Origin of the sequence: Aeromonas sp. 19NY04SH05-1, from assembly GCF_040581895.1 — a bacterium.
Taxonomy (GTDB): Bacteria; Pseudomonadota; Gammaproteobacteria; order Enterobacterales; family Aeromonadaceae; genus Aeromonas; species Aeromonas enteropelogenes.
In genome coordinates, this window is sequence record NZ_CP095328.1 from 2,985,887 (window position 1) to 3,762,500 (window position 776,614).

At 59.1% G+C, this 776,614-nt stretch carries 692 protein-coding genes, 8 tRNA genes, 2 rRNA genes, 1 other RNA gene, 13 pseudogenes, 3 riboswitches and 2 other annotated features (2 of these 721 cut by a window edge); of the genes and pseudogenes, 353 read left to right on the forward strand and 363 right to left on the reverse strand.

Translation table 11 applies throughout. The features are described from left to right. From MRK42_RS13625 to MRK42_RS13640, 4 genes are all read right to left on the reverse strand, one after another. A protein-coding gene (locus MRK42_RS13625; RefSeq protein WP_342016818.1) for an iron ABC transporter permease crosses the window boundary here: on the reverse strand, positions 1–591 show its 5' portion. It extends 447 nt beyond the left edge of the window; the window shows 591 of its 1,038 coding nt (coding positions 1–591); the start codon lies at positions 589–591; its stop codon lies beyond the left edge, outside the window. A gap of 7 nt (positions 592–598) precedes the next feature. Beyond that, positions 599–1,615, reverse strand: coding sequence for an iron ABC transporter permease (locus MRK42_RS13630; protein WP_354688315.1), 1,017 nt, complete (start codon positions 1,613–1,615; stop codon positions 599–601). A gap of 71 nt (positions 1,616–1,686) precedes the next feature. Then, a complete protein-coding gene (locus MRK42_RS13635) occupies positions 1,687–3,660 on the reverse strand; it encodes a TonB-dependent receptor (protein WP_354689054.1) in 1,974 nt (657 codons plus the stop codon). Positions 3,661–3,941: 281 nt separating this feature from the next. After that, positions 3,942–4,745, reverse strand: coding sequence for a siderophore-interacting protein (locus MRK42_RS13640; protein WP_354688316.1), 804 nt, complete (start codon positions 4,743–4,745; stop codon positions 3,942–3,944). Positions 4,746–5,074: 329 nt separating this feature from the next. On the opposite strand from MRK42_RS13640, the gene MRK42_RS13645 reads away from it, so the two are divergent. After that, a complete protein-coding gene (locus MRK42_RS13645; protein ID WP_042028494.1) occupies positions 5,075–6,592 on the forward strand; it encodes an HD domain-containing phosphohydrolase in 1,518 nt (505 codons plus the stop codon). 96 nt (positions 6,593–6,688) lie between these two features. On the opposite strand, the gene MRK42_RS13650 is transcribed toward MRK42_RS13645, so the two are convergent. After that, positions 6,689–7,939: a TIGR03503 family protein gene (locus MRK42_RS13650; RefSeq protein ID WP_342010763.1), complete on the reverse strand. Its 1,251-nt coding sequence runs from the start codon at positions 7,937–7,939 to the stop codon at positions 6,689–6,691. Continuing rightward, complete coding sequence (gene dnaQ, locus MRK42_RS13655) at positions 7,936–8,670, reverse strand: DNA polymerase III subunit epsilon (RefSeq protein WP_026457476.1); 735 nt, start codon at positions 8,668–8,670, stop codon at positions 7,936–7,938. Before dnaQ ends, MRK42_RS13650 begins: the two co-directional genes overlap by 4 nt. A 75-nt stretch (positions 8,671–8,745) precedes the next feature. Here dnaQ and rnhA point away from each other — a divergent pair, with 75 nt between their 5' ends. Beyond that, a complete protein-coding gene (gene rnhA, locus MRK42_RS13660; protein ID WP_042069971.1) occupies positions 8,746–9,210 on the forward strand; it encodes a ribonuclease HI in 465 nt (154 codons plus the stop codon). Here rnhA and MRK42_RS13665 read toward each other — a convergent pair. Then, positions 9,198–9,920: a methyltransferase domain-containing protein gene (locus MRK42_RS13665; RefSeq protein ID WP_042028490.1), complete on the reverse strand. Its 723-nt coding sequence runs from the start codon at positions 9,918–9,920 to the stop codon at positions 9,198–9,200. The genes rnhA and MRK42_RS13665 overlap by 13 nt on opposite strands. Before the next feature lie 72 nt (positions 9,921–9,992). Between MRK42_RS13665 and gloB the strand changes: the two genes are divergently transcribed. Then, positions 9,993–10,757 (forward strand): hydroxyacylglutathione hydrolase, encoded by a 765-nt coding sequence (gloB, locus tag MRK42_RS13670; protein WP_026457479.1) that lies wholly within the window; start codon positions 9,993–9,995, stop codon positions 10,755–10,757. A gap of 70 nt (positions 10,758–10,827) precedes the next feature. Beyond that, a pseudogene (locus tag MRK42_RS13675) lies at positions 10,828–12,384 on the forward strand (LysM peptidoglycan-binding domain-containing protein). Between the two features lie 79 nt (positions 12,385–12,463). Here the strand turns inward: MRK42_RS13675 and astE are convergent. Next, a complete protein-coding gene (gene astE / locus MRK42_RS13680; RefSeq protein ID WP_342010761.1) occupies positions 12,464–13,489 on the reverse strand; it encodes a succinylglutamate desuccinylase in 1,026 nt (341 codons plus the stop codon). 254 nt (positions 13,490–13,743) lie between these two features. Then, the gene (locus tag MRK42_RS13685; RefSeq protein WP_026458132.1) at positions 13,744–13,953 is read right to left on the reverse strand and encodes a DUF1127 domain-containing protein; all 210 of its coding nucleotides are present in this window, start codon (positions 13,951–13,953) and stop codon (positions 13,744–13,746) included. A 513-nt stretch (positions 13,954–14,466) separates the two neighbouring features. Between MRK42_RS13685 and MRK42_RS13690 the strand changes: the two genes are divergently transcribed. Next, positions 14,467–15,360, forward strand: coding sequence for a DNA replication terminus site-binding protein (locus MRK42_RS13690; protein ID WP_342010760.1), 894 nt, complete (start codon positions 14,467–14,469; stop codon positions 15,358–15,360). An 88-nt stretch (positions 15,361–15,448) separates the two neighbouring features. On the opposite strand, the gene MRK42_RS13695 is transcribed toward MRK42_RS13690, so the two are convergent. The 10 genes and pseudogenes from MRK42_RS13695 to MRK42_RS13740 form a co-directional block, all read right to left on the reverse strand. Next, on the reverse strand, positions 15,449–19,264 hold the full coding sequence (locus tag MRK42_RS13695; protein WP_354688317.1) for a DEAD/DEAH box helicase: 3,816 nt from the start codon (positions 19,262–19,264) through the stop codon (positions 15,449–15,451). Between the two features lie 434 nt (positions 19,265–19,698). Further along, a complete protein-coding gene (locus MRK42_RS13700) occupies positions 19,699–21,066 on the reverse strand; it encodes a hypothetical protein (RefSeq protein ID WP_342010758.1) in 1,368 nt (455 codons plus the stop codon). A 165-nt stretch (positions 21,067–21,231) separates the two neighbouring features. Further along, positions 21,232–22,254, reverse strand: a complete 1,023-nt coding sequence (locus MRK42_RS13705) for a hypothetical protein (RefSeq protein ID WP_354688318.1) — start codon at positions 22,252–22,254, stop codon at positions 21,232–21,234. Next, a complete protein-coding gene (locus tag MRK42_RS13710; RefSeq protein ID WP_342010756.1) occupies positions 22,241–25,318 on the reverse strand; it encodes a hypothetical protein in 3,078 nt (1,025 codons plus the stop codon). Before MRK42_RS13710 ends, MRK42_RS13705 begins: the two co-directional genes overlap by 14 nt. Beyond that, a complete protein-coding gene (locus MRK42_RS13715) occupies positions 25,319–26,149 on the reverse strand; it encodes a DUF4123 domain-containing protein (protein ID WP_354688319.1) in 831 nt (276 codons plus the stop codon). It lies immediately after the preceding gene. Beyond that, positions 26,125–26,904: pseudogene (locus MRK42_RS13720) on the reverse strand (type VI secretion system tip protein VgrG); the annotation flags it as partial. The gene MRK42_RS13715 and the pseudogene MRK42_RS13720, both read right to left, overlap by 25 nt. A 31-nt stretch (positions 26,905–26,935) precedes the next feature. Continuing rightward, complete coding sequence (locus tag MRK42_RS13725; RefSeq protein ID WP_019706001.1) at positions 26,936–27,883, reverse strand: IS30-like element ISAs2 family transposase; 948 nt, start codon at positions 27,881–27,883, stop codon at positions 26,936–26,938. A gap of 105 nt (positions 27,884–27,988) precedes the next feature. Next, a pseudogene (gene tssI, locus MRK42_RS13730) lies at positions 27,989–29,299 on the reverse strand (type VI secretion system tip protein TssI/VgrG); the annotation flags it as partial. A 301-nt stretch (positions 29,300–29,600) separates the two neighbouring features. After that, positions 29,601–30,119 (reverse strand): type VI secretion system effector Hcp1, encoded by a 519-nt coding sequence (hcp1, locus tag MRK42_RS13735; protein WP_010634242.1) that lies wholly within the window; start codon positions 30,117–30,119, stop codon positions 29,601–29,603. 766 nt (positions 30,120–30,885) lie between these two features. Further along, a complete protein-coding gene (locus MRK42_RS13740; protein WP_354688320.1) occupies positions 30,886–31,809 on the reverse strand; it encodes a LysR family transcriptional regulator in 924 nt (307 codons plus the stop codon). Between the two features lie 123 nt (positions 31,810–31,932). Between MRK42_RS13740 and MRK42_RS13745 the strand changes: the two genes are divergently transcribed. The 4 genes from MRK42_RS13745 to MRK42_RS13760 are packed head-to-tail and all read left to right on the forward strand — an operon-like array spanning position 31,933 to position 35,169. Beyond that, entirely contained in the window at positions 31,933–32,850 is a 918-nt protein-coding gene (locus MRK42_RS13745; RefSeq protein ID WP_354688321.1) for an alpha/beta hydrolase, read from the forward strand. Between the two features lie 49 nt (positions 32,851–32,899). Then, positions 32,900–33,829, forward strand: a complete 930-nt coding sequence (locus MRK42_RS13750) for an alpha/beta hydrolase (protein ID WP_342010014.1) — start codon at positions 32,900–32,902, stop codon at positions 33,827–33,829. A gap of 49 nt (positions 33,830–33,878) precedes the next feature. Further along, the gene (locus MRK42_RS13755; protein WP_342010015.1) at positions 33,879–34,517 is read left to right on the forward strand and encodes an SDR family oxidoreductase; all 639 of its coding nucleotides are present in this window, start codon (positions 33,879–33,881) and stop codon (positions 34,515–34,517) included. Between the two features lie 13 nt (positions 34,518–34,530). Next, positions 34,531–35,169, forward strand: a complete 639-nt coding sequence (locus MRK42_RS13760) for a hypothetical protein (protein WP_342010016.1) — start codon at positions 34,531–34,533, stop codon at positions 35,167–35,169. 99 nt (positions 35,170–35,268) lie between these two features. Here the strand turns inward: MRK42_RS13760 and MRK42_RS13765 are convergent. Then, positions 35,269–35,358, reverse strand: a tRNA-Ser gene (locus MRK42_RS13765). Between the two features lie 344 nt (positions 35,359–35,702). Between MRK42_RS13765 and MRK42_RS13770 the strand changes: the two genes are divergently transcribed. Continuing rightward, positions 35,703–36,584: a L,D-transpeptidase family protein gene (locus MRK42_RS13770; protein WP_224212280.1), complete on the forward strand. Its 882-nt coding sequence runs from the start codon at positions 35,703–35,705 to the stop codon at positions 36,582–36,584. Positions 36,585–36,605: 21 nt separating this feature from the next. Beyond that, on the forward strand, positions 36,606–37,592 hold the full coding sequence (locus tag MRK42_RS13775; protein WP_026457253.1) for a DUF481 domain-containing protein: 987 nt from the start codon (positions 36,606–36,608) through the stop codon (positions 37,590–37,592). Between the two features lie 76 nt (positions 37,593–37,668). Here MRK42_RS13775 and MRK42_RS13780 read toward each other — a convergent pair whose 3' ends face one another. The 4 genes from MRK42_RS13780 to MRK42_RS13795 form a co-directional block, all read right to left on the reverse strand. Next, positions 37,669–39,084 (reverse strand): DASS family sodium-coupled anion symporter, encoded by a 1,416-nt coding sequence (locus MRK42_RS13780; protein WP_042027393.1) that lies wholly within the window; start codon positions 39,082–39,084, stop codon positions 37,669–37,671. Positions 39,085–39,314: 230 nt separating this feature from the next. Then, on the reverse strand, positions 39,315–40,040 hold the full coding sequence (locus MRK42_RS13785) for a MaoC family dehydratase (RefSeq protein WP_042027394.1): 726 nt from the start codon (positions 40,038–40,040) through the stop codon (positions 39,315–39,317). Positions 40,041–40,284: 244 nt separating this feature from the next. After that, on the reverse strand, positions 40,285–41,229 hold the full coding sequence (rlmF, locus tag MRK42_RS13790) for a 23S rRNA (adenine(1618)-N(6))-methyltransferase RlmF (protein WP_338610573.1): 945 nt from the start codon (positions 41,227–41,229) through the stop codon (positions 40,285–40,287). 151 nt (positions 41,230–41,380) lie between these two features. Beyond that, positions 41,381–41,869, reverse strand: a complete 489-nt coding sequence (locus MRK42_RS13795; RefSeq protein WP_042027399.1) for an NlpC/P60 family protein — start codon at positions 41,867–41,869, stop codon at positions 41,381–41,383. Between the two features lie 275 nt (positions 41,870–42,144). On the opposite strand from MRK42_RS13795, the gene MRK42_RS13800 reads away from it, so the two are divergent. Both MRK42_RS13800 and MRK42_RS13805 read left to right on the forward strand, forming a co-directional pair. Further along, positions 42,145–42,867, forward strand: coding sequence for a 4'-phosphopantetheinyl transferase superfamily protein (locus MRK42_RS13800; protein ID WP_268855897.1), 723 nt, complete (start codon positions 42,145–42,147; stop codon positions 42,865–42,867). Then, positions 42,864–43,712 carry a tetratricopeptide repeat protein gene (locus MRK42_RS13805; RefSeq protein ID WP_338610576.1) on the forward strand — a complete coding sequence of 283 codons (849 nt, stop codon included), beginning with the start codon at positions 42,864–42,866 and terminating at the stop codon, positions 43,710–43,712. Before MRK42_RS13800 ends, MRK42_RS13805 begins: the two co-directional genes overlap by 4 nt. 147 nt (positions 43,713–43,859) lie before the next feature. Here the strand turns inward: MRK42_RS13805 and MRK42_RS13810 are convergent, their stop codons facing one another. Then, positions 43,860–44,102, reverse strand: a complete 243-nt coding sequence (locus tag MRK42_RS13810) for an Lpp/OprI family alanine-zipper lipoprotein (RefSeq protein WP_005334342.1) — start codon at positions 44,100–44,102, stop codon at positions 43,860–43,862. A 224-nt stretch (positions 44,103–44,326) separates the two neighbouring features. Further along, complete coding sequence (ribB, locus tag MRK42_RS13815) at positions 44,327–44,980, reverse strand: 3,4-dihydroxy-2-butanone-4-phosphate synthase (protein WP_042027402.1); 654 nt, start codon at positions 44,978–44,980, stop codon at positions 44,327–44,329. Between the two features lie 105 nt (positions 44,981–45,085). Further along, positions 45,086–45,243, reverse strand: a riboswitch (FMN riboswitch). A 232-nt stretch (positions 45,244–45,475) separates the two neighbouring features. On the opposite strand from ribB, the gene purU reads away from it, so the two are divergent. Next, entirely contained in the window at positions 45,476–46,312 is an 837-nt protein-coding gene (gene purU / locus MRK42_RS13820; RefSeq protein WP_338610580.1) for a formyltetrahydrofolate deformylase, read from the forward strand. Positions 46,313–46,367: 55 nt separating this feature from the next. Here purU and MRK42_RS13825 read toward each other — a convergent pair whose 3' ends face one another. Next, positions 46,368–47,630 (reverse strand): DUF945 family protein, encoded by a 1,263-nt coding sequence (locus tag MRK42_RS13825; protein WP_338610582.1) that lies wholly within the window; start codon positions 47,628–47,630, stop codon positions 46,368–46,370. A 103-nt stretch (positions 47,631–47,733) separates the two neighbouring features. Beyond that, positions 47,734–49,215 (reverse strand): cardiolipin synthase, encoded by a 1,482-nt coding sequence (gene cls, locus MRK42_RS13830; protein ID WP_042072789.1) that lies wholly within the window; start codon positions 49,213–49,215, stop codon positions 47,734–47,736. Positions 49,216–49,314: 99 nt separating this feature from the next. Here cls and MRK42_RS13835 point away from each other — a divergent pair, with 99 nt between their 5' ends. Then, positions 49,315–49,857 carry a DUF1439 domain-containing protein gene (locus MRK42_RS13835; RefSeq protein WP_042027410.1) on the forward strand — a complete coding sequence of 181 codons (543 nt, stop codon included), beginning with the start codon at positions 49,315–49,317 and terminating at the stop codon, positions 49,855–49,857. Here the strand turns inward: MRK42_RS13835 and MRK42_RS13840 are convergent. After that, on the reverse strand, positions 49,819–50,298 hold the full coding sequence (locus MRK42_RS13840) for a GNAT family N-acetyltransferase (RefSeq protein ID WP_042027413.1): 480 nt from the start codon (positions 50,296–50,298) through the stop codon (positions 49,819–49,821). The genes MRK42_RS13835 and MRK42_RS13840 overlap by 39 nt on opposite strands. Before the next feature lie 281 nt (positions 50,299–50,579). Between MRK42_RS13840 and MRK42_RS13845 the strand changes: the two genes are divergently transcribed. Then, complete coding sequence (locus MRK42_RS13845; RefSeq protein ID WP_042072792.1) at positions 50,580–51,287, forward strand: lytic transglycosylase domain-containing protein; 708 nt, start codon at positions 50,580–50,582, stop codon at positions 51,285–51,287. Between the two features lie 88 nt (positions 51,288–51,375). Here the strand turns inward: MRK42_RS13845 and aqpZ are convergent, their stop codons facing one another. Together aqpZ and MRK42_RS13855 are read right to left on the reverse strand one after the other, a co-directional pair. Then, entirely contained in the window at positions 51,376–52,065 is a 690-nt protein-coding gene (gene aqpZ, locus MRK42_RS13850) for an aquaporin Z (RefSeq protein WP_338610586.1), read from the reverse strand. Positions 52,066–52,334: 269 nt separating this feature from the next. After that, entirely contained in the window at positions 52,335–52,547 is a 213-nt protein-coding gene (locus MRK42_RS13855; RefSeq protein WP_042072798.1) for a DUF1653 domain-containing protein, read from the reverse strand. Between the two features lie 393 nt (positions 52,548–52,940). Here MRK42_RS13855 and MRK42_RS13860 point away from each other — a divergent pair, with 393 nt between their 5' ends. After that, positions 52,941–54,155: a pyridoxal phosphate-dependent aminotransferase gene (locus tag MRK42_RS13860; protein ID WP_042072799.1), complete on the forward strand. Its 1,215-nt coding sequence runs from the start codon at positions 52,941–52,943 to the stop codon at positions 54,153–54,155. Positions 54,156–54,288: 133 nt separating this feature from the next. On the opposite strand, the gene MRK42_RS13865 is transcribed toward MRK42_RS13860, so the two are convergent. The 8 genes from MRK42_RS13865 to MRK42_RS13900 all read right to left on the reverse strand — a co-directional run bounded on the left by MRK42_RS13865 (position 54,289) and on the right by MRK42_RS13900 (position 62,504). Then, positions 54,289–55,929: a mechanosensitive ion channel domain-containing protein gene (locus MRK42_RS13865; RefSeq protein WP_338610589.1), complete on the reverse strand. Its 1,641-nt coding sequence runs from the start codon at positions 55,927–55,929 to the stop codon at positions 54,289–54,291. A gap of 327 nt (positions 55,930–56,256) precedes the next feature. Beyond that, on the reverse strand, positions 56,257–57,450 hold the full coding sequence (fabV, locus tag MRK42_RS13870; protein ID WP_338610591.1) for an enoyl-ACP reductase FabV: 1,194 nt from the start codon (positions 57,448–57,450) through the stop codon (positions 56,257–56,259). Between the two features lie 268 nt (positions 57,451–57,718). Further along, positions 57,719–57,901, reverse strand: a complete 183-nt coding sequence (locus MRK42_RS13875) for a hypothetical protein (protein WP_026456445.1) — start codon at positions 57,899–57,901, stop codon at positions 57,719–57,721. Positions 57,902–57,954: 53 nt separating this feature from the next. Beyond that, entirely contained in the window at positions 57,955–59,280 is a 1,326-nt protein-coding gene (gene rstB / locus MRK42_RS13880) for a two-component system sensor histidine kinase RstB (RefSeq protein WP_338610594.1), read from the reverse strand. A 21-nt stretch (positions 59,281–59,301) separates the two neighbouring features. Beyond that, the gene (gene rstA, locus MRK42_RS13885) at positions 59,302–60,009 is read right to left on the reverse strand and encodes a two-component system response regulator RstA (protein WP_338610596.1); all 708 of its coding nucleotides are present in this window, start codon (positions 60,007–60,009) and stop codon (positions 59,302–59,304) included. 75 nt (positions 60,010–60,084) lie between these two features. After that, positions 60,085–60,738 carry a PAS domain-containing protein gene (locus tag MRK42_RS13890; protein WP_042027428.1) on the reverse strand — a complete coding sequence of 218 codons (654 nt, stop codon included), beginning with the start codon at positions 60,736–60,738 and terminating at the stop codon, positions 60,085–60,087. Between the two features lie 67 nt (positions 60,739–60,805). Then, the gene (locus tag MRK42_RS13895; RefSeq protein ID WP_338610599.1) at positions 60,806–62,095 is read right to left on the reverse strand and encodes an L-serine ammonia-lyase, iron-sulfur-dependent, subunit alpha; all 1,290 of its coding nucleotides are present in this window, start codon (positions 62,093–62,095) and stop codon (positions 60,806–60,808) included. A 22-nt stretch (positions 62,096–62,117) separates the two neighbouring features. Beyond that, a complete protein-coding gene (locus MRK42_RS13900; protein WP_042027430.1) occupies positions 62,118–62,504 on the reverse strand; it encodes a Rid family detoxifying hydrolase in 387 nt (128 codons plus the stop codon). Between the two features lie 308 nt (positions 62,505–62,812). Between MRK42_RS13900 and MRK42_RS13905 the strand changes: the two genes are divergently transcribed. Both MRK42_RS13905 and MRK42_RS13910 read left to right on the forward strand, forming a co-directional pair. Then, positions 62,813–64,072, forward strand: a complete 1,260-nt coding sequence (locus MRK42_RS13905; protein ID WP_201978494.1) for an amino acid permease — start codon at positions 62,813–62,815, stop codon at positions 64,070–64,072. Positions 64,073–64,358: 286 nt separating this feature from the next. Further along, positions 64,359–64,649 (forward strand): hypothetical protein, encoded by a 291-nt coding sequence (locus MRK42_RS13910; protein ID WP_201977996.1) that lies wholly within the window; start codon positions 64,359–64,361, stop codon positions 64,647–64,649. A 52-nt stretch (positions 64,650–64,701) separates the two neighbouring features. Here MRK42_RS13910 and MRK42_RS13915 read toward each other — a convergent pair whose 3' ends face one another. Next, positions 64,702–64,890 carry a hypothetical protein gene (locus MRK42_RS13915; RefSeq protein ID WP_026456536.1) on the reverse strand — a complete coding sequence of 63 codons (189 nt, stop codon included), beginning with the start codon at positions 64,888–64,890 and terminating at the stop codon, positions 64,702–64,704. Positions 64,891–65,202: 312 nt separating this feature from the next. Between MRK42_RS13915 and MRK42_RS13920 the strand changes: the two genes are divergently transcribed. The 3 genes from MRK42_RS13920 to MRK42_RS13930 all read left to right on the forward strand — a co-directional run bounded on the left by MRK42_RS13920 (position 65,203) and on the right by MRK42_RS13930 (position 68,931). Beyond that, positions 65,203–66,111, forward strand: coding sequence for a LysR substrate-binding domain-containing protein (locus MRK42_RS13920; protein ID WP_338610606.1), 909 nt, complete (start codon positions 65,203–65,205; stop codon positions 66,109–66,111). A 322-nt stretch (positions 66,112–66,433) separates the two neighbouring features. After that, complete coding sequence (locus tag MRK42_RS13925; protein WP_338610608.1) at positions 66,434–68,416, forward strand: alkyl sulfatase dimerization domain-containing protein; 1,983 nt, start codon at positions 66,434–66,436, stop codon at positions 68,414–68,416. After that, positions 68,413–68,931, forward strand: coding sequence for a hypothetical protein (locus tag MRK42_RS13930; RefSeq protein ID WP_338610610.1), 519 nt, complete (start codon positions 68,413–68,415; stop codon positions 68,929–68,931). The genes MRK42_RS13925 and MRK42_RS13930 overlap by 4 nt, the downstream gene beginning before the upstream one ends. 78 nt (positions 68,932–69,009) lie before the next feature. Here MRK42_RS13930 and speA read toward each other — a convergent pair whose 3' ends face one another. Continuing rightward, on the reverse strand, positions 69,010–70,911 hold the full coding sequence (gene speA / locus MRK42_RS13935) for a biosynthetic arginine decarboxylase (RefSeq protein ID WP_338610612.1): 1,902 nt from the start codon (positions 70,909–70,911) through the stop codon (positions 69,010–69,012). Positions 70,912–71,834: 923 nt separating this feature from the next. On the opposite strand from speA, the gene pepT reads away from it, so the two are divergent. Further along, the gene (gene pepT / locus MRK42_RS13940; protein ID WP_338610614.1) at positions 71,835–73,058 is read left to right on the forward strand and encodes a peptidase T; all 1,224 of its coding nucleotides are present in this window, start codon (positions 71,835–71,837) and stop codon (positions 73,056–73,058) included. Positions 73,059–73,178: 120 nt separating this feature from the next. Then, positions 73,179–74,912: a lysophospholipid acyltransferase family protein gene (locus MRK42_RS13945; protein ID WP_338612491.1), complete on the forward strand. Its 1,734-nt coding sequence runs from the start codon at positions 73,179–73,181 to the stop codon at positions 74,910–74,912. A gap of 94 nt (positions 74,913–75,006) precedes the next feature. On the opposite strand, the gene MRK42_RS13950 is transcribed toward MRK42_RS13945, so the two are convergent. From MRK42_RS13950 to MRK42_RS13965, 4 genes are all read right to left on the reverse strand, one after another. Continuing rightward, on the reverse strand, positions 75,007–75,318 hold the full coding sequence (locus MRK42_RS13950; RefSeq protein WP_061475777.1) for a SelT/SelW/SelH family protein: 312 nt from the start codon (positions 75,316–75,318) through the stop codon (positions 75,007–75,009). Further along, entirely contained in the window at positions 75,315–76,436 is a 1,122-nt protein-coding gene (locus MRK42_RS13955; protein ID WP_042027443.1) for an adenosylhomocysteinase, read from the reverse strand. The genes MRK42_RS13950 and MRK42_RS13955 overlap by 4 nt, the downstream gene beginning before the upstream one ends. 183 nt (positions 76,437–76,619) lie before the next feature. After that, positions 76,620–77,357, reverse strand: coding sequence for a hypothetical protein (locus MRK42_RS13960; RefSeq protein ID WP_225631697.1), 738 nt, complete (start codon positions 77,355–77,357; stop codon positions 76,620–76,622). After that, positions 77,357–77,917 carry a YceI family protein gene (locus MRK42_RS13965; protein WP_042027448.1) on the reverse strand — a complete coding sequence of 187 codons (561 nt, stop codon included), beginning with the start codon at positions 77,915–77,917 and terminating at the stop codon, positions 77,357–77,359. The genes MRK42_RS13960 and MRK42_RS13965 overlap by 1 nt, the downstream gene beginning before the upstream one ends. A 106-nt stretch (positions 77,918–78,023) precedes the next feature. On the opposite strand from MRK42_RS13965, the gene MRK42_RS13970 reads away from it, so the two are divergent. Continuing rightward, positions 78,024–78,926, forward strand: a complete 903-nt coding sequence (locus MRK42_RS13970; protein WP_201941006.1) for a LysR family transcriptional regulator — start codon at positions 78,024–78,026, stop codon at positions 78,924–78,926. A gap of 2 nt (positions 78,927–78,928) precedes the next feature. On the opposite strand, the gene MRK42_RS13975 is transcribed toward MRK42_RS13970, so the two are convergent. Then, entirely contained in the window at positions 78,929–79,348 is a 420-nt protein-coding gene (locus MRK42_RS13975) for a hypothetical protein (RefSeq protein ID WP_338610622.1), read from the reverse strand. Between the two features lie 67 nt (positions 79,349–79,415). On the opposite strand from MRK42_RS13975, the gene MRK42_RS13980 reads away from it, so the two are divergent. After that, positions 79,416–81,146, forward strand: a complete 1,731-nt coding sequence (locus tag MRK42_RS13980) for a formate--tetrahydrofolate ligase (RefSeq protein WP_338610624.1) — start codon at positions 79,416–79,418, stop codon at positions 81,144–81,146. A 128-nt stretch (positions 81,147–81,274) separates the two neighbouring features. Here MRK42_RS13980 and MRK42_RS13985 read toward each other — a convergent pair whose 3' ends face one another. Next, entirely contained in the window at positions 81,275–82,930 is a 1,656-nt protein-coding gene (locus tag MRK42_RS13985; protein WP_042072822.1) for a methyl-accepting chemotaxis protein, read from the reverse strand. A gap of 312 nt (positions 82,931–83,242) precedes the next feature. After that, a complete protein-coding gene (folE, locus tag MRK42_RS13990; protein ID WP_338610626.1) occupies positions 83,243–83,899 on the reverse strand; it encodes a GTP cyclohydrolase I FolE in 657 nt (218 codons plus the stop codon). Between the two features lie 217 nt (positions 83,900–84,116). Here folE and moeA point away from each other — a divergent pair, with 217 nt between their 5' ends. Together moeA and moeB are read left to right on the forward strand one after the other, a co-directional pair. Further along, positions 84,117–85,343, forward strand: a complete 1,227-nt coding sequence (gene moeA / locus MRK42_RS13995) for a molybdopterin molybdotransferase MoeA (RefSeq protein WP_338610628.1) — start codon at positions 84,117–84,119, stop codon at positions 85,341–85,343. Next, positions 85,340–86,095 (forward strand): molybdopterin-synthase adenylyltransferase MoeB, encoded by a 756-nt coding sequence (gene moeB / locus MRK42_RS14000; protein ID WP_338610630.1) that lies wholly within the window; start codon positions 85,340–85,342, stop codon positions 86,093–86,095. The genes moeA and moeB overlap by 4 nt, the downstream gene beginning before the upstream one ends. 82 nt (positions 86,096–86,177) lie before the next feature. Here the strand turns inward: moeB and MRK42_RS14005 are convergent, their stop codons facing one another. From MRK42_RS14005 to moaA, 18 genes are all read right to left on the reverse strand, one after another. Further along, positions 86,178–86,987, reverse strand: coding sequence for a hypothetical protein (locus MRK42_RS14005; protein WP_223378401.1), 810 nt, complete (start codon positions 86,985–86,987; stop codon positions 86,178–86,180). After that, complete coding sequence (parM, locus tag MRK42_RS14010) at positions 86,980–88,023, reverse strand: plasmid segregation protein ParM domain-containing protein (protein WP_223378403.1); 1,044 nt, start codon at positions 88,021–88,023, stop codon at positions 86,980–86,982. Before parM ends, MRK42_RS14005 begins: the two co-directional genes overlap by 8 nt. A gap of 104 nt (positions 88,024–88,127) precedes the next feature. Further along, a complete protein-coding gene (locus tag MRK42_RS14015) occupies positions 88,128–88,904 on the reverse strand; it encodes an alpha/beta hydrolase (protein WP_338610635.1) in 777 nt (258 codons plus the stop codon). 85 nt (positions 88,905–88,989) lie between these two features. After that, complete coding sequence (gene modC / locus MRK42_RS14020; protein ID WP_338610637.1) at positions 88,990–90,045, reverse strand: molybdenum ABC transporter ATP-binding protein; 1,056 nt, start codon at positions 90,043–90,045, stop codon at positions 88,990–88,992. Continuing rightward, positions 90,042–90,722, reverse strand: a complete 681-nt coding sequence (gene modB / locus MRK42_RS14025; protein ID WP_042028172.1) for a molybdate ABC transporter permease subunit — start codon at positions 90,720–90,722, stop codon at positions 90,042–90,044. Before modB ends, modC begins: the two co-directional genes overlap by 4 nt. A gap of 21 nt (positions 90,723–90,743) precedes the next feature. Further along, entirely contained in the window at positions 90,744–91,469 is a 726-nt protein-coding gene (modA, locus tag MRK42_RS14030; protein ID WP_225631681.1) for a molybdate ABC transporter substrate-binding protein, read from the reverse strand. A 67-nt stretch (positions 91,470–91,536) separates the two neighbouring features. Further along, positions 91,537–92,031, reverse strand: a complete 495-nt coding sequence (gene moaE, locus MRK42_RS14035) for a molybdopterin synthase catalytic subunit MoaE (protein WP_026458667.1) — start codon at positions 92,029–92,031, stop codon at positions 91,537–91,539. A 99-nt stretch (positions 92,032–92,130) separates the two neighbouring features. After that, on the reverse strand, positions 92,131–92,376 hold the full coding sequence (moaD, locus tag MRK42_RS14040) for a molybdopterin synthase sulfur carrier subunit (RefSeq protein ID WP_061475784.1): 246 nt from the start codon (positions 92,374–92,376) through the stop codon (positions 92,131–92,133). Next, positions 92,373–92,867: a cyclic pyranopterin monophosphate synthase MoaC gene (gene moaC, locus MRK42_RS14045; RefSeq protein WP_338610644.1), complete on the reverse strand. Its 495-nt coding sequence runs from the start codon at positions 92,865–92,867 to the stop codon at positions 92,373–92,375. Before moaC ends, moaD begins: the two co-directional genes overlap by 4 nt. A gap of 23 nt (positions 92,868–92,890) precedes the next feature. After that, on the reverse strand, positions 92,891–93,397 hold the full coding sequence (moaB, locus tag MRK42_RS14050) for a molybdenum cofactor biosynthesis protein B (RefSeq protein WP_026458449.1): 507 nt from the start codon (positions 93,395–93,397) through the stop codon (positions 92,891–92,893). A gap of 258 nt (positions 93,398–93,655) precedes the next feature. Continuing rightward, positions 93,656–94,246: a cytochrome c3 family protein gene (locus MRK42_RS14055; RefSeq protein WP_042027471.1), complete on the reverse strand. Its 591-nt coding sequence runs from the start codon at positions 94,244–94,246 to the stop codon at positions 93,656–93,658. 11 nt (positions 94,247–94,257) lie between these two features. After that, a complete protein-coding gene (locus MRK42_RS14060; protein WP_042027472.1) occupies positions 94,258–94,713 on the reverse strand; it encodes a nitrate reductase cytochrome c-type subunit in 456 nt (151 codons plus the stop codon). After that, positions 94,713–95,588 (reverse strand): quinol dehydrogenase ferredoxin subunit NapH, encoded by an 876-nt coding sequence (napH, locus tag MRK42_RS14065; protein ID WP_338610648.1) that lies wholly within the window; start codon positions 95,586–95,588, stop codon positions 94,713–94,715. Before napH ends, MRK42_RS14060 begins: the two co-directional genes overlap by 1 nt. Further along, positions 95,585–96,319 (reverse strand): ferredoxin-type protein NapG, encoded by a 735-nt coding sequence (napG, locus tag MRK42_RS14070; protein WP_026455826.1) that lies wholly within the window; start codon positions 96,317–96,319, stop codon positions 95,585–95,587. Before napG ends, napH begins: the two co-directional genes overlap by 4 nt. Before the next feature lie 16 nt (positions 96,320–96,335). Further along, entirely contained in the window at positions 96,336–98,825 is a 2,490-nt protein-coding gene (gene napA / locus MRK42_RS14075) for a nitrate reductase catalytic subunit NapA (RefSeq protein WP_042027475.1), read from the reverse strand. Further along, positions 98,822–99,091 carry a chaperone NapD gene (locus tag MRK42_RS14080; RefSeq protein ID WP_026455825.1) on the reverse strand — a complete coding sequence of 90 codons (270 nt, stop codon included), beginning with the start codon at positions 99,089–99,091 and terminating at the stop codon, positions 98,822–98,824. The genes napA and MRK42_RS14080 overlap by 4 nt, the downstream gene beginning before the upstream one ends. Positions 99,092–99,120: 29 nt before the next feature. Continuing rightward, entirely contained in the window at positions 99,121–99,630 is a 510-nt protein-coding gene (napF, locus tag MRK42_RS14085) for a ferredoxin-type protein NapF (protein WP_268855875.1), read from the reverse strand. A gap of 265 nt (positions 99,631–99,895) precedes the next feature. Next, positions 99,896–100,876 (reverse strand): GTP 3',8-cyclase MoaA, encoded by a 981-nt coding sequence (gene moaA / locus MRK42_RS14090; RefSeq protein WP_042073358.1) that lies wholly within the window; start codon positions 100,874–100,876, stop codon positions 99,896–99,898. Next, positions 100,864–101,004: riboswitch (molybdenum cofactor riboswitch) on the reverse strand. Its footprint overlaps the gene before it by 13 nt. Before the next feature lie 78 nt (positions 101,005–101,082). Between moaA and narQ the strand changes: the two genes are divergently transcribed. From narQ to MRK42_RS14105, 3 genes are all read left to right on the forward strand, one after another. Further along, on the forward strand, positions 101,083–102,795 hold the full coding sequence (gene narQ / locus MRK42_RS14095) for a nitrate/nitrite two-component system sensor histidine kinase NarQ (protein ID WP_042072842.1): 1,713 nt from the start codon (positions 101,083–101,085) through the stop codon (positions 102,793–102,795). Next, positions 102,795–103,433, forward strand: coding sequence for a two-component system response regulator NarL (narL, locus tag MRK42_RS14100; protein ID WP_026455821.1), 639 nt, complete (start codon positions 102,795–102,797; stop codon positions 103,431–103,433). Before narQ ends, narL begins: the two co-directional genes overlap by 1 nt. Before the next feature lie 104 nt (positions 103,434–103,537). After that, entirely contained in the window at positions 103,538–104,113 is a 576-nt protein-coding gene (locus MRK42_RS14105) for an LON peptidase substrate-binding domain-containing protein (protein ID WP_026455820.1), read from the forward strand. Between the two features lie 236 nt (positions 104,114–104,349). Here MRK42_RS14105 and MRK42_RS14110 read toward each other — a convergent pair whose 3' ends face one another. Both MRK42_RS14110 and MRK42_RS14115 read right to left on the reverse strand, forming a co-directional pair. Then, positions 104,350–106,446 carry an ATP-binding protein gene (locus tag MRK42_RS14110; RefSeq protein WP_338610655.1) on the reverse strand — a complete coding sequence of 699 codons (2,097 nt, stop codon included), beginning with the start codon at positions 106,444–106,446 and terminating at the stop codon, positions 104,350–104,352. Beyond that, positions 106,443–107,648 carry an FIST N-terminal domain-containing protein gene (locus tag MRK42_RS14115; RefSeq protein ID WP_338610657.1) on the reverse strand — a complete coding sequence of 402 codons (1,206 nt, stop codon included), beginning with the start codon at positions 107,646–107,648 and terminating at the stop codon, positions 106,443–106,445. The genes MRK42_RS14110 and MRK42_RS14115 overlap by 4 nt, the downstream gene beginning before the upstream one ends. A gap of 113 nt (positions 107,649–107,761) precedes the next feature. On the opposite strand from MRK42_RS14115, the gene yvcK reads away from it, so the two are divergent. Further along, complete coding sequence (gene yvcK / locus MRK42_RS14120) at positions 107,762–108,676, forward strand: uridine diphosphate-N-acetylglucosamine-binding protein YvcK (RefSeq protein WP_061475788.1); 915 nt, start codon at positions 107,762–107,764, stop codon at positions 108,674–108,676. A 34-nt stretch (positions 108,677–108,710) separates the two neighbouring features. Here the strand turns inward: yvcK and MRK42_RS14125 are convergent, their stop codons facing one another. The 3 genes from MRK42_RS14125 to lpcA all read right to left on the reverse strand — a co-directional run bounded on the left by MRK42_RS14125 (position 108,711) and on the right by lpcA (position 110,854). Beyond that, positions 108,711–109,046: an Hpt domain-containing protein gene (locus MRK42_RS14125; RefSeq protein WP_026455815.1), complete on the reverse strand. Its 336-nt coding sequence runs from the start codon at positions 109,044–109,046 to the stop codon at positions 108,711–108,713. Positions 109,047–109,352: 306 nt separating this feature from the next. After that, positions 109,353–110,144: a class II glutamine amidotransferase gene (locus tag MRK42_RS14130; protein WP_338610660.1), complete on the reverse strand. Its 792-nt coding sequence runs from the start codon at positions 110,142–110,144 to the stop codon at positions 109,353–109,355. A 131-nt stretch (positions 110,145–110,275) separates the two neighbouring features. Then, on the reverse strand, positions 110,276–110,854 hold the full coding sequence (gene lpcA, locus MRK42_RS14135; protein WP_026455813.1) for a D-sedoheptulose 7-phosphate isomerase: 579 nt from the start codon (positions 110,852–110,854) through the stop codon (positions 110,276–110,278). 258 nt (positions 110,855–111,112) lie between these two features. Between lpcA and fadE the strand changes: the two genes are divergently transcribed. Together fadE and MRK42_RS14145 are read left to right on the forward strand one after the other, a co-directional pair. Next, positions 111,113–113,569 carry an acyl-CoA dehydrogenase FadE gene (fadE, locus tag MRK42_RS14140; protein WP_338610663.1) on the forward strand — a complete coding sequence of 819 codons (2,457 nt, stop codon included), beginning with the start codon at positions 111,113–111,115 and terminating at the stop codon, positions 113,567–113,569. A gap of 144 nt (positions 113,570–113,713) precedes the next feature. Continuing rightward, positions 113,714–114,988, forward strand: coding sequence for an amidohydrolase (locus tag MRK42_RS14145; RefSeq protein ID WP_338610665.1), 1,275 nt, complete (start codon positions 113,714–113,716; stop codon positions 114,986–114,988). Positions 114,989–115,081: 93 nt separating this feature from the next. Here the strand turns inward: MRK42_RS14145 and MRK42_RS14150 are convergent, their stop codons facing one another. Further along, positions 115,082–115,441, reverse strand: a complete 360-nt coding sequence (locus tag MRK42_RS14150; RefSeq protein WP_124240417.1) for an RnfH family protein — start codon at positions 115,439–115,441, stop codon at positions 115,082–115,084. Then, positions 115,434–115,868, reverse strand: a complete 435-nt coding sequence (locus MRK42_RS14155; RefSeq protein WP_026455810.1) for an SRPBCC family protein — start codon at positions 115,866–115,868, stop codon at positions 115,434–115,436. Before MRK42_RS14155 ends, MRK42_RS14150 begins: the two co-directional genes overlap by 8 nt. Positions 115,869–116,037: 169 nt before the next feature. Between MRK42_RS14155 and smpB the strand changes: the two genes are divergently transcribed. The 3 genes from smpB to MRK42_RS14170 all read left to right on the forward strand — a co-directional run bounded on the left by smpB (position 116,038) and on the right by MRK42_RS14170 (position 118,462). Further along, positions 116,038–116,526: an SsrA-binding protein SmpB gene (gene smpB, locus MRK42_RS14160; protein ID WP_026455809.1), complete on the forward strand. Its 489-nt coding sequence runs from the start codon at positions 116,038–116,040 to the stop codon at positions 116,524–116,526. A 173-nt stretch (positions 116,527–116,699) separates the two neighbouring features. After that, positions 116,700–117,059, forward strand: a transfer-messenger RNA (tmRNA) gene (gene ssrA, locus MRK42_RS14165). Between the two features lie 164 nt (positions 117,060–117,223). Further along, entirely contained in the window at positions 117,224–118,462 is a 1,239-nt protein-coding gene (locus tag MRK42_RS14170) for an integrase domain-containing protein (protein WP_111901416.1), read from the forward strand. A gap of 149 nt (positions 118,463–118,611) precedes the next feature. Here the strand turns inward: MRK42_RS14170 and MRK42_RS14175 are convergent, their stop codons facing one another. The 3 genes from MRK42_RS14175 to MRK42_RS14185 form a co-directional block, all read right to left on the reverse strand. After that, complete coding sequence (locus tag MRK42_RS14175; protein ID WP_111901415.1) at positions 118,612–120,375, reverse strand: hypothetical protein; 1,764 nt, start codon at positions 120,373–120,375, stop codon at positions 118,612–118,614. A gap of 84 nt (positions 120,376–120,459) precedes the next feature. Continuing rightward, a complete protein-coding gene (locus tag MRK42_RS14180) occupies positions 120,460–121,569 on the reverse strand; it encodes an inovirus-type Gp2 protein (protein ID WP_111901414.1) in 1,110 nt (369 codons plus the stop codon). Between the two features lie 423 nt (positions 121,570–121,992). Continuing rightward, positions 121,993–122,190 (reverse strand): AlpA family phage regulatory protein, encoded by a 198-nt coding sequence (locus tag MRK42_RS14185; protein WP_111901413.1) that lies wholly within the window; start codon positions 122,188–122,190, stop codon positions 121,993–121,995. Positions 122,191–122,744: 554 nt separating this feature from the next. On the opposite strand from MRK42_RS14185, the gene MRK42_RS14190 reads away from it, so the two are divergent. The 3 genes from MRK42_RS14190 (at position 122,745) to MRK42_RS14200 (ending at position 125,759) form a co-directional block, all read left to right on the forward strand. Beyond that, entirely contained in the window at positions 122,745–123,698 is a 954-nt protein-coding gene (locus MRK42_RS14190; protein WP_111901412.1) for a DUF932 domain-containing protein, read from the forward strand. Positions 123,699–123,792: 94 nt separating this feature from the next. Further along, positions 123,793–124,782 (forward strand): lambda-exonuclease family protein, encoded by a 990-nt coding sequence (locus tag MRK42_RS14195; RefSeq protein WP_111901411.1) that lies wholly within the window; start codon positions 123,793–123,795, stop codon positions 124,780–124,782. After that, positions 124,779–125,759 (forward strand): hypothetical protein, encoded by a 981-nt coding sequence (locus tag MRK42_RS14200; RefSeq protein WP_111901410.1) that lies wholly within the window; start codon positions 124,779–124,781, stop codon positions 125,757–125,759. Before MRK42_RS14195 ends, MRK42_RS14200 begins: the two co-directional genes overlap by 4 nt. 407 nt (positions 125,760–126,166) lie before the next feature. Here the strand turns inward: MRK42_RS14200 and MRK42_RS14205 are convergent, their stop codons facing one another. The 6 genes from MRK42_RS14205 to dfrA15 form a co-directional block, all read right to left on the reverse strand. Then, positions 126,167–126,931: an IS6-like element IS6100 family transposase gene (locus tag MRK42_RS14205; RefSeq protein ID WP_001389365.1), complete on the reverse strand. Its 765-nt coding sequence runs from the start codon at positions 126,929–126,931 to the stop codon at positions 126,167–126,169. A gap of 354 nt (positions 126,932–127,285) precedes the next feature. Continuing rightward, positions 127,286–127,786, reverse strand: a complete 501-nt coding sequence (locus MRK42_RS14210) for a GNAT family N-acetyltransferase (protein ID WP_000376623.1) — start codon at positions 127,784–127,786, stop codon at positions 127,286–127,288. Between the two features lie 127 nt (positions 127,787–127,913). Next, a complete protein-coding gene (sul1, locus tag MRK42_RS14215; protein WP_000259031.1) occupies positions 127,914–128,753 on the reverse strand; it encodes a sulfonamide-resistant dihydropteroate synthase Sul1 in 840 nt (279 codons plus the stop codon). Further along, positions 128,747–129,094: a quaternary ammonium compound efflux SMR transporter QacE gene (qacE, locus tag MRK42_RS14220; RefSeq protein ID WP_113739122.1), complete on the reverse strand. Its 348-nt coding sequence runs from the start codon at positions 129,092–129,094 to the stop codon at positions 128,747–128,749. The genes sul1 and qacE overlap by 7 nt, the downstream gene beginning before the upstream one ends. Positions 129,095–129,280: 186 nt before the next feature. Next, positions 129,281–129,832: a DUF6714 family protein gene (locus MRK42_RS14225; protein WP_147746136.1), complete on the reverse strand. Its 552-nt coding sequence runs from the start codon at positions 129,830–129,832 to the stop codon at positions 129,281–129,283. 111 nt (positions 129,833–129,943) lie between these two features. Then, a complete protein-coding gene (gene dfrA15, locus MRK42_RS14230) occupies positions 129,944–130,417 on the reverse strand; it encodes a trimethoprim-resistant dihydrofolate reductase DfrA15 (protein ID WP_001355915.1) in 474 nt (157 codons plus the stop codon). 156 nt (positions 130,418–130,573) lie between these two features. On the opposite strand from dfrA15, the pseudogene intI1 reads away from it, so the two are divergent. Further along, positions 130,574–131,371, forward strand: a pseudogene (gene intI1, locus MRK42_RS14235) (class 1 integron integrase IntI1); the annotation flags it as partial. 52 nt (positions 131,372–131,423) lie between these two features. Here intI1 and MRK42_RS14240 read toward each other — a convergent pair. From MRK42_RS14240 to MRK42_RS14270, 7 genes and pseudogenes are all read right to left on the reverse strand, one after another. Continuing rightward, on the reverse strand, positions 131,424–132,128 hold the full coding sequence (locus tag MRK42_RS14240; RefSeq protein ID WP_001067855.1) for an IS6-like element IS26 family transposase: 705 nt from the start codon (positions 132,126–132,128) through the stop codon (positions 131,424–131,426). A gap of 66 nt (positions 132,129–132,194) precedes the next feature. Continuing rightward, a pseudogene (locus MRK42_RS14245) lies at positions 132,195–132,455 on the reverse strand (IS6 family transposase); the annotation flags it as partial. 39 nt (positions 132,456–132,494) lie between these two features. Then, positions 132,495–134,444 carry a conjugal transfer protein TraG gene (locus tag MRK42_RS14250; RefSeq protein WP_106761483.1) on the reverse strand — a complete coding sequence of 650 codons (1,950 nt, stop codon included), beginning with the start codon at positions 134,442–134,444 and terminating at the stop codon, positions 132,495–132,497. A gap of 149 nt (positions 134,445–134,593) precedes the next feature. Next, a complete protein-coding gene (locus tag MRK42_RS14255; RefSeq protein WP_258236883.1) occupies positions 134,594–135,232 on the reverse strand; it encodes a LysR family substrate-binding domain-containing protein in 639 nt (212 codons plus the stop codon). A gap of 3 nt (positions 135,233–135,235) precedes the next feature. After that, a pseudogene (locus tag MRK42_RS14260) lies at positions 135,236–135,535 on the reverse strand (LysR family transcriptional regulator); the annotation flags it as partial. A 28-nt stretch (positions 135,536–135,563) separates the two neighbouring features. Next, positions 135,564–136,778, reverse strand: a complete 1,215-nt coding sequence (gene floR, locus MRK42_RS14265) for a chloramphenicol/florfenicol efflux MFS transporter FloR (protein WP_111901752.1) — start codon at positions 136,776–136,778, stop codon at positions 135,564–135,566. A 230-nt stretch (positions 136,779–137,008) separates the two neighbouring features. Then, positions 137,009–137,398: pseudogene (locus MRK42_RS14270) on the reverse strand (DUF3363 domain-containing protein); the annotation flags it as partial. On the opposite strand from MRK42_RS14270, the pseudogene MRK42_RS14275 reads away from it, so the two are divergent. From MRK42_RS14275 to MRK42_RS14340, 14 genes and pseudogenes are all read left to right on the forward strand, one after another. Next, a pseudogene (locus MRK42_RS14275) lies at positions 137,375–137,554 on the forward strand (tyrosine-type recombinase/integrase); the annotation flags it as partial. The pseudogenes MRK42_RS14270 and MRK42_RS14275 overlap by 24 nt on opposite strands. A gap of 303 nt (positions 137,555–137,857) precedes the next feature. Next, the gene (locus MRK42_RS14280) at positions 137,858–138,409 is read left to right on the forward strand and encodes a recombinase family protein (protein ID WP_111900784.1); all 552 of its coding nucleotides are present in this window, start codon (positions 137,858–137,860) and stop codon (positions 138,407–138,409) included. 67 nt (positions 138,410–138,476) lie between these two features. Further along, positions 138,477–138,812, forward strand: coding sequence for a hypothetical protein (locus MRK42_RS14285; RefSeq protein WP_111900785.1), 336 nt, complete (start codon positions 138,477–138,479; stop codon positions 138,810–138,812). Positions 138,813–138,864: 52 nt separating this feature from the next. Further along, a complete protein-coding gene (locus MRK42_RS14290) occupies positions 138,865–140,028 on the forward strand; it encodes a hypothetical protein (protein ID WP_111900786.1) in 1,164 nt (387 codons plus the stop codon). 41 nt (positions 140,029–140,069) lie between these two features. Beyond that, the gene (locus tag MRK42_RS14295) at positions 140,070–140,519 is read left to right on the forward strand and encodes a hypothetical protein (protein ID WP_236758017.1); all 450 of its coding nucleotides are present in this window, start codon (positions 140,070–140,072) and stop codon (positions 140,517–140,519) included. Between the two features lie 81 nt (positions 140,520–140,600). Further along, positions 140,601–140,948 carry a DUF1232 domain-containing protein gene (locus MRK42_RS14300; protein WP_094696757.1) on the forward strand — a complete coding sequence of 116 codons (348 nt, stop codon included), beginning with the start codon at positions 140,601–140,603 and terminating at the stop codon, positions 140,946–140,948. Positions 140,949–140,967: 19 nt separating this feature from the next. Then, a complete protein-coding gene (locus MRK42_RS14305) occupies positions 140,968–141,393 on the forward strand; it encodes a DUF2787 domain-containing protein (RefSeq protein ID WP_111900788.1) in 426 nt (141 codons plus the stop codon). A gap of 9 nt (positions 141,394–141,402) precedes the next feature. Next, a complete protein-coding gene (locus MRK42_RS14310; protein ID WP_111900789.1) occupies positions 141,403–141,813 on the forward strand; it encodes a hypothetical protein in 411 nt (136 codons plus the stop codon). Then, complete coding sequence (locus MRK42_RS14315; protein ID WP_111900790.1) at positions 141,806–142,063, forward strand: hypothetical protein; 258 nt, start codon at positions 141,806–141,808, stop codon at positions 142,061–142,063. Before MRK42_RS14310 ends, MRK42_RS14315 begins: the two co-directional genes overlap by 8 nt. A 109-nt stretch (positions 142,064–142,172) precedes the next feature. Continuing rightward, a complete protein-coding gene (gene radC, locus MRK42_RS14320) occupies positions 142,173–142,670 on the forward strand; it encodes a DNA repair protein RadC (RefSeq protein ID WP_111900791.1) in 498 nt (165 codons plus the stop codon). 225 nt (positions 142,671–142,895) lie between these two features. Further along, complete coding sequence (locus tag MRK42_RS14325) at positions 142,896–145,583, forward strand: DNA methyltransferase (protein WP_111900792.1); 2,688 nt, start codon at positions 142,896–142,898, stop codon at positions 145,581–145,583. Positions 145,584–145,606: 23 nt separating this feature from the next. Then, on the forward strand, positions 145,607–147,640 hold the full coding sequence (locus tag MRK42_RS14330; protein ID WP_111900793.1) for a helicase-related protein: 2,034 nt from the start codon (positions 145,607–145,609) through the stop codon (positions 147,638–147,640). 3 nt (positions 147,641–147,643) lie between these two features. Beyond that, positions 147,644–148,936 carry a GIY-YIG nuclease family protein gene (locus MRK42_RS14335; protein WP_111900794.1) on the forward strand — a complete coding sequence of 431 codons (1,293 nt, stop codon included), beginning with the start codon at positions 147,644–147,646 and terminating at the stop codon, positions 148,934–148,936. Between the two features lie 337 nt (positions 148,937–149,273). Continuing rightward, the gene (locus tag MRK42_RS14340) at positions 149,274–149,795 is read left to right on the forward strand and encodes a hypothetical protein (protein WP_111900795.1); all 522 of its coding nucleotides are present in this window, start codon (positions 149,274–149,276) and stop codon (positions 149,793–149,795) included. A 48-nt stretch (positions 149,796–149,843) separates the two neighbouring features. Here the strand turns inward: MRK42_RS14340 and MRK42_RS14345 are convergent, their stop codons facing one another. Both MRK42_RS14345 and MRK42_RS14350 read right to left on the reverse strand, forming a co-directional pair. After that, entirely contained in the window at positions 149,844–151,142 is a 1,299-nt protein-coding gene (locus MRK42_RS14345; protein WP_111900796.1) for a DUF6575 domain-containing protein, read from the reverse strand. Next, entirely contained in the window at positions 151,143–151,559 is a 417-nt protein-coding gene (locus MRK42_RS14350) for a hypothetical protein (RefSeq protein ID WP_111900797.1), read from the reverse strand. A gap of 184 nt (positions 151,560–151,743) precedes the next feature. Here MRK42_RS14350 and MRK42_RS14355 point away from each other — a divergent pair, with 184 nt between their 5' ends. The 9 genes from MRK42_RS14355 (at position 151,744) to fdhF (ending at position 165,492) form a co-directional block, all read left to right on the forward strand. Then, positions 151,744–151,953, forward strand: a complete 210-nt coding sequence (locus tag MRK42_RS14355) for a DUF4113 domain-containing protein (RefSeq protein ID WP_236758018.1) — start codon at positions 151,744–151,746, stop codon at positions 151,951–151,953. A 1,009-nt stretch (positions 151,954–152,962) separates the two neighbouring features. Beyond that, positions 152,963–153,697: a DeoR/GlpR family DNA-binding transcription regulator gene (locus MRK42_RS14360; RefSeq protein WP_042027570.1), complete on the forward strand. Its 735-nt coding sequence runs from the start codon at positions 152,963–152,965 to the stop codon at positions 153,695–153,697. 199 nt (positions 153,698–153,896) lie between these two features. Then, the gene (gene fucP, locus MRK42_RS14365; protein WP_231555612.1) at positions 153,897–155,060 is read left to right on the forward strand and encodes an L-fucose:H+ symporter permease; all 1,164 of its coding nucleotides are present in this window, start codon (positions 153,897–153,899) and stop codon (positions 155,058–155,060) included. 10 nt (positions 155,061–155,070) lie between these two features. Next, positions 155,071–156,849 (forward strand): L-fucose isomerase, encoded by a 1,779-nt coding sequence (locus tag MRK42_RS14370; protein WP_042027572.1) that lies wholly within the window; start codon positions 155,071–155,073, stop codon positions 156,847–156,849. Between the two features lie 53 nt (positions 156,850–156,902). Beyond that, positions 156,903–158,351: an L-fuculokinase gene (gene fucK, locus MRK42_RS14375; protein ID WP_338610671.1), complete on the forward strand. Its 1,449-nt coding sequence runs from the start codon at positions 156,903–156,905 to the stop codon at positions 158,349–158,351. Then, positions 158,348–159,190: a class II aldolase/adducin family protein gene (locus MRK42_RS14380; RefSeq protein WP_052445754.1), complete on the forward strand. Its 843-nt coding sequence runs from the start codon at positions 158,348–158,350 to the stop codon at positions 159,188–159,190. Before fucK ends, MRK42_RS14380 begins: the two co-directional genes overlap by 4 nt. Before the next feature lie 10 nt (positions 159,191–159,200). Continuing rightward, positions 159,201–159,626 carry an L-fucose mutarotase gene (gene fucU / locus MRK42_RS14385; protein WP_338610674.1) on the forward strand — a complete coding sequence of 142 codons (426 nt, stop codon included), beginning with the start codon at positions 159,201–159,203 and terminating at the stop codon, positions 159,624–159,626. A gap of 92 nt (positions 159,627–159,718) precedes the next feature. Beyond that, positions 159,719–160,867 carry an iron-containing alcohol dehydrogenase gene (locus MRK42_RS14390; RefSeq protein WP_338610676.1) on the forward strand — a complete coding sequence of 383 codons (1,149 nt, stop codon included), beginning with the start codon at positions 159,719–159,721 and terminating at the stop codon, positions 160,865–160,867. A 467-nt stretch (positions 160,868–161,334) separates the two neighbouring features. Then, positions 161,335–165,492, forward strand: coding sequence for a formate dehydrogenase subunit alpha (gene fdhF / locus MRK42_RS14395; protein ID WP_338610678.1), 4,158 nt, complete (start codon positions 161,335–161,337; stop codon positions 165,490–165,492). A gap of 212 nt (positions 165,493–165,704) precedes the next feature. On the opposite strand, the gene MRK42_RS14400 is transcribed toward fdhF, so the two are convergent. The 13 genes from MRK42_RS14400 to kbaZ all read right to left on the reverse strand — a co-directional run bounded on the left by MRK42_RS14400 (position 165,705) and on the right by kbaZ (position 177,522). Then, positions 165,705–167,534: a hypothetical protein gene (locus MRK42_RS14400; protein ID WP_338610680.1), complete on the reverse strand. Its 1,830-nt coding sequence runs from the start codon at positions 167,532–167,534 to the stop codon at positions 165,705–165,707. Between the two features lie 65 nt (positions 167,535–167,599). After that, positions 167,600–168,331, reverse strand: coding sequence for an SIS domain-containing protein (locus MRK42_RS14405; protein WP_061475794.1), 732 nt, complete (start codon positions 168,329–168,331; stop codon positions 167,600–167,602). Between the two features lie 13 nt (positions 168,332–168,344). Continuing rightward, positions 168,345–168,686: a hypothetical protein gene (locus tag MRK42_RS14410; protein WP_354688322.1), complete on the reverse strand. Its 342-nt coding sequence runs from the start codon at positions 168,684–168,686 to the stop codon at positions 168,345–168,347. A gap of 112 nt (positions 168,687–168,798) precedes the next feature. Beyond that, positions 168,799–169,779: an IS5-like element IS5 family transposase gene (locus tag MRK42_RS14415; protein ID WP_279458731.1), complete on the reverse strand. Its 981-nt coding sequence runs from the start codon at positions 169,777–169,779 to the stop codon at positions 168,799–168,801. Positions 169,780–169,820: 41 nt separating this feature from the next. Further along, the gene (locus MRK42_RS14420; RefSeq protein ID WP_354688323.1) at positions 169,821–170,273 is read right to left on the reverse strand and encodes an SIS domain-containing protein; all 453 of its coding nucleotides are present in this window, start codon (positions 170,271–170,273) and stop codon (positions 169,821–169,823) included. A gap of 21 nt (positions 170,274–170,294) precedes the next feature. Beyond that, positions 170,295–171,134, reverse strand: a complete 840-nt coding sequence (locus tag MRK42_RS14425) for a PTS system mannose/fructose/sorbose family transporter subunit IID (RefSeq protein ID WP_052445756.1) — start codon at positions 171,132–171,134, stop codon at positions 170,295–170,297. A 1-nt stretch (position 171,135) separates the two neighbouring features. Continuing rightward, positions 171,136–171,915 carry a PTS N-acetylgalactosamine transporter subunit IIC gene (agaW, locus tag MRK42_RS14430; RefSeq protein WP_216991870.1) on the reverse strand — a complete coding sequence of 260 codons (780 nt, stop codon included), beginning with the start codon at positions 171,913–171,915 and terminating at the stop codon, positions 171,136–171,138. Between the two features lie 2 nt (positions 171,916–171,917). After that, the gene (gene agaV / locus MRK42_RS14435; protein ID WP_026456121.1) at positions 171,918–172,394 is read right to left on the reverse strand and encodes a PTS N-acetylgalactosamine transporter subunit IIB; all 477 of its coding nucleotides are present in this window, start codon (positions 172,392–172,394) and stop codon (positions 171,918–171,920) included. A 40-nt stretch (positions 172,395–172,434) separates the two neighbouring features. Beyond that, on the reverse strand, positions 172,435–173,289 hold the full coding sequence (locus MRK42_RS14440; protein ID WP_201940957.1) for a tagatose bisphosphate family class II aldolase: 855 nt from the start codon (positions 173,287–173,289) through the stop codon (positions 172,435–172,437). Continuing rightward, positions 173,280–174,479: an N-acetylglucosamine-6-phosphate deacetylase gene (gene nagA, locus MRK42_RS14445; RefSeq protein WP_338610688.1), complete on the reverse strand. Its 1,200-nt coding sequence runs from the start codon at positions 174,477–174,479 to the stop codon at positions 173,280–173,282. The genes MRK42_RS14440 and nagA overlap by 10 nt, the downstream gene beginning before the upstream one ends. Further along, positions 174,480–174,920 (reverse strand): PTS galactosamine/N-acetylgalactosamine transporter subunit IIA, encoded by a 441-nt coding sequence (gene agaF, locus MRK42_RS14450; protein WP_042027591.1) that lies wholly within the window; start codon positions 174,918–174,920, stop codon positions 174,480–174,482. Positions 174,921–175,002: 82 nt separating this feature from the next. Then, positions 175,003–176,214, reverse strand: a complete 1,212-nt coding sequence (locus MRK42_RS14455) for an SIS domain-containing protein (RefSeq protein WP_338610690.1) — start codon at positions 176,212–176,214, stop codon at positions 175,003–175,005. 12 nt (positions 176,215–176,226) lie between these two features. Continuing rightward, positions 176,227–177,522: a tagatose-bisphosphate aldolase subunit KbaZ gene (gene kbaZ, locus MRK42_RS14460; protein ID WP_338610692.1), complete on the reverse strand. Its 1,296-nt coding sequence runs from the start codon at positions 177,520–177,522 to the stop codon at positions 176,227–176,229. Between the two features lie 273 nt (positions 177,523–177,795). On the opposite strand from kbaZ, the gene MRK42_RS14465 reads away from it, so the two are divergent. Next, positions 177,796–178,608 carry a DeoR family transcriptional regulator gene (locus MRK42_RS14465; RefSeq protein ID WP_042027597.1) on the forward strand — a complete coding sequence of 271 codons (813 nt, stop codon included), beginning with the start codon at positions 177,796–177,798 and terminating at the stop codon, positions 178,606–178,608. Between the two features lie 14 nt (positions 178,609–178,622). Here the strand turns inward: MRK42_RS14465 and MRK42_RS14470 are convergent, their stop codons facing one another. The 3 genes from MRK42_RS14470 to MRK42_RS14480 all read right to left on the reverse strand — a co-directional run bounded on the left by MRK42_RS14470 (position 178,623) and on the right by MRK42_RS14480 (position 184,283). Continuing rightward, positions 178,623–179,417: an aldose 1-epimerase gene (locus tag MRK42_RS14470; protein ID WP_354688324.1), complete on the reverse strand. Its 795-nt coding sequence runs from the start codon at positions 179,415–179,417 to the stop codon at positions 178,623–178,625. Positions 179,418–179,476: 59 nt separating this feature from the next. Further along, entirely contained in the window at positions 179,477–180,931 is a 1,455-nt protein-coding gene (locus MRK42_RS14475) for a sugar porter family MFS transporter (protein WP_338610697.1), read from the reverse strand. A gap of 73 nt (positions 180,932–181,004) precedes the next feature. Beyond that, the gene (locus MRK42_RS14480; protein WP_338610699.1) at positions 181,005–184,283 is read right to left on the reverse strand and encodes a DUF5107 domain-containing protein; all 3,279 of its coding nucleotides are present in this window, start codon (positions 184,281–184,283) and stop codon (positions 181,005–181,007) included. Positions 184,284–184,399: 116 nt separating this feature from the next. On the opposite strand from MRK42_RS14480, the gene MRK42_RS14485 reads away from it, so the two are divergent. Together MRK42_RS14485 and MRK42_RS14490 are read left to right on the forward strand one after the other, a co-directional pair. Continuing rightward, positions 184,400–185,599: an ROK family transcriptional regulator gene (locus MRK42_RS14485; RefSeq protein WP_338610701.1), complete on the forward strand. Its 1,200-nt coding sequence runs from the start codon at positions 184,400–184,402 to the stop codon at positions 185,597–185,599. A 253-nt stretch (positions 185,600–185,852) separates the two neighbouring features. After that, complete coding sequence (locus MRK42_RS14490; RefSeq protein ID WP_335857324.1) at positions 185,853–187,205, forward strand: integrase arm-type DNA-binding domain-containing protein; 1,353 nt, start codon at positions 185,853–185,855, stop codon at positions 187,203–187,205. 358 nt (positions 187,206–187,563) lie between these two features. Here MRK42_RS14490 and MRK42_RS14495 read toward each other — a convergent pair whose 3' ends face one another. Next, entirely contained in the window at positions 187,564–189,171 is a 1,608-nt protein-coding gene (locus tag MRK42_RS14495; RefSeq protein WP_335857325.1) for a hypothetical protein, read from the reverse strand. 87 nt (positions 189,172–189,258) lie between these two features. Between MRK42_RS14495 and MRK42_RS14500 the strand changes: the two genes are divergently transcribed. Then, a complete protein-coding gene (locus tag MRK42_RS14500; RefSeq protein WP_335857326.1) occupies positions 189,259–189,726 on the forward strand; it encodes an AlpA family transcriptional regulator in 468 nt (155 codons plus the stop codon). Between the two features lie 380 nt (positions 189,727–190,106). Beyond that, a complete protein-coding gene (locus tag MRK42_RS14505) occupies positions 190,107–190,970 on the forward strand; it encodes an inovirus-type Gp2 protein (RefSeq protein WP_335857327.1) in 864 nt (287 codons plus the stop codon). A 133-nt stretch (positions 190,971–191,103) separates the two neighbouring features. Here MRK42_RS14505 and MRK42_RS14510 read toward each other — a convergent pair whose 3' ends face one another. Both MRK42_RS14510 and MRK42_RS14515 read right to left on the reverse strand, forming a co-directional pair. Continuing rightward, positions 191,104–191,700: a hypothetical protein gene (locus tag MRK42_RS14510; protein WP_338610705.1), complete on the reverse strand. Its 597-nt coding sequence runs from the start codon at positions 191,698–191,700 to the stop codon at positions 191,104–191,106. Between the two features lie 14 nt (positions 191,701–191,714). Next, on the reverse strand, positions 191,715–192,398 hold the full coding sequence (locus tag MRK42_RS14515; RefSeq protein WP_338610707.1) for a hypothetical protein: 684 nt from the start codon (positions 192,396–192,398) through the stop codon (positions 191,715–191,717). Between the two features lie 176 nt (positions 192,399–192,574). Here MRK42_RS14515 and MRK42_RS14520 point away from each other — a divergent pair, with 176 nt between their 5' ends. Both MRK42_RS14520 and MRK42_RS14525 read left to right on the forward strand, forming a co-directional pair. Then, positions 192,575–193,525 (forward strand): DUF932 domain-containing protein, encoded by a 951-nt coding sequence (locus tag MRK42_RS14520; RefSeq protein ID WP_171276702.1) that lies wholly within the window; start codon positions 192,575–192,577, stop codon positions 193,523–193,525. A gap of 11 nt (positions 193,526–193,536) precedes the next feature. Further along, a complete protein-coding gene (locus MRK42_RS14525; RefSeq protein ID WP_111875156.1) occupies positions 193,537–194,106 on the forward strand; it encodes a lecithin retinol acyltransferase family protein in 570 nt (189 codons plus the stop codon). On the opposite strand, the gene MRK42_RS14530 is transcribed toward MRK42_RS14525, so the two are convergent. Beyond that, the gene (locus MRK42_RS14530) at positions 194,095–194,439 is read right to left on the reverse strand and encodes a helix-turn-helix transcriptional regulator (RefSeq protein ID WP_043118721.1); all 345 of its coding nucleotides are present in this window, start codon (positions 194,437–194,439) and stop codon (positions 194,095–194,097) included. The two genes, MRK42_RS14525 and MRK42_RS14530, sit on opposite strands and share 12 nt — an antisense overlap. A 147-nt stretch (positions 194,440–194,586) precedes the next feature. On the opposite strand from MRK42_RS14530, the gene MRK42_RS14535 reads away from it, so the two are divergent. The 18 genes and pseudogenes from MRK42_RS14535 to radC (MRK42_RS14620) all read left to right on the forward strand — a co-directional run bounded on the left by MRK42_RS14535 (position 194,587) and on the right by radC (MRK42_RS14620) (position 204,175). After that, positions 194,587–195,378, forward strand: coding sequence for a hypothetical protein (locus MRK42_RS14535; RefSeq protein ID WP_106552069.1), 792 nt, complete (start codon positions 194,587–194,589; stop codon positions 195,376–195,378). A gap of 51 nt (positions 195,379–195,429) precedes the next feature. Next, complete coding sequence (locus MRK42_RS14540; protein WP_330543579.1) at positions 195,430–195,876, forward strand: hypothetical protein; 447 nt, start codon at positions 195,430–195,432, stop codon at positions 195,874–195,876. Positions 195,877–195,962: 86 nt separating this feature from the next. Beyond that, positions 195,963–196,193: pseudogene (locus tag MRK42_RS14545) on the forward strand (DUF2787 family protein); the annotation flags it as partial. A gap of 221 nt (positions 196,194–196,414) precedes the next feature. After that, positions 196,415–197,956 carry an IS21-like element ISAs29 family transposase gene (gene istA, locus MRK42_RS14550; RefSeq protein WP_111809685.1) on the forward strand — a complete coding sequence of 514 codons (1,542 nt, stop codon included), beginning with the start codon at positions 196,415–196,417 and terminating at the stop codon, positions 197,954–197,956. Between the two features lie 14 nt (positions 197,957–197,970). Beyond that, the gene (gene istB / locus MRK42_RS14555; protein ID WP_000194037.1) at positions 197,971–198,726 is read left to right on the forward strand and encodes an IS21-like element ISAs29 family helper ATPase IstB; all 756 of its coding nucleotides are present in this window, start codon (positions 197,971–197,973) and stop codon (positions 198,724–198,726) included. Positions 198,727–198,778: 52 nt separating this feature from the next. Further along, positions 198,779–199,006: pseudogene (locus MRK42_RS14560) on the forward strand (DUF2787 family protein); the annotation flags it as partial. Between the two features lie 10 nt (positions 199,007–199,016). After that, positions 199,017–199,445: a hypothetical protein gene (locus MRK42_RS14565; RefSeq protein ID WP_080644398.1), complete on the forward strand. Its 429-nt coding sequence runs from the start codon at positions 199,017–199,019 to the stop codon at positions 199,443–199,445. Next, complete coding sequence (locus MRK42_RS14570; RefSeq protein WP_016349981.1) at positions 199,420–199,701, forward strand: hypothetical protein; 282 nt, start codon at positions 199,420–199,422, stop codon at positions 199,699–199,701. The genes MRK42_RS14565 and MRK42_RS14570 overlap by 26 nt, the downstream gene beginning before the upstream one ends. Positions 199,702–199,823: 122 nt before the next feature. Beyond that, a complete protein-coding gene (gene radC, locus MRK42_RS14575) occupies positions 199,824–200,321 on the forward strand; it encodes a DNA repair protein RadC (protein WP_016349980.1) in 498 nt (165 codons plus the stop codon). Further along, complete coding sequence (locus MRK42_RS14580) at positions 200,318–200,509, forward strand: hypothetical protein (RefSeq protein ID WP_016349979.1); 192 nt, start codon at positions 200,318–200,320, stop codon at positions 200,507–200,509. Before radC (MRK42_RS14575) ends, MRK42_RS14580 begins: the two co-directional genes overlap by 4 nt. A gap of 84 nt (positions 200,510–200,593) precedes the next feature. Then, positions 200,594–201,088: a hypothetical protein gene (locus MRK42_RS14585; RefSeq protein WP_016349978.1), complete on the forward strand. Its 495-nt coding sequence runs from the start codon at positions 200,594–200,596 to the stop codon at positions 201,086–201,088. After that, on the forward strand, positions 201,088–201,303 hold the full coding sequence (locus tag MRK42_RS14590) for a hypothetical protein (RefSeq protein WP_016349977.1): 216 nt from the start codon (positions 201,088–201,090) through the stop codon (positions 201,301–201,303). Before MRK42_RS14585 ends, MRK42_RS14590 begins: the two co-directional genes overlap by 1 nt. Continuing rightward, complete coding sequence (locus MRK42_RS14595; RefSeq protein WP_016349976.1) at positions 201,300–201,662, forward strand: hypothetical protein; 363 nt, start codon at positions 201,300–201,302, stop codon at positions 201,660–201,662. The genes MRK42_RS14590 and MRK42_RS14595 overlap by 4 nt, the downstream gene beginning before the upstream one ends. A gap of 78 nt (positions 201,663–201,740) precedes the next feature. Beyond that, positions 201,741–202,283, forward strand: a complete 543-nt coding sequence (locus MRK42_RS14600) for a hypothetical protein (RefSeq protein WP_016349975.1) — start codon at positions 201,741–201,743, stop codon at positions 202,281–202,283. Position 202,284: 1 nt separating this feature from the next. Further along, positions 202,285–202,641 carry a hypothetical protein gene (locus MRK42_RS14605; protein ID WP_016349974.1) on the forward strand — a complete coding sequence of 119 codons (357 nt, stop codon included), beginning with the start codon at positions 202,285–202,287 and terminating at the stop codon, positions 202,639–202,641. Between the two features lie 83 nt (positions 202,642–202,724). Continuing rightward, positions 202,725–203,039, forward strand: a complete 315-nt coding sequence (locus tag MRK42_RS14610) for a hypothetical protein (protein WP_335856089.1) — start codon at positions 202,725–202,727, stop codon at positions 203,037–203,039. Between the two features lie 2 nt (positions 203,040–203,041). Next, complete coding sequence (locus MRK42_RS14615; RefSeq protein WP_335856088.1) at positions 203,042–203,449, forward strand: type IV toxin-antitoxin system YeeU family antitoxin; 408 nt, start codon at positions 203,042–203,044, stop codon at positions 203,447–203,449. Between the two features lie 228 nt (positions 203,450–203,677). Then, the gene (gene radC / locus MRK42_RS14620; protein WP_335856087.1) at positions 203,678–204,175 is read left to right on the forward strand and encodes a DNA repair protein RadC; all 498 of its coding nucleotides are present in this window, start codon (positions 203,678–203,680) and stop codon (positions 204,173–204,175) included. A 123-nt stretch (positions 204,176–204,298) separates the two neighbouring features. Here the strand turns inward: radC (MRK42_RS14620) and MRK42_RS14625 are convergent, their stop codons facing one another. The 8 genes from MRK42_RS14625 to MRK42_RS14660 all read right to left on the reverse strand — a co-directional run bounded on the left by MRK42_RS14625 (position 204,299) and on the right by MRK42_RS14660 (position 218,861). Further along, positions 204,299–207,400: a DEAD/DEAH box helicase family protein gene (locus tag MRK42_RS14625; RefSeq protein ID WP_335856086.1), complete on the reverse strand. Its 3,102-nt coding sequence runs from the start codon at positions 207,398–207,400 to the stop codon at positions 204,299–204,301. Continuing rightward, positions 207,397–208,080, reverse strand: coding sequence for a DUF4276 family protein (locus MRK42_RS14630; protein ID WP_335856085.1), 684 nt, complete (start codon positions 208,078–208,080; stop codon positions 207,397–207,399). The genes MRK42_RS14625 and MRK42_RS14630 overlap by 4 nt, the downstream gene beginning before the upstream one ends. Beyond that, positions 208,073–209,179, reverse strand: coding sequence for an AAA family ATPase (locus tag MRK42_RS14635; RefSeq protein WP_335856084.1), 1,107 nt, complete (start codon positions 209,177–209,179; stop codon positions 208,073–208,075). The genes MRK42_RS14630 and MRK42_RS14635 overlap by 8 nt, the downstream gene beginning before the upstream one ends. A 9-nt stretch (positions 209,180–209,188) precedes the next feature. Beyond that, positions 209,189–211,123 carry a site-specific DNA-methyltransferase gene (locus MRK42_RS14640; RefSeq protein WP_335856083.1) on the reverse strand — a complete coding sequence of 645 codons (1,935 nt, stop codon included), beginning with the start codon at positions 211,121–211,123 and terminating at the stop codon, positions 209,189–209,191. 75 nt (positions 211,124–211,198) lie between these two features. After that, positions 211,199–213,925 (reverse strand): ATP-binding domain-containing protein, encoded by a 2,727-nt coding sequence (locus MRK42_RS14645; RefSeq protein ID WP_335856082.1) that lies wholly within the window; start codon positions 213,923–213,925, stop codon positions 211,199–211,201. Further along, complete coding sequence (locus MRK42_RS14650; protein WP_335856081.1) at positions 213,922–214,620, reverse strand: DUF4391 domain-containing protein; 699 nt, start codon at positions 214,618–214,620, stop codon at positions 213,922–213,924. The genes MRK42_RS14645 and MRK42_RS14650 overlap by 4 nt, the downstream gene beginning before the upstream one ends. A gap of 11 nt (positions 214,621–214,631) precedes the next feature. Continuing rightward, on the reverse strand, positions 214,632–217,907 hold the full coding sequence (locus MRK42_RS14655) for an SNF2-related protein (protein ID WP_335856080.1): 3,276 nt from the start codon (positions 217,905–217,907) through the stop codon (positions 214,632–214,634). Between the two features lie 51 nt (positions 217,908–217,958). Beyond that, positions 217,959–218,861 carry a WYL domain-containing protein gene (locus MRK42_RS14660; protein ID WP_354688325.1) on the reverse strand — a complete coding sequence of 301 codons (903 nt, stop codon included), beginning with the start codon at positions 218,859–218,861 and terminating at the stop codon, positions 217,959–217,961. Between the two features lie 135 nt (positions 218,862–218,996). On the opposite strand from MRK42_RS14660, the gene MRK42_RS14665 reads away from it, so the two are divergent. From MRK42_RS14665 to MRK42_RS14705, 9 genes are all read left to right on the forward strand, one after another. After that, complete coding sequence (locus MRK42_RS14665) at positions 218,997–219,185, forward strand: hypothetical protein (protein WP_232092742.1); 189 nt, start codon at positions 218,997–218,999, stop codon at positions 219,183–219,185. Next, positions 219,166–220,425 (forward strand): translesion error-prone DNA polymerase V subunit UmuC, encoded by a 1,260-nt coding sequence (gene umuC, locus MRK42_RS14670; RefSeq protein ID WP_338610720.1) that lies wholly within the window; start codon positions 219,166–219,168, stop codon positions 220,423–220,425. Before MRK42_RS14665 ends, umuC begins: the two co-directional genes overlap by 20 nt. 313 nt (positions 220,426–220,738) lie before the next feature. Further along, the gene (locus tag MRK42_RS14675) at positions 220,739–222,043 is read left to right on the forward strand and encodes a site-specific integrase (RefSeq protein ID WP_041993770.1); all 1,305 of its coding nucleotides are present in this window, start codon (positions 220,739–220,741) and stop codon (positions 222,041–222,043) included. Next, the gene (locus tag MRK42_RS14680; protein ID WP_224160660.1) at positions 222,040–222,732 is read left to right on the forward strand and encodes a hypothetical protein; all 693 of its coding nucleotides are present in this window, start codon (positions 222,040–222,042) and stop codon (positions 222,730–222,732) included. Before MRK42_RS14675 ends, MRK42_RS14680 begins: the two co-directional genes overlap by 4 nt. 98 nt (positions 222,733–222,830) lie before the next feature. Beyond that, positions 222,831–223,019 (forward strand): AlpA family phage regulatory protein, encoded by a 189-nt coding sequence (locus tag MRK42_RS14685; protein ID WP_224160659.1) that lies wholly within the window; start codon positions 222,831–222,833, stop codon positions 223,017–223,019. Then, positions 223,016–223,249, forward strand: coding sequence for a hypothetical protein (locus tag MRK42_RS14690; RefSeq protein WP_224160658.1), 234 nt, complete (start codon positions 223,016–223,018; stop codon positions 223,247–223,249). The genes MRK42_RS14685 and MRK42_RS14690 overlap by 4 nt, the downstream gene beginning before the upstream one ends. 66 nt (positions 223,250–223,315) lie before the next feature. Continuing rightward, positions 223,316–224,464, forward strand: a complete 1,149-nt coding sequence (locus tag MRK42_RS14695; RefSeq protein WP_224160657.1) for a hypothetical protein — start codon at positions 223,316–223,318, stop codon at positions 224,462–224,464. After that, on the forward strand, positions 224,461–225,759 hold the full coding sequence (locus tag MRK42_RS14700) for a virulence-associated E family protein (protein ID WP_224160656.1): 1,299 nt from the start codon (positions 224,461–224,463) through the stop codon (positions 225,757–225,759). Before MRK42_RS14695 ends, MRK42_RS14700 begins: the two co-directional genes overlap by 4 nt. 658 nt (positions 225,760–226,417) lie before the next feature. Continuing rightward, on the forward strand, positions 226,418–226,807 hold the full coding sequence (locus MRK42_RS14705; RefSeq protein ID WP_103261404.1) for a hypothetical protein: 390 nt from the start codon (positions 226,418–226,420) through the stop codon (positions 226,805–226,807). 171 nt (positions 226,808–226,978) lie between these two features. Here the strand turns inward: MRK42_RS14705 and MRK42_RS14710 are convergent. After that, a tRNA-Thr gene (locus tag MRK42_RS14710) sits at positions 226,979–227,054 on the reverse strand. Positions 227,055–227,141: 87 nt separating this feature from the next. After that, positions 227,142–227,882 carry a phosphatase gene (locus tag MRK42_RS14715; protein WP_201940938.1) on the reverse strand — a complete coding sequence of 247 codons (741 nt, stop codon included), beginning with the start codon at positions 227,880–227,882 and terminating at the stop codon, positions 227,142–227,144. A gap of 467 nt (positions 227,883–228,349) precedes the next feature. Between MRK42_RS14715 and MRK42_RS14720 the strand changes: the two genes are divergently transcribed. The 5 genes from MRK42_RS14720 to ruvC all read left to right on the forward strand — a co-directional run bounded on the left by MRK42_RS14720 (position 228,350) and on the right by ruvC (position 236,330). Continuing rightward, positions 228,350–229,003: a TetR/AcrR family transcriptional regulator gene (locus MRK42_RS14720; protein ID WP_026456593.1), complete on the forward strand. Its 654-nt coding sequence runs from the start codon at positions 228,350–228,352 to the stop codon at positions 229,001–229,003. A 48-nt stretch (positions 229,004–229,051) separates the two neighbouring features. Further along, a complete protein-coding gene (locus MRK42_RS14725) occupies positions 229,052–231,376 on the forward strand; it encodes an acyl-CoA dehydrogenase (RefSeq protein WP_338610725.1) in 2,325 nt (774 codons plus the stop codon). A gap of 164 nt (positions 231,377–231,540) precedes the next feature. Continuing rightward, positions 231,541–234,603: an efflux RND transporter permease subunit gene (locus tag MRK42_RS14730; protein WP_338610727.1), complete on the forward strand. Its 3,063-nt coding sequence runs from the start codon at positions 231,541–231,543 to the stop codon at positions 234,601–234,603. Between the two features lie 54 nt (positions 234,604–234,657). Further along, the gene (locus tag MRK42_RS14735; protein ID WP_338610729.1) at positions 234,658–235,677 is read left to right on the forward strand and encodes an efflux RND transporter periplasmic adaptor subunit; all 1,020 of its coding nucleotides are present in this window, start codon (positions 234,658–234,660) and stop codon (positions 235,675–235,677) included. A gap of 131 nt (positions 235,678–235,808) precedes the next feature. Then, complete coding sequence (gene ruvC, locus MRK42_RS14740; RefSeq protein ID WP_042027609.1) at positions 235,809–236,330, forward strand: crossover junction endodeoxyribonuclease RuvC; 522 nt, start codon at positions 235,809–235,811, stop codon at positions 236,328–236,330. A gap of 29 nt (positions 236,331–236,359) precedes the next feature. Here the strand turns inward: ruvC and MRK42_RS14745 are convergent, their stop codons facing one another. Together MRK42_RS14745 and malX are read right to left on the reverse strand one after the other, a co-directional pair. Continuing rightward, entirely contained in the window at positions 236,360–237,562 is a 1,203-nt protein-coding gene (locus tag MRK42_RS14745; protein ID WP_338610732.1) for a MalY/PatB family protein, read from the reverse strand. Between the two features lie 81 nt (positions 237,563–237,643). After that, the gene (gene malX / locus MRK42_RS14750) at positions 237,644–239,215 is read right to left on the reverse strand and encodes a maltose/glucose-specific PTS transporter subunit IIBC (RefSeq protein WP_216994082.1); all 1,572 of its coding nucleotides are present in this window, start codon (positions 239,213–239,215) and stop codon (positions 237,644–237,646) included. Positions 239,216–239,502: 287 nt separating this feature from the next. Here malX and MRK42_RS14755 point away from each other — a divergent pair, with 287 nt between their 5' ends. The 5 genes from MRK42_RS14755 (at position 239,503) to MRK42_RS14775 (ending at position 245,835) form a co-directional block, all read left to right on the forward strand. Beyond that, a complete protein-coding gene (locus tag MRK42_RS14755; protein ID WP_042072889.1) occupies positions 239,503–240,540 on the forward strand; it encodes a Mal regulon transcriptional regulator MalI in 1,038 nt (345 codons plus the stop codon). A 184-nt stretch (positions 240,541–240,724) separates the two neighbouring features. After that, positions 240,725–241,291, forward strand: a complete 567-nt coding sequence (locus MRK42_RS14760) for a TetR/AcrR family transcriptional regulator (protein ID WP_338610735.1) — start codon at positions 240,725–240,727, stop codon at positions 241,289–241,291. 175 nt (positions 241,292–241,466) lie between these two features. Continuing rightward, positions 241,467–242,513, forward strand: coding sequence for an NADP-dependent oxidoreductase (locus MRK42_RS14765; RefSeq protein ID WP_338610736.1), 1,047 nt, complete (start codon positions 241,467–241,469; stop codon positions 242,511–242,513). Positions 242,514–242,841: 328 nt separating this feature from the next. Then, the gene (locus MRK42_RS14770; RefSeq protein ID WP_231867092.1) at positions 242,842–244,806 is read left to right on the forward strand and encodes a BCCT family transporter; all 1,965 of its coding nucleotides are present in this window, start codon (positions 242,842–242,844) and stop codon (positions 244,804–244,806) included. A gap of 75 nt (positions 244,807–244,881) precedes the next feature. Beyond that, the gene (locus tag MRK42_RS14775) at positions 244,882–245,835 is read left to right on the forward strand and encodes a DUF1848 domain-containing protein (RefSeq protein ID WP_338610739.1); all 954 of its coding nucleotides are present in this window, start codon (positions 244,882–244,884) and stop codon (positions 245,833–245,835) included. 545 nt (positions 245,836–246,380) lie between these two features. Here MRK42_RS14775 and MRK42_RS14780 read toward each other — a convergent pair. After that, complete coding sequence (locus MRK42_RS14780; RefSeq protein ID WP_354688326.1) at positions 246,381–247,298, reverse strand: IS5 family transposase; 918 nt, start codon at positions 247,296–247,298, stop codon at positions 246,381–246,383. A gap of 156 nt (positions 247,299–247,454) precedes the next feature. Here MRK42_RS14780 and MRK42_RS14785 point away from each other — a divergent pair, with 156 nt between their 5' ends. The 5 genes from MRK42_RS14785 to MRK42_RS14805 all read left to right on the forward strand — a co-directional run bounded on the left by MRK42_RS14785 (position 247,455) and on the right by MRK42_RS14805 (position 251,709). After that, complete coding sequence (locus MRK42_RS14785) at positions 247,455–247,970, forward strand: transposase (RefSeq protein WP_338610740.1); 516 nt, start codon at positions 247,455–247,457, stop codon at positions 247,968–247,970. Positions 247,971–248,414: 444 nt separating this feature from the next. Continuing rightward, on the forward strand, positions 248,415–249,140 hold the full coding sequence (locus MRK42_RS14790; protein ID WP_354688327.1) for an AAA family ATPase: 726 nt from the start codon (positions 248,415–248,417) through the stop codon (positions 249,138–249,140). A gap of 46 nt (positions 249,141–249,186) precedes the next feature. Beyond that, the gene (locus tag MRK42_RS14795; protein ID WP_279458731.1) at positions 249,187–250,167 is read left to right on the forward strand and encodes an IS5-like element IS5 family transposase; all 981 of its coding nucleotides are present in this window, start codon (positions 249,187–249,189) and stop codon (positions 250,165–250,167) included. A gap of 56 nt (positions 250,168–250,223) precedes the next feature. Beyond that, positions 250,224–250,862, forward strand: coding sequence for an AAA family ATPase (locus MRK42_RS14800; RefSeq protein WP_354688328.1), 639 nt, complete (start codon positions 250,224–250,226; stop codon positions 250,860–250,862). Next, complete coding sequence (locus MRK42_RS14805) at positions 250,855–251,709, forward strand: DUF4435 domain-containing protein (RefSeq protein ID WP_354688329.1); 855 nt, start codon at positions 250,855–250,857, stop codon at positions 251,707–251,709. The genes MRK42_RS14800 and MRK42_RS14805 overlap by 8 nt, the downstream gene beginning before the upstream one ends. Positions 251,710–252,081: 372 nt before the next feature. Here MRK42_RS14805 and thrC read toward each other — a convergent pair whose 3' ends face one another. The 4 genes from thrC to MRK42_RS14825 all read right to left on the reverse strand — a co-directional run bounded on the left by thrC (position 252,082) and on the right by MRK42_RS14825 (position 257,738). After that, complete coding sequence (gene thrC / locus MRK42_RS14810) at positions 252,082–253,356, reverse strand: threonine synthase (RefSeq protein ID WP_338610744.1); 1,275 nt, start codon at positions 253,354–253,356, stop codon at positions 252,082–252,084. After that, complete coding sequence (gene thrB, locus MRK42_RS14815) at positions 253,353–254,333, reverse strand: homoserine kinase (protein WP_338610746.1); 981 nt, start codon at positions 254,331–254,333, stop codon at positions 253,353–253,355. Before thrB ends, thrC begins: the two co-directional genes overlap by 4 nt. A 2-nt stretch (positions 254,334–254,335) precedes the next feature. Next, complete coding sequence (gene thrA / locus MRK42_RS14820) at positions 254,336–256,795, reverse strand: bifunctional aspartate kinase/homoserine dehydrogenase I (RefSeq protein ID WP_201978170.1); 2,460 nt, start codon at positions 256,793–256,795, stop codon at positions 254,336–254,338. Positions 256,796–256,843: 48 nt separating this feature from the next. Continuing rightward, positions 256,844–256,976, reverse strand: a sequence feature (Thr leader region). A 69-nt stretch (positions 256,977–257,045) separates the two neighbouring features. Further along, positions 257,046–257,738 (reverse strand): tRNA/rRNA methyltransferase, encoded by a 693-nt coding sequence (locus MRK42_RS14825; RefSeq protein ID WP_026457392.1) that lies wholly within the window; start codon positions 257,736–257,738, stop codon positions 257,046–257,048. Positions 257,739–257,935: 197 nt separating this feature from the next. Between MRK42_RS14825 and aceK the strand changes: the two genes are divergently transcribed. Continuing rightward, positions 257,936–259,663 (forward strand): bifunctional isocitrate dehydrogenase kinase/phosphatase, encoded by a 1,728-nt coding sequence (gene aceK, locus MRK42_RS14830; protein ID WP_338610750.1) that lies wholly within the window; start codon positions 257,936–257,938, stop codon positions 259,661–259,663. An 86-nt stretch (positions 259,664–259,749) separates the two neighbouring features. On the opposite strand, the gene tesB is transcribed toward aceK, so the two are convergent. The 5 genes from tesB to MRK42_RS14855 form a co-directional block, all read right to left on the reverse strand. After that, the gene (gene tesB / locus MRK42_RS14835; RefSeq protein ID WP_338610752.1) at positions 259,750–260,616 is read right to left on the reverse strand and encodes an acyl-CoA thioesterase II; all 867 of its coding nucleotides are present in this window, start codon (positions 260,614–260,616) and stop codon (positions 259,750–259,752) included. 434 nt (positions 260,617–261,050) lie between these two features. Then, positions 261,051–262,001: a transposase gene (locus MRK42_RS14840; RefSeq protein ID WP_338610754.1), complete on the reverse strand. Its 951-nt coding sequence runs from the start codon at positions 261,999–262,001 to the stop codon at positions 261,051–261,053. Between the two features lie 343 nt (positions 262,002–262,344). Then, entirely contained in the window at positions 262,345–263,325 is a 981-nt protein-coding gene (locus tag MRK42_RS14845; RefSeq protein WP_279458731.1) for an IS5-like element IS5 family transposase, read from the reverse strand. A 123-nt stretch (positions 263,326–263,448) separates the two neighbouring features. Then, positions 263,449–263,739 carry a hypothetical protein gene (locus MRK42_RS14850; RefSeq protein ID WP_042027633.1) on the reverse strand — a complete coding sequence of 97 codons (291 nt, stop codon included), beginning with the start codon at positions 263,737–263,739 and terminating at the stop codon, positions 263,449–263,451. After that, positions 263,739–264,023, reverse strand: coding sequence for a hypothetical protein (locus MRK42_RS14855; RefSeq protein WP_338610756.1), 285 nt, complete (start codon positions 264,021–264,023; stop codon positions 263,739–263,741). Before MRK42_RS14855 ends, MRK42_RS14850 begins: the two co-directional genes overlap by 1 nt. Positions 264,024–264,133: 110 nt before the next feature. Here MRK42_RS14855 and MRK42_RS14860 point away from each other — a divergent pair, with 110 nt between their 5' ends. Beyond that, the gene (locus MRK42_RS14860) at positions 264,134–265,051 is read left to right on the forward strand and encodes an IS5 family transposase (RefSeq protein WP_338610758.1); all 918 of its coding nucleotides are present in this window, start codon (positions 264,134–264,136) and stop codon (positions 265,049–265,051) included. A gap of 240 nt (positions 265,052–265,291) precedes the next feature. Here the strand turns inward: MRK42_RS14860 and rluB are convergent, their stop codons facing one another. The 5 genes from rluB to MRK42_RS14885 form a co-directional block, all read right to left on the reverse strand. After that, positions 265,292–266,215, reverse strand: coding sequence for a 23S rRNA pseudouridine(2605) synthase RluB (gene rluB / locus MRK42_RS14865; protein ID WP_026458107.1), 924 nt, complete (start codon positions 266,213–266,215; stop codon positions 265,292–265,294). A 96-nt stretch (positions 266,216–266,311) separates the two neighbouring features. After that, positions 266,312–266,914, reverse strand: coding sequence for an SMC-Scp complex subunit ScpB (scpB, locus tag MRK42_RS14870; RefSeq protein ID WP_216994067.1), 603 nt, complete (start codon positions 266,912–266,914; stop codon positions 266,312–266,314). Positions 266,915–267,000: 86 nt separating this feature from the next. After that, positions 267,001–267,885 carry a ScpA family protein gene (locus tag MRK42_RS14875; RefSeq protein ID WP_338610761.1) on the reverse strand — a complete coding sequence of 295 codons (885 nt, stop codon included), beginning with the start codon at positions 267,883–267,885 and terminating at the stop codon, positions 267,001–267,003. Beyond that, complete coding sequence (locus tag MRK42_RS14880; protein WP_026457056.1) at positions 267,878–268,498, reverse strand: L-threonylcarbamoyladenylate synthase; 621 nt, start codon at positions 268,496–268,498, stop codon at positions 267,878–267,880. The genes MRK42_RS14875 and MRK42_RS14880 overlap by 8 nt, the downstream gene beginning before the upstream one ends. Before the next feature lie 104 nt (positions 268,499–268,602). Next, positions 268,603–269,484, reverse strand: coding sequence for a PHP domain-containing protein (locus tag MRK42_RS14885; RefSeq protein ID WP_338610764.1), 882 nt, complete (start codon positions 269,482–269,484; stop codon positions 268,603–268,605). Positions 269,485–269,931: 447 nt separating this feature from the next. On the opposite strand from MRK42_RS14885, the gene MRK42_RS14890 reads away from it, so the two are divergent. From MRK42_RS14890 to MRK42_RS14925, 8 genes are all read left to right on the forward strand, one after another. Next, positions 269,932–271,575, forward strand: a complete 1,644-nt coding sequence (locus MRK42_RS14890; protein WP_338610766.1) for an anthranilate synthase component 1 — start codon at positions 269,932–269,934, stop codon at positions 271,573–271,575. Continuing rightward, the gene (locus MRK42_RS14895) at positions 271,572–272,189 is read left to right on the forward strand and encodes an aminodeoxychorismate/anthranilate synthase component II (RefSeq protein ID WP_013723977.1); all 618 of its coding nucleotides are present in this window, start codon (positions 271,572–271,574) and stop codon (positions 272,187–272,189) included. The genes MRK42_RS14890 and MRK42_RS14895 overlap by 4 nt, the downstream gene beginning before the upstream one ends. 10 nt (positions 272,190–272,199) lie before the next feature. Then, positions 272,200–273,228, forward strand: coding sequence for an anthranilate phosphoribosyltransferase (gene trpD / locus MRK42_RS14900; RefSeq protein ID WP_338610769.1), 1,029 nt, complete (start codon positions 272,200–272,202; stop codon positions 273,226–273,228). Continuing rightward, positions 273,228–274,724 (forward strand): bifunctional indole-3-glycerol-phosphate synthase TrpC/phosphoribosylanthranilate isomerase TrpF, encoded by a 1,497-nt coding sequence (gene trpCF / locus MRK42_RS14905; RefSeq protein ID WP_338612493.1) that lies wholly within the window; start codon positions 273,228–273,230, stop codon positions 274,722–274,724. The genes trpD and trpCF overlap by 1 nt, the downstream gene beginning before the upstream one ends. Positions 274,725–274,804: 80 nt before the next feature. Beyond that, positions 274,805–275,998 carry a tryptophan synthase subunit beta gene (trpB, locus tag MRK42_RS14910; RefSeq protein WP_005302900.1) on the forward strand — a complete coding sequence of 398 codons (1,194 nt, stop codon included), beginning with the start codon at positions 274,805–274,807 and terminating at the stop codon, positions 275,996–275,998. Further along, on the forward strand, positions 275,995–276,801 hold the full coding sequence (gene trpA / locus MRK42_RS14915) for a tryptophan synthase subunit alpha (protein WP_279461853.1): 807 nt from the start codon (positions 275,995–275,997) through the stop codon (positions 276,799–276,801). The genes trpB and trpA overlap by 4 nt, the downstream gene beginning before the upstream one ends. A gap of 1,061 nt (positions 276,802–277,862) precedes the next feature. Next, positions 277,863–278,726, forward strand: coding sequence for a pentapeptide repeat-containing protein (locus tag MRK42_RS14920; RefSeq protein WP_338610775.1), 864 nt, complete (start codon positions 277,863–277,865; stop codon positions 278,724–278,726). Between the two features lie 803 nt (positions 278,727–279,529). Next, positions 279,530–280,330, forward strand: coding sequence for a hypothetical protein (locus tag MRK42_RS14925; RefSeq protein WP_338610777.1), 801 nt, complete (start codon positions 279,530–279,532; stop codon positions 280,328–280,330). Between the two features lie 55 nt (positions 280,331–280,385). On the opposite strand, the gene MRK42_RS14930 is transcribed toward MRK42_RS14925, so the two are convergent. After that, positions 280,386–280,952, reverse strand: coding sequence for a metal-dependent hydrolase (locus MRK42_RS14930; protein WP_338610779.1), 567 nt, complete (start codon positions 280,950–280,952; stop codon positions 280,386–280,388). Between the two features lie 370 nt (positions 280,953–281,322). Here MRK42_RS14930 and MRK42_RS14935 point away from each other — a divergent pair, with 370 nt between their 5' ends. The 4 genes from MRK42_RS14935 to MRK42_RS14950 all read left to right on the forward strand — a co-directional run bounded on the left by MRK42_RS14935 (position 281,323) and on the right by MRK42_RS14950 (position 283,920). Continuing rightward, positions 281,323–281,526, forward strand: a complete 204-nt coding sequence (locus MRK42_RS14935) for a helix-turn-helix domain-containing protein (RefSeq protein WP_230599148.1) — start codon at positions 281,323–281,325, stop codon at positions 281,524–281,526. Further along, positions 281,510–282,826 (forward strand): HipA domain-containing protein, encoded by a 1,317-nt coding sequence (locus tag MRK42_RS14940; RefSeq protein WP_338610781.1) that lies wholly within the window; start codon positions 281,510–281,512, stop codon positions 282,824–282,826. The genes MRK42_RS14935 and MRK42_RS14940 overlap by 17 nt, the downstream gene beginning before the upstream one ends. A gap of 97 nt (positions 282,827–282,923) precedes the next feature. Next, entirely contained in the window at positions 282,924–283,166 is a 243-nt protein-coding gene (locus MRK42_RS14945; protein WP_005302916.1) for a DUF3297 family protein, read from the forward strand. Between the two features lie 193 nt (positions 283,167–283,359). After that, positions 283,360–283,920, forward strand: a complete 561-nt coding sequence (locus MRK42_RS14950) for a beta/gamma crystallin-related protein (protein WP_338610783.1) — start codon at positions 283,360–283,362, stop codon at positions 283,918–283,920. A gap of 69 nt (positions 283,921–283,989) precedes the next feature. Here the strand turns inward: MRK42_RS14950 and MRK42_RS14955 are convergent, their stop codons facing one another. The 8 genes from MRK42_RS14955 to MRK42_RS14990 all read right to left on the reverse strand — a co-directional run bounded on the left by MRK42_RS14955 (position 283,990) and on the right by MRK42_RS14990 (position 290,924). Further along, positions 283,990–284,433: an inhibitor of vertebrate lysozyme family protein gene (locus MRK42_RS14955; RefSeq protein WP_338610785.1), complete on the reverse strand. Its 444-nt coding sequence runs from the start codon at positions 284,431–284,433 to the stop codon at positions 283,990–283,992. A gap of 148 nt (positions 284,434–284,581) precedes the next feature. After that, entirely contained in the window at positions 284,582–285,793 is a 1,212-nt protein-coding gene (locus MRK42_RS14960; protein ID WP_042072942.1) for a NupC/NupG family nucleoside CNT transporter, read from the reverse strand. A gap of 347 nt (positions 285,794–286,140) precedes the next feature. Further along, entirely contained in the window at positions 286,141–286,566 is a 426-nt protein-coding gene (gene arsC / locus MRK42_RS14965) for a glutaredoxin-dependent arsenate reductase (RefSeq protein WP_338612494.1), read from the reverse strand. Between the two features lie 61 nt (positions 286,567–286,627). Beyond that, the gene (arsB, locus tag MRK42_RS14970) at positions 286,628–287,692 is read right to left on the reverse strand and encodes an ACR3 family arsenite efflux transporter (RefSeq protein WP_338610788.1); all 1,065 of its coding nucleotides are present in this window, start codon (positions 287,690–287,692) and stop codon (positions 286,628–286,630) included. Positions 287,693–287,793: 101 nt separating this feature from the next. Continuing rightward, entirely contained in the window at positions 287,794–289,557 is a 1,764-nt protein-coding gene (gene arsA, locus MRK42_RS14975) for an arsenical pump-driving ATPase (protein WP_338610790.1), read from the reverse strand. A gap of 46 nt (positions 289,558–289,603) precedes the next feature. Further along, a complete protein-coding gene (gene arsD / locus MRK42_RS14980; RefSeq protein ID WP_338610792.1) occupies positions 289,604–289,972 on the reverse strand; it encodes an arsenite efflux transporter metallochaperone ArsD in 369 nt (122 codons plus the stop codon). Positions 289,973–289,976: 4 nt separating this feature from the next. After that, positions 289,977–290,345 carry a helix-turn-helix domain-containing protein gene (locus MRK42_RS14985; protein WP_042027661.1) on the reverse strand — a complete coding sequence of 123 codons (369 nt, stop codon included), beginning with the start codon at positions 290,343–290,345 and terminating at the stop codon, positions 289,977–289,979. Positions 290,346–290,528: 183 nt separating this feature from the next. After that, the gene (locus MRK42_RS14990) at positions 290,529–290,924 is read right to left on the reverse strand and encodes an META domain-containing protein (protein WP_042027662.1); all 396 of its coding nucleotides are present in this window, start codon (positions 290,922–290,924) and stop codon (positions 290,529–290,531) included. Between the two features lie 158 nt (positions 290,925–291,082). Here MRK42_RS14990 and MRK42_RS14995 point away from each other — a divergent pair, with 158 nt between their 5' ends. Next, on the forward strand, positions 291,083–291,562 hold the full coding sequence (locus MRK42_RS14995) for a hypothetical protein (RefSeq protein ID WP_268856355.1): 480 nt from the start codon (positions 291,083–291,085) through the stop codon (positions 291,560–291,562). Positions 291,563–291,565: 3 nt separating this feature from the next. Here the strand turns inward: MRK42_RS14995 and MRK42_RS15000 are convergent, their stop codons facing one another. Both MRK42_RS15000 and MRK42_RS15005 read right to left on the reverse strand, forming a co-directional pair. After that, entirely contained in the window at positions 291,566–292,045 is a 480-nt protein-coding gene (locus MRK42_RS15000; protein ID WP_216994047.1) for a putative 4-hydroxy-4-methyl-2-oxoglutarate aldolase, read from the reverse strand. A 39-nt stretch (positions 292,046–292,084) separates the two neighbouring features. After that, positions 292,085–292,486 carry a DUF3293 domain-containing protein gene (locus tag MRK42_RS15005; protein ID WP_338612495.1) on the reverse strand — a complete coding sequence of 134 codons (402 nt, stop codon included), beginning with the start codon at positions 292,484–292,486 and terminating at the stop codon, positions 292,085–292,087. 397 nt (positions 292,487–292,883) lie between these two features. On the opposite strand from MRK42_RS15005, the gene arcA reads away from it, so the two are divergent. Then, complete coding sequence (gene arcA, locus MRK42_RS15010) at positions 292,884–293,603, forward strand: two-component system response regulator ArcA (protein WP_026456262.1); 720 nt, start codon at positions 292,884–292,886, stop codon at positions 293,601–293,603. Between the two features lie 195 nt (positions 293,604–293,798). Here arcA and MRK42_RS15015 read toward each other — a convergent pair. Together MRK42_RS15015 and MRK42_RS15020 are read right to left on the reverse strand one after the other, a co-directional pair. Beyond that, positions 293,799–293,873, reverse strand: a tRNA-Gly gene (locus MRK42_RS15015). A 92-nt stretch (positions 293,874–293,965) separates the two neighbouring features. Further along, positions 293,966–294,039 (reverse strand) — tRNA-Gly (locus tag MRK42_RS15020). 201 nt (positions 294,040–294,240) lie between these two features. Here MRK42_RS15020 and cydD point away from each other — a divergent pair. The 4 genes from cydD (at position 294,241) to MRK42_RS15040 (ending at position 298,607) form a co-directional block, all read left to right on the forward strand. Next, positions 294,241–296,010: a cysteine/glutathione ABC transporter permease/ATP-binding protein CydD gene (cydD, locus tag MRK42_RS15025; protein ID WP_225634416.1), complete on the forward strand. Its 1,770-nt coding sequence runs from the start codon at positions 294,241–294,243 to the stop codon at positions 296,008–296,010. After that, complete coding sequence (cydC, locus tag MRK42_RS15030) at positions 296,003–297,748, forward strand: cysteine/glutathione ABC transporter ATP-binding protein/permease CydC (RefSeq protein WP_338610800.1); 1,746 nt, start codon at positions 296,003–296,005, stop codon at positions 297,746–297,748. The genes cydD and cydC overlap by 8 nt, the downstream gene beginning before the upstream one ends. Positions 297,749–297,845: 97 nt before the next feature. Then, positions 297,846–298,214, forward strand: coding sequence for an Rcs stress response system protein RcsF (rcsF, locus tag MRK42_RS15035; RefSeq protein WP_026456265.1), 369 nt, complete (start codon positions 297,846–297,848; stop codon positions 298,212–298,214). Between the two features lie 3 nt (positions 298,215–298,217). Further along, a complete protein-coding gene (locus tag MRK42_RS15040) occupies positions 298,218–298,607 on the forward strand; it encodes a DUF488 family protein (protein ID WP_338610803.1) in 390 nt (129 codons plus the stop codon). Positions 298,608–298,700: 93 nt separating this feature from the next. Here the strand turns inward: MRK42_RS15040 and MRK42_RS15045 are convergent, their stop codons facing one another. After that, positions 298,701–299,690 (reverse strand): NAD-dependent epimerase/dehydratase family protein, encoded by a 990-nt coding sequence (locus MRK42_RS15045; RefSeq protein ID WP_338610805.1) that lies wholly within the window; start codon positions 299,688–299,690, stop codon positions 298,701–298,703. 269 nt (positions 299,691–299,959) lie between these two features. Here MRK42_RS15045 and tsaA point away from each other — a divergent pair, with 269 nt between their 5' ends. Both tsaA and MRK42_RS15055 read left to right on the forward strand, forming a co-directional pair. Continuing rightward, entirely contained in the window at positions 299,960–300,664 is a 705-nt protein-coding gene (gene tsaA, locus MRK42_RS15050) for a tRNA (N6-threonylcarbamoyladenosine(37)-N6)-methyltransferase TrmO (RefSeq protein WP_042072960.1), read from the forward strand. A 211-nt stretch (positions 300,665–300,875) separates the two neighbouring features. After that, positions 300,876–301,424, forward strand: coding sequence for a cytochrome b (locus tag MRK42_RS15055; protein WP_042027676.1), 549 nt, complete (start codon positions 300,876–300,878; stop codon positions 301,422–301,424). 63 nt (positions 301,425–301,487) lie between these two features. Here the strand turns inward: MRK42_RS15055 and MRK42_RS15060 are convergent, their stop codons facing one another. Further along, a complete protein-coding gene (locus tag MRK42_RS15060) occupies positions 301,488–302,153 on the reverse strand; it encodes a polymer-forming cytoskeletal protein (RefSeq protein ID WP_354688330.1) in 666 nt (221 codons plus the stop codon). Positions 302,154–302,366: 213 nt separating this feature from the next. On the opposite strand from MRK42_RS15060, the gene MRK42_RS15065 reads away from it, so the two are divergent. The 7 genes from MRK42_RS15065 to MRK42_RS15095 all read left to right on the forward strand — a co-directional run bounded on the left by MRK42_RS15065 (position 302,367) and on the right by MRK42_RS15095 (position 307,830). Continuing rightward, positions 302,367–303,041 (forward strand): response regulator, encoded by a 675-nt coding sequence (locus MRK42_RS15065; RefSeq protein WP_042028195.1) that lies wholly within the window; start codon positions 302,367–302,369, stop codon positions 303,039–303,041. Next, positions 303,041–304,426, forward strand: a complete 1,386-nt coding sequence (locus MRK42_RS15070; RefSeq protein ID WP_338610811.1) for an ATP-binding protein — start codon at positions 303,041–303,043, stop codon at positions 304,424–304,426. Before MRK42_RS15065 ends, MRK42_RS15070 begins: the two co-directional genes overlap by 1 nt. Positions 304,427–304,607: 181 nt before the next feature. After that, positions 304,608–305,096 carry a TIGR00645 family protein gene (locus MRK42_RS15075; protein WP_042027681.1) on the forward strand — a complete coding sequence of 163 codons (489 nt, stop codon included), beginning with the start codon at positions 304,608–304,610 and terminating at the stop codon, positions 305,094–305,096. Between the two features lie 487 nt (positions 305,097–305,583). Beyond that, positions 305,584–306,564, forward strand: a complete 981-nt coding sequence (locus MRK42_RS15080; RefSeq protein WP_279458731.1) for an IS5-like element IS5 family transposase — start codon at positions 305,584–305,586, stop codon at positions 306,562–306,564. Between the two features lie 57 nt (positions 306,565–306,621). Next, positions 306,622–306,897 carry a hypothetical protein gene (locus MRK42_RS15085; RefSeq protein ID WP_354688331.1) on the forward strand — a complete coding sequence of 92 codons (276 nt, stop codon included), beginning with the start codon at positions 306,622–306,624 and terminating at the stop codon, positions 306,895–306,897. 124 nt (positions 306,898–307,021) lie between these two features. Then, positions 307,022–307,303 (forward strand): putative quinol monooxygenase, encoded by a 282-nt coding sequence (locus tag MRK42_RS15090; RefSeq protein ID WP_338610813.1) that lies wholly within the window; start codon positions 307,022–307,024, stop codon positions 307,301–307,303. Positions 307,304–307,401: 98 nt separating this feature from the next. Further along, positions 307,402–307,830, forward strand: a complete 429-nt coding sequence (locus MRK42_RS15095) for an N-acetyltransferase (RefSeq protein ID WP_338610814.1) — start codon at positions 307,402–307,404, stop codon at positions 307,828–307,830. A 286-nt stretch (positions 307,831–308,116) separates the two neighbouring features. Here MRK42_RS15095 and MRK42_RS15100 read toward each other — a convergent pair whose 3' ends face one another. Continuing rightward, positions 308,117–309,424, reverse strand: coding sequence for a sigma-54 dependent transcriptional regulator (locus MRK42_RS15100; protein ID WP_026456248.1), 1,308 nt, complete (start codon positions 309,422–309,424; stop codon positions 308,117–308,119). 366 nt (positions 309,425–309,790) lie between these two features. Here MRK42_RS15100 and MRK42_RS15105 point away from each other — a divergent pair, with 366 nt between their 5' ends. From MRK42_RS15105 to MRK42_RS15130, 6 genes are all read left to right on the forward strand, one after another. Beyond that, positions 309,791–310,369, forward strand: a complete 579-nt coding sequence (locus MRK42_RS15105) for a hypothetical protein (protein WP_224210082.1) — start codon at positions 309,791–309,793, stop codon at positions 310,367–310,369. A gap of 87 nt (positions 310,370–310,456) precedes the next feature. Further along, positions 310,457–311,554, forward strand: a complete 1,098-nt coding sequence (locus MRK42_RS15110) for a hypothetical protein (protein WP_026456250.1) — start codon at positions 310,457–310,459, stop codon at positions 311,552–311,554. A gap of 54 nt (positions 311,555–311,608) precedes the next feature. Beyond that, on the forward strand, positions 311,609–312,286 hold the full coding sequence (locus tag MRK42_RS15115; protein ID WP_223378556.1) for a C39 family peptidase: 678 nt from the start codon (positions 311,609–311,611) through the stop codon (positions 312,284–312,286). A gap of 7 nt (positions 312,287–312,293) precedes the next feature. Beyond that, positions 312,294–312,953 (forward strand): hypothetical protein, encoded by a 660-nt coding sequence (locus tag MRK42_RS15120; RefSeq protein ID WP_338610815.1) that lies wholly within the window; start codon positions 312,294–312,296, stop codon positions 312,951–312,953. A 59-nt stretch (positions 312,954–313,012) separates the two neighbouring features. Beyond that, positions 313,013–313,495, forward strand: a complete 483-nt coding sequence (locus tag MRK42_RS15125) for a hypothetical protein (RefSeq protein ID WP_338610816.1) — start codon at positions 313,013–313,015, stop codon at positions 313,493–313,495. A 90-nt stretch (positions 313,496–313,585) separates the two neighbouring features. After that, positions 313,586–314,209 carry a transporter gene (locus MRK42_RS15130; RefSeq protein WP_354689055.1) on the forward strand — a complete coding sequence of 208 codons (624 nt, stop codon included), beginning with the start codon at positions 313,586–313,588 and terminating at the stop codon, positions 314,207–314,209. A gap of 123 nt (positions 314,210–314,332) precedes the next feature. On the opposite strand, the gene MRK42_RS15135 is transcribed toward MRK42_RS15130, so the two are convergent. Together MRK42_RS15135 and puuR are read right to left on the reverse strand one after the other, a co-directional pair. After that, a complete protein-coding gene (locus tag MRK42_RS15135; protein ID WP_042027692.1) occupies positions 314,333–315,610 on the reverse strand; it encodes an FAD-binding oxidoreductase in 1,278 nt (425 codons plus the stop codon). A gap of 50 nt (positions 315,611–315,660) precedes the next feature. Beyond that, entirely contained in the window at positions 315,661–316,218 is a 558-nt protein-coding gene (puuR, locus tag MRK42_RS15140) for an HTH-type transcriptional regulator PuuR (protein ID WP_042027694.1), read from the reverse strand. A 353-nt stretch (positions 316,219–316,571) separates the two neighbouring features. Here puuR and MRK42_RS15145 point away from each other — a divergent pair, with 353 nt between their 5' ends. From MRK42_RS15145 to MRK42_RS15165, 5 genes are all read left to right on the forward strand, one after another. Further along, positions 316,572–318,035: an NAD-dependent succinate-semialdehyde dehydrogenase gene (locus tag MRK42_RS15145; protein WP_338610817.1), complete on the forward strand. Its 1,464-nt coding sequence runs from the start codon at positions 316,572–316,574 to the stop codon at positions 318,033–318,035. A gap of 204 nt (positions 318,036–318,239) precedes the next feature. After that, entirely contained in the window at positions 318,240–319,535 is a 1,296-nt protein-coding gene (gabT, locus tag MRK42_RS15150) for a 4-aminobutyrate--2-oxoglutarate transaminase (RefSeq protein ID WP_338610818.1), read from the forward strand. 366 nt (positions 319,536–319,901) lie between these two features. After that, positions 319,902–321,251 carry an APC family permease gene (locus MRK42_RS15155; protein ID WP_026457272.1) on the forward strand — a complete coding sequence of 450 codons (1,350 nt, stop codon included), beginning with the start codon at positions 319,902–319,904 and terminating at the stop codon, positions 321,249–321,251. Positions 321,252–321,883: 632 nt separating this feature from the next. Next, positions 321,884–322,024 carry a hypothetical protein gene (locus MRK42_RS15160; protein WP_197064518.1) on the forward strand — a complete coding sequence of 47 codons (141 nt, stop codon included), beginning with the start codon at positions 321,884–321,886 and terminating at the stop codon, positions 322,022–322,024. After that, the gene (locus MRK42_RS15165) at positions 322,024–323,373 is read left to right on the forward strand and encodes an APC family permease (protein ID WP_042027699.1); all 1,350 of its coding nucleotides are present in this window, start codon (positions 322,024–322,026) and stop codon (positions 323,371–323,373) included. Before MRK42_RS15160 ends, MRK42_RS15165 begins: the two co-directional genes overlap by 1 nt. A gap of 91 nt (positions 323,374–323,464) precedes the next feature. Here MRK42_RS15165 and MRK42_RS15170 read toward each other — a convergent pair whose 3' ends face one another. Together MRK42_RS15170 and MRK42_RS15175 are read right to left on the reverse strand one after the other, a co-directional pair. Then, positions 323,465–324,019, reverse strand: coding sequence for a hypothetical protein (locus tag MRK42_RS15170; protein WP_338610819.1), 555 nt, complete (start codon positions 324,017–324,019; stop codon positions 323,465–323,467). 207 nt (positions 324,020–324,226) lie between these two features. Then, a complete protein-coding gene (locus MRK42_RS15175) occupies positions 324,227–324,559 on the reverse strand; it encodes a hypothetical protein (RefSeq protein WP_124239869.1) in 333 nt (110 codons plus the stop codon). A gap of 290 nt (positions 324,560–324,849) precedes the next feature. Between MRK42_RS15175 and MRK42_RS15180 the strand changes: the two genes are divergently transcribed. Together MRK42_RS15180 and MRK42_RS15185 are read left to right on the forward strand one after the other, a co-directional pair. Beyond that, positions 324,850–325,998 (forward strand): Na/Pi cotransporter family protein, encoded by a 1,149-nt coding sequence (locus tag MRK42_RS15180; RefSeq protein ID WP_201978250.1) that lies wholly within the window; start codon positions 324,850–324,852, stop codon positions 325,996–325,998. 142 nt (positions 325,999–326,140) lie between these two features. Beyond that, entirely contained in the window at positions 326,141–326,611 is a 471-nt protein-coding gene (locus MRK42_RS15185) for an FKBP-type peptidyl-prolyl cis-trans isomerase (RefSeq protein WP_338610820.1), read from the forward strand. Between the two features lie 199 nt (positions 326,612–326,810). Here the strand turns inward: MRK42_RS15185 and MRK42_RS15190 are convergent, their stop codons facing one another. Both MRK42_RS15190 and rdgC read right to left on the reverse strand, forming a co-directional pair. Beyond that, positions 326,811–328,592 (reverse strand): gamma-glutamyltransferase family protein, encoded by a 1,782-nt coding sequence (locus MRK42_RS15190; RefSeq protein ID WP_338610821.1) that lies wholly within the window; start codon positions 328,590–328,592, stop codon positions 326,811–326,813. A gap of 172 nt (positions 328,593–328,764) precedes the next feature. Continuing rightward, complete coding sequence (gene rdgC, locus MRK42_RS15195) at positions 328,765–329,676, reverse strand: recombination-associated protein RdgC (RefSeq protein WP_338610822.1); 912 nt, start codon at positions 329,674–329,676, stop codon at positions 328,765–328,767. 179 nt (positions 329,677–329,855) lie between these two features. Here rdgC and MRK42_RS15200 point away from each other — a divergent pair, with 179 nt between their 5' ends. The 3 genes from MRK42_RS15200 (at position 329,856) to MRK42_RS15210 (ending at position 335,363) form a co-directional block, all read left to right on the forward strand. Beyond that, entirely contained in the window at positions 329,856–330,284 is a 429-nt protein-coding gene (locus MRK42_RS15200) for a GNAT family N-acetyltransferase (RefSeq protein ID WP_026456882.1), read from the forward strand. A 103-nt stretch (positions 330,285–330,387) separates the two neighbouring features. Beyond that, positions 330,388–331,614: an exonuclease SbcCD subunit D C-terminal domain-containing protein gene (locus MRK42_RS15205; protein WP_338610823.1), complete on the forward strand. Its 1,227-nt coding sequence runs from the start codon at positions 330,388–330,390 to the stop codon at positions 331,612–331,614. Further along, entirely contained in the window at positions 331,611–335,363 is a 3,753-nt protein-coding gene (locus tag MRK42_RS15210) for an AAA family ATPase (RefSeq protein ID WP_338610824.1), read from the forward strand. The genes MRK42_RS15205 and MRK42_RS15210 overlap by 4 nt, the downstream gene beginning before the upstream one ends. Positions 335,364–335,446: 83 nt before the next feature. Here MRK42_RS15210 and MRK42_RS15215 read toward each other — a convergent pair whose 3' ends face one another. Both MRK42_RS15215 and MRK42_RS15220 read right to left on the reverse strand, forming a co-directional pair. Continuing rightward, complete coding sequence (locus MRK42_RS15215) at positions 335,447–336,211, reverse strand: class III extradiol ring-cleavage dioxygenase (protein ID WP_338610825.1); 765 nt, start codon at positions 336,209–336,211, stop codon at positions 335,447–335,449. Between the two features lie 155 nt (positions 336,212–336,366). Beyond that, entirely contained in the window at positions 336,367–336,630 is a 264-nt protein-coding gene (locus tag MRK42_RS15220; RefSeq protein ID WP_338610826.1) for a hypothetical protein, read from the reverse strand. Between the two features lie 307 nt (positions 336,631–336,937). On the opposite strand from MRK42_RS15220, the gene pykF (MRK42_RS15225) reads away from it, so the two are divergent. Together pykF (MRK42_RS15225) and mscK are read left to right on the forward strand one after the other, a co-directional pair. Then, on the forward strand, positions 336,938–338,350 hold the full coding sequence (pykF, locus tag MRK42_RS15225; protein WP_224210098.1) for a pyruvate kinase PykF: 1,413 nt from the start codon (positions 336,938–336,940) through the stop codon (positions 338,348–338,350). Between the two features lie 148 nt (positions 338,351–338,498). Further along, complete coding sequence (gene mscK / locus MRK42_RS15230; protein WP_338610827.1) at positions 338,499–341,822, forward strand: mechanosensitive channel MscK; 3,324 nt, start codon at positions 338,499–338,501, stop codon at positions 341,820–341,822. Between the two features lie 430 nt (positions 341,823–342,252). Here the strand turns inward: mscK and crr are convergent, their stop codons facing one another. The 4 genes from crr to cysK all read right to left on the reverse strand — a co-directional run bounded on the left by crr (position 342,253) and on the right by cysK (position 346,257). Continuing rightward, on the reverse strand, positions 342,253–342,762 hold the full coding sequence (gene crr / locus MRK42_RS15235) for a PTS glucose transporter subunit IIA (RefSeq protein ID WP_026456550.1): 510 nt from the start codon (positions 342,760–342,762) through the stop codon (positions 342,253–342,255). 43 nt (positions 342,763–342,805) lie between these two features. Next, complete coding sequence (gene ptsI / locus MRK42_RS15240) at positions 342,806–344,533, reverse strand: phosphoenolpyruvate-protein phosphotransferase PtsI (protein WP_042027718.1); 1,728 nt, start codon at positions 344,531–344,533, stop codon at positions 342,806–342,808. A gap of 44 nt (positions 344,534–344,577) precedes the next feature. Continuing rightward, on the reverse strand, positions 344,578–344,835 hold the full coding sequence (locus MRK42_RS15245) for an HPr family phosphocarrier protein (RefSeq protein WP_026457936.1): 258 nt from the start codon (positions 344,833–344,835) through the stop codon (positions 344,578–344,580). Positions 344,836–345,288: 453 nt separating this feature from the next. Further along, entirely contained in the window at positions 345,289–346,257 is a 969-nt protein-coding gene (gene cysK, locus MRK42_RS15250) for a cysteine synthase A (RefSeq protein WP_042027719.1), read from the reverse strand. A gap of 167 nt (positions 346,258–346,424) precedes the next feature. Between cysK and MRK42_RS15255 the strand changes: the two genes are divergently transcribed. From MRK42_RS15255 to MRK42_RS15380, 26 genes are all read left to right on the forward strand, one after another. Next, positions 346,425–347,267 carry a MoxR family ATPase gene (locus MRK42_RS15255; protein WP_338610828.1) on the forward strand — a complete coding sequence of 281 codons (843 nt, stop codon included), beginning with the start codon at positions 346,425–346,427 and terminating at the stop codon, positions 347,265–347,267. After that, positions 347,268–348,431: a VWA domain-containing protein gene (locus MRK42_RS15260; protein ID WP_338610829.1), complete on the forward strand. Its 1,164-nt coding sequence runs from the start codon at positions 347,268–347,270 to the stop codon at positions 348,429–348,431. Between the two features lie 57 nt (positions 348,432–348,488). Next, positions 348,489–349,610, forward strand: a complete 1,122-nt coding sequence (locus MRK42_RS15265) for a beta-ketoacyl-ACP synthase III (protein WP_338610830.1) — start codon at positions 348,489–348,491, stop codon at positions 349,608–349,610. A gap of 48 nt (positions 349,611–349,658) precedes the next feature. Next, the gene (locus tag MRK42_RS15270; protein WP_223378593.1) at positions 349,659–351,104 is read left to right on the forward strand and encodes an HD domain-containing phosphohydrolase; all 1,446 of its coding nucleotides are present in this window, start codon (positions 349,659–349,661) and stop codon (positions 351,102–351,104) included. Positions 351,105–351,433: 329 nt separating this feature from the next. After that, the gene (locus MRK42_RS15275; RefSeq protein ID WP_338610831.1) at positions 351,434–353,002 is read left to right on the forward strand and encodes an AAA family ATPase; all 1,569 of its coding nucleotides are present in this window, start codon (positions 351,434–351,436) and stop codon (positions 353,000–353,002) included. Beyond that, positions 353,002–353,676, forward strand: coding sequence for a GspB family T2SS assembly factor variant ExeB (exeB, locus tag MRK42_RS15280; protein WP_338610832.1), 675 nt, complete (start codon positions 353,002–353,004; stop codon positions 353,674–353,676). The genes MRK42_RS15275 and exeB overlap by 1 nt, the downstream gene beginning before the upstream one ends. Before the next feature lie 226 nt (positions 353,677–353,902). Then, positions 353,903–354,775, forward strand: a complete 873-nt coding sequence (gene exeC, locus MRK42_RS15285) for a GspC family type II secretion system variant ExeC (RefSeq protein WP_338610833.1) — start codon at positions 353,903–353,905, stop codon at positions 354,773–354,775. A 22-nt stretch (positions 354,776–354,797) separates the two neighbouring features. Further along, the gene (gene exeD / locus MRK42_RS15290; protein WP_224210108.1) at positions 354,798–356,831 is read left to right on the forward strand and encodes a GspD family T2SS secretin variant ExeD; all 2,034 of its coding nucleotides are present in this window, start codon (positions 354,798–354,800) and stop codon (positions 356,829–356,831) included. Next, entirely contained in the window at positions 356,831–358,336 is a 1,506-nt protein-coding gene (gspE, locus tag MRK42_RS15295; protein ID WP_338610834.1) for a type II secretion system ATPase GspE, read from the forward strand. The genes exeD and gspE overlap by 1 nt, the downstream gene beginning before the upstream one ends. 1 nt (position 358,337) lies before the next feature. Continuing rightward, positions 358,338–359,558 (forward strand): GspF family T2SS innner membrane protein variant ExeF, encoded by a 1,221-nt coding sequence (gene exeF / locus MRK42_RS15300; RefSeq protein ID WP_338610835.1) that lies wholly within the window; start codon positions 358,338–358,340, stop codon positions 359,556–359,558. Positions 359,559–359,708: 150 nt separating this feature from the next. Next, complete coding sequence (gene exeG / locus MRK42_RS15305; protein WP_026457825.1) at positions 359,709–360,140, forward strand: GspG family T2SS major pseudopilin variant ExeG; 432 nt, start codon at positions 359,709–359,711, stop codon at positions 360,138–360,140. 49 nt (positions 360,141–360,189) lie between these two features. Then, positions 360,190–360,756 carry a GspH family T2SS minor pseudopilin variant ExeH gene (gene exeH / locus MRK42_RS15310; RefSeq protein ID WP_042073370.1) on the forward strand — a complete coding sequence of 189 codons (567 nt, stop codon included), beginning with the start codon at positions 360,190–360,192 and terminating at the stop codon, positions 360,754–360,756. After that, complete coding sequence (gene exeI, locus MRK42_RS15315; protein WP_026457827.1) at positions 360,753–361,112, forward strand: GspI family T2SS minor pseudopilin variant ExeI; 360 nt, start codon at positions 360,753–360,755, stop codon at positions 361,110–361,112. Before exeH ends, exeI begins: the two co-directional genes overlap by 4 nt. Then, positions 361,112–361,873, forward strand: coding sequence for a type II secretion system minor pseudopilin GspJ (gspJ, locus tag MRK42_RS15320; RefSeq protein ID WP_338612497.1), 762 nt, complete (start codon positions 361,112–361,114; stop codon positions 361,871–361,873). Before exeI ends, gspJ begins: the two co-directional genes overlap by 1 nt. Beyond that, positions 361,863–362,864 (forward strand): GspK family T2SS minor pseudopilin variant ExeK, encoded by a 1,002-nt coding sequence (exeK, locus tag MRK42_RS15325; protein ID WP_224210112.1) that lies wholly within the window; start codon positions 361,863–361,865, stop codon positions 362,862–362,864. The genes gspJ and exeK overlap by 11 nt, the downstream gene beginning before the upstream one ends. A gap of 106 nt (positions 362,865–362,970) precedes the next feature. Continuing rightward, the gene (exeL, locus tag MRK42_RS15330) at positions 362,971–364,155 is read left to right on the forward strand and encodes a GspL family type II secretion system protein ExeL (RefSeq protein WP_338610836.1); all 1,185 of its coding nucleotides are present in this window, start codon (positions 362,971–362,973) and stop codon (positions 364,153–364,155) included. Beyond that, on the forward strand, positions 364,152–364,643 hold the full coding sequence (exeM, locus tag MRK42_RS15335) for a GspM family type II secretion system protein ExeM (RefSeq protein WP_338610837.1): 492 nt from the start codon (positions 364,152–364,154) through the stop codon (positions 364,641–364,643). Before exeL ends, exeM begins: the two co-directional genes overlap by 4 nt. After that, the gene (gene exeN, locus MRK42_RS15340; protein WP_338610838.1) at positions 364,640–365,407 is read left to right on the forward strand and encodes a GspN family type II secretion system protein ExeN; all 768 of its coding nucleotides are present in this window, start codon (positions 364,640–364,642) and stop codon (positions 365,405–365,407) included. The genes exeM and exeN overlap by 4 nt, the downstream gene beginning before the upstream one ends. A 731-nt stretch (positions 365,408–366,138) precedes the next feature. After that, the gene (locus tag MRK42_RS15345; RefSeq protein WP_026457940.1) at positions 366,139–366,459 is read left to right on the forward strand and encodes a PTS sugar transporter subunit IIB; all 321 of its coding nucleotides are present in this window, start codon (positions 366,139–366,141) and stop codon (positions 366,457–366,459) included. Between the two features lie 10 nt (positions 366,460–366,469). After that, the gene (gene chbC / locus MRK42_RS15350) at positions 366,470–367,831 is read left to right on the forward strand and encodes a PTS N,N'-diacetylchitobiose transporter subunit IIC (RefSeq protein WP_338610841.1); all 1,362 of its coding nucleotides are present in this window, start codon (positions 366,470–366,472) and stop codon (positions 367,829–367,831) included. Between the two features lie 52 nt (positions 367,832–367,883). After that, the gene (locus MRK42_RS15355) at positions 367,884–369,266 is read left to right on the forward strand and encodes a glycoside hydrolase family 1 protein (protein ID WP_338610843.1); all 1,383 of its coding nucleotides are present in this window, start codon (positions 367,884–367,886) and stop codon (positions 369,264–369,266) included. Between the two features lie 27 nt (positions 369,267–369,293). Next, a complete protein-coding gene (gene chbA, locus MRK42_RS15360; protein ID WP_338610845.1) occupies positions 369,294–369,647 on the forward strand; it encodes a PTS N,N'-diacetylchitobiose transporter subunit IIA in 354 nt (117 codons plus the stop codon). A 54-nt stretch (positions 369,648–369,701) separates the two neighbouring features. Then, the gene (gene chbR, locus MRK42_RS15365) at positions 369,702–370,529 is read left to right on the forward strand and encodes a transcriptional regulator ChbR (protein WP_026457346.1); all 828 of its coding nucleotides are present in this window, start codon (positions 369,702–369,704) and stop codon (positions 370,527–370,529) included. A 161-nt stretch (positions 370,530–370,690) separates the two neighbouring features. Then, on the forward strand, positions 370,691–372,037 hold the full coding sequence (locus tag MRK42_RS15370; RefSeq protein ID WP_338610848.1) for a 6-phospho-beta-glucosidase: 1,347 nt from the start codon (positions 370,691–370,693) through the stop codon (positions 372,035–372,037). A gap of 55 nt (positions 372,038–372,092) precedes the next feature. Beyond that, on the forward strand, positions 372,093–372,866 hold the full coding sequence (gene chbG / locus MRK42_RS15375) for a chitin disaccharide deacetylase (protein WP_338610850.1): 774 nt from the start codon (positions 372,093–372,095) through the stop codon (positions 372,864–372,866). Between the two features lie 280 nt (positions 372,867–373,146). Continuing rightward, complete coding sequence (locus tag MRK42_RS15380) at positions 373,147–374,952, forward strand: amidohydrolase (protein WP_338610852.1); 1,806 nt, start codon at positions 373,147–373,149, stop codon at positions 374,950–374,952. A gap of 99 nt (positions 374,953–375,051) precedes the next feature. Here the strand turns inward: MRK42_RS15380 and MRK42_RS15385 are convergent. Further along, positions 375,052–375,139: transfer RNA gene (locus MRK42_RS15385), tRNA-Ser, on the reverse strand. Positions 375,140–375,323: 184 nt separating this feature from the next. Here MRK42_RS15385 and MRK42_RS15390 point away from each other — a divergent pair. The 3 genes from MRK42_RS15390 (at position 375,324) to MRK42_RS15400 (ending at position 378,698) form a co-directional block, all read left to right on the forward strand. Then, positions 375,324–375,980: a Bax inhibitor-1/YccA family protein gene (locus MRK42_RS15390; protein ID WP_026457102.1), complete on the forward strand. Its 657-nt coding sequence runs from the start codon at positions 375,324–375,326 to the stop codon at positions 375,978–375,980. Between the two features lie 180 nt (positions 375,981–376,160). Beyond that, positions 376,161–378,329 carry a YccS family putative transporter gene (yccS, locus tag MRK42_RS15395; protein WP_216993994.1) on the forward strand — a complete coding sequence of 723 codons (2,169 nt, stop codon included), beginning with the start codon at positions 376,161–376,163 and terminating at the stop codon, positions 378,327–378,329. A gap of 21 nt (positions 378,330–378,350) precedes the next feature. Beyond that, entirely contained in the window at positions 378,351–378,698 is a 348-nt protein-coding gene (locus tag MRK42_RS15400) for a TusE/DsrC/DsvC family sulfur relay protein (protein WP_042027767.1), read from the forward strand. Positions 378,699–378,780: 82 nt separating this feature from the next. Here the strand turns inward: MRK42_RS15400 and MRK42_RS15405 are convergent, their stop codons facing one another. The 3 genes from MRK42_RS15405 to MRK42_RS15415 form a co-directional block, all read right to left on the reverse strand. After that, entirely contained in the window at positions 378,781–379,515 is a 735-nt protein-coding gene (locus MRK42_RS15405; RefSeq protein WP_338610857.1) for an alpha/beta fold hydrolase, read from the reverse strand. 114 nt (positions 379,516–379,629) lie between these two features. Continuing rightward, on the reverse strand, positions 379,630–380,538 hold the full coding sequence (locus MRK42_RS15410; protein ID WP_338610859.1) for a Gfo/Idh/MocA family oxidoreductase: 909 nt from the start codon (positions 380,536–380,538) through the stop codon (positions 379,630–379,632). 157 nt (positions 380,539–380,695) lie between these two features. Then, positions 380,696–380,917 (reverse strand): hypothetical protein, encoded by a 222-nt coding sequence (locus tag MRK42_RS15415; protein ID WP_338610861.1) that lies wholly within the window; start codon positions 380,915–380,917, stop codon positions 380,696–380,698. 295 nt (positions 380,918–381,212) lie between these two features. Between MRK42_RS15415 and MRK42_RS15420 the strand changes: the two genes are divergently transcribed. Next, positions 381,213–383,336 carry a P-loop NTPase fold protein gene (locus MRK42_RS15420; protein ID WP_338610863.1) on the forward strand — a complete coding sequence of 708 codons (2,124 nt, stop codon included), beginning with the start codon at positions 381,213–381,215 and terminating at the stop codon, positions 383,334–383,336. A gap of 109 nt (positions 383,337–383,445) precedes the next feature. On the opposite strand, the gene MRK42_RS15425 is transcribed toward MRK42_RS15420, so the two are convergent. The 3 genes from MRK42_RS15425 to MRK42_RS15435 all read right to left on the reverse strand — a co-directional run bounded on the left by MRK42_RS15425 (position 383,446) and on the right by MRK42_RS15435 (position 390,166). Next, positions 383,446–385,848: a YgiQ family radical SAM protein gene (locus MRK42_RS15425; protein ID WP_338610865.1), complete on the reverse strand. Its 2,403-nt coding sequence runs from the start codon at positions 385,846–385,848 to the stop codon at positions 383,446–383,448. Positions 385,849–386,000: 152 nt separating this feature from the next. After that, the gene (locus MRK42_RS15430; RefSeq protein ID WP_338610867.1) at positions 386,001–389,117 is read right to left on the reverse strand and encodes an efflux RND transporter permease subunit; all 3,117 of its coding nucleotides are present in this window, start codon (positions 389,115–389,117) and stop codon (positions 386,001–386,003) included. Beyond that, positions 389,117–390,166: an efflux RND transporter periplasmic adaptor subunit gene (locus tag MRK42_RS15435; protein WP_338610869.1), complete on the reverse strand. Its 1,050-nt coding sequence runs from the start codon at positions 390,164–390,166 to the stop codon at positions 389,117–389,119. Before MRK42_RS15435 ends, MRK42_RS15430 begins: the two co-directional genes overlap by 1 nt. A 198-nt stretch (positions 390,167–390,364) precedes the next feature. On the opposite strand from MRK42_RS15435, the gene MRK42_RS15440 reads away from it, so the two are divergent. Together MRK42_RS15440 and rssA are read left to right on the forward strand one after the other, a co-directional pair. Then, positions 390,365–391,927, forward strand: coding sequence for a diguanylate cyclase (locus MRK42_RS15440; RefSeq protein WP_338610871.1), 1,563 nt, complete (start codon positions 390,365–390,367; stop codon positions 391,925–391,927). Positions 391,928–391,960: 33 nt separating this feature from the next. Next, entirely contained in the window at positions 391,961–392,830 is an 870-nt protein-coding gene (gene rssA / locus MRK42_RS15445) for a patatin-like phospholipase RssA (RefSeq protein WP_225634354.1), read from the forward strand. Positions 392,831–392,902: 72 nt separating this feature from the next. On the opposite strand, the gene MRK42_RS15450 is transcribed toward rssA, so the two are convergent. Further along, a complete protein-coding gene (locus tag MRK42_RS15450) occupies positions 392,903–394,264 on the reverse strand; it encodes a sodium-dependent transporter (protein ID WP_338610874.1) in 1,362 nt (453 codons plus the stop codon). A gap of 197 nt (positions 394,265–394,461) precedes the next feature. Then, positions 394,462–394,728: a helix-turn-helix transcriptional regulator gene (locus MRK42_RS15455; protein WP_026456659.1), complete on the reverse strand. Its 267-nt coding sequence runs from the start codon at positions 394,726–394,728 to the stop codon at positions 394,462–394,464. Positions 394,729–394,986: 258 nt separating this feature from the next. On the opposite strand from MRK42_RS15455, the gene MRK42_RS15460 reads away from it, so the two are divergent. The 4 genes from MRK42_RS15460 to MRK42_RS15475 all read left to right on the forward strand — a co-directional run bounded on the left by MRK42_RS15460 (position 394,987) and on the right by MRK42_RS15475 (position 399,465). Next, complete coding sequence (locus tag MRK42_RS15460) at positions 394,987–395,583, forward strand: hypothetical protein (protein WP_338610877.1); 597 nt, start codon at positions 394,987–394,989, stop codon at positions 395,581–395,583. A gap of 307 nt (positions 395,584–395,890) precedes the next feature. Then, the gene (ompA, locus tag MRK42_RS15465; RefSeq protein WP_042027784.1) at positions 395,891–396,904 is read left to right on the forward strand and encodes a porin OmpA; all 1,014 of its coding nucleotides are present in this window, start codon (positions 395,891–395,893) and stop codon (positions 396,902–396,904) included. A 318-nt stretch (positions 396,905–397,222) separates the two neighbouring features. Next, positions 397,223–398,221: a porin OmpA gene (locus tag MRK42_RS15470; RefSeq protein ID WP_026456662.1), complete on the forward strand. Its 999-nt coding sequence runs from the start codon at positions 397,223–397,225 to the stop codon at positions 398,219–398,221. 212 nt (positions 398,222–398,433) lie between these two features. Next, positions 398,434–399,465, forward strand: coding sequence for an OmpA family protein (locus MRK42_RS15475; RefSeq protein WP_338610880.1), 1,032 nt, complete (start codon positions 398,434–398,436; stop codon positions 399,463–399,465). An 86-nt stretch (positions 399,466–399,551) separates the two neighbouring features. Here MRK42_RS15475 and MRK42_RS15480 read toward each other — a convergent pair whose 3' ends face one another. Together MRK42_RS15480 and MRK42_RS15485 are read right to left on the reverse strand one after the other, a co-directional pair. Further along, positions 399,552–401,246 (reverse strand): NAD-dependent malic enzyme, encoded by a 1,695-nt coding sequence (locus MRK42_RS15480; protein ID WP_042027788.1) that lies wholly within the window; start codon positions 401,244–401,246, stop codon positions 399,552–399,554. A gap of 56 nt (positions 401,247–401,302) precedes the next feature. Further along, positions 401,303–402,160: an AraC family transcriptional regulator gene (locus MRK42_RS15485; RefSeq protein ID WP_338610883.1), complete on the reverse strand. Its 858-nt coding sequence runs from the start codon at positions 402,158–402,160 to the stop codon at positions 401,303–401,305. A gap of 120 nt (positions 402,161–402,280) precedes the next feature. Between MRK42_RS15485 and MRK42_RS15490 the strand changes: the two genes are divergently transcribed. Both MRK42_RS15490 and MRK42_RS15495 read left to right on the forward strand, forming a co-directional pair. Beyond that, positions 402,281–403,660 carry an MATE family efflux transporter gene (locus tag MRK42_RS15490; RefSeq protein WP_338610885.1) on the forward strand — a complete coding sequence of 460 codons (1,380 nt, stop codon included), beginning with the start codon at positions 402,281–402,283 and terminating at the stop codon, positions 403,658–403,660. Between the two features lie 123 nt (positions 403,661–403,783). After that, complete coding sequence (locus MRK42_RS15495) at positions 403,784–404,032, forward strand: YciN family protein (protein WP_026458620.1); 249 nt, start codon at positions 403,784–403,786, stop codon at positions 404,030–404,032. Between the two features lie 34 nt (positions 404,033–404,066). Here MRK42_RS15495 and MRK42_RS15500 read toward each other — a convergent pair whose 3' ends face one another. Next, positions 404,067–405,188, reverse strand: coding sequence for a GGDEF domain-containing protein (locus MRK42_RS15500; protein ID WP_338610888.1), 1,122 nt, complete (start codon positions 405,186–405,188; stop codon positions 404,067–404,069). 246 nt (positions 405,189–405,434) lie between these two features. Here MRK42_RS15500 and MRK42_RS15505 point away from each other — a divergent pair, with 246 nt between their 5' ends. Both MRK42_RS15505 and MRK42_RS15510 read left to right on the forward strand, forming a co-directional pair. Then, positions 405,435–406,844 carry a nucleobase:cation symporter-2 family protein gene (locus MRK42_RS15505; protein ID WP_042027797.1) on the forward strand — a complete coding sequence of 470 codons (1,410 nt, stop codon included), beginning with the start codon at positions 405,435–405,437 and terminating at the stop codon, positions 406,842–406,844. 86 nt (positions 406,845–406,930) lie between these two features. Beyond that, the gene (locus tag MRK42_RS15510; RefSeq protein ID WP_338610890.1) at positions 406,931–407,632 is read left to right on the forward strand and encodes a protein ligase; all 702 of its coding nucleotides are present in this window, start codon (positions 406,931–406,933) and stop codon (positions 407,630–407,632) included. A gap of 115 nt (positions 407,633–407,747) precedes the next feature. Here the strand turns inward: MRK42_RS15510 and MRK42_RS15515 are convergent, their stop codons facing one another. Next, positions 407,748–409,124, reverse strand: coding sequence for a sodium:alanine symporter family protein (locus MRK42_RS15515; RefSeq protein WP_338610892.1), 1,377 nt, complete (start codon positions 409,122–409,124; stop codon positions 407,748–407,750). 249 nt (positions 409,125–409,373) lie between these two features. Beyond that, a riboswitch (glycine riboswitch) is annotated at positions 409,374–409,484 on the reverse strand. Between the two features lie 507 nt (positions 409,485–409,991). On the opposite strand from MRK42_RS15515, the gene MRK42_RS15520 reads away from it, so the two are divergent. Next, positions 409,992–411,143, forward strand: a complete 1,152-nt coding sequence (locus tag MRK42_RS15520; protein ID WP_223378638.1) for a type III PLP-dependent enzyme — start codon at positions 409,992–409,994, stop codon at positions 411,141–411,143. A gap of 68 nt (positions 411,144–411,211) precedes the next feature. Here MRK42_RS15520 and MRK42_RS15525 read toward each other — a convergent pair whose 3' ends face one another. After that, the gene (locus tag MRK42_RS15525) at positions 411,212–412,180 is read right to left on the reverse strand and encodes a calcium/sodium antiporter (RefSeq protein ID WP_042027804.1); all 969 of its coding nucleotides are present in this window, start codon (positions 412,178–412,180) and stop codon (positions 411,212–411,214) included. Between the two features lie 125 nt (positions 412,181–412,305). After that, a complete protein-coding gene (locus MRK42_RS15530; protein WP_338610896.1) occupies positions 412,306–412,779 on the reverse strand; it encodes a peroxiredoxin in 474 nt (157 codons plus the stop codon). Between the two features lie 143 nt (positions 412,780–412,922). Here MRK42_RS15530 and MRK42_RS15535 point away from each other — a divergent pair, with 143 nt between their 5' ends. Next, complete coding sequence (locus MRK42_RS15535; RefSeq protein WP_225634340.1) at positions 412,923–413,849, forward strand: phenylacetate--CoA ligase; 927 nt, start codon at positions 412,923–412,925, stop codon at positions 413,847–413,849. 53 nt (positions 413,850–413,902) lie between these two features. Here MRK42_RS15535 and yfcD read toward each other — a convergent pair whose 3' ends face one another. Next, a complete protein-coding gene (yfcD, locus tag MRK42_RS15540; protein WP_260391520.1) occupies positions 413,903–414,385 on the reverse strand; it encodes an NUDIX hydrolase YfcD in 483 nt (160 codons plus the stop codon). Between the two features lie 206 nt (positions 414,386–414,591). Here yfcD and MRK42_RS15545 point away from each other — a divergent pair, with 206 nt between their 5' ends. Then, a complete protein-coding gene (locus tag MRK42_RS15545; protein WP_042027810.1) occupies positions 414,592–414,810 on the forward strand; it encodes a DUF1107 family protein in 219 nt (72 codons plus the stop codon). A 54-nt stretch (positions 414,811–414,864) separates the two neighbouring features. On the opposite strand, the gene MRK42_RS15550 is transcribed toward MRK42_RS15545, so the two are convergent. From MRK42_RS15550 to MRK42_RS15605, 12 genes are all read right to left on the reverse strand, one after another. Beyond that, a complete protein-coding gene (locus tag MRK42_RS15550) occupies positions 414,865–415,179 on the reverse strand; it encodes a DUF2845 domain-containing protein (protein ID WP_042027811.1) in 315 nt (104 codons plus the stop codon). A gap of 157 nt (positions 415,180–415,336) precedes the next feature. Next, on the reverse strand, positions 415,337–415,948 hold the full coding sequence (locus tag MRK42_RS15555; protein WP_026458368.1) for an FKBP-type peptidyl-prolyl cis-trans isomerase: 612 nt from the start codon (positions 415,946–415,948) through the stop codon (positions 415,337–415,339). A 155-nt stretch (positions 415,949–416,103) separates the two neighbouring features. After that, the gene (locus MRK42_RS15560) at positions 416,104–416,829 is read right to left on the reverse strand and encodes a copper homeostasis protein CutC (protein WP_338610901.1); all 726 of its coding nucleotides are present in this window, start codon (positions 416,827–416,829) and stop codon (positions 416,104–416,106) included. A 41-nt stretch (positions 416,830–416,870) separates the two neighbouring features. Then, positions 416,871–417,773, reverse strand: a complete 903-nt coding sequence (locus MRK42_RS15565) for an ROK family protein (RefSeq protein ID WP_338610903.1) — start codon at positions 417,771–417,773, stop codon at positions 416,871–416,873. Positions 417,774–417,880: 107 nt separating this feature from the next. After that, a complete protein-coding gene (locus tag MRK42_RS15570; protein ID WP_338610905.1) occupies positions 417,881–418,387 on the reverse strand; it encodes a GNAT family N-acetyltransferase in 507 nt (168 codons plus the stop codon). Next, complete coding sequence (locus MRK42_RS15575; protein WP_042027817.1) at positions 418,375–419,181, reverse strand: M48 family metallopeptidase; 807 nt, start codon at positions 419,179–419,181, stop codon at positions 418,375–418,377. Before MRK42_RS15575 ends, MRK42_RS15570 begins: the two co-directional genes overlap by 13 nt. Before the next feature lie 183 nt (positions 419,182–419,364). Further along, on the reverse strand, positions 419,365–420,339 hold the full coding sequence (locus MRK42_RS15580) for a phosphate ABC transporter substrate-binding protein PstS family protein (RefSeq protein ID WP_225634336.1): 975 nt from the start codon (positions 420,337–420,339) through the stop codon (positions 419,365–419,367). A gap of 248 nt (positions 420,340–420,587) precedes the next feature. Then, a complete protein-coding gene (gene phoR, locus MRK42_RS15585) occupies positions 420,588–421,883 on the reverse strand; it encodes a phosphate regulon sensor histidine kinase PhoR (protein WP_338610908.1) in 1,296 nt (431 codons plus the stop codon). A 9-nt stretch (positions 421,884–421,892) separates the two neighbouring features. Next, positions 421,893–422,582, reverse strand: coding sequence for a phosphate regulon transcriptional regulator PhoB (gene phoB / locus MRK42_RS15590; RefSeq protein WP_026457670.1), 690 nt, complete (start codon positions 422,580–422,582; stop codon positions 421,893–421,895). A 101-nt stretch (positions 422,583–422,683) separates the two neighbouring features. Beyond that, positions 422,684–423,097, reverse strand: a complete 414-nt coding sequence (locus MRK42_RS15595; RefSeq protein WP_201940851.1) for a VOC family protein — start codon at positions 423,095–423,097, stop codon at positions 422,684–422,686. Continuing rightward, positions 423,094–424,416 (reverse strand): GGDEF domain-containing protein, encoded by a 1,323-nt coding sequence (locus MRK42_RS15600; protein ID WP_338610912.1) that lies wholly within the window; start codon positions 424,414–424,416, stop codon positions 423,094–423,096. Before MRK42_RS15600 ends, MRK42_RS15595 begins: the two co-directional genes overlap by 4 nt. Positions 424,417–424,563: 147 nt before the next feature. Continuing rightward, on the reverse strand, positions 424,564–426,261 hold the full coding sequence (locus tag MRK42_RS15605; protein ID WP_338610914.1) for a sigma-54-dependent Fis family transcriptional regulator: 1,698 nt from the start codon (positions 426,259–426,261) through the stop codon (positions 424,564–424,566). A gap of 234 nt (positions 426,262–426,495) precedes the next feature. Between MRK42_RS15605 and MRK42_RS15610 the strand changes: the two genes are divergently transcribed. Then, on the forward strand, positions 426,496–428,013 hold the full coding sequence (locus tag MRK42_RS15610) for an aldehyde dehydrogenase family protein (RefSeq protein ID WP_338610916.1): 1,518 nt from the start codon (positions 426,496–426,498) through the stop codon (positions 428,011–428,013). Positions 428,014–428,093: 80 nt separating this feature from the next. Here the strand turns inward: MRK42_RS15610 and MRK42_RS15615 are convergent, their stop codons facing one another. Next, positions 428,094–428,885 carry a helix-turn-helix transcriptional regulator gene (locus tag MRK42_RS15615; RefSeq protein WP_042027826.1) on the reverse strand — a complete coding sequence of 264 codons (792 nt, stop codon included), beginning with the start codon at positions 428,883–428,885 and terminating at the stop codon, positions 428,094–428,096. Positions 428,886–428,981: 96 nt separating this feature from the next. Here MRK42_RS15615 and MRK42_RS15620 point away from each other — a divergent pair, with 96 nt between their 5' ends. Next, on the forward strand, positions 428,982–429,869 hold the full coding sequence (locus tag MRK42_RS15620) for a DMT family transporter (protein ID WP_338610919.1): 888 nt from the start codon (positions 428,982–428,984) through the stop codon (positions 429,867–429,869). A gap of 106 nt (positions 429,870–429,975) precedes the next feature. Here the strand turns inward: MRK42_RS15620 and MRK42_RS15625 are convergent, their stop codons facing one another. The 3 genes from MRK42_RS15625 to MRK42_RS15635 form a co-directional block, all read right to left on the reverse strand. After that, the gene (locus MRK42_RS15625) at positions 429,976–430,668 is read right to left on the reverse strand and encodes a response regulator (protein WP_042073085.1); all 693 of its coding nucleotides are present in this window, start codon (positions 430,666–430,668) and stop codon (positions 429,976–429,978) included. Positions 430,669–430,671: 3 nt separating this feature from the next. Next, complete coding sequence (locus MRK42_RS15630; protein ID WP_201940845.1) at positions 430,672–432,240, reverse strand: sensor histidine kinase; 1,569 nt, start codon at positions 432,238–432,240, stop codon at positions 430,672–430,674. Between the two features lie 624 nt (positions 432,241–432,864). Continuing rightward, a complete protein-coding gene (locus MRK42_RS15635) occupies positions 432,865–433,023 on the reverse strand; it encodes a hypothetical protein (protein WP_338610923.1) in 159 nt (52 codons plus the stop codon). Positions 433,024–433,332: 309 nt separating this feature from the next. Between MRK42_RS15635 and MRK42_RS15640 the strand changes: the two genes are divergently transcribed. From MRK42_RS15640 to MRK42_RS15655, 4 genes are all read left to right on the forward strand, one after another. Next, a complete protein-coding gene (locus MRK42_RS15640; protein ID WP_354689056.1) occupies positions 433,333–433,779 on the forward strand; it encodes a MarR family transcriptional regulator in 447 nt (148 codons plus the stop codon). A 1-nt stretch (position 433,780) separates the two neighbouring features. Beyond that, positions 433,781–434,836: an HlyD family secretion protein gene (locus MRK42_RS15645; protein ID WP_042073087.1), complete on the forward strand. Its 1,056-nt coding sequence runs from the start codon at positions 433,781–433,783 to the stop codon at positions 434,834–434,836. 10 nt (positions 434,837–434,846) lie between these two features. Continuing rightward, complete coding sequence (locus MRK42_RS15650; protein ID WP_042073088.1) at positions 434,847–435,875, forward strand: DUF2955 domain-containing protein; 1,029 nt, start codon at positions 434,847–434,849, stop codon at positions 435,873–435,875. Between the two features lie 191 nt (positions 435,876–436,066). After that, entirely contained in the window at positions 436,067–436,423 is a 357-nt protein-coding gene (locus MRK42_RS15655) for an MliC family protein (RefSeq protein ID WP_338610930.1), read from the forward strand. 44 nt (positions 436,424–436,467) lie between these two features. Here MRK42_RS15655 and MRK42_RS15660 read toward each other — a convergent pair whose 3' ends face one another. The 4 genes from MRK42_RS15660 to nrdD form a co-directional block, all read right to left on the reverse strand. Further along, positions 436,468–436,860 carry an energy transducer TonB gene (locus MRK42_RS15660; RefSeq protein ID WP_042073092.1) on the reverse strand — a complete coding sequence of 131 codons (393 nt, stop codon included), beginning with the start codon at positions 436,858–436,860 and terminating at the stop codon, positions 436,468–436,470. A 167-nt stretch (positions 436,861–437,027) separates the two neighbouring features. Continuing rightward, entirely contained in the window at positions 437,028–437,198 is a 171-nt protein-coding gene (locus MRK42_RS15665; RefSeq protein ID WP_010673454.1) for a YqaE/Pmp3 family membrane protein, read from the reverse strand. A gap of 64 nt (positions 437,199–437,262) precedes the next feature. Next, positions 437,263–437,772, reverse strand: coding sequence for an anaerobic ribonucleoside-triphosphate reductase-activating protein (gene nrdG / locus MRK42_RS15670; RefSeq protein WP_042073093.1), 510 nt, complete (start codon positions 437,770–437,772; stop codon positions 437,263–437,265). Between the two features lie 99 nt (positions 437,773–437,871). Then, positions 437,872–439,989 carry an anaerobic ribonucleoside-triphosphate reductase gene (nrdD, locus tag MRK42_RS15675; protein WP_042073096.1) on the reverse strand — a complete coding sequence of 706 codons (2,118 nt, stop codon included), beginning with the start codon at positions 439,987–439,989 and terminating at the stop codon, positions 437,872–437,874. Between the two features lie 446 nt (positions 439,990–440,435). Between nrdD and MRK42_RS15680 the strand changes: the two genes are divergently transcribed. Then, complete coding sequence (locus tag MRK42_RS15680; RefSeq protein WP_338610935.1) at positions 440,436–441,410, forward strand: ABC transporter substrate binding protein; 975 nt, start codon at positions 440,436–440,438, stop codon at positions 441,408–441,410. A 63-nt stretch (positions 441,411–441,473) separates the two neighbouring features. Here the strand turns inward: MRK42_RS15680 and ligA are convergent, their stop codons facing one another. The 3 genes from ligA to MRK42_RS15695 all read right to left on the reverse strand — a co-directional run bounded on the left by ligA (position 441,474) and on the right by MRK42_RS15695 (position 448,085). Then, entirely contained in the window at positions 441,474–443,480 is a 2,007-nt protein-coding gene (gene ligA / locus MRK42_RS15685) for an NAD-dependent DNA ligase LigA (RefSeq protein ID WP_338610937.1), read from the reverse strand. 99 nt (positions 443,481–443,579) lie between these two features. Next, on the reverse strand, positions 443,580–444,695 hold the full coding sequence (gene zipA / locus MRK42_RS15690; protein ID WP_216993956.1) for a cell division protein ZipA: 1,116 nt from the start codon (positions 444,693–444,695) through the stop codon (positions 443,580–443,582). Between the two features lie 15 nt (positions 444,696–444,710). Beyond that, entirely contained in the window at positions 444,711–448,085 is a 3,375-nt protein-coding gene (locus MRK42_RS15695; RefSeq protein ID WP_338610939.1) for an AAA family ATPase, read from the reverse strand. Positions 448,086–448,300: 215 nt separating this feature from the next. Between MRK42_RS15695 and cysZ the strand changes: the two genes are divergently transcribed. Together cysZ and MRK42_RS15705 are read left to right on the forward strand one after the other, a co-directional pair. After that, on the forward strand, positions 448,301–449,065 hold the full coding sequence (gene cysZ, locus MRK42_RS15700) for a sulfate transporter CysZ (protein WP_026458070.1): 765 nt from the start codon (positions 448,301–448,303) through the stop codon (positions 449,063–449,065). A gap of 152 nt (positions 449,066–449,217) precedes the next feature. After that, complete coding sequence (locus tag MRK42_RS15705; protein ID WP_338610942.1) at positions 449,218–449,832, forward strand: trimeric intracellular cation channel family protein; 615 nt, start codon at positions 449,218–449,220, stop codon at positions 449,830–449,832. Positions 449,833–449,917: 85 nt separating this feature from the next. Here the strand turns inward: MRK42_RS15705 and MRK42_RS15710 are convergent, their stop codons facing one another. The 4 genes from MRK42_RS15710 to MRK42_RS15725 form a co-directional block, all read right to left on the reverse strand. Continuing rightward, positions 449,918–450,169, reverse strand: coding sequence for a lipoprotein (locus tag MRK42_RS15710; protein ID WP_026458071.1), 252 nt, complete (start codon positions 450,167–450,169; stop codon positions 449,918–449,920). A 47-nt stretch (positions 450,170–450,216) separates the two neighbouring features. Continuing rightward, the gene (locus MRK42_RS15715; protein WP_042027856.1) at positions 450,217–450,762 is read right to left on the reverse strand and encodes a DUF882 domain-containing protein; all 546 of its coding nucleotides are present in this window, start codon (positions 450,760–450,762) and stop codon (positions 450,217–450,219) included. A gap of 150 nt (positions 450,763–450,912) precedes the next feature. After that, on the reverse strand, positions 450,913–452,397 hold the full coding sequence (locus MRK42_RS15720) for a L,D-transpeptidase family protein (RefSeq protein ID WP_338610945.1): 1,485 nt from the start codon (positions 452,395–452,397) through the stop codon (positions 450,913–450,915). A gap of 72 nt (positions 452,398–452,469) precedes the next feature. Next, the gene (locus tag MRK42_RS15725) at positions 452,470–453,246 is read right to left on the reverse strand and encodes a transporter substrate-binding domain-containing protein (protein ID WP_216993953.1); all 777 of its coding nucleotides are present in this window, start codon (positions 453,244–453,246) and stop codon (positions 452,470–452,472) included. Positions 453,247–453,582: 336 nt separating this feature from the next. Here MRK42_RS15725 and MRK42_RS15730 point away from each other — a divergent pair, with 336 nt between their 5' ends. From MRK42_RS15730 to MRK42_RS15750, 5 genes are all read left to right on the forward strand, one after another. Further along, positions 453,583–454,128 carry a hypothetical protein gene (locus MRK42_RS15730; protein ID WP_026456915.1) on the forward strand — a complete coding sequence of 182 codons (546 nt, stop codon included), beginning with the start codon at positions 453,583–453,585 and terminating at the stop codon, positions 454,126–454,128. Positions 454,129–454,183: 55 nt separating this feature from the next. Next, positions 454,184–455,200: a glycosyltransferase family 2 protein gene (locus MRK42_RS15735; RefSeq protein ID WP_338610948.1), complete on the forward strand. Its 1,017-nt coding sequence runs from the start codon at positions 454,184–454,186 to the stop codon at positions 455,198–455,200. After that, a complete protein-coding gene (locus MRK42_RS15740) occupies positions 455,197–455,568 on the forward strand; it encodes a GtrA family protein (RefSeq protein ID WP_026456917.1) in 372 nt (123 codons plus the stop codon). Before MRK42_RS15735 ends, MRK42_RS15740 begins: the two co-directional genes overlap by 4 nt. Further along, the gene (locus tag MRK42_RS15745; RefSeq protein WP_042073111.1) at positions 455,568–456,728 is read left to right on the forward strand and encodes a membrane protein; all 1,161 of its coding nucleotides are present in this window, start codon (positions 455,568–455,570) and stop codon (positions 456,726–456,728) included. Before MRK42_RS15740 ends, MRK42_RS15745 begins: the two co-directional genes overlap by 1 nt. A 210-nt stretch (positions 456,729–456,938) precedes the next feature. Continuing rightward, positions 456,939–459,050, forward strand: coding sequence for an alpha-amylase (locus MRK42_RS15750; RefSeq protein WP_338610952.1), 2,112 nt, complete (start codon positions 456,939–456,941; stop codon positions 459,048–459,050). 70 nt (positions 459,051–459,120) lie between these two features. Here the strand turns inward: MRK42_RS15750 and MRK42_RS15755 are convergent, their stop codons facing one another. Next, positions 459,121–459,756, reverse strand: coding sequence for a glutathione S-transferase N-terminal domain-containing protein (locus tag MRK42_RS15755; protein WP_338610954.1), 636 nt, complete (start codon positions 459,754–459,756; stop codon positions 459,121–459,123). Positions 459,757–459,914: 158 nt separating this feature from the next. Here MRK42_RS15755 and MRK42_RS15760 point away from each other — a divergent pair, with 158 nt between their 5' ends. The 4 genes from MRK42_RS15760 to MRK42_RS15775 all read left to right on the forward strand — a co-directional run bounded on the left by MRK42_RS15760 (position 459,915) and on the right by MRK42_RS15775 (position 463,482). Then, on the forward strand, positions 459,915–460,559 hold the full coding sequence (locus MRK42_RS15760; RefSeq protein ID WP_338610956.1) for a response regulator transcription factor: 645 nt from the start codon (positions 459,915–459,917) through the stop codon (positions 460,557–460,559). A gap of 128 nt (positions 460,560–460,687) precedes the next feature. After that, a complete protein-coding gene (locus tag MRK42_RS15765) occupies positions 460,688–461,278 on the forward strand; it encodes a TetR family transcriptional regulator (protein WP_338610958.1) in 591 nt (196 codons plus the stop codon). Positions 461,279–461,328: 50 nt separating this feature from the next. Next, positions 461,329–462,207, forward strand: coding sequence for an alpha/beta fold hydrolase (locus MRK42_RS15770; protein WP_338610960.1), 879 nt, complete (start codon positions 461,329–461,331; stop codon positions 462,205–462,207). Positions 462,208–462,318: 111 nt separating this feature from the next. Beyond that, a complete protein-coding gene (locus MRK42_RS15775) occupies positions 462,319–463,482 on the forward strand; it encodes a patatin-like phospholipase family protein (RefSeq protein ID WP_338610962.1) in 1,164 nt (387 codons plus the stop codon). A 6-nt stretch (positions 463,483–463,488) separates the two neighbouring features. Here MRK42_RS15775 and MRK42_RS15780 read toward each other — a convergent pair whose 3' ends face one another. Next, positions 463,489–465,441 carry a cation:proton antiporter gene (locus MRK42_RS15780; protein WP_338610964.1) on the reverse strand — a complete coding sequence of 651 codons (1,953 nt, stop codon included), beginning with the start codon at positions 465,439–465,441 and terminating at the stop codon, positions 463,489–463,491. A 119-nt stretch (positions 465,442–465,560) separates the two neighbouring features. Between MRK42_RS15780 and MRK42_RS15785 the strand changes: the two genes are divergently transcribed. Further along, positions 465,561–466,463, forward strand: a complete 903-nt coding sequence (locus tag MRK42_RS15785; RefSeq protein WP_338610966.1) for a GGDEF domain-containing protein — start codon at positions 465,561–465,563, stop codon at positions 466,461–466,463. Positions 466,464–466,508: 45 nt separating this feature from the next. On the opposite strand, the gene tilS is transcribed toward MRK42_RS15785, so the two are convergent. Continuing rightward, positions 466,509–467,870, reverse strand: coding sequence for a tRNA lysidine(34) synthetase TilS (gene tilS, locus MRK42_RS15790; protein WP_338610968.1), 1,362 nt, complete (start codon positions 467,868–467,870; stop codon positions 466,509–466,511). A gap of 166 nt (positions 467,871–468,036) precedes the next feature. Here tilS and MRK42_RS15795 point away from each other — a divergent pair, with 166 nt between their 5' ends. Then, positions 468,037–470,070 (forward strand): M13-type metalloendopeptidase, encoded by a 2,034-nt coding sequence (locus MRK42_RS15795; protein WP_338610970.1) that lies wholly within the window; start codon positions 468,037–468,039, stop codon positions 470,068–470,070. A 45-nt stretch (positions 470,071–470,115) separates the two neighbouring features. Continuing rightward, positions 470,116–470,568 (forward strand): PliI family lysozyme inhibitor of I-type lysozyme, encoded by a 453-nt coding sequence (locus MRK42_RS15800; protein WP_338610972.1) that lies wholly within the window; start codon positions 470,116–470,118, stop codon positions 470,566–470,568. Between the two features lie 66 nt (positions 470,569–470,634). Here the strand turns inward: MRK42_RS15800 and pdxY are convergent, their stop codons facing one another. The 6 genes from pdxY to MRK42_RS15830 form a co-directional block, all read right to left on the reverse strand. After that, a complete protein-coding gene (pdxY, locus tag MRK42_RS15805; RefSeq protein WP_338610974.1) occupies positions 470,635–471,513 on the reverse strand; it encodes a pyridoxal kinase PdxY in 879 nt (292 codons plus the stop codon). 58 nt (positions 471,514–471,571) lie between these two features. Further along, positions 471,572–473,713 carry a lysine decarboxylase CadA gene (locus MRK42_RS15810; protein ID WP_338610976.1) on the reverse strand — a complete coding sequence of 714 codons (2,142 nt, stop codon included), beginning with the start codon at positions 473,711–473,713 and terminating at the stop codon, positions 471,572–471,574. A gap of 78 nt (positions 473,714–473,791) precedes the next feature. Continuing rightward, positions 473,792–475,126: a cadaverine/lysine antiporter gene (gene cadB, locus MRK42_RS15815; RefSeq protein ID WP_042073127.1), complete on the reverse strand. Its 1,335-nt coding sequence runs from the start codon at positions 475,124–475,126 to the stop codon at positions 473,792–473,794. A gap of 751 nt (positions 475,127–475,877) precedes the next feature. Beyond that, on the reverse strand, positions 475,878–477,407 hold the full coding sequence (cadC, locus tag MRK42_RS15820; protein ID WP_223378693.1) for a lysine decarboxylation/transport transcriptional activator CadC: 1,530 nt from the start codon (positions 477,405–477,407) through the stop codon (positions 475,878–475,880). Between the two features lie 380 nt (positions 477,408–477,787). Continuing rightward, positions 477,788–479,068 (reverse strand): L-methionine/branched-chain amino acid transporter, encoded by a 1,281-nt coding sequence (gene yjeH / locus MRK42_RS15825; protein WP_225634297.1) that lies wholly within the window; start codon positions 479,066–479,068, stop codon positions 477,788–477,790. A gap of 268 nt (positions 479,069–479,336) precedes the next feature. Next, positions 479,337–480,629, reverse strand: a complete 1,293-nt coding sequence (locus MRK42_RS15830; RefSeq protein WP_225634296.1) for an HAAAP family serine/threonine permease — start codon at positions 480,627–480,629, stop codon at positions 479,337–479,339. 498 nt (positions 480,630–481,127) lie between these two features. On the opposite strand from MRK42_RS15830, the gene MRK42_RS15835 reads away from it, so the two are divergent. Further along, positions 481,128–482,066 (forward strand): LysR family transcriptional regulator, encoded by a 939-nt coding sequence (locus MRK42_RS15835; RefSeq protein ID WP_225634295.1) that lies wholly within the window; start codon positions 481,128–481,130, stop codon positions 482,064–482,066. A gap of 73 nt (positions 482,067–482,139) precedes the next feature. After that, a complete protein-coding gene (locus MRK42_RS15840; protein ID WP_338610981.1) occupies positions 482,140–483,552 on the forward strand; it encodes an MATE family efflux transporter in 1,413 nt (470 codons plus the stop codon). A gap of 84 nt (positions 483,553–483,636) precedes the next feature. Here MRK42_RS15840 and tyrS read toward each other — a convergent pair whose 3' ends face one another. Next, a complete protein-coding gene (tyrS, locus tag MRK42_RS15845; RefSeq protein ID WP_338610982.1) occupies positions 483,637–484,836 on the reverse strand; it encodes a tyrosine--tRNA ligase in 1,200 nt (399 codons plus the stop codon). 109 nt (positions 484,837–484,945) lie between these two features. On the opposite strand from tyrS, the gene MRK42_RS15850 reads away from it, so the two are divergent. Beyond that, positions 484,946–486,271: a peptidoglycan DD-metalloendopeptidase family protein gene (locus MRK42_RS15850; protein WP_338610983.1), complete on the forward strand. Its 1,326-nt coding sequence runs from the start codon at positions 484,946–484,948 to the stop codon at positions 486,269–486,271. A gap of 232 nt (positions 486,272–486,503) precedes the next feature. Further along, on the forward strand, positions 486,504–487,613 hold the full coding sequence (locus MRK42_RS15855; protein WP_338610984.1) for an anhydro-N-acetylmuramic acid kinase: 1,110 nt from the start codon (positions 486,504–486,506) through the stop codon (positions 487,611–487,613). A 25-nt stretch (positions 487,614–487,638) separates the two neighbouring features. On the opposite strand, the gene MRK42_RS15860 is transcribed toward MRK42_RS15855, so the two are convergent. Next, positions 487,639–488,511 carry a hypothetical protein gene (locus MRK42_RS15860; RefSeq protein ID WP_338610985.1) on the reverse strand — a complete coding sequence of 291 codons (873 nt, stop codon included), beginning with the start codon at positions 488,509–488,511 and terminating at the stop codon, positions 487,639–487,641. A gap of 1,270 nt (positions 488,512–489,781) precedes the next feature. Between MRK42_RS15860 and MRK42_RS15865 the strand changes: the two genes are divergently transcribed. Both MRK42_RS15865 and MRK42_RS15870 read left to right on the forward strand, forming a co-directional pair. Next, positions 489,782–491,047: a RidA family protein gene (locus MRK42_RS15865; protein ID WP_338610986.1), complete on the forward strand. Its 1,266-nt coding sequence runs from the start codon at positions 489,782–489,784 to the stop codon at positions 491,045–491,047. A gap of 292 nt (positions 491,048–491,339) precedes the next feature. Further along, positions 491,340–491,813 carry a hypothetical protein gene (locus MRK42_RS15870; RefSeq protein ID WP_354688332.1) on the forward strand — a complete coding sequence of 158 codons (474 nt, stop codon included), beginning with the start codon at positions 491,340–491,342 and terminating at the stop codon, positions 491,811–491,813. On the opposite strand, the gene MRK42_RS15875 is transcribed toward MRK42_RS15870, so the two are convergent. From MRK42_RS15875 to tkt, 3 genes are all read right to left on the reverse strand, one after another. Next, positions 491,779–492,726: an IS30-like element ISAs2 family transposase gene (locus MRK42_RS15875; RefSeq protein ID WP_019706001.1), complete on the reverse strand. Its 948-nt coding sequence runs from the start codon at positions 492,724–492,726 to the stop codon at positions 491,779–491,781. The genes MRK42_RS15870 and MRK42_RS15875 overlap by 35 nt on opposite strands. 339 nt (positions 492,727–493,065) lie before the next feature. Next, positions 493,066–494,046 (reverse strand): IS5-like element IS5 family transposase, encoded by a 981-nt coding sequence (locus MRK42_RS15880; protein ID WP_279458731.1) that lies wholly within the window; start codon positions 494,044–494,046, stop codon positions 493,066–493,068. A gap of 210 nt (positions 494,047–494,256) precedes the next feature. Beyond that, positions 494,257–496,248, reverse strand: a complete 1,992-nt coding sequence (gene tkt, locus MRK42_RS15885; protein WP_338610989.1) for a transketolase — start codon at positions 496,246–496,248, stop codon at positions 494,257–494,259. A gap of 352 nt (positions 496,249–496,600) precedes the next feature. Between tkt and metK the strand changes: the two genes are divergently transcribed. From metK to gshB, 5 genes are all read left to right on the forward strand, one after another. After that, a complete protein-coding gene (gene metK / locus MRK42_RS15890) occupies positions 496,601–497,752 on the forward strand; it encodes a methionine adenosyltransferase (RefSeq protein WP_026457661.1) in 1,152 nt (383 codons plus the stop codon). 69 nt (positions 497,753–497,821) lie between these two features. Next, positions 497,822–498,331, forward strand: coding sequence for a SprT family zinc-dependent metalloprotease (locus MRK42_RS15895; RefSeq protein ID WP_338610990.1), 510 nt, complete (start codon positions 497,822–497,824; stop codon positions 498,329–498,331). Between the two features lie 74 nt (positions 498,332–498,405). Further along, positions 498,406–499,110 carry an endonuclease gene (locus MRK42_RS15900; protein ID WP_026458599.1) on the forward strand — a complete coding sequence of 235 codons (705 nt, stop codon included), beginning with the start codon at positions 498,406–498,408 and terminating at the stop codon, positions 499,108–499,110. A 65-nt stretch (positions 499,111–499,175) separates the two neighbouring features. Beyond that, a complete protein-coding gene (rsmE, locus tag MRK42_RS15905; protein ID WP_338610991.1) occupies positions 499,176–499,907 on the forward strand; it encodes a 16S rRNA (uracil(1498)-N(3))-methyltransferase in 732 nt (243 codons plus the stop codon). A 122-nt stretch (positions 499,908–500,029) separates the two neighbouring features. Beyond that, entirely contained in the window at positions 500,030–500,983 is a 954-nt protein-coding gene (gene gshB, locus MRK42_RS15910) for a glutathione synthase (RefSeq protein ID WP_338610992.1), read from the forward strand. 147 nt (positions 500,984–501,130) lie between these two features. On the opposite strand, the gene MRK42_RS15915 is transcribed toward gshB, so the two are convergent. Then, complete coding sequence (locus MRK42_RS15915; RefSeq protein ID WP_338610993.1) at positions 501,131–502,756, reverse strand: methyl-accepting chemotaxis protein; 1,626 nt, start codon at positions 502,754–502,756, stop codon at positions 501,131–501,133. 117 nt (positions 502,757–502,873) lie between these two features. Between MRK42_RS15915 and MRK42_RS15920 the strand changes: the two genes are divergently transcribed. Then, a complete protein-coding gene (locus MRK42_RS15920; RefSeq protein WP_216993924.1) occupies positions 502,874–503,428 on the forward strand; it encodes a YqgE/AlgH family protein in 555 nt (184 codons plus the stop codon). 46 nt (positions 503,429–503,474) lie between these two features. Beyond that, positions 503,475–503,897, forward strand: coding sequence for a Holliday junction resolvase RuvX (ruvX, locus tag MRK42_RS15925; RefSeq protein ID WP_026457452.1), 423 nt, complete (start codon positions 503,475–503,477; stop codon positions 503,895–503,897). A gap of 107 nt (positions 503,898–504,004) precedes the next feature. Here the strand turns inward: ruvX and ampC are convergent, their stop codons facing one another. Further along, a complete protein-coding gene (ampC, locus tag MRK42_RS15930) occupies positions 504,005–505,153 on the reverse strand; it encodes an FOX/MOX family class C beta-lactamase (RefSeq protein ID WP_338610994.1) in 1,149 nt (382 codons plus the stop codon). A 169-nt stretch (positions 505,154–505,322) separates the two neighbouring features. On the opposite strand from ampC, the gene MRK42_RS15935 reads away from it, so the two are divergent. The 3 genes from MRK42_RS15935 to MRK42_RS15945 are packed head-to-tail and all read left to right on the forward strand — an operon-like array spanning position 505,323 to position 509,195. Further along, positions 505,323–506,243 (forward strand): MoxR family ATPase, encoded by a 921-nt coding sequence (locus MRK42_RS15935; RefSeq protein ID WP_201940820.1) that lies wholly within the window; start codon positions 505,323–505,325, stop codon positions 506,241–506,243. After that, on the forward strand, positions 506,243–507,232 hold the full coding sequence (locus tag MRK42_RS15940; protein WP_124240452.1) for a DUF58 domain-containing protein: 990 nt from the start codon (positions 506,243–506,245) through the stop codon (positions 507,230–507,232). Before MRK42_RS15935 ends, MRK42_RS15940 begins: the two co-directional genes overlap by 1 nt. Then, positions 507,219–509,195, forward strand: coding sequence for a DUF3488 and transglutaminase-like domain-containing protein (locus tag MRK42_RS15945; protein WP_354688333.1), 1,977 nt, complete (start codon positions 507,219–507,221; stop codon positions 509,193–509,195). Before MRK42_RS15940 ends, MRK42_RS15945 begins: the two co-directional genes overlap by 14 nt. Positions 509,196–509,246: 51 nt before the next feature. Here the strand turns inward: MRK42_RS15945 and MRK42_RS15950 are convergent, their stop codons facing one another. Then, a complete protein-coding gene (locus tag MRK42_RS15950) occupies positions 509,247–510,677 on the reverse strand; it encodes a sodium:alanine symporter family protein (protein ID WP_042027935.1) in 1,431 nt (476 codons plus the stop codon). Positions 510,678–511,379: 702 nt separating this feature from the next. Between MRK42_RS15950 and tal the strand changes: the two genes are divergently transcribed. Together tal and MRK42_RS15960 are read left to right on the forward strand one after the other, a co-directional pair. Next, entirely contained in the window at positions 511,380–512,330 is a 951-nt protein-coding gene (tal, locus tag MRK42_RS15955) for a transaldolase (RefSeq protein ID WP_042073158.1), read from the forward strand. Positions 512,331–512,489: 159 nt separating this feature from the next. After that, the gene (locus tag MRK42_RS15960; protein ID WP_026456021.1) at positions 512,490–512,672 is read left to right on the forward strand and encodes a DUF3545 family protein; all 183 of its coding nucleotides are present in this window, start codon (positions 512,490–512,492) and stop codon (positions 512,670–512,672) included. A gap of 215 nt (positions 512,673–512,887) precedes the next feature. Here the strand turns inward: MRK42_RS15960 and accA are convergent, their stop codons facing one another. The 17 genes from accA to rpsB all read right to left on the reverse strand — a co-directional run bounded on the left by accA (position 512,888) and on the right by rpsB (position 532,109). Next, positions 512,888–513,838: an acetyl-CoA carboxylase carboxyl transferase subunit alpha gene (accA, locus tag MRK42_RS15965; RefSeq protein ID WP_005338549.1), complete on the reverse strand. Its 951-nt coding sequence runs from the start codon at positions 513,836–513,838 to the stop codon at positions 512,888–512,890. Positions 513,839–513,853: 15 nt separating this feature from the next. Then, positions 513,854–517,333, reverse strand: coding sequence for a DNA polymerase III subunit alpha (gene dnaE, locus MRK42_RS15970; protein ID WP_354688334.1), 3,480 nt, complete (start codon positions 517,331–517,333; stop codon positions 513,854–513,856). Positions 517,334–517,395: 62 nt separating this feature from the next. After that, positions 517,396–517,986 (reverse strand): ribonuclease HII, encoded by a 591-nt coding sequence (gene rnhB, locus MRK42_RS15975; protein WP_042027940.1) that lies wholly within the window; start codon positions 517,984–517,986, stop codon positions 517,396–517,398. A 67-nt stretch (positions 517,987–518,053) separates the two neighbouring features. Beyond that, complete coding sequence (gene lpxB / locus MRK42_RS15980) at positions 518,054–519,193, reverse strand: lipid-A-disaccharide synthase (RefSeq protein WP_338611003.1); 1,140 nt, start codon at positions 519,191–519,193, stop codon at positions 518,054–518,056. Further along, the gene (gene lpxA / locus MRK42_RS15985) at positions 519,186–519,977 is read right to left on the reverse strand and encodes an acyl-ACP--UDP-N-acetylglucosamine O-acyltransferase (protein ID WP_338611005.1); all 792 of its coding nucleotides are present in this window, start codon (positions 519,975–519,977) and stop codon (positions 519,186–519,188) included. Before lpxA ends, lpxB begins: the two co-directional genes overlap by 8 nt. 5 nt (positions 519,978–519,982) lie before the next feature. Next, entirely contained in the window at positions 519,983–520,405 is a 423-nt protein-coding gene (fabZ, locus tag MRK42_RS15990) for a 3-hydroxyacyl-ACP dehydratase FabZ (RefSeq protein ID WP_354689057.1), read from the reverse strand. Between the two features lie 63 nt (positions 520,406–520,468). Then, positions 520,469–521,488, reverse strand: a complete 1,020-nt coding sequence (lpxD, locus tag MRK42_RS15995; RefSeq protein ID WP_338611008.1) for a UDP-3-O-(3-hydroxymyristoyl)glucosamine N-acyltransferase — start codon at positions 521,486–521,488, stop codon at positions 520,469–520,471. 3 nt (positions 521,489–521,491) lie between these two features. Continuing rightward, positions 521,492–522,004, reverse strand: a complete 513-nt coding sequence (locus tag MRK42_RS16000) for an OmpH family outer membrane protein (protein ID WP_026456029.1) — start codon at positions 522,002–522,004, stop codon at positions 521,492–521,494. Positions 522,005–522,153: 149 nt separating this feature from the next. Continuing rightward, positions 522,154–524,670 (reverse strand): outer membrane protein assembly factor BamA, encoded by a 2,517-nt coding sequence (gene bamA / locus MRK42_RS16005; protein WP_338611011.1) that lies wholly within the window; start codon positions 524,668–524,670, stop codon positions 522,154–522,156. A gap of 34 nt (positions 524,671–524,704) precedes the next feature. After that, a complete protein-coding gene (gene rseP / locus MRK42_RS16010) occupies positions 524,705–526,057 on the reverse strand; it encodes a sigma E protease regulator RseP (protein ID WP_338611013.1) in 1,353 nt (450 codons plus the stop codon). Further along, positions 526,057–527,250, reverse strand: coding sequence for a 1-deoxy-D-xylulose-5-phosphate reductoisomerase (gene ispC, locus MRK42_RS16015; RefSeq protein WP_223378730.1), 1,194 nt, complete (start codon positions 527,248–527,250; stop codon positions 526,057–526,059). Before ispC ends, rseP begins: the two co-directional genes overlap by 1 nt. After that, positions 527,250–528,077 carry a phosphatidate cytidylyltransferase gene (locus MRK42_RS16020; RefSeq protein ID WP_231555614.1) on the reverse strand — a complete coding sequence of 276 codons (828 nt, stop codon included), beginning with the start codon at positions 528,075–528,077 and terminating at the stop codon, positions 527,250–527,252. Before MRK42_RS16020 ends, ispC begins: the two co-directional genes overlap by 1 nt. A 57-nt stretch (positions 528,078–528,134) precedes the next feature. Then, a complete protein-coding gene (gene uppS, locus MRK42_RS16025) occupies positions 528,135–528,911 on the reverse strand; it encodes a polyprenyl diphosphate synthase (protein WP_223378746.1) in 777 nt (258 codons plus the stop codon). A 72-nt stretch (positions 528,912–528,983) separates the two neighbouring features. Next, positions 528,984–529,541 carry a ribosome recycling factor gene (frr, locus tag MRK42_RS16030; RefSeq protein ID WP_042027958.1) on the reverse strand — a complete coding sequence of 186 codons (558 nt, stop codon included), beginning with the start codon at positions 529,539–529,541 and terminating at the stop codon, positions 528,984–528,986. A gap of 47 nt (positions 529,542–529,588) precedes the next feature. Beyond that, entirely contained in the window at positions 529,589–530,323 is a 735-nt protein-coding gene (gene pyrH, locus MRK42_RS16035; RefSeq protein ID WP_026457972.1) for a UMP kinase, read from the reverse strand. A 71-nt stretch (positions 530,324–530,394) separates the two neighbouring features. After that, on the reverse strand, positions 530,395–531,276 hold the full coding sequence (gene tsf, locus MRK42_RS16040; RefSeq protein WP_338611022.1) for a translation elongation factor Ts: 882 nt from the start codon (positions 531,274–531,276) through the stop codon (positions 530,395–530,397). Between the two features lie 104 nt (positions 531,277–531,380). Next, positions 531,381–532,109, reverse strand: a complete 729-nt coding sequence (gene rpsB, locus MRK42_RS16045; RefSeq protein WP_005303470.1) for a 30S ribosomal protein S2 — start codon at positions 532,107–532,109, stop codon at positions 531,381–531,383. Between the two features lie 373 nt (positions 532,110–532,482). On the opposite strand from rpsB, the gene map reads away from it, so the two are divergent. The 4 genes from map (at position 532,483) to MRK42_RS16065 (ending at position 537,584) form a co-directional block, all read left to right on the forward strand. Further along, complete coding sequence (map, locus tag MRK42_RS16050) at positions 532,483–533,271, forward strand: type I methionyl aminopeptidase (RefSeq protein WP_042027960.1); 789 nt, start codon at positions 532,483–532,485, stop codon at positions 533,269–533,271. An 84-nt stretch (positions 533,272–533,355) separates the two neighbouring features. Then, positions 533,356–535,983: a bifunctional uridylyltransferase/uridylyl-removing protein GlnD gene (glnD, locus tag MRK42_RS16055; protein ID WP_338611024.1), complete on the forward strand. Its 2,628-nt coding sequence runs from the start codon at positions 533,356–533,358 to the stop codon at positions 535,981–535,983. 184 nt (positions 535,984–536,167) lie between these two features. Next, on the forward strand, positions 536,168–536,995 hold the full coding sequence (dapD, locus tag MRK42_RS16060) for a 2,3,4,5-tetrahydropyridine-2,6-dicarboxylate N-succinyltransferase (protein ID WP_338611026.1): 828 nt from the start codon (positions 536,168–536,170) through the stop codon (positions 536,993–536,995). 205 nt (positions 536,996–537,200) lie between these two features. Beyond that, positions 537,201–537,584, forward strand: a complete 384-nt coding sequence (locus MRK42_RS16065) for a DUF3461 family protein (protein ID WP_005303475.1) — start codon at positions 537,201–537,203, stop codon at positions 537,582–537,584. A 232-nt stretch (positions 537,585–537,816) separates the two neighbouring features. Here the strand turns inward: MRK42_RS16065 and ptsG are convergent, their stop codons facing one another. The 6 genes from ptsG to MRK42_RS16095 form a co-directional block, all read right to left on the reverse strand. Next, positions 537,817–539,247, reverse strand: a complete 1,431-nt coding sequence (ptsG, locus tag MRK42_RS16070) for a PTS glucose transporter subunit IIBC (RefSeq protein WP_042027964.1) — start codon at positions 539,245–539,247, stop codon at positions 537,817–537,819. 422 nt (positions 539,248–539,669) lie between these two features. Further along, complete coding sequence (locus MRK42_RS16075) at positions 539,670–540,641, reverse strand: MalM family protein (protein WP_201940800.1); 972 nt, start codon at positions 540,639–540,641, stop codon at positions 539,670–539,672. 90 nt (positions 540,642–540,731) lie between these two features. Then, positions 540,732–542,030, reverse strand: a complete 1,299-nt coding sequence (locus tag MRK42_RS16080) for a maltoporin (protein WP_042027969.1) — start codon at positions 542,028–542,030, stop codon at positions 540,732–540,734. 528 nt (positions 542,031–542,558) lie between these two features. After that, positions 542,559–542,999 (reverse strand): flavodoxin, encoded by a 441-nt coding sequence (locus MRK42_RS16085; protein ID WP_338611031.1) that lies wholly within the window; start codon positions 542,997–542,999, stop codon positions 542,559–542,561. Positions 543,000–543,081: 82 nt separating this feature from the next. After that, positions 543,082–543,822, reverse strand: coding sequence for a tRNA pseudouridine(65) synthase TruC (gene truC, locus MRK42_RS16090; RefSeq protein ID WP_042027971.1), 741 nt, complete (start codon positions 543,820–543,822; stop codon positions 543,082–543,084). Further along, positions 543,819–544,154: a YqcC family protein gene (locus tag MRK42_RS16095; RefSeq protein WP_338612498.1), complete on the reverse strand. Its 336-nt coding sequence runs from the start codon at positions 544,152–544,154 to the stop codon at positions 543,819–543,821. Before MRK42_RS16095 ends, truC begins: the two co-directional genes overlap by 4 nt. A gap of 209 nt (positions 544,155–544,363) precedes the next feature. Here MRK42_RS16095 and MRK42_RS16100 point away from each other — a divergent pair, with 209 nt between their 5' ends. The 5 genes from MRK42_RS16100 to MRK42_RS16120 all read left to right on the forward strand — a co-directional run bounded on the left by MRK42_RS16100 (position 544,364) and on the right by MRK42_RS16120 (position 547,246). Continuing rightward, positions 544,364–545,404, forward strand: a complete 1,041-nt coding sequence (locus MRK42_RS16100; protein WP_042073174.1) for a DUF3549 family protein — start codon at positions 544,364–544,366, stop codon at positions 545,402–545,404. Positions 545,405–545,523: 119 nt separating this feature from the next. After that, a complete protein-coding gene (locus MRK42_RS16105) occupies positions 545,524–545,793 on the forward strand; it encodes a DUF3301 domain-containing protein (RefSeq protein ID WP_354688335.1) in 270 nt (89 codons plus the stop codon). A gap of 70 nt (positions 545,794–545,863) precedes the next feature. Continuing rightward, complete coding sequence (locus tag MRK42_RS16110) at positions 545,864–546,100, forward strand: DUF2789 domain-containing protein (protein WP_338611036.1); 237 nt, start codon at positions 545,864–545,866, stop codon at positions 546,098–546,100. A 72-nt stretch (positions 546,101–546,172) separates the two neighbouring features. Further along, complete coding sequence (locus tag MRK42_RS16115; RefSeq protein WP_338611038.1) at positions 546,173–546,469, forward strand: hypothetical protein; 297 nt, start codon at positions 546,173–546,175, stop codon at positions 546,467–546,469. A 3-nt stretch (positions 546,470–546,472) separates the two neighbouring features. Then, positions 546,473–547,246, forward strand: a complete 774-nt coding sequence (locus MRK42_RS16120) for a Zn-ribbon-containing protein (protein ID WP_338611040.1) — start codon at positions 546,473–546,475, stop codon at positions 547,244–547,246. A 96-nt stretch (positions 547,247–547,342) separates the two neighbouring features. Here the strand turns inward: MRK42_RS16120 and syd are convergent, their stop codons facing one another. Next, complete coding sequence (gene syd, locus MRK42_RS16125) at positions 547,343–547,891, reverse strand: SecY-interacting protein (protein WP_338611042.1); 549 nt, start codon at positions 547,889–547,891, stop codon at positions 547,343–547,345. Between the two features lie 125 nt (positions 547,892–548,016). On the opposite strand from syd, the gene queF reads away from it, so the two are divergent. The 7 genes from queF to MRK42_RS16160 all read left to right on the forward strand — a co-directional run bounded on the left by queF (position 548,017) and on the right by MRK42_RS16160 (position 557,231). After that, a complete protein-coding gene (gene queF / locus MRK42_RS16130; protein WP_338611043.1) occupies positions 548,017–548,877 on the forward strand; it encodes an NADPH-dependent 7-cyano-7-deazaguanine reductase QueF in 861 nt (286 codons plus the stop codon). Between the two features lie 182 nt (positions 548,878–549,059). Then, positions 549,060–551,330 carry a hypothetical protein gene (locus tag MRK42_RS16135; RefSeq protein ID WP_338611045.1) on the forward strand — a complete coding sequence of 757 codons (2,271 nt, stop codon included), beginning with the start codon at positions 549,060–549,062 and terminating at the stop codon, positions 551,328–551,330. Between the two features lie 91 nt (positions 551,331–551,421). Then, positions 551,422–553,029, forward strand: coding sequence for a GGDEF domain-containing protein (locus MRK42_RS16140; protein WP_338611047.1), 1,608 nt, complete (start codon positions 551,422–551,424; stop codon positions 553,027–553,029). 146 nt (positions 553,030–553,175) lie between these two features. Beyond that, entirely contained in the window at positions 553,176–554,531 is a 1,356-nt protein-coding gene (gene ppnN, locus MRK42_RS16145) for a nucleotide 5'-monophosphate nucleosidase PpnN (protein ID WP_042027984.1), read from the forward strand. A 155-nt stretch (positions 554,532–554,686) separates the two neighbouring features. After that, positions 554,687–555,487: a flap endonuclease Xni gene (xni, locus tag MRK42_RS16150; RefSeq protein ID WP_223378772.1), complete on the forward strand. Its 801-nt coding sequence runs from the start codon at positions 554,687–554,689 to the stop codon at positions 555,485–555,487. 160 nt (positions 555,488–555,647) lie between these two features. Next, positions 555,648–556,655: an isocitrate dehydrogenase gene (locus MRK42_RS16155; protein WP_042073186.1), complete on the forward strand. Its 1,008-nt coding sequence runs from the start codon at positions 555,648–555,650 to the stop codon at positions 556,653–556,655. Between the two features lie 117 nt (positions 556,656–556,772). Further along, entirely contained in the window at positions 556,773–557,231 is a 459-nt protein-coding gene (locus MRK42_RS16160) for a hypothetical protein (protein WP_338611051.1), read from the forward strand. 94 nt (positions 557,232–557,325) lie between these two features. Here MRK42_RS16160 and rlmM read toward each other — a convergent pair whose 3' ends face one another. From rlmM to dinB, 6 genes are all read right to left on the reverse strand, one after another. Next, positions 557,326–558,420, reverse strand: a complete 1,095-nt coding sequence (gene rlmM, locus MRK42_RS16165) for a 23S rRNA (cytidine(2498)-2'-O)-methyltransferase RlmM (protein WP_026457371.1) — start codon at positions 558,418–558,420, stop codon at positions 557,326–557,328. Then, positions 558,413–558,799: a DUF423 domain-containing protein gene (locus MRK42_RS16170; protein WP_225634249.1), complete on the reverse strand. Its 387-nt coding sequence runs from the start codon at positions 558,797–558,799 to the stop codon at positions 558,413–558,415. The genes rlmM and MRK42_RS16170 overlap by 8 nt, the downstream gene beginning before the upstream one ends. Before the next feature lie 32 nt (positions 558,800–558,831). Next, complete coding sequence (locus MRK42_RS16175; RefSeq protein ID WP_338611053.1) at positions 558,832–559,458, reverse strand: alpha/beta fold hydrolase; 627 nt, start codon at positions 559,456–559,458, stop codon at positions 558,832–558,834. Continuing rightward, positions 559,451–560,371, reverse strand: a complete 921-nt coding sequence (locus MRK42_RS16180) for a transcriptional regulator GcvA (protein ID WP_042027993.1) — start codon at positions 560,369–560,371, stop codon at positions 559,451–559,453. The genes MRK42_RS16175 and MRK42_RS16180 overlap by 8 nt, the downstream gene beginning before the upstream one ends. Before the next feature lie 274 nt (positions 560,372–560,645). Beyond that, positions 560,646–562,787 (reverse strand): methyl-accepting chemotaxis protein, encoded by a 2,142-nt coding sequence (locus tag MRK42_RS16185; protein WP_338611056.1) that lies wholly within the window; start codon positions 562,785–562,787, stop codon positions 560,646–560,648. 70 nt (positions 562,788–562,857) lie between these two features. Beyond that, positions 562,858–563,913, reverse strand: a complete 1,056-nt coding sequence (dinB, locus tag MRK42_RS16190) for a DNA polymerase IV (protein WP_338612499.1) — start codon at positions 563,911–563,913, stop codon at positions 562,858–562,860. A 126-nt stretch (positions 563,914–564,039) separates the two neighbouring features. Between dinB and MRK42_RS16195 the strand changes: the two genes are divergently transcribed. After that, a complete protein-coding gene (locus MRK42_RS16195; protein ID WP_338611058.1) occupies positions 564,040–564,246 on the forward strand; it encodes a hypothetical protein in 207 nt (68 codons plus the stop codon). 89 nt (positions 564,247–564,335) lie between these two features. On the opposite strand, the gene MRK42_RS16200 is transcribed toward MRK42_RS16195, so the two are convergent. Together MRK42_RS16200 and MRK42_RS16205 are read right to left on the reverse strand one after the other, a co-directional pair. Continuing rightward, positions 564,336–564,896 (reverse strand): DJ-1 family glyoxalase III, encoded by a 561-nt coding sequence (locus MRK42_RS16200; RefSeq protein WP_338611060.1) that lies wholly within the window; start codon positions 564,894–564,896, stop codon positions 564,336–564,338. A 22-nt stretch (positions 564,897–564,918) separates the two neighbouring features. After that, complete coding sequence (locus tag MRK42_RS16205) at positions 564,919–565,860, reverse strand: 2-dehydropantoate 2-reductase (protein WP_338611062.1); 942 nt, start codon at positions 565,858–565,860, stop codon at positions 564,919–564,921. A gap of 200 nt (positions 565,861–566,060) precedes the next feature. Here MRK42_RS16205 and MRK42_RS16210 point away from each other — a divergent pair, with 200 nt between their 5' ends. Beyond that, a complete protein-coding gene (locus MRK42_RS16210; RefSeq protein ID WP_338611064.1) occupies positions 566,061–566,543 on the forward strand; it encodes a YajQ family cyclic di-GMP-binding protein in 483 nt (160 codons plus the stop codon). A 94-nt stretch (positions 566,544–566,637) separates the two neighbouring features. On the opposite strand, the gene MRK42_RS16215 is transcribed toward MRK42_RS16210, so the two are convergent. From MRK42_RS16215 to MRK42_RS16235, 5 genes are all read right to left on the reverse strand, one after another. Continuing rightward, a complete protein-coding gene (locus MRK42_RS16215) occupies positions 566,638–567,480 on the reverse strand; it encodes an outer membrane protein OmpK (protein ID WP_042073198.1) in 843 nt (280 codons plus the stop codon). Between the two features lie 156 nt (positions 567,481–567,636). Further along, a complete protein-coding gene (locus tag MRK42_RS16220; RefSeq protein ID WP_338611065.1) occupies positions 567,637–569,016 on the reverse strand; it encodes an MFS transporter in 1,380 nt (459 codons plus the stop codon). 160 nt (positions 569,017–569,176) lie between these two features. Continuing rightward, positions 569,177–569,752: a peptidylprolyl isomerase gene (locus MRK42_RS16225; protein WP_338611066.1), complete on the reverse strand. Its 576-nt coding sequence runs from the start codon at positions 569,750–569,752 to the stop codon at positions 569,177–569,179. A 2-nt stretch (positions 569,753–569,754) separates the two neighbouring features. Continuing rightward, positions 569,755–570,339, reverse strand: a complete 585-nt coding sequence (locus MRK42_RS16230; protein WP_026456005.1) for a YajG family lipoprotein — start codon at positions 570,337–570,339, stop codon at positions 569,755–569,757. Between the two features lie 18 nt (positions 570,340–570,357). Continuing rightward, positions 570,358–571,491: a methyltransferase gene (locus tag MRK42_RS16235; RefSeq protein ID WP_338611067.1), complete on the reverse strand. Its 1,134-nt coding sequence runs from the start codon at positions 571,489–571,491 to the stop codon at positions 570,358–570,360. A 204-nt stretch (positions 571,492–571,695) separates the two neighbouring features. Here MRK42_RS16235 and MRK42_RS16240 point away from each other — a divergent pair, with 204 nt between their 5' ends. From MRK42_RS16240 to nqrM, 9 genes are all read left to right on the forward strand, one after another. Further along, complete coding sequence (locus MRK42_RS16240) at positions 571,696–572,001, forward strand: BolA/IbaG family iron-sulfur metabolism protein (RefSeq protein WP_042028010.1); 306 nt, start codon at positions 571,696–571,698, stop codon at positions 571,999–572,001. A gap of 441 nt (positions 572,002–572,442) precedes the next feature. Further along, on the forward strand, positions 572,443–573,786 hold the full coding sequence (locus MRK42_RS16245; protein ID WP_026456008.1) for a Na(+)-translocating NADH-quinone reductase subunit A: 1,344 nt from the start codon (positions 572,443–572,445) through the stop codon (positions 573,784–573,786). A gap of 3 nt (positions 573,787–573,789) precedes the next feature. Continuing rightward, positions 573,790–575,019 carry an NADH:ubiquinone reductase (Na(+)-transporting) subunit B gene (locus tag MRK42_RS16250; protein WP_026456009.1) on the forward strand — a complete coding sequence of 410 codons (1,230 nt, stop codon included), beginning with the start codon at positions 573,790–573,792 and terminating at the stop codon, positions 575,017–575,019. Next, positions 575,009–575,797: a Na(+)-translocating NADH-quinone reductase subunit C gene (locus MRK42_RS16255; protein WP_026456010.1), complete on the forward strand. Its 789-nt coding sequence runs from the start codon at positions 575,009–575,011 to the stop codon at positions 575,795–575,797. The genes MRK42_RS16250 and MRK42_RS16255 overlap by 11 nt, the downstream gene beginning before the upstream one ends. Then, complete coding sequence (locus MRK42_RS16260; RefSeq protein WP_042028012.1) at positions 575,790–576,422, forward strand: NADH:ubiquinone reductase (Na(+)-transporting) subunit D; 633 nt, start codon at positions 575,790–575,792, stop codon at positions 576,420–576,422. The genes MRK42_RS16255 and MRK42_RS16260 overlap by 8 nt, the downstream gene beginning before the upstream one ends. 3 nt (positions 576,423–576,425) lie before the next feature. Continuing rightward, on the forward strand, positions 576,426–577,022 hold the full coding sequence (nqrE, locus tag MRK42_RS16265; protein WP_026457917.1) for an NADH:ubiquinone reductase (Na(+)-transporting) subunit E: 597 nt from the start codon (positions 576,426–576,428) through the stop codon (positions 577,020–577,022). A gap of 17 nt (positions 577,023–577,039) precedes the next feature. Beyond that, on the forward strand, positions 577,040–578,263 hold the full coding sequence (nqrF, locus tag MRK42_RS16270) for an NADH:ubiquinone reductase (Na(+)-transporting) subunit F (RefSeq protein WP_042073202.1): 1,224 nt from the start codon (positions 577,040–577,042) through the stop codon (positions 578,261–578,263). 3 nt (positions 578,264–578,266) lie between these two features. Next, positions 578,267–579,304 carry an FAD:protein FMN transferase gene (locus tag MRK42_RS16275; protein WP_042028013.1) on the forward strand — a complete coding sequence of 346 codons (1,038 nt, stop codon included), beginning with the start codon at positions 578,267–578,269 and terminating at the stop codon, positions 579,302–579,304. A gap of 11 nt (positions 579,305–579,315) precedes the next feature. Beyond that, positions 579,316–579,540: a (Na+)-NQR maturation NqrM gene (gene nqrM, locus MRK42_RS16280; RefSeq protein ID WP_026458096.1), complete on the forward strand. Its 225-nt coding sequence runs from the start codon at positions 579,316–579,318 to the stop codon at positions 579,538–579,540. A 73-nt stretch (positions 579,541–579,613) separates the two neighbouring features. Here nqrM and MRK42_RS16285 read toward each other — a convergent pair whose 3' ends face one another. The 17 genes from MRK42_RS16285 to MRK42_RS16365 all read right to left on the reverse strand — a co-directional run bounded on the left by MRK42_RS16285 (position 579,614) and on the right by MRK42_RS16365 (position 592,635). Continuing rightward, positions 579,614–580,153: a DUF3833 domain-containing protein gene (locus tag MRK42_RS16285; protein ID WP_338611068.1), complete on the reverse strand. Its 540-nt coding sequence runs from the start codon at positions 580,151–580,153 to the stop codon at positions 579,614–579,616. A gap of 14 nt (positions 580,154–580,167) precedes the next feature. Continuing rightward, a complete protein-coding gene (locus MRK42_RS16290; RefSeq protein WP_225634234.1) occupies positions 580,168–580,710 on the reverse strand; it encodes a chalcone isomerase family protein in 543 nt (180 codons plus the stop codon). Further along, on the reverse strand, positions 580,667–580,885 hold the full coding sequence (locus tag MRK42_RS16295; protein ID WP_124239298.1) for a TIGR02450 family Trp-rich protein: 219 nt from the start codon (positions 580,883–580,885) through the stop codon (positions 580,667–580,669). Before MRK42_RS16295 ends, MRK42_RS16290 begins: the two co-directional genes overlap by 44 nt. Further along, complete coding sequence (locus MRK42_RS16300) at positions 580,882–581,361, reverse strand: DUF2878 domain-containing protein (RefSeq protein WP_338611069.1); 480 nt, start codon at positions 581,359–581,361, stop codon at positions 580,882–580,884. Before MRK42_RS16300 ends, MRK42_RS16295 begins: the two co-directional genes overlap by 4 nt. A 2-nt stretch (positions 581,362–581,363) precedes the next feature. Continuing rightward, entirely contained in the window at positions 581,364–582,620 is a 1,257-nt protein-coding gene (locus MRK42_RS16305) for a cyclopropane-fatty-acyl-phospholipid synthase family protein (RefSeq protein ID WP_042073211.1), read from the reverse strand. Next, positions 582,620–583,378, reverse strand: a complete 759-nt coding sequence (locus tag MRK42_RS16310; protein WP_338611070.1) for a DUF1365 domain-containing protein — start codon at positions 583,376–583,378, stop codon at positions 582,620–582,622. The genes MRK42_RS16305 and MRK42_RS16310 overlap by 1 nt, the downstream gene beginning before the upstream one ends. Next, positions 583,375–584,634 (reverse strand): FAD-dependent oxidoreductase, encoded by a 1,260-nt coding sequence (locus MRK42_RS16315; protein WP_338611071.1) that lies wholly within the window; start codon positions 584,632–584,634, stop codon positions 583,375–583,377. The genes MRK42_RS16310 and MRK42_RS16315 overlap by 4 nt, the downstream gene beginning before the upstream one ends. Continuing rightward, on the reverse strand, positions 584,631–585,365 hold the full coding sequence (locus MRK42_RS16320) for an SDR family NAD(P)-dependent oxidoreductase (RefSeq protein WP_338611072.1): 735 nt from the start codon (positions 585,363–585,365) through the stop codon (positions 584,631–584,633). The genes MRK42_RS16315 and MRK42_RS16320 overlap by 4 nt, the downstream gene beginning before the upstream one ends. Further along, positions 585,362–585,790: a nuclear transport factor 2 family protein gene (locus MRK42_RS16325; RefSeq protein WP_026458157.1), complete on the reverse strand. Its 429-nt coding sequence runs from the start codon at positions 585,788–585,790 to the stop codon at positions 585,362–585,364. The genes MRK42_RS16320 and MRK42_RS16325 overlap by 4 nt, the downstream gene beginning before the upstream one ends. 1 nt (position 585,791) lies before the next feature. Beyond that, positions 585,792–587,213 carry a deoxyribodipyrimidine photo-lyase gene (gene phrB / locus MRK42_RS16330; RefSeq protein ID WP_225634228.1) on the reverse strand — a complete coding sequence of 474 codons (1,422 nt, stop codon included), beginning with the start codon at positions 587,211–587,213 and terminating at the stop codon, positions 585,792–585,794. Next, complete coding sequence (locus tag MRK42_RS16335; RefSeq protein WP_225634227.1) at positions 587,210–588,097, reverse strand: MerR family transcriptional regulator; 888 nt, start codon at positions 588,095–588,097, stop codon at positions 587,210–587,212. Before MRK42_RS16335 ends, phrB begins: the two co-directional genes overlap by 4 nt. Positions 588,098–588,160: 63 nt before the next feature. After that, positions 588,161–589,105: a DUF523 and DUF1722 domain-containing protein gene (locus tag MRK42_RS16340; RefSeq protein ID WP_061475980.1), complete on the reverse strand. Its 945-nt coding sequence runs from the start codon at positions 589,103–589,105 to the stop codon at positions 588,161–588,163. A gap of 180 nt (positions 589,106–589,285) precedes the next feature. Beyond that, a complete protein-coding gene (locus tag MRK42_RS16345; protein WP_224210237.1) occupies positions 589,286–589,921 on the reverse strand; it encodes an outer membrane beta-barrel protein in 636 nt (211 codons plus the stop codon). A 184-nt stretch (positions 589,922–590,105) separates the two neighbouring features. Then, positions 590,106–590,678, reverse strand: a complete 573-nt coding sequence (locus MRK42_RS16350) for a DUF3157 family protein (protein ID WP_338611073.1) — start codon at positions 590,676–590,678, stop codon at positions 590,106–590,108. A 110-nt stretch (positions 590,679–590,788) separates the two neighbouring features. Beyond that, positions 590,789–591,646, reverse strand: a complete 858-nt coding sequence (locus tag MRK42_RS16355; RefSeq protein WP_338611074.1) for a hypothetical protein — start codon at positions 591,644–591,646, stop codon at positions 590,789–590,791. Between the two features lie 80 nt (positions 591,647–591,726). Then, positions 591,727–592,005 carry a DUF6482 family protein gene (locus MRK42_RS16360; protein ID WP_026457152.1) on the reverse strand — a complete coding sequence of 93 codons (279 nt, stop codon included), beginning with the start codon at positions 592,003–592,005 and terminating at the stop codon, positions 591,727–591,729. Positions 592,006–592,023: 18 nt separating this feature from the next. Continuing rightward, positions 592,024–592,635: an HAD family phosphatase gene (locus MRK42_RS16365; RefSeq protein ID WP_338611075.1), complete on the reverse strand. Its 612-nt coding sequence runs from the start codon at positions 592,633–592,635 to the stop codon at positions 592,024–592,026. A 169-nt stretch (positions 592,636–592,804) separates the two neighbouring features. Further along, positions 592,805–592,938: a sequence feature (Phe leader region), on the forward strand. Positions 592,939–592,976: 38 nt separating this feature from the next. Between MRK42_RS16365 and pheA the strand changes: the two genes are divergently transcribed. Continuing rightward, positions 592,977–594,149, forward strand: coding sequence for a prephenate dehydratase (gene pheA / locus MRK42_RS16370; RefSeq protein WP_223378815.1), 1,173 nt, complete (start codon positions 592,977–592,979; stop codon positions 594,147–594,149). A 90-nt stretch (positions 594,150–594,239) separates the two neighbouring features. On the opposite strand, the gene MRK42_RS16375 is transcribed toward pheA, so the two are convergent. Both MRK42_RS16375 and MRK42_RS16380 read right to left on the reverse strand, forming a co-directional pair. Continuing rightward, positions 594,240–594,665, reverse strand: coding sequence for an LPP20 family lipoprotein (locus tag MRK42_RS16375; protein ID WP_042028052.1), 426 nt, complete (start codon positions 594,663–594,665; stop codon positions 594,240–594,242). Between the two features lie 10 nt (positions 594,666–594,675). Then, positions 594,676–595,296 (reverse strand): FlgO family outer membrane protein, encoded by a 621-nt coding sequence (locus MRK42_RS16380; protein WP_042028055.1) that lies wholly within the window; start codon positions 595,294–595,296, stop codon positions 594,676–594,678. Between the two features lie 200 nt (positions 595,297–595,496). Here MRK42_RS16380 and MRK42_RS16385 point away from each other — a divergent pair, with 200 nt between their 5' ends. The 5 genes from MRK42_RS16385 (at position 595,497) to MRK42_RS16405 (ending at position 600,021) form a co-directional block, all read left to right on the forward strand. Beyond that, positions 595,497–596,648, forward strand: coding sequence for a flagellar assembly protein FlgT (locus MRK42_RS16385; RefSeq protein ID WP_026456676.1), 1,152 nt, complete (start codon positions 595,497–595,499; stop codon positions 596,646–596,648). Between the two features lie 50 nt (positions 596,649–596,698). After that, a tRNA-Arg gene (locus MRK42_RS16390) sits at positions 596,699–596,775 on the forward strand. A 234-nt stretch (positions 596,776–597,009) separates the two neighbouring features. Continuing rightward, positions 597,010–597,960 carry a DUF932 domain-containing protein gene (locus MRK42_RS16395; RefSeq protein ID WP_270659154.1) on the forward strand — a complete coding sequence of 317 codons (951 nt, stop codon included), beginning with the start codon at positions 597,010–597,012 and terminating at the stop codon, positions 597,958–597,960. A gap of 94 nt (positions 597,961–598,054) precedes the next feature. Further along, complete coding sequence (locus MRK42_RS16400; protein WP_100654375.1) at positions 598,055–599,044, forward strand: lambda-exonuclease family protein; 990 nt, start codon at positions 598,055–598,057, stop codon at positions 599,042–599,044. Further along, positions 599,041–600,021, forward strand: a complete 981-nt coding sequence (locus tag MRK42_RS16405; RefSeq protein ID WP_100654376.1) for a hypothetical protein — start codon at positions 599,041–599,043, stop codon at positions 600,019–600,021. Before MRK42_RS16400 ends, MRK42_RS16405 begins: the two co-directional genes overlap by 4 nt. Before the next feature lie 11 nt (positions 600,022–600,032). On the opposite strand, the gene MRK42_RS16410 is transcribed toward MRK42_RS16405, so the two are convergent. After that, positions 600,033–600,383, reverse strand: a complete 351-nt coding sequence (locus MRK42_RS16410) for a helix-turn-helix transcriptional regulator (RefSeq protein WP_101530889.1) — start codon at positions 600,381–600,383, stop codon at positions 600,033–600,035. Positions 600,384–600,590: 207 nt separating this feature from the next. Between MRK42_RS16410 and MRK42_RS16415 the strand changes: the two genes are divergently transcribed. From MRK42_RS16415 to MRK42_RS16450, 8 genes are all read left to right on the forward strand, one after another. Next, positions 600,591–600,926 carry a hypothetical protein gene (locus MRK42_RS16415; RefSeq protein WP_042658366.1) on the forward strand — a complete coding sequence of 112 codons (336 nt, stop codon included), beginning with the start codon at positions 600,591–600,593 and terminating at the stop codon, positions 600,924–600,926. Positions 600,927–600,974: 48 nt separating this feature from the next. Beyond that, a complete protein-coding gene (locus MRK42_RS16420; RefSeq protein ID WP_100654378.1) occupies positions 600,975–601,424 on the forward strand; it encodes a hypothetical protein in 450 nt (149 codons plus the stop codon). An 83-nt stretch (positions 601,425–601,507) separates the two neighbouring features. Then, the gene (locus MRK42_RS16425; RefSeq protein WP_100654379.1) at positions 601,508–601,855 is read left to right on the forward strand and encodes a DUF1232 domain-containing protein; all 348 of its coding nucleotides are present in this window, start codon (positions 601,508–601,510) and stop codon (positions 601,853–601,855) included. 19 nt (positions 601,856–601,874) lie between these two features. After that, positions 601,875–602,300 carry a DUF2787 domain-containing protein gene (locus tag MRK42_RS16430; protein ID WP_100654380.1) on the forward strand — a complete coding sequence of 142 codons (426 nt, stop codon included), beginning with the start codon at positions 601,875–601,877 and terminating at the stop codon, positions 602,298–602,300. Positions 602,301–602,309: 9 nt separating this feature from the next. Continuing rightward, positions 602,310–602,720, forward strand: coding sequence for a hypothetical protein (locus tag MRK42_RS16435; RefSeq protein WP_323906261.1), 411 nt, complete (start codon positions 602,310–602,312; stop codon positions 602,718–602,720). Further along, positions 602,713–602,970, forward strand: coding sequence for a hypothetical protein (locus MRK42_RS16440; protein WP_270659159.1), 258 nt, complete (start codon positions 602,713–602,715; stop codon positions 602,968–602,970). Before MRK42_RS16435 ends, MRK42_RS16440 begins: the two co-directional genes overlap by 8 nt. Positions 602,971–603,081: 111 nt before the next feature. Continuing rightward, the gene (gene radC, locus MRK42_RS16445; RefSeq protein WP_168176951.1) at positions 603,082–603,579 is read left to right on the forward strand and encodes a DNA repair protein RadC; all 498 of its coding nucleotides are present in this window, start codon (positions 603,082–603,084) and stop codon (positions 603,577–603,579) included. 91 nt (positions 603,580–603,670) lie between these two features. Continuing rightward, positions 603,671–604,015 carry a type IV toxin-antitoxin system YeeU family antitoxin gene (locus MRK42_RS16450; protein WP_082177875.1) on the forward strand — a complete coding sequence of 115 codons (345 nt, stop codon included), beginning with the start codon at positions 603,671–603,673 and terminating at the stop codon, positions 604,013–604,015. Between the two features lie 59 nt (positions 604,016–604,074). Here the strand turns inward: MRK42_RS16450 and MRK42_RS16455 are convergent, their stop codons facing one another. From MRK42_RS16455 to MRK42_RS16495, 9 genes are all read right to left on the reverse strand, one after another. Beyond that, positions 604,075–604,485: a S16 family serine protease gene (locus MRK42_RS16455; RefSeq protein ID WP_270659166.1), complete on the reverse strand. Its 411-nt coding sequence runs from the start codon at positions 604,483–604,485 to the stop codon at positions 604,075–604,077. A gap of 548 nt (positions 604,486–605,033) precedes the next feature. Further along, positions 605,034–606,446: a pyruvate kinase PykF gene (gene pykF, locus MRK42_RS16460; protein ID WP_100654852.1), complete on the reverse strand. Its 1,413-nt coding sequence runs from the start codon at positions 606,444–606,446 to the stop codon at positions 605,034–605,036. A 44-nt stretch (positions 606,447–606,490) separates the two neighbouring features. Beyond that, positions 606,491–607,669: a glycosyl hydrolase 53 family protein gene (locus MRK42_RS16465; protein ID WP_270659456.1), complete on the reverse strand. Its 1,179-nt coding sequence runs from the start codon at positions 607,667–607,669 to the stop codon at positions 606,491–606,493. Between the two features lies 1 nt (position 607,670). Further along, complete coding sequence (locus MRK42_RS16470) at positions 607,671–608,018, reverse strand: glucose PTS transporter subunit EIIB (RefSeq protein WP_100654385.1); 348 nt, start codon at positions 608,016–608,018, stop codon at positions 607,671–607,673. Positions 608,019–608,071: 53 nt separating this feature from the next. Next, positions 608,072–610,126 carry a beta-galactosidase gene (locus MRK42_RS16475; RefSeq protein WP_100654386.1) on the reverse strand — a complete coding sequence of 685 codons (2,055 nt, stop codon included), beginning with the start codon at positions 610,124–610,126 and terminating at the stop codon, positions 608,072–608,074. Between the two features lie 62 nt (positions 610,127–610,188). Next, entirely contained in the window at positions 610,189–611,388 is a 1,200-nt protein-coding gene (locus MRK42_RS16480) for an arabinogalactan endo-beta-1,4-galactanase (protein WP_100654387.1), read from the reverse strand. 22 nt (positions 611,389–611,410) lie between these two features. Next, entirely contained in the window at positions 611,411–612,262 is an 852-nt protein-coding gene (locus tag MRK42_RS16485) for a sugar ABC transporter permease (protein WP_041212959.1), read from the reverse strand. 12 nt (positions 612,263–612,274) lie between these two features. After that, positions 612,275–613,579 carry a sugar ABC transporter permease gene (locus MRK42_RS16490; RefSeq protein WP_041212958.1) on the reverse strand — a complete coding sequence of 435 codons (1,305 nt, stop codon included), beginning with the start codon at positions 613,577–613,579 and terminating at the stop codon, positions 612,275–612,277. Positions 613,580–613,657: 78 nt separating this feature from the next. Further along, positions 613,658–614,887 (reverse strand): extracellular solute-binding protein, encoded by a 1,230-nt coding sequence (locus MRK42_RS16495; protein ID WP_100654388.1) that lies wholly within the window; start codon positions 614,885–614,887, stop codon positions 613,658–613,660. Positions 614,888–615,447: 560 nt separating this feature from the next. Here MRK42_RS16495 and ugpC point away from each other — a divergent pair. The 4 genes from ugpC to MRK42_RS16515 all read left to right on the forward strand — a co-directional run bounded on the left by ugpC (position 615,448) and on the right by MRK42_RS16515 (position 620,443). After that, positions 615,448–616,530, forward strand: coding sequence for a sn-glycerol-3-phosphate ABC transporter ATP-binding protein UgpC (gene ugpC, locus MRK42_RS16500; protein WP_100654389.1), 1,083 nt, complete (start codon positions 615,448–615,450; stop codon positions 616,528–616,530). Positions 616,531–616,827: 297 nt separating this feature from the next. Beyond that, positions 616,828–618,870 (forward strand): methyl-accepting chemotaxis protein, encoded by a 2,043-nt coding sequence (locus tag MRK42_RS16505; RefSeq protein ID WP_354688336.1) that lies wholly within the window; start codon positions 616,828–616,830, stop codon positions 618,868–618,870. A gap of 25 nt (positions 618,871–618,895) precedes the next feature. Continuing rightward, positions 618,896–619,315 (forward strand): hypothetical protein, encoded by a 420-nt coding sequence (locus MRK42_RS16510; protein ID WP_041212954.1) that lies wholly within the window; start codon positions 618,896–618,898, stop codon positions 619,313–619,315. 123 nt (positions 619,316–619,438) lie between these two features. Then, positions 619,439–620,443, forward strand: coding sequence for a glycosyl hydrolase 53 family protein (locus MRK42_RS16515; protein ID WP_231720618.1), 1,005 nt, complete (start codon positions 619,439–619,441; stop codon positions 620,441–620,443). A gap of 310 nt (positions 620,444–620,753) precedes the next feature. Here MRK42_RS16515 and MRK42_RS16520 read toward each other — a convergent pair whose 3' ends face one another. Together MRK42_RS16520 and galR are read right to left on the reverse strand one after the other, a co-directional pair. Further along, a complete protein-coding gene (locus MRK42_RS16520) occupies positions 620,754–622,040 on the reverse strand; it encodes a maltoporin (protein WP_100654853.1) in 1,287 nt (428 codons plus the stop codon). Positions 622,041–622,504: 464 nt separating this feature from the next. Next, positions 622,505–623,506: an HTH-type transcriptional regulator GalR gene (gene galR, locus MRK42_RS16525; protein WP_323930534.1), complete on the reverse strand. Its 1,002-nt coding sequence runs from the start codon at positions 623,504–623,506 to the stop codon at positions 622,505–622,507. Between the two features lie 312 nt (positions 623,507–623,818). Here galR and galE point away from each other — a divergent pair, with 312 nt between their 5' ends. Genes galE through galK form a run of 3 tightly spaced genes read left to right on the forward strand, consistent with a single transcriptional unit; the run spans position 623,819 to position 627,072 of the window. Next, complete coding sequence (gene galE, locus MRK42_RS16530) at positions 623,819–624,838, forward strand: UDP-glucose 4-epimerase GalE (protein WP_041215920.1); 1,020 nt, start codon at positions 623,819–623,821, stop codon at positions 624,836–624,838. A 26-nt stretch (positions 624,839–624,864) separates the two neighbouring features. Next, on the forward strand, positions 624,865–625,905 hold the full coding sequence (gene galT, locus MRK42_RS16535; RefSeq protein WP_041213008.1) for a galactose-1-phosphate uridylyltransferase: 1,041 nt from the start codon (positions 624,865–624,867) through the stop codon (positions 625,903–625,905). Positions 625,906–625,914: 9 nt separating this feature from the next. Further along, on the forward strand, positions 625,915–627,072 hold the full coding sequence (galK, locus tag MRK42_RS16540) for a galactokinase (protein WP_100654394.1): 1,158 nt from the start codon (positions 625,915–625,917) through the stop codon (positions 627,070–627,072). 302 nt (positions 627,073–627,374) lie between these two features. Here the strand turns inward: galK and MRK42_RS16545 are convergent. From MRK42_RS16545 to MRK42_RS16555, 3 genes and pseudogenes are all read right to left on the reverse strand, one after another. Then, positions 627,375–627,625, reverse strand: a pseudogene (locus MRK42_RS16545) (transposase); the annotation flags it as partial. A gap of 693 nt (positions 627,626–628,318) precedes the next feature. Further along, the gene (locus tag MRK42_RS16550) at positions 628,319–629,002 is read right to left on the reverse strand and encodes an inovirus Gp2 family protein (protein WP_270659438.1); all 684 of its coding nucleotides are present in this window, start codon (positions 629,000–629,002) and stop codon (positions 628,319–628,321) included. 496 nt (positions 629,003–629,498) lie between these two features. Beyond that, entirely contained in the window at positions 629,499–629,675 is a 177-nt protein-coding gene (locus MRK42_RS16555; protein ID WP_076362302.1) for an AlpA family transcriptional regulator, read from the reverse strand. A 296-nt stretch (positions 629,676–629,971) separates the two neighbouring features. Here MRK42_RS16555 and MRK42_RS16560 point away from each other — a divergent pair, with 296 nt between their 5' ends. Further along, a complete protein-coding gene (locus MRK42_RS16560) occupies positions 629,972–630,940 on the forward strand; it encodes a hypothetical protein (RefSeq protein WP_144713878.1) in 969 nt (322 codons plus the stop codon). A 58-nt stretch (positions 630,941–630,998) separates the two neighbouring features. Here the strand turns inward: MRK42_RS16560 and MRK42_RS16565 are convergent, their stop codons facing one another. Together MRK42_RS16565 and MRK42_RS16570 are read right to left on the reverse strand one after the other, a co-directional pair. Next, positions 630,999–632,324 carry a site-specific integrase gene (locus MRK42_RS16565; RefSeq protein WP_081396153.1) on the reverse strand — a complete coding sequence of 442 codons (1,326 nt, stop codon included), beginning with the start codon at positions 632,322–632,324 and terminating at the stop codon, positions 630,999–631,001. 354 nt (positions 632,325–632,678) lie between these two features. Next, positions 632,679–633,503, reverse strand: coding sequence for a DUF2877 domain-containing protein (locus MRK42_RS16570; protein WP_082791879.1), 825 nt, complete (start codon positions 633,501–633,503; stop codon positions 632,679–632,681). Positions 633,504–633,757: 254 nt separating this feature from the next. On the opposite strand from MRK42_RS16570, the gene MRK42_RS16575 reads away from it, so the two are divergent. From MRK42_RS16575 to MRK42_RS16600, 6 genes are all read left to right on the forward strand, one after another. Next, positions 633,758–634,423, forward strand: a complete 666-nt coding sequence (locus MRK42_RS16575) for an isochorismatase family cysteine hydrolase (protein WP_338611098.1) — start codon at positions 633,758–633,760, stop codon at positions 634,421–634,423. Between the two features lie 94 nt (positions 634,424–634,517). Then, on the forward strand, positions 634,518–636,065 hold the full coding sequence (gene fdrA / locus MRK42_RS16580; protein ID WP_338611099.1) for an acyl-CoA synthetase FdrA: 1,548 nt from the start codon (positions 634,518–634,520) through the stop codon (positions 636,063–636,065). Between the two features lie 8 nt (positions 636,066–636,073). Next, entirely contained in the window at positions 636,074–637,486 is a 1,413-nt protein-coding gene (locus tag MRK42_RS16585; RefSeq protein WP_338611100.1) for a DUF1116 domain-containing protein, read from the forward strand. A 2-nt stretch (positions 637,487–637,488) separates the two neighbouring features. Beyond that, positions 637,489–638,445 carry a carbamate kinase gene (gene arcC, locus MRK42_RS16590; RefSeq protein ID WP_338611101.1) on the forward strand — a complete coding sequence of 319 codons (957 nt, stop codon included), beginning with the start codon at positions 637,489–637,491 and terminating at the stop codon, positions 638,443–638,445. A gap of 63 nt (positions 638,446–638,508) precedes the next feature. Next, positions 638,509–638,904 carry a gamma-glutamylcyclotransferase gene (locus MRK42_RS16595; RefSeq protein ID WP_042028063.1) on the forward strand — a complete coding sequence of 132 codons (396 nt, stop codon included), beginning with the start codon at positions 638,509–638,511 and terminating at the stop codon, positions 638,902–638,904. A gap of 15 nt (positions 638,905–638,919) precedes the next feature. Further along, a complete protein-coding gene (locus MRK42_RS16600) occupies positions 638,920–640,164 on the forward strand; it encodes a cytosine permease (protein ID WP_338611102.1) in 1,245 nt (414 codons plus the stop codon). A gap of 54 nt (positions 640,165–640,218) precedes the next feature. On the opposite strand, the gene MRK42_RS16605 is transcribed toward MRK42_RS16600, so the two are convergent. Continuing rightward, positions 640,219–641,130, reverse strand: coding sequence for a LysR substrate-binding domain-containing protein (locus tag MRK42_RS16605; protein WP_338611103.1), 912 nt, complete (start codon positions 641,128–641,130; stop codon positions 640,219–640,221). 288 nt (positions 641,131–641,418) lie between these two features. On the opposite strand from MRK42_RS16605, the gene MRK42_RS16610 reads away from it, so the two are divergent. From MRK42_RS16610 to MRK42_RS16625, 4 genes are all read left to right on the forward strand, one after another. Further along, the gene (locus MRK42_RS16610; protein WP_338611104.1) at positions 641,419–642,309 is read left to right on the forward strand and encodes a DMT family transporter; all 891 of its coding nucleotides are present in this window, start codon (positions 641,419–641,421) and stop codon (positions 642,307–642,309) included. A gap of 120 nt (positions 642,310–642,429) precedes the next feature. Then, complete coding sequence (locus tag MRK42_RS16615; protein ID WP_338611105.1) at positions 642,430–644,367, forward strand: methyl-accepting chemotaxis protein; 1,938 nt, start codon at positions 642,430–642,432, stop codon at positions 644,365–644,367. A gap of 490 nt (positions 644,368–644,857) precedes the next feature. Next, positions 644,858–646,300: an OprD family outer membrane porin gene (locus MRK42_RS16620; protein ID WP_338611106.1), complete on the forward strand. Its 1,443-nt coding sequence runs from the start codon at positions 644,858–644,860 to the stop codon at positions 646,298–646,300. A gap of 107 nt (positions 646,301–646,407) precedes the next feature. Then, a complete protein-coding gene (locus MRK42_RS16625; protein WP_338611107.1) occupies positions 646,408–647,235 on the forward strand; it encodes an SDR family oxidoreductase in 828 nt (275 codons plus the stop codon). An 83-nt stretch (positions 647,236–647,318) separates the two neighbouring features. On the opposite strand, the gene MRK42_RS16630 is transcribed toward MRK42_RS16625, so the two are convergent. Continuing rightward, complete coding sequence (locus MRK42_RS16630) at positions 647,319–647,651, reverse strand: DUF1904 family protein (RefSeq protein ID WP_338611108.1); 333 nt, start codon at positions 647,649–647,651, stop codon at positions 647,319–647,321. 87 nt (positions 647,652–647,738) lie between these two features. Here MRK42_RS16630 and MRK42_RS16635 point away from each other — a divergent pair, with 87 nt between their 5' ends. The 4 genes from MRK42_RS16635 to MRK42_RS16650 all read left to right on the forward strand — a co-directional run bounded on the left by MRK42_RS16635 (position 647,739) and on the right by MRK42_RS16650 (position 651,187). Continuing rightward, positions 647,739–648,629, forward strand: a complete 891-nt coding sequence (locus MRK42_RS16635) for a TraB/GumN family protein (protein ID WP_338611109.1) — start codon at positions 647,739–647,741, stop codon at positions 648,627–648,629. A 121-nt stretch (positions 648,630–648,750) separates the two neighbouring features. Further along, positions 648,751–648,921: a DUF3149 domain-containing protein gene (locus tag MRK42_RS16640; protein WP_082037553.1), complete on the forward strand. Its 171-nt coding sequence runs from the start codon at positions 648,751–648,753 to the stop codon at positions 648,919–648,921. Between the two features lie 99 nt (positions 648,922–649,020). After that, positions 649,021–649,602, forward strand: a complete 582-nt coding sequence (smrA, locus tag MRK42_RS16645; protein ID WP_338611110.1) for a DNA endonuclease SmrA — start codon at positions 649,021–649,023, stop codon at positions 649,600–649,602. A gap of 106 nt (positions 649,603–649,708) precedes the next feature. Next, on the forward strand, positions 649,709–651,187 hold the full coding sequence (locus tag MRK42_RS16650; RefSeq protein WP_338611111.1) for a carboxypeptidase M32: 1,479 nt from the start codon (positions 649,709–649,711) through the stop codon (positions 651,185–651,187). A 72-nt stretch (positions 651,188–651,259) separates the two neighbouring features. Here the strand turns inward: MRK42_RS16650 and MRK42_RS16655 are convergent. The 6 genes and pseudogenes from MRK42_RS16655 to MRK42_RS16680 all read right to left on the reverse strand — a co-directional run bounded on the left by MRK42_RS16655 (position 651,260) and on the right by MRK42_RS16680 (position 655,119). After that, positions 651,260–651,660 (reverse strand): annotated as a pseudogene (locus MRK42_RS16655) (glyoxalase/bleomycin resistance/dioxygenase family protein). A 92-nt stretch (positions 651,661–651,752) separates the two neighbouring features. Then, positions 651,753–653,372 (reverse strand): polymer-forming cytoskeletal protein, encoded by a 1,620-nt coding sequence (locus MRK42_RS16660; RefSeq protein WP_338611112.1) that lies wholly within the window; start codon positions 653,370–653,372, stop codon positions 651,753–651,755. Further along, positions 653,369–653,917 (reverse strand): prepilin-type N-terminal cleavage/methylation domain-containing protein, encoded by a 549-nt coding sequence (locus tag MRK42_RS16665; protein ID WP_338611113.1) that lies wholly within the window; start codon positions 653,915–653,917, stop codon positions 653,369–653,371. The genes MRK42_RS16660 and MRK42_RS16665 overlap by 4 nt, the downstream gene beginning before the upstream one ends. Further along, positions 653,911–654,309 carry a prepilin-type N-terminal cleavage/methylation domain-containing protein gene (locus MRK42_RS16670; RefSeq protein ID WP_338612501.1) on the reverse strand — a complete coding sequence of 133 codons (399 nt, stop codon included), beginning with the start codon at positions 654,307–654,309 and terminating at the stop codon, positions 653,911–653,913. Before MRK42_RS16670 ends, MRK42_RS16665 begins: the two co-directional genes overlap by 7 nt. Further along, positions 654,309–654,728 carry a GspH/FimT family pseudopilin gene (locus MRK42_RS16675; RefSeq protein WP_061476012.1) on the reverse strand — a complete coding sequence of 140 codons (420 nt, stop codon included), beginning with the start codon at positions 654,726–654,728 and terminating at the stop codon, positions 654,309–654,311. The genes MRK42_RS16670 and MRK42_RS16675 overlap by 1 nt, the downstream gene beginning before the upstream one ends. Position 654,729: 1 nt before the next feature. Then, positions 654,730–655,119 carry a type IV pilin protein gene (locus MRK42_RS16680; RefSeq protein ID WP_052445761.1) on the reverse strand — a complete coding sequence of 130 codons (390 nt, stop codon included), beginning with the start codon at positions 655,117–655,119 and terminating at the stop codon, positions 654,730–654,732. A 301-nt stretch (positions 655,120–655,420) separates the two neighbouring features. On the opposite strand from MRK42_RS16680, the gene MRK42_RS16685 reads away from it, so the two are divergent. From MRK42_RS16685 to MRK42_RS16695, 3 genes are all read left to right on the forward strand, one after another. Continuing rightward, positions 655,421–656,968 (forward strand): AlkA N-terminal domain-containing protein, encoded by a 1,548-nt coding sequence (locus tag MRK42_RS16685; RefSeq protein WP_338611114.1) that lies wholly within the window; start codon positions 655,421–655,423, stop codon positions 656,966–656,968. Continuing rightward, entirely contained in the window at positions 656,965–657,444 is a 480-nt protein-coding gene (locus MRK42_RS16690; protein WP_338611115.1) for a methylated-DNA--[protein]-cysteine S-methyltransferase, read from the forward strand. The genes MRK42_RS16685 and MRK42_RS16690 overlap by 4 nt, the downstream gene beginning before the upstream one ends. A gap of 126 nt (positions 657,445–657,570) precedes the next feature. Beyond that, complete coding sequence (locus MRK42_RS16695; RefSeq protein WP_338611116.1) at positions 657,571–658,359, forward strand: SIR2 family protein; 789 nt, start codon at positions 657,571–657,573, stop codon at positions 658,357–658,359. 178 nt (positions 658,360–658,537) lie between these two features. Here the strand turns inward: MRK42_RS16695 and MRK42_RS16700 are convergent, their stop codons facing one another. From MRK42_RS16700 to MRK42_RS16710, 3 genes are all read right to left on the reverse strand, one after another. Continuing rightward, positions 658,538–660,409 carry a U32 family peptidase gene (locus tag MRK42_RS16700; protein ID WP_338611117.1) on the reverse strand — a complete coding sequence of 624 codons (1,872 nt, stop codon included), beginning with the start codon at positions 660,407–660,409 and terminating at the stop codon, positions 658,538–658,540. A gap of 218 nt (positions 660,410–660,627) precedes the next feature. Continuing rightward, positions 660,628–661,239, reverse strand: coding sequence for a LysE family translocator (locus MRK42_RS16705; protein ID WP_338611118.1), 612 nt, complete (start codon positions 661,237–661,239; stop codon positions 660,628–660,630). A gap of 129 nt (positions 661,240–661,368) precedes the next feature. Next, positions 661,369–662,316: a LysR family transcriptional regulator gene (locus MRK42_RS16710; protein WP_338611119.1), complete on the reverse strand. Its 948-nt coding sequence runs from the start codon at positions 662,314–662,316 to the stop codon at positions 661,369–661,371. Between the two features lie 202 nt (positions 662,317–662,518). Here MRK42_RS16710 and MRK42_RS16715 point away from each other — a divergent pair, with 202 nt between their 5' ends. The 10 genes and pseudogenes from MRK42_RS16715 (at position 662,519) to MRK42_RS16760 (ending at position 673,463) form a co-directional block, all read left to right on the forward strand. Beyond that, a complete protein-coding gene (locus MRK42_RS16715; RefSeq protein WP_042028088.1) occupies positions 662,519–663,607 on the forward strand; it encodes a ketoacyl-ACP synthase III in 1,089 nt (362 codons plus the stop codon). A 284-nt stretch (positions 663,608–663,891) separates the two neighbouring features. After that, the gene (locus MRK42_RS16720; protein ID WP_338611120.1) at positions 663,892–665,094 is read left to right on the forward strand and encodes a methyl-accepting chemotaxis protein; all 1,203 of its coding nucleotides are present in this window, start codon (positions 663,892–663,894) and stop codon (positions 665,092–665,094) included. A gap of 9 nt (positions 665,095–665,103) precedes the next feature. Beyond that, positions 665,104–665,472: a response regulator gene (locus MRK42_RS16725; protein ID WP_026455745.1), complete on the forward strand. Its 369-nt coding sequence runs from the start codon at positions 665,104–665,106 to the stop codon at positions 665,470–665,472. Between the two features lie 13 nt (positions 665,473–665,485). After that, entirely contained in the window at positions 665,486–665,812 is a 327-nt protein-coding gene (locus MRK42_RS16730) for an STAS domain-containing protein (protein ID WP_201940694.1), read from the forward strand. 23 nt (positions 665,813–665,835) lie between these two features. Continuing rightward, a pseudogene (locus tag MRK42_RS16735) lies at positions 665,836–668,054 on the forward strand (chemotaxis protein CheA). 219 nt (positions 668,055–668,273) lie between these two features. Next, positions 668,274–668,837: a chemotaxis protein CheW gene (locus MRK42_RS16740; protein WP_338611121.1), complete on the forward strand. Its 564-nt coding sequence runs from the start codon at positions 668,274–668,276 to the stop codon at positions 668,835–668,837. Between the two features lie 47 nt (positions 668,838–668,884). Next, positions 668,885–671,056 (forward strand): methyl-accepting chemotaxis protein, encoded by a 2,172-nt coding sequence (locus MRK42_RS16745; protein WP_338611122.1) that lies wholly within the window; start codon positions 668,885–668,887, stop codon positions 671,054–671,056. A gap of 51 nt (positions 671,057–671,107) precedes the next feature. Next, entirely contained in the window at positions 671,108–671,911 is an 804-nt protein-coding gene (locus MRK42_RS16750) for a protein-glutamate O-methyltransferase CheR (RefSeq protein ID WP_223378866.1), read from the forward strand. A 5-nt stretch (positions 671,912–671,916) separates the two neighbouring features. Then, positions 671,917–672,408 carry a chemoreceptor glutamine deamidase CheD gene (gene cheD, locus MRK42_RS16755; protein WP_338612502.1) on the forward strand — a complete coding sequence of 164 codons (492 nt, stop codon included), beginning with the start codon at positions 671,917–671,919 and terminating at the stop codon, positions 672,406–672,408. Next, positions 672,405–673,463, forward strand: a complete 1,059-nt coding sequence (locus MRK42_RS16760) for a chemotaxis response regulator protein-glutamate methylesterase (RefSeq protein WP_223378870.1) — start codon at positions 672,405–672,407, stop codon at positions 673,461–673,463. Before cheD ends, MRK42_RS16760 begins: the two co-directional genes overlap by 4 nt. 91 nt (positions 673,464–673,554) lie before the next feature. Here the strand turns inward: MRK42_RS16760 and pnp are convergent, their stop codons facing one another. The 15 genes from pnp to rlmE form a co-directional block, all read right to left on the reverse strand. Then, entirely contained in the window at positions 673,555–675,702 is a 2,148-nt protein-coding gene (pnp, locus tag MRK42_RS16765; RefSeq protein ID WP_124239032.1) for a polyribonucleotide nucleotidyltransferase, read from the reverse strand. Between the two features lie 168 nt (positions 675,703–675,870). After that, positions 675,871–676,140 carry a 30S ribosomal protein S15 gene (rpsO, locus tag MRK42_RS16770; protein ID WP_026455738.1) on the reverse strand — a complete coding sequence of 90 codons (270 nt, stop codon included), beginning with the start codon at positions 676,138–676,140 and terminating at the stop codon, positions 675,871–675,873. Between the two features lie 143 nt (positions 676,141–676,283). Then, on the reverse strand, positions 676,284–677,234 hold the full coding sequence (truB, locus tag MRK42_RS16775; RefSeq protein ID WP_026455737.1) for a tRNA pseudouridine(55) synthase TruB: 951 nt from the start codon (positions 677,232–677,234) through the stop codon (positions 676,284–676,286). A 1-nt stretch (position 677,235) separates the two neighbouring features. Continuing rightward, a complete protein-coding gene (gene rbfA, locus MRK42_RS16780; RefSeq protein WP_026455736.1) occupies positions 677,236–677,670 on the reverse strand; it encodes a 30S ribosome-binding factor RbfA in 435 nt (144 codons plus the stop codon). A 55-nt stretch (positions 677,671–677,725) separates the two neighbouring features. Further along, entirely contained in the window at positions 677,726–680,428 is a 2,703-nt protein-coding gene (gene infB / locus MRK42_RS16785; RefSeq protein ID WP_042028101.1) for a translation initiation factor IF-2, read from the reverse strand. A gap of 20 nt (positions 680,429–680,448) precedes the next feature. Continuing rightward, positions 680,449–681,951: a transcription termination factor NusA gene (nusA, locus tag MRK42_RS16790; RefSeq protein ID WP_026455734.1), complete on the reverse strand. Its 1,503-nt coding sequence runs from the start codon at positions 681,949–681,951 to the stop codon at positions 680,449–680,451. Positions 681,952–681,965: 14 nt separating this feature from the next. Beyond that, positions 681,966–682,424 carry a ribosome maturation factor RimP gene (gene rimP, locus MRK42_RS16795; protein WP_026455733.1) on the reverse strand — a complete coding sequence of 153 codons (459 nt, stop codon included), beginning with the start codon at positions 682,422–682,424 and terminating at the stop codon, positions 681,966–681,968. A 166-nt stretch (positions 682,425–682,590) separates the two neighbouring features. Then, a tRNA-Met gene (locus MRK42_RS16800) sits at positions 682,591–682,667 on the reverse strand. Between the two features lie 92 nt (positions 682,668–682,759). After that, a tRNA-Leu gene (locus tag MRK42_RS16805) sits at positions 682,760–682,844 on the reverse strand. A gap of 7 nt (positions 682,845–682,851) precedes the next feature. Beyond that, a complete protein-coding gene (gene secG, locus MRK42_RS16810; protein ID WP_338611123.1) occupies positions 682,852–683,178 on the reverse strand; it encodes a preprotein translocase subunit SecG in 327 nt (108 codons plus the stop codon). Further along, positions 683,179–683,943: a triose-phosphate isomerase gene (tpiA, locus tag MRK42_RS16815; RefSeq protein WP_338611124.1), complete on the reverse strand. Its 765-nt coding sequence runs from the start codon at positions 683,941–683,943 to the stop codon at positions 683,179–683,181. A 131-nt stretch (positions 683,944–684,074) separates the two neighbouring features. Then, complete coding sequence (gene glmM / locus MRK42_RS16820) at positions 684,075–685,409, reverse strand: phosphoglucosamine mutase (RefSeq protein ID WP_026455730.1); 1,335 nt, start codon at positions 685,407–685,409, stop codon at positions 684,075–684,077. Between the two features lie 17 nt (positions 685,410–685,426). Beyond that, positions 685,427–686,272, reverse strand: a complete 846-nt coding sequence (folP, locus tag MRK42_RS16825) for a dihydropteroate synthase (RefSeq protein WP_042073282.1) — start codon at positions 686,270–686,272, stop codon at positions 685,427–685,429. 60 nt (positions 686,273–686,332) lie between these two features. Continuing rightward, entirely contained in the window at positions 686,333–688,282 is a 1,950-nt protein-coding gene (gene ftsH / locus MRK42_RS16830) for an ATP-dependent zinc metalloprotease FtsH (RefSeq protein WP_026455728.1), read from the reverse strand. A gap of 45 nt (positions 688,283–688,327) precedes the next feature. Continuing rightward, entirely contained in the window at positions 688,328–688,957 is a 630-nt protein-coding gene (gene rlmE / locus MRK42_RS16835; protein WP_026455727.1) for a 23S rRNA (uridine(2552)-2'-O)-methyltransferase RlmE, read from the reverse strand. Between the two features lie 97 nt (positions 688,958–689,054). Between rlmE and yhbY the strand changes: the two genes are divergently transcribed. Next, positions 689,055–689,351: a ribosome assembly RNA-binding protein YhbY gene (gene yhbY / locus MRK42_RS16840; RefSeq protein WP_026455726.1), complete on the forward strand. Its 297-nt coding sequence runs from the start codon at positions 689,055–689,057 to the stop codon at positions 689,349–689,351. A gap of 106 nt (positions 689,352–689,457) precedes the next feature. Further along, on the forward strand, positions 689,458–690,051 hold the full coding sequence (locus tag MRK42_RS16845; protein WP_338611125.1) for a PilZ domain-containing protein: 594 nt from the start codon (positions 689,458–689,460) through the stop codon (positions 690,049–690,051). Between the two features lie 50 nt (positions 690,052–690,101). On the opposite strand, the gene greA is transcribed toward MRK42_RS16845, so the two are convergent. From greA to pomA, 3 genes are all read right to left on the reverse strand, one after another. After that, complete coding sequence (greA, locus tag MRK42_RS16850; protein WP_042028108.1) at positions 690,102–690,578, reverse strand: transcription elongation factor GreA; 477 nt, start codon at positions 690,576–690,578, stop codon at positions 690,102–690,104. A 156-nt stretch (positions 690,579–690,734) separates the two neighbouring features. Then, on the reverse strand, positions 690,735–691,637 hold the full coding sequence (locus MRK42_RS16855; RefSeq protein ID WP_026455723.1) for a flagellar motor protein MotB: 903 nt from the start codon (positions 691,635–691,637) through the stop codon (positions 690,735–690,737). An 8-nt stretch (positions 691,638–691,645) separates the two neighbouring features. Continuing rightward, positions 691,646–692,404 (reverse strand): flagellar motor protein PomA, encoded by a 759-nt coding sequence (pomA, locus tag MRK42_RS16860; protein ID WP_225634177.1) that lies wholly within the window; start codon positions 692,402–692,404, stop codon positions 691,646–691,648. Between the two features lie 212 nt (positions 692,405–692,616). Between pomA and xseB the strand changes: the two genes are divergently transcribed. The 3 genes from xseB to dxs are packed head-to-tail and all read left to right on the forward strand — an operon-like array spanning position 692,617 to position 695,649. Next, the gene (xseB, locus tag MRK42_RS16865) at positions 692,617–692,868 is read left to right on the forward strand and encodes an exodeoxyribonuclease VII small subunit (RefSeq protein WP_338611126.1); all 252 of its coding nucleotides are present in this window, start codon (positions 692,617–692,619) and stop codon (positions 692,866–692,868) included. Further along, positions 692,869–693,759 carry a (2E,6E)-farnesyl diphosphate synthase gene (ispA, locus tag MRK42_RS16870; protein ID WP_042028112.1) on the forward strand — a complete coding sequence of 297 codons (891 nt, stop codon included), beginning with the start codon at positions 692,869–692,871 and terminating at the stop codon, positions 693,757–693,759. A gap of 21 nt (positions 693,760–693,780) precedes the next feature. Further along, positions 693,781–695,649 (forward strand): 1-deoxy-D-xylulose-5-phosphate synthase, encoded by a 1,869-nt coding sequence (gene dxs / locus MRK42_RS16875; protein ID WP_338611127.1) that lies wholly within the window; start codon positions 693,781–693,783, stop codon positions 695,647–695,649. Positions 695,650–695,760: 111 nt separating this feature from the next. On the opposite strand, the gene MRK42_RS16880 is transcribed toward dxs, so the two are convergent. The 14 genes from MRK42_RS16880 to torS all read right to left on the reverse strand — a co-directional run bounded on the left by MRK42_RS16880 (position 695,761) and on the right by torS (position 712,339). Continuing rightward, the gene (locus tag MRK42_RS16880) at positions 695,761–696,702 is read right to left on the reverse strand and encodes an ABC transporter permease (protein WP_042028115.1); all 942 of its coding nucleotides are present in this window, start codon (positions 696,700–696,702) and stop codon (positions 695,761–695,763) included. Positions 696,703–696,706: 4 nt separating this feature from the next. Beyond that, on the reverse strand, positions 696,707–697,681 hold the full coding sequence (locus MRK42_RS16885; RefSeq protein ID WP_026456637.1) for an ABC transporter permease: 975 nt from the start codon (positions 697,679–697,681) through the stop codon (positions 696,707–696,709). A gap of 97 nt (positions 697,682–697,778) precedes the next feature. Next, positions 697,779–699,335 (reverse strand): ABC transporter substrate-binding protein, encoded by a 1,557-nt coding sequence (locus tag MRK42_RS16890; protein ID WP_026456636.1) that lies wholly within the window; start codon positions 699,333–699,335, stop codon positions 697,779–697,781. A gap of 59 nt (positions 699,336–699,394) precedes the next feature. Next, the gene (locus MRK42_RS16895) at positions 699,395–701,119 is read right to left on the reverse strand and encodes an ABC transporter ATP-binding protein (protein ID WP_042073290.1); all 1,725 of its coding nucleotides are present in this window, start codon (positions 701,117–701,119) and stop codon (positions 699,395–699,397) included. A gap of 486 nt (positions 701,120–701,605) precedes the next feature. After that, positions 701,606–702,100, reverse strand: a complete 495-nt coding sequence (locus MRK42_RS16900) for a phosphatidylglycerophosphatase A (RefSeq protein ID WP_124239044.1) — start codon at positions 702,098–702,100, stop codon at positions 701,606–701,608. Then, positions 702,097–703,056: a thiamine-phosphate kinase gene (thiL, locus tag MRK42_RS16905; RefSeq protein WP_342013081.1), complete on the reverse strand. Its 960-nt coding sequence runs from the start codon at positions 703,054–703,056 to the stop codon at positions 702,097–702,099. The genes MRK42_RS16900 and thiL overlap by 4 nt, the downstream gene beginning before the upstream one ends. Before the next feature lie 202 nt (positions 703,057–703,258). Then, positions 703,259–703,672 carry a transcription antitermination factor NusB gene (gene nusB / locus MRK42_RS16910; RefSeq protein WP_026456816.1) on the reverse strand — a complete coding sequence of 138 codons (414 nt, stop codon included), beginning with the start codon at positions 703,670–703,672 and terminating at the stop codon, positions 703,259–703,261. A gap of 14 nt (positions 703,673–703,686) precedes the next feature. Next, positions 703,687–704,157, reverse strand: a complete 471-nt coding sequence (gene ribE / locus MRK42_RS16915) for a 6,7-dimethyl-8-ribityllumazine synthase (RefSeq protein ID WP_026456817.1) — start codon at positions 704,155–704,157, stop codon at positions 703,687–703,689. Positions 704,158–704,287: 130 nt separating this feature from the next. Next, positions 704,288–705,397, reverse strand: coding sequence for a bifunctional 3,4-dihydroxy-2-butanone-4-phosphate synthase/GTP cyclohydrolase II (ribBA, locus tag MRK42_RS16920; RefSeq protein WP_354688337.1), 1,110 nt, complete (start codon positions 705,395–705,397; stop codon positions 704,288–704,290). A 132-nt stretch (positions 705,398–705,529) separates the two neighbouring features. Then, on the reverse strand, positions 705,530–706,183 hold the full coding sequence (locus tag MRK42_RS16925; protein ID WP_354688338.1) for a riboflavin synthase: 654 nt from the start codon (positions 706,181–706,183) through the stop codon (positions 705,530–705,532). Between the two features lie 127 nt (positions 706,184–706,310). Then, a complete protein-coding gene (gene ribD / locus MRK42_RS16930) occupies positions 706,311–707,420 on the reverse strand; it encodes a bifunctional diaminohydroxyphosphoribosylaminopyrimidine deaminase/5-amino-6-(5-phosphoribosylamino)uracil reductase RibD (RefSeq protein ID WP_354688339.1) in 1,110 nt (369 codons plus the stop codon). A 57-nt stretch (positions 707,421–707,477) separates the two neighbouring features. Further along, complete coding sequence (nrdR, locus tag MRK42_RS16935; RefSeq protein WP_005298086.1) at positions 707,478–707,927, reverse strand: transcriptional regulator NrdR; 450 nt, start codon at positions 707,925–707,927, stop codon at positions 707,478–707,480. A gap of 153 nt (positions 707,928–708,080) precedes the next feature. Then, complete coding sequence (gene glyA, locus MRK42_RS16940; RefSeq protein ID WP_061476031.1) at positions 708,081–709,334, reverse strand: serine hydroxymethyltransferase; 1,254 nt, start codon at positions 709,332–709,334, stop codon at positions 708,081–708,083. Between the two features lie 164 nt (positions 709,335–709,498). Next, on the reverse strand, positions 709,499–712,339 hold the full coding sequence (gene torS, locus MRK42_RS16945; RefSeq protein ID WP_354688340.1) for a TMAO reductase system sensor histidine kinase/response regulator TorS: 2,841 nt from the start codon (positions 712,337–712,339) through the stop codon (positions 709,499–709,501). Between the two features lie 70 nt (positions 712,340–712,409). On the opposite strand from torS, the gene torT reads away from it, so the two are divergent. Then, entirely contained in the window at positions 712,410–713,462 is a 1,053-nt protein-coding gene (torT, locus tag MRK42_RS16950) for a TMAO reductase system periplasmic protein TorT (protein ID WP_354688341.1), read from the forward strand. Positions 713,463–713,487: 25 nt separating this feature from the next. Next, on the forward strand, positions 713,488–713,892 hold the full coding sequence (locus MRK42_RS16955) for a GFA family protein (protein ID WP_354688342.1): 405 nt from the start codon (positions 713,488–713,490) through the stop codon (positions 713,890–713,892). Positions 713,893–713,956: 64 nt separating this feature from the next. Here the strand turns inward: MRK42_RS16955 and torR are convergent, their stop codons facing one another. After that, a complete protein-coding gene (gene torR / locus MRK42_RS16960; protein WP_338611133.1) occupies positions 713,957–714,670 on the reverse strand; it encodes a two-component system response regulator TorR in 714 nt (237 codons plus the stop codon). Positions 714,671–714,818: 148 nt separating this feature from the next. On the opposite strand from torR, the gene torC reads away from it, so the two are divergent. The 4 genes from torC (at position 714,819) to MRK42_RS16980 (ending at position 719,642) form a co-directional block, all read left to right on the forward strand. Next, complete coding sequence (gene torC / locus MRK42_RS16965; protein WP_201940674.1) at positions 714,819–715,982, forward strand: pentaheme c-type cytochrome TorC; 1,164 nt, start codon at positions 714,819–714,821, stop codon at positions 715,980–715,982. 27 nt (positions 715,983–716,009) lie between these two features. Then, positions 716,010–718,502, forward strand: coding sequence for a trimethylamine-N-oxide reductase TorA (gene torA, locus MRK42_RS16970; protein WP_354688343.1), 2,493 nt, complete (start codon positions 716,010–716,012; stop codon positions 718,500–718,502). A gap of 98 nt (positions 718,503–718,600) precedes the next feature. Next, complete coding sequence (gene torD, locus MRK42_RS16975) at positions 718,601–719,269, forward strand: molecular chaperone TorD (RefSeq protein ID WP_201940670.1); 669 nt, start codon at positions 718,601–718,603, stop codon at positions 719,267–719,269. 4 nt (positions 719,270–719,273) lie between these two features. Continuing rightward, the gene (locus tag MRK42_RS16980) at positions 719,274–719,642 is read left to right on the forward strand and encodes a hypothetical protein (RefSeq protein ID WP_124239054.1); all 369 of its coding nucleotides are present in this window, start codon (positions 719,274–719,276) and stop codon (positions 719,640–719,642) included. Between the two features lie 4 nt (positions 719,643–719,646). Here MRK42_RS16980 and MRK42_RS16985 read toward each other — a convergent pair whose 3' ends face one another. Beyond that, on the reverse strand, positions 719,647–719,916 hold the full coding sequence (locus MRK42_RS16985) for a hypothetical protein (protein ID WP_042028137.1): 270 nt from the start codon (positions 719,914–719,916) through the stop codon (positions 719,647–719,649). A 262-nt stretch (positions 719,917–720,178) separates the two neighbouring features. On the opposite strand from MRK42_RS16985, the gene MRK42_RS16990 reads away from it, so the two are divergent. From MRK42_RS16990 to MRK42_RS17025, 8 genes are all read left to right on the forward strand, one after another. Continuing rightward, on the forward strand, positions 720,179–722,623 hold the full coding sequence (locus MRK42_RS16990) for an EAL domain-containing protein (protein WP_354688344.1): 2,445 nt from the start codon (positions 720,179–720,181) through the stop codon (positions 722,621–722,623). 242 nt (positions 722,624–722,865) lie between these two features. Beyond that, on the forward strand, positions 722,866–724,812 hold the full coding sequence (gene acs, locus MRK42_RS16995; protein ID WP_042028138.1) for an acetate--CoA ligase: 1,947 nt from the start codon (positions 722,866–722,868) through the stop codon (positions 724,810–724,812). A gap of 287 nt (positions 724,813–725,099) precedes the next feature. Further along, positions 725,100–725,549, forward strand: coding sequence for a type II 3-dehydroquinate dehydratase (aroQ, locus tag MRK42_RS17000; RefSeq protein ID WP_026457432.1), 450 nt, complete (start codon positions 725,100–725,102; stop codon positions 725,547–725,549). 36 nt (positions 725,550–725,585) lie between these two features. Next, complete coding sequence (accB, locus tag MRK42_RS17005; RefSeq protein WP_026457431.1) at positions 725,586–726,041, forward strand: acetyl-CoA carboxylase biotin carboxyl carrier protein; 456 nt, start codon at positions 725,586–725,588, stop codon at positions 726,039–726,041. A 15-nt stretch (positions 726,042–726,056) separates the two neighbouring features. Continuing rightward, entirely contained in the window at positions 726,057–727,397 is a 1,341-nt protein-coding gene (accC, locus tag MRK42_RS17010; protein WP_042073312.1) for an acetyl-CoA carboxylase biotin carboxylase subunit, read from the forward strand. A 94-nt stretch (positions 727,398–727,491) separates the two neighbouring features. Further along, entirely contained in the window at positions 727,492–727,755 is a 264-nt protein-coding gene (locus MRK42_RS17015) for a YhdT family protein (protein ID WP_354688345.1), read from the forward strand. Beyond that, entirely contained in the window at positions 727,745–729,196 is a 1,452-nt protein-coding gene (panF, locus tag MRK42_RS17020; RefSeq protein ID WP_354688346.1) for a sodium/pantothenate symporter, read from the forward strand. Before MRK42_RS17015 ends, panF begins: the two co-directional genes overlap by 11 nt. A gap of 96 nt (positions 729,197–729,292) precedes the next feature. Then, positions 729,293–730,723, forward strand: a complete 1,431-nt coding sequence (locus MRK42_RS17025; protein WP_042028143.1) for a PTS transporter subunit EIIC — start codon at positions 729,293–729,295, stop codon at positions 730,721–730,723. Position 730,724: 1 nt separating this feature from the next. Here the strand turns inward: MRK42_RS17025 and MRK42_RS17030 are convergent, their stop codons facing one another. Beyond that, positions 730,725–731,597: a LysR family transcriptional regulator gene (locus MRK42_RS17030; protein WP_042073315.1), complete on the reverse strand. Its 873-nt coding sequence runs from the start codon at positions 731,595–731,597 to the stop codon at positions 730,725–730,727. Between the two features lie 100 nt (positions 731,598–731,697). On the opposite strand from MRK42_RS17030, the gene MRK42_RS17035 reads away from it, so the two are divergent. Together MRK42_RS17035 and prmA are read left to right on the forward strand one after the other, a co-directional pair. Next, positions 731,698–732,708, forward strand: a complete 1,011-nt coding sequence (locus MRK42_RS17035; protein WP_354688347.1) for a zinc-binding alcohol dehydrogenase family protein — start codon at positions 731,698–731,700, stop codon at positions 732,706–732,708. Positions 732,709–733,232: 524 nt separating this feature from the next. Then, complete coding sequence (gene prmA / locus MRK42_RS17040) at positions 733,233–734,111, forward strand: 50S ribosomal protein L11 methyltransferase (protein ID WP_354688348.1); 879 nt, start codon at positions 733,233–733,235, stop codon at positions 734,109–734,111. A 513-nt stretch (positions 734,112–734,624) separates the two neighbouring features. Here the strand turns inward: prmA and MRK42_RS17045 are convergent. Next, positions 734,625–735,173, reverse strand: a complete 549-nt coding sequence (locus MRK42_RS17045) for an NAD(P)H nitroreductase (protein WP_354688349.1) — start codon at positions 735,171–735,173, stop codon at positions 734,625–734,627. A gap of 106 nt (positions 735,174–735,279) precedes the next feature. Then, positions 735,280–737,319 (reverse strand): NADPH-dependent 2,4-dienoyl-CoA reductase, encoded by a 2,040-nt coding sequence (locus tag MRK42_RS17050; protein ID WP_354688350.1) that lies wholly within the window; start codon positions 737,317–737,319, stop codon positions 735,280–735,282. Between the two features lie 207 nt (positions 737,320–737,526). On the opposite strand from MRK42_RS17050, the gene sppA reads away from it, so the two are divergent. Continuing rightward, entirely contained in the window at positions 737,527–739,371 is a 1,845-nt protein-coding gene (sppA, locus tag MRK42_RS17055; RefSeq protein WP_354688351.1) for a signal peptide peptidase SppA, read from the forward strand. Positions 739,372–739,472: 101 nt separating this feature from the next. Here sppA and MRK42_RS17060 read toward each other — a convergent pair whose 3' ends face one another. The 8 genes from MRK42_RS17060 to MRK42_RS17095 form a co-directional block, all read right to left on the reverse strand. Further along, complete coding sequence (locus tag MRK42_RS17060) at positions 739,473–740,393, reverse strand: L,D-transpeptidase family protein (protein WP_042028152.1); 921 nt, start codon at positions 740,391–740,393, stop codon at positions 739,473–739,475. Positions 740,394–740,840: 447 nt separating this feature from the next. Next, positions 740,841–742,082, reverse strand: a complete 1,242-nt coding sequence (locus tag MRK42_RS17065; protein ID WP_354688352.1) for a tetratricopeptide repeat protein — start codon at positions 742,080–742,082, stop codon at positions 740,841–740,843. Between the two features lie 11 nt (positions 742,083–742,093). Next, on the reverse strand, positions 742,094–742,729 hold the full coding sequence (locus tag MRK42_RS17070) for an energy transducer TonB (protein ID WP_268855191.1): 636 nt from the start codon (positions 742,727–742,729) through the stop codon (positions 742,094–742,096). Between the two features lie 16 nt (positions 742,730–742,745). Continuing rightward, positions 742,746–743,153, reverse strand: coding sequence for a biopolymer transporter ExbD (locus MRK42_RS17075; protein WP_026457093.1), 408 nt, complete (start codon positions 743,151–743,153; stop codon positions 742,746–742,748). Positions 743,154–743,220: 67 nt separating this feature from the next. Beyond that, the gene (locus tag MRK42_RS17080) at positions 743,221–743,748 is read right to left on the reverse strand and encodes a MotA/TolQ/ExbB proton channel family protein (RefSeq protein WP_201979949.1); all 528 of its coding nucleotides are present in this window, start codon (positions 743,746–743,748) and stop codon (positions 743,221–743,223) included. 10 nt (positions 743,749–743,758) lie between these two features. Further along, positions 743,759–745,132 carry a MotA/TolQ/ExbB proton channel family protein gene (locus MRK42_RS17085; RefSeq protein WP_223378929.1) on the reverse strand — a complete coding sequence of 458 codons (1,374 nt, stop codon included), beginning with the start codon at positions 745,130–745,132 and terminating at the stop codon, positions 743,759–743,761. Further along, a complete protein-coding gene (locus tag MRK42_RS17090; protein WP_042073330.1) occupies positions 745,129–745,893 on the reverse strand; it encodes a DUF3450 domain-containing protein in 765 nt (254 codons plus the stop codon). The genes MRK42_RS17085 and MRK42_RS17090 overlap by 4 nt, the downstream gene beginning before the upstream one ends. Before the next feature lie 108 nt (positions 745,894–746,001). Continuing rightward, positions 746,002–748,563: a TonB-dependent receptor gene (locus MRK42_RS17095; RefSeq protein WP_354688353.1), complete on the reverse strand. Its 2,562-nt coding sequence runs from the start codon at positions 748,561–748,563 to the stop codon at positions 746,002–746,004. Between the two features lie 739 nt (positions 748,564–749,302). Between MRK42_RS17095 and MRK42_RS17100 the strand changes: the two genes are divergently transcribed. From MRK42_RS17100 to MRK42_RS17120, 5 genes are all read left to right on the forward strand, one after another. Then, positions 749,303–750,328: an ABC transporter permease subunit gene (locus MRK42_RS17100; protein WP_047438175.1), complete on the forward strand. Its 1,026-nt coding sequence runs from the start codon at positions 749,303–749,305 to the stop codon at positions 750,326–750,328. Continuing rightward, the gene (locus MRK42_RS17105; protein ID WP_354688354.1) at positions 750,325–751,368 is read left to right on the forward strand and encodes an ABC transporter permease subunit; all 1,044 of its coding nucleotides are present in this window, start codon (positions 750,325–750,327) and stop codon (positions 751,366–751,368) included. Before MRK42_RS17100 ends, MRK42_RS17105 begins: the two co-directional genes overlap by 4 nt. Before the next feature lie 94 nt (positions 751,369–751,462). Continuing rightward, positions 751,463–753,280: an extracellular solute-binding protein gene (locus tag MRK42_RS17110; protein WP_354688355.1), complete on the forward strand. Its 1,818-nt coding sequence runs from the start codon at positions 751,463–751,465 to the stop codon at positions 753,278–753,280. Between the two features lie 25 nt (positions 753,281–753,305). Beyond that, complete coding sequence (locus tag MRK42_RS17115) at positions 753,306–754,364, forward strand: ABC transporter ATP-binding protein (protein ID WP_354688356.1); 1,059 nt, start codon at positions 753,306–753,308, stop codon at positions 754,362–754,364. Then, the gene (locus MRK42_RS17120) at positions 754,361–755,362 is read left to right on the forward strand and encodes a dipeptide ABC transporter ATP-binding protein (protein WP_354688357.1); all 1,002 of its coding nucleotides are present in this window, start codon (positions 754,361–754,363) and stop codon (positions 755,360–755,362) included. The genes MRK42_RS17115 and MRK42_RS17120 overlap by 4 nt, the downstream gene beginning before the upstream one ends. Before the next feature lie 69 nt (positions 755,363–755,431). On the opposite strand, the gene MRK42_RS17125 is transcribed toward MRK42_RS17120, so the two are convergent. Then, entirely contained in the window at positions 755,432–756,043 is a 612-nt protein-coding gene (locus tag MRK42_RS17125; RefSeq protein ID WP_026456648.1) for a YitT family protein, read from the reverse strand. 312 nt (positions 756,044–756,355) lie between these two features. Between MRK42_RS17125 and MRK42_RS17130 the strand changes: the two genes are divergently transcribed. Beyond that, positions 756,356–757,717, forward strand: a complete 1,362-nt coding sequence (locus MRK42_RS17130) for a UDP-glucose/GDP-mannose dehydrogenase family protein (protein WP_354688358.1) — start codon at positions 756,356–756,358, stop codon at positions 757,715–757,717. Beyond that, positions 757,714–758,712 (forward strand): NAD-dependent epimerase, encoded by a 999-nt coding sequence (locus MRK42_RS17135; protein ID WP_354688359.1) that lies wholly within the window; start codon positions 757,714–757,716, stop codon positions 758,710–758,712. The genes MRK42_RS17130 and MRK42_RS17135 overlap by 4 nt, the downstream gene beginning before the upstream one ends. A 58-nt stretch (positions 758,713–758,770) precedes the next feature. On the opposite strand, the gene MRK42_RS17140 is transcribed toward MRK42_RS17135, so the two are convergent. From MRK42_RS17140 to MRK42_RS17150, 3 genes are read right to left on the reverse strand one after another with little or no spacing between them, the layout of a single operon-like run. Next, on the reverse strand, positions 758,771–760,477 hold the full coding sequence (locus tag MRK42_RS17140) for a glycosyltransferase family 39 protein (RefSeq protein ID WP_354688360.1): 1,707 nt from the start codon (positions 760,475–760,477) through the stop codon (positions 758,771–758,773). Next, positions 760,467–760,829 (reverse strand): lipid-A-disaccharide synthase N-terminal domain-containing protein, encoded by a 363-nt coding sequence (locus MRK42_RS17145; RefSeq protein ID WP_042028163.1) that lies wholly within the window; start codon positions 760,827–760,829, stop codon positions 760,467–760,469. The genes MRK42_RS17140 and MRK42_RS17145 overlap by 11 nt, the downstream gene beginning before the upstream one ends. After that, positions 760,829–761,569, reverse strand: a complete 741-nt coding sequence (locus MRK42_RS17150; RefSeq protein WP_354688361.1) for a glycosyltransferase family 2 protein — start codon at positions 761,567–761,569, stop codon at positions 760,829–760,831. Before MRK42_RS17150 ends, MRK42_RS17145 begins: the two co-directional genes overlap by 1 nt. Positions 761,570–761,925: 356 nt before the next feature. On the opposite strand from MRK42_RS17150, the gene MRK42_RS17155 reads away from it, so the two are divergent. The 6 genes from MRK42_RS17155 (at position 761,926) to glnE (ending at position 770,430) form a co-directional block, all read left to right on the forward strand. Beyond that, the gene (locus MRK42_RS17155) at positions 761,926–762,774 is read left to right on the forward strand and encodes a lytic transglycosylase domain-containing protein (protein WP_042028164.1); all 849 of its coding nucleotides are present in this window, start codon (positions 761,926–761,928) and stop codon (positions 762,772–762,774) included. Positions 762,775–763,086: 312 nt separating this feature from the next. Next, positions 763,087–764,754 carry an energy-dependent translational throttle protein EttA gene (ettA, locus tag MRK42_RS17160; RefSeq protein WP_354688362.1) on the forward strand — a complete coding sequence of 556 codons (1,668 nt, stop codon included), beginning with the start codon at positions 763,087–763,089 and terminating at the stop codon, positions 764,752–764,754. 93 nt (positions 764,755–764,847) lie between these two features. Further along, positions 764,848–765,183: a hypothetical protein gene (locus MRK42_RS17165; protein WP_026456972.1), complete on the forward strand. Its 336-nt coding sequence runs from the start codon at positions 764,848–764,850 to the stop codon at positions 765,181–765,183. 265 nt (positions 765,184–765,448) lie between these two features. Continuing rightward, the gene (locus MRK42_RS17170) at positions 765,449–766,804 is read left to right on the forward strand and encodes an NCS2 family permease (protein WP_216993786.1); all 1,356 of its coding nucleotides are present in this window, start codon (positions 765,449–765,451) and stop codon (positions 766,802–766,804) included. Positions 766,805–766,959: 155 nt separating this feature from the next. After that, positions 766,960–767,406 carry a GNAT family N-acetyltransferase gene (locus MRK42_RS17175; protein ID WP_216993785.1) on the forward strand — a complete coding sequence of 149 codons (447 nt, stop codon included), beginning with the start codon at positions 766,960–766,962 and terminating at the stop codon, positions 767,404–767,406. A 144-nt stretch (positions 767,407–767,550) separates the two neighbouring features. Beyond that, on the forward strand, positions 767,551–770,430 hold the full coding sequence (gene glnE, locus MRK42_RS17180) for a bifunctional [glutamate--ammonia ligase]-adenylyl-L-tyrosine phosphorylase/[glutamate--ammonia-ligase] adenylyltransferase (RefSeq protein WP_354688363.1): 2,880 nt from the start codon (positions 767,551–767,553) through the stop codon (positions 770,428–770,430). Between the two features lie 109 nt (positions 770,431–770,539). On the opposite strand, the gene MRK42_RS17185 is transcribed toward glnE, so the two are convergent. The 4 genes from MRK42_RS17185 to MRK42_RS17200 form a co-directional block, all read right to left on the reverse strand. Further along, positions 770,540–772,699 carry an AsmA family protein gene (locus tag MRK42_RS17185; protein ID WP_354688364.1) on the reverse strand — a complete coding sequence of 720 codons (2,160 nt, stop codon included), beginning with the start codon at positions 772,697–772,699 and terminating at the stop codon, positions 770,540–770,542. A 125-nt stretch (positions 772,700–772,824) separates the two neighbouring features. Continuing rightward, positions 772,825–773,340 carry an NUDIX domain-containing protein gene (locus MRK42_RS17190; RefSeq protein ID WP_354688365.1) on the reverse strand — a complete coding sequence of 172 codons (516 nt, stop codon included), beginning with the start codon at positions 773,338–773,340 and terminating at the stop codon, positions 772,825–772,827. Positions 773,341–773,530: 190 nt separating this feature from the next. Continuing rightward, positions 773,531–773,645 (reverse strand): 5S ribosomal RNA (gene rrf / locus MRK42_RS17195). 196 nt (positions 773,646–773,841) lie between these two features. Beyond that, positions 773,842–776,614, reverse strand: a 23S ribosomal RNA gene (locus MRK42_RS17200) (it continues 116 nt past the right edge of the window).

The window sequence follows — 776,614 nt, forward strand, 5'->3', positions numbered from 1 at the left end:
GCCCATGTTCCACAGGTAGAGGGAGCTCAAGTGCAACAGCGCCTTGGTGGACATCACGAACTGGCCGAGGGCCTCGAGCATCTCGGACAGACCAATGCCGATCACCACGAACAGGTAACCCTGTTCACCGGGTTTGCGGCAGAGGGCATAGAGCACCAGCGCCGCGAAGATGGCGCCAAGCGGCGCAGCCCACCAGGGCCAGCTGCCCAGGGTCAGGTAGAGGGAGAAGATGATGATGCCAAGGGAGGCGCCATTATTGACCCCCACCATGTCGGGAGTTGCCAGCCGGTTGCGGATCAGGGTCTGTACCAGACAGCCCGAAAGCCCCATGGCCGCCCCCGCCACTATCACCCCCAGAATGCGGGGCAGCCGGATCTTGAACAGGGTGATCCCATCGAGGCGCGACCCTTCCCCCAGCAAGGTGTTGAGCACGCCGGCAAAACCCAGCTTGCCGCTGCCGACACTCAAGGCCAGCAGCATCAAGGCTGCCAGGGCCAGGGCCAGCAGCGTCAGCCAGCGCCAGCTCGGCAGATGCAGCAGGATGGAACGTTCGCTCGCCCGCAGGCAGAGCATATCGGTCGGTGTAAGCATCAGCGCCTCACTTGACGGTCAGCAGGGTACGAAAGCCCCCGCGACGCACGATGGCGATCAGCACGGGGGCGCCGATCAATGCCAGGATGACCCCGTTGGGCAGCTCGAACGGCTGGATCAACCAGCGCGCCAGAATGTCGGCCACCAGCAGGAACAACATGCCGAACAGGGCGGAGAAACAGACCTGCACCGACAGCTTCACCGGCTCCACCAGGCGACCACAGTAGGCCGCGAGGAAACCGACGAAACCGATGGGGCCGGCGATGGCGATGGCGCTGGCGGTCAGCAGGGTGGCGGCCAGCAGCACGCCGATCCGCACCCGGGTCGGCCGGATACCCAGCGCCTGGGCCTGACTGTCCCCCATCTGCATCAGGGTCAGCTGGCGGCAGAGCAGCAGGGTGAGGGCGAAAGCGAGCAGCACGAACGGCAGCACGGCGATGATGGCGTCCATATCGGCCCCCGCGAGGGAGCCCAGATTCCAGAAGCGGTACTGCTCCAGCACCATCTTGTTGGAGAGCAGCAAGAAGCTGGAAAGGCCGCCGAAGGTGGCAGACAGCGCCACCCCTACCAGGATGAGCTTGAGGGGATTGGAGCGGCCTATCATCATGCCGAGCCCCAGCACGATGAGGTTGCCAAGCAGGGCACCGAGCCCGGCCCAGAGCAGATAACCGTAGGCGGACTCGACCCCGAACCAGGTGAGCCCGATCACCAGGGCGAAGACGGCGCCGGCATTGACCCCGAGCAGACCGGGTTCGGCCAGCGGGTTGCGAGTGGCGCTTTGCAGCAAGGAGGCGGCAAGCGAGAGAGAAACGCCCACCACCATGGCACACAAGGTGCGGGGCAGGCGCAGGGTATCGAGCACCATGGCCAGCTTCTCGTCGCCGGCAAAGCGGGGATCCCCCGCCAGATAACCTATCACTTCACGGGCGCCATACACCCCGGCACCAGTGGCCAGGGAGAGGCAAAGCAGCATGAACAGGAGGAACAATCCCAGCCAGAGCAGATACGTCTGGTGTCTAAGCACCCTTGGCTCCTTTTGTTGATATGTATGGTTGAATCAGGGAACAAGGGGAGCCCGCGGGCTCCCCGAACGCATCACAGCTTGTAAGCCACGCCGGCGTAGACGGTGCGCCCCTCGAGGATCTGATCCGCCTCGGTCGCGACCCAGTCACGCTTGGTGTTGGTCAGGTTGTTGAGGCCGAACTTCACATCCAGCGCCCGGGTGGCACTCCACACGGCGCCGGCATCCAGGGTGTGGAAGCCCGCCGTGTTTTCATAGGTGGTGCCGCTCAGACGTGGCACGGGCAGGATCTGGCTGCCGGTGTAGTTCCAGCCAAGCCGGGTGCTCAGGGTGTCGATCACCTGCCACTCCAGAGTGGCGTTGGCGGTGTGCTCCGGCGTCTTGTAGAGATCCTTGCCGGTGGTCTTGTCTTCCCCGTCGATCAGGGTGAAGTTGCCGGAGAGGCTCAGCGTATCCGTGATATCGAACCAGCCGCTCAACTCCAGCCCCTTGATACGGGCCTTGCTGACGTTGCGATAAGTCATCACGGAGGGGCGCCAGGTGGAGGTCCACCCCTCGCTCTGGATCTTGTCCTTGATGTCGTTGTGGAAGGCGGTCACCCCGGCCCCCCACACGGTGGCGTCATAGGTGGTGCCCAGTTCATAGCTGACGGCGGTCTCGGGTTTCAGGTCCGGGTTGCCCACCACGGCGCAGCGACCGCGACAGGCAGCAATCCCGTAATCGGCGTTGGACTGGGCGATGGTCGGTGCCTTGAACGCCTTGCCGATCCCCCCCTTGACCACCCAGTTGTCGGTCAGGCTGTAGAGGGCATAACCGCGCGGGCTGAACTCGGTGCCGTAAGTCTCGTGGTGATCGACCCGGCCGCTGAGGGTCAGGGCCAGATCGCCGAAGCCAAACTCGTCCTGCAGATAGAGGGCGCTCTGATCGACGCTGACATCACTCCCCTTGAGGCTGACGTTGTGCTTGAGCTCGGTGATGCGGTATTCGGCGCCGCCGGTCAACAGGTGGCTGCCAAGGTTGCCGCTCAGCTGGCCGTCGAAGGTATGGTTGGTCTGGGTCACATCGCCGCTCTGTTTGGTCAGGACCCTCATCAGCTCGGAGTCATCGAACAGGTCGACCTGCTCGAAGGCGTAGCCAACCCGGCTGTCGAACAGATCCCAGCGCCCGACGTGGGTCGCATTGAGCCCCAGGCGTTCCATCTGCTGGATGTTGCGCGGCGTCTGGCCGTAGTTGTTCCAGTGCGCCTCCCGATCGTCCTTGGCGTAGTTCATGCCGACATCCAGATCCTGCTGCTCGTCGATGAGCCACTTGACGTTGGAGAGCATGCCGAGCTTCTCGCGCTGCTCGATGGCATCTGCCTTGGGGTTGATGCTCTGCTCGCTCTGCCAGGCATCCCTGTGGTTGCCTTCCACCACGAAGTTGGCCAGCAGCTTGTTGTCGATGAGCGCGCCGCCCACATAGGCGCTCGCCTTGTTGACGTCCCCGCCGTGACCATCGGTCGGATCGCTGAAGGTGTAAGTTGCAGCCGCCTCGGTCTGCTCCTTGGGCTGGCGCAGGATGACGTTGACCACGCCCCCCAGGGCATCGGCCCCGTAGAGGGAGGAGATGGGACCGCGGATCACCTCGATGCGCTCGATGGCGGCCATGGGAATGGCGGAGAGATCGAAGTCGTTGCCGTAACCGGAAGTCAGGGCATCGCGGGAGCTGATGCGCCGCCCATTGACCAGCAGCAGGGTGTAATCCCCCTCCAGCCCGCGCAGTTTGATCTCGCTGCGGCCATAGCTGGTGGCCGGATTGATGTTGACCCCGGGCAGCTGTTTCAGGGCCCCGGTCAGGTCATTGACGTTGAGCTTGTCGAGCTCGGCACGGGTCACGACCGAGACGCTGGCGGGTGCCGTCAGTTCACTGTGGCGAGTCTTGGTCGCGGTGACCACCAGGGTTTCATGGGCGGGATCGGCCGCGCCGGTTTGTGCTTGTGCCACGGCCGGCAAGGCAAAGAGGGACAACACCAGAGGATGAACTGCAAATAGTCGGGATGATGTACGCATCATCAACACTCCACATAGAACAGGAAAAGGCCAACACCACCGACATCCCTGTCTGACCTTGCCAGACCCGGCGCTGAGTGATTGGGCTGCTTATAGCACGAGCACAGGCCCATGCTTCTTCGCCCTGATATCAGTCGGCTCGGGCAGGAAACAGCCTGGCCATCCAGGGCGGTTCCTTCTCTATACGAAGGCGCCGTACCGACCGATTTCGGAACGGCGCAATACTAAATGCAAATCATTTTTATTTGCAAGAAATGAATCGGGTATTCTTTCGCGTCCGCTTAATTATCCATCACTTCGTGACGCGCCTGATGGTAAGCCTCCTCGCTCTTGCCTCTGCGCCAGTAAGGCACCGCATAAATGGCCTGGCGATCGACCCCCAGAGTTCCGCGTACATGGCGACGCAGCGGCAACACCAGCGCCTCTTCCCCTGCCAGCCAGAAGAAGCCTCCTTCCCGTTCAAGGGGCAAGCCCATGACATGCTCCAGCAGGCCGCTTGCTTCAGGCTCGCCGACAAACCAGTGGCAACGCACCCCGGTGGGCAAGGAAAGCGGCAGGGCGTCGGCCTGATCGGGTACCAGAATGGCGATCTCCCCTCTGGCATCGGCAGGCATCACTTCGCACATCGCCATGATGGCGGGCAAGGCGGTCAGATCCCCCACCAAACAGTAGTGATCTGCCGCTGGCAGCATGGGATTGGGGCCACCGGGCGCAGAGAGGATCGCCTTGTCCCCCGGTTTGGCCTGACCGGCAAAGGTGCTGGCAGGCCCGCCATCACCGTGCAGCACGAAGTCGATGTCGAGCTCCAGGGACTCGCGGCGAAAGGCTCGCAATGTGTAGGTGCGGATGATGGGCTTGTCTGTCGGCTGCTGCCAGCGCGGACCGTTTGGCGTCATGGTCGGCAGCACGGGCTCTGCCTGGTGGGATTGTGCCAGCATCACCTTGATGTGGGCACCGCCGCAGGTGTAGGGATAGTCGGCCAGTTCACTGCCGGTAAAACAGATCCGGCGCAGATTGGGGGTAATTTGGGTAACGGCTTTGACACTCAACAGACGGGGACGGTTGGGAGGCAGAGTTGGGGACACAGATGAATTCCTCTTGCAGTAGATTACCTATGCTACACGCAAACAAGAATCAGTATCAAATGAGATTTATTCCCGTTTCATCGGTTTGTATCAGGAGTGTGCCATCATAGTCACTGGAACCAGGCTCGCGGCGCCATGACGAAGGGGGATTTCCCCCTGCAAGCCAGCCCCTGTTCATGGCTGTACGGCGGTTTTGAGAGAGCCTGGGCAGGCCGCCATGCCACGGCGCCCGACCACAGTTTTTCGCGATCAAATTTTATTTCTCAATAAGTTTCCTATCCTTAGTGAAGCAGTTAATGTAAGCACAAGATGCCAAACAGGATTGTATGATGGATGACCAGATCCTGATTATTGATGATGACGATATCGTCCTTCCCGATAGCCAACAGGCTGGCTGGAAGGTGATGATCGTGGATGATGAGCCCGAAGTTCATCGCATCACCAAGATCACCCTGAACAAATTCGAGTTTGACAATCGTCCCATTGAGTTTCTGCATGCCTACTCCGCTGCCGAGGCCAAAGAGCTGCTCGCCACAACTCCTGATGTCGCCCTGCTGCTGCTGGATGTGGTGATGGAGTTCGATCATGCCGGCCTGGATGTGGTGAAGTTTGTTCGCGACGAGCTGCAAAACAAGATGGTGCGCATCGTGCTGCGTACCGGGCAACCTGGCCAGGCCCCGGAAGATGACGTGGTCACCAACTACGACATCAACGACTACAAGGACAAAACCGAGCTTACCTCCCAGAAGCTGCGTACCCTGCTGCGGGCCAGCCTGCGTTCCTATCGGGATATCCGCACTCTGGAGAGTAATCGCCAGGGGCTGGAAAAGGTCATTGAAGCCTCCAAGGGGATCTTTGAAAAGCGGGCCCTGCGCCAGTTTGTCGAAGGAGCACAGGCCCAGCTGACGGCCCTGCTTCATCTGGGAGAAACCCAGATCTATGATCTCAAGCAGTCGGCCTATGAAGTGCGGGATCAGATACTCGAACCCCTGCTGCCCGGCTTGCCTCCGCTGCGATTGAGCGACGCCCCCGAGATCCTGCGCCAGGCCATGGCCAGCAGAGCCAACGTCTACGCCCCGGAGCAGATGGTGCTTTACTGCCAGAATCCGCGCCACCATCTGCTGTTTCATATCGAGACCTTTCGCCAGCTCAGCCAGATGGACACGGGTCTGCTCACCCTGTTCACCGAAAACATCATAGTGGCGCTGGAGAATATCCGGCTCAACGAGGTGATCGCCGACAACCAGCGGGAGATCATCTATCGCATCGGTGAACTGGTCGAGACCCGCTCAAAGGAGTCGGGACTGCATGTCAAACGGGTCGCGCTCTATACCGAATTGTTCTGCCTGCTGCTTGGCATGAGCGAGGAGCAGAGCGAGCTTATCAAGCGCGCATCGCCCTTGCATGACATCGGCAAAGTGGGGATCCCGGACTCCATCCTGCACAAACCTGGCAAGTTAACCCCGGAAGAGTGGGAGATTATGAAAACCCACGCCCAGCTCGGTCAGGACATGCTCTCCGGCAGCGATCTGGCGCTGTTCCAGATTGGGGCCACCATCGCAGGCAACCACCATGAAAAGTGGAATGGCAGCGGCTACCCTCGCGGTCTGACAGGGGAGAATATTCCGCTGGAGGGGCGCATCGTGGCTCTCGCCGACGTGTTCGATGCTCTCGGCTCTGATCGCTGCTACAAGAAGGCGTGGCCACTGGACAAGGTGCTGGCCCTGATAGAAGAGGAGAAAGGGGAGCATTTCGATCCCAGCCTGGTCGAGCTGATGATGGCCAATCTGGACAAGTTCCTCGAGATCCGCGAACAGTACAAGGATGTTTATATCGGCGAGCACTAGCCGTCCCCTTCCCACATTGGCCTGCGACAGACACAGCAAGGCGCCAGATAAAAAAACCGCCCATGGAGGGCGGTTTTTTTATCCCGATGGCCTGTGTCACTGCTCCGGTAAGTTGAGATCCAGCTTGGTACTCGTGTCAGCGGACTCCGGGCTCTTAGCCTGTACTGCCGCCAGCGCCCGCTTCAGGGCCCGGCGTTTTTGCAACACCACAAACCCGACTCCACCGAGCACCAGCAGCAACACGCCTCCCCCGGCCAGCACCCAGACCAGCCAGCCCATCTCCTCTTCCTGCGGCGCTTCAACGGGCTGCGCGCTGGAGACGACAGGCGCCACCTCAACCGGCGGGGGCGGCGGGAATATGTTGAAACTCTTGCCGGGCAACAGGATCTTCACTTCGCGCCCCAGCAAGTTGGTGCCATAGAGCGTGGCTTGTACCTCGTACTGCCCTGGGTCCTTGATCATCGACAGGTCGATATTCAGCCTTGGGGCGGCCCCCGTCTGGCTAAAGGGATAACTTCCCCCCTCTTTGCTCGTCACTTTGCCCTGGATCACCACGGAGGCTGGATCCAGTTCATCCCGATCGATGAGGAATGCCATCTTGGCCCCTTGCACGTCAGAAGGCAGCTCCAGGTTATAACTGAACGGATAGGGGTAGAGCAGCACATCCTGATAACGGGCACGTTCAAACACCTGATTACCCGTGCTGAACATGGCGCGGTATTTGCCGGTCGGAATATCTTCCAAGACCGCCTCTGCGGTCATAACCCCATCCCCCGGCTCCTCGTCAAGCCCCTTGCCATCGTCATGATACTGGCCGAGCACCTTGTCCAGCACCACCTCCTGCTGTTTGTCATCGCTGTACGACTGCAACCTGACGGTCATCCCCAGCTCGGAGAGATAGTAGTTGTCTGCAGGCTGCTCCCCCGCTATCTGCAACCAGGATTTGAGCTTGATCACCTCTCCCTGATAGAGCTGCATCGGCAGCGCCTCAATATCCAGCTTGATATCGGAGAGGATGCGCACCCGGTTGTCCGGAACCACCTCCCCTATCGCCTGCCAGGGGCCCGGCATGGGATTGCGCAGGGTGATGAGATCATATTCTGGCAATGCCAGCCAACCCACATCGGCAGGCTTGACCCGGCCCACATAAAGCTTGCTGCCATCGGGTCGCACCAGGATCACCGACGGGGTGCCCGCCTTGCGCTTGATGATGAAGGTGATCTCCTTCACTCCGTAGTCGATGCGAAAGCGGTTATCCAGCAAGGGGATGTCGGAGGGCGCAAACACCTCGGTCGCCGCCGCCCCCAGCGAACAGAGCAACAGGAGAGAAGCCCACCACCTGCTCATTGCCGCCACAGACAGCTTCCCCCCTTCTTTTGCACCAGATCCAGCCTCGCCTCGTGCAGCGCCTGCACCTCGGCGCTGGCCCGCACCACTTTGAGAGGCGGACGATGGCTTTCTAGCCGTCGGATGCTGGTGTCCTGGCTGCTCTCGCTCTCATTGCTTTCGGTCGCCAGATTCAACTTGGTCTGGCCACCCGTCATCAACAGGTAGACGTCCGCCAGGATCTCCGCATCGAGCAAGGCCCCGTGCAAGGTCCGGTGGGAGTTGTCTATGCCGTAGCGATCACAGAGCACATCCAGGTTGTTGCGCTTGCCCGGGAAGAGGTCCCGCGCCATCGCCAGGGTATCCGTGATGCTGCAGATATCGGCGGTCTTGAAATCGAGTCCGAGCTTGCTGAACTCGTAGTCCATGAAGCTGACGTCAAACGGCGCGTTGTGGGCGATGAGCTCGGCACCGCGGATAAACTCGATGAACTCGTCGGCGATCTGGTTAAAGGAGGGTTTGTCGGCCAGGAAGGCGTCGGTAATGCCGTGCACCTGCACCGCTTCCGGGTCCACCAGCCGATCCGGCTTGATATAGACGTGGTAATGGTTGCCAGTCAGCTTGCGGTTGATCACCTCCACACAGCCGATTTCGATGATGCGGTGACCCAGATAGACGGGGCCGCCACCTGTGTTCATACCTGTGGTTTCAGTATCCAGAATGATCTGGCGATTCAGTTGGGGTGTGTTCATGATCCAATCTATGTCAAACTTCGGCTTTACCCGCTAGTTTACCCCAAGCCTTCAGCTAAAACAGATTGATTACTCATGTTAAAACAGATTGATTTATTCACGGATGGCTCCTGCCTCGGCAATCCGGGCCCGGGCGGTTACGGTGCCGTCATGGTTTATGGCAAGCATCGCAAAGAGATCAGCGCCGGTTTTCGGCTCACCACTAATAACCGGATGGAGCTGATGGCCGCCATCATGGGCCTGCGCACCCTGAACGAGCCCTGCCAGGTTCGCCTCACCACAGACAGCCAGTATGTGCGCCAGGGGATCACCCAGTGGATCATCGGCTGGAAGAAAAAAGGGTGGATGACAGCCAATCGCCAGCCGGTCAAGAATGTCGACCTGTGGCAGGCGCTGGATGCGGAAGTGAGCCGCCACCAGATCGAGTGGCTCTGGGTCAAAGGGCACTCCGGCCATCCGGAGAACGAACGCTGTGACGAGCTGGCCAGAGAAGCTGCCTGCGGCAAGCAGTTGGCCGAGGATACCGGCTACCAGCCCTGACGCGCCATTCCCGGTGTGGCCAGCGATTTTGGCAACTGCCAGCGGCGTCGCACCGGGATGAGTGGAAAGCGCCGCTTACGGGCGGCAATCACATAGACAGAGGCAAATCCCCGGCAATAATCCCGTCCCAGGCTCTCCCGCCACCAGCTATGCCAGCTTTGTCGCCCCATGAACGAGTAGCCAAAGCGTTCATCGAACATCACCTCGCATCCCAGCAACTGCAACCAGTCCGTGACCCGTCCCGGGGTAAACATCCGTGCCGACCAGGGCAACCTGCGCCGCAGCACCGGCATGTAGTGCCCGATCCCGACCAGACTCAGCGGGTTGTAGCCGCTGACGATCAGCCAGCCATCGTCGGTCAGCACCCGTTCGGCTTCGCGCAATACCTGATGGGGATCGGCAGAGAAATCGAGACAGTGGGCCAGCAGACAGGCATCGACGCTGCCGGTACGCACCGGCAAGTCCAGCGGATCGCCGTACATGTCGAGCAGCCGACCTTCGGGGGCGACACCGATCTGGTGGCGAATGGAGGAGCATTTGCAGGAAAGCTCGGCGCTCAGGGCACCAATTTTCAGCAGATGATAGCCAAACAGGTTCGGGCACCAGTTGTCGAGCCGCTCCTGAATTTCACCCGCCACCCAGTCCCCCATGGGCAATGCGGACCAGCTGGTCGGGATCTCGATTTGTTGTTCGGTACGTGCCACCTGCATAATAGGGCTCAACTCGGGGTTTCGAACGCCATCCTGTTATATAAGATACCCTCCCTAAAGAGAAGCAGACTCATGTATCCAGTGATCACAGTTCCAGCCTTTAACGACAACTACATCTGGTTGATCCGACACGAAAATCATTGCCTGGTCGTCGACCCGGGCGACGCGGCTCCGGTGCTGGAGCGGCTGGCCGCACTGGAGTTGCAACTCGATGCCATCCTGCTGACCCATCACCATCACGATCATGTCGGCGGTGTTGGCGAACTGCTCGGCCACTTCCCCCACGCCAAGCTGTATGGGCCCAAACTGGACCCCATGCCGGATCACCACGGCCAATGGCTGGAGGATGGCGATCAGATCAACTGGCATGGTCTCGCCCTTGAGGTGATCCATGTACCCGGCCATACCCGTGGCCACATCGCCTATTACAGCGAAGGCATGCTGTTTTGCGGTGACACCCTCTTCTCCGCTGGTTGCGGTCGCCTGTTCGAAGGGACGGCGGAGCAGATGTATCGTTCGCTAGAGCGGCTCGCCGCCCTGCCCGACGACACCCTCATCTATTGCGCCCATGAGTACACCCTGTCCAACCTGCGCTTTGCCTATGCAGTCGAGCCGGACAACCCGGCGATCCAGCGCCAGATCGGGCTGATCAGCAAACGGCGCCAACAGGGGCTGCCCAGCCTGCCCAGCCGGCTCGGAGACGAAAAGTCATTCAACGTTTTTCTGCGTTGCGAGGCGGACTCGGTAAGATTTTCTGCTGAAAAACACGCTCTAAAATGCGTGGAAAATCCGGTAGATACCTTCACCATCCTGCGCCAATGGAAGGACGTTTTTTGAGCAAACCTTGATCAGGGGGACGTTGCCCCTTATGATGCGGGCTGTTTTTGTTACAAATGACCGGAACGAGATGAAGGTACGAACGGCCTTATTGGCAGCGCTGTTGCTCAGCGGCTGCCAAAACCTGAGCCATCAGGGTGACCGGGCGCTAACGGCAATCGAGCCGATCAAGTCCCCCCAGGTCAATAAAAAAGCGAATAAAAAACATGCTTCACGTTTCGTTTTCGGCGATGAACAGCTGGACGAAATGGAAGATACGGACAATCTGTGGGTGCGTATCAGCGATGATATGCAACTGGATACCCCGGATAACCCCCGTATCAGGAAGCAACGCGAGTGGTTGCTGCGCAACGACAAGCATCTGGCGACCATTGCCAGCCGGGCTGAACCCTACCTATATCTGATGGTGGAGGAAATAGAACGGCGTGAGCTGCCAATGGAGCTTATTACTGTTCCGATGATCGAGAGCATGTTCAATCCTCGTGCTCGCTCCCGCAGCAATGCGGTCGGTCTGTGGCAGTTTGTGCCCGCCACCGGCCGAAACTTCGGCCTGCGTCACGACAACTGGTATGACGGTCGCCGGGATGTACTGGCGTCCACCAATGCGGCGCTCGACTATCTGGAATACCTGAACCGCTTCTTTGATGGCGACTGGCTGCAAACCCTGGCCGCCTACAATGCCGGTGAAGGGCGGGTTCGCAACGCCATCGTGCGCAACCAGCGTGCCGGTCGCCCGACTGACTACTGGTCCCTCGATCTGCCGCGGGAAACCCAGATGTACGTGCCCAAGATCCTGGCCATGGCAGACATGCTCAGTAATGCGGACAAGTACAACATCAAGTTGCCGGTGCTTGCCAACCAGCCCAAGTTGCGGGTGGTCGAGACGGGCAGCCAGATCGATCTGAACGTGGCTGCCCAGCTGGCAGGCCTGCGCGTCTCCCATCTCAAGGAGGTCAACCCGGCCCTGAGTCGTGGCGTGATGTCCCCCCGTGGCCCCTACCGGCTGCTGGTACCGGTCGAATACGCCGATACCCTCGAGCTGGCGCTGGCGGATCTGCCCAAGAGTGAGCGTATCCGTACCCGCTCCTATCAGGTGGTCAGTGGAGACACACTGTCGCGCATCGCTCAGAACCATGGTGTCAGCGTGAGCGAGCTGAAACTGGCCAACAACCTGCGCAGCAACAACCTGCGCCGTGGCCAGCAGCTGGTGATCCCCCTTGGCGGCAAGGCAGTGGTCAGCAGCCAGCCCACGGTTGCCAGCAAGCCGCAGCAGCTGGCGAGTCGTGCGAGCACGTCGAAGAACAAGGTGAGCTACAAGGTGCGCTCCGGCGATACCCTATGGAGCATCAGCAAGATCCACGGCGTCTCTCACAACGAGCTGGCCAAGTGGAACGGCCTGAATGCCAAGTCGGCCCTCAAGCCGGGCATGAATCTGGTGGTCTATCCCAAGCAGGGGAAGAGCAACAAGTCGGTGGTTTATCAGGTTCGCCGTGGCGACTCCCTCTCCTCCATCGCGGCACGCTTCTAGGTGGCCATCAACGATGTGATGCGCTGGAACCAGCTCGACAAGGGGGACTACCTCAAGCCGGGCCAGGAGCTGACCCTGTTTGTGAACAACAACAGCTAAGCGCGATCCACGCCTTGACCCGATACAAAAACGGGGCCAGTCAACTGACTGGCCCCGTTTCTTTTCAACGCGGTAGCGACTAGTCCCATAGCCGGGTCGGCACCACCAGCAGCACAGTGCGCTGCCCCACCTCCACGTTGGCATTGGGGAAGACGATGGCCTCGCGCGGCTTTTCAACCGTGTATCTCAGATCCCCATCCTCAGCCAGCACGAACCCCTGGGGGAATTCGGTGAAGTTGTCCACGTCGCTGGCGAACAGGAAGCGAAAATGTTCGGATCGCTTGTTGATCACCCGATCGATGGCAAACAGGGTGAAGTCCTCGGCGCGCCAGGGCTCCAGTGCCACCTCATCTTGGGTCACCAGCTCCTGCAATGCGACCTTGGTCTCGATGAAGCGAGTCATGTCGTTCTCGCCAAACGGGCGTACCTTGCCAAGCTCCACCGTGAAGGCGTGGGCTCCATGCTGGTGAGAGCTGTAATAGCTGAAGGTGGTGGTGGGGCCACCGGAGAGCAAGATGGTTCTCACTCCGCAGGCCCCGAGAAACTGAACCTGCTCCCGGCAGTGGGGGCGATCGTGAGGGAAGGGATAGACGGCAAACTTCTCGTGGCGCGAGCCACGAATGGCGGTGTGCAGATCGTAGTGATAGCGCGGGCGGTCCGGATCGGCGAAGAAGCGGCTCACATACTGCTCGAGGCGCATGGCGCGGATCCGCTCCCGGTTGCACAGCCCCTCCCCCTTGCTGTGGGCGCCAGAGAAGAGGCGGTTCATGTTCTCCTCCACCTCCCGCACCCCGAGGTTCATGGCGGCCGGATTGCCAAACAGGAACAGGATCCGGTGACGGGCCTGCAACTCCCCCTCGAGCAATCGGGTCAGCAGCTGGTTGCAGATCTCGATGGGGGCCGTCTCGTTGCCGTGAATGCCACAGGAGAGCACGATATCCTTGCGCCCGCCCGGTTGATCACCGGCCCCGGAGGCGGGCTCGAGGCAGAGCACGCCGGTATCCCAGACACTCACCCTGTCGCCATTGGCCAACGCATAGGAAAAGGGCTCGAGCTGCCACTCATGGCTGCGGGTCAAGGCCAAAAAATCATGCTGGGGAATCATCCATCTCACCCTCTTGCTCTGAAACACTAGGGTGGATTATACGCAAGGCGACGCGGCTTAAAATCCGTTTTTTAAACGGATTCAAACATTAATGATACAAGTTGGCGAACAGGCTGGCGCAGAAACCAATAGGGTCAAGGGCAACCGTTAAAGGGTTGCTGGCGGGGAAAAACAGCGTGGTGCAGCCGCTCGATCACTGGCTGGTAAGGGGGGATGGGGATCAGCAGAACAACGAGGCATCCATGCCCGGTCGATTAACCACGCCAGAACGGCTTGGTGGTTTCCTGATAGCGATCGGCTTCGCTCAGACCGATGTCCTTGAGCAGGTACTCGGGCAGCTCGGAGAGCTGGCGACGGCTGCGGCTGCGCTCCAGCCAGGTCAATACGGTCATCTTGGCACGAGCGATCAGGTTCAGCTCGCTGTCGTGGTGATAACCGGCTTGGGTATAGGTCATGTTGGCCATGGTATGGCTCCTCCGGGTTCTGATGTTTGCGCACTGGGCTTGAAGATGATGCGCAAAGCTTAGTCAGGGGCCGGATCCGTCTCAATTGACGAATTTTGATACATGACATTAGCAAAACTAATGGTTAAATGCGCAACGATGTAAATTTAACTCGTTGAATATAAAGGATTAATAAAACACGAACAGCAGCCGTATGCTGCCACAGCATATTGTGCTGGGCAGGAACCCTCTATCTATGCAATTCAGCACGCATCCTATGCATTCACAGCATGCCACCCCTGCGCCGATAACTTCGTCTTTACAGCGTTTTGTTAATTTATTGATCTTTCATTGATCGTTACTTAACCCAATGACACACAAAAGAAACCTGCCTGGCGCCGTCTCTTTCCCATGCATAAGGCCAGCAGCCATCCACGACTTGGCGCCTCGCCGCCATGCTGGTATGGTTATTTATACAGTAGTTTGCCTATCACCGAGCCCGCTCCAGGGCCGGATGCGACAACAGGATCATCGATGGACACCTTTACCCCTACCGCCGCCCTGCGCCAAAAAATGGAGGCGATTGAAGATTCACTGGCCCGGCTGGCCGCGCTGCTGCGCCAGCTCGAACTGAAAGAGGCCCATGTCTACCCCCTGCCCCCGGTCCCGCAGGGGGAAGAGCACGACCCCATCGAGCGAATCGAAGTGGGCTATCTATGTGGAGAGGAGGCGCTCGCCGCCACCCTGGCCGCCTATCAGGATCACAGCGCCCGCCCGGGTTGCTCCACCAAGGCGACTCATCGCCTGCCCGGCTGGCTGCGCTTCCCGGCCGCCACCGCCCCCCTGCTGGCCCCCCTGATTGAGGAGATCAACCGCCACAAGCTCGAGTTCAAGGGGCTGGTGCAGCAGGCCGGCGGGCGGGACGAGAAGTTCGAGCTGGTCCACACCGCCCTGCCCGGCGTCATCACCCTGCAGGTCTATCGCAAGCTGACCCTGCTGGAGGGAGAGCTGCAATCATTGGGATTTACTTGGGCCGACAAACAGACCATCAACCGCCTCAGCAGGGAGCAGGTGCTGGAGATGCTGGAGCGCAGCCGTCGTTACGTGCCGGCCCTCTCCAACAACGAGGAGTGGAGCAAGATGGTGGATCAGGAGGTGTACGACATCCGTCGCCTGCCCGCGGATGCCGAGCTGCGGATCCGCCGCCCGGTCAAGACTCACCCCATGATCAACCTGCTGTGGCAGGCGCGCACGCCCCGCAAGCAGCAGATCAAGGCGAGCCTGCCCCTGCTGCTCTGCGCGGACAGCTCCCCCGCCGTGACTCATCTTGGCCACTACCCGCCCAAGAGCCGGCAGGCGCGGCGGGATCGCAAGATTGGCGGTGAACCCATCATAGAGCGGCTCCACCTCTACCTCTATCAGGGGTAAGCGGCGCCCGCTCCTGTACAGATTGACCAAAGAAAAGAGGGGAGCATCCGCAGATGTTCCCCTCTCTTTTACCCTTGGCAGCGCGATCTTAGCTCATCAGCAGGGCCCGCAGGCTCTCCACATCGAGGCCACGCACCTCGGACTGGCCACTCAGCAGGCCATCGGCCAGAGCCCGTTTCTCGTCATGCAAGGCGACGATCTTCTCCTCCACCGTCTGCTCGCACACCAGGCGATAGACGGTGACCGGCTGGGTCTGCCCCATCCGGTGCGCCCGATCGCTCGCCTGATCCTCCACCGCCGGGTTCCACCAGGGGTCCAGGTGCAGCACGGTATCGGCCTGGGTCAGGTTGAGCCCTGTGCCCCCCGCCTTGAGACTGATGAGGAACAGCGGCACGGACTCGCTGCGAAAACGCAGGATGGAGTCCTGACGCGCCTTGGCCGAGCAGGCTCCATCCAGATAGCAGTAGTCCCACTCTCGCTGCTCGATCCGCGCGCGCAGCAGGCTCAGCAGATCGACAAACTGGCTGAACACCAGCACCCGGTGGCCGCCGTCGATGGCCTCCTCCAGCAACGCCATCGCCTCGTCCAGCTTGCTGCTGGTCTGGGACCACTCCGGCATCACCAGCTCGGGGGAGCAGCAGAGCCGGCGCAGCCGGGTCAAACCGCTCAACACGTGCATCAGGGCGCGGCCATCGGCACTTTGCACCTGCTGCACCACCTCGCGCCGGGTCGCTTCGTAGAGCTGGCGCTCCTCGGGGGAGAGGCTGATGTGATGGATGATTTCGGTCTTGTCCGGCAGTTCGGTCAGCACCTCCTGCTTGAGACGACGCAGGATGAAGGGGCTGATCACCGCCCGCAGCAGCGCCATGTGCTGGGGATCCTTCACCGCCTTGCCAAAGCGGCGCTTGAACTCGCCGAGGCTCCCGAGCAGGCCCGGGTTGATGAAGGTAAACAGGCTCCACAGCTCCCCCAGATGGTTCTCGATGGGGGTGCCGGAGAGGGCAAGACGAAAATCCCCCTCGAGCTGGAACAACAGCTTGGCCCGCTGGGTGCCGGCGTTTTTGATCTGCTGCGCCTCATCCAGCACGATGGAGGGCCAACTGCGTGACTTGAGCACCGCCGACAGGCCGCCGAGCATGCCGTAATTGAGCAGGATCACCTGACCTGCTTTGGCCTCGCGGATCACCCCTTCCCGCTCGGCAGGATTGTCGACGGTCACCACCTCCAGCTCGGGGGCGAAGCGGGCCACCTCCTCCTGCCAGTTGGTGACCACAGATTTTGGCACCACCACCAGCGCAGGGCCCAGATGCTGGCGCATGCGCAGCACGATGAGGGCCTGCAGCGTCTTGCCAAGGCCCATGTCGTCGGCGAGACAGGCGCCGAAGCCGTGATGGGCCAGGGTCGCAAGCCAGCGCACGCCATCCTTCTGGTAATCCCGCAGCGCCTCGAGCAGCTCGGCCGAGCACTCGACCTCCTGTTGCCACTCCTGCTGCAGGTTCTGCCAGGCTTCATCCCCTTCGGTGGTGATGACGGAGAGCAGCCGGGTCAGGGGATAGGCCAGCTTGTTGTTGATCCGCTGATCTTCGTCCAGCATGGCCCCCAGCATGGTGAGCCGCTCTACCAGCTTGTCGCTCAGCATCAGGCTGGTCTTCTCGTCGAGCTGAACGGTGCGCTGACCCGGGGTCATCTGGCGCAGGATGAGGCGCAGATCGAGGATCTGGTGCTCATCGAGGGACAAGGCCCCCTCCACCTGGAACCAGTCCTGGCGCCGCTCGATACGAAGACTCAGGGCCGCCTCGTCCAGGCTCTTGAGGCGGGCGCTGTCCTGATGCCAGTGGATGACCACGCCGTTATCCACCAGCTCGGGCAGGGCATTGACCAACGCCAGCGCCTGCTCCCCCTCGAGTCGCCACTCGGTGCCGGGCAGGCCGATGGGCAGGGCGGCGCGAAGCACTTGGGCCTGCTCCTTCTCGACCGCCAGATCCCGCTGCCAGTAGCAATACTCCTGGATCCCCTGGCGCACGATGGCCTCCCCCTTGCCAAGAGGCTGGGGGGGCACGTCATCGAAGCGGGTCACCAGCCTGACCGAGAGCTGGCCATCCTGCCAGTCCAGCTGAACCGACGGGATCCCTGGCCAGGGGGCCAGTTCGGCATTGCCTTGCAGTCCTGGCACCTGGCTGTGCCAGGGCAGATCCGGGATGGCATCCAGGGTCTGTTGCAGCTCTGCCAGCCCTTCGGCGGGCAGCAGGGGGATGGCTTCGAGAGCCGGCAGGCGATCGAGCAGAGGCTGGGGGGTGAGGATAAGCTGCCACAAGTCCTGCGCCAACGGCATGATATGGGCCCCGCGCGCGGCAGCGGCCGGAATGAGGCGGGCGCTCATCCCCTGCTCCACCGCCACTATCTGCAGCAGGGGCGCGGTCAGCGCCAGCTGCAGCTTCTGCCCTCTGGCATTGAACAGCCGCGGGTGATTGGCAAGGGGCGCCCACACATCCCGGGGCAAGCGGCTCATCACCCGGGGCAGGGTGCGCACCAGCGCCCAGTCGTGCTCATCGAGCAGGGCCGCATACTGGGTGGAAAGCAGGGTGGGATCGACTCGGCGACCGGCGGTCCACTCCCCCTTGGTGCTGAGCTTCTGGATCTTGCACTCGAGCTCGGGACCGTCGGCGTGGAGCAGCCACACCAGCCGCTCCTGGGGCTTGCGTACCCCGCTGGCACGCCCCAGCCCCTGCAACCAGTTGAGCCAGTTGGCGGACGCCGCCGTCTTATCCTCGTCGCTCTCGTCGTCATCCTTATCGCCCTCCTGCAGCTGGCACAAGGGCGCCCCCTTGACCGTCTCCTCCAGCAGCAGGCGCAGCAGATCCTGACAAAAACCCATCAGCCTGTGATGGGGCTCGGCATCCAGCAGGTGGGTGAGATCCCACTTGTGCAGCATGGCAACCTGGGGACTCTGGGTGCCGTGGCGAGCCAGGGCACAGAGATCGAGCCAGAGGTAGCCCCAGTGCAACTCCTCCACCGGCAGTTGCAGGGTATCGAACAGACCCACGGCCTGGCCGTGGCGCTCCCCCGCCCATTGGCTGAGCAGGTCACCCAGCAAGGGGAACTGGCCCGCCAGGCTGCGCTGCCACTTCTTGCGCTGCTCGCTCGCCACCACGGGATCGGCCTGCTGCAACCAGCCCAGCCAGAGCAGGGCGCTGAACGAACGGGGCCACTGCCCGGCCTCATGACTCCCCTGCCACTGGCCGAGGGCAGTCAGCAGGCGCTCGCCAAGCGGCCCCGGCGACTCTATGGCCAGCGCCTGCAAGGCGGGCCAGTCGGTGCTCACCCCGTCGTCGTCACCACAGAGCCAGCGCCACTCAGCCTCGAATGCCCGGGCGAGGGGTTGCACCTCGGGGGCGCAGCGATGCAGCTGGCCAGCCAGCGGCCACTGCGCTTCATAAGGAGCATCGAGCAGCAGTTGCAGGGAGAAGTGCTCCAGCAGCAACTGTTGCCAGGCGGGGCTGGAGCCTGCCAGCAGTTGGTAGGCATCCGGCGTGTCGAGCAGGGTCAGCAGTTCGCTGGCCGAGAAGTAGGCCGGAACCTCCCCCGCCTTGCCGCGACACAGCTCGCGCACCAGGGCGTGGGCGAGATCCTGACCGGTCAGGGAGGAGACCTTGTGCCAGTCCGGCGCGGGACAAAACCCGCCACGCACGCCCAGGATCAGCGCCAGCGTTCCCTCGGCCGTCAGGCTCCACTGCTGCTCCCCGCGCAGCCTCACCAGTCCGGTATCTTGCAGCCGGAGCAGGTCGCCAGGCAGGGAGTGACCCAGCCCCAGCTGCTCTTGCAGCAGGCGGGTACTGGCAATGCGCTGCAGTTGCAACGCGGTGAGCAGGGCATAGCTATCCGAAGAGAGAGTGGAAACAGACATCAAGACTCACGGGCAGGTGCAAAAGCGGAATTTTAACGGTAAAGCGCCAGCGGCTCGACCCTTGACAACGAAATAACGCAAAAAAAAAACGGCCATCCATTGATGACCGTCGAAAGTAACGAAGGAAATAGCTGGATTCACCAGTTACCTCCCACAGCGGGAAAATCGGGAGCGTTAGCCCCTAATTCGTGGTGCCAATGCTAGAGGTTGACGCACGAAAAAGCTTTGAAGCGGATCACAGTTGAAAAGGATTTCTGAAAACGCTTTCACTTTTGACCCGCAAAAATAGCTAAATGGAGCCAGATATATGGGCGTTCTGACACATCAAAAAGACGATGGGATAGCCCCTGCCGGGCCATCCCATCTCTGACGATTCAATCACCGTCCTTCGTGACACAGAATCAAAAACAGTCTGGTCAGGCGCGGCCTTTGGTCTAGCTACCTTGAGCCTCTGTCGTCATCTTCCCGAACCAGTGCTCCGACAATTTTTGAGCCTTTTTGACTTCCGGCTTGGTCATCGCCGCTTCCAGCTCATCCCGTGCCTGCGCCGCCTCGGGCATTCCTTCGGTCGCCGCCAGCGACAACCAGGCATAGGCATGGATCCGGTTGCGCGGCGCACCCAGCCCCTCTTCACGCAGGGCGCCCATGCGGTATTGCGCCATCCGATTGTTCTTCATCGCAGCCAGACGATACTGCTTGAGCGCCAGGGCATAATCTTCCTGGCCCCCCTGGCCCAGACGCAACATCTCCCCATAGGCGTATTGTGCTGCCGTATGACCTTGTTGGGCGGCCTTGCCATAGCTGGCCCTGGCTTGCTCCAGCTCCCCCTGTTCCTGTTGCAACTGAGCCAACTCGAACCAGGCCTTGGTCACGCCCCCTTGTGCCGCCTGAGTCAGCAGCTGGATGCGATCGCCCGGCGCAGTCTGTTGCAAGCTCAGCTGATATTGCGCCTCGTGATTGCCGTGGCCGGCAGCCAGCTCCAGCCAGTAGCGACCAAGGGCCGGATCCGCTTTGACTTGCTCACCCGCCAGATAGGCCATGCCCAGCCAAAGCTCGGCCTCGGCGGAACCGGCATTGGCGGCGCCTTGATAGGCCGCAAACGCGTTGGCAGGCGCAGCCTGCTTCGCCTGCCAAAGCAAGGCATCCGGCTGCTGCTGGGCCGCCGCCTTGTCATACCAGCGCTGTGCCAGATCCGGTCGCTTGGCTACCCCCTTGCCCTGCTCATAGCGCAAGCCAAGTTGATACTGGGCATCGCGGTTGCCAAGATCGGCTGCTTTTTCGAGCCACTTGATGGCATCTTCGTCGGCACCGCGCTGCGTGGCATACCACTGACCCAGGACCAACTGCGCCTCGGCATGCTCCCCCTTGGCAGCCTGCTCGAACCAGTCGAGACACTCGCTCACCAGCTTGCCCTGATGCTGTTCCCGACACGCCACCCCCAGCTGATAGCTGGCATTGGTATTGCCAAGGCGCGCCGAACGCTGCCACCACAGGGTCGCCTGCGCCGGATCCTTGGGCTCGCCCAATCCGGCCTGATACCACTCCCCTACTTGCCAGGCGGCGCTGGCACGGGTCTGCCGATCAGCAGCCAAAGTACCGCTCTCCCGGGCAACCTGCTGCATCCAGTGCATGGCATTGGGATAATCTGGTTTGGCGGCAAGCCGCTGGGCCAGCTCGTACTGGGCCTTGCCATCCCCTTGCCGTGCGGCTTGAGATAACTCGGCGTCAGTTCGTGGTGCCGTGGCAGAGCAGGCAGTTAACATGCTGGCGGTCAGCGCCAGCCATAAGGCTCGATGTGTCATGGGAAAATTCTTCGCAGAGTGAAAAAGTGACGGATGAGGTAGTGCTGTCTTGCTGGCGAATCCGCTATGCTACACAGCCACCTAATGGGCATAAAGCTGATGCGGCGCCTTCCCTGGCCATTAGCCTTGCCTGTCAGGTGGTTTTTGCAGTAACAACAAGATCTGTTACATTCCGAACTCTAAAAAGTAACTTCTAACTTGATGCGTTTTCATCCATTCGTTAGCCCAAGATTTAGCGTCTTCAATTTCATTCTCTGAGAGTTTTTTTTCAAGAATACTGAGTTCTTTAACAGAACGGGAATAGGCTGAATCCTCAGTTTCTGGTGGTAGTTGATGGATTAACACATATAACCAAGCGTAAGCTTTTTTATTGCTTTGCATATCAGCAGGAATTGGAATGGTAAACTCATCGCCTCCCATCAGATAAGTGCTATAGATCCTTATCGAGTTAATATTTCCTGTATTGGCTGCACGTTCGAGCCAAGCCAGCATTCCAACAATATCTTTGTCTTTCTCAGCATAGCTAGACATAACCTCCATAGCTCTTGGATTGCCATGATTGGCGGCTTGCTCTGTCCAGTAACGAACAGATTTTTCACGGGAGCCAGGAATGACGTACCATCCGCAGCCACTCTTTATTTTATTAGCAAGGCGAAATTGGGCGTCAGCATCATTAAACTTCGCAGCCTTTTCAAACCACTTGCATTCCTCATTTTTATTGTCACTAAGAAAACCTTTTAATTTCAGTGCTTCTATATTACTTTCAGAAATGCCTAATGATAAAGCAGCATCAAATCTTTCCTTATATGTATTGATACTTACTCCATCAACAAGAAATGCCTTGGGGCGCATAATAGCAATGCCACCTTCTTCATTGACTGATAAGGCCAACAAACCACAGAGTGCGTTTTGATCTGCCGCCATCTTAAAATACTTGTAAGACATGTCAGACCAAACCCAAACCGAGTCAACTGCACTTTTTGCAATCCAGCATTGCGCCTGCTCACTACCTAAGTCGGCCGCTTGGAGCATCAGGTCAACACCTTTCCTCCAACCCTGCTCATAAGGGATAACTGCTTGTTGATAAAGCTCATCTGCTGTTGCCAACTTATCTGATGCTGCATATGTAAATGAGGTTGCGAACAACAAGCTCAACACAAGTATTGAAAATTTTTTAATTCTTAACATTCCACCCATCCTGAATCTGAGCTCGACCATACATATTAGAAACCTTGTAGTTAGGCTGTGCTTTCTCCCAACGAATATTTGATAATGCATTGCGAGCTCGCCGATACTTTATTAAAGTTGACCTAAGGTCATCATTTCTACTGTCCGCAGGCAACTCCATATATTTATCTAGTGCACTAAGGTTACGCTTATAAGCACCAATCTGATCCTGCACATTGATTTCGTTCATACGACTGATCGCCTCTTGGAATTTATGGCGATTCTCAGCCGTAGTATGACCGCTATAGAGCCAATCAACCAAGCGAGCGATGGTCAATTGCTGTAACACATGAACTTGTGTATCGGGCAAATCGACATTTAACGACTTAACACGCAGGTCTTTAGCATTTGCTACCAAAGTCCCCAATAACGAGCCCAATGCCTCTGGCAGTAGACCATTGGCCCACTCTTTTAACTTGGCCTCTGTTGCTGCATTGGCCTTGGCATCGCCAGCCGTATCCGGGCGTAATGCCGGATTGGGATTACCCTGCTTCGGCAACAGGTGGTGAGACAGCGTCCACGCCACCAGACCCGCATTCTGGCTGCGATTAAGCTTGCCATAAAGCCTGTCGACAAAGTCCTTCTCGGCTGCCACTATCTGGCCAATATTGACCCCCAGCAGCAGTGCCAGCTGGCTGGCCCTAGAGAGCCGCTGATAGCTCTCCTCATCGGCGAAGACTTCGACCCGCTCGTAGTTGCAGCGGCGCAGCAGATCCTGAAACATGGCCACCACATAACCGGTAGATTGCCAATCCACTTCAAACTCGAAATAGCCCTTGGCCTTGGCGCTGCCTCCCAGCACCCCGGCCTTGACCCCCAACCGCATCCGGTTATTGCGCCAGCTCAGGATAAAGGGGAACTCGCTCAGCGTGTCCTTGATTTCAGCCTTAAGCCCGGTGGTGGCCTTGCACAGCTGAAGCGGCAGCTTGGCTGCTTGACCATCTATCCCCAGACGCTGGATCATGCTGCTATCCGGCGTCCAAAGCAGGCGTCCTGACAGACTGCAGCCCACCTCAGCCCCAACCTCGGCGGTAAATTCCCCCTTCTCTTCAGCCTTGACCGCCACATCGAGCCCACTGAGGCTAATTCCCCCGACGCTGGCATTGAGCGATGCCTCACGGCCCGCTTTGAGCATGGCGCCCGCTTTGCCCCACGCCTTGGCATGGACATCTACGGCCCAGGTGCCCAGATTGATCTGGTATTTGTTGCCACTCTTGGGGGCGATCAGGGTTGCTATCGTGGGTTTCGCACCTCGTGGCAAGGTGATCCTGAACAGATCGATCTCCCCGCGCAGAGGATAAAACTCTGCTGTAACCGACAAGCTGGCGCTCGGTCCAGGCATGGAGACGGTGCCGTCCTGATAGGTCAGAGTCATCGGCGGGGGGTCTATCTTGCCGGAACTGCTGAGTTTGCCCTTCCAGTCGCTGTAACTCATCATCCGCATCAGCTGCGCCTGGGGCGACTCATCAAAGGGACCAAACTCCACCTGCTTGTCAGAGCGATAGAGCAGTGTGCCAAGGTGTCCGGCAAAGCGGCTACGCCACGAGTCGAGAGCCCTCACCTTGATGTTCTTCTGCTCCAGGTAGTCGGCCACCTTGTCAAAATTGAGGGCGCCATTCTCTTTGTAAAACCAGCCCTTTTGCAGCGGGAGAGGGGTAATGCCATCTTGCGCCAGCAAAGCGAGCAGCACCGGATCCTGCTCCAGTTTGAGCAGATCACCTGCCCGCTCCCTAACCTTGTCTACCGGCAACTGCCAGAGGCTGAAGTAGCTGAGCGGCTCTACCGATAACGCCGCCGAGCAGATCTCGCGCAGCGGATAATCGCCCTTGGTCAATACGTCCATGGGTTGGCGCTGATATTCCCCCTCCCATGCCAATACCCGAGGAGGGACTTGGCGGGAGCAGGCCAACAGTGCCTTTTCGTACAGCTCGTTCGCTTGCTTGTGGGCAGCATTGATGGCATCGAGCTGACGCTGAAACATCTGCTGGGGGGGCAACAAGGGATTCTCTTTGTCGCTGCTGGCGGCATAACCACTATCGAGCGCGGTCAAGAAGGCCTTGGTGGTCTTCTCCAGCTCCTCCTCGGCCTGCTTTTTCTGGGCCAGATAGGCGTACCAACTGGCGTAGCACTTATCACCGGCCACACACCCCTCTATACCGCTCAGGGCAAACTCAGGCACGGCGACCCCGAGCGCGCCAAGCTCGGTGATGCAGCGATTGAGGGTCTGCTGCGCCGCAGTCATCTTGGCCAGGGTATCCTGACGATGGCTAAACCAATCATCACTCGGCCATATCAGACCGTTGCTGTGCTCCTGCATCAGAGTCTGGGTTTTCAGCACCGCCTGTCGGAGCGATTCAATCTGCTCTGCCGGAGGCTTTTCTGCCACAAACGTGGCACGGGCCTTGTTGTATTGCGCCAGCAATTTGCCGATTTTGACCTGACGCGGGTCATAGTAGTGGCCATTGTTATCGACTTCATACCCTTGCGCCTTGGCTTGCTCTATCCCCTGACGTTTGAGCTGCTCCAGCTGTGCGATGCATTTGGCATCCTCAGCAGCACGATTGATAAATTGCTTGTGTACTGTTGCCTGGCTGTTATCCCCATAGGGTGAAAAAGTCGGGCTGGTTGGCCTTCTTGCCTGAATGTTGCTCCATTCTTGCTGCTGGGCAGGGGTCAAGAAGCTGTATGCTGTCGGGCTAATCATCAGGCTATCGAGTTGAATACCCTGTGCAGCCAGCGCTTGCAGCTTGCTGGATGAGCCAAGCACCTTGGCTTCAAATTCACTGACCACCATTTTTATCTTCTTGAAGGCTTTTTTCTCGACCAGCCAGAAACAGTTGGAGCCGCTGACGTAGAAGATGTCTTCAAACTCTTTTGCCGAGCAGGGGGATTTGACCGCAGCAAACGACTCATTTGATGCAGCTGCAGGCAACGGAACAAAAGGCAACATGGTCGGCGACTGACAGAGCCCTTCATCAATGACATTGCTGACTACAGGTGACGTAGTCGTGGTTGGTGCGGACATCTATAACGCCTCCACTGGCTGATGGGTCTGATGTTGCCAAAAACGGTTTGCCACAGCCAGCGGCTCATGGCACTCAATATCGAAGGTGGCCAACCACTGTGCCATGCGGCCATCCAGCACGGGTGCGGGGTAATCATTAAGCAGGGTGAGCCAAGGCATGAGTTCCCACTGCTCGGTCAAACCTTTCTCAATCAGGCATGCAAGCGAAGAGGCAAGACCATAACACAGGGCAGGGTCAATCCGGGCTGCTTGCAAGCTATAAAGCAGACGGGTTTTCTGAGCCATCGCCAGCAATTCCGAACTCAAACACACCGGTTGCTCAAGGGCCGCTTCGTGCTCAGCACTGACAATTTCACACCACGCTGTGGAGCACCAGTCAGGCAAGTACACTGCCTCCAACGCCGAGCTCACCAAGAGAGCATCATACTGGCTGACATAGATAGCCAGCCAAATGGCCGGATCGTAAAAGCGCAGATAGCTTTGTCCCTGCCCATCTGGCACCGTAAGGAACTGTCTGAAATGGTTTGCTAGCTCTTCGCAAGAGAGCGATGCGCGAAGCGCAACACCAGCACGTCTGTCACGCACTTCCGTGAGCAACCTTTCCTTTATCGCACTATCTGAAGGGAACCTTAGCAAAAGGGGGCTCACCTCCAATAAGGCTTGATGGTGCGTACCAGCAAACAGCAGAGTTAATTCGGGCTGTTCAATGAACTGATGGATCACCTCTTGCGCCGCTTCCCAGCGCGCCATGTCAATCAACAGGTAGTTGATTGGCAAGCTATCGGGAGAAAAGCGATGCAGGGATGTTAACTGCTCCCATCGAGTTTGCATGTGCAGTCCCCCCGTTCACATGTGCCATTGGAGCGCTTGCCACACATGGGCATTGCGACCACACCGGCTTTTGCCGCGACCAACATGGCCGGGATCATCTCTGGTGTTGGCGGTACAACATAAGGAGCTAATGCAACCCCCATTGGCAGGCCGGGCGTCTTCCCCCCCCAACCGGAGCCGGAGCCGGGGCTGCCGCCCGAGTTCATCTTGATGGAGCCGCCAGAGAGAGTGACGCCGCTTGGGTCGATTTTGACAAAACTGCCCCCCACCTTGAGGGTCAGCTCGGCGCCAGCCTCCATCACTATCTTCATGCCCGCCTTGTGGTGTACTTCGCTGCCCGCCTCAACCAACAGGGATTGTCCCAGCTTCTGGTGCATGCTGGCATCCACCGTGAGCGAATGGTCACCCTTGATATGGTCCCGCTTCTCACCTTCCACCGTCAGGTGGTCATTGGCCTTGATACGGGTCACCCGCTCGTTGTCGATATCCCGATGCTCATCGTGCTTGATGTGCCAGGCCGCATCATTCTCAATCAGTACGTTCAGGTCTTTCTGACCGTGCAGGTAAATCTCTTCCTGCCCGGCCTGGTCTTCAAAACGCAGTTCGTTGAAACCCTCACCCTGATGGGTCTCGGTGCGCAGCACGGTGCGGGTCTTGTTGGCCGGCAGCTCATAGGGCGGCCGGTTGGTGGCGTGGTAGGTGCGCCCCGTCACAATAGGCTGGTCCGGGTCCCCTTCCAGAAATGAAACGATGACCGCGAATTCAACTTCGAAGTGCGACACTCGCCTATGCCGCCTGACGGTACTCTTCGAATACCTTGACAGGCTGCCTGAATCCGAGACATTTCCGAGGTCGTAGGTTGAGCCACTGCTCCGCTCTCCTGACATCCTCGTCCGTGACCTCTCTCAGGTCTGTTCCCTTTGGGATAAACTGCCTCAACAGCCCATTGCTGTTCTCGTTCAGACCGCGCTCCCACGAAGAGTAAGGGTGCGCAAAGTAAGTCTCGGCACCCAGCGCTTCCTCTATCGCCTTGTGTTCGGCAAACTCGCCGCCGTTGTCAAAGGTGATGGTATGCACCTGCTCGATGTAGGGCGTTAACATCTCGATTATCGCATCCCGCACCACCCCAGCCTGTTTGCTCGCGACCCGCTTGACCAGATAGAGCCGGCTCTTGCGCTCCACCAGGGTGACCAGTGCACCTGTGCCTTGCTTGCCCAGCACCGTGTCCGCCTCCCAATCACCGAGCCGCTCCCGGCTATCGACGATAGCCGGCCGTTCATCAATAGAGCGGGCTTCCTTGATGGGAGAACGCAGGCTGCTCGCCCCCTTGCGGTAGCGCTTGTGGCCCTGGCGCAGATGGCGGTACAACTGGCCACCCCGGGCTTTGTCGGCGGCCACATGGCGGTATATCCACTCGTGACTCACCATGAGGCCTATCTGCTTGCCCACCGCGCTTATCTGCTCCGGGCTCCACCACCAGGCGAGTGTCAGCTCGACAAACTGGATGACATCGGCAGATAGCCGAGATTTGGCCGCACTGGCCCGTCGGTGGGTGGCGTGCTGATGCGCATTGTCTGGCTGGTAGCCCTGCGGCCCGGCGTTACGACGCAGCTCCCGGTAGAGGGTGGAGCGATGAACGCCAATGGCGCGTGCGGTGGCAAGGATGGACATCCCCTGTGCGCGAAGCACCGATAACTGGTATCGTTGCCCCTCGGTCAACTGCTGATAGCTCATGGTGATACTGCTTTTACTTTGGCGAGCAGAAGGGTACCACCAATCAGCAGTTGGCCACCTCTCGCCATTCATCCATGAGTGTCGCACTTATTATCTGAATTCCCGGACCTCATGACCGATGCGCGGAATCGCCATCATGCCGTATTGGCCACCCGCCCAGCCCTGGCTCACCCGCACCCAGCAGGAGCTCTGGTCATTGGAACTGCCATAGCGGTCCCACGGGAATTGCAGCTTGACCCGGCCGTGCTCGTCGCAATAAATCTCTTCGCCCTCGGGGCCCACCACCATGGCAATCTGCGGGCCATCCACCATGGGTTTGTGCGGTGCTTGCGGGCTGCCAATACGGGCCCGCCAGGTGGTGCTCGCCTTCACCACGCCAAATTCGTTGTGGTAGACGGTCGGGCCGCTGCCCCCCTCCTCTTCCAGCGCCTGCGGCTGTTGGCCGGTGTGACGGATATGCACGATTTGCCAATCGCTGTTGAGGTTGGCGTTCGGGTGCTCGGTCAGGGAGAAATACTGCCCCGGCAGCAGGGCCGCGCTGTTGGATTTGCCTTGGCCTGTCACCGCATCATTGCGCAGGGCATCCAGCCTATGCTGGGCAAACGCCTTGCCGCTCGGGTCCTGCTTGTAGCGGCCCGGGTAGTCGAAGTGCTGGTAGCTCTGACGCTGATGCTCAAGCTCGGCCCCCAGTTTCTTGTGGGAGAGCCCATAGGCCGGGGTCTTGAAGCTGTAGTCCTTGAGCTCCACATCCGAGGGGCGCACCGCCTCGCGATAGTGGAACTGGCGCACATAGGCGCCTTGCTCCAACGAGCGGTTGCCAAGGTTGAAGAACAGCTCGGGGCCGGCAGTTAATGCAGCCGCGTCGTCGGCAAACACGAGACGGTGTTTGCCTTGCTCAAACTCAAAGAAGTAGAACATCCCCTCTTCGGCGGCGAGGCGATTCAAGAAATCGAGGTCGGTCTCGCGATACTGGACACAATACTCGCGCTGGGCATGTTCATTTTTGAGGGCAAAGGCATAGTCGGTAATGCCGTGTTCCTGCAACAGGATGCTGAGGATTTCATCTGGCTTTTGCGCCTGGAAGATGCGCGAGTTGTGACGCAGCGACAGCCGCCACAGGGCCGGTTGCACCAGCAGCTGGTAGCGAGTGCGGCGAAAACCACTATCCCCCTGGGCAAAATCACTGACCACCCCGCATACCCGGCGCTGCAGCTCGCCGTTATACCACACCAGCAACTCGCACGGCTGGTCCAGCACGGCGGCAAAGTCGATGTCCGGCTGGGGACTCGCCAACTCAAGGCGCAGCTGGAACGGGTCGTTCAGCCCTTCTTCTAGGGCAAACTCGGCCACCACGAAGGTTCCCTCGGGCAGCGACCCCACCTTGACGGTAAATTGTAATCCTGTGCTGTCTGCCATCGGTGAGAGCCCTCAAGAAAGTGTGTTGCCCCGGATGACGGGGTCGTTGAAACCGTGCGAGAGAGTCGCAATCGTCCCGATGGCATTGACACCATGGCTACCGCACATCGTTGACGGCGAGCGGCAAGATGCGACCCCATTTTTCTTATGCCTGCACACGAAGCGCAGACAGGCATAAGAAAAATCGCGGGCGAGGGAAATCGGATGCAATGGAGGGTAATCGGCGAGGCAGCATTGCACCTCTGATTTCGGTGGTTCCAAGAGCAAAAGGGCACCGCAAGCAGTGCCCTTGAACATCAGCTTACGCCTCGATCGGAGCACGCCAGTCGTCAGCACCAGAAGTACCGGCAACGGTGTGTTCCCAGTCAATCTTGCGGTATGCCATGGAGACCTGGATCAGCTGGGTGAAGTCAGACTTCGCCGGATCCTGGCAGTGCGGCATCTGGCAGTCGATATCCACGATGGTGGCATCGGTCAGCACGGTAGAGAAGAAGTGCTCCTGCTTGCCCTCGACGGAGGTGCGATACCACTTCAGGGTCACTTTGGGCAGCATTTCACCGGAAGCCAGGGCATTGTACATGAGCGGAACCGCTTTGTTCAGGGCCACGGTGAACTTGAACGGCTTGTGGACACGCTGGCCAGCCGGCTGGCCGGATTGCGGGTCGGTCGGTACGGTCACGACGTGCTGGAACTCTTGTACCAGCATCTCGTCTTCGTGGCCTTGCACGAAGATGTTGCCGACGGAGTCAGAGGTGAAGGCACCCGCGGTGATGTTGCCCTGGGTTTTACCTTCGATGCTGATATAACATGGAGTTGGCATGGATATGCTCCTGATAGATTAGTGAAATGAGATAGCACTCGAGCGAATCTGTTAGCAGCGTCCATGCCACCTATAAAAATCATTAATTATCAATGATTTACAAATAATTCACGCTAATCACTATGCAACGACAAGCAATTTTTTGCTTTATCTCACTCAATACATCGTCAATCGTTGCCCATCCAGTTTTTAAATCTGGTAAATACGCAATACATTGCGCAGTTCAGAACGATTCACTGTAATGGCGATAATTTAGCCACTCGCAATATTGCACCGGCACAGGTGCACGCTTTCCGCGTTGATGCCAGCAGCCCAAATCACCATGATGCGAGTGTCCTCCTCACACCTCAGGACAATCGTGGTGCTGTCACCGTCATAGATACACAAGGGTCAATGAACTGCTTCCGTGACTTTTCCTGCGCCCCCGGAGACCCCCACTGATGAAAAAGAACCGTCACCGAGTGACGCCTGTTTTTCCATCCCAACTGTGAAGTGCATCCGATGAGTCATGGGAAATTGCGTCACACAAGGGATAGGTCGAGAGGATGCCTACAGCCAGTTACGGAAGCGGGCATGTAGACAACATGAACCAATCGCAGGAAGCGGGACTATGGGTAGCAAACGCTCACAAGCGCCCGGCGGGATTGGCATGCAACGACCGATACAGGAAGAAAGACCAAGACAATCAAATAAAAAAGCCCACTCCTTAAACAGATCGGGTTTGGAATGTGGCGGAGACATTTCACCAAGCAAGCTCTTGCGCACGCTACCTGGCAATCCCTTCCCGCTTCTCCACCAGAAAGTCCATCAGCGCCCGGATCTTGGCCGGCATCTGGGCCCGCGATGGCACATAGAGATAAAACCCCGGGAAGGGGGGGCACCAGGGGGCGAGCACCCGCACCAGTGAGCCATCACTCAGGTGCTGGCGCACCCGCAGATCCAGGTGTTTGACCAGCCCCACCCCCTGCAGGGCCGCCTGCAGCATGCTGTCGTCGTCGTTGAACACGGCGTTGCCCTTGGGATCGACGATCTGGGTGTGTTGCTCTTTATCGGGGGAGGTAAACGACCAGCGGTCTATGGTGTTGCTGGAGGTGAAGCGGTAGGCCAGGCAGTTGTGCCGGGTGAGGTCGCCCGGGGTCTGCGGCGTGCCATGCTGCCTGAAATAGTCGGGTGAGCCGACAATCGCCATGGTCAAAGGCGGGGTGATGGGCACCGCCACCACGTGTTCATCCAGGCTCTCTCCCAGGCGAATGCCGGCATCCGTCCCGTCGGCGATGATGTTGGAAAACCCGTCCGCCATCACCAGCTCCAGACGCAGCTTGGGATAGCGCGCCAGAAATTCTCCCATGTGGGGCTCGATCAGCAGCCTGGCGGCGATGCGCGAGCTGTTGATGCGAATAAGGCCCGAGGGCTCAAGATGAGAATCATTGAGCTCGCTCACCACCCGCTCGATGGCCGTGAGGGAGGGTTGCAGCACGTCCAGCAGGCGCCACCCCTCCTCGGTCAGCGACATGTCGCGGGTGGTGCGGTTGAGCAGCCGTACCTGCAGTTGCTGCTCCAGCCCCTTCAGGTGTTGGGAGAGGGCGGCGCGGGTCACCCCCATCTCGGTGGCGGCCTTGGTGAAGCTGCGGTGGCGGGCGATGTGGGCAAACCACGTCAGTGACGCGACGAGTGAAGGTTCTATGGGCATTTGTTTAGCCTGGCTAATCAGTCATGTCTTGATAGGTGCGTATATCTAGCTCAATAGACTTACTACTATTAGCTCGAACTCGCGTCAAGCATGACACCCCTGAACCTAACGGAGAGCCCGACCATGTCCCACGTCACCTTCCCCAATCGCAACGGCCAAGGCATCACTATGGCCGCCATCGTTCACTTCCCGCCGCATTTTGATGAGCGCAAGCAGTACCCGGCGGTCGTGGTTTCCCACCCCGGCGGCGGGGTGAAGGAGCAGACCGCGGGCCTGTACGCCAGCAAGCTGGCCGAGCAGGGCCTCATCGCCATCGCCTTTGACCGCTCCTATCAGGGCGAGAGCTCGGGAGAGCCGCGCCAGCTGGAGAATCCCCATGTCAGCAGCGAGGATGTCAGCGCCGTGGTGGACTACCTGACCACGCTGCCCTATGTCGATGAGAACAGGATCGGGGCCATGGGCATCTGCGCCGGTGCCGGCTACAGCGCCAATGCCGCCATCCAGGATCGCCGCATCAAGGCGCTCGGCATGGTCAGCGCGGTCAACATCGGCCAGATGTTCCGCAATGGCTGGGACAGCAGCGTCAAGGATGCCGATGCCATGGGCTATCTGGACTTCGGCTCCCAGGCGCGCACCGCAGATGCGACCGGCAGCGGCTACGCCACCATCCCCTTGGCGCCCCTGCGTGAAGAGGATGCTCCCAACGAGGAGCTGCGCGAAGCCTGGGAGTACTACCACACCCCGCGCTGCGAGCACCCCAATGCGCCGGGCTTTGCGCTGACCCGCAACCTGAACCAGATCATCACCTACGACGCCTATCACAAGGCCGAGGCCTTCCTGACCCAGCCGATCCTGGCGGTGGCTGGCAGTGTGGCCGGCAGCAAGTGGATGAGCGACGACCTGCTGGCGCGCGCCGCGAGCACTGACAAGACCCTGCATGTGGTGGAGGGGGCCAACCATATGTCCCTCTACGACGTGCCCCGCTATGTCGACGAGGCCGTCGCCAAGCTGGCCCCCTTCTTCCTGCGAACCCTGAACTAATCGGCCCGCGAGAGGGGGAGGCCCCTCTCGCTTATCGAGGAGCTTCATCATGAGCCATGTATTGAACCTGACCTATCAGAACCTGGGCTGGCAGACGGCGGCCGACCTCTACCTGCCGCCCGATTTCGACGAGCAAAAGCGCTACCCGGCCATCGTCAGCACCCACCCCATCGGCAGCTGCAAGGAGCAGACCGCCGGCAATGTCTACGCCAAGGGGTTGGCTGCGGCGGGGTTCGTGGTGCTGGTACCCGACGCCAGTTTCCAGGGTGCCAGCGGCGGTGAGCCGCGCTTTATCGAGGATCCGGCCATTCGGGTCTCCGACATCCGCTTCGCGGTGGACTACCTGCAATCCCTCTCTTATGTGGACAGCGATCGCATCGGCGCCATCGGCGTGTGCGGCGGCGGCGCCTACACCATCCATGCGGGCATCACGGATCACCGCCTCAAGGCGCTGGCCTCCATCACAGGGGTCAACTATGGCCGCCTGATCCGCGAAGGCTTCGCCCAGTTCAAGCCTCTTGAGCTGGCCCAGAGCATCGCCCGGATGCGCACGGCGCAGGCACAAGGGAGCGCTACGGAACCCGCCGATCTGCTGCCGGCGTCGGTGGCGGCGGCCACCGCGGCAGGCATCACCGACATCGACGTGCTGGAGGCCACCGAGTACTACAAGACGGCGCGCGGTCAGCAGCCCCATGGCGCAACTCGCCAGCTGATGTCCTTCACCGGCGCCGCCATGGGATGGGATGCCTTCCTCCATGTCGAGGTACTGCTGACCCAGCCGCTGATGGTGGTCATCGGCGACAAGGCGGGCGGCTTTGGCGCCTATCGGGATGGCTGGGAGATCTACGGCCGCGCCGCCTCCACCGACAAGCACATGGTCGTGGCCGAAGGCTGGTCCCATTACGACCTCTACGACAAAGCCGAGCCGGTGGCCATCGCCATGGCAAGCCTCGTGCCCTTCTTCCAGCGCACCCTGTGATCCCGCGGTGGGGGCATCCCCACCCATTCAAGCGACAAGGTAAACCGATATGCGAAACGTACTGATCCTCGGCGCCAGCGGCCAGATAGCCCGGTGGGTGGTCAAGGGGCTCGCCGGGCAGGGCGACATCCGCCAGACCCTGCTGCTGCGCGACCCAAAGAAGTTGAACGGCCGTGAGCCGGCCAACGCCAAAGTGGTGATCGGCAGCGTGCAGGACAAGCCGCTGCTCAAGGAGGCGATGGCAGGACAAGAGATCGTCTACGCCAACCTCAGTGGCGACAACCTGGACAAACAGGCCCAGGCGGTCATCACCGCCATGCAGGCCGCCGGAGTGAAGCGCCTGGTCTTCGTGCTGTCCCTCGGGATCTACGACGAAGTGCCCGGCAAGTTCGGCCAGTGGAATCGCGGGATCATCGGCGAGGAGCTTAAACCCTACCGACGCGCGGCAGACGCCATCGAGGCATCGGGGCTGGATTACACCATCTTGCGCCCGGCCTGGCTGACCGATGAGGATGAAGTGGATTACGAGCTGACCGCCAAGGGCCAGCCCTTCCAGGGCACAGTGGTGTCGCGCAGGAGCGTGGGGGATCTCATCACCCGGATCCTGGTCTCGCCCGAACTGCATCTGGGGGAGAACCTTGGCATCCACCAACCCGGCAGCGACGGCGACAAGCCGTATTTTATGTAACGTGAGGTCAAGGATGATGAGCTGGGTTTTTATCACCCTTGGTGCGCTGGCCGCCACCGTGGTGGTCGTGCTGCTGGCGGTCTCTTTTATCGAGCGTCGGCAGGCACATGAGCTTGCAGGGCTGGAGGCAGAGAGTCAGCAGGTGGCGAGCCCCCGCACGGCGGTGGTCTATTTCTCCCGCTCGGACAATACGGCGCTGGCCGCCCGCCACCTGGCAAATCGGCTCGGGGCCCGGCTCTTTGCGCTGGATGCCCCCGCCTATCGGCTCGGCCCCGGGGGATTGGTGCAGGCCCTCGGCGATGCGAACGCATTGAAGCATGCACCAGAGGCACTGCCCGATATCGTGCCGCGCACCCTCGATCTGACTCCGTTCGATACTGTGTGGCTCGGCTCCCCGGTCTGGCTCTACAGCCCGGCGCCGCCTATCTGGGCCTTCGTCGAGCACAACCGTTTCGATGGCAAGGATGTGGTGCTGTTCAACACCTACAACAGCCACCTCGGTGAAGAGCACATCGAGGCACTCAAGGCCAAGGTGATGGCCCGTGGCGCCAAATCCTTCGCCCATCGACATGTGCTGCGGGGGCGAATGACCCGCCAGCTGACACCCGATCAGATGGTGGCGGCAATCGACGACTGGCTGCCCAAACCTTAAGCGCTCGGGAATCCTCCCTTCTCAGGGAAAAAACGACCAGGAGCCGGGTGGGGCAAGCGCCCAATGAAAAAGCCCACGCATTGGCGTGGGCTTGAGATGTGGCGGAGAGACAGGGATTCGAACCCTGGGTGGTATTGCTACCACAATTGATTTCGAGTCAATCCCGTTCGGCCACTCCGGCATCTCTCCGTGAGGAGAGTTTTTACCCAAGGTGCCCGGAGAATGCAATAAAAATATCTTTAATATCAAACAACTGAACATAAAAGGAGCGCCTGGTTTCCTCTCGGAGTGTTCCGGACGAAAACCCATTTTGTCTTCATATTGCCGGCAACATGACAGAAATGACCGCGTTCAGGCCGGTTACGCACCCTCTGCAGCATGTAACCCGGTAGGCAGACTGGAAATCCTCGGCCGATTCAGGAACAATCGGCGTCCCTCCTTGGCGAAATGACGACATGTCCGCCCCGATATAAAGACGTGAATTGATGGAAAGCCTCATGCCGATAAAATCTGCTCTCTCCTTCCTGCTGACCATGACCATGCTCTGCACCACTCAGGTGTTAGCCCAGACCTACCCTCTCCCGCCCGCCAACAGCCGTCTCATCGGCGAGCTGGAAGACTACATAGTCCAACCCAACGATCATCTGGAACTGGTCGGGAAAAATACCCACACCGGTTTTTTGGCACTGCTTGAGGCCAACCCGGGTGTTGATCCCTATCTGCCCACCCCGGGCACCCGGCTGACCCTGCCCACCCAGATGCTGCTGCCCGATGTGCCCCGGGAGGGCATAGTCATCAACCTGCCCGAGCTGCGTCTCTACTACTTCCCCAAGGGGAAGGACGAGGTGATCGTGCTGCCCATCGGGATTGGCGATGTCGGCCGTGAAACCCCGGAGATGACGACCACCATCATAGAGAAAAAGCCGAACCCGACCTGGGTGCCCGGCCCCATGGTGCGCAAGTCCTGGCTGGAACAAAAAGGGATCTCCCTGCCGGCGGTCGTTCCCCCCGGCCCTGAAAACCCCCTTGGCAAATTCGCCATGCGGCTGGGCTATGGCAACCGGGATTATCTGATCCACGGCACTAACAAGGAGTTTGGCGTCGGTTTGCGGGTCAGCGCCGGCTGCATCCGTCTGCGTCCGGATGACATAGAGTCGCTGTTCAAGATAGTGCCTGTCGGCACACCGGTACGGGTCATCAACCAGCCGGTAAAGGTCGCCATCGAACCCGATGGCCGGCGCTGGCTGGAGGTGCACTCGCCCCTGTCCCGTACCGAGGAAGAACTCGAAAATGGCGCCCCTCTGGTTCTGTCACCAGCCATCGAGCAATTTATCAGCGCGCCCGAGGTCACTCAGGCCGATGTCACCGCCGCACTGGACAGCAAGAACGGGCTGCCCCGACCCATCAGCGGCTAAGTACCGGAGTCATCATCGCTCATGAGATACCTGCTCCTCCTGTTCATGCTGGCAAGCCCTCCCTCATGGGCCAAGGACATTCTCTGGATGCGCAACGGCGATCGCCTGACCGGAACCATAGAGGAGATCACCGATGAGTCGGTGCGCATCGCCCTGCCCTATAGCCAGGCCGTGACGATCAAACGGGAAGCAGTCAAACGCTGGCGGCTGGAGAAGCAGGACAAACCCAGGGCCACGGCCAAGGGGGGCATACCGCTATTTCAGGGGGATGAGGATGAGCGCAATGCCTGGCTCTGGACCGGTAATGGCGATCTCAATATCAAGCTCAAGGAGAACGAGACCCGCACCAACGACATCAACATCAAGGGCAAGACGGAGGTCGCCAACCTCGACTGGCGTTACAGCCTATCAGGGGAGTACAACTACGAAACCGCCAATGGCGAGACCAACAGTCACGACTATAAACTCAACCCGACCCTGGACTTTTTCTTCAACAATCACTGGTTTGTCCGCAACTCCCTCAATGCCGAGTACGACATGCTGGATGAGAACTACCTCCAATTGGACTTCAGCTCGGGCCCCGGTTACCGTTTCTGGAACGACAAGCGCAGGCGGCTCGAACTGATTGCCCAGGCGGGCATACAGCGCACCTATTTTCGCGACGGCAGCTGGACAGGCCTGCGCCTGTTTGATTCCCGCATCATCAGCTACCCCATCGGTAGCCTGGGCTGGGATTACCGTCAGCCATTCTCGCTCTGGCAACAGCAGTTAGAACTGTTCAGCAAGGGGACTTATTTGAAATATCTGTCACAGCCGTCCCCCTATGTCACCCTGGAGCAGGATATCAATGGCAGCATAGGATTACGTTACTACCTCAACGACAATATCCGCCTCTCCTGGTCAAGTGAGCTCGACTGGCAGGATGGGGAGATCCGGTATGAGGGGGTAGAGCAAAGCCTCAAGGAGAGCGAGATCCGCCACCTGATCAGCCTGGGTGCCAGTTTCTAGGCAAGCGACTGTCAAATACAGCCATATAAAGAAGGGGAGCCGTGATGGCTCCCCTTTACTATTGCATGACCCGGGTTCAAATCAGACCCCAGGCGGCAATCTGGTAGATCCACACCATGGCCAGAACAGTGCCAACCAACCCCATGATGACGCCGATCCGCACCATCTGGTGGCTCTCCACCAGACCGGTCGCGTGGGCCAGCGCATTGGGGGGCGTACTGATCGGCAAGGACATGCCAAGGGATACCGAAATGGTGACTGCCAGGATCAGGGTGTGGCTGCCCCCCCACTCGGCCAGTCCCGGCATGCTGACGGCCAGCGCCGCCACCAGTGGCAACAGCAGGTTGGCCGTCGCCGTATTGGACATGAAGTTGGCCATCACTACCGCCAGCAGACAGGCCCCTACCAGCACCACCAAAGTAGAGTATTCATGGAACGGGATATGGGTGATCAGCCGCTCCGCCAATCCGGAATCCTCCAGCGCCAGACCCAGCGCGATACCGCCCGATACCAGCCACAACACGTCCAGAGAGATCCTGTGCAAATCCTCCTTGGTGATGATGCCCGTGGTGAGGAATACCGCCACCGGGATCATGGCGACCACATAGGAGCTCATGCCGTGCAGGTCGCCCATCAGCCACAGCACTATGGTGAGGATAAAAGTGAGGTAAACCACCCAGGCCCGGGGCGTTTGCATGAAGCGCCCCTCAATCTTGAGATCCATCTGCTTGAGCTGGCTGGGATAGAAACGCCCAAGCAGGAACCAGCCCAGCAGCAATAACAACACCACGAAGGGCACCGCAAATCCCATCCACTGACCAAAGGAGATGGCATGCTCACCGGTCAGGTACTTGAGAGCTACGGCGTTGGGGGGCGTGCCAATTGGTGTGCCTATCCCCCCCAGGTTGGCCGCCAGGGGAATCGCCAGCACAAACCCGATCTTGGCGGGATCCTTGTCGGGAAACACCGCCAATACAGGCGCCAGGATCGCCAGCATCATGGCCGTGGTCGCGGTATTGCTCATGAACATGGAGAAGGTCGCGGTGATCAGCATGAGACCCAGCATGACGACACGCGGATTGCGCCCGAAGGGGCGCAGCAGCACCCGGGCCAGATTCACGTCCAGATGATATTTGGTCGCGGCGATGGCCAAAAAGAAGCCACCGAGAAACAGCATGATGACCGGGGAGGCAAAGGTAGCCATGATCTCGGTCGAGGTCAGCAAGGTGCCAAAGCCGGTCTCGCCCTTGTCGGCCGTCATGAACCAGAGCCCCTTGTCAGAGAGCAGCAGCAGCTCCAGCACTATGATCAGGACCGAGGTGGCGAAGATGGGGATAGGCTCGAGGATCCAGCACAGTGCGGCCAGCACGAAGATGGCGACAACCCGCTGCTCCACCACTGTGATCCCCTCCAACGGGATCCAATGGGTCGGGATCAGCAGGATAAACAGGCTGAGCAGCACAGGCAGAATAATCTTGTGATTAATTGGCACTATTTTCTCCAGGATAGGGAGCAAGGATTCAATAGTGGCATAAAATGCTATCTCATCAGTTCGCCGTCTTATCAAAATGAGAGCTGGCTAACTGCGACGACACCGGTTTTGTGAGTCATATCAAGCTGTTCATGACACTGGCTGTCATGGGCAGACCACCCTCTCTTCGCTGGATACAAAAACGGACCCGACAAAGCGGGCCCGTTCAACGATTCACTGCGAAGACGTGATTAAAAATAGATGCGGGTTACCGACTCGATGACGCAGCCGGGACGGCGGATCCCTTCGATCTCCACCTTGATCTCCTTGAGCAGCTCCAGCCCGCCCTTGATGGGGGTGACGCGGGCCAGTTTGGTGCGCGCACGAATATTGCTCTCCACCTTGATGGGATAGGGGAAACGCACCTGGTCGAGACCAAAGTTCACCACCATGCGAGCGGTGGGAAACTCGGGAGTGCTCTCGTCGACCGAACCGGTCAACTGCGGCAGCAAGGCCAAAGTCAGGAAGCCGTGGGCGATGGTGGTCTTGAAGGGCGACTCGGCGGCGGCACGCTCGGGATTGGTGTGGATCCACTGGTGATCCCCCGTCACCGCAGCAAACTGATCGATCATCTGCTGGCTGACATGGAGCCATTCACCGACGTGAGTCTCTTCACCGATACGGCCCTGCAACTCGGCATAGAGTGCGGCAGCGGCCTCGTCCAGCTCGATGGCCGGCTCCTGCACCATGGCAGGCTGGCCATTGGCAACCTGGGCGACGGCGACGGACTCTTGCTGCTGGCCGTGCTGGGTTTCACCGTGAGGGTCGAGCACGCGCCCCAGCAAAGGATGCAGGTGTGCCTTTTGCTGAAACTCACGCCAGTAGTCGCGGATCGCCGGAGAGAGCCAATCCTTGAGCTCAAAGGGGTGCTGCGCCAAAATTTCGCGCTTGTGCTTCAGAAAATCGACAACTTTCATCTACCGATCCCTATTCGATTCAATGCCTATAAGAGGTCTAACCAGTCCTATTTTATTAAAGTTACAGGTGAAAGTGCAAAAAAATCTCGGCGTACAACTGTACCAAGGCGAAAGTGACTACTTACAGACCCTAAATAAAGATAATCTGCCAAGCTGGGTTCGGATGGCAAAACGCCTTGATTTAGCTAAAAAACAACCAAAAAAGTCATCAAAAAAGGCCCTGCCGGGCCTTGTGAAAAACAACTCATCGGGTTCTGGACCACCAGGCTGTTCGAGCGGCCTTGTCGAGGAACGTCCAGGCCAATACCCGGCTGATCTTGTTCCCCTGTGCCATGTCGATGACCCGCACGTCGACGGCGCCGACCCGATCCAACGCTTTTTTCGCCGCAGGCAGGTTCTCTTTCTTCGAAACCAGGGAGCTGAACCAGAGGCACTGGCCGGCAAACTCCCTGCTTTGACCAATCATGTTGGCCAGAAAGGCCGCCTCGCCTCCCTCGCACCAGAGCTCGGCCTTCTGACCGCCGAAATTGAGCACCGGCTTGCCCGCCTCTCCTTTGCCCAGATTGCGCAGCTTGCGCTCGGTTCCCTTGCACGCCTCCTCCAGCGAGGCGTGAAACGGCGGGTTGCAAAGGGTCAGCGAAAACTGCTCCCTGGGCCCAATGATGCCGCGAAAAACCTGCCTGGCATTGGTCTGCAGGCGACATTCGATCTGTTTGCCGAGGCCATTGCTGGCGGCCAGCAGGGTCGCTGCCTTGACCGATACGGGATCGATATCCGCCCCCACGAAGCGCCAGCCATACTCTCGAGCCCCCAGCAGTGGATAAATGCAGTTCGCACCGACCCCGATATCCAGCACCCGTACCTGTTTGCCGGTGGGCACCTCCCCTGCACTCTCGGCCAGAAGATCCGCCACTCGATGCAGATAGTCGACGCGCCCCGGGATGGGCGGGCAAAGATAACCGGCGGGCAGATCCCAATGAGCAATGCCATAGTGACGTGCCAGCAGCGCCTTGTTCAGCGCCTTGACGGCCAACGGATCGGCAAAGTCGATGGTGCGTTTGCCATAGTCGTTGGTGAACACATGGGCTGCCAGCTCGGGAGTCACCAGACAGAGTGCCTCAAGGTCGTAACCCTCCTGATGACGGTTGCGGGGATGGAGTCCGGATTTGCGGTCACTGTGCGATGTCATATTGGGTCTGCCGAGGAAAAACGGGGGCCACACTATAGTGACTTGAGGCGGTAAAGTCTAAATGATGGCCATAAAAAACCGGGCTGCGAGAGCCCGGTTCAAGTGAGGTTGGAAAAACAGTCCGTACCGCGAGCCGTTTGTCCAGCCTGACTCAGATATCGATCCGGCGTGCTTGCCAGAACTTGCTGCGCCAGTAGGCACTGTCGAGCTTGGAGCGCGTTACCCCGGCTCGGGTGGAGGCGTGGATGAACTCGCCATTGCCTACATAGATGCCGACATGATTGAGTCGACGATTGATCTTGAAGAAGACCAAGTCCCCTTCGACCAGATCCTGCTTGGCGACGCGAGCGCCTTCATGAACCTGGGAGCGGGTATCCCGGGGCAATTCGATGCCGATGGCATTGCGGAATACTTCGCGGGTGAACGCCGAGCAATCGATACCACGTTCAGTGGTGCCACCATAACGGTAGGGCGTACCGCGCCACTCTTTGTACACGGTCAGAATTTCGTTCACATCCGGTGTTTGCGACGGTTCCGGTTCGACAACGGGTTCCATCATGGCAACTTCAATCTTGCTCGCGACCTCGGGCTGGGGTGCCGAAGCACAACCCACCATACCGAGCGCGACCAGCAGTAGCATCAGGTGGCGCAATCCTTTATCCCCGTAAAAGCGTAAATCTTGTTAAAATACGGCCCCAAAGGGCAATTCATAAGGCAACAGCACTCGACTATATCCAAGAATTCTATCGAGGCAAGTGAAAATCCCTATCGAGGTCACATTTTTGCAAGTAAATGCGTTGTTTTTCATAATTAATGTGATCATGAACAAACAATATACAATCCCCGAAATGGCCTCGGGCCTCATAGAAAACTGACTTTTATCCCTGTTTCAGCCCCTTTTTAAAGTGAAAAATTATGACCGCCACGGATCTTTTTTTGTTAAGACCGGCAGACATCCATGAAGCCCAGCTCACCCGGCTGACCACCCTGTTATCCGCAGAAGAGAGAGAGATCTGGCACTCGATAACGCTGCCGGCGCGGCGCCAGGAGTACCTGGTCAGCCGGGGCCTGTTGCGCCAGCTTCTGGCCGAACGGCTGCAGCAACCGGCCAGTGAATTGCACTTTGGCCAGGGGGAGCATGGCAAGCCACGGCTGCAGGATGATGCCTGGCATTTCAACCTCAGCCACAGCGGTCCCTGGCTGGTGCTGGCCCTGAGCGCGCAGGGGCCGCTCGGGGTCGATCTCGAGCTGGGCATGCGCCGCCGCAGTCCCCTGCCCCTTGCCCGGCGCTTCTATGCCAAGAGCGAATACAGCTGGCTCAGTCAGCTGCCAGACACTCAGCAGGAGAGTGCCTTTTATCGGCTCTGGTCACGCAAGGAAGCAGTGCTCAAAGCCCATGGTGGCGGCATCGCCGCCGGGCTTGAGAAGATCTGTTTCCTCCCGGAAGAGGGGTGGCGTCTCGACAACCGGCTGGATAACACGTGCTACCAGGTGCAGGACTGGCCATTTGCCAGCGGCTGGTTGAGCATTGCGGCCAGCCATTCCCTGGTTCACTGCTACCGGCTGGATGAACGCTTGAATTGCCATGCCATCAGCCCCATCTTGTTCAACACCCTCTCTGAAGAGTCCAACTCATGATCGTCGACATTACTCCCCAGAATTTTCACGCCGAACTGATCGATGCCTCCATGAAGAAGCCGGTCGTCATCTACTTCCATGCGCCGCAGATGCCGGAATGCCAGGGAATGACCCCGCTGGTCGAATCTCTGGTCGGCCCTGCCAACCCGCAGGTGACCCTAGCCAAAGTGGACATGAACGATCCCCAGCTGCAGCCGCTGGCCAGCCAGCTCGGGCTGCGCGCCCTGCCCGCCCTGGTGCTGTTCCATCAAGGCCGCCCCGACGAACAGGCGATCATCGAAGGCCCGCAGGATGAAGCTACCCTGCGCCAGTTCTTTGCCGCCTTCGCCCCCAAGGAGGAGGAAGAGCTGCTGGCCAAGGCCCAGCAGGCGCTGGCCGACGAGCAGCCCAGCATCGCCTATACCCATCTTGGCAAGGCCCACCAGCTGGCCCCTGAACGTCACGATATCAGCCTGTGGCTCATTCAGGCGGCGCTCGACCTCAATCTGCTGGATGAAGCGCAGGAACGCCTCGGTCAGATCCCCATGGTGGCGCAGGATGCTCACTACCATGCCCTGAGTTCACGGCTTGCCCTGGCACTGCAAGCTGCCGACAGCCCTGAGCTGCGGGCACTGGAGGCGCGCTACGCCGAACATCCGGATGATTTTGCCCTGGCTCAGGATCTGGCGGTGCAATACAACCAGGCGGGACGTCAGGAAGAGGCGCTGGGGCTGCTGTTGAGCATTCTCAAGCGGGATCTGGCGTTTGGCGATGCCAGAAAAACCTATCTCGATATTCTGGCGACCATGGGCAGTACGCCGGCGGCGCAAAACTATCGTCGCAAACTCTACAGCCTGCTCTATTGAGAGACGCGAAATAACGTGTGGAATTACGTGGGGGAGTGCCGGGAAACCGGCATGACCTCATGGGTCAGGAAGTGAACGTCAGGTAAAAAATTGGTGAATTTCAGACATAAAAAAATGGCGCATTGCTGCGCCATTTTTTTGCATGGATTACTTCTTGTAGGAAGTAGCCATGTTGTCGATGCGCTGGTTAGCACGCATAGCTTCTTGCTTGGCTTCAGCAACATCAGCAGCGATCTTGGACTGATCAGCACGAACTGCGCTAACATCTTGAGCCAGCTGGTCAACTTTGTTAGACAGATTCTGAACGGAGGTTTCCAGTTCGCTGGTGTTAGCGCAACCACCCAGCAGAGCGGACAGACCAACAACACCTACCAACAACAATTTTTTCATTTTTAAAGCTCCCTTGAACTCGCCAGACGTTTAGCAAGCGGCGTGATTATGGCACAAAAAAATCATACTTTGCATAGCCCCCGGCACAGATAAATGCATTAAAACCCTCATTTTTTTTCGACCGAGCATTTTTTACCCAGAATCGACCAAAAATGAGTGTCACGTAACCGGGGTACGCACAAAGACTAACCAAAAACTTCCCTTATTACAATTTCGTATGAGCCTCAGGCGGTTTGTTCTGACAACAATTGGCGATATTGCACCAAATCCTCGATGGTCAAGACCGGCATCTGATGCTTGCGACCAAAAGTGACCAGATCCGGCAGCCGCGCCATGGAGCCATCCTCCCGAGTCAACTCACACAATACGCCGAACGGTTTGAGCCCGGCGAGCTGCATCAGATCGACCGTCGCCTCGGTGTGACCACGACGGGTCAAGACCCCGCCGGTGCGGGCCCGCAGCGGGAAAACATGGCCCGGGCGATGCAGATCCCCCGGCTTGGCGCCATCGGCAATGGCGGCGCGGATGGTGGTGATGCGATCGGCGGCGGAAACCCCTGTGGTGACCCCTTGCGCCGCCTCGATGGTGACGGTGAATGCGGTCTGATAGTGGCTGGAGTTGGCCTCCACCATCATGGGCAATTCGAGCTGGCGCACCCGCTCATCGGTCAGGCAGAGGCAAACGATGCCGGAGCACTCGCGGATCATCAGCGCCATCTGTTCGTTGGTCATGGACTGCGCGGCGAAAATGAGGTCGCCCTCGTTCTCCCGATCTTCATCGTCGGCAACCAGAACGCCACGACCGGCACGCAAGGCCTCGAGCGCTGCTTCGACACGGGCAACGGGATCACCGAATTCACTGAGTAGAGACTGATTCATGGTAAAACTCCTAAACAAGACAAGGACCAGAATCAGGGCACGGAAAGGCAGACAGAGATAGGCATGCAGCGGCTGGCCCGCGGGGGACTTGCCTGCAATAGTCTGTCTTATCCTCTTTCATCCGGACTGTAACCGTCGGCTCCGGCATCTCACCGGATCTGCTGACCCCGACCCGGTGTCAAACCGGGATCGGGCGCTCGCGGGCTCCCCGAGTCAATCGGGATACCGCCGGTGGGGAATTTCACCCCGCCCTGAGAATAAGCCCGGACAGCCTAAAGAAAAACGGTTGCAGATACCAGCCCAAATCCCTGTCAACGCGAAAACCGACTATGGAAGGACTCGTCTGTTACAGACTCAGACCGCCCTGACCCAGAAGACCATGACGAGCCGCCGAATTTCTTTATAGCCTCAATTTGTTTGTGGCATAGTGCCTGAAAAAACGCGCCGCCTGCGCAGCCCGACAGGCGCCAACACCACAAACGGAAAATGACAGAGATGGAAAAGAAAATACTGTTGACGGACTGCCCGGACGCCAAGGGCCTCATCGCCAAGATCACCAACATCTGCTACAAGCATCAGCTCAATATCATCAAGAACGATGAGTTCGTTGACCACGAGAATGGCCGTTTCTTCATGCGCACCGAGCTGGAAGGGCGTTTCAATGACGAGACCCTGCTGGCCGACCTCGATGATGCCCTGCCGATTGGGGCCCTGCGCCGCCTGGTCAAGGCTGGCAAGAAACGCATCGTCATCCTGGTGACCAAGGAGGCTCACTGCCTCGGCGATATCCTGATGAAGAACTACGCCGGCGCGCTGGACATGGACATAGTTGCCGTCATCGGCAACTACGACACCCTGGCCGAGCTTACCGGCAAGTTCAATATCCCGTTTCATACCGTCAGCCACGACGAGCTGAGCCGCACCGAGCACGAGGAGCAGGTGCGCGCCATCATCGACAGCTATGATCCCGATTACGTGATCCTGGCCAAGTACATGCGAGTACTGACCCCAAGCTTCGTCGCCGCCTACCCGCGCAAACTCATCAACATCCACCACTCCTTCCTGCCCGCCTTCATTGGTGCCCGCCCCTATCGCCAGGCATTTGATCGCGGAGTCAAGCTGATCGGCGCCACCGCCCATTTCGTCACCGACGATCTGGATGAAGGCCCCATCGTCGAGCAGGACGTGATCCACGTGGATCACACCTTCACCGCCGATGACATGGCCAAGGCCGGACGGGATGTGGAAAAGTCGGTACTGAGCCGCGCCCTGGAGCTGGTCTTGCATGAGCGGGTGTTCGTCTACGGCAACAAGACAGTGGTGTTCAAGTAACCCCATCCAATACAACAAAGGCTCCCTTGGGAGCCTTTGTTGTATTACGGCGATGTCAGAGCGGCAGATCGTTGACCGTCACACCCTCTTTGGTGAGCTTGAGCTCGGCGTTGAGGTGAGGCGGCTGCGCCTTCAGATAACCCATCAGGGTCAGCTGATCAAGCATGGGTGCCAGCTGTGGTACCGCCTTGCCCAGCTTGTCGCCAAGGCTGGCGTGCAGCACCCCGGTCAGCGCCTGTATTCCTTGTTCGCTGTTGAACAGTTGCTCCAGCGAGGTCGGGGCCAGGGTTGCCTCCCCCTTCATGGTGACGGGCTCGCCATTGAGCTTGGCACTCAGATCCGTCAGCTCTAGGCTGGCACCACGTTTGAGCATCTTGTCCAGTGCCTGCTGGACCGCCACTTCGTCGATCCCCTGGCCACCGGCGGCCTGCAGCCCCTGGTAGCCCTCCAGATCCAGGCCATTGAGGCTGACTGCCAGCGAGGCGTCAGTCACCGCCAGGGCATCGGACTCGTTCTCCAGATTGAGCTTTGCAATTTTCATCTGATAGGTGTTGGAGAGGGTCTGGGCATCGTTGCCCTTGATCTGGGTCTGGGTGCTCATCCCCTGCAGGGCAATCCTGGCGCTATCGGGCAATTGCAGCGTCAGCGCCGCCAGGGTCATCTCGCTCTGGGGCGCCAGCAGGATGCCGCTGATCTCGGCCAGATCGGCACTCCCCTTCATGTCTGCCAACACCAGATCGAGCTTGTTCTGCTCTTCGTGCACCGTCATCCCCTGCCAGCTCATGGTGATATGGCCGTTGCCGTCCAGATCCCCGTGATACTCGCCATTGAGCGGCAGGAAACTGAATTCATCCAGCCCCTGTTTCACCTTGAACTCGTTGGCCCAGAAACGGCTGCTGTTGCTCATGGTCCAGAGGCTGCTCAACGACTCCATGCCGAACTGCCACTGCTCCATTTTGAGAGCGCTGAATACAGGGGCCAGCGACCCCTGCCGGGTATCGATCAAGGCATGGCTTTTGATATAGAGCGGCAGGATGCGGCTGTTGACCGTAAATTGCAGCTCCAGCGGCTGATCGCCCCCCATGCCACCGTCAAACGCCGCCATCTCCTGGGGCGAGATCACCAGCTTGAGCACGCCGTCCCGGGTGAACAGATTGCTGCTACCAGGCACCCAGGCCAGATCGAGGCCACTGTCATGCTTGACCTTGGCAATCTGCTCCGTCATGAGGCGATCGAAGCTGTTGCCGGTATACCAGCACGCCGCCAAACCACCACCTACCAGTGCCGCGCCGACGGCCAGGGCCACTATTTTTTTCATATGTTGATGAGTCTCCAGGGATTGTCACTGCACTCTACGGGGCCAGCTCCCGACCAGGCAAGCCCAATGAACGGAAATCCCGTGCCAGAGCTCGTCATGCAGGTCACAGCAGGGGACTGAAAAGATAGAAGATATTCTCCATCACCTTCTTGTACCAGGGGCGGGCACGCCACTGGGCCAGGGTCATAGGGGTGGCTTCCGCCATATATCCCTGCACCAGCTGGTTCATCTGGGCGACAAAGGCCGGATTGTCCACCAGCAGGGTCACTTCGAAGTTGAGCCAGAGGCTGCGGCGATCCAGGTTGACCGTGCCCACCAGCGCGAAATCGTCGTCCACCAGCACACTCTTGGTGTGGAGCAGGCCGGCGTCGTAGCGATAGATCTCCACCCCCGCCTCCAGCAGCTCTTCCATGAAGGCGTTGCAGGCGTAATTGGCCATGATGGAGTCGTTGCGCGCCGGCAGCACCAGTTGCACCTGCACGCCACGGGCTGCCGCCGAGCTGAGGGCCGCCGCCAGGGGATCGTCCGGTACGAAATAGGGGGTGGTGAGCACCAGGTGACTATGAGCTTGGTAGATGGCCAGTAGCAGGCTCTGCTGGATGCAGTCTCCCCCGACGAAGGGGCCGGAGGGGATCAGCTGGGCGCGATAATCAGTCTGGGGCCAGGCTTCGGGTTCGTGCTGCAGGCTGTCGAGCAGGCGTTCGCCGGTCTCCATCTCCCAGTCCCAGACGAAGATGGACCACATCAGGGGCACCATGGGGCCCTGCACCCGGATCATGATGTCGACCCACTGGCCGACCCCGGCATCCTGCTTGAAGAAACGGGGATCCACCATGTTCATGGAGCCGGTGTAGCCAACCCTGTCGTCGATCACCACCAGCTTGCGGTGCATCCGCAGATCCTGGCGCTGGAACGGAATGCGCCAGGCACCGACGGGCAACACCTCCACCAGCTTGACCCCCGCCTTGCGCAGCTTCTTGGGCCAGGGGGAGCGGAAAAACTGCGAGCTGCCCACCGAGTCGAGCAACAAACGACAATCCACGCCGCGCTGTGCCACTTCCATCAGGGCCTCGCACACCATGTCAGCATCGCCACCAGGGTGCCAGATATAGAACTCCAGATAGCAGGAAAGCGTAGAGCGGCGGATATCCTGGGCGATCTCCCGCAGGATCCAGTCCGGTTTGTTGAGCAGGGTCATGCGGTTGCCGGAGAGCATGGGCATGGCCAGGCGGCCCTGGATCAGATCATGAAGCGGCTGGGCCTTGGCCCCCACCTCGCAGCAGTGCTGGGGAAACAGGCGGGCCAACTGACGGATCCATATGGCATAAGGGCGGTACATGGCCTGGGCACGCTCGGCGCGGCGACGGCCGAGCCGGATCTCGCCAAACAGGACGTAGAACCCCACCCCGGCAAACGGGATGGCATAAATGAGAGCCAGCCAGGCCAGCGACACCCCGATGGGACGGCGCTTCATCACCACCCTAAGCGACACACCGGCCACGATGACGGTGTGAAATAACAGCAGCAGCCAACCCAGAAAACGGGAAAACAGCAGTTGGAGATCGTGTTCCAGACCGTTAAACAACGGGAACTCCTCTTCTAATCGACAAACAGAACGGTGGGCAGACCCCATCAGGCCAGAATGGTATGCTGTAGGGCACATCCATTCAATCAGGTCTCATCCATGATCCTGCAATCTATGCTGCTCAGCCTGGCCATGCTAGGTCAAGGCTCATATGACATCAATGAACAACAGATAAACCAGTACCTGCAATCCCAGGTCAAGGTCGACAAACAGCTGGAACTGCCCGGCATCATCAAGGCCCATGTACTGCTGGAGCAGAGCGACGTCCAGATCGGACGCCAGCAGCCCGATACCGCCCGGGTCTATGGCAAGGGGAAGCTGAAAATAGCGCTGCCGGACAACACCGAATATGACGCCAGCCTGCAGATGACCTACGAAGCGAGGCCCCGCTACGACAAGGGCCAGAGTGCCCTGTTTCTCGACAATATGAAGCTGGTGGAGTACAAGCTGGAGCCTGAAGCCGCCCAGCAAAAATTCGGACTCATGCTCGGCATGCTGCTGCAGAGCATGGAAAAACGCCTGGAGACCCAGCCCGTCTATCGGCTTGACGACAAGGATCCGCAGCAGGCCTGGCTCAAGGAGAACCTGCTGGGGGTGGAGCTGTCACCGGGCAAAATCCACCTGCTGACTAATCCCCGCTAACCAGCCCATCTCTGCTGGTGCGCTCTGTCGCACCAGCAACTCCACCTGATAACCCTGCTGCAACTGCCGCTCATAGAGGGAGTGAAGGGCACCTCTCAGACGATCGAGCCGCATATCGACAAAGCCGGCCTTGAGGTAAAAGGGTTTCTCGAAGGGCAGTGCCTGGCACACCACCGGCTTGTCAGCCAGGCCGTCGCAGGCATACTGCAGCAGCCGCGAACCCAGCCCCAGGGACTGGTAATGAGGCAGCAAGCGAAACCCGCACAGGTGATAGAACTCGTCTTCGTCCCGCAACCTGACCGCTCCCACCAGCCAGTGAGCATCACGCACGACAAAGATCCGCTCGGCCAGATCCGGCACATAGTGGGAAAAGGTCGTTTCGTAATAATCCCTGATAAGAGAGAGGTCGGCGTCGCAATACTCTTCGAAGGTAAGCTCCATTGCCGGCGTGCGAGTCACAAACAAATCCTTTGCTAATCAATTGGTAATGTCAGATATTGTGGACTAATCCGACCAGATTGACCCAGCAAGATAGCACGCCTGCCAGCGACAAAAAAGCACCGGTGCGGGCAAAGCCGCTCCTCTGCCCCATCCGGTGTCACAGGCTGTGACCCTCCTCACCCAATCGGCCCCGGCCTGCCGTTCAGCGCTTGTCCCGATCTGGCCATGATGCTTTACTCAAGCAGTTGTACACGACAAGGAGCACGCACTTGAAAGCATGGATGCTGGCGAGCCATCTACTGTTGATCCCCATCCCGGGCTGGAGCCAGACACCTCTCCCGGCAGAAGTGGTCTTTGTGACCTCCGAGCCACAGCCCGTCGCACAAGTGGAACCCGCCCCCCAACCGGCCCCTCCCGCCGGCAGCAAGCAGATCCATGTCTATAAATCGGTGCAGCAAAACGGGGTAACCCGCTACTCCGACATGATCCCGGAGCAGGGCCATTATGAGTTGCTGCTGTTCAATGACTGCTTCGCCTGCAATCCCGACTCTCGCGTCAACTGGCAGACCACGGGACTGTTTCTCTACGACTATGCCAGCACCATCAAGGCAGCCGCCAAGGCCTATCAGGTGGAGCCAGCCCTGATCCGTGCCCTGATCCATGCCGAATCCGCCTTCAACCCGCTGGCCATCTCCCGCAAGGGGGCCATGGGGCTGACCCAGCTGATGCCTGCCACCGCGCGGGAGCTCGGGGTTGGCAACGCCTTGCTGGCGGAGCAGAACATCTTTGGCGGGGTGAAATACCTGGCGGGGCTGCTCAAACTGTACGATGGCAACGTGGCACTCGCGACGGCCGCCTACAACGCTGGCGCGGGCGCCGTGCAAAAGCATGGCGGGATCCCCCCCTATGCCGAAACCCGGGCCTATGTAGAACGCGTCCAGCTGTTGCACCAGCGCTATAAAGAGATGCTGCAGGCCAAGGGGCTCTAGTCCTCGTCGTTTCTCGTTCTCACCAACCCTGCAAAAACAAAAAACACGCCCGCAGGCGTGTCGAGACCACACATGTTATGGCGAGCGCTTACTTCTGCTCGTCAGCCACCAGACGATAGGCCAGTGCCCCCAGAATGCCCCCGACAATCGGCGCAACCCAGAACAGCCACAGTTGGCTGGTCGCCCAGTCGCCGACAAACAGCGCCACACCGGTACTGCGGGCCGGGTTGACCGAGGTGTTGGTCACCGGAATGCTGATGAGGTGGATCAGGGTCAGGCACAGGCCGATGGCGATCGGTGCAAAACCGGCTGGCGCGCGGCTGTCGGTCGCCCCCATGATGACGAACAGGAAGACAGCCGTCATCACCACTTCGCACACCAGCGCTGCCGTCAGGGTGTAGCCACCCGGCGAGTGTTCGCCATACCCGTTGGAGGCAAACCCGGCGGAGAGATCAAATCCGGCCTGGCCGCTGGCAATCACATAGAGCACGCCGGCTGCAACAATGCCGCCCAGCACCTGGGCCACGATGTAAGGCAAGACCCCGGTCGCCGGGAAACGGCCACCCGCCCACAATCCCACGGTCACCGCCGGGTTGAGGTGGCAACCCGAGATATGGCCGATGGCAAAAGCCATGGTCAACACCGTCAGGCCGAAGGCCAGGGCGACCCCCAGCAGACCGATCCCGACATCCGGAAAGGCCGCCGCCAATACGGCGCTTCCACATCCCCCCAGCACCAGCCAGAAGGTTCCAATAAACTCGGCAGCAACAGGTCTCACGCGATTTCTCCCCATAAAGTGACACTAAAAAGCTCCGTACAGAGCCCACGATTTAACAGGTGCGACATTATGGGAGTGTGAATCCGGGATGCGAACCCTGCCCGGGATGTTCAAAATTTGTGACTCATATCACAAAGCATTGATTAGATAAGGCATTTATCAGTAGTGCCGCGAAGTGTCGGCCTCATGAGGATAAGTTTCATGCGACAACTTATGACCATTTTGACTCCATCAGACTGCTTGCCCACCTCCGGGGACGCGCTTCCCCCTCACTCCCCGACCGGTGTGAAGCGGCTCACCACCTCTCCCTGATGTTCAATCCACTCCATGAACATGGCCACGGGACGGGCATAGACCTCGCCATCCTGCTCGGAGCGATAGATCACCAGCTGCTCCCCGGTTTCAGTGTGCAATGCCAGGGTGAGGACCTGATAAAGCCCCCCCTTGAAGTGACGATAACGACCGGGTACGGGTGCATGCATGGAGATCCCTCCTGGGATTGAACGAAATAAAACGATGACACAGGCGTGCATGGGCTGGCTCACGCCATCCCGCCGGTTTGCTGTCAAAAACGGGGAGTGGAAGACGAATTTTTCCGCAAGCCAATCGTGCCAGAGAGCGTGATAATTTCAACACAGTCAGGTAGCTTTGTTAATCAACCCATCATCTTTCACTGGCGATCCCGATATCACACAAACGATCATGCTGAATTTAACTTTTTGATAACCCTGTTTTGGAGCTAAAAATCAGGGATTTCTACTAAAAAGAAGATTGTTCTAGCATTCAATTCTGTGAAGAATAGGGGAAGGGAAATTTGATACTAAAAACCGCCTTTTTCGCCAACGCGTCCCCACGGGGAAGGAATCACAGTCACCATGTTCACTATCGACAAGTCGCACAAGCTCGACGATGTCTGCTATGACATCCGCGGCCCGGTGCATAAAGAGGCTCGCCGTCTCGAAGACGAAGGACACCGCATCCTCAAGCTCAACATCGGCAACCCGGCGCCGTTTGGTTTTGATGCACCGGAAGAGATCATCAAGGATGTCATCCTCAACATGCCCCAGAGCCAGGGCTACTGCGATTCCAAGGGGCTCTTCTCGGCCCGCAAGGCGGTGATGCAGTACTACCAGCAAAAAGGGATGCGCAAGGTCGATATCGACGACATCTACATCGGCAACGGCGCGAGCGAATTGATCGTGATGGCGATGCAGGCGTTGCTCAACAACGGCGACGAGATGCTGGTGCCCTCCCCCGACTACCCGCTGTGGACTGCGGCCGTCACCCTCTCCGGTGGCCATGCGGTGCACTACCGCTGTGACGAAGGGGCCGACTGGTATCCGGATCTCGATGACATCCGTGCCCGCATCACTCCGCGCACCCGCGGCCTGGTGCTGATCAACCCCAACAACCCGACCGGCGCCGTCTACGGCAGCGAGTTTTTGCTGGAAGTGATCGAGATCGCCCGCCAGCACAATCTCATCATCTTCGCCGACGAGATCTACGACAAGATCCTCTACGACGACATCTCCCACACCAGCGTCTGCACCCTGTGTGATGACGTCATGGTGGTCACCTTCAATGGCCTCTCCAAGGCTTACCGAGCCTGCGGTTTCCGCCAGGGCTGGATGGTCATTACCGGGCCCAAGGGGCGCGCCCGCGGCTATATCGAGGGGCTGGAGATGCTGGCCTCCATGCGCCTGTGCGCCAACGTGCCGATGCAGCACGCCATTCAGACCGCTCTTGGCGGCTACCAGAGCATCAACGAGCTGATCCTGCCGGGCGGCCGCCTGCGCCGCCAGCGCGACAAGGCCTGGGAGCTCTTGAACGAGATCCCCGGGGTCTCCTGCGTCAAGCCCAAGGGGGCGCTCTACATGTTCCCGCGCCTGGACCCCAAGGTGTACGACATCCGCGACGACCAGAAGATGGTGTTCGACCTGTTGCAGCAGGAGAAGCTCTTGCTGGTGCAAGGCACCGGCTTCAACTGGCCGGCGCCGGATCACTTCCGCCTGGTGTTCCTGCCCCGGGAAGAGGAGCTGGAGGACGCCATCGGCCGCCTCGCCCGTTTCCTCAAGGACTACAAGCAGTAACGGCGACGCGACTTAGGCCTTGATCTGCCTCCTCTCCACGGTCGCAGAGCAAAGATAAAAAATCCGAAGCGGCCTGCACCGCTTCGGATTTTTTTATGGCGGGAGGCTCGCACTGCGAGGCCCGCTTTGTGAGTTATTTCTTCCCTTTTTCCCCGGTTGCCACCTCGGCGGGCGGCACTGCAGGGGCCTGATACCAATTCTCCTGGGGCACCAGCACCGCTTGTTCCGGCTGGGCGACGAAATTGGGGGACATGATCTGCACCCCGAACTCGTTGAACACATCCTGGATGTGGCCGTGCAACTCGGTTCTGACCGGGCCGGGCAACAGCCCCTCTTTCATCCGTACTTGCAGCTCGTACTCCACATACCAGTCCTGCAGATTGAGTTGACGCACCAGAGGCGCCTCTTCCTGGTTGATCAACTGGCAGCGCCTGGCCGCCAGCTCCAGCATGGCATGCACCTGGCGCCAGGGCGTGTCATAGCCGATGGTGACCTTGGTGAGCAGGGCGATACCCTTGTCGCTCGACAGCCGGCTCAGGTTGGTTACCTTGCCCCCTACCACCACGGCGTTGGGCAGAGTCACCTCGTGATCATGACGGGTCACCAGCTTGGTCGAGAGGGCGCTCAGCTCGGTGACGACCCCCTCCACCTCCCCTATCTGCACCAGATCCCCCGGCCGCAAGGCCCGCGAGTAGATCAGCACCAGGCCGCTCATGGCATGGTTCATGATCCCGGCCGAGCCCAGAGTCACCATCAGACCGAAGAAGACGCTCACCCCCTTGAAGGCGTCCGAATCCGCCCCCGGCAGATAGGGGTAAGCGACGGTCAGGGCAAACAGCCAGATCACCACGGAGAGCAGACGGCGGGTCGCCCCAATCGTCTCGGAGTGCAACCCCTGCACCCGGAACTGGCCGCGTTCGATGCGCTCGAAGATGACGGCCAGCATGCGGATAAAGAGCTTGGTCAGCACGAAGATGACTAGCACGGTCGCAAGCCCCGGCATGGCGGCGATGATCCCGCTCAGGATGTCGCTGCACAGCCCCAGCAGGGAGGAGCCCAACTGCTCGCTCCAAACCCGGGTATGCGGGAACAGTCCCAGCACATAGGTGAGCCAGCCATAGGTGAGCAGCAGGATCACCAGCAAGGTGAATACGCCGATGACGCGGATCTCCAGATTGCCGAGCACCTGACGCCATTGATGGGGGATCAGCCCCTTTTGCTGCAGCAGGTTGTTGGCAAACCAGCGGCGCGCCCGCAGGTGACCCCGCCGCAGCAGCTGGACCACCACCAGAAAAATCAGGGTCACCAGCACCGTCTTGCCCGCGGCCTTGATCAGATAGGCGTTGGAGTGCAGCTCCAGCACCTTGATCCGCACATTCTCCAGCCGCAACCGTACCCGCTCGGCGGCCTGATCCAGGGTCAGCTCATCGAGCCACTCCAGATCCTTTTCCAGCAGCACCAGCAGGTGCTTGTCATGGATCCTGAATTCCCTGGCCTCCTGACCGAGTCGGGTCGAGCTGACCACGGTCACTGGATGGGTCAAATCCTCGGGTTGCAGCTGTCTTACCCGCTCCTTGACGATCCGCACCCGGGCCGCCCCGTCCAGGCGGCCGAATTTCGCTTGCAGCATCACGATGGGCTCGTGAAACAGGGTCAGGGTCTGGGCCCGCTCCTGCTCGGTCGGCTCCAGCCTCGGCTCCGCCGCCCACCCGCTATTGACCATGAGCAGGGCCAGCAGCATCCCTGCCAGCCTGATGATCCCTCTATGCCCCATAACCTCTCCCTATTGACCGCCAGGTCCCATCATGATGGCCACGCCCTGTCACGGGATTGGGTCAACCGGCTCAATCCAAATCTTGCCGTCATCCGTGACACGCCGGAACACCGTCCGTTTTTTGCAAAAAACCGAGTTATAACAAAGATTACCAGCAGTAATAGCACCGCGGCGATGGCGGCGAAAGAGGCCGCCACACCATTTTGCAACCTAACTCACAGGCATCTGGGCACACCATCAAAAAGGACTCGTACTGATTCGATAAAATCGGTAGACGGCCATAAAAAAACAGGGCCCCGCAGGGCCCTGTTTTCACGAACAACCGGTTTACAGCTCGACCACGTCGAACTGCACGTCCGGGTTCACATCCGCATCGTAATCCACCTCGTCCAAGCCGAAACCGAACAGACGCAGGAACTCCTGCTTGTAGCCGGTGTAGTCGGTCAGATCGGAGAGGTTCTCGCTGGTGATGGACGGCCACAGATCGCGGCAGGTCTGCTGCACGTCTTCACGCAGTTCCCAGTCATCCATGCGGATGCGGGCCTGTTCGTCCAGCGCCAGATCGGCACCATACAGACGGGTGCGCATCATGCGATCCACCTGCTCCATGCAACCCTCGTGAATGCCCTTCTCCTTCATGATCTTGAACGCCATTGAGATATAGAGCGGCATCACCGGAATGGCGCTTGATGCCTGGGTCACCACGGATTTGAGCACGGCCACGTGGGCGGTGCCACCCTTGGCGGCCAGATCGCCACGGATGGCACTGGCGGCGCGGTCCAGATCTTCCTTGGCGCGGCCCAGGGTGCCATGCCAGTAGATGGGCCAGGTGAGATCGGTACCGATGTAGGAGTAGGCCACGGACTTGGCGCCATCGGCCAGCACGCCCGCATCGCGCAGGGCAGCCATCCACAGCTCCCAATCCTGACCGCCCATGACGGTGATGGTGTTCTGGATCTCTTCCTCGTTCGCCGGCTCGACGGTGGCGGTGATGATCTGATCCTTGTTGGTGTCGATGGCGGTGGTGGTGTAGACCTCGCCGATGGGTTTGAGGGCTGAGCGCACCACTTCACCGGTTTCCGGCATCTTGCGCACCGGAGAGGCCAGGGAGTAGACCACCAGGTCAACCTGACCCAGATCCTGCTTGATGAGTTCGATCACCTTGGCACGGCACTCGTTGGAGAAGGCATCGCCGTTGACGCTTTTCGCATACAGGCCCGCTTCCTTGGCGGCCTTGTCAAAGGCGGCGGAGTTGTACCAGCCGGCAGTACCGGTCTTGGTTTCGCTGCCCGCTTTTTCGAAGAAGACGCCGAGGGTGGCGGCGCCGGAGCCAAAGGCGGCGGCAATGCGGGACGCCAGGCCATAACCGGTGGAGGCGCCGATCACCAGCACCTTCTTGGGACCATTCTCGATGGTGCCCTTGGCCTGGGTATAGGCAATCTGACGACGAACATTGGCTTCGCACCCGACCGGGTGAGTGGTGGTGCAGATAAAGCCGCGAACCTTGGGTTTGATGATCATGTGTTGTCTCTTATCCGTTTGATGGATGAAATCGGGGCATAAGATACCTCATCTTGCCGGGATTAGGTGCTCTGATGTGTTGAACTGCGGCAAAAACGGGCATCTCGCAGGCTACCTGCTACCCAAAACAGAACCCTCGCGGATGAAATGAAGCGCAACTCGCAGACCCCTTGCTCACAACTCAATCGAACGGCAGTTATCGGGACTAACAACATCAAAGGGAGGCATCAGCCTCCCTTTTGTGTTTTATCGCGCCGGCAGGGGGCGATTATTTGGTGGTCGGGGCTACCTTGACGGCCGGCGCCTTGGCATGAGCTGCTTTATGGTGTTTTTTCACCACCTTGGTCTGGGTGGTTTGCGGCGCCGCAGACTTGGTCGGGGTGGCAGCCATGGTGAAACCGGAGGTGAGGGCGAAAACGGCGGCCAGGGTCAGGGGAATGATCTTTTTCATCTTCATTTTCCTTATTCAGGTGGGTGTCATGGAGCCTTCTCCATGACTTCATCCTAAAGGGAGGGCGGCCGCGCTTCCGTGAGTGGTTGGTGACGGTTTGTATCCAAATGTACAGGCAGGGTGAGGCAGAAACGGGCACCGCCGTCACCGGGCAGCAGGGCCACCTCTCCCCCGTGATGGCGGGCAATGCTGCGCACAATGGCCAGCCCGAGGCCGCTGCCACCGGTGCGGCGGTCACGACTCTTGTCCAACCTGACAAACGGCTCGAAGATTTGCGGGGCCAGTTGCGGATCGATACCGGGCCCGTCGTCACTCACCTCCAGCAGGTAACGATCCTGCAAGCGCGAGATGGTGAAGACGACCTTGTGCTCGGCATAGCGCAGGGCATTGCCGATGAGATTCTCCACGGCACGGGCCAGCAACCGTTGATCGCCGCACCAGGGCATGTCGATAGGCTGAAGCTCGAAAACCAGCTCTTTATCGGGCCGCAGCGCCTGCCAGTCGGCGCTGTGCTGCCGTGCCCACGCACCCAGCTCAATCTCGTCGCGCTGCAGCGGCATCTCGGGCCTGTCCAGTCTGGCGTAGGTGAGCATCTCCTCGATCAGGGCATCCAGCGCCCCCAGATCACGCTCCAGTGCCTGCTGATCCGGCGCGGCTGGCTGTGGCTCCAGCATCGCAAGGCGATAGCGCAACCTGACCAGCGGGGTACGCAACTCATGGGCGATGGCATCGGTCAGTTGCTTGCGACTGGCCAGCATGGCCTGCAGCTGGGCGGCCATCTCATCGAAGGTTCGCCCCACCCTTGCCAGGCTGCTCCCCGCCGGCAGGTTGGTGCGACGGGAGAGATCGCCGTCGCCAACCAGACGGGCCGTGCGTTCCAGCTGTTGCAAACCGCGCCAGTGGGGGCGCAACCAGAGCAGGATGGGCACCCCGAGGGAGAGCCCGATCAGCAGCAGCAACCCCACATCAACCCAGTGAAGTTCATGAAGATAAGAGAGATAGGGCACGGGGCCGACGATCAGCACCTGTTCGGTACCCGGGATGCGCTGCAAGAAGGTGTCATCTTCTTCGACGATCACGATATTGCCCGCGGCAAGAAAGGCCTGATCCTCCCGTGCCAGCGGTTGCTGTGCCAGCGCCCCGACCTTGAGCGGCAGGGTGAGCTGACGGCTCTGAACCCGCAGGCGCTCCGGCCAGAGTTCGGGAGAGAGCTTGGCCAGCTCCCCCGTCAACAGGCCCAGAGAGCCTTGCATCATCCGCTCCAGATAGCGATCCCCCGCCCGCTCGGCGGTCACCTGATAGACCATGCCCACCAGCAAGATCGCCAAGGTGAAGCAGCCCATCAGCAACAGATAAAACTGGATAAAGAGGCGGCGCATGATGCTCCTTGCTGCTCCCGGTTATTCCCAGGCGTGGGGCACGAACAGATAGCCTTTCTGGCGGACCGTCTTGATGCGCACCGGGTTATTGGTGTCATCGCCGAGCCGGCGCCGCAAGCGGGAGATGGCGACATCCATGCTGCGATCCAGCCCGTCATACTCCCGGCCTCGCAGGCTTTGGAACAGGGCTTCCCGCCCCAGGATCTGGCCGGCGTGACAGGCCAGCTCCCACAACAGATCGAAATCGGCGGTGGAGAGGGCAATGCTCTGACCGTCGAGCCGCACATCCCGCCCCGCCCCATCGACGCACAGACGGCCAAATTGCAGAGTCTGGGGCACCGAGGTCACCGCCACCGGCTGCGGCGCCTGCTGGTGCTGTCGAAACTGCACCCGCAACCTGGCCAGCAGCACGGACGGGGGCGTGGTCTTGAGGATATAGTCGTTCGCCCCCAGCTCCAGGCTCAGGATCTGGTTCATGTCGCTGTCGAGGGAGGTGAGCATGACGATAGGGCCGCCAAAGCGCGGTCGCAATGCCCTGCACAGGGACATGCCATCGAGCCCCGGCAACATGATATCGAGCAGTACCAGATCAGGCTGTTCGGCCTCGAATCTGGCCAGCGCCCTGTCTCCCCTGCTCTCCAGGATCACCTCCATCTCATGACGTCCGAGCCAGTTGCTGATCAGCTCGCCAATCTCGGGGTCATCCTCAACAAACAGAATACGTTGCATAAAAAGCGCTCGTTGGCAGCAAGGGAAAACCCATTCGGGATGTTACGCGGCCACTTTTGACGTTGTGGCCCCAGATTACCCCTTCTTGATCTCCCGCAGGTAGCGGTAGATGGAGTGCACCGAGATGCCGAGCTGGCGGGCGGCGATCTGGGCGCTGTCTTTGAGCTCGAAGATCCCCATGTCGTGCAGCTGGTTGACGATGACCCGGGTCTTCTGGGATGGCGGTACCGCCTCGTTGCCACGCACCTCGCTGCTGATGGTGTCGATGGTGCTGTTGAGGGCCTCGTCGATGTTGCGGGCGAACACCTCGGGGGTAGTGGAGTTCTCGTGGGTATGCATGCACTCGGGCATCATGGCCCGCAGTACGGATTGCAGCGGGGCATCCATGTCGGTGTTGATGCACAGCATGCCGATCGGCTGGTGCTCGCCATTGCGAATGATGGTGGTGAGGGAGCGCAGCGTCTTGCCGGTGGCGCACTTGGTCAGGTAGGGGCTGGAGATATCCTGCCCGCTCTTGAGCTTCATCAGCGCCAGGTTGGTGATGGGAGCACCGACGCTGCGGCCCGTGATATGGCCGTTGGCAATCTTTATGATCGAGGGGTTGCGCGCATCCAGACTGTGGAGCAATACCTCCGTATGCTGGCCATACATGGCGGCGATGCCATCCACTATGTTTTCCATCGCCTTGAGGATCTCGAAATCACTCGGACTCAACTCTTGCAGCTTCACATTGGGACCTTAATGCAGGGGCTGCTGCGCCGGACTCGGGGCGCCGGGCAGCAGCCGACAGGGACACTCAGGCAGACATGATATCAATAATGGTGCTGTCTGTGGCAGCCATGCCGTCCTTGACCATCTGACCGACGTTGCGGATGGTTTGTTCCACGTTGCCTGCGACGATCCCCTGCCCCGAAACCGAGTGGCTGTTGAGGGCCATCAGGAAGCCGCGCACCGCCGCACTGGAGGATGTACTCACCTTCATGGCGCAGGAGGCTTTCGCCCCGTCACACACCATGCCGGCACTGTCGCTCAGCACGTTCTGGATGGCATGACAGGATTGCTCGAAGCTCCCCCCCGCCAGATAGACCATGGCCATGGCAGCGGCGGCACTGGTGACGGTGTTGCCGCAAAATGCCGACAGCGGCGGATAGTGGGATTTGATATAGATGGCGCCCAGATGGCTCATGATGAGGGCGCGAGCCAGCTGCTCTTCGCTTGCGCCATAGCGCTCGGCAATCACCACCACGGGAATGGTGGCGGCAATACCCTGATTGCCGCTGCCGAAGTTGCTCATGGCGGGCAGACTGGCGCCCCCCATGCGGGCGTCGGAGGCGGCGGCGGTGCGCATCACAATGCGGTTCATCACATCCTCGCCGATGAGGCCGGCCTGGATGTTCTGCTGCATGGTGCGGCCGATCTCGAGGCCATAAGGGTTGTTCATCCCCTCGTCGGAGAGTTTGCCGTTGAGCTCGGAGGCCTGCAGGATAAAGCGGATCTGCTCAAACTCCACCTGGGTGGCGAACTCATGAATGGCGGCGATGCTGATGTCGACCCCGTCGCAAATGGCACCGGTGGCACCACTCTGGGCCAAGTCCGCCGCGAAGGTGACCTCGCCATCCAGACGCTGCTCGACGATACGGGTATGCCCCCCGCACAGGGTCACCTCGGCGTTGTGCTCCTCGCCCTGCTCATCATGACCGGACACTGTCACCCGGCAGTAGATGAACTCAGGGGCCTCGGTGCGACTGACCAGCACGGACCCTGCGTCGATCAGGGACTGGGCACGGGCCACCTGCTCCGGGGTGATGGCAGCCAGCACCTCGAGCCCGGCATCAGCCTTGCCGCCGATGGCGCCGGCTGCCGCGGCGATGGCCAGCCCTATCTTGCCGGTGCCGGGTACATAGACCCCCATGGAGTTCTTGTAGAGATTGTCCGAGACCACCACCGCCAGACGCTCGGGCTCACACCCCAGCGCCCGGGCGGCGACGGCCGCGGCATAAGCGGCGGCGATGGGCTCGGTACAGCCCAGCGCCGGTTTGACAACCTGTTGAATAATCTTCAGATACTGCTGCCATGCTTGTTTCATTGCGAGAACCTTTCTGTGTGCATTAACGGGCGATATGGGCGATGGCTTCGACTTCCACCCTGACCCCCATGGGTAGATCTTTCACCGCGAAACAGCTTCGCGCCGGACAATCCTGCTGGAAATAGCGTTTATAAACCGCATTGAATGCGGCAAAATCACTGATCTCCGCCAGGTAACAGGTGGTCTTGAGCACGGTATCGAGCGAGCCGCCACCCGCCTCCAGCACGGATTTCAGGTTTTCCAGCGCCTGCTGGCTCTGGGCCGTGATGCCCCCTTCCACCACGCCCCCTTGCTGTTTGCAGACCGGCAACTGACCGGAGGTAAAGATGAGATCGCCATAGGCAGTGCCATGGCTGTAGGGCCCGATGGCATCGGGTGCGGCATTCGCCACTATGACCTGTTTCTTCATATCGCCACTCCTTAATATGCAATTATTTTTGCAAACATTGTTTTGCTTTCACTCAACATTATTTGCTTATTAATTGAGTTATTCAACTAAAAACTAAAGATGTAGTCATAAATTCCGTTTTATTGTAAACAAAAAGCGTGATCGACCTCCTTCTTTGGATATAAGAGCATTGTCTGCCAACTTTTTATTCAACTATATTTGCACCAGATTCATTGCCATTACAAAAACAAGGGACTCTAGATATGTACACAACGGCAACCACCCAGCCCGCCACTGGCACGGGTAGCGCAATACACAAGGGCCCGCTGATGGGCACACTGGAATGGAAAGAGGCGGTTCGTTTTGACAGCACCGACTGGGGCTGGATCATCATGAGCATCGGCATGGCCATCGGGGCGGGGATCGTTTTCCTGCCGGTACAGGTGGGGCTGATGGGGTTGTGGGTCTTCCTGCTGTCGGCGGTGATCGGTTATCCGGCCATGTACATGTTCCAGCGCCTCTTCATCAATACCCTGGCCACCTCCCCCGAGTGCAAGGATTACCCCAGCGTCATCACGGGTTACCTGGGCAAAAACTGGGGCATGCTGCTCGGCGCCCTCTACTTCGTGATGCTGGTGATCTGGGTGTTTGTCTACTCCACCGCCATCACCAATGACAGCGCCTCCTTCCTCCATAGCTTCGGCATCACCGACACCCTGCTCTCGAAAAACCCGCTTTACGGTCTGGTACTGATCTGCGCCCTGGTGGCGCTGGCATCCCGTGGCGAGAACCTCTTGTTCAAGATCTCCAGCTTCATGGTACTGACCAAGATCAGCGTGGTAGCCCTGCTCGGTCTGATGATGGTGGACAAATGGGATACGGCCAATATCACCGCCATGCCCACCGTCGGTCACTGGATGAAGGATGCCGTCATCATGCTCCCCTTCACCCTGACCTCCATCCTCTTTATCCAAAGCCTGAGCCCCATGGTGATCTCCTACCGTTCGCGGGAAAAATCCCTGGAGGTGGCCCGCTTCAAGGCCATGCGTGCCATGAACATCGCCTTCGGCATCCTGTTCGTGGTGGTCTTCTTCTACGCCATCTCCTTTACCCTGGCCATGGGCCACGAGCAGGCGGTCAAAGCCTCCGAGGAGAACATCTCGGCGCTGGCCATGGTGGCACAGGGCGTGCCGGGCCAGACCCTCAAACTCTTGAGCCTGACCCTCAACATCTTCGCGGTAATGACCGCCTACTTCGGCGTCTATCTCGGTTTTCGGGAAGCCTGCCAGGGGCTGACCATGAACCTGCTGCGCCGCGTCATGCCCGATGAGCGCATCAACAGGGATCTGGTAGGCAAAGGGATCATGGTGTTTACCGTCATGCTCTCCTGGGGCGCCATCGTGCTCAACGCCCCCGTGCTGAGTTTTACCTCCATCTGCAGCCCCATCTTCGGCATGGTGGGCTGCCTCATCCCGGCTTATCTGGTCTATCAGGTGCCGGCGCTGCACAAGTACAAGGGCACTTCCCTCTACATCATCATCATCACCGGTCTGCTGCTCTGCGTATCGCCCTTCCTGGCGTTCAATTAAGTCGCGGTGACGACACAACAAAAGGGCCACCCCGGGTGGCCCTTTTTCTGGATAGCGACTTCGCCTGGCAACTCGCCGCTATCAAGGCCCGGATGAGAGCCAGCTCAACCTCCCTGCACAAAAACAACTATCTCGTCTTGCTTGGCTGGGGGACAAAGACGTAGTCTCGAACGAAAACAAAACATGGCCAACCCGCTCTCCCGAATCAGGGAGTTCGAGGCAAGGGCCAGATACGACAGATCGAAAGAGCCAACCTCTATCACCTCGTTCAGGCAAGGAATTTCAGATGGCGAGATACCAGTTTTTCACCATTCCGGCATCCAACCGGCAGCAATACACCTTTATCGACATGGCCTCCCCCACTTTTTTGATTGAGAAAGAGGCGTTATTGGCCCAGGGATTCGAGGTCCGGGAGGATTTTATCGATGCCCAAAGCCCGACAGAGGCGGTGGAGAAGTACCAGTCCGGCTTTCTCTATGTGGCTGACGAAATAGGCAAATCAGACGAAGCCTATGCCGCGGCGACGGCACTGCTGGAAGCTGGCAAGGGATTGTTCGATCGAAAAGCGGGCCATTGACGAGGAAAGAAGATGGCCATAGCGACAAGGCGTCCGATGGCCAACAGGATAGTCAGATGCGGGCAAGCTGGCGGAGCATCTCCACCAGCTCCTCTTCGCTGCTCGGTTCATAGGCCAATTGCAGGCTTGGGGCGGCGCCGCCCATCAGCATGTAGACGTTCGTGCTGCAGTGATCATAGTGATACCACTTACCGTCGATACAGACATCGGTATAGCATCTCGGGTCCCTTTTGAGTTCCATACAAGCTTCCTTTTGTGTCATACCACCAACATCATTTTCGACCGTAAAGTAACCAGAGCGTTACAAACTTGATACAGATCAAGTCCGGGTGGCGACACCGCGATTTGTCAGCAAAAAAGTTCCGATAGACGCTGCTTATCGCCCATTGACGGCCATCTGCTTCCTGTTAAGTTCTCAGTCAGCCATGTCCGCCACAATGACATCGGGCTGAATGGAAGATGAGCAATCTCCTGGGCACCCTTCACATCATGGGCAGCCTCACCGGCATGAGGCGCCTGCGCCATATCGACCAGGCAAGCAGAGGATGCATAAATGTCCTACCCGCACATAGATCTGAACCTGTTTCGCATCTTCGATCGCGTCATGACCGAGAAGGGGGTATCGGCCGCCGCCGCCAGCCTGGAGATGACCCCGGCCGCAATCAGTCAGGCCATTCGCAGGCTCAGCGACCTCATCGGCGAGCCCCTGTTTCGCCGCGAGGGACGCGGGATCATCCCCACCAGCCGCGCCCTCGGACTGCACAGAGAGATCCGCACCGCTCTGCACACCCTGGAGCGCTCCCTGCTGCTCAATCAGGCGTTCGATCCCCTCACCAGCCAGCGCATCTTTCGCATTGCCAGCCACCCGGACCTCGATCTCCTGCTGTTGCCGGCGCTGCTCGCCCATCTGGCCAGGGTGGCGCCCCATTGCCGGGTGGAGTCGGTGCCCGGCATGTTTGAAGAGCACCTGCGTCAGCAGGCGCTGCGCCTTCGCAACATCGATCTGGTACTGGCCAGCACGGCGCTGGAAGAGACCGGCTTTTGCAACGAGTCCCTGCTGACCCTGGAGCTCAGGGTGGCCTGTCGCGCCGATCATCCGCGCATCGGGGAGAGCCTCGACTTCGAAACCTTCTTTGCCGAAGAGCACGTGGTCTGGGATGTGCGCCGCAAGGATGACTGGGTCATCCGCAGCCTCAGCAGCCAGGCCCTGCCTCCCCGCAAGATTGCCTACGAGAGCAATGCCCTGCTCACCGCCCTCTCCCTGGTCAGCCAGACCGAGTGGCTCTGCGTGGTCAGCCAGTGGCATGTCGAACAGGTGCGCGACACCCTGCGGCTCAAGGATTTTCCGCTGCCCTGGGCCTCCAGCCACTGCCCCGTTTATCTCAGCTGGCACCAGGCGCAGGGCCGGGATCCCGCCCTCCAGTGGTTTATCCGCCAACTGCACCTGATTGCCGCAAGCTGACCCCCTCATTTAACGGCTGCTTAACTGTCGTTTATTGCCGGCTGCAATGATTGCTGCCGCCGGCCTCGCTACTCTGGTGCCTAACCCGTTGCCGTGCCCTCGGCGCAATGCCGCAACGCCCGACTAACAGAGCGATGCTGACCATGTTCATGGGACATGTCGTCAGGGGGCATCTCTCGCCCAACGTTTCACTCCGGGTCCGGATAGCGCCTGCCATGGCTGACGTCATCTCGGCTACCCGTCACTCACCCTGTTTACTGGGAGGCATCAGAGTCTGACTACACTTGGTCCTGCCTACCCACCACAATCTGGAGAAAGACAGATGAAGCTCAAGTTCTTGACGCATACCATTGTCACCCTATGCCTCTCCGGCTCCCTGCTGTTGCAGCCGGCCTGGGCCGTCATCAACCCCAAGCCGGCCAGCGAATTTACCATTCAGGCCAACCAGAATGTGCTGCACACCCTGCCATTCAACGACAAGCAGGATTTCGAGGACGCCCGGCGCGGCTTCATCGCCAAACCGGATACCCTCACCATCAAGGATGACAAGGGCAACGTGGTATGGGATCTGGAGCAATACAAGACCTATATCGGCCTGGACAAGACGGCGCCGGATACCGTCAACCCGAGCCTGTGGCGCAATGCCCAGCTGAACATGGAGTACGGCTTGTTCAAGGTGACCGACAAGATTTACCAGATCCGCGGCTTTGATCTCTCCAACATCACCTTCATCCAGGGTGACAAGGGGTGGATCGTCTTCGACCCGCTGATCTCGCCGCAGACCGCCAAGGCGGCCCTCGCCTTCATCAACAAGACCCTGGGCGAACGGCCGGTCAGCGCCGTGGTCTACAGCCACTCCCACGTGGATCACTACGGCGGGGCAGCCGGCCTCTTCAACTCGCCGGACGAGGTGAAAAAGAACGGGGTTCAGATCATCGCCCCCGAAGGGTTCACCGAGCATGCGGTCTCGGAAAACGTCATCGCCGGCAATGCCATGGCCCGCCGCGCCGTCTACATGTATGGCGCCCTGCTGCCGCGCAATGCCCAGGGAGGCGTGAACGGCGGCCTGGGGCAGACTACCTCCACCGGCGTGCCCTCCCTGCTGCTGCCGACCCGCTTCATCACCAAGACCGGGGAAGAGGTTACTCTGGATGGCGTACGGATGGTCTTCCAGATGACCCCGGGCACCGAAGCACCGGCCGAGATGAACACCTGGTTTCCGGACAGCAAGGCGCTCTGGATGGCCGAGAACACCACCAATACCATGCACAACATCCTCACCCTGCGCGGCGCCCAGGTGCGCGATGCCCTCAAGTGGTCCAGCTACCTCAACGAGACCATCGAAACCTGGGGCGACCAGGCCCAGGTCAAGTTCCAGAGCCACCACTGGCCGCGCTGGGGCAATGCCAGCATCGTCGACTACTTCAAGAAGCAGCGGGATCTCTACAAGTACATCCACGATCAGTCGGTGCGGCTGATGAACATGGGCTACACGGGTGAGGAGATCTCGGAGAAGATAGCTCTGCCCCCCGAGCTCAACGACTTCTGGCCGAACCGCGGTTACTACGGCACCCTGCGCCACAACAGCCGGGCCGTCTATCAGCGCTACATGGGCTGGTACTCCGGCAATCCCTCCGATCTGGACAACCTGCCACCCGAGATGGTCGGCCCCAAATACGTCGAGTTCATGGGCGGTGAGCAAGCGCTGCTGAAGAAAGCCAAGGCGTCGTTCGACAAGGGGGAATATCGCTGGGTCGCGGAAGTGCTCAAGCATCTGGTGTTCGCCAACCCCAACAACCAGGAGGGCAAGCTGCTGCTGGCCGATGCGCTCGAACAGTTGGGTTATCAGGCCGAGTCCGGCCCATGGCGCTCCGTCTATCTGCAGGGGGCCTATGAGCTGCGCAACGGCGTGCCCACTGCTGGCGGTACCGTTACCGCCTCGCCGGATACCATTCGCGCCATGAGTCCCAGCATGCTGTTCGACTATCTGGCGGTACGCATCAATCCGGAGAAAGCGGCCGGCAAGAAGATGGTCATCAACATGGACTTCACCGACATCGGGGAGAAACACACCCTGAGCCTGGAGAACGCCGTACTCAACCACACCACCCGCTATGCCGCCAAGCCGGATGTTACCCTCACCTTGAGCAAGCAGACCCTGGACGACATCCAGCTGGGCCAGGGCACGCTGGAGCAGAAGATCGCCAGCGGCGAGATCAAGATTCAGGGCGACCAGCAGACCTTCAGCGACTTCGTCGGCCTGCTCGACAAGTTCAACTTCTGGTTCAACATAGTGACCCCATGATGCGACGCACCTTGCGCGTGTGCATGACCCTGCTCTGCCTCATCCCCGGGATGGGGCAGACCTGCGGTTATGACGCACTCTACCCCAATCCGTTTGAACAGAGCTGGCCCGGTACGCTCGACGTTGCCATGGCGACCGCGGCGGCGGTCAATGATGACAGACTGGCCCGCCTGCCCCCCCTCACCGGCGAGGCGGGGTTTACCCGCAGCCAGGCCTGGCTGCAGGCCCTGAAGAGCCGCTTCCAGCAGGCCGGCGTCAGGGGCGGCGTCTCCATCCTGCTGGTCGACTCCGGACTCTGGTCGAGGCTGCGTGGCAAGGAGTCACTGCTGCTGCAGTTGCACACCCCCGGGCCACATGCAGATGACAGGGTGATGCTGTTGAGCGAAGCCGCCCTCGATGCCCTGCTGGCCGGCACCCTCACCATAGAGACTGCCGTCCAGCTTGGAGTGGTGACGCTGCAAGGAGAAGATGGCAAACAGTTGCAGCATGACTTGCACCAGGCTCTGGGCTCATGAGCGCTCAGATATGAAAAAAGGGAGGTATCTGCCTCCCTTTTCTTTAGTGCCATCGCGGCAACGGTCAAGCGCGGGCGCTTATTCGTCTTCCAGATAGGCGTAGCCTTGCAGACCCAGCTCCAACTCGTCGAGCAGGGCCTTGCGGGTCGCGTCGTCCAGCGCCGGGTGGGAGACGATCCGCTGGTAATTCTCGCGAATGACGGACGGGTCGATGTTGACGTAACGCAGCAGCTGGTCGACGGTGTCGCCGCGCACCACGTTGCGGATGTCCATCTTGCCTTCCTCGTCCAGCCACACTTCTGCGCAGTGGGTGTCACCGAACAGGTTGTGCAGATCGCCGAGGATCTCCTGATAGGCGCCCACCAGGAAAAAGCCGACGTGGCACTCTTCGTGCTCGCCATACACCGGCATCGGCAGGGTGCTTTCCACACCCAGACCATCGACGTAGTGCTCCACCTGACCGTCGGAGTCACAAGTGATGTCCATCAGGATGCCGCGGCGGGTGAGCGGACGCTCGAGGCCGGAGAGCGGCATCACCGGGAACACCTGACCGATACCCCAGGCATCCGGCAAGGACTGGAACAGGGAGAAGTTGGCAAAGCACTTGTCGGCCAGCTTCTCGGAGAGCTCGTCAGCCAGCGCACGGTGGTTGCGGTTGACCGGGTTGAGCAGCTCTTTGAGCGCCAGACAGGTGTTCTGGTGCAGCATCTCGGCCCAGGCGCGCTGCTCGAGGTTCAAGAGACCCATAGTGTACTGGGTGTTGACGTCTGCCAGATCCGCCACCGAATCGTGGAAAATCTCCAGCAGGGAGGGATCTTCCCCTCGCAGATCCAGCCAGCCCTTCCACATGTTCTGCAAAATGGTGGGCGCGTCTTCGTCCGGGGCGCTGATGTCGTTCACCTCCACCCCTTCGGCACCAATGATGTTGGTCACCAGCACGGCGTGGTGCGCAGTCAGGGCACGGCCGGACTCGCTGATGATGGTCGGGTGCGGCAGGTCGAACTCGCGGCACACGTCGCCAATGCCCCACACCACGTTGTTGGCGTACTCGGAGAGGCTGTAGTTGGCGGAGCAGTGGCTCTGGGAGCGGGTGCCCTCATAGTCCACACCCAGGCCACCGCCTACGTCAACGACTTCGATGTTGGCACCGAGGCGACGCAGTTCGGCGTAGAAACGGCCGCACTCGCGGATGCCACCCTGGATGTCGCGGATGTTGGCGATCTGGGAGCCCAGGTGGAAGTGCAGCAGTTGCAGGCAGTCCAGCTTGCCGACGCTGCGCAGACGCTCGATCAGCGCCAGGATCTGGGAGGCGGACAGGCCAAATTTGGACATGGAGCCGCCGCTCGATTCCCACATGCCGGAGCCGGTGGAAGCGAGCTTGGCGCGCACCCCGATGTTGGGCTTGATGTTGAGGCGAGCTGACTCGTCCAGCACCATTTCCAGCTCGGAGGGCTTCTCCACCACGATGTAGACCTTGTGGCCCATCAAGTTGCCCAGGAGGGCGTGGCGGACATATTCGCGATCTTTGTAGCCGTTGCAGACGATCACCGAGCCTTGCTCATGGTGATGGGACAGCACGGCAAGCAGTTCCGGTTTGGAACCAGCTTCCAGGCCAAGCCGGGGCTTGTCACTGTAGGACTGGCTGATGGTCTCGATGACGCGGCGCTGCTGGTTTACCTTGATCGGGTAAACGCACAGGTAGTCCCCTTCATAGCCTGACTTCTCGATGGCCTGACCGAAAGCGTTGAACAGCGCATCGACCCGGCTCTTGAGGATGTCGGGGAAGCGCAGCAGCACAGGGGTGGTCAGCCCGGATTGACGCAGTTGTTCGATGGCGTCGGAGAGCACGATCTGTGCATCAGGGCGTGATTTGTCGGGAGCAACGGTCACATGACCGGCGTCATTGATATTGAAAAAACCCGCACCCCAGTAGGGAACGTTGTAGACCTTCAAGGAGTCCTTGCTGGACCAGTTAGTCATGGGCTATGCCTCGCAAATGAGCGGCCAGTGGCCGCCTTCGTTACCCTCAATCACATCCAGACCATTTGCGGCAAGCCAAGGCTGCCTGGTGGATTTTGGGAAGTAACGAGTCTTGATGTGGGGCTGGTGGCTTTACATCAAGCTCAACGGTATGCGGTGCTACGATGCCGTAGTACCGCGGTACTTTGATGACAGACAGCATCAGCCACGCAGTCTGTTCATCATTCGGCAGCCATCACGACAGCAGGAGAGAGGTTCAAGGAAGAGATGCGAAGGCGCCAGCACGCATGCGTGTTGATAGACGACAACAACCACAGCCAACCCATTTCCAGTGACCGCCCATGACAAGGGAAGATGATGAGCCGTCGGCTCACTCGGTCAAATGCAAAATGAGAGTCTGTTGTTCTCCCTGATACCGGAGCCTAACCGGTATTAAAGAAACTATTCCCCAGCAGTGTCTGTCGTTTCTGCGTGCCTCGCCCTATAGGCGTGTGATCGTCCGGGTGTCTGGCGGCCTCTGCCTGCGTCAGGGTTACCCTTGGATCGGCGCGGAGTGTACACACTTAAGGCCGGCCGTGACAATAAAAAATCGCGTTGCAAATCCCCTTTTTTTCACCCGTGCGAATATCGCTGCCAGGCAGGCGCCATCAGGGATAGCGCCTCATTCGCTCCCCCTCCTTTACCCCTGAAAAGAGTCACGTTTTTCCGCCATGACGGGCAACCCTGACCAGGCGGGCCTCGCAGCCAAAAAGCGGGTCTTTGCCAGCGCCTAAAAATCCTGAAACCCCTTCGCTTTATGCAGCGCGGGCCCACCCGCGTCAGGGAGTGACGCCCCGACATAAAAAATGGAGAAAACCTGCGCTGACGCAATGAGCGAGAAAACGGGATTGGCCACAATGACCCTTCATTACCGGAGGCTAATAATGGATACCCTGCTTGAGCGTTTCTTGCGTTACGTGACTTTTCATACCCGCTCTGACGAGACCAATCCCGCCTGTCCCAGCAGTGAAGGCCAGCTGGTCTTTGCCCGAGTCCTCAAGGAAGAGATGGAAGCCCTGGGGCTGACCCGGGTCACTCTGGACGAACACGGCTACCTCACCGCCTGTCTGCCGGGCAACCAGCCAGAGGCTCCCGACATCGGTCTTATCGCCCACATGGATACCGCCGATTACGAGGCCGAGCACGTGGAGCCCCAGATCATCGAGAACTACCAGGGGGGGGATATCTGCCTTGGCAAGGGTGACGAGGTGCTGACCATCCGCGACTACCGTTTCCTGAAAAACTACCTGGGCCAGGATCTCATTACCACGGACGGCACTACCCTGCTCGGTGCCGACGACAAGGCGGGCATCGCCGAGATCCTTACCGCCATCGATCATCTGCAGGCTCACCCCGAGATCCCTCGCGGCGATATCTGGGTCGGCTTCACCCCGGACGAGGAGATAGGCCGCGGCGCCAACCTCTTCCCACTGGACAGATTTCCGGCCAAGTGGGCCTATACCGTCGATGGCGGCGAACTGGGGGAGCTTGAATACGAGAACTTCAACGCCGCCAGCGCCACCATCCGTTTTGTCGGCAACAACGTGCACCCGGGTACCGCCAAGGGCAGCATGATCAACAGCCAGACTCTGGCCGCCCGCTTCCACGCCGCCATGCCGGCCGGGCAGACGCCCGAGTGTACCGAGGGCTACGAAGGCTTCTTCCACCTGGCCCAGATGAACGGCACTGTGGAGGAGTGCACCCTGCACTACATCATCCGTGACTTCGACGACGAGGGGTTTGCCAGTCGCAAGGCCGAGATGGAGCGACGGGTCGCCGCCATGCAGGCCGAGTACCCCAAGGCCCGCATCGAGCTCACCCTGACCGACAGCTATCGCAACATGCGCAGCCAGATTGAGCCGCACATGCACATTGTGGAGCTGGCCAAGGCGGCGATGATCGCGGCCGACGTGAGCCCCAGGGTCAAGCCGATCCGCGGTGGCACCGACGGTGCCCGCCTCTCCTTTATGGGGCTGCCCTGCCCGAATATTTTCACCGGTGGCCACAACTTCCACGGCAAGCACGAGTTCATCCCGCTGCAATCCATGGAAAAAGCGGTCGCTACCCTGGTGGAACTGGTTCGCTTGACGGCAGCCTGGCGCGGCTGATCCTCGCCGATAACCCGCAGGGCGACTCCCTTCGCCCTGCCATCAAACTGTCATCCCGCTGCCATACGGCGGGAACAGATCACCCTCATGATGGGGCAAATCCTCGCCGGAGCGCCCCAGATGTTCAGTGTCGATACCCTGCTTGCCCAGCACTTTCCCCGCCTGCATGGCTCCCCCGCACTCGCCCCGCTCAGCAAGCGGGCCCTGGCCTGGCTCTTCAACGAACAGGCCTTCCAGCAGTTTGCCAGCCGCTACCCTCACCTGCGCGGACTCGATTTTGTCGAACAGGTGCTGGCCCAGCTCGACTTCGACTACCGGGTCAGCGAGGCGCAGCTGGAGCACATCCCCGCCAGTGGCCGGGTGATCATCGTCGCCAACCACCCCATAGGGTCTCTCGACGGGCTGGCGCTGCTGCGCCTGCTCGGCCGCATCCGCCCCGATGTGAAAATCGTGGCCAACCAGCTGCTGGCGCAGCTTGCGCCGCTGCGCTCCCTGTTGCTGCCGGTGGACAACCTGGGAGGCAAGACGGACAGGCGCGCCATTCTGGCGATGGGGGAACACCTGGCAGCGGAAGGGGCGCTGGTGATCTTCCCCGCCGGCGAGGTATCGCGCCTCGGGCCCAAGGGAGTGAAGGATGGCCCCTGGCAGGGAGGCTTCATCAAGCTGGCCCAGCGCACCCGTACCCCGCTGGTACCCGTCCATCTGGGGGGGCGCAACAGCCTCGGCTTTTACCTTCTCTCCTGGCTCAGCAAACCGGCCTCCGGCCTGCTGCTGGTTCGCCAGCTGTTCCGCCAGCAGGGGCAGACACTGCCGATGACCATCGGGGCCAGGATCCCCCCCTCCAGCCTTGGCGAGCTGCCCGCCAAAACGGCGGCGCGGCTGGTGCGAAGCCACCTCTATCGCATCGGCCGGGGACAGGCGGGCAAGCTTGCGACCGAGGCCCCCATCGCCCTGCCGGAGGATCGCCGCCTGCTCAAGCAGGCCATCGATCGCTGCGAGGTGCTCGGCCACACCCTGGATGGCCAATCCATCCTGCTCTATCGCCGCCATGAGACGGGTCATTCGGTGATCCTGCGCGAGCTGGGTCGATTGCGGGAGATCGCCTTTCGGGCGGTGGGGGAAGGCTCGGGCAAGCGGCGGGATCTCGACGGCTTTGACGATGACTATTACCACCTCATCCTCTGGGATCCGGCCAGGCTCGACATCATAGGCGCCTACCGTTTCGCCCCGGTGGCCGAGCTGCTGGCCAGCAAGGGGCTCGGCGGCCTCTACAGCCACACCCTGTTTGGCTTCGAGGAGAAGCTGCTGCCACGGCTGGAGCAGGCCATTGAACTGGGCCGCAGCTTTATCCAGCCCGCCTACTGGGGCAAGCGGGGTCTGGATTACCTCTGGTTTGGCATCGGCGCCTATCTGGCCCGCTATCCCGACTACCGCTATCTGTTTGGCCCGGTGTCGCTGTCCGGCAGCCTGCCGCCGGCAGCCAAGGATCTGCTGGTAAGCTTCTATCGCCAGCACTTTGCCCCCACGCTTGCGCTGGCTCCCTCGCGTCGCCCCTACCCCATGACGACACAGCTGTTCGCGGGCACGGATTACGGCGCCGATCTCAAGGAGCTCAAGGCCCGTCTCGACAATCTGGGCTGCGCCATTCCCACCCTCTACAAGCAGTATTCCGAGCTGTGCGAACCGGGAGGCGTGCAGTTCATGGACTTTGGCATCGACCCCGACTTCAATCACTGCATCGACGGCCTGGTGTGGGTGGATGTGAGCCGCATCAAGCCCCACAAGCGGGCCCGCTATATCGGCAACCCACAGGACGTGGAGCTGATCCCTGGCGACGGGCGAACGCCACAATAGAGGTGCGCCGCAATAACAGAGGGAGGCCGCGGCCTCCCTCTTTCGTATGCTTCTATTGCCTCTGGCACTTGCCCTTGTCAGGACCAGCGTCCCCTTACTCGGCAGCCGGCTTGCGATCGGCGTGGCCAAGGTCGCGATCGGGGGCGATGATGTCGCGCACCCGCTGCTTGATCTCCTTGGCCTCGGGGAAGCCCTCGTCAGCCACCCGATCCCACACCTGCACGCCATTCACCAGGATGCGAAATTCACCCTTGCTGGCCGGTACCAGGGCTACCTCACCTAGCTCGCTGTCGAAGGTGGAGAGCAGCTCCTGGGCCAGCCAGGCGGCGCGCAACATCCAGCGGCAGAGGGTGCAGTAGCGGATCTCGATGCGGGGTTTGCCGCCCGGGATGGACAAGTCGCTCATTCGGTCACTCCATGAAAATCGGTCAGCCAGTGGCGGGCGATGGCCCGCATGGTGGATTCCGGCAGCTCCAGCAGGCTGGGAGCCAGGGGGCCGGCGGCCAGCATCCTTATCCCCTCCATGATCTCCGCCAGCACCAGATAGACGTATTCACCGATGACGGCGCCATGGACGAAGTTGACCGCCTCGCCCCGGTTGAGCAGATAGATCTGGCTGCCATCGGGACGGTTGAGGGCCAGCACATGGGGACACACCTCCTCGCTCGGCCAGGGTAGCCGGGCCAGGCAGAAGGCGAACTCGTCGTCGGCGGAGGTGACCGAGGCCACCATGGTGCCCGGGCGCAGTGCCTGCAGATCCGCGAGATCGAGGGAGCCATTGCCGGTGGAGCAGATCACCAGCTCGGCGCGGCGCAGGGCCTCCTCCTTGGTGATCAGGCGAAAGCCGTGGGAGAGCGCCTCGACCTGGCGTAGCACGTCCGTCTCCACCAGCCCCAGATGGAGGTTGCGGCAGCGCAGATCGCGGGCGATGCTGCGCCCCACCTTGCCATAACCGAACAGCGCCGCCTCGCAGACATTGAAGGTTCGGTTGAGCGTGCGGGCCAGCGATTCGGCGGAGTAGACCACGCTCAGGCCAATCTGGATATCCTCGGCCTGCTTGAGGGGGCTGCGCGCCACCGACACGACCGGGGTCGCCAGCACCTCCTGCTCGTAGCGCTGATGGCCATTCTCGGTCATCTCCACCACGCCGAGAAAACGGGGGCCGAAATACTCGCTCAGGGTCGCCTGTGTCTTGGCAAAATAACCGCCGATATCGAGGATGATAAGTCGTTCGTGGGGGGCCACCAGCGGGGCTATCTGGGCGATGACACCATCGGGATCATTGGTCCACTGGCGGTTGAGGGTACAGACGGGATAGTGGCGGGAGACCCACTCCAGGGTAGGCGCATGCACCGATTTGGGCTTTGGCAGGATGGCCGCGATGCGCCCCATCTGGCCAAGGGCTTCGATAAAGCGGGGACGGTCGGGGAGCAGATGGGTGACCAGCAGGATGCAAAGACCATCGATACGTCCCTGATCGATAAAATGGCGAAAAAACAGATGCTCAGATCCTTGACTGCGCAACTGTGGCCTCCTTAATGTGCCGCAAAGCAGGCAAACAGAACCCAGCATGACCGGGTTCTGTGTGTATCCAGTGAAATGAAAATCCTTTTTATCTTAAACACATAGGCGGCTCAATCATTATCTGCCAAGAGTATGAGCAGGTATGCAAAAATGCTCATAATTGTCTGTTTTTTATGCAAAAACTCAGTAAAGAGAAGCCTCGGGCCAGACCCACCACAGGCTGATGCCAGTCCCCACCCCGGCCAGCAGGATCAGGATCCCCCAACGGGTCTGCCACCGGGTGTTGCGAAGCCCCCACTCCAGCAGCGGCAGCAGCCAGACCGGCAGCAAGACGCTCAAAGGCACCTCCACGTATTGCCAGGCGAGCATCTGGACGAAGGCCAGCGCCAACGCCAGGGCGGCAGGCGCCACTTTCGCCCCGGCAAAGGTGGCCAGTAGCGCCCGAAAACCGGTCAATGCCGCCAGGGCCCCCGCCAGCTGGGCGATCAGCAGACTGCCATCGATACCGATCACCAGCGCCAGCCAGACAAAGCCGAGGGCAAAACCCAGCCCCTCGCGACTATCCCCCTGCCAGGCGGCAACGCCGTACCAGGCGATGGCGGGCAGCAGCGCCAGCCAGATGCGCGGCTCGCCAGCCAGCACAGAGGCCAGCCCCTGCCACCACACCAGGGCACCCGCCACGGCAAACAGCAGCAAGGCTGCGCGCTTGTCCGCCAGCTGGGCCGCGATGGCGGGCACCAGCAGAGTCAGCGGCAGCCACTGCCACGCCTTGACCGGCACGCTATAGAAACCGCCCAGCAGAGAGCCCACCAGCCAGAGGGCCAGCGCCCCCCACAGATACGCCGCGCGCGGCCAGCGCCATGACAGCAAAGCGGCCCCCAAGGGGGCCGCCAGGGTTTGAAGCAGAAGTGCCGCGCCCATTACTTGCGCACGCCTTCGACAAACAGCTGGATAGCCATCTCGTCAGGGATGCCCGGCAGCATGTAGTTCACGCCGAAATCGCTGCGCTTGATGGTGGTGGAGGCGTTGAAGCCGCTGCGATAGCCGCCCCAGGGATCCTTGCCCTCGCCGATCTTGACCAGATCGAAAGCCACTTCCTTGCTGACGCCGTGCAGGGTCAGGGTACCCTTGAGCACGCCCTTATCCTTGCTGCCTTCATAGGCGGAGCTGACGAAGGTCATTTTGGGATACTGCTTCACGTCGAGAAAATCCGGGCTGCGCAGGTGCTTGTCCCGGGCCTCGTGGTTGGAGTCCACGCTGGCGGCATCCACCTCGAAGCTCGCCTTGGCGGCGGTCGGGTTGGCGTCATCCATGCTGAAGGTGCCGCTGAAGGTGTTGAAACGGCCCACCAGTTCGGAGAAGCCAAGGTGGCCCACCTTGAACTGCACCGTGGTGTGCGCCGCATCGACATCGTAATCGGCCGCCATCAGGGGGGTCGCCATAAACAGGCAGGAGGCCAGCAGGGCCTTGGTCATTTTCATCCGTTCGTTCCTTCATTGGGTTCACATCGGTAAACAAAATGCTAACCTCCTTGCCTGAATGAATAATCAGTGATTTATTAAATTAATTATTTACTGAGGATGGAAAATGGATCAGATCGCCGCCATGCGCACCTTCATCAAGGTGGTGGAGTGCCAGAGTTTTACCAAGGCGGCCCATCAGCTCGGCATCTCGGTGGCCATGGCCTCCAAGCTGATGCAGCAACTGGAGGAGTCTCTCGCCACCCGCCTGCTGTCGCGCACCACCCGCCAGGTCAATCCCACCGAGGCGGGCCAGTTCTACTATCAGCGCTCGCAGGCCTTGCTGGCGGAGCTCGAAGAGACCCACAGCCAGCTCACCCACCACAACCAGCAGCCCAACGGCACTCTCAAGCTGTCGGTGCCGATGGATTTTGGTTACCTGCACCTCTCCCCCGCCCTGCCGCTGTTTCGCGAGCGCTTCCCCGATCTCAAGCTGGATATCGAATACAGCGACAGGCGGGTGGCACTGGTGGAAGAGGGGTTCGATCTGGCGCTGCGGATCGGCCATCTGAGCGACTCCTCCCTGGTGGCGCGCCAGCTGGCGACGATCCGGCTGGAGCTGTGCGCCAGCCCGGCCTATCTGGCCCGCAAGGGCATGCCAAAGAGCCCTGACGATCTCAGGCAGCACGACTGCCTCGTCTACACCCTGACCCAGCCGGAGTGGCACTTCAAACGGGATGGAGAGTCACAAAGCGTGCGCCCCCAGGGGCCGCTTCGCGCCAACAACGGGGTGGCGCTGACCCGCGCCGCTTGTGATGATCAGGGCATCATATTGCAGCCCACCTTCATCGTGGGGGAGGCCCTGAACGATGGCAGGCTGGTGAGCTTGCTGCCCGAGTGGAACAAGGGCGAGGTGGGGCTCTATGCGGTCTATCCGCACCGGCGCTTCGTCTCGGCCAAGGTGCGCTGCTTTATCGAATTCGTGCAGGAGCGTTATCTCGCCCCGCAGAAGTGGGATCAGCCGGCCTGAAGCTAAGCCTGACGGGAGACAGAAGATGACGCAGGCAGGTGGGCCAGCAGGCGTGCCGGCTCCGGGGTCAGCAGCCAGAGTGGCAAACGGGTACGGATCGCCGTCAACTGCTGGTCGCTCAAGGCGTAGGGCAGTATCACCTCAAGCTCCCGGCAGTCAAACATGGCGGCCAGTTGCAGGATCAGGATGAGGTTTGCCTCGTCGCTGCGGCGCTTGTTGATGCGTTTTGCGATCTCGTGTTGCAGCTGGGTGCGCGAGTCCTGGGTCATCGCCTGCCAGCCAAACCCGAACAGGGGCACCAGGGCACTGACGATACCAAGCGCCGTTAGCGGCTGTTTGGGCGGGTGATAGAGCGCATTGAGATCCAGCAGAAGCGGATCCTGAGTACTCTCACTATCACCAAATAAAATCGTTTTCTTCATTGGATTACCCGTTATATTCCACTAGACTTCGCCGCATATTCTACCCCGACATGCCAACGAGGTGCTGATGCTAAGCGATATCGAGATCTCCCGCCAGTCCCCCCGCCTCCCCATCCACGAGCTGGCCCAGCGCCTCGCCATCCCGCCGCATCTGCTTTATCCCTACGGCCACTACAAGGGCAAACTGAGCCTGGATCTGCTCAAACAGGACAACCCCAAGGCCGGCAAGCTGGTGCTGGTTAGCGCCATCACCCCGACCCCGCTCGGCGAGGGCAAGACTGTCACCACCCTCGGACTCTCCATGGGGCTCAACCATATCGGCCACCCCAGCATCGCCACCATACGCCAGCCGAGCCTCGGGCCCGTATTCGGGGTCAAGGGGGGCGCCGCCGGGGGCGGTCATGCCCAGGTGGTGCCGATGGAGGAGATGAACCTGCACCTGACCGGTGATTTTCACGCCCTGAGTGCCGCCCACAACCTGGCCGCCGCAGCCCTCGATGCCCGCCTGTTTCACGAGCACAAACTCGGCGACCAGTTCAGTACCAAAACCGGCCTGAGCCGGCTCGACATCGATCCGGCTCAGGTTCTCTGGCCTCGCACCCTCGACATGAACGATCGCGCCCTGCGCCATCTCACCATAGGTCAGGGAGAGCCAGCCGATGGAGTGGAACGCAGCGATCGCTTCGTCATCACCGCCGCCTCCGAGCTGATGGCCATCCTGGCGCTGGCCAGCGATCTGAAAGACTTGCGCGCGCGCATCGGCCGTATCCAGCTGGCCCTCGATATCCACGGCAACCCCATCACCGCCGAGCAACTTGAAGTGGCCGGCGCCATGACGGTGCTGCTCAAAGATGCCCTGCAACCCACCCTGATGCAGACCACGGAGCAGACCCCTGTGCTGGTGCACGCGGGGCCGTTTGCCAACATCGCCCACGGCAACTCCTCGGTGATCGCCGATCGTATCGCCCTTGGCCTCACCGACTATGTGGTGACCGAGGCAGGCTTTGGCTCCGACATGGGGCTGGAGAAGTTTTTCAACATCAAGAGCCGCCAATCCGGCATCACCCCCTCCTGCGTGGTGCTGGTGGCCACAGTGCGTGGCCTCAAGGCCAACAGCGGCCTGCTCGATATCCGCCCCGGCCAGCCGTTGCCCGCCAGCCTGCAGGGGGAGGATCTGACCACCCTGCGCCAGGGCTGTGCCAACCTCGTCTGGCATATTCGCAATGCCCGCCGTTACGGGGTGCCCGTGGTGGTCGCCATCAACCGCTTCCCCACCGACAGCCAGGCTGAACTCGAGCTATTGATGAGTGAAGCGATGAACGCAGGAGCCTGTGGCAGCGCCATCTCCCATGCCTTCGTGCAGGGCGGCGAAGGGGCCGCCGAGCTGGCCCAAGCCGTGGTCGATGCCTGCGCGTTGCCGAGCCGGAGCTCCCTGCTCTATCCCGACGAGATGAGCCTGAGTGCCAAGCTCGCCACCCTGGTGGAGTGCGGCTACGGCGGCCGCGGCGTCATCCTCTCCGACAAGGCGCGCCAGCAGCTGGCACGACTCTCGGCCGAAGGTTGGGATCATCTGCCCATCTGCATGGCCAAGACCCCCCTCTCCATCAGCCATGATCCGGCGAAAAAGGGCGTGCCCCGGGATTTCGAGATCCCCGTCGACGAGGTGAAACTGTGCGCCGGCGCCGGTTTCGTCTATGCCCTGGCAGGCCCCATCATGACCATGCCGGGCCTGGGCAGCCTGCCAGCCTATCGTCATATCGATATCGATGATAACGGAGAGATCATTGGGCTGAGCTAAATGGTCGGGTAAGGGGTCTGGCGTCGGCCGATTACGCTTCGCTAATCGACCCTACGGTCAAAAAAACTGCCAGAAACGACAAGGCCCCGCCAATTGGCGGGGCCTTTCGTTATCACGCCAGCAAGGCTTTAGAGGGTAAAGCGCTGGGTCATATGGTGCAGGGTATTGGCCAGCTTGCTCAGTTCGCCACAGGCCTGGGCAATCTGGCTCGCGCCCTGGGCATTCTCGTCCGCCGCATTGTGAATGTTGACGATATTGCGGTTGAGCTCTTCGGTCACCGCGTTCTGCTCCTCGGTGGCGGTGGCGATCAGGGTGTTCATGTCGGTGATGCGCACCACGGCACTGTTGATGGTGTCGATGCTGGTCCCCGCATCCCGCGCCAGCCCCACGCTCTCCTGCATCTGGTGACGGCTCAGCTGCATGGCGTTGCCCGCCTCGGCGGCGCGGCTTTGCAGCAGCTCGATCATCTTGCTGATCTCGGCGGTGGAATCCTGGGTGCGCTGGGCCAGGGAGCGAACCTCATCCGCCACCACGGCAAAGCCACGACCCTGTTCCCCTGCCCGTGCGGCCTCAATGGCGGCATTGAGGGCCAGCAGGTTGGTCTGGCCGGCGATGTCGCGGATCACATCCAGCACCACTGTAATGTTGGCGCTGTCCGCCTCCAGCTGCTGAACCACGGCACCGGCTTGCTCAATCTTCTCGGAGACCTCTTCGATGCTGCTGATGGCACTGCGTACCACCTGGTTGCCATCGGCCGAGGTACGGGAAGCATCCTTGGCGGCACTCATGGCATCCGTGGTATTGCGGGCTACTTCGTTGACGGTGGACTGCATCTCGTTCATGGCGGTGGCAACCTGGGAGACTTCGCTCTGCTGGATGGCCATGCCGCTGGCAGATTGACTGGAGATGGCACTCACCTCTTCCACCGCGCTGCTGAGCTGGCTGACGGATCCGGCGATCTCGCTCACCAGCTCGGACAGGGAGGTCTGCATCCGGTTGATGGCGCTGCCCAGCTGGCCCAGCTCGTCACGGTTGAAGCGGTTCTCCTTGATCCACTGTTGCAGCTCGCCCTGCCCCAGCTCACCACCGGCGATACGTTGCGCCTGACGGGCCAGCATGATGAGGGGATCGCGGATCTGGCGGGTGAGCAGCATGGAGAGCATGACCACCAGAATGAGGGAGACCACCAGGGCGATGGAGACACTCCACTTGGCGCCATCGTAGGAGGCCACCACATCGGAGCGAGAGTCTGTGGCATAGCCGTGGTTGATACGGATCAGCTCGTCAACATAGTGATGCAGTGAGCCAAAGAGCGGCACCCCTTCTGCCAGGAAGATTTTCTGGGCTTCGGCCATCTGGCCGTTGTCCTGCAGCTGCTTGACCCGCTGGTGCAGGGCGACATAACGGGTCCATTCCGCCTTGACGCCGTCGAAGGCGCGACGCTCTTCCACATCTTCCGCCCAGATGGTACGGTCATGGCCGGCCAGTTGCTGATCCACCTTGCGGATCAGATCAGCGGCCACATCACGATATTCCGCGCGCAGTTTCGGATCCTCGGCCACCACGAAGTAGCCGAGTTCATAGCGACGCAACTCGCTGATGCGATCCCCAATCAGGGTGGTCCGGTTGACGGCCGGCAGTATGCTGTCGGTAAAGCGCAGCGCCGCTCCGTTCATGTTGCCAAACTGAACGATTGCAAAGCCGCCGATAAAGGCAACCATCAGGCCGAGCACGGCAAAACCGGCCGACAGTTTCTTGCCTATGGTCATGGAGCTGGTATTCATGGCATTTCCTGAAATTGAGTGAACAGGTTCCGCGGGCCTGTTGCGCGAGGCAAAGACCCGGATCCCGCGTTCCATCGCAGCTCATCGAGAAAATGAGTTTGGTCCTGAGGTAAAACAAGGGGCGTCAGGGGACAAACAGCCGTCTCCCGTGTCCCGAACAAGAAGGAATGGAGTCAAAAAAACCCATTGTAAAAGCCTTATCGACCGACCGGGCCTATTCCTTGAGGCTTTTATTGGTAAAAAATGCAGGCCGACTGTCAGCCTGCAGCAGAGAGGGAAAGTGCAGGGGTGGTTCTCACCGCCCTTAAGGTATCAGCTGCGCAAACCGCCCAAAAACTCGGCGCGGGTATCAGGCTGGGTCTTGAACACACCACCGAGGGAGGTGGTGGTGGTGTAGGAGGTGGAGTCCATTACCCCGCGTGCTTTCACGCAGAAATGGGTCGCCTTGATGCTGATGGCCACATCCTGGGTGCCCAGCAGGGTCTGCAGGGCCAGCAGGATCTGCTGGGTGAGCCGCTCCTGCACCTGGGGACGGCGGGCGAAGAACTGCACGATGCGGTTGATCTTCGAGAGCCCAATCACCTTGCCACGAGGGATATAGGCGACATGGGCCAGCCCGTCGATGGTCACGAAGTGGTGCTCGCAGGTGCTGGTGAGGCTGATGTCCCGCACCATGATCATCTCGTCCACCTGCATCTTGTTCTCGATCACCGTCACCTTGGGGAAGGTGGCGTAATCGAGGCCGGAGAAAATCTCGTTCACGTACATCTTGGCGATGCGATGCGGCGTCTCGGCCAGGCTATCATCGGCCAAGTCCAGCCCCAGCGTCTCCATGATGGCGCGCATGTGGCCTTCGATCTTTTCCCGCTTCTGCTGGCTATCCAGCTGGTTGGCAACCAGGGGGGTTTCCAGTCCCTGGGCCTCGAGGGCAGCCCTGACCAGCAAGGCTTCCTGACTTAAGGTTGTCATTGTCGTCTCTCCCACGCTCAGGGACGGTGAGGGCCAATCGGGCGGCCCTTTATGGTATGGCGGCATAGTAAACGGCCATTGCCGCCAATATTCAAGTCAACTTGCGTTCCTAATCATACTTTATGGTCTAACGGGCACTTTTACCCTGCAATGACCTGCCCATCAGCAGGGATTTTTGTGATAATCCCGCCCTCAACCATAGAAAGAGGTAATGACGATGGGATTTGATACCAGCGGACTACTCCCCTTGAGCGATGCCCTGCAAGGGATGCTGGAGCAACTTGCCTGCTGCTGCGACACCGAGCAGCTGCCGCTGCCAGAGGCCCTCGGCCGGATCCTCGCGGACGATATCGCCTCTCCCCTCTCAGTGCCTCCGTTCGACAACTCCGCCATGGATGGCTATGCCGTACGCCTGGTGGATCTCGCTGCGGGCACGCCGCTCATCATGGCGGGCAAGGCCTTCGCCGGCCAACCCTATCAGGGGGAGTGGCCCGCCGGCCACTGCGTGCGCATCATGACGGGGGCTCCCGTCCCCGCCGGTACTGATGCCGTAGTGATGCAGGAAGAGACCCGGGCCGATGGCGAACGGATCACCTTCCTCTGCCAGCCCGTGCCGGGCCAGAACATCCGCCGCGCCGGCAGTGACATGGCCAAGGGAGCCTGCGTGCTCGGCGCCGGTACCCGCCTCACCCCTCGGGAGATGCCACTGCTGGCCTCTCTTGGCATCGCCACCGTCAGCGTGCGCCGCCCGCTCAGGGTCGCCATCTTCAGCACAGGTGACGAACTCAAACCGGTCGGTACCCCGCTCGCCCACGGCGACATCTACGACTCCAACCGCTACGGCGTCAAGGCGATGCTGGCGCGTCTGGGGTGCGACTGCCTCGACCTTGGCATCCTGCCCGACAATCCTGACCTGCTGCGCGCCGCCTTCATCCGGGCCGATCAGGAGGCCGACGTGCTGATCACCACGGGTGGCGTCTCGGTGGGAGAAGCGGACTTTACCAAACAGCTGCTGGACGAGCTTGGCGAAATCGGCTTCTGGAAGCTCGCCATCAAGCCGGGCAAGCCGTTCGCCTTCGGCCGCCTGCCCCATGCCTGGTTCTTCGGCCTGCCGGGCAATCCGGTCTCCGCCATGGTCACCTTCGATCAGCTGGTACAGCCGGCGCTGGCCAAGCTGGCCGGCCAGTGTTTTGTGCGCCCACTCCAGCTCCAGGCCGTCGCCGCCGAACCGCTCAAGAAGAGCCCGGGGCGCCTGGATTTCCAGCGCGGTATCCTCTGCCAAGGTCCAAGCGGCCTCGAAGTGCGCAGCACTGGCTCCCAGGACTCCGCCGTGTTCAGCTCCCTGTCGCGGGCCAACTGCTACATCGTCCTTGAGCGCGAGCGCGGCCGGGTCGCGGCGGGTGAAACCGTCACCGTTGAGCCGTTCGGGGGATTGCTGTTGTGAGCGAGATCCTCTCTGACGCCGAGCTTATGCGCTACAACCGCCAGATCATCCTCAAATCCTTCGACTTCGAGGGGCAGGAGGCGCTCAAGCAGGCCCATGTGCTGGTGATTGGCGCCGGGGGTCTGGGCTGCGCCGCCAGCCAGTATCTGGCGGTGGCGGGGGTCGGCCAGCTCACCCTGGTGGATTTTGACAAGGTGGAGCTCTCCAACCTGCAGCGCCAGGTGCTGCACACAGATGCTCGCGTGGGCCAGTACAAGGTGGACTCCGCCGCCCAGGCGCTGCGCGCCCTCAACCCCTGGCTCAAGGTCGACACCCACGCCACCATCGCCGACGAGGTGCTGCTCGATACCCTATTGCCCCGGCACCAGCTGGTGCTCGACTGCACCGACAACCTGACCATTCGCAACCTGCTCAACCAAAAGGCCCGCCAGCATGGGGTACCCCTGGTCAGCGGCGCCGCCATCCGGATGGAGGGGCAGATCTGCAGCTTCACCTGGCAGGAGGGCGAGCCCTGCTATGCCTGCCTCAGTGCCCTGTTCGGCGAGCAGGCCCTCACTTGCGTCGAGGCCGGGGTGCTGGCGCCTGTGGTCGGTCTGGTGGGCAGCCTGCAGGCTCTCGAAGCCATCAAGCTGCTGGCCGGTATGGGCAAGAGCTACAGCGGCCGCCTGCTGATGATCGATGGCCTGGGCGGCAGCTTTCGCGAGATGAAGCTACCCAAACGGCCAGACTGTCCGGTTTGCTCGCACGAGTGAGTTGCTCAGCCACTCTTTGCACCAACAAAAAGCCGACCCATAGGGTCGGCTTTTTGTTGGCCTTCATCATGACGATGGGGGATCAGAAGATCCCCTTCGCCTTGACCTTCTTCATGCTGGCCACCTGGCTCGAGAGATCTTCCACCAGAGGCTCAGGGGCTTCGGTGGCAGTGCTCTGGCGAGCAGGCGCACTGGCCAGGCGCTGGATCAGCCGGTGTTGCTCGCGAATGAGCCTGGATTGCTCCTCAAGCTGGCGCGAGAGCAGCTGGATGCTGCTGGCGAGGGGAGCCAGATCCGGCTCAGTCCCCGCAGCCGGCAACTTGCCCGCGATGGCCTCGGCCAGCTGATCATGATCCAGAGGGGCCGGCAACCCCTGGCGCAACTCATCCCACAGTTCGGTGGGCTGCTGTTCACCCAACCGGCTCACTATCTCGTCCACCAGGTTGTCCGGTACCGGCACCGCAGCCTGCTGGCCCAGACGCTGGACTATCTCATCCGCCAGTGCTCGGTTGTCCCCCTGTTCCAGCCGGGGAGCCAATCTGGCCACTATCTCGTCGATCAGGGTATCGGAGGATGGCGTATCCTCCGCTCCCAGCGAGAAGCCACAGCTGGCGAAGGCGTGGCGCAAGGTGGTCATGCTCACCTGCTCCGGCCCCAGGGCATTGGCGATGGCCTTGCACAGATTGGGGGCCAGCACATACATGAACATGCCGGAGAGATAGATATCCTTGTGGAACCGACTCTTGGAGAAGTCGAACTCCTCGCTGCCATCCTGGATCTTGCGTGCCCGCTGATACCAGTTTTGCAGCACCCCGACCGCGTAGCGATCAGACTCCAGCGCACCCGGATCCATGTAGATGGAGAAGGTCATGCGCTTGAGTTGACTACTCATCGGCGACCTCGGCCATCACAGGCGCCTCGCGATAGACCTCGTCCTCTTCGGTGGTGTAGAGGCAGATCTCGCGGGCCAAGGCGGCCTGGGCATCATCCAGCAGTTCAACCCGCTCACCCAGGGTCGGATAAGCCGCCTTGATCGCATCATAGATAAGGGAAGCACCACCACCGACCAGATAGACACGGTTCGGGTTCTTGGCAAACTTCTTCGCCTCGTGGGCAACCTGGGAGCCCAGTTCGTCGATCTTGTTCTGCATCTTCTCGAGGATGCGCGGGATCTGGCTCTCGTCGTTCACCACGTCGCGCACAAAGCTCATGTCGTGGCGACGCTTGATGAACTCGTTGGCCACCAGATAGCTGGAGTCGCTGTCCGCCGCCGCCAGCGCCTTGCGGGTCGCGTCGGTCACCATGGAGACGCCGATCTCGTTGTTGCCGTAGACATCGGAGACGTCGTCGAACTCACCGACGATGATCCCCATATCCAGGGTGGTACCACCGCAGTCGATCACCAGGGTCTTGGTGAACTCGTTGCAACCCGAGCCAATCAGGCGGGACAGGGCGGCAGGCAGGCTCTCCGGCATCACCTCGACGCTGACGATGTTGAACAGCTCACCCTTGTTGAGGCTGATGTCACGCATCAGGTTGCGGCGCTTCTTCTCGATCTTCTCTTCATTGCGCTGGCAGTCATCCGGGTTGTAGAACTCGGTGATGGGCAGGGTTACCGTGATGGCCACGTCACAGGGGGTCACGCCGGTCTGCAGCAGGGCATGGTGCACGGAAAGCAGGTTCAGATCGTCGTACTGGTACTCCACGTGAGTCGTTGCCAGCGACTTGTCGGAGGTGGCGTCATAGGTGTACTTGGTGTTGCCTATTTCGTAGTTGTAGATCTTCTTGTCCTTGCGCAATGCGGCACTCTTCCAATCCTTGCGAAAAGAGTTGGGAGAGATGATGGTCTTGAGCACCTTGTTCTCAATCCAGCTCACCTTGACGTTGGTCGAACCATCATCGATGGCCATTTTCATTACTTCAGACATGAGGAAATACCTGTTTTAAAAGCAAATTGAGCCCGCTTCCGTTGCCTTTTGCCAGTGGCAAGGGAAGCGGGCCAAGACATACACGGCTAAAAAAAGCGACAAGTTTAATGAATTTCTAGAATCCGGTGAAGCAATTGATTGAACCCGGAAGGATCTTCCGCCGGCCAGGCATGATGACCATTGGGGGTGTGAATGGTGGCATTGGGCAGGGCAGCGAACTGCTCAACCCGTCTGGCCAGGGGCAGATAGTCGTGACTGGTGGAGATGATGGCCACCGGCTGCCAGATCTGGCCGAGGCGGGATCGCACCGACCAGCCGGGCAAGGCCTCCAACAGCGCCTTGTAAACCTTCTTGCGGTTGCGCACGAAACGCAGCCGGAAGGTGTAGCGCACCTGGGCCAGATCCGGGCCGGGAAAGAGCTCCCGCCCCAGCCACCAGGCGAGCGGCCGCATGCCGAACCAGCGCAACCACTTCAGACGCTGGGCGTAACGCTCCTGCTCTTTCGGCGTCTCCAGCAAAAACTCGCTAAAGCCGTTGACCAGTACCAGACCGCTCACCTTGTCGGGCCGTTGCAACGCCAGCTCCAGCGCCACCATGGCCCCCAGGGAGAGTCCCACCACCCAGGCAGGCCCAGGCTGTGCATCGAGCCATGCCAGCACGTCGGCCGCCAGGGTGGGCACGTCAAACGGCCCCTCCTGCATGCTCTGGCCGTGACCGCGCAGATCGATGGCCACGACCCGATAGCGTTCGGAAAAACGCTCCATCTGCGCCTGCCAGTCGAGGCTGGAGGAGCCCAGCCCATGCAGCAGCAGCAACAAGGGCCCCTCCCCCGCACTGCGCAGGGCCAGGCCGTTGAATTTGATTACCTGATTGCGACGCATCCGTCTGTTGCCTCTCGACTCATCCCCTGATGCCTGTCCGTTGTCATCACACCCTTGGCATCACACAGTGCAGAAAACCTGCCGGTCAGCCTTCACTGACCAGGCTGACCGCCTTGATATAAGCGTATATCCGCTGATCCAGTTCCAGCGCCAGCCGGTTTGCCGAGCGGCTGGTGATCCGGGCCAGCAGTATCTGCTCCCCCAGCGCCAACTGCAACAGGGTCTGGCCGGGGCGCACTTCGCGCAGCGCCAGCAGGCGGGTAACCAGACAGTTGGAGAGACTGGAGTACTCGATGGGGGCGGTGGCGATTACCACGTCCCGTCCCGCCACCTTGATCTGCAACGGGCCAACCTCGTCCGGCGCATGAGACATGGTGACCCTCAGGGTCTGCTCCCCCAGTTGCAGGGTTGCCATCTGCTCGTCGTCATCGTAGTGGGCCAGGGTGGCATCGAGCATGACGCCGGCATCGTCGCGACTGGCGAGCGACAAATCGGTGCGGGCGAAGATCTCGCTCGGCCGGCCCTGCGCCTCCACCCTGCCCCCCTCCAGCAACACCAGCTGATCACACAAGAGGCTCACCTCCTCCATGGCATGGCTGACGAAGATCATCGGGATGCCGCTCTCTCGCTGCAGCCCCTTGAGCACATGGGCCTGATGGATGCGGCTGCGCCGATCCAGCGCCGAGAAGGGCTCGTCGAGCAGCAGCAAATCGGGCTCGGCCAAGAGCGCCCGCCCGAGCGCCACCCGCTGGCGCTGGCCACCGGAGAGAGCATGAGCCGGCTGCTGGAGCAGCTCGGCAAACCCGAGCCGTTCGGCAAGCACCTGCGGCTGCCAGCGGCCGCGCCCCTTGCGCGCCGCCAGTTGCAAGTTGCCCAGCACTGTCATGTGGGGAAAGAGTCGCGAGTCCTGAAACACCAGGCCGATGCGACGCATCTCGGGCAGCAGGGGAGCCAGCTCGTGTCCTCGCCAGTGCAAGCGGTCGCACGGCTGGCGATCCAGCCCGGCGATGATCCGCAACAAGGTACTCTTGCCACAACCGGAGGGACCGAACAGACCGAGGATCCCCCCCAGTTCGAGGGCGAGTTCGCAATCGAGGGTAAAGGGGCCGAAGGCACGGCACGCCTTGAATTGCAGGCTCATCCAAACAGTCTCCGCTGACGGCGCTGCAGCACCCCGTACACCAATACCAGCATCACCAGGGAGAAACCCATCAGCCCGCCCGCCAGATAGTGGGCATTCTGGTAGTCCATCGCCTCCACATGGTCAAACAGGGCAATCGAAAGTACCTGGGTTTCGCCGGGGATGTTGCCGCCAATCATCAACACCACGCCGAACTCCCCCAGGGTGTGGGCAAAGCCGAGCGCCGCCGCCATCACGAAGCTGGGCAGCGTCATCGGCAAGATGATCTGGAAGAAGCGCTCCCAGGGTCCCAGCCCCAAGGTGGCAGCAGCCTCCAGCTCCTTGTTGCCCATGTTGACAAAGGCAGAGGTGAGCGGCTGCACCACGAAGGGGAGCGAGTAGAGGATCGACGCGAACAACAGGCCGGTAAAGCTGAAGGCAAGTGGTGCCCCGAAGGTGTGGCGCCACCAGGCCCCCAGCCCGTATTCGGGGGAGAAGGCGAGCAGCAGATAAAAACCGAGCACGGTCGGCGGCAGCACCAGCGGCAGGGCCACCAGCGCTTCCACCAGGGGGCGCAACCGGTTCTGGCTGCGCGACAGCCACCAGGCCAGCGGCGGCGACAGCAAGAGCAGGATGCCCGTGGTACTGGCCGCCAGTTTCAGGGTCAACCAGACCGCCTGCAGATCCCCTTCACTCATGAATGACACTCGTCATGAATATCAAGGCAGGGCATAACCCGCCTCCTTGATGGTGTTCTGACCCGGCCCTTTGAGCCAGGCGACCAGAGCATCCACGGCCTCACCTTTTTTGAGCACCAGCCCCTGCTGCTCGATGGCAGGATAGAGGTTCTGTGGCACAGCCCAGGCTTCACCGGTTTTACCCGCTTCAACCAGATTGGCCCAGGCCACGAAGCCCATTTCGGCATTACCTGTGTCGACAAACTGCCAGGTCTGGCTGATGTTGGCCCCGGTCAGCACACGGTACTGCTTGGGATCGATCTTGAGACTCTCGAGGGTCGCCATGGCGGCGGCGCCATAGGGAGCGGTACGCGGGTTGGCGATGGCCAGGTTGTCCTGCCAGGCGCGAAGCTGAGCCTCATCCGGTGCGGGGCCCCCTTTCTTCCACAGCCCCAGTTGGCCAATGGCATAGGTGAAGCGCTCGCTGCCCTTGCCCTCTTTCTCCAGCTTCTGCGGGGTGGCCACGTCGGCGGAGAGGAAGAGATCGAACGGTGCACCATGGCTTATCTGGGTGTAGAGCACGCCGGTTGCGGCCGAAGAGATGGTCACCTGGTGGCCGGTCTTGGCGGTGAACTCCTGGCCAATACGCTCCAGCGTGCCCTTGAAGTTGGCCGCCACGGCCACCTTCACTTCGTCGGCCTGCACCTCGGCACTGTGCAGCGCACCGGCACAGACTCCCAACACCAATACAGATAACAGCGGTTTCATTTCTTTCCTCCTGATGCGGGTCTGGCATGGCCCGGCCCGGAAATAGGAGCCATGGTTCTCGGCGAACCTACTCCTCTCGTTGCGACCCGGGCTGCTGCCAGCGGGCGGCGGCCGCATTGTCGCTCTCTTTTGCGTCAACCCAGCGCTTGACCCCGTCAGCGGTCAGCTCTTTTTTCCAGAAGGGCGCGCGCGTTTTCAGAAAATCCATGATGAAGTGACAGGCATCGAAGGCCGCCTCGCGATGGGCACTGCTCACCGCCACCAGCACGATTTGATCGCCCAGCATCAGCTCGCCGATGCGGTGGATGAGGGTGCACTCCTGCAAAGGCCAGCGGCGGCGCGCTTCGGCCACGATCTCGATCAGCGCCTTCTCGGTCATGCCGGGATAGTGCTCGAGGGCCAGCCCCTTGACCTCCTCCCCCTGATTGAAATCACGCACCTTGCCCACGAAGGTGACGATGGCGCCGGTATCGGCGCGAGTGGCGAGGCGGGCATACTCATCGGCCAGCGAAAAATCGGCCTGCTGGACCAGGATGCGATCCGTGGTGCTTGTCTGGCTCATGTCAGCCTCCGGTCGTTACGGGAAGGAGAGGGAAGAAGGCCACTTCGTCGCCACCGCACAGCCCAGTGATGCGATCCACTGTCATTATCTCGCGCATCCTTAACCTCCGGTCACGGGGGGGAAGAAGGCCACTTCATCACCATCGTGAAGTTCGGTGGCAAGGGGCACCAGAGTCTGGTTGACCGCCACCAGCAGCTTGCCCTCCTCCAGCGCCAGCGCCCACTTGTCACCGCGCTCGCACAGGGCGGCACGCAGCGCCTCGGCAGTGGCATAGTCGCAGGGCAGGGTCAGCTCGTCGCACGCCACCAGCTCCCTGACCTGGGCAAAAAACAGTACCTTGATCATGCCTGCTCTCCTCTGTTGTCACCGACCAGGAAGTGGCCGGATTTGCCCCCCCGTTTCTCAACCAGGCGAACCTGCTCGATCACCATGTCTTTTTGTACCGCCTTGCACATGTCGTAAATGGTGAGGGCCGCTACCGACGCTGCGGTAAGCGCTTCCATCTCTACCCCCGTCTTGCCGGCGAGTTTGCACAGGGTGCGGATATGCACCCGGTTCTGCTCGGGCAGCGGAGCAATCTCTACCTCCACCTTGGTGAGCGCCAGGGGGTGGCAAAGGGGGATCAGATCCGAGGTTTTCTTGGCCGCCATGATGCCGGCGATGCGGGCGGTGGCGAACACATCCCCTTTATGGTGCTGGCCGCTCAGGATCAGGGTCAGGGTCTCGGGGGCCATGGCAACAAACGCCTCGGCGCGCGCCTCACGCTCGGTGACCTGCTTGTCGGTCACGTCCACCATGTGGGCTTCGCCGCTTTGGTTGAGATGGGTCAGGTTCATCACTATCCCTTTCATGCAGGTGTTCAAAGATGGGAGACAAAATTGCACGGCTTGGTGCGGGCATCGAGCTGATCGCGGATAAGCTTCTCCCACCCCAGGCGGCAGGCACCGGTCGAACCGGGCAGGCAGCAGATCAGGGTGCGATTGGCCAACCCGGCGAGGGCGCGGCTCTGCATGGCAGAGCCCTTGATCTCGGCAAACGAGAGCTGGCGAAACAACTCGCCAAAACCTTTGACGGTGCGGTCGAACAGCACGCCGACCGCTTCAGGCACCCGGTTCTGATCGTTAAAACCGGTGCCGCCATTGACCAGTACCACCTGGATGCCCTCGTCGGCAATCCACTGGCTGACCCGGGAGCGGATCTGATAGAGATCGTCGGCGAGCAGCGCCCGATCGGCCAGCTGATGTCCCGCCTCGCTCAACGCCGACACCAGGTAGTCACCCGAGCTGTCTTCGGCGGCAGTGCGGCTGTTGGAGACCGTCAGTACGGCGATCTTGAGGGGAATAAATTCGTTATGTTTCTGTCCCATCGGGCAGCTCCTGTTAGCTATAAACCGTGAGAAATATGAGAAAAGGGCAAGGAGCCCAGGGCAGTCTCCCCTTGCATGTTGACGGGAACAACCAGGTTCAGTCACCAGCACTTGTTCACTCGGGATCCTGCACGGTGGGCTGATTCTATCAAAGGTTTCACTGGATATGGGTCTAAAGGGTTCACAAAACCATCCTTTACCCCACCGGTTGGCAAAAAAAAGACGCAGGCCGGATAAATCCGGCCTGCGTCTTTTGGGTTAGAACCCCTTCACCCCTGTCATGTCCGGGAGCTGGTGCGCTATCCCCTTGTGACAGTCGATACAGGTATTCTCGCCACTGGCCAGGTTGGTCGAGTGCATCTTGGCAGCGCGCTGCCCTTGCAGGGAGAAGTCCATGTATTCGAAGTTGTGACAGTTACGGCACTCTCTCGAATCCGTATCCTTCATCCGTTTCCACTCCCGCTCGGCCATCTCGCGTCTGTGACTTTCGAACTTCTCGCGGGTGTCCACCTTGCCGGTGAGCTTGCCCCACAGCTCCTTGGACGCCTGCACCTTGCGAATGATCTTGTAGGTCCACTCATGGGGCACGTGGCAATCCGGGCAGCTGGCGCGCACGCCGGAACGGTTGGCGTAGTGGATGGTATCACGGTACTCCACGTAGACGTTGTCGCGCATCTCGTGGCAACTGGTACAGAAGGCTTCGGTGTTGGAAGCTTCCATGGCGGTGTTGAAGCCACCCCAGAAGATGACCCCGCCAAAGAAACCCATCATCAGCAGCACCCAGAGGGCGGCCTTCGAGGGAGACTTGAAGGTGGTCCACAGTCGCTGCAAAAAACCGGGTAATTTCATCTATGGGCTCCTCAGTTCAGGGCTTCAACCGGCTTGAAGGTATTCTCCACCAGCGGCTTGGCATCGGCTTGCGGTACGTGGCACTGCAGGCAGAAGTAGCGACGCGGGGAGACTTCACCCAACGTGCTGCCATCACGGGTCTCGAAATGAGTCGGGCTAATCTTGGGCGCCTTCATCCTGGTGGCATTCTTGAAGCTGTGGCACGCCAGGCACTTGTTGACCTTGTTATCCACCTCGTAGTTGCGGATATCGTGGGGGATCAGCGGCGGCTGATGGATATATTGGCGATCATAGCTGTCGCCATCCTTGCGAAAGTTCTTCAAGGGGGCCGGCGCCGCCTCGGTCACCAGATCGGTAGACCCCCGCTCAGACTTGATCCCCCCGGTGCTGTTGGTGATCTCGGAGGTGGCAGCCATCAAGGAACCCGCCATCAGGCAGGCCAGCATTGCTCCAATCAGCTTTTTCATTAGTTATTCTCCAATGTTTTTTCTGCCTTGACGGCAAAACCTACTTTGATTTCAAAAACATGCTCCGCGCAGACATCGATGCAACGGCCGCAGTTGGTACATTCCTGAGCCACTATCAGGGGCCCGTGACCGCGCTTGGCGCCATGAACCGGCCCGCGCAGGATGGGGCGCTCGGGACAGACTGCATAACAATCCATGCAGTTGCTGCAACGCTCGCGCCCCGAGGCTGCAATCTTGATAAAACCGACACGGTTCACCAGGGCGTAGAAGGCCCCGACCGGGCAGAGGTGACCACACCAGCCGCGCTCCACCACGAACAGATCGAACAGAAACAGCACCGCCAGCAGCATCCACCCCGCCCCCATGCCAAACAGCAGGCCACGCAGGGCAAGCGATACCGGGTTGACCAGCTCCCACACCAGTACGCCGGCGATGGCTGGCGCCACCAGTACCATGGCCAGCAACCAGTAGCGGGTATTGCGGCTGAACTGGCCATTGCCCTTGAGACCGAGCCGGGCTCGCAGCCAGGCGGCGGCATCCGTGATGAGGTTGACCGGACAGACCCAGGAGCAGAACACCCGCCCCCCGACCAGCCAGTACCCCAGCAGCACGATGGCCGCTCCCAGCCACAGGGTGGTGATGGGCCAGTGGCCCGCCGCCACCGACTGCAGCAGGGTGAGGGGATCCGTGAAGGGAACCGTCTCCAGCAGCAATGAGCTGGAGAGGTTGCCCTTCAAGATCCACACGCCAGCCAGCGGCCCCAGCAGAAACAGCCCCAACACGCTGAGCTGAGTCAGACGGCGCAGCAGCAGGAAGCGGTGTGACCGCCACCAGCCGAGACGCGCCCGTGCCTCTTGTCCCGGATAACGGCTCATAGTCCCTCCGGTTTGCGAGTTGGCAGGGTCAGTCGCTCACCGATGAGCGACTTGCCCGCCTTCTGTTTCTCTTCCCAGCCGAGCCGGTAGTGATGGCCCAGCTCCCCCTTGGCAAGGGCACGGGGCACCACCTTGATGGCGGCCTCCTCCAGCACGCAGGCATGCTCGCACTTGCCACAGCCGGTGCAGACATCGCTGTGCACCGTGGGCAGGAACATGGCGTGCTTGCCGGTACGTTGGTTGTGTTGCAGATCCAAGGTGATCGCCTTGTCGATGAGCGGGCAGACCCGGTAACAGACATCGCAACGCAGGCCCAGATAGTTGAGGCAGGTCTCATGGTCGATAAGTACCGCCACCCCCATCCGCGCCTGATCGATGTCGGTCATGGCCTGATCCAGCGCCCCGGTCGGGCAAGCCACCACGCAGGGGATGTCGTCACACATCTCGCAGGGGACGCTGCGCGCCTTGAAATAGGGCGTTCCCGTGGTGACGGGCTCAAACAGCCGGGCAAGCTTGAGGGTATCGTAGGGGCAGGCCTCGACGCAGAGCCCACAGCGCACACAGGCACCGAGAAACTCAGCCTCGTCGAGGGCCGCTGGCGGGCGCAGTGCCTGGGCCGGCACCGCCTCCACCTGCTGGCGGGCCATGCCGCCCAGCCCCACACCAAGTAGGCCCATACCACAGGCCCCCTTGGCCATGTCGGCCAGAAACTGGCGACGACTACGACTCATCTCTCGCTCCCCCGCCTCAGGCCTTCATCACCTTGACGGCGCACTTCTTGTAATCCGTCTCTTTGGAGAGCGGATCGGTGGCGTCCAGGGTCAGCTTGTTGACCAGCTGGCTCGCATCGAAGAAGGGCATGAACACCAGGCCTTTGGGCGGACGGTTGCGACCACGGGTCTCGACACGAGTCTTCACCTCGCCACGGCGGGAGGTGACAATCACCTCTTCACCACGGCGCACGCCACGGGCTTTGGCATCTTCCGGGTGCATGAACAGCACCGCATCCGGGAAGGCGCGATAGAGCTCGGGGACACGGCGGGTCATGGTGCCGGTGTGCCAGTGTTCCAGCACGCGGCCGGTGGAGAGCCACAGATCGTACTCTTTATCCGGCGATTCGGCGGCAGGCTCGAACGGCAGCGCGAAAATCACAGCCTTGCCGTCAGGTTTGCCATAGAAACGCACTCCCTCCCCCGCTTTCACGTAAGGGTCAAACCCTTCGCGATAGCGCCACAGGGTCTCCTTGCCATCCACCACAGGCCAGCGCAGGCCGCGCGCTTCGTGATACTGCTCGAACGGTGCCAGATCGTGACCATGGCCACGACCGAAGATGGCGTACTCCTCGAACAAGCCCTTCTGCACATAGAAGCCAAAGTGTTCGGCCTCGTCGTTAAGATCCCCCTTGCTCTGCTCTTTCGGGAACTTGTTGACCTGACCGTTGGCATAAAGCACGTCGAACAGGGTTTTGCCCTTGAGTTCAGGCATCTTGGCAATAAGCTCGGCCGGCCACACCTCATCCACGGTGAAGCGCTTGGAGAATTCCATCAGCTGCCACAGATCGGATTTGGCCCCTTCCGGAGACTTGACCTGCTGGTGCCAGAACTGGGTACGACGTTCGGCGTTGCCATAGGCCCCCTCTTTCTCCACCCACATGGCAGTTGGCAGGATGAGGTCTGCCGCCTGGGCGGTCACGGTCGGATAGGGATCGGACACCACGATGAAGTTGCGCGGATCCCGGTAGCCGGGCAGGCGCTCCTGATTCATGTTGGGACCGGCCTGCATGTTGTTGTTGCACATCACCCAGTAGGCGTTGAGCTTGCCGTCTTTGAGCATGCGATCCTGCAGCACGGCGTGGTAGCCCACCTTGTCGGGAATAGTGCCTTCCGGCAGTTTCCAGACTTTTTCGGCGATAGCGCGGTGCTTGGGATCGGTCACCACCATGTCCGCCGGCAGACGGTGGGCGAAGGTACCCACTTCACGGGCAGTACCGCAGGCAGAGGGCTGACCGGTCAGGGAGAAGGGACCATTGCCCGGCTCGGAGATCTTGCCAGTGAGCAGGTGAATGTTGTAGCAGAGGTTGTTGGCCCAGACGCCACGAGTGTGCTGGTTAAAGCCCATGGTCCAGTAGGAGACCACTTTCTTGCTCGGGTCGGCATAGAGTTGAGCCAGTTTTTCCAGCTTGTCCTTGGAGACACCGGAGAGCTTGGAGACGGAGTCGACATCGTAATCGGCGACGAACTTGGCAAACTCCTCAAAGGTCATCGGGGTCGCGTCGCCGCTATCCGGGTTCTTGGCCTTCTGCTGCAGCGGATCGGTCGGGCGCAGACCGTAACCAATATCGGTCACCCCCTTCTTGAACACTGTGTGCTTGTTGACGAAGTCCCAGTTCACCTTGTCGTTCTGGATGATGTAGTTGGCGACATAGTTGAGGATCGCCAGATCGGTCTGGGGCGTGAACACCATGCCGTTGTCCGCCAGTTCGAAGCTGCGGTGCTCGAAGGTGGAGAGCACGTGCACCTGCACTTCCGGAGTGGAGAGACGGCGATCGGAGATACGGGACCAGAGGATGGGGTGCATCTCGGCCATGTTGGAACCCCACAGCACGAAGGCGTCGGCCTGCTCGATATCGTCGTAGCAGCCCATGGGCTCATCCATGCCGAAGGTACGCATGAAACCGACGACCGCGGATGCCATGCAGTGGCGGGCGTTGGGGTCAATGTTGTTGGAGCGGAAACCCGCCTTGAACAGCTTGGCAGCGGCATAGCCTTCCCACACGGTCCACTGGCCGGAACCGAACATACCGACCGCAGTCGGGCCCTTTTCTTTCAGGGTGGCCTTGAACTTCTCGGCCATGATGTCGAAGGCTTGATCCCAGCTGATGGGGGCGAAATCACCATCTTTGTCGAACTGGCCGTTCTTCATCCGCAGCAGGGGCTGGGTGAGGCGATCCTCGCCATACATGATCTTGGAGAGGAAGTAGCCCTTGATGCAGTTGAGGCCACGGTTGACGGGTGCATCGGGGTCACCCTGGGTCGCCACGACACGCCCATCCTGGGAACCCACCAACACGGAGCAGCCGGTACCGCAGAAGCGGCAGGGGGCCTTGTCCCATTTGATGGCGGTTTTATCGGTACTGGTGATCAGATTGGCCGCCATGGCGGGGGCACTGACACCAGCCACGGCAGCGGCAGCCGCCACCGCATTGGCCTTCATAAAGTCGCGTCGACTCAGCTTCATGACATATCCTCGCATTGCTTATCGAGTTCATCGAACTGGTGGTAAATCAGGGCGGCGGACAACACTCCCGGCATCGCCTGAATAGCATCAATAGCCGCCATGATGGGTTGCTGGCTCTCACCTTCCAGGGTGACGACCAGCTTGCCCTCTTCACTGACAGCGTGGACCTCGGCTCCTTCCAAAGCCGCGATCTGTTCAGCGAGCCGGTGACGCAACATGGGTTGGGTCAGCACCACCAGGCTCGATACGTGGAACTCTTGGGTCATTGTGGCTCCTGCTTCACAAACATCCTGATTCATATTGGGTTCTCCGACCCGGGAGCGCCAACCCGGATGCTGCCTACCGGGCAGTCCATCACACAGGCACCGCAACCGGTGCACGAGGCGGCATCAATACTGGGGGTTGGCACCCGACCCAGCATGGGAGAAAAGCGAATGGCGCGGGTTTCACAACTGTCCTGGCAGCGCTGGCAAAACACCTGGGTACTGGCCAGACAGTTGGCTTCAATATGGGCTATGTATTGCCAGGGCGCCTCAGTGGTCGGACGAAAAATAGGCGCCTTGCAGGCCGCGACACAATCACCACAGAAGGTACATTCACCGTGTCGGAACTCCACCATGGGAAAGCCGCCATCTCCCTTGACCAGGATCTGCTCTGGACAGGCCGTCAGGCAGTCGCCACAGCGAGTACAGTCGGCTACGAAGTCGGGCCAGGGGAGTGACCAGGGTAACTGGACGCCTGGCTCTTTCGACGTCAAACGACCGCGAAACAGACCCCGACGTGACAGGTTGACACCCTCTGGCATATCGACTCCTTCCTGGTGATAGATAGCGCACTGGTGATCAATAGCGCACGGGCGAGTCCGATGACGGACATCTGCAATACCAATTATAAGATTGGGCGTATATTGCGGCCCTGACAAGTTCAGGGATATACCACCAGGGAGATAAACAGGGGGGATTCTTGCGCTGGATCAAACCCTTGGCGCAATAATGTTCGATGGGCATACATTTTGTACCCCATTGGAAAAAGCCACTTGGTAGGTGGTGATGGTCAGGTGTGCGAGCGGTTTAGCCGCCTATCGATGCCAGATGAGGCGTCGCGCCGGCATTCCCTTCATGCAGCCGATGGGTGGCCGCCTTGCCACTGAGCGCCGAGCGAATGCGTTGTTGCAACGCCTCCTGCTGGCCGTCTGCACCAAGCAGATCCCGCAGCTCGACGCCATTGTCGCCAAACAGACAGAGGTGCAACTTGCCCACCGAGGAGACCCGCAGCCGGTTGCAACCAGCACAGAAATCCTTGCTGTAAGGCATGATGAGACCGACGCCCCCTTGTGACTCCGGGTGCATGAAGACCTGGGCCGGACCGTCGTCCTTGCCGCGCAGTTGCTGAACCCAGCCACTTTCCAGCAGGCGCTGTTTGATCTGCTCACCGCTGACATGATGGTTCTGAAACAGGGTATCCATCTCACCGGTCTGCATCAGCTCGATGAACCGCAACTCGATGGGCTTGTGCTTGATCCAGGCCAGAAAGGCCTCCAACTGGTAGTCGTTGAGCCCCTTGAGCAGCACCGCATTGATCTTGACCGATTTGAAACCGGCGGCCAGGGCGGCTTCGATCCCCTCCATGACTTCTGCCAGCTTGTTCTCGCCGGTGATCTGGTGAAACTGGCGGGGATCCAGGCTGTCGACACTGACATTGAGGGCGGAAAGCCCAGCATCAAACCACTCGCGGGCTCGCTCCTTGAGACGATAACCGTTGGTGGTCATGGCCACTTTCTCGATGCCCGGGGTGCTTGCCACGGCTTCAATGATCGAAGTGAAATCGCGACGCAGGGAGGGCTCCCCCCCGGTCAGGCGCACCTTGCGGGTACCCATGGCGGCAAAGCCGCTCACCACACGGCGGATCTCGTCTACCGAGAGAAAGGATTTGCGCCCTTCCGGACGATAGCCGTCCGGCAGGCAATAGGTGCAACGGAAATTGCACACGTCGGTGATCGACAGGCGCAAATAGTAAAAACGACGGGAAAAACCATCTTCAAGTGGCGACATAAACACCTTTCCAAATACGGGAGGCCAGGGCATTTCTTTCCTGACCCTTACAGCTCGAACATCGGCTGACGGCTGGTTTCCCCCTATCTCAAGGACTTAGGCAAAACCGCTCGGAGTTCATCTAGTTTTTCGATACTAACACAAGTTGGAGTACACTCCCACGCAACTAAAGAGGTAATCCACACATTCCGGAGACTTTTGGCATCATGCAAAAACGGTTCAGGGTCCGCTCGGTCAGCAGTGCCATCGGCCGATCCATGATTTTGATCCTCTTCATGGCCAGTCTGATCGCGCTGGTCGCCATGGTCACCCTGTTCTATTCGGTACCCGACGCCAAGGCGATCAACCTGTCCGGCTCCCTGCGGATGCAGGCCTACCGAATGGCCTACGAAATCGAGCAGGGTGAGAGCGTACTGGGACGCCTTAACCAGTTCGAAGAGACGCTCCATGCCAGGGAGTTGCAGGAGACCCAGCGCTGGATCACCCCGGCCTCCCTGCGCCGCACCTATGGTGAGGTGGTCAGCCAGTGGCAGGAGATGCGCCAACATATCGAAGATCGGACTCCCAGACGATATACCGACAACACCGAAAAATTTGTGGCCGCCATCGACAATTTCGTCAACCAGATGCAATACCACGTGGAGTTCAAGGTACGCATGCTGGCACTGGCCGAAGGGTTGGGATTGCTCTCCATCATCACTATTGCCTGGTTCACGGTGCGCTTTACCCGCCAACAGGTGGTGGCCCCCCTCAATCAGCTGGTCTATTGCGCTCGCCAGATCCAGCGCCAGGAGTTTGATCTGATCCTGCCGGCCCATCGCGACAACGAGCTGGGCGAGCTGTCACGGGCCTTTGGCACCATGGCGGACGAGCTTGGCAAGCTTTATCGGGAGCTGGAGAACAAGGTCGAGGAGAAAACGGCCAAGCTGCAGCAGGCCAACGACACCCTCTCGTTTCTCTACAGCACTGCCCAGAAGCTGCACACGGCCCCGCTCAGTACCCGCACGCTTATCAAGCTGCTGGATCGCGCCGCGGCCCACCAGCATATCGATTACATCCGGCTGACCCGTTTCGAGAACAACGTCATGCCGGTTTACCTTTCCGGTCGCACCGGCTGGCCCGGGGATCTCGACGCGGTAGCCAGCTTCTATCTGCAGATGGATGAGCAGGAGTTTGGCCGGCTCGACATCATCAGCCAGCATCCCATCGACGAGCGCCTCATCAAGAACTTCACCATGTTGCTGGCCCAGGTGCTGCACAAGGATCAGACCCTGCTGCAACAGCAAAGGTTGCTGTTGATGGAAGAGCGTGCCGTCATCGCCCGCGAACTGCACGACTCGCTGGCCCAGGCCCTCTCCTACCTCAAGATCCAGTCCACCCTGCTCAAGCGCTCCCATGCCAAGGGCCAGCAGGAGAAAGCGCTGGAGGCGATGCAGCAAATCGACGAAGGACTCAGCAACGCCTATACCCAACTGCGCGAGCTGCTCGGCACCTTCCGCCTGACCATAGGGGATGCCAATCTGGGTGAAGCCATCCGGGTCATGCTGGAACAACTGCAACCCCAGACCACGGCAGAGATAAGGCTTCATTACGGTCTGTCCGACACAGATCTGGAGGCTGGCCAGCATATTCATATCCTGCAGCTGATCCGTGAGGCAGTGCTCAATGCCATCAAACATGCCCATGCACAAGTGATTGATGTTAGCTGTCAGACCCTCGCAGATGGTAATATTGAGGTTCAAATTTCAGATGACGGTGTCGGGATTGGTCTCGCCAGCTCAGCGATCAACCACTACGGTTTGAGCATTATGAACGAGCGCGCCAGCAAGCTGCATGGCCTGCTGACCATCAGTGAACTGCAGCCACAAGGCACCCGGGTGCATCTGACTTTTCCCACCAGTCTAACGAGAGACGCTTGATGGACGTGATGAAATACAGTGTTCTGGTCGTAGATGACCATCCCCTCATGCGCAAAGGGATTGTGCAGTTGCTGGCTCTGGAAGAGAACATGGATGTCACCGGCGAAGCTTCCAATGGTACCGATGCCGTGGCCCTTGCCAAAGAATCCGAACCGGATTTGATCCTGCTGGACCTCAACATGAAAGGGCTATCCGGCCTCGACACCCTCAAGGCGTTGCGTGCCGAGGAGATCACCTCACGGGTCGTTATTCTGACCGTCTCCGATGCCCGCCAGGACGTGGTGGCCCTGCTCAAGGCCGGCGCCGATGGTTATCTGCTCAAGGATACCGAACCCGACCTGCTGCTGGCCCAGCTGGCCGATGTGATGACCGGCAAGCAGATCCTGAGCGAGCCGCTGCGTCCCTACCTCGAGAACATCTACGAGCTGGATCACCTGCAGCAGAAACTCGAAAGCCTCACGCGTCGCGAAATGCAAATCCTGCGCGAAATTGCAAAGGGACTCTCCAACAAACAGGTGGCTTCCGTCCTCCATATCTCTGAAGGCACGGTCAAGGTGCATGTGAAGAGCCTGCTGAAGAAACTCGAGGCGCAAAGCCGCGTGGAAGCGGCCGTCATGTATCTGGAGCAGCGCAACTAAGCGCCTTCCCTTCCCTCTAAAAGCCACCTTCAGGTGGCTTTTTTCATTCTCTGGCACAGTCGCTGCATTGTCTTATCCAGCAACTACTCAATGGAGGATGGAACATGAAAATTCAACCTTTGGCCCTGTTCCCCCTGCCTTCCCACATACTTCCGGGCGGCAAGCTGCCTCTGCGCCTGTTCGAGTCCCATCATCTGCAGATGCTCAAGGAATCGTTCATCAACGATCAGGGCTTCGGCATCGTGATGGAAGAGTCGACCACCTCGGGACAATCCGGCCGGATCCTGCCTGTCGGCACCCGGGTCAAGGTCACCGATTTCTACACCCTGAACGACGGATTGCTGGGCGTCACCGTACTCGGTCTGGAACGCTTCTGCATCCATGAGATGGAGACGGATCCGAGCGGTTTGCGACGGGCAAAAGTGGAAATGCTGCCCAACTGGCCCAGCATCCATTCGGACTTCAACGACAAGTTGTTGGTGAATCGCCTGCGGGAAGTCTTCGAGCAGTATCCGGAACTGGATGAACTCTATCCCGAGAAACGATTTGAAGATGCCTCCTGGCTTTGCCAGCGCTGGCTCGAGATCCTGCCGATGCCGATTTATGAAAAGCAGATGCTGATTGCCAAACAAAACAGCGAAGCGGCTCGTCAATTTCTGCATCGCCTGATTTCGCAGTGATAAAATGCCTTTGCAAAATGCAATTATTCCGACAATGAAAATTCATTATTCGCATTTTGCAAAAGGCAGGGAGATGAAAAAGAGAGAGCCGTTGCGCTAATCGGCCGAATTGAACACAAAAAGAGTCATTAAAAGTTGGCACAGATTTTTCATACAGTTTAATACAACCCGATTTATCCCGTGCTCTCTTCAGTATTTGCTGAAGAACTGGTCAACCTAACAAGTTGACCATTTTTTTATCCGCGCTCCGGCAATCGCAGACTGAAATGGCGCGCCAGGCACTCCCGCAGCCTCGCCAGGGTGATCGGCTTGGCCAGAAAATCATCCATCCCCTGCGCCAGGCAGCTCGCCTTGTCCTCCGCCATCGCATTGGCCGTCAGCGCAACTATGGGGATGGTCACCCCTTGCGCACGCAGTCGCCTGGTGGCTTCCAGCCCATCCATCTCGGGCATGCGCATATCCATCAAGATCAGATCCGGCAGCTGCTCTTCCACCAGTGTCAGAGCATCTAGGCCATTGGCGGCCAGGCGCACCTTGCTGACCAGTTTTTGCAACATCAGGGAGACCACCAGCTGGTTAACCGGGCTGTCTTCCACCACCAACACATCCAGTGGTAGCAAGGTCTGGGCACTCTCTTCCCGTACCGGTTGACAATGACAGGGCTGGGCCATGCCGGGGAGATCAAACCAGAAACAACTCCCCTTGCCAGGCTCGCTCTCCAGCCATATCTCCCCTCCCATCAATGCCACCAGGCGTTTACTGATGGCAAGCCCGAGCCCTGCGCCGGAGAAGCGGCGCGTCGCCGAGTTGTCGACCTGGGAGAAGGGTTTGAACAGCAGGGTCTGATCGGCCGCAGCAATACCAAGCCCGGTATCGGTCACGGACACCCTCAACATCTGGTCATGCCACTCCAGCCGCAAAACGATCCGGCCCTGCTCGGTAAACTTGAGGGCATTGTCCAGCAGGTTGCCGATCACTTGCGACAATCGCATCGGATCCCCCTGCAACGTCTGTGGCACCGCCTCGTCTACCTGGCACAACAGCTCGATGCCACTGGCCTTAGCCCGGGGCAGCAGGGGTTCGATGATCGATTGACACAACCCGACAGGTTGCAGACTTTCGCACTGCAGCAACAAGGTCTGGGACTCGATTTTCGAGAAATCTAGCACATCGTCGATGATGGTTTGCAGCAGACGGGCAGAATGGGTGGCATGGCGCAGCAGCGCCTGCTGATCGCTAGACAATTCGGCATGCAGCAACAGATCGAGCATGCCCAGCACCGCGTTCATGGGAGAGCGGATCTCGTGGGTCATCATGGCCAGGAACTGGGATTTGGCCCGGTTGGCAGCTTCCGCCTCATCACGAGCCCTGGCCAGCTCCTCTTCCCGCTTGATCTGGTTGCTGATATCCCGTGCCGTCCCGCGATAGCCGAGGAAGTGGCCGTTCTGATCCATGTAGGGTTCCGCGTTCACCTCCATCCAGCAGGCTCTGTCCTGCAAGGCCACCAGAACCCGCACCGCCCGTAGTGGCGCCCGCTGCTCAAGCAGCCGCAGGTAACCCTGGGATTCCGGACTCTGCTTGTTGTATAGATAGTCATGCAGGGTTGGCTGGGAGGAAGGGGTAATGAATTCCTCCATGTAACCCGGTTCGGAGGCAAAACTGAGGCGATGCTCGGCATCGGTTTCCCAGAACCAGTCGGAAGCCATGGCGGCAAAGCTGCGAAAACGACGCTCACTGGCCTGCAATGCCTCGGTTTTGGCGGCGACCTGCTCCTGCAAACGGGCACGGTAGGTGATATTGACCAGCGCCTGGGCGATGAGCGGACGACAGCGTTGCATCGCGGCCTTGCTGGTAAGATCGAAGGTGCCTGCCTGGGAATGGCGACAGATGAGGATGGCGGTAAAACCCGGGGCCTGCAATCCGGTCAAGAGCAGGCTGGCCCAGCCAGGTTCACAGGCCAGAGGCGCCAGCTCGGGCAGCAGGGAGGGATCGTAGATCACCAGGGTTTCGCCGGCGATGGCCCTGGCAAACGCCGGCGTCATTGACCAGAAGCGCCCCTGTTCTCCCGTCTCGCTGCTCAGGTGGGTAATGCCCTGTTCTCCCTCCCAGGCCACCACATCCGCGTGTTCAAAACCGATGAAGGGTCTCAGTACCTCGATCAGACTCTCCAGTACCCGTTCTAGGGTCTTGGCATCAGCCAGGGTCTCTACCCCTTTGAGCAGAGTTTGGGACTCGTCACGGTACCTGGCTTCACGTTCACGGCAACGGGTAAGATCGACCAGAGCGGTTTGCAACTTTTCGCCCAGCGCCTCCAGTTCACCGCTCTCCATCATCTTGTCGCCTGTCCTGTGTCATTGGTCAGAAAGATCACGCTCGACACCATCAGGTTGCCATGAGCCAGCTCGCCATGGGGCAGCCGCCCCTGCTCCCCGAAGGTAAAGGGGGTGATGAAGGGGATCTGGCCAAGCCGGGACTGGCTCTGCTCCACAAACTGATACAGCATATCACCCAGCGCCAGACGGCAACCAGCACAGAAGATGATCAGCGCCCCGACGGGTTGCAATCTGGCATCGACACCGTACTCGGGATCGATCCGGATGGCACTGAGGCTGCGCTGCAACAGCCCTTCCTGGCTGCTGTACATCAACCACAGGCGCTCGCCCACGGTCACGTCGGTGAAAAGACGTAGCCCACCTCGCTCCGTCACGGCTTCGGGATGGGAGAGCTTGTAGTAAGGGACGCCATCCAGGGTACCCACCTGACGGGCCAGAGGGGTCAGGGTGCTCTCGTGCAGGATGGGGCCCACTGGCCAGGATTGCTGCCGGCCACACCAGCGGGCATACACCTCTGCGGCAGGCTCATGCTCGATCGTCAACACCTCGCGCCCATCACAGGAGGTGATGGCGCCGTGGCTTTCGGCGGGTACATAACCGGAGTGAAACTGGAAGGCCAGCTGGCAGTCAGGATAAAGCACCGCCAGCGCCACCCCCTGCTTGCTCTGCCCTTCACTCCAGCAAAGTTGCCAGTCGCCACTCACCTTATTGTCCGCCGCCGAGCCACCGACCACGGGCACCGAGTGACCAAACTCAGCTTCGATAGAGGCAAGCACCTCCTCCTCCTGGCCCGGGCTGGAATGAACCAGAACAAGCTGGGGCAGTTCGCCCGGGCGACCACACTCGAGCATGGCCCGGCGCAGCAACAGACGCACATCCACTGGTTCCCCCTCGGCGCCGGCAACGCCGTAAGCCCCCTTCTCATCATAAAAAGCAGCCACTGCCACGCCATGTTCCTGCCTGACATGGTGTCCCATTTCGGTCATCACGCCACCGCAGGAGCTGCACCCCAGCAAGGGGGTCGTCGGAAATTGACGCCTAAGCTGCTCACGCAGTACCGCAGCATCATGGGCCTGGGTAAAATAGACCAGCAACAGGGAAGGCGCCTGCATGGCATGGTGATGAAGCCGCGCGCAGATATCTTGAGCCGCCAGCAGGGAATTTTCCTCAAGAGAGTGAACGGTCAGAAAGTTCAACACCATCTCCTTGCGTTATCGGATTCATGTCGCAAGCAAAAGTCATACCCTTATCAAGTAATTAGCTGATATTCCTTGCTAACATAACCTTCTATCAACCCCAGTGACAGGATGCCCTCATGTGGCAAAAAAACATCAATGACTTCGATCGGGTCGTTGCCATCGGTGGTGGCCACGGTATGGGCCGGGTGCTCTCCGCCCTCTCCTTCCTTGGTCAGCGGCTGACCGGTATCGTCACCACCACGGATGATGGCGGCTCAACCGGCCGTCTGCGCAAGAGCCAGGATTGCATCGCCTGGGGGGATCTGCGCAACTGCCTGAACCAGCTGGTCACCGACCCCAGTATCGGCAGCCTGCTGTTTGAGTACCGCTTCGCCGGCCGTGGCGAACTGGCAGGGCACAATCTTGGTAACCTGATGCTGCTGGCACTGGACAACCTTTGTGTCCGCCCTCTGGATGCTATCAAGCTCATCAGTGACATGCTCAAAATTGAATCACAATTGTTACCCATGTCCGAATTACCCACCGATCTCTGTGCCCATATGGAGTGCGGCAACCAGATCCTAGGAGAGGTCTCCATCGATCAGCTGGCCACTCCTCCCCTCTCCTTGAGCCTGATGCCGGAAGTGCAGGCCACCCGCGAAGCGGTACAGGCGCTGCAGCAGGCTGACATGATCATCCTGGGCCCAGGCAGTTTTCTCACCTCCATCATGCCGCCGCTGCTGTTGGCGGAGATCGCCCAGGCCATCAACGAAAGCAATGCCATGGTGGTGTTTATTTGCAACCTGGTCGCGGAAAAAGGGCCTGCCGGCCAGCTGGATCTGGCCAGCCAGTGCCGCTGGCTGGAATCCAGGATCGGACATGGCCGAATTGATGCTATTCTGGCGCCCTTTGGCGCAGGGGAAGGGGGAACATGGCAAGGTCGCCTGATCGAAGCCGATCTGGGCGAGACGGCATTGCCCCATCGCCATGACCGGCTGAAACTGAAGCTGGCGCTGGACAAGACCATAGGGCACCTGCTCAACCAGCGTTAAGACGCAGTCACTGCCGTATGGCAGTGGCTGGTTTTCAGTGGTAATCGGCCAGAAAGGCCAACACCTGTGGCAGAGAGTGTTCGAGCTGCTGCAGCTGACGCGCGGCCTCGTCACCATCGGCCTGCTTGCACGCCAGCTCCAGCGCCATCACCTGCTGATAGCTCGTCAGGGCACCATAGCTGCCGCAGGAGGATTTCATGCTGTGTGCCACCCTGGCCAGCGCCTCCCAATCCTGTTGTTCATAAAGTGGCCTGAGCTGGCTCAGCTGCTCCCCCACCTCTTCGATAAACACGGTTATCACGACCGGCAACATCTCCTGACCGATATCGTCAGCCAGCTGTTGCAACACCTTGCGATCCACCCACTCCATGCGAGGCCTCTCAAAATGGTATTCAAACAGACCATACTATAGATAGTTTTCGGGCCACGGACGCCCGGACAGCTCACCTGAGACCGGCAAACTGCTTCAACATCCAGCCCAAAAGACGAAAAACGTGATCAGGCTCAAAATATCAACGCGCTTTGACAGCAATGCAAAACAACATCATTGCAACAAATTAACATTCAAGTAACACTAAGCATCATCAGAGTGATGATGCTCAGCAACACCTCTCATCCCTTTTGCCCTTTATGGCTGCTGCGAAGAACCAGGGTAGGTATCTACCCTGGTATTTTTTTATTGGCCGATCTCGTCGTGATTGCTGGCGATACGCTCACCCAGCCGGAACAAGTTGAACTCACCAGGTTCCATCTTGACCCAGTACTCATTCCCAGTCAGCGGACGAGTCGTGATGATGGTCACCACGTCATTGGGGGTCGTCTCGCTATGAAAATCGATCACGACCTCTTCATCCAGCAGACTCGCTTCACCAAAGGGGGCACGCCGGGTCAACCAGTGCAGATTGTTGGAGCAAAAAGTCATCACATACTCCCCGTCCGAGAGCAGCATGTTGAACACCCCGAATGCCCGCAGCTCGTCACACAGGGTGGCGAGGTAGCGAAACATGGCGGGGAAGTTGGCTGGCCGCTTGGGATACTTCTGCTCCAGCCTGTCGAGCAGCCAGCAGAAAGCGTGTTCGCTGTCGGTATCCCCCACTGGCCTGTGCCGCCCGGTGGCCAGCCTCTTGTAGCCGGTCAGCTGACCGTTGTGGGCAAAGGTCCAGTACCGTCCCCACAGCTCGCGGGTAAACGGATGGGTATTTTCCAGCGACACGCAGCCCCGGTTGGCCTGGCGGATATGACTGACCACGGCGCAGCTCTTGATGGGCAGCGCCTGTACCAGCCTGGCGATGGGAGAGTGGGCACTGGGCTCGGGATCCTTGAAGGTACGAAACCCCTTCCCCTCATAGAAGGTGATCCCCCAGCCATCCTTGTGGGGACCCGTCTTGCCACCGCGCAGCATCAGGCCGGTAAAACTGAAGCAGATATCGGTCGGCACATTGGCGCTCATGCCGAGCAGTTCGCACATATCTGGACCACTCCTTCCTTGACTACTTGTTCATCTGGCTGGCTTGGCAGAAAAGCATAGCCTTTGCATCAAGCCGCTTGTCCAGATTGGCGATGCCGGACAGGCACACTCCTGCCCGGCGTCGATGCCACTTACTTGGCCATCTCTTTTTCGACCAGCTGGATCAGGATATGGATCACCTTGATGTGCACTTCCTGAATGCGGTCGGCATAACCGAAGTGCGGAACGCGGATCTCCACATCGGCCAGACCCGCCATCTTGCCACCATCCTTGCCGGTCAGGGCGATCACCTTCATGCCCTTGGCACGGGCCGCCTCGATGGCCTTGAGGATGTTGCCGGAGTTACCGCTGGTAGAGATGCCGAGCAGCACGTCACCACGGCGGCCGACAGCCTCGACGTAGCGGGAGAAGACGAAGTCATAGCCAAAGTCGTTGGAGACGCAGGAGAGGTGGCTCGGATCCGAGATGGCGATGCCGGCATAACCCGGACGGTTCTCGCGATAGCGGCCGGTCAGCTCCTCGGCAAAGTGCATGGCGTCGCAGTGGGAGCCACCGTTACCACAGGAGAGTACCTTGCCTTCCTCTTTGAAGGAGTCAGCCAGCAGCTTGGCGGCCGCCTCGATATTCTTCAGATTCTGCTCATCGGCCAGGAAGGCTTGCAGCACGCTGGCGGCTTCGGTCAGTTCATTGCGGATCAATTCTTGGTACATGATGTCTCTTCCACTTTTTTAGTGTGCGTGTAAGTCGCCGCTATTCTCGCACAAGGCAATCCCGTCGTCGCCCCCTCCCTAGGCAGGTCGCGCCACAGGCTGGCCTGCCACGTTACGGGGATCACAGTCGCAAGGTAATGAGCTTGTAAACAACTTGATAACTTTGTGCATATGAATTACAACAAGGGCCAGACCAAACAGGTCAGACCTCTGGATCAGTTACGCCACATTGGCAACCTATCACGCAAGGAGCAAGCAATGACGACGACCCTCACTCTGCTCGGGGTGATCCTGGTTATCGGAGCCCTGGCTTATCGCCGGGCATCCCTGTTCATCTCGACCCTGGTAACCTTCGCCGCCCTTATCATCGGGGCCCTCTACGGTCATGTGCCCTTGCTGGTATGGGCCCTGTTTGCCGTGGTTGCCATCCCCCTCAACCTGGTGGAATTTCGCCGCAACCAGCTGACCAAGCCGCTGTTCAAGCTCTACAAATCCATCATGCCAGAGATGTCCCGTACCGAAAAAGAAGCCATCGAAGCGGGCACTACCTGGTGGGAAGCCGACCTGTTTGCCGGCGATCCGGACTGGAAGAAGCTGCACGCCATCCCAGTCAGCACCCTGTCGGCAGAAGAGCAGGCTTTCCTGGACGGCCCGGTGGAAGAGGTGTGCCGCATGGTGAGCGACTGGGAGGTAACCCACGAGCGCGCCGATCTCTCTCCCGAGGTGTGGCAATACCTGAAGGACAACAAGTTCTTCGCCATGATCATCAAGAAAAAATATGGTGGTCTGGAGTTCTCCGCCTACGCCCAGTCTTGCGTGCTGCAAAAACTGTGCGGCGCCAGCGCCGTGCTCGCCTCCACCGTCGGCGTGCCCAATTCCCTCGGCCCGGGCGAGCTGCTGCAACACTATGGCACCGATGAGCAGAAGGATTACTACCTGCCGCGTCTCGCTGTCGGTAAAGAGATCCCCTGCTTCGCCCTGACCAGCCCGGAAGCGGGTTCGGATGCGGGCTCCATCCCTGACTTCGGCATCATCTGCAAGGGCGAGTGGGAAGGAAAAGAAGTTCTCGGCATGCGCCTGACCTGGAACAAGCGCTACATCACCCTGGCCCCCATCGCCACCGTGCTGGGGCTCGCCTTCAAACTGCGTGACCCGGAGCACCTGTTGGGTGACGAAGAGGAGCTCGGCATCACCTGCGCCCTGATCCCGACCCACATCAAGGGAGTCGGCATCGGCCGTCGCCACTTCCCGCTCAACGTGCCGTTCCAGAACGGCCCGACCCAGGGCAAGGACGTCTTCGTCCCCCTCGATTTCATCATCGGCGGCCCGGCCATGGCCGGACAGGGTTGGCGCATGCTGGTGGAGTGCCTCTCGGTCGGTCGCGGCATCACCCTGCCCTCCAACAGCACCGGTGGCGTCAAGATGCTGGCCCTGGCGAGCGGCGCCTACAGCCGCATCCGTCGCCAGTTCAAGCTGCCCATCGGCAAGATGGAAGGCATTGAAGAGCCGCTGGCCCGCATCGGTGGCAACGCCTACATCATGGGCGCCGCGGCCAACCTGACCGTGACTGGCATCGACCTTGGCGAGAAGCCCTCGGTCATCTCCGCCATCGTCAAGTACCACCTCACCGACCGTGCCCAGAAGTGCATCATCGATGCCATGGACATCCACGGCGGCAAAGCCATCTGCATGGGTCCCAACAACTATCTGGCCCGCGGCTATCAAGGTGCCCCCATCGCCGTCACGGTGGAAGGAGCCAATATCCTGACCCGCAGCATGATCATCTACGGCCAGGGCGCCATCCGTTGCCACCCGTACGTGTTGCCCGAGATGCTGGCGGCCAGCCATCCGGACAAGGAGCAGGCCCTCAAAGACTTCGACAAGGCGGTGTTCAGCCATGTCGGCTTTGCCATCAGCAACCTGGTGCGCAGCTTCTGGCTGGGTCTCACCGGTGCCCGCTTCGCCGCTGCCCCCTATGGGGATCAGACCAAGCGCTACTATCAGCAGCTCTCCCGCCTCTCCGCCAACCTGGCGCTCCTGTCGGACATGGCGATGGGCACCCTGGGGGGCGAGCTCAAGCGCAAGGAGCGGGTCTCCGCCCGTCTCGGCGACGTGCTGAGCCAGCTCTATCTGGCCTCCAGCGCTCTCAAGCGCTATCAGGACGAGGGTCGTCAGCAGGCCGACCTGCCGCTGCTGCACTGGGCGCTGCAAGATGCCCTGTTCAAGGCACAGGAGGCGATCGACGAGCTGCTGCGCAACTTCCCGAACAGTTGGATTGGGTTGGCTCTGCGCGTCATCGTGCTGCCGCTGGGCCGCGACATGAAGCGCCCGAGCGACAAGCTGGACAACCAGGTGGCCCGCCTGCTGCAAACTCCGAGCGAAACCCGCAGCCGCCTGGCCAAGGGGCAGTACCTCACCCGCGAGGAGGGCAACCCCTTCGGCCTGCTGGAGCAGGCACTCGATGACGTGCTGGCCGCCGAACCGCTGTTTGACAAGGTGTGCAAGGCCGATGGCATCAAGCGTCCCTTCCTGGCGCTGGACAAGGTAGCCGACATCGGACTGGCCGCCGGCGTGCTGAACCAGAGCGAGGCCGACCTGCTGCGCCGCGCCGAAGTGAGCCGCCTGCGCACCATCAACGTCGATGATTTCGACCCCATCGATCTGGTGGCCAACAAGCAGCTGTTTGAAGCTTCCGCTTACCATCACGCGGCCTGAGTCGCCGCTCTGCCAATGACGCCTCCCACCGGGAGGCGTTTTTTATTCTGTACGGTAGCGACAAAGCGCCAGCCGCCTCCCCTCTGTTCTTGATCACAAAAAAGGGCACAATAGCCGGCAGTTCAAACACACAAGGAAGCCGAGATGAGCCTTGAGCACCTGATCCAGTGGCGCCGCGATCTGCACCGCCTGCCGGAAGCCGCCTGGAAAGAGTTCCGCACCACCAGCCTGATCGCCCACCACCTGAGCGGACTCGGCTATCACATCGTGCTCGGTGACAAGCTGCTGGCCAGCAATCTGGTGATGGGGCGGGATCTGGACGTGGCAGCCGAGAAGGCCCGCGCCCGCCGCCAGGGGGCGCATCCCGACTGGCTGGATCGCATTGGTGACTTTACCGGTCTGATGGGGGAGCTGGACACCGGCCGCCCCGGCCCGACGCTCGCCTTTCGCTTCGACATCGATGCGGTGGAAGTGGAAGAGTCCGGCGACGAGCAGCACCAGCCGCAGCGGGAGGGGTTTGCCTCCCACAACAAGGGGTGGATGCACGCCTGCGCTCACGATGGCCACACCGCCATCGGCATGGGGCTGGCCAGCCGGCTGATGGCGATGAAAGAGCAGTTGGGGGGACGCATCAAGCTCTTCTTCCAGCCGGCCGAAGAGGGGTGTCGCGGCGGCAAGGCGCTGGCCGCCGGCGGGGCGCTCGATGACGTGGATGCCCTGCTCTCCCTGCATATCGGTATCCACGCGAGCAGCGGCGAACTGGTGATCAACCCCACCGAGTTTCTCTGCTCCACCAAGTTCGATGTGCACTTCATGGGTACGGCGGCCCACGCCGGTCTTGAGCCCAACGCCGGTTGCAACGCACTGGCCGCCGCCTGCATGGCCACTTCCGCCATGCTCGCCATTCCCCGCCACCGGGATGGCATGACCCGCATCAATATCGGCCAGCTCAACGGCGGCAGCGGCCGCAACGTGATCCCCGATCATGCCGAGCTGCGCGGCGAGACCCGCGGCGCCGACAGCTCGCTGAACGACTACATGTTCGGCCAGGTGCAACGCATCGTCGAAGGGGTTGCCATGGCCCACGGGGTCACCTACCAGATCATCAAACAGGGCGAGGCCATCGCGCTGGACAACAGCCCCACCCTGCAGGTCGAACTGACCGCCCTGGCCCGCCAGCTGGGGCTCGCCACCATCCAGACTCGCCGCTTCGGCGCCAGCGAGGATGCCGGTTTTCTGATGGAGCGGGTACAAAAGCAGGGAGGCGAAGCCGCCTACCTGGTGCTCGGCGCCGATCTCGCGGCGCCGCACCATCACAATGCCTTCGATTTCGATGAGCGGGTGATGCAAAGCGGGGTCGATCTGCTGACTTCCTGGGTGCTGGCCCGTCAGGGCACACAGCCAGCGGCGGCGCGCTGACCAGCACGGTAAAAGGCTATATCGCAGGATCAAAAAAGGCGCCCTGGGCGCCTTTTTTGACGAATGCATCGCAATGGATCCCGGAGCGACTCACTAGTGCGACTCGCCATCGCCCCGCTTGCGATTGGTGTTGGGGCGACCGCCGGTCACCGCATCGGCCCGACCTTCCTCTTTGGCCTTCTCGGCCCGTTTCTTGCGCATCTCGCGCGGATCGGCGATGAGCGGTCGATAGATCTCGATACGATCCCCGTCCTGCAAGTGATCACTCCCCTTGACCGGACGACTGTAGATACCGAACTTGTTGACTGCCAGATCGATCTCCGGGTGCTTTTGCACGATACCGGACTGCTCGATGGCGTCCAGCACGCAGGTCTCTGGCGCAACCCTCAACTCAATCACCGTCTGCTGCTGCGGCAAGGCGTAGACCACCTCTATGGTGAGCTGCTCAGACACCGTAAACCTCCTTCGCCCGGTTGGAGAAGGCGGCGACCATGGAACTCACCAGATCGCGGAACACCTGACCGAAGGCCACCTCGATCAGCTTGGAGGTAAATTCGAAATCGAGATCGAACTCCACCTTGCAGGCATCCACATCCAGCGGAGTGAAGGTCCACCAGCCCGCCAGCTTGCGAAACGGGCCATCCACCAGCTCCATCCTGATCTGGCGGTTCATGTCCAGCTGATTGCGGGTGGTAAAAGTCTTGGCAATGCCCGCCTTGGCCACATCCACCGAGGCCATCATGTAGTCATCGCCGGCCTCGTGCACGCGACTGCCGACGCAACCGGGCAAAAATTGCGGATAGGCATCCACATCGTTAACCAACTTGAACATCTGTTCTGCACTGAACATCACCAGGGCACTGCGAGTAATACGGGGCATGGCTTTTCCTCATCCAATCGCCGCGATTTTATCATCATGTTCCGGCTTGTGGAGGTAAAACCTCGGCCAAACTGCTCATTAAGCCGCCACTCGAGCCGCTGCGCGTTTTACAGCCGCCCTCGCCTACGTATAATACGAGCCTCCTAGTCATTGCCGGAAATCGCCCGTCATGAGCAAAAAAAACAGTAAAAACAAAGCCGGGTCCAGCACCATTGCACTTAACAGAACCGCGCGCCACGAATACTTCATTGAAGAGAAGATCGAAGCGGGTCTGTCCCTGCAAGGGTGGGAAGTCAAATCCCTGCGGGCGGGCAAGGCCAACATCAGCGAAGCCTATGTCATCTTCCGCGATGGCGAGGCCTACCTGTTCGGCTCCAGCTTCCTGCCGCTGCAGGCAGCCTCCAGCCACGTGGTGTGTGACCCGACCCGTACCCGCAAGCTGCTGCTGAGCCGCCGCGAACTCGACAAGCTCGAGAGCCTGATCGCCCGTCAGGGCTACACCATAGTGCCGCTCGCTCTCTACTGGAAACAGTGCTGGGTCAAGGTCGAGATCGGCCTGGTAAAAGGCAAGAAAGAGCACGACAAGCGCGAAGATACCAAGGCCCGCGAATGGGATCGGGAAAAAGCCCGCATCATGAAGAACAAAAACCGCGGCTAATCCGATTGATGCTGCAAGGTCCGGGCTCCAGGCCCGGACTTTTTCTTTTCTGGCCTACCCTCTCCCCCCCTGCTTGCGCACAATAAATCGGCAAACGGAGCGGCTCCCCGCGGGAATGGCCATCAACGCCTTGCCATGGCAGCATTTTTGCGTACAATCCCTCTTAACAACTTGGGGCTGATTCTGGATTCGACAAGATTCACGAAACCCAAGGTGCATGCCGAGGTGCGGTAGGCCTCGTTAATAAACCGCAAAAAAATAGTCGCAAACGACGAAAACTACGCACTGGCAGCTTAATAACCTGCGCAGAGCCCTTCTACCCTAGCTTGCCTGTGTCCTAGGGAATCGGAAGGTCATCCTTCACAGGATCGTGTGGAAGTCCTGCTCGGGGCGGAAGCATTAAAACCAATCGAGCTAGTTAATTCGTGGCGTGTCTCTCCGCAGCGGGTTGGCGAATGTAAAGAGTGACTAAGCATGTAGTGCCAAGGATGTAGTAATTTTGGACGGGGGTTCAAATCCCCCCAGCTCCACCAAATACCGGTCCAACAGTGACCAACGAAGTCCAAGAAACCCGCAGAGCGTAAGGCTTTGCGGGTTTTTTGTTGTCTTATGCTGTCCAATCGGATACGTTGCCATCCAGCCCTTTTAGGCATATCGTTAGGCATATCGTTTTGTATGCCTTCCGGAGCGTATGCCTATGCCTCGTATCACCCGCCCCTTGTCCCCAACCGAGATCAAAGCAGCCAAGCCCAAAGAGAAGGAATACACACTCTGCGACGGGGCTGGTCTAGAGCTCGTCATCAAACCCAATGGCTCAAAGTTGTGGCGCCTGCGTTACTACCGCCCCCTTACTAAACAGAGAAACATGATCAGCTTTGGCTCCTGGCCGGAGATGTCGTTGGCTGACGCGCGAGAGAAACGTTCAGAAGCCAAAACGTTGCTGCAACAAAACATCGATCCCCAACACCATCGAGATGAGCAGACATCCGCCGCGTTATCTCAGAGTGAGCACACATTTGAAGCCGTTGCCAAGCGCTGGTTTGATGTCAAGCGCCCCTCCGTCACCCCGGCCTATGCCGAAGATCTTTGGCGCTCGCTCGAAATGTATCTGTTCCCCGAGATTGGCACTGTGCCTGTTATGGAGATCAAGGCTCAGAGGGCCATCAAGATCATCGAGCCCATAGCAGCGGCAGGAAAACTCGAAACAGTGCGTCGTCTCACACAACGGGTGAACGAGATCATGACCTTTGCCGTCAACTCTGGTCTGATCGATGCCAACCCTTGCTCTGGGATCAGCAAGGTGTTTCAGCGTCCAGCCAAACAGCACATGCCCAGTATTAACCCCAACCAACTACCGGAACTGATGAACAGGCTATCGAAGGCCAGCATCAATTTGCAGACCCGCTGCCTTATCGAATGGAGCCTGCATACCTTAGCTCGCCCCAGCGAGGCTGCAGGAGCCCGGTGGGCAGAGATCGATATGGAAAAGAAACTCTGGCGGATCCCACCAGAGAGAATGAAGAAGCGCAGAGGTCATGACGTGCCCTTGACGCCACAGACACTTGCCTACCTGGACCTAATGCGACCGATCAGCGGCCATCGTGAATTTATCTTCCCTGGGATCCGAAATCCCAAGACACACACTAACGAACAAACCGCCAATGCAGCTTTGAAACGGATGGGGTATGAAGGGACCTTGGTTGCTCACGGCCTGCGAGCTTTGGGCAGCACGACCCTTAACGAGAGAGGATTTGATCGAGACGTTATCGAATCCGCCTTGGCGCACTCTGACAAAGACGAAGTGCGTAGCGCTTATAACCGCACGGATTATCTGGAACGTCGCCGAGAAATGATGGTCTGGTGGTCAGAACATATTGATACAGCATCCAAAATCGGCTCGGCGCTGACGTGGTTGCCATCCACAAAAGCAGGATAATTATTATCTATATAAGGCCTAGTTGTCCAAATCGCGACACTGCCTGCAACCTCGCAGATCCTGTAGAACCGTCTGAGAGCATCTGATGGACCCGCCAGTGAATTGAGCCGTGGGTAATGGATATCGAGCTTGGAATTAACTCCATCAGGTTAATTCCACATTGAGAATCGCATTATGATTTTTTTTAATTCTGTGCGAGATGATGAATGGCTCTTTCGCTTTGGCATTCGACTATTTTTATTTACAGAATGGCTTGACGTATCGCGAACCTCATTAATTTTGCAGTTCAACCCTTTCAAGGTTAGTTTCATAAAAAACATCTTCGCCATGCTGCTTTTGATAATATCAAGCAGCATATGACTATTACTAGGAATACCTACGGCCATTTCTTTTTGTAGGCCATCAGGCATCGTTTCTAATTTAGGTAAGGGCAACATCTGAAGAGTGTTTTTTATCATCATCAGATGTTTTTTGTCAGTATGCGCAATTGAATTCAATGAGCCGGATTGTTTAATTAGTATGTCCGGGGGCGCTATTAGAGGAATAATGGTTTTATTCTCGATAAGAAGAGCTGAAAAAAGTGTCATTGCATAGTCTCCCGACTGCGTCGCAGAAACGTCATCACTACAATATTTTTTTGCACACTTATGCCAACGGGCCTGCGCCTCGTTCAAAAAAATTAAGCTATCGAACATTGCCATTTTTTGATGTAAATAATCGACAATGCTTACAGTAGTCATGTGGCGTTTATCATCTTTCTTTTGAGATTTTAAAACTTTAATAAAATCGACCAAATTACTACCCTGTTGGGTGTCAATATTAAGTCTTTTAGCTAATTCCGAGTACTTTGTGCTACGTGGATTATTGGTAAATATACGAATGCTTTTTGATATTTTTTTATCATACTTACAAAGCAGGCTGAATGACTCCTTATGATAATCGAAGGGATACTCATTTTTAGGGAAACACAATGTGATAAACGTCTCTTGATACCATGGCATCGTCTCAGGTGCATGAATCGAGCTCACCATATTGACAAAGCCTTTTAATGCTGTCGTTTTTCTCAGGTCTGTATTAAAATCAGTTATCGCCCTACTGAAACGGTCTGCATATGCTCGAATACCATTGTGATTTTTTTTATTATCGCTGTAACGTTCAAACTCAAACCTAGCTTTAATCACTACTTTTAAATTTTTATCGTCACAAGTTACATCTTCTAAAAAGTCCCAAAGACCGGCAATATGTTTAGCTGCATTTTTTTCAAAATTACTGACCTTTACATTCAAGTCCTTTCTGAGTAGGTCTTTAAGCAAGACTCTGGCTCTTTCGTTGATTTTATTTGCCAAGCTTGTTGCTTGCTCAACCATGCCAATGAGCGGCTGCTCAGAAATCTCAAGCTCCATACGTATAGACGCTGTGATATCATCGTCAAAAACTAGGTGCTCATAATAACAGCTGATGATGTCGATACACTCTTGGGTTGAGAAGTAATTGGCATAGGGATGTAATGTGTAATGCCGAAAATGCCGATGTGCGACTCTGAGCAGAGACAAAATAGTTAAAAAATATGAACCTATCTTCGTCAGTGGAAACATACTAATTTGTTGAAATTCAGTTCGTGAGTGAAATCGCTCGATAGACTTATCAATACTCACCAGTTCAAATATCTGCCACTCATCCTCAGGAGTGCAGCCAAGCAGTTCCTTTAACTTCTCAATCAACGCTAAGGCATAGTACAAATTCCGGTGATGCTCGTCGCCATGACCATGTCGCAATCGCCACGGCTTTTTGCTCTTTTCACAAGCCATTCGAAGTGGACCAAGCTCATCAAACGATATTGCTATATCAAATGAAACTTGCCGTGCAAGCTCCAACAACTTCAGTCGCAACCAATCTCCCTTTGCTGTCGCCACCCCAACCTCCTATGCATTATCAATGCTCAATTGAATAGGGCCCGAAGGCCCCTCAAAAGAGTCTGACAAGATAGCCAGCCCGAGTCAAACACCGACCAAGCACTGCTGCCTGAATGGCTGCAGTGGTTGCCTGATGGTCTTGGTACGCGGCCTGCCTCTGGCCGTGACTTTCTTGGGTAACGTCCCTTTGAAGAAGGTACGACGTCCATCGAGCTTCAGCTTGGCTACACGGTCTGACTTGGTCAGATAGGCAAGCGCCTTGTGCAAATACTGCCGCTTCTCCTTGTCGTGATGATTGACGACGCCAATCCCACAAAATCGGTATTCGTTAGCCTTAGCCTTCATATTGCAGTTAAAGCCCCGGCCACGCCCGCCAGTAATATACTTCCACTCTTCGATTATGAACCCCGCATGACACACATCACTCCGGAAATTTGCGCCATTCAAAAAAACAACTAAATGGAAATGGTATCCGGTTTCCGGAGCAAACTCCAAGCGACAAGCATAGCCTACCCAGTTGGCAGCCAATGCCCCTTTGCGGCGATTTTTAAGCAATGCATCCTTGTGCTTGATTATTTCATCCAGTGAAAGTGAATCCCGGTGCTCACGCTTGTAGGACAAGTCTACACGCAATACCAACAACCGGGAGTAACGTTGAAATAAGCCGTTAACATAGCGCTGTAATGATACAGTGTTTTTGCGTGCACCTTTCATGAAGGTATATACTTGGCGCATCAGTTCGGATGATTTTAACTCATCCAGTAATACCTTGAGCGTTTCAGTAAGCATGGCTCTTACTTCGCAACTAATAAGACCAAGCTCAAGCATTTCGTGAAGCCCATGCTTCACGATAAAATTACACAAGCATGCTAGTTTAGGGTGCAGGCGATAATAATTCTGATGCTTAAAGACCAACGTAGCATTATTTACGATGGTCGTGAATTTTTTCCCCTCCTTGGTCAGAGTACAGGGGAAACCATTTTTTATGACCACATCAAAGATGATGGGCGGGTAGTTCATTTGCTCAAGTTTGGCAGTGTAACTCAACAATTCACGATAATAACCTACCTCGTTGTGTATCTGGAACAAGCCAACAGTGGGACTCCCGTCAGTGTCAGTGCCAACTTCAAGATTAGATTCTTGAAGTATTTTGATTGCATCAATGTCGATACAACCACGACCATACTTAGACATTCTTACTCCTTAATTTAATTCTTGGTATTAGTCGTGAGTAAGGACATGTGGTCATGTCCTATTCTTATCCCTGGTTACAGGCTTCATCTTGTTGATTACGCCTGTACTCTGTTTCATCATGAATGGGTTATAGTTTCCTTTCATTGTTAGTTGGAGGGTCTATGTATTAGTTATAGGGAATATTAATAACAATAAAAACCAATATTCACACCTCAGTTGTTTAAGGTGTTCTCAGGGGAAATAAATTCATCTCGCTCTTATTTCCCCGAGAATACCGACACCGTGAACGTGGCTGGTTTTTGTATAGTTAGTGTCTATTTTTCTCCTTCTTCTCTAACACGTAATCCACCTTGCTAAGACGTCGATCTCACGGCTCATGGAGCACTCTGTTGTGCCCCATGCTGCCTCAGCAAGAGGGTCTGATCACACCTCTTGGCGTGATTTCAGCCACTCCATAATCTCGTGTTCCAGGAACCCAACCGAGTTGGCCCCGATGCGGATCCGCTTAGGGAACGTCGCATCGAAACGCGGGGACCTCGGGCTCAACATGTCGAAAAATTTCGACTTGCTGATCCCTAGCGCCTGGATCACATCGTTGTTACGTAGTACCTTAATTGCCATCGGTTTACCTCCTTCAAAATGCTCTGTTCAACAACTGCATTTTCTCCAAAATATCTTCCTGAAACGACGCCATTTCCTGCCGTATTGGTTCTATTTATCCAGCCCCTGCTCCATCTCAACATCAGCCTTGGGTAGACTTCCGACAGCAGGAACTTCCTGCGAATGTTGTCCCGCTCCCCGTGCTGCCAAATGCAGCCTCCATGGCCATACCTAGCAAAAAGTTAGTTTCAGAATTTGGAAAGTTAGTTTAATTTCCATGCTAAACAGCAGGTTGCATCATCACCTGCACGGGGGGAGGAAGATCCAGTTCTCTCAACCCAAGGAGAGAAATGTGAGCCGAGCGGGGAGACGTCGATAAGAATTTAACTTGGTGATGCGGCTTAATGTGACCAAATCCAGGTCGTCTCACAGGTATGCCCCTCCTGTCCAAATTGACATATCGGTCATAGCAGCACTCGTCGGAGGATCAGTGCCATTTCCAGAAAATTTCAAACCTACATCACCCCCATGAGTTAGCAGGCAGATGTCTGCATTTCACAATTCCTGGAGGAGATATGGCTCACCTGATCGACACCATGGCCTACACTGGCCAAACCCCTTGGCATGGCCTCGGCAATGTCTTGCCACCGCAACAGTCCCTCGATATCTGGCTACAGGCAGCCGGGATGAATTGGACTATCGAGCAGAGTGACGTAATGTTTAACGTCGCCTCAGATGCACTCCATATTCGCCCTTATTCAGACAGCAAAGTTTTGTACCGCTCTGATAACCTGGAGCCTCTATCCGTCGTTTCTCGCCGATATAACGTGGTTCAGCCTCACGAGGTGCTGCATTTTTATCAAGATCTGGTAGAGGTGGGCGGCTTTGAGTTGGAAACAGCGGGCTCGCTCAAGGGCGGCCGCAAATTATGGGCGCTGGCTAAAACGGGTCAAGATATGAAACTGAAAGGTGGCGACAGGGTAAAATCATACCTGCTGCTTGCCACCAGTTGTGATGGTACGTTGTGTACCACAGCACAATTTACCTCGCTCCGAGTTGTCTGTAATAACACACTGCAAATAGCACTACGGGATAATAATGGGGCTATCAAAGTTCCCCACTCCACTCAATTTAATGCAGCTGCCGTCAAAGAGGCACTGGGCCTTGGTATGGCAAATTGGGATCGTTTCCAACAAGAGATGACATCGTTGAGTAATCGTCCGGTATCACCCGTGGAAGCCCTTAATTTCTTCGGTGAACTACTCAATGATCCGGCTGGCGATGATGAGAATATTATTCTCAGCCGTCCCGCCCAAAAACTGCACGAGCTGTATATGGGCGCAGGCATGGGCTCAGAGCTTGCCAGCTCCCGCAATACAGCCTGGGGGCTGGTCAATGCGGTGAGTGAGTACGTGGATCACCACCGTCGGGCACGCAGTCAGGATCATCGGCTCGATTCCGCTTGGTTTGGTCAGGGTGCCCAACTTAAATCCCAAGCCCTGGATCAGGCACTCACTCTGCTGCAGTAATTCCGCTTCCCCATTCAAACCGCATAACGACCTCACCCGGACTGGCACAAGCCAATCCGGGCGTAGGCGTTTATGCCGTCAACAAGGAGTCGTCATGAAATCAAAAGCCAAATACGGCCAAGCCCTGCGGCTGGCCTCCACTACCCAATTAACCCGCGAGCAGTGGCTCGCACTCCGCAAACTCGGCATTGGCTCCTCCGATGCCGCCGTGGCAGTGGGCCTCTCCCCTTACAAATGTCCGCTCAGCCTGTGGCTGGAGAAGACTGGCCGCAAGGAGCCGGAGGATATCTCCCATAAGGAAGCGGTGCTGTGGGGCATCGAACTGGAACCTGTGCTGGCACAGGTCTATGCCAAACGTACCGGCTACAAGGTGCGCCGGGTCAATGCGGTGCTGCAACACCCTGAGCATCCCTTCATGCTCGCCAACCTCGACCGGGAGGTGGTCGGCCATCCCGATGGGCCGGGCATTCTGGAGATCAAAACCGCCAGCTATCACAGCGCCCCCCAGTGGGAGGAAGGAGTGCCGGTGGCTTACCAGTGTCAGGTACTGCATCAACTGGCCGTCACTGGCCATGCCTGGGCCGAAGTGGCAGTGCTGATCGGCGGCCAGGATTTTCGGATTTACCGCATCGAGCGCGATGAGGAGAAGATCCAGGATCTCACCGAGCGGGAAGCGCAGTTCTGGCAGATGGTGCAACAAGATCAGCAACCTGAACCTGACGGCTCCAGTGATGCCGCCAATGCCCTTAGCTGGCTGTTTCCGCGTGACGATGGCCAGACGATGGATCTCTCCGATTCTCCCGAGTTCAACCAGCTGTTTGGCGAGCTACTGCGATTGCGTCAGCAAAAAGAAGCCGTCGAGCTGCAGGAGTCGCAGCTCAAACAGCGGCTGCAAGCCACTTTGGGTGAAGCGACAGCCGGGTTGTTTGCCGATGGCAAGATCACCTGGAAGCGCAGTAAAGACCGGCTGGCACCGGATCTGGATAAGCTTGGTCAGGATCATCCCGACCTGATCACCCGTTATGTCAAACCGGTACCCGGCGTGCGCCGTTTCACCATTCAACCCTTGAGACAAACACCATGATCAAAGGACTGGCGATCACCCCGCCCGTGATCGGGCGGATCTGCATCGGCAAGCTGGTGCAAAAACAGGATAAGTGGGTGCCGGAGAAAGACGACAGCTTCACCCTCACCACCCAGATACAGCAAAAGGGGGGATGGTTGCTCCACCCCCTGCATCAACACTACTCATCGCAAAAGAATAACCCAGGACAGGAGCAGACCAAGATCCGCGCTATTCCGGTGCGGGTGCTGTTCAACGACAGCGACTTGAATCTGCGGGCGGAATACAGCGCGTTTGACCGGCAAACCGGCAGGCCGCTGTGTGTCGGGAATGGGGAGGTGGCAAGACGCGTGGGGGCACAAGGCATGGAGGAAGTTAGCTGCCCGGGGCCAGAGCGCTGCGCCTTTGCCGGGCAACAGGGTTGCAAGCTGTACGGGCGACTGAACCTGTTTGTGGAGGGGCAAGGGGATGAGCTGGGCAGCTTTATCTTCCGAACCACCGGCTACAACTCGGTGCGCACTCTGTCGGCTCGACTGAAATACCTGGAGGCCGTGAGCGGTGGTCACACCCGTTATTTGCCGCTCACCCTGCGGTTGCGAGCCAAAAGCACCACCCAGTCCTACCGCACACCGGTCTACTACGTGGATTTGACCTTGCGGGAAGAGACCAACCTGACCGAGGCAATCAGACAGGCACACGAGGCCGCCCAGCGTGACCAAGAGGCGGGACTCGCCATCGACCAGATGGAGCAGGCCGCGCGCGAGTTGCTGCGTAACGGCCAGTTTGAAGACATCGATGAGGAGGTGCCGATGCTGCTGGAGGAGTTCTATCCCGAAACCAACACTGACGAGACAAATGGTAACACGAGTGCGGAGGCGACAACCTCGCATAGCGCACCACAAAGCCAAGCAACCAGAACGCCACAGAGACCGCAACCAAGAAGGAGTCCGCTCACCAACAAATTGGGGAAAGGGAGCCCAACTTCTTCCCCCGGTTAACCGCTGATGACCCTCGGGAACTGGGGGCGATTCACCCCCCACTGAACCGTGAAGCACTTTCTACAGGACCAAGTTTACTACTTCCAGCCCGATTGCATTCGCCAATCGATATCCACGGCAATCACAAAACGGCTCGTTATTGGATCCAAATGCTGGCTCTTGGTCAATAGCTCAGGCCCTAGTGACATGCACGAATACTGTCGTTTTCAGAAGGCGACTGCACCGGTTCATTGGGTTGGCCGTACCGAGTGCATAGGACTGCTGACACGACCTGTTCAGTAGTCGTATGCACGAGCCGCCGCGAGGGGATGGGATTGCTCAGGAGTCCTGTCATTTTCAGAAGACGACTGCACGGCTCTGTTGCAAAGATTGGCGGCAGTCAGAGGTAGGCTGTCGCTCTGCGCCGATCAGGCGGCTGCTGCGAAATGGTGGTTGAGCATGCCCATGGCCTCCGTCAGCGCCGAGGGCCCAATGCCAAAAGCTCTCTCCACAAGGCGCACCTCGCCCCTGATGCCGGGCTGCAGGCACCAGGGGCGAGCCTGTCCTTTGCGCAGGGCTCGCATGACTTCGAATCCCTTGATCGTGGCATAGGCCGTGGGGATCGATTTGAAACCGCGCACCGGCTTGATCAGTATCTTGAGCTTTCCGTGATCGGCCTCGATCACGTTATTGAGATACTTCACCTGCCGGTGGGCCGTCTCCCGGTCCAGCTTTCCTTCGCGCTTCAATTCGGTGATCGCTGCACCATAGCTCGGCGCTTTGTCGGTATTGAGCGTGGCAGGCTTTTCCCAGTGCTTCAGGCCTCGCAGGGCCTTGCCCAGGAACCGCTTCGCTGCCTTGGCGCTGCGGGTCGGCGACAGGTAGAAATCGATCGTGTCGCCCCGCTTGTCGACTGCCCGGTACAGGTAGGTCCACTTGCCCCGCACCTTGACGTAGGTTTCATCCAGGCGCCAGCTCGGATCAAAGCCACGCCGCCAGAACCAGCGCAGCCGCTTCTCCATCTCCGGGGCGTAGCACTGGACCCAGCGATAGATCGTCGTATGGTCGACCGAAATGCCGCGTTCCGCCAGCATTTCCTCAAGGTCGCGATAGCTGATCGGATAGCGACAATACCAGCGCACCGCCCACAGGATCACATCACCCTGGAAATGGCGCCACTTGAAATCCGTCATCGTTCCGTCCGTCCAATCTCCGCCAAGCATGCTCAAGCTTCACGATTTTTGCAACAGAGCCGAGAGAACTATCTTCGGCCTTCACACGCACGAAAGGCGGCGAAGCTCCGCCGTTAATCCGTCCGCCGGAGATCTCGCCCAGGCAGGCTGAAGGCCGAGCAAGCCTGACAGGCCCGAAAAGCCCGGCACGGGCGTCGGCGGCGATGACGGCGGCGGCATTATCCAGGGTTGATGATGGAAGTGGAGGATATCGACAACCTCTCGCGCAACCAAGACATCGCGGTCGGACTGCAAGTGATCTTGAAGCCACGGGCCCGTCCCACCCCGACATGGACCTCGATGCCCGAACGGACGTTAGATTTCGAGTTCTAGGCGTTCTGCGATGAAGGTTGGATCCCAGCCGGGATTGAAAGTGTCGACGTGGGTGAATCCGAGCCGCTCGTATAGGCCACGCAGGTTCGGGTGGCAGTCGAGCCGCAGCTTGGCGCACCCCTGCGTTCGCGCGGCATGGCGGCAAGCCTCGATCAGCGCGGAGCTGACACCCCGGCCCGCATGTGTCCGTCGCACCGCGAGCTTGTGCAGATATGCGGCCTCCCCCTTGAGGGCGTCGGGCCAGAACTCGGGATCCTCGGCCGACAAGGTGCAACAGCCGACGATGCCGTCGCTGCAACTCGCGACTAGGAGCTCGGATCTCAGGACGAAGGTCTCCGCGAATGTCCGGTCGATCCGCGCGACGTCCCAGGCGGGCGTTCCCTTGGCGGACATCCACGCCGCAGCGTCGTGCATCAGCCGCACAACCTCGTCGATATCACCCGAGCAGGCGACCCGAACGTTCGGAGGCTCCTCGCTGTCCATTCGCTCCCCTGGCGCGGTATGAACCGCCGCCTCATAGTGCAGTTTGATCCTGACGAGCCCAGCATGTCTGCGCCCACCTTCGCGGAACCTGACCAGGGTCCGCTAGCGGGCGGCCGGAAGGTGAATGCTAGGCATGATCTAACCCTCGGTCTCTGGCGTCGCGACTGCGAAATTTCGCGAGGGTTTCCGAGAAGGTGATTGCGCTTCGCAGATCTCCAGGCGCGTGGGTGCGGACGTAGTCAGCGCCATTGCCGATCGCGTGAAGTTCCGCCGCAAGGCTCGCTGGACCCAGATCCTTTACAGGAAGGCCAACGGTGGCGCCCAAGAAGGATTTCCGCGACACCGAGACCAATAGCGGAAGCCCCAACGCCGACTTCAGCTTTTGAAGGTTCGACAGCACGTGCAGCGATGTTTCCGGTGCGGGGCTCAAGAAAAATCCCATCCCCGGATCGAGGATGAGCCGGTCGGCAGCGACCCCGCTCCGTCGCAAGGCGGAAACCCGCGCCTCGAAGAACCGCACAATCTCGTCGAGCGCGTCTTCGGGTCGAAGGTGACCGGTGCGGGTGGCGATGCCATCCCGCTGCGCTGAGTGCATAACCACCAGCCTGCAGTCCGCCTCAGCAATATCGGGATAGAGCGCAGGGTCAGGAAATCCTTGGATATCGTTCAGGTAGCCCACGCCGCGCTTGAGCGCATAGCGCTGGGTTTCCGGTTGGAAGCTGTCGATTGAAACACGGTGCATCTGATCGGACAGGGCGTCTAAGAGCGGCGCAATACGTCTGATCTCATCGGCCGGCGATACAGGCCTCGCGTCCGGATGGCTGGCGGCCGGTCCGACATCCACGACGTCTGATCCGACTCGCAGCATTTCGATCGCCGCGGTGACAGCGCCGGCGGGGTCTAGCCGCCGGCTCTCATCGAAGAAGGAGTCCTCGGTGAGATTCAGAATGCCGAACACCGTCACCATGGCGTCGGCCTCCGCAGCGACTTCCACGATGGGGATCGGGCGAGCAAAAAGGCAGCAATTATGAGCCCCATACCTACAAAGCCCCACGCATCAAGCTTTTGCCCATGAAGCAACCAGGCAATGGCTGTAATTATGACGACGCCGAGTCCCGACCAGACTGCATAAGCAACACCGACAGGGATGGATTTCAGAACCAGAGAAAGAAAATAAAATGCGATGCCATAACCGATTATGACAACGGCGGAAGGGGCAAGCTTAGTAAAGCCCTCGCTAGATTTTAATGCGGATGTTGCGATTACTTCGCCATCTATTGCGATAACAAGAAAAAGCCAGCCTTTCATGATATATCTCCCAATTTGTGTAGGGCTTATTATGCACGCTTAAAAATAATAAAAGCAGACTTGACCTGATAGTTTGGCTGTGAGCAATTATGTGCTTAGTGCATCTAACGTTTGACATGAGCTGCGGCTTGCAGGCGGCGAAGCCGGCTGGAAGACGTCCGCTCGATGGAACGGTTAGGCTGAGAGCTACTTCGCCCAGTAGTTTTCCAGCGCTCTTCGTATGTGCTCATGGTCGTACTCGAACTCCTCTGCTTGCAGGGCGAACTCTAAGTATTTTCGAACTACCGCTCTCTGTTTCTCCGTGAGGAGAGTGCATTGAACTTCAATGAGTGTTGATTGAACTAGGTTATATATGAGGTCGAACTCGTAGAGCGCTTGCATATCAGCAACCAGGAATGCCGGAAGGTGAAATCGCATCCCTTCCGCATCGAAGAAGGACAGGCTGCTGCTGTATCTGTTCAGCTTTTCGATTGGAATTGACCTCCAATCCAACTTCTCGTCCTTCGCCCTGTACTCAGCTAGCTTCTGCTCGCTCGCATAGTCGTCTAGCCCGTTGGCCTCCAGAAGGCCAACGCCAGACCCAAGTTTTACTCCTGCAAAGGCTTCGTATGTTTCCGCCACGAGTGTCTCAAGAGCCTCCCCGCGCTTCGCGAGCTCCATTTGCTCAGCCAAGACAGAAGGATCAAAGCCGCGAGACCGCATTTCGTCGACATCTTTGAGGGTCGGATACTTTCTCACGCGTCTTCTCGCAGCCTAACGCCTGGCACAGCTGCCGACAAAATTGGCGCTTGTTTTGCCGGCTTTTTGGCAAAACAAGTGACACTTTTGGCGGTCAGTTGCTGCCACTTGTTAACCCTTTTGCCAGATTTGGTAACTATAATTTATGTTAGACACGAAGTCTTGGCTAAAAACTGGCCTAAAACTACTGGGGATTTCTGGAAAATAGACATCACCTTCTGGCTCAATGTCGATTGTTGAAATATGTAAAGTATCAACTTTATCGATCAGGCTTTTGTATATTTCACCACCACCAGACACAATCACATGATCCGTTATCGTCTTCAGATGATTTAGCGCTTCATCGATAGATGGAAATACCAATACATTCTCATCACTGGAAGTGAAGCTTGAACGAGTTACAACGGCATATTTTCGGTTGGGTAAAGCCCCCATTGACTCGAAAGTCTTTCGGCCTACCAAAAGCCACTGATTATAGGTAATCGCTTTGAAGAGTAATTGTTCCCCTTTGGCACTCCATGGAATATCTGGGCCATTTCCGATAACTCCATTCTTCGAAATTGCTGCCATTAGTGATAGTTTCACGATACTTCCTTAGGGGTTAACTTTGTTTTAGGGCGACTGCCCTGCTGCGTAACATCGTTGCTGCTCCATAACATCAAACATCGACCCACGGCGTAACGCGCTTGCTGCTTGGATGCCCGAGGCATAGACTGTACAAAAAAACAGTCATAACAAGCCATGAAAACCGCCACTGCGCCGTTACCACCGCTGCGTTCGGTCAAGGTTCTGGACCAGTTGCGTGAGCGCATACGCTACTTGCATTACAGCTTACGAACCGAACAGGCTTATGTCCACTGGGTTCGTGCCTTCATCCGTTTCCACGGTGTGCGTCACCCGGCAACCTTGGGCAGCAGCGAAGTCGAGGCATTTCTGTCCTGGCTGGCGAACGAGCGCAAGGTTTCGGTCTCCACGCATCGTCAGGCATTGGCGGCCTTGCTGTTCTTCTACGGCAAGGTGCTGTGCACGGATCTGCCCTGGCTTCAGGAGATCGGAAGACCTCGGCCGTCGCGGCGCTTGCCGGTGGTGCTGACCCCGGATGAAGTGGTTCGCATCCTCGGTTTTCTGGAAGGCGAGCATCGTTTGTTCGCCCAGCTTCTGTATGGAACGGGCATGCGGATCAGTGAGGGTTTGCAACTGCGGGTCAAGGATCTGGATTTCGATCACGGCACGATCATCGTGCGGGAGGGCAAGGGCTCCAAGGATCGGGCCTTGATGTTACCCGAGAGCTTGGCACCCAGCCTGCGCGAGCAGCTGTCGCGTGCACGGGCATGGTGGCTGAAGGACCAGGCCGAGGGCCGCAGCGGCGTTGCGCTTCCCGACGCCCTTGAGCGGAAGTATCCGCGCGCCGGGCATTCCTGGCCGTGGTTCTGGGTTTTTGCGCAGCACACGCATTCGACCGATCCACGGAGCGGTGTCGTGCGTCGCCATCACATGTATGACCAGACCTTTCAGCGCGCCTTCAAACGTGCCGTAGAAGGCACTGTTGCAAAGTTAGCGATGAGGCAGCCTTTTGTCTTATTCAAAGGCCTTACATTTCAAAAACTCTGCTTACCAGGCGCATTTCGCCCAGGGGATCACCATAATAAAATGCTGAGGCCTGGCCTTTGCGTAGTGCACGCATCACCTCAATACCTTTGATGGTGGCGTAAGCCGTCTTCATGGATTTAAATCCCAGCGTGGCGCCGATTATCCGTTTCAGTTTGCCATGATCGCATTCAATCACGTTGTTCCGGTACTTAATCTGTCGGTGTTCAACGTCAGACGGGCACCGGCCTTCGCGTTTGAGCAGAGCAAGCGCGCGACCATAGGCGGGCGCTTTATCCGTGTTGATGAATCGCGGGATCTGCCACTTCTTCACGTTGTTGAGGATTTTACCCAGAAACCGGTATGCAGCTTTGCTGTTACGACGGGAGGAGAGATAAAAATCGACAGTGCGGCCCCGGCTGTCGACGGCCCGGTACAGATACGCCCAGCGGCCATTGACCTTCACGTAGGTTTCATCCATGTGCCACGGGCAAAGATCGGAAGGGTTACGCCAGTACCAGCGCAGCCGTTTTTCCATTTCAGGCGCATAACGCTGAACCCAGCGGTAAATCGTGGAGTGATCGACATTCACTCCGCGTTCAGCCAGCATCTCCTGCAGCTCACGGTAACTGATGCCGTATTTGCAGTACCAGCGTACGGCCCACAGAATGATGTCACGCTGAAAATGCCGGCCTTTGAATGGGTTCATGTGCAGCTCCATCAGCAAAAGGGGATGATAAGTTTATCACCACCGACTATTTGCAACAGTGCCGGTCCACTTGCCCCGCACCTTGACGTAGGTTTCATCCAGGCGCCAGCTCGGATCAAAGCCACGCCGCCAGAACCAGCGCAGCCGCTTCTCCATCTCCGGGGCGTAGCACTGGACCCAGCGATAGATCGTCGTATGGTCGACCGAAATGCCGCGTTCCGCCAGCATTTCCTCAAGGTCGCGATAGCTGATCGGATAGCGACAATACCAGCGCACCGCCCACAGGATCACATCACCCTGGAAATGGCGCCACTTGAAATCCGTCATCGTTCCGTCCGTCCAATCTCCGCCAAGCATGCTCAAGCTTCACGATTTTTGCAACAGAGCCCGCTGGCGCATGGCGCGGGCCTTGGCGGCGTCAACGTCCGGCTCGTCGTCCAGAAACTCGAACTCCTGTTCGGGCGATGGCGTCGGCGTGACGATTTCCTCATGCTCGGGCAATTCCGGCTCGCGGCGGATGCCGGCATTGGCCGGGTCGCCCTCGGCCTCGTTTCCCCTCGTCGCGGAACGGCTTTCCGCCGCGACCACGCGGCCGGACCAATCATCGGCGGATGGGCTGGGCGCCAGCGGAGCGGCGACCAGATCGGGCGGGGTCAGGATGCGTTCCTGCAACCGCGCGTCCTCGAAATAGCGGGCCTTGGTCGCGCGGATCGGCGGCGTGCCCGCGACCATGACGATTTCATCGGTAGGCGGAAGCTGCATGATTTCGCCCGGCGTGAGCAGCGGCCGGGCTGTCTCCTGCCGTGAAACCATGAGATGCCCGAGCCACGGCGCGAGCCTGTGGCCGGCATAGTTGGTGGAATCGCGCATCTCGGTCGCGGTGCCGAGCGCGTCGCTCACCCTTTTGGCGGTCCTTTCGTCATTCGTGGCAAAGCTGACGCGCACATGGCAGTTGTCGAGGATCGCGTTGTTCGGCCCATAGGCCCGCTCGATCTGGTTGAGGCTCTGCGCGATCAGGAAGCCTTTGATTCCGTAGCCTGCCATGAAGGCCAAGGCGGACTCGAAAAAATCCAACCTGCCCAATGCCGGAAACTCGTCGAGCATCAACAGCAGGCGATGGCGCTTGCCGGAGGTGGTCAATTCCTCGGTCAACCGCCTCCCAATCTGGTTGAGGATCAGGCGGATTAGCGGCTTTGTGCGGTTAATGTCGGATGGCGGCACGACCAGATAGAGCGTGACGGGCTGGCGGCTGCCGACCAGATCGGCAATGCGCCAGTCGCAATGCGCCGTCACCCGCGCCACCACGGGATCGCGGTAGAGGCCGAGAAACGACATGGCGGTGGAGAGCACGCCCGACCGCTCGTTCTCGGATTTGTTCAACAGTTCGCGGGCGGACGACGCGATGACGGGATGAAGGCCCGCCTCGCCGAGATGCGGCGTGTCCATCATGGCGCGCAAGGTCGCCTCGACCGGGCGGCGGGGATCGGACAGGAAGTTGGCGACGCCCGCCAAGGTCTTATCCTTCTCCGCGTAGAGAACATGCAGGATCGCGCCGACCAGCAAGCTATGGCTGGTCTTTTCCCAATGATTGCGCTTGTCGAGACTGCCTTCGGGATCGACCAGAATATCCGCGATATTCTGCACGTCGCGGACTTCCCATTCGCCCTGCCGCACCTCCAGCAGCGGGTTGTAGGCCGACGATCTGGCGTTGGTCGGATCGAACAGCAGCACGCGGCCATGCTTCGCGCGGAAGCCCGCTGTCAGCGTCCAGTTCTCGCCTTTTATGTCGTGAACGATGGCGGATGCCGGCCATGTCAGCAGCGTCGGCACCACCAGCCCGACGCCTTTGCCGCTGCGCGTCGGGGCGAAGCATAGAACATGCTCGGGACCATCATGGCGCAGATAGTCCCGGTCGTATCGGCCGAGCAGGACGCCATCGGGGCCGAGCAATCCGGCCGCGCGGATTTCTCTGTCCTCGGCCCATCGCGCCGAACCGTAGGTGGCGACGTTCCGGGCTTCGCGCGCGCGGATGATCGACATGAAGATGGCGGCAGCGATGGCGAGGAAGCCGCCCGATACGGCGATGATGCCGCCCTCGACGAAGATCGCGGGCGCATAGGCGTCGAACGAAAACCACCACCAGAAGAAGGCCGGTGGATAATAGACCGGCAGGCCCACCAGCTCGAACCACGGATTGCCAAGCTGCGGCTGGAAGCCGAGGCGGAATGCTATCCATTGCGTCGCCGCCCACGTCATCACCAGAACGATGGTGAAAACGACAGCGATCTGACCCCAAAGGATTCGGCCTCCGCGCAATGCAGGCTCCAGTTGGCAAGAGAGATTGAGCCGATTAGAGAATAAGCGTTTGCGCGGGAGGCAATAGCAAAGATGATGCAGGAGGGCTGCCGGATACTATCGGCGGCAAATAGGATGGGTGCTCGCAATTTCGAGCACATCCAAATGAATCAATTAGATCGGCTCATCTTGTCGGCGAGTCCAAGCAAATTTCGGAGCGCAACACTGCGATTGTGAGGCGACCAGACCGCCGAGAAAGCGACCGGCTCGGGTTCGTCGGTGATCGGCAGGAAGACCACCCCGGATGTTGGCAAGAGGGACGAAGCCGCACCTATGACAGTGATACCGAAATCCTGTCCCACCATCGACAGCAAGGTGCCGCGCCCAACATCAAATCTAAGGATCGAAGGCGCGGGCCAGGTTCCGGCAAGGCGTAAAACGATATGGTCATGCACTTGTGGGCCGGTGCCACCATGTCTGACGATGAACGTGTCCGCTGCCAGATCAGCCCATGTGGCGGCCGAGCGTCCAACAAGAGCGTGCCGCGCCGACACAGCGGCTAAAAGGGGTTCGGTCCATATTCGCCGGGAATGACAGTCGGGCGGTTTGGACGTGCCGGCAACGAACGCAATATCCAGCCGGTCGGCTCGAAGCTGCGTGAGAGTATCGCGTGCTGTGCCCTCCGTGATTTCGATGTCGAGATTGGGATGGTCCTTTCGATACTGACCAATCAGCTCTGCAAGGAAGCTGCCCGGAATCAGGGCATAGACACCGATGCGTAGCCGGCCGCATTCGCCTTGCGCTGTCATGCCGGCGGTCTTGACGGCGTGATCGAGTTGATCGACGCCTGCCACGACCCGCTCCATGAAGTGTCTGCCTGCATCCGTCAGCCGGACGCCTCGCGCATGGCGCTCGAACAGCAGGACACCAAGATTTTCTTCCAGCGCCTTAACGCGCGCGCTGACGCTCGACTGACTGACGCCGAGCGCGTTGGCCGCGTGCCGAAAGTTCAGATGCTCAGCGACGGCAACGAACTGAACAAGGGAAATGAGCGGTATCCTGCCGGACAGGATACCGCCATTCACGAGGCTGCGATGGCGGGTGCGCCGCATGGGTGCCAGCCGTCCTACCAATCGCCGGTTAGACGACTGGCGACCTCTCGGAAGGAACGTCGCGGGATCGAAGTAGCGCCAGACCCACCGATACCAGCACCGCCATCGTCGTCGCGTAGACGATCACGGGCCATGCGGTGTCGCCATTTAACAGCGTCACCGCCAATGTCCCGACGATGCTGACGATCAGACTTTGAATGCAGAAGTAGAACGCGACTGCCGATCCTGCGATGTCATCGAACTGTGCAAGCGCGCCGTTGGCGGTAACAGACACCGTGACGACAATGCCGACCGCCATAACCCACATTGGTAGGACGAAGGTGAGGAATGACGGCGAGCCGTAAAGTTCGCCGATCCCCAACAGGACCGCTCCGCAAACAAGCAACGCCATCCCACGCGCCACGCATCCTGCGATGCCCCATCTGGCGACAAAGGACTTCGCGAAACGGGTTGTCACGATCATTACAAGCGCGACAGTGGCGAAGGCAAAGCTGAATCCGATCTCGGAATATTCCGCTTGGCCTATGAGCACACGGGGAGCCGTCGAGAAGAAGACGAAGTAGGTGCCCATACCGGCGCTAAAGCCGACAGTGTAAACCCAAAAAGCCGGACTCGCGAAGATCGGCAAGACAGATCGGCGCGTCTTGACTTGATCCAGAGGGCGGGTTTCGTGCCACCTGAAACCCGCATTTAGGAGTGCGAGCATCGCCAGTATAGCCAAAGTAATGAATATCGCCTGCCATCCCAAGAACTCGCCGATCAATGTTCCGGCGATAGGGCCGAGCGCAGGCACGAACGCCAGCATCGAACTGAAAAGGCCGTAGATGACGACACCCTCAGGACGGTTGGCATAAACGTCGCGAACCGTCGCGAACGTCGCCACCAGCATGGCCGACGCGCCCACTGCTTGAAGTAGACGGAAAGCGACAAAGGCCGGTGCAGTTGAAGACCAAGCTGCTCCCAGAGACGCAATGACGAAAGCCGTTGCGCCCGCAAGTAGAATTGGCCGTCGCCCGATTCTGTCTGAGAGCGGACCAAAAATCACCTGGCCCACGCCGAGCATCACCATATAGAGGCTCAACGTGAGTTGGATAGTAGATGGCGTCGTATTCAGGATGCCGGGCATCGCCGGAACGACGGGAAGGTAAATATCCATCGCCAGTGACGCGAGGATGTCGAAGGGAGCCATCAGCAGCAGAGCTGCCGGCAACGTATAAGCCCACGCGGGGCGTGTGGTGGTCATGACGAATCAACCTCTCGAATAAGGATTCCGGGCGGCGTCTGCTCGTCAGCAATCAAACAGGATTGGTCTTACAGAACGCCGCAACAACAATGCTTGTTGTTGCGGCTTACTTGTCTGCTGTAATACTGGCTCCCATGCCGTTGACCTCACATTGAAAAGATGGATGGCGATTCTATCCGATCATCCCTTCCATCGCAATGCGTCGAGCTGCCAATCCGGGGTTGGACCACCTAGAGTCCAATCCCTCTCTGCCGGCCCAACTGCCAAGACACCGATCCGCCCTGCACGACGCCCATGACCTCGCGGCCGAGCTGACGGTCGATGATCGGCCGCCATGGGACAAGGGTGAACTCATGGGATTTCTCGACCACGGCGAACTTGCCGCTCGATAGCTGCACGGTGCCGGTGAACTTGCCGCTGACGCTCTCGCCATCCGCTGCTGCGCGGAACGGCAGACCTTTGCTCTCGGCCATCTCGGCGCCGACGCGGGCAACCTCGCGTTCGCGCAACGTGGCGAGAAGACTACGCCGATAGAAGATGCGGCCGTCCCGCGCTCGGGCGGCGTCGCCCTGTTCGATATGATGCTCGCGGCGCTGGTCCGCCACTCGTTCGCGACGGCCTTGCTCCGCAGCGGTTACGACATTCGAACCGTGCAGGATCTGCTCGGCCATTCCGACGTCTCTACGACGATGATTTACACGCATGTGCTGAAAGTTGGCGGTGCCGGAGTGCGCTCACCGCTTGATGCGCTGCCGCCCCTCACTAGTGAGAGGTAGGGCAGCGCAAGTCAATCCTGGCGGATTCACTACCCCTGCGCGAAGGCCATCGGTGCCGCATCGAACGGCCGGTTGCGGAAAGTCCTCCCTGCGTCCGCTGATGGCCGGCAGCAGCCCGTCGTTGCCTGATGGATCCAACCCCTCCGCTGCTATAGTGCAGTCGGCTTCTGACGTTCAGTGCAGCCGTCTTCTGAAAACGACAAATACGCACTCAATAGGCACTGTTTTCAAGTCAATAGGGTTGGTTTCAGGCTTTTGACTAGTGCCGTCATTGTACCCTGCCCTATTGACCAGGAGGAGACCATGGCACTGGTGGGTTATGCCCGCGTAAGCACGGTAGGTCAAAGCCTGGATACCCAGCTTCAGGCGTTGGCTGAGTGCAGCACGATTTTTCAGGAGAAGGTCAGTGGGGCCAGGGACAACCGCCCCCAATTGGCCCTGTTACTGGACTCTGTGCGTAAGGGGGATGTGGTGTTAGTCACCAAGCTGGATCGCTTGGCTCGCAACACCCGTCACCTGTTGGAGATCTCGGAATATCTGCAAAGCAAGCAGGTAGCACTGAGGATTTTGAATCTGGGGATCAATACCTCGACCCCCACCGGCAAGCTGATGCTCACCATGATCGGTGCTATCGCCACCTTCGAGCGGGAGCTGATGTTGGAGCGGCAGGCGGAGGGCATTGAGTTGGCCAAACAACGTGGTGTGTACAAAGGCCGTAAACCTACGGCGATGGCAAGAGGAGAAGAAGTTCTGGCTCTTGCCGACAGGGGAGTTGCCAAAACGGAGATAGCAAGACAAACGGGGATCAGCCTCTCCAGTGTGCAACGCATTCTCAAAACCGCCGCGACGAGTTAAAGCACAAGCCCCCAGCAGAGCTGTTTGAGCAGGGGTTCTATCACTTACCAAGGAGCAATGACCTTCGATGGAAATACTGCAATATGATGATTTTCGTACCGAAAAAATAGCGGCCCTCATTAATACCCGAAGCACCTTTGAGATTGTGGGTGTCTCCGGAAACATGGGCAGTACCGTTCGAATTCTTGAGACAACGATAGAGTCAGCCGGATTGAAATGCAGGGTATACACCCAAGGGCGCATTGCCGCAGCAGGGGCAACATTTTTAGGTGGCGCTACCGGGGTTGCAGGCATGTTCGCAACCCTTGGTATCGCAGCGCACAACCTGGCTACGTATAACCCTGACTATGAAATAGTGAAACATGTCGTGGATGGCTCCATCAGCGTACGTTGCAAGAAATGACCATCACTTAGACCGCTCTTTTTAATATAAAGAACGTTGAGGAGTAACAAAGATGAATAAATTTTTAATTGCGTCAGTCACCGCATTGCTGTGTAGCAACGCATTGGCCTATGGTGAGGCAGGCCAATGGTCGAGTAGAAAAACACAGAATGGCATGGAGTATGCCGCTGTGATTGATGATCAGAATAAACTCATCATCTCTTGCGATAAAAACGGTAAAGATATCGCTATGTATGCCACGATTAAAGGTGTCCAAGTTGGTACTGATGTATACGATAAAACCTTTGATATACAGACAAGTAAATCGTATTACAGGACACCTTACGTGATAAACGGAGATCGCAGTATATTAAACTTCTTTTACTTATGGGATGAAATAAGGGCTGGGCATTCCATTATGTTGGACCAACGTGGACTAAAATTGCCAACAGCAAATGCCAGTCAGGTTTTGCCAGCACGTGACAGCAGTGAATTCATCTGCTTGACGAAAGGGATAAAAAAGAAAGACTATCAGGCACCTGCCCAAGTAACACATACCAAAGTGGGTAATGAACATCGCTACTCGATTGTCGCTGACGATAAGCATGCATTGTATTTCGCTTGTGACAACACCAACAAAATAACCATGCGAGCAATCCTGAATGGTGACCAGTATGACGTTGAAAAGGGTTCATTTTACGTCAGTGTCGGAGACAAGGCTGAACCTGCAAGCGTAATAACCAACAACAAGACGTACCTTGATAAATTTTGGGATGGCTTGCGTGAAAATAAACCCCTTTATCTCATCTCTCAACCAGACAATATTACCTACGTGCTGACCCCACAGGGGGGCTCCTCTGCACTACCTGACAGAACATCTTCAGATTTCACCTGCCTCACGGCTGATACCATCGCACATAAAAAGAATGATGCACTGTTAGCCCAGCAGGGGCCGACAACAGCCTCCACATTTTCGGTCAATGTGAGGCCAATTATCCCAAATAAGGGGTTGCCATCAAAAGTAATAACTATTGTTTCTCACAGCGACCGGGTGAAGATAACGAAAGCTGTCGTTAACAGAGGCCAGTGTCAAGTAAAGTCAATTTACCCATTACCTCTAACGTTAGCTTTTGGTAAGGAACTCATGCTTTACACGGGCTATGACTGCAACGTGTTAGAATTGAATTTATCAACTACCAATGGTGATGTGGAATACCAGTTCCAACCACAAAATTAATCTGTACGTTGTGTTTAACAAAAATGAGTGAGGCTTGGAATATGAAATGGTTAATTGTATTGCCTGGTTTGCTTATTTCATCCAGCGTAGCCTTTGCCTATGGCGAGGCCGGACGCTGGAGCAGTGGTTGGGGTCAGGGCACCAGCGAATACACGGCGGTGGTCAACGAACAGAACCATCTCTATATCGCCTGTAATGACATCCGCAAAGTCAGCATGACGGCCACGGTGCAGGGCAAGGAGTACGGCTCTTATGCTGGGCAGGCTTTCTCCATCATCGTCGATGGCAGCCAATACGATGCGCCCTATGAGACCGAATCCCGTGTCGGTGAGAACAACTTCTTCGACATGTGGGGCAAGCTGCGCAAAGCCAAGTCGATCCGCATTTTAACGGCTGACGGCCAGCAACTCGCACTGCCAACCAAAGAGGTCGCATCTGTGCTACCCGCCACTAATACCCCCGAGTTTGACTGCTTGATGTGGGACCAATAGCTCATACCCATTCCCATCCAAGAGGAGGCATTTGCCTCCTCTTTTTATTTCTGCAATTCCTCCCCGTGAAGGAGACACACTATGCCCCCCTGTATTCCCCCTGAATGCGAGCCGTTCGATCACACAGGCTTTTGGCACAAACTCTGGGCCTTTGCCAAACGTGCCGGTCGGCCCTTTATCGAGACCTGCTTGCTGCTCTACTACACCAGCCAGAAGGATGACTTACCGCTCTGGGCCAAACTGCTGATCTACAGTGCGCTGGCCTACTTTATCTCACCGATCGATGCGATCCCGGACGTGTTACCGATGGGGCTCACCGATGACATCGCGGTACTGAGTGCAGCACTCGCCAGCATTGCCGCCTTTATTGATGAACAGATCCGTGCCCGTACAGCCAGAAAAATGCGCGAGCTGTTCGGACAAGACTAAACCCCACAAGGAGTACATCATGACTATTCCCTTTTTCCGGGACGGCTTTGCCATGCCCGTTGCACAAGCATTGCTGGTTCTGCTCGACCAGGAAGTCGCTAAAAACGAGCTCAATATCGAGCGCTTAACCCAACTGACCTTCAACTTTCGCAATCCCGGCTACAGCGCCGAGCAAGGCGGCGTACACCCAGTCGAGATCCGCCTGATCCGTGGGCTCGATGGCTGGCTATTCGATTACGTCACCGACTTCAGCTACCAGGGGCAGGGCCATGATGCCGAGCTCTGCAAGGAGCTCGATTTTAACTTCCTCGATGGGGAACACACCATGTTGGGCTGGGGACCACTGCGACTGGCCGAAGCGCGGGAGCTGTTCGATGTCTGGCAGAGCAACTTCATTGCCTACTGCCGGTTGGAGTGTTTCAGCGTCACGGTCGCAGGAGATTAGGAGGACACGATGAGCCAAGAATTAGCGCTCTCCCACTACTCACGTCAGTGGTTGGGACAAGTTGCCGCCAACGCCAAGATAACCCCCACCCGCAGTAGTCAGCGATGGCTGCTGCACCTGACACCGGATAGTCCACACATCCGCACAGTCACCCTGCTGGTCCGTTGGTCTGGCATGCAGTGGCAACTGCTCACTATCAGCAATGCCGATGACGGGCGCACTATGAGCCAGCCGAGAGATGAGATCTGTATCGACCCTAAACACAGCTGTTTCTGGCGTTGTCAAGAAGGGCCAGTTCCCCTCACCGAGCAGCCTCGCGTACTTGCAAGCTTCCTGGCTGACCTGCAGCGCATCTGCATCCATCGCGGCTATGCCGTGGAGAGTGACCCCATCGCCGACAAGGAGAGCGAAGATGATTAACGCCGTGATCGCCATCGAGCTGGAGGCTTATCTTGAGCACGATGGTCAGATTGAAGCTGTGCATGACCGAGACCAGCCGGTGGACGGTTATGCCCTCTACCTGCGCTATGAAAACGAACAGGGCAATGCACTGGCTCAATGGTTGTGCGACCACCCGGATCACCGCTGGCTAACCCAGCTAGGCACCCTGCTTGCGACCAGTTACCACGTCCCGTTGCACGACTACACCACTCACACCCTTGCGGCCTGAACACCGCCAACCAATCCTGCAACCACCACATTTACCAACCCATTAACCAAACACCTCGCCTACCCTGCCGCGTCAAACACGGTGGGGCGATGGCGTATGGAGCACAATCATGTTGCATCACAAATTGATCGCTGGGGAGCAACCCGGTACCTACCGGGTGACTGATCTTGTCACCGACGACGACCTGCTCACCATAGCCCAAGCCGTTGCCCGCCTGAAACTCGCCAAGGGCATTGCCATCACCGATAAACACGTGGCCCATCAGTCCCTGCAAGGACTACTGCAAACACGGGATCGCGAAGTGTTTGCTGCACTGTTCCTCGATAACCAACACCGGATCTTGGCCTACGAGGAACTGTTCCTTGGCACCCTGTCCGCTGCGACCGTCTACCCCCGCGATGTCGTCAAGCGGGCACTGCACCACAATGCTGCCGCCCTCATGCTGGTGCATAACCACCCGTCGGGATACCCGGAACCCAGCCGGGCAGATATCGAGATCACCCAGCGGCTACAGGATGCCCTAGCACTGGTGGATATCCGGATTTTGGATCATCTGGTCGTCGGCACTGAGGGGGTGGTGTCGCTGGCAGAGCGGGGAGAGCTGTAATCAACCTCAAGCCATCCACACAGGGTGGCTTTATTTTTTTGAAATAAATCACAGTTTTTTGATTTTGTACTGCTTTGTGGCTTCGTCCTCTACACACCGTTCTGATTCTGAAACATTGGGTATCGTGTCTTGCTGCATCAATGGTTTACCATTATGCCCAATCGAATATGAACACTGCCCTCCCTACCGTGGGGGTGACATTGCAGTAGAGCACCAAGGATCATCATGGCCGTCAATCAGACCAAAATCTCCGATGACTTGAAAGCGCTGGTCAGCGCACCTGACCAATCCGAATTTATCTTTGGCTTTATGGCCGCCTATGGACTGCCCAAGGCCACGATCACGCATATCAGGCAAGGAGGGAGCCGCAACCTTGCCAAAGAAGCGGGCCACGTCGGCATCAATTCAAAGTTCTACTTTCAGCCGGTGGATGAAGGCGCCGATATCGAGCTCCTTTTTGAACAGCGGATTGCAGAGTGTGCCAGCACCAAGCACAAATACCGCTTCGTCATTCTCACCGATTTTGTTCGCTTCCTCGCGTGGGACGTGTTGACTGAGGAGCGACTCGACATCGAGCTTGGCGAGCTGTTCCGCGAATATGGTTTCTTCCTGCCCTTGGCGGGCCTTGAGAAGGCAATTCTGGGGGCCGAGAACCCTGCCGATGTGAAGGCTGCCGAGAAGATGGGCAAGCTCTTCGATCTCATCAAGAGCCTCAACGAGTTAAGTAAGCCAGAGGATGTTCACGCCCTCAACGTATTCCTGACCCGGCTGTTGTTCTGTCTGTTTGCCGAGGATACGGGGATCTTTAATCAGGGTCAGTTCACCTCTGCCATTAAAGGCTACACCGAGGAGGATGGCAGCGACCTCGATCAGTTCCTCAGTGACTTGTTCGCTGTCATGAACAGCGAACCCAATAGCGAATTGCGCAAAAACTTGCCGTCCCATCTGGCAGCCTTCCCCTATGTCAACGGCGGGCTGTTCGCGGTGGATGAACCCATCCCTGCGCTTGGCAAGCAGGGCCGCAAGATCCTGCTGGAGTGCTGCATGATGAACTGGGGGGATATCAACCCGGATATCTTCGGTTCAATGTTCCAGGCGGTGATTGATGTCGAGCAGCGCGGCAATCTGGGCCAGCACTACACCTCGTATAGCAACATCATGAAGGTGATCCAACCGCTATTTCTGGATTCATTGCGGGCCGAGTTAGAAAAGAATCGAAAGAGTGCCAATGGCCTTAAGAAACTGCTGGTGCGCCTCGGTAACATCAAAGTCTTCGATCCCGCCTGTGGCTCCGGCAACTTCCTGATCGTCGCCTACAAGGAGCTACACGCGCTGGAGCGGCTGGTCATTCAAGCCTTACAGCAGCTTGAACCGCAGCAGGGTTTCTCCATGAGCAGTCTGCACCTTGATCAGTTTTACGGTATCGAGATCGATGATTTTGCCTGTGAGATCGCCCGCCTTGCACTCTGGCTGGCCGAGCACCAGCTTAGCAAGCAGTGGGAGCAGACCTTTGGTTATGCCCGCCCTGCGTTACCGCTGAGATCGTCCGGCAATATCGTTAGTGGTAACAGCCTGTGCCTCGACTGGGCCGAGGTGTGCCCCAAAGACATAGAGGATGAAGTCTATGTGATCGGTAATCCGCCGTTTTTGGGTCATGCTGCGCGAAACGAAACGCAGCGTGAAGAAATGCAACAGCTCCTTTCAGGATTTGATTCATCAGGCAAGCTGGATTATGTCGCCTGCTGGTTTTGGAAAGGTGCGAATTATATTCGACATTCCAGTGCTCAATTAGCCTTGGTTGCAACCAATTCACTCTGTCAGGGAGAGCAGGTATCGGCCTTTTGGCCTTCTGTATTCGCTCTTGGGCTAAATATCCATATAGCCTATCCAACTTTTGTTTGGACCAATAATGCTCGTGACAAAGCTGCCGTGCATGTGATCATTGTGGGTCTTTCCGCACAGGCCAAGACTCGCAGACTGTTTCAGGAGGTAGATGGCGAATTGCACAGCCGTTTCGTTAGAAACATCAGTCCCTATCTGATCGAAGGGAGCAATGTTGCGGTAGGGGCGTCCAAAAAGCCCCTATCAGATGACATCAAACCACTGCTATTTGGCAGTATGCCAAATGATGGCGGCCATCTGTTTTTGACCAGGGAGGAACGGGATACACTGCTACATCAAGACCCGTCGTCTGCGCGTTGGATTAAAAAAGCATTAGGTGCCGATGAGTTTTTAAACAGCAAGGAGCGTTGGTGCCTATGGCTGGTAAATGCATCTAAAGAGAGCATTATTTCTGTTAGCGAGATAAATCGCAGGATATCGGAAGTACGAAAATTGCGCGAATCTAGTGCGCGAGCTGGGACTAGAGCAAAGGCCGCTACACCTCACTTATTTGCTGAAATCCGTCATCCTACGTTTGGAAATTATATACTTGTTCCAAAAGTGTCCTCTGAGCGCCGTACTTACGTGCCTATAGGATTCTTCGATAGTGATGTAATCTCGACAGATCTCAATTTTATCCTCCCCAACGGCACCTTCTACGAATTCGCTATTATCTCTTCCCTACTGCATAACGACTGGATGCGACTAGTTGCAGGAAGGTTGAAAAGCGACTATCGCTACTCTACCTCAGTGGTCTATAACCCATTCCCTTGGCCTACTGTCACGCTAGCACAGCGACAAGAAATGGAGCATTTGGCAGAAAATGTCCTGCTGACACGGGAAGATTACCCCGGCAAGACCTTGGCCGAACTCTATGATCCCGACAAAATGCCTAGTGGTCTGCTTGAAGCTCATCAGACACTGGATAGAGCTGTCGATAAACTCTATCGGGATCGCCCCTTTAAGGATTCAGCGGAGCGAGTAAGCCATCTGCTCGGACTCTATGAAAAGCTCATAGCTGCCACCCGCTAGCCATTTTTGACAAGGATTCAAGCATGGAAAACATCTTGCAAGTGACCTATGCCCAGAACGGGCATAGTGCGGCGCTCGACAACATGGGAATGCGGGAGATGCAGGCCCGCGCCTTCGCTCAGCGCAACAGCCCCTATCTGCTTATCAAGGCGCCGCCCGCCTGCGGCAAATCCCGTGCATTGATGTTCCTAGGGTTGGACAAGCTGCTCCATCAGGGCCTGCGCAAGGCTATTGTGGCGGTGCCCGAAATGTCTATCGGCGCATCGTTCAAAGACACTGCGCTGACGCAACACGGATTCTTTGCAGACTGGCAGGTTAAACCTGAGAACAATCTCTGCATTCATGGCGGTGAAAAGAGCAAGGTGGCCGCGTTTAAGCGCTTTATGGAGAGTGATGACCAGATCCTTGTCTGCACCCACGCCACCCTGCGCTTCGCTTTTGACGAAGTTGATATCGCCGCGTTTAACGATTGCCTGATTGCCATCGACGAGTTTCACCATGTTTCCGCCAGTGAAGATAGCCGCCTCGGAGCACTACTCGACGGTTTAATCCAGCAGTCCAATGCGCATATTGTGGCCATGACGGGGTCTTACTTCCGTGGCGATACCGTGCCCATCCTGACACCAGAGGATGAAGCCAAGTTTACCAAGGTCACCTACACCTATTACGAGCAACTCAATGGCTATCAGCACCTGAAATCTCTCGGGATTGGTTATCACTTCTACCAGGGTCAATATATCGGAGCGCTACCCTCGGTGTTGAACGCTTCCCTGAAAACCATTATCCACATCCCAAACGTGAACTCTGGCGAGTCCACCAAGGACAAGCACACCGAGGTCGATGCCATCTTGGATGTGCTGGGCGAAGTGCAGTCGAAAGATCCCGACACTGGCATCTACTTGGTGAAACGACATGAAGATGGCAAGCTGCTCAAGGTTGCCAATCTGGTGGATGACGATGCCAATGAGCGCCCCAAGGTGCAGGCTTATTTACGTACAATCCAATCAGCTGATGACATGGATATCATCATTGCCCTTGGCATGGCGAAAGAGGGCTTTGACTGGCCATATTGCGAGCATGTGCTGACCATTGGTTATCGCAGCTCGCTGACTGAAGTCGTGCAGATCATCGGTCGTGCGACTCGTGATTGCGCGGGTAAGACCCACGCCCAGTTCACAAACCTGATTGCCCAGCCCGATGCCCAGGATGACGATGTGAAGGTGTCGGTCAACAACATGCTCAAGGCCATCACCACTTCTCTGCTGATGGAGCAGATACTGGCTCCCAGTATTCAGTTCAAGCCTCGCTCGCAATGGACTGGGGAGGTGCTGCCACCCAATACCGTGCTCGTTGGTGATGAGACCGTGCCAGTGACGCAAAAGGTATTGGATATTCTCAATGGCGGCAAAGAGGAGATTCTGGCCGCACTGATGGCCAAGGATAAGGTCATCAAACAGGCGATTGCTGAAACAGCGCCGCCCGAGGTATTTACCCAGTTAGAGCTGCCCTCCGTCATTCAGGAGCTCTACCCCGATCTATTGCCACATGAGATAGAGCAGGTACGTTCAGGGCTGTTGCAAAGCATGTATATCAATCAACAGGGCGGCCTTATCAATGAGAAGGACCTGCCTGAGAATGCCGACATTGTAGGAGGCACGAGCACTACCTCCACAGGAGGCAGCGGACCCGATGCAACCAAGGATCAAGCAGCCGCTAGTAAGCAGTTCTTAAAAATCGGCGAAAAGTTTATCAACATCGACAACCTGAGCATCGACCTGATCGAATCGGTTAACCCGTTCCACGGCGCCTATGAAATCCTCTCCAAATCCGTGACTGCCACCATGCTCAAAACCATTCAGGAAGCGGTCAGCGCCAGCAAGTCACAACTCTCCGAGGAGGAGGCCGTCATGCTATGGCCAAGGATCAAGGCGTTTGCACAGCAGAATAAACGTGAGCCTTCGTTGCATGCGCCTGATCCCATCGAGGTACGACTGGCAGAAGCGCTGGCCTTTATCAAACAGAAGCGACAACAACACATGGCTAAACAGGAGGGCTAAGTCATGATCCTGTTGCGAGCGCATCAACTTAAACCCAAGCCATCCCTTGAAGACATCTTTGCCGAGGACGACGTGTTGGGCCTGCTCGATGTGGAGCCGCTAAAACCGAAAAGCGCCCCTGTTGACCTAGTGAGTAACCAGTTTAGGGACATCGTGGCGTTTTTTGAGCAGCACGAACGGGCGCCGCAAAACACGCCTAACGCCGATATGGCCGAGAAACGGCTTGCAAGACGCTTACAGGCAATACGGACAGATCCAGAGCAGTGCCGTGCCCTTTCAAGCCAGGATATCCACGGCCTGCTGGCAGGCATCGAGGTTGTAGGGGCGGTTGCAGAGGAGCATGAGCAGTATCATGCAAAGGATGTAGCTGCTGAGACGGTTAATACATCGACCGTTGACACGTCTGAGCTAGTGACCTCGCTTGACGACATTTTTGCCGATGATGATCTCGGGTTATTGGATTTTGATGCCCCCGATATATTCAGCATGCAGCATGTGCCTAGAGAGAAAAAGGCATTACCCGACGAGATAGCCCAGCGTCAGCCCTGTCCAGATTTCGCTCGTTTTTCGCCGCTGTTTGAGACCGTGAAAACAGGCCTTCAAGGTGGCGAGTTTTCGCTTGTGCGCTATCGCAACGAACATGGGTTTCAGGTCGGTGATTTCTTCATCCTGAATGGGGTGATGGGTTATGTGCATAGTACGGGGGAGCGACTGGAACAGTACGAGCGGTATAACGCACGACTTCACCTGGTTTTTGATAATGGCACTGAGCTGCACATGCTCTACCAGTCACTAACCCAGGGGCTTATTCGTGACAAGGAAGGCCGCAAGGTCATGCTAGGTGACAAACTCCTTTTGCCAAATGATGCACCTATTCCGAGCGGCTTTGTCTATGTGCTCGCGACAAAGAGCACTGACCCTGTATTGATGCCGTTCAAACAAAATCTCTACAAGATAGGTTTCACCGAGGGCACCGTTGAAGAGCGGATCAAGCACGCCGAGAAAGACAAGACGTTCCTGCAAGCCCCGGTCAGGATCATCACGACCTTCCAGTGTTTCAACATGAACACCCACAAGCTGGAAACCTTGGTACACGGTTTTCTCGCCAAGCAGCGCCTCGATATCACTTTGAAAGGGCTTGATGGCACCAGCTATGCCCCGAGAGAGTGGTTCCATACTCCATTGGCAACAGTCCTTGAAGTTATTCATCACATTTTGGATGGGACGATTTCACAGTATCGAATGGATAATACAACGGGGAAGATTGTAGCCAAAAAAATTAACATAGTTTCGTAAAAAACAATACCACCTTGCCCCATACCCAAGGGTTGGAGAAGTGCGTCTAAACCACTGACTTGGGACATAATTCCGTCATGGATACAACAGGATATTCTGGAAAAATATTGAATTTATGTAAATTATTAAGAATTCAATCTTGTGCAAACAAAATAGATGAATGGCTGAGGGAAGCAAGTTATCATGTCCGACTCGAACTTAAAAAAGACTCTGATAACATAAACTATTACCCTCGCAAAGACAGCGAATCAATTCGTCAGAACACAATGTTCATTTCGTATGAAATGGTATTTTACTGTCAATAAACGATCTCTGCACAAACTCAAAGGGACCAAATATGGACGAAAATCTGAATGAAAAAAATATGAACGGATGGAGATTTTTTCTCTCATTCCTTCTGTTTATCTGGATCATGGGCTGTACTTTAATCACCGTTAGATATCTTTTTATTGCTTGGTCGGGAGACTATAGTTTTTTGCGTCTCTTACTTCAGCCGACTGATGAATTTGTGGTCAGCGATGAAATAAGATTAGCTACCTTCACCGTTGCCGGGGCTTTGCTTGGAGGAGCAACGCTAAGCATAACCTCTCTACATAAATATTCAGCTGTAACTAAAACATTGGACGTAGACCATTTGTGGGGCTATCTCATGGCCCCAGTGCTCTCTATCGTCATAGGTCTACTTATTTTCTGCTTACTCTACAGCGGACTGATGGTCTTGAACGGTGGAATGAGTATTAATTCTGAATTGTCTAGTGTTAGGATTGGGTACCTTTCTCTGGGGGCCATTTGTTCTTATAACTGGGATGTATTCGTGCTAAAACTGCAAAAATTATCAAAGCATGTCGCTGACGAGTAAAGAGAACATAGCTCTCTTTACTCGGCGACACTGTTAATCTCAAGCTATTTACTGTATTCCTGAACCCACATTAATATAATGAGGTTTTAACTGTTTGCACCAAGATTGGAGGGTGTTGGCCCGCCGTGAAATCGTATCCCCAGACAGAGATGGACAGCATTGACTTAAAAAATCTGTCGCTGTATTGGCATCAATATCTGCAAGGCTTGTGATGTCACAATAATTCATCCATGCCCAAGCACACTCGCTAGCCTCAAAGGAATTTGCTGTAATTCGATATCGAGTGCTCTCATCAGAAAGCGCCAGTCGCTCACCTTGAGGGGTCAATTCGCCATTGTATTCCAAAAACCCCAGAATACGTGCAGCATGGCGATAGTAATCCACGAGTCGGGATTCTACTTTCAGATTATCCGCTGTAACCGGCTCATGTTTCCACTTCAGTTCAACATACTGAAATACTTTTTCAATATCATTCCCCTGTGGAACTCTTATGGAAGATATATATTTCAATGCGCGATTCTTAAGCTTTGATATATATAATTCAGCATCAGACTTGTAGAGCTTAATAATCTGCTCTGGTGACGCAGACGACCGCAACTCAAAGTCAATGCTTGATAATTCAATGGTTTTCAAGAAATTAAGGAAAACTTTGATATCAATGTCATTTTGCTCTAATAGGGGAAGGATGTCCTTTTTATGCACCATGAGTGATGATACCTGACCTAAAAACACTTCAAACTTTGAGAGTTCTTCAGCATGCAGTGAAATGGCGAAAGAGCCATAGCGCGCATTCAATGCTTGCATATTTCCTTTCACACCGATTGAGCGATTGAAGCCTGAAACCAACTCACTGAAGCGATCACACACTTGGCTCATGTGTTCCAGTGAAACATTTTTCTTCGCCCTTTTATGTGTTTTTGAAACAATAATTTCATGTGTAGGAACAAGATTGTTATTGAGTAGGCTAGGAGCATAGGCCACTACTCGTTTAACAAATATACCTGGGGCCGGCAGTGTAATTTCTGCGATTTTATTTTTATGCTTAAACTCAGCATTTAACGTATTTTCTGCAGAAAACGGAATAGCCAGAGCGCAAAAATGCTCTTGCTCCTGACATTCAAGCATATCACGCAAGCTGATTTTTGCTTTCTCATAAGCTATGAGTCTGGCTTTGGAACACGGTATTATATACCAATGTTCGTAATTCGCATCATCCCCTACCCAGTAAACGAAGAAGGTTGAACCACTTTCATTTTCGGCATAGAAAATTTTAGGCCCCTCAAACTCAAGATAGACATTGACTATTCTGAGTTGGCCTATAGGTGGGTAACTGGCAAATATATCCATTTATTTCACCTCGCTAAAATTCAGGTGAATGCGACTGTTCTTTTTGAGCCACAGCGTGAAATGTCCCGTATCTAACGTTTTGCGCATCTTCCCCATACCGACACTTATCGTACCGCACGCGAGCTTGCGCTGTTTCAACGCCTCAGGTAAAGAGGCCATAACCTCAATCAACAACTCTTTACTATCCCACACACTGGTACCGTAAACAGCCTGTTTTTGCTCCAACGTATAGCATTTTTTATGCCTATTGGGCTGCTCCTGATGCGTAGCTAGAAAGCACATCTCCGTAGGAGGAATCGCTTTGACTAGCCGATACACCATTTCCTCTGCATTTGCATCTGAAGCATCCTCGGGAGGGAGCACCAGATCGGAAGGGTAGAAATCCGGCCAACCATCCTTATCATCGTCTTTCTTCACTTGGTTTCTTTCTCTATTCAGTCTCAGGAATGTGCTTCTGCAACCCCAGTAACGCCTGAAAAACAGTATAAAATCAAATAGATGATTTATGGCGATACATTGGCTTAACGGTCTACCATTTTAGCCTGATTTGTAGATAACGAAAATTTTTTATTCGCACGTAATATAAGGAAGATGCGAACAAGTGACTTTTGGACGAGTCGGCTTTGCCAGCCAAGGCATCGGGTCACCCGAATGGATGATGCGTCAAGAGCACCTGAGCCCCGCTACACCACCAGATGGGAAAATCTGTCGATGGCGAAGTGCAGAGTGTGAATTGCGACCTGGAGTTGAGCAGCCGATTCAAGACTCTCTGGATAGACAAATTTTGGACGGGGAATTTTTTTCCAAATGAGGAACTGATACAACAAAAAAGATAATCTCTGACAAGGGTCGGTTACCTTCAGAAAAGCAGCAATTGAAAAATCCCTTCCACAACAACCTAGTTACTACAGGCCATTACAGCCCAGATAAGCACTTTTCTGCAGCCGTACTGATGTTAGGCATACGAATAGGCATATCTAAATTTTCTGAATTGGTGATTTCACTTTTAAATCAATAAAATAACCACTTAGTTCAACATCCCCCAGCCCACCAAACGTTTGGAAAGGGCCTCTTCTTCGGAAGAGGCCCTTTTTGTTGGTTATCGAGCAGTCTATTCAACCGTGCCGAGACTCCAAGCACAGCCCAGCCACAAAAATCTTCACCGACAGCGCAAGCCGCTCTGGATACTAACGTTTAGACGTGCAGTACCACTCATCACGCCATTTTTCATTTTCAGCGCATCGCCATCAGCCAGGCACGGCGCTTTGTCATATTTTGGTAAACAGCCCGGCTTTGTCATCTCGTGCCGCTAGCCTCACCACACCTGTGTTTGTCCTGCCATCTCCCCCGTTTTTTCACACGTTCCCGGTTTTTCATTTTTGATGGCGGGTTACACCAACACGTCAACACGTCAACACGTCAACACGTCAACACGTCAACACGCACGAATTTCAGACAATCTGACGAATGACAAAAAGGATTCCAATGATGCCAATACACGACATCCTTCAGGATCTCTATTTACTGCTTCATCTTGAATACATGCCCCCCATTTTTAAGGCTCTCTTTTCTCTGTGAGCCAATTCAATTTTTTGTATTTGAATACTGCCCGATTTCGGATAATCAATGCCGAAACGGGCAAGCCTTGTTTTCAACCAAATGCAACTACTTCAACTAGTTACATGCATCACTCATGTGGTGTTATGCCCGTTTTGATTGTTTTACATCCGTTTTTCACTCGGTAAATCCTGCGTCAGATCACACATATTACGAGTCACCTCCCCCTATAATCGGCTCATTCCAACAAAGCAGAGCCAATTATGTTGTCACCTCGTGTTATCGATATTGAAAAATATATTGTTCAAGCCGGTTCAGTCACCGTTAAGGAACTCTCAGAGCGTTTTTCAGTATCGCTGGAAACAATACGTCGTGATCTGCAGGAATTGGAATCCAATGGCTCTGTAAAAAGAGTGCATGGCGGTGCCATCTCTCTGGATAATGCCGATGCCGGGCTGGCATTCAATAAACGCAAGCACGAGAGTTCCATTGAAAAGAAGCTGATCGCCTATAAGGCGCTGGCCCTGATTAACCCCGGCGATATTATCATGCTCGATGCCAGTTCAACGTGTTGGTACCTGGCTGAAGCACTACCAGATATATCCATGACGGTAATCACCAACTCATTTCGAAATGTGCTGAGCCTGGCAGTCAAGAAGAACATCAAGACCATCGCCATCGGTGGTGAATACTCTGAGAAATATGCTGCCTTCGTTGGCACCATTGCCAGTGGCAACATCAGCCAGTACCGGGTGGATACTCTTTTCTTCTCCTGCGCTGCCTACAGCAAAGGCAATGGCGTCTGGGAAAACAATGAGATAAACGCATCGACCAAGAAGGTGATGCTGGCCTCAGCCAGGCAGAAGGTATTGCTGGCTGATACCCGGAAAGAGAACCGCTCCGGAATTGTCAGGATCTGTCAATTCAACGATGTTGATGTAATTCTGACAGAAAAAGATGAAAACAATATAAGGCAATTAAGCAGATACAAAAAATAACACACTGTACCCTACTCAATATAAAATAAATGGAGTTTACATTATGGCTAATACATCCAATGCCGCTGTTTGCGAAAACAGCCGCGATGATATTGTGCCCGAAAGCACGGGAATATCCAGTCAGGTAGTTCCCAGAAGTATATTGATCCCCTTTATTCTGCTGACCAGTTGCTTTGCCCTGTGGGGGCTTGCAAATAATATGACGGATGTCCTGATTGCTCAATTCAAAAAGGTATTCACCTTGACGGATATGCAATCGGGTCTGGTTCAGACCGCCTTTTATGGTGCCTATTTTTGTTTGGCCCTGCCCGCTGCTCTCTTTATCAAGCGGTTCAGCTACAAGGCGGGGGTATTGCTCGGGCTCGGGCTCTTTTGCACCGGTGCACTGATGTTTTATCCGGCCAGCCAGATCATGACCTATGGCCCCTTCCTCGCCTCTCTGTTCGTGCTGGCCGGTGGTCTCTCCATTCTGGAGACCAGCGCCAACCCCTACATCATTGCGATGGGCCCGCAGGAAACCGCCACCCGTCGTTTGAACCTCGCGCAATCGTTTAACCCCATCGGCTCCATCACCGGCGTGCTGATCGGCAAGTTCTACATTCTCTCGCAGCTTAATCCGGCCACCGATGCCGAACGGGCACTGATGTCCGCCGACGAACTCGGCCAGATCCAGGCTGGCGAGCTGGCCGCGGTCATGGGACCTTATCTGATGGTGGCCCTGGTCATCGTCGCGGTGTGGCTGGCCATCGCCTTTACCCGCATGCCGGTGGCGCACGATACCAACAGCACGGGGCTGGACCTCAAGGGCAGCTTCGCCCGCCTGCTGGCCAGGGGCTACTTTGTGCGCGGCGTGCTGGGCCAGTTCTTCTATGTCGGCGCCCAGATTGGCTGCTGGTCCTACACCATTCGCTACGTGATGACGGAAGTGGGCGGCAACGAGGCCGATGCCTCCACCTACCTGCTCGCCTCCATCGTGATCTTCTCGGCCTGCCGCTTTATCTGCACTGCCCTGATGACCTACATCTCCCCCGCCAAACTGCTCGGGTTACTGGCCATGGGAGCGTCGTTCTGCCTGCTGTGGGTGATGTTTGCCGGCGGCATGGCTGGCGTATACGCCCTGGTCGCCGTCTCCGCCTGTATGTCCCTGATGTTTCCGACCATCTTCGGCCTCTCGGTACACGGCCTTGGCAAGGACACCCAGTTCGGCGGCAGCTGTCTCATCATGGCCATCCTCGGCGGCGCCGTCCTGACTGCCCTGATGGGCCAGATCTCGGACATGGCCGGCATTCGCATGGCATTCATCATCCCGCTTATCGGATTTATCTACCTCATTCACTTCGGTTTCAAAGGCCACAAGGCATAAGGAGCAAGACATGAACAAGTTAATCGGCGCACTCCCCACCATCGGCATCCGTCCCACCATCGATGGTCGTCGCATGGGGGTCCGTGAATCCCTGGAAGAGCAGACCATGAAGATGGCGCAAGCGACCGCTGCGTTTCTCAGCCAACACCTGCGCCATCCGAGCGGCGAGCCGGTGGAATGCGTCATCGCCGACACCACCATCGGCGGCATGACCGAGTCCGCCGCCTGCGAGGAAAAATTCAAATCCTGCAACGTCGGTCTCTCCATCACGGTCACCCCCTGCTGGTGTTTTGGCAGCGAGACCATCGACATGGATCCGCTGCGTCCCAAAGCCATCTGGGGCTTCAACGGCACCGAGCGCCCGGGCGCCGTCTACCTGGCAGCGGCCCTGGCAGCCCATAACCAAAAAGGGCTGCCCGCCTTCTCCATCTACGGCAAGGATGTGCAGGATGCAGACAGCGATGGCATTCCGGCCGACGTGCAGGAGAAGCTGCTGAGTTTCGCCCGCGCCGGCCTGGTGGTCGCCACCCTGCGTGGCAAGAGTTACCTCTCCCTCGGCGGGGTTTCCATGGGGATCGCCGGTTCCATCGTCGATCACACCTTCTTCGAGGAGTTCTTCGGCATGCGGGTGCAGGCGGTGGACATGACAGAGCTGCGCCGTCGCATGGAAAAAGGCATCTATGATCCGGCCGAGCTGGATATTGCACTGGCCTGGGCCGACAAGTACTTCAATGAAGGCGTCGACAAAAACCCTCCCGAGCGTCGCCGCAACCCGGAGCAGAAGCATGCCATGCTGCGCGAGAGCCTGCTGATGACCATCTGCATGCGCGACATGATGCAGGGCAACCCGCGCCTGGCCGAACTCGGATTCGGTGCCGAGGCCCTGGGGTACAATGCCATCGTCGGCGGCTTCCAGGGGCAGTTGCACTGGACCAATCAATACCCCAACGGCGACACCGCCGAAACCCTGCTCAACAGCTCGTTCGACTGGAACGGCCCCCGCGCCCCCATCATCATGGGTACCGAGAATGACAGCCTCAATGCCATGAGCATGCTACTGGGTTACGGCCTGACCGGCACCGCCCAGATCTTCTGCGATGTGCGCACCTACTGGTCCCCCGATTCGGTCGAGCGGGTCACCGGCCACCGTCTGACCGGGCTCGCCGAGCACGGCATCATCCACATGATCAACTCGGGCTCCGCCGCCCTCGACGGCACCGGCCGCCAGCGCGACGCCGACGGCAAGCCGACCATCAAGCCCCACTGGGAAGTGACCGAAGAGGACATCAAAGCCTGTCTCGCCGCCACCGAATGGTGTCCGGCCATCGAGGAATACTTCCATGGCGGTGGCTTGTCCACCCACTACCTGACCGAAGGCGGCATCCCCTTCACCATGAGCCGCATCAACATCGTCAAGGGAATAGGCCCGGTCCTGCAGATCGCCGAGGGCCACAGCGTGGCACTGCCGCAACAGGTCCACGACGTGCTGGATCAGCGCACCGACGCCACCTGGCCGACCACCTGGTTTGCCCCTCGCCTCACCGGACAGGGAGCCTTCCGCGATGTCTACTCGGTCATGGCCAACTGGGGTGCCAACCACGGCGTGCTGACAGTCGGCCATGTGGGCAGCGAACTGCTCACCCTGGCCGCCATGCTGCGCATCCCGGTCTGCATGCACAACGTGCCGGAAGAGAAGGTGTTCCGTCCCTCTGCCTGGGGCGCCCACGGCATGGACAGCGAAGGACAGGACTATCGCGCCTGCGCCAACTACGGCCCGCTCTACCGCTAAGTACCGGCAGGGCCGCAAGGCCCTGCTCTCTTCCCTCGTTGTAAGGAGTTGTCATGAGGCAAGATGTTGTCATCGTGCTCGATTGTGGTGCCACCAATGTCCGGGCCATTGCCGTCAACACCGCAGGTGAAGTGGTGGCCAAGGCAGCCGTGGCCAATACAACCGAGCCTGCGCGGGAACATCCGGAGTGGCACCAGTGGTCACTGGAGGCGATCCTGGCACGCTTCACCCACTGCTGCCACGAGTTGCAACCGGCGCTGGCCGGGTGCGAGATCCGGGCCGTCACCGTCACCACCTTCGGCGTCGATGGTGCCCTGGTGGATGAACGGGGCGAGCTGCTCTACCCCATCATCAGCTGGAAGTGCCCGCGCACCGTGGCGGTGATGGAGCAGATCCGTCGTTATCTGGATCCCGAGCAGTTGCAGCGCCTCTCCGGGGTGGGCCAGTTTGGCTTCAATACCCTCTACAAGCTGATCTGGCTGCGCGAGCAGCACCCCGAGCTGGTCGAGCGCGCCCACGCCTGGCTCTTCATCTCGTCGCTCATCAATCACCGCCTGACCGGCAAGATGACGACCGACCGCACCATGGCCGGCACCAGCCAGCTGCTCAGTCTGCAGCAGGAGTGTTTCAGCCGCACCATCCTGGAAGCGGTCGACCTGCCCGAGCATCTCTTCCCGCCCATGGTGGCAGCGGGCGAAGTGATCGGTTCCTTGCTGCCCGACTTTGCCGAGCGGCTCGGCCTGCCTGCCGGCATCCCGGTGGTGAGCGCCGGCCATGACACCCAGTTCGCCCTGGCAGGCTCCGGTGCGGGCCCGGATCAACCGGTCCTTTCGTCTGGCACCTGGGAGATCCTGATGGTGCGCACCCCGCAGATAGACAGTGACGCCCTGGCCCGGGTGGCAGACTCGACCTGCGAGCTGGATGCCGACCGCGGCCAGTTCAATCCCGGCCTGCAGTGGCTCGCCTCCGGCGTGCTGGAGTGGGTGCGAACCCTCGGTTGGCCCGAGGGCGGTGATTACGAGGCGATGATCGATGAGGCGCGCGCCGTACCGGTCGGCTGTGACGGCGTGCGCATGGCACCCAATCTGCTGGCCAATGGCGTGGGGCATGGCCAGGGGGCCTTTACCGGCCTCTCCCTCTCGACCCGTCGCGGCCATCTCTATCGCGCCGCCCTGGAGGCGCTGGCCTTTCACCTCAAGGAGCAACTGACCCGGCTCGAGCAGATTGGCCACTTCCAGGCGCAGCAGTTGCTGGTGGTGGGCGGCGGCTCGCGCAATGCCCTGTGGAACCAGATCAAGGCCGATGTGCTGGGCTTGCCCGTGCTCGCCATCGACGAGGCGGAGACCACTGTGCTCGGCGCCGCCCTCTATGCCATGACAGGTGCCCGGCTGCACCCCACCCTGGCGGCTGCCCATGCCGCCCTCACCAGACGCTATACCCCTTTCCAGCCTTCGGCCGATGCCGGGGCTTACCAGACTCTCTACAAGGAATTGCACTCATGAACTGTGATATTCGTACTGCCGCAGACTGGACCATCAACCCGCCTCTCCCCGACTTCGTCTATCACTGGGAAGAGGGCAAGGACCCCGTCACCCCGGAGCAGGTACATGCCTTTTTCTACAGCGCCCCCATGGAGCAGCTCAAACAGCGCATCTGCGACATCGGGCGCCGCCTGTGGCAAAAAGAGTACGTGGATGGCAACGGCGGCAACATCTCGGTGCGCGTCGGTGACAACCTGGTGCTCTGCACCCCGACCCTCATCAGCAAAGGCTTCATGCGTCCCGAGGATCTCTGCCTGGTAGACATGGACGGGCGCCAGAAGGCCGGCATCCGCCCCTCCACCAGCGAGATCAAGACCCACCTCGCCATCATGCGGCGCAGCGGTGCCCGCTCCTGCGTGCACGCTCACCCGGCCCATGCCAACGCCTTCCTGATCACCGGCTCTGTGCCCCCCTCCGGCATCATGCCAGAGCCGGATATCTTCTTCGGCGAGGTAGGGCTGGCCGCCTATGCCACACCAGGGAGCCAGGAGAACGCCCACAACGTGGGAGAGGCCTCGGTCGATCACCAGTGCATCTTCATGGAGAACCACGGCGTCATCGTCTGGGGAGATCACGTGGAGGATGCCTACTGGAAGCTCGAGAACGTCGACGCCTACTGCCGCATCCTGCTGCTGGCCACCGAGCTGGAACGCCCCATCACCCGGGTCGATGCCGCCTCGATGCGCGACTTCATCCGCATTCGCCAGGCCCTCGGCATGCCCGATGCCCGCAGCGAACGCAGCGATGCCGAGCTCTTTAACGCGACCGAGTTTGCCGGCCGCCCGCTGCACACCCGCTAAGGAGAACCCCATGCTCAAGGGAATTTCACCCCTCATCAGCCCAGACCTGCTCAAGGTGATGGCCGAGATGGGCCACGGCGACGAGCTGATCCTTGCCGATGCCCACTTCCCGGCCCACCAGCTCGGCCAGCGGGTACTGAGGGCCGACGGCATCCCGGTCGATGCCCTGCTGGCTGCCATCAGCCCGCTGTTTGAACTCGACGCCTACGCCCCGCCCCTGGTGATGATGGCGGCGGTGGCGGGGGACGAGCTGGATCCGGCCGTGGAGCGGCGCTACCTGGCTGCCCTGGCCGGGCACAACCCGGGGGTCGACGTGACGCGCATCGATCGCTTCGCCTTCTATGAGCGGGCGAAGGAGGCCTACGCCATCCTGATCACCGGCGAGTGCGCCAAGTACGGCAACATCCTGCTTAAAAAAGGGGTCACCCCGAGTTGACCCTGATGCGGCGGGGCCTGGCCCCGCCCGAGTGTCCCGATGAACGGGCAGACCCGTTCATGGATACATTCGAAATGTTCAAGGAGACAATCATGAGCTTTATGCTGGCCATGCCCAGACTGAGTTTTCACGGCGCGGGCGCCATCGGTGACATGCTGGATCGGGTGGCGCAAGAGGGCTTCAAGCGGGCGCTGCTGGTGACCGATCGGGATCTGCTGCGCCTCGGGTTGCATCAACCTGTGGTGGAGGGGCTCACCGCCCGCGGGCTCGATCACTGCCTGTTTGGCGAGGTGATGCCCAACCCGACGGTGGCGATTGTCGAGGCAGGCCATCGCGCCTTCGTGCGCAGCGACAGTGACTGCATCATCGCCCTTGGCGGTGGCAGCGCCATCGACGCCGCCAAGGGGATCAGCATCCTCACCGCCAACCCGGGCCCCGTCACCGCCTACAGCGGGGTGGGCAAGGTGGCCAAACGCGGTGCCTTTCTCGCCGCCATCAACACCACCGCCGGCACTGCCGCCGAGGTGACCAGCAATGCGGTGATCACCGACACCGACCGCCAGGTGAAGGAGGTGATCATCGATCCCGCCATCCTGGTCGATATCGCGGTGGATGACCCGACCCTGATGCTCGGTATTCCACCGACAGTGACCGCTGCCACCGGCATGGATGCCCTGACCCACGCCATCGAAGCTTACGTGGCCAAAGGGGCCCATCCGCTTACCGATCACTCGGCGCTGGCGGCCATCGAGATCATCGGCCGCTGGCTGCCTCACGCGGTGGAACAGGGGCAGGATCTGCAGGGACGCGAGATGATGGCCTATGGCCAGTATCTCGCCGGCATGGCATTCAACAGTGCAGGGCTGGGTCTGGTACATGCGCTGGCGCACCAACCGGGGGCGACCCACGACCTGCCCCACGGGGTCTGCAACGCCATCCTGCTGCCCGTCATCTGCGACTACAACCGGCCGGTGTGCGTGAGCCGCTTTGCCGCCATCGCCCGCGCCCTCGGCGTGGACACCACCACCATGGACGAGGAACAGGCGAGCCAGGCCGCCATCGAGGCAATCCGTACCCTCTCGGCACGGGTGGGCATCCCCGCCGGTTTCTCGGCCCTTGGCATCACCGGCACCGACATCGACCGCTGGATTGACAAGGCGATGGCCGACCCCTGTGCCCCCGGCAATCCGCGCGCCGCAGATCCCGAACAGATCCGCGCACTCTATCTGGCGGCGCTCTAACCCTCTGTTGCAGACGGTCCCCCCCCCTGGCATCATGACGGCCGCGGTATCAGCCGCGGCCCTTTCATGTGGCAATATGGCACCATGGCAACCTTTTGTGCTGATGCCAGCCGCCCGGGCCATCCCTTCCTCATTGCAAAAACAGTTGTAGAAAAAGAGCCAGATGGCCCACACCCCATCTTTTCTGGCGTCATTCCTTGCTGGTAACCCTGTCGTTCACAAGCTGCAATGACTCACTAACATACTGCTATTAAAGGAATTATCTTTAACAGCTCGTCCGCTGACCCAGGCTCAGAGCCCGCTTTGAAAGCGTTTTCCCCTATGGCGCAATAACCTGTCCGAAATCAAATAAAGTTGTGGATGACCTTTGGTAATGTGGGGTTATATCCAGCGATTGTTCGATCGCTTCTCCTGCTGGCTCCGCCAGATGCAGCATTTTCTGCGCCTTGACCCGAGTTTATGACGCCATGCTCACTCTCACTCTCGATGGGGCTCAGCTGACGGTTGATCCGACCCTGACCCTGCTTCAGATAGCAAAACAGCACCATATCGACATCCCCTCCCTGTGCGGCGACAACGACCGTGCCCCCAAGACCCCGTGCGATCTCTGCGTGGTCGAGATCGCCGGTGTCGGCATCCGGCGCGCCTGCGAAATCCGCCCGAGCGAGGGGATGGTGGTCACCACCCAGTCGCAGGCCCTGAGGGATCACCGCCAGCAGGCGCTCGGCCACATCCTCTCGGATCACTACGCCGACTGCGAGGCCCCCTGCCAGCGAGCCTGCCCGGCCGGGGTGGATATCCAGTCCTATCTGCACCATATCGCCATGGGGGATCACGAGGCGGCCACCGCCGTCATCAAGCAGACACTGCCCATGCCGCTCTCCATCGGCCGGGTCTGTCCGGCCTTCTGCGAGGCCGAATGTCGCCGATCCCTGGTAGATGAGCCGCTGGCCATCCGTCAGCTCAAGCGCCATGCCGCCGATCTGGATCTCGCCGGGATGACCCCCTATCAGCCCCCGAAAAAGCCCGCCAAGGGCAAGCGGGTCGCCATCATCGGCAGCGGCCCGGGGGGGCTCACCTGCGGTTACTACCTGGGCTATGAGGGGTTCGCCGTGGATCTTTTCGAGGCGATGCCCGAGGCCGGTGGCTGGCTGCGTTACGGCATCCCCGAGTACCGGCTGCCCAAGGCGATCCTCGATCAGGAGATCGCATTGATGTGCGAGAGCGGCATGCGGATCCACACCAGTCAGCGCCTGGGGCAGGAGCTCAGCCTCTCGGCTCTGTGCCGTGACTACGACGCCGTCTGTCTGGCGGTCGGCGCTTCCCAGGCTGTGCCCATGGAGTACCCCGGCAGCACTCTCGAAGGCTGCTATCTCGGGGTCGATTACCTCAAGGATCGGATGCTGGAGCAGCGCCTCACCACCGGCAAACGGGTTGCGGTGATCGGTGGCGGCAATACCGCCATCGACTGCGCCCGTACCGCGGTGCGCCTCGGCGCCGAGACCACCCTCATCTATCGTCGCACCCGCGCCGAGATGCCCGCCGAGGCGTACGAGATTGACGAGGCAGAGCACGAAGGGGTGCGCTTCATGATGTTGACCAATCCGGTGGAGAACCTAGCCGATGAAGCGGGCCGCGTCTGTCAGGTGCGACTCGAGAAGATGGCCCTCGGCGAGCCGGATGCCTCCGGCCGCCGCCGCCCCGAGCCCACCGGCGAGTTCATCGTCGAGGAGTTTGATACCGTCATCGCCGCCGTCTCCCAGCGGCCGGATCTGAGCTTTATGGAAGGGGAGTCGCTGACCCTGCCCCTCACCCGCTGGAATACCCTGGACGCCCACCCCGAGACCATGCACAGCGGTCACGCCAATCTGTTTGCCATCGGCGATCTGCGCCGGGGGCCGGCGACCGCCATCGAGGCGGTCGCCGACGGGCGCAAGGCGGCGCTGGCCATCGACCACTTCCTGCACGGCACCATGGTTGATCCGGTACGCCCCTTCAACGCCAGCAAGGCCCCCTCCCTCAAGCAGGTGGACCCCGTCCAGTTCGCCCACTTGAAAAAGGTCGCCCGCGCCGTCATGCCCCATCTGGCCGAGCGCAGCGGCAGCTTTGCCGAGGTGGAGCAAGGCTTTAGCGATGCCGCGGCCCGGGCCGAGGCGGCCCGCTGCCTGGAGTGCGGCTGCCAGGCCAATACCGATTGCGCCCTGCGCGACTATGCCACCGAATACAAGGTCGACCAGAGCGCCCTCGATACCCATGACTGCCAGAAGTTTGCGGTGGACAGCAGCAGCGAATTCATCGTGTTCGATGCCAACCGCTGCATCGGCTGTGGCCAGTGCGTGCAGGCGTGCAACGAGCAGGCGGTACAAGGCATCCTGCAATTTGCCAGACAGGCCGATGGCACCCTCTCGACCCGGCCGCAGTTCGAGGCGGGACTGGCGATGGGGGACTCCCACTGCGTGCAGTGCGGCGCCTGTGTGCAGGTCTGCCCCACCGGCGCCATGGTGGATGCCCGCGACAAGTCCCAGGGGCGCACCGAGTTGCTCACCCCGGTCAACACCATCTGCACCTACTGCGGGGTTGGCTGCGGCGTCACCCTCTATGTGGATGAGGCGCGGCAGCGCATCCGCTATGTGGAGGGCAACCGCCACTCCCCGGTCAACCAGGGGCTGCTCTGCGTCAAGGGGCGCTTTGGCTTTGACTTCATCCAGAGCGAGGAGCGCCTCACCACGCCGCTCATCCGCAAGGATGGCCAGCTGGTGCCCGCCAACTGGCAGGAGGCGATCACCCTGGTGGCCGAGCGCTTTGGTGCCATCAAGGCAGAGCATGGCAGCGATGCGCTGGCGGGGTTCTCCTCGGCCAAGACCACCAACGAAGACAACTACCTGTTCCAGAAATTCATACGCCGGGAGCTTGCCACCAACAACGTGGATCACTGTGCCCGCCTGTGCCACGCCTCCACCGTCACCGGGCTGGAGGCCTCTCTCGGCAGCGGGGCCATGACCAACGACATCCCGAGCATCGATCACTCGGATCTCATCTTCATCATCGGCTCCGACACCTCGGCGGCCCACCCCATCATCGGCTCCCACATCAAGCGGGTGGTACGCGAGGGCAAGGCACGGCTGGTGGTCGCGGATCCCAAACGGATCGAGATGGCCGATCATGCCAGCCTCTACCTAGCCCACCGCCCCGGCACCGACGTGATGCTGCTCAACGGCATCATGCAGCAGATCATCCGGCACGACTGGCACGACAAGGGCTATATCGCCGAGCGGGTGGAAGGGTTTGAGGCGCTCAAGGCCGAGGTGCTCTCCCCTGCCTATGCCCCGGACAAGGTGGCCCTTATCACCGGCGTGCCCGCCGAGCAGGTGATTGAGCTCGCCCGCCTCATCGGCACCGCCGAGCGCACCGCCATCTACTACTCCATGGGGATCACCCAGCACACCACGGGCCACGACAACGTGCGGGCCATCGCCAACCTGCAGCTGCTGTGCGGCAACATCGGCATCGAGGGGGGCGGCATCAACCCGCTGCGGGGCCAGTCCAACGTGCAGGGAGCCTGCGACATGGGAGCCCTGCCCAATAACTTACCCGGCTATCAGAAGGTGGCTGACCCGGACGTGCACGCCCGCTTCGTGGCCGCCTGGCAAGCCCCCTGGCTGCCCGCCAAGCCCGGCCTCACCCTCACCGAGACCATAGATGCCGCCTGCGCCGGCACCATCAAGGGGCTCTATGTGATGGGGGAAAACCCGGTACTGAGCGATCCGGATCAGCATCACGTCATCGAGGGGCTCAAGCGCCTCGAATTCCTGGTGGTACAGGATATCTTCCTCTCGGAAACCGCCCAGCTCGCCGATGTGGTGCTCCCCTCCTGCTCCTTTGCCGAGAAGAGCGGCCACTTCACCAACACGGAGCGGCGGGTGCAGCGCCTCTCCCCCGCCATCAAGGCGCCGGGGCAGGCTCGGGAAGACTGGTGGATCATCCAGCAGCTCGCCAATGCCATGGGGGGCGACTGGCATTACCAGAATGTGGCCGAAATCACCGAGGAGATCTGCCGGGTGACGCCCCAGTACGCCGGCATCCACTGGGACAAGGTGGGTCAGACCGGGTTGCAGTGGCCCTGCCATGATCAGGCTCCCGAGGGGACTCGCCTGCTCCACGGCAAGCAGTTCACCCGGGGCAAGGGGGAGATGGTGGCCACGCCATTCCGCTATGCCGCCGAGCTGCCGGATGAAACCTATCCGATAGTGCTCACCACGGGACGCCTGCTGGAGCAGTTCCACACCGGCACCATGACCCGCAAGACCAGGGGGCTCGACAAGCTCGCCGGCCCCAGGGTGATGATGAGTGTGGCGGATGCCGAGCGCCTGGGCATTGGCAACAGCGAGCGGGTGAAGGTCACCAGCCGCCGCGGCCATATCGAGCTGCCTGCCTTCGTCACCAAGCGGATGCAGCCCGGAGTGGTATTCATCCCGTTCCACTTTGCCGAGGCGCCTGCCAACCGGCTCACCATCAATGCCACCGATCCCCACGCCAAGATCCCCGAGTTCAAGGTCGCGGCGGTGCGCATCGACAAGCTGGCCACCCCGGCCAACGCCCGGGAGGCTGAAGCCGAGATGGCCTGATGGCCTGCGGCAACCCCGGTTCGGCCCCCTATGTACGGCCCCATAGCAACAGAGCCACCCGACGGGTGGCTCTGTTCTTTTCAGCGCGGCTTATTTTTCTTATGTCTCTGCACCTTAAGTCCCTGTCCCTTCAGTCTCTCTTCCTCCAGCCTCTTCTCAAGGCGCTTTGACGAGGATCCGGGAGAACGTGCCAATGCCGCACGACCAAGGGATCATTGCAGTATCTGTGAGGAGGCCCTGTTTCTGTCCTTGCAAGTCGCCCCGGAACAATCCCAGGAACGGAAGGGCGACAATGTGGCCTGGCTATCCTGAGCCTGACTCGCATCGAGATTGAGCGTCAAGCCACTGAAGCGATTGACCAGGCGATAGCTGCCATCGCGGCGCTCACTGCCATCGTCACGGCTAATCACAGTCGGCACCTTGATCCACTGCGCGCTCAAGCACTCATCGGCGGTGGCATCCTGACAAGGATTATCAAGCAACCCGGCCTCGGCCCCCCACTTTCTCAAATCGTTGACCGCGCCGCTGCCGATCACCCCCAAATATCTTTTTTGCGCCGTATTCCCTGTTGGATAGGCCACCACATGATAATAACCATCCTGCCTATCCTGTAATCCCCAGGACATATCACCCTGGCCCGGTTCTTTTTCCACCGCCAGGTTGAACTTGTCATCTGCGGTCAATACCTCGCCGTCACGGTTTTTGAGCAGGGTATTTTCCAGTGTGGGCGCGCTCTCTTCCGGTGAACTCTGGAGGGTCACATCGATATATTCACCACCATATTTCTGGCACTCAACATAGCAATAGGTCCGGAAGGTTTTTCCCACGATGAAATTGGACCTTGTCTGAACCTGCGGATCCATCATGAAGCGATACCAGGAACGAGTGACATAGTTATCCAAAGTCAGCAACTTCTCCCACTTCTGGCTCGACAGGCTATCGGTCACGTAAAGCGCCAACGGCGCTTTGCCCTCATTTTTCGGCCCTGACGATGGCTCGGGGGTTGCCACATATTTTTTCAGATAACTATTCCACGCCACATTTATCACTCTTAATGGCGAATTGACCAGTTTGCCCTGCCCGGCCAGCTCGGATGCGGTGCCGCTCATGGTGGCAGGGTCATATTCGGGAGTGAAATACCCCTTGGGGGACAACTCCACTGACACTATATTGCTGGCGGCACCGGCATTACCAAGGGAATAGTCATTCGCAGAGAATGCTTCCCACTTTCCATCATGATATTTTCGCCACGTCTCTGGCGACATTTTCCCCGAGATCGGGGCCCTCATGACATGCTCCTGCATGAAGGAGCTGAACCCGGACCAGCCGGACAGATTCATGACCCGACTGGTATAGAAGAGATAAAAATAACCGGAGGCATAATCCACGAACAGACGAGGGTCGCCACCACCGTAATTGTAAGTTTGCCCCAGCGCTTCGTCTCGCGAATCCGCCATGCCATATTGGGAGGTCTGGATGACATCGGTGACGGCCCAATTCAATCCTTTATCCGTGGATTTGACCAACTCGATGGCATCATACCTGGGAGTCAGACCAAAAATTTCGTCATGCAGCAAGCCATACCAGTCCCCGCTATCCGGATCGACCCAGACATCCATCAAACCGCAGTAATTGATATAGTCATAGCCACTGCCACGAGGTTTTATACGCTTCATCAAGGGAGTATTGGTACATAACGGAACCGTGTTCTGTACCGTTGCCTGGTCGTAGATCTGTTTTATCTTTTCATAATCCCCCAGCTTGTCTTTTATATTGTCGCTTGCTCCCTGGTAGTTTTTTGCGCTGAAAAATCGCCAGGCATGATCGGCATTATTGGGATTGTATTTGTTATATTGCGAGAGGGTATCGTGATACAGGTATTTCCCGGCTTCATCAATAAATGAGAAACCCGGTGAATCATTGACCAGAAACACCTGCTCGGGAGACGTATGTTCAGCTGTCACCGCAGCCCAGACATATTGAAAGGAGAAACAACCGAGACCTATTATTCCACTTATCATAAATCGCGTGTGTTTTTTCATGGCAAACCTCATGTGACAATATAAATCGATGCTGCCGTAAAAATACCGGCAACATCGTCAATGATTTACATGCAGGTCACTCTGTTTTTATATTTATCCAGATTGACACGGTTCGTCTCGGCGGCCTCTGCGGCATTGACCGAGCGCCATAGCAGTGGTTTTTGATCCAGCCTGAGTATCTGTTTGACACATTCACAAACCAGGCTGTTCAGGATCGTAAAACCAATAATGGAAGAGATTGAACCGGTGGCAAAATCATGATGGGGAACGGGCACGATGGCATCTCCCGGCACACCGCCCATATCCAGCAGGTAATCGCACACGTCCGCCAGTTTTTTACCACTCTGATGCCGGGAGCTGACCGAACGGGTAAAGGCAAGAGACGTCAGCCCGATCACGGTCAAGCCTCGCTTCTTCCCTTCCATGGCAAACTCGACGGGCACAGGGTTACGGCCCGAAGTCGATACCACGATCAGAATGTCCCCCGCCCGCAACTCTTTTTCGGCATCCAGCACGACGGCGGCCAAGCCATGCTGCCGTTCGGCAAAGGTGCTCATGGGGGCATAAGGGGCTAATGCCAATACCGGTGGCAAAATCGCATTCACCTGCACGAGACCACCCGCACGGTAATACATCTCATGGGCAAACATCTGTGAATGGCCACAGCCGGTGACATGGATCATGCCATCCTGGATGATGGTCTGCGCCATCGCCTTGGCACACGCCTCTATTATTGCCTGCTGCTCCTTCACGACATCCATATGCTGCAGCAATCCGGCCACATATTTTTTGTACATAGTATTCCCTCCCTCACAGGCAGCTGACCCGTCCTTTCATGGACAAAATATGTTCTTTGTTTATCTCATCGCCCCTGTCGAGATTGGAACTCACCCACACGAGAGGGGTCAGGCCGGACTCGGCCAGATTGCATACTGTCTGCGTCACCAGCGCTTGGATGACGGTGAAACCGATCACGGACGAGACAGGGCAACATTTTTCAGACAAGCCCTCCAGCTCGATAACGGCATCTCCGTAAGGAATATGCAGATCGATCGTCACATCGGCGATATCGCTCAGGAAGAGACCGGAAGAGTGTTTCGGTGTTGTCTGCCTGCTAAGGAAAGTGCGAATAAGCAGGTCATTTCTTCCCAAGCTGGCTCGCTGATTAAAATTTCGCGGATCCGGGCCGATTGTTCTCCCGTAAACACCTCGAATTAGCCTATTTAGGCCGTTTTTTCGCCATTCCTGGCGTTATTTCCGGTTTTTAGTGAGATCTCTCCCACTGACGTATCATCTGGTCCACCCGAAACAGGTTGGCCAGGGTGAATAACATCGCCAGTTGGTTATCGTTTTTCTGTAGCCCCTTGTATCTGGCTTTCACGAAGCCGAACTGCCGCTTGATGATGCGAAACGGGTGCTCCACTTTGGCCCGGATGCGGGCTTTCATGTATTCGATGTTGATGGCCGTTTTGTTCTTGCGTGGATGCTGTTTCAAGGTTCTTACCTTGCCGGGGCGCTCGGCGATCAGCCAGTCCACATCCACCTCGGCCAGCTCCTCGCGCTGTGGCGCCCCTTGGTAGCCGGCATCGGCTGAGACAAATTGCTCCTCTCCATGCAGCAGATTACCCAGCTGATTGAGGTCATGCTCGTTGGCCGCGGTGGTGACTAGGCTGTGGGTCAGGCCACTCTTGGCATCGACACCAATGTGGGCCTTCATGCCAAAGTGCCACTGATTGCCTTTCTTGGTCTGATGCATCTCCGGATCGCGTTGCTGCTCTTTGTTCTTGGTCGAGCTGGGTGCCTCAATGATGGTGGCATCGACCAAGGTGCCTTGAGTCATCATGACGCCTGCTTCGGCCAGCCAGCGATTGATGGTCTTGAACAATTGGCGGGCCAGTTGATGCTGCTCCAGCAGGTGGCGGAAATTCATGATGGTGGTGCGGTCCGGCAAGGCGCTATCCAGGGATAACCGGGCAAACAGACGCATGGAGGCGATTTCGTACAGAGCATCTTCCATCGCGCCATCGCTCAGGTTGTACCAATGCTGCATGCAGTGAATGCGTAGCATGGTTTCCAGCGGATAAGGTCGCCGGCCATTACCAGCCTTGGGGTAAAACGGCTCGATGACTTCCACCATGTTTTGCCATGGCAGAATCTGCTCCATGCGGGACAAGAAAATCTCTTTTCTGGTCTGACGGCGCTTACTGCTGAATTCACTGTCGGCGAAGGTGAGTTGATGACTCATGATGGCCCTCGGAAATGCGGCTCCGGATGAACATTATGATCTCATATCACAGACTTGTTCGCACCTTCCCTAAATGCCAGTGACTGCAATGCAATCACTGGCAAGCCCCGTTTTTTGGCGGCCAATGCTATATCCACCACGGGGATGGTGCGGCCCGCTATCGACGCCAATATGATGCAGTCATTCGTCGAGACGCATTGATCCGCAAAAATAGTGGAACCGATCCCCTCCACCTCATATATGTGATCGGAATAAGCCTGGGTACGCGGCGCCGTCGCAAAAATATGGGGTAATAGCGGGTTGATGGGCACCAGACCGCCAGCCCGATAAAAAGTTTCCATGGCATAGATATGGCAATGACCGCCAGATACATGGATCACACCATCCTGTGCAACGGTGCGGGTCATCAGATTTGCTCCATGCAAAATATTATTTTCTTCACTATTCATCACCTGCTCGATGATGATTTTGCATTCCTCTAGATAGCTAATCATTATTCTCTTTCCCTCACTGGCTCAAAGTATTCCGGCGTAATGAAAAATGATCGAACCTGCGATCATGCCAAGCATGATTTTCACAGGCGACAAGCCACGCATAATCAACTGGTAACAGCAGGCGACGACAACGAGCGGCAATATATTGGGCATTATCTTGTCTAACAGTCCTTCCTGAAGACTCAACGCCGTCTCGCCCAGCGGGATCTTGACGTCCAGTTGAACCCGGACGAATGAGGCCGTCAGCGCCCCCACCACCATCAGGCCAAGAATGGTGGCACCGCGACTAAAGGCTTCACTCTGTTGTTTTAATGTGCTTAATGCATTGAGCCCCAATTTATAGCCATAATTGAAAAGAGGCACCCATATCGAGAATCTCACCATATTGAACAGCACCAGAAAAATAAGCGGTGCTATATAGACCTTATCCAGGGCCAATGATGCAGCGATGGAGGCCGTGATAGGCAGCATGGTCAACTGGCACATGGCATCACCAATACCGCCCAATGGCCCCATGGCGGCCACTTTGAAGGTTCGAATGGTTTCTATGGGTTGCTTGCCTTTTTCCATGGCCAAAATAACCCCTTGCATAAAACTAACCAGCCAGGGGGAAGTATTGAAAAATTCATTGTGCAACCGGAGTGACAATGAAAGATCATGTTTGTTTTTATGGATCCGCTGCAGTGCCGGCAACATGGCATAAAGAAATCCGGATGATTGCATGCGTTGATAATTGAATGAAGCCTGCACCCACAGCATCCGCAGCCAGGATTGCCGCATCAATTTTTTATCCAGCACGATTTCATTGCCCTGATCGAGATATTCATCATCGTTTTTTATTTCATTGGCTTGCTGTGACATGTCAAATTCCCTCATCCATCTGTTTATCCTCAACTCGGGTCATGCTTTGTTTGCGTTCGGCCTGGTTGAAATAATCGATAATAGCAACCGACAAACCGAGCAGCGCAATGGCAATCACCGGCAGTTCCAGGAAAGTGACGCAAATAAAACCGATGATGAAAAAAGGAATATATCTCTTTTCTTTCAACATCATTTTCAACAGCATGGCAAAACCGAGTGCAGGCATCATGGCACCGGCAATGCTTAATCCTTCGATAATACCCTTGGGAACCTGCTCGACGATCGTTTTGGCAACAACGTCCCCATAATAGGTTGGAATAAATGCGCAGATGAAGAAGGTAAAGAAATAGGCCGCCATTCCCAGATAATTTATTCGCTCGATCCCTTTTATATCGCACTCTGCGGCCATTTTATCGACCCTGGCCATCAAGGTCGCAAAGGTTGTGAATTGAATGACGGTCAACTGCTGCATCAAGATGGCAAAGGGTATAACCACCCCGACGACCGCACTGGAAGACAATCCTGACTGGATACCAAACACGACCCCGACCGCCGAGCCTATGGTGACATTGGGCGGCTGGGCACCGGCCAGCGGCACCAGCCCAAGCCAGGCCAATTCCAGCGTGGCGCCGATCTCGAGACCGGTTTTGAGATCGCCCATCAAGAGGCCGACCACGGACCCTGTAACAATGGGCCGCCCAATCATCAGTCCGGAACCATAGTAATCAAGGCCCGCCAAACCGCACCAGATGGCGATGGCCAATACAGTTATCATATCCATATCTACACCTTCACATATTGTCCAATATCGATTGGAGTGTCTGATGGATTACGCTGAATCGTGCAGGGGATCCCCAATTCAAGCAGCTCCCGAAATGCATGTTTGTCATCATCATCCAATGACACAGTGGCATGAACCTGCTCCTTTCCCTCCTTGTAGTGCATATTTCCTATATTGATTTTGGTAATGGGTACACCGCCTTTCACCAACGTCAATGCATCCTGAGGGGTACGCACCAGAATAAATATTTTCTGGTGACCGGCGGCCTTATGAATAACATCAATAGTTTTTTGCAAAGTAAAAAAACGGGTATCAAATTCACCTGCCGACATATTTGCCAGTGCTTGCTGTGCCGGATCATTGGCCACCGCATCATTGGCAAACAGAATTAAATTGCAGCCCGAGTGTGGCCCATGCCCCACGGTCACCTGGCCGTGCAATCCTCGTTCATCAATTCGGGTGTAGACAATATTTGGCATAGTGGCATTTCCTCCCTTATGTAATTGAGATGAGTTGTTTTTATAATTTGCCGTCGCTCATGCACATGCATATCTTCGCGGCGACGACCTCTTCCATGGCAGCCATCGCTGGCACCAGATACTGGCGTGGATCACTGGCATCGGGGTGACTGCCAAGAAAGGCCTTCATGGCATCGGCAAAGGCGATCTTGAGTTCGGTCGCGACATTGACCTTGCAGATCCCAAGTCCGATGCAGCGCCTCACATCGACCTCCGGCACACCGGAGGCGCCGTGCAGCACCAAAGGGATATCCACCTGCTGGCGAATGGCGGCGAGGCGGGCGAAATCAAGACGAGGCTCCTCCTTGTAGAGACCATGGGCAGTCCCGATGGCGACGGCCAGCGAGTCGATGCCGGTACGCAGGACAAATTCGGCCGCCTTCAGCGGATCGGTCAGGTGGGCGTGGCCGGCATCGACCACGAGGTCATCCTCCTGACCACCAAGCTGGCCCAGTTCGGCCTCGACACTGGCCCCCATCCGGTGACAGAAGGTCACCACACTGCGCACTTTGGCGATGTTCTCCTCGAACGGGCAGTGAGAGGCATCGATCATCGCCGAGTGAATGCCCGCCTCGACCTTGCGACGAATGTCCTGCTCGTCCTCATGGTGATCCAGGTGCAAGACCAGCGGGATGCGGTACTGCTGCGCCGCGGCCTGGCAGATGGAGACGAGGTACTCCACGCCGGCGTGACGACAGGTGCCCGGCGTACCCGCCAGGATGACGGGGGAGCCCATGCGCGCCGCCGTGCGGGCCACGACCTGTACGGTTTCCAGATTGTGGATATTGAAGGCGGGAACGGCATAACCCCGGCGCTGGGCATCCTTGAGCATTTCATGGGAAGAGATCAGATACATGGTGACTCCTGTGCGCCATGGCTGACGCGAGACTCAGAGAAGAGGGGGCTGAAACAGGCTGGATCTATCTCCCTGCCCGCCACCCAGATGTGTTGTTGAGCGAGCTCATTGCCAAGGGCGAGCAGGTTGGCCTGCTTGCCGACCGAGAGGGAACCGAGGCGATCCGCAATCCCCAGCATGCGGGCCGGCGCCAGCGAGGCCATGTGGATGGCATCGGCAAGCGGTACGTCCGCAAGCTGTACCATGTTGCGTACCGCGCCAAGCAGGGTCAGGGGGCTGCCGGCCAGGCCGCCGGCCTCAGTGCGTACCACTCCCCCTTTCATCTCCACCCTGTGGTTGCCCAGCAGGTAGTGACCGTCCGGCATGCCGGCGGCGCGCATGGCATCCGTGATGAGCAGCAGGCGCTCGTCGGCGCAGCAGTGGCAGAGCTTGAGCACGCCGGGATGCAGATGGTGGCCGTCGGCGATGAGTTCCAGCCAGGCATGGGGATGGATCAGGCCCGCGCCGACCATGCCGGGTTCCCTGTGGTGCAGGCCGCGCATGCCGTTGAAGCAGTGCACCAGCCCGGTGGCCCCGGCCGAGAGCGCCGCCATGGTGGTGTCATGGTCGGCGGCCGAGTGACCCAACATGACCCGCACATCGCTGGCAACAAGGTGACGGATGGCCTCCAGCGCCCGGGGTTTCTCCGGCGCCAGGGCGACCACCCGCAGGGTGCCGCGAGCAAGCTGTTGCAGCCTCTCCAGCTCCGGGATATCCAGCTCGCGGAACAGGGCCTGATCGTGGGCCCCCTTGTGCTCGGGGGTGAAGTAGGGCCCTTCCAGATAGCTGCCAAGCAGCTGTGCCCCCGGCATCCCGCTGGTCACGCCGTCGGCGATCCTGGTCAGGGCCTGCTCGATCTGCTGCAATGGCGCGGTCACCGTGGTGGCCAGAAAGGCGCCGACCCCTTCGGCCGCCTTGGCAAGGGAGAGATGGGCCAGGGCGCCGGCCTCCTCATCCATCACGTCCACCCCGGCGCCGCCGTGAACATGACCATCGATAAGGGCGGGCACCAACAGCTCGACATCCCATTCCGGCTCGCCTCCCATGAAGGGGTCGATGGCAATGATGCGCCCCGCCTCGAAGGTCAGTTGCTGATGTGCCAGCCACCCCTGCTCGCTCAGCAGGTAACGGGCACGGATCCGTGAAGCCATTTAAATCCCCCCCTCCACCAAACCAACCTGTGCTTGCTGCTCCTTGTTCATTTCGTCGGCCAGGGAGGTGAGTCCCCGATGACCGCAGGCAAGGGCCTCGATGCGAAACTCGCTGGCACTCAGGTCATCGCGCTCCAGCAGCATCTCCAGCAACAACTGCAGGTTGGTGCCGGTGATCACCTCTCGCCCGGGTACCCTCATGGCCAGCAAGGAGGCCACCCGAAAGGGGGTTCCCCCCAGCAAGTCGGTGAGAAACACGACCCCGTCCCCCTGATCCACCGTCGGGATGGCCTGGGCAAATTGCCGCTCCAGCCGGGCGGTGGTGGAGGATTCGGGAAAATCGATGGCCACCACGCAGGGTTGTTCCCCCAGGATCTGCTCCATCGCCTCTGCCAAACCGCTGGCGAACCCGCCGTGACCGCTGATGATGATGCCCAGCATGGGACTCACTCCTGTTCTGGTGATGACGGACACGGGGTCCGAACCGATTGCAAACGTTTGCAATTTCGAGTGCAAAACAGGCTCACAGGCATAACAGGCCCCCCTCCTCGCCTCTTGCGAACATCGCCCTCTCATCCAGGCGTTTGTACGGATAGATGTTGACCCCTTGTACTACCCGGTTGACCTGCCCCGTCGGGCAGGGATTGTCCGGGCTGATGCCCAGGCACAAGGCGGTATGAAAGGCATAGAACTGGGCATAGAGCAGGTAACAGAAGGCCAGCTGGGCATCGTCCTGCGCCAGGGTACGAGGCAGGTAGATGTGCTCCCCCTCCTCGATGCGGGAGTCGTGCCGATCGGCGATGGCAACGACCCGGGCCGCCTTGCCATCGGCACGCAACTCGCGCAGCAGATCGAGATCGTATTGACGGGTATAGGGGTCGTTGGAGACCAACAGCACGACCAGGGTCTGCTCGTTGACCACGGACTTGGGACCGTGACGAAATCCGGTGGGCGAGTCATGCATGCCGATCAAGAGGCCGCCGGTCAGCTCCAGCAACTTAAGGGCGGCCTCCTGGGCGACACCCTGCAGGCTGCCGCTGCCAAGATAGATGACTCGCTCGGCCATGGGGTCATTCCAATCGGGGAGGCGCTGTACCGCCTGGGCCAGAATAGCCTCGCTGGCGCACACCAGCTCGACACAGCCCCTTGGGTTGAATTGTGCCGGCAAGAAGACGGCCAGACAGCTCAGCATCATGCAGGTCAGGCTGCTGGTCATGGCAAAACTGCGGTCATGGGTCTGGGGCGGCATCAACAGTGCCAGGGAGTTGGCCTCCTGCTGGCAGCGTCGATAGAGCTCCCCCTCGCTATTGCAGGTGAGCACCAGGTGATGGCAGTCACTGAGCAACTGGCTGGCCAGCTCGACTGCGGCCACGCTCTCCGGACTGTTCCCTGAGCGGGCGAAGGAGATGAGCAGGGTCGGACAATCCTGCGCCAGATATTCAGCCGGATCGGTGACTATGTCGGTGGTTGCTATCGCCTCGACCCGCTTATTCAGGCGAGCCGCGAGATAAGGGGCCAGGGCGCGCCCGGCAAAGGCGGAGGTACCGGCACCGGTCAGGATCACCCTCAGATGGTCATGGCAGAGCAAGGGAGCGAGAAAAGGATCCAGCAGATGGCGACACGCCTCGACCATGGTGAGGGTCTCCCGCCAGGTGGCGGGCTGCTGGTGGATCTCGCTGGCGGTGGCCAGGCCATTGGCGAGACGCAATGTCTCAACTGAATAACCAAGGATCATCTCTGCAACTCCTTATACAACTGGGTCTAACCGGGGATGACAGGCGAACTCGTAGTGCCGCAACACCTCTTGCACCTGATCGAGAATGAGGTCGTGGGGAGTGGCCGACAGCGTGCCCTGGCGCACCTTGCGATACTGCAGGGGCATATGCTGGCTGAGCAGGGGCAAGGGGATGGGCTCGGCGGCCAGATTGGCGAGCAGTCTGGCGTAGCTGGCGTCGACCCGGCTGTCCGGCCAGTAGTAGCGAATGCGATCCGAATAGCTGTAACCACGAGCCAGACGGCACTCCCTGGCACTGCCATGGTAGTGATGGTGCCAGTAATCGGGGTGATCCAGCATCGCCTCTTCCATCACCTGACGCAGGCCCGAGCAGGCATAGGTGGGGACCAGCTCTTCTTCGATGGCAACAAGGGCAAACAGCGCCTCGCGCAGGGCAAAGGTCAGGGCCGGGCCGACCTTGAGAATGGCAAAGTGGTCGCGCACCAGCTGGCGACAAGCCGTCGGGGTCTGGTAATCGGTGGAGTGGGCCTCGAACACCATGTCGGGATAGGTTTCGATCATCCGGCTGAGGGGCGCCGCCTGTTCGGGCCGATAATCGATGACACGGGTGTGATCGAACTCGACACCGGGCTGCACCACCAGGCCAATGACCCGTGGCCAGACCGTATTCAGCCCTGCGCGGGCAAACGCCTGCCGGTGCGCCTCCAGGGTGTGAAGAGCCGCCTGTGGCGTGGTGACGGCCAGCTCAACCAGATCGTCATGGGCGCCCCCCGGCACCGGCACTTCGGTACCGATCACGTAGACCAGATCGCTGCGCCCGAACCGGGCCTGGCAGGTCTCTTCGGCCACCCGTGCCAGACGAGCTGCCCGCTCGGCGACCAACTCATCGCTCAGGGACACGGCGTCTCCCTGGCAGGGCATGCTGCAATCGAGATGGATTTTCTTGAAACCGGCGGCGACATAGCTGGCGATCAACTCATCGGCATGAGCCATGGCCTGGTCGGCCGGCTCCCCTTGCCAGCGATTGGGTCCCAGATGATCGCCCCCCAAAATGAGGCGGTGCACCGGGAAGTCGCACACCTTGGCCAGCCGATACAGATGATCACGAAAATCGGCAGGCGTCATGCCGGTGTAACCGCCGTATTGGTCGACCTGGTTGGAGGTCGCCTCTATCAGCAACAACTCATTCCCTGTGGCGGCCAGGCGCATGGCCGCCTCCAGCACCAGCGGGTGGGCGGAGCAGACAGCATAGATGCCGACCGGATCCCCCTGCTTATGTCTTTCGATCAACCCCTGCACCGATTTCATTGCACCACCATTGACTGTTTAATCATCAAGACAACTTTCGATTCCTTTCTAAACCATAGACTTCAGACGTATTTAACGAAATGAAAGCTTGTTCAAATCATGAACAGGATCACAAATGGAAAGGTATTGAAAGACTAAAAGAGGGGAAAGGAGCGCGACCAGGCTAGGTGCGATGAGTGAAAGCTTGCTTTGCAATGGCCGCTGGGCATTAATATGAAAAACGAAAAATAACGAAAGTGGTGGGCTCACCACGACACTCCGGCAGAAGAGCTTATGCAGACAACCGAAAAGAGCGTGCTCGGTACCAGCGAGCGGCGGGAAAAAATCATTCAGCAACTGCGCGCCAATGGCAGCGTACAGGTCAACGATCTGGCCAATCACTATCAGGTGTCTACCGTCACCATTCGCAACGATCTGGCCTTTCTGGAACGCCAGGGAGTGGCGGTGCGCGCCTATGGCGGCGCCCTGCTCTGCGAGCCCAATCAGGCGCAGGCGGTGCCCGAGCGCACCATCGCCGACAAGAGCGTACTCAACACACCGGTCAAGCAGCGCATTGGGGCGCTGGCCGCGACGCTCGTCCACCCCGGCTGTCGCCTCGTGCTCGATTCGGGTACCACTACCCTCGAGGTGGCACGCCATCTGCGCGCCCATCACGACATTCTGGTGATGACCAACGGCATGAACGTGGCCAATGCCCTGCTGGAGGCCGAAGGGGTCGAATTACTGATGACGGGGGGGCATCTGCGCCGCAAATCGCTCTCGTTTTATGGCGCCCAGGCCGAGCAGTCCCTGCAGAACTATCACTTCGACCTGCTGTTTCTCGGGGTGGATGGCATCGATCTGGAACGGGGCATCAGCACCCACCACGAGGATGAGGCCCGCCTCAACCGCTGCATGTGCCAGGTGGCCGAACGGATCATAGTGGTCACCGACTCCAGCAAGTTCCGGCGCCTGAGCCTGCACAGGATCATCGACACTCATCGCATCCACACCCTGATCACCGATGACGCCCTGCCCGCCGAACTGCTCAACGGCTTGCGCCATGCCGGGATCGACGTGCTGCTGGTACCGGCTGATGCCCCCTAGAGGCCACGGGGGCATCAAGCCCCCTCGGTCACCGTCAACGTCATGACGAGCGCCAGCCGATCACCTGGTGCCAGCAACCGCAAACCGGGATGGCCCGCCATGTGATGGGCGTTGGCGGCATGGCTCTGGGGTTCAAGACAGACGAATCCACTCGCCTCGTCGGGCTGATAGAGCATCAGGAAGGCACTGTCGCTGGTCAATGTCAGCCGCTGCCGGCGAGCGGGATGTGCCAGCTCGGCCCGGCCACACCAGCCGCCATAACAGTGGTTTAGCCACCCCTGCGGGCGTCGCCAACGGCGAAAATCGAGGTGGGGAGCCAGCATGCCGCTCCAGCTTGTCGGCAGATGATCCGCCCCCTCCTGCCAGACACCGCTCGCCAGAAAACGTACCTGGGTCAGGGCATCTCGCCAGAAGAAGGGGTGGAAACCGGCGCCATAGAGGCAGGGGCTCTCCCCCAGATGAGTCAACGTGATGCGCGCCACCAGGCTGGACCCTTCCAGCCGATAGTCAAGCTCTGCCTGGTAGTGAAAAGGGCCGTTGTCACTGATGAGCCGCAGCGTCACGGCGCTGCCACTCAATGCCACCGGTTGCCACTGTCGCAACCAGCCATCGCCGTGCAGAAAGAAGTCGGGATCGACGGGGCTTTCTGGCAAGCCATGCTCCTCCCCCCACAACTCGAAACGGTTGCCTGCCACCCGATTGGCCAGCGGCACCATGGGAAACAGGGCGCTTTGCCCGGGATCACAAGGAGCATCGGGGTCACTCTCGCGCAGCAGCGGGCGCCCTTGCTCATCCTCCAACCCCAGCAAACAGGCCCCTTGTGTTGAAACCCGCATCCGAAGGTGCGGGTTGCTCAATGTGTAAACCGTCATGCGGAGGCGCTCGCCCTGGTCGACGTCAGTTCAACCTTGCCCCGGGCCAGCTGGGCTTCCAGCGCCTCCAGGGTCACCCCCTTGGTCTCGGGCACCTTGCGGTAGATGAAGATGAGCCCGGCGAAACAGATGAGGCCATAGAGCAGGAAGCTGCCCGAGGCCCCCAGCCCGGCATTGAGCAGCGGGAAGGTGTAGGTCAGCACGAAGCAGGCAATCCAGAGCGCCAGGGTGCCGGCCGACATCGCCAGACCACGCACCCGGTTCGGGAAGATCTCCGAGAGCAGCACCCAGGTGACAGGCGCCAGGGTCAGGGCATAGATGGCGATGGCTGCCAGCACCAGCAGTAGCACCGGCAAGCCCAGCACGCCGCTGGCATAGGCCGCCGCCATCATGCCGTAGATAATGGTCAGCCCGGCCGAGCCAATCAGCATCAGCTTGCGGCGCCCAATCTTGTCCACCATGGGCAGCGCAATCAGGGTAAACAGCAGGTTGATAAGGCCGGTGGCGACGATGGATTTGAGGGTGCTGTTGATGTCAAACCCGGCGGAGGCGAAGATCTCCTGCGCGTAGTTGAAGATGACGTTGATGCCGCACCACTGCTGAAACACCGCCAGTACCATGCCGATGATAAGGATGGGGCGCACAGAGGGCTTGCCCAGCTCCGCCAGCGACACCCGGTGCGCCTCTTCCCCCACCAGGGTCTGACGGATCTCGGCCAGGGTCTGTTTGGCATAGGCATCGCCGCCAATCTTGACGAGCATACGGGACGCCTGCTCATACTGGCCATCTTTGGCCAACCAGCGGGGTGACTCGGGCACGAAGAACATCAGCACCAGAAAGGCCAGAGCCGGCACCAGTTCGGCACCAAACATCCAGCGCCAGCCGGACTGGCCATTCCAGGTAGCGAGGATATCGGCCTGGGTTGCGTTGCTCGCCACCGGATCGGCGATCATCAGATTGACCAGCTGGGCCGCCAGCACGCCGATGACGATGGTGAGCTGGTTGATGGCCACGAACTTGCCGCGCCTGTCGGCCGGGCTTATCTCGGCGATATACATGGGCGAGAGCGCCGAGGCCAAACCAATTCCAATACCGCCCACGATGCGATAGACCACGAACAGATCGAAGCTGCCGGCGGCGGCGGTGCCCCAGGCCGAGATGGTAAACAGGATGGCCGCCAGGATCAGCGGCTTCTTGCGACCGAAGCGATCGGCCGTCCAACCCGAGATGGCCGCTCCCAGCACGCAACCCACCAGGGCCGAACTCATGGCCCAGCCGGACTGGGCCGGATCCGTGATGGCAAAATAGGCTTCATAGAAGGGCTTGGCTCCGCCAATCACCACCCAGTCATAACCAAACAGCAGGCCACCACAGGCAGCCACCAGGCAGATCATCCAGACGTAGCTCATATTGAGCCCGTTCGTATCTGATTGATTTTTCGTGCGTTCCATGACTCATCCTTATCATCTTTGTCGATTGTAGGGTCCAGGGGCGCCCCTCACAGTGGCGGGGCGCCGGTTTTTGTTATGGGGTGAGCACAAGCTCACGGCAGATCAGGGTAAACAGATGCCCCTTGTCATGGGCCGGGTTGAGGGTAAGCAGCTCACCAAGCGTCTGCTCGCAGGCTTGCCGCTGTCCCAGGCCCAGCTGGCCGAGCGCCCGCACCAGCAGGCAGTGCTGGCGGTGTTGCTGCTGCGGATCGTCGTCAAGCACGATGAGGTCGGGTAACGACACGGCAAAGAAATCCGCCTCCACGGGGGCCTTCATGGCCTCTTCAGCCCAGGCCACCATGCCCTCAAACAGGCGCTCTGCCTCCTGCCCCCGGCCAAGCTGCGTCAGCGCCATCCCCCGATAGAAGAGGTAATCCACCGGCTGATCGTTGTAGTAACGGCTCGCACCCAGCCCGGCCTGACCGAGGCAGGCCTGCTGCAGGCATTGGCTTGCCAGGCTCTGGTCGTCACAGGCGAGGTGACAGAGCGCCAGCAGGTAGTGGATGTCGTTGTCGGTTTGCCCCACCAGACGCCCCTCCCCCAGGTTGAGGGGATAGTGCAGCGCCTGTTGCAGCAACGGAACAGCCTGCTCGTGACGTCCCTGAGTCATCAACGCTAGCGCCCGGTGTTGCTGGTTGATGAGGTACTGGCCGGTCACCTTGCCCTCGCCCCCCTCCCAGGGGTGGAACTCGCGCAGCCGCAATATCTCGGCCGCGGCCTCCAGCTGGCCGGTGATGTGATAGAGGCTGAGTAGCTCGGCGGTCAGATCGTCGCGCTTGAGGGCGACCTCGCGATGGGCCTCCAGCAGAGCTAGTCGCTCGGCGGGTGCCATGGCGCAGCGCTTGTGCAGCTGATCGAGCTCGAACAGCAGGCGGGCATCGTCCGGCTTGAGGGCAAAAGCGCGGCTCAGGCACTGTTCTGCAGCCGCCAGATCGCCGCCCTTGTTGAAGTGATGGATGCCAAGGTTGCGCCAGGCCGCGGCAAACTCGGGCGCCAGCTCGCACACCGATTGCCACAGGGCGACCGCCTGCTGGTAGTTGCGCTTGCTGTAGTGAAAGCAGCCCAGCAGATAGCGGGCAAACCAGCTGTGTGGCAACCGCTCAAGCATGGCCACCTCCCCCAGGGTGTTGGGAAAGCGCACCCGGCGACCCAGGGCCTGCTCGGCCCGCCGCAACAGCGCCTCCTGCTGCGCCCCTTGTGGTTGCAGGCTGGCCTGAAACAAGAGCGGCAGGTTCTCTTCCACCGGCAGGGCCTGCAGCAGTTGGCGGGCCAGTTCGGGGCGCTCCAGCTCAAGCAAGGCAGTGGCAAGGAAGCAGAGATTGACCCCGCGCCCGTTGCAAAGACGTGCCAGCGCCTCGAGATCCGCCGCCTGCTCGCTCCCCAGCCAGCGCAGCAAGGCCAACTGATAGTGAAGAGGGTGGCGCGCCTGCTGCTCGTCGAGATAGGCAAATGCCGCTTCCCGCTCGCCGCACTCCAGCAGCGCCAACCCCTTGAGGGCAATGGCGCCATAGTGGGTGCCGTTGACCGCGAGACTCCTCTCGACAAATTGCAGCGCCTGCGCGGGGTCACGGCGCACCATGGCGATGCGGGCCAACCCGAAGAAACCGCTGTCACGGCAGTTGCCGCTCCAGGTCGCCTTGTGGAAGTCATCGAAAGCGGCGTCGAGCCGACCGAGGCGCTCCTCGATATGGGCGCGCAGCAGGCTCCCTTTGCCGCACTGGGGGTTCTTGTTGAGGCGATGGGCCCGGGCCAGCGCCCGATTGGCATACTCCAGTGCCTGCTCATAGTTAGCGCGGTTGTATTCGAGGGTCGCCAGCGCCAGGTTGCAGCGATAGTCGCCGCTGTCGATCTCCAGCGCCCGCAGGTAGTAATCAAAGGGGGAGCGGCTGGCGTGCAGGTACTGCTCCAGATGCTGACCGATGAAATAGAGCTCGTCGACCGAGTCGAGATTGGCGGCAGGTGCAGGGGCCGTGGCCGGATCCGGCAGCGCCTCGCCTGCCGGCTGGTGTTCGAGGTAACTCAGGATCGTCTGATCGTGCTCATCAAGCAGGCTCACCCGCAGGCGCCCTTCACTGCTCGCAGTGCTCTCTTCCAGCCAGGCCTGGCCCGGCTGCAGTTCAAGGGCTTTCGTAAACAGTACGCCGTGCTCGTCGCTCACCTCGACACGGGCACCGGATAACGGTGCCACCGCATAGGCGCCGCACAAGAACCCGCCCTCGGTGCGCTCCAGCTTGAGGGCGGCGCGGGTGTTGGCGTTTTGCACAGTGCCCAGGGTGTTGTAGGGCAGGAAGTGCTGGACGAACACCTTCTCTTCGCCCGCATCCAGCCAGGTGAAGTCGGGCTGGTTGTCGGTATAGACCCCGGTCATCAGCTCGATATAGGGACCATTGTCATCGGTCAGGTTGCGATCCCAGGCAAGGCCGAAATCACAGTTGCCCCAGGTCCACTGCTTCTTGCCCGGGGAGACGTGATGATCCGCCACATGCAAAAGCCCGCCCTGTTCGTCATGGCTGTAGGCGCCGACGAAGTCATAGTCGGACTTGTCCGCCATGTAGGAGGTGGGCACCGGAATGTTGCGATAGCGGGAGATATCGACCCCGCTCGAGTAGTCCACCTTGTAGTAGGTGCCACGGGCGATGGGGAAGGCGCTGACATCGCGCTTGCCGTGGTCATAGACGGCGGTCACATCCGGCGGGAAGACACTCTGGTGATCATCCCCCCCTTTGACCGCCGGGTTGGACCACCAGAGGAAGTGGCGCGGCGTGTCATTGCCGTTGAACACCTTGCCGGTGATCTCGATAAGCGCCCTGTCCGGATAGAGGGTAAAACCGGCCATCACCTGCAAGCCACGCATCGCCTCCACCTCGCCGAGCCAGACGGTCCTGGCTCCGCCCTCGCGCTCCTGGATGGTGAAGTCCACCGGCATGAAGGTGGTGGGCCTGTGGTGCTGTGGCCAGTTGAACTCGATCCCGCCGGAGATCCAGGGACCCACCAGCCCCACCAGGGCGGGTTTGATCACCTCGTTGTAGTAGACAAAATCCCGCTGCATCACTTTGTCATAGGCGCGGTGAATGCGACCCCCCAGCTCGGGCAGCAGCATCACCTTGATGAAGTCGTTCTCCAGCCAGATCGCCTGATAGGGCTTCATCTGCTTCTGCCCGGTGAGGGTATCTATCACGCCATAGGGGTAGACGGCTCCCGAGGAGCCCTGATAGACCCGCTTCTCGAGGAACATGGGGTTGGGATCTTCGGGGCCAACCTCGTAGGTCGGCAGGGTGACGGTTTCTTCCCAGACTCGTACATCCGATCTCATCTATCTCGCCTCACTCAACATTAATTAGTAAACGTTTCGATGAGGCCAGTTTAGAATAGGGTTTTCAGTGATTTTCGCTCAAAGATCACGCAATACAGTAAGCAGGGTTTAGTGAAATGAGACACGCCGGCTTGAACAACCAGAAGGTCCGCCATCACAACAAACAGGTGCTGCTGGCTCTGCTCTACCAGCTCAAGGAGGCGAGCAAGTCCACCCTGGCCCGCCATTGCGAGCTCTCCATCCCGGCGGTCAGCAAGATCCTCGACGAACTGGTCGCCGACGGCGCCATAAGCCACAGCGAGCAGAATCTCTCCGCGCGCGGCATCTGTGGCGGCAGCTACCGCATCGCCAGCGGCCAGGGGGCGATCCTCTGCCTCAACATCAGTCCCACCAGCCTGGAGAGCATACTGGTGGACAATCTGATCACCCCGCTCGGCGAGTACTCTGGTCAGAAAATCTCGCCGCAAACACCGGAGGAGTTACTGAGCCTGATTGAAACCTGCTACTACCAGCACAAGCGCCGCCACAAGGGAGTGGCGATCCGCCTGGCGCTGGCGATACATGGCCAGGTCAACCCGGCCACCGGGGTCTCCCAGACCATGCCGCAGGCCCCCTGGCATGCACCAGTCGAACTCAAGTATCTGCTGGAAGATCGCCTCGGCTGCGAGGTGATGGTGGACAACGACTGCATCATGCTGGCCCTGGCGCAGAAGTGGCAGGGCCGGGAAGCAAACGGGGATTTTTGCGTCATCAACGTCGACTACGGCATAGGTTCGGCCTTTATCATCAACGGCCAGGTCTACCGGGGTGCCCTGTTTGGCAGCGGCCAGATAGGCCACACCATCATCAACCCGGATGGCAGCGCATGTGCCTGTGGCCGTTACGGCTGTCTGGAGACGGTCGCCTCCCTCTTTGCCATCAAGAAGCGGGCCCGGGTATTTCTCAAACAGCAGGCCAGTGCCGATAACCCGGCGCCGGAAGGTGGAGAGCTCGACACGGCCCGCTTGCTCGCCCTCTACCATCAGGGGGATGTCATGATCCGAACCCTGGTCGATGAAGGGGCCCGTGCCATCGGCCTGAGTCTCTACAACTTCCTCAATATCCTCAACATCAACCGCATCTGGCTCTATGGCCGCAGCTGCCAATTTGGCGAGCCATGGTTGCAGACCATCATCCACCAGACCGGCGCCAATCCGTTCGATTGCAGCGATGCGGTCAACGCCACCCACATCCGCTTCGGCGAACTCACCCGCTCCCAGCAGGTGATGGGGATTGGTTATCTCTATGTGGAGCAAGCCCTGGAAACCCACGCATAGAAAAGGGCCGGCTTCACGATGAAGCCAGCCCTTGTCATCTGGTGCCGGTAACAGGAGTCGAACCCGCGACCTTCGCATTACGAAGTCAATAAACTCACGTTTAATCCTGTCTTAATAAATCCAACAAATAAAATAAATCACCTTAAATTCAGTGACTTAAGCACGCGGCAAATTCACCCTTGTCCAACGACATACAACCCTATACGATGCCAAATGTGGTACCCCATGTGGTACCCCAAAACGAGGTTTTAGGATGATTTCTCAAGATCGACAAGTCGCGGCGGCAGAGCTTAAAGAAGGTGCGACCGCAACCCGATTTGCTATCAGCTCTAAACATGGTAACGGGTTATCACTCGAGGTTCGTGCTGGTAAGCAAAAGCGCTTCGTGTATCGATTTAGGCTACTTGGCAAGCAACAAACCATGGTCCTTGGACTATACCCTGCGATGGGACTTGCTCAAGCTCGTGAGCGACATTGTGTTGCGGTGGGGCAAGTCAAACAGGGCATCGATCCCCGTCAGCTTGTTGCAGAGGCTAAACAAAAGAACGAACAGATGCTCGTGCTTGATGAACTGTTTGAGCAATGGCTTAGCCACAAAGCCAGCGTAAAACGCCGTGATGGCGTTCGATCAGAGATTAGCCTTCGAACCGTCACTGATTATCGTCGAATCTACCAAGCACACTTGCAAAAGGTCCTTGGTAAATATCGAGTTTGCGATATCACCATGGCCGTCCTCCACCAACACTATCAGAAGCTACAGAAGGTCTCTCTGGAAGGGCTTCGCAAAGCAATGGGAATAATGAACCAGGTGATGGAGGAGGCTATGCGACGACAGCTTATCGAGATGAGCCCCACGTTGGCACTCAAACCCAAAGTTTACAATGCGACCCCCAATCCACCTCGAGAGCGTTGGCTACCAATCTCTGAATTACGAGCCTTGTGGCATGCATTAGAAGAGGGCGTTGAAGGTGGCGGAGCGTTAACAGCTGGTGGCCGTGGCATTGCTACGACTTCTGTTCTTTCTGGAAGTGTCGCCAATGCAATTAAAATCGTCATATTGAGCGCGGTTCGTCGAGGTGAAGTGATATCGATGCAGTGGGCACACTTGGATGGTGATCGCTGGACGATTCCGGAAACCAAAAATGGGCGCCCGCATGTGGTGACCTTGTCGCCTTTGGCTCAGGAAATCATTTCAGAGCAGCGAATGATAACCTCCTCTACCAGTCCATATGTGTTCGAATCGACGACGAAACTGGGTCATGCCATCACAGGTGACGCACTTATGCGCGCCCTTGACCGGCTACAGAAGCGTAAGCTGGCTGAACTTGAGCCATTTAGCGTACACGACCTGCGGCGCAGTGTTGCAAACTGCTGTGGTATTGAACTTGGTGCAGGACCTCTAGAGATAGAGCATATGCTGAACCACCAGATCAGTGACAAACTCCTGCGAACTTATCAGGCGGGCGCTTTACGTAACCCTGAAAAACTGAGGAGTTTATTTCTTCGGTGGGGGGATATTGTGAAACATCAAATAGCCCAACATGAAGTAGAAAAATCACCTGATGTTATAGGGAACGTAATCCAAGGGACATTCGGTAAACGCTGAGTTTTTAGCTCGATCAAACCCAAGAAGGAAGCGGCCATCGGCCGCTTCCTTCTATGAGCCTGTTTAGCCTGATATGCTACGCAGCCACCTGATGGGCACATAGCTGATGCGGCGCCCTCCCTGGCCATTAGCCTTGCCTGTCAGGTGGTCTGCTGTAGGTGATCCTGATAGACCCTCTGCCACTTGGTATGCTCGGCCTTATCGCCTCTGGCCTGCCAGAAAGCACAGATGCCCTCGGCCAATTCTGCGGCCATGGTACAGTTTACCGAGAGCGGGTTGACATGTGCTGCATACCACCGTACTGACCTATTCGATCAGCTGCCTTGATGGGCCGCTGACTTCTTGTTTTCCAAACGGCTCAGCCCAAGTTATCGCCTAATGCTTGCAATGCTTTGGAGCTGGAAATTGCTGCTTCATCTACCTCTTTATCCCCCACCACATCAGATGCTGGCAGTTCAGCAGAAGTAGGCGGTTGATGAGATTGAGACACCTCAGATGGGGCTGCGCTGGCTCCATTTTCACTCACGCTATCCAATAAAGTAGATGCATGTGGCGCATCTTGTATTTCATTATTCGAATGTCTGTTCTTATTTTTCCAAGGTGGCATTCTTAAACTAATATTTTGACGTGAATGTCTTTTATAATCAGCCTCATTCATATCAACTTGATCAGGTTTAATTCCTAGATCCTGACTTGGTGAACGTGATTTTCTTATACGCAATCTATACAGTAATTTGACAGCCTCTATGACTACCTCAAACTTGTTCTTACCTAGCTTTTTTTCTAACTCTTCTAGATTGTCCATGGTTGCAGAATCAACCTCTACATTTAGTTGAGTTCTTTTACCATTTACCTTTTCCCTCTCGTTTTTCTCTAATGCTTTTTTTGATAATAACATGATTTTTTTAACATCATGACGCTCTCGTGGCAAGAAGGACATCACTGTAGTTATAAATCCAAAATACTCCTTATCTTTCCCAGCTAAATGATATAGCTCATGATACCATTTTCTATTTGAGTACCTATTGAATCTATTTTTAGACATGTAATCAAAAAACGAATGACCATACTTTTCAACAAACTGTCTAACACTATTTTTTACACTTTCGACCTGAAGACAAATACACTCCCTTGGTACAGAGCGAATGATATCAAAGATATATTTCCTTCTGGCATCTTGTTGTTTTTTGTTGTAACAGATGCCGATAATGAACATATCTATAAAAGCCTGCAACCTATTTATTAATTCATCTGTTCGTCTGGAAAATATATCCTCCCTGATAATTTCAACATAAAACGAAAATAGATTACCATCTAAGAATCTCACACCAGATTCGCCAGTTGGCTTTGTCTTGCTAAATTCTGACATTAGCTTTACAGCTATTGCCGTAATTATATAATGAGAATACTCCATCACAGAGCGATCTCCGATCTTCAACTCATTGCAAAGAGAAATGCTTTTCTTGTTAAGTTCAACATCCATCAGGCTGACACAGCTTTTTAAAAAAACAGCTGCTCTTTCATTAGGATTATCTTCTGTACATGTTTCGAAATCATTCAGCAGAGTTGTTACCTCGCTTATGGTCTCATCATACTTCCCCAACTCGTTATAATACCCAAGGAAGACATTAAGCTGTTCAAAATCATACTGTATATTTTTTATTTTATGAGCACTCAATGTTTCCCTATTCATTGCAACATTACGTAGAAAACAATATTTTACCTGCCACCTTTTTGATTGGTCTTCATCTATTTTTGAGTTATTTGAATATCGATATATTAAGTCAGCTGACATTAATGCACGATACTCATCGCAATTGACACTAACTCCACGATGAATAGTAACCCCGTGTTCCTTTATAATGTTCATTAAAACTTCAGTCTTTGTATCGCCACTCCTCCTACGGCCAACATCATCACCAACAAACCCAAAGTATAAAAAATTAAAAATCCTATTTAAATTCATATTGACACCAATATCAATAAATGAAAAATACGCTCAGAAAAACACCAACAACCCACCTAGGTGGCACATGCACCTAGGTTCCGGATCGTGCCATCAGCAACCATTAAACATGGGCAGATTCATGCAGCCCACCACCCCATCTCAGCCATGCAACTCAAAATCAAGCTGGCACTCTTCCAGTTACGCTCAAACATCCTTTTCTACACCTCTTTTCATAGTGTCATCCTCATCCTCGCCATCTCCCACACTATACATCCCTGCTCAGGATGTCTAAAGCCAGTTTTTTTCAACCCCCAATCCCTTCTGGTGAACGAAACCCCCAACTACCAGGAGAACACCATGAACACTTCCCCCAAAGTCCTGCGCATCAAAGACGTTATCCAAAAGACCGGCCTTGCCCGTTCAACTATCTATGACCGCATCAGCGATAAATCCCCTCGCTATGACAAGAATTTTCCCAAGCCACTTAAGTTGGGCTTGTCAGCTGTCGGCTGGTTTGAACATGAAATTGATACTTGGTTAACTAAACAGGCATCAATGAGGGGGTTTTATTGAACAGCTAAATTCTCCACAGGGTAGCATGAATAGATGCCGCTAATATAACTACATCTTGCCAAATTCATTATGATGCAGAGCTCCTACTACCAGTAGGAAGTAAAGCGGACGTAGCAATAATTAGCCTAAACATCATATGGATTACGTTAATATACCAATGCTCATCATGAATAACATAGCTCCCTCTCACTATTTCACTAAGCATCTTGTACCTGTGACTCTGGCGATATGAATTCGTAGGAGGGGGGAGCTTTATGTTATTTGAATCCATTCATAATCTATTTGAATCCATTCATAATCTGTAGTGACTAGATACATTAACCATTTAACATCTAAGTTAGCTACCTATTCACTAAACACTCTTCAATGAGGGATTACTCATGTCTACAGATATCCTAGATTTCATTCATCAATTGGAAGTAAGATACCCATCATTCAGCATCCATGCTTTCCAAAAAGCAATGGATGCAGTTACCGAACATTACTATCACTACCGAGAAGCTAAATCAGCTCATCCTTCAGTTGAGCTGTTCCTGCAATCCTTCTATCGTTACCATGACCTTGATGTATACGATGAGTGTTTATCTACTGAAACACGTAATGAGCTTTTAGCTGAGCTAAATGACGTTCTAAGTGACTTTATGCTTCAGCTGAAGTCACCACGTCATCAGAAGCAGTTACACAATCTAAAACGTGCAGATAAGCGTAATAGCGATAGTATCCAGAAGTACATTAATGCTCTTTTTGATAAATATGCCAGATTACTGATAGTCAGAGTGGATGTTCACTTTAGAGATGACGTAACTCTAGAGGAGGCTCAAGAGGAACGAGAGTATTACTTGCGTACTATTAAACGCAAGTTTACTCGATTGGTAGGCTATATCTGGAAATTAGAGTATGGCGAAAGTAGGGGCTATCACTATCACATCGCGTTTATATTCAATGGTAAATACTTGCAAAATGATATCAAGATTGGCCGTTTGCTGGGAGAGCGTTGGCATGCAGGTAGCTATTACAACTGCAATGCTAAGCGATCTCAATATGAGGAATGGGGAACGGATGGTATCGGGATGATACATCGAAGTGATGACGAGAAGCGACAGAAGCTATTTCAGTATGCCATGAAATATCTAGTCAAAATGGACGAGGCCGTGTTGGCTCAAACATGTGGACGCTCAAATAGGATGGGTAAGATGGAGGTGCCTGGTAGGAGAATGAGGGTTCTCAGGGTCTCTCTGGAGTAGTATCTGACTATCGAGCAACTTGCCAGATCCACACGCAGCGTATTTGAGCTGCACTACGAGAGCCTAACTGGTCTGCCCTTCTTCACCTGTTTCCCCCTGAACTGCTGTCAGGGGGCTTCTGTGGTGTTTTAAGCTATATCTTACTGGGGAGATGGGCCAGCTGACTGGAGATCCAGTCGTGGATATCACCGGGGGTTGCAATGACAGTCTCCAGACTGAAGCGTTTCACACAACAGGCCACTTCGGGGTAATCCTGATCCTGAGTGGTCCAGACATCATGCTTAGCCCAAGGATACTCTTCAGCAATGTCGTCCCAACTGTACGCAGCATCTTTCGTGTAGCAGTACAGATGCAACTCCAGTGAAGAGGAGCCAGTATGCGGGTCGTAGTCCATTGCCTCCGGTACTGCATCGATGAACGCATCATCAGTGTTCAGGCGGAAGTAGAGCACGATGTCCCCTTGTTTCGCATGCTCCGACTGACCGCCTCGCTGGTAGCAGTAGAAGGACTGAAAAAGGGGTAAGAAGCTCCAAGCCGCTCGCGAAGACGGTTTAGAGGTGCTTTTTCCGATACCCTCGCCCTCCATGCTTCCCCAGAAACGAAAGTTAGCGTTGGCCGCTTCGCTCGCTAGTTTATCTAATTGCAGCAGGATCCGTTCATAAAAGCCCTCGAGCAAACGGTGAGCATGTCTGACCTGAGTGACCAGCGATCGTGCTTGGGATATTTCCATTTGTTATCTCCTTACTAACTCCAGTGTTGAAGTTGTTCGATACCAGTAGCCAAGGGCATGGCATCAGCCTTGTCCACCATCGGCAGCCAACTTGGGATAAGCGGAGCCATACCATAAAGTTCGAATGCGCTCTGCCAGTCACGCAGGATCGCTTTATCCTGACGAGTGCTAAAGAGCTCATTCTGTCGTAGCCAGCAGCGAAGCGGCTCCCATTCACAGGCAGACATGCTCTCAAAGCGCTCAGGTAATTCCGTCTGTTCCAGTGGTCTTGGTACTACGTTGCCCAAGGCGATGTAGTAGATCGTTTCATACTCGGCATAAGCCTCTTCAATCGTGATGGCGTCCATTTGGTTAAACCACTGCGCTTGATACTGCGCACCGCCGAATGGGGGTTTTACCTCAATGACGAATAACTCTCGAGCGAAGCGAAGAACTACGTCAGGTTCAACCTGCTCACCCAATGAATTCCTCAAACGCGGCCATAGCTCTAACTCCATGAAATCTGATAGGTCGAGTTGCTGACGTCCAAGCAGGAACGCCAATAGCGCCGATAATGCGCCATCTGAAAGATATGGGATTCGTCCAAAAAACGTCGCGGTGAGCAGGTCTTCACTGCGATGAAACACATCGCACCAACGTTGCGATTCATCCTCACGCCCAATCCGTCCAGCCTTACTACTCAAAATCGCTTGTAACATTTCCCCTCCAGCTTTTACTGCAGACCTAAGGCATGATCCTCTCACCTTTCGATGATGAATACTCTGTAATAGGACACAGACTGAGCCTCTGATGAACCAAATCTCAGACATATGTTATCTCCATGAACCTACCTCAGGGACTGCTTCGGCAGTCCCTTTTTTCATTGGAGATCTCTATGGCTCATTTGATTGATTCTATGGCCTACACCGGCCAAACCCCTTGGCATGGCCTCGGCAATGTCTTACCCCCACAGCAATCCCTCGATGTCTGGCTGCAAGCTGCCGGGATGGACTGGACCATCGAGCAAAGCGATGTGCTGTATCAGGGCTCGCCTGACAATCCGATCCTTCATACCTACCCAGACAGCAAAGTGCTCTACCGCTCCGATACCCTAGCACCGCTGTCGGTGGTATCGCAGCGCTACAACGTGGTACAGCCCCATGAGGTGCTGCACTTCTATCAAGATTTGGTAGAGGCCGGTGGTTTCGAGCTGGAGACAGCAGGCTCACTCAAAGGTGGTCGCAAACTCTGGGCCCTGGCCAAGACCGGTCAGGACCTGATGCTCACAGGCGGTGATCTGGTGAAGTCTTATCTGCTGCTGGCGACCAGTTGTGATGGCACGCTCTGCACCACGGCGCAATTCACCTCGGTGCGGGTAGTCTGCAACAACACCCTGCAGGTAGCAGTAGGTAACCAGTCCGCCGCCATCAAGGTGCCCCACTCAACCCAGTTCGACGCAAGTGCCGTGAAACAGGCGCTGGGACTGGGGATAAGCCAGTGGGACCATTTCGGTCAGCATGCTAAAGCACTCAGCCAACGCCCTGTGGCACCTCAAGAGGCACTGCGCTTTTTCAGTGATCTGCTGGCACAGCCTGTGGAGGAAGAGAGCATTGTGCTCACCCGGCCTATACAGCGTTTGCATGAGCTCTACCAAGGGGCAGGGATGGGGGCCGAGCTGGCCAGCTCGCACAACACCGCGTGGGGATTGGTCAATGCGGTAACCGAGTACGTCGATCACCATCGTCGTACCCGCAGCCAGGATCATCGGCTGGATTCAGCCTGGTTTGGCCAAGGGGCACAACTCAAATCCCGTGCCTTGGCGCAAGCCATCAGCCTGCTGCAATAGGAGAGAGCAACATGTCCTCATTGAACTATGGCGACCACCTTATCTCCCCACGCATCGGGTATGAGCACCACGGGATCTACGTCGGTGACGATTGGGTGATCCACTACCAGGGCCCGTTTTCTGGTCATGACGCGTGTCAGGTTGTCATGTCTACGTTAGGGGAGTTTTGCCAGGAGAAGGACTTTATTATCAGGACCCATCCTCAGCGACTGAGCCCGGATCACAGTGTCAATCGAGCGCACAGCCGTCTGGGCGAACGCAGTTATAACCTGCTGTTCAACAATTGTGAGCACTTCGTGATGTGGTGTATCAAAGACCAGCACCACTCAGCCCAGGTCACGGAGGCAGCAGCCACTTTGCTGGCGGCTCAAGTCGCGCGTTCTTCACTGGGACACCTGACCTCAGTGGCTACCGCAGGGGTAACAGGCGCCTCCCTGAGCTCATCCGTAGCAGGTGGTGCCACCACGGCGGCACTGACATCATTGGTTGGGGTTTCCACTGCGCCAGCATGGGCGCCGTTGGCCATCGGGGCGGCTGCAGCCTATGGTGCCCACAAGCTGTGGAACTGGTTAACGGATTAGGCGGCTCATCAGGGCCGTCATGGTATCAGTGACCCATTGACGATCATCGTCGGTGAGTTGCTCGAGTTGGTGAGCTAATCTGACGGCTTGCTCAAGGGGCCGCGAACTGGTTTCACGGAGCAAGTCCGTCAGCTCACATCCAAATATCTGTGCCAACTCAGCCAGTCGAACGATAGTGGGAACCACAATCCCCCGCTCCATGCGCGATACCGCTTCCATCCCAATCTGCAGTCGTTCCGCGACTTCCTCTTGGGTCATTCCCCGTTGTTGACGTTGATAAGCAATAGCTCTGCCCACTGCTTTGGCTAACGCGTCCTGATTGATATCCATCACACCTCCAGATTCAACTTTTAAAGTTGACACCCGGACTTGTTGACATGAAGGACTCAAAACGATGAGGATCGCCCTTAATGGTTGATTTTGGTTGAGGCTGGACCGAATGGGTCGAATTACATCAATACATTTTAGAAGGAAACAAACATGAAAAAATCCATGCTATTGCTAGTAATGCTGGCAGCCACTCAGCAAGCACATGCCCTCAGTGAGTCAGCCGCTGATGCCCCAGGCTGGAAGCAGTTTGGTAACGCAGCTGAGGGATTCAGCTACGGTGTCTATAACCGAGCGGATTCATTCACCATTCATTGTCACCCTAACAAACCCGCCACCATCAATGTGGATATCATGAGTGTCGGAAAATACGGCTCTCAGGACTATCAAAGTGATTTCGTTTTTGAAGTGGATGGCAAGATCTTCATTGGCCACCGGGTTCTTCAAGACCAGAAAAGTTTTGAGGAACTCTGGACCGCACTGAGAAATGCGAAAGAACTAGGCGTATATCAACGCGAAAAAGGCAGCCGCAAATTTTCGTTCCCAACAGCGAACATTGCAAACACGCTACCAGCGCTGGGCTCGCCAGGCTTTCCTTGCCAATCACAAGAGACCTATGACGCCGCCGTCCTCGACGAAGACCTAGCTAACATCGAACCGCTGAAGGAGGGCGATGTACAGTTGAGAAAACGCGGTAATCCCTATTACGGCAAAACGACCTGGAACAAGTACCTGCTCGACATCACCAGCCGCAGTAACCGGATGGTGATCACCGACCTCAAGATCAACCGGGGCAGTTGCAAGATCGATCCTAAAGCCAAGCTGCCATTTCGAATGGGCTTTGGCGGCAAAGTGACGCTCTCTCTGCTGCCGGAGGACTGTAACCCCCTTGAGGTCACTGTGACCACCCTGGGTGGCGAGCAGACGCTGTCGTTTGACCAATAACCCAACCCAGGGAGGCAACAGCCTCCCTGTTATTTTTAAAAGGTAATCACAATGAACCGACTTATCGCGCTGCTGGTGGCTCTTGCCACCAGTGGTGTCGGGGCAGAGGAAAATGGCTGGTCTCGCAGTTGGGGGCCGGGTACGCAGGCGAATTACAACGTCACCCTCGCAGGCTCCGCCCTGCTCACTATTATCTGCCGGGATGATGCGCCGCTCACCATGCTGGCGACGATGAACGGTCGTGATTATGGCAGCGACAGCAAACGTCAGTTTGCCTTACTGGTGGACGGACAACGCTATGACGCCCCTTACCGGCAAGGTGACTTCCCCACGCTCTGGGAAGCACTTCGCAACGCAACTTCGGTGGCGCTATTGCTGCCGTCAAATCCCCCCATCGATTTGCCCACCAGCCACCTTGCAGAGGTACTGCCAGCCATTGGCTCGCCAGATAACAACTGTATTGCGCCTGGGTCATCACCGGACTTTGGCACACCGTGACGATGGCTTACACCCACCATTTCAACCACACCCAGAGGGAGGCTAATGCCTCCCTCGTTTTATTGGATATATGACAAGGAACGCTTATGACTATTCCCTTTTTCCGGGATGGCTTTGCCCTGCCCGTTGCCCAAGCGCTGCTCACGTTACTCAATCAGGAGGTTGCCAATATCGGCCTCAACCTCGAGTGCCTGACCCAACTCACCTTCAACTTTCGCAGCCCCACCTACAGCCCCGATCAGGGAGGGGCTCACCCGGTCGAGATCCGCTTGATACGCGGCCTTGATGGCTGGCTGTTCGATTACGTCACCGACTTCTGCATATTCCGGCCGATCATGAACACCAATTCCGATTCAACGTGAACACCATTTCCGGACCAATGTGAACGCTCATTCCGGTTCAACCTGAACACTTCGCCCCTCCTTTCCGGAAACAGTGTTCAACATCCCGGAATCACTGTTCACATTCACCGGAATCATCCTTAACGCATTGATTTAAAAACCTTTGATACGCTCTCCCTTTTGCCAGGGAAGAGCCTATGTCTGCCAAGAGGATTGCAATGCGTAAAATTCGTGAAGTGCTGCGACTGCGGCTGGAAGCTGACCTCTCTGTTCGCCAAATCAGTATCTGTACCAAGGTCAGTGTCGGCTCCATCCAGAAACTCCTCAAAAGTGCCCAGGCGCTCGGCCTTACCTGGCCCTTACCTACCGAGCTTGATGATGGCCGACTGGCTGCCCTGTTCTATCCGCAGGCCGATACCACCATCTCGGCCCGCCATGTTGTGCCGGATTGGCCCTCTGTCCATCAGGAGCTCAAGCGCAAGGGGGTCTCCAAACAGCTGCTCTGGGAGGAGTACACCCAGCGCTATCCCAATAGCTGTTACAGCTACTCCCAGTTCTGTGACCGTTACAAGTCCTGGTGTCAGTTGCAAAAGCGCTCCATGCGCCAGATCCACAAGGCGGGGGAAAAGCTCTTTATCGACTACTGCGGGCCCACGGTGCCCATCGTGTCGCCGACTACGGGTGAGGTCCGTCAGGCACAAGTCTTTGTCGCCGTGCTCGGTGCGTCCAACTACACCTTTGCCGAGGCCACCTGGTCCCAGTCACTGCCGGACTGGCTGCAAAGCCATGTCCGTGCCTTTGAGTTTTTCGGCGGGACACCGGTACTGCTGATCCCCGACAACCTCAAGAGCGGTGTCAGCAAGGCTTGCCGATACGATCCCGAGCTCAACCCCAGCTACCAGCAGTTGGCCGAGCACTATCAGGTGGCGGTGATGCCAGCTCGCCCTTACAAGCCTAAGGACAAAGCCAAGGCCGAGGTGGGTGTGCAGATCGTCGAGCGCTGGATCCTGGCTCGTCTACGCCATCAGACCTTCTTCTCGCTTGCCGAGCTAAACCAGTGCATCCGGGCTTTGTTGAATGAGCTCAACGAGCGCCCGTTCAAGCAGCTGCCCGGTAACCGACGCGAGGCGTTTGAGCAGTTGGACCGCCCGGCACTGGGGTCACTACCGGTGCATCCCTATCGCTATGTCGCCATCAAAACGGTCAAGGTCAACATCGACTATCACGTCAGTTATGAGCAGCACCATTACTCGGTGCCGCACCAGTATGTGGGTCAGCAACTGGAGCTCCATGCGGGCGATACCCTGCTTCAGGTCTATCACCAGCAACAGCTGGTCGCGAGCCATCCGCGTAAAACCATCCCGGGGATGAGCACACTCCCTGAGCACATGCCGGAACGTCACAGCAAGCAGCAACGCTGGACGCCAGGGCGTCTTAAGCAGTGGGCTGCCGACATCGGACCGGGCACCTTGTGCTGGGTTAGCGAACGGCTGGCAGAGAAAGCCCATGCCGAGCAGGCATACCGACTCTGCCTGGGACTGCTGAGTCTTAGCCGGGAGTATCCGCCATCACGAGTCGAAGGCTGTTGCCAGCTGGCCAACCGGGAAGGACTGGTGCGGCTCAAGCAGCTCAAGTCGGTGCTGACCAGTGGCCGCGACCAACTGCCCGCAAGTCCGCTCAGTTATCCAGAACTGCCGCAAGAGCACGAGAACATCCGCGGCCCCCAGAGCTTCCACTAACGAGGAAAAAACCCATGACCCAACAAACGCTGACCCGCTTGAGACACCTGAAACTGACTGGCATGGCGGATGCCGTGCAACAACAACTGGAACAGGCAAGTACCTACGAAGGGCTGCCCTTCATCGAGCGGCTAAGCCTGCTGGTCGAACACGAACAACTGAGCCGGGAGCAGCGTAAACAAGCTCGGCTGGTCAAGCAGGCGAGGCTCAAACTCCAGGCCACGGTGCAAGAGGTGGACTACCAGTCTGCACGCAACCTGGAGCGGTCACAGGTGGCAAACCTGGCCCAAGGAGAGTGGCTGCGCCGGGGCCAGAACCTGCTCATTACCGGCCCCTGTGGCTGCGGAAAAACCTACCTAGCCTGTGCGCTGGGCTACCAAGCCTGTCAGCAGGGGCACAGCACTCGTTACTACCGGCTGCCGCGTCTGCTACTTGAGCTGAGCCAGGCCAAGGTAGATGGCAGTTACGCCAGACTGCTGGGTCAACTGGCAAGGATAGAGCTGCTGATCCTGGATGACTGGGGACTGGAAGCGGTGAATGCCGAGCAGCGCAACGCCCTGCTGGAGATCATGGATGATCGGTACGGGAAATACTCGACGGTCGTGGTCAGTCAGCTGCCAACGGAAGAGTGGTACGCGAGCTTGGGGGACAACACTCTGGCAGATGCGATCCTGGACCGGCTGATGCACAACGCTCACCGGCTGTCACTGAAGGGAGAATCGATGAGAAAGAGGAGAAGTGAGTTGACCCAATCTGAACACTCGAGTTAGAAACGGGGTGACGTGAGCGCGTTAAGGATCAGGGTGTTCACGTTGGCCGGAATGGCTGTTCAACTTCGCCGGAATACGCAACTTCAGCTATCAGGGACTGGGCCAGGATGCCGAGCTCTGCAAGGAGCTCGATTTCAACTTCCTGGATGACGAACACTATCTGCAAGGATGGGGGCCTATCCAGCGCTCAGAGGCCCATGAGTTATTCACTCTGTGGCAGACCAACTTTGTTGCCTACTGCCGGATGGCGTACTTCACCGTCACGGTCAGTGGGGAGTAGGAGGTGTGTGATGACTAACGAACTGCCGCTCTCCCATTACTCACGTCAGTGGCTGGGACTGGTCGCCGCCAAGGCCAAACTGCAGCCGACTCGCCAAGGCGAACGCTGGTTGCTGCACCTCACTCTTGGTGGTCAAAACGCCCGCACCGTCACGCTGTATCTGCGTTGGTCTGGGGTGCAGTGGCAACTGCTCTCCCTCACCAATGCCGAGGACTGGCGGAGCATGAGCCAACCGAGGGATGAGATCTGCGTGGACCCCACTCGTCGCTGTTTCTGGCGCTGCCAAGCAGGACCGGTTTCTCTCACCGAGCAGCCTCGTGTACTGGGCAGCTTTCTGGCCGACTTGCAGCGTACCTGCATTCATCTCGGCTATCGCGTGGAGAGTGATCCCTTACCCCCAGAGGAGACACACGATGCCCAAACAACCGATAGCCGTTGAGCTGGAGGCCATCAATCGGGAGGGGGAAACGCAGGTGGTGCGTGACAGCGGCCTGACCGTACAAGGTTACAGCGTCTACCTGCGGGCAGTGGAAGCCAGCGGACTGGCTCTGGCTACCTGGATAGCTGACTACGACACCATAGGACCTGCCTACCAGTTGGCAGAGCGGCTAAGTATTGCGCTGGCTATCCCACTTGCCGTGCAGGTCCCCGAACCGTTGATACCGGTGGCAAGTGAGCCCGCCACCACGGCATGAGCCACCAGCATCGTCAACTGCACAACTGACAGCCCCCCCCCCTACGTAAGCCAACATCATCTCTACCTATTTGACCTCGGCACGCCTCGCGCTGCTGGGGTTTTCTTTTTCAGGAGACCACCATGCGTTACCACAAACTGAAAGCCGGGGAATGCCCCGGCACCTATGTCGTCACCGAACCGGTGACCGAGCAAGACCTGCTGCGTATTGCCAATCAGATTGCCCGTAAACGCCTGGCCAAAGGCACTGCCATTACCAGTACCACTGAGGCCGCCGAGCGGCTGCAAACCCTGCTGCAGGACCGGGAGCATGAAGTGTTTGGGGCACTGTTCCTCGACTCCCAGCATCGCGTACTGGCTTTTGAGGAGCTGTTTCGTGGCACCTTGGACAGTGCCAGCATCTACCCACGGGAAGTGGTCAAGCGGGCCTTGCTGCTTAACAGCGGGGCCATTATCGCGGTGCACAATCACCCCAGTGGTGACCCGGAACCCAGCTACTCTGACCGGGTCTTTACCCAAGCCCTCAAAGAGGCCTTGGCGCTGGTGGATGTCCGGTTGCTTGACCATCTGGTGGTCGGTGCTGAGGGCGTGGTATCCCTGAAAGAGAGAGGTCAGCTATGAACTTGGTCCCAGGCACATCACACCTCACAGCCCTCGATATCCTCCTCGAATTGCGCTGTTGGCTGGCAGACAACGTCGAGATGCAGGCAGATCCCGCCATCGTGGCCCACCTGCCTAACGGCTACCAGCTCACCCAGGCTGACTGCATCGAGGTCATTGATGTGCTGCTACATCAGCTGCGCGATTAGCCAATCCGGATCATCAGGTCCAACACCATCACCCACAAGGCCACCTCACTGCAGGTGGCCTTTTGCATTTCAAGGAGCTAGCCCATGTCTGCCTTCATGATCGATCGCCAGGACTACCTGACCTTTGCCGTGCAGTTACACCGCTTTTGCAATGGCCCGTTGCCACCGCACTACACCCTGGAGCTACTGCGCACCCTCTGGTGGCTGCCGCCAGCAGACACGACCAGTACCTGGACGTGGCGGGTAGATCGGTTAGTGCGACTGATGATGCTCGCCAACCGGCGTGCAGTCTGGCATCGCTATCAGCTGGGGCGTCATCAACCACTTCAGCACCGCTCTACCAAGCTGAGTCCGCTTAAACCTGCCCACCGTTACCACCAGGCTCCACTCACCGATAGCGAGCTGGTGGCCCTCTACAAGTTCACCTGCTGCGCCCTGTACCAATCGAGCGAATGGACCGGGAGCCCTGAGCAGGCACCTCGGCTTGTGAAGGTACTACAGCAGTTGCAACAGGCTCTCGCACAAGACGTGCTGACCCGGCTGTCACTGTGGGAGCAAGCACCCTGGGGAGAGATGTGATGGATCTCTACATCACCCTGACAGTGGCAAGCTCGCCACCGAGTTCAATGGCCCACCTAGCCCAACGTGTCGCCGATGACATGGCACACCTGCATCACCGTCTAGGGGATGGGGTGAGCGATGAACTGGGCATCAGTATCAGCTATCTGGTCGAACAGTTTGCGCTGCTGGCAGCGGCTTACCGTTCACCGGAGGAAAAGGAGAAACATCAATGATTGAGTTCAATGACAGCTTTAGCCAGGCCGCCGTCGCGGAGGCCATGTGTGCTCACTCAGGGCTTGCCAAGCTCATCAGTCAGCAATTGATGCTGCCGGGCTTTGCCTATGCCCACGATGTAGAGGGGCGACGTATTGGTGGCCCGCTGGTGGCCCCCAACCCTGTGTTGCACAAGACCACGCTCTTTGTCAGTCCACGGGATATGCGTGAGCACCTGCCACGAGAGATTAACTTCGCCCGCTTTCGCTGCGCCTGTAATGCAGCGGGTCAGCCGGTCGGTGAGTGGCAACGGGTAATTGTCGGGGCCTACGTCAACCACGGCAGTAACGACACGCCGGATTGGAGTAGTCATACCTGAGTCACGGCCACCAGTACAAACAAGACCCCATACAGCCCCTCACTCCGAGGGGCTGTTTGCATTTTAAGGAACCCAACCATGCACGACCTGCGTGATTACAAGACCCTGACCGCTCGGCAGATCACCACTGCCATCGGTCAGCTCAACCACAGCACCGCGCCGAAGATAATGACCCACCTGGGATTGCGGGCCAGGCAGCCGCAACCACTCGGTAATGGCCGTAGTAGAGCCAAAGCCCTCAAGCTGCTGCGCAGAGTCAAGAAGGCTCACAAAGCAGGGCGTATCCAACTCGAGCTCACCGTGACAGGTTGCCGCATCGACCGGGGCAGCCATCAGGCTGACCGCTACTACTACGACCGCACTTTGTTGGCTCGGGGCTGGCAGCAATACAACACCGAAGAGGACGCATGGTATTTCGGCATCTGGATTAACACAGAGAAGATGGAGACCTTTACCTATGCCGAGGGGGATACCAACCATGTGATTGCACCGAACGTCGAGGCATTTCGCGCTGAATTGGCGCGGCTCTACCAGTGCCACCCGCAAGCACCGGCATTTATCAGCATCGACCCGGCGGCAGGCGTTGTGACCCGCCACTTTGAACGCAAGCCGGAGGTGTGAGATGGCTAAGAACATCACCATCAAGGTACCCGGCAAGCATCCGCAAACCGGTGAACTCACCACCTTCGAGCTCAAGGGGCAGCGCATGGATATCAACATCGGTGGGCAGGCCGTGCCTTTCCTCATTCACGGTAGGGGCATCGGCACCTCGCTTACCCACATTCCGAGTGGCTACCGCATTGCACTGCTCGGCGGCTGGCTCACTGCGCGTTACGCCATGCCTGAGAATAAGCCCAGCAGAACAGTCTGCGCCCAGATGGCCATAGACCGGCTGGTAGCCCAGTACGGCTCGCGGCACCTGCTGGACCGACTCGATTGCAAGCCGGTTATCAACGAGGCGGCTGACTGCGCCCGTTGAGGCCAACCGTCTCGCTCATCAACAAACAACATAAAGGGCCTGCCCTCACAGGCTGGCCCTTTGCATCATTGGAGTCACCGAACATGACCCGTCTTATCACCGGACTCGAGGTGCATCGCTATGCCCCCGAGCTCAACAAACTGCATCTGCGTAACCGGCAGACGTTACCCGCTCCCGGCATCACCACCATCAAAGAGGCCAAAGCCCGCCTGTTTGGCCGCTGGCAGCCAGGGCATCAGGTGACCATCACCGTGAGCCACCCCGACTACGTCAACCTCTCCCGGCTCTACCGGGGGCGACTGGCAAGCCTGACCGACCTCCCAGCGCATCTGACCAGATTGCGCCAGCGTCACAACGTGCCCGGCACCCGCATCGATATTCAACTGAGGTATCGCTAATCATGACCACACCCCATCCCACATACTCTGCCACGCACTATCCAGAGCTACAGACTCTCACACCGCTCCCCAGCATTTGCTGGGGTCTGCCGCGTGATATCTCTCCACGCTTTGGCGCTCGTCTGATACAGAGTCGCGACCGGCTCGATTTTCTATCCGATCGAGCCAGTCTGATAGGTGAATGGAGTGAGGCGCAGATAGCCAATCTCGACCAGGCTTTCCCGGAGATCATCAAGGCACTGGAAGCCAAGCTGCTGACCGGCGAACTGGATGCCCAGCGTCAGCACTGCATCACTATCCAGCACGAAGGGTTCACCTGCGAAGCCGATACCCTTGGCAGCCACGGCTATGTCTACGTGGCGATTTACCCCGCGATAAGCGCGGACATAACGCACTGCGCCAAGGCGTGACCGCATATCCACTGGTGGCCACACTAACACCGTGGTTATGATTCACTACTGACTCACCCAACTAAGAGAACTTCTGATCACCTATTAGCACATGCCTCTGACTAACTACGCCCAGAACACTCCAACAGCCTGAACACCACCAACTAACCCAGCGTTTTCCCCTTCACTAAATACCTCTCCAACCCTGCCGCGCCAACGCGGTGGGGCGATGGCGTATGGAGCACCATCATGTTGCATCACAAACTGATCGCCGGGGAGATCCCCGGCACCTATCTCGTCACTGAGCTGATTAACGAAGAGGACCTGTTGACTATCGCTAACCAGATTGCCCGTCAGAAACTGGCCAAGGGGGTCGCGATTACCGACCAACACTTGGCACAACAGGCACTGCAAACCCTATTGCAGAGTAGGGAGCACGAAGTATTTGCCATGCTGTTTTTGGATAACCAGCATCGAATCCTGGGATATGAAGAACTGTTTCGCGGCACGCTCAGCAGTGCCTCCGTCTACCCACGGGAAGTTGTTAAACGTGCGTTGGCGCTCAATGCTGCTGCTCTGATGCTGGTGCATAACCACCCATCGGGATACCCGGAACCCAGCCGGGCAGATATCGAGATCACCCTGCGCCTACAGGATGCCCTGGCACTGGTGGATATCCGGATTTTGGATCATCTGGTCGTCGGTACTGAGGGAGTGGTGTCGCTGGCAGAACGGGGACTGATATGAACCTTACACTTATCAGCCTAGATATACTCATCGAGCGACGCGGCTGGCTTGCAGATAACATCGAGATAGTTTGATACAAGTCACTGAATCAGAATTTTCTGATTCAGTGACTTTATTTAGCCATTACCTAACAATATTCATCAGGCTCTTGAAGCTGTCCACGACGCTGTAACTAACCTTTTTCGAGGAGATTTGTTCGCTTAATTTTTCGAAGAAGCGCTTGGCGCAATCGACCTTGGCCTGCTCCATAGCCTTCAGTTGCAGCGACTCCATCGAACCCTTGGTCTCTGCAACAAAATAGACATGCTTGACGGCTGCCTCTTCGAACGCAATCGCCCAGTCCGGGTTATAGTCGCCAACCGGCGTTGGTATGGAAAAGCCCCGAGGTAGCTTGGCATAGACCGTCACTTCCTTGGCTGATTCAAGTCCGCCAGGCTCATCGGATTTCGGATCACCAAAGACCAGTTTGCGCTCCACGTCCGAATCGGTGATCAGATAATCATAGATGTGCTTCTTCAACGGCTGGCCTGCATGGACGAAATCTTGCTTGGATTGCCCAGCAGTAAAGATGCTGCTATCAAACTTATCTTCAAGCAGGTCATACGTCAGATGCTCCACCACCATGGTGGCCTTTTGTGTATTAATCAGACGAGCTGTCTGGCTAATAAAATCCTCAGGGTTGTTGCGGAACTGGTCGAACACCACCTTCTGGATCTTCTGCAATATGGCAGCAACAGTACTGCGCTTGAGCTTGGTCAATTCACAGACCTTACCCAACAGGTCATATTTGACCGTCGAGTGCACCGAATGCTGGTACTCCTCCCGCTCCGTTTCCGATACGGTGAATCCTTGCCCTGTTTTCATCTGCTCATAGGTGGCTTTGTCAACTTGCTCACCCCGCACGATATTGAAATGGAGTTTCTCTACACGCAGATGCTGATCCAGCTCTTTAACCGCCTTAGTTATCAACTCTGCGGAATCAAAATCGACCTGATAGATAGCCTTGTGGTTAATTCGTTGCCACAACTCCTGGAACTCTTTCTTATCGAAATTGCTATTCAGCGGATTGATCTTGCCCTTGCGATCATCATCGATAGAGGGCAACTGTTTGTCCGTGTAGATGGTATCAATCACATCCAGTATCGGATCACTATAGGGCTGCAGATCACCCGGCATGGCCGCTAACGTACCCGCCTTGCGCGCACTGATGTAGGCATCGGTAATGCGGTCCTGCTCATCGGTATAATCATTTTTGACCAGATAGCGATAAATCTTTTTGGCCATATCCTCGGTGATTTTTAAATCGCCCTGTTCAGTTTTCAGCACTTTGCCGACGAAATAATTCTCGTCCGCCTTCTGCGGCCGGGTAGAGAGCGACTTACTGATATCACTCTGCAGTGCCGAGACAAAATCCTTGTAGCTCTCGCTGGCGACCACAGTCAGACGGTTGATATCATGTACCCGAATGGGATCATCCATCCGCTCACCAAACTGATTGACGGCCAGACGCAAGCCACGACCCACCTCCTGACGTCGAGTAGTGGTATTGTCGCTGTGTTTGAGGGTACAAATCACAAACACATTCGGGTTATCCCAACCTTCCCGCAGTGCCGAGTGTGAGAAGATAAAGCGGGTTGGCTCCTCAAAGCTCAATAACTTCTCTTTATCCTTTAGGATCAAATCATAGGCATCCACATCATCGGTTTCCGTGGCCTTCTTGCCCACATTCGGATCAACCATGCGCTTGGATTTTTTATCGATAGAGAAGTAACCATTGTGGGTCTTTTCGACCGGGATGCTGCGCAAATAGTGCAGATAAGGGGAATCAAACTGGCCAAGATGGGCATCCAATTCCAGTTGGTACTCTTCTTCAAAGATACGGGCATATTCGCCCTTTTCATCAGCCGCAGAATAATCACGGTACTTGGCCACTTCATCGATAAAAAACAGGCTCAGCACCTTGATCCCCTGATCAAATAGCTGGCGCTCCTTTTCAAAATGCGCCTTGACCGCCTCGCGGATCTGCATCCGGCGCAGCGCCGACTCACTGACATCGCCACAGGCATCACCGGCCACCAGCTCAACACCATTCGTGAAGCTAATGGTATCAGTATTGGCATTGATGTCTGAGACAACAAAACCTTGGTACTGAGCCAATTCTCCCGAATGTTCAAACAGGTTATAGCCCTTATTCACCTTGCGCACATCACGTTTGATGGCGCCACTGGCGGAACGGATCTCGAATTCAAGGCGCGCCACGGGTGGTTTGCTAGCCGACACTTCAATCCCTTCCAGATAGAGATAAGCATTGGTCCCTGCCAAACCCCGTGTCGTTATGCCTCGTACGGCGATTTTCTTCACCAGCTTCTGGTTGTAGGCATCCAGCGCATCGAGGCGATGCACCTTGTTGTGCAGCGAGTTGTGCGTTGCCGAGTAACGCAGAATAAACAGCGGATTAAATTCAGTCAGCGACTCCAGGGTTTTTGCCCCTTCGAGCTTTTGCGGCTCATCGAGGATCATGATGGGCTGGTTAGCCTTGATGACATCGATCGGGCGCCGGGTCTGGAAATCATCCAGCTCTTCATAGATCCGGCGAGCATCGGCACCACGGGCATTAAACGCCTGCACGTTGATAACCATGATGTTGATACCGCCATCGGAGGAGAAACTCTCCAACTGATGCAACTGCTTGGAGTTGTAGATAAAGAACCGGGCTTGTTTCTGGTAATCCTGCTGGAAGTGCTCTGCGGTTATTTGCAGCGACTTGTAGACACCTTCACGAATGGCGATGCTGGGCACCACAATAATGAACTTGCTCCAGCCATACTGGCGGTTCAGCTCAAAAATGGTCCGAATATAACAGTACGTCTTACCCGTACCGGTCTCCATCTCGATGTCCAGGTTGAGCTTGGCACCAGGATGGTACTTGGTTAATTTTTTGCCATCGCGATCGCGGTAATCATTGAGTGCGCTGGACTGGGGCAAATTCTGCCGGGTTTGGACTGCCTGGATATTGGCCAGCAGTTGTGCCTCAGACAGCTGGATCTCGGCGTTTTTAAACCCAGCCTCTTCATAGGTGGTGGAGCCGGAGTGACCTGTTGCCACCGCGCCCGGATCAATCTTGTAATGGCGGGCGGCATCATTGGGCAATTGGCCCTTGAAACAGTCTACGACCGCCTGCACTGCCTCGGCCTGGTAGGCCTGGTGTTTGAATTTCAGTTTCATACGCTCTCCTGCATCAGCGCCTCAAATCGCGCAATCCACGCATTAAAGAGCGGACATTGTGCTCTCATCTGTGCAATACCAATGCGCTCAGCAATGGCAATCCCTTTGCTTGTTTTGGCAAATTTGCCACCTGACCAACCATCCAGTCGTTTGGAAGGGGCCGTTTCCCAGCCATTATTGATAGATTCTGGTTCACCGCTCTCTTCAAGCACACGCGCAACCAGTGGTTCTGGTATGCCCAGCTCTGCGGCCAAAATGGCACTATCGCTAAACAGCCAGGCTTCAAATTCATGGACGGCAATAAAGGGGATAAAACGGCGCTCGGCTTGTTGTGCAGCACACTGTTCGACCACACTGGCTCTGGCTGCGCCGTTAAGGTGTGCAGCGATCCCGACCGGCTCAAGACCTGCAGGCAGAGTATCCAGACCGGGCCACTCCTTGACGCCATAGTAATCCACCAGCGTGGTGACATAGGTATCAGGCCGCTGTTTGAGATGGCGCTCAATATCACGACTGACGCGACTGAAACGGACATCGCCACCTTTTTGCCCGGGTTTACTCACCTGGGTCGCGCTCATAAAAATATTCTGCTGCGCTAGATAAGGCTGCAAGACCGACTCAACAAACACCTGCTCAGTCTTGCCTTCGACAATGGCAATCACTTCGATGTAATCACTCATAACGCGGGCCCCCGGCGATCACATTCTTGGTCCAGAGCTCACCGACCGAATACTCCTCCAGCCATTGCGCATAATCGTCCTCATTGAGCCGCTCGAAGGTCGAAGCGCCCCCCTTGCGGTTCACCACAACAATATCGTCAATGGCAAACTGGTCGATCAGGGCCGGAGATTGGGTGGCGACAATCACCTGGGTGCGCAGGGAAGCCTGCTGAATTAGCTCGGCCAAGATCGCGATGGCGGCTGGGTGTAATCCCAACTCTGGTTCATCGATGATGATGGTGGACGGCGGGTTGGGTTGTAGCAGTGCCGTCGCCAGGCAGATAAACCGGATCGAGCCATCAGAGAGGTGATAGGGCTGCAACGGGTAGTCGGAGCCTTTTTGTCGCCAGCTGATATTGATCTCTTCGCGTGCGCCGCTTTGACGCGGTTCCAGCATAAAGTCTTCAAAAAAAGGCGTGACCAACCGCACCGCATTGAGGATCGCCTTGTACTCGGCGGGATAAGTGTCGCGCAGCTTGAGTAAAAACGGCGCTATGTTGGCCGCGTCGGTACGCAGCTGCTTGTTATCCTGCACTATCTCGTAATTGCGCATCCCGGCGCTCGCGCTGGTGTCATGGAAATGGTAAATCTGCCATGAAGCGATGGCGTCATACACGGGGCGGGAATAGCGCGCATCCGGCTGGTTTTCCAACACCTCGGCCACCAGTCTGGACTTGCCATCGTTGCTGTCGCCCAGTATCCACCAACCACTACTACCTGCCGCGTAGTAGCGGGCTTCATCTTCCAGTGCCAACTCATCGGCCGGGGTGGGCACCAGGCTAAAGCGATAACCGCGCTGGCCAAAGTGGGTCTCGAAAAATAGCTGAGGCGTCACTTTTCGACCATTAAACAGCAGGGCCCCGGCCCCGCCGCTATCACGCACAAAGCGATTGAGATTGCCATCGATCAGTGCCCGCAGCATCTTGAAGAAGGCGATCAGGTTACTCTTGCCCGCGCCATTGGCGCCGACAATCACATTCAAGCTATTGAGCTTGAAGGCGTTCAGTTCTTGGATGGATTTGAACCCTTTTATCGTCAGGGTATCCAGTGATGTGCCCATACCGGCTCCTTAAATCGCCTTAACCTCGGTCAACGGACTGAGCTGCTTGAGCAGCTGTTCGGCGTTGATTTTGACCGCATCGGAGGCAAACCCGGCATCGCGGAACACCAGGCGCAACGGGCTAAAGGTCGCCAATTGGCGAATAAAGGCATCGTCAATACCGCCTGTCTTATCGAAGCAGGCCACCAGGGCACCATGCTGGTACTGGGCATCGGCATCGGCATCGACAAAGAAGACGGTCTTGCCATCAATGGTTTGCCGCAAGATCGGCGACATCAGATCCACGCCCCAGTCCAGCATCACTTGGAATAGCAAATCTTCTTCGGTGCGATCGGCCTTGATATTGTCGATCTGAGCGAAAAGATCGTCTTGAGCTACGGAGTCAGGGTTGTAATAGACGTCAGCCATGTTGGACGTATCGATCCTCAGCGCACGAAAGCCAACGTCCACTTCCTGACTAGCTTCACTTATTTTCTTCCCAGCGCGGCGAATGCGCTCCCTGCTCACCTCTGAGATGGTTTGGTAGCCCGCTTTGAATGCTTCGGAGTCTTCGTTACACGGTTCAGGCAGTTGTACCATTATGAAACGACGACATCCTTGGTCTTCAACGTTTAACCGCATAACCGCATCGGCTGTTGCCGATGAACCAGAGAAGAAATCCATAACGATCCCATTATCATCTCCATGCAAAGAAAGAAACCATTTGATAAGTTGAGTTGGTTTTGGCGTATCAAATACTTTAAAGTCGAATAGTTCTTTAAGTTCTCTTGTGCCATCCGCATTGGAACCAAATTTGTCTAGCCAGGTACTCCAGCCAACGGATTTTTTCACATCCCGGATTTTTTCATAGGGAACCCATCTCTCAGTCGCCCCATTAACAGATATCGCGTTGTCAAATGGTCGCTTTTCCCAATGAAAAAAATCGGGGTTTGACTGTGCATGCAAAATATCAGGATTGTCTTTTCCCCATCGCCAGTGCCCCTCTTTTCCGTCATTTCTGTATGGATAAACGTAGTCTCCTGTTGGGCACTGAAGCCCATAGAATTGATTTGGTCTATCGGAACGCAGCGATGTTCCACCCCATTTCATCAATTCTCGTCCCTTTCTGTATGGACCGTTGTTGTCACTCAGATTGAGGGCACCAGTAGATCTCTCGTCCTGAGAAACACTTTCAGACGTTGACTTGAAGTAGATGAGCAAGTATTCATGGCCTGTTCGCAATCCTGTCTTTTCTTTTCCACCACTGGCTTCAGAAAGCCATGGAGCACAAGCTAGTCTATTTGAGCAGCCAAATATTTCATCCAACAACTTGCCGAGTTGGAAAACCTCCTTGTCATTGATGGATACCGCAAGCAACCCGTCATCAGCAAGAAGATTTGCCATGACTCTCAATCGTGGATACATCATAGATAGCCAATCTGAATGATATCTCCCATTAGACTCCATATTCGCTAACAGTCGATTACCCTGTTCATCCTTTTGATTGGATCTTTTCAAGAACTCTTCTGCACTCTCAGCAAAATCATCTTCATAAATGAAATCTTTCCCCGTGTTATAAGGCGGATCGATGTAGATCATCTTGACCTTACCGAGGTACGTTTCCTGCAACAATTTCAACGCATCCAGATTATCGCCTTCGATAAAGAGATTCTGGGTGGTATCGAAATTAACGCTCTCTTCTCGGCAAGGCCGCAGCGTTTTGGCTATCGGCGCATTGGCAGTCAACAGTGCCTCGCGCTTGCCGGGCCAGTTCAGCTGGTAACGCTCTTGCGGCCCGTCGACGATATGGGTCGAGAGCTCTTGTTTGAGCAGATCAAAATCGATGACGCGTTTAAGCTCGCCATCCTTGCCTTGTGATTCGGTCACGCAGTTGGGAAACAGGGCCGCCAGCTGTTCGATGTTCTGTGCCACCAGATTGGGGCTATGCATTTTCAGTTTTTCCATTATGTTTTCCTCAAGACGCCGAGTGCTTGGAAGGCTCGCCCGGCGCGTCACTTGTTCACGTTGCTATCGGAATGCTCAATTGCCTTGCTGCCAGTCTTGGCAAAAGTGCGAGCGCAAACCTTCAATGGCTGGGGGCAAGCTACCTTGGCAAGTTACACCCAGATAGGTGGCAGCACGGGTAGTTCCCACATACAGGTATTTGTCAAACAAGGCTGGATGCAGGGATGCCAATTGGTCGACTCCAACAAAGAACACCGCCTCAAATTCCAGCCCCTTGATGTGCTGAATATCGAACACCCGCACACTACTCTCCTGACCTACGGCCTGCCCCTCACGACAAGCAACAACCTGGATGTTGTGCTCACCCAGCGCTTGATTCAGTGCCTCGGCAACGGATGAAACCTCGCTCTCGCTATTTACGAAAACCGCCGTGGAAGGCAATTGACCGACAAAACGCTCAATTTCACGAATACGATCGGCCAGCCAGGCCACAACTGCATCAGGTGCGCTGACATATTCCAGCAAAGCGGGGGCAACGCCAGAGCTGTCCATATGTTCCGGCAAATTGGCGTGTTGTTCGTTGCCACCCATTACCTGGATCATGGCATGAGCCAGATCGTTCAACTGCTTGCTTTGTCGATAGGTGACGGATATTGCCTTGATCTCAACGTCAGGAAAGACCCATTTTAATTCATCCTCGGAACGGGCACCCCAGGTGGTCAGACGCTGATTAAAGTCACCACAGGCAAAGAATGAACGCAGCCGTGGATGGGTAAGAGCCGCCATACTGGCCAGTTGAATAGGCGAGAAGTCCGTCGCTTCATCCACCAGGATTTGGTTGCGATAGTGCCCGTGGATGGTTTTGAGTGATGACCAGGCTGGCTCATCGATAGCACGCTGCACATTGGGACGACTCAGCAGCTCCCCCGTAGCACGCAGCATCGCGAGCAGAACAATATCTAGTTCCAGGGGATGGATATCGCGGGCTTCAAAACCACTCGGCAGATACCAGCTTTTGGCCTGCTGGCGTTCACGTCTAAAGGCTCGATAGTGTTTAGGGATATTGTCGAGATAACGCTTGACCGGATTGACGAAGCGGCGCGCATTGGCCTGAACCAGGAGGCTGGCACCGACTTCGACAAGATCCGTCTCTTTTAAACCCCGATCCCCCAGCCATTCGATGATCTTACCATTGCGAGATGTTTTGCTCATCGCACGTTTGGATGCAGCCGCTTTAGCTTGCGCCCGAACTGCTTTCATGTAGGCCGCGAGTGCAGCGGCTCGACCAGTACGCGGCCCCGATACATCTTCATCCTCATCGGCATCAGAATCATCCAAGTCGTCCGGCTCAGTTGCAGAACCTTGTTGCAGACTGTCTATCAAGGAAGCCAATTCATCCAGGAAGGCTCGATTACGATTAGCTTGCAGTCTAAGCGCGGATGTAATTATGGCGTCTGAACTCTCTTTGAGACTAGAGACAAGAACCTGTACGTTAGGCATCTCTACCGCCAGTTGACCAAACAAAGCAGCGATTGAGCTATCAGCATCCTTTGGCAATATGCCATGCAGGCGCACACCTAGTTTGTGAGCCTCGGAATGGTTGGCGTTTTTAAGCTGGTTTGCGGCATCGTGCAGCTCCTGCAAGAAGGCCTTACGCTGCCAGCCATCAAAGTCATCAAACCACTGAATGGGGTTATTCAGCGCCATCTCCTGCAGACAGTTCAACCCCTCTTTCAGGATAAAAATGCCGCTGCCAGAGGCTGTTTTGAGTACACCGAAGACGCTCCGGGCCAGCTCACGTTGATAATCGCGCCAAGTTTTGATGTTCTGATCTGGAGCGGGAACACCTTCTCGGGCAAATGCTTCCTTGAGGTACTGCTTGAGTAATTCCGTTGGTGTGAACATAAGCCAGCTATGAGCATGCATCGCACCTTGGCTTGAAGTAATGCTCTCAACCAAGCGCTGTTCAGCCTCATCAAGAAACCCTGCATCAAGCTTTTGGCCTAGACGACGGATCAGTGTCGTCGTCTTCCCCGTACCGGGCGGACCTAAGATCAGCAGTCGCTGATCGAGTGGAAGACGAAAAATCTCGTCCTGGTACTGATCGAGGATGGGCTGATCCCGCAAGCCCATCTTGGTAATAACACTACGGCGCAATCCTTGGATAATATTGGCAGCTGCATTTTCCTCAGCCAGCAATTGGCTCAAAAGGTCTTCTGCGGCCTCTTCACCAGCCACTTGAGTAAGCAACGCTCGCAGTGACTCTACCGTAACAGGGCCAAAATTCTCAGCCTCAACAACTGTGTTTCGAGAATCCCAGCCGTCAACAAGCATTTGGGGCCGTAGTGTAGCGCGTTCAATCACCTCGACAATCGAACCACCAGGAAGTGTGAACGTTGCGCCAATATCCAACGATGCCAACCGACCAAGAGGAGCTCGGTAGCTTGACAGAACAGGGGCGTTTGAGTTCGATAAGCTTTTGAATCCTGTTGGTGGAGCGGTCCGGCAAATATAATAAATGCGCTCATTGCCCTCAGCATCGACTACCACGACACGCGCAATGGCAGGTTCTTTCGCCAATATTTGGTAACTTTCCCGATTCGCTTGGCGACTATCTCCCAAGCTTTGGACAGCCTCAGTGCTCGTCAGAGTATTAACACTAGCGAAGGCGTCTGAGCTTGCTGTTTGTTCACCTTGTAGCTTGCTCTTTGCTTTGTCAGCGATACGTTCAAATTGATCTAACGCTTCGCCAGCGACTTGTTCGATGTGTTGCTGTGACTCGCCATTCTGGTTCAGCGTCATACATCCATCCCCTCAGTCAATTGTTGAAACTCATTTTTTAGCTGCCGCAACTGCGCGTTCATCTCTACCTTGCGGTTAAATTGCCTCTCTTTTTGCAGTTGAGATTGCAAACGACTAATGCGTTTATCCAACTTGGTCAGCTCATCAAGCCGTATGATCCAGTCGCGTAACGGCTCTTCCGATCTGGGCGGATGTGGTGTCAAACCTTGCAGCAAAATGCGATAGAGCTGGGTGACATCAAGCGCCACCGGCAACGCCACCAGCGACTCTGGCTCAGGCATGGGTAGCCACTCTGACGCAAAATAACCGGCAATTTTCACCTTATCCGAGCCAACCACGGCGGGCGCCTTATACGCCAACTGGTACTGGATCTGGTGCTGCTCACCTACTAGCCGATGGATACGAAAAAAAATGGGGTGGACTATCTGCCCATCAATGGCCCGCAAGAGCTCTTCATCTAATTCGCAAACAGCCGCTTTGAGATCAATATCAAACACCTGCAATTCTGGATAGTCGCCACCTGCGGTCATATTCAGGGTGTCGGATGATAGCTTGTGCGACCAGTTAATCTCTTGCACTTGGGTAACAAACAACTGCCGCAATGCAGCCGTAGGATTCAATCTTTGATACAGCGCCTCTTTGGGGAGGCGGCGGTTCAATTCAGTAGGGCGCGGAAAGCGATAATGGGATGTCATGCTATCTGCTCTTATCCCTGTACCACGATGAAGTTAATCAACTCGAACTGATCCAGCCCCGCAATCTCATTCTTGAGCGCCGTTGTCGGCCCCCCACTGAATAGGCTGTCGATATCACTTTGTTCTTTCACCGCTACCATGGCATGAATAGCCTGATCCAGCAGTGCCGAATAGTGGGCCATCTTGCGCCCATCCTGCGTTGCCTGATTGAACCGCTGGCAAACCACTTCGTCAGCACTTTCCTTGCCCTTACAGGCTGCGCGGATCCGATCCAGCAAAGGCTTGGCCTGCAGGTGGTTGATAGCCACGTCGCCATTATCCGCCATGTAGATCAGGTAGTAGGGATGCAATCTGTTTTGCTGATCAATATTCACACCTGCATGGCGATTACGCAGCGCAAAGATGACACCAGGGATCAAACCCCGTTCGGGGTCGGCAGCCACGACTGTATGTAACCCATTGGGCAGATGAGTAATATCAGGGTGGGTTTTCAGATAGTTCAGCAAATCCATTCTGAACTCATTCAAACCGAGATCGGTGATCGAGATGCCGGTTTTGACATCCTCCAGATCGATGACCTCCTCTTGTAAGCGCTTAAGCTGCTCCTTGCGATAGGCCACATCGTTGGCCTGAGCGGTCAGCACGTTATCATCCCCTGTTGAAGTCAGATCGGAGATCACCATGCGATTCTCAACCCGCTCTTTGAGGTTGATGTACTCATCAAGGCTGATATCTGGCCAATAGTTGACTAATTGAATGCACTCATTGAGTGAACCGATTCGATCGACGCGCCCGAAACGCTGGATGATACGTACCGGGTTCCAGTGAATGTCGTAATTCACCAGGTAATCGCAATCCTGCAGATTTTGACCTTCGGAAATGCAGTCTGTCCCAATCAAGAGATCCAGCTCGGCTGACTCATCAGGCAAGATATGCGCCTTCTCTTTCGAACGAGGAGAAAAGAGCGTCAGTAGGCTCTGAAAGTCATATCCCTTGCCAACCGTTGATTTGGCCGCGCTACTGCCAGTGACCTTGCCAAGGTGCAACCTATGTTGCTGACACAGAGGCGCTAACTGTTCGTAAAGGTAATCGGCCGTATCAGCAAACGCCGTGAAAAGCAGAACCTTGCGATTACCAGGGTTGATTGGGTTTTGCCATTTTTGTTGCAACAAGTTTTTAAGATGGGCGAGTTTGGCATCTTGCTGTGGTGTCACCTTGGCCATTTCGGTCAGCAAACCATCGATGATGTTCAGATCATCGCTCAGGTGCCGCTCCCAGCTGAGGATGTCCATGTCTGCCAAGTTGATTTTGATTTTGCCACCGGTAGAAAAGGCATCGGCCAGTTCTTCGAGTTCCCCCTCATCCTCCAGATCCCAATCCCGTTCTGCGACCAACAGACGTCCTTCGTCCAACCCCTTATCCAAACCATTGCGATTGAACGCGGCAATATTGTTTAGCGCCTCTTGCAACAGACGCCGCAAACCTTGAAGTGTTAAACGAAAGGCGTGTACCGAGCTTTCCAGACGTTTGAGCAGGTTGATCGTCATCAGGCGTTGCAAGGCCTTCTCACGGTCTGCCTGACGAAGTCGGCTCTTCCCCCCCTGCACATTGGTGTCGTACATGGCCTCGTACTTAGCCATTCTGCTCGGCAATATGTAACTCACCGGCGCATACACAGCCAGACGCAAACCAGAGAGCTGATCGAAAATCTCATTGAAGCCAATTACCCCGGCATGCTGCGTGAGCGGCGGCTGAAACGACAAGGGTTTATTGCGGGTAGGGAAACGACCGATATCCTTGGTATCGTAGAAGGTCTGAATATGTCGACGAGAGCGGGCAATGGTGACGCTATCCAGAAGTCGGAAGAAGTCGAAATCCAAGGCCGTTAACAGAGCAGTGGCGGTGCGCTGTTCCGGATCCAGTTCAGCCCAATTGTTAAACGCCTTCTGAGCTCGCTTGAATATCTCATCTATCCCCAGATGGGTATCAAGTTGCTTGTGCAGCGTGGCGGAATCCCCTTCATACGCCAGTGCCAGTTGATTCTTCAGATCGCTGAATTTGTTGTTTACCGGCGTTGCCGAGAGCATCAGAACCTTGGTTTTAACACCCGACCGTATCACCTTGTTCATCAACGTCTGATAGCGAGTTTCCTTTTCCTTGTAGGCCTGGTTGTTACGGAAGTTGTGAGATTCATCGATCACCACCAAATCATAATTGCCCCAGTTCACCCGGCTAAGCGACATGCCCAGGGACTCGCCTTTTGTGCGCTGCAGGTCGGTGTGACAAAGCACATCAAAGTTAAAGCGATCTTTAACAAATGGATTGGTAGTGAAGTTGCTGTTGTAGTTGGTCCAGTTCTCCGCCAGCTTTTTTGGACATAGCACCAGTACCGACTTGTTGCGCAGCTCGTAGTACTTCACGACAGCCAATGCAGTAAAGGTTTTCCCCAGACCAACACTATCTGCCAGTATGCAGCCGTTGTATGTCTCCAGTTTGTTGATGATACCGGTGGCCGCATCACGCTGGTAATTAAAGAGTTTTTGCCAAATCAGACTGTCACGATAGCCCGTTTTATCATTGGGCAAAACGTCTTCATTGATATCTTCTAGGAACTCATTGAACAGGTTGTAGAGCAACTGAAAATAGATCTGTTCTGGTGGGTTTTCCTGATAGACGGTGCTCATGTATTGCACCAAGCAATCCGTCACATCGGCCAGTTTTTCTTTGTCGTGCCAGACCTGATCAAATACCGAAAGAAAGGTCTGGGTTGAGCTGATTTCGTCCATCCCAGTGACGAGATTGGATAATGCATTGCCCTTCTGGTAACCCAAATCAACAGCAGTAAAGCCTTGTAAGGGGTAATAGACCATGTTCTGGGGGGCCGACTCGACAATAGCAAACTGTTGCATGGGAGCCGATGTCAGATTGGAGCGGAACTTTGCCTTGCGCCTGATCCAGTCAGCACACTCACGCGCAATCGCCTTCTGGGTCAGCTTGTTTTTTAGCTGGATCTCGAACTCGCTACCAAAGAAGGCTCGTTCCTTTCCTTCATCTGGAATATGAAACTCACGCTTTTCCTTCTTCAGCTTATCGACAGCTTCTTCTTCAACAAATGTGGGTGCCGTAAAGATGAACTCCAGTTCATCTACTTGTTCCAGTTGTTGCTTCAACGCCTCGTAGGCATAGATAGAAAAACAAGAGGCAGCAATCTTCAGCTTGGCTCCAGGCAACAAGCCGTTCTTGAGTTCATCACCCAATAGAGAATTAATGTTATCAATCAGCTTCATGCTTGAGACCTATATGACCGCGCTTCGAAAATGCTATCCAACAACTGTTCATTAATGACTCGCCCCATAGCCCGGAGCCAACACCAGATTCTCTACGCCATACAAGGCAGCCTGATTGTTCAAGGCCAGCGGATGGCGCTCGGCTGGCAAGCTGTGCTCAGGTGAACAGTCCACATTCCAGTAGTTGAGTAGATACCCCGCCAACGCAGCGCGGATCTGCACACAGCGCTGACCATCAACCATGCCGTAATCCATTGCTATGGCCTCGGGATAGGCAATCGCAGGATGCGGGATCAGCTCCAAATCGACAATTCGGTTCCACTGATGATCAAACTCGCGAGTTTCTTTTTCCGGCGGAACATCGTTTAACAGCGAGACAGTTTCAAAGCGCGAACAGGAGAAATCACGGAACGCCTGCCTGAGCCGATCAAAGGCTCGAACATGCCAGCGATGACCATCATTGGCCAAGCTGTGGGGCACCAGCTCACGTTGCGTCCACCCAGACGAGAGCGATACATAGCTGCAGCTGATGGCTTTTTGCAGGTGAATGGCCCGCATCAAAGCGGACAATATTTCGGTCTTGGGCTGGATCAGTTGCTGCGGAGCCAGGCAACGCGCATTCGGCAACTGTGGTTGAGTGATGCCATTGCCAAAGCCAAAAGCCAGACAAGAGAGCGCGGCGGTAGGCTCATGGTCAAACAACGGTTTGAATGCAGGCGTCCGCTCATAGACCTTGTTTTGAGGACGCAACACCAGGTTGCCCGCACAAAACTCCTTATAAGTCCCAAAGTCACGGGTCGCAGCCGCAGGGCCAATACCGAAGCGCTCTATCAGCGCAGCACGGGTGATAGAGCCAAAGTAGTTGAGGCAAAAATCGATATACGCCAAGCGCTCGCGCTGGGCATAGGGAAGCTCGTCTAAAACCTGCATGCGGTTACGGTCAGATATGTTCAATAGAGACTTAACCTATCATAACGAATAAGTCACGCAATCAAAATGATGACTTAATGTGAACTTGATGATAAAACTGCCTCATGCGGCTCTTATCGGCTGATCTATCCAGCGTATAAACAGCGTCAGGGTGATGTGGTGATTGCACTACTCGATGGCGGCTTCACGGTAAAGACCTTACAGCTCAAGCCTAGGTTGCGGCTGTTGCCAGCCAATCCGGCGTTCGCGCCTATCGACCCTTGTATGAGCCTCTCCCTGGAGTTGTTCGGAGTGGTCACCCATGTGATTGGCAATCTGAGGCAGCGTGATGGCTATAGCGCTCGTTGATGTAAACAACTTCTACGCCAGCTGTGAGCGGCTGTTTCGCCCTGAGCTGCATGGCCGCCCGATCGTGGTGCTCTCCAACAACGATGGATGCGTGGTGTCGCGCAGCCCCGAAGCCAAGGCGATGGGTATCAAGATGGCTGGGCCCTACTTCAAGATCCGCAAGCAGTTCGAGGCGCATGGCGGTGTGGCGTTCAGCTCCAACTACGCACTCTATGGAGATATGTCTGGCAGGGTGATGAGCACGTTGGAGACCATGGCCCCCGAGCTGGAGGTCTACTCCATCGATGAAGCATTCCTGTCACTGTCGGAGTCGTTTGCCGGGGACCTGACAGCCTATGGGCAACAGATCCGGCAGCGAGTGTGGCAGTGGACCGGCCTAACGGTAGGGGTTGGGATCGGCCCCACCAAGACCCTCGCCAAGCTGGCCAACTATGCCGCCAAGAAGTGGCCTGCCACGGGCGGCGTTGTGGACTTGCGTGACGAGCTGCGCCGTGCCCGGCTGATGGCTATCACCCCGGTGGATGAGGTGTGGGGCATAGGACGGCGCTTGGGAGCCAAGTTGGTGGCACAAGGCATCAACACCGTGGCTGACCTAGTGGCTAGCGATGCCAAAGGGTTACGCGCCCAATACGGCGTGGTGGTCGAGCGGATCGTACAGGAGCTGCGTGGCCTGCCTTGCGCAGAGCTGACCGTTGAACCGGCGGCAAAGCTGCAGATCCTCTCGAGCCGTTCCTTTGGTGAGCGCGTGACTGACCGTGGGGAAATGGCCCAAGCGTTGTCAGGCTTTATGGCTCGCGCAGCCGAGAAGCTGCGAGCCGAGGGGATGTGTTGCCAGCGGGTGTACCTGTTCGTGCGAACCAGCCCCTTTGACGAACGAGCGCCTTACTACAGTGAGCAGGCTGGCGTTCGGCTGGTCTGCCCAAGCGATGATACCCGGTTGCTGCTGCAGCAAGTGAACGTGCTGCTAGCGCAGATTTGGCGCGACGGTTACCGCTATCAGAAAGGCGGGGTCATGCTGAGTGAGTTCACCCCCAAGGGGCAGCAACAGGCCGATCTGTTTGCCCCGTCCTCCGCTCAATCAGATGCGCTGATGGCCGTGATGGACCAGATCAAAGCCAAGGGATTGGGGCGCGTAGGCTTTGCCAGCCCAGGCACGGGGTCACCCGAGTGGATGATGCGACAAGAACACTTGAGCCCCTGTTACACCACCCGCTGGGAGGACCTGCCGGTGGCGAGGTAAGTGGATACAGTAATGTGCCTACCGTTTGCTAAATGTGGTACCCCATGTGGTACCCCGAGCCAAAAAGCACAAATTGTTAGCTTATCATCGAAGCTAACCATTTGTTTTATATGGTGCCGACAAGGGGAATCGAACTCCTGACCTTCGCATTACGAATCCAGATTTTGCCAATTTCAGCCCGTGTCACCCCACTTCACAAAACAAAAATAAAACACATTAAATCAACCAGTTAAATACCATTCACTGTATCAGGTTGTGTCGTGAAATATCACCCTATACCATAGCAAAAGAGGGGTATGAGGAGGGGTACGGAATGGCGATTACAACCGATGCCGAGATTGCGGCAATCAAACCAGAATCCGGCGTTATTGTGCGCCGTATGGCTATCCAGTCAAAGCATGGTGGCGGGCTCAAGCTGGAAGTGCGCACCAGTGGAATCAAGCGCTTTGTCTATCGCTACAAGATAGCGGGCAAAGCTGGGGAAATGCTGCTTGGCGGCTATCCCGCCATGACCCTAGCAAAAGCCAGACAGGCCCACGGTAAAGCGGCTGAATTGGTAAAGCAGGGAATTGATCCGCTTACTGTCACCAAGCAAGCCAAGGCGAAAAACATCGAGATGCCAACCCTTGGCGAGATTTACCGCGATTGGCTGGTGATGCGAGCCAAATCGAAACCGATAGGCCCGCGCACCCTGCGCGATTATGAGGGGACGTTCACCCGCCACATTGAATCGGCCATTGGCAATACCCGAGTATGCGATCTCTCCCGTGCCGTACTGTATGAGCATTTCCGCCGAGTAGAGACAGCTGAGGGCGCACGAAAAGGGCTGATAGTCCTGAACCAGTGTCTTGATCATGCGGTATTACAAGGTCACATCGAGATCAACCCCGCCCGCTTGTTAAAGCCCGCCATGTTTGGCGCGTCTATGCCCCCACCCCGTGAACGCTGGTTGACCCGCGATGAATTGCGCCAGTTATGGGGAGCACTTGAACAAGCGACCGCTGGCGGCGGTTCTGTGGCGGCTGGTGGCCGTGGGATCGCGTCTAACGTAGTGCTATCGCTGGCGGTGGCAAACTGCTTGCGTTTAATAACCCTGACCGCTGTACGCCGTTCCGAGGCTGTAGGGATGCGCTGGGAGCAGATTAACGGCGACCGCTGGACAATCCCCGAAACCAAGAACGGACGCGCCCACGTTGTAACCCTGTGCCCGCTGGCGCTGGATATTATCGAGCAGCAAAAAGCGTTATCTAATGGCCCCTATGTATTCGAGTCCACCAGCAAGACCGGACACCCGATCACAGGGGATGCTGTCACCAAAGCGCTAGAGCGTGTTCGCATCAAGTACCTTGCCGAGCTTGCGCCATTCAGCCCGCACGACCTGCGCCGCAGTATGGCAACGGGGGCCGCTGAATATCTGGATGCCCCCGAGCGCCTGATCGAGCTGATGCTAAACCACGTCCCCAAAGACAGGCTGATCCGCACCTATCAAGTGGGCGGCATGGCAGAGAAGTTGCGAGCGCTGTTTCTGCGCTGGGGAGATTTCATGGCAACCATAACGCAACCGGAGCAGGCCAAGCCGGGCAACGTGGTGTCGGTCAACTTTGGGGGGCGTGGATGATGGAGGTCACACAAGAATGGCTGCTGGAGAACTGGAACCGCTTGCATTACGAGTGTGCTCGGCCGATATGGTCTGACGAGCAAAGAGATCAGATTATTGGGCGAATCCTCAATACATTCAGCAGCAACAAAATCACAATTAAGCGAATGCCAAACTGGCTCGGCAAAGGTAAGAGTGATGCCGAGCAGGATGAAATTATTTTGACGATGCTTGTTAGGCTGGGTTCACCAGGCTCGCCGAGTCTTTACGGTTATCCGGCCGAGGATGTACTTAAAGGGCATAGGAAAAAGTTCAAACCGTCAAATAGCGTCCCAGCAACCAAATTAAGCACGGCCATTGAAGCTACAAAAGAGCTTGAGGACTCTTTGGTTGGCTGGATTGAATCAGGCCGCAATTATCCGCTGTTTTCTGCTGGTGGCGTTGAGTTCACCGACCCGACCAGCCTGATCGAATCGGTAAGGGATGTACTGGCCGCGATGGAGTCTAACCAATGGCTGATCACCGAGCGCAGGCGGGTTTTGGGTTCGTGTATCAATGGCGCTAGACACGTATTCAGGGGGTACGGGATACCATGCTCTGACGGTACGAATAGTGACACGGCTTGGATGGAGATACTCGCCTGCCTATGGGGTTGCGAGGACGGCGCTATACGCCAGGCATGGCGCAAAATCACAAGGCAGCCCCAATAAAAAACACGCCGGATTTTATGGGGATTCAAATTAAATCCATCTCGTAATCTGCCCCCAGAAGCCACGGCACGCCCGCCGCTGGCAACGAGGTGAATCTCATGCTTATTCCAGTTACTCAACTATCAACCCGCCTTGGCGTTAGCCGCTCCACTGTCGAGCGGTTGCGCCGCAACCCCGAAGCCTGTTTCCCCAAACCCATCCGCATTGGGCCTAACTCGATCCGATACAACCTAGCCGAGGTCGAGCAATGGCTAGAGACTCGCCGCCAAGAGGGGAATCAAGCGTGAGCTACGGATTCATAAACGCCAGAATGGACTTGCGCGAAGTTGCGGCCTCCGCAAGTGCCAAATTCGAACGGATCACTGCTCGTAACAGTCGAGGCCACCCATATGAATCACGGGGCGAGCACAGAGAGATGATGATTCGAGAACGGGCAAATATCCTGCAAGAGGCATTCCCCGAAGAAGTGGCTTTACTGCTAAAAGAAAACGGCGCTGACCCGAAGGAAAGCGCCTAGTAATCCAGCTGGTGGCCCGTGCCTTTTCCGAGTCAGGGCCACCAGCCTTCTATAAGGTATTTGGATATGATCAATTTTACCACTATTCCCTATGTTTCAAATAACGAAACGTTCGGAGTTGTCACATGGCAAGATCTGCAACAAGCCGCCTGCATCCCTCACCGAAGCCGTGCCATCGCACCAGAGACGGCCAAGAAGTCTGCCCCACTGGTGGCCGCCCACAATGGCAAGACTCGTAATAAGGCAGAGGCAGAGGCTAACGGGCTGTTTGGAATGCTTCGCGCCGATTTGGACAACGCCAAGGGCCAGACGCCCGAGACCATAGCCGCCGCTTTGCGGGAGCAAGGGCTGTGCTCGTTTATCATCTATTCAACCCTGAGCCACCAGCCGGACGCGCCCCGTTATCGGGTATTTGTGGAGCTGGCCGAGCCTGTGCCATTCGCCATGTGGGCCGATCTGCAATTCGCGCTTGCCGAGTTGCTGGGATCTGATCCATGTGTTGGCCGCCCTGCTCAATTTATGATCCTGCCAACGGTCATCAAAAGCACAGCCGAGCATTATCAGCACATGATAGCCGAGGGAGCCGCGCTGAGCCCGTCCGCCCCGTTCTGGCTCAATGCTGCCGCGCTGGCAGAGCAGCACCAAGCCGCCGCAGCTAAAGTTAGCCAGCAGTTTAACCAGGCTGCCCCCAAGCCATTTAATGAAAAGCTGGTGGGTAGGCAGGTGTCGATCATCGAGCGCGTGAACGCCAGCTACGAATGGCCGGAGCTGCTCGCCCATTATGGCTATAAGCGAAAGGGGCGAAACGCATGGATGGCACCAGAGTCAACAAGTGGAACCGCTGGGGTTCATATTCTGACCAGTTCGACGGACGGCAAAGAGCGCATTTTTTCGCACCATATGAGCGATCCGGCAGGCAATCGGCTGTGTGACAAGTTCGACCTGATCACCATTCGCAACTTTAGCGGGGATAGCTTCAAAGCCGTTCAAGAGATTGCCAAAGAGCAGTTCCCCGATATTCACGCGCACAACCGCCGCGAGTGGGCAAGGGCACAGCGAGACGAGCAGCGGCAGCGATTCGAGGCGATGCGAGAGGACACCAAGCCGTTAGCCGCTGCTAAAGGACAAGCAAAGGCTATTAGCCAGCCCAAGGGGGTTATGTTTCCATTGCTGAGCGCCGATCAAATGGCCGAGATCATGGAGGCCGCCCAATGAAGCCGCTGCCACCACCAACAAACGTGATCCCGTTCGAGCCACCAGCCAGCCCCGAGCAGATCGAGACGCCATTGTTTCTGCCGGACACTGACGAGAATGGAAAGCCGAAAAAAACGTCCGCCAACCTGTGGGCTGTGTTGGAGCATAAGGGGTGGGTTTGCCGCTATAACACCATGACGGCAACCCCTGAGCTAACGACAGACGAGGGCCGCCGCCTTGGCAAAACTGACGAGGGGCAACGTTCGGCTTTGGTGGACGCCTGCCAACGTGCCGAGGTTCCCGATGCCGCCATAGACGAGCACTTGATCGCGCTGTGCCAGTTGAACAGTTATCACCCTGTCAGAGAGTGGCTAGAGGGCGGTGAGTGGGACGGAGCGCCGAGAGTGGCGAGCGTTATCAAGACGCTCAACGCGAACGATCCAGCCTATGCCGAAGCAATCATACGCCCTTGGCTGGTGGCCGCTGTGGCTGCCGCATGTTATGAGGGCTCGTTTATTAGCAAGCTGATCCCAGTCCTACAGGGCGATCAATCGTTTATGAAATCGGCGTGGGTTCAGCGACTGGCGGGCGTAGTGGAGGGGGCTACGAGTTCCGGCAGTCTCGACCCACAAGACAAGGACAGCGTGATCCGTGCCTGTTCCTGCTGGGTGTTCGAGCTGGCCGAATTGGAAAGCACCACCAAGGGCGAGGCAGGGCGCTTAAAGGACTTTATTACCCAAGCCGAGGACAGATACCGCGCCCCCTATGGGAGAACGACCACCAGCAAGAAGCGGCAAACGGTATTCTTTGCCACGGTTAACGGTACGGACTTTCTCAAAGACCAGACGGGGAACGCTCGTTTTGCTGTTATCGAGATGGCCGCCCCCGCTGATATGGACAAACTCAACGAGTTGTTGGGCTGGACGTGGAACGCCGGACGCCTTGAGCTAAACGACCCCGAGCGCCTGCGTCAGTTCTGGCTTGAAGTCAAAGCGGACTACGATGCTGGGGCGAGCTGGTATCTCGACGAGGCCACCAGCAAGGCACAAGCAGAGGCTAACGATGCTCACACCGACAAGGGGGCACATTACGCGATAATTGTTGACCGACACTTGGCCCGCCCGATGCAATCCGCCCGCTGGTTCACTGCTGCTGAGCTTTGTGGCTATCACGATGAAAAGCCCGCGATGGCGGGTAGATATGGGAGGGCGTTAACAATGCTGGAAAAGGAAGGGCACATAAAATCACGCTCACTGAGAGCGCGACGCAAGGAATACCGTTTGCCAGTGAACGATTCGCCGCAAACCCAAGAATAGCCGTTGCTGGTTCTGCCCCCTGAGCCCTGCCGATTTGGTGGGGCTTTTTTATGGTGAAGTGGTGGGGCTTTGGCGAAGTAGAAAGCGGACGGCCTCACCAGCCGCTAACCCGCGCCGTTGCTGGCTTTCAGTCATATTTGGTGAAGTGGTGAAGTAGATCTCTTTATAAAGTAATTACACATAGATAAGGGGATTAGATAGACGTATAGGGCGTTGTTCACGAACTAAAGCAACGGCTATCTCTAAAAGGGTTTATAGGAAACTTACATCATCTACCTCCCCACCAACAAAAATCCCCCCTGCAAGCCGCGCCAGCACTGGGTTTGAGCATGGTGAAGAGCCCGCAACTGCTACCCCCACCGCACCCTCACCACTACCCCACTGCCACCCCGCAGCATTCAACCAACGGTTACAAAACGGTGATAGCCCAACGGTAATAATCCGGTAATAGATCGGCCAGTAACGGGCTAGTAATTGGTTAGTATTTCGGGTGAGCGCCAACCAAAGTGGCCTGATCGTTAATATGCAGGAAATAGATTTACACGGCTCAAATTGACTCCTGTAGCTGGTATCATGACGGCTAGGTTACGGCTAGGTCACAGCTAAACGAACGACACAATGGCGACATGCTCGCCAGAGCAACGGGAGCTTGGGGAAGATGAAGGGATTGGTTTTAGGGGCTGTGTTGGCTGTGTGTACTGGTACGGCCTGGGGGCAGCAACTGAGCAACAAATACCCTAACGGTATTGATTACGTGGAGTCCTATGATGCCCGCTATTGCGCAATGGTGGCGCATCAAGCGAACGTCACGATGAAGCTACGTTTGTTCTATGGTGAGTCCCGAGCTAAAGCGCTTGAGGCTGCACGTAGAGAAATTGATTGGTCTGCCGAGTCAGGGGACAACCTCGCAGCCACAAATGGTTTAATCAGGGTCAGACTGATTCATGAGGCTTACCAAAAGCCCCTTCCAGGCAGTGATGAAGGCAAGTCACAACTGGTAAATGAATTTGAGTCCTCTGTGATGAAAAGGTGTTTGGGCCGCTCCTAGCCTAGCCTTGCCCCCCCCTGCGTCACCCCAAGAAGCCCACCCAAGCAGGATGGGCTTTTTTGTACTCAAGCGGGAGGGGTAGCAAATCGCAAAGGAGGGGTATGGAGAGGGGTATAGAGCAAAAAAGCACAAAGGGTTAGCCTCACCATGATGCTAACCCTTTGTTTTATCTGGTGCCGATAAGGGGAATCGAACTCCTGACCTTCGCATTACGAATGCGCTGCTCTACCAACTGAGCTATACCGGCCAATGCCTTCAGATTCAGAAAAAACGGCCTACAAGTCAATCGAGCCAAGACGATTTTATGAGTTGGCTCATGGTGTTACCTGCAAACTTACAAATCGGCGAACTCGGGAATATGGGCGCGGCCACGGCTCTCGAGAAAATCGAGCAAAGCCCGGGGTGAGCGCACCAGGATCCGCTCCTCGGGGAAGCCCGCCTCGGTCACCAGACGGTGACAATGGTCGAAATCCCCCAAGCTAAAGGCCACGTGGGAGTCAGAGCCAAAGGTGAGATAGGCGCCAAGGTCGCGCGCCGCCTCGACGATGGCGCGGCAATTGCTTTCACTACCCGCACGGGAGTGGCTGAACGAGGAGTTGTTGACCTCCAGCGCTACCCGGTATTCGGCGGCGGCCTTGACTACCGCCTGGATGTCGATGGGAAACGCCGGATTGCCGGGATGGCTAATCATGTCGACCCGACCACTCTTGATGGCGTTGATCATCGCCTGGGTGTGAGTGGCCTGATCGCAGGGGGGAAATACCGGCTCGTGAAAGCCCGCCATGATCATGTCGAGGCGCGACTCGTAGCGCTCGGGGAAGTCTATCTCGCCATCTATGTTCTTGATGTTGGCCTCGATGCCGCGCAGGATGCCGACCCCGTCCACTACCCGCGGCAGCACATGCAGATTGACGAAATGCCAGAAGTGGGGAGCATCGGCCATGTCCGGTCCATGATCCGTGGTGGCAAACAGCTTGATCCCCTTGGCCCTGGCGATGGGCAGATAGTCGTGGATGGTGCTGTAGGCGTGGGTACTGGCAACGGTATGAGTGTGGGTATCGACCGGGTACTTCATCTTCTCTCCCCTTCAGACTGGAGCCGTCAGCATAACAAAGGGCGGATGTCGGGGCCATGTCGCCCCTTGCCATACTTTGTCACAAAATGACGAGAACCTGACATAGTCTGGCTGGCGCGGGCTGGCATACTGGCACCATCGATGAATGCCTGAACTCGCATCGATAGTTTGCCTCAGGATGAGGAAAACTCACTTTCCCCACCGTCGCGCCCTGCGGCGGTTTTTTTTGCCTGCCGTCCGTTATCGGCAAGGATCGGGCAAAAAAATGCCCAACTAGCATAAAGCAGGTTGGGCGAGACTTAATGTTTAATTGCAGTGGCATAGATATAGAGTCCCGCCGTGCGACTTAAGTTCCCCTTCCGTTGTACTTTTCGCAAAAAAACATTTCGCTAACACTTGTTCACACTCTCTTGACACTTGACCTTATGAAACGTACTTTTTAAACATTCGTTTAAGTGAGGTGTACAGTGAGTAAAATCGATACCAAGAACCGTATTCTCGATGCCGCGGAAGTGCTGTTTGCCGAGCGGGGATTTGCTGATACCTCTTTGCGCCTGATCACCAGTGAGGCCGACGTCAACCTGGCGTCCGTCAATTATCACTTCGGCTCCAAGAAGGAGCTGATCCAGGCGGTGCTCGATCGCTACCTGAGCCTGTTCATGCCGGAACTGGATGCCCGTCTGCGTACCCTGATGGCGCAGGATCAGCTGAGCCTGCTGCAGGTGTTTGAAAGCTTTGTCGATCCCCTGATGAAACTGGTTGCCGTGCGGGCCAACGGCCCTGCCCTCTTCATGCAGCTGCTGGGACGCGGCTACATCGACAGCCAGGGCCACCTGCGCCGTTTCATCACCGCCCATTACGGCGCCGTGTTGCAGCGGATCACCCAGGCCATCTCCAAGGCCAATCCGGCCCTGTCGCCAGCAGATCTGTTCTGGCGCCTGCATTTCACCCTGGGCACTGTCGTGTTCACCATGGCCTCCGCCGATGCCCTGCGCGACATCGCCCAGGCCGACTTTGGCCAGCAGCTCGATGTGGAAGGGCTGGTGCGCAACGTTATTCCTTATCTGGCGTCCGGAGTCGGGGCGCCCGTGGAGTCGACCAGGCAGGCCCTGGCCGTGTAACAACCAACAATAAATCAACGGAAACAGTGAAATAGAAGGAACTTCGGTATGATCACATTGCTAATCCTGCTGGTGCTGGCGATAGCCGTCGTGCTCGGCGTACCCTCCATCCGTAAAAAGGTGGTAACCCGTCCGGTATTCGGCATCTTCAAGAAGATACTGCCGCCCTTGTCGGCCACCGAGCGGGAGGCCATGGAAGCCGGCTCCGTCTGGTGGGATGGCGAGTTGTTTCGCGGCAACCCCGACTGGAAAAAGCTGCACGGCTACGGCAAGGCCGAGCTGACCGCAGAGGAGCAGGCCTTCATCGACAACCAGGTCGAAACTCTGCTCGCCATGGTCGACGACTTCAAGATCGTCAACGAGACCAAGGACCTGCCCGAGCCGGTGTGGGATTATCTGAAGAAGGAAGGCTTCTTCTCCCTGATCATCCCGAAATCCTATGGCGGCCGCGAGTTCTCCGCGATTGCCAACTCCACCATCGTCACCCGCATCGCCACCAAGAGCCTGAGCGTGGCGGTCACCGTCATGGTGCCGAACTCCCTCGGCCCGGGCGAACTGCTGATGCACTACGGTACCCAGGCCCAGAAGGATTTTTGGCTGCCGGGGCTGGCCAACGGCAAGGAAGTGCCCTGCTTCGCCCTGACCGGTCCGGAAGCGGGCTCCGATGCGGGCGCCATCCCGGACAAGGGGATCGTCTGCAAGGGCATGCACAAGGGCGAGGAAGTGCTCGGCATTCGCCTGAACTGGAACAAGCGCTACATCACCCTGGCGCCGCGCGCCACCGTGCTGGGGCTGGCGTTCAAGCTCTATGACCCGGAAAAACTGCTGGGCGACAAAGAAGAGATCGGCATCACCTGTGCGCTGATCCCGACCGATCACCCGGGCGTGCGTGTCGGCGATCGTCATTACCCCATGGGGCTGGCGTTCCTCAACGGCCCGACCTTCGGCAAGGATGTGTTCATTCCGCTCGACTGGATCATCGGCGGCCCGGATTACGCCGGCCGTGGCTGGCGCATGCTGGTCGAATGCCTCTCCGCCGGTCGCGGCATCTCCCTGCCCGCCCTTGGCACCGCCTGTGGCCACATGGCGAGTCGCACCGTGGGTGCCTACTCCTACGTGCGCAAGCAGTTCGGCATGTCCATCGGCAAGTTTGAAGGGGTACAGGAAGCGCTGGCCCGCATCGGTGGCCTCACCTATCAGCTCGAAGGGGCCCGCCGCATGACCGCAGGCTCCCTGGACCTCGGTCAGGCACCGGCCATCGTCACCGCGATTTCCAAGTACCACATGACCGAAATGGCACGCCAGATCATGGATGACTCCATGGACATCCACGCCGGTCGCGCCATCCAGCTTGGGCCGAAAAACTACACCGGCTACGCCTACATGGGTATCCCGGTGGCCATCACGGTGGAAGGGGCCAACATCCTGACCCGCAACCTGATGATCTTCGGTCAGGGTGCCACCCGCTGCCACCCGTACGTGTTTGCCGAGCTGGAAGCGGCGGCCGACACCGACGTAGAGCGCGGCCTCGAGAAGTTTGACGCCCTGCTGATGAAGCACATCGCCTTCGGTACCGGCAACTTCTTCGGTGCCCTGTTCCAGGGGCTGACCCTGGGCCAGTTCAACAGCGCCCCGGTGGCCGGCGAAACCGCTCGCTACTACAAGCAGCTGTCACGCATGAGTAAAGGGCTGGCTCTGTGCGCCGACATCTCCATGCTGATGCTGGGTGGCGATCTCAAACGCAAGGAGATGATCTCCGCCCGTCTTGGCGACGTGCTGAGCCACCTCTATCTGGCCTCCGCCACCCTCAAGCACTACGAGGATCAGGGCCGCATGGTCTCCGATCTGCCGTTCGTGCAGTACGCGGTGGAGCGCAACCTCTACCTCATCGGCAAGGCGTTCGAGGGCTTCTTCCAGAACTTCCCGAACAAGGTGGTGGGTGCCGTGCTGGGGCGGATAGTGTTCCCGTTCGGCGTTGGTTACAAGATGCCGGCCGATGACCGCTGCCACGCCATCTGCCTGGCCATGATGAAGCCGGGTGAGTTTCGTGATCGTCTGACCGCGCTTTGCTACGTCGGCAAAGACGAAACAGATCCGGTCGGACTGATGGAGCGCGCCTTCCAGGCCATGGTCGCCGTTCAGCCCTACGAGAAGAAGCTGGTGCAGGCCCAGAAAGAGGGCAAACTGCCCCGCAAGATGGCCCTGCCGGAGCTGGTTGCCGCAGCCCTGTCCCACTCCATCCTGAGCAAGGATGAAGCGGACAAGCTGCTGGCCGCCGACGCCCTGCGCTATGAAGCCATCCAGGTGGACAACTTCGCCCCGGGCGAGCTGGAAGGCCTCTCCCAGCCCAACCGGGTCGACAACGCAGCCTGATCCCGTTGACTCCTGAAAACCGGCCCTGGTGGCCGGTTTTTTGTTTGTTAACCATGCGTTTACAAGCGGGGGGAATTCCAGTTAAATGCTTGAGTCTCTGTTTCAGGGACTTTGGAAGCAAGGCCAGCGGAATGGCCGATAACAACAAAACTCAGGAAGAGTGAATGAACCTCGCCAAAACGGCGATCGAACGCCCCATCTGGGTGGCGGTCTCGATCGTGCTGATTTTTCTGCTGGGCCTGCTCAGCATTCGGGGATTGCCAGTCCAGCTGTTTCCCGACATAGAGCGCCCGCACCTCAATATCTCGGTGGACTGGCGCTCGGCCTCGCCCCAAGAGATGGAGTCGGAGGTAACCGACCCCATCGAGCAGGAGATGCAGGGGGTACAGGGGCTCAAGCGTCTCATCAGCAACAGCTACCCCGGCTTCACCGAAATCGATCTGGAGTTCGCCCTCGGCACCGACATGCAGCGGGCCCAGCTCGACGTCATCTCGCGTCTGAACCGGGTCTCCGGCCTGCCGGACAACATCGGCGGCCCCTACGTCAACAACTACAGCAGCAACGACACCCTCACCTTCTTCTTCATCCAGCAACTGCCTGGCAGCAAAGGGAAAATTGATGACCACCAGGCACTGATAGAGGCTCGGGTCAAACCCGAGCTGGAGCGGATCCCCGGGGTATCGACCGTCGATATCCAGGGGATCAACGAGCGCCAGATCCAGATCCGCTTCGACCCCTACCGCGCCGCCGAGCTGGGGGTGGAGATCCCGGTATTGGCCAGCCGGACCAGCACCGGCTGGGACGTCTCCGCCGGCACCCTCGACATCGGCCGCTGGGAGTACAAGCTGCGCTTCGCCGGCCGTTACGACGTGGCGAGTCTGGGGGACAAGGTGGTGGACTGGCGCGACGGCCTGCCCATCTATCTGCGGGACGTCGCCGAGATCCGGCTGGCGCGGGAAGAGAACCCGGTACTGCGGATCCAGAACGGCAACACCGCCATCGCGGCGCAGATCTTCAAGGAGAGCGGGGCCAACGCCCTGGCGGCACTCGAAGGGATCAAGGCCAGGGTGGGCGAGCTCAACCGCGAGGTGCTGGAGCCGGTCGGCCTGCACATGGAGCAGTCGTTTGATGCCTCCCTCTACATCAACCGGGCGGTGAGCATGGTGACCGCCAACCTGGGGCTGGGGGTGCTGCTCTCCTGCGCCATCCTCTGGCTGTTCTTGCGCCGGCTCAAGGCAACATTGATGATTGCTCTCGCCATCCCCATCAGCATCATGCTCACCTTCTGCCTGCTCAAAATGATGGGCAGAACCCTCAACGTCATCTCGCTCGCGGGGATCGCCTTCGCGGTCGGCATGGTGCTGGATGCCGCCATCGTGGTGCTGGAGAGCATCTACCGGCGTCACGAGAAGGGGGATTTGAGCAAGCCGGCCGCGGCGCTGGAAGGCACCCGCCAGGTGTGGACCGCCCTGGTGGCCTCCACCCTGACGACGGTGGCCATCTTCCTGCCGGTGCTCTTGCTCAACGACGTGGAGGGGCAGCTGTTTGCAGACCTGGCGCTGACCATCGCCTGCGCCGTGACCGTCTCCATGCTGGTGGCGGTGATCGTGCTGCCCGCCGTGGCGGCGCGCTGGATGGGGGGAGAACGACTGATCGACCCTTATGACTCGCTGTGGCAACGCACCACCCGCCATGTGATCCGCTGGACCAGCACGCCCCGCCGGCGCTGGACCATCATCACTCTGATGATGAGCCTGCCTGCCTTGGCAACCTGGGCCCTGCTGCCCAGGATGAACTACCTGCCGGATGTGAAGCGCGATGCGGTAGACGTCTGGATGAGCTTCACTCCCGGGGTCAACCTCAAGGCCCAGCGCGAGGAGGTGATCGATACCCTGATCGCCCGCCTCGCCCCCTACATGAAGGGGGAGCAGGAGCCTGCCCTCAAGAACTACTACATATTGCGCTACCCGGGCGGTGCCCAGATTGGGGTCAGGCCCAGGGACGAGAACCGCATCAAGGAGCTGGAGCAACTGCTGATGAAGCAGCTGCTGGTGGACATTCCCGACACCCGGGCCTTTGGTGGCCAAGGCTCGCTGTTTGGCGGTTTTGACAGCGAGAACGGTATCTCCCTGCTGCTGCAGGGGGGAAATCTGCCGGCCCTCTACCAGGCCGCGCGCGCCGCCATGGCCATCGTCCAGCAGGACTTGCCGGGCGCCCAGGTGAGACCACAACCCGATCTCGATTTCACCGCCCCCGAGCTGCGCCTGGTGCCACAAGACAGGCGCCTCGCCGAGGTGGGCTGGGATCGTGCCCCCATGCCCGTCATCATCCAGACCTTCGGTGACGGCCTGCGGGTCGGCGAGTATTTCGACGGGGAGGAGCGGCTCGACATCCTGCTGATGGGACAAAGCTCCGCCAATCCCGACGAACTGCGGGCCGTGCCGCTGGCGACCCCGTCCGGGCGCATCGTCCCCCTTGGCGAACTGCTGCAGGTGGAGCACGACATGGGCCCGGCCAGCATCTTTCGCGCCGACGGCCGGCGCAGCATCAACCTGCAGATAGCCCCGCCGGAGGGGATGAGCATGGAGCAAGTGCTAGAAGTACTGCAGCACAAGAGCTTCGTCGCCATCCGGCCGCAGCTGCCCGCCGGTGGCGAGCTGCGCATCGACGGCAACGCCGACAGCCTGCAACAGGCGCTGGACAACCTGGGGGCTATCTTCCTGTTTGCCGTGATGATCCTGCTGCTCCTGCTGTGGGGGGTCTTCGCCTCCCTGAAAGACGCCATCCTGGTGCTGCTCGCCCTGCCACTCGCCACCGTCGGCGGCGTGCTGGCGCTCCACCTGAGTGGCCTGCTGGTGCCCCTGCCGATGGATCTGCTGACCATCATCGGCTTCGTCATTCTGCTGGGGCTGGTGGTCAACAACGCCATCCTGCTGGTGCACCAGACCCTCAGCGCCGAGCGGGAGGGGATGAGCCGCCCGCAGGCGGTGACCGACGCCCTGCAAAGCCGGATGCGCCCCATCGCCATGACCAGCCTCACCAGCATCTTCGGCATGCTGCCGCTGATGCTGAGCCCGAGCGAGGGCAGTGAAATCTACCGGGGGCTGGCCACCGTCATCGTCGGCGGCATGAGCTGCAGCACCCTGTTTACCCTGATCCTGTTGCCTGCTTTCCTGCGACTGGGAGAGCGGGCCGACACCCCACTTCCCCTGCGACAGCGGGCCTGAGCAAGGAGCTCATCGATGACACCCGTTTTTACAAGAATGGTTACAAGGATGCTGATGACAGCGGCCCTGCTGGCGGGGAGCCTGGGCACCGCCCGGGCCCAGGAGAAGGTGGTCACCCTGGCGGATGTGACCCAGGGAGAGACGGCGGCCAGCATCTGGGTCAGTGGCACGGTGGCGAGCCGCCAGCAGGCGGCACTGAGCGCCGAGGTGAGTGGCCGAGTGGAGTGGATCGCCGAATTTGGCAGCCGGGTCAAGGCGGGGGACGAACTGCTGCGCCTCGACAACGCGGCGCTGCAACTGTCGCTGGAGCAGGCCCGGGCCGAGCAGGCCAAGTGGGAGAGCAACGTGCGCTTCGCCCGGGCCGAGTTTGGCCGGCTGGCGACGCTGCACCGGCAGAAGAGCACCTCCCAGAGCCAGTATGACAAGGCCCGTTACGACGTGGAGCAAGCCGAGCTGGCCGAGCGGCTGGCCCGGGTGCAGGTACGCCAGATTGAAGAGCAGCTGCGCCGCAGCCACATCTTCGCCCCGTTTGACGGGGTGGTGAACAACCACTTCATCCAGCCGGGGGAGCATGTGGATGCTGGCGAGCGGGCACTGGAGCTGGTCAATCCGGACCTGCCGGATATCCGCCTGCAGGCCCCCATCGTCTGGGCCGGCCGGCTGGCGCCCCAGACCCGGTTGCGGGTGGAAGGGGAGCAGCTGAGCGGCCACGGCGTCTACTACCAGCGGGCGGCCAGCGCCGATCCCAGATCACGCCTCATCGAGCTGCGCCTCAAACCCGACGCGGGTCGTTTCATCATAGGTTCGCCGGTGCGAGTCGCCCTGCCCCTTGGAGAGCAGCAGAGCATGCAGCTACCACGAGATGCCCTGGTGCTCGGCACCGAGGGGAGCGTGGTCTACCGGGTCGAACAGGGAGCGAAAGGGCTCAAGGTCAACCGGGTACCAGTCACAGTGCTGTTTGGCGACAGCCAGCAGGTGGCGGTAAGCGGCGCCCTCAAGGCCGGTGACAGGGTGGTGGTACGCGGCGCCGGCAGCCTGCGCGATGGCGACACAGTCACCCTGTTTGAGGGCTGAGTGACGGCCGGGGGTACCTTCACATTCCGTGGCTGCGCAATGTTTGGCCGCTTGAGTGCAGACGTACAGCCAAGCGGGCCACAGTTTGCTATCTTGGCGGCCATCACTCGCGTTCAGAGCAATCACAACCCATGAGCATTATTTTGGGCATAGACCCGGGATCGCGGATCACCGGATACGGGGTTATCCGGGTAGTCGGCGGCAAGGCCGAATATCTGGGGTCGGGCTGTATTCGCACCGATTGCGGCGAGCTGCCGGAGCGCCTCAAGCAGGTCTACGACGGGGTGTGCGAGATCATCACCCAGTTCAAGCCCACCGAATTTGCCATCGAGCGGGTCTTCATGGCCCGCAACGCCGACTCGGCCCTGAAGCTGGGACAGGCCCGGGGCAGCGCCATCGTGGCCGCCGTCAACGCAGCCCTGCCGGTGAGCGAATACTCCCCCACCCAGATCAAGCAGGCGGTGGTCGGCACAGGCGGCGCCGCCAAGGAGCAGGTGCAGCATATGGTGACCCATCTGCTGAAACTCTCCGCCACTCCGCAAGCCGATGCAGCCGATGCCCTCGGGGTGGCGCTCTGCCACCTGCACACCCGCCAGAGCCTGATCAAGATGGCGGGTCGCACCAGCGGCTCGGTGCGCGGCCGCTACCGCTGACCCCCTCCCCCCGCCAATCGGCGGGGTCTCTATTTTGCTACCAGTTCTCCCAGCGCCCCGATCAGGGCAGCTAGCCCCTGTTCCACCTTGTGGCGGGAGCAACCGACGTTCAAGCGGATAAAACCCCTGCCCTCGGGGCCATAGGTGTCGCCACGCATGATGGCGACCCGGTACTTCTCCACCAGCAAGCGTTGCAGCGCATCCATCCGCTCGGCCGAGTCGATACCGAGCCCGTTCAAATCAATCCAGGCGAGGTAGGTCCCCTCGGGCACCCGATAGTCGATGGCGGGGAAGGCGGCGTTGAGCCGCGCCGCCACCAGCGCCAGATTGCCGTGCAGATAGGTATTCAGGGCATCGAGCCACGCTTCCCCCTCCCGATAGGCGCTGATATGGGCCAACACCCCGAGGATAGGGGGGGACGAGAGGCCGTGGGCAGCCTTGAGCTGCCGCAGATAATCCGCCCGCGCCCCCTCATTGGGGATAAAAGCGTAGGCACCACCCAGCGCCGGAATGTTGAAGGATTTCGACCCAGAACTGACTAGTGCCCAGCCATCATCCGGGGCTACCTCGCTCCAGGGCTGGTAGGGGGCAAAGCTCATGTCCATATGAATGTCGTCCGAGATCACCCTGACCCCGTAACGCTGGCAGATGTCGGCCATCCGGCCCAGCTCGTCGTGCGTCCAGACCCGCCCCGTGGGGTTGTGGGGGCTGCACAGCAGCAGGATGCGGCAATCGGGGCGGGCCGTCTGACGCTCGAAGCAGGCCCAGTCAATGTGATAGCTCCCCTCCCCCTTTATCAGCGGACAAGGGAGCAACACCCGATCGTTGGCGCTGAGCATATTGCCGAAGGCGTCGTAAGCCGGGGTGTGCACCAGCACCCCCTCCCCCGGTTTGGACCAGAGGCTCACCAACTGGGCGATGATGTAGATGACGGAAGGACCGTAGACCAGACTCTCGGGGTCGAGGCGAGCACCGTAGCGGCGGGCGAACCAGCCGGTGACCGCCCCCTTGAAGTCGTCGTGGTTCCAGCGGCTGTAGCCGAAGACCCCGTGTTCGAGACGCTTGGCCAGGGTCTGGCGAATGCAGGGAGCGGTCTCGATATCCATGTCGGAGATGGTGAAGGGGAGCAGGTCGGCGTGGCCAAAGCGGTCGGCCACATAGTCCCACTGGGTGCAGTAGGTGCCGTGGCGATCGACCGGGCGGTCAAAATCAAAGGGGTCTGTGTTGGGCATCTCTTTTTCTCTCGCCAGCAAAGATACGAATGAACAAGGGGGCGTGACGCCCCCGGGGATTAAGGTAAAAGGCTGGCCGGATCAGGCCCCCATCAGGCTCTGCAACTGGTTTTTCACCAGATGGACCTGGGGACCTATTACCACCTGCAGGTTGTGCTCGTCGAGCTTGATCACCCCGATGGCGCCGTTGGCTTTGAGCAGCTTGTCATCGACCCGGCTCATGTCCTGCACCGACATGCGCAGGCGGGTGATGCAGTTGTCCAGCGCCAGGATATTGTCGGCACCGCCCAGGGCATTGAGGATGATCTCGCCGTTGTAACCGCTGTTGCCTGCCTTCTTGCCAGCCGGCTGCGCGGCCTCACTGGTTTCGATTTCCCGGCCCGGGGTTTTGAGGTTAAAGCGCACGATGGCGAAGCGGAACACGCTGTAGTAGATGGCAAACCAGATCCCCGCTACCACGGGCACCAGATACCACTTGGTGGCGGTGCCCTGCAGCACGCCGAACACCAGAAAGTCGATGAGGTTGCCGTCGGTGTTGCCGATGGTGACGCCGAGTAACCCCATGGTCATAAAGCCCAGACCAGTCAGGATGGCGTGAACGAAATAGAGCACGGGTGCCACGAACAGGAACAGGAACTCCAGCGGCTCTGTGATCCCGCCGATGACGCAAGCCACCACACCGGAGACCAGCAGCGCCTTGATCTTGCCGCGATTTTCCGGACGGGCGCAGTGATACATGGCAAGCGCCGCCCCCGGCAAACCGCCGAGGAAGGCCGGCATCTTGCCCTGGGAGAGGAAGGAGGTGGCCGAGACCGAGAACTGGGTGGTATCGGCGCAGGAGAGCTCGGCATAGAAGATATTGAGGGCGCCACTCACCTCGTTGCCGCACACAAGCTGGGTGCCACCCGCTTCAGTGAAGCGAATGAGCGCTACCAGAATGTGGTGCAGGCCAAGCGGCAACAACAGACGCTCACCGGTACCGAACAGGAAGGGACCGAAGGGGCCGGCGTGGGAAATCAGCGCACCAATGCCGTTGATGCCGGCGGCGAACCAAGGCCAGACGAAGGGCACCACCAGACCGACCACCCCCAGTACCAGTGCGGTGATGATGGGCACGAAGCGGGCACCGCCGAAGAAGGCGAGCGCATCCGGCATCTTGTAGGTGTAAAAACGGGCGTGGAGCTTGGCGACGATCACCCCGACGATGATGGCTCCCAGAATACCGGTATCGATGGAGCTGATGCCGAGGATGGCTTTCACCCCGTAGGCCTTCTCCGCCGCGGCGTCACCGATGACGTTGGCGACCGTCAGATAGAAGTTGATGGAGAGGTTGAGGGCCGCGTAGCCGACGAAACCGGCAAAAGCCGCCACTCCTTTCTCCTCGCGCGCCAGCCCGAGGGGAATGGCGACGGCGAACATCACCGGCAAATAGATAAAGGCCACCAGCCCTACCTTGGTCATCCAGAGGAAGAGCAGTTGCAGCAGGGTGTTGTCGAGAAAGGGCATGCTCTGCTTGACCGCATCGCTGGTGAGCGAGCTGCCGACACCGAGCAGAATGCCCGAGAAGGCCAGCAGGGCGACCGGCAGCATAAAGGTCTTGCCGAGGCTTTGCAGGAACTCCCATATCGTGGATTTGGCGGGTGACTTGGCCATGTGTCTGATCCTTGTAAGGTTAAGGGCACGCCCGATGTCGGTCACTGTCGCCGTTGTCCACTCCCTTGCTGGCAAGCAAGGGCGACAGCCCCCCATCAGGTTTTGCTGGATGATAAAACGTTTTATCACTTCGCAATTGCCAAGATGATCACAGAATGACCGAGCTGGCAGGATAGGCGTTGCGAAACTGTGAGCCAGATCGGCTCGAAGGTGATGTAACGTTTCACTCAGGCAGACGAGGGGGTATGCTGTGGCCTCGGTATCCATCTGCTGTCGCCCGTTCGCCTATGTCCCTCAAACCGCTCTTGTCGAAAAACCCCAAGATCACCGACGTTGCCCAGCTGGCGGGAGTCTCGGTCACCACCGTCTCCATGGTGCTGCGGGGCAAGGGGCGCATCTCCCCCGCCACCACAGAGCGGGTGCAGCAGGCGATCAAGCAGCTCGACTATGTGCCCAACAGCGCCGCCGCCAACCTGCGCAGCCAGCAATCCAACCTGGTGGGACTGATCTTGCGGGACATCACGGATCCCTTCTATACCGAGGTCACTGCCGGGGTGAGCGAGGTGCTGGAGCAGCAGGGGTACCTGCTGTTTCTGACCCAGTGCGGCCACAGTCCGGAGCGGTTGCAGCAGAGCATCCAGTCCCTGTCGCGCCAAGGGGTGGCGGGCATCATCTTCAATCCGGTGCGCGGCGCGGCCGCCAAAACCATGGAGGCGCTGCTCGACTCCGAGCTGCCCGTGGTGTGCGCCGCCCGCTCCTATTATCGCGATGACGTGGACTTTATCGGCCCGGACAACACCCATGCCGCCCAGCAAGCCACCACCTACCTCATCGATCAGGGCCACCGCCATATCGCCTATGTGGGGGGGAGGGCCGACTCGCTGACCCGCGCCGAGCGGATCGGCGGCTACTGCGCCAGCCTGCTGCAGTACGGCCTGCCCTTCAAACCCGAGTGGGTGCTCGAATGCGATCGCACCCAGCGCAGCGCCGCCGACACCATAGCCCAACTGCTGCACCAGCATCCCAAGGTGACGGCCATTCTGTGCCACTACCCGGAGGTGGCCCTCGGCGGCATCTACGGTGTGGAGGCGAGCGGTCGCACCGTGGGCAAGGACAACTACATCGGCCAGCAGGTAGCCCTGCTCGGCTTTGACGACGTGGCGGAGGCCGAACTCACCGCCCCCGCTCTCACCTTCGTCAGCTCGCCGGCGCGGGAGATCGGCCGCCAGGCCGCCCTGCGCCTGCTGACCCGGATGCAGCAACCCGAGCTCGCCCCCAATCGCCATATCATCACCCCCAATCTGCAAAAACGAGAATCGGCGTAAATCGCCAGGCGCGGGCGAAACAAAGCCCCGCCCTCTCGTTTCGACCTGATACGCCGGTAATGCCATCCCGAACAAGGGGTTAGCCCTGCTTGTCCACATACAGAACACACACCCTGAACAAAAAAGAGGCATTATTGGCGATCTTTTTCTAGACGACCGGTCTAGTAACTACTACCATGCCGCCATGACCGACAGATACCAAGACACGCGCCAGCATCTGCTCGACACTGGCCGCACCATACTGACCACCCACGGCTTCAACGCCATGGGGTTGAGCTTTTTGCTGCAAGAGGCCGGGGTGCCCAAGGGCTCCTTCTACCACTACTTCAAGTCAAAAGAGCAGTTTGGCGAAGCCCTGCTGAGTCACTACATCGACAGCTATCTGGTGGAGATGGAAGCATTGCTCGGTGGCCAGGACAAACCGGGACGCGAACGCCTGCTACGCTACTTCGCCCACTGGAAAGGGAGCTGTTGCGACTGCCTGGTCGTCAAGCTGAGCGCCGAGGTGGCGGATCTCTCCGACACCATGCGCCTCATCCTGAAGACCGGTACAGACAGGGTCGTGCGGCGCCTCGCGCTGGCCATCGAAGAAGCCATCGCCGATGGCAGCCTGAGTCACAGAGCGACCCAGCCGCTGGCGAACAACCTCTACCAGCTCTGGCTGGGGGCGGCCCTGCTTGGCAAACTGGATCGGGAGGGGCAACAGCTGGAACACGCCTACACCATGACGCTCCAGCTGCTGGCCCCATGAATAAACAGGCCCGATAGATGTCGGGCTTTTTTGGCAATCGCCACTAGACGACCGGTCTAATTTTACAAAAAGAAGGCGCTCACCATGTCATAAGGATGACGCCTTCCCGACTCGCGCCGTTGCGGGCAAACCAACTACGCAATGGCACTGACACCCAGTAATGTGAGGAAATACCATGAACCAGAGCCGAACCGAAAACCGCCAGATGACCCTGGCCGCACGCCCAGTCGGCACCCCGGGTGCCGAACACTTCGCCCTCAAAACCACCCCAGTCCCGAGCATAGCGGAGGGGCAACTGCTGCTCAGAACCGTCTACCTGAGCCTCGACCCCTATATGCGTGGTCGCATGAGCGATGCCGACTCCTACGCCGACCCCGTGGCCATTGGTGGCGTCATGGTGGGCGGCACCATCAACCGGGTCGTCTCCTCCCGCCACCCCGACTACCAGGAAGGGGACTGGGTACTGAGCTACGGGGTGGGCTGGCAGGATTACGGCGTCTCCGACGGCAGCTTCCTGTTCAAGCTGGATCCGGCACAGGCCCCCGTCAGCCACGCCCTCGGCGTGCTCGGCATGCCGGGCTTCACCGCTTTTATGGGGCTGATGGATATCGGCCAGCCCAAGGCCGGTGAAACCCTGGTGGTCGCCGCCGCGACCGGCCCGGTCGGCGCCACCGTCGCCCAGATCGGAAAAATCATGGGCTGCCGGGTCGTTGCCATCGCCGGATCCGACGAGAAATGCCAGGTGGCCCGCGAGGAGCTGGGCGCCGATGTTGCCCTGAACCACAAGGCGAGCGACTTCGAGCAACAGCTGACCGCCGCCTGCCCGGATGGCATCGACATCTACTTCGAGAACGTCGGTGGCCGGGTGCTCAAGGCCGTGCTGCCCCTGCTCAATGCCAAGGCCCGCATCCCGCTGTGCGGCACCGTTTCCAACTACAACGCCAGCGCCCTGCCCCAGGGACCCGATCATCTGGACTGGGCCTGGTCCACCATCCTGACCAAGCGGGCCACCGTGAAAGGCTTCATCATTTTCGATGACTACGGCCATCGTTATGGCGAGTTCGCCGAGCAGATGGGCAAGTGGGTGAGTGAGGGCAAGATCCACTATCTGGAGCAGATAGTGGATGGTCTGGAAAACGCCCCCGAGGCGCTCAAGGGACTGCTGGAAGGCAAAAACTTCGGCAAGCTGGTCATTCGCGTCGGCCAGGACGAGCTGGCCTGAGTTGAGGTGCCAGCCATAACGGCATCTGACACGGGAATGCAAACGTCCTCCCGGGAATTCGCCGCCGATAGGCACAGTGCTCCTTAACATTAAAAATCCGAAACTGCTTCAAGCAGTTTCGGATTTTTTTATGCGGACCTGTGAGCCACCTCCACTCGCTGACCCACGATTAGCGTCAAGGTGTGACAGTGACCAAGGATTAATCAGGGTTTGTTTATTTGGCGTGTTGTGGCTTTATAGTATCTTGACAGAGCCCCTCCTTATCCAAAGGTGTCCCATGAACACACCGCGTTGCACATTGTCTTTACCGATATTTATCCCAAGCCTTTTGTTTATCATCACCCTGCTGGCGGTCTGCTCGCTGGCGCCAGAGGCGGCCGCCCGCTTCTTTGGCGACGGCCAGAGCTGGATTGCCCAGCACTTCAGCTGGTTCTACGTGCTGGTGGTCGGCATGTTCCTGATCCTGCTGCTGGTGCTCGCCTTCAGCCACTACGGCAACATCCGCCTCGGGCCGGACGATGCGCGCCCCGAGTTCAGCTTCACCTCCTGGCTCGCCATGCTGTTTGCCGCCGGCATGGGCATAGGGCTCATGTACTTCGGGGTGGGCGAGCCCATGACCCACTTCGTCTCACCGCCCCAGGCGGCGCCCCTCACCCCGGCCGCCGCCCGCGAGGCCATGGTCACCACCTTCTTTCACTGGGGCTTTCACGCCTGGGCCATCTACGCCATCGTCGGCCTGGTGCTGGCCTACTTCGGCTTTCGCTACAACCTGCCGCTGACCATCCGCTCCGGCCTCTACCCCATCTTCAAGGAGCGGATCCGCGGGCCGCTCGGCCACGCCGTGGATATCTTCGCCCTGGTGGGCACCATCTTCGGTATCGCCACCACCCTGGGCTACGGGGTGCTGCAGCTCTCGGCGGGGATCACCCGGCTCACCGGCATCGATACCTCGGGGGAGCTGTTTCGCTTCGGCCTCATCGGCGTCGTCATTGCCCTGGCCGCCCTGTCGGCGGTCACCGGCCTCGACAAGGGGGTCAAGCGCCTCTCCGAGCTGAACCTCTTCCTCGCCATCGTGCTCTTGCTGTTCGTGCTGCTGGCCGGCCCCACCCAGTATCTGCTGGGGGCCCTGTCCGAGAACATCGGCAACTATGTCTCGTCCCTGACCCAGCTCACCTTCCGCACCTTTACCTACAGCGAGACCAGCCAGGCGGGCTGGTTCGGCAACTGGACCCTGCTCTACTGGGCCTGGTGGATCTCCTGGTCCCCCTTCGTCGGCCTCTTTATCGCCCGCATCTCCCGCGGGCGCACCCTGCGTGAGTTCATCCTCGGCGTCCTGTTCGTGCCCACCGCCTTCAACCTGCTGTGGATGACGGTATTCGGCAACGCCGCCATCTGGGTCAGCCAGCGCGCCGGGGGGCAGACCCTGACCAGCTCGGTCGGCAACGTCGACACCCTCCTGTTCAACTTCTTTGACCTCTTGCCGGGATCCGACATCACCTCGGCGCTGGCGGTGATCCTCATCAGCGTCTTTTTCGTCACCTCCGCCGACTCGGGGGCCTTCGTCATCGACAACATCGCCACCCAGGGCAAGGAGCGCTCCCCGATCTGGCAGCGCCTGTTCTGGGCCGTGCTGCTCGGTATCACCGCCGGCACCTTGATGGCCACCGGCGGGCTGGCGGCGCTGCAGTCCATGACGCTGATCGCCGCCCTGCCGTTTGCCATCATCATGGTGCTGCTCTGCCTGGGCCTCTGGCGCGGGTTGGTCGCCGACCGGGAGCACTCGGCGCGCCGCCTCTCCCCCGCCACCGATTTCTGGAACGGCAAGCAGTGGCGCACCCGAATGGATCACCTGCTGCGTCCCTCCACCGAGGCCGATGCTCACACCTTCCTGCGTGATACCGCCCTGCCGGCCCTAACCGCCCTGTGTCGCGAGTTCGAGGCGCGCGGCCTCGCCAGCCGAGTCGTGCAAGAAGATGCGGATCAGTGCCACCTGCTGGTGCCCCAGGAAGGGCGGCGCGATTTTTGCTACGGGGTGCGCATCGAGGCCCGCCCCGCCCCCGCCTTCAACCCGTTGGAAGCGGCCCACAACCATGACCCGGATGCCCGCATCTTCGAGCCCATCACCTACTTTGCCGACGGCCGCGCCGGCTACGACATCCAGTACCTGACCCGCGACGAGCTGAGCGCCGATGTCTTGCGCCAGTACGAGCGCTACCTGGTGCTGAGTCAGGACGAGGGGCTGGATCTGTTAAGCGGCGCACCGGAGCACACGCCGCCTGAATCCGGGGCCTGATATTCATGCCCTGCGGGTTGGCGAGGAGCGGCCTATCCCCTCCTTGCCAATCCCCGGGGCGAGTGCCGCAATGCCATGATCATCAGCGCAAGCAGAAGAACCGATATCCCGGCCTTTTATACCCCCTGGTTGATGAACCGGATAAGGGCCGGTTTTTTACTCACCCGCAATCCGTTCAATGCCCACCAAATCACCCGGGTGTCACTGCACCCGGATAAGGTCGATGCCATCGTATTCTGGACCCGGCAGCCAGCCATGCTGATGCACCACCTGGATGAACTCGATGCCCTCGGCCATCGCTACTATTTTCAATACACCCTGACCGGCTACCCCAAAACCCTGGAGAGCCGGGTCCCCAGGCCCCATAACGCCATCAAGACCTTCTGTGAGTTATCAGACAGAATTGGCCCCCACAAGGTCATCTGGCGCTACGACCCCATACTGCTGTGCAACCTGGTCGATCTGGCCGAACACAAGCGGCTCTTTTACAAGATTGCGTCACTTCTGGCCGGCAAGACCCACAGGGTCGTCATCAGCTTTGCCGACCTTTACAAGAAGACAGAGAAGAACCTGCGTGCGGTCGAGAACCTTGTCTTTCACGACATGCTGGATAACAACCTGGACAACCATGATGCGCTGGATGAGCTGGCATCCTTTATGGCGCAGACTGCCGCCCGTTTCGGGATGACCATAGAAACCTGTGCCGAAACTATCGACCTCGCCCATCTCGGCATTGCCCATGGCAAATGCATCGATGATCAGTTGATCCACTATCTGTTCAACCGCCGGGTCGACGGCAAAAAAGATCTCGGCCAACGCGAGGCCTGTGGCTGCGTCAAGAGCATCGATATCGGCGCCTACAACACCTGCCTGCATGGTTGCACCTACTGTTACGCCACCTATAGCCAAGAATCGGTTATCAAGCACAAGCAACGCCACGATCCCCGAAGCCCCTTTCTGATTGGCGGGATAGAGGGGGTTAATGAGCGTTATCTGGTTGCCGAGCCGGTGCAGAAGACGCTTTTTTAATCCCATATATGGCCAAGCTGTGGTTGCTGGTCATATCGAGACATGTTTCCCATCACCAAGGCTTTTGCGTGGCAAGCATCAAGTCATCTGCGGGCCACTATCCAATGCCAATCTCCATACAGCCATAGAGCCTCCTATTTACAGCCCCGCCTCTTGGTCTCCTTTACCAGCCGCCACTCGCCCCTGACTATCGGCATCGAGTGGCAACCCAGGCCGCGCCTCACACCAAATGTTGAGCTGGCGCAAAAAATCAATCCATTACTGATAGTTACGTCATTTTTTGACTGGCTAAATCAGATTCGTTTGGCCTAACATGGCCATCCGGTACCTATTGAACAGTGATGGGTTACTGCCCTCGCTGGTTAATGGAGCATATTGGAAGCTGTAATCCACGGGCGGTAGCGTGGTTTTGGCAAGCGATAGACGCAATTTGTAGGTTGGTGCTGAGCGCAGCGAAGCCCAACAATCGCGCCCTCTGTCGATTGGTGCGGCGTTGTTTCCCAAATCAGCCAGAAAGTCATGACTTCGCCTGCCCTGGGTGACCGCTACACTCGGGGCTGTCTGACAGGTAGTTCCAGGGTATTCAGTTTGTTTATGGCGCTGACATACGCCATGACTTCTCCCACCTGACCATTGTAGTTACGCAGACTGATTTTCCCCGTCAGCAACTGCTTGAACCGATACATCGCCGTCTCTGCCAGTGAGCGACGGTGATACCCCGATATCTTCTTCCAGTGCGCCAGCCCTTCCTTGCGCATCACCAGCACAGCGTCATTTCTTGGGTGTCCCTTTTTCCATAACCCCGCGCTCTTGCGAGGCGGTATACAGGCTGTCGCCCCTTTGCGCGAGATAAGTTGATGGCTGGCTTTGCTGTCATAAGCTCCATCCGCATAAACATGTCCCAGCTTACGCCGCAGAGGGTTGAGCAAGGTGGGCAACACCTCGGCATCATGGACATTTTCCAGCGAGACTTCCGCCGCCACGATATCGTGGGTCACTGGGTCTACCGCCAGATGCAACTTGCGCCAGACTCGCCGTTTCTCGGCGCCGTGTTTTCTGACCTTCCACTCGCCTTCACCAAACACCTTCAGCCCGGTTGAGTCGATAACCAAGTCGGTAATGCGTCCCTTTGGGGGCTGTCGATAGGCCACTGTCACCGTACGTGCTCGCTTGCTGACACAGCTATAGTCTGGTGCGCACAACGGCACATTCATCAATTCGAACAGGGAGTCGAGTAGTCCCTGGGTTGCTCGCAAAGTGAGGTTGAAAATCCCCTTGAGCATCAGGAAGGTGGCGATGGTTTGGTCGGTGTAGAGCTGGCTACGGCCCCGCCGTCCATGATGGTCGTGGTGAAACCAGTTGCTCATGGCCTCGGCATCAACCCAGAAGGTGAGTGAACCACGATTAATCAAAGACTTGTTGTATTTAGGCCAGTTGGTGATGGGGTGAAGCGACGTGCCCATAATGCAGACTTGGAGAGGATGGTGGTGATCAGATCACCAAGTCCTCAGTTAGTTCCATTCAAGCTGTATCGATTTGGGCAACAACGCCGATTGGTGCCACACACTGCGAAACCGAACAAACTGGATGCATCACCCCGATATGGGATAAGGAGAGCCATGCGCTATCGCCGAGCCATTGCCAGCGGCGCATGCTGGTTCTTCACCGTCAATCTGGCCGACCGGAAGCAAGATCTGCTGATACGCCATATCGACCTGCTGCGCGAGGTGATCCGCCACGTCAAACAGCATCATCCCTTCGAGATCATTGCCATGGTGGTGATGCCGGATCACCTCCATGCCATTTGGCAACTACCACCGGATGACAGTGACTATCCCCTGCGCTGGTCTCTGATCAAGGCAGGATTTTCACGAAAGCTCGCCAAAACAGAGCGGATACGGGAGAGCAGACTCAGAAAACGGGAGCGCGGCATCTGGCAACGCCGCTATTGGGAACATTTGATCCGGGACGACAAGGATCTGCAAGCCCATGTCGAGTACATCCACTTCAATCCGGTCAAACATGGCTATTGTGCCAAACCGGTCGATTGGCCTTATTCCTCCATCCATCGCCATATTGCGGCAGGATGGATAGGGCCAAATTGGGCCATTGATAGTGACTCGGGTCGGGAATAATTGGTTTGGGATATTTTGTAGGTTGGTGCTGAGCGCAGCGAAGCCCAACAAATGGGAAAATGATTTCCAAAATACGATAGGAATCGTGGCAATAGATAATCAGCAACCGAATTTAGTGTTCTCGGTAAACGTTGTGCTTCAATTCGTGTAGGTTGGTGCTGAGCACAGCGAAGCCCAACAAATTGGAGAGATGATTCCCAATATACAATAGGAATTATGGCAATAGAAAATCAACAACCGAATTTAGCTTTCTCGGTAAACGTTGGGCTTCACTTCGTTCAGCGCCAACCTACATGTGTTAGCCCAACATACGAGATCCTCCATTCTTCGCCATATCACCGCAGGATGGATAGAGCCAAATTGGGTCATTGATAGTGACTCGGGCCGGGAATAATTGGTTTAGTTTTTGGTCGGTTTAGCCCAACATACGAGATGAGAACATCCATGTATAAAATACAAAGTGTTATTATAGAAAATTTCTGGGGTAAATTTAATGCACATTGTAATTTTGATGATAATGTCAACATTATAATAGGGCGAAATGGCACCGGTAAAACAACATTTATGAACATACTGCAATCAGTGTTGTCAGTTGATATTGATGGCATTATGAATACAAATTTCGATCGAATAGAAATAAAGTTGCGACATAATAGCAGTATAAAAACCATTAAAGCAAAAAAAATAGAAAATCCAAACTTCCCAATACAAGTCCTTGAATACCAGATATCCCAGAGCAAATTTCAAGTTCGGTTAATTCCTAGTGATGACAGAAGGATTTCTCCTGGCTTTAGACGAAGAGTTCAAGAGGAATGTGAACAAATTAAAACAAAGCTCACTGAACTCGTAACTCTCTCATCCCTATCTGTTTATCGGCTTAGAAATGGTCAAGACTATGAAGTTCGTGATAAGAATGGGACTAGAGTCATAGCTCCAGTTGACTATAAACTTGGTGAACTCTTACAGGATTTAACTCACTATCAATTAGATTTATCCCAAAAGGCTAGAGATGTAGCCACAAAATTACAAAAAGATGTTTTAGCTTCCATATTATATAGCAAAGAGGATTCAAGACATAAGGGATATATTCTTTCTTATGATAAAGAAAAAGAAAAGACAGATCTTATCGCGGCATATAAAAGATTAAGGAAGGTGCGAACAAGTCTGTGATATGAGATCATAATGTTCATCCGGAGCCGCATTTCCGAGGGCCATCATGAGTCATCAACTCACCTTCGCCGACAGTGAATTCAGCAGTAAGCGCCGTCAGACCAGAAAAGAGATTTTCTTGTCCCGCATGGAGCAGATTCTGCCATGGCAAAACATGGTGGAAGTCATCGAGCCGTTTTACCCCAAGGCTGGTAATGGCCGGCGACCTTATCCGCTGGAAACCATGCTACGCATTCACTGCATGCAGCATTGGTACAACCTGAGCGATGGCGCGATGGAAGATGCTCTGTACGAAATCGCCTCCATGCGTCTGTTTGCCCGGTTATCCCTGGATAGCGCCTTGCCGGACCGCACCACCATCATGAATTTCCGCCACCTGCTGGAGCAGCATCAACTGGCCCGCCAATTGTTCAAGACCATCAATCGCTGGCTGGCCGAAGCAGGCGTCATGATGACTCAAGGCACCTTGGTCGATGCCACCATCATTGAGGCACCCAGCTCGACCAAGAACAAAGAGCAGCAACGCGATCCGGAGATGCATCAGACCAAGAAAGGCAATCAGTGGCACTTTGGCATGAAGGCCCACATTGGTGTCGATGCCAAGAGTGGCCTGACCCACAGCCTAGTCACCACCGCGGCCAACGAGCATGACCTCAATCAGCTGGGTAATCTGCTGCATGGAGAGGAGCAATTTGTCTCAGCCGATGCCGGCTACCAAGGGGCGCCACAGCGCGAGGAGCTGGCCGAGGTGGATGTGGACTGGCTGATCGCCGAGCGCCCCGGCAAGGTAAGAACCTTGAAACAGCATCCACGCAAGAACAAAACGGCCATCAACATCGAATACATGAAAGCCCGCATCCGGGCCAAAGTGGAGCACCCGTTTCGCATCATCAAGCGGCAGTTCGGCTTCGTGAAAGCCAGATACAAGGGGCTACAGAAAAACGATAACCAACTGGCGATGTTATTCACCCTGGCCAACCTGTTTCGGGTGGACCAGATGATACGTCAGTGGGAGAGATCTCACTAAAAACCGGAAATAACGCCAGGAATGGCGAAAAAACGGCCTAAATAGGCTAATTCGAGGTGTTTACGGGAGAACAATCGGCCCGGATCCGCGAAATTTTAATCAGCGAGCCAGCTTGGGAAGAAATGACCTGCTTATTCGCACTTTCCTTAAATGCTATTGATGACGACGTTAAACAAAAGATAAACTTTCATGTTGGCGCCATTGACGAAACAATTAAAAAGATAAATAAAAAAAGTGGTGACATTAATTTTGCATCCTTAGAGGCACTCCGTAAAACGCAATCAATAATTAAAATGTCACTTAAAGCTGAAGAGGAGACGTCTCATATATTCTCACCGATTACTTTATTCCTAGAGACGTTAAGAACTTTTATACCAGATAAAACATTTCAATTTATCGGTGGGCTACTCAAAATTTCAAGTCTAGATGAGAATATTAATTGCAGTGAACTATCCTCAGGTGAAAAACAACTACTGATTTTATTTATAGAGACATTATTGCAAAGGCAAAAACCATTTGTCTTTTTGACTGATGAACCAGAGCTTTCTTTGCATATAGCTTGGCAAAGAAAAATAATTCCCGCAATAAGACATATAAATCCTAACGCACAAATAATTGCAGCAACACATTCACCTGAAATAGCCTCAAATTATAAAAACTTCATATATAATATGGAGAACCTCATCCGTGAATAGTCTTAGTTACTCAATGGAGGCTCAAAACATTTTAAATCTTTTTTATAATACTAATTATGTAGTTTATGTAGAGGGGAAAGATGACATCCCATTTTGGGAAAATTTATTTTGCAAATTTACAACACTAATGGTTGAAATACAAGATGTCGGTAGCTGTAATGAGTTAAACAAATATATAGATAGAATCATATCTGGTGAGCTGAGTTCGGTAATTGTTGCATGTGACTCAGACTTTACATTATTTGAACAATATAAGTCTCATCCTAAAATCATTAGAACTTTTGGTCACTCTATTGAAAACACATTGATTTCAGAACAAACAATAACCAAAGTAATACAATCACTTGGAAGAATACCAAATAAAAACGTACCAAAAGAAGATATTTTAAATTGGTTAAACCATATTGATTCATCTACATATAAATTAACAATGCTTGAAATATTCAACTACGTTAATAAATGTGGATTAAGTATACTAGGTGATAATTGTTCTAAACTTACAGTATCTAGGACATCTCCAACTTTATGCCCAGAGAAGATAGATGCATTGTTGGATTCTTTCAATATAAACATTGACAGTGATTTTCAAACAAAAACGAACCACATCCTACATTCAAAAAACATGAGATTATTTAATTACTTGAGGGGGCACTTTCTCTTTTCCGCCACTCTGAAATTCATAACTTCAGAAGTAAGAAAGTACGATGGAAAAATATCACTATCCAAGGATGCTCTATTTACAGCTTTACTCTTAGCTTTCGAAACCAGTTTAAATAGCTCTCATAATGAATTCCAATACTATCGTTCGTGCTTTGAACAAATTGAGCCTATAAATCAGTGTGCTTAGTTCATCGTAATTAATATTATCCATGTGGTAAAAATCTATGCCCACCATCTTTTTGAGCAAACCGTAACTTGGCTGGCTATCTACCGCCGTTGCAACGAGGGATGGATCAAAGATGCAAAGCCAGAAACTGCAAACTGGCTACTTTTATATGGCAAGCCTCTTGTTCAGGCACGGCAATGCGTGACATCGGATTGCAAACCAAGAGCGGGGAGCAAGAGGAGGGCTAACAGATCACATCAATGACGGAGTTGTGATAAGACCTTCGCCAAATAACTTACGCCCCTTATCTGGTTGGCCAAGAGCTGTACCCACATAAAAAATCCCCCGCTCTTTGCAAAAAGGCGGGGGATTTTTTATTTCCTGTTCAACCCATTAGCCCAGCAAAAAAGCTCGCAGGGGGGCGAACTCCGCTGGCAGGTTGTGGGAGAGCAGCGGCAGCGCGGCATGCTTGGCAAGGGGCCCGGGTAGCGGCACATCCAGCCCCAGGATTTCGTCCACCGACTCCTTGAACTTGGCCGGGTGGGCGGTGCAGAGGAACACCCCTACCTCATCCTCGGCGAGCTGCTCGTTCAGCAGATCCCAGGCAATGGCACCGTGGGGCTCGCACAGGTAATCCTGCTGGTGCAGGCGTTTAAGCGCATCCCGAGTCTGGGCGTCATCACGCATGCCGGAGCCCAAGGTTTCCAGCGCCCAACCCTTGCGACGGCACAACTCCTCTACCCGCGGCCAGTTGTTGGGGCGGCTCACGTCCATGGCATTCGACAAGGTAGCGACCGTCTGGTGCGGATCCCACTGGCCGGTCTTGAGGTAGCGCGGTACGGTATCGTTGGCGTTGGTGGCGGCGATAAAGCGCTTGACCGGCAGCCCCAGCGCCTTGGCGATCAGCCCCGCGGTGAGGTTGCCAAAGTTGCCGGACGGCACGCTGATGACCGCCTTGGCGCGTTGGTCCTTCGGCAGTTGGGCCACGGCTTCGAAGTAGTAGCAGACCTGGGCCAGCAAGCGGCTGATATTGATGGAGTTGGCGGAGTTCAGACCAATCGCCTTTTTCAGCTCCTCATCGTCGAAGGATTGCTTCACCAGCGCCTGGCAGGCATCGAAGTCGCCGTCGATGGCGATGGTGCGGATGTTGCCCCCTAAGGTGCAGAACAGCGCCTCCTGCAGCGGGCTTATCTTGCCCTTGGGATAGAGGATCACCACCTCGATCCCCTCCAGACCATAGAAGGCGTGGGCCACGGCAGCGCCGGTGTCGCCGGAGGTGGCGGTGAGGATAGTGATCTTGTCGTTGGTTCTAAAGGCCGCGAGGCACTGGGCCATAAAGCGGCCGCCGAAGTCCTTGAACGCCAGGGTCGGGCCGTGGAACAGCTCGAGTGCATAAGTGCCATCTTTCAATTTGACCAGCGGCGCCGGGAAGGTGAAGGCGGCACTGACCAGCTCGTGCACCTTGGGCGCGGGCACTTCGTCCCCCAGCAGGTGGCTGAGAATGCGCGCCGAGCGCTCCACCAGCGGCAGATCGAGCAAGGCATCGACGTCCGCCAGCGGCTCGAGGGTTTCTGGAAAGAAGAGCCCCTGTTCGCGGCCCAGACCCTGACACACCGCCTGGGCGAAGCTCACCTGTTCACTCTTGTCCTTGATATTGTAAAGATTCATAGCTCGCTTCCTGTTACCCGTGCCCCGGCCATATCGAGTTTGCAAACCCGGGCGAATCCATCTTCATTGCGCACGAAATGCGCTTCCATCCAATCCTTCATCCGCTCGGCCTGGGCCAGCTCCTTCATCACCACAAACACGGTGGGACCTGAGCCCGAGATGCCGGTGGCCAGGGCCCCGTTCTGGGCCGCCTGGGCCCGCACCTCGTTGAAGCCTTCGATCAGCGCCGCGCGGTAGGGCTCGGCAATCACGTCTTTCAAGACGCTCGCAGCCAGCGGCTCCTGACCGGTGTAGCTGGCATGGACGAACGCAGCCAGCCGGCGGCCATAGGTGAGGCAGTCCTGACGACGATACTGAGCCGGCAGGATGGCGCGGGCGGCGGCGGTCGAGACCACAGTGCCCGGGTAGCAGACCACCCAGTACCACTCGTCAAACACCGGAATGCCCTGGCTGATAACGCCGCCCTCCTCCACCACCAGCTGCATGCCACCGAGATAACAGGGGGCCACGTTGTCGTAGTGAACGGAGCCGGAGATCTTGCCCTCCATCTCCCCCATCAGCAACAGTAATTCGTGCTCGCTCAATGGGTTGCCGTGAAAGGCGTTGAGCCCCTCGAGCGCCGCCACCACGCTGCAGGCGCTGGAACCGAGGCCCGATCCCACCGGCAGACTCTTCTCCAGCACCATCTCCAGCGGCTTGAGGCCAAAGCCGCGTTTTTCCAGCGCCTCGCCATAGGCGAGCCAGCAGTCATAGAGGATGTTCTTTTTGGGGTCATCCGGCAGCTTGTGGGCATAGCGGCCCACCGCCGAGAGGGCAAACGGCACTTCTGCCGATTTGACCTGGACCCTGTCTCCCAAAAGGGAACCATCCACGGGGGCGAGCGCCGCCCCCAACACATCGAATCCTACGCTCAGGTTGGCGCTGGAGGCCGGCGCATAGGCCACCACGCTCTCGTTTCGCTTCATCTCTGCGCTCATGCTTACAGCTCCTGCTTCCAGTTCTGGGTGCGCAGCACGTCGGCGAAGACGCCGGCGGCAGTCACCTCGGTACCGGCGCCGTAGCCACGCAGCACCAGCGGGATCGGCTGGTAATAGGTAGAGAAGAAGGCGAGCGCGTTCTCCCCGTCTTTTACCTTGAACAGCGGCTCGTCGGCACCGACCGCCTTGATGGCGACCTTGCACTTGCCACCCTCGATGGAACCCACATAGCGCAGCACCTTGCCTTCACTCTGGGCCAAGGCGAACTGATCGCGGAACCAGCCGTCAGCCTCGGGCAAACGGGCCATAAAGGCTTCCACGTCGCCGCTGACATCAAAGCCCGGTGGCAGGGCCTGCTCCACTTCCACGTCGGAGAGCTCCAGCGCCATGCCGGCTTCGCGAGCCAGAATGAGCAGCTTGCGCGCCACGTCCATGCCGTTGAGATCGTCGCGGGGATCCGGCTCGGTAAAGCCGTTGCCACGAGCAATCTTGGTCGCCTCGGAGAAGCTCATCCCCTCGTCCAGCTTGCCGAAGATAAAGGAGAGCGATCCGGACAGGATGCCATCGAAGGCGCGCAGCTTGTCGCCAGCCTTGATCAGGTTCTGCAGGTTCTCGATGACCGGCAGGCCGGCCCCCACGTTGGTTTCGTAGAGGAACTTGCGGCGAGTCTGGCGAGCGGTGCGGCGCAGCGCCTTGTAGTAATCAAGCGACCCTGTGTTGGCTTTCTTGTTCGGAGTGACCACGTGGAAACCGGCGGCCAGGAAGTCGGCATATTGCACCGCGATGGCTTCACTTGAAGTGCAATCGACGATCACCGGGTTGATGAGGTGACTGTCTTCCACCAGCTTCTGCACCGCTTCCAGGCTGAAGCTGTCACGGGCTTCCACCAGCTGCTCGCGCCAGTTGGCAAGATTGAGCCCATCCTTGTTGACCGCCATCTGGCGGCTGTTGGCAATACCCACTACCCGCAGGCCAGTGCCCTGCTCGGCCAGTACCGGCTGCTGGCGGGCAATCTGATCCACCAGGGCGGCGCCGACACCGCCGACTCCGACCACGAACAGATCGATGAACTGTTGGCTGCCAAAGAAGTTCTGGTGACACGCCTTGATGGCCTCCGCCACCTTGCCGGCACGCACCACGGCAGAGATGGAGCGCTCGCTGGAACCCTGCGCAATGGCGACGATATTGATGGAGGCTTGCGCCAGCGAGGTGAAGAAGCGCGCCGCCATCCCCTTGCTGGTGCGCATGCCATCACCGATGAGGGAGATGATGGCCAGATCCTGCATGATCTCGAGGGGATCGAGCAGCTGGTTCTTGAATTCCAGCTCGAACTCGCGCTCCAGCACCTTGCGGGTCTTGTCCAGATCGTAACTGTGGATACAGAAGCTGACACTGTACTCGGAAGATGACTGGGTGATGAGAACGATGCTGACCCCGGCGCGGGAAACGGCGGAGAAGATGCGACCCGCCATGCCCACCATGCCCTTCATGCCGGGGCCGGAGACGTTGAACATACACATGCCGGAGAGATCCGAGATGGCCTTCACTTTCAGATCATCATCCCCCTGCTCAACCCCGATCAGGGTGCCCGGCCCCTGGGGATTGAAGCTGTTCTTGATAAGGCAGGGGATGTGGAACTGGGCCACAGGGGCGATGGTTTTCGGGTGCAGCACCTTGGCGCCGAAGTAGGAGAGCTCCATCGCCTCCTTGTAGGAGAGGGTTTTCAGCAGATAGGCATCTGGCACCAGGCGCGGGTCGCAGTTGTAGCAACCTTCCACATCGGTCCAGATCTCGCAGCACTCGGCATCGACGCAGGCGGCCAGCACGGCGGCGGAGTAGTCGGAGCCGTTGCGCCCCAGCAGCACGGTTTCGCCCTTGTCGCTGCCACCGGTAAAGCCCGGCATCAGGTAGAGACAATCACTACGCAGTCCCTTGGCGGCAAAGCGCAGGCGGGAGGCTTCGATATCGACGTGAGCTTCCAGGTAGCCGCCATCGGTCACCAGCAGCTGCTCCGGCACGATGAGATCCAGCTCGAGGCCGCGCACCCGCAACAGCTCGTGCATAAAGGCGATGGAGAGATTTTCGCCCCGGCTCAGGATGCGAGCCTGCACGTTGTCCGGACACAGCCCCAGCAGGCGGATCCCCTGCATCAGCCGCTCCACCTGATCCAGCTCACTGGTCAGCCGGGCCTGCAGCGCCTTGTCATCCAGCGCCGGGTAGGCGGCCTTCAATCCGGCCAGCAGGCGGGAGAAGATACCGTTGATTTCAAACAGGGTATTGGTGGCATCCATGCCGCGACTGGTCTGCTCCACCAGGGCCACTAGGTGGTTGGTCACCTTGGCCGGTGCTGACAGCACCAGGGCGACCTGAGACTGGCCATGGGTATTCACCGCGATATCGGCTACCCGTAAAAAACGCTCTGCGTCGGCCAGTGACGAACCGCCAAACTTCAACACTCTCATCGCACTCTCTCCCTGTAATCCCTTGAAAAACGGTATGAAAATAACCCAACAAAAAAGGCCCGTACTGGGTGGGTACGGGCCTTTTCAGATTTCTGTGCTTGTTCGTCAGCGCATCAACCGGCCCCAGTGCCACCTGTGGTGGTACCGGTAATAATGGTGGTGGTGGTGATGTGGCTGAAAAGGGGCATGACGAACTCTCTTGAACGAAGCTGGCTTTTAGCAATACCGCGCCGGGCGCCCGGCTGTCAACCTAAACCTCTTGGCCAAACTTGCGGATCAGGTCTTTGCAGAGCAAATGGAGCATATTCAGATCCCGCTGCGGCAGCATGGGTACCCGGTCCATCACCCATTGATGCAGCTTTTCATCCTGTGAAACTCCGAGTTCACCCAGAATTTCTGCTGTTTTTTGTTTCAGCACACGAACCTGCCCAACGGTATCCCCTTTTTCTGCTATGGCCTCTGGCCCATCCAGCAGCTGACTCAGCTCGTAGGCATACAGCATGATCGCCTGACCGAGGTTCAGCGACGGATACCCCACCTTGAGGGGCAGGTAGCTGATGAGATCGACCTGGGCGAGCTGCTCGTTGGAAAGCCCCGACTCCTCGCAGCCAAACACGATGGCGACCTTGCGAAGCGATGACTTGGCGCGGATCTGATCGCGAATTTCCGCCGGAGTGAGGTAGTGCTGGTAGCGACCGCGCTGACGGGCTGTGGTGGCGATCACCAGATCCATGTCGGCCAGGGCCTCGGGCAGGGTGTCGAAGGCCTCGGCGTTGGTCAGAATCTCCTGCGCACCGTGCGCGACCCAGCCCGCCTCTTCCTCTTCGTGCACCCGGCTCGCCACCAGTCGCATGGCGTCAAAACCCATGGTTTTCATGGCGCGCGCGGCAGCCCCCACGTTCGCGGCGCGAGCGGGTGCCACCAGGACAAAATAGAGTTTCATTGGGTTTCCTCTTGGGCCGGGCCGAGCTGCGAAAACAGACGGCAAACAGTCGGTAAAACAGGGGCGCAATCTACCGTTTATCCCCGAAAATTGCCACTTGAACAGACGTTTGAATGTTGCCATAGTGGCCAGACGTGCGCAGAAAACGCGCACCTTTGCCCGCGCTATCGGCCCGACACAGCACAAGGAAGAGAGAGATGCCGCAGCCATTGGAACAGGCCGTCGCCGAGACCATCTTGCAACGCTTCGAGTCGTTTTACAGCCGCTTTCTCGAGATCACCCGCGGCAGCAAGAGCCGCTTCGAGAACAGTGACTGGCTGGGGGTCCAGCTCGCAGGACGAGAGCGGATCCGCCTCTATGATCACCATGTGGGTGCCACCGCCAGCTCCATCCGCCAGATGATGGGGGAGCATCACGCCACCCAGGCGCTGCTCAAACGGGTGAAGGGGGCCTTCAGCGACCTGCTGCCCCACTGCGAGAACTTCGAGGTGGCCGAGTCCTTCTTCAACTCCGTCTATCGCCGGATCTTTCGCCACCGCAACATCCGTGACGAGAACCTCTATATCCACCCGTTTCTCAGCCGAGGGGAGCACCCGGATCTGGGCAGCCTGCTGCGGGTCTATCGCACCGATCTGGCCCACCTGCCGCAGACCCTGAGCCAGCTCTTGGGGGATTACAGCTTCACCCTGCCCTATGAGGATAAACAGCGCGATATTGTCGACATCCACCACCATCTTGCCGAGAACGGTCCGCAAATCCTCCATGAGGAGCCCTTCACCATAGAGCTGCTCAAGGAGGTGTTCTATCGCAACAAGGGGGCCTATCTGGTGGGGCTTATCCGGGTGAAGGGACAGGTGTTGCCCTTTATCCTGCCCCTGCTCAGCACGGGCCAGAGCATCTATGTGGACACCGTCATCTTCGAGCCGGCCATCGCCTCCATCGTGTTCGGTTTCGCCCGCGCCTACTTCATGGTCTATGCCCCCGTGCCGGCACTATTCGTGATCTTCCTGCGCCAGATCATGCCCCACAAGGCGGACTACGAGATCTACAACGCCATCGGCTGCCAGAAGCACGGCAAGACCGAGCTCTATCGCCACTACCAGCAACATCTGGCCCAGAGCCGGGAGCAGTTCGTCATCGCCCCCGGCATCAAGGGAATGGTGATGAGCGTGTTTACCCTCCCCTCCTACGACGTGGTATTCAAGGTGATCAAGGACGAGTTCACCCCCCCCAAGGAGGTGAGCCACGCCCAGGTCAAAGAGAAGTACCGGCTGGTGAAACAGCACGATAGGGTCGGCCGCATGGCCGATACCCAGGAATTCACCAACTTCGAGTTCCCGCTGGAGCGCATTTCGCCGGAGCTGCTGGCCGAACTCAAGGCGGTGGCCCCCTCGACGCTCACCCTCACCAGTGACAAGCTGGTGATCAAGCACCTCTACACAGAGCGCAAGATGATCCCCCTCAACCTCTATCTGGACAAGGCAGATGAACAGCAGACCCGGCTCGCACTGGAGGAGTACGGCAACGCCATCAAGCAGCTGGCCGCGGCCAACATCTTCCCGGGGGACATGCTGTTCAAGAACTTTGGCGTGACCCGTCACGGCCGGGTGGTGTTCTACGACTACGACGAGATCTGCTACATGACGGAGTGCAACTTTCGCCAGATCCCGCCGCCGCGCTACCCGGAGGACGAGTGGAGCGCCGAGCCCTGGTACTCGGTGGCCCCCAACGACATCTTCCCCGAGGAGTTCGCCACCTTCTTGCTGCAAAAGCCCCAGGTGCGGGAGATCATGATGCAGCTGCACAAGGAGCTGTTCGATGCCAGCTACTGGCAAAAACTGCAGGGCAATATCAAGGAGGGGCTGTTCGAGGATGTCTACCCCTACCGGCGCAAGAAACGTTTCAAATACCAGCGCGGGGGATGACGGGGAGAGGCCCGCTCACTGTTCACGGCGATAACAGCAAGGGGGTGGCCATGCCACCCTCTTCTCTTTCCGGCCATTGACGACGCCTAGCTGCCGCGCCGGCGGATCACCCCTTCCTGCATGGTGCTGGCCACCAGCACCCCATCGCGGGTGAAGAACTGGCCGCGCACCAGGCCGCGCCCGCCGCTGGCGCTCGGGCTGTCCACCACGTAGAGCAGCCAGTCATCCAGCCTGAAATCGCGGTGGAACCACATGGAGTGGTCGATGGTGGCCACCTGCATGTCCGGCTCCCAATAGGAGACGCCGTGGGGCTGCAGGGCGGTGAACAGGAAGTGGAAATCGGAGGCATAGGCCAGCAGGTATTTGTGTACCCGCAAATCGTCCGGCATCTGGCCATTGGCCCTGAACCAGACGTGGCGCAGCGGCTCGTGCACATCGGGGCGGATCGGGTCGACCAGGGTCACAGGGCGAATTTCGATGGGCTTCTCGCACATGATCTTGTCCCGCAACGCCGGCGGGATCTGCTGCTCGTAGGGGCGCACCAGCTCCAGCTCGCTCTTGAGCTGCTCGGGAGGAGTGATCCCCGCCGGCATCTGCGCCTGGTGCTCGAACCCCTCGGCCTCAATCTGGAACGAGGCGTTGAGATAGAAGATGGGCTTGCCGCCCTGAATGGCCTTGACCCGGCGGGTGGAGACGGTCTGGCCATCGCGGATATTCTCCACGTCGTAGACGATGGGACGGTTGGCATCGCCGGGGCGCAGGAAGTAGGAGTGGAAACTGTGCACCTGACGATCGGCGGCCACTGTCTGCTTGGCGGCTGACAAGGCCTGCCCCATCACCTGTCCGCCAAACACGGCCCGCAGGCCGAGATCCTGGCTCTGGCCCCGAAACAGGCCCTCCTCGATTTTCTCGAGCGCCAGCAACGCCAACAGCTCGTCCAGTACCTTGCTCATGGTTCACTCCTCAATCAATGCCGCCAAGGCTAACAAGCCCGGCCACGCCGGGCAACCACCCTGATGCGCCTCCCCGGCAGAATCCCGTTCCCGACCTCCCCTCGCGCAAGGTAGAGGCGTAGGCCGACGTCCTCGCCCACAGAGAGACTACTCTGGCCCCCTCCCCTGACAAGGGGAGGGCTGGGGTGGGGTCAGACGTGATCAAGCCATAACAATTAGCATAACAATTAGGACACCCACATTTTTGAGTAAGCCACTATCAGGCTGCTTGCAGACACCTTGCAGACACAATGAGGGTGAGTGAATTCGAACTGACACCTGCAAAGTCAGCTAGTGAGAGAGATTTTCAGGTTTAGAAAGCAACAGCCCCTACACAGTCATTCACTGAACTGTGTGCAATACCCAGAGCTATCGACAGGGTGAACGCCAAGTAATCAAAGGCGTGGTTGATGGCATCGCCGCTGGCCACAATGGCGAGCAAACTGCTGGCATTGCTCTCTGTCTCCCACCACTCTGATCCCTTGTCGCCTAAACAGCGTCACCTGCTTCAACCAGCAGATAGCTTCAAGGCCCAGTCGCTCCAGAATAGGTCCAAGGTGAGCCGGAATATGACCACGCTTGTCGGACCGAATTGCACGACCTGTCCAATCAACCAACATTAGGTAGTCCGTGAAGGCATAGGGCAATTTTTCAGGCTTCCCCTGGCTGGCAAACGGCAGCAAAAGGGGTGGCAAAACCTCAGTCGTAGCAGGCTCGTCAAGGCGCTGCTTGATACTGGTGTAGTCACTCAGCTCTAGCCGCTCGGTCAACGCGGCTCGTATCGGATTGAGGTCAACATACGCCATACAGGCCAGCAAGGCTGATTCGGTGAGCAAAGCCTGACTCTTGAAGCGGCCCTCCCAGAAATGGCCTTTGCAACCATCTTCCCGATTGGCCTGACGGGCCAGATTTTCATTGAGTAGCCGAATAAACCAACTGATGGAGTGAAGCCGCTCCCGCCATTGGGCCAGCAATTGCTGCACAACAGCCAGTTCAGGCTCGATCAACATCTCCCCTTGATACCAACGCCTAACCAACAGCGGCCACTGGAAAAGCGCAGCCCAGCGCTCAGCCACCTCCCGCTTACTCCAGTTGGCTGCGGTATCGGGCTCCACCTTGAGCACCAGATGATAGTGATTGCTCATCACCGCATAAGCACAAATGCCGATAGCAAACAACCGCGATAGTTGCCCCAACTTGTCGACCACCCACTGACGCCGATGCTCGTAACTCTGGCCTGAATGGGCATCGTCACCACACAGGAAGGCTCGCCGCACACAGCGGCTGACCACGTGGTAGTAAGGCGTATCCTGCAAGCTGATTTGACGTGAACGGGCAATGGTCATGGCGCATCCCTCAACGGTGACCTCTCAAGTCAAGAACAGCACTACGCCACTGTCAAAAAGGTGGGTGTCCCAGATTTCCCAGATTTCGGGGCCACTATCGAAACGCTCAAGGCGTATGTCGCCTCGCAGAACACACCAGATTAGCTCCCCTTATATCCCCGCCCGATTGGGCGAGGGTTTACGGGGCATCTGCTAAGGAAAGTGCGAATAAGCAGGTCATTTCTTCCCAAGCTGGCTCGCTGATTAAAATTTCGCGGATCCGGGCCGATTGTTCTCCCGTAAACACCTCGAATTAGCCTATTTAGGCCGTTTTTTTCGCCATTCCTGGCGTTATTTCCGGTTTTTAGTGAGATCTCTCCCACTGACGTATCATCTGGTCCACCCGAAACAGGTTGGCCAGGGTGAATAACATCGCCAGTTGGTTATCGTTTTTCTGTAGCCCCTTGTATCTGGCTTTCACGAAGCCGAACTGCCGCTTGATGATGCGAAACGGGTGCTCCACTTTGGCCCGGATGCGGGCTTTCATGTATTCGATGTTGATGGCCGTTTTGTTCTTGCGTGGATGCTGTTTCAAGGTTCTTACCTTGCCGGGGCGCTCGGCGATCAGCCAGTCCACATCCACCTCGGCCAGCTCCTCGCGCTGTGGCGCCCCTTGGTAGCCGGCATCGGCTGAGACAAATTGCTCCTCTCCATGCAGCAGATTACCCAGCTGATTGAGGTCATGCTCGTTGGCCGCGGTGGTGACTAGGCTGTGGGTCAGGCCACTCTTGGCATCGACACCAATGTGGGCCTTCATGCCAAAGTGCCACTGATTGCCTTTCTTGGTCTGATGCATCTCCGGATCGCGTTGCTGCTCTTTGTTCTTGGTCGAGCTGGGTGCCTCAATGATGGTGGCATCGACCAAGGTGCCTTGAGTCATCATGACGCCTGCTTCGGCCAGCCAGCGATTGATGGTCTTGAACAATTGGCGGGCCAGTTGATGCTGCTCCAGCAGGTGGCGGAAATTCATGATGGTGGTGCGGTCCGGCAAGGCGCTATCCAGGGATAACCGGGCAAACAGACGCATGGAGGCGATTTCGTACAGAGCATCTTCCATCGCGCCATCGCTCAGGTTGTACCAATGCTGCATGCAGTGAATGCGTAGCATGGTTTCCAGCGGATAAGGTCGCCGGCCATTACCAGCCTTGGGGTAAAACGGCTCGATGACTTCCACCATGTTTTGCCATGGCAGAATCTGCTCCATGCGGGACAAGAAAATCTCTTTTCTGGTCTGACGGCGCTTACTGCTGAATTCACTGTCGGCGAAGGTGAGTTGATGACTCATGATGGCCCTCGGAAATGCGGCTCCGGATGAACATTATGATCTCATATCACAGACTTGTTCGCACCTTCCCTAACTAAAAAAGTGGGTGTCCCAGAATTTCGATGGTATATTCTCGGCGCTCAATTAAATTTTGTAATCTACGGACCGAAGTATCTCAAGAAAGCGCTGGTAGGCGGTTGGGTCTGCCTCTACCAATCCATCAAGAATATCCTCTTCAATCAATGGTTTATAAAAAACACCATCATCCATATATATATAGTCATTTCCTAATTCTGGATCTAACACCTCAACTTCACTTGCATCGTATGCAAGCAAACCATCATATCCTTTTGAAAGGCCATAAAAATATGTTTTGCCATGGAGCCAATAAATAGCAAAAACGGCCACTTCTGTTTCTGATTTCTTTATTTTCATTAGTCACCTTTCATAATTGAATTGCCTGGCTGAAGATTATTTCGCTCTGGTGTTGTTATCTTCATATCGTAAGCCTTACCAGTATTAAAGTTATACTGGTAGTGAATTGTTATGTTGGTTCCATCAGGCAACTGGTGTGTAGCTTGCATTTTCTGAAAACCAGCATCAGCAGGGAAACGAAGATCTTTATTCATACCTTTTAGTGGCTGACCCAAGGACGGGGCATCAATAACTACATTCCAGAGTACTTGCTCATTCAGATTACGTGGAGCAGTAAATTGCACACCTGGCTTAGCTGTAGAGATAGGCGTTGTTGCCCAAATCGATACAGCTTGAATGGAACTAACTGAGGACTTGGTGATCTGATCACCACCATCCTTTTCAAGTCTGCATCATGGGCACGTCGCTTCACCCCATCACCAACTGGCCTAAATACAACAAGTCTTTGATTAATCGTGGTTCACTCACCTTCTGGGTTGATGCCGATGCCATGAGCAACTGGTTTCACCACGACCATCATGGGCGGCGGGGCCGCAGCCAGCTTTACACTGACCAGACCATCTGTACCTTCCTGATGCTCAAGGGGATTTTCAGCCTCACTCTGCGGGCCACCCAGGGACTACTCGACTCCCTGTTCGAGTTGATGAACGTACCGCTTTGTGCCCCCGATTACAGCTGTGTCTGCAAGCGGGCCCGCACGGTGACAGTGGCCTATCGGCAGCCCTCAAAGGGACGCATTACCGACTTGGTTATCGACTCAACCGGTCTGAAGGTGTTTGGTGAAGGCGAGTGGAAGGTCAGAAAACACGGCACCGAGAAACGGCGAGTCTGGCGCAAGTTGCATCTGGCGGTAGACCCAGTGACCCACGATATCGTGGCGGCGGAAGTCTCGCTGGAAAATGTCCATGATGCCGAGGTGTTGCCCACCTTGCTCAACCCTCTGCGGCGTAAGCTGGGACATGTTTATGCGGATGGAGCTTATGACAGCAAAGCCAACCATCAGCTTATCTCGCGCAAAGGGGCGACAGCCTGTATCCCGCCTCGCAAGAGCGCGGGGTTATGGAAAAAGGGACACCCAAGAAATGACGCTGTGCTGGTGATGCGCAAGGAAGGGCTGGCGCACTGGAAGAAGATATCGGGGTATCACCGTCGCTCGCTGGCAGAGACGGCGATGTATCGCTTCAAGCAGTTGCTGGCGGGGAAAATCAGTCTGCGTAACTACAATGGTCAGGTGGGAGAAGTCATGGCGTATGTAAGTGCCATAAACAAGTTGAATACCCTGGGCCTACCTGTCAGAAAGCCTCGAGTGTAGCGGTCACCCAGAGCTGGGGAAATCATGGCTTGCTGGCTGATTTGGGAAACAACGCCGTAGAGATAGCTTCTGCAACCAATTACTGGGACAGCCATCTTTCTGACAAAGGCATAACATCACCAGTATATCCGACAGGAGCCGCTGCCGGACACTGAAAAAAAGCCCGCACCATGGGGTGCGGGCTTTTATAACTGCTGGTGACACCGGTAGCTGACGGGCCACCTGCGCTATGACGGGTGCTTATTTGCTGCCGGTACCCGAGTTGCGGGTAGAGGAGGTCGGCTTGCGACGGGCGGTGGTGGCGCGGGCGCGCGGCTCCTTGCCCTGCATCTCCTTGTGGCGCTTGACGGCGCGGCGGATCTGGGCGGCCTGCTTGTGACGGCTGCTCTTGCCATCTTGCTGCAGATCGACCTTGGATTCGGTCTCCGGCGGCAGATTGACCAGGCCGCGCAGGTAGTTCACCTCGGGGAGTTTGAGCTCCTGCCAGCCACCGCGCGGGATGGCGCGATCCAGCTTCACATCGCCGTAGCGGATCCGCATCAGGCGGCTCACCTGCACTTCCTGGGATTCCCACAGGCGGCGCACTTCACGGTTGCGCCCCTCGGTCAGGGTGACGTTGAACCACTGGTTCAGCCCCTCGCCGCCAGCCGGCTTGATCTTGTTGAACTTGGCCATGCCGTCTTCCAGCTGCACGCCCTTGCGCAGGCGCTGCAGCATGGCTTCGGTGATCTCGCCAAAGACCCGCACCGCGTATTCCCGCTCCACTTCGTGGCTCGGGTGCATCAGCCGGTTGGCCAGTTCACCATCGGTGGTGAACAGCAAGAGGCCGGAGGTGTTGACGTCGAGGCGGCCGACTGCAATCCAGCGGGCCCCTTCCATCTTGGGCAGACGATCAAACACGGTGGGACGACCTTCCGGATCGTGACGGGTACACATCTCCCCTTCCGGCTTGTGGTAAGCCAGCACGCGGCAGATCACTTCCTCTGCGGCACGGGTCTTGACCTGGTGACCATCCACCCGGATCACGGCGTTCACTTCGACGCGATCCCCCAGTGTGGCGACCTTGCCATCCACACTGACCCGACCTGCGGTGATCAGGGCCTCCATCTCACGACGGGAGCCGTGACCCGCGCGGGCCAACACTTTTTGCAGTTTTTCACTCATCGGGGTTACCTGATTGTTGATCGCTGCCCACCGGCATGGGGGCAACGGTTGTCACTGTGGCGGGGCCCTTCGGGCAGTCCGCCACCGTTTGCATGATTAAGAGACCCGGTCAGCATTTTTGTCGCCGACATCAGGCTCGCTCCCCTCATCCACCATGGTGGCCAACGAGGGTTGCAGTTCGGGATCCAGCTCGGGGAGCTGCTCCAGACCCTGCAGGTTGAAATAGTCCAGAAATGCCCGGGTGGTGGCAAGCAGCTCGGGGCGCCCCACCACCTCCTTGTGGCCGATGCTGCGCACCCAGCCACGATCCTTGAGCGTGTTCACTATCTGGCTCGACACCGCTACCCCGCGGATCGCCTCGATCTCGGCCCGGGTGATGGGTTGACGATAGGCGATCAGCGTCAGCGTCTCCATCACGGCGCGCGAATAGCGCGGGGCCCGCTCGCTCCACAGGCGCGAAAGCTCCTCGGCGTAATCCTGGCGGGCCTGAAAGCGCCAGCCGGAGGCGACCTCCTTGAGCTCCACTCCACGCTCGCTGTAATCCTGCTTGAGCTCCGCCAGCAGCAGCTGCACGTAGCGGGTGGTGACAGGATAGTCGGCCAGCACGCTGTTTTTCAGCTCGCTGATATTGAGCGGGCGCCCCGCGACAAACAGGGCGGCCTCGATCAGCGTCTTGAGTCGTTCAGTGGGCAGCGCCACGGTTGCCCTCCTCGCTCTGCTCGGCCAACGCGAAATGGAGCTTGTCCCAGCGGCGCTGGCTACCACTGAGCAAACAGGGCACGAGCTCAATGGGTCTGTTCACTTGTCACGCTCTCTTCTGCCGCCAACGCGAAATGGATTGGACCCAGTGGTTCTGCCTGCAGGATCCAGATCAGTTGCTCCTTGCACAGCTCCAGCAGGGCCAGAAACGTCACCAGTACCCCCATGCGCCCCTCTTCGGCCCGCAGCACCTGTTCAAGGCGCAGGGTCTGGCCTAGGGAGAGCATGGCGAGGATCTCCGCCATCCGCACCCGGGTCGGGATCTGCTCACGGCGGATCTGGTGATGTTCAAAATGAGTCGCGCGTTTTACCACACTTTGCATGTAAAGGGCGAGCTCAACCAGCGAAACATCGGGAGTCAGCGGCTTGAGGGAGCCAAAATCCGGCGGCAGAGCGGTGGCGATAAAGATCTCCCGCTCCACCCTTGGCAGCGCGTCCACCCGCTCGGCGCCGACCTTGTAACGCTCATACTCCTGCAGGCGGCGGATCAGGGTGACGCGGGGATCTTCCCCCTCTTCCTCATCCTCCAGCTCGGGCGCCTTGGGCAGCAGCAGGCGGGATTTTATCTCCGCCAGCCAGGCTGCCATCAGCAGGTACTCGGCCGCCAGCTCCAGATTGAGCCCCTGCATCAGCTCCACGTACTCCATGTACTGGGCGGTGATCTGCAGGATCGGCAGGTTGAGGATATCGAGCTGCTGGCGCCGGATGAGGTAGAGCAAGAGATCGAGCGGCCCCTCGAAGGTATCGAGGAATACCTCCAGCGCATCGGGCGGAATGAACAGATCCTGGGGCAGCTCGTGATAGGGCTGCCCCAGGACTTTCGCGATGGGGGTGAGGAGTGCTGCCCCCTCCCCCGTCTCGCCGGGAATCGTCGTGGCCGTCACGGACACGGGTTCAGCGGTCTCACTCAAACGGAGTCGGATCCCCGGCACCGCGACGACGCAGCACAGGCTCGTCGTCGGAGAAGTCCACGACCGTGGTGGGCTGCTCGCCCAGATAACCGCCGTTGACCACCAGATCCACCTGCTTGCCCAGCTTGTCGAAGATCTCCTCGGGGTCGAACTCCGCCATCTCGGAATCGGGCAGGATCAGGGTGGTGGAGAGCAGCGGCTCACCGAGGGCTTCGAGCAGCGCCTGTGCGATCTTGTTGTCCGGTACCCGGATGCCGATGCTCTTCTTCTTCTCGTTCATCAGACGACGCGGCACCTCCTTGGTGGCCTTGAAGATGAAGGTATAGGCGCCCGGGGTGTTGTTCTTGATCAGGCGAAACGCGCTGTTGTCCACCTTGGCGTAGGTGGCGATCTCGGAGAGATCCCGGCACACCAGGGTGAAGTCGTGGTTGGGATCGATGCGACGGATGCGACAGATGCGCTCCAGCGCTCCCTTGTCACCCATCTGGCAGCCCAGGGCATAGCCGGAATCGGTGGGATAGACGATGACACCGCCGTTTTGCAGAATTTGCACCGCCTGGCTGACGAGACGCGCCTGGGGGTTTTCCGGATGTACGTAAAAGTGCTGACTCATAACATGTTCTCGCAATGGGGGCAGCAACATCTGCCCGCTTGATGGTCATGGACGCAACCCCATGACACTACCTTAATCTGTTTGGCGTTGCGGCGCCCGCTTCATTAACGGCTGGCCAACAGGCCGGCATGCTCCTCGGCGCTCAGGCCGAAGTGGCCGGGATAGGCCAGCCAGAGCGGCGTGCCCTCCTTGGGCAGCCAGAGGTGGCGGCCAAGCTCGGTCCAGTTGGAGGGGAAGTGAAAATCGGACCCCACCGAAATATAGAGATCCTGATCTTTCGCCCACTGTCCAAGATTGGCTCGCTCCTGGGGGCTCTGCTGGGGCAGCGAGACCTCCATGGCGTCACCACCTGCGGCCTTGAAGGCCACCAGCAACCGCTTGATCCACTTGGCGGTGAGATCGTAGCGGCTCGGGTGGGCCAGCACCGCCAGTCCGCCGGCATCGTGAATGACGGCGATGGCATCGCGCATCTCGGGCCACTCGGCCGGCACATAGCCCTTGTTGCCGCGGCTCAGGTACTTTTTGAATACCTTTTGCATGTTGTCGGCTACCCCGCGTGCCACCAGCACCCGGGCGAAATGGGCCCGGGTCACGGCGGCGTCGCCAGCCAGCTGCTTGGCCTCTTCATAGGTGCCGGGGATGAGGCACTTCTCCAGACGACGCCCTATCTCCTCGGCACGGGCCTCGCGGCGAGCCTGTTGCCCGCGCAAAAATTCCACCAGACGTGAATTTTTTTCATCCACGCCCAGGGCCACGATATGGATCTCGTGGTGCTCCCAACCGGTGGAGATCTCGACCCCGCTCACCAGCCGAAGCGGCAGTTGCTCGGCGGCGATGGTCTGGCGCACCTCATCAAGCCCGGCAAGGGTATCGTGGTCAGTAATTGCTAACACCTCCACCTGTTTTTCGGCGGCGCGGCGCACCAGTTCGGCCGGGCTCAGCACCCCGTCGGAGGCCGTGGTATGGCAGTGAAGATCGAATCTCATCAGATTATTCCGCTCTCGTGGTCAGGTCACTGTTTGTAGTAATTCGGTGAAAGAAGGCTAAAAAGCGACTTGACTTGGCCGCGGCTTTATCGTTTTCTGTAGGCACTTCATTGCAAACATCTTTTTACAGGAATTTATCATGCAAACGACTTCCATCCTGACCATTTGGTGGTGGCACACTCCCTGACATGCGGGCGTGTGGTCGTTGCTGTACCTGTAATCTGACAGCAAACAAAGAACCAAAGAAAAAGCCCGCTGACCCCAGCGGGCTTTTTTATTATCCGGCAAATGGACCTGTGATGAAACCGAGAATTCAGACAAGCATACCGACCTGGCGATGGCGCCCCTGACAAGCGCAACCAGACCCATTCAATTTCAAAGGCATTTTTCAAAGGTATTAGACGTCATGAACATCGGTAACACGCATCACACGCAAGGGAACGCACTATGACAGCCACGTATCGCCTGCCACTGGGTGAATTCGATACCCTCAAGTTAAACGCCCCCTATGTGGCCGACCCGCTGGCGCTCTACAGCCAGCTCTGTCAGGGCCGCCCCAACAACCTGCTGCTGGAATCGGTGGAGATCGACTCCAAGGCGGGCAAACAGAGTCTGCTGCTGGTGGATGCCTGCCTGCGCATCGAGTGTCGTGGCCGCACCGTGCGGGTACGCAGCCTCAATGACAACGGCGTCCAGCTGCAGCGCCTGCTGAGCGAGCTCCTCAGCACCGCCATCAAACAGAGCGAGGTGGCTGGCGAGCTGCAACTCGACTTCCCGGCATCGGATCGGGCGCTTGATGAAGACAGCCGCCTCAAGGGCACCAGCGTGCTGGACGTGCTGCGCACCCTGCAGCAAGAGCTTGGGTGCGAGCAGGGCAAAGAGGCGCTCTTTATGGCGGGCAGTTTTGCCTACGACCTCATCGCCTCTTTTGAGGATCTACCGGAGGTCCCCGAGGGGAGCAACGACTGCCCCGACTACTGCTTTTATGTGGCCGAGACACTCATCACCATCGACCATATCGATCGCACCACGGCGCTGCTCGCCTGCATCTTTGGCGGCAACAGCGACGAGCGCGAGCTGGATGAGCGCTACAACCGCCTGAGCGATCGCCTCGAGCAGTTCAAGCTGGCCTGCCAGCAGGCGGCCGAGCGGGCACTCGCTCCCCAGCCCCCGGTCGAGGGCATTCATGGCGGCATGCAGGTGGACAAGAGCGACAAGCAGTTTTGCGCCGAGGTGGAGAAGCTCAAGGGATTTATCCGCCGCGGCGACATCTTCCAGGTGGTGCCGTCACGCTGCTTCTCCCTGCCCTGCCCCAGCCCCATCGCCGCCTATCGCCGCCTCAAGCAGACCAACCCCAGCCCCTACATGTTCTACGTGCAGGATGAGGGCTTCACCCTGTTTGGCGCCTCCCCCGAGAGCGCGGTGAAGTTCTGCGCTACCAGCCGCGACGTGGAGATGTACCCCATTGCCGGCACCCGCCGCCGCGGCTTCAATCCGGATGGCAGCATCAACCGGGATCTCGATGGCCGCATCGAGCTGGAACTGCGTCAGGACGAGAAAGAGGTGGCCGAGCACCTGATGCTGGTGGATCTGGGCCGCAACGACATCGCCCGCATCTCGGAGCCCGGCACCCGCTACGTCAAAGAGCTGCTGAAAGTGGATCGCTACAGCCATGTGATGCACCTGGTCTCCAAGGTGGTCGGCACATTGCGCGCAGATCTGGACGCCCTGCACGCCTATCAGGCCTGCATGAACATGGGCACCCTCACCGGCGCCCCCAAGATCCGCGCCAGCGAGCTTATTCGCATGGTGGAAGGCAAGCGCCGCGGCAGCTACGGCGGCGCGGTCGGCTACATCAACGGCGCCGGCGAGATGGATACCTGCATCGTCATTCGCTCCGCCTTTGTCAAAGAGGGTGTGGCCCATGTGCAAGCCGGTGCCGGCGTGGTCTATGACTCCAAACCCCAGGCCGAAGCGGACGAGACCCGCGCCAAGGCGGCCGCCGTGCTGGCCGCCATCGCAGCCAGCCATGGCACCTCTCTGCAAGCCCTGAGCGCCCAGCAGGAGCAACATAAGGACGTGAGCCAATGAGTACCGGATCAACAGCCACTAATATCTTCCTGCTCGACAACTTCGACTCCTTTACCTACAACCTCGTCGACCAGTTCCGCTCCCTCGGCTATCCGGTGCGGATCTACCGCAACAGCCTGCCGGCTAGCCGCATCATGAGCGAGATTGCCGCCTGTGAAGGGGACGCCGTGCTGGTGCTCTCGCCGGGGCCGGGCGCCCCCCACGAGGCGGGCTGCCTGATTGATCTGATCAAGCTGGCCCGCGGTCAGGTGCCCATCCTCGGCATCTGCCTCGGCCATCAGGCCCTGTGCGAAGCGTACGGCGGCACCGTCGGCGCGGCAGGCGAAATTGTCCACGGCAAGCGTTCGCTGATTGAGCACAACGGCCACGGCGCCTTCGCCGGTCTGCCGAGCCCGCTGCCGGTGGCCCGCTATCACTCGCTGGTTGCCACCTATGTACCGGAAGAGCTGACGGTGATTGCCCACTATCAGGGCATGCCCATGGCCATCGAGCAGCAGGATGAGCGGGTGCTGGGCTTCCAGTTCCATCCCGAATCCATCATGACCTCGGAAGGGGCCCGTCTGCTGACCCAGGCGCTCGCCCATATCACCCGTCCAGAAAGCAGCGTGCGGTAAGGAGACCAACATGCATCATCATCTCAACACCCTCTATCAGGGACAGTCTCTTACCCGCGACGCCGCCCGTGACGCCTTTAGCCAGGTGGTGCGCGGCGAAGTGGACCCCATAGTACTGGCAAGCCTGCTGACGGCGCTGAAACTCAAGGGGGAGACCCCGGAGGAGATCGCCGGCGCCGCCGAGGCCCTCTTGGCAGAAGCGCGCGACTTCCCGCATCCGGATTACGCCTTCTGCGACATCGTCGGCACCGGGGGCGATGGCCTCAACACCATCAACGTCTCCACCACCTCGGCGCTGGTGGCCGCCGCCTGCGGCCTGAAAGTGGCCAAGCACGGCAACCGCTCGGTCTCGAGCAAGTCGGGTTCGAGCGATCTGCTCGACAAGATGGGCATCAAGCTCGACATGAGCCCGGCGCAGGCGCGCCGCTGCCTTGACGAGCTCGGCATCTGCTTTCTGTTCGCCCCCCAGTACCACGCCGGGGTCCGCCACGCCATGCCGGTGCGTCAGGCCCTCAAGACCCGCACCCTGTTCAATGTGCTGGGGCCGCTCATCAACCCCGCTCGCCCCACCTATCAGCTGATGGGGGTCTATGCCCCCGAGCTGGTGCGCCCCATCGCAGAAACCCTGCTGGCACTGGGGCTGAAAACCGGTATGGTGGTGCACGGCGCAGGCCTTGACGAGATTGCCATCCACGGCCCGACCCAGGTGGCCCAGATCCGTGACGGCGAGATCCGCGAATTTCTGCTCACCCCGGCTGACTTTGGCCTGGAGACCTACCCGGTCAGCGCCATTCAGGGCGGGGAGCCTGAAGAGAACCGCGCCATCACCGCCGCCATTCTGGAAGGGCGTGGCACCCCTGCCCACAACGCAGCCATCGCCGCCAACGTGGCACCGCTGCTGCTGATGGCAGGCAAGGCGAAGGATCTCAAGAGCGCGGCTGCCGAGGTGCTGGCGGTGCTGGCAAGCGGCAAGACGGCGGAGCTCGCCGCTCGCCTCGCCACTTTGAGCCATCAGGAAGCGGGCCATCAGGAGGCATGATGTCAGCCACCATGTCGCATAACAGTCATTCAGAACGCCCGCAGGGCAAGAGCCAGCTTCGCAAGGATAACGAGATGTCAGACCTTATTGCCCCCCATGCTTTTCTGAACATGGCCTCCATCAGCCAGACCATTCTCGGCAAAATCGTGGCGGCCAAGCAGGAGTGGGTCGCCGCCCGCAAGCTGGCCCAGCCGCTGGAGAGCTTCGAGAGCGCGCTGACCCCAAGCGATCGGGATTTCGTCGGGGCGCTCAAGGCGGGCTCCACCCGCTTTATTCTGGAGTGCAAGAAGGCCTCCCCCTCCAAGGGCTTGATCCGCGACGATTTCAGCCCGGAGGCCATCGCCGACATCTATGGCAAATACGCCACTGCCATCTCGGTGCTAACCGACGAGAAGTTCTTTCAGGGGGATTTTGCTTATCTAAGCCGGGTGCGCAGTCGCGTCAGCCAGCCGGTGCTCTGCAAGGATTTCATGATTGACCCCTATCAGGTCTATCTGGCCCGCCACTATCAGGCGGACGCCATCCTGCTGATGCTCTCTGTGCTCACCGACGAGGGCTATCGCGCCCTGTTCGCAGTGGCCAAGGAGCTGGGCCTTGGCGTGCTCACCGAGGTGAGCAACGAGGAGGAGCTGACCCGCGCCATCGCGCTGGGGGCGCCGGTGATTGGCATCAACAACCGGGACCTGCGGGATTTGAGCGTCGACCTCGCCCGCACCAAACAGCTGGCCAAAGACATTCCAAGCGATCGGGTAGTGATCAGCGAGTCCGGCATCAACCACCGCGCTCAGGTGGCGGATCTGCGCCACCATGCCAAGGGCTTCCTGGTGGGCTCTTCCCTGATGGCCGAGCCGGATCTGGAGGCGGCAGTGCGCAAGCTCACTCTGGGCCAGAACAAGGTGTGCGGCCTGACCCGCGCCGAGGACGCCGCCGCAGCCCATCAGGCAGGCGCGGTATTTGGCGGCTTGATCTTCGTAGCCAAAAGCCCGCGTTATGTGGACATTCCCGCCGCCCGCGCCGTGATGGCGGGCGCGCCGCTCTCTTACGTCGGGGTATTTCGCAACGCCCAGCCCGCCACCATCGTCAAGACGGTGGAGACTCTGAACTTGGCGGCAGTCCAGCTGCACGGGGATGAAGATGCCGCCTATATCGAGACGCTGCGCCCACTGCTACCGGCTGGCTGCCAGATCTGGAAGGCCGTCGGAGTCACAAGTGGTGAGCCGTTGCCCGCCCTCGACTATCCGGCCGATCGCCTGCTGCTGGATACCAAAGTAGGCAGCCAGAGCGGCGGTACCGGTCAGGCGTTCGACTGGGCCCTGCTGGCCCATCTCGATAAAGCCAAGCTGATGCTGGCGGGCGGCCTCAATCCCGACAACGCCCTGCAGGCGGCGCAAGTGGGCTGCCTCGGCCTTGATTTCAACTCCGGGCTAGAGAGTGCCCCGGGCCAGAAGGATGTACACAAGATTGCGGCCGCCTTTGCCGCCCTGCGCCAACTGTAAGCGCGCCCTGTGAGGCCACTACTGAATCACTGTTTCGTCATTGATGTTCCGTTTTCGACTCAAGGTATAAGGAAGAAGCCATGACCCTGCTCAACCCGTTTTTTGGTGAATTTGGCGGCATGTACGTGCCCCAGATCCTCATCCCGGCCCTGCTCCAGCTGGAGAAGGCCTTCGTCGATGCCAAGGATGATCCGGCCTTTATCGCCGAGTTTCAGACCCTGCTGACCGAGTATGCCGGCCGCCCGACCCCGCTCACCCTGACCCGCAATCTGACCAAGGGCACCAAGACCCGCCTCTATCTGAAGCGTGAAGATCTGCTGCACGGCGGCGCCCACAAGACCAACCAGGTGCTGGGTCAGGCGCTGCTGGCCAAGCGGATGGGCAAGAGCGAGATCATCGCCGAGACCGGTGCCGGCCAGCACGGCGTCGCCACTGCGCTGGCCTGCGCCCTGCTCGGCCTCAAGTGCCGGGTCTATATGGGCGCCAAGGATTGCGAACGCCAGAAGCCCAACGTCTTTCGCATGAAGCTGATGGGCGCCACCGTGATCCCGGTGCACTCCGGCTCGTCCACTCTGAAAGATGCCTGCAACGAGGCGCTGCGCGACTGGGCCGCCAACTACGAGTCAGCCCACTACCTGCTCGGTACCGCCGCCGGCCCGCACCCCTTCCCCACTATCGTGCGGGAGTTCCAGAAGATGATCGGTGAAGAGGCCAAGGCCCAGTGCTTCGAGAAGGAAGAACGGCTGCCCGATGCGGTGATCGCCTGCGTCGGCGGCGGTTCCAACGCCATCGGCATGTTTGCCGACTTTATCGATGAGCCGTCGGTGCGCCTCATCGGCGTCGAGCCGGGTGGTCACGGTATCGAGAGCGGCGAGCACGGTGCGCCGCTCGGTCACGGCAGCAAGGGGGTCTTCTTTGGCATGCACTCCTACCTGATGCAGGACAATCAGGGCCAGATCCAGGAGTCCTACTCCGTCTCGGCGGGGCTGGATTTCCCCTCCGTCGGCCCACAGCACGCCCACCTGGCCGCCATCGGCCGCGCCGAGTACCCCTCGGTGACCGACAAGGAGGCGCTGGACGCCTTCCAGGAGCTGGCCAAATCCGAAGGCATCATACCGGCGCTGGAGTCCTCCCACGCGCTGGCCCACGCCCTCAAGATGGCCCGCAGTGAACCGGAAAAAGAGCAGGTGCTCATCGTCAACCTCTCCGGCCGTGGCGACAAAGATATCTTCACCGTCGCTGACATCTTTGAAAAAGAAGGAACCTTGTCATGAACCGTTACGCACAACTCTTCTCCCGTCTGGACGCGGCCAATCAGGGCGCCTTTGTGCCGTTCGTGATGCTGGGTGACCCCACCCCCGAACTCTCCCTGGCCATCGTCGATGCGCTGGTCGCAGGGGGCGCCGATGCCCTTGAGCTCGGCATTCCCTTCTCGGATCCGGTGGCGGATGGCCCCACCATTCAGGGCGCCGCCCTGCGCGCCTTTGCCAGCCACACCACCCCGGACGACTGCTTCGAGCTACTTGGCCGCATCCGCGCCAAGTACCCGCAGCTGCCCATTGGCCTCCTGGTCTACGCCAACCTGGTCTATGTGCGCAAAATCGACGGCTTCTACGAGAAGTGCCAACAGGCAGGCGTGGATTCGGTGCTGGTGGCCGACGTGCCGGTGCAGATGTGCGCCCCCTACAAGGCGGCCGCCGACAAGTTTGGCATCGACAGCATCTTTATCGCCCCGCCCAATGGCGACGCTGAAACGCTCAAGGCGGTGGCGGAGCTCGGCAATGGTTACACCTATCTGGTAAGCCGCGCCGGTGTAACCGGTGCCGAGACCAAGGCCGGCATGCCGGTGGAGGGGCTGATCAATACCCTGCGCGAGTTCAAGGCGCCCCCTGCCCTGCTCGGCTTTGGCATCAGCGAGCCGGCTCAGGTACGTGAAGCCATCGCCGCTGGCGCCGCCGGTGCCATCTCCGGCTCCGCCGTGGTGAAGATCATCGAGACCCACCACCAGAACCCGGAGCATATGCTGACCCGTCTGAAAGAGTTTGTGGAAGGGATGAAGGCCGCGACCAATCGATAGGGGGCGGCATTGGTCAAATGCCATTGGCCATGTCTGCAAAAAGGGAGCCTGATAGGCTCCCTTTCTATTTCCTGCTTGTTGCCGCTCCCTGCGTCTTTGTCCCCTCTCCCCTTGGGAGAGGGGCAGGGTGAGGGAACCCATAATCACCCGGCGTTATCGAATCGTAGGTTCGAATAGCGCAGCGTATTCGGACGTTCGCGATCCGGGCGGAGTTAATCCGAACGCCCGAGCCGGCAGATATTCCTGATGGCATGACTTTGCCAGGGCTCCGCCCTCTACGGGGGTTCGCCCGCCCTTCGGGCCTGGGCGAGTGACTTTGGAAAGACCCACTATCTCTGGCAAATAACACCAAAGGTCTTCTCCCCCGCTTATTCGCCCGACTGACGTCGGGTACCTTCGGCTCACCCTCTTGTCCAACGGCACGCGCCGATGGGCCGTCCATGGCCCAGCGCCGCTCGCTCGGCGTCCTGCCTCGCGGCCTGGACAAGAGGACTCGCCTCAGCGAATAAGAGGGGGGATCAAAACCGTGCCCGCCTGAGGCTATCGTGCAACCATGAACAAGCCCCCTCTCCCCTTGGGAGAGGGCTGGGGTGAGGGAATGGTGCATTTCCAGCCAAACAAGATGCTCACTCAGCCCACGCCTTAATGACTAATTTGTTGATCCAGCACAGATTCCCACCAAAACACGCTTCTCAACGCACCACCCTCCCCCTTAAGATACCCGAATGACAATCAACCTCTCGGAAGAACGCCATGACAGCGATTGTTGCAATCTCGCAGGTTAACAGCAGCGAACTGGGGGCTGTCACTCAGGGGCGGTAGCGTTACCGACGCTTGCTATAGCCAACTTATCCTCTGTGTTTTTACACAGGGGAAATGCCAGAACAAAAGTAGAAGGTAAGTGAATAAGTTCAGGACACCATCGGTTCACCATTAAAATTATGATTTTATTTAAATTTCCTTAGACGGCGATATGGTTCGGACGGAGTTTTATAGAGGGCTCTGTTATCGGATTAGCACCATCTACCATCTACCATCTAATTACAGTTGGGTCATTGTTCATGTTTAAACGAGCATTTCACGAAGCTACTAAGACCGAGATCCGCATAGCAATCTCGGTCTTAATCATTGCAACATTTGTCATCATTTGCATTTCACATACACACTACTCTAAGCCCGATTTCCTAGAAGGTATTCTTGTCGAATCACATGGGATGCTTCTGGATATTCTTGTAATTGGCGTATTTATCCTTTGGCTAAACTCCCACCGATTAAAAACAGATCGTATTGAGCGATTTTTAGAGGAAATTGACGATTTTAGAGAATGGGAATCTCAGGAAGCTTCACAACGCATATCTGGAAATATAAAAAGGCTGAATTTATCTGGCGTAACAAAAATTACGTTAAGCCGCTGTTATCTGCGCGCAGCAGATCTCAGAAGTGTAAATTTAAGTCATTCTCCTATGCATCGCGTGGATTTAGGTAAATCGAGATTGAGACATGCTAGATTGGATTATGTCGATTTAGATACAGCATTTCTTGGAATGTGCGATTTGAGAGCTACTAGTTTTATTTCGGCAAACTTAGAGAGAGTGCGCTTCTTTTTTGCTCGAGCGAATGGTGCAATCTTTACGAAAGCAAACCTTCGGAAAGCCGATATGAAACATGGACAATTCAGAAATGCGGATTTCAAGGAGTGTAATTTTTCTGAAGCAAAACTGACAGGAGCTGACATGGCTGGCGCCGACTTTAGAGGTGCAACAAACCTAAGCATCGAAGAGCTTCTCAAAACAAAAAGCCTCGGCTATGCTCTCTTTGACGTATCAATTGAGAAAGAAATTTTAGAGAAGGCTCCTGATCTGTTGCGTCATTACAAGCCACCCGTAACAAGTTATGCCCAACAAGGCACTCCAGCTAACTCCTAGCTGCGGCGAGTCAACTTTTAACAACTACTATCCCACTTGACCCAGAAGCTCCCCCAACACTCTAGGTAATTGAGCTTGAAGTTAGGCGACATAGCATAGGAGAGTGCCATGAGTATCATTGATAAGTGCACGTACACAATTTCGTGTGAGGTATGTGGTTCATCTGAAGAAAAATCAATCTTGGATAAGGGTTCGGGCTGGAATGGCTCATCGTGGCAAAGCCCACCCACATTTACAAAATTTGTAGTTTCTTGGCAGGGAAATGGTGGCGATGAGGAGCCGAACCTAGCGAGTGCGGCATGCGCTCAGTGCGGAAAATCGGCACATGTAACCTCACGGTACTCACAATAGCAGTATTACCGCCCAATAATTCACTACACAGCCAATAGCTCAGACACGTCCCCCCGAGCTAAAATACTAGCGGTGAAAGGAAATTATCCAAAACCCTAGATATTCCTAGCATAAAGAAACATTGATAGCACTTGTGTTACGCATATTGCCATAGCAAACTTGGCAGCAAGCAGCCCAACAAATCTATCAGATACCATACCTATTGACACAAAACATATCATTACAGTACTTAACGGCTTTCAGGGTTTGCATCTTAAATAGAATACAATTAATAAAAATTACTACAGCCTGTAAATTAGGCATGATATATAATAACTAGAATATTCATGATGTCATTAAGAAGCAAAATCCGCCAATACATGAATTAATAAAACAAGAACAATCACATTTTCACCATTAATATGGAAAACTGTAATAAAATGACTTGCCCACATTTAAATGAAAATATAACCATGAAAAAAAATGTCATTACTGACAAGAACTTCTTATTTTCATTGAGCACTGATAAATCATTAATCCTCCAAAATGAATATAAATTCCTAATATGTGAGGACCTGTTGTATGAATCTGTGAAAGATGAATCAGAAAAACGCGCAAAAATATTTTCAAAATTAGGTAGACCATACATTGACTATGAGTTCATACCTATTATTCCAAAACTAATTAAATTTGAAATAACTTATAATAAACCCTGTGCAAAACCAAGTTCTCATATAGAAAAACGCGACTATTCAATCAATGATATTTTAGCTAACAAATCAATTAAAATAACATCAGAACAGCAACGGGTATTACGAGACTTGGAAGATGATTACTTAAGGCAACTAGAATTTATTATTAAAGGTTTTTGCGGTTATTTTAAACAAAATAGTCAGCGCGATGCCACATCTCATATGAAGTCGTTACTTGATGGTAAAATAAATGATGATGAGTATATAAATGGTATCATTAAAGAGCATGAGATATATGGTGCAAAACTACCAACCTTAAGTTTCTTCACCAAAGAATCTATCTGTTATAGATATTTCCAAGTTCATGAGCTTTGGAAAACTGATTTAAGAATGCGTTATCAGCAATTTGAAGACATATATGGCAATCCGAAAGTAATATTAAAAATAAAACATGATTATCATGATTTGAACTATTTAATACTTGCACTCCTTGAGCGTGGCTTCGCAACAAATGAAAAAAAGTTAATTGAATGGTTCAAATTACTAGGTGACAAAGAAAATTTAATAATAACCAACAGCTAACAAATGGAAAATCAGGCCCCCCATTTTTCTGAGTAATGTATAGCATAGCCAGCATTCAAAAAGATGGGAGTCTCATTGTTGTCCGTTTTGACTCGGTCCAACCAAGGTATTCTCGCGCCACCAACCCTATAATAACCAAAACTCCCGGCAGCCATACCCAGTAGAGCTCGGAGAGGATCACCGCTTCGCCTCGGGCGGTGAGATAATCCTCCAGCTTGAAGGGGGCAACCCGGATCACCTGCCAGGGGGCGAAGAAACGATCGTCACGCCACGGCCAGAGCCAGCCAATCCCCTTGCCGCCAGTGGTGAGGGAATCGAGCAGGCTGTGAGAGAGCAGAGAGACCAGCAGAAACGACCAGACGGTGGTGGCGCTGGCCCTTAACTGGCGGTGAAACAGCATAGCCAGCGTGGGCAGGGCAAAGGCGAACAGCAGGGAGTGGGTAAAGCCACGGTGGCCAAAGACATGGCCGTAAGCGACCCCCAACTTGAAAGCGAGCACATCGGCATCGGGCAGCATGGTGATGGCCACCCCCGCCAGCAGCAGGCGTGGCGGAATAATCCGGCTGCCAAGCCCGAGTCCAAGGCAGAGAGGTACGGCGGCGTGAGTGACTATGGTGGGCATAGAATAAAGCTCCAAGTGAAGATGTAAGCCTACCCTACCCCCGCTCGGTGAAGTGAAGGTGAAGTGCAATGCTGCTCTGCACACAACATCCTCCCGGCCCCTCTATCATCTCCCAGACCCTCCCTAACCACCTTTTCTGTTCTAAAAGGTGAACACCTCTACACTTTTTTATCGAAAACAACGCTGAGACTATAAAAAGTGCACCATCGTACACTTTTTGTTGCTGTTTGCTCTTACCATGAGCTAAGGTGTAACAACCTACACTTTTTCCGTGATCATGATGACAGATACACCGTTGCCAACCGGCACGAAAGAACTGGATCCCGCCTCGCTGGGACTGGCGATACGGGAGAGACGCAAAGCAGCCAAGATGACCCAAGAGGTGACGGCCTCACTGTGCGGCATCTCCAAGAAAACCCTGATCAAGATTGAAAAAGGGGGGGATGTCTACCTCTCGACCCTGCTGCAGGTGATGAAGGCGCTGGGACTGAGGTTGCAACTGGTGCAAGAAGCGGGATCACAGGTAATGAGCAGCTACAGCCAACCAGAGGTCGGTGATGATGAATGGTTCTGAGCACCATCGGCTGGAACTTAGGCTGGGTAATCAGCTGATCGGCCATCTCGAATATGACTCCAACCGGGATTCGTTTCAGCTCGGCTATCTGCCAGAGTGGCAAGCGCGCGGATTCCCACTCTCACCGCCACTGGCATTGGATGGCTCGGCCAGCAGCGCTCAGATCCGGGCGTATCTCGGCAACTTACTGCCAGAAAATCGCGGGCTGGATCATCTGATTGAGGTGCTCTCCGTTTCGCGCAGCAATCTCTTTGCCCTGATCCACGGTATCGGCCGCGATGTATCCGGGGCTGTCACCTTCACCCTACCCGCAGAGCCCGACATTCCCACCCGGTTTCGCCCCATCACACCAGAGGAGTTGATGCTGCGCCTCGATCAACCCGAGATCTGGCCGCTGGAAGTCTGGGATGGCCGCCCCCGACTCTCGGTTGCAGGTGTGCAGGCCAAACTCAACCTGCTGCGACTCGAGGGGAGGCTAGGATTTGGCGAAGGTGAACTCTGTTCAACCCACCTCCTCAAGTTCGAGCATCACCCTCATCTGGTGATCAATGAATTTGTAACCATGCAGCTGGCCGCACAGCTTAGCATGCCGGTGGCGCGGGTCGAACTGCATACTGTGGGTCAGGGTGAGAAGTCCCACAGAAGCTTGCTGGTGGAACGGTTCGACCGTCGTCTTGATGAGGATGGCATGAGGGTCCGCCGTCGCCACATGATCGATGCCTGTCAGGGGCTGGGATTCCCCCTCGCCCGAAAATATGAACGCAACTTCGGTGATGGTCGGGACGTGGCCCATATTCGGGAAGGGGTGAGCCTGCCACGGCTGTTCAGCCTTAGCGCTCTCTGCGTCAATCCGGCGCAGGCCAGACTGGACATGCTGCAATGGCTGCTCTTCAACCTCTGCGTCAACAATCACGATGCCCACGGCAAGAACTACAGCTTCTTCGTATCAAAAGCAGGGCTGACGCCCACCCCTTGGTACGATCTGGTCAATGTGGGGCTTTACCCCGAGTTCAACCAGCATCTGGCCATGGCCATAGGCGACGAATTTGCTCCCGAGGCGATCAACGCATGGCAGTTGCTGGAGATGGCCGAGGCATGTGACCTGCCCGAACGCCTGCTGCAACAGACCTTGCAGAAGATAGCCAGCGACATCCTCCACCATTTGGATGTCGCTATAGCCATGGTCGAGACAGACCATCCCGCCGAGCTGGATTATCTGGCACGCTATCAAGATGACGTTGAGCGCCGTTGCCACCATTTTCAGGAGCAGGCGGGGCTGTTGCCCGAACTGCAGCTATAGCCGGACCTAGTCCACCTCATGGGACGCAGCCCAGCCTTGAGCCCATGGCGGGCATTGCCTACAATGACCCACTTTTTATCAAACTCAGGTAAATAAAATGAGCGACAACAAACCGGCCCTGCCCGACCGCCTGGCGGCCAACCCGCGCAGCCCGCACCATGTGGCCGAGTGCTTCCAGCACGAGATCGGCATTCGCGTGAACGGCAAGGAGCGCACCAATGTCGAGGAGTACTGCATCAGCGAAGGTTGGGTGAAGATCCCCTCCCCCAAGGCCAAGGATCGCTACGGCAACCCCATGCTGATCACCGTCAAGGGCACCGTCGAGGCTTTCTACGCCTAAGCCCGCCATGGCTCCACCCCTGACAAGGGGCTGAGATCCCAAAACACCGGCCTTGCGCCGGTGTTTTGTTTCAGGGCCCCTGTGACACGCCAAGGGGCGGGCAAGAGTTGTCGCAACCCATCCAAGTCCCTCTTGCATCGCTCTGGCGCCTCGGCAATCCTTGCCGCCCTTCTGTCAGTTTCAAGACCTTTCCATGAACAAACTGTTTACCCTGTTTACGCTATTGACCCTGGCGGGGATGGCCCGCGCCGATATCCTGATCAACCCCAATATCGTGGTCGCCAATGGTGGCCAGGGTTACGGGGGCGGACGCATCCATGTCTGCACTTTGACCCCCTTCAATAGCGTCTATGCCGATGCGGGGCGCAGCGAATGGTTGGCGCGCCAGAAGGTGAGCCGCCGCTGCCAGCAGGGCCAAGGCAACAACAGCCTGTTTTGCGAACCGGCCAAGGCTAGCTGCATCACCACCACACTCGATGAGAGGCTGGACGAGAGCGACGATGCCAGCACCCTGTTGGTATTCGATGGCGCCCGCCAACGCGGCGAGTCCCTCAGCATCGACCGGGATATCCCGGATCTGGCCCGCTACGGCTTTGCCAACCGCATCTCCTCCTTCACCGTGCCGGCTGGCTGGGTGGTGCGCTTCTTCGAGGAGACCGATTTTCGCGGCGGCTACTACACCCGCAAGGGCGGCGAGCAGGAGGCGACCGACTTCAACAACCGCATCAAGTCGGTGCGGATCCTGAGCCGTTAGACCGGAGCCGCATCGCCCCGTGCGCCATAAAAAACCTCTGCCCGGGCAGAGGTTTTTTATTTTCGATGCTTACTGCCAGTTGGGGTCGGCCTCAACCTGCTTCATCAGGGCGGCCTGCATCCCCTTGTCCGGCTGGCCGAGCCAGGTGTAGCGGGCGAATTTGGTCGGGGTTTCGCGGGCGGCGTCGCTATCCGGCAGATCAATCAGCACGCCCCACACCCGCTTGGCCCTGGCATCCACCAGCAATTGCATGTAGTGGCTGGCGCAATCGTGGGGTTTGCAGACCGAACCACTCTGATAAGGGGTGCCGGCCACCACCTCAAGGGGCGTACTGGTGCCGCTGCCTGTACGCACCCACTTGGGCAGGTTCTTGATGCCGTCCGTCGCCTTGGCCCAGGGGGCCTTGAAGTCCGGCGAGAGCAGCAGATCCGAGGTATAGGTGGCGGCGGCAAACGCCGGCGCAACACCAGCCAGCAGCAGGGAGATCGCAAAAGCGCGAGAGAGACGGGTCATGGAAACTTCCTTCTTAGGTAATGCCTGAAGCACCGTCACGCAACTCTCTCCTCTCCCCGCTGACAATTGCCAAGTAATCCCTTCCCCCCTTAAAAACAACACCCCGCCGCGTCGGGTGGCGGGCGGGGTGTTGTAGCGCACAACTCTATCAGGCCAGGGAGACGAAGATCCCCGCCAGAGTGGCGCTCATCAGGTTAGCCAGGGTGGCGGCCAGTACGGCGCGCAGGCCCATGCTGGCCACATCGTGGCGGCGCTCAGGGGCCAGGGTACCGATGGAGCCAAGCTGCACCGCAATCGATCCCAGGTTGGCAAAGCCGCACAGGGCGAAGGTGATGATGATCTGGGAGTGGGCGCTCAACTGATCCTTGATGGTGGCGAAGTCCAGATAGGCGACGAACTCGTTCATGATCACCTTCTGACCGATAAGCGATCCTGCCGCCATCATCTCGTCAGCCGGCACACCAATCAGCCAGGCCACCGGGGCAAACAGGTAACCGAGCAGCTGCTGCAGGGTAAGTGCGCTCCAGCCGAACCACTCGCCGACCATGGTGAGGCCAGCATTGATCATGGTGATGACGCTGACGAAGGCCAGCAAGATGGTGCCGATGGCCACGGCGATCTTCATGCCGTTCATGGCACCGCCCGCCAGGGCATCGATGGCGTTGCTGTAGTCGCTCTTGTCGAGGGTGATCTCGTCCTGCTCGCGCACCCGCTCCTGCTCGGGCACCAGGAGCTTGGCCATCAAGAGGCCACCCGGCGCCGCCATAAAGGAGGCAGCGATAAGGTATTTAAGCTCCACGCCAAGACCGGCGTAGCCGCCCAGCACCGAGCCCGCCACCGAGGCCATGCCGCAGGTCATCACCGCAAAGAGCTCGGAGCGGGTCATGCCAGCCAGGAAGGGGCGGATCAGCAGCGGAGATTCCCCCTGGGAGAGGAAGATATTGCCGGTGGCCACCAGGGATTCGGCGCGGCTGGTGCCGAGCAGGCGGTGAATGCCGCCACCCAGCACCCGGATCACCCACTGCATGATGCCGAAGTGATAGAGCACGGCGATCAGCGCGCTGATGAAAATAACCAGCGGCAGCACCCGCACGGCGAAGATAAAGCCGTTGGTCGCCAGATCGCCGAACACGAAGCGGATGCCGCTGTCGGCAAAACCGAGCAGGGCGGAGACGCCGTTGCTCATGGCACCGAGCATGATTTGACCGGGGGGGAAATAAAGCACCAGAGCGGCAAAGCCGGTTTGCAGGGCAAGCGCCCCCAGCACGGTTCGCCAACGGATGGCACGGCGGTTTTCACTCGCCAGCCAGGCGATAAACATCAGGGCCAGCATACCGACCAGACTCAATAACAGTGTCATCTTGCACCTATGAAGAGAGGAGTTTCATACGGCAAGTCTGCAGACGGGTGTCGCGAGACGGTCAGGCGGGAGGCGGCCGACCCACGCGACACACAGACCACAAACCTACAGGTTAGTGGCGGGTCCCATCCTGGGGTCATTCACGTTCCGGGTGACAGCATGTATCGGGTGACGCCAGCGCCGTCGCGAGGAGAAATGCGGCCGGGTGGCAGGTCGGGCGGCGATGGTACAGTGATTGGCATCACAGAAAAAGCGGTAAAACGATTGGCTGGGGCAACTTTTTCAAAAAGGGCACGAGTCCCACCCGAAACAGGGTAAAACCCGGCCCGTCGAAGGGGTTTAAGGGGTTACTTGAGGCGCTTGCCCTGCTCGTCCACCACCTGTTCGCCATCTTCCTTTGCAAAGGCCCCTTTTTGTTGATCGGGCAATATATCGAGCACCACCTCGGATGGGCGGCACAGTCTGGTGCCGAGGGGAGTGACCACGATGGGGCGGTTGATCAGGATCGGGTGGGCCAGCATGGCGTCGATCAGCTCGTCATCGCTGAAGCGATCTTCCGCCAGCCCCAGCGCCTCGTAGGGGGGCACGTTCTTGCGCAGCAGCTCGCGAACCGGCATCCCCATGGCGGCGATCAGGCCCACCAGCTGATCGCGGGAGGGGGGCGTCTCCAGATAGTGGATGACGGTCGGCTCGACGCCGCTGTTGCGAATAAGCTCGAGGGTGTTGCGGGAGGTGCCACATTCCGGATTGTGATAGATGGTGATTGCACTCATTGGCATGTCTCTCATGACTCAAGTGGATAGAAAATGGATAGCATCAGTTAGCGGCCATCTGTTAACGGCTTAGCCCCGCTTCGTACCAGGGTTTGCTGGCGTTGACGATGCGTACCACCAATAGCATGACCGGCACCTCGATCAGCACCCCGACCACGGTGGCGAGCGCTGCGCCGGAGTGAAAGCCGAACAGGCTGATAGCAGCGGCCACCGCCAGCTCGAAGAAGTTGGAGGCGCCGATCAGAGCGGAGGGACAGGCCACCGAGTGCTTCTCCCCCACCTTGCGGTTAAGCCAGTAAGCCAATCCCGAATTGAACAGCACCTGGATCAGGATCGGCACCGCCAACAGGGCGATGACCAGCGGCTGCTCCATGATGGCGTTGCCCTGAAAGGCGAACAGCAGCACCAGGGTGAGCAGCAGGGCCGCCACCGACCAGGGCTGGATGCGGGTCATGACGTTGTCAAAATGGGCCTCTCCCTTTTTCAGCAAGGCCTTGCGCAGCAGCTGGGCGATGATCACCGGGATGACAATGTAGAGCACCACGGAGGTGAGCAGGGTATCCCAGGGCACCACTATGCTGGAGACCCCGAGCAGCAGGGCCACCAACGGGGCGAAGGCAAACACCATGATGAGATCGTTCACCGCCACCTGCGACAGGGTGAAGTAGGGATCGCCGTTGGTGAGGCGACTCCAGACAAACACCATAGCGGTGCAAGGGGCCGCCGCCAGCAGGATCAGCCCCGCCACATAGCTGTCGAGCTGATCCGCCGGCAGCCAGTCGGCAAACAGCACCCGGATGAAGAGCCAGCCGAGGAAGGCCATGGAGAAGGGCTTGACCAGCCAGTTGATGAAGAGAGTGACCCCAATCCCCTTGAGGTGCCCCTTCACCTGATGCAGGGCGCCAAAGTCGATCTTGAGCAGCATGGGGATGATCATCACCCAGATGAGCAGTCCCACCGGCAGGTTGACCTTGGCCACCTCCATGGCGCCGATGGCCTTGAAGAGCTCGGGCAGGCCCTGCCCGAGTCCAACCCCCACCAGAATGCAGAGGGCCACCCAAGCGGTGAGGTAACGTTCAAAAAAGCCAATCGCCGGTTGGCTCTTGACATCACAGGTTGTAGACATGAGGGCTCCCGATGCGGTCATCCCGCATCTCTTTCGTTAACGACAAATGTTCATCAGCCCAGGCCACGCGGCCGGGGCCCTTGTTCAGTGGTGCTGACTGTTCAGTGGTGCTGGCAGAGGCGGTGCAGGGCATCCGCCCCCACCGGCTCCTCGGCAAGCAGCGGCACCACGGCATAGCGGTTGGCATGCTGCCGCTCGACCGCCTCGACATGGGGCTGCTGGCGCTCGGCCCGCCGCAGCAACAGAGGGGAGCTCACCTCGCTCTGCTGCAAGCTGTGGTTGACCAGCCAGGCCCAGGGCTCGATGCCGGCGCGGCGCAGATCGGCCTGCAGATTGGCCGCCTCCTGCACCGGGGTGGGCTCGGGCAGGGTGACGATCAGCACCTTGGTCTTTTTGGGGTCCTGCAACTGCATCATGGGAGTAGTGAAGTGCAGCCCCTTGCCCCCCATCTGGCGGGCAATCTCCCTGTGGTAGGCGCCGGTGGCGTCGAGCAGCAGCAGGGTGTGGCCGGTGGGGGCGGTATCCATCACCACGAAGCGCCTGCCCGCCTCGCGGATAATGCGCGAGAAGGCCTGAAACACGGCGATCTCCTCGGTACAGGGGGAGCGCAAGTCCTCCTCCAGCAGCGCCCGCCCCAGCTCATCCAGCGCAGCCCCCTTGGTGGCCAGCACCTGGGCACGATAACGCTCGGTCTCGGCGCGGGGATCGATGCGGCTCACCTCGAGATGGGGAAGTGTGCCAGCCAGCGTCTCACTCAGGTGCGCGGCCGGATCCGAGGTGGTGAGGTGCACCGGCAGGCCGCGGCTTGCCAGCTCCACCGCCACGGCGGCCGCCAGGGTGGTTTTACCCACCCCACCCTTGCCCATCAGCATGATGAGGCCATGACTGTCGGCGGCCAGCTCATCCACCAGGGTGACCAGCTCGGGCTGGGTGCCCTGGAGAGGGGATGAAGCAGCAGGGGCCAACTCGCCAACCACCTGAGACTGCAGCAGCTGGCGCAGGCTCTCTAGCCCCACCAGATTGGTGGCCAGCAGCGGCACCTGATCCCGGGCCAGCTCCTTTATGTTCTGCGGCATGTCGGCGAGGGCCTGCTGCTCACGCCGCCAGAGGGCCTGTGCCAGCCCGTCACCCGCGATGGCCGCCTCGGGGAAGAGGCCGTTGATCACCAGCTGCTGATTCGCCAGGCCGATGGCAGCCAGCTCCTCATGGGTGCGGGATACTTCCCGTAAGGTCGAACCCTGGGCCCGCGCCACCAGTACCAGCCGGGTTTGCGTACTGTCACAGAGCGCGGCGACGGCCTCAGCATACTGGCTGCGCTGCTTCTCCAGTCCCGCCAACGGGCCCAGGCAGGAGGCATCCCCCTTGCCCTGCGCCAGAAATTCGCTCCAGGCCCCCGGCAGTTGCAACAGGCGGATGGTATGGCCGGTGGGGGCGGTGTCGAAGAGGATGTGGTCATACTCCGAGCGCAACGCCTGGTCGGTGAGCAGGGCAGTGAATTCGTCAAAGGCGGCGATCTCTGTGGTACAGGCGCCGGAGAGCTGCTCTTCTATGCTGCGCACCACGCTCTCTGGCAATTTGCCGCGCACCGGCCCGACGATCCGCTCCCGATAGGCTTTGGCCGCCGCTGGGGGATCTATCTCCAGCGCCGACAGGCCAGGTACCGCCGCGATGGCGGTAATGCGATTGCCGATCCCGGTGGCAAACACCTGCCCCACGTTGGAAGCGGGATCCGTGCTCACCAGCAGCACCCGCTTGCCGGCATCGCACAGGGCGACCGCACTGGCGCAGGCCAGCGAGGTCTTGCCCACCCCGCCCTTGCCGGTGAAAAAGAGAAACGGCGGCGGACTGCTTAGAAACTGGTACATAGACTCTCCTGTCGGCTCAAGGGCATAGCTCCGGAACTCTCTGTGTTTAGCAGCAACCGCTACCAGGACGGCAGCCACCTTTCACTATGCCCTTGATGGTGGCCTGCGGCGCGGGCAGCCCGGCATAGCGGGCCAGCTCGCTGCGGCTCGGATAACGGCCGGTCAGTACCACCTGACCATCCACCAGCACCAGCGGCAACCCTTCCTCACCGGCGTGGGTCAGAAAGGCGCTGACCGCCGCCGTCTCGGCAAACTGCAGCGGCTGCTGGGCCAGATTGAAACGCTCGATGGCAACGCCCTGCTCCCTGGCCCAGGCCAGATCCGCAGCGAAGGTGACCAAGGCCTGATCGACCTCGGTGCCGCAGACACCGCTGGCACAGCAGAGCGCAGGGTCAAAAATCTGGATGACTGACATGGCATTACTCCTTGTTGCAGCAAGGCTGCGCGGGCAAAACATGGGGGGAGCAAGTGGACTCGGCGCGCATCACGCCACACGCCTCCGGGTGGCCGGCGCAGCACTCCTCGGTGAGATAGCCGATAAGATCCAGCATCAGGGGAATATTGGCGCGGTAGCGCAGAAAACGTCCCTCCTGCTCCACCGACAAGAGGCCGGCATTGAGCATCGCTTTGAGATGAAACGACAAGGTGTTGGGGGCGATGTCGAGCTCGCTGGCCAGTTCTCCGGCCACCTTTCCCTCCAGCCCGGCCTTGACCAACAGGCGCCACACATCGAGCCGGATGCCGGATGCGAGCGATTCGAATACCTTGGTGGCCACTTCTCTATTCATCTTGATCCCTCGGCTGCAATCTTTATTTCAACTATACAAGAATTATTGAAATGATCAATTTACCGACACAACCAAACAAGACTCTCATCGCGGAAACAAAGCGGCCCAGTTACGACGAGATATGCCAGAAACAGCAACGCCCTCCAAAAGGAGGGCGTTGCCACGGCCGAAAAACCGGCGTCGTTACTTGGCCGGCACGGCGTTGAAGGTCAGCAGCTCCGCCTTGTTGGCATCGCTCAGGGTAAGCTGGTTGCCATTGATGGTGTAGCTGGCAACCTTCTCCAGAGTCTGCAGGTACTCCATCTCCTTGCCCATCTGATCCCCGATACACATCATGCGGGTAGCCCCCATGGGGCCCAGCGCCAAGACACCGTCACCCTGCTTGGTGATGGCGCCAAAAAAGCGGTTGCAGGCGCCCTTGCCCGCCACCTTGCCGTCTGCAACATGCAAAGTGAAGGTATCGCCGGTTGCACCTTGCAACTGCCAATCAGATGCCTGCAGTTGAGCCATGTTGGAACCCGTTGCCACGGCGCAGCCTCCCAGGGCCAGAGCGGCCAGTAATATCAGCTTCTTGCTCATGAATTCACCTCTTAATGATTAGAACTATCAATTCGACCGCCTGTTTACCACGGTATGGGACTCAGGCCAACGAAATTTATTGTGATCCGAGTCCCCTTTACTAACAGCTGGCATGTGCCATGCTTGGATCCAGTTCCGGACCCATGGAGGGGAAACGAATGGTCAGATCGCTCATCATCACGCTGCTTGCATCCTGCGCCAGCATGGCCGTTCAGGCCGCCGACTGGGATCTCTTCAAGCAGGAGTCGGACCCCGCGCTTTACATGAAGAGCTACTCCGGGGTGCTGCTCAATCAGCAAGCTCATCACAGCGACAGTTTTGATCTCTGGCTGGTCAACAGCGGCTATCAGTACCCGGTGATGGACGATATGACAGTTTTCATGGAGGCCGGCCCGGCGGTGGCGGATCAGAACCGCCAATCCGGCTTCAACATGAGCTCGGGGGTGCGCTACCAGATCTCCCCCTCCATCCATATTGGCAGCCAGATCACCCACTTGGCACTCGACCAAGAGAGCACCCTGCTGGAACTCAACTCCAGCCTGCTGCTGACCCCCAGACTCTCCCTCACCGCCAACTATGGCATTGGCGCCTTTACGGCCGAGCAGGCACTCACGTTAGGGGTCGGCTTTACCTTCTGATCGTCATAGCAGCGGTGTGGCACTCACTACCACGCCGTTACGATCCGCGTAGACATAATCCCCTTCGTGAATGGTCACTCCGGCAAAACTGACCACGGCGCCGAGTTCCCCCTGTCCCCGCTTCTCGGTCTTGACCGGACAGGCCGCCAGCGCCTTGACCCCGAGCGCCAGGGTCGCCAGAGTCCCCACATCCCGGGCGGCACCGTGGATCAAAATACCTTCCCACCCCTGCTCCACCGCCTTGATAGCCAGCTGATCCCCAAGCAGGGCGCGGCGCAAGGAGCCGCCACCGTCGATCACCATCACCTGCCCCTGGCCAGGGCGCGTCACCAGCTCCCGCACCAGGCTGTTGTCTTCGTAACAGGAGAGGGTAACGGCGCGGCCGTAGAAGATATCCTTGCCGCCAAAATCCTGAAACACGGGGTCGGCCACTTGCAGTACATCACCGTGCTGATCGCAGAGGTCGGGCAGTAGATCCAGCATGATTTGATTCCTTTCAGATGCATGAAGGTGTTCATTCTTTCATCGGATTAGCGTTCTGGCAATCCAGTAGGATTCAATATTGCCTAAACAAACTGCTGTGTTTTCAATCAATACCGGTACCAGCCAAAGCTGCCCTTCCTCTACCCAGTAGAGGGCATTCTGGCCGAAACGGACCGCCAGCTCGCAGGCCCGCGCCAGCGGCAACGCCACCGCCAGCGATGACTCGCGCCACTGCTCATCAGGGGAAGATCCCCACAAGGGGCCGGCTACGCTCTCCCCTTCCAGTTGCCGCCACAAGGCCCTTTCACGGCGCAGGTTGCGACGTTCACTCACCGACTGACTGGCAGGATTCCAGGCGGTGATAATGGCAAAAGCAGGCCAGGGAGGCGGCTCAAATGGCGCAATAAAGCGGATTTTCTTGTAGTTTTCCCACAAAATCATGTCAATCACATGTTACATTCCATTACATTTAATAGGGGTAAAAATCGTCATCAGGCCAAGTATCATGCTGTGAACTTGGGGTTTGACCTATATCAAAACAGAGTTAAAAAGTTGCTATCTGACAGCAAAGAGTGTTGTTATGCTCCTGTTAACTGATAAAATACCGCAACTTTCCGTCATGGATGACCTTTCCGGGCTTCTCTTTATCAGATTTGTTGGGAGCCAAAATGTGGCACAGGGATGTTTGCCAATGCTGATGCCAAATTCGCGATATTCCGACCTGACTCTCATACCCAGGATGACGTAATTAATTTTCAGGATCAGTCAGGAATTCGGCTTGATACGCCAAAGAGTGTTAAATTTAAGATAATTAACTGATAAGAATCTGGGAATTTTCATGCAAACACCACACATTCTGATCGTCGAAGACGAACTGGTCACCCGTAACACCCTGAAAAGCATCTTTGAGGCTGAAGGTTATGTCGTGCTCGAGGCCAACAATGGCGACGAGATGCACCAAGCCCTCACTTCCCACACCATCAATCTGGTGATCATGGACATCAACCTGCCGGGCAAGAATGGCCTGTTGCTGGCCCGTGAACTGCGTGAAAACGACAACATCGCCCTGATGTTCCTGACTGGCCGCGACAACGAAGTGGACAAGATCCTGGGTCTGGAGATCGGTGCTGACGACTATATCACCAAGCCGTTCAACCCGCGCGAGCTGACCATCCGTGCCCGCAACCTGCTGAGCCGCACCATGAATGTGGCCGCTGGCGGCGAAGAGAAGAAGCTGGTCGAGCGTTACCTGTTCAACGGCTGGGCACTGGACATCAACAGCCGTGCCCTGGTCAGCCCCACCGGCGATATGTTCAAGCTGCCGCGCTCCGAGTTCCGCGCCATGCTGCACTTCTGCGAAAACCCGGGCCAGATCCAGACTCGTGCCGAGCTGCTCAAGAAGATGACCGGCCGCGAGCTCAAACCCCACGACCGTACCGTGGACGTGACCATCCGCCGCATTCGCAAGCACTTCGAGAGCGTGGGCGACACCCCGGAGATCATCGCCACTATCCACGGCGAAGGCTACCGCTTCTGTGGCGAGCTGGAGCAGGAATAAGGCTCTTTGCAACGCATTAGGAAAAGGCGCCCTCGGCGCCTTTTTCATTTCTGCACTACGGATTTCATCCCTTCGCAACCAAGCAGGTAGGGGAAATAGCTCACCCTGGTCACATGGCCGGAAAGCGAAATATAGAAGCATGGACGAGAGAAAAGCAAAAAGCCCACTCGCAGGAGTGGGCTTTTGACTGGAAGCTGGAGCGGGCAGCGGGAATCGAACCCGCATCATCAGCTTGGAAGGCTGAGGTAATAGCCATTATACGATGCCCGCCTGGCATCAAAACTCGTTCTGGTGTGAGGAAAAACCCACGACAGACAGCCTGTTGGCTGGGGTGACAACAGCCTTGGCTGCCATCTGGAATTTGGAGCGGGTGATGGGAATCGAACCCACGTATGCAGCTTGGGAAGCTACCGTTCTACCATTGAACTACACCCGCGTCAGGGCTCCTACTATATGCATTTTGCCGCCGAGCGCAATGCTACCTCCGTCAATTTTTTCAATAAATCAATCTGTTCGGACAAGGATTGAACAGGCGGTTGCTTTTTCAGCCAAACATTTAGAACACAGATAATTTACAAGGTTGCCAAGGCCAAACGGCAAGGATAGTCTTGCGCCACTCGACGCGAGGATGGTGGTAATGGATAAAAAAACGCAAAAACGTCTCTATGGCTGGTTGCGCAAGCAATCGAGTCACGGTCGCCGCTGGATCGGCCTCTCCATCGCATTTGGCCTGGGCCAGGGCGTGCTGATGGTGGCGCAGGCCTGGCTGCTGGCGACCCTGTTACATGGCTTCATCATCGAAGGGTCGACTCCGGAGCAATCCATCCCGCTCTTTATTACCCTGCTGCTGGTGACCCTCGGCAAGGCAGTGCTGGCCTATGGCCGCGAAGTGGCCAGTTTTCAGGCGGGCAGCGCAGTGCGCCAGACCATCCGCGAGCTGGTGCTCACCCGCCTCGGCCGGCTCGGCCCTGCCTATATCCAGCGCCGCCCGGCCGGCAGCTGGGCCAGCTTGCTGCTGGAACAGATTGAAAACATGCAGGATTTCTTCTCCCGCTATCTGCCACAGATGGCCATCGCCGTCTTTATACCTTTAGTGATCCTGGTGGCCGTGTTCCCGGTCAACTGGGCCGCGGGCCTTATTCTGCTGGGTACGGCGCCGCTTATTCCGGTCTTCATGATCCTGGTGGGGGTCGGTGCCGCCGATGCCAACCGCCGCAACTTCCAGGCGCTGGCCCGTCTCTCCGGCCACTTCCTCGATCGCCTCAAGGGCCTGCGCACCCTGCAGCTCTTCATGCGCACCCAGGCGGAAGGGGAAGCCATTCGCGATGCCTCGGAAGATTTTCGCGAGCGCACCATGGAGGTGCTGCGCCTGGCGTTTCTCAGCACCGCCGTGCTGGAGTTCTTTGCCGCTCTCTCGGTGGCTCTGGTGGCCGTCTACTTTGGCTTCTCCTATATCGATCACCTCAATTTTGGCCACTATGGCAACAAGGTGACCCTCTTTACCGGCCTGTTCGTGCTGTTCCTCGCCCCCGAGTTCTACGCGCCCCTGCGCGAGCTCGGCGCCCACTATCACGCCAAGGCGCAGGCCATCGGCGCCGCCGAACAGCTGCTGGAATTTCTCGAGGCCGAGGTGAGTGAACCGGCCTCCGGTCACGCGCCCTTCCATGCTGACAACCCCATCCGGGTGGAGGCGCGCGCTCTCGAGGTGTTGAGCGCCGAGGGCAAGGTGCTGGTCGGTCCAATCGATTTCACCCTGGAAGCGGGTTCACGCACCGCCCTTATCGGTGTCAGCGGCGCGGGCAAGAGCTCGCTGGTCAACGCCCTGCTCGGCTTTGCCCCCTATCGTGGCGAGCTCAAGGTCAACGGCCAGGAGCTGGCTACCCTCGACATGAGCCAGTGGCGCCTGCAACTGGGTTGGCTCTCCCAGAACCCCCAGCTGTTCCACGCTTCCTTGCGGGATAACCTGTTGCTGGCCAAGCCATCGGCCAGCGACGCCGAGCTGGAAGATGCCCTGAAACGGGCCCAGGCGTGGGAATTTGCCATGGAAAAAGGGCTCGACTATCCGGTGGGGGATCAGGCCGGAGGCCTCTCCGTCGGTCAGGCCCAGCGCCTGGCGCTGGCCCGTACCCTGCTCAAATCCACCCAGCTAATGGTGCTGGATGAACCCACCGCCAGCCTGGATCGCCACTCCGAGCGCGCCATCATGACCACGCTGGAGCAGGCCATGGCCGATCAGACCCTGTTGATGATCACCCACCGCCTCGATCAGCTCACCAAGATGGACAAGATCCTGGTGCTGGAGCGCGGCAAGCTGGTGGAAGAAGGCAGCTTCCAGCAACTCAGTACCGCGCAGGGGCCCTTTGCCCGCCTGCTGTCCCAACGTAACGAGGGTTCTCTCGATGACTGATCTCTTGCCGTTTCTGCGCCTTTACCGCCAGCACTGGCTCAGCCTCTCCATCGGTCTGTTGCTGGCGCTGGTTACCCTGGCGGCCGGGATGGGGCTCTTGTCGCTCTCCGGCTGGTTCCTCTCCGCCGCCGCCGTGGCGGGGATGGCGGTCGCCACCCGCGATCACTTCAACTACATGACGCCGGCAGGCGGGGTGCGCTTCTTCTCCATCATCCGCACCGCCGGACGCTGGGGTGAGCGGGTAGTCAGCCACGATGCCACCTTCCGGGTACTGACCCGGTTGCGGGTCTGGTTCTGGCAAAAGCTCTCGCCCCTTGCCACCGGCGCCCTGGCCGGTTTTCGCCAGGCGGATCTGCTCAACCGCCTGGTGGCCGACATCGATGCGATGGACCACGTCTACCTGCGCCTGCTCACCCCCATAGGGGCGGCCCTGCTCAGCAGCGCCGGCCTGGTGCTCTTCCTCTCCTTCTTTGACAGCGAGCTGGCCCTCACCCTGGGCGCCATCCTGCTGTTTGGCATGATTGCCCTGCCGCTGGTGTTCTACTTCCTCGGCCGCAAGCCCGGGCAGGCGTTGATTGCCGAAAAATCGAGTCTGCGTACCCGCATGGTGGACTATCTGGACGGTCAGGCCGAGCTGCAGATGTTCGCCGCCGCTCCCAAGGCCCTTGGCGAGCTGCAACAGGCAGAACAGGCCCTGCTGCGCGCCCAGGCCCGCATGGCCAGGGTGAGCGGACTGGCCAATGCCTCGGTGCAACTGCTCAGTGGCTGGACCCTGACCCTGATGCTGTGGCTGGCTGGCCATGGCGTGGCGGGAGCGACGCCGGATCCCATCACAGCGCTGATGGTGTTTGCCACCCTGGCGAGCTTCGAGGCCCTGATGCCACTGGCCGGCGCCTTCCAGCACCTCTCCACCAGCCTCACCTCGGCCCGCCGCCTCAGCGAGATCCTGCAGGAGGCCAAGGCTCCCGAATGGGGGGATGAGGAGCGTCACGCTCCCCAGGGCGCCCTGCAGATCAACGACCTCTATTTCGGCTACCCCGGCAACCCCCATCCGGTGCTGCGCGGTTGCACCCTGCAACTGCACGCCGGCGAGAAGCTGGCGCTGCTGGGCCAGACCGGCTGCGGCAAGTCCACCCTGATGGGACTGCTGACCCGCGAATGGAGCCCGCAAGCGGGCAAGATCCTGCTCGATGGCAAGCCGCTGACCGCTTACAGCGAAGGGGCGCTGCGCGCCTCCATCTCGGTGGTGAGCCAGCGGGTGCACCTGTTTGCCGATACCCTGCGCGGCAACCTCAAGCTCGCCGCCCCCGACGCGAGCGACGAACAACTGGTCGAGGTACTGAACCGGGTCGGCCTTGGCAACCTGCTGGAGGATGATGAAGATCTGAGCGATACCGGCCTCAATGCCTGGCTCGGAGATGGCGGCCGACCGCTCTCCGGCGGTGAGCGGCGCCGCATCGGCATTGCCCGCGCCCTGCTGCACGACGCCCCGCTCTGGTTGCTGGACGAGCCGACCGAAGGGCTCGACAGCCAGACCGAGCGGGAGATCATGGCGCTGCTGTTCGAGCTGGGGGCGGATCGCACCCTGCTGCTCATCTCCCACCGCCTGCTGGGGCTGGAGCGGATGGACAGGATCGCTCTGATGGAAGAGGGCCAGATCCGCCTGTGTGCCCCCCACCAGGCCCTGCTGGCCGACGATTATTACCGCAGCCTGCACCAGCGGCTGGCGCCGGTCTGACCGGGGTCACACCCTGACGCCATGGCGCGAGAGGGGACTGGTCGCCACCGACGACTGGCCCCTATAATGTCCTCTCCTTATTCGACAAGATGCTGATATGAAACGCCTGATCCTGATGATGCCCCTGATTGCCTCCGGCTGTGCCAACTACGCCTTCAACAGCAATCTGGATAAAGAGAACTTCGACGACTATTTCAAGCCGGGCGGCGTTCGTATTTACGAACAAAACGAGCTGGCCGACCTCAACTATCTCTACCTCGGCACCGTCGAGGGGGAGTCCTGCCAGGCCGATACCAACCAGCCGCAGCCCAATGCTGGCGATGCCCGTACCCAGGCCCGCCGTCACGCCGCCGACATGGGTGGCAATGGCGTGACCATCGACAAGTGCGCCGAGTTCAGCGACACCCCGGGCTGCCTGAAGCAGGTGATCTGCTACGGCCAGGCACTGAAAGTCGCCGAGGAGTAAGCCATGGCGCTGGCTATCGTCCGCCTCGGCACGCCCCGCCTCCCTGATGAGGGGTTGCGGGTGGGTACCGTGCGCCGCCCGCCTCGCGGGGTGCCCAAAGACAAGTTTGCCAGCCAGAACTGGTATGACGTCTGGTTCCCCAACCTTGCCCCCAGCAGCGAGACCATGAAGCTGGGTCAGGGCGCCGAGACACAGGCCCAGTGGGCGGCGTTTTGCAAGCAGTACAAGGCCGAGATGGCAACGCCCGCGGCCAGACACGATCTGGCGCTCCTGGCCGCACTCTCCCACACCACCAACCTGTCGGTGGGCTGCTACTGCGAGCAGGAGTCCCGCTGCCATCGCACCATCTTGAAGGAGCTGCTGGTCGCCGCCGGCGCCAACCTGCGCCCGTAAGCAAGCTCCTGGGCACCATCATCAGCATCCCGAAATAAAGAGGGCATCCCGCAGGATGCCCTCTTTTGCATTGAGCAGGTTTCATGGCAAGCGCTATTGCGTCACGCAGATCCGCTGGCGCAGCGCCGCCTCCTCTGTAGTCGTCATCCCGGCGGCCAGAGCCCCCCCCTCGTTATCGGCGAGCCAATGGGCCAGATCGATAGCGGTCTCCTCCAGCGGACGGAAGTTGAGCCCCTGCACGATGGCCGCCTCGGCGCTGATGCGGCCATAGCCGGCATACTCAGCCAACCCGTTGGGCAAAAGCGTGGGATAGCTCTGCCAGGGCTCAACCCCGGCCGCCAGCATCTCTTGCCAGGGCATCCACTCGGGCTGTAGCTCCTTGGCCGGTACCAGCCTGGCAGCCAGCCGCTCCACCCAGTCCGCCAGCGTGATGCCGGGCTTGACCAGGTTGAAGACGCCCCCCAACTGGCGCTCGGCGGCCCGCAGGGCAAACTCGGCGCAGTCGCGCACGTCGAGATATTGCAGTCGATCCTGCCCATCCCCCGGCAGCAGCCAGGGCCCCCCCTGCTGCACCCGTTTTACCCACCAGGCCATGCGCCCGGTAGGGTCAAAGGGGCCGCACAGCACACCGGGACGCAGGATGCAGAGCCGCTTCCCCCAGCGGGCACGATATTCGGCCTCGCACAATACCTTGAGCGGACCATAGTCGGTGGGGAATTCATCCTTGCTGATCTGGTGCAGGGGCGCTGACTCATCCATCTCTGGTTGGGCAAAGTCGCGATAGACGCTGATAGTGGAGATAAAGATCAGCCGCTCGCAGTGCCCGAGCAGAGCCGCCGAGAGGCGCGCCGCCTGCTCCGGGTGGTAGCAGCAGGTGTCGATGACAAGATCCCAGTAGAGACCATCCCCTTGCAGCGCACTCAAATCCCGGTCCCGATCGCCGATGAGCTGAACCAGATCCCGCCAGTCCGGATGCTGGTAGTGGCCGCGATTGAACAGGGTCACCTCGTGCCCCCAGTCCAGTGCCAGCGCGGTGAGATGGCGGCCGAGAAATCCGGTGCCGCCGATGATCAGCAATTTCATCCATGTCCCTCCTGATCGGCACAGGCGCTCCTGTCTCCCCACCGATCTGTTCATCCTCTGCGGCTGATGTTGCGCAAACTGACCGCGCCGCCATCCTGCCGGCTCCTTGTTTGCCCCTACCCTACGCAACTTGACAGCCAGACACAGCCTGCGCAGCGCCGGGATGGGACGGGGATCACGGCAGCAGACGCGCAGGGATGCTATCGGGTCATGCCTGCGTTTTGGGGCCGGTTGTGCTAAATTGCCGGGGTTTTCAGTCAGGATCCGCCATGAAGTTCGAAATCGACACCCTGGGTATCATCCGCTCTCCCTACAAGGAGAAGTTCGCCATCCCGCGCCAGCCCGGTCTGGTCAAATCGGCCCGCGCCCGCCTCGAGCTGCAGCCCCCCTATGATCAGCCGGACGTGCTGCGCGGCATCGAGCAGTTCTCCCACCTGTGGCTCAGCTTCGTGTTTCACCAGACCATGGATCAGGGCTGGCACCCGACGGTGCGCCCACCACGCCTCGGCGGCAACGAGCGGGTCGGGGTGTTTGCCACCCGCTCCACCTTCCGCCCCAACCCCCTCGGCCTCTCCGTGGTCGAGTTGCACGGGGTTGGCCGCTCGCGCGGCAAGCTGTGGCTGGAGCTGGGGGCGGTGGACTTGCTCGATGGCACCCCCATCGTCGACATCAAGCCCTACATCCCCTATGCCGATAGCCTGCCGGATGCCCGTGGCGGTTTCGCCCCGGATGCCCCCACCCCGCCTCTTTGCGTGAGCTTCACGCCAGAGGCGGAGCAGCAGTTGCAACCCTGGCTCAAGGCCCATCCCGAGCTGCGCCAGCTGGTGAGCGAGGTACTGGCTCAGGATCCGCGCCCCGCCTACAAGCAGGGTAAGCCGGATGACAAGGTGTACGGGGTGCGGCTATTTGACTGCAACGTGCGCTTTAGCATCAGCGAACCCGTTTGTCAGGTGCTGGCCATCGAAGCCGCCTGAGGCTGACAGGGCCCCATCAGTGCTCGGTTTCACGAACATTTCACGCACCCGGGCGCCTAATGGCCCTGCAAACGGTGTGGTCAGGTGCTACCCTCTCCCCGGCCGCCCACGGCTGCAGTACCCACCCGCCGTTTGCCGCCCATGGAACCGGCCCGACCTCGCGCCCGGCTATGCCACACGGATGTGACGCTCTCACTGAAGGAAACCAATCATGCTGATGAATACCGAACAACGCTACGGCGCCCTCAATATCGGGCTGCACTGGCTGACCCTATTGCTGATGATCGCCGTCTACGCCCTGATCGAATTTCGTGACATCTTCCCCAAGGGAGATCCGGGACGGGACCTGATGAAACAGTGGCACTTCATGCTGGGGCTGCTCATCTTCGCCCTGGTGTGGGTCCGCCTCTTTCTGCGCGCCATCAGCCCGACGCCCCGCATCGTGCCCGAGTTGCCACCCATGCTGAGCCTGCTGGCCAAGCTGGCGCCCATCGCGCTCTACGGCTTTATCATCCTCACTCCGCTGTTTGGCTGGCTGCTACTGAGCGCCGGCGGCAAACCCGTCCCCTTCTTCGGCATGACGCTCCCGGCGCTGGTCGCACCGGATCCCGAACTCAAGAAGTGGTTCAAGGAGATACACGAGACCCTGGGCAATATCGGCTATGCCCTGATCGCCCTGCATGCGGCGGCGACCCTCTATCACCACCATGTGCGCAAGGACAACACCCTGACCATGATGCTGCCGCAGCAGCGCGACTGACATCATCAGCACAGACGAAAGAGGGGGCCAACAAGGCCCCCTCTCTCTTTCTGGCAAACCGGTTCAGGCCTGCGCGACAAGCGTCTCAGCCACTTTATCCCCGGCTCCCCGGGCCTGCTCTTTTGCCTTGGGCTTACCGCTTTTGCTATCGGGCAGCGGGTTATTTGGCGGCTCGATGGTCGCCCTCTCCGCCGGTTGGGAGTGGCCAATAAAATTGCCTCCCTTGCAGATGGAGAGGGTGCCTCCCTTGAATACGCCCTGCATCCTGCCATTTTCCAGGATTTCCACCTCTTGCGAGCTGCAGGTGCCGTCCAGCAGGCCATTGATGACGACCCTGGGTGCACTCACCTCCCCTTCGACAAAGCCACCCTGCATGATGCGAAGCACCCCCTTGCCCAGTTCGATGGTGCCGTTGACGTGCCCCTGCACCTCCAGGTCACCGTCAAGCAGCAGATCTCCCTTGAAGCGGGCTCCCGCCGCGATCACGGTAGTGCCCGCCGGCGCGCTGTCACCGGACTGACTCGCACGTTTTCGTCCAAACATCCTGACTCTCTCCATCAACCAAATGAGCAAAACCAGCGGCATGGGCGCCACCGGCCATAAGTAGTTATCCGACCCCAGCACATAGAGCAGCAGGGCCGTTCCCCAGCAGAACCAGACGATATAAAGAAGGTCGCTACGCTCCCTGCCTTGCAGGCAGGCGCGCCATCTTCGGGGCTGATCTTTCATCCATCACCCTCTCTTGCTGCATGAACCGCCGGCAAGATACCGGACTGGATGCCATCAATAGCATCATGTCCGGTTTAAACGACCAGTTGACAAAAAGTCTGAAGTCGGGCTGATTCAGTCCCGATACAGGCGGGGCGCATTAGGATACGGATTGACTCTGCATGACTAACCCTTTCTAATTGGCAGCCTGGACCTCCTATGACCGCCCATATCATGAAAATTTTGTTGGTCGAAGATGACAAGCTGCTCAATCACCACCTCTCCTCCCTGCTGACCGAGGCCGACAATCAGGTCTACAGCACGGATCAGGCTGGTATTGCGCTGCACTACGCCGCTGACTATCCCATTGATGTGGCCATCATCGATCTCGGCCTGCCGGACATGGACGGCCTGCAGCTGATCCGCCAGATGCGCGAACAACAGATCCCCTTCCCCATCCTGATCCTGACCGCTCGTGGCAACTGGCAGGACAAGGTCGAGGGGCTGGAAGCGGGCGCCGATGACTATTTGGTCAAGCCGTTCCAGAAAGACGAGCTGCTGGCTCGCCTCAACGCTTTGCTGCGCCGCAGCGCCGGGTTTATCTCCCCGCGGGTGAAGGCCGGTGATTACGAGCTGGATCTCTCCCGCAAGGAGCTGACCATCGCCGGCGAAGTGGCGGTGCTCACCAGCTTCGAGTACCTCATTCTGGAATACCTGATGCGCAATGCCCGTCAGGTGGTTTCCAAGCAGCAGCTGCTCGATCAGCTCTACGGCGACGGCGAAGGTGACCCCAATACCATAGAGGTGATGGTGAGCCGGCTGCGCAAGAAGCTGGATCCGGAAGGGACGATTCAACCTATCTCCACCATCCGTCGCCAGGGTTACATCTTCAACCTGTCGTGCAACTGATGCGGCTCTCTCTGTTGCTGCGCCCTGTGCAGCTGCTACGCCGCTCCCTGCACATCAAGCTGCTGCTCAGCTCGCTGCTGGTGATCGCCCTTATCATGAGCTTTGCGGTGTATGCTCTCTACCTTGCCCATGTCGAGGAGCTGAGCCAGAAGGCGAGCGCCCGGATGCAGGAGAACCTGGCCAAGCTCTTCTCCTCCACCGAGCCCTCCCAGAACAAATCCGCCGATCTTGGCCACCTCTCCCGCAATGCCGGGGATCGCAACCTCGACACCCTGATCTGCCGTGCCGACGGCGCCCTGGTGTGGTCCAGCCTGCATCTGCCCGAGGTGATCAAGACCAAGCAGACCATCTGCGGGGATCTGATGAAGTACCTGGGGGGGATGGATCTCGACTACTTCTTCAAGAAGCACACCATACAAAACGGCGAGAGCTACTTCGTCTACAGCCTGCGTTTTGTTCGCAACCCCGGCACCGGTACCACCGCCTACTACGTGGTGATGATAGATTCTGCCAAGCGCTACCACGCCCAGGCGCTCGCCTACCTCAGCCAGACCGCACGCCAGGCGCTGCTGGCCTATATGCTGCTCGCGGGCATGCTGGTGCTCACCACCTTCTGGAGCCTCAGCTCCCTGCGCGCCATCGCCCGCCAGCTCGACGAGATCCGGGCCGGCAAGCTCGACGCCCTCTCCAGCGATGTCGAGCGGGAACTGGCGCCCCTTACCGACTCCATCAACCAGTTGCTGGAGAACGAGCGGCAGCAAACCCAGCGCTACCAGCACGCCCTCAACGATCTCGCCCACAGCCTGAAAACCCGGCTGGCGCTGATCCAGATGACCACCCGGGAGAGCAAGCTCGGGCGCGACATCCACGACAACATCAACGAGCAGATCCTCACCATGGATCAGATGGTCCAGTACCAGCTCAGGCGCGCCGTCACCGGCCGCCAGCGCCTCGCCAGCAAAGGCACTGAGCCGGTGCCCCTTATCGAGAAACTGCTGGCCAGCCTGACCAAGGTCTATCGCCACAAGAAGCTGCAGACCCAGTTTCACTTCGATGACGACGCCCTGTTTCACGGTGAGCAGGGGGATCTGATGGAGCTGATGGGCAACCTGCTCGACAATGCCTGCAAGTTCGCCATCAGCGAGGTGCATGTGACGGTGCGCCGTCAGGCCGAGCAGCTGCGCATCGAAGTGGAAGATGACGGCCCCGGCATAGAGCCGGCCAAGTCGGAGCAGATCTTCCAGCGCGGCGTGCGGGCCGACAGCTCCCCGGGGCAAGGCATTGGCCTCGCGGTCGTGACCGAGATAGTCCACAGTTACGGCGGCCAGATCCGGGTGGACGAATCGCCCCTTGGCGGTGCCCGCTTTACCCTGATCCTGCCCTGACCCCCAGGGGCCCTGCCACAGGGCCCCTTGCTTTCCCCTCCTGCAATGCGGGTCGCGCCTGTCGTGTGCCCACCGCACAAATCCCCCACCGTTTTCATTCAGATACTTGTGATGCGCCCCATCTCGGTTAAGCTAGGGGCGTTTTTGTATGTTAACCCTTTGATGGACTTGCTATCACACCATGGAAAACATGTTTGAAAGATTGATGTACGCATCGCGCTGGATAATGGCCCCCATCTACCTGGGGCTCAGCCTTATCCTGCTGGCGCTGGGCCTGAAGTTCTTTCAGGAGATCATCCATATCCTGCCGAATATCTTCGCAATGAAAGAGGTGGATCTGGTGCTGGTCACCCTGTCACTGATCGATATCACCCTGGTGGGGGGGCTCATCGTGATGGTGATGTTTTCCGGCTATGAGAACTTCGTCTCGCGCCTCGACGTGGGGGATGAGAGCGACAAGCTGGTGTGGCTCGGTAAGCTCGACGCCGGTTCCCTGAAGAACAAGGTGGCCGCCTCCATCGTCGCCATCTCGTCCATTCACCTGCTCAAGGTGTTTATGAATGCCGAGAATATCCCCAACGACAAGATCAAATGGTACCTGCTGATCCATATCACCTTTGTCGTCTCCGCCTTTGCCATGGGCTATCTGGACAAACTGACCCGCAAATAAGGCGCGGCCTTCATACACTGCGGCCACCTTCGGGTGGCCGCAGTGTTTTTACTCTTCCCCCTTTCACCGTATCCAGACGCCCCACCGACCCATTCAGGCAGCAACCCAGCCCGTGTTTAATTTATTGATCAACGACTGATTATTGCCCATTGCCTCTTCCAGAAAAGGCTTCATTCGGTATCATGGTCGCTCGACAAAGCACCGCATCCAAAGGCTCGCCATGCGCCTTCTCAGCTATGCCGATTTAGTCCGAAGCATATTGGTTCATAACAGCAGTGTGGGAGCTGTAACTCAGGGGCGGTAGCATGACCGTAGTGAGTAATCCGTGATGACAAATGTTAAACCTTGAAAAATATGTATCCTTTATACCCATAAGAGCTCTTTATTATGAAGAAAACTCAAATAATAAATCAATTAGGGAAGGTGCGAACAAGTCTGTGATATGAGATCATAATGTTCATCCGGAGCCGCATTTCCGAGGGCCATCATGAGTCATCAACTCACCTTCGCCGACAGTGAATTCAGCAGTAAGCGCCGTCAGACCAGAAAAGAGATTTTCTTGTCCCGCATGGAGCAGATTCTGCCATGGCAAAACATGGTGGAAGTCATCGAGCCGTTTTACCCCAAGGCTGGTAATGGCCGGCGACCTTATCCGCTGGAAACCATGCTACGCATTCACTGCATGCAGCATTGGTACAACCTGAGCGATGGCGCGATGGAAGATGCTCTGTACGAAATCGCCTCCATGCGTCTGTTTGCCCGGTTATCCCTGGATAGCGCCTTGCCGGACCGCACCACCATCATGAATTTCCGCCACCTGCTGGAGCAGCATCAACTGGCCCGCCAATTGTTCAAGACCATCAATCGCTGGCTGGCCGAAGCAGGCGTCATGATGACTCAAGGCACCTTGGTCGATGCCACCATCATTGAGGCACCCAGCTCGACCAAGAACAAAGAGCAGCAACGCGATCCGGAGATGCATCAGACCAAGAAAGGCAATCAGTGGCACTTTGGCATGAAGGCCCACATTGGTGTCGATGCCAAGAGTGGCCTGACCCACAGCCTAGTCACCACCGCGGCCAACGAGCATGACCTCAATCAGCTGGGTAATCTGCTGCATGGAGAGGAGCAATTTGTCTCAGCCGATGCCGGCTACCAAGGGGCGCCACAGCGCGAGGAGCTGGCCGAGGTGGATGTGGACTGGCTGATCGCCGAGCGCCCCGGCAAGGTAAGAACCTTGAAACAGCATCCACGCAAGAACAAAACGGCCATCAACATCGAATACATGAAAGCCCGCATCCGGGCCAAAGTGGAGCACCCGTTTCGCATCATCAAGCGGCAGTTCGGCTTCGTGAAAGCCAGATACAAGGGGCTACAGAAAAACGATAACCAACTGGCGATGTTATTCACCCTGGCCAACCTGTTTCGGGTGGACCAGATGATACGTCAGTGGGAGAGATCTCACTAAAAACCGGAAATAACGCCAGGAATGGCGAAAAAAACGGCCTAAATAGGCTAATTCGAGGTGTTTACGGGAGAACAATCGGCCCGGATCCGCGAAATTTTAATCAGCGAGCCAGCTTGGGAAGAAATGACCTGCTTATTCGCACTTTCCTTAGTAGAGGCAGTAGATGTTCATACATTGGAGAGTTTTTCTGCTGATGATTATAGAAATTATTTAAAGAGTGAAGGGCTATTTATGGTTAATCATCACGACATTCTAGTATCATCATGTGCTGGATACCCAATTGCCTTATCAAAGAAACATTTAGACATATACATTGAAGAATTAAAAAATTAGACATCTACTGCCACAATAAAATAGTACATATTATATACTTGTTTTATTCTCGTTTTTATTTTTAAATGTCAGTTATTTACCCTGTTTATTATCAACATTAAAATATCTCTGTTTGAGGGAAGCCGTGAGCAAGGTGATACTAAAGGGATGTATTATTGTTCCTCCATCAGATTTAGCTCAGGTTAAAGATGAGCTTGCCAGACATATCCAACTGACTCGCACTGAGCCCGGTTGCCTTGTCTTTGAGGTAATTCAAGATAGCGCTAATCCATGTCGATTCGATGTCTATGAAGAGTTTGTCGACAATATAGCCTTTCAAGCACACCAAGCCAGAGTCAAATCCTCGTATTGGGGAGAGATTACGGCCAACGTAGAGCGCCATTATACGGTGACGATAGCTGAATGATTTTCAGCTACGAGAAAGTCATCATCTGTCCACGAACGCCCCATGACGCTTGACTCATCGAGTCGATCCCGTCTCCATTTTTAACTATTGAGGAAACCATGATCCGTCCATTATCTACTGCCGATTTGGATGCCGTGGTAGAGCTCTGGTATCAGGCATCCATACGGGCTCACCACTTTATCCCCGCCTCTTTCTGGCATGCACAGCGGGCGGCAATGCGGGATATCTATCTGCCCGCCAGCGAAAGCTGGGTCTATGAGGAAGGTGGCCAGCTCCTGGGGTTTGTCTCCTATCACCAAGGGGCACTCGCGGCCCTCTTTATCACCCCGGACAAGCAGTCACAGGGACTGGGTCGCCAACTGCTTGAGCACCTCAAAGGACAATATGAGCGCCTCGATTTGAAGGTATATGCAGAGAATGACGCTGCGCGGCGCTTCTATGTCCGCAACGGTTTTACTGAGAGTGAACATCAGGTGTGCGAGCATAGCGGCCACGCCGAAATCGTCATGCATTGGCAACGAGGTTAATCGCAGGTGGCCAACAGCAGTACCTAATCCGCCATGGCTGGCATGCAGCAGTGAGCTTAATCCGGCCGTATTGCCGGATAACCTCTTCTGTCCCCCCGTTGCCCACATCATGCGGCGACCAGCATCGAGTTTCCGAGCGCTATTCGCCAGAAACAACAAGGCCACCATTGGGTGGCCTTGTTGTTTCTGGCATCTTCCGGGTAAGCCACGGACGGGTTGCAACACTGCCGCCCATACTCACGCTGATATAGGCCACCTCTTCTCGCCACCCTGACGGGGTGCCAGCTTACAGCAAATCGTGCTTGTCCAGCAGGCGATAGAGGGTCGCACGGGAGATATCGAGCTGGCGCGCCACCTCTTCCAGCTGATCCGGGAAACGGGTCAAGGTTCGTTGCAGCGCCTGGCGTTCTGCTGCTTCACGCACGGCCTTGAGGGAGTTGTTCATGTTCAGCAGCTGGGAGTCCCTGTGGATCAGCTCCATATCCTGGGCATCGATAAAGGGGCCCGAACACATGACGGCGGCCCGCTGTACCCGGTTGCGCAGCTCCCTGACATTGCCTGGCCAGTCGTAAGACTGCATGGCCTGGCGCGCCTTGCGGGTGAAGCTTATCATGCGATTGCCCCGCGCCTCGGCCAGGACCTCGTCCGCCAGCAGCTGGATATCTTCGGCTCGCTCACGCAGCGCGGGTGTGCGCAGGCGCACCACATTGAGCCGATAGTAAAGGTCCATGCGAAACGAGCCGTTGGCCACTGCCTGCTCTACGTCTATGTTGGTTGCGGCAATGACCCTCACATCGACGCTGCGGGACACATGGCTGCCCACCGCCTCTATGCTCTCCTCCTGCAAGAAACGCAGCAGGGTCGCCTGATCTTCGAGCGGCAGCTCGCCTATCTCGTCGAGAAACAGGGTGCCGCCATCGGCCGCTTCTATCCTGCCTATCTTGCGACTCTGGGCCCCGGTGAAGGCCCCCTTGACGTGACCAAACAGCTCGGACTGGATCAGCTGGTGGGGCATGGCGCCACAGTTGACGGCCACGAAGGGGCTATCTTCCCCAAACGCGCTGTAGTGCAACTCCCTGGCGACCAGCTCCTTGCCGGTGCCGCTCGGCCCGGTCACCAGCACCGGCAGGCGACAGTGCTGCAAGCGCTGGATCTGTTCACGCAGATGACGAATGGGGACACTCTCCCCCTGAATGAAGCGCGGTTGTTCCGCTATTTTCGGACGATAGCGCCTGATCAGCCGGGCCATGCCGAGGGCATGGCCCAGGCTGTGGGAGAGCCGTATCCGCTCGAGGGGAAAGGTGTGAAAATCATGGAAGCAGGCGGCCAGCAAATTGCGCATCTCCTCACTGGCGAGGGCATCACGCTGGATCAGGCCAATCCACAGGCTGCTCGCGTGCTGCGTGATCAAGGCTGACAATGCCTCGTGCTGATCAGGCTCAATAGCCACCAGTACCAGGGGATAATCCTTCTCCTGCAACTTTCTCTCTGCCATCGCCAGTGAACTTGCCTGCTCCACCCGCCACTCGCTTTTGACCAGCAGACTCTCCAGTACGGCACATGAATTGATGAGCAATAATGCCGTTGCTGTCATATGGAAACCTCCTTGTTCGAGCTTCTTATAAGCGTGCCAATCCTGGCCCCGCAAGGTTCATGTTTTTATTTTGATAGAAATTCTCATTATCAAAGAGCTTAATTCGAGCACATCAGGTGACGATAACTATAAACCATCCCGCCTAATTGACTGATGCGCAGCAATATTGAGACAAGCCAGTCTTAGGCTGAGAAAAATAAATTCATTGATAAACAACACCTTGATGGATGACATAAAAATGCAGTCTCAAATTTGAGACAAAACAGTGCGATCTGAAAACACAAAATCGATTTAAATCAACAAGTTAAGTTTTGGCATCGCCATTGCTATATCTGTAAACCCCAGGTGACAAACAATAGAGATAGCATGATGAAATATATTGTCGTGGCGATCCTTTCACTCCTCCAATTGATGAACTCATCACAAGCGGAGAATCGTGTTGATTTGGGGTCGCAAGCGCTTGGCAATATTCGTGGCAACCTGGGCGTCAATATGGTTGCCGGCAATCACAACCAACAAGGCAACCTCGCATCTATTTCCCTCTCGGGTCCGGCCGTAATTCAGTTCAGCCAACAGAATCAATCCAGCGTCACCCCGGGCGGTCACCAGAGCGTCGCCATCCATGGCGCGGCACTTGGCCAGAACCAGGGGCTTTTGAGCATCAACCAGGCAGCGGGTGAAGCCAACCAGCAACTCAATGGCTTCGCATTGTCACTGGGCGACGCCGGGATAAGCGTCGTGACCGACGTGAATCTCGGCAACAGTATCGCCAGCCCCTCCCCGGGCCAGCTCTCCGCAAGCATGACAACCAGCATCTATCTGGATGACAACGCCCTGAGCGGCAGTAAAGGGGTCATTCAGGTGAACCAGGTCACGGGACAGGGCAACCAGGCCGTCAACATGGTTGCCCTGCCCCTGGCGGGCGCAGTAACGGCATCACCCTGATGCCGCAGGGACAGGAAGCGAAGTCCGGGGGCGCAGCACCTGCCAATGGGCGGATCTTCCCCAGAAAGTTCAATGGAGAGACTCAATATGCGTGGACTTATTTACAGCTCATTAGCCGCCGCTGTCATCATGGCGATGTCCGGCACCGCATCCGCCGAGTACCGCGGTGACAAGGATGAGACAGGGGCAACCTTGACCAAGAAGGTCAAGGCTGAGGTCGATGTGAAGTACGAAGGCAAGGTGATGGTCGGCGGCTTTGTCAACGTCAACAAGCTCGGCATGGCCGTCGTGGACAACCAGCAATCCAGCACCATGATAGGCACAGCCAACAGCAGAACGGAGAACGCAAGCAAGATTGATGGCTCGTTCCAGGGGGCATCCGGCAACATCGGTGCCAACGTGGCGGCCGGTGACTCCAACGTACAGGGCAACAGCGTCTCCCTGGCCGCCTATGACCAGGTCGATGCCGAGTTTGTCATGGGCGGTGGCCACCCTCACGGCAGCGCGGGTGGCTCTTCGGATGCCGAGATCTTCTCCAGCCAGAGCGCCAGCATGAACTGGGCCAGCAACCAGGGGCACCAGAACAGGGCGAGTGTCGGTGGTGGTGCCTTCAAGAATGCCGCGGGCAATATCAACGCCAACGTAGCCTCCGGCTCCGGCAACGTGCAGGCCAACAACCTGGCCGCCTCGGTATCCACCGGCGCCATGGCGGTGGCCACCGTGGCCAACAGCCAGCATGTGTCCAAGAACCTGACCGAGAACAAGAGCCTGAGCGCCACCAGAACGGTGGAGAACGCCCCGGTTCACCTCAAGCTCGATGCCAAGGGTAATTACGAGGGGACGAGCAAGCAGTCCAACAACGTCTATCCGGAGATCTGGCAGGATCGTGATCATCCCAACGGCGGCAGCCTCTGGGGTCACATCGACTACGACAATCTGGACAACGACGGCAGCAAGGACTCCAAGTTCGAGTTCAAGGAAGAGGGTGACATGACACTGCACGGCTCGGTGACCGGCTACATCCCTGTGGTCAACACCTACACCGCCCGTGAGACCTTCAACCATGCCACCATAGACGGCGGCTCCTTCAATGGCGCCGTGGGCAATATCGGAGTGAACGTCGCGTCTGGCACCAACAATCTGCAAGCGAACAACCTCTCGCTGGCAGCCGGATTTGCCAAGTGATCCACCCTTGGGGGGCCTGTGTGCCCCCCATTTTTTGCCCACAAGGAGGTGTCAATGCGCTGGCTATTGCCGTTGCTGTTCAGCCCCGTCGTCTGGTCGGCGACCCTGCCGATGGGAGAGCATCTCCCGGCGCTGGGGGGGCTTGCCAAACCGGTACAGAGCATCCAGGAGCGCCGTTATGCCAATCTCGAGCGCCAGCATACCGACTTCAGCTGTGGCGCGGCGGCGGTGGCCACCATACTGCGCCATGCCTATGGCCAGGCGACCAATGAACGCTGGGTGATGGACGGTATGATGGCCATGGCCGATCCGGCGCAGGTCAAACGCTACGGCTTTTCCATGCTGGACATGAAGCAGTACGTACAGATGCTGGGGATGCGTGCCCGGGGTTACCGCCTGAGTGATGCCAAGCTGCGCCAGGTGAGAGTGCCGACCATAGTGCTGCTCAACATTCGCGGCTATCAGCACTTCGCCGTGCTGCGCGCCATCGACCGCCGTGACCGCGTCTATCTGGCAGACCCTGCCCTTGGCAACCGCATCATCTCGTTCAGGGAGTTCAAGGAGAGCTGGAACGGGATCCTGCTGGCCGTGATCGGTGCAGGCTATCGTCCGGACGCTCCCCTGGCCAACCCCTCCCCTCCGTTCTCGGCCAGAGGCAGGGACGGGCTGTTCGCCCCGGTCAATGAAACATCCCTGCTGGACTTTGGCTTCCAGCACAAAGAGCTAATGTGAGGTCACCATGAACACCCGACCTGCCCTCTACCTCGTCTGCAGCCTGGGGGTATTGCCCCTCCCGCTGCTGGCAACATCCGATCCCCTGGCACAGCTGTCGGATCAGTTTGCACCACAGATGTCCGATAACGAGCTGGCCGGCTTGCGGGGGCGTTATGTCAACGCTCACGGCATCCACTATTTTGGCATCGAGTTCATCTCCACTCTGACCACGGCCCAGTCCCGACAGACGGCAGCCATGAACCTGGCGCTGAGCGTGGAGCAGCACACCCCCAGGCTGGATATTCGCATCAAGGAGGGGGCCAGCGCGGTCGCCACGGCTCCTGCCAGCGCCCCTGTGCAGGGGGCGGGCCTGGTGCAGGTGATGCAGCTGGAAGGGCGCGGCAACAGCTCGGTGAACCTCACCGGCATCGGGACGACGCCTCTCGAAATGGCAGGCGAGCTTGTCTCCGCCGGCCATTATCAGCAGCAGGGCGTGCTCGGCACCGCCAGTTACAGCGTCTCGGGCAACTACGCGGGCCTGCAGTTCAATACCCCGGATGGCAGCGTCCGGCTGGAGCAGAGCCTGCGGGGCACGGACTTCAGTCGCGGCCTGCTGCAACTCAATCGGGTCAGGGGGGATGGCTTGCAGACCCTCAACCAGACGAGGATCTGGTTCTCCCGCTAGTCTCTGCTCCCCTGACGGCACGAAAAAAGGACGATAAACGACAACAAGGATCCGCTCCCATGAAACAGTCCCCCCTGCTGTTGATGATGTTGACCCCGCTGACTTGCTGGGGCGCCACCGCAGAAGAAGAGGCGTTGCAACAACAGCTGGATCAGTTGCGCCAGCAGCTGATCCAGCAAAATCAGGCGCTCCACCAGCTGCAGGCCAGGCTGGAAGCCGTCAAGAGCAGCGGAGTAACCGCGACGGGCACCGGCACGGCTGCCGTGACACCGGCCAGGGCACAACAGGAACCGGACCGTCGCAGCCCGGAGCCCGGTCGCAGCACCGAAGATCTGCTGCTGGAGCAGCACAACGTCTTCGATCGCGCCCTGACCTTCGACCTCGGCCTCTCCTACCAGCACTACAACCGCAAGGATCTCGCCCTGCGCGGCTTTCTCGCGCTGGATGCCATCTTTCTTGGCGAGATCAATCTGGACAGGGTGCGATCCGACCAGATAAGCGCCGATCTGGTGACCCGCTACACCCTCAACGATCGCTGGTAGCTGGAGCTCGCCATTCCCTATCTGTTTCGTAGCAGCAACTACCAGAGCACCGGCAAGGATAACTCCAGCCGCAGTTTCGAGGAGCAGAGCATCAGCGACGGGGGCCTCGGCGATCTCAGCCTCGCCGTCTACTACCGGGTCATGGCCGAAGACGAGGAGTGGCCGGATCTGGTGTGGAATGTCAGGGTCAAGGCACCGACCGGCAAGGATCCTTACGGCATCGAGCTCGACACCTCGGCATCGGGCAACCTGATGACCCCGAAGGAGCTCGCCACCGGCAACGGGCTCTGGCAGCTGTCGACCGGTTTTTCGCTGGTCAGGACCCTGGATCCCGCCATCCTGTTCGCCAACATCAACTATGGCCACAGCCTCAAGGAGGATTTTGACGACATCTCCTATCAACCGGGGCAGCAACCGGGTAGCGTCCAGCTGGGAGACTGGTTTGAATACGGGCTCGGGGTCGCATTCGCCCTGAACGAGCGCTTCAGCCTCTCCTTCAACATCAACCAGCGCATCACCCGCGAGTCCGAGCAGGGGGTGGAAGGGTTCGGGATGGAGAAGGTCATCGGTTCGGATGCCAACGCGGCGAGTTTTGGCATGGGTTCGACATGGGCCATCACCGACCGGCTATCCATGGTGGTCAACTGGTCGGCAGGGCTCACCACGGATGCCCCCGACTACAGTATCGGGATCCGTTTTCCTTACCGCTTCTAGTCAGACCGAGTGTGGGAGGCAGGTTTTATGGGGAACAAACAATGAGGGAGGCATGATGCCTCCCTCGGGTGATTCCGAGCTGACGATAGAGCCTTGCCCTTGCATCGCCTCCCGCTGGGCCGCTTACACCCCCAGGCGATCGCGCAGGGTGTACCAGGCAGCGCCGGCGGCGGTGAAGGGAATGCGGAACATGCGGCCCCCCGGGAAGGGGTAGTGGGGCAGTTTGGCAAACGCATCGAAGCGCTCCGCCTGACCGCTCAATACCTCGGAGAGCAGCTTGCCCGCCAGATGGGTACAGGTGACGCCGTGGCCGCTGTAGCCCTGCATGTAGTAGATGTTGGGGCCGATACGACCAAACTGCGGCAGGCGCGACAGGGTCAGCAGGAAGTTGCCGGTCCAGGTGTACTCCACCTTGACGTCGGCCAGCTGGGGGAAGGTTTTGCGCATCTTGGGGATGATCAGCCGCTCGATATCCGCCGGATCCCGCGCCCCGTAAACCACACCGCCGCCATAGATGAGCCGGTGATCGGCGCTGGTGCGGTAGTAGTCGAGCAAGTAGTTGCAGTCTTCCACGCAGTAGTTTTGCGGCAGCAGTGAACGGGCCCGCTCCTCCCCCAGCACTTCGGTGGTGATCACCTGGGTGCCACAGGGCATGCTCTTGCCGGCAAGCTCGGGCACCAGGTTGCCGAGGTAGGCGTTGCCGGCCACCATCACGAAACGCGCCTTGACCGCCCCCTTGGCGGTCTTCACCAGCGCAGGCTGGCCCGGCGTGATGCTGGTGACGGCGGATTGTTCGAAAATAAGCCCCCCCTGCATGCGGATCGCCTCCGCTTCCCCCAGCGCCAGGTTGAGGGGGTGGATATGGCCGCCGCTCTTGTCGAGCAGGGCGCCGACGTAACGATCGCTCGCCACCACTTCACGCACCCCCTTGGCATCGAGCAGCTCCAGCTTGTCGTTGCCCCACTTCTGCCAGCGGGCCTGCTGGGCCTTGAGCTCGTGCAGCTGCTTCTCGGTCTCGGCGGCGAACACACCCCCTTCCTGCAGATCGCACTGAATGTTGTAGCGCTTGATGCGATCGCGGATGATCTGGCCCCCTTCAAACAGCATGGAACCGAGCAGCCTGGCCTGATCCGGCGGGCAGTTCGCTTCTATGGTGTCGATGTCGCGGCTGTAGGAGTTGACGATCTGGCCGCCGTTGCGACCGCTGGCGCCAAAGCCGACCCGGGCCGCCTCCAGCACCACTACCTTGTATCCCTTCTCTACCAGGTGGAGCGCACTGGAGAGGCCGGTATAACCCGCCCCGATGACGCAGACATCGCACTCCAGTTGCTCGGTCAGAGTGGCAAAAGGCGCATGTTGATTGGCGCTGGCTGCGTAGTAACTGTTTACATGCTCGGTCATGATCCCTGTTTCCTTACCGGTTCTTTTCCCTAGCGAGGCATCGCCTGACACTAGAAATTTGCCGGGGTATGCGCGCTGACGATGCGGCATGTCTGCCCCGACGGATTGCTGAAGCTGTGGGGCTCGCCCGTGTCGATCACATAGCTGTCGCCCGCTTCCAGCTGATAACTCTGTCCTGCCACCGTCAGGGTCACCGACCCCTCCAGCACCGTGCCGACCTCTTCCCCCTGGTGCTTGACCTGGCCACCGGTGTCGGTGCCGGGGGGATAGGTCTCCAGCATGAAGCCGAGCTGGCGGCGGTTGTTGCCGTTGTGCACCAGCTTCATGGAGACCCCCTGGCTGCCCAGCTCGATCAGCTGCTCGGCCTTGATCACCACGCCCGGCACGCTCTGCTCCTCTTCGGCGAAAAAGCGCGACAGTGGCAGGCCATAGACGGTGAGCAGCTTTTGCAGGGAGGCCACCGACGGGCTCACCTTGTCCTGCTCTATCATGCAGATGGCGCCGTGGGTCAGGCCGCTCAGCTCGGCGGCTCGCCGCTGGGAGAGCCCCAGCTGATGGCGCACCGCCGCCAGCCGCTCCCCCATGCTCTGGTATGGCAACCCGCTCATGGCAGTCCCCGGGTATCTTCGCTCTTGCCTCTTTGGTACATGATCAACCTCCCTGTCGCCGCTGGTTAAAATAGCGGACCAATCATCCCCCGGCTGTTTGCTATGTTACACAGCGCGAGCGTTCATTATTTTGCACACCCTTGATACCATCCTGTGGCACCATATGGGATATACCGTGCGTCACAGCCCATTTTCTAGCATGCCGAACACCAATAATTCAAATATATTTAACACTTGAAAAACATTTCGGCTCACTTTATGTTCTCCCTGTGCTTATTATTTTATACGGCAGCACCACAGGGAGGGTCGGGTAACCGGCCCCCTGCTGCCCGGATCCACACTCGAGGCTTCCCATGTCAGGAACTACACCCAACAGCAGCTTGATCAAATCCCGCGCCTATATAGATGGTCACTGGTGCGATGCCGCCAGCGGCCGCACCTTCGAGGTCACCAATCCGGCCAGCGGTGCCGTGATTACCCAGGTGCCCGACATGAATGCCGAGGACACCCGCCGCGCCATCGACGCCGCCAAGGCCGCCCAACCGGCCTGGGCCGCCCTGACCGCCAAGGAGCGCAGCAACAAACTCTACGCCTGGTTTGCCGCCATCACGGCCCACACCGACGAGCTGGCCCGCATCATGACCTGCGAGCAGGGCAAGCCGCTGGCCGAAGCCAAGGGGGAAGTGGCCTACGGCGCCAGCTTCATCCAGTGGTTCGCCGAAGAGGGCAAACGCGCCTACGGCCGCACCATCCCGGGTTTTAGCGGCGATCGCCGTCTGGCCACCATCAAGCAGCCGGTGGGTGTCGTCGCCGCCATCACCCCGTGGAACTTCCCCATCGCCATGATCACCCGCAAGGCGGGTCCGGCACTGGCCGCCGGTTGCACCATCGTCATCAAGCCTGCCGCCGAGACCCCCCTGTGCGCCCTCGCCCTGGCGGCACTGGCCGAAGAGGCGGGCATCCCGGCCGGCGTCATCAACATCATCACCTCCCATCAGGCGGCGGCGGTGGGTGACGAGCTGTGCCAGAACCCTGTGGTACGCAAGCTCTCGTTCACCGGCTCGACCCGCATCGGCAAGCTGTTGATGCGCCAGTGCGCCGACACCATGAAGCGGGTGTCGCTGGAACTTGGCGGCAACGCCCCCTTCATCGTCTTTGACGACGCAGATCTCGATGCCGCCGTGGCAGGGGCGCTGGCCTCCAAATACCGCAATGCGGGCCAGACCTGCGTCTGCGCCAACCGCATCCTGGTGCAATCGAGCGTCTACGACGCCTTCGCCGAGAAGCTGACCGCCGCCGTCAAAACCTTCAAGGTGGGGGATGGCATGAGCGAGGGCACCCAGATTGGCCCCCTCATCAACCCCGCCGCCGCCAGCAAGGTGGCCGAGCTGGTCAACCAGGCCCGGGACGCCGGCGCTAGGGTGCTGCTGGGGGGCGAGGCCCACCCCGCCGGCCCGCTCTTCTATCAGCCCACCATCCTCGGCGAGGTGAAGGGAGACAACCCCATCCTGCAGGAGGAGATCTTCGGCCCGGTGGCACCGCTGGTGCGCTTTGACAGCGAAGAGCAGGCCATTGCGCTGGCCAACGACACCCCCTATGGCTTGGCCGCCTACTTCTATGGCCGCGACATCGCCCGGGTGTGGCGAGTCGCCGAGCGGCTCGAATACGGCATGGTGGGCATCAACGAGGGGATCATCTCCACCGAACTGGCCCCCTTTGGCGGCATCAAGGAGTCGGGTCTGGGCCGCGAAGGGGCGGCCGAGGGGCTGGAGGAGTACCTCGAGACCAAATACCTCTGCTTTGGCGCCATCCGCTAGGCAGGATAACGATCACCCCACCGACCTTCCCTTCACAAGGGAAGGAGCAAACCCAGCCCTCCCCCCCATGGGAAGGGCATGGGCGGGGTCTGGCCAGCCTGCCAAGGCTTGCCACCACACTATTCAAGGACGAAGTGAGTGCTCCCGCCCGGGAGCCTCGCCAACACTCAAGAGAGGGGGCAAACGCCCCCGCAGGGAGGAAAAATGAGTCATTCAGACAACCAGTCAAACCAGGCCTGGCAGGCCCGCCGTGAAGCCGCCGTGGTGAACGGCGTCGGTACCCTGCTGCCGGTCTTTATCGACAAGGCGCAGAACGCCGAGCTGTGGGACATCGAGGGCAACCGCTACATCGATTTCGCCTCCGGCATCGCCGTGCTCAACACCGGCCACAACCACCCGAAAGTGGTGGCGGCGGTGCAGGCCCAACTGGAGAAGTTCAGCCACACCTGCTTCCAGGTCACCCCCTACCCCGGCTATATCGAGCTGGCGGAAAAGTTGAATGCCCTGGTGCCAGGCCCCAGCCCCAAGCGCACCCTGTTTCTCTCCACCGGCGCCGAGGCGGTGGAGAACGCCATCAAGATCGCCCGCGCCCACACCGGCCGCAGCGGCACCATCGCCTTCAAGGGGGGCTTTCACGGCCGCACCATGATGGGCATGGCCCTGACCGGCAAGGTGGTTCCCTACAAGACCGGCTTCGGCCCCTTCCCGGGTGAGGTCTACCACATCCCCTTCCCCGCCGACTATCTGGGGGTGAGTGAAGAGGAGGCCCTGCAGGCCCTCGACCTCTGCTTCAGCGCCGACATCGAACCGAGCCGGGTGGCCGCCATTATCCTCGAACCTGTCCAGGGCGAGGGTGGCTTCTATCCCGCCTCCCCCCGCTTCATGCAGAGCCTGCGCCGCATCTGCGATCAGCACGGCATCCTGCTGATCTGCGACGAGATCCAGAGCGGTTTCTGCCGCACCGGCAAGACCTTCGCCACCGAGTATGCCGGCATTGAGCCGGATATCATGACCCTGGCGAAAAGCCTGGCCGGCGGCTTCCCCCTCTCCGCCGTGGTGGGCAAGGCCGACATCATGAACTCGGCCAAGCCGGGTGGTCTGGGCGGCACCTATGCCGGCTCCCCCATTGCCTGCGCCGCCGCCCTGGCGGTCCTGGAGGTGATCGAAGAGGAGCAGCTCAACCAGAAGGCGCAAGCCCAGAGCGAGCAGATCAAGGCAGGGCTGCAACGCATAGCCGAGCGTTTTGACTGCATAGGTCAAATTCGTGGCCCCGGCGCCATGGTGGCCATGGAGCTGGTGAAGCAGCGCGATGCCGCCCAGCCGGATCCCGACCTCACCAAGCGTCTGGTGGCCGAGGCGGGCAGGCGCGGTCTGGTCCTGTTGTCATGCGGTGTGCGCGCAAATGTCATCCGTTTTCTCGCCCCCCTGACCGCCCCTGCGTCCGTGATTGACGAAGGGCTGCAAATCCTTGAAAAGTCACTGGAGGCCGTGCTGGACTGACCAGCATGAAAGTGACCGCTCACCAGTGCAAATAAATGCAATTTTGCCCCTTTTATCGCTTGTCAAGGGGGCCCTGCAAATGCACAATGCGCGGCCACTGAAAGTACCGGTGCAGCCCAGCGGCATCGGTACTTTTTTCACAGTGAACAAACCCATAAACGAGGCCGGATCACCCCCGGAAAAGATAGCGAGATTGGCAGCAATCTCCCGACACCAAGTCTTAGTGAGGAACAACATGGGGCATGTCAATGCTTTCCTGCCGGCCCTGGCCGGTGCGCGCCACCCTGGCGCCCTTGATCCCCGGGCCACTCTCCCGGTTTCGTTGATGGACCGTGCCACCCCGGCACTGCGTGAGGAACAGGCATGATGACAACCCCGGCGGTTGGTCTGAAAAAGACCCTGAAACTCTGGCAGGTCGTGGTCATGGGCCTGGCTTACCTCACTCCCATGGCAGTGTTCGACACCTTCGGCATCGTCACCGAGATCACCGACGGCCATGTGCCGACGGCCTATCTGTTTGCCCTGATGGGCATGCTGTTCACCGCCCTGAGCTATGGCCATCTGGTACGCAAGTTCCCGTCGGCCGGTTCTGCCTATACCTATGCCCAGAAGGTGTTTCACCCCTATGTGGGCTTCATGGTGGGCTGGACCTCCCTGCTCGACTACATGTTCATGCCGATGATCAACATGCTGCTGGCCAAGATCTATCTGGAGGCCCTGTTCCCGAACGTGGAGCCCTGGACCTACATCTTCGGTCTGGCCGCCGTGATGACGGCCCTCAACCTGCGCGGCATCAAGCTGGTGGCCAACTTCAACAGCCTGATCGTCATGATGCAGTTCAGCATCATCGCCGTCTTCATCGGCCTCATCGCCTGGGGTGTCTACAACGGTGAAGGGTTGGGAACCGTGGCCAGCAGCCGTCCCTTCTTCTCCGAGCAGATGCACATCAACCCCCTGCTGACCGGCGCCTCCATCCTGTGTCTGTCGTTCCTAGGTTTTGATGCCATCAGCACCCTGTCGGAAGAGACCCCGGACGCGGATCGGGTGATCCCCCGCGCCATCGTGCTGACCGCGCTGATCGGCGGCGTGCTGTTCGTCACCACCTCCTACTTCCTGCAGCTGTTCTTCCCGGACATCTCCCGCTTCCAGCAACCGGATGCGGTCCTGCCCGAGATTGCCCTCTACGTGGGTGGCAAGCTGTTCCAGGCAGTGGTGCTGGTGTGCACGACAGTGGCGGTGCTGGCCTCGGGGCTGGCCTCCCACGCCGGCGTGTCGCGCCTGCTCTATGTGATGGGTCGGGATCGCGCTCTGCCTGCGCGCTTCTTCTCCTATATCCATCCGAAGTGGCAGACTCCGGCGCTCAACGTGCTGCTGGTGGGCACCCTAGCCCTCTCCGCCGTGTCGTTTGATCTGGAGATCGCCCTGGCCCTGATCAACTTCGGCGCCCTGGTGGCTTTCACCTTCGTCAACCTGGCGGTCATTGCCCACTTCTATGTGAAGCTCGGTCGCAACAAGACCCTGAAGGATCACCTGCTGTTCCTGGTGATGCCCCTGTGCGGCGCCGCCTGCATCGGGGTACTGTGGCTCAACCTCGAGCCCTCCTCCTTCGAGCTGGGGCTGATCTGGGCGGCGCTCGGTGCCCTCTACCTGTTCCTGCGTCTGGTGGTGTTCCGCATTCCGCTGCACACCGCCGACAAGGTCGAGGTGGCCCAGTAAGGCTGTGCGAGCATGAATGTACTGAATCAAAAGGAGCCTTTAGGCTCCTTTTTTCATGCCTGATTGAAAGCCTGATAAAAAATCCCTTTGTACTCAATTCCCTGGCTTGCCTCCCTTGCCTCCACCACCCATGACCAGAAACGGTGTTCACCCGGATAAACTGACCATTTATTCGCGCCTCTCTCCACCCTTGTGCCGGTCGCCAAAGCGGGGGCCATGCACCAGACAGGCTCCCTTGCCAACAAACCGGAAGACGCCACCCGGCCCGGGCGCCTCTTCCTGTACCAATGCGCTCTGCAGCGACGAAATGGCGAGATTCCGTACTGGATGAGAGCGAGGCTCCTTCATCCAGCGTGACCTGAAAAACGGGGAGAGAGGCTGCATGATGGCAACAGGGGGAGAGTGATCGCTTACCTGTCAAAGCAGAGTGCAAAAAAATGCGATCTGGCGCCCATTATTGCTTGTCACGGGGGGGCCACGAATGCAAAATACGCGGCCAATTGAAGAACCGATGTTCCTTGCAACATCGGTTCTTTCTTTTGGGCAGAACACCAAACCAACCACAGAGGCCGGAAACTTTCCGGAAGTGATACCGAGATTGCCAACAATCTCCCGACGTTAAGAGGAAAAAAATGGGGCGTTTCAATGCTTTCCTGCCGGCCAACACCGGTATGCGCCTCCCCGGCGCCCTTGATGTACAGGTCTGCGAATTTTTCGTCTCCCTGTGCGCGTTGCAAGCATGTGCTCCGGCACTGATTGAGGAGAAAGCGTAATGGCATCTCAAGGCGCCAAGCTGCTCAAGACCCTGACCCTGACTCAGGTTATCGTAATGGGTCTCGCCTATCTGACCCCCATGGCCGTATTCGACACCTTCGCCATCGTCGGTGACATCACCGAAGGCCGGGTCGCCACTGCCTACCTGCTGGCGCTGGGCGGCATCCTGCTGACCGCCCTCAGCTATGGCCACCTGGTGCGCAAGTTCCCCTCCGCGGGCTCTGCCTACACCTATGCCCAGAAGGTGTTCAACCCCTACGTCGGTTTCATGGTCGGCTGGTCATCCCTGCTCGACTACATGTTCATGCCGATGATCAACATCCTGCTGGCCAAGATCTACCTGACCGCCATGTTCCCGGGTGTCGATCCCTGGATCTTCATCTTCGGCCTGGTGACCGTGATGACCTTCCTCAACCTGCGCGGCATCAACCTGGTGGCCAACTTCAACGGCGCCATCGTCTTTATCCAGCTCGCCATCATCGTCGTCTTCATCGGCCTGATGGGCTGGGGCCTCTACCATGGCGAGGGTGCCGCCACCCTGATGAGCAGCCGGCCGTTCCACTTCGAGAGCGCCAGCATGGTGCCACTCTTTACCGGTGCCACCATCCTCTGCTTCTCCTTCCTCGGTTTTGACGGCCTGAGCTCCCTCAGTGAAGAGACCCCGAACGCCGGCAAGGTGATCCCCAAGGCGATCGTGCTGACCGCCCTCATCGGTGGCGTCATCTTCGTAGTGGTCTCCTACTGCCTGCAGCTCTATTTCCCGGATCTGGCCCGCTTCAAGGAGCCGGACGCCGTGCTGCCCGAGATCGCCCTCTACGTGGGCGGCACCCTGTTCCAGAGCATAGTGCTGGTGTGCACCACGGTCGCCGTACTGGCCTCCGGCATGGCGGCCCACGCCGGTGTCTCCCGCATCCTCTACGTGATGGGCCGCGATCGCATGATCCCGGAGCGGGTGTTTGGCTACATTCACCCCAAATACCGCACCCCGGCCATCAACGTGCTGCTGGTGGGCGCCCTGGCCCTCTCCGCGGTGTCGTTCGATCTGGACATGGCGCTGGCGTTGGTGAACTTCGGTGCCCTGGTGGCCTTCACCTTCGTCAACCTGTCGGTCATCGGCCAGTTCTGGGTCCGCGAGAAACGCAACAAGAGCCTGAAAGATCACCTGATCTACCTGCTGCTGCCGCTGCTTGGCGCCGCCACCATCGGCGCCCTGTGGATCAACCTGGAGCAGAGCTCCCTCGAGCTGGGCCTGATCTGGGCTGGCCTCGGCGTCACCTATCTGTTCCTGCGTCTGGCGGTGTTCCGCATCCCGTTCCGCCAGTACGAAGAGGCGACCGACGCTCAGTAATGGCGCGGATACCGGATAGCAAAAGGGGAGCCACTGGCTCCCCTTTTTAATGCGCTGGCCAGGGGGACGGCGCTCCCCAGCCTCTTATCTGTCAGTATGTTCCCGTGTGGCGCAGCACCGCCTTGCCCGCCGCCTTGAGCGGATCATCCACCACGTTATCGACCCGATCCTTGGCGTTACGTGCCTTGTGGTAGGCCTCATCCACCCCGGTCGCCTCGGCCGCCTTGCGCCTGGCGTAATCCCCCGGGTTCTCTACCGCATTCTCGACCCGCAGCTTGGTGTTGCGCGCCCTGTTGTAGGCTTCATCGACCCCGACCGCCTCGGCCGCCTTGCGCTTGGCGTAATCTCCCGGATTCTCTACCGCATTCTCGACCCGCTGCTTGGTGTTGCGCGCCTTGTTGTAGGCTTCATCGACCCCGGTCGCCTCGGCCGCCTTGCGCTTGGCATAATCCCCCGGATTGTCTATCGCGTTCTCGACCCGCTGCTTGGTGCTGGCCGCCGAGCAGCGGCTGTTGACGCCGGTCGCGCTGTTGACCGCGGAACCTATTGCCACATCCTTGGCGCTGCAACCGGAGGAAAGAAGATTGGCCTGAGACGGCAGAGAGGCCAGCGCCAGAGGCAGGAGGAGAAGGGACCAATGTTTCATGACAGACTCACCATAGCTAATAACATGACGCCGCAGTGTACCCTCCCAGGCCCGGCCTTGGCACCGGATAGCTCCTTTATGCTCTTTAGGCTCCTCTGAGCCCGCTTTCTCCGTCAGTTTTTAACGCGCCGATGACCTGCCAAACAAAAAGGGAGCCATTGGCTCCCTTTCTTGCGCTGCACGGCGTACCGCTGGCAACTCCCAGCCTTAGCCCTTGTTGACCACGGCGGTGGCGGCCGACTTGACCGGATCCTTCACCACCTTCTTCACGTCCTTGCTGGTCTGCTTGATATCGTCGCGCGTCTCCTTGAGGCCATCTGTCTTGTTGTCGATCGCCTCGGCGGTGTTCTTCTTCACCTCTTTCACTTCTTTCTTGGCGTCCTTGGTCTTCTGCTCCACCAGCTTGTCGGTATCACAGCGTCCCTTGACCCCCAGGGTCGCGTTGAGGGCTTCGTTTTTGGCCGCTTTTTCGAGATTGCACTCGGCCTGCACGCCGGCAGACAGCAACCCCAGGGAAACACACAGTATCCATGCACGCATGACAGTACCACTCTCTTTGATGGAAGGAACAACAGCCAGCATATAACGCTGGCAGCCAAGCACAAGTACGAATACGAACGGAGCCCTTCATCATCATGCTCAGGAAAAGGAGCCGACAGTTTCTGACCGATTTCGCCAAAAAAGATCTCCCCGGGCGGTCAACCAGCGCACGGGGCCATGTCATCAAACCATCATAAAAGTGTCACTTTGTCATATTTCTGTCATGGAGCCTTGCTTAAATGCGCCTGTCATCAACTACCCAAGACGGAACGACCGTCCCAAGAGGCTTTATGCAACACAATGACTCCTTGCCGCAGCAGACCGCGACCCGCGCCCTGTTCAACTGGATGAGTGTTATCGTACTGGTCTATCTGATCCTGGTCGCCGTCGGCGCCGTTTCTCATGGTTTCAAAGGCTTCTCCGGCGGTGCCGAGGGTGCCGCTCAGATCTTCGCGTTTGCCAACAACCCCTTCGTCGCCCTGCTGCTCGGCATTCTGGCCACTGCCCTGGTGCAATCCTCCAGCACAGTGACCTCCGTCATCGTCGGCCTAGTGGCCGGCGGCCTGCCCATCAGCATGGCCATTCCCATGGTCATGGGCGCCAACCTCGGCACCACCATCACCAACACCATCGTCTCCCTGGGCCATATCCGGGATCGGGCGGAGTTTCGCCGCGCCTTCGCCGCCGCCACCGTCCATGACTTCTTCAATCTCATGGCCGTGGCCATCTTCCTGCCCCTGGAGCTGATGTTCGGCCTGCTGCAAAAGAGCGCCGAGACCCTGGCTACCTTCTTCACCGGTTCCGCCGACATGTCGATGAAGGGGATGGATTTCATGAAACCGCTGACCGCCCCGGCCCAGCAGCTGATAGACAGCGCCGTCGCCTTCCTGCCGGGCAAGGGTGCCTCCATCGCCACCATCATCATCGGCATCCTGCTGATCCTGGGCTGCGTGACCTATCTGGGCAAGGTATTGCAACAGGTGCTGGTCGGCCGCGCCAAAGAGGTGCTGCACAAGGCGCTGGGCCGTGGCCCCATGAGCGGCATCGCCTCCGGTGCCCTTGTGACCATCATGGTGCAGTCCTCCTCCACCACCACCAGCCTGATGATCCCGCTGGCCGGCGGCGGCGTGTTCAGCACCCGTCAGCTCTATCCCTTCACCCTGGGCGCCAATATCGGTACCACCATCACGGCCCTGCTGGCTGCCACCGCCATCAGCGGCACCGGTGCCCAGCTGGCCCTGACCATCGCCCTGGTTCACGTGCTGTTCAATGTCTTCGCCGTCATCTTCATCTACGGCATCCCGGCCCTGCGCGACCTGCCGGTGCGCGCCGCCGAGTGGCTGGCCCGGGTTGGCAGCGAGAACAAGCTGCTGGCACTGGGTTACGTGGCAGGCCTCTTCTTCGCCCTGCCCGCCCTGATGATGGTGGCCGCCAAGTAACGCTCATCATGAAGACGAGGGGGAGGAGCCTGGCTCCTCCCCCTTCTCATTTGCCTGTCCTGTCACATCCTGCCCCGCCCCGACTCGCCCTGACGCCCCGGCTGGGATAAGATGCCGCTCTCGTTCTCACAAGGGAAAATCGATGAAATTCATTCTGATCGCGCTGCTGGTTGCCGGTGTCGCCTACTACTTCTACACCAGCAGCAACAACAAGAAGCTGGCCGTGGAAAACGTGCGCATCGGCGCCGAGTTCCTAGCCGGCAACAAGGAAAACCCGCTGGTGACCACCACCGCCTCCGGCCTGCAGTATGAGGTGCTCACCAAGGGCAGCGGCACGGTTCACCCCACCGCCACCAGCAAGGTGAAGGTGCACTACGAGGGCAAACTGCTGGATGGCACCATATTTGACAGCTCGGTAGCTCGTGGCGAGCCCATCGAATTTGGCCTCAACCAGGTGATCCCGGGCTGGACCGAAGGTGTACAGCTGATGGTGGAAGGTGAGAAGACCCGCTTCTACATTCCCGCCAACCTGGCCTATGGCGATCGCGCGGCTGGCAAGATCCCGCCCGGCTCGGTACTCATTTTCGACGTGGAGCTACTGGGCATCCAGTGACGCCTCCTCCGGGGACCGATAACAAGCTGGCCCGTAGCAATCACATCACCGGCAAGATCCCGCTGAGCAATTCTGTCCTGATCTTCGACGTGGAGCTGCCAGGCATCCAGTAACGCGTTCTTCGAGCCCGTCACGCACCAACAACAAGGCCAGCATCATGCTGGCCTTGTTGTGATGGAACGGCTGTGATGGGAAAGCCTCACTCTCCCTTGGCGATCCCCTCGCGACGCGGATCGGCGGCGCCAAACCATCCTTCTTTGTTGCGCTCTACCCCCTGCAGGCCTGAAGTCTGTTCACTGAGCACCACCTCGTGCCCCCTCGCCTTCAGCCCCTCAACCACGGCATCCGGGGTGCGCCCCGCCTCCAGCTCGGTAGGACCGTTGCGACTGCCGAAGTTGGGCAGATTGATCGCCTGCTGCAAATTGAGCCCCCAATCCTGGGTCCCCAGCAGCGTCTTGCCCACGTAGTTGATGATGGCCGAGCCACCCGGGGAGCCCAGGCTCATCTCCAGCTCGCCGCTTGCCTTGTCAAACACCAGCAGGGGCGACATGGAGGAGCGCGGCCGCTTGCCGGGCTCCACCCGGTTAGCCACCGGCAGCCCGGCGGCATCCACCGAGGTGAAGGAGAAGTCGGTGAGCTGGTTGTTGAGCAGATAGCCGTTGACCATCTGGCGCGAGCCGAATCCATCCTCGATGGAGCTGGTCATGGCGATCGCCATGCCGCTCGGGTCGACGATGGAGATGTGGCTGGTCGACGGCAGCTCAGGGGTGGCATCGCGGCCCATGGCCAGCGCCTGAGGCGGCGAGCCCGGTTGAGCTATCCCCATGGAGCGCTCGCCGATAAGCCGCCCGCGCTCGGCCAGATAGCCTTTATCGAGCAGGCCGGCCAGCGGTACCGATACGAAACGGCTGTCGGCCACATACCGGTTGCGATCGGCGAAGGCGAGTCGCGCCGCCTCGCTGTAGAGATGGATGGCGTCAGCCGAGGCGGCAAGCCCCCCTGCCGAGGTGGTGACGGGTTTGAGGGCCGCCATATTGCGACTCTCCAGCATGCCGAAGATCTGGCCAAGCGCGATGGTGCCCGACGAGGGGGTCGGGAAGCCGCACACCTTGCTCTGGCGATAGTCAAAGCAGAGGCCGTCACTCACCCGGGCCCGGTAGCTGGCCAGATCGGCGGCGCTGAGCACTCCGGGATTGGTGGCATGACCGCGCACCTTGGCCACTATGGCATCGGCCAGCGGCCCCTGATAGAAGGCATCAGCTCCCTGATCTGCCAGCGTTTTCAGTACTTTGGCCAGCGCCGGGTTGGTCAGTCGTGTGCCCGCTGGCTTGGGGCTGCCATCAGGCTGGTAGAAGTAGGCGCGTGCCTGTGGGTCTTTGGCGAGATAGGGATCTTTTGCCAGCTGGGTGACCAGGCGCGGGCTTATCACAAACCCCTGCTCCGCCAGGGTGATGGCCGGTGTGAACAGACTTGCCCAGGGCAGCTTGCCATAACGCTCGTGGGCCAGCGCCAGGGCGCGCACCGTACCGGGCGCCCCGACTGAGCGGCCGCCCACCACGCCATCGTAGAAGGCCATCGGCTGGCCATCTTTCATGAACAGCTGATCCGTGGCCGCTGCGGGGGCCGTCTCCCGGCCATCCACCGCGCTGACCCGTTGACCATCCCACACCAGCAGCAGGGAACCGCCACCGATGCCGGAGGATTGCGGCTCCACCAGGGTCAATACCAGTTGCACCGCGATGGCGGCATCCACGGCGCTGCCGCCCGCCTTGATGATCTGGTAGCCCGCATCCACCGCCAGCGGGTTGGCGGCAGCCACCATGAAGTCACGGCCTTGCCAACCCTGTTTCTCCTGCCAGCCGCTGGCCGCCTCCGGAGCGATCAGGGTCTGGGGTGGCGCAGCATAGTGAAAGCCCGGTTCGCTGGCACAGCCGGCCAGCAGGGCAAGGGCGATGGCTAGCCCCAGGGGTTTGCGCAACATGACACTCTCCTTGTCTGTTTTATGACCATGAAGGACGACTATGTCACGATTGGCGCTGATGACTCAAGTTACCTAGCCAAATCAATATTTTACTCATTTATCAACAGATTGAGCCGACTCATGCGGCCATAAAAAAACCGCCCGCAGGCGGTTCTCGCTGACAAGGAGTGCATCAGATGGACTGCTCTTCCCCGCCCATGGCGGCAAACAGCGCCGGGATGAACTGGGCCAGCTCGGCGGTCACCAGGGCGAAATCGGCGTCCAGACGGGCTGCCGGATCCTCGCTGGTGATGTCGTCATTCTGCTCGCGCAGCTCTTCGCTGAACTTGAGGCGCTTGATGGAGAGATCGTCCCCCAGCACGAAGCTGATGGTCTCGCCCCAGTTGAGGGCCAGCTTGGTCACCAGCTTGTCGTTGGCCAGGTGGTTCTTGATCTCGTCGGTCATCAGATCCTGCTGCTTGCAGCGGATGATGCCGCCGTGCTCCATGGCGCTGCGCAGCTCGGCTTCGTCTTCCAGGGTGAAGGAGGCCGGCAGATTGCCTTCGTTCAGCCACTCGGTCATGGTGATCTCGGGCGGGTTCTTCAGGGCCACCGGCACCACCGGCAGGGAGCCGATGGACTTGCGCAAGAGGGCCAGCAGATCGTCCGCCTTCTTGGCGGAGCCCGCATCCACCACCATCAGGTTGTCGGCCGGGTTGATCCAGGCAAAGGTCTGGCTGGTGCGGCTGAAGGCGCGCGGCAGCAGGGTGTGGAGGATCTCCTCCTTGAGCGCTTCCTTCTCTTTCTTCTTGAGGGCACGCCCCTGCTCGAACTCGATCGCCTCTACCTTCTCCGCCAGCATCTCCTTGACCACGTTACCCGGCAGCATTTTTTCCTCCTTGCGGGCACAGATGAGGATGTGACCGGAGGCGCTGTGGGTCAGGGTGGAACCGAATTTGCCAAGAGGCTTGACCCACCCGAAACGGGACATGTCCTGACTGCCGCACGGGGTAAAGGCGCAGGCCTCGAGCTGGGTCTCCAGCTGATCCACGGTCAGGTCAAAGGGGCGGGTAAAGCGATAAATCTGCAGGTTTTTAAACCACATGGCGTCCTCGGTCTCTAGATTGTCCGGCGGGCATTGTACTAGAGAGGCGCTTTGTGATCAGCCAATCATTCTCGCTAAATAAAGGACGATCGACGTCACAGGGAGTCATGTTCGCCCCCGACTCGATCGGCAAACTCCCCTAGACTGCGAATGTTTGAATTGTTAACAAGGATCAAAGCATGTTGCGGCCGAGTAGCCCGAAAGACATGGAAGAGATCGTCGAAATCTGGCTGCTGGCCTCCCTGCAGGCCCACGATTTCGTCGATGCCTCCTGCTGGTGGCAGGCCCAGGAGGAGTTGCGTTCCCGCTATCTGGATCGTGCCCGCATCTGGGTGTTTGAGGAGCGCGGCGACTTGCTTGGCTTTATCGCGCTGGTAGATGACTACCTGGCGGCCCTGTTCGTACGCCCCGACCGGCAAGGGCGCGGCGTGGGTCATGCCCTGTTGCAGGAGGCCAAACGCCAAGGGGCCTCGCTCTATGCCAGGGTGTTCGTGGAAAACGAGCCGGCGGTGCGCTTCTATCGCCGCCACGGCTTCATGATCGAGGGCGAGGAGTCCGATCCCTTTACCGGCCACCCGCAATACCGGATGCGCTGCATACCCGCCTGACGCCAAGCTGGTGGCCAGTTTCCCTTGAAAAAAGCGAGGGGGATCCTCATCTTGTCTCCATCGGGTGCCGCTGGCACCGTCCCAGGATCCGGGTTGCTTTCTCATGAAAATCCTCCATACCGCCGACTGGCACCTTGGCCATCAACTCCATGGCCATGACCGCCGTTTTGAACACGATGCCTTCCTCGACTGGCTGACCGACACCCTCAAGGCACGCCAGATAGACGCCCTGCTGGTCGCAGGCGATCTGTTCGATACCGCCAATCCCCCCGCCAGCGCCTGGCAGCAGCTCTACCGCTTTCTGGCGCGGCTGCGGGCCGAGATGCCCAACCTCGACATGGTGCTGATCGGTGGCAACCACGACTCTCCCTCCAAGCTCGATGCCCCCCACGAACTGCTGCGGGCCTTCGATCTCCATCTGGTGGGCAGCATCAGCCGGGACAAGGATGGCCAGCTTGAGACCGATCGCCTGCTGGTGCCGCTGCACGACAACGAAGGCAAGGTGGCCGCCTGGTGCGCCGCCGTACCGTTTCTGCGCAGCAGCGATCTGCGGGTCGAACCGCTGGCCGAGGGGCAGGACAGACTTATCGAAGGGGTGCGTCAGATTTATGCAGAAGTGCTCACCGAGGGGCGCAAGCGCTGCGAACAGGATCAGGCCCTGATCGCCATGGGCCATGCCTATCTGGCGGCGGGCCAGCTCTCGGAATTGTCGGAGCGACGGGTACTTGGCGGCAACCAGCACGCCCTGCCCGCCGACATCTTCACCGGCGCCGACTACACGGCGCTGGGCCACCTGCATCTGGCCCAGCGCTTGGCTGAAGGCATTCACTACAGCGGCTCGCCGCTGCCCCTGTCGCTGACCGAGACCGGCTACCGCCATCAGGTGCTTGAGGTGACACTGGAGGCCGGCCAGCTCGCGGCGGTAGAGGCCATCCCGGTGCCCCGCAGCGTCGAGATGATCCGCCTGCCCCAAGGTTCCCTTGACGAGGCCCTGGCCGCCATCGACGCGCTTGAGTTGCCGGATCGTCCGCAGGAGGCGCAACCCTTCCTTGAAGTGCGACTGCTGCTGCCCAAACCCGAGGCCCGTATCCGTGAGCGCATTCTGGCGGCGCTGGCGGGCAAGCCGGTGCGCCTCGCCCGTATCAACACCCAGTATCAGGGGTCGGGACAGGGGCTGGCCGATGGCCGTGGGCGGCACAGGCTGGATGAACTCTCCCCCACCGAGGTGTTTCGTCTCTGCTATCAACGCCAGTTTGAAGGTGAGCCCGAGGTCGGGCTGGTTGCCTCGTTTGAAGAGATCCTGGAGCAGGTGAAGGAGGCCGGCGCATGAAAATTTTATCCCTGTCAGGTGAAAATCTGGCCAGCTTGACCGGCCCCTTCACCATCGACTTTACCAAAGGGGCCCTCGGCGCCACCGGACTGTTCGCCATCACGGGCAACACGGGGGCGGGCAAGAGCACCTTGCTCGACGCCATCTGTCTGGCGCTCTATGACGAGATGCCGCGCTTTGTCGCCAACCGCAAGAACGTAGCCGAGGTGGGCCGCGCGGACGACGAGGAGAAGCTCAAGGCCAACGACGTGCGCGGCATCCTCAGCCGCGGCCACGCCAGCGGCTTTGCCGAGGTGCAGTTTCGCGGCTGTGATGGCCGTACCTGGCTGGCCCGCTGGGCGGTGCGCCGGGCCCGCAACCGCGCCGAGGGGCGCTTTCAGGCCCAGGAGCGCAGCCTGACCGACGTCGAGTCGGGCCAGGTCTTCTCTGGCAGCAAGCGGGAATTGCAAGAGCGCATCGACGAGCTGGTGGGCCTATCCTGGGAACAGTTTCGCCGTGCGGTGATCCTGCCCCAGGGGGAGTTTGCCGCCTTCCTCAAATCCGATGCCAATGAGCGCTCCGCCCTGCTCGAGCGGATGACGGGCACCGAGCTCTACTCCGCCATCTCCATCCAGACCTATGAACGGGCGCGGGAAGAGCAGCAAAAGCTCGCCGCCATCGCGCAACGCCTCGGCGACGTGGCGCTGATGGACGAGGCGACCCGTGAAGCGTGGATCGCTCGCCAGCTCACCCTCTCCACCACCCTCAAGCACGAACAGCAGCAGCGCCAGCTGATGCAGGATCTGCGGGAGCTGGATGGCCGCATCGCCGCCCAGTTGCAGGGGTGCCGCGAGGGGGAAGAGGCGCTGAGCGCTGCCCGGCAGGCTCACGATGCCGCAGCCCCCGAGCGGGAGGAGTTTGCCCGGGCCGAGCAGGCCCAGGTGGCCCGCGCCGATCACGACGAGCTGGCGCGCCTCACCCTGGAGGTGCAGCAGCAGGAGAAGGTGATCGCCGAGCTTGGGCCGGAGCTGGACCGCCTTGAGGAACAGGCCAGACAAAATGCGCTCCATGAGCAGCAGTTGCTGGCGGACAAGATTGCCGCCGAGCGGGAGTGGGGCGCCCTGCAACCCGAGCTCAAGCGAGCGCAGGAGCTCGACACCCGGCTGCTGGAAAAACAGCAGCAGTTGCAGAAGATCCAGCAGGAGGGAAGCCAGGAGCGCGAGGTGCAGCTCACCCTGGAGCAGAGCTGGCAGGAGCTGAGCCAACAGGTAGCCGCCCTCAAGAGCCAGTATCAGCAGTGGGGCGCCTGGCTCGAAGAGCACAGGGAACTGGCTCCCCAGGCTCGCCAGTGGCAACCCCTGCTCACCGCGATGCAGGATTGGGCCGAGGATGCCGACAAGCTGCAACAATTGCTGACCCTGCGCGAGCACAAGGTGCGTGCGCTGCAGCAGTTGCAACACCAGCTGGAGCAAGGCCGGCAGGAGCGTGACTACTGGCGCCAAGAGCAGGAACGGCTGCAAAAATTGCAGGACGATCTGCAGGAGGAGCAGTGGGAGAGCCGCCTTGCCAAGGCGCAGGAGCAGTGGCAATTGCAGACAGAACAGCTGGGCCAGCTGCGCCAGCTGCTGGATCTCGCCAACTATGGCCGCAACCACGGCGAGCAGCACGATCGCCTGCAACAAGAGATAGTCCAGCTGGAACAAGCTCTGACCCGGCTCGCCAGCCAGGGCCAGGAGCTGGCCCCCGCCCTGGAGCGGCTGGCGGTGCAACGTGACGAGGCGCGCCACGCCCTGGAGCAGGCCCGCGCCGTGACGAGCTTCGAGCAGTATCGCTACGTGCTGAGCGATGGTACCCCCTGCCCCCTTTGCGGCGCCGAGGAGCACCCCTACAGCCAGAGTCAGCCCCAGGTGGCAGGCATCCTGGGTCAGCTGGCGGAGCGAGCTCGCAGCCTGGAGCTCGAGTGGGAGCGGCTCAACCATCAATACATTCAGTGCGAGAGCGAGCGTCAGGAGCTGGCCCGCCAGCTGACTGTGCGCCAGCAACACTTGCCGGAGCTGGCGGCGAGATCCGAGCAGCTGACCCAGCACTGGCAACAACTCGGTGGGGAGGCGCTGCTCGGCCACCCCTTGCCGCTGCACCAGAGCCCGGCCGAATGGGAGCACCTGCTGGACACCCTCCTCGGTCGTGGCCAGGCGCTGGAACAGGGGCTGGCCCAGAGCCAGCAGACCCTGCGTCAGGCCCAGCAGGGGCAGCAGCAGTTGCAGGGCATCCGCCAGCAACTCAGCCAGCTGGCCACCCGCCATCAACAATTTGATCAGCAGTGGCAGGAGGCCGACCGCCAGCGCATCGCATGGGAAGGGGAAGTGAAGGCAATGGGCGAGCAGGAGAGCACCCTGCGCCAGCGCCTCGAACAGGGGGCCAACCGGCTCGACGAGCAGATGGGCGGCCAACCCTGGCGCCAGTGGCTCGGCAGTCAGCAGTGGCGCGAGTGGCAGCAGACCTGCGAGGCCTATCTGCACGGCCAGAGCGAGTGGGAGCGACTGGCCGGCGAGATTGCCAGCCTGACCCCGACCCTGAGTGCCCAGGAGGCCCGCCTGCAGACCCAGCGCGAGCGGCTGCACAAGCTGGAGCGTGACTATAAGGAGCACGAACAGCAGCGCCAGGGATTGCTGGCGAGCCGTGCGACCTGCCTGGAAGGTGAAGGGATCCCCCAGGTCGAGGCTCGCTGGCAGGCGCGGTTGCAGCTGGCCGCCAGCCAGCTCGACGAGGCAGCCGGCGCCGGGCGCACCCTGCGGGAGCGATTGACCGAGCTCAAGACCCGCCTTGCCCATGTGGAGCAGGAAAAGCAGGTGAGCAGCCGCCGCAAACGCGAAGTGTTGGGACGCTGGGCCGCTCACGCCACTACCCTCGGCATCGCCGAATATGATCTGCGCCGCCTGCTGGCTATCGGCCAGGAGGAGCTCAAGGCCCGCCGCGCCGCCCTGCAGTCGCTGGACGATGCCCTGGCCGAGGCCCGTACCCGCCTCACCGAACGGCAACGAGCGCTGGCACAGGAGCAGAGCAAGCGGGAGCGTTATCAGGAACATCACCCCGAGCTGGCCGCCCTCACCGAGCAGGCGCTCGGCGAGCGGCTGGCAGCGCTGGAGAACCAGTGTCGCACCCTCGACGAGCAGCTGTTCGAGTGCCGCAACACCCTGGCCCAGGCGGAGGCCGCTGCCCTCAAGGCTGGCAGCCTGCAAGAGGAGTTGGCGAGCCAGCAGGTGGTGGCGGATCACTGGCAGCAATTGTGCGATCTCATCGGCCAGGCCAACGGTGCCAAGTTCCGCACCTTCGCCCAGAGCCTCACGCTCGAGCGCCTCCTGCTGGAGGCCAACGCCCAGCTCGGCGAGCTGTCGCCCCGCTACCGGCTGGAGCGGGTACCCGGCACCGATCTCGCGCTCCAGGTGGTGGATCTCGAAATGGGGGACGAGGTGCGCTCGGTAGACTCCCTCTCCGGTGGCGAGAGCTTCCTGGTGTCGCTGGCCCTGGCGCTGGCCCTCTCCAGCCTGTCGTCGCGTCAGACTCAAGTCGAGTCGCTCTTCATCGACGAGGGGTTCGGCACCCTGGATCCGGACAGCCTGGATCTGGCGCTGGCCAGCCTCGACTCCCTGCAGGCGGCCGGTCGCCAGATCGGGGTCATCTCCCATGTGCAGACCCTGGTGGAGCGGATCGGGGTGCAGGTGAGAGTCGAGGCTCTCGGCGGCGGCGAAAGCCGGGTGATCGTGCCCTGACTGGCACTACCGGTTCCGGGATTGCATAGCAAAAGGCCCCGCCAAATGGCGGGGCCTTGTCGTTCATGCCCACAGCGAGCTCCTTAATTGAAGCGGTAGGCCCCCATATAGAGGCTGCCCAGATCCCAGCTTTCGTGCAGCCGGACAGGGCTCGCCCCACTGGCGGCACCCAGCGCCACAAACAGGGGGCGCAGGTGATCGTCGTGGGGATGGGACTCCACCGCCCCGGGGGCCAGCCGGCGATAGTCGAGCAGCGCCTGCTTGTCCCCTTGCGCCATCATCTGCTCGAGCCAGCGGACAAACTCCCGGGCCCAGGGGGCCGTGGGGGAGTGATCCGGTCCGAGCGCCCTCAGGTTGTGGGTGATGGCGCCGGAGGCAAGGATGCCGATCCCCTGCTCGCGCAGCCGGCCCAGCGCTTCCCCGAGCTGCCACAGCTGCGCCGGGGTGAAGTTCACGGGGATGGATACCTGCACCAACGGGATCTCGCTGTCCGGGTCGATCAGCGACATGGGTGACCAGACCCCGTGGTCCAGCTCCCGCCGCACGGTACTGACCTGCCATCCGGCCACCGCCAGCTCGTCACCCACAGCCTGCTGCAGCCAGGCCGGGCTGCTGGCGGGCCAGCGCATATGGTAGAGCGGCTCGGGGAAGCCGTAGAAGTCGTACATCAGGGCCGGAGCCGGCTCGACGTTGAGCTCCAACTCGCGGCTGAACCAGTGGGCGGAGATGACCACCAGCCCCTTGAGTTCCCCCAGTCGCAGGGTGCTCAGGAAACGGGTGGCGGGGCGATCCCGCAGCATCAGATCCGGGGCGCCGTGGGAGATAAACCAGACAGGGGCAAGGGACATGACAGTCACTCCAACAAGGTATCGGGTGGCGCCATTCACAAGGAATAACGCCGTTGGAGTACATTATCTGCCCACCATTTCAGGTTAACAATCAGGTGAAATGGATAAGCACTGTTTACCAATTATTGATAATCACCGGGAGCTAAAACCACGCTTCACTCTTGCCGCTCTGCGGGCAAGTGAGCATTTCGTTTATCGGTACCCCTCTCCCCCACAACCAGGAGACGGCTGGCCAGCCTGGTGGCCACTTGCTGATCCTGCCATTCCCGCCAGCCCAGTGTCAGCGCACTTTCGTGCCGTGGCACTCCGCTTAGCCAGCCTTGATTGTCTGGCCAAAAGCGCGTTGGCAGCGCCTGCATCACCAGCAGGCTGGCCCCCAGCAGAAACAGCCCGGGCCCCGCCCATCCACTGTTTTTCATCCCGAAACCCTTCAGATGCCGACGAATGAACTAACATTCTTGCCCATGCGGGTGACAGGACGGTGACACTGAGCAAGTTGTCATTTTACAACATTTGCTCCGTAATCGGCCGCCAAGACACAGATGGAAACACTTGTCCCCTGTCAGCTCAGACCAGTAGGTGTATACCCTGAAAAGTGACAATCAGGAAAACGTTATCCCTGAAAAGAAAACGTTATCTGGTCAAAACGTTGTTTCTGGATCATAAAAAGAATCCAAAAACTGGTGTATATTGCTCGGCGGAAACTCCTTAACCATGAAGACTGACATGAAAAAGACCAAAATTGTCTGCACCATCGGTCCCAAGACCGAATCCAAAGAAATGCTGGCCAAGATGCTGGATGCCGGCATGAACGTCATGCGCCTGAACTTCTCCCACGGTGACTACGAAGAGCACGGTACCCGTATCAGCAACCTGCGTGCCGTGATGGCCGAAACCGGCAAGCAAGCCGCCATCCTGCTGGACACCAAGGGTCCGGAAATCCGCACCATGAAGCTGGAAGGTGGCAACGATGTCGCCCTGATCGCCGGCCAGACCTTCACCTTCACCACCGACCAGACTGTGGTTGGCAACAAGGACAAGGTCGCCGTGACCTACCCGGGTTTCGCCAACGACCTGCGCGTCGGCAACCGCATCCTGGTTGACGACGGCCTGATCGGTCTGGACGTCATCGAAATCACCGAGCGCGAAGTTGTCTGTAAAGTGCTGAACAACGGTGACCTGGGCGAGAACAAGGGTGTCAACCTGCCGGGCGTCTCCATCAAGCTGCCGGCCCTGGCCGAGAAAGACAAGCGCGACCTGATCTTCGGTTGCGAGCAGGGCGTTGATTTCGTTGCTGCTTCTTTCATCCGCAAGAAAGAAGACGTACTGGAAATCCGTGAGCACCTGAAGGCCCACGGTGGCGAGAACATCCAGATCATCTCCAAGATCGAAAACCAGGAAGGCCTGGACAACTTCGACGATATCCTGGCTGTTTCCGACGGCATCATGGTTGCTCGTGGCGACATGGGTGTAGAGATCCCAGTTGAAGAGGTGATCTTCGCCCAGAAGATGATCATCGCCAAGTGCAACAAGGCCCGCAAAGTGGTCATCACTGCGACCCAGATGCTGGACTCCATGATCAAGAACCCGCGTCCGACCCGCGCCGAAGCCGGTGACGTGGCCAACGCCATCCTGGACGGTACCGATGCGGTCATGCTGTCCGGTGAATCCGCCAAGGGTAAATACCCGCTGGAAGCCGTGACCATCATGGCCACCATCTGCGAGCGCACCGATGCCGTGATGCCGTCCAATCTGTCTGCGTCCAACGACAGCAACAAGCTGCGCATCACCGAAGCCGTGTGCAAGGGCGCAGTAGAGACCACCGAGAAGCTGGATGCCCCGCTGATCGTGGTTGCCACCGAAGGCGGCAAATCCGCAAAGGCCATCCGCAAGTACTTCCCGAAAGCCTGGATCCTGGCCATCACCACCAACAAGAAGACTGCTGCCCAGCTGGTACTGACCAAGGGTGTCATGACTCACGTGGTTGACAGCATCGCCTCTACCGACGATTTCTATCGCATCGGTAAAGAAGTGGCGCTGGAGAGCGGCATGGGTCAGAAGGGTGACGTGGTTGTCATGGTTTCCGGTGCTCTGGTACCGAGCGGCACCACCAACACCGCTTCTGTTCACGTACTGTAATCCGTACCGAACTGCTGAAAACGGCGCCTGCGGGCGCCGTTTTTTTTATCTCTCCCCCTGCTTCCCTGACAAACCCGATGATAGAATCCACGCGGTTTTAATTTAAGCGGGATATCCCCCGTACATCGAGTAATAACCCGGAAGTTTTATGCTCTCAATACGATTGAAAAGAGCCTCGGCCACTCTGCTGCCGCTGCTCTGTCTACTCGCCAGCCTCTGCACTGCGCAGGCCATGGCACAAGAGGTTCCCCAGCGCGCCAGCGTCCAGCGTGCCCTGGACAGCCTGGGTAAATCCGAGACCCTCACCGTCTCGCAACAAGCCGATCAGAAATTTCTGACCGACACCCTCAGCCTGCTCGACAGCATCGACAAGGAAGAGGCGAAGGCCAAGGCCCAGGCTCAGCGGATCCGGGCACTTCCGGCCGAGATCCGCGACATCGGCGCCAAACTCAACGCCCTGAACGAGGGCAAGAGTGCGGAGCAGATCAAGAGCGAATACGCCAGCATGAGCCTGAACGAGCTGGAGAGCCGCCAGCCCGATGTGCTGGCGAACATGCAAAACGCCCAGGAAGCCCTCGGTGCCATCGCCAGCCAGCTCACCAACCTGCAGACCCTGCCGGAGCGCGCCCAGACCAGCATGAGCCGGGTCTACCTGCGCAGCCAGGAGATCCGCAGCCGCCTCAATACCGGCGAGGGTGTCAGCAGTGCCGAGAAGATGAAGCTCAATACCGAGCTGGCACTGCTCGAGTTGCAGCTGGCCAATCTGCAGAAGGAGCTGGACAACCGTACCAGCATGCAGGATCTCGCGATCAAGCAGCGCGACTACCAGAGCGCCCGTCTCACCAGCGAAGAACAAAAGCTGCAACTGCTGCAGGAGCAAAGCAGCGCCAAGCGCCTGGGTGACACCGAGAAAACCGCCGAGCAGACCGGCGAGCTGGTGGCCACCGAAGACAGTCCGCTGGTGCAAAGAGAGCAGGAGATCAACCACCAGCTCAGCCAGCAACTGATCAGCGCCACCACCAACCTCAACTCGCTGGTGCAGAAGAATCTGCAGGCCAAGAGCTGGCTGGAGCGCGGCACCCAGACCGAACGCAACCTCAATGAACAGGTGCAGATGCTCAAGGGCAATCTGCTGCTCTCGCGCATTCTCTATCAGCTCTACCAGCAGCTGGAGGCGGCACCGACCGTCGCCGTCAAGAACCTGGAAGAGCAGATTGCCGACCTGCACCTGGCCCAGTTCGAGCTGAGCCAGCAACGCGACCAGCTGTTCCAGAAGAACCAGTATCTGGACAACCTCATCGCCCAGAGCCCTGATCCCGTCACTGCCGAAGACAGGGCCAGCCTCTCCAAGCTGCTCGATACCCGCATCAATCTGCTGGATCAGCTCAACCGCCAGCTCGACAGCCAGCTCACCAATGCCATCAGCCTGCAGCTGACCCAGCAGCAGCTGAGCCGGGTCTATGCCTCGGTCGAGTTTACCTTGCAGCAACATATCTTCTGGGTAAGCAGCAACAAGCCCATCGACGGCAAGTGGTTCATCAGCTGGCCGGCCCAGGCCTTCAAACAGGCCTCCGACTGGGTGCTAAAACCTGACTGGAAGGGTTGGGGTGAAATGGTACTGCCCATTTCGCTGCTCTCCCTTCCCCTGATGCTGGTCGCCGGTCTGCTGATCTGGAAGCGCCCGACCCTGATCGAGCGCCAGAAGAAGATCGCCAAGGATCTCGGCCGCTTCCGCCAGGACAGCCAGTGGCATACCCCGGCGGCCCTCTTATATACCGTGCTGGAGCGCCTGCCGGGCAGCCTGTTCATCCTCGCCATCGGCCTGCTGCTGACCTACTGTGGTCTGCTCACGCCCAAGCTTATCTTCCAGATCACCCTGAACCTCGCACTGGGTTATCTGGTGTTCAGCGTCTACCTCTCCGTGATGCGTCCGGGCGGCATCGCCGAAAGCCACTTCCGCATACCGAAAGCCGAGCTGCAGGCCAAGCGCAACAGCATGCACTATCTATGGCTGCCGCTGCTGCCCCTCATCATGCTGTCGACCAAGGCGGTAGTTGAACCCTCCACCCTTGGCAACGACGTGATCGGCCAGGCGCTCACTCTGGCGCTACTGGGCCTGACCGCCTATCTGGTCTTCCCCATCTCCCGCGCCCGCATGAAGGGCGAGACGAGCATGCAGAAGTCCATCGTCGCCATGGCCCTGGCGCTGGCCCCCGTGGCCCTGATCATACTGGTCGGTCTGGGCTACTACTACACGGCATTGAAGCTGACCGGCCGCCTGATCGAATCCTTCTACATGCTGATCCTCTGGAGCCTGGTCTATCGCACCGCCCTGCGTGGCCTCGAGCTGGCGGCTCGCCGCCTGGCCTACCGCCGTGCCGTGGCCAAGCGGGAGCACAAGGCCCAGGAGGATGCGGAAGGGGGAGAATCCATTGAAGAGCAGCCCATGGATCTGGAAGAGGTCAGCCAGCAGTCCCTGCGTCTGACTCGCACCGTGCTGCTGCTGATCTTTGGCGTCGCCTTCTACTGGCTCTGGTCCGATCTGGTGGCAGTCTTCGCCTACCTCGACAGCATGGTGCTGTGGCATCGCAGTGAAGGGACTGGCGCCAATGCCGTGCTCTTCCCCATAAGCCTGAGCGACGTGCTGATCGGTTTCCTCCTGCTGGGGGGCGCCTGGTCGCTGGCCCGCAACCTGCCGGGTCTGCTGGAGGTGCTGGTGCTCTCCAAGCTGAACCTGGCCCAGGGCACCGCCTACGCCATCACCACCATGCTCAACTATGTGCTGATCGGGGTCGGCTCGCTGACCGCTCTCTCCATGATGGGCGTCCAGTGGGACAAGCTGCAGTGGGTAGCGGGTGGCCTGTCAGTCGGTATCGGTTTTGGCATGAAGGAGATCCTCTCCAACTTCGTCTCCGGCATCATCATCCTGTTCGAGCGCCCGGTGCGGATCGGTGACACCGTCACCATCGGCAGCTTCTCCGGCACCGTCTCCAGGATCCGCATTCGTGCTACCACCCTGACCGACTTCGACCGCAAAGAAGTTATCATCCCCAACCAACAGTTAATGACCGAACGGCTGATCAACTGGTCCCTGAGCGACACCATTACCCGCGTCATCGTACGGGTCGGGGTGGCCTATGGCTCCGATCTCGAGCTGACCCGTACCCTGCTGATGCAGGCGGCCATGGAGAACAGCCGGGTGCTCAAGGATCCGGAACCCATCGTCTTCTTCCTCACCTTTGGCGCCAGCACTCTGGATCACGAGCTGCGCTTCTTCGTGAGCGAACTGGGGGATCGCAACCCGGCCATCGACGAGCTGAACCGCAAGATCGATGCCCTGTTCCGCGAAAACGGCATCGAGATCGCCTTCAACCAGATGGATGTCTACATCAAGAACATGCAGGGAGAGGAGCAGAAGCTGGAATCCCACTCCAGCCTGCCGCCTACAGAGCCCGGCCAGCAGCCAACCTGATAATTCTTGCCGGCCATCCGATGACAAAAGCCGCTCACCCTGTGAGCGGCTTTTTTATGCCTGCTGCAGGCCACGACAAGGCCCCTTCCCTGTGTTCTGCACAAGAGGACAACCCATAGCTGCAATGAGCCAGCCAGATGCACTACCCCCTTGGTAGCCTTCTGCTCACCCTATCAGGGTGCCTACGCCTTCCACCCGCTTATGGATATGATGGCCGTTGCCAACCGTAGACCATAGGCCTCTGAGCGCTCACGCAAAACGTAGAGCAGTTATCAGTGCGACCTCCTGTTTCGCACTCATGACCTGGCTGATGAAATAACGCACTTCTCCTGTGCTGAAAGCAGCTTGCACCATAGAACAGCGGCCATAAAAAAACCGAAGCACAAGGCTTCGGTTTTTGCTGCAATGGCTGGCACAGGCCAGCGCTGCATTATTTCTTGATGCGGATAACCGGGGTCTCACCCACAACAACGGCACCAGTCATCTTCACCAGCTCTTTGATCTCGTCCATGTTGGAGATGACCACCGGAGTCAGGGTAGATTTGGCTTTCGCTTCCAGAACGGCCAGATCGAACTCGATGATGGTGTCACCACGCTTGACCTGTTGACCTTCCTGAGCGATACGGGTGAAGCCTTCACCTTTCAGCTCAACGGTGTCGATACCGAAGTGAACGAACAGCTCGATACCAGAGTCGGATTCCAGAGAGAACGCATGGTTGGTCTCGAAAATCTTGCCGATGGTACCGTCGCACGGAGCAACCATCTTGTTGCCAGCCGGCTTGATGGCGATGCCGTCACCCACGATCTTCTCGGCGAAGACAACATCGGGCACATCTTCGATCGGCACGATTTCGCCTGACAGCGGAGCAAAGATTTCGATGCCACCGGTATCAGAGCTATCGTCGGAAACCAGTTTCTTCAGTTTATCAAACAGACCCATAGTAAAGCTCCTAGAGATGATTTGTCGCTGTTTGCAGCCGATCTTAGCAGACTGCCTTCTGCTTAATAAAGTTATCTACACAGGCTTCGATTTCTGCGGCAGTGGCGAAGCTCAGTGCTTGGTCAGCCATTGCCTTCACATCTTCGAAGTTGGTGTTGCGGATAAGCTTCTTGATACGCGGTACAGAGATGGCGCTCATGGAGAACTCATCCAGACCCATACCCAGCAGCAGCAGGGTGGCACGCTCGTCACCAGCCAGTTCACCACACATACCGGTCCACTTGCCTTCGGCGTGGGACGCATCGATAACCATCTTGATCAGGGTCAGGACGGAGGGTGACAGCGGGTTGTACATGGCGGAGATCATCTCGTTACCACGGTCGACAGCCAGGGTGTACTGGGTCAGGTCGTTGGTACCGATACTGAAGAAATCCACTTCCTTGGCCAGATGATGAGCCATGACGGCAGCAGCCGGGGTCTCGATCATGATACCCACTTCGATGGCTTCATCAAAGGCTTTGCCTTCGGCACGCAGTTCGGCCTTCAGCGTCTCTACGGTAGCTTTGAGGCTACGGAACTCTTCGACGGAGATGATCATCGGGAACATGATGCGCAGTTTGCCGAAGGCAGACGCACGCAGAATGGCCCGCAGCTGGGCATTCATGATGTCGGCGCGATCGAAGAAGATACGCACGGCACGCCAGCCCAGGAAGGGGTTCATCTCTTTCGGGAAATTCATGTACGGCAGTTCTTTGTCGCCGCCGATGTCCATGGTACGCACGATGATCGGCTGATCCGGCATCGCTTCGGCCACTTCTTTGTAGGCTTTGAACTGCTCGTCTTCGGTCGGCAGCGCATCGCGATCCATGAACAGGAACTCGGTACGGTACAGACCCACGCCTTCGGCGCCATTACGGATGGCACCCTCGGTATCCTTCACGGTACCGATGTTGGCACACACTTCGACCTGGTGACCATCCAGCGTGATGGCAGGCAGATCTTTGAGCTTGGCCAGCTCGTCCTTCTCGGCCTGGAACTGGGCCTGGATCTCTTTGAACTTGGCCAGTTGCTCGGCAGTCGGGTTGATTACGATCTGGTTGTTGATCGCATCCAGCACCAGTACGTCACCATTCTTGACGCGCTCGGTGATGTCGTTGGTACCCACGATGGCCGGCAACTCCAGGGAGCGGGCCATGATGGAGGTGTGGGAGGTACGGCCACCGATGTCGGTGACAAAGCCCAGCACGTACTTCAGGTTGATTTGAGCGGTTTCGGACGGGGTCAGGTCTTTGGCGACCAGGATAACCTCTTCGTCGATGGTGCTCAGGTTGACAACGGCGATGCCCAGTACGTTCTTGACCAGACGGGTACCGATGTCACGGAAATCGGTGGCGCGCTCACGCAGGTAGGGGTCGTCCAGCTCGGCCATCATCTTGGCGTACTGTTCGATAACCTCGTAAATCGCCTTGTCGGCGGAAGCCTTGTTGTCTTTGATGAAGGATTTGATATCCCCTTCCAGCTCCTCATCTTCGAGCAGCATGATGTGACCTTCGAAGATGGCCTCTTTTTCCTCACCGAAGGTACGACCGGCCATCTCTTTGATGGCTTCCAGCTGGGCAGCTGACTTGGTGCGAGCTTCGAGGAAACGGTTGATCTCGGCATCAATCTGATCGGCGGAAATCTTGCCTTGATTGATAACGATCTCATCTTCTTTCAGAAGAAGCGCCTTACCGAATGCGATACCGGGGGACGCAAGAATGCCAGATATCATAATCCTTCCTATTAAAACGACTGTGGGGGAGGAATAAAGCTGGATTACTCCAGCTCGTCCATCAGGGCAACCAGCTTCTCAACGGCTTGCTGAGCATCCGGACCTTCGGCCTGGATGGTCACGTTGGTGCCTTTGGTCAGGCCCAGGGTCTGCAGCTTGAACAGGCTCTTGGCGCTGGCGGACTTGCCACCGGAGACCACAGTGATCTCGCTTTGGAATTCTTTGGCTTCTTTCACGAACTGAGCTGCCGGACGGGTGTGCAGGCCGTTTTCAGCAGTAATAACAACAGACTTCTCGTACATGGTTTCACCCCATATTATTGATATTTTTTGATGGATTGAGCGTTTATCAAACGATTCGCCCCACCGTGTCAGTATGGATATGTTGTAAAGTAACGAAAGCAGACCCGCAATGGTTTAATCTAGGTCAAGTTTCTGTGCAGTAATCGGTTTGTTGGCCGGTCTTTTTCCGTTATCCGGCTGAAAGCCGCATCAGGACTGGCCTGAAATTAATTTATAACGAAAAATAACACTTTGTTACTTTGTGATACCTAGCCATCAAAAACCGCGTGACGCCGCACAGGATATGAGATTTATCACAGAATGTCTGCTTTTTTTGTCGCGGCAACGCTTGTTATTTTACCCCAAAAAATAAGGGTCGAGTGACGCTCCCTCGCGTCACGGTCAAGTGCAGAGTCTAGTCCATAACAAAACGGCGCTCCGAGGAGCGCCGTTGTTTTGAAAAGATCCGTACATTTACTGCTGCAGTTCCTGCTCGGTGAACACCCCGGCAAACAGGGCGCTGGAGAGGTAACGCTCCGCCGCGCTCGGCAGGATGACAACGATGGTCTTGCCTTCAAACTCCGGCAGCTCGGCCAGACGGCTGGCTGCGACCACGGCGGCGCCCGAGCTTATCCCGGCCAGGATGCCCTCCTCTTCCATCAAACGGCGCGCCATCTCGATGGCCTCGTCGCTGGTCACCTGCTCGACACGGTCCAGCAGGGTCAGGTCCAGGTTGCCCGGGATGAAGCCGGCGCCGATCCCCTGGATCTTGTGGGGGCCCGGTTTGATCTCTTCACCCGCCAGTTTCTGGCTGATGACGGGAGATTCGGCCGGCTCGACGGCCACGGAGACCACGGCCTTGCCTTTGGTCTGTTTCAGATAGCGGGAAACACCCGTGATGGTGCCGCCGGTGCCGACGCCGGCCACGAACACGTCCACCTCACCATCGGTGGCGTCCCAGATCTCGGGGCCAGTGGTTTTTTCATGGATTTCCGGGTTGGCCGGGTTTTCGAATTGCTGCAACAGGACATATTTGCCCGGCTCGGATTCGAGGATCTCGTTGGCCTTGGCGATGGCACCCTTCATGCCGAGCGGCCCCTCGGTCAGTACCAGATTGGCACCGAGTGCCTTGAGCAGCTTGCGACGCTCCAGGCTCATGGTAGCCGGCATGGTCAGGGTGATGGGATAGCCACGAGCAGCAGCCACAAAGGCCAGAGCAATACCCGTGTTGCCGCTGGTGGGCTCGATGATCTCCTTGCCCTTGGTCAGCACGCCGCGCTTCTCGGCATCCCAGATGAGATTGGCGCCGATCCGGCACTTGACGCTGAAGCTCGGGTTGCGACTCTCGATCTTGGCCAGCACGCGGCCCTTGGTAACACGGTTGAGACGAACCAGCGGGGTGTTGCCTATGGTCTGGCTGTTGTCCTCGAAAATTTTGCTCATGGTGCTATCCCTGTGTTTGTTAAGGCGATGAAACAAGATTACCCTGTGGTTTCTGAATGAGAAGTGACGAATCGTTATAACAATATGTTATTACAACATATAGAGCTTATTCTCTCACCGAGTCCCGCCATCACCACGGGCCTCCCCTCGTCAAAGGATCGGACGCTATGGGATTTTCAGGAAGCAGCCACTATCTTGCCTCTGATGCACTGAGTATGGCGGTCAATGCCGCCATCGTGCTGGAGAAGCCGCTGCTCATCAAAGGCGAGCCGGGCACCGGCAAGACGGTGCTGGCCGAGGCGGTCGCCGACCATCTGGGCACTGAACTTATCGCCTGGCATATCAAGTCCACCACCAAGGCCCAGCAGGGGCTCTACGAATACGATGCGGTGGCCCGGCTGCGGGACTCCCAGCTCGGCGACCCGAACGTTGCCAACATCGACCACTACATTCGCCGCGGCAAGCTGTGGCAGGCCTTTACCGCCGACCAGCGACCCGTGCTGCTTATCGACGAGATCGACAAGGCGGACATCGAGTTTCCCAACGATCTGCTGCTGGAGCTGGACCGGATGGAGTTCGACGTCTACGAGACCGGCGAGCGCGTCAGGGCCCGCCAGCGCCCCGTGGTCATCATCACCTCCAACAACGAAAAAGAGCTGCCGGATGCCTTCCTGCGCCGCTGCTTCTTTCACTACATCCGCTTCCCCGACAAGGCCGAGATGCAGGCCATCGTCAGGCTGCACTATCCGAAGTTGAAAGATGCATTGCTGGAGGAGGCCATGGCGCTCTTCTTCGAGCTGCGCGAGGTAGAGGGACTGCGCAAGAAACCCTCCACCTCGGAGCTGCTGGACTGGATCAGGCTGCTCTTGGCCGACGATATCGCCCCGGAGGCAATGCGCACCCGCGAGCCCGGCAAGCTGGTGCCCGCTCTCTATGGCGCCCTGCTCAAGACAGAGCAGGATCTGCATCTCTTTGAGAAGCTCGCCTTTCTGGCCCGCCGTGGTAGCTAGATGCTGATCGATTTTTTTACCCACCTGCGCCGCCACCTGCTCCCCTGCAGCCTGCGCGAATTGCTGGACTTGCACGCTGCCCTGGGGGCTCGCCTGGCCAGCGTCGACATGGATGACTTCTATCTGCTTGCCCGCACCCTGCTGGTAAAAGACGAGGCTCACTACGATCGCTTCGATCGCGCCTTCGCCGAGTATTACGAAGGGCTGGCCGCCATCCCCCTGCTGCCGGAGAGCCTGCCGGATGAGTGGCTGCGCAAGGAGTTCGAACGGCTGCTGAGCGCCGAGGAGAAGGCGTTGCTCCAATCCCTTGGCGGGCTCGATCAGCTGCTGGCGACCCTCAACCAGCGCTTGAACGAGCAGAAAGAGCGTCACGCCGGCGGTAACAAGTGGGTCGGCACCGGCGGTAGCAGCCCGTTTGGCCACGGCGGTTTTCACCCCGAAGGGATCCGCATGGGGGGAGAGGGACAACACGGCCGGGCGGTCAAGGTGTGGGAGGCGCGCCACTACCGCAACTTCAGCGACGATTCGCCCCTTGGCCAACGGGCCATCCAGCTGGCCCTGCGCAAACTCAGGCGCTGGGTTCGCCAGGGCAGCCCCGACGAGCTGGATCTTGACGACACCATCCAGAGCACGGCCCGCCAGGGCTGGCTCGATGTGAAGCTGCGCCCCGAGCGTCACAACGGAGTCAAGCTCTTGGTCTTTTTCGACGTGGGGGGCTCCATGGATGCCCACGTGGCCGAGGTGCAGCGGCTCTTTTCCGCCCTGCGCCACGAGTTCAAGCACCTGGAGTACTTCTATTTTCACAACTGTCTCTACGATTTTGTCTGGCAGGACAACACCCGCAGGCACGAGGAGCGCTTCGACACCCTGCGGCTGCTGCGCACCTATGGCAGCGACTATAAGGTGATCCTGGTGGGGGATGCCACCATGGGTCCCTACGAGATCACCTGGCCCGGCGGCAGCGTCGAACAGTGGAACGAGGAGCCCGGCCAGGTGTGGCTCGCCCGGCTGCAGCAGCACTTCCCCAAGCTGGTGTGGATCAACCCCACACCGCGCCGGGAGTGGCTCTGGCACCCCTCCATCAAGCTGATGAACGAATTGATCGGCGGGCGCATGCACCCGTTGACTCTGGCCGGTCTCACTCAAGCTATTGACCAGCTGTAATGAACCTCTCTACCCGAACGGACAACAAGCCGGGAGTGCACCCGGCGAGGAGCAAAGATGACCTCTATCGTGATCAGTGGCTCAGGCCTCTATACCCCACCCTTTGCCGTCAGCAATGAAGAGCTGGTGGCCGCCTTCAACCAGTATGTGGATCTCTACAACGAGGAGAATGCCTCCGCTATCGATGCGGGCCAGCTGCCGGCCAGGCAGCATTCAAGCTGCGAATTCATCGAGAAGGCCTCCGGCATCAAGAGCCGTTATCTGGTGAGCAAGGAAGGTGTGCTGGATCCCGACATTATGCAGCCATTGATGGCGGAGCGCCCCGATGACAAGCCCTCCATCATGGTGGAGATGGCGGTGGCTGCCGCCGAGCAGGCGCTGATCGCCGCCGGACGCGAGCCGGGGGAGATAGAACTGGTGATAGTGGCTGCCTCCAATATGCCGCGCCCCTACCCGGCGCTCGCCATCGAGCTGCAACACTATCTGGGGGCGAGCGGCATGGCCTTTGACATGAACGTGGCCTGCTCCTCCGCCACCTTCGGCATCAAGACGGCGGCGGACATGCTGGCGGCCGGCAGCGCCAAACTGGCGCTGGTGGTCAACCCGGAGATCTGCTCGGGCCACCTCAACTTTCGCGATCGGGACAGCCATTTTATCTTCGGCGACGCCTGCACCGCCGTGCTGCTGGAACGGGAGACCGATTGCAAGGTGGCCAACCCCTGGCAACTGGTGGCCAGCAAGCTGATGACCCAGTACTCCAACAACATCCGCAACAACTTCGGCTTTTTAAACCGGCTGAGCCCGCGCACCCGCTACGGCGATGACAAGCTGTTTCGCCAGCAGGGGCGCAAGGTGTTCAAGGAGGTGCTGCCCATGGTGTGCGACTTGATCGCCGACCAGCTGGACGAGCAGGGTTGGAGGGCGGATGCCTTGAACCGGCTCTGGCTTCATCAGGCCAACCTCACCATGAACCAGTTCATCGCCCGCAAGCTGCTGGGGCACGATGCCAGCCAGCAGGAGGCCCCGGTGATCCTAGACAGTTACGGCAATACCAGCTCTGCGGGTTCCATTATCGCGTTCCATCTGTACAATCGCGACCTTCCTTCGGGGGCCTGCGGCGTGCTTTGCTCATTCGGAGCCGGTTACTCCATCGGCAGCCTGCTGCTGCGGCGCCTGTAAAAAGGGGCCTGGCCCCTCATAACAATCATCCGTTGTTTGGGCGACATTATGCAGAAGATCACGGGGCGCTGTGCCCTTCACTACGGCGTGACACTGTCACTCTTTTGTCTCTACGGGCTGCAGGTCTGCCCGTTTCTCGAGAGCCTGACCCTGCCCCAGCTGGTCATGCCCACTCTGATGGCCTTCACCTTCATGTTCGTCATGCGCAGCTGGCTGCTGCCACGCAGCCGCCTCACCGCCCGGGGGCTGGGCGGTTTCGGGCTCGAGGTCGGCTTCTTCCTGCTGGGCGCCCTGATGATCTCCACCTACAACGCCCTGGTGCACACCTTCCCGCTGGAGAGTCATCTCAAGATCCTGCTGGGCATGACGACCTTGGGCTTTCTGGTGGCGGCGGATCTGACCCTGGCCCGGGACTGGCTCAGTGCCAAACAGCGGGAACAGCAGGGCGCCTTCGCCCTGAGTCATCCGTTGGCGATGCCGGTTTCGCGCAAACTCTCCCTGTTTGCCCTGGCGACCCTGACCCTGTTGGGAGCCGTCTTCTTCCTGCTGTTCAACAAGGATCTGGAGTGGCTGATCACTGTCGGGGAGACCTTGCCGCACCTCGCAGCCCAGCACTACATACTGCTGGAAATAGCCTTCGTGATGGCGGTGACTTTCGGCTATCTCTCCCTGATCATTCACGGTTATGGCCGCAACCTCTCCCTGACCCTGATGCACCAGACCCGCACCATGGCCAGGGTGCAGTGCGGCGATCTCAATGCCCGGGTGCCGGTTATCCGGGATGATGAGTTCGGTCTGATTGCCGCCAGCACCAATCAGATGATCGGGGAGCTGAAAGCGCGCCATGACGAGCTGCACCTGACCCGGGATGTGGCCATCCTGGGGCTCGCCTCCCTGGCGGAGACCCGGGACAACGAGACCGGCGCCCACATCATCCGTACCCAGCACTACGTCAAAGTGCTGGCCGAATACCTGAGCCGTCACGAACGGGCCCGCTACCCGCTGGACGACGCCACCATCGATCTGCTGTTCAAGTCGGCCCCCCTGCACGATGTGGGCAAGGTGGGCATTCCCGATGCCATCCTGCTCAAGCCGGGCAAGCTCACCGACGAGGAATTCGCCATCATGAAGCGCCACCCCCAGATAGGCGCCGATGCCCTGGCGAGCGCCGAGGCCCAGCTCGGCTCCAACTCCTTCCTGCACCTGGCGCGGGAAATTGCCCTCACCCATCACGAGAAGTGGGACGGCAGCGGTTATCCGAGCGGCCTTGTCGGCGAGGCAATCCCCCTCTCCGGCCGGCTGATGGCAGTGGCGGATGTCTACGACGCCCTCATCTCGAAGCGGGTCTACAAGCCCGCCTTCAGCCATGAGGAGGCGAAGGCGATCATAGTCCGGGGCCGCGGCAGCCATTTCGATCCGGCCATCGTCGATGCTTTCCTCGCCTGTGAGGCAAATTTCCAGCAGATTGCCGCCCGCTTTCAGGACAGCCACTGACAAAGGGGCCGCCAACATGGCGGCCCTCCCCTCAAGCATCATTCCCCTTTCGCAGCCGCCATAATCCCCTTCATTCACTACGGTTGATGGCCCTCAGAGGCGCGCTAACGTTTTCCTCCCTCACACACAACCAGCTGATAAATATATTATTTTTAAATAATGTGTCATTTTTTGGTCATTTGGACCCGAGAATTATGGAACCTGGATCACAAGGCGATATAAAAGTGACGATATGGGGCCAAAGGAGCCAATCATGACTGCCAATCAGAGCCAGGTTTGTTATCATCCCTGAATCTTTATCACCTGCCGCCGGTCACAAAAGAATACCCATGTACACACAGTTCTTCGGCCTCTCGGAACCTCCGTTCTCCATTTCCCCCAATCCAAAGTACCTCTATATGAGCGAACGCCACGGCGAAGCCCTGGCTCACCTCACCTACGGATTGCAGGATGGGGGCGGCTTCGTGCTGCTGACCGGCGAGGTGGGTACCGGCAAGACCACCGTCTCCCGCTGTCTGTTGCAACAGCTGCCGGAGGAGACCGAGATCGCCTACATCCTCAATCCTTCCCTGACCGAACGGGATCTGCTGGCCGCCATCTGCGACGAGTTCCAGCTTGCCTATGGGGAAGAAGCCGGGATCAAGACGCTGTTCGACCTCATTCGCGATCACCTGCTGGCCAACCTGGCGGCGGGCAAGCGCAGCGTGGTGCTGGTGGACGAGGCGCAGCACCTGCTGCCCGGTGTGCTGGAGCAACTACGCCTGCTGACCAACCTCGAGACCGACGACAAGAAGCTGTTGCAGGTGGTGTTGATAGGCCAGCCGGAGCTGCAGCAGATGCTGCGTCAGCCCCTGCTGCGCCAGCTGGCCCAGCGCATCACCGCCCGTTACCACCTGTTGCCGCTCTCCGCCACCGACGTGGATGCCTACGTCAGGTTCCGCCTGCAGGTGGCCGGCTGCGTGCAGCCCATCTTTACCCCGGGTGCGATCCAGACCCTGCATCGCCTGAGCGGCGGCGTGCCCCGTCTCATCAACCTCATCTGCGATCGCGCCCTGATCGCCGCCTTCGCCCGCGCCAGCTACAAGGTTGCCCCCGCCGACATCAGCCAGGCGGCCTTCGAGGTGACCGGCGTGCGGGACGAAGGGAGCTGGCTCTCGGGGCTGACCGTAACCCTGGCCGGCGCCCTGCTGGTGGCTGCCGGCTGGTGGGGCTGGCAATTTTTCGGCGTTTTTCCCGAGCGCCCCGTGGTCAAGGTCGAGGTGCCGGTCACCATAGACGAAACCGCCGAGCAACAGGAACAGCTGACCGAGGCGATCAACCAGGCGCTCGATCCCGACGGCGCCATGCAGAATCTCTACCGGGTATGGGGATATGAACCCGAACTGGACGACGCCACCTGTGCCAATGCCCCCCGTGCCGGCCTGCGCTGCCAGGAGGGGGAAGCAAGCCTCGAGGAGCTGCGCGCCCTGCAGCACCCCGCCATGATCACCCTGACCGACGAGACCGGCGGGATCTACTACGCCACCCTGGTGACCCTGGGTCCCAAGCAGGCCAGCCTGATGATCGGCGATCAGAGCTGGGAAGTAGAGCGCCAATGGCTCCAGGATAACTGGGGCGGCAGCTACACCCTCTTGTGGCGCATGCCCAAGGGAGGCGTGGGCCTTATCAGCAGCAACGCCGGCCAATCCCAGCTCCAGTGGCTCGACAATGCCCTGAGCCGCGCCCTGCAACAACCGGAACGCAAGGTGCGCCGCTTCGATGGCGAGCTCAAGCAAAAACTGCAGCAGTTCCAGCGGGATCAGGGGCTGACCCCGGACGGCATCGCCGGCAGCAATACCCTGCTGCGTCTCAACGCCCTCTCCGGCGAGCCCATGCCCAGACTGGAGGAGGCCTCCTGATGTCTACCCTGCTCAAGGCGCTGCGCCGCGCCGAACAACCGGCCATCCCGGCCCATATCCCCGCCATGGGGCTGCCGCTACCCCGGGAGGAGGAGCGTCACCCTCGCCGCATCGGCTGGCTGCTCGCACCGCTGGCCCTGCTGCTGGGCGCCGGCGCCAACTATGGCTGGCACCTGCTGCACAACCGCCCCATCGAGGAGAAGGTCGAGGTAAAGGAGGTGGTCAGGCCCCCCTTCGTGCGAGTCGAGCCCAAGGCGATGATCACCCGACCACTGCCGCCACCCCTGCCGGAGCCCGTGGTGCAGCAACCCAGGGTGGTGGCTAAAAATGGCAACCCGGCCCCGAGTCTGGCCGAACAGTTGCTGCGCGCCCTCAATGAAACACCGCTGCAGGAGCCCCGGGCCAGCGGGCCAGCGGTCGCCCCGAGCCAGCTGATGAGCCTGAATGCGGCGCCGCCCGCGGTGCGCCAGCAGGTGCCGCCGCTGATGTACGGCTCCCATGTCTTCTCCTCCAACCCGGCCAAACGCACCGTGCTGCTCAATGGCCGTGAATACCGGGAAGGGAGCGAACTGGCGCCCGGCGTACGCCTCGCCGCCATCGCGCAGGAGTACATAGTGCTGGATGTGGGCGGACAGAGCGTCACCCTCAAGGCGCTGCAGGACTGGCATGGTTAGCAGGGTGATGAAGCAAACCGTTCACCCCGGGTCGCGGGGCTGTGATATGAAGAGGATTCCAAACGGGTCACACCTGACAACCCCTGACGCCTGGCGTACAAGCGGCGCCGTGTCTCCTTGCGACGAAATGATTAAATACTCACCTGTATGCATACGCCTGTTGTGTCAGGCAAATGGGCCGTTCACAATACGCAACCACACCGGAACCTGGAAGTGATTGATTAATATGACGCTACGATTCAGGGACGACATGTTTTCCAGGCTGTGGGTCCAGTGCCGACGCCTCCCCATGACCAGGATTGCCCAGCTGGTATTCCTGGTGCTGCTGCTCATGCTGGCCCAGCAGAGTGCCAGCCTGACCTGGCGTCTGTTCACCCTGGCAAGCCCCCAGCAGAGCGAACCCTGGCAACCGGCCATGGCCGCCACTGCCAGACCGGACAGCCCGCGCATCGAGCTCGATGACATCAGCCGGCTGGCTCTCTTTGGCAAGCCCCTGCCCAGGGCGCAGGACAACACTGCCGTGGCCGCCAATGCCCCCCGCACCCAACTCAATGCCCAGCTCAACGGCGTGCTGGCTAGCTCGGATCCGGCCAGATCGATCGCCATCATCGCCATCTCCGGGCGCCAGAACTCCTACGGGGTCGGGGATATGATCGACGGCACCCAGGCCAAGATCCGCCAGATTTTTGCCGATCGGGTCATCATCGCCCACAACGGCCGTGACGAGACCCTGATGCTGGACGGGGAAGAGTACGGCAAGCCGCTGCCGACCCCGGAGAAACCGGGCAGCACCCTCACCGACCTGCGCCAGGAGCTGATGGCCAACCCGGGCAAGATCACCGATTACCTCAATGTTTCACCGGTGCAGGTGGATGGCCGGATGACGGGCTATCGCCTCAATCCGGGCAGCAATCCGGCCCTCTTCAACCAGAGCGGACTGCAGGCCAATGATCTGGCCATCGCCATCAACGGACTGGATTTACGGGACAACATGCAAGCCATGCAGGCGATGCAACAGATGGCTGGCGCCACGGAAATGACGGTAACCATAGAGCGTCAGGGCGAACAGCTCGACGTCTATGTGAGCCTGGCAGAATAATGATTTTGGAGTCGTACCAAGAATGAGCACTAAAGGGAAAGGCTGGCGTCTGGCTACCATGGCCGCGGCACTGATGATGGCAGGCAGTGCCTGGGCCACCGAATACGCGGCCAGTTTCAAAAACGTCGAAATCGAAGAGTTCATCAACACGGTGAGCAAGAACCTCAACCGGACCGTCATCATAGAGCCGTCGGTGCGGGGCAAGATCAACGTGCGCAGCTATGACCTGCTCAACGAGGATCAGTACTACCAGTTCTTCCTGAGCGTGCTCGACGTCTACGGCTTTGCCGTGGTCCCCATGGACAACGGAGTGCTCAAGGTGCTGCGCTCGCGGGATGCCAAGACCTCCGCCATTCCGGTGGTGGATGGCAGCAACCCGGGCTCCGGCGACGAGATGGTGACCCGGGTGGTACCGGTGCGCAACGTCTCGGTGCGTGAACTCGCCCCCCTGCTGCGCCAGCTCAACGACAACGCCGGCGGCGGCAACGTGGTCCATTACGACCCGTCCAACGTGCTGCTCATCACCGGTCGCGCCGCCGTGGTCAATCGCTTGGTAGAGGTGGTCAACCGGGTTGACCGCGCCGGGGATCAGGAGGTCGACATCATCAAGCTGAAATACGCCTCTGCCGGCGAAATGGTGCGCCTGGTGACCAACCTCAACAAGGATGGCAACCCACAGGGAAGCACCGCCAGCCTGCTGCTGAGCCCCAAGGTGGTGGCCGACGAGCGCACCAACTCGGTGGTGGTCAGCGGCGAACCCAAGGCGCGCGCCCGCATCATCCAGATGGTGCGCCAGCTTGATCGGGATCTCCAGAGCCAGGGCAACACCCGGGTCTTCTACCTCAAATATGGCAAGGCCAAGGATATGGTCGAGGTGCTCAAGGGGGTTAGCTCCAGCATCGAGGCCGACAAGAAGGGGGGCACTGCGGCCACCACGGGGGGCGCCAGCATCGGCGGTGGCAAGCTTGCCATCTCCGCCGACGAGACCACCAATGCCCTGGTCATCACCGCCCAGCCTGACGTGATGGCGGAGCTCGAGCAGGTGATCGCCAAGCTCGACATCCGCCGTGCCCAGGTGCTGGTCGAAGCCATCATCGTCGAGATGCTGGATGGCGATGGCCTCAACCTCGGGGTCCAGTGGGGCAACGCCAATGGCGGTGGCACCCAGTTCACCAACACAGGAGTCGGACTCGGCTCTGCCATCATCGCAGGCAAGGATTACAAGGACAACGGCAACACCGATGGTCTTGGCAACCTGCTGAGCGGCTTCAACGGTATGGCCGCCGGCTTCTACCATGGCGACTGGGCCATGCTGGCCACGGCGCTCGCCTCCAACACCAAGAGCGATATTCTCTCCACCCCGAGCATAGTCACCATGGACAACAAGGAGGCGTCGTTCAACGTGGGTCAGGAGGTACCGGTCCAGACTGGGTCGCAAAGCTCCACCTCGGGTGACAACATCTTCAACACCATAGAGCGCAAGACGGTGGGCACCAAGCTGGTGGTCACTCCCCAGATCAACGAAGGGGATTCGGTGCTGCTCACCATAGAGCAGGAGGTCTCCAGCGTGGCCAAGGCGCAGGCCTCGGGCACCGCAGAGCTCGGCCCCACCTTCGATACCCGTACCGTGAAAAACGCCGTGCTGGTGAAAAGTGGCGAGACAGTGGTGCTGGGCGGCCTGATGGACGAACAGACCAAGGAGGAGATCTCCAAGGTGCCGGTGCTGGGGGATATCCCCGTGCTGGGCTACCTGTTCCGCTCCACCGCCAATACGACCTCCAAGCGCAACCTGATGGTCTTTATCCGGCCGACCATACTGCGTGATGCCAACGTCTACTCCGGCATCTCCAACAACAAGTACTCCCTGTTCCGCGCCGAGCAGCTGGAAGCCGCCGCTCAGGATGCCTACCTCACCTCGCCCAAGCGCCAGGTGCTGCCGGAATACGGTCAGGATGTGATGGTCTCCCCCGAGGTGAAAAAGCAGCTCCAGCAGATGCAGCTTCGCCAGCAAAGCACGGTCGAGAGCACCACTCCCTTTGTGCAGAGCAAGCCCTGATGAGCGCCTACCAGCTGGACGACAGCGAACTGCCGCCGCCACTGCCCGAGCTGCCCTTTGCGTTTGCCCGCAACTTCGGGGTGATCCTGACCGAGCGTGATGGCGCCCCCCTGCTGCTGTGCCGTCAGGGGGTCACGCCGCAGGCCCTGCTCGAAGCGCGCCGGGTCGCCGGCGTCCCCTTCGCGGTGGAGATACTCGATGGCGACGCCTTCGAAGAGTTGCTGATGGCCCACTACCAGCGCGACTCCTCCGAGGCACGCCAGCTGATGGAAGATCTCGGCAACGAGATGGACTTTTTCACCCTCGCCGAAGAGCTGCCCCAGAGCGAGGATCTGCTGGATGCCGATGACGACGCCCCCATCATCCGCCTCATCAACGCCATGCTGAGCGAGGCGATCAAAGAGGAGGCATCGGACATCCATATCGAGACCTTCGAGCGCGCCCTGGTCATTCGTTTTCGCATCGATGGGGTGCTGCGGGAGATCCTGCGCCCCCATCGCAAGCTCGCCTCCTTGCTGGTATCGCGCATCAAGGTGATGTCGCGCATGGACATCGCCGAGAAGCGGGTGCCCCAGGATGGTCGTATTTCCCTGCGCATCGGCGGGCGCGCCGTCGACGTGCGGGTCTCCACCATGCCGTCGAGCTACGGCGAGCGGGTGGTATTGCGTCTGCTCGACAAAAACACCATCCGCCTCGAGCTCAAGCAGCTTGGCATGACCCAGCGCAACCGCACCATCATCAGCGAGCTCATCAGAAAGCCCCACGGCATTATCCTGGTGACCGGCCCGACCGGCTCGGGCAAGTCCACCACCCTGTATGCGGCGCTCTCCGAGATCAACTCGCGGGATCGCAACATCCTCACGGTGGAAGACCCCATCGAATATGACCTGGAAGGGGTCGGCCAGACCCAGGTCAACAGCAAGGTGGACATGACCTTCGCCCGCGGCCTGCGCGCCATATTGCGTCAGGATCCGGACGTGGTGATGGTGGGGGAAATCCGCGACCTCGAGACCGCCCAGATCGCAGTGCAGGCTTCCCTGACCGGTCACCTGGTGATGTCGACCCTGCACACCAACACCGCCATCGGCGCCATCACCCGGATGCGGGACATGGGGATCGAGCCCTTCCTGCTCTCCTCATCCTTGCTGGCGGTGCTGGCCCAGCGGCTGGTGCGCACCCTCTGCCCGGATTGTCGCGCCCCGCGCCCGGTCACCGAGCAGGAGCGCCTCGCCATGGGCATCGAACTGACCGCCGATCAGCAGATCTGGCATCCGGTGGGCTGCGAGCAGTGCAACCACACCGGCTATCGCGGCCGTACCGGCATCCACGAGCTGGTGGTGGTGGACGAAGCAGTGCGCGAGGCCATTCACGGCGCCAGTGGCGAGATGGCCATCGAGCGCCTCATCCGCGAGCACACTCCCAGCATCCGCCGCGACGGCATCGACAAGGTGCTCAAGGGGCAGACCAGCCTGGAAGAGGTGCTGCGCGTGACCCGGGAAGATTGAGATGGCGGCATTCGAATACAAGGCACTCGACAACCGGGGACGCAGCAAGAGCGGCGTGCTGGAGGGGGATTCCGCCCGCCAGGTGCGCCAGCTGCTGCGTGAGCAGGGACTCACCCCGCTGGAGGTGAACGAGACCACCGAGAAGGCAAAACGGGAGGCGACCCGCTTCGCCCTGTTTCGCCGCGGGGCCAGCACCGCCGAGCTGGCTCTCATCACCCGCCAGCTGGCAACCCTGGTGGGCGCCGGCCTCACCATCGAAGAGGCCCTCAAGGCGGTCGCCGAACAGTGCGAGAAGGCCCATCTGCGCAGCCTGGTGGCGACGGTGCGCAGCAAGGTGGTGGAAGGGTATTCGCTGGCCGACTCCCTGGGGGCCTTCCCCCATGTGTTCGATCAGCTGTTTCGCTCCATGGTGGCGGCCGGCGAGAAGTCCGGTCACCTGGAGAAGGTGCTCAACCGCCTGGCCGACTACACCGAGCAGCGCCAGCACATGCGCACCAAGCTGCTGCAGGCGATGATCTACCCCATCGTTCTCACCTGCGTGGCCATCGGCGTCATCTCCATCCTGCTCACCGCCGTGGTCCCCAAGGTGGTGGCCCAGTTCGAGCACATGGGCCAGCAGCTGCCCGGCACCACCCGTTTTCTTATCGGCACCAGCGAGCTGATGCAGGCCTATGGCCTCTGGTTCTTGCTGCTGCTGTTTGCCGGCAGCCTGGTCTGGCGCTGGTGGCTCACCGACGACAAGCGTCGCCGCCGCTGGCATCAGGTCATCTTGCGCCTGCCGGTGATAGGCCGGGTCAGCCGCGGCCTCAACACCGCCCGTTTCGCCCGCACCTTGAGCATCCTCAACGCCAGCGCCGTACCGCTGCTGGAAGGGATGCGGATCGCCGGTGAAGTGCTCTCCAACGACTTTGCCCGGATGCGGATAGCTGAAGCCACCGAACGGGTGCGCGAGGGGACCAGCCTGCGCAAGTCGCTGGCGGAAACCAACATTTTCCCGCCCATGATGCTGCACATGATCGCCTCCGGCGAGCAGAGCGGCGAGCTCGACAGCATGCTGGAGCGGGCAGCAGACAACCAGGATCGGGAGTTCGAGTCCCAGGTCAACATCGCCCTCGGGGTGTTCGAACCCATGCTGGTGGTCTCCATGGCCGGGGTGGTGCTGTTTATCGTGATGTCGATCCTGCAGCCGATCCTCGAGCTCAACAATATGGTGAATCTGTAGGTGAGGGTGTCCGAATACGCTTCGCTATTCGAACCTACAAACCCAATCGAACCCGTAGGTTCGATTAGCCGACAGGCGTAATCGAACGATCGCGGTTTAACAATTAATCGTTGATGGTTCATGCCATCTCATTTCGTTAGGGAGTCAGTCATGCAAAAACGTCGTCAATCCGGTTTTACCCTGCTGGAAGTCATGGTGGTCATCGTGATCCTCGGGATCCTGGCCAGCCTGGTGGTGCCCAACCTGATGGGCAACAAGGAGAAGGCCGACCAGCAGAAGGCGGTCTCCGACATAGTCGCGCTGGAAAATGCCCTCGACATGTACAAGCTGGACAACAACCGCTACCCGACCACAGAGCAGGGGCTGGAAGCCCTGGTCACCCAGCCGACCGTCGATCCGGCGCCACGCAGCTACCGCGAAGGTGGTTATATCAAGCGCTTGCCGCAGGATCCCTGGGGCAACCCGTATCAGCTGCTGAGCCCGGGCCAGTTTGGCAAGCTCGACATCTTCACCATGGGACCGGATGGCGAAGCCGGCAGCGATGATGACATCGGCAACTGGAACCTGAAGGACTTCCAGTAAGTGAATGCGTGCCCCTGCATCCTGCTTCGCCCTGCCCGCTGAGGTCTGCGTGAGAGTCAGTCCGGCCCTTCGTCGCCAATCCGGCTTTACCCTGCTGGAGGTCTTGCTGGTCGCCATGCTGATGGGGCTGGTGGCCACCGCCGTCACCCTCAGCATGGGGGGCGCCCGGGGCGACAGGGAGCTCGACCAGCAGGCACGCCGCCTGATGGCGACCCTGCAGCTGGCACAGGAGTATGCGGTGATGGAGGGGCGCCTGGTGGGTCTTCGCATCGAGGAGAACGGCTGGCAGTACATGCAGCGCGCCGCCCGGGATCGCAAATGGCAGCCGATCGCCGATGACAGACAGCTCGGCCAGGTCGAGCTGCCAGAGAACATGACGCTGGGCCTCGAGCTCGGCGGCTTTGGCTGGCAACCCGATCCCGACGAGGAGCGCGAGCAGAAACGGGACGAGAAAGAGCGCACGCCCCAGCTGCTCATCTTCCCGGGAGGCGAGCTCACGTCGTTTACCCTCACCTTCACCCAGCAGGATGACGATGCCCGCTACATCCGCATCGTCAAGGGGGACGAGTTCGGTCGCCTGACCCTGCTGACCGGTGATGAGGAGCAGCCAGAATGAAGGCGCGCGGCATGACACTGCTGGAGGTGATGGTCGCGCTGGCGGTATTCGCCATTGCGGGCCTGGCGGTGATGAAGACAGCCAGCGAGCACCTCTCGGCCCTCAACTACCTGGAAGAGAAGACGCTGGCCACCTGGGTGGTAGAGAACCAGCTGGTACAGCAAAAGCTCGAGAAGAAGTGGCCCGGCGACAGCTGGGTGGAGGGAGAGGAGCAGCTGGCCGGACAGACCTGGTACTGGCGCTATCGCGGCGTCGCCACCAGCGACAACAACTTCAAGGCGCTGGATATGGAAGTGCGCACCGAGGCGAAATCAGCGAGCCCGGTCGCCATGCTGCGGACCTATATCAACCGATGATGCGCCACCGTCCCCGTCACGCCGGCTTTACCCTGCTTGAGATGCTGGTGGCCATCGCCATCTTCGCCACCTTGAGCCTTGGCGCCTATCAGGTGCTGCAGGGGGTGCTCACCAGCGACGAGGTGGCCAAGCGCAAGGAGGCCAGGCTCTACGAGTTGCAACTCGCCTTCACCCTGCTGGAGCGGGATGTCACCCAGATGGTGCCCAGAAGCGGCCGCATCGAGGGCGAAAGCAACAAGGTATTGCTGGCGGCGTCGCGCTTCGGCCAGCAGAGCGATGACTGGGGCATGGCGTTTATGCGCGGCGGCTGGCTCAACCCGGATGGCATGCTGCCCCGCTCCCAGCTGCAGCGGGTCGGCTGGCGCCTCAAGGATCAGACCCTGGAGCGGCTGAGTTATCTCTACCCGGATCCGGTGATCGGCAGCGAGCCGCGCATCCAGCCGGTGCTCAAGGGAGTCACAGCCCTGCGCCTCTACTTCTACGATCAGGGGCGTTGGCGAGAGGAGTGGACCCAGCGCAGCGTGCTGCCTTACGGGCTCGCGGTCGAGCTGGATCTGGAGGATTACGGCACCATCCGCCGCCAGTTCCTCATCGGTGCCGGTGGTCAGCGCTACGAAGAGAACAGCCAGAGCCAGGACAACCCGGATAGCAACAACGGGAACAACACCGGTAACGGCGGCACCGATCAGGGGGGCACAACAGACAACAATGGCGGAAGCGTGAATGACAACCAGAGTGGAGTCACTCCCAATGAGGGGTAGCGCCCGCCTGGACCGCCAGGGGGGCATGGCCCTGCTGGTGGTGTTGCTGATCCTCTCCGTGATGGTGATCGTCGCCAGCAACATGAGCGGCCGCCTGCAGCTGGAACTGCGCCGCACCGCCAACCTCACCGCGGGCAAGCAGGCCTGGTGGTATGCCATGTCGGCGGAGGCACTGGTGAGCAAGGTGCTGACCCAGGATTTCAAAGATGACCCCGAGGTGGTGAGCCTGGGGCAGAACTGGGCCCGCAAGGAGGCGGTGTTCCCGCTGGAGGATGGCAAGCTGCGTGGCGAGGTGACCGACCTGCAATCCTGCTTCAACCTCAACAGCCTGGCCGTGGCGAGTGCCGCGGGGGTGGGCGAGGAGCTGGAACAGCAGCCCTATCCGGTGCAGGTGTTTCGCGAACTGCTGAGCCAGCTGGGGATGGAGGATTACGAAGCGGCCCAGCTCACCGATGCCGTGCGCGACTGGGTCGACAAGGATACTGTGCTGGTCTCGAGTCTGGGGGCCGAGGACGCCTATTACGAAGGGCTCAAGCCTCCCTATCTGACCGCCAACCAGTGGATGCTGGGCAAGGATGAGCTGAGGGCGGTGCGCGGGGTCACGGCCAGGGTCTATGCCAAACTGGCCCCCTATGTCTGCGCCCTGCCAAGCAGCAAGCTGAAGATCAATATCAACACGCTGGATCCGGAGCAGCCGGCCCTGCTGGTGGCGCTCTACCGGGGCAAGATAGGGCCGGACGATGCCAAACGGCTGCTGACCGAGCGCCCCAAGAAGGGGTGGAAAGAGATCAAGCTGATGACGGATCGCATGGGCGTCCCCCTTGAGAGCATCAAGGGGCTCAAGGAGGCCCTGGTGGTCAAGAGCGACTTTTTTGCCGCCCGCGTGGTCGCCGAGACGGGGGACACCCGCGCCTGGCTGGAGACCCTGTTCCAGCGCGGCAAGGACAACAAACTGGTGGTGCTGCGCCGTTTGAACGGCACCGCCGAATGAGGGAAGCCGAAGCAAGCCTTCGGCACCCGACCGATTTTGGATGCAGCCGGCAGGCTGCGCACCGGCGGCCCACTCGGGGTACGCCGGCATCGCAGGAGAGAGATGCGTGAGCGAGAGTCTGGTCATCCGTCTGGGGACCAATAAACAACAACCGGTGGCCTGGCTGGTCTGGTCTGCCCAGGAGCAGGAGATCATCGCCTCCGGCCAGCTCCCCTCGGCCGACGCGCTGAGCGAGCTGCAGGAACGGGCCGGTGGCCGTCCCGTGGTCACCCTGGTGCCGGGCAGCGATCTGCTGTTTCGGCGCGTCACCCTGCCCGGCCGTTACAGCCGCCAGTCGGCAGCGGCCCTCCCCTACCTGCTGGAGGAACAGATCGCCTCCGATGTGGAGGATCTCCACCTGGTAGTGCTGGCCCACGATGGCCCCAACGTGGATCTGATGGCGGTGGATCGCCAGAAGATGACCGAGTGGCTCGGCTGGCTCGAGGCCGCCGGGCTCAAAAGCCTGCAACTGCTGCCGGATGTGCTGGCCCTGCTCCCCGCAAGCGACGGCTGGTCGGCTCTGCAGCTGGAGCAAGAGTGGCTGATCCGTCAGGGCCCCTGGCAGGGGATCGTCACCGACGAGGCCCTGCTGACCCTGCTGCTGGCAGCCGAGGCCGAACCGGTCACCATCCACAGCCATACGCCGTCCCCCGCCATGGCGAGTGCCAATTGGCAGGCCGCCGAGCCCGAGCTGCCCATGTTGCTGCTGGCCAGGGGAGCGCTCGCCTGTCGCGCCAACCTGCTCACCGGACCCTACCGTCCCCAGACCGAATATGCCCGCTACTGGCAGCAGTGGCGCAAGGTGGCCATCACCGCCACCCTGTTGTTGCTGGTGGCCCTGGTCCAGCGTGGCGCGCAGCTCTATCAGCTGGAACAGCAGGACAAGGCGCTCAAGGGAGAGATCCGCCAGGTCTACACCCGCATCTTCCCCGGGGAGAGCCGCATAGTGAACGTGCGCAGCCAGATGGCCCAGCACCTCAAGCAACTGGGACAGGCCCCGCAAAACGGCATCCTGCTGATGCTGACCGAACTGGCCCCCACCTTCGCCGAGATCCCCGGTCTCAAGCCCCAGGTGTTGCGCTTTGATGCCAGCCGCAGCGAGCTGCGCCTGCAGGTCAGCGCTCCCGGTTATGGCGAGATAGAGCGCTTTCGCGAGCTGGCTGGCAAGCGCTTCGAGGTGCAGCAGGGCGAGGTACGCAGCGGCGAGGGCAAGGTAGAGGGCGCACTGGTGCTCAAGGACAAATCATCATGATGGCAAAACTGCATGGGTGGTGGCACGGCATCACCGCCCGGGAACAGCGGCTGGTGGCGGCAGGCGGCATACTGCTGCTGATCGGGCTCTGCTACTGGAGCATCTGGCATCCCCTCAACAACCGCATCGCGGAGCGGGAACGCCAGGTGCAAAACCAGCAGCAAACCCTGGCCTGGCTCAAGGAGAAGGGGGCCGAGGTGATCGCCATGCGCGGCAACCAGGTGGTGCCGGCTGATACCGGCGGCACCCTGGAAGGGACGGTCAACCGCACCGCCTTCAACCACAAGATCAAGATTGCCCGCCTGCAACCCCAGGGCAGCGAACTGCAGGTGTGGATCGATACGGTCCAGTTCGATGATCTGCTGCTCTGGCTAGCCACCCTGGTGGAGCAGCACGGCATCCAGATCCAGGTCATCGAGATCGCCCGCGAAGACCTGGCCCCGGGCCTGGTCAAGGTCAGACGTTTGCAACTGAGTCGTCCCCAATGAAACAGCGAATCCTGGCTGCCACCCTGTTTCTGGTGGCCTATCTCATCTTCCTGCTGGCCACCCTGCCGGCGGCCCTGGTGGCCCGTTATCTGCCGCTGCCTGCCCATATGGCCAACCTGCTCAAGCTGGAGGGGGTCAGCGGCACCCTCTGGAGTGGCCAGATAGCCCGATTGCAATACGCCAGCGAATCGGTCAGCCAGCTGCGCTGGGAGCTCAATGGCTGGTCTTTGCTGCGCTTCGCCCCCGAGGTGTCAGTGCGTTTTGGAGATCGCCACGGCCTCAATGGCCAGGGGGTGATCGGCTGGCAGGGCAGCCTGTTTGCCCGCGATCTCACCCTCAACGCCCCGGCGCCCTGGCTGCTGGCCCGCCTCCCGCTGCGCCCGCCCTTCCCGCTCACCGTGGCCGGCCAGCTGCAACTCAAGATCGACCAGTTTGCCCAGGGGGCCCCCTGGTGCAACAACCTCTACGGCAACCTCGACTGGTATGACGCTATTGCCGATACCCCGGCCGGCAAGCTGACGCTGGCCGACCCCGAGGTAAAACTCACCTGCCTCGACTCCAGGGTAGTGGCCGAACTCAAGCAGGGTTCCAATGCGGTAGAGACCCTGGGCCGCCTTGAGCTGCAGGCCAACGGCCAGTACCTGTTCCAGGGCAGCCTGAAGCCGGGGCCGGATCTGCCCGCCCAGATGCAACAGGGACTCCCCTTCCTCGGCCAGCCCGACAGTCAGGGGCGCTTCCCCCTGCGCTATCAGGGAAGGATCTGAGCCCCTCCTCTTAACCAGCGGCCCTGGCACTTTGTACCGGGGCCGCTTCTTTTCGCTCGCCTTGGCCTTTTCAGGGGGGAGAGAGAATGCAAGCCAAGGCGTTTCCCTCCTCTACGGGCTCAGCTTTCTTTATCTAAGCCGCTTTGCTTGCTTCACCGACTGCTCTATTTTGCCTGTCCCGCTTTCTGCTGCCTCTCCCGCTCTTTGCCAGTTAGCGCTTGTCACTCTTCCTTATTATCTCTTTTGCCCCTCTCTCACCTTTCAGGCGCCCTGACCGATACCACCCCTCTGGTTGATTCCTCATTAACGCGAGGTCAATAAAACCCCATCTTGGTGATATTCAGACAATCTGAAAGATCTGGCAGGAATATCAATCAGATTGCATTCACTTGTGAATTTGAACCGGTGAAGACAATTTCTCATTTTTCTATCAAAGCAGGTCAACGCACCACATAAAACACATAAATTGTTGATTTAAATAAAAATAAATCATCAACCTATCTTTTTATCTTCGTTGTATCGTCTTTTTTCCAATCCTGTCACATCGAAAACTGTGAAGAGCGGCAGATCACTTGGTCAACCAAAGACAATTGATTTAGACCACGAAATACCAGTCAAACAGGATGTGTCGATACAATAAGGTCAATTGGAGATGATCAAGGCTTGCAGCGCGACTCGCCGCCGTCTCGACCGGTTTGTTCATTTGATTTTCAAGCGTTGAGGGAATGGTTATGGAAAAGAAGCACATCTACCTGTTTTGCTCTGCCGGGATGTCCACGTCACTGCTGGTCTCGAAGATGAAGGCGCAGGCAGAAAAATATGATGTCCCCGTGGTGATCGATGCCTATCCGGAGACCCTGGCCGCCGAGAAGGGGGTCGATGCCGACCTGATCCTGCTGGGCCCGCAAATCGCCTACATGCTGCCGGAAATCCAGCAACAGCTGCCGGGCAAGCCGGTCGAGGTGATCGACTCCATCCTGTACGGAAAAGTGGATGGTCTGGGTGTTCTCAAGGCGGCCGTCGCGGCCATCAAGCAGCACAGCGCACAGTAAGGAGAGGGATGTGAGCAACCTTATCGCATCGATGGAGAAGGCAATCCTGCCGATTGCCGTGAAGCTGGGCAAACAGCCTCACGTCAATGCCATCAAGAACGGCTTTATCAAACTGATGCCCCTGACGCTCGCCGGGGCCATGTTTGTGCTGATCAACAACGTGTTTCTGAGCTTTGGCGAGGGCTCTTTTTTCTACTCAATGGGGGTGCGGCTCGATCCCGCCACCATCGCCACCCTGGATGGCTTCAAGAGCATAGGGGGCAGCGTCTACAACGGCACCCTGGGGATCATGTCCCTGATGACCCCCTTCTTCATCGGCATGGCGCTGGCGGAAGAGCGCAAGGTTGACCCGCTCGCCGCCGGTCTGCTGTCGGTTGCCGCCTTCATGACGGTCACTCCGTTCAGCGTCGGTGAAGCCTACGCCGTCGGTGCCAACTGGCTGGGCGGCGCCAACATCATCTCCGGCATGCTGATCGGTATCGCCGTGGCCGAAATGTTCGCCTTCATCGTGCGCCGCAACTGGGTGATCCGCCTGCCTGACAGCGTGCCTGGATCCGTCTCCCGCTCCTTCTCGGCGCTGATCCCGGGCTTCATCATCCTCTCCATCATGGGGGTGATCGCCTACCAGCTCAACAACGCCGGCACCAACTTCCACCAGCTCATCATGGATACCATCTCCACGCCGCTGGCCAGCATGGGTGGCCTGGTGGGCTGGGTCTATGTGCTCTTCTCCCCGCTGCTCTGGTTCTTCGGGGTACACGGCTCCCTGGCGCTCTCCGCCCTCGAGAACGGCATCCTGGTGCCATTTACCCTGGAGAACGTGGCGCTCTACACCCAATACGGCTCGGTCGAAGCGGCGCTGGCCGCCGGCAAGGAGTTCCACGTCTGGACCAAGCCGATGCTCGACTCCTACATCTATCTGGGTGGTACCGGTGCGACTCTCGGCCTCATCCTGGCCATCTTCATGGTCTCCCGCCGCGATGACTACCGTCAGGTCGCCAAGCTGGGCCTGCCCTCCGGCATGTTCCAGATCAACGAGCCCATCCTGTTCGGCCTGCCAGTCATCATGAACCCTGTGCTGCTCATCCCCTTCGTGATGGTGCAGCCGGTGCTGACGGGCATCACCCTGTTTGCCTACTACACGGGCGTCATTCCGCCCATCACCAACATGGCCCCATGGACCATGCCGGCGGGGCTGGGGGCCTTCTTCAACACCAACGGCAGCGTGGCAGCCTTCCTGCTGGCCCTGTTCAACCTGGGTGTGGCCACCATGATGTATGTGCCGTTCGTCATCATCGCCAACAAGGCCCAGAGCGTCATCGAAGAGGAAGAGGAGAGCGAGGAAGATATCGCTCTGGCCCTGAAGTTCTGACGACACATGCGGGAGGAGCCCGGCTCCTCCCGCCAGTTTGGAGAAACGCAGTATGCAGTATCGTTTTCCGGATAACTTCTGGTGGGGCAGTGCCAGCTCGGCACCACAGATGGAAGGCGCCGCCGCTCGCGGCGGCAAGTCCGCCAACATTTTCGATCACTGGTTTGCCATCGCGCCGGAGCGCTTTCACGGTGGCATAGGCCCGACCGATACCTCCACTTTTTACGACCACTTCGAGAGCGACATCGCCCTGCTCAAGCAGTTGGGCCACAACAGCTTTCGCACCTCCATCTCCTGGTCACGGCTGATCCCGGATGGCACCGGCGAGATCAACCCCGAGGCCGTCGCCTTCTACAACGCTGTATTTGACCGCCTGCTGGCCGAGGGGATCACCCCGCTCATCAACCTCTACCACTTCGACATGCCCATGTGCATGCAGGAGCGTGGCGGCTGGGAGAGCCGGGAAGTGGTCGCCGCCTACATCCACTACGCCAGCCACTGCTTTGCCCTGTTTGGCGATCGCATCAAGCACTGGTTCACCTTCAACGAGCCCATAGTGCCGGTCGAGTGTGGCTACCTGGGTCACCATCACTACCCCTGCGTGGTCGATTTTGGCCGGGCGGTCACCGTCGCCTACCACACGGCGCTGGCCCATGCCGGCGCGGTGCAGGCCTACCGGGCACGCCAGGAGGATGGCGAAATTGGCATCATCCTCAATCTGACGCCAACCTATCCCCGCTCCCGGGAGCCTGCCGATCTGCTGGCTTCCCGTCGGGCGGATCTGCTGCTCAACAAGAGCTTCCTCGACCCGGCCCTCAAGGGCTGCTACGACCCCGAGCTGATCGCCCTGCTGGAGCAGTACGACTTGCTACCCCAGGTAGCGGAAGGAGACAAGGCGCTGCTCGCCGCCGGCAAGGTGGATCTGCTCGGCATCAACTATTACCAGCCGCGCCGGGTCAAGGCCAAGGACGAACCCTGGTCGGGCACGCCGCGCACCCCGGAGGATCTCTTCGACTATTACGAGATGCCGGGGCGCAAGATGAACCCCCATCGCGGCTGGGAGATCTACGAGAAAGGGATCTACGACATTCTCACCGATCTGCGGGTCAACTACGGCAACCTGCCCTGCTACATCTCGGAGAACGGCATGGGAGTCGAGGGGGAGGAGCGCTTCATCGGCCCGCAAGGGCGGGTGGAAGATGACTACCGCATCGACTTCATCCGCGGGCACCTTGAGTGGCTGCACCGCGCCCTCGAGGAGGGTAGCGCCTGTCGCGGTTATCACCTCTGGACCTTTATCGACAACTGGTCCTGGCTCAATGCCTACAAGAATCGCTACGGCCTGGTGCGCCTCAGTCTCGAAAACCAGCAGCGTACCATCAAGAAGAGCGGTCACTGGTTTGCCGACGTCGCCCGTCACCATGGCTTCAATTAACCGGTTTCAATCAAGGAGAAAGCAAACATGTTCGATCTGGATCAAATCCCCGCAGAGAGCGATACCGCCAGCGATCTGGAAGAGGTAGTGATGGGGCTCATCATCAACTCGGGGCAGGCCCGCAGCCTGGCCTATACCGCCCTGAAGAAAGCCAAGGAGGGGGATCTGGCCGCCGCCCACCAGCTGATGGCCCAATCCCGCGAGGCACTGAATGCCGCTCACCTGGTGCAGACCCAGCTGATCGAGGGGGATCAGGGGGAAGGCAAGATCCCGGTCACCCTGGTGCTGGTGCATGCCCAGGATCACCTGATGACCTCCATGCTGGCCCGTGAGCTGATCAGCGAGCTGATCGAGCTGCACGAGAAGCTGCAGAACAAGTAATCCCAAGGCGGGGCACCCTGCCCCGCCATAGGTTCGCAGATCAGGAAGCGACTCATGAGCGTCAAGACAATCCGGGAAACCGAGCTGTTCAACAACAAACCGTTCCACATGTTCATCTACAACAAGCAGGTGAGCGGAACCGGTTTGCACCAGCACGACTATTACGAGTTCACCCTGGTATTGACCGGTCGCTACTATCAGGAGGTCAATGGCAAGCGGGTGCTGCTGGAGCGGGGAGACGTGGTCTTCATCCCGCTGGGCTCCAGCCACCAGAGCTTCTACGAGTTCGGTACCACCCGCATCTTCAACGTCGGGATCAGCCGCAGCTACTTTGACGAGCACTTCAAATACCTGCTGCCGGATCACTTCGTCGCCTCCCAAGCCTATCAGCTCAAGAGCGAGTTTCTCAGCTACATAGAGTCGGTGCTGGTCTCCCCCGGTTTTCGGGAAGAGGCGCTGACCGAATTTCTTGAGGTGGTGACCTTTGCGGTGATGAACCGGCTGCGTCACTACAAGGAGGCCTCCGCCAGCGAGGATCTCCCCCTCTGGCTCCACGAGACAGTGGAAAAGATGCACAACCGTCCCCTCTTTGCCGAAGATGCGCTGGCCAACATGGTCTCCCTCTGCGGCAAGAGCCAGGAGTACCTGACCCGAGCCACCCGGCGTTACTACAACAAGACGCCGATGCAGATCATCAACGAGATCCGGGTCAACTACGCCAAGATGCAACTGGAAGTGACCAACAACTCGGTGGCCGACATCGCCTTCGAGACCGGCTACAACGACGTCAGTCTGTTTATCAAGAACTTCAAGAAACTGACCTCGTTTACCCCGGGGAGCTATCGCAAATATCTCTACCCGAAATTTGAAACCCCTGCCTGAGGCGGGGCCCTGTTCCAGATGTAAAACAGTGAGTTAGATAACAATTCGCCCATTTTGACCAGCCCCTGCATCAGGCGGCTGCGGCCCCGCTCATCCCTGGCCCGGCGCCAGAGCAGAGCGGCCCCTGTTCAACCAGATAGAGAAAGATGAAAGAGGGATTTATGAACGAGAAGATCAAGGTAGTCACCATAGGCGGCGGCAGCAGCTACACCCCGGAACTGGTCGATGGCTTCATCAAGCGTTATGCCGAGCTGCCCATCAGCGAGCTGTGGCTGGTCGACATTCCCGCCGGCGAAGAGAAACTGAACATCATCTTCAGTCTGTGCCAGCGGATGATCCGCCAGGCCGGCATCCCCATGACGCTGCACAAGACCCTGGATCGCCGTGAAGCGCTGGCGGGTGCCCACTTCGTGACGACCCAGCTGCGGGTCGGCCAGCTGCAGGCGCGAGAAAAAGATGAGCGCATCCCCTTGAGCCACGGCATGCTGGGGCAGGAAACCAACGGCGCCGGCGGCCTGTTCAAGGGGCTGCGCACCATCCCTGTCATCTTCGACATCATCCGTGACATCGAAGAGCTCTGCCCGGATGCCTGGCTCATCAACTTCACCAATCCGGCCGGCATGGTGACCGAGGCAGTCCACCGCCACACCAACTTCCGCCGCTTTGTCGGGGTGTGCAACATTCCGGTCGGCATGAAGATGTTCGTCAAAGATGCCCTGAAGCTGACCGAGCAGGATCACCTCTCCATGGATCTGTTCGGCCTCAACCACCTGGTCTTCATCGGCGACGTGCTGGTGAACGGTGAGTCCCGCTTCGACGAGCTGCTGGAAGGGGTAGCCGACGGCACCCTGACCCGCGCCAGCTCGGTCAAGAACATCTTCGACCTGCCCTTCGATGCCAGCCTCATCCGCGGGCTGCGTCTGCTCCCCTGTTCCTACCTGCGTTACTACTTCAAGGAGAAAGAGATGCTGGGAATCGAGATGGGCGAGTTCTACAAGGGCGGGGCCCGCGCCCAGGTGGTGCAGGAGGTCGAGAAGAAGCTGTTCGATCTCTACCAGAACCCCGAGCTGTGCGAAAAACCCAAGGAGCTGGAGCTGCGTGGCGGCGCCTACTACTCGGATGCCGCCTGCGAGGTGATCAGCGCCATCTACAACGACAAGCAGAGCGAGCACTATGTCATCATTCCCCACCAGGGCCATGTCACCAATATCCCGGCCGACTGGACGGTGGAGATGACCTGCCGGATCGGACGTGACGGCGCCATTCCTCACCCTCGCCTCACCCGCTTTGACGACAAGGTGAATGGTCTGGTACACCTCATCAAGAGCTTCGAGATCGCCGCCTCCCGGGCCGCCATCAGCGGCAACATGGAGGATCTGCTGCTCGCCATGAACCTCAACCCGCTCATTCACTCCGACAACGATGCCCGCCTCGTTGCCCGCGAGCTGTTGCTGGCCCACCGCGAACATCTGCCAAACTTCGCCGATGCCATCGACGCCCTCGCCTGAGACCATCGCGCCCCGTTTGATTACGAGCGGGGCGCCTGAAAGGAAGAGAACCGTCATGAGCAAGAGATTGATCATCAATGCCGACGACTTCGGTCTGTGCCGCGCCCAGAACTACGGCATCATCGAAGCCTTCACTCAAGGCGTCGTCAGCTCCACCACCGCCATCGTGACCTCCCCGGCCATCGAGCATGCCGCCTGGCTGGCCGGGCGCTTCCCCGAGCTGCCGGTGGGGTTGCACTTCATGCTGAGCTGGGGACGCCCGCTCACCCCGCTCACCTGCCTGGTCAACGAACAGGGAATGCTGGACAAGGGGATCTGGCAAAAGAGCGAGGCGGGCACCCTCGATCCCGAGGAGATCCGCTGCGAGCTGGCAAGCCAGTATCAGCGCTTTATCGACCTCTTTGGCAAGGCGCCCACTCATATCGACAGCCACCACCATGTGCATATGCTGCCGACCCTCTACCCGCTGGTGGAAGCCTTTGCCATGGAGCACCGGCTGCCCCTTCGCATCGACCGCAGCGAGATTGCCCGTCATGGCCTGAGCGTGCACCATACCCTGAGCTGCGATCAGTTTGACGCCCGCTTCTATGGGGAGCAGCTGACCCGGGACACCCTGCTGCAACTGCTGGACGAGGCTAATGAACTTGGGGCCAGTTCCCTCGAGATCATGTGCCACCCCTCCTTCATCGATCTGGAGATGCAAGGCAGCTCCTATTGCCAGCCCCGCCTCACCGAGCTCGCCATCCTGACCGACCCGGCCCTGCCGCCACTCATCGCCAAACGGGGCTATCGCCTCGCCAACTATCGGGAGTGGCATACTGAGTCATAAACAGGGCTGCCAGCATGAGGGAATGCCGGAAAAGGAAACGGCGGGGGAGCCTGGTGGCCCCCCCGCCGAGTTTATGATGAAATCGGTCAATTTGGCTGCTGCATCACTTTTGAGCAGGGTAATTCCTTGTATATTCATTCATTTGCTGCGAAGCAAACCTGCCCGGCCGGGACGTGATCGCCCTGTTGCGTGACAGGGTACCGTCGCCTTCCCGGGTCATTGTTTACATGGACAATCTGCACGGACAAGGTGCACCGACAACGCGCACGGAGAATGCCAGATGAAACTAGCCCCCATCGCCATCGCCCTGCTGGCCGCCAGCTCGGCTTATGCCGTCAGCCCCGCCAAACCCACCGCCCAGACCATCTACCTCGGTGGCGACATAGTCACCGTTAACGACGCGGCGCCGACGGCCCAGGCGCTGGCCATCAAGAATGGCCGCATCCTTGCGTTGGGCAGCGAGGCCGACATCCTCAAGCTGCGCGACGAGGCGACCCGGGTGGTCGACTTGCAGGGCAAGACCCTGATCCCGGGCTTTATCGATGGCCATGGCCACGTCTTCAACACCGGCATCCAGGCGCTCTCGGCCAACCTGCTGGCCCCGCCCGATGGCGCTGTGACCCGCATAGCGGAGCTGCAGCAGGGACTGCGCGACTGGGTCGCCAAACCGCAAAACAAGGCGCACGGGATTATTTTGGGATTTGGCTATGACGACTCCCAGCTCAAGGAAAAACGCCACCCCACCCGTCAGGAGCTGGATGCGGTCTCAGAGGATCTGCCGGTGATCATCATCCACCAGTCGGGCCACCTCGCCACCCTCAACAGCAAGGCGCTGGCGCTGGCCGGCTTCAGCCCGGACAGCAAGGATCCGGAAGGGGGCAAGATCCGCCGTGAAGCGGATGGCAAGACTCCGAACGGCGTGCTGGAGGAGACCGCCTTCTTCGGCGCCCTGCTGCCGATGTTTGCCAAGCTGAACAACCAGGAGAACGAGGCAATCTTCAAGGCGGGCATGGCGCTCTACGCCAGCTTCGGTTACACCACGGCCCAGGAGGGACGAGCCTCCTCGTCCGCCGTCAAGACCATGTACCAGCTGGCCCAGAAAGAGAAGCTGCCCCTCGACGTGGCGGCCTATCCCGATATCCAGATCGCGCGGGATGTCATCGCACCGCCCTACTACGCCCAGCAGTACATGAACGGCTTTCGGGTCGCAGGGGCCAAGCTCAATCTCGATGGCTCCCCCCAGGGCAAGACCGCCTGGCTGACCCAGCCCTATTTCGTCCCCCCTGCAGGACAAGAGGCCGGCTACAAGGGCTACCCCAGCATGAGCGACGAGCAGGCCGCCCATTACATCGAACTGGCCCAGCGCAACGGCTGGCAGCTGCTCACCCACGTCAACGGGGATGCCGCCATCGATCAGCTGATCAAGGGGGTGGAGGCCAGCGAGAAACAGCATGGCAAGCCGGATCGCGGCTTCGTCGCCATCCATGCCCAGACCGCCCGCAAGGATCAGGTCGCCTCGTTCCAGCGGCTCGGCATCTTCCCCTCCTTTTTCCCGATGCACACCTTCTACTGGGGGGACTGGCACAGTGACTCCGTGCTCGGCAAGGAGCGGGCGCAACATATCTCCCCCACCGGATGGGCGCGGGAGCTGGGGATGATCTTCACCTCCCACCACGACTCCCCGGTGGCACTACCTGACTCCATGCGGGTCTATTATGCGACCGTCAACCGGGTCAGTCGCACCGGCCGCCCCATCGGACCGGATCAGCGGGTCTCCGCGCTGGAAGGATTGAAGGCCCAGACCCTGTGGGCGGCGACCCAATACAAGGAGGAGCGCAGCAAGGGATCTCTCGAGGTGGGCAAGCTGGCGGACATGGTGGTGCTCTCGGCCAACCCGCTCAAGGTGAAACCCGAGACCCTGGCCGATATCCGGGTCGAGGAGACGATCAAAGAGGGGGTTCCCGTCTACCAACGTGACGCGCAGAGCGCCGGCACCTCGCAAGGCTGCGCGGACTCGGCACGCTGCAGCGCCGTGGCCACCACGGCGATGGTGGCGGCCGGTATGCTGCATCATCAGCCGCACTGATCGCACTGGCCTGACGCCCTGGCGCGTCGGGCCACCCTGCCCCGAATCACAGATACGAAAAAGCCCGGTCGAATCATCGACCGGGCTTTTTCGTCAATATGGCGGAGGAGGTGGGATTTGAACCCACGGATGGTCGCCCATCGCCGGTTTTCAAGACCGGTGCATTCAGCCGCTCTGCCACCCCTCCGAACGGCGTGCATACTACGTCAAGCCCTTGTTCATATGCAATACATATTTGTTTTGGGATAGTAGGAGGCAATGAGCTGGGGTGTCGCTTGAAATCAGCACTCGTCATCCCAACCTTCAGTGCATACAATGCGATGAACGAAGCGGAATTTGCCGCTTCACCCGGAAATCAAGAGGACACCAAGATGGATACCCGTTCTATCTACACAGGCACCCAAAGTGCCGTACGCGATACCAACAAGGTACTGCGTAACACCTATATGCTGCTTTCCCTGACTCTGGGCTTCTCTGCCGTGGTGGCGGGGGTCGCAACCGTGATGAACATGCCGCCCCTGCACTGGGCCATCTTCCTCATCGGCGTTTACGGTCTGATGTTCCTGACCGAGAAAAATCGCAACAACGGCATGGGTCTGGTGTTCACCTTCGCCCTGACCGGTCTGCTGGGCTACAGCCTGGGCCCCATCATCAACATGTACATGAACAACGGCGGCGGCGAGATCGTGATGACCGCGCTGGGCGGCACCGCGCTGACCTTCTTCGGCCTCTCAGCCTATGCCCTGACCACCAAGCGTGATCTCTCCTTTATCGGCGGCATGCTGTTCGTCGGTTTCTGGGTACTGCTGGTGGCCATGGTCGCCAACATCTTCCTGCAGATGAGCGCTCTGAGCCTGGCCCTGTCCGCCATGTTCATGCTGTTCTCCTCCGGCGCCATCCTGCTGACCACCCAGCAGATCGTGCGCGGCGGCGAGACCAACTACATCTCCGCCACCGTGACCCTGTATGTCTCCATCTACAACATCTTCCTGAGCCTGCTGAGCCTGCTGGGCGGCAACCGCAACTGATAGATGTCGATGATGAACAAGACCCCGCTTCGGCGGGGTTTTTATTGGCGCACGATTCTGTCAGGATAAGTTGCAGATCAAGGAGATGAAGCCAAGTGGCCCTGATCCAAATCAGGGCCATGCCGATCCTGGCGGGTTACCATCCCGCACTCGTTTCGTTAAAGGGTTGTTCTCACTTCCATGCCGATGGACTTTTCCGGCCTGCTGCGCCGCCTGTTGACCGACAGCCATATCTACTTCGCCCTCAAGGTGTTGCTGGCCATCCTCGGCCTGCTCGCCTTCACCCTGGCGACCGGCGACATCCAGCTCACCGTGCTGCTCTCCCTCGGTGTGGTGGCGGGAGCCATCGCCGAAACCGACGACAGCCTGTGGGGCCGGGTGAAGAATTTGGGGATGACCCTGCTCTGCTTCCTGTTTGCCTCATTGTGCGTGCAGTATCTCTACCCCACCCCCTGGCTGTTTGCCATCGGGCTGGCGAGTTCTACCTTTATCTTCGTGATGGTGGGGGCGCTCGGCGCCCGCTACGCCACCATCAGCTTCGGCACCCTGCTGATTGCCATCTACACCATGCTGGGGGCCGCCCATGCGCCGAGCCTCTTCTACCAGCCACTGGCGCTCGGCGCCGGCGCCCTCTGGTACGGGCTGGTGTCGCTGCTCTGGCTCTGGCTGCTGCCCTACAAGACGCTGCACGAGCAGCTGGCCCAGAGCTACTTCGCCCTTGGCCGCTACTTGCTGGAAAAATCCCGCTTCTTCCCGGCGGACGAGCACGGCGCCCAGGCCATTCGCCACAATCTGGCCCAGCTCAACATCAACCTGGTGAGCGCGCTCAACCTCACCAAGTCGGCCCTCAATGCGCGCCTTTCCCCGCGCCATCCGGCAAGCCCGGAGCTCGCCAGCCTGCTGCGCCTCTACCTGCTGGCGCTGGAAATTCACGAGCGGGCCACCTCCAGCCACTACCCCTACAGCCGGCTGGAAGCCGAGCTCAAGCAGGGGATAGTGCTGGACGGTTTTCAGGAGGTCTTTTTGCAGCTCTCGGAGGCGTGCCAGCGGCTCGGCTACGCCATCCTGGTGCACAAGCCCTATGCCCACAACAAGCGCATCCACTGGACCCTGGAGGCCCTTGGCGATCAGCTGGAATTCACCCACCTCAAGCAGCACTACCCGAAAACCCTGCTGACGCCGATGAAGTTTTTGCGCCGCAACCTGGCCAGCATCAACCAGCTGCTGGGCAGCGCCGAGGGGCTGCAAAACCCGGATCAGGCGCCCCAGAGCCTGCCGCCGCTGGCAAGCCCCCCTCGCCTGCCATTTCTGGCCCAGCTCAAACAGCACTTCACCCTGCACTCCATGGTGTTTCGCCATGCCCTGCGACTCTCGCTGGGGCTGGTGATCGGCTACGGCATACTGCAGGCCTTTGACATGGACAAGGGCTACTGGATCTTGCTCACCGTGCTGTTTGTCTGCCAGCCGAGCTACAGCGCCACCCGCCGCCGGCTGGTGCAGCGGATGCTCGGCACCTTCGCCGGTATTCTGGTGGGGATCCCGGTGCTCTGGCTCTTCCCCGAGCTGCACGTCCAGCTGGTGGTGATGGGGCTCGCGGCCTTCCTCTTCTTCACCCAGGTGCGCAACAACTACAGCGCCGCCGTCTGCTTTATCACTCTCTACGTGCTGATGGCGTTCAACCTGCTGGACGGCATCGGCTTTGCCATCCTGGGGCCGCGCCTGCTCGATACCCTGCTCGGCTGCCTTATCGCCTACGCCCTGGTGGCCTGGCTCTGGCCGGACTGGCAATACAAGCGCCTGCCGACGCTTATTGCCAACTCGCTGTCAGCCAATGCCCGCTACCTCTCGGCAGTGCTGGCCAGCCTCAAGCCGCAGCGGGATGAATCCATCGACTATCGGGTGGCGCGCAAGAGCGCCCATCTCGCGGACAGCGAACTGGCCACCGCCTGGCAGAGCATGCTGGTAGAGCCGCAAAAGCGCCGCCGCTTCCTCGATCTCTGCTTTACCCTCACCTGGCGCAACCATGCCCTGCTCTCCTACATCTCGGCGCTGGGGGCCCATCGCGACAAGCTGGAGGCCATCAGCGGACTCGACGAGATGCGCCACCACATCTGCCATACCCTGGAGCAGGCGGCGGGCCATCTGGCGGGCACCCCCTCCAGCTCCCTTGGCGGCCAGCGCCTGCTGATCACCCCGGATGAAGCGCAGGAGTGCAGCGAGGAGCAGCTGATGCTGACCCAACAGCTCAACCTCATCAGCGAGCTGGCTGATCAGTTGCTGAACCTTGCCAACGAGAGTCGGTTGCTCACCGGGGATCAAGGCGCTACCATGCCCGCCCAATCCCGATAGCCCCATTAGCGAGGAGCCCCCATGTCTGCCGACAAACATCAGCTGGAATTCAACGGCCAACTCATCGAGACCGATGCCAAGGGCTACCTGCTCAACAGCAACGACTGGAGCGAGGAGCTGGCGCTGGTGTTGGCTGCGCAGGAGGGGATCGTGCTGGAGGAGCCGCACTGGGAAGTCGTGCGCTTTGTGCGCGCCTTCTATCTGGAGTTCAACACCTCCCCGGCCATCCGCGCGCTGGTCAAGGCGATGGAAAAACAGTACGGCCCCGAGAAGGGCAACAGCCGCTACCTCTACAAGCTGTTCCCGGAAGGACCCGCCAAGCAGGCAACCAAGATTGGCGGCCTGCCCAAGCCGGTAAAATGCATCTGATCCCCTGATGTGCAGGCCCCACGACGGGTGGCCCGGGGAATAGCGACAGGCGGCAGGGGCAACCCTGCCGCCTGTTTTCATCTCAGCCGGCGCGCCCCGTCACCTCTGCCAGCCAGCCGACCAGCCGCTGCCAGGATTTGGCATCTGCCTCCTGGTGATAGCGCTCTCCGCCAAACACGCTAAAAGCGTGGGGCGCCCCGCTGTAAGTGGTCATCTCGTGGCGCACACCCGCCTTTTCCAACTGCTCGGCCAGGGCCGCAAACTCCTGCAGCGAGACGGACGCATCCGCCGAGCCATGCTGGATAAGCAACGCGGCCCGGGTCTTGCCGTAATCCTGATCCGGCGGCGTGGCCAGACCACCGTGTACGCTCACCACCCCGGCAAGCGGGCTGCCGCTTCGCGCCATCTCAAGGGCCGCAGCGCCGCCAAAGCAGTAACCCAGCACCACCACGGGCCCCTCCCCCAGCGTCTGCCTGGCCGCCGTGAGTCCACCTTCCAGCAATTGGCGCATGCGGGCGCGATCCTGATAGAGAGCCCCGGTCGCCTCGCGGCGCATCTCGATCGTTGCGGGCCTGACGCCCTTGCCAAACAGATCGACCGCGAAGACGTTGTAGCCGAGCTTGCCCAGCATCTCGCTTCGCTTTATCTCGTAATCAGTGAGCCCGTCCCAGTCGTGGATCAGCAAAATAATCGGCCCCCCGTCGCGCCCCCTGGTCTGGTAGCCTTCAAAGTCGCTACCGGCGACCTGATAGGTCAGACTGGCGGCCCAGATCGGGGCAGCCAGCAGCGCCGCCATCAGTGCACAGATCCCTTTCATCCCTTCTCTCCCTTCCATTGCGTGGTGATAGGCCGCCGGGCGCCCAATAAAAAAGCTGCCCGCAGGCAGCCCAAGTATGAACGACACTATCATTTGCACCGGATTGAGGGATGGTTACTCCCCCGCCAGCGCGACCAGCTGCTCCGCCAGCCGGTGGCCGTGCAGGTAGGAGGCGATCAGCTCGCCATCGGCACGGTCTTTATCAATTTGCTGATACCAGTGTTCCAGCATGGCGGCAAAGCCCCGCTGGGCCAGCACCGGCTGCCAGTCGTTTGGCACCAGCGCCTGCGCCGTCTTGTCGCGGGCGACGATGCCGCGAGTGCAGTTTTCCAGATGAAGCGACAAGTTGTCGCCGTAAGCGTCGATACGCTCCTCGGTGATGCCGGCGCTGCGGTTCATGCTGCCGCTGATGACGCGATCGCCGCTTTGCCAGGCCACGCTCACCCCGGCCAGCAGGCTGGCATCGGTGGGGCTGCGCCTTAGCACGGCATGGAGCTCCCCATCCGGCACACCGCCATAGAAGCAGAGGCTGTCGAGCACATGGATAAAGTCGTCGAACAGAAAATCCCGTGCCCGCCCGGGCAGGGCGAATCTGTGTTTTTGCCAGTTGAGTTCGGTCAGAGGCTGGGTGCGAGCGGCCGCCATGGCCGGCAGATAACGGCGGTTAAAGCCGGTAAACAGCGCACAGTTTTGCGCGATGGCCAGATTGGCGAGCCCCTCGGCGTCAGCCAGATTGTCGCACAAGGGTTTGTCGACAAAGGTGGGGATGCCGGCGCGCAGGCACTGCTGGGCAATCTTGCTATGCACGGCAGTGGCGGCATGGATCATCACCCCGTCGGGGCGACTGGCCAGCAGGGCCGCCACCTCGGTAAAGCACTCGGCGACCCGGTACTGGCGGGCCAGCTTCTCCAATACCGCCGAATTGCGGGTGCAGAGCTGCGGGGTGATCCGCTCGTCGCTCGCGAGCAGCGGCAGATAGGCTTTCTGGGCGATATCGCCAAGACCAATCAGGGCAATGCGCATTGCAACTCCTTGTCATCAACACTGTAGTGGGCAAGGTAGCACGCCCTTGCCACTGAGGGTATAAGCCAGCGCCAGTGCCCAAGGCGCGGGTAGCGCGATAACCATAAATAATCAGGGCGACCTCTGTCGCCCTGATTATTTGTTCTGTGGTGATGGCTTATGGCTTCGCCTGCTTACGGGCATCGATCCGCTTGCCGATCATGGCCCCCAGTTCGGAACCAACCACGGCACTGACCATGGCCAGGATCATCGGGACCAGCTCAAACCCGGCCTGCGGCCCGAACAGCACGGGCGCCAGCATATTGAAGCCGATAATCCCGAGTACCAGCCCGAGCCCGCTGCCTATCTTCTCGTTTCTGGATTTGCTTTTGACTGCCATCTCACTGCTCCTGTGCCGGTCTCATTGTCGGTGCTCGTGCGGGGTGCGCCATGGCCCCCCACGCCAAATTAATCGGCCGCCAAGATAGCAAAGCCATTGCAAAATGGCTGCCTTGATTGCATATCATGCTGCACTTTGATGACCAAGCTCAAAAAACGATAAGTTTCTGATGGTTATGTCAACTCCAATGCTCGCCTGAGCAGCTTCATTTGGCTTAACATTCCCATACGGTGCCTCTTGGACAGTAAATGGTGCCGGCCCCAACATTCAACACAATTATGAAAGTGAGAAAGTAATGGGTAGATACCATAATGACCAACCAATTCAGGGGGGTGCTGATGACCCCGACTTATTAAATAGAGCTGACTTTGCAAGTCACCTTGCAAACATTCTATTGTTAAACCGTGAAGATAACTGCCTAACAGTTTCTCTAGAAGGAGAGTGGGGCTACGGGAAGACATCCGTAATTAACCTAGTAAAAGGTGCTTTAAATGAAAAAAACATCGCCCCAATAATTGTCGAATATAATCCATGGCTAGCAGGAAAACCAGAGTCCTTAATTCAGGATTTTTTGTTACAATTCTCTTCACAGTTAAATATTAGGGACAAATCAGAAGATGCCCTAAATGCAGCGAAAGAACTGATTGCCTACTCCAGTTTATTCAGTGTGGCAAAATTAGTACCAGGCGCAGAACCTTGGGCATCAATAGTTGAAAAAGTATTTTCTAAATTCGGAAGCGCAACAAAGAAAATTGCAGAACTAAAGAAGCTCGATTTACTAGGAAAAAAGAAAAATGTCATCAAGGCAATTACCAAAATAAAGAATCCTATCGTTGTCATTATTGATGACATTGATAGGTTGACGCCATCTGAGACATTTCAAGTTCTTCGGCTAGTAAAAGCTGTAGCTGATTTTTCAGGTACAGCATTTTTACTAGCTTTTGACTCCAATTATTTAAGTTCAGTCCTAAATAAAAATGGCATTACCAATGCTTCTGAGTATATAAATAAGGTTGTTCAGCTTAGAGTCTCCTTACCGGTTATTTCAGAAAGAGGAATGAACGAGTTAGCAACTATTGAATTAGAAAACCTAAGTGAAAGAAATCTTACTGAACAGTTCGAACACGACCAAGATAGACTCGGTTGGATTTATCATAAGTATTTCAAACATCTCATAAAGAACCCGAGAGAGTTAAAGCGATGTTTTAACCACTTAAGATTTGTATTAGAACAAGTGGAGGGCCAAGTATGTTTTTCGGATGTATTCTCTCTATCAATTATTGCAACCAAAGCAACTTTAGTGTACGAGCACATAAAGAAAACTCCTGAAGCATATATTGGCAGAAGATTTTCAAACGATGGCCTCATGATAGATAAGGCTGTAGATATTGTGAAATCGTTTGAAAAAGAACGAAATGAGAAACTTGCCAGCCTCACTGAGAGTGATCGAAAACTAATTAATGGGTTGCTAGAAGATCTATTTCCGTTGATAGACTCAGGAGGATTTTCACTTTATGGCGTTTCAGATACTGATGCTGCAGGGCGCGTATCTGCGCCGCAGAGATTGTACGTTGCATTCCATTACAAAACTCCCATTGGGTATATATCAGATCAAGAAATACTTCAATTTATATCCGGAGAAGTAAATAGACATGAATTTATTCACAATGTACTTAGAGACGACGCTGATGAGCGTTTCTTTGAGATGATGACAAATTATTCATCTGTATGTAAAGAAAACAGCTTTAACGTTCTTACTAGTATTTATGACGTTTTCCTTAATTCTGAAACGCTGAAAAAATCACTCGAAAGCAACTACGGATTCATGTCTCGAGACCCTTACCGTCAAATTAACTGGCTTACAAATAAAATAATCACCGAAAGTGAGCATAAATACAATTTAATAAAAAGCTTGATAAATAGAGAGCAGAACGCCCCATTAGGAGCTGATATATTATTTAAGTTGCGCACTCAAGTTCATGGTGAAAACAATGAGACCCCGTGGCTTAATGAAGAACAACTGAATGAAATGGAGCTGATTTATCAAGATATTGCAATTAGCGCACTATCTAAGAAAATGTTTATTAAAAATCATTTAGAGTCTCATGTTTTCTTTGAATTAAGACGATCATCAAAAGTTAAAGCTAAAAAGTATCTAAGTGATACTTTATCTACGGATGATGGCGTTATCAGAGTGGCCGAACTTATAGGTAATTCTGGAAGTGACTCGACTAATGGCCCTTATGTTGAAATTGATGATGACTCCCTCTCTGATATTATAGATATGGGGGCACTGAGAGATGAAATTCGTAATGTGCACTTACAAACGCAACCAATCCATATTCAGGCGATAATAAAAAGTATTATAGATGGGAAGAAATACTACTTGAGGGATGGACGGCAGGGGGAAAAGTGGTAGTGAGGAAAACTGAGACAACATCCCTTTGTAATAGGCTATCACTGACCAGAAATAAAAAAGGCGACCACCCGGTCGCCTTTTTATTTCTATCGTTTTCCAATCAGGAGACTCACCGCGTCGGTCGCTTGGCACCATTGCCTTTGGCCGCAGGCTTGCCGCCCTGAGCCACGGGTTTGGCACCCGGCTTGGCAGAGCCTGCGCGGGTCGGCGCCTTGCCCTTGTGGGTGGGTTTCCCCTGCCCTGCCGGTTTGCCCTGGGCTGCGCCCTGCGCGGCAGGCTTGCTGCTGCCAGCCCCTTTCTGCAACTGGGCGCCCACCGGTTTGCCATTGCCCGCCTTGCCGCCGTTTCTGCTGGCCGCCGGGCCATTCCCTGCACCAGCCTCGCTGCGGGAGGCCTTGTTGCCCGCCCCGTTGCTGCGCTGATGAGTGATGGCGCTGTGACGGGTCAGGGCCGGTTTCATCCCTTTACCTGAGGCGGCACGTTCGTTGCGACCTTCCGGCGGCACCAGACAGCCGGGGCCGTTGCCAATCAGATGGCCCTTGCCCATAGCGAGCAGGGCTTCGCGGATCATCGGCCAGCCGGCCGGGTCGTGGTAGCGCAGCAGCGCCTTGTGCAGGCGGCGACGGCGCTCGCCCTTGGCGACAAACACATCGCCCCCCTCGCGGCTCACCTTGTTTAACGGGTTTTTCTCCGTGTAATACATGGTGGTGGCGTTGGCCAGCGGCGACGGGTAGAAGTTTTGCACCTGATCGAGCTTGAAGCGGTTCTCTTTTACCCAGAGCGCCAGATTGATCATGTCTTCATCCGTGGTGCCCGGGTGGGCGGAGATGAAGTAGGGGATCAGGTACTGCTGCTTGCCCGCCTCTTTCGAGTATTTGTCGAACAGCTCCTTGAACTGGTAGTAGCTGCCCATGCCCGGCTTCATCATCTTGGAGAGGGGCCCCTCCTCGGTGTGTTCCGGCGCGATCTTGAGGTAGCCGCCCACGTGGTACTTGGCCAGCTCCTTGATATAGCGGGGATCTTCCACCGCGATGTCGTAACGCACCCCGGAGGCAATCAGGATCTTCTTGATCCCCTTGAGGTCGCGCGCCTTGCGATAGAGGTTGATGGTCGGGCTGTGGTCGGTGTCCATGTGCGGGCAGATGGTGGGCCAGACACAGGAGGCGCGACGGCAGGTCTGCTCGGCCTTGGGGCTCTTGCAACGCAGCTTGTACATGTTGGCGGTGGGGCCGCCGAGATCCGAGATGACGCCGGTAAAGCCCGGCACCTTGTCGCGGATATCTTCGATTTCTTTCAGGATCGACTCTTCCGAGCGGCTCTGGATGATGCGCCCCTCGTGCTCGGTGATGGAGCAGAAGGAGCAGCCGCCGAAGCAGCCGCGCATGATGTTGACCGAGGTCTTGATCATGTCGAAGGCCGGGATCTTCGCGTTGCCATAGGCCGGATGCGGCACCCGCTGGTAGGGCAGGCCGAACACGCCGTCCATCTCGTCGGTTTCGAGCGGGAAGGCGGGCGGGTTGACCCAGACGATGCGATCGCCGTGGGCCTGGGAGAGCGCACGGGCGCAGCCTGGGTTGGTCTCGTGGTGCAGGATGCGCGAGGCGTGGGCGTAGAGCACCTTGTCTTCCTTCACCCGCTCGAACGCCGGCAGCTTGACGTAGGTCTTCTCCCACGGCTTTTGCTTTGGCGGCTGCACCAGGATGGGCTTGGCTTCTTGCTCACTCGGCGCTGTGCCCTCGTCATCAGAGCAGGGCGCCCCTTCCATATAGGGATTGGGGATGGGGTCGATGCGGCCAATCTGGTCGAGCTTGCTCGAATCCACCCCTTTCCAGCCCGGCAGCGGCTCGCGGCGAATGACGGCGGTGCCGCGAATGTCCTGCATGGTCTCGATGGTCTCGCCGCCTGCGATGCGGTGGGCCACCTCCACCAGGGGGCGCTCGGCGTTGCCGTAAATCAGGATATCGGCCTTGGCATCGAGCAGGATGGAGCGGCGGATGGTCTCGGACCAGTAGTCGTAGTGGGCGATGCGACGCAGGGACGCTTCGATGCCGCCGATGACCACCGGGACCTCCTTGAATGCCTCCTTGCAGCGCTGGGTATAGACCAGAGTGGCGCGGTCCGGCCGCTTGCCGCCCACATCCCCCGGGGTGTAGGCGTCGTCGTGACGCAGCTTTTTATCGGAGGTGTAGCGGTTGATCATGGAGTCCATGTTGCCCGCCGTCACCCCGAAGAAGAGGTTCGGCTTGCCCAGGCGCATAAAGTCATCCTTGGATGACCAGTCCGGCTGGGCGATGATGCCGACCCGAAAGCCCTGGGATTCAAGCATGCGGCCAATCACCGCCATGCCGAAACTCGGGTGATCCACATAGGCATCGCCGGTTACCAGGATGACGTCGCAGCTGTCCCAGCCCAGCTTGTCCATCTCTTTGCGGGACATGGGCAGGAAGGGCGCCGTGCCATAGCACTCGGCCCAGTAGCGGGGATAGGAGAAAAGGTTGGGTACCGGCTGCATTTTAACCACCTGGAACAATTCGGGTCGCGCATTATACCGATTGCTGCCAAGGGGAGCGATGGCTTTTTGCCCCCATAAGTCGCGCGGGATAAGGGGCTCCACGATGAAAAAGGGCGCCCGCAGGCGCCCTTTTGATGATGGAGGCTGGCAACTTATGCAGCCGGAGTTTGCTGATCCCCTGCCCCCCTGGCAGCCAGCGCCTCGTCCACCTGGCGATCCCGCGCTCCCGTCATGCCGGCGTGGCGGGCGATCAGGTGGTAGATGGCAGGCACCACCAGCAGGGTGACCAGAGTCGCCAGAGAGAGGCCGAAGAAGACCACGGTCCCCACCGCCATCCGGCTCTCGTAGCCCGCCCCCATAGAGAGCATCAGGGGCACGGCACCTATGATGGCGGTGAGGGAGGTCATCAGGATGGGGCGCAGGCGGCGCACCGAGCCTGCGATGATCGCCTGCTCGAACGACTCACCGCGCTGGCGCAGCTGGTTGATGAACTCGACGATGAGGATGCCGTTCTTGGTCACCATGCCGATCAGCATGATCATGCCGATCTGGCTGTAGATGCTCATCTCCTGCCCCGTCAGCCAGAGCCCCAGCAACCCGCCGAAGATACCGAGGGGCACCGTCATCATCACCACCGCCGGGGTCAGGGTGCTCTCGAACTGGGCCACCAGCACCAGATAGACCACCAGCAGGGCGAGGCCGAACACCAGCGCCATCTCCCCCTGATTGTCGCGATAATCCTTGGAGTCGCCGGCATAATCCACCGTCATGCCGGTAGGCAGATGGGTGTTGGCCCAACCATCGAGAAAGTCGAGGGCCTCTCCCAGGGTGTGATCCGGGTGCACGTCCGCGGTCAGGGTGATCGCCTTTTGCCGCTGGTAGTGGTTGAGGCGGTTGGCGGTGGCCACCTGCTTGACGGTGGCCAGGGTCGAGAGGCTCACCATCTCGCCGTTCGCGGCCTTGAGATAGATGCGGCCAAGATCCGAGACGCCGTTGAACTCCTGCTGGTTGCCGCGCAGGTAGACGTCATACTCCTCACCCCGGTCCACATAGGTGGTCTTGCTCACCCCGCCCAGCAAGGCCTGCAAGGTGCTCGCCACGGTGGAGACCGGAATGCCAAGCTGGCTGGCGCTGTCGCGATCTATGGTCACGCGCAGCTCCGGGGTCTTCTCGGCGTAGTCGAGATCCGGCGTCAGCATCAGGCCGCTGCCTTGGGCGGCCTGTTGCAGCGCCAGCCCCTGCTGGTAGAGCTCGTCGTAGTCGTTGCCCTGCAGCACGAACTGCACCGGCGCGGTGGAGCCGCCGCGAAAACCCGGCTGGAAGGTGCGGATCATTACGTCGGGAATGCCCGCCAGCTTGCCCCCCAGGGAGCGGGAGAACTCGGTGGCGGTGACGTCGCGCTCGGCCCAGTCGGCGAGCTGGATGATCACCATGCCGGTCTGATCGCCACCGCGGCCAAAGGCCGGGGTGCTGAAGCTCATGGCCTGCACCAGCCCCTTGCCCAGCATGGGCATGATGGCGGCCTCCACCTGCTGCATGTTGCGCTTCATCCGCTCGATGCTGGTCCCCTCTGCCCCCTTGACGAACACATAGACCACGCCCCTGTCCTCGGTCGGGGTCAGGCTGGTGGGCAGTTGCTGGAACAGGGCGCCGATGCCGCCAAGGCAGAGCAGCAGCACCAGCGGCGTCCAGCGGGAGCGGCGCAGCACGGCGCCAAGCAGGGTGCGATAGTGCCCTTCCACCCAGCCGAGGCCGCGATCGAGGGCCGCGGTCAGGGCGTTGGGTCTATCCAGCGGACGCATCAGCCAGGAGCCCATGGCCGGGGTCAGGGTGAGCGCCACCAGGGAGGAACAGAGCACGGCGAGCGACAGGAGGATGGCAAACTCGGTAAAGAGCCTGCCCACCATGCCATCCATAAAGGCGATGGGCACGAACACCATCACCAGCACGGCGGTGGTGGCGATGACTGCAAAGCCCACCTCGCGGGTGCCGTGCCAGGCGGCCAGCAAGGGAGATTCACCCCGCTGCAGATGGTGGTGGATGTTCTCCACCACCACGATGGCGTCATCCACCACCAGACCGATGGCAAGAATGAGCGCCAGCAGAGTGATAAGGTTGATGGAAAACCCGAAATACCAGGCGCCGATAAAGGCCGAGATAAGCGACACGGGTACCGTCACCGCCGGAATGATAGTGGTGCGCCCCTGGCCGAGGAAGAGATAGAGCACGGCCACCACCAGCACGGCGCAGATGGCCAGGGTCTCGTACACCTCGTCGATGGCCTGCTTGATGAAGATGGTGGAGTCATAGTCCACCTCAAGCACGGCCCCCTCCGGCAAAAAGCGCTGCATTTCGCCGAGCTTTTTCTCTATGCCTTGCGCCACCGCCAGCGGGTTGGCGGTGGATTGCGCGACTATGCCTATCCCCAAGCTCTCGCGGCCATTGCGCTGGTAGGCACTGTCTTCGTTCTTTGCCCCCACCTCGACATCGGCGATATCCGCCAGATAGATGCTCTGGCCGTTGCTGGCGGTGGTGATCTGCAGGTTCTGGAAATCTTCGGCGCTGTGGTAGAGACGGGCAATCTGCACCGACATGGTCATGCTGTTGTTGCGAATTTCCCCGCCCGGCAGCTCGATATTCTCCCGCTTGAGGGCATCCTCCACGTCCGCCACCGTGATGCCGCGGGCCGCCATGTCGGCGGGGCGCAGCCGCACATACATCACCTGGGTGAGATCGCCGGAGAGCATCACCTCGCTCACCCCGTCCACCAGGCTCAAGGGATCGACCAGGATCCGGTTGGCGTAGTCGGTCATGGCGGTGCGGTCCATCTGGCTGCTGCTGAAGTTGAGCCAGACCGCCACGTCGCCGTTGCCGCTGTCCTTGGTCACCAGGGGCTCGTCTACCTCATCGGGCAGCCGGGGCCGGGCGCGGGAGAGGGCATCGCGCACGTCCGAGATCCCCTCCACCATGTTCCAGCCGAGCTTGAACTCGACGGTGATCATGGAGCGCCCCTTGCGGGTCACCGAGTTGATGTTCTTGATGCCGCTGATGCCGGAGAGCTGATCCTCAATGGGCTTGGTGACCTGGCTCTCCATCACCGAGGGGGCCGCCCCCTCATAGGTGGTGGTGATGGAGACGGAAGGGGTCTGCACGTCCGGCATCTCCCGCACCGTCAATTTGGAGAATGCCACCAGGCCGAACACGGTGAGCAAGGCGCTGAGCACGACCGCCACCAGCGGGCGGCGGACCGAAATATCCGAGAGCCACATCAGCCATTGACCTCCGCCAGATCGTGCACCTGCACCCCATCGCGCAGGTTGACCAGGCCTTCGACAACGATGCGATCGCCGACCTTGAGCCCCTCGGTGACCCAGACGGTCTCCCCTTCGGTTTCACCCAGCACCACGGGTATCCGCTTGACCCGACCATCGGCCTCGAGACGATAGACGAAGCGCTGCTCACCCACGTACTCCACCGACTGGGCGGGGATCAGGGTCAGCTGGCGGGCCGGCAGGGCCAGCACCACATTGAGCAGCATGCCGGGACGCAGCTGGCCATTGGCGTTGGGGATCATCACCCGCGCCTTGATGTTCTGGCTGTCGTTGGAAACCCGGCTGTCCAGGGTGGTGAGGGTGCCGGCAAAGTGCTGATCCGGCCAGGCGCTGCTGGTGGCGGTCACCGCCATGCCGGGGTGCAGCAGGGAGAGATAGCGCTCCGGCACAGCCAGATCGAGGCGCAGCTTGTCCACTTCATCCAGATGAAGCAGGTTGTCGCCGCTGTTGACCAGGGCCCCTTCGCTGAGATCGATAAGACTCACCCGGCCCGCAAACGGGGCCTGCAGGGTACGAAGGGATAGCTCGTAACGGGCGGCATCGAGCCGCGCCTTTGCCTGATCGACAGCGGCCTGCTGCCCCTCCAGCTCGGACTGGGTCACGGCGCCGCGGGCCACCAGCTTGCGCATCTCATTCAGTTTGCGGGTCTCGTCGCGCAGGCTCGCGCTCTGCTCGGCCAGTTCCGCCTGCTGCTTGCCCGAGTCCAGCGCGATCAGGGTCTCGCCCCTGGCCACCGTCTGACCTGATTGCACCGCTATGTTGACGATGCGACCCGTGACCTCCGGGCTGATGATAACGGAGCGGTTGGCGGCGAGTTTACCCACCAGCTTGAGGGTCGGCTCCGCCAGACTCTGGGTCACGGTCTGGGTACGGATATTGATTTGTCTGGCGGGTGCCTTGGCGGCAGGCTCACTGTGGCGATACGCCCAGACGGCGGCCACCACGACACAAAGAAGTCCCAGGCTGAGCCAGATACGCATTTTCATCGAACGATCCATGGAGAGTAGAAGGAAAGAGATTCCGGATAGGGGCCATTTTAGCCCCTGACTATGCCGTGACTATGAGCAAATGTGACAAAACGTAACAAAAAGGGAGGAAGATCATCGTGTTGGTGATTAAATGATTAATTCCTCAACAGATTGGCATAAAATGGAGGCTCTCCATTACCAACAGGTGTGGACACCTTGTTCCTATCGACGTTGTTTGATCGCCGCTTCTTCTCCCCTTTCACCTGGCCGTTGCTGGCGCTGGCCGCATTGCTCATCATCCTGGCTCTACGCCAGTCGCTCAGGCAGATAGAGGATGTCTACCAGAGCGACACCCTCAACAGCGCCATCCATCTGCGGGATCAATTCAGACAGAGTCAGGTGTTTCTGGAGGCGATGCACGGCCAGGCCGAGGAGCGGCTGCGCAGCACACCCCAGTCAGCCCTGACCCGCCAGCTCTATCACCATATCGAAGCACTACCGGACCAGGGGTTGGCGCTTGACCATCGACCACTCGAGTTGCCCCGGAAGCTGGTAGGCAACCTGACCGGCGCAGGTCCCTTGCCACCACCGGGGAGCAAACGGGAAGCCAGACTGCATCTGGCCCTGAGTCTCTCGCCCCTGCTTTCCACCGCGAGCCGGGAGTTTGACAATGAGATAGCCTGGGTCTACTTCACCGGAGTGGACCACTTTATCTACCTCTATCCCTGGGTCCCCTCCAGCCGGTTTCGCTTCTCTCCCTCGCTCTACCAGAGCACCTATTGGCAGGATGCCCTGGCAGCCCATAACCCGGAGCGGGGCACCATTATCTCGCGCCCGTTCAACGACCTCGCAGGGAAAGGCCAGCTCATCACATTGTCACGCCCTCTCTATCAGGAGGGGCATCTGGTGGGGATGCTCAGCATGGATATCCAGCTCTCGCGCTTGCATCAGCAGCTTGACGAGCTGATCCCGGAACTCGGGGACTACATGCTGGTCAACCAGTATCGCCAGGTGCTGGCCAGCAGCGCGGCAAACGCGGTCGCGCCCGCCGATCTGACACCCTCCTCGACCTATCTTTGGCAGCAGGGCACCTTGCGCCTGATCCTGGCCATTCCGGACACCCCCTTGCGGCTGATCCACACCATTTCCCTCTGGCCCCTGCTGCAGGCCATGATCTGTCAGTCGGGCCCCACCCTGCTGGCCATCCTCTTCATGCTACTGGCGGCGCTCTCCAATCTCAGGGCCAGGCGGCTCAACCAGCGACTCAACTACCTCTCCTGCCACGACAATCTGACCGGGGCCTTCAACCGTCATTACCTGGCGCAGCTGGAGCAGCAAAACACCCTGACGCCGGCGCAGCAGACCGGTTTTCTGATGTTCGATGCGGATCACTTCAAACGGGTCAACGACACCTTCGGCCATGGTGTCGGCGACGCCGTGCTGATCCACCTGGTGCGACTGTGCCAGGGGCAGCTCAGGCGCGAGGATTGCCTGATCCGTTGGGGCGGCGAGGAGTTTCTGGTGCTGATCGCCCAAAGCGACTGTGCCCTGCTCGCCGAGGTTGCCGAGCGCCTGCGCGCCGTCGTCGCCGGGCATGACTGGGGCGCCATCGCTCCCGGTCTTGCCGTCACCATCAGTCTGGGCCACCACGCCTGTTGCGAGGATATCCCCCACCACGAGGCCGTGCGCCGCGCCGATGTGGCGCTCTATCAGGCCAAGGCCAACGGTCGCAACCGCAGTGAAAGATGGCAGAGTGACGCCTGCGAACACACGGGGTAAGCTGGTGTTCCAACCCCTTTCAGGAGGAAAGTCGTGCCAAGAAAACCCCGCATAGGGCTCGCGCTGGGGAGCGGAGCCGCCAGAGGATGGGCCCATATCGGCGTCATCCGTGCCCTTGAACGCCTCGGTATCAAGCCGGATCTCATCGCAGGTTGCTCTATCGGCAGCTTTGTGGGAGGCGCCTACGCCGCCGGCGAGCTGGATCGACTGGAGACCTGGGTGCGCGACTTTACCCGGCTGCAGGTGGTGAGCCTGCTCGACCCCGCCCTCTCAGGCGGCCTGTTTCGCGGCGAGAAGGTGTTTGGCATCGCCGCCAACTACCTGGGTAACCCGGATCTGGAAGACCTTCCCCTCCCCTTCGCCTGCGTCGCCACCGAACTCGATACCGGCCGCGAGGTCTGGCTGCAGCAGGGATCGCTACGCCAGGCGGTCCGTGCCTCCTGCGGCATGCCGGGGATCCTGACCCCGACCCGGGTCAACGATCACTGGCTGGTGGATGGCGCCGTGGTCAACCCCGTGCCCATCTCCCTGGCGCGCGCCATGGGGGCCGAGGTGGTGATCGCGGTCAACCTCAATACCGACATGCACCAACCCTGGACCGACCAACCGGATCAGGTCAGCAACGGCGGCCTGCTCAGCCAGTGGCTCAACCGGGGCGAGAGCACACCCGCCACCCCGGGCATGTGGAGCGTGATGACGGGCTCCATCAACATCATGCAGGAGCGTATCACCCGGGCCCGGATGGCGGGGGATCCGCCGGAGATCCAGCTCTGCCCGCGCCTTGGCAGCTTCTCCATCATGGATTTTCATCGCGCCGTCGATGCCATCAACGAAGGGGAGGCCTGCGTCGAGCGCAGCCTGGATCAGCTCAAGGACGAACTGGGGCGACTCGGGGTGCTCTAATCATCCTCCGACACACAAGCAAAACAGAAAGAGCGCCTTGCGGCGCTCTTTTGCTATTCGGCTCAGCGAAACCTAGAAGAGTCCCAGCCCCTTGAGCATCACGATCAGGATCAGCAACGGCGATACATAACGGATGATAAAGAAGAGCGGCTTGAGGATGGGCAGTGCCAACTCGCCGCCATTGGTCAGGGCCTCTCTCATCCGCTCCTCGCCCCACACCCAGCCGACGAACAGGCAGAGGAAAATGCCACCCAGCGGCATCAGGATGTTGGAGGAGAGGTAGTCGAACAGATCGAAGAAGGTCTTGCCGGCGATCTGAACGTCCGCCATGGTGCTGTTGGAAAGCGCACAGGTGGAACCCACCGCCCCCAGCACCAGCAGGTTGATCAGGGTGGCCCGGCGACGGCTCATGCCAAAGCGCTCGGAGAGCACCGAGACCGGCACCTCCAGGATGGAGAGCATGGCACCGGTGGCCGCAATGGCGGAGAGCACGAAGAAGAGCACCATGAAGACGTGGCCAAACGGGATGCTGGCAAAGACTGCCGGTATGGTGATGAACAGCAGGGAGGGACCGGCGGTCGGCTCGAAACCAAAGGCAAACACCGCCGGGAAGATGGCGATGCCGGCCAGCATGGAGACAAACAGATCGGCGCACATCACCCGAAACGCGGTCGCGGGGATGTTCTGATCCGCCCGAAAGTAGCTGCCATAGGTCATCATGGTGCCCATGCCGATGGAGAGCTTGAAGAAGGCCAGCCCCATGGCGGTCAGTACCACGGCACCGGTGATCTTGGAAAAGTCCGGAGAGAACAGGAAGGAGAGTCCTTCGCTCGCCCCCGGCAGAGTCAGGCTGCGAATGCCGATCACCAACAGCAGGATGAAGAGCACCGGCATCAGCTTCTTGGTCACCGCCTCAATCCCCTTGGAGACCCCCATCAGCAGTATGCCCCCCATCAGGATCAGCACCAGCCACTGCCACAGCAGACTCTGCAGCGGATTGGTGATAAGCGCCGTAAACGCCGCGCCGGTGACATCCGGGTTGGTCGAGAGGATGGAGCCGTCGATCGCCTTGAAGATATAGGCAAAGACCCAGGCCGCCACTTCGGAGTAGAACGACATGATAAGGAAGGCGGCCAGCACGCCCATGGCCGCGATCAGCCACCAGGGTTGCCCCTTGGGGGCCAGTTTGGTCAGGGTGCTGACCGCATCTGACTTGCCTTTGCGACCCAGCATGATCTCGGAGATCATCACCGGCAGCCCCACCAGCAGGGTGGCGATCACATACACCAGCAGAAAACCGGCGCCACCGTTTTCACCGGTCAGGTAGGGAAATTTCCAGATATTGCCGAGACCAACGGCGGAGCCTAAGGTCGCGGCCAGCACGCCGAATTTGCTGGTAAAGCCGTCTCTGGCCTTGGGGGTGGTTTGACTCATTATTGTCTCACTCTCTGTCGCATCATGCGGGGTAGCGGATTAAAGGGTAGGAAGTTTCTGAGGTTTGTAATTGCTTGCCAATATTTTTCAGGGGAAAGCGCTATCTGGAGCACGATTTGCGCTACATCCGGTTATCAGTCCTGTTTTCCAGACAAAAAAATGCCGCCCGATGGCGGCATTTTCTGTCACAGTGACACTCACGCCTTGGCGAGGTCGTCCGGTCCGATCTGGCCGATTTCGGCGACTTTTTTGTCAGCCAGCAGCCAGAGGGTGAACTTGTGCAGCTCGGGGTGGTGAGCCAGGGCAACCAGGAAGGCGCCACCAACTTCACGATAACCCAGCTCGTAGTTCTTCAGGGTTGTGGGGGGAACACCCAGCAAATCAGCAAATTTAGGACGGCTCAAACCGACTGCTTCACGGATCTGACGGATCTTCTTGCCAACAGTGACGATATTTGAATTCATATTGTTCCATACTCCGTTTGGCGGATGTACTCCGCCTTTTATTTTTCGCGACGACTCGTAGTCAAGTGTATCAGTTTTGTACGGACTCGTTATGGTCGAGTCTCTATCTTTATGAGCGCCTTTCGGCGACAACCCTTGCTATCAACGGGGATGGTAATCGCTCAGCCGCCTCAGGTAAACAGTCTCGAAAAGAACCCCTTATTGTTGGCAACAGAATTGCTCGTATAATTCGCCAGCTACCCATAAAGAGGAATTAGTATGGCGTTTCCCGGCATTATTTCCCGCCTGCACACCGTCCCGAACGTATCCCAACTGCAACAACAACTGACCCAGGGTGAACAGTATCGCGCCGAAGCCTTCTGGCTCCCTTCGGCATTGCAGCATCATGCCAACGAGATACTGGCCCAGCTGTCAGACAAATGCAGCCTCTATCTGGAACAGGATGAACCGACCATTTCCCTGCGTAGCCACGATGGTGGCCAGGACAGTCATGGTCGTCTGCTCACCCGCAACGGTCAGGTTCTCGGGCTGGCCGTGACCCCTGGCGATGGCGGCCTGGTCCCCGTCTCCGGCATGCCGGACATGGCCACCTGGCTGGAGGCAGGTCACCTTCATTTCATCTGTCCGGCGGCGGTCCAACCGGTGGCTCGTGCCATTCTCAACATCTGGCCACTGGACCCTTATCTGGCGCGTCATTTTCTGACGAGCTTCATTCCGCTGTTACAAAGCGCAACAGAGGCCGATTATCTCGCCGTTTTTGCCGCCAGGGAAAATCAGGCCAACCCGCATTCCGACTGGGTTCAGGCCTATATGAGACTGGAAAAAAAGCTGCACCGTGCCTACCTAGATCACTAATTAATCAGCATAAACAGCCAGTTATCCCTTCCTGATAATTTTGTATCCGGTGCATTTGTGAGCTTGATCATGTTTTAAAAACGGCATAGAGTGCGCCTCGTCATCGGAATGACACCTGCTGCCTGGTCGCGGTTTTCACCTTTGCGTGCCCGACCAAGTTGCTCGACACACCAGGAGAGTGTGCGACCCGGAATCTGCCGGGTCATCTGCCAGACTCGACGCCAGCCGTTCGGCGGAGCCTGCAGCTTACATAAATGACAAAGTGCGAAGCATGTGAATAACGTGCGCTCTCAACGAGGATTTTTTTATGATGAAAATGGCTCCTTCCCTGATCGCCATCGCCATGGCTGCCATGGGTGCTACTGCTGCTCACGCTGCTGACGACATCTACTTCGGTGCCGGTGTCGGTGCTGCTCACTTCAACGGTCTGAACAAGATCGAAGGCGTGAACAACGGTGAAGAAGACGCGGCTGCTGCCAACGCATTCGTGGGTTACAACTTCAACGAATACTTCGGTACCGAGCTGGGCTATCAGTACGCTGGCCGTGGCAACACCGAAGGTCTGCGCTACGAGAACCAGGGTGCCACCCTGTCCGGTATCGCTCGTCTGCCGCTGGGCAACGACTTCTCCCTGTTCGCTGAAGGCGGCGCCTACTGGGCTCACACCGATGGTCTGGGCATCAGCGATACCAAAGTATCCCCGCTGGCCGGTGCCGGTGTGACTTACAAAGTCAACGACGCCCTGGATCTGCAAGCTCGCTACCGCTACATGTGGGACGTGGCTGACCTGAACGTAGAAGGCACCCACTACAAGTCCAACCAGAGCGTGGCTACCCTGGAAGCCGTATACCACCCGTTCCGTACTTCCTACGTAGCACCGGCTCCGGCTCCGGTTGTTGAAGAAGCTCCGGCTCCGCAAGTTGTCGAGAAGAGCTTCGCCCTGAACTCCGACGTGCTGTTTGCCTTCGGCAAAGACACCCTGAAGCCGGAAGGTGCTCAGGCTCTGGACGCTCTGTACCAGCAAATCGTTGAATTCCAGCCGAAAGATGGCAGCGCTGTTGTCGTTGGTTACACCGACCGTATCGGTTCCGACGCTTACAACCAGAAACTGTCCGAAGCCCGTGCCCGCACCGTTGCCAACTTCCTGGTAAGCAAGGGTATGGCTGCCAGCAAGGTTGCCATCGAAGGTCGTGGCGAAGCTGACCCGGTTACCGGCACCAAGTGTGACGGCGTGAAAGCCAAGGCTCAGCTGATCTCCTGCCTGGCCCCGGACCGTCGTGTAGAAGTTCGCGTATCTGGCGTACAAGAAGTTCAGCAATAATCTGAACTGCGCAAGATAAAGTGCGAAATGGGGATGCAATAGCATCCCCATTTGTTTATCTCCTCTTCCTTCCTGACATCCCCCTGTCACATTTGACTCTTAGCTTGCCTGTACTACCTCAAAAGCATAAAGTAGCTAAGCCTCTAAGGCATTGGATAAGCACTAAAAAGCGCTTCTGTCCGGCCTGTTGTCCATGATGTAGACGCATCATGAGTGTCCCGAAGCCATCTGCTATCCATCTTGTTGGCAATTTTTTCGCCACCATAAAAACAAGTGCACAGAATGCCCTCAAGGGGCTCACGCAACGAGGATAAAACGATGAAAATCAAAATGGCTCCCACTCTGATTGCGCTGGCAATCGCGGCCACCGGTACCACTGCCCAGGCGTCTGGTGACTGGTATACCGGTATCGGTGCAGGCTGGGCCTATGCCCACGATCTGGATAATGTTCAGGGTCTGGATGTAGACAAGGACGCCACGGCCCTGAGTCTGTTCGGCGGCTACAACTTCACCGAGAACTTTGGTGCCGAGCTTGGCTATCTCTATGCCGGCAAAGGCGGCATTGATGGCGCCGACTTCAAGACCCAGGGTGCCACCCTGTCCGGTATTGCTCGCCTGCCCATGGGTGACGTCTTCTCCCTGTTTGCGGAAGGTGGTGCCTATTTCAACCACGTCAATGGCAATGGCGACAGTGACAACGGCACTGCGCCGCTGGCCGGCATCGGTCTGACCGCCAAGCTCTCCGACCTGATCGACGTACAGGCCCGTTACCGCTATCTGTGGAACCTGGGCGACGAGCCGAAGACCTGGGAAACCGACATGAGCGTGGCGACCCTGGAACTGGTACTGCACCCGAACCGTACCTCCTATGTTGCACCGGTTCCCGCTCCCGAGCCCGAGCCTGTCGCGCCGGTCGTTGTCGACAAGAACTTCGCCCTGAGCTCTGACGTGCTGTTTGCCTTTGGCAAATCTACCCTCAAGCCGGAGGGTGCCGCAGCGCTGAACACCCTGTATCAGGACATCGTCGACGTGCAGCCGAAAGATGGCAGCGCCGTGGTCGTCGGTTACACCGACCGCATCGGCTCTGATGCCTACAACCTGAAACTGTCCGAAGCCCGTGCCCGTACCGTGGCCGACTTCCTGGTCGGCAAGGGCCTGCCGGCTGGCAAGGTCTCCATCGAAGGTCGTGGCGAAGCCAACCCGGTCACCGGCAACCAGTGTGACGGCGTCAAGGGCAAGGCCGAGCTGATCTCCTGCCTGTCCCCGGATCGTCGCGTAGAAGTACGCGTCACCGGCGTACAGCAAGTGACCGAATAATCTCGCAACCCGATGCATACAAGCCGAGGGGGCCCGCAAGGGCTCCCTCTTTTTTTGCGCGCCATTCGGCCACTCCCGGCCACCCATTGCCCCATGAGTGTTCCCCCTCGCAGTGCCTGACTGGTTAAACAGTCGGTATCACCTATAACTAAGAGCGGCAACTACCTGAAAACTGGAAGGCTGCCCCAGATAACAACAAATGAGGATACAAGATGAACAAGACACTCAAACCCGTCTGGCTCGCGGTGGCGCTGGCCGTGACACTGCCCTCGGCGGCCCATGCCAACGACTGGTACGGCGGGATCGGTGGCGGCGTCGCCATCGCCCACGATCTGGATGACTTCAGCCAGGATGCCGACAAGAACGCGACCGCACTCTCCCTGTTCGGGGGCTACAACTTCAACGAGAACCTGGGCGCCGAACTCGGTTACCTCTCCACCGGTGACTGGGATATCAATGGCACGGACTTCAACAGCAAGGGGGCGACCCTCTCCGTCATCGGCCGCTTGCCTCTCAACGATATCTTCTCGGTGTTTGCGGAAGGGGGTGGCTATATCTACCACGTCAACTCCATCAACGGGGGGGATGACAGCCTGGCCCCGCTGGCCGGGCTCGGGCTGACCGCCAGAGTGCACGACTGGATCGATATTCAGGCGCGCTACCGCTATATGGTGCGGGTCGGGGATGATTCGGACAACGACAAGGTCGGCAGCGGCACCCAACGCTGGGTCAGTGACATCAGTGCAGCCACCCTGGAGCTGGTGATCCATCCCAACCGCAGCAAAACGATCGAACCTGAACCCGCTCCCATGGTGGTGCCAGTACCGCCGCCCGCGCCCGAGCCGGTGGACCAGACTTTCAACCTGAGTTCGGACGTGCTGTTTGCCTTTGGTAAGGCGGATCTCAAACCGGAAGGCATGCAGGCGCTCGATTCACTCTACCAGCAGATCGTCGACGTTAAACCCAAGGACGGCAGTGCCATGGTGATGGGCTATACCGACCGGATAGGCTCGGATGCCAGCAACCAGCCCCTGTCGGAGGCTCGCGCAACGACGGTCGCCAACTTGTTGATTAACAAGGGGTTGCCAGCAGATCAGGTCAGTATTCAGGGTAACGGCGAGAGTAACCCGGTCACCGGCAGCCAGTGTGATGGCATCAAGGCCAGAGCCGCGCTGATCGATTGCCTGGCCCCGGATCGCCGGGTCGAGATCCGGGTGACCGGTACCCAGCAGGCCGGTGAGTAGTCCCGCTTCATGAGGCCATCACGATGACAGAGGTGCACAAAAAAGGGATGCTGCTGCATCCCTTTTGTTTTACTCGCGCGACCGGCTCAGAAGGAGGTCCGGCGATAGCGGCGGTACTCGGGGTGCCAGAAGTTGGCCTCGATGGCCTGATCGATCACCTCGTCCGGGGTCTGCACCGCCTTGCCCTGCAGCATGGCAGTCTTGGCCACCATCTTGGCGATGTAACGGGAGACCTCGTGAATGTCCGCCAGATCCGGCAGCAGTGACCCCTCTTCCCCTTTCACCAGCGGCGAGCACTCGGCCAACGCCCGGCTGGCCGACATCAGCATGGCATCGGTCACCCGGGTCGCACCGGAGGCGATGACGCCAAGGCCAATCCCCGGGAAGATGAAGGAGTTGTTGCACTGGGCGATGACGTAGCGCTTGCCCTTGTACTCCACCGGTGCAAACGGGCTGCCGGTCGCTACCAGGGCCTGACCATCGGTCCAGCGGATCAGATCCGCCGGGGTCGCCTCAACCCGGGAGGTGGGGTTGGAGAGCGGGAAGATGATGGGACGGGCACAGTGCTTGTGCATGGTCTTCACCACCTCTTCGGTGAACAGCCCCGGCTGGCCGGAGACCCCGATCAGGATGTCCGGACGACCGTGCTCCATCACCTCCAGCAGGGAGATATTGTCCCCCACCGGCCAGTCGGCAATGCGTTCCACCGGTTGGGATAGACGACGCTGGAAGTCAAGCTGGTTCGGGATCTTGTCGGTGATGAGACCGAAGCGATCCACCATGAAAACCCGGCCGCGCGCCTGCGCATCCGTCAGCCCCTCGGCCTTCATCTGGGCCACGATCTGCTCGGCGATGCCACAACCGGCGCTGCCGGCGCCGAGGAAGGCAACCCGTTTCTCGGAGAGCTTGGCACCGGAGGCCTTGCAGGCGGCGATGAGGCTGCCCAGGGTCACGGCGGCGGTGCCCTGGATGTCATCGTTGAAACAGCACAGCTCGTTCTTGTAGCGGTTGAGCAGCGGCATGGCGTTGTTCTGGGCAAAGTCCTCGAACTGCAGCAGGATCTCCGGCCAGCGGCGCTTGACCGCCTGGATGAAGGCATCGACGAACTCGGCGTACTCTTCACCCGAGATACGCGGATTGCGCCAGCCCATGTAGAAGGGATCGTTGAGCAGTTGCTGGTTGTTGGTGCCCACGTCCAGCACCACCGGCAAGCAGTAGGCCGGCGAGATACCGCCACAGGCGGTGTAGAGGGAGAGCTTGCCGATGGGAATGCCCATGCCGCCGATCCCCTGATCCCCCAGACCCAGGATCCGCTCGCCATCGGTGACCACGATCACCTTGACGTTCTGCTTGGTGGCGTTTTGCAGCATGTCATCGATCCTGTCCTTGTCCGGATAGGAGATGAACAGACCGCGCGCGCGGCGATAGATGTTGGAGAACTCCTCGCACGCCTTGCCCACGGTCGGGGTATAGATAACCGGCAGCATCTCGGTCAGGTGGTTGTGCAGCAGACGGTAGAACAGGGTCTCGTTGGTATCCTGGATGTTGCGCAGGTAGATGTGCTTGTCCATGTCGTTGCCAAACGCCATGAACTGACGGTAGGCCCGCTCCGCCTGCTCCTCGATGGTCTCGATGTTGTGGGGCAGCAGTCCTTCGAGGTTGAAGTTGCTGCGCTCTTCGCTGGTGAAGGCACTGCCCTTGTTGAGCAGCGGGGTCTCCAGCAGGGCCGGACCGGCGTAGGGAATGTAGAGAGGACGTTTCTGATTATTATCTTCAAACATGGGTCTGGTACCTAAACGTTGGGGCCAGCCGATCCTATGGGCTTGCGCCGTTAATTTCAAAGAGTTTGCACATCCGTTGCAAAAGGTTTGCGACCCAGGCGACGAAAGGCGCCCGGTGTCTGGCCGGTCAGCCGGCGAAAGCGGTTGGCAAAGTTGGCGCCATCGCTGTAACCGACCCGGCCGGCCAGTTCGCTGAGCGGCCAGTTGGTATAGAGCAGCAGCTGGCGCGCCTTGTTCATCCGTAGCTGGGTGAGCCAGGCCATGGGCCCCATGCCGAACACCTGGCGACAGAGGCGATGCAGATGGGGTACTGAGCAGGCCATCTGATCGGCGAGTAGAACCACGCTCCAGGGCTCGTCGAGATGCGCCTCCACCCGGCGAAACAGCGCCTGCAACCGGATCTCGGGAGTGCCACGCACCTCACCCTGCAGGGTACGCTCCAAGAGCGCCAGCAACAGGCTGAGCAGCTGGGGTTGCAAGGGCGAGCGGACCCCCTCTCCCTGGATCAGGCTGAGCAGATGATGGAGCTGCTCTCCGCCATCCCCCTGCCAGATGCGATGACCCAGCCGGTGCAGATGCTGCCAGCGCGGCACGTCGTCGAGCAGGATCCAGCTGGTGTGCCACTGCTCGCCCACCAGCTTGAGGCCGCCCGGCACGGCTGCGGGCAAAAAGATTAGCGACCCGGCTGGAATGGGTTGCTCTCCCCCGTCGGTGAGCAGTGCGCCCCCCTCGTCGTGGCTCACCATCAGGATGTGAAACTCGGGCCGGTTGCGACGAATAAGGTAGTGTTCGCGGATCGCCGACAAGCCGGTCAGGAAGATGCCCGCCTCGCCGAGCAGGGGCAGACCTTCACGCCCCAGCATCCGCTCTTCGCAAGACGGTGCAATTTCCAGACACTCGCTGACAAATCCCATAACACCCCAACAGGATAGTTTTGCACAAGAAAACCGAGACTCACTCACAGTGAGATCATCCGCTTAGCCTCTTATCATACCCCTGACAAGCCTTGCTTTTCTTATACCCGGTTAACACAAATGAATTATTGGCAAGCAATTTTAAAACAAACCACCGATCGCGAGTTCATGTCCAGACTGTGGCGACTGGCCCTGCCCGTCTCACTGCAGTCCATGATGTTCTCCCTGCTCGGTCTCATCGACATCATGATGGTGAGCCAGCTTGGCACCACGGCAGTGGCGGCAGTCGGCTTGGGTAACCGGGTCTTCTTCTTCAATCTGCTGGTGATAGCGGGCCTCGCAGGCGGGGTTTCGGTATTGGCGGCACAATATTATGGTCGCGGCGAGATGGCCGGGGTGCGCCGCTCCCTGGCGCTGGCGCTGGTGGGGGCCACCTTGGTGAGCCTGCCGTTTGCCCTCGTTTACGTGCTCTCACCGGGTAGCGTGCTGGGCTTTGCCAGCCAGGATCCCGAGTTGCGCCCGCTCGCCGACCACTATCTGATGATCACCGGCGCCACCATCCTCTGCACCGCCATTGTGGTGCCGTTGGAGTCAGCCCTGCGTTCCATCGGCAACGCAACGGCGCCGACCCGCATCGGCATCATCGCCATCATTGCCAACGTCATCCTCAACTATGTCCTCATCTTCGGCCACTTCGGCTTCGAGGCCATGGGGGTGGCCGGCTCGGCCTGGGGCACCACACTTTCCCGACTGCTGCAGACCACCTTGCTCTTGCTCTACGTGAGACGTCACGAGTCGCGCCTTGTTCCGCGCGCTGTCGACTGGCTGGCCGCCTTCAAACGCAAGGAGGTGGTGCGCTTTACCCTGATCGCCCTGCCGCTCTTGTTTCATGACGGTCTCTGGGCCTTCGGCATGCTGCTCTACGGCTTTCTCTATGCTCACCTTGGCACCGATTCGCTCGCCATCATGACCACCCTCGGGACGCTCGAGAGCATCCTCATCTCCCTCTTCTTCGGGCTGGCGGTAGCCTGTTCCACCCTACTCGGACACCGGCTCGGGGCCGAGGAGTACGAGGCGGCCTGGCAGCACTCCCAGCTGTTTCTGGTGATCGCCCCCGTGGGCGCCCTGGTGGTGGGCGTTGCGGTCTGGCTGCTGCAAACCAGCCTGCTGCAGTGGGTCGGCAACCTCCCCCCCGAGCTGATGGGCGAGGCGGGGCAGGTGCTCGCCATCATGTGTCTTGGCATGCTGCTCAAGGTGTTCAACATGGTGGGCATCATAGGAGTGCTGCGCTCGGGGGGCGATGTGAACTACAGCATCTTCATCGACATTGTCGGCATGTGGTGCATCGGCCTGCCGCTCGCCTGGGTGGCGGTGAGCCTGCTCGGCTGGCCTCTCTCATGGGTGGTCGCCGTGGTATTGCTGGAGGAGCTCAGCAAGGTACTGCTGGTGCAGCACAGGATCCGCCAGCGCCGCTGGCTCAGAAACCTGGTGATGGGATAGGAGAGAACAAACCCGGGGTCATATCAATGACAGAAAAACCCCGTTTGCAGTATGCTAGCCCCCTCTTCAATCAGAGGCAGGGCCTGCTATGCCCCTGTCCAGTAGTCGTTTAAGGAGACGAGCATGCAACCACAGAAAGAGCTGATCACCGAGACTGCCCTGCTGGAGATGGCCAACAAGATGATCCGGGAACACGAAGACTTCATCCACGGCATGCGTGCCGACTCGGTGGAGCAGAAGGGGGAGATCCTGGTGTTCAAGGGGGAGTACTTCCTGGCCGAAGATGGCACCCCGACCGGCAAGACCATGGCGGTGTTCAACATGTTCAAGCTGCTGGCCCAGCAGCTCTCCGGCAAATACCGCCTGGGCTGACCCTCACGCCCAAGCAAACCACAGGATGCCGCCCTCAGGCGGCATCTGCTTTTTCGGCCTGCGGACGTTCCACCACCACGCAGTTGCGCCCCGCCATCTTGGCCTGATAGAGGCTCTCATCGGCCCGGTTGATAAGGGCATCTATGCTCTCGCCTCTCCGCGCCAGAGCGATGCCAATACTGACCGTTACCTCCAGCAACTCGTCAGACGTCGGGCTCTTTACCAGACGCGCCTCGACCGATACCCGCAGCCGTTCGGCGATGCGGGCAGCCTCCGATGGATCGCCGCAGTTGCGCAGCAAGATGGCAAACTCCTCACCGCCATAACGCCCCAGCACCATACCGGACTCCAGTTGTTCATCCAGGGTAGTAGCCACCTCCTTGAGCACCGCATCCCCCGCCAGATGGCCATAGATGTCGTTGATCCGTTTGAAGCGGTCGAGATCCAGCAGCAGCACGGCAAACGGCTTTTGTCTGGTCAGCAACCGGGCCCGGGCCTGCTCCAGCTGCTTGAGCAGCAGACGGCGATTCATCATGCCGGTCAGCTCGTCGGTAGTGGACTCCCGATAGAGGCGCAGCAGCATGTTGAGCTGGCCGCACTGCACCCAGCAGCTGGCCATGGCAAACAGACTGAGCACCCACACCTGGTTCAGGGTGGCCTGGCTCCACAGAGTCTGCCCCACCAATAACCAGCGCCCCAGCACCATGGTCAGCAGCACCACGCCGGCCAGTTGCAAACCGCGCAGGAGGGGAATGGGAAAGATGGCAAACAGGGTGATCAAGAGATAAGGGAACACCACATAGCCTACCTGCAGCTGCTGCTCGGTCCCGAAGCTGTGCAAACTGACGAGTGAGAAGAGCATCATCACCACCATCAGGTAGCCGAGCGCCAGCTTCATGCGCTGCAGTCTGAAGTTGATGAGGTAGGAGAGCGGGATCAGTGGCGAGAGCGCCAGGGCACAGAAGATCCTGGCCTGAAGCAGCTGCTCGAAATGGGTACGGGAGAGGGTCAGCCAATCCACCAATGCCCAGGCGGGCAAACCGACGATCAGCAGGCAGGTGAGCAAACGCAAACGCACCGTCATAAAACCCATGCGCGTGCGGGTAAAGTCTTCGGAGTGTGCCTTGGCACTCCAGAACTCTGACAACTTGAGCATCCAGCGGCTCCACATCAAGGTCGGGGGCCCATTTTACACCTACTAAGTGGTAAGAATGTCATTTGCGCAACGAATAAAAAGGAGATCTGGCTCACACAAAGCGACATATCATAATCGCCACACGCAAACGTTTCAACCCACCGAAAAATAAACCTTTTTCTGATTAATAAACGCTGGTCAGCGGCGCGCCAATCTCTACAATAGCGCCCAATTTTTCTCCCCATCCCCACATACTTTGAGGTTTTTATGGAACAGGTTGCCACCACGCAGACCGCCCCCGAGGCCCATCCCCCCAGGCGGGCACACAGCGAACTGGTCTACGGCATAGACGATGTCCCGCCCCTGCCCCAGACGCTGTTCGCCGCCCTGCAGCATATGCTCGCCATGTTTGTCGCCATCATCACCCCGCCCCTCATCATCGCCAACGCCCTGGGCCTGCCCGCCGAAGATACCCGTTATATAGTCTCCATGTCGCTGGTCATGTCCGGCATCGCCTCCTACATCCAGACCCGCCGCTTCGGTCCCGTCGGCTCCGGCCTGCTCTCGGTGCAGGGCACCAGCTTCAACTTCCTTGGGCCTATCATCGCCTCCGGCCTCGCCCTCAAACAGGCAGCCATGCCCACCGACGATATGCTGGGCACCCTGTTCGGCACCATGCTGGTGGCGGCCCTCACCATGGTGATCCTGAGCCGCTGCCTGCACCTGGTGCAGAAGGTGATCACCCCGCTGGTGACCGGTATCGTCGTGCTGCTTATCGGTCTGACCCTGATCAAGGTGGGCCTCATCAGCATGGGGGGCGGCTACGGTGCCCTCGCCGATGGCAGCTTCGCCAGCCACAGCAACCTGTTTCTCTCCCTGCTGGTGCTTGGTCTCATCGTCCTGCTGCAACGCAGCCGCAACCCCTGGCTGCGCCTCTCCGCCATCATGATCGCCATGCTGGTGGGCTATGCCGTGGCGCTGCTGCTTGGCAAGATCAACGCCCCCACCTTCGAGGGGCCGATGTTGATGGTGCCCGTCCCCCTCAAGTACGGTCTCGGCTTCGACTGGCAGCTGTTCGTGCCGCTTGCCATCATCTTCGTGGTGACGGCGCTCGAGGCCATCGGTGACATGACCGCCACCTCGGATGTCTCCGGCGAGCCAGTCAGCGGCAAGGTCTACATGAAGCGGATCAAGGGCGGCGTGCTGGCCGATGGCTGCAACTCCATGCTGGCGGCGCTCTTCTCCACCTTCCCCATGTCCACCTTCAGTCAGAACAACGGGGTCATTCAGCTCACCGGCATGGCCAGCCGCCACGTGGGCCTCTTCATCGCCGCCATGTTGGCCCTGCTCGGTCTGTTTCCGGCGGTGGCGACCCTGGTGCAGCAGATCCCCGAGCCCGTGCTGGGCGGCGCCACCATCGTCATGTTCGGCACCATCGCCGCCGCCGGGGTGCGCATCATTGCCCGCGAAGAGCTCGACCGCCGTGCCCTGATGATCCTGGCAGTATCCCTCGCCATGGGGCTGGGGGTCGCCCAGGTGCCGGAGGTGCTGCAGCATCTCCCGGAGCTGGCCAAGAGCGTGCTCTCCTACGGCGTCGCCACCGGCGGCCTCACCGCCATCGTCCTGAACCTGCTGCTGCCCAAACGCAGCAAGCCCTGCGCCCAAGCTCCCCGTTAACGGCCATAGAGCCCCGCCATGCGGGGCTTTACCTGGCTACCCGCCACGAGTAGTGTGCAAAGCCTGTCATGCTTCAGGATGCCACCATGCCCTACTCCCTGCTTCCCCCTCTGCCTGAAAGCCATACCCCGGATCAGATCCTCGCCCAGGAGCAGCACTGGCTGCGCGATTGCGCCCACACGGGTACGGCCATGGCCCACCTCTGGCAGGCGCCCCAATGCCTCATCGTCACCCGCAAGGATACGCGGCTGCCTCACTATCAAAGCGCCTGCGCGCAGCTCGCCGCCGAAGGCTGGCCCGTGTTTGTGCGCGACAGCGGCGGTACCGCCGTGCCTCACGGCGCCGGCATCCTCAACCTCTCCCTGCTGCTGCCCCGCACCACCACGGATCTCGCCCACTACTACCGGCAGCTGGGCGCGCCGCTGCTGAGTTTGCTGGCGCAATACGGCCTTGAGGGGAGCTATGACTTCGTGCCCGGCTCGTTTTGTGACGGCCAGTACAACCTGGTGATCGGGGGGCGCAAGATAACCGGCACCGCCCAGCGCTGGCTGGCGCCGGGTCAGGATCACGGCGGCGCCGTGCTGGCCCAGGCCATGCTGCTGGTGACGGGGGATGTGGATGAGGGTACCCGGATGGCGAGCCGCTTCTACGAGCTGGCGGGCGGGGAGCTGCGCTTTTTGCCGGGCACCTCCACCACGCTCGCGCAAGCCATCCATTGGCAAGGGAGCGATGGCGAACTGGTGGCCGAGGTCAACCACAGATTGCAACGGTTGCTGGCGGGCAACTAGCCCTTACCCACATTACGCTCTTGGTTCACCAACCATTCGGCGCACCCACAAAAAAGCCACGACCCTGGGTCGTGGCTTGCTTTTTTCAAGGCGAACGTGAGACGCGGTGGCGAAATCAGGCGGTCTGCGGCTCAGGCTCGGACTCGGTATCCGCTCCCCGGCTGAAGTAGGCCCTGGTTTCGGCAATCACCACGTGACGCAGGCCAATCAGGCCGATGAGGTTGGGCACCGCCATCAGACCGTTGACGATATCGGCCAGCAGCCAAATCATGTCGAGATGCAGGAAGGCGCCGCACGCCACCAGCACCAGATAGACCAGGCGGTAGGGCTTGATCGCCTTGACCCCGAACAGGTACTCGGTGCAGCGCTCGCCGTAATAGTTCCAGCCAAGGATGGTGGTGAAGGCAAAAAACAGCAGGCCGATGCTCACCAGATACTGACCGATATGGGCATCCAGCCCCTGGGCGAACGCCTGGCTGGTCATGGCGGCGCCGCTGAGATCCCCACTCCACACTCCTGTCACCACCAGGGTCAGGCCGGTCATGGTGCAGATGATGATGGTGTCGAAGAAGGTGCCGGTCATGGAGACCAGCCCCTGCTCCACGCAGGAATTGGTCTTGGCCGCCGCCGCGGCGATGGGAGCCGAGCCCAACCCGGACTCGTTGGAGAAGACGCCGCGCGCCACCCCGGACTGGATCGCCAGCATGATGCCGGCACCGACGAAGCCACCGGTGGCCGCATGGCCGGTGAAGGCGCTCTGCAACACCAGCGCCACCGCATCCGGCAAGGCAGCGGCATTGGCAAACAGCACCCCGAGACAGGCGGCGATATAGAAGAGGGCCATGAAGGGGACCACCTTGCTTGACACGCTGGAGATGGACTTGATCCCCCCCAGAGTCACCAGGCCTACCAGCAGGGTCAGTACCACGGCGGTCGCCTCGCGGGGCACCGAGAACGACAGTGTCATGGCATCCGAGATGGCGTTGACCTGGGGGAAGGTCCCGATCCCGAAGAAGGCCACGCCGATGCCAAACAGGGCGAACAGCTTGGCGAGGACCTTGGAGCCAAGCCCCTTTTCCAGATAGTACATGGGGCCACCGGCCATCTGGCCGTTGGCATCCTGCTGGCGATATTTGACCGCCAGCAGGCACTCGGCGTACTTGGTGGCCATGCCAAACAGGGCTGCCATCCACATCCAGAACAGGGCGCCCGGACCACCGAGCTTGATGGCGGTGGCAACGCCGACGATGTTGCCGGTGCCTATGGTGGCAGAGAGGGCGGTGCACAGAGCGCCAAAGCTGGAGACATCCCCCTGCTTGCCCTGGCCCTGATCACGGCCGAATACCAGACGCAGCGCGAGCGGTAAGCGCACCAGCTGAAGCAGTCCCAGACGCAGGGTAAGGTAAATGCCGGTCCCGACCAGCAGGATCAGCAGGGGTGGCCCCCAGACAAAACTATCGATGGCGGTGAGCGCCGCTTGAATTGATGACATGCATCCTCCTTAAGAAACAGAAATTAAGGAGGAGAAGGATGATCTTCCCATAGGTGTCGCGATCCCCAGAGGCGATCGGATGCGGGCTAAGAACGTGTTCACACTCTTACTGCGAGGCCGTGATCAAGGCTCATGCGCGGCTCGGAAGCCTCATGTATTGACATACACTCCGGTTCCTGCGCTGCTCTTTACCTTGCTGACGACCTCTCGTTACAGATCGTGAACAGTTCCAAGCTCAGGTACAACCATCCCATCCCCTCTGTCCTTTTGCCTGAGAGTTTCCGGCGCCAGATTGCGATGCAATCATGGTGCCTTGCTCCTTCGGCGCCCGATTCAACGGGTCTCTCCAGAGTATCGTCCAGTAGCAGTCCACACCGGTTGCCCGGTACCTGAAAGATTCACTTCTTCGGTGGATGGTTGCCCATCACTCTCCTGCTACCTTCATCCGAACTAATTTGGATTAGGAAGCGGGCATGGTAATCCAAAAATTGTGAGCTGTCTCGCACTTGCCGGCCCGCTCCCGCACTTTTTTCATGATCGGCCATCTCATCGGCAAGATGTTAAATAGTAGTTAACAATCATAGAGTTAACTTGGCCTGCATCAAACGTGTCCCGACGCACAAGATGACGGGATAAAAAGCAATTCTCTATCTCGTTTCATGCAGAAAAACTCAACAACATATCCAATCAAAATACTTGCACAGAAACTCAATAAGCCGATAATCCCGCGCATAACCAAGCGCTTTGCCCTCAATTTATGCACTGTGCCAGGTTGGTCCCGCCGGACCGCTCGCCTGACCCGGCCGTCGCCGGTTCAATCGCATATGGCTTGGGCATATCACGCCCCCTAAGGACTTTCAAAAGAGAATGAACGAGACCCTGGTCGCACAAGATTACCGTCAGCTGGTTGAACAATTCGGCTCCCCCCTGCTGCTGCTCGACAAGGCAGCCGTCCGCAAACAGTATCGGGCCCTGGCGGCCGCCCTGCCCGATGTGCGCTTGCATTATGCACTCAAGCCCCTGCCCCACGAGGCGGTGGTCTCTGTCTTGAAGGAAGAGGGGGCCTGTTTCGATCTGGCCACCAATGGCGAAGTGGATCTGGTGCGCAGTCAGGGTGTCCGCCCGGGGCGCTGCATTCATACCCATCCCATCAAGCGCGACAGCGACATCCGTTACGCGCTGGAATACGGCTGCACCGTGTTCGTCTATGACAACCCGCTGGAACTGGAGAAGTTCCTGCCCTACAAGGACGAGGTCAAGCTGCTGCTACGGGTGAGCTTCCCCAATCCCGAGACCAAGGTCGATCTTTCCAAGAAGTTCGGCTGTACACCGGAGCAGGCGCTGCCGCTGTTGCAACTGGCCCAGGCCAAGGGGATCAAGGTGATGGGGCTGTCGTTCCACGTCGGCTCCCAGGTGCCTCACGCCCGTCGCCACGTGCAGGCCATCGACGCCTGCCGCGAGATCATGGAGCAGGCCTGGGAGCTCGGGCTCAAGCCCTGGGTGCTGGATATCGGCGGCGGTTTCCCGGTGGATTATGACGGCGGCGAGTTCGACATCGACGGCTTCTGCGCCCCGATCCGCGAGGCGCTGGCCAAGCTGCCCGCCACCGTGCAGAAGATCGCCGAGCCGGGCCGCTTCATCAGCGCGCCGGCCATGACCTCGGTGGCCAGCGTCATGGGCAAGGCTCACCGCGGCGACAAGATCTGGTACTACCTGGATGACGGTCTCTACGGCAGCTACAACGGCCAGCTCTATGACCACGTCACCTATCCGGTCAGCACTCCTTATTCCCACGGTGAGCTGCACAACGCCGTGCTTTCCGGCCCCACCTGCGACAGCGTGGACGTCATTCGCGACGGCATCATGCTGCCAGATCTGGAGATTGGCGAGCTGGTGGTCGGCCGGGTGATGGGGGCCTACACCTGGGCATCGGCTTCCACCTTCAACTTCTTCCCCAAGGCGAGCATCCTGATCCTGGATAGCAGCCAGCAGGGGCAAAAGCTGGTGGCCGTGGCCTGATAGGCCTTCGCCAAAAGCAGAAGGGGGAAGCCGATGCTTCCCCCTTCTTTTTATTGTCTGGCGAATCGTCAGATAAACTGGCTGGTCAGCAACCAGCCGGTGTAACCCACGAAGCAGGAGAGCAACACGCCCCCCTCCAGCCGGTTGATCCGCCCCTGCCCCTTGCGACCCAGGCACATCACCAGCAGCAGCAGGGTCAGCCCCATCATCAGGCTCCAGTCGCGGGAAAGCACTTCCGGCGCCACATCCAGCGGATGGATCCCTGCCGCGATCCCGACTACTGCCAGGGTGTTGAACAGGTTGGAGCCCAGCACGTTGCCGAGGGCCAGATCGTGCTCATTCTTGCGAATGGCGATAAGGGAGGAGGCCAGCTCCGGCAGCGAGGTGCCGATGGCGACTATGGTGAGACCAATCACCAGATCGCTGATACCGAAGCCCTGGGCGATGGTCACCGCGCCCCATACCAGCAGACGGGAGGCACCGATGAGCAGCACCAGCCCCACCACCAGCCAGAACAGAGCCAGCTTGAGGGACATGCCTTCGCTCTCGATGTCCTCTTCGGTCTCCGCATCCAGCGCATCCCCCTTGCCATTCATGCCGGCCCAGATGGACCAACCCATCAGCGCCACGAACACGACGCCCAGGATGGCCGCATCGGTGCGGCCCAGATGACCGTCGATGAGCAGGGCACCGGAGAGCAGGGTGATGCCGAGCAGGATGGGGATCTCTTTGCGCACCACCTGGGAGGCAACGGCAATCGGGCTGATGAGAGCCGTCAAACCCAGGATCAGGGCAATATTGGTGATATTGGAGCCATAGGCATTACCGAGCGCCAGCCCGGGGTTGCCCTGGGAGGCGGCCAGGGCCGACACCACCATCTCGGGGGCCGATGTACCAAAACCGATGATCACCATGCCGATGAGCAGCGGTGGCATGCCGGCATAACGGGCGGTCGCGGCAGCGCCATCGACAAATTTATCCGCACTCCAGACCAGCAGCGCCAGTCCGGCAATCAGGGCAACAAAAGCCAGGGTCATATCGTCTCTATTCCATGGTCTGCAAACACAAAAGCCAGGCACGGGCCTGGCTTCTTCCAGAAGCGGGCCCAGTGTAGCGGGCCGCCTTTCTATTTCAAGGGGAAATCAAACGACGATTGATGATTTCACAGCGCCGCCAGCAGGCTCTGGGCATCCGACACCTCGAACTTGCCCGGCTCCTCCACAAAGAGCTGCTCGACCACACCATCGTTGGCGATGAGGGCAAAGCGCTGGGCACGCAGGCCGCCAAAGGCCCCCGTCTCCTTGGCAAGGCCAAGGGCTCGGGTCCAGCTGCCGTCGCCGTCCGCCAGCATGGTGATGGCATCGGCGTTCTGGGCATCCTGCCACGCCTTCATCACGAAGGCATCGTTGACCGACAGACAACAGATGGCGTCCACCCCCTTGGCCTGAAACTGGTCGGCCAGCACCACATAGCCCGGCAGATGGGCGTTGGAGCAGGTGGGGGTGAAGGCACCAGGCACCGCGAACAGCACCACCTTCTTGCCGGCAAACAGGGTCTGGACATCCTGTACCTGCTTGCCCGCGGCTGTGATGAAGGTAAATTCGCCCGAAGGCAAGGGTTGGCCAACTGCAATCATGATCTCTCGTCCCGAGTCGATTGGTGAGGCCCCAGTCTAGCGCAGCCATCCGTCATATCCCATCGCAACGACCCGCTCCCCTGCAGGCATTTTTCCAGCAGGCAGACTAATCTTGAGCAGGTTTCACGGCGCCAGGAGGCCCCATGCAACACTACTACGATGGTCTGGAAATTCGCCCCCCCGCCTTGCGTGCACAACAGCAACTGGACCAGCTTAATCATCAACTTACCCACGTCAGCCAGTATTGCGCCGGTTACTCCAGTGCCTATCGTCAATGCCGTCTCGAGGATCTGGCCGAACTGGCCACCCTGCCCCTGCTCGACAGCGCCGAACTGTTTGCCGCCCAGCAGGCCCATCCGCCGTTTGCCGGACTGACCGGTCGCCCCGCCAGCCAGGCACTGCGCGCCTTCGCAAGCCCGGGCCAGCTGGCCATTCCCGAATATGCGGGGGCGGACTGGTGGGGGGCCGCGCGCGCCCTGTTTGCCGCCGGCTTCAAGTCCGGCGAGGTGATGCTCAACGGCCACGACTACCACGCCGGCCCTACCGCCTTCATCTTCGACAACGGCGCTCGCCAGCTCGGCGCTCCCGTGGTGCCCTGCGGCCCTCATGACACCCAGCGCCAGCTGGAGGCGCTGCAACGCTACCAGCCCACCGGCTTTGTCGGCCCGCTGGTCACCCTGCTGGATCTGCTGGAAGCCGCCGAGGCGGCCGAGGTGGCCACCGACTCCCTGCAAACCGCCCTGTTGTGCGAGGTTACCCACCCCGAGACGGCCCCGCTACAGGCCATTTACGGTATTCAGGCGTTCAACTGCCTGGTCTGGCAGGACATAGGCGTGGTGGCCTACGAGAGCCAGCCCGGCGAGGGCTTTATCGTCAACGAGAGCTGCCTGGTGGAGATCATCGACCCGGCCAGCGGCCAGCCGGTAAACGCAGGGGAAAGCGGACAGCTGGTGGTGACCAGACTCGATCTGGAATATCCACTGCTGCGCCTTGTCACCGACTGGCAGGGGCACTGGCTGGTGGCCCCCAGCCCCTGCGGGCGCACCAACCGGCGGCTCAAGCTGGACTAGGATCGCAAACGGGCAACCAGTGGCTGCCCGTATTGTTCCGGATGGGATTGCTGTTAGCGCCGAGCCTGCCAGGTGGCGATGGCGAGCAGGGAGTCCGGAGTAAACTCGTCGGCCCGTTCGGCGATCTCGGCCTGACTCATCCAGTGTACCTCGCTCACCTCTTCGGCCTGCAGCTGAAGCGGCCCCTGATAGCGGCAGCTGTAGAGGCCACCCCAGACCCGATACCCCTCCCCCTCGGCATAAAAAGTACCGAAGCCTTGCAGCGGTACATCGTGGATCCCCAGCTCTTCGGCCAGCTCGCGCCGGGCAGAGGGTTCCATCTGTTCGCCCGCGGTCACCACGCCACCGGCGCAGGCATCCAGCATGCCGGGGCAGAAATCCTTGCAGAGGGTACGGCGCTGCACCAGGATGCGATCCGCCTCGTCGAGCACCAGGATGTAGCTGGCACGATGGCAGAGATTCTCCCGCCGCACCTTGGCCCGCTCGGCCACCCCGATCACCCGGTTCTCTTCATCCACCACATCAACCCATTCCACGTGCAGGCCCTTTTGCTCATTCCATTCGACTGCCCGCAGTATATCGGTGCAAGGGATTGTGATGGCACTACTTTTTCAAATGGTGCCCTTGCTTTGCCCGAAGGGATCACCAAAAAAGGATTCATGCAAAACTCGATGAAACGTCACATGGCTGTCATCAACCGCCCCCATAGTGTGCCCTGTTCAAGCAAGCAGGTAACGTTGTGATGAAGGTTTTCAAGCAGTTATCCCCGCGGCAGATCGCAAGATACATCAAGAGCTTCCACCGGGGCTCCTTTGCCATCGAGTCATGGGGAACATTTGAATTCAGCGCAGGCAGGCTCAGCCTGCACGGGTTGAGCTGCCACCGACGCCTGAGACTGGCAGGCCAGATCAACCAGGCCCTGCGCCAGCTCAGTCACGCCGAGCCCTTGCCGGAACAGTGAGTCAAGGGGATTTGCCTTCCTGTCCTTAATGCTTCCATGCTGTTTGCCCGCCGGCTACTCGCCGCGCGGGCCGTTTTCGATATCGGTGATGACGCCGTTGCGCACGGTGACGAAGCGCATGAACTCGCTCTTGCCGAAGTTGTAGGTCCAGCGCTCTCCATACTTCACCGGCACCAGATAACCGAACTGGTTCTCCTCATTGCGACTGAGCTCTTCGCGCAGCATGGGCTCCCCGCACTTGAGCAGCATCAGGGCCGTGCTGTCGCCCTCGGTGATCAACGCATTCTTGCAGCGCATCGCATCGGCGCTGGCAGGCAGTGTGGCAAGCAGCGCAGCCATGGCCGACGCCACCTTCATCATCTTGTTCATGGGACACACCTCAACTGGGGTTCAGTTGCAGTATGACGGTTCCCGATGTCGAAAAAAGCCCCCCATGAGTGCTCGTCGCTGCCTTTTTGTTCACTGGCAGACATGCCCAAAAACAAACGGCGACCCGAGGGTCGCCGCTTGCATCACGCCAGCCGGATCACAGGATGTCCAGCAGCTCCACTTCGAATACCAGAGCGGAGTAGGGCGGGATGGAGCCGGCGCCACGGGCACCGTAAGCCAGATCCTGTGGAATGTAGAGCTTCCACTTGGAGCCAACCGGCATCAGCTGCAGGGCTTCAACCCAGCCCTTGATCACGCCGGTCACCGGGAACTCGGCCGGCTGGCCACGAGCGACCGAGCTGTCGAATACGCCACCGTGAGTGAAGGTACCGTGGTAGTGAACACGCACGGACTGACCGGCTACCGGTACGGCGCCGTTGCCTTCGACCAGCACTTCGTACTGCAGACCGGAATCGGTCACGGTCACTTCGGCGCGCTTGGCGTTGTCGGCCAGGAAGGCTTCGCCTTCGGCAGCCGCTGCCTTGGCGACCGCTTCCTGCTCTTCCTGCATGCGGGCGGTGATGACCTGGAAGGCATCATTGATATCGTCACGGCTTACCGCGAATTCCAGACCGTTCAGGGCATCCGCCAGGCCTTGTTGCAGGGCCGGGATATCCAGACCGGCGAAGGCTTGCTGCGCCAGCTGATCACCCATGTTGCGGCCGATGCCATAGCTGGCCTTCTGTTCGATAGAGTCGTATTGGGACATTGAGATGTTGCTCCGGGTCCTGATGTAAAAGAGTCGGGATGATATCAGACTTTTGTGCCAGGTGCTGCCGGCGCCAATCCTGATTTCCCTCTTCGTGGGAGAGAGTTCACATGCCGCGACAAAAACGCCGCCAACAGGCGGCGTTGATCAGAGGATCAGGGTCGATCCAGCAGGGCCCGCACCGCCGCGACCTTGGCACCATCGGTAATATTGACCCGCCCATCATCCGAGGTGCCCATGTTGACTCCATGAGACACCATGCCGCCACGCCAGCCCATGCCGGACATATGTACCTCGCTCACCCCGGTAAATTCGATGATGGTGCGCACGTTGTCAGCATTGACTCCAGCCCCCGGCATCAGGCTGGCACGACCCGCCAGCGCCTGCTGCATGGCCTGCAGAGTCTCAAGCCCCGCCAGCGCGGTCGGCGCATGGCCTGAGCTAAGAATGCGCTCACAACCGGCATTGACGATGATTTCCAGATCCGCCCGCCAGTCGGAGGAGAGATCGATGGCGCGGTGGAAGGTGACACCAAGGGGGCCTGCAGCTTCCACCAGTTGCTTGAGCCTGGCGGCGGGCACCCGCCCCTCTGCATCCAGCAGACCGACGACGACCCCCTGCAAACCGGCCGAACGCGCCGCGGCAATGTCCTGCAGCATCATCTCGAACTCGCCCTCGCTGAAACAGAAGTCGCCGGCACGGGGACGGATCATGGCATAGACGGGTACGGTGGCATGGCGCGCCGCCAACTGCATGAAGCCATGGGAAGGGGTCAGGCCACCCAGCCCCAGGGCGGAGCAGAGTTCGATACGATCCGCCCCCGCCTGCTGGGCGGTAAACAGGGATTCCAGGTTGTCTATGCAGATTTCAAGACGGGTCATGACGACTCCTTTATCGGGGAGATCAGACCCCACATCCGATCTCACAGGTTGAGCAAGGCTGCGCCACGCACGCCACCGGCACCGCCGAAGCGGGCCTGGCGGATCTCGGGCAGGGCGACCCCGGGCAATAGATGGCCGGGCAGGCGCAGCGGCAATTGTTCGTAGAGAGCGGGCAAGCCGCTCAGGCCCCCGCCCAGCACCACCACCTCGGGATCGATCACCGAGATGGCAGTAGCCAGGCCGGCGGCCATGATCTCCAGCCAGCAATCGATCGTAGCCACCGCATGGGGCTCATGGGCCTCGAAACGTGCCACAATCTGGCGCCCCGTGGCACGCTGACCGTGAAAATGGTGATAGAGCCGCTCCAGCCCGGTACCGGAGGCGTAAGTCTCGAAACAGACCAGACGACCACAGCCACAGCGGGGACGGGGCAGCTCGGGGTATTTCATCAGGATGGTGGCCGGCAGCGGGTAGTGGCCTATCTCACCGGCCAGCCAGTTGCGCCCCTGGATGAGAGTGCCTGCGAGGTAGACGGCGCCGCCGATACCGGTGCCGATGGTGACCCCAAGGGCACTGCCGGCGCTATCCGCCGCTCCCTTGTGCACCTCCGACCAGAGGAAGCAGTTGGCATCATTGTCCACCTTGACCGGGCGATCCAGCAGTTCCACCAGATCGGCCCCCAGATGGCGACCGTTGATGGCGGGCAGGTTGGCCGCCACTATGCTGTGGTCGTGACGATTGAGGATGCCGGGAAAGCCGATGCCGACCGCCCCCCTGGCACCGAAGCGGGCGTCTGCCTGCTCGACCCGCTCGCGGATCAGCTGCTGCAACGCCTCGTAATCATTGCCCGGTGTGGCCACCTGCTCCTCATGACAGAGATTCAAGGCCCCGTCATACACCGCAAAGGCAATCTTGGTACCACCGATATCAAAGCCGTAATACATGCCCGCACTCCCTTGTCTGTTATCTGTCATCCGGATCAGTTCTGGGGGGACATTGTATTAATTCGCAAAAAAAATAAAGTGACACGGGGCGTAAAACCAAAGCGGGATCAAAGCAGACGGAACATTTGCCGCTGCAGACAGGGTTGACCAAGGCTGGTCAGGGTCCGCTGTTTGCCGTCGAACACGAAGCCGCGGCGCAGGTAAAACCCCTCGCCTATCCGGTTGCCATCGAGCAGCCACAATCTGACGCACTCGCAGCCGCTGCGCCGCATCTGCATCGCCACCGCCTGCCACAATCGTTTGCCATACCCATGGCGCCAGTGATCCGGGTGCAGATAAAGCGCCCGGATCCTGGCGGTGGCGAGGCCCTCCTCCTGCTCCTGCTGCCAGTAAAGAAGGCCTATCACCACCTCATCCAGGCAGAGCAGCATGGGGCGCGGACCTGGTTCGGCGAGCCGGCCCTGCCAGATCTGCAGATGCTCTGTCACGTCCAGCCGGGCCAGCATGTCCTGGCCCAGCACCTGGCTATAGGCGGCGAGCCAACTGGCCCGCTGCATCACCGTCATGGCGGCGGCATCATCGGGCCGCGCCATGCGCAGGCTTATGCCTTGCATTGGGGCACCAGGCCGTTGGCGCGAGCCTGCTGATAGAGAGGCTGCACCTCGGCCTGCTGCGCCTGCAGCTCGGCAATGCGACTCTCGTTGCTGGGGTGGGTGGAGAGCAGCTGGGGCGGATTCTTGCCGCCGGAGGCCGCGCTCATGTTCTGCCACAGGGGAATGGCGGCGGCGGGATCAAAACCGGCGCGGGCCATCAGATCCAGCCCCAGACGGTCTGCCTCACTTTCCTGCTCGCGACCATAGGGCAGCAGTACCCCGACTTCCATGCCAAGGCCGAGGGCCGCCATGGTGGCACCGCGATATTCGCTGGTACCCATGGCAATGTCCGCCACCGACAGACCGATATCCGCCAGCTGGCTGCGGGAGAGACGCTCGTTGGAGTGCTGGGCCAGCACGTGGGTCAGCTCGTGACCGATGACGGTGGCCAGCTGATCCTGATTCTTGGCCACCTTGAGCAGGCCGCTGTAGACCCCGATCTTGCCACCGGGCAGGGCGAAGGCGTTGACCTGCTTGGAGTCAAACACCACCACTTCCCAGTTGCTGATGCCATAGCTGGCGGGCACCTGGGCGGTCACCGCCTTGGCGACACAGGAGACATAGGCGTTAAGCCTCGCATCCGTGCTCACCTTCTCCTGCTTCTTCATCTGCTCGAAGGAGTCTGCTCCCAGCTGGCTCATCTGCTGGGGGGAGTAGAGCAACATCTGGCTGCGACCGGTCGGTGACTGGGCACAACCAAGCAGCAAAGATGTGCACAGGGCTGCCAGGCCAAACTTGTAAAACGGGGCGGTCATGAAAGACTCCTTAACCATAACGTTGCCCTATTTTCGGAAATGCCGACTCGGGACGCAAGGGAGTGCATTTTTCAATAGCCGAAAAATGGCCGAGAAGATCCTGTCCGGCTTGCCAAAACGGCGTCCCATAAAACAAAACGAGCCCGCAGGGGGCTCGTTTTTGCGTCACGGGCTGGCGCAGTGTTACATGATGTCCAGCTTCTTCAGGTCGGCCATAGCGACCTTGGCCGGTACCGGCACATAACCGTCCTTGGCGACGATGCTCTGGCCCGCCTTGGACAACATCATCTTCACGAACTCCTGCTCCATCGGGGAGAGCGGCTTGTTCGGGTGCTTGTTCACGTAAACGTAGAGGAAGCGGGAGAGCGGATACTTGCCGGTGATGGCGTTATCAGAGCTCGCCTCGACGAAGGTCTTGCCATCCTTGGAGAGCGGTACCGCGCGCACCCCGGAGGTGACATAACCGATGCCCGAGTAGCCGATGCCGTTCAGGGAGGCGGAGACGGACTGCACCACGGAGGCAGAACCGGGCTGCTCGTTCACGCCGCTCTTGAAGTCGCCGTTGCACAGGGCGTGCTCTTTGAAGTAGCCGTAAGTACCGGAGACGGAGTTGCGGCCGAACAGCTGCAGATCCTTGCTGGACCAGTTGCCCTCCAGACCCAGATCAGACCACTTGGTGGCTGCCTTGGCTTCGCCGCACTTGAGGGTGCTGGAGAAGACGGAGTCAACCTGCTGCATGGTCAGCCCCTTGATGGGGTTGTCCTTGTTGACGAACACTGCCAGGGCATCGACAGCCACGCGGATGGCGGTCGGCTTGTAACCGTAACGCTTCTCGAACGCCTCGATCTCGCCCGCCTTCATGGCGCGGCTCATCGGGCCAAACTGGGCAACCCCTTCGGTCAGGGCGGTCGGCGCGGTGGAAGAACCGGCGGCCTGGATCTGCACGTTGACGTTGGGATAGACACGCTTAAATTCTTCGGCCCACAGGGTCATCATGTTGGCCAGGGTGTCCGAGCCGACGGAAGACAGGTTGCCGGAGATGCCGCTGGTCGGGGCGTACTCTGGCAGATCCTTATCGACACCATAGGCCAGGGTGCTGGCAGAAAACAGGGTTGCAGCGGTGAATCCGATAACACCAGCCAGTTTGTTGAGTTTCATCCAATCTCTCCAAGTCCAAGGTTGCAGAAGGCAATCGTCAGTATGACGTTGATACATGGTTCAAACCCGATCACCCTCTCCAAAGTTACAGAAGGTCCGTTCTTGAAACGGCGCCAGTATCTGACCTGGCAGTGACAAATTTATGGATTTAATGTGACACTTTAATGACATGGGCAAGGATTTGCACAAATGCAGGAAGGGCTGCGGATGCAGCCCTTCCTTCGTATCTAACTCATTGTCTAAAAAGATTATTTAATCACCACCATGCGTGCCGGGATGAGGAAGCTGAAGCGGCTGCCAAGGCCGATCCGGCTCTCGATGTCGAGGTGACAGTCGTGATGACTGAGGGCATGCTTGACGATGGCAAGGCCCAGCCCCGAGCCACCGGTATGGCGCGAGCGGGCCTTGTCGACCCGATAGAAACGCTCGGTGAGCCGCGCCAGGTGCTCGGGGGCAATCCCCTCCCCCTCATCCTTGACCGCAAACAGTGCCATGGTGCCCTGGGCACGCCACTCTACCGTGATGTTGCGCCCCGCCGGGGTGTAGTGGATGGCGTTGTAGACCAGGTTGGACACCGCGCTGCGCAACTGCTCCTGATCACCGCGCACGAACAGGTTTGACTGAACGTTGAACTCGAGCTGGTGTCCCCGTTCGCCGGAGAGCGCCCTGGCCTCCAGCTCCAGCAGCCCCAGCATGGCGGGCATGTCCACCAGATGGGAGAGATCCACCGACGGCGCCGCCTCGATGCGCGACAGGGTGAGCAGCTGGTTGACCAGGTTGTCCATGCGGATGGTCTGCTCCATCATCACCCTGTGCGCCTTGGCCCACACCGCGGGGGGCGGCGGCTCCTCGGTCATCTCCAGATAGCCCTTGAGCACGGTGAGCGGGGTGCGCAGCTCGTGGGAGACGTTGGAGATGAAGTGCTTGCGGGTCTTCTCCAGATGGCGCAGCCGGGTCACGTCCCGCACCACCAGCATGGCCTGATCCTCGGCGTAGGGCATGATGCGAAACTCGAGAAACTTCTCCTCATTGACCGGGGAGTTCATCTCGAGGGGCTCGTCATACTCCCCCTTGCCGAGGTAGGCGCCGAAAGCCGGATTGCGGATGAGGTTGCCCACGTGTTGGCCCGCGTCCTCCGGCCAGCGAAACCCCAGCAGCTGTTCGGCCAGCCGGTTGCACCAGAGAATGCTGCCGTCGGTGCGGATCACCACGGCCGCATCGGGCAGCGCCTCGGCCCCTTCGCGAAAACGGCGGATGAGGCCCGCCAGCTCGCGCCGTCTGGCCCGGTGGCGTTGCTGCAACTTGTAGATACCGTTGAAGATATGCTCCCAGCTGCCGCTGCCATGGGGGGGAACCAGGCTGCGATCGTGCCACAGCCAGTCCGACAGGCGCTTCTGGAAACGGTAGTGCCAGCCGAGATGGAGCAGGGCAGCCACCAGCAGGCAGAGGGCAAGATGATCAATCAACCAGCCGACCAACACGAACGGCGAATAGAAGAATACCATTCGCCACAACTGTCGCCGCCAAGCGTAAGGTTGCAACATAATTGCCTCTTAGAGACGGGTTGAGAAACGGTATCCGGCTCCACGTACCGTCTGGATCAGTCTGTCGTGTCCAGTCTCTTCGATCGCTTTGCGCAGGCGACGAATGTGCACGTCCACGGTTCTGTCCTCGACATACACATTGGTCCCCCAGACATTGTTCAGCAGTTGCTCGCGGCTGTAGACCCGCTCGGGATGGGTCATGAAGAAGTGCAGCAGTTTGAACTCGGTCGGCCCCATGTCCAGCGCCTTCTCCTCGGCACTGACCCGATGAGAGACAGGATCCAGCTTGAGCCCCTGCACCTCGATCACCTCGTCCACCGAGGTGGGAGAGACCCGGCGCATCACCGCATGCAGGCGAGCAGTCAGCTCCTTGGGAGAGAATGGTTTGGTGATGTAGTCATCGGCCCCTGCCTCGAGACCGCGGACCTTGTCCTCTTCCTCGCCACGAGCGGTGAGCATCACCACCGGGATCTGGCGGGTCACCTCATCCTGCTTGAGCTGCTTGATGAACTGGATACCGCTGCCACCGGGCATCATCCAGTCCAGCACGATGAGTTCGGGGTAGGGTTCACGCACCTTCGCCAGTCCATCGGCAAAATCTTCCGCCTCAATCGTCTCGTATCCCTTCTGCTCCAGCACGAAACAGAGCATTTCGCGGATCGGTGCCTCGTCCTCAACCACCAGAATTCGCTTAGCCATTCCCTTCTCTCTCCTCTGTGAAGATGGGTGCGCCAATTATTAGAATTTTCTGTGACACTTTTATGACTCGATGACAGGGCGGATGATAAACGTTTTCAGATTCAGTTGGCAGCCGTGCGTTGCAGTAGATCCCAGCGGTTGCCACTGATGTCCTCAAATACCACCACAGTGCCGTAAGGTTCGCTTCGCGGCTGCTCGCAAAAATGTACGCCATAGGCCAGCATCCGCTCGTAATCCCGCCAAAAGTCATCGGTCTCGAGAAACAGGAAGACCCGCCCGCCGCCCTGCCGGCCGATGGCGGCCTGCTGCTCCGGGGTAGCCGCGCGGGCCAGCAACAGGGCCGAACCCTGCCCGCCCGCCGGGGCGACCCGCACCCAACGCTTGCCCGGTTTGCCCGGCTCATCGAGCTGTGTGTCTTCCAGCAGCGTAAAGCCAAGCCCCCGGGTAAAAAAGGCGATGGCCTCGTCGTAGTCGGCCACCAGCAGGGTCAGAGCGCCGATTGTTTGTCCCGTCATGTTGTTTCCCTTGTCGTCAGTATGGAGGGAGAGACTGGCGAGCTTGTCTCCACCCGGTTGCGGCCCCGTTGCTTGGCCTGATAGAGGGCGGCATCTGCCCGCCGGATCACCTGCTCCAGCGGATCGCCGGCGCGCTCGGCCACCCCGAACGAGACGGTCACCCTGAGCGCTTCGGGCCAGTGGGGATCCGCCGCCAGCATCAGGCGCAGCCGCTCGGCCAGTGCGCAAGCCTGCTTCTGATCGTAGTGAAGGCAGATCAGCACGAACTCCTCCCCGCCCCAGCGCACCAGGTGGCAGAAAGTATCACAGTGGCGCAGGATCTGGCTGACCAGATGCTTGAGCACCTCATCCCCCACCGGGTGGCCATGGCCATCGTTGATCTGCTTGAAGTGATCCACATCCAGATAGATGAGGGAAAAAGCGCGCTCACCCAACCCCTCCAGCAGCTCTTCTCCGCCCAGACGATTGAAGGCACCGGTCAGGGGATCATGAGTAGCCTCCTCGCGGGAGCGGCGACTCTCCTCACAGAGGGTGCGATTGTGTTCCTCCGCCGCCAATCTGGCCTGATGGGCATGCTGCAGTCGCTGTTTCATATGCAGATGGTTGGCCACCAGTATGATGCAACCATAGATAAACCAGACCGCCAGGATCAGGCGATAGAAGAGACTGGCATCGAGCCAGGGGCCATGAAAATGCAACTCCTCGATAATGGCCCCGTGTGTGCCAGGCTGCATATCGTAACCGGCGGCGAGCTCGATAGCATAGACCCGGTGCAAGTCAGGCCCTTGCTGCTGCAGCGGCACATTGTATTGCTTGATCCACCAGGTTGCCGGTGCGAACACGTCGAGGGGCACCTTGTGGAGCCTGCCGTAATCCGCCGGACGAAAGATGATCTCGTTGAACTTGGGGGCAAGGGGATCCCCGGGCAGATCGCTGGCCGGATCATGGTTACGCAGATAGAGACGCCAATCCTGACCTCCTTCGCCAGTCACGCTCAGGCGCACATGCAGGGTGTCAAAGCGGGCGAGGTCGAGCCCCTCATCGGGGAGCGTCAGGGTCAAGGTCAGTCTGCAGCCCGGCACTATGTGCTGACGGGCGGGCAGAATGCATTGCACGCCAGGTTTGCCTTCCGGCGACGAGAGATAGCGCGCCTGCTCCGGCGTCACATCCGCCGCCCGCTGCACGGTGACGATAACGGGCCACTCCTGCAGATCCAGTACCCGCTCCGGGCCGAATTCGAACAGCAGGATGATGGCAAGGGTCAGCCCCAGCAGGGCGCGAAAAGAGCGGTCGACAAGACGAATGTAGGAAGAGGTCATGCTTAGCCTGGCATCACGATTGACGCAGCTGCCCAACGGGGCAGGGTCGCACTGAATCCACTCATGGTTCAGCACCGTTCTGGTCCGACATGATACAAAGGATGGCGGGAACAAGCATGCAATTAATTGAAAATACTTAAAATTCCATCAGTTACATGCCTTCAGCGCCCGATATAGAGTGGTGCGGCTGATGCCGAGCCGGCGCGCCGCCTCGCTCACGTTGCCACCACAATCCACCAGAGTTTGCTGTATCTGGTACCGGCTCTGCTCGCGCAAGCTGGTGATGCCCGCAGTCACTGAAGTGGATGGCGGAACAGGTATCAGCGCGGGCGCAGCAACGACCGCAGGCAGATGCAGGTGGGAGGCTTCAACCCACTCTTGCCCTTCCGCCAGCACGCAAGCTACTTCGAGTGCCTGTTTGAGCTGGCGCACGTTGCCGGGCAAGGGATGAGCCAGCAGTTGCTGCTCCGCCTCCCGGGTCAGCTGCAGCGCCGGATCCATCTCGGTCAGCAACCGCAGGATCAGTGCCCGCCGCTCGTGGGCCGGCCAATCTCGCAGCGGCGCCAATTGCTGGCGCCAGCCGCAGATGCGGTAATAGAGATCTTCGCGAAAGCTGCCGGCCGCCACCATGGCCGCCAGATCCCGATGGCTGGCGCTGACCAGCCAGAAATCCACCGCCTCAGGTCTGTGGCTGCCCACCGGGGTGACGGCGCGCTCTTGCAATACCCGCAGCAGCCGGGTCTGAGCCGACAGCGGCAGTTCGCCGATCTCGTCCAGCATCAGGATGCCACCGTGGGCGGCGCGCAGATAGCCCTGGCTGCCCTGGCTGCGGGCACCGCTAAAGGCCCCGCCGACATAGCCGAACAGCTCTGCCTCCACCAGATCCGCCGGCAGGGCGCCGCAGTTGACGCACACCAGGGGTTTATCCTGGCGGCTCGACTGACGATGCAGCGCTCGCACCAGATGCTCCTTGCCACTGCCGGTCTCCCCTTCGATAAGCAGGGAGATACCACGCTCCAGCATCTTAAGCGGTACCTGTGAAGGTTCTGGCAAGGATTCCCGCCCGCTCCCCAATAGCGGAAGCGACGAGGGCCCTTCGACCGGCTCGGGCACCAGCCGCAGGCCGCGTCCCTCGCGCAGCAGTTGCTTGCCATCGAAGGAGTGTTGGCCAAGCCAGAGCCGGCCGGCCCGGTTGGCACCGAGCAGCTCGCCCCCCTCCCCCAACAGCAGGCGGGCGGACCAGAGACTCTGGGGATCGAGATCCACCAGCCAGCCCGGCTGGCGCGCCAGCAGCGCGTTTTCCAGCGCCATAGCCAACAGCCGAACCGTTCCCAGCATATCGCCGCCGTGGTGGGCCGCCTCGGTGGAGATATCGAGCACCCCGAGCAGTCTGCCGTCGGGCCCGAGCAGCGGGCAGGCGCTACAGCTGAGAAAACTGTGCTGGGCGAAAAAGTGCTGGGCACCGAGCACCTGTACCTCGCTCTGCTCGGCGAGCGCCGTGCCGATGGCGTTGGTGCCCTTGCTCCCCTCCCCCCAGCGGGCACCGCTGCGCAGAAAAATACGCTCGGCATGGCGGGCGAAGCCGTCGTCACCGCTGGCGGCCAGAATCGCCCCTTCTGCGTCGCACAGCAACAGGCGGCAGGGTCGTCCCGCCAGCAGCTGGCCAAACAGCGGCAGCACGAAGCGCCGGAAGCTGGCGATCAGCTCCCTGTGCCCCTCCAATCTCGCCGTGAGCTCTCCTCTTGGCAACAGATCCAGCTCGGCGCTCTGCTGGCGGCTCAGTCCCTGATGCAGGCAGCGCAGCCAGGAGCGCTGGATAGGGCCGGATTGGGGAAATTCGCTCATCACGCCTCCTGTTCACAAATGGCACGACTGTCACGACCACTGTCCAGAAATGGCACAGTTTCATGGTCACAGCCGGGGTCACTGGTTAACCAAGATACGCTGCCACATCCCGTTTGATAACGTTTTTGTAACTTTTAAAGCGCTGGTCAGACCCTCTGGCACGCCCTTTGCGATATCCGTGGCAACCAGCCCCTTTATCGGGCCGGTCAGGACCACACACATAAGGATGATGAGATGATTTATACCGCTCCCGGTCAGGCAGGTGCCCTGGTCAGCTTCAAGTCCCGTTACGACAACTTCATCGGTGGCGACTGGGTGGCGCCGCGCGCCGGCCGCTACTTCGAAAACATCTCGCCGGTGGATGGCCGCGTGTTCTGCGAGGTGGCCCGCTCCGACGCCGCCGATATCGAGCTGGCACTGGACGCCGCTCACAAGGCGTTCGCCAGCTGGAGCAAGACCAGCGTCACCGAGCGCAGCAACCTGCTGCTGCGCATCGCCGATCGCATCGAGCAAAATATCGAAGTGCTCGCCATCGCCGAAACCTGGGAGAACGGCAAGGCGGTGCGCGAGACCCTGGCCGCCGACCTGCCCCTGGTGGTGGATCACTTCCGCTACTTCGCCGGCTGCATCCGCGCCCAGGAGGGCTCCGCCGCCGAGCTGGATCAGAACACCGTCAGCTACCACTTCAAGGAGCCCATCGGTGTGGTCGGCCAGATCATCCCGTGGAACTTCCCCCTGCTGATGGCCGCCTGGAAACTGGCTCCCGTGCTGGCGGCCGGCTGCTGCAGCGTGCTCAAGCCCGCCGAGCAGACCCCGGTCACCATCATGCTGATGATGGATCTCATCAAGGACATACTGCCCCCCGGCGTGGTCAACGTGGTCAACGGCTTCGGCGCCGAGGCGGGCCAGGCGCTGGCCACCAGCAACCGGATCCAGAAGCTCGCTTTCACCGGCTCCACCGAGGTGGGCGCCCATATCCTGCGCTGCGCCGCCGACAAGCTGATCCCCTCCACCGTGGAGCTGGGCGGCAAGTCCCCCAACATCTACTTCGCCGACGTGATGCAGCACGAGAGCAGCTACATCGACAAGGCGGTGGAAGGCATGCTGATGACCTTCTTCAACCAGGGCGAGGTGTGCACCTGCCCCTCCCGCGCCCTGGTGCAAGAAAGTATTTATGACGACTTCATGGACAGGGTGCTGGCCCGCGCCCGCACCATCGTGCAGGGCAACCCCCTCGACACTGCCACCCAGGTCGGCGCTCAGGCGTCCCGCGAGCAATTCGACAAGATCCTGAGCTACATGGAGATCGGCCGCGGCGAAGGGGCAAAAATGCTGATCGGCGGCGGCGCGGCCAAGGTGAACGGGCTGGAAGGGGGCTTCTACATCCAGCCCACCATCTTCCACGGCCAGAACAAGATGCGGGTGTTCCAGGAGGAGATCTTCGGCCCGGCCCTCGGGGTCACCACCTTCAAGGACGAGGCGGATGCGCTGGCGATTGCCAACGACACCCAGTACGGCCTGGGGGCGGGCCTGTGGACCCGCGACAGCAACCTGGCCTGGCGCATGGGTCGCGGCATCCAGGCCGGCCGGGTCTGGGTCAACTGCTACCACGCCTACCCGGCCCACGCAGCCTTCGGCGGCTACAAGAAGTCGGGGATAGGCCGCGAGACCCACAAGATGATGCTGGACCACTACCAGAACACCAAGAACCTGCTGGTGAGCCACGGCATCAACCCCCTCGGCTTCTTCTAAACCGGCCATCGCTGATAAAAAGGGCGTCTGTAAGGCGCCCTCTCTTTTTTCCGTCGAACGCTTCCCAACTGCCACAGGGATCACCCGGGCTGACCCAGCTGCTGACGATAGCGCTGGGGGGCACAGCCCTGCTCGCGCTGGAACATGGCGATAAAAGCCGAGGTGGAGGTGTAGCCGAGGCGCCAGGCGATCTCCTGCACCGGCATCTCGCCGCGCAGCCAGGACAGGGCTCGCACCATGCGCAGCCGGGTACGCCATTGGCCGAGGCTCATGCCGAGCTCCTTCTGGCAGCGTCGCGCCAAAGTGCGCTCCGTAGTGTGCAAGACACTGGCCCACTCGGCCAGGGTTCGGTTGTCCTCCGGCGCGGCCTGCAGCGCCGCCAACAAGGGAGCGAGCAGGCGATCACGGCTCTGGGGCAAATAGCTCGGCTGACAGCGGGTACGGGCCAGCTTCTCGATGAAGAGCTCGCCCTGGCGCCGGTCCCACTCATCCTCCATATGACCGAGCCGGCGCTGGGTGAAGTCCTCCAGCAGGGCGCGCAGCAGGGGGGTCAGCGCCAGCAGCACGGGTTCCCTTGGCAGGCGTTCTGCCAGGGTGTGTCCCACATAGATGGAGGTGTAGTCCAGGGTCTGTTCGTTGAAGGCGCTGTGGGGCAGGTTGGCCGGCACCCAGATAAGGTAGTCGGGCGGCGCCACCAGCCGCAGCCCCGCCACCTCCACCACCATGACCCCCAGGCTGATGAGGCTGAGCTGGCCCCAGGGGTGGGCGTGCTCGGCGCAGGCGTTGCCTCCCTGGATCTGGCTATAGCGAAAGTAGAGAGGATTGGGGGCGGCCAGCAGGCGATCCTGCTCGGCCATCGTGAGGTCACCCATGGAGAATGTCCCAAACCGGTTATGAGATGTCTTATTTACGCTACTTGCATCGTTCAAGACAAGGCTAGACTCTCGCCATCGACTCAAGGAGTGCCTATGCCTATTCTCTTCCCCCTGCTCGCCATCCTGATCTGGGCCGCCAATACCGTGGTCTCCAAGGCCGCCGCCGGCGTGGTGGATCCCGCCGCCATCTCGTTTTACCGCTGGGTGATCGCCGCTCTGGCCCTGAGCCCCTTCTGCCTGCCCGCATTGTGGCGCCGGCGCAGCGAGATCCGCCCCTGGTTCGGCAAGCTGCTGGTGCTCTCCCTGCTCGGCATGGTGCTCTACCAGTGCCTCGCCTACTACGCCGCCCACTCGACCTCGGCCACCAACATGGGGGTCATCGGCTCCCTGCTGCCCCTGCTGACCCTGCTGCAAGGCGCGCTCTTCTTCGGTCAGCGCCCCGGCAGACAGGCCCTGCTCGGCATGAGCCTCTCCCTGTTCGGAGTGCTCTGGCTGCTCGGCCAGGGCGAGCCGCAGGCGCTGCTGCACACCGGTATCAACCCGGGGGATGGCATGATGCTGCTGGGGGCCGCCAGCTATGCGCTCTATGGCCTCCTGATCCGCCGCTGGCAACTGCCGTTCGGCCCCTGGCTCAACCTCTACCTGCAGATCCTGCTGGCGGTCCTGCTGCTGGTCCCGGTCGCCCTCAGTGCCGAGTCGCTGGCGGTGCCCAGGGAGGGATGGGGCATGGTGCTGTTCGCCGGCATCGCCTCCTCCCTGTTTGCCGCCTACTGCTGGATGCGCGGCCTCGCCAGCCTGGGGGCGGAGCGCACCTCGGTCTTCATGAACCTGATGCCACTGTGCACGGCGCTGATCGCCGTCATCACCCTGGGAGAGCCCATCCACGGCTATCACCTGCTGGGAGGCAGCCTCATCCTGGGGGGCGTTATGCTCGCCCAGCGCAAGCCAAGAGCCCGCCCCGTCCTTACCCAGGAGGCATGAAAACGACGCTCCCCTCGCAAGGACACGGGACCACAAACAGCAAAAAGGGAGCCTCGGCTCCCTTTTGTCTGAATATTCGTTTGTGTATGCATGGCGAGCTGGCAGATCAGCTCTCCCGACGCCAGCGATAGCGGCGCTCCGGCCGGCCCCGCTGACCATAGTTGAGCTCCACATCCACCCTGTCTTCCGACTCCAGATATTCCAGATAGCGGCGCGCCGTGGTGCGACTCAGGGAGAGGCGCAGCGCCACAGTATCGGTGGAGAAAACGCTGTCCGGCTCCCCTGCCAGCAACTCAAGCACCTGGCGCAGGGTGATGCTGTCGATCCCCTTGGGGGTAATGCGCATCTCCCTGGCCTGGGGTCGCCCCTTGCCCAGCAGCTTGTCGAGATCTTCCTGCTCCAGCCGCCCCCGTTCACACAGCTTGCGATGCAGTTGCAGGATCTCGTCCAGGCTCTGCTGGATGCGAAACAGCCGCAGCGGCTTGATGATGTAGTCATGCACCCCGAGATTGAGCGCCTGCTGTATGGTCTCCACCTCGCGGGAGGCAGTCACCATGATGACATAGGCTTCACGGTTGTGACTGCGCAGGCGGTTCACCCATTCAAGACCCGAGCCATCGGGCAGGGAGATATCCACCAGCAGCAGTTGCGGCACCACCCCGGCCATCATCTCGTCGGCCTGGGCCAGGGTGCCGGCCCGCCCCAGCAGGGAAAACCCCGGGGTCGCCGCCACCAGCTCCGACAGGATGGCGCCGATCCGATCGTCATCTTCAATAACAAGCGTGATTATTGGGTCCATGGCTCACATTAACTGGTTTTTATTCAAATAGATGCCGAACAATGTGGTCCGTTCGGCAGTTCGCCGCCATTCTATCACACCCTGGTGACGCCCCACCGTCTCCTTGACCAGGAACAGGCCCACCCCGTGATCACCGCTCTGGCGAGTCGCCCCGTAATCGAACAGATGATCGGCCAGCTCCTCGTCAACTCCTTCGCCACTGTCTTCCACCTCGATCACCAACCGGCGCCCCACATCGCACAGCGACAAGAGCACCCTGGGGGGACACTGCTGGCGGTTGCGCCAAGCGGCCTGCAGACCGTTGTCCAGCAGGTTGCCGATGAGAGTAATGAGATCCGCCGAGACCGAGGCAGAGTACTCCCCGAGCGACGAATCGGGGTCGAGCTCGAGCGTCACCCCAAGCTCCCTGGCACGGCTGAACTTGCCGAGGATGAGACCGGCCACCGGCTTGTTGTCGATGAGCCGCAACAGCTCCTGCAGCATGGTCTGGCAGGCTTCATTCTCCTGCTGGATAAGCTCCACCGCCTGATCCACGTGGCCAAGCTGGAGCAGACCGGAGAGGCTGCTCAGCTTGTTGGCAAACTCGTGGCTCTGCATCCGCAGCATCTCGGCATACTGGCGCAGGTGGGTCACCTGCACCCCGAGGCTCGCCGCCACTTCGGGACGACTGAAGATGAACAGCCGCCATGGTGCCCGACCATTGACCACCTGCCAGCGCCCGACAAAGGGCTCCCCCTGGATAGCGAAACTGAGCTCGCCCCCCTCCTGGGTCAGGCAAGGGGCCAGCGATGGCACCAGTTCGGCCAGCGACAGCCCCAGGAGGGCATGGCGACCCGTGCCGGGCAGGCGCAACTGGTAGCAGGCGGTGCTGTTGATCATACTGATGTTGCCGTTGTCATCGAGCGCTATCACCCCTTCGGTGATGTATTCGAGCAGCAGATCCTGCAGGGTGAAGCGGCGCACGATCGCCTCGGGCTCCAGATCGAGCAGGGTCTTGCGCAGCCGCTGCTGCATCCAGAATGCCAGCACCAGCGCGCAACCGAATACGGCGGCGATGGCGCAGACCAGCAGCGAGATGCGCTGCAGATAGATGCCCTCCACCGCCGTCATCAGATAACCCACCACGACCGCCCCCATGGGACGGCCATCGGCCCCAATCACCGGAGAGAAGCAGCGGATCGCCAGCCCCAGGGTCCCCTCGTCACGGGAGCAGTAGCTGCGCCGCTCCTGCAGGGCAGGCCAGATATCCTCGCCGCGAAATTGCTGGCCGATCAGCTCGGCTCTAGGATGGCTCAGGCGCCGGCCATGTTCGTCGGTCACTACCATGTAGGTGGCATCGGTGCGCCGGCAAATCCCTTCCACATAGTCGCGCAGGGCGGGATCCTCACCGCGTTGCAGGGCGGCGACCACCCGGCTGTCAGCAGACATGATGCGGGCCAGATCGCCCCCTTTGTCCTCCAGATTGCTCTCCAGTAGATGACGGATGAAGAGGGCGAGCAGCGAGCCCAGAATGAGGATCAGCAGCAGGGATAAACCGAGGGAGAGGGTCACCAGTTGGTGGCGAAGTTTCATGCAAAAACCTTACAACGTCAGAACGCCACCCAATAGTGCGGATGCCGGGAGGCAGGGTCAATCATGGATACCGGCGTTTCGACGCGTGCGGCTCTATGATGGCAGTATCACCCGTACGGCACAGTAACATCACCGGGCGGATATTATTGGCGACCCCGTGCGGGGTCGCCGTTTATTGTAATACTGCGTGTGTTTCGTCCTGCACTCTATTGCGTGTCATCCCTGTCGTCATTTACCCAAGCGACAAAAACATATAAAAACATTAAAAACTTAAACACCACGGCTCCCATCCGGACATGCTTTACCGAAACCGGGGCATGGCAACTAGGCGGCCAGCCTTTCACACTATTGCTCCATGCAGCATTCACCTGTGAGAAACCGGATCAACTGCCAGCGCCAATCAGGACGCCAGGCCCAACAATAATACAGAGGAGTATGGCGACCCCAGACTCTTCTCGTCAGCAACAGACAGTCATCCAGGCCGTATCGCCATACAGGGAGCCAGCGCTCCCGTAAGCAGAGCGCGAGAAAGGTGATGGGAAAATGAGGGAGTGAGAGAGCCGGAACAAACCGGCCAATACCTGCATACTGGTTTATTCATTCGAGTAGATATAGATGCTCCAGTTATTCCGCCAGCAACACAGGAATATTGGCAGGGTCAAATTCATGACATATTTCGCTACTCTCCCAAGCCGCTCCCACATAAAATTCAGATGCATTTTCTGCATCGCTTAACAGGCGATCCAGTACCAGATATCCCCCATCCACCTCATATTTTTCCATCGCAAAATGCCTCCCTGATCCAGACCTGAATAATATTAGCGAATAAAAAACAAGCTGCACGATAGACATGAAAATACGCTGAAAATAATGAAGCACTATTTTCCTTTGTCCGTACCATTGCAAAAAAAGACTCTATCGACCCCACCCAAGGCTCACCTACCACCCTGCTCCAAAAGATGATCCACATCACACCATTTACTTAGCCTGCTAAATAAATATAATGCTTAGCAAGCTAAGTAAACTGAGGTGACCGACGTGAAGGATTTGGAAAGGTTGCGCGAGCTCTCCCTCGCCGAACAGATAGCCCGCATGCACCGGCTCTGGCGCACCGCCGCCGATCTGGAGCTCGCGCCCCTGGGCCTCACCCATCCTCGCTGGACCGCCTTGTGGAAACTCTCCCGCATGGGGGGAGAGGTGAGCCAGAAGACCCTGGCCGATGCCCTCGAGATCGAACTGCCCTCCCTGATGCGCACCCTGGGCCAACTGGAGGAGCAGGGGCTGATCGAGCGCCACTGCTGCAGCCAGGACAAACGGGCTCGCATCGTCTGCGTCACCGCCGAGGGCCAGGCCCTGCTCGACCAGATTGCCGGTCGCATCATGCGCGTTCGCCAGGAACTGCTGGTCGGCATAGATGAACAGAGCCTGCGCCAGTTTGAAGCCATAGTGCAGCGTATCTCGGCCAATGCCCTCGGCAGGATCGAATGGCACCACGAGCAACTGACCGACCACCAGAAACACCCTAAAGCAGGAGAGTAAAATGACCCCTGATCAACAATTTGCCCGCTGGATCAAATGGTCCATGGCCGGCTTCGTCATCCTCTTTGCCTACTTTCTGGTGGCCGATCTGCTGATGCCCCTCACCCCCCAGGCCATGGCGACCCGGGTCGTCACCAAGCTGGCCCCCCAGGTCAGCGGCAAGGTGGTGGAAGTGGCCGTCCACAACAACCAGCATGTCAAGAAAGGGGATCTGCTCTTTACCCTGGATCCCGTGCCCTTTGAACTCGCGGTGGAACAGGCCCGACTCGCCCTGGATCAGGCCGAGCAACAAAACAGCGAACTGGATGCAGCCCTGGCCGCCGCCGATGCGGATATCAATGCCAAGGAGGCCCTCGCCAGCCAGAAGGGACGGGAAGCGGCGCGGATCGGTTCCCTCTACCAGCGCCACATGGTGTCACTGCAACAAAAAGACGAAGCGGACAGCGCCCTGCGCAACGCCCGGGCCAACCTGGCGGCCAGCAAGGCCAAACGGGACGAGATCAGGGCCAGCCGCGGTGCCAGCGGTGAGGACAACCTGCTGCTGCGTCAGGCGCGCAACAAGCTGGCCCAGGCCGAACTGGCGCTGACCTACAGCCGGGTTCATGCCGATCAGGATGGCATCATCACCAACCTGCAACTCAAACCGGGCAGCATGGCGACGGCAGGTGGTCCGCTGCTGGCGCTGGTGGCGGATCAGGTGGACGTGATCGCCGATTTTCGCGAGAAGAGCCTGCGCCATGTGGGAGATGAGACCCGGGCGCTGGTCGCCTTCGACGGCAATCCAGGCGAACTCTACCCGGCCCGGGTCAGTAGTCTGGATGCCGGGGTGAGCGCCGGCCAGTTCGATGCCAATGGCACCCTGGCGGCCCCGGTGGAGTCGGATCGCTGGGTGCGGGATGCCCAACGCCTGCGCCTGCACCTGACCCTGGAGCAACTGCCCAGCCATCTGCCGGCCGGCGCCCGCGCCACCGTGCAGTTGCTGCCGGACAACGGCCTGACCGCCATGCTGGCTCGCGCCCAGATCCATCTGCTCAGCCTGCTGCACTACATCTATTAAGGTGGCGACCATGACTCTGTGGCACAGGCCCCTGACCGGCAACGAGTTGCGCCAATGCCTGCGCATCGCCTTTGGTAGCACCACGGGGTTCTTGCTCTGCAAGATCTTCGGCTGGAACTATGGCGTCTTCTACACGGTGACGCCCGTCCTGCTGCTGGGCATGGTGCCGGTGATGAATGGTCATGCGGCACGCCAGCTGATCGCCTCCGCCATCGTCTGCGGGGTGGAGGTGGGCCTGCTTGGGGGACTGTTTGGCGGCCACCCGGCGCTGATGACCCTCTTGGTCTTCTTGCTGTTTCTCTATCGCTTTGCCGCCATGTCCCGGGGTAGCCTATTCCTGTTCGGTGCCAATGGCGTGCTGAGTCTGAGCATCATGCTGCACTTTGCCAGCTATCCCCAGACCGATCTTAACGACCTGATCCTCAACAACCTGTGGGCCAGTGTGCTGTCGGTGCTGATCGCCTACCTGATGACGGCCCTGCTCCCGGATGTGGAGCCACGCCCGACGCCGGCGGCTGCCCCCAAGGCTCCGCACCGGATGCGCCACGAGGCGCTGCTGGGAGCCAGCATCGCCACCCTCTCCTTCCTGGTGTTCCAGGCCTTCGATCTGCGCGACTCCATGTCGGCCCAGGCCACCACCCTGCTGCTGCTGTTTCCCATGCACTGGAATGGCGCCCTGAGTTATGCCCGCAAGCGGGCCATGGGCACCCTGCTCGGGGTGAGCTTTGGCCTCATCGGCCAGCTGCTGCTCTATGACTGGTCCGGGCAGCTGATCCTGGTCGCGCCCCTGCTCTGGTTCGGCGCCATGTTGTTCAGCCATGCCCATGTGAAGGAGGCAAGCGGTTCCGGCGTCGGTTTCGGCGCCCTCACCACCCTGGGGATCCTGTTTGGCCAGTACCTGACCCCGGGCAACGATCTGGTGTTCAGCGCTCTCTACCGGGTGAGCAGCATACTGTTTGCCATCGTCGCCACCCTGCTCGCCTGCTACCTCATCCATCGCCTGCTCAACCGCTTCGAGGCGACCCGCTTCGGCTACTGACTTTTCATGGTGCTTCAAGGATGATCCGCTTTTCGCCCCGCAGCCTGCCGGGGCGTTTTTTTATGGCCAAGCTCTATGGCGTGGCGGCAGAAGCGCTATGGACAGCTGCCGACGCATCCCAAAAACGGACAATTGCAGATCCTGCCCAACCTGTTAGGCTCACGGCGTTAGATAGCAAAGGAGTCCACATCATGCGCCACATTTCCCTTTTCACCACCTCGGCTTTGGCGTTTGCCCTGCTCACCGGCTGTGCCCAGAATGGCACCCTAGTCGCCACCGGTGGCGAGCCAATCAACTACCTGTGCGAGCAGGGGCAAAAAGTACAGGTACGCTATTTCACCCTCTCCGATCAGAGCCTCGACTTTATCAAACTGGCACTGCCGGATGGCAAGGATTACACCCTGCCCCAAGCCGTCTCCGCGTCGGGGGCCCGCTATAGCGACGAGTTCCAGGCCGTCTGGTGGAACAAGGGGGAGGAAGGTTTTGTCGAGCTTAGGGATCCGCAAGGGGAGTGGCAGATCGCCTATCGGGAGTGCAAACAGCAATAAGAGAGACCCCGGCACGGCCGGGGTCTGATGTCATCGCGCTCGGGTCAATTGACCTCGATGTTGAAACGGTTGGTCACCTGCACCGGAATGGCGTCCGGATTGTCCTCTGCCGGGCTGTAGCGGATCCGCGAGAGAGTCGCCAGGGCGCTCTGCTCCAGCTCGCCGGGCGGCTCGGCCGCCACCACCTCGGGTTTGGTCGGCCTGCCATCCTCATCAATCACATAACGCACGTCCACATAGCCCTTGACCGGTTTGGTGGGCAGCGCTTCTTCATCGCTGGCAAACCATGAACGCTGGTTCTGTTGTATCCAGTATTGCGGCAGTTGTGCCAGCGTCACAGCGACAGGCTCACGGTCGACCACCGCCACCTCGCGGGACAGGCACCCTTGCAGCAGTGCCAGCATTACCCCTGACCAGATTGCCATCTTCCACTTCATACCACGCTCCTTGTTCTCTCTGCCGGGCCTGCAAGCCATCGGGCTTCTCCATTTGGTCAGTGATGAATCCTAACGAAAAAGCTGTCGGCTGAACATGTACAAAAGGGCCAACCCGTGAGGTTGGCCCTTCTTTTTCAACAATTGAGCGGGATGACGAGGGAAGATGGTCAGGCACGCTTGTCGCTCACCACCAGCCAGAGCGCGTGAACCATGCCGGGCAAGCCGCCGAGCAGGGTCAGCACTATGTTGATTAAGAAATGCAGGCTGAAGCCGACCTGGATAAAGGCGCACACAGGGGGCAGGAAAATGGCCAGCAGGATCTTGAGCAGATTGTTCATCTCGCAATGCCTCATCAAAGATTGTCACGATACTTGGGTGGCCTAACCATAAACAGCATTGGCCTCAACTGCAAACCAGACAGGGAATGTGCTCACCCCCTTCCCGCCAGGAGTTGAGATCGTGGATCTGCTGATTGCTGCTGCCGCGCCAGAGCAGACCGGGGTCCGCCAGCCCCTTTTCGAACTTGCCATCCACCAGCACGTCCAGCAAGCAAACCAGCTCACTCTGGGCCGGGCTGAGCTCTGCCAGCAGATAGCCGGTCCAGCACCAGATGTCCTTGCCGGGACACTCGGCACGCACCCGCTTCACCAGCGCCAGCACGTGGGGCACGTTGGCCGGATGGAGCGGATCACCGCCGGAGAGCGACAGACCCCGCCGCTTGATGCGGGTGTCGTTGAGATCCGCAATGATGCGATCGCTCATGGCCTGATCGAACGGGTGGCCACCGTCGAGGCGCCAGGTGCTCTGGTTGTAGCAGCCGGGGCACTGGTGTTCGCAGCCCGACACAAACAGGGTGGCTCGGGTGCCGGGGCCGTTGATCACGTCGACCGGGTAGTACTGGTGGTAGTGCATCGCTTCTCTCCTGCCTCGCTCGTGCAACGACAGAGACCTGTCGCCGCCCAATGAAAATGGCCCCTTGAGTCAGGGGCCAGCTCTTCATCACGATTGCGCTTACATATGCTTGACGCGGCGCTTGACCTCTTCCTGCTTGCCCGCGTTGAAGGGGCGCGCATCCGGACTGCCGAGGTAGCCGCAGACACGGCGGGTCACCGACACCTTGGCCGGGTCGTGGTTGCCGCAGCGCGGGCAGGTGAAGCCCTTGGAGGTGCACTCGAACTCGCCGGTGAAGCCGCACTCGTAGCACTCGTCGATGGGAGTGTTGGTGCCGTAGTAGGGCACCTTGTCATAGCTGTAGTCCCAGACGTTCTCCAGCGCTTCCAGGTTGTGCTGGATATTGGGGTACTCGCCGTAGCAGATGAAACCGCCGCTGGCGATGGGCGGATAGGGCGCCTCGAAGTCCAGCTTGTCATAGGGGTTCACCTGCTTCTCCACGTCGAGGTGGAAGCTGTTGGTGTAGTAACCCTTGTCGGTCACCCCCGGCACCACGCCAAACTCCTTGGCGTCGATGCGGCAGAAGCGGGAGCAGAGGTTCTCGCTCGGGGTGGAGTAGAGGCTGAAACCGTATCCGGTCTCCTCCTTCCACTCGTCGGTGGCGGCCTTGAGACGCTCGACGATGGCGATGGCCTTCTGTTGCAGCTCGTCATTGTCGAACAGATGCACCTTGTCGCCAAACAGGGCATTGATGGTCTCGTGGATCCCGATATAGCCGAGGGAAATGGAGGCGCGACCATTCTTGAAGATCTCGCTGACGTTGTCGTCCGCTTTCAGACGTACCCCGCAAGCCCCTTCCATATAGAGGATGGGCGCAACCCGCGCCTTGACGCCATCCAGACGCTTGATGCGGTACATGAGCGCCTTCTTGGCGACCCGCAGGGCGGCATCCAGCTTGTCCCAGAAGTCCGCCTCATCGCGGGATTTGAGGGCGATGCGCGGCAGGTTGAGGCTCACTACCCCCAGGTTGTTGCGCCCCTCATGAATGAGCTCGCCATTCTCCTCGTAGGCACCGAGGAAGGAGCGGCAGCCCATGGGAGTCTTGAAGGAGCCGGTCACCTTGACCACCTGGTCGTAATTGAGGATATCCGGGTACATGCGCTTGGAGGCGCACTCCAGGGCCAACTGCTTGATGTCGTAGTTGGGATCGCCCTGCTTGTGGTTGAGGCCATCCTTGATGGCGAACACCAGTTTCGGAAACACGGCTGTCTTCTTGTTCTTGCCAAGGCCGGCGATGCGGTTTTGCAGGATGGCGCGCTGGATCATCCGCGACTCCCAGCTCTCGCCCAGGCCAAAGCCGAAGGTGACGAACGGGGTCTGGCCATTGGCGGTATGCAGGGTGTTCACCTCGTATTCGAGGGACTGGAAGGCGTCGTAGCACTCCTTCTCGGTGCGGGCCATGGCATAGCCCTCGGCGTCCGCAATGCCCCACTCCTCGGCCACCTGGCGATTCTTCTCCCAGCTGATGGTCACATAGGGTGCCAGCACTTCATCGATGCGGTTGATGGTAGTGCCACCATAGATGTGGCTCGCTACCTGGGCGATGATTTGAGCTGTCACCGCGGTGGCAGTGCTGATGGATTTGGGGGTATCGATCTCGGCGTTGCCCATCTTGAAGCCGTGGGTCAGCATCCCCTTCAGGTCGATCAACATGCAGTTGAACATGGGGAAGAAGGGAGAGTAGTCGAGATCGTGGAAGTGCAGATCGCCGCTCTCGTGCGCCTGAACCACATCACGGGGCAGCATGTGGCTGGTGGCGTAGTGCTTGGCGACGATGCCCGCCAGCAGGTCGCGCTGGGTCGGGATCACCTTGGAATCCTTGTTGGCGTTCTCGTTGAGCAGGGCCGCGTTGGTCTGCTCCACCAGGCCGCGGATCTCCTGGGCCAGACGGCCGCGGGCCTCGCGGGCCAGATCCCGATCGTGACGATATTCGATGTAGGCGCGGGCGATGGCCTTGTCGTCGGAAGCCATCAGATGGTTTTCGACCCGGTTCTGGATCTCGTGGATATCAACTTCACCACGCCCCTCCAGTTCCTGGCTGACCGCATTGGCAATGCGCTCCGCCAGGGCAGGATTGGCCTGATTGACCGCTTCCGCCGCTCGACTGACCGCTTCGCCGATCAGTTGGGCATTGAATGGTGCGCGACATCCGTCACGTTTGATCACAACCGGTTTCATGGATTTTCCCCGTTAAAAGGCCAGGCACAGTGCCGATGGCTCACCCTTGTTGAGCTCCCCTCCCCGCATCTCGTCCTGGACGCAAACAAATTCAGCCGAGGCTTGACAAGCCAGGGCTGAAGATAGAAAGGGAACAGCTTATACACAGCTTAATAACACAACATATAGGGATTAAAATCGAATGCAGACCTATATGTGGGGTCTATTAGGCCCGAAAGCCGACCATCATTTATTGATCCAGAACAGGTTTTGCCATTGGCGGGACAGATCACAACCAGCCAAAAAGAGCGCCAAACAGACCTCTTCTCAATGGGGATGCGGGCTGGCGTCCGATCCGGCCTCATCAGAAAATTTGATGCCTGCGCCAGCATGCGACACATGACAACCCGCCCCCTGCCCCCGCATACTGGCAAGACACACACCACATACAAAAAACGGGAAACTGCATGCTCAAATCCCTGATGCTGGTTCTGCTTTGCACCCTGCCGCTTCCCCTGTGGGCAGCCCATATTCTGGTGATCAGCAGTTATCACGCCGGCTATTCATGGGATCAGAGCTACAACGAGGGGCTACGTGAAGGCCTCAAGGGTGATCACACCTTCAGCCACTTCTACATGGATACCAAACGCCACCCCGCCAGCAATTACGACGAGGTAGCCGACAGGGCCCTCACCTACTACCACAAGGTCAAACCGGATCTGGTGGTATTGGGAGACGACATCGCCATCCAGTATCTGGCCAACGATATCGCGTCCTTCGGTACCCCTGTGGTCTTTCTCGGGATGAACGAGAACCCCCGCAACAACGGACTGGTCGGTCACGTCAAGATCACCGGGGTACTGGAGCGCCCCCTGCTCAAGCGCAGCATCAGCGAGATGAGCCAGCTGATGGGCGGCCTTGGCAAAGCCCTGGTGCTGTTTGATGCCAGTCATGTGGCACGCACCGCCATCGAGTACGAATTCAAGCAGCAGACCAGCCTGCGCATCGGCCGTACCCTGATCGACAGTCAGCAGATAGGGGACTACGCCAGTTGGCAGAAGGCAATTCTCGATGCCAGGAAAAATGGTTACCAGGCCATCTTCATCGGCCTCTACCACACCCTGGCGGACCCCAACGGCCAGCATGTCAACGAGCAGACTGCGCTGGCCTGGGCCAGTGCTCACAGCCCGGTTCCCCTGTTCAGTTTCTGGGAATTTTCGGTGGGCAAGGGCAAGAGCATCGGCGGTCTGGTGCTGGATGGCCACGAGCAGGGGATCAAGGCCGCCGAACTGATCAACACCATACTGGCCGGTACCTTCCCCCGACGCTTATCCCCCAGGGCCGCGCTGCGCGGAGAGTATGTCTTCAGCAAGTACGAACTGGCCCGCTGGGGCCTGACCCTGCCAGAAAGATGGCAAAACAAGGTCCAATGGCGTGACTAATCCCCCAAAATGAAAACCCGGCCTGATGGCCGGGTTTTCATGATGGAACGACGTACCCAATGGTCAGCCCTGCAGCGCCGCCTGCAACTCCTCTTCGGTCCAGATAGTGATGCCGAGTTCCTGAGCCTTGGCCAGTTTGGAGCCCGCCGCTTCACCGGCGACCAGCACGTCCGTCTTGGCCGACACCGACCCCGCCACCTTGGCGCCAAGCGCCTGCAGCGCCGCCTTGGCGTCATTGCGCGACAGGGTAGTGAGGGTACCGGTCAGCACGAAGGTCTTGCCGGCAAAGGGCTGCTCCGCAGCCTCCTTCTTCTCGATGGCGGGCCAGTGGATGCCGGCCGCCAGAAGGGCCTCCAGCACTTCCACGTTGTGGGGCTGGCGCAGGAAGTAGTAGACATGCTTGGCCACCACGTCCCCCACATCCGCCACCTCGAGCAGCTGCTCGACGGAAGCCGCGCGCAATGCATCCAGGGTCAGAAAGTGGTTGGCCAGATTCAGCGCGGTCGCCTCCCCCACTTCGCGAATACCGAGGGAAAACAGGAAGCGTGGTAGCGTGGTGCTGCGGGCCTTGTCGATGGCGGCCACCAGATTGAGGGCTGACTTTTGCCCCATCCGCTCGAGCCCGGCCAGCTGGATGGCATTGAGAGCAAACAGATCGGCCGGAGTCTTCACCAGCCCCTTGTCCACCAGCTGCTCGACAATCTTGTCGCCAAGGCCGTCCACGTCCATGGCGCGGCGGGCGGCAAAGTGCTTGATCGCCTCCTTGCGCTGGGCTTCGCAGAACAGGCCGCCGGAGCAACGGGCCACCGCCTCCCCTTCCAGCCGCTCCACCGCGGAGCCGCAAACCGGGCACTGGGTCGGGAACAGGATTGCGCGGGCATCCGCCGGGCGCTGCGCTTCCACCACGGCGACGATCTGCGGGATCACGTCCCCCGCCCGGCGCACGATCACGGTATCGCCGACCATGACGCCGAGCCGCTCGATCTCGTCGGCATTGTGCAGGGTGGCGTTGGAGACGGTGACACCGCCGACAAAAACCGGTTTGAGCTTGGCCACCGGGGTCACGGCGCCGGTACGACCGACCTGGAATTCGACGTTCTCGAGGAGCGTCATCTCCTCCTGCGCCGGGAATTTGTGGGCGGTGGCCCAGCGCGGGGCACGTGCCACGAAGCCCAGCTCCTGCTGCAGGGCGATGTTGTCGACCTTGTAGACCACGCCATCAATCTCGTAAGGGAGCTCGCCACGGCGGGCCAGGATGTCGTCGTGGAAGGCCTGACAACCGGCCGCCCCTTCCTTGAGTTTCACCTCGGGACTGAGCGGCAGTCCCCAGGCTTTCAGCTGATTGAGGCGGCCGAAGTGGGACTCCCCCAGCTCGTCGCCACCGACCCCGACACCGTAGGCATAAAAGGCCAGCGGACGGGCGGCGGTGATGCGCGAATCGAGCTGGCGCAGGCTGCCGGCGGCGGCGTTGCGCGGGTTGACGAACACCTTCTCGCCCGCAGCCAGCGCCTTGGCATTCATCGCCTCGAAACCGGCCTTGGGCATAAAGACTTCGCCGCGCACCTCCAGCCTTGCCGGCCAGCCCGTGCCTCGCAGGGTGAGCGGAATGGCCTTGATGGTGCGCACGTTTTCGGTGATCTCCTCACCGGTGGTGCCATCCCCCCGGGTGGCGGCCTGCACCAGCTGGCCATCCACATAGAGCAGACTCACCGCCAGACCGTCCAGCTTGGGCTCGCAGCAGAAGGTGAAGCAAACCTCGCGCTTGAGGCGATCGCTCATGCGCTGCTCGAACGCCTGCAGCTCTTCACTGCTGAACACGTTGTCCAGGCTCAGCATGGGGATCTCGTGGCGCACCTGCTTGAACGCAGACAGCGGCTGACCCCCTACCCGCACGCTCGGGGATGCCGGAGTTTTCAGTTCGGGATGGGCCGCTTCCAGCTCAAGCAGCTCGCGCATCAGGCGATCGTATTCGGCGTCCGGGACTGTGGGGTTGTCCAGCACATAGTACTGATGCCCATATTCGGTCAGCAGCTCACACAGTTGACGGTGGCGGGAGAGGATATCGCTCATGAAAAAGTCTCGAAGTGTGATGGGTAAAACCTGCCAGGGGACAAATAAAAATGCGGCACCCAGGTACCGCACTTTTTATTGCTCAGAGCCCGTGGCGTCTTAGTCGCGACTGGCCTCGTAGGCCGCCAGTTCCTGGCGGTAACGGGCAATGGTCTCGTCGCTCAGGGGGCTGCGCTCCATGTCGGTCAGCATGGCATCCAGATCGCTTGCCAGCTGATCGGCGGCCTGCAGCATGTCTTCGAAGGCGAAGGCAGCGTTGCTGCGCAGGGGCAGCTGCATGAAGAGCGACACACCCGGGGTGGAGAACTGCTCCATCCGGTACGGATTGAAGGTGCCCGGCTTGACCATGTTGATCATGGAGAAGAGCACCTCGCCCTTGCCATTGGGATCTTCGTGGCGGTGGAAGATGTCCATCTCGCCAAACTTGAAGCCCAGCGCCATCAGGGAGGAGAGCAGGGTTGCCCCTTGCAGATCGTGACCCGGACGACCCATCAGGTTGATGACATAAACATCCTGCCAGATTTTCTCGACCGGCTGCGGGGCGAGACGCGGCTCTTCGGCCACGGGCGCTTCATAGGCCGGCTCCTCATGCACGGGCTCGGGGGCCACATGACGGGGCTGGGCCTGGTATTCGGGGGCATGAGCCGGTTCGCGGGCACCGAAGGTCGGTGCGGTGGCGTAAGCGGGCTCGACCAGCGGTTCATCGTCGGCCACCGGCATCACGGGTTCACGCTGGGGACGGGAACGGTAAACCGGAGTACGGCGATTGACCTGGGCAGGCTTGCGCACGGGGGCGGCAGGCACCTCCTCCAGCGGCTCTGGCAGCGGCTCGTCGAAGGCTTCCTCTTCCTCGTAAACCGGAGGGGGCGGAACCGGACGGGCGGCAGGCTTGCGCACGACGGGGGGCGGCAGATCGTCTTCTTCATCTTCATCGAAGGCAGGGGCGGCAGGACGACGGCTCAATTCGGGCTGACGCTCTTCGCGGTGGAGCTTGGGCTCGGCACGACGGCCACCACTGACTACACGAACCTGACCTATGCCATCGCTGTCGAAGGCATCGTCATCACGATCCCGCGATTTGGAGTCCATCCGGCCAAGCGGTTTTTCCTTGATCGGTGCCTGACGATTTTTTCTGTTGCTCCACAACCCGTGAATGAGCAATGCCGCGATGGCAATACCGCCCAGGGCAACCAAGATGTAACGCAATTCCTGCATTAGCTGCTTCTCTTTCTAGTTTTGCTCAGCCAAAGCGACGGCTTCACCGATATCGACCGACACAATGCGCGAAACTCCGGGCTCTTGCATCGTGACGCCAACCAGCTGCTCAGCCATCTCCATGGAGACCTTATTATGACTGATGTAAACGAACTGTACTGTGCTCGACATCTCTTTGACAAGAGAACAGAAGCGACCGACGTTCACTTCATCGAGCGGTGCATCCACCTCATCCAGCAGACAAAAAGGTGCTGGATTGAGTCTGAAGATGGCAAAAACCAGCGCAAGGGCGGTTAGCGCCTTCTCCCCCCCGGAAAGCAGGGCAATGGTAGCATTCTTCTTACCCGGAGGTCTCGCCATGATGCTCACTCCGGCCTCCAAAAGATCATCCGAGGTCAGTTCAAGCCAGGCACTGCCTCCCCCGAACACTTTTGGAAACAGGGATTTTAAATCTTCGTTGACCTTATCGAAAGTGTCCCGGAACCGTATTTGTGTCTCTTTATCAATTCTTTTAATGGCTTGGCTCAAGGTTTCGAGGGCCTGCTCGAGATCCTGGCACTGGTTTTCGAGGTAGGTTGCGCGGGTTTTCGCCTCCTCATACTCCTCCAGCGCCGCCAAGTTGATGGCGCCAAGCGCTTCCACTTGCGCCTCCAGGGTCTGGATCTCCTGGCGCAGTTTGCCGCGATCGGCGGCAATCAACACCGCCTGATCGAGATCCACCAGCCGCACACCCAACTCCTCGAACTGTTCGTGCAGTCCCTGGCGGCGGGTCAGGTTGCGCTCGCGCTCGAGCCTGAGCTGGGCCAGCTTCTCCTGCAAGGCCACCAGCTGCTTGTGATCGGCACTGCGCGCCTGTTCCAGCTCGGTCAGCTGACGCTCCAGCTCCGCGAGCCGTTGATGACAGGCCAGCTGTTGCGCCTCCAGATTGCGCTGCTCGGCGAGCAGGGGGGCGAGATCCGGCACCCCTTCGCTATCCGGCCCTTTCAGGCTGGCCAGCTCCAGCCCAAGCCGTGCCAGCTCCTCCTCCCCCAGGGTGATCAGCTGACGCAGATTCTGCTGCTCCAGTTGCAGACGCTGACAGACCGCCCCTTGCTGCTCGCGCCGCACACGCGCCTCTTCCAGCATTCGCTCGCATTGGCTGACCCGCTCCTGGGCGGCCTGCTGCCCTTGGGTAAGCGGCTCGCCCTGCTCCTGCAACTCGGCAAGCTGCGCCTCCTCCTGCGCCAGTTGCTGGCAGGCAAGCTCCAGCCGCTGCACCTCGTCGGCCTGCTCCTGGTCAAGCCGGGCAAGCTCTTCACCCAGCTGGCCGAGCCGCTGCATTCGCTCCTGCCGTTGCCCCCGTTGCAGGCTCCACGCTTCCCTCAGTTGCTGCCACTTTTGCTCCTGCTCGCGCAGGGTTCGCTGCGACAGCTCCTGCGCGCTCGACAGCCGGGCTCGTCCGGCCTCGGCCGCGGTTAACTGCTCGGCCAGCCGTGCCAGATGCGCCATGGCCATGTTCTGCTCGGTATGCAACCGCTCACGCTCGCCGAGCAGCGCCAGGGTGCCCAGGGTGTTGCCCTGCCCCAGATCGGCCCAGTTGGGGCCAAACCAATCTCCGGCAGGAGTCAGCACCGACTCACCGGCCAACAGCGTTGGCTGGCGGGCCAGGGCTGCGTCCCGCGTATCGGCCAGCCAGATGGCGTTGAGAAAGGCGGGAATATGGTCGCCATCGAGTTGCGCCGCCAGGGTGCCGGGAACCACGGGCTGGGCTGGACCAATCCAGAGCCCCTCTTGTGCCAGATTGCACTCATCGGACGGGGTGGCCGTGAGCCAGCGGCCAAGCACTTTGTCCAGGGCCTGGGCCCACTCGGGGGCTACCTGCAACCGGTCTGCCAGGGTGTCCCCTTCCATCTGCTCCCCGAGGATCTGATCCAGGGTGGTCAGCCTGGCTTCGAGTTCGCGCAGCAAGCCCTGCTGCTGGCCATGTTCCTGCCTGAGCCGCTCATGTTCATCCACCGCCTGTTGCAATTGTGCGGTCAGCTCCCCCAATCCGGCCCGGGTCAGCTCCAGCTCGGCGCCCAGCTCGTCGAGACGGGGTTGCAGCGTCTCATCGTCCCCCTTGATGGGACCGGCACGCTCATCTTCCAGCTTGAGTCGCGCCAGCCGGGTCTTGGCTTGCAACTCCTGCAGGCCTCCGACCCGGGCGCGAGTCTGGTTGATCTGCCCCTGCAGTTGCGCCAGTTGCTGTTGCCACAGTTGTTGCCGCTGACGAGCCTGCTCCAGCTGTTCGCTGGCGATAAGTCGCGCCTCCTGCTGCTCGGTGAGCAACTGCTCACACTGCTCCAGCCTGGCATCCTCAAGTTCGGCTTTGAGTACCCCGTCGGTCAGTTGTTCCTGCTGGCTGGCGAGCTGGGCCTTGCGCTGGGCGATCCGCTCCCCCAGCGTCTGCTGGCGGGCCTGCCAGTCACGGCCCAGTTCGTGCTGGTGAAGTTGCTGCTGCTCGAGACGGGCGATGGCCTGGCCGCCGAGAAAAATCTGCTGCTGGCGGCTAGCCTGCTCGGCCTGGGCCTCCTGGCGGGCCACCGACAGAGTGACGTGGCGCCCCTCGTCGGCAGTGCGCTTGGCATCAAGCGCCGCCAGCGCCTGTTCGGCCTGGGCCAGCTCGCTTTTCGCCTCGCCAAGGCGGGTCTCCAGTGCCCACAGCTCGGAGCCAATCAATTCGGCACGGGCGGCGCGCGAGCGGCTCTTGAGCTGCTTGTAACGCTCGGCGGTCTCGGCCTGGGACTTCAAGTGCTCAAGGCGGGATCCCAGCTCGCCGCGAATATCGCCGAGGCGTTCAAGGTTTTCCTGGGTGTGGCGAATACGCTGCTCGGTTTCCCGGCGCCGCTCCTTGTAGCGGGAGACCCCGGCCGCCTCTTCCATAAAGAGTTTGAGGTCGGCAGGGCGCGATTCCACCAGCCGGCTGACGGTGCCCTGCTCTATGATGGCGTAACTGCGCGGCCCAAGGCCGGTGCCGAGGAAGAGATCGGTGACATCCTTGCGGCGGCACTTCTGGCCGTTGATCTGGTAGTGGTTGGAGCCGTCGCGCAACACTTCACGGCGTACCGAAATCTCGGTGAAGCGGCCAAATTCGCCGGGCACCCGGTTGTGGGGGTTGTCGAATACCAGCTCCACCGAGGCGCGCCCATGGGGGCTGCGGTTGATGGAGCCGTTGAAGATGACATCCGTCATGTTCTCGCCGCGCAGGTGGCGGGCCGAGCTCTCTCCCAGCACCCAGCGCACCGCGTCGATCACATTGGACTTGCCGCAGCCATTGGGCCCGACCACGGCGGTCATGTCGGCATCAAGCTCGATACGGGTCGGTTCGACAAACGACTTGAAACCGGCGAGTTTGATCAACTTCAGACGCATGGAGGCCTACACAAATAAAAAATAAAGAGGGGGGCGAGCAGCCGACGTTACCAAATCCAAACCGGAGCCTGGTTTGTCACAGGCAGGCGGCTTCCCCGCAACAACATCCGGAGCCCGGCTGAACCGAGTCGGAAAAGGAATGGACTGGCGACTTTACCAAATCAAAGGCTTGTTTGTAATATGCAGGCACTTTCCCATGAACAGATGGAGCTCATATGAGCCAATCACCCCGTATGGTAAAAGATTCAATCAGCGGCGCCGATTACTTCCTGCGCGGCTTTTCTCTCATCCGCCAACCCGGTATCCGCACCTTCGTCCTGATCCCCCTGCTGGTCAACTTCGTGCTGTTTGCCGGCGCCTTCTACGCCCTGCTGCTGCAGCTGGACGGTCTGTTCGCCTGGCTGCACCAGCAGATCCCCGCCTGGCTCGACTGGCTGGACTATCTGCTCTGGCCCATCGCCCTGGTGACCATACTGGTGGTCTTCTCCTTTGTGTTCAGCTCGGTGGCAAACTGGATAGCCGCCCCCTTCAACGGCCTGCTGGCGGAGAAGGTGGAGCAAATCCTCACCGGCGAGACCCCGAACGACAGCGGCATGCTGGATATCGTCAAGGATGTGCCACGTACCTTCGGCCGCGAGTGGATCAAGCTCAAGTACTACCTGCCCAAGGCGATCGGTTGTCTCATCCTGTTCCTCATCCCCGTGGTCGGCCAGACCCTGGCTCCCGTGCTCTGGTTCCTGTTCAGCGCCTGGATGATGGCGATCCAGTACGTCGACTATCCGTTCGACAACCACAAGATCGATTTCATCACCATGCGCGACGCCCTCAAGCAACGCCGCGGCAAGTGCCTGAGCTTCGGTGCCCTGGTCACTCTCTTTTCCGCCATCCCGGTGGTGAACCTGTTCGTAATGCCGGTCGCCATCTGTGGCGCGACCGCCATGTGGGTCGATCACTACCGCCAGGAACAGCTTGGCCGCTGATCCCCAAACCTGATGCAATCAAGGCACCCAAGGGTGCCTTTTTCTTTTTCGCTCCATTTCGCATGAATTAAAGTAATGGATGGTTTGCTTTCCTTGTCCCATATGTCGCGACTTGATAGGATGCAGCCCTGAATCGCACCCTGGGATAACTCATGTTACATGCTCTCTTCTTGCTCGGCCTGGTGGCCGAAGGGATGACCGGCGCGCTGGCAGCGGGTCGGCGGCGGATGGATCTGTTTGGCGTAGTGATCATCGCGTCTGCGACGGCCATCGGGGGGGGCACCATCCGCGATGTGCTGCTGGGCCACTATCCCCTGCTCTGGGTTGAGCATCCGGAATATGTGCTGTTGGTGGCAGGCGCCGCCATGGCGGGAGTTATCTCTGCACCGCTGATGCGCTACCTCGGCAAGCTGTTCATGGCGCTGGATGCCCTGGGGCTGGTGGTCTTCTCCATCTTCGGTGCAGCCAGGGCTCTGGATATGGGCCATGGTGCCGGCATCGCCTGCATCATGGCGGTGGTGACCGGGGTGTTTGGCGGTGTGCTCAGGGATCTGCTCTGCCAGCGCATTCCGCTGGTGTTTCGTCGCGAACTCTATGCCGCCATCTCGCTGGTGACAGCCGCCCTCTACTGCTTTGCCCTGGAGCAGGGCCTGCCCAACAACTGGGCCGCGTTCGGGTCTATCGGTGTCGGTTTTGTGTTGCGCCTGCTGGCGGTACGTTTCAAGTGGGGACTCCCCACCTTCAACTACCAGTACGCAACCCACTGATTACGCCAGCTTCTGGCAAAGCCGCTTAAATTCAGAACACAAAAAAGCGCCCTCGGGCGCTTTTTTGTCATGACAGACTCAGGTGTCAGTTGATCCCTTCCGAGCTGAAGAAGGTCGCCTTGTCAGCGATGAAGCGGATCTTGATGTTCTTGCCTTCCCCGCCCCAGACGCAGCTGGTGGTGCCCAGCGCATCGTCACACCGCTCCGCCTTGCCAAGGATTTCACTGGCCTGCGCGTACGTCATGCCCATCTTCAACTTGTCGTAATTGTCGCGGTTGAGTTTGCTGCAACCGGTCAGCAAGAGGGCGACCAGAGCGCCAATCATTATCTGTTTCATCGTTATCTCCTCACTGGAGCGACGATCTTGTCAGCTTGTTGATACATTTACCAGCTACGAACCGGGCCGGTATCGAGATGGACAAAGTTGTCATGGGGATAATAACCGACCCCGCCGACCCCCAGATTGAGGGCGGCCTTACGCAGGTGGGCCAGTTGCACCCCGGGGATCCGTACATCCACCGCCTGCCCCAGGGTGTGATAGCTCTGCTTGGCCACGCCGCGGCTCTTGCTGCGCTTCTGGCGATTGGTGGCCGGTGAACGATAGCCGGAAATGAGCTGGATCTCGCTGCGCCGCCCCAGTTTTTGCTGCAACAGATAGAGTTGATCGAATAACCGCCTGTCGATATTGAACACTTCGTTGCGACGGTAATCCCGCAGTATGTGGTTGAGCTCGGCCAGCCCGTCGCTCAGGTAATGGCCATTCTCCCAGTAACTGGCGCGCACCCGCTCGCCGGTGTTGAGATTGAAAAAGCTCAGTTCACGCCCGGCCGTACTGCGGCTTGCCAGCGCCGGGAGGGGGAGCAGGGCGCCACCCAGCAGACAACCGGCTCCCAACAGCAGACGACGTCGACTTATCTCTTGTTCCAGCATAAGGAGTTGATCCATCGCTCATTGATGCAAAACGGGTAAGTAAATGTGACAAAGACGCTTGAAACTACCCGTGTGCGAGGGACTATGTCAAACCGCAAGGCCCCATGAAAAAGCCCGACCGGGGTCGGGCTTTTCACACTGTGGCAGGGATCACAACAAACGGCTCTGGAAGCTGACTCGATCAAATCCGTAAATATCGTTGCGCAGTTGCTGGCGCCCGGTCTCGTCGACCCAGCTGCTCCAGTAGACGGTAAACACCGGGATCGGGGAGGTCAGCGGCAGCCACTTGGTCTGGGACTGCTTGAGGATGCTGGCGACCTTGTCCGGCTGATAGCGGGAGTCCGCCAGCAACAGTTCAGCCAGATCGTCGGCATGTTCCACCCGGATGCAACCCGAGCTGAAGGCCCGCGCACCCTGCTCGAACAATCCCTTGCGGGGGGTGGAGTGCAGATAGATGGCATCGTTGTTGGGCAGGTAGAACTTGTAGCGCCCCAGGGCGTTGTGATCCCCCGGCTTTTGCCGCAGGCGGTAAGGGAAGCCTGCAGCCAGCGCCTGATGCCACTCCTCTTCGGTAAACTGCACCGGATTGCCTTCACCATCGACCACCTCGAACTGCTCACGGCTCAGGTAGGCGGGATCCCGCCCGAGTTTGGGCAGAATATCCTTGCTCAGAATGGAGCGCGGCACATGCCAGGCCGGGTTGAGCACGATGGATCGGATCTCGCTGGCCAGGATGGGGGTCGCCCGCTGCTCCTTGCCGACGATCACCCGGCTGGTAAACACTTCGCTGCCGGACTCCACCACGCTCAGGCGGTAATCGGGGATATTGACCAGTACATAACGGGGCTTGGCGAGCTGGTCCACCAGATCGCGACGCCACAGGTTGCGCAGCAGCAAGCTGGCGCGCACCTCGGGGCCGGTATTGAGCCAGGTTCGGGTCTGACGGCCTATGATGCCGTCTGCGGTGAGGCCATGACGGCGCTGGAATGCCTTGATGGCCTGCTCGGTCTCGGCATCATAAACGGCATCCTGATGCAGGGGGGCGACATCCCCCAGCTCGTTCAGCATGGCGCGGATCGTCCCGAGCTCGGCGGAGGTTTCACCGGCACGCAGGGTAGGAATGTCGAGGGAAGGCCACTTGCGAGCCATCGGCATGGCCAGCAACTTGCGCACTTTTTCCCGCACAGCCTCATACTCGGCGACCTGCGGACGCAGCTCCCTGACCTGAGTAAGCAGATCATCAGTCGTCGGGGCCAGGTTGATTGGCTGATTGAGATCCAGTTTGAGGGTCTTCATCTGCTCGCGGGAGACCAGATCCATCCCCCGCCAGGCGTGCTGGAAACGGGTGAGCTTGGTAAAGACCTCGTCATAAATGGCGCCACGCTGGGAGGCGGGTGTGGCGTTCAAACGCTTCCACAACGCAAAAAAATCCGGATGCAAGCGGGCCAGCACAGCCTCCTGCAACTGCTGTTCCAGCTCGGCCCGGGCCAGTTCGGCCTGGGAACCCTGATACCAGTCATGCCGGGTTTCACCGACAGCCACCACGATGGGCGTCTCTGCAGCCTGTGCCACAGTCGCGGGCAGGCAGCCCAGCCACACCAGATTGGCCAGAGCCAGCCAATACTTCATCCCCATGGATACCTCAAAAACGATTTGTTTACTCTGCCTGACCCTGCGGTCGGGCTGCTCATGATGCGCGAATGGCTATCACTTTGCCAGTTCCGGCGACACATAACGTCGCCAGATGGCGTCATACTCGCTCGTCACCTTGAAGGCGGCCAGCTCCTGATTGAAACGCGCAATAAAGTCCGGAGAAAAACGCTTTTTGCTGAAAAGAAAGAAGGTGGGCAACTCATGCACCGGCTTGCCATGAGGGACTATCTGGCCGGCCAGCCCTTGCTCCTTGAGCCCCCAGGGGGTGGCCAGCATGTCACCGAGGAAACCGTCGATCCGCCCGAGCACCAGTTTGCCGTAGTTCTGCTCATCGTTGACCGTGCTCACCTGGGCACTATGGTAAGCCAGCAGGGCCATCACCTCGTCACCATAGAAGTAATCCTTGGTCACCCCGAGTTTGTGACCACTGACCAGCCAGCTCGCCAGGTCCTGCTCGTGATAATGCTGCCCCTTGCGTACCCACAGGAGCGTGCGTCCCGGGTTGTAGGTATCGGAGAAATAGCCGTAGCGGGCCCGGTCCTCGTTGAAATAGACCTCCATCGCCATATCCAGCTTGCCGAGCTCAATCTCGTGCAACACCCGTTTCCAGGGCAGTTCCACATAATTGGCCTGGCAGCCGATGCGGGCCAGCACGCCGTTGAGCGTCTCGACGGCAAACCCGTGCACCTGCTGGCGTGCATCTCCGTCATCGTAGTAGTGATAGGGTGGCCAGTTGTCAAAACCGACCCGAAGTGGAGCCGGGCAGAGGCTGGCGGCAAATGCCTGCGACATCCAGCAGCAAAGCAGCAAACAGTAGGCAGTCCATTTCATATGTCGTCCTTGACAAACAGATGAGTCATCATAAAACGGCCTCGCCAAAATGGCGATAGCACTCCTATGACGATCTATATGTGCAGGAAGCTGACGCAGCAAGCAATCGGGTCGTATTTCTTCCCAGACCGAAGCCCCCCTGCCGTCAGCACGTCTTGCCGTCCGAGCGGCAGATTACCGAGTCCTGCCTTTTGAACTCCCGGGGTTGGGCACAGGAAGTGAAGGGGTTAATATGTGAGCAAATATTTTTTTGTGATCCACTATGCTTTTTTTGCAATTGGATTAGCATATGCGCGAAATCGGCCTACCTATTTTTTGTCAGGCGTAGAGAGTGATATGACGTACAAAAAGTTTGGTTTTCTGACTGCAATCCTGGCGTTGAGCGGTTTTTACCTCTACACCCTCTATCTGGCCGCTCACCCCAACGTGAGCCTGGCCTACCGGCTCTATTACCTGGAGGGCAAGACCCGCTTCTGGGAGCACAACTCCAGCATGACCTATCAGCCGGGCAACGAGCTCAATCTGACCAAACCAAGCCGTTTTCTCTCCAGTGAAGGCTGGGCCAAGAAACCCGGCGCCGAGGGCACCCAGCTTAGCGGTCAGGGTGGCCTCTATTTCGTGTTGCCCAAGCAGGCAGCCAACCCCGATGAACTGACCGTGCATGCCCGCATCAACAGCCCGCAAGCCGGCGCCCTGCTGAAGGTGGCCCTGGGCAACAACTTCACCACCACGGTGAAGTTGGCGAAAGCGGGTATCAACGAGATCCGCCTCAGCCTGCCGGGCAATTCACTGACGGCGGACCCTAAACACCCCAACTTTCTGGCCCTGTCGGCACCGACTCCCATCAATGTGCAGTCGGTACGCATGACTCTTGCCCAGTGAGCCTTGCCCCGCGCACGGTTTGATAAAAGCAACTATCCAAAATAAGGACGTTCTTATGTCGTATCCAGATTTTCGACTCTCTCTGGTCGTTCCCGTATACAACGAGGAAGAGAGCATCGATGCCTTCATCAATGCGATAGACAACGAACTGGCCCCGCTGAAAGACCAGCTTGAAATTGTATTCGTCAACGACGGCAGCCGTGACCGCACCCGTGAAGTGGTCGAGCAGGCCATCGCTCGCGATCCCCGCGTAACCCTGGTCAACCTGGCCCGCAACTTCGGCAAGGAGGCGGCCCTCACCGCCGGTCTGCACCAGGCCAAAGGGGATGCCATAGTCCCGATGGACGTGGATCTGCAGGATCCCCCCGCCCTCATTCTCGAATTCGTCAAGCTGTGGCAGACCGGCGACTATGACACCGTCTATGGCATCCGGGTAGATCGCAGTGCCGACACCCCGATGAAACGTGTCACTGCCGGTGGTTTCTACCGCTTCTTCAACGCCCTCTCCACCAGCACCAAGCTGCCGGAAAACGCCGGCGATTTTCGCCTGATCGACCGCCGCGTGGTGGAGGCGATCAAACAGTTGCCGGAGCGCAACCGCTTCATGAAGGGGCTGTTTGCCTGGGCCGGTTTTCGCGCCGTCGGCGTTCCCTACGAGCGCCCTGCCCGCCACGCGGGTGAGACCAAGTTCAACTACTGGAAGCTGTGGAACTTCGCTCTCGACGGCCTGCTGAGCTTCTCCAGCTGGCCGCTGCGCGTCTGGAGCTATGTGGGTGTCGGTGTCTCCTTCATCGCCTTCCTCTATCTCATCAAGATCATCACCCAGGTGGTCTTCTTCGGCATTGACGTACCCGGTTATGCGTCCCTCATGTCCGTGGTGCTGTTCCTCGGTGGTATCCAGCTGCTGTCGCTCGGCATCATTGGCGAGTACATCGGCCGCATGTTCGTGGAAGTAAAGCAGCGCCCTGTTTACCTTATCGAAGGGGTCTACGGCCAGTATGCCCGGCAGGAGGCCCGCCAAGGGCAGGATGACAAGCCCGAGGCTGACAAGCAGGAGCAGGCGTCCCAATGATCTCCCGCGAGGAATTCTGGCGGCTGGTACGGTTCGGTTTTGTCGGCGGGGGCGCGACCCTCGTCGATCTCGGCACCTCGTTCGCGCTTTTTCACACCTGGCCCACCATCTCCGAGCATCTGGTTACGACGTTGGCGTTTGCCATCGCGTTCTGGTTCTCCTTTTTCGGCCATCGTTACATCACCTTCCAGAAGCAGGGTGCCGCCAGCAAGTTTCTGCTGGTCGCCCTCTTCTCGCTGGCGGTACGTAACCTCATTCTGAGCGGCCTGCTGTTTGCAGGGCTCTCCGGTCTGTTGCCCGTGGTGATCGCCACGCTGACCGTGACCGTGCTGACCTATCTCCTCTCTCGCGTCTGGGTGTTTGCCTGATGAATGACATGACCACCATGGCCCCCGCGCAGGCGGGCCCCTATCGTCCATCACTGCGGATCAGCGGCCGTGACTGGCTGATGATCATCGCCGCCTTCGTACTGAGCCGGGTTGCTCTCTATGGCATGGGCTACTTCGGGGTTCAGCTCTACGGCGCCACCGATATCGGTCCGTTGCAGGCCTATTGCCAGTTCGACTGCGTCTGGTTCCAGCGCATCATCGAAAACGGCTACGACCTCTACCCGCGCTGGCTCAGCAAGGGCAATGCAGCCAACTGGGCCTTCATGCCCCTCTATCCCATGCTGGCCGGCTCCCTCTCCAGCCTGCTCAACGTGGAGAGCCTGATCGGCCTGATGCTGGTGGCCAACATCGGCTTCTTCGCCAGCATGCCGCTGATGCTGCTGGTGCTGCGTCAACTCAAGCTGGGTGACGAGACCGCCCGCTTCGGTGTCTGGCTGCTCGCCTTCTCCCCCTTCTCCGCCTATTTCGTCTCCGGCTACACCGAATCGATGTTCATGGCGCTGATGCTGGGAATGTTCCTGTTCGCCTATCGGGAGCAGTGGCTGATGGTAGCGGCGCTCGGGGTCTGTATCTCGGCCACCCGCAACCTGGGGGTGATGATGGTGTTCCCCGTGCTGATCCTGGCGCTGCAAGCCTACGGCTGGCGCGAGTTCTTCCGCTTCACCGAGCGCGCCTTCAAGGTGGTATTCACCCTCTGGCTGATCCCGTTCGGCCTGTTCGCCTATATGCTCTACCTCTATCACCTCACCGGGGATGCGTTTGCCTTCAAGCACATTCAGGTGGCCTGGGGCCGTTCCATGGACAGTCCGCTGGACTGGTGGCTGAGCGGTTTCGAGCTCGGCGGTCGCAAAGCCTACCTCTCCATCATGGTGATCTTCGGCTGGTGCCTGAATGCCTATCTGTTCAGCCAGAAGCGCTGGGCCGAGGCAACCCTGATGTTCATCTGCTGCACTATACCGCTGATGACGGGGCTCAATGCCATGCCGCGCTACATGTTCGGCCTCTACCCGACCCTGCTGGCCATCATACTGATGACTCATCGCTGGCCGGCCATTCGTCCGGCAGTGCTCTGCATCAGCGGCATGGTGGCCTCCTTCATCGCTGTCGCCTTCGTCAACTTCAAGTTCTTTACAGTCTGACGACACCACAGCCTGACAATGCCGGTCCCTGGACCGGCATTTTTTATGGCAGCGGTTTTTACACCGACACGGCAGGCATCACACTTTCCCCTTCTTGAAAACGTAACCATTTGAACTAACGTCACAAATCGGCGCTTTAGCGCTCCAGGGCCAAGGGCCTGCCTCCTAGAATGGGCGCACCTTAACCTCGCCCCGCTCAAGGAATGGCTTATGCGTCGCGCTAATCGTCTCTCCCCCTTGTGGCTCGCCCTGCTGGCCAGCCAGCCCTTTGTCGCCCAAGCTCTGGCCGCCCCCGACATCCACCTCTATGTGGATGGCCAGGCAGTGGCGACTCCGCTGGCGCTGGACAAGGGGACGGTGACGCTGACCCATCCCCTGGCCAAGGGGAGCCATCAAATTCGCATCGGCGATGCCGCCAACAGTTGTGGCTCCAGCTTTGGCCCGAGCGAGGCCAAACCGCTCCCCTTTGGCACTGCCCAGCCGATGGACAAGTGCAGCAAGGGAGAGAGCTTTACCCTGCGGGTGATGCTGGCGGGGGACTACCAGTTCACCTTCAACCCGGATACCCCCAGCATCAAGGTGCTGCGCGCCACCAAAAAGAGCGAGTTCAAGCGCCAGCCACCACAAGAGCCCTGCATCAGCTGGGATGGCGGCCCGGTCACGGTATCGCTAAACGGGGTCTGGCCCGACGGCACCCGGTTGCGAGATGCTTATTCGGGACAGGAGGGCGTGGTGAAACAGGGCAAGTTGACCCTGACGCCGGCCAAAGAGAGCGGCGGCCTGCTGTTGCTCGAGCCGGTCAAGGCGGCCAAACCGGCCCCCTTCAGCTGGGATCAGGCGAGCGTCTACTTCCTGCTGACCGATCGCTTTCACAACGGCGATCGCGCCAACGATCACAGCTTCGGCCGCCAGAAGGATGGCCAGGACGAGGTGGCCACCTGGCACGGCGGCGATTTCAAGGGGTTGACCGAGAAGCTTGACTACATCAAGCAGCTCGGCATCAACGCCATCTGGATCACCCCCATGGTGGAGCAGGTGCACGGCTTTATCGGCGGCGGCGAGCGAGGCAACTTCCCCTTCTATGCCTACCACGGCTACTGGGCGCTGGACTTCACCAAGATAGATCCCAACTACGGTGACGAGGAGAGCCTGAAAATCCTGGTGGACGAGGCGCACAAACGCGGCATGCGCATCATCCTGGATGTGGTGATGAACCACGCCGGTTACGCCACCCTGGCCGATCTGCAGGATCTGGGGCTCACGGACCTGGCCCAAAATACCGGAAATTTACCAGGCCGCTGGAGCGAGTGGCGCCCGAGCGGCGGCCTCGACTGGCATGGCTACAACCAGTTTATCGACTATCAATCACCCGCCTGGAGCAAGTGGTGGGGCCCCGACTGGGTGCGCGCCGCCCTGCCGGGCTATCCGCAACCCGGCACCGACGACGTGACCGGCTCGGTGGCCGGGCTCCCTGACTTTCTCACCGAGTCCACCAAACCGGTGGGCCTGCCGCCTCTGCTCACGGCGAAAAAGGATACCAAGGCCAAAACGCTGCCCAACGCCACGGTGAGCGACTACCTGATCACCTGGCACACCGACTGGGTGCGCCGCTTCGGCATCGATGGCTTCCGTGCCGATACCGTCAAACATCTGGAGCCCGAGGTGTGGGCCAAGCTCAAGCAGGCCGGCACCGCCGCCCTCAAGGAGTGGAAGGCCGCCAATCCGGATAAAAAACTCGATGACCTGCCCTTCTACATGGTGGGCGAGGTGTGGGATCACGGGGTCGCCAAGGACTTCTGGTACCAAAATGGCTTCGATTCCCTGATCAACTTCGACTACCAGCGTGAGTTCGCCCTGCCCCAAGCCCAGTGTCTGGCGGGTGCCGAGCCCACCTATGCCAGCTACGCCAGCCGTATCAACCAGGATCCCGGGTTCAACGTGCTGAGCTACATCAGCTCCCACGACACCAAGCTGTTCTTCGGCGACTATCAGGACGTGCCGCTACAGCGCAGGGTCGCCAGCAGCTTTATGCTGCTGCCGGGGGGCATTCAGATCTACTACGGCGATGAATCGGGCCGCGGGCTCGCCAGGGATGGGGGCGTGTTCGACCAAAGCTTGCGTTCCGACATGAACTGGCAGGAACTGGCCAGCGGCGAGAAGGCCGAGCTGGTCAGGCACTGGCAGCGCCTCGGTCAGTTCCGCGCCGCCCATCCGGCCATCGCTGCGGGCAGCCACCAGAAGCTCGAAGATGCGCCCTACAGCTTCGTGCGGGAGAAGGAAGATGACAAGGTGGTGGTGGTGTTCGCCGGGCGCCAACCGTAAGCCAGCCGGTTTAACACCCGCCATTTGACAGGAGGGGAGCCCATGGCTCCCCTCCTCTTTTTGCCGAATACTAGGCGCTGGCGTCCTGGCGCTGCGCCTCGGCGGGCCACTGCAACCGTGCCTTGACCAGGGTTTCCTGCCACAGGGTCCAGGCCAGCAGGGCCTTTTGATACTCTCCCGCCAAACCGGGCAACTGGATACCATAGCTCGCCAGCCGGTAGGCCATCACGGCGTAGAAGGCATCCAGGATGCCCGCCTCGCCAAAATAGAAGGGGCCCCGCGCCACCCCCCAGATCTCCTGCAATCTGGCCAGCTCGCCGATGGCCTCCACCGGTGGGTCGACGCGGGTCGGCGCCCCCAGGAAGAAGGGCAGCAGGGTACGAATGTGGCGAAAACCGGCATGCAGCTCGGCGCACAGGCTGCGGGCCAGGGCCCGCTCGGCCAGCGAGGGGGGATAGAGCTGGCGATCCGGGCACAGCTCGTGGAGATATTCGGCGATAGCCAGCGAGTCGTGTACCCGCACCCCGTCATGATCCAGCCAGGGCACCAGCCCGGCCGGTGCCTGCCGTTTGAGCCGCGCCAGGGCGGCTGCGTCGTCCAGATCGAACACCTGCACCTGCCACTCCAGTCCACTCATGGCGAGCACCAGCGCCGCCCGCATCGCCCAGGTGGAACCCGTGCCCACCGTCAATACCAGGGATCCCATCTTTTGCCTCCTGCATGAATCCGTGCCAGCCATCCTGTCTGCCCCAGTGGCATCACATCCGATGGTCACCTCACATTTGCACACCAGCGGGTTTGACCCCCTTGGGGAGCGATGCTAGTTTGAGTTTTCAAAACAATCAGTTAGCAACCATGTGAGCTATGGATAGCCAATTTACCATCGTCATCGCAGATGACCACCCCCTGTTTCGCAGCGCCCTCTATCAGGCAGTCCACATGGCCATCGACGAGGCCCAGTTGCTGGAAGCGGACTCCATCGATAGCCTGACCCTGCTGCTGGGGGAGCACCCCGAGGTCGATCTGCTGCTGCTCGACCTCAAGATGCCGGGTGCGAATGGCTTCGAGGGGCTGGCCCATCTGCGCGGTCAGTATCCCGACCTGCCCATCGTGGTGGTCTCTGCCTCGGAAGATCCCGTCATCATCCAGCAGGTGCTGCGACTGGGAGCCCTCGGTTTCATCCCCAAATCCGCCCCCATGAAGGAGCTGGTCAGCGCCCTCAATACGGTGATCGGGGGGGACAACTGGGTGCCTGAGGGCATCTCGCTGCACCCGGAATCCGAGGACGGTCCCGATTTTGCCAGCAAGCTGGCAAGCCTCACTCCCCAGCAGTACAAGGTGCTGGTGATGCTGCGCGATGGCAGCCTCAACAAGCAGATCGCCTGGGAGCTCAACGTCTCCGAAGCCACCATCAAGGCTCATATCACCGCCATCTTCCGCAAGCTCGGCGTCAAAAACCGCACCCAGGCGGTGATCGCCTTGCAACAGATGGATATCAAGGACAACTGAGCCGCTCCCCCTTGGCGGCTCCTCTTTTTTCGTAGACCCGACAGAAAGCAACAGCGCCCCGAGCGCTTTGCCGCTCGACAATTAGCACGATCGTACTTTATGCTGCCCGGGCAATGGAGGAGAGAGCGATGAGCAAGGGGCGCCTGACCCGCGACAACATTTTGCAGACTGCGTTCGAGCAGGCGAGCCGGCAAGGGCTGGAGAGCCTGACCATAGGCTCGCTGGCAACGGCATGCGAGATGTCCAAAAGCGGCCTGTTTGCCCACTTTCAGTCCCGCGACAACCTGCAGATCGCCGTGCTGGAGTATGCCGCCCAGGTGTTTCGCGAGCGGGTGATCCAGCCGGTACGCCAGCAGCAGCACGCCAGCCAGCACGACAAGCTGACCGCCCTGTTGCAAGCTTGGCTGGCCTGGAATCAATGCTTTGCCGGTCGCTGCATGTTCCTCGATGCCTGGACCTCGGCCCAGGATGGTGAGGTGCAGCAGGCGGCCCGCCAGCTGGTGCGTTTCTGGCTCGACTACCTGGCTCGCCAGGTAATGAAGGGCCAGGCGCAGGAGGAGTGGCGCGGCGACATGGATCCCTGGCGCGCCGTCTACCGGCTCTACGGCCTCTATCTGGCGGATCAGGTGTTCAATGCCCTGGATCTTTGCCAGGATCCGGCCCATCACTTCTGGCCCGAGGTGGAGAAGGTGCTGGCCAGCTGGCGCAGATCCTTTTAAAAACCGACAAAAAAGCACGACCGTTCGCACACAAAACCGACAGGATTATCATGAGCAGCAAGATCTACTTCAACACCCGCCGCTTCAACCCGAGCAAATGGTTGCTGGGGATCGGCACTCGTCTGCACCACAGGATCGCTCCCGCCCACGCCAAGCGCACCGCCAGCAAGCTGCTGCTCACCCCCCAGCGCAGCCAGCGGGACGAGACGCCTCCGGCCGGGCTGGTCAAGCAGGCCGTGCATACCAGCGAAGGCGTATTGATGAGCTACCGCCTCGGTCAGGGGCCGGTCTGGCTGCTGATGCACGGCTGGTCCGGCAGCGCCAGCCAGTTTTATCCGCTGATGCGCCATATCGCCGCCCAGGGCTTTACGGCGATTGCCTACGATCATCCGGCCCACGGCCACAGCGCCGGCCAGACCGGTCACCTGCCCCGCTTCGTGCGCGCCTTTGACGAACTGGCCGCCAGCGTGACCGACGAGCTGGGCCCCATCGCCGGCATCATAGCCCATAGCATGGGAGGCGCCGTCACCCTCTCCAGCCGCCAACCGGCCATGGATACACTGCCGCTGCTGCTCATCTCGCCGGTGCTTGACTATGTGCCCCAGCTCTACGGCATGGTGGCCCGCTCCGGCTATTCCATCCGGCTGTTCGATGCGGTGGTCAAGGAAATAGAACAGGAGTACCAACACCCCTTGAGCACGGTCGATCCCCTGGGCCGGCTCGCCAGCCGCCACGGCCCCGCCATGATAGTGCACGATGAGGAGGACAGATTTGCCCCCCACGACGATTCGCTTCGCGCCAGCCAGGAGGGCCACACCAAACTGGTGAGCACCCGGGGACTCGGCCACGGGCGCATCCTCGCCAGCGCCCCTGTCTTTGCCTCCTTCGATCAGCTGGCAAGGCCCGAACATCCTCACCGCAACTTGTAAGCAAGGAGTGAAAAAAAAACGCGTCAACGCCCTTTTTTATATTTGATACAGCGCTTTATAGTTAACTTGTCAGTGGGAAAAACGGCATGGATAACGATAAGGCGCACCCCTATGGCCAGACCCAACACCGCATTGTTGCTCACCGGAGGCGGCGCCCGGGCCGCCTATCAGGTCGGCGCCCTCAAGGCGATTGCGGAGCTCTATCCCCGCAATCTCGGCATCCCGTTTCCCATCCTGTGCGGCACTTCGGCAGGGGCCCTCAATGTCACCGCGCTGGCCTGTTACGCCTCCTGCTTTCATCTGGGGGTGCGCAAGCTGGAGTGGGTCTGGCGCCGCTTCGAGACCCACCACATCTTCGACTTTCACCCCGGCCGTCTGCTGTGGCGCCTGATGTATGAAGGCTCGGCCGGGCTTATCACCCCCGACACCAACCACGCCTTTCATCTGTTCGACAATGCCCCGCTGCACCGTTTGCTGGATCAGCTCATCGACTATCACCGCATCGACGACAACATCCTCTACGGCAGCCTGGAGGCGCTGGCCATCACTGCCTCCGACTATGACGACGGCCTCTCCACCACCTTCTTCCAGGGGCGCAACGAGCACCATCCCTGGGAACGGGCCAGACGGCGCGGAGTGCGTACCCTGCTCACTTCGGATCACCTGCTGGCCTCCGCGGCGCTGCCCTTTGTCTTTCCGGCGACCCAGATAGAGGGCAAGTTTTACGGCGATGGTTCCATCCATCAGTTAAGCCCTCTCAGCCCGGCGATCCATCTGGGGGCGGAGCGGATCCTGCTCATCACCCTGGATCCGCCGACTCGCACGGCGCCCACCCAGCACCATGGTCACCTGACCAGCTCCAACATCGCCAGCCACCTGCTCGATACCGTGTTCACCGACACCCTCAACTCGGATCTGGAGCGGCTGTGGCGCATCAACCAGACCCTGGATCTCATCCCCGAGCGCGAGCGCCGACGCCTCAAGCTCAAGCGGGTGGAGACCTGCGTGCTGAAACCGAGTCAGGATCTTGACGAGATGGCGCTTCCCTACCTGCGCAAGTTGCCGCTGCATCTGCGCCGCCTGTTGCGGGTTCTGGGAGTGAAGGGGGACGAAACCAGCAGCCTGGCCAGTTTCCTGATGTTCTATCCGGGCTACTGCCAGCAGCTCATCAAGCTGGGCTATCAGGACACCCTGAAAGAGCGGGCGCGGGTGATCGAATTTCTCAATCTGGAGGCGCTGCTCAGAGATGAGGCCATGCTGGAGCCCCAGCTGTAACTGGGCTCAGTGCCCTTCCAGCAGCCGCTGCTCGGCCTGTTCCATGGCCACTGCGGTGCCAAACAGGATCAGCCGGTCGCCGGCGGCGAGCCGTAGCTCAGCCCTGGGTTCCAGGGTCTGATCGCCGCGCTGCACCTCCTTGATCCTCACCTCCCCCAGCGGCAGCTCCTGCACTTCGCGTCCCACCGCCCAGGCCTGATCGTGCAGCAGCAGCGGATGGAGCCGTTCGAGCAGCTGATCGGCCTCCATGTTGCTGGCACTTTGATCCCCCCAGTAGAAGCCGTGCAGGAAGCGATACTGGCTGCTGCGCTCGTGCTCCATGCGCCGGATCACCCGCCCCAGTGGGATGTCGCAGTTGACCAGCAGATGGGATACCAGCATCAGGGCCCCCTCCTGGGATTCGGGGATCACCTCGAACGCCCCCGCCTGTTTCAGCTGCTCGAGAAAGCTGTCATCCCGGGTACGCACCAGCACCTTGAGATCCCCGGCCAGCTCGCGGATCAGCGCCAGCATGGCTTCGACCCGCTTGCGATCGTCGAAGGTGATGATCACCAGCCTGGCCCGCAGCAGGCCGGCAGCCAGCAGGATGTCGCGCCGGCTGGCATCGCCGAAGGCCACCTGCTCCCCCGCCAGTTTCGCTTCGCTCACCCGCTCGGGGTCGAGATCCAGCGCCAGAAAAGGGATCTCTTCGAGCTTCAGGAAGCGGGCGCAGGTCTGCCCGGCACGGCCGAAGCCGGCGATGATCACGTGCTGGGTTTTGCTAAGGCCCGACTGGGCCACCTCGGAGCGAGTCAGCAGGGCGGGATCGGTCAGACTGCGAGCCAGGGAGTGGGCCTGGATCACCAGCCAGGGGGTCATGGCGATGGAGATGATCCCCATGCCGATCAGCAGCGACACCAGTTCCCTGGCCAGCAGGCCATGGTGGCTGGCCAGCGCCAGCAGCACGAAACCGAATTCGCCGACCTGGCTCAGCATGATGCCCGCCGCCAAGGCGTCGCGCTTGCGTTCCCCCATCAGACGACCGGCCAGCAGCACCAGCAGGGCTTTGCACAACACCAGTCCCAGCACGCAGAGCAGTACCTGCCACCAGTTTCTGGCCACCAGCTCCCAGTTCATGGCCATACCGATGGTGATGAAAAAAAGCCCCATCAGCACGTCGCGAAACGGCTTGATGTCCACCTCCAGCTGGTGGCGATAGTGGGACTCCCCCAGCATCATGCCCGCCAGAAAGGCCCCCAGCGCCATCGACAAGCCCAGCGAATAGGTCATGGCGGCGGCCAGCAGGGCCACCAGCAGGGCGCTCAGCACGAACAGCTCGTCGGAGCGGGCCCGCGCCACCTCGTGAAACAAAAGCGGCAGCAACCACTTGCCGACTGCCAGCAGGCTAAACAGGGCGAACAGCCCCTTGAGAGTGGCCCAGGCGATCTCCGCCAGCAGGGCGCTGCCCTGCACTTCTGGCCTGGCCAGGATGGGGATCATCACCAAGAGCGGCACCACCGCCAGATCCTGAAACAGCAACACGCTCACCCCGAGCTGAGCGCGGCGGGTATGGAGCTGTTTCTGCTCCCCCAGCTGCTTGATCACCACGGCGGTAGAGGAGAGCGCCAGGGTGCCGGAAACGACCAGCGCCTGGGGCAGGCTGAGCCCCCACCAGCGGGCGAGCCAGAAAAACAGCAGGGAGGTGAGCAGCACCTGCAGACCGCCCACCCCCAGCACCAGTCGGCGCATCGCCAGCAATTTGGGCAGGGAGAACTCCAGCCCCAGGGAAAACATCAAAAAGACGATGCCGAGCTCGGCAATGGTCTGCATGGTGGACTGGCCGGTTACCATGGCCAGTCCGTGCGGGCCGAGCAGTACCCCGGCGATCAGATAGGCGAGGATCACCGGCAGCCCGAGGCGCCGGAAAATCGCCACCAGCAAGACGGCGGCAAACAGCAGGATCAGCAGATCTGTATACAAATTTTCCTCTCCTTTTATCAACTTAAGTCTAGTCAGCCGGGCCGGGAGGCAGGAAAGATATATTGGGCATGCCAATTGCAGGGAAGGGGGAGTAGTCAGGTGTTTACAGGTGGAAAACCATGGAAAATACGTCGTCCCTCAATGGTTTTGCCCATAGCCTCGAGCTGTGGGTACACCAGAGCGAGCGGGTTGTGCCGTTACATAGCGTCGAGCGTAACCAGTTGCTGGAACAGTTGCTGGGGCAGCAGGATCTCGACGCTCTGCTGACAACCTTTGCCGCCCAGGCGGCAAAAATTGTCAGGATCCACAGCCTCTACTTCGAGCACGAGCAGCCCCGTTCCCTGATCCAGCATCCGCCCCTGGCGACCCTGACACCGCACAACCACTCCTTCGAGCTGCGCGGCCAGCATGGCCAGCTGCTCGGCCAGCTGCACTACGAGCTGGATCTGCCCATGAGCAGCCACCAGCAACGGCGGCTGCTGCAGTACCATCAGTTGCTGAGCCTGCTGCTGCCGCTCTATCTGCGGCTTGAAAAGCTCGATCAGCTGGTGCGACTCGATCACCTGACCGGCCTTGGCAACCGCTCCTACTTCGATGAGGCCATCGGCCGCGCCATCGAGCAGCATGGCCGCGAGCCCCACGGGTTGGTGCTGGTGCTGCTGGATCTGGATCGCTTCAAGCAGATCAACGACACCTGGGGTCATCCGGTGGGGGATCTGGTGCTGAGCCGCTTCGCCATGCTGCTCAAGGGGTGTATCCGCAGCACGGATCAGGCATTCCGGCTCGGGGGGGACGAGTTTGCGCTGCTGCTGCAACCGGCCGAACCCGAGGCATGGCGTCCGGTCTGGCTGCGTCTGCAGCACATGCTGATGACCAGCAAGGAACTCTCAGCCTTCTCGGTTGGCTGCAGCCTGGGGGCCGCGACCTGGCAATCCGGGGTCGACGTGCAGAGCCTCTACGAGGCGGCCGACAACCACCTCTATGCCCGCAAGAGAGCGGGCAAGACAGACCCCGGCGAATAGACAATCTGGCGGCCCCGCCATGGCAACAGGATGGGGGGCCGCGATTCAATCCAAATCGCCTGATTCCGGCATGACGGGGGCAAGCCGGGCCGCCTGCCACTCACATCTCAGCCCCTCCTCCTGCGCCAGAAAACCGTCACAGACAAAAAGCCCCACCACGGCCGCCACCTGATCGCCATAGTAGAGGATGGGAATGCGCCCCCGCTGCCAGGAGGGCACACCATACTCCTGCAGCAGTTTTTTCAGACGGCGACTGCCGGCGCGCCCTACCGGTTTGAGCATGGTGCCGGGCACCACCTGAAAGCGCACCGAGAGCGGTTCGTCACCCCGGGGCAACCGCAGCAATCCCTCCCCGCCGGTTTGCCGGCGAAGCAGGAGCGTGCCCAGTCCGTCAGGCAGTGAAATCACCTCTCCCGTGGTCAATGGCAGCTCCTGCTGGCAAGGCTGCAGGTCGGGGGTGACCAGATAGAGGCGGTCCTGGAAGCGGCGACAGCTCTGCTTGCCCCAGTTGAGCTGCGGGTTGGCATCCCCGCGGGCCAGCGCCACCTCCTGCCAGAGCCGGTTGAGCTGTTCGCGAGAGGGCATCTCGCCCCCCTGGCGACGGATCCAGTAGCGCAGCAGATTGTTGCGCCGCGCTGGCGAGAGGGGCTGCAGGGCGGCGATATGGAGCGCCTCCCCCTCGCCCGCCAGATGCCAGTCCTGTTCGGCCAGCTCCTCCAGCAGTGCTTCTTGCTCGGCGCAGATCGCCATGGTGCGGCTCGCGGTCTGGGCCATGGCAGGCCAGCGCGCCTTGAGCCGGGGAATAAGCTCCTGACGCAAAAAGTTGCGATCGTAGCTCACGTCCCGGTTGCTCTCATCCTCCACCCAGCCATAAGGCAGGGTGGCAGCCACCTCGGCCAGCTCGCTGCGGCTGATATCGAGCAAGGGGCGTAGCAACAGGCCACCAGCAAAGGGCTGGCGTGGCAGGATCCCGGCCAGGCCGCGCAGCCCGGTGCCCCGTTTCAAGGCCAGCAGCAGAGTCTCCAACTGATCGTCCTGATGATGGGCGGTGAGCAGCCACTCCCCCTCCCCCATGTGCGCAGTCAGGCAGCGATAGCGCGCCTCCCGGGCCTGGGCCTCCAGGCTCTCGCCATTGCCGCGCACCAGCTGCACCCGCTCCACCATGAGTTCTACCGCCAATTGCTGACAGACGGTTTCGCAGTGGGTAACCCACTCATCGGCGTGGGGGCTCAGACCATGGTGAACGTGGAGGGCACGCAGGCCAAGGCCATGCTCGCGGGCGAACTGCGCCGCCAGCACCAGCAGCACGGTGGAATCGAGCCCGCCGCTGAACGCCACCAGCAGGCGGGTGGAACCTTCCGGCACTGGCAGGGTCAGACAAAAGCGAGAATAAAGATGAGAAATCATAGGCTTCCCCGAAACGGACCGGCCGATCTTAACAGAGTCAGGCTTATCAAGCTGCAGCCCGACTGCTAGAGTGAGCCGCATCCCAGTACCCAAGATGTTACCGAAAGTGGTGCCAGGATGCCCCCGTTGCAAGGGAAGCAAACAACCGGAATTGGAATCAAACAGCATGAACAACAAGAAAAGCATACTGGCCGGCCTCATTGGACTGACCCTGCTGGCCGGCTGCAGTCAGGCACCGCAAGGCGACCCCAAACACTCTGGACTGGCGCTGGCCAACATGGACACCACCGTCAGCCCGGGCGACGACTTCTTTCGCTACGTAAACGGCAAATGGCTCGCCAGCGCCAAGATCCCCGACGATCGCCCCGCCGATGGCGCCTTCTACATGCTTAGGGACAAATCCCTCGCAGACGTGCGGGTGCTGGTCGAGGGGCTGGCCAACCAGAGCGCCGCCGACGGCACGCCTACCCAGCAGATCCGCGATCTCTATGCCAGCTATCTGGATCAGGCGGGCCGTGATGCCAAGGGGTTGTCACCGCTCGTCCCCGCCCTCGCCCAGATCGATCAGATCCACGACCAACGGGATCTGGCCCGCGCCTTTGCCGAGGCGAGCAAGCTCGGTGGCGGCGCCCCGTTCGGGATCGGGATCGGCCCCGACGCCAAGGCGCCGGATCGCTACGCTGTCTACCTCTATCAAGGGGGGTTGGGACTGCCGGATCGGGATTATTACCTCAAGACGGATGCCGACAGCCAGGCCCTGCGCCAAAAATACGAGCGCCACATTGCCAGCATGCTGACCCGGCTCGGTGAGTCCGACCCGAGCGGCAAGGCCAAGCGCATTCTCGCTCTCGAGACCCGGCTCGCAGCCATCCAGTGGGACAACGTCACCCTGCGGGATCGGGAGAAGAACTACAACAAGCGTCCGGCCAGCGAGCTGGCCCGGCTCGCTCCCGCCATCGACTGGCAGGCCTATCTCGATGGCGCCGGCATCGCCGCCCAGCCCGATCTCATCATCGGCCAGCCGAGCTACCTGGCCGCGCTGGACAAGGTGATGGCCCAGACTTCCATCGCCGACTGGCAGGCCTACCTCAAGTGGCAGCTGCTGACCGACTACGCCCCTTACCTCGACGGCGAGACGGATCGCGCCAACTTCGCCTTCTACGGCACCACCTTAAGCGGCACACCCAAGCAGCGCGCCAGCTGGGAGCGGGCACTGGGGGTGCTCAACGATCACCTAGGCGAGGCAGTCGGCCAGCTTTACGTGGCCCGCTACTTCCCGCCCGAGGCCAAGGCCCGGATGGAGCAGCTGGTGGAAAACCTGCGCACCGCCTACGGCCAGAGCATCGAAGAACTCGACTGGATGTCGCCAGAGACCAAGGCGCAGGCCCTCGAGAAGCTGGCCAAGTTCAGACCCAAGATTGGCTATCCGGAAAAGTGGAAGGACTACAGCGGTATCGTCATCAAGCCGGACGATCTGGTGGGCAACCTGCAGCGGGCCCAGGCGTTTGAATACGCCGACGATCTCGCCCGCCTCGGCAAGCCGGTCGATAGGGACGAGTGGCACATGTCGCCCCAGACGGTGAACGCCTACTACAACTCGAGCAACAACGAGATCGTCTTCCCGGCGGCCATACTGCAACCCCCCTTCTTCGACATGACGGCGGACGATGCGGTCAACTATGGTGCCATCGGCGGAGTGATCGGCCACGAGATGGGCCACGGTTTCGATGATCAGGGGGCCAAATCCGACGGCGACGGCATGATGCGCGACTGGTGGACACCTCAGGATCTCAAGGAGTTCCGCTTCCGCACCAGCCGGCTGGTGGCCCAGTACAACCGCTTCGAGCCCATCAAGGGGCAGTTCGTCAACGGCCAGTTCACCCTGGGCGAGAACATCGGCGATCTCGGCGGCCTCACCATCGCCCACAAGGCCTACGAGCTGTCGCTCGATGGCAAGGAGGCCCCGGTACTGGACGGCTTCACCGGCGAGCAGCGCTTCTTCCTCGGCTGGGCCCAGGTGTGGAAGGGGATGTACCGCCCCGAGCTGATGCAGATGCTGCTGCGCTCCGATCCCCACTCCCCGCCCGAGTACAGGGTCAATGGCGTGGTACCGAACATTCCCGCCTTCTACGAGGCATTCAACATCCAGCCGGGTGACAAGCTCTATCTGCCGCCCGAGAAACGGGTGAAGATCTGGTAAACACCACCAACGGGGGCGCCCCGCCGTCCCCGTAAGGAGTCAACGATGAAAAACAGGATGATGGCGCTGGGGCTGCTCGCCCTGCCTCTTTTCACCCTGCCCATGGTCGCACAAGGGGCGGAAGGGGCCTCCCGCCAACTGACCCTCCCCTCCGGCCAGGTCCTCGTGGTGAACGAGGGTCGCGGCGAGCCCGCCTCCATCGGCAGCTATGACGTGCGCCTCTACACCGGGGCCAACCCCCAGTTTCCCCTCGACCAGTTTGTCGAGGGCAAGGTATTACCCCGGGAGGGCAGCATCAAGGAGTTGAAACTGCTGGATCTCAACGGTGACAAGCAGCCCGAGCTGGTGGTCATCATGGAGAGCGCCGGCAGCGGCAGCTACCTGAGCGGCGATGCCTTCACCATAGGCCCCCAGGGGGAACTCGAACTGTTTCACCAGATAAGGGATCTGCCCCCGGGCGAGGACATCATCAAGGCGCTCAAGAGCCCGCAAGACTGACCACAGCCCAAACCAGCACGCAATAAAAAGCCCTGATCATCAGGGCTTTTTGCTATCTGGCGCCAATCAAGCGGCGCAGATCAGGGCGAGCCGGGTCGCCCGGATGCGCACATGGGGCTGCGCCATCTCGTGCTGGGCCGCCACCAGTTGCAGCTCATAGGCATTGACCAGCCAGGTCTGGGCCAGTACCGCATCCACGCTGGCGTTGGTCCGCTCGAACGCCACCACCGGCTCGTATCCGGCCAGCAGATTGGCCAGCATGGTGGCGCTTAGCAGATCTCCCACCCCGATGGGCTGGCGAGCAAACGGATAGAGGGGGCGTGAGATATGAAAGGCCCCCTCGTCGCACACCAGCAGCATCTCGAAGCGATCGTGGCCGAATCCGGCCCGCCCCAGATGCTTGACCAGCACCAGCCTGGCCCCCCGCGCCCGCAGCTGCTGGCAGGCCGCCACCGCCTCGGGCACGTTGTGGATCTCGCGGCCGGTGAGCCGCTCCAGCTCCAGCAGGTTGGGGGCCAGCATGTCGGCGCAGGCCAGCGCCCGATCCTTGAAGAACTCGGCGACGCCGGGGGCGACGATACATCCCTTGTCGGGGTGGCCCATCACCGGATCGCAAAAATAGAGGGCGCGCGGATTGCACGCCTTGAGCCTGGCCACCGCCGCCAGTATCTCCTCTCCCTGGGCGGCAGAGCCGAGATACCCGCTGAGCAGCGCATCGCACTGCCCCAGCACGCCGATGTCGGTGAGGCCCGCCATCAGCTGACCGATGTGGCCCGCCGGCATCACCATCCCCTGCCACCCCTGGCTGTACTGGGTGTGATTGGAGAACTGCACCGTGTTGACGGGCCACACTTCCACCCCCAGACGGCGCATGGGGAAAACGGCGGCGCTGTTGCCGGCACAGCCAAAGACCACGTGGGATTGAATGGAGATCACTCGCTTCATGATTGGCGACTCACACAAGAAAACCGAAGGAAAAAACGGGCCTCGCGGCCCGTTGTGATTAGTCTGCCTGGCGCAGCACCTTGACGGTGTAGCTGCCATCGGCCTGGCGATAGAGGCCGTGGATGTCGGTCTCGAAACCCGGATAGTGGGCACCGATCTCGCACAGCATCTCGAGGAACTCGAGCACCGGCAGGGAGTCGGTGGTCACCATCTCGCCCGGCAGTACCAGGGGCACTCCCGGCGGGTAGGGCAGGATCATGTTGGCGCTGATGCGATCAACCATGTCACGCAGGGGCACCTCCTCCACGTTGCCAGCCAGCTCCTGCTGCCAGGCGGCGTGCGGGGTCATCTTCATCTCAGGCAGCACGTCGAACGCCTTGAACATCAGCTCCGGCAGACGGTACTTGCGGGTCAGATCGTGGATGCGCTGGGCCAAATCCTGGATGCGCATACCTTCATAGAAGGCCGGATCTTCGCGATAGAGGCTCGGCAGAATGCTCTTGATGGTGAGATCCAGATCATAGCCGCGCTTGAACTCGGTCAGGGCGCGCAGCAGCTGCATCGCCTTGGACTTGTCGATACCGATGGAGAAGAGGAACAGCATGTTGTAGGGGCCGGTCTTCTCTACCACGATGCCGCGCTCGTCCAGGAATTTGGAGACGAGGGAGGCCGGAATACCGCTCTCCAGCAGCTGGCCATCGCGGCCCATGCCCGGAGTGAGCAGGGTCACCTTGATGGGATCCAGGTACATGTGTTCGTCGTCGATATCCTTGAAGCCGTGCCAGTCATCTTTCGGATCCAGCTTCCAGCACTCGACTGTGTCGATGTTGTCCGGCTGCCACACGTCGAAGAACCAGCCTTCGCTCTCGATACGCAGGCGCTTGATCTCTTTACGGAAAGAGATGGCGCGATCGATGGAGTCCTTGATCAGCCGCTTGCCGGTGTTGCCACGCATCATGGCGGCGGAGATCTCGGTGGAGGCCACTATGCCGTACTGCGGCGAGGTGGAGGTGTGCATCATGAAGGCTTCGTTGAAGGTCTCTTCCTCCACGTCGCCCTTGATGTGGATCATCGAGGCCTGGGAGAAGGCCGCCAGCAGCTTGTGGGTGGACTGGGTCTCGTAGAACACCTTGCCCGGGATGGCGTCGCCGCTCATGCCGCACTTGCCCTCATAAATCGGGCTGAAGTTGGTGTAGGGCACCCAGGCGCTGTCGAAGTGGATAAAGGGGGTATCCAGCGCTTCCTTGATGAAGCCGGTGTTGTAGAGCAGGCCGTCATAGGTGGAGTTGGTCACCACGGCGTAACGGGGAGCCTGGGCACCCGGAGTCGCGGCCACCTTGGCGGCAATGGTCTCGCGGCGGAACTCGCTCTGCGGGATGCCGCCGAGGATGCCGTAGGCGTTGCGGGTCGGACGGAAATAGATCGGGGTCACGTCGTTCATCATCATCAGGTGAGTGAGCGACTTGTGGCAGTTGCGATCCACCAGCACTGTGCTGCCCGCCGGCGCCGAGTACATGCCGACAATCTTGTTGGCGGTGGAGGTGCCGTTGGTGACTATGTAGGAACGATCGGCATTGAAGGTGCGCGCTATGTACTCTTCGGCATCCTTATGGGGGCCGGAGTGATCCAGCAGGGAGCCGAGCTCCGGCATGGAGATGGAGACGTCCGCCTTGAAGGCGTTGGGGCCGTAGAAGTCATAGAAGAGGCTGCCGGCCGGGCTCATCTGGAAGGCGGTACCGCCCATATGACCCGGAGTACAGAAAGTGTACTTGCCCTCTTCCACATACTTGAACAGCGCCTTGGTGAACGGCGGCAGGATGGCGTCCTGATAGTCCTGGGTGGCCTGGTTCATCTTGAGGGCGATGTCGTCGGCCATGCCGAGACGGTACTCGAAGAAGTGCACGTTCAGGCGCAGATCGGTCAGGTGGATGTCGAGGGTGGACTGATCGTTGGCGAAGGCGAAGATCGGCAGCTTCTCGTTGCGATCGTGGATCTCCTTGCACAGACCCAGGGAATATTTGTCCCAGTCGAAGATGGCGCCGCAGACGCGGGGGTTCTTCTCGATAAGCTTGAGCAGATCGGCCACATCGACCGGATAGACGACCTCGAAACCCTTGCGCTCGAGGGAGGCTTGCAGCTGGCGGATGGGCTCTTCTTTAAAGAAAACGCCCAGGTGGTTGAGGATGGCAATGATATTCATCGTAATGCTCCACACGTAAGGGGGCGCTCTCCATCAGAGATGGTGAGTGAAGAGCGCACGGAAGATGAAAAGGGAGAATTAGTGGCTGGTCTGCTCTTTGAGCAGGGCGTCATGCTGACGCAGCCCCTGTTTTTTGGCGTAGAACATCAGGATGATGAGCGACACCACGAAGGTAGCGGTGAGGTTTGACCCCTTGGCACCCATCAGGGCCACCAGACAGAAGACACAGGCGACGCCGGAGAAGATCATGGCGCCAACGCTGCGGGAGGTCATGCCCTCGAAACGGATCAGGTTAATGCTGGAGTAGAAGTAGGGCAGCATGGTCAGCAGCACAGCATCCGTGGTCAGCACGTTGAACAGGTCGGCCGCGTGGGCGGACTGGGAGGTGAAGGCGGTCAGGCCGATCATCAGGGCAGTCATCTTGAGGGACGCCAGGATCAGCCCCTTCTTGGCCACGCCGTTCTTGTCCACTTCGCCATAGACTTTCGGGAAGTTGCCGTCATGGGCGGCGCGCTTGCCCGCCTCGCCCACCAGCATCATCCAGGAACCCAAAGAGGTGAAGCAGGCCAGAGCGGTAAAGGCGGACACGAAGGGAGCGGACCAGCTGCCGAAGATGGCGGAGGAGGCCATGGCAAACGGGGCGCCGGAGGCGGCCACTTCATCGGCCGGGAACATACCGCCGATCACCTGGGTGGAGAGGATGTAGATAACACCCGCGATGCCGGTACCCAGCATGGTGGCGAGCGGTACGGTGCGCTTGGGATTTTTCACCATGCCGGAGGAAACGGCAGCGGACTCCACCCCCACGAAGGACCAGAGGCAGATCAGCACGGCGCTGATGACCGCATGGATATCGCTGCTCCCAGTGGTGTTCCAGTTCTGGCTGTAGAGGGCGCTGTCAAAGTGGCTCCAGCCGACCAGGGCGGTGCCCACAACCGGCAGCAGGATCAGCACCAGACCCAGGGTACAGAGCCGGCTCACCCAGCTACCGCCAAGCAGGTTGACGAAGGTGAAGATCCACACCGCAGCGATGGTGGCCACGGCGGCCGGGATCGGGCTGTTCAGGATGGGGAAGAAGACGGAGAGGTAAGAGACACCGGTGATGGCGATGGCCAGGTTGCCAATCCAGTTGGCGTGGTAATAGAGCACGCCGGTCTGGAAACCGAACACCGGGGAGATCTCGCCGGCGTAGGCGATGGGGCCCCCTTCCTGCGGGTTCTTGGTGGCGAGGCGGGCAAACACAAAGGCCAGGCCCATGGCGCCAACCAGACAGATGGCCCAACTGAAAATCGAGATGGAGCCGATAGTGGCCAGGGCAGAGGGCAGCAGGGCGATGCCGCTCCCCATCATGTTGCCGGCCACCACGCCTGTACAGGCGATAAGGCCGATCTTCTTGCTCGTATCTAGGGACATAAGATCTCCGGTGCTATAAAAAGTCGGGTCGTCACAGACATATCTGACGGCGTCACCCGCCAGGGAATGGCCACAGACTAGGCTCCCGGTCACCGGAAAACATAAAGTCCCGCTAAGGGATAAAAATATGAGTGAAGTTTTTTTCGCCTTCTTTCCCATAGAGATAAAGCTGTTTAAAAACAGAAGGTTGATTCACCCATCAAGCCCCACCTTGATAAAACCTTGATACCGGCAGCGCCTCTTGATGGGCCTTGATAATCCCCTTATCAAGCCGCCTTGATATTTTTCTCATCCCCTTGATAAGTACAAAGGGCCGATGGCATTCCCCTGCCCTCCCCATCGCCAGCCGGCAACTGGATACGGCTTCGCAGCGATCGACAAAATCGCAGCCGGATGACACTCATCTCCACCAAGAGGACAACCGCAAGCGCGAAAGATGGTGCACCGGACAAGCCATCCCAAGGCACAAAAATGGACACCCCTAACAAAGAGGCACAAAGGCAGAAGAAAGCACACCGTCACTCAGGGCAGAGAGGCCGCAACGGAGTTAGAGTGACCAGTCGCAACCCGACCGGGCTGCGTCATGGCAAGAAGAAAGGGAGGAAAGGATAAGGGCAAGCTAACACCCCATCCGGTCTGCGAGCGACTCTTGCAGCCATTCCTGAATAGCGGACGCCAGACAAGCAAAAGGCCGCCCGCAGGTGGCCTCTACGACTGACCTGAGTGACGGTCAGCCGCTATGTGCAGGCTCTCAGAACAGCTTTACCTTGCTCTGGCCCAAGGTGTTGAACAGCGCCGGGGTCAGGGTCTCCATATTGCTGTAGAAACCGAGTTGCTGGCAGAGCAGATAGGTCTGCTCGGTGGCCTCCATCAGGAAGGCGTGGCTGTAGGCATCCCCCGCCGCCTCAGGGCGGCCATCCAGCTCGGCCAGCTTGCCCTGCAGTATGTAATAGAGCACGGAGCGGCCCCGACCGGCGGCCTGCGCCAGCAGCTCACCTGCCTGTTGCTGCTGGCCATTCAGGATGGCTCTCAGGCTCAGTGCCTCCCAGACCCGGGCGGGCAAGGTGCCGCTCTGGAGCTGCACCACATGGGCCAGATGATCGCCAATCTCCTGCAGGGGGTCGCTCTCGGGTTCACCCGTGAGCGTCGCCAGCACTTCACCGGCCAGATAACGCTCCGCCAGTAGCAGGGGCTGATCCGGCTGGCTGGCCAGGGATTTGTCGAGCAGGTCGACCCCCTGCTTCAGCGCCACCGGGTCGCGGCTGTTGGTGTAGTAGCGAGCCTCCATCATGGCGATCAGGGAACCCGCGTCTGTAGGCCAGCCCATGCCCGGCTGCGCCTGTGGCTGTTCGAGCACCTGCAGCAGATCCCGGCTGCTCGCCTGCAGCACCTCGTGAACGTTGTCGCGACTGAACAGATACTGGTGGCTGAACAGCACCCGGTTGGTATTGAGGTTGCGATACTCCAGATCCAGATAGGCGCCTCTCGGCTGGCGGGAAACCCGCACGCTCAGCTCCTTGCCGGGCCTGATCCCCCCAATCAACCGGGTAGCCCCATACTGCACCCGCAGCGGCGTGGCGGCAGCCACCTCCCCCATCAGGGTGCGGGTGATGCCGTCGGCGAGGCGCACATCCTGGTTGTTGCCATCCAGGCCGGCGTGGAAGCGAAACACCAGCAGATCCGGATCCAGCATGGTGTGCACCTGGGGAGCGGCATGCTGGTAGCTGAGCATGCTGACGATGGCGACCAGCACCAGGGCGACGAAGATATCAAAGCTCGCCATCTTCCAGCGGCTGCGACCGTCCTTGCCATGGGTGGAGATGGCGCGGGTCAGCGGGCCGGCCGGGAAGGGGGTCACATTCTGCGCCGTCTCATCCGCCATCTTGTCGACGCTCTCCGGCTCGCCGTCCGTCTGGCTGGCGGCCGACAACTCGTCCGCCATCACCAGACCGACCACCTGCTGCACGCGCACCGGCGCCACCAGCTTGTAGCCGCGCTTGGGCACGGTCACGATATAGTCGGCCGCATCGGTGCGGCCATCTTTGAGGATCTTGCGCAACTCGAAGATGGACTGGGTAACCACCTGATCGGTGACCTCGGCGCCCTCCCATACTTCGTTGATCAGGGCGTCACGACCAAACACAGTGCCGGCATTGCACGCCAGAAACCGCAACAGATTGACCAGTCTGGGCTCGAGGTAGACCTCCCGCTCGGGGCGCGACAACATGTTGTCATCCACCCTCAGGGTCCAGTCATGGATCTCAAAAATCGATTCGCTCATGGTTCACTCACTGCAGATGAAGACGATGCACGATGAGAGCGACGTAAGGCCGACACTGACGAAACGGCACAGGCTGCCGTCACACCGGGCGACAGCGTTGGGGAACCGTGAAGATAATCGGGGGTCAGTCTGGCCAGACCATCCTGTTACGTCTGGATGGCATCCTTGCGGGCACCCCGAACTCGGCGAACGGGGAAAATCACTTTAAGCAAAACGAGAGATAGATCCCACTTTTTTTGGCGACAAATCGCCTCTGAATTGATCCGGCACGGGGGTTTTAGCGGGCTGGCGGGCAAGTCAGTATCCATATGAAAAACAAAAGCCCCCGTGTAGCGGAGGCTTGTTCTGTCTTTTATCCGTAGTCCTTTATCCGTAGCCCTTTACTTGCAGACGGCGAGCATGTCCCGTTCGCGGCTGCGGCGCAGATGACGGCGCCACAGGGAGAAGAGGCCGTAGCCTGCACTCAGCACCACTGCATAGAGCACCTCGGAGGCGAGCGCCACCAGCACGGAGGCGCAAAGCAGCACGCTGAGCCCCGCCAACCCCTTGCCCACCCCGCCGAGCAGGCGCCAGCCCGCCGCCATGCAGAGCAGATAGACCAGCACGAAGTTGCCGTTGGCGTAGCGGATCAATTCATCCAGCGGCAGCTTCAGCCAGATGATCAGGGTGATGGAGAGCAGGCAGATGGCGAGCACCCAGCTGAGCGCCAGCAAGGGGGCGCCCCGGGCGGTGAGGCGGGCCAGGGAGGCGGGCAGCTTGCCTTCGCGCGCCATGCTCCAGATCAGCCGGGCAAAGCCCTGCAGATAGATGTTGATGCTGGCAAAACAGGAGAGGTAGCCAAGGATCGCCACCAGCCACTTGGCAGTGGGACCAAACAGCAGGGCCAGCAGAGAGGGGATGGCGGTGGCATTCTTCGCCTCGTCCCCATAGAGGCCATATTTCAGTACCACCAGCGAGTGGATCCAGTAGATGAGCCCCGCCAGCAGCACGCCACCGAGCAGGGCAAGGGGATAATCCCGCTCTGGCCGCTTGAACTCCTCCCCCATATGGGCGAAGGCTTCCAGCCCGACGAAACACCAGAACATCACCGCCAGCGCCGTGCCCATGGCGGGCCACTCGCTGGCGGCAGGCAACGGCTGGGCCGCGTCACGCCAGCTCAGATCCCCCTTGAACCAGATAAGCAGGGTGAGTCCCAAAATGGCCAGGGCGATCAGCAGCTGCAGGTTGCCGGAGGAGCGCGCCCCCCGCAGCCCGAGCAGAAAGACGCCGAGCAGAGTGAGCAGCTGGATGCCCCACAGGGTCCACTCCCCCATGTCAAACAGAGCGTGCCAGAACCCGGCGGCGATCATCAGGGCGGCGGGCAGCCCCACCGGCAGCACCGCCAGAAACAGGAAGGCGGAGAAACGCTCGGCACCGTTGCCAAAGGCGAGGCCTATCAGGTGCGGCGCTCCACCGGCATGGGGATAACGGCGCCCGAGGCGGGCGAAGGTAAAGGCGATGGGCAGCACCAGCGCAATCAGCAGCAACCAGGCCCAGAGCGAGGCCCCACCCGCCAGCGACGCCGCGGTCGCCGGTACCACAAAGATACCGGTGCCGAGCAGGGAGGTAGCGAGCAGCCCCATCCCCTGCCAGAGCCCGAGATCCTTCTTCAACGCAGACATATCCTTTTGTCCCGATTCAAAAAATGTCCAGCCATGTTAGGCCTCCCCCGCCCCTTTGTTAAGCCTTTTGGCACCAGATGGCCAAGGCTTGTCGACTGATCACTCAAAAAGCGTCAATGGGGAAGGAACTCGAGGAGAACCGCCCCATCCGTGAGAAGAAAATACAGGCGCGGCCCGCTCTGCTGCACGGCGCATCGCTCAAACTCGAAAAACAAAAAAGCCGCCTCTTGCGAGGCGGCTTTCTCTTTCAACTGATTGATCTGTGTTATCAGGCAACCAGCTTGTAGATGATGCCGGACATGGCGATGAGGCCAATGATGGTCACGAAGCCGTTGCTGATGTTGCCGGCGTACTTGCGCATGGCAGGTACCTTGGCGACGGCGTACATCGGCATCAGGAACAGCAGCATCGCGATGATGGGGCCGCCCAGGTCTTCAATCATGCCGAGGATGCTCGGGTTGATGGTGGCGATGGCCCAGGTGGTCAGGATCATGAACACCGCGGTGATCTTGTTCAGCTGCTTGGTGTCAACCTTCTTGCCCTTCTCGCGCAGCGCCTTGGCCATCAGGCCGTTCATGCCCTCTTGCGCACCCAGGTAGTGACCCAGGAAGGATTTGCTGATGGCAACCATGGCGATCAGCGGTGCCACGGTGGCGATAACCGGGTTGTCGAAGTGGTTGGCCAGGTAGGACAGGATGGAGATGTTCTGCTCCTTGGCAGCCGCCAGGTCAGCCGGGGAGAGGCTCAGCACGCAGCTGAACACAAAGAACATCACAGTCATCACCATCATGACGTGGGCGCCCAGCAGGATGTTGCTGCACTTCTTCTCGGCACCTTCACCGTAGCGACCCTTGTTGTCCACCGCGAAGGAGGAGATGATCGGGGAGTGGTTGAAGGAGAACACCATTACCGGGATCGCCAGCCACAGGGTCTTGATGAAGTCACCGCTGAAGGCTTCGGACAGTGCCGGCGCTTCGGTGATGATGGCACCGTTCCAGTGCGGGATCAGGTAGAGCGCCAGGCCCATCAGGGTGATCACGAACGGGAATACCAACACGCTCATCGCCTTGACGATCACGTCGCCACCGAGGCGAACGATCGCCATCAGGCCGAGGATCAGACCCAGGGAAAGCAGGACGCGCGGGGGCGGCGTCATGCCCAGCTGGTGCACCATCAGGCTCTCGACCGTGTTGGTGATGGCCACGGAGTACATCAGCAGGATCGGGTAGATGGCGAAGAAATAGAGCAGGGTGATGAACTTGCCTGCGGTCTTGCCGAAGTGCTCTTCCACCACTTCGGTGATGTCGCCATCACGGGTGGAACCGGACAGCACGAAACGGGTCAGACCACGGTGGGCGAAAAAGGTCAGCGGCAGGGCCAGGATCAACATGGCCACCAGCGGCCACAGACCGCCGACACCGGCGTTGATCGGCAGGAAGAGCACACCGGCACCGATGGCGGTACCGTACAGACCCAGCATCCAGACCACATCGGCCTTGTTGAGGCCACGGGAAGCCTTGCTGGCTACAAGACCATCAGCTGCAATATTCATGTCAGACATATGTTGTTCCTGTCATCTAGGAAAAGGGATTCTTGTTGTTCATTCGGGCCTTGGCCCGGCTCCTCATCCCTGGAACAGCGGTCGTCCATGCTTGCAATTCATCACGTACACCCCGGCAATCAGGTCATCACTCCTTGTGACAACAAGACCGCAACAATCGGTGCTGCGAAACATAGCCATTGAGGTCCAAATCAGCACAGATTAACAATCTGGAAACAAGAGACGCTCTCGATGGAATGACTGTAATTAAAAGACCCTATCAATCACAGCGTTTTTTTGAATTAATCAACCAAAGTTTGATTCGAGTCGCCTTTCGACCGACCAAGATCACATTAGAGATGCCTTGCCTTGAATTTTTTTTAACAATTCAAATTTCATTTGGCATTTTCACCCCGCTTTTAGCTGTTACTTTTCGGCAACATCCTGTCTTTTGCAGTGGATTGTGCCCCGCTCCCCCTTGGCGTACCCTTGTGAGCCACACCTCTTCGTGGATTACCGATGACCATTACCCGTACCGATCTCGCCGAACTGGCGGTGTTTGCCGCCGTCGCCCGCCACCGCAGTTTCAGCAAAGCAGCCCTTGAGCTGGGCGTCTCTGCCTCAGCCCTGAGCCACAGTCTGAAAGGTATGGAAGAGCGGCTGGGGGTGCGCCTGCTCAATCGCAGCACTCGCGCCGTGGTGCCGACCGAGGCGGGACAACGCCTGCTCAAGCAGTTGCTGCCCACTCTCAATACCCTGGAAGAGGCTCTCAGCGAGCTGGCCCGCAATAGCGACGAGCCGGTGGGACGACTCAAGATCTGCGCCCCGCGCAGCGCCATCGACAGCCTGCTGGCGCCGGTACTCATCGACTATCTGGGGCGCTACCCCAAAATGCAGGTGGAGGTGATGGAGCAGGAACTGATGCCGCGGATGATCGAGGATGGCTATGACGCCGCCCTCTTTTACGGGGATCTGCTGCCCAAGGAGATGATCGCCATCCCTCTGGGTCCGCCCCAGCGCTATCTGGTGGTGGGCTCCCCCGCCTATCTGGCACAGCACGGCATGCCGGAGCACCCAAGCGAGCTTAGCCGTCACGCCTGCATCGGCTATCGCCTCACTCCTCATCATCACTACCGCTGGGCCTTCGCCGCCGATGGCAACCTGCTGGAGATAGAGGTGACGGGACCACTCACTACCAGCACCCCTGCCCTCTATCTGGGGGCGGCCGAGGCGGGGCTGGGGCTGGCCTATTGCCTGGAAGAAGAGGTGACCCAGAAGGTGGCCCAGGGCAAACTCGTCACGGTGCTGGAGCCCTGGAGCCCCACCTTTGCCGGTTTCTATCTCTTCTATCCCAGCCGGCACCAGCTGGGCAGCGGGTTGCGCATCCTGATCGACATGCTCAAGGCGCACTATCAAAACTCTGAATTAATGAGCAGTACTCAGCAATTCATCAAGTAAAACCAGGATTATCACCAAAAAAAAATTAATCTAGACTGTCTGCTCGATAATCGAACTCCGCAAGAGAACAGATATGTCTGCCTATTTCACATTGCGGCAACGGGCCATGACCCGCCGCTTCTGGGCCTATGCCCTCCCCTCGATCCTCGCCATGCTGGTATCCGGTGCCTATTACCTCATTGACGGCATCTTCGTCGGCCATTTTGTCGGCGCCGCCGGCCTTGCCGGCATCAACCTGGTCTACCCCGTCATCATGGTGCTGATCGGTCTCGCCGCCATGATCAGCATGGGAGCGGCCACCGCCATCTCCTTCCAGCAGGGGGCGAAGAACATCCCGCTGGCACGCCAGGCGCTGGTCAATGCCCTCTGGCTGCTGCTGGTGCTGGGGGTAACCGCCCCCGTGCTGCTCTATTACACCCACACGGATATATTGCTGGGGCTTGGCATAGAGCAGGGCACCGAGACCTGGCAACAGGCCAGCGATTACCTCTACTGGATCGGTGGCGGTACCCTGCTGCTGGCCAGCAACCTGGCGGTGCCCTATCTGCTGCGCAACGACGGGCGCCCCAAGCTCGCCATGGTGCTGGTGAGCGCCGGCGCCGTGCTCAACATCCTCCTCAACTATGTGATGGTGGCCAAACTGGAGCTGGGCCTGACCGGCACCGCCCAGGCCACCCTGATGGCGGAGGGGACAGTGAGCCTCATCGGTCTTGGCTACTTCTTTACCCCCTATGCCAGACTGCGGCTGGGCTGGCGTGATCTGGTGCCCCATCTTCCCGCCATGCCGAACCTGCTCTTTACCGGCCTGCCGAGCCTCATCGCCCAGTTCAACCTGGGACTGCTGCTGATGCTGCACAACAGCCAGCTGATGGTGCATGGCAACGTGAAGGATCTGGCGGGCTTTACCGTGGCCGGCTATACCGAGGCGGTCTTTATCGTGATCCTGCAAGGGCTCGCCTTCGGCATCCAGCCCCTCATCAGCCAGGCAGCGGGGGCCAGGCGTCATCGCAATCTCAAGTACCTGATGGAGATGGGCCTCAAGTTCACCCTTATCTACGGCATGCTGGTGTGGCTCACCATCCAGCTGCTGCCCCGGCAGGTGGCCATGCTCTATACCGGCAGGGAGGATCCCGAACTCATCGATGCCGCAGTCAGCAGCCTGCTGCTCAACCTGGGGGCGATTCCGCTGGAGGGGGTCATCATGTTCGGCATAGTGCTGCTGCAATCCATGGCGCGCACCCGCCAGGCGCTGATCATCTCGATCGCCAAAACGGTGTTGCTGCTGCCGTTCATCTTCCTGCTGCCGCTGATGTGGGGCAAAGACGGGGTACTGATGGCCCAGCCCGCCACCGTGCTGCTGCTCACTCCGCCGCTGTGCTGGCTGCTGTGGCGCGAGTGGCTGCGCCTCAAGCGTGCCTGTGCCCCCAAATCCCGCCAGCGCCGGGCCGTGGCAACGGCAGCCCGCACCATCGAGCTGGCCCGCTGACGCTCGGCAAAGACCGCGAATGACAGATACAAAAAAGCCTCCACAAGGGAGGCTTTTTCATGGCAGCGATGTTCAGATCACGGCTTATTTAACGGTCACCCGGGCAAACTTGCGCTTGCCGACCTGGTAGACGGCGGTGCCGGCACCAATAAGCACCTTGCCATCTTCCAGCTTCTCGCCGTCAACCTTGACCGCGCCCTGCTTGATCATGCGCAGCGCCTCTGAAGTGGTGGCAACCAGCTCGGCGTCTTTGAGCAAGTTGGCAATCGCCAGCCCTTCCCCTTCCAGCGCCAGTTCGACCTCCGGCATCTCGTCCGGAATGGCGTTCTTGGAGAAACGCTGGGTGAAATCTTCGTGGGCCGCCTCGGCCGCCGCCTCGTCGTGATAGCGAGTGATGATCTCTTTCGCCAGCCAGATCTTGACGTCGCGCGGGTTCAGGGTACCGGCGGCGATGCCGGCCTTGAACTCTTCAATCTCGGCGAGCGGGCGGAAGGAGAGCAGCTCGTAGTAGTTCCACATCAGATCGTCGGTGATGGACATGATCTTGCCGAACATCTCGCCTGGGGCGTCGTGCACGCCGATGTAGTTGCCTGCGGACTTGGACATCTTCTTGACGCCGTCCAGACCCACCAGCAGCGGCATCATCAGCACGCACTGGGCGGCCATGCCGGCATCCTTTTGCAGCTCGCGACCCATCAGCAGGTTGAACTTCTGGTCGGTACCGCCGAGCTCGACGTCCGCCTTCAGGGCGACCGAGTCATAGCCTTGCAGCAGCGGATAGAGGAATTCGTGGATGGCGATGGATTGCCCGTTGCTGTAGCGCTTTTTGAAGTCGTCACGCTCCATCATGCGGGCCACGGTCTGCTTGGCCGCCAGCTTGATCATGCCGGTCGCGCCCAGCTCACCCAGCCAACTGGAGTTGTACTCGATGCGGGTCTTCTTGGGATCGAGGATCTTGAACGCCTGCTCCGCATAGGTGAGGGCGTTGTGCTTGATGGCCTCTTCGGAGAGCGGCGGACGGGTGGTGTTCTTGCCGGAGGGATCCCCCACCATGGCGGTGAAATCGCCGATCAGCAGGATGATCTCGTGACCCAGATCCTGGAAGGTCTTCAGCTTGTTGAGGATCACGGTATGACCCAGGTGAATGTCGGGAGCGGTCGGGTCCATGCCCAACTTGATGCGCAGGGGGCGCCCTTCCTTCAACTTGGCAACCAGTTCTTCTTCAACCAGAATTTCTTCCGCTCCGCGCTTGATCTCGGCTAGCGCCACCTCGAGCTGGGACATTTTTTGACACTCCAATCACGATTCCACAGGGCCAGACATATTACTGGAATGGCGGGCCAATTGGAAAGGCTGTAAAATCCTTCCATTCTGCTCGACTGCATCAACTTCCATGGTTATTTGGCACGCCTTCAATTCTCTTCCCCACTGGCATCGCAAGATGGTGCTTATCCTGAGCATCCTGACCATGATGCTGATCGCCTGGCCCAGTGAACAGGCCGTCGCCACCCGGGTCGATGACAACGGCAACGAGATTGCCATGAGCGAACAAACCGACGAGGCCCCCATTCCTGCCGAGCTGACAGCACAAGTGGAGCAGCCGGTCACCCCGCCCAAACCGACCTATATCACCAAGCAGGCCAAGGTTCGCCGGGGCGACAATATGGGGATCATCTTCCAGCGCCTGGGTCTGAGCACCACGGATCTGCACCTTATCGATCAGCTCGAGGGCAGCAACCCGCTGCGCATGCTGCAGCCGGGCCAGGAGCTCACCTTCAAACTCACCCAGAACGGGGAGCTGCACAGCCTTTATTATCCCCATAGCCTGGAGCAGGCCCTCAAGGTGAGCCGTCAGGATGACACCTTCGTGGCCCGCAACGTCAAGATGGCCCTCGATACCCGAGAGCTGGTCAGCAAGGGGGAGATCCGCTCCAGCTTCTGGGGCGCCGCGGTCGAGGCGGGCATGACAGAGGATCAGATCATGGATCTGGCCGCCATCTTCGGCTGGGACATCGACTTTGCCCAGGATCTGCAGCCGGGGGACAGCTTCCGGGTAGTCTATGAGGAGAAATTCCGCGACGATGAGCGGGTTGCCTCCGGCGATATCCTGGCCGCCGAATTCATCAACCAGGGCGAGATCTACCGCGCCGTCCTCCATGACGATGGCAACTACTACACGCCCCAGGGCAAGGCGATGCGCAAGAGCTTCCTGCGCGCGCCGGTCAATTTCAAATACATCAGCTCCAACTTCAACCCGCGCCGCCTCCATCCGGTAACCGGCAAGATCCGCCCCCACAACGGCATCGACTATGTAGCGCCCGTGGGTACCCCCATCATGGCGGCGGGCTCAGGCAGCGTGGTGGCCGCCGGCTACAACCAGTTCAACGGCAACTATGTCTTCATCAAGCATGCGGGCAACTATGTGACCAAGTACCTGCACCTCACCAAGCGCACCGTCAACAAGGGGCAGCGGGTGAAACAGGGGCAGACCATAGGTACTCTGGGGGGCACGGGCCGCGTAACGGGTCCGCACCTGCACTATGAATTCGTGGTGGGCGGCGTGCACAAAAACCCGCGCACTCTCACCCTGCCCCAGGCAGAGACACTCACCGGGCGCGAGCTCGCCAACTTCAAAAAACTGGCGACGCCGCAGTTGGCCAAGCTGGACAGCTCCGAGATCCAGCTGGCCCAGAACAAGCGAAGCAACCGCGGCAATTGAGCCTCGGGCGGGTCATTACCGCCGGATGACAACTAACAGTAACGACGGGGGCATGGCCCCCGGACTTTTATCTGGCGCCTTTGGCACATGGCCGAAGGCGACACACGGGGAGACAAGATGAATGAACGTGATACAGGGCCAATGTCGGGCACCGGAGCTGGCCCCGGCATCATGTGTCACCCTCCCCTCTCTGTAACCCCTGACCAGGTTTCCCGTCATACAAGGAGATGCCATGAGTGAGCGCTATATCGGGTTGATGTCGGGTACCAGCATGGACGGGATAGATGCCGTGCTGCTTGCCATCGACGGGGAACAGCTTAAGGTCGAGGCGGCGCTCTGCCACCCCTGGCCGGCACCGGTTGCCCGCGAGCTGCATGCCCTCTGCACCCCGGGCGAGAACGAGATAGATCGCATGGGCGTCGCCGACAATCTGGTGGCGCGGGAATTTGCCGCCGCCACCCGTGCCCTGCTCGCCAAGGCCGGGCTGACCCCTGCCGATATTCGCGCCATCGGCTCCCATGGCCAGACCATCCGCCATCGCCCACAGCTCGGGTTTACCCTGCAGATCGGCAACGCGGCCCTGTTGGCGGCGCTCACAGGTATCGATGTAGTGGCCGATTTTCGCACCATGGATATGGCCCTCGGTGGCCAGGGCGCCCCGCTGGTGCCCGCCTTCCATCAGGCACGCTTCGCCAGCCCCGGCATCCTGCGGGTGGTGCTGAACCTCGGCGGCATTGCCAATATCTCTGTACTGCCGGGCGGCGCCGACGGGGTATACGGTTTTGATACCGGCCCCGCCAACACCCTGCTCGATGGCTGGTATCGCCGTCATCACCCGCACGGGGGCGACTATGACGCGGGCGGCCGCTGGGCGGCCAGTGGCACTCTTATCCCCGAGCTGCTCGCGCAGCTGCTTGCTCACCCCTACTTCACCGCCCCCTGGCCCAAAAGCACGGGGCGGGAGATGTTTACTCTGGCCTGGCTGGACGAGGCCCTGGCGGGTCAGGCTTACGACCCTGCCGATGTGCAGCGCACCCTGCAGGCACTGACCTGCCACAGCATCGCCAGTCAGCTGCCAGTCCTTGAGGGAGTGGCCGAGCACGGCGAACTGTTTGTCTGTGGCGGCGGCGCCCATCACGGCCCGCTGCTGGCGGAACTTGCGGCGCTCTTGCCCGGGTGGCGCATCACCACCACCGACGAGCTGGGCATCGCCCCGGACTGGGTAGAGGGGGCCGCCTTCGCCTGGCTGGCGCAGCGCTTTATCCATCGCCTGCCCGGCAACCTGCCCGCAGTCACCGGCGCCAGCCGCCCCGCCGTGCTGGGCGCCCTCTATCCTGCATAAGCACAGGGCTCGATATCAGGATTCCCTAAGCGGCGTCCTTGAACAGGCGAGCAACCTGTTGCCACAGCCAGACAAACGGGGACGGCCTGGGGGCCACCAGATTGACCTGACTGAGGCCGGCGCGCGCCTCACAGCGCATCAGGTTCTGGATATAGTAGGGGTGAGAGCGATTGATCAGCTGTGAGGCCTGATATGCCCACAGCTTTGGGATCCCCCAAAGGGTGCTGGCAATGGCGCCGACGATGCAGAAAAAGGCGGGCTCCCGCATCCCCATTCTGGCCCCGTTCTCCAGCGCCTCCTTGAAGGAGCCCGAGTGAGCGATGCAGGTGAGGATATTGACCATGAAGGCCTCGTAATCGTCCCCCTCCCCCTTGCCAATCCGCGCCGTCAGATCGGGCGCCGGGTGATAGCCAAACTGGTGGCCTATGTCTTCCAGCACCGCATTACGCTGGCGGATCACCTTGCCATAGAACATCAGCATCACCACGCAGTCGATCACCTTGCACAGCACCTCGTAGTGAGGGTGAGCCTTCTTGGGACGCGGCGCCGTCAGCAGCGCCAGCTCCTCGGAGATGGCGATCAGACCGACAGGCACCGCGGTGGCGATAAAAGAGAGGTCGATGGAGAGCGCCAGTCCCTCGTCTCCTTCCAGCCGAGCCACGATGACGTGCTCGGCAAACAGGAGACGCTGACGCTCGATATAGGCCCCATAGATCAGCTCCCGATACCGCTTTTGTGGATAAGGGGTATTGAGCAGGGTCTCTATGGTCATGATGGCGGCCGACACGCAACCATGTAGTTGATAACCAAGGGGAATGGGGAAGTGTTTCCCCAGCTTGGGAGGCAAGGAGTGCGAGCCCCCTTGACAGTACATATCACCCAGAACAAAACCCAACATAAGTCCTCCACCATCAGGTAAGGGCGATCGCATTACGATCGCGCTGGCCAACTTCCTGGCAGTTGAGTGCCGGACCCTGTGCGCTATCCGGCAGACCCTTTGATGACCATACCAACACCACCATCAACAGGCGATCAAAAAAGCAACATATTGCATATCAGCTCCCGTTATTCATTGTGTTGCCGGGCGGCTACGACAAAATGACAAGCGGCTGCTCTCTTCGATCATTTCTATTTTTTAAACAATCAGTTAGGCGATAGTTTTTCAAGATGATGCGCCATATCCCCCAGCCCCCGTGTCCATATAACGCCCGGGGAGTGCAGCCATGGCGGCATTTTGTGGCACGGGAAGGGCTCGTCAGGTCACCGCCGCTTCTGTCGCAGCCCACATTCAACCCGCTGAGCATCTTTCCTCCTCAAGGCACTCTTATCGCCTTATCGCCGAGCAGGACGCCGGGGGATGCGAGCCAATCCGAAACACCCCGTTCCCCGCGTACCACCCGGCGGATCAGATTGGCCAGCAACCGAACGATGGTCGCTTATTTCGGTGCTGCAAATTCATGGCATATTTCGTTATTACCAAGGTAATCAGAAAAGAGCCCTTTTCACCTGTTGGTGCGTCATGGACGCACAATACCAATATCACTCTTATAGGTCGCCCATGCAGCGCCACTGAATTATATTCCAGATACATCTTTATTGACGCAGGCAGGCATATTTTCCAGCGTTTGGGTAGCCCCTAAAAAATCCTGAAAATACATATCTATGCATAATTGAATGCATGAACTGCCGGGTTTCGGCATATTATTAACGCTTTATTCACAGAGTCGCCCCCGGTTCGACCCAGGAGAGAGCCTTGTCATAGCTGATGTGCCCTGGTGTTAAGAGTCATTTAGCCCGCTTTGTCCCCCTCCTGCCCGTGAATTGAATCGCAATCTGGCTATATTTCAGCGCGTTGAGCCATCTCATAGAAATGAGATCCCGGTTTGCATCCCGTGTTCGCGCCTCATAGGATTTCCCCTGTCTGAAATCATTAACCCAACCCGGGCTTCTTTTTACCAAATCCCTCAATTGATGGATTTGGTCATAAATAGAGGCAGCGGCTCCTGTGTTTGCCTTTATAACCTTATGCCTGCAGTGATTGCGGGCCAGGGTAAATATTAAAGAGATAAAACACGGCAAGGCAGGAGCGACGTCAAAATAGATAAGGCGTTGGCGAGGGTTAACCTGTCCCTACATCGATAACCAGTATTACAACGAGGAATATCACCATGAGTGACACCATCATCAAGGCTGCCAGAAATACCTCCAACGCCCCCCAGGGCCTGGGTCCCTACACCCAGACGGTGGCTTTCTCCCACTACAACAATATTGCGGCCCAGTTACCGGTCGATCCCCGCACCGGCAAGCTTATCGAGGGTGATGTCAAAATGCAGGCCAGACAGTGCCTGACCAATATCAAGGCCATCGTCGAGAGCATCGATCACGTGATGGACGATATGGTGAAACTCACCGTATTCCTCAGCGACATCGCCGATCTGGATGCGGTAAACGAGGTCTATCGCGAATTCTTCCCGGGCTATGTGCCGACCCGCACCTCCCTGGCGGTGGCCGCCCTGCCGCTGGGCGCCAAGGTTCAGATGGACGCCATCATCTCCAACGGCGAAGGCACCTATCCGCAGGCCCCCTGCGCCCTGGTGAAGCTGGCTCGCAACAGCAGCAGTGCGCCGCAAAGCGCCCTCTCCACCCAGACCGTTGCCTTCTCCCACTACAACAACATCGGCGCCCAACTGCCCATCGATGCAGCCTCCGGCCAGCTGGTTGCCGGTGGCATCAAGGAGCAGGCGGCCCAGTGCCTGAATAACATCAAGGCCATTCTGGAGGGGATCGACGTGCCCTTCGACGATATCGTCAAGGTGACCGTCTATCTGAAAAACCTCACCGATCTGGATGCCGTCAACGAGGTCTACACTACCTTCTTCCCGGATTCCGCCATCGCCCGCGCCGCCGCCTATCTGCCGGCCCGCAGCGTGATTGCCGCCTCTGCCCTGCCGATGGACGCCCTGGTGCAGATGGATGCGGTCATCTCCCACGGTGACGGCACCCCGCCGCAGCTGGTGGAAGACAGACACAATCTGGTGATCCGCGCCCGCAATACTGACAAGGCACCGCGCAGCCCGCTGCACACCCAGACCGTCGCCTTCTCCCACTACAACCATATCGCCGGGCAGCTGCCGGTCGATCTCGCCACCGGCAAGATCCTGACCGGTTGCGTCAAGGAGCAGACCGCCCAGTGCCTGAACCATATCAAGGCGATTGTGGAAAGCATCGACCATGTGATGGACGATATCGTCAAGGTCAATATCCAGCTGGCCCGTATCGAGGATCTGGAGGCGGTCAACGCCATCTATACCCGCTACTTCCCGGATTATCAGCCCGCCCGCACCGTGATCGCGGTACGCGAGCTGCCCGCAGGCGCCCTGATCCAGATGGATGCGGTGATGTCCAATGCGGAAAGTACCCCGCCGCAGGCGTAACACGTGGCTTTAACGATAAAAAGACACCGGCTTAAGCCGGTGTCTTCGTTCACTTATAGTAGTTTTTCTCTTCTAATCTAAAACTTGTATCCATCTGAACAAACCTATCTAATTATAAATATTTGCAGACAGTTACACATTTATAGTCACAGTTATAGCCACAGTCGTGAGTAACATCTCATTTATTAAACTCTAGGAAATCCTCACCGCCTATGGCATGCTTCATCTAACTGCCAGCCTTCAACTTAACCTGTGAAAACAAAGTAAATAATCGACAGGGGATTTTATATATATGTCTGAACGTTCCATAGAGTTAATAAAGCAAAGCATTAATGGGGCAAATAAATATGACTATTTTATAGTTGGCATCGGAGCTGCAACATTCTCTTATTTTGCCAAAGATTTCAAGGTTAGTGATGATTTCTATATCAATGAAAGCACATTAACTTTGTTAGCGTTAGCTTTGCTATCCATATCAGTTGTTTGTGGGTTAAAGACAATATCACTTTACAATGTTTATCTAAATAAAAATGGCAAATACCTTGATCTTTCAGAGCATCTAGCAGGATACAAAAAGAATGCAATAGAAGGCGGCATTGCAATCAACGAAGAGAATGGGGATATTCTCTATCCAGATGAATCAGAGTTAAAAGCTCAGATATTATCAGAACTACTTCCAGAGCGAAAGTATCAGCTACTCCGCGAATTCAACTTCGAAGTGCGACACTCGCCTATGCCGCCTGACGGTACTCTTCGAATACCTTGACAGGCTGCCTGAATCCGAGACATTTCCGAGGTCGTAGGTTGAGCCACTGCTCCGCTCTCCTGACATCCTCGTCCGTGACCTCTCTCAGGTCTGTTCCCTTTGGGATAAACTGCCTCAACAGCCCATTGCTGTTCTCGTTCAGACCGCGCTCCCACGAAGAGTAAGGGTGCGCAAAGTAAGTCTCGGCACCCAGCGCTTCCTCTATCGCCTTGTGTTCGGCAAACTCGCCGCCGTTGTCAAAGGTGATGGTATGCACCTGCTCGATGTAGGGCGTTAACATCTCGATTATCGCATCCCGCACCACCCCAGCCTGTTTGCTCGCGACCCGCTTGACCAGATAGAGCCGGCTCTTGCGCTCCACCAGGGTGACCAGTGCACCTGTGCCTTGCTTGCCCAGCACCGTGTCCGCCTCCCAATCACCGAGCCGCTCCCGGCTATCGACGATAGCCGGCCGTTCATCAATAGAGCGGGCTTCCTTGATGGGAGAACGCAGGCTGCTCGCCCCCTTGCGGTAGCGCTTGTGGCCCTGGCGCAGATGGCGGTACAACTGGCCACCCCGGGCTTTGTCGGCGGCCACATGGCGGTATATCCACTCGTGACTCACCATGAGGCCTATCTGCTTGCCCACCGCGCTTATCTGCTCCGGGCTCCACCACCAGGCGAGTGTCAGCTCGACAAACTGGATGACATCGGCAGATAGCCGAGATTTGGCCGCACTGGCCCGTCGGTGGGTGGCGTGCTGATGCGCATTGTCTGGCTGGTAGCCCTGCGGCCCGGCGTTACGACGCAGCTCCCGGTAGAGGGTGGAGCGATGAACGCCAATGGCGCGTGCGGTGGCAAGGATGGACATCCCCTGTGCGCGAAGCACCGATAACTGGTATCGTTGCCCCTCGGTCAACTGCTGATAGCTCATGGTGATACTGCTTTTACTTTGGCGAGCAGAAGGGTACCACCAATCAGCAGTTGGCCACCTCTCGCCATTCATCCATGAGTGTCGCACTTATTATCTGAATTCCCGCTCAAGATAGGAAATAAAATAGAAATTGGTTACAGGATTAGAGATTACTCACTATTTCTATCTTATATATTCCTAGCAATGAGCAAGGGAAAGTGCGAATAAGCAGGTCATTTCTTCCCAAGCTGGCTCGCTGATTAAAATTTCGCGGATCCGGGCCGATTGTTCTCCCGTAAACACCTCGAATTAGCCTATTTAGGCCGTTTTTTTCGCCATTCCTGGCGTTATTTCCGGTTTTTAGTGAGATCTCTCCCACTGACGTATCATCTGGTCCACCCGAAACAGGTTGGCCAGGGTGAATAACATCGCCAGTTGGTTATCGTTTTTCTGTAGCCCCTTGTATCTGGCTTTCACGAAGCCGAACTGCCGCTTGATGATGCGAAACGGGTGCTCCACTTTGGCCCGGATGCGGGCTTTCATGTATTCGATGTTGATGGCCGTTTTGTTCTTGCGTGGATGCTGTTTCAAGGTTCTTACCTTGCCGGGGCGCTCGGCGATCAGCCAGTCCACATCCACCTCGGCCAGCTCCTCGCGCTGTGGCGCCCCTTGGTAGCCGGCATCGGCTGAGACAAATTGCTCCTCTCCATGCAGCAGATTACCCAGCTGATTGAGGTCATGCTCGTTGGCCGCGGTGGTGACTAGGCTGTGGGTCAGGCCACTCTTGGCATCGACACCAATGTGGGCCTTCATGCCAAAGTGCCACTGATTGCCTTTCTTGGTCTGATGCATCTCCGGATCGCGTTGCTGCTCTTTGTTCTTGGTCGAGCTGGGTGCCTCAATGATGGTGGCATCGACCAAGGTGCCTTGAGTCATCATGACGCCTGCTTCGGCCAGCCAGCGATTGATGGTCTTGAACAATTGGCGGGCCAGTTGATGCTGCTCCAGCAGGTGGCGGAAATTCATGATGGTGGTGCGGTCCGGCAAGGCGCTATCCAGGGATAACCGGGCAAACAGACGCATGGAGGCGATTTCGTACAGAGCATCTTCCATCGCGCCATCGCTCAGGTTGTACCAATGCTGCATGCAGTGAATGCGTAGCATGGTTTCCAGCGGATAAGGTCGCCGGCCATTACCAGCCTTGGGGTAAAACGGCTCGATGACTTCCACCATGTTTTGCCATGGCAGAATCTGCTCCATGCGGGACAAGAAAATCTCTTTTCTGGTCTGACGGCGCTTACTGCTGAATTCACTGTCGGCGAAGGTGAGTTGATGACTCATGATGGCCCTCGGAAATGCGGCTCCGGATGAACATTATGATCTCATATCACAGACTTGTTCGCACCTTCCCAAGTCTATTCCGCTTTTTATTAACTTAATACCATAGAACTAACATTAAGGCTTGGCTATATATTGCAAGCCATAATTGTAATATAAAAAAAGCGCCTCCCGAGGGAGGCGCTTTTCAGTTCTATACAAAGCAATCAGGGATTACAGGGACTCAGCGGTGGCAACCACGTTTTCCACGGTAAAGCCAAATTCCTTGAACAGCAGCTCGGCCGGTGCGGACTCGCCGAAGGAGCGCATGCCGATGATCTTGCCGCCAAAGCCCACGTACTTGTACCAGTAGTCGGCGATACCAGCTTCGATGGCCACACGCTTGGTGACGGCCGCCGGCAGGACGGACTCCTTGTACTCGGCGGATTGGGCGTCGAATACGTCGGTGCAAGGCAGGGAAACCACGCGCACGGCACGGCCCTTGGCAGTCAGCTGCTCATAGGCGGCCACGGCCAGCTCCACTTCGGAACCGGTGGCGATCAGGATCAGCTCCGGGGTACCGGCGCAATCTTTCAGCACATAACCACCCTTGGCGGCATCGGCCAGCTGCTGGGCGGTACGGTCCATCTGGGCCAGGTTCTGACGAGAGAAGATCAGAGAGGTCGGGCCGTCGGTACGCTCGATGGCGTGTTTCCAGGCGATGGCGGATTCCACCTGGTCACACGGACGCCAGGTGCTCATGTTCGGGGTCAGACGCAGGGAAGCGATCTGCTCGACCGGCTGGTGAGTCGGGCCATCTTCACCCAGACCGATGGAGTCGTGGGTGTAAACGAAGATGGAACGCTGCTTCATCAGGGCGGCCATGCGCAGGGCGTTGCGGGCGTACTCCATGAACATCAGGAAGGTGGCGCCGTAGGGGATGAAACCACCGTGCAGGGCGATACCGTTCATGATGGCGGACATGCCGAACTCGCGTACACCGTAGTGGATGTAGTTGCCGGAGGCATCGTCGTTGGTCAGGGACTTGGAACCGGACCACATGGTCAGGTTGGACGGAGCCAGGTCGGCGGAGCCACCCATGAATTCCGGCAGCAACTTGCCGAAGGCTTCCAGAGCGTTCTGGGAGGCCTTGCGGGTGGCGATCTTGGCCGGGTTGGCCTGCAGGTTTTCGATGATCTTGGCAGATTCGCTTGCCCAGTTGGCCGGCAGTTCGCCAGCGCTGCGGCGCTTGAACTCGGCAGCCAGCGCCGGGTGAGCGGCTTCATAGGCGGCGAACTTGGCAGCCCAGTCGGCTTCCAGCGCAGCGCCCTTCTCGCGACCGTTCCACTCGGCGGCGATGTCGGCCGGGATCTCGAACGGTGCGTGGTCCCACTTCAGGAAGGCGCGGGCAGCGGCGATCTCGTCGTTGCCCAGCGGTGCACCGTGGCAGTCGTGAGAGCCGGACTTGTTCGGGGAACCGTAACCGATGATGGTGCGGCAGCAGATCAGGGTCGGCTTGCCGGTCTCGGCCTTGGCGGCTTCGATGGCGGCGTTGATCGCTTCCGGGTTGTGACCGTCAACGGCCGGGATGACGTGCCAGCCGTAGGCTTCGAAGCGCTTGACGGTGTCGTCGGTGAACCAGCCTTCCACGTGACCGTCGATGGAGATGCCGTTGTCATCCCAGAACGCGATCAGCTTGCCCAGTTGCAGGGTGCCGGCCAGGGAGCAAGCCTCGTGGGAGATACCTTCCATCAGGCAGCCGTCGCCCATGAAGGCGTAGGTGTAGTGGTCAACGATGTCGTGACCCGGCTGGTTGAACTGCTCGGCCATGGCTTTCTCGGCGATCGCCATGCCCACGGCGTTGGTGATGCCCTGACCCAGCGGACCAGTAGTGGTCTCGACGCCCGGCGCGTAGCCGTATTCCGGGTGACCCGGGGTGCGAGAGTGCAGCTGGCGGAAGTTTTTCAGATCATCGATGGAGAGGTCATAACCGGAGAGGTGCAGCAGGGAGTACAGCAGCATGGAGCCGTGGCCGTTGGAGAGGATGAAACGGTCGCGGTCGGCCCACTTGGGGTTGTTCGGGTTATGTTTCAGGTGGCTGCGCCACAATACTTCGGCGATATCCGCCATTCCCATGGGGGCGCCCGGGTGACCGGAGTTGGCTTTTTGAACGGCATCCATACTCAATGCACGAATGGCATTGGCAAGCTCTTTACGAGAAGGCATCTGTATCTCCTGCGATTGCTTCATTTGATGGCCAAGATTAAGGCGCGTTATTGTCCCAGCAGGGCGCGCGCCGTGCAAATGTTATCTGGATGAATAAAGTGGCTTTGGGAGGACAATCGCTTTTCTCGCCTTGAGTTGGCGGCCCAAACCGGCTGCAAACGTTTGATCTCCATCCCTTTGGAGATAGCAAGGTGTCATAAGAAACCAAACTGGCCGGTAGCGGGAAAATAGTACTGGCATTCAAGGGGGGCGCTAACTAGAATAGACGTCCAGATGTAGATACCTCTACAGTCATCCCAATATCACTCGGTTATTGCACTGGCGATAACCCGGACAAACTGAGAATTTCATCATGGCAAAGCTGTTTACTTCCGAGTCGGTCTCCGAAGGCCATCCCGATAAAATCGCGGACCAGATCTCCGATGCGGTGCTGGACGCCATTCTCCAGCAAGACACCAAGGCGCGCGTCGCCTGCGAGACCCTGGTCAAGACCGGCATGGTCATGGTGGCCGGTGAAGTAACCACCTCTGCCTGGGTCGATATCGAAGAGATCGTGCGTAATACCGTGCGCGAGATTGGCTACACCCACTCCGACATGGGCTTCGATGCCGACTCCTGCGCCGTGCTGAACGCCATCGGCAAGCAGTCCCCTGACATCAACCAGGGCGTTGACCGCAGCGACCCGCTGGAGCAGGGCGCCGGTGACCAGGGCCTGATGTTCGGCTACGCCACCAACGAAACCGACGTGCTGATGCCGGCACCCATCACCTACTCCCACCTGCTGGTCAAGCGCCAGGCCGAAGTACGCAAAAATGGCACCCTGCCGTGGCTGCGTCCCGATGCCAAGAGCCAGCTGACCTTCGCCTACGACGACGCAGGCAAGATCCTGGGCGTGGACGCCGTGGTGCTCTCCACCCAGCACTGTGACTCCATCAGCCACAGCGATCTGGTGGAAGCGGTACGCGAAGAGATCATCAAGCCGGTGCTGCCGCAAGAGTGGATCACCAAGGACACCAAGTACTTCATCAACCCGACCGGCCGTTTCGTTATCGGCGGCCCCATGGGTGACTGCGGTCTGACCGGTCGCAAGATCATCGTCGACACCTACGGCGGCATGGCCCGTCACGGTGGTGGCGCCTTCTCCGGCAAGGATCCGTCTAAAGTTGACCGCTCCGCCGCCTACGCTGCCCGCTACGTGGCCAAAAACATCGTTGCCGCTGGCCTGGCTGATCGTTGTGAAGTGCAGGTCTCCTACGCCATCGGCGTGGCCGAGCCGACCTCCATCAGCGTCGAGACCTTCGGCACCGCCAAGGTGGCCGAGGATCTGCTGGTCAAGCTGGTGCGCGAACACTTCGAACTGCGCCCGTATGGCCTGATCGAGATGCTGGATCTCAAGCGCCCCATCTACCAGGCTACCGCCGCCTACGGTCACTTCGGTCGCAACGAGTTCCCCTGGGAGCAGACCGACAAGGCCGAGCTGCTGCGCGCTGCCGCCGGCCTGTAAGGCTCACGGTTGTGATATAAAGGGGAGCCTGGCTCCCCTTTTGCTTGTCTGCCGACCACCGGAAGTCCCATGTCTGCCCAGCTAGAACCCCTGCTCCATCAACACGTTGACGCCTGCTTCAGCCAGGCCGAGGCACGCCTTGGCCGCACCTTCCCCCGCCCGCGCATTCATTGCAACATGCGGGGCCGGGCAGCCGGGTCGGCACGGTTGCAAACCTGGGAACTGCGCTTCAACCCCGCCCTCTATCAGGCCAACCAGCAGGCCTTTCTGGCCGAGGTGGTGCCCCACGAGGTCGCCCACCTGCTGGTCTATGCCCTCTGGGGTGAAGGGCGCGGCAAGGCGCGGGTACTGCCCCACGGCCGGCAGTGGCAGTCGGTGATGCGGGAAGTGTTCGGCCTTGAGCCCAGAACCACCCACAGCTTCGATCTCGCGGTACTGGCACAGCCGACCGTGCCCTATCGCTGTCAGTGCCAGCTCCATCAGCTGTCGATCCGTCGCCACAACAAGGTGATGCGCGGCGAGGCCCGCTATCACTGTCGCCGCTGCCATACGGCACTGGAACGGGCCCAGACGGAATAAGCCAACCTGTGTCGCACCTCTGTGCTAGGGTGCCCGCTTCGTTACGTTAAACTGCTTTATTTTCAAGGATCTCCATGTTTCGTCCGCTATTGTCCCTCACTCTGACCCTGCTGGCCGGTTTGCCGCTGCTCAGCGCCCCCCTGCATGCCCAGACCTTTCGCGAAGCCAAGCAGGATCTGGTCAGGCTCTACCAGACCCAACCCGCCGTCACCAGCTTCTACTGTGGCTGCGACATCGACTATCAGGGCAGGAAAATGAGCCCGGATCTCGCCAGCTGCGGCTATGAACCACGCAAGCAACCCAAGCGCGCCGCCCGCATCGAGTGGGAACACGTAGTGCCCGCCTGGGAGTTCGGCCACCAGCTCAAATGCTGGCAGGAAGGAGGCCGCAAAAACTGCGGCAAGAGCGACGAGTTCAACAAGATGGAGGGGGACATGCACAACCTCTACCCCGCCATCGGCGAGGTGAACGGCGATCGCGCCAACTTCCGTTTCTCCGACTGGAACGGCAAGCCGGATCAATACGGCCAGTGCCAGATGCTGGTGGACTTCAAGGATCGCCGGGTACAGCCGCCCAAGGGGCCGGTACGCGGCCAGATCGCCCGCGCCTATCTCTACATGAGCCAGCAGTATGGGCTGCGCCTTGCCGCGCAACAGCGTAGACTGTTCGAAGCCTGGGATCGCCAGTACCCGGCCGAGGGCTGGGAGTGCGAACGCAATCGCCGCATCGGCAAGCTGCAGGGCAATACCAACCCCTTTATTGAAAAGCAGTGCCAATAACCCTATCTAATAGCGAGGATCAGGCATCCTCGCCTGTTGAACGAGCAAGAGACTGATAAGCCGCCATGCGCATTCCACGTATCTATGAACCGGCCGCCCTGCAGGCGGGCCAGACCCTCGCCCTGTCAGAAGACGGTGCCAACCACATCGGCCGGGTGCTGCGCATGCAGCCGGGCCAGCAGCTCGAACTGTTCAATGGCGACGGCAACCAGTATCCCGCCACCATCACCAGCGTCGGCAAGAAGTCGGTGGACGTGACCATAGACAGCTGCGAACAGCGCTCGGTGGAGTCACCGCTCGCCATTCACCTGGGTCAGGTGATCAGCCGCGGCGACAAGATGGATTTCACCATCCAGAAATCGGTGGAGCTGGGCGTCACCTGCATCACCCCGCTCTTCTCCGAGCGCTGCGGCGTCAAGCTGCCGGCGGATCGGCTGGAGAAAAAACGCGAGCAGTGGCAGAAAGTGGTGATCAGCGCCTGCGAGCAGTGCGGCCGCAATGTGGTGCCAGAGGTGCGCATGCCGATGGAGCTGGACGCCTGGCTGGCGGAAGAGACCAAAGAGCTCAAGCTCAACCTGCACCCGCGCGCCGAGTACAGCATCAACACCCTGCCGGTACCGGAGCATGGCGTGCGCCTGCTAATCGGCCCGGAAGGGGGCTTGTCTGGCGAGGAGATCGCCCGTACCGTGCAGGAAGATTTCAAGGAGATGCTGCTCGGACCGCGGGTGCTGCGCACCGAAACCGCCGCCCTGACCGCCATTACGGCACTGCAGTGTCGCTTCGGCGATTTGGCCTGACAGCCGACCCCACCCCGGCCCTCCCCTTCGCAGGGGAGGGAACAACAGGCTCCTCCCCCTTGTGTAGGGGGAGGCTGGGAGGGGGTCACAACACCCAATCGAGCTACCAGAAGGAACAGCGGATGACCATTAAACTCGGCATCGTGATGGACCCCATCTCGTCCATCAACATCAAGAAGGATTCCAGCTTCGCCATGCTCGAAGAGGCGCAAAAGCGCGGCTACGAGCTCTTCTATCTGGAGATGAAGGATCTCTACATGCAGGAAGGCCGGGCATTTGGCACCATGCGTCCGCTCACGGTCAAGCATGACTACGCCAACTGGTTCAACCTGGGCGAGGTGGTCGATCAGCCCCTCTCCAGCCTGGACGTGATCCTGATGCGCAAGGATCCGCCGTTCGACACCGAGTTCATCTACGCCACCTACATGCTGGAGCGCGCCGAGGACGAGGGCTGTCTCATCGTCAACAAGCCCCAGAGCCTGCGCGACGCCAACGAGAAGCTCTACACCGCCTGGTTTGCCGAGCACACCCCGACCACGCTCGTCACGCGTCGTGCCGACAAGCTGCGCGCCTTCCACGCCCAGCACAAGGACGTCATCCTCAAGCCGCTGGACGGCATGGGCGGCGCCTCCATCTTCCGCATGAAGGAGGATGACGCCAACGTCGGCGTCATCATCGAGACATTAACCTCGCACGGCCAGCGCTACTGCATGGCGCAGACCTATCTGCCGGCCATCAAGGATGGCGACAAGCGGGTGCTGGTGGTAGACGGCGAGCCGGTCCCCTACTGCCTGGCACGCATTCCGGCCCAGGGCGAAACCCGCGGCAACCTGGCCGCCGGCGGTCGTGGCGAGGCACGCCCCTTGAGCGTCTCCGACTGGGCCATCGCTCGCGCGGTGGGGCCGACCCTCAAGGAGAAGGGCCTCATCTTCGTCGGACTCGACATCATTGGTGATCGCCTGACCGAGATCAACGTGACCAGCCCGACCTGCATCCGCGAGATCGAGGCGGCCTTCCCGGTTCACATCACCGGCATGCTGATGGACGCCATCGAGCGCCGGTTGGCCAAGGCCTAACGCTGGCAAACAACAAACAGCAACGAAAGAGGCGGCACCCTGTGCCGCCTCTTTTTTTGCCTCCGGTTTCTGCCGCTGACGCGGGAAGCATCACTATCCATTCAGCCCCGCTCACGGATCAGGCCGTCACACCCGGGCGGTACTCTCTTAGCAGCGGAACTGCCCCACCTTCGCCTTGAGATCGTTCGACAGCTGCTCCAGCTCGTGGCAACTCTGATTGAGCTGGGTCGCCGCCTCGGTCGACTCGGTCGAGATATGGGCGATATTGACCACGTTGCGGGTGATCTCCTCGGCCACCTTGCTCTGCTCCTCCGCCGCCGTGGCAATCTGGGTGTTCATCTCGTTGATCACGTTGACCGAACTGACGATATCCCCCAGCGCCTGACCACAGGCCAGCACGGTGCGGTTGGACTCCTCCACCTGCTCCAGCCCCTGCTCCATGCTGCTGGCCGCCTGGTTGGCCCCCTGCTGCAACTTGATGATGGTCTTGCCAATCTCTTCGGTGGAACGCTGGGTGCGCTGGGCCAGGGTGCGCACCTCGTCGGCGACCACAGCAAAGCCGCGTCCCTGATCCCCGGCCCTGGCCGCTTCGATGGCGGCGTTGAGAGCCAGCAGGTTGGTCTGCTCGGCAATGCCGCGAATGGCGTCCATCACGCTGCCGATGTCCCGGCTGTCATCCGCCAGCTGGGTGATCATGGCTGCCGTGTTCTGGATCTGGGAGGAGAGACCGGACATCCGGTGGATGGCGTCTTCCACTGTCTTGTGGCCGTGCCGCGCGCTGTCATCGGCATGACGGGCCGCATCGGCGGCGTTGTTGGAACTGTTGGCCACTTCGGCCACAGTGCTGCTCATCTGGTTCATGGCGGTGGCAGTCTGATCCGTCTCCGCCTGCTGCTGGGCAAAACGCTGGCGGCTCTCGACCCCGATATGGGCCAGCTGGGCCGACTCTCTGGCAAGCTGCTCCGCCATGTCGTTGATCTGGGCGATGAGGCCGCGGAAATGGCGGATCACCTCGTTGAGGGAGTGCGCCAGGCTGCCCATCTCATCCTTGCGCAGTACGGGGGCCTGCTTGCTCAAGTCGAGATCCGTCTGCATACCGCGCAGGATCTGGCCCATGGCCGCCAGTGGCTGGCTGACGCTGCGCCCGGCCCAAATCCCGATAAACAGCACGCAGCCACCCACCACCACAAACAGCGCGATAAACAGCTGGGTCAGCTGCTGCCTGAGCTGGTTGAGCTCGGCCACTTTCTTCTCCGCTTCCGTCAGCTGATATTCCACCAGCACGCTCACCGCATCGCTGACCGGGTCGATCACCTGATAAAGGGGCATGATGGCGGCGGAGAGGGCCGTGCGATCCTGCCCCTGCGGGCGATCCAGCAACTGCATCACGCTGTCTATCTCGTGATTGGCGGCGGCAAACAACCCCTCCACCTTGTCCGCCAGCCTGCGCTCCTCGTCGCTCATGTTGTGGCTGCGATATTGGCGCCAGATCCGGGTTATCTCCTGCTGGGCGGCGCTCATGTCGGCCTTGGAGCGGGCAGGTTCAAAGCCCCCGACGTTGGCCTTGTTGGCAGCATCGATCACCTTGACCGCGTAGAGATCGGCGATCTGCTTGAGCTCCTTGAGCTGGACCACCTCCCCCTGATACATGGCGTTTATCCCCGTCATCAGTTGGGACATCGCCTGGGTTGCCCCTATGACCAGCAGCAACAGCGCCAGCAGGGGGACTACGCAGCCCAGGATAAGCTTCTGCTTGATTGAAATACCTTCCATGGCTTTCTCTCCACCCGAAATAGATTGATAGGCCTGAACCGGCCGCCAAAAAGCGGTTTTGCCAGACGAAGCGAGCTGCCATAATTGACGCAAATACCTTTGCAATATTTGGCCCATATGCAAACACTGCAAAATCACTTCCTGCTCGCCATGCCGAGCCTCACCGACCCCTATTTCGAGCGTTCGCTGGTTTACCTGTGCGAACACAATGAACAAGGCGCCATGGGGCTGGTGGTCAATATTCCGGTGGATATGTCGCTGGAGACCATGCTGGCGCAGCTCAAACTGGCCCCGCCCGCCAATCCGGAGCTCAAGCAGCCCGTGCTGCAAGGGGGACCGGTGCACGCCGATCGCGGCTTCGTGCTGCACAGCTTCCGTCCCGGATTCAACTCCACCCTGCAGGTGGGGGACGAGGTGATGGTGACCACCTCCAAGGACATTCTCGAGACCCTGGGCACCGACGAGGCGCCGGAGCACTGGCTGGTCGCCCTGGGTTATGCCGGCTGGAGTGCAGGTCAGCTGGAGCAGGAGCTGGTCGAGGGCGCCTGGCTGGTGATCCCTCCCAATCCGGATCTGGTTTTCAAGACCCCCATCCACCAGCGCTGGCAACGCGCCGCCGCCAGCATTGGCGTCAATCCCGTTCACCTGTCCAGCGACATCGGCCACGGCTGATGCAATCTGCTGTGCATTTTGCGACGCATTTTGAGGAAATTATTCAATGTCATCACGCAGTATCATGGGCTTTGACTACGGCACCAAGAGCATAGGGGTCGCCATCGGCCAGGAGCTCACCGGCACGGCCCGCCCGCTGCGCGCCCTCAAGGCCAACGACGGCATCCCCAACTGGGACGAGATAGAGAAGCTGCTCAAGGAGTGGCAACCGGACCTGCTCATTGTCGGCCTGCCGCTCAACATGGACGGCACCGATCAGGAGATCACGGTGCGCGCCCGCAAGTTCGGCAATCGTCTGCACGGCCGCTTCGGCAAGCCGGTGGAGTTCAAGGATGAGCGGCTCACCACCACGGATGCCCGGGCCCGCCTGTTCGCGCAGGGTGGCTATCGAGCCCTGGAGAAAGGCAGCGTGGACGGCGTCTCCGCCCAGCTGATCGTCGAAGCCTGGATGGAAGAGCAGTACGGCTAATCCGCTTATCCCCCTCCACGCCCCATAAACAACGACGCCGGGATCAGCCCGGCGTCATTGTTTACGTCAACCAGCCACTTATCATGGCCAAACATTGAATGCGGCCATCAGGGCGCCAGATGGCGCAGGATGGCATAGGCGGCCTTGACCCTGGCCTCGATGGGGTAGTTGCGATTGGCCAGCATGACGATGCCCACACCTCTGGCCGGGACAAACACCACATAGGCACCAAAACCGTTGGTCGAGCCTGTCTTGTTGTAGAGTCGCTCGTTCCCCATCGCTCTGGGTTCCACAAAGGGCTTGACCGGATTGGCTTTGAAGCTCACCGCCGGTGAATTGCCCGCCAACAGCTCCTGCTCGGTCACGGGATAGGCGTAGCTCTCCCACCCCAGCCCCTGAGTCATCTCTCCCACCGAGTAGAAACCGGTACGGGTCATGGCCAGCGCTTGCTGCACCGCCTTGTCGCCACTGCCTGTCATGTTGGCGCCAACAAACTTGATGAGATCCGCCGCGCTGGTCTTGATGCCATAGGCCTCGTCTGCCAGCACTCCGGGATTGACCCTGACGGGTTTGTCTTCCTTCGAATAGCCGTAGGCGTAGTCAGCCATGGCTGCGTCTGGCACCTCGAGATAGGTGTGCTGCAAATCGAGCTTGGGCAGCAGGGTCTGGCTCATCAGTTGTCTGAATGGTTGGCCCAGGGTGCTCGCCGCCAGATGGCCGAACAGACCTATGCTGGGGTTGGAGTACTCGCGATGAGTACCTGCCACATAAAGCGGTGACCACTGCCGGTAGTACTGGCGCATTCTCTCGTTTGAGTCGACCGCATCAGGAAACTGCAACGGCAAGCCCCCTGCGCTGTAGGTCGCCAGCTGGGCCATGGTGACCCGATCAAACGCCGAATTCTGCAACCAGGGCGCGTGCTGGCTCACCTTGTCATCCAGCCGAAAGCCCCCTTTGACGACCGCGTAGGTGCCCAGGGTCGCAGTAAAGGTCTTGCTGACCGAACCAATCTCGAACAGGGTCCGCTCGCTGATGCGCCGGCCGCTCTCCCGATTGGCGACGCCATAATTGAAGTAGTGAGGCTTGCCCTCCTTCAGCACGGCGACCGCCATGCCCGGGATCCGGTACTCCTCCAGCAGCGGCTGGACAGCCTTTTCCACTATGCTCGCCATGGGCTCATCTGCCGTGGCATAAACGCGTGGGACGAGCAACAGGGGCCCCAATGCCAGCAGTGATAGCGCGATTCGTTGTTTCATGGTGTCAATCTCATGGTGGAGTCAGAGATGCCACTATAACCATGCTGCATGAGCCCAGGGTGAACCTGTGTGAAGTCTCTGTGAAGTCACCAAGAAATAAACGACGGCCAGCTTAGACCAATCTCTTCTGACTAGGGTATAAATGGGAGAGAGCACAATGGAGGTGCGAATGAGGACACAGGAACAGATTGCGCAACTGTTGACGGCCCTGGAGCAGGTGATCCTCGGCAAGCCGCAGCAACTCAAGATAGCTCTGGTCACCCTGCTGGCTCGCGGCCATCTGCTGATCGAGGATCTGCCCGGCATGGGCAAGACCACCCTGGCCCATGCGCTGGCCCAGGTGCTGGGGCTCGATTGCCGGCGAGTGCAGTTCACCGCCGATCTGCTGCCTGCCGATCTGCTGGGGCTGCAGATCTTCGATAAAGTCCAGCAGCAGTTTCGCTTTCACCCCGGCCCCGTCTTCACCCAGGTGTTGCTGGCCGACGAGATCAACCGCGCCAGCCCCAAGGTGCAGAGCGCCCTGCTGGAGGCCATGGCCGAGCACAGTGTGAGCATGGAGGGACAGAGCTATCCGCTCCCCTCCCCCTTCTTCGTCATCGCTACCCAGAATCCGGCGGATCAGGCAGGCACTTATCCCCTGCCAGAGTCCCAGCTCGATCGCTTTGCCGTGCGCCTGTCGCTGGGTTTTCCCCCAAGGGAAGCCGAGCGACAGCTACTGCGCGGTGCCAACCAGCCCATCACCCTGACCCGCCAGCTGGATGCTGCCGCCCTGGCCGCCCTGCAAGCGCAGGCAGATGACATTCATCTCTCCGATGCCACCCTCGACTACCTGCTGGCGCTGGTCCACCAGAGCCGGTTCGATGAGGATCTGCCCCAGCCCCTCTCCCCCCGGGCCGCTCGCACCCTGCTGGCGGTCAGCCGCGCCTGGGCCCTGGTCGCGGGGCGCCGTTTCGTGACGGCAGAGGATGTGCAGGCCGTTTTCCCCTATGTGGCCGAACACAGGCTCAGGGGGAGCTTTGGCGTGCAACGCGGCGAGGCCTGCCCCCTGAGTCAGCGCCTGCTGGCCAGGGTGGATCCGGACAATCCTTGATGGGCTGGCGACACCGACGGGATGCATGGCAGCGGCGCTGGCTGGCCCGCCGCATTCCCCCCGCCCGCCAGGTAACGCTGGGGCCGCGCAGCCTGTTTATCCTGCCGACCCGCCTCGGGCTTGGCTACCTGCTGGTGATGATCGCCATCTATCTGCTCGGCACCAACTACCAGAACAACCTGGTGCTGCTGATTGCCTACTGCCTCGCCAGCCTGTTTATGGCCGCCATGTGGCTCACCCATCGCAACCTGCTGGGGTTGTCCCTGCTTGGGGGCCCCATGGTGCTGGGTGAAGCGGGCCAGCCCCTGTCCATCCGGGTGACGGTGAGAGCCCTTCGCCCTGCGCGGGCACTGCAGTTTACCCTGAACGAAGGCTCCCTCTGGCTGGCGCAAGCCGACCCGGCTCCCGCCAGCCTGATCCTGCCAGTCAAGGGCGGCCGGCGCGGCCGGGTGGCGTTGAACCGGCTAAGGGTGGAGAGCCGCTATCCCCTGGGACTGTTTCGCTGCTGGTCGCTACTGGACCTGCAGCTGGAGGCCTGGCTCGCCCCCGCACCTCTTTATGGGAGTCTGCTCACGGGCGCGTCGCAAACGGAACAAGCGGGACTGGGGCAAGTCGTTCCCGCCACTCTCGGGGACTTTGATACCCTGCGGGAGCATCGCCCGGGGGAGCCGCCGAGCCGGATCGCCTGGAAGCAGCTCGCCCAGGGACGCGGCCTCCTGGTCAAGCAGTTCGAAGAGCCCCTGCAAGATGACACCCACCTCTCCCTCTCCCGGGTCAGTGGCCAGGATCTCGAAGCGCGGCTGTCAGTGCTGGCCTGGTGGTGCAGCGATTTCGCCAAGCGGGGCGTCCCCTTCACCCTGACCCTGGCGGGCCAGACCCTCGGTCCCGAGAGCGGGCCTGCCTTCCTCCAGCGTTGCCGGCTGGCACTGGCGCGCGTTGGCGACAAGGGGGATACGACAGCAGAGAGGGTGAAGGATGCTGCTCGATAACCGTCGCCTGCTGCCGCTCATCGCCCTGCAACAGCTGCTGCTGGCGGCGGCGCTCTGGCCCCAGCTGCAACTCTGGGTGCTGGCCGTGGGCACCGCGACCCTGGGCGTGCGCGCCATGATGCTGTGGCGGGGCTGGCGTGCGCCCCCTGCCCGGCTACTGGCGCTGCTGGCCGGCATCGGCATCTTGCTGCTGGTATGGCAATGGCGGACGCTGGGCACCCTGCCAGCCCTAATCAACCTGCTCTGGCTCGGCTATAGCCTCAAGATGATCGAGGTGCGGCGAGAGCGGGACATAGAGCAGGTGCTGCTACTCGCCTTCTTCCTCATCGCGCTGGCGCTGGTACAGCGTCAGAGCATCGGCTGGGCCATGATGATGATGCTGGCCCTCTGGCTGGCAATCACAGCACTGGTAGCGGCGGTGGATCCCGCCTTGCGGCAGCCCTGGCGCAAGGCAGGCTTTGCGCTGCTGCTGGCCTTTCCATTGCTACTTACCCTGTTTTTGCTGCTACCAAGGTTGCCACCCCTGTGGCAGATGCCCTCCACCAGCCGCGCCCTGTCAGGGCTCTCCGAGACGTTATCGCCCGGGGACATCAGCGAGCTGGCCAACTCGTCCGAGCTCGCCTTTCGCGTCACCTTTGCAGGCAACCCACCACCGGCCAGCGAGCGTTACTTTCCGGTGATGCGTCAGGAGTATTTCGATGGCCGGAGCTGGCAACTGAGCGCCGAGGTCAAGGCCTGGCAGCGCGCCGTGCCAACCAGAGAGGGCGTACCCGGCGCGCTATCCGATGTGCCTCTGCCAACCGGCAGTTACGAGGTGATCGCCGAACCTCAGCGCCATCGCTGGGCCTTTGCCCTGGCCAGTCCCTTGGTGCTGGATGGTCCCGTACTGGTGACTCCCCTTGCCACCCTCTATCGCCAGGGACGCGGCGAGGTGGCCATTCGCTATCGGGTAAGCGGCCTTCAGGCAGAACAAGATGCTACCCTGCCATCACGCCAGCGCAATCTGCAACTGCCGGTGGCGGGCAACCCCAGGGCGCGCGCCTTCGCCCTTGACTTGCGCGAGCGATACCCCGGGCGGGATGCCATGGTAGCCGCCTTGCTGGCGACCTTTCGCCGTGAGCCCTACGCCTACACCCTGACGCCCCCTCCCCTTGGCGACGACGGGGTGGATGAGTTTCTGTTCGATACCCGGCGCGGCTTTTGCGGCCACTACGCCATGGCCACTGCCTTCGTGTTGCGCTCAGCCGGGATCCCAGCCCGACTGGTGACCGGCTATCTCGGCGGCGAGTGGAATCCCAGCGGCAACTATCTGGCGGTACACCAGTTCGATGCCCACGCCTGGGTGGAGTATCTTGATGAGGCCGGACGCTGGCGACGCATCGATCCCACTGCGGTGGTCGCGCCAGAGCGTATCGAAGGGGGCATCACCCAGGCGCTGAACGAGGCGTTTACCGCCGCCGATCCCCTCGCCCTGCAGCGCTATCGCAACTGGGCCCTGCTCAACCAGCTGCGCTGGTGGGGCAGCAACATCGACTATCAGTGGAGCCGCTGGGTGCTGGGTCATGATGCCAGCCAGCTCTGGCAGCAGCTCGGCCAACGCTGGCCGACACTCGCCGGCCAGATCCCATGGCTTATCCTCGCCAGCCTGATGCTGGTTACCCTGCTGGTGAGCCTGCCCCTGCTCTGGCCTGGTCGCCAGCCACCACAACAACGGATCTGGTCGCCACTGCTAAAACGGGGTCGGAAGATAGGCTGCTCGCCCACGCCGGGGGAAAGCCTGGCCCTGTGGTGCGAACATCTGGCACAGCTGCGTCCCGAGCTGGTCCATCCCCTGCGACAAAGTGCCTGGCTCTATCGCAGGTGGCGCTACGCCCCCCTCAATGCACGGCAGCGCCAACGCTGCTGGCGCCAGCTGCGGCGACGGCTGAACCAGGTCTGTCGCCGCTGGGATCGGCTGACATAACGAAAAAAAGGGGAGCCACTGGCTCCCCTTGTCGGTCTGACTCACCCGCTCTTATTTCTTGGTCGGGTTGTCCCAGATCCCCGCTTCCAGTTGGGAGCGGATCTCGGGGTACTTGTTGGCATCGAAGGTAGGCAGCTTGCCCAACTTGAGCTGGTCGTTGTAATCCTTGGCCAGCTTGATGGCAACGCCGGAGAGCAGCAGGATCGCCACCAGGTTGACGATGGCCATCAGCCCCATGGAGACATCCGCCATGGCCCACACGGTCGGCAGCTCGCCCACGGAACCGAACATCACCATGCCCAGCACGAACAGACGGAACAGCATCAGACCGCCCTTGTGGTTGTGCTCGAGGAACACCAGGTTGGTCTCCGCGTAGGAGTAGTTCGCCACTATGGAGGTGAAGGCGAAGAAGAAGATGGCTGCGGCGATGAAGATGTTGCCACCGTTACCTATCTGGGATGACAGAGCACGCTGGGTCAGCTCGACGCCAGTCACACCGGAACCCGGTTCAAACTGGCCGGAGACCAGGATGATGGCCGCGGTACAGCTGCAGATGACGATGGTGTCCATGAAGACACCCAGCATCTGCACATAGCCCTGGGAGGCCGGATGGGGCGGATAAGGGGTCGCAGTCGCTGCAGCGTTGGGCGCAGAACCCATGCCCGCCTCGTTGGAAAAGAGGCCGCGCTTGATGCCGTTGATCATCGCCTGGGAGATGGCATAACCCAGGGCACCGGACCCTGCCTGTTCGATACCAAACGCCGACTTGATGATCAGGGCAAACACACCGGGCAGTTCGCTGATATTCATGGCGACGATGATCAGCGCCAGCAGGATGTAGGCCAGTGCCATGAAGGGCACCACCAGTTCGGCGAAACGGGCGATGCCGCGAATGCCGCCGAAGATGATGAGACCGGAGAGGACCACCAGCGCCAGGCCGCTGACCCAGTCAGGAATGCCGAAAGCCACGTTCATCGCCAGGCTGATGGAGTTGGCCTGCACCGCATTGAACACCAGACCGAAGGCCAGGATCAGGCACAGTGAAAACAGCACCCCCATCCAGCGCATGCCAAGCCCCTTTTCCATGTAGTAGGCGGGGCCGCCACGATAGTTGCCGTCTTCATCCTTGACCTTGTAGAGCTGGGCCAGGGTGCTCTCGACGAAGGCGGTCGCCATGCCGATGAAGGCGATCAGCCACATCCAGAAGATGGCGCCCGGGCCACCCAGATAGATGGCTACGGCCACACCGGCCAGGTTGCCGGTGCCGACACGTGCGGCGAGACTGGTACAAAGAGCCTGGAAGGAGGAGATGCCTGCGTTGTCCGATTTACGGCTGTTCTTCAGCACGGAAAACATGTGGCCAAAATGACGGACCTGGATAAAGCCGAGTCTGAAGGTGAAGAAAATTCCGACCCCGATGAGCAGGTAGATGAGCACGGCTCCCCACATCAGGTCGTTTAGCATCGCAATCAAAGTGTCCATAATTCTCTCGTTGTTATTCACATCCATGGCCGATCCGTGCCGGCCGTTTTTTGTCTGTCGTTTTAATTAGCGTTTCGCTAAAGGGGCGGAATCTAGCATAGCGGGGGAGTTCAGAATAGTGATCCGGATCACTCGGGATACAAAAAACGAACGGAAAAAGCCCAAAAAGCTCCATTCAAATCGCAAACTTTCAACAATTCCAATAAGTTAATCGTGCAAGCAGAAAACAAGCCTCATAAGAGAACCTTTCGTCTGCCGCCGCCAAACCCCGTCAAAAAATGCAAACGATTGCCTGAAACGGCGCTCAAATCGCGCACTGTCGCCAAACGTTTTACATGTAATTAAATTTCAAGTACCTGAAGTAATAATTTATGTGATCGAGGACACAAATCTGGATATTTGTGAAAAAAGATGGCCCGACGACAAGCGGAGCCGACCTTGTTGCAGGAAGTAAAAAACCTTACTAATCATATACTTTTATCATGGTTTTTGAGGTGACATCAAACACTGGATGATTAACGGCCAACCCTCCCTATTGCAGGATGCACCACATCAGTATTAATTAGGCAGGCAATGACGATGGGCTGGCCCCGTCGCGTTTTTCTGAGCATGAGGCAACAGGAACCTGTAATTTTATTTCAGAATCGCCGTCTCACGCCCGCAACCCCGGGATGACTCCCGCATTAAGAGATGATATTCGCTATGGCCGATAAATTAACCCAGCTGAAAGCCCTGACCACTGTTGTTGCCGATACCGGTGATATCGAAGCCATCAAACGCTATCAGCCCATCGATGCCACCACCAACCCTTCTCTGGTTCTGAAGGCCTCCGAGATCCCCGAGTACGCTCCGCTGATCGAAGACGCCATCAACTGGGCAAAATCCCAGAGCCAGGACAAGGCACAGCAAATCATCGACGCGGGCGACAAGCTGGCGGTCAACATCGGTCTGGAAGTGCTGAAGATCGTCCCGGGCCGCATCTCCACCGAAGTGGATGCCCGTCTCTCCTTCGACACCGAGGCCAGCATCGCCAAGGCCCGCAAACTGATCCGTCTCTACAACGACGCCGGCATTAGCAACGATCGCATCCTGATCAAGCTGGCCTCCACCTGGGAAGGGATCCGCGCCGCCGAGGTACTGGAAAAAGAGGGTATCCAGTGCAACCTGACCCTGCTGTTCTCCTTCGCCCAGGCCCGTGCCTGTGCCGAAGCCGGCGCCTTCCTGATCTCCCCGTTCGTGGGCCGCATCCTCGACTGGTACAAGGCCAAGCACAACCGCGACTACACCGCGAGCGAAGATCCGGGCGTGGTCTCCGTCACCGCCATCTACAACTACTACAAGCAGCATGACTACCCGACCGTGGTGATGGGCGCAAGCTTCCGCAACACCGGCGAGATCCTGGAACTGGCTGGCTGTGACCGCCTGACCATTGGCCCGGCCCTGCTGGAAGAGCTGAGCAAGGCCGAAGGCGCCGTGGTTCGCAAGCTGGACTACACCGGCGAGCGTATGCCCAAGCCAACCCCGATGACCGAAGCCGAATTCCGCTGGGAGCTGAACCAGGACGCCATGGCTGTCGAGAAGCTGGGCGAAGGCATCCGCCTGTTTGCCATCGACCAGGGCAAGCTGGAAACCATGCTGGCAAGCCACCTGTAATCGACTCTTTTTGCTGAAAAAAACCGGGAGCCATGTTGGGCTCCCGGTTTTTTTATGGGCTTTTTTTAGCGCTGTCATGGAGTCGCAATAAAAACGTTTTACTTTCAATGTCGTTATGTTATACGGATGGTGAAAACGATAACAACCAAGGAGGGAGCCATGGACATGTTCAACTTCGAGTATGAAGAGGTAGTTGAACTCGGTTCGCGTAGCCGCGGGACAACGGGAAAAAAACGCAAGTGGCGTGAGATTGAGGCGTTGAAAGACAAGCATCGCCTGCAGAAGGAGCTGCAATCCATCGATATCGCCTACGAAGGAATGTGTGACGAGATTGAATTGTAACACCGACACATGAGATACCAGCGCCCCGCTCCTGCGGGGCGTTTTATTTTACCCGGCCATCCTGCCCCCGACAGGCTAACTGCCGCCGGCACGCCCACAAGCCAATTCTGCTTTACTCCCCAACCCCTCTGAGTCTCTGCCCCCCTGACCAGAAGCAGACATAAAAAAGCCCCCGTGCAGGACGGGGGCTTCATGATGCTGGTGCCGAGCCGGGTTTAGCAGTAGCCGTAGCCCAGCAGACGCTGGTAGCGCTGCTCCAGCAGTTGCTCGGTATCGAGCGGACGCAAGGCGTCCAGATCCTGCTTGATGCGAGCCTTGAGGTTTTTGGCCATCTTCTCCACATCGCGGTGGGCACCGCCGAGGGGCTCGTCGATCACGTGGTCGATCAGCTTGAGCTCTTTCAGACGCTGGGCAGTGATCCCCATCGCTTCGGCAGCTACGGAGGCCTTGTCGGCACTCTTCCACAGGATGGAGGCACACCCTTCCGGCGAGATGACGGAGTAGGTGGAGTACTGCAGCATGTTGACGCGGTCACCCACACCAATGGCCAGCGCACCACCTGAACCGCCCTCACCGATCACGGTGCAGACCACCGGCACGGTCAGACCAGCCATCACCTTCAGGTTGCGGGCAATCGCTTCAGACTGGCCACGCTCTTCGGCACCGACGCCGGGGTAAGCGCCCGGGGTGTCGATAAAGGTGATGATCGGCATCTTGAAGCGCTCGGCCATCTCCATCAGACGCAGGGCCTTGCGGTACCCTTCCGGACGCGGCATGCCGAAGTTGCGCTTGATCTTCTCTTTGGTCTCGCGACCCTTCTGGTGACCAATCACCATCACAGGCTCACCGTCGAGACGGGCGATGCCGCCGACGATAGCCTTGTCATCGGCATAGGCGCGATCGCCAGCCAACTCGTCGAAATCGGTGAAGATATGCTCGATATAGTCAAAGGTGTAGGGGCGCTGGGGATGACGCGCCATCTGTGACACCTGCCAGGCACCCAGATCACCGAAGATCTTCTTGGTCAGCTCTTCGTTTTTCTTCTCCAGCCGGCGGATCTCGTCTTTCAGATCCACGGCGTGATTGCCTTCACTCACATGTTTGAGTTCATCAATCTGCGCCTGCAACTCGGCAATCGGCTGTTCAAAATCCAGAAAAAGACTCATAGGGCCTTAGAACCTCTAATCAAAAACCAATTCAACCCGCTCTCGTCCAAGCAGGACTCGCAAGTCATCTATCAGTTGATCGGTGGGCGTCACCCGCCACTCGGTACCGAGCGTCAATCGCACCCGGGAGCCGGGGCGACGATAGTTTACCTGAACCGGACAGACTCCGGCACGGGCGGGCTCCAAAATCTCGCACAAACGCGGGAAAAAGCGATCATCAATCCGCTGTTCATCGAGGGAGATGCGGATTGCTCTGGCAAAACGCTCCCTCGCATCGTTGATATCCAGTAATTCTCGAGCCGACATTTTAAGGCCACCGGAGAAGTCATCAAAGCTGACCTGTCCAGAAACCACCAAAATGCGGTCTTTTTGCATCAACTCTTCATACTTTTCCAGCGCTTCACTGAACAGGGTCACATCCAGGCGACCGGAACGGTCGTCCAGGGTGAAGATCCCCATCTTGTTGCCACGCTTGGTCACCATGCTGCGTGCCGCGATCACCAGACCCGCCGCCGTGGTCACCGTATCCCGGGAGGTGGGATGCAGATCGCACAAGCGACCCGAGGTATAGCGACGCAGCTCGCTGCTGTACTGGTTGATGGGGTGGCCAGTCAGGTACAGCCCAAGGGTCTCGCGCTCCCCCTCCAGCCACACCTTGTCAGGCCAGTGGGGCACGTTGGCAAATGCCTTCTTGACGTCGTCGATCTCTTCGGTGAGCACACCGAACATGTCGACCTGGCCCACCGCCTGGGCCTTGGCGTGCTGCTCGGCGGCGCGCATCGCCTCTTCCAGGGTCGCCATCAGGGCTGCGCGGTGAGGGCCTAGCCGGTCCATGGCACCGGAGAGGATGAGTTTTTCCATCACCCGCTTGTTGAGCTTCTTGATGTCGACCCGGTTGCAGAAGTCAAACAGATCGCGGAAGGGGCCGTCCTGATCTCGCGCCGAGAGAATGGCTTCGATAGGCCCTTCCCCCACCCCCTTCACCGCCCCTATGCCATAAACGATGTGACCATCGTCGTTGACGGTGAAGCGGTAGCGGCCGGTATTCACGTCCGGCGGTATCACGGTGAGCCCCATGCGCTGACACTCGTCCACCAGGGTCACTATCTTGTCGGTGTTGTCCATATCGGCGGTCATCACCGCCGCCATAAACTCGGCCGGGAAGTGGGTCTTGAGCCAGAGGGTCTGGTAGGAGACCAGCGCATAGGCGGCGGAGTGCGACTTGTTGAAGCCGTAACCCGCGAACTTCTCCACCAGGTCGAAGATCTTCATCGCCAGCTCGCCATCGACCCCGTTCTTGATGGCGCCCTCTTCAAAACCGGCCCGCTGCTTGGCCATCTCCTCGGGTTTTTTCTTACCCATCGCCCGGCGCAGCATATCTGCGCCACCCAGGGTATAACCCGCCAGGGTCTGGGCGATCTGCATCACCTGTTCCTGGTAGAGGATGATGCCGTAGGTGGGCTCGAGTATGGGTTTGAGGCTCTCGTGCTGCCACTTCTCATCCGGATAGGAGATAGCTTCATTGCCGTGTTTGCGGTCGATGAAGTTGTCCACCATGCCGGACTGGAGCGGGCCCGGTCGGAACAGGGCCACCAGTGCAATCATGTCTTCGAAGCAGTCGGGGCGCAGCCGCTTGATGAGATCCTTCATGCCGCGAGATTCGAGCTGGAATACCGCCGTGGTCTCGTAGCGCTGCAGCAAGTCGAACGACTTCTTGTCATCGATGGGGATGGCGGCGATATCGACCGGCGGCTTGCCCTCTTTGGCAAGGCGCGGGTTGATCATGCCGAGCGCCCAGTCGATGATGGTGAGCGTTCTCAACCCCAAGAAGTCGAACTTCACCAGGCCCGCGTACTCCACGTCGTTCTTGTCGAACTGGGTGACCGGGTGGTGCCCCTCGTCATCGCAGTAGAGCGGCGCAAAGTCGGTGATCTTGGTGGGCGCGATCACCACGCCACCGGCGTGTTTACCGGCGTTGCGCACCACACCCTCGAGGCGGCGCGCCATGTCGATAAGGTCTTTGACCTCCTCGTCCTGCTCGTAGAGCTCGGGCAGCTTGGGTTCGGCCTCGAACGCCTTGGCCAGGGTCATGCCGGGGTCGGGCGGAATGAGCTTGGAGATGCGATCCACGAAACCGTAGGCATGGCCAAGCACCCGGCCTACGTCCCGCACCACCGCCTTGGCCGCCATGCTGCCGAAGGTGATGATCTGGGAGACCGCGTCGCGGCCATACATGTCGGAGACGTGCTCGATCACCTCGTCACGTCTGTCCATGCAGAAGTCGACGTCGAAGTCGGGCATGGAGACCCGCTCGGGGTTGAGGAAGCGTTCGAACAGCAGGTCGAATTCGAGGGGATCCAAGTCAGTGATCTTGAGGGCGTAGGCAACGAGCGAACCCGCACCCGAACCCCGACCCGGGCCAACGGGAATGCCGTTGTCCTTGGACCACTGGATAAACTCCATCACGATGAGGAAGTAACCCGGGAAGCCCATCTGGTTGATCACTTTCAGCTCGACGTCGAGACGCTCGTCATACTCCGGACGCCGCTCGGCCCGCACCGCCGGATCCGGGAACAGGAACTCAAGGCGCTCCTCGAGGCCCTCTTTCGATTTCATCACCAGGAAGTCTTCGGTGGTCATGTCACCGGTGGGGAAGTTCGGCAGGAAGTATTCGCCCAGGCGCACCGTCACGTTGCAGCGCTTGGCGATCTCCACCGTGTTCTCGAGCGCCTCCGGGATGTCGGCGAAGAGATCCAGCATCTCCTCCTGGCTGCGCAGGTACTGCTGGGGGCTGTAGCGGCGTGGACGGCGCTTGTCCATCAGGGTATAGCCATCGTGGATGGCGACCCGGATCTCGTGAGCGTCGAAATCATCAGCTCTCAGGAACACCACCTCGTTGGTCGCCACCACCGGCAGCTCGAACTCGGTGGCCAGGGCAACAGCCATGTGCAGGTAGGCCTCTTCATCGGGTCGACCGGTGCGCAGCAGCTCGAGATAGTAGGCGTCGGGGAAGTGCTCCTGATAAAAAGTGAGACACTGCTCCGTCATCTGGCGGTTGCCCTTGAGCAGGAACTTGCCCACATCCCCCTCACGGCCACCGGAGAGGACAATCACCCCTTTGGCGTGCTCGGCGAGCCAGGCCTTGTCGATGACCGGGCGTCCCTGTACATGGCCGCGCTGGTAGCCGCGGGAGATGAGCAGGGTGATGTTCTGGTAGCCGTCGTTGTCCATGGCCAGCAGGGTGAGGCGGAACTGCTCGTCGCCGAGCTCATTGCTCTGTACCCAGAAGTCGGCCCCGACGATGGGCTTGATCCCCTTGCCGTGGGCGGCGCCATAGAAGCGCACCAGGCCGCACATGTTCATCTGGTCGGTCAGGGCCAGGGCCGGCATGCCATCGGCCGCTGCCGCCCCGACGATGGGGTTGATCTTCTGCAGACCGTCCACCATGGAGAAGTCGGTGTGAACGCGCAGATGGATAAAACGGGGGTCAGCCATGGTTATCCCCTCTCGTGGCGCCAGCTGGCGTGGATGTCGTCATGCAGACAGCGTGGCATGGGTTATTCGATCCCCAGTGCACGGCGCACCGGTTTGAAGCTTTTGCGATATTCGGGCAGGGGCCCGCGTTCTGCCAGAATGGCAAGATGCTCGGCAGTCGGGTAGCCCTTGTGACGGGCAAAGCCGTACTCGGGATGGCGGCTGTCCAGTTCGGTCATTTCCGCATCCCGGGTCACCTTGGCCAGGATCGACGCGGCGCTGATGGCGGCCACCAGGCTGTCCCCCTTGACCACGGCTCGGGCTTCCATCGGCAGGGCCGGACAACGGTTGCCATCGATAAAGACCAGCTCCGGCGTGACCTTGAGCCCCGCCACGGCACGCTGCATCGCCAGCATGGTGGCGTGCAGGATATTGAGCTCGTCGATCTCTTCCGGGCTGGCACGGCCGATGGCGAAGGCCAGCGCCTTCTCCCTGATCTCGTCAAACAGGGCCAGACGCTTCTTCTCGGAGAGCTTCTTGGAGTCGGCGAGGCCGGCGATGGGATTGGCCGGGTCGAGGATGACGGCGGCGGTCACCACGTCCCCCACCAGGGGGCCGCGGCCCACCTCGTCCACACCGGCAACCAGCTTGTCGTCAGGAATATCGATCATCATCTTGTCGCCTTGAATCAAAACAGGCCCCGCAGGGCCTGACATAACATGGGCACAGCCGGCCGCAGCCTTATCTGCCGAGCAACTCGGCCACCGCCTCGGCGGCCTGGTGATCCGCATTGCAGCGGATGAGCTGGTGTAACTCGGTGAAGGTGTTCACCAGCTCGCTGTTGTCATGCTCGAAGTATTTGCTGACCTCGACCACCAGGTTTTCCGGGGTACACTCGTGCTGGATGAGTTCGGGCACCAGCATGCGACCCGCCAACAGGTTGGGCAGGGAGACGAACTCGGTCTTCACCAGGCGCTGGGCTAGCCAGTAACTGAAGGGTTTGAGCTTGTACCCCACCACCATGGGTTTTTTCACCAGCATGGCCTCGAGCGACGCGGTACCGGAGGCGAGCATCACCACATCGGCGGCGATCATCGCCTCGCGTCCCTGCCCTTCCAGCAGCACCATGCCGAGATCCGGCGCCACGTCGGCCTTGATGGCCATGAACTGTTCGCGTCGCTTCTCGTTGACCAGGGGCACGATGAAGCCGAGATCCGGGTAACGCACCGTCAGGTGTTTGCACGCCTCTAGGAACAGGGGGGACATAAAGCCCACTTCCGCTGTCCGGCTACCCGGCAGCACCGCCAGCCAGCGGCGGTTAGCGTCGATACCCAGGGTTCTGCGCACCGCAGCCTGATCCGGCACCAGCGGAATGTCATCCGCCATGGTGTGGCCGACGAAGCGGCAGGGAGCCTCGAATCTGTCGTAGAAGGCCTTCTCGAACGGCAGGAAGGCGAGCACCATGTCGGTGGCAGCCTTGATCTTGTGAATGCGGTTCTGGCGCCAGGCCCAGACGGAGGGACTGACATAGTGAACCGTCTTGATACCGGCGCGGCGCAGTTTCAGCTCCACCCCGATATTGAAATCCGGAGCATCCACGCCGATGAAGATATCGGGCGGATTGGCGATGAAATGGCGTAGCAGTTCACGGCGCACCTTGAGAATACGGGGCAGACGGCCCAGCACTTCGCTGATGCCCATCACCGCCAGCTCTTCCATCTCGAACAGGGCTTTCACGCCCAGGGCCTGCATGCGCGGCCCTGCGATCCCTTCGAACTGCGCGTCCGGATAGCGGGCTTGCAGCTCGCGTACCAGACCCGCCGCCAGAATATCGCCGGAAACTTCTCCGGCGACGATACCGATGCGAACCGGATCAGGCACGGATGATCCCGCGCTCATTGTCTTTGAGGAAGTCGACATAGAGCTGCACCGCAGGTTCGACTGCGGCCATTTCGGTCAGCACCGGCAGCACCTCTTCGATGGTCTTGCCGGAGCGGAAGATCTCTTTGTAGGCGCGCTTGACGGCGGAGATGGCCTCAGGCGTATAACCGCGACGACGCAAGCCTTCGGAGTTGACCCCGAACGGTTTGGCGTAGTTACCGGCGGCCATCACGTAGGGCGGCACGTCCTTGTTGAGGGCGGCGCAGCCACCGACGAAGGCGTGGGAGCCGACGCGGCCGAACTGGTGGATCGCGGAGAGACCGCCAAAGATCACGAAATCGCCGATCACCACGTGGCCCGCCAGAGTCGCGTTGTTGGCGAAGATGCAGTTGTCACCGATGATGCAGTCATGGGCGACGTGCACATTGACCATGAACAGGTTGCCGCTGCCCACCTTGGTCAGGCTCTGATCCTGCACGGTACCACGGTGGAAAGTGCAGTTTTCGCGAATGACGTTGTTGTCGCCAATCTCGAGGAAGGTGCGCTCGCCGGCGTACTTCTTGTCCTGGCAATCCTCACCGATGGAGGTGTGCTGGAAGATCTTGTTGCCGCGACCAATCTTGGTCGGGCCCTTGATCACCACATGGGAACCCACCCAGGTGTCGTCACCGATCGTTACCTCGGCGCCGATGACAGAAAAGGGGCCGATTTCAACCCCTTTACCGATCACAGCAGACTCATGGACGATGGCAGTATCGTGAATGATGGCAGTCTGGTCGATCACGTGTGTTAAACCTCGCGTTTGGCGCACATCAGCTCGGCGGTACAGACCACTTCACCGTCGACGGTAGCGACACCGGTGAACTTGGCAATACCGCGGCGCTCTTTCAGAAACTCCACGTCCAGCACCAGCTGATCGCCGGGGCCGACCGGGCGCTTGAAGCGAGCGTTGTCGATTGAGGCAAAATAATAGAGTTCATTGGGGGACGGCTTGCCCACAATGGTAAACGCCAGGATACCGGTCGCCTGCGCCATGGCTTCCAGGATCAGCACACCGGGAAACACCGGCTTGGCCGGGAAGTGGCCCTGGAAGATAGGCTCGTTGAACGAGATGTTCTTGATGGCGCGCAGGGTTTTGCGCTCATCGCTGATCTCGTAGTCGTCCACCCGATCCACCATCAGGAACGGATAACGGTGGGGCAGCAGGTTCATGATTTCCTGGATATCCAGGCTCTTCTTTTCAGTAGTCAAAACAGTACCCTATACCAATCGTGATTATTCTTGATCCAGCTTCTTCTCAAGCTTGCTAATCCGCTTGTGCATCTCTTCGATACGCATCACCCGGGCGGCGGTCTTGCGCCACTCTTTATTGGTCTGCAGGGGGATGCCGGAAGAGTAGACACCGGGCTCGGTAATGGGTCGCATCACCATGGCCATACCGGTAACGGTGGCCTGATCGCAAATCTCCATGTGCCCGTTAAAGACGGAGGCGCCGCCAATGATACAGTATTTGCCGACCTTGAGACTACCCGCCATCACGGTGGAGCCCGCCACGGCGGTGCCGTAGCCGATCTCGACGTTGTGGGCAATCTGGCACTGGTTGTCGATGATGACGTTGTCAGCGATGCAGGTATCTTCCAGCGCGCCACGGTCAATGGTGGTGCAGGCGCCGATCTCGACCCGGTTGCCGATGGTCACGCCGCCAAGCTGGGGGATCTTGATCCATTCGCCACGCTCGTTGGCGTAGCCGAAACCATCGGCCCCGATCACTGTACCGGATTGAACCAGACAGTCGGTGCCCATGGTGACATTGTGATACAGGGTGACGTTGGCCCACAGGCGGGAACGGGCGCCCAGCCGGGTATTTTTGCCAACGAAACAGCCCGGGCCAATGCGCACATCGTCACCCAGCACGACGCCGGATTCGATCACCGCATTGGCACCGATGGCCACTCTCTCGCCCAGTTGCACGTCCGCCGCGATAACGGCGCTCGGATGGATATCCGTCGCCGGTTGAGGGGTGGTATCCAGCAGTTGGGCTACCCGGGCAAAGCCCACATAGGGGTCTTTGAGCACCAGGGCGTTGGTGGGACAAAACGGCAGATCCGCTTCTGTGATGAGCACGGCCGTGGCCTTGCTCTGCTCCAGATAATGCCGGTACTTTTTGTTGGACAGGAAGGTGATATCCCCCTCCCCGGCCTTTTCCAGTGTCGCTACCTTGCGGATTTCCAGGGTTCCGTCGCCATGAACCTGGGCCCCCAGTTGCTGGGCCAGCTGTGCGAGAGTGAATGACATCAATTAGTTGCTCTTGCTTACCTGAGAAATAACCTGGGCAGAGATGTCCAGCTTGCTGGCGGCATACGGGGCAGCATTGCGCTCCAGCACCAGATCGTAACCATTGCTCTTGGCGATGGAATCGATGGCAGCCTGCACCTTGGTCAGGATCTTGTTGCGCTCTTCGGACTGACGGCGGCCGTTGTCCTGCTCAAATGCCTGACGCTTCTTGTTGAACTCCATCTGCAGCTTGGCCAGCTTCTCCTGGTTCTGCTTCTTCTGCTCGGCGCTCATGAAGGCCTCGTCCTTGCGGAACTTCTCAACCAGTTTCTGGCCGTCGGCTTCCAGCTTCTGCAGCTCGCGCATGCGCGGCTCGAATTCGCCCTTGAGCTTCTTGGCCACGGCTTCACGCTGGGGCAGCTTCTGGAACACCTCGCCCATGTCGACCACGGCGATCTTGGTGTCAGCGAAGGCTGAGCTCATGCCGGCAGCCATCAGTGCAAAACTCAAACCAGCTACTTTCAACGCTTTATTCACACTTACTCCTTGTTCCCTCATGGTGAGGGCTACCTGATTTACCCGATTATGCAAGCGGCATGACTACCGTCTTGTTACCTGGTGAGGCACGCAAACTGCGCATCCCATCATTGAATACCCCCACCTTGCGGGTGGGGGCGTGATGTCGTTTAGAAGGTACGACCGATGTTGAAGGAGAAGACTTCGGTACGATCCCCTTCATATTTCTTGATTGGTTTGGCCAGGGCGAACACCAGCGGCCCCATGGGCGAGAGCCACTGCAGTGAGACACCGGCGGAGACCCGGATGTTGGCCGGGTCCGAGTAGTCCTGACTCTGGTAGTTGCAGTCTGCGCCAGGAGCACAGGGGTAGGCACCATTGGCAAAATCGGTGCTCCAGACAGAACCTGCATCGACGAAGACGGTGCTGCGGATCTGTGGACGATAGGTCTCGGAGACGAAGGGAGTCGGGAAGACCAATTCGAACGAGGCCACCGCCAGGGCATTACCACCGACCGAGGTGTCGGAACCTTCGTAATAACCCGTCGCCGTCGGAGCCCCGGTACCGTTGTTCGTGTACTGTCGGTAGATCGCCTTGGGACCTATGGTGTTGCTCTTGAAGCCGCGCACCGTATCGAAACCACCCGCATAGTAGTTTTCGAAGAAGGGCAGCATGGTGCTGTCACCATAGCCGTTACCGTAGGAGACCCGGCCCTTGCCGATCATGACCCAGCTGTGATCCGCGTCCAGCGGGAAGTAGTGGGCATCTTCGGCCGAGAGTTTGTAGTACTGCAGATCCATGCCAGGAATGGTGACCTTGGCGTTGACCCGCTGACGATCACCTGCGGTCGGGAACATCCCCTTGTTGAGAGTGGAACGAGTCCAGCCTGCAGTCAGGTCAACGGTGACGAAGTCGACGCTGTCCTCACCCTTGGCATAGAGATCCCAGAACTGGTCCATCTGTACCGATTGACGGTTGTCGTTCCACAGGTCGTAGCAGTAGGTGTTGTCTGCTGACGGCTTGTTGTCGGCGATACACTCGTTGAACTTGGACTCATTGAAGGTAGGACGGCTCAGCTTGGAGCTTTCGATACCGGTACTGAAGTCCAGACGGTTGTGCTCGTTGACCGGGAAACCGCTGGAGAGACGGAAGCCTATGGTCTCGTTCTCGTAATCCACGATATCCGCATCATCGGCACGGAACTGGTTGTAGTAGACACGGCCACCCAAGCTGACACCATCCACGGTGAAGTAGGGGTCGTTGTAGCTCAGGTCAACGTTCTTGGAGTAGTCGTTGGTGCTGGCGTTGATGGAGACCCGCTTGCCGGTCCCCATGAAGTTGTCCTGGGAGATCCCCGCCTGCAGGCTGAGGCCAGACTCAGTACCATAACCGACGCCCGCGTTGATGGAACCGGCCGGCTGCTCCTTGACCTTGAAGTCGAGATCGACCAGATCATCGTTGCCCGGCACCCGCTTGGTATCCACTTCGACGCTCTCGAAATAACCGAGGCGGTTGAGACGGGTCTTGGACTGTTCGATATTGTCGGAGGAGAGCCAGGTGCCTTCCATCTGGCGCATCTCGCGGCGCAGTACCTGATCTTCGGTGGTCACGTTGCCATTGAAGTTGATGTTGCGTACATAGACGCGGGGACCCGGCTCGACGTTGACGATAAGCTCCACTTCCTTGGTCTCGTCATTGACCTGCGGGAAGGTGACCACCTTGGGATAGGCGTAGCCGTAGCGACCGAGGAACTTGGAGAGCACTTCTTCGGTGTGGGTCACCTGGCTCGCCGAGTAGACGTTGCCAGCTTCAATGGGAATAAGCCCCTTCATCTCGCCGGCGCGATCGATGAGGTTGCCCTTGAGCTGGATACCGGAGACCTTGTACTGATCCCCTTCCTTGATGTTCAGGGTGACGTAGACGCCTTTCTTGTCCGGAGTCATGGAGACCTGAGTGGACTCCTGGGCGAAACGGATATAGCCGCGGTCCATGTAGTAGGAGCGCAGGGTCTCGATGTCACCGGCCAGCTTCTGCTTCTGGTAACGCTGATCCGCAGTGAAGTTCCACCAGGGCACCTCATCGCGCAGGGAGAGCTGGGCGATCAGCTTCTCTTCCGGGAAGACATTGTTGCCGACAATATTGATCTGCTGAATCTTGGCGGCCTGGCCTTCCACGAAGGTGAACTTGAGGTCGACCCGGTTGCGCGGCAGCGGGGTAACGATGGCCTTGACCCTGGCGGAGTATTTGCCCACACCGTAATAGAAATCTTCCAGCCCCTTCTCGAGGGAGGTGAGCACGGTGCGATCCAGGGGATCACCGACCCGGATGCCGGAGGACTCCAGGCTCTGGGTCAGCTGCTCTTCCTTGATGTCCTTGTTGCCGGAAAACTCGATGCTGGAAATGGTCGGACGCTCCTTGACCATCACCTGCAGCACCTGGCCATCGCGGTAGACCTTCACATCCTCGAAGTTGCCGGAGGCATAGAGTTTCTTGATGGCATTCGCCAGGGTCACGGAGTCGACGTTGTCGCCAACCCGGATCGGCAGGTTCAACAGTGCGGCACCCAGGGTCACCCGTTGCAGGCCCTCGACCTGGATATCTTGCACCACAAAAGAGGCAGGGGCCGCCTGGGCCAGGAAACTGGCACCCAGCAGGCAACTCAACACCAATGCTTTTTTAACAGCCATTTTGTTCTTATGTGTCCTTGTTGATGCTCTGGCCTCAGAGGCGAGCGAAATCGTTAAACAGCGCAATACCCATCAATAACATCAGAATGGCGGCGCCGATCCTGAAACCCACTTCCTGTACTTTTTCCGATACCGGCTTGCCGGTGATCGCTTCGATCAGGAAGTAGACAAGATGACCACCATCCAGCACCGGCAGGGGAAACAGATTGATGATCCCCAGGTTGACACTGATCAGTGCCAGAAAACTCAAGAAATAGACCAGACCGTAATCGGCACTGCTACCCGCTCCCTTGGCAATGGAGATGGGCCCGCTCAGGTTGTCCAGCGACACTATGCCGCCGATCAGCTTGCCAATCATGTCGAAAGTGAGCGTGATCAGACTCCAGGTCTTGTCAGCCCCCTGCCACAGCGCCTGCAAAGGCCCATACTGTAACAGAATTCGATATTCATCCGGTAATGGAACCAGTTGCGGAGCGAGTCCGACATAACCGACCACCTTGCCCTGTACCTTCCTGCTATCCGGGGTCAGGGTCAAGCCGAGATCTTGGTTGTTGCGCTCCACCACTATCTGTAGCGGCTCGCCTGGCGACTGTTGCACCTGTTCGACAAACTGGAGCCAGGTAGTTATCTCCTGATCGCCCACCTGTTTGAGGCGATCACCAACCTGCAGACCTGCCTTTTCACTGGCGCTCTTGGCCACAACCGAAGCCACCACAGGCAGCATCTTGCCACCCAGAGGGACTATGCCAAGGCTACCGATAGGAGACTCCTTGTCAGGGTCGAAGGTCCAGCCTTCCAGCGACAGGGTCTTCTCGGTGGCGTAGCTGGTCTGCGGCGCCTGCACCTTCAGGGTGACCGACTTGTCACCCAGATGGCTGATAAGGGCATAGGTTACGCTCTCCCAGTCACCGGTCTGCTCATCCCCTACTCCGACGATCTCGACACCAGGCTCGATACCGGCCTGAGCCACGATGGAGGCGGGACGCACCTCGCCAATCACGGGTTTGACACTCGGTACCCCGATCATGAACATCAGCCACAGGGCGACCAGGGCAAACACGAAGTTGGCCATGGGACCGGCCGCGACGATGGCCATCCGTGCCCAGACGCTCTTGTGATTGAACGCTTGCTGCTCTTCACCGGGTTTGAGTTCATCGACCCGGCCATCCAGCATCTTGACGTAGCCCCCGAGCGGGATCAGTGCCAGCACATATTCGGTACCGTCTTTACCCATCCGGCGCCAGATCGCCTTGCCAAAACCGATGGAGAAACGCTCCACCTTGACACCGCAGCGACGGGCCACCCAGAAGTGGCCGAATTCATGCACTGCAACCAGCAGGCCCAGCGCAACGACAAAGGCGCCAATGTTCCACAATACACCGCCCATCAGCCAATCTCCTCAATCAGGTGGTGGGCACGGGCACGGGCCGCACCATCCAGGGCAAACAGATCATCGAGAGAACTGACGGCACTGTTCTCCAGCGCCAGCATCACGGCCTCGTTGATCCGGGCGATATCCATGAAACCGATCCGCTCGGCCAGGAAGGCTGCGACCGCCTCCTCGTTGGCGGCATTGAGCGCCGTGGTGGCCGCCTGTCCCTTCTGGCAAGCATTGATGGCCAGTGCCAGACAGGGGTAACGATCGTAATCGGGTCGAATGAAGCTGAACTCTCCGACACTGAAAAAATCCAAAGGTTCCACGCCGGAAGGGATGCGATTGGGATAAGCCAGCGCATGGGCGATGGGGGTACACATGTCCGGATTGCCGAGCTGGGCCAGCACGGAGCCATCCTTGTACTGCACCATGGAGTGAATGACGGACTGCGGGTGAATGACCACCTGGATCTGCTCGGGGGCGGCGTTGAACAGCCAGCGCGCCTCGATATATTCCAATCCCTTGTTGATCATGGTGGCGGAATCCACCGAAATCTTGGCCCCCATCGACCAGTTGGGATGGGCAATGGCCTGGGCCGGGGTCACCTTGGCCAGCTCGGCCACCTCGGTATAGCGAAACGGACCACCTGAACCGGTCAGCAGGATCTTGCTGATCCCCGCCGCAGCCAGATCACAGAAGCCCGGCTGACGCTGGATGGCGGTCGGCAGGCACTGGAAGATGGCGTTGTGCTCGCTGTCGATGGGCAACAGCTCGGCGCCGTGTTCGCGCACCGCCTCCATGAAGAAGGCGCCGGACATTACCAATGCTTCCTTGTTGGCCAGCAGGATGCGCTTGCCTGCACGCACCGCCGCCATGGTGGGTGCCAGTCCTGCCGCGCCGACGATGGCCGCCATCACGCTGTGGGCATCGGGATGCGCCGCAACCTCGCACAGGGCCGCAGGGCCGGACATCACCCGGGTCTGACTGCCATGGGTCTTGAGGCGACTCGCCAGCTCGCGGGCAGCTTCCTCGTCAACCATGACGGCAAAGCGCGGGGAAAATTCGAGACAATCCCGCAGCATGGCATCCACGCTGCGGGCGGCGGTCAGCGCCAACACTTGCCAACGGCCCGGGTTATGGCGCAGCACCTTCAGGGTACTCTGACCGATGGAGCCGGAGGCTCCCAGAATCACCAGGTTACGCATCAGAACTCCTGACTGAGCAACAGATAGCTGAGCAAGAAGACCGGCAGGGCGGCGGTCAGGCTGTCGATCCGGTCGAGCACACCGCCGTGACCGGGCAGCAGGGTACCGGAATCCTTGATGCCCGCCTCGCGCTTGAACATGCTCTCGGTCAGATCACCCAGCACGGAGGCCAGCACCGCCAAGAGGGAGCAGAACAGCACTATGCCCATCTTGACAGGCACAAAGCCCATCCACCAGGTCACACCGATGGCCAACAGACTGGCGGTAAAGAGGCCGCCACACATGCCTTCGATGGTTTTACCCGGGCTGACGGCGGGCGCCAGCTTGTGCTTGCCGAACGCCTTGCCAAAAAAATACGCGCCAGAATCTGCCGCCCAGACCAGTCCCATGACGAACAGCAATATCCAGGCCCCCATCATGGGATCGTGGTAGAAGTTGTAACCGCGAATGGCCACCAGGGACCAGAAGAAAGGCACCAGAGTTACCAGGCCAAACAGGGACTTGAGCCAGACGGATTCACGCCACAACTTGGCGCTTTGGGGGTAGCGCAATACCAGGATCAGCCCCAGCAACCACCAGCTGGCGGCGGTCCAGAGCACCCCCATCACCAGAGGATGCAGGCCAGGGGCCCAGAGCTGTTCCACCGGTAAGCAGAACAGGCTGGCGCCGAGCAACAAACAGAATACGATGGGCAACCACTGCAGCGGCTTGGCCGACACGAAGGTGCTCCATTCACGACTGGCCAGCAAAAATACCAGCGATGCCAACAGGGCAAAAAACTTCAATGGCAAAAAGAAGAGCGCCCCCAGGACCAGGGGGATCAACATCAAAGCAGTAATAATTCGTTGTTTTAGCAAAAGAAACCTCTCTCTTGGGAGCGGGGTTTAGCCGGTCTGCTGCTCGGCGATCAATTCCCGGATCTGTTCACCCGTACAGCCGAAGCGGCGCTCGCGCGCCACGAAAGAGGCGACCGCCTCGCTGAATTCGGCTTCGTTGAAATCGGGCCACAATACCGGGGTAAAATAGAGCTCGGCATAGGCGAGCTGCCATAACACAAAGTTGCTGATGCGATGATCACCACCGGTCCGGATCAACAGATCCACGGGGGGCAGATCGGCCATGCAGACGGCATTGCTCAGCATGGATTCATCAATGTCATCGGCCGCCATTTCACCAGCAGCCACGGCCCTGGCCAGCTTGCGGGCAGCCTGGGCGATATCCCACTGGCCCCCGTAGTTGGCCGCAATATTCAGCGTCAGTCCCTTGTTGTTGGCGGTCAGCGCTTCCGCCTTGGCGATTTTTGCCTGCAATCGTTCACTGAAACGAGAGGTATCGCCGATCACCTTGAGCCGGATCCCGTTATCGTGCAGTTTTTGCACCTCGCGACCCAGCACGGTGACAAACAGCTCCATAAGAGCACTAACCTCCCCTTCCGGACGACGCCAGTTCTCGCTGGAGAAGGCAAACAGAGTCAATGCCTTCATCTTGGCCCGCGCCGCAAAGGTGACCGCCTCGCGTACCGACTTGACGCCTGCCTTGTGCCCGTAGACCCGCATCTTGCCTCGGTTCTGGGCCCAGCGACCGTTACCATCCATGATGATGGCGACGTGACGTGGCAAAGACGAGTTGGCACAATCACCCAACGCAGCCAAAAGCGACATGTTTTTCTCCCACAAAGACAAAAGCGCCGTGCAGGGGCACTACACGGCGCTCGTAATATACCTTTCGAAGCCTTAGATTTCCATTAGCTCCTTCTCCTTTGCGGCAAGGGCTTCATCGACCAGCTTGACGAAGGAGTCGGTCAGCTTCTGGATCTCTTCCTGGGCACGACGGTCGTCATCTTCGGAGATCTCTTTCTCTTTCAGCAGCGCCTTGAGGTCGGCGTTGGCATCGCGACGGATGTTGCGCACGGCCACACGGGCGTTTTCTGCTTCGGCACGCACCACCTTGGTCAGATCGCGACGACGCTCTTCGGTCAGCGGCGGCAGCGGCACACGCAGGGTCTGGCCGTTGCTGGACGGATTCAGGCCCAGATCGGAGGTCAGGATCGCCTTTTCAACGGCCTGGATCATGGAGCGATCGAAGATGGAGATGGAGAGGGTACGAGCATCTTCTGCCACCACGTTGGCCAACTGTTTCAGCGGAGTGGCAGCACCGTAGTACTCAACCTGGATACCGTCGAGCAGGCTCGGATGAGCACGACCAGTACGGATCTTGGACATCTGGGTCTTGAGCGACTCAACGCTCTTGCCCATACGGTCCTTGGCGTCGTTTTTAATCTCGTTGATCACAGTGGTTTTCCTTTTGGCGAACGAGCCGTCTACAGCTCGTATCTATCTTATTTGCTGACGTGATGGATCAGGGTGCCTTCCGGCTCACCCATGATAACCCGGCGCAGGGCACCCGGTTTGTTCATGTTGAACACGCGGATCGGCAGGTCATGGTCACGGGCCAGAGTAAAGGCAGCAAGATCCATCACCTTGAGCTCTTTTTCAAGAACTTCATCATAACTCAGTTCATGATACAGCACGGCATCCGGATTCTTAACCGGATCCTCGTTGAAGACACCATCGACCTTGGTGGCTTTCAGCACCACGTCGGCTTCGATCTCGATCCCGCGCAGACAGGCGGCAGAATCGGTAGTAAAGAAGGGGTTGCCGGTACCGGCGGAGAAAATTACCACCTTGCCAGCGCGCAGCTGGCTGATGGCTTCTGCCCAGACATAGGAGTCACAGATCCCTTGCAGGGAGATGGCAGACATCAGACGGGCATTCACATAAGCACGATGCAGGGCATCACGCATGGCCAGACCGTTCATCACGGTCGCCAGCATACCCATGTGGTCGCCCACCACACGGTTCATGCCAGCTTTGGCAAGACCGGCGCCACGGAACAGGTTGCCGCCACCGATGACCAGACCGACCTGAACACCCAGCTCAACCAGTTCTTTGATCTCTTGGGCCATCCGATCCAGCACGGCCGGATCAATGCCAAAACCCTCGGATCCTTGCAGGGCTTCACCACTCAACTTCAGAAGAACACGTCTGTATGCAGGCTTGGGATTGGTACTCATGTCACTGATTCCTGGTCATATAAAGACCGCGACATAAGTCGCGGTCTGGGGAAACGGAAAAACCGGTTCGATTAGGCCTTTTGAGCGGCCGCGATTTGAGCTGCAACTTCAGCAGCGAAATCGGTCTCTTGCTTCTCGATGCCTTCGCCCACTTCGAAACGGGTGAAGGAAACAACGTCAGCACCTTCTTTCTTCAGCAGCTCGGCAACGGTCATGGAAGGATCTTTCACGAACGGCTGACCGGTCAGGGAAACCTCACCGGTGAACTTCTTCATGCGGCCTTCAACCATCTTCTCGGCGATCTCTTTCGGCTTGCCAGAGTTGACGGCGATGTCGATCTGGATTTCGCGCTCTTTGGCAACGACGTCGGCAGATACATCTTCCGGCTTGACGAATTGCGGGCTGTTGGCAGCTACGTGCATGGCCAGATCTTTGGCCAGCTCGTCGGTACCGCCGACCAGCTTGGTGATAACACCGATACGGGAACCGTGAACGTAGGTACCCAGGTTGTCACCTTCAACCAGCATCACGCGACGCAGGTTCATGTTCTCACCGATCTTGGCGATCAGGTTGGTGATGGTCAGCTCTACGGACTCACCGTTGCCGAAGTCAGCGGCTTTCAGCGCGTCAACGTCAGCGATCTTCTGGGTAGCGGCGATCTCGACGATCTTCTGACCCATGGCCAGGAAGCCGGCATCCTTGGAAACGAAGTCAGTTTCGCAGTTCAGCTCGATCATGACGGCAACGTTGCCTTCGGTACGGGCGAAGATCACGCCTTCAGCGGCGATACGGCCAGCTTTCTTGGCGGCTTTGGCCTGACCGGATTTGCGCATGTTCTCGATAGCCAGCTCGATATCACCGTTGGCTTCTTCCAGCGCTTTTTTGCAATCCATCATGCCAGCGGCGGTGCGCTCGCGCAGTTCTTTTACCAGGGCGGCAGAAATGTTTGCCATGTCCAGTATCCTCGGTCTTGAATTGACAAGAAACAGGGGCCACAAGGGCCCCTGCTAACCAATTACATCAGCTTGGTTAATAAGGGCTTTACAGACCTTATCAATTACTCAGCTTCAACGAAGCCATCTTGTTCAGCTTGAACAACGATGTCCTGAGCGCGAGCTTCCAGTACGGTGTCAGCAGCAGCATTCAGGTACAGCTGAACGGCACGGATAGCGTCGTCGTTACCCGGGATGACGTAATCAACGCCGTCCGGGTTGGAGTTGGTATCAACGATGGAAACTACCGGGATACCCAGGTTGTTGGCTTCTTTGATAGCGATGTGCTCGTGGTCGGCATCGACAACGAACAGAACGTCAGGCAGGCCGCCCATGTTCTTGATACCACCCAGGCTCTTCTCCAGCTTTTCCATTTCGCGAGTACGCATCAGCGCCTCTTTCTTGGTCAGCTTGTCGAAGGTACCGTCCTGGCTCTGGGTTTCCAGATCTTTCAGGCGCTTGATGGACTGACGAACGGTTTTCCAGTTGGTCAGCATGCCGCCCAGCCAGCGGTGGTTGACGTAGAACTGGTCGCAACGCTCAGCGGCTTCTTTGACGGCTTCAGACGCGGCACGCTTGGTACCTACGAACAGTACCTTGCCCTTCTTGGCAGCTACGGAGCTGATGAAGTTCATGGCATCGTCAAACATCGGAACGGTTTTTTCCAGGTTGATGATGTGAACCTTGCTGCGGGCACCGAAGATGTAGGATTTCATTTTCGGGTTCCAGTAACGAGTCTGGTGACCGAAGTGAACGCCGGCTTGCAGCATGTCGCGCATAGAAACTTTAGCCATTTTATACCTCTGTATTGGGGTTAGGCCTCCACACATCCCATGTAACCGACCCCAGAGGGGCACCCCGGTACAGGTGTCGATGTGTGTGTGTTGTTTAAGTAAGGGTGATGAAACAGGGACCCATGATCCCCATTCCGGCGCGCTTTATACCATAAGTTTGCTCAGGACACCACCGGCGACACATCAAACGGGTGTGAAATCTGGCTCCCGTCAGGAGAGGCTGCAACGTCGATTTGACGTTGTGATGACAATCACACTGGAAGTGAGCAGGGGTTGCGGATAAAATTTTGCCCTGATTGCAAACGCATCTATTTTTCATTACCTGCCCGACCAGCCGTTGCTGGTTGTTGCGGCAGGCCGCAAGAGAGATCCCATGTCCATTAAAATCAAGACACCGGAAGAGATTGAAAAGATGCGCGTTGCCGGCCAATTGGCCGCCGATGTGCTGGTCATGATTGCGCCCCATGTCAAAGCTGGCGTCACCACTGACGAACTGAACACCCTGTGCCACAACTACATCGTTGACGTGCAGCAGGCCATCCCGGCCCCTCTCAACTACCACGGCTTCCCCAAATCCATCTGCACCTCGGTGAATGATGTGATCTGCCACGGCATTCCGAATCACAAGAAGCTGCGCGACGGCGACATCATCAACCTGGACATCACCGTCATCAAGGATGGCTACCACGGCGATACCTCCGCCATGTTCATCGTGGGCGAGACCACGCCGCTGCGTCGTCAGCTGTGCAAGGTCGCCCAGGAGAGCCTCTACGCCGCCATCAAGACGGTGCGCCCGGGTGCCTGCATCACCGAGATCGGCGCCGTGATCCAGCCCATCGTCGAGAAGGCCGGCTTCTCCGTGGTACGTGACTACTGCGGCCACGGCATCGGTGCCGAATTCCACGAAGAGCCGCAGATCCTGCATTACCGCAATAGCGGCAAGCTGGAGCTCAAGGCCGGCATGTGCTTCACCATCGAGCCCATGGTCAACAGCAAGAAGTATCACTGCAAGGTCAACCCGAAAGATGGCTGGACCGTGACCACCAAGGATGGCGGCGACTCCGCCCAGTGGGAACACACCCTGCTGGTGACCGAAGATGGCTGCGAGATCCTGACCCTGCGCCCTGACGACACCATCGACCGTTTCATCAAACACGGTTAACATTGAACCCCGGCCCTGCTCAGAAGCGCCGGGGTTTTTATTGCCCGTTTTCGCCATTTCCCAGCCACCTGCGTGTGAGATGCCATGGACGCCAGCCTGCTTTCCCCCCACCTGTTACCCGACGATCAGCTCACCCGTGACAACTGCAAGGAGTACCTGAGTCGTTTCCTTGGCTGGCTGCACGCCCGCTTCGACGCCGGCGACAACATCATCGAGCTGGTCGCCACCCGCTCAGAGTACATGGATCAGCTGCTGACCCGGTTGTGGCAAAAATTCGGCTTCGACAAGACGGATCTCACCCTGATCGCGGTGGGAGGGTATGGCCGGGGTGAGCTGCACCCCCACTCCGACATCGACCTGCTGATCCTCTATGACGGCGACGAGCTGGACGAGGTGCTGGGGCTGCGCATCGGTGAGTTCATCACCCTGTTGTGGGATCTGAAACTGGAAGTGGGCCAGGCGGTGCGCAACGTGGCAGAGTGCATCGAGCAGGGGCGGGCCGACATCACTGTGGCCACCAACCTGATTGAGGCGCGCTACATCACCGGCCGCCAGGCGGGCTTTCAGCAGCTCAGGGAGGCAACCGGCCCAGAACACTTCTGGCCGAGCGAGGCCTTCTTTCGCGCCAAGCGCCAGGAGCAGGCCGAACGCCACCAGCAGTTCCTCGGTACCGCCTACAAGCTCGAACCCGATCTCAAGTGCAATCCGGGGGGGCTGCGCGATATCCAGACCCTCGCATGGGTGGCTCGCCGCCACTTCGGTGCCACCACCCTGTTCGAGATGACCAGCCACGGTTTTCTCAATCGCGCCGAATACCGCGAACTACTCGACTGCCAGAATTTCCTGTGGAAGGTACGCTTCGCCCTGCACATGGCCATCAACAAGGGGGACAACCGCCTGCTGTTCGATCGCCAGCGCACCGTGGCCCAGATGCTGGGGGTCGAGGGGGAAGGCAACACCCCGGTCGAGCAGATGATGAAGCGCTTCTACCAGACGGTGCGGCGAGTCTCCGAACTCAACGAGATGTTGTTGCAGCTGTTTGACGAGGCGATCCTCGGCAACACCGCCATGGACGTGCGCCGCCTCTCCGATGAATTCCAGCTCCGTGGCCGCCTCATCGATGCGGTGGACGCCGAGCTGTTTGCCCGCGAACCCGCCGCCATCCTGCGCCTCTTCTACCAGATGGCACAGCATGCCGAGATAGCCGGCATTCACTCGGCCACCTTGCGCCAGTTGCGCGAGGCGCGGCGCAAGCTCAACTGCTGGCTGCAGGATATCCCCGAGTGCCGCCGTCTGTTCATGGCGTTGTTGCGTCATCCCAATGGCATCGGCCAACCCCTCAGTCTGATGCACAAGTACGGGATCCTGGCGGCCTACCTGCCCCAGTGGAACCTCATCGTTGGCCAGATGCAGTTCGACATGTTCCATGCCTACACGGTGGATGAACATACCCACCGGCTGCTCAAGAACATCCATCAGTTTCCCAATCCGGCCAGCCGCCAGACCCACCCGCTCTGCCACGAGGTGTTTACCCGGCTGCGCAAGCCGGAGCTGCTCTATGTAGCCGCCCTGTTCCACGACATCGCCAAGGGGCGGCGTGGCGATCACTCAGAGCTCGGCGCCGTCGATGCGCTGGAGTTTTGCCAGCTGCACGGTTTTGATCGCTATGAGAGCCGGCTGGTCGCCTGGCTGGTGCGCCATCACCTGCTGATGTCGGTGACCGCCCAACGCCGCGACATCTACGACCCCGAGGTCGTCACCGACTTTGCCCAGAAGGTGCGCGACGAGCAGCATCTCGACCTGCTTTACTGCCTGACGGTGGCCGACATCTGTGCCACCAACGACACCCTGTGGAACGACTGGAAGGGCACTTTGCTGCGGGAACTCTACTTCGCTACCCAGAAGGCGCTGCGCCAGGGGCTGGAAAACCCGCCGGACATGCGCCTGCGGATCCGCGAAAACCAGCGTCAGGCCAAACAGCTCCTGGCCCAGCGGGATGTATCGGAAGAAGCCGTCAACCGCTTGTGGGCCGACTTCAAGGCCGACTACTTCCTGCGCCACAGCCCTGAACAGATCGCCTGGCACTGCCGCCACATCATCGAACACGGCGACAACCCGGCCCCTCTGGTGATCATCGGCAAACACCCGACCCGGGGTGGCAGCGAGGTATTTATCTACTGTCGCGACACCCCGAACCTGTTCGCCACCGTGGCCTCGGCACTGGATCAGAAGAACCTCAACATCCACGACGCCCAGATCATGAACTCGCGCAGCAACTTCGTGCTCGATACCTTCGTGGTGCTGGAGCCGAGCGGCGAGCCTATCAGCCCGAACCGTACCGCGCCCATCAAGAAGGCGCTGGAGAAAGCGTTGCAGGAGCCTGGCAAGCTGGTGCTGCGCAGCAAGCCGCTGTCACGACGCCACCGCCAGTTCAGCGTACCGACCCGGGTGGTGTTTCTGCCCCATAAGGGAGAGACCCGCCACACCCTGATGGAGCTGACGGCGCTCGATACACCAGGCTTGCTGGCCCGCATCGGCGCCGTATTCCAGCAGTGCGGGCTGTCGCTCCACGCCGCCAAGATCACCACTATAGGGGAGCGGGTAGAGGACTTTTTCAGCCTCACCAATCTGACGGGAGATCCCCTGACGACGGAACAACAGCTGCAACTGGAAGAGCGGCTGGTGCACCAGCTCAATCCGCAGCAATCCTGACTGTGACGTGAGCAAAAAAGCCTCGCAAGAGACTGTTTACAGAGCATTTTTACCCTGAGAAACCAAAGGCCTCACCAGGGGTGACACAGAAATGGCCACAAGACTGAAGAAATCGGGTTTCCCCTCTTAAACACGATCGGAAAAGTGTGATACAACAAACAGAATTTTTTAAAGGAAACCTGTCATGACCGAGTTGCAACAGATCATTGAATCGGCCTTCGAGCGCCGCGACACCATTACCCCGGGTACAGTGGATAGCGCCACCAGATCCGCCATCCTGCAAGCCATCGACCTGCTGGACTCCGGCAAGGCCCGCGTTGCCGAGAAGATTGCCGGTGAGTGGGTTGTTCACCAGTGGCTGAAGAAGGCAGTGCTGCTCTCGTTTCGCATCAACGACAACGGCATCATCAAGGGTGACGATGCCCAGTACTACGACAAGGTTCCCCTCAAGTTTTCCAACTACACCGAAGAGCAGTTCCGCGAAGCGGGTGTGCGTGTGGTGCCGCCGGCGACCGCCCGCAAAGGCTCCTTCATCGCCCCCAATACCGTGCTGATGCCCTCCTACGTCAACATCGGTGCCTACGTTGACGAAGGTACCATGGTCGACACCTGGGCCACCGTCGGTTCCTGTGCCCAGATCGGCAAGAACGTCCACCTCTCCGGCGGCGTCGGCATCGGCGGCGTGCTGGAACCATTGCAGGCCAACCCGACCATCATCGAGGACAACTGCTTCATCGGCGCCCGTTCCGAGGTGGTTGAGGGCGTCATCGTGGAAGAAGGCTCCGTCATCTCCATGGGCGTCTTCATCGGCCAGTCCACCCGCATCTATGACCGCGAAACCGGCGAAATTCACTACGGCCGCGTACCGGCGGGTTCCGTTGTGGTTTCCGGCTCCCTGCCCTCCAAGTGCGGCAAGTACAGCCTGTACGCTGCGGTGATCGTCAAGAAAGTCGATGCCAAGACTCGCGCCAAGGTGGGCATCAATGCCCTGCTGCGCGCCATCGACGAGTAACTGGCAGTCCTTTGAAAAAGAGCGCCTGATGGCGCTCTTTTTTTATCGTCGAAGAATGCTCTGTCGGTGCATCTCGCATGATGTTCGGAGAAGGCAGAAAGGGCCTTTTGAACCCCATTTGGATTTTGGCGCCCCTGTCACAGGCAAGCCACACCCGCTCGGTTAAGATAGATGACACAGGATCGTTTCAAACCAAGGAAGCCTGATGTACGAGAATCTGAAGAGCCTGGGGATCCAGGATCCCGCCTCCGTCGACAGCTACACCCTGCGCCAGGAGGCCAACCACGATATCCTCAAGATCTACTTCAAGAAGCAGAAAGGCGAGTTCTTCGCCAAGAGCGTGAAATTCAAATACCCCCGCCAGCGCAAGACCATGCTGGTCGACTCGGGTACCCATGAGTACAAGGATGTCACCGAGATCAACGCCAATCTCAAGTATGTGGTGGACGAGCTGGACAACCTGACTCAGGGCGTGCACGTTCAGGCCGATCCGGATATCAAGCAGAAGATCCTGCGCGACCTGCGTCACCTGGAAAAAGTGGTGCAAAACAAGATCAGCGAAATCGAGCGGGATCTCGAAAAGCTGTAATTCCCCTCCTCCCCAAAGAGCGCCCTGATGGCGCTCTTTTTATTGCCCTAAACGCAGAATCCACATCACTGTCTCCACTCTCGAGGCAAACACCTGCCCTCCATATAGAAAGAACGGTGAATCACCTCATTTCCGCCTATCTGGCACGGCAACCCTCTACACCCAAGCTACAGAACGGAAAAAGGGAGGCTTGCGCCTCCCTTTTCGGAACTCCAGGATTCAAACAACCGGATTAGTTGCTCTTCATCCAGATATCCATGTCGGTTTTCAGGTTGTCGGACTTGGTGCCGAAGATGGCCTGTACGCCAGAACCAGCCACAACCACACCGGCGGCGCCCAGTTTCTTCAAACCAGCCTGGTCAACCTTGGCCACATCTTTCACGCCGACACGCAGACGGGTGATGCAGGCATCCAGAGAGGCGATGTTCTCTTTACCACCGAAGGCGGCAACAAGAGCGGCGGACATTTCGTCTTTACCTTGGCCCACAGACTCCTCGGCAGTCTCGTCTTCACGGCCCGGAGTTTTCAGGTTCATGGCACGGATCACGAAGCTGAACACTACGTAGTAGATAGCGGCGTAGACCAGACCCAGGCCCACCAGCAGCAGCATGTTGCTGGCACGCGGGGATTGCACCACGAAGTCGATGAAGCCGTTGGAGAAGGTGTGACCGTGAACCACGCCCAGCATGTTGGTCAACACGTAAGCCAGACCAGCCAGGACGGCGTGGATGGCATACAGTACCGGCGCCACGAACAGGAAGGAGAACTCGATCGGCTCGGTGATACCGGTCAGGAAGGAGGTCAGGGCAGCGGAGGCCATGATACCAACGACCTTGGCACGGTTTTCCGGCTTGGCAGCGTGAGCGATGGCAAACGCGGCAGCAGGCAGACCGAACATCTTGAACAGGTAACCACCGGCCAGCTGGCCGAAGCCATTACCGGCAGCGCGGGAGGCATCATCAGCAGTCAGGAAGCAGGTCATGATGCCGTGTACGGTTTCACCGGCACCGTTGACGCAGGTACCAGCCTGGTAGAAGAACGGTACGTTCCAGATGTGGTGCAGACCGAACGGGATCAGGGAACGTTCAACCACACCATAGATACCGAAGGCCAGTACCGGGTTCTGGTTGGCAGCCCAGTCAGAGAAGGCACCGATGGCACCACCGACCGGCGGCCAAATCACGGACAGGATCACGCCCAGACCGATAGACAGGAAACCGGTAATGATGGGCACGGCACGCTTGCCGGCGAAGAAGCCCAGATACTCTGGCAGCTGGATCTTGTAGAAGCGGTTGAAGGCCCAGGCGGCGATACCACCAGCCAGGATACCACCCAGTACACCGGTATCGATGCTTTCAACGCCCATGACCGGCGCCATGACTTTCAGGGTGGCGACCATGATGCCGTAGCCAACGATGGCTGACAGGCCGGATACGCCGTCGTTATTGGTGAAGCCAAGTGCCACACCGACTGCAAACAGCAGGGCCATCTGGCCGAACACGGAACCACCTGCCTGCTCCATCAATTGGGAGACGATTTCCGGCAGCCAGCTGAAGTGGGCAGCACCCACCCCCAGCAGAATACCTGCAACGGGCAAGACTGATACGGGCAGCATCAGCGCCTTACCAACCTTTTGCAGATTAGAGAAAGCATTTTTCAACATTGTGTGCGCTCCTGAATGGATTGTCTTCCCTGAACGAGTTTTTTGAATGAAATAACAACAGTTCATCCAAATATCGTCGGATCGGGTTTGATTATTTTGACCATCAAAATATAACCCACCGGGTAATAAATTGCTGCTTTCGAAGAGAGAGGAATATTGAATTTGGAGGGGAGATCACAACTTGTTCGGCTGCAATAAAATCTTATTTTCACAAGATAAATTACTGCACGATAAGTCTATTACACAAACAGATAAATTACAGTTTCGCTTTGTATTTTAATAATTCCAAATATATCTACAGGAAACACAATGTAACGCTATGTAACCAACTCCTTTTTATTATTACAGTCTACCGATTAAAAAGGCCTCCAACAAGGGAGGCCTTAAAAATATATTGCTCAGTCAAAAAGTCGGGTTAATCCCTACTTTTGGGAACGCTTCACCGCATCGACGAACACCGCCTTGGCCTTGCTGGAACCGGCACGCTCAGCTTCGCTGACCAACTGCATCGCCTTGTCGATATCACCGGCATTGACCGCTTTCTCGATCTGGGATTGATAAAAGGCTTCGGTTTCACTTAGCATCGCCGGAGCTGGCTTGGCCGCGACCTTGGTCGTCGTTGCTGCTGCAACTGCAGTCGTAGTCACCACACCTGTTGCTTGTTGGCCTTGGCTCATCGCTACCTTGTCGGCATATTCGGGTTTGAATACCGCTTCAAGGCCGCTGCCTTTGGCCATATCTTTCACCTTGATCTGTACCAATCCCCATGGCGAATGAGGGATAACAGGATCCTTGATGTCCGGTTCTACAGTCCCATTTGCGCGAGCGAATGCCTTGGAGGGATGCAATATGGTGGTACTGGTGGAAAGCTCATCCGCCGGTGCATAAATGATCATATAGGTCTCACTGTCCGCGTTGCCAGGCATACTGCGGTCAACAAATACACGCCCTTCTATCCGATCATTATCCAGCAGATGCGCCGGCTGATAGCTGAATACTGATTCACCAAGGACACGGGTTACCTTGAATTGGCTATCTAACATGATGACCTTGGGCACCATCACTGTTTTACTTACCTGAGACGCAATACTGATAGCCAGATTTCCAGTATTGACGGGCAGGCGATAAGCGGCAAAGTAACTCATGCCCTCTTCAAACTGAAAGCTGGGCTGTTTGCCATCAACCACCAGCAAGGTATCTCCTTCCGGTAAAGATGCATAACTAAAATCATTGAATGACTTGCAGCAACTGACTGCCTGCAACAACGCCTGCTTAGCTTGTTCAGCGTTGTTCAACACCGATGCATGCTCCTGAGTCGGAACCACCATACTGCCAGCACAACCAGCCAACAGCGCAGTAACCATAGCCGTGATAGACATCTTTACCAGTTTCATTCTTCTTATCTCCCTAACCCGGTTACCGTACCCGGTGAAACAACACTGCCCCCATATGGGGGCAGTGGTTAACTTAACTTAAACAGCGGCTTACCACCACGCTTCTGCTTGGACACCAAAGTTCCAAGTATCTTTGGATGTGTTGCTGTTGTAAGGAGTGCCTGCCATATCGTTGTCGTCCAACGCTACATAAGAAGCAAATACTCGGATTTCAGGGCGAGCCCAGAAACTGGAACCAGCAGACCAGGCTTGTGCCAGAGTCAGCTTGTAACCGGAATCTTTAGCTTCAGTGCCGTCATTGGATTTGTTGGCATCTTTAAAGTAACCACCTTCAAAGATTGTTTTGTTGAAATCATCCCACTTGAACATCGGACGCGCTACAACAGACATGGTTTCCCACTTGTCGTTGCCATCCCACATTTCATTACCTACGCCGTACACCAGCTGGTGACCCATCTCCCAGGAGTTACCCATGGGGATCACACCCCAGTTGATGATCCGGAAACCATCGGCGCCATCTTTGGCTTCAGCACCGTACCAGGAGCCATCACCATAAAACGCCATTGTTTTGGAATAACCCTCTGTACCATATTGCAGTACAGTTTTGTTGAAGCCACCCAACACTCCCGCAGTCAGTTCTGCAGTCAACATGACACCATCTTTGGCGTTTTTATATTGAGCATTGGTAGAATCTTTTTGAGCATCAGTCGGGTTAACCAACGCATAATCAACACCAACTTCCAAAGAGGCGTCTTGCCACAGAGGAATACCTGCATAACGCAGATCCAGAGTGTTAACATCCATGCCTTCAAACTTGGTCCAACCGTCTTTACCATCCCAACCACGGTCATTGCGAACCCAAGCGAAGGAAAGCTTGCCAGGACCGGCCTGAACGCCCTCAATACCAGCACCGGCACCGGAGATATTCCAGTAGTAGAAGTCGGAGATATGAATGTCGTGACGCTGGTAGTAACGCTTACCGGCCCACAGCGTGGCTTCAGGTGCAAAGTTCAACAGTCCTTTGGCTTGTACGTTGAATTGACGCAGAGCAAATTCTGAATCGCCATTGCACTGTTTTTCATCAAAATTACATACCGAGCTAGTACCTTCCCAATCATTGGACCCATTGGATGCCATTGCAAACATGGAATCAACGTAGAAAGTTTTACCATCCTTGTTAAATACTTCTTGGCCCAGTTGAACCTCACCATAAGTGTCGTCTTCATTACCCAGACGACCAACCTTTTGTTTACTCAGGGTCTGCATGTCTCCATCACTGGAAACACCGACACCGGAACGGAAGTAACCGTGGAAATCTACGGCAAAGGCGGCTTGGGAAGCCAGGGCGGCAGTAACAGCTGCTGCAATCGGGAGCCACTTCATTTTCATTGTCATATTCCTTATTTCCCGCTGTGAGGAGTGTGATCCTGAATATTCAACTTCATATCACCAGGCAATCCTGCAGGTGATAACCGAGGTCGATTATAGGGAGCGCATATCGCGACAAATATGAGCAGACTCACAAAATGGCGACAAATCGCTCGGCAAACGCCCACAGCGCCAAATGGAAGTAAAAATCAAACCAAACAAGCAACAAAACACCACCATACACCTAAAAAAAGAAATAATATTGCACTTGAAATCGGTACCAGCGATTAATTTGCTTCTAAGCAAAAGTGAATATTTTCGCATCCTTTTTTAAAAACATGACTGAAATCGCTTTCATGATTGAACTTTTATTTCCCCGTTGTGTCGCGGCCTCTGGGCACTAAATGAGCGGGATAACTTTTTAGCATCTTGAAATAGATACCTTGCAGGGGAGAAATATGGATACCAATTGGGTTGGCGGATAGTGAAAATAAAAATCCCCTGTGGCAAACCGACAGGGGATTTTTATGGCGCTATTTAGCAAGCAATTCAGGGCTGAAAAGTCCACTCCTTGAGCCAGGAAAGTGCCACCTGCTCGGGTTCATCATGAAGGGTGGCATCCAGTTCAAGGCGGGGGACCACAGCGCTCGCCCCCAACTCTTGCAGCTGCTCGTCAAGACGACGGCCGGCCCCGCAGAAATGCTCGTAGCTACTGTCACCCATGGCGATCAGGGCATAGCGCAACCCCTTGAGCCAGGGCGCCCGATCGGCCAGATCGCTGGCAAAAGGTTGCAGATTGGGCGGAATATCCCCCTGCCCCGTAGTGGCACTCACCAGCAACAAAAAACGGCCGGGGTCTATGTCCTCCAGCCGAGCCTCTTCATGCAGGGCACACTGGTGCCCCTTGCGTTCAAGCTCGTCCGCCAGCGTTTCGGCCACCAGCATGGCCGCACCATAGACGGTTCCCACCACGATATCGATCTGCGCCACTACCTGCCTCCTGCACGCACTTGTTGTCGGTATAATCACCGACTTTATCAGCAAGCAGACCCGGGATGCTACCGAATGAGGCTCAGTAATCGCTCTCGCTGGCGGGCCAACCCAGTTCGGCAAACAGCTGCAGCACGTCCTGACCGAGGGGAGCCTGGATGCGCATCGGCACTTTCAACACCGGATGCTCAAAGCTCAGGGTGCGCGCCACCAGCAGCAGGCGCTCACAGCCATATTGCTCGCGAAAGAAGCGGTTATGGCGACCATCACCGTGGGTGGTATCACCGACGATGGGGTGGAACAGATGATCCAGGTGGCGGCGCAGCTGGTGCTTGCGACCTGTCTTCGGGAACAGTTTGACCAGGCTGTAACGGCTGGTAGGGTGTTTCTTGGAGACGGCATAAGGCAGCTCGACGCTGTGCAGACGCCGGAAGGTGGTGACGGCCTCCTGGGCCGGACGATCCGGGTCACTCATGGCGTCGGCTATCTTGTCCAGCTGCTCCTTGAGGGGATAGTCGATCACCCCTTGCTCGGGCGCCCAGCCCCGCACCAGCGCCAGGTACTCCTTTTGTACCTGGCGATTGGCAAACGCCTCGGTCAGGGTGCGGGCTACGGCTGGATCCAGCGCAAACAGCAGCACTCCTGAGGTGGGACGATCGAGGCGATGAACCGGGTAGACATGGCGGCCCCCGATCAGATCCCGGGTCATCTGCATGGCAAAGCGGGTTTCGGCCTTGTCCAGCCAGCTGCGGTGCACCAGCAGGCCGGAGGGCTTGTTGACCGCCACCAGCCAGTCATCCTGATAAAGCAGGGTCAGGCTCATTTTTCCACCACTTTGCCGGAAAGCAGCAGATCGAAACGGGCGATGAGGCGCAGCAGATCTGCCACCTCGGCGAGCTCCTCTTTATAGACTTCGCTGGCCATGGGATAGATGGAGACGTTGCTCGGCAACGGGGCCTGCAGCAGCACCAGCTGCTCCATGCGCGGGATCAGCACGAACTGCAGCCACTGATCGAAGCTCAGGGTATCGACACAAAAAGGCAGGTTGCTCGCCAGCGCCTCCTCGCCAGGGTGTTCGGCTTGCCAGCGTTCGAGGCGTTGCAACTCGGCGGTGAGTTCCCCCAACAGGCCAGCTACCAGCAAATATTGATTCATCTCGCTCTCTTCCTCTTCACCACGGGTTGATCCTTGGGCGGCGAACATGACGCGATCGCCTGGCGGCCGGACCGGGCCTGCCGCCGTCAAAAAAGGGCGATACTATACACCTCGCCCCGCACGGCTGCCATGGCGAACCGTGGCAACCACTGGCGATCCTCGGCGAGGGCCTTATAATCGGCCCGCATCACCCAAAGCCGGATTACACCATGTCTGCCACCGCTTCAAGCATCAATACCCTGACCGAATTTCTGACCCAGGCAGGAACCCAGTTCCAGCTGTTTGACATGGGCCGCCAGGTGCGCCCGCTGCCAAGCGATCTCTTCGTTCGCATCGAACAGCAGCAGGAGCCCTACCCCTGGCCCCTGCAGCAGCATGCCTGGCTTGGCGTCCACTTCTTCCAGCCTGCCGAATCCCGTCACTACCTCTGGTTCCTCAAGTTTGCCCTCGATGAGCGCGGCCTGCTCATCTCAAGCGGCCCCAAACACTTCATGGACCAGGTAGTGGAAACCCTGGGCTACAAGCTGACTGGCGAGCTGGATGAAGAGAAGGCCCAACGGCTGGCCGACAATCCCTATACCTTCCGCCCGGCCGAGGCCAAGATGGCCAGTCTGCATGCCAAGCTGGCCTATCAACTGGAGCAGGCACCGTCCGCCTATTACGATGCCCTGCGCCATTATCTGGCGGCGCCCGGTGCCGATGGCTGGCAAACCCTGGGGGTACAGGGCTTCGCCGATCTGGCGGAGCGGCTGCACGATGAGCGTAACCTGGCCCTGGTGTGCAAGGCTTTGCCGACCCTGCCGCTGGAGCCCCTCTATGCCCTCTGCCAGAGTCTGGAGAGCGCCCCCCTGCCACCGGCAGTGCAAGGTGCCCTGCTGGAGCGCATCGGCCGGGAGCAGGAGTGCGCCGCCCCCAATCCCGAGACCCTCGCCTATCTGTGCCGGGCGCTGGCCTCCTGCAACGGCAATACCCTGCGCACCAACAAGCTGCTGACCCTGCTGCAAACCCAGCCCAGTCCGGCCCTGCTGCTTGCCATCGCCGGCCGGCTCTGGCCCGATCTGAAAAATGCCGATCTGCTCAGCCACTATCTGGAGCAGCTGGCCCTGCAACCGACCCAGTTCTTCAATCAGGTTTTTGCCGAACTGGTCACCTTGCCGGCCCTGCGCAATGATATGCTGGCCAGGCTGCGCGACCCAGAGCGCAGCGAGGCACTGGGCAAGGCCATCGGCCGTCTGTTCGCCTCGGCCTGATCCCGCGTTCGCGCACGGACAACGAAAAGGAGACGGGAAGCCCGGCATGGGGATTCCCGTCATCACACGGACAACAAGGAAGCCCCTCCATGGGAGAGATGCTCTGAATCCTGCTGCTGATGGCCATCGGCGGACTCTTCTGGCAGCAGCGACGACAGGCCGAGCTGGCCTGGCAATATATGCGTCGCTACTGTCAGCACCACGACCTGCAGCTCCTGTCATTGGCCCGTGGCAAGCGCGAGCTGGCCCGCCAACCACTGCGTCTGCTGACCCACTACCAGTTCGAATTCTCCAGCGACGGCGAGAGCCATTATCAGGGCACTCTCAAGATGCAGGGATTGCACGTGGTCGGCGTCGAACTGCCACCACACCGCATGCCCTCACTTTGAACCCGGGCCTGGCCGCAACAGGGGGAACTGGCTGGCTATAATCTCAGGGTCAAGCAACGGGAGAAACGAGATGGAACCCCTTGTCCACGACCTGCCGGCCCTGTTTGCCCAGTTGGGCATGGCCAACGACGAGCTGAGCCTGCACCGCTTCGTGCATGAGCATCACCTCGACAATGAAACCCTGCTGCCGGAAGCCAGTTTCTGGAACCGCTCCCAGGCCAGCTTTCTACGTGATGCCCTGTGGCACGACTCGGACTGGTGCGAGGCGATCGATCAGCTGGACGTGATGCTGCGCCAGCTCCGCTAGGCAACCTCTTTCCTCACCATTGGGGTTTGGTTAAGATCCCCCATCAATCTCCCATCCCTCCAGAGCACGCTAATGTCCGCCCACGAGATCATCCGTATCGCCAATGAACTGGCCGCCCGGGGCCTGACCCCCACCACCGCCATGATCAAGGCTCGCCTGAGCCAGCCCATCCCCATGGCCGAATTGCTCAAAGTGTTGAGCCAGTGGAAACAACAGCCTGCCGAGCCACAACTGGCCACCAGTCAGCCAGAAGAAACGCCACAACCTGTGGGCGAGCCGACGCTGCAACAGCTGGGCGAACAGCTGAACCGCCTCGAACAAAAACTGGATCGACTGACCGAACTGCTGATCCGCCAGGGGCAGATCTGAGTCATGTATATCGTCGAACTCTGTTTTGAATGCTACCGCGACACCTCGCTGGGCGAAGCCGAGCGTGCCATCGTCAACTATCTCGACATGCTGCGCTATCAGGGCCAGATCCTCGGGCGCGAGTTCCCCACCAGCATGCACGAGGGCTATTTCGTCAGCCGAGTCGTCTGCCCCGAGCAGGACAGCCTGCACCCGGACAACCAGAGCGAACAGGTCAAGCTGGCGGAACAAGGGCTGCACCAGGCGGGGCTGCTCGCGCCCAAGCTCCATCTGCAGGGGGCCGACCTGCTCTCCGACAGCACTGACCCCTGCCCCCGCCCCAGCTGGATGCTGCTCTACACCAGCTTTTTGCACACCTGCTCGCCACTGCGCTGCGGCGATCACTTTGCCCCCATCCCGCTCTACCGCCTGCCCGCCATCGCTAACGGGGATCACAAGCAGATCATCAAGTGGCAGGAGGACTGGGAGGCGTGCGATCAGCTGCAGATGAACGGCTCCATCGCCGAACATGCGGCGCTGCACGAGATTGGCGAAGTCGGCAGTCGCCTCCATCGCCGGGGCAGCGATCTCGGCAAACGGCTGGAGGCCCTGACCGGCATACCCACCTACTACTACCTCTACCGGGTTGGCGGCCTGAACGCCGCCGAGGAAAAAGCCCGCCTCTGCCCCGGCTGTGGCGGAGACTGGGCACTGGCCGAGCCGCTGCACGAGATCTTTGACTTCAAATGTGACCACTGCCGACTGGTCTCCAACCTCTCCTGGGATTTCAAGGATTAAGAGTCGGGCTCAGATAGACCGGCCAGGGATAGATAAAAAGAAGGGCCTTGCTCCGTGGCAAGGCCCTTCTCTTATATTCACAACTCTTCGACAACTTTATTGCGGAAGGGTCTCCAGCCGCGCGAGAAACTCGGCCAGGGAAGGCGCCAGCACCAGCCGGCGACCGGAATCGAGCCACTCCAGCCACACCTGACCGTTCTCGTTATCGAGCGAAATCAGGGTCATCTCGTTGCGCGTAGTCGCGATAAAGATGGAAGGGGTGCGCTTGAGTTTGCGCAGCATCAGCAGATGGCCGATGAGGTTCTCTTTCAGCAGATCGAGATCCGCTTCGTTCCAGGGCAGGATCAGCTCAAGGCGCAGCCCCTTGAAAAGGCAGGGGATGGGGCGACTGAACCAGTGACCAAACAGCGCCAGCGCATCAGGGTGCAGCGTCAGCTCCAGCGCCTCGGCGAGGGCGCTGAAATCGGCAGACTCGGTGCGCTGATAAGGTCGCCAGGGGATGCGACCATCGACCGGTTCCTGCAACTGGCACGGAGAGCGCCAGTCCGCTTCCCAGTCGCACAGGGGCAGACCTCTGCGAGCCTCACCATCTCGTTGCCAGCGGGCCAAAAAATGCGCCAGGGCAGACAAAACTTGATCCGACATCGAAAATCCCCACAATTGCTGGCAAAGTCCGCTATTGCACCATCAAACATGGCGACAGACAAGGCCGCCTGAACCGGGCCCCTATTGGGCCATCAGTATGCCTTTCCCTGGGATCACCACACTTCATGAGCAAACACGTGAGCAAACAAGAGAGATACGCGGGGGCCAGCGCCCTCAAGGGCCTCACCCTGGGCCAGCAGTCTGACTACATCAGCCAGTATACCCCCTCCCTGTTGCAGCCGGTTCCGCGCAGCCTGAACCGGGACGACCTGCAACTGGGTGCCGAACTGCCATTTGCCGGTTGCGATGTCTGGACCCTCTACGAGCTCTCCTGGCTCAATGCCAAGGGCAAGCCGATGGTCGCGGTGGGCGAGGTGACCATACCAGCCACCAGCGCTAACCTGATTGAATCCAAGTCTTTCAAGCTCTATCTGAACTCCTTCAACCAGACCCGCTGCGACTCCATAGAGGCGGTGCAGGCCATGCTGATCAAGGATCTCAGCGCCTGTGCGGGAGAAGCCGTCCAGGTCACCCTGTTCCCCCTCGACCGGGCGCCGCACCAGATTGCCACCCTGCCCGGGGAGTGCATCGACGATCAGGATATCGAGATCGATGGTTACGAGTTTGACGCGACCCTGCTGCAGGGGGCCGCAGGCTCAGAGTTGGTGGAAGAGACGCTGCACAGCCACCTGCTCAAGTCCAACTGCCTGGTGACCAGCCAGCCGGACTGGGGCTCGGTGGTGATCCGCTACAAGGGGCCCAGGGTCGATCGGGAGAAGCTGCTGCGCTACCTCATCTCGTTTCGCCAGCACAACGAGTTCCACGAGCAGTGCATCGAGCGGATCTTCATCGACTTGCAGCACTACTGCCAGCCGCAGCAGCTGACCGTCTATGCCCGCTATACTCGCCGCGGCGGGCTGGATATCAATCCGTTCCGCTCCGATTTCGAGGCCGTCCCCACCAACCTGCGCCTGATCCGTCAGTAACCCCGGCTCAAAGAGGCAAGGAGAGAGGGTACCCCGCCCTCCCCTTGCCCGCCTCCAGACAGTAGAGGCGAGGATAAATCCCCTCTCCGGCCCCCGGACCGCATCGCGGCCACCAGTAAACACTGGACTCAGAGGGGGGGCCTTGGATAACATGCCCTCACCTCTGCGCCGCCCTTAATCCAATGAATCAACTGTTTTTTCTGGCCATGATGATGACCTCCGTGTCCGCTCCGAATCTGGATCTGGACAGGGAGCAGCTCTCCGTCGACCTGCAACAGGCTCAGTCCCTGGTGTTGACCGATCCGGCCAGATGCGTCCAGATCACCTCCGCCTTCCTGACGCGTGCGGCCAACAATCCCCAGCAGATCATCAGCAATCGCCAGGAGTTCGGCTATCGCGAACCGCTCCTGAGCTACAGCAACATGACGCAGAATATCAGTGCCAATCTGCTCAAGGGGAAGTGCCTGCTGCAACTCGGTCAATATCAGGCCACCCAGCAGGCGCTCGACACGGCCATCGCGCTGGCGGAAAAAGAGCAGCAACCCGAACTCAAAGCCCATGCGCTCTATTTCAAACTGCGCAGCCTGGAGCGCATGCCGGAGCAGCAGAGCAACCGGCAGACGCTGCTGGAACAGCTGGACGGCCAGCTGGCAGCCCCTCTTCTCAAGCAGAGTCAGTTGCAGGTATACAGCCGTCTGCTGCGTACCAGTTACGATATCGAGCAGCGGCAGTTTGAAGGGGCCAAGGCCCATCTGGCCGAGGCCAGGACCTGGGCGGCCAAGTCCACCAATCCGCTCGCCAGCGCCTGGGTCAGCGCCATCAGTGGTGATCTCTATCGCGCCCTGCAACAACCCCAGCTGGCGCTCGGTGAATATATCGATGCCCAGCAGCGCGCCAGGAACCTCAACGCCCCCCTCTTCCTCGGTCTCTTGTCGAACCAGATCGTCAAGCTCTATCAGGAGGAGCAGGAGCCCCAGAAGGCGCTGCAATATGCCAATGAGGCGGCCAACTATTTTCACTCCATCGGCAACCGTTCGCTGCTGTGTGACTCCCTCATCGTGCTGGCCCGCCTCAACCGCGATCAAAATGATCTCAACATGGCGCTGGTCTACTTCTTTAACGCGCTGGATCTGCTGGATGAAGGCACCAACCGGGCACAGGCCTCCCTGCTGAAGTACGAGATCGGCAAGACCTACCTGTACAGCGGCAATCTTTCGCTGGCCGGCAACTACCTCAACGCGGCACGTCAGTCCCATGAGCTGAACGATGCCAAGGAGCCGCTGATCGACACCCTGCTGTTGCTGGGGGAGCTCTATCTGAAGAAGCAGGAAGCCGCCATCGCCATCTTGCAGCTGGAAAATGCCAGAACCCTCTCCAGCCAGATTGGTGACACTCGCCGCCAGTACGAGGTGTTCCGCCTGCTCTCCCTCGCATATGAACAAAAGGGTTATCTGCGCCAGGCCCTCGACAGCTACAAGCAGTTCCATCGCCTGGGTGAAGAGGTGCGCCAGCAGGAGCTGGCCCTGGAGCAGGCGGCCATTCGTGACAACTATGTTCAGGTTGAACGGGCTCAACAAATCAAGGAGCTGGAGCAGCGCCTGAGCAACAGCCAGCACCAGCAGGAGCGCTACCTCTGGTCGAGCATCACCACCAGCCTGCTGCTGGCGCTCTTCATCTACCTCTTCTTCACGCTCTGGCTCAAGCTGCGTACCGCCCGCCTGCAGGTCAAGCGTACCGGTGAGGCCCTGCAGATCGAGCCACGCTCCGGCCTCGCCAACTGGCAACGCCTGATGAATCGCTGGCCGCGGGAGATGGCCAAACGCCAGTTGAAATCGGAACGCTGGTTCCTGAGTGAAGAGCCCACCAGCGAATTTGACGACAAGCTGCACTACCTGCTGTTCCGGGTCCCTTTCCTGGTCAACGCCCTGGAGCATCACGGCTATCAGGCCAGTCGCGAAATAGAGCAGGCCTTTGGCACCTATGTCGACACCCTGACCCCCCAGGATGGCCGTATCTATGATCTGCGGGAAGGCCATATCCTCTATGTGGTGCCCCAGCGTCACGTAGCCAATCTGCATCAGCTGGCTGGCGACCTGCTGGCGTCCATCGCCGCCTTCCCTTGCGAATATCCGCTGGATCGCCAGATAAGCCTCGGGATAGTGAGTCACCCCTTCCTGCCAAAGGCGGCCACCGCGCTGGATCACAACGGGCTGTTCGATCTCTGCTATCTCGCTCTGTCGGGAGCCATTCAGCTCAGTGAAAAATGCCAGGAAAGTGCCTGGCTGGAGCTGGCTGCCATCGATTGCCAGCAGGCGGCATTTTTTAATGGGGATGTGTGGCAATGCGGCTTGATGGCGATTGACAAGGGATTGGTAAAAGTCAATTCTTCTCATGAAAAGCAATGGGTTAATTGGCCCCGACTTGCAAGGACGCAGGCACCAGTTGACCAATAAAAACATAGATAACAGACGAGGCTCGAAGCGAGGTTCGACCACGGTTGCTATCCAACATAAAAAACAAGAATGACAACAGGGCGACCTGATAATGAACGACATCGCTGCCGTAACAGGACAATTGGCCAGACTCAGGGAGTCCCTCCAGCAGAAACAGCTGGAGCTTGACGGTCTTCTCTCTTTCTCCGATGCGGAACGCATCCGCAGCATCCAGTTCATCAACAAACTGATGCTCTCCTGCCGTGGTTTCGATCGGGAACTCGACAACCGGTTTGCCCGCCTGAAGCAAAAACTCGACGGCAATCCATCCTACACCTCGCTGGATGCCGACCTGCTCGCCATCGAAAAACTGCTGCAACAGCACAGCAATGCCCTGGAAGAGTCGATGAACCTGACCCAGGCGGCCATCGAACTCGGTTCCAAGCAGCTCAAAACCATCAAGGGCTTCCCGGAAGAGACCCGCAAATCCCTCAAGGAGTTTCTGGCAAGCCCGGCTGGTTACGGTATCGCCGACCACCAGAAGAAGGTGATCAAGCTGCTCGAATTCTATCAGCAAGCGATCAAAATCCAGTTGCTGCCAAGCCAGCCACTGCTAGTCAAACCTGCTCCCCAGGCGTCAGAGAGCGAAGATCATCATCAGGCACCACATGACTCTTTCGATTTCAAGGATCATGCCCGTATCGCTGACGAGCTGCAGCGCCTCATCACGGAACTCGATTTTGCCGGCGCCATCGGCGAGAGCCTGGGAGATATCCGCCGCCAACTGCTGCTTGGCATAGCCCCTCACCTGCTGGCCGAGACCTGCATGCAGGTGATCGAGCTTATCATCGAGGGCACCCGTGAGGAGCGCAAAGCCTCCCGGGCATTTTTGAGCACCCTCAACGAGAGCCTGTCTGCGGTTCACGTCGGCTTTACCGAATCGCTGGATGAAGGGCGCGCCCTGCAAAACGAGACCAAAGAGACCCGGGAGGCGCTGGTCAGCGAATTGCAGGCCATCGATCACTCCCTGGCCAGCCACCAGACTCTGGAGGCTCTCAAAGAGACCATCTCCGGCCATATGGGGGCCATCAATCTACTGCTGCAGGAGCGGGAAAACACCGCTGCCCGTGAGCGTCACCTGCTCACCCGCCTCTCCACCATGGAGTCCAAGCTGCGACTGATGAAGGAGGAGACCGCCGAATACAAGAAGCGGCTCACCATCCAGAAGCACAAGCTGTTCCTCGACAGCCTGACCCAGGTTCACAACCGGGCAGCCCTCGACGAGCGGCTGGAGCAGGAGTACAAGCGCTGGCTGCGCTACCGCACCCCGCTGTGCATGGCGATCATCGACATCGATCACTTCAAGCACATCAATGACAACTACGGCCACATGGCCGGCGACAAGGCGTTGAAGGTGGTCGCCAAGGCCCTGCAGAGCACCCTGCGCGATACCGATTTCATCGCCCGTTTTGGCGGTGAGGAGTTCGTGGTGCTGCTTCCCAACATCAATCCGGACAAGTTCCAGAAGCCGCTGGAGGCCCTGCGCCAGACCATCAAGAGCATCCCGTTCCGGTTTCGTGATGCCAAGGTGGAGATCACCATCTCCATCGGTGCCACCCTGTTCCAGGATGGTGACAACCCCTCGGACGTGTTCGAGCGGGCAGACAAGGCGCTCTATCACTCCAAGAACAATGGCCGGGATCAAGTGACACTTGCCTGAGGCGGCTAAAAAAACGGCAAACGCAACTCATCCCTATTCCCCTTCCCCCTGCCTTGCCACTACTATCGAACTCAGGGGATGCACAAGCATCCCCCTTTTCTCCCCAGGGAAAACACAACGATAACAAGCGAGTGAAAGGGGAATTTATGATTACGCACATCAATCCCGTTGGCAGCATGGACCTGCTGTCACAGCTCGAGGTGGATCGCCTCAAACAGACCGCCTCCAGCGATATTTATCAGCTGTTTCGCAACTGCTCACTGGCGGTACTCAACTCGGGCAGCCATACCGACAGCTCCAAGGAGATACTGGAGCGTTTCAAATCCTTCGATATTCATGTGATCCGGCGCGAGCGCGGGGTCAAACTGGAGCTGTTCAACGCCCCCGAGCACGCCTTCGTCGATGGCGAGATCATCCGCGGCATTCAGGAACACCTCTTCTCCGTACTGCGCGACATCCTCTATGTCTCCAACCAGCTGGAGTCCAACCGCCAGGTCAACCTGACCAACTCCACCCATATATCCAACGTGGTGTTCGCCATCCTGCGCAACGCCAAGGTGATCCAGCCCGGCGCCGATCCCAACCTGATCGTCTGCTGGGGTGGTCACTCCATCAACGAGATCGAGTACCAGTACACCCGGGCCGTGGGCAACGAGCTGGGGCTACGTGAACTCAATATCTGTACCGGCTGTGGCCCGGGTGCCATGGAGGGTCCGATGAAGGGCGCCGCCGTCGGCCACGCCAAGCAGCGGGTGCGCAGCGGCCGCTATATCGGCCTGACTGAACCCTCTATCATCGCCGCCGAGCCGCCCAACCCCATCGTCAACGAGCTGGTGATCCTGCCGGACATCGAGAAGCGCCTGGAGGCCTTCGTGCGCCTCGGTCACGGCATCATCATCTTCCCGGGCGGCGTCGGCACGGCGGAGGAACTGCTCTACCTGCTCGGCATCATGATGCACCCGGCCAACGAGCGCCAGCCCATGCCCATCGTGCTGACCGGTCCGAAGGAGAGTGCCGACTACTTCCGCGCCATCGACGACTTCATCAAGGCCACCCTGGGAGAACCGGCCACCAAGCTCTACCGGATCATCGTCGGCGATGCGCCCGAGGTGGCCCGGGTGATGAAAGAGGCAATGCCGAAAATTCGCGAATACCGCAAATCAGTCGGGGATGCCTACTCCTTCAACTGGTCCTTGCGGATTGAGCCCGAGTTCCAACTGCCGTTCGAGCCGGATCACGCCAGCATGGGGGGCCTGGATCTGCATCGCAACCAGCCCCCCCAGCTGCTGGCAGCCAATCTGAGGCGCGCCTTCTCTGGTATCGTCGCAGGCAACGTCAAGGAAGGGGGCATTCGCGCCATCGAGAAGAAGGGCCCCTTCAAGATCCATGGCGACAAGGAGCTGATGCACCTGATGGACAGGCTGCTGGAGAGCTTCGTCAAACAGCAGCGGATGAAGCTGCCTGGCAGCCAGTATGTGCCCTGTTACGAGATAGTGCGCTGACGGCCAATCAAGCCTGCTCATAGGTAGATCAAGATGACAAACGGGGGCGTATCGGCCCCCGTTTTTATCCCCTGCTTGCCGCGCGGGCCATGGAAGGGCTGCCATGACTTCCGTCAGTTGTTACAATGTGGCGCCCCGACAGCCAAGAGTGCCCCATGTCAAATCTCAGGCCACACCTGCTCATCATCGACGCCCTCAATCTCATCCGCCGTCTGCATGCGGTGCAAGCCCAGCAGGCCCTGACTCCCGCCCAGGCCCTCGTCGCTACTCGCGCCAACCTCGTCAATACCTGCCGCAAGCTGCTGGCCGCCAGCGAACCCACCCATGTCATCGCCGTGTTCGATGGCGAGGTGCACAGCTGGCGCAAGGAGGTCTACCCGGCCTACAAGGAGGGGCGCACGCCCATGCCAACCGAACTGCGTGAAGGGCTGGGAGAGCTGCAGGATGCATTCTGGGAATGTGGCGTGGACGCCCTGCTGTCCGAGACCGACGAGGCGGACGATCTCGTCGCAACCCTGGCTTGCGGCATTGCCAGGCGCGGCCATCAGGCCACCATCATCTCCACCGACAAGGGGTTTTGCCAGCTCATCTGCCCGCAGATCCGGATCCGCGACTACTTCAACAAGCGCTGGCTCGATGCCGCCTTCGTCCAGCAGCACTACGGGGTGGCGCCGGCCCAACTGGTGGATTTCTGGGCGCTGACCGGGGTGAGCGGCTCCAACATCAAGGGAGTCCCCGGCATAGGCCCCAAGACAGCGACCCAGCTGCTGCAACAATATGGCGATCTGGCTACCCTGCTGACGGCTTGCCAACAGGAAGATGCCCCCAAGGCCCTGCGCAAGCTGCAGCAGCATCAGGAGGAGGCCCTGCTGGCCCAGCGGCTGGTCCGACTGCAACAGGATATTCCACTGGGATTCAACCTGCGGGATATCCGCTATCCGCCACAACCCGAGTGACTGGTGCACACAAATTGCCGGTCGAGGGCGCGAACCATGACACGACTCACCCACCTCGTTGAGGAAATTGAGTAAAATGTAAAGGAATCTGGTTGGTTTGCTGAGTAAATGATATAAAACAGCCCCATCCTCCCCTACTCCCTGGAAGTGGAACCCTCTCATGTCCAAAACAAAAATTACCGTGATCCCCGGCGACGGCATTGGCCCCAGCATCATCGAATCGGCTATCCAGATCCTGAACCACGCCGGCTGTGACTTCGAATACGACTACGCCGATGCGGGCCTGACCGCCCTCGAAAAACATGGCGAACTGCTGCCCCAGGCAACCCTGGATCTCATCGAGAAGAACAAGGTCAGTCTGAAAGGACCGCTCACCACCCCGGTCGGCGGCGGGTTTACCTCCATCAACGTCTCCCTGCGCAAGAAGTTCAACCTCTACGCCAACGTCCGCCCCGTCATCTCCTTCAAGGGCACCAAGAGCCGTTACGACAACATTGATATCATCACGGTGCGCGAGAATACCGAGGGGATGTACTCGGGCGCAGGCCAGAAGCGTAGCGACGACAACCAGAGCGCCGAGGCGATGAGCATAGTGACCCGTGACGGAGCCGAGCGCATCGTCAAGTTCGCCTTCGAACTGGCCCGCCAGGAAGGGCGCAAGAAGGTCACCATCATCCACAAGGCCAATATCCTCAAATCCACCTCAGGGTTGTTCCTGGAAGTGGCTCGCGAGGTTGCGGCACGTTATCCGGACATCCAGAGCGAGGAGATGATCGTCGATGCCGCCTGCATGAATCTGGTGATGTACCCGGAGCGTTTCGATGTAATGGTCACCACCAACCTGTTCGGCGACATCCTGTCGGATCTGTGCGCTGGTCTGGTCGGGGGCCTAGGCATGGCACCTGGTGCCAACATCGGTGATGGCGCCGCTATCTTCGAGGCGGTGCACGGTTCGGCCCCGGATATCGCAGGCAAGAATATCGCCAACCCCACCTCGGTGATCCTCGCCTCCATCCAGATGCTGGAATACCTCGGCATGCAAGATAAAGCAGAGCGCATTCGCGAGGCGGTTCGCGCCACCATCGAATCCGGCGACAGGGTTACCCGGGATCTTGGGGGCAGCGCCTCCACCAGTGAATTCACCCAGGCCATTATCGATCGCCTGTAAGCTAATTCATTGATTTTAAAAGGGAGCCTCGGCTCCCTTTTTTATGCTCCAGACAACTTTCCCCTCTTCTTGAGAGCAACTATGTTCAATAGAGAAGAAGAACAGGGAGAGTTTTTCATGTACGGGTATTGGCGCTTTCTGGTTCCGGGTTACCTGCTGTTATGGGGCTCTGTCTCTGCCTTCGAGCAGACGTTGCCGACCCAGACCGCCAGATTGCCGCAGCAGGAAAAGCGGGCCGCCACCGAGGTGTGGCGCTCCAGCCTGGATACCAATGACCTGCTCAAGGCTCCCAAGCCGCTCTCATTCGGGATCGATGTCGCCACTGACAACTATGGCAACCAGAGAGTCACCTCCTACCCGCAGCTCAACCTGACACCGGAAAAGAGTGTCAGCCTGTCGTTCGAGCGCTACAAACCCAGGGTCAAATTCCAGGCCGGTGGCATGCACACCGCCATCAAGCTAAGAGGGGATGGCGTCAAGATGCAGTTCAATCCGGTCGACAAGACCATTCCGCTGCAGATCGAGCTGAAAGTGACCGACGACGAATCCTCCCTGCGCGTCGACTACCGCTTCTGAACCTGTCGCATTTTTGCAGATAAAAAAAAGCCGACGGGCAACCCCGTCGGTCCTGGCATTATTTCCGTATGTTACGGCTGATATTCCGTCTCTATCACGCCTTGGGTTCGAGCTTGGAGACCCAGTACTTGTTGTAGACGTGTACCGTGATCTCTTCGCGATCGTGATAGAGCTGCTTGGCCTGAATGATGAAGCCGCTGTCGATCTCGGCCAGCAGTTCACGCAGCACCTCGATGTTGTGCACCGCCTCGGCGTAGCGCTTCTTCATCGGCAGCTTAAGGTTGAACATGGCTTCCTGACAGTCACCCTCGCGGAACCAGTCGGCGATCATGTGGGTGACCCGCGCCGGCTTGTCCACCATGTCACACACCAACCAGTAGATATTCTTCTTGCTGGGGCGCCAGACAAAGCCATCATCGCGGATGTGCTTGACCTGGCCGGTATCCATCAGGGATTGCGCCATCATGCCGTTGTCCACCGCGGTCACCATCATGTCGCGACGCACCAGCTGATAGGTCCAGCCACCCGGGCAGGCACCGAGATCCACCGCCTTCATGCCGGAGCGCAGCCGCACGTCCCACTCTTCCCGCGGTACGAACACATAGAATGCCTCTTCCAGCTTGAGGCTGGAGCGGCTCGGCGCATCGGCCGGGAAGCGCAGGCGCGGGATCCCCATGTGGAATGCGGAGTTGTTGAAGGAGTAGGAGTAGCCCAGCATCACGTGATCGTTGGCCAGGAAGAAGGCGTGGAATACGGGGCGGTTCGGCGTCTCCTTCTTGGTCAGGATCTCGTTGCTGCGCAGCGCCTGGCGCAACGGCACGGTGAACTTGCGGCAGAAGGCCGACAGCTCTTTCGCCTCGTTGGTATCGGCGGTTTCCACCCGCAGATCGCCGCAGATGGCGTAGTCGCGGGTCGCCTCCAGGATGGGGGTGATGCGATCGGACAGATCCAAATCTTTAAGCTCGCAGGTCACCACCAGCATCTGGCGGATAAAGATGAGCTCGCGAAATGGCAGCTTGCGCGCCAGCAGATCCGCTTCGTCCTCGCCATAGCATTCGAAGATGATGTAGCCACTGTCGTCCTTGACCCGGGCAAAGCCATAACACTGCATGTTAGTGGCTCGTTCGGTGATCTCTGCCGCCGCCTCTTTCTCAAAACCGGGGCGGCAATACAGCAGCAGATTATTCATTTTTTCCTCCAAGACGACAGCCAGCCCAGATCAGGGCCGCCCATCCCAACATAAAACAGAGGCCACCGGCCGGGGTAATAAGCCCCAACCCCTTGCTGCCAAGCAGCACCATGGCATAAATACTGCCGGAGAATCCCAGGATCCCCAGCACAAACGCGGTGCCAGCAAAGGTGATCACCTTGCTGCGCACGCCGCACCAACCCAGCACCAGCAGGGCCAATGCATGAAAAAACTGATATTGCACGGCGGTATTGAAAGCCGCCAGGCGCTCGGGCGTAATGCCGGTCGCCGCCAGGCCGTGGGCACCATAGGCGCCCAGCATGGTGGCCGTCAGGCCAAAGCAGCCGGCCAGCACCAGCCAGTGTCGGTGGATCTGCATTCCAACTCTCCTTGTGTTCCCGCTCGCCGTCCTCAACCCTGTACCGGGGGGTTGGTGACAAAGCGCCTTATCTCGTTCGCTGCCTGCTGCAGATTTTCCTGTTCACTCACGCCACTCGCCTTGCGCGGCTTGAAGCCATGATCGCCATCGGTCAGCCAATGGACCGATACGGCGGAGGAGAAGGGGAAATCGACCAGTTCGGCACGGCTGCCAAAAGTGTCACGCTCCCCCTGCAGCAGCAGGGTTGGCGTGGTGATCTGCTTGAGCACCTCGCCCCGCCAGCACTCGGGCTTGGCCGGGGGGTGGAAAGGATACCCGAGAATGAGCAATCCTGCAGCATTCATCTCGCCCGCAATCTCGGCCGCCATCCGCCCGCCCATGGACTTGCCTGCCAGAAACAGTCCGGGATGGGCAAACTCCCGCACCATCTGGCGCCAGTGCTCGAGCAGCGCTGGCTGGCGATCGGGCGGACGACGCTTGCCATCCTGGGCCCGTTTGATCATGTAGGGGAAGTTGAAGCGCACCACCTCGATATCGGGCCCGGCCAGCAGCCGCGACAGCTCGGCCAGAAAGGCGTGCTCCATACCGGCCCCGGCACCGTGGGCCAACAGAATGCGAACGGGGGCATCAACAGCCCCCTCCCGGATCACCTCATGCATCGGCTAGTCGGGCCCGGCGACGGGCCTCCTCCTGCTCCACCAGTTCCAGCATCCAGTCGCGGAAGGCGACTATCTTGCCCTGATCGGACTGCTGCTCCTGGCACACCAGATAGAAGGCGTTCTTGCTCACCAGCACCTGCTCGAACGGGCAGATGAGGCGACCCGCCTCTATCTCTGGCTGGGCCAGCACACTGTGGCCAAGGGCCACCCCCTGGCCGTGAATGGCGGCCTGGATCACCATGGTAGAGTGGCTGAAGATGGGCCCCTGGTTTACGTTGGGGGCATCGATGTCGAGCTGGCGAAACCAGGCCTTCCAGTCGCGACGCGAGGTGTCGTGCAGCAGGGTATGGCGGGTCAGATCGTCCGGGGTGCGCAGCGGCTTGGGACCGGTCAGCAGCAGCGGTGAACAGACCGGGATCAGATACTCGGTGTGCAGCTTGTCACAGCGCAATCCGGGCCAGTTGCCACGGCCATAGTAGATGGCCACGTCCACGTCATCGGTGAGCGATCCCTCGTCCATGTCGACGGCCTTGATCCGCACGTCGATATCGGGATGACGCTCGCTGAATTTGACCAGCCTGGGCACCAGCCACTGGATGGCAAAGCTCGGCTGCAGGCTGACGGTGAGCGCCCCTTTGGCACTGCGCGCCAGCAGCTTGTCGGTCGCTTCCGAAATGGAGGCAAAGATATCCTTGATATCGAGGAAATAGCCCTGCCCCTCCTCGGTCAGCAACAAGGAGCGATTCTTGCGACGGAACAGCTTGATGCCAAGATACTCCTCCAGCGCCTTGATCTGGTGACTGATGGCAGCCTGAGTCACAAACAACTCTTCTGCTGCGCGGGTAAAGCTTAAGTGACGGGCCGCTGCTTCAAACGCCTTGAGGGCATTGAGCGGGGGTAAACGACGAGACATGACACCAGCCGACGATGAGTTTTTCTAATGGGGCGCATTATAATTTGTCGGTTGCGGGTCGACCAGTGAATAAACATAATTCGCCCTGCAATCAGTTGTCATATGGCTCACATTTTCTGCGACATATTGGTTTAATGTGTTTTCCGTGAGCCTTCCGACTGTGATTGTGGTGTTGTGTTTCTTCCTCTGCGGGAAGAGGGGCTAAATCGACGCGATTTAACCCAGTCTGTCATCTGAATGTGTTTGGCGCCTCTTATTGGATGGCGCCTTTTTTCTATACCTTGAACTGCCCCACCAGTTGCTGCTGCTTGTCCGCCAATGCCGACAGCTCGCGACCGTTTTCGGCGGAAGTGGCCGCCTCACCCCGAATGGTGTGGCTCACATCACGAATATTGCTGACATTGCGATTGATCTCCTCCGCGACCCGGGTCTGCTCCTGGGCAGCCCTGGCGATCTGTTCATTCATCTGATGGATGGTGGAAACGGACTGGATGATCTGCTCCAGCACCCGTACCGACAGGTCGACCTTGGCGAGCGTCTGATCTGCCTGACCATGGCCCTCGCGGATCGCATTGACCACGGCACCCGTGCCAGATTGCAGCTCGCTGATCAGGGTCTGGATCTCGACGATGGCGTTCTGGGTGCGGCCCGCCAGATTGCGTACCTCATCGGCCACCACGGCAAAACCCCGCCCCTGTTCACCTGCCCGGGCCGCCTCGATGGCGGCGTTCAGGGCCAGCAGATTGGTCTGCTCCGCGATCCCCTGGATGACGATAAGGATGTCATTGATGTTCTCGCTGTTGGCCGAGAGCCGCTCCACCACCGGCTGGGCCTCATTGATGGTCGTCATCAACCGCCCCATGGCGGTCTGGGTATCGGCCACCACATATTTGCCCTCCTGGGCCGCCGTGTCCGTCTCGTTGGCCGCCGTCACCGCGGCGCTGGCATTGCCGGACACCTGCAGCGCCGTCGCACTGAGCTCTTCGAATGCAGTGGCCACCAGATCAATTTCCTGATACTGGGCCTGCATGCCGTTGCTGGTACGCTCGGCCACCTGGGCGGCCCGCTCCGCGCTGGTTCGCGTCCCCTCCACGGTGGCGATGACCTGGCTGATGGTGGATTGCAATTTGTTGAGGAAGCTGTTGAACCACTTGGCCAGCTCGCCGATCTCATCCTCGCGCTGGATCTCGATGCGCTGGGTCAGATCCCCCTCACCGCTGGCAATGTCTTTGAGGCGAGCCACCACGGCACGGATGGGAGCCACTATCTGGCGTGCCATCAGCCAGATACCGCACAGGGCGATGAGGGAGATAAGCACGCCAATCACCACCTGGGTGGCTACACTGCGTCTGCCCTCCTCGGCCAGGTTGCCATGCAGCCGCTTGGCCGACGCCAGCACCACGTCCCTGGGGAGTTCGATATAGATACCCCACTGTTGCGGGGTACCGCGCATGGTGACTGGCACGAAGGTCTGCAACAAGGCACCGTCGTCACTCCAGCGGCTCAGCACTTGCCCCTGATCGAGCCACCCTTTCAAATCGGCGGCCAGATCGGAATATTGCTGACCCAGTGTCTGCCCCATGGACACGTCAAACTCGTTGGCTCCGGCGACCCGCCCCTCGTGGCTGACCAGCAGGATTTTGCCTTTTCCACTGTAGAGTTGTTGATCCATGCTGTTCACCAGCTGTTGCAAACTGGTCAGGGGGACATCGACTCCCACCATGCCGAGCAAGGCCCCCTCTTCCTGCAAGGGATAGGTGACCGAGGTCATCAGGATCTGTTGGCCCCCCACCTCATCCAGATAGGGTTCGAGCAGACAGAGCGCCCGGGTGCGGATGCTGCAGCGATACCACTCATTTTCCACCCCGCCCGTCTCGGTGGGGCTCTCGTCGGCCAGCACCTCCTCATCCATGACCTCGGAGACTATCTTTCCGTGATCGTTGGCCCAGTAGCTGGCAAAGCGTCCCTTGTCATTGGCCCCTAGAGCGCTGGAGCCCTGATAGTTGCTGTCCTCCCCATCCAGCTGATCCGGCTCGAACACCGCATAGGCACCGAGAAGATTGGCAGAGGAGGCCACGGCATCCCTCAGCTGTTGATTAAGAGCTCCGCGCAGAGCTTCCGAATGGGTAAAGTTCTCGGCCGCATTCCTGCGCTGGAACAGGAGATCTTCGGCCAGCAAGGTGGCCCGGAAGTAGGCTTCGTCGAGGTAACTGGTCACCTTGGCTGCCTGTTCACCCCCTATCGCCGTCATCCAGTGCTCGGCCGACAGCTGGGCCTCCTGCATGGTGGCCTGCAGCACCTGATCCTGCATCTTGTTGGCATTGTAGAGCGAGGAGATAACCAGGACGGCGGCCGTAACCAACAGACAACAACCGGAGATCAGGGTGATCCGACCCTGGACAGAGAGAGCGCGCATGCCAAGTTCCTACTTCACGTCATACCGAGATAAATAGAGTATCGACTTTATAAACAAAAACTTAACTTTTTCAGAGCAAATCAAGCGACAGCTGGTTCACTTCCCCCTCTTTCGGCAGGCCGACCACCAGCCCCAGCAGACGCACCGGCCGCCCTTGAGCCCGTTGCAATCCCTCCTTCAGCAAGACGGCAAAGAGTCCGCGCTGGTAACCCCCCTGGCTGCGGTAGACAGTCGTCTGGTGAAAATCGGAGAACTTGAGCTTGATCCCCTGCCCCATCAACTGATCTGCCGGGCAGACGGCCTCAAAACGTCGCTCCAGTTCGGGGAGCAGGGAGTCCAGTACTGCAAGGCAGCCTTGCTCGTCACACAGATCGCTCGCCAGCGTGGTCTCCACCCCTATGGTCTTGCGTATGCGTTGTGCCTGAACCGGCTGATCATCCCGCCCCCAGATCCGGCCCGCCAGCATCTCGCCCAATTTACCAAACCGCTCGCACAGCTCCTCCACGCTCAAGGCTCTGGCATCTTCACAGCTGTAGAGCCCCTGCGCTTCGAGCCGCTCCGCCGTCTTGCGCCCCACTCCGGGCAATTTGCCAAGGGGCAGTTGGCGGACAAACTCGGTCACCTCGTCGGGACGGATGACAAACAGACCGTCGGGCTTGCGCTGCTCCGAGGCAAGCTTGGCCAGGAATTTGTTGGGGGCCACCCCTGCCGAGGCGGTCAACCCCAGTTCGGTGGCGATGGCATGGCGGATCTCCCGGGCCATCAGGGTCGCACTGCCACCACAGCAGGCACTGTGAGTCACATCGAGGTAGGCCTCGTCCAGCGACAAGGGTTCAACCTGATCGGTATAGCGCAGAAAGATGGCCCTCAACTGGCGGGAAATATCCTTGTAGAGCGCCATGCGCCCCGGCAGCAGCACCAGGGGGGGGCAGAGCTTTTTCGCCAGCGCCGTCGGCATGGCGGAACGCACGCCGAAACGGCGGGCCACATAGTTGCAAGTGGAGATGACGCCACGGCGATCGGATGCGCCGCCGACCGCCAACGGCACGTCACGCAGCGCCGGGTTGTCCCGCATCTCCACCGCCGCATAAAAGCAGTCCATGTCGATATGGATGATCTTGCGCATACCACTGTATAAATAACCAGACATGCAGCTATCTTACCCCAGGGCGAAAGGGCGCACTATCCCCGTCATTGGCACAAGATGGTAGACTCCAAAGAGACCTTTCATGCACAACAAGGAACGTTCGGGATGAAATATCTATGGCTGGGACTCTGCCTGCTGCCGCTGGCCGTGAGCGCCAAGAACAACCCCACGGCGGAGTGCCGCTGGCTTTATGACAGGATGGCGCATCTCAAACAGGCCATCGAGAAGGGGGATACCCTGGGCACACGGGAGGAGCTGGCGCGCTGGCAGGGGGAATTCATCAAGAAACAGTGCGATCGGTACGACTATTGACCCAAGCTCTTCCCATTGCGCTCAGATAAAAAACGGGCTCCCGCCGTGATGGCGGGAGCCCGTTTTGCAGGAGGACTTCATGCCCTGCTTTATGGCAATACCATGGGGGCCGCAACGCGCTCGGCCAGGGCATCATCGCGCAGCACCCGCACCAGCTCGAGGGTAAATTCGATGGCGCTGCCAGGCCCCTGGCTGGTAATGAGGCGGTGAGCTTCATCCCTGACCACCCTGTCCGTTGCCAACTGTGCAGCCGGCAGGTGCGACTGGAAGCCGGGATGACAGGTGACCCTGGCCTCCCCCAGCAAGCCGTGATGCTGCAGCACCACCACGGGAGCCGCGCAGATGGCGGCTCGCCAACGGCCGAGAGCGGCCTGCGCTTTCAGCAGCTCGATGGCAAGCGGCGTATCGCGGATCACTTCGCTGCCGGGCAGGCCACCGGGCACTACGATCGCCTCGAAGTCGCGGCTGGCCAGCTCGTCGAGATGGCAATCCGCCACCAGTTGCACTCCGCGAGAGGCCCTGATCTGGCGCTCACCAACCGGACAGCAGGAGGCGAGCACCACTTCTATACCGGCCCGCACCAAGGTATCGACGATGGCCACGGTTTCAATCTCTTCCGACCCCGGGGCCACCAACACCAGTACGCTCATCCTCGCCTCCTTGCCTTTAGGCTCACGCCACCTGGCTCTTCTCTTTAATCGCCTGATAGAGCCCCTGATTGACCGGAACGGCAATGCCATGCTTTGCCGCGCTGGCCAGCAGGAACCCCGTGATGGCGTCGATCTCGGTCTCCCGCTTCTGCTCCATGTCTTGATGCATGGAAGAGTAATTATCGGCGGTCAACTCCACCACAGTCATCACCCGGCGCAACAGCTCTTCGGCCGTGGTCGGCATGCCTTCGGCGCACATAACATCGGCTACCTCGACACAAACCTGCTGCAGAGTATCGGCAAAACGAGGTCCCGCCAGTTCGCCATTTTTCAACTTGTGCAGCGCGGTCAGGGGATTGATGGCACAGTTGATGGCCAGCTTCTGCCACTGACGGGCCCGGATCTGCTCGTCCCAGCCCGCCTGGCCGAGGGCCAGCGCCAGCTCATCGGCCAGCGCGGCATGGGCTCTGGCGGCCTCGTTGACCGGGCCAAGCCAGGTCTCGCCCTTGCCGGTGTGGCGAAACACGAAGTGGCCGCTCTTCATGGCGCCATGGCTGGTGACACCGGCGATCACCGGATTGTGGGGAAACAGGGCGACGACCTGCTCGGCAATGCCCATGCCGTTGTGCAGCAGCACGATGGGCACGCCGGCCGCCAGCTTGCCGACCAGCGGTGTCAGTGCCGCGATCACCTGATTGGCTTTGGTCATCACCAGCAGGCGCTGGATCTGTCCCGGTTTGCTGACAAATCCGCGCTCGATGGCGAGCAGCTGGGTGTGACCCTCCAGGGAGGTGAAGTCGATACCCGGGTGCAGGGTTGATTGATGGTGATCCCGCAACAAGACGCGGGTCGGCTGACCACTTTGGGTGAGCAAGGATGCAAAAACGCCGCCGAGGGCGCCACAGCCCAGCAGGGTCCATTGAGGTGTCGAAGGCTGTCGAGAATTCAGTAATCCGCTTGGCATGATGTGACTCAATCGAGGTAAGGGCTGCAATCCTCTCAACCTGTTACCTGAGATAAGTGAAGATGTCGCTGCCGGACACTAACGGGTCCGACCACTCCTGTGCGCAGGGGATTCTAGCAGAGCGGTCCCATCAAAATCAGCAAATTTGCCCGTTTTCTGGTAGATTTGCCCCCCGATAACGCAACATGAGGAGCCCGGTTATGCCGTCATTCGATATTGTCTCTGAAGTCAAAATGAACGAGGTGTTGAACGCCGTCGACAACGCCAATCGTGAACTGGCCACCCGTTTCGATTTTCGTGGGGTAGAGGCCAGCTTCGAGTTGAACAAGGAAGAGGTGAAACTGGAAGCGGATGCCGATTTCCAGCTCAAGCAGATGGTTGAGATACTGCGCAATGCCCTGCTCAAACGCAATATCGAAACCAGCTCCATGGAAGTGGGTGATTCGGTGCATTCCGGCAAGCGCTTCCACCTGAACGTCAAGTTCAAGCAGGGTATCGATAAGGAAGTGGCCAAGAAGCTGGTCAAGCTGATCAAGGATTCCAAGATCAAGGTTCAAGCCGCCATTCAGGGCGACGAAGTGCGCGTCACCGGCAAGAAGCGTGACGATCTGCAGGAAGTGATGACCATGGTGCGTGGCGCCGAACTGGGCCAACCGATGCAGTTCCAGAATTTCCGCGATTGATTGCCCCGGGCGCTTTCTCTCTTCGCGCCTATCCAATCGGGCAGAAATAAAAAAACCGGAGCCAAGGCTCCGGTTTTTTGTACCCCAAGTTCGATTAGAACTTGTAGGTAACAGAGAAGTAGTGGCTGAAGCCAGAGCTCTTCCAGGGAGAACCGTTGTAAGAGGTGGAGCCATCTTTGGTGCCGTAGGCATCCATGAAGTACTTCAGACCGTAACCGACGGCGTAGCGGTCGGAGTGCCAGTAGATACCGTGGAAGGTAGCCAGGTTGTCGCTGGTACGGTCAGCACGGTTGTGGGTGTCCAGGTCGAAGGCGTAGTCCAGGTAACCCTGATAGGAAACGAAGCTGCCGTTGCTGAAGGTGTAGAAAGGCTTGAACCAGTTCATGGAGAACTGATAACCGTTCCAGCTGTTCTCTTCTTCTCTGAAGAATTCGTTCTCGTTGGAGTAGCGAGCGTACAGGTTCATACCAACCTTGCCGAACCAGGGAACCATGACGTCTGCACCCAGACCGATCTGGTTTTCCATCTGGCCATCAGCCATGTTGTTCAGGTTGGCGATATACAGCTCTTGTACCGGGCCGAAGGAGAGATCCATGCCAGTCAGAGCATCCAGAGACATGCGCGGAGCAAACTTCATGAACAGGTTCTGGCCGCCGTGCTTGTCGCTGTGTTTGGTGTCGAAAATATCGAAGATATCGACATAGCCATACAGGTCAAAAATACCGGAACGACCGCCGAACTCCATTTCCAGATAGGTATCGTTGTAATCGTCATCAGCGGCAGTGAACGGGCGCTGATCGATGGTGTGCATTACGTTGAACTGCATCCACTTGTAATCGTTCTTGTGGATGTCACCGCTGTAGTCAGCAGCGAACGCCGGAGTGGCAGCAGCGGCCAGCAGGCCGGCAGCGATCAGAGTCTTGGTAAATTTGGCCATTTTATTGGTCTCTTGTGCGTTAGTTGAGGTTTTCCGTAGCCTGCCCACAAGGAGCGAATGGGATTCTAATCAAATAAAATAGGGGGAGAAACAACTTCTGGGGAACTTTCTTTGGAAGTGTGAATCTAATCACCCCCGCTTTAACGCAAACGCTTGCTATTTGCTCGGTATTGAGAACAACGACTCCCCTTTTCTCGCTACCAAGACGATCAACAGCAGCACAGGCAGCCCCAATAAACCGGTTCCCACGAAGAAGACACTGTAGCCAACCTGCTCCACTATCTGGCCGGAAAACCCCGCCAGCAGCTTGGGCAGCAGCAACATCACAGAGCTGAACAACGCATATTGCGTCGCCGAAAAGGCGACATTGGTCAGGCTGGAGAGATAGGTTACAAACGCGGCGGTGGCGATCCCGGCGCTGAGATTGTCCAGCGAGATAATCAGGGTCAGCAGCTCCAGGTTGTGGCCCACCTGGTTGAGCAGGGCAAACAGCAGGTTGGTACTGGCAGTCAGCAGCGCCCCCAGAAACAGAATGCGCAGGGTACCGAATCGCATCACCAGCACGCCACCGAGCGCCGCCCCCACCAACGTCATGATGACGCCGAACACCTTGGTGATGGTGGCAACTTCGGTCTTGCTGAACTGCATATCCACGTAGAAACTGTTGGACATCACCCCCATCACCACATCCGCCACCCGATAGCAGGCAATCAGTGCCAGGATCAGCAGCGCCGAGCGACCGTAACGGTGGAAGAAGTCGGCAAAGGGGCACCAAATGGCCTCATAGGCCCAGGCCCCCGCACTCGCCAGCGGCAATGGCCACCCCTTTGCCAGCAGGCAGGCCTTGCGATCGGCTTGCTGCTGATCCTGGGTAGCCTGGTCGATCTGCGGTTCATGGCAAAAGAGGGTGGTGATGATGCCAAGAGACATCATCACCGCCATCAGCAGGTAGGTTATCTGCCAGCCGCGATAGTCATAACCCACGTTGCTGCCAAACCAGGCTGCCAGGGCCAGCGCTCCCGCCCCCGCCATGATCATCGCCAACCGGTACCCTGTCATGTAAGAAGCCGCCATGGCCGCCTGCAACCGCTCCGGCGCAGATTCGATGCGATAGGCATCGATGACGATATCCTGGGTCGCCGAGGCAAAGGCCACCAGCAGGGCAAACAGCGCCAGCTGCGCCAATCCGGTCTTGGGATCGCAGAGCGCCATGCCAACCAGGGCTCCCGCAATTAGCAACTGGGAGAAGAGCATCCAGCTGCGACGACGTCCAAGCAGCCTGGAGAGCAGCGGCAACGGCATGCGATCCACCAGGGGGGACCACAGCCACTTGAAGCCATAGGCCAGGGCGACCCAACTCATATAGCCGATGTCGGTCAGGCTGACATCCGCCTCGCGCAACCAGAACGACAGGGTGCCAAAGACCAGCAGCAAGGGCAGACCCGATGAAAAGCCCATGGCAAAGAGGATCAGCACTCTGGCTTCGAGATAGACGGCGAGCGAGTCTCGCCAGCTCGGTTTGCGGATCATGTTCAACTACCTGACGGATCTTGGAAAAGTGCGCCATTTTGGCAGGTTAGGCCCGGATAGCCAAGGCAGGCCCAAACGCCAGACAAACAAAAGGCCCACCCCGAAAGGGGTGGGCCTTGTCTTCTGCAACAAAGCGTGTCGCAGCGGCCATCACGGGTAGAAAGGGTTACTTGCCCGCCTTCTTGTCGGTTCCGCTCTCGGCCAGCAACACCACTTTCTTCAGGATGATGGGGCTGGTCGGCACGTCGTTGGCACGCAGGATAGAGCTGTAGCCAGTCTGCACCTGTGCCAGCTTGTCCAGCACCTCCATTCCCTGTACCACCTGGCCAAAGACGGTGTAGCCGGCACCGGCATTGGCGTTGAGGTTGTTGTTGTCCACCAGGTTGAAGTAGAACTGGCGGGTCGCGCTGTCGACCGCCTGGGTGCGGGCCATGGCGATGGAACCGCGCTTGTTGGGCAGGCCGCCACGGGATTCGTTGACCACGGGCTCATAGGTCGGCAGCTGCTGGAACTGCTGGTTGTAGCCGCCCCCCTGTACCACGAAGTTCTGGATCACCCGGTGAAACAGGCTGCCATCGTAACTGCCGTCCGCCACATAACGCAGAAAGTTCTTCACCGTCTGGGGCGCCTGCTTGGGCGCCAGCTCCACCACGATATTGCCGTGGTTGGTCTCCATTCTTACCTGCGGGCCGGCAAATGCCAGCGGAGTAACCAGCATGGCCAGCAACCAGAGTTTTTTCATGATCAGACTCCTGCGCCGCTCGGTTGACCCTTCAGATAGCCACGCAGGGCCTCATCCGCCATGATCTGCTGCAATACGTTGCCCAGTTGCAGGTTCAGGGTGGATTCCAGATCTGCCATGCTCGGCTCGCCCGGTCCCTCTTTACTGGAGGACATGTTGAACTGTTTGGTCAGACGGTTGCCCTGGAAATCGGCGATCACCTGCAGGCTGACTCGGGATTTGGTGACATAAGTGAAGGTCTTCTCTTCCACATTGACCGCCGCGGTCGAGATAACCAGGGTCAGGTTGGTGGTGCCGCTGTTGCCCACTTCGAGCCCCTGGCTGCGCAGCCCCTCGGCCAGCTTCTCTGCGACCAGCAGATTGAGCGGACGCTCGCTGTTGACCAGCACGGTGGCCTTCTCTTTCTTCTTGATGGAGAAGACATAGGCAGCCTCACGCTTGTCTACCCCTTCCATGGTGATCCGGTTGCCCGAGTAGTATTGCTGGTTGGCCGGCACGATCTGCGGATTGAGCAGTGCCGTCTCGGGCCAATGGGTTGCGCACCCGCCGAGCATCAGGGCGGCCAGCAGCAAGAGTGACTTTTTCATCATGAACTTCCTTTGACGTTAGCGTTTGATGGCTTTCAAAATAACGAATTTGCTGTTTGACGCAACGACTTGTGCGTTGGCAAACAAGCGCTTGAGTTTATTGTGATAATCCAGATGACGGTTGCCTACTATCCAGAGTTCCCCCCCTTTGGGCAACACCCGGTGGGCATCGCAGAACATCTGCCAGGCGATATGATCGGTGATCGCCTGCTGCTGATGGAAGGGCGGGTTGCAGAGGATCCGATCCGCTGCCCCCGTCTCGACGCCATCCAGACAGTTGTTGACCATGAAGCTGGCCCGCAGCAGCGCCTCCGCCAGGTTGTGTTCGACGTTGAGCCGTGCCGACGCCACCGCCATGTAGGACTCGTCGACAAAGGTCACCTCCACCTCGCTGTCCCGTGCCAGCAGCGAGAGTCCCAGCACACCGTTGCCACAGCCCAGATCGATCACCTTGCGCGCGCTATGTATCGGTAGATTGTCCAGCATGAAGCGGGCGCCGATATCCAGGCTGGTGCGCGAAAAGACGTTGGCGTGGTTGTGGATGAGCATGTCGGTGCCCTCCAGCGGCCAGACGGTGGGGAACGGATTGGCCAGCGCCGGACGTTCTTCTTGCGGTTCGCAGTGGATAAGGCGCGCCTTCTTCCAGGCGAGCGACGTCCGGGTTGCCCCCAGGTATTTCTCGAACAGCTTGAGGGTGGAGGTGTGAATGTCCTTGGCCTTGCCGGCGGCGATGATGCGGGTGGCGGGCGTCACCACCTGACGCAGGGCCAACAGTTGCTGCTCCAGCAGCGCCTGGTATTTGGAAACCTTGATCACCACCAGTGCCGGCGCCTCGGGCAGGGGCGCCAGCGCATCCTGCAGCCGGATGCCGTCGGTATCCAGCCCGTTTTCGATCAGATTGGCCAGCGTGGCCCGCTCGCTGATATAGGAATCGGTGACGCTGACGGGAGCGTAATCGTGCAAAAATGCCGCCAGGGCGCCGAATCCGTCATTCATGATGATCACCGGGCCTGCCTGCTCCAGGGGGGACTCAGCCAGGGTGTTGATCAGATATTCGTCGGCCGCATCCCAGGCTTGCAGGGTTTCCTGGCTCAGGCGCGGGTAGCGATAGAGGGTCAGCTGGCAATGGGGAGTGACAAGAAGGGTTTCCATAGGATGAGTCCAACCTCGGCTTGATTCGGGTAACAGGCGCCAGGGGCGACGCAAAGTGGCGCTATTCTAGCGGGGTAGAGGAATTTCACCAGTTCGAGCCGCCATGACAGCGTTCCCGGGCCATATTTCTCTCCATAAGGGGACTTATTCCGCCAGGCAACTGCCGATAGAATGGCCCCACGTTCACTTTCTGGAAGCATCCTGATGACCATGCAACAACACATTGAAGCAAAACTGACCGCCGCCCTCACTCCCAGCCTGCTGGAGGTGATCAACGAGAGCCATATGCATCGTGTTGAGCCCGGCTCCGAGAGCCACTTCAAGGTGGTCATCGTCAGCCCGCAATTTGAAGGTCTGCGTCTCCTGGCCCGTCATCGCCTGATCAATGAAGTGCTGGCCCCCGAGCTGGCCGGCCCGGTACATGCCCTGGCACTGCATACCTACACAGAGAGCGAATGGCAGCAAAAGGGCCAGGCACCGCGCACCCCGAGCTGCGTCGGCAAACCCTGACGCGGCCAGAACAGGAGAGTTCCTGCATCCCTCTGCCATCCCGCCTGCAAGTCATTGGAAATGGGGCGATAAAAGCCCCATATGAGAATTACTCGCAAACAAAACTGCCGGATTATCTTTTCTAATCAATATTCTCAACAATAAGATTACCCCTATTGGGGTATTCAAATAAAAAAACCTTTAAAACCACGGTTTACGAGGGGTTCACCCCCTTATTCAGGAGAGGTTAATTTTGTGATGGCACAGGGATTTTACCCATTTGTCATGGCAGAAAATGAGTCATAAGTGGTAAACTCAAGCGCTTTTGAGTGACCCCGCATATTGGATGATCGCCAGCGCTGTTTACTGGTTGCAACGGCAATATCGTCACTCGACCACCCGTCGTGATGTATTTCTCGGCGCTAACCAACCTCTCTTCCCGTAACGGTAGTGCAAGTAAGTATGATTACAATCAAAAGAGGACTGGACATCCCCGTGCTGGGTGCGCCAGAGCAAGTAATCTACGATGGCCCCGCCATCACCCGTGTTGCTACACTGGGCGAGGAGTTCGTGGGGATGCGACCTACTATGTTCGTCAAAGTAGGTGATCGCGTCATCAAAGGTCAGGATCTCTTCGAAGACAAGAAGAATCCCGGCGTTAAATTCACAGCTCCTGCCACCGGTGTGGTTTCAGAGATTAACCGTGGTGCCAAACGTGTTCTTCAATCCGTGGTCATCGACCTCGACGGCTCGGACGAACAGGTAACCTTCGAGCACTTTGCCTCCGCCGAGCTGGCCAAGCTCGAACGCAGCAAGGTGCAGGAGATCCTGCTCGCCTCCGGTCAGTGGACTGCGCTGCGTACCCGTCCGTTCAGCAAGGTTCCCGCCGTTGGCTCCGCCCCGCGCGCCATCTTTGTGACCGCGATGGACACCAACCCGCTGGCAGCCAATCCCGAGCTGATCATCAAGGAACAGTCTCAGGCGTTCCTCGACGGTCTGGCCGTGCTGACTCGCCTGACCGATGGCAACGTCTACGTCTGCAAGGGCGAAGCCAGCCTGCCTCACTCTCCCCTGGCCCAGGTCAAGGAAGAGATCTTCGTCGGTCCTCATCCTGCCGGTCTGCCTGGCACCCATATCCACTTCCTGGATCCGGTCAGCAGCACCAAGGTGCAGTGGCACATCAACTATCAGGATGTGATCGCCTACGGCAAGCTGTTCACCACCGGCCAGATCTTCACCGACAAGGTGATCGCCCTGGCAGGTCCGAACGTGCTCAAGCCGCGTCTGCTGCGTACCCGTCTGGGTGCCTGCATCAGCCAGATTACCAACAACGAGCTGCGTGCCGACGAAAACCGCATCATCTCCGGTTCTCTGCTGAGCGGTGCCAAGGCCGACGGGGTTCACGACTATCTGGGTCGTTACCACAATCAGGTCTGCGCACTGGGTGAAGGTCGCGAGAAAGAGTTCCTGGGCTGGATCAACCCCAGCGCCAACAAGTTCTCCATTACCCGCACCACCCTTTCTCATCTGATGAAGGGCAAGCTGATCAACTTCACCACCACCACCAATGGTAGTGATCGTTCCATGGTGCCTATCGGCAACTATGAGCGGGTGATGCCACTCGACATCCTGCCGACCCTGCTGCTGCGGGACATGATCTCTGGCGATACCGATGGTGCACAAGCACTGGGCTGCCTGGAGCTGGATGAGGAAGATTTGGCCCTCTGTACTTTTGTCTGCCCCGGCAAGACCGAGTACGGCCCTATCTTGCGTGAGTGCCTGACCAAGATTGAACTGGAAGGTTAAGCGATGAGTTTCAAGCAACTTCTTGAAAATATGGAACACCACTTCGAGCCGGGTGGGAAGTACGCCAAGTACTACGCCCTGTTCGAAGCGGCGTATACCCTGTTCTATACCCCGGGTTCCGTAACCCGCAATGCTGCCCACGTTCGTGATGCGCTCGATCTGAAGCGCATGATGATCATGGTGTGGCTGGCCGTGTTCCCGGCCATGTTCTGGGGCATGTACAACGTCGGCAACCAGTCCATTGCCGCGATTGCCCATCTGGGTACCGCCGCCGGTGCCAGCAGCTGGCAATATGCGCTGGCAACCATGCTGGGAGCCTCCCTGGATCCGGCCGTGGCCGGTGTCGGCAGCAAGATGCTGATCGGCGCAGCCCACTTCTTCCCGATCTACATCACCGTCTTCCTGGTCGGTGGTTTCTGGGAAGTGCTGTTTGCCATGGTGCGCAAGCACGAGATCAACGAAGGCTTCTTCGTGACCTCCATCCTGTTCGCCCTGATCGTGCCGCCCGAGCTGCCCCTGTGGCAAGCTGCCCTGGGTATCACCTTCGGTGTGGTGATGGCCAAGGAAGTGTTCGGTGGTACCGGCAAGAACTTCCTGAACCCGGCCCTGGCGGGTCGTGCGTTCCTGTTCTTCGCCTACCCGGGTCAAATCTCCGGCGACGCAGTCTGGGTTGCCGTTGACGGTTTCTCCGGTGCGACTGCCCTGAGCCAGTGGGCCCAAGGTGGCCAGATGGCACTGATCAACAGCGCCACCGGCGAAGCCATCAGCTGGATGGACGCCTTCCTGGGCAACCTGCCGGGTTCCATCGGTGAAGTTTCCACCCTGATGATCCTGTTGGGCGCCGCCATGATCGTGTACATGCGCATCGCCTCCTGGCGCATCATCGCCGGCGTGATGGTCGGTATGATCGCGACTTCCCTGCTGTTCAACGTCATCGGTTCCGACACCAACCCCATGTTCAACATGCCGTGGCACTGGCACCTGGTGCTGGGTGGCTTCGCCTTCGGTATGGCCTTCATGGCGACCGACCCTGTCTCCGCAGCCTTTACCAACAAGGGCAAGTGGTGGTACGGCGCACTGATCGGCGTCATGGTCGTGCTGGTTCGCGTGGTCAACCCCGCGTTCCCGGAAGGCATGATGCTGGCCATTCTGTTTGCGAACCTGTTTGCTCCCTTGTTTGACCATTTCGTCGCTCAGGCAAACATCAAGCGGAGGATTGCTCGTGGCGTTTAATAAAGATTCAACCCTCGGCACCGTTAGCGTGGTGACTGGCCTCTGTCTGGCCTGTTCCATCGTGGTATCCGTTGCCGCCGTTGGCCTGCGTTCTACCCAACAGGAGAACAAGGCACTGGACAAGCAGAGCAACATCCTCGCCGTTGCCGGTGTGGACATCAGCGATGTCGCCAAGCGCGACATGGCCAAGCTGTATGGCGACAAGATCGAAGCCCGCCTGGTGGATCTCTCCACCGGTAACTTTGTTGACGGCGATGCCGACAACTTCGATACCAAGCAGGCTGCCAAAGATCCGGCCAAAAATATCCGTCTGGCTGCGGCCGACGACAAGGCCGGCCTGCGCCAGATTTCCAAGCTGATCCCGGTGTTCTTCGCCAAGGACAGCGAAGGCAAGATCGATAGCATCATCCTGCCCATCTACGGTCAGGGTCTGTGGTCGACCATGTATGCCTTCGTCGCCGTTGCTCCGGATGGCCAGACCATCAAGGGCATCACCTACTATGACCACGGTGAAACCCCGGGTCTGGGTGGCGAAATCGAAAACCCGGCATGGGAAGCCCTGTTCAAGGACAAGAAATTGTTCGATCAGAACGGCATGCCCGCGCTGCGCGTGATCAAGGGCCATGCTCCGGCTGGCTCTGAGCATGAGATTGACGGTCTGTCCGGCGCTACCCTGACCGGTAACGGCGTACAGCACACCTTCGACTTCTGGATGGGTCCCAAGGGCTTCGGTCCTTTCCTGGCCAAGGTTCGTGCAGGAGAAATCAACAATGGCTGACAAGAGCGAAATGAAAAAGTTGCTGTTGACGCCTGTGCTCGGCAACAACCCCATCGCCTTGCAGGTGCTGGGTGTCTGTTCCGCACTGGCGGTTACCAGCCAGATGAAGACAGCGTTTGTAATGACCCTCGCGGTCATGGCGGTCACCGCCTTCTCAAACCTGTTCATCTCCCTGATCCGCAACCAGATCCCCAACAGCGTGCGGATCATTGCCCAGATGGCGATCATCGCCTCACTGGTTATCGTGGTTGACCAGGTGCTCAAGGCTTATGCCTATGAGATCTCCAAGCAGCTGTCGGTATTCGTGGGTCTGATCATCACCAACTGTATCGTAATGGGTCGTGCCGAAGCCTACGCCATGAAGAGTGCCCCGCTGCCCTCCTTCCTGGACGGTATCGGTAACGGTCTGGGCTATGGCGCCATTCTGCTGAGCGTCGCCACCGTGCGTGAACTGCTGGGCTCCGGCACCTGGTTCGGCCTCGAGCTGATGCCACTGGTGAACAACGGTGGCTGGTATGTACCGAATGGCCTGCTGCTGCTGCCGCCGAGCGCATTCTTCATCATTGGTCTGATCATCTGGGGCGTTCGCACCAAGGATCCCAAGCAGGTGGAGGCAAAGGATTAAGGTATGGAACACTATCTGAGTCTGTTGATTCGTTCGATCTTCATCGAAAACCTGGCACTCTCCTTCTTCCTGGGGATGTGTACCTTCCTGGCGGTGTCCAAGAAGGTCAAGACCTCCATGGGTCTTGGTATTGCCGTTATCGTGGTGCAAACCATCGCCGTACCGGTCAACAACCTGATCTACAACTACGTGTTGAAGGCAGGTGCCCTCTCCCCCGATCTGGACCTGAGCTTCCTGAGCTTCATCACCTTCATCGGTGTGATCGCGGCCCTGGTACAGATCCTGGAGATGGCGCTGGATAAATACTTCCCGGCCCTCTACAACGCGCTCGGCATCTTCTTGCCGCTCATCACCGTGAACTGCGCCATCTTCGGTGGCGTCTCCTTCATGGTGCAGCGTGACTACAACTTCGTCGAGTCTGTGGTCTACGGCGTGGGTTCAGGTGCAGGCTGGATGCTAGCGATCGTTGCGCTGGCAGGTATCCGCGAGAAGATGAAGTACTCCGATGTTCCGGAAGGTCTGCGTGGCCTCGGCATCACCTTCATCACCGCCGGCCTGATGGCGCTGGGCTTCATGTCCTTCTCTGGTATCTCCCTGTAATCGGAAAGGAACGATAGATGGAAATTATTTTGGGTGTGGTCATGTTTACCGTGATCCTGCTGGCACTGGTGGCAGTCATTCTGTTCGCCAAGTCCAAGCTGGTGACCGCGGGCGACGTGACAATCAGCATCAACGGTGACCCGGCCAAGGCTGTGACCAGCCCGGCCGGTGGCAAACTGCTCGGCGTGCTGGCCGGCAGCGGTATCTTCGTCTCCTCCGCCTGTGGTGGTGGTGGCTCCTGCGGCCAGTGCAAGGTGCGGGTGAAGTCCGGTGGCGGCGACATCCTGCCGACCGAACTGGATCACATCAGCAAGGGCGAAGCCCGTCACGGCGAGCGTCTGGCCTGCCAGGTCACCGTTCGCGGCGACATGGACATCGAACTGCCGGAAGAGATCTTCGGCGTGAAGAAGTGGGAATGTACCGTCATCTCCAATGACAACAAGGCCACCTTCATCAAGGAGCTCAAGCTGCAGATCCCGGATGGCGAGAGCGTACCGTTCCGCGCCGGTGGTTATATCCAGATTGAAGCGCCGGCTCACCACGTCCGCTACAAGGACTTCGATATTCCCGAGGAGTATCGTGGTGACTGGGATCGCTTCAAGATCTTCGATCTGGAGTCCAAGGTTGACGAGCCGATCATCCGTGCTTACTCCATGGCCAACTATCCGGAAGAGTTCGGCATCATCATGCTGAACGTGCGGATCGCGACTCCGCCGCCCAGCAACTGGACTGCCCCTCCGGGACAGATGTCCTCCTACATCTTCAGCCTGAAGGCAGGTGACAAGGTGACCATCTCCGGTCCGTTCGGCGAGTTCTTCGCCAAGGACACCGACGCCGAAATGGTGTTCATCGGTGGTGGTGCGGGTATGGCGCCGATGCGCTCCCATATCTTCGACCAGCTGCGTCGCCTGAAGTCCAAGCGCAAGATGAGCTTCTGGTACGGTGCCCGTTCCAAGCGCGAGATGTTCTATGTCGAGGACTTCGACATGCTGGCCGCCGAGAACGAGAACTTCACCTGGAACGTCGCCCTGTCCGATCCGCAACCGGAAGACAACTGGGACGGCTACACCGGCTTCATCCATAACGTGCTCTACGAGAACTACCTCAAGAACCACGAGGCGCCGGAAGATTGCGAGTTCTACATGTGTGGTCCTCCCGTGATGAACGCCGCCGTCATCAACATGCTCAAGGATCTGGGCGTTGAAGACGAAAACATCCTGCTGGATGACTTTGGTGGTTAATCCATGCACAGCGTTGTAAAGACCTGGCTAGCCTTCGGGCTAGCCTTTTTCTTGACTGGGTGCGGTCAGGAAACGGTCCAGAGCAAGCCGGAGATCCATATCACCGGCAGCACCATGGGAACCTACTACTCCATCAAGGTGGCGGATGACGTCATCAGCGATCCGGCCAAGTTGCAGGCCGAAGTGGATGTGCTGCTGGAGCGGGTCAACGACCAGATGTCGACTTATCGTCCCGATTCCGAGCTCTCCCGCTTCAACCAGCATCGTGACTCCACACCGGTCGTAGTGTCGCGAGACACCGCTCGAGTCGTCACTGAGGCCATTCACATTGGCCGTGAGAGCCAGGGGGCGCTGGACGTCACCGTTGGCCCCTTGGTCAATCTGTGGGGCTTTGGCCCGGACAAACGGCCGACCAAGGTCCCGAGCGACGAGCTGATCACCCAGACCCGTCAGAAGACCGGGCTTGGCAATCTGCACGTCATCACCTCCGCCGATGCCGATACCCTGCAAAAAGATGTACCGGATCTTTACGTGGATCTCTCCGCCATCGCCAAGGGGTTTGGCGTCGACAAGGTGGCCGAATACCTGGAGTCCCTGGGAGCCCGCAACTATCTGGTTGAAATCGGCGGCGAGCTGAGGATCAATGGCGTCAACGGCAAGGGCCATCCCTGGCGCGTGGCCATCGAGAAACCCACCGCGGGCACCGGCACGGTACAGGAAGTGATAGTCCCGGGTGACAACGGCGTTGCCACCTCCGGCGATTATCGCAACTATTACGAACTGGATGGCCAGCGTTTCTCCCACACCATAGATCCGCGCTCCGGCAAACCGATCCAGCATCGTCTGGTGTCGGTCACCGTGATCCACCCCTCCTGCATGACGGCGGACGGGCTGGCAACCGTGTTCATGGTGATGGGGACCGAGAAGAGCTTGGCCTACGCCAACGAACGTGGACTGGCGATCTTCGTGATCACCAAAACCGACAAGGGTTTTGAAGAGGCCTACTCCGACGCCTTCAAGCCCTATCTGGTTAAAAAGTAAGAGGCAGCAACATGCAGATTTTTCTGATCACCTTCGGGGTGTTTCTGGCAGTAGTGGTGGCCATGGCCATCGGCTACATCTTCCAGAAGAAGAGCATCTCCGGCTCCTGCGGTGGCCTGGGCAGCGTGGGCATCGAGAAAGAGTGCGATTGCCCCGAACCCTGTGACAACCGCAAGAAGAAGATGGCCAAGGAAGAGGCCCGTCGAAAGATGCTGGAAGAGAATCGGATCATCTGAGCGCCCGGGCTCCGACGGTAACAAAAAGCGCGCCACTGGCGCGCTTTTTACTGGGGTTTGTCCGGCGACAAGGCTATGGCTTGCGCTCGATATAGAGGAGCACTTCCCCAAGATCAATGCCGAACTTGCTGATCCTGGCACGGTTGAGCAAGCGATCCGCATCCAGTAGATACATCCAGTCATCTAAGCTCACCCGTACCACCTCACCATCCGGCAGCGCCAGATCGAGCTGGTAACGCCAGTTGAGGGCAAAACCTTCCGTCTTGCCCACCGCCTCCCCCACCACATCCGATGCGCTGCCGCGCCAGTGGCCATCCGCCCCCTTGCGTAGATACCAGGTGCGAGTCTGCTGGCGACCATCGTCAAAATGGAACTGCTCGAATAGCTCTCCCTTGCCCTCCTGCCAGCGCCCCTCCATCTCGACCCGAAAGCGACTGGTCACTTCACCGCTGCGGTCTGTGACCAGGCCATGGGCTACCAGCTTGCCACTGAAGAAACGGGCGAGATCCCACTCGGGCCCCTGGCCACGGTAGTCATTGAGGTTGGCACCACATCCTGTCAGCAGCATGAGTGGCAACAAAGCGAGAAGACGATATAGACGGTAGCAAGACATAAAGGGCTCCGGCATCAGGGTTGGCCGCGCAGGCGGCGGGTCAGGGCTGGATCCCGGCTGTTGTCCGCCAGCCAGATCGCCAGAAAGGCGGCGGAAAACTGCGGTTCGGCGAGCGAGCCGAGGAGCTGCTCCTGCCACCAGAAGTGGCCGGTTCCCGCTTCGTCGACATAGAAGGTCAGCCTGTCGCCAGCTGCCACATCCGGCCAGAGGGTCGCAAGTTGCCCGAGCCAGCGCTGGCGATCGGCATCACTGCCAAGACCAAGCCGCTGCCACTCTTTAGCGGTGGCGCTGAGCAGATCCTCACGTTCGATGGCTCTGGCATAGGTCAGGGTCAGTGCCTGCGGATAATGGCTCGGCTGATAGCGACCACTCTCGCTGTAGAGGGTGGCGTCATAGAGCTTGAACCAGAGCCAGTTCATCTCCCCCTGGCCGACCGGACGCAACTGTTGCCAAGGGACGGCAGAAGCCTGCGCGGCAGTCGCCAGGTGCAAACTCAGCACCGCCAAGAGCAGGCTAGTTCCACCCCATGTGCCAATGGCTGGGATCTTCCAGTTCATGCCAATCCATCTCCTGTTCCTGCAGGGTATTGATATCCTGCATCACCACCTGCATCAGCCGCCCCTGCGCATCCCGCTGGCAGGCCACCACCAGATAGAAGCGATCAGTCAGCTCGTGCTGGCTCTCTTTGGTCCACTTGGAAAACAACAAAGTGTCGGTCGAAAAGGTGTTCATCTTGACTCACCCTCCAGCTTGACCATTACCCACAGTAGTAGGGGTAACCACCACATCCAGATCACGGCCAACAAGGCCACACTGATCCCAATGCCCCAGGGTAAGTGTACTGCTCCCATCTCGGCTCCCGCCACATAGGAGACCGTCCCCCCAAGCATGCCAAACAGCCCCTGTTGCCAACGGGGTAATCGCAGTAGCCAGCGCATGCCATGGGCCAGCGTCAGGGCAAATCCGACCCAGAGCAGCGCCAGCCAGAGCGGAAAACCGGCCTTGAAATCGAACAGCCCGAGCCGCCAGAGCAGCAGATCGAGCAGGCTACCTACAAGGGCCATGGGCAGGAGTCGCAGATCCCTTTTGCGGCTTGGCGAGCAGAGAAAATGAAGCAGCAGCATCGTAAGCAAGGGACCCGGCAGCTGCCACTTCACCGCCAGCAACCAGTAGAGGTTGAACCCCAGCAGTTGGGCCCACCGCCACATGGTCAGTGACCGCTTACCGGCAAGTCTCCCGACCAACCGAGCGGCCCGGGTTTGGCCGCCTCCAGTTGTACCAGGCTGATGGTGCGTTCCCAGAATCCCCCCTCGCAGTAGGCGAAATAGAAGTGCCACAGCCGGATGAAATCCTGGCTGTAGCCGAGCGCAGGCAGCTCGGGTGCCAGCGCCAGAAAGCGCTGGCACCAGTGGGCCAGTGTGCGAGCGTAGTGATGGCCGTGATCGTGCAGCCGCACCAGCTGCATGTCGGTTTCGCGGGCCAGCAATCCCGCCATCTGGGAGACGCTCGGCAGGCAGCCACCGGGGAAGATATAGCGCTGGATGAAGTCGACCCCGCGCAGGTACTGGGCATGGCGCTGATCGGCGATAGTGATGGCCTGAATAAGCAGGCGCCCACCGGGTTTGAGCAGGCGCGACAGCTGGCGAAAGTAGTCCGGCAGAAAGGCGTGACCCACCGCTTCGATCATCTCGATGGAGACCAGCTTGTCGAACCGCCCCTCCAGCTTGCGGTAATCCTCCAGCAGCAAGGTGATGCGATCCCCGAGCCCCTCCCGCCCGATCCACTCTTTTGCGTAGTCGTGCTGGGCCTGGGAGATGGTGGTGGTAGTCACCCGGCAGCCGTAGTGGCGAGCAGCAAAGACGGCCAGCCCACCCCAGCCGGTCCCGATCTCCAGCAGATGATCGTCCGGGCCGAGCTCGAGCCGCTCGCAGATGGTACGCAGCTTGGCCTGCTGCCCCTCTTCCAGGGTGGCCTCTGCCCCCGGATAGATGGCGCTCGAATACTGCATATGGCTGTCGAGAAAACCCTGATAAAGAGCGTTGCCGAGATCGTAGTGGGCGGCGATGTTGGCGCGCGACCCGGTCAGGGTATTGCGACTCCGCCAGTGGCGCACCTTGTTGAAAGGGAAGCTGAGCCAGCCCAGGCGCCGCTCCAGACTGTCGAGCAGAGTCAGGTTGCGGGCCAGCAGCCGCACCAGCGCCACCGGATCCGGGCTGGTCCATAGCCCTTCTACCCAGGTTTCACCGGCAGCGATGCTGCCCCCCAGCAGCAAGCGGCGATAGAAGGCCGGATCCAGCACCACCAGCTCGGCATGCAAATCACTGGTTGCATCACCAAAGCTGTGACGCTCGCGGCCATCTCGCAGCAGCAGTTGGCCTTGGTCGAGCCGCCCCAGCAAATTGAGCAACAGTTGCCTGGCCCCCTTGTCGATGAAAGAGGCAGAAACAGAAGATTGCACCAGTTCCATTAGCGAGTCTCCGGATGGGTGAAGATGGGGGTTCGTTTGATAAAAAGACGCAGGGCCTGCCAGTAGATACCGAGCAGCACCCTCATGGTCATCCAGGGCCAGCGGACCAGCAGCGCCGCCAGCCCCTGGCGCGACAGCGGCTCCCGCCTTAGCGTCAAGGTAGCGTCAAACAGCTTGGCCTCCCCAGATACGGGATGACTCTCGATATGGATCAGCGTCTCCTGCGCGGGCGGGCGGATGCGCCAGTGGTAGCGCATAGCCAGCTCCATGAAGGGGGAGACGTGAAAATCCTTGTCGTGGGGAGCCAGCGCCGCCAGATCCAGCAGATAGTAGTGGCGCTCGTTCCAGGGGGTGTTGGAGACCTCGGCCAGCAAATAGCGCGTCTCCCCCTGCCGATCGCAGAAGTAGAAGTTGACCGGGCTGAAGTAAAACCCCAGGCAACGTACGTTGCCGAGCAGCAACACCCGCCCCTTCGGGTCGGCATCGCCGCCCAGCTCGGCCACCTTGTCCCACACCGCCTGTTTGAGCGGGCCCGCGCTCCCCCGCAGGTAGTCATGACGACGAAAGGAGAGCAGCCCGGCCCGCTCCACCGCGAACCATCTTCCCTGATCGAGGCCCGGTAGTTCATCTAGATCCAGTCCCAGCATGAAGAGGTGGTACGAAAAAGCGTGAGCCCTCGGCGCGAAGCGGCGGTGGCGCACCGAGCCCCGCCAGATGGCGCTGATCCCGCCGCTCACTGTCGCGGTTGCGCCTTTCATAGCTCGGCCCCGAAGCGCCGGGCTACATCCAGGGCGCTGCGCACCCCATCCTCGTGAAAGCCGTTGTACCAGTAGGCACCGCAGAAGTGGGTGTGCCGCTGGCCGCAGATCTCTGGTCGCCGCTGCTGGGCGGCGATGGAGCTCTGATTGAACACCGGATGGTGATAGACGAAACGGCGCAATACCTTGCTCTCGTCCACCCGCCCTGCGGGATTGAGGCTGACGCAGAAGGGCTCGGGTGAACTCACCCCCTGCAGGATATTCATGTTGTAACTCACCAGTGGCCGTGCGCCGTCATCATCACCGAGCTGATAATTCCAGCTGGCCCACGCCTTGCGGCGCACCGGCAGGCAAGTTGCGTCGGTGTGGAGCCAGACGTCATTGGCCTGATAGGGCATGGCGCCGAGGATGGTCCGCTCCCGCTCGCTCGCATCCGCCAGCAGGGCCAGCGTCTGGTCGCTGTGGCAAGCGAGTATCACCTCGTCAAAGTGCTCCTCGCCATCATGGCTCTGGACAATGACGCCATTCGTCACTCGCCGGATCCCCGCTACCGGGCAAGCCAGCCGGATCTGCGACAGCCATCCCGCCGTGAGCGGCCCTATGTATTCGCGCGAGCCACCGGGAATGACGTACCACTGGGGCCGGTTTGCCACCTCCAGCAGGCCGTGATGGGCAAAAAATCGCAGGAAGAAGCCAAGGGGGAAGGCCCGCATATCGGCCAGGGTGGATGACCAGATGGCCGCCCCCATCGGCAGTATGTAGTGACGGGCGAAGTAGTCGCTAAACTCCCCCGCCTGCAGGAAATCCCCCAGGGTCAGTTCGGAGCCAACATCGAGGGCCTGGTGATCCACCAGCCAGGCGCGAGCCTCCCGGTTGAAGCGCAGGATCTCGGCAACAAAGCCGTAAAACCGCGGGCTCAGCAGGTTGCTGCGCTGGGCGAACAGGGTATCGAGGTTGTGACCGTTGTACTCGAGCCCCTGCGGGCTTTTCACCGAGAAGCTCATCTCGGCCGGTTGCCGGGCCACCCCGATCCGCGCCAGCAATGCCATAAAGTTGGGGTAGGTGCGATCGTTGAACACGATAAAGCCGGTATCGATGGCGTAACGTCGCCCGCCCTGCTCCACGTCGACTGTGGCGGTGTGGCCCCCCAGGGTCGGCGCCGCCTCGAACAGGGTGATGTCGTGCTGTTTGTGGAGCAAAAAACCGGTGGTCAGCCCTGAAATCCCCGAACCGACGATGGCTATCTTTCTCTTCATGAGTGGCGTCCTTTCGACACAAGCGAGCTGCCAAGACGCAGCCAGAGTCCCACCGGCAGCGCACCAAGCAGGCGCAGCAACCAGATGAAACGACGGGGAAAGTGGATCTGATGGTGACCGGCGGTAAGCCCGTCCATGATGGCGCGGGAAGCCTCCTCCACAAGCACCAGACAAGGCATGGGAAAATCATTCTTTGCGGTGAGCGGCGTTTCCACAAAGCCGGGGCGGATCAGGGTGACCCCGATCCCTCTGCCAGCCAGATCGAGGCGCAGGGTATCGGCCAGATAGTCGAGGGCCGCCTTGGAAGCGCCATAGGCCTCGGCCCGTGGCAGTGGCAACCAGCTCACCGACGAGCTGACAATGGCAAGACGGGCCCCCGCCCCCAGCAGTGGCAGGAAGGCGGCCAGCGCATGAGCGGTGGCAATGAGATTGGTCTCGATGACCCGGGCAAACAGGGCGCTGTCAAACCCCTCGGCCAACTCCATATATTCGCAATGACCGGCGTTGAGGATCAGCAGATCCAGCGCAGGCAATGTACCCACCACTGCGTTCATGGCCGCTGGATTTCGGGTATCAAACTGCAAGGAGGTGATGCCCTCACTCTCCAGCCCCTGCAGCCGCTCCTCATCGCGACCACAGCCCCACACCTGCCAGCCTGAGCGCCGGTAATCGAGGGCCAGCTGGCGGCCGATGCCGGAGGTGGCACCTGTGATCAGCACCCGGCCGCTCATGCCCCCAGCCTCCCCTTGATGGTCCGCACCAGGGATCCGAGCAGCGGCAACTGCTCATAGAGCATGGCGCCGAGGTCAAAATAGTCCCGGTGCAGGCAGACCTTGCCCTCCTCGTCGAATTCGAGGCGGGTCGCCCCCTCCACTGTCACTGGCTTGCCGACACGCAGCCTTGGGTGGGAGAAGGTCATGGTCCAGCCGAGCCAGGCTTGTCGCCCCTGTTGCTGCTGACTGGTAATGACAAAACGACAATAGGCGAGGCGCTGATAGAGGGCGGCAAAATAGTCGCTGAGCGCCGCCAGTCCCTCGATGCGGTGGGCAGGATCGATAAAGATCACCTCGTCGGCATAGACCTCGGACAATAGGTGCAACTGCTGTCTGTCCAGCTGCTGATAGAGGGCGACGAAGCGGGCCAGCGGCTCATCCATGCTATTTCTCCAGGAAGCGAAACATTTCGATGGCTCTCACCCGGGCGACGGCGTGATCCACCATGGGGGCCGGATAATCCTGCCGCCCCTTGAGCCGCAGCCAGTCGTGAGGCTGGTGCAGATAGGCGGCGGGCACATCGGCCAGTTCAGCGACCCAGGTACGAATGAACTCCCCTTGTGGATCAAATCTTTGTCCCTGGGTGGTGGGGTTGAACACCCGAAAATAGGGTGCCGCATCGGCCCCGGTCCCCGCCGCCCACTGCCAGCCGCCGTTGTTGGCCGCCAGATCGCCGTCTATCAGCTTGCTCATGAAGTAGTCCTCCCCGAGCCGCCAGTGGATGTGCAGATCCTTGGTGAGGAAGCTCGCCACTATCATCCGCAGCCGGTTGTGCATCCAACCGGTGGCATTGAGGCAGCGCATGGCCGCATCGACGATGGGGTAGCCGGTACGTCCCTCGCACCAGGCGGCAAAGGCATCCGGGTCCCAGCTCCACGGCAGGGCCGCAGTCTCCGCCTTGAAGGGGCGATTCATGGAGAGGCTTGGGATCAGCGCCAGCAGATGGCGATAGAACTCACGCCAGATGAGCTCGTTGAGCCAGACAAATCCGGGCTGCGCCTTCGACTGGGGTCGATAGCCGAGGCGCTGTTGCAGTGCCCCTACGCACTGGCGCGGACTGATGATACCGGCCGCCAGATAGGGGGAGAGCACAGAGGTGCCCGCCAGGGCCGGAAAGTCCCGGGTCTCGCCATAGTCGAGCACAGCCTCATCGAGGAAGGTGTTCAGACGGCGCTGAGCCTCGGCCTCCCCCACCGGCCAGCGGGAGTCGGCCATCAGCTCGCCAAGAGCGGCATCGACAAATTCCCGCTCGGCCAGCGGCTGCCACGGCAGTGATGCACCGCGTGGCTCGGGAGCGCGGTGAATGACAAAGCCATCTTCCTCGAGGGCCTTGAGCCAGGCCCGGCTGAAGGGGGTATAGACCTTGAACATCTCCCCCGAGCCGGTCAGCACCCGCCCGGGCGGCAGCACGCAGCAGCCGTTGAACCAGTGGCAAGCAATCTCCTGCTCCGCCAGCACGGCACTGACGGCCCGATCCCGACGCTGCTCGTCGATCTCGATGGCCTGATTGGCGTAGAGCCGGGTCACCCCCAGATCGCGACTTAAGTCAGCCAACGCAGCTGACACTTCGGCAAACGTCTCGACCCGCAGCAAATGGAGCTGGATGCCGAGCGCCGCCAGCTCGCGGCCCAGCTCATCGACCTGCGCCAGGATGAAACGCTGGCGAACGGGGGCCAGCTTGTGCTGCCGCCACTGGGTCGGTGAGATGATAAAAAGCGCGGCGACCGGTTCCTCGCCGGCACAGACATGACGCAAGGCCGGGTTGTCGGCAAGGCGCAAGTCGTTGCGAAACCAGACCAGTTTCATGACTTTTGCCTCCCGCGCCCGCTGGTAGTCCCCACGACAGTCTCGTCCGCTATTGCCTCACCCAGAGTGGCTTTCCAACTGTGAGCGGCCTGCCAGTCGCCGTCATAGAGGCGCCCCAGCTCGCCAAAGAATCGGGTATCCTCGGGCCAACCGGCGGCCAGCTCCTGCTTGCCAAGCCCGGCCCCCAGCAGCACCAGCCAGGGGGGTGTGGAACGCCCCTCGAGCAGAGCGACATGGCGAGGTTCGACCGCCCCCAGCAGTTGCACCTCGTAACCCAGACCCATCAGCTCATAGGCCGCCCAGACCAGATCGAGCGGGCCCACCTGTCCCCAGCTCGCTAGGGTGACCGGCACGCCCTTCTCCTGCTCGATGAGGTAGCGGGCGAAGCGGGTATGCAGCCAGCCCAGCCACACCTGTTGCAGCAGCTCGCCATCGGGTCGCTCGCGCCAAAGGCCAAGCAGCCGCTCCACCAGCGGTTGCAGCACCCGGCTGCGCACCAGCTCGAAGGGATAACTCGCCAGCAGATCATTGAGCAGCGCCTCCGCCTTGCGCTGGTTGAAGGCGAGCAGTGCCTGACTGAACTGCTCCAGAGTCTGCTGCCAGTGATCGCTCACCGGTTGGGAGTGGGGCTCGCTCAACAGCCCCTTGACCTGCCCTATGCTCACTCCCCGCTCCAGCCAACTCAGGATCTCGCCAATCTGGCGGATATCCTGCTCGCTGTAGAGGCGGTGCCCCTTCTCGGTGCGGGCCGGCTGTACCAGACCGTAACGACGCTGCCAGGCACGCAGGGTGACGGCATTGATGCCAGTGAGGCGGGAAACCTCACGGATGGGGTAGATCCCCTCATCAGACAAAGGGGAAGCGGCTTGCGGTAAATCAGACATAACGACGTCCATCAAAGGTTGGGAGAGAGGCCCCGGCCAGCTGCCGGGACCTTCACACGGCATTCATAGCCCGTAACGCAGCTTGAGCGTATCGGGATGAGGATTGAGGTAAACCTGCTCGGCAAGATACGGATTGGGATACTCCCGCAGGTAGTGGCGGATCAGGGTCAGCGGCACCAGCAGCGGAAAAATACCGGTGCGGTACTTGTCGATGGTGTCGCAGAGCTCCTGCTTCTGGGCCGGGGTCAGCACCCGCTTGAAGTAGCCTTGCAGGTGCATCAACACATTGGTGTGGCTGCGCCGGTTTGCCCGCAAGGTCAGCGCCGCCATCAGCCCCTTGATGTAGCGCTCTGCCACCTCTTCCAGATTGGCCTTGCCCAGATTGCCGAGCATCTGCCCGAGGGCGCGGTAGTGAGTGGTAGCGTGAGAGAGCACCAGATACTTGTAGCGGGAGTGAAAGCGGATGAGGGCGGCGGCGCTGAGCCCGCGCGCGCAGAGCTGTTGCCAATCGTGATAGGCAAACACCCGCAGCACGAAGTTCTCCCGCAGGATGGGGTCGCACAACCGGCCATCCTCTTCCACCGGCAGCAATGGGTTGGCCTCCATCAATGCCTTGGCAAACAGGCCTACCCCCTCCTTGGCACTCCCCTCGTTGTTGGCGCCATAAATTCTGACCCGTTCCATGCCGCAGCTGGGAGATTTGGCACAGAGGATATAACCGGAGATGAAGTCGAGCTGGCGCGCCTTCTGCTCGCTGAAAGCGATTAATTTCTCCGTGACATCGAAGCTGCCGTTGCTCGCCTCGGCGCGTACCTCGCCATGACGCTTGACCAGCCGGATGGCGGCGCGAGGAGCACCCAGGCCGATGGCCATCTCGGGGCAGACGGGGTGATAGTCAAAGTGAGCCCCAAGATCCCGTTCACAGAAACTGGAGCGCTTGTGGCCCCCGTCAAACCGCACCTCCTGTCCCAGCAGGCAAGCACTGATCCCGACTTTAATCTTGTACATGATGGCACCCCTTGTATAAGCCTTGATTCAGTTATAGCAGTTATACAAAAAAAAGGAAGTTGTACAACTACTGCAAACCGATACGGCACAGGAACAAGCAAGGGAGCATCATCAGACAAAAAAAAAAGCCCATGGCCATCGCCATGGGCAAACATCAAAGACACTACGGAGTTCATCGCATCAGAAGCTGTACTTCACTCCCAGGCTGGAGATGGAGCCTTTTTGCAGATCCCAGTTGCGGTAGGTGTAATCGGCAGTCAGGGCCCAGTTCTGGTTGAACTTGTAGGCACCACCCACCTTGAAGTCGTGCATATCATCGGTCATGTTGGCGTAACGATAGGCGGTGGAGAGCTCCACATTGCCGATGTCGTAACGCAGACCCACTTCCCCGTACATGCTGCCGCTATCCTTGCGAGCGACCGCATCCCATCCATTGACATCATGGGCCAGCTCTCGCTCCAGGCGGTAGCCGGTCAAACCTGTCTCGCCATAGAGGTTGAGGCCGCTGCTCAAGGGGGTGAACACACCGACACCGACGCTGGAGATGGACATGCTGTCGTTGCCATTGTTGCGGGAGGTAAATTCGGTGCCGGCACGGCCGTAGAAGTTGGAGCCGAAGCTCTTGGAGAGATCCAGGCTCAGACCGCCGAAATCACGGGTTCCCTTGCTGTCGTTGCTGGATTTGCCATTGAGGTAGTCGGACTTGGTGTGTGCCCAGGTCGCCGACCCTTTGGCGTAGCTGAACGCATCCTGTGCCAGTGCGGAGGTAGAGGCGAAGCCGGCCAGGACCAGAAGAGAGATTGCAGTTTTGTTCATGTGATTGACTCCATGGGTAAGCTCGTCAGAGCTGGTATGGAGTCATTGTGCAAACAGGCGGCGGCAATGCCGAGCGGCAAGCTGTTGCCAAACCATGTCAGATGTAAGCAGATATTGCAGGTGATGACGGCGGCAACATCTGCCCTGACCCGGACCAACTGAGCCGGGTCAGGAGATCAGGGGATCAGCGGAAAACCACCTCGTCGATTTCGATACGCACCAGGGGTTCTCCCGTCAACCCGGCCGGACGCGACATCTCGAGACCACGTGCCGGACGAACCTGTCCCTTGCGCAGATAGGTCTCGGGCAGACGGTTCTCAGCAACCCAGAAACGCGCCTCCTGACGCTGCAACTGCACCCCGTCGGCACTGAACAACGTCACCCAGCCGCGCACCCCGACCACATTGCGGGTGCCGGTGTTGCTGATCTGAAAGCTCAGCGCCATGGGATCCGAGCCCTCAACCTTGTCCAGCTTGACCATGATGCCATCGCGGACCGCCTGGGAGAGCAGCTCGGGATGGGCCTTGGCCTGCTCGGTCAGCACGGGAGCCGCCACCGCCACCACAGCGCCGGATTTCGCGCTCGCCTCGCTCCCCTTGACGGGCTCAGCCTGCTTGACCACCAGATACTCCCAAGTGAAGTCATCATTGAGCTGGACCTGGCGCCCATCGGGCAGGGTCACCTGAGAGAGAGGAGCCGCCTGTGCCAGCACAGGAGTGAGGCACAGGGCAACCAGCAGACGGGACAAAGATTTCATAGGGTCGGGACTCGATATCATTGAAAGGGCGACAGTATAAACACTCCTGTCACGCCTTGCCTATGACGGGGCTCACGTTCTCCGGGCAAGCTGGCGACGCCCTCGCCGGACTAAATCGCCAGCTCGTGGCGTTCGTGAGGCACCATATCCAGAGTGACCAGATCGAACAGGGTTCCCCTGAGGGCCTGCAGAATGTCCGGCTGCATGTCGAATGCCCGGGCCCGCTGATGCTCGGGCAGACGTACCCTGGCCAGGGTTGGCCCACTGTTGCAGGTGAGTTCACGGCCATCGCAGAGGATATGAAAGAAGACCTGGGCCTCGTCGAACCCCATATCGGCCAGTATCTGCTCCGCCTGATCGACCATGCGCAAATGGTGCGGCTGCAACTGGCTGGGGTGGGCAAAACGGTGGCTGAGGCAGCCATTGCCTCCCTTGCCCAGACCATCCAGCTGGCGCTTGTTAAAGCCGTAGCGCACGTCTCTTTTGGTAAAACCATGATCGGCCATCAGCCAGATGGTGTCTTCCGGGATGGAGCCGAACATCTCTATGTACCCGGCCCGCTCCTCCGCCGTCCCCGGCAGCAGGAATGGCAGTGCCGCCCACTCTGGATGGGTAGCCCTGTGTTCACAAAGACGGCGAACGGGATCGATGATCTCGTCCAGTTGCGACAACTGATCGCAGAAGATCATCTCATCTGTCTTGACGATCCAGTGGTCTATGCCATAACGCCGGCAATAGCGGATGGCGCGGGATACTTCGCTGCGGCTGCGGGTGGGGGTATCCATGATCATGGCCCGGATCCGGACGCCGCTGGCCCGGCACAAATCGATGCAGTAACAGGATTCCAACCGGCCTGAAAAGGAGATAACCAGATCATCATAGGCTGACAACTGATCGATCAACTGCTGTTCCCTGGCCTGAAACGCCTGATCGTATCCTTGATTCAGCACAACAACATTGGCATCCATTAAAACAGCTCCGGATGGTAAAAAGGTGGATTATTGTGCTGACAATTAGCTGAATAGACCCTTAAAGAGTCCGGTTAAATTCAAAACTTTATGACGATCTCCTGCGATTGGAGCACCATATCCTCTCCATGGGTGTCATAAATCCGCAATCTGGCCTGATGTACCTGATGGGCTCGCAAGAAGCCCTCTGCCTGCTCAAGGGAAGTGAAAGTCAGGGAGCCCCCCTCGCTGTCGGTCAGGCACTGGCACTCCCCTTCCGCCTCGACGCACAGCTGGTAGCCACTGCCATCCCGACAGGCGATGATCAGCGTCGCCTGCGGGTAGTGACTCAACCAGTTGCGAAACCGGCCATGCTCCATAAGGCTCCCAAAGGGGCATTACCCCTTGTCTATTGCGGGCAAATAGCCCTGTTCAACCAGCTGCTGCCGGCAGCGCGCCGCATCGCAAAACACCATGCCCCGGATCCCGAGCGTCTCGGCAGCAGTCACGTTGGCCGGGGTATCGTCAATAAAGAGACAATCGGACGGAGCAAGATCGAACGACACCAGCAGATAGCGGTAGATATCCGGCTCGGGTTTCATCATGCGCACTCGGGCAGAGACCACCTTGCCACTGAAAAAACGCCAGAAATCCTCATGTTGCTCCAGCCAGTCGATACTGGCGTGCCCCATGTTGGAGAGGGCGTAGAGGCTGTGCCCCGCGCCGTGCAGCTCCTCTATAAGGGTTAGCATAGCGGGATCCGGCTTGAGGGAGGACGGTACCGCCTGCAAAATGGCAAGGTTGTCGGCCGCACTCAGGCCGGTGCGCGGCTCGGCCCGACGTGCCATGGTGTGCAATGACAGGGTCCCTCTGTCCACCTCCTGCCAGTCCGGATGTTCAAACAACTGCTGTGCCAGCCGTTCGGCCTCCAAAGGTCCACGGACCGAACTGACGATGGCAACCGGATCCCAGCTCACCACCACCCGTCCCAGATCAAAAATAATGGCCATACCGTATCTCTCCCGCATCGTGCGAAATGGACCAGAGGGAGCCAAACCACTCTCGGACACGCCCATTCGCGTCACCGGATACCCTGCCCCCTTCCCGTTCCGCGGGCAAGTTTTACTTGCATCAAATCGCCAAATCCCTTAATCGTTAAGGCGTTACAATGAGGATTATGACCATGCAAACCCTATTCTTCTTTGCTTTCTCGTTTATCCGGCCCGCTTGAGGGAAGGCTAATCGTCCTGTAAACAGCTCTCGTGAACAGAAAGCAAAGACGAATCGAGCCTCCCCTGCGGAGGCTTTTTTTTGCATATATATCAAATAATTACTTGGACAGGGAACAATCATGGCAACGCTCGACGAGATCAGACAAGACATTACCCGGTTGGATCAGGAGCTGCTTGCCCTGCTGGCAAAACGCAAGACCCTCAGCATCGAGGTTGCCCGGGCCAAGCAGGCCAACCCGCGCCCCATTCGCGATCCCCAGCGCGAGCAGGATCTGCTGGTCGCCCTGATCCAGCAGGGCCGTCAGCTTGGCCTGGATGCCCAGTACATCACTCGCATCTACCACACCATCATCGAGGATTCCGTGCTCTCCCAGCAGGCCTATCTGCAGAGCCTGCTCAACCCGGAGCAGCAGGAGCCCATGACCAGCGTCGCCTATCTGGGACCGCGAGGTTCTTATTCGAGCCTCGCCGCACGCAAGTACCTGGCCCGTTACAAGGATCAGGTGATCGAGGTGAACTGCCAGAACTTTCGCGAGGTGCTGGATGCGGTGGAGTCGGGCCGCGCCGCCTTCGGCGTGCTGCCCATCGAGAACACCAGCTCGGGCTCCATCAACGAAGTCTATGACGTGATGCAGCACACCAGCCTCTCCATCGTCGGTGAGCTCACCTACCCCATCGAGCACTGCATCCTCACCGCCGTGCCCACCGAGCTGTCCCGCATCAAGACCTTCTACGCCCACCCGCAGGTGTTCCAGCAGTGCTCCCACTACCTCAGCAAGCTGGAAGGGGCGCGCCACGAGATCTGCGACTCCTCCTCCAGCGCCATGATGAAGGTGAAGGAGCTGGCGAGCCCCGAAGCGGCGGCCATCGGCAGCGCCGCTGGCGGCGAGCTGTATGGGCTCGACGTGCTGGCCGAGCAACTGGCCAACCAGAAGGAGAACTACAGCCGCTTCATCGTGGTGGCGCGCAAGCCCATCGATGTGGCGCCCCAGATCCCGGCCAAGACCACTCTCATCATGTCCACTTCCCAGAAACCGGGCTCACTGGTAGAGGCGCTGTTGGTGCTGCGCAGCCACGAGATCAACATGACCAAGCTGGAGTCCCGTCCGGTGCAGGGCAACCCGTGGGAAGAGATGTTCTACCTGGATGTCTCCGCCAATTTGCAGACCCCGGCCATGCAAGCCGCCCTGGTGGAGCTGACCAAGATCACCCGCTATATCAAGGTACTGGGCTGCTACCCGAGCGAAGACGTGAAACCGACCACGGTGCCGCCGGTGCTGCTGGGCAGCTGATTGGCCTGACAGAGCATCAAAACAACAAAAGGCGAACATCATGTTCGCTTTTTGTTTTGCCACTTCAACCTATGTCTGCCCAAAGAGGAGTCAGAACTGACCCGCCATCAGCTGGTTGATGTTATAGAGGGCACGGGTATCTAGTTCCATCTCGGTTGCATAGGTGTTGCCACGCGGATAGGTAGCCACCACCCGGGCACCGCGCACCATACCGGCCACCGACACATCCAATGCGTTTGAAGTCTGGGTCAAGTCCTTGTAGCTGCTGTGGGCCCGTACCTGCTGACCGTTGAGCTGTTCGGCCAGCTCGCGGTAGGCGTCCATCTTGGAGGCGCGAATGGCCTGCAACATCTTCTCGGACTGGGAAGGGCCGGGCTGGATATCGATCACCGCATAACCGACCGCCTTGAGCACCGGAAAATCATCGGGCTTGCCGCCCTGGGTGTAATCCACCACCCGATTGCCACTGCAACCGGCCAGCATCAGGGCCAGCAGGCAACCAAACAGGATCTTCATGACTCGCTCCTTACGGGGTCAGGTTGACCAGATGCCCACTGGGGCCGACCTGGCTGCCCCGCATCAGATAACCGCGGTTGATGGAGGCCCGGCCAAACGAATTGTTGGCACCGACCAGATATTGTTGCGGCACCAGGCTCTGGGCCGTGGTCTCCACCATCTTGGTGCGCATGTCGATGATGCGGGCGTTGACCAGGATCCCCTGCTTGTTGCGGCTGAAGGTACCGACCAGGATGCGGGAGATGGGCAGACGGGAGGAGAGCTCCTTGTAGTTGCGGCTCAGCACGAAATCCCCCTGGGGAGTCACCTTGATGCTGCCGGTCAGCTTGAAGTCCACCACCACTTCCCCACGGCGGTTGAGCTCGTAGATAAAGCTCTCCTCGATCTGCTGGCCCATCCAGTTGGTGTCCTGCAGGGTATCGAGATCGACAAAGGAAGCCACCGCGATGGGCTCGGTCAGGGTGGTAAGAGACTTGCGCTCCATCAACTGATCGGTCATGCGGGCCACCAGCCAGTTGAGTTCCATCCCCTTTGCCGCCTGCCGGGGATCACCCAGATCCCGATTGATGGGGTCGGAGCCGCACCCGGTCAATGCCAGGGCGAGCGCCAACGCCGTGATGAGTTTGTTCATGGATACCTGTTCCTGTATCTGCACCTGACTTGTTATCGGACAACCGGCGCAAAGCTTGAGCCGGGAATGAGGCATGGATCTTGCTTTTTAATTATCGTCCCTGCGCCGCGCAGAGGGCGAACCCGTGTTGTGAATTATGTCGGCCAGTGACGCCATTGCATCAAACAATGCCCTCTGCCCGCCTCTTCAAGGTATCTGTTATGAAATTACCGCTGCTGTTGACCCTGCTGCTGGCCAGCCTGAGCGCCCATGCCGAGCTTATTGAAGCCCAGGGCAGCGCCGCCATTTTGGGGGATGAAGCCTATGCCCGCGAGCAGGCGACCCGCGATGCCCTGCGTCAGGCGCTGCTGGCGAGTGGCGCCGCCGTCTCCAGCATCCAGCGCCTGGAAAATGGCAGCCTGCGATCCGAGCAGATCCAGATCCGCTCCGGCGGCGACATCCGTCAATACCGGCTCAAACGGGAAGAGGTGCGCAACGGCCGCATGTACATCACCCTGGTGGCCGACATTCAGGCGGAACGCCAAATCTGCCAGACCCAGCATTATGCCAAGGATTTGACGCTGGTCAGGCTGCGCATGCGCAATCCGGATCAGGCGAGCTATGGCGCCCTCGACGACATGCCCGCCAATCTGTCGCGGCGCATGTTCGAAAACCTGGCCAACGCCCCGCAAGGAGTGGCCGTGCGCCAGTGGCTGGACGAGAACCTGCGCATCGACCCACTTCATCTGCAACAGGGGGATCGCAGCGCCCTTGAGGAGATCAAGGCACTGAGCCTGCGTACCGACAGCCAGTATCTGGTGCTCGGCAGCATCGACGACCTATCCATCGAACCCCAGGGCAACCAGCTGACCAGCTGGTTTGAAGATCCGGTGCGCAATTTTCGCATGCAGCTCTATCTGTTCGACGGTATCAACGGCTCCCTGCTCAGCCGCAAGGAGTATCAGGGCCGCGCCACCTGGACCTTTGACAAACGGGCACAGGTGGGCAGCAGCGGTGGCCAGTTCTGGCAATCGAGCTACGGCCAGGAGGTCAATTACCAACTGCAGCAGGCAGCGCAGGATCTGGTCAGCCAGCTCAGCTGCGCCCCCGTCACCGCCCGGATCGTCGGCCAGAATGAACGGGGCCCCTACATCAATCTGGGCAGGCGCAACGGCGTCAAGCTGGGGGATCAGTTCCGCGTCCAGCACAACGCCGACTTCATCGACCCTTACGGCAAGTCGCGCATGATGCGCAACCCGGCCGCAGGATTGTTCGAAGTGGTGCAGGTGTTCGACGATGGCGCCATCATCAGCAGCCAGAACAAATATTCGCCATTCAACATCCAGAACGGGGACTTGGCAGTATTGGAATAAGAATCAAGGGTTTAAAAGGGAGCGGCTTCTTGTATAATGCCCGCCACAAGGCTCCCGTAGCTCAGTAGGATAGAGCGGTCCCCTCCTAAGGGACAGGCCACTGGTTCGACTCCAGTCGGGAGCGCCATATAAAACAAGGGGTTGGCATCATCATGGTGCTAACCCCTTGGTCGTTTTTGGCCTCGTACCCCTCTCCGTACCCCTCCAGCGCAGTTCATTGCACAACACCATCATGCTGTAACGCCCCTTGAAATAATGAGCATTTAATGGCAAATGAATCCTATTCAATAATCTTTCAAACCTACATCACCCCCATGAGTTAGCAGGCTGATGTCTGCATTTCGCAATTCTTGGAGGAGATATGGCTCACCTGATCGACACCATGGCCTATACCGGCCAAACCCCTTGGCATGGCCTTGGCAATGTTTTGCACCCGCAACAGTCCCTCGATATATGGCTACAGGCTGCCGGGATGAATTGGACTATTGAGCAGAGTGACGTAATGTTTAACGTCGCCTCCGATGCACTCCATATTCGCCCTTATTCAGACAGCAAGGTTTTGTACCGCTCTGATAATCTGGAGCCTCTATCCGTCGTCTCTCGTCGCTATAACGTGGTACAGCCTCACGAGGTGCTGCACTTCTATCAAGACCTAGTGGAAGCCGGTGGTTTTGAGCTGGAGACCGCGGGCTCGCTCAAAGGTGGCCGCAAGCTGTGGGCACTGGCTAAGACCGGCCAGGACCTAAAACTCAAAGGCAATGACTTGGTAAAGTCCTATCTGCTGCTGTCGACCAGCTGCGACGGCACACTCTGCACTACGGCGCAGTTCACCTCGCTGCGAGTAGTCTGCAACAACACCCTGCAGATGGCACTGCGCAGCGCTACCGGAGCCATCAAGGTGCCCCACTCCACTCAGTTCGATGCTGCGACCGTCAAAGAGTCGCTCGGGCTGGGGCTCTCCCATTGGGATGAGTTCAAGGCACAGACCAAGGCGCTGGCACAGCGGCCCGTCGCCCCCGAAGAGGCACTGCGCTTTTTCAGCGACCTGTTGGCGCAACCGCTGGATGAGGAGAACATCATCCTCACCAAGCCGGTACAACGGCTGCATGAGCTCTATCAGGGCGCAGGCATGGGCTCAGAACTTGTCAGCTCCCGCAATACCGCCTGGGGGCTGGTCAATGCGGTAACGGAATACGTGGATCACCATCGCCGTGCTCGCAGCCAGGATCACCGGCTTGATTCCGCCTGGTTTGGTCAGGGCGCCCAACTCAAATCCCAAGCCCTGAATCAGGCACTCACTCTGCTGCAGTAATTCCTCTTTCCCAATTCAGCCGCATAACGACCTCACCCGGACTGGCGCAAGCCAATCCGGGCGTAGCCATTTATGCCGTCAACCAGGAGTCGTCATGAAAGCAAAAGCCAAATACGGCCAGGCCCTGCGACTGGCCTCCACTACTCAATTAACCCGCGAGCAGTGGCTCGCTATCCGCAAGCTCGGCATTGGTTCTTCCGATGCCGCCGTGGCTGTGGGGCTCTCCCCCTACAAATGTCCACTCAGCCTGTGGTTGGAGAAGACTGGCCGCAAGGAGCCGGAGGATATCTCTCACAAGGAAGCTGTGCTGTGGGGTATCGAACTGGAACCTGTGCTGGCGCAGGTCTACGCCAAACGCACCGGCTATAAGGTGCGCCGGGTCAATGCGGTACTGCAGCACCCCGAGCAACCCTTCATGCTCGCCAACCTCGACCGGGAGGTAATCGGCCATCCCGATGGGCCGGGCATTCTGGAGATCAAGACCGCCAGCTATCACAGCGCCCCACAGTGGGAGGAAGGGGTGCCGGTGGCTTACCAGTGTCAGGTGCTGCATCAACTGGCCGTCACCGGCCATGCCTGGGCTGAGGTGGCAGTGCTCATCGGCGGCCAGGATTTCCGGATTTACCGCATCGAGCGCGATGAGGAGAAGATCCAGGATCTCACCGAGCGGGAAGCACAGTTCTGGCAAATGGTGCAACAAGACCAACAGCCTGAGCCTGATGGATCCAGTGATGCCGCCAATGCCCTGAGCTGGCTGTTTCCGCGTGACGATGGCCAGACGGTGGATCTCTCCGATTCCCCCGAGTTCAACCAGCTGTTTGGCGAGCTATTGAGATTGCGCGAGCAAAAGGAAGCCGTCGAGCTGCAGGAGTCACAACTCAAACAGCGGCTGCAAGCCACTTTGGGTGAAGCGACAGCCGGGCTGTTTGCCGACGGCAAGATCACCTGGAAACGCAGTAAAGACCGGCTGGCGCCGGATCTCGATAAGCTCGGTCAGGATCATCCCGACCTGCTCACCCGTTACGTCAAACCGGTGCCCGGCGTGCGCCGTTTCACCATTCAACCCTTGAGGCAAACACCATGATCAAAGGACTGGCGATAACCCCGCCCGTGATCGGGCGGGTCTGCATCGGCAAGCTGGTGCAAAAACAAGATAAGTGGGTACCGGAGAAGGACGACAGTTTCACCCTCACCACCCAGATACAACAAAAAGGGGGATGGTTGCTCCATCCCCTGCATCAACACTACTCATCGCAAAAAAGTAGCCAAGGGCAGGAGCAGACCAAGATCCGCGCCATTCCGGTACGGGTGCTGTTCAACGATAGCGACTTGAATCTGCGGGCGGAATATAGCGCCTTTGACCGTCAAACCGGCAGGCCGTTGTGTGTCGGGAATGGGGAGGTGGCGAGACGAGTGGGGGCGCAAGGCATGGAGGAAGTCAGCTGCCCTGGACCAGAGCGCTGCGCCTTTGCAGGGCAACAGGGCTGCAAGCTGTACGGTCGACTGAACCTGTTTGTGGAGGGGCAAGGGGATGAGCTGGGTAGCTTTATCTTCCGCACCACCGGCTACAACTCGGTGCGCACTCTGGCGGCTCGACTGAAGTACCTGGAGGCTGTGAGCGGGGGCCATACCCGCTATCTGCCGCTCACTCTACGGCTGCGGGCCAAGAGCACCACCCAGTCCTACCGCACCCCGGTCTACTACGTGGATTTAACCTTGCGGGAGGAAACCAACCTGACCGAGGCTGTCAGGCTCGCACAGGAGGCGGCCCAGCGTGACCAGGAGGCAGGCCTTGCAATCGACCAGATGGAGCAAGCCGCTCGTGAGCTGCTGCGTAACGGCCAGTTTGAGGATATTGATGAAGAGGTACCGATGCTGCTGGAGGAGTTCTATCCCGAAACCAACAGCGACGAGACGGCGAATGGTAACGCTGGTGTGGAGGCGACTACTTCGCATGCCGCACCGCAAAGCCAAGCAACCAGAACGCCGCAGAGGCCGCAACCAAGAAGGAGTCCACTCACCAACAAATTGGGGAAAGGGAACCCATCCCCTCCCCAGTGAATGGCGGGTGATCAGCGGGGACGCGCCAACCGCTCCACCAACCGTTCTACCGTTTCCAGCAACAGGGTTCGGTCAGCATCATCGAGCCGAGCCAGTTGCTGGCTCAGCACAATGCCCTGCTCGGTCGGGCGGTTACTGGTCTCACGCAGAAAGTCGGCTAGCTCACAACCAAACAGTTGAGCGAGCTCCGCCAGCCGCACCACGGTCGGCACCACAATTCCCCGCTCCATTCGAGAGACGGCTTCCATCCCGATATTGAGGTGTTCAGCCACATGCTCTTGCGTGAATCCGGCTTGAGTACGCTTGTGGCTGATCGCCTTGCCAACGCTCTTGGCTAACAGCTCAAGGTTGATATCTGTCATGGGTCCTCCAGTCAACCTCTATGGTTGACCATGGACCCATTGACGATAAGGACTCAAAAGGTAGACTAAAGACTTAATGAGTCCATAAACGGCAATTGGCGCTGATTTGACACAGATGCGAGGCCCTCAACCAATAAACCAGCGTGACCAACTCGCAACAGGTGGGCTCCATAAGACCCTTTTACTAAACGACCAAGGAAACAAAACATGGAAAGACTGACTTATGAAGATCTAGGTACTGACAAGCTGGCCTCACTGATCCGTGCACGAAAATCTTTCGAAGTCGTGGGGCTATCTGGGCGTATGAGCGCCGCTGTGACAAAACTTGAAAACAGCATCGAACCTGCCGGGCTGAAATGCCGGGTGTATACCAAGGGCCGGATCGCCGCAGCAGGGGCCAGTGTCTTTGGCGGTATTACCGGTCTAGCCGGGATCGCATCTGCCGTCACCATCGCGGCACATAATCTCGCCACTTACAATCCAGACTATGAAATCGTTAAGCACTTGGTGGATAACTCACTCAGCGTGCTTTACAAAAAATAACCACGTTAATGGCTCATCTAAATCCTTGAGCCTTTAGGAGTCACAGGGATGAAAAAACTCTTCATTACCTCAACAGCACTGCTGCTGTGCGGCAACGCCATGGCGTATGGCGAGGCCGGACGCTGGAGCAGCGGCTGGGGTCAGGGCACCAGCGAATACACGGCGGTGGTCAACGAGCAAAACAACCTCTATATCGCCTGTAATGACACCCGCAAGGTCAGCATGACGGCCACCGTGCAGGGCAAGGAGTACGGCTCTTATGCTGGGCAGGCTTTCTCCATCGTCGTCGATGGCAGCCAATACGATGCGCCCTATGAGACCGAGTCCCGTGTCGGTGAGAACAATTTCTTCGACATGTGGGGCAAACTACGCAAGGCCAAGTCGATCAGAATTTTGACGGCTGACGGCAAGCAGCTCGCACTGCCGACCCAAGAGGTGGCATCAGTTCTGCCCGCCACCAATACCCCCGAGTTTGACTGCTTGATGTGGGACCAATAGGTCACACCCATTCCCATCCAAGAGGAGGCATTTGCCTCCTCTTTTTATTTCTGCCATTCACCCACTCTTGAAGGAGACGCACTATGCCCCCCTGCATTCCCCCTGAATGCGAGCCGTTCGATCACCAAGGCTTTTGGCACAAACTCTGGGCCTTTGCCAAACGTGCCGGTCGGCCCTTTATCGAGACCTGCCTGTTGCTCTACTACACCAGCCAAAAGGATGATCTGCCGCTTTGGGCCAAGCTCCTGATTTACAGTGCGCTGGCCTACTTTATATCGCCCATTGATGCGATCCCGGATGTGTTGCCGATGGGACTCACCGATGACATAGCGGTACTGAGTGCAGCTCTCGCCAGCATTGCCGCCTTTATTGATGAACAGATCCGTGCCCGTGTGGCCAAAAAAATGCGCGAGCTGTTCGACCAAGATTAACCCCCACAAGGAGTACACCATGGCCATTCCCTTTTTCCGGGAGGGCTTTGCCCTGCCCGTTGCCCAAGCTTTGCTGGTTCTGCTCAACCAAGAAGTCGCTAAAACCGAGCTCGACATCGAGCGCTTAACCCAACTGACCTTCAACTTTCGTAACCCCGGCTACAGTGCCGCTCAAGGCGGCGTGCACCCAGTCGAGATCCGGCTGATCCGTGGGCTCGATGGCTGGCTGTTCGATTACGTCACCGACTTCAGTTATCAAGGGCTGGGCTCGGATGCCGAGCTCAGCAAGGAGCTCGATTTCAACTTCCTTGATGGGGAACACACCATGCTGGGCTGGGGACCGCTGCGGCTGGCCGAAGCGCGGGAGCTGTTCGATATCTGGCAGAGCAACTTCATTGCCTACTGCCGGTTGGAGTGTTTCAGCGTCACGGTCGCAGGAGATTAGGAGGACACGATGAGCCAAGAATTAGCGCTCTCCCACTACTCACGTCAGTGGTTGGGACAAGTTGTCGCCAACGCCAAGATAACCCCCACCCGCAGTAGTCAGCGATGGCTGCTGCACCTGACACCGGATAGTCCACACATCCGCACAGTCACCCTGCAGGTCCGTTGGTCAGGCGTGCAGTGGCAACTGCTCACCATCAGCAATGCCGAGGACTGGCACACCATGAGCCAGCCGAGAGATGAGATCTGCATCGCCCTCAAACGTCGCTGTTTCTGGCGTTGCCAAGCTGGACCCGTGCCGCTCACCGAGCGGCCTCGCGTACTGGCAAGTTTCCTGGCTGACCTGCAGCGCATCTGCACCCATCGCGGCTATGTCCTGGAGAGTGACCCCATCGCCGACAAGGAGAGCGAAGATGATTAACGCCGTGATCGCCATCGAGCTGAAGGCTTATCTTGAGCACAATGGTCAGATTGAAGCAGTGCATGACCAAGGCCAGCCGGTGGCCGGTTACGCTATCTACCTACGCTATGAAAACGAACGGGGTGACAGACTGGCGCAATGGCTGTGCGATCATCCGGATCACCGCTGGCTAACCCAGTTAGGCACCATGCTCGCCACCAGTTACCACATTCCGCTACACGACTACACCCCGCACACCTTGGCGGCCTGAACACAGCCAGCCAAGCCTGCGGTCACACCCCATTCAGTAACCCATTAACCAACTACTTCGCCTAGCCTGCCGCGTCCAATGCGGTGGGGCGATGGCGTATGGAGCCTAATCATGTTGCATCAAAAACTCACCGCCGGGGAGCAACCCGGCACCTACCGGGTGACTGACCTTGTCACCGACGATGACCTGCTCACCATCGCCCAAGCTGTTGCCCGGCAGAAACTGGCCAAGGGAGAAGCTATTACCGATAAACACTTGGCCCATCAGGCCCTGCAAGGGCTGCTGCAAACACGGGATCGAGAAGTTTTTGCGGCACTGTTCCTCGATAACCAACACCGGATCCTGGCCTACGAGGAACTGTTCCTTGGCACCCTGTCCGCTGCGACCATCTACCCCCGCGATGTCGTCAAGCGAGCACTGCCCCACAATGCTGCCGCCCTGATGCTGGTGCATAACCACCCGTCGGGATACCCGGAACCCAGCCGGGCAGATATCGAGATCACCCTGCGCCTACAGAATGCCCTGGCACTGGTGGATATCCGGATTTTGGAGCATCTGGTCGTCGGTACTGAGGGTGTGGTGTCGCTGGCAGAACGAGGGAATTTGTAACTACCACGCCGGTCAGGTAGCCCATGGAGGAAGAAGGCATGGCCAGCAGTGAGCTCTACAACGACTTACCATCATTAGGAGTACACAGAAAATGGGAACCATAGGGAGTTGGGGATTACACACCCAAGTTCAACCACGTTTTGGCGCACGTGCAATTGTTGAACGAAGCAGGGTTTCCCTGCTTTGGGATCGCTGCGGCGTCTATGGCGATGCTGACGAGCAATGGCTCACCGACATTGATACCGTTATACCGAGTTTTATTGAGCGCCTTAGCAAGCTCTTTCAACAAGGAGAACTACTGAGTGACCAAGATAAATTGGTGACGTTGCAGCAAGGGGAATGGGTATGTCTGGCTAATCCCAAAGCCAGCTACGGATATCTCTATCTGGATGTCTACCGGCAGGAATGCGGTAATGTTCAAGCCACGAAAAGATAAATCTGAGGCAGAGGGTGAGCATGTAGCTCGCCCTACCTGAGACTTCTTTTTTTGGCTGACTACTGAACCCCTAATGCCTTGTAGACGGCATCCACCGGATCAGCATAAAAGCTGATTTGAAACTTGGAGAAGATCTCCGCCGGTACGGTTGGAATATCCGAGGCTGACGCCATCGGCAGTAATACTCGTTTTCCGCCACTGTCCATTGCCAGTTGCAGACTGCCAGCCAAATCCTCAACCGGATTGACCACACCGCCTAGCGTCATGTCACCCAGCACCACCATCTGCTCCTGCACCACCTTGCCCATCAGAATGGAACAAAACGCCACCAGCGCGGCCAGACTGGTTTTGGTGCTGGGGCCGGAGTTATGTAGCTCGACCACATGCAAATGGTACTCATGCTCGGAGAACTTGGCCGTTGCGCTGACCCGATTCAGGTTGCCTTTGAAGTAATCGAAACCGACCCGGATCGCCTCCTTCGCTGGCGTATTGGAACCTAGGCCTGAGGTTTAATGCTTGCCGTTATCTGGCGCCATCCGTGCCCACAAACGATACGCCGTCACTGATATTAACCTTTGGCGTCGATTAGGCCAAGGCTGGAAATCACTGAGCAGTGCACCCAGAACATATTACAACTGTAATGCGTATAGGAATAAGTTTGAGGAGTAGGGAATATACGATATTAGCATGGTGTATCACGATGACTTAGAAGAACGTCATCTGCTATTGCATAATGTGCTGAACTATTTGCTCAAATTTGATGAAATGCTACTGACTGTGATGTATGAGCTCTTCAGAAGCATAGGTAAAATGGAAGTGCCCCGCAGAAGATGGAAAGGTGGTAAACCACGTTTTCTGCAGTGATATCAAGGCGGTAAGATAGCGCATATTTATAACATATGCGTACCCCCTCTTGAAATACAGAACCCGTGATATGGTGCATCACGGGTTCTGAGTAGTTAGAAGTTAGCTAAGAATGTTTAAGTCTAGTATGGGACTAAAAAGACTCGACTCCCGCTCAGAGTATATGCACGGAGGCGGTGTTAGTTGTGCCGCTCGGTACCAGAGCACCGGAGACCATCACAACCACGTCACCTTTCAGACCCATGCCGATTTCCAGCGCGGCTTCTTTACCGATGCGATAGAAATCGTCGGTAGAGGCGATGCTGTCAACCACGTGGGCAACCACACCCTTGGTCAGAACCAGCTGGGCAGCAGTTTTCTTGTTGGTGGTGATAGCCAGGATCCAGGCTTTCGGGAAGTACTTGCGAATGGCCTTGGCAGATTTGCCGCCTTCGGTAGCAACCACGATCAGCGGGGCGTCCAGCTTCTCGGAGGTCTCTACGGCGCCTTTACATACGGCTTCGGTGATGCGCAGCTTCTTGCTGTCGTTGGCAGCAGACAGGTTGGACGGCATCACGGCATCGGTACGCTCGCAGATGGTGGCCATGATGGTCACGGCTTCCAGTGGGTACTTACCCTTGGCGGATTCACCGGACAGCATCACTGCGTCGGTACCGTCTAGGATGGCGTTGGCCACGTCACCAGCTTCGGCGCGGGTCGGACGCGGGTTCTTGATCATGGAGTCCAGCATCTGGGTGGCAGTGATAACCACTTTGCGGGCTTTGTTGCACTTGGCGATGATCATCTTCTGGGCGAAGATAACCTCTTCAACCGGGATCTCTACACCCATGTCGCCACGAGCAACCATGATGCCGTCGGAAACAGCCAGGATCTCGTCGAAGTTGTCCAGACCTTCCTGGTTTTCGATCTTGGAGATGATCTGGATGTTCTCGCCACCGTGGGCTTTCAGGTGCTCACGGATTTCCAGAACGTCTTCTTTCTTACGGATGAAAGAAGCAGCAACGAAATCAACGCCTTGCTCGCAACCGAAGATCAGGTCGCGCTTGTCTTTCTCGGCCAGGGCCGGCAGCTTGATGGAGACGCCCGGCAGGTTAACGCCTTTGTTCTCGCCCAGGTCACCGTTGTTCAGCACTTTACAGATAACTTCGCGCTCGGTGATTTCGATAACGTCCAGACCGATCAGGCCGTCATCAACCAGGATGCGGTTGCCGACGCGCAGATCGTTGGCGAAACCTGCATAGGTCACGGCCACTTTGTCTTTGTTGCCAACCACGGTCTGGTCGGTGGTGAAGGTGAAAGTCTGGCCAGCGACCAGCGCGACGTCGTTGCCGCCTTCCAGCTTCATGGTACGGATTTCCGGACCCTTGGTGTCCAGCAGGATAGCAGCGTGCTTGCCGGTCTCTGCCATCACAGCGCGCAGGTTGCTGATGCGGCTGCCGTGCTCGGCGTAGTCACCGTGGGAGAAGTTCAGGCGCATGACGTTCATGCCGGCGTCCAGCATTTTGGCCAGCATTTCTTTGGATTCGGTCTTCGGACCGATGGTGCAGACAATTTTGGTCTTTTTCATGTCAATCTTCATGGTGCTGTTGTCATCTCTTTAATATGAAATAGTCAGCGGGTCAGGACAAAGGCGGCCAACGCCGGCAGTCCTCTGCCCTCCCGATCAAACAGGGCCTGGTTCTCCCAGCCATTGCCGAGGGGCTCATCTATCCCGAGGAACGCCATGCCAGCGCGACTGGCCCAACTGTCGCCGGGGACCCGGATCCAGCCCGGCTCCCAATAGACAAACCCGAGCCCGAGCTGATCCGGCACTGCGGCAATAGCAGCACGCAGTGCATCGAGAAACGCTAGTTGCCCCTCGGGCGTCGCAGCAAACCCGCCGCGTACGGCCTCCTGCTCACCGAAGGCGTTACGAACCTCGTCCTGGTTGACGGTGTCATGCCCATAGGCGGTCTCAACGACCAGCAGCGGACGCCTGATTTGGGTGGCAAGGCTGTTCATGGTGCGCGAGAGGTCGTCCAGAGATCCGTGCCAATATGGGTAGAAGGAGATACCCACCAGATCGAACGGCACATCGCGTACCTGCATCGCCTTGAACCAGCGTAGGCACTGAGCCTCATCCCCTCCTTCAGCAAGATGTAGCATCAGTCGTGGGGTGATACCCCCCTCGCTGCCAGCACGGATCCCGGCGATGGCCGCCTTGAGCAACTGGGCTAATCGATCGAACCCCTCCTCTTCTTCTTGCCGGTGTAGTTGCCCCTGCGGCCACAGCATGCCGTTATTGAGTTCGTTGCCGACCTGCACCATTTGCGGTTGCACCCCGGCCTCGCGCAGGCGTTGTATCACGGCGGCGCTGTAATCGTGCAGCATTGCCGCCAGCTCTGCATCCGACTTGCCTCGCCAGGTCCGTGGCGTGTGCTGCTTGCCAGGGTCGGCCCAGAAGTCGCTGTAATGAAGATCGAGCAACCAGGGCAGGTTGAGGGACCGGCTTCGCTGCGCCAGTGCAATCACCTTTTCCAAGTCATTGTTGCCACCACCAAAGGGTTCCCCCTTGGCCGAACGGGGATCGACCCACAGCCGCAGGCGTACCAGGTTGAGGCCACGCTTGCGCATCAGGGTTAGCAAATCCCCCTGCCGCGTTCCGTCTTGATAGTGAACGCCCAGGCGCTCGAGTTCGGCTAGGGTGGAGACATCCGCCCCTCGGATAGCCAGGTTATGAGGAGCGGCACCAGCACCTGCACTGATGGCTCCCAGCATGACCAACAGTGGCCAGCTCAGCGGGGGGCGCATCCTAGTGCTGCTCCGGCTCGTGCAGCTCGAACCACTGACCGAGATCACGACGCAGGTTGTCCGAGCGCTTGCCGAAGATGGCCTGCACCTCGTCGCCGATGATGATGACGCCTATGGCGCCGAGACGCTGCAGCGCCTCGCTGTCGACCGGCTGCAAGGCATTGACCCTGACCCGCAGCCGGGTCAGGCAGGCGTCAAAGCCCACGATGTTGTCGCGCCCGCCAAAGGCAGCGATGAGCGCGGTGATGGCCGCTTCGTCCAGCCTGGAGAGCGGTGCCTCGGCCGATTTCTCCTCCTTGTGGCCGAGGGCCGCGGCGAACAGACGCTTGAAGTCCTGCATCTTGACCATTTGAACCTCCTAAACGTGAATAAGAGGGCGAAGCCACTGGCTCCGCCCCGCAATCAACGGGCGCGACGCAGCACCCGGCAGCCGAATGGAGGCAGCACCAGTGAATCGCTCAGCGCCTCACCGCTCACCATGTCACTGTGACCACCCGGCAGAGTGACCAGGCGCTCGGCGTTGGCGAAGTTTTGCACAAACACGAACACCTGCTTACCATCGCTGCGGCACTGGGCGGTGACCCCCTCCGGCAAGGCTGGCAAAGCACGCGGCAGGGCCAGGGTCTCGATGAGATGGCCAAAGAAGTCGTGTTGGAACGCCAGATCATTTCGCGAGGCGACATAATAAGCGCGACCTGTCCCGTGCTCGTTGACCGTCACCGCCGGACGTCCGGCATAAAAGTCACCGTCATAGCTGGCCAGGGCCCTCGCGCCTTCTAGGTGGATGAGATCGCAAAGGTGAGTGACTTCGTAAGGGCCGCAGAGTCCGGCTTCGTTGCCAGCAAGACCCGAGACGGCGTTACGTTCCTCGTCATAGAGACCGTCTATCTCCTCTGCCCAGATCCCAAGGACCGGGCGTAGCGGCCCTGGGAATCCCCCCAGGTGACAGAGATCGGTCTCGTTGACGATGCCACTCCAGTAAGTGGTAACAAACTGCCCACCTCGTTTGACAAAGGCGTCAACCCGTTCGGCAAAGCCATCGCGCACCATGTAGAGCATCGGGGCGATAACCAGGTCATAGCCATCAAGCGCGCAGTCGGCATTGATGACATCCACCGCCACCCCGGCCTCCCAGAATGGGCGGTAGTGCTCGGCTACCGTCTTCTCGTAGAAGAGGCCGGCATTGCGCGGCCCCTGGGCATTGTCCATGGCCCAACGGCTCTCCCAGTCGAAAATGATGGCCACTTTGGCCTCGACGCGGCTGCCAGCGACCTCTTGCAACTTGGCCAGGATCTCGCCTAGCGCCTGCACCTCGCGGCCCACCCGGGTATCGATGTGACCAACGTGATCGACCACGGCGCCGTGGAACTTCTCGACCGAACCACGGCTCTTGCGCCACTGGAAGTACTGCACCGAGTCGGAGCCGTGGGCTACCGCCTGCAAGGAGGAGAGGATATGCATTCCCGGCTTTTTGAGCTTGCTGATGGGCTGCCAGTTGGTCAGGCTCGGGGTCGACTCCATCAGGAAGAAAGGTTTGCCTCCCTTGAGAGTGCGCATCAGGTCGTGATACATGGCGGTGTACGCCGCCAGGGTCGAGTCATCGCCACTGTTGTGCCAGAGGGGGTAGCTGTCCCAGGAGATGAAATCGATCTCCTTGGCCAACTGCCAGTAGTCATAGTCGTAGAAGTACTCCATGAAGTTGGTGGTGGCCGGCAGGCTCGGGTTGGCCGCCTTCAAGGGCTTGATCTCCTCGGCACAGAAATCGCTCACCTGGGCGGTATTGAAACGCTTCCAGTCTAGGTTGAGGCCGTGGATCGAGCTCTCGCCGATGGGAGACGGGGATTCGATCTGTGACCAGTCGGTGTAGGTATGGCTCCAGAAGCTGCTCCACCAGGCGTGATTGAGCGCTTCTATGCTGCCATAACGAGCCTTGAGCCAGTCACGAAAGCGCTCCTGACAAAGCTCGCAGTGGCACTCGCCGCCGTACTCGTTGGAGATGTGCCAGGCGATGACACCGGGATGATGGCCGTAGCGTTCGGCCAGGGCACCGTTGATAGCGCGCACCTTGTCACGATAGACAGGCGAACTCATACAGTGATTGTGACGGCCACCGTGCAGTGCCTTCACACGTTCCTTGCTGACCCGCAGCACCTCGGGATAACGCTGGGAAAGCCAAGCCGGACGAGCACCACTTGGTGTGGCGAGGAAAACTGACACACCGTTTTCGTGCAAGCGATCGAGCACCGTATCGAGCCAGCCGAACTCATAGTGCCCCTCTTGTGGCTCCAGGGAAGACCAACTGAAGATGCCGACCGACATCACGTTGCAGCGGGTTTGCTTCATCATCTCGAGATCGCGCTCGAACACCTGGGGATCATCCAGCCACTGATCCGGGTTGTAATCAGCACCATGCAGCAGGGCGGGCACGCGTTCACTGAGCGGGGGAAACTTGAACATCACACATCTCCTAAAACGAGGGGGCGCCGGCCATGGCCGGTCGCCCTATCGGTTGAACCGGGTCAGTTGAATACCTTGATCGAGGGAAGCACATGGCCGGAGCAGTCAAACAGCGCCTGGTTCTCCCGGGCATTGCCCTCTTTCCAGTCGTCGTTGTTGTACTTCATCCCAGCCTTGGTAGCCCAAGTGGCACCAGGGGTTGGCAGCCACGCAGGCTCCCAGTAGAAGACTCCCTTGCCACGCCCGTCCGGTACCGCCACCACGCTCTTGATCAGATCGCGCAGGAAGTCGGCCTGCCCCTGTACGCTGGCCGGGTAACCACCGTCGCTCGCCTCCTTGGCAGTGAAGTTGTTCTCGGCGTTGTCGCAGTTCTCCGTGGTGTAGCCGTAGGCGGCCTCGACCACGATCACATCCTTGCCATAGCGCTTGCTGATGTCATCCATGTTGGCCTTGAGGGCATTGATGGGGCCATTCCAGTAGGTGTAGAAGGAGAGTCCGATGATATCGAAGGGCACCTCGCGCTTGGCGACTTCATCAAACCACCAGACGAAGGTGTCGTTTTTGGTGCCCTCAGCCAGATGCAGCATCACCTTGATATCTTTGCCGTGCTCTTTCACAGCACGTACACCAGCCTTGAGCAGTGTGGCCAGGCGATCAAACTCCCCACCGTTTTGCCCCCAGCTCTTGCCCTCTGGCCATAACATGCCACCATTGATCTCGTTGCCGACCTGCACCATGTCAGGCATCACACCGGCCTTTGCCAGGGCATCCATGCTTTCCTTGGTATGGGCGTAAACGGCATCCGCCAACTGCTTGACTGACATCGTACGCCACGCCTTGGGCTTGTTCTGGCGGCCCGGATCGGTCCAGAAGTCGCTGTAGTGGAAATCGAGCAGGAACTTCATACCAAGGGCCTTGGCACGCTTGGCAAGCGCTATCGTTGCAGCCAGATCGTTGTTACCACCGCCGTAAGGCTTGCCGTCCGCATCCTTGGGGTCTACCCACAGGCGCAGGCGAATGTAGTTAAAGCCGTTCTCCTTGAGGATTGCCATGGCGTCCTGTTGCTTGCCACTGGCATCAAAGAACTTGCCACCAAATTTCTCTACTTCGGCCAGCATGGAGACATCAGCCCCCTTGATGAACTCCTGCGGTACCGCAACTGGTTGCACCACCACATTTTCGGCAGCCACGGCGGGGGCATGCATACCCAACATGCCGGTGGCGAGCAGCGCCGCCATCACCAGCGTCTTCTTGATTTTCATGTCGAACGTCCTGTTTAACGGATTAACCCTTGGTCCCACCTGCGGTAAGACCGGAAACGAAGTACTTCTGCAAGGAGAGGTACAAGATGGCCACCGGCACCGCGATGAGCACAGCTCCCGCCGCATAGGTGGTGTAGCTGGCCCCCATCTTCTGGGCGACCAGGTTGTAGAGACCAATGGGCAAGGTGAACTGATCCGGGGTGCGCAATATGGTGCTGGCCAGGATGAAGTCGCCAAGCGGGCCGGTGAAGGAGAACAGTGCAACCACCGCAATGATGGGCTTGGAGAGCGGCATGATGATCTCGATGAAGATGCGGAAGTTGCCCGCTCCGTCCATACGCGCCGACTCGTCAAGATCCTTGGGGATGGCGTCCAGATAACCCTTCATCAGATAGGTGTTCATCGGGATCATGCCGCCCACATAGACCAGCACCAGCGCCAGGTGGCTGTTGACCAGACCCAGCATCTGGGCCAACACGAAGATGGCGATGAGGGCCGAGAACTGGGGCACCATCTGCAACAACAGGAACAACATCAGGCCATTTTGCCGCCCACGGAAACGAAAGCGCGAGAAGGCATAGGCAGTGAAGCTGACGCTGATGAGGGTCAACACCATGGTCAGGAAACTGATCTTCATCGAGTTCCAGTACCAGGCGGCGTAGTCGATGCGCCCGTCAAACAGCTCCTGGTAATGAATAAAGGAGAAGTTTTCCGGGATGATCGAGGTGTTGAGCAGGCTGCTGCCCGGGTTGAGGGATGCCCCCACCGTCCAGATGAGGGGGTAGATGATGATCACCGCAACCATAGCCAGCAGCAAATAGCTTAGGGTCAGGCGGATGGCATTACTCTTTTTCAGACTGTGTTTGGCACTCATGGCTGGATCTCCTTACACCATGTCGTCTTGCTTGAACGAATTGGTCGCACGGAACTGCCACAGGGCAATGCCGACCACGAAGATGGAGAGCAGAATGGTGATGCTCGCTGCAATCGCATACTGGGATGACGACATGGTCAGCTTGTAGATCCAGGAGACCAGGATGTCGGTGCCGCCGGCATTGGAACCAGCCACCGCAGGTCCCCCGTTGTTGAACAGGTAAATAATGTTGAAGTTGTTGAAGTTGAAGGTGTACTGGGTGATGAGGATCGGAGCGATCGAATACAGCACCAGGGGCAGCGTAATGGTGGTCAGCTTGTGCCATGTGCTGGCACCGTCGATGGTGGCCGCCTCGTAGAGATCATCCGGGATAGCCTGCAACACCCCAGTGGTCATGGCGAAGACGAATGGGAAGCCAAGCCAGGTCTGCATCAGGATGAGGGCCGTCTTGGTCCAGAAGGGATCTGTCATCCATGCCTTGGGGTCGATACCCAGAGAAGCCAGAATACCGTTGTTGATGACGCCAAAGGTCTCGTTGAACATGCCGGCGAACACCAGAATGGTGACAAAACCGGGCACTGCCCACGGCAGGATCAGGATGGTGCGGATGAGCGGCTTGAAGCGCAGATCCTTCTGATTGACCAGGATCGCCAGCAGCACCCCGACCGAGCATTGCAACGTGGTGGCGATCAGCGTCCAGATCACGGTCCACTGCAGCACGTCGAGCAAGGTCGAACGCCACAGATCGAGCTTGAAGATGTTGATGAAGTTCTTCATCCCCACCCAGTCCACCAGCTTGGCCGGCGGCGTGTGGTAGAGATCGTAGTTGGTGAAGGCGATGGAGAAACCAAAGATGATGGGGAACACCACCACGAACACCAGCAGGATGAAGCCCGGGGTGATCATCAGGTACGGAAAACCTTCGCTCAGCAGCAACTGGTATTGCTTGCGCACACTGGTCAGCGCTACGCCACGATCCCGGCGATCGCCGTTAACATAGGCGTCGCGGACGCTCCAGTAATAGATGGCACAACCAAAGATGGCCACCAGTACGCTGATAACCCCCTTGGCCAGGAGGAAGACGGAGTTGTCCCGGGGCAACTCGGTGCCAAGGGTAAACAACCCCCAGAACCCTTGAGATAGAAAATCATGGAATACGCCGAAGAAGCAGGCCATGACGGTGAAAAACAGGGTGCCCTTGACCCATTGCCGGTTATACCACTGACCGAGTCCCGGGATCAGCGAGAGCAGGGCGGCCACCTTGGCATGATGGGTTCTTGTACCGATCTGGGTAAGCGATCCGGAATCGACAACCACAATGTACCTCCTTTCCATTAAGAGCCCGGGCGGCCACGAATGCCGCCCGGCCCGAATTGGGCCTGCGCCCAACTTGTGTTATTGCTGCGCGTGGTTAACTTCGATCTGCATGTTGATGTTCTTGACTGCACCTTCCAGTGCCGCCTTCACACCCTGCTTGCCAGTCACGCCAAGCTGCAGTGCACTGTTGGCAGGGGTCCACACCTCTTGCATCTCGGGCACGCTCGGCATCGGGGTGGCGAAGCCAGCCTGAATGGCCACGGCCCGGGATTTCTCGTCGTCCTTGATGAGCGGATCGTCGATCAGCGCCTTGAGCGGCGGGATCTCGCCGGTCTTCTGGAAGCGGACCTTGGCGTACTCAGGCTGGTTGATGAACTCGATGAACTGCTGCGCCAGCTCTTTCTGCTTGGAATAGGTGGAGATGCTGTACCCCTTCACGCCGAGGAAGGAGCGCATGTGTTCGCCATTGGGCAGTGTCGGCAGCGGGGCGACACCGTAGTTCACACCGGCATCCTTGTAGGGTTGGAACGACCAGGGCCCGGTGATGACGGCAGCGGCCTTCTTCTCGGTGAACAGGGAATCGATGGCGTTGGCGCCGGTCTCACCGACGATACCGGCCGGGAAAAGCCCTTCGCTATAGAAGCGCTTGAGGAAGCTGACCGCGTCGACCGCCCCCTGGTTGGCCAGGCCCACGTCCTTGACGTTGAGCGAACCGTTGGGGTTCTGGCCGAAGATGTAGCCCCCCATGGCGGCCACTACGCCGTAGGAGTAATAGATCTCGTCAAACTTGGCGAGCAGGCCGTATTTGTTCTCCCCACGCAGGGTCTGGGAGGCCTTGACCAGCTCGTCGAAGCTCTCCGGCGCCTTGGGCAGCAGGTCTTTGTTGTAGACCATGACGATGGTCTCGACCGCCTTGGGCAGGCCATAGAGCTTGCCTTCATAAGTCTGGGCATCCACCGCCGGCTTGGTAAAGCCTGCCAGATAGTCGGCACCCGGCTTGATCTCGCTGATGAGCCCCTGCACCACGGCGGTGCCCACCTGATCATGGGGCAATACCAACACATCCGGGCCTATGCCGGCCGGGCCATCCAGGCGCAGCTTCTCGATCTGCTGGGCATAGGGGGTTTCGAGGATCTTCACCTTGACGTTGTGCTTGGCTTCGAACGCCTTGACGGCCTTCTCTATGCCGTTTGATTTCTTGATGTCTTCCCACACCAGCAGTTCACCGTCGGCAGCCCGGGCTACCTGCCCCAACCCCACCACGCCAAGAGAAAACAACATTGCAGCGGTCAATTTATTGATTTTCATATGATTTCCTTGTCCCTAACTCAGGTAAAAACAGGCCTTCGCCGACCACGTCGGTTAGGTGGGTGTTACGATGCCATCCAGCCGGTGTAACTTATGACGCTTGTTACCGATTAGTGTGTAAAACAGAGCACAACCACATTGCACACTGTACTGGTCTGGCCTCTATGACGCGCACTCACCGTCACCTAATGTCATGATAAATAACTGGTTTAATCCTATACATCAGATCCGGAGCAATTCGCTCTCTCTCTTGTTTCTTGCCACCCACGCCTTTCACTGCGCTTTCATGCGGCAAAAAAGGTAACGATTACACCGAATGGCTCTACGGTAAGCGGTGCTTGCCCAGCCTGCCAGTAGCACGTACCAAGGCTGTGATCTCATGCACAAAAGAAACAGCATTTTGTGCAACCGTTTACACCTGACTGATATAGTCCTCGCAAAGCCACAGAGTGAAACGGTGTGAAACGCCTTCTCCCTCCCAGGGCAAAGAAGCCGCAGCAGGGGTATGGCCACCTCGGAGTTCTGCAGCTAATGCATTCATTATCAAGGAGTTAAAGCTCATGGCGAGTATCAGATTGAACAATGTGGTCAAGCGTTTTGGCAGCAACGTGACCTTGCATAACGTCAACCTGGACGTGGAAGACGGCGAGTTCACCGTCTTCGTCGGCCCTTCCGGTTGTGGCAAGTCCACCCTGCTGCGGATGATCGCCGGCCTGGAAGATATATCGGAAGGCCAGATTGCCATCGATGAGCAGGTGGTCAACGATGTCGCACCGGCTCATCGCGGCGTGGCCATGGTGTTCCAGTCCTATGCCCTCTATCCCCACATGACGGTGGCCGAGAACATGGGCTATGGCCTGCGTGTCAATGGCGTGCCGAAAGAGGAGATAACCCACCAGGTCAGCATGGTGGCCAAGACGCTGCAGCTCTCCCACCTGCTCGATCGCAAGCCCAAGCAACTCTCCGGCGGCCAGCGCCAGCGGGTAGCCATCGGCCGTGCCATCGTGCGCAACCCCAAGGTGTTCCTGTTTGACGAGCCGCTCTCCAACCTCGATGCCGAGCTGCGTGTCGAGATGCGCCTGCACATCGCCAAGCTGCATCAGGAGCTCAAGACCACCATGATCTACGTGACCCACGATCAGGTGGAGGCCATGACCCTGGCCGACAAGATAGTGGTGATGAACTATGGCAAGGTGGAACAGGTCGGCTCGCCGATGGAGCTCTACTACAAACCCTGCAACCGCTTCGTGGCCGGTTTCATCGGCTCACCCAAGATGAACTTCCTGCCGGCCCGCGTACTGGCCTGGAGCCCGGAGCAGATCCGGGTCAAGGTAGCCGGCCAGCAGGAGCTCACCCTGCCCATCCTCACCGAGCGACTCGAGCCGGGCAGCGAGATCTCCCTTGGCCTGCGTCCCGAGCATGTGGTGCCGGGCGCAGAGGGGATCCACCTCGCCTTTACCTGCGAGGTGGTGGAACGTCTTGGCAACAGCACCTACCTGTTCGGTCAGTGCTGCGGCACCGACGGCTTCAAGCTGCTGCTGGCAGGGGATGGGGAGTTTCATCCGTACCAGAAGATGGATGTCTTCTTTGCCCCGCAAAATTGCCTTGTGTTCAATGCCGAAGGGCTCAGGATCAGCCGCTGAACGCGGCTACTGCATGCCCCGATCCATTTTGCCCCCGCCAGTCGGGGGCTTTTTTTATCCCCGGGCGCGGGACACAAAATGAGAGCGGGCTCGCAACCCTGGACAAATCCCGTACAAGGGTGCCGAGAAAGAGTGTAAAAGATTCACAAAACAATGAAAACGTTACACTAAAAATCAGAATTAGGTGCCCTCCATTATCGCAGCCTTATCTTTTAACAAGATAACGCACTGATAAAAGATGACTTATCACTTGCATCATCAGGCTGGGTTGACTCAAAACCACATGTAACCGATACCATGAACTTGCGCACTCGTCACCTTTCCATCATCCAGCGCCTGGCGCTGGGCTTTGCCGTCATCCTGTTGCTGCTGCTGCTCTCGGTGGCCCTCTCTCTCTACGCCGGCCAACGGCTGGCCGACCAGGTGGGGCTGCTCGCCAGCCATACCGCGCCGACCCTGGTGCAGAGCCGCGCCGTGACCCGCGATCTCTTCACCCTCGACCGACATCTGGGTAACGCATTGCTGCAGACCGGAGAGGAGGAGCTGGGCGCCGCCCGCGAGCAGATGCAGCAATGGCAGGCCCGTTTCGACCAGGGTCTGGCCACCTTGGCTCGACAGATAGCGGGGGAGCCGCAACAGAGTGCGCGCGTCGAGAGCCTGCGCGAGCAACAGGCCGCCTACTGGCAACTGGCCCAGCAACTGGTCGATGACTATGCCCACAACCGCCTCGAACAGAGCAAGCTGGCGGCCGACACCCGCCTTGGCGACACGGCGCGCCAGCTTGCCAGCGCCCTCGATGTGCTGCTCGCCCCTCTGGGCAGCCACCCCGCCGTGCTGCTCAAGAGCCGCCTGCTGGCAAACCTGGAACAACAGGTCAGCGCCACACAGGAGATCCTCAAGCAGCAGGATCCGGCCCCCGTTGCCGCACGTCTGGCTGCCAATGCACGCGCCAGCGAACAGGCGGCGGCACTGCGCCAGGAGCTGGCACGCCAGCTCGCCGGCCAGGAGGATGCCTTCGGCGTGCCCCTGAGCCTGGAACGCGGCACGGGTGCCAGGTTCGATACCCTCGCCACCCTGCTGGCCGGCCCCGAGAGCCTGCCGGCACGCCACCTGGCGCTGGTCGAACAGAGCATCATGTTGCGCAACCAGAGTGTGCAGGCCAGCCGCCTTATCGACAGCCTGCTAGGCGATCTAAGCGAGCTTGACGCCGCGATCGACGCTCAGCTTCGCCACAGCACCGCCGGCAGCGGCGCCATCCTGCTCTGGCTGCGCCTCGGGCTGTGCGCCGGCCTGTTGCTCTCCCTCGGTCTCGGCGCCCTGGTGCTGTGGCACCTGGTTCGCGCCATCCGCCAGCCACTGCACCACATCCTCACCACCCTCAAGGCCCTGAGTCAGGGAGATATGCGCCAACGCGTGCCGCTACTGCGTCACGACGAGTTCGGCCAGCTTGCGACCGGCATCAACGCCCTGGCCGACGAGATGAGCGGCATGCTCGGTCAGATAGTTCAGGCCGCCGATGCCCTCGGCCGCATGGCCGGCCAGAACCAGCACGCCCAGCATCACGCCCAACTTGCCATCGGCGAGCAGCGCAACGAAACCACAGGGGTCTGCAGCGCCATGGAGGAGATGGACTACTCGGTGCGCGAGGTCGCCGGCAGCATAGGCCAGACCGAGCAGACCCTCGGCAACATAGCCGCGGCGGCCCACGCCGCCAGCCTGCGTGGGGCGGCGACCGGTCAACGGCTGCAGCAACTGGCTGACGAGTTGGCGGAGTCGCGCCGCAGCGTGGAGCAGGTGCAGACATTGAGCGTCAGCATCGGTGACATCCTCGCCCTGATCGAGCGCATCACGGAGCAGACCAATCTGCTGGCCCTCAACGCCGCCATCGAGGCGGCCCGCGCCGGAGAACTGGGGCGTGGCTTTGCCGTGGTGGCCGACGAGGTGCGTCAGTTGGCGCACCACACAGCAGACTCCACCACCCGCATCCAGGGGATCATCGACGATCTGCAGCAAAGCACCCGCGGTGCGGTCGCCACCATGCTGCGCTGCCACGACGCCATGGCCCAGAGTCGCACCGACAGCGACGCGGGTTGCGCCACCCTAGCCGAGCTATCCCAGGCGCTGCAGCAGGTGGCCGAGCAGAGCAGCCGTATCGCCAGCGCGACCCTGCAGCAACAGCAGACCAGCGCCGAGATCGCCCGCAACATTACCAACATCGCCCGGATTGCCGACGACAACCAGGGCGCCCTGGCCAAGGTGGCACAGACCAGCGACCAGTTGCAGCAGCTATCGCAGCAGCAACTGTCGCTGACCCGCCGCTTCACCCTGCAGAGCGCCTGATCACACACCACAGAGAGGACCATCCATGTTCAAGAAGACACTGTTGTTGACTACCCTGATCGCCTGCCTCCAGCCCGCGCTGGCCAACGAGGAGGATCCCCTGGCCCGCCCGCTGTTCCTGCGCGGCGAGATGAACAACTGGGAGGCCCCGGCAGACCAGCAACTGGTTACCCAGCAAGGGGACTTGCTGTCGGTCCAGGTGGCCTTGCAGGCCAGTCACGGCGCCTACAAGTTCAAAATTGCCGACGAGAAGTGGAAGGCCGACACCACCTATGGCCAGTTCGACCCCGCCGCCAAGGTCGAGTCGGACAAGCCGGTGGTAGTCAAGGCCGGCTGGCAGTGGAGCGACATGAAGTTCACCCCGCCCAGCGACGGCCAGTATCGCATCACCCTGGATCGCCGCGATCCCCAACACATCCAGGTCACCGTCTCCCCCGCCGGGTGATCCTAGGGCCGCCGTAAGGCGGCCCCAGCCTCCGCCGGGATGGCGCCGCACGGCGACGCCATCCCGGCGCGGGACTGCCTCCCTGTCGCCACCCTACACACATCCAGACAGGAGATAACAACAATGAAGAGACATCTGCTTACCACCCTGCTGCTTGGCGGCGCCCTGCTGTTTCATGGCCAGGGAGAGGCCATGGTCAAGGGAGCTGACGTCAGCTGGCTGACCCAGATGGAGAAAGCCGGGTACAAGTTCTATAACGACGCCGGCCAGCAGCAGGATCTGTTCAAGACCCTGAAAGAGCACGGTATGAACACCATCCGGCTCAGGGTATGGGTCAATCCTGCCGATGGCTGGAACAACATCAGTGACGTCATCGCCAAGGCCAAGCGGGCCAAGGCGGCCGGTTTCGATCTGCTGATTGACTTCCACTACAGCGACAGCTGGGCCGATCCGGGCAAGCAGACCAAGCCGGCGGCCTGGCAGAGCTACACCTTCGAGCAGTTGATGTCGAACGTCTGGTGGCACACCTATAACGCCCTGGTGGCCCTGAAAAATGCCGGCATTACCCCCAAGTGGGTACAGGTGGGCAACGAGACCAACAATGGCATGCTGTGGGAAGAGGGGCGAGCCTCGGTCAACATGAAGAACTTTGCCTGGCTCATCAACAGCGGCTATGACGCGGTCAAGGCGGTCAACAGCGGCACCAAGGTGATCGTCCATCTGGCCAACTGCGAGAACAACAGCCTCTATCGCTGGATGTTTGACGGGCTGAAGAGCAACGGGGCCAAGTGGGATGTGATAGGCGCCTCCCTCTACCCGACCCAGAGCGGCAACGGTGACTGGTTCACCCTAGACAATCTCTGCTACGACAACCTCTCCGACATGGTGACCCGCTATGGCAAGGAGGTGATGATCGTCGAGGTGGGCATGCCGTGGGATGACCCGAAAAACAGTTACGACACCATTGCCGACCTGCTCAACAAGATGACGTGGATCCCTGACGGCAAGGGACTCGGCGTGCTCTACTGGGAACCACAGAGCTACAAGAACTGGCAGGGCTACAGCCTGGGTCTGATGGACAACAGCGGCAAACCCACCTATGCGCTGGATGCCTTCCTGTTGCAATAAAGATGTAACGTTACACAGAGGCGCGGTGAGTCGTGCGCCTCTTCCATCTGCCGCCTGGACATGACTTAGCCCGTCTCTTCGCCCTTTCTCGCCATCGCTTATCATCCCGCCTCCACCGCTCCGCGCCCTCCGGCACCATCACCAAAACATGGCCACCCTCTCCCCGAGGCAGACTCGCGGACGACACCTTCGTCGCCGGGATTCGCAACGATGGAGCCCCGATGACGACGTCAGCACGACAAGGCGCGCGTTCAATGCAAAATAAAAAAGGGAGCCCAAGCGGGCTCCCTGCGGGGTGACGAGTCGGGATTTACCACCAGGCTTCAGCCTGCACGCCGAAGTTCCAAGTATTATCATCCTCACCGCCGTTGAAGGATTTGCCTTCGCCATCTTTCAGATAGCTGGCAAAAACCCGGATCTCCGGGCGGGCAAACATGCTGGAACCAGCTGACCAAGCTTGAGCCAAGGTATATTTTTGACCACTCGATTTTTCTTCAGAGCCGCTTGTCCAGGTCTTGGTGCTCTCATAAGTACCGGCTTCAACCAGCGTCTTCATGATGTCAGTCCACGCATAACCGCCTCGCGCGACAGCGCTGAACAGTTCGGTGTTGTCATGCCATGCTTCAAGTTTCTCACCCTTACCGTAAGTGAATACATGGTTCACACTGAATTTCTCTCCCATGGGAATGTCACCAGTCAGAATCACACGGTATCCCTTGGCATCATCGGTCAGATGCCAAACATCATACCAACCGCCCCCTTGGGAGATCATGTTCTGGGCCAGCCCTTTATCAGCATATTGCAGCACCAACTTCTCGTAGATGCGGCTATCGGCAAAGTATTGACTCATTTCTGCGGTCAACATGACACCATTTTTGGGATCATAGAGATTACCAGCTTTCTCCTGCTCATCGGTCGGATTGGGCATGGCATAGCTGACACCCGCTTCAGTCCAAGCCCCTTCCCAAGGAGCCCAGCCGGCATAGCGCAGGTCCAGGAAGTTAACGTTGAGGTCATTGTTGACAATCGAGTTATCGATATCGTTACCATCAGACCGGATCCACGCCAGTGAGAAGGCGCCTGGACCTGCCTTGAGGTTCTCAATACCGGCACCGGCTCCCGAGATATTCCAGTATTTGGTATCGATGATGTGAAGGTCGTGACGCTGATAGAAGCGCTTGCCAGCCCACACCACAGCATCGGGCGCAGCGGAAATCAGCCCCTTGGCCTTAACATTGAATTGGCGCAGGGCAAATGTTGCATCGTCCTTGCACTCCTTTTGATCGAAGTTACACACAGTGGTGGTACTTTCATAGTCATTGGAGCCATCGCTCTGCATGCTGAACATGCTGTCTACATAGAAAGTCTTGCCATCCTTGTTGTAAACCTCCTGACCAATACCAATTTCGGTATAGGTATCGCTTTCGTTACCCAAACGACCGACAAAGTTCTGTCGACCGGTTTGCATATCACCGTCTTGGGATACACCTACGCCAGAGCGGAAATAGCCTGTAAAATCAACAGCATTAGCATTCAATGCAGTCATTGACAGAGCGAGGGCAACGGATGTCGTCAGTAGTTTCACTTTCATAGTTATTCCTTTAATCCACTGTTGCATTGTTATCTTGATGAACCGCTTACCAACCCATAGGGAAAGCGCTTTCACTGTCCGATGGAGATTATAGGAATAACTGTGCCATCATTGACATGACAAAACTCACAAAACTGTAATTATTACATAAATACTGCTATAAAAACGCTTGATAAAGCCACAAGGCAAACTCAAGCAATTGAAATTAAAGGGGTATTTGACAACAAATCATGTGTTATCGATTACACTCGTAATGGTAATATCTACACCTGAGAACCATGACTCGACCAGACTCATCGCAGCAGACATGACCTCCTCGTGCAGGGCATAGGAAGGCACCGTGAGACCTTCCCGACCCCACAGGAGTGAGCGACAAAAGAGAGAGGAAGAAGATGAGGCACTAAAAAGGCAAGGCCCCTGACGGGTAACCTTGCCTGATGGCCGATGAATTCAGGTTGCCAAATCGTCGATCAATCGATACTGCGGACTGAATGACGGCGTACCAGAGTCGGGCTGAACATATGTGTCGTCTGGGGCAAGGGCCCACCTTTTGCCAGAGCAATGGCCAGCTCGGCGGCCTGGGTCGCCATGGCGATGATGGGATAACGCACCGTAGTCAGACGAGGGCGCAAGTAGCGGGATATCAGTACATCATCAAACCCCACCAGAGATAGCTCCTGGGGAACCTCGACCCCGTTGTCGCTAAGCACGGACAAAGCTCCTGCCGCCATCGAATCGTTATAACAGACGACCGCCGTCATCTGTTGCCCCCGGCTCAACAACTCAGTCATCGCGGCTTCACCTCCCAGCTCATCCGGACTGCCACGGGAGATCAGGTGCTCATCGACCGGGATATTGTGCTCTTGCAGCGCATCCAGATACCCCTGCATGCGATCCTGAGAGTCAGAGATCAGATGATTTGAACACAGAAACCCTATCTTCTTGTGCCCTTCCTGGATCAGGTGACGAGTTGCAAGCCAGGAACCATAGCGATCGTCCAGCGCCACACAACGGGACTCGAACCCTGGAACGATACGGTTGATTAGCACCATGCCGGGAACATAGCTCATCATCTGGATCAGCTCTTCATCTGGCAGCATTTTGGCATGAACCACCAAGCCAGAGCAGCGATGCCCTATCAACTGCTCTATTACGTGCTTCTCTTTGGCTGCGTCGTGGTAGCCATTTCCGATGAGCAGAAAATTCCCCGTAGCCTGCGCCACCTGCTCAACTGCTTTAACCATGGTGCCAAAGAAGGGGTCAGACACATCGGCAACAATCAACCCCAGCGTTTCGTTGTTCTGATGGGCCAAGGCTCTCGCATTCGCGTTGGGGTGGTAGTTGAGTTCATGCATCGCCTTGAAGACGGCATCGCGTGACGCCTGACTTGCCTTTGGCGAATTATTGATGACACGTGAGACTGTGGCGACGGATACGCCTGACAGGAGTGCTACATCTTTGATGGTTGCCATGAATTAGCTTTTCCGGTGAACGGTATAAATAAAAACCAGTGCTTTATAGGGTCAAGATACTACCGACATTTCCAATACCTGACACGGCTTTCATGTCAAAAGCGGGAGCATTCTATCAATACGAGCGTCTCGCTGTGTAATCCATTTACATACACCCTTATCCATTCTCATGCTCATCGCGGTGAAAAATGTGACAAAAATCACATCAAATGGAGATGCATCTTCCAGGACCTTGTTCACAAGCGCAGAATAAGGGAAAGCGATTACACCAAATAAAACCCAATAAAAACGAGCACCAAGGAGCGATTAATGTTGAAGATACTCGTGACAGGTGGAACTGGTTACATAGGTAGTCATACCTGCTTGCAGCTTATCGCTGCCGGGATGACCCCCATCTTGTTGGACAATCTGGTTAACAGCAAAGAGAGCGTCCTCGAACGTATCCACAGCCTCAGCGGACTGCGCCCCCAGCACTATCACGGTGATGTGCGGGATGCCGACCTGCTGGATCGTGTGTTTGCAGACCAGCAGATAGATGCCGTGATCCATTTCGCAGGCCTCAAGGCCGTAGGGGAATCGGTACAAAAGCCTCTCGAGTACTATGACAACAATGTCAGCGGCACCCTGGTGTTGCTGCAGGCAATGCGACGCGCCGGGGTCAAGACCCTGCTGTTCAGCTCATCTGCCACCGTCTATGGCGAGCCGGAGATCATGCCCATCACCGAGGAGTCGCCCACCTTTCACGCCACCAACCCTTATGGTCAAAGCAAGCTGATGGTGGAGCGCCTCATCAAGGACTTTGCACACTCAGCCCCCGACTGGTCATTGACCCTGTTGCGCTATTTCAATCCGGTGGGCGCCCATCCCAGCGGCCTGATGGGCGAGGATCCCCAGGGCATTCCCAATAACCTGATGCCCTATATTGCCCAGGTGGCAGTGGGCCGCCGTGCCAAACTCGCCATCTTTGGTGATGACTACCCGACACCAGATGGTACCGGTGTGCGGGATTACATTCATGTCATGGATCTAGCCGATGGCCACGTCGCAGCCTTGAAACATGCGCTTGGGCAAGCTGGCGTCCATGTGTACAACCTGGGCACTGGGCATGGCTACAGTGTCCTGGACATTCATGCCGCCTTCTCCAAGGCCTGTGGCCGCGAACTGCCTTATGAGATCGTGCCGCGCCGCGCTGGGGACATAGCACAGTGTTGGGCAGATCCAACACGAGCCTATAACGAGCTGGGGTGGAAGGCTTATCGCACGCTTGATGAGATGACGGCTGATACCTGGCGCTGGCAATCCCAAAATCCAAACGGTTACCCCCTTCCATGAATATACAGAACGAGACAGACCTTACTATGCAATTCGAACCGACCGACCACCCTCACCGTCGTTACAACCCATTGATCCAACAGTGGGTTCTCGTTTCTCCCCACAGGGCGAAACGCCCTTGGCAGGGCCAGCAGGATGAACCCGATCGTACCCAGCGCTCCCCTCACGATCCGGATTGTTTCCTCTGCGCCGGCAATACTCGCGTCACTGGTGACAAAAATCCGGATTATCCGTCGACCTTCGTTTTTACCAACGACTTTGCGGCACTGATGGTTGATACACCTATGGCCCCAACCAGCGAGGACCCCCTCTTCCAGCTAGAGAGTGCACGCGGCACCAGCAGGGTAATCTGCTTCTCACCGGATCACAGCAAGACCTTGCCCGAGTTGTCTATCCCCTCCCTCACTGCCGTGGTCAACACCTGGTGTGAACAAACTGCAGAGCTGGGGCGCGAATACCGCTGGATCCAAGTATTCGAAAACAAGGGCACCATGATGGGGTGCTCCAATCCCCATCCCCATGGGCAGATATGGGCCAACGACTTCTTGCCCAACGAAGCCGCGCGGGAAGATGTCGCCCAACGGGAGTATTTTGCCAAACATGGTCGAGCCATGTTGCTCGATTATGCGGAACGCGAGCAGGCTGACGGCAGCCGCACCGTAGTGGAAACGGAACACTGGCTGGCAGTAGTGCCTTATTGGGCTGCCTGGCCCTTCGAAACCCTGTTGCTTCCCAAGTTTGCGGTAACACGTCTACCGACACTGACACCGCAACAGCGTGCAGACCTCGCACTGGCGCTCAAAAAACTAACCAGCCGCTATGACAACCTGTTTCAGTGCTCCTTCCCCTATTCGATGGGATGGCATGGTGCGCCATTCAATGGCGAAGAGAATGATCACTGGCAGTTGCATGCCCACTTCTACCCGCCCCTGCTGCGCTCTGCGAGCGTACGCAAGTTTATGGTGGGCTATGAAATGCTGGCAGAAACACAACGTGACCTGACGGCAGAACAGGCGGCCGAACGCCTGCGTTCCGTCAGCGATATCCATTTTCGTGAACAGGTTTGAGGTTGAGATATGAGTATTGAATCGCCACACAGCGTGACTGAACATACCTTTTACACTCAGTATGGTTATCGCCCGACCCTCGCCATTCAGGCACCTGGGCGTGTTAACCTCATTGGGGAACACACGGACTATAACGATGGCTTCGTGCTACCCTGCGCCATCGATTATCAGACCGTGATCAGTGCTGCCCCCCGCCAAGATAGTCTGATCAGGGTTATCGCTGCCGACTATCACAACCAACTGGATGAATTTGACTTACGCCACCCCATAGAGGCGCGCCCGGAATACCTGTGGGCCAACTATGTGCGAGGCGTCGTCAAATATTTGCTATTGCGAGGCTGTCAACTGACAGGGGCAGACCTGGTAATCAGTGGCAATGTACCTCAGGGAGCAGGCCTGAGCTCTTCCGCCTCTCTGGAAGTGGCAGTAGGACAGATCTTCAAAGAGATGAATCACCTCGACATCAGCCAAGCAGATATCGCCCTGAATGGACAACTGGCGGAAAACAGGTTCGTCGGTTGCAACTGCGGCATCATGGATCAGTTCATCTCGGCTCTGGGTCAGCAAGATCATGCTCTGCTGATCGATTGCCGCAGTCTGAATACCTGTCCTGTGAGCATGCCAGCCGACATTGATGTGGTCATTATCAACTCGAACGTACGTCGGGGCCTGGTGGATAGCGAATACAATACCCGCAGGGCACAGTGTGAAGAGGCCGCACGGCATTTTGGGGTCAAGGCACTGCGCGATCTGACGATGACCCAGTTCACCGAGCGAGCCAACGAACTGGATCCTGTCGTCGCGAGCCGTGCACGCCACGTCATCTCCGAGAATGAACGAACGCTGGCAGCAGCCGATGCGCTTGCGAATGAAGACATGGTCATGATGGCCGAATTAATGGCGCGGTCCCATGCCTCGATGCGTGATGATTTTGCCATCACAGTGCCTGCTATCGACGCCTTGGTCGACATGATCAAAGAGATCATCGGCAGTCGTGGTGGTGTGAGGATGACTGGTGGCGGGTTTGGTGGCTGTGTGGTTGCATTGGTTCCACAGTCACTGACAGCAGCAGTGTGCGAACAGGTTAATATTCGTTATCCCCAAGTGAGCGGTCTGGCCCCGAGCATCTATATCTGTAAGCCCTCCGCCGGAGCCGGCCCACTCTGATATGTTCGCTGACACCTCAATATTGTAATGGTCACGTATTTCCAGACTGGTCATGGTATAGCCGCCCTGCTAGACGGTGAACGCTCGACTTAGTTGAGTTAAACAACGCTCTCTGTGAGCAGCTGTGGTTAACATGTAGATAATACAATTGAACCAAACTTCAGACATGTGTTATCGCAATGAGCCTAACTCAGGGACTGCTTCGGCAGTCCCCTTTTCCTTTGCTGTAAATGTTCGTTGCATTCAACAATCCTCCGCAACTGCATGTTTTCACATGGCCGTGACACACCCGATTGAATCCCGCCCTCCTTTAAGATGTTGCGCTCTCCTCGGTTAATTGACGCAGATCGGTTTTCAAGCAGTGTATCTCGGCTTGCAAGGCAGACTCTTCGTGTTGCTGCTCTGCAGGCTTGCCGTACGGCTTGAGCTAGGCATACAGAATGTGGCTGGATACCCCAAGGGCTCGTGCAACGTCAGCCACAGGCATCTCACGCTCAGTAACTTGTTTAACAGCTTCGATTTTGAAAGTTTCTGGATAACGCTGACGGACCATGGCACCTCCAATGCTGGCCTCATTTTAAGGCAGTTAGGTCTCTAGGGAACTAGGGGCAATTCACACCGACCAAACCCCTTTATATGGCAGCGGATGAGCCTCGTTCTCAGCCAGCCAAGTCAATAGCTGTCCCATCAGACGAGGGACCTGGTTCGCAGGGGGAGCCATATGCACTAACTGCTCGCCTCGATAAATACCTACGCCAGTGACCCGCATCATCACAGAGTCCACGCATCAGTAGTCCGTGAGCACCAAGTAAATCTTCCGCTGAAGCTGGATCCCTATTAGGCATTGCCTCATAGGCCGCAAACGCATTACGGACCTCTTGGATTTCCCGTGGAAGCCCAAGTACCGTCTTCCCCTCAATCACTGCCGTCACCTGCTCAACACTCAGAGTATTGTGCTCAGTAGCTAGCGAAGCTTGGATGGTGCGGATCCGGTTCTCTCGACGCAACATAAGAACCTGAGAGCTCTGAGCAAACCGCTACAGCCGCAGCAACTCAGCGATATCCGCAACTCGACTCAACATGGCATGGGTCATGGGTGAAGGAAGGGGAATAGGCTGCCATGGGTTACTCCAACTGATGCGATAACAAATGAGGGATTAGCTTAACAGATCCGGGAGTAGAAACTCCCGAATTGAATTTGAATGTCCAAGCATCCCCACTAGGGCCAGTGAATTAAGAGTGAACATTACCTTATCCGTTCACTATGCCCGAAATTACGCTCACCTCGTACTTTCGAACGCAATTTAAATAAATACCCGATCCTCACCAAGAATTTATAAAAATTCTCATTCTGCAGATCTGCATCTCTGCGATCAAATCGATACTCTGCGTCAGGAGGGAAATGCACCAAAGACGCATAATCAGGGTATGCAAGCCTCAATGCTCTGCACCAAGCTTTACGAATACGCGTAGCCATGTTATCCGCATCAAAATTAGCGTAGTCACCAAGATAACCGTAATCATCTCGGTTAAATAGTAGCACCACGTGATAATGAGGGTACTGGCTTGTTACCTGCTCCTTTACCCAGATATAACCCAAGAAGAATCGTTTACCAGTTTTACCCTTACGGTGACGTAACGCATGTATCTGGCTTTTTAGTGAAGCAATAAAGCGCGTAATAACCTTTTCCTCTTCTACCTCCGGTGGAAAGCCTGTCGGCATGTCCGGATCATCCATAACTGGTATCTGGGGAAAGCGTAGATCAACACGTACAGTAAACACTCGCGGATGTTTATTCAAAAAGCTGGCGATCACCTCCACGGATGTTTTCAACTGTTCAAAGGATATTTCACCATACTTGGCCTCAGCCACAACTCGTAAGTTGCCTAGCTCGTTGCCTATTAAACAATACCCGCCATTTGATTTCATATACGGCCCTATGATTTACATGGAATACCCATGCAAGTTGGTTAGATGCTCAGGTGACAGTACTCATCGTCATTAATGAGGACCGCTGCGTAAAACTTTACGGTCAACTGATACCTTGCTCTCTTATTAAACCACTAGGTTGATATACCAACCTGCATTTAGCACTCTGTGCTTTGCATATGCTGCGCTATGCCGATGTATACGGCTAATGGCTTGTATCTGACGTACAAGCCCGATGTATATCTGATTGGTATACACTTCGTGTATATATCACATGTTCTCGTTGGTATACTCTGTGATACACTCTGACGGTGTATCACTCTCTCGATATATCTCCTACACCCTCTACCTTGTTATACACCTGGGTGTATATATTACTATTACCGAACTTAGCGACCTCCTAAATCACCGGGGAATACGTAATTATTTTAAATAAAACCCCAGTAATACCGGTTATTAAAGCAAGAAAATTACTCTGAACTTAGCTTGCCCTCTCCTATCTAGCAGATGCCTTCGAATCAATCCATTCTATTACTTCACTCTGCATCCAAGCGACCGCTCTAGGCCCTAAGCGAACGACACCAGGGAACTCCCCTTTGCTCATCAAACGATAAATTGTCGCTTTGGATAGCGTCGTCATTTCCGTGACTTCTTTGAGTTTGATTAGTTTCATTTTTTGGATCCGACTATTTTTCCATAGCTGGACCAACAATGTTAATATTTACGTTTATAGCTTCTCACATTGCCCCTAAGCCGATTAGCTATGCAGAAGAAACAATCACTAGTTATCCCAGAGTGCTTCAATGCCACTAAGTAGGTTAGATTGCAGAGCCTGAGCCATGCATTCACAGGTCAGCCCGCCAACATAAGCAACAATAAAAGCTTGAAAAATACCATGAAAAATCACACACTAAACACAACTATAAATCAACACAAAACACTACAATGTAGATTAAGGGAGGTGGTATTATGGCAATTCATGATAATGGTGTGGATGTGCAAGTTTATAAGAAATTAGATGACCCTGTTTTTGTGGACTACCTCTGGTATAGAACAGGTCAAATCAATCAAGCTCAAGCTGTAGATACACCACCTCGCCATATACTAATCAAGAATTTAAAAGATGCCTGCAATACTGCTAGTGCTTTTGCTTTTATGCATAATTACAATGTAAGAAATGAACGACCTAATGGACTTGAAAAATGGATTGACACTTTACTGGATGAATTTCACACAAGATGCCTTACAGAAAAATATTATTACTGGCTAGATAATAAAAATACGAGACTGCATTACTTCACATGGAGATTTTTGAGTCACTTAGGTATATCCATAGAAAAAAAAGACCAACAACTAGAACATAAGTGCGTGTTTTTATTGAGCCCATCAATACTCGATGAAAACATAAAAACGCACACACACACTAATAAAAAATGGAATACTGAAATAAGCACACAGGATATAACTGCACTTATCAACAGACTACCTTGCAACAAAATAGAAAAGGAAAAATTAGTACGAGCTATATCCAAATCTGCTGAATCAGCAATGAAAAATGATGATGTTAAGTTTTGGCTTAACAAACAAAACAAGGAAAAAACAACATGGCTACACAAATATCTTGAGCATAAAGAAATAGATTATGTCCCATTAGTTTTAAATGGTACATCAGCTCAAAAAGATGATCTTGTTTCATTTTTAGATGTATTAAGCATTACTAATATTGATAGATATAAACTTTTAGTTTCCAACATCAAGAAAGCATGGAGCCAAAAAGTATATCGTGATAAAAATATAGAAAAGAAACAATACAGCATTAACATGAGTAAAGATATAGGTAATATTCTTGACAAACTAAGCCAAATGGAACAGAAAAATAAAAACACCATCATAGAAGAGTTGATTAGAGAGGCATACGCAAAACGGTGCGCAATATAAAAAACGGACTGAATGATTAAATCATTCAGTCCATCACTAAAAATCATCATAGCCACATTTACTTTCTATTAAAGCTCACCTTCACAACGTTATTAACTGCTGCTTCAGTAACAGGATCTTGCATCACCTCATCAGCTACCAGTCTCCCCCAATTAATCCAGACAAGTCGGGTTTTCTCGGTGTGACGTGAACGGTGATAAGTTCTAATAAGTTTGTTAATGGGGGTGTGATTCAAGCAAAGCTCAATAACTCTTTCCTCAACATCTAGCCTTTCAGCCCAGTTAGTAGCCGCACTACGCCGCAAATCATGGACAGTAAATGGGTCCATATCAGGTAAACATCGTGCGATGAATCGCCTTAGAGCCCGAGTAATGGAATCAACTAAAATTGGCTCGATTTCATCTGTTTTTGGACGATCAGATTCGAATACTAAATCACCATTGGCATACTGCGCCTGCTCTTCAATGACCGATTTCGCCTGAGGGGAAATAAAGACAGTATGAGCTCTACCATTTTTGGTTTCAGGTATAGTCCATATATCATCTTTTATCTGTGAAAAACGCATATTAGCGACTTCACCTCTACGACATCCGGTCAGTATTAATAACTTAATCGCATTCGCAGCAGGTATAGAAATCGTTGCATGGCGAGAAACACCACGCCCTCCGGCCGCCAAGCTACCACCACTCCCAAGATCCTCATCTATCGCCTTCCATAACCTGCGCAATTCGGGGACGGTCAACCATCGCTCTCTTGGCGAGCCAGCACTGGCACCAAAATCTTTTGGGCGCAACAGTCTCGCAGGGTTGGCCTCAAGCAGACAGTGAACCACTGCATAATCTAACATCTGGTTCAGCGTTCCCAACCCTTTACGGGTTTCATCTTTTGTTGCACGCCTGGTTATCTCTAACGCTTGTGCCAAGTGGGCACGAGTCAGATCGATTAAGCGAATGTTGCCTAGAGTCTTCTTGAGATGACGATTCCAACGATCCTGATGGCATTGGAGGGTTTTGGGTTTGACGACCTGAGCAACACGCTGTGCATCGAGCCATCGTCCAAGCAACTCATCCATCGTCAGGGCCGTTTCATTTTTAGCCTTTTCTTGAGCCGCAAACTTGGTGGGATCAATGCCCCGCTTCACAAGCAGCACCGCTTTCCCATGCTCCTCTCTGGCTTTAGCCAGAGTCAGGGCAGGATAACTCCCCAGCAACAATTCGCCTTCACTACCACCAATCTTGAAGCGATATACAAAACGCTTGAGGCCACTTTCACGGATTTCTATTTTGAGTCCACCACCATGCTTCGATTGAATCGCATAGCGTTTCACTTTAACCCCTTCGACTGGCTTGAGTGACGAGATCTCCAAGTCTTTACTTATCGCCATCCGTACCCCTCCCCGTACCCCTCCAGCGCAGTGCATTGGAGTGAGACTTTATGAAACCACTTGGTACAGATATCTTATGTAAACAACTGTTTTTAATCAAAAAAACATTTCATATAAAACCAACTGATTCTATATGAAACTAATAATTTCTGGACTCCTAAGGGACAGGCCACTGGTTCGACTCCAGTCGGGAGCGCCATACAAAACAAGGGGTTGGCATCGTCATGATGCCAACCCCTTGGTCATTTTGGCTCAGAACAATCTGTGAATATTCAGCCGTGACGTGATGGCCCTCAAGCCACTCCAGGAAATGTAGCAATATTCCGTATCCGACCCATCTGCGACAAGCCGTAGCTATCTTGCCCGTTCACGGGCAAGGCTCAGCGCATATCGAACACCGCACAGCATGTCATGACCCGATGAGTGACCATAATCGGCAACCTGTTCGATGGCCGTGAAGATGTCATCTCCTCGCGCTGCCGCCAGTTGCAGCAAACGCTCGCCATAATGGCCTGCGGCTCCCCATCTCAGCATGGCTGCGCTAATGTCCGTCGTGCGACCAAGCAGTGAGCTCAGGACGACGATCAGCTCGTCACGACGTGGATGGGCCTGGTTCTCCAGCGCAAATAACACTCCCAACAGAAAATCATCGCCGGATGGGGTCAAACCATGGCCATAACCGAGCAAGGAAATGAGTGCCGGGGTCAGCTCGTCTTCCACTCCCCCCAACCCGTTCTCCAGCATCGCCAGCGATGCGGTCAGATAGTCACGATCCTTGCCATGCCACTGCGCCCAGAAGCCGCCAGCAGGAGGATTCTGCACCAAGAAGTGATCCAGTGCAGACAACAGGGTTGTGCCCAGGGTTCGTTCACCAGTCAGGCAAGTCGAGTGCCATCGGCAACCGGTTAATGCGATCTCGCCGTCACCCCCCTGGAGCGTACTCCCGCACCAGCGCCAACGGCTACCCGGTTGCAATGCATCGGGTAGCTGCCTCGTTGCAAGCACCACCCCTGCTGGAGGCAACGGCATGTCGCATACCAGCAGCGTGAGCCATTCCCCCTGGCATGAGACCAGATTACAACTGCGCTCGAAGCGGGAGTGCACGGTCAGAATACTCGAAACAGGAATGGCCCGAACACGTTCACAACCCCGCACTGCGGAAAGGGAAAAGAACGACAAAAGAAGCTCCTTGAATACAGATTGGCGAAGCAGATCACAGTTCCGGGATCCTCTTTATCGATAGTCACATCCGGAGGAATGGAGGCCTGCCCTGGCGCAACACCAGTGGTGATCGCGGTTTGCGCCATTGTGCCACCGTGGTGAAATGCCATCCCTCAAATCTTTTGTTGGTTGGAGCCAATTTCTTTCTGCGCAGCCCCGCTTAGCCCTCCATAGACTGGCCACATGAATCATCCATCCCGTAGGAGAACACCATGAACAAGCGTATCAGTGCACAGCCTTTCGATTTCACTTTCGACCCGGCCACCACCGCCCTCATCGTGATCGACATGCAGCGTGATTTCGTCGAGCCCAATGGATTTGGCCATGCCCTGGGGAACGATGTCTCCCTTGTGCGACGGGCCATCGACCCCTGCCGCAAGGTCATCGACGCAGCCCGTGCCAACGGCATGCTGGTCATCCACACCCGCGAAGGCCACCGCCCGGATCTGACCGACTGTCTGCCCGCCAAGCTGGTTCGCGGCGGCAAGCGTTTCATCGGTGAGCAAGGCGCCATGGGCCGCATTCTGGTGCAAGGGGAAGCGGGACACGACATCATCCCGGAGCTCTATCCCATCGCGGGCGAACCGGTGATCGACAAGCCGGGCAAGGGGGCATTCTACTCCACCGACCTGCACCTGATTTTGCAAGCGCGCGGCATCCGCTCGCTCATCATCTGCGGCGTCACCACCGAGGTCTGTGTGCAGACCACCGCCCGTGAAGCCAACGACCGCGGTTATGAGCTGCTGATCCCGGCCGATTGCTGCGCCTCCTACTTCCCCGAATTTCACCGGGTCACCCTCGAGATGATCCAGGCCCAGGGCGCCATCGTCGGCTGGGTCAGCGATTCCGCACACGTGGTCACCGCCCTCAAGGGCTGACCCCGGGGGCTCACAGCCCCGTTCTCTACTGACTGACAGAGGGTCCGTGACCGGGTCCGGGCCTTCTACACCCGTTAATTACGGAAACACCGGCATGTTGCATTACAAAATCTATTCAAATCTCTACAAGGACTCCGTCTCGCTGATGCAGATCTCCTCCCGCCTGAGCGGGTTGGAGGGCGTGCGTCAGGCCTCGGTCGCCATGGCAACCGAGGCCAACCTCGATCGGATGCGCGATGCGGGGATGGCGCTCTCCGTGGTGGCCAAACCCAGCGATCTGCTGATCGCCTTGCTGGCCGATGAAGCCATTGGCCTGCAGGCACTGGCACTGGCCGACGAACTGCTGCGTCCGGCACCGGTCGACGACGCCCCCGGTGCCGTGGGCCAGCGTCCCGCTACCTCCCTGGCCATGGGCAAGGAGCGCGACAGCGACGCCAACCTCGCCCTCATCTCGGTACCCGGTCGCTACGCCGCCGCCGAGGCGCTCAAAGCGTTGCACCTTGGCATGAACGTCATGCTGTTTTCCGACAATGTGCCCGAAGCACAAGAGCTCGCCATCAAGGAGTTTGCTGCCCGGCAAGACCTGCTGGTGATGGGGCCTGATTGCGGCACTGCCATCGTAAACGGTATGCCGCTGGGGTTTGCCAACGTGGTACGCCGCGGCACTATCGGTCTGGTGGCGGCTTCCGGTACCGGTCTGCAAGAAGTGAGCTGCCGCATTCATCATCTGGGTGAAGGCGTCTCCCAGGCGCTTGGCACCGGCGGGCGTGATCTGCACGAGGAGATCGGCGGCCTGAGCATGCAGCAGGCGCTCCGGATGCTGGCAGCAGACCCCGACACCCGCCTGATCACCCTCATCTCCAAGCCACCCGCAGAAGCGGTGAGCCAGCAGGTACTGGCCCTGGCCCGCGAGTGCGGCAAACCGGTCGTAGTGCATTTCCTTGGCGCCGACTGCGCCGCGCTGGCAGCGCAAGGTGTCATCCCTGCCGCCAGCCTGCAACATGCAGCCGATGTGGCCGTCGCCATCCTGCGCGATGAACCGCTGCCCTCCTCCACCAGCCTTGATGACTCAGCACTGGATCAGGTGCAAAGCGCACTCGGCGCCATGGCACCAGGGCAGCGGGATATTCGCGGCATCTTTGCCGGGGGCACCTTCTGTTACGAAGCCCAGCTTGCCCTCATCACAGCCGGTCTCGCCTGCGAATCCAACGCGCCGGTCAAGGGAGCGAGTACGCTGCAAGACCCCGCCCGTGGTTACGGCCATAGTCTGGTGGACATGGGGGATGACGAATTCACCCAGGGTCGCCCCCATCCCATGATCGACCCGACCCTGCGCAACGCCCGCCTGTTGCAGGAAGCCGCCGATCCCTCTACCGCCATCTTGCTGTTTGATGTGGTGCTGGGCTATGGCGCCAGCCTAGATCCTACCGGTGAGCTGCTCGCCACGCTGGCGCGTGCCCGCCACGAGGCCGAACAGACCGGACGCCAGCTTATCGCCATCGCCCACGTCTGCGGTACAGAACTCGATCCCCAGCCGCGCCAGCAGCAGATCGATCGTCTGCGCGAGGCTGGCGTATTGATCGCCCAAAGCAACATGCAAGCCGCCCAGCTCGCCGCCCGACTGGCCCTGCAACTGAAGTGAGAATCAAGATGAGCATTCAATCCGCCAATCCCCTGTTTCAACAACCGCTCCGGGTACTCGGTCTGGGCCTGCAGAGCTTTTCCGACAATCTGATCGACGCCAGTGGCCAGGTATTGCATCTGGCCTGGCAGCCGGTCGCCGAGGGGGATGATGCCGCCAACTGGACGCTGGCCACCCTGCTGGAAGATCCGCGTATTCAGGCTGCCAACGAGCAGGCGATGCAACGCTACCTCGAGGCCCAACCCTCACTGATCGGCGTGAGCGTTGCCAGCCGCGAAATCGCGGCGCTACGCGGCAAGCGCCGCATTCTGCACGCAGGCCCTCCCATCGACTGGAGCGAAATGTGCGGCCCGATGCAGGGCGCCATCGCCGGCGCCATCGTGTTCGAAGGCTGGGCCCCGGATGTCGACAGCGCCATGGCCATGGCCGCGCGGGGCGATGTTGCGCTCGAGCCCTGCCACCACTATCAGGCGGTCGGCCCCATGTCCGGCATCATCAGCCCCTCCATGCCGGTCTGGGTGGTGGAGAACTGCGCCCACGGCAACCGCGCGTTTTGCAACTTCAACGAAGGGCTCGGCAAGGTGTTGCGCTTTGGCGCCAACAGCGACGAAGTGCTGACTCGCTTGCGCTGGATGGGCGACGTGCTGGCCCCGACTCTGGCTGCCGCGCTCGAACAGTGCGGTGAAATTGAGCTCAAGCCGCTGATCGCCCAGGCCCTGCACATGGGAGACGAGTGCCATAACCGCAACGCCGCGGCCAGTGGTCTGCTGTTCAAGCGCCTCGCACCAACTCTCGCCAGTCTGGCCCGCGGGCCCGAGGTGCTGGCGTTCATCGCCGCCAACGATCACTTCTTCCTGAACCTGTCGATGGCTGCCTGCAAGGTGATGCTTGATGCGGCGCACGGCGTGCCTCACAGCACCATGGTGACCGTGATGGCCCGTAATGGCGTCAACTTCGGCATCCGCCTCTCCGGCACCGGCGATCGCTGGTTCCAGGCTCCGGCCAATCCGGTCAACGGCCTCTTCTTCCCGGGGTACGGCGTCGATGATGCGGCCGCCGATCTTGGGGATTCCGCCATTACCGAAACGGCAGGGATCGGCGGATTCGCCATGGCCGCCTCCCCTGCCATCGTCAAGTTCGTCGGCGGTACCCCGGCCGATGCCATCGGCCACAGCATGGCGATGCAGCAGATCACCCTGGCCCAGCACCCGGCCTTTACCCTGCCTGCGCTCAACTTTGCCGGCTCGGCCACTTGCATCGACGCCCGCAAGGTCGTGGATCGCAACATACTGCCGGTCATCAACACAGGGATCGCCCACAAGCAGGCCGGTGTCGGCCAGATTGGTGCGGGGATCACCACAGCGCCGCTCGCCTGCTTCGTTACAGCCCTCTCGGCCATCGCCGACGAACTGGAGTCATAAACATGCAGAAGAAAAAACTCGCCGTCGTCGCCGTGGGCGGCAATGCCCTGATCAAAAGCCGTGATGAAGTGGCCCTTGACCAACAGTACGACGCGGTCTCCGAGACCGCTCGCCATGTGGCTGACCTGATTGCCGCTGGCTGGCGGGTGGTGCTGACCCACGGCAACGGGCCGCAGGTGGGCTTTATCCTGCGCCGAAGCGAACTGGCCAGCGCTGAAGTACCGACCGTGCCGCTCGAGTACGCCGTCGGCGATACCCAGGGCGCCATCGGCTTTATGTTCCAGAACGCCCTGGGTAACGAGTTGCAACGCCGTGGACTGGCACAGACCAAGGTCATCGCGCTGGTCACCCAGACTCTGATCGATCGCCGCGACCCGGCCTTTGCGCATCCCGACAAACCCATAGGCGCACACATGAACCAGGCGATCGCCGAGCAGCTGGCGGCCGAGCAAGGGTGGCAGATTGCCGAAGATGCCGGCCGTGGCTGGCGGCGGGTGGTTGCCTCCCCGGCACCGCTTGGCATCGTCGAGTCCCCCACCATCCGCGCCCTGCTTGAGCAGGATGCGCTGGTCATTGCCTGCGGCGGTGGCGGCATTCCGGTGGTGAGGGACGAGGACGGCTCTCTGCGAGCCGCACAAGCGGTCATCGACAAGGATCGCGCCTCTGCCCTGCTCGCCATCGAGCTGCAGGCCGACATGCTGCTGATCCCGACCGGTGTCGAGCAGGTCTCCATCCATTTCGGCACGCCGGAGCAGCGCTGGCTCGAGAACCTGAACCTTGCCGAAGCAACACAACTGCTGGCCGACGGTCACTTCGGTGCCGGCAGCATGGGCCCCAAGGTGGAGGCCATGCTGAGCTACCTCAAAAGTTGTCCGGGCGGGGTGGGTCTTATCACCAATCCGCCCTCCATGGGGAAGGCGGTACTTGGCCAGGCCGGCACCCGTTTTCTGGGTCACTGATGACAGGCGGGGCCGGGTGCCCCGCTACGAGACACATATCACCACACACGTTAAGGAGTACTCATGTCTGATAACAAAGTTCTGCTCGCAGTCAACGGCACCCTGATGCGCGGCCTGGAGCTGAATCCCAACATGCTGGCCGTCGGCGCCGAGTTTGTCGCCGAGTCAGCCACCACTGCGGATTACCGCTGCTGGAGCATCGGCGATCGCCACCCCGGCATGGTTCGTTTCCCCGGTGAAGGGGCCGAGATTGCCCTGGAGCTGTGGGCTGTGCCGCCTGCCGGACTTGGCAACATCCTGCAAAAAGAACCCGCCGGCCTCTCCATTGGCAAGGTCACCCTGAAAGATGGTCAGGAAGTGCTGGGCGTACTGGCCGAGCCCTGGCTGGTCGAGGGACAGCGGGAGATCACCGAAACCGGCGGCTGGCGCAATTACACAGGTCACCACCACATCGACTAAGCAAAGGAGTTCATCATGCGCAAAACCGACACGAGCCCGGGAACGGCATCCGGCCTGCACATCACCATGATCCTGCTGGGCATCGCCATGACCCCGGTGCTTCTCTCCTCATCCAGTCTGGGTAACCAGTTGCAGGAGGGGCAACTCGTCAGCGTCGTGGCGCTGGGGGGACTGATCCTGACCATCCTCTCTGCCATCACCATCAGCGTGGGAGAAAAAGCCCGACTGCCAACCTATGGCATCGTCAAGTTCTCTTTTGGCAACAAGGGGGCGACTGCCATCAACATCCTGATGGCCATCAGCCTGTTTGGCTGGATCTCGGTCACCGCCAACATGTTCGGATACACGGTGCAGGATCTGCTCGCCCAGCAGGGCTGGTCGGTACCAGCGCCCCTGCTGGTGGCTATGGGATGCGTGATCTTCACCGTATCGACTGCTTTCGGCTTTGCCGTGCTCGGCAAGGTGGCCCAGCTGGCCGTGCCCGTGATTGCGCTGATGCTCTGCTACATCCTGAGCGTGGTGCTCGACACCCCGCCCGCTCCCATTGGCGATGCCCTGAGCAGTATGGAGACCGGTGTTGCGGTCTCAAGCGTGGTCGGCACCATCATAGTTCTGGTGGCCACCCTGCCCGATTTCGGCAGCTTCGTGCATAACCGCAAGCATGCCCTGATCGCCGCAGCGCTCACCTTTATGATCGCCTACCCGCTCCTGTTCTGGGCTGGTGCCACCCCGAGCAACATCACGGGTCAAGGTTCCCTGCTGGGTGCCATGGCGCCACTCGGTGCGGCACTGCCGGCAGCACTGTTACTGGTCTTTGCCTGCGTCACCGGCAACGCCGGCAACATGTTCCAGGGGACATTGGTGGTCTCCACCCTGCTTGAGCGCATCCCCAAGTGGCAGATCACCGTAGCGCTGGGGGCACTGGCGACCCTGGTCGGCAGCATGGACATCATGAGCTGGTTTATCCCCTTCCTGCTCTTTTTGGGCATTGCCACCCCGCCGGTGGCCGGCATCTACATCGCCGATTTCCTGCGCTATCGCAGCCAGGGCTACGACGAGCGACTGCTGGCCCAGGAACCACCCATCAAATGGAGCACCTTTGTGGTCTGGATCCTCGGCTCGCTGGTCGGCTTCCTGACCGCCAACGGCGTCATCACTCTGACCATGATCCCGTCGCTGGACTCCATTCTGGTGGCAAGCCTCGGTTATCTGGCGCTAAGTCGTCGCCCGGCACTGCTCGCCGATAAACAGGCTCACTGAGCCCTCACATACCAAAAAGGCCGCATCTGCGGCCTTTTCATAGCAGAACCAGCGCTAGCCGAGTGGCCCCAGCAACCCCTGCTGCAAGGCCGGATCACGCAGTTGCCGCAACCACCAGCTAAAGCAGGGACGCGTATGCTGGCGCTGCCAAGCCAGAAACAGTGGGGTCGGCTGTTTCGGCGACTCTACTGTCATCACCTGAAGACGACCGTCATCAATCAGTGGCTGGCCAAAGTGACGCGGCACAAAACCGATACCGACCCCTTCAGCCTGCAGCGCCAGCTTGCTGTGAAAATCAGGCACCTGCAGCGCCTTCTGACCACGCAGCAGCCAGGCCTCCTTGGGCTTGAGCTGCACCGAGGTATCACGAATGCAAATGGCCGGATAGCGGCGCAGGGTTCGCTCGGTCAGGGGCTGGGGCAATTGTGCCACCGGATGGCGCGGGCTCACGGCAAACACCCACTCCACCATCCCCATCGGCTCTGCGCCGATCTCGCTATTGGCAATTACCTGATTGGGCGCCCCTACTGCGATATCGGCCCGCTTGGCCAGCAGGGCATCCCACACCCCATCGTGCACGTCGATGGCGAGCTGGATCTCAGTCTGGGGAAAAAGAGCCTCACATTCACGTAGCAAGGGGGTGAGAGGCGCCAGCGAGAGGATGTTGTTAAAAGAGAGGCGAATCGCGGGTTCAACCCCCATGGCAATCAGGCGGGTGGAATCTTCGAGGCTGCCAAGCTCGCCCAGGATCAGCTCCCCGCGCTTGATAAAGTGGTAACCCGCCTCCGTCAGCACCAGTTGCTTGCCTTGGCGCTCGAACAGACTGACACCGAGGGCATCTTCCAGCTTATGCAGGGTGTAACTGAGAGCACTGGGTACCTTGTGCAACTCCTGGGAAGCGGCGGCAAAACTGCCACAGCGGGCAATGACAATAACAACCTTGATCGCGTCGGCGGTAATAACCATGCAAAACAGCTCCTTTTCGGGAGCGTAATATAACATCACCAGTCATCCAGTTTTTTGACCACCGCCATCAAGACAGAAAAAGCTACCCAAAGCAGGTCACTTTTCCACATGCATTTGGGGTTATTTCTGGCCATGATCAGGCATCTGCCAGATCACCGATGGCCAGAATACGGCCAGTTCTATGGCCTTTACGCTTTTTGGATAAAAACCCCGTCACCGAAAACAGAATCGCTCTGCTAGACTGGCCCTCTTTTTTATCATGTCGTGCATCTTGCAAAGGAGTGTTGGATGTCTGCTTCTTCCTGGTGGGACAGGTCCACCGGTTTCGCCCTGTTGACCATACTGCTGTGGGCCTCTCTGGCGGCACTCACCTCCAGAGTCACCAGCGTGTCGCCACTGGTATTGGTGGGTCTGGTGCTACTGTTTTGCGGCGTAGGGGCCTTGCCATTCTGGCGCCAGTGGCGAGCCAGCCCTCTCACCTGGCTGGTCACTGTGACTGCCCTCTTGTTCTACCACCTGTTGCTGTTCATGAGCTTTCGCCACGCTCCCGTGCTGGAGGCAAACCTCATCAACTACTTGTGGCCGCTGTGCATCATACTGTTCACCCCCCTGATGCTGCCGGGTCACCCACTGCAGGCCCGCCACCTACTGGCCGGAGCGCTCGGCCTGGCTGGCTCCGTGCTGGTGATGGTCAATGGTGAGCTGCAACTGCAACAGGCCTACCTGCCCGGCTATCTGCTGGCACTCGGCGCCGCCATCATCTGGGGCGGCTATTCCGTACTCTCACGCCGGCTTCCTCCGGCGCCGGCGGTCGTGACGGCGGCAGCCTGCCTGCCCGCCGGCTTGCTAGCCTTGCTGCTGGCCTGGCTACAGGAGGGGCCCCTGCCCCTTGCCCGGATCCCGGCCGGTGACTGGTGGCTTATCATCGGATTGGCGATCGGTCCCATGGGGGCCGCCTTCGTCACCTGGTATCTGGCGCTGCGGGACGGAGATCCACGCCGGATCGGTGCCCTTGCCTATCTCACGCCACTGTTGAGTACTCTTCTACTGGTGCTGCTCAACGGCGAGCAGCTCACACCCCGCCACCTGCTGGCCGGCACTCTCATCATGGGGGGGGCCCTGCTCGGTATGCAGGGCAAACGAACCACCCCGGCACTGGCAACGGCACACCCGAAGTAACGGTCGAGAGCCTGGCGCCCTTGCCACCAAGGCGCGCAAGGCTCCTGTCATAAAAATGCCACGCATCCTGTTTAGCCTCACGCCATGCTCCCCATGGTCTGTGCATACAGGAAGATCACAGTGAAAATCGCCCATTACGCCACCCTCTCCTCCCTCGTCTTGTTGCTGGTTGCTGGAGGGCAGGCGTTGGCCCTGCTTCACGGCTGGCAGCAACTGGGCCAGAGCAATCTCGCCCAACAGCAGCATGAGGCTCGCCAGCAACTGATCACCGTCTCCCTGCAAGATACCCTGCGCGCCTATCTGGATAGTGGCGATCCGCAACGACTCACTGACGCGCAGGCGCTGCGCCAGCAAGCGCTGGAAAGCCTGACGGGACAACCCGATGCTCTGGCAGAGCCACTGCGCCAGCAGCTGACAGCGATGGAGCAGCGGATCGCGCACGACTATCTTGCCGCCGGCAAGCTCTCCGGCAACAGCCAGTCACTGCTGCAACATGCCGAAAACGAGCTCGCTGGCCAGGCTATTGCCCTGTTGCGTTACGCCGGTTCGGGCAACTCCGACGAGCAAGGGTCAGTCGCCCGGCAATACCGGGAGGGAGCCGCCACCGTGCTGGCCAGCCTGCCGGGACTCGCCCATCTGCGCGAGCGTTACATGGCGCAGGGCCGCGACAAGTTGCTCGAGGGGATCCGCTTCGAACTGGACGCCCTGCAAAAACAGGCGGAGCAGCTGCAAGCCCTGCCTCTGCTCGGCCGCTATGAAGAGGCACCGACCGATGAATTCACCCTGGGTGAGCCGCAGCGCCAGGAGCTGGGTGAGCAGCCCCGTAGCGAACTGCTGTCGCTGATCAAACGTTACCCACAGGAGCTGGCCAACAGCAGCAAGGCGCTGGGGCAGCAACAGGCGGGCCGTCAGGCGATACAGGAGGACATCTTGCAGATGCTGCAGGCAACCGGGCAGATGGGAGAACAGCTCGCCCAGGCGCGTCTGGCGGTGACCCGCCACCTTGCCACCATACTGAGTTCCCTGGCGTTGTGTCTGGTGCTGGTCGCGCTGCTGTTTGCCCTGGTGCAGCGCCGCTGGCTGCTCAGGCCACTGCTGCGGTTGCGCAGCGCCTTCCTGCTACTGGATCAGACCGGCCAGGCCGATCCCCTGCCGACGGGGCGCGAGCGCAACGAACTGGCGGATATCGTCGCCAGCTACAACCGTCTGATCGGACGCCTGCAGCAGGAACAAAAACACAAGGCCGGCCAGCTGTCTGCGGTCTCAACCAGCCTGCAGGGCATGGTCAATCAGGTCGATGAAATCCACCAGAGTACCCGTACCACGGAGCAGGTGGTCGACGAGAGCGGTCAGATGATGGGAGAGCTCAACCAGCTGGCCAGCGAAGTGCATCAGGTTGCAGCCGAGATAGCCCGGCATGCCCATCACAACGAACAGGCGATGAGCGAGAGCGAAGGGCTGGTCGGCAATATGCTGCACGCCACCCATCAGACCGGGCTCGCCATCGACGAGAGCGACGAGGCCCTGCGCGCGCTCAGGGGGTCGGTCACCGAGGTCTCCGCCATCGTCGATGTCATTGGCCACATCGCCCAGCAGACCAACTTGCTGGCCCTCAATGCCGCCATTGAAGCAGCCCGGGCCGGTGAAGCCGGGCGGGGATTTGCCGTGGTCGCGGATGAAGTGCGCACGCTCTCGGCCCATACCCAACGTTCCCTTGACCAGATCACCGACATACTGAAACGGCTGACCCACTCGGGTGAGCAACTTGCCACCGTGCTGACCCGCATCACCAGCGAATCCGGCAGCCAGCGGGTCCAGGCCGAACAGTTGCGCCAGACCACCCTGGCGGTGCGGGAAATAGCCCGCAACACGGCGGTGATCGCCCTGCAGGGGGCGGACAACGCCAAAAGTCAGGAACACAAGCTTGCCAGCTTTGCCGACCTGATCGCCCGCATCCATCAACATGCGCATCAGGTCAGCCAGCTGTCGGTCCAGGTTTCATCCCACATCCATCACCAGGCCCGGCAGATCCCCCGCATCCTCGGCCAGCAAGGCTGATCCGCATCATTCTCCCTACTCACTCCGCCATGGCGGAGTGAGTTTTTTTGTATCGCAAAATTATATGTTGCATACGGGTTATACCCGCACCGGCATAACCCTGCAGGATACGTAGGTTCCACCACCCTGACGGCAAGCAAGAAAACGTTCTCATTGCCGTCATACGGGGGATTAAACGGTATGAGAGCGGCCGTCACGATTATTTGCACTCGGTCATATTTTTGAAACTTGGTGGGAACTTTTAATTGATATTTCGCACCGCGAACGTACTCTTGAGTTGTCCGATAGCCAAGGATCGGAACACAAAAAACACAATTAGTGATGAACAGAGCTGCCCACCGCAGATGTGCCAAGACGTCGCGGCTGCAGACCAGATACAACGATTTTTTTGCCCTTCGGGGTTTTGATTGCAATGCCAATACCGCGCGGTAGGCCTGCTGCCAACTGCCGGAACAAAAAAGCTAAGTCCATAAAATCAGGAGCAATAGAAATGGAAAAAGTGATCTTCAAGCGCGCCGCTTTGAGTGCCGCTGTGGTGGCCGCGCTGGTCGCCCCCGGTATGGCGTTGGCAGCCCAGGACATGATGAGCCCGGAATACGGCAAATCCTATGAAGCCTTCGTCAATGATTCCAAACTGACTGGCGGCCTCTTCTACTTCCAGCGTGATCGTGATCGCAGAGATGCAGACTCAGGTCAATATGAATCCAACCTGAGCCACGCCACTACCCAAGCAGCCCTTAACTTCAATTCTGGCTATGCATGGGATGTAGTAGGTTTGGATCTGGGAGGCTACGCAGCTTACGATCTCACAGATGATCGCTCCCCTGCCAACCAAGAAAATGAATTTTCTTTCGCCGGCAGAAACTGGGATAACAACTACAAGGATGGCAATCCCGACAATGGTTTCAGCCTTACCAACGCGGCATTGAAGCTGAAACTTCTGGACGGAGCCCTGACCGCCAAAGCAGGTTACACCCAGCTGTATGTGCCTGGTATCATCGGGGTCAACTGGTCCTATCAACCAGGTACCTACCGTGGTGGGCAAATTGAAGGTAACTTCGGTGGTCTCTACCTGACTTATGCCATCGCCGACGAGTACAAAGCACCTTGGTTTAAGGAAACCCAGATCTTCTCTCGCGCCAAGTCCAAACCTTGGGTTAAAAACTATAGCCCGCAGGAAGATCAATACAGAATCGATTACATCCACGGTCTTGCCGCTCGTTATACCTTCGAAAACGGCACTGCTGTTACTGGCTCATTCGGTCAGTCCGAAGGCTACATGGACAGCTACCACTTCAAACTGGCCCACAAGTTTGACGTACTGGGTGGCCTCTCCACCAGCTACCAGTTCTACGGTTCCGAAACTTCTGACTTCGATGCCAGTGCGGTCGATGGCGGTGACTCAGGTCAGACCTATGATGGCCTTGCATGGCAACAAGCACTGACCGCCGCTTGGAACTACGCCCAATATGGCTTCCGTCTGGAAGGTCTATGGACCAAGGCTGAGGGTGATGAAGGCAACTACCTGCCCCGTCTGACCCGCGGCTACGCCAACTCCCAGGGCGCCAACGAGATTTGGTGGGATTCCCGCTCCGACTGGAACGCCAACAACGAGAAAGCCGTGTTCTTCGGCGTGACTCGCTCCCTGGATGATCTGGTGGGTGCTCCGGGCTGGTCTGTGGGTGTATCCGGTGCCTACGGCTGGGGTATTGAAGATGGTCAAGGGAAGAAACATGCCTCAGGTGAAGATACCGAGTGGGCAGCCAACTTCGATGTCAGCTATACCGTGCAGGATGGCAAGCTGAAAGGCACCCTGTTCAAGCTGCACTACACCGACTACAACAACGATTTGCCTAGCTGGGCATATCCCAACGTGTTTGCAGCCGAGAAGGACGTCAAGTTCCACATCATCATGCCGTTTACCATCATGTAAGCAGGCAATGATTGTCAGCAAACCGGGCCAGTCGGCCCGGTTTTCTTTTTTCCGGCGCTCGGGCTACCATGCGCCTCGACTCCCCTCAGGCTACAAGGAAGGTTCTCATGTCCCGTTTCGTGCTGATCACCGGCTGCTCCAGCGGCATAGGGCTGGCCGCCGCCAAGGCGTTGGGGGAGCACGGCTTTACCGTGATAGCCTCGGCCCGCAAGGCGGAGGATGTGACCCGGTTGCAGCAGGCGGGATTGCTGGCAGTGCAACTTGATTTGGCGGATCCCGCCTCCATCGAGCAGGGTGCTGGCGCTGCGCTGGCATTGGCGGGAGGGCGCCTCTATGGTCTCTTTAACAACGGTGCCTACGGCCAGCCCGGCGCACTGGAAGACTTGCCGACCGAGGCGCTGCGCGAGCAGTTCGAGACCAACCTGTTTGGCTGGCACCACCTGATCCGTCAGGTTCTACCCGCCATGCTGGCGGCAAGAGAGGGGCGGATAGTGCAAAACAGCTCTGTGCTGGGGCTGGTGGCCATGAAGTATCGCGGCGCCTACAACGCCAGCAAGTTCGCGTTGGAGGGGTACAGCGACACCCTGCGCCTTGAACTGGCCGGCACCGGCGTTCATATCAGCCTGATCGAGCCTGGGCCCATCGACACCCGTTTTCGCGCCAATGCCCGCACCGCCTTCCTGCGCCACATCGAACCGGCGCAAAGCCGCCATCAGGCTGCCTACCAGCAGACCCTGAGCCGGCTGGAGCGCGAGGGTGGCGCCCGCGGTTTTACCCTGCCAAGCGAAGCCTGTATCCCACCGCTGCTGCACGCTCTCACCAGCAAGCGGCCGCGCCATCGCTACCCCGTTACCTTTCCAACCCGGCTGTTTGCGATCTTGCGCCGCCTGTTGCCAAGCCGCTGGCTGGACCGGATCCTCGCCAAATCGGCCTGAACCGGGCAAGCAGCCCATCCAGGCCCTGCCCGACGCCCCCGAGCCGGGGCAAACCGCTGGCACGACGCGCACCGTCGTCTCGATCAGTAGTGCTCGCCGTTGCTGTAGTAGGCGCTTTTCACCATGGGGATCACCTGCACCACCACATAGGTCTGCTCCCCCAATGCAGCCTTCAGGTGACGGGTGATGAGCCCGGCTGCCGCGTCCTGCATCGCTTGTGGTCGCTCGAACCAGTGCAACTCGACGAAGGGTGAGCCCGTCTCCACCGCGCCATTGCGCACCTGACAGCTGTCGATCAGCTCCATAGTGACAAACTCCGGCTTGCCGCCGGTCAGGGTGCAGATCTCGGCCAGCAGTGGACCACTGATCTGCTGCAGAGTGTCGAGGGAAATGGCACGAAAACGAAGATGGGGCATGGCAAACCTCTTGGTTATCTGAATGGAGGTCTTATCATAGGGTTTATAGTCATGAAGAGAAGCCACCCTACACACATAAGGCGCCCCATGAAATTTCACCGCACACTGTTTTCCTTCCTGCTCTGTCTGCTGCTGCCGCTGACGGCCTTTGCCGATCCCGCTTTCTACCGGGTCAGCAAGGGTGATGAGCAGCATTGGCTGATGGGCTCCATTCATGCGGGCAAGCCCACGCTCTATCCGTTGCCCGAGCCCGTCGAGCGCGCCTGGCAGCAGAGTCGCGCCCTGGTGATGGAAGTCGACATGAACAGCATCAGCCAGGAGCAGTGGCAGGGGATGGCGTCTCTCACCCAGCTCAACGATGGCAAGAGCCTCAAGGAGTACCTGCCTGCCGAGCTCTACCAGCGCACCCTGATGGCGGGGATCCGCTATGGTCTGGATGAGGCGACCCTCTCGCCACTGCGCCCTTGGTTTGCCGCCATTACCCTCACCCAGGCGGCCATGGCCAAAACCGGCTTTGACAGCCAACTCGGCATCGATCAGCACTTTGCGGGATTGGCCGCCAAAGAGGGCAAACCCGTCGTCGGCTTCGAAACCCTGCTGGAACAGCTCGGTTATCTCGCCAGCGTCGGTGACAACCAGACCCTGATGCTGGCCAGCACCCTGGACGAGCTGCCCATGCTGGAGAATGCCTTTACCGCCGTGATGAAGGCGTGGCAACAGGGGGACGAAGCCACCCTCATCAATCTGCTCAAGGAGGAGATGGCTCCCCCCGCCCTGCAGAGCTGGATGGAGCAGACCCTGCTGGCGGAGCGCAACCGCAACTGGCTGAAAAAATGGCCGAGCCTGCCGAACGAAAGCTTCATTGTGGTAGGCGCCCTGCATCTTTACGGCGAACAGGGGCTGCTGGCCCAGCTGGAGCAACAAGGGTGGCGCATCACACCGCTGACCCAGCCAACCATGACGCAAGGAGCCCAGTGAGAACGATCACAAATCGGCGTGGATGTTTAATAACCATCCACTGAGTTGATCGGGATCATCTCCCTACGGATAAAGAGGTATTTATCATGCCTGTCATCAATCGGGTGACAGGAGCAACAAAATGGATTTTTGGCTGGATCTGATGTTTGGCAACAGCGTGGGGCTGATGTCCATGCTGGTGGTGATCGGTACCTTCTTGCTGATCAGCTCTTATGCGGCCTACTTCATCTACAAGGTGATGAAGTCGCAGCCGCCCAAGGGAGAGCAGCAGCCCCATCACAACGAGTCGTAACAACCCAGGGCGGCCGGCCCCGTCTGACCGCCTGTCCCGTTTTCCGTCCCGCTTCTCGCCGCTATAATGGCTCCCACTTTTTCTGATGGGGAGCCTGCCGTGTCTCATAACGACGAACTCTCGCTATTTCTGAATGAAGTGGCCGATGTCAGGCCCATTCGCAGCGATCATATCCATCCCCAAGTGGGCAAACCCACCCCGACCGAAGCCCAGTTGGCCCGCCGCCAGGCCGCCACTGCACAGCAGCTCGAGCTCGATCACCTCACCATGGAGGCGATCGAGATGCGCGATCCCCACGAGATCGTCGGCTTCAAGCGCGACGGCGTACAGGAGGGGGTCTACAAGAAACTGCGGCTCGGCAAATACGAGTTGCAGGCGAGCCTGGATCTGCACCAGAAGACCCTCAACGAGGCGCGCCAGACTCTGGTGCAATTCATTCAGGATTGCGAGCAGCGGGACATCCGTTGCCTGCTGATCCTGCACGGCAAGGGGGAGCGCAGCACGCCACGCGCCCTGCTCAAAAGCTATGTGAGCGCCTGGCTGCCGCAATTGCCGGCAGTGATGGCCATCCACAGCGCCGAACGTCGTCACGGCGGCAGCGGCGCCCTCTATGTGCTGCTGCGAAAGAGCGAGCGCAAGAAGGCGGAAAACCGCGAACATCACCAGAAGCGCCTCGGCTGACCCGGCAAACATGGCGCAGGGCGTCATGGCAGTGATAGCATCGAGCGACCCCGATCATGCCAGGTACGGGGTGCATAGCATCAGGGACGATAACAAGGACAATCCCATGTCATATCAAAAAATTGAACAACATCAGCAACAGCTGCACCGCTTCTCCCACCTCTCGGCCATCTGCGGCTGGGATCAGGCTGCCATGATGCCGGAGGGGGGCAATGAGGCCCGCGCCGAAGCCATGGCGGAACTCGGTCTGCTGATCCACCACAAGCGTACCGCTCCCGAGCTCGGCGACTGGATTGCCAAGGCTGAAACGGAAGCGCTGGATGAAGTGCAGCGCGCCAACTTGCGCGAGCTCAAGCGCCAGTGGCAGGACGCCAGCCTCTTGCCCGGCGAGCTGGTGGAGGCGCTGTCGCTGGCCGGCAGCAAGTGCGAACACGCCTGGCGCAGCCAGCGCAAAAACAACGACTGGGCCGGTTTTGCCCCTAATCTCGCAGAAGTCGTGAAACTGTCGCGGGAGGTCGCCTCCTTGCGTGCAGAGGCCCTCGGGGTGCGCCCTTACGACGCCATGCTGGCGCTCTACGAGCCCGGCATGACCAGCGCCCGGCTCGACGAGATCTTCGGCGATCTCGCCAGCTGGCTCCCCTCCCTCATCCAGCGGGTGAGCGAGCAGCAAAAGAGCGAAACCATCCTGATCCCGCAAGGCCCCTTCCCCATCGCCAGCCAGCAGGCGCTCGGCCAGGAGGTAATGGGACTGCTCGGTTTCGATTTTGCCCACGGCCGCCTCGATGTGAGCAACCATCCGTTTTGCGGCGGAGTGCCGACCGATGTGCGCATCACCACCCGCTACAATGAGCAGGAGTTTGTCTCCAGCCTGATGGGTATAGTGCACGAGACCGGTCACGCTCGTTACGAGCAGGGGCTGCCGCGCCACTTGCTGGGCCAGCCGGTGGCCGAGGCGCGATCCATGGGCATTCACGAGAGCCAGAGCCTGTTTTGCGAGATGCAGCTGGGCCATGATCCCGCCTTCCTCGCGCTCCTGGCACCACGCATTCGCACCCACTTTGGCGAGCAGCCGGCCTTTGCCCCGGCCAATCTGGCCAAGCTCTATAACCGGGTCGAGCCCGGCTTTATCCGGGTCGATGCGGACGAAGTGACCTATCCGGCGCATGTGATCCTGCGCTACGAGCTGGAGCGCGACCTGATGGAAGGTCGCATCGAGGTGGCGGACATCCCCGAGCTGTGGGATGCCAAGATGCAGCAGTGGCTGGGCCTCTCTACCAAGGGCAACTACCAGAACGGCTGTATGCAGGATATTCACTGGACCGACGGCTCGTTCGGCTACTTCCCGAGCTATACGCTCGGCGCCATGTATGCGGCGCAATTGCGTTTCGCGCTGGAGAAGGAGCTGGGCAGCATGAGCAACCTTCTTGAGGCGGGCCGTCTGCCGGAGATCTTCACCTGGCTCGGCCGCCATATCTGGTCCCAGGGGAGCCTTCATGACACAGACGAGCTGGTGCGCCGCGCCACCGGCGAAGCGCTGAACCCGCACTGGCTGCGCCAGCATCTGGAACTGCGCTATCTGAAGTGATGGCCTGACACTGTGACATGAAAAAACGGGGCAGCCTGGCTGCCCCGTTTTTTTATCGCACGCCTGGCGGATTCAGTGTGACTCGGGGGCCCCGAGAAACTCCCGCAACTGCAGGATGTTGCCTTCCGGATCAAAGGCATTACGCAGCACGAAGCCGGGGCCTGACCACTGCTGCGGCAACAGGCCACCGCCGAGATCGGCTGCTTTTGCCTCCGCCCAGGCGAGACTCGGCACGGTAAAGAACAGCTTGATGGCACTACGCTCTCTCAGCTCGGGGGGCTGGGTGACCACGACCTGGCCTGCATAGGGCTCCGGGATAGTGTGGAGCAGCAGCTGAAATCGCCGTTCTCCAGCACCACCAGCTGCTCATCCTGGCTGAGAAGATCCATCTGCAACAAGGTTCGATAAAAGTGGGTCAGCAAACCAAGATCTTTGGCATAGATCAGGGCGCCGGCACGGGCAGGACCAGGCATGGGCAATCCTCCTTGTGTGTCAGGATCCCAGCTTGTCACAGTTGCCGGCCCGGTTCGACCTTTTCGTTGAAGCCGGTGCGGATGCCTTGTTGCTAGTGCACAAAATGCCACTGCTTCAGCGCCAGCACGGGGGCAGGCCCAAGTTCCGCGCCAAGATCCGCCAGTCCGAGCGCCTCGTCATAGTGCACGCCGCCAGCGCCGCTCTCGTTCAGATATTTGGCGCGCACCGCGCCATACAGCCCGCCACTGCCGCTGATGCTCATCTCGGTCAGAGGAGCATAGAGAGCGGCATAGAGCGGCGTGTTGCCCGACAGTTTGACCCCGTCCTTACCGCTGTAGGCCGAATAGAGGGAGATGGCCGGGGTGCCCCCTGTGGTGAGCCCCTGTTTGGCTGCGCTCACCTCGGCCCCCGCCCCCAACTCGACCTTGCCGCCGACGATCAGGGTCAGGCTGCTACCCTCGGCCACCGTCAACCTGTTGCTGCCGCTCATGGTGAAGTCCCGGTCAATTACCAGTACCACGTCCCCCTGGATAGTCAGCGCCGCATCGGCCCCCATGTTGAGGCTGTCCAGCCGGTAGAGGGTCTGCTCCTTGCCAAAAACCTCCCCCTTGCCCGGGAAGGGCAGTGACGGCTTGTGCTGGTTGGTGCTGGAGACAGAGCCAGTGGCGGGACTCTCGGTCAGCACCATCTGCTGGGTCGACCCCAGGGTCAGGGCACCATTGATGGGCAGGTTGGCGAACTGGGGAGAGCCGGCGAGCGCCGTCACGTTGAGGGGATCACACACCTGACCCGCCACTGGCGGCAGCTTGGGATGCTGGCGATATTGGGGCTCCAGATACTTCTGGTTCGCCGCGTCGTTGAACGTGCCCATCCCGCCATAGTTGAGCTGGCCGCTGTCGATGCTGGTGCCCCAGCCCATGGCCACGTTGCCGTTCATCGCCACCGAACCGGTTATCCGTCCTCCTTGCAGGGTGAGGTTGCCGCCCCCCTGCAGGTTGCCATCCACCCGCACTATCTTGTCGGAGGACGGGGAGATAGTGATATCGCCCCCCGCGGCCAGGCTGCCGGAGACAGGGGACGAGCCATTGAGGGTAACCGAGCCGGTCGCCCGCACATCGCCCCAGATGGGCGAGTGGCCATCGAGCACCACATTGGCCTGGTCGCTGACCGTCGCCACGCTGGCATTCTGGTTGACATTGCTGCCACCATAGCTGCCCTTGCGCGAATCATAACTGTCGATAAGCCCACTGCCGGAGAGGCTAAGCCCCTCGCAGGCGACCACCGAATCCTGGAAGATCAGGTTGCCGGGCTGGCGCCTGAGGGAAAACAGGGCATTGAGGCCGGCGCTCCCCTCCAGAAAATGGCCACTGCTATAGAGCGCCAGGGTATCTGCCACCGCCTGCGCCGGTTTGGCGATTTGATAGTGGCTGCCATCCTGTACCCCGTTACCCCGATCGGGTATGGCCCGGATCAGCGCGGCCCACTCGCTGCGTGGCGTCCCCACCAGAGTGGTTCGCAAGGCTCGGTAACTCTCGTTCATCCCCTGTTCGGCACTGAGCTGGGCATTGATCTTCTTGTGAAAATTGCCGCTGAGCCGGGTCTGTATCTGGTTGTCCTGGATGCTGGTCAGCACCAGCAGGCTCGAGAGCAGGCTGAGCACCAGCACTACCAGCAACACGGCCCCCCGCTGTCGTTGCAATCCCTTGTTCATCCCGCTCCTCCTGCGGCCTGACCAGCCAGTGCGGCATCCCAGATGGCCTTGCGTCGCGCCACCTGTACCGTCACCCCGGGGGCCAGATAGGCTGGCAAGCCTTCCGGCAGGATGCGGATGGTGACCAGCGACCCTTGCTCGCCAAATTCCAGCTCCTTGAGCCCGGTCACCAGCAGACGAGCCCCTTCACCGTCGTCACAACTGAGCACGGGCGGCGTGAATCGGTACTGCTCGGTAAAGTCGGTGGTCTTGCGATTGCCAAGGCAGGAGAGCACCTCGGCGCCCCCTTCCACCCTGAACCCCAACGTCAGCCGATCCGGGGTGACGGCGATCAGTCGATCCGCCTGCTTGATGCTGCTGGTGAAGGTGAGGGTGGCAAAGCGCAGCACCTCGCTCGCCTGCTCCAGCGCCTTGCTCTGGGCCACTGTGCGTTTGATGGGGGCATAGCCGGCAAAGACCGCCAGCATCAACAGCAGGCCGAGTACCATGGCGATCATCAGCTCCACCAGGCTGACCCCGCGCTGCCTGTGCATGGTACTCAACATAGGGGGGGGAATCCGGCATTCAACGCCACCTGCCTGGCACCGGAGACCCGTCCATCATTCCACTCTATGGTCACCACGAGGTTGTCGCTGTAACGTGCAGGCAACAGCAGGCGCTGCGCCGGCTGCAGGGCGAAACGGGCGAGATAGTCAGCATCGGAGAAACGCTCGGGCGTGCGCTGCACTTCGCACAGAGTGCCCCAAATCTGCTCCACGCCGTTGCTCGCCGCTATGGTGGCCAGAGTCGTCTGCAGGCTGTAGTGCGCCTGTTTGAGCGACACCACCTGTCCCTTGGCCAGCCCGAGAAATACCATCACCGCGAGTACCATGGAGACCATGATCTCCACCAGATTGAACCCCTGCTGACGCCCCATGGCACCGGGTTGCCAGTTCATCACGAACAGCTCCCGTGCAGCAGCTGACCGCTTGGGGCGATGCAGAGCACGCGCTGCTCGCCGAGGCGATTGGCCAGGGTGATCTCGGCCTGCGCGCTGCTGCCGGTCGGCGCTATGGTGATGGGAGCAAACGGCGAGATGCTCACGCCTCCGCCGGGGGCGGCAGCCTGCCTGAGCAGCTTGCTGTCTGCCGTTACCTCCCAGCCCCCGTTCTGCGTGCCTTGCAGCACCACGGGCAGTGTCAGCTTCACCGCCTCACTGCGCGCGAAACGGTAGGCGGAGGCGAGCTCCCCGGTGGAGCGCTCCAGCCGCTCGGCGGCGAGTCGTTCGCTCAGGGAGGGAATACCGACCAGCAGCAGGATGGCCGCGATCACCACTGCCACCATCAACTCGATCAGGGTAAAGCCTCGTATCTTCATCTCATGACCCCCAGCAATCGCTGCGCGCAGCGGCGCGATATCCGGTGTGATCCAGCGTCAAGGTACCGCAACTGTCCTTTTGCAGACGAGTCGGTGTCGCCTTGAGCAGATAGGTGTACTGCGCCAGCTGGCTGTAGCTGAACTGATAAAAATCGGAGTTCGCAGGGAGCGTGAATTGCACGGGATAGCGGCCCTGCTCAGTGAAGATGCGCTCGAGTGCAAGCGCCTGCTCCATCATCAATTGCTGCGCTTCATAGCGCCGCCCTTTCTCCAGATAGTCGCGATAGGTGGGCAGCGCGATGGCGGCGAGGATGCTGACTACCGTCATGGTGATCAGCAGTTCGGTCAAGCTGAAGCCCCGGACACGGGCCCCTTCAGAAAGATATTTCACTTATCGTCCTTGGCAAGTGGTTATTGTGTTATATCAGTAAGTTAGCTGCGTATTGGCAATACTTAATAATCAAAGAGAAAAAACCATTTAGATTGGACAGTATCGAGTCCCACCAGGCAATGACTATTTGATGAATATGTGATCGGTTATTAATTTTTACGCAAATGAATCCTATTGTGCGTACCACTCATGTCGAGGGGCTCATGCGTGCTTTTTTGCTATCCCTGTCCGTTTCTGGCTAGTCACTGCCCCCTCGCCCCCTTACTCTCTCATCATGTCTCCCGTACCGAGCCGCCATGCCATGACCCAGTCACCCAGCTACGACCATCTGCAGGAAGAGACACTCCACGGCCTCAGCCGAGAGCAATGCCACGCCGCGCGACTTGCCCGCGATGCACGCTTCGATGGCCGCTTCTTTACCGGTGTCATCTCCACCGGCATCTACTGCCGCCCCGTCTGCCCGGCCAGGCCGCCGCACGAACACAATGTGCGCTACTTCCCAAGTGCCGCTGCCGCCGAACAATATGGCTTGCGCCCATGCCTGCGCTGTCGCCCCGAGCTCGCCCCCGCAGCCCGCGGCGATCTGCCCCATGCGCTCGCCCGTTTGCTGGCGCGGATCGAGCGCGGTGAGCTGGCGGATGGCTCGCTCGCCGCACTTGCCGAACAAGCAGGCATCAGTGAGCGCACGCTGCGCCGCGAATTCAGGCAGCACCTCGGTGCGTCGCCAAAACAGGTGGAGCAGACGCGTCGCCTGCTGCTCGCAAAACGGCTGCTGACGGAGACGCAACTCTCCATCACGGACATCGCATTTACCGCGGGCTTTTCGAGCATTCGCCGCTTCAACGACGCCTGGCTGCAGGCGTATGGCCTGGCGCCGCGCGCCCTGCGCCAGCGAGAGGACCAGGGGGGGTTGGCTAACAACAAACTGCCAGATGATCGCGGTGCAACGCTAACGTTGCAGCTGCCGTATCGGCCCCCGTTTGATGTGGCGGCCATGCTCGCCTTCTACCGGCTGCGGGCGATCCCAGGGCTGGAGCGGGTGGATGGTGAGGTGTATGAGCGGCGCCACAGTGTCGGCGATCAGAGTGGTCTGGTGCGCATCACACAAGGCAAGGGGCACAGCCTGACGCTCACCGTGCAGGATCTGCCACCCGCAGCACTCCCTGATCTCCTGTATCGCGTGCGCCGGATGTGGGATCTCGATGCCGACATGCAGCGCATCGGCGAGCAACTCGGACAAGATCCGCTGATGGCGCGCCTGCAGGCGCGCTGGCCTGGTGTGAGGCTGCCAGGCGGCTGGGATGAGTACGAGGTGATGCTGCGCGCTATCGTCGGCCAGCAGGTATCGGTCAAAGGCGCCATCACCATACTGGGACGGTTGGTGGCGCGTACCGGGGCGCAATTCGGAGTGGCTCAGCTGCCCACGCCAGCCCAGTTGTGCGAGCTTGATCTCGATGGCATCGGCATGCCCGGCAGCCGCATTCGCACGCTGCAGGGACTGGCCACCGCCATCGCGAGCGGCGAACTCTCCCTCGTCAGTGCCAGCGACGAGCAACTGCTGGCGCTGCCTGGCATAGGCCCCTGGACGGTCGCCTACTGGCGGCTGCGCTGCGGGCTGGACACGGACGCCTTCCCTGCCTCCGATCTGGTGCTGCAAAAAGCACTGGGAGGCGGCATCAAATTGCCGGTGAAAGAGGTCCTGGCACAAAGCGAGGCGTGGCAACCGTGGCGAGCGTACGCCGCCAGCTGGCTGTGGCACGCCATGAGTGAAGCGCCGGCGCAGCTGATTGACCCAGCCCACCCGGGCGAAAACACCGAAAACAACGAACACAAGGAGATAACCCCATGATCCGCTACGATATTCTGCCAACCCACTGCGGCGATCTGTTGATCGCCATCAATGAGCGCGGCCTGGTGCACGTGGACTTTGTAGCAGGCCTGCGAGCGCTGCCCGATATGAGCGGTTGGCAGCAAGATGGCGAGGCGCTCGCCCCCTATCTTGCCGAATTCGAGGCCTATTTTGCCGGTCGCCTGCAGCGCTTTACCCTGCCGCTCGCCGCCAGCGGTACCGAGTTTCAGCAGGCTGTATGGCAAGCGTTGTGCGACATTCCCTACGGCGAGACCCGCAGCTACGGCGATATCGCTCGCGCCATTGGCAAACCAAATGCGATGCGGGCAGTGGGCGCCGCCAACGGTCGCAATCCGCTCTCGATTATCGTCCCCTGCCATCGGGTGATCGGCCAGAATGGCGGCCTGACCGGCTATGCAGGAGGATTGGAAATTAAAAAAGCCTTGCTGCAACTGGAAAATATTAAGGTTAAATAGTGTGATATCTAGCTAACCATAGACCCTGTCTATCATAAATAGATATCCACTTTACATTTACGACTTCATGCAAGTCCCTGAAATAGGTATAGTTGTAGATCCATATTTATTGAGGAGATATTAAATATGGAACAACTATTATCTGCCTACAGACAGGGAAATGTGATTCTTTTTGTTGGTGCAGGCGTGTCTATGAACCTTGGTCTTCCATCATGGTCCACTCTGATCGACAAAATAGCCAAGGATCTGGATTATGAACCAGAAATATATAGATCTTTTGGCGATCATTATGCACTGGCAGAGTACTATCGTTTAAAGAAAGGAAGTATTGGCCCTTTAAGAAGCTGGATGGATAGAATTTGGCACTCCCCTGAGATTGATATTTCAAACTCAAAAGTGCACGAGTATATTGCCAAAGCCAATTTTCCCATAATATACACAACCAACTATGATAGATGGATTGAGAATGCCCTTGCCTATTATAACAAGCCATTTACTAAAATAGCCTCGGTGTCAGACTTTACAAGAATCAAAAGCGGCAATATACAGGTGGTAAAGTTTCATGGTGATTTCGATGATGATAAGTCGATTGTTATTGATGAAACGAGCTATTTTGAGCGGCTTGAATTCGAAACACCGCTTGATATAAAACTTCGTTCAGATGTTTTAGGTAAATCTGTGCTTTTTATTGGATATGGTTTGGCAGATATCAACCTGCGACTTTTATTTTATAAGCTATCCAAGTTATGGAAAGCCAATCAAGCAGGCGATGCACAACCCAAATCTTATATTTTCTCAGCAAAACCGAACCCGGTACAAGAAGCTGTGCTTGAGCAGTGGGGCATCAGCATGATTTCTTCTGGGAAAGAAAATCCAGGAGAGGCATTGGAAGAGTTTCTGAGTAAATTTCAATAGTTAAGAATCACAGCCAGCATTTTAAATGTAACCCACCTACATCGTTTTTAACCATTAACGATATTTAAATTAGTAAATAACATAATAACTCGCCTCATATATAACTAAATAATGTTAACAGGTGCAGAGATTTACCAAGATAGCCCCCCCTTTCCATTAAGGAAAAGGGGAGACATCTTCAACGCTTCAGACTTCCCATTACATGCATTTCGCAGCGCCGGCAGTCAAAGCGCAGGCGGAAGGTATCCTTGCCCATCTTTAGCGCCAGTGGTTCGGCCTTGAGGCCAGGCACCTCGTTCGGGCAGAGGTTCTGGCTGTAGCGAATGCAGTGCTTGGTGATCATCAGCACCACTTCCCCTTCCTCCTTGTTCGCCTCATAGGCCGGTGCGATGCGCTCCACCCCGTGCTCGCGGAAGAACTGCTCGGCCGCACTGTTCAGCACGTTGCCAAGGTAGGAGAGACGGTGCTGGGGATAGTTGACATCGCGCAAGGCGATGCGTCGCTCGGGACGCTGGTAACTGGCCAGGCGCGCAGCTTCCAGCGCGGCGATACCGTCCCGGCGCAAAGCGTTGAGTTGTGATGCGGCAACGAATAGCGGGTGAGTAAACACCAACTCAATCTTGCGCGCCACAAACAGGGTATTACCAAGTTTACCAAGCTGGTCACGCGCCTGTTGCAACGCCCGCTCCGGGTTGTCGGCCAGCTGCTTGTCACAGGGGAGCGTGACGGCGGCGCTGATGCCCTGCTCGTCGGTCAATTCAAGCCGGATCCCTTCATCGCACTCGGATAGCTGCATATCGACCCGGATACGGCGATCCGCGCTCGCCTTTTCCAGCATCTTGCTGAATGCCTGATCGTGGTTGCGATAGATCTCGGTGCCAACTTTCAGCCCTGGCATGCGCTCTGACAGGAGTAACAGCTTACTCTGCGCCTTCTCTTCGACCTTGTTGAGGCGCATCCCCACCAACTCGTTGTTCGGCTTGAAGAAGCCGAGACCGTCGCCGTTGTTGAGGGTCACGGGCTTGCCGTCGATCTCGATGCCATCTCGGGTGACTCTGGTAACTCGCCCCAGCGGCTCGCCCACATATTTCGGGCTGCGGGTGGAGTCAATCCCCTGTTGGCGACCATGGAGGAAATAGTCGGTGCTGCCGCGGTTGAAGCTCTTTTTCGGATCCGGTGTGAAGCTGTAGCTGCAACGGCCGGCCGAGGAGGCCACCAGATCACTGCGGCGCTCCAGAATGGCGTCGAGCTTCTGGCGATACCAGGCGGTGACGTTCTTGACGTAGTCGAGCCCCTTGAGGCGCCCCTCGATCTTGAAGGAGCGGATCCCCGCTTCGATCAGCGCTTCCAGGTTGTCGGTTTGATCCATGTCCTTGAGGGAGAGCAGGTGGCTGTCGGCCACCAGCACTTCCCCATCCGGCTTTTGCAGCGAACAGGGCAGCCGGCAGAGCTGGGCACACTCGCCGCGGTTGGCGCTGCGGCCGGTGCGAGCGTGGCTGATGTTGCACTGGCCGCTGTAGGAGACGCAGAGCGCCCCGTGGATAAAAAACTCCAGTTGCACATTGGTGGCCGCACTGATCTCGCGGATCTGCGCAAGCGACAGCTCACGCGCCAGCACCACCTGGGAGAAGCCCACATCCTGCAAGAACTTCACCTTCTCCGGGGTGCGGTTGTCTGTCTGGGTACTGGCATGGAGCGCGATGGGCGGGAGATCGAGCGCCAGCAACCCCATGTCCTGCACGATAAGTGCATCGGCCCCCGCTTCATAAATCTGGTGGGCCAGGCGCCGGGCCTGCTCCAGCTCGCTGTCATGCAGCAAGGTATTGAAGGCAACGAAAACCTGGGCTCCGAAACGGTGGGCATGACGCGCCAGCGCTTCGATATCCTCTATGCTGTTGCCCGCCGCGCTGCGGGCGCCAAAGGCGGGTCCGCCCATGTAGACGGCATCGGCGCCGTGATTGATGGCTTCGATGCCATAGGCGAGGTTCTTGGCCGGAGCCAGTAGCTCCAACCGGTTGTTGTGACTTAAGGAGTGCTTGTTCTGGTGCATGGTCTCGGGATCAGGGCGGACAGCAAATGGTCGCCACTCTAGGCCATTGCCACCCGGATTGCCTTGATCCCGCTTAAGATCACTGCGAAATACAGGATTAGAGCTGCCGCACGGGGCCCTTCTCCCTTGGCAAGGGAAATTCCCTCTCCTACTTTACGGCAGGCTGCCCTTATCAACCGCCCCCAGCCAAGGAGAAGGGCGGTCAGCTGATATTGATGCTAAATCACCACCTTGAGCGCCAGCCCCAGCAGCACTAGACCACTGACCTTATCGATGACGAACGATTTGGCTTTGAGCCAGGCCAGCACAGGGCCACGGGAGAGTACCAACGCCACCAGCACATACCAGAGCGCGTCGATACCGCCAGCGGTGAGCATCATGATGCTCCCCTCATACCAGCCGGTATCGGCGTGCACAAACTGGCTGAACAGGGCGATAAAGAAGATGGCGAGCTGGGGGTTGAGAAAGGCCACCATAAAGCCCTCGAACGCCCCCTGACGACCGCGCAGCTGGTGCATCTCCTCTTCACGCGACTCGCCACTGACAGGTTTGGCCAACAGCGCCTTGACCCCGAGCCAGGCGAGAAATACGGCGCCACCGTAGCGGATGAGATCAAACATCAAGGGGGTCTCGGTGATCAGCAGCGACAGACCGAGTGCCGTGATAAGCGCGTAGATGCCCACCCCGAGACCGTGGCCCAACGCGGTCGCCACCCCGTGGCCCTGCCCTCCCTGCACAGTATTGCGAATGATCAACGCCAGACTCGGCCCCGGGCTGATGGCCCCCATCACGCAGATTGCGGCCAATGCCAGCCAACTCGTCAGTTCCATTTTGTGTTTACCCTCACCCTGAATATGTTGTAACTGGATTCAGGGTAAGGGGTGCATGGCTATGCCAGAAGTGAAAGTTATGAATAGATCCCATAACCATTGGCTATGCTGTGGCATAACCGACTGACACTAACGGGTCTGGGTCTGAGCCAGCACCTTGCGACTCTCGGCCACTGTGCCTTGCAAGTGGTCCCGCAGGAAGGGATAGGCCAGCTCGCGAAACCAGCGATGGGCCGGGTCCTGATGGTGGCGCTGATGCCACAGCAGATGATAGTGCTGGGTGCGAGTCGAAAAGGGGAGATCCACAAAGGCGAGCTCGTTATTGCAGGAGAGTTGCCAGGCGATATGAGCGGGTGTGGTCATCAGGCAGTCGGTGCGCAGCAATACCTCCACCGCCGCCTGAAAGAAGGGCACCCGGGCAAACCAGCGCCGGGAGAGGCACTGTGGCGCCAGCACCTGCTCCACCGGGCTGTCCTTGTCACCGCCGCCGCTCACCTGCAGGTGTGGCCAGGCGAGGTAATCATCGAGTGTCAGGCAACGGTCCGCCAGCGGATGCCGGCGGCCCATCAACACCACCAACCGATCCTCCCCCTGATGCAGACCGCGGATCTGATCCGGCACCTGCTCTGTGATGGTGGAGACCAGGTCAAGCTGTGATTGCCACAACTGTGGCAGTTGGCATTTGTCCCACAGGCTGTACTCGAGCGCTGCCAACGGAGCCTCTTTGGCGAGCGCTGCGCAGATATCGGGCAGGATATGCTGGGCCACGTAATCGGACGAGGCGAGCCGGAACACTCGTTCACAGCGGCCGGGCTCGAATCCGGGCGGCTCATAGAGCCGCTCTAACGCACTGAGAGAGTCCGCCAGCTCGGCGGCCAGGCTTTCGGCCCGCGGCGTCAGCAGCCAACGTTGTCCCTCCCGCACCAGCAGCTCGTCACCAAACTCGCTGCGCAGCAAGGCAAGTTGCTTGCTGATAGAAGGCTGGCTCAGGTGCAGCAGCTCCGCCGCCCGACTGATGTTGCGAGTCTCCAGCAGCACCTTGAGGGTAGGCAACAGGTTGAAATTGGCTTTGAGCAAAGTGTCGCCTCGTCGAGGGAGAAAGCCCTATCTTAGGGCAGGCAAGTCCTTCCCTTTAAGCGAAATTTCCCTTGTTTTGCGGCCCATTGCCACATCCTCCCTGCCAGATAACCATGACCACAAGATGACAGTAGTTGTCTCGTGCGGCATAATTGCGCGATTTTCCGCCCGCGGGCGATCCACATTGAGAAGCGGTAACAAGATGAAATACGCCAATATCACCGGTTGGGGCAAATGCTTGCCTCCCTCAGTGCTGACCAACGATGACCTCAGCACCATCATGGATACGTCGGATGAGTGGATCTATCCGCGTACCGGCATCAAGGCCCGCCGGATCTCCCACGTCAGCACCTCGGATCTCGCTACCCTGGCTGGTCGCCGCGCTCTCGCCTGCGCCGGTCTCGAGGCCAGCGATCTCGATGGCATCATCCTGGCCACCGCCACTCCGGACAACCTGCTGCCGAGCGCTGCTTCCGCGGTACAGAAGAAGCTTGGTGCCACCAATGCCGCCGTGTTTGACCTCAACGCCGCCTGTACCGGTTTCGTCTACGCCCTCTCCGTCGCCACCTCGCTGGTGCAGACCGGCATGATGAAGAAGGTGCTGGTGATCGGTGCCGAGCGTCTGACCTATCTGCTGGACTGGGCTCGCCGCGATACCGCCGTGCTGTTTGGCGATGGCGCCGGTGCCGTGATCATCGAAGCGAGCGAGCAGGAAAGCGGCCTCATCGCCAACAAGCTCGGCTGCGACAGCGAAGCGCGGGAGATCCTGCATGTACCGAATTTCGGCACAGATCGCGTGCGTTTTGCCGACATTGACGGCCTGTTCACCTTCAATTTCGAAGGCCCCGAGATTTTCAAGCGCGCCGTCCGTGGCATGGGTGAGGCAACCGGCACTGTACTGGAACAGGCCGGCATTGCTCCCGAGCAGATCGATCTCATCGTGCCGCACCAGGCCAATATCCGCATCATCGAAACCCTGGCCAAGCGCATGAACGCGCCCATGGAAAAGGTGATGGTGAACATCGAAAACTACGGCAACACCTCCGCCGCCACCGTGCCCATCGCACTGTGCGAAGCGCTGGAACAAGGCCGCGTCAAGCCGAACTCCTATCTGCTGACCGCAGCCTTTGGCGCCGGCCTCACCTGGGGTGCAGCCATCATCAAGTGGGGCGATCGCGTCACCCCCATCAGTCAGTGCGATGAAGAGCTGCCTGCGTGCGAGCAGAGCGCGCTGGAGCTGATCGCCCATGCCGTCGAAGGCTGCCAGCAGGCTCATGCCAGCAAAGCCTGACATGGTTCAAGGAGCCTGCCATGGCAGGCTCCTTATTTGTCTTTCTCTCCTTCACTACCCCAGATTTCGCTATCTCGCTGATATCGGCGGAAATAACGCTCAGCATCCACTCCCCTTATCAATGCCCTACCTCTTTTTCGGCAAGCAATACTGACTTGCAACCAACTATTTTTTTTACGCTACCCTTACTGAGCCAATAGTAAATATAACCAGGCCCTGGGTTGCCAATCTGGATGGCACAACCCGACGGCCAAGCTGATGACTAGCACAGGGATAAGTTGCGTATGGCACAACACAAAAGTGGCGTGATCAACCCGCTATGGGATCCGGTTTGCTGGCTGAACTGCATCGGGCTGGGATTGCTCGGCTGCCTGCTGCTTCTGTCCGGATCTTCTTCTCCTCTTTACCTGTTGTTGAACGGCGCCTTGGCCATTGGCGCCGCACTCTGGACTTCCCATCGCGTCAATCAGGCCGGCCACACTCACGCCTCAACCGACGAGCAGGACGCTACTCCTGCCTCCTTCGCCAATGCGATCATCGGGCTGGAAGAGGTCTGCCAAAAGGCGGTCCCCATCTGGTCACAACAGATAGAGAGCTCCCGGCAGCAAACTGAAGAGGCGATGATCGATCTGACCCAGCGCTTCAGCGGGCTCGCCAACAAGCTGGAAGAAGCGGTCAGCGCCTCCCATCAGGCTGCAGGCGATCTGGGTGGCACCGAATCAAAAGGGATGGCCGCCGTGTTGAGCGAGAGTCAGCTCCAGCTCAATGAGGTACTCAGCCTGATGCATTCGGCCCAGGAAAACCGTGATGCCATGTTGGCAGAAATAAAGAGCCTGACCGCCTATACTCTGGAGCTCAACACCATGGCGCTGGATGTCGCCAAGATTGCCTCCCAGACCAACCTGCTGGCCCTTAATGCTGCGATTGAAGCGGCGCGGGCAGGTGAAGCAGGACGAGGATTTGCCGTAGTCGCCGATGAGGTACGCAACCTCTCCCGCCTCTCCAGTGAAACCGCCCAAAAGATGAGTGACAAGGTCGATACCATCAACGCAGGGATTGGTCGCGTCTCAGAAATTGCCGAAAACTCCGCCGCCCGGGATCACGTCTCGGTCGCCAACTCGGAGCAGGCTATCGAACAGGTGCTGACCCGGTTTCGTCAGGCGACCGACAGCCTCGCCGAATCGGCTTCCCTGCTGCAAAGCGAAAGCACCGATATTCATCACGAAATTTCCAATGTCATCATTTCACTGCAGTTTCAGGACAGGGTCAGTCAGATCCTCAACCAGGTACGCAACAACATGGAGCATCTTTCAAGCCATCTGAACGACCCGGAACAACAGGTACGCACTTCCGGCCCGATCATGATCGACGCCGATAGCTGGCTGGCCGACATGGAACTCACCTATGCCACGGATGAGCAGAGGGACATTCATCATGGTCGTTCGACCAAGCCCACCGCCAGCAGTGCAGACATCACTTTTTTCTAGGAGAGAGACATGGGTAAAACGATCCTGATCGTGGACGACTCGGCCACCATTCGCCAGGTGGTTGGCATGACGCTGAAAACCGCAGGCTACGACGTACTGGAAGCGCAAGATGGCAAGGATGCCCTCAACAAACTCGACGGCAAGAAGATCAATCTCATCATCAGCGACGTCAACATGCCCAATATGGATGGCATAAGTTTCGTCAAAGAGGCCAAGAAACTCTCCAGCTACAAGTTCACCCCCGTCATCATGCTGACCACCGAATCGCAGGACAGCAAGAAGCAGGAGGGACAGGCCGCCGGCGCCAAGGCCTGGGTCGTCAAGCCTTTCCAGCCGGAACAGATGCTTGCCGCCGTCGCCAAGCTCATCATGCCGTAACCTGGAGTCAGCCATGGAATTGCAGCGCGAACTGCAAGGTGACAAGACTGTGCTCACCCTGCCCGACGACGTCACTATCTACACAGTAGCCGAACTGAAAGAGGCGCTCTCTTCCCTGTTACACCAGGGACAAGAGCTGGAGCTCAATCTGGCCAATGTGACTGAAATCGACAGTGCCGGGCTGCAGCTATTGCTGGCAGCCAAAAAGACAGCCTTGGCCAATGGCTATCCGCTGCACCTGGTCTGGCACAGCCATGCGGTGCTCGAATTGCTGGAACTGTGCCAATTGTCGGGATTTTTTGGGGATCCCACCCTGCTTCCCCATGCTGAACACCCCTGAATCGCCATGCCAAGGAGTCACCCGTGAGCATCAATCTTGACCTGGCCCTGCAGACCTATATTGCCGAGGCTCGCGAATTGCTTGAAGAAATGGAGTCCTCTCTGCTCTTGCTGGAGGAAAATCCTGACGACAACGAGCTCATCGGGGCCATATTCCGGGCGGCTCACACAATCAAGGGCTCCGCGGGCCTGTTTGGTCTGCTTCCGATCGTGGGGTTTACCCATATTGTCGAGGATCTGCTGGATCAGATCCGCAACCAGCAATTATCGGTGACCTCGGCGCTTATCAAGGATCTTCTGGAGAGCTGCGACCACATTCAATTGCTGATAGAAGTGGTGGCTGAGCAGGGAGATAGCCTGACCGCCGACGCCCTCGCTCGGGATGACAAGCTGCGCCTGGCCCTTATTCGGCACCAGAATGCCCAAGAAGCCCAGTTGCCCGACACGATAATGCCTTCGCCTCCTCCCATCGAAAAAGAGGAAGTGCCGCTGTCCAGCGGTTCCCTTTGGCACATATCCCTGCGTTTTGGGCCTGATGTGCTGCGCAACGGCATGGATCCCGCTGCATTTCTGCGCTATCTCGGCACATTGGGTACCATACGCTCGCTGGAAACCATCCATCAGGCCATACCGGATTGGGAGGAGTTCGATCCGGAAAGCTGCTACCTCGGCTTCGAGGTCGATTTCGATTCCCAGGCAGACAAGGCTGCGATCAGCGATGTCTTTGAATTCGTCAGGGATGATTGCCAGATCGCCATCTTGCCGCCTCACAGCAAGATCAGCGAATACATAGACCTTATCAATGCCCTGCCGGAAGATAGCGAAATGCTGGGGCAACTCCTGGTCAAGACCGGCGCGCTAACCGCAGAAGAACTGCGCCACGGACTCCAGCTACAACATTCGGCCACAGAGCACCCTACCTCAAAACTGGGAGAGATCCTCATCTCTCAGGGTTCCGTCGATGAAGTCGTGGTCGATGCAGCCCTGAAAAAGCAGCACCAGACCAAGGAGAATAAAAGCAAGGAAGGACGCTATGTCAGAGTCCATGCCGACAAGCTGGATGACCTGATCAATCTGGTAGGTGAACTGGTGGTAGCCAGCTCGGGCGCCAACATGCTGGCCCAGCGCAGTAGAGAGAGCCAGCTACAGGAAGCGACGTCCGTCATCGCCAACCTGGTGGAAGAGATAAGGGACAATGCCTTGCGCCTTCGAATGGTGCCCATCGGCGATACCTTCAACCGCTTTCAGCGGGTGGTGCGTGATGTCAGCCAAGAGCTCAACAAGGATATCGCCCTGGTGATCTCGGGTGCCGATACCGAACTGGACAAGTCGGTGGTGGAGAAAATTGGCGATCCACTGATGCATCTGGTCAGAAACTCGATGGATCATGGCATCGAATCTGCAGAGCAAAGGCAGCTTGCCGGCAAACCGGCAAACCGGCAAAAGGAACCCTGACTCTCAACGCCTACCATGACTCCAGTAGCATAGTGATTGAAATCAAGGATGACGGAGCCGGCCTCAACAAGACCAGGATCCTGCAAAAAGCGCAGGAACGAGGCTTGATTGGCGCTGGCACCACGCTCACCGATCAGGAGATCTACAACCTCATCTTTGAACCTGGATTTTCCACAGCAGAAACTATTACCAACCTCTCCGGGCGCGGCGTCGGCATGGATGTGGTCAAAAGCAACATCACAGCCCTGCGCGGAACCGTGGATTTGGACAGCCTTCCGGGCCAGGGCACCCGGGTACAGATAAGACTGCCCCTCACGCTCGCCATCATCGACGGCTTTCTGGTCAAGGTGTGTGATACCTATTACGTCATCCCTCTGGATATGGTGATCGAGTGCGTAGAACTGACCGCCAGTGCCTTGGCCGATACCCAGGGGCGAAATTTCATCAACTTGCGAGGAGAAGTCCTCCCCTTTATCCGTCTGCAACACTATTTCGACACCCGGGGCAGCAAGGGGCGCCGTGAGAATATCGTGGTTGTCAGCCACGGCGGCAAAAAATCGGGACTGGTCGTCGACGAGCTGCTGGGTGAATTCCAGACCGTTATCAAACCCCTTGGCAAATTATTCCAGCGTCTGCAAGGGCTCAGCGGTTCCACCATTCTGGGAGGGGGCGAAGTCGCCCTCATCCTTGATATTCCCTCGTTGATCCAGCACGCCATCCATCAGGAGTCTGGCCTTATCAACAGGCAGACCCTGACACGGCTGCAACATCAACCGCGCATCAATTGAGGAAAACACTGTGAAGCACACTTTCAACATCCTCACTATTCCTCCCGTTCAGTACACGGCTTGTATGCAGGTTGATAGCGTCATCGCCCATGTCCTTCGGCACATATTGGCACAGGAGGCCTGGCCACAAGCCAGCCAACCACGCCAGGGGGTGCAGTCAGATGCCACCTGCAGCACACCGCCGAAGCATTCCTCATCTTTTTTCAACCGGAGGCTGATATGACCCCATCGACCGAAGTGGCCGTGGTTGCCCCCCCCGCCACATCCCACAGTGACACCCAGTACCTGACTTTTCTCATCAACGGAGAGATGTTTGCCATCAATATCCTGGGAGTCAAAGAGATCATCGAATACGGGAACATCACCCCCATCCCCATGATGCCAGGCTTCATTCGCGGTGTGATCAATCTACGCGGCGCCGTGGTTTCTGTCGTTGATCTCAATGCCCGCTTTGGCAACACGCCCTCCAACATCACCCGGCGTACCTGTATCGTCATCATTGAAGGCCTACACCATCATGACGATACACAAGGTAGCCAGGATATCGGTGTGGTCGTGGATTCCGTCTCCGAAGTCCTCAGCATTTCACCCAGTGAAATCGAACCGCCCCCCAGCTTTGGTGCCCGGCTCAGGGCTGATTTCATCAGCGGCATGGGCAAGGTCAACGGCAAATTCGTCATCCTCATTGATACGGAAAAAGTCCTGTCACTTGAGGAGATGGCACAGCTCAGTGAACTGGCGCAGCAACCGGAAAAATTACCGGAATACATACAGGCATCCTGATTACTCACGCTCAATACGCATTGGCATGTCGCACAAGGATAAGGCTCATGACTCAATCACTGTTTGAAAAGCTCTTCGGCAATGGTTCCAGCTACAACCAGCAGCAAGAGCAGCTAACCAGGCTTGCTGAGGAAACTCGGCGCATCCATCACGCCATCACCCTCGAGCAGACAGCTGGCCAGATAGATCTGTCTACCCTGACCGGCCCGCTACGGGACCTCTGCCACGAGTTCAATGAAACCCTCAACCTGCTGCAAACCCGCTTGCGGAATGCATTGGACACTATCGAGAGCAACCAGACCCAGTACCGGGAGAATCTGCGGGTGCGCAAGGCGCTGGACGGCGCATCGACCAACGTGATGATTGCCGACACCGACCTCAACATCATCTATATGAACGAGGCGGTCACCACCATGCTCGGCCAGGCGGAGCAAGATATTCGCAAGGAACTACCCAATCTGGACGTTAAAAACTTGATGGGCAAGAACATCGACAACTTCCACAAGAATCCGAGCCATCAGCGGGCCATGCTGCAAAAGCTCGATACAACCTATCGCACCCAGATAACCATTGGCGGCAGAACCTTTTCGCTGATTGCCAACCCCGTATTTGGTGACAATGGTGAGCGGCTAGGGTCAGTCGTGGAATGGGCTGATCGCACCAAAGAGATCGCCATCGAAAATGAGGTCAAGGCCGCCAATGAAGCCGCCAAAATCGCGGCTAATGAAAGCCTCAGGGTCAAGAGAGCACTCGATTGTGCCAGCACCAACGTCATGATCGCCGATACCAACCTCGACATCATCTACATGAACGACTCCGTCACCGAGATGCTCAAGCTGGCCGAGCCGGACATCAAGAAAGATCTCAACAACTTCAATACTGCGAATCTGATGGGGGCCAATATTGACAGCTTCCATAAGAATCCGGGGCATCAGCGAACCATGCTGGCCAAGCTCAACAGTACCTACCGCACCCAAATACAGCTTGGTGGACGTACCTTTGCGCTGATCGCCAACCCGGTATTCAGTGACAGTGGCGAACGCCTGGGGTCGGTGGTCGAGTGGGCAGATCGCACCAAAGAGGTTGCCATCGAGCACGAAATGTCGGAAATAGTACAATCCGTGATCAATGGCGAGTTGCACCGCCGCATGGATCTCGCCGGCAAATCCGGCTTCTTCCATAATCTGGGCGAAGGCATCAACCAGATTGCCAACGTGATCGATACCAGCCTCAATGACGTGATCCGGATCGTGCAGTGTCTGGCCAAGGGAGACCTGACCCAGAAGATAGAGACAGACTACCCGGGAGTCTTTGGTACCACCAAGGATGCCCTCAACAAGACCATCGATTCCCTGACCAATATAGTAACCGAGGTCCGCGGCGCTTCCGACAATCTGTCGAGTGCCGCCGAGCAGGTGAGTGCCACCGCCCAGTCCATCAGCCAGTCCAGCAGTGAACAGGCCTCAAGTATGGAGGAGACCAGCGCGTCCATCGAACAGATGAGCGCCAGCATCAACCAGAATACCGATAACGCCCAGGTGACAGACGGCATGGCCAGCAAGGCAGCCAAGGAAGCTGTCGAAGGCGGTGAGGCCGTCCAACTGACCGTCGATGCCATGAAACAGATCGCCAAACGGATTGGCATCATCGACGACATCGCCTACCAGACCAATCTGCTGGCCCTCAATGCGGCCATCGAAGCGGCGCGAGCGGGGGATCATGGCAAGGGGTTTGCTGTCGTCGCAGCCGAGGTGCGCAAACTGGCGGAGCGCAGCCAGGTAGCGGCGCAGGAGATAGGCGAGTTGGCCTCCAGCAGCGTGGAAATGGCGGAAAAGGCCGGCCGGCTACTCGATCAGATGGTTCCCTCCATCAACAAGACATCCGATCTGGTGCAGGAGATCAGTGCTGCCTCTGCCGAGCAATCAACCGGTGTCAGCCAGATCAACCAGGCAATGAGCCAGCTCAGCCAGGTTACCCAGCAAAATGCCTCCTGCAGCGAAGAGCTGGCCGCCACGGCAGAAGAGATGAGCAGCCAGGCAGAGCAACTGCAGCTTGTCATGGAATTCTTCACTCTCGAACAGAGCCACAGGAGCAATGGTCACAACATCGCACAACCCCAGAATAGTACCAAGGGGCGCTTTGTTCTGGAGGGAAATGGCCGTGAGCAGCCCGGTCTTCCGCCACGACCATTCAACGAGGGAGACTTTGTCCGTTTCTAGTGTGCCGGGGCCTGGGCAACCAGGCCGCTTTGCCGAGCCGGGAGCATAGCCTTGTACCAGACTCAACTTCATGACGACGAATTTGGCCAGTTCCAGCGCTGGTTACATCAGGCCGCAGGTATCGACCTGTCACCGGCCAAGAAAGCTCTGGTCGCCAGCCGGCTTTCCAAACGCCTGCACCATTACGAGCTGGACAGTTATGGTGACTATTTTCGCCTGATCATGAGCGACCATCATCAGGAGTTGCAACTGGCGCTGGATCTGCTAACAACCAATGAAACCTACTTCTTCAGGGAGTCCAAACACTTCGACTTTCTCTGCAATACAGTACTGCCGCTCGTGCCAAAGGAGCGGACATTGCGGATATGGAGTGCAGCCAGTTCATCCGGGGAGGAACCTTACAGTCTGGCGATGACCCTGGCGGAAAAGCACGGCGGCTTCAACTGGGAAATCATGGCCTCGGACATCTCGTCACGCATGCTGGAACAGGCCAGGCTGGGACGCTACCCCATAGAGCGGGCGCACAATATCCCCATGTCATACCTGATGAAATACTGCCTGAAGGGCATAGGGCAACAGGAAGGCAGTTTCATCATCGACCGCAAGCTGCAGGAGCGAGTGAGGTTTTTGCACATCAACCTCATCCAGGAGCTGCCCGACATCGGCATGTTCGATGTCATATTCATCCGCAACGTAATGATTTACTTCAACAAGGAGACCAAGGCCGAGGTCGTGCAGCGGCTGGTACCCAGACTCAGGACCGGGGGTTACCTGCTTGTCAGCCATGCCGAAAGCCTCAACGGATTGCCTCATAGTCTGCATCTGGTTTCCCCTTCCATCTACCAAAAGCGGTGATGATGATGCAACGCGAGATCATGCTGCACCCCGGAGAGTTTTTCTTCGGCCAGGAGGACGCCGTGATCAAAACCCATCTGGGGTCCTGTGTCGCCATCACCATGTGGCACCCACAACATAAATCGGGAGGGATGTGTCACTACATGCTGCCGACCCGGGGAGTCAAAACCACTACCCTGGATGGCCGTTATGGCGACGAAGCGATCACCTTGTTTCTCGAGGCTATCCGGCAATATCCGTCTCCGATCCAGGAGTATGAAGTAAAGCTTTTTGGTGGCGGACACATGTTTGACATAACGACCCCTGCCGGAGACTACCCCAATGTGGCCGACCAAAATATCCAGGCAGCATGGCAGTTGACCCGGCATCTGGGCCTCACCATAAAAGCGCATCATCTGGGCCTCTCTGGCCACCGAAGCCTCATCTTCGAGCTCAACCACGGCCATGTTTGGGTGCGTCATCATCGTCTGCCACATCATCGAGGGACGGGGGAATGAAACAGATAAAAGTCATGCTGGTGGATGATTCCGCCGTGGTTAGACAGGTGTTGCAAGGGGTGCTGGAACAGGAACCCGACATCAAGGTTATTGCGACCGCCTCCGATCCGTTGTTTGCACTGGAGAAACTGAAGAAGGAGTGGCCGGATGTCATCGTGCTGGATGTGGAGATGCCACGGATGGATGGCATCACTTTTCTCACCAAAATAATGGCCGAGCACCCCACCCCGGTGGTCATCTGCTCATCTTTGACCGAGAAGGGAGCCGAAACCACCCTGCAAGCCATGGCAGCCGGCGCGGCAGACATCATCACCAAACCGACCATGGGCATCAAAAGCTTTCTGCAGGAGTCAGCCCACGATCTGGCCATGGCAGTACGAGCGGCCTCCCAAGCCAACCTCAAGCGACTCGGCAAGCCGGCCCCCTTGCAAGTTGCCACCAAAATCCATGCCGACGCCATACTGGCGCCGACGCGAGATGCCATGGCCCAAACCACAGAGCGACTCATCGCCATCGGTACCTCCACCGGCGGTACCCAGGCGCTGGAGGCTATGCTGACGGCCCTCCCCCGGGTCAGCCCGGGGATCGTCATCGTGCAGCATATGCCGGAGAAATTTACGGCATCATTTGCCGCTCGCCTTAACGGGTTATGCCAAATCGAGGTACGGGAGGCGAAAAACAATGACAGGGTCATCCCGGGACTCGCGCTGATCGCCCCCGGCGGCAAGCACATGCTGCTCAAGCGAAGCGGTGCCTACTACCATGTGGAGGTGGTCGACGGTCCCCTGATCAATCGACATCGCCCTTCGGTGGATGTGCTGTTTCGCTCCGTGGCCAAATACGCAGGCAAAAACGCGACCGGCATCATCATGACCGGCATGGGAGATGATGGCGCCAGAGGGCTCAGGGAGATGCTGGATGCAGGCGCCAATACCTATGCCCAGGATGAGGCCTCCTGCGTGGTGTTTGGTATGCCAAAGGAGGCGATCAAGCTCGGTGCCGCACGCCACATACTCCCGCTCGACGAGATGCATCACGCCATTCTCGGCAGATAGCCACTCTGCTGGCCGGCCATAAAAAAATCCGGCTCCCCTGGGGGAGCCGGATTGGTCAGCCAGACCGGGCAAGCCCGGCCAGCACTGCGTCTTATTCTGCAGCAGGTGCTTCGGCAGCGACCGGAGCGGCATCGGCAGCCGGAGCAGCGGCTTCGGTCGGCGCGTTCGCTTCCTTGATGGAGAGGCGTACGCGGCCCTGACGGTCCACTTCCAGTACCTTCACCTTCACCACGTCACCGATCTTCAGGTAGTCGGCCACGTTCTGCACGCGTGCATCGGTGATCTGGGAGATGTGTACCAGACCGTCTTTGCCCGGCAGGATGTTGACGAAGGCGCCGAAGTCGGCCAGACGGACGACCTTGCCTTCGTAGATGCGGTTCACTTCGATCTCGGCGGTGATGGCCTCGATGCGGCGGATCGCTTCCTTGGCGGCATCACCGTCAACGGCGGCGATGCGGACGGTACCGTCATCATCCAGCTCGATGTTGGTGCCGGTCTCTTCGGTCAGGGCACGGATCACGGAGCCACCTTTACCGATGACGTCCTTGATCTTCTCCGGGTTGATCTTGATGGTGTGGATGCGCGGGGCGAAATCGGAGATCTCGGCACGCGGTGCCTGGATGGCTTCGTCCATCACTTTCAGGATGTGCAGGCGAGCACCACGAGCTTGCTTCAGGGCAATCTCCATGATCTCTTTGGTAATGCCTTCGATCTTGATGTCCATCTGCAGGGCGGTCACACCCTCGGTGGTACCGGCAACCTTGAAGTCCATGTCGCCCAGGTGGTCTTCGTCACCCAGGATGTCAGACAGCACGACGAAACCTTCTTCTTCCTTCACCAGACCCATGGCGATACCGGCGACGGAGGCCTTGATCGGCACACCGGCGTCCATCAGCGCCAGGGAGGAACCACAGACGGAGGCCATGGAGGAGGAGCCGTTGGATTCGGTGATTTCAGAAACCACGCGCACCACGTACGGGAACTCGTCGGCGCTCGGCATCACAGCAGCAACGCCGCGCTTGGCCAGACGACCGTGACCGATTTCACGACGCTTGGGGCTGCCCATCATGCCGGTCTCACCGACGCAGTATGGCGGGAAGTTGTAGTGTAGCATGAAGCGATCGGCGCGGTTGCCGGTCAGCTCGTCGATGTTCTGGGCGTCACGCTCGGTACCCAGGGTGGCAACGACCATGGCCTGGGTTTCACCACGGGTGAACAGGGCGGAGCCGTGAGCGCGCGGCAGTACGCCGGTGGCGACGGACAGGGCGCGGATCATCTCCGGATCGCGACCATCGATGCGCGGCTCGCCGCGAACAACGCGACCACGCACGATGCGGCTTTCCAGGCTGTGGAACTCTTCGCCGATCTTCTTGGCATCTTCTTCCACGCCGGAAGCGATCACCTGCTCAACCACGCGGCCCTTGATGGCGGCGATGGTTTCGTAACGCACGGCCTTCTCGGTGATGCGGTAGGCTTCACCCAGTTCGGCAGTGGCCAGCTCGGCAACCTTGGCTTTCAGCGCTTCGTTGACGGCGGGCGGTGTCCAGTCCCACGGCTTGGTGCCGACGTCGGCAGCAAATTCGTTGATGGCGTTGATCACAGCCTGCATCTGCTCATGACCGTATACCACGGCGCCCAGCATCACCTCTTCGGAGAGGATGGCCGCTTCGGATTCCACCATCAGCACGGCGTTGGCGGTACCGGCAACCACCAGGTCCAGATCGCTCTGCGGCAGTTCGGTGGTGGTCGGGTTCAGCACGTATTGGCCGTTCATGTAACCCACGCGGGCAGCACCGATCGGGCCGCCAAACGGGATGCCGGAGATGGCCAGTGCCGCGGAGGCGCCGATCATGGCAACGATGTCGGGAGAAACTGCCGGGTTCACGGACATGACGGTGGCAACCACCTGAACCTCATTGAGGAAGCCTTCCGGGAACAGCGGACGAATAGGACGGTCGATCAGACGGGAGATCAGGGTCTCGCCTTCGCTCGGACGGCCTTCACGACGGAAGAAGCCACCCGGGATGCGACCAGCAGCATAGGTACGCTCCTGGTAGTTGACGGTCAGCGGGAAGAAATCACGGCCGTGATCGGCCTCTTTCTTGCCAACGACGGTCACGAAGACGCAGGTATCGTCCATGCTGACCATCACGGCCGCAGTGGCTTGACGGGCCATCACACCGGTTTCCAGTGTGACGGTGTGTTGACCGTACTGGAATGACTTTACAATAGGATTCACGTGAATTTCCTTTTTACAATTTGGCTCTTTAAATTCGCGCACAAGTATACTTGATTCGATGCAAAAGGTAAGCGGTGACACAAATTCTGTGAGGCAGGCAACGCGCTGATAGGGAATAAAAAAAGGGGAACCTGACGGTTCCCCTTTTTCGCGAAATCTGATGGTCGATTAACGACGCAGACCCAGCTTGGCGATCAGAGCAGCGTAACGCTGAACGTCTTTACGCTTCAGGTAGTCCAGCAGCTTACGACGCTGGGAAACCATGCGCAGCAGACCGCGACGACCGTGGTGATCCTTGGAGTGCTCCTTGAAGTGACCTTGCAGATGGTTGATCTGGGCAGTCAGCAGGGCAACTTGCACTTCGGGGGAACCGGTGTCGTTGGCGCCACGAGCGTGCTCGGCAACGATTTGAGCTTTGATCTCAGCATTTAGAGACATGGTATTACTCCAGTAGAGTGTTTAAAGGTTCACAGCCAATCTCTAATTCAGCCGTGAAATGAGGGCGGTATCATAATCGCCCCCGCCCCTTTTCGCAATGATAAAGACGCGCAACGGGCAAGAGCACGGATACCGCCTGAGGATCACTCCTCGTCGTGATAACGGACCAGGCGCTTGGGGGCAACCCGGCCATCATCATCAATTTCGCCGACACCGATGAACTCGCGCTCGGGGCCGACCGTCATGCGAACCTGACCGCTGGTTGGGGCACCTGGCACCTGAACTGCCTGGCCCTGGTTCACATAGGCCGCCACTACGGCCAACATGTTCACCTCGGGCAGAGACGCCACGGCGGTGTCCATCGGCAGCAACAGGGGATCCAGCTGCTCGCGCGGCGGAATGCTTTCGGCCTTGGCCTGCTCGAAGATGCACTCAAGCTGCTCCAGGGTCAGCATCCGATCGTACGGATAGCTGGCCACCTGGGTGCGGCGCAGCTGGGTGACATGAGCGCCACAACCCAGCACTTCCCCCAGATCATCGACCAGAGAGCGGATGTAGGTGCCTTTGCTGCAGTGCACTTCCAGCTTGACCTCGTCCCCTTCGAAGCTGATGAGCTTGAGCTCGAAAATCGTGATGGGGCGGGCTTCCCGCTCAATTTCGATCCCCTCGCGGGCATACTCGTAGAGCGGACGGCCATTATGCTTGAGGGCGGAGTACATGGACGGCACCTGCATGATGGGGCCGCGGAACTGGTCCAGTGCCTCAATCAGGGTACCCACGGCCACATTCACCGGACGGGTGGCAACCACCTCGCCATCGGAGTCGCTGGTGTTGGTGCGCTCGCCCAGCTTGGCGGTCACCTCGTAGCGCTTGTCCGCATCCAGCAGATACTGGGAGAACTTGGTGGCCTCGCCGAGGCAGATCGGCAGCATGCCGGTCGCCAGGGGATCCAGGGCGCCGGTGTGGCCGGCCTTGGCGGCGTTGTAGATCCGCTTTACCTTCTGCAACACATCGTTGGAGGTCAGGCCGGTCGGCTTGTCCAGCAACAGAATGCCGTGCACATCACGGCCCTTGAAACGACGTCTTCGGGTCATCTCAGGCTTTATCCTCAGTCGTGTCATCCGGAGTGGCCACGTCATCCTCACGACCTGACTCGGCCATGCGACGCTTGTCTTCACGGATGGTATTGGTCACCAGGTTGGAGAGACGCATCCCCTCGACCAGGGTCTGGTCGTAGAAGAAACGCAGCTCGGGCACCACGCGCAGGCGCATGGCGCTGCCCAGCAGGCTGCGGATGTAACCGGCCGCTTCAGTCAGCGCCTTGAGCCCTTCCTTGATGCGCTCGGCGTCATTCTCCAGCTGCAAGAAGGTGACATAAACCTTGGCGTAGTTGAGGTCACGGGACACTTCCACGTCGGAAACGGTCACCATGCCGATGCGCGGGTCTTTCACCTCACGCTGCAGGATCAGCGCGATTTCACGCTGGATCTGCTGCCCGACCCGACGGGTCCGGCTGAATTCTCTGGCCATAATCTATCCTGCGATAAAAGGGGGCCGCGGCCCCCTATTTTGTCTGACTTTCGGCTTACAGAGTACGCTGAATTTCAACGGTCTCGTAAACTTCGATCTGGTCGCCTTCGCGTACGTCGTTGTAGTTCTTGACCGCGATACCACACTCGTAACCGTTGCGAACCTCGTTGACGTCATCCTTGAAGCGACGCAGGGATTCCAGCTCGCCTTCATAGATAACCACGTTGTCACGCAGAACACGGATACGGTTGGAGCGCTTGACCACACCTTCGGTGACCATACAGCCGGCAACGGCACCAAACTTCGGTGAGCGGAAGACGCTGCGCACTTCGGCCAGACCGATGATCTCCTGCTTGTACTCCGGCGCCAGCATGCCGCTCATGGCCTGCTTCACTTCGTCGATCAGGTCATAGATGACGGAGTAGTAGCGCAGATCCAGGCTCTCGGCCTCGATGACCTTGCGCGCAGAGGCGTCGGCACGGACGTTGAAGCCCACCAGGATGGCGCTGGAAGCGGCAGCCAGGGTCGCATCGGTCTCGGTGATACCACCCACACCGGAACCCACGATCTTCACCTTCACTTCGTCGGTGGAGAGCTTGACCAGGGCATCGCAGATCGCTTCCACGGAACCCTGTACGTCGGCCTTGATCACCACGTTCACTTCGGACACTTCGCCCTCGGTCATGTTGGCGAACATGTTCTCCAGCTTGGCCTTCTGCTGGCGAGCCAGCTTGACTTCGCGGAACTTGCCCTGACGGTAGAGAGCCACTTCACGGGCCTTCTTCTCGTCACGCACCACGGTCGCTTCATCACCGGCAGAGGGAACACCGGACAGACCGAGGATTTCCACTGGCAGGGACGGACCGGCCTCTTTGATCTCGCGACCCAGTTCGTCACGCATGGCGCGCACACGACCGTATTCGAGACCGCACAGTACGATGTCACCCTGGCGCAGGGTACCTTCTTGTACCAGTACGGTAGCAACAGGACCACGACCCTTGTCGAGGAAGGATTCGATGACCACACCGTTGGCCATACCGTCAACCACGGCTTTCAGCTCCAGTACTTCGGCCTGGATCAGGATGGCTTCCAGCAGATCGTCGATGCCTTCGCCGGACTTGGCGGAGACGTGCACGAACTGGCAATCGCCACCCCAGTCTTCGGACATGACGTCGTAACGGGCCAGCTCGGTCTTGACGCGATCCGGATCTGCTTCCGGCTTGTCAATCTTGTTGACCGCAACAACCAGCGGCACACCGGCCGCCTTGGCGTGCTGGATAGCTTCGATGGTCTGCGGCATCACGCCGTCATCGGCAGCAACAACCAGCACCACGATGTCAGTCGCCTTGGCACCACGAGCACGCATGGAGGTAAACGCTGCGTGACCCGGAGTATCCAGGAAGGTGATCATGCCGCTTTCGGTCTTAACGTGGTAAGCACCGATGTGCTGGGTAATACCACCGGCTTCGCCTGCGGCAACCTTGGCCTTACGGATGTAGTCCAGCAGCGAGGTCTTGCCGTGGTCAACGTGACCCATGATGGTCACGACCGGCGCGCGCGGCTTGGCTTCGGAGGTCTCGTCACGATCGGACAGAACTGCCTCTTCCAGCTCGTTCTCGCGGCGCAGCACCACCTTGTGGCCCATCTCCTCGGCGACCAGCTGAGCGGTCTCCTGGTCGATAACCTGGTTGATGGTAGCCATGGCGCCCATCTTCATCATCACCTTGATGACTTCGACACCCTTGACCGCCATCTTGTTGGCCAGCTCGGCCACAGTGATGGTCTCGCCAATCACCACGTCGCGGTTAACCGCGGCAGCCGGCTTGTTGAAGCCGTGCTTCATGGCATTCGGGGTAGCAACCTTGCCACGCTTGCCTTTACGGGCGCGCGGATCGCGGGAGTTGCGGTCATTGCGATCGTCGTCGCGGCGACCGGCCTTCTTCGGCCCCTTGGCGGCAGCGGCGGTACGGCGGCTGGTCTCTTCCTTGCGATCCAGCTCATCTTCAGCAGCCTGGGCATGCTTGGAGGTGGTCACGTGATAATCGCTGCTCTCTTTGGCGCGGGCGGCGTCTTCTTCAGCCCAGCGGGCTGCATTCTGTTCTGCCATGAGACGAGCCTCTTCGGCTTTCTTCGCGGCGAGTTCTTCAGCTTTTTGCAAAGCTGTTTGTTCCTGTTGGCGCTTCAGTTCTTCTGCTTCGCGCTTGGCCATCTTTTCTGCCTCTTGCTGAGCTGTGCTACTGGCTGCTTTGGCGGGCTGTTGAGCCTGTCGAGCCTTTTGTTGTGCCTCGATCCGCGCCTTTTCCTCAGCTTCACGACGAGCCTGCTCAGCCTCACGGCGAGCCTTCTCTTCAGCGTCGAGACGAGCCTTCTCTTCGGCTTCGCGACGAGCTTTTTCTTCTGCTTCCAAACGCGCTTTTTCCTCGGCTTCCGCCTGACGCTGTTCATCTTCCAGCGCCGAGCGTCTTACATAGGTGCGAGACTTGCGTACTTCTACCTGCACTTCCTTGTTCTTGCCGCCAGTCCCCTGAACACTGATGGTGCTCTTGGTCTTGCGCTGCAAGGTCATGCGGGCAGGAGCAGTGACCTCGTCACCTCCATGCTGTTTCTTCAGGTGTGCCAGCAGGGTCTGCTTCTCAGACTCGCTAACCATGTCGTCGGCCTTGCTCTTGCTGATACCGGCATCGACAAACTGCTGGAGAAGACGATCAACCGGTGTGTCGATGTCAGTGGCAAGTTGTTTGACTGATACTTCTGCCATTCATTTTCCTCCGTTTGATCTTACTCGGACTGCTCTTCCCCGAACCAACAGATGTTGCGAGCAGCCATAATGAGCTCACCGGCCTTCTCGGCAGTCAGCCCTTCGATATCGGCAAGGTCATCAATGCCTTGCTCTGCCAAATCTTCCAGGGTACCGATGCCACGGCCCGCCAGTGCGTAAGCCATTTCACGGCTCAGACCGTTCAGATTGAGCAGCTCTTCTGACGGCTCGACGCCATCGAAAGATTCTTCTTTGGCCAGGGCCTTGGTAGTCAGGGCATCCTTGGCGCGCTTGCGCAGCTCTTCGACCATGTCTTCATCCAGACCGTCGATGGCCAGCAGCTCGTTGACCGGTACGAAGGCGATCTCTTCCAGAGTGGAGAAGCCCTCTTCCATCAGCAGGCTGGCGAAATCGTCATCGATGTCCAGAGTACTGGTGAACAGGTTCATGATGCGGTCGTTCTCGGCCTGGTGCTTGGCACGCATGTCTTCAACGGTCATCACATTCAGCTCCCAACCGGTCAGCTGGGATGCCAGACGCACGTTCTGACCGTTACGGCCGATGGCCTGGGCCAGGTTGGCCGCTTCCACTGCGATATCCATGGTGTGGTTGTCTTCATCGACGATGATGGAGGCCACATCGGCGGGCGCCATGGCATTGATCACGTACTGGGCCGGGTTGTCATCATACAGCACGATGTCGGCACGCTCACCGCTCAGCTCGGCGGAGACGGCCTGAACGCGGGCACCGCGCATGCCGATGCAGGCACCGATCGGGTCGATGCGACGATCGTTGGTCTTCACCGCGATCTTGGCGCGGGAACCCGGATCACGGGCGGCGCCCATGATTTCGATCATCTCTTCACCGATCTCCGGCACTTCGATGCGGAACAGCTCTTTCAGGAAGTCCGGGCTGGAGCGGCTGACAAACAGCTGGGAGCCACGGGCTTCCGGACGCACTGCGTAGAGCAGACCACGGACGCGGTCACCAGGACGGAAAGTTTCGCGCGGCAGCATGTCGTCGCGGAAGATCACGGCTTCTGCATTGCTGCCCAGATCCAGGATCACGTTGTCGCGGTTGCTCTTCTTGACCACGCCGCTGATGATGGTGCCTTCTTTGTCCTTGAACTGGTCAACGACTTGTGAACGCTCGGCTTCGCGCACTTTCTGCACGATGACCTGCTTGGCAGTCTGGGTGGTGATGCGGTCGAAGGTCACGGAGTCGATCTGATCTTCAACATATTCACCGATCTGGATGTCCGGCTGTTCGATCTGCGCCGCTTCCAGAGTGATTTCAGCGTAGGGGTTTTCCATGGCGGCCTGATCCGCGATGACTACCCAGCGGCGGAAGGTATCGTAATCGCCGGTCTTGCGATCGATCTCGACACGAACCTCAATCTCGCCTTCATATTTTTTCTTGGTCGCAGTCGCCAAGGCAGTTTCCAACGCCTGGAAGATCTTTTCGCGGGGTACCGCTTTCTCGTTGGATACTGCGTCAACGACCAGCAAAATCTCTTTATTCATATCCGATAGCCTCGTTAACCAAAGTTCGGCACTATGTTCGCTTTTTGGATATTGGTGAAAGCCAACACTTCGTCCTTACCATCTACCGTCAGGGTGATCATGTCGCCCTGTACGGCTTTGATTACGCCTTTGAACTTGCGGCGGTTGTTTGTTGCCATCCGAAGCGTTACCGCCGCCTCTTGGCCAACGTATTTTTCGAACTGGGCAACCTTGAACAGCGGGCGATCCAGACCCGGGGAAGATACCTCGAGGTAATACTCCTCGGTGATGGGATCTTCGACATCCATGATGGCGCCAACCTGATGGCTGACCTCAGCACAGTTCTCGACGGTCACGCCCTGCTCGCCATCAATGTAGACGCGCAGGGTGGAGTGTTTACCCGCACGGATAAACTCGATACCCCAAAGTTCAAAGCCCAAGGCAACGACCGGCGCCTCGAGCATATCGGTCAAACGTTGTTCCAACGTAGCCAAAGTCACCCTCCGAAAAACAAAAAAAGGGCATAAAGCCCAGATAGAGATCCATTCAGAGTAAATTGCACATAACAAAAAGCCCCGATATCAAATCGGGGCTTGGCGCTTTACCCTGATTGTCGCCTCGCAGCGACCGCCTTCCTGAGCGTAGGAAATGCGTGAAATTTGGTTGCGGGGGCCGGATTTGAACCGACGACCTTCGGGTTATGAGCCCGACGAGCTACCATGCTGCTCCACCCCGCGTCCGAAATCGTGCGAGATTATAGCCATATCACTCCTATGAAACAAGACTGACTGGCTATAACACACCCGGTTACCCGGGCTTACTGCTTAATTGGTGCCGTGGGCGGGACTCGAACCCGCACACCCTAGAGCACTACCCCCTCAAGATAGCGTGTCTACCAATTCCACCACCACGGCAAAACTCTTACTCGGGAACGTCAGTATCTTTCTTCGCTGGCGCTTTGTTCTGCTCAACCTGTTGGGTCTGTTGCAGATTTTCCCATTCGCTACCCTGTTTTACCTTGTGAGTGGACATGGATCCAAGCACCAGGCTAATTACGAAGAACAGAGTAGCCAAAATCGCTGTTGTTCGGGTCAAGAAGTTGCCTGAACCACTGGAGCCAAACACTGTGTTTGATGCCCCTGCGCCGAAGGAGGCGCCCATGTCAGCCCCTTTACCTTGCTGAATCATCACCAGACCAATCAGAGCCAGTGACACCAGCAGATAAACGACCAAAAGAATCTCGTACATTTAACTTGCACCCTTTGCCGCTTCAACAATTCCTAAAAACGCATCGCTATCGAGACTTGCACCACCAATAAGACCACCGTCTACATCGTGCTGGGCAAACAAATCTCTCGCATTGGCTGGCGTCACGCTCCCACCATAGATGATTCTAACTTTCTCACCTATTACCGGAGTATCCTCCGCCAAGCGACCACGTATAAAGGAATGAACCTCTTGTGCCTGCTCGGGTGTGGCGCATTTACCTGTACCTACAGCCCAAATCGGCTCGTAGGCGATGATAGCATTATCGAAAGCCATCGCGCCATTTTTCTCTATGACGATATCCAGCTCTTCTGCGATGACCTCAAAGGTTCTTCTCGCCTGCCTTGCTGCACCCGACTCACCCAAACAGAGGATTGGAACAAGCCCTGCCGCTCTGGCAGCCGCAAATTTCTCTGCGACGATAAAACTGGTTTCTCCAAAGAGACGCCTGCGCTCGGAGTGCCCTACCAGTACGTAGCGACATCCTGCCTCAACCAGCATCTCACACGAAACTTCTCCCGTGTAAGCGCCTGCTGTGTGCTGACTCACATTCTGAGCCCCCAACTTTATCGCCACCTGCTCACCGAGCAGTGATGCGGCAAAGTCGAGATGCACATGGGACGGACATAAAACAACATCCACACCATCACCAACACCCTTCAGGCATTTACTTGTAAGCTGCTTTAACTGCAACCTACTACCGTGTAACTTCCAGTTGGCTGCTACAAACGGCTTGCGATGTCCCATCGGCAACTCCCTTGCGAAAGCGGGGCTGATAATATCCAGAGGATTGTCAGCTGACAAGTGCTATTTTCAATTTTTTGAATCGATTGAACAAGATACAACCAGGGCGACTAAAAAGTCGCCCTGAATGCTCATTAAAGCGCCGATTCAACCTGCTTGGCAATACGCTGTGCCATGTCATGAACCTGCTGTTCATGCTCACCTTCCACCATCACCCGGATCAAGGGCTCGGTGCCGGATTTGCGCAGCAGCACGCGGCCACGACCGGCCAGCTCCTGCTCCACCTTTGCCACCTCCTGCTTGACCGCATCGGCAGAGAGCGGATCCTTGCCCTCGGCAAAGCGAACATTCACCAGCACCTGCGGGAACTTGTTCATCCCTGAGCGCAACTTGGCCAGCGGCATCTCGGCGCTGCGCATGGCGGTGAGTACCTGCAGGGCGGCAACAATGCCATCCCCGGTGGTGGTCTGGTCCAGGCAGATGATGTGACCGGAATTTTCGCCACCGATCCGCCACCCCTTCTCTTCCATCATCTCGAGAACGTAACGGTCACCCACCTTGGCACGGGCAAACGGGATGCCAAGCGTCTGCAACGCCAGCTCCAGCCCCATGTTGGCCATCAGGGTTCCAACAACTCCGCCCTTGAGTCGACCGTTGCGCAGTGCATCACGCGCGATGATATAGAGAATTTCATCACCGTCGATGAGATAGCCGGTATGGTCAACCATGATCAGACGGTCGCCATCCCCATCAAATGCCACCCCGAGATCGGCCTTGCACTCCAGCACCTTGGCGACCAGCGCCTCAGGGGCGGTAGAACCGACACCGTCGTTAATATTGAGACCATCCGGCGCACACCCCATGGTGATCACTTCTGCTCCCAGTTCACGGAACACGGAAGGGGCGATGTGGTAGGTGGCACCGTGGCCGCAATCAACCACCATTTTCAGCCCTTCCAGGTTCATATGAGAGGGGAAGGTGCTCTTGCAAAACTCGATATAACGGCCAGCGGCATCATCGATGCGAACAGCCTTGCCCAGCTCGGCAGAGTCAACGCACTTGAGCTCATGATCCAACTCGGCCTCGATGGCCATCTCGACCTCGTCGGGCAACTTGGTGCCATCGGCAGAGAAGAACTTGATGCCATTGTCATAGAAGGGATTGTGTGAGGCACTGATGACGATACCGGCTTCAGCACGGAAGGTACGGGTCAAATAGGCCACAGCCGGCGTGGGCATGGGGCCCATCAGAATGGCCTTGAGGCCTGCGGCAGAGAGGCCTGCCTCCAGGGCCGACTCCAGCATGTAGCCTGAGATGCGGGTATCCTTGCCGATCAGCACCTTGCGGGTACCCTTCTTGGAGAGCACCTTGCCCGCAGCCCAACCCAGCTTCATTACGAAATCCGGAGTGATCGGGTACTCACCCACCTTGCCGCGTACCCCATCGGTACCGAAATACTTTCTTGCCATTGTCTGTTCTCGTTTTTTTATTTGGATATGAAATCTTGTCCCGTCATGACCATCCAGCCGGTGCGCAGAGCATCCATGGTCGCTCGCACGTCGTGCACCCGGATGATCCGGGCACCACGCTGCATCCCGATAAGGGCACAGGCCAGGCTGCCGGCCAGCCGTTCATCAACCGGGCGACCGAGCAGGTTGCCTATCATAGACTTTCGCGACATCCCGACCAAGAGCGGCAGCTGGTAATCGAGCAATGACTCCTGCTGTGCCAGCAGCTGATAGTTGTGCGCAAGGGTCTTGCCAAAACCGTAGCCAGGGTCCAGCAGCAGCTGTTCACGAGCGATGCCAGCCGTCAAACAGGCGGCGATCCGCTCGTCAAAGAAGGCCCTCACATCCCCTAACAGATCGTCGTAATGGGGCTCGGCCTGCATGGTTCTCGGTTGCCCCTGCATGTGCATCAGACACACAGGGACGTCAGCAGCGGCGGCCGCAGCCAGTGCCCCTGGTTCGAGCAGGGCTCGTACGTCGTTGATAAGATGGGCCCCCGCCGCGCAGCCCTCCCGCATGACCGCCGCCTTGGATGTGTCGAGGGAGATCATCACGTCCAGCTCGCGCACCAATCGCTCGACGATGGGGATAACCCTATCCAGCTCTTCCTGTTCGCTTACATCAGGGGCACCTGGCCGGGTCGATTCACCACCGATATCGATCAGGGTCGCGCCGTCGGCCACCATCTGGCGAGCGTGGGTCATCGCGCGCTCAAGCTGGGTGAAATTGCCACCATCGGAGAAGGAGTCCGGCGTCACATTGAGGATCCCCATGACATGAGGACGATCGAGGGAGAGGCTGAGCCCCTTGCTGATTAACTGCATCTTCATTTCCGTCTGGATAAAGAAAAACCCCGGGCAAGCCCGGGGTTTGGAAAGTTACGATTATTTAGCCGGGAGATCGTTGGCCTTGTCGATATCGACATCCGCCACCGGTTCCGTCGCGGCTGCAGCCGGTTTGGGCTCAGCAGCAACAGTCGAACCACCCTGCGGTGTATCACCGTGCTCATCATGCCAGTTGCTGGGGGCACGGACTTCGCGACGGGCCATCAGATCGTCGATCTGCTTGGCGTCGATAGTTTCGTACTTCATCAGCGCATCTTTCATGCTGTGCAACACGTCCATGTTGTCCAGCAGGATCTGCTTGGCACGGTCGTAGTTGCGATCGATCACCTGCTTTACTTCGGCATCGATGATACGGGCCGTATCGTCGGACATATGCTTGGCCTTGGCCATGCTGCGACCGAGGAATACTTCACCATCCTCTTCCGCATAGAGCATGGGACCGAGACGCTCGGACATACCCCACTGGGTCACCATCTTGCGGGCGATGTCTGTGGCTCGCTCGATGTCGTTGGAGGCACCAGTCGATACCTTCTCGGCACCGTAAATCAGTTCTTCTGCCAGACGACCACCGTACAAACTGGAGATCATGGACTCCAGATGCTGCTTGGAGTGGCTCCAGCGATCCTGCTCCGGCAGATACATGGTCACACCCAGCGCACGACCACGGGGAATAATAGAGACCTTGTATACAGGGTCATGATCCGGGACCAGACGCCCGATGATGGCGTGACCCGCTTCGTGATAGGCGGTCATCTCCTTCTCGGACTCTTTCATCACCATGGAGCGACGTTCCGCCCCCATCATGATCTTGTCCTTCGCCTTCTCGAACTCGGCCATGGAGACCACGCGGCGGCTCTCACGAGCGGAGAACAGGGCCGCTTCGTTGACCAGGTTGGCCAAATCGGCACCGGAGAAACCGGGTGTACCACGGGCAATCAGGGCTGCGTTGACGTCATCGGCCAACGGCACCTTGCGCATGTGTACTTTCAGGATCTGTTCACGACCACGGACATCCGGCAGACCGACCACCACCTGGCGATCGAAACGACCAGGACGCAACAAGGCCGGATCCAGCACATCAGGACGGTTGGTGGCGGCGATGACGATAATGCCTTCATTACCTTCGAAACCATCCATTTCGACCAGCATTTGGTTCAGGGTCTGCTCACGTTCGTCGTGACCACCACCCAGACCGGCGCCACGCTGGCGGCCGACAGCATCGATCTCATCGATAAAGATGATGCAGGGAGAGGATTTCTTGGCCTGCTCGAACATGTCACGTACCCGGGAGGCGCCCACACCCACGAACATCTCGACGAAATCGGAACCGGAAATGGTAAAGAACGGCACCTTGGCTTCACCGGCAATGGCCTTGGCCAGCAAAGTCTTACCGGTACCGGGAGGACCTACCAGCAGTACGCCAGTCGGGATCTTGCCACCCAGTTTCTGGAATTTGCTCGGGTCGCGCAGGTAGTCGACCAGCTCCTTGACCTCTTCCTTGGCTTCATCGCAACCGGCGACGTCGGCGAAGGTGGTCTTGATCTGATCTTCACTCATAAGGCGAGCCTTGCTCTTGCCAAACGACATGGCACCTTTGCCACCGCCGCCCTGCATCTGACGCATAAAGAAGACCCAGACACCGATCAGCAGCAGCATCGGGAACCAGGAGATGAAGATGGAGGTCAGCAGAGACGGCTCTTCCGGCTTCTCGCCCATGACTTTTACGTTATGGTTGAGCATGTCGTTGAGCAGCTGGGGATCCGGCGCAGGAATGATGGTGGTGAAACGTTCACCAGTCCGTTTGACGCCGTTAATGACCTTGCCGTCCATCCGAACTTCACGGATCTGCTCTTGGGTCACCTCTTTAACGAAGCTGGAATAGTCCAGCTGGCGACTGGTGGTATCGCTGGGGCTGAAGCTATTGAACACCGACATCAACACGACGGCGATGACCAGCCACAGGATTAAGTTTTTCGCCATGTCACTCAAATCAGTAACCTCGCAGACTGACAGTTAACGATGAAGGTTAGGGTACTACAGTTTAAAACCGGTAGCCACAATGTAGACTTCCCGTGATCTGGCTCGGGATGAGTCTGGTTTGCGAATTTTGACAGTTGTGAAAAGTTGACGTATTTCATTGAGATAGGCGTCGAAACCCTCCCCTTGGAACACCTTCACCACAAAACTGCCATCGCTGCGCAATACCTGGTTGCACATGTCCAGTGCCAACTCGACCAGATACATGGCCCGGGCCTGATCCACCTGCTGGGTACCGCTCATATTAGGTGCCATATCAGACATCACGACATCTACCTTGTCGGGACCCACTCGCTCCAGCAAAGCGCCAAGCACAGTTTCCTCCCGAAAGTCCCCTTGCAGGAAATCGACACCGGCAATGGGATCCATAGGCAAAATGTCACAGGCGATGACACGACCCGACTCACCCACCTGTTCAACCGCGAACTGGGACCAGCCACCCGGAGCCGCCCCCAAATCCACCACTGTCATGCCATTCCTGAGCAAACGGTCTTTGCCCTGGATCTCGTCAATCTTGAAAACGGCACGGGAACGCAGCCCCATCTTCTGGGCTTTTTTGACGTATTGATCGTCGAAATGTTCTTTTAACCAGCGAGTTGAACTGGCGGAACGTTTTTTCTGGGTCATGATAATCGACTTTAAAAAACCACAAGGGTTATTAGTATTAAGGGCTAAGTGGGGGTAGAATACGCCCCTTTCAACCCTGACTTATGAAGAAATTGCGATGATTCTCAACAATAAACAGAAACAGTACCTCAAGGGCCTTGCCCACAGCCTCAAGCCTGTCGTCCTGCTGGGTCAACATGGTCTGACCGAAGGCGTACTGGCCGAGATCGATCTGGCACTGAACCATCACGAGCTGATCAAGGTTAAGGTTGCCTCTGAAGATCGCGAGATGAAACAACTGGTTATGGATGCTATCGTCCGTGAAACCGGTGCAATCAAGGTGCAGAGCATGGGTCATGTGCTGACCATCTACCGTCAGGCCAACGAACCCAAAATCCAGCTGCCCCGCAAGTAAAAGGAAAGAGCATCGCTCTTTCCTTATTTCATTTCCTTCCCGAGTCGCTTGCAAAGGTAGTCGCCAAGCCCTTAACCTGCGATGAATAGTCGTGGAGAGAGCCGCTATGGAACATCACCAGATTCTCACCGAAGATGAACTGGCCATGTTGCGGGACCTGGGAAACGATCAGGAAAACGCCGCCGGACAATCTCTGAGCGGTTACCTCGCAACGCCTCTGGTTGGACTGCTGCAACGCGCCGATCGGCTCGTACTTGAAGCCCGCTTCGCAGGACATCAGCTTCGCTTTCCCCTGCGCTTCACCCAGGGGGATGACGGCTTTATCGAGCCACGCATTGCCGCTCCTGTCATCAAGGAACTCGGCTACCCACACCAACGAGCCTGGCGTCTCGATGAGAAAGCCCGTTTCAGGGTGGCAGGAACCGACTATCAGGTGCACAGCCTGTCACTGGACGGTCTGGTCGTGGAAGGCTTGCCCTCAAACCTGATCAAGGGCTCCACTCTCAACGGCACCCTCTATATTCACGAACTGGCCCCACTCCCCCTTTGCGCCGAGCTGATCAGGCATATTCACCAGCAAAACGGCCTTCAGGGTTGGGCGCTGCATTTCCAGATGGCCAAACCTGATCTGGAGCGTCTACGCAACTGGATTTTCCTGCGCCACCAAGATGCCTTCACCGAAGCCTATCGAACCGGGTAAAGACAAACAGGGGAACCTACGCCCCCCTGTTTCGGCACCTTGCCATCCTGTCAGATGTAGGCGACTTCCAGGATTTCGTATTCCACATCGCCAGCCGGCGTCTTGACGATGGCGACATCATCCACTTCCTTGCCAATCAGGGCTCTGGCAATGGGGGAATTGACGGAGATGAGGTTTTGCTTGATGTCAGCCTCATCGTCACCCACGATGCGGTAGACCACTTCTTCCTCGGTCTCGCTCTTGAGCAGGGTAACGGTAGCGCCAAAAATCACCCGACCATTGTTGGTCATCTTGGTGACATCGATCACCTGGGCATTGGAGAGCTTGCCTTCGATCTCCTGGATACGTCCTTCGCAGAACCCCTGCTGCTCACGGGCGGCATGGTATTCGGCATTTTCCTTCAGATCGCCGTGCTCACGGGCATCGGCAATCGCTTCGATAATCTGGGGACGAAGCTCGGTCTTGAGATATTCGAGCTCTTCGCGCAGCTTTTCAGCGCCGCGAACAGTCATCGGAGTATGATTCATAGTCGAAACCTGGGTTGCTTGAAAAAAGAGACTGCGACCAAGCATCAGCCGGTCGCAGCAATCGGTTCGGATGGGGCATCTTAATATGAAGCCGGCACAAAATCCATGTCAGCGCCCCGACACAGATCCCACTTGCACACTTGTTTATGGCCGCGATCACTGTGCTTTCGGCACGGATATCGGCTCGGAAATCGTCGGTTTGCCCTGCATGATGGAGATCTCCACCCGTCGATTCATCCGACGGTTTTCGGCCGTCGTATTGGGCACCAGCGGCTGGGTATCGGCCATTCCCTGCACCACCAAACGACTCTGATCGAAACCGGGCACCTTGATCATCTGGTGGGCTACCGCCACCGCACGCTGGGTGGATAGATCCCAGTTGGAGCTGAACAACTCGTTCTCGGTCGCCACATTGTCGGTATGGCCCGAGATGGTGATCTCCCCGGGAACATCCTTCAGCAGAGCGGCGACCTTGCGGATAACCGGCCAGAACTGCGGTTGCAAGAATGCAGAGCCGGCAGGGAAGGAAGCCTTCTCGCGGATCCGGATGATGATCTGCTGCCCCAAAGCCTCAATTTCGATGGCGCCATCCTGGATCTGATCCTTGAGCTGCTCGGCCAGTGCTTTGGCCAGGTTGTTGGACTGCTGCTGGGCCTGCTGCGCCGTTTGCGACGTCTGGGGCGTATCTCCCCCGGTCTGCTTGCCATCGCTTTTATCCTGACCACCCGCCTGTTCCGCCTCACCCGGCAGGAACTCCAGCTCGGTCTGGGTCATGTCGATGGTCTGCTGCATGATGGTATCGATCGGGGTCGGTTCGGGACGGCCGGGTCTGAACTCCTGGGCGATGACAGAGGTCCCCTTGGGAATGTCCTTCACTTCCAGAATGTTCTGCACCCCGAATGCGTTCTTCATCGAGCCGGCAATCTGTTTGAACTTGAGCACGTCCATCTCGGCAAACGACAGCAGCAACACGAAGAAACACATCAACAGCGACATCAGGTCAGCGAAAGTCCCCATGTAGCCGGGCAGCCCTGGTGGCGGACATTTGCATTTAGACATTATGCCCCCTACTCGGTGCCATCATTACGTTTGGACTGGTTCAGGTAGTTCTGCAGCATGGACTGGATCACCCGCGGGTTCTGGCCATCCTGGATCCCCATGATGGCGTCGAGGATCAGTGCACGGCTCAAGCTCTCCTCGCTGCTACGCAGCTCCAGCTTGTCAGCGATGGGAATGGCGATCATGTTCGCTTCGATGGCCCCGTACAGGGTGGTCAGCAAGGCGACCGCCATGGCCGGGCCGATGGATTTGGGGTCGCTCATGTTCGACAGCATGGCCACCAGACCGACCAGAGTACCGATCATGCCCATGGCCGGACCGAGATCCCCCAGAGTGCGAAACACCTTGATGGCACTGGAGTGGCGCTCCGCCGTGAGATCGATGTCTTTTTCCAGCACAGAACGCACCACATCGGCATCGTGACCATCCACCAGCATGTCGATCCCCTTCTTCATGAAGGGACTGGGGATCTCGGCTGCCTCCAGAGCCAGAAAGCCCCCCTTGCGGGCGGCATCGGCCAGTTCAACCGCCTTGGCAATCAGGTCTTCCAGCTTGTCGCCCTTGTACATGAAGGCTTTGCCCGCCACCTTGAAAGCCATCAGGAACTGGCCAAGGTTGAACTTCATCATGGCGATGAAGATGGAGCCCAAGACGGTGATCATGACAGAGGGGACATCCACATACATGCTGACCGGACCACCCAGCAGCATGCCGTATACGACCACCCCGAATCCCAGCACTACCCCTATCAGACTACCTAGATCCACAATCCCTACTCCTGTCACCGGTGCTTGTTGCTATTTATAGTTTGTTGAATTTTCTGCTATTGCGCCCCAGGCGGCAAGCACACATCCGCTCGGAATGATGTCTCATTATCGACCAATTGTCGGAGAGTTTGAGCCATGGGTGTTTTTCTGCCTCCCCCATGGGGGCGGTCGATGTTAATATAAGCCGTTTTTTTCAATCCCCGAGGATGGACATGGCCAGTAAAAAAATCGACCGTCTGAGTTTTGATGCCACTCTGGAAGAGCTGGAAACCATCGTTCATCAGCTGGAACAAGGTTCCTTACCGCTGGAAGAGGCACTCAAGCAGTTCGAACAGGGCATTCATCTGGTTCGCGCCGGTCAGCAGAAGCTGGAACAAGCCGAACAGAAGATCCAGATCCTGCTGAGCCAGGCCGATGGCAGTGAACAACTCGCCCCCTTCCAGCCAGAAGAAGGAGAGGAGTGAGTGGCGCTGGACCAATTTTCCCGTCTGCATCGTCAACGTATCGACGACTGTTTGTCAGCACAACTTGAATCCTTGCCCGCCATGGCCCCGCGCCTGCGCGATGCCATGAAGTATGGCTTGCTGCTCGGTGGCAAGCGGGTACGCCCCTTCCTGGTCTACGCCGTTGGCGAAATGCTGGGAGTAAAAAGCGCACTGCTGGACGGCCCGGCCGCCGCGGTCGAGTGCATCCACGCTTACTCCCTCCTGCACGATGACCTGCCTGCCATGGACAATGACGATCTGCGTCGCGGCCAACCGACCGTGCACAAGGCTTTCGATGAAGGCACCGCCATTCTGGCCGGTGACGCCCTGCAGACCCTGGCCTTCTCCATCCTGGCCGATCACCCCCTGCCCGGCGAACTGATGGCCAACCGGGTGCGGATGCTGAGCGCCCTCGCCCGCGCCTCGGGATATTTAGGGATGTGTGGGGGTCAAGCCCTCGATCTTCAGGCCGAAGGACGTCAAATCAGCCTGGCCGAACTGGAGCAGATCCATCGCCACAAGACCGGCGCCCTCATCGAGTGCGCCGTCATGCTGGGAGCCCTGTGCAAGGCCGACGTGGATGAAGCGACCCTGGCCGCGCTGCAGACCTACGCCGCCGCCATTGGCCTCGCTTTCCAGGTGCAGGATGACATCCTCGACATTACCAGCGATACCGCCACCCTGGGCAAGCCGCAAGGCTCCGATCTCGCGCAGGAGAAAAGCACTTATCCTGCGCTGCTCGGACTCGACAATGCCCGTGAACTGGCTCGCGAACTCCATGGTAAAGCCTTAACAGCATTGCAATCTTTACCCTACAATACCGACATTCTGGAAGCGTTTGCCGATTACATCATCGAGCGAACCCACTAAACGCTGGATAACAGTAACAATATGAGCGTTGATATTAGCAATTTCCCCAACCTGGCCCTCGCGGATACCCCGATAGAGCTGCGTTCTCTGCCCAAGGATCGGCTGCCTGCACTGTGCAACGAGCTGCGCGAGTATCTGCTGCGCTCGGTGAGCCGCTCCAGCGGCCACTTTGCCTCCGGTCTGGGCACGGTCGAGCTGACGGTGGCACTGCATTACGTCTACAACACCCCGTTCGATCGCCTGATCTGGGATGTGGGCCACCAGGCCTATCCCCACAAGATCCTGACCGGACGTCGCGATCAGATCCACACCATTCGCCAGAAGGATGGTCTGCACCCCTTCCCCTGGCGGGGCGAGAGCGAATACGACGTCCTCAGCGTTGGCCACTCCAGCACTTCCATCGGTGCGGCGCTCGGCATGGCGGTCGCGGCCGAGAGTGAGGGATTGGGGCGCAAGGTGGTGGCTGTGATCGGCGATGGTGCCATCACGGCCGGGATGGCGTTCGAGGCACTCAATCACGCCGGTGACGTTCACAAGGATATGCTGGTGATCCTCAACGACAACGAGATGTCCATCTCCGAGAACGTCGGGGCACTGAACAATCACCTGGCCCGGGTCATGTCTGGCAAGCTCTACACCACTATCCGCGAAGGCGGCAAGAAGGTGCTGGCGGGTCTGCCGCCGGTCAAGGAGCTGGCCAAGCGGGCCGAGGAACATCTCAAGGGGATGGTGGTGCCGGGCACCCTGTTTGAGGAGTTCGGCTTCAACTATATCGGCCCCATCGACGGTCACGATATCGACGCCCTGGTCGAGACCCTGCGCAACATGCGCAATCTCAAGGGGCCCCAGCTGCTCCACATCAAGACCAAAAAGGGCAAGGGCTACGAGCCGGCGGAGAAAGACCCCATCGGTTATCACGCCGTCCCCAAATTCAATCCCGACGAGTGCACCCTGCCCAAGAGCGGCGGCGGCAAGCCCACCTTCTCCGCCATCTTCGGCCAGTGGCTGTGCGACATGGCGGCGAAAGACGAGAAGCTGGTCGGCATCACCCCCGCCATGCGCGAGGGCTCCGGACTGGTGAAATTCAGCCAGCAATACCCGGATCGCTACTTCGACGTGGCCATCGCCGAACAGCATGCGGTCACCTTCGCCGCCGGCCTCGCCATCGCCGACAAGAAGCCGGTGGTCGCCATCTATTCAAGCTTCCTGCAGCGCGCCTACGATCAGGTGATCCACGACGTGGCCCTGCAGGATCTTCCGGTGCTGTTCGCCATCGACCGGGCCGGTCTGGTGGGGGCCGATGGCCCGACCCATCAGGGGGCGTTTGACATCAGTTTCCTGCGCACCGTGCCCAACATGGTGATCATGACTCCGTCCGACGAGAACGAATGCCGCCAGATGCTCTACACAGGTTACCTGCATCAGGGGCCGGCGGCAGTGCGTTATCCCCGAGGCAGCAGTCTGAGCAATGCCCCCGTCTCGCAAGAGATGAAGGCACTCGAGCTTGGCAAGGGGCGCGTGTTGCGGGAAGGCAAGGGCACCGCCATCCTGGCATTTGGTACCCTGCTGCTGCACGCCAGGGCCGCCGCCGAGGCGCTCGACGCCACCCTGGTGGACATGCGTTTCGTCAAGCCGATGGATGAGGCGCTGGTGCTCTCCCTGGCCGCAACTCACGATCACTTCGTCACCCTCGAGGACAACGCCATCATGGGCGGTGCCGGCTCGGCGGTGAACGAATTGCTGATGCGCAACAAGCAGTGCAAACCGGTGCTCAACCTGGGCCTGCCGGATCGCTTCGTGGAACAAGGCACCCAGCAGGAGATCTATGCCCTGCTGGGACTGGATGACGCTGGCATCCAGGCCAGCATTGAGCGCTGGCTGCAAGCCTGACGAAATTCCCCGCGAGCAATAAAGAAGGGCGCCAATATGGCGCCCTTCTTGTCATTCATAGTCTGGAACCTGTTCACAAATCGTCGCAACCGCTCCGTGAACAGGGCACCGTCAACCTTTGTAGATTTTGGGGTTGAACACATCCCGCAGCCAGTCACCCAAAAGGTTGATGACCAGCACCAGCACCACCAGACAGATGCCCGGGAAGGCGGTGATCCACCAGGAGCCGGAGAAGATGTAGTTGAAGCCCACACTGATGAGGGAGCCGAGGGACGGCTGATCCACCGGCATGCCTAGCCCGAGGAAGGAGAGTGCCGCCTCACTCATGATGGCGTTGGCCACCTGCACCGTGGAGATCACCAGAATGGGCGACAGGCAGTTCGGCAGTATGTGACGGAACATGATGCGCGGGGCGCGAAAGCCCATCACCTTGGCCGCTTCCACATACTCCTTCTTCTTCTCCGCCAGCACGGAGGCGCGCACGGTCCGGGCATATTGCGGCCATTCGGCAATGCCGATGATCACCACCAGCATCAGGATGGCGAACTTGGAGTAGAACTCAGAGCCAAAGGTCGCCTGGAAGATGGCGGAGATGATGATGGCCACCATCATGGTGGAAAACGACAGCTGGACGTCGGCAAAACGCATCAGCAGGTTGTCGATACGGCCACCGAAGTAACCGGCCAGCAGGCCGATGACGATGCCAAGCACCAGCTGCAGCGCTACCGCAAACAGACCTATGGTCAGCGAGATGCGAGCGCCATAGAGGATGGTGCTCCAGATGTCGCGGCCCTGGTTGTCGGTGCCGAGCCAGAAGCGCTCTTCGCCCCCTTCCAGCCAGGAGGGCGGCAGTTCGGCATCCATCAGATCGAAGCTGGTCTGGTCATAGACGTTGTGCGGTGCAATCCAGGGCGCCAGCAGCGCCGCCAGCACGAAGACCACGAAGACCGCAAAGCTGAACATGGCTACCTTGTCCCGCAGGAAGTAGTAGACGATGTCGGAGTTCTTGAAGCGCGCCCAGCGGCTCGGGCTCGCAGTTACTGCATTGCTCATGTGCTTACCCCTTGGCGGTCAAGTTGACGGTCGGGTTGATCAACCCGTAGAGCAGGTCGACCAGGGTGTTGGTCACCACGAAGATCAGGCCGACGAAGATGACGTAGGCGGTGATGAGCGGGGTATCGACCCGGTGAATGGCCTCGAGGAACAAAAAGCCGGTACCCGGCCACTGGAACACGCTCTCGGTCAGTATGGTGTAGGCCACCATGGTACCGATCTGCACGCCGCCGACGGTGATGACCGGCAGCATGGTGTTCTTCAGGGCGTGCTGGTAGTAGACCTTGTTGTTGTCCAGCCCCTTGGCGCGAGCAAACTTGACGTACTCGGAGGAGAGTTGCTCCAGCATCTCGGAACGTACCAACCGGATAAACAGCGGCAGCATGATGGAGGAGAGCGACACCGCCGGCAGGATCAGGTGCTTGATGCCATCCCAGGTGAAGAAACCGGACTCCCAGCCCAGCAGGTTGTATGTCTCACCACGGCCATAGGCAGGCAGCCAGCCCAGCTGGATGGAGAAGAGATACATCAGCATGATGGCGGTCAAAAAGACCGGGATCGAGATGCCGATACTGCTTCCCGCCATGATGATCTTGGTGGGAATACTGCGCGGGCGGATCGCGGAGTAGACCCCGAGCGGAATGGAGACCACGACGATGATGATCGCGGCGGCAAATACCAGCTCAAGGGTAGCCACCAGCTTGTCGAGGATCACCTCGAGAGCCGGTCGCTTGAAGAAATAGGAGGTGCCCAGATCCCCGTGTACCGCATTCTTCAGAAAGCGGCTGTATTTGACCAAAAAGGGATCATTGAGGCCCATCTTGTCGCGCAGCTCCTGGCGCACGGACTCGGAGACGGATTGTCCCACCAGCTCGCGCAGCGGATCCCCCAGGTTGTCCTGGATGGAGAAGGCGACCAGGCTGATGACGAACATCACTATCACGGCCTGATAGAACCGTTTCAGCAGGAATGTAAACATGCTTGTCCTTCTACGTGGCCTGTGTCATGGCACAGGCTTCTGTTAGTGGGTGGCGCGACCTTGGCCGCGCCACCCCGTCCTTCCTTGCGACTTGCGCTTACTTGTTGACCACCAGGTCACCCAGGTAAGGGAAGTTCATTACGTTGACCACCGGCTTGATGTCGACGTTCTTCTTGGCGCCATAAGCCAGATCTTCCCAGTGCAGCGGCACATAGGCGGCATCTTCAATCAGCATGGCTTCCACCTTCTGCAGAATGGCGGCACGCTTGGCCGGATCTGTCTCGGTGTTCGCATCCATCACCATCTTGTCCGCTTCAGCGTTGGCATAGCCACCACAGTTGTACTGGCCCATGCCGGTCTTGGCATCCTTGGTGAAAGTCAGGAACTCGAAGAAGTTCGCGGTATCTTCGGTGTCGGAGTGCCAGCCAATCAGCTGCATGTCGGCGGCGCACTTGTCAAACTCCGGCCAGTACTGGGCCACCGGCATGGTCTTCAGATCCACCTTGATGTTGATCTTGGCCAGCATGGCGGAGACAGCCTGGGCGATCTTGACGTCGTTGACGTAACGGGCAGCCGGGGAGATGAAGCTCATCTTGAAGCCCTTCTCGTAACCGGCTTCCTTCATCAGCTCCTTGGCCTTGGCCAGATCATACTGGGGCACCAGCGCCTCGTTATAGCCTGCATAGCCTTTCGGGCTCAGCTGGCCGGCCGGGGTACCGAAGCCCTTGTTGATCTTGTCGACAATACCCACCTGGTTGATGGCGTAGTTGATCGCCTGACGCACGCGCTTGTCTTTCAGCGCCGGGTTGGTGTTCTGGTTCAGCTCGATGATGATGGCACGGGTACCGGACAGGGTGACCAGCTGGGAATCCTTGCCATTCTTGACGCGCTCCAGATCGTTCGGGGCAACCGGGTAGATCATGTCCACGTCACCACCCAGCAGGGCGGCCACACGGGTGGCGTCCTCCTTGATGGGCACCACGGTCAGGTTCTCGACGTTGCCCTTGGAAGCCTTGTCCCAGTAGTTGGCATTGCGCACGTATTCCAGCTTCACGCCCTGCTCGCGGAACTTGACGCTGAACGGACCGGTACCGGAGACATTGGTAGAGGCAAAGGAGTCACCGTTCTTGACGATCTCGGCCTTGTCCTTGCCCGCTTCGGTCTTGCCGGTATAGAACTTGGAGTCCATCGGGAAGATATAGGTCACGGTCTGCAGCACCAGCGGGAACGGCTTGGCGGTGATCAGATCGACGGTGAAATCATCCACCTTCTTGGCTTCGGCGATGGGGTCGAAGATCGCCTTGAAGTCAGGGGAAGCCTTCAGACGGTTGACGGTCCACACCACGTCATCGGCGGTGAAGTCATTGCCGGAGTGGAACTTGACGCCCTTGCGCAGGTGGAAGCGGACGGTCTTGTCGTCGATACGCTCATATTTTTCGGCCAGGCGCGGCTCGAACTGCAGGTCCTGGGTGTAACGCATCAGGGGATCGAACACCAGGTGGGACATTTCCAGAGTCTGGCCGGAGAGCTGCTCCTGGGGATCCAGCGAGGTGGCATCGGAAGCGACGCCTACCTTGATATCGGCGGCAGAGACACTGAACGCGAAACCGGCGGCAAACAGCGCCATGGCAATTTTGGACAATCCTTTCTTCATTGTTTTCTCCATGCTTTTGGCTTTTTTATTGACAGACAAACCGGCGAACCGGTGCTTTTCTAGCTTGCGATTTCCAGCCCCTCGCGGGACATTCCCTTGAACTCCGGCATCAGCGAGATCAGCTTGCGGCTGTACTCATGCTCGGCATTGGTAAACAGTTTCTCGGTCTCGGCCACCTCCACCAGGTTGCCGTGCTGCATCACCCCGATGCGATCGCACATCTGGCGGATGACCGGCAGATCGTGGCTGATGAACAGCATGGTGAGGCCGAGTTCCTTCTGCAGATCCTTGAGCAGGTTGAGGATCTGGGCCTGCACCGAGACATCCAGCGCCGAGGTGGGCTCGTCGCAGATGAGGAAGCGCGGACGGGTCGCCAGGGCACGGGCGATGGAGATGCGCTGGCGCTGACCGCCGGAGAACTCGTGGGGATACTTGACCCCGGCACCGCGGCCGAGCCCCACGTGATCCAGCAGATCGCCGACGATCCCCTCGATCTGGCTCTCGCTGTCCGCCAGTTTGTGGAAGCGGATCGGCTCGGCGATGATGTCACGCACCTTCATGCGCGGATTCATCGACGAATAGGGATTCTGAAACACCATCTGCATCTGGCGACGCAATGGGCGACGCTCGCTCTCGCTCTTGAGCGCAGTCAGATCGATCCCCTCGAACACGATCTTGCCGGTATCGGGCGGATAGAGGCCGGTGATGGCACGGGCGATGGTGGATTTGCCGGAACCCGACTCTCCCACCAGACCGAAGGTCTCCCCTTCGAAGATCTCGAAGCTGATGTTGTTGCAGGCCCGCACATACTGACGGCGGCTCGGGAAGATGGAGTCCTTGGTGACGAACTTGAGATCGACGTTCTCCACCCGCAGCAGGGCTCCTTCGTATGAGCGCTCATCCTGGCTCTGGCCGAGCCAGTGGGTCTTGAGATCGATGCAGGTATCCGGAGCACCGGCATCCTCGATATAGGAGACCAGCGGGAAGCGCACCAGCTTGACGTCGGAGCGCGGTACCGCCGAGATAAGACTGCGGGTGTAGGGATGGTTGGGAGCCCCCAGCACCTGCTCGGTGGTGCCGAATTCCACCAGATCGCCGCGATACATCACAGCCACCTTGTCAGTGACATTGGAGACAACCCCCATGTCGTGGGTCACCAGCATGCAGCCCACCTGACGCTCCTTGCACAGGGTGCGGATGAGCTGGAGGATCTGATCCTGGATGGAAACGTCCAGCGCCGTGGTCGGCTCGTCGGCGATGATGAGCTCGGGATCGCACGACAGGGCGATGGCGATGACCACCCGCTGGCGCATGCCGCCGGAGAACTGGTGCGGATACTGCTTGATGCGCAGATCCGGATTCGGAATCCCCACCGCTCCCATCAGCTCGAGTGCCTTGTCAAAGGCCTGCTGGCGGGTCAAATCGGTATTGGCGAGGATGGTTTCAACCAGCTGATGTTCGACGGTGAACAGCGGGTTGAGGGAAGTCATGGGATCCTGGAAGATGAACCCGATGCGCGAGCCGCGAATGGCCCGCATCTCGTTCTGGCTCTTGCCGGAGATAAGCTCACCGTTGAGATAGATATCGCCGCGGGCGATGCGACCGGGAGGACTCAACAGATCGATGACGGCATTGCCGATGGTGGACTTGCCGGCACCTGACTCACCCACGACGCCGACGATTTCCCCTTTTTCGATGGAGAAAGAGAGATCTTTGACTGCGGCCAGCACCCCATAGCGGGAGGGATACTCGATCCGCAAGTTCTTTACTTCGAGCAAGGACATGTTTACCTCTGCGGGGGACATCCGTCCCAAATAATTCGTCCGTAAATCAGCCGCAGATGCCGGTTGTTACCTTGGGCAATAGTTGCTCAATCCATGAGGCAGTGAAACCAGCGATCCGGGCGGGTTTTTTGCATTTTTTTGGAATAACCCGCGAGTAACTTAGACGGTTTGCCAACGGGTGTAAATGATTGAGTTATACAATTTCGCAATACTTTGCTCAGATAACCAGCAACACAGTAGATGAAAGTTATGATTTTCATCACAAATACAGCCTATAAACCCATCAATTACACTGTATCAATACTTTAATTTCAACAATGGCGCAACAGATGGCAATAAGCACTATTGCATTATTAGTAGCGAGCTTCGATTGAGTAGTGAATATTTATGTGAAATGGATTTTTACTGGCAGCATATGCCGACGAATGAAAATTAAGCAGATATAAATCGGGGAGGAGCAGAGCCGTCCTCCCCTGAAGGGGTTGCTCAGCCGAGCCAGAAGGCCAGCAATTGCATACAAAACAGGGCGAACAATCCGGCGATGAGATCGTCGAGCATGATGCCAAGCCCGCCGTGGATGCGACGGTCAAACCAGGAGATGGGCCAGGGTTTGAGCACGTCGAACAGGCGGAACAGCACGAAGCCGGCCACAACCCATTCCCAACCAGCCGGCGCCGCTATCATGGTGACACCAAAGCCTATTACCTCGTCCCAAACGATGGCGCCATGATCCGGCATGCCGATGGCATCGGTGGCGCTCTGGCAGATGCGAATTCCCGCCACAAAGCCCACCAGCAACAGGGCGATAAACCAGGGGGTAGCCAGACCACTCACCAGCAGGTAGAGCGGGATTGCGGCCAGGGTTCCCATGGTGCCCGGCGCCTTGGGGGAGAGACCGGAGCCAAAGCCCACCGCCAAAAAATGGAGCGGGTTCTTCAGGTTCAGCCGTTTCAGTTCGGGCTTTATTCTGAACAAACTCATGCGAAGTGATCCCACCCTTTCAGCGTCAGCTCGACCGGCTGCTCGCCGCGCAGATAGTCGATCCCGGGATCACCGGCCACGATGCGACCAATGCGGGTAAACTTGACGCCACTGTGAGCCAGCGCCGTATCCAGGGCACCGCGGTGTTCTTCCGGCACGGTGAAGCAGAGCTCGTAGTCGTCGCCACCGGCCAGGGCCAGTTGCCACGCCTCCTGCTCGCTCACCGCATCCTGCAGCACCGGCGAGAGGGGCAGCAGATCCAGATCGATCTGGGCCCGCACGCCGGACGCCTTGAGAATGTGGCCAAGATCCGAGGCCAGCCCGTCGGAGAGATCCAGCGCACTGCCCGCCAGCCCGCGCAGGGCCTGACCGGCCAGGATGCGGGGATGGGGGTGATCGAGCCTCGGCAGCACGGCTGCCAGCTGGTTCTCGTTGAGAGTACGCTTGCCGAGCAGGTGGGAGAGCGCCAGGGCGGCGTCCCCCAGGGTCCCGGTGACATAGATGCCATCGCCAGCCCGGGCGCCACTGCGCATCAGGGCACGTCCGGCCGGCACTGAGCCTTGCACCGAGATGGTGATGGAGAGGGGGCCACGGGTCATGTCGCCCCCGACCAGGGCCACGTTGTAGTACTCGGCAAGCTCGAGGAAACCTTCGGCAAAGCCGGCCACCCAGGACTCGTTGATGGCGGGCAGGGTCAGGGCCAGAGAGACCCAGCGCGGCTCGGCCCCCATGGCGGCGAGATCGGACAGGTTGACCGCCAGCGCCTTGTATCCGAGATCCACCGGATCCATGTCAGGAAAGAAGTGCACGCCGCTCACCAGGGTATCCGTGCTCACCGCCAGTTGGGTATCGGGAGGCAGGGTCAGCAGGGCGCAGTCGTCTCCGGGGCCCATCACCACGTCCTTGCGGGCGTGGGGAACCTTGAAGTACTTATCAATCAGCTCAAATTCACCCATACAGTAAAAAGCCAGCAGTTAAGCTGGCTCCTCTATTAGATGCTGTTGCTGCTCTATGCTGCGAAATCGTGATCAAGGCTCATCTGCTGCCCGGGCTCCTCATGTATTTCTATACATTCCGGCCCCTGCGCTGCTCTTCACCTTGCTGACGACTTCTCGCAACAGAGCATCTATCAGCATTGAATGCTGATGAACGTCAGGATCAGCGCTTGTTCAGCGACTTGATCACCTTGTCCAGTACACCGTTGACAAACTTGTGGCTGTCATCGGCAGCAAAGGCTTTGGCCAGCTCGATCGCTTCGTTGATCACCACGCGCGGCGGTACATCATCACGACGGGTCAGCTCATAGGTCGCCAGACGCAGGATCGCCTTGTCCACCATGTCCACTTCTTCCAGCGGACGGGAGAGGAAAGGTGCAAACACCTTGTCCAGCTCGTTGCAGTGGAGCGATACCCCGAACAGCAGATCGCGGAAGTAGTTCAGGTCCACACCCTTGGTGTCCTGATCGATCTTGAACTGTTCTTCGATGTCACCCACATTGGCCTTGGTCATCTGCCACTGGTAGATGGCCTGGGTGGCGCAATGGCGGGCTTTACGGCGCTCGGACGGTTTCAATGCATTTCTCCTCGTTACACGTCCAGTTCTTTCAGGACGTTGATCATTTCGAGCGCTGCCAGTGCAGCCTCTGCACCCTTGTTACCCGCCTTGGTACCTGCACGCTCGATGGCTTGTTCAATGTTTTCAGTGGTCAGTACGCCGAAGGCAACCGGAATTTCATATTCCATCATTACCTGGGCCATGCCCTTGCTGTTCTCGTTGGCGACCAGATCGAAGTGGTAGGTGCCGCCACGGATGACGGTGCCGACCGCCACGATGGCGTCGTATTGACCACTCTTGGCCAGTTTCTTGATGACCAGTGGCATTTCAACCGCACCCGGCACTTTCACCAGGGTCAGGTTGCTGTCCTGTACCTGGCCTTGACGCTTCAGTACGTCCACTGCGCCACTCACCAGGCTGTCGTTGATGAAGCTGTTGAAGCGGGCAACGACAATCGCAACGCGCGCTGCTGGAGCGGCAATATTTCCTTCGATAACCTTCATTGGAAATCCTGTATCTGTGCAATCAAAAGGGCCGGAGTCAAAAGTGCGCACATTCTAGCACAACAGACCCACGACAAAAACCATGGCCGCAACAGGCGGCCATGATAGTGATTTAAGCGAAACGAGGCGCTTATTCGCCGACGTACTCCACCACTTCCAGGCCAAAACCGCCGAGGGCATGGTACTTCTTCGGTGAACTCAGCAGGCGCATCTTGCCCACCCCCAGCGCCTTGAGGATCTGGGAGCCGACGCCGACACGGCGCGAGGTGCCTTGCCACTTGGCCCCTTCCGGTGCCAGCCCCTTGTCGGCGGCCTCGAACCCCTTGACCCGGGCCAGCAGTTCGGCGCCATGGGCTTCCGCTCCCAGGATCACCAGCACCCCGCCCTCGTCGGCGATACGGGCCATGGATTTGGGCAGCGGCCAGCTGCGCGCCGCGTGACGGTCGGTCAGCAACAGATCGCTCAGCACGTCGTGCAGATGGACCCGCACCAGGGTCGGCTGATCCGCCTGCACCTCGCCTTTCTTCAGGGCAAAGTGAACCTGGTTGTCGATGGTGTCGCGGAAGGTGAGGAGATCGAACTCGCCATATTCGGTGGGCAGCTTGCACTCGGCCACCTTCTCGACCGTGGTCTCGTGCTGATTGCGGTACTCGATAAGATCCGCAATGGTGCCAAACTTGATGCCGTGCTGCTCGGCGAAGATCTCGAGGTCCGGGCGGCGCGCCATGGTGCCATCCTCGTTGAGGATCTCGACGATGACGGAGGCCGCCTCGTAACCGGCCAGACGAGCCAGGTCACAACCCGCCTCGGTGTGGCCGGCGCGGGTCAGCACGCCGCCATCCTGCGCCATCAGCGGGAAGATGTGGCCCGGCTGCACCAGATCGGAGGCCTTGGCGTCCGGCGCCACGGCAGCCTGCACGGTCACGGCGCGATCGGCGGCGGAGATGCCGGTAGTCACCCCTTCGGCCGCTTCGATGGTCACGGTGAAGGCGGTGGAGAACTGGGCATTGTTGCGATCGACCATCAGCGGCAGCGCCAGCTGCTTGCAACGATCCCGGGTCAGGGTCAGGCAAATGAGGCCACGGCCGTAGCGGGCCATGAAGTTGATGTCTTCCGGGCGGACACAGGAGGCGGCCATGATGAGGTCCCCTTCGTTCTCCCTGTCTTCGTCGTCCATCAGGATCACCATCTTGCCCGCCTTGATATCGGCAATGATTTCCTGGGTTGTGCTCAGCGCCATGGGCTACTCCATCAATGTGCGTGGGGATTGAGCCTGCGGGCTCAACTCGACCTGGGTTTATGTGGCTCTAGATTGGGGCTCCCTGGCCCATTTCAATCGGAGCGGGATCACAGAACGGCGTTTTGCTTCGCCTCAGAGAAAACCAGCCTTGGCCAGCTTCTCCAGCGTCAGGTTAGAGGCCGTGCTCTCCTGGCTCTTGCCCATCATCAGCCGCTCCAGATAGCGGGCAATCTGATCCACCTCGAGGTTAACCCGCCGGCCCGGTTTCCACTGGGCTATGGTGGTCTCCTGAGCGGTGTGGGGCACTATGGTCAGGCGAAACAGATTCCCCTGCACCGCGTTGACCGTGAGGCTGATGCCATCCACCGCGATGGATCCCTTCTCGGCGATATAGCGGGAGAGTTCCGCCGGCGCTGCGATCCAGTATTCGATAGCGCGACCGCTGCTGGCGACGCTTTTTACTTCCCCTACCCCATCTACATGGCCGGAGACCAGATGACCGCCGAGGCGGGAGGTGGGCATCAAGGCCTTCTCGAGGTTGACTCTATCGCCCACCTTCGCCTCGGCAAAGCCGGTGCGGGACAGGGTCTCCAGCGATACGTCGGCGGTATAGCTCTTGTCACCCAGCGCTACCACAGTGAGGCAAACGCCGTTGGTCGCGATGGAGTCACCCAGTTTCACGTCGCCAAAATCCAGGGTCGGCGCGTGTACGGTGAGGGCCATGTCTTCGCCCTGGCGGCGCAGGCTGGCCAAGGTTCCCACCGCTTCGATAATTCCGGTAAACATGCAGATCACCTTGCTGATGACGAGGCCGGCCCGGCCCCGCTGAAAATGAAAAGTTCAGGTTATTTTTGGCCATGGTGCGAATGGCTTGCGCTCCCTCACACCACCAACCGTGGAAGCTGTCGGCTCGTCAGGCAATCCTGGCCGTGATGCGAATATCCTGCCCCACCAGCCGTACATCCTTGATATTGAGCTTGGGCGCCTGGAACAGACGAGTGAGCCCGGGCAGGTGGAACAGGCCGCGCCCCTCATCACCCATCAGTTTCGGTGCCTGATAGAGCACCAGCTCATCCACCAGCCCCTTGTCCAGCAGGGCGCCACACAACCGCGGCCCCGCTTCCACCAGTACCGAATTGACGTTCTGCTTGGCCAACTGCATGAAGAGGCTGACAAGGTCCAGCCTTCCCTCATGCAGCGGCAGCTCCAGTTGTTGCACCCACGCAGGCCACTCTCCGCCGGCCTGGTGGCGGGCCAGCAGCACAGGACTCTCGCTCTGGAACAGGGGCAGGTCGGGGGTCAGGCGGTTTTGCGAATCGACGATGACCCGCAGCGGCTGACGCAGGGTCTCCTTGGGATAGGCGGCCTTGACCGAGGAGGGCAGCTCATCCCAGCGCACTGTCAGGGAGGCGCCGTCAGCCAGCACGGTTTCGGCGCTGGAGAGCACCGCATCGTGGCGGGCCCGCAGCCGCTGCACGTCGCGGCGCGCATCGGGGGAGGTGATCCACTGGCTCTCGCCGCTCGCCATGGCGGTGCGACCATCGAGACTGGCGCCAAGCTTGACCGTCACCAGCGGAAACGCGGTGCGCATCCGCTTGAAAAAGCCCAGGTTGAGCGCCTCGGCCTCGGCAGCCAACAGGCCGAAATCAGCCTTGATCCCCGCCTCGGAGAGCATCCGCAGGCCGCGCCCGGCCACCTGGGGGTTGGGATCCACCATGGCGGCCACCACCCGGCTCACGCCGGCCTTGATCAGCGCCTCGGCGCAGGGCGGGGTACGACCATGGTGGGAACAGGGTTCCAGAGTCACGTAGGCGGTGGCGCCGCGTGCCTTTTCACCCGCGGCATGCAGGGCATAGACCTCGGCATGGGGTTCACCGGCACGCTGGTGCCAGCCCTCCCCCACCACTTCGCCGGCCTTCACCAGCACGGCGCCGACACAGGGGTTGGGCGCCGTGGTGTAGCGGCCACGACGGGCCAGTTCGAGGGCCCGACTCATCCATCGGTAATCGTCTTGACTAAACATCTGGGCTCCCGTTACAGGCGAGAAAAGAGGGTCATTCATACAAAGCCTGACGCAGGCTTACTTCTCCAGCTTGGCAATCTCTTCGCCAAACTCGCGAATATCTTCAAAGCTGCGATAGACGGAGGCGAAACGGATATAGGCCACCTTGTCGAGCCCCTTGAGTTCGTCCATCACCAGGTTGCCCACCAGCTCGGAGGCGACTTCACGCTCGCCAGTGGCGCGCAGGCGGGACTTGATATGGTTGACCGCCTTTTCGATGGCCTCCATGCTCACCGGGCGCTTCTCCAGCGCCCGCAGAATGCCGGCACGCAGCTTGTCCTCGTTGAACGGCTCGCGCGAGCCGTTGCTCTTGATGACCCGTGGCATCACCAGCTCGGCCATCTCGAAGGTGGTGAAGCGTTCATGGCAGAGCAGGCACTCACGACGGCGGCGCACCTGATGGCCTTCGGCCACCAGGCGGGAATCGATCACCTTGGTATCAACGGCACTACAGAAAGGGCAATGCATCGGACCTCCGGCGTTAACAGAAACGGGCTCCTGCCCCACGGGGCCAGGCACTAGGCCGCTCAGTGTAACACGGCCATCCAAAACCGGTAAAAGCCCAGAAAAAACAATGCCACCCGAGGGTGGCATTGCTCTTCAACCTGAAAGTCAGGCGGATTATGCGTAAACCGGGAAACGGCGGCAGATGTCCAGCACCTTCTCGCGGGTGTTGGCCAGCACTTCGTCGTTGTCGTGGTTGTCCAGCACGTCGCAGATCCAGTGGGTCAGCTGGATGGACTCGGCCTCCTTGAAACCGCGGCGGGTGATGGCCGGGGTACCAATACGCACACCGGAGGTGACGAACGGGGAACGCGGATCGTTCGGCACCGAGTTCTTGTTGACGGTGATGTTGGCTTTGCCCAGCGCTGCGTCGGCGTCCTTACCGGTCAGCTCGCGGCCGATCAGGTCAACCAGCATCAGATGGTTGTCGGTACCGCCGGAGACGATCTTGTAACCGCGCTCGATGAAGGTGGCGGCCATCGCCTTGGCGTTTTTGACAACCTGGGCCTGGTAGGTTTTGAACTCGGGCTCCAGCGCCTCTTTGAAGGCAACAGCCTTGCCGGCGATGACGTGCATCAGCGGGCCACCCTGACCACCCGGGAAGACGGCGGAGTTGAGCTTCTTGTACAGATCTTCGTCGTCGGCGGCGGAGAGGATCAGACCACCGCGCGGACCGGCCAGGGTCTTGTGGGTGGTGGAGGTGACCACGTGAGCATGGGGCACCGGGTTCGGGTAGACGCCAGCGGCAATCAGACCGGCCACGTGGGCCATGTCGACGAACAGGTAGGCACCGATCTTGTCGGCGATCTCGCGCATGCGGGCCCAGTCGACGATGCCGGAGTAGGCGGAGAAGCCACCGATCATCATCTTCGGCTTGTGCTCAACGGCCAGACGCTCCATCTCGTCGTAATCGATCTTGCCGGACTCGTCGATGCCGTAGGGAATGATGTTGTACAGCTTGCCGGAGAAGTTGACCGGAGAGCCGTGGGTCAGGTGACCGCCGTGGGCCAGGTTCATGCCCAGCACTGTATCGCCCGGCTGCAGCAGGGCCATGTAGACGGCGCTGTTGGCCTGGGAGCCGGAGTGCGGCTGCACGTTGGCGTAGGTGGCACCGAACAGTTCTTTGGCGCGCTCGATGGCCAGGGTTTCGACCACATCCACATACTCGCAACCACCGTAGTAGCGCTTGGCCGGGTAGCCTTCGGCGTACTTGTTGGTCAGCTGGGAGCCCTGGGCTTCCATGACGCGGGGGCTGGTGTAGTTCTCAGACGCAATCAGCTCGATATGCTCTTCCTGACGACGGGTCTCGTCTGTGATGGCCTGCCACAATTGCGGATCATAATTGGCGATGGTCATGTCACGTTTCAACATCCGTTTCTCTCCTGAAAATCGTTTGCGCGTTAGGTGAAGTGGGCCAGCGCATTGTAACGTGAGCTGGATCAAAGAGACAGTCCAACCACCCAAAAAAATGTTGAATTTATGTTGTAAAAAACGAGTGCGATCACGTCTTCAGATCTGAAGGCCCCCTTCCTCGATCAGGATGCCGGGGGAACATGGTGTGAAAGCCACGTTTCCAACGCTTGCTGCGCCGCATCGAAACGCCCCCTCAATGTGCCAGGATTCCCCTCTCCTGCCTCCAGCGCGGCGCAGTAATCGGCAAATTCTCCGAGCCCCAGGGCTAGGGCGCTCCCCTTGAGCTTGTGGGCCAGAGATCGCCTCTGCTCTTCGTCATCGCTTTGCTCCAGCCTGGTGACCAGCTCGCCCCCCTGGCTGGCGAACAACTCGGCCAGCTGGCGGATGCGCGGCCCGCCCAGCAGGTGCAGGTCAGCTTCCAGCACCGGGTTGGCGATCTGCGTCGGCTCAGCCGGGACGGGCTGCAAACCCTGCTCTACAGGCAGTGGTGCGGCAGGCTCGCCCTCTTCCTGAAACTGGCGTTCGATGGCGCTGGCCAGGGCCGCCAGTCGCACCGGCTTGCCGACGAAATCGGCAAACCCGGCGGCGAGACAGTGGCGGATATCCTCCGGGTACATCTGGGCCGAGATGGCGATGGCAGGCAGGCCGCAGCCATGCTCCTCCTCGCTGATGGCGACCAGATCCTCGCGCAACGTCATGCCATCCATGTCAGGCAGGTTGATGTCAAGCAGGGCCAGCTCGAAGGGGCGCTCGGTCACCCGCACCAGCGCGGTGCGCCCGTCTTCGGCCAGAGTGACCCGGTGGCCGAGGCGTGCCAGCATGCCCTGGGCTACCAGCCGGTTGATCTCGTTGTCCTCCACCAGCAGGATCTCCCGCGGCTGGCCGAGGCGCACCGGCTGGGAGCTGGCCGGCAACCGGGCAGCCGAGCGCTGCAGCGGCAGGCTGAAGCTGAATTCACACCCTTGACCCGGTTCGCTGGAGAGATTGAGCTCTCCGCCCATGGCCGCCACCAGCCGGCGGCTGATGGCAAGCCCCAGCCCCGTGCCCCCCTGATGGCCCATGTCCCGCTTGCGCTGGCGGAAGGCCTCGAACACCGCCTCCTGCTCCCCCGCCGGGATGCCGGGGCCCGTGTCTTTCACCACGAAGCGGATGCAAGGCTCGGCACAGGGGCCCGCACAAGCCAGAGGGGCCACCACCAGGGTGATGTGCCCCTCGCCGGTAAACTTGACCGCATTGCCCAGAAGGTTCGCCAACACCTGGCGTAGCTTGCCCACATCCCCCTCCACCACGGGGGGGAGCGAAGGGGCATACTCCAGCACCAGCGCCACCCCTTTTCCCTCGGCCTTCGGCCTGAACAGGGCAATAAGCTCATCGGCGAGCTGATGGAGGGGGAAAGGCTCGCGGCGCGCCTCCACATGGCCCGCCTCTATCTTGGAGTAGTCGAGGATGTCGTTGAGGATCTCCAGCAGGGATTCGCCGCTGTGCTCGATGGCGGCCAGATAGCGCTGTTGGGTCTCGCTGAGATGGGTGTCCTCCAGCAGGGTGAGACCGCCCAGTATGCCGTTCATAGGGGTGCGGATTTCGTGGCTCATGGTGGCGAGGAACACCGACTTGGCCCGGTTGGCCTGCTCTGCCTCGGCGCGGGCCAGCCGCTGCTTCTCCACCTCTTCGTTGAGGCGCGCATTGGCATGGCTGAGCTGTTCCGTGCGCTCCTCGACCCGCGACTCCAGCTCCCGCTGGTAGCGGCCAAGTTCGATGGCATTGTCACGAAACACCTGCAGTGCTCGCGCCAGCTCCGCCAGCTCGTCGCGTCCCGCTTCCCCGACCGGCGTCAACGGCGTCAGATCCCCCTTGGCCAGGCGGCTCATTCCCTCCACTGCATGTTGCAGCGGCCAGACTATGCGGCCATAAACCATGCGCCACATCAGCAGGATGAGCAGCACCAGGGTGAACAGACCGATCACCATCAGGGCCTGTTCCAGCAGTTGCAACCTGGCGCTCAGGGCCTGCTGGCTCTCCCCCAGGGAGTCCCGAGCCTTGTTCACCAGGCTACCGACCTGACGGTTGAGGCTCTCCATCAGGGCCTCGTTGGCGGCGGCCAGCACTCGCAGCGCCTCCCCCTTGCCGAGCCAGTCGCTGCGCAGCTGCACCAGCCGATCGCTTTGCTCCAGCACAGTCAGCGCCTGCTCCACCGCCTGGCGGCGCGCCGGATCCGTCACAGCCCCGGATCGCAACCGCAGGATGGCCAGCTCACGGCGCACGTCCTGCAGCAGGGTTTGCAGCCCTTCCTGCTGCTCGCTGCGCCAGATCTCCTCGATGCGCTGCTGTTGCATCAGGGTGCGATGGCGCAGCTCCGTCATCTGCTCCAGCCAGTCGAGATCCTGCTCCAGCAGCCGATCGATAGCCCGATCTGCAGACCGTCCTTGCAGTGAATAGAGGGAGCCGAGCCCCGCCACCATCACGGTTTCAGCGTTCTCCATCTGGCTGCGGGCCAGCTCCGCCACCTGACCGGCGGCCGCTACCAGGCGGGATCGCAGGGCACTACCTTCAGCCATTAACGTGAGACGCTCCCCTACCAGCCAGCCCTGCTGGCCCAGGTTGCCGATGATGGTCTGGCTGAGCTGGTGCAACTCATCGGGCGTCTGCTTGCCACCCCCATGGCCCAGTTGCTCCAGCACGCGCTGCATCTGCTGCCCCTGCAGGGTGAGCAGCCGCCCCTGATGCTCCCGCTCCCCTTCGCTGGTCGCGGAGGCCAGCAGGTGGGAGGAGCTCTGGATCTCGCCGCTCAGCCGCGCCAGGGTGCGGGCCAGCTCCTGATCCGCCAGGGTCTGCTGTACCCCCTGCTCCAGCTGACGCAGATGAGTGAGCCCGATCCACCCCAGCAGGGAGGCGCTCAGGGTCAACAGCGCCATCAGGGAGAAGGCCAGCAACAACTTGCCGCCCAGGCCGGAAAAGATTCTCACGGGAAGTACCTTGGTTGTGGTCGACTTTGACCGGATAATATGGCTCCACACTTTAACAAAACCCCTGGCCATGCGAAGCGTCTATCTCTCCCTGTTGCTCATCTTGCTCCCGGCCTGTGTCCACGCCTTCGAGGTGGATCACTGGCCCGGCGGCACCTTCAGCGGCCAACCGGTCAGCCTCGACTGGCCAGCGCCAGCCCCCCTTGTGCGCCCCCTGACCCTGTGCGCCCTCTATCCCCATCTGCGCGACGCCTACTGGCTATCGGTCAATCAGGGCATGGTGGAGGAGGCAAAGCGGCTCGGCGTGAAACTGCGCATTCATGAGGCGGGCGGTTACGGCGCCATCACCGAGCAGCGCCAGCAGTTGCAGCAGTGCATGAACGAGGGGAGCGACGCCATCCTGCTCGGCGCGGTGAGCTACGACGGCCTGAACGAGGCGATCACCGCCAGCCCGCTGCCGGTGTTCGGCCTGGTCAATGATCTGCCCGCCGGGCTGGTGCGGGCCAAGGTGGGGGTCTCCTGGTACCAGATGGGCTGGCAGATTGGCCACTGGCTGGCCAAGCGCCACCCTGCCGGCAGCCCGCCGGTCTCGGTGGCCCTTTTCCCCGGCCCGCAGGCGAGCGGCGGCAACAACTTCGTCGAGCCGGGTTTTGCCGACGGCATCAAGGGAAGTGCCATCCGGCTGGTGACCACGGCGCGCGGCGACAACAGCCGCGAGATCCAGCGTACCCTGGTGCAGCAGACCCTGGCCCGCCATCCTGATCTCGATTATCTGGTGGGAGGCGCCATCGCCGCCGAGGTGGCGGTCAACGAGCTGGCGCAGCGCCAGCTCGATCGTCCCAAAGTGCTGAGCACCTACTTCAGCCACGGGGTCCAGCGCGGCCTGCGCCGGGGCAAGATCCTGGCCGCCAACAGCGATCAGATGCGCCAGCAAGGACGCCTTGCGCTGGCCCAGGCAGTCTGCCTGCTGCAAAAGCCCGATGCTGGCGAACGCCAGTGCCCGCGGGTGATGGGCCCCCCCATCCTGACCCTGGAGGCCCCTCTGGCCGACCCGGGCAACTCCTTGTCTGATGGCGCTTTTCGCCCCGTCTACCGGGTCGGCACCGACGCCAGCGGCAAGTAACGCCACCAAACTCAAGGAAGAAGTGATGAGAACATTGCATGCAAGCTGCCTGTGCGGCGCCGTCACCCTGACTCTGCCGGATCAATTCGACTACATGGGCAACTGCCATTGCAGCGAGTGCCGCAAGTTTTCAGGGGCGGATTACGCCTCCGTCGGCGGGCTGGATGGTGACAAGGTCAATGTGGTGAAGGGCATTGATGCCATCAGCCGCTATGAGAAATCGGCGGAGACAACCCTCGCCTTCTGCCGCCATTGCGGCTCCAGCCTGTTCAGCCAGAAGCGCAGCAGCGGCAAGATCAATCTGAGGCTGGGGGTGCTGGACGAGGCGCCCAGCCAGCGCCCCGCCTTTCACATCTTCGTCGGCTCCAAGGCGCCCTGGCACGAGATAGGCGACGACTGCCCGCAGTTCGACACCTGGCCACCAGCCTGAGTCCCTCTTGATATGACGGCCTGCGCGGGGAAAAGCACCAGGCCCTGATATGGCGCCCCTGGTTTTAAGAAGCTATCTCGCCGGCGAACAGGTAGCCTTCCCCGTGTACGGTGACAAACAGCTGGGGATCCCGGGGATCCTGCTCCATCTTGCCCCGCAGCCGCCGGATCAGCACGTCTATGGTGCGATCGCTCGGGCCATCGCCGCGGTGGCTGGTGAGGGCCAGGATCCGCTCCCGGCTAAGCACCCGCCCGGCGTTGGCGATAAAGGCCACCAGCACCTCGTACTCCGCCTTGGTCAGGCGCACCGGCACCCCGTCCTTGCTGAGTTGGCGACGGGGAATATCGAAGCGCCAGGGACCGAAGCGCACCGCATCGTCTGCAACCGCCGGCTCGCTCGGCTGAGCTGCGGCCAACGAGATGCGCCATAGCAGGTTCTTGACCCGCACCAGCAATTCCCTCAGCTCGAACGGTTTGGTGACATAGTCGTCGGCTCCCATCTCAAGGCCGACGATCCTGTCCACCGCATCGCTGCGACCGGTCACCAGGATGATCCCCACTGTACTGCGGGCGCGCAGTTCACGGGTCAGCAGCAAGCCATCCTCCCCCGGCAGGTTGATGTCCAGCATCACCAGGGCCACCTCCTGCTCTGCCAGCACGGCCCGCATCTCTTGGCCGTTTTCGACCGCGGTCACCCGATAGCCTTCCCGTTCGAAATAGCCGGTCAGCTTCTCGCGGGTGACGGCATCATCTTCAACAACCAGAATGTGGTGGCTCATGGGCAAGGTCCGCGGCGTTCAACAAGGGAGGGTTATTCTATTCATATTTTGTCATAAATACCCCTATTTCATTAATTTCCGACGGCAGCCCTGTTCACAACGCCTCCCTATCATGGCCTCCATCAAAAAAGTGATGTGAGAGACCATTATGAAAAAACTGTGGCATTTCCTGCGCACACCCAGCCGTCGCTGGTCGGTGCTGGCGCTGGTTCTGGCCGGCGTCGGGGTCACCCTGGCCGGTACCGTTGGCTTGCACTACGGCTTCGAGAAGACCAGTACCCTCGAGTTCTGTATCTCCTGCCATACCATGAAGGACACCGTGTACCCCGAGTACAAGGAGTCCATTCACTTCAAGAACGCCTCCGGCGTCCAGGCCGTCTGTACCGACTGCCACCAGCCGAAGGACTTCGTCGGCAAGGTAGCCCGCAAGATGGAGGCGGCCAACGACCTCTATCAGCAGTACATCGGTCACAGCATCGACACCCAGGAGAAGTTTGAAGACAGGCGTCTGCACCTGGCCGAGAAGGTATGGGCGCGCATGAGCAGCCAGAACTCCAAGACCTGCAAGTCCTGCCACAGCTACGACAACATGGACCATGCCAAGCAGTCTCCTGCCGCCGCCAAGGCGATGACCGAGGCCGCCGCGAAGAACATGAACTGCATCGAGTGCCACAAGGGCATCGCCCACGAACTGCCGAACATGGCGGGCGGCTTCCGTGCCACCTACGCCACCCTGGCAAGCGAAGCCCAGCAGGCACCGGCTGCCGAGACCCTCTACACCCTGGGTGAGAAGGATCTCTACGCAAGCGAAGAGAGCACCGATCCGGTCGGCAAGCTGCTGCCCGCCTCCCGCATCGAAGTCGTGGCCCGCAGCGGCGATCGCCTCAAGGTGACCATCGAAGGCTGGCGCGAAACCGAAGGCAAGGGCCGCGTACTGAGCGAGTACATGGGCAAGCGAGTCTTCGTGGCCACCATCCGTGACGAGCTCAAGGCAAACGAGAAGATCCTGAAACAGGAAACTGACAGCGCCACCCATATCAAGTGGGAACAGGTACAGGTTCAGGCCTGGGTCGATGGCAAGGGCCTCGAATCCTCCCTCAAACCGATCTGGGATTATGCCGGCGAGATGTACAAGTCCACCTGCAACTCCTGCCACGCGGCGCCGGATCCGGCTCACTTCACCGCCAACGGCTGGATCTCGGGTCTCAAGGCCATGTCCGCCTACTACCGCCTGAGCAAGGAAGAGGAGCGCACCCTGCTCAAGTACCTGCAAAACCATGCCGCCGATACCGGTGGTCAGGGCAGCCACTAATTCCGGATTCGAAAGAGGAATAACAAGATGATCAATATTTCCCGTCGTGGTTTTCTGGGTGGCTTGCTGGCCAGCGGTGCCAGCGCCCTGATCGGCCCCTCCCTGCTCGGTCGCGCCGTGATGGCCGCCGAGTCCGGCGAAAAACTGGTGCAGTCCGGCTCCCACTGGGGCGCCTTCCGCGCCCGTGTGGTCAACGGCCGCTGGGTCGAGACCCTGCCGTTCGAGCATGACAAGCACCCGACCGAGATGCTCAAGGCCCTGAGTGAAGTGGTCTACAACCCCTCCCGCATCCGCTACCCCATGGTGCGTCTGGACTGGCTGCGCAAGGGCCACCAGTCCGACACCAGCGAGCGCGGCCAGAACCGCTTCGTGCGGGTGACCTGGTCCCAGGCGCTGGACTTCTTCTATCACGAGCTGGAGCGGGTGCAGAAGACCTATGGTCCGAGCGCCCTCTACGCCGGTCACTCAGGCTGGCAGTCGGTCGGCAAGCTGCACTCCGCCGGCGCCATGCTGGGCCGCGCCATGAACCTGCACGGTACCTATCTGGCCAAGGCCGGTGACTACTCCACCGGCGCCGCCCAGGTGATCCTGCCCCACGTGGCGGGCGCCATGGAGGTGTACGAGCAGCAGACTTCCTGGCCCCTGGTGCTGGAGCACAGCAAGACCATCGTCATCTGGGGTTCTGATCCCATCAAGAACCTGCAGGTGGGCTGGTTGGTGCCGGATCACAGCGTCTACGAATACTGGGCACAGCTGAAAGAGAAAGTGGCCAAGGGCGAGATCAAGGTCATCAGCGTCGACCCGGTCAAGTCCAAGACCCAGAAGTACCTCAATTGCGATCAGGTGACCCTGAACCCGCAAACCGACGTCCCACTGATGCTGGGTATCGCCCATACCCTCTACAGCGAGAAGCGTCACGACGAGGACTTCCTCAAGAACTACACCACCGGCTTTGACAAGTTCCTGCCCTATCTGCTGGGCACCAAGGATGGCCAGGTGAAGGATGCCGAGTGGGCCTCCGCCATCTGTGGCGTGCCTGCCGAGACCATTCGCGAGCTGGCGCGCACCATGGCCAGCGGCCGCACCCAGCTCATCGGCGGCTGGTGTGTGCAGCGTATGCACCACGGCGAACAGTACGCCTGGATGCTGGTGGTACTGGCCTCCATGCTGGGCCAGATCGGCCTGCCGGGGGGCGGCTACGGTTTTGGCTGGCACTACAACGGCGCCGGTACCATCACCTCCACCGGCCCCATCATGTCCGGCTTCAGCTCCGTCATTCCCGGGGTCAAGCCGCTGCACAACGGCGACTGGAAGGGCTACTCCAAGTTCATCCCGGTGGCCCGTTTCGTCGACTGCATCCTGAACCCGGGCAAGACCATCGCCTTCAACGGTCAGACCATCACCTACCCGGAGATGAAGATGGCGGTGTTCTGCGGCAACAACCCGTTCCACCACCAGCAGGATCGCAACAAGATGATCGCCGCCTGGCGCAAGCTGGAAACCGTGGTGAGCGTGGATCACCAGTGGACCGCCAGCTGCCGCTTCGCCGATATCGTGCTGCCGGCCACCACCACTTATGAGCGGGATGACATCGAGCAGTGGGGCTCTCACTCCAACGCCGGCATCCTGGCCATGCACAAGGTGGTCGAGCCGCTGTTCGAGGCGCGCGACGACTACGACATCTTCGCCGATCTGTGCCGTCGCTTCGACCGCGAGGCCGAGTTCACCGGTGGCAAGACCAAGCTGGAGTGGATCCAGAGCATCTATGACGATGCCCGCCTGCAGGGCCGCGGCATCGGTATCCGCCTGCCCCGCTTCAGCCAGTTCTGGCACGGTGAAGGTTTCGTTACCTTCCCGGCGGGCAAGCCCTGGGTGCGTCACGAGTCGTTCCGTCAGGAGCCTGATCTGGAACCGCTGGGCACCCCGTCCGGTCTTATCGAGATCTACTCCAAGACCATCGCCGACTACGGTTACGCGGATTGCCCGGGCCACCCGGTCTGGATCGAGCCTTACGAGCGCTCCCACGGCGGCCCTGGCAGCAAGCAGTTCCCGCTGCACCTACAATCCTGCCACCCGGACAAGCGCCTGCACAGCCAGCTCTGCTCCTCCGACAACTACCGTGCCACCTACACGGTGCAGGGTCGCGAGCCGGTCTACATGAACCCGCAGGACGCCAAGGCACGCGGGCTCAAGGACGGGGATCTGGTGCGGGTCTTCAACGGCCGCGGTCAGGTTCTGGCCGGTCTGGTGGTGAGCGAAGACTACGCCCCCGGTGTGGTGCGCATCCAGGAAGGTGCCTGGTACGGCCCGCAGGAAGGCGGTAAGGTGGGGACTCTCTGTACCTATGGCGATCCCAACGTGCTGACCGCGGACATCGGCTCCTCCAGCCTGGCGCAGGCCACCACGGCCCACACCGCGCTGGTGGAGATCGAGAAGTTCCGTGGCGAAGTCCCGGCCGTCACCGCCTTCGGGGCACCGGAATCCGCCAAGGGCATAGATCCCATGTTCCCGGCACTGTGAACCAGGGGGACGAAAGTCCCCCCTTGAGTTTCCTTTATTTTTAAAGTCGTTAGAATCGGGAGCCTCTATGGCTCCCGATTGTCATCCACGGAGGAAAAATGCAGGAATTTATGGCTACCAGCGAACGCCGGGCCGAGCTTTACTGGTGGTTCTCCACCCTGTTCGCTGCCGAACTCAGTGATGCACAGATCGCTGAATACGACACCTACGACGTGCGCAGCTTCTTGAAGAGCCTCTCAACCCTCGACCCCATGCGCGAGGCAGTGGCCGAACTGAACGATGCCATCGCCCGCCTGCTGGTACGTCCCGATCGCCAGCTGGAGCTCGCTGCCGACTTCGCCGGCCTGTTTCTGGTCGATCCCAAGCAGGGAGCCCTGCCCTATGAGTCGCTCTACCGCGGCGATGGCAAGCTGCTGATGCAGGCCCCCATGGCCGAGATGCAGGCTCGCCTCGATCGCCTCGGCATCAACATCAGCGAGAAGTACAAGGAGCCCGCCGATCACCTGGCCATCGAGCTGGATCTGATGGGCAACCTCATCATCCGCGCCGCCGAGGCGACCACCGCCGCCCAGCGCGAGGAGTGGCTCAAGGAGCAGGAAGCGCTGCTGCACCATCACCTGCTGGGGTGGTTCGAGCAGTTCGAGAACGCCTGTCGCGCTGCCGACGAATTCGGCTTCTACGGGGCGAGTGCTCGTCTGCTGGGGGTATTCCTCAAGATGGATGCCAACTACCTGAGCCTGATCAAACCGGCCCAAAGCGCCGGCTAAGCCGATGAAGACAGCCCTGCTCCTGATCGCATGCTGGCTGCTGGCCCTGATCCCGCTGGATCAGGGCATTACTCCCCTCGCCGTGCTGCTGTTCAACCCGGACAGGGAACTCTACGGCACTGCCCAGCTCACCGGCTTTGCCGGCATACTGCTGACACTCTACCTCGCCAATCTCGGCGTCGAGGTGGTGCTGCGCCGCCGCTTCCAGATAGCGGGCATGCTGGCCCTGCTGGCCTCCTGGATCGATTTCATCAATAGCAGCGGCACCGAGAGCCACTGGTTGCTGCTCTACGCCATGGCGCTGCCTTTCCACCTGATCGGCTGGCTGGTCTTCGTGCGGGGTATTCAGGCCTTCGGCCGCGAGAAGGGGTGACGGCCTACTGGCCGCCGATTTCCAGCTGCCAGCTGTCATCCCGTTCGTTGAGATAGCGGGTCAGAGGAGAGTCGCCCTGATAGCGGGGCGTTTTCTTGAACTGGAGCGGGAATGGTTCATCGACCAGCGACTGGTTCAATGAATCGGCTACCTGTTCACGTACCGATGGCGCCAGTCCAGCCCCCTGTTCCACATAGCCCTGGCCGGCAAAATCCGATTCGAACGCGGGGGCCTCAAACTGCCAGGCCGCGGCCAGCAACATCAATCCAATCATCAAACAAACTCCTCTTTATCGTCTCTCATACGCCTTGTTTTCCGTATTTTTGCCGCATCTTATGCTCGAGGAAAGAGCAAGGCCGCTATTAATGCCTTTATCAGAGGGAGAATCTCTCCGTAGATGCCCTTGCTGCCTGGTCTGAACGAGGTTTTTGCCGCCCTCTGAGAACGATCACCTAACCCCAGCTGACTCCCTACCCGAGAGTTCGTGCCATACTGAAATCCACTTAAGTAACAAATCAGTCAATGCCGAGGTCTTCATGGACGGGAAGCTTTTCAATGCCGATGCCGAGGCACTCCTGACCCAGCTGTCTGATCACACCGTTCTGGAACAGCTGATGGATACGGCGCCGCTGGGCATAGGCGTATTCGATCGCGAATTTCGTTATCGCAAGGTCAACCAGGTGCTGGCCGACATCAACGGCAAGAGCATCGCGGAACACCAGGGGAAGCTATTGCGGGAGGTGGTGCCCCAGTTGGCCCCTACCCTAGAGCCCATGTTTCAGCAGATCATGCGCAGCGGTGTGCCCTATGTGGATATCGCCATCTCGGGTCAGACCGCCGCTCACGGCTGTAGCTACCGGCGCTGGCAAGCCACCTACAGCCCGATGCGCAATGAAAGGGGGGAGCTTAACGGGATCCTCGCCATCGTGCGGGACATCACGGAGCAGTACGAAACCGAGCAGCGGCTGCAACTGGCGATGCGTGCGGCCCAGATCGGGGTCTGGGAGTGGCATGTGGCAGAAGACCGTCTGCTGTTTGAGGGGCAGATTGGCTCCCTGCTGGGCCCTCGAAACAACCGCTTCCTCGGGGGGCTGCAGTCGTTCGTCGACTGTTTCGAGCCCGAATCCGGCAACCAGCTCAAGACCGCCCTGCTGGGGGATCAGCCAATCCATCTCACCTTGAGTTACATCAACCACCTCGATGAGCGTCACTGGGTCGACATCCATGCCGATCACGTCCCTGCCACCGAATCCGTCGGGCGCCGGGTGATGGGGGTGATCCACAATGCCACCGCCCGCCGCCGTCAGGAGGAGCGGCTGCACCAGGCCAACGTGGTGTTCGATACCACGGCCGAAGGGATCATCATTCTCGATCACGACCACCGCATCATCTCGGTCAACCCGGCATTCACCATGCTGACCCAGTACGACTCTGACGAGGTGATGGGGCACACTATGGATATGGTCATGCATCCGCAAACTCACGGTGCGCGCGACTATCCCTGGTACCAGTTGCAACCGGGCAACAATACTTGGCATGGCGAGCGACTGTGCCTGCGCAAGGATGGCAGCTACTTCTCCTCCTGGCAGCAGATCAGCGCCGTCTACGACAGTTTCAACAACACCACTCACTTCGTGATAGCCCTCTCCGACATCAGCGCCATCCGCAAGGTCGAGGCCGAGCTCAACCATTTGGCCTACCACGATCCCCTGACGGAGCTTGGCAACCGCCATCTGTTGCAGGAGCGGCTGGCCCTTGAGCTGAAGACGGCCAAACTCAACCGAAAGCGACTGGGGCTGTTGTTTATCGACCTGGACGGCTTCAAGCTGATCAACGACAGCCTGGGCCACGGGGTCGGCGATCAGTTGCTCAAGCGCCTGGCAGAGCGGATCCACGGCTGCCTGCAAGCACACGATCTCGCAACACGGCTTGGCGGCGACGAATTTCTGGTGTTAATCCCCTATCTGGATCAGCCCGAAGAGCTGGAGATGCTGGCCAGTACCCTGTTGGATGTGCTGCGTGAGCCTGTAGAACTGGTCCATGAGCAGGTCGCCATCTCCGCCAGTATCGGGATCGCCCTCTACCCGGACCATGCCGATACGCCCGAGAGCCTGATCAGCGCAGCAGACAGCGCCATGTACGAAGCCAAGAGCCAGGGGCGCAACGGCTACCAGTTCTATACCCCCAGCATGGCCGCCCGTGCCCGGGAAAGAATGCAGATGGAGCAAGGGCTGCTCAAGGCGCTGGAGCAGGATCAACTCTGCATCTTCTACCAACCCATGACCGACCTCACCACTGGCCACTTAAGTGGACTGGAGGCCCTGATACGCTGGCAACACCCCCATGAGGGGATGATTGCCCCGACCCGCTTTATTCCGGTGGCGGAAGAGTGCGGGCTGATCGAAAAAATCGGGGAGTGGGTGATGCGCAGCGCCTGCCGCCAAGGACAGAGCTGGCTGGCGGCAGGTCTGGACGTGCCCCGCCTATCGGTCAATGTATCGGTGCGGGAGATGCGCTCCCCCGGTTATGTGGAGCGGGTCGCCGCCATCCTGAAGGAGACCGGATTCCCACCAGAGCGGCTGGAAATCGAAGTGACCGAGAGCATCATTCAGCGGGTCGATCAGAGCCTTGAGCTCTTCACCCGCCTGAAAAATCTCGGGGTGCAGATCGCCATCGACGACTTTGGCACCGGCTTCTCATCCCTAAGCCTGCTAAAAAGCCTGCCCATCGATCGTATCAAGATAGATCGCGCCTTCGTCCAGGCGCTGCCAGATGACAAGAACAGTCGCGAGCTGTGCCGCACCATCATCAATCTGGCGGACAGCTTGGATATGGAGGTCACGGCGGAAGGGATCGAGACCCAGGCCCAGTATGCATTCTTGCAGTCGCTCAACTGCGGTGAAGGTCAGGGCTATCTGTTCAGCAAGCCGCTACAGGTGGAACATATGAGCCACCGGCTGGCTCCGCCCCCCCAGTCCTAGGTCACACCATTGAAACAGGCCCTCGGTGCAGCAAATGCCGGGGGCCGATTTTTCCTACCTCATAACTGACAATCGGATAAAAAAACGCCCTCCATGGGCGTTTCGTTGCAAAGACTTTCACCTCTGTCATCCCCTGTGTACGGGAGCGGAGCACCGCCTATCCAAAAGTCTAATTGCCCCCTCATGCCAAAGGTATAAGTTGTTACTCAATTATTAAAAGGATGTTTTCACAGGAGTGACAGATGAGCGAGAGCAAGGTCTACCCGGTCAAATCCCATATCAGCAACGGCGCCCTGCTGGACAAGGCAGGTTATGAGGCCATGTACCAGGCCTCCGTTGAAAACCCGGACGCCTTCTGGGGCGAGCAGGGCAAAATCCTCGACTGGATGAAGCCCTATACCAAGGTCAAGAACACCTCCTACGACCCGGGCCACGTCTCCATCAAGTGGTTCGAGGATGGCCAGCTCAACGTCTCGGCCAACTGCCTGGACCGCCACCTGCGCGATCGAGGCGACAAGGTCGCCATCATCTGGGAAGGGGACAACCCGGCAGAAGATCGCAAGCTGACCTATCGCGAGCTGCACGGCGAAGTGTGCAAATTTGCCAACGTGCTCAAGGCACAAGGGGTGCGCAGGGGTGACGTGGTCTGCCTCTACATGCCCATGGTGCCGGAAGCGGCCATCGCCATGCTGGCCTGTACTCGCATCGGGGCCGTGCACAGCATCGTCTTCGGTGGTTTCTCGCCGGAAGCGCTGGCCGGTCGCATCATAGATTCGGGTTCGCACATCGTCATCACCGCCGACGAGGGGCTGCGTGGCGGGCGTGCCGTGCCGCTCAAGAAGAATGTGGACGAAGCGCTCACCAACCCGGAAACCCAGGTCAACAAGGTGATCGTGCTCAAGCGTACCGGCGGCGATGTCGCCTGGCACAGCCATCGCGATGTGTGGTGGCACGAAGCCACCGCCACCGTCAGCAGCGACTGCCCGCCCGAGGCGATGAACGCCGAAGACCCGCTGTTCATCCTCTACACCTCCGGTTCAACCGGCAAGCCCAAAGGGGTGCTGCACACCACTGGCGGCTACCTGGTCTATGCCACCCTCACCTTCAAGTACGTGTTCGACTACCACGAAGAGGACATCTACTGGTGTACCGCCGACGTGGGCTGGGTTACCGGTCACTCCTATCTGGTCTATGGCCCGCTTGCCAACGGTGCCACCACCATCATGTTCGAAGGGGTGCCCAACTACCCGGCCAGCAACCGCATGAGTCAGGTGGTGGACAAGCATCAGGTCACCATCCTCTACACAGCCCCCACCGCCATCCGCGCCCTGATGGCCAAGGGCAACGAGGCAGTCGAGGGTACTTCCCGTTCGAGCCTGCGCATCATGGGATCCGTGGGTGAACCCATCAACCCGGAAGCTTGGGAGTGGTACTACCGCACCATAGGCGACGAGCGCTGCCCCATCGTCGACACTTGGTGGCAGACCGAGACCGGCGGCATCCTGATCACTCCGCTTCCCGGCGTCACCGACCTGAAACCCGGCTCCGCCACCCGTCCCTTCTTCGGGGTACAACCGGCGCTGGTCGATAACATGGGCGAACCGCTGGAGGGGGCCACCGAGGGCAACCTGGTGATCACCGACTCCTGGCCGGGTCAGATGCGCACCGTGTTTGGCGATCACGAGCGCTTCGAGCAGACCTACTTCTCCACCTTCCCGGGTCGCTACTTCACCGGCGACGGAGCTCGTCGCGACGCCGACGGCTACTACTGGATCACCGGTCGGGTGGATGATGTACTGAACGTCTCCGGCCACCGCATGGGTACCGCCGAGATCGAATCGGCCCTGGTGGCCCATCCCAAGATTGCCGAGGCGGCCGTGGTCGGCGTGCCCCACGAGATCAAGGGTCAGGGTATCTATGCCTACGTCACCCTGATCGCCGGGGAAGAACCGAGCCGCGAGCTGCACAAAGAGGTCAAGGAGTGGGTACGTAAAGAGATCGGCGCCATCGCCACTCCGGACGTCATCCACTGGGCCGAGGGGCTACCCAAGACCCGCTCCGGCAAGATCATGCGCCGCATCCTTCGCAAGATTGCCACCGGCGAGACCGACAGCCTGGGAGACATCTCCACCCTGGCGGATCCGGGTGTGGTAGACAAGCTGATCCGCGAGAAGTCGGAAGCCGCCTGATCGAGCCCCGTTTTACCGATGAACAAAGCCGACCCTGGGTCGGCTTTGTTGTTTCTGCGGAGCCGGAATCGGCACCCTGCGCAGATGGTGGACGGGGCAGATAAACGAGCAAAAAATAGGCAGATGTAGAGATTAGACCAGTAAAATGCTGTTAATTTTCACGAAATCAATATAATTGCGAAATCTGTGTGCCAGGGCACACCCATTTGCGCAGAAAATGGCTAGATTTCTGGTAGTCCGCAAGATAGCTGACAGATAGCAGCAATATCATCGAGGATGTACTCAATATGTCGCAAAATCACCGAATCCTTCTGCTTAACGGACCAAACCTGAATCTGCTGGGCAAACGGGAGCCGGGTATCTACGGCAGCAAGACGCTCGATGAGATCGTCGCCGATCTGGCGCACAGCGCCAGTGAACTCGGCGTCAGCCTGGAACACCTGCAATCCAACGCCGAACACGAGCTGGTCGGCCGCATTCATCAGGCCATGGGCCAGGTGGATTTTATCATCATCAACCCGGCCGCCTTCACCCACACCAGTGTCGCCATCCGCGATGCCCTGCTGGGTGTGGCCATCCCCTTTATCGAGGTGCACCTGTCAAATGTTCATGCCAGGGAGCCCTTCCGTCATCACTCCTACCTCTCCGATGTCGCCAAGGGCGTCATCTGCGGGCTGGGAGCCGATGGCTATCAATTCGCTTTAACCGCGGCCGTGCACCACCTGCGCGCGGCTTGATAATCACTTATCTGATAAAGAAGAAAGAGAATGCTAATGGATATCCGCAAAATCAAGAAGCTGATTGAACTGGTTGAAGAGTCCGGCATCGCCGAACTGGAGATCTCCGAAGGTGAAGAATCCGTTCGCATCAGCCGCAACTTCTCCGGTCAGGTGACTGCCGCCCCGCAGATGATCATGCCGCAAGCAGCTCCGGTCGCTGCGCCTGTTGCCGCTGCACCGGCTGCTGCGCCGGCCGCCGCCGATGCTGCCCCGAGCGGTCACCTGATGCGCTCCCCCATGGTTGGCTCCTTCTACCGCTCCTCCAGCCCGGAAGCCAAGCCGTTCGTGGAAGTGGGCCAGCACGTCAATGTCGGCGATACCCTGTGCATCGTCGAAGCCATGAAAATGATGAACCAAATCGAATCTGACAAGGCCGGTGTGATCAAAGCGATCCTGGTTGAAAATGGTCAGGCCGTCGAATTCGACGAGCCGCTGTTCATCATCGAATAAGGGAAATCGCCACCCATGTTGGACAAAGTAGTCATCGCCAACCGCGGTGAAATTGCCCTGCGGATCCTGCGCGCTTGCAAAGAGCTCGGGATCAAGACAGTGGCCGTTCACTCCACCGCCGACCGGGAGCTCAAGCATGTGCTGCTGGCCGACGAATCCATCTGTATCGGCAAGCCGGCCAGTACCGACTCCTACCTCAACGTGCCGGCCATCATCGCCGCCGCAGAGGTAACCGGTGCCGTGGCCATCCACCCGGGTTACGGCTTCCTCTCCGAGAACGCCGATTTTGCCGAAGTGGTCGAAAAGTCCGGCTTCATCTTCATCGGCCCGCGCGCCGAGACCATCCGCTTGATGGGTGACAAGGTCTCCGCCATTGAGGCGATGAAGAAGGCGGGCGTCCCCTGTGTACCGGGCTCCGACGGTCCGGTCGACAACGACGCCAAGCACAACGCCGCCATTGCCAAGCGCATCGGCTATCCGGTGATCATCAAGGCCGCCGGTGGCGGTGGTGGTCGTGGCATGCGCGTGGTGCGCAGCGAAGCCGAGCTGGCTTCCGCCATTGCGCTGACCAAATCCGAAGCAGGCCAGTTCTTCAAGAACGACATGGTCTACATGGAGAAGTACCTGGAGAACCCGCGTCACATCGAGATCCAGGTGCTGGCCGACGGCCAGGGCAACGCCATCTATCTGGGTGAGCGTGACTGCTCCATGCAGCGTCGCCACCAGAAAGTGGTGGAAGAGGCCCCGGCACCGGGCATCACTTCCGAGATGCGCAAGTTCATCGGCGAGCGCTGCGTGCGCGCCTGTATCGAGATCGGCTACCGCGGAGCGGGTACTTTCGAGTTCCTGTATGAAAACGGCGAGTTCTATTTCATCGAGATGAACACCCGTATCCAGGTTGAGCATCCGGTTACCGAAATGGTCACCGGCGTGGATCTCATCAAGGAGCAGCTGCGCATCGCCGCCGGCCAGCCCCTGTCGATCACCCAGCAGGACATCCGCATCCGTGGCCATGCCATCGAGTGCCGGATCAATGCCGAGGATCCGGCCACCTTCATGCCCTCGCCGGGTCTGGTGCAGCGTTTCCACGCGCCGGGCGGTCTGGGCGTGCGCTGGGATTCCCACATCTATGCGGGCTACAAGGTACCGCCCCACTATGATTCGATGATCGGCAAGCTGATCTGCTACGGCGAGAATCGTGACATCGCCATCGCCCGCATGCGCCACGCGCTGGACGAGCTGGTGGTCGAGGGGATCAAGACCAACGTGCCGCTGCAAAAAGAGATCATGAAGGACGAGAACTTCCAGCACGGTGGAACCAACATCCACTACCTGCACAAGAAGCTGGGTCTGTAAGACTCGCGTCCGCAGATCCTCTGCTGAAAAAGGGCCATGGCGACATGGCCTTTTTTTGTTATCCTTGCGCCCCTCGAAATTGTCGGAGGCCAAGGTGAACCGTTTCGCTCTCGCCCGCCGGGAAGCAGTCTTCTGCCTGCTGCTGACCCTGCTCTACTTTTTTGCCTGGTATGGCACCGCCTACTTTATTCCGCCGCAGCTTGAGCTGTGGGGGCTGCCGCTCTGGTTCCTGCTCAGCTGCATGGTGATGCCGCTGCTGTTCATCCTGCTCTGCGCCCTGATGGTGAACCGCTTGTTCGTGGAGATCCCCCTCGAACCCGAGCCGCGCCAGCCCAAGGAGTCCTCCCATGAATCTTGAGTTGATGCTGCCGCTCTTCATCTATCTGGTGCTGGTGCTGGGGGTTGGCTTTTGGGCCAGCCGCCATCGCGCCGCCGGCAACTTCGTTCAGGAGTACTTCATCGGTAACCGCAGCATGGGCGGCCTGGTGCTGGCCATGACGCTGGTGGCCACCTATACGTCGGCCTCGTCCTTTATCGGCGGCCCCGGCGCCGCCTACAAGATTGGCCTCGGTTGGGTGCTGCTGGCGATGATCCAGCTGCCCACCGTCTGGCTCACCTTGGGGGTACTTGGCAAGAAGTTCGCCATCATCGCCCGCCGGGTCAATGCGGTGACCATCAACGACATGCTGTGGGCCCGCTACCAGAGCCGGGCCGTGGTGATCCTGGGCTCGGTGACCATCATCCTCGCCTTTATCGCCACCATGGTGGTGCAGTTCATCGGTGGGGCCCGCCTGCTGGAGACCGCCACTGGCCTCTCCTACCAGCAGGGGCTGTTCCTGTTTGCCGGCTGCGTGCTGCTCTACACCATCATCGGCGGCTTTCGCGCCGTGGTGATGACCGATGCCCTGCAGGGGATCATCATGCTGATCGGCACCGGTGCCCTGCTGGCGGGGATCCTGATCGCGGGGGATGGTTTGCCCAACCTCATCCACCAGCTCAAGGCGATCGATCCCAAACTGGTAAGCCCGCAGGGGGCCGGCGACATGCTGACCCAGCCCTTCATGCTGAGCTTCTGGATCCTGGTCTGCATCGGGGTCGTGGGGCTGCCCCACTCGGCCCTGCGCTGTTTTGGCTATCGCGACAGCAAGGCGCTTCATCGCGGCATCCTGATCGGCACAGTGGTGAGCGCCCTCTTGATGTTCGGCATGCACCTGGCCGGGGCCCTCGGCCGCGCTATCCTGCCCGGCATGGATAGTCCGGACAAGATCATGCCCTCTCTCATGATGGAGGTGCTGCCCCCCTGGCTCGCCGGGGTCTTCCTGGCGGCGCCCATGGCGGCCATCATGTCGACCATCGACTCCCAGCTGATCCAGGCCTCGGCCACCCTGGTGAAAGATCTCTACCTCAACTACCTCAATCCGAAGCAGGAGAAGCTGGAGGTACGCATCCCCCGCCTCTCCCTGCTCTGTACCCTGATCCTCGGCACTCTGGTACTGCTGGCGGCGCTGCAGCCCCCCGAGATGATCATCTGGCTCAACCTGCTCGCCTTCGGCGGCCTGCAGGCGGTATTCCTCTGGCCCCTGGTGCTCGGCCTCTACTGGCCGCGGGCCAACGGTCGCGGCGCCCTGGCCAGCATGATCTGCGGCATTCTGTGCTATGGCATCCTGAGCCAGTGGGGGATCAAGCTGGCTGGTCTGCACGCCATCGTGCCCAGCCTGACTCTCGGTTTGTTCTCCTTCGTGGTGGTGAGCCTGCTCAGTGCTCCGCCCTCGCGGGAAGTGCGGGAGTTGTTCGAGTAAAAATTGAGTAAAAAATGAATTAGGGGTTCCGAAACTATCCCCAAATGGGTGTTTTACGGGTAAACTGTGCGCCGAGTCACAAAAAAATGGCGTCGTATGCCCGTAAAAGACACCCGACAAGTCGTTACCCAAGCCCTGCAGCGGCTTGGCTATGCCCTGCTGCTGCCCGTCTCCATCTTGCCAGTGGCGGCCCTGGTCTATCGACTCGGGCAACCCGATGCGCTGGACATGGCCGTGCTCTCCCTCACCGGTCAGGCGATCTTCAGCCAGATGCCACTCATCTACGCAGTGGCCATCGCCTTTGGCCTGAGTCGGCAGGGGGAAGGCACCCAGGCGCTGGCCGGGGCGGTCAACTTCCTGCTGCTCAGCACCGCCTTCAACACCCTGGCTCCGAATCTTCATGCGGACATGATCTGCGGCCTGCTGGCGGGACTGACCACCGCCATCATCTATCCTTGGGTCCGTCAGCAACAAACACGGCCTGGCTGGCTACGCTTCGCACGGGGTGAATTCCCCAGCCTGCTCTGCTCGGCGCTGGCCTGCCTGCTTATCGCCCTGCCGCTATCACTCTTGTGGCCACCGCTGGAACGTGGCCTCACCCTGCTCACCTCCGAGCTGCTCACCACACCGCTCGGGGCATTCTGTTACGGCACCCTCAACCGGCTGCTGATACCCCTCGGCCTGCATCAGGTGCTGGGCAGCGTCATCGGCCTTGGCGAGAGCAACCTGCAGGCACTGGCCAGTGCCCAACCGCTGCACGAAGGATATGTGGCGGGGCTCTATCCCATCATCATGTTCGGTCTGCCGGGTGCCTGTTTCGCCATCTGGCTCCATCGCCAGCGGATGCGGCGACTGCCGCAGGGTGGGCTGCTGCTCACCCTGGCGCTCACCTCGGCGCTGGTGGGGATCACCGAACCCATCGAGTTTCTGTTTGCCTTCACCGCCCCCTGGCTGTTTCTGGCCCACGCCCTGATGACCGGGCTGTCGCTGGCGGTGTGCAGCAGCCTCGGTATCAAGGTGGGTAGTTACTTCTCCGCCGGCCTGCTGGATCTGGTGCTGAGCTATCAGACGGGCGAACACAGCTTCTGGCTGATCCCGGTCGGCATCCTGTTCTTCGTCGCCTACACCCTGCTGTTTTACCAGTTGCTGGAACGCTCCCCCCTCAGCATGCCGAGCAAACCCATCGCCAGGGAACACTCACGGCTGGCGAGCGTGGCCCCCTCCGATCCCCAGATGCTGGCGATCCAGTACCTCAAGGTGCTGGGAGGCATGGATAACCTGCAGGCCATGAGCGTCTGCCTGACCCGCCTCAGCCTGCGGGTGCGCGACATCGAGTTGGTGGATCAGTCCCGCTTTCTCGAGCTCGGTTGCCTCTCCTGGATCCAGCTCAACGACCATCAACTGGTGCTGGTGCTGGGCCCCAGCGCCAACCTGATAGAGGGGCAGATCCGCATGATGGCCGAACGCCAGTCTGTGCCCATCGGCCTCAAGCCCAATCAGGAGTCAGCCAGCCAGAGCGGCTGGTAACTCAGGCGAACGGCAGACGCTCGGCCACGAAATCCATCAAGCTGCGCAGGGCGGGCGCCAGGTGTTCCCGGCTCGGGTAGATGAGGTAAAACGGATTGGTCGGGATGGGGATCATGGGCAGGATCTTCTGCAATTTCCCGCTGGCCAGCCCGCTCTCGCAGACATGCTGCGGCAACAGGGCAATTCCCCCGTCATGAAGCGCCAGCTCCCGCAGCGCCAGCAGGCTGTTGCTGGCACAAGCCCCCTGCGGTCGCCAGCCTCCCTCCTGCAACGGCCACACAGGAAGAGCGGTGTGAACCAGACAGACATGGTGCGCCAGCTCGGCCAGCCGCTGCGGCATGCCGTGGCGCGCCAGATAACCGGGAGAGGCCACCAGATAACGGGCCACCTCGCCGATGCGCCGGCAGATGAGGCTGGAATCCTTTAGCGGCGCAGCCCGCAGCGCCAGATCGTACCCCTCCCCCACCAGATCCAGCTGCTCGTCACTCAGGGTCAGCTCCAGCACCACCTCGGGATAGAGGGCGCGAAACTCGGCCAGGATAGGGCCAAGCAGCAAGGTGCCGGTCGCCTCGGGCGCAGTGATCCGCACCCGGCCGGCGGGAGCGCTGCGAAGCCGCGCCATCGCCAGATTGGCGCTGCGGGCCAGGGTCAGCAATCCGCGGCAGTGTTCTACATAGATCTCACCCTGAGGGGTCAGGCTGAGCCTGCGGGTGGTGCGCTGAAGCAACCGCACCCCAAGCTGTGACTCAAGCCGCGAGATCTTCTGGCTCACCGAGGACTTTGGCATGCCGAGCAGCTCGGCCGCCCGGGTAAAGCTGCCCTGCTCCACCACGGTGGCAAACAGCCCCATCAATTCCAGTTCGACATTGTTCATATATTCAAACAGTCTTTACCAATTACCCATCTTAATCCGAATAATCAGACAGACTAGAGTGGCTGGCAATCCCCCTCCAACCGATTTGAAAGGAACTGCCATGAAAGCCATCGCCCTGACTCACTACCTGCCAAGCGATCACCCACACTGCTTCATCGAGGCCAATCTGCCCGAGCCGACGCCGGGCCCACGCGACCTGCTAGTGCGAGTCAACGCCACCTCTATCAACCCGGTCGACACCAAGGTGCGCGCCCCCAAGGAGAAGGTAGAGAGCAGCCCCCGCGTGCTGGGTTGGGATGCCGTGGGCGACGTCGTTGCCGTAGGCAGCGAGGTGACCCTGTTCAAGGCGGGCGACCGCGTCTGGTACGCCGGTGACATCAATCGCCCCGGCAGCAACAGCGCCCTGCAACTGGTGGATGAACGCATCGCCGCCCTCGCCCCTACCACTCTGAGCGACGTAGCGGCCGCCGCCCTGCCACTGACCGCCATCACCGCCTGGGAGGCCCTGTTCGAGCGCCTTGGCCTCACTCGCGAGAGCACTGGCCGGCTGCTCATCATCGGCGGCGCTGGCGGAGTGGGTTCCATCGCCATTCAGCTGGCCCGCCAGCTCACCGGCATGGAAGTGATCGCCACCGCCTCTCGCCCCGAGACTCGCGACTGGTGCCAGCAGATGGGGGCCCATCAGGTGGTGAGTCATCACAGCCTGTCATCGGATCTGGCCGACCTTGGCATCGATCAGGTGGACGCCATCTTCTGCACCAATGCCACCGAGCAACACTGGCAGGCCATGGCAGCGCTCATTCGCCCGTTCGGCCACATCTGTACCATCGCCGAATCGAAAGATCCCTGGGATCTCTCCCTGCTCAAGAGCAAGAGCGCCACCTTCAGTCAGGAGTTCATGTTTACCCGTTCCCTGTTCCAGACCCCGGATATGATCGAGCAGCACAGGCTGCTGCAACAGGTGGCTACCTTGGTGGATCAGGGCGTGCTGAAGAGCACCCTGACCCGCACGCTGCCCGAACTGACACCGGCCACCCTGACCCGGGCCCATGCCGAGCTGGAAGCCGGCCGCATGATGGGCAAGCTGGTGATCGATATGAGCGGCTTCTAATCCCTTGGAGGTAAAAAACGCACCAAGCTGGGGTATTTTCACCAACGGCAAGCCCCATCAAGGCACAGGGCCGGTCGGTTGTTCGGCAATCAGGCGCGACATGATTGAAGAGATGACATAAAAAAGGGGCCATTCCGTCGGAATGGCCCTAAATACCTGAACATTGGGGTAACAATCACACACACATCCTTTGCAGGACAGATTGGCTTTTGCAGCTTGTGTGCCAATACGCCGTTTATTGCAGACTTTTCCCTCTCTCCGACTATTCAAAGCCCCATGCCACTCTCACGCCATCGGTTTGAAACAAAAAAAAGCCACCCGAAGGTGGCCAAGCAATGACGGAACTTTCCTAGAGCAAAGCATTCAGCGGGAACAGGTTGCTTCCCGTCACCCATTGGGGAATACATTAACCATGCCAACTCGGCAAAGTTGCCTTGCTCTACCACACCCCATGGGCAAACCACGACAGCAAAGCCCCATGATGGTAGAATCCCGCGGTTTCACATTTATGAAGAGTCGACGCCATGCCCTGGATACAAATTCGAATCAACGCCACTGCCAAGACCGCAGACAAGGTGAGCAACATGCTGCTGGGGCGTGGTGCCCAGGCGGTGACCTTTATGGATGCCAAGGATGTGCCCGTCTATGAACCCATGCCCGGCGAAACCCCGCTGTGGGGCGAGACCGAGGTGATGGGTCTGTTCGACGCCGAAACCGATCCGGCCCCCACCATCGCCTTCTTCCAGCAGATCTTCGGCGAGAACGTCGGCTACAAGGTCGAGCAGCTGGAAGACAAGGACTGGGTACGCGAGTGGATGGATCACTTCCACCCTATGCAGTTTGGCGAGCGGCTGTGGATCTGCCCGAGCTGGCGCGATGTGCCGGACCCCGAGGCGGTCAACGTCATGCTGGATCCGGGACTGGCGTTCGGTACCGGTACCCACCCCACCACCGCCCTCTGCCTGCAGTGGCTGGACGGACTGGATCTGGCCGGCAAAACCGTGGTGGATTTTGGCTGCGGCTCCGGCATTCTCGGCATCGCCGCCCTGAAACTCGGCGCCGCCCGGGTGATCGGCATCGACATCGATCCGCAGGCCATCCAGGCCAGCCGTGACAACGCGATGCGCAACGGCGTCGCCGACCAGATCGAGCTCTATCTGCCCGCCGAGCAACCGGAAGGGCTGCTGGCCGACGTGGTGGTCGCCAACATCCTGGCCGGCCCGCTGCGTGAGCTGGCTCCGCTGATCGCAGGTCTGGGCAAACCGGGCAGCCTGATGGCCCTCTCCGGCGTGCTGGAGAGCCAGGCCCCCGAGCTGGAGGCCATCTACGGCCAGTGGTTCGAGATGGACCCGACCGCGGTGAAAGAGGAGTGGTGCCGCCTATCCGGCCGCAAACACGGCTGATAGTGAAAAGGCAGCATGACGACGACAAGGGCACCTTCGGGTGCCCTTGTTCTATTTCCTCGCACCCTTTTGTCCACTCGCAATGCTGCTTCACACACCAGGACCTGGGAAAAACTTCATCGCGCAGATGGCGTGGAGAGTGGCGGATATCAGGCCATGAGAATTGCCAGAACACGGCTGAAAACACCATAAAAATAAAGCCCAATGTCACGAGAACGTTGGGCTGTTTAAAAAGGTGCTACGGAATTGCGACTCTCATCGCAGAAAAATTAGAAGGGATGCCCTTCTAAACTGGCAGGGGGATATTAATGGATGCGCAAACGTTTTACATAGCTAAATACACCAGGATTGAGAGGCGTATCTCACTATTTAAAAAATTCCCTGCTACGGTCCGTCATCCCGATCTGCCCCCATTTATTTTCAGTGGCCACTCTGGTTACTATCCGGAGTTTGCCAAAAAAAGCCCTGATGGATCAGGGCTTTGTCCGAGACTATCGAAGCAGAGTCAGCGACTCAGAAACGGCGGACATACTCGCCTAGGGGTAATTCACGCAGCTTGCGCGCCTCCAGCATGGGAGTGCCGAGATAGAGGAAGCCCACCAGCTGATCCTCTGCCCCCAGCCCCAATCCCTGGTTGATCTGCTCATCGAAGATGAACCAGCCGGAGCGCCAGATGCCGTTGAATCCCTGCGCCTGAGCCGCCATCTGCATCGCCATCAGGGCGCAACCGGCGGAGAGCTCCTGCTCCAGTTTCGGTACCTTGGGGTGTTCCTGATAACGGGTCGCGACGGCAACCACCAGCGGGGCCCGCAGCGGCGCCTCCTGACACTTTCTGATGCTCTCGTCATCTTCACCCCGGCGACGGGCAGCCTCTCCCAACAGGGTACCGAGCCGCTCGCGCCCTTCCCCTTCAAACAGGATGAACTGCCAGGGGGTCAGGGTACCGTGATCCGGCGCCCGCAGCCCGGCCTTGAGAATATTGTCGAGCACCTCGCCGGTGGGAGCAGGTTCGGTGAGACGGCCACAGGAGTGGCGATTAAGTAACAGGTGGAGGGCATCCATGGGCAGTTCCTTGTCTGGGGCTATGATGGCGCTACCTTAGCACAGCGCCGAATGAAGAAAACCCCTGATGCTCAGGGGTTTATGACGTGACCAAAGTGCCTGCTACCTAGATGACGGCAGCCAGCTCCGCCCCCTGACGGATCGCCCGCTTGGCATCGAGCTCGGCCGCCACATCGGCGCCGCCTATGATGTGCACCGGTTTGCCGGCAGCCTGCAGGCCGACTTGCAGCTCCTTGAGCGGCTCCTGCCCGGCGCAGATGATCACCTGATCCACCGGCAGACACTGCTGCTGTTCGCCCACCTGAATGTGAAGCCCCTCGTCGTCGATACGCAGGTACTGCACCCCGGAGAGCATCTGCACCTTGCGGTTCTTCAGCACGGTGCGGTGGATCCAGCCAGTGGTCTTGCCAAGGCCGTCACCCACCTTGCTCTCCTTGCGCTGGAGCAGCCAGATCTGGCGCTCGGGGGCGTCGACTTCCGGGGGCGTCAAGCCACCGCGCTCGGCAAGCTGCTTGTCGATGCCCCACTCCTTGAGCCAGTGGTCACGACGAAGATCCCCGTCCCCGTGGGATGACTGCGCCACCCTTTTCTCCACCAGGTATTCGGCCACATCGAAGCCGATGCCGCCGGCACCGATCACCGCCACCTTCTCGCCCACCGGCTTGTGATCGCGCAGCACGTCCAGGTAGCTCAGCACCTTGGGATGCTCGATGCCAGGAATATTGGGAGTGCGCGGGCGTATGCCGGTGGCGAGGATCACCTCGTCAAAGCCGCCGCCCAAGAGGCTCTCGGCGCTCTGGCGCTGGCCGAGATACAGCTCGACGCCGCACTTCTCCAGCCGTTTGGCAAAATAACGCAGGGTCTCGTGAAACTCCTCCTTGCCCGGGATCTGCTTGGCAAAGTTGAACTGGCCGCCTATCTCGCTCGCCTGATCGAACAGGCTCACCTGATGGCCGCGCTCGGCGGCGTAGCAGGCAAACGCGAGCCCGGCCGGGCCCGCCCCCACCACCGCCAGCTTCTTGGGCTGGGGCACCCGACCGAAGGTGAGCTCGGTCTCGAAACAGGCGCGCGGATTGACCAGGCAGGAGGCGCGCTTCTGCTTGAAGATGTGGTCCAAGCAGGCCTGGTTGCAGGCGATGCAGGTGTTGATCTCGTCTGCTCTGTCTTCAGCGGCCTTGATCACGAACTCGGGATCGGCCAGGAAGGGACGCGCCATGGAGACCATATCCGCCTCGCCCCCTGCCAGAATGCGTTCGGCCACCTCCGGGGTGTTGATGCGGTTGGTAGTGATAAGCGGAACTTTGAGGTGTTTTTTCAGCTCCGCCGTCACCCAGCTGAAGGCGCCGCGCGGAACGCTGGTGGCGATGGTGGGAATGCGCGCCTCGTGCCAGCCGATGCCGGTGTTGATGAGGGTGACACCCACCTGCTCCAGCGCCTTGCCGAGCGCAATCACCTCTTCCAGGGTCGAGCCCTGCTCCACCAGATCCAGCATGGAGAGGCGGAAGATAATGATGAAATCCGGGCCGACCCGCTCGCGGATGGCACGCACTATCTCCACCGGGAAACGCATCCGGTTTTCGCTGCTACCGCCCCAGCCATCGGTGCGCTTGTTGGTGCGCTCGCAAATGAACTGGTTGATGAGATAGCCTTCCGATCCCATCACCTCGACCCCGTCATAACCTGCCGCCCTGGCGAGCGCGGCGGTGGCGGCGAAGTCGCGGATGGTGCCGCGGATCTGCCGCTCGCTCATGGCGCGCGGCTTGAACGGGGAGATGGGAGCCTTGAGGGCACTCGGTGCCAGGCTGAAGGGGTGATAGGCGTAACGGCCAGCATGGAGGATCTGCAGCGCTATCTTGCCCCCCTCCTGATGGACTGCCCGGGTCACCTTCTTGTGTTTGGCAACCTGCCAGGGAAAGCTCAGCTGGGAACCGTGAGGCACCAGACGCCCGCGCAAGTTGGGGGCGATACCACCGGTCACGATGAGGCCGACCCCGCCACGGGCGCGTTCGCCATAGAAGGCGGCCAGCTTGTCAAAGCCGCCTTTCTCCTCTTCGAGGCCGGTGTGCATCGAACCCATCAATACCCTGTTGCGCAATTGGGTAAAGCCGAGATCGAGCGGGGTCAGCAGGGTTGGATAACGACTCACAGGGCCTCCAGTTAATTTTTTGTTATCAATGTGGAGCTAGAGTAAAGAATCGAAAATTCTTTTTCAAACAAATGTTTGGACAATTTTTCAGCGCACAGCCGTGTCCTGAATCCCGGGCGCCGGATCCACCAGCCGGAAATGGCAATTTCGCCCCCAACTGGTTAATAATGGCCCCTCCTCCCCCATTAACAGGGCGATAACGCGACTATGTCTATTTTCAAAGGCCTGGGCTGGTTGTTCCGCAGCCTGTGGCGCCTGCTCAACTTCACCCGCCTGATGCTGGTCAATCTGCTGTTTCTGCTGGTCGTGCTGGTCATCGTCGTCAGCTTCGGCCAGAAAGAGGCCCCGGTGGCCCCCATCGAAGGGGCGCTCACTCTCAACCTCAACGGCGTGCTGGTCGAGCAGCGTTCCCAGACAGACCCTACAGTGCAGCTGCTGCGCCAGATGGACAGCAGCGACGAGCAGCCGAGCGAGATCGTGCTCTCCGATCTGCTGTGGGCCATTCACAACGCCAAGGATGACGATCGCATCAAGGCGCTGGTGATCAAGCCCCAGGGGCTGCAGGGCGCCAGCTTCTCCAAATTGCAGGAGGTGGCAAGCGCCATCGATGCCTTCAAGGAGAGCGGCAAGCCGGTCATTGCCATGGCCGACTTCTATACCCAGGGGCAATACCTGCTGGCGGCTCACGCCGACCACGTGCTGCTCAACCAGAGCGGTGCCGTGGTGATCGAGGGTCTGGGCGTCTACCAGACCTACTTCAAGTCGGCGCTGGAGAAACTCAACATCACCCCCCATGTGTTCAAGGTCGGCACCTACAAATCCTTCGTCGAACCCTACACCCGGGATGACATGTCCCCCGAGAGCAAGGAGGCGAACCAGCGCTGGCTGGATCAGCTGTGGCAATCCTATGTTGCCGACGTAGCCAACCAGCGGGAGATAGATCCGGAGATCGTGGCTCCGGGCAAGGAGCGCTTCCTCGAACTGCTGCGCAAAGCCGGTGGCAATGCCGCCAACTACGCCCTCGACAACGGCTTGGTGGATCAGCTCGCCACCCGTGACGAGATGACCCAGGCGGTGATCAAGGAGGTGGGAGAAGATGAGGATCACGGCTGGAAAGGGGTCGGCCTCAAGGAGTATTTGGCCGCCATTCCCGAGCAATATCCCCAGAGCGGCAAGGACGAAGTGGGCCTCATCGTCGCCAGCGGCGCCATCATGGACGGCATGCAACCCGCCGGTACCATAGGCGGAGACAGCCTCTCCGAGCTGCTGGCCGATGCCCGTCGCGATGACAAGGTAAAAGCCGTGGTATTGCGGGTCGACAGCCCCGGCGGCAGCGCCTTCGCCGCCGAGCAGATCCGCGCCGAATTGCTGGCCCTGAAACAGGCCGGCAAGCCGGTCGTGATCTCCATGGGCAGCTACGCCGCCTCCGGTGGCTACTGGATCTCCGCCGATGCGGACAAGATCTTCGCCTCCCCCACCACCCTCACCGGCTCCATCGGGGTGTTCGGCATGTTCGCCACCATCGACAAGGCGCTCTCCCAATACGGGATTCACACCGATGGCGTCGGCACCACGGATTACGTCGGCGTCGGTCTGACCCGAGCCCTGCCCGAGCACGTCAGCCAGGCCATCCAGCTGAGTGTGGAGGATACCTACCAGCGCTTCGTCGATCTGGTGGGCAAGGGGCGCGGTCTGAGCCCGGAAGAGGCAGAAAAAGCCGCCGAAGGGCGAGTCTGGACCGGTGAGGATGCCAAGGCACTGGGTCTGGTGGATGAGTTCGGCAACCTCGACGATGCCCTCAAGGCCGCCGCCGACCTCGCCAATCTCAAGGAGTGGCAGGTAAGCCCCATCGAACAGGAAGAGTCAGCCAGGGACAAGTTCCTGCGCCAGTTGTTCGACAGCAGCGCCCAGGCGCTGGCACCGTACCTGCAAAGCTGGCTGCCAGCCGGATTTGGCAAGGCCATGGTGGAGGTGAAGCGCAACCTGGATCCCCTCACGCGCTTCAACGATCCGCAGGGCACCTACGCCTTCTGCCCGGTCTGCGTGCAGTAACCCCAATTGATGGCGCTCAGACGCCAACCATAAAAAACGGCGACCCGATGGTCGCCGTTTTCGTTAGCCTGCCCGGGCCTTCTTCAAAGGCACAGACCTCATCAGGGATTGAGGCGGGTCGGCATGCCGGTGCGCTGCTCCAGCACCTGCTTGACCACGTTGGAGTCAGAGTCGGCGTGGGCGATGAAGCGGGTAGTGGCCGGAGTCATGGGCAGCGGCACGGCGGCGGTGGAGTTGAACTCCTCCTCGGTGCGCGACAGCGGCTCGTGCACTTCCATGTAGCGACCGCCGTCCGGCTCGACCGTGGTCTTGACCGGCTGGTTGACGAACTGGACGCGAGTACCGACCGGCACGTGGTCGAACAGGTACTTGATGTCGTCGGCGCGCAGACGGACGCAGCCGCTGCTCACCCGCAGACCGATGCCGAAGGTGGCATTGGTGCCGTGGATGGCGTAGAGGTTGCCGATATAGAGGGCGTGCAGACCCATGGGGTTGTCAGGACCGGCCGGCCAGACCGCAGGCAGGGTCTTGCCCTGGGCGGCGTAGCGGCGACGGATGTTCTCGGTCGGGGTCCAGGTCGGGTTGGCGCGCTTGCGCTCCACCTTGGTGATCCAGTTCTCCGGGGTGTTTACCCCCAGCTGGCCGATGCCGATGGGCAGCACCTGCACCACGTTCTTGCCTTTCGGGTAGTAATAGAGGCGCATCTCGGCCACGTTGATGACGATCCCTTCGCGGGGCGCATTGGGCAGGATCAGCTGATGGGGAATGATCAGGGTGCTGCCTGCCTTGGGCAGGTAGGGATCGACCCCGGGGTTGGCTTCCATGATGTTGGTCAGACCCAACTGGAAGTCAGAGGCGATCTGCTCCAGCGGACGGTTGTCCGCGGGCACCACATATTCCTGATTCTCGCCGATCAGACGGCTGTTGGCCGCAGGCAGACGGTACTCGACGGCGGCGGCCTGTTGGCTGACCAGTGCGAGTGTGCATAAAAGGGCCGAAGCGGCAGTGCGAAGGGGATTCATAAAATTCCTGTATGGTTTCCTGTACCAATGGGCCGACGGCCCTGTCATCCTCGGTCTGCCGGTGGCGGGTCAACCTGCACCACAGGCCAATAACCGAGCGCGCATTCTTTCCTGTGTCGGCCAAAATTTCAACTTCGGCGTAACGCTTTTACCATCAAAATCAGCCGACAGACCGCCATCGGAGGAGATCCTCTCCCCTGCCAGAGTGCCCACGCCATCATGAGCAAAAGATGAACAGCCTGAATTGTCCCTCCCAGTGTTACACGCTCCCGTTGCCGCAACCCATCCTCATCGACCAAAGGGTTGCATGCCATATACCCAACCAGTCCCGGGCCAGCAACCAGCGACCATAAAAAAACCGCTCCGAGGAGCGGTTAATGGAGCCACCAGGCAACCATAAAAGGGACTACGGGTTGGGTTGTCATTGGTATTGCTGTGTCACGCTCACTACTGCACCGTGGCGTCCGTGGCGCCGGTCTGCTCCTTGAGAAAAGTTATCCAGGGTGAGGCGCGGCCGCTGACATTGCCATTCTGGGCTGCCTGGGTGAAGGCATTGAGCGCCTCTTTCGGCTTTTGCTGCTCGAAATAGGCAATCCCGCTCAAGAACTTCAGATCGGCACGCTGCTCGCCACTGGCATTCGCCGCAGGTTTGGCAGCCAGTGCTACCAAGTCCTGATAGCGCTTGCTCTGGATCATCATGCGCGCCATCTTCAACTGCAGGTCGGCGCTAGGGGCCAACCGGTAGCTCTTGGCCAGCGTATCGATGGCCGGATCCAGCTCCTTGGCTTGATGCCAGTAGTTGGCCAGCGTCTTGTAGTTGCCGGCACTCGCCTCAATCGCCCCCTCCTTCATCCCCTTCTCCATCACCCGGGCGGCGCGATGGGGAATGCCGACGAAGGCCAGGTAATTGGCCAGCCGCTGCAGCTCGGTTGCCTCGGTCAGCATGCCGAGGTTGTAGGCCGACTCCAGCGCCGCCAGCGCCTTGCCATCATTGCCCGCCTGCATGTGCATGGCCGACAGCTGGGTCCAGTACTTCTTCTTCTCCGGGAACATGTTGACCAGGGTAGTCAGCACCTCGGTGGCTGGCTTGTACTGCTTGAGCTCATAGTGGGCCCCCATCTTGAGCAGGTACCAGGACTCCGGTGCCTTGCCCGCCGATAGCCTGATCGCCTGATCCACTGCGGGGATCGCCTCCCGGTACTGCTTGAGCTGCACATGGGCGTTGGCCAGGGTGATGTAGGCGTGGGCGTTTGGCTTGTCATCCTTGCCCTGGTTGGCAAACCACTCCTTCATGGTCTTTACCGAACCCTGAAAGTTGCCCTCAGCCATATAAAGCTGGGCCAGGTTGTAGCGCACCTGCTGGGCCACCACGGGCGGCAGGCCGCCGGTGGCGATGGCATCGGCGAAATATTTGGTCGCCTGGCCATACTTCTCCTGCTGCGCGGCCACGAAGCCCAGGGTCTGCAGAATGACCCCCTTGTCGTAGACCCGCTCACCGGCACCGGACAAGGCCTCCTGCAACTTGGCATTGGCATCGCCATAGCGTTTCTCGGTGATCAGCTCCTGCGCCTTGTTGACCGCACGATAGGCTCGATCCGACAGGGTCGGCTGCTCGGCGGCCCAGCTGGCGGTGCTGAGCAGCACCGCCATGGCGACCGGGGCGAGGATCATCTTGTGTAACTTGTTCATCGCCACCTTCCTTAGTTGACCGCGAACTCGATTTCTTGCTGCATCCGGGAAGCCTGCGGCTTGCCATCCACCATGGCCGGTTTGAACGTCCACTTGGCAATGGTCTTGCGCGCCTCCTTGCCCAGGTCATAGCTGCGCGGCTCTTCCTTCACGATCCGCACGTTGCTGACGGTACCGCGCTCAGTCACGGTAAACTCCACCAGCACCTTACCGGAAGCGAGCCCGGCCAGCGCAGCCTTGCGGGGCATCATGGGTTCGAACGTTGCCAGGGGAATGGCACCGTTGTTGCCACCGATCCCGCCGCCACCGCCGCCCGTGCTGTAGGCACCGAGGGCATTGCCACCGCCGATGTTGACCGGGATGTCGAGCTTGGGCATGTCCATGGGCGCGCTGTCCATCTTCGGTCTGTCCGTGCTTGCCACCTCCATTTCAGGCGGGGGGGGCGGACGCTTCGGGGGCGGCGGTTTGGGCAGCTCCCTCTGTTTCTCTTGCAGGGTCTCATCGGGCTTGATGCGGATGAAGTCGGTCATGGTGACGTCATCCTTCTCCGTCAACTCCCGGTGATCCGGTGTGATCAGCTTGTTCATTCCCAAAAACAGAAAGAACACCACCACACAGGAGACCGCCAACGATATCAGGTATCTCATAGGTCTCTCTCCGGCATCAGCTGCTCTTGTCGGCAGCGATGGAGATGTTCTGGACACCGGCCATGCGGATCTGATCCATGACCTGCACCACCAGACCGGAACGGGATTCGCTGTCGGCCTGGATCACCACGGCACTCTCCGGGTTTTCCGCCCGCAGCCGCTCGATGTTGGCGCGCACAGCACCGACTTCCACCACCCGCTTGTCGACCCAAACCTGGCCATTTTCCCGTACCGCAACCATGATGTTGCCCTTCTTCACCGTCTCGGCCGTGTTGGCGCTGGGACGGTTGATCTCGACACCGGACTCCTTAACGAACGAGGTGGTCACGATGAAGAAGATCAGCATGATGAACACTATGTCCAGCATGGGGGTCAGATCGATGGCCGCCTCGTCAGCACCGCTGTCGCTGTGACGTTTTCTCATGGCAAAAACTCCTTGCTTGTTCTGAGCCTCCGACAGGTCCGGCCTGACCGGAGGCGTGCATCCTGCATCAACCGTGTTTCAGGTTGTCTTCCAGCTTCTCGACCGCCAGCTTGGCCTTGTGATCGAGCTGGTTTACAAAAAACAGACCGGAAAGGGCGGCAACCATGCCCGCCATGGTCGGCACCGTCGCCTTGGAGATCCCCGAGGCCATGGCGCGCGGCGAACCGGTACCGGTCACGGCCAGGGTGTCGAACACCTGGACCATGCCGACCACGGTGCCGAGCAGCCCCATCAGCGGACAGAGGGCGATCAGCACCTTGATGATCGGCATCCCCTTGTCCACCGCCATGGCCACCCTTGAAACTAGCTCGCGCCGGATCTGCCTGGCAGACCAGGAGAGGTGATCGCTGCGGGCCAGCCAGGCCGCCTTGGTCTGCTTCACCTGCTGGGGGTAGACGGCGATGAAGTAGAACCAGCGCTCCAGCAACAGGGCCCACATCATCAGGGTCAGGAAGAACAGGGCGACCAGCACGTCGCCCCCCAATCCCAGAAACCGGCGGACCGACTCGACTTCTTCAATCAACCAGAACCACATGGATGACTCCTTAGGCTGCTGCCTTGGCAGAGTGCAGACGCTCCTGATAACGGGCGACGAAACCGGCACTCTGCTCTTCCAGCACCTGGATCAGGCGACGGCTCTGGGTCTGCACCAGGGTGTAGAGGAACAGCATGGGCACGGCCACGACCAGACCCTGCATGGTGGTCACCAGGGCTTCGGAAATACCGCCGGCCATCAGCTTGGGATCGCCGGTACCGAACAAGGTGATGGCCTGGAAGGTGGCGATCATCCCGACCACGGTACCCAGCAGACCCAGCAGCGGAGCGACTGAGGCGATCAGCTTGATGATGCTGATGCCCTTCTCGAACTTGGGTACGTTGCGCAGGATGATCTCGTCGAGCTTGGACTCCAAATCCTCGATGTTGTCACCACGGTGCGCCTGATAGGCCCCCAGCATGTCACCGATGGGGTTGCCCTTGATCACCTGATCGGATTTCAGCTGCTTGCGCATGGAAGAGCCGATCAGCGACAGGCGGATGCCACAGAAGATGGCCAACAAGGTCCCGATGACCCCGAGTGCGAGGATCACATACCCCACAGTGCCACCCTGATCGATGCGCTCCTTCAGGGTCGGCGACTGCACCAGCAGGGAGAGGATCACGCCACGGGACGGGTCGATAAAGACAGGCTTGACCCCGTCACCACCCGCTTCAAACTCGGCGAGCGGTGCCAGCACGCTCTTCTCCGGTTGGCGGGAGAGTTGCTCGAACTTGCCGGTTTCCGGTACGAAGGTCAGGTACTTGCCTTCGGAGACAGTGTTGAACTCGCCGATCTGAGTGACCGTCTTCTCGGCCTGATTGCCCTCGCCGTAAACCACGGTCGCCGGGATCTGGCTCACCTTGCCGCCATCGACCATGCGGCCAAGGGTGGTGGTCCAGAAGGCTTCCAGATCATCGCTGGAGGGAAGCTCCTTGCTCTCGGCCAGACGGGTCAACAGTACCGCCTGCTCCGGATGTTCCACCCGGCGGGCGGAAGCGTTGAAGATCCCCTTGAACTCGCCGGCGAACTGGCGCAGTACGCCGAACATCTCGCCCATGTTGCCGGAGCGCTGGCGCAAGGTCTCGGTCAGTTCGGTCAGCTGCTTGTCATTGGCATCAAAGGTCGCCTTTAGCTGTTCGCCCTTGGCGGTCTCGGCTGCCAGCTCCGCCTTGGCCTTGGCCAGCAGGGCGGCCTGCTCGTTCTTGTCAGCCAGGAAGCGGGCTTCCCGCTCCTTGTTGAGCTGGGATTCGCTCAGGCTGGAGGCTTTCACCTGGTTCAGCAGCGCATTGAGATCCACCGGTTTTTCGACGGCAGTCACCGGCAATGTGATCAGGGTTGCTCCCGCAATCAGGGAGGCGATGGCAAGTTTGATTCCTTTCATGATGCTTTCTCCGCAGTGTGAACCGGCAGCTTGATCAGCGCAGGAGGCGCCTGCTTCTTGGCAATACGCAAGCCATGTTCAATTGCACTGCGATACTCCTGGGGCAATTCTTCCCATTGACGGGTCTGCTTGTTCCACATGCCGGTTTCCTGGCCATCCGGAGACTGATAAAGGAGGGCGATGCGACCGACGCGCAGGAACTCGTAGGTCTTCTCGCTACCATCCTTGTCCAGGCTCGCCTTGTAGGCCTCGATGGTGCGGCTGAAGCTCTCCTCGATCTGGTAGGCCTCCAGGATCTTGCGGTACTTCTCTGAGATGGTGACGTCGGCCCGGTTCATCAGGTCGGTCAGGGCGGCGACCCTGTCTTCACGCTCGACCTTCTGGAACGGCAGATCCAGGGAGACGAACTGTTCGAGGGAGTCGATCATCTTGAGCATCAGGGGCACCACTTCGGTGCTGGTCTGGTCGATCTGGGCGATCTGCTTTTGCATCGAGGCCAGCTCGCTGCTCTGGGACTCGACCATCTTGGCGACCTGCTCGTTATAGGTGCGCAGGCTGTCGACCTGGCGCAGGGCCGCCTTGTACTGGGCCAGTGCGGACTCGGCGGACTCGGCGTAGTTGTCGATCTTCTGCTGGGAAACTTTGGATGCGTTGTCGGTGGCGGCTTGAGCGTCCACGGCCTGTCCGGCGGTGGCGGCACTCAGATTGAAGCTGGTCAACAAGGCGGCCGATACCAGGCTGCCAAGGAGCGCTTTCTTCATTGTAATGGTCCTTGTCTTCATAGGATTACCCTATCTCCCTAACTTCCTTGGACGTTGGGCACAGCCGGCCCGACCGGACCGGCTGAGATGTTGTATCAACGGGGTTGATTAGAACTTCTGGGTGTAGTCGATGTAGTAGATGCGACCATCGATGCTGTAGAGGTCTTCGGTGTAGGTGAAGCCGTCACTCGACAGGGAAGGTTCGCGGTTGAACATGTTCTTCACACCGGCCTGGATCTTGGCGTTCCAGCTGGTATCGACCGCCACGTTCAGGTTCCAGACGGTGTTGGAAGCGATGTGGCCCTCTTCCTGACCGTCGACATAATCCTGGCTCTGGGAGTCGATGTAGTTGGCGCTCAGGTAGGCATCAAGATTCCACCACTGCGGGAAGGTGGCACCGATCCCGGAGTTGAAGCGCAGCTCGGGCCGCTCATTCCACCCCTTCTTGTCGATCATGGGACCACCGGCGAACAGACCCTCTTCGTACTTCAGGATGTAAGTCCCGCCGAAGTCATAACGCATGGTGAAGACGTTGAAGTCGTACTTGTAGTCCGCCTTGAAGTCGAGACCGCTGGTCTTGAGCTGACCCAGGTTGACCATGCCGGCATAGACCATCTCGACATCGCCATTGGCATCGCGAACGACGTTCGGGTTGCTGCCGGTGTTGAGCTCCTGATAGAACTGGGTCTGAGTGGTGGCCAGCTGGATCACGTCATCAATCTTGATGTAGTAGTAATCCAGCGAGAGGTTCAGGTTGTCCAGCGGGCTGTAGGCGGCACCAATGGTAAAGGTGTCGGCCGTCTCTTCTTTCAGCTGCTTGTTGGCCTGGCGGGTGGTGTCGTACTGCGACTCGGGGCAGTTGGCGACATTATTGGCCTGGCAGCCAACATAGTCCTTGGCAAAGTCAGCGGAGAAAGAGTCTGCCGCATACAGATCATCCAGCCCGGGCGCCCGGAAAGACTGGGACCAGGAGGTTCTGAACATCAGGTTGTCGAGCGGCTGATAGCGCAGGCTGGCCTTGGGCGAGAAGGCGCTGCCAAAGTCGCTGTACTTGTCATAGCGACCGGCCAGGTTCAGCTCGATCTGCTCGGTGATGGGGATCAGGGTTTCGATATAGGTGGCAAACACATCGCGCACCCCGGAACCCGAGTTGCCGGAGGAGCCCAGGACGTTGCCCGCCTCGGACTGGCTGTCATAGGTATCGGAGTAGACCCAGTCGTTATACTCGGCCCCCAGATACCAGCTGACGGGACCTGCGGGCAGCTCGCCCATCTCCCAGCCCAGACCACCGTACCACTGGAAGAAATCCATCTTGGAGGTGCGGCTGGTGTCGTAGGAGAGATCGTTGGTCGCGCTGTTAGAGAAGCTGCCATTGACGAAATTGCCGCTGTTGACCTGGGTCTGGACCGCAGGCTCCAGCACGTAACCGCTACCCGAGCTCTTGTTGTCGGTCTTGGAGTACATGTAACCGGCGTTCCACTCCACATCCCCTACAGCTTCGGTCGGCAGTACGCCTTCGAAGCCCAGGTTCATGGAGCCGGTCAGGTCGGTCACGTCATTGTCACGGGGACCCACGTTGTTGAAGCGGTAGTAAACGGTGGCTTTTTCACCCACACCGGTGTTGAAACCATTGTCTGCCAGCACGGCATCGCCGCCAGTAGTGCCGCCGTTGACCGAGAAGACGCCCGCAGCCGGCGCAAAACGACCAAAGCTGGTGACACGGGAGCCAATCATCTGGGGAACGAAGTCCACGTTGTCGTTGATATGGTAACGACCGTTCACATAGACGGTGTCACGGGTACGGGACGCCGTCTTGGCGGCAACCTGGGCAAAGTCGAAGCGACAGGCCGTGCCCTTGGTCACAAAACCGGCACCAGTGCTTTCACAATCGATCCCGTCCAGGGTACGGGTGACCGTCTTGCCGGTCGCTGCATCTACGCCCTTGATATTGCGGCCATACAGGCTGGGGGCCGAGGCGCCCTGCAATGCCAGATAGTCACGATCACGGTAGTAGATCACGTCCTTCACATCGTGCTCGTAGACCATCATCAGGGAGCCTTTCTCCCCCGTGATGCCGCTGACGATGGAGCCACTCTGTTCATCACCACCCTCTTCGGTCGGTGAGCCGAAACGCCCCTGGAACATCAGGCCGTCGAAACCCTCTTTGAGGATCACGTTGATGACGCCACCGATGGCATCGGAACCATAGAGCGCCGAGCCGCCGTCCAGGTTCACTTCAACCCGCTCGACGGCCGCCATGGGAATGGTGTTGAGGTTGATGGAAGTACCGCCCATGGTCGGTGAACCGGCGATCCGCTTGCCATTGAGCAACACCAGAGTACGGGTAGAACCCAGGCCACGCAGACCGACAGTGCCCTGGGACTGATAGGAGTCACCGGACGAGGGAGAGTATCCACCAAAGGAGTTGTAAGAGGCCTGCTTCAGATAATCCGCCACGGTCTGCTGACCGGACTGTTCGATCTGGGCCTTGCTGACGGAGACAACCGGGGTGGCACCTTCGACATCGACACGGGAAATACGGGAGCCAGTGACTTTGATTTTCTGCAGTTTTTCAACGTTCTGCCCCTCTTCGGCAGATACGGACGGGGCCGCTGCAAGGCTCGCCAAGGCGAACGCAATCGCAGCAGAGATCCTGCTCTTCCTAAGCATCGCTTATATCCTTCCTGGTTGTTTATTGTTTGCTTCCTGATACCGCCCTCTTTGGAGCAGTGCGTAAGGCTTATCAATCTTTGACAGGTGACGTCAATGGAGGTGGGAGGCCCGAAAGAAAACCCAGCAATAAGACAGGTATCTTATTTAAACGGGATTTTTTTAGTGAATCATTCTGGGATTAGTTAAAACAACAATGTAAATATTTTGTTAAATTGAGTATTTGACGTCAAATTGAAGTTTCATGAACTTATTGAACAACATGCTGTCGCTATATATTTTGTTTTGAAACTATCGAATTAATCAGGATTAAACTCCATCACAAGACAGGTTGCCAAACGGCCATCCTGGCTGGTATCAGAGATATAACAATATTGCTGGTATCGTTTACAAAGTAACGCATTAAAATATAAAAACATTAAAAATCAAAAAGATAAAATCAAGCCACATATATTGAAACGACTGTTTATAAAATTTCAAAAAATATTGAGACGCAGCGTTTTATGTCGATTTTATATTTCCAGATAAAAAGTGCCGTTTCCCGCCCGTTTTTGTCTCTGCATCTCATTTGTCCCGGTTTTGCATTTCCTTGTACTTGATTTTTGTTTCAGAGCTTTTACAGTGGCCGAGCGGATTGTCTGCTATTTGTCAGGCGATCCAGCGCGTAATGCCAGGAAGGACAGGCTGGCCACCGGATGTGACTAGCCACAAAAAAGAACAACAAGGACGAGGTTCCATCATGCTGTCGTACTTTCTACGCCGGATGCTTTTGATCATCCCGACGTTCCTCGGTATCACCCTGCTCGTCTTCACCATCACCCGTTTCGTGCCGGGCGGCCCGGTCGAACGCATGTTGCTGCAGGCACAGGTGTCGCAGAACGAAAGCGGTCGCTCCAGTGGCAGCAAGGGGGCCCAGGCGCTCTCTGACGAACAGATCGAGGAACTCAAGGCGTTCTACGGGCTCGACAAGCCCATGCTGGTTGCCTATTGGGAGTGGCTGCAGAAGCTGGTGGTGCTGGATCTGGGGGAGTCGACCCGTTACTACGAGCCGGTGTGGGATCTCATCAAGGAGCGGCTACCGGTCACCGCCTTCTTCGGACTGGCGACCTTCTTGCTGAGCTACGCCGTCTCCATCCCGCTCGGGGTGGCCAAGGCGCTCAGGCACAACAGCCGCTTCGATTCGTTAAGCTCCATGCTCATCTACATGGCTTATGCGCTACCTGCCTACGTGGTGGGGATCTTCCTCATCACCGTCTTCGCCTTCCATCTTGAGTGGCTGCCCATGGGGGGCTTCCCGGGGGACGATTTTGAATACATGGAGAGCAGCTGGGATCAGATCCGCACCGTCTTCGCCCACGCCCTGCTGCCGCTCATCGCCTACGCCATCGGGGATTTCGCCATCCTCACCATGACCATGAAGAACAGCCTGATGGAGAACCTGTCGGCGGATTACGTGCGCACCGCTGTGGCCAAGGGGCTACCGTTTCGCAAGGCGGTCACCGATCACGCCATGCGCAACAGCCTGATCCCCATCGCCAGTCACTTAGGGTCAGTGCTCACCGTCTTTTTCGGGGGCTCCTTCCTCATCGAGACCATCTTCAACATCGACGGCATCGGCCTGCTCGGTTACGAGGCGATCGTCGAGCGGGATTACCCTACCGTCATGGGTATTCTGGCCATCACCTCCATGCTGATGCTGGTGGGCAACATTGTCTCCGACATCTGTGTCGCCCTTGTCGATCCCCGCGTGCGGTTTGGAGAGTGAGCATGAACCCTGTCACCTTAAAAAAACTCAAGCGTTTCAAATCGATAAAACGCGGCTACTACTCCTTTATCATCTTCACCACCCTGGTGGTGCTCTCCCTGCTGGCGGAGCTGCTGGTCAACAGCCGGGCGCTGATGGTGAGCTATCAGGGCCAGCTTTACTTCCCCACCTATGGCGACGTGATCCCGGGTCAGCACTTCGGGCTCGATTACGAGTACGAGACCAACTACCGCCAGTTGCAGACCAAGTTCGTGCAGGAAGGAAAAGAGGACTGGGTGCTGCTGCCGCTGGTGCCCTGGAATCCTTACGAACAGGACTTCAAGGAGGATAGCTACCCGCCCTATGCCCCGAGCACGGCCGAGCGCCACTTCCTCGGCACCGACACCAGCGGCCGCGACGTGCTGGCACGGCTGGTCTACGGCTTTCGCATCGCCATCGGCTTTGCCTTCATCGCCCTGGTGGCGAGCTACACCCTCGGGGTCACCCTCGGCTGCATGATGGGCTTTCTCGGCGGACGGTTTGACCTGGTGCTGCAGCGCTTCATCGAGATCTGGTCCCAGGTGCCGTTTCTCTACGTCATCATGATCCTGGTCTCCCTGGCCAAGCCGAACTTCGGCCTGTTTGTCGCCATCAACGTGCTGTTCGGCTGGATGGGCATCACCTGGTACATGCGCACCCTCACCTACAAGGAGCGGGCGCGGGACTATGTGATGGCGGCGCGGGCCCAGGGGGCGAGCACGGGGCGGATCATCTTCCATCACATCCTGCCCAATACCCTGATGATGATCGTCACCCTGGCGCCCTTTGCCGTGGTGGGCAATATCTCCACCCTGACGGCGCTGGACTATCTGGGCTTTGGCCTGGCACCACCGACCCCGAGCTGGGGCGAGCTGCTCTCCCAGGGCATCAACAACCTGGACGCCATCTGGATCGTAAGTTCCGTGGTGGCGGCGGTGAGCCTGGTGCTGATTATGGTCTCCTTTATCGGCGAGGCCATTCGCGAGGCGTTCGATCCGCGCAAATTTACCCGTTATCAGTGACAGGACGAGCCGCCACAGCGGGCGGCCACGGGTCACATGGATTAACCCGTTATCAATCAAGCCCCCGCAGTGGGGAATGACCAGGAAGTCAAACATGAACAATAAAATCAAATGGATAGGCGCACTTTTTCTGCTGGTGAACGGATCCTGGGGCTGGGCGGCCAGCCTGCCTGCGGATCTCAAGTGGGAAACCAACGACACCGACCCCGTGTTCGCCTCCCCCAAAGCGCTGCCCGGAGGCAGCATCACCATGTTCGTGGACAGCTTTCCGCTGACGTTTCGCACCGTCGGGCCCGACTCCAACGGCGCGTTTCGCTCCTTCATCCTGGACAACCAGCTGAGGCTCATCAGCTTCCACCCCAATACCGGCAACCCCATCCCGTCCCTCGCAAGCGCCTGGGCCATCGCGCCGGACAGCCAGACCGTCTACTTCAAGCTGGATCCGCGCGCCAAGTGGTCCGACGGCAAGCCCGTCACCGCCGATGACTACACCTTCGGCTACGAGATGATGCGCTCCAAGGACATCAAGGGCCCCTGGTTCAACAACTACTACACCACCGAGGTGGTGGCGGTGGAGAAGATCGACGACCACACCATCCTGGTGAAGGCGGGCAGCCGCAAGGCCAGACTGGATCTCCTCAACACCACAGAGCTGTGGCCCCAGCCCAAGCACTACTACAAGCTCGGCCCCAATTGGGTGAAGCAGTACAACTGGGCCGTAGTGCCGACCACCGGTCCCTATGTGATGAGCGACGTGAAGAAGGGTAAATCCATCACCTTCAGCAAGCAGAAAGAGTGGTGGGCAAAGAGTGATCGCTACAACCAGCACAGATTCAACCTCGACACCATCAAGGTGCAGGTGATCCGCGATCGCAATATCGCCTTTCGCCACTTCCTGAAAGGGGAGATAGACACCTTCGAGATGATCCTGCCGAACTGGTGGCACGAGAAGGCCGTCACCCCGGAGTACAAGAAGGGGTACGTGCAGAAGGTGATGGCCATGACCGACACCAAGCAGGGCGGACAGGGAGTTCACCTCAATGTCGCCCATCCCAAGCTGGCCGACATCAATGTGCGGCTCGGCATCCAGCACGCCTTCAACATCGACAAGATGATCGAAACCGTGCTGCGGGGCGACTACGACCGGGCCACCACCTTCGGCTCGGGCTTTGGCGAATTTACCAACATGACGCTGCCGGAGCGGACCTATGACATCGCCAAGGCACGCGACTACTTCGCCAAGGGGGGCTATAGCAAGCCGGGGCCGGACGGCATCCTGCAAAACGACAAGGGGGAGCGGCTGACCCTGGCCGTCACCTACACCAGTCAGGAGCACTCCAAGCGGCTGACCGTGCTCAAAGAAGAGGCCAAGAAGGCGGGCCTGGATCTGGAGCTCAACCTGGTGGATGGTGCCACCGGCTTCAAGGTGATGCTGGAGAAGAAACACGAGGCGGCCTGGATGGGCTGGGCTGGCGGGGGTCTCTATCCGCAATACTGGGAGTCATTCCACTCGGCCAACGCCAACAAGCCGCAGACCAACAACCTGTTCAACGTGGCCGACAAGGAGCTGGATAACCTTATCGACGCCTATAACGTCGAATTCGACATGGCCAAACGGGCCAAGCTCTCACAACAGATCCAGCAGCGCATCTATGATCTCGCCATCTTCGTGCCCGGAGTGCAGCTCAACTATGTGCGGGCCAGCAGCTGGCGTTATGTGATGCTGCCCGAGGTGCCGGCCACCCGGAACACGCCGGATCTGCTCTACTGGCCCATGGATGGCTATCCCCACAGCAGTGGCGGCCTGCTCTGGCTCGATCCCAAGGTGAAGGAAGAGACCCAGAAAGCCAGGGAGGCAGGGGAGGCGCTGACCCCCATTACGCAGACCGACAAGACCTATGCACGTCATTGATGCCGCAGAGAAGGGAGTAGCAGTCATGCCCAACACACAGGCCTCCATTCTTGACGTCCGGGATAATGGGGTAGAGGGTACCGTTGAGAACGGCCAGAACAAGACCCCGATTCTTGAGGTGCGTGACCTCGAGGTGGAGTTCGCCGTCGACGACGGCAAGATAAAGGTGCTCGACGGGGTCAGCTTCCAGGTCGCTTCGGGCCAAACCCTGGGGATCGTCGGCGAGTCCGGCTGCGGCAAGAGCGTCACCTCGCTCGCCATCATGGGTCTGCTGCCCAAGCCCCACGGCCAGGTGGTGGCGGGCTCCATCCGCTTTCAGGGGGAGGAGCTGCTCACGCTGGCGCCGGATCAGATGTACAAGGTGCGCGGCAACCGCATCTCGATGATCTTCCAGGAGCCGATGACAGCGCTCAACCCGGTGCAGACGGTCGGGGATCAGCTGATGGAGGTGTTTCACCTCCATCGCCCTGACTACCGCAAGGCCCAGCGCAAGGAGGCCGCCATCGCCATGTTGCAGAAGGTGGGGATCCCGGAGCCCGCCCAGCGTTTTGCCGTCTACCCCCACAATCTCTCCGGTGGCATGCGTCAGCGGGTGATGATCGCCATGGCGCTGGCCTGCGAGCCTTCCCTGCTTATCTGCGATGAACCGACCACGGCGCTCGATGTCACCATCCAGGCCCAGATCCTGGAGCTGATGAAGGAGTTGCAGGCCCAGACCGGCATGGCCATCATCTTCATCACCCACGATCTCGGGGTGGTAGCGGAGCTGTGCGACGAGGTGGTGGTGATGTATGCGGGCCGGGCGGTGGAACAGGCGGACGTGTTCGAGCTGTTTGACCAGCCACGCCACCCCTATACTCATGGCCTGATGGCCTCGATCCCCCGTCTCGAAGATGCCCCCAAGAGCCTGCTCAAAACCATCAGGGGTCAGGTGCCCGCCCTTGACGAGATGCCGGCCGGCTGTCGTTTCTCCAATCGCTGCCCCCACGCCACCGAGATCTGCGTGAGGGCCATTCCGGCCACCGAGCAGCTCGCCGAGCGGCACGGGGTGGCCTGCCACCACTGGAGGGAGCTAGCCGTATGAAGACGCTTTTATCGGTGCGCGACGTGAAGCAGCACTTCCAGCTGGGCGGCGGCTTGTTGCGCAAGAAGTACCACGTCTACGCGGTGGACGGCATCAGCTTCGATCTCAAGCAGGGGGAGACGCTGGGGCTGGTGGGCGAGTCCGGCTGTGGCAAGTCCACCCTGGGACGCACCCTGCTCAAGCTGTTCGAGCCGAGCGCCGGCACCATCACCTTCGAAGGGCGGGATATCACTCACCTCTCCCCCAGGGAGATGCGATCCCTGCGCCAGGAGATGCAGATGGTGTTTCAGGACCCCGCAGAATCCCTCAACAGCCGCCACACGGTGGGCCAAATCCTGGAAGAGCCCTTCATCATCCACGGCAAGGGCAACACCACCGAGCGCCGCGAGTGGGTGCTGGAGCTGCTGGAGAAAGTCGGTTTGCCAGGCAGCGCAATGGATCGCTACCCCCACGAATTTTCCGGCGGCCAGCGCCAGCGCATCGGCATCGCCCGAGCCATCGCGCTCAAGCCCAAGCTGCTGGTGTGTGACGAGGCGGTGTCGGCCCTCGATGTGTCGGTGCAGTCCCAAATCGTCAACCTGCTGCTCACTTTGCAGCAGGAGATGAACCTCGCCATCATCTTCATCGCCCACGACCTGTCGGTGGTGAAACACATCTCGGATCGGGTCGCCGTCATGTATCTGGGCAGGATCGTCGAACTGGCGGAGGCGCAGTCACTCTATCTGGCGCCGCGCCACCCCTATACCCGGGCGCTCATCTCGGCCATTCCGGTGCCGGATCCCCGTCGGCGCAGCCAGCGCATCCTGCTGACCGGCGACGTGCCCTCGCCCATCTCGCCCCCGAGCGGCTGCCACTTCCACCAGCGCTGCCCTTATGCCAGCGAGCTGTGCAGGAGCACGGCGCCGAAACTGGCATTGTGCGGTGACAGCGCCCACCAGGTGGCCTGCCACACGCCACTCTCCGCCAGCGGCGATCCCTCGCTGGATCAGGCCAGCTGACGCTGGCAAGGCAGAAACGAACGAGGCGGCCCTGTGGCCGCCTCGTTTCATGACTGATGCCATCCCCAATCAGGCGATCTGGTAGCGCCCCGGCTTGTGGTTGAGTGTCAACACAAGATTACAGATAACGGCCGCGACGATGGAGAGCGCCAGGATCCAGGGTTGCACCACGAAGAAGGAGGTCACGACGATGGCGCAATCCAGCCCCATCTGTAGCTTGCCGGCCCGGATGCCGAAGCGATCCTGAACAAACAGCGCCAGTATGTTGAAGCCGCCCAGGCTCGACTTGTGGCGAAACATGATGAGCAGCCCCATGCCGATCAGGGTACCACCGATGAGCGCCGCATAGAGGGGCTCTATCTTGCCGATCTGCAGCACGCCGTTGAGGTGATCGGTCATGAAGGAGACCGCCGCCACCGAGGCGAAGGTGTTGAGGGTAAAACGCGGCCCCATACGCAGCCATGCCAGGGCGTAGAAAGGGAGGTTGATGCAGAAGAACAGCAGACCGAAGCTGACGCCGGTCACCTGTTGCAGCAGCAGCGCCAGCCCGGCGGTACCGCCGGTGAGCAGGCCAACCTGATGGAACAGAAAGATGCCGAGGGAGACGAAGCCCGCCGCGGTCAGCAGAGCCAGCACATCCTCATAGACGGGATGCGCGTTGCGAATCGAGGTGTTGTCCATAACCTGTGTATCCAAGCGAAGTAATGTAAAGAGTGTCTGTCGCCGGCTGACCGGCTGCGAGCCTTGTTGGCAAGGCTTCGTTATGGGCGACAGTGTCCGGCTTCAGTGACCCGGATCACAAGACGCGGCCTAAACGCACCAAAATGGTGTTCGTCAGCACAGCGTTACAATCCTTGCACCAAAACAAGACAAAGCAGTGGTAAGTCCAAACTGAATCGAGCCTGAAAAAACCGACTAAACTCACTGCCCAAAAAAACGGATCCCTCTAGAATGGATGGCTTGTCACTGCCTGCATCGAGGAGCAAAGCGCAGATGAGAGTCGTCGTATTCGGGATTGGTTATGTGGGACTGGTTCAGGCCGCCGTGCTCGCCGAGATGGGCCATCAGGTCACCTGTGTGGATGTGGACGACAGCAAGGTCGCACGTCTCAAGGAGGGGATCATCCCCATCTTCGAACCCGGACTGGCGCCCATGGTGCAGGCCAACCATCAGGCTGGCCGCCTGCACTTCACCACGGACGTGGCCGAAGGGGTGGCCTTTGCCGAGCTCATCTTCATCGCGGTCGGCACCCCGCCTGACGAAGATGGTTCTGCCGATCTTCAGCACGTGCTGGCGGTGGCCGGCACCATAGGCCGTCTGATGCAGGCGGGCAAGGTGGTGATCAACAAAAGCACGGTGCCGGTCGGCACGGCCGCCAGGGTGCGCCAGCATATCGACGGCATCCTCAAGGAGCGGGGTGTTGCTCTGCCCATCGAGGTGGTCTCCAACCCCGAGTTTCTCAAGGAGGGGGCGGCGGTGGCCGACTGCCTGCGTCCGGATCGCATCATCATAGGCACCGACTCGGATCACGCCATGTCCCTGCTGGAGGAGCTCTACGCCCCCTTCAACCGCAACCATGATCGCATCATCCAGATGGATGCCCGCAGCGCCGAGCTCACCAAGTACGCCGCCAACGCCATGCTGGCCACCAAGATCTCCTTCATGAACGAGATGGCCGGGCTGGCGGAGCGCCTCGGTGCCGACATCGAGGAGGTGCGCAAGGGGATCGGCGCCGACCCGCGCATCGGCTACCACTTCATCTACCCCGGTTGCGGCTACGGCGGATCCTGCTTCCCCAAGGATGTGAAAGCGCTGATCCATACCGCCAGCGAAAGTGGCTGCGACGTGCCCCTGCTGCGCTCGGTGGAGAAGGTCAATGACAGGCAGAAACACAAACTCATCGAGCGCCTGCTTAAGCACTTCGGCCACGACCTGACGGGGCACACTTTCGCCCTGTGGGGGCTGGCCTTCAAACCCAATACCGATGACATGCGCGAAGCGCCGAGCCGGGTGTTGATGGAGGCCATCTGGGCCGCCGGCGGCAAGGTGCAGGCGTTTGACCCCGAGGCGATGAAAGAGGCCCAACACCTCTACGGCCTGCGCGACGATCTGACCCTGTGCGGCACCCAGGAGGCGGCTCTCAAGGGCGCCGATGCCCTGCTCATCTGCACCGAATGGCAGCAGTTCCGTGCCCCCGATTTCGAGCTTATCAAGCGCACACTGAAACAACCCGTCATCCTCGATGGCCGCAACCTCTATGATCCGGCCCGCCTGCACCAGCGTGGCTTCACCTATTACGCCATTGGCCGTGGCGACAGCCTGGAAAAAACGCACGCGCTGGAGAAAGCACAATGAAGTACCTGGTCACCGGCGCCGCCGGCTTTATCGGTTTTCATGTGGCGCAAAGGCTCTGTCACGAAGGGCATCAGGTCGTCGGCCTCGACAATCTCAATGACTACTACGAGGTGAGCCTGAAAGAGGCGCGGCTGGCGCAGCTCCTGCCGCTGCCCGGTTTTCGCTTCGAGCGCGGCGATCTCGCGGACAGGCAAGCCATTGCGGCCCTGTTTGCCCGGGAGCAGTTCGATCGGGTGATCCATCTGGGGGCCCAGGCCGGAGTACGTTACTCGCTGGACAACCCCTTCGCCTATGCCGACAGCAATCTCAACGGGACCCTCACCATCCTCGAGGGGTGCCGCCATCATGGGGTCGGGCACCTGGTCTATGCCTCCTCCAGCTCGGTTTACGGCCTCAACGAGCAGATGCCGTTCAAGACCTCGGACGGGGTGGATCACCCCGTCTCCCTCTATGCGGCGAGCAAGAAGGCCAATGAGCTGATGGCCCACTCCTACTCCCACCTCTACGGTTTACCGACCACAGGGCTGCGTTTCTTCACCGTTTACGGCCCCTGGGGGCGCCCCGACATGGCCCCGTTCAAGTTCGTGCGCGCCATCCTGAACGATGAACCCATCGACATCTACAACCAGGGCCAGCTCAGCCGGGACTTCACCTATATCGACGACATCGTCGAGGGGGTAATACGCATCGCGGATCGCCCACCGGTGGCGAACCCCGCCTGGCATGGGCAGACAGAGTCGAGCTCGGCCCCCTATAGGCTGTTCAACATCGGCAACGGCAGCCCGGTGCGTCTGGTCGACTTCGTGGAGGCCATCGAAACGGCCCTCGGCAAGCAGGCCATCCGCAACCTCTGCCCCATGCAGCCCGGGGATGTACTCGCCACCTGGGCCGATACCGAGGCGCTGTTCGAAGCGACCGGCTACCGGCCGAAAGTGGGGCTGACGCAAGGGGTCACCCGTTTCGTCGAGTGGTACAAAGAGTACTACGGGGTCTGAGCAAGCCGCTGTTTGGCCTGACAACGAAAAAGGGGCTGCCAATGGCAGCCCCTCTTGTTTAGTTCAGGTTCCCCTCCTTGGGGCCTGGTACATAGCTAAATGGTTCTATCTCTGGCCTGAGCCCCTGACAGGCGGGCTTGATGGCCTCGGCATTGGTCAGCAGCCAGTCAGTGCGGTGACGATTGCCGAGATTCTCCATGCGCGCGGGGTCAAAACAGCGCTCCAGCAGATCGGCCGCCCCCAGCACCCAGCGTCCTGGCGCGGCAGCCACCCAGGCCGCCGCCTCGCGGGCCTGCGCATCATCCGGCATCTGGTAGCTGTAGTGTCGCAGCGGCTGGCGGGTAAACAGCAGGTGCTGCTCCTTGAAACCGGTCAGCAGCAACTCGTTGCCCGCCGGTACCCGCTCCGCTGCCAGCGCCATCACGGTTTGCGGCGTGCGCATGTCGTTGAGGCGCGTACAGATCCAGGTGGAGTAGATGAGCCAGCCACAGGCAAGGGTGGCCAGAATGGCGGTAAGCGGTGCCCGGCGCAGCAAGGCGTTGACGAGCAACAACACGACCCCCATCACCAGCAGGGGGAGCCAGGGGGCCGGCCCCAGTTCGCTCACCCGGCTGGCCAGCTTGGCACTGAACTCCAGCGCAACCGCCCCACCGAGGCAGACGATGCCCAGCAACCAGCCAAGCCCTGACAGCAGGCGGCCTGGCCAGCGCCTGGCCAGCAGGGCGGCGATGAAGGGGGCGCTCAACAGTGCCAAAGCCGGCGTGCCAGGCGTCACATAGACGCCGCGCTTGCCGGGCGAAACCGAGAAGAAGATCACCACCAGCACCAAGTAACCGAGCAGCAATATGATGCGTTTGTCCCCCCCCTGGATGGCTCTGCGCCACTCCACCACCAGCCAGGGCAGCAGCAGGGTGAGCGGCAGCCAGAACGGCGGGATCACCGAGGTGAGGTAGTACCAGAAGGGTTTGACGTGATGCCAGGAGTTGGCATAGCGGGTCACCGTCTGGCGCAGCAGTATGTTGTCCCGATACGCCTGCAGTATGGGGTCGCCGCTCTGGGCCACGGCAATCAGCATGGGCACCAGCCACAGGCCGATGGCCAGCAACATGCACAGCGGCCCCGCCAGTCCCTTGAGCCAGTCACTGCGGGATGCCGTGCGAATTTTATCCCAATGGGTCCAGATCGCCGGGATCAGCACCAGCAGTGCCAACAGACCCACCCCCTTGGTGATGATGCCAAGGCCGGCGGCAAACCAGCCGAGCCAGTACCATCGCCAGCCCCCGTTACACAACAGGAAACGAATGAAGCTGTAGAGGCCCAGGGTGATGAAGAAGGTGACCAGCGCATCGATCTGGGCCGTCTTGGCCTGCAGGGTGAACTGGACGGTAAAGAGCAGCAGCAAGCCGGCCAGAAAACCGACCTGGGGCGTCCACAGTCGGCGGCCCAGATCCCATATCAGCACCAGGGTCAGCAGACCCGCCAGCAATGAGGGCAGCAGAAAGGCCACCTTGATGGAACCGGTCAGCAGATAGGCGATGGCGATCCCCCACATGAACATGGGAGGCTTGTCCGGATAAATCTCGCCGCCGCGCATCGGGAACAGCCACTGGCCGCTCTCCACCATCTCCTTGGCCACCAGGGCGAAGCGGGGTTCGTCGGCCGGCCAGGGATCGCGCAGCCCGAGTCCTGTGCCAAGCACGACCAGGGCTATCAGCAGCAGCCAGCCAAGGGAGCTCTGATTGAGCAGGGTTCGATCATTTACCATGGCGGATCTCGCTGTCATGGATGAGTTTGTCCCGCTTCCAGCCGCGATGCTGAATATCCAGATAGAGGCTGTAGAGGGCGGTAAAGGTGGGGAAGAGATTTTGCAGTACGCCGACGGAGTCCTGCTTGGGGGAGAAGAGGAAGTAGCTCAGCGTCATCAGGCTGCCGAGCACACTCATGTACCAGAACAGGCGGGGGATCACAGGCCGACCGGCCCGCCTGGAGGCAATGAATTGCACCAGCCAGCGCCCCCCGAACATGAGCGCCCCCGTGTAGCCGATGAGCTTCCAGCCGGTCACATGCAGGCCGGTCCAGTCGAGCCAGTGCAGGGGAAGCGAGAGCAGGGCGTCCATCAATCGAGCATCTCCCTTACCTCGACGACCTTGGAGCGCCGCTGCAGCCACCAGACGCCGACCACGTCCACCAGCCCGACCCAGAGGCGATTCCAGACTCCGTATTTGGAGACCCCCGCCTGTCTGGGCCTGTGATTGACCGGCCAGGGGGACATGCGACCGCCCTGCGCCTGGATCAGGGCCGGAATATAGCGGTGCATATGGTTGAAGCCGGGTAGACGCAGATACCAGTCGCGCCGCACCACCTTGAGTCCACAGCCGGTATCCGGGATACCGTCGCGCAGCAAGAGGTCGCGAAAGCCGTTGGCCAGTTTGGAAGAGATCCGCTTCACCCAGTCATCACGGCGATTGACGCGATGGCCGATGAGCCCCACCTCCTTCCGGTCTGCTGCAAAACGGCGCTTGGCCTCTTCCAGCATGGCGGGAATGTCGGCGGGATCATTCTGGCCATCCCCATCGAGCACCACCAGCCACTCGCCACGGCCATGACGCACGCCACTGAGCACCGCCATGCTCTGGCCGACGGCCCGCTCGTGACGCACCACCCGCAACCGGGGAAAACGCGTCTTCAACTCGCACAGGATGGCGTAGCTGTCGTCTTCACTCCCGTCATCCACGTAGACCAATTCGTAATCGTACTTCCCGCCAAGCGCGGCATCGATTTCGCCGATAAGGGGAGCCAGATTGTCCCGTTCATCTTTGGCTGGCACGACGACTGATATATCGATTGAATAACCCATATGAGCTTCCCGACTATAGAGAGACGCAATCAGTCCGCTTGATCGCATCATGAAAAAATGGGGATGGTAATTATCCTAAATAAATACAGTATGTTACGTTAATGTGAAGCCAGTCTATCATCCAAGAATTGATTCATGCATCAACTAACGTAGACAAAACCATCCGTCATACCCCGGGGACAAACTCTCTGTGTCTGCTCATGTCGGCAGGAAGGGGGTTGGCTTCCTGACATAAAGTTCCATACCGTTTTCATCTCTAACGGGCGAACACATAACCACATATTCCATCATCTGGCTGGCAACCTTCCTGTGTAGAACCTATATCTTCCGAATACGAAGAATATGAGGAACTCGTCATGCAGAGATTCGGCACCTGGGGGTGGAGTCTCCTGCTCTTGTTGATCACGGCATCGGCCCAAGCCGAATCATTTCGCCAGGCGCCCAAGGCGATGAGTGCCATCCGCCAGGGCGCAGCCATCGAGCGCAGCAACCCGAGACAAGCCATTGCCTACTATTGCAATGCCGCCAGACTGGGCAATCCGGAGGCCTATTTTCGCATCGGCCGCCTGCTGGCCCGCGGGCCACAAGGTATCCGCAGTGCCCGGCAAGCCAACGCCTATCTCGCCATGGCCATGCGCCTTGGCAACCAGCAAGCCGCTCGTTATTACAACACTCGTGTAGGCAATGCCCCCCTGGGCAACTGCGGTGTGGGCAGCGGCCCTGCCGGTGTTCCCTGGGTACAGCCCGCCACCCCCTTCGATCAGGACAAATATCTGGCCCGACAATCTGCGAGCAAGCAGAAACTGGCCAACATGGTCCGCCAGGCCGCCGAGCGCCATCAGGTCGATCCCAAGCTAGCCTTGGCCATCGCCATCGCCGAATCCAACCTCGACCGCTTTGCCGTCTCGCCCAAACAGGCGCAAGGGGTCATGCAACTCATCCCCGCGACCCAGCAGCGTTTCGGTGTCACCCGCCCGTTCGATGCGGAACAAAACATCCGCGGTGCCATGGTGTACCTGAAATGGCTGGAGAAACAGTTTGGCCCGGACTGGATCAGGATCAGTGCGGCCTACAATGCCGGCGAGAAGGCGGTGGCCCGCTACGGCGGCATCCCCCCCTATCAGGAGACCCAGGATTACGTGCAGCGGGTGCTCTACTATTCAGGGCACAAGCAAACGGCTGAAACCAAGCCATCCCTACGCTGACAAGGGGTTGGCAACACATCAAAAAACCAGCCCAGTCCCACCCTATCGTCACTAACTTAAGGAAAAATTAAGACGAATTTTCCGAGGATTTTGCCGGTCACAGCCCCATTCGCCCCTCCCCTCTATCTCATCTCGCCCACCCCTTCTTGACGGAGGATGAGCAACCGGCCGCTCGCTTTGCCCCCCCTTGTTCGTTGGTTTACAATCGACGGGTTTTTTGGAACCCGGTTGGCCTGTGCCGACCTGGCCCCACCACGACCTCAGCCTGTTGATGAAAAACATTAACTCGCTGAAAAAGAAGAGAATTAGCCAATGGCTCAATTTATTTACACCATGAACCGGGTCGGCAAGGTAGTGCCGCCCAAGCGTCATATCCTCAAGAACATCTCCCTGAGTTTCTTCCCGGGCGCCAAGATCGGCGTCTTGGGTCTAAATGGCGCCGGTAAATCCACCCTGCTGCGCATCATGGCCGGGCTGGATACCGAGATCGAAGGGGAAGCCCGCCCGCAGCCCGGCATCAAGATCGGCTACCTGCCCCAGGAACCGAAGCTGGAGCCGGAGCAGACCGTGCGCGAAGCGGTGGAAGAGGCCGTCGGCGAAGTGAAACGCGCCATGGCCCGCCTCGACGAGGTCTATGCGGCCTACGCCGATCCGGACGCGGATTTTGACAAGCTGGCCCGCGAGCAGGGCGAACTGGAAGCCATCATCCAGGCCCAGGGCGGCCACAACCTGGAAAACCAGCTGGAGCGTGCGGCCGATGCCCTGCGTCTGCCGGCATGGGATGCCCAGATCAAGCACCTCTCCGGTGGTGAGCGCCGCCGCGTGGCCCTGTGCCGCCTGCTGCTGGAAAAGCCGGACATGCTGCTGCTGGACGAACCGACCAACCACCTGGACGCCGAGTCCGTGGCCTGGCTGGAGCGCTTCCTGCACGACTACGAGGGTACCGTCGTCGCCATCACTCACGACCGTTACTTCCTCGACAACGTGGCTGGCTGGATCCTGGAGCTGGACCGCGGCGAGGGTATTCCGTGGGAAGGCAACTACTCCTCCTGGCTGGAGCAGAAAGATGCCCGTCTGGCCCAGGAAGCCAGCGCCGAAGCGGCCCGTCGCAAGTCCATCGAGAAGGAACTGGAGTGGGTTCGCCAAAATCCGAAGGGTCGCCAGGCCAAATCCAAGGCCCGTATGGCTCGCTTCGAGGAGCTCAACACCAACGACTACCAGAAGCGCAACGAGACCAACGAGCTGTTCATTCCGCCCGGACCGCGCCTCGGCGACAAGGTGGTGGAAGTGGCCAACCTGCGCAAATCCTACGGTGATCGGGTACTGATCGACGATCTGTCGTTTGCCATTCCCAAGGGGGCCATCGTCGGCATCATCGGTCCAAACGGGGCCGGCAAGTCGACCCTGTTCCGCATGATGTCGGGCCAGGAGCAGCCGGATTCCGGCTCCATCACCCTGGGCGATACCGTGGTACTGGCCTCGGTCGATCAGTTCCGTGACAGCATGGATGACAAGAAGACGGTGTTCGAAGAGGTCGCCGACGGTCAGGATATCCTGCGCATCGGTAGCTACGAGTTCCCGAGCCGCGCCTACATCGGCCGCTTCAACTTCAAGGGCGCCGATCAGCAGAAGCGCGTCGGCGAGCTCTCCGGTGGTGAACGCGGTCGTCTGCACCTGGCCAAGCTGTTGCAGACCGGCGGCAACGTGCTGCTGCTCGATGAACCGACCAACGATCTGGACATCGAAACCCTGCGCGCCCTCGAGAACGCCCTGCTGGAGTTCCCGGGTTGTGCCATGGTCATCTCCCACGACCGCTGGTTCCTCGACCGGATCGCCACCCACATCCTGGACTACCAGGACGAGGGCAAGATCGAATTCTTCGAGGGCAACTTCACCGAATACGAAGAGTGGAAGAAGAAGACCTACGGCGCCGAGGCCATCCAGCCGCACCGTGCGAAATACAAGCGTATCGCCAAGTAAACCGGCAAATGCGACAAGGGGAGCCTCGGCTCCCCTTTCTTGTGCCTTATGGCTTACAATCCAGAACGAACGACCTTGCATGGATTTTGCGAAATGACGACCCAGCCCACCACAGAGAAGAAGCTCACCATTCAGATCCGGGTCGAACCCGGCTGCCTCGGGCCGGATGGCAAGGCGCACATCGAAACCTTCTGTGCCGCCGCCGCCAAGATCTTCGAGGCCGTAGAGCCCGAACTGGTGAGCTGGGTACTGCTTCCCCGTTATGACAAGCAGTTGCCAGAACAGGAGTTCTTCATCGCCGGTCGCAAGCTGAGCGAGGAGCAGGCCAGCCTGTTTCTGCGCCGTTTCGATCGGGAGCTGGGGGAAGTGCAGGAGCGGCTCGACTCCGTGCTTGCTCAACTGGTGGAACGCTACTTCAAGACTCTCTGAACCTCGGTTTTGACAAAGAAAGGTTCTCTATCGAGGACCTTTTTTATTGCTCAAATAGCAAACGTTTGAATTTTTACTCTATTCATTGATCCGCCTCGCAGATCCGGGGTTTGTAAACGCCCCCGCCTGTGTAAAAATGTGCGCGCTGTCACGGTATCAAGTCGAGTCTGGTCATTTAGCCACCATCTGCTGGGGGCATTTACCCCGCATGAATGGGTCCACCGGCTCCCTTGCTGCTTATTTCACGTCACCTATTGGAATTCACATGAACCAACCACACAACGCCACAGGGCAGGCGACCAATCAGATCGCCGGGCAAGGATTGCTTGAGCGCCTGTTTGCCCTGCAAGGCCATGGCACCACAGCCCGCACCGAGGTCATCGCCGGGATCACCACCTTCCTGACCATGGTCTATATCGTGTTCGTCAACCCGCAGATCCTCTCCGCGGCCGGCATGGACACCCAGGCGGTGTTCGTTACCACCTGCCTTATCGCCGGTATCGGCAGCATCCTGATGGGCCTGCTGGCCAACCTGCCCATCGCCCTGGCTCCCGCCATGGGACTCAACGCCTTCTTCGCCTTCGTGGTAGTAGCCGGCATGGGTTACTCCTGGCAGGTCGGTATGGGTACCATCTTCTGGGGCGCCATGGGTCTATTGATCCTCACCCTGCTGCGGGTGCGCTACTGGCTTATTGCCAACATTCCGCTCACCCTGCGGGTCGGCATCACCGCCGGTATCGGCCTTCTGATCGCCCTGCTCGGCCTGCACAACGCAGGGATCGTGGTCGCCAGCCCCGCCACCATGGTGACTGTGGGCAACCTCACCTCCCTGCCCTGCCTGCTGGGGCTGCTGGGTTTCTTCCTCATCTGCATCTTCTCCGCCCGCGGCGTGCACTCCGCCGTGCTGATCGCCATCGTGGTCACCACCACCCTGGGTTGGCTGTTTGGCGACGTGACCTTCAAGGGTTTCATCGCCATGCCCCCCAGCATTGATCCCGTGTTCGGCCAGCTCGATCTGATGGGCTCACTGGATATCGGTCTGGCTGGCGTCATCTTCTCTTTCATGCTCGTCAACCTATTTGACTCCTCCGGCACCCTGATTGGTGTCACCAACCGCGCCAAGCTGGCCGATGACAAGGGTCACTTCCCGCGTATGAAGCAGGCTCTGATGGTCGATAGCGTGAGCTCGGTCGGCGGCGCCTTTATGGGCACCTCCTCCGTAACGGCGTATATCGAGAGCAGCTCCGGCGTCGCGGTCGGTGGCCGTACCGGCCTGACCGCCATCGTAGCCGGCATCCTGTTCCTGCTGGCTATCTTCTTCTCCCCCATCGCCGCCATGGTGCCGGCTTATGCCGCCGCCGGTGCCCTTATCTATGTGGGCGTGCTGATGTGCTCCGAGCTGACCCGGGTGAAGTGGGAAGACCTGACCGAAGCGGTCCCGGCCTTCATGACCGCCGTCATGATGCCGTTCAGTTTCTCCATCACCGAAGGGATCGCCGTGGGCTTTATCTCCTACTGCGTGATGAAGGCGGGCACCGGCCGCTGGCGCGAGATCAACCCCTGCGTGCTGGTGGTCGCCCTGCTGTTTGTGCTCAAGTTCGTCTGGGTCGACAGCCACTGATAACGACCGAACCGGTTAACCAAATGGGCTCCCGACAGGGAGCCCATTTTTATTACCACCGCACAGCCACTCATGGAGACGCTGTGCCGTCGGCGCAAAGTTGTTAACATGGTTGCTCCATACGGAACATGCTCACCATCCAGCAAGGAGCCAGGATGCATCACTCATCCCCCCGATCCACCTTCGAAGTCAGCGACGACAAGGGACGCCTCGACGTCCCCTTGATCCACCGTTTTTTGTCAGAAGAGGCTTACTGGAGCCCCGGCATTCCGCTGACCACTGTGCTGCGCGCCATCAATCACTCCCTCTGTTTTGGTGGCTACCTCGGCGGCCAGCAGGTGGCCTTCGCCCGGGTCATCACCGACAAGGCCACCTTCGGCTATCTCTCCGATGTGTTCGTGCTGCCCGAGCATCGCGGTCAGGGCTACAGCAAGGCGCTGGTAGCGGCCGTCCTCGCCCACCCCGAGCTGCAGGGGCTGCGGCGTCTGAGCCTGTCGACCCGGGATGCCCACGGCCTCTATGGCAGTTTTGGCTTCGTGCCCGCCAGTGCACCAGCCAGCCTGATGGAGATCTACGACCCCGAGATCTACCTGCGTACCTGAATCTCGGGCTCCCTCTGCTGGCGGCTGATTATTTTCGCCGGATCATGCTTCTCGCCCCTGCGCTGTGACGTGGGGGCGCGACAGTGCTAGATTGGCAGCCAGCGTTTTCACCCAGCAGCTTCGTCAACCACAAGGATGGCAACCGTGGCCCAGCACTCTCCCTCTTTCTCCGCTCTTTCCCCCTTGCTACAAGCGCAGGCCCAGCGCCAATGGCAGCGACTGCTCGAACTGGCGCCAGACTACGGCGACCTGCCCGAGGCAACCCGGCAGGTCCTGCTCACCCTGCTCGGTCTCTCCGATTTTGTCGCCGATTCGCTGATCAAACAACCCGAGCTGCTGGCGCAGATCTTCGCCTCGGGAGAGCTGGAGCAGACCGAGCGCTGGCCGGCCTACCAGCGCGATCTGACTGCTCTGCTGGCTGAAGTCGTTGACGAGGAGGCGCTCAAGCGCACCCTGCGTCAGTTCCGCCGCAGTCGCATGCTGGTCATCGCCTGGCGCGAACTGCTGGGGCATGCCGAGGTTGAAGAGAGCTTTATCCACCTCACCAAACTGGCCGACGCCCTGATCTGTGCAGCCCGTGACTGGCTCTACGCCAAGCAGTGCAGCGAGCTGGGCACCCCGATGGACGGGGATGGCAACCCGCAGCCGCTGCTGATCCTCGGCATGGGCAAACTGGGGGGCGGCGAGCTCAACTTCAGCTCCGACATTGACCTTATCTTCACTTTCCCCGAGAACGGCTACACGGTCGGCGGGCGGCGGGAGCTCGCCAACCAGCAGTTCTTTATCAAGCTGGGCCAGCGCATCATCAACGCCCTGCATCAACCGACCCAGGATGGCCAGGTGTTCCGGGTCGACATGCGGCTGCGCCCCTTTGGCGACGCCGGGCCGCTCGCCATCTCCTTTGCCGCCATGGAGGATTACTACCAGCACCACGGCCGCAACTGGGAGCGCTACGCCATGGTCAAAGCGCGGGTACTGGGACCCCAGTGCGAACATGCGGTCGATCTCGCCGAGATGCTGCGCCCCTTCGTGTTTCGCCGCTATATCGACTTTGGCGTCATAGACGGCCTGCGTCAGATGAAGGCGATGATCGCCGCCGAGGTCCGCCGCAAGGGGCTTGAGGGCAACATCAAGCTGGGGGCCGGCGGCATTCGCGAAGTGGAGTTTATCGCCCAGGCGCTGCAGCTTATTCGCGGCGGTCGTGAACCTGCGCTGCGGGTGCGCCATCTGCCGGAAGCGCTGGCCGCCATTGCCCGGTGCGGCGCCCTCGAAGCCGACCACTGCGACCGCCTGCTGGAGGCCTATCGTTTCCTGCGCCGGGTCGAGAACATATTGCAGGAGATCGGCGATCAGCAGACCCAGACCCTGCCCACCGAAGAGCGGGATCGCCAGCGGCTCGTCGCCGCTCTCGACTTTACCGACTGGGGCGCCTTCATGGCTCATCTGGACGAGGAGATGGCCGCCGTCCATCAGCAGTTTGCCGCCGTGGTGGGGGAAGAGAAAGAGGCACCCGCCCATCTGGAGCAGCTCTGGCTCGATCTCTGGCGCACCGAGCTCGACGCAGCCGAGCTGGAGAAACTGCTGACCGCACAGGGCGTGGCCGAGCCCGCCCCCCTCTGCACCGCTCTACTGCGCTTCAAGGAGGAGTACAAGCGCCGGCAGGTGGGGCCGCAGGGGCGCATCGCGCTGGACTGGCTGATGCCGGAGCTGCTGCGGCTGGTGGTGGCCAGTGAGCAACCCGCCCGCCTGTTCGAGCGGGTGTGCGAGCTGTTGACCCGCATCTTCACCCGCAGCGCCTATCTGCAACTGCTGGCGGAAAATCCGGGCGCCCTGCGCCAGCTGGTGCGGCTGTGCGACGCCAGCCATCTGGTGAGCGAGCAGCTGGCCCGCTACCCGATTTTGCTGGACGAGCTGCTGGATCCCCAGCACCTCTATCACCCCACCCCGCTCGATCAGTACAAGCCCCAGTTGCGCCAGTTCCTGCTGCGTATCCCCGAAGAGGACGTGGAGCAGCAGATGGAGGCGCTGCGCCAGTTCAAGCAGGTGCAGCTGCTGCGTATCGTGGCGGCCGACATCGCCGGCGCCCTGCCGCTGATGAAGGTGAGTGACCACCTCACCTGGCTGGCGGAGGCGATCACCGAGGAAGTGGTCAATCAGGCCTGGGCCCAGATGAGCGAGCGCTACGGGGTGCCACCCGAGGTGGCGGTGAGCGGCCAGCGCGGCTTTGCTGTGGTGGCCTACGGCAAGCTGGGCGGTATCGAACTCGGCTACGGTTCGGATCTCGATCTGGTGTTCCTGCACGGCGGTGACCCCAACGGCTACACCGACGGGCGCAAGCCCATCGACAGCCGCCAGTTCTACCTGCGTCTGGCCCAGCGGATCCTGCACCTGTTTAGCACTCGCACCCCTTCCGGCATCCTGTATGAGATCGACATGCGGCTGCGCCCCTCCGGCGACTCCGGGCTACTGGTTTCGTCACTCTCCGCCTATGAGCAGTACCAGCAAAACGAGGCCTGGACTTGGGAGCATCAAGCGCTGGTGCGCGCCCGCCCCATCTATGGCGATGAGGCGGTGATCGCCGAATTTGCCCGCATCCGCCGCACCGTGCTGGCCAGGGAGCGGGATCTGCCGACCCTGGCCCGCGAGGTGCGCGAGATGCGCCAGAAGATGCGGGACCACCTGCTCAAGGCCGGTGCTGGCGAGTTCGATCTCAAGCAATCCCCCGGCGGCATGGTGGACATCGAGTTTATCGCCCAGTATCTGGTGCTGGCCCACGCCTGTGGCGAGCCCGAGGCGCTCACTCGCTGGTCCGATAACGTGCGCATCTTCGACGAGTGTGTGATGGTGGGAGTTCTGCCCCTGGAGCAAGCCGAGGAACTAAAACAGGCCTATCTGGAGATCCGCAACCTCGGCCATCGCCTCAACCTCTCGGAGGTCTCCCGCAAGGTGAGCGACGATAGGCTGCAGAGTGAACGCAGCCATGTGCTGGCAGTCTGGCAACAGCTGCTCAGTGAAAAAGAATAAGAAAGGATCATCGGTCTCGAGGCTAGCCCACGACTCTTCCCAACTTGCATATAGTAAAAGAGCCCGCACAATGCGGGCTCTTTGTATTAGAGGGACGAGAAGTGACGGGTTATTTGAACAACCCTTTGAGCAGTTGATCGGCCACTCCCTTAACCCCTTCGTTGTCGGCCTTGTCACCCAGCAGCTTCTTGAGGCCGCGCTCGGCTTCCTTGCGTGCCTTCTCCTCGAGGATCTTGTTGTTGCTGAGCAGCGCCTTCACGTCCAGCCGATAGGTCGGTGCCTGCCACTGGCCACCGATGCGCACCGGTATGGTGATGTCCTTCAGCTCATCGACTCCCTTGCCGCCCTGCCCCTTGCTGCTCTCGACGATGGAGGTCAGGAACAGGAAGTCGAGTGTCTCGGGCACCAGTGCCGTTTGCCCCTGGCCATGAACCCGTAGTGCGGGGGCAAATAGCTGGATATCGTCGCTGCGCGCCACCCCGTTTGCCAGTTGGAAGCTGGCTGTCAGGGCACTGAAGTCGGTCTTGCGTACCTCTTTGACCTGATCCGTCCCCTTGCCGGTCAAGGTAGCCCGCGCCTCGCGGATCATCTCTGCCAGGTTGATGCCATGCAGGGCCCCATCGTGCAACGCCAGGGTTATCTTGCCCTGCATCCGACTGCGTAGTGCCTGCTCTGACAGGCCTTGTCCCTGCACCTGCACATCGAGATCGCCCCGCCCTTCCAGCAAGTCATTCTGCGCTAGGGTCTGCAATAGCGAGTGCACATTTACTCCCTGCACCCGTTTGCTCACCTGGTAACGGGCTGGCTGCTGACGCGCATCGAGCACGCCACTCGCCGTCACCTTGCCGCCAGCTACGCCGGCGCTGAACTGCTTGAGGGTAAGCTGACCGTTCGCCAGCGCCAACTGCATATCGAGCTGGCTCAGATCCAGCCCTCTCACCCGCAAGCTGCCCAGCTGCAACCGTCCAATGGCATCGATTGCCTTGAGGGCATCCAGATTAGGTTCAACTGCCGAAAGAGCGCGAGTCACCTTGGTTGGTTCTGCCGCCTTGTTGCCGGCACTCGCCGGTGTGGTAGGAGCCGGCGCCGCAGCGCTTGCCGATGTGCCAAGCCAGCTGTCGAGATCTAGCTTCTCCCCCTTGAGATCGAATTCCACTTTGGGCACAGCCCCAAGCTGCACCGCACCTTCGCCAGTCAGCAGGGTATCATCGGCACTCATCACCAGCTTGCTCAGGGTGACTTTCTTAGCCTCCAGTTCGGCACGGGCAAACCCGGCCAGCTTGAGGTTCATCTGTGGGTGCGGCAACGTATTGCCATTCAATGTGGCACTGAGCACCACATCGGAGACCTCAGCCAGTTTAAGATCCTGGTCAACCCTGGCCTTGAGCGTTCCCTCGAGCGAACCGGCCAGCGCCGGTTGCTCGCCTTCTCCCTGGGCACCTTGCAGGCTCAGAGCAAGGCTGCTCCACTCCCCCAGCGCCAGGCGATCGGCCTTCAGGGTGAAGTTATCCAGCTGCCGGGAGGGCTGCTTGAGCGATCCGCCCACAACCACCCCTTTCAATTCGCTGGCCAACGCATTTTGTGCCAGCTTGACCTCCCCCTGTCCCTTCAGATCAAAGGCCAGCTGGCCTTGAGCCCCTTTGGCGGCGAAGGTGACCGGCACCCACTGACCCATGGCCAGCTGGCCGAGATCGAGATCGAGCCTGTCGAGGCGAGAAACAATACCGTTGCGATCGTCCTGCACCAGGGCACTGGCCTGTTCAAGTACCACCCCTTTCAGCTTGATCTGCCAAGGCTTGCTCTCTGCTGGCGCCCCCTGAGGTTCACGGGCCGGCGCCTTGGCATCTTCCGCCGTTGCAGGCTCGGCAGATGACTTGTCCGAGAGCAGGCCGCTCAGGTTGGAACTGCCATCCGCTTTCGTCTGGATAAACAGATGGGCACCAGCCAGCGTCACCTCGCCTATCTCCAACCGATGGGAAAGCAGCGGCAACAGGGCAACTGATGCACTCCCCTGCTCGAAGCGGATCAGATCAGGCTCGGCAAAGCCTGCCGGATTGCGCAGAGCCACTTTTTCGAGTGACAGGCCAAGACTCGGCCAGAAGCGCCAGTCGATATTCCCCGCCATCACCAACTCACGACCAGTGACCTTTCTTACCTGCTCCGTCAGCTGGGGTTTGAACTGGTTGGGATCGATCAGGCTGATCAGCGCAGTAATCGCGATCACTGCGGCCAGCACCAACCCCAACAGGATGTAGATGATCTTCTTCACGACAAACTCCTTGAATACGGATCTTGAGTGAGACTATATCACCCGAAACCCCGCAGATGGGGACAGTCTCCCAAAACAGCCAAATCAGGGGACAGGGATAGTCGCACCCGACACAAGCAATTCTTTCAGAGCCTGAATGATGAAGAGGGTTGCTGCATCAACAGGGTAATGGCGGTGCGAGTCGAGGCGAATGCAAAGCGGGAAGGGGTAAGTGCGCCGAGCTTCACCCATTGGCAATCGGCCACGTCGTCCGCAGCACGAAGATCGGGCTTCTCGGTCAGATTGATGGCAAATGCGGTATCGCAGGTGTGGTAGGTGATGCCGTCATAGGGATAGGTATTGGCAAACGAGCCCAGATAACGAACGGGGCAAGCTGAAACATCCAGGCCCAGCTCCTCCTGCAACTCGCGAACGAGGGCGGCTTCCAGCGACTCGCCGGGATCGACAAATCCGCCCGGCAGATCCAGCAGCCCCTTGCCAGGGTTGCGAGCCCTCACTGCAACCAGCACTTCATCTTGCCAACAAAGGGCTACCATCACGGCCGCAGCCACATTCTGAAAGAAGTGGAAGCCACATTCACAACGGAACTCCTTGTTGCTCTTGGCAAGCAGGGTCTCTTTACCGCATTTGGGGCAAAACATGGAACGTCTCCATTTGGATAAAACCCTATTGTACGCTCCAGATAGGGCTGTATGAACAACATGGCAAGGTTCAGGTGGAGAGGGGGGAAAGAAGGGAATTACAGAGGTTAGAACTGGCCAAAATACAAACAAAACGCCAAATTTCAGGCAATAAAAAACCCCGCTCGATGAGCGGGGTTTCGTGTTGGGTGCCTGGCAGTGTCCTACTCTCGCATGGCGAATGCCACACTACCATCGGCGCTACCGCGTTTCACTTCTGAGTTCGGCATGGGTTCAGGTGGTTCCACGGCGCTATGGCCGCCAGGCAAATTCTTCATCGATTTGTCCGGAACAAATCGAAACCGCCGTAGGCGGGCCCGAAGGGTGAGGTTCAGGACGAACCGAATAATCTTGGAAAGCTGACGTGAATAACGACCTAGCTAGTTTGCTTTGTCATTATCACTGAATTTATAAGTAGTTCATGCACTTGCTACAAGGCCAGAAACACTTCTTGGGTGTTGTATGGTTAAGCCTCACGGGTAATTAGTATGGGTTAGCTCAACACGTCGCCGCGCTTACACACCCCACCTATCAACGTTGTGGTCTCCAACGGCCCTTTAGGACCCTCAAGGGGTCAGGGATGACTCATCTCAGGGCTCGCTTCCCGCTTAGATGCTTTCAGCGGTTATCGATTCCGAACTTAGCTACCGGGCAGTGCCACTGGCGTGACAACCCGAACACCAGAGGTTCGTTCACTCCGGTCCTCTCGTACTAGGAGCAACTCCCTTCAATCATCCAACGCCCACGGCAGATAGGGACCGAACTGTCTCACGACGTTCTGAACCCAGCTCGCGTACCACTTTAAATGGCGAACAGCCATACCCTTGGGACCGACTTCAGCCCCAGGATGTGATGAGCCGACATCGAGGTGCCAAACACCGCCGTCGATATGAACTCTTGGGCGGTATCAGCCTGTTATCCCCGGAGTACCTTTTATCCGTTGAGCGATGGCCCTTCCATTCAGAACCACCGGATCACTATGACCTACTTTCGTACCTGCTCGACCTGTCCGTCTCGCAGTTAAGCTGGCTTATGCCATTGCACTAACCTCCTGATGTCCGACCAGGATTAGCCAACCTTCGTGCTCCTCCGTTACTCTTTGGGAGGAGACCGCCCCAGTCAAACTACCCACCAGGCACTGTCCGCGACCCCGATTCAGGGGCCTGCGTTAGAACATCAAACATACAAGGGTGGTATTTCAAGGACGGCTCCAGCGCAACTGGCGTCACGCCTTCAAAGCCTCCCACCTATCCTACACATGTAGGTTCAATGTTCAGTGCCAAGCTGTAGTAAAGGTTCACGGGGTCTTTCCGTCTAGCCGCGGGTACACCGCATCTTCACGGCGAATTCGATTTCACTGAGTCTCGGGTGGAGACAGCATGGCCATGGTTACACCATTCGTGCAGGTCGGAACTTACCCGACAAGGAATTTCGCTACCTTAGGACCGTTATAGTTACGGCCGCCGTTTACCGGGGCTTCGATCAAGAGCTTCGCTTGCGCTAACCCCATCAATTAACCTTCCGGCACCGGGCAGGTGTCACACCCTATACGTCCACTTTCGTGTTTGCAGAGTGCTGTGTTTTTGATAAACAGTCCCAGCCATCTGGTCACTGCGACTCCCGTCAGCTCCATCCGCAAGGGACTTCACCAACAAGAGCGTACCTTCTCCCGAAGTTACGGTACTATTTTGCCTAGTTCCTTCACCCGAGTTCTCTCAAGCGCCTTGGTATTCTCTACCCGACCACCTGTGTCGGTTTGGGGTACGATGACTTGTAATCTGAAGCTTAGAGGCTTTTCCTGGAAGCAGGGCATCAATGGCTTCCGCACCGTAGTGCGTTCGTCTCGTGTCTCAGCGTTGCACCTCCGGATTTACCTAAAGGTACCGCCTACGCACTTTCACCAGGACAACCGTCGCCTGGCCCACCTAGCCTTCTCCGTCCCCCCATCGCAATTACAAGTCGTGCAGGAATATTAACCTGCTTCCCATCGACTACGCCTTTCGGCCTCGCCTTAGGGGTCGACTCACCCTGCCCCGATTAACGTTGGACAGGAACCCTTGGTCTTCCGGCGAGGAGGCTTTTCACCCCCTTTATCGTTACTTACGTCAGCATTCGCACTTCTGATATCTCCAGCATGCCTCTCGACACACCTTCGCAGACTTACAGAACGCTCCCCTACCACTCACGCTTAGCGTGAATCCGCGGCTTCGGTGCCTGGTTTGAGCCCCGTTACATCTTCCGCGCAGGCCGACTCGACTAGTGAGCTATTACGCTTTCTTTAAATGATGGCTGCTTCTAAGCCAACATCCTAGCTGTCTGAGCCTTCCCACATCGTTTCCCACTTAACCAGAACTTTGGGACCTTAGCCGGCGGTCTGGGTTGTTTCCCTCTTCACGACGGACGTTAGCACCCGCCGTGTGTCTCCCGGATATTACTTACTGGTATTCGGAGTTTGCATGGGGTTGGTAAGTCGGGATGACCCCCTAGCCCAAACAGTGCTCTACCCCCAGTAGTATTCGTCCGAGGCGCTACCTAAATAGATTTCGGGGAGAACCAGCTATCTCCGAGTTTGATTGGCCTTTCACCCCCAGCCACAGGTCATCCCCTAACTTTGCAACGTTAGTGGGTTCGGTCCTCCAGTTGATGTTACTCAACCTTCAACCTGCCCATGGCTAGATCACCCGGTTTCGGGTCTACACCTTGCAACTAGACGCCCAGTTAAGACTCGGTTTCCCTACGGCTCCCCTATACGGTTAACCTCGCTACAAAATGTAAGTCGCTGACCCATTATACAAAAGGTACGCAGTCACCCCGAAGGGCTCCCACTGCTTGTACGTACACGGTTTCAGGTTCTATTTCACTCCCCTCACAGGGGTTCTTTTCGCCTTTCCCTCACGGTACTGGTTCACTATCGGTCAGTCAGGAGTATTTAGCCTTGGAGGATGGTCCCCCCATATTCAGACAGGATGTCACGTGTCCCGCCCTACTCGATTTCACATCAAGGTTGTTTTCGTGTACGGGGCTATCACCCTGTATCGCCGGCCTTTCCAGGACCGTTCCACTAACTTCCAAGATGCTTAAGGGCTAATCCCCGTTCGCTCGCCGCTACTGAGGGAATCTCGGTTGATTTCTTTTCCTCGGGGTACTTAGATGTTTCAGTTCTCCCGGTTCGCCTCTGTTACCTATGTATTCAGTAACAGATACCCGAGTTATCTCGGGTGGGTTTCCCCATTCG

Coding starts and splice junctions, on each gene's coding strand:
- MRK42_RS13690 (WP_342010760.1), top strand. CDS start 14,467: ATGGACACCTTTACCCCTACCGCCGCCCTGCGCCAAAAAATGGAGGCG.
- MRK42_RS14285 (WP_111900785.1), top strand. CDS start 138,477: ATGGAAATACTGCAATATGATGATTTTCGTACCGAAAAAATAGCGGCC.
- zipA (WP_216993956.1), bottom strand. CDS start 444,695: ATGCAGGAATTGCGTTACATCTTGGTTGCCCTGGGCGGTATTGCCATC.
- arsB (WP_338610788.1), bottom strand. CDS start 287,692: ATGTCTACAACCTGTGATGTCAAGAGCCAACCGGCGATTGGCTTTTTT.
- ampC (WP_338610994.1), bottom strand. CDS start 505,153: ATGAAACAACGAATCGCGCTATCACTGCTGGCATTGGGGCCCCTGTTG.
- tyrS (WP_338610982.1), bottom strand. CDS start 484,836: ATGTCCCAGCTCGAGGTGGCGCTAGCCGAGATCAAGCGCGGAGCGGAA.
- MRK42_RS17080 (WP_201979949.1), bottom strand. CDS start 743,748: ATGTGGTTCTGGTTGATTGAAGAAGTCGAGTCGGTCCGCCGGTTTCTG.
- MRK42_RS15645 (WP_042073087.1), top strand. CDS start 433,781: ATGACCCCTGATCAACAATTTGCCCGCTGGATCAAATGGTCCATGGCC.
- fadE (WP_338610663.1), top strand. CDS start 111,113: ATGACGACGACCCTCACTCTGCTCGGGGTGATCCTGGTTATCGGAGCC.
- tsf (WP_338611022.1), bottom strand. CDS start 531,276: ATGGCAAACATTTCTGCCGCCCTGGTAAAAGAACTGCGCGAGCGCACC.
- torT (WP_354688341.1), top strand. CDS start 712,410: ATGCGAAGCGTCTATCTCTCCCTGTTGCTCATCTTGCTCCCGGCCTGT.
- mscK (WP_338610827.1), top strand. CDS start 338,499: ATGCTCTCAATACGATTGAAAAGAGCCTCGGCCACTCTGCTGCCGCTG.
- map (WP_042027960.1), top strand. CDS start 532,483: ATGTCCATTAAAATCAAGACACCGGAAGAGATTGAAAAGATGCGCGTT.
- pykF (WP_100654852.1), bottom strand. CDS start 606,446: ATGAAAAAGACCAAAATTGTCTGCACCATCGGTCCGAAGACCGAATCC.
- MRK42_RS13805 (WP_338610576.1), top strand. CDS start 42,864: ATGATCGTCGACATTACTCCCCAGAATTTTCACGCCGAACTGATCGAT.
- MRK42_RS15005 (WP_338612495.1), bottom strand. CDS start 292,486: ATGATTTTGTGGGAAAACTACAAGAAAATCCGCTTTATTGCGCCATTT.
- MRK42_RS15855 (WP_338610984.1), top strand. CDS start 486,504: ATGAGTGAGCGCTATATCGGGTTGATGTCGGGTACCAGCATGGACGGG.
- MRK42_RS15765 (WP_338610958.1), top strand. CDS start 460,688: ATGAGCAAGGGGCGCCTGACCCGCGACAACATTTTGCAGACTGCGTTC.
- MRK42_RS14610 (WP_335856089.1), top strand. CDS start 202,725: ATGACCCGTCTTATCACCGGACTCGAGGTGCATCGCTATGCCCCCGAG.
- MRK42_RS15525 (WP_042027804.1), bottom strand. CDS start 412,180: ATGACCCTGGCTTTTGTTGCCCTGATTGCCGGACTGGCGCTGCTGGTC.
- MRK42_RS15750 (WP_338610952.1), top strand. CDS start 456,939: ATGCGTCGCGCTAATCGTCTCTCCCCCTTGTGGCTCGCCCTGCTGGCC.
- MRK42_RS14280 (WP_111900784.1), top strand. CDS start 137,858: ATGGCACTGGTGGGTTATGCCCGCGTAAGCACGGTAGGTCAAAGCCTG.
- arcA (WP_026456262.1), top strand. CDS start 292,884: ATGCAAACACCACACATTCTGATCGTCGAAGACGAACTGGTCACCCGT.
- MRK42_RS13715 (WP_354688319.1), bottom strand. CDS start 26,149: ATGCAAACTCGATGGGAGCAGTTAACATCCCTGCATCGCTTTTCTCCC.
- glmM (WP_026455730.1), bottom strand. CDS start 685,409: ATGGCAAGAAAGTATTTCGGTACCGATGGGGTACGCGGCAAGGTGGGT.
- MRK42_RS17110 (WP_354688355.1), top strand. CDS start 751,463: ATGAACAATAAAATCAAATGGATAGGCGCACTTTTTCTGCTGGTGAAC.
- MRK42_RS15185 (WP_338610820.1), top strand. CDS start 326,141: ATGAAATTCATTCTGATCGCGCTGCTGGTTGCCGGTGTCGCCTACTAC.
- moaA (WP_042073358.1), bottom strand. CDS start 100,876: ATGTCGCCACTTGAAGATGGTTTTTCCCGTCGTTTTTACTATTTGCGC.
- smpB (WP_026455809.1), top strand. CDS start 116,038: ATGAGCAAAAAAAACAGTAAAAACAAAGCCGGGTCCAGCACCATTGCA.
- MRK42_RS14520 (WP_171276702.1), top strand. CDS start 192,575: ATGGCTCATTTGATTGATTCTATGGCCTACACCGGCCAAACCCCTTGG.
- MRK42_RS13875 (WP_026456445.1), bottom strand. CDS start 57,901: ATGAAAAAGATCATTCCCCTGACCCTGGCCGCCGTTTTCGCCCTCACC.
- crr (WP_026456550.1), bottom strand. CDS start 342,762: ATGGGTCTGTTTGATAAACTGAAGAAACTGGTTTCCGACGATAGCTCT.
- MRK42_RS16430 (WP_100654380.1), top strand. CDS start 601,875: ATGGCCATTCCCTTTTTCCGGGAGGGCTTTGCCCTGCCCGTTGCCCAA.
- MRK42_RS16745 (WP_338611122.1), top strand. CDS start 668,885: ATGACTCAATCACTGTTTGAAAAGCTCTTCGGCAATGGTTCCAGCTAC.
- rlmM (WP_026457371.1), bottom strand. CDS start 558,420: ATGAATAATCTGCTGCTGTATTGCCGCCCCGGTTTTGAGAAAGAGGCG.
- MRK42_RS16980 (WP_124239054.1), top strand. CDS start 719,274: ATGAAGACAGCCCTGCTCCTGATCGCATGCTGGCTGCTGGCCCTGATC.
- tsaA (WP_042072960.1), top strand. CDS start 299,960: ATGAAGTTCGAAATCGACACCCTGGGTATCATCCGCTCTCCCTACAAG.
- rseP (WP_338611013.1), bottom strand. CDS start 526,057: ATGGGCGGTGTATTGTGGAACATTGGCGCCTTTGTCGTTGCGCTGGGC.
- MRK42_RS16195 (WP_338611058.1), top strand. CDS start 564,040: ATGAAATATCTATGGCTGGGACTCTGCCTGCTGCCGCTGGCCGTGAGC.
- MRK42_RS14240 (WP_001067855.1), bottom strand. CDS start 132,128: ATGAACCCATTCAAAGGCCGGCATTTTCAGCGTGACATCATTCTGTGG.
- MRK42_RS15215 (WP_338610825.1), bottom strand. CDS start 336,211: ATGTCCCTTGCCCCTGTCTGGTTTATCTCCCACGGCGCCCCGGATCTG.
- MRK42_RS16240 (WP_042028010.1), top strand. CDS start 571,696: ATGACCATGCAACAACACATTGAAGCAAAACTGACCGCCGCCCTCACT.
- MRK42_RS17085 (WP_223378929.1), bottom strand. CDS start 745,132: ATGAAAGGAATCAAACTTGCCATCGCCTCCCTGATTGCGGGAGCAACC.
- MRK42_RS16135 (WP_338611045.1), top strand. CDS start 549,060: ATGAATCAACTGTTTTTTCTGGCCATGATGATGACCTCCGTGTCCGCT.
- MRK42_RS15650 (WP_042073088.1), top strand. CDS start 434,847: ATGACTCTGTGGCACAGGCCCCTGACCGGCAACGAGTTGCGCCAATGC.
- MRK42_RS16225 (WP_338611066.1), bottom strand. CDS start 569,752: ATGAAAAAACTCTGGTTGCTGGCCATGCTGGTTACTCCGCTGGCATTT.
- MRK42_RS14685 (WP_224160659.1), top strand. CDS start 222,831: ATGCTTATTCCAGTTACTCAACTATCAACCCGCCTTGGCGTTAGCCGC.
- MRK42_RS14595 (WP_016349976.1), top strand. CDS start 201,300: ATGATTGAGTTCAATGACAGCTTTAGCCAGGCCGCCGTCGCGGAGGCC.
- xseB (WP_338611126.1), top strand. CDS start 692,617: ATGGCCAGTAAAAAAATCGACCGTCTGAGTTTTGATGCCACTCTGGAA.
- MRK42_RS13710 (WP_342010756.1), bottom strand. CDS start 25,318: ATGTCCGCACCAACCACGACTACGTCACCTGTAGTCAGCAATGTCATT.
- pdxY (WP_338610974.1), bottom strand. CDS start 471,513: ATGAAGCGAGTGATCTCCATTCAATCCCACGTGGTCTTTGGCTGTGCC.
- MRK42_RS15100 (WP_026456248.1), bottom strand. CDS start 309,424: ATGACAGCAACGGCATTATTGCTCATCAATTCATGTGCCGTACTGGAG.
- phoB (WP_026457670.1), bottom strand. CDS start 422,582: ATGGCTAAGCGAATTCTGGTGGTTGAGGACGAGGCACCGATCCGCGAA.
- rpsB (WP_005303470.1), bottom strand. CDS start 532,109: ATGGCTAAAGTTTCTATGCGCGACATGCTGCAAGCCGGCGTTCACTTC.
- MRK42_RS14305 (WP_111900788.1), top strand. CDS start 140,968: ATGACTATTCCCTTTTTCCGGGACGGCTTTGCCATGCCCGTTGCACAA.
- MRK42_RS16670 (WP_338612501.1), bottom strand. CDS start 654,309: ATGAACTGGCAACCCGGTGCCATGGGGCGTCAGCAGGGGTTCAATCTG.
- exeI (WP_026457827.1), top strand. CDS start 360,753: ATGAAGGCGCGCGGCATGACACTGCTGGAGGTGATGGTCGCGCTGGCG.
- ruvC (WP_042027609.1), top strand. CDS start 235,809: ATGAGCATTATTTTGGGCATAGACCCGGGATCGCGGATCACCGGATAC.
- MRK42_RS14625 (WP_335856086.1), bottom strand. CDS start 207,400: ATGAAACTGAAATTCAAACACCAGGCCTACCAGGCCGAGGCAGTGCAG.
- MRK42_RS14055 (WP_042027471.1), bottom strand. CDS start 94,246: ATGAAATTACCCGGTTTTTTGCAGCGACTGTGGACCACCTTCAAGTCT.
- MRK42_RS14060 (WP_042027472.1), bottom strand. CDS start 94,713: ATGAAAAAGCTGATTGGAGCAATGCTGGCCTGCCTGATGGCGGGTTCC.
- MRK42_RS16310 (WP_338611070.1), bottom strand. CDS start 583,378: ATGAAAGGCGCAACCGCGACAGTGAGCGGCGGGATCAGCGCCATCTGG.
- gspJ (WP_338612497.1), top strand. CDS start 361,112: ATGCGCCACCGTCCCCGTCACGCCGGCTTTACCCTGCTTGAGATGCTG.
- MRK42_RS15935 (WP_201940820.1), top strand. CDS start 505,323: ATGAGGACACAGGAACAGATTGCGCAACTGTTGACGGCCCTGGAGCAG.
- MRK42_RS17060 (WP_042028152.1), bottom strand. CDS start 740,393: ATGAATCCCCTTCGCACTGCCGCTTCGGCCCTTTTATGCACACTCGCA.
- MRK42_RS15180 (WP_201978250.1), top strand. CDS start 324,850: ATGCAACACAATGACTCCTTGCCGCAGCAGACCGCGACCCGCGCCCTG.
- chbA (WP_338610845.1), top strand. CDS start 369,294: ATGTTCGATCTGGATCAAATCCCCGCAGAGAGCGATACCGCCAGCGAT.
- rbfA (WP_026455736.1), bottom strand. CDS start 677,670: ATGGCCAGAGAATTCAGCCGGACCCGTCGGGTCGGGCAGCAGATCCAG.
- istA (WP_111809685.1), top strand. CDS start 196,415: ATGTCTGCCAAGAGGATTGCAATGCGTAAAATTCGTGAAGTGCTGCGA.
- MRK42_RS16065 (WP_005303475.1), top strand. CDS start 537,201: ATGTACGAGAATCTGAAGAGCCTGGGGATCCAGGATCCCGCCTCCGTC.
- MRK42_RS16405 (WP_100654376.1), top strand. CDS start 599,041: ATGATCAAAGGACTGGCGATAACCCCGCCCGTGATCGGGCGGGTCTGC.
- gshB (WP_338610992.1), top strand. CDS start 500,030: ATGACCATTAAACTCGGCATCGTGATGGACCCCATCTCGTCCATCAAC.
- MRK42_RS13745 (WP_354688321.1), top strand. CDS start 31,933: ATGTCCCACGTCACCTTCCCCAATCGCAACGGCCAAGGCATCACTATG.
- MRK42_RS15355 (WP_338610843.1), top strand. CDS start 367,884: ATGCAGTATCGTTTTCCGGATAACTTCTGGTGGGGCAGTGCCAGCTCG.
- MRK42_RS16115 (WP_338611038.1), top strand. CDS start 546,173: ATGTCCGCCCACGAGATCATCCGTATCGCCAATGAACTGGCCGCCCGG.
- MRK42_RS14590 (WP_016349977.1), top strand. CDS start 201,088: ATGGATCTCTACATCACCCTGACAGTGGCAAGCTCGCCACCGAGTTCA.
- MRK42_RS16355 (WP_338611074.1), bottom strand. CDS start 591,646: ATGGATGCCAATGTTGTTGTGCTGAATCAAGGATACGATCAGGCGTTT.
- torA (WP_354688343.1), top strand. CDS start 716,010: ATGATCAATATTTCCCGTCGTGGTTTTCTGGGTGGCTTGCTGGCCAGC.
- narQ (WP_042072842.1), top strand. CDS start 101,083: ATGCAAAAACGGTTCAGGGTCCGCTCGGTCAGCAGTGCCATCGGCCGA.
- MRK42_RS14640 (WP_335856083.1), bottom strand. CDS start 211,123: ATGGAAAAACTGAAAATGCATAGCCCCAATCTGGTGGCACAGAACATC.
- gloB (WP_026457479.1), top strand. CDS start 9,993: ATGTATCCAGTGATCACAGTTCCAGCCTTTAACGACAACTACATCTGG.
- MRK42_RS15210 (WP_338610824.1), top strand. CDS start 331,611: ATGAAAATTTTATCCCTGTCAGGTGAAAATCTGGCCAGCTTGACCGGC.
- MRK42_RS13645 (WP_042028494.1), top strand. CDS start 5,075: ATGGATGACCAGATCCTGATTATTGATGATGACGATATCGTCCTTCCC.
- nrdG (WP_042073093.1), bottom strand. CDS start 437,772: ATGCACTACCACCAGTACTACCCGGTCGACGTGATCAACGGCCCCGGC.
- MRK42_RS13920 (WP_338610606.1), top strand. CDS start 65,203: ATGTCCTACCCGCACATAGATCTGAACCTGTTTCGCATCTTCGATCGC.
- MRK42_RS15370 (WP_338610848.1), top strand. CDS start 370,691: ATGAACGAGAAGATCAAGGTAGTCACCATAGGCGGCGGCAGCAGCTAC.
- MRK42_RS17115 (WP_354688356.1), top strand. CDS start 753,306: ATGCCCAACACACAGGCCTCCATTCTTGACGTCCGGGATAATGGGGTA.
- MRK42_RS14390 (WP_338610676.1), top strand. CDS start 159,719: ATGAGCTTTATGCTGGCCATGCCCAGACTGAGTTTTCACGGCGCGGGC.
- rlmF (WP_338610573.1), bottom strand. CDS start 41,229: ATGACATCGCACAGTGACCGCAAATCCGGACTCCATCCCCGCAACCGT.
- MRK42_RS15945 (WP_354688333.1), top strand. CDS start 507,219: ATGCTGCTCGATAACCGTCGCCTGCTGCCGCTCATCGCCCTGCAACAG.
- MRK42_RS16730 (WP_201940694.1), top strand. CDS start 665,486: ATGGAATTGCAGCGCGAACTGCAAGGTGACAAGACTGTGCTCACCCTG.
- MRK42_RS14295 (WP_236758017.1), top strand. CDS start 140,070: ATGAAATGGTTAATTGTATTGCCTGGTTTGCTTATTTCATCCAGCGTA.
- MRK42_RS17065 (WP_354688352.1), bottom strand. CDS start 742,082: ATGAACAAGTTACACAAGATGATCCTCGCCCCGGTCGCCATGGCGGTG.
- MRK42_RS14840 (WP_338610754.1), bottom strand. CDS start 262,001: ATGACCATTGCCCGTTCACGTCAAATCAGCTTGCAGGATACGCCTTAC.
- MRK42_RS13795 (WP_042027399.1), bottom strand. CDS start 41,869: ATGCTACTGCTGGTCGCGCTCGGTATGGTGGGTTGTGCTTCGGCACCC.
- MRK42_RS16360 (WP_026457152.1), bottom strand. CDS start 592,005: ATGGAGCATGGCCGGTTTCGCAACTGGTTGAGTCACTACCCGCAGGCG.
- ugpC (WP_100654389.1), top strand. CDS start 615,448: ATGGCGAGTATCAGATTGAACAATGTGGTCAAGCGTTTTGGCAGCAAC.
- MRK42_RS13950 (WP_061475777.1), bottom strand. CDS start 75,318: ATGAGCGACTTGTCCATCCCGGGCGGCAAACCCCGCATCGAGATCCGC.
- cheD (WP_338612502.1), top strand. CDS start 671,917: ATGCAACGCGAGATCATGCTGCACCCCGGAGAGTTTTTCTTCGGCCAG.
- MRK42_RS16900 (WP_124239044.1), bottom strand. CDS start 702,100: ATGAGTTTGTTCAGAATAAAGCCCGAACTGAAACGGCTGAACCTGAAG.
- cydC (WP_338610800.1), top strand. CDS start 296,003: ATGACTGATCTCTTGCCGTTTCTGCGCCTTTACCGCCAGCACTGGCTC.
- MRK42_RS16340 (WP_061475980.1), bottom strand. CDS start 589,105: ATGTACAAGATTAAAGTCGGGATCAGTGCTTGCCTGCTGGGACAGGAG.
- MRK42_RS14765 (WP_338610736.1), top strand. CDS start 241,467: ATGAACCAGAGCCGAACCGAAAACCGCCAGATGACCCTGGCCGCACGC.
- agaF (WP_042027591.1), bottom strand. CDS start 174,920: ATGCTGGGCATCATCATCAGCGGTCACGGCGGGTTCGCCAGCGGTTTG.
- MRK42_RS15245 (WP_026457936.1), bottom strand. CDS start 344,835: ATGTACGAGAAGTCTGTTGTTATTACTGCTGAAAACGGCCTGCACACC.
- MRK42_RS15710 (WP_026458071.1), bottom strand. CDS start 450,169: ATGAAACAGATAATGATTGGCGCTCTGGTCGCCCTCTTGCTGACCGGT.
- nqrM (WP_026458096.1), top strand. CDS start 579,316: ATGCAGATTTTTCTGATCACCTTCGGGGTGTTTCTGGCAGTAGTGGTG.
- exeM (WP_338610837.1), top strand. CDS start 364,152: ATGATGGCAAAACTGCATGGGTGGTGGCACGGCATCACCGCCCGGGAA.
- MRK42_RS15575 (WP_042027817.1), bottom strand. CDS start 419,181: ATGACCGCCCCGTTTTACAAGTTTGGCCTGGCAGCCCTGTGCACATCT.
- radC (WP_111900791.1), top strand. CDS start 142,173: ATGTTGCATCACAAATTGATCGCTGGGGAGCAACCCGGTACCTACCGG.
- MRK42_RS17140 (WP_354688360.1), bottom strand. CDS start 760,477: ATGGTAAATGATCGAACCCTGCTCAATCAGAGCTCCCTTGGCTGGCTG.
- floR (WP_111901752.1), bottom strand. CDS start 136,778: ATGACCACCACACGCCCCGCGTGGGCTTATACGTTGCCGGCAGCTCTG.
- MRK42_RS16305 (WP_042073211.1), bottom strand. CDS start 582,620: ATGGAACTGGTGCAATCTTCTGTTTCTGCCTCTTTCATCGACAAGGGG.
- aroQ (WP_026457432.1), top strand. CDS start 725,100: ATGTCGCAAAATCACCGAATCCTTCTGCTTAACGGACCAAACCTGAAT.
- truC (WP_042027971.1), bottom strand. CDS start 543,822: ATGAGCCTGACCCTGCTTTATCAGGATGACTGGCTGGTGGCGGTCAAC.
- MRK42_RS14780 (WP_354688326.1), bottom strand. CDS start 247,298: ATGGGCACGTCGCTTCACCCCATCACCAACTGGCCTAAATACAACAAG.
- MRK42_RS17130 (WP_354688358.1), top strand. CDS start 756,356: ATGAGAGTCGTCGTATTCGGGATTGGTTATGTGGGACTGGTTCAGGCC.
- MRK42_RS16210 (WP_338611064.1), top strand. CDS start 566,061: ATGCCGTCATTCGATATTGTCTCTGAAGTCAAAATGAACGAGGTGTTG.
- nusA (WP_026455734.1), bottom strand. CDS start 681,951: ATGAATAAAGAGATTTTGCTGGTCGTTGACGCAGTATCCAACGAGAAA.
- moaE (WP_026458667.1), bottom strand. CDS start 92,031: ATGAGCCAGACAAGCACCACGGATCGCATCCTGGTCCAGCAGGCCGAT.
- arcC (WP_338611101.1), top strand. CDS start 637,489: ATGCAGAAGAAAAAACTCGCCGTCGTCGCCGTGGGCGGCAATGCCCTG.
- MRK42_RS15735 (WP_338610948.1), top strand. CDS start 454,184: ATGTCGTATCCAGATTTTCGACTCTCTCTGGTCGTTCCCGTATACAAC.
- MRK42_RS16400 (WP_100654375.1), top strand. CDS start 598,055: ATGAAAGCAAAAGCCAAATACGGCCAGGCCCTGCGACTGGCCTCCACT.
- MRK42_RS15555 (WP_026458368.1), bottom strand. CDS start 415,948: ATGTCCCAATACGACTCTATCGAACAGAAGGCCAGCTATGGCATCGGC.
- cydD (WP_225634416.1), top strand. CDS start 294,241: ATGGATAAAAAAACGCAAAAACGTCTCTATGGCTGGTTGCGCAAGCAA.
- MRK42_RS14635 (WP_335856084.1), bottom strand. CDS start 209,179: ATGGGCACATCACTGGATACCCTGACGATAAAAGGGTTCAAATCCATC.
- torC (WP_201940674.1), top strand. CDS start 714,819: ATGAAAAAACTGTGGCATTTCCTGCGCACACCCAGCCGTCGCTGGTCG.
- MRK42_RS15475 (WP_338610880.1), top strand. CDS start 398,434: ATGAACAAGACACTCAAACCCGTCTGGCTCGCGGTGGCGCTGGCCGTG.
- MRK42_RS17090 (WP_042073330.1), bottom strand. CDS start 745,893: ATGAAGAAAGCGCTCCTTGGCAGCCTGGTATCGGCCGCCTTGTTGACC.
- MRK42_RS16700 (WP_338611117.1), bottom strand. CDS start 660,409: ATGCACCAGAACAAGCACTCCTTAAGTCACAACAACCGGTTGGAGCTA.
- speA (WP_338610612.1), bottom strand. CDS start 70,911: ATGACTAACTGGTCCAGCAAGGACTCCTTGAAGGTCTACAACGTTCCC.
- MRK42_RS16215 (WP_042073198.1), bottom strand. CDS start 567,480: ATGGCCAAATTTACCAAGACTCTGATCGCTGCCGGCCTGCTGGCCGCT.
- MRK42_RS15895 (WP_338610990.1), top strand. CDS start 497,822: ATGTCTGCCCAGCTAGAACCCCTGCTCCATCAACACGTTGACGCCTGC.
- bamA (WP_338611011.1), bottom strand. CDS start 524,670: ATGGCTGTTAAAAAAGCATTGGTGTTGAGTTGCCTGCTGGGTGCCAGT.
- ribE (WP_026456817.1), bottom strand. CDS start 704,157: ATGAAGGTTATCGAAGGAAATATTGCCGCTCCAGCAGCGCGCGTTGCG.
- MRK42_RS14680 (WP_224160660.1), top strand. CDS start 222,040: ATGATGGAGGTCACACAAGAATGGCTGCTGGAGAACTGGAACCGCTTG.
- MRK42_RS16155 (WP_042073186.1), top strand. CDS start 555,648: ATGTCCAAAACAAAAATTACCGTGATCCCCGGCGACGGCATTGGCCCC.
- MRK42_RS16895 (WP_042073290.1), bottom strand. CDS start 701,119: ATGTCCTTGCTCGAAGTAAAGAACTTGCGGATCGAGTATCCCTCCCGC.
- MRK42_RS15495 (WP_026458620.1), top strand. CDS start 403,784: ATGCAACCACAGAAAGAGCTGATCACCGAGACTGCCCTGCTGGAGATG.
- MRK42_RS16335 (WP_225634227.1), bottom strand. CDS start 588,097: ATGTCTGATTTACCGCAAGCCGCTTCCCCTTTGTCTGATGAGGGGATC.
- MRK42_RS14725 (WP_338610725.1), top strand. CDS start 229,052: ATGATCACATTGCTAATCCTGCTGGTGCTGGCGATAGCCGTCGTGCTC.
- pepT (WP_338610614.1), top strand. CDS start 71,835: ATGGATACCCTGCTTGAGCGTTTCTTGCGTTACGTGACTTTTCATACC.
- MRK42_RS15460 (WP_338610877.1), top strand. CDS start 394,987: ATGGCGTTTCCCGGCATTATTTCCCGCCTGCACACCGTCCCGAACGTA.
- MRK42_RS14880 (WP_026457056.1), bottom strand. CDS start 268,498: ATGAGTCAGCACTTTTACGTACATCCGGAAAACCCCCAGGCGCGTCTC.
- MRK42_RS14655 (WP_335856080.1), bottom strand. CDS start 217,907: ATGAAGCTGATTGATAACATTAATTCTCTATTGGGTGATGAACTCAAG.
- MRK42_RS15105 (WP_224210082.1), top strand. CDS start 309,791: ATGATGAAATATATTGTCGTGGCGATCCTTTCACTCCTCCAATTGATG.
- moaB (WP_026458449.1), bottom strand. CDS start 93,397: ATGGGACAGAAACATAACGAATTTATTCCCCTCAAGATCGCCGTACTG.
- MRK42_RS14650 (WP_335856081.1), bottom strand. CDS start 214,620: ATGACATCCCATTATCGCTTTCCGCGCCCTACTGAATTGAACCGCCGC.
- tal (WP_042073158.1), top strand. CDS start 511,380: ATGGCCGATAAATTAACCCAGCTGAAAGCCCTGACCACTGTTGTTGCC.
- rcsF (WP_026456265.1), top strand. CDS start 297,846: ATGAAACGCCTGATCCTGATGATGCCCCTGATTGCCTCCGGCTGTGCC.
- MRK42_RS14785 (WP_338610740.1), top strand. CDS start 247,455: ATGCGCTATCGCCGAGCCATTGCCAGCGGCGCATGCTGGTTCTTCACC.
- MRK42_RS15000 (WP_216994047.1), bottom strand. CDS start 292,045: ATGCTGGATCTACTGCCCGACCTCTGCGATCAGCACGGTGATGTACTG.
- MRK42_RS13895 (WP_338610599.1), bottom strand. CDS start 62,095: ATGAAACAAGCATGGCAGCAGTATCTGAAGATTATTCAACAGGTTGTC.
- MRK42_RS14325 (WP_111900792.1), top strand. CDS start 142,896: ATGGCCGTCAATCAGACCAAAATCTCCGATGACTTGAAAGCGCTGGTC.
- yccS (WP_216993994.1), top strand. CDS start 376,161: ATGCCGATGGACTTTTCCGGCCTGCTGCGCCGCCTGTTGACCGACAGC.
- MRK42_RS14195 (WP_111901411.1), top strand. CDS start 123,793: ATGAAATCAAAAGCCAAATACGGCCAAGCCCTGCGGCTGGCCTCCACT.
- exeB (WP_338610832.1), top strand. CDS start 353,002: ATGTCTACCCTGCTCAAGGCGCTGCGCCGCGCCGAACAACCGGCCATC.
- MRK42_RS14745 (WP_338610732.1), bottom strand. CDS start 237,562: ATGCCCAACACAGACCCCTTTGATTTTGACCGCCCGGTCGATCGCCAC.
- MRK42_RS15430 (WP_338610867.1), bottom strand. CDS start 389,117: ATGTGGCTCTCGGATATTTCGGTCCGCCGCCCGCTGGTGGCGGTCGTG.
- MRK42_RS15045 (WP_338610805.1), bottom strand. CDS start 299,690: ATGAAATTGCTGATCATCGGCGGCACCGGATTTCTCGGCCGCCATCTC.
- MRK42_RS16080 (WP_042027969.1), bottom strand. CDS start 542,030: ATGAAAATGAAGTGGCTCCCGATTGCAGCAGCTGTTACTGCCGCCCTG.
- MRK42_RS15875 (WP_019706001.1), bottom strand. CDS start 492,726: ATGAGCTATCAGCAGTTGACCGAGGGGCAACGATACCAGTTATCGGTG.
- rsmE (WP_338610991.1), top strand. CDS start 499,176: ATGCGCATTCCACGTATCTATGAACCGGCCGCCCTGCAGGCGGGCCAG.
- MRK42_RS13945 (WP_338612491.1), top strand. CDS start 73,179: ATGTTCAGTGTCGATACCCTGCTTGCCCAGCACTTTCCCCGCCTGCAT.
- MRK42_RS14455 (WP_338610690.1), bottom strand. CDS start 176,214: ATGATCCTTGGTTATTCAGTTGAGACATTGCGTCTCGCCAATGGCCTG.
- MRK42_RS16605 (WP_338611103.1), bottom strand. CDS start 641,130: ATGGTTATTACCGCCGACGCGATCAAGGTTGTTATTGTCATTGCCCGC.
- MRK42_RS16675 (WP_061476012.1), bottom strand. CDS start 654,728: ATGAAGATACGAGGCTTTACCCTGATCGAGTTGATGGTGGCAGTGGTG.
- MRK42_RS16660 (WP_338611112.1), bottom strand. CDS start 653,372: ATGAACAAGGGATTGCAACGACAGCGGGGGGCCGTGTTGCTGGTAGTG.
- MRK42_RS16505 (WP_354688336.1), top strand. CDS start 616,828: ATGAACTTGCGCACTCGTCACCTTTCCATCATCCAGCGCCTGGCGCTG.
- MRK42_RS14180 (WP_111901414.1), bottom strand. CDS start 121,569: ATGTCTAAGTATGGTCGTGGTTGTATCGACATTGATGCAATCAAAATA.
- MRK42_RS14790 (WP_354688327.1), top strand. CDS start 248,415: ATGTATAAAATACAAAGTGTTATTATAGAAAATTTCTGGGGTAAATTT.
- ribB (WP_042027402.1), bottom strand. CDS start 44,980: ATGAATCAGTCTCTACTCAGTGAATTCGGTGATCCCGTTGCCCGTGTC.
- MRK42_RS14340 (WP_111900795.1), top strand. CDS start 149,274: ATGGACGAAAATCTGAATGAAAAAAATATGAACGGATGGAGATTTTTT.
- MRK42_RS15065 (WP_042028195.1), top strand. CDS start 302,367: ATGAAAATTTTGTTGGTCGAAGATGACAAGCTGCTCAATCACCACCTC.
- MRK42_RS16075 (WP_201940800.1), bottom strand. CDS start 540,641: ATGAAACTGGTAAAGATGTCTATCACGGCTATGGTTACTGCGCTGTTG.
- MRK42_RS17135 (WP_354688359.1), top strand. CDS start 757,714: ATGAAGTACCTGGTCACCGGCGCCGCCGGCTTTATCGGTTTTCATGTG.
- MRK42_RS14925 (WP_338610777.1), top strand. CDS start 279,530: ATGAAAAAAAATGTCATTACTGACAAGAACTTCTTATTTTCATTGAGC.
- thiL (WP_342013081.1), bottom strand. CDS start 703,056: ATGGGTGAATTTGAGCTGATTGATAAGTACTTCAAGGTTCCCCACGCC.
- rdgC (WP_338610822.1), bottom strand. CDS start 329,676: ATGTGGTTTAAAAACCTGCAGATTTATCGCTTTACCCGCCCCTTTGAC.
- MRK42_RS14760 (WP_338610735.1), top strand. CDS start 240,725: ATGACCGACAGATACCAAGACACGCGCCAGCATCTGCTCGACACTGGC.
- MRK42_RS15550 (WP_042027811.1), bottom strand. CDS start 415,179: ATGAACAAGATGATGAAGGTGGCGTCGGCCATGGCTGCGCTGCTTGCC.
- MRK42_RS14700 (WP_224160656.1), top strand. CDS start 224,461: ATGAAGCCGCTGCCACCACCAACAAACGTGATCCCGTTCGAGCCACCA.
- modC (WP_338610637.1), bottom strand. CDS start 90,045: ATGAGCCTGCAATTCAAGGCGTGCCGTGCCTTCGGCCCCTTTACCCTC.
- xni (WP_223378772.1), top strand. CDS start 554,687: ATGTCAAATCTCAGGCCACACCTGCTCATCATCGACGCCCTCAATCTC.
- MRK42_RS14185 (WP_111901413.1), bottom strand. CDS start 122,190: ATGGCAATTAAGGTACTACGTAACAACGATGTGATCCAGGCGCTAGGG.
- MRK42_RS14695 (WP_224160657.1), top strand. CDS start 223,316: ATGATCAATTTTACCACTATTCCCTATGTTTCAAATAACGAAACGTTC.
- MRK42_RS16315 (WP_338611071.1), bottom strand. CDS start 584,634: ATGAAGAGAAAGATAGCCATCGTCGGTTCGGGGATTTCAGGGCTGACC.
- ribBA (WP_354688337.1), bottom strand. CDS start 705,397: ATGGCGCTGAGCACAACCCAGGAAATCATTGCCGATATCAAGGCGGGC.
- accB (WP_026457431.1), top strand. CDS start 725,586: ATGGATATCCGCAAAATCAAGAAGCTGATTGAACTGGTTGAAGAGTCC.
- MRK42_RS14615 (WP_335856088.1), top strand. CDS start 203,042: ATGACCACACCCCATCCCACATACTCTGCCACGCACTATCCAGAGCTA.
- MRK42_RS16250 (WP_026456009.1), top strand. CDS start 573,790: ATGAGTTTCAAGCAACTTCTTGAAAATATGGAACACCACTTCGAGCCG.
- MRK42_RS13800 (WP_268855897.1), top strand. CDS start 42,145: ATGACCGCCACGGATCTTTTTTTGTTAAGACCGGCAGACATCCATGAA.
- MRK42_RS13635 (WP_354689054.1), bottom strand. CDS start 3,660: ATGCGTACATCATCCCGACTATTTGCAGTTCATCCTCTGGTGTTGTCC.
- queF (WP_338611043.1), top strand. CDS start 548,017: ATGAGCAAACACGTGAGCAAACAAGAGAGATACGCGGGGGCCAGCGCC.
- sppA (WP_354688351.1), top strand. CDS start 737,527: ATGTCTATTTTCAAAGGCCTGGGCTGGTTGTTCCGCAGCCTGTGGCGC.
- MRK42_RS13785 (WP_042027394.1), bottom strand. CDS start 40,040: ATGAAAGTTGTCGATTTTCTGAAGCACAAGCGCGAAATTTTGGCGCAG.
- MRK42_RS15110 (WP_026456250.1), top strand. CDS start 310,457: ATGCGTGGACTTATTTACAGCTCATTAGCCGCCGCTGTCATCATGGCG.
- ppnN (WP_042027984.1), top strand. CDS start 553,176: ATGATTACGCACATCAATCCCGTTGGCAGCATGGACCTGCTGTCACAG.
- rstA (WP_338610596.1), bottom strand. CDS start 60,009: ATGCAACGTATTCTGTTTGTTGAGGATGACCCCGAGATTGGCGAGCTG.
- gspE (WP_338610834.1), top strand. CDS start 356,831: ATGAGCGCCTACCAGCTGGACGACAGCGAACTGCCGCCGCCACTGCCC.
- uppS (WP_223378746.1), bottom strand. CDS start 528,911: ATGTCGCTTTTGGCTGCGTTGGGTGATTGTGCCAACTCGTCTTTGCCA.
- MRK42_RS15160 (WP_197064518.1), top strand. CDS start 321,884: ATGGGGCGTTTCAATGCTTTCCTGCCGGCCAACACCGGTATGCGCCTC.
- MRK42_RS14370 (WP_042027572.1), top strand. CDS start 155,071: ATGAACAAGTTAATCGGCGCACTCCCCACCATCGGCATCCGTCCCACC.
- MRK42_RS16105 (WP_354688335.1), top strand. CDS start 545,524: ATGGCCATCGGCGGACTCTTCTGGCAGCAGCGACGACAGGCCGAGCTG.
- MRK42_RS16555 (WP_076362302.1), bottom strand. CDS start 629,675: ATGAAACTAATCAAACTCAAAGAAGTCACGGAAATGACGACGCTATCC.
- chbR (WP_026457346.1), top strand. CDS start 369,702: ATGAGCGTCAAGACAATCCGGGAAACCGAGCTGTTCAACAACAAACCG.
- cadC (WP_223378693.1), bottom strand. CDS start 477,407: ATGAGCGAATCGATTTTTGAGATCCATGACTGGACCCTGAGGGTGGAT.
- MRK42_RS15040 (WP_338610803.1), top strand. CDS start 298,218: ATGGCGCTGGCTATCGTCCGCCTCGGCACGCCCCGCCTCCCTGATGAG.
- MRK42_RS16160 (WP_338611051.1), top strand. CDS start 556,773: ATGTACGGGTATTGGCGCTTTCTGGTTCCGGGTTACCTGCTGTTATGG.
- MRK42_RS15665 (WP_010673454.1), bottom strand. CDS start 437,198: ATGAACAATCTGCTCAAGATCCTGCTGGCCATTTTCCTGCCCCCTGTG.
- MRK42_RS14535 (WP_106552069.1), top strand. CDS start 194,587: ATGAAAAAATCCATGCTATTGCTAGTAATGCTGGCAGCCACTCAGCAA.
- fabZ (WP_354689057.1), bottom strand. CDS start 520,405: ATGAACCTGCTGCCCCACCGTTATCCGTTCCTGATGGTGGATCGGGTG.
- MRK42_RS15055 (WP_042027676.1), top strand. CDS start 300,876: ATGCTGATGAATACCGAACAACGCTACGGCGCCCTCAATATCGGGCTG.
- MRK42_RS14735 (WP_338610729.1), top strand. CDS start 234,658: ATGACAGCGGCCCTGCTGGCGGGGAGCCTGGGCACCGCCCGGGCCCAG.
- truB (WP_026455737.1), bottom strand. CDS start 677,234: ATGACCCGAAGACGTCGTTTCAAGGGCCGTGATGTGCACGGCATTCTG.
- MRK42_RS16095 (WP_338612498.1), bottom strand. CDS start 544,154: ATGAATCAATATTTGCTGGTAGCTGGCCTGTTGGGGGAACTCACCGCC.
- parM (WP_223378403.1), bottom strand. CDS start 88,023: ATGTCTGAAGTAATGAAAATGGCCATCGATGATGGTTCGACCAACGTC.
- glnD (WP_338611024.1), top strand. CDS start 533,356: ATGGACGCCAGCCTGCTTTCCCCCCACCTGTTACCCGACGATCAGCTC.
- kbaZ (WP_338610692.1), bottom strand. CDS start 177,522: ATGAAATCGGTGCAGGGGTTGATCGAAAGACATAAGCAGGGGGATCCG.
- MRK42_RS16480 (WP_100654387.1), bottom strand. CDS start 611,388: ATGAAAATCAAGAAGACGCTGGTGATGGCGGCGCTGCTCGCCACCGGC.
- MRK42_RS13705 (WP_354688318.1), bottom strand. CDS start 22,254: ATGTTAAGAATTAAAAAATTTTCAATACTTGTGTTGAGCTTGTTGTTC.
- MRK42_RS14405 (WP_061475794.1), bottom strand. CDS start 168,331: ATGTACAAAAAATATGTGGCCGGATTGCTGCAGCATATGGATGTCGTG.
- radC (WP_016349980.1), top strand. CDS start 199,824: ATGCGTTACCACAAACTGAAAGCCGGGGAATGCCCCGGCACCTATGTC.
- MRK42_RS13980 (WP_338610624.1), top strand. CDS start 79,416: ATGCTAAGCGATATCGAGATCTCCCGCCAGTCCCCCCGCCTCCCCATC.
- MRK42_RS16385 (WP_026456676.1), top strand. CDS start 595,497: ATGAAATTACCGCTGCTGTTGACCCTGCTGCTGGCCAGCCTGAGCGCC.
- exeD (WP_224210108.1), top strand. CDS start 354,798: ATGAGCACTAAAGGGAAAGGCTGGCGTCTGGCTACCATGGCCGCGGCA.
- MRK42_RS15770 (WP_338610960.1), top strand. CDS start 461,329: ATGAGCAGCAAGATCTACTTCAACACCCGCCGCTTCAACCCGAGCAAA.
- radC (WP_335856087.1), top strand. CDS start 203,678: ATGTTGCATCACAAACTGATCGCCGGGGAGATCCCCGGCACCTATCTC.
- cysZ (WP_026458070.1), top strand. CDS start 448,301: ATGAGCCAATCACCCCGTATGGTAAAAGATTCAATCAGCGGCGCCGAT.
- MRK42_RS14995 (WP_268856355.1), top strand. CDS start 291,083: ATGGTCAGATCGCTCATCATCACGCTGCTTGCATCCTGCGCCAGCATG.
- agaV (WP_026456121.1), bottom strand. CDS start 172,394: ATGCCAAATATTGTCTACACCCGAATTGATGAACGAGGATTGCACGGC.
- exeF (WP_338610835.1), top strand. CDS start 358,338: ATGGCGGCATTCGAATACAAGGCACTCGACAACCGGGGACGCAGCAAG.
- MRK42_RS16435 (WP_323906261.1), top strand. CDS start 602,310: ATGAGCCAAGAATTAGCGCTCTCCCACTACTCACGTCAGTGGTTGGGA.
- MRK42_RS16295 (WP_124239298.1), bottom strand. CDS start 580,885: ATGAACACCTTTTCGACCGACACTTTGTTGTTTTCCAAGTGGACCAAA.
- MRK42_RS16495 (WP_100654388.1), bottom strand. CDS start 614,887: ATGAAAATCAATAAATTGACCGCTGCAATGTTGTTTTCTCTTGGCGTG.
- qacE (WP_113739122.1), bottom strand. CDS start 129,094: ATGAAAGGCTGGCTTTTTCTTGTTATCGCAATAGATGGCGAAGTAATC.
- MRK42_RS16990 (WP_354688344.1), top strand. CDS start 720,179: ATGGACGGGAAGCTTTTCAATGCCGATGCCGAGGCACTCCTGACCCAG.
- MRK42_RS14105 (WP_026455820.1), top strand. CDS start 103,538: ATGAAAATTCAACCTTTGGCCCTGTTCCCCCTGCCTTCCCACATACTT.
- MRK42_RS14945 (WP_005302916.1), top strand. CDS start 282,924: ATGAGCGACAACAAACCGGCCCTGCCCGACCGCCTGGCGGCCAACCCG.
- MRK42_RS15730 (WP_026456915.1), top strand. CDS start 453,583: ATGACGTACAAAAAGTTTGGTTTTCTGACTGCAATCCTGGCGTTGAGC.
- trpD (WP_338610769.1), top strand. CDS start 272,200: ATGCATCATCATCTCAACACCCTCTATCAGGGACAGTCTCTTACCCGC.
- yhbY (WP_026455726.1), top strand. CDS start 689,055: ATGATTCTCAACAATAAACAGAAACAGTACCTCAAGGGCCTTGCCCAC.
- MRK42_RS17120 (WP_354688357.1), top strand. CDS start 754,361: ATGAAGACGCTTTTATCGGTGCGCGACGTGAAGCAGCACTTCCAGCTG.
- purU (WP_338610580.1), top strand. CDS start 45,476: ATGGAAAAGAAAATACTGTTGACGGACTGCCCGGACGCCAAGGGCCTC.
- MRK42_RS14895 (WP_013723977.1), top strand. CDS start 271,572: ATGAGTACCGGATCAACAGCCACTAATATCTTCCTGCTCGACAACTTC.
- MRK42_RS16475 (WP_100654386.1), bottom strand. CDS start 610,126: ATGTTCAAGTTTCCCCCGCTCAGTGAACGCGTGCCCGCCCTGCTGCAT.
- MRK42_RS16380 (WP_042028055.1), bottom strand. CDS start 595,296: ATGAACAAACTCATCACGGCGTTGGCGCTCGCCCTGGCATTGACCGGG.
- MRK42_RS15920 (WP_216993924.1), top strand. CDS start 502,874: ATGCAAACACTGCAAAATCACTTCCTGCTCGCCATGCCGAGCCTCACC.
- MRK42_RS16415 (WP_042658366.1), top strand. CDS start 600,591: ATGGAAAGACTGACTTATGAAGATCTAGGTACTGACAAGCTGGCCTCA.
- MRK42_RS16575 (WP_338611098.1), top strand. CDS start 633,758: ATGAACAAGCGTATCAGTGCACAGCCTTTCGATTTCACTTTCGACCCG.
- umuC (WP_338610720.1), top strand. CDS start 219,166: ATGGCTATAGCGCTCGTTGATGTAAACAACTTCTACGCCAGCTGTGAG.
- MRK42_RS16560 (WP_144713878.1), top strand. CDS start 629,972: ATGGCAATTCATGATAATGGTGTGGATGTGCAAGTTTATAAGAAATTA.
- MRK42_RS17075 (WP_026457093.1), bottom strand. CDS start 743,153: ATGAGAAAACGTCACAGCGACAGCGGTGCTGACGAGGCGGCCATCGAT.
- MRK42_RS13740 (WP_354688320.1), bottom strand. CDS start 31,809: ATGCCCATAGAACCTTCACTCGTCGCGTCACTGACGTGGTTTGCCCAC.
- MRK42_RS15570 (WP_338610905.1), bottom strand. CDS start 418,387: ATGCAAGGCATAAGCCTGCGCATGGCGCGGCCCGATGATGCCGCCGCC.
- MRK42_RS14005 (WP_223378401.1), bottom strand. CDS start 86,987: ATGAGTAGTCAACTCAAGCGCATGACCTTCTCCATCTACATGGATCCG.
- MRK42_RS14935 (WP_230599148.1), top strand. CDS start 281,323: ATGACCCAAGAGGTGACGGCCTCACTGTGCGGCATCTCCAAGAAAACC.
- lpcA (WP_026455813.1), bottom strand. CDS start 110,854: ATGTACCAAGAATTGATCCGCAATGAACTGACCGAAGCCGCCAGCGTG.
- pykF (WP_224210098.1), top strand. CDS start 336,938: ATGAAAAAGACCAAAATTGTCTGCACCATCGGTCCCAAGACCGAATCC.
- MRK42_RS14565 (WP_080644398.1), top strand. CDS start 199,017: ATGACTAACGAACTGCCGCTCTCCCATTACTCACGTCAGTGGCTGGGA.
- MRK42_RS14485 (WP_338610701.1), top strand. CDS start 184,400: ATGAGACACGCCGGCTTGAACAACCAGAAGGTCCGCCATCACAACAAA.
- MRK42_RS15425 (WP_338610865.1), bottom strand. CDS start 385,848: ATGCAGCCGGTACCCAACCTTTTCTCCTATCCCCGCTACTGGGCCGAG.
- MRK42_RS14985 (WP_042027661.1), bottom strand. CDS start 290,345: ATGAATAGAGAAGTGGCCACCAAGGTATTCGAATCGCTCGCATCCGGC.
- MRK42_RS15500 (WP_338610888.1), bottom strand. CDS start 405,188: ATGCTCAAGTTGTCAGAGTTCTGGAGTGCCAAGGCACACTCCGAAGAC.
- MRK42_RS15745 (WP_042073111.1), top strand. CDS start 455,568: ATGAATGACATGACCACCATGGCCCCCGCGCAGGCGGGCCCCTATCGT.
- MRK42_RS14730 (WP_338610727.1), top strand. CDS start 231,541: ATGAACCTCGCCAAAACGGCGATCGAACGCCCCATCTGGGTGGCGGTC.
- trpCF (WP_338612493.1), top strand. CDS start 273,228: ATGTCAGCCACCATGTCGCATAACAGTCATTCAGAACGCCCGCAGGGC.
- MRK42_RS16845 (WP_338611125.1), top strand. CDS start 689,458: ATGGAACATCACCAGATTCTCACCGAAGATGAACTGGCCATGTTGCGG.
- MRK42_RS15260 (WP_338610829.1), top strand. CDS start 347,268: ATGCTGATCGATTTTTTTACCCACCTGCGCCGCCACCTGCTCCCCTGC.
- MRK42_RS15950 (WP_042027935.1), bottom strand. CDS start 510,677: ATGGACACTTTGATTGCGATGCTAAACGACCTGATGTGGGGAGCCGTG.
- MRK42_RS15420 (WP_338610863.1), top strand. CDS start 381,213: ATGGGTAGATACCATAATGACCAACCAATTCAGGGGGGTGCTGATGAC.
- MRK42_RS16600 (WP_338611102.1), top strand. CDS start 638,920: ATGCGCAAAACCGACACGAGCCCGGGAACGGCATCCGGCCTGCACATC.
- MRK42_RS13855 (WP_042072798.1), bottom strand. CDS start 52,547: ATGCATGCACCCGTACCCGGTCGTTATCGTCACTTCAAGGGGGGGCTT.
- MRK42_RS15880 (WP_279458731.1), bottom strand. CDS start 494,046: ATGAGTCATCAACTCACCTTCGCCGACAGTGAATTCAGCAGTAAGCGC.
- MRK42_RS16890 (WP_026456636.1), bottom strand. CDS start 699,335: ATGAAGAAAGGATTGTCCAAAATTGCCATGGCGCTGTTTGCCGCCGGT.
- MRK42_RS16630 (WP_338611108.1), bottom strand. CDS start 647,651: ATGCCCCATCTTCGTTTTCGTGCCATTTCCCTCGACACTCTGCAGCAG.
- phoR (WP_338610908.1), bottom strand. CDS start 421,883: ATGTTGCAACCTTACGCTTGGCGGCGACAGTTGTGGCGAATGGTATTC.
- exeN (WP_338610838.1), top strand. CDS start 364,640: ATGAAACAGCGAATCCTGGCTGCCACCCTGTTTCTGGTGGCCTATCTC.
- MRK42_RS16345 (WP_224210237.1), bottom strand. CDS start 589,921: ATGAACAAAACTGCAATCTCTCTTCTGGTCCTGGCCGGCTTCGCCTCT.
- MRK42_RS14335 (WP_111900794.1), top strand. CDS start 147,644: ATGATCCTGTTGCGAGCGCATCAACTTAAACCCAAGCCATCCCTTGAA.
- MRK42_RS14510 (WP_338610705.1), bottom strand. CDS start 191,700: ATGGAAATATCCCAAGCACGATCGCTGGTCACTCAGGTCAGACATGCT.
- tilS (WP_338610968.1), bottom strand. CDS start 467,870: ATGATTTCTCATCTTTATTCTCGCTTTTGTCTGACCCTGCCAGTGCCG.
- MRK42_RS16450 (WP_082177875.1), top strand. CDS start 603,671: ATGGGAACCATAGGGAGTTGGGGATTACACACCCAAGTTCAACCACGT.
- MRK42_RS16640 (WP_082037553.1), top strand. CDS start 648,751: ATGGATTTTTGGCTGGATCTGATGTTTGGCAACAGCGTGGGGCTGATG.
- MRK42_RS16110 (WP_338611036.1), top strand. CDS start 545,864: ATGGAACCCCTTGTCCACGACCTGCCGGCCCTGTTTGCCCAGTTGGGC.
- MRK42_RS15720 (WP_338610945.1), bottom strand. CDS start 452,397: ATGGGGATGAAGTATTGGCTGGCTCTGGCCAATCTGGTGTGGCTGGGC.
- MRK42_RS16690 (WP_338611115.1), top strand. CDS start 656,965: ATGATCCGCTACGATATTCTGCCAACCCACTGCGGCGATCTGTTGATC.
- MRK42_RS16185 (WP_338611056.1), bottom strand. CDS start 562,787: ATGCGCGCTCTCTCTGTCCAGGGTCGGATCACCCTGATCTCCGGTTGT.
- MRK42_RS17190 (WP_354688365.1), bottom strand. CDS start 773,340: ATGTTTTGCCCCAAATGCGGTAAAGAGACCCTGCTTGCCAAGAGCAAC.
- MRK42_RS16235 (WP_338611067.1), bottom strand. CDS start 571,491: ATGGAAACCCTTCTTGTCACTCCCCATTGCCAGCTGACCCTCTATCGC.
- MRK42_RS14080 (WP_026455825.1), bottom strand. CDS start 99,091: ATGACCCAAGAGTTCCACGTATCGAGCCTGGTGGTGCTGACCCAACCC.
- MRK42_RS15075 (WP_042027681.1), top strand. CDS start 304,608: ATGGAAAACATGTTTGAAAGATTGATGTACGCATCGCGCTGGATAATG.
- yjeH (WP_225634297.1), bottom strand. CDS start 479,068: ATGTCTGCGTTGAAGAAGGATCTCGGGCTCTGGCAGGGGATGGGGCTG.
- glyA (WP_061476031.1), bottom strand. CDS start 709,334: ATGTTGAAACGTGACATGACCATCGCCAATTATGATCCGCAATTGTGG.
- gabT (WP_338610818.1), top strand. CDS start 318,240: ATGAGTCATTCAGACAACCAGTCAAACCAGGCCTGGCAGGCCCGCCGT.
- MRK42_RS16440 (WP_270659159.1), top strand. CDS start 602,713: ATGATTAACGCCGTGATCGCCATCGAGCTGAAGGCTTATCTTGAGCAC.
- MRK42_RS16100 (WP_042073174.1), top strand. CDS start 544,364: ATGTCTGCCACCGCTTCAAGCATCAATACCCTGACCGAATTTCTGACC.
- chbG (WP_338610850.1), top strand. CDS start 372,093: ATGAGCAAGAGATTGATCATCAATGCCGACGACTTCGGTCTGTGCCGC.
- arsD (WP_338610792.1), bottom strand. CDS start 289,972: ATGTCAGTCATCCAGATTTTTGACCCTGCGCTCTGCTGTGCCAGCGGT.
- MRK42_RS16740 (WP_338611121.1), top strand. CDS start 668,274: ATGACCCCATCGACCGAAGTGGCCGTGGTTGCCCCCCCCGCCACATCC.
- MRK42_RS15655 (WP_338610930.1), top strand. CDS start 436,067: ATGCGCCACATTTCCCTTTTCACCACCTCGGCTTTGGCGTTTGCCCTG.
- MRK42_RS15190 (WP_338610821.1), bottom strand. CDS start 328,592: ATGTTGCGCAAACCCCTGGGGCTAGCCATCGCCCTTGCCCTGCTGGCC.
- MRK42_RS16685 (WP_338611114.1), top strand. CDS start 655,421: ATGACCCAGTCACCCAGCTACGACCATCTGCAGGAAGAGACACTCCAC.
- MRK42_RS15520 (WP_223378638.1), top strand. CDS start 409,992: ATGAACGAGACCCTGGTCGCACAAGATTACCGTCAGCTGGTTGAACAA.
- tesB (WP_338610752.1), bottom strand. CDS start 260,616: ATGAGCAAGGTACTGGACGAGCTGTTGGCGTTGCTGGCGCTCGAGAAA.
- MRK42_RS14205 (WP_001389365.1), bottom strand. CDS start 126,931: ATGACGGATTTCAAGTGGCGCCATTTCCAGGGTGATGTGATCCTGTGG.
- MRK42_RS15660 (WP_042073092.1), bottom strand. CDS start 436,860: ATGAAGTGGAAGATGGCAATCTGGTCAGGGGTAATGCTGGCACTGCTG.
- MRK42_RS14600 (WP_016349975.1), top strand. CDS start 201,741: ATGCACGACCTGCGTGATTACAAGACCCTGACCGCTCGGCAGATCACC.
- MRK42_RS15635 (WP_338610923.1), bottom strand. CDS start 433,023: ATGGAAAAATATGAGGTGGATGGGGGATATCTGGTACTGGATCGCCTG.
- MRK42_RS16275 (WP_042028013.1), top strand. CDS start 578,267: ATGCACAGCGTTGTAAAGACCTGGCTAGCCTTCGGGCTAGCCTTTTTC.
- MRK42_RS13970 (WP_201941006.1), top strand. CDS start 78,024: ATGGATCAGATCGCCGCCATGCGCACCTTCATCAAGGTGGTGGAGTGC.
- MRK42_RS15405 (WP_338610857.1), bottom strand. CDS start 379,515: ATGAAAGGGATCTGTGCACTGATGGCGGCGCTGCTGGCTGCCCCGATC.
- MRK42_RS14315 (WP_111900790.1), top strand. CDS start 141,806: ATGATTAACGCCGTGATCGCCATCGAGCTGGAGGCTTATCTTGAGCAC.
- rpsO (WP_026455738.1), bottom strand. CDS start 676,140: ATGTCTCTAAATGCTGAGATCAAAGCTCAAATCGTTGCCGAGCACGCT.
- MRK42_RS14255 (WP_258236883.1), bottom strand. CDS start 135,232: ATGACAGCGCAAGGCGAATGCGGCCGGCTACGCATCGGTGTCTATGCC.
- MRK42_RS13975 (WP_338610622.1), bottom strand. CDS start 79,348: ATGAAGAAAACGATTTTATTTGGTGATAGTGAGAGTACTCAGGATCCG.
- MRK42_RS15755 (WP_338610954.1), bottom strand. CDS start 459,756: ATGGGATCCCTGGTATTGACGGTGGGCACGGGTTCCACCTGGGCGATG.
- MRK42_RS15120 (WP_338610815.1), top strand. CDS start 312,294: ATGAACACCCGACCTGCCCTCTACCTCGTCTGCAGCCTGGGGGTATTG.
- MRK42_RS14490 (WP_335857324.1), top strand. CDS start 185,853: ATGATTTCTCAAGATCGACAAGTCGCGGCGGCAGAGCTTAAAGAAGGT.
- fabV (WP_338610591.1), bottom strand. CDS start 57,450: ATGATCATCAAACCCAAGGTTCGCGGCTTTATCTGCACCACCACTCAC.
- MRK42_RS15135 (WP_042027692.1), bottom strand. CDS start 315,610: ATGACCGAGCATGTAAACAGTTACTACGCAGCCAGCGCCAATCAACAT.
- MRK42_RS15725 (WP_216993953.1), bottom strand. CDS start 453,246: ATGAAATGGACTGCCTACTGTTTGCTGCTTTGCTGCTGGATGTCGCAG.
- nrdD (WP_042073096.1), bottom strand. CDS start 439,989: ATGAAACCGGTTGTGATCAAACGTGACGGATGTCGCGCACCATTCAAT.
- ligA (WP_338610937.1), bottom strand. CDS start 443,480: ATGAGCGATATCCTCTCCCGCCACCGTCAACTGTGTGAGCTGCTGACC.
- MRK42_RS15800 (WP_338610972.1), top strand. CDS start 470,116: ATGAAAAACAGGATGATGGCGCTGGGGCTGCTCGCCCTGCCTCTTTTC.
- yvcK (WP_061475788.1), top strand. CDS start 107,762: ATGTGGCAAAAAAACATCAATGACTTCGATCGGGTCGTTGCCATCGGT.
- aceK (WP_338610750.1), top strand. CDS start 257,936: ATGCCGCAGCCATTGGAACAGGCCGTCGCCGAGACCATCTTGCAACGC.
- MRK42_RS16285 (WP_338611068.1), bottom strand. CDS start 580,153: ATGTCTTGCTACCGTCTATATCGTCTTCTCGCTTTGTTGCCACTCATG.
- MRK42_RS15850 (WP_338610983.1), top strand. CDS start 484,946: ATGGTTATTTGGCACGCCTTCAATTCTCTTCCCCACTGGCATCGCAAG.
- MRK42_RS14155 (WP_026455810.1), bottom strand. CDS start 115,868: ATGCCCCGTATTACTCGCAGTGCCCTGGTGATGTTCAGTGCAGAACAG.
- MRK42_RS15870 (WP_354688332.1), top strand. CDS start 491,340: ATGTCTGAACGTTCCATAGAGTTAATAAAGCAAAGCATTAATGGGGCA.
- dnaE (WP_354688334.1), bottom strand. CDS start 517,333: ATGGCTGACCCCCGTTTTATCCATCTGCGCGTTCACACCGACTTCTCC.
- MRK42_RS15785 (WP_338610966.1), top strand. CDS start 465,561: ATGGAAAATACGTCGTCCCTCAATGGTTTTGCCCATAGCCTCGAGCTG.
- MRK42_RS15630 (WP_201940845.1), bottom strand. CDS start 432,240: ATGAAACTTCGCCACCAACTGGTGACCCTCTCCCTCGGTTTATCCCTG.
- MRK42_RS15345 (WP_026457940.1), top strand. CDS start 366,139: ATGGAAAAGAAGCACATCTACCTGTTTTGCTCTGCCGGGATGTCCACG.
- MRK42_RS17145 (WP_042028163.1), bottom strand. CDS start 760,829: ATGGACGCCCTGCTCTCGCTTCCCCTGCACTGGCTCGACTGGACCGGC.
- MRK42_RS15565 (WP_338610903.1), bottom strand. CDS start 417,773: ATGTATTACGGCTTTGATATCGGTGGTACCAAGATTGCCTTTGCGGTG.
- MRK42_RS14705 (WP_103261404.1), top strand. CDS start 226,418: ATGAAGGGATTGGTTTTAGGGGCTGTGTTGGCTGTGTGTACTGGTACG.
- MRK42_RS15220 (WP_338610826.1), bottom strand. CDS start 336,630: ATGAAAAACAGTGGATGGGCGGGGCCCGGGCTGTTTCTGCTGGGGGCC.
- MRK42_RS15400 (WP_042027767.1), top strand. CDS start 378,351: ATGTCTGCCGACAAACATCAGCTGGAATTCAACGGCCAACTCATCGAG.
- ettA (WP_354688362.1), top strand. CDS start 763,087: ATGGCTCAATTTATTTACACCATGAACCGGGTCGGCAAGGTAGTGCCG.
- MRK42_RS15900 (WP_026458599.1), top strand. CDS start 498,406: ATGTTTCGTCCGCTATTGTCCCTCACTCTGACCCTGCTGGCCGGTTTG.
- thrA (WP_201978170.1), bottom strand. CDS start 256,795: ATGAGAGTGTTGAAGTTTGGCGGTTCGTCACTGGCCGACGCAGAGCGT.
- folE (WP_338610626.1), bottom strand. CDS start 83,899: ATGACAACCTTAAGTCAGGAAGCCTTGCTGGTCAGGGCTGCCCTCGAG.
- MRK42_RS15115 (WP_223378556.1), top strand. CDS start 311,609: ATGCGCTGGCTATTGCCGTTGCTGTTCAGCCCCGTCGTCTGGTCGGCG.
- MRK42_RS16985 (WP_042028137.1), bottom strand. CDS start 719,916: ATGATTGGATTGATGTTGCTGGCCGCGGCCTGGCAGTTTGAGGCCCCC.
- ruvX (WP_026457452.1), top strand. CDS start 503,475: ATGTCATCACGCAGTATCATGGGCTTTGACTACGGCACCAAGAGCATA.
- MRK42_RS14495 (WP_335857325.1), bottom strand. CDS start 189,171: ATGAATTTAAATAGGATTTTTAATTTTTTATACTTTGGGTTTGTTGGT.
- MRK42_RS13810 (WP_005334342.1), bottom strand. CDS start 44,102: ATGAAAAAATTGTTGTTGGTAGGTGTTGTTGGTCTGTCCGCTCTGCTG.
- MRK42_RS14775 (WP_338610739.1), top strand. CDS start 244,882: ATGATCATCAGCGCAAGCAGAAGAACCGATATCCCGGCCTTTTATACC.
- MRK42_RS14115 (WP_338610657.1), bottom strand. CDS start 107,648: ATGGTGTTGAACTTTCTGACCGTTCACTCTCTTGAGGAAAATTCCCTG.
- exeG (WP_026457825.1), top strand. CDS start 359,709: ATGCAAAAACGTCGTCAATCCGGTTTTACCCTGCTGGAAGTCATGGTG.
- agaW (WP_216991870.1), bottom strand. CDS start 171,915: ATGGATATGATAACTGTATTGGCCATCGCCATCTGGTGCGGTTTGGCG.
- MRK42_RS14825 (WP_026457392.1), bottom strand. CDS start 257,738: ATGAAACTCTATTTTGTCCTGGTGGCACCCGCTCGCGCCGCGAACGTG.
- fdhF (WP_338610678.1), top strand. CDS start 161,335: ATGCTCACTCTCACTCTCGATGGGGCTCAGCTGACGGTTGATCCGACC.
- MRK42_RS14920 (WP_338610775.1), top strand. CDS start 277,863: ATGTTTAAACGAGCATTTCACGAAGCTACTAAGACCGAGATCCGCATA.
- MRK42_RS16955 (WP_354688342.1), top strand. CDS start 713,488: ATGAGAACATTGCATGCAAGCTGCCTGTGCGGCGCCGTCACCCTGACT.
- MRK42_RS13905 (WP_201978494.1), top strand. CDS start 62,813: ATGGGCACACTGGAATGGAAAGAGGCGGTTCGTTTTGACAGCACCGAC.
- MRK42_RS14795 (WP_279458731.1), top strand. CDS start 249,187: ATGAGTCATCAACTCACCTTCGCCGACAGTGAATTCAGCAGTAAGCGC.
- pheA (WP_223378815.1), top strand. CDS start 592,977: ATGGCAACGCTCGACGAGATCAGACAAGACATTACCCGGTTGGATCAG.
- modA (WP_225631681.1), bottom strand. CDS start 91,469: ATGAAACCGCTGTTATCTGTATTGGTGTTGGGAGTCTGTGCCGGTGCG.
- MRK42_RS14345 (WP_111900796.1), bottom strand. CDS start 151,142: ATGGATATATTTGCCAGTTACCCACCTATAGGCCAACTCAGAATAGTC.
- MRK42_RS15840 (WP_338610981.1), top strand. CDS start 482,140: ATGTCTGCCTATTTCACATTGCGGCAACGGGCCATGACCCGCCGCTTC.
- MRK42_RS15775 (WP_338610962.1), top strand. CDS start 462,319: ATGGCCAGACCCAACACCGCATTGTTGCTCACCGGAGGCGGCGCCCGG.
- MRK42_RS15270 (WP_223378593.1), top strand. CDS start 349,659: ATGCAGAAGATCACGGGGCGCTGTGCCCTTCACTACGGCGTGACACTG.
- MRK42_RS13665 (WP_042028490.1), bottom strand. CDS start 9,920: ATGCAGGTGGCACGTACCGAACAACAAATCGAGATCCCGACCAGCTGG.
- moaD (WP_061475784.1), bottom strand. CDS start 92,376: ATGATCAAGGTACTGTTTTTTGCCCAGGTCAGGGAGCTGGTGGCGTGC.
- MRK42_RS15535 (WP_225634340.1), top strand. CDS start 412,923: ATGCAACACTACTACGATGGTCTGGAAATTCGCCCCCCCGCCTTGCGT.
- puuR (WP_042027694.1), bottom strand. CDS start 316,218: ATGAGCGGGTTGCCATACCAGAGCATGGGGGAGCGGCTGGCGGCGGTG.
- arsC (WP_338612494.1), bottom strand. CDS start 286,566: ATGAGTGCAATCACCATCTATCACAATCCGGAATGTGGCACCTCCCGC.
- rlmE (WP_026455727.1), bottom strand. CDS start 688,957: ATGACCCAGAAAAAACGTTCCGCCAGTTCAACTCGCTGGTTAAAAGAA.
- metK (WP_026457661.1), top strand. CDS start 496,601: ATGGCAAAGCTGTTTACTTCCGAGTCGGTCTCCGAAGGCCATCCCGAT.
- torD (WP_201940670.1), top strand. CDS start 718,601: ATGCAGGAATTTATGGCTACCAGCGAACGCCGGGCCGAGCTTTACTGG.
- MRK42_RS14110 (WP_338610655.1), bottom strand. CDS start 106,446: ATGATGGAGAGCGGTGAACTGGAGGCGCTGGGCGAAAAGTTGCAAACC.
- MRK42_RS14515 (WP_338610707.1), bottom strand. CDS start 192,398: ATGTTACAAGCGATTTTGAGTAGTAAGGCTGGACGGATTGGGCGTGAG.
- MRK42_RS17150 (WP_354688361.1), bottom strand. CDS start 761,569: ATGGGTTATTCAATCGATATATCAGTCGTCGTGCCAGCCAAAGATGAA.
- cysK (WP_042027719.1), bottom strand. CDS start 346,257: ATGAGCAAAATTTTCGAGGACAACAGCCAGACCATAGGCAACACCCCG.
- MRK42_RS14845 (WP_279458731.1), bottom strand. CDS start 263,325: ATGAGTCATCAACTCACCTTCGCCGACAGTGAATTCAGCAGTAAGCGC.
- MRK42_RS15200 (WP_026456882.1), top strand. CDS start 329,856: ATGTTGCGGCCGAGTAGCCCGAAAGACATGGAAGAGATCGTCGAAATC.
- MRK42_RS15485 (WP_338610883.1), bottom strand. CDS start 402,160: ATGGGATTTGTCAGCGAGTGTCTGGAAATTGCACCGTCTTGCGAAGAG.
- MRK42_RS13650 (WP_342010763.1), bottom strand. CDS start 7,939: ATGAGCAGGTGGTGGGCTTCTCTCCTGTTGCTCTGTTCGCTGGGGGCG.
- hcp1 (WP_010634242.1), bottom strand. CDS start 30,119: ATGCCAACTCCATGTTATATCAGCATCGAAGGTAAAACCCAGGGCAAC.
- MRK42_RS16610 (WP_338611104.1), top strand. CDS start 641,419: ATGTCTGCTTCTTCCTGGTGGGACAGGTCCACCGGTTTCGCCCTGTTG.
- nrdR (WP_005298086.1), bottom strand. CDS start 707,927: ATGCATTGCCCTTTCTGTAGTGCCGTTGATACCAAGGTGATCGATTCC.
- dinB (WP_338612499.1), bottom strand. CDS start 563,913: ATGCGCAAGATCATCCATATCGACATGGACTGCTTTTATGCGGCGGTG.
- MRK42_RS14675 (WP_041993770.1), top strand. CDS start 220,739: ATGGCGATTACAACCGATGCCGAGATTGCGGCAATCAAACCAGAATCC.
- MRK42_RS14440 (WP_201940957.1), bottom strand. CDS start 173,289: ATGTATCTGATCTCTTCCCATGAAATGCTCAAGGATGCCCAGCGCCGG.
- cadB (WP_042073127.1), bottom strand. CDS start 475,126: ATGTCCCTAGATACGAGCAAGAAGATCGGCCTTATCGCCTGTACAGGC.
- MRK42_RS16620 (WP_338611106.1), top strand. CDS start 644,858: ATGGAAAAAGTGATCTTCAAGCGCGCCGCTTTGAGTGCCGCTGTGGTG.
- phrB (WP_225634228.1), bottom strand. CDS start 587,213: ATGAAACTGGTCTGGTTTCGCAACGACTTGCGCCTTGCCGACAACCCG.
- MRK42_RS13985 (WP_042072822.1), bottom strand. CDS start 82,930: ATGAATACCAGCTCCATGACCATAGGCAAGAAACTGTCGGCCGGTTTT.
- galR (WP_323930534.1), bottom strand. CDS start 623,506: ATGGCAACCATCAAAGATGTAGCACTCCTGTCAGGCGTATCCGTCGCC.
- MRK42_RS16020 (WP_231555614.1), bottom strand. CDS start 528,077: ATGTTGATCCCCCTGGTCCTGGGGGCGCTCTTCTTTTTGCCATTGAAG.
- MRK42_RS15620 (WP_338610919.1), top strand. CDS start 428,982: ATGCCTATTCTCTTCCCCCTGCTCGCCATCCTGATCTGGGCCGCCAAT.
- MRK42_RS13770 (WP_224212280.1), top strand. CDS start 35,703: ATGACCATGCTCTGCACCACTCAGGTGTTAGCCCAGACCTACCCTCTC.
- MRK42_RS16565 (WP_081396153.1), bottom strand. CDS start 632,324: ATGGCGATAAGTAAAGACTTGGAGATCTCGTCACTCAAGCCAGTCGAA.
- MRK42_RS13825 (WP_338610582.1), bottom strand. CDS start 47,630: ATGAAAAAAATAGTGGCCCTGGCCGTCGGCGCGGCACTGGTAGGTGGT.
- MRK42_RS14015 (WP_338610635.1), bottom strand. CDS start 88,904: ATGCGTCGCAATCAGGTAATCAAATTCAACGGCCTGGCCCTGCGCAGT.
- MRK42_RS15080 (WP_279458731.1), top strand. CDS start 305,584: ATGAGTCATCAACTCACCTTCGCCGACAGTGAATTCAGCAGTAAGCGC.
- MRK42_RS14415 (WP_279458731.1), bottom strand. CDS start 169,779: ATGAGTCATCAACTCACCTTCGCCGACAGTGAATTCAGCAGTAAGCGC.
- MRK42_RS14300 (WP_094696757.1), top strand. CDS start 140,601: ATGCCCCCCTGTATTCCCCCTGAATGCGAGCCGTTCGATCACACAGGC.
- MRK42_RS17030 (WP_042073315.1), bottom strand. CDS start 731,597: ATGAACAATGTCGAACTGGAATTGATGGGGCTGTTTGCCACCGTGGTG.
- MRK42_RS15255 (WP_338610828.1), top strand. CDS start 346,425: ATGGGATTTTCAGGAAGCAGCCACTATCTTGCCTCTGATGCACTGAGT.
- MRK42_RS15545 (WP_042027810.1), top strand. CDS start 414,592: ATGAAGGTTTTCAAGCAGTTATCCCCGCGGCAGATCGCAAGATACATC.
- MRK42_RS14400 (WP_338610680.1), bottom strand. CDS start 167,534: ATGAAAAAACACACGCGATTTATGATAAGTGGAATAATAGGTCTCGGT.
- infB (WP_042028101.1), bottom strand. CDS start 680,428: ATGGCAGAAGTATCAGTCAAACAACTTGCCACTGACATCGACACACCG.
- MRK42_RS16420 (WP_100654378.1), top strand. CDS start 600,975: ATGAAAAAACTCTTCATTACCTCAACAGCACTGCTGCTGTGCGGCAAC.
- MRK42_RS15510 (WP_338610890.1), top strand. CDS start 406,931: ATGCCCTACTCCCTGCTTCCCCCTCTGCCTGAAAGCCATACCCCGGAT.
- MRK42_RS15415 (WP_338610861.1), bottom strand. CDS start 380,917: ATGGCAGTCAAAAGCAAATCCAGAAACGAGAAGATAGGCAGCGGGCTC.
- MRK42_RS15615 (WP_042027826.1), bottom strand. CDS start 428,885: ATGGGTGACCTCACGATGGCCGAGCAGGATCGCCTGCTGGCCGCCCCC.
- MRK42_RS14145 (WP_338610665.1), top strand. CDS start 113,714: ATGAGCCTTGAGCACCTGATCCAGTGGCGCCGCGATCTGCACCGCCTG.
- MRK42_RS13695 (WP_354688317.1), bottom strand. CDS start 19,264: ATGTCTGTTTCCACTCTCTCTTCGGATAGCTATGCCCTGCTCACCGCG.
- moeA (WP_338610628.1), top strand. CDS start 84,117: ATGGGATTTGATACCAGCGGACTACTCCCCTTGAGCGATGCCCTGCAA.
- MRK42_RS15390 (WP_026457102.1), top strand. CDS start 375,324: ATGGATACCCGTTCTATCTACACAGGCACCCAAAGTGCCGTACGCGAT.
- fucP (WP_231555612.1), top strand. CDS start 153,897: ATGACGGATGTCCTGATTGCTCAATTCAAAAAGGTATTCACCTTGACG.
- thrC (WP_338610744.1), bottom strand. CDS start 253,356: ATGAATCTTTACAATATCAAGGACAAGAGTGAACAGGTGAGCTTCGCC.
- MRK42_RS16245 (WP_026456008.1), top strand. CDS start 572,443: ATGATTACAATCAAAAGAGGACTGGACATCCCCGTGCTGGGTGCGCCA.
- MRK42_RS14540 (WP_330543579.1), top strand. CDS start 195,430: ATGAACCGACTTATCGCGCTGCTGGTGGCTCTTGCCACCAGTGGTGTC.
- MRK42_RS16585 (WP_338611100.1), top strand. CDS start 636,074: ATGAGCATTCAATCCGCCAATCCCCTGTTTCAACAACCGCTCCGGGTA.
- MRK42_RS14420 (WP_354688323.1), bottom strand. CDS start 170,273: ATGATTAGCTATCTAGAGGAATGCAAAATCATCATCGAGCAGGTGATG.
- MRK42_RS16515 (WP_231720618.1), top strand. CDS start 619,439: ATGAAGAGACATCTGCTTACCACCCTGCTGCTTGGCGGCGCCCTGCTG.
- MRK42_RS14480 (WP_338610699.1), bottom strand. CDS start 184,283: ATGAGATCGGATGTACGAGTCTGGGAAGAAACCGTCACCCTGCCGACC.
- MRK42_RS13965 (WP_042027448.1), bottom strand. CDS start 77,917: ATGAAAATGACCAAGGCCCTGCTGGCCTCCTGCCTGTTTATGGCGACC.
- MRK42_RS16325 (WP_026458157.1), bottom strand. CDS start 585,790: ATGGATGAGCCGCTGGCCCGCTTCGTCGCCCTCTATCAGCAGCTGGAC.
- secG (WP_338611123.1), bottom strand. CDS start 683,178: ATGTACGAGATTCTTTTGGTCGTTTATCTGCTGGTGTCACTGGCTCTG.
- MRK42_RS16410 (WP_101530889.1), bottom strand. CDS start 600,383: ATGACAGATATCAACCTTGAGCTGTTAGCCAAGAGCGTTGGCAAGGCG.
- MRK42_RS16925 (WP_354688338.1), bottom strand. CDS start 706,183: ATGTTTACCGGAATTATCGAAGCGGTGGGAACCTTGGCCAGCCTGCGC.
- MRK42_RS16715 (WP_042028088.1), top strand. CDS start 662,519: ATGAAATACGCCAATATCACCGGTTGGGGCAAATGCTTGCCTCCCTCA.
- MRK42_RS16260 (WP_042028012.1), top strand. CDS start 575,790: ATGGCTGACAAGAGCGAAATGAAAAAGTTGCTGTTGACGCCTGTGCTC.
- ompA (WP_042027784.1), top strand. CDS start 395,891: ATGATGAAAATGGCTCCTTCCCTGATCGCCATCGCCATGGCTGCCATG.
- MRK42_RS17170 (WP_216993786.1), top strand. CDS start 765,449: ATGAACCAACCACACAACGCCACAGGGCAGGCGACCAATCAGATCGCC.
- MRK42_RS15865 (WP_338610986.1), top strand. CDS start 489,782: ATGAGTGACACCATCATCAAGGCTGCCAGAAATACCTCCAACGCCCCC.
- MRK42_RS13750 (WP_342010014.1), top strand. CDS start 32,900: ATGAGCCATGTATTGAACCTGACCTATCAGAACCTGGGCTGGCAGACG.
- MRK42_RS14570 (WP_016349981.1), top strand. CDS start 199,420: ATGCCCAAACAACCGATAGCCGTTGAGCTGGAGGCCATCAATCGGGAG.
- tpiA (WP_338611124.1), bottom strand. CDS start 683,943: ATGGGACATCGCAAGCCGTTTGTAGCAGCCAACTGGAAGTTACACGGT.
- pyrH (WP_026457972.1), bottom strand. CDS start 530,323: ATGAGTACCAATCCCAAGCCTGCATACAGACGTGTTCTTCTGAAGTTG.
- arsA (WP_338610790.1), bottom strand. CDS start 289,557: ATGTACCAGTTTCTAAGCAGTCCGCCGCCGTTTCTCTTTTTCACCGGC.
- rnhB (WP_042027940.1), bottom strand. CDS start 517,986: ATGATGATCGATATTCCTGACGACAAGCTGGTTGCCGGTGTGGACGAG.
- MRK42_RS15530 (WP_338610896.1), bottom strand. CDS start 412,779: ATGATTGCAGTTGGCCAACCCTTGCCTTCGGGCGAATTTACCTTCATC.
- MRK42_RS16300 (WP_338611069.1), bottom strand. CDS start 581,361: ATGTGGCGGTGGGCCCAACTGCTGGGGTTCAACCTCTACTGGTTGCTG.
- MRK42_RS16720 (WP_338611120.1), top strand. CDS start 663,892: ATGGCACAACACAAAAGTGGCGTGATCAACCCGCTATGGGATCCGGTT.
- MRK42_RS17175 (WP_216993785.1), top strand. CDS start 766,960: ATGCATCACTCATCCCCCCGATCCACCTTCGAAGTCAGCGACGACAAG.
- MRK42_RS16760 (WP_223378870.1), top strand. CDS start 672,405: ATGAAACAGATAAAAGTCATGCTGGTGGATGATTCCGCCGTGGTTAGA.
- MRK42_RS14360 (WP_042027570.1), top strand. CDS start 152,963: ATGTTGTCACCTCGTGTTATCGATATTGAAAAATATATTGTTCAAGCC.
- panF (WP_354688346.1), top strand. CDS start 727,745: ATGAATCTTGAGTTGATGCTGCCGCTCTTCATCTATCTGGTGCTGGTG.
- dapD (WP_338611026.1), top strand. CDS start 536,168: ATGACCGAGTTGCAACAGATCATTGAATCGGCCTTCGAGCGCCGCGAC.
- MRK42_RS13900 (WP_042027430.1), bottom strand. CDS start 62,504: ATGAAGAAACAGGTCATAGTGGCGAATGCCGCACCCGATGCCATCGGG.
- fdrA (WP_338611099.1), top strand. CDS start 634,518: ATGTTGCATTACAAAATCTATTCAAATCTCTACAAGGACTCCGTCTCG.
- rstB (WP_338610594.1), bottom strand. CDS start 59,280: ATGCGCCGCCTCTTTATCCAGTTTTATCTGTTGCTGATGGGCTGCTTC.
- MRK42_RS16665 (WP_338611113.1), bottom strand. CDS start 653,917: ATGTTGAGTACCATGCACAGGCAGCGCGGGGTCAGCCTGGTGGAGCTG.
- MRK42_RS16375 (WP_042028052.1), bottom strand. CDS start 594,665: ATGAAGATCCTGTTTGGTTGCCTGCTGGCCCTGATGCTGGCCGGTTGC.
- MRK42_RS16350 (WP_338611073.1), bottom strand. CDS start 590,678: ATGAAATCTTTGTCCCGTCTGCTGGTTGCCCTGTGCCTCACTCCTGTG.
- ptsI (WP_042027718.1), bottom strand. CDS start 344,533: ATGATATCTGGCATTCTTGCGTCCCCCGGTATCGCATTCGGTAAGGCG.
- MRK42_RS14125 (WP_026455815.1), bottom strand. CDS start 109,046: ATGGAGTGGGTGGATCGCAAGGTGTTGCAACAGCTGGCTGACGATATC.
- MRK42_RS15760 (WP_338610956.1), top strand. CDS start 459,915: ATGGATAGCCAATTTACCATCGTCATCGCAGATGACCACCCCCTGTTT.
- MRK42_RS15705 (WP_338610942.1), top strand. CDS start 449,218: ATGTTACATGCTCTCTTCTTGCTCGGCCTGGTGGCCGAAGGGATGACC.
- MRK42_RS13755 (WP_342010015.1), top strand. CDS start 33,879: ATGCGAAACGTACTGATCCTCGGCGCCAGCGGCCAGATAGCCCGGTGG.
- MRK42_RS16180 (WP_042027993.1), bottom strand. CDS start 560,371: ATGTCTCGTCGTTTACCCCCGCTCAATGCCCTCAAGGCGTTTGAAGCA.
- MRK42_RS14990 (WP_042027662.1), bottom strand. CDS start 290,924: ATGAGCAAGAAGCTGATATTACTGGCCGCTCTGGCCCTGGGAGGCTGC.
- MRK42_RS16880 (WP_042028115.1), bottom strand. CDS start 696,702: ATGAGCAATGCAGTAACTGCGAGCCCGAGCCGCTGGGCGCGCTTCAAG.
- MRK42_RS14200 (WP_111901410.1), top strand. CDS start 124,779: ATGATCAAAGGACTGGCGATCACCCCGCCCGTGATCGGGCGGATCTGC.
- MRK42_RS15940 (WP_124240452.1), top strand. CDS start 506,243: ATGGGCTGGCGACACCGACGGGATGCATGGCAGCGGCGCTGGCTGGCC.
- syd (WP_338611042.1), bottom strand. CDS start 547,891: ATGTCGGATCAAGTTTTGTCTGCCCTGGCGCATTTTTTGGCCCGCTGG.
- MRK42_RS15155 (WP_026457272.1), top strand. CDS start 319,902: ATGACAACCCCGGCGGTTGGTCTGAAAAAGACCCTGAAACTCTGGCAG.
- narL (WP_026455821.1), top strand. CDS start 102,795: ATGGACGTGATGAAATACAGTGTTCTGGTCGTAGATGACCATCCCCTC.
- MRK42_RS14715 (WP_201940938.1), bottom strand. CDS start 227,882: ATGAAGTACCCGGTCGATACCCACACTCATACCGTTGCCAGTACCCAC.
- MRK42_RS15070 (WP_338610811.1), top strand. CDS start 303,041: ATGCGGCTCTCTCTGTTGCTGCGCCCTGTGCAGCTGCTACGCCGCTCC.
- MRK42_RS14310 (WP_111900789.1), top strand. CDS start 141,403: ATGAGCCAAGAATTAGCGCTCTCCCACTACTCACGTCAGTGGTTGGGA.
- MRK42_RS14890 (WP_338610766.1), top strand. CDS start 269,932: ATGACAGCCACGTATCGCCTGCCACTGGGTGAATTCGATACCCTCAAG.
- MRK42_RS15095 (WP_338610814.1), top strand. CDS start 307,402: ATGATCCGTCCATTATCTACTGCCGATTTGGATGCCGTGGTAGAGCTC.
- MRK42_RS16510 (WP_041212954.1), top strand. CDS start 618,896: ATGTTCAAGAAGACACTGTTGTTGACTACCCTGATCGCCTGCCTCCAG.
- MRK42_RS16425 (WP_100654379.1), top strand. CDS start 601,508: ATGCCCCCCTGCATTCCCCCTGAATGCGAGCCGTTCGATCACCAAGGC.
- galK (WP_100654394.1), top strand. CDS start 625,915: ATGAGTATTGAATCGCCACACAGCGTGACTGAACATACCTTTTACACT.
- MRK42_RS17045 (WP_354688349.1), bottom strand. CDS start 735,173: ATGGATGCCCTCCACCTGTTACTTAATCGCCACTCCTGTGGCCGTCTC.
- MRK42_RS13840 (WP_042027413.1), bottom strand. CDS start 50,298: ATGGAGCTTACCTTCGAAGAGTATTGCGACGCCGACCTCTCTCTTATC.
- MRK42_RS15165 (WP_042027699.1), top strand. CDS start 322,024: ATGGCATCTCAAGGCGCCAAGCTGCTCAAGACCCTGACCCTGACTCAG.
- MRK42_RS13725 (WP_019706001.1), bottom strand. CDS start 27,883: ATGAGCTATCAGCAGTTGACCGAGGGGCAACGATACCAGTTATCGGTG.
- ispC (WP_223378730.1), bottom strand. CDS start 527,250: ATGCGTAACCTGGTGATTCTGGGAGCCTCCGGCTCCATCGGTCAGAGT.
- MRK42_RS16140 (WP_338611047.1), top strand. CDS start 551,422: ATGAACGACATCGCTGCCGTAACAGGACAATTGGCCAGACTCAGGGAG.
- MRK42_RS14960 (WP_042072942.1), bottom strand. CDS start 285,793: ATGACACTGTTATTGAGTCTGGTCGGTATGCTGGCCCTGATGTTTATC.
- MRK42_RS14630 (WP_335856085.1), bottom strand. CDS start 208,080: ATGAGTGATTACATCGAAGTGATTGCCATTGTCGAAGGCAAGACTGAG.
- galT (WP_041213008.1), top strand. CDS start 624,865: ATGCAATTCGAACCGACCGACCACCCTCACCGTCGTTACAACCCATTG.
- MRK42_RS16635 (WP_338611109.1), top strand. CDS start 647,739: ATGAAATTTCACCGCACACTGTTTTCCTTCCTGCTCTGTCTGCTGCTG.
- MRK42_RS16885 (WP_026456637.1), bottom strand. CDS start 697,681: ATGTTTACATTCCTGCTGAAACGGTTCTATCAGGCCGTGATAGTGATG.
- MRK42_RS16120 (WP_338611040.1), top strand. CDS start 546,473: ATGTATATCGTCGAACTCTGTTTTGAATGCTACCGCGACACCTCGCTG.
- MRK42_RS15580 (WP_225634336.1), bottom strand. CDS start 420,339: ATGAAACTCAACAAACTGGCTGGTGTTATCGGATTCACCGCTGCAACC.
- MRK42_RS13760 (WP_342010016.1), top strand. CDS start 34,531: ATGATGAGCTGGGTTTTTATCACCCTTGGTGCGCTGGCCGCCACCGTG.
- ribD (WP_354688339.1), bottom strand. CDS start 707,420: ATGTTTAGTCAAGACGATTACCGATGGATGAGTCGGGCCCTCGAACTG.
- MRK42_RS14605 (WP_016349974.1), top strand. CDS start 202,285: ATGGCTAAGAACATCACCATCAAGGTACCCGGCAAGCATCCGCAAACC.
- MRK42_RS16625 (WP_338611107.1), top strand. CDS start 646,408: ATGTCCCGTTTCGTGCTGATCACCGGCTGCTCCAGCGGCATAGGGCTG.
- folP (WP_042073282.1), bottom strand. CDS start 686,272: ATGCAGTTAATCAGCAAGGGGCTCAGCCTCTCCCTCGATCGTCCTCAT.
- MRK42_RS14950 (WP_338610783.1), top strand. CDS start 283,360: ATGAACAAACTGTTTACCCTGTTTACGCTATTGACCCTGGCGGGGATG.
- rnhA (WP_042069971.1), top strand. CDS start 8,746: ATGTTAAAACAGATTGATTTATTCACGGATGGCTCCTGCCTCGGCAAT.
- MRK42_RS14955 (WP_338610785.1), bottom strand. CDS start 284,433: ATGACCCGTCTCTCTCGCGCTTTTGCGATCTCCCTGCTGCTGGCTGGT.
- MRK42_RS15715 (WP_042027856.1), bottom strand. CDS start 450,762: ATGCTGGAACAAGAGATAAGTCGACGTCGTCTGCTGTTGGGAGCCGGT.
- fucU (WP_338610674.1), top strand. CDS start 159,201: ATGCTCAAGGGAATTTCACCCCTCATCAGCCCAGACCTGCTCAAGGTG.
- MRK42_RS15835 (WP_225634295.1), top strand. CDS start 481,128: ATGACCATTACCCGTACCGATCTCGCCGAACTGGCGGTGTTTGCCGCC.
- fucK (WP_338610671.1), top strand. CDS start 156,903: ATGAGGCAAGATGTTGTCATCGTGCTCGATTGTGGTGCCACCAATGTC.
- MRK42_RS15435 (WP_338610869.1), bottom strand. CDS start 390,166: ATGAAAATGCGTATCTGGCTCAGCCTGGGACTTCTTTGTGTCGTGGTG.
- MRK42_RS15175 (WP_124239869.1), bottom strand. CDS start 324,559: ATGCGTGCATGGATACTGTGTGTTTCCCTGGGGTTGCTGTCTGCCGGC.
- dnaQ (WP_026457476.1), bottom strand. CDS start 8,670: ATGAACACACCCCAACTGAATCGCCAGATCATTCTGGATACTGAAACC.
- dxs (WP_338611127.1), top strand. CDS start 693,781: ATGAGCGTTGATATTAGCAATTTCCCCAACCTGGCCCTCGCGGATACC.
- MRK42_RS15505 (WP_042027797.1), top strand. CDS start 405,435: ATGGAACAGGTTGCCACCACGCAGACCGCCCCCGAGGCCCATCCCCCC.
- MRK42_RS15060 (WP_354688330.1), bottom strand. CDS start 302,153: ATGAAAGATCAGCCCCGAAGATGGCGCGCCTGCCTGCAAGGCAGGGAG.
- MRK42_RS17035 (WP_354688347.1), top strand. CDS start 731,698: ATGAAAGCCATCGCCCTGACTCACTACCTGCCAAGCGATCACCCACAC.
- MRK42_RS14645 (WP_335856082.1), bottom strand. CDS start 213,925: ATGACGCTGAACCAGAATGGCGAGTCACAGCAACACATCGAACAAGTC.
- sul1 (WP_000259031.1), bottom strand. CDS start 128,753: ATGGTGACGGTGTTCGGCATTCTGAATCTCACCGAGGACTCCTTCTTC.
- exeC (WP_338610833.1), top strand. CDS start 353,903: ATGACGCTACGATTCAGGGACGACATGTTTTCCAGGCTGTGGGTCCAG.
- MRK42_RS15205 (WP_338610823.1), top strand. CDS start 330,388: ATGAAAATCCTCCATACCGCCGACTGGCACCTTGGCCATCAACTCCAT.
- MRK42_RS17155 (WP_042028164.1), top strand. CDS start 761,926: ATGCAGAGATTCGGCACCTGGGGGTGGAGTCTCCTGCTCTTGTTGATC.
- MRK42_RS15170 (WP_338610819.1), bottom strand. CDS start 324,019: ATGAAACATTGGTCCCTTCTCCTCCTGCCTCTGGCGCTGGCCTCTCTG.
- MRK42_RS14425 (WP_052445756.1), bottom strand. CDS start 171,134: ATGTCACAGCAAGCCAATGAAATAAAAAACGATGATGAATATCTCGAT.
- radC (WP_168176951.1), top strand. CDS start 603,082: ATGTTGCATCAAAAACTCACCGCCGGGGAGCAACCCGGCACCTACCGG.
- MRK42_RS15625 (WP_042073085.1), bottom strand. CDS start 430,668: ATGGACCCAATAATCACGCTTGTTATTGAAGATGACGATCGGATCGGC.
- acs (WP_042028138.1), top strand. CDS start 722,866: ATGAGCGAGAGCAAGGTCTACCCGGTCAAATCCCATATCAGCAACGGC.
- MRK42_RS14380 (WP_052445754.1), top strand. CDS start 158,348: ATGAACTGTGATATTCGTACTGCCGCAGACTGGACCATCAACCCGCCT.
- MRK42_RS15560 (WP_338610901.1), bottom strand. CDS start 416,829: ATGACCCGTCTTGAAATCTGCATAGACAACCTGGAATCCCTGTTTACC.
- MRK42_RS16485 (WP_041212959.1), bottom strand. CDS start 612,262: ATGAGTGCCAAACACAGTCTGAAAAAGAGTAATGCCATCCGCCTGACC.
- accA (WP_005338549.1), bottom strand. CDS start 513,838: ATGAGTCTTTTTCTGGATTTTGAACAGCCGATTGCCGAGTTGCAGGCG.
- MRK42_RS15450 (WP_338610874.1), bottom strand. CDS start 394,264: ATGAGTCAAACCACCCCCAAGGCCAGAGACGGCTTTACCAGCAAATTC.
- moaC (WP_338610644.1), bottom strand. CDS start 92,867: ATGAACCTGACCCATCTCAACCAAAGCGGCGAAGCCCACATGGTGGAC.
- MRK42_RS15480 (WP_042027788.1), bottom strand. CDS start 401,246: ATGTTTGAAGATAATAATCAGAAACGTCCTCTCTACATTCCCTACGCC.
- MRK42_RS14210 (WP_000376623.1), bottom strand. CDS start 127,786: ATGGACAGCGAGGAGCCTCCGAACGTTCGGGTCGCCTGCTCGGGTGAT.
- accC (WP_042073312.1), top strand. CDS start 726,057: ATGTTGGACAAAGTAGTCATCGCCAACCGCGGTGAAATTGCCCTGCGG.
- MRK42_RS17165 (WP_026456972.1), top strand. CDS start 764,848: ATGACGACCCAGCCCACCACAGAGAAGAAGCTCACCATTCAGATCCGG.
- MRK42_RS13960 (WP_225631697.1), bottom strand. CDS start 77,357: ATGGGCGCGGCACTTCTGCTTCAAACCCTGGCGGCCCCCTTGGGGGCC.
- MRK42_RS13685 (WP_026458132.1), bottom strand. CDS start 13,953: ATGGCCAACATGACCTATACCCAAGCCGGTTATCACCACGACAGCGAG.
- MRK42_RS15830 (WP_225634296.1), bottom strand. CDS start 480,629: ATGTCTGACATGAATATTGCAGCTGATGGTCTTGTAGCCAGCAAGGCT.
- MRK42_RS15410 (WP_338610859.1), bottom strand. CDS start 380,538: ATGCGCATTGCCCTGATTGGTCTTGGCGATATCGCCCAGAAAGCCTAT.
- MRK42_RS15740 (WP_026456917.1), top strand. CDS start 455,197: ATGATCTCCCGCGAGGAATTCTGGCGGCTGGTACGGTTCGGTTTTGTC.
- MRK42_RS14475 (WP_338610697.1), bottom strand. CDS start 180,931: ATGGAACGCACGAAAAATCAATCAGATACGAACGGGCTCAATATGAGC.
- MRK42_RS16855 (WP_026455723.1), bottom strand. CDS start 691,637: ATGTCTAAATGCAAATGTCCGCCACCAGGGCTGCCCGGCTACATGGGG.
- MRK42_RS14465 (WP_042027597.1), top strand. CDS start 177,796: ATGCAGACAACCGAAAAGAGCGTGCTCGGTACCAGCGAGCGGCGGGAA.
- MRK42_RS14860 (WP_338610758.1), top strand. CDS start 264,134: ATGGGCACGTCGCTTCACCCCATCACCAACTGGCCTAAATACAACAAG.
- lpxD (WP_338611008.1), bottom strand. CDS start 521,488: ATGTCATTCACTCTCGCACAGCTGGCCCAGCAACTGGGGGCCCAGGTT.
- MRK42_RS15380 (WP_338610852.1), top strand. CDS start 373,147: ATGAAACTAGCCCCCATCGCCATCGCCCTGCTGGCCGCCAGCTCGGCT.
- MRK42_RS15695 (WP_338610939.1), bottom strand. CDS start 448,085: ATGCGTCTGAAGTTGATCAAACTCGCCGGTTTCAAGTCGTTTGTCGAA.
- nqrE (WP_026457917.1), top strand. CDS start 576,426: ATGGAACACTATCTGAGTCTGTTGATTCGTTCGATCTTCATCGAAAAC.
- MRK42_RS14930 (WP_338610779.1), bottom strand. CDS start 280,952: ATGCCCACCATAGTCACTCACGCCGCCGTACCTCTCTGCCTTGGACTC.
- prmA (WP_354688348.1), top strand. CDS start 733,233: ATGCCCTGGATACAAATTCGAATCAACGCCACTGCCAAGACCGCAGAC.
- MRK42_RS15860 (WP_338610985.1), bottom strand. CDS start 488,511: ATGTTGGGTTTTGTTCTGGGTGATATGTACTGTCAAGGGGGCTCGCAC.
- MRK42_RS15265 (WP_338610830.1), top strand. CDS start 348,489: ATGACCTCTATCGTGATCAGTGGCTCAGGCCTCTATACCCCACCCTTT.
- MRK42_RS16595 (WP_042028063.1), top strand. CDS start 638,509: ATGTCTGATAACAAAGTTCTGCTCGCAGTCAACGGCACCCTGATGCGC.
- MRK42_RS16205 (WP_338611062.1), bottom strand. CDS start 565,860: ATGCCAAGCGGATTACTGAATTCTCGACAGCCTTCGACACCTCAATGG.
- MRK42_RS15600 (WP_338610912.1), bottom strand. CDS start 424,416: ATGACCTCTTCCTACATTCGTCTTGTCGACCGCTCTTTTCGCGCCCTG.
- MRK42_RS15125 (WP_338610816.1), top strand. CDS start 313,013: ATGAAACAGTCCCCCCTGCTGTTGATGATGTTGACCCCGCTGACTTGC.
- MRK42_RS13930 (WP_338610610.1), top strand. CDS start 68,413: ATGATGCGACGCACCTTGCGCGTGTGCATGACCCTGCTCTGCCTCATC.
- MRK42_RS14885 (WP_338610764.1), bottom strand. CDS start 269,484: ATGAGATTCGATCTTCACTGCCATACCACGGCCTCCGACGGGGTGCTG.
- MRK42_RS17100 (WP_047438175.1), top strand. CDS start 749,303: ATGCTGTCGTACTTTCTACGCCGGATGCTTTTGATCATCCCGACGTTC.
- MRK42_RS16650 (WP_338611111.1), top strand. CDS start 649,709: ATGTCATATCAAAAAATTGAACAACATCAGCAACAGCTGCACCGCTTC.
- MRK42_RS14585 (WP_016349978.1), top strand. CDS start 200,594: ATGTCTGCCTTCATGATCGATCGCCAGGACTACCTGACCTTTGCCGTG.
- ptsG (WP_042027964.1), bottom strand. CDS start 539,247: ATGTTGAAAAATGCTTTCTCTAATCTGCAAAAGGTTGGTAAGGCGCTG.
- MRK42_RS13925 (WP_338610608.1), top strand. CDS start 66,434: ATGAAGCTCAAGTTCTTGACGCATACCATTGTCACCCTATGCCTCTCC.
- MRK42_RS15915 (WP_338610993.1), bottom strand. CDS start 502,756: ATGGAAGGTATTTCAATCAAGCAGAAGCTTATCCTGGGCTGCGTAGTC.
- MRK42_RS14940 (WP_338610781.1), top strand. CDS start 281,510: ATGATGAATGGTTCTGAGCACCATCGGCTGGAACTTAGGCTGGGTAAT.
- MRK42_RS16725 (WP_026455745.1), top strand. CDS start 665,104: ATGGGTAAAACGATCCTGATCGTGGACGACTCGGCCACCATTCGCCAG.
- MRK42_RS14290 (WP_111900786.1), top strand. CDS start 138,865: ATGAATAAATTTTTAATTGCGTCAGTCACCGCATTGCTGTGTAGCAAC.
- nagA (WP_338610688.1), bottom strand. CDS start 174,479: ATGGCTTCACGGATCCGTGCCCGTTACCTGCTGAGCGAGCAGGGGTGG.
- MRK42_RS14850 (WP_042027633.1), bottom strand. CDS start 263,739: ATGAAAATAAAGAAATCAGAAACAGAAGTGGCCGTTTTTGCTATTTAT.
- MRK42_RS13860 (WP_042072799.1), top strand. CDS start 52,941: ATGTTCACTATCGACAAGTCGCACAAGCTCGACGATGTCTGCTATGAC.
- MRK42_RS14330 (WP_111900793.1), top strand. CDS start 145,607: ATGGAAAACATCTTGCAAGTGACCTATGCCCAGAACGGGCATAGTGCG.
- exeK (WP_224210112.1), top strand. CDS start 361,863: ATGAGGGGTAGCGCCCGCCTGGACCGCCAGGGGGGCATGGCCCTGCTG.
- MRK42_RS15455 (WP_026456659.1), bottom strand. CDS start 394,728: ATGAATTCAAATATCGTCACTGTTGGCAAGAAGATCCGTCAGATCCGT.
- MRK42_RS16320 (WP_338611072.1), bottom strand. CDS start 585,365: ATGAGCGGCCGGGTGCTGATCACAGGTGCCACCTCCGGCATCGGCCGC.
- MRK42_RS13915 (WP_026456536.1), bottom strand. CDS start 64,890: ATGGAACTCAAAAGGGACCCGAGATGCTATACCGATGTCTGTATCGAC.
- MRK42_RS14755 (WP_042072889.1), top strand. CDS start 239,503: ATGTCCCTCAAACCGCTCTTGTCGAAAAACCCCAAGATCACCGACGTT.
- MRK42_RS13910 (WP_201977996.1), top strand. CDS start 64,359: ATGGCGAGATACCAGTTTTTCACCATTCCGGCATCCAACCGGCAGCAA.
- MRK42_RS15515 (WP_338610892.1), bottom strand. CDS start 409,124: ATGTCATCAATTCAAGCGGCGCTCACCGCCATCGATAGTTTTGTCTGG.
- MRK42_RS14525 (WP_111875156.1), top strand. CDS start 193,537: ATGTCCTCATTGAACTATGGCGACCACCTTATCTCCCCACGCATCGGG.
- MRK42_RS15275 (WP_338610831.1), top strand. CDS start 351,434: ATGTACACACAGTTCTTCGGCCTCTCGGAACCTCCGTTCTCCATTTCC.
- MRK42_RS15640 (WP_354689056.1), top strand. CDS start 433,333: ATGCACCGGCTCTGGCGCACCGCCGCCGATCTGGAGCTCGCGCCCCTG.
- MRK42_RS16695 (WP_338611116.1), top strand. CDS start 657,571: ATGGAACAACTATTATCTGCCTACAGACAGGGAAATGTGATTCTTTTT.
- MRK42_RS16290 (WP_225634234.1), bottom strand. CDS start 580,710: ATGAACTGGAAGATCCCAGCCATTGGCACATGGGGTGGAACTAGCCTG.
- torR (WP_338611133.1), bottom strand. CDS start 714,670: ATGAGCCACCACATTCTGGTTGTTGAAGATGATGCCGTCACCCGCGAG.
- MRK42_RS15490 (WP_338610885.1), top strand. CDS start 402,281: ATGAATTATTGGCAAGCAATTTTAAAACAAACCACCGATCGCGAGTTC.
- MRK42_RS15810 (WP_338610976.1), bottom strand. CDS start 473,713: ATGAATATCATTGCCATCCTCAACCACCTGGGCGTTTTCTTTAAAGAA.
- napH (WP_338610648.1), bottom strand. CDS start 95,588: ATGAGCCGTTATCCGGGACAAGAGGCACGGGCGCGTCTCGGCTGGTGG.
- MRK42_RS13835 (WP_042027410.1), top strand. CDS start 49,315: ATGATCCTGCAATCTATGCTGCTCAGCCTGGCCATGCTAGGTCAAGGC.
- MRK42_RS15595 (WP_201940851.1), bottom strand. CDS start 423,097: ATGACGGGACAAACAATCGGCGCTCTGACCCTGCTGGTGGCCGACTAC.
- MRK42_RS17095 (WP_354688353.1), bottom strand. CDS start 748,563: ATGCTTAGGAAGAGCAGGATCTCTGCTGCGATTGCGTTCGCCTTGGCG.
- trpB (WP_005302900.1), top strand. CDS start 274,805: ATGACCCTGCTCAACCCGTTTTTTGGTGAATTTGGCGGCATGTACGTG.
- MRK42_RS16230 (WP_026456005.1), bottom strand. CDS start 570,339: ATGAAAAAGTCACTCTTGCTGCTGGCCGCCCTGATGCTCGGCGGGTGC.
- MRK42_RS16395 (WP_270659154.1), top strand. CDS start 597,010: ATGGCTCACCTGATCGACACCATGGCCTATACCGGCCAAACCCCTTGG.
- istB (WP_000194037.1), top strand. CDS start 197,971: ATGACCCAACAAACGCTGACCCGCTTGAGACACCTGAAACTGACTGGC.
- malX (WP_216994082.1), bottom strand. CDS start 239,215: ATGGCCAAGTCACCCGCCAAATCCACGATATGGGAGTTCCTGCAAAGC.
- napG (WP_026455826.1), bottom strand. CDS start 96,319: ATGAGTCGTAGTCGTCGCCAGTTTCTGGCCGACATGGCCAAGGGGGCC.
- MRK42_RS15680 (WP_338610935.1), top strand. CDS start 440,436: ATGCTCAAATCCCTGATGCTGGTTCTGCTTTGCACCCTGCCGCTTCCC.
- MRK42_RS13700 (WP_342010758.1), bottom strand. CDS start 21,066: ATGACACATCGAGCCTTATGGCTGGCGCTGACCGCCAGCATGTTAACT.
- trpA (WP_279461853.1), top strand. CDS start 275,995: ATGAACCGTTACGCACAACTCTTCTCCCGTCTGGACGCGGCCAATCAG.
- napA (WP_042027475.1), bottom strand. CDS start 98,825: ATGAAGCTGAGTCGACGCGACTTTATGAAGGCCAATGCGGTGGCGGCT.
- MRK42_RS14505 (WP_335857327.1), top strand. CDS start 190,107: ATGTCTACAGATATCCTAGATTTCATTCATCAATTGGAAGTAAGATAC.
- modB (WP_042028172.1), bottom strand. CDS start 90,722: ATGAGTGAAGGGGATCTGCAGGCGGTCTGGTTGACCCTGAAACTGGCG.
- MRK42_RS16365 (WP_338611075.1), bottom strand. CDS start 592,635: ATGGCCATTATTTTTGATCTGGGACGGGTGGTGGTGAGCTGGGATCCG.
- napF (WP_268855875.1), bottom strand. CDS start 99,630: ATGCCAGAGGGTGTCAACCTGTCACGTCGGGGTCTGTTTCGCGGTCGT.
- greA (WP_042028108.1), bottom strand. CDS start 690,578: ATGAATCATACTCCGATGACTGTTCGCGGCGCTGAAAAGCTGCGCGAA.
- MRK42_RS14190 (WP_111901412.1), top strand. CDS start 122,745: ATGGCTCACCTGATCGACACCATGGCCTACACTGGCCAAACCCCTTGG.
- thrB (WP_338610746.1), bottom strand. CDS start 254,333: ATGAGCGCAGAGATGAAGCGAAACGAGAGCGTGGTGGCCTATGCGCCG.
- rluB (WP_026458107.1), bottom strand. CDS start 266,215: ATGAGTGAAAAACTGCAAAAAGTGTTGGCCCGCGCGGGTCACGGCTCC.
- MRK42_RS17025 (WP_042028143.1), top strand. CDS start 729,293: ATGCCCGTAAAAGACACCCGACAAGTCGTTACCCAAGCCCTGCAGCGG.
- MRK42_RS15145 (WP_338610817.1), top strand. CDS start 316,572: ATGTCAGGAACTACACCCAACAGCAGCTTGATCAAATCCCGCGCCTAT.
- MRK42_RS17125 (WP_026456648.1), bottom strand. CDS start 756,043: ATGGACAACACCTCGATTCGCAACGCGCATCCCGTCTATGAGGATGTG.
- MRK42_RS16465 (WP_270659456.1), bottom strand. CDS start 607,669: ATGCGCCCCCCGCTGAGCTGGCCACTGTTGGTCATGCTGGGAGCCATC.
- nqrF (WP_042073202.1), top strand. CDS start 577,040: ATGGAAATTATTTTGGGTGTGGTCATGTTTACCGTGATCCTGCTGGCA.
- MRK42_RS13865 (WP_338610589.1), bottom strand. CDS start 55,929: ATGGGGCATAGAGGGATCATCAGGCTGGCAGGGATGCTGCTGGCCCTG.
- MRK42_RS17070 (WP_268855191.1), bottom strand. CDS start 742,729: ATGAGATACCTGATATCGTTGGCGGTCTCCTGTGTGGTGGTGTTCTTT.
- MRK42_RS16550 (WP_270659438.1), bottom strand. CDS start 629,002: ATGAAATCAAATGGCGGGTATTGTTTAATAGGCAACGAGCTAGGCAAC.
- tkt (WP_338610989.1), bottom strand. CDS start 496,248: ATGCCTTCTCGTAAAGAGCTTGCCAATGCCATTCGTGCATTGAGTATG.
- MRK42_RS16175 (WP_338611053.1), bottom strand. CDS start 559,458: ATGCATGAGGTGATCCGGGAGGGGGCTGTTGATGCCCCCGTTCGCATT.
- MRK42_RS15470 (WP_026456662.1), top strand. CDS start 397,223: ATGAAAATCAAAATGGCTCCCACTCTGATTGCGCTGGCAATCGCGGCC.
- MRK42_RS15960 (WP_026456021.1), top strand. CDS start 512,490: ATGGACATGTTCAACTTCGAGTATGAAGAGGTAGTTGAACTCGGTTCG.
- MRK42_RS16200 (WP_338611060.1), bottom strand. CDS start 564,896: ATGAGCGTACTGGTGTTGGTGGCCCCGGGGTCGGAAGAGATTGAAACC.
- astE (WP_342010761.1), bottom strand. CDS start 13,489: ATGATTCCCCAGCATGATTTTTTGGCCTTGACCCGCAGCCATGAGTGG.
- MRK42_RS15610 (WP_338610916.1), top strand. CDS start 426,496: ATGATTTATACCGCTCCCGGTCAGGCAGGTGCCCTGGTCAGCTTCAAG.
- MRK42_RS16470 (WP_100654385.1), bottom strand. CDS start 608,018: ATGGTCAAGATGCAGGACTTCAAGCGTCTGTTCGCCGCGGCCCTCGGC.
- MRK42_RS14170 (WP_111901416.1), top strand. CDS start 117,224: ATGCCTCGTATCACCCGCCCCTTGTCCCCAACCGAGATCAAAGCAGCC.
- MRK42_RS15795 (WP_338610970.1), top strand. CDS start 468,037: ATGAACAACAAGAAAAGCATACTGGCCGGCCTCATTGGACTGACCCTG.
- MRK42_RS14580 (WP_016349979.1), top strand. CDS start 200,318: ATGAACTTGGTCCCAGGCACATCACACCTCACAGCCCTCGATATCCTC.
- MRK42_RS13845 (WP_042072792.1), top strand. CDS start 50,580: ATGCTGGCGAGCCATCTACTGTTGATCCCCATCCCGGGCTGGAGCCAG.
- MRK42_RS14130 (WP_338610660.1), bottom strand. CDS start 110,144: ATGTGCGAACTGCTCGGCATGAGCGCCAATGTGCCGACCGATATCTGC.
- MRK42_RS15605 (WP_338610914.1), bottom strand. CDS start 426,261: ATGAGCGAATTTCCCCAATCCGGCCCTATCCAGCGCTCCTGGCTGCGC.
- MRK42_RS16705 (WP_338611118.1), bottom strand. CDS start 661,239: ATGGAACTGACGAGTTGGCTGGCATTGGCCGCAATCTGCGTGATGGGG.
- MRK42_RS16170 (WP_225634249.1), bottom strand. CDS start 558,799: ATGCAGATCCACCGACACTGGCTGGTGCTGGCCGGCTGCTTTGGCCTG.
- MRK42_RS13775 (WP_026457253.1), top strand. CDS start 36,606: ATGAGATACCTGCTCCTCCTGTTCATGCTGGCAAGCCCTCCCTCATGG.